The organism is Bradyrhizobium genosp. A, from assembly GCF_049949275.1.
In the GTDB taxonomy this organism is placed as follows: domain Bacteria; phylum Pseudomonadota; class Alphaproteobacteria; order Rhizobiales; family Xanthobacteraceae; genus Bradyrhizobium.
Genome location: NZ_CP188196.1, coordinates 2,810,216 through 3,732,961, shown reverse-complemented (window position 1 = coordinate 3,732,961; position 922,746 = coordinate 2,810,216). Strand labels below are relative to the sequence as shown.

Below are 922,746 nucleotides of genomic sequence, written 5' to 3'. Positions count from 1 at the left end.
CGAGCACGATCTTGGCCGCGCCTGCGGCGATGGCGCGCAGGCCCTGGTGGACCGCGGCGGAGCCGGTGGCGCAGGCATTCTCGACGCGGGTGGCCGGCTTGAAGCGCAATTTTGGGTCAGCCTGAAGCACCAGCGAGGCGGTAAAATCCTGCGCCGAGAAGCCGGCGTTGAAATGGCCGAGCACGATTTCGTCGACGTCGGAGGCCGAGATGCCGGCATCGGCCATCGCCTCGTTGGCGACGCGGGTGACGAGGCTTTCGACGGTTTCGGTGTCGAACTTGCCGAATGGCGTATGCGCCCATCCGACGATGCTGGCGGTCATGGTCTTTTCTCCCTGGCGGTCTCTTGCTGACCTAAGTCTTAGCCCAGCGATGGCAAGACTTCACGCGGCTTTCAGCGCCTGGAAGGTGCGCTGGCAGATGGCAGTTATGCCGGCCCAGTTCCCGGCCCTGATCTCCGCCGTCGGGCACAGCCAGGAACCGCCCACCGCGACCACATTGGGCTCGGCGAGCCAGGTCGCCGCGTTGGCCTCGCCGACCCCGCCGGTCGGGCAGAACCGCACGTTCGGGAACGGCCCGCCCAGCGCGCGCAGCCCCTTGATGCCGCCGGCCTGCTCGGCCGGGAAGAATTTTGCGACGTCGAAGCCATAGGACAGCGCCATCATCAGTTCGGATGCCGTGGCAATGCCCGGCGCAAACGGCAAGGAGCTATCGGTTGCAGCCTTCAGCAGATCCGGCGTCAGGCCCGGGCTGATGCCGAACGCCACGCCGAGCTTCTCGACACGGGTGAAGTCGGCCGGATTGAGAATCGTGCCGATGCCGACGATCGCCTCGGGGACTTCGGCCATCATCGCCCTCGCCGCCTCGATCGCAACAGGGGTGCGCAGGGTCACCTCCAGCGTGCGGACGCCACCGGCCACCAGCGCACGCGCCAGCGGCACCGCATCCTGGATACGCTCGATGGTGAGGACGGGAATGACGGTCGCGGCCTTGAACAGCGCGACGAGGTGGTTCTGTTGGGCAGTGGTGGTCATCTTGGCTTTCGTTTCACTTGGTCGCTTGACGCGAGGTCGCCGGCCGGTGCCGCTTCTTCGGCGGCATGGCATAACCCGGAATGATGGCGCCGGGATAGCAGATCACGAGGCCGGCGAGGCGATGCCCGGCCTGAGCCGCCTCAACGGAATCGGAACCGCCGAGCCGGGCCGCGATATAGGCCGCGGCAAAGCTGTCGCCGGCCGCCGTGGTGTCAACGACCGGCCTGGTCATTGGTTCGGCGCGGACCTCGCTCGTTCCGCCGGAAAAACGCAGCAGGCTGACGGGCTCGGCGAGCCGGAACACCAGCTCGGGCGTGGGGATGCGCGCCATCAGCTGCTCAGGGCTCTCGCCGGGATAGAGCGCGAGCAGATCCTCGGTCGAGGTCAGCACGATGTCGGCCGCCGCAAACGCCGCGGCAAATACCTCACGCGCGACATCGCGATCGGGCCAGCCGCGTGCGCGGAAATTGGTGTCGAACACGAAGCGGGTACCGAGCAGCCGGGCGCGCTTGATCGCCGCCAACAGGCGATCACGTCCGGCCGCGTCGTAGATCGAGAGCGTGATCGCGGAGAGATAGACGATGTCATAGCTCATCAGCGAGTTGAGCAGCTCGTCGGTCTCCGGCAGGCTCATCAGCTGGCGCGCCGCCGCACTGTCGCGCCAGTGGAAGAACTGCCGCTCACCGTTGGCATCCAGCTGGATCATGTAGAGGCCGGGCAGCTTGCCCGGCAGCCGCACCACGCGCCTTGTGCCGACGCCTTCGGCATTCCAGGCCGCGATCATCTCCTCGCTCATGCCGTCGTCGCCGAGCGCGGTGAGATAGTCGACCTTGACCTCGAGCCGCGCCAGATAAACCGCCGTGTTGAGGGTGTCGCCGCCGAAGCCGCGCGAGAACAGGCCACCGCCCTGCCCGGCAGACTGCCCTGAGGAATGTCCTCCCTGGGCCTGCCGGAGCTCGACCATGCATTCACCGATGCAAGCTACACTCGCCATCGTCATATCCACGCTGTTCATCTCTGACGATCACGCGACAAAATTGCCGCCGAGCTCGTCGTCGATATGAATGCGGATGATATCGTCGAAGGTCTTCTCTTCGGTGGTGAAGCCGAGCTCGCGCGCCCGCTTCGCCTCGAAATTGCGCGGCCAGCCGCCGACGATGCCGACGATGAACGGATCGAGCTCATGCTTGATGCGCGCTGCGACCTTGTCGCCGGCCACCCGCCTGAGCGCTGCAATCTGCTCGCCGACCGTGGCCGAGAAGCCCGGCATGGTCAGGTTGCGGCGCGGACCGACCTTGGCGAGGTCCATGGTGCCGGCATGGAGCAGGAAGCCGACGGCCGAGCGCGGCGTGGCGTGCCAGTGGCGGACGTCCTCGGACACCGGGAGGACCGCTTCCTTGCCGGCGAGCGGCTCGCGCAGGATGTTGGAGAAGAAGCCCGATGCCGCCTTGTTGGGCAGGCCGGGACGGATGCAGATGGTCGGCAGGCGAATGCCGATGCCGTCGAGGAAGCCGCGGCGCGAATAATCCGCCAGCAACAATTCGCCGATTGCCTTCTGGGTGCCGTAGCTGAGCAGCGGCGTGTGGAAGAACTCGTCGCCGATCGCGTCGGGAAACGGCGCACCGAACACCGCGATCGAGGATGTGAACACCACACGCGGCTTGTAGCCACCGCCAATGACCCGGATCGCATCGAGCAGCATCCGCGTGCCGTCGAGATTGATGCGGTAGCCCTTGTCGAAATCGAGCTCGGCTTCACCGGAGACGATCGCGGCGAGATGGAAGATCACGTCGGGGCGGCCGGCGATCAGTGTTTCGGCAGCACCCGGGACGGCGAAATCGCCCGAGACGGTCTCGACGGGGAAACCGGCCTTTTCCGGCTTCTTGGGCTCGACCACGTCGTGCATGGTCAATTTGGTGATGTCGCTCTTGCCGAGCCGGCCGTCGCGCAACAGCCGTTCACACAATTTGCGGCCGACCATGCCGGCAGCGCCCAGAACCAGGATGTGCAATAGCCTACTCCATCTTATTGGCCGGAACGCGCCGCTCTTGAAAGGTCTGGCGCGTTCTCAGGCAGGCCCCACGATCATTCCTTCACGGCGCCGGTCATCGCCGACACATAGTACTCTACGAAGAAGGAATAAAGGATAACTACGGGGACCGAGCCGGTCAGGGCCGCCGCCATCAGGGCGCCCCAATGGTAGACGTCGCCATTGACGAGCTCGGTGATGGCGCCGACCGGAATCGTCTTGTTCTCCGACGAGGAGATGAAGGTCAGCGCGTAGATGAACTCGTTCCAGGACAACGTAAAGGCGAAGATGCCCGCCGAGATCACCCCCGGCAGCGACAGCGGCAGCGTGATCTTGGTCAGGATTTGCAGCCGCGTCGCCCCGTCGATCAGCGCGCATTCCTCGAGCTCGTAAGGAATGGTTCGGAAATAGCCCATCAGGAGCCAGGTGCAGAACGGGATCAGGAAGGTCGGATAGGTCAGGATCAGCGCCAGGTTTCCGTCGAACAGGCCGAGCTGGAACACGATCGCCGCCAGCGGAATGAACAGGATCGAGGGCGGGACGAGATAGCCGAGGAAGATCGCGAGGCCCACATAGCGCGAGCCCTGGTAGCGCAGACGCTCGATCGCATAGGCCGCGCAGACGCTGGCGAACAGCGAGATGAAGGTCGAGGACACCGAGACGATGACGGTGTTCCACATCCACAGCGGATAATCCGTGTCGAAGAACAGCTTCTTGATGTGCTCGAGCGTCGGATGCGCAATCAGGAACGGATTGTACTTCTCATAGTCATACATCTCCGCGTCCGGCTTGAACGTCGTCACCGCCATCCAATAGAACGGGAACAGCAGGAAGACGATGATCAGGCCGAGTGGAAGATACACGCGGAGGAATTTCCGCGGAAAACTTTCCAGGTAGTCCATTCCGACGCTTTGGTCGTCCACGGTGGTCATGGTCAGTCCCTCCCGCCCTGTTGCCAGCGAGAGCGCTGAAGCCCGAAGAAGCTGAGCAGGATCGCCGCGACCAGGAACGGGATCATCGCGTTCGAGATCGCCGCACCCTCGCCGAGATTGCCGCCGGTGATCGCGCGCTGGAACGACAGCGTCGCCATTAGATGCGTCGCGTTGATCGGCCCGCCGCGCGTGATGGTGTAGATCAGCTGGAAGTCGGTGAACGTCATCAGCACCGAGAACGTCATCACCACCGCGATGATCGGCGACAGCATCGGCAGCGTGATGTGGCGGAAGCGCTGCAGATTGGTGGCGCCATCGAGATTGGCGGCCTCGTAAAGCGACGGCGAGATCGTCTGCAATCCCGCCAGCAGCGTGATGGCGACAAAGGGCACGCCGCGCCAGATGTTGGCGAGCACCACCGACCAGCGCGCATTCCAGGGATCGCCGAGGAAATCGATGTAGTGGGTCAGGAGGCCCGCCTTGATCAGCACCCAGGAGATGATCGAGAACTGGCTGTCATAGATCCACCAGAACGCGATCGCCGACAGCACGGTCGGCACCACGAAGGGCAAGAGCACGATGGCGCGCACCATCGACTTGAACGGCAGCCGCTCGTTGAGCAGCAAGGCCAGGTAAAGTCCGATCGCGAATTTCACGATGCTCGCGAACACCGTATAGAAAATGGTGTTGAACACCGACAGCCAGAACACGGAGTCCTTGGACAGCGAAACGAAGTTTGCGAAGCCGATGTAACGGCCGACGCCCCCGATCTTGGTGTCGGTCATGCCGAGCCAGAAGCCGAGCGCGAGCGGATAGGCCAGAAACAGGATCAGGATGGCGATGGCCGGCACCATGAACATGGCGCCGAGAAAATTTCGGCTTTCGAACGCCCTGGACCAGAGGCTGCTGCGCTTGACAGGCGCGGCGACGGGCTCGGCCATAACTGCCATGTCGGACTCTCCTCAACGAACGACAACGGCGGCGCCCAGCAAACCGGACGCCGCCGCTTGTGGCTGATCAGACCTGGTAGTAGCGCTTGGCGCGCTCGGCGGCGCGGGCAGCGGCTTCCTTCGGCGTCGCCTGTCCGGAGGCGGCCTCCGCGAACATGTCCACCACGACGAAGTCGCCCATGACGGCGGCCGAGGCGTAGCCGAGATCGCCGGCATAGCCGTTGTCGCGGCAGCGCTTCAGGCAATCGCGATACGGCGTGATCTTGGGATCGGAGGTCCAGACCGGGTTGTCGTTATAGGCCGGGAGCGGCGGCGAAACGTAGCCGTTGGAGGCGACCTCCCACGCGTCGTAGTTCTCCTTGTCCATCATGAACTTGATGTATTCCTTGACCGCCTTCGGATACTTCGAGTGCTTGTAGCCGTAGTAGACCAGGACGTTCTGCTGCTCGGTCGGCACGCCCACGGGCCCGATCGGCATCGGCGCGTGGTTCATGTCCTTGGCGATCTCCTGCTGCTTGGGATCAGGAGAGTTCTTGCCGACGGTCCAGATCGAGATGCCGTTCAGGGTCAGACTGAGTTCGCCGTTGAGGAACGCCTTGTTGTTGTTGGAGTCGTTCCACGACAGCACGCCCGGAATGAAGGTCGCGTAGAGCTGCTTGACGTATTCGAGCGCGGCGATCGTCTCCGGAGAATCGATCACCACCTCGTTCTTGTCGTTGACGACCTTGCCGCCGAACGCCCACAGCGCCCACTGGCACCAGCCGTTGGCATCGCCCGTGGCATGGCCGAGCGCGAAGCCGGCCGGCGTGTTGTTCTTCTTCAGGGCCTGGCACAGCTTGAGGAAGCCGTCGGTATCCTTGGGGAATTCGTCGAAGCCCGCGGCCTTCACGTGGCTGATGCGATAGTTCAGGCAGCCGCCGGTCGCGCCCTGCGGAATGGCGATCCAGCTATTGCCCTTCTTGCCGTAGCGCTCGGCCACCGGATACCAGCCGCCATACTGTTTGCCGAGATAATCGGCAACGTCGGTCACGTCGATCAGCTTCTCCGGGAATTTGAAGGGATCGTCGAGCGTGCCAACGATCAGGTCCGGACCGGCGCCGACATTGGCGGCGACCGCGGCTTTGGGGCGGATGTCCTCCCAGCTCTCGGCCTCGAGCTTCACCTTGACGCCGGTCTTCTCGGAGAACTTCTTGGTCTGCTCGGCGAACTTGTCGAACTCGGCCTGGATGAACTGCTTCCAGCGCAGCACGCGAATGGAGGCATTCGGCTCCGGCGTGTTGGTCCATTCCGCAGCACGGACCGGGACGATACCCGGGCCGGCAAGCAAAGCTGCGCCGCCCAGGCTGGCTTTGAGCACACTACGCCTGTTGAAATCGCTCATTGTTCTCTCCCTGATTTTTTATATTTGTTTTTGGTCGTCTTACGTCACGAAACGCCGCTACATGCGCTTGCCCGTCGCCTCGTCGAACAGGTGCACCAGGGTCGGATCGGGCTTCAGCTTGACTTTGTCGCCCGGGTTGAACTGGTGACGCTCGCGGAAGACGGCGACAACCTGCTCGCCGCCGAGCTTTGCAAACACCTGCGTTTCGGAGCCGGTCGGCTCGACCACGACGATCTCGGCGTCGGCGCCGTCGTCGGCGATCGTGAAATGCTCGGGACGGACGCCGTAAACGACGGGCTTGCCGTCGGAGCCGGCCGGCGCGGTCTTGAGCGGCAGCTTGACGCCGTTCGGCCCCTCGAAGGTCGCAACGCCGTTGACGCGGACATGCCCCTTCAGGAAGTTCATCGCGGGCGAGCCGATGAAGCCTGCGACGAACTGGTTTTCCGGCTTGTCATAGAGCTCGAGCGGCGTGCCCATCTGCTCGACGATACCGTCATGCATCACGACGATCTTGTCGGCCATGGTCATGGCCTCGATCTGGTCGTGGGTGACGTAGACGGTCGTGGTCTTGAGCCGCTGGTGCAGCTCCTTGATCTCCGTGCGCATGGCGACGCGCAGCTTGGCATCGAGGTTCGACAAGGGCTCGTCGAACAGGAACACCTGGGGATCGCGCACGATGGCGCGGCCCATGGCGACGCGCTGGCGCTGACCGCCGGAGAGCTGGCGCGGGTAGCGCTCGAGCAATGGCGTCAGTGCGAGAATTTCGGCGGCGCGCTTGACGCGCTTGTTGATCTCGTCGGAGCCGGCGTTGCGCAGCTTCAGCGAAAAGCCCATGTTTTCGCCGACCGTCATGTGCGGATAGAGCGCGTAGTTCTGGAACACCATCGCAATGTCCCGCTCCTTGGGCTGGACATTGTTGACGACGCGGTCGCCGATCGAGATCGTGCCGGAGGTGATGTTCTCGAGGCCTGCGAGCATGCGCAGAAGCGTCGACTTGCCGCAGCCGGAAGGGCCAACCAGGACGACGAACTGGCCGTCCTCGATCGGAATCGAGACGCCGTGCAGGACTTCAAAATTGCCGAACGATTTCCGCACGTCGCGGATTTGCACAGACGACATCTAGCTCCCTCCTCAGACTTAGACGACGCAACTGTGGCGCCGCCACCGTCTTGTTTTTTCTGAACTTCGCCGACCCGAAGCCCCTCTTAACAGGCGACATTGTCGGCAGTTTGTGCGGCTTTGGCAATTTGTCTTTGGTTAGTCGTTGCTGGTAGCGCTGTCAACGATCCTTTGTTTGCGGGAGTGGCTGTGTTAAGAGCAACAAATGGGTCGAAAGCGCACCAAGTCTGGCAAGATTCGGCTGGCAGAAGTCGCCGAGCTCGCCGGCGTCAGCCCGATTACCGCCTCGCGCTTCTTCCGCAATCCCGAGGCGCTATCGGTCGCCAAACGGACGCGGGTCGAAAGCGCGGCGCAGGAGCTCGGCTATGTGCCCAACCTTGCGGCACGCGCGCTGGCCTCGCAGCGCACCGAGGTGATCGGTGTCTTGATTCCGTCACTGACCAACAACGTGTTCTCCGACGTGCTGCGCGGCATCTATGACGCCTCCGAAAGCAGCCGTTACTCGATCCAGCTGTCCAACACACGCTACTCTATTCTTCAGGAAGAGAAGCTGTTGCGTCTGTTCCTGGCGCAGAAGCCGGCGGGACTGATCGTCACGGGCATCGACCAGACGACGGAATCGCGCGCCATGCTGGAGGCGGCCGACTGCCCGATCGTGCAGATCATGGAGATCGGGCCCAAGCCGGTCGACATGATGATCGGCTTTTCCCATTATGATGCAGCGCGTGCGGCGATTGCTCATTTGTTCGCGCAGGGCCATCGCCGGATCGGCTTCGTCGGTGCGCGCATGGACCCGCGGGTGCAGCGCCGGCTCGACGGCTACGTCGCGGCCATGAAGGAGGCCGGCCTCCACGACCAAAGACTGATCGTGACGACGGCGACGCCGACCTCGGTAACGCTCGGCGGTGCGCTGTTCGCCGATCTGCTCGCGCGAGAGTCCGGCATCGACTCGGTGTTCTGCGCCAATGACGATCTCGCGCTCGGCGTCCTCTTTGAATGCCGGCGTCGGGAGATCGCAATCCCCGAGCAGATCGCGATCGTCGGCTTCAACGACCTCGAATTCATGGCCTCCTCGGTGCCGACGCTGACGAGCGTGCGGACCAACCGTTACGAAATGGGCAGCGCTGCTGCCGCGATGCTGATCGAGACGATCGAAGGCAAGCGTCCTGAAGTGCCCGTGCTCGATCTCGGTTTTACCGTGATCGAGCGGCAGAGCTCGCAGATGCCGCGGCCAGCAGCCGGCCCGCGCGCGCCGGAATGGGCGCCAGCCGTACAAAATGATAGCGTTACCAACGACCCATGAGTAGTATCGCTCTTGTGAGGAAACGTTCGCCAGCAGGCGGGCCGTTGTTACATGCTCGCGCTGCCGGGCATCGCACCGACCGGCATCCCGGACGTCGGCCCGTGCGTTTGCATTGAAGGAGAATCCAATGACAAAAAAGCCAACCAATGGGCATGCGCCCGCCGGTAACGGCACCCGCCGCCACCTTCGCTCGCAGGAATGGTTCAACAACCCGCATAATCCCGGGATGACCGCGCTCTACATGGAGCGCTATCTGAACTACGGCCTCACCCGCGCCGAGCTTCAGTCCGGCAAGCCGATCATCGGCATTGCCCAGACCGGCAACGACCTCTCCCCCTGCAACCGCCATCACATCGAGCTGGCCCATCGTGTCCGCGAAGGCATCCGCGAGGCCGGCGGCATTGCGATGGAATTCCCGACCCACCCGATCCAGGAGACCGGCAAGCGCCCGACCGCGGCGCTCGACCGCAACCTCGCTTATCTCGGCCTCGTCGAGATCCTCTACGGCTATCCGCTCGACGGCGTGGTGCTGACCACCGGCTGCGACAAGACCACGCCGGCCTGCATGATGGCGGCGGCGACCGTCAACCTGCCCGCAATCGTGCTATCGGGCGGCCCGATGCTCAACGGCTGGCATGCCGGCGAGCGCACCGGCTCCGGCACCATCGTCTGGAAGTCGCGCGAGCGGCTCGCCGCCGGCGAGATCGACTATGAAGAGTTCATGGAGATCGTGGCGTCCTCGGCGCCCTCGGTCGGCCATTGCAACACCATGGGCACGGCGTCGACGATGAACGGCCTTGCCGAAGCGCTCGGCTTCTCGCTGCCGGGCTGCGCGGCCATCCCCGCCCCCTACCGCGAGCGCGGCCAGATCGCCTACGAGACCGGCAAGCGCGCCGTCGAGATGGTCTGGGAAGACCTCAAGCCGTCGGACATCCTGACCCGCAAGGCGTTCGAGAACTGCATCGTCATCAATTCGGCGATCGGCGGCTCGACCAACGCGCCGATCCACATCAACGCGCTGGCCCGCCATATCGGCGTGGAGCTGTCGATCGACGACTGGCAGAAATTCGGCCACGACGTGCCGCTGCTCGTCAACATGCAGCCGGCCGGCTTCTATCTCGGCGAGGAATTCCATCGCGCCGGCGGCGTGCCGGCCGTGGTACGCGAATTGATGAAGCACAAGCGCATCCATGAGGACGCGATCACCGTCAACGGCCGCGGCATCGGCGAGAACTGCAAGGACGCGCCGGCGCCGGACGATGACGTGATCCGGGCCTACGACAAGCCGCTGGTGAAGGACGCCGGCTTCCTGGTGCTGAAGGGTAATCTATTCGATTCCGCGATCATGAAGACCAGCGTGATCTCCAAGGAGTTTCGCGACCGTTATCTCAGCAACCCGAAGGACCTCAATGCGTTCGAGGGCCGCGCCATCGTGTTCGAGGGACCGGAGGATTATCACGCGCGGATCGACGATGCTTCGCTCGACATCGACGAGCACTGCGTGCTGTTCATTCGCGGCACCGGGCCGATCGGCTATCCCGGCGGCGCCGAGGTCGTGAACATGCAGCCGCCGGCAGCCCTGATCAAGCGCGGCATCCTCGCCCTGCCCTGTATCGGCGACGGCCGCCAGTCCGGCACCTCGGGCTCGCCCTCGATCCTCAATGCCTCGCCGGAAGCGGCCGCCAATGGCGGGCTCGCGATCCTCAGGAACGGCGACAAGGTGCGCATCGACCTCAACAAGGGCAGCGCCAACATTTTGATCTTGGACGACGAGGTGAAGAAGCGCCACGCCGAGTTGAAGGCCAATGGCGGCTTCAAGCATCCGCCGAACCAGACGCCGTGGCAGGAGATCTATCGCAACACCGTCGGCCAGCAGTCGACCGGCGCCTGCATGGAGCTCGCCACGCGCTACCAGAACGTCGCCGGCACCTTTGGTGTGGCGCGGGATAATCACTAGGACAGTTCGTCATTCCGGGATGCGCCGCAAGGCGCAGGCCCGGAATCCATACTCCCGATCGTGGTTATGGATTCCGGGCTCGCCGCTGCGCGGCGCCCCGGAATGACGGCAATAGATAAGGAAATAGGGAAAAACAACATGGCAGACCGCCTCAAGGGTAAGCGCGCCGTCATTACGGCTGCAGCCGCTGGCATCGGGCGCGCATGCGCCCTCGCATTTGCGCGTGAGGGCGCAACCGTCATCGCCACCGACATCAACGAGGCCGGCATCGCGGGCCTGACGAAGGAAGGCATCGCCGAGGTCGCAAAGCTCGACGTGCGCAACACCGCCGACGTCGACGCCTTTGCCAAACGGATCGGCAAGATCGACATCCTGCTCAACGCCGCCGGCTTCGTGCATCACGGCACCATCCTGGAGTGCTCGGAAGAGGATTTTGATTTCTCGTTCGACCTCAACGTCAAGTCGATGCATCGGACCATCAGGGCGTTCCTGCCCGACATGCTCGCGGGCGGTGGCGGCAGCATCATCAACATCTCGTCCTGCGCCGCGCTGCGGCCGCCGGCGAACCGCTACGTCTATAGCTCCTCGAAAGCGGCCGTGTCGCTGCTGACCCGCGCCGTCGCGCTCGACTTCATCACCAAGGGCATCCGCTGCAACTCGATCTGCCCTGGTACCGTCGAGACGCCCTCGATGCTCGACCGCGCCGCCGCGCAGGGGCCGCAGGGCAAGGAGATGTTCATCTCCCGCCAGAAGATGGGCCGGCTCGGCACCGCCGACGAGATCGCGTCGATGGCAGTCTATCTCGGCAGTGACGAGAGCGCCTTCACCACCGGTGTGGACCTCGTCGTCGACGGCGGCTACATGCTCTGATCACTCCTCATCCCGAGGAGGCGCGACAGCGCCGTCTCGAGGGATGGGCCACGGGCTCTATGGTTCGAGACGCGCGCCAATTGCGCGCTCCTCACCATGTGGGATAGATAAGGGGATTTTTCGATGAACAAGATTGATCTCAACGGCCGCGCGGCGATCGTCACTGGCGGCGCGCAGGGTTTTGGCCGTGCCATCACCGAGCGCTTCATCGCCTCCGGCGCCAAGGTCGCGATCTGGGATTTTGACTCGGCGCTGGCCGAGAAGACCGCGAAGGAAATCGGCGACAACGTCCGCGTCTTCAAGGTCGACGTCACCGACACCGCCGGCGTCGAGCAGGCGCGCGATGCCACGCTCGCCGCGTTCGGCAGGATCGACATCCTCATCAACAATGCCGGCATTGCTGGCGTCAACAAGCCGGTCTGGGAGACCGATCTCGAGGAATGGCGCAAGGTGCTGCGGATCAACCTCGACGGCCCCTTCATCGTCTGCAAGGCCATCGTGCCGACGATGCTCAAGCAGAAATACGGACGGATCGTGAACATCGCCTCGATCGCCGGCAAGGAAGGCAATCCGAACGCGTCGCACTACTCGGCTTCCAAGGCTGGCCTGATCGCACTGACGAAGTCGCTCGGCAAGGAGCTCGCCGCCCATGACATTCTCGTGAATGCGGTGACGCCGGCGGCGGCGAAGACCGCGATCTTCGACCAGATGACGCAGCAGCATATCGATTTCATGCTGTCGAAAATCCCCAAAGCGCGTTTCGTGCTGGTGGAAGAGCTTGCCGCGATGGCCGCGTGGCTTGCATCGGAAGATTGTGCCTTCTCCACCGGCGCGGTCTTTGATATTTCCGGGGGACGGGCGACTTACTGAAGCATTGGCCGCCCCAGGAGGTGGCCATGACCCTCGGACGTCGGGATTTTGTGAAGCTCGCAGCGGGCGTAGGCGCGCTACCTTTTTCGCACGGTGCGCTGGCGCAGCTCGCGCCCAACCCGGCGAGCATCCGCCCGCCCTCGCCGGCCGAGCGCACGGCGATGGGCCGGTTGGCGCAGACCTTCATGGACAAGTTCGAGGTGCCGGCGCTCTCCTTTGCGATCGGCTACGCCGGTGCGATCGTCCATCAGGCCGCCTTTGGCGTTGCCGATCGCGAGCAGAATGAAGCAGCGACGCCGCAGCATCTGTTTCGCATCGCCAGCGTCAGCAAGATGATCACCTCGGTCACGCTGTTTCGGTTGATCGAGGAGAACCGCGTCAAGCTCACCGACCGCGTGTTCGGCCCCGGCGCGCTGCTCGGCACCGATTACGGCGCGCCGCCCTACTCGCCCGGCATTGACCAGATCACGCTCGAGCATCTCCTGACCCATACCGGCGGCGGCTGGACCAACGACAACCGCGATCCCATGTTCACGCATCCGCACATGGATCATGCGCAGCTCATCACGTGGACGCTGGCGAACCGGCCGCTGGACCGTCCGCCGGGCCAGCACTACGCCTACTCCAATTTCGGCTATTGCGTGCTGGGCCGGGTCATCGAGAAGCTCACCGGCCAGCGCTATGCCGAGCACGTCCGTGCCGAGGTGCTCGGCCGTTGCGGCATCACCAACATGACGATCGCCGGCAACACAAGCGATCAGCGCCAGGCCGGCGAAGTCGCCTATTACTGCAAGGTCGAAAGTCCCTACGGCATGAATGTCCGGCGGATGGATTCCCATGGTGGCTGGATCGCGACGCCGACGGACCTCGTGCAATTCCTGATGCATGTCGACGGCTATACGCGACCAGCGAACATCCTGCGGCCACGCAGCATCGAGATCATGACGACAGCGCCCAGCTACAGCCCGGACTACGCCAAGGGTTTTTGCATCAACAAGTCAGGCAATTGGTGGCACAATGGCAGCCTGCCCGGCACCAGCACCATCGCGGTCAGAACCCATGGCGGCTTCTGCTGGGCCGCCTTCAGCAATGTGAGCCGGCCGAATACCAAAATGGATGACGACCTCGACGAGCTCAACTGGAACATGGCGCGCCAGGTCAGCGAATGGCGGGTGGCCTGAGCCATGATCCGGGAAGGTGGATGCCTCTGCGGCGCAGTACGGTTCAAGGCGGAAGGCGAGCCGCTGAACGTGCGCATCTGTCATTGCCGCTTGTGCCAGAAGGCGATGGGCTCGCCCTACTTCGCCCGCGCCCAGTTCGACCAGAAAGCGCTGACCGTCGAGGGTGACACCAGCCGCTATGCATCGTCCGAGAATATCGATCGCGTGTTCTGCAAGAATTGCGGCACGCGACTGTTCTCCTGGCGCCGCAATGGTACGCTGGCGGGCGTGGCGCTCACAACCTTCGACGACCGCAATGCCTTCACGCCGACCGAACACATCTGGGTCTCGGAAAAGCTCGCCTGGCTGAAGCTCGACGACGGCCTGCTGCAATATGAGACGACGATCCCGGCGTGACGACGATCATTTGCAGCGTGGCATTTCGGAACCGGCCGCCCTATGTTGAGCTGAAGCGTTGCTGCACCGCCGGTTTGGCCGGGTCGTCTGCAAGGCGGACAGGCAAACCGGGACAGATGCAACGTGAACATTTCCTACTATGACCTCTCCGTCTGGGTGCTGCCACTGGTGCTCGCCATCACCTTCCATGAGGCCGCGCACGGCTTCGTCGCGCACCGTCTCGGCGACAACACCGCCTGGCAGCTCGGCCGCGTCAGCTTCAACCCGCTCCGCCATATCGACCCGTTCGGCACCCTGATCCTGCCGGCGATGCTGCTGTTTGCGCATTCGCCGTTCCTGTTCGGGTATGCCAAGCCGGTCCCGGTGAACTATCGCAATCTCAAAAATCCGAAGCTGGACATGGTTTGGGTGGCGCTGGCCGGTCCCGCCACCAACATCCTGCTGGCGCTCGTCGCAGGCCTTGCCCTCCATGCCCTGCCCTGGGCTCCGGCCGGTTCGGCGCAATGGATCTTCGACAACCTCAAGAATGCGCTGCTGATCAACGCCGTGCTAGCGGTCTTCAACATGATGCCGATCCCACCGCTCGACGGCGGACGGGTCGCGGTCGGGCTGTTGCCCCGTCCGCTCGCCCTGCCGCTATCACGACTCGAGCCGTTCGGCATGCTGATCCTGATCGCGCTCTTGATCCTGCTGCCGCTGGCGGGTTCCCAGTTCGGTCTAAATCTTGATGTTATTTCAGCAATACTGCGAACGTTGACCGGTTATGTGATTCAAGCTGTTCTCTTGCTGACCGGCAATGCGTAGTTGAAGCCGTACAGTTTAAGACGCTGCACTTGAATATCCTGCACTTGAAGACAAAGCCGAAGGGCTAGAGGCCAACTTGGTCAAAGCTGCCGATATGCTGATTGCGCGACGCGCCGACACCCGTGCCCGCGCCGATTTCGCCACGTGGAAGATGATGGCCAAGCTGAATGGGTTGTCGGCGCTGCCTGCGGACGCACAGGGCTTCCTCGATGGCTACAAGAAGCTGCTGGAACGGATGAGCGAAGGCGAGGCGGCAGAGGCCACCATCGCCGAAGTCTACAAATCCTATTACCTGGAGATGGGCGGCACCGGGAACCCGCCCGATGTACGCAGCCGGCCGGCTGAGCCGGCGGCGGACAATGTTACCGCCTTCCGGCGCCCCGCGCCCAAGCCGAAGAAGGCCGCCAAGTTCGGGGCAACGATGTTTGGCGGAACCGAGAAGCGCCCCCTCCCGGTGGCGCTGATCTTCGCCTGCCTGGTCGTGGTCTACGTCGGGATCAAGTTCTACTGGCGCTGAAGCCACGCCGCCTATTTCGACGGCTTCTTGAAATTCACCGGCAGGCTGAAGGCGAACTGATCGTCCGTGAGGTCGGCCGGCGGGACCGGCACGGGATCCGAGCGGCGCACCATCGATATGGCCGCATCGTCGAAAGCGGGATCGCCCGAGGACTCGGCCACGTCGACGGAGACGACATTGCCGCGGCGGTTCAGGACCAGGCTGAGCTTGACCGTCGTCGTCTTGCTCTTGTCCTTGGGATAGCGCTTGTGAATCTCGAAATAGGCACTGATGCGCTTGCCCCATTCGGCCGTCAGCTTGCGAAGGTCCTTGCCGATGCCCTGGTGGGGGGCGGCCGCCTTCTCGTCCTCGCGCGCGTCTTCGTTCAGCGCCTGCCTCGCCGATTCCTGGGCGTTCGGCATTTCCTCGATCGCCTGGGTTTCGACCTTCGCCACCTTCGTGGTGTCCTCGACCGGCTTCTTGGAGTCGTTCTCGGTGACGAGGCGGTCCGGGTCTTCAGCTTCCTGAGGTATTTCCTTCGGCAGATCGGTCTCTTTCACCTCGGCCTGCTGCTGCATCTGCTGCGGCTGGAACTGCGAGGCTTCGCTGTCCGGGCCAGGCAGCAAATCCGTCTCGGAGAGTTTTGGCGAGGTCATTTCGACGGCGTATTCCGCGCCGTTGGCGCCGAGGCCATCGTCACCGTCATCGGGGCGAAGGTTCGCCAGCGCCAGCGCGGCCCCGCCAAGGTGCAGGCCAATCGCCGCAACAGCGGCCAGGATCCACAACGGCCGCGAGGTTTTTGCCTCGAACACGGGGTCGGTCATCGCGCTGCCATCAGGGTTGAACCGCTCCTTGCGCCGGCCCAGCCGCCGCAGGAGGTGCCTCGAGCGCCACCAGCTTGATCCGAGAATAACCGCCGGACCGCAGGATTTCCATGACGCCCATCAACTCGCCGTAAGGCACGGTCTTGTCGGCGCGCAGGAACACGTATTTGTCCTTGCTCATGTCAGAGATTCCGTCGAGCGAGCTGACCAGGTCGGTTCGCTTGACCGCGTTTTCTCCGATGGCGAGCGTCAGATCGGGCTTGATGCTGACATAGGTCGGCTTGTCCGGCTTCTTCTGCGGCATCGCGCTCGACGTCGGCAGGTCGATCGGCAGATCGACCGTCGACAGCGGTGCCGCGACCATGAAGATGATCAGCAGCACCAGGATGACGTCGATGAACGGCGTGACGTTGATGTCATGCGTCTCCGAGAAATCGTCGTCGTCATCATTGTCTGTGAGCGAGACAGCCATGGCTTACTCCGCCGCGCGCGAATGCGCGCCGCCGTGGCTGCGGTCGAGATCGCGCGATAACAGCCGGGCCGCAGCACCCGAGGCGCGGCTGACGAGCTCGAGATAGCTCTTCGTCACACGCGAGAAGTGATTGTAGATGATGACGGCGGGGATCGCCGCGACGAGACCGATGGCGGTGGCGAGCAGCGCCTCCGCGATGCCCGGGGCGACGACCGCGAGGTTAGTGGTCTGCGATTTCGAGATGCCGATGAAGCTGTTCATGATGCCCCAAACGGTGCCGAACAGGCCGACGAACGGCGACGTCGAACCGATGGTCGCAAGCACACCCATGCCGATGCGGATGCGCCGCGCTTCCGCGCGCACGATCTCGGCGAAGCTCGAGGCCGCGCGCTCCTTGATGCCGCTGTCGCTGGAGAGGCCCGCCGACATCCGCGCCTCGCGCAGCGCCGCCGTCAGGAACGACGGCAGGATGCCCTCCCTGCTGCCGAGCGCCATCTGCGCTTCCGCAAGCGAGCGCACCTCCGCGACCTTCTTCAACGCCGAACGCAGCTTGGCGGACGCGACCGACAGCTCGATCGATTTCGCGATGAAGACGGTCCAGGTCACGAGCGAGGCGAAGGCAAGCCCGATCATCACCGCCTTGACGATGATGTCCGCCGACATGAACATCACCCAGGGCGACAATTCCTTCATGGCCGGCGCGATGCCGGCCTTCGCAGCGCCACTCGCTTCGGGTGCCGGAGCCACGACAGCATCGGGCGACGATGCGGCAGGCGTCCCGGCCGCGGGCGCTGCAATCGCGCTTGGCTGAGCCGCAGCGGCGGGAGCCGGCTGAGCCGCCACGGGTGCCGCGGGCCGCGCCGGCGCGGCCTGCTGGGTTTGTATCTGGGCAGAAACAGGAGCTGCGAGCCAGGTGGCCGTGAGCAGCACGGCGGCAGCGAGGCTTGCTTGGAAAGATGTGATCTTCATACTTCGGCCCAGGTGCGAATAAGGTTGTGATAGATGCCCGTCAATTTGACCGTTTCGGGATCGTCACGCCCGAGCCGTGCCACCAGCGCCTGAATGGCGGTGTCGAGGTCAAAGATCATGCTGCGGGCGTGATCGTCGCGTATCATGCTCTGAAGCCAGAAGAAAGACGCAACCCGCGCCCCCCTCGTCACCGGCGTGACCAGATGCAGGCTGGTCGAGGGATAGAGCACGCAGTCCCCGGCAGGCAACTTGACTTCGTGCGAGCCGTAGGTGTCCTCGATCACAAGTTCGCCACCGTCGTAGTCCTCGGGCTCGCTGAGGAACAGCGTCACCGAAAGATCGGTGCGGATGCGAAGGCCGGTCAGCCGGTCGCCGCGGATCGCGTTGTCGACATGCAGGCCGAAATGATGGCCGCTGTCCGCCGCATAGCGGTTGAACAGCGGCGGAAAGATCTGGAGCGGGATCGCGGCTGCCAGAAATCGCGGGTTCGACGTCAGCGCCGAGATGATGCGATTGCCGAGCTTGCGCGCGACCTCGCCATCCGGCGGCAACTGCTCGTTGCGCTTGACCATTGCTGATTGCGCGCCCGCGGTAGAACGGCCGTCTTCCCATTCGCTGGCGTCCATGATGCGGCGGAACTCCGCCACATCGTCCTTGCTCAGGACGCCTTCTATGCATGTCAGCATGGCACCTCGTTATCTCTCCATCAGTAGCGCGCGGAGATCACCAGATAGGCCGCGCGACCTGGTGCTTCCAGCACGAAGGGCGCGGCGCTCTGGTACAGCGCGTCATAGTAGCGTTTGTCGAAGATGTTGTTGACGAACAGCTTCACTTGCCAGTTCTTGTTGATCTTGGCCTCGGCGAAGGCATCGAAACGCCAATAGCCGGGGATCGATGTGCCCTGGTTCGCCGCGAGGAACGTACCGCCATAGATCTTCGAACGGTAGACCGCCTGGCCGCCAAGCTCCCACGTGTCGTTCAGTTGGTACTTGCTGAGCATGCTGAATGACTGATGCGCCACGTTCGTGAGCGGCAGGCCAACGTTCGTGCTGTAGAGAATCGGATTCGCAGGCGGGATCAGCGACTTCGTGACCTCCGATTGCATCAACACTAGACCGCCGAAGACACTCCACTTGTCGGTGATCTTGCCGCCAACTCCAAGGTCAATACCGCGAATGCGATATGCCGCGCCTGCGGTGATGCAGGAGACATTCCCTGTCGTTGCTGTGTAGGGACATGCTGCAGTCGCAGTGGCAGCCGTCACGTTACGCGACTCGCGAGCATTTTCCTTTTCTGTCTGGAAGAGCGCGGCTGTCACCAGCAGATGCCGGTCGAACAGCTCCCACTTGGTACCAAGTTCAATCGCCTTGTTCTTTTCCGGACCGAATATCTGAGGAGGGGCGCCGTTCAAGACCGGCGCAAGGCCTCCGTACTGAATGCTCGTGCCGTCAAATTCGGCACCGACCGGGTTCGACGAGGTCGCGTAGGCCACGTAGACGCTTCCATTCGGCAACGGCTTCAGGGTGACGCCGAGATTGAAATTCGGCATCCCGTAGTCTTGTTGTTGCTGGCCGAAAGCGTTCAGGTTTCCTCCGTTGACCGAACCCCAGCCGTTCACCTTGATATTGTAGTCGTCGTAGCGGACGCCACCGTTCAGGATCAGCAGGTCGTTATAGTTGGCCGTATCCATCGCGTAGACACTTTTGGTGTCGATCCGAATGTCTGTCGGCTTGCCTGTAAGGCCGGCGGGGATTCCGAACGGAAGGTTCGTGTATTGTGGGTAGAACACGCTCACGCCAGACAACGAGTTGCCGATGAAGCCTCCCGGCAGCGCTTCCGAGGCAAGGCCCGTATAGCTGTCGATCGACGACGTCTCGTGATCATACTCAAAGCCAGCAAGCGCCGTGTGTTTAAATCCAACACCATCGTTAAACTTGTAAGTCGCCTCCGTCTGGTTGGCGATCACATCCGTGGCTTGATAGCGGCTCTGCGGATTTGCAGTAAGCGTGTAGGCCGTAAACGGAGCACCCGGGGCAAGCGTCGGCGACTCTGGAAGCGTACCGATGTAGTTCTGCGTAGAGTGAGAATCCCGGAACCTGTTGGTGATCAGCAGGTCAGGCGTAATCTGCGCTTCCGCGTTGAGCGAGCCGATATCCTGACCAGTCCGGTAAAAATCGCGGTTGACGAAGCCGTACCAGTTGTTGCGGCTAGAGCCGAAGTCCGGGAAGGGCCCACCTGCAGTCGTCGCGGTGCTCGGCCGGTAGTACGGCACGCCGAAATCCGGGAGGCCGGTCAGCTCGGTATGGACGTAACCTGCTGTGATTTTGACCGCATCCACCGGCTTCCAGGTGGTGGCGACGAACGCACCGTCGCGATTGTCTCTCACATAGCTGCGTCCGGCAACATCGGCATCCTGAAACAGGCCGCCGGCGCGGACGGCGAACGTCGGATCGATCACCTGGTTGACATCGAGCGTCACACGCTTGGTCCTGTCAGTGCCAAACGTGGTGTCCATGTTGTAGAAGCTCTTTTCCGCCGTCGCCTGCTTGGTGACAATGTTGATCGCACCACCGGCCGTACCGCGCCCGGCAAAAGTCGAGCCCGGACCACGCAGGATCTCGACCTGCTCGGTGAAGAAGTTCTCGCGGACGCTGACGCCGGAATCGCGCACGCCATCGATGAAGACGTCGTTGCGGGCATCGAAGCCGCGGATGAAGAAACGGTCACCGAAAGCGTTGCCGCCCTCGCCCGTACCGAGCGTCACGCCGGCCGTGCTCAGGATCGCCTGTTTCAGCGTCGTGGCGTTCTTGTCCTCGAGCACTTCCTTGCTGAGAACGGTGATCGACTTCGGCGTGTCGACCAGCTTCTCCGGAAATTTGCCGCCGGCCTGAACGTGATCAACCTTGTAGGGTGCAGCCGGGTCCGCATAGGGATTGCGATCGGGCGCCGGCCCGGGCACATCGATGACTGGAGCGGTTGCGGCCTGCTGACGCTGCTGTGCGGCACGACGCAGCGCGTTCCGGGCGCGGACCTGGTCGGGTGTCGGCTTCGCGGCGGTGGTGCGCGGTCGCTCCTTCGGCGCGTCGACGTTCACGGGCGGCAGAGTTGATTGCTGTGCCTGCGCTCCGCTCGAGACGGACGCCACCGCAATCAAGCTTGCAACAGTGGAAACGGTCTTGCCGGCCGCAATATCGAAATTGCTGCCAAATGCTTGCCGTGCCGCGGTCGACCGCAACGACCGCGGAGCCCTCGCCATACCCATCCAACGCCCCATTCCGTTTCTGCAATGCGCCGCATTGCGACAATGCGACACGCTGGTGGTATCGAGCGGGGTAAAGTGGGTCAACGCAATCACGGCAGCAGTCGTCTTGAATCGATCCAGATCAAAACGATTCTAAACCGGAGTTTGAAATGGTTCTAAACTCGAGCTTGTAAGCATTCTAAACGGGAGCCAACGTTTGTCGTTGCGATGCTGGCTGCGCGACCGCGACGAACGGCACGGCGCTACGATAGAGCGTGTCGTAGTAGACCAACATGCGCGACGAACGATGGGGCAGTGCAAAAAATCAGGTCAATGCGAGAAGGCCCGCGCGACCACTTGAATCGCTCCAGTTCAAACCGATTCTAATATTACGAATTTGAAATTGCCGAAATGCCGCGCGACGCGTTGAAGCAGTCCGACACGGCAGCGCTTGTCTTCGCGCATCATTTTGCGCAGCCGTCAGTCGCTGCTCGGCGGCTTCATCAGCGAGAACAATTCGTCGACGGTGCGCTGCGCGGTCGCGCGCACGCGATCGGTGTTGTCCATGCCGGCGATGTTGACGCCGTTGACGACGGCTTTGATCTCGTCGCGAAAGTCGGTGAGGAAGCGCAGGGGATCGCGCTGTTCATTGGCGACGCGCGCAATCAACCCCGTGATCAGAATCTGACACGCGATCAGCTTGCCGTTCAGCTCGTCCATCATATGCTCCATTTGTGGCGGGCCGATATGAACGACGCTGATTTTCCTGACAACCGATACGGCACGCGGCCGGTTTAGAACCGTCCTAACTGCGATCAACCCGACACATCGAAGCTGCGTCCAACCGCATGCGACGCCACCGCATGGTTGACCGCTTACGCGGTCCGCGCGCACTGCCTAGCTTTTGCACTTTGTCGGCTTGCATCGGGAAAATGCAGCACTGCACACCGCCGCGTCACCTGATTGCCTACGGGGTGCAAAGCTTTCCAATTGTTTAGGATTCTCAACGGATAGTGCTGTTTACACTGGAACTTGGCGTGTATTATACAAGCCTTGCTGGAACCCTTTCATAGCCCCGCAATTCGTTGTTTGGGCATACAAGCCGATACGCTCAAATATGAAAAAGTCACGGCCGATCCTGTGGATTCTCGTCATCGCAGCTGTGGCCGGAGGCGGCTATTACGGCTGGCAGCGATACTTGGCGACTGAGGCCGCGAAGGCCCAGGCCTCGCAGAAGAGTGCGCCGCGGGTCGCCGCCGTGCCCGTGAGCATCGCGCCGGTCCAGAAGGCCGACTTTCCGGTCTACCTGACCGGCCTCGGCACGGTGCAGGGCTTCAACACCGTACAAGTCCGGACCCGGGTGGACGGCCAGATCGACAAGATCGCCTTCACCGAAGGCCAAATGGTCAAGCAAGGCGATCTCCTGGTCGAGATCGATCCGCGACCGTTCCAGGCCGTCCTCGATCAGGCCAAGGCCAAGAGGGCACAGGACGAGGCCAATCTCGCCAACGCCAATCTCGATCTGCAGCGCTACACCAAGCTCGGCGAATTCGCGACGCGGCAGCAGACCGATACGCAACGCTCCACCGTTGCCCAGCTCACCGCCCAGATCGCCGCCGACGAAGCCGCGATCTCCAACGCCCAGACCCAGCTCGACTACACCCAGGTCAAGTCGCCGATCACCGGCGTCGCCGGCCTGCGTCAGGTCGACATCGGCAACATCGTCAACGCCTCGTCCCAGACCGGCGTCGTCACCATCGCGCAGGTCGAGCCGATCACGGTGATCTTCACCGCGCCGGAAGACCAGCTGCCTTATATCAGCGAGGGCCAGAAGTCCGGCGAGCTCAAGGTGATCGCGTTCACCACCGACGGCAAGAAGACGCTGGCCGAGGGTAAGCTTGCCGTCATCAACAACCAGGTTGATACGACCAGCGGGACTATTCGGCTCAAGGCGGTGTTCGACAACAGGGAACACACACTGTGGCCGGGACAATCGGTGTCGACACGCCTGTTGGTGCGGACCCTGAAGGACGCGACCATCGTCCCCGATGACGCGGTGCTGCATTCGACCAACGGCCTCTACGCCTATACCGTCGGCCAGGACAACAAGGCCGAGGTTCGCAAGCTCAAGGTCAGCTACTCCATCGACGGACGTTCGGTCGTCGATGAAGGTTTGAGCGCCGGTCAGCAGGTGATCACCGGCGGTCAGTATAAGGTGCAGCCCGGCAGTCTCGTTTCGACCGCCGTGGCGAGTTCGGATCCGGTTCAGAAAAACAAGGTTGAGCAGGAATGACCGAAGGCGGGATTTCGGCACCTTTCATCCGTTATCCCATCGGCACATCGCTGCTGATGGCCGGCATTCTTTTTGTCGGTCTCGTCGCCTATCCCCTGCTGCCGGTCGCCCCGCTGCCGCAGGTGGACTTTCCGACCATCCAGATCACGGCCAATTTGCCGGGCGGCAGCCCGGAGACGATGGCCTCGTCGGTCGCGCAGCCGCTGGAGCGCCAGTTCGCCCAGATTCCCGGCATCGCGCAGATGACCTCGACGAGCTATCTGGGCACCGCCTCGATCACCATCCAATTCGACCTCAACCGCAGCATCGACGGTGCCGCCAACGACGTGCAGGGCGCGATCAACGCCGCCAGCGGCCAGTTGCCGAAGAACCTGCCCTCGCCGCCGACCTACCGCAAGGTCAACCCGGCGGACTCACCGATCCTGCTGTTGTCGGCGACGTCGGACACGCTGCCGCTGACCACTGTCAGCGATTCGATTGACGCCCAGCTCGCCCAGCAGATCAGCCAGATCTCCGGCGTTGCGCAGGTCTTCATCGGCGGCCAGCAGAAACCCTCCGTCCGCGTCCAGGTCGATCCGGGCAAGCTCGTCGCCAAGGGCCTGTCGCTGGAGGACGTTCGCAGTGCCATCGCGATCACCACCGTCGACAGCCCCAAGGGCAATATCGACGGCGACAAGCGCGCTTACACGATCTACGCCAACGACCAATTGTTGCAGTCCAAGGACTGGAACGACGTCATCATCGCCTACCGCAACGGCGGCCCCTTGCGGATCAAGGATATCGGCCAGGCCGTCACCGGTCCTGAGGACGCCAAGCAGGCGGCCTGGGCCAACGGCAAGCGCGGCGTATTCCTGGTCGTGTTCAAGCAGCCGGGTGCCAACGTCATCGAAACTGTCGACCGGATCAAGGCGACCCTGCCCCGCCTCGTTGCGGCGATCCCGCCCGCGATCAAGATCGAGCTCATCAGCGACCGCACCACCACCATCCGCGCCGCAGTCGCGGACGTGCAGTTCACGCTGCTGCTGACCATTTGCCTCGTGGTCATGGTCATCTTCATCTTCCTGCGCAGCTTCTGGGCGACCGTGATTCCCGCCATCACGGTTCCGCTGGCGCTACTCGGCGCCTGCGCCCTGATGTGGGTGTTCGGCTATTCGCTCGACAATCTGTCCCTGATGGCGCTCACGATTGCGGTCGGCTTCGTCGTCGACGACGCCATCGTGATGCTCGAGAACATCACGCGCTACATCGAGGAAGGCGACAAGCCGCTCGCCGCTGCCTTCAGAGGCTCCAAGGAAATCGGTTTCACCATCGTGTCGATCAGTGTCTCGCTGGTCGCGGTGCTGATCCCGCTGCTGCTGATGGGCGGCATCATCGGACGCCTGTTCCGCGAATTCGCCGTCGTGCTGGCGATGACGATCTTCGTCTCGATGTTCGTGTCGCTGACGCTGACGCCGATGATGGCCTCGCGCTTCCTGCGCTCCCACAGCGAAGTCACCCACGGCAAGTTCTACCAGTGGAGCGAGCGCGCCTTCGACGCGATGCTGCGCGGCTACGAATACGGGCTGGACCACGCGCTGGCCTGGCGCCGCACCACACTCGTGATCTTCTTCGCCACGCTGGCTGTGTCGGTCTATCTCTTCGTCCTGATCCCGAAGGGCTTCTTCCCGCAGCAGGACGTCGGTCTGATCACCGCCACCTCAGAGGCCTCCCAGGACATTTCCTTCAAAGATATGGTCAGACGCCAGGAGCAGCTCGGCAAGATCATCATGGCCGACCCCGACGTTGCCAGCGTGGCCATGGCGATCGGCGGCAGCGGCCGTGCCGGCAACAACGGCAACCTGTTCATCACGCTGAAGCCTCGCGACCAGCGTGAGGCCTCGGCCCAGCAGATCATCGCGCGGCTGCGCCCGAAGTTCGACAAGGTGGAAGGCGCCCGGCTCTACATGCAGGCGGCGCAGGACGTCCGGCTCGGCGGCCGTCCGACGCGCACGCAGTTTGAGTTCACCTTGCAGGACGCCGACCTCGGCGAGCTGAACGAATGGGCGCCCAAGATTCTCGCCAAGATGCAGACGCTGCCGGAGCTGCGCGACGTCGCGACCGACCAGCAGACGCAGGGCACTACGGTTCAGCTCACGATCAACCGCGATACTGCCTCGCGCTACGGCATTCAGCCGCAGTTGATCGACGACACGCTCTACGATGCATTCGGCCAGCGACAAGTCACCCAGTACTTCACGCAGCTCAACAGCTACCACGTGATCCTGGAAATCCTGCCGGAGATGCAGGCCAGTCTCGACAGCCTGAACAAGCTCTATCTGAAATCGCCCTTGACCGGCGACCAGGTGCCGCTGTCGACCTTTGCGACCTGGACCACCGATCCGGTCCGTCCGCTCTCGATCAGCCACCAGGGCCAGTTCCCGGCGATCACGATCAGCTTCAACCTCGCCCAGGACGTCGCGCTCGGCCAGGCCACGCAAGCCGTGCAGAAGGCAATGGCCGATCTCGGCGCCCCGCCGACACTCAATTCGAGCTTCCAGGGCACTGCGCAGGCATTCCAGCAATCGCTCGGCACCGTGCCGCTGCTGATCCTTGCTGCGCTGGTCGTGGTCTATCTGATCCTCGGCATCCTCTATGAGAGCTACATCCATCCGATCACGATTCTGTCGACCCTGCCCTCGGCCGGCGTCGGCGCGCTGCTCATTCTGATGGCCGCCGGCTTCGACTTCAGCCTCATTGCCTTGATCGGAATCATCCTGCTGATCGGCATCGTGAAGAAGAACGGCATCATGATGGTCGACTTCGCCATCGCCGCCGAACGCGACGGCAAGACGCCGGAGGAATCGATCCGCCAGGCCGCGCTGCTCCGCTTCCGCCCGATCATGATGACCACGATGGCCGCGCTGCTCGGCGGCGTGCCGCTGATGCTCGGCCACGGCACCGGCGCCGAGATCCGCCAGCCGCTCGGCTACGCCATGGTCGGCGGCCTGATCGTCAGCCAGGCGCTGACGCTGTTCACCACGCCGGTCGTCTATCTCTATCTCGACAAGTTCTCGAACCTGTTCAAGAGCCATCCGGCCGAGGACGAAGGGCACGAGACGACCGGGCACGGCACCGTCAAGGAAGCCGCCGAGTAAGCTTGCACCGCGGCTCCCGCAACGCTACAGCGTGGCCCTCGGTTCACGCCAACGCGGTCTCGCCATGCTCATGCAATCCAGACTTGTTGCTCTCGCCGCCGCTGCCCTATTGTCCACGGGCGCCGCGCATGCCCAGCAGGGTGCCAAGAAGAACGGAGCTCCCCCTGCCGCGCAGCCCGCTCCCGCACCGACCCAGCCGCAGGCCGAGGGCGCTCCGGCGCAGCCGGGCTGGATCGCGCGCTGCACCAGCGCGAGCCGCGACGCTCCGCTCGAATGCGCGATCGAGCAGAACGCGGTCCTGACCAAGACCGGCCAGACCATCGTGCTAGTTAACATCCGCATCGCCCCCGATACCCGCATGCCGGTCGCCCTGCTTCAGCTGCCGCTCGGCCTCAACCTCCCGGTCGGCGCGAAACTCCAGGTCGACGAGGGCAAGACGGTCGATCTCCAGATCCAGACCTGCGAGAACCGCGGCTGCTACGCCTCTACGCCGATCGCGCCGGACCTGCTGGCGAGCCTGAAGTCGGGCAAGCAGTTGAAGGTCTCCTTCCAGAACATGGCCAAGGAGACGATTGCGATCCCAATGCCGCTGAACGATTTCGCGGCGGCCTTCGACAAGATCAAGTAAGAGCCCGCCTCTACCGTCGCGCCATCCGCGCGTTGCCGACAACAGCGCCGTCAGGCGTCTGGTCATCGCGTATGGCCGCACGCAAGTGTCCAGAGGGCAGCCGGTCAGTCCACGCCCAGATAGGCCTTCTGCACCTGCGGATCCTCGGCCAATGCCGCCGCGGTGCCGGACAGCACGCTCCTGCCGACCTGGAGCACGGTGGCGAAGTCCGAGACCTCCAGCGCGAGCTCGATCGATTGCTCGGCGAGCAGGATGGTCAGGCCTTCGCGATGCAGGCGACCAAATGTTTCGTACATGGACTCGACCACCGCCGGCGCGAGGCCGAGCGATGGCTCGTCCAGCATCAGGAGCTTCGGGTCGCTCATCAACGCGCGACCGACCGCGAGCATCTGCCGCTCACCGCCGGACATGGTGCCGGCGCGCTGGTTGCGGCGTTCCTTCAGTCGCGGAAAAATCTCGTAGACGCGCTCGAGCAGCGTGGCCTGGCGCGACTTGTCGTGCAGCGGCGTCGCACCGAGCATGAGGTTGTTCTCGACACTCTGCTGCACGAACAGGCGCCAGCCTTCCGGCGAGAGCGCCAGCCCCTTGCGCACGATCGCAAAGGCCTTTTGGCCGGCGATATCCTCGCCGCGAAAGCTGATCGTTCCTGAATGTACGGGGATGAGGCCGGCGATCGCGTTCAGCGTCGTGGTCTTGCCGCCGCCATTGGAGCCGAGCAGCGCGACGACGCTGCCCTCCGGCACCTCCAGCGAGACGTCGGAGACGCCGATGAGGTCGCCATAGCGCACCTCGAGATGTTCGATCCTGAGCAACGGTCCGCTCATAGATCCGGCCCGCCCATCAGCTCGACCGGCGTGTGGCCGGCGGCCGCCTTCGCCGCGCGTTTGCCGAGATAGGCTTCGATTACCGCCGGATTCAAGGTGACCTCGCGGGGTGACCCGCGGGCGATCTCCTTGCCCTGGTGAAACACCATCACGCGGCTCGCCAGCGACATGATCACTTCCATGATGTGCTCGACGATGACGAGCGTGATGCCGGAGCGATGGATGTCGCGGACGAGATCGATCGCGAGCTTCACCTCGTGCGCGTTGAGGCCCGCCATGGCCTCATCGAGCAGCAACACTTTTGGCTCGGTCGCGAGCGCGCGGGCAATCTCCAGCCGCTTGCGGCCGGGCGTGCCGAGCGAGCGCGCCGGCGCATCCGCAAGCCTGATCATGCCCACGCGCTCCAGCACGGCGCGCGCCTTGGTCTCGGCTTCCTTGCGATGTGCGGTGCGCAGGAACGCACCGATCATGACGTTCTCCAGCACCGTCATGCCCTCGAATGTCTGCGGCACCTGGAAGGTACGGGCAAGCCCGAGCCCGGCGCGCAGCTCCGGCGCGAAATCGGTGATGTCGCGTCCCTCGAACAGGACGCGGCCCGAAGTGGTCTTGAGATCGCCGGTCATGCAATTGAAGAAGGTCGACTTGCCCGCACCATTCGGGCCGATCAGGCCGAGAATGTCGCCCTGCTCCAGCGTCACGGAGGCGTCATCCACCGCCTTGAAGCTGCCGAACGCCTTGGTGATCCCGCGCGCCTCAAGGAGCATGGCCAGCTCCTGCATCGGTCGTTGGCTTCCTGCGTCGCGTGAACAGGCTGAGCAGGCCGCCGGGCTGGAAGCGCGCGATCAGCACGATGATCGCGCCATAAAGCACGAAGGTGAGTCCGGCACCCTTGCCGCCGAGCCAGCTGTTGGAGATCTCTTCCAATGGCACGAGGATCGCCGCGCCCACCAGTGGCCCGAACAGCAACCCCGCCCCACCGAGCGCGGCCATGATCAGGATCTTCACCGAGATCAGGATGCCAAGCCCGGACTCGGGATCGACGAAGCCGAACATCATCGCATAGAGCGCACCGGCGACGCTGGTGAATGCCGCGCTCAGCATGTAGGCGTAAAGCTTGGTCCGGCTCGCGGGCGCGCCTAGCGAGCGCGCGGCGCGCTCGGAATCCTTGATCGCGCGCAGGTAAAATCCCATCCGGCTGTTGGTCATCCACCAGGTGATGAACAGCGTGATCGAGAGGATGACAAGGAAGAGATAGAAGTACGGCAGCGACGACAGGAACGAGAGATCGAAGATGTTGCGAGGCACGGTCGGACCCGAGAGGCCGACGGCCGCGCCCAGCCAGTTGGTGTTGGTCACGATCAGCCGCATCGTCTCGGCGACCGCGATCGTCGCCATGCTGAAATAATGGCCTGATAGCCGCAGCGTCGGCACGCCGATGATCGCGGCGAGCCCGACCGCCAGCACGATGCCGCCGGGGATACCAAACAACGGCGATAGACCGAATTTTGCGTAAGAGCCCATCGCTGCGTAGGCGCCGCAGCCGAAGAACACGACATGGCCGACCGAGACCTGGCCGGCATAGCCGCCGACGATGTTCCAGGCGGACGCCGCGATGGCGTAGAGCAATACCAGCGCGCCGAGGCGCTGCTGGAACGGCGAGGACAACAGCAGCGGATAGGCAATCGCAACGGCCGCGACGACCGAGAGCCAGATCAGGCGCCGCATCACATCTTCCCCATCAGGCCCTGTGGCCGGAACCAGAGGAAGAACAGGAACAGGACATAGACGACGATGTCCTTGTAGACCGCGCCGATCAGATAGCCGGACAGCGACTCGATCACGCCGATCAATAGGCCCGCGACCAGCGCACCGGGCACGCTGCCGAAGCCTCCGAGCGACACCGTGACGAAGGCAACGATGCTGAGCGTCTCGCCGACCGTTGGCACGATGTAGAAGAAATTCGCGATCAGCGCGCCGGCCAGTCCCGTCGCGCCGGCCGCGATCGCCCAGGCGATCGCCTGCATGGTGTCGGGCTGGATGCCCATGAGCTGCGCCGCGGTCTGATCCTCCGCCACCGCCAGCATTTTCGAGCCGAGCGAGGTACGCGTCAGCAACAGATGCAGGCCAAGCGTCACCAGCAGCGCGACCACGCCGGCCAGCAGCCGCGAGGCCTCGATGCGCAGGCCCGCAAACGCATAAGTGCCGCCGACAATATCCTGCGGCATCGACAGGAAATTGGCGCCGAACCACCAGAACACGGAATAGCGCAGCAGCAGTGCGAGGCCGAAGGTGCCGAGGATCTGCGCCAGCATCGGCCCCTTCATGATGTCGCGGATCAGGGCGAAGTAGACGACGACGCCGACGGTTGCGAGCACCAGCGTCGCCAGCGGCGCGCCGAGGATCGGCCCGCCTCCCATCAAGGCGTAGACGACATAAGCAACATACATGCCGAGCATGACGAAATCGCCGTGCGCGAAATTGACGATGTTCATCATGCCCCACACCAGCGTGAGGCCCGAGGAAAACAGGGCGTAGACGGCGCCAAGCAGAAGCCCGCCGACAATCACCTGCACCAGAACGAAGGACATGAGCTGCGTTGCTCTGATCAAATCATGGGACGGGCGGGGCGCGCGGCCTCGCCTTCAAAAAATCTCACCAGCCCCTGTAGGGCAGAACCGGCGGCTTCTCGGCACTGGCCTTCGGCCATACCGAGACGTAGTTCTCGCCATCCTGGAGCTGGATGATGAGGCCGGAGGCCAGAACGTTTTGGCCCTTGTCATCGAACTTCACGCCCTTGTAGCCCATCATCAACTGTTCCGGCTTCAGGTCCGTCGCCTTCAGAGCGGCCTGGATCTTGGCGGGATCGGTCGAGCCGGCGCGGTCGATCGCGTCGGCGAGCACGAAGAAGCCCTGCATCTGGCGACCGACAGTGTCGTCCATCTCCTCGCCGCTCTTCTTCTTGTACAAGTCGGCGATGATGGCCGACGGCGAGCCGGACGGGCCCACCGCCCATGACGAGCGGTTGAACACGCCTTGCGAGATCTTGCCCACCGCCTTGATGAAGGACGGGTCGGAATAGCCGGCATCGTCGGCGAGCAGGATCGACGGCTTGTAGTCGAGCGACTGCATGGTCTTGGCGAACAGGATCGCATCCGACGTGTAGCTGATCATGATGATCACGTCGGGTTTCTTGTCCTTGAGCTGGAGCACCTGGCCCTGCACATCGGTCGCGTTGACGGGATAGGCGACGTCGAGCGCTACCGGCTGCCCCTTCTCCTTGAAAGCGGCGCTGATCGTGTTGGCGACCGAGGTGCCGTATTCGGTGTTGTCGTGGACCAGTGCGATCGCGTCGGTCTTGGCGCCGCTCGCCTTCATGTCGGCGATGAAATCGACATAGGCTTTCGCAAAATCTGTTGCGATCGGCGTGGTGCGGAAGAACCATTTGAAGCCGCGCTCGGTCAGATTGGCGGCGACCGATTCCGAGTTCAAATAGGGAATGCCGTATTTCTCGGCGATCGCACTCGAGGTCAGCGTGATCCCGGACTGATAGGCGCCGAACACGGCCGCGACCTTGTCTTCCGTGATCAGGCGCAGCGCCTGGTTCTGCCCCGTCGCCGGGTTGCCCTGGTTGTCGGCGAAGACCGCCTCGATCTTGGCGCCGCCGAGCCCGGCAAGGCCTGCGTTCTTGGCCAGCGGCAAATTGCCGAGCTCGGGATGCGCATTGTTGATAATGTCCATGGCCACTTCGAGCGCCGCCTTGGCGTGCGCGCCGATCGAGGCAGTGCCGCCCGACATCGGCAGGATCACGCCGATCTTGACCACCTTGTCCTCGGCGCGCGCGTCGGCCGCGAACGCAAGGGACAGCGCGGCCGCGCAAAGGAGCCCCGTGACGTGCTTCAAAGTCATGAAATCAGACCTCCCAAAGGGTTTCCCCAACCAAGATTTTTTGGAAGGCTCGGACGAAACGCCCGCTTCCGTTTGATTATGCCTGGCGATGAGAGGATGGCATGCCAGCGGAGCACCGGCAAGGTGAAATGGACTGCGACGATGCTGCACAAGGAAGCAGCGATTGCGCAGGCGCGCGAGGTTCTATCTGGCGTCGTTCTGGGTTAGCGACAGTGTAACCCACCGACTTATGTTTGCGCGGGGGCGAAAGTGGTGGGTTACGCTGTCGCTAACCCACCCTACGCAGCGCTACGAAGCGCTTTCAGCCGACCGCGTCGCTCGCCCGCAGCAGCGTCGTGAAGCCGCCATAGATCATGCGCTTGCCGTCGAACGGCATGCCGGAGCCCTTCAGCCGCGGATCGGCCATCACCTTGGCGTTGACGGCATCGCGGCTCGCTCGATCGCGGTAGACGATCCACGAGAACACCACGACCTCATCCTCCGTTGCCATCACCGCGCGCGGAAAGGATGTGAGCTCACCATAGGGGACGTCATCGCCGATGCATTCGACATAATCGAGCGCGCCGTGCTCCATCCACACCGCGCAAGCCGTTCGGGCCAGCGCCTTGTAGGCCTCGATCTTGTCCTTAGGTACGGCCAGCACGAAACCATCGACATAAGACATCACGGATCTCCTTGGGTTGTACGTCCCGAGGACGATCGGACGCTCGCCGATCCGACCGGCGATGGCAAAGTCGGGATGAGGCAAACCGTCGCGAGCCGCGGCACGGCACGGCAGGCCCCGGGATAACCGCGATTCTGAGCTTAGGAAAGCGCCCGAATTGGCTGGGGAACTAGGATTCGAACCTAGACAAACAGAGTCAGAGTCTGTTGTGCTACCGTTACACCATTCCCCAACGGAATAGTCGAACAAATTCAATATCTTACTGATCTGTCCGACAGTGGCCGGAAGCGCGGTCTGCGCAAATCACGGCTCAGGCGTGGCAGGTTCTACCTGCTCAGCCTGAGGCTGGCAAGCGCGGCTGTGCACGGATCACAGCGCAGCCGCCCTCACTCAAGCACACGCGCCGCCCCCTACTCCATCTTGATATTCGCGGCCTCGATCACCTTCTTCCACCGCGCTGCCGCCGCCGAAGCCGACGACGAGATCGGGCTTGGGTTTTGTGATCGCCGGGCTGAGCGTCACCGTGGATGCGATGCGCATGGACATGCCGACCTTTCGCGATCAGGCGCTGCCGAAGCTGATGCGGCTGACGAGCACGGTGCAGGAGATCGCGATCAAGTCGGGCCTGCTGAGCTGAGCGCGCCGTCGGCCGAAGCGCGATCTCCCAAGACAGCTATTCGGGGACGAGCGTCGCAAGTCCGGCTTCGATAATGGTGATTTCCTCGCTCACCTGTGCGATGGAGTGCTGCGGGTCCACACCGGTCACGGCCACCAGCTGCCGCAGCAGGTCCTGGCGATGCGCCAAAATATCTTCCAGCGCATCGCGATCGTTCAGCCTCACATAGCCCTCAACGATCAATTCAACGGAACGCGACATGGTACTCTCAATACAGACTGATTTCTGATCGCGCGAAGATATCGTGCTGGTGCGCGGTTGCGGGAATGAAATCGCGTCAACCTTGACAGGTAAGATTAATGGCCGTGCAACGCACTGCCTAAACAGTGATACGATCGAAGTCTGCGGCGACCCGGACGTTCGGAAAGATCTTTGCCGCCTCGGCCATGATCTCTCCGTCCTCATAGCGGCCAGACAGATGGGTCAGCACGAGCTGCTGAACGTTATTCGTAGCTGCGAACCGAGCCGCCTCTGCCGCGGTGAGATGGCCATAGTCCCGCGCCGTCGGCGCATCGCGATCCAGGAACGTCGCCTCGATCACCAGCAGGTCCGCATCCGCGACATGTTTCGATAGTCCCTCGGTGGTCTCGGTGTCACCGATCACGACCAGCTTCCTGCCGCCACTCGGCGGACCCAGGACATCCTCCGGATCGATCGTTCGGCCACCCTCAATCATGACCGGCCGACCTGCGGCCAGTTCGCCGCGCATGGGACCATCGGGCACACCAAGCGCAGAGAGGCGATCAGACAAGAGATGGCGGCGCGCAGGACTTTGGAATACGAAGCCAAAACTGTCGGTGTCACGATGACGGACCGGAAAACAGCCGAGGGTGAAGTCGCCGGCATCGACAACCTGCCCTTCAGAGAGCGGCGCGAACTCTATCGCGATCGGCGCCCGTCCCTCGCCCCACAAGCCTGCGAGCATGCGGGTGACGATATCGAGCGTGCCTGGGCCGCCATGGATGGTCATCACATCGGAGGTCTGCCGCAGCCCCAATGTCGAGAACAGACCGGGGATACCGAGCACATGGTCGAGATGCCCGTGCGTCAGCAGAATGCGATCGAGCCGCCGAAAGCCGGTGCCGCTTCGCAGCAACTGTCGCTGCGTGCCCTCGCCGCAATCGATCAGCATGCGCTGGCCCGCGGCCTCCAGCAGAAGCGCCGGATGGTTGCGCTCTATGGACGGAACGCTGGCCGAGGTCCCAAGAAATGTCAGGGCGAACATTGCCTACTCTTGTGCGAGATCGCAGGGCTGATCCCTTTGGAGCCTTACCCGCGCGCCGACTGCGCCTCAACCGCCTGCACCGCTACGGTCGCCACCTGTCGCAGCGCCTCACGGTCGGAGCCCGAAGACGCCATCACGCCCATGCCGACGGACACCGCCGAGACATAGCGCGCAAGCGCGGCGGGATCCGAGGTCGGCTTGAGATCGCCTTCAGCCTTCGCACGAACAAAACGCTCGCGGAGCTGGTCTTCATTCTCGGCCCGGCGGGCGGCGAGCTCGAACGGGACGTTCTCGGAGCCGGTGCCGCAGGCGATACCGCCTTGCACGAGCAGACAGCCCGGCGGGTTGGCGGGATCGGTCTGCTTCTCGGCGATGCCCATCAGCATCCGCTCGGCAACATCCCGGGCGGTGGGTGCGGCCACCACCTCGTCCATCCAGGCGCCGCGCAATTTGCTGTAGCGGTCGAGCGCGGCCTTGAGCAGGCCTTCCTTGTTGCCGAAGCAGGCATAGAGGCTCGGCGGGTTGATGCCCATGGCCTCCGTGAGCTGGGCAATCGTGGCGCCCTCATAGCCATGGCGCCAAAACACTTCCATCGCCTGATCCAACGCGACTTCGGCGTCGAATTCGCGGGGGCGTCCCATGCCCATGTGCCTGTCTCCTCAGGAATCGGCGTCGTCCCTCGACCTAACGCCTGGTCCTATCTATTTGTTCTGTCTTTCTTTTCTCTTCCGCCTTCCCAATCTTGCGGTAAGCGGCTACAATTTTCTTAGTGAATGGTACATAAGTATCTTGCGCTGCGATATCCAGCTCCACATCTGTAGTGAACACTACATTTCTGGAGCGCGCAAATGCCCCCCTCCCAAAATACCCTTCGTCCCGGCCGTGTCCGCCGCCTTCTCGGCGGCGTTGCGATCGTGGGTGCCCTCGCCGTGGCCGGTTCGATCGCAACCGGCCATTACTTTCGCGCCGCGCAAGCGACCGCAACGGCCGCCGCCGCTGAGCAGGCCGTTCCTGTCACGATCGCGCTGATCGAACCAAAGCAGACCGTGCTGTGGGACGACTTCTCCGGCCGGCTCGAAGCCATCAACCGCGTCGAGCTTCGCCCGCGCGTGGCCGGCGCGATCCTGTCGACCAATTTCACAGAGGGCGCGCTGGTGAAGGCCGGTGACGTCCTGTTCAAGATCGATCCGGCGCCCTATGAGGCCGAGGTCGACAAGGCCAACGCACAGCTCGAGGCCGCGAAGGCGCGCGTGGTCTTCACCCAGAGCGAGCTCGAGCGCGGCGCGCAGCTGGTCGGCAACGCCGTGGTCACACGGCGCGACTACGACCAGCGCGACAACGCCAATCGTGAAGCCATTGCCAACGTGAAGGCGGCGGAAGCGACGCTCCACACCGCAAAGCTCAATCTCGACTACACCGAGGTGCGCGCCCCCGTGGATGGCCGCGTCGGCAAGTTCGAGATCACCGTCGGCAATCTCGTCGCCGCCGGCACCGCCTCCCCGGTCTTGACCTCGCTGGTCTCGGTCAATCCGATCTACGCCTCGTTCGATGCGGATGAGGAGGTCGTGCTGCGTGCGTTGAACTCGATCGCGGATGCGTCCGGCAAGCGCGGCAATCTCGACCAGATCCCGGTCGAGATGGCGACCTCCGGCGGCCTCTCGGCCAAGGGCCACATCCAGCTCATCGACAACCAGGTCAACGGCCAGAGCGGCACGATCCGCGTCCGCGCGGTGTTCCCCAACGAGGACGGGCGTCTCATTCCCGGCCAGTTCGCCCGCGTGCGCATGGGCCAGCCGAAGCAGCAGACACTGGTGATGATCGACGAGCGCGCGATCGGCACCGATCAGGACAAGAAGTTCGTGATGGCGGTCGGCGATGACAGCCGTGCGGTCTACCGGCCGATCACGCTTGGCGGCTCGGTCGACGGACTGCGCATCGTGACAGCGGGTCTGAAAACCGGCGATCGCATCGTCGTCAACGGCCTGCAGCGCGTGCGTCCCGGCGCTCTCCTCAAGACCGAGGTGGCGGCGATGGGCGCGCGCGGACAGCAGGCCTCCAACCACAGCAACCAGGACGTGGTGCAACGCTAATGTTCTCCGTCATTCCGGGGCGCGCGTAGCGCGAACTACGGTGCGTAATTGCGCACCTGAGAATCTCGAACCTACGAAACTCCGATCACTTCACCTCTGGATTCCGGGTTCGCGGGCTTCGCCCACGCCCCGGAACGACGGCGGAGCTATCGGGGAACCGCACGATATTGCCCAGGGGCAAAGCCATGAATCTCTCAAAGTTCTTCATCGATCGTCCGATTTTTGCAGGCGTGCTGTCGGTCCTGATTTTCCTCGCAGGCCTGATCTCGCTGTTCGCAATGCCGATCTCGGAATACCCCGACGTCGTGCCGCCCTCGGTGCTGGTGCGCGCGACCTATCCCGGCGCCAATCCCAAGGTGATCGCGGAAACGGTGGCGACACCGATCGAGGAGCAGATCAACGGCGTCGAAGGCATGCTGTACATGTCGAGCCAGGCGACCACCGACGGCGCGATGACGCTGACGGTGACGTTCCGCCTCGGCACCGATCCTGACAAGGCGACACAGCTGGTGCAGAATCGCGTGCAGCAGGCCGAGCCGCGCCTGCCGGCCGTGGTGCGCCAGCTCGGCATCATCACCAAGAAGTCCTCGCCCGACCTCACGATGGTCGTGCATCTGCTGTCGCCGAACAACCGCTACGACATGACGTATTTGCGCAACTACGCAGTGCTCAACGTCAAAGACCGTCTGGCGCGGATCGACGGCGTCGGCGACGTCCAGCTCTACGGCGCCGGCGATTATTCGATGCGGGTCTGGGTCGATCCGCAGAAGGCGGCCGAGCACGGGCTGACCGCAAGCGACATCGTCAAGGCGATCCAGGCGCAGAACGTCGAGGCCGCCGCCGGCGTGGTCGGCTCCTCCCCGAACGTCAAGGGGATCGACCTGCAGCTCTCCGTCAATGCCGAGGGACGCCTGGCGAATGAAGAACAGTTCGGCGACATCGTGGTCAAGACCGGCACGCGCGGCGAAGTCGTGCGGCTGCGTGATGTCGCACGTATCGAATTGGGCGCTTCGGAATACGGCCTGCGCTCGCTGCTCGACAACAAGCAGGCGGTCGCAATCCCGATCTTCCAGGCGCCGGGCTCCAACGCGCTGGAGATTTCCGACCACGTCCGCGCCACCATGGCCGAAATCAAGAAGAACATGCCGGAGGGCGTGTCGTACCAGATCGTCTACGACCCCACCCAGTTCGTGCGCTCCTCGATCGAGGCTGTGATCCACACGCTGCTGGAAGCGATTGCGCTGGTGGTGCTGGTGGTGATCCTGTTCCTGCAGACCTGGCGCGCCTCGATCATTCCCCTGCTCGCCGTGCCGGTCTCGATCGTCGGCACTTTCGCGGTGATGCATCTGTTCGGCTTCTCCATCAACGCGCTCAGCCTGTTTGGCCTGGTGCTCGCGATCGGCATCGTTGTCGACGACGCCATCGTCGTGGTCGAGAACGTCGAGCGCAACATCGAGGGCGGGCTGTCGCCACGTGATGCCACCTATCAGGCCATGCGCGAGGTCTCCGGCCCGATCATCGCGATCGCGATGGTGCTGATCGCCGTGTTCGTGCCGCTGGCCTTCATCTCCGGCCTCACCGGGCAATTCTACAAGCAGTTCGCGCTGACGATCGCGATCTCGACAGTGATCTCGGCCGTCAACTCATTGACCTTGTCGCCGGCCCTGTCGGCCCTGCTGCTCAAGGGCCACAACGAGCCGAAGGACCGCCTGACGATCATCCTCGAAAAGGCGCTCGGCTGGTTCTTCCGCGGCTTCAACAAGGCTTTTACGCGCTCCTCGGAGAATTACAGCGGCACCGTCACCAAGGTGATCTCAGGCAAGGCCGCGGTGATGGGACTCTATGTGGTGCTGGTCGGCATCACTGCCTTCCTGTTCCAGCAGGTGCCGAGCGGCTTCGTGCCGGGCCAGGACAAGCAATATCTGGTTGGCTTCTCGCGGTTGCCCGATGGGGCCACCCTCGACCGCACCGAAGAGGTGATCCGCAAGATGAGCGACATCGCGCTGACCCAGCCCGGTGTCGAAAGCTCTGTGGCTTTCCCGGGCCTGTCGATCTCCGGATTCACCAACTCGTCCAATGCCGGCATCGTGTTTTCGACGTTGAAGCCTTTTGATGAGCGCAAGGGCCCGGCACTGAGCGGAAACGCCATCGCGGCCGATCTCAACAAGAAATACTCGGGGATCCAGGAAGCCTTCATCGCCATGTTCCCGCCGCCACCGGTCAACGGCCTCGGCACCATCGGCGGTTTCAAGCTCCAGATCGAGGACCGCGCCGGTCTCGGTTATGAGGCGCTGAACGAAGCCACCAAGGCGTTCATGGCGGCGATGCAGAAGGCGCCGGAGATCGCCGGCGTGTTCTCGAGCTTCCAGGTCAACGTGCCCCAGCTGTTCGCCGACATCGACCGCACCAAGGCGCTCCAGCTCGGCGTGCCCGTGACGGAGGTGTTCAACACGCTCCAGATCTATCTGGGATCCTACTACGTCAACGACTTCAACAAGTTTGGCCGCACCTACTCCGTCTATGTCCAGGCCGACGCGCCGTTCCGCGCCCGTGCCGACGATATCAGGCAGCTGAAGGTGCGCTCATCGTCCGGCGACATGGTGCCGCTCTCGGCGCTGATGACGATCCGCCAGAGCGCGGGTCCAGAGCGCGCGATCCGCTACAACGGCTTCCTGTCGTCCGACATCAACGCGGCCGCCGCGCCCGGCTTCTCGTCAGGCCAGGCGCAGGAGGCAGCGACCCGGATCGCGGCGGAGACGTTGCCGCCCGGCTTTGCCTTCGAGTGGACCGACCTGACCTATCAGGAGTTCATCGCCGGCAATTCCGGGCTCTGGGTGTTCCCGCTGGCGATCCTCCTGGTGTTCCTGGTGCTGGCGGCGCTCTACGAGAGCCTGACCCTTCCGCTCTCGATCATCATGATCGTGCCGATGGGGCTGCTGGCGGCGATGTTCGGCGTCTGGCTCTCGAAGGGCGACAACAACGTCTTCACCCAGATCGGCCTCATCGTGTTGGTCGGTCTCTCCGCCAAGAACGCGATCCTGATCGTCGAATTCGCGCGCGAGCTCGAATTCGCCGGTCGTACGCCGATCCGGGCCGCGATCGAGGCGAGCCGGCTGCGGTTACGTCCGATCCTGATGACGTCGATGGCGTTCATCATGGGCGTACTGCCTCTGGTGCTCTCGACCGGCGCCGGCTCGGAGATGCGGCGTGCCATGGGCGTTGCCGTGTTCTCCGGCATGATCGGCGTCACCGTGTTCGGCCTGTTCCTGACGCCGGTGTTCTATGTGCTGCTGCGGACCGTCACCGGCATGAAGCCGCTGGTGCATCACGGCAGCGACATCAGCACGGCACCCGTGCAAGGCCTCAAGCACTAAAGCAGGGAAATCCCCGAATAGGGCATGACGTCGAGACGTCTTCGCCAAAGACCAGGATAAATGCGAACAGCGGGCGGGCTGTGTGCCGTGCATCACGCGCCCGCTCGCTGCTTGCTCAATCAACCGCGCCTCAGGCGCGCGGCATCTTATTTCCGGTTCTCCTCGCAGAATTTCAGCGCGGCGAGCGCTTCGCCGGCGCGAGGAGTCTGCATCTCGATGCTGTCGTCATCATCGTCCTCGAAATCGAGCGTGAGGCGCTTGGCTTTCGATAGGCGGTCCATGATGGACTGATCATACTCGAAGATGCCGCGCACGGTGGTCTTGTCCATGACCTCCCACTTCGCCTTCGACATGATGTCGGCGTCGTCGGTGCCGACATCGGCTTTCAGGATCTCGCCGACCTTGTCCCACTCCCAGCCATCATAGATCATCACGATCACGATGGCCTTGTCGGAATAGGTGATGACGATGACGTAGTCGCGGTTCTCGTCGTTCTTATCCTTGTAGCCGCGGCTCGCGTTGCAATGGGTGTCCTGGGTACGCTTCTCGATGGTCCAGTCGCCGACTTTGGATTGTTGCGCGAGCGCCGGCCCGGCACTCAAGGCGCCCCCGAGCAGCGCAGCGACAAGAAGAAATCGTTTCATGTCAGCCTCCAGCGTTTCCCCGGACCAAACTGACCATCTCTCCCGGCAGGCCGCAAGGGCCTCAGCCGGCTCGACCCGGCCGATAGCCAATGGCGGCCCCCTAGGCGCGCCGCGGCACGATCGCGATCGGGGTGAAGGTGTAAACCTCCTCGCCGTTCTGGTTGAACATCGTCCATTTCACCAGCGCGATGCCTTGCGGCTTCGACTTCGACGGCGTCAGGCTCATGACCTCGCCGACCAGATGCAGGCGGTCGTTCGGCCGCACCGGAATGGTCCAGCGCAGCCCGTCGACGCCGGCGCCGATCAGCGGATGCGGGCCGAAGGGACGGGTCTGGATCGCGAGGTTCATCGCGATCGCCGCGGTGTGCCATCCCGACGCAGCCAGGCCGTTGAACAAGGTCGCCTTGGCGGCCTCGTGGTCGAGATGCATCGGCTGCGGGTCGAACTCGGCGGCAAACCGCTTGATGTCGGCCTCGGTGACCTCGACCTCCGGGGATTTGAAACGCATGCCGACGGTGAGATCGTCGAACCAGGCAACCTGTGCCATGATTTTGCCTCGAAATGTGATGCGACGCGCGCGATACGCACGACCAAAGGGATGGATCGGTGGCTCGGATGTAGCGTTTTGGCCGGTCATAGGCCAGCCCCGGGGTTCCCCGCGAAACCGCTTTCCCAAATCGACGAAACACGCCTGAAACAGATGGCCGGTTAACTGGTTGTCAAAATCATACAGGGACGTGCGTCATGCAATTCTTCCTCGACCTGATCTGCGAATATGCCTGCTGCCAGCATCTCGTCGCCCGGCCGCTTGGGGAGGACGAGCTATGATCGAGCTGATCTCGGCCCTCCTTGCCCTTTGCAGCGTCGGCGTTTTTGCGGCACATGCGCTCGACGCCTATCGCACAACGCACCTCTGACCGGCTCTCCCACCGGGCCTGTTCGCTAGAACGGCCGCCGGTAGAAGTGCTCGGAATGCGTTGCCGGTGGAAACCGGTTAGCGAGCGCCAGAGCTCCCTTCTCGTCTGTCTCGATCGCGATCTTCTGCGCCAGCATCACGTCGCCCGGCACGAGGAAGCCTGACGGGACGAAGCACCACCCCATCGTTGCATTTCCCGCGTCGTCGACCTCGTGGACGTTGGCGGCGGTGCCGTAGTGAATGCGATAGCGCTTGCCGCTGTCGCAACCGATGACGTCAAAATGCCGGTGCTGCTCGAATTGTGCGCGCTGCTCTTCAGACAGCCATTCGGACAACAGCCGCCGACCGCGCGCCTCGGGCGTGTTCTCGCCGAAGAAGCGCCGGTAGAGCTCGCGGAGCGCGTGCAGGCGCGCTCGCGCGGGCGCGCGGAGCCTGAAGACCGCGATCATGAGCCGTTCAGATCAACCGCCGACCAAGCGGGGATAGAACAGCGTCTCCCGCGCGGTCGGATCGAACGATTTGATACGCGTGACTTCGCCGGGCCCGGTCCGGTACGCGGCGGTAAAGCCCGCGCCGGTCAATTCCCGAAAGCGTTGTTCGGCCCGCGCCAACGCTTCGGCATTTTCTGGATCAAACTCGTGGCGTGTATCGCCGGTCTGGTCCATCACGATCTGGGTAGCCATGTTGAGTTCTCCTCATGCCCAGCCCCGAACTTGATCTAAGCAAACCTCATGCCGTCGGTTCCCGAAAGCAACAACTTTCTCTCGTGCGGTGGGTCACGCCTTGCTGAGCGCCTCAGCGCGCCGCCGCCGCCCCACCACCCCCGTCGATCTGCCGGCCCATCAGCGCGATGGCCTTCTGGTAGACGCCTGCCGCATTCCAGGCCTGGATGGCGGCGAAATTCGGCTCGCCCGGCTGGTAACCGGCTCCCGCACGCCAGCCATTGGCTTTGAGGAAGTTCGCCGTCGAGCTCAGCGCGTTGGCGGCGACGTCGAGATTGCCGGTGCCATAGGCCAGGATGTTCTTGGGCATGAACTGGGTCTGGCCGACCTCGCCATGCATGGAGCCGCGGGTTGCCCCCGACAGCGCGCCGCGGTCGACCAGCTTCAGCGCAGCATAGAGCTGCTCGGTGAAAAATTCGGGACGGCGGCAGTCATAAGCGAGCGTCGCGATCGACGAGAGCATGTTCTGGTTGCCGCGCTGGCTGCCGAAACCGGTCTCCATACCCCAGATCGCGATCAACGGCCCCGGCGGCACACCGTAGCGCTGCTCGATCGAGGCGAACATCGCGGCCTGCGACTGCTTCAGCGACCGGCCGCGCGCGACGATGGTGGTGGCGCCGCGCTTGGCCAGGAATTGGTCGAGCGAGAGCGAAAAGCTGTGCTGGCTGCGGTCGGCGCCGATGGTGGCGCTGGCGTAGTTGGTTTGCATCAGGGCCGAGATCGCGGTCTGACCGATGCCTTTGCCCTGCGCCTCCGCACTAAACTCGCGCTTCCAGGCCTCGAAGCCGCCGGGTCCGTTGCCGCATTGCGCGGCATGGGCGGCGGGGATCAGGGACAACAGTAGCGCGGCCGCGCCAATCATCGCCGTCGCAACGGTCCTGCCCTTGGTCATTCCGCGTTCCCTTCCCTCGATTTTGCGCGACCGGCTCGCGCGCGGGCATGATCCTACGTCAGCCGCGCGCGCTCAAGCCCCCCGACTGATGCAATCAATGCATGCACAGCGCTTGACATCAATCAAACGCTTAGCGTCCGTCATCGGTCCCAAGCAGGAAATCCACCATGATGCTCTGGTGCTGTTGGTACATGTCGGTGCCAGTCGCGGTAACGCAGCCGAGCTTGCGGGCCTCCGCGATGAAGGGCGAAGTTTCTGGCTTCGTGATCACGCAGCCGCAATAGGCCGACGGTGCCAGCCGCGTGACATCGACCGGCAGCGGATCGCCGTCCTGCATCCCGGCGGGCGTGGCATTGGCGACGAAGTCGAAGCCTGCGGGATCGACGCTGCCTGCCCGCACGGACGCTCTGCCGAGCCCGTTGAGCTGATGGACAAGCACATCCCGCCGTTCCGCCGAGCTGTCGTGAACCGCGAGCTCACTCACGCCGGCCTCGACCAGAGCAAGCGCAATCGCCGAGCCTGCCCCGCCTGCACCGACGAGAAGCGCCCGCATTCTCCTGGGATCAATCCCCTTCGTCCGTGCGGCGCCGAGGAAACCGAGGCCGTCCACCATGTCGCCGTGCCACGAACCATCGGCCCGCCGGCGCATCAGGTTGACGGTGCGCAGGAAGTGCGCGCGTTCCGTCGCGCTGGCACAGGCCTGATAGCAGGCGAATTTGTGCGGAATGGTCACCACGATGCCGTCGAGGTTCTTCAGCCGGCTCGCCACCGAGAGAAAATCCGGCAGATCGGCGGTCGCAACCTGAACCGGAACGAGAATGCCGTCATGGCCGCGCGCTGCGAACTCGGCCGAGACTCCCGCGGGCGACCGCACCTGGGCGATGGGATCGCCGACGATGACGTAGAGCCGCGTTGCACCTGATGGCGCCGGGATCATGCCGCTCATGCCGGGACCGGGGCCCCGTCGGTTTTCGCGTCCGCTCCATAGGTCAATTCCAATCCGTCCAGGCTGCCTTCCTTCCGCCATTTGGCGAGCAGCCGGAGGAACGCCACCGGCCCGCGCCAATATTGGCTGTTGCGCGCCGCGATCGGATCGAACACGCCTTCATTGTTGTAGTAACCGGGCGTGCATTCGGCGAGGTAGGTCTGGCGGCCGAGCGCGGCCTTGACGACCTCGTCGACCCAGGCATTCTCGGCCGCGAGCGTCGGCTCCAACGTCCTGGCACCGCGCTTGCGCGCCTGATCGATGACATAGGCGATGTGCTGCGATTGCTCGTCGATGATGTGCGGAAAGTTGGCGCTCTGGCCGGCCTGCACGGTCACGATCAGGAAGCAGTTCGGAAAGCCGCGGCTGTAGAAGCCGTGCATCGTCTTGACGCCATCGCGCCAGCGCTCCGACAGGCTGACTCCGTCACGGCCGTAGACCTCAAAACCCATGCGGCGCGCATAGTCGGTGCCGACCTCGAAACCGCTGGCGTAGATCAGACAGTCGAGCTCATAGGCCTTGCCGTCGACGACGACCGCATTCTCCGTGATGCGCTCGACGCCCCTGCCCCCGGTGTCGACGAGATGCACATTGGGACGATTGAACGTGTCGAGATATTCGTCATGAAAGCACGGCCGCTTGCAGAACGCCTTGTACCAGGGCTTGAGCGCCGCGGCCGTCGCGTCGTCCTTCACCACGGCGTCGACGCGGGCCCGGATCTCCTCCATCTTGCGATAGTCGGCCTGCTCGATCACCTTTAGCGCCTCCTCCATCGAGGTCACCGGCTGTGGCTGACGACGCGGCGCCAGCAAAATCTCGCCGAGCAGGCCGGTCCAGCCGTCCTGCACCAGATCCTGCTCGAACGGCTCGCCCGAAATCACAGCGGTGAAATTGTCCATCCGCTCGCGCTGCCAGCCGGGCTTCAGGCTTTCCGCCCAGGATTGATCGGTGGGCCGGTCGTCACGCACGCCGATCGCCGACGGCGTACGCTGGAACACGTAGAGCTCCTTCGCCGAGCGGCCGAGATGCGGCACGCACTGCACGGCGGTGGCGCCGGTGCCGATGATGCCGACGCGCTTGCCGGCAAGCCCGTCGAGGCCTCCCTCGGCGCTGCCGCCGGTGTAGGCATAGTCCCAGCGGCTGGTATGGAAACTGTGCTCCTTGAAGCTTTCGATGCCGGGAATGCCAGGCAGCTTCGGCCGGCTCAACGGACCTCCGGCCAGGATGACGAAACGCGCACGGATGCGATCACCGCGGTCGGTTTCGACCAGCCAGCGTCCCTCCCGCTCCTGCCACGCCATGCGCGAAATGACGGTCTGAAACAGCGCGCGCTCGTAAAGACCGAAGTGGCGGCCGATGCGGCGCGAGTGTTCGTAGATCTCCGGCGCACGCGCATATTTGCGCACCGGCATGTAACCGGTCTCCTCCAGCAGCGGCAGGTAGATGTAGCTCTCGGTGTCGCAGGCTGCACCGGGATAGCGATTCCAGTACCAGGTGCCGCCGAAATCGGCAGCCTTTTCCACGATGCGGAAATCAGTGACGCCGGCCGCGCGCAGACGCGCACCAAACAGCAAGCCGCCGAAGCCGCCGCCGACGACGACGACCTCGCTCTCTTCGCTGACGGGCGCGCGCGCAAATCCGGCATCGGCACAGGGATCGTCGAGATAGCGGGCAAAGTCTGCGGCCATCTCGACATACTGCGCCTTGCCTTCGGAGTGCAGACGCAGGTCGCGCTCGTCACGATAGCGCGCCCGCAAGGCTTGAATGTCGATGGTAGGCGCGCCGGCTGCGCCGGTCTTGTGTCTTTCCGCTGACATCGATCTCCTCCACGGCGGGCGCTGCTTCGGCCTGCAGTTCGCGCCAGTTAGCCCTGAAAAAGTGACGCATGCAATCGCCCTCTCATTGCACGATCATCTTCATCTTTTGGTAGATTCGGGAGCGATATATCCGTTGCATCGCTCACCCCTGATCGAGGACATCATGGCGTTTTCCGGATTGGGCCTGCATCTCGGCAATCTGTCGCGCCTGTCGAACGCGCAGACGCGTTCGATCAGCCCCGAGAATTTCACCGGCGAAAAGGGCAAGGGCGGCATGTCCGTCGACGGGCCCGCAGCGGCTCAGGCCCACGATCTCGGACAAGGCTGGAAGATCTCGCCCTATGTCGTGATCGAACCCGGCGCAACATTCACGCTCGCCGACATCGAAGGCCAGGGCGCCATCCAGCAGATCTGGATGACGCTGGCGCGCGGGCGTCTGCGCCACTCGATTTTGCGGATCTACTGGGATGGCCAGGAGCAGCCGAGCGTCGAATGCCCGGCCGGCGACTTCTTCGCCTGCGGATGGGAGGAATTTGCGCAGGTGTCGTCGCTCGCGGTCTGCGTCAATCCGGGCCGCGCCTTCAACTGCTACTGGGAAATGCCCTTCCGCAAGCGCGCGCGCTTCACGATGGAGAACAGGAGTGAAGAAGCGCTGACGGTCTACTACCAGATCAACTACGTGCTGACCGAGGTGCCCGAGGACTGCGCCTATTTCCATGCGCAATTCCGGCGCACCAATCCGCTGCCCTACAAGGAGGTCTACACCATCCTCGACGGCGTCAGCGGGCGCGGCCAATATGTCGGCACCTACATGGCCTGGGGCGTCAACAACAACGGCTGGTGGGGCGAAGGCGAGATCAAGTTCTTCATCGACGGCGACGGCGAATTCCCCACCATCTGCGGTACCGGCACCGAGGATTATTTCTGCGGCGCCTACAATTTCGATCCCTTTGTGGCGCATTCCGGCCGCGGCGCCGTGCAGCAATCGCGCTATCAGGAATTCACCACGCCCTATGCCGGCCTGCCGCAGGTGATCCGTCCCGACGGCGTCTACAAATCGCAGCAGCGCTTCGGCATGTATCGTTGGCACATCCCAGATCCCATTCGCTTCCAGAGCGACCTTCGCGTCACGATCCAGGCGCTGGGCTGGCGAACGGGCCTCAAGGAGGCAAAATATCTCCCGTTGCAGGACGACATCGCCTCCGTGGCGTTCTGGTACCAGACGCTGCCGACCGCCCCGTTCCCCAAACTGGCCGACCCGGAATATCTCGAGATCGACTAGCCAGACGCCTGATCGCGCGGTTCGAGCTGAAGAAATATTCGAGCGTGTAGGCGAAGTGCCAAACACGTGCCGCACCTTCTTCCTTCTCCCCTTGTGGGAGAAGGTGGCGCGAATCGCCGGATGAGGGGTATCTATCCGCGGAGACAGACCCCTCACCCAAGTGAGTTTGCATCGACCAGGGGAGATGCCCTCTCCCACAAGGGGAGAGGGCGCAATAATGCACGGCACAAGCCGCGCAGCTAATTCAGAACCTCCACTGTCGCCGAGCGGCCGGCGACGAGAGACATTCCGTCGGGCACCGGATCGAGCGCGATGCGCACGGGCACGCGCTGGGCGAGCCGCACCCAGCTGAAAGTCGGGTTGACGTTCGCGAGCAGGCTTGCGCCCTCGGCGCGGTCGCGGTCCTCGATGCCGGCGGCGATGCTCTCGACATGGCCTGTGAGCGTGACCTTCTCGCCCATCAGGCGGACCTGCACCTTGTCGCCGGTGCGGATGCGCGCGAGCTTCGTCTCTTCGAAATAGCCCTCCACATGCAGTGTGTCGCTGTCGACCAGCGCCATCACGCCCTTGCCGGCGGTGACGTAAGCGCCGGGCCGCAGATCCATGTTGGTGATCACGCCGTTCACGGAGGCCCGGACCTCGCTGCGATCGAGATTGAGCTGGGCGACGGCACGGTCGGCGACGGCTTGATCAAACGCCGCCTTGGCCTGGAGCTGGGTCGCGAGCACCTGCTCCTGCTTCTGTTGCGAGACCGCGTCGGTCGTCAGCGCGCTGTAGCGCTTCAGATCGGCATTGGCCTGGTCGAGCGTAGCCTGATGTCCGGCGACTGACGCGTTAGCCTGTCGCAGCGCCAGCGCGAACCGTTCGCGGTCGATCTTGAACAGCACATCGCCGCGATGGACCTTCTGATTGTCCTTGACCAGCACGTCTGTGACGAAACCGGAGACGTCGGGCGCGACCTGCACCACGTCGGCACGTACACGGCCGTCACGCGTCCAGGGCGACTCCAAGTAGTAGACCCACAACTCGCGGCCGACGGCGAGCGCCGCGACGACGACGATGACGGTCACTGCAAGGCGGCCGAGCCAGGCAAGATTCCCCTTCATGAGAGATACTCCGAGAGATAGACGACGCCGCCGAGAAGGCAGACGAAAATGGCGAAATCGAACAGTGCGCGGTGCCAGACCAGCCGGTAGAGATCAAAGCGCTGCATCAGCCGGCGAAGAAGCGCGCTCAGCACATAGGCGACGATGATCCAGAGCAAGAGCGCCGGCACCAGCACGCCATAGATGTCGATCACATATCTCATGCCGCCACACTCTCGCCTGCGCGCGGCCGATAGGCCGGCGCGTCCGGGAACAAGCCGCGGCGGATGCCGACAAGGCCGATCAGGGCGTCCTCGCGCGCGTTGTCATTGGGATCCTTCACCGCCTGGGCCAGCGCCCGGTCGACGCTGGTCAACAGTTCGCGCGGCATTCCTCCGCCCGCATAGTTGCGGCAGGCGATGGCGAGCTGGTCGAGCATGTCGTCGATGACGGAAATGGTCGATGCCGCGAGCCCATAGCGCGCGCGGCGCAGGTCGATGATATTGATCCCGATTCGGAGCTGCACGAGGCTGTCGGCGTCGCGCCGGTCGCTCTCCGAGAGGAAGGCGATGCGCTGCACGAGAAGACCGAGCCTATGCAGCATGACGCCTGCGAATTCCGCACGGTCGCGCTTGCCGCGCCGTTCGGCGGCAACCGCGATCGTCTTCCAGCTCGACAGCACCAAACGGTTGGCGATCCACTCCGCGCCCACCCCGCGCGCGATCCGAGTCACGAGCTCGGCGACGACGACGCCGATGAAAAAAGCGACGGCGGAATTGGCGTAGGAGGCAAACTCCGCGCTGTAGGTCGATTGCAGTGCCAGCAGCGTCGCGGTGTTGGCCGCGAGCGCCATGCCGGTGCCCGCCGTCGCCGGCCGCGCGATCAGGAAGCCATAGAGCAGGAACGTCGGCGCCAGCGCGACAACCAGAACCTCGATATGGGAGATCGCAGGCACCACCGCGAACAGATAGATCGCGACGACCACGATGGCGACCAACGACCACAGGCCGAAGCTGCGGATGAAGCGCGCCGGCTCGTCCTGGGCGGCGAAGAACGAGCAGGCGATCGCAGTGATCATCGGCGCCGTCGCGCCGTCCGGCCAGCCGGTCCCGATCCAGAACGCGCAGCAGATCAGGATCGCCACGGCCGCGCCGGCCGCCGACCACAATGCAAGGCCGCGGTCGCGGTGACGCGCGGGGGCGGCACCGGCCTCGGAATGGAAGGCAAGATCAAGGCTCGAAACACTGCGATTTTCGGCAATCGCCTCGGACAGCGCGCGGCAATCGAACGAGAGGTCCACGAGATCACGCAGCCGCAACAATAGGCTGGTGGTGATGATCCGCTCCCATGACGCGCCGTCATCGAGCACCGCCTGGCGCTCCGCGATCATGGCGCGAATCCGCTCGGCCGGTTGCCGTGCGCTGACGTCACTGACGATCCATTGCGCCAGATCCTCCAGCAATCGCTTCAGCTCCGGCTGCTGGCGCAGGGCCTCCTCCCCTAACGCAGCCAGCCGATCCTCCAGTGAGGCGATCACGGGCAGCAGCATCAGCATGCGCAGCCGGATCTCGCCGAGGCCGGCCACCGCATTGCGATCAGTCAACCGGTCATAGGCGAGATGGGCGGAGAGCGTGTCGATTTCGACGATATCGGTCGCGAGCTTGAGGCGCTTGCCGCGGCGGATTTCATTGGTGCCCTCACGCAGCAACACGACCTGACTGAGGCGGCGCGCATCCAGGAGCCAGCTGTCGACACGGCCGGCGACCGCCGGCGCGACGCTGCGGGGAAACACGATCGTCGAGACCAGGCTGGCGCAGATGATGCCGAGCGAGATCTCCTCGAGCCTTGCCACCGCAGTGTCGAAGATCGCACCGGGGTCGGACACCGAGGGAAAGCCGATCAGCGCGACGGTGTAGCCGGCGAGCATGAAGACGTAACTGCGCGGCGTGCCGTCGAGCAGCGACAGATAAAGGCACAGCCCGACCCAGAGCGCGATGGCGAGGCACAACAATTCGGGTGCATTGATCAGGTTCGGCACCAGCGCCACCGTCATGGTCGCGCCAACCAGCGTGCCCATCACGCGGAAGAAGGCCTTTGAGCTGGTCGCGCCGGCGAGCGGCTGCGAGGTGATGTAGACGGTCGCCATCGCCCAATACGGCCGCGGCAGGTCCATCGCGAGCGCAATAACCAGCGCCAGCATCGACGCGGCAAACGTCTTCAAAGCGAAAATGAGATCCGCATGGCGGACCAGGAACGGTTCTTCCGCGCGCATGACTATTTCGTCTCTGGAAACGCCTTTGCCTCAAGCAGGCTGGCCCGCCGCTCGATGCGCTGGAGCGTCTCGAAGGTTATCGCAAGTTCATCCGCACCGATATCCTTCAGCAGGCTCGCACGAACACGCCGCAAAATGCGGTTGGTCTCCTCGACCTTGACCTCGCCCGCCTTCGTCAAGTGGAGCGTTTTGGCACGCCGGTCGGTCGGGTCCTCGCGGCGCTCCACCAGGCCCTCGGCCTGGAGCAGGTCGATCAGCCGCACCAGCGAGGGCCCTTCGATGCCGAGCTCGTCGGCAAGCACGCCCTGGCGGACGTTCTCGCCCTGCCGCGACAGCACCAGCAACGGGATTGCGGTGGCATAGGACAGGCCATGATCGGACAGCGCCTGATCCGACTCGCGCCGCCAGATGCGGGCAAGGCGCGTGATCAGCCGGCCGATTTCGCCGTGGATATGAGCCTGCGAAGGTGCCATGCAAATTAGATAGGACACGAACTATTGGTCTGCAACTATATAATCCCGTGTGTTGGAGGCGATCACGCAAAAGCGACGAGGACACCACGATATGGGCCGGGGTTCCACGGCGGAGGCTCGACGGGCGAACGCGGGCGAGAGCGCACTGTCGCTCGTCCCGACCTTCGTCGTGGTGGCGGTGGATGCCACGGGGATGGGCATCATCCTGCCGCTGCTGCCGTTCTATTCGCAGCGGCTCGGCGCTACGCCGTTCCTGATCGGCGCGCTGATCTCGGTCTATGCCGTCTGCCAGCTCATCGCCGGTCCCGTGGTCGGCATTCTCTCCGACCGTTACGGACGGCGGAAAGTGCTGGTTGTCAGCCAGTTCGGGACACTCATCGGATTTGTCCTGCTCGCGCTGGCCGGCAATCTGACGCTGGTGTTTCTGGCACGCATCATCGATGGCCTGACATCAGGCAACATCTCGGTCGCGCATGCCTATGCCGCCGAGCACAGCGCGCCGGCGACGCGCAAGCAGGCGCTCGGCATGACCAGCGGCGCCATTGGAACCGGGCTGTTGCTGGGACCTGCGTTGTCGAGCTTCCTCGTTCATTACGGCCAGACCGCACCGGTGTGGGCCGCGGCCGCGCTCTCGCTTATCAGCATTCTCGCAACGATCGCCCTGCTTCCGCCCGACCATCCGGCGTCCGAGCCGCTCTACCAGCATCGTGTACCCGAGCCGACGCTGGTGCGCAGCCTGTTCGGCATGCGCTACGCCTGGCGCCTGCTCGGCCTGCTGATTGTGTTCTTCTTCGTCAACTCGATGTTCCTGTCGCAGATCGGCCTGTTCCTCTCGGCACAGTTCTCCTGGGACGGCCATCCCTTCGGCGCGCGCGAGCTCGGCTGGATGTTCGCCTATGCCGGCTTCATCAACATAGTGGTTCAGGGAGTTCTGATCACCCGGGCGAACCTCATCGCCTCCGACCGCAGCATCGTCATGGCGGCCTTCGCCTGCATGGGCCTCGGATTTGCCGGCCTCGCCGCCGGCTGCAACATCAGCCTGCTCGCACTCTATCTGACGCTAATCATCGTCGGCACCATGTTTGCCCGCAGCACACTGACGGCGGAATTGTCGCGCTCCACCGCGATCAACCGCCAGGGCATGATCATGGGGCTCAATCAGTCGCTGATGTCGGGTGCCAATATCAGCGCCCCGCTTTTGAGCGGTGCGCTGATCGGTCATCGCCTGTTCGCCACCTGGGCCCTCGTCATGGCCGCGATTGCGGTCATCGGCGCAGCGCTGGCCGGCCAGTTGCTGGACACGCCACGCGCCCGCTAGCGCCCTCACCTCACTTCACCAGATACACGTCCGGATCGGCGCTCGAGCTCGGGGTCTTGAAGGCGTTGCGCAACGCCGTCGACATCGGGACGTTGTAGTTGATGCCGTTCGGCGGCGTCGGGGATTCCAGCCATTTCCTGTAGAGCACCTCGATCTCCGGGCTCGCATAGAGCTCGGCCGTGGCGCGATCGGCCAGCGCCTTGAACGGCGCATCCTCTCGCCGCAGCATGATCCCGAAGGGCTCGGCCTTCGAAAACGTCTCTTCGCTGATCATGAACAGAGCCGGCTCCTTAGAGCGCGCAATCGCGACCGCGAGCTGAACGTCGTCAAGCGCGTAGGCCTGCGCGCGGTCGGTCTCGAGTAGCAGGAACGCCTCGGCCTGATCCACGGCCGGCGTGATTTTGATGCCGAGATTGCGCTCGGTATTGACCTTGGCGAGCTGATTCAGGTTGACCGAGCCTGCCACCGCGGTCACGGCCTTGCCCTTGAGATCGTCGATGGTGTTGATCTTGGCGGCCTTCTTGGCGGCAAATCGCGTCGCGCTGAGGAAATGCGTGTTGGTGAAAGCGACCTGCTTCTGGCGGTCGGCGTTGTTGGTGGTCGCCGAGCAGTGCAGGTCGAGCGTGCCGTTGACCATTAGCGGGATGCGGTTCGACGAGGTCACGGCGACATAGTCGACGGCAATGTCGCGCATGCCGAGCTGCTTCTTCACGGCGTCGACGATCTTGAGGCAGATGTCCATGGCAAAGCCGACCGGCTTCTGGTTGCCATCGAGATAGCTGAAGGGCACGGAGGCTTCCTGATAGCCCAGCGTGATCTTCTTGGTCTCCTTGACCTTCTGAAGCGTGCCCGACAGATCTTCGGCGGAAGCTGCGCCGGCGAGACAAGTGACGACCAAGAGAACGGCGGGTAGACGCATCGGGGGCTCCTGAAAGCGGGTTGCGCCTCCATGCCGGGCGCAATCGAACGGTTGATAGCCCAGCCGCGCGGCAGCCACCAGAGCAGCCTGCGCTTATCAGTTATCGCAGCTTTCGATATGCGCGGGGAGGTCCGGGAGGACGCATATATTTTCGTCATGTCTCCCGCTACATTGCTGCCCACTGCTATAAGTTCTCCAGCAAGATTCCCCGCCATGACCGCCCAGACCGCCTTCGACCTGATCTTCCGCAACGCCCTGTTGCGATCATCCCCTACGCCCGTCGATATCGGCGTGACGAGCGGACGTATTGCCGCAATCGAACCCGGGCTGGCCTGCGAGGCCGTCGAGGTCGATCTCGGCGGGCGGCTGGCCCTGCCCGGCTTCGTCGACACCCACATCCATCTCGACAAGGCCTGCCTGCTCGAGCGTTGTGGGCACATCCACGGCACGCTGGGCGATGCCATCCGCGCCGTCTCGGCCATGAAACGGGATTTTGGCGTCGACGATGTCTATGCGCGCGGCGCAAAAGTGATTGAGCGCGCCATCGTCCACGGCACGACGCGGATGCGCACTCATGTCGAGATCGACCCGCGCATCGGCTTGCGCAGCTTCGAGGCGGTCAAGGCGCTCAAGCGCGATTACGCCTGGGCGATAGACCTGTCGCTTTGCGTCTTCCCGCAGGAGGGCCTGACCAACGATCCCGGAGCCGAGGAGCTGCTGGTCGAGGCCTTGCGCGACGGCGCCGAGGCGATCGGCGGCTGCCCCTATACGGACACCGACCCAAACGCGCATCTCGCGCGCATCTTCGACCTCGCCCAGCAATTCGACCTCGACGTCGATCTCCATCTCGACTTCGATCTCGATCCCTCCTGGTCGCATCTCGACGAGGTCTGCCGGCAGACCGCACAGCGCAACTATGGTGGTCGCGTCGCGATCGGGCATGCCACAAAACTCTCGGCCTTGCCGCCGGAACGGCTGAAGGCGGCCATCGCGCAATTGGCGAAGGCCGGCGTCGCCGTCACCGTGCTGCCCGCGACCGATCTCTATCTGATGGGACGCGAGGCCACCCACAACGCGCCGCGCGGACTGACGCTCGCGCACAAGCTCGCCGGTGATGGCATCGTCTGCTCGATCGCGACCAACAACGTGCTCAATCCCTTCACCCCATTCGGCGATGCCTCGCTGCTGCGGATGGCGAATTTTTACGCCAATGTCGCCCACGCTGCCGTCGGCGATTTCGACACCTGCCTCGATCTCGTCACCGAACTGCCGGCGCGGCTGATGAACCTCAGGGATTACGGGATCGCGGTTGGAAAACCTGCCGATCTCGTCGTGCTCGACACGCAGGACAGCCGCTTCGCCATTGCCGAGCTGCCGGATGTCCTGATGGGCTTCAAGAACGGGCGGCAAACCTTTGAGCGGAAGCGAGCGACGCTGCTCAAGCCGAGAAACTGAACCGCTCGCGCAACTCCAAATCGACCAACGGAGCAACCGGATGGCCTTCGACAAGATCTTCCTCAACGCGCGCTTCGACGACGGGGCGCGACATCACATCGGGGTAAAGGACGGCCGCATCGCCGCGATCATGCCGGCTGACGCGCCCACCCGCGATGACGAGACGGTCGACGTCGGCAACGCCCTCGTCGTTCCCGGCTTCGTCGAAGGCCACATCCATCTCGACACCAGCTTCTATGGCGACGCCTGGCGTCCGCACAGGCCGTGCACTGATGGATTCAACGTGCACGAACGCGTGGCCTTTCAGGCCCAGAACATGGCCGCGTCAGCGCCGATGGACGTGCGGGCGCGCAGCCAGCTCGATCTCTGCATCGGCCACGGCAGCACGCAAATGCGCAGCCACGTCATGGTCGATGGCTCGGTCGGCCTGAAGTCGCTGGAGACCATTTTGCGCGTGCGCGAGGAATATCGCGGCCTGATCGATATCCAGCTCGTTGCCTTTCCCCAGAGCGGCATTTTGGCGAGCCAGGGCACGTCGCAACTGCTCGACGAAGCCATCGGGCTCGGCGCGAACCTCGTCGGCGGGCTCGATCCCGCGAGCTTTGACCGCGACGTCGAGAAGCATCTCGATGTCGTGTTTGACGTCGCCAACAAGCACGGCATCGACGTCGACATTCACCTGCACGACATGGGCACGCTGGGCGCGTTCGAGATCGAGCAGATCGCAGCGCGCACGCGTGCGCTCGGCATGGAGGGCCATGTCGCCATCAGCCACGCTTACGGACTCGGCGACATCTCCACAGATCAGCTCATGACAGTCGCCGACACCCTCGCCCGTTCCGGCGTCGCGATCATGACGAACGCACCGGGCGCGCGGCCCTTCCCGCCGATCCTGGCATTGCGCAATGCCGGCGTGACTGTGTTCAGCGGCAACGACAACATCCGCGATTCCTGGTGGCCCTATGGCGACGGCGACATGCTGCGCCGGGCGACGACGCTCGGTTATCGTTCGGGCTTCAACACCGATGAGGAATTACGGGTCGCATTCGACGTCGTCACCGAGGCCGGCGCCAAGGCACTGCGGCTCGAAGGCTACGGCCTGCGTGTCGGCGGCAAGGCGGATTTCGTGACGCTGAATGCAGCCCATGTCCCCGAGGCCGTCGTCGCGGTACCGCAGGGGCGCTCCGTGTACAAGGAGGGAAAACTTGTTGCGGTAAACGGCAAGGTTGTCGGCAAGCGCGCCTAACCGTCCAATCGTACCGCTGATCCCGCCTCAAAATCCGAGTCCGGTAGAATCCCGGTCCGTAGCAAAACGCGTTGCGAGGAGGGTCAGGTAATCTTACTAAGACCTTGCACTGATCATCTGCGTTCACGGAGAGTTTTAGATATGTTCAGCGCATTCAGCAGCATTGATTACCAGTCCATGCAGGCGAAGACCCCTGCGGAAACCGCCGTCAAGCGGCTGACCGGCATCGGTGAAGTTCTCTCAGGCCTCGATATCTCGGCGATCCGCACGCAGGACGACATGGCTCGCGCGCTGTGGACGCTTGATACCGCAGACAAGTGCGTTCGCATGATCCTGACCGAGTTCAGGACCGAGCGCACCAAGGACATCGTCCGCGAGGCCAAGAGCCTGATCGATTTGATCGAGGCCGCCCGCGACGAAGTCTCCGGCTATCGCGACGACGGCAGAATTTTGAGCTGAGCGCGCGCGTTCGGAGTCAGCGCTTGATCTTCGCGAGGATGCGATCCGCCTCGGTGCGCCAATCGGCGCTGCGGGCGAACTCTTTCGTTCCCTTGGGTCCGAACAGGCCTTCATCGGCGAGATCGGCCACCCAGGCCTGACGCTCGGCCGTGCCCTGCGCCGACCACGCCGTCAGCCCCGCCTCGCGCACGGTTTCGGCGACCTCGCGCACCTCCTCGGCACGGCGGCGGCCGTGCTCGATCACGCGCTGGAAGAAATAGGCGCCCTGCTTCTCCCAATTGATGGCGGGAAAGGTTTCCGTGAGCGACGCCAGCACTGCATCCTCGACACCATAGGCGCGCGCAGTGGTGAAGCTTTCGATGACCATGGCTTCGAGGCCTTTGATCATGATGCTGCGGCACATCTTCACGGCCGAGGACACACCGAGCTTGTCGCTCGCGACCTTCGCCGCGAAGCCGATCGCGTTCAAAAGCGGCTCGAGCTCCTTCGCGCCGGGACCACCCAGCAGCAGCGGCACCTTGATGCGATAAGGCGGCACCGAGGTCATCACTGCGCCCTCGACATAGCGCCCCGCGGCCCCGTCAATCAGCGCCGCCGCGCGCTGCTTGGCGCCTGGCGATGCCGAGTTGAAGTCGAGAAACCAGGTGCCCTGGTTGATCGCCGCCGCGCAGGCCTTTGCGACCGGGACGGCCTGGCTCGCAGTGACGGCCGAGATGATGAAATCGGATTTCGCGGTCAGTTCAGCGTGAGACGCCGCGAGCTTCACGCCGAACTTCGCCGCATGCTCCGTCAGCGGCACGCCCTGCTCGCTGCCGAGCTTGATGTCATAGGCGGCAACCTTGATGTCCTGCTGGCGCAGATCCTCAGCAAGAATCCTGCCGACCTCGCCGTAGCCAACCAGCCCGATCTGCCATCGCCTCGGATCCGACATCAGTTCAACCCTCGTGTCGTCGCATCAAAAAGCTCCTCGACTGCATAGCGGCGCGGAATCAACGCCTGCTGGAATGCGTAGTCGACGATCAGCTCCAACGGCTTTCGGTTTGCCTCGATCCCGAACGGGACGAAATCGGGTGTCGCCGCAGGTCCGACCTGTTCTTTGTTCCGCTTGAGCAGATCATAGACGCCCACGACCATTTCGGGGCGCGATTTCGCGAGGCTCTCGGTGACGACCACGAGATGATTGACCGGTACGACGCCGTGGCGCGCGTACCATTTGGCGGCCTCCGCAGCCGGATCGGGGAATAGCGGCTTCAGCCTGGGATCGTTCGACGTCTCGCCGAGGACCGCGTCGACCTCGCCGTCGATGAGCATCTGCAAGACCTTCTTGTCCCTCGGCGCGCGCTCGGTGGTGTCGACATATTCGGCGACATGCGGATCCTCGAACGTCACCCAGCGGATCTTGTCGAGATTGACGCCGTAATCGTTGGCGAGGATGCCCCTGATCCAGGCGCCGGTCGTCGTCGTGAACGAGCGGATGCCGACGCGCTTGCCTTCGAGATCGGACGGCCCGAGCGTTCCCTTTTCAGGATTGTACAGCGCATAGGAATGCTGGAAGCGGCCCATCATGGTCGCCGGCAACAGCACCAGCGGCTTGCGGTGCGCCTTCGCCATCAGATAGGTGACGATCGCCATCTCGCAGATGTCAAACGCCTGCTCGCGCACCATCGGCTTGAACGCCGCGTTGGTCGGCGTGTACTCGATGAAGTCGAGATCGAACAGGTCGGAGCCGAGCTCGCCGCTCTTGACCGCCTGGACATGGGGATGACTGCCAAGCACGGCCTTCAGCTTGAGCCGATCCATCGGTGCGCTCCGCTTCTTGTCGCCTTAGACGTCCTCGGGATTGTCGACGTAGACAAGCCCCGCCTTCGCCAGCGCCTCGCGCATGCTGTACATGTCGAGACCGAGCTCGCCTGAGGCAAGGCGTTGGCGCTTGCCGCCTTCGTCGGCGTTGCGCTTCTTCGCCTTCTCGGCAACTTCGGCGGCATACCGCTTCGGCACCACCACGACGCCGTCGTCATCGGCGACGATAATATCGCCGGGGTCGACGTTGACGCCGGCGCAGACCACGGGGACGTTGACCGAGCCGAGCGTGGCCTTGACCGTGCCCTTGGCCGAAACCGCGCGCGACCACACTGGAAAATTCATCCCGTGCAGCGCTTTGATGTCGCGGCAGCCGGCATCGATGATCAGCCCCTGCACGCCACGTGCCTGCAGCGAGGTCGCGAGCAGCTCGCCGAACATGCCGTCCGTATTGTCGGTAGTGCAGCCGACGACGAGGATATCGCCCTTCTTGCACTGCTCGACCGCAACATGGATCATCCAGTTATCGCCGGGCTGCGCCAGTACAGTGACGGCGGGACCCGCGATCGACGCGCCCGCCCAGACGGGCCGCAAGTAAGGCTTCATCAGGCCGATGCGACCATAAGCCTCATGCACGGTCGAGACGCCGTATTCCGCCATGCCGGCGGGATCGGCTCGCTTGATGTTGCGAACGACGACCGGCTTCATGCCAGCACCTCCGCAACGGTTGGGAACAGGCGCTGATAGGCCTCGCCGTAGGTCATGGAAATCCCGGTGTTGCGGCTGCCCTGGATGCCGCGGTTGAGCGCGACGCGCTCGTAATAACCCCAGAGATGCTTTTGCGCGGCGAGAATCTGGAACGCTTCGTACTTCTCCTTCCAGACCTCGTCGATCCTAAGGAGCACGTCCGGCTTGTAGTTGCACTGCTCGGGCTGGTGCGGTTCGAACAGGAACACCGGCGGCGCCGAATATTGGTACTTCGCCCCCGGCTTGTGGCCCATGGCTTGCGCCACCACGCGGGTCTCCTGCGCGAAATGCGCTGCGTTCGGGTGGTCGAAATTGTAGGGGTCTTCCAGCGCGTGCGTCAGCACGAAGCTCGGATTGAGTTCACGGTAGATATCGACCATGCGGTCGAAATGCGTTTCCGTCAGCTTGAGCGGATAATCGCCGCAATCGAAGAACTCGATCTCGGCGCCCAGCAGCTTTGCCGCCCGCTCCGCCTCATCCTTGCGGCCGGCCTTGACCGATTCCAGCGTCGCGCCCTTTTCCTTCCAGGCGAACTGGCTCTCGCCGCGCTCACCAAAGGACATGCAGACGATCTTCATGCGATAGCCCTTCTTCGCATGCAGCGCGATGGCGCCGCCGGCGCGCCAGACGAAATCGCCCGGATGGGCGGTGATCACGAGACCTGTTTTCATGGGACTACTCCCCTCTTTCGTTCGTCGACATCATAGGCCGCCTGCGTCATGCCGGCAGCCAGTTCATCCAGCGGCGGCGGTCTCCGGTTCCTCGCCGTCGAGCACGCGCTTCAAGCGCTCGTGATCGAGCGCGCCTTCCCATTTGGCAATCGCGATGGTCGCCACCGCGTTCCCGATCAGATTGGTCGGCGTCAGTCCCTGCGACATCAGGCGATGGATGCCGAGCACGAGCGCAACGCTCGTCACCGGAATGGAGCCGGTGGCCGACAGCGTCGCCGCCAGCACGACAAAGGCGGCGCCCGCGATGCCCGCAGCGCCCTTGGAGGTCACGAGCAGGATCAGCAGCAGCTCTACCTGCTCGGCGAGCCCGAACGGCGTGTTGGTCGCCTGTGCCAGGAACACCGAGGCGGCGGCGAGATAAAGACACGTGCCATCGAGATTGAAGGAATAGCCGGTGGGGATCACGAGCCCAACCACGCTCTTCTCGCAACCGGCCTTCTCCAGCTTGATCAGCATCCGCGGCAGCACTGTCTCCGACGAGGTCGTGGCGATGCAGATCAGCAGCTCTTCCCAGATGTAGCGGATCAGCTTCAGCAGCGAGAAGCCACAGAGCCGCGCGATGGGGCCGAGCGCGACGATAATGAAGATGACGCAGGTCAGATAGAACCCGCCCAGCAGCTTGCCGAGCGAGGCCAACGAGCCGACGCCGAACTTGCCGACCGTGAATGCAATGGCGCCGAATGCGCCGATCGGCGCGGCCCACATCACAAAGCCGACGACGGCGAACACCATCTTGGCGGCGATGTCGATCAAATTGACCAACGGCGCGGCGCGCTCGCCAAGCTGCACCAGCGCAAAGCCGCACAGCACCGAAATAAACAGGACTTGGAGGATATTGCCTTCGGCGAAGGCGCCGATGAACGTCGCGGGCACGATGTTCATCAGGAACGGCACAAAGCCGATCACGGCGGTCTGCTTGAGATACGGCTCGACCGCGCTGGCATTGATGCTGGCGGGATCGATGTTCATGCCGGCGCCGGGCTTGAGCACGTTCACCGCGACGAGACCGATGATCAGCGCGATCGTGGTCATGACCTCGAAATAGATGATGCTCTTGACCGCAACGCGCCCGACCCGCGCCATGTCGGCCATATGCGCGATGCCGTGCACGACAGTGCAGAAGATGATCGGCGCAATCAGCATCCGGATCGCCTTGATGAAGGCGTCGCCAAGCGGTTGCATCTTGGCGCCCGCCTCGGGATTGACGATCCCGAGCGCGATGCCGGCCGCCATGGCGATGAGCACCTGGATCCAGAGCTCCTTCCACCAGGCGCGCCCGCGCGGCTTGTCGATCGTCATCGCGGTCATTCGTCGAATCCAAACAGGCGCGCGGGATTGTCGACCAGGATTTTTTGCTGGAACTCCGGCTCCGGCGCGAACAGCGGGATCAAATCGACGAGGTCGCCGTCATTCGGCATCGCCTTGACGTTGGGATGCGGCCAGTCGGTGCCCCAGATGACTCGATCCGGCGCGGTCTCGACGATCTTGCGCGCGAACGGCACGGCGTCGGTGAACGGCGGGCCGGCCGACGACACCCGCTCCGAGCCGCAGATCTTGACCCAGCATTTTTCGTCGCGCTGCATCAGCTCGATCAGGATCTTGAACGGAAGCTGGTTGAGCCCCTCGGAGGCCTTCACCCGTCCCATATGGTCGATGGTGTAGCTCAGCGGCAGCCGCGCCAGCATGTCGGCATATTCCGGCAAATCGATCGCATCGAAATGCAAATCGATATGCCAACCGAGCGGCGCGACCATCGCGATGACGCGGTTGAATACACTCTTGTCGGGCACACCGCCGAGATGGCGGACGAAATTGAAACGGCAGCCGCGGAAGCCGCCCTCGTGCAGCACCCGAAGCCCACGCTCCGTGATGGTGTCGTCGATATTGGCGACAGCGCGGTAGGCGCCGTTGCTCTGCGCGATCGCATCGAGCGCAACCGTGTTGTCGATGCCGTGCACGCTGGCATTGACGATGACCGCACGCTCCACGCCGAGCTTGGCGTGCAGGACCTTGAAATCCTCAAGCGGGGCATCCGGCGGCGTGTAGGATCGGTCAGGCGCGTAAGGGTATTTCGCGCCGGGCCCGAAGATGTGGCAATGCGCATCGCAAGACAGCTTTGGCAGCTTGAATTTTGGCGCGCGCGTATTTGGATCAGGCGGCGGAATGGTCGGCGTGTACATGATATTCATCAGCTGAACTTGAACAGGCGCGCGGGATTGTCGACCAGCAGCTTCTGCTGGATCGCCTTGTCGGGCGCGTAGAACGGGATCAAATCGACCAGATCGCCGTCGTTCGGCATGATCTTGACGTTGGGATGCGGCCAGTCGGTGCCCCAGATGACGCGGTCGGGCGCGTTGTCGATCAGCGCCTTCGCAAACGGCACCGCGTCGTGGAATGGCTTTCCGGCGGCAGAGGCCCGCTCGAGGCCGGTGATCTTGACCCAGCACTTCTCGTCTTTCTTCTGAAGGTCGAGCAAGGCCGTGAAGCCGGGATCGTCGAGGCCTTTCGCGGCCTGGACCGTCCCCATGTGATCGATCACGTAAGGCGTCGGCAGCGCGGTGAGGATGGGCGCGAATTCGGCGATCGTGCCGGGCTCGAAATAGACGTCGATATGCCAGCCGAGCTCGGCAACGCGGTGCACGATGCGCTGGAACTTGGTCATGTCGCCGACGCCGCCGAGGCGCTTGAGGAAAGCGAAGCGGCAGCCGCAGATGCCGCCCTTGTCGAGCGCGGCGAGCTCCTTTTCGGTCATCTCGTCGCTGACATTGGCGATGCCCTTGTAAGCGCCCTCGCTCTGGGCGATGGCATCGGTGACGACGCGATTGTCGGTGCCATGCACGGTCGCATTGACGATCACGCAACGCTCGACGCCGATCTTCTCATGCACGCTACGGAACGTCTCCAGCGGAGCGTCCGCCGTGTTGTAGGGACGCGTCTCCGAGAAGGGATAGCGCGACGCCGGCCCGAAAATGTGAGTGTGGCTGTCGCAGGATTTCGGCGGCGGTTTGAACGACGGTGTCTTGGGATTTGGATCCGGCGGCGCGATCGTCGGCATGGCCTTCGGCTCAGCCCCTTGCGCACGCGCTTCGCTCGCGAGCGCGGAACCTGCCAGTCCGGTCAAGAGATGCAAGCACTCTCGCCTGTTCATTTCCTCAACACCTCGTCACATGTCCGCTTGCGAGCGGAAGCGCGAGGCCGCGCCTCCCCCCGGGCGATTTCTTTCAAGTCTTGCTGCTTGCAACAGTTCGTCGCCGTGCCGGCGCGGCCTGATCCAAAGCCGGCGCCTGGAACGCAGCGACTGTGGCCTGCACCAATTGCTCGATGGCGTTGGCGGGATCGCCGCCGTCGGCCTCGCCGCGCGACAGGCGCGAGACGCGGTCCGGTGTCACCAGCGAGTAATAGAGTGCGCCGAGCAGGAAGTGGCTGCGCCAGACGATGTCGGTACGCGGAATGTGCGGCAGGCTGTCGTGGATCGCGTCGATGAAAGCGTGGCTGGTGTCGTCAAACGTCTGCGCGATGATCTTTCGCGCGACCTCATTGCCCTCGGCCGACATCACGGCGCGCAGCCGCGTGAAACGTGCCCCACCACCGGCGAGATCGCTACCCGAGGTGAAGGCCGGCAGCACATAGGCCCGCACGATTGCCTCCAGCCGGTCCTGGAGATCGCGCACACGCTTGGCGGCCGCGAGCAGCTCCGAGCGGCGAAGATTCATCGGCCCGCAATGGCGCCGGTAAATCTCCAGCAGCAGGCCGTCCTTGGTCTTGAAATGATAGGTGACGCTACCGGGATTGGCCCCGGCGGCCTGCGCGATGTCGCGCACCGAGACGGCGTTGAAGCCGTTGGTGGCAAACAGCTCCTCGGCCGCGGCGAGGATCGCCTCGCGCATGTTCGGCTTGCGGGCCGTTTCCTTGTTGGTGGGCTTGCGTACCATGTGATTTGTACTATCGTACAAAAGATCAGGTCCCGTCAACAAAAACGATGGGCGGCGTCCGGAACGGCCCTGATGACAGCGGGTTGGGACGCGAACGCCCCTAGGGAGTGCTGGATAATGCCGGGTTTGAACACGAAGATCGGCGCTTTGATGCTGGGCGCCGGTCTGCTGCTCGCGAGCAGCGCTGCGCAGGCCGCTGACAATTATCCGAGCAAGCCGGTCCACATCCTCGTGCCCTATGCGGCCGGCGGCGCGGTCGACGTGCTGGCGCGCACGCTCGGTCAGGCACTGGCGAAGACCTGGGGCCAGCAACCCGTGATCGACAACCGCCCCGGCGCCGGCGGCATCGTCGCCTCGCAGGCGCTGACGCAGGCAACACCCGACGGTTACACGCTGATCCTGGTCGCGAGCGGGCATCCGCTCAACCAGTTCATCTATCCAAGCGTGCCCTACGACACTTTCAAGGACTTTACTGCGATCAGCGAGGTGGCGTCGTCACCTCTTGCGATCGTGGTGGCCAAGGACAGCCCCTACAAGACGCTCGGCGATCTCCTCACTGCTGCGAAGAAGGAGCCGGACAAGCTCTCCTACGGCATGTCCGGCAACGGCACCTCGGCGCATCTCGCCGGCGAGCTCTTGAAATACATGTCCGGCACCAAGATCGTCGCGATCCCCTACAAGGGCGGCGCGCCGGCGCTGACAGCCGTGATCGCGGGCGAGATTCCGCTCAGCATCAATCCGCTCGCAGAGGCCATCGGCCAGCTCGAAGGCGGCCCGGTGCGTGCGCTCGCGGTGACCTCGGCCGAGCGCTCCAAGACGCTGCCTGATGTCCCGACAGTCGCCGAGTCCGGCGTCCCCGGCTACGACGTCTCGGTCTGGTGGGGCGTGCTTGGACCTGCAAAGATGCCGCCGGAGATCGTCGCAAAACTCGAGGCCGATCTGAAGGCGGCGCTGCAGGATCCGAACGTGCTGTCGACGCTCGGCAAGATCGGTGCAGCCCCGGTCGGCTCCTCCGCCAAGGACTTTGACGCCTACATGCACGCCGAAGCGACCAAATGGGAGCCGGTGCTGAAGGCTGCCGACATCCGCGCGCAGTGAGGTCTTTCACGTGAGGACCACATTTGAGCGTGTTGCGCATAAGCACATGGCCATCGCAGTCCCCAGGGGACGCGAAGCCGCGCGTCCCCTGCTCAACAGCTTCGTCACGGAGCAGCAGTCGTCCGGCGCGCTGGACACGATCAAGCAGCAGGCGGTCTTGCGCGGCGCAACCAAGGCTCGATAAAGGAGGCGCCGAACCGGTCAATTGCGAGCGCTTGCCCGCATCTTCTCCGGTGCTGCGGAGCGTAGCAGGAACTCGGTGTCGTCGCCCCCGCCTTGCGGGATCAGGATCGCGCGTTCGCGCGGTAGCGCTTCCGGCATCTCGTCGCGGATGAAGGCGATCAGCTTCTCGCGCATCTCGCAGCGCAGGTCCCAGGATTGCGGCGCGTTCCGCGCGCTGACCAGCGCGCGCAGCTCGATGGTACGCGAATCCGCGTCGATCACCTGGAGATTGACGACCGCGCCGTCCCAGAGCTTGGACTCCTTCACCGCTCCTTCCAGCCAGCGCCGGATGCGCGGCACGTCGGCGCGATAGTCGACATGAAGCGCAATGACGCCGATCAGGGACGCCGTGTCGCGGGTCCAGTTCTGGAACGGCTTTTCGATGAAGTAGGACAGCGGCACCACCATGCGCCGCCAGTCCCACAGCCGGATCACGACATAGGTCGCGGCGATGTCCTCGACCCAACCCCATTCATTCTCGATGATGACGGCATCCTCGATGCGGATCGGCTGGGCAATCGCGATCTGCAAACCCGCGATCAGATTACTCAGCAGCGGCCGTGCGGCAAGACCGACGATGATACCGGCAGCACCGGCAGAGGCGAAAAGGCTGACGCCGTATTGCCTGACCGAATCGAACGTCATCAGCGCGGTCGAGACCGTGATGATGACGATGATGATGTCGGTCACGCGCTTGAACACGCGCACCTGGGTGACGTGCTTGCGCGCAACGAAATTCTCGGTGACGTCGCGAAAATTCTGCAAATAGCGCGCCGCGCTCATGTCGACGATCCGGATCGAGATCCAGCCGATCAGTGCGATGAAGGCGACAACGAACAGGCTCCTCAACGGCGTGCGAAAAACGTCGTCGAGCGGCGCGAGCGGCAGGACCAGCGCGACGGCGGCAAGACACAGCGCGAGCTGGGCCGGTCCGGAGGTGCGCTCGATGAACACGCTCATCAGCGGGAGCCGGGTTCCGAACGTACGATTGAGCAGCCAAACCGCGAGCCGATAGAACGACAGCGCAAGCAGAATTGCCCCGGCGACGAGGGCGAGACCGATAAACCATGACGGTATCCATCCGAACATCTTGTCGATGTCGGCCATGAGGGCCTGCCTGTTCATTCACGTCCCCCGGAATTGCATCCGCGTCTCAACGCGTTCCCGGCGGGTTCGCTCCCGCGCGCAGTGCAATGCAGCATCCCTCTGGTGCAACTGTCGCCGAACTGCGCTATTTCTGGGCCATCATGACTCGACGAACCGGCAGCGCCGATCTTCCTCTTCACACCGGACGGGTTCCGCCGTGGCTGGCGAGCCGCATGGCCTCGCTGGGCGCGATCGTCACGCAGGCTGTCGTGCATCATTACGGTCGCGATGCGTTCATGCAGCGTCTGTCGCATCCCTTCTGGTTCCAGTCATTCGGCGCCGTAATGGGGATGGACTGGCACTCCTCCGGTATCACGACCTCCGTGATCGGCGCGCTGAAGCGCGGGCTCGGCCCGCTTCAGGACGAGCTCGGCATCTATGTCTGCGGCGGCCGCGGCCAGCATTCTCGCAAGACGCCGGACGAGCTGTTGCAACTCGGCGATCGCGTCGGCTTCGATGGCGCAAAACTCACGCGCGCCAGCCGGCTGGTGGCCAAGGTTGACAGCGCCGCCGTTCAGGACGGCTTCGATCTCTATCTCCACGGCTTCTTCGTTACAGCCGACGGCAAGTGGACGGTCGTGCAGCAGGGCATGAACGGCGACAAGCGCCAGGCCCGGCGTTATCACTGGCACTCGGAAGCGCTGAAGAGTTTCGTCGAGGCTCCGCACATCGCGATCGACGGCCCGCAGCAGGGCGAGATCGTCAATCTCACCGACCATCGCGCCGACGTCTCGCGCAATGCGCAGCTCGAGCTCCTGAGCGATCTCGGCCCCGATCGCATCCTCAGCGAGTTCGAGCGGCTCACCGGGACTCCGCCCGAGCCCGCGCAAGCGATGCTGCCGCATCTGATCATGCCCGCGCATCACGATGTCCGGCCGAAGGACGTGTTCGCGCGCCGCCTGCATGGCACGCTGCTAGCTGCCGCCGAGCGCGGCCCGATCGACTTCCCCGACCTGTTGCTGACGCCGGGCGTCGGCGCGCGCACCGTGCGCTCGCTGGCGATGGTCGCCGAAGTCGTGCACGGCGCGCCCTACCGCTTCAACGATCCCGCGCGCTTCTCGCTCGCCCATGGCGGCAAGGACCGGCATCCCTACCCCGTTCCGATCAAGGTTTATGACGAGACCATCCGCGTGCTGAAGGGAGCGATCCAGAGCGCAAAGCTCGGACGCGAGGAGAAGATGCAGGCGATCAAGCGCCTCGACGACCAGGCCCGGCGGCTGGAACGAACGGCTCAAGGGCCGTCGGTCGAGTCGTTCATTGCAGGTGAACGTGCCGCATCTCCGGAGCTGGACGGCCGCTCGGTGTTCGGCTGGGAGCGCGATCTCGTCGCATCGCGGAAATCGACGGGCTGATCCGCATCGGCCACAACGGGCAGCTTTGCGATCGCGCGGATGCCCGGCCGTTTGCGCCAATGGATCTGCGATGGATCGACAGCGAGACCAAGCCGCGGCCAGCGCGTGAACAAGGCCTCCAGCGCGCAAGCCGCCTCGATCCGCGCCAGTTGATGGCCGAGGCAGAAATGAATTCCCGTGCCGAAAGAGATGTGGCGGTTGGGTTTGCGTTCGAGATCGAGCCGCTCCGGCTGGTCGTGCACCGCCGGGTCCATGTTCGCCGCCGCGAGCATGACCATGACGCGATCACCTTTGCTCAAGCGGACGCCTTCCAGCTCAACGTCCCGCCGCACATAGCGCGGTTTGGAAAATTGCACCGGCGAGACGAAACGCAAAAACTCTTCGACGGCGAGCCCGGCGCGGGTCCAGTCCTCTTCCAGCCAGTCACGCAATCCTGGATTCCTGAGCAGCTCGAAAACCGAGCCGCTGATCAGATGCGTGGTGGTCTCCGAGCCCGCCGCGAGCAGCAGGAACACCATCGAGACCATTTCGTCCGGCGTGATCTGACCGCCTTCCCGCTCGACCTGGACCAGCTCGGCGATCAGGCCCTCGCCGCCTTGCGCGCGTGCCATCTGCAATTGCTGTTCGAGATAGCCGCGCATCTTGCGGAACGCGAGCAGCAGACGAAAGAAGCTAACGACATTCGTCAGCGAGGACATCGCATTGGCCCAGGCGATGAAGCGCGGGCGATCCGTCATGGGCAGGCCGAGCAGCTCCGAGATCACCGAGAGCGGCAGGATGCGCGCGTAGCTCTGGACCAGATCGGCCGGGCTGCCCTTCGCGAATAGCTCATCGGCCAGACCGTCCGCGATGGCGCGAATGCGTGGCTCCATCGCAACGATGGCGCGGCGGCGAAAGGCCTCGTCGACGATGCTGCGCAGCCTGGTGTGATCCGGCTCGTCCATCGTCAGCATGTTGTTGGCGATGGTCCTGACCAGCCCTGGCATCCACCAGCGCAGGCCGGCAACGTCGCCGTCTTCCTTGCGCAGCGTGAAGATCGTGCTGTCCTTCAGCACCTGCACGGTGGCGTCGTGCGTGGTGGTGATCCAGACGTCGCCGACAAGCGGAAAGCGCGTCGCGACGACAGGGCCGGACGCCCGCAGGGCGGCGATGGCCTTGGGCGGATCGCGAAAGAAGGCCTCGCTGGTGAAATCGAGGCGCGGTGCCATGGGATCACCGAACTGGTTGGTGGCGCCTCAACGAGATGGTGTGCGAGGCCGCACGCGCAAGGCCCGGAACCGGCCCTTCTTGGGCAACGGGACTAGCCGCGCCCCGGCGAGCGTGGGCCGGCCTTGCGCTGCTGCTGAGTATAGGCGTCCCAGTGGCTCCAGCTGCCATTGCTGAGGCTTTGCAAATCAGTGCCGAGCGGACGGCGCGTGCGCTTGTCGTGGTCGGCGATGACGCGCTCGGACTGCGCGATCTTGCGCTTGAGGTCCGCGACCGTCTTCTGGCTCTCGCCGTTCCGCTTCGACGACGCGATTTCGCCCATCGTGAAGCGCGCGGTTTCGAGCGCCTTCAACTCGGCGCGGTTCTTCTTCAACTGAACCCGGTGCCAGGCGATGTTGCTGTCGCTATCCGCAACCATGTGGGAACTCCGCTGATTCGCCCCCACAGTGTATCAAGCGCCGAATCGACGCCGCAACGCCCGCCCGAGGGCGAAAATGCGGTCTTATTGCGCGAAAACCCGGGATCAGCGCTCGGCAAAGGCCTTTTCGACCACGAACTGGGCGGGCTCACCGTGGTTGCCTTCGACAAAACCGCGCTCGCCCAGCAGCACGCGGGTATCAGCGACCAGCGCGGGGCTGCCGCAGATCATGATGCGGTCATGGGCCGCTTCCAGCGTCGGCAGGCCGATATCGGCGAACAGTTTTCCGGAGGTGATGAGGTCGGTGATGCGGCCGCGGTTGCGGGAGGGATCGCGGGTCACGGTCGGGTAGTAGATCAGCTGGTTCTGGATGTACTCGCCGAGCATCTCGTCCTTCGGCAGGTGCTCGGTGATCATCTCGCCATAGGCGAGTTCCTTGACGTGGCGGCAACCATGCAGCAGCACGACCTTCTCGAACCGCTCATAGGTCTCGGGGTCCTTGATCACGCTCAGGAACGGCGCGAGGCCGGTGCCGGTGCCGATGAGGTAGAGGTTGCGGCCTTCTTCCAGGTTATCAATCACCAGCGTGCCGGTGGCCTTGCGGCTGACGATGATCTCGTCGCCTTGCTTCAGATGCTGGAGCCGCGAGGTCAGCGGACCGTCCGGCACCTTGATCGAGAAGAATTCGAGGGTGTCCTCGTAATTGGCGCTGGCGACGCTGTAGGCCCGCAGCAGCGGCTTCTCGCCGACCTTGAGTCCGATCATGGTGAACTCGCCGTTGCGGAAACGGAAGGTCGGGCTGCGCGTGGTCTTGAAGGAGAACAGCGTGTCGGTCCAGTGGTGGACGCTCAAGACGCTTTCCTGATTGAAATTGCTCATCTCACCTTCCCTGTCGCTTCCAATGCGGTTCCGAGGCGGGCAGCTATGCGTCGTTTGTACACGATCATTCGTATACTAATGAATAATCCGGCTTGATCCCGCGGTCAAGGCTGCCCAAGATCGCAAGCGTTGCAGTTAGGAATGAGGAGCCCCTTCCATGGCGCATGACGCACCCCAGGCCACCGGACCCTCGAAACTCGTGATCCGAAATATCGGCCTGATCCTGTCCGGCGCGATGGAAAAGCCGATCCTGGACGGCGACACCATCGTCGCCGAGAACGGCAAGATCACCGCGATCGGCCGTTTCAAGGACCTCAACACGGACGACGCGACCACGATCGTCGAGGCCAACGGCACCACGGTGGCGCCGGGCCTGATCGACAGCCACGTCCATCCTGTCGCGGGCGACTGGACGCCGCGGCAGAACCAGATCAACTGGATCGACAGCTCCCTGCATGGCGGCATCACCACCATGATCTCGGCCGGCGAAGTGCATATGCCCGGCCGCCCCCGCGACGTCGTCGGCCTGAAAGCCATGGCCATCTTCGCCCAGCGCGCATTCTGGAATTTGCGCCCCGGCGGCGTGAAGGTTCACGCTGGCGCGCCCGTGATCGAATGCGAGATGGTCGAGGAAGACTTCAAGGAATTGGCCGCGGCCGGCGTCAAGCTGCTCGGCGAAGTCGGCCTCGGCGGAGTCAAGGACGGCCCGACGGCTCGCAAGATGGTCGGCTGGGCCCGCAAATACGGCATCCAGAGCACGATCCACACCGGCGGCCCCTCGATCCCCGGCTCTGGCCTGATCGACAAGGACGTGGTGCTGGAGGCCGACACCGACGTGGTCGGCCATATCAATGGAGGTCATACCGCGCTCCCCGACGACCAGATCCGCTGTATCTGCGAGGGCTGCAAGCGCGGCCTCGAGCTCGTGCACAACGGCAATGAGCGCTCGGCGCTCTACACGCTGCGCATCGCGCGCGAGATGGGCGATCTCCATCGCGTCATCCTCGGCACCGACGGGCCAGCCGGCTCCGGCGTGCAGCCGCTCGGCATTTTGCGCATGGTCTCGATGCTGTCCTCGCTCGGGGAGCTGCCGGCCGAGATCGCCTTCTGCCTCGCCACCGGCAACACCGCGCGGATGCGGCAGCTCGATTGCGGCCTGATCGAGGTCGGCCGTTCCGCCGATTTCGTGATCATGGACAAGGCGCAGCACTCGCCCGGCAAGACCATTCTGGAGAGCGTCCAGCTCGGCGACCTCCCCGGCATCGGCATGACCATCATCGACGGCATCGTGCGCACCCAGCGCAGCCGCAATACGCCGCCGGCCGGCAGGGTGCCGGAAGTGGTGGCGAGGTAAGCCACGGAAAGACTGCCGTAGGGTGGGCAAAGCGAAAGCGTGCCCACCAACATATTTGCCAAACGATGAAAGATGGTGGGCACGGCGCTTTGCGCCTTTGCCCACCCTACGAGACTACAAGACCGATTTCATCTTAGCTTGTTCAACAGCGCCATCAGCGTCTCGCGCTCTTTCGCATCGAGCGGGGCCAGCGTTTCGCGGGTGATCGCAATCGCATTCGGTGCGAGCTTTTCCGCAAGCTGCTGACCGGCGCGCGTCAGGCTTACCAGCAGGCGCCGTCCGTCCTCGGGATCCTGGCTCGTTTCGGTCAGGCCACGCGCCGTGAGGCGGTCGATCACGCCCTTGATGGTCGCGACGTCCATCGCGGTCAGCCGTCCAAGCTGGTTCTGCGAGCACGGCCCGGTCTCGGCGAGCTTTGACAATGCCGCCCACTGTGTCGGCGTCAGATTGGTACCGATGTCGCGGGAGAAGATCGAGCTGTGGCGCTGCCAGACCTGACGCAGGATGAAGCCGACCTGCTCGTCGAGCACATAAGGCGGCTTGCCCTGCTTCACGCTCTTCTTCGCCGCGACGCTTCTCGCCATTCGTCCCCGCCCCTCACAACGACAGATGCGCGTCGCGGATATCCGGACGCGCGTCGAGCTCGGCCATGGTGCCGCCAAAGCAGATGCGGCCGCGCTCGATGATATAGGCGCGATCGGAAATCAGCCGCGCAAAGTGCAAATTCTGCTCGGAGACGACGATGCTGACGCCCTCCTTCTTCATGGTCAGGATGGCATCGACCATCTGCTCCACGATTTTTGGCGACAGGCCTTCCGAGGGCTCGTCGAGCAGCACCAGCGACGGATTGCCCATCAGCGTGCGCGCGATCGTCAGCATCTGCTGCTCGCCGCCGCTCATGCGGCCGCCCGGACGGCCTTTCATCTCGCCGAGATTCGGAAACAGTGTGAACAGCTTTTCGCGGGTCCAGTATGGTGCGTTCGGACGCTTCGGCTGACGGCCGACTTCGAGATTCTCTTCCACCGTCAAATCCGTGAAGATGCGCCGCTCCTCCGGCACATAGCCGAGCCCCTCGCGCACGATCTCATGTGTCGGGCGTGCCGAGACGTCCTTGCCCTCGAACGTGATCCGGCCGGTTCGCTGCGCCACGAGGCCGACGATCGAGCGGAACGTGGTCGACTTGCCGGCGCCGTTGCGCCCGAGCAGCGCGACCACCTCTCCCTCGCCGACCTCGAAACCGATGTCGAACAGGATATGCGCGGGGCCGTAATGGCTGTTGAGGTCTTGCACCGTGAGCTTCATGCCGAGGCGCCCTCGCGATGCCCGGCCTCGTAAAGCAAGCCTTCGCCGAGATAGATCGCCTGCACCTGCGGATTGCCGCGCACCTCGGCGGGCGAGCCCTCGGCGATCAGCATTCCGCGGTTGAGCACGATGATGCGATCAGCATGCTCGAACACGACGTCCATATCGTGCTCGGTGAAGAGCACGCCGATCGATTTTTCCCGCGCGATTTGGGCCGTGAGCCGCATCAGTTCGACGCGCTCGCGCGGCGCCATGCCGGCGGTCGGCTCGTCCATCAAGAGCAGTTTCGGCTCGTTGGCGAGCGCGACGGCAAGCTCGAGCCGCTTGAGGTCGCCATAGGCGAGTTCGCCGCAGGGACGATCGGCGTAACCGCCCATGCCGACCAGCTCGAGCAGTCGCCCGGCCTCGCCGCGGTCGACATTCGGCGCCGAGCCCCACAGATTGAACAGCTGCCTGCCGTGCGAGATCAGCGCGACCTGCACATTCTCGCGCACCGTCATGGTCGCGAAGGTCGCGGTGATCTGGAAGGTCCGTCCCACTCCCATGCGCCAGATGTCGCGCGGCTTCTTGCCCGTTGTCTCCTCGCCGAGCAGACGAACATGGCCGGTATCAGGCTTGTTCTGGCCGTTGAGCATATCGAAGCACGTGCTTTTGCCCGCACCGTTCGGGCCGATCAGCGCCAGGATTTCGCCGGCACGCAGCGAGAACGACACGCCGCGCACGGCGTGAATGCCGCCGTAGGATTTGGTCAGGCCTTCGACCGCGAGAAGTGGGGGTGCGACACTCATTCGGCGGACTCGATCGGCTTGGCAAGCAGGGAAGATCCCGGCGGCGAAGATTTCCTGCGGCGCTGCGCCAGCATCTCCAGCATGCCGACAATGCCCTTCGGGAAGACGACGACGATCAGCACGATGAAGCCGCCGAGCACGAGTTTTGACAGATCGGTCTGGCTCACCAGCCAGATGTTCAGCGCCTTGTAGACGATCGCACCGATCACCCCGCCCGACACGGTCTCGACGCCGCCGAGCAGCACCATGACCAGCGCATCGACCGAGAGCGAGATGCCAAGATTGTCCGGGAAGACGCTGCCCTTGAGGTAGGCGAACAGCGCGCCGCCGATGCCGGCGGTGGTGCCCGCGATCACGAACGCCGTCCACTGGATGCGCTTGGCGTTGATGCCGACCGCCTCGCTGCGCAGGAGCGAGTCGCGCGTCGCCCTCAGCGCGTAACCGAACGGCGAGAACACCATGATCCGCAGCGCAATGGTCACGAGCGCCGCAACACCGAGCGCCAGCCAGTAGAAGTGCGACGGGCTCGCCGCCCAGCTCGCGGGCCAGACGCCGAGGATGCCGTTGTCGCCACCGGTCACGCTGACCCACTGAAACGCGATCGACCAGACGATCTGCGCGAAGGCGAGTGTCAGCATCGCAAAGTAGACGCCGGAGAGCTGCACGGCGAAGAAGCCGAACACGGCGGCCCCCATGCAGCCGAGCAGCGGCCCGAGCAAGAGGCAGACGATCATCGGCAGCCCCGCCATCTTGGCGAGGAAGGCGACGCCATAGGCGCCGAGCCCGAAATAGGCGGCGTGGCCGAACGACGCCAGCCCGCCGACCGACATCAGGAAATGCAGGCTGACGGCGAAGATCACGAAGATCGCGATCTCGGAGCCGACGGTCAGCGCGTAATTGCCGGCGAACAGCGGCAGCATCGCCGCGATCACGAATGCCGCGAATGCCGCCAGCCGCTCGTTCGACGTCAGCGGCCGCCAGGGATTGACGGTGAGACCCGGCGTCTTGCGCGCGGGCGCCTCGGCCTTGCCGAACAGGCCCCAGGGCCGCACGATCAGCACCGCTGCCATCACCAGGAAAACGAGAATGATGGAGATTTTCGGAAAGATCAGGATGCCGAACGCGTTCAACTCGGAGACCAGCACTGCCGCGACGAAGGCGCCGACGATGCTGCCGAGGCCGCCGATCACGACGACGACAAAGACCTCGACGATGATGCGCAGATCCATCGCGTGATGGACGGCATCGCGCGGGATCTGCAGCGCGCCGCCAAGGGCCGCTAGGAAGACGCCGACTGCGAACACTGATGTGAACAGCCACTTCTGATTGACGCCGAGCGCTGCGACCATGTCGCGGTCCTGCGTCGCCGCGCGCACCAGCACGCCCCAGCGGGTGCGCTGGAACAGCAGCCAGAGGATGCCGAGCACGACGGGCCCAAGCACGATCAGGAACAGGTCGTAGCTCGGGATATTCTGGCCGAAGAAATCGACCGCACCCTTGAAGCCCGGCGCGCGGCGACCGACGAGATCGTCGGGGCCCCAGATCAGCACCACGAGATCCTCGACCATCAGGGTGAGACCGAAGGTGCCGAGCAGCTGGAACAGTTCGGGCGCGTGGTAGATGCGGCGGAGCAGCACCATCTCGACAAGGACGCCGATCAGCGCCACGGCGAGCGCCGCCACGACCACGCCGCCCCAGAAGCCGAACGCGCCGGCGAAGCGCTCGGTCAGAGTGAAGGCGATATAGGCGCCGATCATGTAGAAGGCGCCGTGCGCGAAATTCACGATCCGCGTCACGCCAAAGATGATCGACAGGCCCGAGGCCACCAGGAACAGCGACGCTGCGCTGGCGAGACCGGACAGAAACTGTACGACGTAAAAGGCCATCGGCGGTCCGGGTTAAATGTTGCATGCCGTGGCTTGGCACGCTTGGTCTTGGTTCACCTCTCCCCGCTTGCGGGGAGAGGTCGAATTGCGCAGCAATTCGGGTGAGGGGGAGTCTCCGCGAGTCGTCTGTCACCTCCCTCGCGGAGGCTCCCCCTCACCCCAACCCTCTCCCCGCAGGCGGGGAGAGGGAGAAGAAACATCAATCCTTCGGCCGCAGCTTCTCGACTTCGGCATCGCTCGGCAGATAGTCCGGGCCCTTCTTGTAGGTGGCGTCCACCATCACGCCCTTGCCGTCCTTCTTCGCGGTCTTGCCGACGAAGGCGCCGAGCGTCGACTGGTGGTCGATCTTGCGGAAGGTGATCTCGCCGAACGGCGACGGCATCGAGATGCCTTCAGCCGCCGCGATGAGCTTGTCGGTGTCGGTCGAGCCGGCCTTGGCCAGGATGGCGGCAGCCGCCTTGATGGTCTGGTAGCCGACGATCGAGCCGAGGCGCGGATAGTCGTTGTACTTGGCCTGGTAGGCCTTCAGGAACGCGTCATGCTCCGGCGTCTTGATCGAGTACCAGGGATAGCCGGTCACGATCCAACCTTCGGGCGTCTCGTCCTTGAGTGGGTCGAGATATTCCGGCTCGCCGGTCAGGAACGACACGACCTCGCGTCCCTTGAACAGGCCGCGGGTGTTGCCTTCACGCACGAGCTTGACGAGGTCGGGGCCGAAAGTGACGTTGAGGATGGCTTCCGGATTGGCCTGCGCCACGGCTTGCACCACCGGACCGGCGTCGATCTTGCCCTGCGGCGGCCACTGCTCATCGACCCACTGGATGTCAGGGCGCTTCTCCGACATCAGCTTCTTGAATACCGCCACCGCCGACTGGCCGTATTCGTAGTTCGGCGCGATCGTCGCCCAGCGCTTGGCCGGCAGCTTGCTGGCGGCTTCCACCAGCATCGCGGCCTGCATGTAGTTGGAGGGACGCAGGCGGAAGGTGTACTTGTTGCCCTTCGCCCAGGTCACGGCGTCCGTCAGCGGCTCGGCCGCGAGGAAAAACACCTTCTTCTGGTTGGCGAAGTCGCTGACCGCGAGGCCGATGTTGGACAGGAACGTACCCGTCAGCATCGCGACGCCTTCGCTCGACACGAGCTCATTAGCCGCCGTTTGCGCATCCGCCGGCTTGCCGCCGTCGTCCTTGGAGATGACGACGAGCTTCTTGCCGTTGATGCCGCCGGCCGCGTTGATCTCTTCGACGGCGAGCTGCCAGCCCTTGCGATAGGGTTCGGTGAAGGACGGCAGCAGCGAGTAGCTGTTGATCTCGCCGATCTTGATGTCCTGCGCCAGGGCCGAATGACCCATGCCGGCAGCCAGAAGCGCGAAGGCCGCGCCGACAAAATAGCTTCTTGCTCGCATCCCAACCTCCAGTTTTAAACTCTATCTCTCGACCACGATCATGCCGGAGAAGCTGTGCCCGCCCCTCCGAACCGTCCTTATTTCAAACCGTCTTCGCCCTTGATCTCCGCGACCGTCAGCCCGCCGACGCGCGGCAGCGGACGGCCGCTATCGGTGACGGCGACCGCGACCATGATCTCATTGGCGCGCGGTGCGTCGTTGATCTGCACTTCCATGCCGTCGAAGTGACTGCGCACGAAGGCCGCATCCTTGTGGCCGAGCGGAATGTCGAGCGTCGTGCCGGGGCCGCTGCGCTTCTTCGACGACGGAATCAGCGCCGCGCCCTTGCTCAGAACTTTACGCACCGGCGCACCCATCTTGGGGTGGAGAATCGCGGCAGCGTGCTCCAGCTCACCGTTCTCGCCGACGGCCGCGGCCTTGCCGTAACTCTGTGCCTTCGCGCCATCGATGCCGAGCGCCGCCACCGCGCGCTTGGACAAGAGTTCACCAAGCTCCTCGCCGATCGCGATCAGCGGCGACAGGTCCTCGACATATTGTCCGGCAAAGGGATTTTCGATCACGGCGATCGCCGCGGCACGCCGGGTCGGCGGCGAGACCTGGCGGCCCATCTCCATCTGCGTCTCTTCGACCACGGTGACGATCTTGCGAATGATCGCGCTCATGCTTCGCTTCCCTGTTCAGGCACAGACCGCATTCTCCAACACAAGCGGGCGCGATCGTTGCTCTTCTATATCCTTGGTTCCGATGACAAGCATATCACCACAAAGCCGCAGCACGGCACCCTCGATCAGTCCGCGATCGAATAATTGCCGTGCACATTCTGCGCTAGATTCAAGCGCAGCCCCAACGTCATTCCGCGACAATTCACCAACCGCACGGGTGACAAGACGCGCACCGAGATCGCTGTCCGGCTGAAGCTCGTTTGCGGGTTGCCTTGTGATGGCGGGATGCCCGGGCAGATCGACGGCATTGGCGATGACAGTCGCCGCCGCGTCGGCCCGCGATGCGGTCGCCGCCAGCACCGTCACCGCATCGGCAATGCCGCGTGAAAAGCTGCGGCCGTGCCGTCCGCTGGTCGCGATGCCGCGCACCGGATCATCCGCATGGACCCTCATGGCGCGCAGCACGCCGTCGCGGTCCGGCCGATCCAGCAGACCGACGGAAAAATGCTCGCCCCGTCCGAGGTGCAGCGCGATGTCGCCGCCATTGTTGACGTAAATCCGGTCAAGCGACGCAGCGTCCAGCATCGCGCCGAGAATCTCTTCAGCCACGCTGCCGGCGACAGCAGCCATCGGAGTGATGAAACAGTCAGCAGCATAAGGCGCGACAGCTGCGTGCATCCGACGCGCCACCACGCCCTTCAGCGAAGTCAGCTTCTCGGCGGCAGCTCTCAGCTGCGGCAGTTCCGCGCAGAGCTCATCGAGCAGACCGGTGAAGCGGCGCGCCGCAGCCTCATAAGCCGCGCGCACCTCGTGCTCGCGCCCCCTCGCCTCGATGATCAGATCAATCGGTCCATCCTGCAAATGCAGCCGCCGGCCATCAGACAGCAAAGCGATCTGCGGGAGCCGTGTCATGCCCGCGGTCCCGGGATCGGGTTTTGCCAGGGCACCTGACGAACATCCTCGCCGCCCCTGACCTCGGACAGCGGTTTTACATAATCCATGTGTCCGCCGAGCGCGGCATAATCGGTCAATTTCATCGTGAATTCGATCGGCGCGACCAGCGCCGGCGTCGGCACATAGCCGAACGCGCCTGACGGCATCTGCGTCACGTCCACCATGTAGGTGATGCCGCCGCCCGGCCAGACATAGACTGCCGCACCGCCGCTGGTGACGCGCGTCAGCGCGTCCTTCACCGAGCGCGTCAGCCGCACCGGATTGTCGGTGACGCCGGCGCGCAACGAGCCGCCGGCGCCGGCCATGAACAGCACCGTGCACAGCGCCGGCTCGCAATTTTCCTGGATGCGCTCGACCGAGAATTTCAGGTCGGCCGGCATCTCGGTCTCGACCGGCTTTAGCGCTTCGTCCAGCACGTAGTAGGACGAGTGCTCGCCGGTGGTGGAGACCATCAGCATCGAGAGACCGGGCTTGGCCTCCTTGGCGTCGAACGGACCGAGGATGGCCAGCGGATCGGAGATATTTGTGCCGCCCCACCCCGTGCCGGGATCGGCGACCTGGAAATAGCGGCCGGGCGTCGAACGCCGGCCCTTCATCTTGATGCCGGTGTCGGCGGTGTCGAGCAGCTTGCCGGCCTGATGCTCGCTGAGCACGCCGGTGATGTGGTCGTCGACCACGACGACCTCGTCGACCCTGCCGTGCCATTGCTTGGCGAACATGCCGATCGTCGCCGAGCCGCAACCGACGCGCATGCGCTCTTCTTTCACGCCGTTGACGATCGGCGGCTGCCCGGCCTGCACCACCACGCTCGCACCGCCGTCGATGGTGAGCTCCACCGCTTTGCAATTGGCGAGATCCATCAGCGTGTCGCAGGTGACGCGGCCCTCCTTCTTGGAGCCGCCGGTGAGATGATGAACGCCGCCAAGCGACAGCATCTGCGAGCCATATTCGCTGGTCGTGACGTGACCAACCGCCTCGCCCTGCGCGCGCACGGTCGCGGTTTCCGGGCCGAGATAGCGGTCGGTGTCGATCTTCACCTTGATGCCGCAATAGGAGAAGATGCCCTCGGTGACCACGGTCACCATGTCGACGCCGTCGACCTCGGAGGAGACGATGAACGGCGCCGGCTTGTAGTCCGGATAGGTCGTGCCCGCGCCGATCGCGGTGACGAAGGTCGAGGGCTCGTGGACGATCTTGCCGTCCCAGTCTTCGGTGCGGCTGAACGGAACCAGCTTGCCGCCCTGCGACACCGTGCGCTCTAGAATGATGTGCGGATCGACCCTGACAAGCTTGCCGTCGTGGTTGGCATAGCGGTCGCAGGCACCCGCCGCGCCCGGCTTGATGTAGCACATCACCGGACAGGCATCGCAGCGGATCTTGTCGGTGGCAGCGCTCGTTGTTTCCATCACCATGTCAAAGCCGGCAGACACTGCGGTTATCATTCGTATACGAACGATGTTGCGCGCGGTCCTGATAGCTGTCAAGCGGCGCCGCGCGCGAAAACATGCGCCTGCCGAATAAAACCTCATTTGCCTCCCCGCCTTGTCCACAAAGCGGGCAGTTGCGCTGCACTGCGGCATGGCCGCTTGCACGTTTGTGTACAAACGGTATCGTCGCGACGTACATTTTTTGCGATCGCAGGGTTTGGGAACGAGGATGACGCAGGCACCGATCCGCCTCACCGTGAACGGCAGGATCCACGACGTCACGGCAGAGCGCCAGACGCCGCTGCTCTATGTGCTGCGCAATGATCTCGGACTCAACGGCCCGAAATACGGTTGCGGCTTAGGTGAATGCGGCACCTGTACTGTCCTGATCGACGGCACGGCCGCACGCTCTTGCGTCATTCCGGTGAGCGGCTGCGCCGGGCGCGACATCGTGACACTCGAAGGCCTCGGCACGCGCGACAAGCCAGATGTGGTGCAGCAGGCCTTCATCGATGAGCAGGCTGCGCAATGCGGCTACTGCCTCAACGGCATGATCATGACCACCAAGGCGCTGCTTGCGATCAACCCGCAACCAACCGAGCAGGAAGCGCTCGCCGCGTTACGCTACAATCTCTGCCGCTGCGGCACGCATGTGGAAATCCTGCGCGCCGTGATGCGCGCATCGGGCCAGCTCGCCGAGGCCCGTGATTGATGGCCTCCCCTCTTTCGAACGGAGTTGAGCGAGGCTCGCTCGTCGTCGTCCGTACCGTGGACGAGGTTACGTCCGAAACCTTCGTCCGCATCACCGCGGATGGGTCGGTTACGGCCTATAACGGCCATGTCGATCTCGGCACCGGCATCCGCACCGCACTCGGCCAGATCGTCGCCGAAGAGCTGGACGTCTCCTTTGCCCGCGTCGTCGTGGTGCTCGGCGACACCGCCGTCGTGCCGAACCAGGGCGCGACGATTGCCAGCGAAACCATCCAGATCACTGCCGTGCCACTGCGCAAGGCCGCAGCCCAGGCGCGCCACTTTTTGATCACGCGCGCGGCGGAGCGGCTGGAATTGCCGACCACTGAGTTGAAGATCGAAGACGGCCTCGTCCGCGGCCACAATCGCAGCGTCAGCTATGGCGAGTTGATCGGCGGCGAGACCATTCGCCTCGAGCTTGCCGATGACGTCGCCGTCAAGGCCGTCGGCGACTACACCATCGTCGGCCAGTCGATGCCGCGCGTCGATCTCCCAGCCAAGGCCACGGGTCAGCTGACCTTCGTGCACGACATTCGCGTGCCAGGCATGCTGCACGGCCGCGTGGTGCGCCCGCCCTATTCCGGCGTCGATGCCGGCCCCTTCGTCGGCACCAGCCTGATCGCGATCGATGAATCATCTGTCCGCGACATTCCCGGCCTCGTGGCCATCGTGCGTATCGGCGATTTCGTCGGCGTGGTCGCCGAGCGCGAAGAGAATGCGATTCGCGCGGCAGAGCGGCTCGCGGTGAGCTGGAAGCCGACGCCTAAGCTCACCGATCTCGCCGATGTCGAGACCGCGCTGCGCGCCAATCCATCGACACCGCGCACGCTGATCGACAAGGGCGACGTCGATGCGGCGATTTCCGCCGCGGCCAAGCCGATGCAACGCACCTACGTCTGGCCGTACCAGATGCACGCCTCGATCGGCCCGTCCTGCGCGGTCGCCGACTTCCAGGACGGCAATATCCGCGTCTGGTCCGGCACGCAAAATCCGCACCTGCTGCGCAGCGATCTCGCGCTGCTGATCGAGCGTCCCGAAAGCGAGGTCGAAGTCATCCGGCTCGAGGCCGCCGGCTGCTACGGCCGCAATTGCGCGGACGACGTCACTGCGGATGCACTGCTGCTGTCGCGCGCGGTCGGCCGGCCCGTTCGGGTGCAGCTGACGCGCGAGCAGGAGCACGCCTGGGAACCGAAGGGCGCCGCGCAGCTCATCGACGTCAATGGCGGCCTCGATGCCGACGGCGGCATCGCCGGTTACGATCTCGCCACGCGCTATCCCTCGAACGCGGCACCGACGCTCGCGCTGTTGCTGACCGGTCGCATCTCACCCCAGCCTGCCGTGCTCCAGATGGGCGACCGCACCGCGATCCCGCCCTATGATTACGACAACATGCGCGTCGTCGCGCATGACATGGCGCCGATCGTGCGCGCGTCCTGGTTTCGCGGCGTCTCGGCGCTGCCGAACACCTTTGCGCATGAATCCTATATCGACGAGGCCGCGACCGAGGCTGGAATCGATCCCATTGAATATCGCCTGCGCTACCTGAAAGACCAACGCGCCGTCGATCTCGTCAATGCGGTCGCCGAGCGCGCGGGCTGGACGCCACGGCCGGTCCGAGAGGAGAAGGATGGCGAGATCGTGCACGGGCGCGGTTTTGCCTACGCGCTCTACGTCCACAGCAAATTTCCGGGCTACGGCGCCGCCTGGTCCGCGTGGGTCGCCGACGTCGCGGTGAACAAGTCCACCGGCGACGTCAGCGTCACCCGCGTCGTCGCCGGACAGGATTCCGGCCTGATGATCAATCCGGAGGGCGTGCGCCACCAGATCCACGGCAACGTCATCCAGTCCACCAGCCGCACGCTGATGGAAGAGGTCTCGTTCGAGCGCGGCGCGGTGGCGGCGCGGGAATGGGGCGCCTATCCGATCATCCCCTTCCCCGACGTGCCCAAGATCGACGTGCTGATGCTGCCGCGGCCGGACCAGCCACCGCTCGGCGTCGGCGAGTCCGCGTCGGTGCCGAGTGCAGCGGCGATTGCGAATGCGATCTTCGATGCCACCGGCGTGCGCTTTCGCGAGCCTCCGTTCACGCCAGAACGTATCCTCAGGGGATTGCACGGCGACGCGGCGCCCGCGCCGCAAGCCCTGCCCGCGCCCGCTGCGCCGCCACCGTCTCGCATCTGGGAAAATCCGTTCGCCAAGCGCGCCGGCATCGTCGCGACGATTGCAGCCGTCTGCACCGCCGCGCTCGGGATCGGCGCGGCGCTGCTGCCGGGTCACGCCATCGCGCCGATCGCGCGGCCCGACGCATCAGTCTATTCCGCGGCGACGATCGCGCGCGGCCAGCAGCTTGCGGCCCTCGGCAATTGCGCGGAATGCCACACCAGCCTCACGGGCGTGCTCAATGCCGGCGGCCGTGCACTGGAGACGCCGTTCGGCACGATCTATTCGACCAACATCACGCCGGATGTCGAGACCGGCATCGGCGCCTGGTCCTATCCTGCCTTCGAGCGCGCGATGCGCGACGGGCTGCATCGCGACGGGCGGCAGCTCTACCCCGCCTTCCCATACACGCACTTTTCGAAGACTGATGATGCCGACATGCAGGCGCTCTACGCCTATCTGATGGCGCAACCCTCGGTGCGCGCGACGGCGCCTGCGAACACGCTCGCCTTCCCCTTCAATCTGCGCCCGCTACTCGCGGGTTGGAACGCGCTGTTCCACCAGACCAAGGAGTTCAAGCCCGATCCAGCGAAGTCCGAGCAATGGAATCGCGGCGCCTATCTCGTCGAGAGCCTTGGCCATTGCAGCGCCTGCCATTCGCCGCGCAACGCGCTCGGCGCCGAGCAGCGCCAGGCCTATCTCGCCGGCGGCTTTGCCGAAGGCTGGGAGGCGCCGCCGCTGACCTCGCTGTCGCACGCGCCGATTCCGTGGAGCGAGGACGAGCTGTTCGCCTATTTGCGCACCGGCCATTCGCGCTATCACGGCGTGGCGGCCGGGCCGATGGCGCCGATCGTCAGGGACCTCAATGCCCTGCCCGATCCCGACATCCGCGCGATGGCGGTCTATCTCGGCTCGTTCAACGACACCGCGGCCGACGCGCCCGCACTGGCAGCGAGGCTGGAGAGCGCGACGCAGGTCACCGTCGCGTCCTCGACCGGCGCGCGGCTCTACCAGGGCGCCTGCGCCGTCTGTCACGAGGTCGGCGGCCTGCCGCTGTTCGGCAGCCGTCCCTCGCTCGCGCTCAACAGCAATCTGCACAGCGCGACGTCGGACAATCTCGTGCAGGTGATCCTGCACGGCATCACTGAGCCCGCATCGAGCGATCTCGGCTACATGCCCGCGTTCAAGGGCAGCATGAGCGACACGCAGGTCGAGGAACTTGTCAGCTTCCTGCGCGGGCAGTTTGCACCGGACAAGCCGGCCTGGGCCGGCGTGAGGGAGACGATCGCGCGTGTGCGCGCCTTACCCCATTAAGCGTGCTTCTTCGCCTCCACCGGCGGCGTGCCGTGGGTGTGGAAGGACTCGATCGTCTTCAGGCCCCAGGCCTGACCCTTCTTGCGCTCTTCTTCCGTCCACACGATCGGCTTCCAGTCCGGCGCGAGGATGAGGCGGGCGCCGGCATTGGCGACTTCGACGCGGTTGCCGCCGGGCTCGTAGACATAGAGGAAGAAGGTCTGCTGGATCGCGTGCTTGTGCGGGCCGGTCTCGATGTGGATGCCGTTTTCCAGGAAGATGTCGGCGGCGCGCAAAATCTCTTCGCGGCTGTCAAGCGCGTAGGTGACGTGGTGGAAGCGGCCGGGCGTGCCGGAATGGTCGAGCGAATAGGCGAAGTCGTAGCTCTTGTTCGACATGGTCAGCCACATCGCGGCTTCCCGGCCGTCATTGAGCACGATCTGCTCGGTCAGGCGGCAGCCAAGATAGTTTTCGAAGAATTCGCGGTTGGCCTTGATGTCGACGGCGAGACAGTTGAGATGATCGAGTCGGCGGACATTGACGCCGCGCGCGGGAAAGCGCTGCGCCTGGTTCTTGAGTGCGGGTTTGAGCTCCGGCGGCGCCTGATACCATTCGGTCTCGTAATAGAGCTCGACGATGTGGCCATCGGGATCGCGGCAGCGGAACGTCGGCCCCTGCCCCATGTCGCCGTCGATCCAGCCGATGTCGAAGCCCGAGCCTTTCAGCGCGGCGACGCGGCGCTCAAGCGCCTGCTGGCTGCGCGCGCGCAGCGCCATGTGCTCCATGCCTGATGTCTTCGACGCCGTCAGCTTGAGCGAATAGCGCTCGTAATCGTCCCAGCCGCGCAGGTAAACCGACTCGCCCTTCTGCCCGCTCACCGTCATGCCCATGACGTCGACGAAGAATTTCAGGCTCTCGTCAGGCTTCGGCGTCAACAGTTCCATGTGGCCGAGATGGGCGAGATCGAGGATCGGTTCGGGCTGCATGAGTATCCTCCAAAGGCGTGGCGATCCGTCCCACGGAATCGCGCGCGGGGCGCAATGTTTATGGGTGCGCCGGGCGACACTTGGCCGCGGGCTCATTTGTACTAATGTACAAATGATTAGGTCCCGTCAACAAATCAACGCGTGCCCGTCCGTGATCAGCGCCGCTCCCCGCTGTGAAAGGCCATCCCTCAAACGGCCGACGGACTGCCCGAATGGTAAAATCTTCCTTAATTGGATTTGGGCTCAAAAGCCCAACAACGCATGCTTTTCCAACCGATTCCGCCCACAAATATGCATTGGGAACAAACCTATTGGCCGAATTATCGCGGATTTATCAAAGCGCCCGGGCCTGCCGCTTAACAGTTTGTGCAGCCCCGGCTCGCATAGTCCGGGTCAAACTCCTCGGACTTCTCAGGTTCATCCATCGTGACATCCTTTGGACGCGTGATTTCGGTACGCGGATCGCTCGCCCGGGTCGGGCTTCTGGCGGAAAGCCTGCCGATCTCGGAAGTTCGGGCCACCGTCGGCCGCTTCGTCAGCATCCGCTGCGCCAGCTCGGTCATCGTCGCGATGATCACCGAGGTGTCCTGCGAGAACCTTTCGCGGACCGACGATCTGATCGCAATCGCGTCGGTCGATCTGCTCGGCGAAATTCTCAACGCCGCCGACAAGGCCAAGTTTCAGCGCGGCGTCACCAATTACCCGACCATCGGAGATTCCGTCGACCTGATCACCAGCCAGGAGCTGCGAACCATCTACGCGCCGACCGGTTCGGACCAGATCAATGTCGGCTTCCTCCAGCAGGACCGTTCGGTCGTCGCCTATGTCGATATCGAGGAAATGCTCTCCAAGCACTTTGCAGTGTTGGGGTCGACCGGTGTCGGTAAATCGACCGGTGTCTCGCTGCTGCTCAACGAGATCCTGAAGGCGCGCCCGAACCTGCGCATCTTCCTGCTCGACGTGCACAACGAATATGGCCGCTGCTTCGGCGACCGAGCGCTTGTGCTCAACCCGCGGAACCTGAAGCTGCCGTTCTGGCTGTTCAATTTCGAGGAAATCGTCGACGTGCTGTTCGGCGGTCGCGCCGGCGTGCCCGAGGAGCTCGACGTCCTCGCCGAGGTCATCCCGATCGCCAAGGGCATCTACACGCAATACCAGAACACCGATCGCCTCGGCCTGAAGCGCATCGATCCCAAGCAGATCGGCTTCACCGTCGACACGCCGGTGCCGTACCGCCTGGTCGATCTGATCTCGCTGATCGACGAGCGCATGGGCAAGCTCGAAAACCGCTCCTCGCGCATCATCTATCACAAGCTGATCTCGCGCATCGAGGCGGTCCGCAACGATCCGCGCTACGCCTTCATGTTCGACAACGCCAATGTCGGCGGCGATACCATGGCCGAGGTGATCAGCTATCTGTTCCGCCTGCCGGCCAACGGCAAGCCGATGACGGTGATGCAGCTTGCCGGCTTCCCGGCCGAAGTCATCGATTCCGTCGTCTCGGTGCTGTGCCGCATGGCCTTCGATTTCGGCCTGTGGAGCGACGGCGTCTCGCCGATGCTGTTCGTCTGCGAGGAAGCGCACCGTTACGCCTCCGCCGACCGCAACATCGGCTTCGGGCCGACCCGCAAAGCGGTGTCGCGCATCGCCAAGGAAGGCCGCAAATACGGCGTCTATCTCGGCCTGATCACGCAGCGCCCCGCCGAGCTCGACGCCACCATCATCTCCCAGTGCAACACGCTGTTCACGATGCGCCTTGCCAACGACCGCGACCAGGCGCTGCTGCGCGCCGCGGTGTCGGATGCGGCCGCGAACCTGCTGTCCTTCGTGCCCTCGCTCGGCACCCGTGAAGTGCTGGCGTTCGGCGAAGGCGTCGCGCTGCCGACGCGACTGCGCTTCAAGGAGGTGCCGCCGCATCAATTGCCGCGCGGCGAAGCCACCATCTCGAGCGTTCCTTCGGTCACCTCCGGTCACGACATGCATTTCGTCGGCGCCGTGCTCGAGCGCTGGCGCGGCGCGACCTCGCAGCGTGACGTCCCGAACGATCCGGTGTTCCAGGCGCCGCCGACCAAGACGCTGGCGCCGGCCGAGACACCGATGCTGCAGCCCTCGATGGGGCTCGATCCGGACCGCTTCTCGCTGCTGAAGAAGCCGCTGCGGTAAACCGCTCTCGTGTCCCGGACGCGCTGCAACGCTCTTGCGTTGCTGCGCAGAGCCGGGACCCACGCCGCACACACCGCTTTCTCGGAAACATGGGCCCGGGCTCTGCAGCGCAGCGCCGAAGAAGCGCTGCACTGCGTCCGGGGCACGAGACGTTGCGACGCCTCTGGAGCGTCTCGCCCGCATCGACTATGGTTGCCGGCCCCAAGCCGAAATCCATGCCCATGACAAAGCCCGCGCAACGCTTCCCCGTACCCGCAATCGACAGCCTGCCCGACGACATCCGCACGCGTCTCCTCGCCGTGCAAGAAAAGAGCGGCTTCGTGCCGAACGTGTTTTTGACGCTGGCCTACCGGCCCGACGAGTTCCGGGCCTTCTTCGCCTATCACGACGCGCTGATGGAGAAGGACGGCGGCCTCACCAAGGCCGAGCGCGAGATGATCGTGGTCGCGACGTCGGCGGCCAACCAGTGCCAATATTGCGTGATCGCCCATGGCGCGATCCTGCGCATCCGCGCCAAGAACCCTGTGATCGCCGACCAGGTCGCGATCAACTACCGCAAGGCCGACATCACGCCGCGGCAAAAGGCGATGCTCGATTTCGCGATGAAGATCTCGGCGGACGCGCAGCGGATCGCCGAGGAGGATTTCGCTGGCCTGGCCCGCACGGCTTCAGCGACGACGACATCTGGGACATCGCCGCGATCTCGGCCTTCTTCGCGCTTTCGAACCGGCTGGCGAATTTCACCGGCATGCGGCCAAATGACGAATTTTATCTGATGGGACGACTGCCCAAAAAATGACGGAGCTCGACTGGCCCGAAATCCTGCTGCGCCTCGGCGTTGCGACGCTCGCCGGCAGCGCAATCGGCCTCAACCGCGACCTGCAGGGCAAGCCGATCGGACTGAAGACGCTTGGCATCGTCGGCCTCTCCACCGCGACCGTGGTGCTGCTCGCGCTGCAGCTCGCCGAGCCCAACAAGGTCGCCGATGCAACGAGCCGGGTCATCCAGGGCATCCTCACCGGCATCGGCTTTCTCGGAGCCGGCGTCATCGTCCACGAAAGCGAGCGGTTTCGCGTCCGCGGATTGACCAGTGCCGCGTGCACCTTCCTGGCCGCCTGCCTTGGCATCGTCTGTGGCACCGGGCAATGGAAGATCGTCGCAGTCGCGCTGGCGCTCGCCTTCGTGCTGCTCACGGTCGGGCGACGCATCGAGCGCCACGCGCACCGCGCGCTCGGCGGCAAGGAGGAGCCGCACGAGGACCACCGGCAAACGTAGCGGTCTTTGCCCGATAATTGCTGCGAAAGCCGGCGACAGCCGTAGACGACCGCCTTACGCCTCTTCGACCTCGAGCGCGATCGAAACCTTCAGGAACGGCGTGCCCTCTTCGCGAACATCGACCACGACTCGATGGGCGCTACCCGCGATAAACACCTCGCGGGCAATGGAAGCGCCCGTCAGCACCGCCTCTTTGCGCGCACCATCTTCGTCGGCAAAATCGTGCCCGTCCTCGTCAGGGATCAGGTGACCATTCTCACGAATATCAAAATGAAATCGCGGCATGGAACCTCAAAGCGTTGGCGATTGATGCAGATAACGGCCGTCGAAATCCGCAAGTTCCTGAAATTTCCGCTCGTCCAGCACGGTGACGCGGCCGCGATTGAGCTCGACGATTCCTTCCTCGCGCAATTGCTTGATGACGCGGTTGGCGTGAACCGCGGTGATCCCCAGTGCTTCGCCGATCTGTTCCTGGGTCAGCGGCATCTCGAAATTGCCGCCGTCGACGTGGCCGATGATCCTGAGCCGTTCGCGCAGCTCGATCATGACGTGGGCCAGCCGCGCGGGCGCCGGACGCTGGCCGACATTGACGATCCATTCGGGAAACATCGCGGCGTCGATCAGCGTATCCCGCCAGAACTTCTCGGCGACAACAGGGCTGCGCCGATGCAGCTTCTGCAGCGTCTCGTGGCTGATGAAGCCGAGCGTCGACGGCGTCAGAGTCGACAGATCGTGGTCCATCACGTGCAGGAACAGGCTCATGAGGTCGGGTATCTCGCCGGGAATGTGAATCGAGAGAATCTGCCGCTTGCCGCTCGCAATCGTCTTGGAGCGCACGCAGAAGCCGTCCGCGATCAGGCAGCAGTCGGTTGCACGCTCGCCGTCGCGCACCACCGCCGTTTCCGCGGGGTACTGCCGCACCGAGATCGGAAGGGCCTCGATTTCCTTGATGTCCTCCTCCCCGATCGCCGAAGAGATGCGCAGGCGCTTGATGAGCGCTACGCGAATTGCATCGCCTGGCACTGAAGCTCGCTCCAATCTCGAGATTGGACGTACCCGCATTGCGAGCAGCGGAACTCGCGCGGTCGCCATCATGAAAAACCCGCGATCGGCCGGCAGTTCCAACAAAAGTTAAGGACGTGGCTTCCCTGCCCATGGTTGGTTTGGCGCTCGAAAGGGCAAACCATGACCAAGAAACGCAACCGGACGCACCCGGCCCTGTCCCTCCAGGAACGCCTGAACAAATTCACGCAGCAAGCCCGCGACGCAGCCAGGAAGCTGCCGGCCGCCGAGCGTCACACGCAGCTGCAGAAGGTGCGCAACGGCGAGGCCGCCGCGGAGATGGAGCGTTGGCTCTCCTCGCCGGGTCCGCAACATCCGAAATGATGGTGCCCGCTAGTGCTTCACCATCAACGGAAGCGCCGGCGCAAAGCGCTCGGCAAAGGTGAGTGTCCTGGCCTGGTGAACTGCGGCAAACGACGCCGAAATTCCGACTGAGGCGACTGCGAGCAAGGCTATTACGAAAACGAGACGGCGCATTGCTGCCTCCTGTGTGAGCTCGACTACCTCTCATTGTTGGGTCGGCTTTGTTTCAGGACCACTTCGTGGGCGCGGAAAATGATTTCGTTCAAGCGGCTGTGATGAGATCCGGCTCGCAAAGCTGCAGGCCGTACACAACTCATAATAGTCGCCATTGTCTTGCAGCAGGCGCGAGCGGTATCGGAAATTTCACACCCGCGATCACGATCATGAGTCGCAAGACCGCCGTGACAAGCAGCATTTGCTCAATTGCGGAGTCTTCGAGGAACAGTCAGATGAAAATCGTCATCCAAAGGCTCAATGGTCTGTGGCACCTCATCGTCGGGTCGTGTCGGATCCGCACGCCCTTCCTGGAAACCCAGGACCGCGCGCTGGTCGTCACCTATGCCCGGCGTGTCTACCCCGGCGCCAAAATCTTCCAGCGCGACTGACGGGAGCGCCAGCGCCTCAATCGTCGTCCGCCGGCCCACACCAGCCGGGCAGATAGATCGCATCCTTGCTCTTGGCCGCGGCCAGCGCCTTCTCCAGCGCCTTGTCGAAATTGGCATCGACCGCCTTGCGCGTCAGCTTGCGGCGCAGGAAGTCGGCCCAGAGAAACTCGGAGAACGGCGTGGTGTCCTTGGCGAAGCCGCCCAAGCGGCGGAGCTCGCCGGCGAGACTGCGGTAGGGATCGTCCTTGAGGTCGACGACCGATTTCGGCAGATCGCCGAATGGACGACGCTCGCCCTTGGCATCGTAAGGATAGACCCACCGCTTGTTGTCCATCACGCCCCAGAACGCTTCGCGGTCGACCATGCGGAGATCGCCGACGACGGTGACCAGCACCTCCTTGATGCCCTCATCGTGCAGCGCGCGGCCGAGATGGTGATGGTCGATCACGTAGTAGCGCTCGTCAGGCCCGTACACGACGGGAATCATGTGGGTCCCGAGCAGCTCTGACTGCTTCTTCTTGTCGCGCTCGCGCCAGCGCTTGCGCTTCTCCTTGACCTCGCGCATGCCGACCGTCATCTGCGTCGGCCGAAGCGACAGGATCGACACCGGGTGAACTCTCGGCTCGCGCGCGTTGGTGGTCATTGTCGAGGGCCTCTCATCTGGTGGCAGCTTGCGGTCCAGGTTCCCGATTATGCCATGGGCGTTGCGGCGGCAATATGCGTTCAGGGCAAGCGGCACCATCGTCCCGGCGGTTGTGCAGCGCAACCTGCGCGTCCCTAACCCCGGGATGACAACCCGCTCCGAGGAGCGCTCGCGGCGCAAGAACGCGCCCGAAAAATGATCAGGAAAGATAATGCGAATGCGCAATGCACGTGCGCATTGAGAAGATTTTCTGTAACCCCTGTGTCGCCTATGCTATCTAAAAATCGCTGCTTCGGAGTGATCCCCGTCCCATGAAATCCCAGCGGCCCATAACCTCGGACGACGAGCACCGGGTGCTCCAGTTCAGGCCGCGCACGACACCGTCCCCTGTGGTCCACCGGGGCAGCGGTATCGTACAGCCGCTGCACGCAGCAGCCCCCGAACCGCTCGACCTGTCACGTTATGAACAGCCCCGCAATGAGTCGGACGACTTCCGCCAACGCATGCTCGCCAACATTGCCGCGCTCGCCTTCACCATCGCGCTGACTGCGATCGGGATCTGGCTCGCCGTCAGCATCGCCGATTTGCGCCGGACCCAGGATTGCGTGCTGATGGGACGGCGGGACTGCGTCAAGGTCACGACGCCGCACATCTAGGCAGCAAGCCTTGTAGACAAGCCCTGGCGCCGGAAGCTCCCTACTGGCAGGTCAGCTCGGCCGAACCCGCTTCGGACCGGCATCCCCAGCCCTGTCCCCATCCCCGTCCGGCTCCATTGAACTCAGGGCGGCGCTCCGATATACGGGCTTTCGACCCGTCCAGAGGGGGGTTAGAGGGCGTCATTCGGGGCGCGACGCCCACCCACCGCGCCACTCTGGGATATCTGACAAATACCCGCAATATATCAAAGGCTTAGTGATGTCCTCCACATTCGATCAGGTCGCTACGATCATCGCTGAAACCTGCGACATCCCGCGCGACACGATCACGCCGGATAGCCACGCCATCGACGACCTCGGTATCGACAGCCTTGATTTCCTGGACATCGCGTTCGCGATCGACAAGCAGTTCGGCATCAAGCTACCGCTGGAAAAGTGGACCCAGGAAGTCAACGACGGCAAGGCGACCACCGAGCAGTATTTCGTGCTGAAGAACCTGTGCGCGCGCATCGACGAGCTGGTTGCCGCCAAGGGCGCGAGCGCCTGATCGGGCGATCATGCAACTCGAATACTTCCATATGATCGATCGCATCGTCGACCTCAACGTCGACGAGAAAACGATCGTCGTCGAGGCCCAGGTCCCCAAGGAGAGCACCATCTTCGAGGGGCACTTCCCGGGCTATCCCCTGATGCCCGGCGTGCTGCTGATCGAATCGATGGCGCAGGCCTCGGGCTTTCTCCTGCTTGGCGTCTTGAAGTTCGAGCGCATGCCGATTCTCGCCGCCGTGAAGGAAGCCAAGGTCCGCGGCTCGGTGTTTCCGGGCGATCTCATGACCCTCGAGGCAAGCGTGGCCCATGAGGGCTCCGGCTATGCCATGACCGAGGCGAAGATCCGGGTCGGCGGCAAGCTGCGCGCGAATTCGGCGCTCACCTTCACACTGATCCCCTTCCCCAATTCGGATATGCGCGGCTACATGGACGCGGTCGCCCAACGCGTTGGCTTTCCGCAACAGGCCGTCTCGCCATGACTGACACCGCTTCGAAGCCGGGCCAGACGGAAGTCTGGATCACCGGTATTGGTCTTGCCACCTCGCTCGGCGAAGGTCTCGACGCCAACTGGACCGCGCTTCAGGAGAAGCGCATCAATGTCGACGAGAAGGGCTTTGCGCCCTTCATCGTGCACCCGCTGCTGCCTGTTACCTTCGACAGCCAGATCCCCAAGAAGGGCGACCAGCGCCAGATGGAAGCCTGGCAGCGCATCGGCGTCTACGCCGCGGGCCTCGCGCTCGACTCGGCCGGCATCAAGGGCAACAAGGACATCCTGTCGAAGATCGACATGGTGGTCGCCGCCGGCGGCGGCGAGCGCGACCTCAACGTCGACACCGGTGTGCTGACCGCCGAGGCCAAGGGCGCCAATGCGCCCGGCTTCCTCAACGAGCGGCTGATGAGCGATCTCCGGCCGACGCTGTTCCTGGCGCAGCTCTCCAATCTGCTCGCCGGCAACATCGCCATCGTTAACGGTCTCGGCGGCACCTCGCGCACCTTCATGGGCGAAGAGGTTGCGGGCGCCGATGCCGCCCGCATCGCGCTGTCGCGCATCGCCTCGGGCGAAAGCGACATCGCGCTGGTCGGCGGCTCGCACAATGGCGAGCGCAAGGACCTCATGGTCCTCTACGAATTCGGCGACTTCAATCTGAGGGACAAGTTCGCCCCCGTGTGGCAGCGCAAGGACCACGCCGGCTTCGCGCTCGGCTCGGCTGGGGCTTTCCTGGTGCTGGAATCGAAAGCGCACGCGGAAGCGCGCGGCGCAAAACCGTTCGCAAAGCTGTCGAGCGTCGTGACTGATCTGGCCCGCCGCAAGCAGGACGGTGACATGGAAGCGACGCTGGAGAAGCTTTGGGACAAGCTGCCGAAGCGCGATGGCACGGGCGCGATCATCTCGGGCGCAACCGGCGCGGAGCCGGCGACGTCGGAGGAACGCAGCTTCCTGAAAAAGCACGCCGATTTCCCGGTGCGCGCGACCGGTACCATGTTCGGCCACACCATGGAAACGCAATTCCCGCTCGGGATTGCACTTGCGGCGCTCTCCATCTCGCGCGGCGCGCTGTTCCCGCCGAACGATTCGACCGGGACCGAGATTGAAATGCAGGGGGCGCCCACCCAGATTGTCGTGGTGGGAGCCGGACACTGGCGCGGCGAAGGCATGGCGCTGGTCGAGGCTGTTGACTAGCGCGCGTCGCGCTTCAGTAGGTTTTTGTCGAGCATGATCTTTTCGGAAAACTGCTTCACCCTTTCCGGATCATGCTCTAGCGGGGGATCGACATGACTGCACCACGCGACAAACTCGGGCGTCCCGTTGTCGTCGTTACCGGCATGGGCATCACGACCTCGCTCGGCGCCGGCAAGGCCGACAATTGGTCAAAACTTGTCGCCGGCGAATCCGGCATTCGCACCATCACGCGCTTTCCGATCGACGGCCTGAAGACCACGATGGCCGGCACGGTGGATTTCGTCAGCGTCGATCCGTTCTCCTCCACCGGCCTCTCCGAGCGCATGGCCGAGCTCGTCACCCAGGAAGCGCTGGAGCAGGCCGGCATCGGCGCCAAGGGCGATTTCCCGGGTCCCCTCTTCCTCGCGGTTGCGCCGGTCGAGGTCGAATGGCCGCAGCGTCGCGAGCTTGGCCGCGCCGTCGGCGCGCCCGACTTCAACTATGACGATCTCTTGCGCATCTCCGGCGGCGGCAAGTACAGCGCCTATCATCACCGCTTCATGTTCGGCTCGGTGGCCGCCCACCTCGCCGAGACCTTTGGCACCAAGGGCTCGCCGATCTCGCTGTCGACGGCCTGCGCGTCCGGAGCCACCTCGATCCAGCTTGGCGTCGAGGCGATCCGCCGCGGCGAGACCGATGCGGCGCTGTGCGTCGCGACTGACGGAACCGTGAATCCGGAAGCGCTGGTGCGCTTCTCGCTGCTCTCGGCGCTGTCGACCCAGAACGATCCGCCGCAGGCGGCCTCCCGCCCCTTCTCCAAGAACCGCGACGGCTTTGTCATGGCCGAAGGCGCCGGCGCGCTGGTGCTGGAGAGCTATGAAGCGGCCACCGCGCGTGGCGCAAAAATCCTCGGCGTGATCGCCGGCTGCGGCGAGCTCACCGATTCCTTCCATCGCACCCGCTCGTCGCCCGACGGCAAGCCGATCATCGGCTGCATGAACAAGACGCTGGCCGACGCCGGCATGACGCCGGACCAGATCGACCACATCAACGCGCACGGCACTGCGACGCCCGAGAACGACAAGATGGAGTACAACACGACATCGGCCGTGTTCGGCGATCTCCTGCAGAAGATCCCGGTCACCTCGAACAAGTCGATGGTCGGCCACACCATCTCGGCCGCGGGCGCGGTCGAGGCGATCTTCTCGCTGCTCACGCTCGAGCATCAGCGCATTCCGCCGACCATCAACTACGACAATCCGGATCCCACGATCCTGTTCGACGTGGTCGGCAACAAGGCGCGCGATGCCCGCGTCACCGCTGTCATGTCGAACTCGTTCGGCTTCGGCGGCCAGAACGCCTCGCTGATCCTGACCCGCGAACCGGCCTGACCGGACGCATGGCGCGGCTTCCTGCGAGCACGAAGGCCCGCGCGCGAGTGGCCGCCAGGGAGATTGCAAAGTCGATCGGCGGCGGCCTGATCGGCGCTGCCACCGTCGGCATGCTGCGCACCACGCGCTATTTCGATCCGGTCAAGACCTCGGACTTTTTCGCGCGCGTCACCAGGCTGATCGGCCCGCGCCTGCGCGAGCACCGCATCGGCCGGGCCAACCTCACCGCGGCATTTCCGGAAAAATCGCCTGAGGAGATCGAGCAGATCCTGATGGGCGTCTGGGACAATCTCGGCCGCGTCGGCGCCGAATTCGCCCATATGGATCACGTTTGGAACTACGACCGCGAGCACCCGGAGCGAAGCCGGATCGAATTGCCCCCGCGCAGCGTCGAGCTGTTCGACCAAATCCGCGACGACGGCAAGCCGGCACTGATCTTCGCCGCACATCTGTCGAACTGGGAGTTGCCCGCGCTCGCGGCCGTCGCGCATGGGCTCGATGCCGCAATCCTCTATCGCCGGCCGAACATCGCATCCGCCGACCGCATCATCCAGGAGATGCGCCAGGTCAACATGGGCACGCTGATCCCGGCGGGCCGCGACGCGCCCTTACGGCTCGCGCAGGCGCTGAAGGACGGCAAGCACGTCGCCATGCTGATCGATCAGTATCTGACCGGCGGCGTCGAGGTCACCTTCTTCGGCCGCAAGACCCGCGCCAACCCGATGCTGGCGCGCCTGCTGCGCCAGGTCGAATGCCCGATCCACGGCGTCCGCATCATCCGTCTGCCCGGTTACCGCTTCCGCGGCGAGCTGACGGAAGAAATTCCGCCGGTGCGCGACGCTGACGGCAAGATCGACATCCAGGGCACCACGCAGGCGATCACGAGTGTGGTGGAAGGCTGGGTGCGCGAGCATCCTGAGCAGTGGCTCTGGCTGCACCGCCGGTGGCGGTAGCGGCAACTTGAACCGCAGCCGCCCACAGTCCATTCTTTTAACACTCAATATCTGTATCAGCTAGCGAATCGAGCCTTTTGCGTTCCGGCAAATTACGTGAGATCGCCCCCTAACAGCCGGTCTGGAGCAGCATGACCAATCCCTGCCGCGTCCTCATGATCTATCCGAAGTTCGTTCCGAACTCGTTCTGGAACTATACGCAAGCCTGCGAACTCGTCGGCGCAAGATATCCGGCGGCGCCGCTCGGCCTGATCACCGTCGCTGCGATGTTGCCGAAGCACTGGGACATTCGTCTCGTCAATCGCAATACCGAGTCGTTGACGGACGCGGACCTCGACTGGGCCGATCTCGTCATGATCGGCGGCATGCTCAACCAGCAGCCTGATGCGATCCACCTGATCGATCTCGCCCATCGGCACGGCAAGCCGGTATGTGTCGGTGGGCCTGACGTCTCCTCCAGCCCGCATCTTTACGCGGACGCGGACTTCCAAGTGATCGGCGAGGCCGAGCAGATCATCGAGCACTTCATCGCCGCATGGGACAAGGGCGAACGCAACGGCGTGTTTGTCGCCGAGAAATTCAAGGCCGACGTCACGCTCAGCCCCATGCCGCGTTACGACCTGCTCAACTTCGATCACTACCTCTTCATTGGCGTGCAATATTCGCGCGGGTGCCCGTTCACCTGCGAGTTCTGCGACATCATCGAGCTGTATGGCCGCGTGCCGCGCACCAAGACCAACGATCAGATTCTCGCTGAGCTGCAGGTGCTCTACGATCACGGCTACCGCGGGCACATCGATTTCGTCGACGACAATTTCATCGGCAACAAGAAGAATCTCCGCACCCTGCTGCCCCGCCTCAAAGCCTGGCTGGAAGAGCGCGACTACCCGTTCGAGTTCTCGACCGAAGCCTCGATCAACATCGCTGACGACAGCGAGCTGTTGCAGGCCATGAAGGACTCGAACTTCTTCGCGATTTTCGTCGGCATCGAGAGTCCGGATCCGGAAACGCTCGTGCAGATGAAGAAAAAGCAGAATACCAGACGCAATATCGCGGAGTGCGTCCACAAGATCTACAGCTACGGCATGTTCGTCACGGCCGGTTTCATCGTCGGGTTCGATACCGAGAAAGCCTCGATGGGCCAGGCCATGATCGACTTCATCGAGGAGGCGAGCATTCCGGTCTGCATGGTCGGACTACTCTATGCGCTGCCTGGCACGCAGCTGACGCGGCGGCTGGCGGCGGAAGGCCGCCTGCACCAGGGCCATGACCTGATGCTTGCCGAGCAGGCGGGCGATCAATGCACGCTCGGCTGCAATTTCGACACCAAGCGCCCGCTTCGTGACGTGCTCGCCGATTACAAGGCCGTGCTCGGACACGTCTACAGTCCGACTGCCTATGCAGGACGGCTGTCGCGTCTCGCCGCCATGCTCGACCGCTCCGACCGGCGCCGCGAGCTGCCGGATGGTGACGTGCGCAAGAGACTCGGCGGCATCGAAAGCGTGCACAAGATCATGCAGGCCCTGCCGGAGGTCCGCGAGCCGTTCTGGAAGACCTTCGTCGAGATCGCCAAGACCAATCCAGGCGCGCTACGTTACATCGTGATGCTGATGGCGCTGTACATGCACCTCGGTCCGTTCGCCAAGCGCGTGATCGGTGAGATCGACCGGCGCATGGCCGAGCTGGACGACATGCCTGCGGCGGCGACCGCGAAGGTGGTGCAGGCACTACCGTCGCCGGCAGTGTAGCCATCCCGCGAGCGGCGCACCGCACAGCGTGCTTGAGCAGTTGCTCTCGCCATACAAGACACAACGAGCGTCGACGTGAGGAAGATCAAAAAGCAGAGAGTCCGTAATCTTGCGACTGGGGCAGCCACCTCCATCGAATTGCTCACCGCAGTTTCCGCCCAAGAAGTTCGCGCATCCAATCACCGCCCCGTCTTCACCTTGGTCCAGAGCCGGTTGATGACCCGCTGGGTCGCCGGGTCGCGGGCGGTGATGACGAACAGCTTTGAAAGCGTGGCGTCGTCCGGATAGATGTTCTTGTCGTTCAGGATTTTCGGGTCGACGAGCTTCTGGCTGGCGAGGTTGCCATTGGCGTAGGACAAAAAGTCCGAGTTCTTGGCGGCGACCTCCGGGCGGTAGAGATAGTTGATCAGCTCGTAGGCCTCTTTGACGTTCTTGGCATCGGCAGGAATCGCGAGATTGTCGAAGAACATCTGCGCGCCCTCCTTCGGGATCGCATAGCCGATCTCGATGCCGCTGCCATTGTCTTTCTTGGCTTCGGCAGCACGGGCGCGGGCCTGCATGATGTCGCCGGACCAGCCGACCACGAAGCAGATCTCGCCGGTGGCGAGCGCGCTCAGATATTCGGACGAGTGAAATTTTCGCACCGAGGGGCGGACCTTGGCGACGATGTCGGCGGCCTTCTCGAGGTCGGCCTGCTTGGTCGAGTTCGGATCTAGCCCGAGATAGCTCAACGCCGCCGGAAAGATGTCGTCGGCGGAGTCGAGCATGTGCACGCCGCAGTCCTTGAATTTGGCCAGGTTCTCCGGCTTGAAGACGATGTCCCAGCTGTCGATCCTGGCGTCCGGCCCCAAAATCTGCCTCACCTTGGCGACGTTGTAGCCGATGCCTGTCGTGCCCCACATGTAGTTCGCGGCAAACTCGTTGCCGGGATCGTAGGTCGCGAGATTCTTGGTCACCATCGGCCAGGCGTTGGCCAAATTCGGCAGCTTCGACTTGTCGAGCTTCTGGAAGATGTTCGCCTTGATCTGGCGCTGCAGGAAATAGGCGGTGGGCACCACGACGTCATAGCCGGACTTGCCGGCCATCAGGCGGGTCTCCAGCGTCTCGTTGGCATCGAACGTGTCGTAGACCACCTTGATGCCGGTCTCCTTGGTGAAGGCCTCAAGGACGTCGGGCGCCATGTAGTTCGACCAGTTGTAGAAGTTGACGACGCGCTCCTCGGCGCCCGCCCCTTGCGAGAGCAACGTCAGCGCTGCGGCAATCGCGAGACCAATGCCAAAGCGCGAGCGGCTGACGTTCGTCATCTCGGTCTACCTCTTGCGTCCGCGCACCGCGTCCGACAGCCGCTCCAGCGCGGTGTCGAGCGTCTGGTCCTTCTTGGCAAAGCAGAAGCGGACCACCGAGGTCACCGGGTCCTGCTCATAGAATGCCGAGACCGGGATCGCGGCGACCTTGTAGTCTTTCACGATCCGCCAGCAGAATTCGGCATCGCTCTCGTTGAGCCCGAGCGGCGACAGGTCGACGGTGAGGAAGTAGGTGCCCTGCGACTTCAGCACCGGGAAGCCGAGGCTCTCCAGCCCCTTGGTCAGGCGGTCCCTGCTCCGGGTCAGATCCTGGCGCATCGACAGGAAGTACTCGTCGGGCTTGCCAAGGCCGTAGGCGACGGCGGCCTGGAGGTTCGGCGCGGTCGTGAAGGTCAGGAACTGGTGCACCTTGGCGGCGACGCGCAAGAGCGGCGGCGCCGCACAGACGAAGCCGATCTTCCAGCCGGTCAGCGAGAAGATCTTGCCGGCCGAGCCGACCTTGATGGTGCGGTCGCGCATGCCGGGGATGGTGATCAGCGGGATGTGCTTGTGCTCGTCGAAGGTGACGTGCTCCCAGACCTCGTCGCAGATCGCGATGACGTCGAACTCCTGGCAATAGCGCGCGAGCAATTCGAGGTCCTCGCGCGGATAGACCACCGCGGAGGGATTCAGGGGATTGTTGAACAACACCGCCTTGGTCTTTGAATTGAAGACGCTTTTCAGCATCTCCTCATTCAGCCGCCAGCCCGGTGGCTCGAGCCGGACCAGGCGTGGAATGCCGCCGGCCTGGCGGATGATCGGCAGATAGGAATCATAGACCGGCTGGAAGCAGACCACCTCGTCGCCGGGTTGCACCACCGCGAGGATCGCCGAGGTCAGCGCCTCGGTGCCGCCGGAGGTCACCATCACCTCGCTCATCGGATCGAGCTTGAGGCCGTGCCAATGGCCGTAATGGGTCGCGATCGCCTGGCGCAGCTCCGGGATGCCCATCATCGACGGATACTGGTTGTAGCCGTTGAGCGAGGCGTCGGCGGCTGCGCGGCGGATGTCCTCAGGGCCGGGATCGTCGGGGAAGCCCTGGCCGAGATTGATGGCGTTGTTGTCGCGCGCGGCCTGCGACATCGCCTCGAAAATGGTGACGGGAAGGTCGGCGAAGACCTTGTTCAGCGAAGAGCTCTTGGTCATCGCGACGTTAGCCACCAACCTTGCTGGGGAGACCCGCCGCCTTCCAGCCGAGCATGCCGCCGGCCAGATGCTTGTCGTAAGGCAGGCCCGCGGCCTGGGCGGCGAGCGAGGCGGTCACTGAGCGCTTGCCCGAGCGGCAGGCGAACACGACCTCCTTGCCTTGCGGATCCGGGATCGCCTTGGGATCGAAGGTCGAGAGCGGCACGACGACGCCGTAAGGATAGGCCTCGGCCTCGACCTCGTTCGGCTCACGGACGTCGACGAGCAGATAGCGGCCCTCCGCGACACCCTTGGAAACCTCCTCGGGGGTCAGATCCTGTACTTGATTTGCCACATCATCCTCCAACGTCGCGGGGCGCCCGCCGGGGCGATCCCGGCCGGCGGGCAACCTCGCCTCTCGGCATGCGAAAATCAAGCGCTACAAAGGCTTGAGCTGCCTTGCGCAAGTTAAAGCTAAATCGCAGCGACTTGAAGTGCGCCTTGAATCCCGGTCCTGGATCGTCCGCTTAGATCGTCACCTGCGTGCCGACCTCGACGACGCGGCCGCTCGGGATCTGGAAATAGTCGGTGGCGTCGTTGGCGGAGCGGCTGAGCGAGATGAACAGCCGATCCTGCCAGCGCGGCATCCCGGAATGGGCGGCGGGCTTGAGCGCCCTTCGCGACAGGAAGAACGAGGTCGACATGATGTCGAACTGCCAGCCGAGCTTGCGGGCGATCGCCAGCGCCTTCGGCACGTTCGGCGATTCCATGAAGCCGAACTTCAGCGTCACCTTGGAGAAGGTCGGGCTGATCTGCTCCAGCTTCACCCGCTCGGCCGGATCAATGCGCGGGGTCTGCGCGGTCTCGATGGTGAGAATGACATTCTTCTCGTGAAGCACTTTGTAGTGTTTCAGACTATGCATCAGCGCGGTCGGCGCGCTCAGGGGATCGCTGGTCAGGAACACGGCGGTGCCGGGCACCCGCTGCGGCGGCCGCTTCTCCAGCATCGCCACGAGGTCGGCGAGCGGGAATTCGAGCTTGCGCGACTTCTCGAACAGCAGCCGGCTGCCGCGCCGCCACGTGTACATCAGGAGGATCATGAGGGCGCCAAGCGCGAGCGGCACCCAGCCGCCCTCGAACACCTTGAGCAGGTTTGCGGCCAGAAAGGTCAGGTCGAGGAACAGGAACGGTGCGATCAAGGCGGCAGCCCAGAGCGGCGACCACTTCCAGGCCTTCCAGATCACAACGAAGCCCATCATCCCCGTGACCACCATGGTGCCGGTGACGGAGATGCCGTAGGCCGACGCAAGCGCGCTCGAGGAGCGGAACAACAGCACCAGCAACATCACGGCAATCAGCAGCATCGAGTTGATGCGGGGAATGAAGATCTGGCCGGAATGGGCTTCCGAAGTATGGCGAATTTCAAAACGCGGCAAGAGCCCGAGCTGGATCGCCTGGCGCGTTAGCGAATAGGCGCCGGTGATGACGGCCTGGCTGGCGATGACGGTGGCGAGCGTAGCCAGAACGACCATTCCGCCCCGAACCCATCCCTGGGAAAACAGCTGGAAGAACGGACTTTCGATCGCCTTGGGATCGGCGAGGACGAGCGCCCCCTGCCCGAGATAGTTCAGCGCCAGCGAGGGCAGCACGATGAATAGCCAGGCGACCTGGATCGGTCGCTTGCCGAAATGTCCGAGGTCGGCATAGAGCGCCTCCGCGCCGGTGACCGCCAGGAAAACGGCGCCCAGCGTGACGAAGCCGATGATGCCATGGTGGAGCATGAAGGAGACGGCATGGAACGGGTTCAGGGCGAGCAGCACTTGCGGCTGCTGTATGATCGGACCGATCGCGGCCACCGCGATCACCGCGAACCAGACACACATCACGGGTCCGAAGAACGCCGCGACGCGCGCCGTGCCGCGCGATTGCACGGCGAACAGGCACACCAGGATCGCCACCGTCATCGGAACAACGTAAGGCTCGAAAGTCGCGGTGACGTCCTTCATGCCTTCCACGGCCGACAGCACCGACAGCGCCGGCGTGATCACAGCGTCGCCGTAGAACAATGCACCGGAAATGATACCGAGCATGACGATGGTCGCCCCGCCCGTGCCGACGGCGCGCTGGGCCAGCGCCATCAGGGCCAGCGTGCCGCCCTCGCCATTGTTGTCGGCGCGGAGCAGGATCACGACGTATTTGAGCGTCACCACGATGATGAGCGCCCACAGGATCAAAGAGAGCACCCCGATCACGGCGGCCGAGGTCGGGGCACCCTCCGCGCCCGATGCCGCCACCACCGCCTCGCGGAACGCGTAGAGCGGGCTGGTGCCGATATCGCCGTAGACCACACCGATGCTGCCGAGCGTCAGCGCTCCGAAACGGGCCGTCGTGTGGGCATCGCCATGCCCATTGGCCGCCGCCGTCTCCGGGGCGGGAATTGCTACGTCACTTGTCATGGGAGAGCCTGGTGGCCTCTAAAATGCTTCACTGCACAACGGCGGAAGAGCGCGCGGCTTATAGTCCTGCGCTGATGGCATAGCCTAGCCCGATTCTGGGCCCTCAGCATGCAAATTTGCATAGGTCCGCCAGCTGCGATCAAATAGTGACTTGGGTGCCGACTTCAACCACCCGGCCGGTCGGAATCTGGAAATAGTCGGTGGCGTCGTTGGCCGAGCGGCTTAGCGCGATGAACAGGTGGTCCTGCCAGAGCGGCATGCCCGACTGCGCCGACGCTTTCAGCGAGCGCCGTGACACGAAGAACGACGTCGACATGATGTCGAACTGCCAGCCCTGCTTGCGCGCGATCGCCAGCGCCTTCGGGACGTTCGGCTGCTCCATGAAGCCGAAGCGCAGGCGGACCTTGAAGAACTTGTCGCTCACCTTCTCCATCTTGAACCGCTCCGCCAGATCCACCCTGGGCGTAGGCGCGGTCTCGATGGTCAGGACCACATTGTGCTCGTGCAGCACCTTGTTGTGCTTGAGGTTGTGCAAGAGCGCGGTCGGCACGAAGGCGGGATCGCTGGTCAGGAACACCGCCGTGCCCTTGACGATGTGTGGCGGACGCTTCTCCAGGCTGCGGATCAGATCGTCCAGCGGCACCTCGATCCGGCGCGTCTTCTGGATCAGGATCCCCGAGCCGCGTCGCCAGGTCCAGATCGTCCCGGCCATCGCGGTACCGAACAGCAGCGGCACCCAGGCGCCTTCGAGCAGCTTCAGCAGGTTGGCGCTAAAGAAGGTCATGTCGACCATCACGAAGGGCAGGATCACGACCGCCGCGGTCGCGGCGCGCCAGTTCCACAATTTCCAGATCACCACGAAGCCCATGATGCCGTCGGCGACCATGGTGGTGGAGACCGCGATGCCATAGGCCGATGCCAAGCCGCTTGAGGTGCGGAACAACAGCACCAGAAGCATCACGCCGATCAGCAGCAGCCGGTTGACGCGCGGCAGATAGATCTGGCCGGCATGGGTTTCGGAGGTGTAGCGCACCTCGAAGCGCGGAAGCAGGCCGAGCTGTACCGCCTGATAGACCAGTGAATAGGCGCCGGTGATCACCGCCTGGCTCGCGATCACGGTCGCCGCGGTCGCAAGTCCGACCAGCGGCAGCACCAGATGCTCGGGCACCATGCGGTAGAAGGAATGTTCGATCGCGCCAGGGTCGGACAGCACCAGCGCGCCCTGCCCGAAATAGTTGATGAGCAGTGAGGGCAGCACGAAGAACATCCAGGCCAACTGGATCGGCTTGCGCCCGAAATGGCCGAGATCGGCATAGAGCGCCTCGCCGCCGGTCACCGCCAGAAACACGGCGCCCAGCGTCACCAGGCCGATCGTGCCGTGCGATAGCAGGAATTGTAGTGCGTAGTAGGGGTTGATCGCAGCGAGCACCGACGGATCGTCCGCGATGTGAACGACGCCCATCACCGCCAGACAAGTGAACCAAACCACCATGACCGGCCCGAACGCTGAGGCGACCAGCGCCGTCCCCTTGCTCTGCACCGCGAACAGCAGCGCCAGGATCAGTACCGTGAGCGGCACGACGTAGTGCTCGAAGGCCGGCGTCGCGAGCTTCAAGCCCTCCACCGCCGACAGCACCGAGATCGCCGGCGTGATCATGGAATCGCCGATGAACATCGAGGCGCCGACTACGCCGAGCGCGAGCAGGAACCAGCTTCTGCGCCCGAGCGCCCGCTGGCCGAGCGCCATCAGCGAGAGCGTGCCGCCCTCCCCGTTATTGTCGGCCCGCAGCAGCAGCAGGACGTATTTGGCGGTGACGACGATCAGCAGCGCCCACAGGATCAGCGACAGCACGCCGAGCACCATGATCCGCGTCACCGGCGCGCCATGGGCCGCGCCCCTGACCGCCTCGTGGAACGCGTAGAGCGGTGAGGTGCCGATATCGCCGAAGACGACACCGATGCTCCCGAGCGTGAGGGACCAAAAGCCCGAGGTGACCGGCCCTTCCTGGGTCTCGGTCGATGTGATGCTCGCCGTCATGAGGGTGGAAAACGCTTCGTCCCTGGAATTGATCCGGCGCCTTTTGACGCTTCCGGCGCGCCTGTCAATCGGCCTACCACCATAGCAGGCGCCGCGCGAGATGCTGTGACGGCGCCGCCACGTTCGTCGCCTTCGCGACGAATAGCCTCAGGTAAAATGGTAGCGTAAGAAGCCAATTGTTTGGGCATGATCTTTCTCGGAAAACCGCGGCGCACTTTTCCGGATCATGCCCTAGGGCTTCAAATTCGGCGGCAGCGGCGGATCTTCGCGCATCAAGGTGATGGTCACGCGGCGGTTCGCGGCCAGCGACGGATCGTCCGGGAACAGCGGCTGCGTGTCCGCCTTGCCGGAGACGGCGAAGATGTGCGACGGCGGCAGGCCCTCGCGCTCGAGGATCTGGCGCACGGCATTGGCACGGTCGGCCGACAGGTCGAAGGCGCCGTAATCGCTGCGGGTCGGCACGAAGCCGGCCGCGGTGTGGCCGGCGATGGAGACGCGCAAGGGAGTCGCCTTGAGCGGGACCGCGAGCTTCTCAATCAGGCGGCGGGTACGGTCGTAGGGCACCTTGGAGCCGTCCGCGAACATCGAGCGGCCGTCCTGGTCGACGATCTCGAGATTGAGGCCCTGCTTGGTTTCCTCGAACATGATGTGCTTGGACATCTCGGTCAGTTCAGGCATGTCTTGCAACGCCTGGCGCAGCGAGGCAGCGGCGAGCGCAAAATTGCGGTCGACCTTGATCTTGGCCCCGGACGTCTTGTCGCGATCCTCCTGATCCGGCGTCGGCGTATTGGAGGACTCCTCAGGCTGGATGTGGTCGACGTTCTTCAGCCGCGAGCGGGTCGGCAGGCCGTCGGACTCGATGATGCCGGCGTAGCGCGCTTCGCTCTGGACGCCGAAGGCCTCGCGCATGGAGCCTGCAACGATCTTCAGCTTGTTGGCGTCCTGGGTGGAGAATGCGACCAGCATCACGAAAAACGCCAGCAGCAACGCCATCAGATCCGCAAACGTCACGAACCAGCCATGGCCGCCATGTGCATCTTCGCGTTTTTTCTTTGCCATCGGTCAGATCCCGACGTCCGGCGTTACGCCGGAACCGGCTCGCCTTCGGCGTGGCGGTGCTTCTCGGGCAGATAGGCCAGCAGCATTTCGCGCACCAAAGTCGGGCTCTTGGAGTCGCGAATCATCAGAATGCCGTCGATGATCAGCGTGCGATTGGTTTCCTCGTCGATCAGCTTGCCATGCAGCTTGTCGGCGATCGGCAGGCAGAGCAGGTTCGCGACCAACGCACCATAGAGAGTCGCCAGCAGGGCCGTCGCCATGAACGGGCCGAGCTTCGAGGGATCCGACATGTTCGAAAACATCTGCACCATGCCGATCAGCGTTCCGATCATGCCGAATGCAGGCGCGCAGTCGCCGACGGCGCGGTAGATCTTGCTGCCTTCGTTGAGATGCAACAGGAAATTGTCGCGGTCGCGTTCCAAATTGTCCCTGATAAAATCGAGGTCGTAGCCGTCGGCGACGTAGCGGATGCCCTTGGCGAGGAAGGGCTCGTCGGTCTCGACCTTTTCCAGGCCGACCGGGCCCTGCTTGCGGGCGATCTCAGCGATGCGGGCGAGCTCGTCGACCAGGTCGTGCGCCGACAGCCGGCTCATCGTGAAGGCGAACTTGAGGCCGAGCGGCAGGCCGTGCGCTAGCACCGAGAGCGGAAAGCGGATCATGGTCGCGGCGGCCGATCCGCCGAAGATGATGATCGCCGCATGATCGCTGATGAACATGTGCAGATCGCCGCCCAGAAACACCATCGTCGCGATGACGATCAGGCCCGCCACGAGGCCGGCGCCCGTCATAATATCCATGGGAGTCTCCAAAGCGAACGCAACAACGGCCGTCCTGGCCGCTGGCGCGGTCCAACCCCGAACCGCATCGGAACCCTAGAGCGGCGCCCTTAAAGCCGCGTAAAGGTTAAGTTCAGCCGATGCGACGGCGCGGCGCGGTGCGCCGAAAGGACGGCCGCTTTGCCGTTCTGCGGCATCAATCTCAATGCTTTGCTAACCATAGACGAGGCGGGTCAGGACGACAGTCCCGTCAGCTCCAGGCTGAGCGCGCGCAAGCGACTGCGCGCATCGGCATCATAGGCCTGCGGATTGGCGCGCGCCTCGTTCATGCCGTTGAAGAACAGGCCGCTCTTGTCCACGACATCGTCGCCCTGCACGAGATGCAGGATCGCAGCACCACCCTGCTCCACCGTCGACATCGGCGTGATGCCGCCGGCGCGCACCATCGTCGTGTTCATGTAGGTCGCCGGATGCAACGAATTCACGGTGATGCCGGCGTCCTTCAGCTCGGCAGCGAGGTCGATCGTGAACATGATCTGCGACAGCTTGCTCTGCGCGTAGGCGCGCGAGCCGCTGTAGCCCTTCGTGATCATGACGTCGTCAAAATCGATCGGATGCTGGCCGAGCGAGGCGACATTGACGATGCGCGAAGGCGCGGCGGCCGTCAGCAGCGGCAGCAGCAGATGGGCGAGCAGAAAGCCCGAGAGATAGTTCACGGCAAAGCGCAATTCATGACCGTCGCGGCTCTCCTGGCGCTGCGGCCCGTCGCTCTGCGAGCCGATGCCGGCATTGCTGACGAAAACATCGAGGCGTTGATGATCCCGCGTCACGGCCGCGGCGAGCTCGCGCGTGCCGGCCATCGACGACAAATCAGCCTGATAGAAGGTCGGCGCCGTGTGGCCGGCCTTCACGATCTCGTCGATCAGCGCTTTTGCCCGCGCCGCGTCGCGACCGTGGATCAGAACCTTCGCGCCTTCGCCGGCAAGGCGGGTTGCAACATAGCGTCCGACACCATCGGTCGAACCCGTGATCAGCACCGTCTTGCCGGCCATGTCCATGACGTTACTCCAGGCTCTGGAATCGACATTTCTGTACCCCGGCCGATCCTGCGACCGCAAGTGGCCGATCAAAGCCAGTCCGGCAATGCCGAGAACTGTCTTGCCCTTTACTTGCGAGCATCTTCATTCAAATAGGCTCCTACGAAGTCGCTTGGGCGTGCCATGCAAACTGAACCCGAACCACCGCTTGTCTCTCCCGGCCAACGGATTGTGCCTGCTGTCACCTCGAGCGACGGTTCGACTCGCATCGTCCTGCTGGTCACTTGCACAGTCATCCTCGTCCTCCTGGGTTACGTTTTCAGCGATCGCACCAAGCGCGCGTTTTACGCGCTCGAAGAGATGTCCGGGCTCGCGCCATCGCAACAACAGTTCGCCGCCACGTACCGACAATTGGGAATTTCCGCCCTGCCACCGCGCCTATTCGCCGAGGATCGTGTGGCCAATGCTCTGGCGCGGCTGGCCCACGAAACGTGCGACCATCAGGCAATCGCTTCGCTGGCTAACGTCCTGGCTGCGAACGGAGAGCGGCGGCTGGCGGCTTCAGCACTGATGGGTTTCAGCCTGTCCTGCCCCGGGAGCGAGAACGAGCAGGCGACGGCCGGTTCGCTCTTCCTCAAGGTCGGCGACACCGAGAAGGCGCTCGCCGTCGCGAATGCGCTGACCTCGGCGAGGCCGGAGATCGCTAATTTCCACTACTTCCGCGGCAAAGTGCTGGTCGCTGTCGGCCGCGGGGCCGACGCGGTCAGCGAATACAAATCGACGATCGATCTCAGCCCATCCCCACGCCAGGTCGGGGAGTGGGTGTTCTTCGAACTCGCCAATCTCTATGCCGCCCTGGACCGACCATGCGATGCAGCGCAGACCATCATGACCTGGATCGCCATCGATCCGACGACGCGCAACACGGCGCGCGCGCAAAAGCTGGTGGAAACCTATGCCGCCAGAAGATGCGGCGCTCCTTCCAAGTCTGATTCACGCTCACTGTAGGGATCGAAGCGCAACACATCATCCTCAGAGTTTGCGGACGGCAAGGTTTGGAATGTACTGGCAGGGGTCCGATGGATCCATGTGGCCCCTATCATACTCAATTATATCACCCGGATTCGCGGTAAATCCGGAAGGAAGCTTCACGGTGGCCCTGCTGGCGCCGTCCATGTTTTCAACGAAAACACCGGGGCTTCTGACGTAATTCGGATTCATATGCCGATCCAGCGAGGCCTGGGTCGATCGCGTTGCAGCCAATGACTGAGCCTCGGTTGGAATCCCGAGCACCTTCGCTTGTATCCGTGTCGCAACCACCTGCGTCGACCGCTTCGCCATGATGCCGCATTGGACCTTCTGTTCGGCAAGGGCGGTCCACTCATTTTCACCCGGCTCGCGCGCCGTGATCTGCGGCAGGGCCGGGCCGACAGGTGCCGCGATGACGACCTTTGATGGGGCCGGAACGGTACCCGCGGCAAGTCCACTGCCGGTGACCGGCCACGGCAGCCCGATGACATCTGAATTGGGGTCGCTGCCATCGCGCCCTGGCGGCTTTGGCTGGTCAAGACCATTGGCATTCAATACAGCGAGCGGCGCCTTGGCCCGCTTTTCGGCATCGGCTACGGCAGGAGAATAAGCGGGCGAACGATTCTGCTCGTTTGAAGTTGCCTTTTGAGATCGCGCCTCAGCAGGCTTCTCGATCACGATCTCCACGGGAATTTCAGTAGACGGGAGCGAGTCGATCCGCGCGAAAATCTCAAGCATCAGAAGAAGCGCAATGATGGCATGGCCCGCGATTGAAAATCCAATGCCGATGCCGGAATGGCGAAAGCGGTGCAAGAAGCTTTGCGCCCAACGCTGTAACCGGCCCACCGTTACCCCCGCGCCGATCGGAACTGCCCACGACGAGGCATTGTTGTACCCCGGGCACGCTGGAACATTCAACTAAGGGATGTATGACTAGGATCTGAACGAAACGGAGCCACATGTTCACGAGAAGACTCGACAAACGTCGCGATCCGAAAGTCTCGAGCAGAGCGAACCACCATTGGATGCCCGCGGCACAAAAACATCCTGAAACCTGGGCGTGCCTGCTATCACGTCCGGTCCTGGCAGCGAGAATGCGTTCGATACGGCAGCCGGGTCACCAACGCTGACGACTTTGGTGACCCCCGTGCGCGCTTCGCCTAGTGGATCTCCGCCGAACGCTTCAGCGCGGTCTTGAGCTTCTCCAGCGAGAAGTCCGGGCTGCGTGCGATCTCGAGGATCGGCGTCTCGCGGCGGCCGCAGAGCTCGGCGGCCTCGGGGAGCTTCGCGGCGATGTCGAGCGGGATCACGATGGCGCCATGCCGGTCGGCGTGGATCAGATCGTCGGACTTCACGGTCATGCCGGCGACGCGCACCTCGCCACCAAAGCTCTCGGCATGCACCCAGGCATGCGACGGGCCGATCGAGCCGGCCAGCGCCTGGAAGCCCGGGGCCCATTGCGGGATGTCGCGGATCGAGCCGTCGGTGATGACGCCGAGGCAACCGAGCGCCTTGTGCACGTTGCTCTGCACCTCGCCCCAGAATGCGCCGTAGCCGACGTCTGGACCGTCGATGTCCTGGATCACCGAGATGCGTGGACCATGGCCGGTGCCGACATATTCGTAATATTCGATGCGGCGCTTCGACTGCTCTTCGGCGGGCAGCGACGATTTCAACACCGAGCGGATCGCGACGGTGCGGGCGTAGCCGACGATCGGCGGCAGATCCGGGAACGGGCAGACCAGCTGCTTGGTGGTGTAGCCGATCAGGCGGCGCTCGGGCGCCACGATTTCCATGGCGTTGCAGATCGTCGGCGTGTCATAGCGGCCCAGCGCTTCGAGGACGGAAGCGGGCAGCGGCCCGGTCGCGGTATTGTTCACGGCGTTATCTCCCAGATTGGCGGCTGATTGACGCGATGCCGCCGGCACAGGGCGATATAGCCGAGATCGGGGCTCAACCCAACTCAGACGCTCTCATGGCAGATATCCGCGTGTGCTCGCTCAGTGCAGCCGTCCGGCCCGGTCGTCGTCGTGCGGCGGCTCAGACAAGTTTGCCATCGTCGGTGCAGACGGCGGCGACGGCAGCTCGCCTCCCGCAGGCACTGTCGCTTCCGTCGCGCGAGCCTGATCGCGGTAGGATTTGTAGCCGAGCGGCAGGCCGAGCAGATAGAGCACCGTGCCGACCGAGAGCAAGTGCCAGGGATAGGCAATCAGGATCGCGATGAAGACGACCACCGCGACGAACGCCGGCAGCACGAGCTCGGGCGGCACGCGCATACGCTTGGTCTTGCCGGAGAACACCGGCAGCCGCGAGACCATCAGGAAGGCGATCAGCAGCGTGTAGGCCGCCGTCACTGCGGCGGGCGCGCGGCCGAGCTCGAGGAAGGCGACATAGATCGGCAGCAGCACGGTGATGGCGCCGGCCGGCGCCGGCACACCAGTGAAGAAATTGGCGGCGAAAGCCGGCTTGTTCGGATCGTCCATGGTGGCGTTGAAGCGGGCGAGCCGCAAGCCGCCGGAGATCGCAAACACCATGGCGGCGATCCAGCCGGCATTGCCGAGCTCGTGCAGCTGCCAGAAGTACAGCATCAGGCCGGGGGCGACGCCGAAATTGACGAAGTCGGCGAGACTGTCCAGCTCCGCACCGAACTTCGACTGGCCCTTGATCAGGCGCGCGACGCGGCCATCGATGCCGTCGAGCGCGGCCGCGAACACGATGGCGTAGACGGCGAGCGACATCCGCCCCTCGATCGACAGCCGGATCGAGGTTAGGCCGGCGCAGATCGCCAGCAGTGTAATGACGTTGGGCACCAGCATCCGCACCGGGATCGGACGGAACCGCCGGCGGCGAATATCGGGATCTCTGAAGTCGTAGGGCGTCATTGGCGCGTCCTCACCTGCAGGCGAGATATAGCAAGCCGTGTTCCCCTCCGCCATTGCGGCGGAAGGCCCCCGATAGCGGCTTCTTGGTTAATTGGCGCGATAGGCGCGGCTGGGATCGTCTCCCGTGAGATCGGCCAGGATGGTCTCACCGGCGATCGCGGTCTGCCCTTCCGAGACCAGCGCCTTGGTGCCGACTGGCAGGTAGACGTCGAGACGCGAGCCGAACCGGATCAGGCCGAACCGCTCGCCGACGCCGACCGCCTGCCCTTCCTTGACAAAGCAGACGATGCGTTTCGCGATAAGGCCTGCGATCTGGACCACGCCGATCCGGCCCTGCGGCGTCGAGATGACAAGCGAATTGCGCTCGTTGTCCTCGCTCGCCTTGTCGAGCTCGGCATTGATGAACAGGCCGGGCCGATAGGCAATGCGATCTACCCTGCCCGCGATCGGGCTCCGGTTCACATGGCAGTTGAATACGCTCATGAACACGGAAATGCGCGGCAGCGGCCGGTCGCCGAGCCCGAGCTCGGCCGGCGGCAGCGCCATGGTGATCATCGAGACACGGCCGTCGGCGGGCGACACCACGAGCCCGTCACGCACCGGCGTCACGCGCACGGGATCGCGGAAGAACAGCGCGCACCACACGGTGAGGATGGTGCCGATCCATCCCAGCGGCGACCACAGCCAGAACAGGACGAAGCTGGCCGCCGCGAAGCCGCCAATGAATGGATAGCCCTCCTTGTGGATCGGCGGGATCTGACGCTGGATCGAATCGAGAATGGACATCGCTATCTGCCGCTCAGGGGTTGATGGCGCGGGTCATCTCGCGCACCGGAGTTGTTTAGGCCAGAGTTGGGACCGGAGACAAGCTCACTCCGCGGCCGCTTGCGCCGTGAGGGCGTCCTCGACCGGGGGCGGCTCCCGGTTGGGCGCCTCGCTATTGTCGGCGATCCGGGCCAGTTTCTCACGTGCGGCCTCGGCCTCGCGCTGCCTGTTCCACATGCTGGCGTAGAGACCGCCCTGTGCGAGCAGGCTGGCATGGGTACCGCGCTCTGCGATGCGGCCCTGGTCCAGCACGATGATCTCGTCGGCGCCGACGATGGTCGAGAGCCGGTGCGCGATCACGAGCGAGGTGCGGTTCTTCGCGACGCGGTCGAGCGCGCCCTGGATCTCGTGCTCGGTGTGGGTGTCGAGCGCCGAGGTCGCCTCGTCCAAAACGAGAATCGGCGGCGCCTTCAACACGGTGCGCGCGATCGCGACGCGCTGCTTCTCGCCACCCGAGAGTTTCAGGCCGCGCTCGCCGACCTGGGTCTCGTAGCCCTTGGGCGACATGCGGATGAAATGGTCGATCTGCGCCAGCCGCGCCGCCTCCTCGACCTCGTCGTCGCCAGCGTCCCAGCGGCCGTAACGGATGTTGTAGCGAATGGTGTCGTTGAACAGGACTGTGTCCTGCGGCACCATGCCGATCGACGCACGCAGTGAGGCCTGTGTGACCTCGCGGATGTCCTGGCCGTCGATCAGGATCTTGCCGCCGGAGACGTCATAGAGCCGGAACAGCAGCCGCGAGATCGTCGACTTGCCGGCCCCGGACGGGCCGACGATCGCGACCGTCTTGCCGGCCGGCACCTCGAAGTTGATGCCTTTCAGGATCGGCCGCGTCGGCTCATAGGCAAAGCGCACATCCTCGAAGCGCACGGTACCGGCGGAGATCACCAGCGGTTTCGCGTCCGGCGCGTCCTTGATCTCGGCCTCTCGTCCCAGCACGCCAAACATTTTCTCGATATCGATGATCGCCTGTTTGATCTCCCGATAGACCATGCCCATGAAGTTCAAGGGCTGATAGAGCTGGATCATCATGGCATTCACCAGCACGAAATCGCCGACCGTGTTGGTGCCGTTACGCACGCCGATCGCGCACATCAGCATCGTCGCGGTCAGCCCGAAGGTGAAGATCACGGCCTGGCCGGTATTGAGCACGGCGAGCGACGTATAGGCGTGGACGCTCGATTCCTCGTAGCGCGCGACCGAGCGGTCGTAACGCTGCGCCTCGCGCGTCTCGGCGTTGAAATATTTGACCGTCTCGTAGTTGAGCAGCGAGTCGATCGCCTTGGTGTTGGCCTCGGTGTCGGAATCGTTCATCTTGCGGCGAATGCCGATCCGCCATTCGGTCGCGATGTAGGTGTAGTACATGTAGACGGCGACCGTGATCAGCGTCGCGATCACGTAGCGCCAGTCGAACTGCCAGAGCAGCACCGCCATCAGCAGCGTGACCTCGACGATGGTCGGGATCAGCTGCAGGATCACCATGCGCACGATGACCTCGATGCCCTCGCGGCCGCGCTCGAGCACGCGCGTCAGGCCGCCGGTCTTGCGCTCCAGGTGAAAGCGCAGCGACAGCTCGTGCATGTGAACGAAGGTGATGGTCGCGAGCTTGCGCACCGCATGCATGGCGACGCGGGCGAAGATGCCGTCGCGCCATTGCGTCAGCACCGCCATCACGATGCGCATCACGCCGTAACTCGCGGTCAGGAGCAAGGGCGAAGCGACCACCCAGAGGTGCCAATTGTCGGCCTGCACCGGCGCGGTGTTGGCGCCGGTCAGCGCGTCGGTTGCCCATTTGAAGCTGAACGGCACCGTCAGCGTGATCAGCTTGGCGGCGAGCAGCAGCACCATCGACCAGACCACCCGCATCTTCAGGTCGATGCGGTCGCCCGGCCAGATATAGGGCCACAGATGTGCCAGCGTGCCCATCAGGGTGGCCCGCTCTAGCGGTCCGCCGGCAGGCTCTGGCACATCGGGAACGTCTGGCGAATGAGGTGGGCTCATCAAATAACCTGAACGGCCCGCCGGATGCGGGCGCGGTGCGATTTGCGATTTTCGCTCGTCATATAGAAGCTTCCGGGGGCAAGCGCACCCCGCCAGATGGCGAATCTTCGATTGTTTGTCGTCATTTACCGGTAGATTTCCGGGTGGTCCGAATCACCGATTGGGCTTGACGCCCCTTCGCTGCAATGCATCATGGTACCAATGAGCACGATCAAAACCGTCTGTGTCTATTGCGGCTCCGGTCCCGGAACCAATCCCCACTTCACCGAAGGCGCCAAGGCATTCGGCAAGGCGCTCGCCGAGAACAACATCCGCCTGGTCTATGGCGGCGGCTCACTTGGCCTGATGGGCTCGGTCGCGACCTCCGTGCTCGATCACGGCGGCATCGTCACCGGCATCATTCCTGAATTCCTCCGGAAGCGCGAGAATGCGCTGACCCGCGTGCAGGAGATGATCGTCACCCCCGACATGCACGAGCGCAAGCGGCTGATGTTCGAGCACTCCGACGCCTTCGTGGCGCTGCCGGGCGGCGTCGGCACGCTGGAGGAGCTGGTCGAGCAATTGACCTGGAAGCAGCTCGGCCGTCACGCCAAGCCCGTGCTGCTCGCCAACATCGACAATTTCTGGGAGCCGCTGTTCTCGCTGCTGTCACATATGCGCCAGACGGAGTTCATCCGCGCCGGCCTTTCGGTCGATATCCTCAAGGCCGATCGCGTCGAGGACATCTTGCCGAAGCTGAAATCGGCCGTGGCCCAGATCGCCGAGGCGGAAAAGCAGCTCGCCCCGGACGTGGCGCGCAAGCTGTAATCACTCCCTGTAATCACTCCTGCGGAAACGTCACCGCCTCGATCCGGTTGCCATCGGGATCGACGACGAAGGCTGCATAATAACGCACGCGGTCGTGCGGACGGATGCCCGGTGCGCCATCGGATGCGCCGCCGGTCGCAAGCGCGGCGGCGTGGAATGCATCGACCTCGGCCGTTGTCTTCGCCCGCAGGCAGATGTGCACGCCGCTTTCCGGTGGCACAGGCGGCATGGCCTCGCGCAGATTGATCCAGAATTCGGGATAGGTCTTGCCGAAGCCGACCGTGCGCGGTCGCGTGACGAGGCGGGTGAGGCCGAGGGCGGCGAGCGTGGCTTCATAGAACTTTACGGAGCGTTCCAGCTCGCTGACGCCGACGGAGATGTGGTCGATCATGCCCTGCCCTCTCCTCCTCGTCATTGCGAGGAGCGAAGCAACGAAGCAATCCAGACTGTTGCCGCGGAAAGACTCTGGATTGCTTCGCTTCGCTCGCAATGACGGCGTTTGTGGCGCCGCCGGTGCCTCCGCGTCTACCTTACGCCGGCGCGCCCGACTTCACGAGCTTGTAGATCACCGAATCCATCAGGGCCTGGAACGAAGCGTCGATGATGTTCGGGGACACGCCGACCGTGGTCCAGCGATCGCCATTCTCATCCTCGCTCTCGATCAGCACGCGCGTGACCGCACCGGTGCCGCCGTTGAGGATACGCACGCGATAATCGATCAGCGTCAGGCCCTCGATGTACTTCTGATACTTGCCGAGGTCCTTGCGCAGGGCGACGTCGAGCGCGTTGACGGGGCCGTTGCCCTCGGCAGCCGAGATCAGATGCTCGCCGGCGACGTCGACCTTCACCACGGCCAAAGCAACGGTGACGCGCTCACCAAGGGCGTTGTAGCGCTGCTCGACATTGACGTCGAACTGCTCGACCTCGAAATAATGCGGCACCTTGCCGAGCGTGCGGCGCGCCAGCAGATCGAACGATGCGTTGGCGGATTCATAGGCATAGCCAGCCGCTTCGCGCTCCTTCAACACCTCGACCAGCCGGGTCAGCTTCGGATCGCTCTTCTCATAGGCGATGCCGGCGCGGTCGAGCTCGGCCATGACGTTGGAGCGGCCGGCCTGGTCGGACACCAGCACCCTGCGGTGATTGCCGACGGTCTCCGGCAGCACATGCTCATAAGTCTGCGGATCCTTCATCACGGCGGAGGCGTGAATGCCGGTCTTGGTGACGAAGGCGCTCTCGCCGACATAGGCGGCATGGCGGTTCGGCACGCGGTTGAGCATGTCGTCGAGCGTGCGCGAGACTTTGACGAGGGTCGCGAGCTTCTCCGGCGTGACACCGATGTCGAAGGCGTCGGAAAACTCCTTTTTCAATTTCAGCGTCGGGATCAGCGAGCAGAGGTTGGCGTTGCCGCAGCGCTCGCCGAGTCCGTTCAGCGTGCCCTGGATCTGCCGCGCGCCGGCGCGGACCGCGGCCAGCGAATTCGCCACCGCCTGCTCGGTATCGTTGTGGGCGTGGATGCCGACGTGATCGCCGGGGATGTGCTTTGTCACCTCGGTGACGATGGCCTCGACCTCGTTCGGCATGGTGCCGCCATTGGTGTCGCACAGGACCACCCAGCGCGCGCCGGCCTCATAGGCGGCCTTGGCGCAGGCGAGCGCGAAGCTCGCATCTTCCTTGTAGCCGTCGAAGAAATGCTCGCAGTCGAGCATGACCTCGCGGCCGGCGGCCTTTGCGGCTGCAACGCTGTCGCGGATCGAGGCGAGGTTCTCCTCCTTCGTCGTCTCCAGCGCGACGCGCACTTGATACGCCGAGGATTTTGCCACGAAGCAGATCGCGTCCGCCTTCGCTTCCAGCAGCCCGGCGACGCCGGGATCGTTGGAGACCGAGCGCCCAGCCCGCCGCGTCATGCCGAAGGCGGTGAAGCGCGCATGGTTGAGCTTCGGCTTGCTGCCGAAAAATTCGGTGTCGAGCGGATTAGCGCCGGGATAGCCGCCTTCGACATAGTCGATGCCGAGCTCGTCGAGCATCGCGGCGATGACCTGTTTGTCGGTCAGCGTGAAGTCGACGCCGTTGGTCTGCGCGCCGTCGCGCAGCGTGGTGTCGAACAGATAAAGGCGCTCTTTGCTCATGGCTGCGCTCCGAGCGTCTTCTTCATGGTGGTGTTGGCGAGCCACTCATCATTGATGGTGACGCTGTTGCGCTGCTGGGCGGTGTAACCACGCTTGGCGAAGAAACTTTGCGCGGTGTCGCTGGCATCGACCGTGAGCGCCGCAGCGCCACGGCCGCCCGCGAGCTTCTCCAGCGCATCGACCAGCATGGTCGCGATGCCCTGCCGGCCCACGGCCGGATGCACATAGAGCATGCGGATGTGATCGGTGCCGCGCAGCGAAGCGAAGCCGACCGGCGAGCCATCCAGCGTCGCGATCAGCGTCAGGTCGGCCGCGAGATGCTTGCCGAACTCCTCGGTTTCGGCCGCCGCCATCCAGGCTTCCTGCTGCGCCTCGCTGTAGTCGTCACCGGTCAGCTCCTGGATGCTGGCGGCGAAGATCGCGGCCAGCATCGGAACGTCATCCGACAAAAACGGCCGCAGGCCGGGTTTGGGATGCGCTTGTGCCATCACGCCAGCTCCCAGGTCGTCACCGGCTTGCCGTCGGAATCCTTGCCATCCTTGATGACAACGCCCTTGGCCGCGAGCTCGTCGCGGATGCGATCGGATTCCCTAAAGTCCTTTCGCGCACGCGCAGCCGCCCGCTCCGCGATCAGGCGGTCGATCTCGCCGGCGTCGACACCGCTTGCCTGCTGCTTGCGGCCTTCCCATTGCGCTGCGCTCTCGGACAGGAAGCCGAGCAGACGCAGCGACGCCGAAAGGCCGGCCGCATCGGCCGCATTGCGCAGACCATGCAGCGCCGCGATCGCCTGCGGCGTGTTGAGGTCGTCGAGCAGAGCGTCGACCACGGACGCCGCCGGTCTGGACGGCGTGACGTCAGCCGCAAAGCGATACCAGTCGTTGAGCGTCTTGGCGCTCTCCTCCAGCGACTTCATGGTCCAGTCGATCGGCGAGGTGTAGTGCGTCTTCAGCATGTTGAGGCGCAGCACCTCACCCGGCCAGTCCTTAAGCAACTCGTGGATGGTGATGAAGTTGCCGAGGCTCTTCGACATCTTCTCGCTCTCGACCTGCAGGAAGCCGTTATGCATCCAGTAGTTCGCCATGCGCTGCTGGTGGAACGCGCAGCAGGTCTGGGCGACCTCGTTCTCGTGATGCGGAAACACGAGATCGATGCCGCCGCCATGGATGTCGAACTGCTCGCCGAGATGCTTCCAGGCCATGGCCGAGCACTCGATGTGCCAGCCCGGACGGCCCTCAGCCTTGAGGCCGGCCGGCGACGGCCAGGACGGCTCGCCGGGTTTGGATGGCTTCCACAGCACGAAGTCGGTCGCATCCCGCTTGTAGGGCGCGACGTCGACGCGCGCGCCGGCGATCATTTCGTCGAGCGACCGCTTCGACAGGGCGCCATAGCGCGGCAGCGTCGAATTGGCCGCGTTCATCGCCTGCGGCGAGAACAGCACGTGGTCCTCGGCGGCATAGGCGAAGCCACCCTTGATCAGCCTTTCGATGATCTCGCGCATCTCGCCGATATGCTCGGTCGCGCGCGGCTCGACGCTTGGCCGAAGCGCGCCAAGCGCATCGACGTCGGCATGAAACTGTTGTCCGGTCTGCTCGGTGACCTTGCGGATCGCCTCGTTCAACGGCAGACCCGGAAAATCCCGCGCGGCGCGGTCGTTGATCTTGTCGTCGACGTCGGTGATGTTGCGGACATATTTGACGTGTGCCTCGCCGTATAAGTGGCGCAGCAGCCGAAACAGCACGTCGAACACGATCACCGGCCGCGCATTGCCGATATGGGCGAAGTCATAGACGGTCGGTCCGCAGACATACATGCGGACATTCTTCGCATCGAGCGGCACGAAGGTGCGCTTTTCCCGGCTCAACGTATCGTAGAGGCGCAAATCCATATGGATACCCGTCGGCTGTTGGCCGGGCGTCCAGTGCTCTCAATGTGGTTGAGAAAAGACGGCTCCAGCCAGCGAATCGCTAGCTCGTAATCTCGCGGCAAATAATGCAGATGGCGAGGAGACCGTTCATGCGGCACATATGGGCCACGAAGGCGGCTTTCGTCAAGAGAGCCGCGAAAATGCCGTTTTATCTCCGCAATGCGCGGCCGCCCCGCCTTGATGGTTCGTCATCCTTAACCTTTTGAGTTTAATTTGGAACCCGCGGTCCCCTAAAGCCCCGGTGCACCCATGCGATCCCTGTTCGCGCTCGTCTCCTGTGCCTCCATCATCGCGGCATCCAGCGCTTTCGCCGAGACCCGCGTCTTCATCATCGGCAACCAGGCCGACGGCTACGGGGTCGACCAGTGCCTGGCCAAGGGCGAGAAATGCGGCGCGCAGGTCGCCCGCACCTACTGCCAGTCACGGGACTTTGCGCAGGCCTCCGCCTACCGCCGGGTCGATCCCGACGAAATTACCGGCTCTGTCCCCAAATCCGGCGCAAACTGCTCCCATGGCCATTGCGACGAGTATGTCGCAATCACCTGCCAGCGCTGAATTCGCTCGGAACTGGCGGATCTTAGGACCCATTTACGGCCCCTGAAACGACGTGACGCTGCCGCAGGAAGCGGCTATTGGAGGGCGCGCTTCGGCCCCCAAATCGCATTAGAAAGTCACTTGGGGCCGTGACCTCGCTAGAATGGCGGATATGCCTGAATTTTTGTCTCTGTCCCGTCCCCGCTCCCTCCTTGCCTGCACCTTGCTTCTGAGTGCGATCGTGCTCGCCACTGACGCCTTTGCACAGGCCGGCCCGCCTGGAGCGCCGCCGCCTCCGCCCGCTCAGGGCGGCCTCGGGCCGAACCCGATGTGCGTGCGACTGGAAGGACAGCTCGCCGCGCTCGACCGTGGCGGAAGCAGCGATCCCGCGCGCGACGACCAGATCCGCCGCTACCAGGAGTCCCAGAGCCGCCAGCAGGCCGAACTCGACCGCGTCACCATGCAGGCCAAGCGCATGGGCTGCGATTCCTCCGGCTTTTTCTCGCTGTTCAACGGCCAGTCGGCGCAATGTGGTCCGGTCAACACTCAGATCCAGCAGATGCGCGCCAATCTCGACCAGATCACCGGCAATCTCGAACGCCTGCGTGGCGGCGGTCCCGGCGGCGGCAGCCCCGAGCGCGACAGCCAGCGCCGCTCGGTGCTGATGGCGCTCGCGCAGAACAATTGCGGCCCGCAATACGCCAACGCCGCGCAGTCGCAGGGCGGCAACTTCCTCAGCAATCTGTTCGGCGGCGGCAACAATCCCAACAATCCGCCGGGTGCGCCGCCCTCCGATCTCGGCGGCCCGCAATCCGGCACCTACCGCACAGTGTGCGTGCGCACCTGTGACGGCGCCTATTTCCCGATCTCGTTTGCGACCGTGCCGGCGCGCTTTCCCGATGACGAGAAGACCTGCAAGGCGCTGTGCCCGGCGGCCGAAGCGGTGCTCTATGCCCACCGCAACCCCGGCGAGGACATGAACTCGGCGGTCTCGATCAGCGGACAGCCCTACACGGCGTTGCCGACCGCCTTCAAATTCCGCAGCGAGTTCAACCCGTCCTGCTCCTGCAAGGCGGCGGGCCAGAGCTGGGCCGACGCGCTGAAATCGGCCGACGACAAGGCCGCCGTGGAGCAGCAGGGTGACATCATCGTCACCGAGGAGAGCGCCAGGAAGATGCAGCAGCAGCGGCTCACCAAGGGCACGCCTGCGAATGCCAAGAAGGGCGCAACTCCCGTGCCGACAACGGCCACCGCTCCGGCCGCAGCACCGCCTGCGGATACGAGCACGGCAAGCTCGTCGGAGAACAAGCCAATCCGCTCGGTCGGTCCGACCTTCCTGCCGCAGCAGCAGAAGTAGCTACCCTGCGCAATGAGATTGAGTGCTGCCGGCTCCGGAGTCCCTTCTCCCCCTTGTGGGAGAAGGTGGCGCGAAGCGCCGGATGAGGGGTTCTATCCGCGCTCACATGTGCACATGAGTATGCGGAGATAAACCCCTCACCCGCGTGAGTCCGCTTCGACTGCGGTGCTGCCCTCTCCCACAAGGGGCGAGGGCACAATAACGCCCGTCCCGCTCGCGGGTACGGGAGAGGTAAACCGCAAGGCCAACCCTCGCTCATCCCTCAAACGCGTCGATCGACGCCTTGCTGCCGCGCGACATCAGCGTCTCGTCGGGTGCGGGCAATGTCTCGCCCCGGTCGCGAAAGCGGTTGGTGATGGGATAGCGGCGGTCGCGGCCGAAATTCTTCCGCGTCACCTTCACGCCGGGCGCGGCCTGGCGGCGCTTGTATTCGGCGACGTTGAGAAGATGGTCGATGCGGGTCACCGTGTCGCGGTCGAAGCCCGCGGCGATGATCTGGCCGAGCGGCTCCTCGCGTTCGACCAGACGCTCGAGAATGGCATCGAGCACCTCGTAAGGCGGCAGCGAGTCCTGATCGGTCTGGTTCTCGCGCAGCTCCGCCGTTGGCGGACGCGTGATGATGTCGGGCGGGATCACCTCGCCTGCGGGTCCGAGCGCGCCGTCGGGCTTCCATGAATTGCGCAAGTCTGCCAGCCGAAACACCTGCGTCTTGTAGATGTCCTTGATCGGATTGAAGCCGCCGTTCATGTCGCCATAGAGCGTGGCATAGCCGACCGACATCTCCGACTTATTGCCGGTCGTCACCACCATCAGCCCGATCTTGTTGGAGATCGCCATCAGCAGCGTGCCGCGGGTTCGGGCCTGAAGATTTTCTTCGGTGATATCGGGCGGCAGGTTCTTGAAGATGCCCGAGAGGATGGTCTCGAACCCGCCTACCGCTTCCGCGATCGGCAGCACCTCGTAGCGGATGCCGAGATGGCCGGCGAGCTCGCCCGCATCGGCAATCGAATGTGCCGCCGTGTAGCGATAAGGCAGCATCACGCCGTGCACCTGGTCGGCGCCGAGCGCGTCGACCGCGATCGCCGCACAGAGTGCTGAATCGATGCCGCCGGAGATGCCGAGCAGCACCCCGGGAAAGCCATTCTTGGTGACGTAGTCGCGCAAGCCCAGGACGCAGGCCGCATAGTCGGCCTTGTCGCCCTCCGGCTGCTCCACGATCGGACCCGTGCAACGCCAATCGCCGCCGTTCCTGATGAAGCGCAAGGTCGTGACGTTCTCCTCGAATGCCGGCAGTTGCGCGGCAAGCGAGAGATCGCCGTTGAGCGCGAAAGACGCGCCGTCGAACACGAGTTCGTCCTGGCCGCAGACCTGATTGAGATAGACCAGCGGCAGGCCGCTCTCGGTGACCCGCGCGACCGCCACCGACAGACGCACGTCGTTCTTGTCGCGGCCATAGGGCGAGCCGTTCGGCACCAGAATGATCTCGGCGCCGGTCTCGGCCAGCGTCTCGACCACGTTCTCGTAGTCCTCGGACTCTTCCAGCCAGATGTCCTCGCAGATCGGCACGCCGACCCGCACGCCGCGCACGGTGACGGGGCCTGCCGCCGGTCCGCGTGCAAACAGCCGCTTCTCGTCGAACACGCCGTAATTCGGCAGATTGCATTTGAAGCGCAACGCCGCGATGCGCCCGCCGTCGAGCAGCGCGCAGGCATTGTAGAGCTTGCCGTCCTCGACCCAGGGCGTGCCGACCAGCAGCGCCGGGCCACCATCGGCGGTCTCGCGCGCGAGCGCTTCGATTGCGGAACGGCAGGCGGCCTGGAAGGCCGGCTTCTGCACCAGATCTTCCGGCGGATAACCGGCGATGAACAATTCCGGAAACAGCACGAGATCGGCGCCATCGGCGATGGCTCGCGCGCGTGCCGAGCGAACCTTCGCGGCATTGCCCTCGATGTCGCCCATGGTCGGATTGAGCTGGGCCACCGTGACCGCGAATGCGTTGAGACGTTCGGTCATCGAGCGCTCTCCATCACCTCTCCCGAAGGGAGAGGTCGGATTGCATCGGAGATGCAATCCGGGTGAGGGGTTACGGTATCGCGTGGGACCTGAGCCCCCTCACCCGATTTGCGCTCCACGATGCTACGCATCGCGAGACGCAAATCGACCTCTCCCCGTTGGGGAGAGGTGAAGGAGCCTCGGGCACCGACGCTCAATCGATAATCTCCGCGAGCTAGAGGAACCCCAGACGCTCGATGATCGCGATGATCCAGAACGCCCCGGCCATCAGCAGCGCTACGCCGACCGCAGCCGAGCCCATGTCCTTGACCCGCCCGATCTGCTTGTCGTGATCCATGGTCAGGCGGTCGGCAAGCTTCTCGATCGCGGTGTTGAGCAGCTCGACCACCAGCACGAAGGCGACGGAACACACCAGCTCGACCGCGCGCGTCGCGGATGCGGCGACGAACCACGCTACCGGCACCGACAGGATCAGCGCAAAGATCTCCTCGCGGATGGCCTGCTCCGAGCGGAACGCAAAAGCCATTCCGTTGCGGGAATTGATCGTGGCCTTCCAGATTCGCAGCAAGGTCCTAGAGCCCCGCTGCGAACGGCATCGGCTTGGCCTTTCCAACGCGTTCCTGCTTGAGGAGCTCCGCGACCAGGAAGGCCATGTCGATGGATTGCTCGGCATTGAGTCGGGGATCGCAGACCGTGTGGTACCGGTCGTTGAGATCCTCGTCCGTGATGGCGCGGGCACCGCCGATACATTCGGTGACGTCCTGGCCGGTCATCTCCAGATGCACGCCGCCGGCATGGGTGCCTTCCCCGGCGTGGATCGTGAAGAACGACTTCACCTCCGACAGCACGCGATCGAACGGCCGCGTCTTGTAGCCTGACGTCGAGGTGATGGTGTTGCCGTGCATGGGATCGCACGACCAGACCACCACCCTGCCCTCGCGCTTTACCGCGCGAATCAGGCCCGGCAGATGGTCGGCGACCTTGTCGGCGCCGAAGCGGTTGATCAGCGTCAGCCGGCCCGGCTCGTTGTCGGGGTTGAGCACGTCGATCAGCTTCAACAGCTCGTCGGGCTTGAGCGAAGGGCCGCACTTCAGGCCGATCGGGTTCTTGATGCCGCGGAAATATTCGACGTGGCCGTGATCGAGCTGGCGGGTGCGGTCGCCGATCCAGATCATGTGGCCCGAGGTCGCGTACCAGTCTCCGGTGGTGGAATCGACGCGGGTCATGGCCTGCTCGTAGCCAAGCAGCAGCGCCTCGTGGCTGGTGTAGAAATCGGTGGCGCGCAGCTCCGGATGGCTCTCGAGATCGAGGCCGCAGGCACGCATGAAGTTGAGCGCGTCGGAGATGCGGTCGGCCAGTTCCTTGTAGCGGCGGGACTGCGGGCTATCCTTCAGGAAGCCGAGCATCCATTGATGCACGCTGCCGAGATTGGCAAAGCCGCCGGTCGCAAAGGCGCGGAGCAGGTTCAGCGTCGCGGCCGATTGGCGATAGGCCATCAGCTGGCGCTGCGGATCTGGCACGCGCGCTTCCTTGGTGAAGGCGATGTCGTTGACGATGTCGCCGCGGTAGCTCGGCAGCTCGACGCCGTTGACCTTCTCGGTCGGCGATGAGCGCGGTTTTGCAAACTGGCCGGCGATGCGGCCGACCTTCACCACCGGCACCGCGCCTGCATAGGTCAGCACCACCGCCATCTGCAGCAGCACGCGAAAGAAGTCGCGGATGTTGTTGGCGCCATGCTCGGCAAAGCTCTCGGCGCAGTCGCCGCCCTGGAGCAGGAAGGCGTCGCCGGCTGCAACGCGGGCCAGCGCCTTCTTCAGATTGCGCGCCTCGCCGGCAAACACCAGCGGCGGAAAGGTTGCAAGCTGCGCCTCGACGTCGGCCAAAGCCTTGGCGTCGGGATAATCGGGCACCTGTAGCACCGGCTTGCTGCGCCAGGACTCGGGCGTCCACCGCTCGGACATCGCAATCTCTCCGTGAAGCAAAAAGTGCAACCTGATCTGTGGGTTGCGAGGGCCGCCTTATACACAGGCTGGCACGACACCGCCAGTTGTAAATCCATTTCGCAATGCAAACCCTTGCGGGCAAAGCCGAATTCGCATTTGCTAGGGGTGGCAGAGGAAACCGGCAAGACGACTTCCACCCATGGACGCGGCACTGGACGACGTTTTCATCGACGAGATCAGCTTCCCAGCGACCGACGGGTATGCGCTGACCGGCACCCTGTTCCTGCCGCGCGGCGCCAAGCGCCATGCCGTCCTGATCAATTCGGCGACCGCCGTCCCGCGAAAAATCTATCGCGGCTTTGCCTCCTATCTCGCCCATCGCGGCTGCGCAGTGCTCACGTACGACTATCGCGGCATCGGCGACTCCCGGCAGCCGGCGATGGTCGGCTACAACCAGCCCAAATCGCTGGTCGGCTTCAAGGCCTCGATGTCGGACTGGGCCGCGCAAGACATCACCGCCGCAGTGCGCTGGATGCGCGAGCGCTATCATGGCCTGTCTTTCGCCTATGTCGGCCATTCATTCGGCGGCCAGGCCCTCGGGCTGATCGAGAACAACACGGAAATATCGCGCGCCATCTTCGTAGCCTCGCAGGCCGCGACCTGGCGGCTGATGACCTCGCCGGAGAAATACCGCGTCTTCGCCTTCATGAATTTCGTCGGCGTGCCGCTGGTCCACGCGCTCGGCTACGCGCCGGGCTGGGCCGGCATCGGCGAGGATCTGCCCAAGGGCGTCTTCCTGCAATGGGCCGATTGGGTCTCGAGCCCGCGCTATCTGTTTGATTCAAAACTGCCGGCGTTGGAGAATTTTGCGAAGTTCGAGGGCGAGCTGCGCGCGCTGTGCTTCTCCGACGATCCCTGGGCAACGCGGCCGGCGGTCGAGCTGCTGACATCAGGCTTCACGGCGATCAAGCCGGAGGTGCTGACGGTGAAGCCGTCCGACGTCGGCGCCAAGGCGATCGGCCATTTCGGCTTCTTCCGCCCCGACCACCGCGACACGCTGTGGCGCGGCGTCGCGGAATGGATCCAGGGGGAGTGATAGTCACGCAGCGGCCGCGGGCAATTTGACGACAACGCGCAACCCGGTTCGCCCGCATGCGGCGATATTTGCCGCTTCAATCGATCCTTCGAGCCGATCGACGATCCGCTTGACGATCGAGAGGCCGAGACCAACGCCGTCACCTTCCGGTCGCTGTCCGCGGAAGAACGGCTCAAAGATCCGGCCAATCTCATCGGAGGATATGCCGGGCCCGGTGTCCTCGATCTGAAGGATACAAGCCGCGCCGTCCTGGTAAATCGCCACATCGATCCTGCCACCCTCCGGCGTGAACCGGAGCGCGTTGTCGATGAGATTACGGATCATGGCTGCGAGCATGACCGGCTCGCCGTGGACCGGAACTGACTCGGCTCGTTCGAAGCCGAGATCGACGCCGCGGCTGATCGCCTGTTGCAAGAGATCGGCGATAACACTTTTTGCTGCGCGATCGAGCTCCACGACCTCCCATTGCGCGCGATCGGAGCGCGCAACGTCGTGACGTGCCAGCGCCAACAATTGTTCCAGAAGATGCTTGCTGCGGCGCATGCCCTGCCGAAGCACGGCAAGGCGTTCGCGCGCCGCAGGCGGCAGCTCGACCTGATCGAGATTTTCGGCCTGCAGGCTCAGTGCCGTCAGCGGAGTCCGCAGCTCGTGCGCGGCATCGGCGACGAACCTGCGCTGCTGCTCCATCATGTCGTGCACGCGCAGCAACAAGCCGTTCATCGAGGACACGAATGGATTGAGTTCGCTCGGGAGGTCGCGAAGCGGAAGCGCCGTCATGTCGTCAGCCGGCCTGGCATCGAGTTCGTCCGCCAGACGCACCATCGGCCGCAGCGATCGAGCAATGACAACAGCGATCACCAGCATCAGGCAAGGGATCAGCGCCCCGATTGGAAGTACGGTGCGGAACGCCATGTCGCTCGCGATCTCATCCCGAACCCCCGTGCTCTGCGCAACCGCAAAGCGGCTGCCATCGGACCGCGTCCGCAACACGACGCGGACCGGCCGTCCCTTCCGCGTCGCATCGCGCATCCCATCCTGAAGCCGCCACAGTTGGCGCTCCTCGGGCGTGCCCTGCGGAGTCTTCCCGAGTTCGATCAGCCAGACCTCGGTATCCTCACCCACCCCATGGAGGTCCTGAGCGCCGGTAAAACCACCGCTCTGAACCAGGCCCGCGATCTGGATCAGCACCGAGTCCTGGGTTTCGATCGCTTCGTTGAAGGCCCAGCGGTGCGCCAAAACACCTCCCACGAGGCCGGTCAGCAGGACGACAGCCGTTAAGCTGATGAACAGCCGGCCACGCAACGACCTGATCATGATGCCCGATCCACCATCCACCCCATGCCGCGCACGTTGCGGATCGCTTGCGCACCGAGCTTCCTGCGGATGGTGTGGATCAGGAATTCGACTGCGTTGCTCTCGACTTCCTCGTTCCAGCCATACAGCTGCCGCTCCAGTTCGCTTCGCGACAGGATGGTCCCGGGTCGCGCCAGTAAGGCTTGGAGAAGAGCGAACTCGCGTGCGGTCAGGATGGCCGTTTGGCCGCATCGCGAAGCCTCACGGGTCGCCGGATCGAGACTGAGCTCGCCGTTGCCAAGCAGGGCAGAGGTGCCACTGCCTTCACGGCGAAGCACCGCGCGCATCCGAGCCAGCAATTCGCGGATCTCGAATGGCTTCACCAGATAGTCGTCCGCACCGAGATCGAGACCGTCGACCCTGTCATCGACGCCGTCCCGCGCGGTGACGATAATGACGGGGCATTTGCAGCCGTTCACGCGCAGCCGCCGCAGGACGCTACGTCCGTCCGTGTTCGGCAGGCCGAGATCAAGCAGCAGGACCTCGTAGGACTCGCTCGCAACAGCAACCAATGCAGTCTCGCCGTCCCTCACCCAATCGACGGCGTAAGCGGCGTCCTTGAGCGCCTGCTCCACGGCGGCGCCAACCATCTTGTCGTCCTCGATCAGCAGAACCCGCAAAACCCCAATCCTCAAAAACCGCAGGCCGTCCGGCCGCCAAAATCATGCCCATTCCGACTTAGCGCAGAGTTAGCGGACCCCAGCGGGCCCAAATTGCGGCGAAGGCGGCCCTCCTTCGAAATTTCTGATCCCTAAGGCGGGCCTAAGTTGCCCGCGCGACGGTCCGGCATCGCTGCTATGGGAGATTTGGGCATGTCGCAATATTCAGGCCTTGGTACAAATCTTGGCGCAAGATGGATGCTGAACAAGGTTCCGGAGGTCACCGCGATCTTCTGGGCCATCAAGATCCTCTCGACCACGGTCGGCGAAACCGGCGCAGACTATCTCGCGGTGCATGTCGGACTTGGCGCCAGCCTGACCGCGATCTGCATGTCCGGCTTGCTGATCGCCGCGCTGCTGCTGCAACTGAGCCGCCGCGCCTATGTGCCGTGGATCTACTGGCTCACCGTCGTCCTGGTCAGCATCGTCGGCACGCAACTCACCGACCTCCTGACCGACAAGCTCGAGATCAGCCTCTACATCAGCACCGCCGCTTTCGCCTGCGCGCTGGCTGCGACCTTTGCGGTCTGGTTCGGCGTCGAGCGCACGCTGTCGATCCGCAGCATCGTCACGACGCGGCGCGAGCTGTTCTACTGGACCGCGATCCTGTTCACCTTCGCACTCGGCACTGCCGCCGGCGATCTTGCGACCGAAGCACTCGGGCTCGGCTTCCAGCTCGGCGTCGTCGCATTTGGCGCGCTGATCGCGGCGGTGGCCGTCTCCTACACCATTGGCGCCAATCCCGTTCTCACCTTCTGGCTCGCCTATATTCTCACCCGCCCGCTCGGCGCCTCGCTCGGCGATCTGCTGTCGCAGTCGCGCGAGTATGGCGGCATGGGCCTCGGCACGATCCAGACCAGCATCGCCTTCCTCACCGTGATCGTCGGCCTTGTTGCCTGGGTGACGTTCGAAGGCGACGGCGCGCGCCGCGCCGGTCCCGCGCAGTAACCCAATCACAGCTTCAACGCATCCTGCATGGACGCAGGAGCCACACCAGGAGAGACCACACGATGAAACTCATCCCCGCCATCGCCGTTTGCCTCGTGACAACTTTCGCCGGCGAACCAAACATGCACGCAAGCCAGCACATCACCTTCGTGCCGCTCGCGGAGGCCGCGACCGCCAAGCTTGGCGATCTCACGCCGTTCCGCAGCATCGTCGTCGACGTCGCAGCGCTGATTGACAAGGGCGATCTGCCCGGTGCCAAGACAAGGATCAAGGACCTCGAGACCAAATGGGATGAGGCCGAAGCCGGATTGAAGCCGCGCGCGGCGGCCGACTGGCACACCGTCGACAAGGCGATCGATCGCGCGCTGGAGGCATTGCGGGCGGGCACTCCGGACGCCGCAAAGTGCAAGCAGGCGATCACCGATCTGCTCGCGATCATGGATAGCGTCGCCAAGGCCTGACGCCGACGAGGACATCATGCAAGACAATACGAAGAGCAGCTTCATCAGCGAGAGCAAGGTCCCCGAAGTCACGCTCGGCTTCTGGATCATCAAGATCGCGGCCACGACGTTGGGCGAAACCGGCGGCGACACCGTCACGATGACGTTGAACTGGGGTTACCTGGCGGGCACATGCCTGTTCCTGGCAGCGATGGTCGTCCTGGTCGCCGCCCAAATCCGCGCGCGCAAATTCAATCCGGCGCTGTATTGGGCAACCATCGTGGCCTCGACCACCTTCGGCACCACGATGGCCGACTTCGCCGACCGCTCGCTCGGCATCGGCTATACCGGCGGCTCGACGCTTCTTCTCACCTGCCTCGTGCTGGTGCTCGGCCTCTGGCATCGCGCCGAGGGAACCATCTCGGTCAACAGCGTCAGCACGCCGCGGGTCGAGGCCTTCTATTGGGGCGCGATCACCTTCTCGCAGACGCTCGGCACCGCGCTCGGCGATTGGATCGCGGATACCGGCGACATGGGCTATCGCGGCGGCGCGCTGATCTTCGCAGCCGGGCTTGCCGTCATCGCCGCGCTCTATTTCTGGACCCGCGTCTCACGTGTCACGCTGTTCTGGGCCGCGTTCATCCTGACCCGGCCGCTGGGCGCAACCGTCGGCGACTTCCTCGACAAGCCGCTCGACCATGGCGGCCTCGCACTGAGCCGGCCGCTGGCCTCGTTCGTGATCGCCATCTTCATGGTGGTCTGCGTGTTGCTGATCCCGCAACGCGCGGGGCAGCATCCCGGACAGCGTGAGATCGCCGAGCAAACCTGAGCAGCAGGCGGCAGGTCCGCGCCTAGCGAATGATCGTCGTCAGCGACGAGTAGCGCTTGTTCGGCTTGGCGTCAGTCGCAGAGAACTGCGCGAAGGCTTCGCTGACGCGGGTCGCCGGCGGCGTGTCGCTGGCGAAGCGGAATTCCTTCGGCTTCGGCGCGTAGAAGCTGGCGCTGTAATAGGAATCGTCGAAGCGCGCCTCGCCGGCTCCGAACAATGCGTCGCAGACGAACAGGAGCGCGTAGACCCCCGCAATCGCCGCGACCATCTCCTTGAGAACTGACATGCTGATGCCCCACCCTTTTGCCGTGAGGATGCATGTCGGTTCCAAAATCGAGGTTTAAGGCCGCACGTTTCTTGTCCCCAAGGTTTGCGGCGGTTGAGCGAATTGCGGACGATTTTATCGATTCTGACATCCGGGCCGCTCCGGTCAGAAGATCGGCTCGTCCTTCAGTGCGGCAATCACCTGCTCGCCCTGCGCCGTCAGGCGATAGGTCACGAGCGGACGGCTCGATGGCGGCTTGCGATCGATCTCGACGATGTAGCCGCGCACCATCAGGGCTTCGAAGCTGCCATAGTAGCCATACATGCTGATCTGGTTCTGTCTGAGCAGCTTGAACTCGCGCAGCAGTCCGATCTCGTTGCCCGAGAGGAGCGAACGGCGAACGCGCTGCACGAAGCTCGCGCGCTGCTCGAACCAGGCTTGATCGGGGAGCTCACGCGAAGACGGCGCACTGTCGCGATCGCAGGGGCGCGCCTCGACATCGGCTCGCACCGCCGGCACCGACGGCATGCTGCTGCCGACCGCTTCCCTGGCGTCATCGAGCAACGCGATCGGCCAGCGCCGCTTGTTGTCGACGATGACGGGCGGCGGCACGACATTGTCGCGCACCAGTTGCTCGAAGCGGCCGGCGGTCACGCCGACATAAGCGGCCGCGCGGCGGCGGTCGACGAGACGGGCATCGCGCCTCTGCTCCAGCTCGCAAGCGATCATCTCGTTCACCCCAATATCCCCTGCCGCATCGTTGCGGGCACGTCGCCGCGCGGGCCCGAAGGGCCCGTCGGCACATGACACTAGGATGAAACCAGCGCTCTCAAAAGGCAGAGAAATTCGTACATGTTGCTGCCGTTTCGGCAACGGTTATAGTGCCGCCGGGGGTCCCATGCGCTTTCACTCACCTTCCATCCAGTACTTCCATGCCGTCCGCCGCACCGGCTCGATCCGCGCCGCAGCGCGCCTCCTGAACGTCGCCTCGTCCGCGGTCAGCCGTCAAATTCTCAAACTAGAACAAGAAGTTGGATCGCCCTTGTTCGAGCGGAATGCGCGTGGCCTGACGCTGACAACGGTCGGCGAGATGCTCGCCCGCCACGTCATGAACGTGCTCCAGGACCTCGACCGCTTCCGCTCCGACGTGGCGTCCCTGTCCGGCGCCTGGCATGGCACTGTCAGCATCGCCTGTATCGAGTCCCTCACCGAGTCGGTGTTGCCGGATCTGATCGCCTCGCATCGCAGTCGGGCCCGGCGCGTCAGCTTCACCGCAGAAGTGATGGGATCGTCCGATGTGCTCGAAGCCCTGCGCCGGGGTGAGGCCGACATCGGCATCGCCATCGCGCTCAGGCATCCGCCCGACCTGCGGCAGGTCGCGCTGAAACGATTTCGCCTCGGCGCGCTCGTTGCGCGCGAGCATCCGCTGGCGCGCCGCAAGACGGTCACGCTGGAGCAATGCCTCGCCTTCCCCGTCATCCATGCGCTGCCGGAGCTATCGATCTACCATTTGCTGCAGCCGTTGATCGCGCAGCTTTCCGAGACGCCGGAGCCTGCGATTCAAGCCAACTCGATCGACCTGATGCGCGAGCTTGCCGCGCGCGGCGTGGGCGTCGCCTTCCAGACCCAGCTCGGCATCGGCCGGCTGTCACGCGAGGCACAGCTCGTGTTCCTGCCGCTCGACAATGCCGGCAGTCCGGTGTGGTCGGATCTCGGCATCTATGTCCGCGCCGAACGCACCCTGCCCGCCTTCACCGAGTCGTTCCTGCAGGAACTCGTCCGCGAACTGGGCGAGCGCGAGCGACGGGAGAATGCGGCATATCCGCAGGGTGCGTGATGAAGCGCTGCAGTAGTTTCCCGGAATAGGGCGCCGGTCGGCCATCCGATCGCGCGCGTCTACCCTACCCGCTCCACGAGATGCGCGCGCGATGGTGACGGATCGAACCTGTCCCCAAAATACTGCGTTTCGTGCGCCACCAACCCGTCGCGAAATTGCATGATGCTGACGACGTAGGACGGCACCCCGTCATAGGTCAGGACGAATTCGCTCACCCAGAGATCGCCACCGCCAACGATGCGCCGGACCGCAAAACGCTTCTTGTTCGGCTGCACCAAGCGGCTCTCCTGAATGTTCCGGCGTCCCTGAATGCGCTCGCCGGACTGCGGATAGTCGAGCACGGCGTCCTCGCGATAGATGTCATGCTCGGCCTCGAAATCGTTCGCATCCGAAGTAGCCCAATGGCGCCGCAGCGCCGCCAGTTTGGCTTGGTCATCCATCTCGATCTCCGCTATTGAAGCCGGCACCAGGGACATGAAGATATACAACGCGCCCTTCTACGTACCGATCACGAGCGTGAGATTCGCTCCGTGTCGAGACTATCGATGACCCAGATGAAGACCACTCCCGGCCGCCGCGCTGGCCGCATGGGCGCGCGCCAGATCTACGAGGCGCTGCGGGATCAGATCCTATCGCTGGTCTACGGCACTGACGGCCTGTTGCCGTCATCCCGCGCACTGGCTGGCGAAATGGGCGTAGCGCGCTCGACCGTCACGATCGCCTATGAGCAGCTCGCCGCCGAAGGTTTTATCGAGACGCGCCGGGGCGCGCGGCCGCGCGTTGCCCGCGCCGTAGTCGAACGCGGGCGCACGCGCGTCGCATCGCGACCGTCAGCGCGCAAGGCACGGCTGTCGGCATTCGGCGAGCGGCTGCGCCAGGACCCGCCGCACTGGACCGCGCCGCCGCGCGGGCTCGTCGCGAATTTTCGCTATGGCGAGCTTTCGCCGTCGGACTTCCCGGTGCTCGCATGGAAGAAGGCCGTGACGGCCGCAATGGCGCGCAAGCCTGAGCGGCTCGCCTATGACGATCCCTGCGGTGCGCTGCGGCTGCGGACCGCGCTTCAGGGTTATCTGTGGCGATCGCGCAGCGTGCGCTGCGAGGTCGACCAGATCATTGTCGTCAACGGATCGCAGCAGGGCCTCGACATCTGCGCGCGCCTGCTGCTCGATGCGAACGATCGCTTCGTGATGGAGGATCCCGGCTACCAGATGGCGCGGCGCACATTTGCGGCGACGGGCGCCGTCGCTGTGCCTGTCACGGTCGATGCGGAAGGCCTTCAGACCGAGCGGCTCGACGGCATCGCGGCCCGCCTCGCCTATGTGACGCCATCGCATCAATATCCGCTCGGCGGCGTCATGCCGATTCGACGCCGGCACCAATTGCTCGCCTGGGCCAGACAGAACGACGCTTACGTGATCGAGGACGATTACGACAGCGAGTATCGCTACGACACCAAGCCGATCCCGCCGCTGCATGCGCTGGAGGGCAGCGACAACGTGATCTATCTCGGCACCGTCTCCAAGACGCTCTCGCCAACCTTACGGATCGGCTATCTCGTGGTGCCCTCGGGGCTGCGATCCCTGTTCGTTGCCGCCAAGCAGATCATGGACCGGCACACGCCGCTGATCGAGCAGGAGGCGCTTGCGGCGATGCTGGAGAGCGGCGCCTATGACAGCCATGTCAGGCGCGTGCGACGGCGTAACGCCGAGCGCCAGCAGGCGCTGCTCGACGCCCTTCGCCGCCGCTTCGGCGATCGTATCAGGATCGAGGGCGCGGCCGCGGGCCTGCATGTGGTGGCCTGGTTCGACGATTTGCCGCGGAAGCATGAGGGCGCGCTGATCAAGGCGGCCCGCGCCAAGGGCGTCGGCATCTATCCCGTCTCCGCCCTGTTCATCGGCCCGCGCGGTGCGCGGAAGACGGTCGGCCTCGTCATGGGTTATTCGGCGCTGGAAATCGCGCAGATCGAGCGCGGCTGCAAGCTTCTCGCGCAGGCGGTCGCCGAACTGGACTGATGAAGTAGCCAAAAACTGGCAGTTTCTTACAGTCCAGATTGCGGCTATCTCCGCAGCAAGAACGGAGACACCCCATGTACATTCCCCCCGCCTTCAAGGACGACGACATCGAGAGCATCCGCACCACCATCCGCGCCGCCCGCCTCGCGAGCCTGGTCACGGCCACGGCCGACGGTCCGGTCGCAACCCCATTGCCGCTGTTGCTCGACGAGAGCGAAGGCGAGCATGGTGTGCTGTACGGGCATATGGCGAAGGCCAACCCGCAATGGAAGCTGCCGCCGATCGGCGATGCGCTCGCCATCTTCAGCGGACCCGACGCCTATGTGACGCCGTCCTGGTACGCGACCAAGCAGGAGACCGGAAAGGTCGTGCCGACCTGGAATTACGTCGCCGTGCACGCCTACGGCCCCGTGGAGTTCTTCCAGGAGCCGGAGCGCCTGCTCGAGGCCGTGACACGGCTGACCAACAGGCACGAAGGCGCGCGTGCAAAGCCGTGGGCGGTCAGTGACGCGCCCGCAGACTTCATCGCCGCGCAGTTGCGCGGGATCGTCGGCGTGCGCATCCCCGTGGTGCGGTTCGAGGGTAAGCGCAAGATGAGCCAGAACCGGCCCGAGGCCGATCGCATCGGCGTCGCAGCAGGGCTCGCGGCGAGCGAGAACGCCGGGGATCGCGAGGTCGCGCCCATGATTCCGATTGCAGTCTAGTCTTCGACCTGTTTGCGCAGCCGGTGGGCGTATTCCGCGCCCCATCCGAGGCCGAGCGTCACGGAGATGAGCGAGCCGAGCAGGACGCCGAATTTCGCAGCGTCCAGCAGCCTGTCGTCGGTAAATGCGAGCATGGCGATGAAGATCGACATGGTGAAGCCGATGCCGGCCAGCAGCCCGATGAGGCAGACGCCGCCCCATGACACGTCCGGCGCGAGCCGGCATCCACCCGCGCGCACCGCAAGCCAGGTCGCACCGATCACGCCGATCGGCTTTCCCGCACAGAGCGCAAGCCCGATGCCGAGCGTCACGAATTGGACGCCGCCGGTGAATTCGGTGGTCCTGAGGTCGACACCGGCATTGGCCAGCGCGAACAGCGGCATGATGGCGTAAGCGACCCAGGGATGCAGTGCCGTCTCCACGCGGATGACGGGCGGCAAGATCTCGGGCTTCGCCGAGCGGACCGGCGTGATCAAGCCGAGCACGACACCCGCAAGTGTCGGATGCACGCCGGCCATGAGGAAACCCGCCCAGACAACGAAGGCCGGCAGGACATAGGCGAACGCAGAGCCTAAGCCGAGCCGTTGAAATCCCAGTGCCATGAGAACACCGAGCGATGCGACGATGAAACCGTTGAGATCGATCCCGCTGCTGTAGAACAGCGCGATGATGAGAACTGCGATGATGTCATCGATAATGGCCAGGGCGAGCAGGAAGACCCTGATATTGGCTGGGATTGACCGCCCGAGCAGTGCGAGGACGCCGACTGCAAAAGCGATGTCCGTTGCAGTTGGTATCGCCCAGCCCTGGCTGCGTCCCGTAACGTTGTTGAAGGTCAGATAGATCAACGCGGGGACGACGACACCGCCGACGGCCGCCAGCACCGGCAGAATGGCCTGGTCAAACCTGCTGAGCGCACCCTCGTGGATTTCGCGGCGGATCTCCATTCCGACGACCAGGAAGAAGACCGTCATCAACGCGTCGTTGATCCAGAAGTGCAGGGGTCTGACGAAGGCGTGCTCGCCAAGGCGAAACACAATCGGCAGGTTCCAGACGTCGTGATACGAATGGGCATAGGGCGAGTTGGCCCAGAGCAATGCGCCAGCCGCGGCCGCCAGCAGCACGACGCCGCTAACGGCCTCGACATGCAGGAAATGCTGGAGCGTCGTGAGCGCCCGCTCGACGAAAAGCGGGGAGTTGGGGAGGCCCCTGCCGGGCAGCTGATCATTCATGGGCGCACGCATCCTGCGTGGCGGCCCGACCATCGCTTGACCTGTCGCTGCCCAATGCAGCGAGCACCCGGGCGCTGTTCTACAGAGCGCTGGGATTAAGGCAACCCCCGCCCGGCGCGCATCTGCATCGATCGGCACCCGGAACCCTGACGCCGTACGGATCGTTAGTGACCCTCACGACACATTGCCGACGGGAACTCCATGTGCCGCTGGATCGCATACCGGGGCGAGACGACCTCGTTCGAACCTTATGTCACCGAGCCCGAGCATTCGCTGATCGCGCAGAGCATTCGCTCGCTGCAGTCGACGGCGGGATCGAATGGCGACGGCTTTGGTCTCGGCTGGTACGGCGAGCATCCGGAGCCCGGCCTCTATCGCGAGACGCGCCCGGCCTGGTCGGACGAGAACTTGCGTTACCTCTGCCGCCATCTGCGCTCGCATTTGTTCTTTGCCCATGTGCGCGCCGCCACGGGCACGGCGGTGACGCGGCAGAACTGCCATCCGTTTGCCTGCGGCCAGTGGATGTTCATGCACAACGGTTTTGTGGGCAGCTGGAACCGGCTGCGGCGCAAGGTCGAGGCGCTAATTCCCGACGCCTATTACCCCTCGCGCCTGGGCACGACCGACTCGGAAGCCGTGTTTCTCGCGATGATGGGCGCGGGTCTCGACGCCGATCCGCTCGGGGCAACACGGGCCGTGCTGCAATCGCTCGTCGGCCTCGTCAATGAAGGCCAGCTTCGCGAGCGGCTGCGCTTCACCAGCGCGATCGCGAACGGCAGGGATCTCTACGCGTTCCGCGTCGCCGTCAACGACGCCGCCAACACGCTCTATTTCCGCGAGGCCGGCGGCCAGGTCGTCGTCGTGTCCGAGCCGTTCGACAAGGAAACCGACTGGACGGAGGTGCCGCCGAACCACGCCCTGATCGCGCGCGCGTCGGACCGCGTCAAAATTGTTCCGTTCGACCTCGCGAATTCCACTGTCTCCGACGCGGAACCCGCCCCGGTCAGAAGGATTATCGCCCGCAGGTAATACCACTGCCGGGTGGCGCATGGCATTTGCTTCGGACGTTTTGAAACGGCTGCGGCTGGATGCTTCCGGCGAGCAGCATCTCGTGATTCGTTCGGCCGGCGGACGCGGCAAGGCGACCGAATATTCCTTCGGCATCGAGGAGGAATATTTCCTCGCCGATCGCCGCACCCTCGAAGTCGCGATCCAGACGCCCAACGAGCTGTTCGAATCGGCGAACTGGTCGACCGGCGGCCAGGCCATGCGTGAAATGCTGCAATCCCAGCTCGAGGTCGCGACCAATATTCACATCGATGTCAATGACGCGCGGGAGGAGCTGAGGTTCCTGCGTCGCGAGGTCGCCAACGTCGCCGCGCAGTATGGCTTTGTGATCATGGCCTGCGGCACGCACCCGACCGCCATCTGGCGCATGTCGCAGCCGAGCCCGAAGCCGCGCTACGAGGAGATGATCGAGGACCTTCGCAGCATTGGCCACCGCAACATGATGTGCGGCATGCACGTGCATGTTCAACTGCCCGATCCGGAGAAGCGGATGGCGGTGATGCGGGCGATGCTGCCGCATCTGCCGCTGTTCATCGCGCTGTCGGCATCCTCGCCGTTCTGGAATTCGCACAAGACGGGACTGAAGGGCTACCGGCTCGCGGCCTATTCCGAGCTGCCGCGCACCGGCCTGCCCGAGTTGTTCGAGAGCAAGCGCGATTACGACGATTACGTCGGCGCGTTGCAGCGCTCCGGCGTGATCCCCGACGAAAGCCACATCTGGTGGGCGATGCGCCCCTCCATGAAACACCCGACGCTGGAGCTTCGCGCGCCCGACACCTGCACCTTCGTCGACGACGCCGTTGCCATTGCCTCGCTGTACCGTTGCCTGACGCGGCACCTCTATCTGAGGCCGCATCTGTCGAAGGAGGTCACCGCGGTCGAACGTGCGATTGCGGTCGAAAACAAATGGCGCGCCCAGCGCTACGGCACCGACTGCATCTTTGCATCACAAGACGGGCCGGTGACGATCTCGGAGCTGCTGTCGCGAATCATCGACGATATCACTGAGGATGCCGTCGCGCTGGAATGCCGCGCCGAGGTCGAGCACTGCCGCACCATCGTGGCGCGCGGAAGCTCGGCCGAATTCCAGCTGCGCGCCTATCGCGAGAATGGAGACGACATCACAGCCGCGTCGCGATGGATCGCGGCATCGACGATATCAGAGACGCGCACCGACACCGGACAGCGCACTCCAGCGCAGTCATAGCGCTCGCGCAAGCTTCGCCAACGAAAACGTCTCTTCCAAACTTGCTACGCCGTAGGGGAATGAATGACTGACATCACCTGGTGCGCCGGTTGCGGCCACAGCCTGGTCCCGATCCTGTCCGAGAAGGGCCTGACAACGCTAAGCTGCTTCTGGTGCGAAGGCGTCGACGCGCGGACCACGGAGATGGCGAAGTGGGCGGACAGCCCGGCGGGAAAGCCGGATCTGGCCGCGCCTCGTTCCTTTGATTGAGCCACTCTCAGCGTCAAACCTTCGCCACCAGGCGTGGACGAAATACGGACTCTACAGTCGGGACCGGCGCAGCAGCCAGCTTTCGTGCCGACCGGCGCCGCGGGATGAAGAAGCTGTTGACCAGGATCGGCTCGTTGTCGCCGAGCGCGGTTCGCTCCTTCACCAGCCCGCTCATGACCGAGCGCATCTTGATGACTTCCTGCGCCACGAAGCTGCAATCCTCGTCGCGGTTGATCTGCTCATGCATGATCGCCTCAGCCTCGCGCATGCTGACGCGGAGCGCCCTGATCGTTCTGCGGATGTCGTTGATGCGGTTGTCCATGGCTTGCCTCCATCTCGGTCGCAGCATAAGAACAAACCATGAACATATTGTCAATCGGCTGATTGGCTCAATTGCCCGCGCGCTAACGAGCTTGCCGACAAATTAGACAAGTCACGCCGCTGTCCTGGGATCGCGGGATGCTGGCGCAGCGTCGGACGATCGAACCAGGCGGGCGCTCTAACCTCCCGTGCAACCACCGGATTTTTTCCTGGCCGGGCTCGCCGCGTCATGGCGCCGGGCCGGTTTGCTGATCCGCAAACCAACTGGCCCAAAATTCGCAATGACGTTGCAAGCGAAGCAACGGCGCAGAGCGGAGAACGTCATGAACGTGCATGCTGCGGGCGATCTCAAGACGACCGGCCTCACCCATCCGAACGGCGCGCCGCTCCGCCTCAACACCCGGGATTTTGTGGCGATCGATCGCGACCGGAATGCGAAGTTCGAAGCGACGTATCGTCCGCAGGCCCTCTACAACCGCGCCAACGAAGGCTTCCACGCCAACAACGAAACCTTCCTGCTCCACGAAGTCGCGACCAATCTGCCGATATACCTTCCCGACACCGGCCCGACCGATTTCCATCTGCATCTGCCACCGGGCGGCTTTCAGCTCGTGCTGGTCACCTCGGGCGCCTTCACCTTCGACTATGACGGGCGCTTCTACAATGTCGGCCCAGGCGCGGTGATGCTGCAAAGCGCGATCGTGCATCGCCAGCTGTTCTACACCTGGTCGGGCCTTTCGACCGAAGAGAATTTGAAGACACCGCAGACGGTGGTGCCGGATCCGATCTCGATGGGCTATTCGGGCAAATTCCTCGAAGCCTTCATCACCGATCCCACGACCTTTCCGAACCCGACGATCGTCGGCCCCGACCAGATCGACGAAGCCGAAACGCCGCGCGTGGCCTGGAGCCACCCGCTGCACGATCGCCCGGCCAATGCCGGCTTCTGGCTTCAGGATCCCCTGGCGCTGGATGCGCTGTTCAAGCCGCTTACCGACAGCACGATCAAATCGGCGCTGCCGGTTTACGTGCGCGATATCGGGATCGAGGCGCCGAGCGGCCAGCTCGTCACCGGCCACATCATCGCCACCGATCCGCGCGGTCAGTCGCTCTTGCCGAAGAGCACGTCCATCGCCGCAGATGCCAGCTGTTTCGCCAAAGGCGAGGTCGTGATCTATCGTGTCATTCGCGGCACGGCCGATTTCAGGAAGAAGGCGGGCGAGACCTTTGAACTCTCCGCTGGCGATGTCGTGACGGCGGGCAAGGACTCGATCATCCTCGTCGCGATCGGCGAGAACACGCAGGTGCTCCGGCTCGGTCTTCTCAAGGGCATGAATGATCTTCGCAGCTGGACGCCGACGCAGCGCGACGAGATCGATGGATTGGCCAGTCAAATCATCACGCAGAAGGACATCCGTCCCCTGCGCACCGAAGGCAAGCCGGTCGGCTATCTTTACGCGTAAGCGCGAGCCCGCCGCCAACGCAGCTTGGCCTCTTCCACTGCAGGTCTAGCACTACAGGTCTTGGACTACAGGTCTTGCTCGTCCGCGAATGATGCTGGTAGTTCATAGGCGATCGAGATGCGCCTGGAGCACCAGCTTCGCCCGTGAGCCGCAACGTCACCAGAACCTGCGGAAGCTGCACGGCCTGCTGCGATGGCTGGCTGCAGATCGAGGTGCGCGGGCACAAGGTCCGCAAGGGGCAACCGTGCCCGTTCAGCATCGCCCACCGCTGTTCGATCTATCCGGAACGCCCGCAGCATCCCTGCCGCGAATTCGTCTGCGGCTGGCTGGTCCCATCGAGCCCGCTGCCGGAGTGGATGCGGCCGGATCAATCCAGCATGATCATGCTCGCCGCCAATTTCCTCTGGCGCGGATTGCCGGTCGACGTCGTGGTGCCTGTCGGTGAGCAGCCAAAGAAAAAGGCGCTGGATTGGCTGACGCGATTTTGCGCCGAGAACAGACGGCTGCTCGTCTACCAGATCGGCGATGAGTGGTTCGCGTTCGGACCACCCGTGTTCCAGGCCGACATAGCCAGCCGTCTCGCGCGGGGCGAAACACCGTGGGGCGGTTGACCCAAGCCACGGAAGCCATTCGCTTTTTGACACGGAACCAATTCGGCGCACCGCATTGCGGCAGATCGCCGCGCGACACGTTTTATCAGGAATAGTTGCTGATCAGACACATCCGGCCTGAAAGTGCGCTGCATCGTATTATGCAGATTGTATACGGTATCTGGCATACATTACCTTCCTTTTTATCCCGGACCCATTGAGAGTCCGCGGCGATAGCGGGGAAACACGATGAGGAAGGCCTTTCTGCTCGGCACAGGCTTCGCGGCCCTTTGTGCAACTACAGTTAGTAATCCACTGCTAGCTACAACATTAGATGATGTCGTTGCTCGCCTCGATGCGCTCGAGCGCAGCAACGCCAAGCTCGCGAAGGAGAACGCGCAGCTTCGCGAGCGCGTCAATCACGTGGGCGAATCGAAAGCTGCCGTAACCGCGGTCGCGCCGGCCTCGCCCAAGGGCAATCCCGTTCTGCACGCGGCTGTCGCCCCTTCGCCGGCACCTGCGCCCGAGCACACCGTCGTCAGCATCGGCGGCGCTCCGCTCTACAGCAAGGCACTCGGAGCTAATCCGTTCATCGACAACACGACCGTGACGCTCTACGGCCACGTCGATCTCTCGGGCGACATCTTCAATGCCGGCGTCTACGACCAGGGGACAAAATTCGGCGTCTCCAGCAATCTCACCTATTTCGGCGTTCGCGCGCGGCACAACCTCGATCCGTATGGCTATCCCGGCTGGGCGGCCATCGCGCAGTTCGAATCCCTCGTCGAGGTCGCGGCCGTGCCGACCGAGCGCGCGGCGTTCGGCACCCGCGACAGCTTCCTCGGCATGGAGAGCCCCTGGGGCACGATCAAGGCCGGCAAGGCGGACACGCCCTACAAGAAGGCGACGGCGAAGTTCGATCCGTTCTCGGCCACGCTCGGCGACTACAACTCGATCATGGGCAACACCGGCGGCGATCTCCGTGCCGAGTTCGATTGGCGCGCGGCGCACGCGATCTGGTATGAATCGCCGGTATGGAACGGCTTCCAGGCCACCTTCATGATTTCGCCGGGACAAAACACGGCAAAGGACAACAGCGACTACGCGCTCGGCGATTTCAACTGCCCTGCCACCTCGTCGCGCGGCAGCGGCTCGGGCTTCCCGCTCACATCGGCACCGGAAGGCTGCATCGACGGCTCATACGGCAATCTCTACAGCGCGTCGCTGACCTATAACCAGAGTGGGTTCACAGGCGTCGCCGCTTACGAGCTCCACCAAGGGACCAACCGAACCGGTGACGAGGCGGTGACTCCCCTGAGCAATGGCGGCGTGTTGGTGGTGCCACCCGGCTCAGTCGGCATCGCGAACGAATGGGCCGCGAAAGTCGGTGCCGGCTACAAGTTCAACGACGTGATCGGCAGCCTCCAGCTCTACGGCATCTACGAGATCATGCGCCGCGAGAATACGGTTGCCGCCTTCAACGAGCGTTCCCGTGACGGCTACTTCCTTAGCGCGACCCAGACGGTCGATAAGTGGGATGTCAGCGCGTCCTGGGCTCACGCCAACGCCTCGCCGGGCTCGCCGGGCACGGGCGTCCTTAACGCCTATCCCGTCGCCGGGGTGCCGGTTTCGGCTCCGGCCGGTGCCGCCGACTTTGCGCTGAACAGTGTGGACTCCAGTGCCGACCAGTACGCCATCGGCGTCAAGTATCACTTCAGCCCGTTCGTGAGCTGGTACATGGTGGGCAGCTATCTGCGCAACGGACCGGGCGGACACTACTGCCTTGGCGCCAGTGGCCATGGCTACGCCGTCTGCGGCCGCGACGCCAACAACAACGTCGTCGCGGGCAACAAGGCCGAAGCCGTCACGACCGGCATGACGTTCGACTTCTGACAAGGAGAGAACACAGCGGAGGAGCCGGTCGCGGCTCCCCGTCATTTGTCGGCCTACTCCGCCGCCTGGCGCAGGTGGCGGGCGGTCGGCGTGCGCATCGTCACCAGCTCTTCGGCCGCGGTCGGATGCAGCGCGATGGTCGCGTCGAAATCGGCCTTGGTCGCCTTCATCTTCACGGCAATCGCGACGGCTTGCGTGACCTCGGCGGCGCAATCGCCGACGATGTGACAGCCAAGCACGCGGTCGGTCGAGCCGTCGACGACGAGCTTCATCAGCACGCGGGTGTCACGGCCCGACATCGTCGCCTTGATCGGGCGGAATGTCGTCTTGTAGATGTCGACGTGGCTGAACTGTGCGCGCGCTTCTGCTTCCGTCAGGCCGACGGTGCCGACCTCCGGCTGCGAGAACACCGCGGTCGGTATGGTGGAATGATCGACCTGCACCGTACGCTTGCCGAACACGGTATCGGCGAAAGCGTGGCCCTCGCGGATCGCGACCGGCGTCAGGTTGAAGCGATGGGTGACGTCGCCGATCGCGTAGATGCTGTCGATCGAGCTCTTCGAGAAATGATCGACCGCGATGCCACCGTTGTTTGGATTGATGGCGACGCCGGCCTTCTCCAGGCCGAGATTGGCCACCGCTGGATGACGGCCAATCGCGAACATCACCTGGTCGGAGGCGAGGCTCGATCCGTTCGACAGATGCGTGGTGAATTCCTCGCCATGGCGATCGACCTTGTTCACCGTGCAGCCGGTGAGAATGGTGATGCCCTGCTTCTCCATCTCGCTGCGGACGTGCGCGCGAACGTCTTCATCGAAGCCGCGCAAAATATTATCGCCGCGATAGATCACGGTGACGTCGGAGCCGAAGCCGGCGAAGATGCCGGCGAACTCCAGCGCGATGTAGCCGCCGCCCTGGATCACGATCCGCTTCGGCAGCTTCTTCAGATGGAAAGCCTCGTTGGACGAGATCACATGCTCGATGCCGGGAATCGAGGCGCCATGATTGGGCGCGCCACCGGTGGCGATGAGAATGTATTTCGCACTGATCTTCTTGTCGTCCGCGAGCAGACGGACGGTGTGCTTGTCCTCGATCACCGCGCGGCTCTTGACGATCTGCGCGCCCGACCTCTCGACATTGGTCGTGTAGGCCGCCTCCAGCCGCGCGATCTCCTTGTCCTTGTTGGCGATCAACGTCGGCCAATCGAAGGTCGCGGGCGGAACGGTCCAGCCGAAGCCGGCGGCGTCCTCGAGCTCGTGACGGACATGCGAGCCGATCACGAACAGCTTCTTCGGCACGCAGCCGCGGATCACGCAGGTACCGCCCATGCGGTACTCTTCCGCGATCATCACGCGGGCGCCGTGGCCGGCCGCGATGCGGGCGGCTCGCACGCCGCCCGAACCGCCACCGATGACAAAGAGGTCGACGTCGAAATCAGCCATTGTCCACTCCGACCTCTTTCAGCGCATGATCCGGAAAACTGTGGAGCGGTTTTCCGAAAAGATCATGCTCAAAAAACAAGCTAAAGCGCGATGCCGCGCTTTAGGGGTTTCCTGATCAGATAGGTACTGTCACATTTCCTTGCCACGCTTCTTCATCTCGGCACGGAACGTGCTCGCGACGACCTCGGAGAAGTTCTGCGCCCACGCGTTCATGACCTGCATGCTGAGGGTGATGGCCTTGGGCTCGTTGGTGATCAGCTTCTGGCCGAGCGGCGACTTGTAGAACGTGACGAGATCCTTCAGCTCCTGCTCGGTGAACTCCCCCGCATAGACCCCCACCATGCCATCGCCGATCTCCTGCTCGCGGCCGGCAAGCTGCTTGGCGACGATCGGGGCGAGCTCGTTGAGATCCTTCTGGTAGTTGAGGTTCTGCCCGATCAGCGTGCCCTTGACCTTCTCCACCATGCCGGGCACGGCGTTGGCGTACATCGCGCTGGCATTCTTCAGCGTCAAAATCTCCCTCGCCGCCGCAATCGACGCCGCAGAGGGTGCCTGCAGGGCTGGCTGCTGCTGCGCGGTCGCAGGCGCTGCCCCCAGTGCCAGCGCGAGGGCGAAGCATGCAGCGGGCACGATCTTCAAAACGTTCTTCATTCCTGGTCTCCTTTCGGCTTTCGCCGTTCAATCACGCGGATTCCCTCGCCACCCGCCAAAACAGCCGAGCTGGCCAAGCCGATAAACAACCCATGCTCGACCACGCCGGGAATCGCTCTCAACGCCTTGGCGAGGCGGGGCGGATCCACAATACGTCCGAGCTGGGCATCGACGATCCAGTGGCCGCCATCGGTGACGAAAACGTGGCCATCTTTGGCCTTGCGGACCGCCATTTGCCCGGAAACGCCGCATTCCGCAAATGCCTTCTCGATCGCGCGGCGCGTCGCGCCAAGCCCGAACGGGATGACCTCGACCGGGAGCGGAAAGCGGCCGAGCGTCGGAACCCATTTGGTGTCGTCGGCAATCACGATCATGCGATCCGAGGCGGCCGCCACGATCTTCTCGCGCAGCAGCGCTCCGCCACCGCCCTTGATCAAATTGAGCTCGGGATCGATCTCGTCGGCGCCGTCAACGGTCATGTCGAGATGGTCGATCTCATCGAGCGTGGTCAGCGGCACGCCACAGCGCTCCGCATCGGCGCGCGTCACCTCGGAGGTCGGCACGCCGATGACCTTGAGGCCGGCAGCGACGCGTTCGCCCAGCAGCTCGACGAAATGCTTGGCGGTCGAGCCGGTGCCGAGGCCGAGCTGCATGCCGTCACGCACCTCGTCCAGCGCGCGCGCCGCGGCCTGCCGCTTCAACTGGTCCATGTTCACGTTTGGGCCCGCCTCTCAAAGTCATGAGTGCCGCCGGTATCGTCGGTTGCGGCGGGCCTATGTAGCCTCGTTTCTCCCCCGAGAACAGGGCCTGGGAACAGGCCTATAAGCCGATCTTATGGTCCCGCCCCTTGCACTGGCCCGGCGGGGCCGGTAGCGCTTGGACCATGTGCTCCCCCTACACCCTCGTCTTCGATCTCGACGGCACGCTTGTGGATACGGCGCCCGACCTGATTACCGCGCTGAATTACGTGCTCGACCGCGAAGGCCTGCCACCCGTGCCGATGGCCTCGGCCCGCAACATGATCGGCGCCGGTGCCCGCAAGCTGATCGAGCGGGGCCTGGAGGCCGAGGGCCGCACGGTCACGCCCGCCGACATGGACCGGATGACGGCAGATTTCATCGCCTATTACGCCGACCATATCGCGGTCGAATCGCGGCCCTTCGAAGGGCTCCTGGATGCGCTCGACCTGTTTGCGGCCCAGGGCCATCGTCTCGCGGTCTGCACCAACAAGCTGGAATGGCTGTCGAAGCTGCTCCTGGACCAGCTCGGCCTGAGCCGTCGGTTCGCGGCGATCTGTGGAGCGGACACTTTTGGAGTCCAGAAACCCGATCCGACCATTTTCCGCGAGACCGTGGCGCGGGCCGGCGGCGAGGTCAAAGCCAGCATCATGGTCGGCGACGCCGGAACCGATGTCGGCGTGGCCCGACGCGCCGGGGTGCCTGTGATCGGGGTCAGTTTCGGCTACACGGACGTGCCGATCGCCGATCTGAAGCCGGACCGGCTGATCCATCACATGCGCGACCTGCCGGCCGCCGCCCACAGCCTGATGACGGCTCAGGCCCCAGGCAAGGCCCTGACATAGCTGGGTTATTCCAGGGAACCCTGCGTTAACCATCTATTAACTATGCGCAGCCCGCCGGTTGCCTGCGGAAAACGACGCTTCTAAGGTCCGCGCGGGTTATGTGGCGGTTCGTCGCAGTAGAAGTGGATGGTCATGCGTCGTGTCATCGCGGTTGCGTTAGCGGGAGCGAGCCTTGGTGGCTGCTCGTCGTTGTCTTGGGACATGTTCAAATCGGCGCCGCCGACCGTCCAGGTCCGGCTCGAATCCAATCCTCCGGGGGCAGACGCCAAGACCTCGCTCGGTCCGGGCTGCAAGACTCCCTGCTCTGTCTCGGTTCCCGCGCCAGAGGCTCCGTTCGCGGTCGACTACGTCCTCAATAAGTACCAGCCGACCAGCGTGCCGGTGAACCTGATCAAGAATCCCGGCGATTTCACCACGCCCGCCTCGGTGTCCACCGATCCGAATCCGGTGTTCGCGGAGCTTCAGCCGGCGGTGCCGCCCAAGCCGGCGAAGAAGCAGCTGCGCCGGCCGAAGAGGCCGAAACCGGCCGCAGCCGCGCCGGCCGATGCTGCAGCGCCCGCAGCCGGTTCGGCGTTCCCCGATCCGAACGCAGGCAAGCGCTGACCCAGGCGCCAATTACGTATACCGCCCGATTGTCCTAGCCGCGTCCGATGCTTAGATTGTGCCGACAGCACCGCTGAAGCAAAGGTGCGCGCGTCGCCGTAAGTGACAAGGCATTTGGTATGAACGGATCTATTGCGAACCCGAGCGCCGCGCTGTCGAGCGCGATGACCGATCCGTTCGGGCGGACCATCTCCTACCTGCGCGTCTCCGTCACCGATCGTTGCGATCTGCGCTGCTTCTATTGCATGTCGGAAGACATGACGTTCCTGCCCAAGGCCGATCTGCTGACGCTCGAGGAACTCGACCGGCTCTGCTCGGCCTTCATCGCCAAGGGCGTGAAGAAGCTGCGGCTCACCGGCGGCGAGCCGCTGGTCCGGCGCAACGTGATGTCGCTGGTGCGCTCGCTGTCGCGCCATCTCGCGACCGGCGCGCTGGGCGAGCTGACCCTGACCACAAACGGCACGCAACTCGCAAAACATGCCCAGGAGCTCGCCGATTGCGGTGTCCGCCGCATCAACGTCTCGCTCGACACGCTCGATCCCAGGAAGTTTCGCGAGATCACGCGCTGGGGCGAGATCGACAAGGTGCTGGAAGGCATCGAGGCAGCGCGCGCCGCTGGGCTCGCGGTGAAGATCAACGCGGTGGCGCTGAAGAACCTCAACGAGGACGAGCTCCCCGATCTGATACGCTGGGCCCATGGCAAGGGCATGGGGCTGACCTTGATCGAGGTGATGCCGATGGGCGAGATCGGCTCGGGCCGCATCGACCAATATCTCCCGCTGTCGCTGGTGCGCGCGCGGCTCGCCCAGCAATTCACCCTGACGGATCTGGCCGAGAGCACCGGCGGGCCGGCGCGCTATGTCAGCGTCGCCGAGACCGGCGGCAAGCTCGGCTTCATCACGCCGATGACCCACAATTTCTGCGAATCCTGCAACCGGGTACGCATTACCTGCACGGGCACGCTGCACACCTGCCTCGGCCACGAGGATGCCTCCGATTTGCGCAACCCTCTGCGTGCATCCAGTGACGACACGCTGCTTGCCGCCAGCATCGACCGCGCCATCGGGCTGAAGCCCAAGGGCCACGATTTCATCATCGACCGCCGCCACGATCGCCCCAGCGTCAGCAGGCATATGAGCGTGACCGGCGGCTGAGGCTCCGCCGCCCGCGGCCTTATTCCCCTTAACTATCAACAAACTTCCGATTGACTGGCGGCACCGCCGCTGGTTTTGTGCGGCTGCCTTAAGCCTTCGCGGCGGAACAAGCCGAGGCGCCCAGTCGGCGCAGACTGAAAGACGGCCAGGCAAGAATCTGGGGAGGACCTATCGTTGCAAGCGCTCCTAAAGTTGAGCCGTGGGATCGACGCGTTCACACGTTGGACGGGCAAGCGTTTGGCTTGGCTGATCCTCGTCGCCGTGATCATCTCGGCCGTCAACGCGATCGTCCGCAAGACCTTTGACGTCTCGTCGAATTCGTGGCTCGAGCTGCAATGGGTGCTTTTCAGCATCGTCTTCCTGCTCTGCTCGCCGTGGACCCTGCTCGACAACGAGCACATCCGGATTGACATCTTCAACAGCATGATGCCGAAAAAGGCGCGCAACATCATCGATGTCATTGGCCATGCGTTTTTCCTGCTGCCGCTGACGATCGTGATGATGATTACTGGCGTACCGTTCTTTCAACGCTCGTTCGACATCAACGAACAATCCGGCAATGCCGGCGGCCTGCCGCAATGGCCGGCGAAATCGCTGATCATGATCGCCTTCGCCTTCCTGTTCGTTCAGGGCATCTCCGAATTGATCAAGCGCATCGCGGTGATGCGCGGGCTGATTCCCGATGCTCACGAGTCGCAGGTGAAGGCGATCGAAGCCGAGGTCGAGCACCTCGTCCAGGCGATCGAAAAGAAGTGACGGGCGGCGTTCTTCAGGGGGATCTATGACCGCGTTTCTCATCGCCAATATGGCGCCGATCATGTTTGCGTCGCTGGTCGTCATGTTGCTGCTCGGCTATCCCGCGGCGTTTTCGCTCGGCGCCGTCGGCCTTATCTTCGCAGTGATCGGAATCCAGCTCGGCGAATTCCGGCCGGACTTCCTGCAAGCGCTGCCGGAGCGCGTCTACGGCGTGATGAACAACGACACGCTGCTCGCGATTCCGTTCTTCACCTTCATGGGCCTGGTGCTCGAGCGATCCGGCATGGCCGAGGATCTGCTTGACACCATCGGCCAGTTGTTCGGCACCATCCGCGGCGGCCTTGCCTACGCGGTGGTGTTCGTCGGTGCGCTGCTTGCGGCGACGACCGGCGTGGTCGCCGCCTCGGTGATCTCGATGGGCCTGATCTCGCTGCCGATCATGCTGCGCTACGGCTACGACCGGCGCATGGCCACCGGCATCATCGCCGCGTCCGGTACGCTTGCGCAGATCATTCCGCCTTCGCTCGTTCTGATCGTGATGGCCGACCAGCTCGGCAAGTCGGTCGGCGACATGTACGAAGGCGCGTTCATTCCGGGCCTGGTGCTCGCCGGGCTCTATGCGGGCTACGCGTTCCTCGTCACCCTGATCTTTCCGAAGGCCGCTCCGGGCCTGCCCAAGGAAGCGATCGGGTTCCGCGAGGAGAGTGGCGACCGGGGCCTGCGGTCGCTGGGCGTGTTGTTCCTGGCGAGCTGCGTGTTCGGCTGGCTCATGATGCGGGGTTCGGAGACGCATGGGGCCGATTTCGTCGTGCTCAGCATGTTCTTCGGTATCCTGTTCGCCTTCTTCGTCGCCGTGGTGAACTGGCTCACCGCCCGATTCCTCGGCTTCCGCTTCCTCTCGAAGATGGCGCAGCAGACCACCTTTGTGATGGTGCCACCGCTGTTTCTGATCTTCCTCGTGCTTGGAACGATCTTCATCGGCATCGCGACGCCGACCGAAGGCGGCGCTATGGGCGCGGCCGGTGCTCTCATTCTCGGCGGCATGAAGCGGCGGCTGTCGTGGGACTTGATTCGCCAAGCCGTGGAATCCACGGCGAAGCTGTCCGCGTTCGTCGTCTTCATCCTGGTCGGCGCGCGCGTGTTCTCGCTGACCTTCTACGGCGTCAATGGCCATGTCTGGGTCGAGCATCTGCTGACCTCGCTGCCCGGCGGTCAGGTCGGCTTCCTGATCTTCGTCAACGCCTTCGTGTTCGTGCTGGCGTTCTTCCTCGACTTCTTCGAGCTCGCCTTCATCGTGATCCCGCTGCTCGGACCCGCGGCAGAGCATCTCGGCATCGACCTGATCTGGTTCGGCGTCATCCTCGGCGTCAATATGCAGACCTCGTTCATGCATCCGCCGTTCGGCTTCGCGCTCTTCTATCTGCGCTCGGTCGCACCTAAAGAGTCCTATCTCGACCGCGTCACCAAGAAGCGCATGGAGCCGGTCACGACGGGGCAGATCTACTGGGGCGCGGTCCCGTTCGTGGTCATTCAGATCATCATGGTCCTGCTGGTCATCACATTCCCGTCGATGGTGATGCACTACAAGGGAACGCAGTCGAACATCGACCCCAACACCATCAAGATCGAGGTGCCGCAGATCGAGCTGCCGCCGCTCGATTTCGGCCCGCCGCAGAAGTAGCGGCCATGGCTCTCTCGCCGTCATGCTCCGCCCGGGCGGAGCGTGACGCGCGTGACACGCACCTCCTCCAACCCATGGACCGCCGCTTATGCCACGATCGCACACCGCTCCATCGCTCGCTCGTCCGTTGATCGCCTCGCTTTGGCTGGTTTGTGCCGCGACCGTGGCGCGTGCCGAGCCGGTGGCTGACATTCAAGCGCTGGCACAAAAGGAGCAGCAGCCGCTGCTCGACACGCTGCGCGATCTCGTCAGCATCGAATCCGGCAGCAAGGACGTCGAGGGCCTGAACGTGATCGCAGGCCGTGTGGCCGACCAGCTCAAGCAGATCGGCGGCACGGTGGAGATCCTGCAACCCACCGACATCTATCGCCTCGACGACACGCCCGAGACGATCGGGCCGGCCGTGCACGCTGTCTTCAAGGGCACCGGCAGCAAGAAGATCATGCTGATCGCCCACATGGACACGGTGTACCTGAAGGGCATGCTGAAGGACCAGCCGTTCCGCATCGACGGCGACAAGGCCTACGGCCTCGGTATTGCCGACGACAAGCAGGGCGTCGCCCTCATTCTCCACACCGTGGCGATGCTGCAGCAGCTGAATTTCAAGGATTACGGCACGCTCACGGTGCTCACCAATGGCGATGAGGAGATCTCCTCGCCCGGCTGGCGCAGCACCATCACCAAGTTCGCCGCCGATCAGGACGTGGTGTTCTCGTTCGAGGGCGGCGGTACCGACGGCACGCTGCGCCTTGCCACCAGCGGCATCGGCTCGGCCTATCTGACGGTGACCGGCAAGTCCTCGCATGCGGGCGCGCGGCCCGAGGGTGGCATCAACGCACTCTACGAGCTGTCACACCAAGTGCTGCAGATGAAGGACCTCTCCAAGCCCGAGCAGGGCCTGAAGCTGAATTGGACCGTCTCCAAGGCCGGCACCAACCGCAACGTGATCCCCGCCGAAGCCACGGCCCAGGCCGATGCGCGCGCGCTCAAGGTCGCGGATTTCGACGAGCTCGAGAAGGCGCTGCAGGACAAGATCAAGAACCGCCTGCTGCCCGAGTCCAAGGTCGCGCTGAAATTCGAGGTGCGCCGTCCGCCGCTGGAGGCCAACGACGCCTCGCGCCGCGTCGCGGCCTACGGCAAGTCGATTTATCAGGAGCTCGGAATGCCCCTCAAGGTCGACGAGAAGGCGACCGGCGGCGGCACCGACGCCGCATTTGCCGCGCTCAAGACCAAGGGCGCCGTGGTCGAAGGCATGGGCCTGTCAGGCTTCGGCGCGCATTCCAACGATGCCGAATATGTGAAGCTCGACACCATCGTGCCGCGTCTTTACCTGACCACGCGCATGATCATGGATCTGTCCACCGGCAAGCTGAAATAGCGGCCCCTTTCTTCCTTCTCCCCTTGTGGGAGAAGGTGGCATAGGCGGCCTTCGGCCGCCGTTCTTGAGAACGCCGATGCTTCGCATCGGCTATGGCGCCGCCGGATGACGGGCATCTCCCCGCGACCACAGTATCGTAGGGTGGGCAAAGCGAAGCGTGCCCACCGCTTCTGTGTGGGCACGGCGCAAGTGCGCCTTTGCCCACCCTACGATTCCGAGCTCGCGGATAGAGCACCCCTCACCCGTCTCGCCGCTTTGCGAGGCCGGTTGCTCGACGAACGGTCGTGCCACCGCACACCGCAGCTCAGCTCTGCGAGTGACGCGCCATGAAGATATCGTAGCCGACTTCTCCGACCTGGAACCAGGCGTAGCTGTCGTTGGAGAATTTGGTCAGGGACGCGTACACCTTCTTGAAGTTGGGATTGGTCGCCGAGACCTCGTCGTGCAGCTCTTTCGCGGCCTTGTAGCAGGCATCCATGATCGGCGGCGAGAAGGCGTGCAGCTTGGTGCCGTTGGCGAGCAGCTTCTTCAGCGCCAGCGGATTGGCCTGGTCGTAGCGGGCCATCATGTAGTTGTTGGCGTAGTGGCCGGCCTGCGTGAGCACGCTCTGATAATATTTCGGCAGCTCGTTCCATTTGTCGAGGTTGACGAAGGCGAGCAGCATCGGGCCGCCCTCCCACCAGCCGGGATAGTAGTAGTGCGGCGCGACCTTGTAGAAGCCGAGCTTCTCGTCGTCATAGGGACCGACCCATTCGGCGGCGTCGATGGTGCCCTTCTCCAGCGCTGGATAAATATCGCCGCCAGCAAGCTGCTGCGGCACCGAGCCGAGCTTCTGGAGCACGCGACCGGCAAAGCCGCCGATGCGGAATTTCATGCCCTTGAGATCATCCGGCGTGTTGATCTCCTTCCTGAACCAGCCGCCCATCTGGCAGCCGGTATTGCCCGCAAGGAGCGAGACGACGTTGTAGCTCTTGTAAAACTCGTTGAGGATCTCGCGCCCGCCGCCGAGCATGTACCAGGCCTGGTTGATGCGCATGTTCGGGCCGAAGGGCACCGACGAGCCGAAGGTGAAGGTCGGGTCCTTGCCGAAATAATAGTAGGACGCGGTGTGCCCGATCTCGCAGGTGCCGTTCTGCACGGCATCGAGCACCTGAAGGCCCGGCACGATCTCGCCCGCGGCGAAGATCTGGATCTGGAATTTGTTGTCGGTCGCCTCGGCGACCATCTTGCTCATCATATCGGCGCCGCCATAGAGCGTGTCGAGCGATTTCGGCCAGCTCGTCGGCATGCGCCATTTGATTTCCGGCATCGACTGCGCGATCGCGGGAGCCGCGAGCGTCGCGGCGCCGGCCGCGCCAATTCCCGTGACCTTGATGAAGTCTCTTCTCTTCATGGTTTCCTGCCCTGATGGATGGTGATTATGGGCCTTCTTGCCGAGGCTTGGGAGCAGCATGGCGCAAGGACCTGCCGAATGCCATCGTGATCGCACTGCGGCATAGAAAAAGGCCGGCGTGCTGGGGCCGGGCTCCCCGGACTCGCCACTTTTTCGAAAGATCAGCCGCGGGCAGATCGCGAAGCTGACGAGGCCGGGAATGCGAGGTCGCGATCCGCTCGGCAGACGATAGAGGCGGCGTGTGTTGAATTTGGTAGATACAACGGGTTTAAGCCGAACAAGGCTCTATGTCTGATAAGGGCCCAGAAGCTGACTTGGCCGAGCTCGCCGTCGACGTCGGCTTCGGGGCCAATACCGGACTCAGTCAATGCAAAGGGAAGCCTATTCGATCACCTCGCGGGCGCGGCCAAGGAGTGACGCGGGCAACTCGAGGTAGGAGCCGAATGCATTGCCGGCTAACGGCAATCGCGATCGGTCCCTGAAGTCGATCAAGCTTTGGCAGCCTACCTCACCATCGCATCGAAAATCAGCGGCGCCAACTCCGTCTCGATCCGCCCGCGGTGCGATGGTGACTGCATCATGCAGAGCACGAACAGATCGTCATTCGGGTCAACAAAGAAAAAGGTGCCGGCCACGCCATCCCATCCATATATGCCTGGCGGCCACGGTCTCTTCGGCTGCGGCGATGTGAGCACGGCAACGCCCAGTCCGAATCCGGCGTGGACTGCCAGAAAATAGACATTGGCGGGTGCGATTCCGCTCCCGGGACCGATTTGGTCCGACGTCATCAGGGCCACCGTCTCCGGCTTCAGATAGCGTCGTCCGTCAAGCGTGCCGCCATTCAGGAGCATCTGCACAAAGCGCGCGTAGTCGCCGGTCGTCCCTACCATTCCGGCACCGCCGGATTCCCAGCGCCTATGCACCATCGGGTCCCTGATTCCGGCAATGGGCGGGTCTATCAGATCATCCGGCAGGAACTGGGCAACCAGCGGGCGCTTCGCCTCGTCCGCGACAAAAAACGCGGTATGGCTCATGCCAAGGGGATCCAGCAGCCGCTCCTTCTCGAACTGAAACAGCGATTGTCCCGAAACCACCTCGATCACCCTCCCGAGTACATCGACGGAATGGCTATAGGTCCACGTCGTGCCCGGCTGCTCGGCGAGCGGCAGGTTCGCCAGGCGCGCAGCGAACTCGGCGTTGTCAAAATCGCCGCCGTAAAGGTCGGCCTGCCGATAGAGTTTTTGCACGGGGCCGTCGCCGTAAAACCCGTAGGTGATACCGGAAGTTTGTCGCATCAGATCGAGTACGGTGATCGGGCGCTTGAGCGGTTCCAGCGTAAACACTGGCTTTCCGGTCGCGTCGGGCATTTCGACGCCGACCTTTACGTCGGCAAAGGCCGGAATGTATTTGGAGAGGGGGTCATCGAGCGACAGCTTGCCGTCGTCGACCAGCATCAGCGCGGCAACCGATGTGATCGGCTTCGACATCGAATAGAACCGAAAGATGGTGTCATCCGTCATCGGTACCTTGGTTGCGACGTCGCGCAGCCCGAATCTTTCATAATAGACTGGCTTTCCATGCTGCTGGATCAACAGGATCGCGCCGGGAATTTTACCGATCGCGATCTCATGTCGTAGATAATCACCGATCCGCTGAAGGCCCGGTTGCGAAAAGCTTCGTGCGGCCGGCGTATCTGCAAACGTGGCGTTCAAACTTGCAGCAACGAGCGCGGCGACGAGCGCGAACGCCACCCACCTTGCCGCCTTGATTCGTTGGCCGGCTCGCGTCAGACTTTCAAAATAGGCCGAGGTACTGCGTGACGAGGATTTGCTAAACATGTGAGCCTCGCTACAATGGCCCCTGTGTCGAGCCGCCGTTATTGCGGTTGCGAACGAGCCTGCTGCTGCTTTTCGCGCTCAGCAACTGAGATCGCTCTGGAAAGATTATCCCGCGGTGCGTTCCGAGCTCGCGGTATCGAGCTTGACACAGATCAACAAAGACCAGCCGCTATCCGCGCTCCTGGCGCTTAGCTCCTCTTGCGTCTCTAGTTAGTTTAGAATGATTTCGTCCGGCGTGGAAGCCATCGCGTGGCGGCTACGCAGACAAACCGGTCGAGCCTTCCTGGCGCCGCTCTTCGGATGAATGCCAAAACTCGTTGGTACTGGCAGTCGTCCTGCCTGCGATGTCCGAGTTGGGTCAAAAGAGGACAACTGCTATCGCAGCAACGATGTCGGCCTTTCGCCAATCGCGGATCTCATGCGATCGATAGCGTTGCACTTGATCGCTCGCTGTTATCGCTGATTTGCCAGAGTTGCCTAAATCGCAATCTGACGCCCGATTTCGACAACCTGATCGCTTGGCAGACTGAAGAAGTCGCTGACATGCACCGCGTTGCGTTCCATCACAGCGAAGATCCGCTCTTGCCAGGCGGGGAGGCCCATACCGTCCTCACGGCCAACTACCGTCTCATGGCCGACATAGTAAGTAACGTCTTCGAGGTCGATCGTGCATCCCAGTGCTTTGCCAATTGCGAGCAATTCAGGAATATGCGGGCGCTCCATGAAGCCATAACGCGCCTCCGCGCGCCAGAAGTTCGGCGCGACTTCCTGCAAGGTGATGCGGTCGCGCGAAGAGACCCACGGCACCGCTTGGATCTCTACCCGCAAAACAAAGAGGTGTTCATGTAACGCGCGGTTGTGCTTGGCGTGCCAGACCATGACAGGCGGCGTATCCCGCTCGGTCCGAGTCAGGAATACGGCTGTGCCGGGGACTCGCGGAATGTTTCTTTTGATGATCCCGGCCATGAACTCCGGGATCGGGATTAGCGCCTCATGTATTCGGGCCGAGACGGCGGCCGCGCCGTGATGCCAGATCCACATCAGACCGTAGACAATGATAGCCAGGATCACGGGCACATATCCTCCCTCGCCGATCTTGGTAAGATTGGCGAGAAAGAAGGCGCTATCGACGACGAGGAAACAACCAGCGACCGAGCCAGCAGCCAACATGCTCCAGCCCCAGATCTCGCGCATCGCAATGAAAAGCAGCACCGAGGTCATGAGCATGGTTAGCGAAACGGCGATGCCGTAGGCCGCGGCCAGATTGTCGGATTTGCCGAAGCCAACAGTCAATCCGATGGTCACGATCATCAGCAGCCAGTTGACCACGCCAACATAGATCTGGCCGTAGCCCTCCGAAGAGGTCTGCTTGATGCGCAGCCGGGGCAACCAGCCAAGCTGGATCGCCTGCCTTGTCATCGAAAAGGCGCCAGTAATGATCGATTGGCTGGCAATGATGGTAGCTACCGTCGCCAGCACGACGAGCGGGATCAACAAGGCATCGGGACAAAGCCTGAAAAAGATATTGCCGTCAGTCGGAGTCCCCTGAAGCACCAGGGCTGCCTGACCGGCATAGTTCAGGATGAGGCTTGGAAAGACGACTGCGAACCAGGCGAGCTTGATCGGGCCCCTGCCGAAATGACCCATATCCGCGTAGAGTGCCTCGGCGCCGGTCACACAGAGAAACACCGCACCCAGCACCAGAAAACCGGTGATCCCATGTGAGAATAGGTAGGACAGACCGTAGACCGGATTGAGTGCGGCGAGCACGGAAGGATGCTGCAGGATGCCCCAAATCCCCATAAGGGCGATCGCGGCAAACCAGACAAGCATGACCGGGCCAAAGAGGTGACCGATCGCGGCCGTTCCTTGCGATTGGATGGCAAAGAGCGCAAGCAGGATTGCAACAGCGGCGGGAACGACATAGGGCTGCACGGCCGGCGTCGCCATGTTTAGACCCTCCAGCGCTGAAAGCACCGAGATCGCTGGCGTAATCGCGCCGTCACCGTAAATCAGCGCCGCCCCAAACAGGCCGAACGCAACGATCGTCGGCCGCCGATGCTTCTTGACGCCCAACAAGGCCATCAAGGCCAGGATGCCGCCCTCGCCGTCATTGTCGACGCGCATGGCGAAAGAGACATATTTTACGGTGGTGATGATGAACAGGGTCCATAACACAAGAGAAAGTGCGCCCAAAACAACGCTTGCGTCCGCCGACTTGTCAGTCGCACCCAAGATGGTCTTGAAGGTATAGAGCGGGCTGGTCCCAATATCGCCGAATACGATACCAAGCGCTGAGAGGCCCAGACTGGGCAGCCGACCCTGCGGGCGTTGTCGTTCGACCTCGACGATCCGGGGTGGCAAGGTATCGCTCAAGCTGTCGTTCCAGGTCGAGACTGAATAATAGGGAATAATAGGCGTTGCCCACGTCGGCATCAATGCATGAACCTAATGCCACATCTGCATCGACCAGCCAATTCCACTCCGGAGACTGCCGGGCGGCCTGTCTAGGGGGAGGCTAGCCGGTCACATGTTGGTCGAGCCAGTTGCGGACAAATTTTTGCGCCGGCCAAATCGCGACCCCGTTTAGTTCGCCCGACATACGCTCATATTGCAGAAGGTCCCGGATCAACAGCATATCGGCGTAGAACCGCAAGGGCGGATTGGGCACATCCCTCCGCTCGAAAGCAATCTCGCTAATAAGATCACGAAGGAGCGAGATGCATTCTGCTTCTTTGGCTTTTCTTGGAATCGGCCGATCTGCAACAGCGCCGTTGCGAGGCAGAATCTACTTCCTCTTTCTGCGGGCTGCCACACACGGCGATTCAAACTAGGCAACGAACGGTTAATTCAGAACGCGGCTCACATACCCCTGCTTCCGATGGGCGTCTTGTGAATACACGTAGAACCGGTACTCACCGATCAGATTGACCATGTCCTGAATCGTCGCATGGATACTCATGGCCGATTACCCCCTCAAAAACGGCTCTGAGCTCAGCCAGTTGGTCGCTTGTTGCCCCCTGCTCCGCATCGGCCCGACTTGTCGGCAAGTCCAGGTAAGCAATAGGCTCATCGAACTGGCTCGCCGTGAAGTCATACCTGCGGTCTTCGATCCGATTGTAGAAATGATCGCCGGCCGGCAGCGGCGTCTTCAGCAACTCGCCGCCGAAAAGCTCATGAACGAGCAGCGACGTGACGTTGCATTGCCCCGCCGCAGGATTGTCCGCCGTCCATTGGCTGGCCCGTCGACAACGACCATGCCTTGCGCAAAGCGCTTTGAACGTCGTCGGGATCGAAGCCCATCGTTCCTCCAGGAACCGCCGTCGCGATGGATAATTCGGATTAAGCGATGATCGCTTTCTGCCACTGTTTTGCCCGACGTGTCAAACGGCTGCGAGGCCACGGCCCAACTCCATCCGCGCGTCATTGCGAGCGCAGCGAAGCAATCCAGAATCTTTCCGCGGAGGGACTCTGGATTGCTTCGCTGCGCTCGCAATGACGATGTGGGAGCAGAGGTGAATCACTTGCCGATGCCATTCCGGATGCTCGCCGTCAGGCCAATCGTCACGTTGGCGCCGACTGCGTGCCGATTGCCTCTTCCCTCCGATTTACCCCAACGCGTCAAGCCGTTGGCCGTCTCCACCGGTCAACGTGCCGTCACCCCGCCTCTACTGTGCATGGGGTTGTTTTGCAGATTTTTGGTTGGCGCCCGATACGCCGCCAAAGAAAGGCCCGGCCTCGCGAACGAGGCCGGGCCATTTGGTCTTGCGACTTGCTCGAGATCAGCCGCGGGTGCGCGAGCGGATCATGAAGCTGTCGTAAGTGTATTCGGCGACCTGCCACCACAGATATTGGTCGGAGCGGTAGGCCTGCATGGCGTCGATCGACTTCTTGAAGTCGGCGTTCTTGGCCGAGATCTCGCCCCACAGCTCGTTGGTCGCCTTGAGGCAGGCCTCGAGCACTTCGTTGGTGAAGGGACGGAGCTGGGTGCCGCCGGCGACCAGACGCTTCAGCGCGCCCGGGTTCTGCATGTCGTAGCGCGCGGCCATCCAGCTGTTGGCGTTGGCCATCGCGTTGGTGAGGATCGCCTGGTAGTTCTTCGGCAGCGAATTCCACTTGTCGAGGTTGGCGAAGGCATGGACCATCGGACCGCCTTCCCAGAAGCCCGGGTAGTAATAGTACTTCGCGACCTTGGCGAAGCCGAGCTTCTCGTCATCGTAGGGGCCGACCCACTCGGCCGCGTCGATGGTGCCCTTCTCCAGCGCCGGATAGATGTCGCCGCCGGCGAGCTGCTGCGGCACCACGCCGACCTTCTGAAGCACCTGCCCGGCGATGCCGCCGATGCGCATCTTCAGGCCCGAGAGATCCGCAACGGTCTTGATCTCCTTGCGGAACCAGCCGCCCATCTGGGTGCCGGTGTTGCCGCAGGGGAAACCGATCACGTTCGATTTCTTGAAGAACTCATTGCCGAGCTGCTCGCCGCCGCCCTGGTACCACCAGGAGTTCTGCTGGCGCGCGTTGAGGCCGAACGGCACCGAGGCGTAGATCGCCCAGGTCGGGTCCTTGCCGACATAGTAGTAGGAGACGGTGTGGCACATCTCGACCGTGCCGTTCGAGGTCGCGTCGAGCGCCTGCAGGCCGGGGACGATTTCGCCGGCGGCGAACATCTGGATCTGGAACTTGTTGTCGGTCATCTCGGCGACGTACTTCGCCACCTGCTCGCCGCCGCCATAGATGGTATCGAGCGACTTCGGGAAGCTCGACGTCATGCGCCACTTGATCTCGGGCGAGGACTGCGCGATCGCTGGCGAGGCCACCGCGGCGGTTGCCGCCGCACCTGCTGCCGACACTTTCAGGAAATCACGACGCTTCATCTTCAGGTCTCTCCTTGCTGGGGCGTTTCCCCGAACTTGCTCTTGACGGCCGCTCGTTCCGGCGACGCGATTTGACGCCGCGTCGAACCGGTGGGGCTTGACTGCCGTGGGCGTTTAACACGGAAGCTACTCGCGCGGAACGCGACAATGGCATGAGGGGGCTCTACGAAAGTCGCATGTCCCCGGAGACGCGCGCTCAGGCCGCGGCAATAACGCCCTTGAGCTGGTCCCGAACCTGTCCCGCAATGGCGCGATAGATCGCCGCATGGGGGCCGTCCGGCTCGCTGTCCACGACGGGATTGCCGGCGTCCGAGGTGGCGCGAATCGCCATGTGCAGCGGGATCTCGCCCAGGAACGGTACTCCGAGCTTCTCGGCCTCGCGGCGCGCCCCGCCATGGCCGAAGATGTCGGATTTCGTGCCGCAATGCGGGCACTGGAAGTAGCTCATGTTCTCGACGATGCCGAGCACGGGCACGTTGACCTTCTTGAACATCGCAAGCCCGCGCCGTGCGTCGATCAGGGACAGGTCCTGCGGGGTCGAGACGATCACGGCGCCCTTCAGCGGCACGTTCTGCGCCAGCGTGAGCTGGGCATCGCCGGTGCCCGGCGGCATGTCGACGACGAGCACGTCGAGCGTGCCCCACGCGACGTCGCGCAGCATCTGCGTCACCGCCGACATCACCATCGGGCCGCGCCAGATCATCGCGGTCTCTTCCTCGACCAGGAAGCCGATCGACATGATGGCGATGCCGAAGCGCCGGAGCGGAATCATTTTTCGCTCGCCGTCCAACTCCGGCTTCTCGTGCAGGCCGGTCAGCCGCGGCACCGAGGGACCGTAGATGTCGGCATCGAGCAGCCCGACCTTGAGGCCGAGGTCGCGCAGGCCCAATGCCAGATTGAGCGCGGTGGTCGATTTGCCGACGCCGCCCTTGCCCGAGGCCACCGCGATCACGGCGGAGACGCCCGGAATTTCGGACTGCCGCGCCATCGGCGATTGACCGCCCTGCGGCGGCTTGTGGGCATGGACCGGCTGCACGCCGGGTGTGCCACGGCTCGGGGTCGGCGGCGGCGGTGCGGCGCCGGCCTTGCGCTCGGCCGTCAAGGCGACCATCGCGGTGGTGACGCCGGGAATGCCGCGTACGGCGGCCTCGGCTTCGGCACGAACGGATTCCCAGGCCCGCGCCTCGGCGGCATCGACATTGATCGAGAAGAACACCTTGCCGTCGGACGCGCTGATCGGGCTCAGCACATTGGCATTGATGAGCGCGACCCCGCGGGGCGATTTGATCCTGGCGAGGCTGTCGAGAACCTGTTGCTGCGTCACGCTCAAAGCGCATCTCCTAGATTTCAGGATGCCCCCATTAGAGCGGAAACGGCCAAAAGGCTACTGCTTGCCGATATCGTCAGCCATCTCGACAGGCGCTGCCCCCTGCTCCTGGGCCGCCTCGTAATTGAGCTCGATCATGACCCCGTTGGGGTCGTGGACGAAGATCTGCCAGAGGTCGCCGCCGGGCACCTGGCGGGAGTCGAATTTCATGCCCTTTGAGGCCAGTCGCTGCTTCATGCCATCGAAGCCGCGGCTGACGAAGGCGACGTGGTGGACCACGCCGGAATCCGGCTTTTGTGGCTCCGAGGTCGGAGAAATATCGACGAGGTGCACCACCGGCTTGCCCTCGCTGTACATCCAGGCCCCCGGGAAGGCGAAATTCGGCCGGGCGCCTTTTTCCAGGCCCAGCACGTCCTCGTAGAAGCGGACCGTCTCGGCCAGATTCCGGGTCCGGATGTTGAAATGATCGAGCACGCCAACGCTCACGCCCAAACCCACACCCATGCTTCGCTCCCTTGTTTTGAAGTCCTTGAGGCCAGCCATCCTAGCACAGGAGGCCGCCAAACGAAGCCGTTGCCCTCCGGCCGCAAGGGTTTATGGTGCGCCCGGTCCGCCCTCAGGCGGAACCTCAGTATCCCGGCTGGCGCCCCTCGCCCGGCTGCAACCGTAAAACTCAAGCTACGGACACACACATGGCTAAAGTCGCTTTCCTCGGTCTCGGCGTGATGGGCTTCCCCATGGCCGGACACCTCGTAAAAAAAGGAGGCCATGAGGTCACCGTCTACAACCGCACCGCCGCCAAGGCGAAGGAGTGGGCGGACAAGTTCGGCGGCAAGACTGCAGCGACCCCGAAGGCCGCGGCCGAAGGCCAGGATTTCGTGATGTGCTGCGTCGGCAACGACAACGACCTGCGCGCAGTCACGATCGGCGCCGACGGCGCCTTTGCCGGCATGAAGAAGGGCGCAACCTTCGTCGATCACACCACTGCTTCCGCCGAAGTCGCGCGCGAGCTCGACGCGGCCGCGACCAAGGCCGGCTTCAAGTTCATCGACGCTCCCGTCTCCGGCGGCCAGGCCGGCGCCGAGAACGGCGTGCTGACGGTGATGTGCGGTGGCGCCGAGGGCGCCTATGCCGGCGCCGAGCCGATCATCACGGGCGCCTACGCGCGGATGTGCAAATTGCTCGGGCCCGCCGGCTCAGGCCAGCTGACCAAGATGGTCAACCAGATCTGCATCGCCGGCCTCGTGCAAGGCCTCTCCGAGGGCATCCACTTCGCCAAGAAGAGTGGCCTCGACGTCGCCGCCGTGATCGAAACCATCTCCAAGGGCGCCGCGCAGTCCTGGCAGATGGAGAACCGCTACAAGACCATGAACGAGGACAAGTACGATTTCGGCTTCGCGGTCGAATGGATGCGCAAGGACCTCTCGATCTCGCTGGCTGAAGCTCGCCGCAACGGCGCCAACCTGCCGGTCACGGCGCTGGTCGACCAGTTCTACGCCGAAGTCGAGAAGATGGGCGGCAAGCGCTGGGATACGTCGAGCCTGCTCGCGCGTCTCAATCGCTAACTTCTGACCAAGTGAACTCCTGACCAAGTGATCCTGTCTTGCTGATCGCGCTCGCCGCAATTTTCGTTCTCGCCTATGCGGCGATCGCGCTCGAACATCCGATCGGGGTCAACAAGAGCGCGTCCGCGCTGTTGGCCGCGGGCCTGCTCTGGACGGTCTACGCGATTTTGACGGGCGACCACGCGGTGGTCGGCCGTCAGCTCGACGAGTCCGTCGCCTCCACCGCGCAGATCGTGTTCTTCCTGATCGGCGCGATGACCATCGTCGAAGTGGTCGACGCCCACGACGGCTTCGAGGTCATCACCTCCCGCATCAGCACGACCAGCCAGGTCAGGCTGATGTGGCTGATCGGCTTCGTGGCGTTCTTTCTGAGCGCGGTCCTGGACAATCTGACCACCACCATCGTGATGGTCTCGCTGGTGCAGCGGCTGATCGCCCGGCGCGAAGACCGACTGGTGTTCGCCTCCCTGATCGTCATCGCCGCAAACGCCGGCGGCGCGTGGACTGTGATCGGCGATGTCACCACCACCATGCTGTGGATCGGCGGGCAGATCTCGCCCTTGAAGATCATGGGCGCGGTGTTCCTGCCCTCGCTGGTCAATCTGCTGGTGCCGCTCGCCTTCCTCGGCTTTTCGTTGAAGGGCAAGACCATCGCGGCGCCGACGAAGGACGACGGATTGCTGGCCGTCGATCGGTTCGAGCGAAACCTGATGTTCTATCTCGGGCTCGGCGTGCTGATCGCGGTACCCGCGTTCAAGACGGCCACGCATCTGCCGCCGTTCATGGGCGTCCTGTTCGGGCTCGGCATCGTGTGGCTGGTTGGCGAGATCGTTCATCGCGACAAGGACGAGCATGTGCGGCGTCCGTTGTCGCTCGCGCATGCACTGACGCGGATCGACATGGGCTCGATCGTGTTCTTCGTCGGCATTTTGCTCGCGGTCGCCAGCCTCGAACATGCCGGCCTGTTGTCCATGCTGGCCAAATGGCTGGACGCCACAATCGGCCGCCAGGACATCATCGTCGTCGTGCTCGGCCTGCTCAGCGCCGTCATCGACAACGTGCCGCTGGTGGCCGCGACCATGGGCATGTACGACCTCGGCCATTATCCGCCCGACAGCTTCCTCTGGGAGTTCATCGCCTATTGCGCCGGGACCGGCGGCTCGATCCTGATCATCGGCTCCGCCGCCGGCGTTGCCGCGATGGGACTCGAGCGGATCGAGTTCCTCTGGTACGCCCGTCGCATCGCCGTGCCCGCGCTTGCGGGCTATCTGGCCGGCGCCGTGGTCTATGTCGCGCAGCATGCGTGGCTGCATTGAGCGGCGGCTGCCGGATTCAAATTAACGCACCGTTAACGTAATTCTTTAGCTCCTTAAGTCACCTCTTAAGGATTTCTTGCCAGAGATAGACAATGCAGAAGGCTCGCGTCCGACGTGGGCAGGAATCGTTGTTGCTTGATGAGTAACCCCGCTGAAAAGCCCGAGGTAGTGCAGCTTCCGGCCGAGCCGGTCAGCCCTCCATCGGCGAGCAGCCGAAGGGCTGCGTCGCAACGGGTGCGCGAGGCGCGCGATAAGTTAACGTCGACCAGCGGTACCCGGCCGGCCTTCGACGCCGAGCTGCTGCGCCAATATGCCCAGACGCGCCTGTCCGCCTCCTATGTCGTGATGCTGCTGGTGGTCGCCACCGGCGTGCTGTTCGGGCTGTGGATGCAGCCGATCCCGGCCGCGGCCTGGACCGCCGGCACGATCTGCCTTCACGCGGCGATGATCCGCAGCTGCCGCCGGTTCCTGGCCGAGCCTGCCTCACCTGCGGCGACACGCACTTGGCGGACACGCTTTGTCGTGCTCGATCTGCTCTACGGCCTCTGCTGGATGGCGATCCTGATTCATCCCGTGCTCGACATGGTCACGGAAACGCTGATGATGTTCCTGATGCTGCTGGTGATCGCAGTGTCGAGCATGCTTGCGGCCAATCTGCCGATCGCAGCGCTTGCCGCCACCGCGCCGGTTGCGGTCGCAATGGCGTTGAGCTTTGCGATGAGCGGTTCGCTCGACAATTACATCCTGGCCGCGCTCGCACTCGCGGCCGAAGGCTATTTCGTGCTGCTGGCGCATCGCCTGCACTCCTCGACCTTCGCCACGCTCGAGGCGCGCGCCGAGAAGGACGCGCTGATCGGCGAGCTCGAACAGGCCAAGGCAATCTCGGACGAGGCGCGCCACCGTGCCGAATCCGCCAACGTCGCCAAATCGCGCTTCCTCGCACAAATGAGCCATGAGCTGCGGACGCCGCTCAACGCCATCCTCGGCTTCTCCGAGGTGATGAAGAGCGAGATCTTTGGCGCGCATGCGGTGCCGGTCTACAAGGAGTATTCGGCGGATATCCATAATTCCGGCGTGCACCTGCTCAACCTCATCAACGAGATCCTCGATCTGTCGCGGATCGAGGCCGGCCGCTACGAATTGAACGAGGAAGCGGTGTCGCTGGTCGGCATCGTCGCCGACTGCCATCACCTGATGAAGCTGCGTGCCTCCAGCCGGGGCATCACCATCCACGAGGTGTTCGAGCAGGCCATGCCGCGGCTCTGGGCCGACGAGCGCGCGATCCGCCAGGTCGTGCTCAACCTGCTCTCCAATTCGATCAAGTTCACCCCGCAAGGCGGCGAGATCTGGCTCAAGGCCGGCTGGACCGCCTCGGGCGGGCAGTATCTGTCGGTGAAGGACTCCGGCTCCGGCATCCCCGAGGACGAGATCCCCGTCGTGCTCGCCTCGTTCGGCCAGGGCTCCAACTCGATCAAATCGGCCGAACAGGGCGCGGGCCTCGGCCTGCCGATCGCCAAGAACCTGATCGATCTGCATGGCGGCACGTTCACGCTGAAGTCCAAGCTGCGCATCGGCACCGAAGTGATCGTCACCTTCCCGCCGGAGCGCGTGATGAGCGCGCTCGCGCCGCTGTCGGAGGAAGCCCCGCCGCTCCAGCCGGAGAGTTCCATGGTGCCTGACGAGAAGCGCCGGCCGCGCCACAGGCCGATCATGAGCGCGGGCACGGGCTCGTAAACACATGCTTGCAGACATGCCCGCCAGTCCTTCACTATGTTCTGATGAGCAAAGAAACGCCGTGCGTCGCCGTTTGCATGATCGATCCCAAGACCAAGCTTTGCTTCGGCTGCGGCCGGACCTTGCCGGAGATCGCGCGCTGGCACGCCATGGAGAGCGCGGAACGGCTCGCGGTGATGGCGTTGTTGCCGGCACGCATGGCGGACGCCGGCCTGCAGCAGATCGCGGGATCGCCGAAACGCGCCTGACCGGCCTGCGTGCCATCGGAGGCGCGCAATGATCCGCTTCCTGCTCGTTCTCATCATGCTCGCCGCCACGGCCGGCGCCGTGGTCGCCTATGGCGATCCCGACCAGATCGCGCGCGCGAGCCACAAGGTCTCGCACATTTTTCACGCGCAAACGGCAACGCCCGCCCCCGCCGTGCAGATCCAGCGCGGCCAGGGCGGCGAATTCGCGCTGCGTGCGAAGATCAATGGCGTCGCTGCGCCGATGGTGATCGATACCGGCGCGACCTCCGTGGTGCTGACCTGGGAAACCGCGCGGGCGATCGGTCTGCCGCTCGAGATGCTCGAATATGACGTCGACCTCGAAACCGCCGGCGGCCACACCAAGGCGGCGCGGCTCACCATCGACCGGCTCGCCGTCGGCCATCTCGTCGAGAAATCGGTGCCGGCCCTCGTCGTCCAGCGCGGACAGATGAAGACCAACCTGCTCGGCATGAGCTTCCTCGACCGCCTGGAGAGCTGGGGTGTGCGGTCCGACACGCTGATGCTCACCGGTTATCCGGAGCTGCAGAGCAGTCACCGCCGCTCGCGCACAGCCCTCGATTGACGGCGAGCCGCGGCGGCGCTCTCTCCGTCCACGCACTGTCACTTCAACCACATCGAATTCGCAAACGAACGCGGCTGCGGCATTTCTGCTATTTACAAACCGCCTGGTCGGTTTATAAAGGAGATATTCCCGGATCAGGGTTGGACGAGCGCCGCTCTGCGTGAGGGAGACGGCCAAGTGGGAGATTGAGAGTGATGACAGCCAGAGCCGCCTTACGTCGCGCGATGCGCACCCTGCCCTTTGCCGCGGCGTTCGCCGCAAGTAGCGCGAGCGCAGCCGATCTGTCGCCGCGTTATGCGGCGCCGGCCTACACAGCACCGCAGCCTGTCTATTCCTGGACCGGTCTCTATGCCGGCCTCAACGCCGGCTACGCCGAAAGCGGCGACAACGCCTTCAACAATCTCGTCGGGGTGAGCGGCGGCAAGGTCAAAGGCGCGTTCGGCGGCGTGCAGATCGGCTACAACTACCAGCTCTCGCCGATGTTCGTGGTCGGCATCGAAAACGATTTCGAAGGCGGAGACATCAAGAACCATGACGCGATCAACAGCGCCGCGGTCAGCCTGCCCTGGTACATGACCGGCCGCGCCCGCGCCGGCATCGCGACGATGGATTCACGGCTGCTGTTCTTCGGGACCGCAGGTCTCGCCACCGGCGAATTGAAGGACGGCCCGATCAACAAGATGAAGATGGGCTGGACCGCGGGTGGCGGGGTGGAATGGGCGTTCCTGCCGAAATGGTCGGCCAAGGCCGAGTATCTCTATACCGAATTCAAGCACGACGACCTGCCGGACTGGAACGCTGCAAAATTCCACAGCTTCCGCGTTGGCGTGAACTACCATTTCGACCTGTTCCGCTGAGCGTGATCGAGAGAGAGTCGGGACTTCGCGATCCGGCTCTTTCTCGTGACTAGGCAGCCTCCGCCGGCGCACGTGCACCAACACGCGCGATCGCATCACGCAAGACGTCGACGCCGGCGCCCGGCTTCACACCGTGCTCGGCGAGATGGCGACGAAAGGCGCGCGCGCCGGGCACGGCGTGGAACGCACCGACGAAGTGGCGCGTGATGGCATGGAGCCGCCTGCCGCGCGCGAGCTGCGCCTCGATATAGGGCATCATCGCCTCGAACGCGTCCTGCATGGTCGCACGCGGTGCCGCCTCGCCGAACAGGTCGGGATCGACCGAGAGCAGCCGCCACGGCTCCTGATAGGCAGCGCGGCCAAGCATGACCCCGTCGACATGCGCAAGATGCGCTTTCGCCTCCTCGACACGCGGAACGCCGCCATTGATGATGACAGGCACATCCGGCATCGCGCGCTTGAGCCGATAGACGCGGTCATAGTCGAGCGGCGGGATGTCGCGGTTCTCCTTCGGCGACAGACCGTTCAGCCAGGCCTTCCGGGCGTGCACGATCAGCGCGTCGCAGCCTGCAGCGACCACCGCGTGCGCCAACGTATCGAGCGCGACTTCGGGATCCTGGTCGTCGATGCCAATGCGGCATTTCACCGTGACGGGAATTGAGACTGCGCGCTTCATCGCGGCGACACATCTCGCGACGAGCTCCGGCTCCGCCATCAGACAGGCGCCGAAGCGTCCGTCCTTCACGCGATCGGACGGGCAGCCGACATTGAGATTGATCTCGTCATAACCAAAACCCTCGCCAATCTGCGCAGCTTCAGCGAGGTCGCGCGGATCCGAGCCGCCAAGCTGCAGCGCCACCGGATGCTCGGTCGCGTCGAAGCCGAGCAGCCGCTCCCGGTCGCCATGAATGATGGCGCCGGTGGTCAGCATCTCCGTATAGAGCAACGCCCGCCGGGTCAGGTGACGGTGGAACACCCGGCAGTGCCGGTCGGTCCAATCCATCATGGGTGCAACGCTGAAGCGTCGACCTAAGTTATTGTTTTCACTTGAATTATTGGAAATAATCGCCTCTTCTTATGTTTGGACCGACAAAGGATCGAAGCGCTTTAGCTAAGAGATTTTCCTATCTTTTCAAAGCGTTGAAATCACCGATTTGCCGGCATGGTCCCTGACGTCACCTGGTTCGGTACAGCATTGCAGTACTGGTAACGGTCAAGCTGTACCGAGCTCCTCGGTCGACAATTCCGGCGTGGGGAGACGCCCGGTCATGTTAGGCATTCCCTGGCTTTCCAACGCACCTCCGAGCACTATCGATCGGAAGGCTTCACCACCAGCAATAGCGGACGATCGCCTCAGACCGGGGACAACGCCGACGGAGATGGCCCAGAAGCCGTGACAGACCATACAATTTGCATAGTTAGCTACGCGCGACCATGACTTGGATCCAGAGCGCTCCTTCTGGAGTCGCGATCATACGCGTCACTGTAACCGGACATACAGTCAACTAGCAGCTTGCGCTCGATGCCTTGCTCCGCGTCGGCCTGGTGAGTTTGCGAGTGAGCAATCGAACGGGAACGCAGCCGGCCCCTTATGTTCGCCGACAGTGGAAGAGCGAATCTTGTACGTTGTTTTTTCGATCTTGGGTTAGACCGGTGTTTGGCGTTCGGGACCTTGGGCCAAACACCCTCTGAAGGTTCTACAGCTGCGCTCGCTTGAGGCGTAGACGTCTCGCAAGGCGCAGTCTCCGCAAAGTAGCTGGTTGCGCAACGCTCGCTTATAGGGAGCGGCTCGCTTTGTATGCATCGAGAAATTCTTTCGAAGAAACCCGATCCGCCAGCGCACGCAGCATGCCGGCTGACTTTGAACCTAGAACAGTCTCGACCCGACCGTTCGCCGCCGCCCAGAGCAGCCGCCCCTCACTAAGGCGCTTTCGACCCGTTTTGGTCAGCACGGCATGCTTGGTCCGTTTGTCGTGCTCGTCGCCGCGTAGCTGCACGAGATCATCCCGCACGAGCGGGCGGAGTGCATAGGTAAGGGCAGAAATGGAAATAGCCATTTCTTCTGCCAGGGCTTGAAGCGCTGAGCCCTTCTGACCGCCCAATTTGTCGATCTGCTGCAGCAATGCGACCTGGGTTGCCTTGAGTTCCGTCGGCGACAGAGCCTCGTCGTAAAGATTGCCCAATTGGCGCGCAGCCCGCCGCAGTGCCGCGTGCGTACACGCGAGATCCTCCAATGCGTCGACCGCGGCTTGGCCCTGATCGGGACCCGAATCATCTTTTCTTGCCATGTTCATTTAAATAGTTGAGCACTGTAGCATTGAAAAGAGCCCCTTGAGTGTTTATCGTTTGAGCACTCAATTGTCTGCGCCCGGTGATCGCGCAAATACTTGAGTACTCAATTAATTGGAGATTCACAATGTCGGACTCAAATTCGCATAAGATTGCCGTTGTTACCGGCGCGTCGTCGGGCATCGGTTCCGTCTACGCCGATCGGCTCGCCAAACGTGGATACGACCTAATGCTCGTGGCGCGTCGTGCCGATCGCCTTCAGGCGCTGGCTGAGAAAATTACTGTCGCTCATGGTCGCAAGGTTGATGTGCTCGCAGCCGACCTTCAGAAGGAGGAAGACCTCGTCCGCGTCGAGGCGGTGCTCTCCTCGAATCCACACATTCGGGTGCTGGTGAACAATGCGGGCATGGCTCGCCTTGGATCCGTGGCAACGGCGCCGGTCAATGACTCCCTCACGCAGATCGCGCTCAACATCACAGCTTTGACCCGGCTTACTCACGCAGTTCTTCCGGGCCTCATCGCAAGAAATCAGGGCGTGATCGTCAACATCGCGTCCGCCCTCGGCATCCAATCGCTACCGATTAGCTCGGTCTATAGCGGTACGAAGGCATACGTATTGAGCTTCAGCCGTGGTCTGCAGGCCGAACTGGCGCAAACGAAGGTGAAGGTTCAGATTGTTCTGCCCGCCGCCACCGCGACCGATATCTGGGACAGCGCCGGACTACCGCTCTCCTCGCTAGATATGAACAAAGTCATGAGTGCGGAGAACCTCGTGGACTCCGCACTTGCCGGCTACGCCAAGGGCGAGATCATCACCTGGCCATCCGTCGGGGACGAGAAGCTTTGGGAAAAATTTGACGCTGCTCGGGCTGAATTATTCGATGCCTCGCAGACCGGAAGGCCCGCCGCTCGTTACGCGGTGGCGTAAGCACGAAGAAGTCAAACGAGTCGAACTAGATTGCAGTCTGCACCTGCGGACCGCAGTCATTCACACACCAAAAGGTATTGGGACCACGAAAACCGAGCTGGAACTGGACATATGAGACTTGATGGAAAGATCGCCGTCATCACAGGCGGAAATTCTGGTATTGGACTGGCGACAGCCAAAACCTTTATTGCCGAGGGCGCCCGAGTGTACATCACGGGGCGTCGCCAGAGCGAACTAGATGCTGCTGTGGCAACACTCGGTCGCAATGCCGTCGCCGTAAACGGCGATGTCTCGAAACCGGCGGATCTTGATCGGCTCTATAGCTTGGTGCGCGAGGAAGTGGGGCATGTCGACATCGTATTTGCTAACGCCGGAATTGCCCGAGTGGCGGCACTTCCCAAGGTGACGGATGATCATGTCGACGCGCTCCTCGACATCAATTTCAAGGGCGTGATCTGGACTGTGCAGAAAGCACTTCCGTTGATGGGCCGCGGCGGCTCCATCATCCTGAACGCTTCGATCGTCGCGAGCAAAGGTTGGGGAGACTGGAGCATCTACAGCGCAACAAAGGCGGCAGTTCGATCGTTCGCACGCACGTGGTCATCCGACCTCAAGGGGCGGGACATTCGCATCAACGCCGTTAGCCCCGGGATCATCGCAACGCCTGGCCATGACAACACCGGCATTCCAAGTTCGGACGTGGAACAGTTCTTCGCTCATGCGGCGACAATCACGCCGCTCGGCCGCGTTGGAAGGGATGACGAGGTTGCAAAGCTCGTTACGTTTCTTGCGTCGGACGAAAGCAGCTTCGTAACTGGAAGCGAATTTTTCGTCGACGGTGGAATAGCACAGATCTGACCGACGCCAAAAGGCTGAAACGACGAGCGTCTCACATCTATCAGAGCTAGAAAAAGGATCTATCATGAGTTCAGCGCGCAAAGTGACCGCTCGAATCATGTCGGCGATCACACTGGATGCAAGCATATGCAGATAATTCCACCGAACGCCTCAAACCAGGAGAATGGGCATGCCCCTCGTTCGCATCGATCTTCGTAAGGGTAAGGACGCCGTATACCGGCAAGAGGTCGGCCGTGTCGTCTATGACGCAATGGTCGGCGTCGGCGTCCCGGAGAACGACCGCTTCCAGATCGTCGCCGAGCACGACGCCGACGATTTCCTCTTCGACCCGAACTATCTCGGCATCGCGCGCACCCAGGACCTCGTCATCATCCAGATTACCTGGAACGAGGGCCGAACGGTCGAGCAGAAGAAGGTGCTCTACAAGGCGATTGCAGACGGACTGGCGAAAGCGCCCGGCATCCGACCGGAAGACGTCTTCATCAATCTCATCGAGGTGAAGAGAGAGAACTGGTCCTTCGGCAACGGCATCGCGCAATACGCGGTCTGAGGCGAAGCACCATCATGGATGCTGTCCAGCCCGTCGAGGCGGAAGTCCTTTCGCGGCGTCACGCCTTCCTGGTGCTCGTCTGCACCTCCGCGCCGTCGTTCATGCTCCAGCTCGATGCGAACATCGTCTCGGTTTCTCTGCCGGCAATCGCCCGCTCGCTGAACGCCGGCTTCGCGGGCATCGAGTGGGTGATCACGGCCTATATGCTGAGCTTCGCCTCTCTGCTCATGCCGGCTGGCGCGCTGGCCGATCGCTTTGGGCGCAAGAAGCTTCTCGTGATCGGCTTGTCGGTCTTTACCTTCGCGTCTTTCCTGTGCGGCTCCGCCCCGAACCTGCCGACGCTGATCGCCGCCCGCGCCCTACAGGGTGCAGGCGCCGCCATGCAGCTCAGCGCGGCGCTCGCCACGCTGTCGCATGCTTTCCAGGGCGAGGCGCGAACCCGAGCCTTTTCATTCTGGGGAGCGGTCGTCGGCATCGGGATCGCTTGCGGGCCGGTAGTCGGCGGGCTCATCACGCAGGCGTTCGGGTGGGAATGGGCCTTCTACGTCAACCTTCCGATCGGCGTCGCGCTGATCGCTCTTATCGCCAAGGTGATCGAATCCTCCCGAGACCCTCATGCCGTGCGCCTCGATCTGCCGGGCGTTGCCTGCTTCGGCAGCTCGCTGTTCCTGACCACGCTTGCGCTTATCGAAGGAAACCATCGCGGCTGGACGGATCGCTGGATACTCGGCGAACTGGCGGCCGCCGCCATTCTCTTCGTCTTCTTCATTGTGGTAGAGCGAGGACAGGCGCGGCCGATGCTCGACCTGTCCTATTTTCGTAAGCCGACCTATCTCGGCGCGAACCTGGCACAGCTCTCTTTTTCGGCTGGCATGCTCACCATGCTGACCTTCGTGCCGATCTTCCTACAGAGCGGTCTGGGTCATGCCTCGGCGGTCGCGGGGCTAATGATGCTGCCTATGGTCGTGCCGCTTTTCATCGTCCCGCGCATCGTGTCGCAGCACTTGGCGCATCGCTTATCCGGGCGTGCGCTCCTGACGCTTGGCCTTTTCCTCGTGTGTCTCGGCCTGTTCTGCTTCGCCGCCGTGGTGCGCGAACTCGCCTACGCCCCGATGATCGGAGGGATGCTCGTCACGGGCATCGGCGCCGGCCTGCTCAACGGCGAGACCACGAAGGTCGGCATGACAGTGATCCCAAAGGAACGCTCCGGTATGGCGTCAGGCGTTTCGGGCACGGTGCGCTTCACCGGGCTTGTCATCGGCATCGCCGCCCTGGGCGTGGTGCTGTATGGCCGTGTGGCAGTAGTCATCGCCCATGCGCTGCCGCAAGCGAACACCACCGACCGGCAGGCGCTTGTGCAGGCGATCACCGCAGGCCATTTCCCGGCGGCGACATTGTCCGGCAGTGATCCGGCCGCTGCGAAGGCGCTTGCCCTCGCCAGCTTCGCCAGCGGCTACCAATGGCTGTTCCTCGCTGGGGCTGTCTTCATGGTGATCTCCACCATTCTCACCTGGCTTCTGGTCAGCGCCGATGAAACGCCGCCCGTCTCAGCACCAGCTCAAAGAGCGGTTCGGTGACAAACTTGAGCTCGACAAACTTGGAGCGTCACTAGTTCTAAAAAATAGGAATGAGGGAAGCGGGCTTCGCGAAAGCTCGTCGGAATCGACGCCAGCGAGCTGGTCACATCAGGATCGTTGAAGACCTGGGTCGCGGCTGGCGCATCGCTGAAGGCGTATTGCAGCGACTGGAAGTAAGGCCGATAGAGCGCGTTGGCGATTTCCGTCGAGCTGATGCTGGCGAAATCGGTCGCCCCTTGCCCTGGCGCGCCGATCAGCACGCCGCCATAGGAGAAGATCGTATTGTTCCCGGCCAGTGCTGTTCCGTCTCCGCCGCTGCCGAAACCTTGCTGCCCGATCTGGGAGAACTGACTCAAGGTCACACCGAGCCAGGAGTTCGTGATAGGGCCGGTCGGTTGACCCACTAATGGTTGGACGATCTGCTGCAGCTGAGCTTGGTCGATCGTCGCGCCATTAGTTGGCGCTGGAGCCTTTCCTTGGCTTTGTAACGTCTGGTATAGTGAAAAATCGTTTGAGTTGCCGAAACTAGCGGTTGTGCCGTCAGAGTAAGTTACTTTCACACCGACGGAAGTACCAGCGTCGCCATCTCCTGTCGGAAACGTCACCGTATTCTCGGTCCGCTTCACACCGTTGATGGTCGGAGTCGGCAGGGTCTTATCAATAGTTGCCCGAAGGAATCCGTCGATCGAGTCGTTCCACCAGTGCTCTTCAGTACCATCAGCCAATGTGACGTCGATCCCCCCAGTAGGATCACTTGGGGTCACGAGGTGCTGTCGGACCGAGACGGGCTGAGGTGTCCCGTCTTGGAAGAAACTCAACCCCGTGCTTCCGTTCCCATTGGGACGTCCATCTAATCCAAAGATGCCGAGGAATCCCCCAGAGCCCCCGGCGCGGGAGTTCGGGCATAAACCAACACTTGGCCGTCCTTCCCGACGAACAGTGAAACATCTCTCCCGCTCGGAATACCTCCGCCTACCGGCAGCGGTTGCAGCAAATCAATGTCAAGGTGCTGAGGATAACTACTGAAGGCCTGCTGAAAATTGGCAATGAAGGCCGCTGCATCCGGTGAATTAATATCGCCCCATTTTGCTATCGCATAACGCTGCGCATCGCTCTGCGCGACTTTCGAGGTGAAAATGAGATTACCTGGGATGTCCAGCAAGTTTGTAATAGTTCGCCCGCCTATTGACGCTGCATTTACAGCATCTGGCGCAAAGACCGACTTGACATACGCCTGACCTGCCGAATCATCGACGTCCGGGAAGTGGGCCTTATAATCATCATATCCCTGCCGAATGGCGCGTTCATTCGCCGCCGGCAACGATTTGCTAGTTCCACCGAGATTTACAATAGACGCCATTTGAAGGGCGACGTCCAAGCTAATGCCTGCCGCTGCGGCGCTTAAACCGTAGCCATAGTTGCCCGCGTCAGTAAATCTTGGGTCGAAACCACCCGACACGCCTGCTTGACGTTGCGGGTCTCCACTGCCGCCGGGCGGAAAGTGACGAACGAACCATGCACTTACAGCCGACGCTCCTATTGTCGCTTGGTAATGGGCAGCATCGATCTGTTGCTGCAAACTGTAATTCTGCTGCGGAACGAGAAGCGGCCGACCATTCACGATGATCGGAGTCCCATCTGGGTAGGTCGCTAGTACCGCGTTCCCGAAAAATGTAATAGTATCCGCCATTTTTGCCCCCTGCATTCGGCTGTGTTGATCTCGCTAGGTCTCGATAGGCGCCGCTCACGAACCTGAGGCATGCGGAACGAGCGGAGTTTCCCAGTGCACGATGACATACCTCACGCTTACCCAGGCCCAGACGAAGGCAGCCAAGAGAAACACGGCCTCAAGGCGCCGTTTTGTTTGTCTCGCAGGACATCTCAAATCACCTTCACGCAGAGGCGTTCGAAGCAGCGAGTAACTACTTAAAGCCAGCGCGGCAACAAATACGCCGCTGACAATTGCAAACACAAACGATTCTAACGGAAAGATTCTCACGAGTAACGAAAGCGCAAACAGCTTGGCAAGAAAGAGAGCGCCCAGGCTGACCTCTCCGGCCCCTTCTGTCAGATAGTGGATGACCCATGCGAGCATCTCCATCCCCGCAGTCAGCGTGGCAATCGGCAACGAAACGAAATAAAATGGAGGACGAAGCAATCGCTCCGTCCACGGCGAAGGCGCCGATACACGTTTTAGGCCGACAAGTACGAGTGATAAGAGGAGCAGCGCTATCAACGGTGTCCAGTACGCCAACTGCCGCGTCAATTCTCGTAAAAGCAACTCCCGCTCTAATTCTCCTGAAAACATGGCAGCGATCCTTCTTCTACTTCGTCTATCGATGCGCGACCATCTTATGCACGCAATGATAAAAGCGCACGGCGCCTTCGTATCTCCTGAAGCTGAGAAAGCCGATCTTCGGCTTGGCGTCTGGCATTTGCATCGCAGACTCCGGTCGCGACACCATTACAAGCAAGCTGCCGAAAGTGAGAACCAACATCACGCGATGCAGCCAAGACAATTCGAAGATCCATGTAGCGTGTGCTCATGAAATGAACGATGACGTATCTGAGGCTAAGCCACGTCCACACCAACGCACATGCGAGAAGAAGGCCTTTGAGCCGCTGTCTCCGCTTGTTCTCGACAAAGCCTTCGCGATCGCTCGAAAGCTCCCGCTTTAAGGCAGAGAAACTGACAAATCCGGAGACGCAAACCGTACAGCCTGACACCAAAGCGATCACTGTTTCCTGAGGCCAGATCAGAGGCAACCTGAACAGCAACAGCACCAAGGCTAGAGGCCAGAGAGATGGCTCCACGAGGGCGAAATAGGCGTAGAGGGAGACAATGACGAACAGAAGACCTTCGAGCCCCGCGATCAGCGTAACGACCAGAATGGAGATCAAGTAGAATGGGCAGCTTCTCAAATTGCTGCGTCCACATCGATCGCCGCATCCACGCCGGCGGCGATGGCGCCAACTTGAGCGCGGCCGTCCCGAGTAACATCAGGACAAGAATGGCCAGCGGAGCCCAATATGCCAGTTCAAGAACTTCTCGTGGCCAAGGCTTCATCGGCCGACATCTCTACTTTGTCGAAGACCATCTACCGTTCTCGCATTTCCGATCTCAACAGTATCCAGACTCATTTGAACAGTCCGATTCCTGCGATTCTTGCTTTCGAGGCTACTGATGAACGAACTGACGGACTGCTCACGCTCAATCTAACCCGGCGGGTTGATGGCGAGATCAAGCGTCGCTCGCCATTGGTTCGCCTTTTCAAAGATTGAGGAAGTCGCCTTGTTTGGGATAGATATCCGAAATTCCGAAGGACTGCAGCCGAGGCATTGGCGAAATCGGCTTCTGAAGTGTCCCAAACTCGAAAAGCCGACATGTTCTGCGATCTCTTCCAAGGAGACCTCTGTTTCGGTCAACAGTCGCGCGGCCGTCAGCACTCTGCGATTTGCGACAAAGGCATGCGGCGATACTCCCAAGGTTTCCTTGAACCGACGGCTGAAATGGGAGAGGCTTATCCCCAATTCGGACGACAAGCGCGCTACGGACAGATCGCCGCGAATGTTTTTGTCGATGAATTTTACGAGATACTCCGATTGTTTTCCATCGAGCCGCCTGACCGTCCGACAGGATCCTGAAGCAGATATTTCGATCACCGGCTTATCTCTCCCTCAAACTCTCCTGCTTGTACCGCAACAATGGCGACAGCAGGTATTCGATGATGCGGCGCTGTCCGGTCTTGATCTCCGCCGTCACCGCCATGCCCGGCGCGAGGTCGACCATACGGTCTTCGACCTGCATTCTGGTTTCGTCGAGGGCGACGCGCGCTGAATAAAGTAATTCCTGTCCCGGCGGTTCGCTCGAGCGCGCGGTCTGGCCTGACTGGCGCTGCGCGTCCGCCTGCGCAGTCGCTTTGTCGCGCGCGATGGCGTCCCTTGAGACGCTGACGACCTTGCCGTGCAAGAGGCCGTACTTAGTGAAGTTGAACGTATCCACCTTGATTTCGACCGGATCGCCGTCATGGACGAAGCCGATGTCGTTGTTGAGCACCATGGCCTCAACCTCGATGTTCGCGTCGGCCGGGACCACGACCATCAACGCCTGAGCCGGTGTCGCCACGCCTCCCACGGTATGGATGGCGAGCTGCTGCACGGTGCCGTCCATCGGGGCGTGCAGGATCTGGTCCTGCATCTTCTTCTCGGCCTTGATCAGATCCTGCGCCGTTTGCGCAGCCTTCTGCTCGGCTTCGGCGAGATCGGTGACGATGCCCCGCGCATATTCTGCGCGGGTCTGCTCGCGGCTCGCCTCCAGGGCCTTGCGCGCGGCCTGGATTTCGACGGCATGCCGGCGCTGCGTGATCAGTTCATGGTTCTGATCGCTGAGGCGAAACTGCGCATCGAGATGGGCGATCCGGTTGCCGTACTCGATCTGCATCGCCTTTTTGCGGATGTCGGCTGTGTCGGCCAGATACGGCAGCCCGGCTTCGAGCTTGTCGATTGCGGCGCTGATGCTGTCGGCCTCGGCGTCCTTCTGCGCAATCTGCTGATCGAGGGCGGCGATCTTGGCAACCTGCTGTTCGGCTTGCGCCGCCATCGTCGCCTCGGTGCGCGCCACTTCGTAGGCTGGCGCGCCGGGCGGCGGCGTGAAGTCGACCGGCGCGTAGCCGTTGTTGAGGCCCGCGCGCAAGGCAGACAGCCTGGCGGCATCAAGCCTCGCGCGCATTAGATCGTACTGGGCACGGTCACGGTCGGCACGGCTGGTGGTCTGATCCATTTCGATCAGGACCTGCCCTTCGGTGACCCTGTCGCCATCGTTGACATGAATCGCGGACACGATGCCGGATTCCAATGGCTGAATGACCTTGACCCGGCCGGTCGGCACCACCTTGCCCTGCGCGGTCGCGATGATGTCGATGTGGCCGATGCAGGCCCAACCGACCGCGATCACGAGAAAGCCGGCAAGCGAAGCCGCGACTGCCCGCGGCAATGGCGACGCCGGCGTCTCCACGATCTCCAGCGCGGCTGGCAGGAATTCGAGGTCGTCGCGGCCGCGGCGCAGCGGAACGACCTTGGCGGAATTCGGTTCAGCCGGCTTCATGGAGCCCTGCCTGCAACCGGTGAAGGTTGGCATAACGACCGTTGCGACGCACGAGCTCGTCGTGGCTGCCGTCCTCGACGAGACGCCCTCGCTCCAAGGTCAAGATGCGATCGGCGCGCCTGACCGTCGAAAGCCGGTGGGCGATAATCAGCACGGTGCGTCCCTGCGAGATCTTGCGCATGTTGTCCTGGATGATGCGCTCGCTTTCATAGTCGAGAGCTGAAGTCGCCTCGTCGAAGATGAGGATGCGGGGATTGGTGACGAGTGCGCGCGCAATCGCGATGCGCTGGCGTTGACCGCCGGAGAGGCTCGCGCCGCGCTCGCCGACCATGGTGTCATAGCCTTGCGGCAGTTCCAGGATGAATTCATGCGCGCCGCCAAGCTCGGCGGCGGCGATGACGCGCTCCATGGTCATCGCGGGATCGGTAAGCGCGATGTTGTCGCGGATGGAGCGGTTGAACAGCATGTTCTCCTGCAAAACAACGCCAATCTGGCGCCGCAGCCAGGCGACATCGACGACCGACAGATCGACGCCGTCGACAAGAATGCGTCCGCTTTCCGGCACGTAGAGCCGCTGCACCAGCTTGGTCAGGGTCGACTTGCCGGAGCCGGACGGGCCGACGATGCCGATCACCTGGCCGGGTGGAACCTGCAGATTGACCGCATGCAGGGTCTCTGGCCCGTCGAGCCGATAGCGGAAGGTGACGTGATCGAACGTGATGGCGCCACGGATCGCAGGCAGCGCGGCGCGGCCGGGCTGGTTCGCCGGCTCCGGAACGGCGTTGAGGATGTCACCCAATCGCGCGATCGACAGACGCGCCTGATGGAAATCCTGCCAGAGCTGCGCGAGCCTGAGCACCGGCTGTGCCACACGCCCGGACAACATGTTGAAGGCGACCAGCTCGCCAACGGTCAGGTTGCCGTCGATGACCAGCCGAGCACCGAAATAGAGCGTCAACGCGGTCACGATCTTGCTGACAAGCTGCACGCCGTGGCTCGCCCAATTGCCGAGCGTCAGCACGCGAAAACTCGCCCCGACATAGCCGGCAAGCTGCTCCTCCCAGCGCCGCTGCATCTGCGGCTCAACCGCCATGGCTTTGAGCGTCTCGACGCCGGTGACACTTTCGACGAGGAAGGCCTGGTTCTCCGCGCCGCGGTTGAACTTCTCATCCAATCGCGCGCGAAACAGCGGTGTCACGCCAACGGAGATCGCCACATAGGCGGGAAATGACCCGATTACGATCCAGGTCAGCACCGGCGAGTAGTAGAACATCACCGCGAGAAACACGATGGTGAAGAACAGATCGATCACCAGCGTCAGCGCCGAGCCGGTCAGGAAGTTGCGGATGTTCTCCAGTTCACGCACTCTGGCAACGGAGTCCCCCACCCGCCGAGCACCGAAATACATGATCGGCAGCGCCATGAGGTGGCGATAGAGTCGCGCCCCGAGCTCGACGTCGATTCTGTTGGTGGTGTGTGCAAAGATGTGAGTGCGTAGCGCGCTCAGTAGCGTCTCAAAAATCGAGACCGCAACCAGACCAAAAACCAGGACATCGAGCGTGGTAAGCCCGCGATGCACGAGCACCTTGTCAATGACCACCTGGAAGAACAATGGCGTGATCAGGGCATAGATCTGAAGACAGAAGGAGGCGACAAACACCTCTGTCAGCAGGCCACGATATTTGTGCATCGCCTGCAAGAACCAGCCGACGTCGAACTTGCGGACCAACTCTCCCAGCGACGCCCGGCGCGTCATGAGCACAAGGCGACCGCTCCACGTGGCCTCAAACTCTTCTCTCGTCGTCAGGATTGGCCGCCCGCTGACGGGATCATGCACGAGCACCTTGCCGTCGGCGAGCCTGGCCAGAATGGAAAACGAGCCATCCTTGTTCTCTGCGATGGCCGGCAGAGCGGCTTTTTCGAGTTGCGGCCAATTCTTTGCGACGACGCGCGCCTTGAGCCCAAGCTCCTTTGCGCAACGCAAAATCTCCGTCGCGCCGCAAGCGGCGCCACCCATCGATGGCGAAGCTGATCGGCATCGGCAGGGATGCCCAAGAACCGTAATAGCAGAACAAGGCACGCCAGCCCCGAATCTACATCTTCAACCGAGGCAGACGACATTCCCAACGCAACCAGCAATAAACGTTAAAATTGTAGAAACACTCTGAAACAATTTACGTGAAGGTTCCATGACAGCGCGTGAAAGTTTTAATGACGAGGTGCTGCACGAAAAACGAGTGACGCGCGTCGTATGACACGTCAGCGAAGCGGCACTCGCGCGTCCACAATTGGTGATCGAGATTTAGGCGGAAAGAACGCGCCTTACACATCTTCGCGGCAAACGCGCGCTCTTCCGGCCCCACCACTTCCGTGTATATTGCGGCCGTCTTCACGGTAACGCATACGCTATATGATGGGAGCCGTCAGGCGCCTATGGCGTTGCCCGGCTGCGCTGTATCTTGCGCGACACAGAATCTGCACACAAGAAGATGCAGACACGACACCAGTTCGTTAGCGCATCTTCGATTTTGGTCGGATCGCAGCGTGCGACGAAGCCGCCTCGAGCTAGTCCATTCCTTCATCTCACCCGCAATATGTCATTCGCCAACTGGAAGTCGTCGGGCTTGCCCTTGGCGATGGTCCTCACCCCTTGATCGCGCAACTCCTGCCGCTTGTTCTTGATCCGGCCGTCCTTCTCGTCCTGGCCGAAATCGTAGATCAGGAGAAAAACGTGAGGGTGGATCGATAGCTTCAGTTTCCCCTCTGCAACCTGCCTGACGAGGTCATCGACCCGCCTGGCCGGGCTTTGGCCGCTGATCTCCACCAGATTCCTGCAGACGCTGACGTAGGCATCAATCAGGCTTTGCCGGTTCTCCTTGGCCTGAATGAACTGCTCGTACTTCCTGATTTGAGCTATCATGGCCGTGGAACGTGGGAGAGACGGAAGGTTCTTCTCTCCCTTGGGAGGCTTTTCCAGGCTCCACAATTCGGGATTGTCCGCGCATTTTGCCTCGCAGAATACCAGCTCCGCTCCGCCCGGTTTTCCCGAGGTTGTCGCTTACGTCCCGTTGTTTGAAGCTCTGGCCGTGAAGCGCAACACCAACGTCGTTGATCTGCCGTCGCAAGCCGCGGCCCAATCTGCGCGCCACATTCCCTCGCAGGCCAACCGGCATGAATCAGCACGGGCGACGGCTCGAAGCGCGTGAGGTACAACTCGACATCGCCGCGCTCGACTAATGACCGGACTTGCCACAGCGGCCCCACGGCAATGCCGAGACCCTGCACCGCGGCCGCGTTCGCGGTGGCCGCTCCGCTGGTTCGAACTCGACCCGCAACCTTGATGGTCTTCATCCGTCCCTTCGCTGGAAACGGCCAATCCAAGGTCCTTGTTGACGTTCGCACGAACCTCGTCCGCGTTGAAATGAACCGCGTTGAGGCGTGGCGCCAACGCCTTCGCCAGCGTCGTCTTTCCCGTTCCTGGCAGCCCCATGATCAAGATCTTACGGTACACAACAATGTCCTTGCGATTGCAGGACTGGCCCGTGATTAACGCTGAGCTCGTTATCGACGCCCTCCGAGCGGGGGCGTGTAAACGGTCGTCGGGCGGTACGGTATGACCGAGTTGCCGAAGTTCTTGCCGTATTGCTGCTGCACGCCCGGAATGTTCACCACACCGGTCTTGGTGTCAGGCGAGTTCGCATCGAGCGGCGGAATGTTTCCGATCGGATTGGCTTCGTCGACCTTGCGCTTGAGTTGCCGGTTGAGGCGCTCCAGCGTGCGGCCATCGTTGCCTTTCGCGGCCGCGCCGCCCTGGTCTTTCAGATCGCTGCCTCTCGCGGCCGCGCTGCCCTGGTCCTTGGGAGCGTTGCCCCTCGGCGGAGCCGGCTCAACCGTGATCGGAGGCAGCGTGGTTTGGGCATCGGCGTGATCTGGCATCACTGCCGACAGCATCCCGCCCGTCGCAATGACGATCGCCGTTCGCACAAGAATCCCCACTCTTGCTCTCCGAACTGCATCGGACATCATCAGCGCGCGGCCCTCACCTGCATTACGAGCGCGCTCAGCCTGGTGTTGAGCGCGGCCAGGTTAACGTGTCCGATCGATGGAGAGCCCAGGCACCGGCGCCGGCACACGCTTCCTCCGGGCTCGCCGAAGCTGGCAACAGGAACGTCTCCGGTCACCCGAAAGCCGCGGGCCGCGAGCTTGGCGCGCACCGCGAGGCAATAATTGACAGATAGATAGGAAAACCGCGTCTCGCCGTGGCCGGCCCGATACTTCATCACGGCCGTGCAGAGATCACCGCGCGCCAGCCGCCAAGCCTGTGCCAGATAGGTGACGCCGTAATGGATGTTGGTGGTGGGTACGGCGAGATCGGCATTCGTTCCGCTGAACCCCAGCATGCGCGCGGTTGAGGGCAGGATCTGCATCAGGCCGATCTCGCCGACGCCGCCGATCGCAGCAGGATTATAGCCGCTCTCCACCGCCATCACGGCTTCGGCAATCTCGGGCGCAAGCCCGGTCCGCGCAGCTTCGTTCGCAATCAGACTGCGATAGTCCGCACGTGCGTCGCCCCCCGGCGAAGCTCGTGCATCTCGTTTCTGCCCCGGCGTTTCGACGCTCGCCGTGTCGGTGACGGCCGAGACTGACACCGGCGGCGATTGCGCCGCTGCCGGCTCCGGCAAGGCAACGCCCCACGCAGCACCAATGGCAGCGAATGCGAGGCTCGACGGCAACCAGGTGCGACGTCGCCGCTGCAGCTTCTGCCTCGCCATCCTACTTGTCCCCCGCCGGCTGTTCCTTCGGCCGCGGCGAGAGCCGCAGGCGCAAGGGCTGGAGCATATCCGCCGGCGGCACGCCAACATCGCCGCGACCGAGCAGCGCGCGCAGAGTGGCCGCGATCGCGCTGTCGTCGAGACCGTCAAATTCGATGCGCTCAATCCTGCCGTCCGGTCGTATCCAGGTCCGCGCGATGACCCGCTGCGCAGATGCTTCCGGTCCGCCGTCTCGTTTCATCATGTAGTCCCGAAACTTGCGGGCTTCTTCGTCGTCGCCTGCAAGCCGATGCTCGAACTCGCCTAGCAGGAGTTTGGCAAATGCCTGCCACGCCGCGGGCGCCGCGGATGCGGGCCGATACTCCGTCTGCTGCGCCATTGCGCAGGAGGTCGAGAGGCCGAAAGCTGCACCAAACAGGCCCCCTGCGGCGCCAAGCGAGCGAAAGAAACGTTTAAACAGATCAGGGCCACTCATCTTTTCGGTTTGCCGTCATTCGTCTTCGAAGAATCGGTGTCCCCCTTTAGAGGACTGACGCTGTTGTCTGACGAGTCGCCACCGTAGCCTTCGATTTCAACGATGAGAATCGAAGGCCGATCGTTGTTGTTTTGCTGAGGCAATCCTGTCTGCTGACTGGCCGCGGTCGTATTGGACGCGGTCGTCAGCGCTCCCACGGGAGGTCCCTGAACGGTCGGGATGCCGACCGAGGCACCCTGAACCTGAATGTTACTGGCGTTGACAATCTGCAGCGCCGCCAGCGTCACGTTGCCAGACACGCGGATGCCGGCGTCACCCGCGTCGATGGTGCCGTGCGGCGCGAACAGGTCAACGTTGCCAGGTTGCACGCCCGGCACGCCGATCAATGTCGCGATGCCTGCTCCGGTTTGCGGTGTGACCGGCGCCTTGGTGACATTGCCGTAGGAATCGAGCGTGAACTGCGGCGGCGAGGTCACAAGCGATGTCTTTTTGCCCTTGCCGGCGTTGAGATCGCCGTTGGTCGAGAACATCAAAATGTCACCACCGAGTTCGGTGAACGTGCGCGATTGCGCCACGATCACGTCGCGGTCGGTATAGGTGTTGATGCTGCCACCGCGCAGGGTCAAGAGACCCGGCCTCGCCGTGTCGATCTGGCCGTTGAGATCCGGAGTCTGGTTCTCGATGCCGAGCGTCACGCTTCCGCCCGGGGCCAGAATGTTGATGCCACCGCCCGCTTCGGTGCGGATGCGGGCAAGCTGATAGAGCGACAGATCACCCCGATAGGCTGTGGTCGGCGTACCGATCGTGCTGCCGGGGAACAGGGTCTGGATTGCCTTGTAGGCACGGTCATAACCCTTGCCGCCGGCGCCCTGACCGTTCGCGGCCGCCTCGCCGCCGGCCTTGAGTTCGGCGAAATAGACCTGCTCGACGAACGGCAGCTGCTCGTTCGGCGACAGCGCGCGGAAGTCAGCCAGCGCCTGGGCGGCGGTCAGCGCCGGGTTCTGCTCGCGCTGGCGCATGTAATCGACGAGATCGCCGGTATGGTTCTGGAGCACGCCGGCGGCGTTGGCCGGGTCGAGATAGGTCGAAATGAAAGCCACGAGGTTCGGGCCGTCCTTGCCGACACCGACCGCCACGTTGATCGATGCGCCGGTGGCCGGCAGCAGCACGTTATCCAGATTGCCGATGCTGGATATCCCGATCCCCGGCGTGGAATTGGGCGTGGGCGTCTGGATCGTGATATTGCGGCCGGCGATCACATCGAGATTGCCAGGACCGGCGATGCGGACGTTGAACCCCCTGCAACTCGTCGCCGTCAGGCAGCTCGACATGTCACGGCCGGCCTGCAAGAGAGAGACGTCGGTCGCGAGATTGTTCTGCAATTCGAACGCCGGGTAAAGAATGTCGAGCCCGGCACGGACATCGGTGCGCTTGGATGTCGCGAGCGTAACGTTGGTTACGCTGCCAAGCGCGTAGACATGAACCGTCCGTGCGTCGTCCGGTTGTAGCAGGTTCGATGCAGATGCCGTCGCCGCCTGATCGGCGAAATTGACGATCGTTGCGGCATAGGAATAGTAAAACGGCGCCACGCTCTCCATCGGCACGATCCCGGTCATGCTGATGCCGGTGTTCTTGATGTCGACGCCCGCGAGCAGGTTGATCTGCGCCGTCGGTGCCGGCAGCGCGATAAGGAGGGGCGAAACGCCGTGCAGCGGGGTCGAGATCGAACCGGTGGCCGCCACGACGTCCGTGATGGCGGGAACGTAATCGCCCCCGAGGCTCACGTCGCCGCTCAGCGCCAGCACGTTGAAGGCGGTGTTCGCCGTGAAGCTGGAGAAATAGCCGTAAGGAAGCGCCAGGTTGAACTGTGTGGTGCAATCGAGTCCGCAATTCTCCAGGCCGATCGGCGGAAATCTGCCGGTCTGAACGACCGAACGGGTCGGATCGCCAACCAACAGGTTGAGCGACCTGTCGGCGACGGCAGACACTTGCGCGTCGCCGACCATCAAGTTCACGACCGCGGTCGTGCCGATCATCGTCGCCCGCACCGTGCCGGCAAAGCGGCCGGCATCGATGTTGCTGTTATCCAATGCGCCACCGACCGTCAGCAGCAGATTTCCGCCGCCGGTCTCGCCGCCCGTGGTGGCGACGACATCCTGCAGGCTGGTCGCACTGGCGGGCGCGCGCAATGTCGCCGGCGCGCTGATGTCGACGTTGGACAGATTACCGCCGACGCTGACGCTGACATTGCCGCCGCCCAAGGCCCCCATGCCGCGATAGGCCGCAACGTGGGGCGCCTGGTCTACATAATTGAAGAGATCCGGAGCCGGATAGTAGGTTCCAAAATTGATGAACGAGGTGCCGTTGGCGACGCCTGGACCGGACGTCTGGGTCCAAAGCCAGAACGCATCCGACGCGCTGCCGGCATAAGCCGTCCCCGTGCCGTTGGCATCGGGTATCGTGACCTGGGCGCTCGTCAGATTGCCTTGGACCAGAACCTTCAGATTGCCGCCCTTTTCCGGATAGCTCGGATAGAGCCCGCTCGAGTTCGGCGCGAGGTAGAGCGTATCCCAGTTCGTGATCTGGTATGTGTTGGGGTCCACATAGTAGCCGAGATAGTTGTAAGGGACTCCCATATAGTCGGCGACCAGCGAGTTGTAGGGCACTCTTGTGGGAGAGGTGAATCCCGCCACGTCCGAGGACGGCGTGCCCGCGGTATAAATGCCAAACGGCGTCGCGAGCGTGACGTCGCGCGCCGCGACGACGTCGAGATCGCCCGTGCCGGTGCGCAATACGCTCGGGATCAGAATGCCGCCCACGTCGAGGTGCGGGTCGTTGAACTGGATCGAGCCGGTATTGGCGGGCAGAAGATTGCTGGCGATGACGCCATCCGGATCGGCGGCAGCGAGGTTCGCGCCGGCGACCACCCGCAGCGTCGCCGAGCGCGTGCCTCGCGGCAGCAGCGGGGCGAGCACGAAGATATTTCCGTCTGGAGTCGTCACCGGCGCGTCGAAGCCGTCGCTCAGGCTGCCGTTGAACAGGATATTGCCGGCCGCGCGCAGCGTGAGCACCATCGGCCCACCCTGCCCGACCATCGGTTCGCCGCCGTAGTAGCGGTAGACATGCAGATCGATGCCGGTGTTGATGCTCGACGGACTTTGCAGCAACGTCATATCGCCCGAGCTCTGTAGTTCAATCCCCGGCATCAGATGGAAGCTGGCGTTGCTCGCGATCGCGCCGATGGCAGCCTTGATGCCTGACGCATTGTTCATGTAGGCCTGCGCATCGGCGTCGGCCACGGGGATTGCCTGATCGACATATGGATTGGCGGTGATGTCGTATACCCTCACCGCCTCGGCATCGATCTCGCGGGCGCCGAGCACCGTGACGCCGGCGTCGCTGATCGCGACACCCGCTACACCGCCGATATTCGTGCGGGGCGCGCGCAGCCAAACCTTGCCGCCATTCTGGGCGACATTGAAGCTGCCCCCGGTGACATCGATTGACGAACCGGCAGCGAGCGTCAGCGTGCCCGCGCTGTTGCTGGCGATGCCGAGGAACACATTGCCGGCATCGCCGGCGGCCGCGTTGGCGCTCGCCTTCAGCATCCCCCGGACCATAAGATTATGGCCGGCGTTGAGGCGGATGGAGCCGCCATCCGGCCCGCTCGCGTCGATGGTGCCGCTGACGGTGATGCTGCCGGTCGAGGTCGCGAGCTCGACATTATGGGCCGTGATGTTGCCGACACCGATATCGCCGGCGGCGAGCGTCAGCGCCTGCTTCTCGCTGAATCCCCGCACCGCGGTCAGCAGCGCCCCGGCATCGCCCGAGGCGAGGTTCATGGAGACCTGCGCCCCCTTGTAGCCCGCGACCGCGGCGACATTGAAGGCGCCGTCGAGTTGCGTGGTGCCGCTGGTCGCGATGATGTTGAGCGAGCCGGCGTCGCCTCCCTTGCTGGAATCGATAAGGTCGACCACGGGGGTCCTGGTCCGATCAAGCCTGGAAAGATCACCGCCGCTGAGGTCGACCAATGCGCCGGCCGCGATCGCGACGTTGCCGGTCTGCGATTGCAGATTGACGGTGCCCCCGGGCGCGATGCGCACCACGTCAAAGAATGGCACGACTGCGCCCGAGACATCGGTGACAGATCCCGCCGCCAGCGTCACGCCCGATGCGCCGTTCAACGTGATGATGCCCGACGGCAACGAGATGTCCGTCGCCTGGGTGATCGTCGTCGCATTCACGGTCAGATGCGCCCCGATCGACTGCACCTGGGCGATCGCGGCCACCGCCGGCATCGGCAATCCCAGGAACGCAACCGCCCCGGTTGCGTTCAGGCTGGTGTCGGCTCCGGCATTTGCCGTCACCAGCGGTGTGCTGATCGTGACGGCGCCTGTCGCGCCGTAGATGCCGATGCCGTTGCCGATCAACCGGTTCGACGCGTTGAGCATCACGCTGGAAAAGCCGCCGAAGTTGAGACTGCCCGCGCCCAGGGTGAGCTCCGTTGCATTCAACGCAAGCAAGCCCTGGCCTGAACCTGCGGCGGCGACCGCCGTGGCGGCCCCGGTGAGCGTCAATTGCCCCGCGGTAATGCTGGCGGTGTCGCCTGCGGCGCCGAAACCCTGGATCACCGGAGCGGCAAGCGTCAATCTGGCGAGCGACGGCCGGCCGGTGGCCGGATTGATCGTGCCGAGCACGCCGGATCCGTAGACATTCACCGCCTGCCCGGCGCTTAGCGTCAGCGATGTGGCGGGAGCGATGCCGCGGGAGGGATCGCCATGGGTCAGCGCCCCCAGCAGCGCGGGCGTGAACGTAATGCCGCTGGTGCTTTGGCCGCCGATATTGATGATGGGCGCCGCGACGGTGATCGAAGCAGCCCCAAAGGCCGCAGTGCTATCGAGGCTGAAATTCGACGTGTTGGCCAAAGTGAGGCTGCTTCCGGCATCCACCCGCGCGCCCGCGCCGATAACCAGGCGGCTCGGGGCTGGCTGTGAGGAGGACGTCAAATTGACCCGCACCGGCGTTGGCGCGTTCGACGCCATCAGGAAGGCGCCGTCGGTCAGCACGATCGAGCCGAGCGATTGCCCGCTCTTCGGATCGGTCGGGAACGCGTCGGGAAGCGCGCCGGCTTGCGTGGTGTCGATCACCGCGCCGGGATCGAGCGTCAATGTGCCGGTGGCCCGCAGCATGATTTCGGGCGCCGCCAGCACCGCATGCGCGCCGATCTCGACGTTGCCGGCTTGCTGCGTGATCAAGATCTGGTTCGGGTACAGGTCCGGAATCCGGCGCACCCCGCCGATCAAAACGCTTTGCGCGCCGATATTGTTGATGAGGGCGTCGGAGATCCCGATGAAACCGGCGGTCGCGACATCGCCGCTGCCGATGACTTCCAGGTTGCTGCCGGTAATGTCGACCTGACCGCCCCGACCGCCGCGACCGTACGAAAAGTCGCTCTCGCCCTCGAAGGTAATCGCGGTCAGCGCGTTGAGCACGAGTCGGCCGGCATCGACCGGGAGGCGCGGTGCGGCGGTATTGGCTGCGGTCGCCTGCGACTGGAAGAACTTCGTCACCGTGGTTTCGGAATACTGCGATTGCTGCCGCACCACCGCCCCGGGCGTCACGATGAAGGTCGAGGCCAGCGCGTCGCGGATCGCCGTGTTCGCCACCGCGCGATAGCCGGAGACATAATACGCGCCGTTCGGCAGTGCCTGATTGGCAGCGACCTGAGAGGGCGCAAGGTTCGACGCGGCGATGGTGACTTCGAAGCCCCCCGGCAGCAGCGCGTAATGCCCCGGCAGCAGCGTGTAGTAGCCGGCAGCCAGCCCGGCTACTCCGCTCAGATAAACCTGGTCGCCCACCTTCAGATTGACGTTGGGCGCGACCACGCCGGGATCGCCGTTGCTGGAGGCGATCAGAGGCGAGCGCGGCGCGTAGGCGGAACCGAGGCTCGGCAGGATCGCGAAGGTGTTGACGCCGTTCAGCGTGTCGACCGATCCGCCGGCGCCGCTGACGAATTGATAGCCGTAGAGATCGCCGCCCCCGGACTCGTCGATCTTGGCCTTGGCCTTGCCGTTCGCCGCGCCCGCCACGTTCACCGACTGTCCGTAGAACGAAATCAGCTTCTCCGGCGGAACCACCAGGGCGTTCGGTGTGCCGGGGCTGTATTGATCATAACCGTAGATGTAGAGATTGTTGCCGAGCGGCGAACCAAAGGGAATCAGCGCCCCGTCGGCGGATACCGAGGTGATGCTGCCCGGGAGTAGATTGATGTGGGCCGCGGTGGCGGGATTTGTTGGATCTCCGAAGATGATCTGCCCCATCGGCGCACGCAGCACCCCGCCCTGATCGATCGTCGGTGCCATCAACTGGACGATGCCCGCCGCGGACAGCGGAACCGGCGGCGTGTCGGCGCCGTTGCGCGCGATCGCGATGACACTCGTGGCACCGGTTGCCGCGATCAGGAATCTGCTTTGGGACGGCGCTCCGTTTAGCGCCGTCGCAGGCGTACTGGTGGTCGGATAGATTTGTGCCGAGATGAAATTCAGGTTGCCCAGCGTCGCAAGGATGCTGGTGTTGAGTGTAGCTCGTGCGGCCGGCACCAGCCGGATATCGCCCCGGCTGTCGAAGGTGATGTTGGCGAAACCTGGCAGCGCCACATCGACGTAGGGGCTGGCGCTGTTCGGCTGATAGCTATACGCCGCGCCGCTGCGAAGAACGCCCTCGATGTCGATCAGGCCGGCATTGACCGTGAGGTTCGCGGTGCCGCGGAGGAGAGCGAGGCCCGGATAATACGATGTGGAATTGCGCTGGCCACCGCCGATGTCGACATAGGCCGACGTGAGTTGCACGTTGGCTCCTGGCGTGGCGCTGATGGTGCCCGCATTGATGGTGAGGCTGCGACCCGCGTAAAGATTGACATCGCCGTTGAAGATCACGGCGTCGAAGGCACCAAGCGATATACCGGAGAATCCCGCCCCGGCGATCTGGTCGGCGCTGACCTGCAACTGGCCTTGCAGCGCCGCGGGAACCGCGTCGCCGAGATGGAGGCCCGCTGACGTGGATTGCATGTGCTGGGTGAGGATCAGTTCGCCGACCGGCTGCTGGTAGGTGGTGATGACGTACGGCTCCGCCCAGATGGTCTGGTCGATGGTCAGGCTGCCGCCGGCAGACGCCGGGCCGCCGCCATGCGCCAACAACGTGCCATCGAGCAGCAATCCTTGCGTGGCGAGAATGTTGACCGAGCCCGCGTCGGTCGCGACCGGCGTCGTTGCAAGCTGTGGCGACATCCCGCCGCGTGAGGTGACTGCGATCGCTCCGGCCGCGCCGGATACGTCGATCACGGATCCCGCTTGCATGACGATCGTGCCCAGCGGATCGAATCCAGGCATTCCACCCGGGGCCGTCGAAAGCGACGGGTCGCCCCAGTAATGATTGGAAGGATCGCCCCACCACTCGTATCCGGCATAAGGGTAGGCCGCCGGATCGGTGCCATTCTGATTGATGTTGACGCTGCCGCCGTTCCAGAGGCGGTAGCCGGGCTGGCCCGTCGCGTCCGCGAAGGTCTGGATCAGCCCTGTTGCCAGCAAGCGGGCGTTTGGCCCGATCCACAGCGTCTGCGCGGGATCGTAGGGTGCGGCCGGAAAATAGAAGCCCCGGCTCACCGGTCCATAGAGATCGAGATTGATCGTGCCGCCCGGGGCGTTGATCACACCGTCGATGCTCAATTGATGACTGGCATGCAGGCTCACGACCGCACCCGGGTCAGCGTTGATCTGCGCGCCGGTGCCGATCGAGAGGTTGCCGGCCAGCGGATCGACGGCGCTCAGCATCAGATTGACCGGCGGCGCGTTCTGAAACGAAGGCGGCGTGCCGAGCGCGAGTACGCCCGAGATGTTCGCGCCGGTGGGCGCGCTCAACGCCGCCGCAGTCGGAACCAGGGTCTGCGCGTGCAGTTCGAGATCGGCGCCCGGCGCGACGGCCAGGCTCCTGTAGCTGACGAGCCGGTATTGGCCGAAATCGCCCGGCGCGAAAAAGCCGGGATCGAGCCACAGCGTCGTTCCGTCCGCAGGATCGCTGCCGCCAATCCGAATGTCGGGGGCCGCGATTGTCAGGCGGCCGCCGCCACCGAGACCGTGCGCGCGCAACGTGCCGCCCAGCACAACGCGGCCGGGGTAGATGATCGGATCGCCGCCGCTGTCGCCCTGCACCTCATAGTTGCTGACGATTGTGATGTCGCCACCTTTTCCCACCGGCAGACCATGGGCGTCGGTCTTGAGCTTGCCGTTGGCTTGCAGCCAGCCGCCGCCGGAGGCGTCGATCAGCGCGCCGTTCGCGGTCAGCACACTGCCCTTGGCATTGAGCGTGACCTTGCCACCATTATAGAGCAGCGGGGCGCCCGACGACGGATTGAGCGCGTCATTGGTCCACAGACCGGTGACATCGATCACGCTGCCGGGCCTGAGCACGATATCGCTCGGCGTGCTGCCGAGCGACGCGTCGAATGCCACCGAGCCGGCATGCGCAATCAGTTTGCCACCAATGGTGATGTTTCCGCCGGCGGCGAGGTTGATGGCTCCGCCGTCGGCCACCTCGAGGGTTGAGCCCTGGACCAGACTGACGTTTCCGCTCGTGATCGTGACGCTGCCGTATCGGGCGTCGTCGAGGGCCTTGGCGGACAGAAACAGTGTCTGCTGCCGGTCCGGCGGCAACAATGTCGCGGGATCGCGCGCGCCTTGAGCGTTCACGCTGCTGACGGCAAAGACATCGACCGGCGCCGTCACCGTGGCGCCGATGACGACATTCGCCGGGATCACCAAGCCGTTGCTGAAGCCGACAACCAGCCCACCGTTCTGCGCCATGTTGCCGGCCGTGCGCTGATAGAACCCGTTGACGGCGGTCGCATTCACATCCGCATCGATCTCCGCCGCATGCGCGGCGACGGTGAAGGTGCCGGCCGACTTGCCCTCGATGTAGGCGGCTTGATGGCGCGTGCTCCCGAACGGGCTCAAATAGGTCTCGCTGATGCCCCAATGCGAATGGTTTACAGTGTACCTTCCAGCGATGCCGACATAGGTCATATCGGCCAGAGCGCTGTTGATGTCGTAGATCCGCCCATCGGAGCCGATGAGGCGCGTGTTCGGCAGATCACCGGCTTGATGATCGAGCGAGCCGCCGGCGATGTTGATCGACGCGCCAGGCCGCAGGATCGCATCGCCGGTGGAGAAAATGCTGACCGAGCCGCCCGCGGTCAGGCGCTGGTCGAGGGTGCGAGGAGTCAGACCAAGCCAGCCGGAGACTTCAAGCAGTCCGCCGGCGGTATAAACGCGATCCGTGCCAACCCGATTGAGATCGTGAACGTTGACCCACACGTCGGTGCCGTAAAGGATGCCGCTGCGATTGAGCGGCGAATCGCGCAATTCGTTGGCCCGCACATTGACCAGCACGGCGTCGGCGGACGCCGCCGTCGCAACATCCTGTAGGCCGCTGACGTCGATCGTCACGCCATCAGCGACGTAGACGCGGCCGGCATCAGGCACGGAACTGAAAGAGAACCCACGGGCGGCCGGGTGACCCTGCACGTAGACTTGGGTGGGATCGCTGGACGCGTCCAACCCGACGAGACCGGACGGCGCCAGGATGCTGGCTCCCGCGAGCACATTGATGGTCTGGCCTTCGGCCCGGAACGCCGACCTCTGCTGCGGTTGCCCGTCGAGCGCCGTGCGGCCGTTCTCCTCCGGCAGGATCGCGGTGACGCTGCCGGGTGACAGTTCCACCGTGCCGAGCCGGGTCGGCAGCACGTAGTAGGTGAGGACGGTGTAATTGTCGGTATAGATGTTCAGCGAGTTTGATCCGTCATGGGCGATCAGGTTGATCGATCCGGCTTCGTCGACCGACGTAGTGGCGGTCAGCACACCCGCCTGCTTCACGTTGATCCCGACCAGCGAAATGTTGCCGGTCGGCGCGCTGATGTAACCCTGGCTGGTGTTGGTCACCGACCCGCCATTGAGCAGATTGATCTCGACGCCGCGGACATGTGGGTCGGTGCTTTGGGTGATATAGACGGCGCTGCCCGCGGCCAGCACCGTCTGGCCATCCGGCGTGACGATGGTTCCGCTATTGCTGACGTTGTTTCCGAACAGATAAACGCTGCCTCCCCCGGTCGTCACCGATTTCGGCGGCGCGGTTCGTATCACGGCGCCGGCTTCAACCGTGATGTCGCCCGCCGGCGCGCCTGCGCTGGAAAAGATCGGATCGGAAATCTTCTGGTGCGCGATGTCATAGGGTTGCGCGTTGACGATGCCAGTCAGGAATTGCTGGTCGGTGATGCCCAGGGTCGAGGCGACCAGCGAACCGACGTTGATCTGGCTGGCGCCGCCGAAGATGATGCCGTTCTGATTGATCACCAGCACCTGTCCGTCGGCCCTGATGTTGCCGAGGATCTGGCTCGGGCCAAGATTGCCGGTCACGCGGTTCAGCGCGACCCAGTCGGAGTTACCGTGCTGATCGAATGTCAGCGTGGTATGGGTTCCGACATTGAACGTGTTCCAGTTGAGGATCGCCTTCGCCGCGGTCTGGTTGACGTCGACATTGATCTGGCCGCCGGTTCCAGCAGCCTGTGTCGGCGCGTTGGCGCCGCTCCAGCCGGCGACCGGATTTGGCACCAGCCCGCCAGGCGTCAAGCCGTTCGGCACCACGACCTGCGGCAGCGTCGTGGAGCGTTGCGCCGCCTGCGCGGCCGCGCGCGCCGCGGCCTGCACGGATTGCAGCGACTGCAATGCCTTGGTGGCGCGTGCCATTGCCTGCTGGGCGTTCTGGGCCGCCTGTTGCGCCTGCTTGGCTGCGGCCAGCGCCGCGTCCGTGGCAACCGCCGGCGCCGACACCACCGCGCCGGTGCTGCTTCCCCCGACCGTGACTGCACGCGCGCTCGGCAAGGCGATCATCAATGCGAGCACACTCGTGCCGGCAAGCCATGCGCCACGCGACAGCCGCAGGTGCGACTGTTGCGCCGGTACGGTGTGCCTCGACACTTGCTTGTTGCGTGGGGCAATGCGGCGACGGCGAAAGGAGCGGCTAAGGGACATGCGATTTCCTGACGATGAACTGGCGCGCGCGGGCGCGTGATTCGAGTGACCGGCGAGCGTCCGTTCAGGGTGTCGGCATCGCGGGACGCTCAGCTTCCGGACTGCTGCTTCCGGTCGGCGCGGCGTCTGACTTGCTTGCCGGCGCCGGCACCAATTTTGGCAACTCTTCACGCAGATAGACGATCAATTGCTGCACCAGATGGTCCCAGATCTCGACCTGCGCGCGCAAATGGGCCGGCGTCACGCCGCCCGCCACCGAGACGTCGAGTGACAGCACCAGGAACGGGTGACTGAGTTGCAGACGCGCAAACCGGCGCGTGGCGTTCCACCGGTTGATGACCTCGAGCGGCAGCTCGCCCTGAACCTGCAGCACCGCGGTGAAGGCCATATCGACGAAGGTGTCGTCGCTGGCGAGCCGATTGCCGGGACGAAGATCGAACGCAAGACCCGCAGTGGCGGACCGCAGATAGGCGAGATTGGCAACGGGATCGTTCACCGTCTCGATGCGATAACCGGCCTGCTGCAGGATATCCCGCAGGCGCTCGAGCGAGAGACTGGCAATGAAATCGGACATGATGGGCTCCATTCAGGATTGGGTGATGTCGGAGGGCGAACGGGCGGTCGCGGCCATGGCTAGTGCACCCGCTGGCGGGCCAAGGTGACCGCATCACCCGTTCGTGGTGTCGCTTCGGTAGGCAACCAGGCATCGGACCGGGAACGAACGGATTCCAGTCCACTCCCGGCGTCCACCTGCAGCGGATACGTCGCGGCCGAGTCCGCCTCCGGGTGGAGGCGGCGCAGGGCTCCGACCAGCTTCGGCAGGGGATCGTCCCTGAGCCAGTCGCAGACGGCGCGCATCATCAGCAGATGACGGCTTGTCGTTCTCCGGAAGGGCAAATACGCCCGTTGATCGGAAGGAAGAAACCCACTGCGCCCTGTTGCATGTCCGGCCACGAACTTCGCTTCGATGCGAACCACGGGATCATCGGCTTTGCGGCCGGGCCGGTCGTCGACCGCAAGCTGGTCCAGTGTGCCGCAGACGTCGTCGACCAGCATGCGAAGATGGCGATGGGCTTCGCTGCCCTCGGCCAGAACATCGGCCAATTCGACGCCGTCGCCCAGCAGCAGATCCGCCTCGACCGCAAGACACAGCTGATCCGAACCGACCGGCAAGTGCACCAGCTTCTGGATCTGCCAGTACGTCACTCCGCTCCGGCACTCCGCCCCGTCATTGAGCCGCAGGCTCGACCTGAGCGTCAGACGCTCGACGCCATCCGCATTCCTCGCAATCAGGTCTCCGAACTGCAGCACCACACTGCAGCCCGGAGACAGCGAATGGTTACCCGCAGGCGAACTCGCCACACAGTGATAGCCACAGGCATCGAGCACGGCACGAAGCCGCTCGACGGTCAAAAGCGGCGCAGTCCGCACAGCCGCACGCATTGCCGGCACTGACATGACAGGCCTACTTTGTCGTGCGGGTCTGCTCGCCGAGCACTTTCGACAAAGCGATCTCGTTGAGGACCGGGGGATGTTGCTTGAGCAATTCGTTGAGATGGGCCTGCCGCAGCAGCCGCGCGCGTTCGGCGCGCAACTGCTGGACGAGTTGGTCGCGCACCTCCGGCAGCGTGCGGGTGTACGACGCCTTGGTGTCGACCAGCTTGAGAATGTGCCAGCCGTCGTCGAGCCGGATCGGCTCGGAGATGGCATTCTTCGCCAGTCCCATCACCTGGGTGCGGATTTCCGGGCGGATTTGGCCCTCCGTCAGCCAGCCGAGGTCGCCACCGTTCCCGGCCTCGCCCTCAGCGGCGACTGCGGCAAAGTCCGCTCCTGGCGCCTTCAGCCTGCGCTGGATGTCGTCAAGACTCTTTCTGGCTTTCTCGTCGGTTGCTTTGTCGGCATCCTTGGGCCCAGCAACGAAGATCTGCGCGAGCTGAAACTGACGCGGCATCAGAAAGGCGCCGCTGTTCGCATCGTAGACCTTTTGTAGGTCTTCCTCGGACGGGAAGCTTGCCGGCGGGTTCGAGACCGTCTGCAGATAGAGCTCGACCACTGCGCTCTCGCGCACGCGCTCGAGTTGCGCCGCGACGGCCGGCTGCTGGTCCCATTTCTTCGCCTGCACCTCCTGGAAAACGAGGCGATTGGCGAGCATTTGACGCACGGTCTGGCTAAGCAGCGACGGGTCACGCGCAAGCGCAACCTGTTCGCGCTGCCCCAGCGCCGCGACATAACCGCGAATATCATCGGCGGACACGTTGATATCCCCGATCCGCGCGATCACATTGTCATTCCCCGAGGACTTGCCGGCGTCCGCTGTGGCCACGGCTCCCTGCGTGGCCGCAGGTGAGGACGGCTGGACGGCCGGCGCTTGCGTCGCGGCCCTTGGCTTGACGGCGGTTTGCGGCGGCCGTGCCGCGGTCTGTGCGAGTGCACCGGCGGAAACGCAGGCGAGCATTGCCGCGACGCCTATCGCCGGGGCCTGCTTCACCCGAAGTATCTTGATCGCGCCACTCATGGGTTTACCTTCTGATCGAGGAATTTGTCGTTGGTGGTCTGCAACTCGTTCTGGATTTCGACACGCCGCAATCCAAGGGCCGGCTCATGGGCAACGATGGTGTCGCCGATGGTCACGTTCTTGTAGCGCTGCGCGAGCTCACGCCCCGCCTTCACCAACAGGGTGTTTTTCGCGGTGCAGCTCTTGGTGCTGGCCTTGTAGGCAGCCGCCTCGCCTTCGAACTTGGCGCGCTCGGCATCCTTGGTACGGGCGACGGTGGCCGCTTCCTCGTACGCCGTCTTCCATTTTTCGAGGGTCTCGTCGCGCTCGGTGAGCCGCTTGTTGAACTCCTCGACCGCTTCGCGATGCTGCTTTTCGACCTGCCGCACTTCTGCCTTGGCCGCATCAATTTGCGCCTTGGCCGCGGCCTTCTCGCGATCGCCCTCGGCGACCTTAGCTTGCAAGGACGCGCGCTGGTCCTCGAGCTGCCGTGCCTGCGCGGTGGCGCTGCGCAGCGCCTCCCGCAGCCGGTCAGTTTCCGTGTCGGCGCGAACAGCACTCGACCACAGCGCTGTCGACAACAGCGCCAACGAAGCCACACAGAGGATATGTCTCTTCATGATCAGAACTTCGCGTTGAGGTCGACTTGCAGGACGTCGACCGCGTAAGGCGAACCGGCGACATTGGTGGCGCTCATCCAGCGCAGGCTTGCCCAGACATTCTCGCTGAGACCGAGATTGCCTCCGAGGAAGTAGCCCTTGAGATTGGTGCCGCCGAGCCCGAAGTCGGAATCGACAAAGGCATCGATGGTCGCGTCCGACTCCAGATACTTGTAGCCGACGTGCACGTTCCAATCCCATAGCTGCTTGATTTCCCGGTCGCCGACCGTGACGCGACCCAGCCATCCCGTGTTGCCGCCGTTGTAGACGCCCGCGACGCCATTAACTGTCGGCCCCTTGTTGTTGACCGCGGTCAGGATCATCTGCTCGCGGTTGAACGCGGTGTTCACGACGTACTCGCCGTCGAGCACGATATGGGCCGGATGAAAGTGGCCGAGGTCGACCTGGCCGCTGACAACGACCGGCCGGAACTGGCTGGCGAGCCCAAAATACTGATACTGGTTGATGCTTCCGAAATTGTTGAATGCGTCCCCGACGATGCTGCGCAGCTCGGTGTAGGTGTTGCCTTTCTGCGCAAACAGCGGGCGATTGAGATCGGTGTCGCAGATGTCGGAAGCGCTTCGCACTGTGCAAGGACTAGAGAGCTGCCCCTGCACGTTGGTGAAGTCGTAATAGGCGACGCCAAAGCGGAAGGCGTATTCCGGGTTGGCCTTGTATCCGAAGCCTGCCTGCCCGCCGAACAGCCACTTGTCCTTGCTCGCGAACTTGGTCGGCAGTCCCGCGTTCGGATCGCCGGGACTTGCTCCGGTGGATCCGAGATTGATGCCGGCGTTGAAGTCGGTGTTGTAGATCGGGAAGGCACCGCCGACGACAAACGGGGTGAAACCTTCGAACACCTCGTGCCTGGCCTGCACCGCGAAGCCATCGAAGCCAAGTTCACGATACCAGACCAGATCGGTCGGCGACCAGAACGGATTGTCGAAGCGGCCGACCGACACCGCGAGGTCGTCCGACGGAGCGTATTTCAGGTAAGCGCGGTCGAGCCACAGGGCGTATTTCGAGAAGTCGCCACCGTTGGCACCGAACGTCTGGTTGGTCGAGACCGGCGAATTATTCTCGCCGGTGGCAATGCGTAGGCCCGTGGTGAACCCGTTGGTCAGGTCGGCGTCGAGGCCAAGACGCGCGCGGAACCGAAACTGGTTCCGATTCTGGGCGGTATCGAAGGTCGGCGCGTAATAGGGATTGGCGCCGCTCTGATCGAACGGAGAGCCGTTGTTGATGGCGCTGAAGTTTGTGGCACCAGCCGGATCGTTCCCGGCGGGAAAGAAGCTGCCCTGATAACGAGCGCGTAGGTCGCCGTAGAGGTGAATGCGTTGCGCCCATTCCGGATAGCTCCCCGGCGAGGCCCAGTTCTCTTTTTGCGCTTTTGCCATCACCTCCTGTTTAATTTCCTCACGTAACTGGCGTTTGACGATCTCAGGCACGTAGGTCACGTGCCGTGTGCCGGGTGGGTTCGCGGCCGCAGAGGCGGCCGTCGCCGCTTTGGCTGCCTCATCCGCCTTGGCCGTGGCGTCCTTCGCCGCCTGCCGCATCACAAACGTCTCGCTCTCGGCCTGCTTGATCAGCATCTCGGCCTCGTCCTCGTTCAATGTGCCGCGCTTGACCAGCAGATTGACCAGGTTGACCGCCATGTTCGGCGAGGTCGGCTTCTCCTTCGAAACCGTCGGGCGTTTGCCGTCCGTTTTCTTGCTGGAGGACACCTCGGCGCTCTGGCCAAAGGCCGGCGCAGCGCCGATGAGCGCGCACAGCGACACCGCGAGCGGCCATGCGCACAGATGCGCCGTTGCATTCGTCTTGAACATCAGTCCCCAGTCCTTCTCGTCACTCATTCGTTGAATTCATTTGCTTCAGCTTGGCCGGCGTGCCGTGACGCGCGTGACCACTGGCATCGGCATGTCCTTCGGCGGAGGCTCACGCAGCGTCAGGCCGCCGAGCACGCTGTCGCGGATCGTGGCGTCGAGTTCGGCATCCCCGGTGGATGACGCTAACTCGACCCGGTTGACGCGGCCCGAGCCGTCGGCCCACAGCCGGATTCTCACTTGCATCACCGCGTTGCGGGTTCTCGTGTTGGAACGTATCGCGGCTTCGATCTGCGCCTGTACAATCGAGGCGTACCAGCCCCACCGGCTGCCGCCCCCTCCGCCGCCGCCATAGGGATTGCCGCCCGGCTTGCCGCCGAGATTGAACAGGTCGCCAGGACCAACAGCCTTGGCGTCGAGCGACAACGGACCAGGTGGCTCGCTGTCCTTGACGGGCTCTTCCTTCGGCTTGTCGACGGGCTTGTCTTCCTTGAACTCCTGCTCCGCCATTTTCGGCTGCTCGATCATCTTCTGCTCGGGCATTTTTTGCGGTGGCGGCGGTGGAGGCGGCGGCGGCAGGACATTGACAATTGTGAGTTCACGCACCTGCCGCGGCGGCGGCATGTCGTCGTGGCTGGTGAGCAGGTAGCCGGCGCCCCCGAACAAACCGAAGATGAGAGCCAGCGCTACGCCGTAGCGCAGTAACGAACCGCGCCCCTGCTCGGCGCGCGCATCGGCCGCGACACCGCGCTTCGCGCGACTGCTATCCCGGACTTCGGCTTCACTACGGGCTGTCATGGCGTCACCTCAAGCGCCGCGTGCCCGACCAATCTCGCGATGACATATTGCAATACGAAGTCGATCAAAGCGTCGAAATCAAACGTTTCGACGATAATCCTGGTATCCGGTGAGGTTTCGATGATGGCGCGATATTCCCGCCGCCCCGGATGAAATTCCACATGCGCAGTGCGGTCAATCCACAATCGCGGTTCCGGGCTGCGCTCAAGAATCAGCAAGGGTGGGTCTCCCGCCAAATCGCGACCAGAAAACACCTTGCGCAGCACTTCCGCGAGCTTCAGCAGCACAGCCTCGCCGCAAATCGGGAAGGGGAGAATAACTCCACCTTCCGCGGACGCTCCTTTAGGAGAATGGAATGGGGCTGAGCGGTTCTCCGGCGTAGCACTGCCTGCGTCTGGATCGAGCTTAGTCGCTGTCACGAGAGCGGGAAGCTCGCTACCGCTGAGCTGATTGCGGGTACCGCCGACCCGGGTCGGCAAGGAGCTACGCAACCAGGCCCACAAGTTCGGGATCTTCGCGCCACTCAATCGCATGTCGACGTTGGGGCTCATTGCCGTATCACTTCACAAGCGGTTTCGTCGCAAGGCCAACCTGGGTCAGCCCGATGCGACCGAGAAGGTCGAGCACATCCATCACGTTCTGGTATTGGGCCGCCGAGTCGCCGCGCAGCACGACCGGGAACTCCGGCGTCAGCGCCTTTTGCTGCACCAGGCGTTGCTCGAGCTCGGGCAGCGTCACCGGAATCGTATCGAGGAAGAGCTTGCCGTCATTGGCAACTGTGATGGCCTTTGTGGTCTGTGTAGCCAGACTCGGCGCTGCCGATGCCTTAGGCAGGTTGACCTTCTGGCCCTGGACGGTTGCCGTGGTCATGATGATGAAGATCACCAGCAAGACGTAGGCAAGATCCAGCATCGGCGTGATATTGATGTCATCATAGGGCTTGGAGTCACTCTGGATCTGCATCGCCGTTACTCCGCAGCCTCACTGTGGTCGACCTGATTCAGCCGGTCGGCGGAATAAAACTCCGCCAGCTTCGTCACGAACTCGTCGACGAAGACCTGGATGTCACTGGTCAGATCCTTGATGCGGGAGATCAGGTAGTTGTAGGCGAACAGCGCCGGGATCGCGACGCCAAGGCCGGCAACGGTTGCGACTAGCGCGGCTGCGATGCCGGGCGCGATCGCATTGACGTTGACATCGCCGCTCGCCGCAATCGCCGCGAACGTGATCATGACGCCAACCACGGTGCCGAGCAGACCGAGGAACGGTCCGCCGGAAATCGCGATCGTCAGCACCACCATCAGGCGGTTGAGCCGCTGCATCTCCTTGACGACACCGGTGTCGAGTGCGGCGCGGATGGCCGCGATCGAAACGGCAGGCAGCACCGGCGCTCGCTTGCCGTTTTGAGTGAAGCGATGGCGGATCTCGCCCGCGCCGATATGATAGATGCGGTAAAGCGACGAGGCACGCATCATTGCGGCGTCATCGGCGCCGAGCCGCCCGCCAAGTGTTGCAGCCTCGTCCTCATCGCCGCGGTCGAGCACCGTGAGATCGGAAGCGACCTCGCGAAAGCTCTTCATGAAGCGGGCATTGGCCCGGGCCTGCTTGTTCAGGAAGGTGACCCGATCGAACGTCACGATCCAGCTTATGACCGCCATGATCATAAGGATGCCGATGACCACCCAGCCGTCGAGCGTGACGGATTTCAGGATCACCGCAAAGTAGCCCGAGAGCCAACTCCCGGTCTCTTCGTCGACGCTGAAGGCCACGAGCTTGGCCTGGTCCGGTCCCTGCCCGGTCGCGGCAAACCTGATGAAGCCGGCGGGGCGCGCGACTTTGGCGATCTGCAACTCATCGATATCGCCGGCGAAACCGGGCATCGCGGCAGCAGCAGCCGGTGCCGATGCGGAAACGTCGGGTGCCAGCGGAGCGCCACCGTCCGCAGTTGGAGCAGCGGGGGCGGGCTGCGCGTCTGCGGACGGCGCTGCCGCTGGAGAGATCGGAGGAACGCCGGAGGCAGGCGTGTCGCCCCCGATCAGGGCAATCGTGTTCAGCGGCGGCACTGTTGCGGCCACCGACGCGTAGAGAGCACCGTCAAGGAACAGTGAGATCTGGCCGTTGCTTGCCACGACGGCCAGATGATGCCAGCCGCCCGGCGTGATCGGCGCGGCTGTGCCGCTGCGCTGGACCGTTCCGGCGCTCGTGACTTCGACGAACGGCGCACCGTTACTGAGGCCGATGACGAGACCATTGGAGGCGACTGCATCGTGTCTGCTGTAGAGTGCAGCGGCGGGTTGCAACGCGGCCGGCTTGATCCACGCCGACCAGGTGAACGCTGCGCCATTGGCCAGCGCCAGCGACGGTGATGCGGGCAGTGTCAGCGGCGTGTTGCCATCAAGACGCAGGCCGGTGCCGATGATCGAACCGTCGGCCGGCTGCGCTACACTTTGCGCGTTGTTAGCCCATACCGATGAATCCAGCGATGGCGTGCCGCGCTCGATGAAGTGATAGACCAACTGCGTGTCGGGATCGTAGGTGCCCTTGGCGTCGTTGGTCGCGACCGCCTTCTTGTTGCCTGAGTACAGCCAGATCTCGGTCTTGGCACCGGGCTGCACATTGGGCACTGCCACCCAAACCAAAGCCTCGCCCAGCAGCGAATCGTATTTCTCGACATGGTGCTTCAGTGGAGTCTTGTCGTCGCCGGCGACGAAGCGCAGGTCGCTGCCGTCGTCCTTGGCCGAGCCGAAGCGGAAATTGCCGACATGTAGCCGGATCAGAACCGGCGTCGTCCCGATCGGATCGGTGATATTGGCGCCGGTGGCGCTGGCGTCGATCGTGACCTTCTTGCGGAGCGACCAATCGTCGTTCCACCAGGCCCTGGCGGGCGCCGGCAACAATGTCAGTGCCGCCGCGATCCCGAACAAGATTCCTGCGGTCGCCCGCCGAACCGGCGATTTGCGCACGCGCGTATCGTCCAAACCCGTCGTCATCAGAACTCACCCCAAATCCGAAAATTCACGCGCGGATCGCGCGCCTGCGTATACGTCTGGCTGATCATCGGCACTGAGAAGGCGATCATGCCGTTGACATAGTTGAACACCTTGAACCGCGAGCCGACGCCATAACTCCAGACATCGAATTGCGACTGCTGCTCCGGCAACGGCCGCAACACATGCGCCTGGCCCGCATCGGTAAACACGAAGAAGCGCCAGTCGTTGAAAGTCGTGAAGCGCGGCGCGCCCTGCCCGGTCTCGTCCTTCATCTGCTTCTGCAGCAGGTCGCCGACGTTGGGGCTGCGCAGCTCTAGATTGCCGACCACGCCCTCATCACCCAATACTTCGGATTCGAGATAGCCGCGCACCGTGTCGAGGCCGCCGATACTGATTTGTTCGCTCGACACCAGCGGTCCGTCGGCAACCTGGCCCTGAACCTTGCCCCAGAGCTGGAGGCCCAGCGGTAATTCCTGGGTATGCGACACATCGAGATTGAGATGCGTGAAGCTCGGCGAGGCCTGATAGCGCTTGGCGTCGAAATCGCCGGGGCTGCTGCTGATCGTGCCCAGATTGGACGTCACCGCCGCGTTGAGCTGCGTACTGAACTTGTCGTCCTGAAAGGTCGCGGTGTAGGTCGCAACCATCGGATAGTACGTCACCGGCGAGGAGAAACCGTCGGTCCCAATCTTCACGGTCTGATCGAAATGCTTGTAGTCAAGCCCGACCGACAGCGTATGAAAGAGGTTCGGCAGTGTCGGCAACGTGATCACCGCGCGGCTGCCGATGATCTCGCCCGGACCGATGATGTTCGTGCCGCCGACGCTGGCGACATTGCTGCTTGATTTCACGGCATAGGCGAGGACATTCAACCAGTCGACATTCGGCACACGCGCAAGGTACGAACCGGAGAACACCTCGGCGTCGGCCCTACGCTCCGGCGCCACCTGATAGCTGAAGCTGAGCGAGTGGCCGAGCTGCCAAAGATTGTCGTAATGGACCGTCGCATTGAGGCGCGTCGCGGACGTGCTGGGCGATTGCCGATTGTTGTATTCGAGACTGCCGTGGATCGGCGCCGTGTCCTCGACATTCAGATCGACGTCAACAGTGCCGGGCGCGACACCCGCGCGCAGCGCCGGGGTCACGCGCCGGTCGGACCATTGATTGAGTGCAACGATATCCTTGGTGACGTCGTTGAAGTTCGGGACCGTCCCCTCCTTCAGCGAAGCCGCCCTGTCCTTGATCTTGTCGAGATCGAAATAGCGCGCGTTCTTGACCCGCAACCTGCCGACCTTCAACTCCGTCACCTGCAGCTTGACGATCTTGCTTTGAACATTCTGCTGCGGAACGGAGACGCTGACGGTCTGATAACCCTTGTCGTGATAGGCTTTTTCGAGTGCCGCACGCGCTTTCTCGACGTCGTCCGAGGTCTTGTTCGGACCGAGAAATGGATAGATCGCCTCATCGAGGTCGATCTCCGGCAGCTTGTCCGCGCCCTGCACCGCAAAGTCGTCAATGTCAAAACGCTGTGTCGGTGCAGACTTTTGCGCGGGCACCGCAGTTGTGGCAGCCGGTGTCGTGGTGGACGGGGTTGCGGTTCCGGCCGCGGTGGATCCAGCGTTCGCCAGCGTTGCGGCGGCATACGCCGAACTGCGCATTGCGGTGTTTCCGGCGAGCGCCAGCGCAATCGCCACCGCTCCGGCAGCCGGACAGGACCTGCGCGCGCGCGTGTTAGATTTCAGTTCACGATGACCCACGATGCCTCTCGCCCGCTACAAACAAGCAAATCCGTTCGGCAACTCTTTCGGCTGCTCACGGAAGTCCCAATTTGATAGACGTAGGAGGCAGATCGATTCGAAAGGCGTCGCGATCTTTTTTCGACAACAGGACTGGATGGAACGGTAGCCAAGGCAACCCGGACCAAATCATCGACGAGCGCAGGACTTCACTTGAAACGGACGTGCTCGTCGCGAGCGACCGGTATAGAACGCAACATCGAGGTTGTTGCGCTATTCGGTATTTCAGCCCAGCAGCGTGAGCCCCGCCGGAAGCTGTGTCACCTTGGCACCGAACAGCTCCTGTGCCTGAACCAGGAAGTTGTCGAGCTGATCGAGGTGGAAGGTCGCGTTCACGACGCGACGGCGCAGATCGGTGCTGGTGATCACGATGCGACCGGGCCGATAGCGATTGATCTCATCGACGACGTCACTCAGAAGCTTGTCATGAAAGACGAGCAGCCCTGATTGCCAGGACGTCGCCTGGACCGGATCGGCTGTGGTGGCCGACCTTAAGCCGATCGATGAGTACGAAATCTGCTGGTTCGACCGGAGCTGCACCGATTGCTGCCCCTGCTCGACGGTGACGGCACCGGAGAGACAGGTGACGGATACCAGATCGTCCACGCAACGGGCGTTGAAGTCCGCCCGCGCCGCGATGACACGACCGGTGCCGATGGTCATCACCAGTGGCTTTGCCGATGGCGCCTTTGCGACCACAGCAGCTTCCCCGGAGATCAGTTCGATCCGAGGCTGCTCGTCGGTCGACCGAACGGCAATGCTGGTGAGCGTATTCAGGGTCAGAGATATGTCGGAGCCGAGCGCGACCTGCCTTTGCTCTCCCTTGACAGTCCGGTAATCAGCCGACATTTCATGCAAGGAGGGCCAAAGTCCGAGCGGCGGACGAACGATCACGTAGCCAGCGGCCGAGGCGGCGATCGCGCCACCAAGGAACGCGCGGCGGGCTATGCGGCGATTGGCCCAGGGGGCCACGCGCGTAGCTTCAGGCGCGGCAGGCCGTGCCGGCGATTGCTCCGCGACGATCTTGAAATCGCGCCACAATTTGACCGCGCAGCGAAATGCCTCTTCGTGCGCTGCGCTCTCGCTGCGCCAGCGCCGCAGCGCCTCAGCGTCGGCAGTGGTCGCTTCGCCGGATTTCAATCGGACGACCCAGTCGATCGCTTCCTGCGTCAACGGTTCAATCTCGGGCAATTGATCAGAAGATTCGGACACGATCCCCTTGCCCTCGTAGCCACTTGCACGAAGCAATGAAAACACCTCGCCGCGAGGGCGTTATTCAATCATTAGACGATTCGGAGGGGTCCGAATCGAAAGGCTGGCTCAAACTTCGAAGATGCCGAGCGCCGAACGTCAACGCTCGATTGACTTCGAGATCAACCGAACGCTGAGTAATGCCAAATCGCTTTGCCAATTCCTGACGCGGGACATTGTCGACAAGGACCGCCTTGAAAATCAGCCGCCGCCGTTCGGGAAGCTCGGCCATCGCACGCTCGAGCGCCCGCAGTTCGGACCGGGCTTCAACCACCCGCGATGCATCAGGCGCGTCGTCCGCCAAATCGAAAAGGCTATCGATCTCGGTGGTCGACAGCCGACGCGCCTCGGCACGGCGACGGTCCGTGGCTATATTGAGTGCAATCCGAAAAAGATAGTCCTGTGGACTTCGAACGGGACCAATCTCTGCGGCGCTTTCGAGCCGTAAATACGTGTCGTGCAGAACTTCATGAGCGGTTTCTGAAGATCCAAGCCGGCGCGCGAGGCGCTTGCCCAGGCTCTCGTAGTTGGCGACGAGCAACTGCCGAAGGGCCGCTCGATCTACCTCCGACACATTGCACTCCCAACGTCACTTGCTCCAAGAAGGCGCGACTCCGAGAGCGAAACCTGCATACGAGGGCCGCACAACAGATTTGTGACAAGACCGCATCAAAGCCGTCGGGGCAGCCGTGCAAAAGGAACTAGGCCTTTGGAGCGGCTGGGAAAACAGGCGGCGCCATCGACGCAAGGACTGGGGCGGCCGAGTGGCGCAATCGTTTGCTACTGTGCGGCAAACGAGACCGGCAGCAGGACGGTCAGCTGGCCCGGCAATTCGACCGGAATGCCCGGGAGAGGCTCCGCACGTCGGAGCGCGTCAACCGCTTCCTTGTCCAAAACGGTTTGGCCCGAGCTCGACCGGATCCAGGCATCCAGAACCTTTCCGTCACGCCCCATCACGAACGCAACTTGGACCGTCCCGCCGAGACGATCATGCCGTGCCGTGCGAGGATAGTGCTCGAAGCGCTCGATATGGCGCATCAAGGTCTGCTGGAAACGTGCCGCGATATCGTTTAGAGGGTTGTTCACCGACTTCGGCGTCGCGCTGACGCTTGGCAGCATCGTCGGCTCGGTCGGAGCCATTGCGATGGCTGCCGGCGATGGCGGCCCATCATCATCCGTCTCCTGCTTGGATTCCTCCGGAGGACGCTCGGACCGGGTGCCGGCATTTCGAGACGTTGACGGGTCCGCCGCCTGCACCGCGATCGGCGTGACGTCGGGCATTTGCAGAAGACGAACCTGAATGCTGCCGGGGGACCCCGGAAGTGGGGGGCCGGCGGGCAGTTGCCTGATCCAATAGACGCCGCCGGCGAGTAGGATCATGACGACGACCGACGGCAGAAGAAATCGCAGGAGGGGATTCGACGCCTCAGCGAACGTTTCGTCATCACCGAATGGGTAGTTCTTGATCGTCATCTGACGGTTACTTTGGTTGCCCCGAACTTGCCGGGCGAAAGCCGAACTATAGCGAGTGGACGGCAACAATGACCCGAATTGGCTGCGCTGCATTTGGCGGCGGAAGGCGGCTCACGACGAATCCCTGCAGCACCCCTGCGATTGCAGTATCTCGTTCCTGATCGCCGGTCGTCTGAGCCAGCTCCGCGTGCCGGATTATGCGCGACGGGTCAATCCAAAGCTTGAGCCGGATTCGATAATTTCCCGACCGGATCTTGGCATTCTTGCGTAGCACCGTTTCCACGTCGTTCTGGACCGCGTCGCCAAACTCCCGCAGTTGGGCTTCCCCGGCGCGTTCGGGCGCATCGTTAACGTGAATCGTTTCCAACGAGAGGTCGAAGTTCGCAACCGCGCGCGCGGGCGGAAGATCACCCTGGCGAGACAAATCTGAGAGGATGACCGCGTTCGGGCGCGTAAAGCGCACCACAAATCCTGCACCCCCCAACAGAGCTCGCAAGGCCGCATCAGGAGGGTACCGCCCCTCGATGCCGGGTGACGTGCGCGCGGCGACGATGCTGCTTTCGTAAAGGACCTCAATCCCGCTCGCCTGGCTGAAAGCCTGAATCGCCCCGCCAAGCGGTTGGCTTGGAATCTTGAAAGCAACTTCGCCTGAAGGCGGCGTCGGACTACCCTGCGTCCATGCCTGCGTATTCGTCAGGACAGTCGCTGCAAGCAAGACAGATACAAGGAAGGGACTGGCGGACAACGTGAAGAAACCTACTCATCGCAGGAAATAAAAGCACCATCTTTGTGACAGTTTGACGAACTTGCCACACAAACTTCAGCTGCCTTTCGTCAACTTTGGGACAATCGGGGCTCGGAGGCATCTCGCAGCTGCCAAGGGCCCGCCGCTTATTCGCGCCTCCGGCTGGGTTCAAATCCTGAACCCCTGACGAAGCCTGACTGCCGACGTCGTCCAGCACCGAGCGCAAGGCTTCATCCGAACGATCAATCTAAGGACTGACGGCAAGTGGCGCGAGCTTATGACATTGCTCGCGCCCCTAGCCCGAGTGGGGACAACACCTGTTCGCCGAACAGGGCGTGACATGGCCACCGCCTGAACCTCGGCGAAGCGCCCAGCAAGACCGCCGTACTGAGGCCCATCGCTGATTGGGATGGCTACACCTGCGAGAGCGAGGTGGGCGCGGCCTCGACCGACGCCGCATCCGCAGACCGCAAGTGGTTGCCCGACGCGAACGGACGTCCGAAGAGACGATGCAGCATGAGATAGCTTGCACCGGCCATGCCCATGCCGGTGAGCCAGGACAGATCCACCCCACCGGTCGCCAGCGCAAGCGGCCCCTGCATGGCCGCGATCGTGCCCATCTGGAACGCCCAGGCCACCACCAGCCCGATCGCGAAGGCGACAAGGCCCGCCCAGTTGACGCCGCCATCGCGATCCGGAGCCGCGTACAGCGTCTCGACATCGATCCGTCCGCGTCGGACCAGATAGAAATCCGTCAGCGTGACGCCCGCCCAGGGGCTGATCCAGACGATCAGGGCCACCATGAAGTTGTCGAAGGCATGCGCGAAGTCGCCAGATTGCATGAATCCATAGAGGATGGCGCAGGCGATCACGCCCGAGATCACCGAGATGATCCAGCGCGGCAACCGCAGATCGAGCGTGAGGCTCGACAACGCCGCCGAGTAGATCACGACAATGTTGGTCGCGATCGGGCCGTGCAGGAGCACGAGCAGCACCGGCAGCGCCATCACGCCGAACGCGGCGATGATCAGTTTCGACGGATCGGATCCCGCGCCGGCGGACGCGATCGCAGCACCCAGGAAGGCGAGCCAAACCGTCGGCAGTAACATGCCGAGGAAGGTCGCGCGAAAAACCTTGCCGGCGCCGAGCGAGGGCGTGGTGAAGCGCGTGTAGTCCGAAGCATAGGTGAGCCACGAAATGCCCCAGCCGATCCCGATCGCGGTCATCAATTGCGTGGCCGCCGCGAAGGCCGCCAGGCCGCCGACCGTCGGTGACTGCCATTTGATATCGACGCGCAGGAACGCGAGCGCGGTCATGACAACCATGATAAAGAGAATCACCGGCATGGTGTAGCGTTCGAAGACCTTGATGGCGTTGAAGCCCCAGGCCGCGATGCTGACCTGCAACACCATGACCAGCACCGCGATCATGTATTTGAATTCGGGACCGCCGCTGAACCCCATCCGCTCGAGCGCGGCCATGCAGAGGTCGAGCACGATCCAGGTGTTGATCGCGACCCATCCCATCGGGATCAGCACTTGCGCTAGCGCCGGCAGGTAGGCGCCGCGGCGGCCGAACGCCAGACGACCCAGCACCATTTGCGGCACGCCGGTGCGGTGCCCCATCAGGCAGAAGGTCGCGAACAGCGCCGCGCCGAACAGGTTGCCGATCACGACCACGGCAAGCACTTGCAGAAGGCTCAGGCCGAGCTGAATGCCGAGCGCGCCGAGCACCCAGTTGATCGGCGCAATGTTTGCACCGGTCCAGATCCAGAATTGGTCGAACGGTGACGAGGTCCGGTGCGCCGCGGGCACCGGCTCAATTCCATGCGCGTCGAAGCCGGTCTCATCGTACGCCGCATTTGGTGTGTGCTTAGCCAACATGTTTCTCCCCTGTCCGGCGCATCGATTTCGGCCGGGATGGGGCATCTCAGCAAGATCAGGCCTCGGGCGTTAATGAGAATTGCTCAAGCGGGGTTGACATGAGGTGGAGAGTGAAGCGCGCCGATCAGGTTCGCGGATAGTCGATCGAGAAAAGCCGGGGTCGTCGCGCCGGATCAGCCGTCATGGTGTCGCAGCGGTTCATTGTTGAGAATTCCTCAACTCACCTGACGAATTCATCAATCACACCCGACACCGCCCTCGGCCATTGTACGCTGACGCATGGATACTCCATCAGTCGAGGTTTTACCGATGACGACACTTCTACACATCGACGCCAGTGCGCGCGGCGACCGTTCGGTCAGCCGGAAGCTTTCAAAGGCCTTTGTCGATCAATGGCTGGCGCATGAACCCGGCACCACCATCATCTCCCGTGACATCGGCCGCGATCCGCCGCCCTTCATCACCGAAGCATGGGTGGCCGCGGCGTTCACCGCGGCCGACGAACGCACGGCGGATCAACATGACGAGCTTGGCCTCTCCGACCAGCTGATTGACGAGCTCGATCGCGCCAATGTCGTCGTCATCGGCGCGCCGATGCACAATTACGGCATGCCGTCGGCTCTGAAATCGTGGTTCGACAAGGTGATCCGCATCGGCAAGACGTTCTCATTCGACATTGCCCGCGGCGATTATCCGCTCAAGCCGATCTTGAGCGGCAAGACCCTGGTGGTGCTGAGTTCGCGGGGCGAGTTTGGCTTCGGGCCCGGCGGGGTGCGGGAGCACATGAACCATCTCGAGACCCACATCTTCACCTGCGCGCATTATCTTGGTGTGCAGGAGAGCCATCTGATCGCCGTCGACTATCAGGAGTTTGGCGACGAACGCCACCGGCAGTCCGTCGCCGACGCCTTTGCCGCGATCCCGGTCCTGGTCCGGCAGTGTCTCGGGATCGACGGTCCTGCTAGGGTGGCTGCCGAATGATCAATCGCGACCGGCACGGGGCAAGAGGATAGTCTCATGATCCGCAATCCCATCCCCTGGCCGAACGGGGCGCGCTGCGCCTGTGCTGTTACGTTCGACGTCGACGCCGACAGCCTGATCCATGTCGCCCGGCCGAACGATTCCTACGACCGGCTCTATCCGATCACGATGGGACGCTATGGCCCGACGGTCGGCGTGCCACGTATGCTCGAAACCTATCGCCGCCTCGGCCTCAAGCAGTCGTTCTTCATGCCGGCCTGGACCATGCAGCGCTATCCCGAAGCGGTGGAGGCTATTCTCAAGGACGGGCACGAGATCGGCCATCACGGCTATATTCATGAGGATCCGACCACGATATCCGGCGCCGAGCAACGCGAGGCGTTCGAACGGGCCCTCGAGGTTCATGTCGCGATGACCGGTCGCAAGCCGCGCGGCTATCGCGCGCCGGTCTACAACGCCAACCAGGCCACCATCGACCTGTTGATCGAGCACGGTTTTGCCTACGACTCGTCGCTGATGGCGGACGACATTCCGTATTTGATGCGCACGGCGCGCGGGTCGCTGTACGAGATGCCGCCGCACTGGGGATCGGACGATTGGCCTCCGTTCGCCCACTACGCGGAGATCGGCTACATGATGCCGGTCAAATCGCCGAGCGATGGCCTGGCTGCATCGTTCGAGGAGTTCGAGGCGCAGTATGAGGCCGGCGGATTCTGGATGGGGATCTGGCATCCGTTCCTGACCGGCCGACTTGCCCGCTGGCGCGTGGTCGAGCGCTGGCTCGAAAAGGTCGTCACTGAGCGCAAGGTGTGGTTCGCGCCGCTCGAAGCGATCGCCGTCCATATCGATGGCCTGGTCGCCTCCGGCAGCTATCAGATCCGGGTGGAGCCGCTGCCCTACTTCACGCAGCCCGTGTCATGAGCGGGACGGAGACTTCGCGAAATGTCGCCGCCTCGTCGCGCAGCCAGTCGACGAATGCGGCGACGGATTTGCGCCTGGAGGCACCGCTTGCCTCCATTAGGCGGAAGGCGAAGCCGGGAAGTGCCGGCCCGTCGATCCGGCGCAACGTTCCCTCGCGCAACTGATCGCCGACCAGCGCATCGCTGCACAACAGCGGCCCAAGGCCCCGTTCAACGGCATGCAGCGCCAGCGGCTCCTCGCTATACCAGGAGATGCGGAAATCCCGGCTTGCATCGTGGGATATGCCCGCAAGCCACGTCGACCATGCCGGCGAATCCAGCACGGCGTTCTTCCAGCGATAGGCCAGCAACGGCCGCGGATGGAAATCATCGATGGCAAGACGTGCGGTGGACGGACAGATCGCGCGCGCCGTGACCGCGATGTAACTGTCCTTGAACAGCACGGAGGCTTCTTGGCTGCGGTCAACCTGTCCGTAACGCACCGCGAGGTCGATCCCCTTGATGCCCGGCGTGACAATGTCCTCGGTCGCGTCGATGTGGACCACGATGGCCGGGAGCGCCGCATTGAAGCGCGCGAGCCGCGGCATTAGCCAGCGTTCGGCAAAGGCCCGCGTGGCCGACACCGTGATCGCGTCGCCGTCGGCCGGCGGGCAGATCGCGGCGAAGGCGCTCGCCATCCGATCGAACCCGTCGCGCAGCAGGGGAAACACCGCCTGCCCTTCCGCCGTCAGCACCACCGCGCGGCCGGAGCGCTCGAACAGTTTGCGCCCGAGCATCGCTTCGAGTTGCCGGACCTGATGGCTGATCGCCGTCACCGTGACGCAGAGTTCGTTGGCGGCGGCGGTGAAGCTCTCGTGGCGCGCGGCGGCTTCGAACGCACGGATGGCGTTGAGGGGCGGCAACTTGCGCATGGTCATCCTCCGCGAGGGCTCACAGGGATCAGGCGATCACGAAATGGACGTCGGTCGGCCTCATGTCGTTCACCGGCACCATGTCCTGCGGGCAGGCCGAGAACACGATGATGAGATCCATCTCGGCGCGCAGCGTGACGTATTGGCCCGCCTCGCTGACCGGCGCCTGGAAGCTCAGCTCGCCGCCACCGGTCACCGGTACATTCATGAACAGATTTAGCGGCGGCGGTGTCACCGCGGCCGACACGCCGACCGTGGCGAGCGCCAACGTCAGGTTCTGCGCGCAGTTGTCGTGATGGCCGACGGCGCCGAGCTGGCGATAGCGATGGATGTCGCAGGCGGCGATCAGCGTGTCATGGATTCCGGGCGTCGTGTCGGCGACGAGGGTGAGCATCGCGCGGCGCCGGTTCGTCGTCAGCGTATCGCCGACCCTCGGAATGAGCCGCAGCATCGCGGCGCGGCTGTGTTCCATCGACATGAATTCGCTTGTGTCGCGGGCATTGAACGCCCAGGTGTCGACCACCTGCTTGCCTTGGGTGTTGACGACGGTCACCGTCTCCCCGGCTTCGAGGCGTGCCGCAACGCCATGCCGGGCCGGAATCAGGCGGGCGCGGGTGAGATCGAGGGGGGTTGCGGCATTCACCGTGAGCTCTCCTTAAGCCGTTTCGGGCATTGGAGCATCGTCGCTCATGTAATTCTAATAATATTAATTGCGTCCATTATAGCTTATTCGTATAGTCGCCCATGCGCCTGAGACAGCTCGAATGCTTTCGCGCCCTGATGCTTCATGGCACCATGACCAGGGCGGCCGAATTGCTCGGCATGTCGCAGCCCGGGATCAGCACGATGATCGCGGGCCTCGAGCACGAAACCGGGCTGACGCTGTTCCTGCGCCGCGGTGGCCGGCTGCAACCGACGCCGGAAGCCAAATTGTTCTATGTGGAGGCTGCGCGTGCGCTCGAAGCCGTCGAGAATGCATCGCGCGTGGCCACCGAGATCCGATCCGGGCGGCGCGGACACCTTGCGATCGCGGCCTATCCGAGCATTTCCATCAGGCTGCTGCCGCACCTGCTGTCGCAGTTCGCCGGGAACCGGTCCGAGTTGCAGATCAAGATCATCACGCGGAATTCCGCGGCGGTCCGGGAATTGATGTCGACGCAGCAGTTCGATCTCGCGGTCGCCGAATTGCCGCTTGATTATCCGACCTCGCACATGGAGGTGTTCTCATACGAATGCCTGTGCATGCTGCCAAAGATGCATCCGCTGGCGAAGCTCAAGCACATCACACCGGACGACCTTGACGGTATCCCGTTCGTCACGTTGTTTCGCGGCGATCCGGTGTACCAGCAGCTCGCGACCGCCTTCTCCGAATATGGCGCGCGCTGGAATGTGGTGGCGGAGACGGAGTTCTTCTCGACCGCGTGCCAGCTGGTCGCAGAAGGCCGCGGCGTCGGCATTGTCGATCCGGTGGTGAGCCGCCCCTTTACCGAAGGCCTGATCACCCGCCCGTTCAAGCCAAAGATCCAGTACCAGATCGCGATCCTGTCCCCCACGCACGAAGCCCTCTCGCAAGTGGCGCAGGACTTCATCGGGCTGTTGCGGGGCGCACTGCGGGGATAGGACGGCGTCCGCGAACAATCCTTCGACCGCGCGCGTCGATTTGAGTCCTGCACAGCGAGAAACTCGGCATGAAAAAGTCCGCCGAAGGGCGGCCGGCATGTCTGCCGGTCGAGAGATTTGGTTGCGGGCACCGGATTTGAACGTACGTAAACTTAGCGAGCCCTAGGAGAAAAATCCGCGAGCATCCTTCGCGCCGATCATCTAGCGAGCGCAATCGTACGAGATCGTGCTCCAGCGTGGAAAAGCGTAGTGTGGTGCCCAGGGGCGGACTGGACACGATCTCAGCAAATCCAAGCAAAAACAATGACTTACCACCAAAGAAGATTAAGCATTTGTACCACTAAAATGTGCTCATGTCGACCGAGCTACCTGCCCATCATCACATCGACGCTTGGAGGCATTTGAATGGTGCAACAACCACCTCGCAAAGCGATTGGCGCGCGCAACTCAGTTCCCGAAGTTGACGATCCTCGGAGTGGAGCCTGCAATCAGGCAGCCCTGCTCGACGCCTGAGGGCCGCTGCACGCGGCGGTCTGGATAGGACCAATAGCTAAAATAGAGCGATCCAGGCGTCGACACCGCAAGGCGTTCGAGCTCCTGAAAGACGCCCGAGTTAATCGCGCCGAGCTGGGGGACAAGATTGATGTCAGTCCGCCCGCCCATCGTGTGGGGTATGGCATGCCCGCGGTGATAGCGCTTACCGCCGACGGTGTTCGTCAGCGGGTGACCCTTCATCCGCGACGCGATGATTGCACGCGGCGAGGCGTCTTTACCTTTGCTGAGCCCCCACGCAGCGATCAGTCGTTCGGTCACTATGTCGAACAGGTAAGAAAACCCCGCGTCTTTTGTTTCGACGGCGTCGTATTCAGGGGTGATGCGTCCGTAGTCGTTGAGCCACGCTTGGACCAAGCGAGGAGCCAACTGGGAAACCACAACCGCTTCGGTCAAAGGTGGCCGTAATCCCTGCAGGATCGCAGAAAGGTTCGAGTAGTTCGGCATTGGACCTCACGCGTCAGATCTGTGCCTATCCTAACCGGCATTCACAGCCGGAGCCCGGCTCAGGCCAAATCTGCGCTAGTTCTGAGTTGCGAACAAGCCTGTATCCGTGTCCGATGTCCCGTCTGCTCCTGACAACCGACGTGACGAAGGTTTGAGCTTTGTCCAGCTAGGGCCAATTTGAGACATTGTGGCCTGCTTCTCGCGCTGCGCGCATCTGATCTGTGGCCCCCAGCTTGAAGCTGAAACCTCAAGATCTCTGCACCGCCGTTTCAGGCTCAGCCTGAAGTTTCTCGCCACGGCTGAAGATCAGGTCCTAACCTAGAAGCTCATTCGGATTATCGTGACAGGCAAGCCAAAAGCGATCTGAGTGTTGTAGCCCCGTATTGCGTCCGCTATTGGCGTCTTTTGACCTGTGCCGGCGGCTACGCCGGAAAGCGTCGAAATTGTTACTTCAATCGATTTTCTGGTCCCGCCTTGAACTTGTCAAAAATCCGGTACCGTCGCATAATTGTCGAATACGTTCGACGTGATCCACCGTTTGTTGATCAAGGCGCAGCGTGGACGATCAGGTACAAAAATATAACTACAGTTACGCCATTTCCGCTGTCAGCAACGGCAGCTTCGGTGTCGGCTCGAATTTCGCCTTCGACGCCTATCAGCGCGAGCTTTACAACCAACTTAATACTGCCTTGCAAAAGCAGGCTAACTTGCTGCGCGCCCGTGGCGGCATTACAGAGAGTGAAATCTGGGCGCTCATCGACCAACGCAATCTCATCCTAGGTGAGGCACGCAACAAGCTGAGCCCTTTCGGCCGACTGTATTCTGAGATCCTGAAGCCGTCGACGAACCTGCCGAGTTACGAAAAGCTCCTGGCGCAAAAGGGCTCGATCGAGGCGATTGTCGAAAGCGTCGGCAAAACACGTGCAGTGGTGAACAGGCTCAGCATCGTCATGAAGATCGGCGGCCGCGCGGGTGTCGTGCTGCAGGTCGCCGTCTCGGCGGTGGTAGTTGCACAGGCGTCACCGGACCAACGCGGGCGGGTGGTCGCGGGTCAGCTCGGCGCGGTCGGCGGCAGCGCGTTGTTCGGATGGGGCGGTGCATGGGCCGGCTGCGCCACCGCCGCCGCGCTGGCGTCTCCATCGCTAGCCATTCCGATCGTTGGAGAAGCGACGGAAGGCGGTGCCTGTTTGGTGGGCGGCCTCATCGGCGGTTTCGCCCTCGGCGCCGCAGGCGGCGCGGCCGGCGAACAGGCTGGCGAAGCTGTCTACCAATATGTCACACGGATACGCTGGACTCAGATATGAACCTTGTCGATTCCATCAATCGTCTGTTTCTGAAGCGATTACGGCGGTCGAGGTCGCAGATTTCGGTCGCAGGAGACAGGCTCGCGGTTGACGACGTGGCAATTCCACTGCCGAGCCTTGCGGGAGCAGTCGCCTTCAACGCCGATGTCTATGCCGGCGTGGTCGCAGCACTAGCGTTGTCTTTCAGTGACGGGCGAACTTACACGGTGACCCAAGAGGATGCCTGCTGGAATGACCTCGTTGCCGCCCTTGACCGGTTGAAACTCACCGGCTCGCCGTCGAGTGACTGGCTAATCGCCCTCGCTGCCGGCGATCAGAATACCCACCCCATCATATTGCGCAGGAATCCAGGCACTATTCGCTGAAGGAGCGCGGCTCCGCCTAGCAGATGCGCTTCCATAAGATGCCTTCGCTCGGGTAGTCTTCGTCGACCCTCATCAAGCGTTGCCACAACCCGGGACGCGAGAACGCCGCCTTCGAGATGACATTCAAGCCTTCGCAAAGTCACCGAACATCTTCGACGCGATCGCTCCCGATATGCCAGGATTGAACCTTTCATCAGCTGGCGGTCACCAATCAAGTGGACCGCGTGCCCGCCCGCCGGTTTTGGCGGCTCAGGCCCTTGAATCCTCCACTTTTGGCCGCGTTGGCCCTCGCATTTTGCCGGGAGATTTCAATGACCATCCTGCTCAGAACCGACGGAGACAACTATGCCCACCAGATTTGGGCGCAGGAACAAGCGGCCTCCTGTGCGGTGGCGAGCATCTGGATGGCTCGCAACCAAGCGAGACAGCAGAGCGTGAATGAAACCGAATGGGACGTTGCCTGGTCGATCTACAAGGACATCGTTGCCCCGCTGTCGATGGCCTCGGCATCGGAACCCGCTCCGAGAAGCTTCAACCCAGGCAGCTATCAGAGCAACCAGCTTTCTATGGGTAACATGTTTTCTAACTTCGGCACCTTCATGCCGCAGGTGGCAGCCAAACTCAGACTGGACGGACTGAAGGTTAACGTCTCAGCGTCACCAACCGTCGACAAGACGAAATTGTCGGACATGACGCCTGCGATTGTCTTGCTCGGGTGGTACAACGGAGGAAAGCGCAACGGTGGCCATTTCATCGTGGCTTCTCGCGTCAATCGCGCAGGACAGGTCGTCTACCTCGATCCATGGGGCGGCAAACTCGTCGAAATGGGAACGGGGCCCGGCTATCAATCAACCGGCCGCTTTGAGCAGATCGCCTATATCTCAGCCTGAGCCGGCTTCAGCTTTGCTGCGCGGATCAGCGGGCGCACCCACGACGCTGGACCATTGCTTAAGCGAAGGCCAGCTGCTCCCGCGAAGAAGGCGGGGGAGCAGCTTCGCTCGCTCGCGTGGCTGGCTCAGCGTTTGCGCGACTTGGCCTTGGACTCGGCTTTCGTCATGGTCTTTTTCTTAGCTGTCTTCTTGAGTGAGACGCGGCTTTTTCTCGCAGAGGCTCTCTCACCACCGGTGGGCTTGGTCTCCAACCTGAGAGCGGCAAAATCGGCCTCGATCTGGTTGGTAAGACTCTGCAACCCGTAGAGCAGGTTGAACATCACCGGATCGGCTTCGGCCGATACGTGACGAGAGGCCTCCTTAAAGTTCTCACGTGCAATCATGTAACCGGCGCTCATCTGCCGCTCCCTCCGCTGTTGTGATCTCGATTCGGGCTCCGAATGCCTCTTAAGTCCAAGCGTAGGCGAAGTCACCGTTCTCGATCGTCACCTTGGCTTCCTTCAGTTCCTCGCCCACAAGTGAGCGCTTAAGGAATTCGCGCGACATGGCCGGAAGCAACGTGTTGTTGATGACGTTATCGATCATGCGGCCGCCGGAATCCGGGTCATTGCACATCGACACGATGTGGTCGACGACGGCTTGATCGTACTCGAACGCCGCCGAGTGATTGTCGCGAACGCGGCGGCCGATTCGGTCCAAAGCAAGCCGGATGATACCCGCGAGCATTTCCCCGGATAGCGGATAGTAGGGAATCGAAACCATTCGCCCGAGCAAGGCCGGCGGAAACACTTGAAGCAGATCCGCTCGGAGCTCCTTGGCCAACGCCTCAGCATCTTCGCGATATTTTGGATCGGCCGACAACTCCATGATTCGATCGGTACCCACGTTCGTGGTTAGGACGATCAACGTATTCTTGAAATCGATCCGACGGCCGTTGCCATCGTCCATGAAGCCCTTGTCGAAGACCTGGAAGAACAATTCGTGCACGTCAGGATGCGCCTTCTCGACCTCGTCGAGCAGAATCACACAGTATGGCTTGCGCCGGACGGCTTCCGTGAGTCGACCACCTTCCCCAAATCCGACATAGCCGGGAGGGGCCCCCTTTAGCGACGAGACAGTGTGAGCCTCCTGAAATTCGGACATGTTGATCGTAATCATGTTCTGCTCGCCGCCATAGAGCGCCTCGGCGAGCGCCAGCGCAGTCTCGGTTTTGCCGACGCCCGAAGGTCCACACAGCATGAAGACGCCAATCGGCTTGTTGGGATTGTCAAGCTTGGCCCGGTTCGTCTCGATGCGCTTGGCGATGATTGCCAGACCGTGGGACTGTCCGATGACGCGCCTGTTGAGAATCTCCGGCAGCTTGAGGACGTTTTCGATTTCATCCTTTACCATGCGTCCGACCGGAATGCCGGTCCAGTCCGACACCACGGACGCAACGATATGCTCGTCGACATGCGCGTAGACCATGCGCTTTTCAGGGCCTCGCCGTTCTAGCGTGTCGAATAGCTCGCGCAACTGCTTACGGATTTCCTCTTTATCGACCGGCTCCGATGGAGCCGCCGGTTCGCTCGTGCTGTTGCCAGCTGGCTTCTTACCCTCTGGCCCAGGCGGCTCGAGCTTCTGGCGAAGACCGCGAATGTCCTCCACCAGTTTCTTTTCCGTAGCCCATTCGGCGTCGAGCGCCGAATGCTGCAGCTTCTTTTCTGCAATTTCAGTGTCGATCATATCGATACGCTCCTGTCCCTTGACGCCAAGATCGCTATCGCTGACCAGCGCAGCCCTTTCGTTCTCCAACGAGATGATCGCGGATGTCTTGTCCTCGATACTCGCCGGTATGGCGCTCTGGCTAATCGACACACGGGCCGAAGCCGTATCGAGCAGGCTCACGGCTTTGTCGGGTAGCTGCCGAGACGGGATATATCGGTTCGACAGATTGACGGCCGCGACGATGGCGGCATCGGAGATGCGGACATTATGGTGCTTTTCCATCGGCGCAAGAATGCCGCGCAGCATGTCGCAGCACTTCTGTACGTCAGGCTCGCCGATCTGGATCGGCTGGAAGCGCCGAGTTAGCGCCGGATCCTTTTCAATGTACTGCCGATATTCGGACCATGTCGTGGCCGCAATGGTGCGCAGGGTTCCACGAGCCAAGGCCGGCTTGAGAAGGTTGGCGGCGTCACCAGTGCCGGCCGAACCGCCGGCGCCGATCAGCGTATGGGCCTCATCGATGAAGAGAATGATCGGGGTCGGTGATTGCTGCACCTCGTCAATTACCGAACGCAGGCGCTGCTCGAATTCCCCTTTCATGGACGCACCAGCCTGCATCAGGCCGATGTCGAGCGCGCAAAGCTTGACATTCCGCATCGACGGCGGCACTTGGCCACTTGCGATCCTCTGCGCGAAACCTTCGACCACGGCGGTCTTGCCCACGCCAGCTTCACCGGTAAGGATCGGATTGTTCTGCCGACGACGCATCAAAACATCGATGATCTGTCGCACCTCCTCGTCGCGCCCCAGGATCGTATCCATCTCGCCGGAGCGTGCCTTGGCGGTGAGATCTTGCGAGAAGCGATCGAGTGCCGTCGTGCCCTTCGCGGTGGCGGCAGCTTCAGCTCCGGGCGTGCCAGCGCCCAACAGCCCCGAGCCATCCACGGGTCGCAGCGTTTCTTCTTCCGAGTTTGCCCAGATCTTGCGGTATTCCCGGGTCAATTCATCGCGGGAGATCTTGCCGAATTCCGGCGAGACATTAGTGAAAGCACGCGCGAGCTCACGCGACTGAAGTGCGCCGACCAGCACATGGCCAGTTCTGATCTGGGCTTCTCCGAAGAACAGAGTGGCGTAGTGCCAGCCGCGATCGAGCAGATCGATCAACGTGTTCGAGACTGTCGGCATCTCCGTTTCGTTTTTGCGAAAGCTGTTCGCGACGCTGTTAACGTCCTTGAGGAGCTTGGCCCGATCTATCCGAAAGTGATCAGCGGTCAGTCCGAGATCGGTGTTCTCGGCCTGCAGAATGTGGACGAGCCAGTGTGCTAGCTCGACGTTCCTGTTGCCCGAGGCCTTTGCCTGTCGCATGGCCCTGAAAAAGGCCTCGTAACCAACCCGATTGAGCTTACCTGCTACGGCTTCTAGGCTAATATCAACCATTGCTGCCCCCTCGCCCGTTCTCCTGCTTGCTTTTCTGTTCGCGCTTTTGTCTCAATCGCTCAGATGGATGGAAACGGGCATCCCGCCGGTATTCATCACTCGATGACCAGTTCGGCGCCATCCAGCTCGTCCAACCAATCTGCCCGGATTTTCCCAGTCGCATTGGTGCAACTGCGCCGGCGTGGATCGCAAGCTCGGCGTCCCATTCGAGCTGCTCGCCGATGTAAAAGAACACGAGATCGACCAGCGGCTCGCAGAGATCGCCGCTTGGGAGAAAGCGCGCGTATTGATCGAGACTGTTTGCGAACACCCTGATGCGGATTTTGTCCTGGACGCTGAAGATTGCCTTGCCGAGGAGGACATCCCGCCCGAGGACGGCGTGCGTCGATCCGAGCATCGTCTGCCCGGAGCCCTCCAGTTGCAACCAAGTCCCGACGAACTCGTCGATTTCAACTTCGACCCCGAACAATCCGCGGATCGCCGCGGCGAGCCGTGATGCCGACTTCGCCTGCGCGCCAAGCAATCCCGCATAGCCCAGCTTGACCGCATCGGGAATGCTATCGAGGTCTCGATAGGGCGCTGACCCGACGCCGATCGCAGAACCCATATAGGCTATGAAGCGGTCGAGTTCGGGACGATCGTGTTGGACGATTGGACGCGAATCCGCCCAGGCACGGAAGAACAGCTGAAGAAAGCGGTGGTTGAAGATATCGAGGAACCGCGGGAAGGCATCGTCCTGCGCGATTACATAGTGATAAGCCTCTTCCGTCGTGGCGAGCGGCAGTGCGCCTTGCGGGCCGAGCAAGCCGAGGAACTTGAAGAACAGCTTGATCGGCTTGCCGGTGCTTTCTTCGGCCCGGGCAAGGTTGGATGCCGGAAAATCCATAAACGGGTCCTGCCCCAGATGGGCGAACTCCTCCTGTCTGACCGCGCTGTCGCCGATGCGCGGCTTGTCCGCATTGTTTCGCTCAAGATGCCTTAGCACTGTGAAGTAATCGAATCGCCAAGGCTCCTCTTGCATGTTGCGGAGGAAATTCATGGCTGTTTCGTCCATTTTCAAAGCGGCCTTCGGCTACCCATCCGGGGCGGCCAGCGCATCACTTCGCCACGCTCCACGGATTGGATGACAGTTTGTGTGAAATGATTGAAACCTGAGTATTCCGCGAAAAACCGATCGAGCACTGCCCCAAGCAGGAATATGCCCGCTCCCTCGAAAGCTTTCTCGTCGATCGTGACGGTGATCTCGATCCCGCGCGCCGCTCCCATACCGGCACGCTCGCGAATGCGGCGGATGATCGGTTTGCTGTCGACATTGCGAACGGCGCGTATTCGCCGCTCCGTGACCGTATCACTCATTTCCGCGAACATCGCCAGTGTTTCTCGCAACGCCTGAGCGTTGCGGCCGGCTCCCCGCTCGACCAGGCCGAGGTGATTGGTGCTGAGCAAGTTCACCAGACGCCAAGTAATGGTACCCGTATGCACCGTTTCGCTGCGGCTCCGCAGGTGCGCAACAATTGGTTCGCGCGGCGGCGTCGGGCCAGCCACGCAAACGAGCGCGAGATTGAAGTCGTCTACCAAGCGAAAGTCCGCCCCGCCGGCGCCAGTTGGGAGATGTTCGGTTAGATGCCGGTTCGAACACAAGGCGCGTGCGCTCAACTCGGCAACTGCCGAAATGTCGTCTGTCCCGCCAAGTTCACTGAGTGAGATAAACATGTCAGTGCCGACATAGTCTGACGATACTCCAACTCGCTTTTCTTCGACGGTCCGGCGTCGCGGCAGCCTCCGAGTGGTGAAGGACAGGCGCGCAGCCCGCCGCGGGGCGTCGAGCGACGCGGCATACAACGGCTGAACCGGGACCTTTTCTTGCGCACCCGGAAAATGGGCATACACGTCAAGCAGGCGATGGGGTTCAAAGTCGAGGTAGTGACTGCGATCGGGAACCACGTGGTATTCGTGCTGATTCGATTTAAGCGCGATACGGTCTATGGTCTTCTCGAACAAATTGATGGCCGGCGCAGCATACATTGCGAACATGTCGCCTCCCACCGCTGCCGCGAGACGGGTATTGACCTCATCAAAGGCGAAGAGGATGTCGACCGTCTTGGCCTTCAGCTTTGGCATCACTTGGCCAAGACCTGTGAGATTAAATCCGAGAAACTTGCGCGGGAACACGAAGAACTCGCGCAAGAGATCGAAGCCCTCGAAAATGCGTGAGTCATTCGGAAGCAATGAATCCGCGCGGTCGAAGCCAACCTGCTGCAGGGAATTAACTGGCGCGCGATGAACGACGGGATCGCCATACTCGTCGAGCAAGCGGAAGTAGACACCCCTGCAATGGCCAAAGAGCTGTTCGTAAAGCGCAATCGAATCGGCCTCGGATCCTGCGAGATAGAATGGCAGGTTGGTGGTCCTGCATCCCGCGAACTGCATCTCGGGCTTGGTCAACGCCTCGGCCTCAGATGGCTCGTTCTCCTTCTGCGTGGAGGCGCGATGCGTCAGGGTCAGACGCATGCCTGCCAGGACGTCTCCGCCGACGGAGACACCAAGCGCCTGTAATGGTCCAGGAGAGGGGAAATACTCTGCACTGACGAGTTCGAAGGGCCAAACCACGATGTCGCTGCACAAACGATAGCGGCAGGCGATCGGACGACCGAGTTGCCGAAAGCTGGCATCGAGATAGGATCCGCGCGGGATTGAGCGGCCCTCACGCAGCGCCTTCTCGCCGAATGCGGGCATGACTTTGGCCAACAAGGCTGATGGAGTCGGCGCTAAGTAGTGCGGGACCAATTGCTCGAGGAGGTTACTAGTGAATTCGGGAAATTCATGTTTCAGCTTGAGCTGAACACGTGCGGCAAGAAACGCCGCGCCTTCGAGCAGGCCGCCAATCATGGGATCGATGCGCTCGTCCATGAGACCACCGAGCCGCTCAGCTATGCCGGGATACTCCCCAGCGAACTCCTTCGCCTGCTCTTTCAGCAATTGAAGTTCCCGATTATACAGATCGAGAAATTCACGGTTCATCAGAGTTCACAAGCGCTTGATGAAGATCTTGCCGGTGTCGATCACGTCGGCAATGAATTCAACCGGAACGTTGACGGGATCGCAGGTCAGATCGGCGCGCACAATGAACCGTACCCTGAGTTCGGCCGCATCGACGCTCATGTCGCGCTCGACCTGGACGGTGGCCTTTGCAAGGCGCGGCTCATAAGTCATGATCGCGGCCTTGATCTCGTTTGGAATTTCGGACAGCCCCGACTCATCGATCGTTCGATGCGACACATCTGGAATTCCGAAATTGAGGATTGATTTCCGGACGAGAGGAAAGTCCTTCAAATCGATGGTCGATTCCATCGCGACAGTATTGAGTAAGGCATCGAGATCTCGCGACACCTCCTGCCTTAGCACGCTCTCGGTGACCACCTGGCGTGCGCGCAAGCGACGGCTCGCCAGGATGCGTTCCCCTGCTTCGTTGCGAATGTCCAACGCAATTTTGGCGTCCTTCGCCTGATTGGCAGCACGAAAGACATGCATAAGCGGCGGGCTAAGTCGAGTCTTGCTGCTTACCTCGGGCATAGTTCACCAACGCTCTACGACCAAAGTAAGCTTCAAGAGTTCAGCCCCGAATTCAGTTTCACGTCGCCTTTGACGTCTGGATATTGAAGCCGAAGTCTGTGCTGCCACCCGCGGCGCCGGCGTCCTGCTGCAGCTTGTAGGACTGCTTGAATTCAGCGAAAGCGAACGACACCATTTCATGGAGCGCCTGATCCGATCCGCTACCGCTCCATTGCACGCTGGTCACCACCAAGTCGGTGAAATCTACCTTAAAAAAGACTACGCGCGAGTCACCATCGAGCTTGAGACACTCCAGGTTCCCGCTGGCGATGTGCTTGCCGGTATTGCTGGCCTTAAAAAGATTAACTGAAGCCTTATCCATGTGCTTCGCAATATTGAAGCTGGACACGTCGGCCTGCGTTGCCTGACCGCCCTGAGCGATCGAGAACGAAGCCGGATTGCTTACCCCCCAAGAGAGGCTTTCCACTTCGATCCAGTCCTGATGGTCTTGGTCGAGAGACTCGCCATCAATACCATCGAGCTTAAGATACATATTGGTAGATGCCATCGTCATTACCCCTTTGTGTGCGTGAACTTTTCACGCAAAGATTAGTCTTACTCCTCCGAGAGAGGGTTCACGCTATTTCGCAACTGGCAACCGCGAAACGAGGCGAAGCCCAATGTCCATGCCTTCCAATTGGAAATGCGGACGCAACTCGAACGTTGCGGAGTAGTACCCCGGGTTCTCCTCGTTCGGCACAATCGTGATCTTCGCGCCAGCGAGCGGCCGCCTGCATTTGGTCGCTTCCGTTGAGTTCTTCGGATCACCGTCGACATATTCGCTGATCCAGTTGGTGAGCCACTTCTCCAGCTGCTCCGTTTCGTAGTAGGAGCCGACCTTGTCGCGGACCATCACCTTTAGATAGTGGGCAAAGCGGCAGCACGCGAACATGTAAGGCAGGCGCGAGGCTAAATTGCTCGACGCGGTCGCCTCCACGTTGTTCTGATAGGCTTTGGGTTTGAACAGAGACTGCGCGCCGATAAACGCGGCACGGTCGGTATTCTTGCGGTGAATGAGCGGGATAAGTCCGGATTTGGCCAACTCCGCCTCGCGGCGATCGCTGATCGCGATCTCGGTGGGACATTTGAGATCGACGCCGCCATCGTCAGTCGGGAACGTGTGAGCCGGCAGATTGTCAACCTCGCCGCCTGACTGCACGCCGCGGATGCGGGCACACCAGCCATATTCTTTGAAGGCGCGATTGACGTTGGCGGCCATCGCGTAGGCCGCGTTCATCCAGCCGTACTTTTCACCCTTATGCCCGTCGGTGTCTTCCTCGAACGCAAACTCCTCTACCGGCTCCGTCTTGGCACCATATGGCAGACGCGCTAAAACGCGCGGCATGCACAGGCCCATATATTTGGCGTCGTCGGAATCGCGCAGCGATTTCCAGGCCGCATATTCGGGGGTGTCGAACAGCTTGCTGAGATCACGCGGATTCATCAGCTCGTTCCAGGAGTCCATGCCCATGAGGGTGGAGTCCGCAGCGGCAAAGAACGGCGCGTGGGCCGCCGCCGCGATTTTGCTGAGATCACGCATCAGCTGCACGTCGGTGGGTAGGTGGCTAAAATAGTAGTCGCCCACAAGACAGCCATAAGGCTGGCCGCCGAGCTGTCCGAACTCCTCTTCGTAGATCTTCTTGAAGAGCGGGCTCTGGTCCCAGGCAGCGTTCGGATACTGCCGCAGATGGCGGTAGAGCTCGCTCTTACCCACATTCATCACGCGGATCTTGAGCATGGCATCCGTCTCGGACTGGAACACCATGTATTTCAGTCCGCGCCAGGCGCTCTCAATCTGCTGAAACTCCGGGGCATGCATGATCGCGTTCATCTGCGCCGAGAGCTTCTTGTCGAGCTGGGCGATCATTTCCTCGATCGTATCTAGAACATCCGATTTGATCAGGCTGGAGTCGCCGAGCGCTTGCTCGACCAGCGTCTTGACGGCATTCTCGACTTCAGTCGCGGCACGTTCGGTACGTGGCTTGAAGCTTTGCTTCAGCATATTCGAGAACTCGTCGCCCTCGGTCGTTTGCGCGAGTGCTTCTTGAGGTGCCTGAGCGGTCTCTGCAGCCATGACAGCTCTCTCCGATTTCGAGTTTAAAGGAACCAGAGCGGCTTTAAGTGCCGCTCTCGTCATTGTTGCTGGATTGGATTGACCGATTCTTCAGCGCGGCCATCATCTGCGGATCCGACAGCAGTTTTCGCAGAGTAGCTTCTGCATCAACCTTGCCGTCCATATAGCGCGCAAGGTTTGCAAGCTGCTGCCGCGCTTGGAGGAGCTTCGCGACCGCCGGCACTTGGCGCGCAACGGCGGCAGGCTCGAAGTCGGCCATCTTATTGAAGCGCAGGTTGACGCCCATCTTCTCACCGGACTCGTCGGAGAGCTTGTTCTCGACGCGGAAGCTGACACCGGGCTGGATCGCTGCCATGCGCGAATCCAGGTTGTCCATGTCAAAGTCGAGGAATTTCCGATTGGCGATTTCCTCTTTCTCCACGCCCGGAGTGTTGCCGGAAAGGTCGGCCATCACGCCCATGACGAACGGGATTTCGACCTTCTCCTCCGCATTCGCGGGATTTTCATAGGTGATGTGGACGCGTGGTGGACGATTTCGCTTAATAAACTTTTGACCGCTGTCTCGCGCCATATGTCTTTTCCTTTACGAAGGAACTACCTAATCAAATAATGCGATTAAAGGGGGCTTTTCACCGTTCGTCAACTCTCAGTCGAATCCCACTAAGGCGGCCTCAAAACTTTGATCAAGCGAACGTCTTACTTGTCGGTCCCGACATTCTTAAGCGCCGCTTTAGGCAAAACGTCGCGGAGCACGGCCATGAAATCTCGTTCCGCCAGCGCACGCGCACGATCACAGATCATGGGTACCGGGCTGGCCGGCTCAGAGTGGCGGAAGTAGCTTTGGACCTGTTCGATCAAAGCAATCGCCTGCGAGCGCGTCCGGACATCATAACGAGGAGTGGTTGCACCGGCCTCAGGCGCTACGGCAGCCAGCTCGGCGCCGGACAGCCCGCTCACCTGCGGCAGGCTGCCCAATTTGCCGACTGGAAGTTCGAAAACTTGGTCGCCACCGATCTGAAAGGCGGCCTTCTCCATATGCCCGGGAACGAGGATGCCGATCACCTCGATGAAAGATTTGCCAATGAGCTGATGTGCCTGGCGTACCAGTGGCAGGATCGGGCTCGAAGGCTCGCGCTGGCTGTAATACTCCGATACGGCCGCCAACGCCTCGCGTGCCGCTGCGAGCGACGTCGGCGCGCCCATTGCGACAGGCCTGCTGACGCCTCTCTCCTGCCGAGCTCCTCCCGCATCGTCCGCAGCGCCAGGCTCCGCCTCATTCTGGGCGGGGCTTTCGACCTCGAGTGCAGCGGGATCGACAAATCCCTGTATCTTCTCGATCAGGGCCGGGAGGGTCTCGAAGCCTGCGGAGGTTCCGTGCACCGCAAAGGCCTCGCGAATGCGATTAACGGCGACCTTCAGCATGCCGATGCACTTGCGCGTGGCCGCGAGTGCGGTCTGATCGGCATCGCCTCTGGCCTCGAGCAGAGCGGCGGGCGCCACTTTGGACTCACCGCCACGCGGCTTGACCTCGCCTTTCGCGATCATCGAGGTGCGATAGCTCACCGTGTTAATGCGGCGCGCCTCAAACAAAGGCGCATATTGCAGCGGGAATACTACAGTGGCTGCATCGAGATCGCCGATCGCGAACATTCTGGCGGACGCATCATCTCCCTGGCAACGTGGGTGAACTTGATCCCAATACGATTCGAGCAGCAACGCCGCGGCCGCAACACTTGTAACAAATCCAGCAAGGTCTTTGTCCAGAATCTGGAGTCGCGCCTGCAAAATAAGCAACCGAATATCCCGGGTGCGCTGCAGCAGGGGCTTGATCAGCTCACGCTGCCCCTTCAAGTCGACCGTTGTGCGGTCAAACGGCTTGCCGTCCTCCGCCGAAAAAAAAGAGGCTGGCAGGATGAGCTCTGCCTGAGCGAAGAAATTGAGATAACCGGGATCGCCTTCGGCATCGAGATCCGGACCGCAGGGGTCGGCTCCGGCAAGCGGCGCAGTGAGCGCTGCGACCACCGGATCGGAGGCAAGCACATCGAGAATCAATGCGGACGGCGGTAGCGGCGGCGGCTCAACGCCGACGGCGTTCTGATCGACGATGCTTTGGTCAGCATGAAGCACTGCAGTGGCCCATGGATGCGAAGCCCGGACTATAACTCATTTTTATGAATTCCACGCCAAAATTTATTCTGTCCCATATCGGCTGCCGAATAGATCCTTTCTGTCGCCGTCCATGGCTAATGCGCTTTACGTCCGAATTCGCCTTTGCTCTATTCTGGACTATGTCGCTCCAGCTGCCTGTTAAGTTCAATGTCGAACTCACGACATCAGGGTCGATCATCTGTCGTGTGAGCAGGAGACAGGCTCACTAGATGGGAGGGTATCGATCGCATGTGTGACGCCACTTCACGCAAATCCCGTCACGCGGTGCAGCGATGACGCTTCGGATCGGGACCAGAGACGACTTCGCTCGCGTCCGTGAGTGGCTCGATCGGCTCGATTTCAGCGAAGAATCGATCGTCGATCTTCTGCGCCTCCCCAATATGAGTCGGCTGCCCGATGCGAACTCCTCGAACATCACGGGTGGCACACCCGCTTTGCGAGCGGCAATGGCACTTTTCATTGACGGTAGCACCGTGCCCACGGCTCTGATCGAGTCGGTATGTGACGCGGCGACACTGGCTTCGTTGAGAGTCCTCGATCTCGTCCGCGATTCGCCCGAAGGCGGAGTGACCTGCCCGGTCTGGCTCTATCCGACCGACGGGTTTTGCGTGGCCTCGGATCGCCAGCTTCGGCCAGATGCGGAAGGCTCCGGCGAACTTGTCTTTCCTGCCCACGACTCAGGCACCCTGCACCTGCTGAAGCTGCTGCCAGACGCGCGCGCTGGTCACGCACTCGATCTGTGCGCGGGGACCGGTATCGGAGCGCTCCATCTGGTGCGCGCCGGAATGAGCGCCACATCACTCGATATCACCGCTCGATCCGCGCATTTCGCCGACTTCAATGCGCAGCTCAACGGCCTTCGGATCGAGAGCCTGCGCGGCGATCTCTTTGCTCCGGTCGAGGGGCGCGCATTCGACCTGATCTGCGCCCATCCGCCATGGGTGCCCTCCCTCGGCGACGGAGCCGTGTTTCGGGAAGGCGGCAACATCGGGGAGGAACTCGTGGCCCGTCTGGTAGCCGACCTGCCGCACCACTTGCAGCCGGGCGGCACTGCCATTCTGATGTGCATGGGCCGGGATGGCCGCGACGCGAGCTTCGAACAGCGTCTCCGCGGCTGGCTAGGCGAGGCCGGGGCCACCTTCGACATCATGGTCGGTGTGATGCGCACGATGTCGATCGACGAATTTACCGGCTCCCTGCAAAGGCTTCACTTCCGGGGCGACGGAGACAAGGCCGAACGCCTGGCTCAACGCTTCCGGGACCTTCAAACCGAGAAATTCATATACGGCGCGACCTTTATTCGGCGGACAGGAACACCCGTGAGGGAACCGCCGCTGCGGGTGCGAATGACGGGCGCGGCAACGAATGCCGATTTTGAGCGCATCTTGGCGTGGCGGACATTTCGACGGAGACCTGCCTTTGCAGACTGGTTGTTAGCCACAAGACCGCGGCTGCCGTCCGGCCTGACGATGACGATGCAGCACATCGTCCGCGACGGTCGCATGGTGCCCGATAACGCCCGGTTCGTCAGCAGCGGGGCGCTGTCAACCACGATTCAGCTCGACGTTTGGACAACGCAATTGCTGTCACAGTTCGACGGCCAGCTGACCTCCATCGACGCATTCAAGGCCGCCGAACGGAGCGGCGGGCTTCCGGCCGAATGCACGTGGCCGATTCTCGCTGATCTCATCGGCCAAATGGCCGAGCGCGGCATCGTCGTGGTTGATGGGCCTGACGGACAGCCGAACCCGGGATCATGACCGGCAGAACAAGGTGCTCGCGGGCACTATATGCTTGAGGCAAGTAAAGCCGCCCATCTCGCAACACTCGGGTGCGCCGATGTGGTATTAGAATGGTCAATTCCGAGAAAAGGGGGGCTGCATGAGTCTGAAACTTCCTGACAAAATCCCTGTGGCCGCGGAGACGTATGAGGCGCTTCTTAGGCTCGGTAGTCCATGGCCGCTTGATCCGAAATTGCAATCTCTGGTTATTGTCACCAATGATGTGAGTGATCCCTGCATGGTATGGGCTTCGCCAAAGCTCACGACCTATCGGGCGGTTTGGAGTAAAGCTGCCGGGGGCGGATTTGTGGAGCACGCCAGCGAATGGGGAGACAATGTCGATATTGACCACGTATTCCCGCGAAGCTGGGCTAATTTGTCTGGTAGCAATGTAAATTATGTACGGCTTTTTCCAGTGTGGGCAGAGATAAACCGCCAGGCTGGTGGTGGGCGAGAAAAGAATGCCCTCAGAGTCGGAGTGTCGGCGCCACGGACGCGAGGTATCATCTTTGCGCAAGAACTGCAGGTTTTGAAAATCCTCGGGCATGAGGTCGGCACAGTGTCCGATCCCGTCGAGATTTTCGGCAGCAAGCGCAGGAGTTAGATTCTGCGCTGGTGTTTCCGCCCGAAGGCGGTCTCTGTAATTCTTGTTGGAGCCGAAGATCGGGCTGCGTTGCAGCGCACATTCAGTTCATGCGTTACGTCGTGACAGCAACCGTTCCGTTCCTGGAAATTTATTGAGCGGGTGCTTGGGGAAGAAATCCTTTGGGGTCAGCGTTCGACCGAGCCGCTCTTCAAGGCAGCCGATACACAGGCAGCCACCCTTCGGCTCCATGTCTACGGCTTTCCAGACCTCTGGCGTCACCATGTAGACTTCCGTCATATGGTCTACGTACGGCTTTGGGACCGCCCAAGGGTAGGCCATAGCCTGTTCCATCTGTTCTCGGTCCAAGCAACCGGGCGCCGTGTTGAACCCACAGTCGACGCACGCCCAGCTTTCGGTCGCTAACCCTCGCAAATCCGGCTTCATGGTTCTGGAGCTTTACCACAGCGGGTGCGCCGGGGCTAGACTAAGAGCAGCGGACGCCGCATCAGTTCCTGTCCTGCCGATTGCCGTCGGCACCGTTTCAAAGGACGGCCCCTGATGACGGCCCTTCCCGGGGTTTGGCAACTGGCTTGAACCCTGCGGGGCCGGCGTTCGACTACTGTCAGTCAGCATTCATATTCGAGGGACCTCAGTTTTGGTGTTGCGCAAGACGGAGCTGCTGGCAAACTGGGTTGCATCTTGCACGACGGCCTTCGTCATTCGATTTGTAGGCATCAGGGGGCATTCAGCGTGGACGAAAAAACAGGGGCAAAGGTCATTGCAGTCGCCCAGAGCCTAGTTGGCAGCCATTATATCCACGGCGCCTACGGCTCGACGCCTGGACTCAATGACGGTTGTCCGTGCCGGCCCGGCGGTGTCGGACTCATTGCAGACGAGAAGCATCTCGATCCCAAGGTCAAGCTGGACAAGACGTCGAGCCTTGCCGTCAATGCGGCAACGACGACGATCCAACACCAGAGGGATAAGCCGCCAACATATTCGGTTTGCGCCGGTAATTACGATGCTCCGCTGGCCCCCAAATACCCCGGAAACAAGCTCCCATCCGACACCGATCCAGACCTCATCGCCTATCTAGATTCGCTCAAAGGAAAACCGCCTTCGACTTGGCCGAACAAGGCGCAGTACTTCACGCCACGCCGGACGTTCGGACCAGGGCAAAATGGCGGCGATGGCAACGGCCTGCTGGTTTGGGCCGAATCCTGCAAGGACAAGAAGCATTTCGATTGCGTTGGGTTCATCGGCTATTGCTATTGGAAGGCGAGCGGAAAGATCGTCCAGCTCGAAATCAGCGACTGGCGTGACCCCAACAAGGTCGGGCAAGTGTATCTGCTCAAGGATGGCTGGAAAGAGAATAGCAAGGAAAAAGAGGAGAAGTACAAAGCTACAATCGGGCGGAAGCCAGCCGACGTCATGGATGGCGACATCTTGATCAAGGATGATCACCACATCGCCTTCGTCGGCAAGAACAAGGTCATTTACGAAGCCCAGGACTCGCAATATGGCGTCTGCGCTACTCCCGGCTTCGATCTCGCTACCTCAGGGAATACGTGGACACACCTCGTACGCGTGGTGACCAAGGATACTCCCGAACTCGAGTGGCCGATGGGCTGGTGGCGCGTCTGGGACGGCGGCCTCTGGTACTACTATCTGGGTCCCGACAATGTTGCGACTTCGAGCAGAAAGGGTCCGGTCTACGACACGATCAAGCCACCCATGGAGCCGAGAAACAAGGGCACGTGGTTTTACACGGCGCCCAAGACACTCGTGATTACGTGGAAGAAGGTTCCGGGCGCAAAGGAAGAAGCGATCGAAACGTTCTGGAACGCGGAAAAAGATAGCAAGCAGATCAACGCAACGTCGACCCTGTACACGCCACTGGTCGCCAACTGGATGAAGTAAGCATCGGGCTCGCGTGCGTCTCTCCATTCAGCGCGTAACCCTCTCGTCTCACAGTGCTCTCCCTTGCGAAACTCCGGAGCAGTCGCACTCCTCTGGATGGGCTACGAAGGGAGCGCTCACTATGGCTTCGGCGACCGGGTAGCCGGCGGGCCAACTCGCAGCCTCCTGTTTATTTCGCTCCGACACTTCTCGTAGCCTGCCGCGATTACTGAACCAAATGCGCGCAATTCCACACTTATCCCCTAAGGCATATCAGGAAGGAGCCGGTCTCCAATGGGCAATTTAACGCAGGACGGCCGTGTCGGCCAACTCACTACCCCTCTTGGCAAGGACGTCCTTGTCTTGCGACAATTCATGGGAACCGAAGGATTGGGCGAGCTGTTCGAGTTCGAGGTGGACGCGCTCAGCGAGCAGGAAAATCTGGACTTCGATCAGGCGCTTGGGAAATCCTGCACGGTCAAGTTTAACGCCTACAAGGGCAAAGACCGCTTTTTCGACGGCATCCTGACCCGCGCGCAATGGATCGAAAAGGTCGAGGACTTCTTTCACTATAGGCTGACGCTGCGCCCGTGGTTTCATCTTCTCGACTACAAGGCCGACTGCCGGATCTTCCTGGAAAAGAACGTCAAGGACATCATCCAGGAGGTGTTCACCAAGGCCGGCTTTACGGATTTCGAGTTCAAGACGACGTCCGACTACGACACCATCCCCTATTGCGTTCAATATCGCGAAACCGACTACGCGTTCTGCTCGCGGCTGATGGAGCAGTATGGGATCTACTATTTCTTCAAGCATTCGGCAGGCAAACACACGCTGGTACTGGCGGACTCGCATTCTTCCCACGAGACAAATCCCGACGTGGCGACGCTACCCTACCTTCCCTTGATCGATTATGCCCTGCACGAGAGTCAGCTGCTGGGGACCTGGATCCTGGAGCGCCGCTTCCGAACCGGAAAGATCCAATTTAACGATTACGACTATCTGAAGCCCAACAAGAAACTGCTGGCACCCAATGAGGCGGCCGAGAACTACGCTCATTCCAAGCTCGAAATCTACGATTACCCCGGAAAATATGACGACGAGGACAAGGGTAAGAAGTTCTCGAAGTTTCGTCTGGAGGCAGAACAGTCGTACGATCATCGCCGTTACGTCGAAGGAGATGCCGCCTCACTCTTTGCCGGCACGCTGCTCACGGCCGAGCGGCATCCCATAGGCGGAGAAAATCGCGAATTCCTGGTCGTCCGCGCGTCGCACCGGTTCGGCGTGCAATCCTATCGCACGATTAACGCGGGCGGGGGCTCAGAGCCCCAAGCCTATTATGGCTCCTACGAGTTTCTTCCCAGCGACAAGCCCTTCCGGAATTTGCCGCACACACCGCGGCCCCGGATCTACGGCATCCAGACTGCGAAGGTCGTGGGCAAGAAGGGCGAGGAAAGCGAAGAGATCTCGACGGACGAGAACGCGCATATCTGGGTACAGTTCTATTGGGATCGCGAGCCGAAGAAATCCTGCCCGGTCCGGGTCGCTCACGTATGGTCCGGAAAGAAATGGGGCACGCAGTTCATCCCGCGCATCGGAATGGAAGTCGTTGTTGATTTCCTCGAGGGCGATCCCGACCGCCCCCTGGTCACAGGTTGCGTCTACAACGGCGACAACAAGGTCCCCTACGACTTGCCCGACAACAAAACCCAGTCCGGGACGAAGTCGGAATCCTCCAAGGGCGACCACGGCTACAACGAGTTTATGTTCGAGGACAAGAAGGGCGGCGAATTCATCCGCATGCATGCCCAGGCCGATCATCTGGTCACGATCAATGCGAACCAGACCGGCTCGGTCGGCGCACTTGATAATCCGGACGCACCCGCAATGGGCGGTGACCAAAGCTGGATCGTTGGCGGAAATCGAAACTGGAAGATTCAGAAGGGCGACGACAATGTTCTGCTCGAGATGGGGAGCCAGTCGATCAAGGTCGAGATTGGGCAACAAAACGTGGAAACGGCGTTGGGAATCACGCTGACCGTCGCTATGGGTGTCAGCAGCATTTCGATCACGCCTGCGAGCATCTCGATGACATCCCCGGTGATCAACCTCACAGGCGAAGCGGCGATCAATCTTATGGCGCCCGCCGTCACCATCGGAGCGGTACTCACTACGCCATCACTGGTCGCCGGTGCTGCGGTGATTGGCGGTATTCCGATCTAGCGGCCATAAGTCGGGCGGCTCGCTTTGCGGCCAGGGCGCTCCCAGTTGACAGAACGGGGCGGGGATTATGGGATGGTGACCGCTCTTCGGTCGCCGATTAGGGGGTCTTCGATGTCCTTTGTCCGCTTCGCGACGACCCAGGCCTTGTTTGAGGCCTTCCCGGACCTGTCGCGGACCATCAAAGTCGAACCGACCGAGCAGCCGCCGATCGACTTCGTGAGATCGCTGGTTACAGCCGGCAAACTTCCCGAGGCGGTGGCGTTTTGCGCGCATCTCCTGCCACGGCGGGAAGCCGTGTGGTGGGCATGCGTGAGCGCGCGCACTCTGACGGAGGAGATTGCGAGGACTCGTCCGCCGGGATTGCTCGTCGCAGAAGCCTGGGTATTCCAGCCCGACACAGAAAACCGCCAGCGCGCGCTCGACATTGGAGAGCGGAGCGATGAAAACGATCCGACGACCTGGCTTGCGCGGGCTGCCGCGTGGTCCGGTGGGACTCAGACCATCGGCGGCCAAGCCGCGCCGATGCCACCGTATATGACCGCGCGCGCCAGCCGCATCGCTATCCTGTTGAGCGCGAGCAGAATCAGAAGCCACGAGCGCACCCCTCGCTTGCGCACCTGCATCGCCGAAGCCATCAAGCTCGCCCAGCAGGGTATTGGGTGAGATGGAGTTCCAGCTGGCGCCGGTCTCGCCGGCGCCCCGCATGCCCGCCTTGCATGCCATAGGGAATGGACCTACCTTGCTCGCAGATCATAGAGGTATCGACTTTTTTCCATTGCCTGATTGCGCCCCACGAATACGGTCATGTCGCTGACGCTGAAAGTTGAGAACCAGACGAGCCTGCCAGACGGTGGGCCTCTCAGCGTGACCATCCAGGGCAAGGGCGGCATCGACATCGGCCGCGACGCGTATCTTGATTGGACCTTGCCGGATCCCAGCCGTACCGTTTCGGGACGGCACTGTGAGATCAGGTGGCGCGACAACAGCTATTGGCTGCATGACACCTCAAGCAACGGCACTTTCCTGATGGGTGCCGAAACGCGCCTACCCGTTCCGTATCGCATTCGCGACGGCGATCGCTTCGTCATTGGCCACTACCTCGTGAGCGCATCCATTCAGGGCGGGGCAGCCGACGCTGCTGCTGCGGTCGGGGAATTGAAGCCGAGCTATGACGACATCTGGCAGGCCGTCGGTGAGGTCGCACAGCCGATCAACCCGAAACATCTCAAGTCGCGGCGCGAGCTCGGACCGGCCAAGGCTGATTTCCTCGAATGGGCGATCGACGTTCCGGCACAGGCGCCCTCCATGCGCTCGTCGCACTTTGAGGCGAAGTCTGCCCCTGCGCTCGACGACATGGGTTGGGCGGAAGGTGGCGGGAGGGCGCCGCCGCCCGCCCCTGCCGCACCTGCCATGCCCGACCCGCGGCGGCCGATCTGGGCTGATGAGGCTCCCGCCCCTGAGGCATTCGAGCCGAGCCCTTCGGTGGTCCGGCCAGCACCTGCCCGTCCCGCCGCCCCGCCGACACCGGAAACGCCTTGGCCGGAAATGCCTGCACCGGTCCCGGCGCCTCGCGTCGGCGCAGCGCCTGAGCCGCCCGTGTGGCGCCCTCTGGCGCCCGCTGCCATAGCAGGCAGTACGCCACGTGAATCCGGATCGAACGATTTCGTCCGCATCTTTGCACGCGCAGCCGGCCTGCCGGAGAACGCACTCGCCGGCTGCGACGCCGGGTTGCTCGCAGAGGAAATTGGCGCGTTGCTGCGCGTGATCACGGAGCATTGCCAGCAGCTGCTGCAAGATCGCCAGCAGGCCAAACGGATGGCTCGCACGTCCGATCACACCACCGTCCAGGCGCTTGCCAATAACCCCCTGAAGTTCGCGCCGACCGCTGAAGACGCCTTGCGGCTCATGCTCGGAAAACCGAGCCGGAGCTATCTCGATGCCGGTGGCGCTTTCAAGCAAAGTTTCGAGAACCTGAAGTCGCATCAGGTTCAGACTTACCGGGCTATGCAACATGCGCTGAGGGATCTTCTCGCCGAGTTCGATCCAGCCGAGATCGAGAAGAGCACCGACGCCGGCGGCGGCCTGGTGGATTTGTTCGGATCGCGCAAGACGCAGCTCTGGGACGCCTATCTCTTGCAATGGAAGGTGCGCAGCCAGGGAAGGCGAGACGCTATGCTGAGCGCCTTCATGAACTACTTCGCCGAGCACTATGACGGCTAGGCCAAACGACCGGACTCCCATTCGTCACGTTCGACGCGCGCAATCTGCTCGAATGGCCAAGGGTAATGACGGGAGGGCCCTGACAATGCTACACACAGACGTTGCGGAGATTGCAGCTCCCCATGACAAGGGAATTCGTTAATGGCGCTTCGCCTGACGATCGAAAACCTTTCGACCTTGCCTGATGGTGGGCCGATTTCCTTTACGATGGAGGGCAACCGGCCGGTCGATATCGGACGGGATAAGCACGTCGATTGGACCCTACCGGACCCAACTCGCTACATCTCAGGCAAGCATTGCGAGATTCATTATCGCGACAACGGCTATTGGCTCCAGGACGTCTCAACCAATGGCACCTTTCTCAGCGGGTCCGATCACAGGGTTCGCAGCCCACATCAGCTCAGGGATGGCGACCGCCTGATTATCGGTCACTACATGATCGCTGTGGCGATCGAACGGGATTCCCTCGCGACAGAAAGTCCGTATGCAGGCTCCGCTGTCGTTCAAACGTCGGTTTCCGACGTTTGGGGAATTGAACGCGAGTTTCCCGAGCCCAACACCGGCCCACAGCTTGCTGACCGGCTTTCACAGCCAGCGGCCCCGCCAGCGCCGACCATGGATTGGACTGGCGGCGGATCGGTCGAGGACCTCGCGCCGGCACGTCCGACGCCACCCCGGTCGCCGGGCGATCGCGGCGCAGCCAACCCCCTGACGTGGGGCGATGATCAATCGCAGGCAGCGCCTTCCCCACAGCCGGCCAAGCCTGCGCGGCCTCCCGCGCCTAGAGAGGAGGATACGCAGCGAGAGAGTGTGAACCCATTCATTGCGCCCCGCGCCGCCACCGAACCGGCGGCAAAGGCGGCTGAAACGCCGACGACACCGCCCAACGCGCCTTCTCCGCCGAACCTTTCAACCATCACGGCGACCAATATAGAGGCGCGCGATGGTGGCCAGGCCTTTGCGCGCCGGATCGCCACAGGTGCATCCCTGCCCGACGATTTTTTCGACGGCCGAGATCCCGAGCAGCTGACCCAGCAGATCGGACAGCTCATCCGTCTTTCGGTGGAAAACGTGATGGCGCTGCTCCAGGCCCGCAATGAAGCCAAGCGCATGACGCGCAGCACGTCACAGACCACAGTTCAGGCCACGGAGAACAACGCCCTGAAGTTCGCACCGTCCGCCGAAGACGCCATGAAAATCATGTTTGGCCCGAAATCGCGAACCTATTTGGATGCGCGAACCGCCTTCGATCAAGGTTTCAGGGATTTGAAATCGCATCAGCAGCAGACCTACGCGGCCATGCAGCATGCAATTTCGGTCCTGTCGGCCGAACTCGACCCGGCGAATATCGAAAAGAACGCTCGTGAACATGCGAGTACACTGGATACGCTCAGGTCCCATAAGGGCCGTCTCTGGGACACGCACGTCGCCCGATGGAAGGCAGGATTCGGACGAGAGCCCGGCGCGGCGGTCGAACAGTTCATGCAGTACTTCGGCGAATATTATGATGGGAAGCAAGATGGGGATCCACGATGATCCAGCGGATGCCGATGCATCAGCGGCCGGGCGGCAAAACTTTTCAACAGGCCACGTAAATGTCTTGGTACAGCAAGGTCTTTTGGGCGGAGGGTTTGTTTCTGCGCCCTCATCATTTGCAGCAGAATGATCGCTATCTTGAGCATCTGATCGACAAACGCGTCCGCCGCATCACACCCTATCCCTGGGGCTTCGACGAGCTCGAGATCGATCAAGATCTGGCTCAACAAAGCAAATTCGCGGTTCGCCGCGCCAGCGGTGTCCTGCCGGATGGCACGCCGTTCGACATTCCAGCGGACAGCCCTCTCCCTGAAGCGATCGACGTGCCCGAGGGCACGGCGGGCCAGATCGCCTGGCTGATCATGCCGCTCCCCGCGCCAAATACCCGCGAAGTGGACGAGTCCACTGCCGACAGTGCAAGTCGCTACGTCCGCGCCTCGGAGACATTCATCGACTCGACCTCTTCACTGCGCGTCGAGGAAGAGGTCGAGATTGCGGTGCCTCGCCTTTCCTTCGAACTACGCAAGACATCCAAGCCCGGCTACATGGGACTAGGGATCGCACGCGTCCTCGAAGTCCGCGACAAGAACGTGCTCTTCGACGAGCGCTTCGTGCCGCCCATGCTCGTCTGCGCGGCCCACCCCGTCATCGATGGCTGGCTTAATCGGATCATCGGCTGGATCGATGCCAAGCTCGAGGAATTGGCGCGCTATGCGGTCGACCCGTCCTCGGGAGGTGGTCTACAGAGCGTCGACTATCTCGTGCTTCAGCTTCTCAACCGCGAGATTCCAGCACTGATCCACCTACAGCGCTCGGGCTATATCCATCCGGAGCGGCTCTACGAGCAGCTGTTGCGGCTTGCCGGCGAGCTCGCGACATTCGCAACCACCGAACGCCGCGCACGGGACTATCCGGCCTACGATCATGACGATCTCGAGAACGTCTTCGCGCCCCTGATCCGCGACATCCAGGAATTTCTGAGCGCAAGATTGGGACGGCGGGCCATCCGCCTCGAAATCATCGAGCGGGCCCAGAACGCGTTCCTATCGCCCATCCGCGACCGTTCGCTGTTCCGCAACGCGACTTTCGTTCTGGAAGTCGCCGCCCGGCGGCCGTTGGTCGAGATCCAGAACGACTTCCCCCACCTGTTCAAGGTCGGGCCCAACACCAGGATGAACGAGATCGTGCACGCGAACCTGCCCGGTTTGCCGCTGGTGCACCTGCCGACACCGCCGCCGCAAATCCGCGCAATCACCGACCACGTGTATTTTTATCTGGACAGGAAGTCACAGCTCTGGCCTGACTTCAGCAACGCGGCGTCTATCGGAATGCATTTCTCCGGAGATTGGCCGGAGCTAGAACTTTACCTCTGGGCAATTCTTGAAGATCGAAGATGAACGACAGGGACAAGCCTGTTAACCCATTCGGGCGCACTGAGCGGACGATCATCCGGCCAAATCCTGGCGGTCGATTACCGCAGGCCCCTCCGCCCGGCCCTCCCCCGCGGGAGCAGCAACCGTCACGCGCGCCTTATTCACCTGTACCCACTCCGGACATTGCAGCGCCCTATCAGCAGCCGCCGGGGTCCCAATATCAGCCTGTACCCCCTCCGGTTGCACCAGTTGCGCATCCCGGCGCCTCGTTCGCGCCCGCGCCCGCGCCCGCGACGCCGATGTCCGAGGAGTGGATTTCCTCGCAAAATCAGCCGGCCCCAAGGGCGGACCTGCCCACCGCGCCGGTCTTGCGCGTAGACGATCTGGTCGCGCCGGCCGCCAACCCGATCATGCGGGCAGCCGGACCTTTGTTGCAGCTTTTGGGCCGACTGCGCGTCGCGCTGCTCCGAGCGTCTTTTGCCAGCTTGATGGAGCAGGTCGCTGACGCCGTAAAGTTCTTCGAGAAGGACATTCGCTCCGCCGGTATTTCCGAACAAACGGCTAACACCGCAAAATACATCCTGTGCGCAACCGCCGACGACATTGTACAGCACATTCCCACAGATGACCGACATGTGTGGGCGCAATACAGCATGCTGAGCCGGTTTTTCGGCGAGCGCGTCGGCGGTGTCCGCTTCTTCGAAATTCTGGATCGTCTGAAAGCCGACCCACTCGTCAACTATCCCGTGCTGGAATTGCAGCATGCCTGCCTCGCCCTGGGCTTCCAGGGCATGCACCGGGCCTCGGCCGGCGGTCTGCCGGCGCTACAGCAGATCCAGCGCAACCTATATGAATTGCTGCGCCAGGTGCGTCCCCGGATGATGCGCGACCTGTCGCCGCATTGGCAGGGTCAGGCTCTCGCCGGGCGCAGATCGAGGATCACCATCCCGACCTGGCTCGTTGCCTCGGTCGTAGCAGCCTTGCTGTTCGCCGGCTTCATCACGCTGAGAACCTGGTTGACGTCACGCACCGAGACCGCCGCCCAGTTGGCGTTCTCGCTACATCCCACCGACAAGATTGAGCTCAAGCGCAAGATCATCGCGCCCCCGCCTCCCCCGCCACCGCCTCCGCCGCCGGTGCCCGACCGGATCACGCAGTTGCAGCGGATTCGCAATGCGCTTGCGGCCGAAAATACCGCTTGCAAGATGACGGCGGATCAGACCGCGAGCTTCATCGTCATCCGCGTCTGCAATCTAATCCTGTTTGATTCAGGTAAGGCCACGGTGCTTGACGCCTTCAAGCCGGTGGCGACGCGACTTGCCGCCACGCTCGAAAAGGAACCGGGCAAGATCCGCGTCGTGGGCCACACCGACAACACCCCCATGAGCAGTACGCGCTTCCCGTCGAATTATGCCCTGTCGCTTGAACGAGCCAAGGCCGTTGCGGCCGTGCTGAAGCAAGGCCTGAGCGATCCGAACCGTGTCGATGTCGAGGGCAAGGCTGCGGATGTGCCAATCGATACGAACAACACGCCCGAAGGGCGCGCGAACAACCGACGCGTCGAAGTCTTCATTGCACGAAGTGAATAGCCGTCAGGCGAGAAAGCAAAACTATGCTGGGGAAACGAATTCTTCGCATCGTTCTGACGGGGGTCGGACTGACCTCGCTCGCGGCTTTGGTCTATCTCGCCGGTCCGATGATTGCGATCGGCAAGTATCATCCGCTCGAAAGCTACATTGTCCGCGAGACTATCATCCTGCTGCTTGTGACCGGCGTCGCCGCCTTCGGCAGTTTCAGCTTTTACAAGCATCGCAAGAACTCACAGAAGATTGCTGAGGGAATCGCAGGCGAGGGCGAGCCGGTCGATGACGAACCGGTCCTGAAGGAGCGCATGAAGGATGCGCTAGCGACGCTCAAGACGGCAGGCGGAGGCAAGTCCGGTTATCTTTATGAGCTGCCATGGTACATCATCATCGGCCCGCCTGGTTCGGGCAAGACCACGGCGCTGGTGAACTCGGGCCTGAAGTTTCCGCTTTCGCAAGGCATGACGCCCTCTGCGGTAGCTGGCCTCGGCGGCACGCGCTATTGCGATTGGTGGTTTACGGAAGAGGCCGTGCTGATCGACACCGCCGGCCGTTACACCACCCAGGATTCCGATGCGAAGTCCGACAAGCAGAGCTGGTTCTCCTTCCTCGATCTCCTCAAGAAGAATAGACCGCGGCAGCCCATCAACGGCGTGCTGGTCGCCATCAGCATCGAGGACCTGATTACGCTGCCGCCGGCGGAGATCACCGCGCACGCCAATGCCATTCGCGCACGCCTGCTCGACCTGCATCAACGATTGAAGGTCGATTTCCCGGTCTATGCGCTCTTCACCAAGGCCGACTTGGTTGCGGGCTTCACCGAGTATTTCAGCTACCTTAACGAGGCGGGACGCAGGCAGGTGTGGGGCGCGACCTTCCAGACCGCCAACAAAAAGCAGAATATGGTCGGCGAGGTGCCGAAGCAGTTCGATGAATTGCTGGAATGGCTGAGCGAGGAGACGATCGATCGTCTCCAGGAAGAACCATCGCCCAACTATCGCGTGTCAGTGTTCGGCTTCGCCGCCCAAATGACCAGACTGAAGCCGATCCTGGCGAGCTTTCTCACGCAAATATTCGAACCCACCCGTTATCACGTGAACGCGACGCTGCGCGGCTTCTATTTCACCTCGGGAACCCAACAGGGCACGCCGATCGATCAATTGGTCGGATCGCTGGCGCGGGCGTTCGGTGCCGAGCAGGTTGCCGCCACAAGCTATTCCGGCGTCGGCAAGAGCTTCTTCCTGACCAACCTGATATCCAAGGTGATCATCGGCGAGGCCGACTGGGTGTCCACCGATCGGGCGGCCATCCGCCGCGCCCTGATCCTGAAAGCGACGGCGCTGACGCTGATCGGGCTGGTTACAGCCGGATTAGCGGTCGCCTGGCTCACGAGCTACAACCGCAATCGCGACCTCATTACCGCCAACGAGAGCGCCGATCAGGAATATGCAGCGGTCGCCGCCCCAGTGGTGAAGCAAACGATCATCGACGATCGCGAACTTCACAAGGTGCTTCCCCTGCTGCAGCAATTGCGCAATACGCCGGTGGGTTACGGCACCAGGTCCGCGCCGACGCCTACGGCAGCAGAATTCGGCTTGAGCCAGCGCGATCGACTCCAATCCTCGTCACAGACGGCGTATCACACCGCCCTCGAGCGGCTGTTCCGGCCGAGACTGCTGTACCGCCTCGAAGAGCAACTCAATGCGCGCATTAGCGATGGCGGTTTTGTGTACGAAGCGCTCAAGGTTTACATGATGCTGGGGGGTCTGCATCCGCCGGACAAGGCGCTGATCAAGTCTTGGATGCAACGTGACTGGGCCGACAATCTATATCCGGGACCGACCAATTCCGAGGGACGCAAGCTGCTGGAAGAACACCTGGACGCGATGTTCGATTTGGAAACCGAAGATCCGCCGCTAGTCGAACTGGATGGCCGCCTGGTTCTCGAAGCGCAGAAGACGCTGGCTCGACTTAGCGTCGCCCAACGCGCCTACGAACTCCTAAAATCGGAAGCACGATCGGCCACCGCCGACGATTGGGTTGTCGCGCGCAAAGGCGGCATCGACGTGGCCAACGTGTTCGAAGGCACCAAGGGACAACCGCTCGATCAGATCAACGTGCCGGCCTTCTTCACCTATCGAGGCTTCCACGAGCGTTTCATGGCCAAGCTGGGTGACCTTGCCGAGCGAATGAAGCAGGATCGCTGGGTGCTCGGCGAACCCGGGCAAGAGACTGCTTTAAATCAGCAATACGACAATCTCGCCAACAACCTGCTCGATCTATATGGCAACGGCTTCATCGCCGCATGGCGTGAAGCCCTGAGCAGTATCAAGATGAAGAAGTTGCTCGCCGACAAGCCGAAATACCAAGCCTTGCGGGCGGTGTCGGCACCGACATCGCCGCTGCGACTGCTCCTCGAGTCGATCAAGGAAGAGACGGCTCTGACGCGGGAGCGTCCGAAGCCGGCCAGTTCGGACAAGCAGGCTTCGACGGTGGACAAGAAGGCCGCAACGGTTGCACTGCTTTTTAATACCCAGGACGGCCCCCCGGGCGCAAAGATAGAGGAGCAGTTTAAACCATACCACGCCGTGCTCGAGGGTGACAGCACAAGGCGCCCGATCGATTCTGTTGTCGGTAATCTGAACGATATCGCTCAAAGCCTGACATTGATGATCGAGAATCCGATGCTCATCGGGCAGGCCACGGCCGCGCTGCAGACCCAGGTTGCAACGCTGCGCAACAATGCTTCGCGGATGCCTCCGCCATTCTCGGACATGCTACGCGGCGCCGCCGCCGAATTCGAGGGCGACATGGCCGCCGCCACCGCCGGGCAGTTGCTCGTGACGTTGCGCGACCAGGTGATCCCCACCTGTCAGCAAGTCCTGACGAATCGCTATCCCTTCGTTCGAGGCAGTAACCAGGAAGTTCCGCTGGCCGACTTCGCAAAGCTCTTCAGCCCGAATGGTGTATTGGACAAGTTCTTCACCCAGTCGCTTGCGCCCTACGCTGACACGTCAAAGCCTGAATGGGCCTGGCGCAAGGACAACGCGGTTGGCGCCACCCTATCGGCGGATACATTGAAGCAATTTCAACGCGCCGCCTATATTCGAGATGCCTTCTTCCAGACTGGCGGCAATCAGCCCGCCGTGGCGATGTCCATCTTGCCGCCTGTGATCAACGGCCCTGGGGCCAGCGCGAAGATGGAGGTGGGTGGCACCGCGATCGTCAGCCCCAATCCGCAGCCGGCCGCGGGAGGGATGATGACCCCAGCCCCGCCGCCTCAGCCCGTATCCAATGCACCGGTGAACGTGCAATGGCCGGCTCCGTCAATGAGAACAGCAATCTCAGTCGTCAGCGACACCACCGGCCAACCGTCCATCCTTGAGCGCACCGGACCGTGGTCGCTGTTCAGGTTGCTTGAGGCTGGATCGATGTCGGCGCGCGCCGAAACTGCGACCGCCAGCTTTATCGTTGCCGGCCGCGAATTGCGCTATCAAATCACCACGGGTTCGATCAAAAATCCCCTCAACCTGGCTGCGCTGCGCGAGTTTCGCTGTCCGAACGGGATATAAGCATGCGATGTGGTCTCTTCGGCAAGCTGTCAGCCAAACGCGACTTCATCGCATTGGCAACGCCGCGCTCTTTTCTGGAAAAGTGGGAGCCGTGGGTACAATCCTGCATGTCGGCGAGCCAGCATCAGCTCGGCCCGGGTTGGCAAGGCGCCTATCTGACAGCGCCGCTCTGGCGTTTTTGGCTCGGCGCCGAAGTGGCCGGCGCCACCGTGTTGGGTGCCTTCATGCCCTCCGTCGACGGAGTTGGACGCTACTATCCGTTGACACTGATGGCGGTGGCGGATCCGAACTTTTCAATTGCGCCGCCCGATTTGAATTCCCAGGGAGACTGGTTTGCTCAGGCTGAGGACTTTTTGCTCACAACGCTGGAGCGGAGCAAGACATTTGACGAGACTTCGGCGGCGTTAGACGCTTTGCCGCCGCCGGAGGCACAAGCGACGGTAAATGGCGCAAACGAAGTGATCCGGCTCGCTGATGCCACTGTCGGTATTCCGACCGCCGGCAAATCGGTTCAGGATGCCCTGACGACATTGCGGGCGAATAACCATAGCACCTCCGCCGCTGCAACGTTCTGGTGGACCGAAGGCGGCGGCGAGTATCCACCGCTGGCGCTGTCGGCCCGAGGTCTCCTCGATCCGTTCTGCTACACGATGATGCTGACCGGGAAGCTCCCCGCCCAAGCAGACAATTCCGTGCAAGCTTGAGAAACACAAATGGACCAATCATCGTATGCGTTCGATGCAGGTTCTGCGAGCCACCCGGGCAAAGTCAGGTCGCGCAACGAGGACGCCTTGCTGGTGCGCACGGATCTCGGCCTTTGGGCCGTGGCCGACGGCATGGGTGGCCACGATATGGGCGATCTCGCTAGCGGGCTGATCGTTCAGGCTCTCGATGGCATCTCAGACGCACGGAGCGCGTTGCAGCTGCTAGAAGAGGCCGAAAATCGCATTTTTCAGGCCAATCGCCAAATCATCGAGATCAGCCGGCAGCGCGGCGGCGGCATCATCGGCTCGACCGTCACGATCCTGTTGATCTCGGAGGATCATTTCGCCTGCATCTGGGCCGGTGACAGCCGTCTCTATCTGGTAAGCCACGAGGTCATCAAACAGATATCGCGGGACCACACGGAGGTAGAGGAGATGCTGGCCGCGGGCGCGGTCACGGCGGAAGAAGCCAGGCTGCTACCACAAAACGTCATCACCAAAGCCATAGGAGTTCACGAAAGCCCTGAGCTCGAGGTCGTGACCGGCGCATTTGAGGAATCGGATATTTTCATTCTCTGCAGTGACGGCCTCACCAAGCACGTCTCTGAACAGGAGATCCTCCGCCACGCATCGACCGGCGATGCACAATCCATCTCCACCAATCTCGTTGACCTCGCCGTGGAAAGGGGAGGCCTGGACAACATTACGGTGGTGGTCGTCCGCGCGTTGCGCGATAAGCCTGCCGGAGAAGCCGTCTCGAACGTCAAAACGGGCGATTCGCCGGAATCGGGGTTCTGGGAGTGACGAGGTGAGACCTCAAGATCCATATCGGCCGGCACACCACGGGGTTGCTCCTGGCACGCGCCTGAACGGCATCTACGAAATCGATCGCATGATCGGCGTGGGGGGAATGGGCGAAGTCTACAAGGGGCACGAAATCCAGACCGGGACCGCCGTAGCAATCAAGATGCTGGTGCCGGATATGGCCGAGAACGAGGCTGCGCTCGCGCTATTCCGGCGCGAGGCCTCGGCGCTGCATTACCTCATGCATGACGCCATCGTTCGCTACTTCGTGTTCACGGTCGAGCCAACCCTGCAGCGTCCCTACCTGGCGATGGAGTATGTTGACGGGCGGTCGCTGGCCGACCTCCTGGAAGAAGGGCCGCTGACGCTGGAAGCCCTGCTGCGCCTGACGAAGCGGGTTGCCTCTGGACTGAAGGCAGCGCATGAGCGGGGTATTATTCATCGCGACGTGTCACCCGACAACATCATCATTCCGCAGAATGACGTGGCGCGGGCCAAGATCATCGATTTTGGCATCGCGCGTTCCACGCAACTCGGGGACGCTACGATCATTGGCTCCGGATTTGCCGGCAAGCATAACTACGTGTCGCCGGAGCAGATCGGCCTGTTCGGCGGCGAGATCAATGCGCAATCGGATGTCTACAGCCTAGGTCTCGTGCTGTTCTATGCCTTGACCGGCCAGAAACTCGATATGGGCGGTACGCAATTCCAGCTCGTCGAAAAGCGCAGGAAGGTCCCCGACCTCGGCGCCATCGATGCCCGGATACGGCCGCTGTTTGAGCAGATGCTTCAGCCGGATCCGAAAGACCGGCCGACAATGGCTGATGTCGAGAATTGGACCGTCGGCTCGGCGCCGAGCATTATGTCCTCCAAGAGGGCCGCGCGCGAACTGGCACGAGATGGGCAATCGCGTTTCGGGCAAAGCTGGATGCGCTACGGCGCCATCGCGCTCGCGGTGCTGGTTGTGGTAGGAGGCGGGACGGCCGCTTATCGTTACTATCCGTTTGGGCTGCGGACCCAGCAGCAGTCCAGCAATTCAACGCAGCCATCAAAAAACGATCTGACGCCGATTCGCCCCCCCATTATCACGCCATCGCCGAGTGACGTGGCGAAGGAACCGACGTCCCGACCTCAAATCGACACGCCTGGCCGCAGCGAACTCGCCCGCCGCTACCTCCAGCAATACGATGGCGGAGACTGCTTCTTCATCATGCCCGTAGCAGTCGGCACGAGCGCGGCCGTGGTCGAAGGCTTCGGCGCATCGACGGCGCCCTTCGATGCGCTCGATCGATCCTTTAAGAAGTCGCAGGGCTTCGAGGCCTCGATTGGGATCCGGCTCGTGACCCCGCCGCAGTGCCCCGCAATTACCTTCTTGAATAAAGTCCGAGGAGATGCCGCCCGCGCGCCCCGCATCTCTCTGGGCTCTGTCAAAATCCGTCCCAGCGAGACGCTCACCGGAAACATTGAGAACTTCGCAAATCGTGTCGTCGAATTGCTCCTGATCTCCGAAGACGGGCAAGTCCAGAACATCTCCTATTACCTGAAGCCAGGCACCGACGCGCTCTCCTTCTCCATCGAGATGAAGCGAGCAGAGGACAGTCTGGGCTCGAGCGTGCCGCAGCTGATTATGGCCGTAACAACTCCGAGGGTTCTCGACTCGATCAGGCAGCCGCGACCGATGCCGGCGGATCAGTTCTTCCTCCAAGTCCTAAGCGAAGCCCAGCGAAGCGGCATGACCCTGAACGCCTCCGCGCGGTACATCACAATTCAGAAATAGCAACTGCAACACCAATGAGGCCGCGCCTGCACGACCAGGCCGGGTTATCGCTTTGGTTTCAGCTACTTAAGCGGGCATTTCCGTGTCGGCTGAAATGGCGCGGCGCCCTCTTGTCACCGTCGCCGCCTCGGCGGCGTTGAACCTGAAGCCCGTTAACACACACTCATCAACGACCGTTGCAAGGCAGTTGCGGCTGCCCTATAAACGCGTGATTGGTTTAGGATTTTGTCGCGGTTTTTCCGCGCTTTGGCAGGGCATGATGGCCAGGCTGCTACGATTGGCGGTCTTAGCGCTTCTGGGTATGCTCGCCCTGGCGGGTGGCGATGCCTATGCCGCCGCCGAGAAGCGCGTTGCGCTGGTGGTTGGTAATTCCGACTACAAGGATCCCGCTTTGATTCTCCCCAATCCGAAGAACGATGCCGGAGCGATCGCGGACGTCCTGAAAGCACTCGATTTCGAGGTTCAGGTGGTCACAAATGTGGGCAAGCGAGACATGGACGGTGTCCTTGAACGCTTTGCTCGCCTGGCGGTGACCGCAGACACAGCGATGTTCTTCTACGCCGGCCACGCAATCCAGTATCAGGGTAAGAACTACCTGATGCCGGTCGACGCAAAGTTGGAAGACGAGATCAGCGTCCGCTACAACCTCGTTTCTGTCGACGACGTGCGATCGACGCTCGATCGCGCGAGCGGCGTAAAGATCTTGGTTCTCGACGCGTGCCGTAACAACCCTATTGCCGACCGGTTGGAACGCATGGCCAACGGCAGTCAGTCGCGTGGCCTTCCGGCAACGCGCGGCCTCGCCCGTATCGACAAGACGCAGGGCATGGTGGTGGCTTACGCCACGGCGGCCGACGACGTCGCTCTCGACGGCAACACCTCGCACAGCCCCTTCAGCGCCGCGTTGATCAAGGAAATGCAGGAGCCAGGCTTGGAGATCGGGACGATGTTCCGAAGGGTTGCGCGCGACGTCAACGACGCGACGGGCGGACGCCAGCGCCCGGAGACGTCGATCAGCCTGCTCAGCGAATATTATCTCAACCAATCGGATCGAAAGATCTGGGAGGACATGCGCGATACCGCAGACATTCCCCAAATCCGTGAGTTCTTGCGGCGTTATCCCAATTCCGTCAGCGCGCTCGACGCGCAATACCGGCTTGAGGTGCTCGAACGCGCCAAGCGGGACCGGGAGGATGAGGACGCCCGAATTCGCCGAGAAGCGCTGAAGAAGGAATTGGAAGAACAGGAGAAAGCGGCACGCGCCGAGATCGCTCGTCTCCAAGACGAGCGCAAGCAGGCCGACGCCGTCGCGGTGCAGAAGGAGGCTCAGCGCAAGCAGGACGAGCAGGCGCAACTGGCCGCGATCGAAGATCAGAAGAAGCGCGAAAAGCAGGCCCAGGATGAGCGCATCGCGCAACAGCAGCGTGAGGAGCAGGAGCGGCTCGCCAAGCTTGAACAGGACCGCAAGAACGCCGAAAAGGCGCTGTCGGAAAAGAAGGAAGCCGAACAGCGCCGCTTGGCCGCCGAGAAGCTCGCGGCCCTCGAACAGGAGCGTGTGAAGGCTCAGCAGGAAGTCGCTGCCCGAGAGGAAGCTCGCCGCAAGGACGAGGAAGCCCGTAAGAAGACTGAAGCAACCTGCAAGGCCGAACAAGCCACCGTTGAGACAATCGGTCGCGATGAGACCAAGCTCAACCAATTCGTTACGGCCTCGACTTGCGCCGATGCCAAGGTGCGGGCGCAAAGCGTGATCGCAGCTCTTGTCGGTGAGCGCGAGCAGGCTCAACGAGTGTGTGATTCCGAGGGCAAGCAGCTCGCGGCGCTAGTCAAGGCTCCCGGCACAATCGAGACCCGCAGCAAACTTACTGATCTGCAGTCTTCCCTCGGTTGCTCGAGCCTGTCGCCGAAGATTGTCGATGCGATTGGTCGCGTGAACATTGATATCAAGCGTGGGCTGGTCCGCAGCTCTCAGGCCGAGCTCCGCCGGCTTGGCTGCTATCGCGGCACCGAGAATGGTGATTTGAACGACGCTACCAAGGACGCGCTCAAGAAGGTTTATGTCGCTCTTGGAAAGTCTGATGACGTGCAGGACATCGATGATGGCGTCCTCTCTGACCTGAAAAAGGCGGACGCGCCGATCTGCACGCAGCCGAAGCCCGAGCAAGAAGACAAACCCGTCGCCAGCCGTCCCGCGACGACCAACAAGATGAAGGCGGCGGTGCGCCCCAGCCGTGCGGTGCGTGACGATCGGCCGCCCCCCGCTCCTTCGGCCCGCGCGGAATCCCGCGCGTCATCGGGTGGTGGCGGCGGTAGTGGCGGAAGCGTTTCCGTTCACGGCGTCAGCTTCTGATCTCAGGCCAGTGACGGTTCGAGGGAATTAGCGGAAAGACCTCACTCGCGCCAGCGTCAGGAGCCGAGCGAGTTATCAAAATGGCAGTCGTCCCATCGCGCGACGTGGAGCGGCGCACAGGCCATTCGAGGCCGCCGCGAGAATCAGAACTTGCCGACGAACAGCAACTTGATATCGCGGTCCGGTGTAAAGTCGGTTGCTGACACATCGAGAGCTTGCTTGGCTGCCGTCGCCGCCAGCTTGCCAAGACAATAGCTGACGAGACGTCCTCCTCTGTCGATCGACAGATGAAATCTCTTGATCGGGCCCGCCCAATTGGCGCCGGTCTTAAGGATGTAGCTGATCCGCCGCTCCTGGACGGCAGCCCCATTGTTGGGCGCCGAGCCCGCCGTCTTGTCGAGATCCTGGAGAAATTCCTCGCTCACGCAATAGTCCTTGCGGTAACGCTCGAATTCCTTCGCCATCGCCTTGTCCTGACGCAGCCGCTTCCTGAGGATTGTATCGGTACTGGCACCCACGCTGGGTCTGTAGCTGTGTTCGACGACGACCGGCTTGCCCGGCGCGAAGGTCTGCTCCCGATAGACGGCGGTCTTGACGACCCAGCCAGCGGAGTAGAGCGGCCGCCCACGCTCATCGCTGCCCGCTGGCGTCAACAGCCCTTCCGACGCCATCTTGGTTCGCGTCGCCGCCGGCAGGTCCTGCGGCCTGAACTGTTGGGCGCCAAGTGGAAGGATGGGTATCTTGAGCTCGCGCAGCTCGGCACTAACATCCTTGTCTCCCAAAAAAGCTCGCTGGTCAGTGCTGAACTTGATCGGGCCGCCGTCGACTTTGGTTTCAAAATCGACGAAGTTCAGCGGATCGTTAGCCGGGAAAGAAATGCTCTCGCCCTCCGAAAGATCGATGTCGGGAAGCGGAAACGCCACGGTGAGCGTCACCGGAGCGGTGGACGTGTTGACGAACTCGTAGCGGACGCTAATCCGATCCAGCGAGATCCTCAGGTCCTCGCTCCTCATTTCCACATTTGGAGCGCGCGTGAACTGCAAGCCGCCGATCGAGAGCTCAGCCGCAGAGTCGTTAGCGATTGCGGGGGAATAACCGCTGAAAACCAGACCGGTAGCGAGTATGGTTGCACGAAGCCGATACATCATCGCTCCTGCTGCTTGAAATGAGGAGCAGCCGTGCCGGCAACTCCTGGCTAAAAATAGCGATCCAACGATTTGTCGGATTTCATTCGATCGACCCGACACCGAATTAAGCATAGGCTAATTGTCTCGACCGGCCAAATCCTTAATCCGCCTTGGCAAGGCGGTAACTTCACCTCGTGGGCTCCAATGCGTTCATTATATTGCACTGTTTCCCTTCTCTCACTTCTTCTTGCTCAGAGGGCCGTGGCCGCAGAGAGCTCGTTATGGTCGACCGACTGGCTATTTGGCACCGCGTCGCAGGCCGGCGAGACCGAGCAGCTCGCTGAGGCCAGGCAGAAGGCGCCCATGCCGGCCGCGCCTGCCAAACCGACTGAGGGAACGCCGCCGCAACAGGGTGCGGAAACGCCGGCGCCGCAGCCCGAAAAGACAGAGACGACCAATTTCGAAAACTGGATCCTGAACTGCCGGGAGTTCGTGGAAGGACCGAAGAAGCGGAATTGCGCGATGACGGTCTCCGTCCGCAAGTCGGACACCAACCGCGTGGTGCTGTCCTGGACGGTCCGCCCGAACGACAAGGGACAGTTCGTGTCCGTTGTGGAAACGCTGCCGGGTATCTCGATTCCCCCGGGCATTCAGCTCAAGCTCGAGAAGAGCTCAGCCACCAAGACCATTCCGATCGAGGTCTGCGAGCCGGCCTGGTGCGCGGGTTCGTTGGCGATGGATAAGGCCTTCATCCAGGAGGCGTCGGCCTCCGGAAAGGTGATGATCGTCATCACATCCTCCGCCGGCCAGCCCGTTCAGTTCGAATTCCCGATCAAGGGCTTTGAGAAGGCCTACGCGAAGATGTGAGGGATGCGCTGCAGTACGTTCGGACCTGCTAACGACCAGGGGCGCCGCTGATCCAGCGGCGCCCTCTTTCGTTCAGCAGTGTCTATCACAATCAAGGACCGAAGGTATAACGAACACCGCCAAGGATGCCGCCACCGTGGAGATTGTCGCCAAAGCGATAATCCGCGCGAACGAAACCGAGCAGACCATTCGTCTGCGACTGGAACGATAGACCGAGGCTGGTCTGGTAGAACGTGCCGACCCTGGTTGTCGTGATATTCGCCGCAGAAGAGCCTGTACCGGCTCCGGTGAACGTGCCTCCTGCGTCACCCGCGAATTCATGCTGCACCAAGGCGATGCCGAACGGCGACCAGTTGAAGCCACCATAGGAGAAGCCAGTTCCAACCCGCACGCCGGCTCGGCCCAGAAGACTCTTCAGCTCGTTGAACCCGAGGAAACCCAAACCATTCGCCACGGACAGGTTGTCAAAGGTCGATCGCGTGTAGCTCAGATTTGCGGTGGGCTCGATGAAGAAGTTCTTCGGGAGCGCAAACGTATAAGAGATAGAGCCGTTCACGTTGTCCGATTGGCCATGGAAATGGCTGTTGTTGAGCTGAGCAACCGGGTTCGTCACCCCCATGTCGTACCAGGAGTGACGGTAGGTGAAGTCGGTCGAGAAGGCCCCCCTCGTCACAAGATAGTAAAGGCCCATGAACGGTACATTGAAGTTCACTGTGTTCACGGTGGAGACCTGTTCGTCGGCCGTTGCCTCGACCTGGCCGCCGGTGATGCCGAAGTGGGCATTCACTCCGCTACCACCCAGATTGAGCCAGCCGCTGTCCGCACCAGCCTGAACGCCGGTAAACTGAACACGCTGCTTGGAGGAAACCTGATCGAAGATAACGCCGTTAACGCGTTCCGTACCGACCGACGAGACGGTGGTCACACCGCTCGAGACACGGGCCCAAGGTCCACCGACCACCTGGCAGGTCTTGTCGTTCCCGGTCATCGGCGTGAACGACGTGCAGGGCTTGTCGGTCTGTGGCGAAGCTACGAGGTTTCCACCCGGCTGATGGAAGGAGGCATCGATCGCGCTCAGGGTTGACAGAATGCTGGTCAGCGGAGCCGCCGCCGGAGCAGCCACAGCGCCGGTGTTATAACCCGCAGATCCCCCCGACGTAGCAACCTGCGCCTGGAAGAGCCCGCTCGTGATGGTGGAGCCACTGGCGGTGATGGATCCGCCGCCGGACGAGTTCACGACCGGGATGAAGCCGGTGAAACCACCGCCCGTCGCCGTACCGTTCAAGACGACGCTGCCCGATGTGCTCGCGACGCGAACTTGGTTCGCGGCGCCTGTGGTCAGGTTAACCGTACCGGCGTTGATCGTTCCATTTCCCGAGTAGGCGGAGGTCGTCGCATTGATATTGCTGGACCCGCTACCGCCGCTCAGGTTGATCGTGCCGTTGTTGACCAGAGCGCCGGTGAGAGTGCTGGTTCCAGTGGCGTTCAGAGTGCCAGCGTTGGAGAAGCCGCCCGCCGTGGCGTTCATTACGCTTCCGCCAGTCACGTTCACAACGCCTCCGGCGCTGTTGGTGAACCCGGTAGCGAGCGTATTCCACGCACCGTTGTTATTTATCGTACCGGTGTTGCTCGCCACGTCCGCATTGTAGACCGAATTATTGGTCACAAGGCCGGCGTTGTTGAGGGCATCATTGACGGTGCCGTTGTTGACGATAACGCCAGACGCTTGGTTCGTCAGCCCGCCAGGCTGTGCCGTCAGAGTTCCACCAGCATTAACCTGGATCGAACCGGCATTTGTTAGAAGCTGATCGATCTGATACGTGCCACCGTTGTTCACGGTCAGCACAGCCCCCAAGACGTTGGTGTATGGACCGGTAACGTGAAGAGTACCTTGATTAACTGACGTACTGCCCGTGTACGTAACGTTGCCCGACAGCGCTATGGTGCCGGCATTTACTTTTATAAGGCTACCTGTGCCACTGATCGTGCCCGACAACGTCATCGTGTTGCCGTTTGAATCAAACGTGTCGGTGCCAGTCAGCGTCACCGCATTCGCGATCGTCAAGCCCGCGGCCCCCGACTGCAGCGTCGTGCCGTTCGCCATCGCCAACGTGCCGGTGCCCAGCGCATTGTTTGCCTGCACCTGGATCGTTCCAGCGTTCAGGTTCGTCCCGCCAGAATAATTGTTCCCGTTGTTGGTCAGAACCATCGTGCCGGTGCCCTGCTTGGTCAGGCCACCCGTTCCAGAGATCACGCCCGCATACGCCGTCGAGGTGTCGTCACCACCGGTCGTGAGTGTCCCCGCACCAAGCGTCACGTTGCCGCCGGTCGTGCCGCCGCCAGCAAGGCTGCCGATGGTCTGGTTGAAGCCGGCAAGATCAAGCGCAACGCCGGCCGTGTTCGCCAGCACCACAGCGGAGCTGGCCGAGAACGTGTTCGCTGCCCCTGCCGTCAGGTGACCGCCGTTCACGGTGGTCGTTCCCGAATAGGTGTTGGCGCCCGACACCGTCATCGTGCCGGTGCCCTGCTTGGTCAGGCCACCCGTTCCAGAGATCACGCCTGCATACGCCGTCGAGGTGTTGTCACCACCGGTCGTGAGTGTCCCCGCACCAAGCGTCACGTTGCCGCCGGTCGTGCCGCCGCCAGCAAGGCTGCCGATGGTCTGGTTGAAGCCGGCAAGATCAAGCGCAACGCCGGCCGTGTTCGCCAGCACCACAGCGGAGCTGGCCGAGAACGTGTTCGCTGCCCCTGCCGTCAGGTGACCGCCGTTCACGGTGGTCGTTCCCGAATAGGTGTTGGCGCCCGACACCGTCATCGTGCCGGTGCCCTGCTTGGTCAGGCCACCCGTTCCAGAGATCACGCCTGCATACGCCGTCGAGGTGTTGTCACCACCGGTCGTGAGTGTCCCCGCACCAAGCGTCACGTTGCCGCCGGTCGTGCCGCCGCCAGCAAGGCTGCCGATGGTCTGGTTGAAGCCGGCAAGATCAAGCGCAACGCCGGCCGTGTTCGCCAGCACCACAGCGGAGCTGGCCGAGAACGTGTTCGCTGCCCCTGCCGTCAGGTGACCGCCGCTCACGGTGGTCGTTCCCGAATAGGTGTTGGCGCCCGACACCGTCATCGTGCCGGTGCCCTGCTTGGTCAGGCCACCCGTTCCAGAGATCACGCCTGCATACGCCGTCGAGGTGTCGTCACCACCGGTCGTGAGTGTCCCCGCACCAAGCGTCACGTTGCCGCCGGTCGTGCCGCCGCCAGCAAGGCTGCCGATGGTCTGGTTGAAGCCGGCAAGATCAAGCGCAACGCCGGCCGTGTTCGCCAGCACCACAGCGGAGCTGGCCGAGAACGTGTTCGCTGCCCCTGCCGTCAGGTGACCGCCGTTCACGGTGGTCGTTCCCGAATAGGTGTTGGCGCCCGACACCGTCATCGTGCCGGTGCCCTGCTTGGTCAGGCCACCCGTTCCAGAGATCACGCCTGCATACGCCGTCGAGGTGTTGTCACCACCGGTCGTGAGTGTCCCCGCACCAAGCGTCACGTTGCCGCCGGTCGTGCCGCCGCCAGCAAGGCTGCCGATGGTCTGGTTGAAGCCGGCAAGATCAAGCGCAACGCCGGCCGTGTTCGCCAGCACCACAGCGGAGCTGGCCGAGAACGTGTTCGCTGCCCCTGCCGTCAGGTGACCGCCGTTCACGGTGGTCGTTCCCGAATAGGTGTTGGCGCCCGACACCGTCAGGATTCCCGCCCCACTCTTGCTGACGGTGATGCCCGTGCCAGCGATGTTGTGGGCAAACGTCGCATTCGTCGCTTGGGCGAAGTCGAGAGAACCGCCCGTAACTACGCCGATATTCCCCAACACGCCGCCCGAGAGCCCGCTGTTGAGTGTGAGAGCATTGGTCCCTGAGAGCGTGAGAGCGTTCGCACCCGAGCCGCCAGAGACGGTGCCTGCCGCACCCATCGCGATCGTGAGATTCTGCCCCACGATTCCAACACCGCCGGCTCCGGCTACGCCACCGGCCGCACCACCCGCACCACCCGCGCCGCCAGTCACTGCAGCATTGACCGTGAAGGTCGCGCCTGCCGCGTTTGTGAAGACGATACCCGCGCCGCCATCGCCGCCGTTACCGCCAACGGCTACGATGCCTCCGGCCCCGCCAGCCGCGCCGGTCGAGGTAAAGCTGAGTGTCCCGAGGTTGCCCGAGCCTGTTACAATCGCGCCGACACCGCCACCGCCACCGCCACCGCCGTTGCCCGTGCCATCCCCGTTTCCACCAGCCCCACCGGCCGTGCCAGTCGAGTTAGCGCCAGGGAGGGCCGCGCCGCTGAAACCAGCAGCCCCGCCACCGCCACCACCACCACCAGCATTACTTCCGCCCGTCGCATTGCCGCCGGCGCCGCCAGCCACTCCGGCGGTACCGCCACCCGCGCCACCACCCGCGCCACCAGCGCCTCCGGTTGTGCCTTGGCCGCCGCCGCCGCCGCCTTGTCCCAAGGCGGCACCAGCTACACCTGCTCCCCCCGGGGCACTAAAATTCTCGGCACCGCCTGATCCAGGATTTCCGCCGCCGGCCCCTCCACCTGCACCCGCTGGCGCAACACCGACAGCGAGCACAACAGCAACCGTTAGGGGGAGCGTCAAGCAGGCCGTCGACCCCAGCAGCCTGCCCTTAAGGCCGTTGATGCCCAAGGATTTCTGTTTCACCTTCGACGGCTTCAGACCAACCGCGCGGAATCTCTGAATGCGAGAGACCAACATAAGCCCACCCTAATAAATGATCGCGTAAAGCACGACGCACGGCCTCGGACCCCTCCCAGCCATGCTTAAGCAACAGAATTAGTTATTCACGATTCAGTAACCGCCTCCAGCCTGCATCCTACGCAGCAAGGTATTTAAATACCAATCTGGCAAGTTTGCGAACAACCGTTGCACAATTGCAACGTGTAGAAATGGCTGTCTCCAGGCACAAAAAAGCCGCCCGCTAAATAGCGGACGGCATGCGACCGATCAGGAAGACGAACTAAAAACTAGAATGACAGACCGGAAACGTACACCGGACGACCACACCAAAAGCAGTTAGGCCGAGCGTCCGAAGCCGCGGATACCAGTATCGGTTTGGGCGTAGGGGCCGGGGTAACTGCGGGTCGAGCAATTCTGGCGGGCCTGACAGCGTGAGCCGGCCGCCAGCCGGTCGGCGCCGGCGCCACGCGGGGCGCTGCGAAAACCGAGTCGAACCACAACCAGCCGGTCTCGGCGCGCGCGGTTCCCGGAACGCTCAGAAACGTCGCGGCGGCGACGATCAACGCGGCGGGCTTCGCGATCTGTCCAAAGGCGGGCATTGGCAAACTCCTATTCCGTCCCCTGCCAGACCAGCGCTGGCGCGATTCCGAGCGAGAGCAAACTAGGCCGTGCTTACAAACATCGCAATCAACAGCAAAGAAGCGCTCGAGTTCCCGGGTATTTTCCTGCGCAGTGCGGCAACATCACCACAAACCTAGCGTCCATTGCGCCAAAAGAAAGGCCGCCTCGCGAGGAGGCGGCCCTGGCGGCCGAACATGCGGCCTTCATTCTCTGCTTCGATCAGAACGTCAGACCGGAGATGTACACGGTGCGGTTGCACCAGAAGCAGTCAGGCTTCTCTGCCTTCGGAGCGGCAACTGCGACATGCTTGGCACGCGGGGTAACCACCGCTGGAGCAGCGCGCATCGGCTTCGCTTCATCGGCCGGCGAGACGTCGGTCGGCGCCATCGCCACGACCATCCGCTTGCCGGACTGGGCCTGCACGGCAGTCATGCCGCTCATCGAAACAACCGTCAGTGCCAGCGCGGCCGGCATCGCAATCTTCTTGAAGAACGACATCACGCAACTCCTGTTTTTTTATCCTGCTGGGCTTCGTTGGCCCGTGCGGATATCACTCTCTCAAGTTGCGTTCGGAGTCACGCGAAAGGCCGGAAAGCGGTCAACGCTCGCCTAATGCAGGCGCGTCAGATTCGACTTAAATTTAGGGGTAGAATGCACGAAAGCCGTCACGCTCCATTCGCGAGAAAGCTCTGCGAGCGGCGCCGGTGCGCCAGATACTGCGGCGAGCATGCGTCGCGACGCCGCTGCAAGACGCAAACAGCCTGCTGCCATGCAAGTTGTAAAATCTTGATCGACCTATTCACTATAAACTTATCGATCACCGCGACACTTTGGCGACGTCTGCCTCGTCTGACGCGCTCGGGCGGCGTCAGGACTTTTTCAACCATGTTCGCGATCAGTCGTCGACGGGCGTGAAGAGCTCGCCCCAGTTGTCTTTCCAGACGTCATCCAGATCCATCACCACGATCGCAACCTTCATCTCGTTGGCAAGCTTGATCGCTGCGAGGAGCGAGTCGACCGCCGACATCTCGGGGCTAACGCGGTCCTCGCTTAATCGGCCTCCGCTCGCCGACGCGGGGAAGGTCACCGACCCCACCTCCCGGTCTCCGGATTTCTTCAGCGACAGGGTGATTGCGTCGGGCTGAACTTCACTCACACGTTCAAATCGATTTTTGGCCATGACCTGCTTCCAAATCTTCCGAGGCTGCCGGGGCATCTCCCACAATGCTGGAGCACGGGAAGGAACCTGGCCAGCGAGGCAACGCTACTGAAGACCTGACACGAACCTTTGTCTCGCTTCGAATGACTAAACTGCTGACTCTCGGGTACTCCGCATGTATGATTAGCTCTAATATTTCATCTATTTGACTGAGCACGCGATGCTGAATTTGCGGAATTTGTTGGGTTTCGCATGCGGGGCCGGGGCCCTGGTCATCGCGATGGGTGCGGCCTGCGCGGAAGACCTTGTCATCAAGCGATTCGGCGGCGGCAATTCGGCGGATGCGGTGGGCATCGCCGACGCCAGCGAAGACGTCGAACTGACCGGTCCGCAGGCGCTAACGACAGGTTCCGACGGCGACCTTTTCCTGCTTGATCAACTCAACCAACGCATCGTGCGTTTCAATCCCAAGCGCCCAGCCGAAGATCCGAGCATCCTGGAAATGCCGGCCAGCGTTCAGCCGAACGATCTCGTCGTCCAGAAAGATGAGATTCTGGTCTGGGACGGGCGTATCCACACGCTGAAAGCGTCGGCCGATCCCGTTTCCACGCGTGGCGTCGGTGGAAGCACCGTGAGACTCGAAGAAGTTAGCACCCGCGCCGTTGACGACATCTTTGCCACTTCGGCTTTTGCCCAGATGGGTTCGCAGCCGGCCGGTAATCCCGTCGACCTGCTTGATCAGGAGACCCGGGCCGTAACTATCAAGAAGGGACGACAGCCGAGCCGGCAATATGTCGCCTCCCGGGGGCGAGGCTCCGTTATTGCCGATGTAACGCCTGAGAAAAGCGACAGCAGTGTGCTGGTCGAAATTCGCAGCATGGACGGTAACGACGCCGTCGCTCAGATCCATTTGCGGGTCAAGGACAAGCTTGGAGCGGTCGAATTCCTCGAGATCGACAACAGCGATCGCATCTATATTCTCGCTGAAAACGTCCCCGACCAGGCCATGAATGCGGCAACCTTCGTGGCACGTTTCAGCCTCAACGGCGATCTCGACGGCATCTACGAATTGCCGCTGGAAGACACTCCGATTACCCGCCGCTTCGTGACTGTGTCCGGTGATGGCGACGTCTACTTCCTGCGCACACAGAAGACTGGTGTCGATGTCGTCGGTGTCGGCTTCAAGCCTCTTCGCAATGCCAAAGTGATCGAAGTGCGCTCGCGGGTGCAGAACGCCGGTAACGCCCCCTCTAGCAAGTTCACCGCGATCGCGGCCGTTCGGCCTTCCAATAGGCAGCAGGTCATCGAAACTGCATTCGCGTTCGAGGGTCTGCAATGGCAGGTTACGGCACAGAACTATGGTCCTGATCCGGACACGGCGTGCACCGGTTTCAGCCGCATCCGCCGTCCATGGTATATGCAGGGCAAGATCGGCCAGCAGGTGCGTGGCGTGCCGTATTGCTGGGGCTGCTATGGATCATTGGCAAATTTCCAAGCCCAGGTGCAGCGCGGTGTGAAGGCCGGCAATGTGTGCACCCGCAACGACCCTCGCAATGATGTGGTCGGCGTCGACTGTTCGGCCTTTGTGAGCGCAACCTGGGGCCTAGCTGTGCACTACACCACAGCGGCCATCCCCGCGATCACCACGCCAGTGAGCGATCCCTGGCAGCTTCGTCCCGGCGATGCCCTGAACAAGCCCGGCTCCCACGTCATGCTGTTCCTGCGCTTCACGCCAGACCGCAAGGCCGAAGTCATGGAGTCCTCCACGGGCGGCTGTAATGGGCGTGTATGCCGCAACGTCTATCCCTTGGCCGCCCTGCTGGCACGTGGCTATCAGCCGGTCCGCTATAAGGCTCTTGCGGACGACAACATGGTCGTCGCGCAAGGAAGCCTGCCGGGTGACCAGCCGGATAAGGGGCAGAAGGCAGAGAAGGATGTCGCGCCTGTCCATTCCGGTCGACACCGGCATAAGAGGTGATCGCCAACAGTCTGTTGCGATTGCCGGCTCTCTTCGCGAGCTTTTTCGAGCCGTTAACCGCGGAAAAGTACCGCCGAACCAAGGCTTTAAGATTCGGTAATAAGCCTCAGTCGTTTTGTTCGATTTCACTATTTGTTGTATAGAACCTTTTTGTCCCCTCAGACGACGATTCCATAGATTGACCATTTTGGGCGCAAGATGATCCGGCGTATTTCTTCGAAACAGTTTTTTCTGGCCACACTGCTAACGAGCCTGCTGGCCGCAACCCCAGCACTCGCGACCGACTGCAAATCATTCCTCGGTCCCTTCAACCAAGCCATTGATGAAGCTCGCGAACCCGACGCTCAGGGGCTGATCGACAAGATCGCCGCCAGTGCCGAATGCGGGCAGTATCAGACCGCAGCGCAGTATCGCTTGGCGGCCTTGCGGCTCTCGGCCGCCCAGATTCTGATGGCGCGAGGGCGTCCGGTCGCTGAGTACGAACGGCTGCTAACGGCTGCCGAAGCGCCAGAGGTGCTATGGCAGGCATCGGCGACGTTGGGCGAGGTCCGGTACGGCGCCCGCCGCTTCGCCGAAGCTGCGGAGGCCTATGACCGCGCGATTGCCATCGTCAACAACGAGACACTGACCGCGACCCGGCCTGAAAAATTTGAGATCGACGGTCTCATCAGCCGCTCCGGCCAAGCCCGTCTGCTCGCCGCGAACGTCAAGATGGCCGATGGTAGCTCGGCCTTCGTCCCGACAGCCAAGGATCAGCGTGACGGCACGCTCGGGGGGATGTACTCCCGTTCTGTGCGCGGCATCGTTCCTCAGGTCGTTCCGGTTCCGATCACCTTCGACTATGCCAAAGCAACTTTCACACCGATCGGGGAGCAGGCCGCGCGTGAGCTTGCTCAGGCGCTGAAAGAGCAGTCGCCGGTGCGTATCCAGCTCGTGGGTCATACCGACATCCGCGGTAGCGAAGAAACCAACTTGAAGCTGTCGGCGGCCCGAGCTGAGGCCGTTGCAGACTTCCTGAAGCAAGCGGGCGTCGCGGCCAACATCGAGACAAAAGGGGTGGGCGCGACCGAACCGCTCAACATCATGGACTCATCAGGGCTGAGCCAGGACGATATTTATGCTTTAAACCGGCGGGTGGAGTTCATTCGCCAATAGGGTGCCGATCATGTCAGCCATTCGCGTCGCACTCACAGCTATCTGCGTGTTCACCTTCTCGATTGCGTCAGCCTCGGCCAATCCGTCACTGCCGTTGTTTCTGAAGAATCCCGATGGGGCGGCGATCCGGGCGCTCGTAATTGGCATCGACGCTTATCAGCACGTGCGCCCGCTAAAGGGCTCAGTTGCCGATGCCCGCGACATCGAAGGCGCGCTCCGCTCGATGGGCACGACCGATGTTATCACCTTGATCGATGGCCAGGCCAACCGCACCAGCGTCCTGCAAAGCATCAGCGCACTCGTGCAGCGAACCAATCCGAATGACCAGATTATCCTGTCGATTGCGGGGCACGGCGCTCAGGAGCCCGAGACCATCAAGGGATCGGAGCCAGACGGCATGCAGGACGTGTTCCTGCTCTCCGGCTTCGAGCCGACCCCGGAAGGATCCAGGCAGCGCATTCTCGGCAGTGAATTCAATCACTTCATCCGCCAGTTCGAATTGCGGGGCGCCAAGGTGCTGTTCGTGGCCGATACCTGTCATGGCGGCGGCATGGCCCGCGAAGTTGACCCGCGCGCGGCAGAGATGAGCTTCCGGCAAGTCCCGACCTATACGCTCACCGTCGACAAGCTCGTGCCTGTGCAGAACGAGAACGATCCGGTCACAGATCTCGATTTGGATCGCACCACTTTTCTTGCGGCTGTTGACCGCAACACCAAGGCGCCTGAGGTCAAGATCCCCGCTATTGACGGGCTGCGCGGTGCACTCAGCTACGCCGTGGCGCGCGCGCTCGAAGGGAGCGCGGATGCCAACGGCGATGGGAGGATCACTTTAAGCGAGCTCTTCAGCAACGTTCGCCAAGTGGTTTATCAGCTGTCTGATCAGCGTCAGAACATCGTTACCAAGAGCTCGCCGGGTAGTTCCTCGAATAATGAAGTGGTCTTTCAGCTGACGCGCGGCTTGACAGTTCAGCCACCATCAAACCCGCCTAACGGTCCGCAGGTGGCGATTGTCGATTCGAACCCGAAGGCGTCTTCCAGAGCGGCACCGGTGATTTCGGCTGCGCCCGTAGCCCCGGAGCCCCAAAAATCAGATTTGGCGGCCAACAAGATCACGACGCCCATCAGGCTTGCCTCACTCGATGGCAACAACAAAATCTTCCCGAGCCTCTCGTCCCGCGAGACCACGGTCGAGATCGTGCCCCCACTGGAAAATCCGGATTTGATTTGGGACCCAAAGTCGCGGGACGTGATCTCCTGGGGTGACGTAATTGCCTACCAGATCGATCCAGCCGAGCTCGTCACAGTCATCGACCGCACCGCTGCGATCAGGGAGTTGAAGCGGATCGCCACCAAGTCTCCGCAGCCGGTGCGTATCGCTCCAGATGACGCCCAGCACCACAATGACGAACCGGTCCAGATCGAGATGACGGATGTCGCCGGACGCTCGGTCATCCTGTTCGACATCTCCGGTGACGGCACGATCCAGATGCTGTATCCGATCGGTTCCGACGCGGCGCCGACGCAGACGGGAAGCCTGCGCCTTCCCTTGCGGGTTCGCGGGCCCTTTGGCGCCGAACAGGTGGTCGTCATCAGCACGACGCAGCGGCTAGTCGATCTCGAGCAGGCTCTTCTGCAGCTCAACAGGCGGAAGTCACCGGGTCAGATGATCAAGGTCATGGCAAAGTACCTACCGGCGGATGCACGCGTGGGCTCGATCGGATTCTTTACTGCACCCTGAACTGCACCCTGAGGTCGGGCATGTTGCCACGCAGCATCTGCGAAGCGCTTCTCAAAGGTGCGCTCCTGTCTCTCCTGGGGACGCCGGCCAACGCAGCCGTAATGATTCTGGAAGGGGGCAATCCCTCCTCTTCAAATTCGCCGCCCGCGGTCCTGACTCCGCCGCCAGCAGTGTCCGCGCCTTCTCCAGGAAACGCATCCTCCCGGCCCACGCTGATGCCCTCGCCGGCGCCTAGCGAAACGCCACAGGCCCCCTCGATACCGCCTTCACCATCCGCAGCGGCATCTCCAGCTCCGACGGAAACCCCAGAGCCGATTGCGCCTGCCGTACCGACTGGCACAACAGCTCCAGCGATGCTCGACCTCGCCGGTGTAACCCCATCCAATCAGGCCGAACTGTCGGTCCAGATGCTGCCGGGCCAGACCGTCACGGTGGGCTCATACGTGTCGTTCAAGATCAGCAGCAAGAAACCGGGCTATCTGGTCCTGGTCGATGTGGATGTGAGAGGACATCTGACCCAAATTTATCCCAATACAGCCGCGCTTGCGCGCACCAAGCGAACCAACGGTAACCTGATCAAGCCGGGCAACCCGCTGACGGTCCCCCTTCCCACTGACCCCTATGCCGGCGTGCGTTATCTGGTATCCCCACCTAACGGTCAAGCAATGGTCGTCGGCATCCTGAGTGCAGCCCCCGTCCAGATCCTCGATCTGCCCGACGTTCCGGCCGAGATCCTCGGCAAGCCCGATATGATTGTGGCGTATCTGTATAAGCGCGTGCGGGAATTACGCGTTCCCGACGAGGACAATCAGCTGCGGGAAACCAAATGGTCTTTCGATGCGCATCCTTATACAATCCAGTGACGTCCAGCTGAGACTTTGAAAGGGGTCGAGCGAGCCATGGATTGGCCTGTGATTGGCGCCGTGACAGCCGTGGCCATTGTTGGTGGGGCGGTGGCTTACGAGGCGGTCACCCTGCTGAGATCCGACATGGCCTCCACGAAGGCACCGCATGTTTTGGCGAGCTACGGCACCTCGGTCGAGCGCACGGCGTATGACATTCCCGGTTTCGGCAACAGCGCTTCTGCAGAACGTGCGCCGAGCTTTCCGCTGATCCGCCTGATCGACCCGGACCGCGCGCCCGACCCGGCGAGCACAACTTCGGTCCTGTCCCCGCCGAGCAAGACGCCGGCCGACAATGCAGCGCGAAAACTGCCGGTACAGGAATCAGCCAAGCCGGCACCCCACCCCACAGGCGAAGCCAAGCTTGCCAAGTTGACACCAACGGACACCGCTAGTCCTGCGCCGTCTCTGGCCTTGACGCCAACGCGCGCCGAACAATGGCGCGTCATTCCGACGGCAAATGCAAACTTCCGAAATCTTGGTGGGCACATCGACGCGGCCGGCGTCGTCGATAGCATGGCAACCCCTTATCTGAGGGACGCACTTCGACAGCACAGCAGATTTGCGCAGTTGCCGCCTGATATCAAAACACAGATCCTGACGCAGAACATCGACCTGCCGAGGTTGGCACCCTATCGCGGACTGATCGGCATGGACGATCGAATCCTCGATCAAGAGCAGGGCATTAAGTTTGTCAGAATTCGCTAAATAATAGGTCATAGCCCTGGTTGCGACGAAGTCTGGCCAGCCGTGCCACAGCGGCGGTTGGGCGAGCGGAGGCAGGTCGATCCGCGGCGGCCCCGGTGGCTATTGAAGTTCGCGAACCAATCGGAAGCCGTTGGCGTAATAGCGCACATCGAGATCGTAACGGAAACGTGCGGCCGAGGTAGCCGCGTTAGCCTTGTTTGCAAACGAGCCCCCCCTCAGCACCTTCTGACCGCACTGGCCAGTCATCCAGGCGGATCCGTCCTTAGGAGCTCTCGCATAATTGTCGTTCCAGCAATCTTCGACCCACTCATAAGCATTCCCAGAGGTGTCGTAGAGACCGAAGCCGTTGGGCCGGAACGAGCCCACCGGCATCGCCTTGTGCACAGCTGTCGCATCGCAATCCTCGCAATTGGCGTTGCCACGTCCGACATCCTTGCCCCACCAAAACGTCGAGGTCGTGCCAGCGCGCGCTGCATATTCCCATTCAGCTTCCGTCGGCAAACGATATTTCCGTCCCGTCTTTTGCGAAATCCAGGCGGCGAACGCGCGTGCATCTTCCCAGCTAATCCCGATAACTGGCTGACTGCCGCGTCCCCAGCCGTGATCATCTCCGCGCGTCTTGCAAGCGCCGTCATTCACGCAGGCATCCCATTCCGTAAAGGTGATTTCGCGTCGACCGATTGCAAAAGACGCAGCGATGGAGACGCGATGCGGCGGCGAAGTATAGGGCGTTTCACGACTTCCCATATCGAACTCGCCAGCAGGAACAACGACAAGCTCGGTACAGTCCGCGCAATCGCGGAACACTTCACCAGGCAAGGGGACCGGCTGTTGCGTGATCGCCACTGGCGTTGTGCGCGGTTCGGACGGAGCTTTGGCGTCGAGAGGTGGCGCAACCAGATGGCCCGCGAATAACAGGTAGACGAAGATCATTCTTCCCATCGCCCCTTGGTTATCTCAACACAGCTTGCTGGGAATCGCCGTGCTCATAGCGGCGCCATACACGCTTGTGGTCGACAGCTCAAACGCAGAGGTTGTTGGCTACCTGCAAGTCTATTGCAACATATAGGCAATCACTATAGAATTTTCGTCGGGTCTTTCGCACCGCGTTGCTCAATTTTTAAATATCAGGCTCGGGCCAATATCGAAGCTCCAATTGCATATGCAGGCTCTCGCTAGACATTGATACTTGGGTGCCAGCCGGCAGCCTGACTCATGGAGGTTTTCGTGCTTGATCGTTTCCGGCTCGTCGCTTCGATGTCGTTCGTGATAGCAGCGGTTTCGGGCGTTGCCTACGCACAGCCCAAGCCGGTCGGGGGACCGACGGCCAGCGCACCCGGCGCCGCCGTTTATTTCGTCGATCTCAAGGATGGGCAGACGGTTCCCACCAAATTCACCGTGCATTTCGGCTTGAAGGGAATGGGCGTTGCGCCCGCTGGTTCGGACAAAGAGAATTCAGGGCATCACCATCTGCTGATTGACACCGATTTGCCCCCACTCGATCAGCCGATTCCGAACGACTTTAATCACCTTCATTTTGGCGCGGGTCAGACGGAGGCCGAAGTCACGTTGACGCCGGGTGACCACACACTTCAGTTGTTGCTCGGCGACAAGAACCACGTCCCGAATACGCCGCCTCTCCAGTCCGAGCGCATCCACGTCAAGGTCGTCGAAGGAGCAGCGGCACCGAGCGCGTCCAGTGCCTCGCCGGCACCGATGGCTCATGCCCATACTGGCCGTCATCCCTCGCCTCCCGGCGCGAAAGTCTATTTCGTCTATCCGACCAACGGCGCCTACGTAACGCCGACGCCCATCGTTCGCTTTGGCCTGGTCGGCATGGGTGTGGCGCCGGCCGGCTTCGAAAAGGTAAACACGGGGCACCATCATCTGCTGATCGACGCGCCCTTGCCGCCGCTCGATCAACCCATCCCGAACGACTTCAATCACCTTCATTTTGGCGCAGGTCAGACCGAGGCGAAGGTCACAATGCCGCTGGGGCGCCATACCCTGCAGCTCCTGCTTGCCGATGAAAACCACATCCCGCACGATCCGCCTATCTATTCGGCACCGATCCAGGTCACTGTCACGGAAAGCGGACGCCGTCCTGTGGTACGAAAAAGGCACCGTCGTTACTATCAGTAAGGGAAGCTGGGAGTAGGCTCACGCCGGTTCAAGGGGGAGCTTACGAGGTCGAGTTGATGTCATCGAAAGAACGATCTGCAATTTGCGGCCGGATCGACTGTCTAAAATCGATGAATCCCGCTGCTGCGCTTGGAACCTCGGCCCGTAAGCTCAGTTGGGGCCGTGTTCTGGTTCTTTGTATCGTCGGCCTTCTATTGGTGTTTGCCACCGAGGCAAGAGCCGAACGTCGGGTTGCCTTGATCATTGGCAATTCCCACTACCGGGATTCCAGCCTGACTCTCACAAACCCGGTTAACGACGCCCGCGATGTTGCAAAAGCATTCCGAGAACTAGGTTTTGACGTCATTGAAACCATCGACGCCGACCGCCAGGTGCTAGACCGCAGCATGGCGAATTTTGCACGCGCAGCGACGAATGCCGACACAGCGCTGTTTTACTATGCCGGCCATGCGATCCAATATCAGGGTCGCAATTATCTGATGCCAATCGATGCTGAGATTCAGGACGAGGTCAGCCTGCGCTTCCAGCTTGTTGCCGTCGACGATGTCCGCACCGCGCTCGATCGCACCAATGGAGTCAAGATCCTAATCCTGGATTCCTGCCGCAACAATCCGATCGCCGATATGCTACAGCGCCGGGCCGGCGAAAAACGGGGAATCCAATCGCGCGGCCTGGCGCGCATGGACAAGACTCAGGGCATGGTCGTGGCTTATTCGACCTCGCCAGACGATGTTGCCGCTGACGGTACCGGCCGCAACAGCCCTTTCACGGCCTCGCTGCTGAAATGGTTGAAGCAACCGGGCCTCGAAATCGAAAAGCTGTTTCGCCGGATCGCATCCGACGTGAACGCTTCGACCGATGGTCGCCAGCGGCCGGAAACCTATGTATCGCTCCTAAGCGATTTCTATCTGAACCAGCTCGATCGCGACGCCTATGAGCAGATTAAGGACACGTCCGATCCCGCGATGCTCAAGAGCTTCGTGCAGCGATATCCCGATTCGGTCTATGTCACGGCGGTTAAAACGCGCCTGCAAGCGCTTGAGATGGCCACTCAAGAACAGAAGTTGCGAGAGGCGCGTCTCGAGGATGCGGCTCGCCTGGCAGCGGAGAAGCAACGAGCCGATGCAGTGCAACGCCTGCTCGATGAGCAGCTGGCCAAGATGATCGCCGAGCGGCAGCGTGTGGATGGAGAACGACGGCAGCGCGAGGAGCAGGCGTTGAAGCAGGCTGCGCCCGAGCCGCAGCGCCCCGATGCGAGGCCCACGGCACAACCCGATACACAGGCCGCCAGAGCCGCTGCATCGGAGCCCGCTAAACAGATTGTGCCCCAGCTCAAAGCTGCAGCACCGGCGGTCGAGACCACAATTGCCTCGCGCGATCCTCCCACTCCGACGCCGCCGGTCCCTGCGAACTGCGATAAGGACCAGGAGCGCCTGGCGCGCCTGCGTAGCGATTTGTCCCGCGATGCCATTGACCAGTTTGAGCGCGAAATGACCTGCGAACGCCTGCGCCCGCAGCTGGCACGGCTGCGCGAAAGTCTGCCCGCGCCATCCGACAGCTTGCCCAATAGCCAGGCGCCGTCCAACCCGCCGGCCGCTGCAAACGCGTCACCGCCCTCCCCGCCTGTCGTAAACGAGGTCAAGCAGACCGCGAACGCGCAGCAGTCGATCAATCAAGACGACGCCTGCAAGCGTGATGCTAGCCGACTGGCCGAACTCCGCGCAAAACCTGTTGCCTCGGATATCGCCGAATTCGATCGCACGCTCGCCTGCTCCAAACTGCGGCCGCAGCTTTCTCGCCTGAAGGAGAGTGTGGCGTTCGCCGCACCCGACGGGTCGCGCGGCATTGAAAACTCCGCCCGCGCCCCCTCCCCGGCATCACAGGCTGATGCGCCGTTAAGCGTGCCAGCGCTGTCCTGTGATCAGGAGGCGAGCCAGCTGTCGCAGTTGCGCAATCACGGTACGCGTGAACTAGTGCAGCAATTCCAAGACCGGCTTTCCTGCGACAAACTTAGACCGCAAGTCTCGCGGCTTCTCGAAAGCCTCGGCGGCTGAGGCTTTCTGCGCCTGCGCGCGGGCCCCGGCTTACGCGATCTCATTACGCACGCAATGTACAGGGAACATCACCGATGAGGCTGGAACATCCTGCGTTCTCTGCGTGATGGTCTCCTCCGTTTGCTTCGTGCTCAACGGTGACGAATTCTGCCTGGTCACCGTGGCCTGGCCGGCATGCCGCACCTAGTCGATGTCCCGTCGCCACGGCGCTTGGGGATGACGCCGCCTCCGATGCGCCCCAATGATTACTCGCGTGAACCGACCCCATTGGCGGTTTGGTTTTTGTCTTTTTGGCGATCTTCATGCTGCTTTACGCGATTGTTGAGAAGATGCCGGTAAGGTAGGGTGGCCGGTGCAATCGTCAACGAGCATAGGCGAGAAGGAAAAGCGCCCGCCGCTCAGCGGTATAACGAAAGCCGCGCGTGGATAAGCAAGGTATTGTGTCAATTGAGGTGGCCGATGGAGCTACCTGTTCTGAGGATCGATTTCAAAACTCACCCTAATATCGCAGATAACATATTTGACGCTCAAATGGATGGCGCACCAAAGGTCCTGACATATGACGGGACCAACCCCATGGTGCGTAAGGCGGCGATGAGCTTCAACGACGGCGGCTATTCTGGAAAAGTGCCGATTCTTAAGCCTAGTCCGGCCTTTCTAGCGGGCGCCAAGACAGATCGCGACGAGTACCCTTTTGCTTGTACGCTGGAAGGCGGTTCCGCCAGCAGAATCGCGCATGTTCCGTCAGGCGAAAATCGCTCCGCGGGAGCGTTGATGCTGGCCTTCTTCAATAAACACGGGATGGCGAAAGGCTCTCATTTCCGGGTTCGTGTTATCAGTCACCAGCGCGGTGAGGTCATGCGGCCGTGCCGCCTGAAATGCCATGGATGCGTGGCCTTCTGCCGTTAGGAATTGAAGTCCGTGGCCTCCGAACCTGGGGGAAGGTTCGCTGGACGCTGACCATGGCGGCGGGTCGGGAGCTGAGCGGCGACTGGCTAAAATGCTTCCCGTCTGCTCGTTATGGAAAACACGGCCCGTGGCCCATAACGGCGCCGAGTGGCTCCTTCGCCCGCACGATGCGGGAACAGTACCGAGTAGCTGGCAGCGCCTTACGTTCCTACACCCTCAGGCCAGCCCGCCAGCAGAATATCGGGGCCGAACATGTGCGTGCTCACCCGTTCTAGATCCTTGGGCATTTGCGAAGCAACCGGGTTAGTTCTATAGACCACCTCCCAGTCTATATCCTTCCACTGTTTGTACTTCCGTTTTGCGAGTGCGCTATAGGCTGACGGCAGATAGAGGGGCTTTGTGGAGTTGCCGTGAGGCCCGGGCGAACCAATCACCACGACCAAATGGATGCGGATGAGAGTCTCCGGCTTGTTCGAGGCCAGGAACGCAAGAATGTGTCTCACATTATAGCCGCCGCCTGAAAATCCGTAGAATGCCGCTACTTGTTCATCGTTGAGAAACGCCTTTATCGCTGCCGTCGCTTGCGGACTGGACTGGCTTTGCGGTTGGCCCGGCTTATCGAGTACAACAGGCTCATAGCCTTTCCGGCGCGCATATTCGCTCGCAGCTCGGACGTGCAATGCTCCGAACGGCCAAGCAATGTTGGGGTTTCCGCTCTCATCCGGATAATTGCCTGCAGGAGCACTATTGCCCCTCAGGATCAACATCTTTGGATTCGGCAATGCATTGCCTCCAGCAAAAGAAGTCCTCCAACTAAGATATAAATTCGAAAAGCAAAGCGGCCGGACGCGCCTCCTGGCACTGTAGCGTGCCGTGAAGAAAGTGCCTGCTCGTGCCCACAATCAACAGTCGATCCAAACCGGAAAAAGGTTCAAAAATACAAATCGGTGAAGCTGCAGCTCTCGACTATCTTGTCGAGACGATGAATCAGAAGTCGCCATCTGTTTCGGACTGTGCAGAAAACAAACGCCGCCTGAACGCAGCTCATCAGTGGCAGTTTCTGATGCCCTTAGATGGTCATCGCGCTAGGACGCCTCTGCGCCACTACCCGGACCAACTTTCCGTCCTATGTCCCTAGACCACCTTCTCCAGAGGCGCTAACATTTCGCCCTCAGCGACACAAACGTTTAACCCGGCCTGAAGTGAACGCATAACTCATGAGCGTGGGTCATTTGAACGAAGGCTTGCAGGTTATTTAGCCCCACTCGTTCTCCGGCAATGAACCGGCGGCGGCTTCGGTTCTTGAGGCCGGCTTCAATCACCGCCAAACCTCTTGCATCGTTTTGTTCACGTCCTCTGGATTGATGCTCGATACGGCTTGCAGGGCGCGAGCACCTTGCGGCGATGGCTTAGCAAAGCTGTCAGAGGGCGTCGATGTCGCACTCTCACGTAGCCGGCGACGATCGGCTGTATGGCCGACACGTCAGTCCCTCCCCAATTCGCGGTTTGGCGTTTACGTAGCGGGCTCAACTAGTGGCTCTGCAAGTGATTTTGACGGGTTGCGTCCAGCGGCGGTCAGATTAGCTCCGGCAGGCTTTTGGGATCAACGAGGACCTCGATGCTTCGAGGGGTCCTTGGCTGCCTTCTGATGAGGCCAACTCGTTCCAGCGTCAGCACCATCTGGTGAACCGACGGCGGGCTGACGCGGAAATATTCCTGCATGTCGGTTTCGGCCGGGGGCCTGCGATGCAGCCGGGTATAGAGGTGGATAAAAGCCAGATACTGCCCCTGCTTGGGCGTGAAGGTTTTTGCCGTAGGACTCACGCGGCCATCCGATTCAGTTGTTCGTGCGTGCCTCGAATGAGGAGGCACGCCATGAATGTACGCTATCGGATCGAACTCAGCCAAATCGAGCGCACCGAACTCAGGGCGCTGCTCAACGGCGGCAAGCATGCGTCCCGCAAGCTCAAGCGCGCACAGATTTTGCTGGCCGCCGATGGCGGAGCCGGCGACGAGGAGATCGCCAGGAGCGTCGGCGTGGGCGGTTCGACCGTGTACCGGACCAAGCGACGCTTCGTGGAGGGCAATCTGGAGCGGGCGCTGAGCGAAGAACCGCGTCCCGGAGCGGAGCGCAAACTCACCGGCAAGGAAGAAGCCTTGCTGGTGGCGACTGCCTGTACCAGCCCGCCAAAGGGCCGTGCCCGCTGGACGCTCAAGCTGCTGGCAGGTGCGATGGTCAAGCTCACCGAGCACAGGAGCCTGTCGCACGAGACGGTTCGGCGGCGCTTGGCGGAAAATGACCTCAAACCCTGGCGCAAGGACATGTGGTGCATTCCGCAGGTCGATGGCGAATACGTCGCCCGCATGGAGGACGTGCTCGACCTCTACGCCGAGGCGCCCGATCCCAAGCGGCCGGTGGTGTGCTTCGACGAAAGTCCGGTGCAGCTCATCGGCGAGGCGCGTCAGCCGATCCCGGCCGAGCCCGGACGGCTCGCTCGTTACGATTACGAGTATCGTCGCAATGGCACCGTCAACCTCTTTGTCCTGCTCGACGTGCATCGTCCCTGGCGCAAGGTCAAAGTCACCGAGCGGCGGACCGCAGAAGACTATGCCCACTGCATGCGCGACCTCGTCGACATCCATTATCCCGACGCCGAGACCATCCGGGTCGTTCAGGATAATTTATCGACCCACTCCGCCGGCGCCCTGTATCAGACGTTCCCACCTGCCGAAGCCAGGCGGATCTTACGGCGGCTCGAGTTCCACTACACTCCCAAGCATGCAAGCTGGCTCAACATGGTTGAGATCGAGATCGGCGTCTTGCGGGGACAGTGCCTCGATCGCAGGATCGACGACCCCAAGCGACTGCGCCGCGAGATCACCGCCTGGGAACGGCAGAGAAATGCCGCACGCTCCCGCATCAAATGGATGTTCACTACGGACAAGGCCCGCGCCAAAATGGGCCGCGCCTATCCCGACACTTCCAAAGAGTCATAATCACGGTGCAGAGGTACTAGGTCAGGTTTACGTTAGTCCTGCGGCATTGGACGCCATCTTTCGTGGCGCGCCACAAAGGCAAGTGCGGTCTAGGGATGTCTGGCAGCTTAGTGGGGGCTATCCAAAGACATCAGGCTGAAGAAACGGGCTGGCGATATCACGCTGGAGGAAGAGGTTGGCGGTGATACTAATTGAAGACCGGGCGGTGCTTTACTTGATGGCGGAGGTCTTGCAAAATCTCCTTAAGCAAGTGTTCTGTTTTAATGCTCGCCATAGCGCCTCATCGCACCATTGACGATCAGTTATGTGTGAGCTGCTGCCGGTTTGATGGACACCGAGATTGGGCGTTTCATGAAGCCGGAGGTGGTCATGCAGAGGCGGAAGTTCAGTCGAGAGTTCAAGGTCGAGGCGGTCAAGCTTGTCAGGGAGCGAGGGGTGTCGGTGGCGCAAGCGGGACGGGACCTGGGTGTCCATGAGAACGTGCTGCGCAAATGGGTGAAGGAGTTGGGCTCCGACCCTGTGCAGGCCTTTCCCGGCCATGGGCAGATGAAGCCTGAGCAATTGGAGATCGAGCGTCTGCGTCGCGAGGTCACCAAGCTGAAGGCGGAGCGGGACATCCTAAAAAAGGCCGCTGCCTACTTCGCGAAGGAAGCGACATGAAGTTCGTCTTCATCGCGAAGCACCGGAATATCTGGCCGGTGGCATGGCTATGCGAAGCAATGGGCGTATCGCGGTCGGGCGTCCATGCTTGGCTGAACCGATCGCCCAGCGCCAGATCCCGAAGCGACGAGACGGTAGGCCAGCGGGTCAAGGCAAGCTTCCTTGCCAGCGACCGGACCTACGGGGCACGGCGCGTCTGGAGAGACCTTCTGGCAGACGGCGTCAACTGCGGTCTGCATCGGATCGAGCAGCTGATGAGCCTGCAGGCCTTACGGGCGCGGCCGAGACGCCGGCGCCTGCCGAAGGATGAAGGCGATCGCAGATAGCGAACGTGCCGGCGAACCTTCTGGATCGTCAGTTTGTGGCCGAGCGGCCGAACCAGAAGTGGATCGCCGACTTCACCTACATCTGGACCGCCGAGGGCTGGCTCTACGTGTCGGCGGTGATCGACCTGTTCTCGCGCCGGGTGGTTGGCTGGTCGATGAGCGCCAGTATGACTGCGCAATTGGTTGCGGACGCCCTGTTGATGGCAGTCTGGCGGCGCGGCAGACCGGATGCTCTGATGCATCATTCCGATCGCGGCAACCAATACGTCAGCGAACAGTTCCAGCGCTTGATGGCTGACAGCAGCATCGTTTGCAGCATGAGCCGATCCGGCAATGTGTGGGACAACGCGGCGATGGAGAGCTTCTTCTCGTCGTTGAAGACCGAGCGCACCGAGCGCAAGATCTATCGCACCAGGAACGAGGCAAGAGCAGATGTGTTCGACTACATCGAGCGGTTCTATAACGCCGTCCGGCGTCATTCGACGATCGGATACCTCAGCCCTGTTGAGTTCGAGCGCAAGGTGGGATCAGCTTAACCGGGTGTCCATCAAACCCGCAGCAGCTCAATCCCACGTTTTGTCTCAAGGGTGCTGAAGCGGGACACGGTTCGCCGGCCACCTCGAAGCGCAATGACGAGATTATCGGCATCTTGGTGACTTACCGCCACCGGTTGCAGGTTATGCGGCATGTGTGGACCGGCAAGCTTGCGTGGCGATGGAATCCGGATGTGGGTAGGCCGAGTCAGCAAAGAAGAACGCAATTATCTATAAGCGCACACGCGAGCCGTTTTATTCTCCCAACATGCGCCGTTGCGTTTCAGTTTTCCCAGGCTCGTATGGGCGTGATTGGAACCTGACGTCTCGTTCCAATAGCCACGAGCGCCGTCGCTATCTATGTTGACGTAGGCAAAATACTTCGACCGATGCCTTTCACCGACGCCTATCGAGAACGAGCCCTGATCGTCGTTGATCGCGATTTCACATTGTTCATCGAGATAGGTTTTCCTTGCCACCTGAAGGACGCATCTTCCGGTGGCGGCGTTAATTGCGGCAGGCGCAAAGGCGATAGCGAACGCGCATAAAAACAAAACGACGGGTCTCATGTTTTTAGCGGCCCTTATTTTGGCTAGCCAGATTTTGATTATAAGCCTGCAACGCAACGGAGGCGTGGAGTTTCCTGTCTTTCTCGTTGGGAATGCCGGGACCCTCAAAGTGGATCATAAAAGAATGAGTGGCAGTGTGCAGATCGGACTTCTTTTTCAGCACGGCGACAGCATGTCGGTGTGTAGTTTGCAGTTCGTGCTCCAGGAATCCTAAGCTCGCGGCCGCGCTTTGCCGAGGTAGTCCATTTGCGTCCGCCCAAGCAAAAAAGGCCTTACGGCGGGGACCCGTCCACTGAGCCCAGCCATACCCGCCCTTGCCCTCTGGTTGGCCAATTTCGTGGTAGGCAGTAAAATTTCGGCTTTCGGTTCCCAGATTGCCGACGATGGCGGCGGCCTGAACGGGCGTAAGGTCGAATGTCGATATCAGATCTTGCATGATCGCCGGCGCGAGTTGAATAAAATGAGGCATAGTCGACGGAGGTCGGTGGTCCCGACGGTGATGATGTCGGTGGGCAGCATGTTTGTGCGATTTGGCCAAAACCCCCTCCAATGGACAGTTCGAACATCGCGAAAATCAAACAACCGTTGGTAATTAAATACTCTCGCCCTGGCGAGCCTGCCAATGCTATCAACAGACCAAACCAGGGCAACCCACGATTGTCTCAATCCCTTGGTCTGACCAGTGATTTGGCGGTTCACTGGGATCGCGAAGGACATGATGCGGTCGGACGTAGTAAGATCCCTCCAGAACCTCGGCCGAGCTCATCTTGGTGGCGACTTTCTTGCTCAGCGCCTCGCTCGTCATGCGGGACATCTCCAATCAGACCAATCGCAAGACAATAATCACGCCGGTGGAACGCAGCACGCCGCGCGGACCGCCAAGGCGCTTGGCATCTCTCCATACGCCACCCTGGCTGCTCGCTCGCATCGACGAGTTGGTCGAATAGGACTGTTTTGTTCCAGTGCTCGAGTCTGCAAGTGGCCCATCTCGCCCGTTGACGCAGCGCCGATCCATGTCAGTTGATAGGGGCAAACCGGAAGGTTGCGGCTGGGTGCCAAAGTAACGCTTGTGACCCAGACTGTGTGAGAACCTTTTTCCTTCCCCCAAAAGCTGCACGCAACCGGGGACAATCGGCGTCGACACGACGGTCTGAGGATATTTTTGCTTATCGAGTCCGGAGTCAACCCGGGCGCAAGCTCGGGGCACGCTGAGCGACATGAACGGTCGCACGATGCGCATAACAGCACGAACTCTTCACGCTCGGATTGCGCGCTGTATAGCGGCGGCGATTGCGCGAGCCGTGATGCGGCGGTTCTGCCAATCCGCTGAGATCCCGTGAGCGGTAAGATAGCCATCAGCGGACTCCAGACAGGCCTGCTCCATTCGGGCAATTTTGTAGACTTCCGGCTCGGGGGCGGAAAAATCAATCGACTGCAAGCGAGCAGCACTTTGCTGTTCCCTGGTCGGCGGCGACCCAAACAGCCGATCGCCAACGCCGATATCCGAACTGGTCTACTGGCTGGGATTGTCCCTGTACTGCTCCAGCCAGCGGTCATACGAACCGGCGGCCAGTTGGTGGGCTTCACGCTCGGTCAGAGGTTTCGGACCTGCGCGCAGAGTGGCCCATCGAGCCTCCAGCTCGGCAAGCGCTTTCGCAAATCGCTGCTTGGCCTCCACAGGGTCGCGCGTGTTGAGGCTCAACTTCTCCTCACGCTTCCCGACAAGCTTACGCAGCTCCTCCGGAACGGCCTTCCGGAGCTGATAGATGCCAGTTTTTGGATGCTTCCACGGACGCGACATAGCGAGGGGCATTGTACCACCCTTTTGTACCAATGGGGCAGCGGTAAGTCTTTGGAATTGCTGAATTGCTTTAGATATCAGGCCCTTGGAAGAGCCTTGGTGCCCAGGGGCGGAATCGAACCACCGACATCAGCAGCCCCGCCCCACTGGGCGAAACGAAGACAGGTCCCTTCGCCGAGCGAAAAACGAGATCAGCTTCTCAGTCGCAGGTGGCTGTCCTGCTCTTGCTAATTCGATCGCGTCCAGCCCGATGTCCGCATCATCGCTCAGACCGATTGCTCAGATTTGCCGTCGATTGATTTTTCTTGATCTCCCAGTGCACACGTCGTGCACACGCCACCTTCTAACTATCTGAAAAACTTGAACTCTCGCTTCCAATCCATCATGGGCAAGCTTGATCTAGTCCAGCCACCAAGGTCTAACGAGATCTAGTCAACAATGGCGCGTCTTGCCGATGGGAGCGCACACGACCGAACTCCCCGCCCTGCCCCGTGACCGATGAGCCCAGCCTAGGGTCAAATCCTGGATAGGATTTGAACCTATGACCTTCAGAGCTGATGATTGCCGAAAGGGTTATTCAACACGCTGGCCCGCGCGCCAGCCCATCTCCCAGAAGTCTGCCTCGAGCCGGGTAGCTTCCTTGAAGATCGCAATCAGTTCTGCCTCGCGGGCCGGCGCGGCGTAGAGATCGGCGAGATGCTCCAGGTGCGCCCGCGCTTTCGCCGCGACCTCCTGGTATGGCACGCCGGCGTACTCGGCGATCCAAACGCGATAGGAGTTCGTCGCGGCGCCCGCAGCGGGTCGCGAGGCGAGCCGCGTTGCGATCTCCGCGTACCCGATCACGCAGGGGGCAAGCGCCACCTTGAGTGCCAGCAGATCGCCGCGCATTCCAGCGTCGAGCACATAGCGTGTATAGGCCAGCATTTCGACCGCTGGAGGGGTTTGTTCAAGGTCGCTCGGGGACAGACCCCAACCGGCACAGAGCTTCACATGCAGGTTCATCTCGATATCAAGGATGGCCGAGAGGCCGGCCGCTGCTTCACGCATGTCGGCAAGTTTGGGCGACTTGTAGACCGAGAGCGCGTAGGCGCGAGCAAACTCGATGAGGAACAGGTAATCCTGAGCGAGGTAGTGACGAAACGCCGCTTCGGGGAGCGAGCCGTCTGCCAATCCGCTCGTGAAGGGATGCTCGGTGTAGGCCCGCCATTCAGCGGATGCTTCTGTCTTTAGACGCTCGAAGAAACTCACGGCCTTTTTCACCTGCCTTGCTTTTCCATGAAAGTCTCGGCTCGCTACCGACAGCGCATTGCTAACCGCGTGGACGGTGAACTTGGCAGGCCGCCGCGATCATCCGGTACCATGGCGTAGGGAATTCGCTTGCCGTCGTTCGCCGGCACTGACTTGCGTTCTCACGTTATCACGAACAGAAGGCACATGTCCTAAGTCCAGGCTTCGATTGCACCACACCAGTTTCGTACCAGAAACACGAAGCGCAGCGAACGTGGTCGAACTCCACGAAAAGCGCAGTAAAATCAATGAAATTGATCGATATCCTCCCGCTCATAGCGGTCCGGTTGCAGGTTCGAGTCCCGCCCGTGCGGCAGAGGCGCTTAGTTGCTTTCATTGCTGGGCAGCAGCTTCATATTTATGGGGTCATGCCCCTCAGGAGTTTATTCCGTGCCGCAAGCTATCTTATCCGCGCAGAGTCGACATCTACGTTCTCCTGCCGAGTTAGCCTCCATCATCACAATCGTCTATGAGCGCATCGAACGGGACCGGCGCCGCAACTGCTGGATCTATGTGCGGCCCATAGAAGAAGCGCTGGCCGAGGCTGATGCCCTTGCGCAGCGAGCGGAGAAGGGTGAAGTCCTGCCGCTTCTTGGCGTGCCATTCGGCGTCAAGGACAATATTGACGTTGAGGGCATGCCAACGACAGCAGCCTGTCCGTCATTCGAATATGTGGCTGCGCAATCCGCTAGATGCGTCGAGAGATTGACGGCCGCGGGTGCGATCTGTCTTGGCAAAACCAACCTAGATCAATTCGCAACCGGACTGTCCGGCACCCGCTCCCCCTATGGCACCTGTTCCAGCGCTGCTAATGATCTGTATGTTTCCGGCGGTTCGAGTTCCGGTTCGGCTGCTGCCGTAGCATCCGGCCATATTTCCTTCGCTCTCGGCACAGATACCGGCGGCTCGGGCCGGATTCCCGCAGGCTTCAATGGGATCGTTGGGATCAAGCCAACCGTGGGCCTCGTCTCATCCCGGGGGCTTGTGCCGAACTGTCCGACGCTCGATTGTCCTTCGATTTTCTGCAATTCCATTGCCGAAGGTCGAATTCTGCTCGGGTTGATCGAAGGATTCGACGACACCGATCCTTCTAGCCGCCAACGGATTGCCTCGTCCTCCCCATCTCCTCGCAAATTCCGGTTCGGCGAGGTCTCTGTCGGTCATCTGAATTCATTCGGTATGCCGGAATGTAATGACCTCTACAGGCAGGCATGCGCGAGACTTTCGGGACTGGGAGGCCAAGCCAGACAAATTGACTTCACGCCTTTCGCCGAAGCCGGTGAAATGCTCTTCTCAGGGCCTTGGATTGCTGAACGTCATGCGGCGATCAGTAAGCTCTTCGACATCGATCATGGAGAACTGCTTGAAGTCACCCGCAACGTGCTGAGCGCAGCTGCCCGGTTTTCCGCAATAGATGCGTTCGCCGCGCAACATCGGCTGTTGAAGCTGCGACGCCAGATCCAATCGCTTTTCGAGGAGATCGATGTCTTGGTGGTACCCACCGCGCCACGTCCCTTCACGATCTCGGAGATGATGGAAGATCCTATCACGCTCAATAGTCGGCTCGGTTATTACTCCTATTTCGCCAATCTCGTGGACTTGTGCGCGGTGGCAGTTCCCAACGCAACGCTCGGCAACGGTATGCCGATGGGCATCACTTTGCTCGCCCCTGCGTGGCATGACCATGCTCTTCTTGACCTTGCCGAGCGATGGCTGCCCGATGGGAAGGCTGCACTGTTCGATCTAAAAGAATATCCGAGGGCTCCGTCTTAGACGACTTCGAGATCGAGAGCACGTAGATTGAGAATCACAATCAGGCCTCGGTGATAACGAATGACGCCCCTTGCCTGCATGCGGGAAAGCTGCACCGTAACCCATTGGCGAGTTGAGCCGATCAGATTAGCGAGATCACCATGCGTGAACGGGATTCCGATTACGATCTCACGGCCTTGCTGCGAGCCGTAGATATTCGAGAGGAAGACTAACAGACGATGCAACCGTTCGGTAACCGAGCGGGTCCCCAGCATTTGCGCCATGGCCGAGTAGCACCGTGCCTTGAAGGCAAGTGCATCGAGAAGAGCGACCGCGATACTGGCCGATTGAAGCGCTAGCGCGCGTAGGGCTGGGCCGGGCAAGAACGTCACCTGGCTCGTCTCCACCGCTACCGAAGACCACACGTGGGCACCAGTTCCGAACAGATCCGGGCCGCCGACGAAATTGCCGGCGAACCAGTAGGCCAGCGTCACCTCACGTCCGGAAGGAGCCGCGTAGTAGCTGCGAATGCGCCCCTCTTCGATCAGATAAATCCCGTTCTGGAGGTCGCCCTGCCGCCAGACATGCTTGCCTGCCTGCAGGACCTCCTCGCGGCCGACAGCGAGGATACGACGCCGATCAGCCTCACACAACGGATCCAACAAGCCGGGCAGCGACCCGACCAGAGCATCCGATCCCGCCAGCATGATGCCGGTCGTATTCCTGAGACTTGCCGCTGACATCTGATCGCTCCCTTGCCGCCGCAAGGAAAACCATTCAAGAGCCATGCCAGACCATGCCGTCGGGCGCCTACGTCTTGATTTCCAGTTGCTCGAAGGCCCTGCGGCCTTCCGAGCGGATCAGGTCAAGGCAATCCCGCTTGAGGGCGAGATAGGCAGCCTCCGCAACGATGACGCTGGAGCGCGGTCGCGGCAGGCTCACTTGAAGATCTTTGAGGATGCGGCCTGGTCCCGCGCTCATGATCAGCACACGATCAGAGAGAAGGATCGCTTCATCGATGTCATGTGTGACGAAGACGATTGTTGCGTTGATCCGCTCGCGGAGCTCGAGCAGATTGTCCTGCATGACCGCCCGGGTCTGCGCATCCAGCGCTCCGAACGGCTCGTCCATCAACAGTACGCGCGGCTGATTTGCGAGGGCACGGGCAATCGCAACCCGCTGCTGCATGCCTCCCGATAGCGTGTGCGGATATGCCGACGCAAATTTGGTCAGTCCGATCATCTGGATAAGGTCGTCAGCAATCCGCAGCGCCTCCGCTTTCGGCTTGCCGAGGGCACGCGGCCCGTGCGCGATGTTCCGGCGCACCGATTTCCACGGAAACAGATTTGGCTGCTGGAAGACCATCCCGATCTCGGGCCGTGGCGCGAGTATCGCTTCGCCGGCTATGAGCACTTGGCCTTCGAACGGCTGCTCGAGGCCGGCCATCGCATTCAGAAGCGTGGACTTGCCGCAGCCGGATGGACCGACGATCGAGACGAATTCCCCCTGAGCTACCGCCAGGGATACGCGGTCGACCGCGATGACCTGTCCGCTCGGCACATCGAAGACGATGCTCAAATCCTCGACCCGGATGATTGCCTGACGCGCCGGGGCGGAAGGCGAGTGCGGATCCACGAGCCTGAGCGGCTGGTCTGGACGAAGCAAGCTCGAGGTCATCGCCACCACACGGCACGTTCGGCAAGAGTCGCGAAGGAACGGTCGGCGACGAAGGAAAGCAGCCCGAGAGCCGCCAACCCGCCCATGACCTGACCCGTTTGCATGTTCTGTTGCGCAATTTCGATACGATAAACGATACCAGCGAACGCTCCCGCCAACTCGGCGGCGACCAGCGTGTAGAAGGAGATACTTACCGCGGTCCGAAGACCGACAGTGATATAGGGCAGCGCGCCAAGAAGGACGATCTCCCACAGCATCTGCGGCTGCGGCGTGCCGAGCATCTGGGCGGCACGGATAAGTCCGGGATCGACCTTCTGCACCCCTATGTGGGTCGCAAGCCATACCGTGAAGAACACGCCCCAAACGACCAGGAAAAGCTTGCCTGTCTCCGAGAGGCCAAACCAAAGGATGACGATCGGCACGAAGGCGACGGGAGGAATTGGACGAAGGATGTGAAACAAGGGTGAAAGCAGGCTAGAGACCAGCCGGAACCGGCCAGTCAGGACGCCGAGCACGATCCCGCCCGCGGCCCCGATCGCAAACCCTCCGGCCACGCGCGAGAGACTCGCCATTAGGTCGCCGAAAAATTGTCCGCTGCGGATCCATTCGAGAATGGCGACAGCGACGGTCGATGGCGGCGGAAACAGCACGGCGTTCACGATGCCGGAGCGTGCAACCAGTTCCCACACGCCTGTGAAAGCGGGCACGGAGAGGACGGCGACCAGTACGCTCAGCCGTGCGATCGCGCTCGCACTGTTGCCTCGCCCGACGCTCACGGGCGCGCCTCCAGTGTGACGCGAGCTGGATCGAGGGCCTTCAGCGGCGCCGTCACCAAGACTTTCGAGAAATCGGGCATGCTCGCTCCAGGGGGATGATTGCCGGTCTCGAGCCGCCAAGCGGCATGGGTTTTCAGAGTCGCGAGAAGCTTGTCGTCGAGGCGCACGTGGTAGACATAGTCTGGCCAGATCGAAGCCAATTCATCGCGTTTCATCCCGGTCGCTCCGGCGATGACGTCGATCGCTTCACCCGGATTCGCCTTGAGCCAGCCCTCGGCTTCGATGAGGGACGCCAGGAACTTGCTGACGATCGCCGGGTTGGCCGCGAGGTAAGACTGCGTAACGACAATATTGAAGGTCTCCGAGTAGAGACCTCTGGTCTCGAGCGGGATCGCGCCTTCGCCAAGAGCCTTCTTCGCATTCGCGACGTGCGGCTCCCAGGTATCGAACGCGTCGATGCTGCCGGCCGCCATGGCGGGAAGCATCTCCTGAGGTCGCAGGTTGACGAGCGTCACGTCCTTCGAAGTCAGGCCCGCCGCTTTCAACAGGACCGACGTATACACTTCGCTGCCGGTTCCGGCCGTAAAGGCGATTCGCTTTCCACGCAGATCGGCCTTCGTCCTGATACCGGCAGAAGCTGCGGTCATGGTCTTGAGATCCGAATATTCCATCCCCGCCACGAAGGCGATCGGTTGTTGCGCCATCGCGGCCGCCGTGACCGGCGCCTCGGCGGTTGTTGCGATATCCGCCCCTCCCCCAAGCACCGTATCGAGGCACTGCTTCCCGCTGGTGAAATTGGACACCGAGATCTCGAGCCCCTGCTTGACGAAAATGCCCTTCGCATTGGCGACAATCGCCAGTCCCGAGATCGGCCCAAGATTCTGGGCGAGCCGCGCCTTCAGCAATTCTTCGGCTGTCGCGCGCTCAGGCGTGGCAAACAGGAAGGACGCAGATAGCACGAACACGGCAGAGCGAAGACCAGTTGTTGATCGCATGCCAAACCCCTCTGATGCCGGCGAACGGAGTGATCGACCGTGACGAGAGGGTCGTCTGAAGACGGGAGACCGTGAAGCAATTAATCGACAAGGCCCAACGCTGTCCAATTTTTGCGCAAGCAGACCAGCTTCCGACTGCGACCGGGGCAATAAATTCATCAAGCTGCTCACACCTTGGGCGCATCGTAGTGGCGCTGATCTGTTCGGGCCCGGAAGCGCCTCCGGAGAAGCGGAGAAGGCGCTTGGTGCGACCGGCGTTCGCGGCGCGGGCGGCATCTGCGCGCCGCCGGCTGCGGCAACGGCACCCTGCTGGCTTTCGCCAAGCCCTGATGCCGATTCAATCAGAACCGATCGGGCTTTCGATGCCGTTGCGTGCGCGGCGAAACCAAGCCCACGTCTGCCCCGTCACTGCGATGTAGCCCGGGCCCCGGTAGACGATCTGATCGGCGACGATCCGGTTCAGTTTCGGCAGCGCATGGAACGGAATCGAAGGATAGGCGTGGTGCTCGACATGATAGGGCATGTTCCATGCAAACCAGCGCACGAACATGGTGGTATAGGTGGTGCGGGTATTCTGGAAGGCACTGCGCATGCGATCGCAACCAGTGTGTTCGGCAAGGAGATACGGACGCAGAAACAATTGACCGACGATCACGGGGACGACCCAGACCCACAACAGGATCATGGTGTGCTGCGCGACCGACGCCAGCAGCAGCGCGACGTAGCCTGCCAGATGGAGGCGCGCTTCCGTCACGACGATGTGGCCTTTGCTTTCCGGAATCCAGGACGACGTGGCGTTTCCAGTCAACGCATGGCGAAGCATCAGCCGCACCCGGAAGGCAACCTGCCGCAAGCCGCTGTAGACTACCACCAGTTGCGCGTCCGAGGTCGGGATCGGTACCGACAGCAGTTCCGGATCCCTCTTTGGATCCTGCGTATAGCGATGATGATCCCAGTGGAACAGGCAGTAATATTCGTAAGGCAAGCCGACCGCGAACGAGGAGAAATGACCGAAGGCGAGATTAAGCCCGCGGCTGCGAAACGCCGTCTTGTGGGCGGTCTCGTGGACCACCATGAATAGGAATGCGACAAAGTAGCCTTGGACGACGACCAGCGGCAACGCCCAGACGATTCCGTATCGCGACGAGACCAGCCAGATCAGCACGCCGACAACGACGATGACGCCGTAGTGGCTGGCCGCACGGACCAGACCTTGCCAATCGGACCGCGCTGACAACTCGCGCAGCATGGCCGGAGTCAACGGCTTCTCTCCGGTGGCAGTGATGGCATTGCTCATGATCGTAGACGCCTCTTTTCGGGATCACGCACTTGACCGTGCTCGTGCTGACGCTGGAATTCGTCAAGCACAGACCGATCCTAGGGAGCGACGCCGCAACGCATAAGCAATTAATTTCGTTGGCGTTGGCCGCCAGGCATCAGAGATTGCGGCCCTCGCTTCACCGCATCGGCCCGGCGACGGATCGTCGCCGGCCAATCGCAAGTGCCGTTATGGGCAGTCAGGTCTAAATCCTAGGTCCTCTCCACCCACCCTACGGCCTTGCCTTCCCCTTTCGCGCGGCGATCTGTTGGAGCGCCCAGCGCGCGTTCTTGCGGACGTCGGGATCGGGATCGTTGGCAATCACCGCGAGGTAGGCCTCACCCTCGGGGACGGCGATCTCGCCGAGCGCGGCAGCCGCCTCCTTTCGCAAATTCGCTTGCTCGTGGTGGACGCAGTTGCCGATCGCGCGCAAAGCGCCCTCGACCTTCATCTTGCCCAGGCTGCGGATCGCCTTCAGCCGCACCTGCCAAAATTCGTCGGCAAGTGAGCCTATGAGCTGATCGGCGGCGAGCGAACCGTTGGCATTGAGGCCGAGCGTCTCCGCAGCCATCTCGCGGACCATCCAATCGGTGTCCTTCAACGCGCGGGTGATGGTCTCCGCCGCAGGCTTCATCTGGGAGAACGCCAGCGCACTCACCGCGGCACGGCGCACATGGGCGTCGGGATCGTTGATCAGCGCGGTCAGCGCCGGGATGGATTCCTCCAGCTTCAGAAAGCCGATCACGCCGATCGCCTGCACGCGCACGGCGGCATCGGAATCCTGCAGCGCTTCCAGCACGGGCTTGAGCGTATCCTTGCGCCGCAACTCCTTGAGCGCCCGCAGCGCGCCCATGCGAACGAAGGCGTGGGCATGCTTGACCAATGGCAGGATGACATCGGCGCAGGCAGGATCCTTGAACTCGGCCATGCTGTCGGCAGCAGCAGCCGCAACGATCCGCTCAGGATCAACCAGCAGCTTCACCAACGCGCTTGCGGCTTCCGGCCCGTCGAATTCGCCGAGCGCCATCGCAACCTGCTGGCGCACGCCGGCATCGGGATCGTCGACCATGCTGGCGAGATGGACAATCGCTGCGGGATCGCCGGAATGACCGAGCGCGATGATGGCGACGCGGCGCTCCGCGGGATCGGCGGCCCGAAGCCGCTCGTCGGCGTCTTCGAGATCGTCGTAGGATTCGAACGGGCTCGACATGCTCACCTCAACAGATAGGGAATGTTGACGGTGACGGCACCGGTCGGGCAATCAGCCTCGCAGGGCATGCAGTACCAGCATTCGTCATAGGCCATGTAGGCCTTGCCGGTCATGTCGCTGATGCGCAGCACGTCGAGCGGGCATACGTCGACGCACACGGTGCAGCCCTTGTCGGCGATGCATTTGGCGTCGTCGACGACCACCGGAACCGATGTCTGATAGGACGCGAGAGGCATTTTATGTCTCCTGTTGCTATGGTGCGGTGGATCAGGCGGTGGCGCGGATGCGCTGCTTGTCGTAAAGGTCCTTCTCGTCGTCGGCGATCGGCACGACGTAAGGCTCGACCGCGCGCTTCTCGCTGGTCATCTTGCCGTTCTGCTTCGACAGCAGCGTGTGGCAGAACCAGTTCTCGTTGTCCTTCTCCGGGAAATCCGTGCGCCAGTGATAGAGACCCCAGCGGCTCTCCTCGCGATAGAGCGAGGCATGCACCGCCATGTCGGCGCAATCCATGATCGACTGCACTTCCAGCGCGCGGAGCAGCTCGTGCGCGTTGCGCGCCATCATGCGCTCCTGCATGTCCTCGCGTGTTTCGGCCAGGCGACGCATGCCGAGCTCGTATTTGCGCGTGACCTTTGGTGGCTGGAGATAGTCGTTGACCAAGCGGCGGGTCTTGTACTCGATCTGATTCGGCGGGATGCCGTCTTCGCGCTTGGTCGGCGCCAGCACGCGGTCGCGCTCCTTAGCGACATCGGCCGCATCGAACTCGGCGAAGTCGTGATTGTCGGCGAACTCCATCGCGTCGATACCCGCGACTGAGCCGTTGGTGAAGGCGCCGAGCATGTAGTTGTGCGGCACGCTCGCCATGTCGCCGGCGGCGTAGAGGCCCGGCACGATGGTGCGGGCATTGTCGTCGACGAACACGCCGGAGGCGCTGTGGCCGGAGCAGAAGCCGATCTCGGAGATGTGCATCTCGATCGACTCGTTGCGATAATCGACCCCGCGCCCCTGCTGGAACAGGCCGCGCGTTGGCCGCTCCACCTTGTGCAGCGTGGACTCGATCTCCGAGATGGTGTCGGGATGCAAATGCTTGAGCTGGAGGAACACCGGGCCCTTGCCGGAGAGAAGCTCGTTGTAAAACTCCAGCATCATCTGGCCGGACCAGTAGTCGCATTCGATGAAGCGGGAGCCTTCGTTGTTGGCCGTAAACGCGCCGAACGGACCGGCGACATAGGCGCAAGCCGGACCGTTATAGTCCTTGATCAGCGGATTGATCTGGTAGCATTCGAGGTTCGCGAGCGCCGCGCCGGCGTGATAGGCCATCGCATATCCGTCGCCGGAATTGGCGGCGTTCTCGTAGGTGCCGAACATGTAGCCTGAGGTCGGCAGACCGAGGCGGCCGGCGGCGCCCATGCAGAGGATCACGGCCTTGGCCTTGATCACCAGTATCTCCGCTGTGCGGGTGTTGACGGAGATCGCACCGGCGATGCGGCCGTCGGACGATTTGAGCAGCCGGGTCGCCATGTAGCGGTTGGAGATCAGGATGCGGGCGCGGCGGAGCTGGCGGTAGAGCGCCTTCTTCACCGTCTCGCCGTTCGGCATCGGCAGAACGTAGCTGCCGATGTGATGCACCTTCTTGACGGCGTAATCGCCGTTCTCGTTCTTCAAGAAGCGAATGCCGAAACTGTCGAGCTCCTCGACGATCTGGTAGCAGTTCTGCGCGTATTTATAGACCGCCTTCTGGTCGACGATGCCGTCGTTCGCAATGGTAATCTCCTTGGTGTACTGCTCCGGTGTCGCGTACCCCGGAATGACAGCATTGTTCAGCCCGTCCATGCCCATCGAGATCGCGCCGGAGCGCTTGACGTTGGCCTTTTCGAGCAGGACGACGTTGGCCTTCGGATTCTTCAGCTTCGCCTTCAGTGCCGCCATCGGGCCGGCGGTGCCGCCGCCGATCACCAGCACATCGCAGGAAACCTCCGAAAGTCCTTCGACGATCTGATCTAGTGCCATCGCTTGCTCCTGGTTCGCCGGCGCACCAGCGCCTCTGCATCAGCTTTGTTCAGGGGGCTTTCCGGCGATAGCAATTAGTTGTCGCCGGGAAGCGATTTGCGCCTCAGCGCTCGACGAAGGCCTTCTCGATGACGAAATGGCCGGGCTGGCTGTGATTGCCCTCGATGAAGCCGCGCGCGGAAAACATCACGGGCAGTTCCTCGAGCATCGCTGGGCTGCCGCAGAGCATGATGCGGTCGGTCTCGATATCGAGGCCGGATTGGCCGATGTCGTCGAACAACTGGTTTGAGGCGATCAGATCGGTGATGCGGCCACGGTTGCGGAACGGCTCGCGGGTGACGGTCGGGCAGTAGACGAGCTTGTCGCGGATCAAGGGTCCGAAGAATTCGTGATCGCGCAGGCCGTCGACGAGCTGCTCGCCATAAGCAAGCTCGGAGACCTGGCGGCAGCCATGGGCCAGCACAATGGTCTCGTAATTCTCGTAGACGTCGGGATCCTTGATCAGGCTCGCGAACGGCGCGAGGCCCGTGCCGGTCGAGAGCAGCAGTAGGCGCTTGCCCGGAATGAGGTTGCCGGTGATCAGCGTGCCCGTCGCCTTGCGGCCGACCAGAATGATGTCGCCTTCCCGAATCTTCTGCAGGCGCGAGGTCAGCGGGCCGTCCTGCACCTTGATCGAGAAGAATTCGAGCGCGTCCTCGTGATTGGCGCTGGCCATGCTATAGGCCCGCATCAACGGCTTGCCATTGACCTCCAAGCCGATCATCGCGAACTGGCCGTTCTGGAAGCGGAAGCCGGGATCGCGCGTCGCGGTGAAACTGAACAAGGACTCGGTCCAGTGTTTGACCGACAAAACCGTTTCCTTCTGAAATGCGCTCATGGTCTCTCCTTGGCCCTTGATGACGTACAAGGTTTCGGAGAGACGGTAATCCGGCAATGCGGAAGTGGAATTCCCGGTCGATTAGTTTCTCATTTCGCCGGCGATGATCGAAGAGCAGGCAGCGACGAAAGTGTGAGCGCGTCGTCGCTGGCAATTAGTTGCTATCCGCGCGTATCGGCGCCGACGTAGAGAGTATCCGGAGGTTCGTCATGACCATGACCCTGGTGGCCCCGATAGTGGTTGACTACGAAGCAAGCGCCGATCTCGCGACGCTCCTCGTCCGCACGACCGAAGGCGAGACGCTGAATGTTTCCGCCGAGCAGCTTCGCGTCTCCTGCAAATGCGCCCACTGCACGCGCGCCCGCTTCGATGGCCGCTTTCCCGAACGCTTTCCGGGCATTGCCATCACCGAGATCGGCGATCTCGGCTATGGGCTGAACATCTCGTTCTCGGACGGACATAATCGGGGAATTTACCCGAAGCCATATTTGCTGAGTTTGGCGGGACGGTAGGCGCCGCTTCCTGGGCCGCCCCCATCTGGCACGGACATTGCTCCTCTTTAGAACGATTTCAACGTTCCGGAGGCAGACGATGTTGCAGGCGGCGAGTGCAGTTCGCGGGGCGGTTCCCCCGGCAGTCCGGCCTGCGGGCAGTTCTTCGCTGCTGCTCACCGAGAACCAGCAATGGATCGGCGGGCCGCCCCCGCTGATGGACAAGCTCAGCCAGCGCGAGCGGGAGCTGGTGCTGAAGCAGGGCCGGCGAAAAGTGCTGAACCGCGGCCAGACGCTGTTCAGCCAGGGCGGCAAGCATGACGGCATCTGGCTGATCGAGAGCGGCCGCATCCGCGTGTTCTACACCTCGCCGCTCGGGCGCGAGATCACGCTCGCCTATTGGCATGTCGGTAATTTCGTAGGCGGGCCCGAAGTGTTCGAAGGCACTGTGCATCAATGGTCCGGCGTCGCATCCAGCAATTGCAGCGTGGTGCACCTGCCCGGAAAGGAATTGCGGTCCCTTGCCGCAGAGATCCCGAATCTCGCGATCGGCCTCATTGAAGGCCTCACCTTCAAGGGCAAATGCTATTCTGCGCTGGCCCAGATGCTGGGAACGCGCTCGATCACGCAGCGCCTTGCGCATCTTCTGCTGCATCTCGTCGAACTCTACGGCGTCGAGGATGCCGACGGGCGCGTGATTGCGGCTGCCTTCACCCATGCCGACATCGCCCACATGGTCGGCGCCACCAGGCAATGGGTCACGATCAGTTTGAAGCGCATGCAGGAGAAAGGAATCGTGTTGACCAAGCGGTCGCAGATCGTGGTCTGCCGCACCGACGTGCTGGAGGAGATGCGCGGCCACGCACCCGACTGATAGAATTTGCGAGCAAGGCCGGTGCACAGGCACGCGGCTTTATAGTGCAGGACTGCCCAAGAAGTATGCAATCAGCATTTCCCGGCAACTAATCGACTGCGGTTATCATTCCGGATTTGCCCTGTCGGTGCCCTCACCCAATCATGGCAACCACAGCACATCCAACCTAATGAGGATGAGAATGGTCCGCCATCTTCCCACGCTCTCGATCGCGATGTCGGTGACGTCGCTGGCGCTGATCCTCGCGCAGTCGGCTTCGGCGGAAACCGTCACCCTCGGCATCGGAACGCAGGACACCACAACCAATACGGTGACCGCGGGCGTCGTCATCCGCCAGCTCCATCTCCTCGAAAAATACCTGCCTAAGGACGGCAAATACGCCAACATCAAGTTCGAGCTGGAGTGGCAGAATTTTACGTCCGGTCCGCCCGTCACCAACGCGATGATGGCGAACAAGTTGCAGATCGGTATGATGGGCGACTATCCGCTGATCGTGAACGGCTTCACGTTCGACAGCAATCCAGAGAGCAAGAGCCGGCTGATCGGCATCGCCGCCTACAGCCTCTCCGGCTCCGGCAACGGCATCGTCGTTCACAAGGACTCGCCCTATTACGATCTGGCCGATCTCAAGGGCAAGCTCGTCAGCGTGCCCTTCGGCTCCGCCGCACACGGCATGGTGTTGAAGGCGATGCAGGACCGTGGCTACACGGCCGATTTCTTCCAGCTCGTGAGCCAGAGCCCCGAGGTCGGCTCGACCAATCTCCAGGAGAAGAAGATCGACGCGCATGCCGACTTCGTCCCCTTCGCCGAATTGCTTCCCTTCCGCGGCTTCGCGCGAAAAATCTTTGACGGTGTCGAGACCAATCTGCCAACCTTCCACGGCATCGTCGTCCGCACCGACTTCGCCGAGAAATATCCTGAAGTCGTCGTCGCCTACATGAAGGCGCTAATCGCCGCCAATCAGTGGCTCCGCGACGATCCCAAGCTTGCTTCCGAAAAGCTCCAGGAATGGACCGGCATCAACAAGGAAGTCGTCTACATCTTCCTCGGCCCCAGCGGCAACATGACCACCGATCCCACGGTCAAGCCGGCGTTGATCGATGCGGCCGCCAACGACGTCAAGGTGCTGCAGAATCTCGGCCGCATGAAGGAGTTCGATCCGAAGAAATGGGTCGACGACAGCTACATCCGCAAGGCCTATACCGAGATGAAGCTCGACTATGACGCGCAACTTGCGAGCACCAAGAACTACGAAATTACAGGCGAAGACGCCTTCTGCAAGAAGCCGATCACCGATCCGCGCAAGGCCGGCGAGGTCTGGGTCGACGACGCCGGCATCATGCCGTTCTCGTCCGCCGCCTGCACGCTCGGGGCCTATGCTGACTTCAAGGCCAAGGGCAAGAAGATCAACGTCGCCTACGTCTTCGACACCACCCGCGGTATCAAGCTGTTCGCCGACCAGGCCTTCTTCGCGGTCGGCAATGGCGACGTCGCGCCGTTCCTGCTTAAGAAGGACGCCGAGGCCTATGCCGCCAAGATCAGCGGCAAGGTGCTCGGCTTCGATGATGCGGTGAAAACAGCAGTCAGCGGAGACAAGACGTGAGCAGTCCCGCCATCCTCAGACATTCAGAGGACAGCAGCATGCCAACAGCCATCGCCGAGGCGGGCCCCTTGCCCGCCGTCACGCCCCCGGCCACACCGCCCTCTTTCGGCACGCTCGCACTGCGCTGGTACCGGCTGAACCAGGGCCGGCTGCGCGCGACCGCGATCGCCATCATTTCGCTGCTGGCCTTCCTCCTGGTCTGGCATCTGCTCACGACCTACCGCGTCGTATTCTTCGTGCGCTTCACGAACGTGCCCTCGCCCGTCGCGGTCTATGCAAGCTTCACCAAGGCCATCCACGATCCCAAATTCCTGTTGCACATCGCGCTCAGCTGCCGCCGCATCTTCATCGGCTTCTCGCTCGCCGCGATCGTCGGGGTGCCGCTCGGCCTGATCATGGGCCGCTTCAAGCTGGTGCATGAAATAATCTTCCCGGTCGCCGAAGTGCTGCGGCCGATCCCTGCGATCGCCTGGGTGCCGATGGCAATCATGCTGTGGCCGACCAACGAGCAGAGCATCGTCTTCATCACGTTCCTCGGCTCGTTCTTCCCAATCCTCGTCAACACGCTGCACGGAATGACGTTGGTCGATCCTGTGCTGGTGCGCGCGTCGCAATGTCTTGGCGCGCGCGAACGCTCGATTTTCCGCGAGGTGTATTTTCCAGCCTCGCTGCCGCACATCTTCACCGGCCTGACCATCGGCATGGGCGTCGCCTGGGTATCGCTGATCGCTGCTGAAATGATCTCAGGTCAGTACGGCATCGGCTACTTCACCTGGGAAGCCTATTCGCTGGTCCAGTATGCCGACATCGCGCTCGGCATGATTGCGATCGGCGTGCTTGGCCTCGGATCGAGTCTGTTGATCCGAGGCGCGGGTCATCTCGTGATGCCATGGAGGTCTAGATGAGCGAGCTCGCGACCAGCGATCCAAAGGGGCATATCGAGGTCAAAGATTTCTCGCTGAGCTACGAGACCATCGATGGCCCGGTGCAGGCCGTCACCAATACGCATATCCACGTCAAGCCCGGAGAGTTCGTCTCGATCGTCGGCCCCTCCGGCTGCGGCAAGTCCACCTTCCTGAATGCGGTGGCGGGCTTTCTCAAGCCCACCACCGGCACCATCACGGTCGATGGCGAGCGCGTCAACGGCCCGAGCGCCGCGCGCGGCATGGTGTTCCAGCAATATTCGCTATTTCCCTGGAAGACGGTGCGGGAGAACGTCGAGTTCGGCCTGAAGATGCGCGGCATGCCGCGCTCGCAGCGCGAACGCGCCGCGCGCACGCTGCTCGGCCTGGCGGGACTCGAAGCCTTCGAGAAGCACTATCCGGAAAAACTCTCCGGCGGCATGAAGCAGCGCGTCGGCATCGTCCGCGCGCTCGCGACGGGACCGAAGGTACTGCTGCTGGATGAACCCTTTGGCGCGCTCGACGCCCAGACCCGGGTCATCATGCAGCAGATCCTCACCAACATGTGGCAACGGCTGAAGATCTCGGTGCTGTTCGTCACTCACGACATCGACGAGGCAATCTTCCTCTCCGACCGCGTCTACTGCATGACCGCGCGCCCCGGCTCGATCAAGGCGGAGATACCAATTCCGCTGGAGCGCCCACGCCAGCAATCGATGATGATGTCGTCGGAATTCTTGGCGCTGCGCCGCGGCCTGATGTCCCTGATCCGCGAGGAAAGTCTGAAGGCGATGGGCGGCGAGATCAACGATCTCGGCATGCAGGGATTGAACATCGAGCTGCACGGCCATTCGCTGGTCGAGGTACTTTAGCCGAGAACACCATGGCCCGTGCTCACACTGGCTGGAATGAGATTTTTCTTGATCTCCCGGTGCACACGCCTGCACACGCCGCCTTCTAACCAACTGAAATTACTGAATTCTCGCTCCAATCCATCATGGGCGAGTTTTGAGCTAGCTTCAGCAATCGACGTCCGATTGGAGCCAGTCAGAGAAAGCTTCGTCTATCACAGCGGGCCGTGAGCCCATCGCACAATCAATCGTGGAACTGCCACGTCAAGCGGCTTGGTCTTTTGCGTACCATATGAAAATCATCCCGCGCGTCATCCAGTTGGCTTCGTCGATCGCAGCCTTCAGACCCCTTACCTAGACAATTCCCGCCGAAGTCCCGGCGATGGCGGGACGCTCCTTCGTCTTTTGAGCCCGATAGCCGGATGCTCGATAGGCCGCGATCGGCGCGATCGCTCCGCCGGCACGAAGGCGGGCAATGGCCAGCAGCGGCGAGACGTCGCTCGTGAAAGCACGTTTCAATTCGAGATGGGCGCCGAGCGCATCATTCGCTTCTTGCGCCGCCTCGAGGGCCACGCGATCGACGATCAGGGCCTGGGCATAGGCGCGCTGTAACTCGATCGCCGATTGCATCAAACTCTCGATCGGATCGGTCACGTTATGCGACTGGTCAATCATATAGGCGGGCGCAAAACCTTCCGCCTTGCGTCGCTCGGCGTCGATCAGCTCGTTGAAGACGAGAAACAGCCGGAACGGCTCGACCGAGCCGCTGTCGAGGTCATCATCACCATATTTCGAATCATTGAAATGGAAGCCCGCGAGTTTCCCGAAGCGAACGAGCCGGGCGACGATCTGCTCGATATTCACGTTCGGCGCATGATGGCCGAGGTCGACGAGGCAATGCGCCTTGGGCCCGAGTTCCTGCGCGACCGCAAAACTCGTGCCCCAATCCGAGATCACGGTCGAGTAGAACGCCGGCTCGTAGAGCTTGTGCTCGAGGAACACCCGCCAGTCGGCAGGCAGTGCCGCGACGATCTCACGCATCGCGTCGATATAGCGGTCGAGCGCCTTGGTCAGATTCGATTGGCCGGCAAAGTTCGATCCATCGGCGATCCAGACGGTCAACGCTTTCGAGCCGAGCTTGCGGCCGATCTCGGCGCATTCGATATTGTGCGCGACCGCCTGAGCGCGCACGCGCGCATCGGTATGCGACAGCGAACCGAACTTGTATGAAAGCTCCTGCCCCGGCTGATCCTGGAATGTGTTGGAGTTGACTGCGTCGAAGGTAAGGCCGTGACGCGCGGCCTGTTCACGCAAGGCGGCATAGTCGTCAACCTTGTCCCACGGGATGTGCGGCGAGATCGTCGGGGTTGCCCGCGCCAATCGCTGGATCACGGCGCAATCGTCGATCTTCTCGAAGACGTTGCGCGGCTCACCCGGCCCCGGGAAGCGCGCAAATCGCGTGCCTCCTGTGCCGACGCCCCAAGTCGGAATGGCGACGCCGAAGGCCAAAACCTTCTGCACCAGGGCTTCCGCGTCGATGCCGTGCCGCGCCAGCGCGCGCTTCAGGGCATCGTAGTCTTCAGTGGTCGCTTCTTCGAGCCGCGCGTTGTGGTTGGCGATGAAATCCGGGCTGATCGAGAACGGCGTGCTCATCGCGTGAAGGCCTGGGCGTTACCGGCGTCGATATTGAGGATGTTGCCGGTCGATTTGGCCGAGAGATCGGACGCGAAGAAGTAGACACCCTCGGCGATATCTTCGGGGAATACCGATAGTTTGAGCAGCGAGCGCTGGCGGTAGACTTCCTCGAGCTGGTCTTCCGCAACCTTGTTGGACGCCGCACGCTGCTGGCGCCACTCGCCTTCCCAGATCTTCGAACCACGCAGCACCGCGTCCGGATTGACGGTGTTGACGCGGATACCATGCGCCGCGCCTTCCAACGCCAGGCAGCGGGCCAGATGGATCTCCGACGCCTTGGCGGCGCAATAGGCCGAAGCACCGGCCGAAGCGGCGAGACCGTTCTTCGAGGCAACAAAGATGATGGCGCCGCCGACGTTTTGACGCTGCATCAGCCGGAATGCTTCGCGCGAGACGAGGAAATAACCTGTGGCGAGAATGTCCATATTCTTCTGCCAAAGCCCAAGACTCGTGTCTTCGACAGGCGAAGCCGAAGCGATACCGGCGTTCGAGACGACGATGTCGACGCCGCCAAAGGCCCGCGCTGCCTCTTCGAACGAAGCGACCACCGCCGCCTCGTCGGTCACATCGAGCTTCACGCCGATCGCCGCGTCGCGGCCATGGTGCTTCGTAATCGCCGCAACGCGCTCGCTCAGCGCCTTCTCGTCAATGTCCGCAATGACGAGGCAAGCGCCTTCGCCGAGCAGCCGCTGCGCGGTTGCCCCGCCAATGCCGCCGGCGCCGCCGGTCACATAGGCGATCCGCCCGGCGAGCGATTTCGGCCTGGGCATGCGCTGGAGCTTGGCCTCTTCCAGCAGCCAGTATTCGATATTGAAGGCCTCCTGCTCAGCCAGGCCGACATAGGCGCTGACGCCCGAGGCGCCACGCATGACGTTGATCGCGTTAATATAGAATTCGGCCGCAACGCGCGCCGTTGCCTTGTCCTTGGCAAACGTGAACATGCCGATTCCCGGAACGAGATACACGACCGCGTTAGGATCACGCATGCCCGGCGAGTCCGGATGTTTGCAGCGCTCATAATAGGCGGCGTAGTCGCGTCGGTAAGCGGCGAGAACGTCATCGAGGCCTGCGATCACCTCGTCGAGATTGTCGCGCACGGGATCGTAAGGCAACAGCAGCGGCCGGATCTTGGTGCGAAGAAAGTGATCCGGACAGGAGGTGCCGAGCGGCGCCAGCTTCGTCAGCGCACTGGAGTTGACGAACTCCAGCACTTCCGGGGCATCAGTGAAATGGCCGATCTTGCGTTCGTCCGCGGAGATCTTGCCGCGGATCAGCGGCATCAGCCTGGCCGCGATCGCGCGGCGTTTTTCCGGCGAGGCCGCTTCGACCTTGGCGCCGCCGAAAGCCGGCTTCCGCTCATGCGCGGCAAGCCAATCGGCGGCCTGCTGAATCACGCGCAAGGTCATCTCGTAGCAGGCTTTCGACGTCTCGGCCCAGGTGAACAGCCCGTGCCCACCAAGAACGACGCCGACATAGTCGGGATGGCGCGTGGCCATCTCGCCGAGCTTGAGGCCAAGATCGAAGCCCGGCCGCTGCCACGGCAGGAACCCGAGCTTGCCGCCGAAAACTTCGCGGGTCAGGCGCTCAGCGTCGACTGAGGCGGCAATGGCAATGACCGCGTCGGCATGGACATGATCCACATGCCGGTGCGGCACGAAGGCGTGCAAGGGGGTATCGATCGAAGTCGCCCGCGGATTGAGATCGAAGGTGCAGTGATTGAACAAGGCGACCATCTCGTCCTCTTGGGCGAGGCCGCGATAGAGGCCTTTCAGGCTCTCGAGCTTGTCGAGGTACAGCGTCGAAAAGCCGTCGCGCTTCATCGAGCCGATGTCGCCGCCTGAACCCTTGACCCAGAGCACGCGTACATTCTGGCGCGTCAGCGGATCCTTCATCTCGATCTTGGCCGAGGTATTGCCGCCCCCGAAATTAGTGATGCGCAGATCAGCCCCGAGCAGGTTGGAGCGGTACAGCAACTGACCTGCTTCATCGAACCCGGCGGCGAGCGCGTCGTCCCAGAGATTTGGCAGGGGCTTGGCCGCGACCTCGCTCATTAGGGATTCTCCCTGTGTTTGATCTCTGGTCAGCTTAGGCTACCGATTCAATCAAGGTCAATCACAGACACTCAATGCCGCGACGCAATATGATTGATGCAGCGCGATATTGATCGATTTTGACGGTTTGCAGTTGACCGCTGGTCGAGAGCGTGAGCTATTTACGGGCAAAAGGGAGGGCGACGTGCACGAGCGGGAACGCTGGCAGGTCATCAAGGGACTCTTGCGTGAGCGGTCGCTGGTGCGCATCGCCGACGCATGTCGCGCGACCGGCGTCTCCGAAGCCTCGATACGGCGCGATTTCGCCAGGCTCGCCGAGCAAGGCATCGCGATCAGGGTGCATGGCGGGTTAGAAGCCCTGCCCGACACCGTCAACGCACCGGGCGACGTCGTTTCGCTTGCCACGCGCTCCTTCGACGTCAGCCAGACGCTCAACATAGATGCCAAGCGCGCCATTGCAAAAGCGGCGGTCGCCCTCTGCACTGATGGCGAGACAATCATCATCAACGGCGGCACGACCACCTATCAGATGGGCGAATATCTGCGCGAACGCCGTCTGAAGGTATTGACCAATTCCTATCTGCTCGCCGACGCGCTGATCCACACGTCGAAATGCCGCGTCGCCTTGCCGGGTGGCGAGGTCTATCGCGAGCAAGGCATGATCGTCTCGCCCTTTGAAGAGGATGCGATCCAGCACTATTCGGCGACGCGGATGTTCATGAGTGCGATCTCGATCGGACCGCTCGGCGTGATCGAGGGCGACCCCCTGCTCGCCCGCGCCGAATCCAAACTGCTGAAGCGTGCCGACAAGCTGATCGTGCTAGCCGACTCCTCGAAATTCGTCTCGCGCGGCAGCCTTGTCGTCTGCCCGCTATCGCGCATCGATACGCTGATCACCGCTTCCGATGCGCCGAGCGACGCACTCGACATGCTGCGCGGGCACGGTGTCCGCGTCGTTGTTGTGGATGCAGGCGCTCAAGCCAATGCGGCGGCGTGACCATGACAACTGACCCGCACAGTGAAACTCCCGCGGCGCCGCTTCTATCGGTGCGCGCGATCGAGAAGTCCTTTCCAGGCGTACGGGCGCTGTCCGGCGCCTCGTTCGACACCGCCAGGGGCGAAGTCCACGCCTTGCTCGGCGAGAACGGCGCCGGCAAGTCGACGCTGATCAAGATCGTTTCCGGCGTGTTCTCGCCCGATCGCGGCGAGGTCTTCGTGGACGGCAGACAGGTTGACCTCGCGCAGCCTGACGATGCACGGCGTGCCGGCATCGCCACGATCTATCAAGAGCTGCTGTTGTTTCCGGAGCTCACTGTCGCCGAAAATATCTTCATGGGGCATGCGCCCCGCGCCGGCCTCGGCCGGATCGACTGGCGGACGATGCACAAGAAGACGAATGCGCTGCTCGCTTCGCTTGAGATTCATGACTTGCACGCCGACCGAATCGTCGGTTCCCTCAGCGTCGGCAACCGCCAGCGCGTCGAGATCCTGCGTGCGTTATCGCAGGATGCGCGCATTCTCATCATGGACGAGCCGACCGCGGCCCTGACCGAGTACGACGTGACGCGGCTCTTCGACATCGTGCGCAAGCTGAAAGCCCGCGGCGTCGCCGTAATCTATATCAGCCATCGGCTCGACGAGATTTTCGCAATTGCCGATCGCGTAACCGTGCTGCGCGATGGCACGCACGTCGCGACCAAACGCGTCACCGACACGGACGCAGCCGAACTCGTGCAATTGATGGTCGGCCGCAGGATCGAGAGTCTGTTCCCGAAAATCAAGGTTCCGATCGGCAAGCCGGTGCTGGAGGTAAAGAACCTCGAACGACGGCCGTTGACGCGGAGCATCTCGCTCACGGTGCGCGCCGGCGAGATCGTCGGCCTTGCCGGACTTGTCGGCTCGGGTCGCAGCGAGCTGGCGCAAACTATTTTCGGCGTCACGCCGGCCGATAATGGCGAAATCCGGATCGCCGGACAGCAGGTCGACATCCGCTCGCCGGCACAGGCACGGTCTTTGGGCGTCGCCTATGTTCCCGAGGATCGCGGCACGCAGGGCCTGGTGCGGCCGATGACGGTGCGCGAGAACTTCAGCCTCGCCGCGCTTGGCAAGGTCGCATTCGGCGGCTTCATCGATCGCGGCGCCGAGCGCAAGCTTGCCGGCGACGGCGTCAAGCGCTTTGCAGTCAAGACGAGCTCGCTCGAGCAGATCGCGGGCAAGCTTTCCGGCGGCAATCAGCAGAAGATCGTGCTCGGCAAATGGCTCGCCAACGGGCCGAAGCTATTGATTCTCGACGAACCGACGCGTGGCATCGACGTGGGCGCCAAGGCCGAAATCCATCGGCTGATGGGCGAACTTGCCGCCCAAGGGCTCGCCATCCTGATGATTTCGAGCGAGCTGCCAGAGGTGCTCGGCATGAGCGACCGCATCCTCGTGATGCGCGAAGGCCGTATCGTTGCCGAATTTTCGCGCGAAGAAGCGACCCAGGAGTCGATCGGCGCAGCGATGATGGGTAGTTGTGAAAACGCGGGGAAGGCGGCATGACGGCAGTGACCTTAGCCGAGGCCGATCCGCGGCGGTGGCTGAAGACGCTTGCCTCGCAGGAGGCCCTGCTCGCGATCGCGGTGATCGGCCTCGCCATTGCCGTCGGCCTTTACAATCCGCGCTTTCTGGCGGTGCGCAATCTTTCCGACGTGCTGCTCGGCAACGCCTATATCGCCGTCGCCGCGGTCGGCATGTCGATGGTGATCATCTCCGGCAACATCGATATTTCCGTTGGCGCGCTGATCGGCGTCCTGGCGACGATCAGCGGCACTCTGGCCGTGAACGGCGCACCGATCGTGGTCGCCTGGCTGGCTGCGCTCGTTGCCGGCATACTCCTGATGGCCTTGCAGGGCGCCATCATCGCTTATCTGCGCATTCCGGCGATCGTGGTTACGCTCGGCATGTTGTCGATCCTCAAAGGCGGCCTGATCAGTGTCACGGGAGGCAAGTGGATTACCGACCTGCCCGACAGTTTTCATCTGGCTGATCTCGAACTCTTTGGCGTGCTGCCGTTTCCGGTTTTTCTCATGATCCTGGTGACGATCCTGGCAGCGTTGTGGATGCGCTATTCGGCCTCGGGACGCGCCATCTACGCCGTCGGCGGCAACGCCGAAGCGGCGCGGCTCTGCGGCATTTCGCAACCGCGCACGATCGTAATGGTTTTCGCGCTGCACGGCTTGTTCGCCGGGGCGGCCGCCCTGCTCTATGCGACACAGCTCCGCGTCATCCAGTCGACCGTGCCGCCCAATCTCGAGCTGACGATCATCACCGCGTCGGTCGTTGGAGGAGTCAGTATTCTTGGGGGCGTCGGCACAGCGGTCGGCTCGACCCTTGCCGCCGTACTGATCGCCGAGATCGCCAGTGCGCTGGTCTTCATCGACGTCTCGCCCTACTGGATCCGCGCGGTCCAGGGCGTGCTCATCCTCGTGACCGTGATCGCCGACATTCTGCGGCGCCGGCGCATGGCCGGAGCATGAGCACCATGAGCGAAATCCCCCTTCCCCAGGCCGCCAAGCGCGTCGTGCCCTGGTGGCTGCTGCGTCACGAGACCATGCTGGCAGCGATCCTTCTCATTGCGTTGATCGTGCTCGGGGGCTTGAACAATCGGTTCCTGACGCTCGACAATCTGCTCAATCAAGGCAGGCTGACGACCGAGGTCGGGCTGATCGCGCTGCCGATGACCTTCATCATCATTACCGGCGGCATCGATCTCTCGGTCGGCTCGATCGTCGGACTCTGCGCGATCCTGCTAGGCTATTCCTGGAAGAATTTCGGCTTTCCCTTGCCGCTGGCGATTGGCTTCTCGTTGGTCGTCGGTGCCACGGCGGGCTTTCTCAACGGGATCGTCATCACCAGGGTGAAAGTGCCGCCGCTGATCATGACGATCGCGACGCTCGCCCTCTACCGCGGGCTCGCTGAGGGAATCAGCCAGGCGCGTTCGGTGCGCGGCTACCCGGAATGGTTCTACTTCATCGGACAGGAAAACCTCTTCGGCGTGCCGGCGCAGCTCTGGCTCTTGCTGATCGCGATCGTGGTCTCGGCAATCGTTCTGGACCGCACCATTTTCGGCCGGACGCTCTATGCGATCGGCAACAACGAGACCGCCGCGCGCTTTTCCGGTTTGCCGGTCGATCGCGTCAAGCTGATCATCTACACGCTATCGGGCTTCATGGCCGGCCTTTCCGCTTGTGTTCTCGTCTCGCGCGTGACCACGACCCGCTCGGACATGGGGATCGGCTATGAGCTCGACGTGATCGCGGCGGTGGTGCTCGGCGGCACCAGCATATTCGGAGGCGTCGGTACGATCTGGGGCACGGTCGTCGGCCTCGCGATGATCCAGCTCTTGAAGAACGGGTTGGCCCTGACCGGCGTCAAGGGTGACGCGACGATCGTGGTCATCGGCACGGTGCTCATCCTTTCAACTCTTGTGGCGAGTTCGCTTCAGCGGCGGCGTGAGGGCGTTTGATGGAATGTCTGGCCGCGAAAAGCGGCTTCAACATGGGAGGAGAATAAAATGAAACTCGGATTAGCTGCTGCATTCCTCGGCGCGACGCTGCTGGCCGGAACGGCCTCGGCGGCGGACAAGAGATGGGATGGCGCGGACGACCTGCCGGTCAATCCGCTTGCCTGTTCGGCTGGCGAGGCCAACGCCGCACCCGCGGCCAAGGCTTATGACGGCGGCCGGCCGACAAATGCGACCGACAAGGCCGGCAAACCGATCACGCTGGTCGACGTGCCGAAGCTGATCGGCATCGGTTATTTCAACGCGACCTCGAAAGGCATGCAGGACGCCGCCAAATCGCTCGGCAATGTCACGGTGAAGACCGACGGCCCAACCGAGGCCAAGATCGACGAGCAGATCAAGTTCGTCGACAATTACATCACCAGCGGCGTCGACGGCATTCTCTTCGCCGCCAACGATCCGGTGGCGATCGGACCGGTGCTGAAGAAGGCACTGTCGAAGGGTATCCACGTCGTCGGCTATGACGCCAACTCGACGCCGGATGCGCGCGAATGGTTCGTCAATCAGGCCGAGTTCAACGGCATCGCCAAGGCGATGATGGACTCGATGGCCAAGGAGGCCGGCGAGGACAAGAGCTTCGCAATCGTCACCTCGACCTTCACGACGCCAAACCAGGCGCGCTGGATCGCCGAAATGTGGGCGTATGCGCAGAAGTGTCATCCCAAGCTGAAATGGCTCGAGACAGTCGAGGCACAGGAGGACAACAACCTGTCCTTCAACCAGGCGACGACACTGATCAACAAGCACGGCGACAAGCTCGCCGGCCTGTTCGGCATGACCTCGGTCGCGACGCCCGCTTCGGCGGAAGCCGTGACCAAGGCCAAGCTCTGCGGCAAGGTGGCAGTAGTCGGCCTCGCCACGCCCAACGCGATGAAGCCGTATGTCAACACAGACTGCGTCAAATCTGTCGTGCTGTGGAATCCGGTCGATCTCGGCTATGCCGCGACCTACGTGATGCGTGCCCTCGTCGACGGCAGCCTGAAGCCCGGCGCGACGTCGGTAGACGCGGGCAAACTCGGCAAGCTGAACGTGGTCAACGGCAGCGAGATACTGCTTGGCTCGCCCTTCATCTTCACGAAACAGAACATCAAGGACTTCGATTTCTGATTTGAACTCGTCGCCCGGCTGCGGAACGCGGCCGGGCGACACATTCTTGGCCTTCGTTGTCATGGTCACGACAGGCCGGCCATGGCACTCGTGACGTTGCTTGTTGAGATGTAGCTTGACGATGAGCCAGACAGTCGCGGTGCTCGACATCGGCAAGACAAATGTAAAGCTTGCCTTATTCGACGATGGCCGGCTCCTCTGGGAAAAGTCGGCGCCCAACTGCGTCCTGCCGGGGCCGCCCTATCCGCACGAAGATGTTGAGAGCGCGTGGACCTTCGTCCTCGATGCGCTTCGTGAGGCCGCACGCACGCATCAGGTCAGTGCGATCGTTCCGACCGCGCATGGCGCAGCCGGTGCCTTGATCGGCGAGAGCGAGCTCGCCGCTCCGGTCATGGACTACGAATTTACGGGCGTAGAAGTGATCGAACCCGAGTATGCCGGGCTGCGGCCGCCCTTTTCGGAGAGCCTGTCGCCGAAAGTGCCAGCCGGCCTCAATCTCGGTCGGCAGCTCGCCTACCAGAAGTGGCGCTGGCCGGACCTCTTCGCCAAAGCGAGGCATTTCGTTGGCTATCCACAATATTGGGCCTGGCGCCTGTGCGGCGTTGCGGTCTCTGAAGTCACCACGCTCGGCGCCCATACTGATCTCTGGGCGCCGCGGCAGGGGCAGGTCTCAAGCCTCGCCAAAGCTCTCGGCATCGACCACTTGCTGCCGCCGCTGCGCCGCGCCTTCGATCCACTCGGTCCGATTCAGCCAGAAATCGCCGCCCTAACCGGGCTCGCGCCCGATACGCCAGTCTTTTGCGGTATCCACGATTCCAACGCTTCACTTCTGCCCTACCTCGTCTCGCGCCAGGCGCCGTTCACCGTATTGTCGACCGGCACCTGGGTGATCCTGATGTGTGTTGGCCTTTCGCTCGAGCAGCTCGATCCTCACGACGACACGCTCGCCAACGTCGACGCGCTGGGCCGCCCCATCGCCTGCGGACGCTTCATGGGCGGACGCGAATACGCCGTCATCGCGGGCGGTGGTGGCAACCCGGCTCTCGACGCGATTGAGCGCGTCATCGTCTCCGGCGCGATGGCCTTGCCCTGCTTCTCGGGCCAAGGCGGACCTTATGCGACGACCGAAGGCGTGATCCGCGGCGAAGTCGCAGCGCGTGATCGGACCGCACTTGCGACGCTCTATTGTGCCCTGGTGAGCGATTTGATGCTGACGCGCATGGGAGCGACCCGCGGCGATCTCATCGTCGAAGGGACCTTCGCCGGCAACCTTTCCTTCTGTCAGACGCTCGGCGCGTTACGGACGACGCAGCGCGTCTTTGCGGCGGAAGACACCGCAGGCACGGCCCGCGGTGCCGCAATGCTCGCGCATTGGCCCCCCTCTTACCATATCGCTGGGCCGGCCCCCGTCGATCCGATTTCGATTACCGGCCTTGACTCTTATCGCAAGGCCTGGACGGCAGCAGTCGATATGATCGCTCGTTGAGGCTGACGCCGAATGGGCGGTCACCTCTCGCGGCGCACGCGTCCGCTCTCCTCTTACCTCACTCTCAAGCCCACCTCTAACCGATTGAAAAACCTGAACTCTCGGTCCAATCCATCATGGGCCAATTTGATCTAACTCCAACAAGCGATGTCTAACTAGATCCCATTTGCAATGGCCTGTATCGCCGACATAGGCAACAAATGCTCGAACCCTTCGGTTCGAATCGAGGACGTACAACCATCTCAAATTGCTTTTTGAGGCGGTAGCCTGAGCAGGCCATTGCGTCTCGAACGCAGGGAGCAACTTGTAAGTGATTGAGTTTTCTTGAGGTGGTGGATGTTTCCGACTGAGAAGGGCCCTCGCTTCCTTAATCTGTTGCGTGATTACCAACATAACCCGACGTCGCTCTCGATACGACTAGCCCACCAGAATCACTCTGACATCGTTGACATTGGTCAGCGTCGGACAGGTCTGCAGGAGATCGCCGGTCCCGCTGAAGAATGCGGTGGCATGCAGCTAGCGGTAGATCGCGGCGTCAACTTGCAGGGCATACGAGGTGGTTGCGTTCACTCGGCTGGTCCGGAACGCGGTGACCTGACGCTCCTGATCACGCCGGGAGACCCCGCATGAAGGCGCTGACGTGCCCGCGACAGTATTCGCGCCTTCGGGCTTGCCGCATCTCAGGGGCCGCTCGGTTACGTGATCCGAACCCAGGCGCCATTGCTTGCTGATGACCTCACTGCAGCATCGATGAACTTCACGCCGGCGAGGCCATCCTCGACGGTCGGGAAGATCACCGCCGGATCCTGGTTCCTGCCGGTCTCGGCTGCGCGAATGGCCCGCGCCGCCTCGGCATAGATTGTTGCGAAACCTTCAAGGTAACCCTCGGGGTGGCCGGAGGGGATGCGGGTGACGCGGCCCGCCTCGACCAAGGCGCCAGCCCCGCCGCGGGTCAGGAGCTGCTTGGGCCGGCCGTAGGGCGTGAGCCAGAGCTGATTTGGATTTTCCTGTGTCCATTCGAGACCGCCTTTGCTGCCGTAGACGCGCAGCGTGAGGCAATTCTCGTTTCCGACGGCGACCTGACTCGCCCACAGCATGCCCTTGGCGCCGCCCTTCCACTTGAGGAGGATCTGGACGTCGTCATCGAGGCGCCGCCCCTGGACGAAGGTCGACAGCTGGGCGAACAGTTCGTCGAGCTCAAGTCCGGTGACGAAGCAGGCGAGATTGTAGGCGTGGGTGCCGATGTCGCCGATGCACCCGCCGGCGCCGGACCGGGTTGGGTCCGTGCGCCACGCCGCCTGCTTGTGGCCGCTTGCCTCCAATTGCTCGGTCAGCCAATCCTGCAGATATTCGGCATGGACCAGCCGGATCTCGCCGAGGTCGCCATTTGCGACCATGGCGCGGGCCTGCCGGACCATAGGATAGCCCGTGTAGTTGTGCGTCACCACGAACACCTTGCCACTCTTCCCGACGAGCGCCACCAGCTCCTCAGCCTCGGCGACGGTCGTCGTCAGCGGCTTGTCGCAGATGACATGGATGCCGGCTTCAAGGAAGGCCTTCGCAACCGGGCCGTGCATGTGGTTGGGGGTCACGATCGAGACCGCCTCGATGCCGTCCGCTCGCGCGGCTTCCGCCTTCGCCATCTCCTCAAAGGAGCCATAGGCGCGGTCGTCGGCGATACCGAGCTCCTTCGCGGAGGCTCTGGCGCGGACCGGATCTGAGGCGAGCGCGCCGGCAACGAGCTCGAACTGGTCGTCGATACGGGCCGCGATGCGGTGTACGGAACCGATAAAGGCTCCTTGGCCGCCACCGACCATGCCGAGCCGGATACGACGATGACCGCCAGCTTCATTGCTTGCTTCAATAGCCATATTGCTCCCCTCGCTCAGGAGATGCCCAGCATCTTGCGGTTCGCCTGCTGGTCCGTGCCGGAACCTGCGAAATCGTCGAACGCTTTTTCGGTGACGCGGATGATATGGTTTTTGATGAACTCCGCGCCCTCGCGCGCACCTTGCTCAGGATGCTTCAGCGCGCATTCCCATTCGAGCACCGCCCAGCTCCCGTAATCGTATTGCGTGAGCTTGGCGAAGATGGCGCCGAAATCGACTTGGCCATCGCCCAGCGAGCGGAAGCGGCCGGCACGGTCGACCCAGCTTTGGAACCCGCCGTAGACACCTTGGCGGCCGGTCGGGTTGAACTCGGCGTCCTTGACATGGAAGGCTTTGATGCGCGCGTGGTAGATGTCGATGTAGTCGAGGTAGTCGAGCTGCTGCAGCACGAAGTGCGATGGGTCGTAGAGCAGGTTCGCGCGCTTATGGTTATTCACCCGATCGAGGAACATCTCGTAGGAGACACCGTCGTGCAAATCCTCGCCCGGGTGGATCTCGTAGGCGAGATCAACGCCGTGCTCGTCTGCATAGTCAAGGATCGGCCGCCAGCGCTTCGCGAGCTCGTCGAAGGCGGCCTCGACGAGGCCGGCCGGACGCTGCGGCCATGGATAGATATAGGGCCAGGCAAGTGCGCCTGAGAAGGTCGCGTGCACCGTGAGCCCGAGACGCTTGGAGGCTAAGATCGCGCGCTTGACCTGGTCGACGGCCCATTCGGTGCGCGCCTTCGGATTGCCGCGGACCTCGGGTGCGGCGAAGCCATCGAACACCATGTCATAGGCCGGATGAACGGCGACGAGTTGGCCCTGGAGATGGGTCGAGAGCTCAGTGATGGAAAGGCCGTGACGAGCTGCGATACCTTTCACCTCGTCGGCGTAGGTCTGCGACTCCGAGGCCTTCTTCAGATCGAACAGCCGCCCATCCCAGCTCGGAATCTGAACCCCTTTGTAGCCAAGCGAGCCGGCCCAACCGCAGATCGAGTCGAAGGAGTTGAACGGCGCCGCGTCGGCAGCGAACTGAGCGAGGAATATCGCTGGTCCCTTGATCATCTTCATCGAATGCTTCCTTCTACCCTGGACGCGCCAGCAGCACGCGTCCGCTGAGTTCGATACCCCACCAAAACTCGCCTCCCCTTGCTGGTTCCAGGAGACAGAGCGGGCATTTCATCCCAATGCCCAGACCGGGCAATCGCATCTGGGGACTGTCCCGCTTCAGAAGATCTCCCCGGCCCACAACGCCATCGCATCGACGTCGGACAGCGGTGCCGGTCGCTCGACGCGCGAGCGCACTGCGATCTCTCCGCCTTCGACGCCGGCCTTGAGGATCGCGTGCTTCACCTCCAGCGCGTGGCTCGCCAGCGCGCCGGAGGAGCGGTGTGGCGTGCCACGCAGCACCGCACTTGCGAGTTCGGCGACGCCCAGGCAACGATAGTTGGCTTGGTTCGGCATGTGATCGGCCCAATTCGGCGAGCGCCAGTTGGGCTTGCCGAACGGCCGGTCGTCGGCAGGGACCGAGATCCAATCGCCACCCTTCTCGGTGTATTGCACCGCGCCGCCGAAGAAGTTGGGGTCCGGCACGCGCAGCGAGCCCTCGGTGCCGTAAAGCTCGATGGGCGGATGTCCGTGTTTCCAGACGTCCCAGCTCATCGCAAAGATGATGTCGGCGCCTGACTCGAAATGCAGCAGCGACATGACCGTCGTCGGGGTTTCAACCGCGACGGTCTTGCCGTTCATCGGCCCCTTCGAGGTGACGAGCCGCGTGGCGAAGCCGGCGCTCGCACGCCCCTGCACGAGCGCAACGGGACCTAACAGGTTGATGAGGGCTGCAAGGTAATAGGGCCCCATGTCGAGGATCGGCCCGCCGCCCGGCTTGAAGAAGAAGGTTGGATCGGGGTGCCAGTGCTCCATGCCATGCGACATCAGAAAGCAGGTGCCGTACAGCACTTTGCCGATCCGACCCGTATCGACGAACTCGCGCGCCGTCCGTCCGCCGCCGCCAAGGAAAGTATCCGGCGCGCAGCCGAGCTTCAGACCGCGACGCGCCGCTTCCGCGACTAAGGTCGCGGCGTCGTTGGCCTCCACCGTGATCGGCTTTTCGCCGAACACGTGCTTGCCGGCGTTAAACGCCGCGTGGCTCACGCCGTAATGCGCGTTCGGCGTGGTGAGATTGACGATAATCTGGATATCGGGGCGCGCCAGCAGCGCTTCGATCGACAACGCCTCGATGCCGAACTGCGCCGCCTGGGCTTGCGCGGCCTCAGGCCGCAGGTCGGCACAGGCAACCAGCTCAAGATCGCGGAATTTCGGGATGTTGCGCATGTAGATCGTCGAGATGTTGCCGCATCCGACGATTCCGACTCCGAGCTTGCTCATGATCCCCTCCCCGTCATGTCCAGGCGGTCACGGTCTCGCGCGCCCGGCGCGCGAAGCGGGCGACGTCGCTCGGCTTGTCGTGTTCAGCGACGAACAGGGAGACCCCGGCCTCCGTCATCGCCGCGCGCAGCGCCGGCCAGTCCATGATGCCGTGGCCGGGATCGGCCCATCCGTCTTCGTCGGGGCATTGTCCCGATGGCGCGAGATCCTTGATGTGGCAGGCGACCAGGCGCTGCGCATGCTTCCTGATCTCGGCGACCGGATCGCCGCCACCGCGCATGATCCAGGCGAGATCGGCCTCCCAGACGAGGTTGGGGGCCTCCTCGAACAGGCATTCGAGATAGGTCTTGCCGCTCCCGCTCCGGCCATATTCCCAATGATGGTTGTGCCAGCCGAATTTGAGCCCCTCGCCGGTCACCGCCTTTCCGATGTCAGCAAGCCCGCGCCCAATGCTGCGCCATTCCTGTTCTCCGCCCTCGCGCTCGCCCAATGGTGGGGCCGGCGCAAAGATCGTCTCGATGCCGAGTCCCTTGCACATCCTCGCCGTGCCGACCGCGTCCCCGCGCAGCCGGTCGAGGCCGACATGGGCGCTCGGCGCAGTCATCCCGTGGACATCGAGGAGCCTCTTCAGCGTCTCGGGATCGTCGAACAGTGCGCCCCAAGGCTCCACCATCTTGTAGCCGAGGCTGGACAGCAGGGCGAACTGCGCCTCGAGCGGGGTGATGGAGCGGGCAGAATACAGCTGGATGGAAAATCGGTCGATCGGCTTGATCATGTCTCGCTCTCTGCTGGGTTGAAGATCTAGAGGCGCTGTCCGCTTGTCTCATCGAACAGCGACAGGGCATCGGCGGGGAAGCGGACGGTGAGCATGTCCCCCACCTGCACTTGCGCGTCGGCGTCATGACGGAAGGAGAAGGCGGTGTTGTCGGCAAGGCGGCACCAGATCAGCGTGTCGGCGCCCATCGGTTCGATCATCTCGACGCGCGTGGACACGGAGGATGGATCGTTGGACGAAGTCCACTCGATATGCTCGGGCCGGATGCCGAGAACGGCCGGTGCGTCGGTCGGCTGGCCGCGGAAGGCATAACCGGTTAGGCTGAACCGGTTCACGCCGGCGATGAATGCGACCTCACTACCGCGCGCGAGCCGGCCGTGAATGAAGTTCATCGCGGGCGAGCCGACAAAAGAAGCGACGAAGCGGTTGACAGGTTCGCGATAGATCTTCTTCGGCGCGTCGAGCTGCTGGATCACGCCACCCTGCATCACCGCGATCCGGTCCGCGAGCGTCAGCGCCTCGATCTGATCGTGCGTCACATAGATCATGGTGGCGCCGAGCCGTGCGTGCAGCCGCTTGATCTCGACCCTGAGCTCGGCGCGCAGCTGGGCGTCCAGATTGGAGAGCGGCTCGTCGAACAGATAGACGCCGGCATGCCGCACCAGCGCCCGTCCAATCGCGACCCGCTGGCGCTGGCCGCCGGACAGCTCGCCGGGACGCCGGTCGAGAAGACTGGTAAGCCGCAGCATCTGCGCGGCCTCGCCGACGCGGCGCTCGATCTCAGCCTGCGGCGTACGAGCAACCTTCAGCCCGAAGGACATGTTCCTGCGCACACTCATGCGCGGATAGAGCGCGTAGCTCTGGAAAACCATCGCGATGCCGCGATCCTTCGGCTCTGCCCAGGTAACATTGCGGCCCCCGATATGGATCTCGCCGCCCTTGACGTCGATCAGCCCGGCGATCGCATTGAGTAATGTCGACTTGCCGCAGCCGGAGGGCCCGAGCAGCACGAGGAACTCTGACGCATCGACATGGAGGTTGAGATTCTCCAGCACCTTCAAGCCGCCAAAGCCGATCTGAAGGCTCCTGATGTCGACGTTCGATTTCTGCATTCTGTGTCAGCCCTTCACTGCGCCGGCGGCGATGCCGCGCACGAACCAGCGGCCGGAGCCGAAATAGACGGCGAGCGGCAACAACGCGGTCAGCAGCGTCGCCGCCATGTCGACATTGTAGGCGCGCTCGCCTTGCGTTGAATTGACGATGTTATTGAGCTGCACCGTCATCGGCAGATTGTCGCGGCCGGCGAAGACGAGCCCCAGGATGAAATCGTTCCAGATGCCGGTGGTCTGCAAGATCACCGCGACCACGATCATGGGGGTGGCCATCGGCATCATGATCCACGCATAGATCTGGTAGAAGCCGGCACCGTCGACGCGGGCGGCTTTGAACAACTCGACTGGGAGCGACGCGAAATAATTGCGAAACAGCAGCGTCATCGTGGGAAGGCCGAAGATCGTGTGGATGATCACGATGGTGAGGAGCGACTGCCCGAGCCCGGTGTAGGAGAATACGCGAACCAAGGGATAGATGAACACCTGATAGGGGATGAACGCGACCACCATCATTGTGCCGAACAGGATGTTGGCGCCGTGCACACGCCACAGCGACAGCGCATAGCCGGTGAGCGAGCCGACCAGGATGGAGATGACCACCGACGGCACCAGGATGCGCAGCGAGTTGAGAAAACCGATCTTGATGCCCTCGCAGGTCAGACCGGTACAGGCCGAGGTCCATGCCTTGACCCACGCGTCGATGCTGGGCGCTGCCGGCAATGCCAACAGATTGCCCTGTCGGATCTCCGCCATCGGCTTCAGCGAGGTGACGACCATCACATAGAGCGGCAGCAGGAAGTAGAGCGCGGTAATGAAGATGAAAGCATAGAGGCCCCAGCGCGCCGGGGTCATGCGCTTCGGCGGGCGAGCGGCGGGCAAGGGCTGAGCCGCCGCGGTCATCGCATCTCTCCCTTGCGTGTGCGCCAGTAGAGATAGGGCGCGACCACCGCGATCACCGTGATCAGCATGGTGGTGGCCGCCGCCGTCGCAAGCCCGATATTGGCGCGTTCGAACAAATGATCCATGACGAATTTGGCGGGCACCTCCGAGGCGATGCCGGGCCCGCCATTGGTCATCGCTACCGGGAGGTCGTAGAGGCGCACCACGCCAGTCGATAGCAGCACCGCGGCCGTCGCAAAGCTTGCCCCCATCATCGGAATGATGATCGACACATAGACCCGCCATTTCGGCAGGCCGTCGACCCGCGCCGCCTTCCAGATTTCCTCGTCGACGCCGCGCAGGCCGGCGAGCATGATGGCCATCACCAGCCCCGAAGCCTGCCAGACGCCCGCGATGACCAGGCAGTAGATTGCGGTCTCCGGCCGCACGATCCAGTCGAAGGTCGCGCCTTCGAAGCCCCAGCTGCGCAGCACATGCTGGAGGCCCAGCGTCGGGTTGAGCAACCACTGCCAGACCAGGCCCGTGACGACGAAGGACATCGAATAAGGATAGAGATAGATCGAGCGGATCGTGTCCTCGGCGCGCACCCGCTGATCGATCGCAACCGCAAGCAGGAAGCCGACCAGAAGCGCGAGCGAAACGAACAGCACACCGTAGATAACGATGTTGTGAACCGAGGTGATCCAACGGTCGTTGCCGAGCAAGATCTCATATTGCCGGAGCCCGACGAAATTGTTGTTCGGGAGCATGCGCGAATTGGTCAGCGACATCCACACCGTCCAGCTGGTGGCGCCGATATAGACGACGAGCATCACCAGCAGCGCCGGCAAGAGCGCGGAGATCGCGGAAAGTCGGGAGTTCAACGAAAGACGCATCGCATCGCCGGATTGAAGAGAGGTCGACGGGCAGGCAAGGCGGCCGACAGGTCGTCAGCCGCCTATTCTGATGCATCACTCCTGGGACTTCAGCGCCGCAACGACCTTGGCGGAGAATTCATCGGCGCTCATATCGGTGTTCCAATATTGCGAGATGGCATCCTGCAGCGCGCCGATCAGCGCCGGCGGCGCCAGCATGTCGCCGGACGGCATTTGCTGGGCTTTGTCTGCGACATAGCGCATGCCCTTTTGAGCGCAAGCATCGAGCGCGGACGCATCGACATCGCTACGCACCGGGATCGAGCCCTTCTTCAGCGCGAACTGGATCTGGGTCTCGGGCGTCAGCATCAGTCTCGCCAACGTCATCTGCGCCTTGGTGGTGGATGGGTCCTTCGCCTTCGGGAATACGAACACGTCGCCGCCCATCACATAACCGCCGTTGCCATTGGACAGCACGGTGCAGCCATAGTCCTTGTCGGCGACCTTGCCCGCCGCGACGAATTCGCCCTTGGCCCAGTCTCCCATGATCTGCATTCCGGCCTTGCCCTGGATGACGAGGTTGGTCGCGTCATTCCAGTTGCGGCCGGGCGCGCCGGCATCGACATAGTCCTTGAGCTTCTTGTAAGTGACGGCGACCGCCTTGAACTCGGCGCTCCGTGCCAGCGACGCGTCGCGCTTGCCGAGGATGCCGGTCCACATCTGTGCGCCGCCGACGCCGATCATGACGGAGTTGAACAGGTTTTGCTCCCAGTTCTTCTGGCCCGAGAAGGCCAGCGGGATCACCTTGCCGTCGACCTTAAGCTTGTCGAGAATGGTGAGAGCGTCATTCCAGGTCTTCGGCTCGGCGGCGCCGACGGAGGCGAGCACGGCCTTGTTGTACCAGAGCCAATTCTGACCGTGGATGTTGATCGGCACCGCATACATCTTGCCGTTGCGGGTCGCCGCGGCAATGATCGCGGCGGGCATCACGCCTTTCCAGTTGCCTTCGGTTGCGACCGCATCGACATCGGCGAGCAGATCGCCTTCCACCAGTTCGTCGAACTGCTTGCCGGTATTGAGCTGCATCGCGGTCGGAGGATTGCCGGCGACGGTGCGGCTGATCGCGGCATTTCGCGCGTTGGCGGCACCGGCCACGGCGCTATCGACCCAAGTCCCGCCGGCCTTGGTGAACTGATCGGCAAACACCTTCACCGCCGCGGCCTCACCACCGGAGGTCCACCAGTGGATGACTTCGGCCTTCATCTCTTCTGCGGAGACCGGCACCGAGGCCCAGGCCGTGGCGACAATCGCCACCGATGCGAACAGCGTGCGCTTCATCATTCCCTCCCGGATCTGCCTTTGCAGGCTTGTGTTATTCGGCTTGCGGCCCTTGGGGCTCGTTGTTGCTTTACACGCCGAATGTAATCGATTACATTTTTATCGTAGCAGGATCCAGAGATTTTGCAAGTGCCGTTATGACGATGAGATTGCGAGTCTCGATATGGCCAAGCGAACCAGGGTGACACGCCAAGGAGCGGTCAGGATCGCTGACGTTGCGCGGCTGGCAGGAGTCTCGGTTGCGACCGTCAGCCGGACGCTGGCGCGCCCGGAGGTCGTGATTGAGGAAACCCGCACACGCGTGCTCGCAGCGGTGCGCGACACCGGCTACATGCCGAACATTTCCGCAAGGAACCTGCGCGTCCGGAAGACCATGGTTGTGCTGGTGGCGGTGCCGGACATCGCCAACCCGTTCTTCGCCGAGGTTCTCCAGGGCATCGACGATACCCTGTCGGCCGCCGGCTACGGACTCATCATCGCCAATCTGGCCGGCTCGCCGGAGAAGGAGGCGCGCTACGTCGATCTGGTGTGCGCCGGCCAGGCCGACGGCGTGCTGCTCTTGTGCGGCCATGTGATGCGCAGCCCCGACCGCGACTTGCGCGACGCGCGCGTGCCGCTGGTTGCCGCCTGCGAGTACATCCCGCGAGAAAGCTTCCCGCAGGTCACAATCAATAATGTCGACACGGCGCGCGAGGCGGTGCGACACTTGGTCGAGCTGGGCCACACAAGCATCGCCTATTTGTCGGGGCCGAACCCCAACATCCTGGAGCAGCAGCGTCTCGAAGGTTATCGGCAGGCCTTGCGCGAGGCGGGAATTGCGGTCGATGCGAGCTTGATCCTGCCCGGCGATTTCACCTTCCGCACCGGTGTCGAGGCCGGCCGGGCGCTGCTGGCGCTCGAGCCCGCGGCACGTCCCACAGCGCTGTTTGCGGCCAATGACGAAATGGCGATCGGTCTGATCAAGACCGTGCACGCCGCCGGCCTCCAGATCCCGGACGATCTCTCCGTCGTTGGCTTCGACGGCATTGCCTATGCCGACTATTGCGAGCCCACGTTGACGACCATCGTCCAGCCCCGCCGCGACCTCGGGGCCACCGCCGCGGCCGAACTGATCGCGCTGATGACGACCGGCAAGGCGGGGCTGAGGAAGGACATCAAGCTTCCCGCCAAGCTGATGCTGCGCGACAGCACGCGCCCGCCGCGGAAGAGTCCCGGCCATTCGTCCCGAGGCGCGAGGTCCGGCTAGAACGGCTACAATTCTCCTAGACCCAGCCAGATCATGCGGCAGATCACTGCCGACCGCACAGTGCTTATCGTCGCCCACCGGCCTTTCCACGTTCGCACCGCCGACCGGATCATCACCATCGAACGCGGTCGTCTGGCGGAAGACGGTCCACACGAGCACTTGATCGATCCAGGCCTCAAAGAGCGGCCGCCAGCGTCGGCCTGGTCTCGATATGCGGGATCGCCTCGACCAGCTTGCGCGTGTAGTCGGTCTTCGGATTATCGAACAGTGCCCGGCTCTCGCCCTGCTCGACGATGCCGCCATTGCGCAGCACGATGGTGCGGTCGCAGAGCATGCGCACGACGTTGAGATCGTGGCTGACGAACAGAAGCGCGATGTCGTTCTCGCGCCGCAGTCGGTCGAGCAATTGCAACACCACCGCCTGCACGGAAACATCGAGCGCGGCGGTCGGTTCGTCCAGCACCAGCAGCCGCGGTCGGCAGGCGATGGCCCGCGCGATCCCGACGCGCGCCTTTTGCCCGCCGGAGAGCTGGTGCGGAAAGCGTGGCAACAGATCCAGCGGCAGTCCGACCCGTTCCGCGGATTCTTCCACCCGCTGCCGCAATGCGCTGCCCGCACGCATACCATCGAGCCGCATCAGGGGATGAGCAATGCAGTCGAAAGCCGTGAAACGTGGGTTGAGGCTCTCGTTCGGGTCCTGGAAGACCATCTGGATGTCTTTGCGAAAGCGCGAGCGATGGAAGTCGCGCGCCGCGACGTGACCGATCGACTGCCCATCGAACACGATGTCGCCTTCGCTCGGGTCGATCAGACGGCAGATCATCCGCGAGGTCGTGCTCTTGCCCGATCCGGATTCGCCGACCAGCCCGACGCTCTCACCGCCGGCCATTGTCATCGAGAAATCCGCGACCGCCGCAGAGCCCTGGTCGAAGCGCTTCGCGAGTTTCCGCACTTCCAGCAGCGGCGGCGTACCGTGCGCGGGCTCCTGCCTGGGCTTGCCGGCAACCGTCGCGTGGCGCTCCCTCTCCTCCTCCGTCACGAGATCCTCGATCCGGGACGTCGCGGTGGGCGATGCCGCCACCAGCCGCCTGGTATAGGCATGCTGCGGCGTGCTGAAGAGAGTTTTGGGGCTGGCTTCTTCGACGATTCGTCCGCGCTCCATCACGGCGATACGGCGGCAATAGCGTGCCGCGAGCCCGAGATCGTGCGTGATCAGGATCGTCGCCATGCCGCGCGCGGCGGCAATGTCCGCCAGGAGATCCATCACCACCTTCTGCGTGGTGACGTCGAGGCCAGTGGTCGGCTCGTCGGCGATCAGGAGCGCGGGATTGCAGGAGATCGCGATGGCGATCATGACGCGCTGGCACATGCCGCCGGAGAGCTCGTGCGGATAGGCGTTCATCCGCGCTTCAGGGTCGCGGATCTGGACCGCGCGCAGCAACTCGAGCGTCTCGGCACGCGCGGCGTCCTTGGATATCCGCTTGTGGGTGAGGATCGCATCCGCGATCTGCAAGCCGATTGCCCGGATCGGATTGAGCGCCGCCCGCGGGTTCTGGAAGATCATCGACATGGCGGCGCCCTGGAGACGACGAAGGTCGTCGCCCCTGAGTTTCGTCACATCCTGCCCGCGAAACATGATCTTGCCGCCGGTGACCCGCCCGGCCGCGTCCAGCAACCGCGTCGTCGCAAAACCGGTGACCGACTTGCCCGAGCCGCTTTCGCCGACGAGACCGAGCATCTCGCCGGCTTCGACCGCGAGCGTGACGCCGCGCACGGCCTCGACCATGCCACGCCGGGTCGAGAACGAGACGTGGAGATCGTCGATCCTGAGCAGTTCCTCGCTCATGTGCGCATACGGGGATCGAGAATGTCCCGCATCCCGTCACCGAGGAGATTGAAGCACAGCACGGCCATCATCAGCGCAAGGCCTGGAAAGACCACCAGCCACCATCGCCCCGTCGAGATGAAGCGCGCGCCCTCCGCGACCATGATGCCCCATTCCGGCGTCGGCGACTTGACGCCAAGGCCGATAAAGGAAAGACCCGCCGCGTTCAGGATCGCCCAGCCGAGATTGAGCGAGATCTGCACTGCCATTGCCGGCAGGATGTTCGGAAGCAGGAAGTGCAGCACCACCGAGAAATGGCCCTCGCCGCAGGCGCGCGCGGCCTCCACCCAGCCGACATTGCGCCGGACGTTGACCTCGGCCCGCGCGAAGCGAACGTAGAACGGAAGATTGATGATCGCGGTCGCGATCACGATGTTCTCGATCCGGTTTCCGAGTGCGGCGACCATCGCCATCGCCAGCACGAACAGCGGAAAGGCCATCATCACGTCGACGAAGCGGCCGACGGCGCGGTCGAGCCTGCCGCCGGCGTAGCCGCAGAATGAACCGATGACAGCGCCGATCACGAAGGAGATGCCGACCGCGGAAATCGCGATCGCAAGATCGAGCCGCGCCGCGACGACGAGGCGGCTGAACACGTCGCGTCCAAGCTGATCCGTGCCAGCGATGTGTGCCGCGCTCGGCGGCAGCAGCGCCTCCGAAACATTCGAGACTACGGGATCATAAGGCACGATCCAGGGCGCGAAGACCGCGACCAGGACGAACAGCAGCACGCCGGCCGCAGCGACGCCGGTCAGCGGGTTGCCGCGCAGAATCCAGACCGAATGCCTGAGGGTGGCGCTGGTCATTCGATCGACACCCTGGGATCGGCGATGCCGTAGCAGATATCGACCGCGAGATTGACCAGCACAAACAGGCTGGCCATCAGCAGCACGAAACCCTGTACAGGCGCATAGTCGGAGGACAGCAGCGCATCGAGTGCGTAGGACGCGACGCCCGGCCAGGAGAACACCTTCTCGACCAGAACATTGGCGCCCAACATGGTCGAGAACACGATGCCGGCGATGGTGATGACGGGCAGGATCGCGTTCCGCAGCGCATAAGTGACGACCACCTTGCGCCAGGACAAGCCGACGGAGCGCGCGGTGCGCACGAAATCGCTACCGAGCGAGACCAGCATCGAGGCGCGCGTGATCCGCGCCAGCGGCGCGATCACGAACAGGGCCATGCTCACGGCCGGCAGGATCAGCTGCTTGCAAGCCGCCCACCAGCCGTCGACGTCCCCGGCGAGCAGAAAATCGATCGACAGGAATCCGGTGCGCTGCGGCGGCAGTGAGGTGAAGACGTCGACCCGCCCTGTGGGATCGGGCGCGAGCCCGAGCAGGTAGTAGAAGACGTAGATCAGCAGCAGGCCCGAGACGAAGGTCGGCACGCAGACACCGAGCGCGCAGAACAGCCGTACGGCGTGATCGACGGCCGACCCCGGCCTCAGCGCCGCGACCACGCCGAGCGGCACTGCCGCAATGAGCGCGATCAACAGTGCGGTGAAGGTGAGCTCGAGCGAGGCCGGCAGCCGCTCGCGCAAATCCTTCAGCACCGGCTGCCCCGTCATCATGGAGCGGCCGAGATTGCCGTGGCCGATGTCGGAGAGATAGAACACGAGCTGCTCCGGCACCGACTTGTTCAGCCCCATCTGCTTGCGGATCTGCTCGATCTCCTCCTTGCCCGCATTGGGCCCCGAGGCGAAGAACACCGCGGGATCGCCGGGCAGGACGCGCATCAGGAGAAAGGTGAAGACCAGCACACCGAACAGCGCCGGCAGCGACGACAAAAGCCGCCTGCCCGCCCGCACCATCGTTGCGCCAAGACCGGTCACCACCTTTCAGCGTCCCTTCCGTTTGTTCGTGTCACTTGCGACTGACATCGCGATAGTCGAGCTGCCGATGGAATTCGTAGGCGTAGCCTTCGATCGACGAGGCCATGACCGCGTCCTGGTTCGGCTGCCACAGCGGGATCTGCGGCATCTCGCTGAAATGGATCGCGTTGAGCTTGCGGCCGTCCTCCTCGTACTTGGCTTTGTCCGGCTCGAAGCGGGCCTCCTGCGCAATCGTGGCCAGCTCGGGATTGTTGATCGAGCTGTAATTCCAGCGCTGATTGCCGGTGTAGAAGTTGCGGTAGAAATAGTCGGTCGACGGAAGCCAGGCCACGATGCCCTCGGTGAAGAAGGGCAGCTTCTTCTCGTTGATCTGCGTCGACATCTGCGCGTCCGGCAGTTTCTGGATGTCGACCTTGATCCCGATCTTGCCGAGCGACTCCTTGACCAGCGCGGCCATCGGCTCCGCGGTCGAAGCCTGACCGACATTGAAGCTGAAGGTGGTCGAGAAGCCCTCTGGCAGCCCGGCGGCCTTGAGATATTCCCGTGCCTTGTCGAGGTCGATCTTCACCGGCGCCTGGAACGGATAGACGCCGCTCGCCGGCTTGCCATCCGGCCAGGTCGCGCCGAACAGCGGCGCGCCGCGGCCGAACAGAGCGGCCTTGAACATGTCGTCATAGGGCAGCGCGAAGGCGATGGCGCGGCGGACGTTGGCGTTGTCGAACGGTGGAATCTGGTTGTTCATCGAGACGAAGGTGATCGCATTGTATTGCGGCGTCGAGATCACCTTGAGCTTGCCCTTGGCTTCGAGCGACTGCACGTCGCTGGCCTGGAGATCGAGCACGAGATCGGCGTCGCCGCGTTCGACCAGGTTGGCGCGGGTCGCCGGCTCCGGCACGGACTGCACGATCACGCGCTTGAAGAACGCCGGCTTGTCGGGCGAGCCGCGGTTCCAGGCCTCGTTGCGCTTGAGGATGACCTGCTCACCCGGCTTGAAAGTCTCGACCACATAGGCGCCGCTGCCGGCGGTGTTCTCCTTGAGCCATGCGGTGGCCCAGGGATCATCCGCGGTCGCGTGCTCCTTCGCGACCTTCGCGTTGATGATCAGCGGGTAAACTGTCGCGAGATTGGGCAGCGCCAGCTTGTCGGGTTTTGGCAGCGTCACCTCGATGGTGAGGGGATCGATCACCTTGAACTGGTCGGCCGACGTCAGCGACCCCGTTAGGAGCTGCGCCTTGCCGAGGATCGGCGCGGTGACGCAGCGATCGAGCGACCATTTCACGTCCTCGGCCGTCACCGGCGAGCCGTCCTGGAATTTTGCGTCCTTGCGCAGGCGGAACGTGAGCTTCAGCCCGTCGGGGCTGACGTCGTAGGATTCGGCGAGCTCGCCGGTGATCTTGTCGAGATCGAACACCCATTTGCCGTTGAGCTGCTTGCGGCCGAACGCCACCAGCCGGTCATAGGTGCTCATGCTCAGCGCGAAGGACTCGCGGGTCGAGCCGGGAATGTTGGGATCGAGCGTGTTGACGGATGCCCCGGTGACATAGCGCAGCGTTTCCGCCCTGGTTTGCGCCTGCGCGGGCGCGTTGGCGATAAGCAGAAGCGCGACGGTGGAGAGCACGCAGGACGCCGGCCTGAAAGACACAAAACGCATTCGTTTTTCCTTGAATTTCGACAAGAACGGCAGCAAGGCAGGTTAAGAAACAAGCAAGTTGCGCGCCAATTCCAAAGAGGCGCTTCGCCACGGCGGAGCATAGATAATCACGTGGATTCCCCCAATTTTTGCACCGCTCGCGTCACCACGGCCTGCGGCAGATCATAGGCGCTGAGCGAAGCCCAGTGCTGCTCGACATCGGCGCGGAACAGGCCCCGCGTCAGGCCATTGACCAGCTTCGGCACAGCGGTGGTCATCGCGTTGATCGACGATCCCGACGGACCGAAGCTCATGGTGGACGCGATGGCGAAGAGGTGGATGTCGGAGATCCACGGCGTTTGGCCCGGTTCGCGTTCGGTGAAGGCGTAGTCGTCGGCGAGATAGGGGAAGCGGCCGAGCCGCGCGTTGCGCTCGGTCTCCGGCGGCTGGTAGCGGTCGGACCAGGTCGCGATATTGCCGGCAAATCGGCTGAGTTCGCCGCGGTCGGCAAAATTCATGTCGATGCCGGTGCCGCAGATGACGAAATCTGCTGTCACGGCGCCGCGTGGCGTCTGCAATTCAACACCGTGTTCGGTCTGCCGGGCTGTCTCGACTGGCGCGCCCTCAAGCAACGTGAAATTGGCATGGCGCGCGCAGCGGTCGTAAGTTGGCTGCGGAAATCCCTCGCGCATTTCCAGGATCGTGCGCATGAAGCGCCAGCGCCAGGCGTCATCGAGATCGCTGAGATGACGCAGGAAGCCGCGAAAGGTCAGCCAGCGATAGGGCTGGACCACCTGGACCTGGGCGCGGCGGCAAAGCAGGTGCACGTCCGTAGCGCCTGCCTCCAGGGCGGTTGCCGCATTGTCGAACGCGGATGCGCCGGCGCCGATCACGGCGACGCGCTTGCCGCAAAGACTGTCGAAATCGATGTCGTCCGCAACGGTTGCGACCGAACTTGATGGCAGATGGCGGAGCGGTTCCGGGGTCATCCAGTCGCCCATCCCCTCCTGCCCTGTCGCCAGCACGATCTTGCGCGCATAGAGCGTCTCGACGCCATCGGCCCGTTTCACGTGTGCGGCAAGCAGGCCATCAGAGGCTCGGGCGATCTCCAGAAGCTCACAGCCATTGCGCACCGGCAAACCGATCGTGCGCCGCAGCCAGAGCAAGTACTGCGCCCAATGCCCGCGCGGGATCAGATCGAGTGTCTGCCAGCTTTCCGTGCCGAAGCGGGCTTCGTGCCAGGACTGATACGTCAGGCTCGGGATATCGAGGTCCGGGCCGGTGTAATCCTTGGGGCTGCGCAGCGTCGGCATGCGGGCATAGGTGAGCCACGGGCCCTCCATCCCCTCCTCGGCCTTGTCGAGCAGCAGGATGTTGCTGACGCGGGAGCGCATCAGGCCGAAGCCGATGGCGATGCCGGATTGGCCGGCGCCGACGACGAGAACATCGAGCGCCGGCTTGCCGTCCGGTCCCGCCTTCGGTTCGAGCCAGACGGCGCCCGGATGCGCGATCCTGGCGAGATCGGCGCGAACGTTTGCCTCAAGCTCTGTCAGCATATCGCTCATGCCGCGAGCCAACCGCCGTCGACCACCATCACGGTGCCGGTCGTGAACGAGGACGCATCGCTGGCGAGATGCAGCGCGGTCTGCGCGATCTCCTCCGCCTGGCCGAACCGCTTCATGGCATGGCGGTTGCGCGAGGCTTCGCGCACCTCGTCCGGATTAGCGTGACGGGCAAAGCTGCGGCGCAGCATCGGCGTATCGATCGCACCCGGCGCAATCGCGTTGACGCGAATGCCGTCGGTAGCGAAATCCACCGCCATCGTCCGCGTCAGGCTGACGATCGCACCCTTGGCGGCAATGTAGGCGCTGTTGCCCTTGCCGCCGGCCAAGGCAAGCTGTGACGCCAGCGTGATGATCGAGCCGCTCTTCCGCTGCTGCATCTGGGGCACGGCGGCCCGCGCCCAGAGCCAGGTGCCGCCGACATTGGTGCGAAACACCGCGTCCCAGTCTTCTGGACTCGTGGTCAGCACTGTGCCGCCGCAGGAGAAACCTGCCGCCGTCATCAGGATATCGAGCCGGCCATGCCGCGCCACGACGTCGTCCACGACAGTCTCGACGAAACCGGCATCGCCGACGTCGCCGACATGGGTCGTTGCCTCGCCCACCAGGCTCAGCGTTTCCTGAAGCCCCGCGGCATCGCGATCGACGAGCGCAAGACGCGCACCCTCGTCCGCGAACAGCTTTGCGCTGGCGCGGCCGATGCCCGAGCCCGCTCCGGTAATGATGGCCGTGCGTCCCTGCAGCCGCATGTCAGATCGCCTCCTTGTGCTGCATCCACCAGGCGCTCATCGCAGCCGCGGACTCGGCGCAGCCGAACCGTGCCCCCCAGCCGAATTCGTCCGCCATGCGGCTCACCGCGAGCGGCGCGCGGGCCGGCCCATGCAACTTGATGACCGTCGTCTCGCCGGGCGCCGCGAGCCGGCACTTCAGGCCGGGATGCAACGCCGCAAAGGCCTCGCCCCATTGCAACGCCGGCCAGGCTGCACCGCACGAGATGTTGTAGAGCCGATAGCGCGGTCGTTCGGCTTCAATCAGCGCCGCCACCGCTTCGGCTGCGTCCGGTGCGTAGATCCAGTCTCTCAGCCCCACATCAGGCATGATCGCCGGCTCGCCGCGCGCGAACGCGGCCAGGATCTGATACTGAAGGCTCGGCGTGTCGCGCACTGAGCCGGGCCGCTCCCACGGACCGAACACGGCGCTTAAGCGCACGCTCAGGAAGTCGCCGCCAAAGAGCTCGGCATGGCGGGCGACCGACCGTTCCGAGGTGAACTTGCTGATGGCATAAAACGAAACGGGATCGCAGGGCGTGTCCTCGTCCAGAATCTCGACCCGCGCGCCTGTGGCGCCGTAGGCCGATGCCGACGACAGATTGACGACGCGGCGAACACCATGGCGGATCGCCGCGAGCAGGATCGGGATCTGCGCCATCACGTTGATCTCGAGAACGCGCGCGGTCGACGCCCGCTCGAGTTCGTCGCCGGCCGTGATGGCCGCGCCCAGCACGATCGCATCGCAGCCCGCGGCAAGGAGAGCGTCAATGCCTTCCGCATCGGTGATGTCGCCCTGCACGGCTTTGAGCCGTGCGCCGTAGTCAGCAAGAGATCGCCACGCGGACGGCGGCAACTCTGCGCGGTCATACAGCGTCACGTCATGCCCACGCGCCAGCAGCACCTCCGCGAGATTGAGGCCGACAAAGCCCGTGCCGCCGAAGATGACGATTTTCATCGCGCGCGATCCGCCGTCACAGCAGTTTTGCCCCGAAATTCCGTTCCGGATCCATGTCGGCCACGAGCCGGCCCGTCGGCTGTGCGGCCGCGCCGCCACTCCGCGCCAGGAATTGGCCGCTGCCGGCGCTGGCGAGACATTTGTCGCCGTCGATGATCACGCGGCCGCGCGAGAGCACCGACACCGGCCACCCTTTCAGCTTGCGACCCGCAAACGGCGTGTAACCAGCAAGATCGTGCATCATCTCATCTGCGATCGTGGTCTCGCGATTGGGATCCCAGATCGCGATATCGGCATCCGCGCCGACCGCGATCGAGCCCTTGCGCGGATGCAGATTGTAGATTTTTGCGGGTGCCGTCGCGGTCAGCTCGACGAACTTTTCAAGGCCGAGCCGTCCTTTCGACACCATCGCGTCGAACAGCAGCGGCAGCCGCAGCTCCAGTCCCGGCAGGCCGTTCGCGACCTGCTTGAAGTTCGGATTGGGGCCAGCGCGCAGCTTGCCGGTCTCGTCGTAACGATACGGCGCGTGGTCCGATGAGATGGTCTGGAGATCGCCGAGCGACAGCGCCTGCCACAAGGCCTCCTGGTCCGAATGCGTGCGCGGCGGCGGACTGCACATCCACTTGGCCCCTTCCGCGCCGGGCTTGTCGAGATCATCAGCCGTGAGGAACAAATATTGCGGACAGGTCTCGGCAAACACCTTGAGCCCCTGCCCGCGCGAATCGCGGATGACCTTGGCGCCTTCGGCGGTCGAGACATGGAAGATCATGATGGGCTGATCGATCAGCGCCGCCATGCCGATCAGCCGGGTGAAGGCTTCCGCCTCCGAGACGCGCGCGTGGCTGATGGCGTGGTATTTCGGCATCGTGTAGCCGCGCGCGAGCAGCCGCTTGACCATCCAGGCGATGATGCCGTGATTTTCGGCATGGGCGCACAACATCGCGCCGGACTGGCGTGCGGCGAAGAGAATGTCGAGCAGCGGCTCGTCATCGACCTTGAGCCGGTCGTAAGTCATGAAGATCTTGATCGAGGCGTGCCCCTGCTTCACCAGCGCCGGAATGTGCTCCTCGACCGTCTCCTTGGTCGCGTCTGCGATGATCATGTGAAAGGCGTAGTCGATCACGGCGCCCTTTTTCGCCAGCACGTGATAGTCCTCCACCACCTGCGGCAACTTCATGCCGACATGCTGGGCCGCGAACGGGATCACCGTGGTGGTGCCGCCGAAAGCGGCAGAGACGGTCGCGCTCTCAAAGGTGTCGGCGTTCATGATGCCGGCCGCGGACAATTGCTCGATATGCGCGTGACTGTCGACGCCGCCGGGCAGCACCAGCTTGCCGCGCGCGTCGATCTCGCGCTTGGCGGGCGGAAGCCCGCGGCCGATGGCTGCGATGGTCTCGCCGGAGATGGCGACATCGGCTTCGAACACATCGGTCGTGGTCGCGATGCGGCCGCCGCGGATGATCAGGTCGTAAGTGGGTTCAGTCATGAGGCACTCCATGATAGGCTTGCGGCACGTGATCGCAATTTCGTGGAAAGACCATCATGCCCCGGCCGCGCATTCTCGTCATCAATCCGAACTCCAACCCCGCGGTCACGCAAGGGCTGGAGGAAGCTCTGAAGCCGCTCGGTTTCGAGGGCGGGCCGGAGCTGGTCTGCCAGACGCTGGCCGAGGGTCCGTTCGGCATCGAAAGCCAGGCCGATGTCGATGACGTCGCGATGCCGCTTCGCCAGCTGGTCGAAGGTGACAACAACTCGGCCGCTTTCGTCATCGCCTGTTACAGCGATCCCGGGCTCCAGGTTTGCCGTGAGGGCACCGACCGGCCCGTATTCGGTATCGCCGAGTGCGGCGTGCTGACGGCGCTGGCCCGAGCCGAAACCTTCGGCGTGATCGCGATTGCGCAGCGCTCGATCCCGCGTCACATGCGCTATCTCCGGCAGATGGGATTGACCGACCGCCTCGCCGGCGAGCGGCCGCTCAACATGAGCGTTGCGGAGACCGCCTCGGGTGAAGGCACGCTCGCCAAGACGATCGAAATCGGCCGCGCGCTGCGCGACGAGGACGGCGCCCGCGCCATTGTGATGGGCTGCGCCGGCATGGCGCGCCACCGCCGCCCGCTGGAAGACGCGCTTCGTATTCCCGTGATCGACCCGACACAGGCGGCCGTCACCATGGCGCTGGGTACGGTGCAGTTCTCGGCTCACTAGGCGTCCTTCAGCTCTTTGGCGTCCTGCCGCGCGAGCCATTGCGCATGGCTCTCGCGCGCGAGTGAAAACGTATCACGCTGCGTGGTGTAGAGGTTGCCGAACATGCGGCCGATCGGCCGGTAGGCAGCGAGATCAACATACATGTTGGCCGCGTCCACGAGGCCCTCACGGGCATGAATCCTGAGTACCTCGCCGACCAGCAACTCGCGGTCGGGCGAGAAGGTCAACACGACATGACGCCGGCATTCGAGCGCAAAGGGCGCGGCGGCGAGGCGCGGCACCTTCACGTCGACTGAGGCAAGCGTGGCAAGACCGGTGGCCGCGACCTCGCTGTCGCCGGAGGGGAAATCGACCGCGCAATCGTTCATCGCTCCCGACAGCGCCTCGTCCACCATGTGAACGACGAACTCACCATCGCGATGGATGTTGCGGGTGGTGTCCTTCGGGCTGTGATCCGGCTTGTGCTGTAGCCCGAGCACGATCAGCGCCGGACTCTCCGAGAAGACGTTGAAGAAGCTGAAGGGTGCGGCGTTGACCGCGCCGTTCTCGTCCAGCGTCGTGACCAGCGCGATCGGCCGCGGCACGATCACGCCGCAGAGCAGCTTGTAGCGGTCGCGCGGGTCCAATTCACGCAGAGATATGCCTTTGTCCGCCATCTGCGTCACTTCTCCGGCGGCGGCACCGCACCGGTGCGGCTGGTGATCAGGCCGTAATGCTCGATGCGGCGATGCCGGGCGAAATCGAAGATCGTGGTCTTGCCAAAAGTGGTGGCGTCGAGGTCGCAATCATGAACCAGAACCTCGTCGTCGTCCGTCTTGGCTTCGGCAACGATCTCGCCATTGGGATCGACGATCAGGCTGCCGCCGAACAGCGGATGCCCGTCCTCGACGCCCGCCTTGGCCACCGCGACCACCCAGGTCGCGTTCTGGTAGGCGCCGGCCTGCACGGAGAGACGATTGTGGAACAGGCGCTTTTCGACGCCCTCCTCGCTCTTCTCGGCATTTACCGATGGGGTGTTATAGCCGATCAGCACCATCTCGACGCCCTGCAGACCCATGACGCGATAGGTCTCGGGCCAGCGCCGGTCGTTGCAGATCGCCATCCCGATGATGCCGCCGAGCTCACGCCAGACGTTGAAGCCGAGATCGCCCGGCTCGAAATAGCGCTTCTCCAGATGCTGATGCGAGCGCTTGGTGTCATACTCGACATGGCCCGGCAAATGGACCTTGCGATATTTGCCGACGATCTTGCCGGACTTGTCGGTCAGGATCGCGGTGTTGAAGTGATGGCCGTCGGGCGTCAGCTCGGCATAGCCGAAATTCATTGCCATCTGATGCTGCGCCGCCCGCTCGAACAGCGGCTTGGTCGCAGCACCCGGCATTTCGCGCTCGAACCAGCTGTCGAACTCGGCCCGGTCCTCCACGTACCAGCGCGGGAAGAACGTCGTCAGCGCCAGCTCCGGATAGACGATCAAATCGGCGCCCTTGGCCTTGGCTTCGTCCATCAGCGCGATCATGCGCTTGACCACGGCCTCGCGGCTGTCGGCTTTCTGGATCGGGCCCATCTGGGCGGCGGCGACGTTGACGATACGCATCAGCGAGTTCCTGATTTTTTGGCAGATTTCTTGGCGAGGCTGGGGGATCGCAGCTTCAAGACGGTGTCGGCGCGCGCAGCATAACGCGATCTTGCGCCGGTTTTCCAGCCAAGCACTTTTCATGCCGTCCGTCCCCATTCGGCGTCCTGCAAAACCCGCCAGTTGATCTTGTTGCTCGCGGTCCGCGGCAGCTCGTCGACAAAGACGATGGCGCGTGGCGCCTTGTAGCTGGCCATCGCGCCGCGCGCCCAGCTCACGACGTCGTCCGGCGACGTGGTGGCGCGCGCCGCCTCGTCGAGTACGATCAGCGCCTTGACGGTCTCGCCGCGATAATCATCGGGCGCCGAGACGATACAGCACTCCCGGATAGCACGGTGCCGGTACATCGCGGCCTCCACCTCGGCGGGCCAGACCTTGAAGCCGCTGACATTGATCATCCGCTTCAGGCGGTCGACCGCGAAGAAGTAGCCGTCGGCATCGCGATAGCCGAGATCGCCCGTGCGCAGGAACCGTTTGCCGGAAAGCTCGATGAACGATTCAGCGTTAGCCTCGGGCCTGTTCCTATAGCCTTGCAGCACCTGCGGCCCATGCACGACGATCTCGCCGACGACCGGCAATTCTCGCTCGCGGCCGTCCGGTGCCCGCGTTAGCGGGGTACGACGGCCGTCGCTTCGATCTCGAGGCGTGCGGAAGGCTCGACGAGACGCACGACTTGAACAAGCGCCATGCTGGGGTAGTGGGCGCCGATGACGTCACGATAGATCTTGCCGAGCGCCTTGAGGTTGGAGACGTATTCGTCCATGTCCACGACATACCAGGTCAGGCGCACGAGGTGATCCGGACGCGCGCCGCCTTCGGCCAGGATCGCGACGATGTTTTCAAGCGTCTGCCGGACCTGCGCAGCAAACCCATCGGCAAATCGGCCTGCAACGTCCCAACCGACGACACCGCCGGTCACAACCAGGCGTCCCTCTGCCATGATGCCGTTGGCATACCCTTTCGGCTGCGGCCAGCCGCTGGGCTGAAGCACCTGCAAACCACTGGTCGCGACAGTGGCTACGGATTCTGGCCTTCTGATCGTACTCATGCGGAATTCTCTATCCCCTCAGCGCGGCTTCAAGAGCTCGCGCGCGACAATCAGCTTCTGGACCTCGGTCGCACCCTCGTAGATGCGTAGCGCGCGAATCTCGCGGTAGAGGCTTTCGACAATTTCTCCCTTGCGCACGCCGCGGCCACCGAACATCTGCACTGCGCGGTCGATGACGCGCTGCGCGGTCTCGGTGGCCGTCAGCTTTGCCATCGCTGCCTCGCGGGTGGTCGGCAGCTTCTGGACGTCGCGGCGCCAGGCCGCACGATAGGTCAGGAGCGCGGCGGCATCGGTGTCGGTCGCCATGTCGCCGAGCGCGGCCTGGGTCAATTGGAGATCTCCGAGCGTCGCGCCGAACATGTGACGGCTGCGCGCGTGTGACAGCGCCTCATCGAGCGCACGCCGCGCGAAACCGAGGGCTGCGGCGGCGACCGAGGCGCGGAAAATGTCGAGCGTCTGCATGGCGAGCTTGAAGCCGCCCCCCGGCGCGCCAAGGCGGCGGGCCGCCGGGATTCGGCAGTTCGCAAAGCGCAGCGTTGCCAGCGGATGCGGGGCGATCACGTCTATGCGGTCCGCAATACCGAAGCCGGGATCATCCGGAAACACCACGAAAGCCGAGATGCCGCGAGCACCCGGCGCCTCCCCGGTGCGCGCGAACAACGTATAGACATCGGCAATGCCACCATTCGAGATCCACGTCTTCTCGCCGTCGACGATATAGTCGTTGCCATCGGCGCGCGCGGTACAGGACATCGCGGCGACGTCCGACCCGGCCTCCTTCTCCGACAGTGCAAACGCCGAGAGCCATTCGCCCGACCGGACTTTTGGCAGCACGGCCTTGCGCAACTCGGCGGAGCCGCCGAGCGCAATCGCGCCGGAGCCGAGCCCCTGCATCGCGAAAGCAAAATCGGCGAGCCCGTCGGCATAAGCGAGCGACTCGCGCGACAGGCAGATCGAACGCGAGTCGATCGTCGTAGCGTCACCATCGGGGGCCGCGACCGCGCAGTCGAGCAGCCCCGCCTCTCCCATTCCACGCACGAGCTTGCGACAGGCGCCGTCAACGTCGCTGTGGTCGATCCTGTCGATGGCTCCCGACTGGACAAATCGATCGAGTGCCCCGGCGACCGCCTGGTGACGCGGTTCGAAGAACGGCCAGTCCAGCCACTCTCGTCTGATGACCTTGGCAACTGAACTCATCTGTCACCTCCTCCGTTCACTGCGCGACTGCTGCTGCGACAGCACGCGCCAGATTGGTTTCGTACTGTCCCTTGGCGGACAGATATTGCTTCGGCCAATTGATCGAGCTGCCATACGAATTATTTTAAGCATAAAATATTTCGTGCTGAACGCTGATTGTCAAGGCACTTCTCGGCAGGCCGCACAGATGGTTCGCTTCTGCGGCTCCGGTTCGGCCCAAGACTACAAATCCGATACGCGACAGAGCCGATCCGGCAGCGCCGGGCCGAGCCTTGAATTTACTTTTGGCACGAACTATCTTGATTGCGATCGACGGAAGCCGCCGGCTTTCAACGGGCCAAGAGCCACCGGGAGATCTGATTTGGCAGTCGCAAGGGAGTCCCCGCCTGTTTCGACCAGGAATGGGACCGATCAGGAGGCCGAGTACAGGGCTCAAACACGGCTTTGGCTGCGGCTCCTGGCCTGCACGACCCTGATCGAGGGGGAGCTGCGGCGCCGGTTTCGCGAGGAATTCGATTTCACCATGCCTCGCTTCGACGTTCTTGCTCAGCTCGACCGCGAGCCGAGCGGATTGGTGCTGGGTGAATTGCCTAAGCGCCTGATGGTCTCCGCCGGGAACTTGACGCCGATCGTCGACCGCTTGGTCGAGGATGGCTACATCACCCGCACGCCTTCAAACCTGGATCGGCGCGTGCAGATCGTGTGCATGACGGTCGAAGGCCGGAAAGCCTTCCGGCGCATGGCCAAGAGCCACGGTTCGTGGCTCGCCGAGCTCTTGGCTGGATTCCCGGCCGACAGGCTCGATGGGTTGACCGGCGAGCTCGACGAACTCAAGGGCGCCGTCAGGGACGCAATGCTGAAGTCGTGAGTCAACGCCACCGCTAGCGCCGCACCCGGATGCCGGCCGCCTCGCGGTCCCATGTATCAGAGGTCACGCCCGCGTCGCGCAGTACGCCCTTCTTGATCTTGCCGTTTTCCGTCAGCGGCATCTCTCTCACGATGCGCACGTAGCGAGGAATGGCGAAATAAGCGATCTGCCCTTCGCAGTGTCTGATGACGTCGACGGGCTGCAGCGATTGACCCGGCTCGAGCAGGATCGCGGCTGCGACCTCGTCCTCCCCCAATTCGGACGGCAGCGGGTAAATGGCGCAAGTCGCGACAGCAGGATGGGATTGGATCGTCTGTTCAACCTCCCACGAGGACACGTTCTCGCCGCGCCTGCGGATCGAATCCTTCATGCGATCGATGAAGCGATAATGCCCATCGGAGTCGCGGACGACGCGATCACCGGAATGGAACCAGAGGTTTCGCCACGCCTCGACCGTCTTCTCAGGCATGCCGAAATAGCCGCTGGCGAACGCAAAAGGCTCCCGGGCGCGCAGGATGAGCTCGCCGGCCTGTCCGGCAGGCAACTCTGAATCGTTCTCATCGACAATCCGCGCTTCAACGCCATCAGCCAGAAAGCCCATCGTCCCGGGACGATCCGAGGGGATCGATCCGGCGAACACGAAATTGGTCTCCGTCGAGCCATACCCGTCGACCAGAGGCACGCCAAACCGTTCGAAGAACGGCCGGTGGATTTGCGGCGGCACGCCACCGCCGAGCGCGACGCGGATGCGATGTCCCCGATCGTCTTCGCTCTTGGGCTGCGCCAGAAGCATCGACGCCATCGCACCGAGCAGGTAGCCGACGGTCGCGTTATGTCGTCGTGCGGTCGCCCAAAAACCGGACGCCGAGAATTTGGGTTCGAGCACGTAGGTGCATCCGTTCAGGATCGCCTGATAGAACGCATTCAGCGCATTGGTATGGAACAGCGGCAGCGTCGTGAACAGCACGTCACCCTCTCGGATACCTAGCGCCCGCGCCGAATAGATGCCCCACCAGAACAATTGCGCCTGCGGACAGCAGACGCCCTTTGCCGGCCCCGTAGTGCCCGACGTATAGAGAATGGCGACGGTATCGCCGGGATGCACCGCGCCCGCAGGGACGCCGTCGCCAAGAGCAGGCAATGGCACCGGCGATATCCTCGTCTCGGCGATAGCACCGATCGTCCATGTCCGGAACGGAAGCTCGACGTCGGGGTCGACGGTCTCAATCGCAGCGAGAAACTGCGCCTCGATAACGAGCAACGCGGGCTGAGAGTTGCGGAAGATATGGGAGAGCTGGAAGCCGCGCAGTGCGGTATTGATCGGCACCACGATCGCACCGAGCCAGGCACAACCGAGATAGACCTGGAGGAACTCCGGCCGGTTCGAGCACATCAGCGCGACCCGGTCGCCGGGCTTGATTCCGGCGTCGACGAGCGTCTTGGCAGATGCCGCAGCGATCGCCGCGGTCTGCGAATAGGTCCAGCGGGTGTCTCCGGCGACTAGCAAGACACGATCGCCGTAGTGTTCCGCCTGCCGAGTCAGGATGGTAGAGAGGATGCGATCCGGCGGCGGAAACAACTCAACCGCGCGCGCCCAGGCCGGCTTCGCATCCCCCTGCCCGACGGTATTGCTGGCATTTGCCTGCACATGAATCTCCGTCAAATCCTGCTCAGGGCAGCAGCTTGTATTTGCCGTCCTCGATCTGAACCAGAACGCGCGAGCGTTCATCGACGCCGTGCCGATCCGCAGGCGTATAACTGTAGACGCCCTGCGTCCCGACCACGTCCTTGGTCGTGAACAGCGCCTGGCGCAGCGCGGTGCGGAACTCCGGCGAACCCGGCTTCGCGCCTGTCGCCATCGCGCGCTTGGCCGCATCGACGAACACCAGCCAGCCGTCGAAGGAATAGGACGAGAACGAGTCCGTCGGCGCCTCGCCGTTGGCCTTCTCGAAGGCCGCGCGGAAAGCCAGGGCTACCTTCTGGATTGGGTTGCTCGCCGGAAGCTGCTCGGCCGCAGTTACCGGTCCGGTCGGGCAGATGATGCCGTTGGCGGCTTTGCCGGCGAGGCGCAGGAAGTCGGCGCTGATGAGTCCGTGGTTGCCGTAGAGCGGCCCCTTATATCCGCGCTCGGACAAGGCGATCACCGGCAACGCGCCTGGCGTTCCGGTACCACCGAGCATGATGGCGTCGGGCCGAGCCGCCAGGGCGCGCAGCACCTGGGCCGTCACCGAGGAATCCGATCTGGCATATCGCTCATTGGCGATGACCTTGATATCGGCCGCCTTGGCGCTTTGCGAGAGCGAGTCGTACATGAGGTCGCCAAATGCATCCGAGAATCCAATGAACGCGACGGTCTTCAACCCGCGCGCCTTCATGTGATCGACGATGCCCTGGACGAGCAGCGGCGTCGGTTGCGGCGTCTGCACGACCCAGGGCCCGCCATCACCTGATGGCACCGGCGCGATCGGCGACACGGCGATCATCGGAATCTTCATCTCGATCGCGGCCGTTGCCATCGCCAGCGTCTGCGGCGCGCCCGATGTGCCGATGAGAATATCGACCTTCTCTTGTTCGACGAGCTTGCGCGCGTTACGCGTTGAGGCCGTCGGGTCCGAGCCGTCATCGAGCTGAATGACGCGCACCTTCTCGCCGCCGACCTCATCGACATAGGACTCACCCGCCGCGATTCCCTTTGCGTTTGGGATCCCGATCGACGAAACCGGCCCGCTGAGGCCGGTGACGAAGCCGACGAGGATGTCCGCCTGTGCGACCTGCGGAAGTACGACAAGTAAAGCGGCCGAGGCGAGCAGATTTTTCGTTGAGATCATGGCACCTGTCTTTCGTGGCTTGCGTTTCTTCTGTCCGGCGAGCGCCCCCGTTGGCTTCTTCAGCTCGACGAAACCAGCGCGATCACACGCAGCGGACTGCCGGAGCCGTTCTGGATCTTCAGCGGCGAGGCCACGATGACAGCGCCGGTAGCGGGAAGCTGATCGAGGTTGCAAAGACATTGGAGACCGTAGCGGCCGGCGCCATGCAGGAAGTGATGCGCCGGATAAGGCGGCTCGAAATGTCCGGCCTGCCCCGCGTCAGTGCCGATGGTCTCGGTGCCGAACCCGATGATGCCGCGCTCCTCGACCAGCCACTTCATGACGGCCACGTTCGGACCCGGCGTGTGCGCGCCGTCGTCCCGCAGATTGGAGTAGTCGCGCCAGCCCTTCTTCGACCAGTCGGTCCGCAGCAGAACCCAGTGACGCTCGGGGATCTGTCCGTGCTGCGCCTCCCAGGCCTCGACGATCGGCACCGTGAGCAGAAAATCCGGATCCTGCGCCGCCTGCGCGGAGCAGTCGATGACGCAGGCCGGTGCGATCATGTCCTTCGCCGGCATCGTGTCGACGGCATTGTTCGGCAGATTCTTGCCGGTGAACCAGTGAATCGGCGCATCAAAATGCGTGCCGGTGTGTTCGCCAAACGTGACATTATTCCAGTACCACGCCGGGCCGCGACCATCGTATCGCGAGATTTCCTGGATGCGGACCGGCGCTGCCTGCCCGAATTCCGGCGGCAGCACGATGACCGGGAAATCCGGACTGAGCGTGAAAGTCAGATCGACGACGCGCACCGCGCCGGAAGAGATCGCAGCGGCCAGTCCCAGGAGATTCTTGCTTTGCATTGTCACGTCCTCCGGCTTGGTTGAAATCTCTCTCACCTGTCGAGCTCGCGCTCGAGCGCTTTCGGATTGGCCGCGAGACGTTGCCGGATCTCTTCAGCGACGTCCCCGACATACATTTCTTCGAGCCCGTTCCTGAGCCCCGACACGATCGCCTGCGCCACTGCGCGCGGCGCGACCTTGGGCGGCGGCACCGTCTGGAACCACTCGCTGTCAACCGGCCCCGTGAACAGGTTCATGACCTTGACGCCACCGGGCCTGAGCTCCGCCCGAAGACAGTGCGACAGCGATAGACAAGCCGCTTGCGAGGCCGAATAGGCGCCGAAGGTCGGCCAGTTCGCCAGCGCGTAGACCGAAAGGATGTTGACCCAGGCCACACTGTTGTTGATGCCGTCGGCACCGCGCATCCGCATGGCGGGCCCGAAGGCCTGCGCGAGATTGATGAAGCCGAAATAAGCCTGGTCGACTTCGTCCCGCGCAATGCTCGTGCCCCGGCGATCCAGCAAGCCGCCCGCTCGAATATATTCAGTCGTGTTGACGAGGATGTCGACCTTGCCGCCGATATCGGCCGCGAGATCCGTCGCCGACTTTTCATCGGCTGCGTCAAGGGACACGACTTCGACCCCCTCCTGCCCGCGCAACAGCTTCTCGCCGGCAAACGGCCGCCACGGTTCGGCGACGCCGACGAACACCGTCTTGGCACCTGCCGCCTTCAGCGCGGCGACGGCCTCTTGGCCGACCACGCTCCGACCATTGCTCACGAGCACTCGCCGGAATTTCGGATCGGCCGTCATTTCCCGCCACTGCCTGTCATCTGCCATGTTGGGAGTCTCCCCCTCGGGTCGGGCAAAGGCCACCGCCTGGCCGCTCTTGTCGAGCTGAAACGACATGCGGACAGGCGCGCCCTCGATACAGTCGGCATGGAGATGCGTCACGATGGTCGGGCCGCAGTCCATCTTGACGAGACCGATACGCCAAGGCGCTCGCTCGCGGAAATACACATCGCTCGGCACACGCGCTGCCGTCTCGGCAAGTAAAATGCCGCGGCGCGGCGCATCGACAAAGGCGAGCCCCGCCGACAGGCAGGAGGGGCAGGCCTCGCGCGCCGGATAGGCGAAAGTGCCGCAAGCTTCACAGCGCTGGAGCATGAAGCGTCCTTCGGCAGCCGCGCGCGTCAGCCCGTGCGATTGCCTGCTGCGCGGTCTGGGTGGCGACGCCGGCAGCCGAGTCCGCAACAGCGGGTTCTTGCGCCGGGGCGGCTCAATCGGATCGATCATCGCGAAGGCCCTGCAAAGATCACGGCGCCGGAGGCTAGACCGCGATCATAGTTGATCATGCCAAAGCCCGACGCCAGAGCAAGATTTGCATCCTTCACCTGCGTGGGGCCGGCGGTTCCTAGGACCTGCCGCAATCCTTCGACGAGGCCAAGATAGGCGCCGGCGGCGCCGGCCTGCCCGGCCGAAAGCTGCCCGCCTGACGTGTTGTGCGGAAAGTCACCGTCGATCGTGAGGTCATGCTGGCGCACGAAGGCTGCACCCTCACCCTTGTTGCAGAAGCCGAGATCCTCGAACTGCATCATCGTGATGACGGGATAGTCGTCATAGGTCTGGACGACGTCGAGATCGTCAGGTTTCACGCCAGCCATGGCGTAGAGCTCGCTGATGTCCATTGCCCAGCCGCCGCGCACCTGCATCGGATCGTCGGCGAAGGCATTGTGGCGCTCGATCGTCGAGAGCAGTCGCGCTGCCGGCAAACCCAGCGACGCGGCGGTCTCGTCGCGCATCACGAGGAAGGCTTCGGCGCCGGCACAGGGCATCACGCAATCGAAGAGATGAATGGGATCGGAAATGGGGCGCGCCGCCAGATATTGCTCGATCGTCAGTGGCGTCTTCATCAGCGCGTGGGGATTGCGCAAAGCGTTGGCGCGCTGGGCAACCGCAATCCTGCCGACGTCCTCGCGCGTGACATCGAAAGTCCGCATGTAGTTGCGCGCGATGAGTGCGAAGCTCGAATTGGCGCCGCCCGCGCCATACGGATAGACCGCATCCTGGTTGAAGCGTGAGAAATTCTCGAGTGTCAGGCGGAAGGAATCGACGTGGTTGGTATCTGCGGCCATGCACGCCACGATGTCGGCGTCACCGGCCTGCACGGCACGCGCCGCCTTCCGCACGGCCGCAATGGCGCTGGCCCCGCCGAGCGGGATGGTGTCCAGCCATCGCACACAGAGCCCGAAATGCTGCGTAAGACCGATCCCGCTGTCGGTCCCCATAGTGAAGCTCGAGACGCAGAGACCGTCGATATCGGAGGCCTTGATGCCGGCCTGCGCAACGAGCGCGCTCAGCGCGCGGCCGATCCACCACTGCGCGCTTTCAATGGAATAGCGCAGATAGGGAATCGTGACGGGCGCGGCCATCACGATGCCGTCGTATGGTGTGCGCAGGGAAGTCTTCACCGATCGCCTGCCTTGCCTGCTTGCCTCAGATCACTGTCAGTTTGACGTCAAGATTGCCGCGCGTTGCGTTCGAATAGGGGCAACGCTCGTGCGCGCCTGCGACGACCGCTTCGGCTACCGATTTCTCGACGCCGGGCAGACTGACCTTCAATTCGACGGCAAGCGCATAACCGACGGGAACTGGTCCCATCGCTACCTTGGCGGTCACGGAAGGCTCCGCCGACAGCACGATCTTCTGCGTGCGCGCCACGAGTTTGACCGCGCCGAGGAAGCACGCGGCATAGCCGGCAGCAAAGAGCTGCTCCGGGTTGGTACCCTCGCCACCAGGGCCGCCGAGCGACTTCGGCAACGACAGCGACACCGACAGCAGGCCGTCGGCGCTCGCGGCCTTGCCGTCCCGGCCTCCGGTGGCGGTGACCTCTGTCTCGTAGAGAATTTTCTCGGGCGTCATCATGTCTTGCTCTCCAGAACTGGTCGCCGGCGCTAGCGCTTGTTGCGGGCCAGCAGTGCGCGGAAATCCTCGCGAGCCACTGCGCTCGCACGCTTGAAGCTCGGCCCGCGGCTCGGCTCGGTGCCATTGAGCCGCCTCAGCTGCACCCACATCTCCGCGCTCTTCAGCGCCACCGCCGCGCAATTGACGACGGGCGCGTGTCCGATCTTCAGGCCGTGCTCGCGTCCGATCAGAAGGCCCGGCAACACGCCGGCGGGGATTACGACATCGGCGCCGCGCTCCACGAGCGGAAGGGCGCAGGCAACGAAATCCTCGATCATGCGGGCGTGCGCAGCTTGATCGCCGCCAAACGCACTGGCGTAATCTTCGGGCTTGCAACCGAGACCGGTGACATGCGCGACGCGATCACCGAGGCCGTAGCGCTCGGCCTGCTCATAATGCCAGACCTCGAAGACCGGATCGAGCGTCACCAGGCCAAGACGCCGGCCGAGCTGCGATGCCGCAAGCAGCGTCGCCTCGCCGGTCCCGATCACGGGAATGTCGAGCGCCGAGCGGAGCTCGTAGAGACCGGGGTCCTGGAAATGCCCCATCACGAAGGCGTCGAATCCGCCCACCTCGGCCGCGATGCCGTTGTCGATCGCCTGAACCGCGCAGCGCAGTTCGGCGAGCCGACCGAACTCCCGGTCCGGCGGCGACATCCCCTCGACATGAACCGTCGTGCCGGGCGCTGCGATGTTGTTGAGATACTCCGACAGCAGCGCCATGTAGGGCGCGTTCACGCTCGCATCAACGAAGCTCTGCCAGAAGATGCGCATCGTCCTTCTCCGGTCATGGGGAGGATCGGTCGTCGGCTGCCGATGGATATATTTCAACCATAAACTAATTGGCGCGTCAAATACGCGCCGCACCCGCGGAACGCGCTTCCCCCGCATGGTGGCGCGAGCGCCTTATCGTAGCGCAACGAGGAACGGAAAACGGGCACGCCCGGCGAAATTGTATGCAAGGACATTTTTTCTGACAGCCCCGTGACACGTGTTGACGGCTCCACTGAAAATACTTTAGGCTTTAAGTAATAAGCCGCCGACGAGCCACCGGTGGCCAAGACAATGATGTTGCAGGGCACCGATTTTGAGAAACTCGATCGCGTGGACAGTCGTCGGGCTTGGAGAGCCGGCAGCAGCATCGCCGGTCGCGCATCGCGACCGCGGCAACCACCCTTCATCGCTTCGCGCGACATCCGCCCGTTTCCACCGATGGGCCCGCGACTTGAGCGGCATGCCTCGCCATGGCTGCTGACGCCCGGCCGAGCGAACTCTCTTTGGTCGCGCCCGACATTCGGCGCCGCAGCAATGCTTTCCATCGGTTCGACAATTCGGTTTTCCTGATCCGCTTCCACGCCTTCAGACCCAGCATCAACGGAGGAGAGAGCAAATGCGCAGGACTCTGAGTTTACTCGCACTTGTCGCCAGCGCCTTCGCAGCCCCGGCTGCGCAGGCCGAGATCACCATCGGCTTCGTCACGTCGCTGAGCGGCAACGGCTCGTCGATCGGCATCCCCTACGGGCGGGGCATCAACGCCGCTTATGAATACAAGAAGACAATCAACGGCGAGACCGTCCGCCTGATCCAGCTCGACGACGGCTCCGACCCGTCGGCTGCAACCCGCAATGCGCGCAAGCTGGTGGAAGAAGAGAAGGTCGACCTCCTCATCGGCACGGCCACCGCGCCCTCGACCATCGCCATGGCGGCGGTGGCGAGCGAACTGAAGGTGCCGATGATCGCGGTCTCGCCGATCGGCAAGCTGCCGGAATCGCCGGAGCAGTGGGTCGTCTCGGTGCCGCAGCCGGCATCCCTCCTCGTCAAGATCGTTGCCGACCGCATGAAGCGCGATGGCAAGAAGAACATCGGTTACATCGGCTTCTCGGACGCATGGGGCGACCTCGTCTATAACGGCGCCAAGGCCGCCGAAGCCGCCGACGACATCAAGATCCAGACCAACGAACGTTATGCCCGTACCGACACGTCGGTGACCGCGCAGATCCTGAAAGTGCTTGCCGCACGGCCGGACGCCGTCCTGGACGGCGGCTCGGGGACGCAAGGTGCGCTGCCCCTCATCACCCTCTCCGAGCGCGGCTTCAAGGGCAACACTTACGGCACGGTGGCGCTGGTCAATCCGGACTTCGTCAATGTCGGCGGCAAGGCCGCTGAGGGCATTCAGGTCTCCGCCGGCCCCGTGATCGTCGCCGAGCAGCTTCCCGACGAGCACTTTGCCAAGAAGATCTCGCTGGACTTCCGCGCCGTCTACCAGAAGACCCACAACATTCCGACCACTGACGGCTTCTCCGCCTATTCCTTCGACGCCTGGCTGATCTTCGCCAACGCCGCCGAGCGCGCGCTCAAGACCGCAAAGCCCGGCACGGCCGAGTTCCGCGCGGCGCTGCGGGATGCCATCCTCAGCACCAAGGAGTTGCCAGGCGTCCATGCCGTCTACAACTTCAAACCGGGCTCCGTGACCGGCGTCGATGAGCGCTCGCTCGTCGTGGTTCGCCTCACCGGCGGCGCCTGGAAATACGCACCGTAGCCAAGAGGACAGGGCTGGCCATCAAAACGGGGGAACGGCGTCTCAATGACGAGCGACATCGCGGCCATTCTTGCGATCGACGGGATTGCCACCGGCGCAGTCTATGCGCTGGTGGCGATCGGGACCGTCCTCATCTTCACGGTGACGCGGGTCATCTTCATTCCCTTTGGCGACATCGCGGCGTTCACCGCGCTGACGCTTGCCGCGCTCGATGCAAAGCGCTTTCCGGGCACCGGCACGCTGATCATGGTGCTGGCCTGCCTGGCAACGCTGATCGAGCTCATTTCGCTCGTGCGCACCGGCGAGTTTCGGCTCGCGCCCCGTGCCCTTCTCTTCTATCTCGTACTTCCGTTCGCCATCGTCGGTGCCGCCTGGCTTGTGATGCGCCTGGATCCGCCGCTTGCCGTCAGGCTCGTGCTGGCGCTGCTGCTGATCATGCCGATCTCGCCCCTGCTTGACCGGATCGTCTTCCGCCCGATCGCCGACGGCTCGGTGCTCCTGCTGCTGACGGTCTCCGTGGCGCTGCACTTTGCACTGGTGGGCCTCGGCCTCCTGTTCTTCGGCCCCGAAGGGGTCCGGACCGAGCCGCTGACGTCGTTCTCGACGGAGTTCGCCGGCGTCCTGATCTCCGGCCAGACCATGCTGATCGTGATTGCGGCGCTCGTCTTCAGCGGGCTTCTCTACCTCTTCTTCGACTTCTCGCTGGTCGGCAAATCCCTGCGCGCCACGGCGGTGAACCGGACCGGCTCGCGGCTGATGGGCATCCGCCCGGCTCGCGCCGGCACGATCGCCTATCTCCTGGGATCGCTGATGGCGGGCGTCTCGGGGATCCTGATCGCGCCTGTCAACACCGTGTTCTACGATTCCGGCTTCCTGATCGGCCTCAAGGCGTTCGTCGGCGCCATCGTCGGCGGCATGACCAGCTATCCCGGCGCGGCGATCGGCGCCGTCGGCGTCGGCATTCTCGAAAGCTTCGCATCCTTCGAGAGCAGTGCGCTGAAGGACGTCATCGTGTTCTCGCTGCTGATCCCGATCCTGATCTGGCGATCCCTCGCCTCGCTGCATTCCGAGGAGGAAATCGAGGAATGACGCGCTTTCACGTTCAGCTTGCGGCGGTCGCAGCCGTGGTCTGCCTCGCAGCAGCCCCCTTCGTCCTGAGCCCGTTCAGCATCACGCTGATGAACTACATCGGCATCTATTCGCTGGTCGCCATCGGCCTTGCACTGCTTACCGGCGTCGGCGGCATCGTTTCGTTCGGACAGGCGGCCTTCGTCGGCATCGCGGCCTATGCCACCGCCTGGGTCTCGGCGCTGAACGGATATTCGCCGTGGCTCGGCCTCCTGTTCGGCGTCGCCCTGACCTGCGGCGTCGCGACCATCATCGGCGTCGTCACCCTGCGGCTTCAGGGTCATTTCCTCTCGCTCAGCACTGTTGCCTGGGGGCTGGCCATCGGCTTCCTGTTCGGCAATGTCGACGGGCTCGGGCGTTTCAACGGCATTTCGTCGATCCCACCGATCCGCTTCGGATCGTTCGCACTGGTCTCCAGCGTGCAGATCTATTTCCTGATCTGGAGTATCGTCGCGGCCGTTCTGCTCCTCGGCTACAACCTCCTCGACTCGCGGCTTGGCCGCGCCATGCGCGCGCTGCGCGGCGGCAATACGCTGGTCGAGAGCCTCGGCATCAACGCCTTCCAGATCAAGCTCGCGACCTTCGTGATCGCGGCCTTCCTGGCCTCGCTCTCTGGCTGGCTCTACGCCCATATGAGCCGGTTCATCAGCCCGGGTCCGTTCGATGCCGGCATGGGCATCGAATATCTGATGATGTCGATGGTCGGCGGCGCCGGCAGCCTGCTCGGCGGCGTCGTGGGAGCTGCCATCGTGACGCTGCTGAAGAACAGTGTGCAGGACTATCTGCCGCTCATTGCCAAGGGCGCATCCGGCCAGCTCGAGATCGTCGCCTTCTCCGCGCTGTTCATCCTGTTTCTGCAATGGGCGCGGCAAGGCATCGTGCCGTTCGTCGCGCAGTACCTGCCGAAAATGCGGCGCGAGCGACCGCAGCCGGCCCCGCCCCTGCCCCGCCGTTCGCAGCCGAAGCCGGGCGAGCTCCTTCTGAAGGTGGATGGCGCCGAGCGCCGGTTCGGCGGCCTCGTCGCCGTCAACAATGTCAGCTTCGAGGTACGATCCGGCGAAATCCTCGCGGTGATCGGCCCGAATGGCGCCGGCAAGAGCACGATGTTCAACTGCCTGACCGGCGCACTCCGCGTCAACAAGGGCGAAATCGTTTTTGCTGGACGGCCGATCACGAATGACGTGCAGTCCCGCATCGCCAAGTCGGGGATCGCGCGAACCTTCCAGCATGTGAAGCTGCGGCCGCGCATGAGCCTCCTCGAAAACGTGATGCTCGGCACCTATGCTCGAACCGGCTCCGGCCTGCTGGCCGGTGCCTTCCGTCTCAACCAGCGCGAGGAAGCAAGCGTCCGGCACGAGGCGCTGATGCAGCTCGAGCGCGTCGGGCTCGGCGACAAGCCATTCGAGCTCGCGGGCAATCTACCTCTCGGCAATCAACGCATCCTCGAGATCGCGCGCGCGCTCGCTGCGGACCCTGCACTCCTGGTGCTCGACGAGCCGGCGGCAGGTCTGCGCCGCCAAGAGAAGCTGAGGCTCGCCGAGCTCCTGCGGTCATTGCGGGCGGATCACCTGACTATCCTGATCGTCGAGCACGACATGGAGTTTGTGATGTCGCTGGTCGACCGTATCGTGGTGCTGGATTTCGGGTCCAAGCTCTGTGAAGGCGTGCCGAGCGAGATCCGCAGTGACGAGCGGGTTCAAGAAGCCTATCTCGGAGGCGTCGCGTGAGCGAGATGTTTTCCATGACGGATGTGACGGTCCGCTACGGCAATGTCGAAGCGGTCCGCAATGTCTCGCTGTCTGTCGAGGAAGGACAGATCGTCACCGTGATCGGCCCCAACGGCGCCGGCAAGACCACGCTGCTGATGGCTGCCATCGGGCTGCTTGCATCGCGCGGCCGCATGGTCTTCCAGGGCAACGATATCGGCAAAATGGCCGTCGAGGACCGCGTCGAGCGCCGGCTGTGCCTGGTCCCGGAAAAGCGTGAGTTGTTCTCCGACATGTCGGTCGCCGACAATCTTCTCCTTGGCTCATACAGCTTGCGCGACCGTTCGGGCGTCCAGAAGACACTGGATGAAGTCTATGATCGTTTCCCGCGCCTGAAGGAGCGGCAGCGCCAGGCCGCCGGTACGCTCTCTGGCGGCGAGCGCCAGATGCTCGCGCTGGGGCGCGCGCTGATGGCCAAGCCGAAGCTTCTCATGCTGGACGAGCCTAGCCTCGGCCTCGCACCGCTGATCGTGCGCGAGATTTTTCGCACCATCGCATCCCTGCGCGACCTCGGCGTGTCCATTCTGCTGGTCGAGCAGAACGCCCGCGCGGCGCTGGAGACGGCCGACTACGGTTACGTGCTCGAGACTGGCGAGGTCGTGCAGTCCGGGCTCGCCAAGGACCTCATCCACGATCCCCGGCTGATCACGGCCTATCTCGGCGGGCACTAGAGCCGGCCGGGATCAGGCCCGCGAGCCGCCCGAATAAGAACATCGAAAACAACCCCATGCACAGTAGCCGGTGACAGCGATATCAACGGCTTAACGACGCTAAATTGCTGATTTTACGAAATCGCTTGATCCGTCGGGCAAAACAGGGGCATGATGCCATCATCGCTCGTCGCGCTAAATCGTTCGGTTGCATGCGTTGGTTGCTTGCGACAAGGACGAAGCCGAGGATACATTGGGCGCATTGTCGCGGAGCATGGATCCAAGTGCCCGCACGGGCAACTCGACGCACCGACTTTCTGATCGTGCTTGCCGATGCGGCCGACCTGGCCACCGCCCAGTGACGAGAGTTTGCGCTCCTGCGTGCAGGCGGATGCGGGTTGCCGACACCACCGGTCTCGAAATGGACGAGCGGAGCAACGGCTGGCGGGTGCAACGCTCATGAGAGTATCTGCCGTCGCACAGTTCAGCCGGAGACCGATAGCGTAGTCAGTCCATAGGGTGCTTGAGATGAGTGTCCCGTCTCCGGTCAACGAGAGTCTCCTGAGCCAGCGCCTCGGTGCGCTCGGATCGGCAAGAAGCTGGGCGCCGAACGTCCTCCCGGATCTCGAACGCTTCATCCGTACTGCCGACGACTATGACCTCTTTCGCGTCAACCCCATCCAGTACGGCCGTCTCGTCGGCCTGTCCGAGGCGGACGCGATAGAGCTGTTCGTGCACACCGCCAAGGTAGGCCTGTTCGAGATGGACTGGCTGCTCGTCTGCGCCTACTGCCCGCAGGTCGCCGGCAGCTTTCGCGAGCTCGACCAGGTCCATCCGCGCTTTGAGTGCGCGTTCTGCAACGCGATCAACGACGCGGCGCTGGACGACTCCATTCAGGTCACTTTTACGGTCTCGAGCGGCGTGCGCGACATCATATTTCGCCATCCCGAAATGCTATCCGTCGAGGATTTTTACCTGCGCTACAACTTTTCCAAAGGTTTCATCGCTCCGCACGGGATGACGCACCAGCAGCTCGTGGCTGCGCTCTCCCGTGGCTTCGCCGATATCATGGCCCACGACCACCGCAGCTTCGACTTCGAGGTCACAGCTGGCCGTTTCGAGGTGCTGGACCTCAGCCACAAGCTCCTTCTGGTCTTGTTCGCGGACGGAGAGCCGGCAGAACGGCAAGAGACGCTGATCCAGCTCGAGTCGGGCCGCTTCCTCGTGCCGGACCGGGCCACGGCACCGAGAGAGATGGTTCTCGGCGAAGGACGCTTTTCGTTCCGGCAGGCGGCCGATCTCAGTCCAGGCAAGCACACCATCCGGATCGAGAACCGCACCGACGATCGAGGTCGCTTCTGGTTCGTCCAATATCCCTTCGGTTTCCAGCCCCATCTGGTCGAATATGAACCGTTTCTTTCCGGCAAGCGTTTGCTGCTCACCTCGAGCTTCCGCGAACTCTACAAGGCGCAGCTGGTAGATGAGGGCGAGAGCATCAAAGTTTCGGACATGACTTTCCTGTTCACCGATCTGAAGCAATCGACTCCGCTGTATGAAAGCGTTGGCGATGTGAACGCGTATTTTTTGGTTCGCCAACACTTCGAGATTCTGAACAGGATCATCCGCGAACGATCCGGCACCATTATCAAGACGATCGGCGACGCGGTCATGGCCGGCTTCGAGCGTCCCCAGGACGCCGTTTGCGCCTCCATCGAGATGATCGAAGAACTATCACGATTCAACCGGACCGTTTCGCGGCCGCTGGGCCTCAAAGTCGGTGTCCATAAGGGTCGTGCGATTGCGGTGACGCTCAACGACCGGATCGACTATTTCGGACAGGACGTGAATATCGCCGCACGCGTGCAGGGGCTCGCCGATGTCAACGAAGTTTGCATCAGTGCAACGGTGATGGAGGCACCGGGCGTCGGTGACATCGTCAATTCACGCTCGGTGTCGCGCAACTACGAGAACCTGAAGGGCATCGGTCAAAAGATGGAAGTCCATCGCATGACGATCACCCCGACGCAGATATGAACGGTACCGGCGCGCGGCGAAGGCTCTGAGCCGACGCCCTAGGCGCCGTTGGGCCGCACCACCCGCGTCAGCATCGGAAAATGCTTGTTGCCGCCAGCGAACGGTGGGAACTGGACGAAACCCGGCTCAACCCGCGCCTAGTTAAGTGTCACCGTAGTCCGATTGAGATCACTAGGGAATTTCTCTTTGTCGGAATGGCGATTGCTCCCTAAGCCTAACCGTTGCTAAGCCTAAGCGTTGCAACACCATCGTCCGGAAATTGCTGAAGGATTTCCCGTAGCGGCGTGCGGCGCCTTCGAGGTCACCGGCTTCGAAACAGTCCGAAGCGAGCCGCGTCATCTCGCTTAACCCTCGGTCCGCAGGCCAAGTGGCCTAAAGCCCACAATCAGAAGTTTTGCCATAATCTCATCGCTTGTCCCGCGCTATGACAGGTGGCAGAATTGAGCAAGCGGTCGGTCCACATGATAGGTAGTCCGATGAAACGCGTTCAGCGGTTTTTGCGCACGACGTATGTCCGTCGTCGAGCCTTTTGGCCGCGGGCCGCGAGCGTGCTTGCCGCCATCGCCGTCCTCGGGTCGATCGATCCTGCGAGCGCCGACGAGGACGGGATCAGCTTCTGGCTTCCAGGAACGTTTGGAAGCCTGGCCGCGGTACCGACCGCGCCCGGATTATCCGCTATATCGAACTACTATCACACGTCGGTAACTGCAGGCGCCAACGTCTCGGCGGCGCGAGAGATAACGATTGGCCAATTCACCCCGAGCGTCACGGCGAACCTTGCGGCCAACCTGAAGGCGACCGGGGATCTGTTCTTGCTCACTCCAACCTACACGTTTGCATCGCCGGTTCTGGGAGGACAGGCGGCCTTGAGCATGACCGGCGTTTTCGGGCGCACAAGCACCTCGGTGAACGGGACGCTGACGGGGATGGTCGGCCCGTTCCCCTTCATGCGCCCCATCAGCAGAAGCGACGAGCTGACGAGCGTTGGCGATCTTTACCCGATGGCGACGCTGAAATGGAATCAGGGCGTCAACAATTTCATGGTCTATGCGCGAGGAGACATTCCGGCCGGCGCCTATGATGCGAACCGCTTGTCCAATGTCGGCATCGGCCATGGTGCCATCGACGCCGGCGCGGGCTATACATACTTCGATCCGACGAAAGGCCATGAGCTCTCGGCGGTCGCCGGTTTCACCTACAACTTCAAAAATCCCACCACCGACTACCAGAGCGGCGCCGACTTTCATCTCGACTGGGGCGCGTCTCAGTTCCTGTCCAAACAGGTTCACGTAGGGCTCGTCGGATATCTATTCGACCAGATCGGATGCGATAGCGGCGGAGGCGACAGGCTCGGCTGCTTCCGGTCGCGCGTAGCCGCCGCAGGACCTCAAATTGGATACATCTTTCCGGTTGGCGAGATGCAGGGATACCTGAACCTGAAGGGATACTATGAATTCGCCGCCGACAACCGGCCGCAAGGCTGGAACGTTTGGCTGACCTTCGTGATCTCGCCGCCCACGCCCGGCGCACCGCCGCCGCGAGCTCCGCTGGTGTACAAGTAGAGTTTGTGGCTGGAGCGCGTTTATTGAGCGTTGCTATTTTCGTTGATTGAGCCCTTTCCGATCCCTGGTTGGAGGCGATCCCAGGACCACGCATTGAAGAGCGCGGAGACCCGCGCGTCGATTGAGCTGTTGCGGAGACTGCACTTTGACCATGGCGATTCATCCTGACCCCGGGACGAGCGGCGCATCCGATTTGGCCGTTCGCGAAGTGCCGTTACAACCTAATATGGTCTGGATCCCCGGTGGTACCTTTCGCATGGGATCAGACAAACATTATCCGGAGGAGGCGCCCGTCCATCGGGTCACCATCAGCGGGTTCTGGATCGACCGCACGCCAGTGACCAATCGGGAATTCCGCAAATTCGTCAACGCGACTGGCCACGTTACCTTTGCCGAGATCCCGCCTGATCCGAAGGATTACCCCGGTGCACTGCCGCGCATGCTCAAGGCTGGCTCGCTCGTCTTCACGCCACCCAAGCACGCGGCCGATTTGCGCGACTGGTCGCAGTGGTGGAATTTCAAGTTTGGCGCCAATTGGCGCAGGCCCTATGGCCCGCGCTCCTCGATCAGTGGGCTCGACGATCATCCAGTCGTGCACATCGCGTATCGTGATGCGGAGGCTTACGCGAAGTCGGTGGGGAAGGAATTGCCGAGTGAAGCCGAGTGGGAATTCGCTGCGCGCGGAGGCTTCGATGGAGCCGAGTTCGCCTGGGGCGACCAACTCGCGCCCGGCGACAGGCACATGGCGAATACATGGCAGGGTGACTTTCCGCATGAGAACCGCAAGGAAGACGGCTATGAGCGCACGTCGCCGGTGATGGCATTCCCGCCGAACGGCTACGGCCTCTACGACATGATCGGCAACGTATGGGAATGGACCACCGACTGGTGGTCGACCAAACACGAAACCGAGGCCGCAAAGCCGTGCTGCATCCCGGAAAATCCGCGCGGCGGGCCTGAGGCCGCGAGCTACGACCCCTGCCAGCCGGAAATCAAGATTCCCCGGAAGGTGCTTAAGGGCGGCTCACACCTGTGCGCACCGAACTACTGCCGCCGCTACCGCCCGGCCGCGCGTCATGCGGAACCGGTCGACACGTCCACGAGCCATGTTGGATTTCGTTGTGTCATTCGCGAAAGGAGCAAGTCATGAACAATGACGATAGTCGAGGCGAAACCGAACGAGATGATCGCATCCCAACCCGGCGCAGCATTCTGCTCGGCGGTAGCGCGCTCGCGGCAGCATCAGCGATCGGATCGGACAATCTGATTCGCACTGCACAGGCGCAACAGCAGCCGACCCCTCCGGCAGGCGGTAGACCCAACATTCTTGTGATTTGGGGCGACGACATCGGGCAGACGGATATCAGCGCCTACTCTCACGGGTTGATGGGCTTTCACACTCCGAACATCGACCGCATCGCCCGCGAGGGGATGATGTTCACTGACTACTACGGCGAACAGAGCTGCACCGCCGGCCGCGCGGCGTTCATCACCGGGCAGAGCGTGTTCCGCACCGGCAACTCCAAGGTAGGCCTGCCGGGCGCCCCGCAGGGCTTACAGAAGGAAGATCCGACGCTTGCCGAACTGCTCAAGCCGCTCGGCTACGCCACCGGCCAATTCGGCAAGAACCATCTCGGTGACCGCAACGAGTTCCTGCCCACGGTGCACGGCTTCGACGAGTTCTACGGCAACCTGTACCACCTCAACGCCGAGGAAGAGCCCGAGCTGCCGGACTATCCCAACCCGAAGGATTTTCCGAACTTCCGCGGGCGTTTCGGGCCGCGCGGCGTCATGCACACATTTGCGAGCGATGTGGATGACCCGACCGTCGATCCGCGCTTCGGCCGTGTTGGCAAGCAGAAGATCGAGGACACCGGGCCATTGACCAAGGCGAGGATGGTGACGATCGACGACGACATCGCCGCGCGCGCCGCGGACTTCATCGATGCGCAGGCCAAAGCAAACAAGCCTTTCTTTTGCTGGGTGAACTTCACCCACATGCATTTCCGCACACATCCGAAGGCGGCGAGTATTGGACAGGCCGGCCGCTGGCAGAGTCCCTATCACGATGTGATGATTGATCACGACAAGAACGTCGGCACCGTGCTGCAGAAGATCGACCAGCTTGGTCTGGCGGATAACACCATCGTGCTCTACAGCACCGACAACGGACCGCACATGAACAGCTGGCCGGACGCGGCAATGACGCCGTTCCGCAACGAGAAGAACTCCAACTGGGAAGGGGCCTATCGCGTGCCAGCGATGGTTCGATGGCCCGGCAAGATCAAGCCTGGCGGCGTCTCGAACGACATCATGTCGCATCTCGATTGGCTTCCGACTTTGCTCGCCGCGGCGGGGATGCCGGACGTCAAGGAGAAGCTGCTTGGCGGCTACAAGGCCGGCGAAATGACTTACAAGGTGCATCTGGATGGCTACAACTTTTTGCCATACCTCACCGGACAAGACGCGAAGGCGCCACGCATCGAATATTTCTATTTTACCGATGAAGGCGACCTCGCCGGCTTGCGCTACGACAATTTCAAGATGGCATTCGCGATCCAGACGGCGCCGGGAACGCTGGAAGTGTGGCAGCGGGAGTTCGAGCACCCGCGCGTGCCGTATATTTTCAACCTGCGCACCGATCCGTATGAGCGGGCGCCGATCACGTCGAACACCTATTACGATTGGTTGCTCGATCATGCCTTCCTGCTCGTCCCGGGGCAGGCGGTGGTGGGCGAGTTTCTTGCTACATTCAAGGACTACCCGCCGCGCCAAAAAGCGGCGAGCTTCACCATCTCGCAGGTGTTGGAGAAGATGAGCCGGACCAGCGGTGAATGAGATCAATTTGCCGCGCCGCTTTGCGTTCCTAGCCATCCGGTTGGAGCGACGCACACCGCCGACAATCACGCAAATTAGGAGGTAATGACGAAATCACACTGATCCCTAGTCCTGAAGCGAGAGGACGAATTGAGATGCTCACGTTCAGGATCGCCATAACGACGGCCGTGATAGCCTTCATTACAGCCGTGACTGCATCTCTGGTCGCTACCGAGCTCGGGACTTCTCATGCGGTCGCGAGAGCGGCGGCGTCTGCCGCCATGGACGCTGCCAGTGCGAACACCCTGGGCCGCCTCGAGGCTGAGGTCTCGGGGCTGAGTTCCGTCGTTGACGTGCTATCGTCGAGTCCCTCTCTCGCCGACTCCGATGACAGGAGCGAGGAAGATAGTGCGATTGTCCTCTTCAAAGCCGCTCTGCACAAGCTGCCGCAGGCGGACAGCTTCTATGTCGGTTACGAAAACGGTTGCTGGCTTCAAGTCCGGCGCCTCGATGTCCTGGACCCAGCGGAGCGCGAAAAGTTAGGGGCACCCGCCGAGGCTATCTACGATGTCAATCTGGTCCGGCCAACCTCCGACAGAGCCTTGCCGATGCGGCGGATCTTCGAAGACGAAGAAGGCAACAAGACCGGGCAGCTCGATCTGCCGGACTACGGTTATGACGCACGAAAGCGTGTCTGGTATCGCGATACGATGCAGGCGGGCCGGAATCTTGTTTCGTCACCATATGCTTCTTTCAGCATCGGCGCACCGATGATCACCTTGAGCGCACCCCTGCATGGGCATGTCCGCGGTGTCATTGCCGCCGACCTCAAGCTTGATAAGTTCAGCGAGTTCGTCCACGCGCAGCGCCCAGGAGAGAACGGAACAGCCGTCATCTTCGACTCGTTCGGCGTAATCATCGCGCACCCGGACTTCGCCCGGCTCGTGGAGGAGGCAAGGACCGATCCCTCGCATCCGCAGCTCCCCGAAGTTCGGGAAATCAGGACCGGGCTGGTCGGCGCGGTCATGCAGAGGTGGGATGGCCGCGAGCGTTTTGAAGGTAGCATGCGGGGCGAGGATGGACGAGATTATCTCTTTCGCGTGCAGAAATTTTCCCGGGGAGACGAATACAGCGGCTACTCCTTGTTGTTTGCGGCGGAAGACGATTTTGTGCAGAACGTGCGGAAGCTACAGATCAGGGGGATAGTTATTGCCCTGATCGTCGGCGGCTGCTTCGTACCCGCAGCCTGGGTTTTCGGCAGCCGGATGTCGGGCTCGCTCAAACAAATAACCGCTCAGGCAAGCAGACTCCAGACGTTGGAGGCGCCCCTTGATGCGCCGGTCACATCGAATATCGCGGAGATCAACGAACTCGGCAGGACGATGGCGGTCGCTCGGCGCAGCATCGCGTCATTCGCTCGCTTTGTTCCGAAGGATATCGTCAAAGGAATCGTTGATGGCTCGATTTCGACCGAGCTCGGCGGAATGAGGCGGGAGGTCACTATCCTCTTTACCGACGTCACGAATTTTACCGGCATTGCCGAAGCGGCCGACCCTGACAGCTTGATGCGTCAGACGTCGCGCCATTTCGCCGCGCTGACGGAGGCGTTTCTTGCTGAGGGCGGGACCGTGGACAAGTTCATCGGGGACTCCGTGATGGTATTTTGGAATGCCCCTCATTTGCAGCCCGATCATGTCGAGCGGGCTTGTCGGGCCGCCCTTTCGGCCAAGGCGGCGAGCGACACGCTCAATGCTCAATTTGGAGCCGAGGGGCTGCCCCCGTACGTCGTTCGCATTGGTATCCATTTCGGGGATGCCGTTGTGGGAAATGTAGGTTCGGCAGAGCGCATGAATTATACGGTACTGGGCAACAGCGTGAATCTTGCTGCTCGCCTCGAGGGGCTGAACAAGGCTTACGGAACGACGATGCTTGTCAGCGAGGCCGTGCGTAACCGGGTCGAGCATTGCTTTAGATTCAAGCCCATCGCCTCGGTAACCGCCAAGGGGATGACGACGGAAACGCGCGTCTATGAGTTGATCGAAGCACTTGCGTAAGAACGCCCTTTGGCTGCGGCTTGCCAACAGTCGGCGTGGGGACGAGCCTCCCGCTATTGGACCTGGCACGCGCCGGTACTAGGAGGATCGGGCTGCCAGCATGGCGCACCGGTCTCGCTCATCAGGCGCTTCAGCGTCTCTGCTTCACGGTCGAGCACCGGGCGCGGCTTCTGACCGCGCAGAACGATCAGCTGGAACGTTTCCAGGAACACCCTGTCAAACTCGGCATCGCGCTTGCCGAAGCCAATCGGCGGCAGCGCGGGCAATGCGTCCTTCGCCGATTGCGTTTCTGCAATCGCACCGGCGCCCATCTTCAGGCCAGGATCAAGATCCGGCGGCAACTTCGTATTCACGACCGGCAAAAAGCCGACGGTACGGGCCAAGGTGATCTGCGTCTTGGGCTGGGTCAGATAGTCGATCAGCGCCATCGCTTCAGCCGTGTCGGGCGCGCCTTTCACCACCGCCAGGCCGACCAGAAGCGGCATGTACCCGCGCCCTTTGGGTCCGGCAGGAGGTGGGAAGGCGACAAATTCGTTCGGCCTCTGGCGCAGCGCGTCGAGCACGCGGGCAATGTGGTCGAAGCCGATCCAGACCTCGCCAGAAAGCAAGGGCTGCTCCATGAAATTGTAGCTGGTCGAGTTCAGATTGACGCTCCTCCATAGCGACGCGAACTGCGTCCACATCGCTTCGGCCGCTTCCGAGCGGAACGGAACCACGACCCCGCCGGTATAGGATGGGTAAAGGAAACCCTCAAAGAAGCGATGCATCAGCCCCTGCGGGCCTGCTGGAAAGCCGAGCAGGCGTTTGCCCGTCTTCTGCTGGAGCGTACTGGCCCACGTCGCGAGTTGGTCGTAGCTGAGCGCATTGATGTCCGCCCCACGAGGCAAATATGGCAGCGCCTGTTTGTTGGCGACCATGATGTAGTCGGCTTGCATCCATGGAATATAGAACTGGTGCGCGGTGCCGAATTTGCCGATTTTCAGCAGCGGGTCCGGGATGCCGCGGCCGGTCAGCCTCGCGGTGAGGTCATCGAGCGGGACCAATGCGTCAAGCCGCACGAGCGGCTGCAGCTCGCCGTGCAGCGCCGCCACGACATCTATGGTATGCAGACCGGTTTGTTGCTCAGCCTCTATGCGCATCGCAAATCGCTGCGGCAAATCGGTGATGTAGTCGACCTCCCGCGAAAAATCTTTGAGGATGAAGTTGCGCATCTTCTGCGCCTCCTCGATCGGCCGCAGTTGGGTCGACAGGAAGATCAGGCGCTCAGCCGGGCCGGCATCAGCAATCGTGGCCAGCAATCCGGCGCAAAGCGAGAAGCCAAACCATGCCGATACTCGCCGCATATTGCCTCTCTCCCCCAGCCCATCATGAGGGATAATTCGCGTCTTCGCGCTCGCTCGTTATCGGTTCGGTCGCATACCGGCATCCAAAGGATCAGATTGAGGTACCGAAGGTCTTGTTGATGCCTTCGAGGTGGGCCGCGACATTCATCATCGGACTCCTGCGTGAGGGTCGCGGCTGACGAGACATGCCGCAGCGTGGCGTTCTGCTGCGCGTACTCGGTACGATGTCCGGCCATGATCGCATGGCTAGCCCCTATTGGAGACGATCATCATAAGTAAGAATGACTTTAAGTAGAGTCTGAAAACGCTCGCGAATTTGCATCAGCCTGCAGCCGTGCCTCGTCAAAATTGTCGGAATGGCGTTAGAATGGGAGTTTAAAATTCGTCGCTAAACCATTGAAATCGCTGTTGGAGCGGGCGAAGGGAATCGAACCCTCGTATTCAGCTTGGAAGTCAGAAAATCTTGAAACACTTTCAAAGGCCATTCTGACATTTTGCAGCTTTTTGATCCCTTGAGATCATTACAGAATTTCTCATTGTCAGAATGATCGGAGGCTGCCTTTGGCATTTGTGAGCGGTTCGTTTCGCTATTCTAGATAGGGCGCGAGCACGTTTTCGATCCATGTCATGAATGCGCGGACCCGGCGCGACAGATTGCTCCGATGTGCTACGACGAGGGACACGGCGAGCGCCCGGCGACGAAAATCGGGTATGATCTCCACAAGCGCTCCACTTTCTAGGTATCGGCCGATCCCCAAGAGTGGCGCCTGAATCAGGCCAAGGCCGGCGAGGGCAGCGGCTTCGTAGGTCTGCGCGCTGTTGACGTGTAGCGCACCTGGCAACTGAAGCGTCGCGTAGCTGTCGCCGTCCGGATATTCCCATCCATAAGGTCTTGCGCCCAGCATCGTCGAGAAATGAATTGTCCTATGTTCCTGACGCTGGAGATCTTCCAGCGATCGAGGGACGCCATATCGCGCCAGATAGGCGGGACTGGCGGCGTTGACCATGCGCAACAGGCCCAGTGGGCGGGCAATCAGCGTCTCGTCCCCTATGGGTCCAAGCCGCAATACACAGTCGAACCCCTCTTGAACCAGATCGACTTGCCGATCCGTACTCGACACCTCCAGCTCCAACTCGGGGTGAGTCGCCATGAACTCCGGCAAGGCCGGCACGATCGTTGTGCGCGCCACCTCGGTCGGAAGATCGACCCGTAAGCGCCCGCGAAGCGCCACGCGATCGCCTGCGAACATCGAGTGCAGCTCATCGACTTCACCAAGCAGGTCGCGAGCACGCGCATGAAATGCGCGTCCGTCCTCTGTCAATTGCACGCTGCGCGTCGTCCGGTGCAGGAGCCTGACACCGACATCTTCTTCCAGCTTCCGGACCGCGGTTGAGGCCCTCCCCTTCTGGATGCCCAGGCTATCGGCCGCGTCGGTGAAGCTCCCCATGTCCGCGACCGTAATGAATATGAGAATGGGTTCGAGATTCTGCATTTTCGTGCCTCGGTATTGTTCACCGTAAAGAGAACAGTCTGTTCAATTTGCCGGTATTTATCACAACCAAGAGACACAATAGGCTTCGAAATATTGGGGTTTCCCATCGGAGAACAACAAGTGTCCGAAACTATGAATCTACATCAGGTGCCTGAAACCATGACCTTGCATCGCGCCCTGTGGGCCGGCCGGATAATGAGCGCGTTTGTCGTTAGCGCTCTGGTGGCAGACGGCACTATTCAGCTTCTCGCGCCGGCGCAGATCGCGAGCATGTTGCAGGAAACCGGGTTCGCGATGGAGGCGACCCGCGTCGTAGGTCCGATCATCCTCGCCTGCGCCATCCTTTACGCCATCCCGGCCACCGCCGTCCTCGGCGCGATCCTGGTGACTGGCTTTCTGGGAGGCGCCATCTGCGCCCATGTCCGCATCGGCGAGTTGGGGTCGCCGCCGGAACTCATTTCCCTGCTTCTGGGCGCGATGACATGGGGCGGCCTCTATGCGCGCGATCCCCGAGTCCGGGCCATTCTGCCGCTCATCCGTTGAACCAACAGGGGCAGTGCTCTGCCCCTCAAGATCAGGAGAAAACGCATGTTTTTAGTAATGGGAATCACGGGAAAAGTGGGCGGCGCAGCTGCGCAACATCTGTTGGCGCGCGGCAGGGAAGTACGCGCGCTAGTGCGCAATCGCGAGAAGGCGTCAGGCTGGGCGAACCAGGGCGTGGAGCTGGTAGACGGCGATTGGAATGACTCGGCAGCCATCGAGCAGGCGCTCAAAGGCGTCGAAGGCGCGTTCGTCATGTTGCCGGCTGTCTGGGCGCCCTCGCCCGATTACAAAGAAGCAAAGGGCGTGATTGCAAACTATGTCGAGGCGCTCACCAAGGCGGCGCCGCCGCGAGTGGTTGCCCTTTCGTCGATGGGTGCGAACAGAACCAGCGGGCTCGGGATGATCACGGCCATGTCGCTTCTGGAGCAAGGTTTTCGTGACCTGACATCCCCAATCGCATTTGTGCGCGCAGGCGGATTCTTCGAAAACTTCCTCTACGGCTTGCAGGTCGCCCAGAGCGGAACGCTACCGGTCTACTACAATCCGACAAACCGGAAATCGACCATGGTCGCGACGAACGACATCGGCGCGGAGGTTGCAACCCTTTTGACCGGGCCAGCCTGGTCAGGACAGCGCGTCGTCGAGCTTGGTTCGATGGTCAGCGCGGATGAAGTCGCAGAGCAATTGGGTGAGGTCCTGAATCTCGACGTGAAAGCCTTTGCAGTCCCGCGTGCGGGATGGGCGGAAGCGTTCGAACAATTCGGCATCCCGAAGGGCCACACCGGACCTGCCGAAGAAATGTTTGAGGCCGTGAATGCAGGATGGATGGACCTTGGAGCCGAGGGTACGGAGCACGTAGCGGGTGCGACGTCCGCACGCGATGTATTCGCGGCTGCGCATTCCTCTTCCTGATCGGTTACGCAACCATGCGCGCATTGGCGTACGCCGTGATCGCGCTAGGATGGCGCCAGCGCTCCCTAGACTTTGATCTCCCGCCGGATGGTGGCTGCTTATGGCCCTTTTCGGATGTGGCGTGATCTGCAATTCGAGTCTGAAATGAGCGCCAAAGCGGACATCGGCAATCAGTCTGAGTTCACGAGCTCACGCCCCATCTCTTCGCGCCCTGGCCATCTAGCGCTTGGACCCGACCACTCTCGTCAGCATCGGAAAATGCTTGTTGCCGCCCGAGAATGGCGGGAACTGGACGAAGTCCGCGCGCATGCGCTTGATCACGTCGGAGCTGAGCGCGCGCGAGAGTGCTTCCGCGCTGTCGAACACCAGCTTGTTGCGTTGCATGTGCTCGACGCGCTGCGACGGCAACCGGTCGACCCAATCGATGCGGGTGTAGATCTCGATCTGGCGGACGTCCGGGAAGGTCCGCATGATCGATGGGTGGTGCTCCAGATAATGCAGGTTCCAGGCATTCATGTCCTCGGCCGGACCGGGATAGTGCACGAGGTAGCTGCACGGAGTGGTCGTGCCCGCCGGATGCGCGGCGACATCGACGGGAAACGCGCGTGTCAGCATCACCTGATGCGTAACGTCCAATCCGGTGAGGCCAGATAATCCGGCACCTATCGACAGGCTGGCAAGGATGCCGCCGCGGTCCATCGCCGCCTCGCACGCGAACAGGTCGGGAAACCGCAGTTGGAGCGCAAACACAGGGCCGAATCCATCGGTCTTGTAGGGATGATCGACCGACTGTTGCAACGGCGTGAACAGTAATCCTTCGGTCATCTCCGGGATCAATCCGAGCAGCTCCGCTACGGCGGCAACCTCGTCAGGATGAATCCGCCGTTCGCCTGCCGGATCGGAGAATGTCACGAAGAGCGAGATCATGCCGGCGTTGCCTCAGCGCCCTCGTCCATGTTCAGGTTCGCCACAAGTGCGGCGCGAATATCATCGGGCCATGGAATCGCATGATGATCCACCAGCGACGTGGCGGCAAGGATCTGGCGGGCCCGCCAACGCATGCCGTTCGCGCCCGACACGATATGCTCCAAATGGAGAGATGATCCGCCAACACGGCCGATGCGCAACCCGAACGTCAGGAGATCGCCGAACATCGACGGTCGGGAGAAGTCGCAGGTCAGGTGCACCGTGGGCGTCCCGATCTTCCGGACCGTGATCAATTCCGGCCATGGAAAGCCGATCGTCGCCCAGAAGTCTTCGACGACGCCATTGAGGATGTTCAGGTAAGACGGGAAGTACGCGATCCCTGAGGGATCGCAATCGCCGAACCTCAGCTCGCGATTGAATGAGAATGCCGTCATCAGATCGCGACAACGGGGTGCCGGATGACACCGACGCCGTCGACCCCGGCCTCCACCACGTCGCCCGGCCACAGCCATTCCTGGGGATTCATGCCGGCGCCCACGCCCTCCGGCGTTCCCGTTGCGATGATGTCGCCTGGTTCCAGCGTCATCCCGGATGAAATGTCGGCAATCAGAACCGGAATGTCAAAAATCATGTATTTCGTGTTGGAGTCCTGCTTCATGACCCCGTTCTTCGTCAGCCAGAGCCGCAGATCATGCGGGTCGGGAATTTCGTCCGCGGTCACGATGCACGGGCCGAACGGCGCATAAGTGTCCATGCCCTTGGAGAATATCCATTGGCCGGCGCGGCGATTGTCGCGCGCGGAAATGTCGATCATCACCGAATAGCCGAAGACGTGATCCATCGCTTTCGCGGGCGCGATACGCGTCGCGGTCTTGCCGATGATGACGGCGAGTTCGACCTCCCAGTCGAGCTGCTGCGTCATTTTCGCATTGTGCTGGATCGCCGCACCCGGGCCGATCACGGAGGTCGGCGGCTTGGAGAAGACCACGGGCTGTTTCGGCAGATCCTTGTCCGTATCCAGGCTCTTGGCGGTTTCCGCGACATGCGCGCGGTAGTTCAACCCGATGCCGAAGATATTCTTGCGGGGCCGCGGGATCGGCGCTTGCAGCTTCACATCCTCGACTGGAACGGCGGAGCCGGCCGGCAAGTGCCCATTGGTGCTGTCCAGGCACTCCTTCAGCGCCGGAAGCAATGTCACGCTGTCGTCGATGAAAGACAGCATGTCGCTCGGCCAGGCGAGCCCCCTGGAAGCTCCGAGCCGCGCGACATCGACGACCAGTCCGTCGACGAGAACCCCAAGGCGGGCACCGCTGGAGCCCAAGGTGTAGGTAACAAGGCGCATGAAAGCTTATCCAGCTGTTCTAATTGAATTCGGCAAGGACGCGTCAGGCCGCGACCGATTGATGGCCGGCATTGTCACCATAGGCCTCTTCCCGATAGAGCCCGAGACCTTCGATCACGGGCAGATCATTGAAGCAGAATAGGCAGGCGTCCTCGCTCTCCGAGAGATTGCCATGCTCGTGCCAGGCCCAGGAGGGAACGCAAAAGATGTCCCTCTCCTCCCATTCGAACCGCTTGCCGGCGATCACCGAATAGCCGCGCCCCTTGGCGACCTGGTAGATGAAGCTGCCGGTGTGCCGGTGCGACTTCGTCTTTTCGCCGGGCCGCAGCAACTGCATGCTAGCGCCGATCGTCTGCATCACGTGCCCGCCGGTGATCGGGTTGACGTAGTTCATGAGAATGCCGTCATAGGGCGAGCCGTCAGTCGCGGCGGCATATTTCCGCAAGGAATCATAGGTCGGCTCCCACTCATATTTGAACATGGGGGAATAGCCCTTTGACCATCGCGAGTCTGCCGGCCGAAGACCGGGGTTGCCCCAGGTCCTGGTCATGTCGTCCACCGGATAGCCGGACTCCTCCTGCTGGATCTTCGGATGCACGACAAAGAAATTGGCTTCCAGCGCGTTAACGAGGGGGATATCGAGACCATCCTGCCAGATACAAACCGAGCCGTTGCCCTCGACGCCGTGCTCGTGCCAGGTGCCGTTCGGCGTGAGCACGAAATCCCGCGCACCCAGCGTCATCTTGTGACCGTCGACGATGGTGTAGGCGCCCGCCCCTTCCATGATGAAGCGCAAGGCCGAAGCAGAGTGCGCGTGCGCCGATGCGACTTCGCCGGGATGCATCACCTGCAATCCCGAATAGAGCCAGCCGACGGCGGCCGATACGTCGCGACGCCCCGGATTGTTAAGGTAGATCACTCGCCGTCCCGCCTTCTCCGGCGAGACCAGCTCCACCGAGCGCAGCACGTGCTCGCGCAAATCCTTGTAGCGCCAGAGCACGGGAACGGAGGCGGATTGCGGCGCCCATGGCTCGATCTTGTTGGCGACCGTCCACAGTGCACCCGCTTCGTATTTTTCGAGATCCTTGTAATAGGCCTTGAGCTCGGGCGTATCCTCGACATTGGCCCGGCCGATCACGTTTTCGCCCATCCTGTCCTCCAAGTCCTGTCTCTCGACGTCCTGTCTCATGGCGCCGTCACGTCGACGCGTCGCAAACCCTCATTCCGATCTGCCCGGGATCGAGGAGAAGCCTGCCTGCTCCGCTGCGTCTCCTGCCACGCCTTCGCCCTCCGTGAGGCCGAGCGGTGCCAGCGGTCGCCGATTGACCCGCAGATCGAAAATATCGAACCGGTTGTAGTGCCCGACGATGTCATGCATCTGCTTCGGCTGGATGCAGCGATCGAGGTCGATGTCGGCATAGACGATGCCTTCATCGTCGATCAGCGGCGCGCCGACCACGCGGCCATCCGGCCCGATGATGCCCGAGAAGGCGCTCGATTTGCGCTGCAGGCGCGCACGCGCATCGGGGACGACGGTTTCCATCGCGGCAATGATCTCCTCCGACACCGTCGAGCAGGAGACGATCGTGAAGATCTTCCCTTCGAAGGAATGGGCAATCGCGCGCAACTTGATCGCCTCCGCCATGTCGTAGTCCGGCGGCGCCACGGGAAGCGAGATGTAGCTTGCGACATGCACGAGCTCACCCTGGCCCAACAGCGCAAAGCGCGCGAGCGTGTTGGTGTTCTCGCCGCAGGCAAGGCCGCCGAGACGCCCGACCTCGGTATCATAGACGCGCAGGCTCGATCCGTCACCGCCGGTCCAGGTCAGCTTCTCTGCCCAGGTCGGCACCAGCTTGCGGTGCTTGCCGAGCAATGCACCGTCCGGCCCGATGAAAACCAGGGTATTGTAGATCGCGCCCAGCGAGACCGGACTGCGCTCGTTCACGCCGAGCACGACGTAGCAGCTGGTGTCGCGCGCGGCCTTCCTGACGACGTCGATCTCGGGACCCGGCACCAGAACGGATGCCTTGGCGAGCTTCTCGAACCATGCGCTGCCAGTGACGGGATCGGTGATCCAGTTCCAGTAGGGATAACCGGGAACGAACACTTCGGGGAACGCGACGAGTTTCGCGCCATTGGCCGCCGCCTCACGCACCAGTGAGGCTGCCTTGTCCACGGTCGCGCCCGCGTTGAGATATACAGGTGAAGCCTGGACGGCGGCAGCTCTAAAGCGCGGCAGCTTCAGCATTGGCCCTACCCTGTCGCCGGCTCGTCATCGCGCTTTCGGAGCAGAGATCCGCAAGCACGATAGCATGGCGCGGCGTTGACTTACTTCACATATAAACGTATGCTAACGCATATTTCTGGAGGGTGCAATGGCTGAACGGTCCTTTGCTCGCGAGGTCGAAGATCTCCGGCTCGGCGACGGCGACACCTTCCGCGGCGAAGGCATCCTCGCCATCACCAAGGCACTCCTGCAGTCGGGCGTCGCCTATGTCGGCGGCTATCAGGGGTCGCCGATCTCGCACCTGATGGACGTGCTGGCCGACGCCAAGGACGTGCTCGACGATCTCGGCGTCGTCTTTCAGAGCTCCGCCAATGAAGCGGCAGCAGCGGCGATGCTGTCGGCTTCCGTCATGTATCCCCTGCGCGGCGCGGTCGCATGGAAATCGACCGTCGGCACCAACGTTGCCTCCGACGCGCTCGCCAACCTCGCCTCGGGCGGCGTCACCGGCGGCACCATGATCATCGTCGGCGAGGACTATGGCGAGGGCTCCTCCATCATGCAGGAGCGCACCCACGCCTTCGCGATGAAGTCGCAAATATGGTTGCTGGATCCGCGCCCCGATCATGAGTGCATCGTCAATCTGATCGAGAAGGGCTTTGAGCTCTCCGAGGTCTCGAACACCCCGGTGATGCTGGAGGTGCGCGTCCGCGCCTGTCACATGCATGGCAGCTTCGCCTGCAAGGACAATGTCAAGCCCGCCCATACCATCAAGGACGCGCTCAACAATCCCAAACGCGACGTCAACCGCATCGTGCTGCCGCCGGCGGCCTATGAGCATGAGCAGGAGAAGATCAAGACGCGGATGCCCGCGGCGATCGGCTTCGTCCGGGACAACAGGCTGAACGAATGGATGGGGCCGAAGCAGGGCAAGGTCGGCATCATCATGCAAGGCGGCATGTACAACAATGTCATCCGCGCGTTGCAATATCTCGGTCTTTCGGATGCCTACGGCGATACGCAGGTCCCGCTCTACGTCATGAACGTCACCTACCCCGTGATCGACACCGAGGTCGCGGAATTCTGTCTCGACAAGGACGCCGTCCTCGTCGTCGAGGAAGGCCAGCCCGAGTATCTGGAGCAGGCGATCAATACAGTCTTGCGCCGCAAGGACCTCAACGCACGTGTCCACGGCAAGGACGTGCTGCCGATGGGCGGCGACTACACGGCGCAGGTCCTGCTCGGCGGCGTCAGAGAATTTTTGGAGAAGACCGAGCCGAGACTGCTCGGCAACCGGCCGCCGGCGCCGGACGCCGCTCCCGTGCTCAATCACCCCGCCGTCAAGAAGCTCAAGCAGGTCGTGCCGGCGCGGCCGCCCGGACTCTGCACCGGCTGCCCGGAGCGGCCGATCTTCGCCGCCATGAAGCTCGTCGAGGAAGAACTCGGCCAGCACCATGTCTCCGCGGACATCGGCTGCCATCTGTTCTCGATTCTGCCGCCGTTCAACATCGGCGCCACGACCATGGGCTTCGGCCTTGGCCCGGCCTCGACCTCGGCCTTCAACGTGAAAGCCGACAAGCGCTCGATCGCCGTGATGGGCGACGGCGGCTTCTGGCACAACGGATTGACCAGCGGCATCGGCAACGCCGTCTTCAACAAGCATGACGGCGTCTTCGTCATCGTCGACAATTACTACACCTCGGCGACCGGCGGTCAGGACATCCTGTCGTCGCGCGCGATCAATAAGCGGCGCGACACCAATAATTCGATCGTCAAGGCCGTGAAGGGCATCGGCGGCCAATGGGTCCGTCAGCTCGACCGCACCTATGACGTCGGCAAGATGCGCGACACGCTGAAGGAAGCGCTGACGACCAAGGACGAAGGCCCCAAGGTCATCGTCGCCTCTTCCGAATGCATGCTGAACAAGCAGCGCCGCGTGAAGCCGCAGATGAACAAGGCGATCAAGGACGGCATCCGCACCGTCAAGGAGCGCTTTGGCGTCGACGAGGACGTGTGCACGGGCGACCACGCCTGCATCCGGCTCTCGGGCTGCCCGTCGCTGTCGGTGAAGCAGCTCGACGATCCCTTGCGCGATGATCCCGTCGCGGCGATCGACAATTCCTGTGTCGGATGCGGAAATTGCGGCGAGGTCGCCGAAGCCGCTGTGCTCTGCCCCTCGTTCTATCGCGCCGACGTCATTCACAATCCGACCGGCTGGGACGTCTTCAAATCCAGGGTTGCCATGACCGTGATCGGCTGGCTGCAGCGGCGGCGTGACCGCCGGCGGCCGGCGCTCGAGGCGATCGCATGAGAGACGAAACGGTCCGACTGGCCCTCCCTGCCGCAGGCGACGCGACCGAGCGGCCGATCTCGATCGCAATCGTTGCGATGGGCGGCCAGGGCGGCGGCGTCCTGACCGACTGGATCGTCCAGCTTGCCGAGAACCATGGCTGGGTCGCACAGTCGACCTCGGTGCCCGGCGTCGCCCAGCGCACCGGCGCCACGATCTACTACATCGAGGCGATGCCGCCGCTTGATGGCCGCAAGCCGATTCTGTCGCTGATGCCGACGCCCGGCGATGTCGATGTCGTCATGGCGGCCGAGTTCATGGAGGCCGGCCGGTCGATCCTGCGCGGCCTCGTGACGCCGGATCGCACCACGCTGATCGCATCCAACCATCGGTCGTTTGCGATCGGCGAGAAGATTACGCCGGGCAACGGCATTGCCGACGGAGGCGCCGTCACCAGCGCCATCGGAATTGCGGCGAAGACCGAGATCATCTTCGACCTGAACGCGCTGGCGATCGCGCATGGCAGCGTCATCTCGGCCGCGATGTTCGGCGCGCTCGCCGCGGCGAGTGTGCTGCCTTTCAACCGCGACAGTTATCTCGATGTCATCCGCGCAGGCGGCAAAGGCGCGAAGGCGAGCGTCGAGACCTTTGAGGCCGCCTTCGACCGGGTCAAGAGCGGACCGGCCGAAGTTGCGGCACCGGCGCAAGCTAAACCGGCTGACAAGATCCCCTCTTCCACAACGTCCGATCCGCATCTCGGCCCGCTCGTCGCAAGATTGAACGAGGAGCTGCCCGAGCCCGCGCTCACCATGGCGCGCGCCGGTTTGAGGAAGGTCGTAGACTTCCAGGACGTCGCCTACGGGGGCGAATATCTCGACATTCTCAAGACGCTGCACGCGGCCGACCGAAGCGCCGGCGGCGGCTCACGGGCCTATGCTTTCACGCAGACCGCGGCAAAATACCTCGCCAACGCCATGACCTATGACGACGTGATCCGCGTCGCCGACCTCAAGACCCGCGCCGGTCGTCGCGCGCGCATCGAGAACGAGCTGGATATGTCGGAAGGACAGGTGCTTCACACAACCGAATTCATGCATCCCCGCATGGAGGAGGTCATGGGCATGCTGCCCGTGGGCTTCGGTCGCTGGCTGGGCGCGAGGCCGCGCCTCCTCGGCTGGCTCGATCGCCGCGTCAACAAAGGACGCCGGGTGCGGACTTACTCGCTGCCCTGGTTCCTGGCGCTCTATGTCGTCGGCGGGATGCGCGGCTTGCGCCGCCGCTCGCTGCGCCACGCCGTCGAGACGGCTCACCGGGACGAATGGCTCAAGGCCGCGACAGCCGCGGTCGGCGCCAATTACCAGCTCGGTGTCGAAATCCTGCAATGCCGCCGCTTGGTGAAAGGCTATTCCGATACCCACAGCCGGGGTCTGTCGAAGTTCGACAAGACGCTGGCGGCGATCAAGCTGGTCGAGCGACGCGATGATGCCGCCGACTGGGCACGCCGCCTGCGGGAGGCCGCCCTGAAGGACAGCGCCGGCAAGGAGCTCGATGGCGTGATCCAGACCATCAAGACTTTTGCATGATTCCGTCGCAGCGGGACGCAGGACTGGATTGCCGTTCGCCCCGCAGGGCGTCAGGATCGAGCATCTTGACTACGATTCCCGATCCGCTAATCGGAGCAAAAGACCCGCGATAATCCCCTCAATCGACGAGACACCTTGTACTCGATGGTCATGCGATGCCGGCAGCACTCAAAGAGAACATCGTTCCCGTCCTCGGCCAGGTCGAAACCCGGCTCTGGCTCCAATTGCTGTCGCTGCATGGCGAGATCTTCGCGTCGTTGAATTCGATGCTGAATTCGGAATTTGGGCTCTCGCTCGCGAAGTTCGACGTGCTGGCCCAGCTCGATCGCTATCCCGATGGCATGGCCCTCGGGCAGCTGTCGCAGAACCTGAAGGTATCAGGCGGCAACGTCTCCGGACTGGTGCAGCGTCTTCTCGCTGACGACCTCATCAGCAAGGAGATGTCGAGCGAGGATCGACGGTCGTTCATCGTCCGCCTGACGCCCAAGGGCGAAGCGTTGTTCAGAAAGGCAGCCGACGTGCACAAGAAGCATCTCAGCAAGCGCCTGGAGAACATCCCGGTGCGGGAGCTGGACACCACGTTGTCCGTTTTGAAGTCCCTCGCCTCGAAAATTCGCACCGAGAGCAAGAAGCAAAGTCGCAAGAAATAATGGCCAGAGAATCCAAAAGCAGGTGGAAGTCGGGTCCGCCGAGGACCAGGGACCAGCTGCAATCCTACATACCGTATCTGTTCAACCGGCTCGCCAATCGCTGGAATCTCGATCAGAATCGCGACCTGAGCGAGCACGGCATCAACAATGTCGTGTTCCGAACGCTGTCGGTCCTGTTCATCCACAAGACCCTCACCGTCAACGAGGTCGCCGTTCTTGCGGTGACCGAACAGTCGACCGCGAGCCGTATGGTCGAGACCATGGTGTCATCGGGCCTCGTCAAGCGCGAGATCGCGGAAGAGGACCAGCGTCGCCGGGTCGTGGGACTGACGCCGGACGGCGAGGCTCTGCTGCGAAAGGTCTGGCCAATCATGGAAAAGAACCATGACCGGCTGACCGCAGGCATCGACGCCGACGACATCGAGGTGTGCGCGCGCGTGCTCGCCAAGATGGTCGACAACATCCGCCAGAACCAGATCTGACGTTGATGTTTGAGCATGATCCTTTTCGGAAAACCGCTGCACACTTTGCGCTAACGCGGCCCTCCGGGTCCGGATCATGCTTAGGGCCCGAGGCCGACGAGGCTAGTGCCGCCGCAGACGTAGAGCACCTGACCCGTCACAAAGTCGGAGCGCTCGTCCAGGAAGAATTCGATCGCGTGCGCCACGTCTTCACGCGAGCCGAGCCGCCCGACCGGCACGTTGCGCGCCATCCGCACCTGCTGCTCGGAGCCCTTTGGGATGATGCCCCAGAAATTGTCGGTCAGGATCGGCCCCGGTGCGACCACGTTCACCGTGATGCCGCTCCCGGCAAGCTCCAGCGCCCAGGTCCGCGCCATGCCGTGCACGCCCGCCTTGGTGGCTGAATAGGCCGAGCGCGTCGCAGCGCCCATCGCGGCACGCGAACTCACGAACACGACCCGCCCGAAGCGGCGCGCGCGCATCCCTTCCAGTGCGGCCTGGGTCAAGAGCATCGGCGCGCCCAGGTGCAACTGCGCCAGCATCAGAATGTCTTCCGGCCTCGCATCGGGCAGCAGGTTCGGCAGGATCACGCCCGCATTGTGCACGAGGCAATCGACGGCGTGATCCAGACAAATCTCCTGCGCGATCGCGCGCGTCTCCTCGATGCTGGTCAGATCGGCGCGATAGGCCGCGAGCAGATCATGCGTCCAGGTGGGCTTCTCCAGACCGACCGAGACCACGCGCTGCCCCTTCTCGACGAGCTTTTCCGCCAGGGCCTCGCCGATCCCCGAATTACCGCCGGTAATGAGTGTTGTACGGATCTCGCCCATGGTCGGTTCCTCGTCCCGTGTCAAACCTGACGCCGCTTGAGGTCGCGGAGATCAAAGAACGCGCCATCGCGCATCAACTTCGCGGCAAACTCCTTCAGCCCGCCACGCTGGATCTTCTCCGTTGCCGTCAGCGGCAGGCTGTCGACGAAGCAGATCCAGCCCGGCGCCTTGTAATAGGCCATCTGCTCCAGGCTCCAGCGGACGATGTCTTCGGCGAGCGCACGGTCGGCACCGGCCTGCTCGGCGATGATGACCGCGGCAACCTCGTCGCCACGCACCTGGTCGGGCGTCGCCGCAACCGCGGCCTGCCGGATCGCGGGATGGCGGTTGAGGACGGACTCGACCTCGACCGCGGCAATATTTTCGCCGGAGCGGCGGATCACGTTCTTCTTGCGGTCGACGAAATGGAGATCGCCGTCCGCATCGCGCGACACGATATCGCCGGTATGCAGCCAGCCGCTCTTCCACGCCTCGGCGGTGGCTTCCGGGTTCTTCAGGTATTCGCGGAAGAAGCCGTAGCGCGGGTCAGCACCGGCGCGCCGCACCAGCAGCTCGCCCGGCGTCCCGACCGGTGCGTCATGTCCGCCGTCATCGACGATACGAATGTCGACCTCCGGAGCCGGCCGGCCGAAACAGCTGGTGCCGACCTTACGCGGTTCGACATTGGCGGCGATGACGCCGCCACTGCCCGTCTCGGTCATCGCCCAGGCTTCCAGCAGCGGAAAGCCAAAGCGCTCCTCGAACGGCGCGTGCAGGAGCTTGTCGACGCCGGCGCCGAACCCGAAGCGCACGGAATGCGCGCGGTCCTGCTCAGATCGCGGCGCGCTCATCAGCATCGAGGGCATGACACCGAGATAATGCAGGCAGGTCGCGCGGCTGTCGCGCACGGAAGCCCACCAGGTGCGTGGATGGAAGCGATCGAGCATCGTCAGGCTGCCGCCGACCGACAGCATCGCCATCAACGACACTGCCATCGCGTTCATGTGAAACAGCGGCAGCGGCGTGATCATGCGCTCGCCGTCGAGTTCGAGATCGATCAGCCCGCCGACGTCGCGATACCAGTTTCCGGAATGCAGGAAATACGTGTTGGTGAGCACGCAGCCCTTGGGCTGACCTGTCGTCCCCGACGTATAGAGCAGCGCGCATTCGGTTGAGCCGTCGCCTTCCCTCGCCGGCCGCGCGCCGCCGAATGGCGCAGGTACGTCGCCCTCGCTGGTCACGATTGGGATCGGTCGACCGACTTGACGCGCCGCCGTCTCCATTTCGCCGCGCCGCTCGGCGAGAACGAACGCCATGTTCATCTCGGAATGCGCAATGATGTATTCGAGCTCGCTGATCCGCAGGTCCGGATTGATCGGCACCACGGAGACGCCGAGCGCGTTGAGCGCGAACCACAGCTCGACGAAGACCGGCCTGTTCTGAAGCAGCAGGCCGACCCTGTGGCCTTCGCCATAGCCTCGGCTCGCAAATGCCGACCGCCAACGCTCGACCCGGTCGAGCATGGCGCGATAGGAGATCTCGCCGGCGTCGATGCCATAGATCTCGGCGGTCTCCGGCAGCACGTTGAGGAAGCCGGCCTCCCCTCGTCGGAGGGCGGTCTCGCGAAAGCGTTCGTAGACGGTGGTCGCAGCGGTCAAGGTCGTCTCACATGAAGAGCTGGATGTTGCCAAATGGTGCGTCGAAATTGACGAGATCGATGCGCTTGAGCCTGATCCTCAGGGCGTCACCGACCTGAACGAGATCGTGCGACGCCCACCCCGAATAGCGCTCCAGCATGTCGCCGCGTGTCTCGGTGTAGATGTAGGACGTCCGCGCCTTGAACACGCCGGCAGCAGCGTCGCACGCGACGATCCGCGGCGCCTGCAGCAGATGATGGCAGCGGCTCTTCGGCTTCTGGCTGAAGGTGCGCTCGCCAGCCAGCCGCTCGACCCGCACCTTCAAGAGCAGCAAATCCTCGTACATCAATGACGGCTGGAGCACCGGATCCTGCTGCTGCCATTCGAGCGGCATCCAGTAGCGCCCCTCGGGATGAAACAGATCGAGCCAGGCCTGCCATTGCATCATGTCGAGCAGCTCGGCCTCCCGATAGACGAAGTCCGTGATGGTCTTCTCGTTGATCATTCCGCGGCCTCGACGCGCTTGTCCATGTCCATGGTCATGAATTTCGCCCAGGCATGAAACTGGTTCCGCATCTGGCGCTCAGAGGTGCCGTTGATGACGACAGTGACATCCTGCTCTTCATGGCTCTTGTAGAGCCGGCGCAGATTGACCCAATGATTACCATTGGACTTCAACCCTTCCTGCGCCCGCTCGTACATCTCGAGGTCGTCGTGGCCGACGATCGAGGTCGGCGCGTTGATGAAGCGGTTGTACATCAACGCGCGTTCGTAGAGCTTGTCGGGGGCGCCGACCAGGCGATACACCCAGCTCTCGACCAGCGTCTTGTCGACCGCAATCGGGATGAAGTTGCGCAGTATCTGGACGGCGCCCTTGACCATGATGTTCGGGAAATACACGGTGTTGTGCCTGATATCACCGAGGATCTCGTGCGCCCGCTTCTCGCCATGGGCCGCGACCATCTGGTCGAGATAGTCCGGGATGTCCGAATAGTTCGAATGGATGGAGTTGGCGACGCCGGTGTGGCCGTGGCCGTTCGGCCAGATCCTGATGCCGCTCTGCTCGTAGAACTCGTACGGGCTCATGAAGGGACCGTAGAGCTGCACCGCCATCGGCGTCTCCGTGGAATCGCCTTGCTCGCGTTTCCAGACCTTGACCGCGGTGCCGGCCGAACTCTCATGCGCCACCATCGGATGGCAGGTGTCGGTCTGGTTCTCGACCAGCATCTTCCAGTTGCAGGTGTGCATGTAGCGGATGGGCACCGCCTCGACGGCGAGCTTCCCTTCCGGCGATCGGTCCACCATGTTGTCGATCGTTGAAAGGCTCTCGCCGAAGTAGTCCTCGAAGGAGGCACCGTGGTCGCTCAGACGCGCAAAGATGAAATCGCGATGGATGACGACGTTCTTGACCTTCGACAGTCCCTCGTTCGCCTGCGTGTCGGTGAAGCCGGTGCCTTCGTAACCCTTCTTCAGGGGGATCGCGAGCAGCGAGCCGTCGGTCTTGAAAGACCAGGCGTGATAGGGGCAGCGGAAGAACTTTCCGGTGTTGCCGCAAGGTTCGGAAGCGATCTTCACGCCTTTATGCGGACAGCGGTTGTAGAAGACGTGGATGGAGCCGTCGGTATGGCGGCTCGCCAGCACCGGTTGCCGGCCGATATTGGCGGTGATGAAATCGCCGGGCTTCGACAACTGGCTCGCATGCCCGACATAGATCCAGCTGTTCGGAAACAGATGCTCCATCTCGAGCGCGAAGATCTCGGGGTCGACATAGACGTCGCGATGCACCTCGGCTTCGCGCACCAGCGCCGCGATCGCGTGGGCATTCCGTCCGTATTTCGTCATGGCGTCCCTCGCCTCCCTCATAAATCCAGCACCAGACGCTCCGACTTCGCGCGTGACACGCAGATCTGCATGACCTTGTTGGACGCCTTCTCGTCGTCGCTGAGGATGACGTCGCGGTGGTCGGGCACGCCGGCGATCACGCCGCACTGGCAGATGCCGCAATCGCCGCGCCGGCAGTCATAGAGCACGTCGAAACCCGCCGTCTCCAGCGCCTGGATGATGGTCTGACCGGCTGCGACGCTGACAACCTGTCCGGTCGATCGGATCTCGACCTCAAACGGCAAGTCGGGTGAGGACGGCTGCTCCGCCTTGAAGAGCTCGTAGTGGATGCGCTCCGCCGGGACGCCCTCGGCGAGCGCGGCCGCCTTCACCGCTTCGATCATCCCTGCCGGACCGCAGACGTAGATGTGGGAGTTTGCGGCCGCATCGCCGAGCGCCGCTGCAATGTCCAGGCGGGATCCGTCGCTGTCGTAGTGAATGGACAGACCCGTGGTGCAGATCTCCTGCAACTGCGGCAGGAACGCCAGCAGTCCTTGCGTGCGGCCGGCGTAATACAGGCGAAACGGACTTGCGCGGGCCGTGAGCTCCGCCGCCATCGACAGAATCGGCGTGACACCGATGCCGCCGGCAAACAGCAGCGCGGGCGCTGCTCCCGCATGCAGATGAAAATTGCTGACCGGCGCACTCGCGTACACGACATCGCCGACTTTCAGCGCATGCATGAACTGCGAGCCGCCGGTCGAAGTTTCCTCGCGCAGCACCCCGAGCGCCAGTACACCCTCTGGGAGGCCCGGCAGAGCCATCAGCGAGTACGGCCGGTCTCCTCCATTCGGCAGCGCCACGCGGATATGTGCGCCTGCCTGCCATCGCGGCACGACACTGTCCTCCACGTCAAACACAAGGCTCCGTATGAACGGCGTCTCCGCGGCACACGACCTCACCTTGAGCTTGAGCGGATGCGCGTCCATTCAGGCATCTCACATATTATATGAATTTGCATATTTTTAGACATGTAATAATTGGCTGTCAATCGCCGATACAGGCTAAGGCTCGGCTTGCCGTCCGAGGCACGTCTCATCGGTGCAGGGAGGTTGGTGCTGACCCGGCTCTGAGAGGTTGCCCAGGCCTAGCGGATGTCGGATCACTCCAAAGGGCGAGCGCCCAAATATGCAATCAATCGATTTTTCTTGATCTTCCGGTGCACATGCCGCGCACACGCGGCCTCTAACTCACTGAAACACTTGCGTTCTCGCTCCAATCCATCATGGGGAAGTTTCGATCAATCGAGCCCAATCAGGAGCGCGCCTCTAGCAGGGCTTGCCTCGGCGGAGCCGAATCGATGCGTCTCCGGCTGTAACGAAAAACCAAGCCGAGAGCTGGGATCAAACACCCCAACGCAGAGCTGCGGTGTGCACAGGGGCGTCCCATAATTTTGTCGCCTGGCTGTCGAGCACGGAGACGGTGATCGAGGCACCGGCCATGTCGAGGGACGTCACATAAGATCCTGTCAGGAATCGCGTGGCCGTGATCCCAGCGCCGTCCAGAATCCGCTTGGCGCTGTTGGCCATCAGATAGAGCTCGATCAGCGGTGTTGCACCGAACCCATTAACCAGAAGCAGGACTTCGCTGCCCTTGCTCGGTGCGAGATCCCCCAAGATCGCATTGAGCATCTCGGCAGCAATCGCATCGGCAGATGCCAGCGGCACCCTGCGGCGACCCGGCTCACCATGAATGCCGACACCCATCTCCATTTCGTCGTCAGCCAGGGTGAAGTTCGGTCGGCCCGCCGCCGGAACGGTGCACGGCAGGAGCGCCACGCCCATCGAGCGGGTGCGCCGATTGACATCATCGCCGAGCGCCTTGAGAGCGGCCAACGGCATTCCGGTTTCGGCCGCGGCGCCGACCATCCTTTCCACGATCAGCGTGCCTGCGACGCCGCGACGGCCGGTCGTATAGGTCGATTTCTCTACTGCGACATCATCGTTGGTCACCACGCTCGCGACTTCGCGGCCGGCCATCTCGGCGGCCATGGTGAAGTTCATCACATCGCCCTCGTAGTTCTTGACGATGAAGAGCACGCCTGCTCCGGTGTCGACAGCTTCCGCCGCCTCGATCATCTGATCCGGCGTCGGCGACGTGAAGACCTGGCCCGGACATGCGGCATCGAGCATGCCGACGCCGACAAAGCCCGCATGGAGCGGTTCATGTCCCGAGCCGCCGCCTGAGATGAGCGCGACCTTGCCCGGCTTCAGGGTGCGGCGGCGTACGAACTTGCGCTCGGCACCGAGAAGCAGGATATCGGCATGCGCGGCCGCCAACCCGTCGAGACTCTCTTCGAGCACCGTATCGGTGCTGTTGATCAGCTTTTTCATAGCGTCCTCCCGGTTGTCTGTTTTTGCAGTCCGAATTCGTCAGCCGATGCTTTCGGCGTAGCGCGCAAGCTGAGCCGCAAAGTCGACGATGAGCTGCTCGAGGGCGCGATTCTTCCTGTCGTCACCGAGATCGGGTACCGTCACTGTCACAGTGCGCGTGTGCGCCTCGCGGTGGGCACCGCGTAGCCGTCCCGGATGCGCGCGGCCATAGGCTGCGAGGAAAGCCGCACGTTCGGCGCCGGAGAGATGGCAGACCTCGAAGATGATCGCGACATGCTTCGCCGGGATCGGCACCAGATAGGCCGGATTGGTGATCTGGCTGACGAAGGAGCGGTTCTTGCCGAGCGCCGCCGCGAGCTTCAGCCGCGTCCCGGATGGCCGGTTGTCGAGAGCCCGCCGCAGGATGAGCTTGTAATCCGCGACATTGCTGTCGCCCGGCCGGCTCGTGTCTTCGGCCGCATCGTCGGTCATGCGGTCACCCCGGCGATGGCCGCCTTGAGCCGCGCCACCGCAATCGGCGAGACCGAGAGGCTCGTCAGGCCTGTCGCCAGCAGCGCATTCGTCAGGCGCGTATCGGCTGCGGCGTCGCCGCAGAGCGAGACCTCGAGGCCGCGCTTGCGCCCGGCTTCGACTGTCCGCGCGATCAGCGCCAGCACCGCCGGATGGCCGGCATCGTTGAGGTCGGCGACAGCGCCGATGTCGCGCGCCGCAGCCATTGTGTACTGGGTCAGGTCGTTCGACCCGATGGAATAGAACGCCGCGCCAAAGTCCTCGGCGCATAGCGCTGCCGCCGGGACCTCGACCATGATGCCAAGAGGCGGCCGGGCGCAGGTGATGCCCTCCGCCCTGAGCGCCTCGAACTCGGCGTCCAGTATGGCGTTGGCCCGGTCGAGCTCCGCGGGGACCGTGATCATCGGAAGCATCACTTTCAGCGTCCCATAGATGGCCGCACGGCACAGCGCCCGCAACTGCACACGAAACACCTCCGGCCGCGCAAGCGAGAGACGGATCCCACGAACGCCCAGGAATGGATTGCGCTCGCCATCGATCGTCAAGCCGGCGATCGGCTTGTCGCCACCGGCATCGAGGGTGCGGATCGTCACCGGGCGTTCTGCGGCCCAGTCGAGAATGCGCCGATAGACCGCATATTGCGCATCCTCGTCGGGCATGCCCCTCGATCCCTCGAACAGAAACTCCGTCCGCACGAGGCCTATGCCGTCGCAAATAGCGGGATCGAGGCCCGTGAGGTCTTCCGGCGCGGCGACGTTGAGGAGGACGGCGATGCGTCGGCCGTCGGCCGTCAGCGCCGGTTTGAGGCGGCCGGCGTCGGCAGCGATCTGTGCGGCGTTCGCGGCGGCCATGCGGCGCTCGAAGAGGCGGCGCGTTTCGGGCTTGGGATCAAAGATCACGGTGCCGGCGTCGCCGTCGACCAGCGCCAATGACGGCGGCTGTCCGTTCCATGGCAACGGACCTAATCCGACCACCATGGGGGCCCCGCGCGCCCGCGCGAGCATTGCGACATGCGACGACGGCGATCCCGCGGCCAGAGCGATTGCGCCGCCGCGGGTCCAGTCGACGGCCAGAAATGTCGACGGCGAAATGTCATCACCCATAACGACGGAATCGCCGGAGATCTTTGCGATCGTATCAGCACCATTCAGCAGTGCGAGCACGCGGTCGCGGATATCGACCAGATCCGTAGCACGCGCCCGGAAATACTCCTCCTCCGCCGCGCGATAGCCGGCGATCTCCCCGTCGAGCGCTGCGCGCCAGGCCTCATCGGCGGCCGCACCGGCCGCAACCGCTTCGTAAGCCCCTTCGGCAAGCGCATCGTCGCCCAGCATCGCAACCTGGAACTCCAGGATCTCCGCAGCCTCGCCGTGAACCGTCGCGATCAGTTCGGCGAGCTCCGCTGCGGCCCCCTCGATCGCCGCCTTCAGCGCTGCGGTCTCGTGATCGGGATCGCCCTTCGCCGCTCTGCTGGCCACTGCACTCGTCAGCACGGCGACCGGGCCGATGGCGAGGCCTGGTGAGGCGGGATGGCCGGTGAGATGGATCTCGCCCACGATCTCACGCCTCGCCGAAACCGTCATGCACCAGCGCCAGCATGGCCGCGAGCGCCGCCTCGCCATCAGGACCAGCGATGCGGAAATGCAGCGTCGCGCCCTGCGGCGCCTTCACACGCATCACCTTTACCGGGCTCTTGGCGTCCGTCCAGGGTCCGTCGGCGGCAAGCGCTATTTCGATCTTTGCGGCAAAGCCTTTCGCCAATTGCGTGAGCTTCACCGATGGCCGCGCATGCAGGCCGACCGGATTGACCAGGACCGCGGAGGCGGTCAGCGGCGCAAAAGTCCGAGCCGCCCGGTTGGCGTTGGCATCATGCATAGAATTCCTCCGCGCTGCGCTTGACGGCGGCAAGTGGCGAGCCGCCCGAAGACTCGGTCGCAGCGATCACAGCCCCCTCGACCACCGGAGCATTACAAACCAGCACGCGCGCGCGCCGATCCTCAGGGAGCATCTCCACCGCCATCTCCGAATTAGTCTCGGCACCGCCGAGATCGACAAGAATCGCGACTCCTGCCGGTGACCAGGCCGTCTCGATCGCCTCGAGGATTCCTGCAACGTTGGTACCGAGACCGCCGTCGACGTCGCCACCCGTCCAGGCCAGCGGCACTGCGTCTCCGACCATCTGGCGCACCATATCGGCCGCGCCTTCCGCGATCTTCGGCGAATGCGACACGATGACAATTCCGACATTGCCGGGACGTAAACTGCTCATGTATTGACCTCGAACTCCAGTGTCTCAATTGCTGCGCCGATCAGAAGAGACGCCGAGCGCGAGCCGGGGTCCATATGACCGATGGAACGTTCGCCAAGAAACGATGCGCGGCCGCGGATCGCTTGCATCGGCGTGGTGCGATCGGCCGCTTCCGCCGCCTCGGCTGCGATCGCCTTGGCATCGCCGCCTCCCGCCAGAACCGCGTGCACCGGCACCAGGACATCTAGCAGCGTCTTCTGCCCCGCTTCGGAACGGCCGCGCGCCTTGACGGCCTCGATCGCCTTCTCCGTCGCTATGACGAGATCGGCCCGGATCGGCTGCTCCGGAAGTGCCTTGCCCAATTCCATGAAGAAAGTTCCGACCAGCGGCCCCGAAGCACCGCCGACCTTCATGACCAAGGTCATTCCGATCGCCTTCAGCATTTCTGGGAGCGACTTGTCGGCAAGGCCCGGCAATGTCGCGAGCACAGCCTCGAAACCCCGCTTCATGTTGAGCCCATGATCCCCATCGCCAATCGCTTGGTCGAGGCTCGTCAGCTCGTCCGCGTGTTCAATCACTGATCCTGCCAGCGCTCGCACCAATTTTTCCCTGGCTACCCGATCGAGGCTCATGCCGCTACCCTTCCGCCCTTCGCATCGAAAAACAGCGGCCTGTTCAAACGGAGCGACACCACATCCCCGGCCCCAAAGCCAGCCTCGGGGTCCGCCAGGGTCACAACCGGCCGGCCGGCTAGGTCGAGATGGAGATGGCTCTGGTCGCCGAGATGCTCGACCCGCTTGACGGTCGCCGACACGTCTCCGCCGCCGCGCACAATCGTCAGGTGCTCGGTCCGCGCGCCGACCGTCTCAGCGCCAGCCGGCGCGCCGCCGAACAATGCCGCCGGCAGCAAATTGATCGTCGGCTGGCCCAGTCGCGCCGCGACATGCGCGTTGATCGGGTTCTCATAGATCTCGCGCGGCGATCCGATCTGCAACAGCCGCCCGGCCTCGATCACGCCGATGCGCGACGCCATGGTCATTGCCTCGGTCTGATCGTGCGTGACATAGAGGATCGTCGCGCCGAGCTCGACCTGGATTCGCTTGAGTTCGAGACGCAGTTCGCCGCGCAACTTGGCATCAAGCGAGGAGAGCGGTTCGTCCATCAGATAGATCGAGGGCGAACGAACCAGAGCTCGGCCGATCGCCACACGCTGCATCTGCCCGCCCGATAGCTGCGTCGCCTTGTTGCCCAACTTGGTCTCGATATGAAGAAGACGCGCAACCTCGTGCACCTTCGTCCTGATGCCGGCCTCGGGTACCCGGCGGGTTGGCGCGCGCAGCGCGAAGGCCATGTTCTCGAACACGGTCAGGTGCGGATACAACGAATATTGCTGGAAGACAAAGGCGACATCGCGGTCCGCCGGCACATCACCGGTCACGTCTCGCCCATCGATGCGGATCGAGCCGCTATCCGGCCGCTCCAATCCGGCGATCAGGCGTAACGCCGTGGTCTTGCCGGCACCCGTCGGTCCGAGCAACGCAACGAACTCGCCGTCGCCGATTGTCAGCGACAGATCGCTCACGGCTTGCGTCTTGCCGAATGCCTTGGAAACGGCGTTGATCTCGACCTCAGCCATGCGCGCCTCCATCATGCAGCGCGGTGCGTATAGCCCTGCCCGAAGCCTTGTCGAAGATCGACAGCGTATCGGGCCGGAAGTCGAGCCCGACAGTCTCTCCGGTCTGAAAGGATCTGCTGCTGGGCGAGCGGGCCTTGAGTGCGCCGTAGTGCGTCGACACGGTCACAATTTGCGTCGTGCCCAGATATTCCGTGCCATAGACCTCGCCGCGCACCATGCCGCGATCGGTAAACCGCACATGCTCCGGCCGCACCCCGAGCACGAGCTCGCTCTCCGCCATCGCCTCGCGCGCGGCAGGAATTGCGACATCACGCTCGCCGAGCCGGATCGCCTCTGCGCCGGTCTGCAGGCCGCCGCGAAACGGCAGGAAGTTCATGGGCGGCGAACCGATGAAATCTGCGACGAACAGCGATGCTGGCCGGTCATAGATGTCGCGCGGGCTCGCCACCTGCTCGACGACACCATTGTTCATCACCGCGATCCTGTCGGCCATCGCCATCGCCTCGAGCTGGTCATGCGTGACATAGACTGTCGTCGCGCCGAGCCGGTCATGCAGGGCACGCAACTCATGAATCATGGCCTCCCGCATCTCGGTATCGAGCGCGCCGAGCGGCTCGTCCATGAGGAAGCATTTTGGCTTGCGCACAATCGCCCGTCCCAGCGCAACCCGCTGCCGGTCGCCACCGGCAAGGCCTGAGACCGACCGGTCGAGGAGATGCGAGATCCGCAGGATGCGCGCGGCCTCAACGACTCGCCGGTCGCACTCCGCCGCACCGATACCTTCACATTTCAAGGGAAAGCCGATGTTGCGCCGGACATCCATGTGCGGATAGAGCGCGAAGAGTTGGAACACGAAGGCGATGTCGCGCGCCGATGCGCGGTTCATCGTCACGTCCTCGCCGTCAAGCCGGATGATGCCGGCTGTCGGCAGCTCCAGGCCCGCGATCATGCGGAGCGTCGTGGTCTTGCCGCAGCCGGATGGTCCGAGCAGGCAAAGGAACTGGCCGTCCTCCACCGTGAAGCTGGCAGACTTGACCGCATGAAACGTACTGAAAGACTTGTCGAGCGCCTCGACTTTGATCTGTGCCATCGCGCCCTACTCCCGAACCTTCGACACGGTGGTGAACATCACCGTGCCGAACAAGGTCGTCGCAAACGACCAGGAATATAGTGACAGGGAGAATGGCTGCATCAGCATGACGACACCGGCGGCGATGATCGTCGTCGCTACGGCCTCTAACGGACCGCGGCGCAGAATGCGGTCCGCGAGACCGCGACGCGCGATGGATGGGGTGGCATCGACACTCATTTGCGGATCGCTCCAAAGGTGATGCCGCGCAGCAGATGCTTGCGCAACAGCACCGTGAACACCACGATCGGCACCAGAAACAGCGTCGTACCTGCGGCCACCGCCGGCCAGTCCTGCCCGCCCTCGCCGATGATGATCGGAATGAAAGGCGGCGCCGTCTGCGCGTTACCCGAGGTGAGAAGCACTGCGAAAGCGTATTCGTTCCAGGCAAAGATCAGGCAGAAGATCGCGGTCGCCGCAATTCCCGTCGTGGCCTGCGGCAGCACCACCTTCACGAAGGCCTGAAAGCGGGTGTATCCGTCGACCATCGCCGCCTCCTCATACTCGCGCGGGATTTCGTCGATGAAACCCTTGAGCAGCCAGACCGCGAGCGAGACGTTGACCGAGGTGTAGAGCAGGATCATCCCGAGCCTTGTGTCCGACAATCCGATGGTGCGGTACATCAGATAGATCGGGATCGCGACCGCGATCGGCGGCATCATCCTGGTCGATAGGATGAAGAACAGCAAATCGTCCTTCAGGGGCACGCGGAACCGCGAGAAGCCATAGGCCGACAAGGTGCCGAGCGCGACAGCGAGCACGGTTGAACCGAACGCAATGATCAGCGAATTGATGAAGCGCGGCACATAATTCGATGGGCCGGCGACCACCATGTTGCGGCTACGCGCGATGCTGTCGCAAAGTCCCTGCGGCGGTCCCAGCGAGCGGATGAACTCCGGCGTCTGGCGCGAGCGGGTCGTGAAGAGGTTGCAGAAACCTTCGAGCGATGGCTTGAACATCACTTTTGGCGGATAGGAAATCGCATCGTCCGGCGACTTGAACGCGGTGAGCATGATCCAGACCAGCGGGATCATGGTGATGATGGCATAGAGCACGACGAGCGAACCGGCAAAGCGTCGTGTCGATATCGATGGCTCTACGACCGAGTGGGCTGTAGTGGCTGAGGTCATCGGCTTTTCACCCTGTTCAGCGCCTTCACATAAATGTTGGCGAGGCCGAAGACCGTCACGAACAGGATGATCGCGAAGGCCGAGGAATAACCGGTGCGCCAGCTCTCGAATGCCGCACGCTTGAGCGTGATCGAGGCGACCTCCGTGGTCGATCCCGGCCCGCCGCCGGTGAGCAGATTGACCATGTCGAACATCTTGAAATTCTCGATGCCGCGGAAGAGCACCGCCAGCATGATAAACGGCAGCGCCATCGGCAGCGTGATCGACCAGAGCTGCCGCCATTTCGATGCGCGATCGACCTCGGCAGCCTCATAGATGTAATCCGGGATCGAACGCAGGCCTGCCAGACAAATCAGCATCACATACGGCGTCCACATCCAGGCATCGACGATGACGATAGCCCAGGGGCTCAGCGTAACGTCGCCCAGCATCTGGAATGACGAGGCCGCGCGGCCGGTGAAGAAGGCGACCACGTAATTGAACAATCCGATCTGGGGCTGGTAGAGGAACGTCCAGAAATTGCCGACGACGGCCGGCGACAGCATCATCGGAAGCAGGATGATCGTGGTCCAAATCCCGTGACCGCGGAACTTCTTGTCGATGAGGTAGGCAAGGCCAAATCCGAGGACGGTCTCGATCACCACGGTCCAGATCACGAAATGCGCGGTGACCTGCATCGCCGCCCAGATGTCGGGATCGGTCAGGATCGACTGGTACCAGTCAGCCCCCAGCCAGATCGTCGGCACATTGGCGCGGTTGGCGCGGTAGTTCGTGAACGACAGATAGATCGTCCAGAGCAGCGGGAAGATATTGATCGCCAGCAGCAGCACGATCGTCGGCGTGATGAAGAGCCAGGCGAGCGTCCTGTCCGACAGGCCCCGGATACGACGCGCCACGCCTGGCCGGACCATGACGGCCCGATAGGTGATCCGCGAAGAGGCACTCAATTCATTCATTGCATCGACCGATCCTGGCACCCGGGGCGTCGACGATGCGACAGTTCCGGTCATCTCGACGGAAACCCGAAGCGCGCGCGTACGCGCTCCGGGCCGTTTGCTTCAGAACTTCTTGCCTTCTTCCTTGAAGATCGCCTTCCAGTCCTTCACCAGACCGTCGAGCGCATCCTGCGCGGTGCCCTTGTCGGCCACCACATAGTCATGCACGCGCTTCTGCTCCGCCTGCAACAGCTGGGCGTAGGACGGCTCGGCCCAGAAGTCGACGACCATTCCCATCGATTGCAGGAACTCCTTCGCAAAGGGCGCGCTGCCCGGGAAGCTCGGGTCGTTCAACACGGACTTGGCGCAGGAATAGCCGCCGAGCGCCCACCATTTCTTCTGGACGTCGCCGCCGGAGAACCACTTGATGTATTGCAGCGCTTCGGCCTGGTTCTTGGAGTAGGAGACAACCGAGATTCCCTGACCGCCCAGCTGCGTCGCTTGCGCGGCAGGACCGGCCGGATTGACGAAGAAGCCGATCTTGTCGCCGCCGACATTCGGGTCCTTGTAGAGACCCGGGAAAAACGCGAAGAAATTCATCTGCAGCGCAACCTGGCCGGACTTGAAGGCATCGAGCCCTTCCGACATGTAGGAATTGGAGGCGCCGGGCGGCGTGCAGCACTTGTAGAGCTCCTTGTAGGCCTCGAGCCCCTTCACGGCGCCGGGCGAGTTCACGAACCCGTCCATCGCATAGGGCTTCTTCGGATCGTCGTATTTGAAGCCGTAGTCGTAGAGGTAGTTCGAGACGCCCATGGTGATGCCTTCCGAGCCACGCTCGGTATAGATCGAGGCGCCATAAACCTTCTTGCCGTCGATCTCGCGGCCCTGGAAGAACTGCGAGATGTCGCGGAGTTCGTCGAGCGTCTTCGGCACGGCGAGATCACGGCCGTACTTGGCCTTGAAGTCCTTCTGCACGTCCGGCCGCGCAAACCAGTCCTTGCGATAGGTCCAGCCCACCGCATCGCCCATCGCCGGCAGCGCCCAATAGTTCGGCGTGTTCTTTGGCCACTCGGAATAGCCGACCACCGTTGCTGGCATGTAGTCATCCATGCTGATTCCTTCCTTCTTGAAGAAATCGTTGAGCTTGACGTACTGGCCGTTCTCCGCGGCGCCGCCGATCCATTGTGAATCACCGATGATGAGATCGCACAGCGAACCGTGGGAATTGAGTTCGTTCAGGAAGCGATCGGCATAATTGGTCCACGGCACGAATTCGAACTTCATGCCAATGCTCGACTTGGCGGTGAAGTCCTTCGACAATTCGACCAGCGCGTTGGCCGGATCCCAAGCGGCCCAGCACAGCGTGATGGTCTTGCCTTGCGCCTGTGCGGGCATAGTCCCCGCTCCGACGCCGAATGCGGCGGCAACAGCCCCGCATGCCACAACAAGCGTCTTCATTGTCCGTTTCATTACACGTTCCCTCCGAGTGGGCCGGCCTTCGACATGGCGCGGCTTTCCTGCCCGCCCGAATGCTTCGAGCAGAGCGACACAGTCCTTGACGAGCTGAGTAACTAAACTTGCGTTTCCTCGCGCCACCCGGATTTTATAGACCCGGTAGGCTCGATTTGTTTAGTGAAACACGATTTACTAAACATTGCAACAGGAGCGCGGGGCGCGTCTCCCGCGCTGCGCGATAGGGCTTACGGTAGATGGCTTCAAGAGTGGCGTCGGGTCCGCAGCCGGTCGCATCGCTAAGACGCGAGGAACGCATCGATTCGCTTGCACGCGTCATGATCCCCCGCGACGTCGGCGGCGATCCGCTCATAGAGGCCGGCCGCGCCCTTGTAGATCTGCGCTTCCGGAAACTCATCACCGATGAACTCGGAGATCGCGTGCATCTCCTCGACCCAGCGATAGGCTTTCGGGTACATGTCCGGCAGCGTCTTGGCGAAGCGGGCCAACAGTTGCGGCTGGCTCGCCGCCAGTTCTGCCTTCAGCGCAGCGCCTGCTCCCGCACGTTCGGCAGCAAGCACCATCGCGGTCGCGATCGCCACCAGCTCCTTGGTAATTCCCGCGTAGGACAGTTTCAATGCCAAGGCTGCACCGATTGGACCGTCGACGATGCGAATGTCCAGACCGTAGTCAGCCAATCCCTTGAGATCCGGCGCCGCATCGCCCGAGAAATAAAAGGCGGGTCCCGGATCGTCGCCTTTCGGCGGAAAGCCGATGCGTCTGCGTTCCTGACATTCACGACCGACGCTTTTCCGCCGGCCGAGCTGAACGATTATCTTGCCGAGGCCAACATCGCCGCTGCGGTGGTCGACCGCGACTATGCGCGGGCGGACCTCGAGGCGCGGGGCCTCCAGGCCGTTAATCGCGTCGCGCCTCACGCCTACACGAGCGAGGAGGACATTGACCGCTTCCTCGACGTCGTCTCCATCGTCTCGCGTCGGACATCCTGGCGCGATGCCAGTTGAGGTCAAAGCCGGCGGGACCGTGTATGGCGCGGCTACGGCTTGACGTTGGCGCGACGCTAGGCGCCTCTCGCGCGCGGCAAAAGGGCCGCGAGGTCAGGTAGGACCGGAGATCCAGGCGGCCCGCGGCTGCGTTCGATTTTGCCCTCGTGAAAGGGCAGCGGGCTAGGTCCCCTAGCCCGCTGCCGTCAAGCTCGGACTACTTCGCGATGCAAGTGTCGACGTTCTTGGATGTGCACACGTCGAGGCCCGTATAGGTCGGATCTTTAGGCGGAGCCTTGCCGTCCTTGACGTCCTTCAGCGCGAACATGGTCTTGTAGCCCATCTCGAACGGACGTTGTCCCACTTGGCCGAGTGAAAACCCCTCCTTCATCTGGTCGATCTGAACCGGCAACGTGTCGGCAACCACCAACGCGAGTTCTTTCTTGGCGATCTTGTCCTTGAAGGGCACGACCGCAGCACGGTTGGCGTCCGGCACGAATTGCGGGAATCCGCCCGTCGGTGTAAACGCGTCCAGGGTCGGATTCTTTGCCATGGTGTCCTGGAATTGCTGCACCGACAGAGGGAAATCGTCGTTGGTGTAGAGCGGGCAGCCGTCGATCTCCTTCCAGCCATTCTGTCCAGTCAACCGCTCCCCGGGCGATTGGGCGGACTCCTTGCCGGCCAGCGTGTCACGGATGCCCTTCATGCGCTCGTTGTGGTTGGCTGCAGCTGCGCCGCCGGACTGGATGCAGATCGAGCCGCCTTTCGGCTTGATGGTCTGCACGATCTTGGCGATGTTGACGCCAATTTCGTAGTTGTGGGTGCCAATATAGGCAAGGCGCAGATCCTTATTCTCGGGGAGAACGTCGGAGTCCCAGGTCAACACGGGAATGCCTGCGCCCTTGGCGGCCTGCAGCGCAACGGCCATCGCTGCCGCGTTGGCCGGTGCCACGGCAATGCCGTCCACCTTCTTTGCGACGAGGTCCTGCACGATCTGCACCTGCTCCTCACCGCCGCCGTGCTCTCCCGGACCGATGTACATGCATTGGAAGGCGCCCTTGGACTCGGCTTCCGCCTTCTTGCAGCCGTCGCGCGCCTGGTCGAAGAACGGATTGTTCATGTTCTTGGGAACGAGCGCAAAGGTGAACTTCTGCTGCGCGTAGGCCTGTCCTCCCATCAGCGCTGAAAACGCGACGGCGGCCATTAGTAGATGTTTATGCACGTGTCTCCTCCCTTGTTGTTGATTCCAAGTCTCCGACACTACCTCCATCGGATTCCTAACTACGCTTCCAGACAACCCACTCACGGATCGTAGCAACCAGCGACGTTCCGCTCGCCTGCATGCCGAGCAGCACGGCGATGACGATGAACATGCCAACGAAGGCACCTTGCCAGTTCGAATCTATGCCGGCCATCAGAAGCGCGTTGCGAATAACCTCGAGGAACGCCGAGCCGATCACGGCGCCGAAGGCGGTCCCATAGCCGCCCATGAGGTTGGCGCCGCCGATGACCGTGCCGGCGATGACGCGGAGCTCGTAGCCAGTCCCCATCGCGTTGATGGCCGAGCCGCTGTAGCCGAGGAGCAGCAGCGAGGCGATGGAGGCCGTGAACGACGAAAGGACGTAGGCCTGGAACTTGATCCAGTCGACCGGCACGCCGGTCAGGCGCGCGGCGTTCTCGTTGGAGCCGATCGCGTAGAGGTGGCGCGCCCAGGCCGTGAATATGAAGATGGCGCCAAGAATGAAGGCAAGGATCAGCATCACCCAAAAATGGGAGGACAACTCCGGAATCCAGCGTGGCGCCCAGCCAGCTGGCGCATGGAGCGGCCATTTTGCCTGGCCGATTGCCCTGACGATCGGCGCGTCCGGACCAAACTGGTACAGCATCTGGTTGCCGGACAGCACGACGGCCAGCGAGCGCGCGATCGACAGCATGCCGAGCGTCACGACGAAGGACGGCATGCCGACATAGGCAACGAAGAAGCCGTTGAAAGCTCCGCACGCCAGTCCCGCGAGGAGTCCGGCGGCGAAGGCGACGTACCAGGGATGATGCCAGGTCAGCAGCAAGCCGGTGACAATGGCAACGAGCCCCATCACCGAACCGACGGATAGATCGATGCCCCCCGTGATGATGACCACGGTCATGCCGAGGCTCATGATCGCTAGCGGAGCGAAGTTGCGCGTGATGTTTGTTACGTTGTCGGCTGTGCCGAAACTCGGCTCCAGCCAGGTCATGAAGATCACCAGAGCCAAGAGCGCGGCTGCGACCCAGAATGCCTGACTGGTCACCAGGCGCTGGAAGGCCGTCTGCTCGCGAATGCTGGCGACGTCACTGATTGCGGCGTGTGTTTCTTCTATCACTTTGGCGGAGCTAGGCTTCACGGATCGCTCCCGTAATCAGGCCGGTGATCTGCTCCGGCGAGGTCGTCGCGGTTTCCTTGTCGGCCACTTTTGAGCCACGCCGGAGCACAATGATACGATCGGAGACGGCAAACACGTCAGGCATGCGGTGGCTGATCAGCATCACCGATACTCCGCGAGACTTCAGTCGGCGGATGAGCTCGAGCACCTCGGCGACCTGTCGCACAGAAATGGCCGCAGTCGGCTCGTCCATCAGGACGAGCTTGGCATTGGACAGCCGGGCCCGGGCAATCGCAACAGCCTGGCGTTGCCCCCCGGACATCTTCTTCACGAGATCCCGGGGACGCGTTTCCGATTTGAGCTCGGCGAAGAGCTCCCCGGCGCGCTTGATCATCGCCTGCTTGTCCAGGACACGCAGCGGCCAAAACCCCTTCTTAACTTCCCTTCCGAGGAAAACGTTCTCCGCCGCGGTGAGGTTGTCGGCGAGCGCAAGCTCCTGATAGACAACTTCAATGCCCTCGGCTCGTGCTTCGATTGGCCTATGGAAATGGCATGCCTTGCCGTCGACGACGATCGCGCCCTCGGTCGGGGGAAAGTTTCCGGCAATTAGCTTCACCATGGTCGACTTGCCGGCGCCGTTGTCGCCCATCAGCCCGACCACTTCCCCCGCATCAATCGAAAAGCTGACATCGGACAGCGCGCGAATGGCACCAAAGCTCTTCGAGATGCTTCGCACATCAAGCAAAGCCACGCGTTCCCTCCATCGTGCGGTGGCGGCTCTATCCGGCCGCTTCATATCGCTCGCAATTAATATTGCACGAACTATGTTTGCGCAATACTTATTTCACTTGCCAGGCGGGGGCGCCCTTGCAGTGGATCGTTCATGGCGGCTTGGCCAGAACGCCCGGAAATCAGAAGTGCGAGAGACCATATCGTTGCTCGCCAGGCTAAAATGGGCGACACGAGAGCACCGATGCAATCAACGAAGCCAAAGGCCACGTGCGCTCGCCGTTCGTCACAAAGAAAAGCCTGCCTCGGATTGTCTCAGAGCGGCGTTTCCGGTTGCGGCGATGTATCGTAGGCGCCCCAGATGCTTTGATCGAAGTTGATCGTGGCTCCCGTCATCATTCCGGACTCGTCGCAGGACAGGAACGCAACGGCGCGCGCGACCTCGATGGGATCGAGCAATCGGCCGAAGGGCTGCTGCGCGGCGGCTTCTTCGAGCCAGGTCGCAGACCGGCCATGGTGGACTTGCTGCGTGTTGAACTCGCCTTCCGAGGCCATCCAGCCAATGTTGAGACCGTTGACACGGATGCGGTTGCGCAGCAGCGCATGGGCCGTATTTCGCGTCAGCGTATCGAGCGCCCCCTTCGAAGCGCAATAAGCAGCAATGAAGGACTGGCCACCCATCGCCGACATCGAAGAGACGTTGACGATCGTGCCCTGCACTCTGTCGCGGCGCATGAGCTTGATCGCGTCCTGCATCAGAAAGAAGGGGGCGCGCGTATTGACGGCGAAGATCTTGTCGAAAAGGTCGGGACTTGTGTCGATGATGGTGCCGCGGCTTGTGTCACCCGCGGCGTTCACCAAGGCGTCGACGCGCCCGAAGGCCCTGTCCGCCTCAGCCACGACTCTGGCGCAATCCTCGATCTTTGTCAGGTCAGCGCGCACAAATGCCACGGATGCGCCCGTGGCTGTGGCGATTGCATCGGCCTTTGCTCGCCCCTTCGTCTCGTCGCGACCGCACGTTACGATGCCCTTCGCGCCGCGCTCGGCAAAGAGTTTGGCGATGGCGGCGCCGAGCCCCTGCGTACCGCCTGTGACAATCGCGATCTTTCCATTCATCGAAGTCATACAACTTCTCCAACGATCGATTCTGGCTCTCGGTTATGAAGACCTGGCGTAGCACTGGCCCTGCTGCTACTCGATGCCCCGAAGGCGCATTCGACGTCACGCGATATTGCGGACCTCGACCTTCTTGCCGGTCTTGGCGGATTCGATCGCCGCCTCCGCAAGCACGAGCGCGCGGTAACCGTCATCGAACGTCGCTTGGATCGGCCGACCATCGCGAATGGTGGCAATGAACGCGGCGATCTCGGCTTCGTAGGCCTCCGCATAGCGCTCAATAAAGAAGTTGAGGTAGGGCTCGGCCGCATCAGTGGTGGTCGAGCCAAAAAATTTCAGCTCGTGCGCCTTCTTGTTGTCGGAGATGACCATCCCCTCGCTGCCAAACAGCTCGATCCGCTGATCGTAGCCAAAGGCAGAACGTCGAGAGTTATTGATATGGCACAGCTTTCCATCAGTAGTGCGCATAACAACCATGATAGAATCGAAGTCGCCAAAATCTGATGCAATGGTGGGATCAACAAGCGCGCTGCCGATCGCGAGGACCTCGGTCGGCTCGTCGTCCAACATGAATCGCGCCACGTCAAAATCGTGGATCGTCATGTCACGGAAGATACCGCCCGAGACTGCCGTGTAACCTCGCGGTGGCATCCCCGGATCCCGCGATGTGATGACGACCTGCTCGAGTTTCCCGATTTTGCCCGCGGCGCAGGCATTGCGAGCGGCGCGGTGCCCGGGGTCGAAGCGGCGATTGAAGCCAATCTGAATTGGGACGTTGTAGCCTTCGATCGCCTTGCGGCATGCCCGCACCCGATCGAGACTGAGATCGATCGGCTTCTCACACAAAATAGGCTTGCCAGCTTTTGCCGCGAGTTCGATCAAATCGGCATGTGTCGCAGTCGATGTCGCAATCAGAACTGCGTCGGCCTTACCAATCGCATCTTCCACGCTTGCGGATACCCCGCAGCCATGCACCCTAGCGACCGCTTCGGCGGCAGTTGTGTTCGGATCGAACACCGTCTCCAGGCGCGCTCCGTCCGCCTTCGCAACATTCCGGGCGTGCAACACGCCAATACGCCCGCACCCGAGCAATGCGAATTTGATCGCCACCATTTCCTCCCGCGACGCTTGTTTGATTTACTTGCAAGGGTTATTGCTAATATGCAAAAGTGTCAATAATTGTTCGCCGAGACTATCGATGATTCCGTGCCGCCGCCAGGGATGGTGACGCGACGTGGGTCTCCTTGGGTCTTTAACCCGGCCGGTCGACGACGAGGCCTTTTATTGCTGGAGACTTGGCTCACAGAGATGCCTCAAGTATCGCGAATTGGCTTAGGGAGGGCCGCTTCCCAAACCAAGGCGAATTATCGACATCCGCAGGCAATGAAACGAGAATGGTGAGAGCACTGTAGATGCAGGACGTGAAGGCACCGGAAGACTACGAGGAATTGATCCGTGTCATCCACGATCGCTACGATGACATGAGCAAGTCCTATCAAAAAATAGCGGTTTACCTGACCCAGAATCCGAATGATGTCGCGGTCCTGTCGGTAAACGCGATCGCCGATCGCTGCGGCATCCATGCTTCAAGCTTCGTGCGCTTTGCGCAGTCGCTTGGCTACGAAGGCTTCAAGGAACTCCAGGTACGGTTTCAACGGCGCTTGTCAACCGCCGCCCCGGGTTTTGAAGCGCGCATTAAAGCTCTGGAAATCGAGTTGGGCGCTCGCACGGATCGCAGCGAAGTTGGTTTTCTGCGCGACCTGGTCGTCCGTGACATTGCTTCTCTTCAGGACATGCTCACAGACATTTCGCCGAAAGCTCTCTCGGAAGCGGTGAGTCTCCTTGAGAGAGCCGACTCGGTTTTTCTGATCGGGCAACTGCGTTCAGCGCCCGTGGTTGAATTCCTTCGCTACATATTGACCATGCTGGGCAAACGTTGCGTATTGCTCGACGCGAGCGGCGGACTTGCTACGCACATCGCGCGTACGATCCGCAAGAAGGACGTGCTCGTTGCGGTGTCGTTCCGCTTCTACGCAAATGAGGTCGTCAACGTTGTGGAGGAAGCCGGGCGCAATGGTGTTCCCATCATTGCGATGTCGGATAGCACGCTATCGCCGCTGACCAAGAGCGCCCGCGTTCTGTTCGCTGTTCCAGAGCATGAATACACCTTTTCGCGTTCGCTCGCCGCTCCGATGTGCCTTGCACAGGCTTTGACAGTAGCGCTGGCAGCAAGGCTACAGAAAAACGACGTCAATCCGCGGATTCCAACGGTGACCAGCCAGTAGAACAAGCCACGTCAGATTGTCTTTCCTGCGATGGATCGGGCCGGCCGTACCACCTTCGTCATCCGGTGATGCGCGCAGGCGAGCAGCGCCTCAGAAAACCAGTCGTCGATCGGTTACGGGGGTCACTCGCACCATGTCGGGCGTCGGATGGCGGTCACGTGGAGGGGATGCGATCGTTTGTGGTTGTCCGGTCAGGGCGGCTGTCTCGATTGCGATCAGTGCGCGCAAGTCCGCCAATCCCTCTTCGCCATCGGCCTCGGGCGGCGTTCCAGCCTTGATACAATCTGAAAAGTATTCCACCTGCGCGCCAAAATGGTCGGTTTGCGGAAATTGAGTTTCGTGGACCTCGCCGTCGCGGCGCAGACGGAGTTTTGTTGCAGTCTCGAACCTGAAGCCGGGGTCGAGTTCGAGATCGCCCGCTGTCCCAACTACCCGATAATTGTCGACGGCGGCCGCCCCGAAGCTGGCGACGAATTGCGCCAAACCGCCGGAAGGGAAACGCAGCAAGGCTGCGACGGATGCTTCCACCTCGCGAAAGCGCGGGTCATCGTTCGGTCGGTGCACCATCGCCATGGCCTCAACGGGCTCTTCTGCAAAGACGTGGCGAGCCGCATTGACGCAATAGACCCCGACGTCTTGGAGCGGTCCGCCCCAACTCGCAGCTTTTAATCTGTGGTTACCTGGCGGCGCTTGAAAACTGAAGACCGATTGAAAGAAGAGCGGCCGGCCGATCGCGTGGTTGCGGATATGTTCGAGCACCGCGACGGTTCCGGGTTCGTTGTGGAGCCTGTACGCGGTCATCAGAAACACGCCGGCCTCGCGCGCAGCGGCAATCATGGCGAGGGCATCTCGTTCGCTTGTGGCTAGCGGCTTCTCGACCAAAACGTGCTTACCGGCTCGAGCCGCTCGAACGGCGAAGTCGGCATGCAAGTAGTTCGGCAGAGCAATATACACCGCGTCGATGTCAGAGCTTCTCAAAAGGGCATCGTATCCGTCATAGCCGTCGATCCGACCAACGCCATGGAAATCCGCCAGCCGCGCGGCCTTGTCATGATCACCGGTCACGATCGCGGTAACCTTCGAGTTTGTGGACTGCCCGACTCCCGGCAAGAAGGCTTGTTGCGAAATCCAGCCCGCGCCGACGACTGCATATTTGATCATCATGTCCTCTCCAGCACTCGCATTGGATCGCGTGAGACGCTGTCGAATTCCCTCCAGCCTCGTTCGCTCTGTCAGCCATACAGCGAGGGACGCGGCCCATATCTCAGCGGAGCCACACCATTTCCGGCGAGAGCCTCAGCGACTTGCTCTGCGATGGCCGAGGCGACATAGCCGTCCCATGCACTTGCTCCGACCGACACTCCGGTCTTCACAGCGCTGACCCAATCGGCCATCTGCTTGCGATACGCCTCTTCGAACCTCGGCACCCAATTGTCCGGATACGAATGACCGCCAGCTCTGTCTCTGTTCACCAGCGTCAGCGATGCCGGCGCCAGCGATACCGTGCCCTGCCGGCCGACCAGTTCGACATGGACGTGGTAGCCATAGCCGGCGTTCACGAAAACCTCGGTCGAAACAATCTCGTCCTTGTCGGTCTTTATTGTGATCATGAGGGGCTCGCCGCCGGGCCCCGCCTCCACGTGCGCAGAAACCATCTCCGATCCCAGAAGCCAACGGCTGATGTCGATCTCGTGGACGAACGAATTCGTGATAGCCATCGAACCGTTGAACCACTCCGGCGCGCGAACGTTTCGATGCACGTTGTGCAACAACACGGGACCGCCCAATTCACCGGTGTCTTTGACGCGCTTGATCTCCTGATAGCCGGGATCAAACCGGCGCATGTATCCGACCTGGATGAGCCTGCGACCCAAAGCCACTTCCGCCTGCACCACGTCCAGGGCAGCCGCCGCTGAGGACGCCAAGGGCTTTTCGCAGAGAACAGGCTTCCCCGCCGCGATGCAGGCGCGCGTTAGCGCCGCATGTGTGGCGTCGGGCGATGCAATCACGATTGCGTCGATCTGATCCGACGCGATCAACGATTGGGGATCCGAAAAGACGGTTGCTCCAGAGGCAACTGTCTGCGCTCGATCCGCGTTGGCATCAAAAATCCCAGCAAGATGAGCGCCGGGGGTCTCATGTCGGAGTATCCGAGCATGTTCGGCGCCCATTACACCTGTGCCAATGACTCCGATCCCGATGCTCATATCACCTTCCCCTCGACCTGGCGCCAAGATGAACCCGCCGGGACAGGGCGAGACCTGAGCGCTTCTTCGCGTACACCGACATCCGATCCGTGCGGTTCATTGTACGACTTCGTATCCAGCAGACGCCATCAAGCGCATCAATTCCGCGTGGCCTTTCTTGGCCATTTCCAGCGGCGAACTGACCTTCGGATCCTGCTCCGCCTCGACGACGAACCATCCCTCGTAGCCGTAGGACGCGAGGCGGGCGATGATCGCCGCGAAGTCGAGCGAGCCGTCGCCCGGCACGGTGAAGGCCCCTTTCACCACTGCATCGAGGAAGCTCTCCCGTTTCCGGTCGAGCTTGTCGATGACGCTGCCGCGAACGTCCTTGGTATGCACATGGCTGATGCGGGAATGATGGTTGTCGATAACACGCAAAACGTTGCCGCCGGCAAAAGCCAGGTGACCAGCATCGAACAACAACGGCAACGCCTCACCAGAATTCGCCATGAGCAGGTCGAGCTCAGCTTCGGTCTCGATCGCTGCAGCCATGTGGTGATGGTAGGCGATCGGCATTCCCTGCCCGGCACACCATTCCGCGAAAGCCGTCATCTTGCGTCCATACGCCTTGATCTCCTCCTCCGAGAGCCTGGGCTTGGTATCGAGCGGCGCAGAGCGAATACCCTGGATCGAGCGCGCAGTTTCGCCGTAGACGATGCAGGGCGCCTTTGCCGCAACGAAGAAATCCATCTGAGCGCGGATGCGGTCCTTTTCCCGTTCGATGTCCCCATCGAGCAGAAGACCAGAGAACCAGCCGCCGCACACGGAAATGCCAAACCGGGCGAGTATCGGGCCGAGCTCCGTCATGTTCATGGGAAATCGCCGTCCGGTCTCCATTCCCGTAAAGCCGGCGACGCTCGCCTGGCGTAAACACTCCTCCAGGCTCACGTCGTCGGACAGCTCGGCAAGATCGTCGTTCCACCAGGCAATGGGAGCAATTCCAAGTTTTGCTTTCATGGCTCATCACACTCCGATGCGCTGCTTCGCGCGAATTTCTTCTTGTTGCTTGCGCGCGCTTCGAACCGTCTCGCGCGAAGATACCTGGGGAACGCCGACGTCCCAGTCGGCATCGCCAGGAACCCACGAATGCGCATCCGAGACGATCGAAAGTACCGTGGTGCGGTCGTTGCCTTTGGCCCATTCGAGCGCGGCAACAAGGTCGGCGAGGCTCTCGCAACGTCGTGCAGCCGCCCCCATGGACTCGGCGTGCTTGGCAAAATCAACGTGAACAGGATTATCGCGATTCTGAACGCGACAATCGGTCAGCAAATTGTTGAAGCCTGGCGCGCCTTTGAATTGTTGCAACCGGTTGATCACCGCATAGCCACCGTTGTCACAGACCACAACGATCATCTTGTGACCGCTCAGAACCGTCGAGTAGATGTCGGAGTTCATCATCAAATAGGTGCCGTCGCCGACCATCACGATCGGCGTACCGCCGAGTCCGCCAGGCCCGGAATTGGCCATCGCATGGCCCCAACCGGCCGCAACCTCGTAGCCCATGCAAGAGAAGCCGAACTCAAGGTCAAAGGTGTTCGGCGCCTTGACGCGCCAGCCTTTTGCCACTTCGCCGGGCAGCCCGCCGGCGGCTGAAATCAAGGTATCTCTCTCGTCGGCGAATGCGTTCACTGCCTGGACTATCTGCGCGTAGGTCGGCACCGGAGCGTTGCTGGGGGCCTGCAGTGACTCGAGCAGCGCATCCCATTCCCTAAACAGCGTCTGAGCACGCACCATGTGGGCGGGGTCGACGCGCCAAGAGCCGACCGCCGCATCCAGTTCCTCAATCGTCTCCCGCGCGTCGCCCACCACCGCCAGCGCACGATGCTTCACCGCATCGAACCTCGCCGCGTTGATCGAGATGAAACGCGCGTCCGGGCTAAAGGCGGTCCATGATCCTGTCGTGAAATCCTGAAGGCGCGTACCCACCGCAAGGATGACATCGGCTTCGGCTGCGAGCGCATTCGCTGAGGTTGAGCCGATAATTCCGATCGGCCCCGCATGGGCCGGATGATAGTGGGTCACCGCGCCTTTGCCGGCAACCGTCTCCACAATGGGAATTCCACGCTTGACCGCAAACTCCGCGACGACATTTCCCGCCAGCGAGTAGCGCACGCCGCCACCAGAGATGAGAAGCGGCTTCTTCGCGGTCTTGAGCAGCGCTGACGCTTCCGCGAGTTTCTGACGGTCGGGACGCGGACGCGGGATGGTCCAGGTTCGAGACTCGAAGAAGACCTCGGGGTAGTCGAAGGCGACCTCCTGGGTGTCCTGTGGCAGCGCGAGGAAGGCCGGGCCGCAGTCGGCCGGATCGAGCATCGCGGCCACTGCCTGCGGGAGAGAGAAGATGACCTGCGCCGGATGAGTGATCCGATCCCAGTAACGCGTGACCGCCTTGAAAGCGTCGTTCACAGTGACGGTCGGGTCGCCAAAATGCTCGACCTGCTGGAGAACTGGATCCGGCAGCCGGTTGGTGAACGTATCGCCGGCGATGAGAAGAAGGGGCAGTCGATTAGCGTGAGCTGTTCCCGCCGCCGTCACCATGTTCAGAGCGCCGGGCCCAATGGACGACGTCGCGACCATGATTTGCCGCCGAAGCTTGGCCTTGGCGAAACCGATAGCCGCCAACGCCATCGACTGCTCGTTCTGTCCACGCCAGGTCGGCAGACGATCCTGCACCGCCTCCAGGGCCTCGGACAAGCAGGTCACGTTCCCATGACCAAAAATGCCGAAGACGCCGGCGAACAGGGGCACGCGAACACCGTCGATTTCGGTGAACTGTTGAGTCAGCCATCGCACCAGGGCCTGGGCCATGGTGAGTCGAATCGTGGCTCCGGTCATGTGGTCTCCTCCCTCCACGGTTTCTTGGGAACATAGTCTCTTGCATCGAATATTGACAATGACATTTTTTAGCAACAATTATTGCCGACAGTGTCCTCCATTCAGAACGTGCTCGATTGCTTCGCGGGTCGGCTCAGCTCCGACCTCATCGTGAACAAGGATTTCCGGCATGGCTAAACCGAAGCTTTGCATCGGCCTCATCGGTAGCGGATTCATGGGGAAGACTCACGCTTTCGGTTACTCCATCGCCGCGCGCGTCTTCGATCTCCCCTTCGAGCTGGAGCTGCATACGATCGCGGATATTAGCGACGAGGCGGCCGCAAAAGCAGCCTCGGCGCTGGGCTTCGCGCGCGCGACCTCGGACTGGCAGTCGCTCGTGGCGGACCCAGCTATCGACGTCGTGAACATCACCACGCCCAACGCACTCCACAAGGAAATGGCATTGGCTGCGATTGCCCGGGGAAAACATGTGTATTGCGAAAAGCCGCTGGCGCCGCTGGCGATCGACGCCCGCGAAATGGCTGACGCCGCTGAAGCGGCCGGAGTCAAGACGCAAGTTGGTTTCAACTACCTGTGCAACCCTATGCTGGGCCTCGCACGCGAAATGATCGCCGCCGGAGAACTCGGCGAGATACGCGGCTACCGCGGAGTCCACGCCGAAGACTATATGGCAGACAGCGCTGGGCCGTTCACCTTCCGGCATGATCCGACTGGCGGCGGCGCACTGGCCGACATTGGCAGCCACGCATTGGCAACGGCCGAATTCCTATTGGGTTCAGCCGCTGGACCGATCACCCGCGTCATGGGCGATTGCGTCACGATGATTGAGGAGCGTCCGGATGGTAAAGGCGGCCGGAGGCGCGTCGAAGTCGACGATGTCAGCCGAGCCTTCCTTCGTTTCGCGAACGGCGCCTCCGGCTCGATCGAAGGGAATTGGATTGCGACGGGGCGGAAGATGCAACACGACTTCGAGGTCTATGGAACAAGGGGCGCCCTCGCCTTTAGCCAGGAACGATTCAACGAGTTGCATTTCTTCTCGACCGATGACCGCCGTGACCGTCAGGGATTCCGCCGGATCGAAGCAGGCCCGGACCATCGACCATACGGCCTGTTCTGCGTTGCGCCTGGCCACCAGCTTGGCTTCAACGACCTGAAGGCGATCGAAGCCGCGGGTTACCTTGACGCTATTGCTGGACGTCGGCCGGAGCCATTTAACTTCCGCGCTGGCCTGCGCGTCCAAACGCTCGTCGAGACGATTCACGCCTCAAGTCGCGCTGGAACGTGGAAGGACGTTCCTTGAGAAGGTCTTCTCTCGAAAATCACCACGCCGGGCGGCCCCCACTTCTGCGGACGTCACCTACTCCAAAGAACGATCGCGCATGGAGGCTGGCCTCCTTCACCAGCCCTCACAGATTGCGGCTGAGAACACGCTGAGTGGGAAACAGCCGAATCCCCCACCGCCGGGCGACTTCGCCCCAGATGCCCTTCGGCATGAACAGCATGATCAGGATGGCGATGGTGCCGAGCACGACCAGATAGAAGCTGCCGTACTGCGCCAGGTAAGTAATCAAGCCCCACAACATCAGCACACCGATCACCGGTCCCTCGATCGTGCGGACGCCGCCGATCACAACGATGAAGATGACGTAAGCAGTCCAGTCGGTGACGCTAAACGCCGCATCCGGCGAAATGCGCGCCTTCTGAAGGTAGACGACCGCGCCGACCATGCCGGTCGCGAACGCAACCACTATCCAAAGCAGGTATCGAATGCGGCCGGTGCGCACGCCGACGCTCCGCGTGGCGGCGGCGTTGTCCCGGCTGGCCGCGAGCGCGAGCCCCATCCGCGAGCGAGCGAACGCGGTGATGCCGAGGCTCACCATCACCGCAAGCAACAGCGCGATCCAGTAGACCAGCACGTCTCGTGCGGCAGCGGGACGCATGCCAAACAGCGCCTGAACCGGTTTCAGGCCGATCATCTGCGACAGATCCGATGGCGAGATCGACATGCCGGTGCCGCCGCCGAGTGTCTTGAATTGTGCGCAGACGAGCCGCAGCGCTTCCGCCGCCACCCAACTGCCGACGGCAAAATAAGGCCCCTCCAACCGAAACAGCAACGGCCCTAGCATGGCGGCGACCACGGCCGCAAACAGACCGGCGAGCGGGATCGCGAACATCGGATCGACCCGGAGCATGATGATGCCGGCAAACAGCGCATAGGCGCCGAGCCCGACGAACGCCTGCTGCCCGACCGAGACCAGACCGCCCCATCCCGCCAGCACGTTCCACAATTGGGCCAGGGTCAGCATCGTGAACACGAAAATCAGATCCTGAATCAGGTTGCGCGACGCGATCGCCGGCAGCAACGCCAACGCCACCACGATGGCAGCAGCGGCAATCGCTGCTGCGCGCGACAGCGACGTGCCGACGTGTACCCGCCACACCGGCGCGGCTCCGGCGCTCTCGATCTCGATCTTCTCGCCCGCGGCCACCACACTCATGCTCGCCTCGATGGGAACAGACCACGCGGACGAACCATCAACACCACCAGGAAAGCGAGATGGCCGGCGAGAATCTGCCACTCGGGATTGATCCGCGCGCCAATGGTTTGCGCCAGACCGAGCACGATGCCGCCTGCCAGCGTGCCCCACAGGCTGCCCAAGCCGCCGATGATCACCGCCTCGAACGCATAGAGCAGCCGCGCCGGTCCGATCGATGGATCGAAATTGGCGCGGATGCCGAAAGTGATCGCGGCGATCACCGAGACCGCAAGCGAGATCCCCACCGCGACGGCGTAGATGCTGCGCTCGTTGACGCCCATCAGTTGCGCGATCTGCGGATTGTCGGCGGTCGCGCGAAACGCCCGGCCGAGCGACGTACGGTAGAAAAGCAGTTCCAGCAGTGCGACGGCAATAATGGCGGTGAGGAAGGCCGTGAGCGGCGCGAGACCGACGCTCAATCCGCCCGCCAACGTCACCGACGATGACTCGAACGCACCGGCCTGGAGCCTGTGGCTGTCGGCGCCATACGCCAGCAGCAAGCCATTCTGAATGACGATGGAGAGCCCAAATGTCACCAGCAATGGCGGCAAAATGTCGTCCCCAAGCACCCGCTCGAGCACCAGCCGCTGCAAGGCAAAGCCGGCCACAAACATCACCACCACGATCAGCAACGTGGCGACGATCAAGGGAACGCCGAGCACGGTGGTGACGCTGAATACCAAATAGGCTGCAAGCAGGATCAAGTCGCCATGCGCCAGATTGACCAGCCGCATGATGCCGAAAATCAGCGAGAGCCCCAAGGCGAACAGCGCATAAACGCCGCCAAGAAGCACGCCCTCGATCGCCGTGTCCAGTCCGATCATCGCGGCCTCATGTTCCGAAATACGCCGCGTGAATGGCGTCCTGGCTAGCATCCGCCGGCCGGCCCGCGAGCGTGACCCGGCCTTCTTGAAGGCAATAGAAACGATCGGTGCTGCGCAGCGCGCGGGCGATGTCCTGCTCGACAACGATGATGCCGGTGCCGTTGTCGCGAATCCGCGGCAGCATCCGGTAGATGTCCTCCACGATGATGGGGGCGAGGCCAAGACTGATCTCGTCGCATAGCAGAACCGATGGATTGGACATCAGCGCACGGCCGATCGCCACCATCTGCTGCTGTCCGCCCGACAGCACGGTAACGCTGCTGCGCCGCCGTTCATGCAGCACCGGAAACATCCGATACACCGATGCCAGATCCCACGGCGAGGTGCGCTCACCGCCGAACGCGCCGATCAGGAGATTTTCCTCGACGGTGAGCGAGGCAAACAACTGCCGGCCTTCCGGCACCAGCGCGAGCCCCAGCCGCACGATGCTTGCCGCTGGACTGTCGCCGATCGCCCGACCTGCAAGACGGACGGCATCGCTCCGGTTGCGCACCAACCCCGCCAGCGATTTCAACAGCGTCGATTTTCCGGCGCCGTTCGCGCCGATGACTGCCACCGCCTCGCCCTCCCGGAGCTCGAAATCGATGTCGAACAGCGCCTGGAAGTCGCCGTAGAACGCATCGAGCGCGGTGACGCTGAGCAGCACAGTCATGCCGGCACCCCCATGTAGATGGCCTGCACCTCGCTGGAGCGCATCACCTCCGATGGCACGCCCTGCGCCACCACGCGGCCGAAATCCAGCACAACCAGCCGCTGCACCACCGCCAGCAAGGCATGGACCACGTGCTCGATCCAGATGATGGCGATGCCTTGCGCGTGAATGGTCCGAATGGTCGCGATCAGCTGGTGACACTCGCCTTCGGTCAAGCCGCCGGCGATTTCATCGAGCAGCAACGCGCGCGGACAGGTGGCGAGTGCACGCGCCAGTTCCAGACGCTTGCGATCGAGCAGCGGCAGGCTTCCCGCCAACCGGTTGGCCTTCGCCTCAAGCCCGGTCAGCGCCAGCGTCCGGCCGCAGACCTGAACGGCCTCGGCCTCTGCCAGGCCGCCGCCGAACAGCGCGGCGACCGACAGATTTTCGAACACCGACAGATGATCGAATGGCCGCGGGATCTGAAAGGACCGACCGATGCCGGCACGGCAACGGTCTTCCGGCGCAAGATCCGTGATGTCCCTGCCTTCGAGAATGACGCGGCCGGAGTCCGGCCGCAGCATCCCGGTGACGAGGTTGAACAGCGTCGACTTGCCGGCACCGTTGGGTCCGATGACGCCGATCGCTTCGCCGGGCGACAGGCGGAGGTCGATGCGCTCGGCCACCACGATGGCGCCGAACGACTTGGAGACGGCTTTGAGTTCAAGCATCGTTGCGACCCGTTACCGATCGGAAAATGCGAGATGTCCTGGCGTTAACTCAGCGCCTGCATGTCGCCACCGAGCGGAATCTGCGGCGCCTGTTTATTCTCGGTGATCACCATGTCGTATTTGTCGTCGTTCAAGCGCCACTGGCCACCGACCAGCGGCGTCTTGGCGATATTCTTCGCGGCGAACGGCGGCACCTTGTCGGAGCCGAAAGTCACCTGTCCGACGATGGTTTCGAGCCTGGTGGCGCCGATCGCCTTCGCAAGCATGGCACCATCGGTTGAATCACCGGCGCGCTTGATGGCATCGACCGCGACCTCGAACAGCGAATGGACGAAGCCGATCGGCTGGGTCCATTGCTTGCCGGACACTTGCTCGTAACCCTTGGCGATATCCCTGGCGCTGACGCCGGTCAGACTCGATTTGTAGGGATGGTTCGGGGTCCACCACACCTCGGTCGAGATATTGTTGCCGCTCTTGCCCAGCGCCAGAACAGTGGTCGGGAACAACAGTGCCTTGGCAACCGACACCACCTTGGGCTTGAAGCCCTTCTGACGTGACTGATTCCAGAATGTCGTGAAGTCCGGCGGGATGATCACGCCGGTGACGGTCTCGGCGTCGGCGCCGCGGAATGCGGAGATTTGCGAGGAGAAGTCGTCGGTCAGATTCTGGAAGCGGCCCGGATCAGTCAGCTTGAAGCCTTGCTTCGCCAGCACTGGCGGAAAACCGATGGCCTTGTCGCCCCAGGCGTTGCCGTCGGCGTCGTTGGGAAACAGCGCACCAACCGATTTGTTGGTCGCGACCTGCTGCCACATGCCCGTGAAGACGCCGATGACATCCTCGAGGCCCCAAAAATAATGGAAGGTGTAGTCGAACGGCTTCCAGCTTTTGGGATCGCCAGGATTGGCCTGCCGGCCGATGAAATTGGTCTGCCACGGCGCCACGGTGGAAATGCAGGGAACCTGCTCAAGCTCGCATTGCGTCGCCACCGGATTGTTGGTTTCGGGCGTCGCCCCGACCAGGATCAGCGAGACGTTGTCGCGGGTGATCAGCTCCTTTGCTACTTCGGCAGCGCGGTTCGGATTCGACTGGCTGTCCTTGGTCACGACCTCGATCTGGTAGTTCTGCGAGCCGACCTTGATGCCATCCTTGGCGAATTTGCGGAATTCGCCAAGCACGAAATCGTCGGCTTCGGCAAAGGCGGCGAGCGGGCCGCTTCTCGGCGAGACATAGCCGATCTTGATCGGTTTTGCGGCACGAACCGCGGGGGCGAACAGCGTCATCGCGCCGGTCGCGGCGATGCCGCCGGCGAGGCCTTGCAGAACGCGGCGACGATCGATTCCCGCCGCCGGATATCCAAATGTCTTGCTGGTCATATGATTTTCCCTCCTCCCTGTCGGCCGGTGCATAGCCGGCCGCAATTCATTTGCTTGAAAGCCTCGTCAGGCCGCGGCGACGGAAGCCTCGGAGCGCCCCGTTTCGGCGGCGCGGCCGAGCAATTGTCCGAATACGCCGACCAGCACATCCGAAGCGCCCGCCTCAGCTTGCCTGGCCCGCCAGGCGACGTACATGTCCGGTCGCACCACGACGCAGCCGTCCTCATCGACCTCGCTCTGCCGATACCAGTCAGCATAGATATCCTGCGCATCGCAGCCGGCGGGACCGATGCTCACGACATCGACGGGCAAGCCATAGGCCGCTTCGACCGCGGCTGCGGCCGCTCGCCAGCATTCGCCGCCGATGCCGGTCAGCAGGGTGAAACGACCCTTGCCGGCGAGATCGAGCGTCGACTTGCGAACGCCGTGATGCTCGACCCAGACATGGGGAAGATGCGCACCCGGCCAGGTGGTGGCGTGGTAATAGAGCTCGTGGTCGCGGGTGAACGGCGGCTCCGCCGTGCCGTCGGAGACCACGGCGCTGGATGCGTAGCGTTGGTTCATCTCGACGCCGTGGCAGTTGAACTCGTAGCTCTTGTGCGCGATCGCGGCATAAAGCTTCTTGCGCCGCGCCTTGCCCTCCTCGGTCGGAGCCTTGCGCGCCTCGATGTTCTTCCTCGCCTGATCCGGATCGGTGGACGAGAGCAAACCGACCGCCTCGAAGATCGGCGGAAAGTCGCCGATGCTCTTGTTGGCGCGCGTCACGATCTGCTTGCCGACCGGCTGACGTTCCGCCGAGTAACTGTCGAGCAGCGCCGGCGCAGCCTTGTTCTCCAGAACCAGTTTCAGCTTCCAGCACAGATTGTAGGCGTCCTGGATCGAGGTGTTGGAGCCGAGCCCGTTGGTCGGCGGGTGCCGATGCACCGCGTCGCCCATGCAAAACACCCGGCCCGAGGAATAGTGACCCGCATACATTTCATTGACGGTCCAGGTTGAGGTCGACCGGACCTTGACCTCAAGCTTCTCGTCGCCGACCAGATTGCGCACGATCGAAATCGCCTCGTCGTTGGTCAGTTGCCGTTCGCCCTGCTCGATGTCGTAGCCCCAGATGAACAGCCATTCGTTCCAAGGCCGCACCATGCGCACGAGGCCGGCCCCGATGCCGCCGATCTGTGCGCCGGGCTGCAGGACCCAGTACAGAACGCTTGGTCGATGCGCGACGTATTTGGTGAGGTCGGCCTGCACGATGATGTTCATGCTGCCGGCGCGGCCCATCTGTCCCTGCATCGGCAGGCCGATGACCTCGGCGACGCGGCTGCGACCGCCGTCGGCGCCGATCAGGTATTTGGCGCGGATCTCGTAGTTCTCCCCGGACTGCCGATCCTTCACGGTGGCGCTGACGCCATCGGCGTCCTGGACCAGATCGACGAATTCGGTATTGAAGCGAATCGAAGTGCCGCGCTGGCCCGCGGCCTCGAGCAAAATCGGCTCCAGAAAATTCTGCGGCAAGTCGCAGATGCTGACCGGGCTCGCCAGCTCATAGTCGGCCCGCCGCGCCGGATGATTGCCCCACGAATACAGCCGGCCGAGCTCTTCGCCGGCGAGGCTTTCGCAAAACACGTTGTTGGCCATCAGATGCTGCGGGGTCGCCTGGGCAGCGGCCTTTTCTTCGAGGCCAAGATCGCGCAGCACTTCCATGGCCCGCTGGTTTGTGATGTGGGCGCGTGGTGTGTCTGCGAGCCAACCATATTTGGTCACGAGGATATGCTTGACGCCGCACATGCCGAGCAGCGCCGCGGCGGTCCCACCGGCGGGCCCACTTCCAACCACGAGAACATCCGTCTCAACTGTGGTCCTGTCCGTCTTGGCCATTTCCTTCTCCCGATTTCGTTTATGGCGTGCGAGATCGCGTTATTCGGCTGCGGCCATCATCGGCTCCGGCACGACGCCCGCTCCCGGCTTCATCTGAAATTCATAAGCCATGAGGTGCCACGGCTCGGATGCCGGCGTGCCATCGGGCATCAGCGGCTCGTCGTGGCGTTCAATCCTGGCCACGAGTTCGTCCTTGACGCCGAACACCGCGTCGGAATCGAGGTATTGGTCACCCTCGATGAACACATGGGTGACCAATGGCTCAAAGCCTTGTGCCTTCACCAGGAAGTGGACGTGGGCGGGCCGCATCGGATGACGCTTGGTCGCTGCTATCAATTCGCCGACCGGGCCATCCGTCGGGATCGGATAGCTGCAGGGCAGAATGGTGCGGAACGCAAACCGCCCCTCCGCATCTGTAACGAACCGCGCCCGCAGCGAAGGCCCTTGCGTCCCATAAGAGGGTTTTTGCGAATCGTAAAAGCCGTCATCGTCGGCGTGCCAGACGTCGATCTCCGCGCCGGCGAGCGGCTGGCCGGCCAAATCAGTCACGCGGCTGCGTACGAACATCGGCTCGCCGGCGATGCCTTGCGAAATATCGGAGCCATGCGGCGTCGGCTTGTGTTCGCCCACATAGAACGGACCGAGCACGGTCGTCTGGGTGGCACCTTCGCGCTCGCGATGATTCACAGCGTCGACCAGCATCGACACGCCGAGCACGTCGGAGAGCAAGATGAATTCCTGCCGCAGCGGCGTGCAGGCCTGTCCGGTTCGGGTCAGGAAATCTATCGCCCGCTCCCACTCTTCAAACGTGAGATTGGTGCGGCGCACGAGATCGTGGAGCGACGTCACGACCTGTTCGAGAATGAATTTGAGCCTGGGATCCGGCGTTGCGTCAAAGCTGCGGATCACTTCCGCGGTGAGTTCCCGATCGTCGAATTTGCCTGCATGCTTGGCGTCAATAGCGGCGATGCTCATGGCGTCCTCCCGCGCCGGAGGTCCCGGCGATCTGGATTGCTTGTCGTTTTGGGAGGGAGGCTATGCGCGACGGACGGTGTGGGCCTGCACGAAACCGGAGGAATCCTGCACAAAACTGCAAAAATGATGCCCTCTCCTGCCAAGAGGACAAACGACCCGCTTAGCGCACGGACGCGCGATTAGTGGGTGCCCCGGTAGCGGCCCGGGGTCATACCGGTGAAGCGGCGGAACATGCGTGTCAGGTGTTCCTGGTGCGAGAAGCCGCATTGCAGGGCGACATCGGCGATGCTCGAGCCTTCCTCGCAAAGCAGCGCCTTGGCGCGCTCGATCCGAAGATTGAGCACGTATTGATAAGGCGAGATGCCGACGGTCGCCTTGAAGATACGCACGAAATATTCGGTGCTGCGGCCGCAGACGGCGGCCATCATGTCCAGCCGGATGTCGTTCTCAAGGTTGGCCTCGACGAAGTCGCGGATTCGCTGCATCTGCCGATGGTTCAGCCGCTGCGTCTGCTTGCCCGGCTCGGCCGCCGGTGTGTGATAATTGATGGCGATGAAGCGGTTAGCCATCGCCTTGACGATCGGATCGACGAACAGCGATGCGGCCGGCAGGTCACCGATGATGGTCTCGCCGACCGCCGCGGCGAGATGCTCGAGGACGGCGTCCCTCTCGCCCAGCCTTGGCGCCAGTCCGCCGACGACATTGTGGGCGCCCCTCTCCTGATCCGCGAACAGATCGGAGCGAAGATAGATGTGGGTGGTATCGAGCGCGGCACGCAGCGCAACGTCACATTCATGGCCGGCCGGGAGAAAGAACACGCCGCCCTTGGGGATGTGCCGATTAATGGATTTTCCGCCCACGGTATACGTGATATCGACCGGCCCGCCGCGATGCAGAACCATCAGACTGTCCGAGAGCACGTGCAGTTTGCCCTCATAGGCACGTTCGCGCTGGATCGAGGCAAATGCCGAAGACCAGCCGAGGCCCTCGCTCGAGGCGCGGATGTCGGCCTGGAACCGGTGCAGGATACGGTGAGTATCCTCTATCCCAAATACCGGTTTCAATTGCATCGGGCGGCCAAGACAGGTTCGAGACATCTGGCGCGGAAGTGAAGCCCAAACACGTTGGAGTTTCAACAGATGCCGAGAGCCAATGACCGCGCTGTTCCGGGTCCGATTGCTCTGCTGCAGCGCAACACGATGGGCGGATGACGTTGCACGCGCAATCCCGTGTGTCAGCCCGCTGACGCCTGAGACCAATTCTCTTCCGCGAAAATCACAGCTCTTCGAGGCGACGCCACGCATGCAGCACGCGACGGCCACGCGAGCTGAACGCGAAGAAGCAACCACCGCCAGCGGGTTGGTCATGGGCGCGATCAATCTCCAATCCGGAATAATGGCAGTACAGGAGAGTACCAACGCCCCCGTGGCCGACAAAGAGCACGTCGCCCGGCGTGTTGCGCGCCAACACGTGCTCGACCTCGCCGACAATGCGCAGCTGCGCGTCAACCGCTCGTTCCCAGCCACGAATGCTGATGTGGGGTTGCCCGAAGAACTGATTGGCCACCGCCTTGAACTCGTCGGGGACGAGGAAGCCTGTGGCCGAACGGTCGTTCTCGTGCATCGCCTCGCGCACCTCCATGTCGACGCCCAGCTTTGCGGCAACGATCTCAGCGGTCTCGATCGCCTTTCGCTCTGCGCTGGATATGACCTGCGTGGTACCTGACAGCTGTCCCGTGGTTATCACGGCTTCCGTCCGTGCTCTCCCGACCTCACTGAGGCCCCAGCACGGAACGGGAATCGACGGATCGATATTCACCTGAGGATGGGTCAGATAGCGTACGACATTCGTCATGACTGAACGATCACGCTCCCAGGCCTGCTTGCAATCGGCATCGTGTCGCCTCCGTCAATCCGTCTGTGTCGCAACACGCAGGCCGGAGGCGTCGAAGACGTGCACGTCGGGAGTCGCCGCAACGAGCATCACCGTCTCGCCCGGCGACGGCGTCCGGCGGCCGCGCATCTCTGCAACGAACATCCGGCCGTCGACGCGGCGCACATAGGCGAAGGAGGCCTCGCCAAGCCGTTCGACCAGCTCGACGATGCCTTCGGCGGCGAAGGGACCGTCGACGTCCCGGCCAAGATGCTCCGGACGGACACCGACCGTCAGCGCGTCGCCGACCTTCAATGAGGCCGCCGGCAAATCGAAGCCGCGAAAGCCAGGTCCAGCCACACGTGCGCATCCGTGCTCTACACTACCAACCTTGGCTTCGAAGAAATTCATCGCCGGCGAGCCGATGAAGCCGGCAACGAACAAATTTGCGGGTTCATAATAGAGGTCGAGTGGTTTTCCGACCTGCTCGATGCAGCCCTTGTTCATCACGACGATGCGGTCGGCAAGCGTCATCGCCTCGACCTGATCGTGCGTGACATAGACGATCGTTGATTTCAGCAACCTGTGCAAATTCGCGATCTCAACGCGTGTCGAGACACGCAAGGCTGCGTCGAGATTGGAGAGCGGCTCGTCGAACAGGAACACAGCGGGCTCGCGCACGATCGCACGACCGATCGCAACACGCTGACGCTGACCGCCGGAGAGATCGCGCGGATAGCGCTCGAGCAACTCCTCAAGCCGTAGCATGCGAGCCGCTTCCACGACGCGCCGCTCGCGCTCGGTCGGCGGCACGCCAGTGAACTTCAATCCGAACGTCATGTTCTTGCGCACATTCATGTGCGGATAGAGGGCGTAGGACTGGAACACCATTGCGATGCCGCGTTCGGCAGGCGCGAGCGTGTCGACAAGCTTGCCGGCGATATGGATGTGCCCACCCGATGCAGCATCGAGCCCGGCAATCATCCGGAGCAACGTCGACTTGCCGCAGCCTGAAGGGCCAACGAGAACGACAAATTCGCCGTCCCCGACACTCAGGTTGACGTCGTTGAGCACTGTCGTCGCGCCATAACGCTTGTTGAGCTGCTCGATGCGCAGATTGGCCATTCTGACAACCTATTTGACTGCGCCGGAGGTGAGGCCTGCGATGAGTTGGCGCGAGAGGATAACGTAGATCATGACGACCGGCAGGATCGCCATCGACAGTGCGGCGAGCACGGAATTCCAGTCGGTGATGTACTGGCCGAGAAATTGCTGCACGCCGAGCGTCACCGTATGGGTCGAATCGCTCGAAGTCAGGATCAATGGAAACCAGAGGTCGTTCCAGATCGGCACGATGGTGAAGACAGCAACCGTTGCGATGGCCGGTCGCAGTAACGGGACGACCACTTCGAAGAAGATGCGGGTTTCCGGCACGCCGTCGCAGCGCGCGGCATCGCGCAAGTCCTTGGGAACCTGCTGGATAAATTCGCTCAAAATGAAGATCGACATCGGCAGGCCCTGCGCGACATAGACCAGGACCAAGGCCGTCAGCGTGTCGTTAAGGCCAACGGACCGCATCATGCTCAGGATTGCGACGGAGCCAAGCCGAATCGGCACCATGATCCCGATCGACAGGAACAGCGCCAGCGCCGTCGAGCCGCGGAAGCGGTACTCGGTAAGCGCCCAAGCCGCCATCGCCCCGAACAGCAGGACGAGCGCCATGCTGATGAGGGTCACGATCAGCGAATTCGAATAGTACATGAGGATATGTGAGGAACGAAATACCTTCTCATAGCCGACCAGGCTGAAGGTTGATGCGTCCGGCGGCGCGAGCGGGCTACCGAAGATGGCGCTGCGCACCTTGAACGAATTCATCACGACGAGCAGGATTGGACCTACCGCCAGAAGGCTGTAGGCAATCAGCACGAGATGGACACCGATGCTCCTTGCGCGCTGGTCCGTCGTCATGCCTCCCCCTCAGAAAGCGTAACGGCGGATGCGCCGCTGCACGAGGAAGAGATAGAGGCAGAGGCCGAGAAGGATGATGAAAAACATCACGGTCGCAACCGCGGCGCCCATCGTCGGATTGCCGAGCTGGAGCTGATTGCCGAAGAAAGTGCGGTAGAAAAACGTACCGAGGATGTCTGTGGCGAAATTCGGCCCCGCAAGCGCGCCCTTGACCGAGTAGATCAGATCGAAAGCGTTGAAGTTGGCGACGAAGGTCAAGACCGAGATCAGGCTGATCGTCGGCAGGACGAGCGGAAGCTTGATGTGGAAGAAGATGCGGAACTGTCCGAGCCCATCGACGCGTGCCGCGTCGATCAACTCTTCGGGGATGTTGAGCAGCGCGGCGTAGATCAACATCATCGGGATGCCGACGAATTGCCAGACAGAAATGAGGGCTAGGGTGACGAGCGCGCTCGATTCGAGCCCCAGCCAGGGAGCAAATAGTGAGCCCAATCCGACGGCCTTCAAAGCGCCAGCGGCTACGCCCCACAGGGGCGAAAGGATCAGATTCCAGGAGAAGCCGACAATGACAACCGACAGCATCGTCGGGAGAAACATCACGGTTCGATAAAAGCCCTTAAGCTTCACACCAGGCAGACTGAGCAATCCTGCGAGCGCAATCCCGATCGGATTCTGCATGCACATGTGCACGGCGAAGAATATCAGATTGTTTCCGAAGGCGTTCCAGAACGGCTTCGACCAAAGCGCATCGCCGAGCAGCGTTTCGAAATTGGCGAGGCCGACGAAAGACCGGGCTCCGGACGGATCGCTCGTGTAGGTGGAGAGCGCCATCGTCGCGACGAGCGGATAGATCGAAAACAGGGTGTAGATCGTCACCGCAGGCCCGAGAAAGAACAGCAGAAGGCCCGCGAGTTTTGCGCGAGGCATCTGGACGGTGATGTTCGAGACCGGTTCAGCCATGACGAGGAGAGAGCAACCTATCGTGCGTTATCGTCGCTGTCCGCTTGCGCGCTCGTGCCATCTCTTGGCGGAGCGTGCAGCAACTATCGACCAAGAGCAGTCCCTCTCCCCGCGAAAGCGGAGAGAGGGACCTACATCACTTGGCGGGCTTGTACCACTTGTCGAGGCCATCCTGGACCTGCTTGCCGGCAGCCTCGGGCGTCAGCTTGCCGTTGACCACCTGCGCGGACACGTTCCAGAGCTCGTTTTCGAGATTCGGCGTACCGCGCGACAGGATCTGATACGAATTGCGGATCGTCGACTTGCAGGTCTGCCGCCATCCGACCATCGTCGCAGCGACATCGTCTTCGACCTTCACCGGAGTCTTGGCGAGGGGGAAGAAGCCGGGAAGCGCGTTGGCGTAGATCGTTGCGAATTCCGGTGTCGTCAGCCACTCCAGGAACTTCTTCGCGTCTTCCTTGTTCTTCGACGCCGCGTTGACACCCATCGCGATGTCGGTGTGATCTGAGATATAGCAATCCGTCGTGCCGGCAGGCTGTGGCGGCGGAAACGCACCCATGGCGAATTTCGCCTGGCCCCGGAACGTCGAGATGTCCCACGAGCCAGCCGCATAGATCGCGCCCTTGCCGAGCGAGAACAGGTTCTGACTGTCGGCATAGGTCTGCGCCTGGAAGCCCGATCCGAGATACGGTGCCCAGCTTGCGATCTCCTTGAAGGCCGCGACGTATTGCGGGTCGGTGAGCTTCTCCTTGCCGGCAATCAAATTGGCTCGACCCGTCTCGCCTTTCCAATAGTCGGGACCGACGTTCTGGAAGCCCATGGTCGCGGCCTCCCACTGGTCAGCTGTGCCCATCACCAGCGGGACATAGGTCCCGTCCTTCTTGAATTTCTCAAGCACGGCGTGGAATTCGTCGAGCGTCTTCGGCTCGGATACGCCGACCTTGGCGAAGGCCTCCTTGTTGTAGATGAACCCAGCGATAACGGAGGCGATCGGAACACAGAAGGTGGTCTTGCCATCGTCGGTTTGCCATGCAGCCTTGGCGACATCGGAGAAATTGTCCATGCCCTTGATGCCGTCGACGCTATCGAGCTGATGTTTCTGATAGAGCGCGAGCGAGGCGTCGAACGGACGGCAGGTAATAAGGTCGCCGGCGGTACCGCCATCGAGCCGCGCGTTGAGGGCGGCGTTGTATTCCTTGGGCGCCGAGGGCGCGAATTCGATCTTGATGTCGGGATAGTGCTTGTTGAAGGCGGGAATGATCTTGGAGTTCCAGATGTCGGCGTCGTCATTGCGCCAGCTCTCGATCTTCAATGAGCCTGCCTGGGCCGACGCTAGCCCCGCCAGCAACGCCAACGCGGCAACCTCAGCTCCCAATGCAGCCTTGAATGTCCGTATCATGCTACGCTCCCTTGTTCGGGCCTTCGCCCTTGATTCCGTTGGCCCTTGCGCGGCGCAACGCGTCGTCTATGCGGCCTTCCGCAGCAGCAAGCCAGTTGACGGCTTCGCTCATGCTGGCGATGCCGCAGGCCATCAGCACCGCTGGCTTGACATCGCCGCCGGCCTCACGCAAGGCCGCTGCCGCTTTGGCATCGCTGACGCTCGCGATCGTTGCGACGATCCCGCGCGCCCGCTCGCGCAACTTCGCGTTATCGGCCTTCAGATTGACCATCAGCCCCTGGTGGATGTGACCGAGTTCGAGTCCCATCAATGATGAGAGCATGCCAAGCGCGGCCTTTTGCGCGGCTCCGGCCGCGAGCCGCGTCGAGCCGCGCAGCGCCTCCTCCCCGCTTTCGAGCAGGATCGACGCGTCGGCGCCAATGAGCAACGGCGAGGCCGGATGGTGCGCGATGCCGACCACGAAGGCGCCGCGGCGACGCGCCTCTGCGGCCGCGGCGACGGTGAACGGCGTCGAGCCGCTCGCCGATACAGCGATCACGGCGTCGCGGGAGAGATCGCCAAGCTCGGTCATGGACCGCTCACCGGCTACAGCATCGTCCTCCGCCGCGCTGTCGATGCGAAACGGCTCGGCGGACCCGCCGGGCAAGACAATCGCGATGCGGCTCTGGTCGAGGCCGAACGTACCGGGAAGCTCGGCAGCATCCTCGGCCGCCGCAAGGCCGGAAGACCCCGCACCGGCATAGACCAGACGTCCGCCGGCTCGCCAAATGGCGGCGAGCCGGAGTGCCGCCGTGCGGATGTCCCTGGAGGCAGTCGCGACCGAAGCCATCGCTCGGCGGTAGGAAGCGAGCATCGCGTCCGCAAACATCGCCTCATCGGTCGTCACGACGTCAGTGGTGTCGCCGCACCTCTCTCCGCCCGTCTCCGAGTTTGGCAGTACCGACATCGTGAATACCAATGGTAGATACCTCTTGTATTCGTTTTAGCCTCATGACATACCACTTGTCTAGAGGCGTTAAGATTTTTTTAGGAGGACCCTTGGCGACAGCCCGGTTCTTTCTTGGAGTAGACGGCGGCGCCACCCGTTGCCGCGCGAGGCTGCGGGACTCGTCTGGGCGCGAGCTCGGGCGCGGCCTCGGGCCGGCTTCGAACATCTATCTCGACTTCGACGAGGCGATGCGGGTCGTGCGCGAAACCATCGAATCCGCGATCAGTGCCGGTGCGTCACGGCAGGAGATCGCAGTTGGCCTGAGCCTTGCCGGGCTTTCGGACGACAATGAAGCGGAGCGTGTCTCCGCCGCCCTGCCCGGCTTCGCGCGCATCGTCGCCGTCAACGATGCGGTCGCCGCCTGCGTGGGAGCCAACGGCGTCGGCGACGGTGGCCTGATCATCGCGGGCACGGGCTCGGCGGGCATCGCTCGCGTGGGAGCACGAACGACAATCATCGGCGGACGCGGCTTCTGGCTGGGCGACGACGGATCCGCCGCACGCCTCGGCGAATCGGCATTGCGCGCGACGCTGCGTGCGATCGACGGCCTCGAGCCGATGAGCGGACTTGCCCGGGCGCTCGGGCGACATTTCGATGATGATCCGTTGCGGATGAGCCGCTGGGCAGCGGAGGCCAGACCCAGAGACTACGGCTCCTTCGCGCCCCAAATCCTGGCTGTCGCCAGGTCCGGAGATATGCGCGCGCGCGAAATTGTCGGGGAAGCAGCCAGCGCTATAGCGGCGCTCGCGAACGCGCTGAACGCGCTCGGCGCCGAGCGCATTGCGCTCGCAGGCGGCTTCGGCGAGCCCTTGCGACCCTTCTTGCCGCCTGATGTGGCCGAGCGCCTCGCCCAGCCGCGGCGCGACGCAGTCGACGGCGCGATCCTTCTCGCCGGCGGAACGCTCGCGGAGGACGCGGCATGTCCATGACGGTCGAAACGGCGCCGGGCCAAAAGCTCTATCGTGCCGTGGTCGACGCGCTTCGGCGCGAGATCGAGACCGGACGCTTCGCGGAGACGCAACTGCTTCCGGCCGAGCGCGTGTTGTGCGAGCTGCTCGACATATCGCGCACCACGCTGCGAAAGGCGATCGCTGATCTGATCGCCGAAGGCGTGCTGTTTCACCGCCACGGCGCGGGCACCTTCATCCATCGCGCAACGCCGCGCGTCGAACAGCCCTCGTCGCGTCTGACGAGTTTTACGGAAGACATGCGGCTGCGCGGATTGGAGGCGAGCTCGCGCGAGCTCGAACGCGGCGTATTCCTGCCGACGCCGGAAGAGGCGATGATGCTTGGCGTACGACCGAACGAACGCGTGTTCCGGCTCGGACGCCTGCGGCTCGCCGATGGTTCGCCCATGGCAATCGAACGCGCCGCCGTGCCGATACGCTTTCTTCCTGAACAGGATTCGGTCGGCGGCTCGCTCTACGAGGCACTCTCCGCAAGGGGCTTCAAGCCGGCCCGGGGCCTACAGCGCTTGCGTGCGATCCTCGTCGATCATGCGGATGCTGAACTGCTCGGCGTCGCGCCAGACAGCCCGGCGCTCTACATCCAGCGCATCGCCTACCTCGCCGACGGAGCCTGCGTGGAGTTCACGAAATCCTGGTACCGTGCCGACGCCTATGATTTCGTCTCCGAGCTCACGCTGTCGCCCCCGGCCCGAAAGACACAACGATGACGACACACATGCTTCAGGAGATCGGCGCGGCAGGCGAAGCGGCTGCGCGCCAGCTCGGTCAGAATGCTGAACGGCTCGCGGAACTCGGAGCGCGTCTGCGTGCCCTCGATCCGCCGCTCGTCGCAACCATCGGCCGTGGCTCGTCGGATTGCTGCGCGCTCTATCTGAAATATCTCGTCGAGATTCTTTCCGGGGTGCCTTGTGCCTCCATCGGTCCCTCGATTGCGACGCTTTATCGGACGCCGATGCGGCTCGAGGGTAGCGTTTCCGTCGCGATCTCGCAATCGGGACGCAGCCCGGACATCGTGGAAATGCAGCGTGCCGCACGAGGCGGCGGCGCGCTGGCCCTCGCATTGGTCAATGACGAGGCCTCGCCACTCGCGCAAGAGGCTGAAATCCTGCTGCCGCTCTGCGCCGGCACGGAACGTTCCGTCGCCGCGACCAAATCGATGGTGGCCGGTCTCGTCGCGGGAGCGAGCCTCGTCGCGGCCTGGCGCGAGGACCGGCAGCTCGCAGACGCCCTCGCCGGCCTGCCGGACGTCCTGCGCGCCCAAGCAACGCCGCCACCCGCGGCGATACTGGAGAGACTTGCTAACGCCCGCAGCGCTTTCGTGCTAGGCCGCGGCGTGACGCTTGCGATCGCCGCGGAAGCGGCACTCAAGCTCAAGGAAACGTGCGCGATTCACGCCGAGGCCTACTCCGCGGCCGAAGTGCTGCACGGCCCGGCCGAACTTGTCACTTCGGGCTTCCCCGTCATCGCCTTCCTGCCGTCCGACCCGGCGCGCGAAGGCATGCTGCCGACGCTCACGGCGCTGGCCGAGGCCGGCGCAACGGTGATCGCAATCGAAACAGGCGGTGCCGATGAGTCGGATCGTCTCGCGACAGCAAGAGTCGAGGCGCCCCTGTTGGAGCCTATCGTCATGATCCACCGCTTCTACCGGCTTGCCGAAGCGCTTGCGCTCCGGCTCGGGCGCGATCCCGACCGCCCGCGCAATCTGCGCAAGGTAACGGAGACCGTCTGATGATCGTTCTGTCCGGCGCGCGGATTTTCGATGGCGAGCACTTTCTCGATGACCACGCGGTTGTCGTCGAAGGCGCGCGCATTGCCGCAATCGTTCCCTACTCAGACAGACCCGACGGCGCAGTCCGGGATCTCGGCGGCGGTCTGCTTGCGCCCGGCTATATCGACGTTCAGGTCAATGGCGGCGGCGGCGTCCTGTTCAACGAGGACCCGACGCCCGAAGGCATCGCGCGCATCGCGGCCGCGCATCGCAATCATGGAACCATCGGGCTGCTGCCGACGCTGGTGACCGACGCGCCGCAGGTGACGGCTGCCGCGATCGCTGCGACGCGCGAGGCGCGGCGTCTGACCCCTGCGGCACTCGGCATCCACCTCGAAGGGCCCTTCCTGGATCCGCACCGCAAGGGTGCGCATGAACTCAGCTACATCCGCGAGCTGGAGCGCGATGACGTCACGACAATCGCCAAGGCGAATTGCGGCGCGGTCATGCTGACGCTCGCGCCCAATCGGGTCGGGACCGAGAGCATCGCCGAGCTCGCGCGGCACGGCGTGCTCGTCTCACTGGGCCACTCCGGCGCGAGCTACGATGAGGCGCGCCGGGCCGTGGAAGCAGGCGCGCGCGCGTTCACCCATTTGTTCAACGCGATGAGCGCACCGACGGGGCGCGAGCCGGGCATGGTCGGTGCTGCGCTCGATCTCGACGAGGCGTTCGTCGGCCTCATCGCCGACGGCCATCACGTCCACGAGGCGAATTTGCGCATCGCACTTGCTGCCAAGCGGCGCGATCGTTTCATGCTGATTACCGACGCGATGCCGCCGGCGGCCGGCGGCCCCGATCATTTCGATCTGCAAGGCCGCCGCGTGACGTGCACTGACGGTTGCCTGCGGCTCGACGACGGCACGCTCGCCGGCTCGGTTCTAACCATGGATGAGGCGGTGCGCTATGCCGTCAACGTCGTCAGGCTTCCGCTCGCCGATGCCCTCGCAATGGCATCACGCGTTCCGGCGACGTTTCTCCGGCACGACACTGAACTCGGCCGTATCGCACCAGGCTATCTCGCGAGCCTCGTGCATCTCGACGACGAGCTGCGGGTGCTGGAAACCTGGATCGAGGGCCGGCCCTTCCCCGGCGTTTCCAAGCACGATGCGGTGGCGGACAACACCTGACAAGGACGCGATCGAGCCATGTCCTCGCTCTCCATTTCGCCCCCACAAAATGTGCGCGTTCTCGTGGTTGGCCTCGGCACCATGGGAACCAGCCATGCTCGCGCCTACAGATCGATCGAGGGTTTCGAGCTCGTCGGTCTTTGCACCTCTCGCGCGGCCGATCGCGACGATCTCGAGGCCGAGTTTCCCGCGCTTCCTCGCTTCGAAAACTTCGACGATGCGCTCACGAGTTTGCGTCCCGATGCCGTCGCGATCTGCACCTACACCGAGCATCACGCCGCCATGGCGTTGCAGGCTTTCGCTGCTGGCGCGCATGTCTTCTGCGAAAAGCCGCTGGCCGATACGCTGGATGCCGCGCGACAAGTCGTTAGCGGTGCACACGCGGCCGGAAAGGCGCTGCTGATCGGCTATATCCTGCGCGTACATCCCGCATGGTCGCGGTTCGTCGAAATCGGCCGAACGCTCGGAAAGCCGCTCGTTATGCGCATGAATCTCAACCAACAGTCTGCGGGCTCCTTCTGGGAGGTGCACAAGAGACTCATGCGGTCGACTTCACCGATCGTCGATTGCGGCGTCCATTACGTCGACATCATGTGCCAGGTGACGCGAGCGCGTCCCGTCATGGTCCACGCGGTCGGGGCGCGACTGACGGGCGAGATCGCGCCGGCCATGTACAATTACGGCCATCTTCACATCATGTTCGACGACGGCTCCGTCGGCTGGTACGAGGTCGGCTGGGGTCCGATGATGAGCGAGACCGCTCCTTTCGTGAAGGACATGATCGGCCCAAACGGCAGCGTGTCGATCGTCGCGAAAGAGAGTACCGATACGGGCGCGCGTTCGGCGGAACATGACACGCATACACGGACCAACGCGCTTCGCATCCATCACGCGGCGCGCGACACCGAAAACCGCTTTGCGAAGCCGGACGAGTTGATCTCGACCGCAGATGAACCCGACCATCAGGAGCTCTGCGAGCGCGAGCAGCGGCTGTTTCTGAGTGCGGTCCGTGGCGAGATCGACCTGTCCGAGCATCACGAGGACGCGATCAACTCACTCCGCATCGTCTTTGCCGCCGACGAGAGCGTTCGAACTGGTGAAGTCGTACGCCTGTAGATCAACACTGAATGCGCTGTAGCATCTGCGCTCACGAGGAAATCCTCCACCGCGAGCTGAAATTCTCCCCGACCGCTTGGACCTGACTTGCCGTCAAAAAAGGAACCAGGAGGCTGATTCGCGCCTTGAAGATTCCAGGAGGATCAAGATGGCACGTACAGCATGGAAACGGCCCGGCTCGCCGATCGGCAAGAAGGGGCCTCGCAAAGCAAACCCCTCGTACAAGCGTCGTTCGCGTCAGCCGTGGTCGACGGCGGACGTCAGAAAGCTGCGGCAGCTTGCAAAGGGCAATACGCCCACTGGCGTCATGAGCTCAAGCTTCAGCGCCCGATCGCGGCGATCCGCAGCAAGGCGCATCAAGAGGGGATCTCGCTGAAGCCGATCAACCGCTCGACTTATAATCGGCGCGCGGCCAAGACGCGCGCGGTGAAGCGGCGCTGACCGTCAGAGCCCGGCTTCCCACGCGAGTCCGGGCTCCGGCGCAACGCCGTTTCGGGTCACTCACCACCTCGCCCGGCGCGGGCGAGATCGAGGACAAAGCCGTTCTGGATGCGGCGATCGTCGCCAACGCGCAGGCGGTCGAGCACTACGAAATGTGCCGGTACGGGACGCTGATTGCCTGGGCGGAAGAGCTCGGCCACGACGAGATCGTGCGTCTCCTCACCACCAATCTGAACGAGGAGAAGGCCGCGAACACTAAACTCAATACGGTGGCGCTTCGTAAGGGCGTCAATGCGAAGGCATCGAGCGCGGCCTAGCGATCGTTCCGGTCAGCATCGATCGACGCGCTTCGCTCGACGACGAAGATGCCGCGCACTGCGACGCCAGTCTTGCTCATGGTCGTCACTCTCCCTCCGGCGCGATGACGCCCTTGGAGAATAGGAAGCAGCCATAGAAGCGCCGCTCACCCGTGGCGATCACGCAGTAGGCCGCCTTCGCCTTTTCATAGAAGGCATGGCGCTCGACCCCGACCAGCGGCCAGGAGCGTCCCTCGGCGCGGTCGATCGCGGCCTGCACCTCGCGCTGCACCGGCGGCACCTCCTGGGGCTGGCCAACAATCTCCATGCGGATCGCGGCATCGTCGACGAACGTATCGAGAGGCAGCACCGAGAGGATGGCTTCGATCGCCTTTGCCGTGCTGACGTTGTCGATGCGAAGCAACTCGCCGAACACTGTCTGGCGCGCGATGGAGTCAGCAGGGAAATTGGTATCGCACACCACAAGGCGGTCTCCGTGCCCCATTGCGCGCAAGGCGTAGAGCACGTCGGCATTGAGCAGTGGGTTGATGCCCTTGAGCATGTTGCGCCCCTCCCTTGTCTTCAAAAATCGTCCAAACTCTGATGGTTCGGATGCCAACCAGTATCACCTACGCGCCCCGACCTCTGCGCGCGCCTTTGCGGGCGAAACGCCGGTCATATCACCGATGCGCCGGACGAACTCGTCGCCACGCGCGGACAGATTCTCGGCAAGGTCGTAGAGGATTCGGGGCGATTATGCGTCGTGGCTCGCGCGATCTCAATGGCGAAGACGTGCGCGACGTTGCACTGCGGAACGATTGCAACGCACCATTCAAAATGAGACTGCTCGTTAAGCCGCACACGGCTCCGACGCGTGCGCCGCATCCGAGTTCGGTTAGCCTCTACCTCAAGAACCGTTGATCTTGCAAAAACGTCGCACCGCGCGGCGGATGCGCGAGGATGCGGTGAAAAACAGCGACAAGAACGCCCCAGGGAGGAGAGCAATGTTGAAAGGCAGTCTAGGACTGATCGCGTTGAGCAGCCTGCTATTGTCGGGCACAGCCTTCGCGCAGGAGAAGATCAAGGTCGGCGTCACCGCGACGCTCGAAGGCACCTATACCGTGCTCGGCGAGGACGGCATCCGCGGCTTCCAGACGGCACTCAACGTGCTCGGCAAGAAGGTCGGTGACAAGGAGCTCGAATTCGTCATCGCCTCGACCGACGCGACGCCGGACTCTGCGGTCCGTGCGGTGCGAAAGCTGATCGAGCAGGACAAGGTGCAGATCCTGCTGTCGCCGCTGTCAGGTGACGAGGGCATTGCGGTCAAGAACTTTGCAAAAACCCATCCGGAGCTGACCTTCATCAACGCGGCCTCCGGCGCCCAGGAAACGACCTACGTCGATCCGGCCCCGAACTTCTTCCGCTACAATATGGACGGTGCGCAGTGGCAGGTCGGCCTCGGCAAATACGCCTATGATGAGAAGAAGTATCGCCAGATCGCGACCGTCGGCGAGGACTATTCCTTCATCTACACCCAGGTGTTCGGCCTCGTGCTCGAATTCTGCGGCGCCGGCGGACAGGTCACCAACCGGCAATGGGTGCCGCTCGGCACCAAGGATTTTGCCTCGGTCATCGCCGCCCTGCCCGACGATGTCGATGCGATCTATCTCGGTCTCGGCGGTGCGGACGCGGTCAACTTCCTCAACCAGTATCAGCAGGCGGGTGGCAAGGCGCATCTGATGGGCGGGTCGATCATGATCGACCAGACCATCCTGTCGTCCAAGGGCAACGCCAAGAACGCGCTGGTCGGCACGCTGGCCGCGAGCGGCCAGGCCGACACCTGGGAGGATCCGGGTTGGCAGAAGTTCGTGAAGGACTATCAGGACGCCTTCCCGCCGAACAAGCGCTTCCCGAGCCCGTCGCTGCTCGCGACCAACTATTACGGCTCGACCATGGCGCTGATCCTGGCGCTGCGTCGGGTCAATGGCGATCTCTCCAACAACCAGGCGAAGTACAAGGAAGCCCTCGCCAAGATCGAGCTCGACGCGCCCAACGGCAAGATCAAGCTCGACGCCAACCGCCAGGCGATCGGGACCAACTTCGTCACCGAAGTCGTCGACGACGGCAAGGGCGCGCTGTTCTCGAAGGTCGTGAAGGTGATCCCGAACGTCAACCAGACACTGGGCTACGATCCCGCCGTGTTCGCCAAGATCGGTTTGCCAAGCCGTACAATACCGGAATGTAAGAAGTACTGACGTAGTCGCGTTCGCGACGCCATGACTGACCGGGGAGAGATTTGCAAAGAGCGCGACACGTGCGCCCTTGCATTCTCTCCCCGGTTGTTGAACGCTATCAAAAAAAGACAAGAGCTTCTGGGAGGGAAGGCATGAGCCGGGCGCTCGCCGTCTTCCACGGCCGCTTTGGCCGGGCGACGGTCTATCAACTGAATCGCCCCTTCAACATCCACGCGCATCGCGAAGGTCATTTGATCTTCCATGTCGGGGGACGTTCCGCATGCATCGATGTCAACGACGGACGTTACGAGCTCACCGAAGGTTCCGTGGTCGCAGTCAATCCATGGGAGCCGCATAACTTCCTCCCGGCCGATCTCGACGGCGGCGCCGTCTTCTTTGTGCTCTATGTCAACGCGGAGTGGTTCGCGCCCGACGCGCCCGGTGCCGACCGCCTGCGCTTTGGCCGGACCCAATTCGCGCGGTCGGTCGCGCTGGACAAGCATATCAGGCACGCGGCCGCCCTTGTGTGCGGCGCACCCTCGCTGAATACCCTCGATGGCGAGCTGAGACGTCTGATCGACATCTGCTACGACGAAAGCTGGCAGCAGGCCGAGCTCACGCGGGATCCACGCGCGAACGGCTCCGTTACCGATTTTCGCGTGCGCAAATGCATCAAGATGATGTCGGAGAGCCCCGGCGCAGAGATCGAGCTCGACACCATCGCGCGCGAATCCGGCCTGTCGCGGCCGCACTTCTACCGGCTGTTCCGCACCCAGACCGGCGTCACCCCTCACCTCTATCTCAACACGCTGATGATGGAGCAGGCGCTGGAGGCGCTGGTGGAGAGCGAGGCTCCGATCGCCGATATCGGCTTCGATCTCGGCTTCTCCTCGCAGAGCGGTTTCACCCGTTTCTTCGCCGCCAATGTCGGGATGGCGCCGACCGATTATCGCCGTGCGGCCAAGGTTTTGCGCGGCTGACGAGCGCGCGAAAAGATACTCACGATCAAATGCGCTCCCGTGCATCCCATTAGGATGTGCGGAACGCGATCCCGACAAGAGGATCGCGATCGATAGGGAGCGTACGTTCATGGCAGGGCCTGCGGCCGGTAACGGTCTGCGTGCGACCTCGCCCCGCAGATGGGACGAGGTGAACCCATGACCCGCTTTGTCGAGCGCCATCCCGCCTGGGCGTTGATCGTCATCGTCGCGGTTGCAGTGGCGCTGTGGCTGATCTTCGCGGTGTGGCCACCAGGGCTTGAAGAGGCGATCGGCCGCAAGCGTGTGTTCCTCAACGCACTGTTCAACGGCATCACGCTCGGCGGTCTCTATTTCCTCGTCGCCAGCGGCTTCACGCTGATCTTCGGCCTGATGCGCAATGTCAATCTCGCGCACGGCTCGCTCTATCTGTTCGGCGGCTATGTCGGCTACGCCATCAGCGCTTCGACCGGGTCATGGATCCTCTCCTTCATCGCCGCCTTCATCCTGACGGCGCTGGTCGGCGTCCTGCTTCAGGTGCTCGTGTTCCGCCGCATGGAGGGCCAGGATCTGCGCCAGACCATGGTGACGATCGGGCTTTCGATCGTGTTCGCCGATCTCATGCTGTGGGCCTGCGGCGGTGACTTCTACCAGATCCAGACCCCGAACTGGCTGATCGGTCCGATCGAGCTGCCGCTGATCACCGCGGTGAAATCCTCGGGCGAACCGGTCTACCTGCGCTATCCGTTGGTCCGGCTTGTGATCTTCCTGGCCTCCGTGATCATCGGCATCGCGATGTGGCTCGCGCTCAACCGCACCCGGATCGGCATGATCATCCGTGCCGGCGTCGACGATCGCGACATTCTCGCTGCGACCGGCGTGCGTATCCAGATCGTCTTCGTGCTGGTCTTCGCGCTCGGCGCCGGCCTCGCCGGTATCGCGGGCGTCGTGGGCGGCACCTTCCAGTCACTCTCGCCCGGCGAGGACATCCGTTTCCTGCTCGCATCCCTCGTGGTCGTGATCGTCGGCGGCATGGGCTCGATACCAGGTGCCGCGCTCGGCGCGCTGATCATCGGCCTCGCCGAGCAACTCGGCTCGGTCTATATCCCGACCTACGCCATCGTCGTGACGTTCCTGATCATGGTATTGGTACTGGCGCTTCGGCCGCAGGGCCTGCTGGCGAGGCGCTGACATGTCCGTCACCCACGATGCCCGCATTCAGGTTCACAAGCCCGCCGCCACGGTACAGCGGCCGGCCGTGCGCGGCTGGCCCGACGTCAACAATCCCGCGACCTGGGTCGTGGCGGCCATCCTCCTGATCATGCCGCTGATCGCCAACGGCTTCTTCCTGATCGAGATTTTTGCGACCACGCTGATCCTCGGCACCATCGCGCTCAGCTTGATGTTCCTGGCCGGTTATGGCGGCATGGTCAGCCTGATGCAGCTCACCATCGCGGGCTTTGCAGCCTACATGGTCGCCGTGTTCGGCATCAGCGGCAACGCCAACATCAGCCTGGGCTGGCCGTGGTGGCTGGCGGTGCCGATGGCGTTGATGCTCGCGACCATCTTCGGCACGCTCGGCGGCGCGCTCGCGGTGCGGACCGAGGGCATCTACACCATCATGATCACGCTCGCGATCGGCGCGGCCTTCTATTACTTCACCAACCAGAACTGGGCGATCTTCAACGGCCACACCGGCATCAACAATGTCGGAACGCCGCATTTCTGGGGCGTCGACTGGCGCTGGGATATTCCCTTCTATTACATTGTGCTCGCGGTCGCCGCGATCTGCTACTTCGCCGTCGACTACATCTCGCGCGCGCCGTTCGGCCTGGCGCTGCAGGGCGTGCGCGACAATCCGCGCCGCATGGCCGCGCTCGGCTTCAATGTCAATGCGCACCGCGTCGCGGCCTATGCGGTGGCGTCCTTCATCGCAGGCCTCGCCGGCGTGCTCCAGGTCTGGAACTACCGCCAGATCTCGCCGGGCTCGGTCAGCGTCGGCGCCTGCATCGACATTCTCATCATCGCCGTCGTCGGCGGCATTACTCGCCCGGTCGGTCCCTATATCGGCGCACTCGTCTTCGTCCTCCTGCGCACGTTTGCGCTCGACTTCCTGGTCAAGATCGGGCTCGACGGCAACCGTTTCCGGCTGCTGATTGGCCTCGGCTTCCTTGCCATCGTTTTCTGGTCGTCAGATGGCGTGATCGGCCTGTGGCAGCGCTGGCGCCAGAACCAACGTCACCCGTCAGATCGCCCGGGCGGAGGGCGCGGCCATGGATAGCGTCGCCCAGCGCCTCTCCGCCGTCGGTGCCGGTGCAGCCCTCGAGTTGCGCGGCGTCACCCGGCTGTTCGGTGCGCTGGCAGCTCTCATCGACGTCACTATCACCGTGCGTCCCGGCGAGCGGCGCGCCGTGCTCGGCTCGAACGGCGCCGGCAAGACCACGCTGTTCAACTGCATCACCGGAGACTTCCCGCCGACATCGGGCACGATCCGCTTCTTCGGTGAGGACGTTACGCACTTCCCGCCCTATGAGCGCATCCGCCGTGGGCTGAGGCGGACCTATCAGATCTCCGCGCTATTCCCCGGCCTCACCGTCCAGGACAATGTCTACCTCGCCTGCTGTGGCGTCTCGCGCGGACGCTTCTCGTTCCTGCGTCCCGGCCAGAACGATGCGCTGATGCATGCCGCCGACGCTCTCGTGCAAGCCGTGCACCTCACCGCTGTGAAGGATAAGCGCGTCGCCGAGCTCGCACACGGTCAGCAGCGCCAGCTCGAGATCGCGCTGGCGCTCGCTGGCGCCCCGCGCTTCGTGCTGTTCGACGAGCCGGCCGCCGGCCTCTCGCCGACCGAGCGAGCCGAGCTGGTCGAGATCCTGACATCGTTGCCCGCGCATATCGGCTACATCATCATTGAGCATGACATGGACGTGGCGCTGCGCGTCGTCGAGAGCGTCACGATGATGCACAACGGACGAATCTTCAAGGAGGGCGTGCCGGAGGAGATCCAGTCCGACCCCGAAGTGCAGGAGCTTTATCTCGGAGCAGGCCATGAGTGACACCCGCCGCTCCGCCGCAGCGCTCGAGGTCCGCGGCCTTGACGTCTATTACGGCCATTCGCATGCCCTGCAAGGCGTCGACCTCTCGCTCGATACCGGCGTGTTCTCCGTGGTCGGCCGCAACGGCATGGGCAAGACGACGCTGTGCAAGGCGATCATGGGCCTGGTACCGGTTAGCGGCGGCTCGATCCGAGTCCGCGGCGAGGACATCACACGGCGGCCGCCCGCGCATATTGCGCGGCTCGGCATCGGCTATGTGCCGCAGGGCCGGCGGCTCTGGCGCTCGCTCAGCGTCGACGAGCATCTGCGGCTCGCCGGCGGTATGCGGTCCGGTGCCTGGACGGTCGATCGCATCTACGACACCTTTCCGCGGCTGGCCGAACGCAAGGACCATGGCGGCGGCCAGCTCTCCGGAGGCGAGCAGCAGATGCTCGCCATCTCGCGTGCGCTGCTGACCAATCCGCAGCTGCTGATCATGGACGAGCCGACCGAGGGGCTTGCGCCCGTCATCGTCGCCCAGGTCGAGGAAATGCTGCTGCAGCTCGGCGAAGACGGCGACATGTCCGTGCTCCTAATCGAGCAGAACATCGGCGTCGCCACCGCGATCTCGCGCAATGTCGCAATCATGGTCAATGGCCGCATCAACCGCATCATCGACTCTGGTCGGCTGTCCGCCGACCGCGAGCTGCAGCAGCGCCTGCTCGGCGTCGGACTGCACGCCGAGCTTACGCCAGATATCGATGTGCCCGCGGCCGGTGGTGACGTCAGGCCGACCCCACAGGCCGCACGCACCAGCGGGCCGGTCCGCATCTACGTCTCCAACCCCGTCCCGCCGACGCGCTGGTCGCAACCGGTTCCGATCGGACGCATCGAGGCGGCGGCGCGGACGCTGTCGACCCAGGTCGCACGCCTCGACGAAACCGCACGACGCAGGCGCGAGCCTGTCACCGCGCAGGCCTCCGGGCCGCCCGTGGTCCTGGTCGTCGGCACGCTCGACACCAAGGGGACGGAGCTCCGCTTCATTCGCGACATCATCGCCGAGAGCGGGCTGCGCACGCGGCTGGTCGACGTCTCCACAAGCGGCAAGCATGCGACCTGCGATGTCTCGGCGCAGGAAATCGCGCTGAACCACGGTCGCGGCGGCCCGGCCGTGTTCGGCCCGGACCGCGGTGCTGCAGTCACCGCGATGGCCGACGCGTTCGCCAATTGGATCAAGCGGCAGGGCAATATTGCCGGCGTGATTTCCGCCGGTGGCTCGGGTGCGGCCTCACTGGTCGCGCCGGGAATGCGTACCCTCCCCGTCGGGGTGCCAAAGCTGATCATCTCCTCGATCGCCTCTGGCGACGTCTCGCCTTATGTGGGTCCCGCCGACATCACCATGATGTACTCGGTCACCGACGTGCAGGGTCTCAACTCGATCTCGCGCGCGGTGCTGTCGAACGGCGCTAACGCGATCGCCGGCATGGTCAAGGGGCGGCTTGATCAGCGCGATTCGAAAGAGCGGGCGGCGAGTGCCGGGCTGCCGTCGGTCGGCATCACCATGTTCGGCGTCACCACACCGGCGGTGCAGAAGATAGCGGCCGATCTGCGCGATGATTTCGAATGTCTCGTTTTCCACGCCACCGGCGTCGGCGGCCGCTCGATGGAGAAGCTGGTGGACTCCGGCCAGCTCGCCGGCGTGATCGATCTCACCACCACCGAGATCTGCGATTTCCTGATGGGCGGCGTATTTCCGGCGACGGAGGATCGCTTCGGCGCGATCATCCGCGCCCGCCTGCCCTATATCGGCTCGGTCGGCGCGCTCGACATGGTCAATTTCGGCGCGCCCGACACCATCCCCGAGCGCTATCGCGGCCGCAAATTCCACGTTCATAATCCGCAGGTGACGCTGATGCGGACGACAGTGGAGGAGAACGAGCGCATGGGCCGCTGGATCGGTGAGCGGCTCAACCAGATGGACGGGCCGGTGCGCTTTTTCCTGCCCGAGGGCGGCGTCTCCGCGCTCGATGCCCGCGGCCAGCCGTTCTGGGATCCCGAGGCCGACGCCGCCTTGTTCGGCACCCTGGAGCGCACGGTGCGTTCGACAGGCAACCGCCAGCTGATCCGCGTCAAGCAAAACATCAACGATCCCGAGTTCGCCTCGACCATTACAGCTGCGTTCCGAACGCTGTTCGGCCGCGCCGGGGCGCGCCGGAGACTAGCGAGGTGACCGATGGCCCGGTTTGAACGCGCTACACTCCTGAAGCGATTTCGCGAGATGGCGAAACGCGGCGAGCCGATCGTCGGCGGCGGCGCCGGCACCGGCCTGTCGGCCAAATGCGAGGAAGCCGGCGGCGTCGATCTCATTGTGATCTATAATTCCGGCCGCTACCGCATGGCCGGCCGCGGCTCCCTTGCCGGGCTGATGCCCTATGGCGACGCCAACGCCATCGTGCTGGAGATGGCCGGAGAGGTGTTGCCCGTGGTCAGCAAGACGCCGGTGCTCGCCGGCGTCAACGGCACCGATCCATTCCGCGACATGGATCTGTTCCTCGACCAGCTCAAAGCGCTCGGCTTTGCCGGCGTGCAGAATTTTCCGACCGTCGGCCTGATCGACGGTGTCTTCCGCGCCAATCTCGAAGAGACCGGCATGTCCTACGCGCTGGAAATCGACATGATCGCCAAGGCGCGCGAGAAGGATTTGCTGACGACGCCCTACGTCTTCAGCGAGAAGGAAGCCGCCGCGATGGCGATCGCCGGCGCTGACATCATCGTCTGCCATCTCGGGCTCACCACCGGCGGCACGATCGGCGCCCAGACCGCACCAAAACTGAAGGACTGCCCGGCGCGCATCGACACCTGGGCCTCGGCCGCGCTCAGCGTCAATCCGGACATCCTCGTGCTCGCCCATGGCGGCCCGATCGCGGATCCCGCGGACGCCGATTTCATCATGAAGAACACCCGCTACTGCCACGGCTTCTACGGGGCGTCCTCGATGGAGCGTCTGCCGGTGGAGCGGGCATTGACGGACCAGGTACGCAAATTCAAGGCGATCGGCGCACGATAACGCCTGCAAGATTGAGGGAGGGAAACATGTCAGGGATCCTGGTCGGCGAGGTCATCCTCTGGCTGATCGTCGCCATCATCGTGATCGTGGTTGGCGTCTATATCGTCAACTGGCTCTATCACCGCTCCTCCAAGGAGGTGTCGTTCGTCCGGACCGGCTTCCTCGGTGAACGCGTGGTGATCAACGGCGGCGCCTTCGTGCTGCCCTTCATCCACGACTATACGCCCGTCAACATGAATGTGCTGCCGATGGGCATCGTGCGCTCTCGGCAGGATGCCGTCATCACCCGCGACCGCATGCGCGTCGACATCGAGGCCGACTTCTATGTCCGGGTTCAGGCCACCCGCGAAGCCGTGTCGATTGCGGCGGCGACTCTCGGCCGTCGCACCATGGAGCCGGAGCAGCTCCACGCGCTCCTGGCCGGCAAGTTCATTTCCGCGATCCGCTCGGTCGCATCCGAAATGACCCTCGAGGAGATGCACGAACGGCGCGGCGACTATGTCGTACGCGTGAAGACCAATGCGGCCGAAGCTCTCGCCCAGAACGGCCTTGAGCTCGAATCCGTCGCGATCACCGATCTCGACCAAACTGATCTCGAATTCTTCAACCCGTCGAACCGGTTCGATGCCGAAGGCCTGACGCGACTGATGGAGGACATCGAGGCCAAACGCAAGGCGCGCAACGACATCGAGCAGGACTCGATGATCAAGATCCGGACCCGCAATCTGGAGGCCGAGCGGCAGGCGCTCGACATCGAGCGCGAGAGCGAGACGGCGCGGCTGGAGCAGGAACGCGACATCGAGATGCGCCGCGCGCTCCAGCGCACCGAAGTCGCCCGCGAACGCGCGCTGCGCGAAACCGAGGCCGAGCAGGCCCAGATCTCCGCGCGCGAAGCCATCGAGCGCTCCCGGATCGCCAACGAGCAGGCGATTGCCGAGGCCCGTATCGCCTCCGAGCGCGAGACTCGCCAGAAGGAGATCGAGCGCACCCGCACCATCGAGGAGAAGGAGCTGCTGGCCCGCGAGGAGATCGAGAAAACGCGCATCGCCAACCAGCGCTCGATCGACACAACGCGGATTGCATCCGAACGCGAGGTCCGTCAACGCGAAATCGAGCGCATGCGCACCGTCGAGGAGGCCGAGATCGCCGCGCGCGAAGCGATCGAGAAGGCCCGTATCCAGCAGGACCGCGTCGTCACCGACGCCCGCATCGCCAATGAAGAGGAGACGCGGCGCCGCGAGATCGAGCGCACCCGCGCCGTCGACGAGGCCGAGATCGCGGCCCGCGAAGCCACCGAGAAGGCGCGCATCGCCCAGACCTTGATCGTCAACGTCGAACGCATCTCCTCGGACGAGCGCACCCGCGCACTGGAGATCCAGCAGGTCCGCACCATCCAGGAGGCCGAGATCGAGGCGCAGCGCGCCGTCGAGGCCGCCCGCATCGCCCGCGAGCGGACGCTCGCCGCCGATCGCATCGCCGCCGAGCAGAATACGCGGCAGCTCGAAATCGAGCGCGACCAGACCCTCGAAGTTGCCGGCATTGCCGCGCGGGAGACTACAGAAGCCTCGCGCATTGCCCAGGAAGAACGTGTCCGCTCATTGGAGATCGCCCGCAACCGCGCCGTCGAGGAAGCCGACATCGCCTCGCGCGAAGCGATCGAGGCCGCCCGCATCGCCCAGGAGAAGGCGGTCGCAGCCGAGCGCATCCAGGCCGAGCGCGACACACGCTCGCTCGAAATCGAGCGCACCGGCATCCTGGAGGCGGCCGAGCTGAAGCGGCGCGACGCCATCGAGCGCCAGCGCATCACGGTCGATCTCGCGCTCGAAGCCGAACGGATCAACTCGTCCAAGAAGCGCGAGGTGCTCAATATCGAGCAGAAGAAAGCGATCGAGATCGCCGACGAGGACCGCGTCATCGCTCTCTCCGCCAAGAAGTCCGAGCGGATCGACGCCGACCGCCAGGTACGGCAGGCCGAGATCGTCGCCCGCAAGGAGGTCGAGACTACCGACGTCTCGCGCGAGCAGGCGCTGGAAGCCGCCCGCCTCGAACGCCGCCGCGCGATCGAGCAGCTCGAAGTCGCCCGCGTCCAGTCGCTGCAGGAGGCCGAGATTGCCTCCCGCGAGGAGGTCGAGCGCGCGCGCATCGCCTCCGACCGCGGCCTGGACGAGGCCCGCGTCGGCCGCGAGCGCGAGCTGCGCAAGCTCGAGGTCAACCGCGAGAAGGAGGTCGAGACCGTCCTGATGGAGAAGGCGATCGCCATTCACCAGAAGTCGCTGGAAGAGTCGGCCGCCAAGGCGATGGCGGAGGAAGCGCGGATGCGGGCGACTGAAGCGACCGAGCGCGTCATTACCGCGCGCGAGAGCGAGATCGCCAAACGCCGCAGGACGGTCGAAGTCATGATCGCCGAGAAGCAGGCCGAGGAGACGCGGATTGCTGCGGAAGCCGAGCGTGTGCGCGCCGCCGTCGAGGCCGAGGCGCAGCGGATGCTCAACGAAGCCGAGAACGTGCTCACCGACCAGGCGCGCTACTCGCTGTTCCGCAGAAAGCTGCTTGACCGTATCGAGGGCATCGTGCGCGAGAGCGTCAAGCCGATGGAGAAGATCGAGGGGATCCGCATCCTCCAGGTCGACGGCCTCAACGGCAACGGCCATGGCGGCAATGGCGGCCGCAGCGCCACCGACGAGGTGATCGATTCGGCGCTGCGCTACCGCGTGCAGGCGCCGCTGATCGACTCCCTCCTTGCCGACATCGGCGTCGAGGGCGGCAGCCTCGCAAAGATGCCGGGCCTGATCCGCGAGGCCCGCGACATGCAAGGTATCAAGGACTCCGCGCGCAAGGGTAGCGGTGGCGGCGACAAGCCGGCGGCGCCCCCGCCCGCGGCTGAGGGCGGCGGCGAACTGCCGGCCGAGCGCGGTCCGCGGAAGAAGAGCTGAGGTCGAAAGCCATGCCCCGCGTCTACGTCTCCACCGTCGTCAATGCGCGCAACGACCGCGTCTGGGCGCGCGTGCGCGACTTCAACGGTATGCCGAACTGGCACCCGGCGATCGCCGAAAGCCGCATCGAGGGCGGCGAGCCCTCCGACAGGATTGGCTGTGTCAGGGACTTTCGCCTGCGCAACGGCGACCGCATCCGCGAGAAGCTTCTGGGCCTGTCCGACTACGACATGTTCTGCACCTACTCGATCCTGGAATCCCCGATGGGCGTCGAGAACTACGTCGCGACCTTGCGGCTGACGCCGGTCACCGACGGCGACCAGACCTTTATGGAATGGACCGCCGAGTTCGACTGCGCGCCGGAGCGCGAGACCGAGCTCGTCGGCAATATCGGCGGCGGCGTATTCCAGGGCGGGTTCGATGCCCTCAAGCGCGTGTTCGGAGGCTGAAAGCCGTGCCGCATATCGTCAAAAGCACGATTTTGGATGCGCCGACCGATGCCGCGTGGGCCATGCTGCGCGATTTCAACGGGCACGACCGCTGGCATCCAGCGGTCGCGACCTCCTCGATCGAGCGCGCGCACACCTCCGACAAGATCGGCTGCATCAGGTGTTTCAAGCTGAAGGACGGCGCCGAGCTGCGCGAGCAGTTGCTGGCGCTGTCCGACCTCGAGCAGAGCTTCAGCTATTGCCTGCTCGATACCCCGATCCCGATGTTCAACTATGTCGCCCATGTCCGCCTGCTGCCGGTCACTGACGGCGACCGCACCTTCTGGCACTGGGAGTCGCGCTTCACGACCAGGCCCGAAGACCGCGACCGCATCACCCACATGGTCGCCGAAGACATTTACCAGGCCGGATTCGAAGCAATCCGCCGGCATCTGAAGGAGGCCACCTAGATGGCCGTGACAGTGAAAACTTTTGGCAGTGCCAGCGAGGCGGCCGGCGCGCTGTCCTCGGACCGCACCGCGCGTTATCTCGGCGGCGGCACGCTGGTGATGCGGGCGCTGAACGAGGGCGATGTGTCGATCACGACCGTCGTCCGCGCCCAGGACCAGGCGTTGACCCGGATCGATGCCTCCGGCCCGCGCATCACGCTGGGCGCCGGCGTCACCTTTGCGCGCGTCCTTGCCGAGCGCGACCTTGCCTTCCTGCATGCCCCGGCCCGCTCGATCGGTGGCCCCGCCGTGCGCAACATGGGGACTGTCGGCGGCAATCTCTTCGCCCCGAACCCGTATGGCGATTTCACCGTCGCGCTGCTGGCGCTTGACGCCACCGTGGCCGTGCAGGGCGGCTTCGGTTCGCGCGACATCCCGATCGAAGAGTTTTTGCAGGCGCGCGAGCGACAGGCCGGGACATTGGTGTTGTCCATCTCCTGTACCCGGCCGGCAAACAGTGAAGCATTCCGCTATCGCAAGATCGCACGCATCAAACCGAAGGGCGGTTCAGTCATCACGCTGGCCGCGCATTTGCCGATCAGCGGCGGCCGGATCGCAGGCGCGCGGATCGCGCTGGGCTCGATGGCCCCGACCCAGATCCGTGCCCGCGCGGCCGAGCGGGCGCTGGAGGGCCGCTCGCTCGATGCCGCGACCATTGCGGCGGCCGCATCCGCCGCGACCGGGGGAACATCGCCCTCAGACAACGCGCTCGGCAGCGCCTGGTATCGCCGCGAGATCGTCGGCGTCCATCTGCGCCGTCTGCTGTCGGGACAGGAATAGAGCCCATGTCCAAAATCCCCCTGCAATTTCGTCACAATGGCCGCGACGTCGCGATCTTCGTCGACGGCGGCACCAATCTGCTGGTCGCACTGCGCGAGCTGATCGGCGACATGACGCCGAAATTCGGCTGCGGCCAGGGCGGCTGCGGCACCTGCAGCGTGCTGATCGACGGCGAGCTTCACCTCTCCTGCCTGACGCTGGCGGAAACCGTGGCCGGCCGTTCGATCGAGACACTCGACGGCATCAAGCAGGGCCCGAACCTGCATCCGCTCCAGCGCGCCTTTGCCGACCATTTTGCCGCCCAGTGCGGCTACTGTACCCCGGGCATGCTGATGTCCGCAAAGGCCCTGCTCGATCGCAACCCCGCCCCAAGCCGCGACGAGGTCATCGAAGCCATCTCCGGCAACATCTGCCGCTGCACCGGCTACGAGCCGATCATCAATGCCATCCTCGCCGCCGCCGGCGGCCGGGTCAGCGCGTAAGGGAACGCGACCATGCTGGAACTGCGCAAGGACATTTTCGCCGACGAGCGTGATGATAATCTGAAGGAAATCGGCAAGGGCACCCAGCGTCAGGACATGCTTGGTCATGTCACGGGCACGTCGAGCTATTTCAACGACCACAAACTCCAAGGCATGCTGCACTTGAAGGTCGTGCGTTCGACGCAGTCCCATGCACGGATTCGCCGCATCGACACCACAGAGGCCGAGCGCTCGGCCGGCGTGCGCCGGATCATCAGCGGCGCCGACGTGCCGGTCAATCTCAACACGCTTCTGAGCCTGATCAATTTCGGCAAGGACGACGAACCGTCGCTCGCGGTCGACAAGGTCCGCTACAAGGGCGAGCCGATCGTCGCCATCGTCGCCGACAGCGAGCGCGAGGCCTTCGAGGCGATCGCAAAGGTCAAGGTCGACTACGAACCGCTGGCGGCGGTGTTCGATGTCGAGGACGCGCTGAAGCCCGGCGCGCCCGTCGTCAACGAGACCTATCCCAAGAACACGTTCACCTATCACGAGACCTACGATCACCAGAAGCTGCGCTTCGGCGATGCCGACGCGGCGCTGGCGACCGCCGATCACGTGCTGGAGCAGCGCTACCAGATGTCTCCGATCGAGCACGCCCCGACCGAGACCAATGGCGCCATCGCCGCGCCCGACACCAACGGCCGCTATGTGGTCTACACCTCGACCCAGGCGCTGTTCTTCTCGGTCGACACCTGCGCCAAGATCCTGGACGTGCCCTCCAACACCTTCCACTTCATCGGCGGCACGGTCGGCGGCGGCTTTGGCGGCAAGGTGGATACGCTGACGGAGCCGCTCGCCATTCTCGGCGCGATGCTGACCGGGCGGCCCGTTCGCTACGTGTTCGGGCGCGAGGAGGAGATGCAATACGGCCCGCCGCGCGGCGCCGAGCGCATCTACATCAAGGACGGGGTGATGCGCGACGGCCGCGTCGTCGCGCGCAAGATCCGCGCCTATTTCGACAGCGGCGCGTATACGCGGCTGTCCAGTTACGCCGCCGTGAAATGCGCCGCGCATCTGCCGGGTCCCTACACCATCCCCAATGTCTATGGCGACGTCTATTGCGTCTTCACCAACCGGACGCCGGCGACCGCCATGCGCGGTTTCGGCGTGACCGCGATGGACTTTGCGATCGAGTGTCAGATGGACAAGCTCGCGCACCTCGTGAACATGGACCCGATGGAGTTCCGGATCCTGAACGCCTATCGCGACGGCGACATGAAGGCGCACCGGCGCCAGGCCAAGAACACCGCACTGATCGAATGCGTTCAGGTCGCGGCCGAAAAAGCCAAGTGGCCGCTCCGCGAGGAGTTCAAGCGCGCATCCTCGCGCAAGGACGGCGGCGGTAGCCGCGCCTTCATCCCGCCGACCCCAACGGATTCTTCGCGCGCACGGCCCATCGCTCCGGCGCAGCAGCGCACCAGCTACGACCGGCTGCCGCCGACCGTCACCCGCGAACCGCCGCGCGAGCCACCACCGCCGGCTCCTCCGCCGCCCTCGCCGCGGCCGACCGCACCCTCGCATGGCGCGACACGTTTCTCCTCCGTCTTCGGCACCAGGAGGCGCTAGATGACCCGGCATCGCGGGCGCGGCATCGCGTCGATCAATTATCCCATCGGCATGAATCTCGGCGGCGACCCCAGCCAGGCGCTGGTGCATTCCAACCCGAGCGGCAAGTTCACGGTGGCGCTGTCGTCGATCGATCTTGGCCAGGGCATGAAGTCGGTGACGCGGCAGATCTGCGCGGAGACGCTAGGCGTGCCGGTCGAAGACGTCTATGTCGACACCGCGGATTCCGACACCGGCCCGCATTGCATGGGTTCGTTCGCCTCGCGCGGCACCCACCGTGTCGGCAACGCGGTGATGGCGGCGGCCCGCGAGGCGCGCGGCGTCATGATGGAAGCAGCTGCCGAGGAACTCGAGGTCAACGCCGCCGATCTCGAAACGGACGGACGCGGCAATATCCACGTCAAGGGCGCGCCGCACCGCTCGATCTCGACCAAGGACGTCGCGATCGCCGCCCAGTTCAAGCAGGGCAAGACCATCTCCGGCCGCGGCATCTTCCTGGTGCCGCTCTCCGAGGTCAATCCGGAGACCGGCGAGATGTCGCCCGCGACCTGCTATGCCCATGCCTGCCTCGTCGCCGAGGTTGATGTCGACGACGAGACCGGCGAGGTCGCAATGGTGCGGATGGACTCGGCCTATGAACTCGGCCGTGCGCTCAACCCACGCCTGGTCGAGCAGCAACTTGTCGGCGGTGCCTGGATGGGCGTCAGCCACGCGCTGTATGAGACGACGGAGCCTCACTATCCCGAGGCCGTTCACGGCCCGCGCGACTTCGTCGAATATCTGATGCCCGGTCCCGGCGACATCTGCCCGCACGATATCGCCGTGCTGGAGCGCCCTGCCCCTGACGGCCCCTTCGGCGCCAAGGGTCCCGGCGAGATGTGCGCGAACCCGGTGCTGCCCGCTGTTGCGAATGCAATCTTCAACGCGGTCGGCGTGCGCATCGACGATCTGCCGATTACGCCTGAAAAGGTGCTGCGTGCGATCAAGGCCCAGGGCGGCGCGCGGCCGCAGGCGCGGCGCTAGAGGTTTGGGTTCATGGCGGTCCGCAGCAACATCGTCGGCATCGACAGCCCGGAGGCGCTGGAGAAGGCGCTGCGCGCGGCCTATTACCTCTCAGACGAGGGCCTCGCGACCGCTGCCTATCTCGGGCTCGCGCTCGGCAAGCCGCTGCTGCTCGAGGGCACGCCGGGCGTCGGCAAGACCGAAGCCGCAAAGGCCATCGCCGCCGTGCTCGGCCGCCGGTTGATCCGCCTGCAATGCTACGAGGGTATCGACGCCTCCGCGGCGCTCTACGAGTGGAACTACCCGCGCCAGATGCTCGCGATCCGCCAGGCCGGCGACGAGAGCATTGACATCTACGGCGAGACGTTTTTGATCGAGCGTCCGATGCTGGCGGCGCTGCGTGCCCCAGACTCGACCGTGCTCCTGATCGACGAAATCGATCGCGCCGATCAGGAGTTCGAGGCGTTTCTGCTCGAATTTTTGTCCGACTTCCAGATCTCCATCCCCGAGCGCGGCACCGTGCGCGCAGCCGAGCGCCCCGTGGTCGTGCTGACGTCGAACCGGACGCGCGACCTGCACGAAGCCTTGCGCCGCCGCTGCGTCTATCACTGGATCGACTATCCCACAGAAGAGCGTGAGGCGCGTATCGTCATGCTGCGAGCCTCCAGCGTTGCCGAAGCGACCGCGCGGGCCGTCGTCGCGGCCGTCGGCAAGCTCCGGCGCGAGCCGCTCAGCAAGGCGCCGGGCATCGCCGAAGCTGTCGACTGGGCCGAGGCCGCGACGCTCCTGAACAAGGGCGGCGCGCGCTGGCCCGATGCCTTCAAGCGCTCGATCGGCGTGGCACTCAAGGATGAGGAGGATCTGCACTTCATCTCACCCCGGCTCGACGCCATGCTCGCGGAGGCGACCGCATGAGCACCGAGCCGCAGCTGCCGCGCGCCGCGCGCATCTTCGTCTCCTTCGTTGCGCTCTTGCGCGCCAACAGCTTTGCTGTCGCCCTGGAGCAGACCACCGCGTTTCTCACCGCGATCGAACTGCTCGGCCCGCGCGACCTCGGGGATATCAGGCAGGCGGCATTGGCCACCCTCGCGCCGCCGCCCGAACGTCGTGCGACTTTCAACCGGTTATTCGACCTCCACTTCCGCGGCAGCGAGGCGATCGAACACGCGGACGACGGCGAGGATGACGAGACCGTCCGGCTCCAGGAGGAAGGCCGCGGCGACGAGGAGCCACTTCTCTCCGACGACGCTAATGAATCCGGCCTGACTGCGACGCGCACAGAGGCGCTGGTTGAGCGCCGCTTCGCCCAGCTTTCCACGACAGATGCACTTCGGCGCCTGTCACGCGAGGCCCCCCGGCGCCTGCCGCAACGGCGCGGCCACCGCCGCATGCGCGCCCGCCGCGGTCCCTTCGCCGATCTTCGTCGCACCTTGCGCGACTCTGTTCGAAGCGACGGCGAGATCCTGCGGCTCGGGCACATGAAGCGGCGCCAGCGCCCGCGAAAGTTCCTGCTGCTGATCGACGTCTCCGGCTCGATGAAGAGCCGCACTGAAGACAACCTGAAGCTGGCCCATGCCCTGGTGCAGGCCGCGCCCAATGTCGAGGTCTTCACCTTCGGCACCCGGTTGACCCGGGTCACCCGCGCGCTGCGGCTGAAGCGGCGCGAGCAGGCCCTGAGTGCGGCCGCGCATCTCGTCAGCGATTGGGACGGCGGCACCCGCATCGGCGATGCGCTGCAGGCCTTCCTGGCAGTGCCGCGGTTCGGCGGGTACGCGCGAGGAGCGGCCGTGGTCGTGGTCTCGGACGGACTGGAGCGCGGCGAGCCCGACGCACTGCGCGATGCCGTCGCAAAGCTGTCGCGGCGCGCCTGGCGCGTCAGCTGGCTGACGCCGCTCGCGGCGGGCCCGGGCTTCCGCCCGCAGACCGAAGCGCTCATCGCCATCGAGCGCTTCGTCGACGATCTCGTCGACGGCGGATCCAGCGCATCGATCGTCGCGCATGTACTGGCACTGGGACGAAGGAGAGTTGCGTGACCGAGATTGTCGACGGGCATCATCATATCTGGCGACAGGCCGACCTGCCCTGGCTGGTCGGCCCGATGCAGCCCCGCATCTTCGGACCCTACGAGGCCATCCGCCGCGACTATCCGCTTCCCGAATATCTCGACGACCTCAAGGGCAGCGGCGTCACCCGCTCTGTCTACGTCCAGACCAACTGGGCCAACGATCGCTTCGAGGACGAAGCCGCCTGGGTGCAGCAGACCGCCGACGAGCATGGCTGGCCGCACGCCATCGTCGCCTACGCCAATTTCGCGGTGGACGACGTGCGCCCGCAGCTCGACCGCCTGAAGCGCTATCCACTGGTGCGCGGCGTGCGCATGCAGCTGCACTGGCACGAAAACCCGCTCTATCGCTTCGCGGCAAAACCCGATCTCTGCGTCGATCCCATGGTCGGCCGCAACATCGCGCGTCTCGCCGACTACGGCTGGAGCTTCGACCTGCAGGTGTTCACACCGCAGATGCCGGATGCTGCGCAACTTGCAGAGTCCTGCCCCGAAGTGACTTTCATCCTTCAGCATGCCGGCATGCTGGAAGATCTCTCGCCGGCGGGGCGCGCGGCCTGGCGCGCCGGGATGGCCCGGCTCGCGATGTGTCCGAACGTGGCCTCCAAGCTGTCCGGGCTCGGCACCTTCATCCACCGCAACGATCCCGCGCATATCGCGGCCGTGCTCACTGACGCCGTCGCAATCTTCGGCGCCGAGCGCTGCCTGTTCGGCTCGAACTTCCCGATCGAGAAATTGTGGACCAGCTATCGCGAGCTCGTTGACGCCTTTCGCGCGGCGGCCGCACCGCTGAGTGCCGCGCAACAGGACGCGATCTTCAGGACGACGGCAACGCGCGTCTATCGGCTTTGACAGATAACAACAGACCAGGGAGGGAAACGAATGGCGCTGGAGATCAAGATCCTGGACTACGGCGATATCGAGCTGGAATCGAGCTTTCTGGTGCTTGGCCGCGATTGCGGCCGCACCCGCCGCGTCCTCACGCTGGGCTTTTTGATCCTCGGCGGCAAATATCCGGTCGTGATCGACACCGGCTATCGCTCCAACCAGATCATGGAGACGCTGGGCATGCGGGGCCTGCAGTACCACGAGCACATGATCGAGAACCAGCTCGCCCGCCACGGCGTGCGCATGGGCGACGTGCGCTTCGTCTGCCATACCCATCTGCACATCGATCACGCCGGCAAGGACGATCTGTTCCCGATGAACACGACTGTCGTCCTTAACCGCAAGGAGCTGGAATATTCCGTCTCCGGCCTGATGCATCCGCAGTACCCGGCGCCCGACATCAAGCACCTGATTGATCGGCTGCACACCAAGAGCGCGCTGCGCTTCCTCGACCTCGAGATCACCGGCCCGATCGAGCTGATGCCCGGCGTCTATTGCGACGCCGCCGGCGCTCATACCGAGGGCTCGATGAACATCATCGTCGAGACCGCCGACGGCATCGCCACCATCTGCGGCGACGTGATCTACGATTTCAACGACCAAATCGTCACGCCCTTCAACGAGATCCACGACTGGGAGCCGCGCACCACCGGCAACCACGGCACCAGCAAGCGGGCGGAGAAGGCCGCGATCAAGAAGCTGCTCAGCAACTCGCGCTATCTGCTGCCGGTACACGATCGTCCCGCCAAGATCGAAGGCGGCAATGTCGTGGGCCGGCTCCACGACCAGGTCCCGGGCCCGATCGTGCAGTCCCTGCCCGCGCGCAACTGGTTCCCGGCCTGAGATGATCCTGAGGACCGACCGATGACCCACGTCACCTTGCGCTCCGAATTCGAGACCCTGATCGACCCTTACGCGCCGGTCGCGCAGGTCGGCACAGGCTTTGACTTCACGGAAGGGCCGATCTGGCATCCGGTCGATCAGTATCTGTTGTTCTCGGACATGCCGGGCGACGTGCGCCGGCGCTGGGATGCCCGGCGCGGCGTTGCCGAGGTCAAGCGCCCGTCGAACAAATGCAACGGCATGACCTACGACGCCGAGCTCAACCTGATCGTCTGCGAGCACGCGACCTCGTCGCTGATTCGCGAGCGGCCGGACGGACGGCGCGAGGTGCTGGCCTCGCACTTCGGCGGACAGGAGCTCAACAGCCCGAACGATGTCTGTGTGCATTCCTCCGGCGCGATCTATTTCTCCGACCCCTGGTATGGCCGCATGCCGGTCTATGGCGTCGAACGGCCACGGCAGCTCGGCTTTCAGGGCGTCTATCGCGTCGTGCCCGGCAGCGAGCCCAAGCTGGTGGTCGATAGAACACTGTTCGATCAGCCGAACGGACTGTGCTTCTCGCCCGACGAAAAATTGCTCTATGTCAACGACACCGTGCAAGCGCTGGTCCGCGTCTTCGACGTCAATGCCGACGGCACGCTGTCGAACGCGCGCGTGTTCGCAAGCGGTATCCGCTCCGAGCTGGAGCCGGGCCTGCCCGACGGCATGAAGTGCGACCAGCACGGCAATGTCTGGGTCACAGCGCCCGGTGGCGTCTGGGTCTATTCGCCGCGCGGCGAACTGCTCGGAAAAGTTCGCGTGCCCGAGCTCGTCGCCAACCTCGCCTGGGGCGGACCGGATTTCCGCACGCTGTATTTGACCTCGACGCATTCGGTCTATGCCATCCCGACCCGGGCCGGACCGCGTCACGAACCCTATATGAGCGGCAGGCGCAGCAGCGGCGGAGCCGCAAGCTCGGGCCCGACGGCCGCGGCCCCCGTCCTTGCCGACGGCGAGATGCGGCTCGATCCAAACCGCTGCGCCATGATCATCCAGGATCTTCAAAATGACGTCATCATGGATGGCGGCGCCTTCGCCGACTCCGGTGCGCCCGGCCACGCCAAGCAGCAGCATGTCGTCGAGAACGTCCGGCGCCTGGCAGAGACAGCGCGGGCGCGCGGCGTTACCATCATCCATGTCTGGTTCGTCGTCGAGCCCGGCGCGCCCGGCGTGACACTGAACGCACCGTTGTTCGAAGGTCTCGTCGACAGCAAGGCGATGGTGCGCGGCAGCTGGGGCGCTGCCCCGGTTTCGGGCCTCGAGCCGCGCCCCGGCGACTTCGTCGTCGAGAAGATGCGGATGAGCGCCTGGGAGGGCACGCGGCTGGAGACGATCCTGAAAGCCACCGGCCGCGACATGATCATCAACACCGGCGCCTGGACAAACATGTCGGTCGAGCACACTGCGCGCACCGGCGCCGACAAGGGCTATTTCATGATCGTGCCGGAGGACTGCTGCTCGACCATGAATGCCGATTGGCACTCCGCCTCGATCAATTTTGCCATGCAGAACGTTGCCGTCGTCACGCGATCGGATGCCGTCATCAAGGCGCTGGGATGAGCGGTGGCAAAACTTTTGCACCTCTCCTGTTCCCCGCGTGCCGATTCCGAGTCGAGCGCGGGTGCGCGCGTCTTTCTTGACGGCTTTCGCGAGGTCCGCCCCGATTGGGATATCGACCTCGTCGATCTCTGGCGCGAACGCATGCCGGAATTTGCCGGCCCCATCGTCGAGGCCAAATATGCGCGCATGAAGGCGCAGGCCTTCAACGACGCGCAACGGGACAGCTTTGCGGAGGCCGAGCGGATGGCGCTGCGCTTCTCGCTGGCCGATCGCGTGCTGATCTCGACGCCGATGTGGAATTTCGGCATCCCCTACAAGCTGAAGCAATGGTTCGACATCATCATCCAGCCCGGGCTCACCTTCCGCTTCGACCCGGCGCAGGGATATCTTCCGCTGCTGAAGGACCGTCCGACCATCGTGATCCTCGCCTCCGGGAGCGACTTTGCCACCGGCATGAACCGCGGCCGCATCGACATGGCGACGCCCTATTTGCGCGAAGCGCTCCGCTTCATCGGCGTCAGCGACGTGCGCTTCGTGCCGATCGGACCGACGACCGGCCCGGCCGAACCGATTCGCACCGCCCGCGACACCGCCCACCGCCGCCTTGCCGAGATGGCGAAGCGGTTTTGAGCTGCGAGGGCGCAGCACAGCGCGCCTATAACGACTGAAGCCCGATCGACTTGATCACAGGAGCAAGGCTTGCCGAGGTGGCATCGACAATTCGCTGAAACTTGTCCGGGCTGGAATCGCTGTCGGGCTCCATCCCCTGTGCGCGATAGTTCGCCTGCAGTGCAGGATCGGCCATCGCCGCCCGTGTCGCCTGCGCGATCCGGTCGACGATCGAATCTTCGGTCAGCTTCGGTGCGAACAGCCCGAACCATCCCTCATAGCTGAGATCCGGCATGCCCGATTCAATGGCGGTCGGGATATCAGGCGCGCCGCTCAATCGCTTGTCAGGTGTGACCGCGAGCAGCCTTATTTTGCCGGCCTGCCCCAGTTGCTGCAATTGAACCGACATGACAGCGATGATGAGCGATATCTGGCCGCCGACGAGATCGTTGGTCGCCTGTGCGATGCCCCGATAGGGAACGTGGACGATATCCAACCCGCCGGCCTGCTGCTTGAACAACTCGCCGACCAAATGATTTCCGGTACCGATGCCGGGCGTCCCGTAAGACATCTTGCCGGGATTGACCTTGGCGTAAGCGATCAGCTCCTTCAGACTTGTGGCCGGCACCGACGGATGGGTGGCAAAAACCAGCGCACTACTGATCAGGCGATAGATCGCCCGGAAGTCGCCGACGGAATAACTGGGATTTGCCGTCGTCAGCGGGATGATGACCTGCGTGCTGCCATTTCCCAAGAGCAGTGAATAGCCATCAGGCGCATCGCGCGCGACGGCGGTCGTCCCGATCGCGCCGCCTGCACCGCCGATGTTCTCGACGAAAGTGGGACCAAGCTGCGATGACATCTTCTCGACCCAGGGACGCCCGATTTCATCGCCTGCGCCACCGGCCCCATAGGGAATCACCAGCCGAATGGGACGCGATGGATAGGCTGCGGTTCTTCCGCAGCGTGGAAATCCGGCGACGGTCGCTGCAAATGCAGCTGCACTGGCGAATCGTCGCCGCGAGAGGGAGAGCATGTCCTGTTCCGAAAGTCGTGAGCTTTGATCAGAGGCGGGACCGGCTCCCAGAACTCCATTCGCAGCAGGATGCAGCCATCGTCAATGGCATGTGCGATCGGCGAGACGACCACGGCTTGTGAGCAAAGCGGAAATCTCCACCCGATTTTCGGCATGCTCCCCTGCGCGGGACCGACAGCTGCGTCAACGAGGCAGCTTCTTAAATCGATCTAAGCCATTAATATGACGCCAATATTTCTCTTGCACGAGACCAACAGAGCGACCCGGAGCGCGTTGGCAGCCTTTCCCTCTGCTTTCGTCCAGTTTACTCACTGCTTCGATCTGCTAGACCAAATTCAAACATTTTTGACTCCCTGCCGTGAGGGCAATAACGGGTGCCCGACGATAGCAACCAAGGCGCGGTCATCTCTTTTGGACCATTTCGCCTGTTTCCGAAGTCCCGCCTTCTGGAGAAGGACGGCGCGCATCTTCATGTCGGCGGCCGAGCGCTCGACATCCTGATCTTCCTGGCCGAGCGGCCCGGCGAAGTCGTCGACAAGCGCGAGCTGGTCAAACGCGTCTGGGCAGACGTGAATGTGGACGATGGCAGCCTCCGCTTCCACATCGCAGCACTGCGCAAGGCACTCGGCGACAGCGGCAAGTCGGCCCGCTATGTCGTCAACGTCCCCGGACGCGGCTATTGCTTCGTCGCATCACTCGCCCAGGTTGCGCCAGCACCTCCCGCTTCCCCGATTGATATGCCGCTTCCCCGCTCGCTGCCCGCGCCGCTTGCTCGGGTGATCGGGCGAGACGACGTCATCGAGAAGATTTCGACCGGGCTCGCGCAACATCGTTTCGTCACCGTGGTCGGCCCCGGCGGTATCGGCAAGACAGCAGTGGCCGTGACCGTGGGCCATCGCCTGCTGACCCATTTCGACGGCAACGTTTTCTTCGTCGACTTCGGGCCGGTGAGGAAGCCCGAACTCGCCGCGATTACAATCGCATCGACGCTCGGGCTGTCCATCAATGCGGAAGATCCGGTCCCGGCCCTGCTGACCCATCTCCAGGCGAAACCGACGCTGCTGATCTTCGACAGTTGCGAGCACGTCCTGGAGACCCTCGCGCCGCTGGTCGAGCGTCTGGTTCGCGAGGCACCGCGACTGCATGTGCTGGCGACCAGCCGCGAATCCTTTCGCAGCGAAGGCGAGCGGATCTTTCGACTGTTTCCATTGGACTGCCCACCCCGGCGCGATGACCTCGCCGTCGCCGACATCCTCGCCTATCCCGCAGCCCAGCTTTTCGTCGAACGTATCGCGCAGAGCTCCGGGCCATTTCAGCTCAGCGCCGAAGAAGCACCGCTGGTGGCAGACATCTGCCGCCGCCTTGACGGCATCGCGCTCGCGATCGAGCTCGCGGCGGGGCGCGTCAATGCCTATGGCATCGCCGGCACGGCATCGCTCCTCGACAGCCGGTTTTCGCTGCAATGGCGCGGGCGACGCACGGCCATCCCGCGGCACCAGACGCTCGGCGCCGCGCTGGACTGGAGCTACGACCTGCTTCCCGCGTCCGAGAGCGCGATCTTGCGGAGATTGTCGGTGTTCGTCGGGCCGTTCACGCCGGAGGCGGCTGCCGCCGTCGCGTCGGGCGATGGGCTCAGTGCAGCCGCTACCATGGAGGCGATCGACAATCTCGTCACGAAATCGCTGATCGCACCATCAGGCGCACGAACATTGCGTTATCGCCTGCTGGATACCACGCGCACCTACGCGGTGGGCAAGCTGAACGAGGCCGGGGAAGCGAAGCGGATCGCGCAGCGGCACGCCGAATATTTTCGCGACCTGTTCGCGCGCGCCGAGGCCGAGACCTCCGCTCCGCTGTCGGACTGGCTCGGCGTCTATGGCGCGGAGCTGGACAATCTGCGCGCCGCACTGGATTGGGCCTTTTCGGCCGATGGCGATGCACAGCTCGGCATCGCGCTGACGGCGGTGGCAGTCACGCTCTGGGTCCGTCTTTCGCTGTTTGCCGAGTGTCGCGAGCGCGCCAGAACGGCGTTGGCCACGCTCGGAGACCATGGCGACGAGCGGGTGCGCATGCAGCTCCTGGCGGCGCTCGGCTGGTCGCTGATGTATGGCGAAGGACGCGCGCGCGAGGCCCGCCCGATCCTCGAGGCCACGCTCGAATTGGCCGACAGGCTCGACGACAAGGATTTCCGGCTGCGGGCGCTCTGGGGCTTGTGCATCGACCAGTTCAACAACGGCGCGTTCGGCAAGGCGCGCGCGCTCGCCGATCGTTTTGCGGAAGCTGCGGCGAGTTCACCTGACAAGACCGATCTCATGCTGGGCGACCGGCTCACGGCCGTCGCCCTGCATTATCTCGGCGACCAACGCGAGGCCAGGGTCCGTATCGACCGGGTCAATGCGTCCCTGCATGTGCTGGCCGAGAAGCCAAGGATCTTTCCGCTCGATGTCAGACTATCGACGCAGTATTTCCGTGCCCGCATCCTGTGGCTGCAGGGTCATGCGGATCAGGCCCTGGCGCTCGCCGAGCAGAACATCCACGAAGGCCGAGCCATGGGCCACGCGCTGACCTTCTGCAGCGTGCTGGGACAGGCCGCCTGCCCGATCGCTTTTCTGGCCGGCGACTACGATGCCGCCCAACGTTATGGGACCGAGCTGCTCGAGCATACCGATCGCCACGCCATCCGGCTCTGGGGTCTGTGGGCGCGCGCCTTCAACGCCCTGGTCATCGCCAAACGCACCAACGTCGAGACGGGCTTGCCGCTGCTGCGCGACGAGCTCAATCGCGCCGGCGACGCGCGCTTCCTGCCGCGATTTCTTCCCCTGCTCGGCGAACTCGCGGCCTGTTTCGGACAGGCCAACCAGATCCATCACGGCTTCGACACGATCGAGAACGCCTTGGCGCGTTGCAACGACAGGCAGGAGCTCTGGTATCTGCCGGAGCTGCTCCGCATCAAGGGTGAGATGATGCTGAGAGAGTCACCCGGATTGGAAGCCGCTGACGCCTGCTTTCACGAGGCCATGGACCTGGCCGCCCGGCAGGGCGCGGAGTTCTGGCAATTGCGATGCGCCATCAGCATCGCTCAGTTCAGGATTGCGCGGGACCAGCGCACAGACGCACTTGCCATTATCGAGAAGGCCTGTGGCGCGCTGACCGAAGGATCCGACATCGCGGACATGCGGATCGCGCGAGGCCTGATCGCGCAACTGCGGACGTGATCCGAGCGCCGATGCCTGTCGCGGCCTTCAGTCCAGTCCTTCGATGATCCGAACGTCTCGCTCGCACGCATTGCCGAGCGCCCTGAGCGCCTCCGCATAGGTGATCCAGTATCCCTTGGCCATCGCTAGCTCCCCGCAGCAATCGCGCGCCGCGGCAGCTTCCAATCCGGCCGGATGAAATGGCACGTGTAGCCATCGGGATAGCGTTCGAGATAATCCTGATGCTCGGGCTCGGCCTCCCAGAATTCGCCGGCGGGGGCGACTTCCGTCACCACCTTGCCTGGCCACAGACCCGATGCTTCGACATCGGCGATGGTGTCTTCAGCGACGTGCTTCTGCTCGTCTGACGTGTAGAAAATCGCAGAGCGGTAGCTCGTTCCCAAATCATTGCCCTGGCGGTTGAGCGTGGTGGGATCGTGGATCTGGAAGAAGAACTCCAGCATGGTCCGGAAGCTGGTCTTCGCGGGATCGAACATGATTTCGATCGCTTCGGCATGGCCTTCGTGATTGCGATAGGTGGCGTTCTTCACCCGACCGCCGGTGTAGCCGACGCGCGTGGAGACCACGCCGGGCTGCTTGCGGATGAGGTCCTGCATGCCCCAGAAGCAGCCTCCAGCCAAAACTGCGCGCTCTGTCGTCATTTGATGCTCCATCTGGTCAATTCGGATGATCTCACCTTACTGCGTCGCCGCATGCAAGCGAGGGTCATCATGATCATCGTGATACCTCAGGCAAAATCGCCCGAAACCTGCCTTCATCTGGCTGATGTTGGCAGGGCATGGGCGGCTATCCTGGGTTCGGCTAGGTCAATTTGGCGTCGAGCGTGATCTCGGCGTTGAGCACTTTCGACACCGGACAGTTCTTCTCGGCCTCGCCGGCGATACGGGCAAAGCCGGCGTCGTCGAGGTTCGGCACCTTGGCGCGCAAGGTCAGCGCCGATTTGCTGATCTTGAATCCCTTGCCTTCGGGATCGAGCGTGACGGCAGCTTCCGTTGAAAGCTCGGTCGCCGTGAAGCCGGCGAGCTGAAGACCGAAGGCCAGCGCCATCGTAAAGCAGCCGGCGTGTGCTGCCGCGATCAATTCCTCGGGATTGGTGCCCTTCTCGTTCTCGAAGCGCGTCTTGAACGAATAGGGCGTCTCGGCGAGCACGCCGGATTCGCTCGATAGATGGCCGGTGCCATCGCGACCGGTGCCCTGCCATACTGCTTTTGCCTTGCGGATCATCTCTTTCTCCTTGTTTGTGTGCGGATCGTTCAGCTGCGCTCCGCACCGGTGGAAGGCTATCCCGGCGCCGTCGCCGTGTCGCCTTCCAACCGGTCGAGCGCCGCAGCGGTTCCATCAGATGCCGATCTGTCCGACGTGGAAGCCCAGCCGGTTCTCGACGTCACCCGCGCGGTGGGAACCGCGCGCCAGGCGTCCAACCGCGTTTCAGATCGACTGACGCAACGGCCGGAACGCGGTGCGCATTTCCGAGCAAAACAGCGCGGGCTGCTCCCAGGCCGCGAAGTGACCACCCTTGTCGAGGCGGTTGTAGTGAATCAGCTTGGGATAGGCTTTTTCGGCCCAGCTGCGCGGCGCGGCGTAGATCTCATCCGGGAAGACGCTGACGGCGACCGGGATGTTCACATGCTTGGGCGCGAAGAACACCAGCTTGTTCTCCCAGTACAGTCGCGCCGATGACACCGCCGTGTTGGTGAGCCAGTAGAGCGCGATGTTGTCGATGACATCGTCCCGCGACAGCCCTTCGGTTTTGCCGTCGAACACGCGTGCAATCATCGCGGCGCTGCGTGCGTCGTGATCGAGCATCCAGGACGCCAGGCCTGCCGGCGAATCCACCAGCCCGTAGAGGGTCTGCGGCCGGTTCGACATTTCGATCGCGTAGCCGAGACCATGCTTGTAGAAATCGTCGAGCTGATCGTAGGCATAAGTCTCGTCCGCCGAGAGGCCGGACGGCTTCGATCCGCCGGGCTGAAGCGCCTTGGCGATGTCATCGGGAACGGTCGCGGGCATGTTGGTGTGAATGCCGAGCAGCTCGGGCGGCGCCAGCAGCGCCATCTGCTCGGTGACGGCATTGCCCCAATCGCCGCCTTGGGCGACGTAGCGGTTGTAGCCGAGCCGCTTCATCAGCACGAGCCAGGCGCGTGCCACACGCTGCGGATCCCAGCCGAGCTCGGTCGGCTTGCCGGAGAAGCCGTGACCGGGGAGCGAGGGGATCACGAGGTCGAACGCGTCCACCGCCTCGGCGCCATGCGCCGTCGGATCGGTCAACGGACCGACGATCTTCATCTGCTCTATGATCGAGCCCGGCCAGCCATGGGTGACGATCATCGGCAGGGCATTCTCGTGCCTGGAACGCACGTGAATGAAGTGAATGTCGACACCGTCGATCTCGGTGACGAATTGCGGCAACGCGTTCAGCCGCGCTTCCATCTTGCGCCAGTCATACTCGGTCTGCCAGTAGCGCACGAGCTGCTGAACCGTCGTGAGCTGCACGCCCTGCGATTGATCCGCGACGATCTCGCGATCCGGCCAGCGCGTCGCTGCGAGGCGGCGGCGCAAATCGAGCAGATCTTCCTCGGGCACATTGACGTGGAACGGGCGGATCGCGCCACTCACGGCAGCTTTCGCCGAATGCAGCGGCAACAGGCTTGCTATGCTTGCGGCAACGGCGCCCATCGCGGCCTGGGTCAGCAATTGGCGGCGGTCGGGGTTCAGGATGTCGGCTCGAGCTTGCGTCGTCATTTGGGGTCTCCCTCGGTTCGATTGGTGACGTTGACCGAATTCGACATCGACAGATCGGTTCGTCCTGTGAGGAGATTGGCTCAGGCGCCCGCAATTTGCTCGTTATGGATTGTTAGGCTGCGTTAGCAGTTGCGAGTCGTCACAACGCAGAATGAGAGGATGACGAGAGAGATCGGCTCGTTAGCGATTGCGAGCCCGGCCGCCGCATCAGGCGACCGCGAGCGGCATTGCTATGGTCACGCGTGTACCGCCCTGCCCGGCCTCGCCCTGCATCCGGGCATCGATGCTGCGCGCCAAGCCTTCCAGGATCCGGCTGCCGGCGCCCTGAAGCGGCCTGGTGGCGCCAACACCATTATCCGTCACTGTGCAGAGCCAACTGCCCTCGTGGTTCGCCACCTCGATGCGGATTAGCGCGCTCGTATTGTTCGGAAAGGCATGCTTTGCCGCATTGGTGACCAGCTCCGCCAGCATCAATGCAAGCCGGTGGCACTGCCATGCCGGCAACGTGCCGCTTTCGATCGATGCCTCACAGCGAATGCCGGCCGGTTCGAGCACCGCCTCGGACAGCGCGCCGCAAAGGCCTCCAAAGAAGGCCTCGACAGAAATCATCGCCAGATCGTCATTGTGAGACAAAAGCTGATAGAGCCTGCCGAAGGCGACGATGCGCCGCTCCAGCCGGTCGACTGCACCCGACATGTCCCGACCTCCGGCACGCGTGAAGTCGCGGCGGACTGACGCACCCAAGAGCGTCAGGGTGTTCTTCATGCGATGGTGCGACTCGCGCAGCACGAGTTCCCAGTCACGCGAGATCTCGTCGAGATTGGCGACAAAGTGAGGGCGAACGCCTCTGTCGTTCGTCCGCGAGCTGATAGCGGCCATCATAGCCTCCCCGTTGGAAAATAGGCCTAACTCGAAGGCTATACTGATGCAGAGCCGCGGCTCACGCTCGTTAGACGTTGCAAGATTGTGTTATGATCGCGTGCGCACGACGCTGGCAGAACATGACGGCCGCTTGAGCATTCGAGCGCACAGCCGAGTCTTCTCGATCACGGCATAAGCCGTTCGCGTTTAAGCGAAATTTGCAGCATATCGTCCGCGCAATCCTGCGTGGGCTGCGCGATTTCGCCGCTTTCGACCGGTTTACTGAGGGTCTCGTTCTGATAGACCAAGATAGACAGCAGCACTTTCCTTTCGCTGGAATGGAATCACGGGGCGTGCCGAACACGAACGACCAGGACTCAGCCATTTCCTTCGGGGCCTTCCGGCTGTTTCCGAAGTCGCGGCTGCTTGAGAGGGACGGCGCCCCGCTTCATCTCGGCGGTCGTGCGCTCGACATCCTCATCTTTCTCGCCGAGCGTGCGGGCGAGGTGGTCGACAAGCGGGAATTGGTCAAGCGGGTCTGGGCCGACGTGAATGTCGACGAGGGCAGCCTGCGCTTTCACATCACGTCCCTGCGCAAGGCCTTGGGCGATGCGGGCGAAGGCTCCCGTTATGTCGTCAACGTGCCCGGCCGCGGCTATTGTTTCACGGCCCCCCTGCTCCGCGCCACGCCTGCGGAGAACCGGCCAGCCGCGACTGTGTCCTCGCTCCGGTCCCTCCCCGCCCCGCTCGCGAAGATGATTGGCCGAGACGACGCCGTCGAGAAGATCGCGACTGAACTTTCCCTGCATCGGTTCGTCACCATCGTCGGCCCCGGCGGCATCGGCAAGACCTCGGTCGCACTCGCCGTGGCGCATGGTCAGCATGCGGACTTCGAGGGCCAGGTCTGCTTCGTCGATTTTGGCGCGCTGACGGAGCCGCGGCTCGTTCCCGGCACGATCGCCGCGGCGCTTGGCCTGACCGTCAATTCTGACGACCCGATACCCGGGCTGCTGACGTCATTGCGCAACCGCCGGACGCTGCTGGTCCTCGACAGCTGCGAGCACATCATCGACGAGGTCGCTCCGCTGGCGGAGCGCATCGTGCGGGAAGCGCCGGAGCTGCATGTTCTCGCCACCAGCCGCGAATCCTTTCGCACCGAAGGCGAACGCGTGTACCGGCTGTTTCCGCTGGATTGTCCGCCACAACGCGACGGGCTCAGCATGGCCGACATCCTTGCCTATCCGGCGAGCCAGCTTTTCGTCGAGCGGATTGCCGAAAGCCTGAGCGAATTCGAGCTCAGTGAAGAGGATGCGCCTCTCGTCGCCGATATCTGCCGGCGTCTGGACGGCATTGCGCTTGCGATCGAGCTTGCCGCCGGACGGGTCAACGCCTACGGGATCGCCGGCACGGCGTCGCTGCTCGACAGCCGTTTCTCGCTGCTGTGGCGAGGACGCCGCACTGCGATTCCCCGGCACCAGACGCTGAGCGCGGCGCTGAGCTGGAGCTACGACCTGCTGCCCCAGGCCGAGAGCGCGACACTGCGCGGCCTGTCGGTATTCGTCGGACCATTCACGCTGGAAGCTGCGCTCGCGGTCGCCGCATGTCAGGGCATCGACGAGGCGGAAGCGGTCGAAGCGATCTCGAATCTGCTGTCGAAATCCCTGATCGCGACATCGCCTGCAGAACGGCGACTGAGATACCGCCTGCTCGACACGACCCGCGCGTTCGCGGGCGACAAGCTCGTCGAGAGCGGGGAAGCGGCGCGCGTGGCGCGCGCCCACGCCGAATATTTCCGCGACTTCCTGCACGACATCGCCGTCAAGTCCAACGGCATGCAGAACGCGGGCGGCTTCCTGCCCTATGCCGACCATCTGCCAAATGTGCGGGCCGCGCTGACTTGGAGCTTTTCAGAGACCGGGGACCGCAGGGTCGGTGTGGACCTGGCGGCGGCGGCTGCACAGTTCTTCCTCGAGCTGACATTGCTGACGGAATGCCATAGCTGGACCCAGCAGGCGCTCGCCTCTGCCGAAATGGTCGACAGCCGCAAGGAAATGACGTTGCAGGCGGCTCTCGGCGTCTCCGTGATGTTCACGCAAGGCAACACGGAAGAGGTCCGGTCGGCGTTCACGCGAAGCCTGCAACTGGCTGAGCAGCTCGACGACTTGCACTGGCAGCTCTGGCTGTTGCGCGGGCTGCACATCTACCTGACGCGCGTCGGAGATTTTCACGGCGCGCTCGGCACCAGCGTGCAGGGTGAAGGCGTCGCCAGGAAGCTGAACGACCCGACCAGCACGCTGAACGTCGAGTGGATGCTCGGTGTGGCGCATCATCTGATCGGGAATCAGGACAAGGCCGTCCAGTTCTGCGAGAGCGCGATGGTGCACAATGCGAGCTCGCAGCGGCTGAATATCGGCCATCTCGGCTATGACGACCGCATTGTCGCCTTGGTCGCGTTGGCACGCGGGCTCTGGCTTAGCGGCCGGCCCGATCGTGCCATCGAGGCGGCCAGATACACGGTGCAGCAGGCCGAGCAGCTCGAGCAGCCCCTGACGCTCGGCATTTCCCTGATCTGGACCATCTACGTGTTTCTGTGGGTCGGCGACTGGGCCAGCGCCGAGAGCCTGATCGATCGGCTGATCGACCATGCCGCACGGCACTTCCTCGGCCCCTATCACGCGGTCGGCATCGGCCAGAAGGGCGAGCTTCTGCTCCGCCGCGGGGACATCGCCGGCGGCATCGAGCATCTTCGCCGCAGCCAGGCGACCTTGTACGCCACCCGGCACCGGATCATGACGACGGTGTTTGCAACGGCGCTCGCGGAGGGGCTGGCGGCCCAGAACGAGGCCGAGGAGGCTTTGCGCACGATCGACGAAGCCATTGCCCAGATCGGCGATCACGGCGAATCCTTCGATATGCCGGAAATGCTGCGGGTCAAGGCGGACATCCTGGTCCAATCCGCCAGGCCGACGGAAGCCGAAGCCCATCTCCAGCAATCGCTTGCCTTGTCGCGCCGGCAATGCGCGCGCGGCTGGGAGCTGCGGGGGGCGATGAGCCTGGCTCGCGTCTGGCAGCAGGCTGGGCGACAGGGCGATGCGCAGGCCCTGCTCGCGCCGCTGGTCGGGCAATATCAGGAAGGTCTGTCGAGCCGCGACCTGGTCGCCGCCCGGGGACTGCTGAGCGCGCTGAATTAAGAGCATCTTCAACGGGATACCGCCCGATTTGGCTCTTGCAATTCCTAACAACTTCTAACACGCCAAGCCGCGTCCGCCCCGCCATGGTGCTGAGAATCATGGTGGATGCAGTGAGACATGGCACTTCTTGACGATGCGATCGACGCCTGCGGGGGCTTGGCCCGCTGGAACGGCTTGAGCCGGTTCACGCTGCATCTGTCCGTTGGTGGGGCCCTGTTCTCCGACGCCGGACATGCCCGCGAATTCAAGGACGTCACCGCGGAGGGATCGACACGGACACAATCGGTTCGCTTCACCGGCATCACCGGCGGCGAGCGGTCCGGCGCGTTTGCGCCGGACGCGATTACGATCGAAAGCCTGGATGGCCATGTGCTGCGGACCTGGCGCAATCCGAGCCTTGCTTTCCCGACCAATGGCACACATGCGCTGGCGGACGAACTGCATCTGGTCTTCTTCTGCGGCGTCCAGATCTGGACCTATCTCACGACCCCATTCCTCCTCGCTCGTCCCGACGTCGTGGTCGAGGAGCTGCCGCCGTGGCAGGAGAACACTGAGACCTGGCGGCGTCTTCGCACGCAATTCCCGCCGGGCCTGATCAGCCTCGCGTCCGAGCAGGTGTTCTACTTCGACGAGAGCGCTTTGCAGAGACGGACCGATCACGATCTCCTGGGCGCACATGTCGCGCACTATTCCTGGGCCCACGAGAATTTTGGCGGCATCGTGGTTCCAACTCTTCGGCGTACGCTGACGTTGCAGCCCGACGGAACCGTTGTCGCCAAGCCCGTGCTGATCGATGTCGAGATCTTCGATGCCGTCTTCGAATAGCTACATGAAATATTGGCTGAAATTCCATCTCCTGCGGCTGGCCGCCGCACCCTCTGCGCGCCCACATAATCTAACAGATCCTAATCACCCCTAACGAGCTTCCAGGCCTGCTCACGCCTATCCTCTCAACATAGCAAGGTCGCGAGTTCGCAAGTAACCACAAGCACGACCGCGAAGCTGAGAGAGGATGAGCAATGTTGACCGAATCGCAGACGGCCTACCCTTGGATTGATCGTCCGGCCGGCCCGCGGGATCAGGAAATCCCTCATGCGACCCAGGCGATCACCCGGGAAGACGAATGGCGCCAGGTCGCATCAAGCTCGGAAGTCGAGGACATCACGATCTCGCGATGGGAAGATTCGCGGGACACCAAATGGCACGAGGCGACGACGCCTGATGGCCGATACTTTGTCGGCATCGCGCTGAAAACGACGCGAGCGAAACTGACCAGGGAACGCCAGATCATCTTCGACGGCACCATGCCATCAGGCACGTTGTATGTAAGCGCACCATCGCGACAGCTGAGCGCGCAATTCCAGGGGCCCTGCGACTTCCTGCATTTCCATATATCCGCCGACCATTTCCCGGCACGATGGTCGCCGGATGCGACCGATGAGCTCGACGATCTCGTTCTGCTGCGCGATCCGCTCGCCGCGGGGCTGACCAAGGCACTTGCCGAACAAGGCGATACCGCGGGCCACGAATTTGCGCGCAGTATCGGCGAAATCCTTGCGATGCGCCTGGCGCGGCCCGAATTGCCGCGCGCCAAGGTCAACGCCCTGCCGAAATGGCGTCTGCGCCGCGTCGAACAGCATATCGCCGCCCATTTCGAGCGCAGCGTCAGCCTGTCCGAGCTCGCCGGCGTTGCCGGGCTGTCCCGAATGCATTTCGCCGCGCAATTCCGCGCAGCGACCGGCTATCGCCCGCGCGAATATTTGCTCAATCATCGCATCGAGCAGGCGAAGTCGATGCTGACCGCGAGTGAGAGACCGCTGGCCGAGATTGCCCTTGCCGTCGGCTTCAGCACCCAGGCGCATTTCTCCACCGTGTTCAAGCGTATCAGCGGCCAGACACCGGCACGATGGCGTGCGGCCTCCAGGAACCAGCGGCCTGACATTGAAACGCTGCCGCGACGGCGTCGATTCTGGGATGGCGACCGTTGCGCGGGTACCGCCGCATGAGAATGGTTTTGGCGTAAGTGCCCTGCCGCTTGCGTCGGCTCGCGCCCTCCTCCTCCCGGGCCTACGAGCCTCCTGGGGCCGCCCTGCACCCCCACAGGACGGCCCCCTTTTCTCTTGCCACGGCGTTCAGCCGTCACGAATGCGGGCCGGTGCCGAATTTCTGCAAAGTGAAATATTTGCGGACCGGTTGAGATACCGACGAAACAGACGGCCTCGCTATCCCGCTGGCAGCGCATCGAGGTGGCAGGCCACCCATTGCTCGCCCTCAGTCGAACGAAGCTGCGGCTCTTCGATCCTGCAGCGATCGAACACGTACGGGCAGCGGGTATGGAAGCGGCACCCGCTCGGAGGATTGATCGGGCTCGGCACGTCTCCCTTGAGGATGATCGGATTGCGCTGAGCTCCGGGCTCCGGCAGCGGGACCGCCGACAACAGCGCCTTGGTATAGGGATGCCTTGGCGCGGCAAAGATCTCCCGGCGCGGCGCCACCTCGACGATCTTGCCGAGATACATCACCGCGACCCGGTGCGTCATGTGCTCGACGATCGCGAGGTCATGGCTGATAAAGAGCAGCGCGAGGCCAAATTCGCGCTGCAGATCCTGCAACAGGTTGACGATCTGCGCCTTGACCGAGACGTCAAGCGCCGACACCGCCTCGTCGCAGACGATCAGCTCCGGCTCGGCCGCGAGCGCCCGTGCAATGCCGATGCGCTGACGCTGGCCGCCGGAAAATTCGTGCGGCCTGCGGTTCAGCGCTTCCCGCGGCAGGCGCACCGTATCCATCAGCGCCGTCACGCGCGTCTCGAGATCGATCGCTGACTTGGCGAGGCCGAAATTCCGGATCGGCTCCGCGAGAATATCGCGCACGCGCATACGCGGATTGAGGCTCGAGAACGGATCCTGGAACACCACCTGCATACGTTGCCGCAGCTGACGCATCGTGCTCGGATGTGCGTCGTCGATACGCTGGCCGTCGAGGATGACCTGGCCGGACGTCACATCGAACAACCGCAGAATCGCGCGCCCGACTGTCGACTTGCCGCAGCCGGACTCGCCGACCAGCGACAGCGTCTCGCCCTTCGCGATCTCGAACGACACGCCGTCGACCGCGTAGACCCATTCGGATTTGCGCCCGAACAGGCCGGTCTTGACCGGAAAATGTTTCTTGAGGTCGTTGACCTGGAGCAGCGGAGGGCTCATGCCGCAACCGCTCCCTTGGCGGCGTAGTGGCAGGCAGCGATGTGGCGCGGCCCCTTCTCCTCGAGCCCCGGTGCATATTGTCGACAGAGATCGGTCGCGAGCGCACAGCGGCCGGCGAAGACGCAGCCGGTGATGGGCCTGCGCAGGTCAGGCACCTGTCCGGGGATCTCGGCAAGCCGCCTCGCGGTGCCAGTCAACGAAGAGCCGAGTCGCGGCACGGCGCCGAGCAGGCCTTGCGTGTAGGGATGACGCGGCGAGCGGAACAGTTCAGTCACCGGCGCCTCCTCGACCTTGCGGCCGGCGTACATCACCATGACGCGTTCGGCGATTTCGGCGACGACGCCGAGATCGTGGGTGATCAGGATGATCGCCGCCCCCACCCGATGTTTCAGGTCCAGCATCAGCTTCAGGATCTGCGCCTGGATGGTCACGTCGAGCGCAGTGGTCGGCTCGTCCGCGATCAGGAGCTTTGGATTGCAGGCCAGCGCGATCGCGATCATCACGCGCTGGCGCATGCCGCCGGACAGCTGGTGCGGATATTCGCGCACGCGCCGCTTCGGCTCGGGAATGCCGACCAGTGTCAGCATCTCGATCGCGTGCGCCTCGGCGGCCTGCTTGTCCAGGCCCTGATGGATCATCAGCGTCTCGCGGATCTGACGGCCGACGGTCAGGACCGGATTGAGGCTGGTCATCGGCTCCTGAAAGATCATCGAGATGTCGTTGCCGCGGATGGCGCGCATCTCGCGATCCGGCAATTGCAGGAGGTCTCTGCCCGCGAAGCGAATGGCGCCCGCGATCCTGCCCGGTGGCTCCGGGATCAGCCGCATCAGCGACATCGAGGTCACCGATTTGCCGCAGCCTGACTCGCCAACGATGGCGAGCGTCTCGCCTTCGTTGACATGGAAGGACACACCGTCCACCGCGCGGTTGATGCCGCTGGGGGTGCGGAAGTGGGTCTGCAGATTTTCGACTTCGAGCAACGCCATTGCGATCAGCCTCTCGACATCACAGGCTCTTGGCCATGCGCGGATCGAGCGCATCGCGAAGGCCGTCGCCGAGCAGGTTGACGGCGAGCACGGTGACGGAGAGGAACGCCGCCGGGAAGAACACAATGTAAGGCTTGACCTGCCACAACGCGCGGCCCTCGGCCATGATATTGCCCCAGGACGGAATGGTCGGCGGCGTGCCGGCGCCGATAAAGGACAGGATCGCCTCCGTGATCATGGCGCTGGCGCAAATGTAAGTCGCCTGCACCAGCATCGGCGCGAGCGTGTTGGGCAGGATATGGCGCAGGATGATCATCGGTGTGCGCGTGCCGCAGGCGACTGCGGCGTCCACATAGGGCTGCTCGCGCAGCGACAATACGACGCTGCGGACCAGGCGCGAAACGCGCGGGATCTCGGCGATGGTAATCGCCAGAATGACGTTGCCGACGCTGCCGCGCGTCAAGGCCATCAGCGCGATCGCCAACAGGATCGGCGGGATCGACATCAGGCCGTCCATGAAGCGCATCAGAATGCCGTCGGCCCAGCGGACGAAGCCCGAGACCATGCCGATGGCGAGACCTGCCACGGATGCGAATATGGCGACTGATAGTCCGACGGTCAGCGAAACCCGCGCGCCGAATAGCACGCGTGAATAGATATCACGGCCAAGCACGTCGGTGCCGAACCAGTAGGCTGCGGACGGCGCCCGGGTGCGCTTGGCGGGCGCGAGCGCAGTCGGGTCGACCGTCCAGAGATACGGCGCAAAGACCGCGATCAGGACGAGCATCAGCAGCAACGCGCCGCCGATCGCGACCGTCGGATGGCCGCGCAGGAAGCCGAGGAAGCCGCGCCGGATCCTGACCGGCCGCAGGATCTCCGGCAGCTGCGGCGCGAGGACGAAGCCGCCGGGAAGCGACTGCGGGGTGACGGTCGTATCGGTCAATAGCGGATCCTCGGGTCAACGAGCGTATATGTGACGTCGATCATCAGATTGACGAGGACGTAGACGAAGCTGAACAGCAGCACGATGCCCTGGATGACCGGATAATCGCGGCGCAGGATCGCATCGATCGTGAGGCGGCCGAGACCGGGGATCGCGAACACGCTTTCGGTGACGACCGCGCCGCCGATCAGGAGCGCGATGCCGATCCCGATCACGGTCACGATCGGCACCGCCGCGTTCTTCAATGCGTGAATGAACAGGATGCCGCCTTGCCCCATCCCCTTGGCGCGCGCGGTGCGGATATAGTCCTGTTGCAAGACTTCGAGCATGGTGGCGCGGGTGATGCGCGCGACCAGCGCGATGTAGACGCAGCCGAGCGCGATCGCCGGCAGGATCAGGTTTTGCAGCCACGGCCAGAAGCCCTCCGTGAGCGGCGTGTAGCCCTGCACGGGAAGCCATTCGAGCTCCAGCGCGAAGATGTAGGCAAGGACATAGCCGACGACGAAGACGGGTAGCGAGAAGCCGAACACGGCGAACGCCATGATGGCGCGATCGATGAAGCTTCCCGCCTTCCATGCCGCGACCACCCCCAGCGGCACCGCGACGACGATCGTGAGCAGAAGCGTGACGGTCATCAGCGACAGCGTCGGTCCGAGACGCTGCCCGATCATCGTCGACACCGGCAGGTTGGTAAAGATCGAAGTACCGAGGTCGCCATGCAGGATGCGCCAGACCCAGCTGCCGAACTGGATCAGGAAGGGACGGTCGAGGCCGAGGCCCTGGCGGATGCGCTCCACATCCTCCGGGCTCGCCTGGTCGCCTGCGATCACCACGGCGGGATCGCCCGGCGCGATATAGAGCAGGCTGAACACGAATAGTGCAACAATCGCCATCACCGGCAAGGTGGCGACGATGCGCCGGAGGATATAGGAGAGCATCTGGCCTCAGCGCAGCATCATGCGGTCTTCGATACGCCCCAGAAGAACGGCAACGGTCCCTTGGCGATACCGGAGACGTTCTTGCGCCACGCGGTGTAGCTCAGGAAGAAGCCGGTCGGCGCGTAGACGACGTCATCCAGCGCCGCCTTGTTGAGGCGACCGATCGCAGCCTTCTCCTCATCGAGGTTCTTGGCCTCGAACCAGGACGAGACCTCCTTCTCGGTACTGGGGCTGGCGGGCCAGCCGAACCAGGCCTTGTCGCCATTGGCGCGAATGGCGGTGTAGGGCGCAGGATTGATACAGTCCGCGCCGGCGTGCCAGGTGTGGAACATGTTCCAGCCGCCTTGTCCGGGCGGCGTCTTGGCCGCGCGGCGGGAGCCGACCGTGCCCCAATCGGTGGCGACAAAGTCGACATTCATGCCGAGCCTCTTGAGGAGATCCGCGGTGACGTCGCCTTGCGCCTTGGTAATCGGCTGGTCCTGCGCGACCAGGCATGTCACCGGCTGGCCGGAATAGCCGCTCTCGGCGAGCAGCTTCTTGGCCGCGTCGAGATCGCGCTTGCCCTTCAGGATCTCGCCGCCCATCTCGCTGTAGAGCGGCGTATCGGGCGTGAAGTAGCCGGGCAGCGGCTTCCACAGCGAATTATCGTCGCCGATGATCGCGCGCATATAGTCTTCCTGGCTCATCGCCATCAGCACCGCACGCCGGGCCCGCACGTCGTTGAAGGGCGGATAGAGGAAGTTCATGCGGAACGAGCCGATATTGCCGAGGGGATCGCCAATGTCGACGCTGATGTTCTTGTTCTTCTTCAGGACCGGAACGAGATCGGCGATCGGGCTCTCCCACCAATCGACCTCGCCGTTCTGCAGCGCGGCGGCCGCAGTCGCTGCATCCGGCATCACGATCCATTCGACGCGGTCGATCAGGATCTGCTTGCCGCCCGCGAGCCACGACGCCTTCTCCTGCCGCGGCACGTAGTCGGCGAATTTCTCGAACACCGCCTTCGCGCCGGGCACCCATTCGCCCTTGGCGAACTTCATCGGTCCGGAGCCGACATAGTCGCCGATCTGCTTGAACGGATCGGTTTGCGCGATGCGCTCGGGCATGATGAACGCACAGGGCGAATTGTTCTTCGCAAGCGCGTAGAGCATCTTCGGGAAGGGTTGCTTCAGCACCCATTTGAAGGTGCGATCGTCGACCGCGGTGAGCTCCTGCTGCAGCGCCTTGATCATCAGGCCCATCGGATCGCGTGCCGCCCAGCGCGATAGGCTCGCGACGACGTCCTTGCTCAGCACCGGCTCGCCGTCATGGAATTTGAGGCCCGGCCGCAATTTGAACGTCCAGGTCGTGCCGTCGTCGGTCACTTCCTCGGACTCGACCATCTGACGCTGCGGCTGAAGCGAGGAATCGATGCCGTAAAGCGTGTCCCAGACCAGCGCCGCGGCATTGCGCACGACATACTGCGTGCCCCAAATGGGGTCGAAATTGGCAAGATTAGCCTGCGGCACGAAACGCAGGGTCCGGGCTGCGGCGCCTTGCGCGATCGCCGGCGCCGAAAGGCCACCGGACAATGCCAGACCGCCCGCGCCAGCCAGTCCCTTCAATACGGTCCTGCGATCCATGAAGTCCTCCCAGTAATGCCGTGATGCCGGCCGTTCATTGGCCAATGGCAGGTGAAACCGAACCCATTAGCGTGCAAATGGTATGCCAGTAAATGAACCTTCGCCAGCGGGATCTCATCGCCTTTTTGCTGGCCAAGACCTCAAGAGCCTCGCGGCTGTCGGCTTTCTGGATCGGGCCCATCTGGGCGGCGGCAACATTGACGATGCGCATCAGCGAGTTCCAGATTTTTTGGCAGATTTCTTGGCGAGGCTGGGGGATCGCAGCTTCAGGGGCGTGTCGGCGCGCGCAGCATAACGGCCCCGCGCCGTTTTTCCAGCCAAGCAGCTTTCATGCCGTCCGCCCCGTTCGGCGGACAAGTCGCTCTTTCCGAGCTACAAGCATACGGAACCTCTCTCCTCGCTTCGGTTTATAACTGCACCCCTCTCAATCCCCCAATCCCCTCCGGAGCATCACGAATGACATCAGCCGACCGGCCGGCGACGCGGCTCGCCACGCGCCTCTCGTTCCTGGTCGCCGGCTTCGGCATCGCGTGCTGGGCGCCGCTGGTGCCGTTCGCGAAGGAGCGGCTCGCGGTCGATGACGCGGTCCTTGGCTTGCTGCTGCTCAGCCTCGGCATCGGCTCGGTCGTCGCGATGCTCGCGACCGGCATTTTGAGCGCACGCCACGGCACCAGGCCGATCATCATCGCAGGCGGGATCGGTCTCGCCCTGGCCTTGCCCCTGCTGGTCATCGCAGGCACGCCCGTGACACTGGCGATTGCCTTGCTCGCATTCGGCGCTGCGCTCGGCTCCATCGATGTCGCCATGAACATTCATGCCGTCGAGGTCGAACGCGCGGCAGGACAACCGCTGATGTCGGGCTTTCACGCGCTCTTCAGCATTGGCGGCTTCGCCGGATCGGCGGTGATGACGGCGCTGTTGTCGTTTCATCTTGGACCACTCGCATGTGCATTGATCTGCTCCGTGCTGATGCTAATCGCGATGGCGCTCGCCTGGCCGCGCCTGCTGCGCTCGGCGCAGGCGCCGGAGGGACCGCTGTTCGTGCTGCCGCATGGCATCGTGCTGCTGCTGGCGCTGCTGGCGGCCATCACCTTCCTGATCGAAGGCGCGATGCTCGACTGGGGCGCGCTGCTCGTCATCGGCACGGGCCTCGTCAGCGAGGCCCAGGGCGGGATCGGTTACATCGTGTTCTCGATCGCGATGACCGCCGGGCGGCTCGGCGGCGATGCCGTCGTGGCGCGTGTCGGCGATCGCGCAACGCTGGTCGGTGGAAGCCTGCTTGCCGTCGCAGGTCTTGCCGTGCTGTTGCTCGCGCCGAGCAAGGCCATGGCCATCGCCGGTTTCCTGTTCATCGGCCTCGGCGCATCGAACCTCGTGCCGGTGCTGTTCCGCCGCGCCGCCAGGCAGACCGTGATGCCCACCGGGCTCGCGGTGGCGTCAATCACCACCGCCGGCTATGCCGGCATTCTGGTTGGCCCCGCCGGCATCGGTTTTGTCGCCCACGCCGTCGGCCTGCCGATGGCATTCTGGATGCTCGCGGCGCTGATGTGCCTCGTCACGCTGTCCGCGCGCGCCGTCACCGCAAAATAGAAAGGTACGTCATGCAGCAAATTTCGACTGCAGACGGCGCCAGCCGATCACGATGCCCGTGATGGAGAACACCAGGCCCAGCGCGCAAAGCCCGACGATCAGCACATCGCGCAGACGCGGATGCGCCATAAGGACCGGGAAATTGAGCGTGTGCAGCGCGCTGTAGGTCCAGCGATAGGCCCGACGCGAGGCGTCCAGCCGTTGCAGCACGCTGCCGTCGGCGCCGTCGATGTCGAACCAGAGATCACCGCAGCGGGAGCGGTAGACGGGCGCACGGGGAACGACGGATTGAGCCGGATAGTCGTCGTTATCCGCAAGAACGACCGGCGCACCGCATCCGGAGGCGAGACGCGCGATCAAGCTCGCGATCTCCTGCTCATCCAGGAATGCCGTCTGCCGATTGCTGGTTGGCTCGCCGGCCTTGGTGAGGGTTTGACTGCCAAGGCCGATCCAGTCGCGCCGATAGAGACCGCCATTAAAGGCGAACCATTCGACTTCACGCACCGGGAACGGTATGGGCGGCTGACCGAGGGATGGAGACGCGCGCAAGTCCGACACGGCGTTCACCACGGCGGCCTCGGCAGAGGTCAATTGCCCACGCGAGAACAGCCGGCCGTGATCCATGGAGAGCCAGCCACTGAAAATCCAGGTCAGCACGAAAACGGTCGACACGAGCCCGATGATGTGATGCAGGGCGTGCCAGCCACGATAGGGCGACGAGATCCGGCGTCCGCGAATCCTGATCCTGATGACGCCGAGCACCGCTCCCAGCACCGCCGCGATCAAGGCCACCAGCGACAAGGTCGAGACCATTTTGTCCCACAGCGACCAGTTGCTCTTGAGAACCGTCGGATAGATCCAGTGCAGGACGCTGCCGACCCAATTCCATCCACGCTCGCTGCGGGTCGTATCCAGCACGACCTCGCCAGTGCGCGATGAGACGTAAACCTCGGTCCCAGCCACATCGCCGAGCGCGACGCGAAACAGCGGCCGGTGGCGATCGAAACCGTTGGGAACGCTCCATTGATCGTAATCGGCGCGTGCAATGAGCGCGGCTCGCGCGGCATCGAGCCCGCGGCTGCGGGCGTGAGCCCGGGCGATGGCGAGTGCGACACCGGGAGATTCCACCGACGCATCGGCCCCATCCGATGCACGGACCGCGCGCAGACGCGACGCTCCCGACACGACATAGACCGGCCCGTCGCTGCGCTGGATCAGGCCAACGCGCGTCGCGTCCGCGATCCCGCTCGCTGCGACCGCGTCGGCAATCCCAATGATCCGCTGTGACCGCTCCACCGGCGCGAGCCCGGCAAAGCGTTCCGCTTCCGTTAGCGACGGAAACGGAACGAAGTGCATCACGATTCCGCTCGCGAACCACATCGCGAACAGGAGGCAGAACGCGACCCCGAGCCAGCGGTGCGAGAGGACGATCGCGCTCATCATGGGGTCAGCGCCCTACCATTTGAACGCCGCGGAGATTTCATACGTCCGCGGCGCGCCCAGCAGGATCTGGTCGGGGTAGAACGGATCGCCCCAGATCGCATAGCGCTTGTCGGTGAAGTTGCGCACCCGGAAGGTCAGGCGCGCCTGGTCGACGGCATTGAAGACCGTCTTGGGGATGTCGATGAACGCGTAGACATCGCCGACAGTATAGGCATTCAGCGTCACGGTATTGGCGTCGCTGTTGTAGCGGTCGCCGACATGGCGGCCGGTGATGCCGACCTCCACCGGCCAGGGCGTGAAGAAGCGCCAGGACGCGCCGGCATTGGCGACGATGCGCGGCACGTTCGGCGGCGTGTGGCCCGAGAATGAGCCGCCGGCGAAATCATAGTTGGCATAGCGCGCATCGACATAGGCGATGTTGCCCCAGAGACGCAAAGGCTCGATCGGGCGGATCGAGCCGGCAAGCTCGATACCCTTGGACTCCTGCCGTCCCGCGACGTTGAGCTGCATGCCGCCGGCCGCCGCGTAGACGTTCTTGCGCAGGATGTCGTAGGCCGAGAACGACCATTCCGCCCTGTTATCCCAAAACACGTGCTTGACGCCGGTCTCGTAGGTGCGCGCGGTCGTAAGATCCAGCGGCTGGGTCGGTGCGAGCAGGAAGATATTGTTGGCCGAGATGTCCGCGCCGGTGGCGTATTGGCTGAAGAAAGTCAGCCCCGGAACGGCTTCCCAGGTATAGCCGATGCGGCCGGTCACAGGTGCCCAGTCCTTCGTGAACGGGAAGCTCGCCTTCTCCAGGCCGTTGACGTCGGTCGAGTTGCGGTCGAGCCCGATATGTTCGACGCGCAGGCCGCCGATCAGCGAGAAGGTGCGCGTTAGCTTCAGGCGGTCCTCGAACGACAGCGCCTCGTTGTCGATACGCGCGGTCTGCTGCTTGGTCGTCAGCAGGCCGTAGAAGCCGCGGTTAGGATCGACGAGATCAACGGAATCCCCAGGAAAGTTGGCGGCGCCCGGCCGGACGAAATCGAGATAGCTCGACGACAGCGTCGTGACCAGGCGATTGTCGAAGCCTGCGATGTTCGCATCCCAGGTCAGGTCCGTGATGTTGCCGACAAGGCGCTGGCTGTGTGCGACATAGAAGCGGCTGCGGTCCACCGCGTTCGTCGCAGTGTTGAACGCCTCGACCTCGTTGTTGAACCACGAGCGTTCCGCGCCATAGGCATAGGCCTGGCTCTTCAAGGTCAGGTCGGGCGCCAGCTTCAGCTCGAAGCCGCCGCGGAGCCAGATCTCCTGCGCGACGTTGCGATTGTCGAGGACGTTGTAGTTGGTGTTGAAGGTGCGATCGTCGATCGTGATCGGTCCGAGATTGGTTCCGTTGAAGTTCGAGACGTAAGTGCCCGAGACGATGCGTGCCGTCGCGTGCGAGCCGCTGAAGGCCACCGGCACCAGCGGCGCACCCCAATAGGCCTTGGAGCGGTCTTCCCTAAATTCGATCGCGCCCCAGACCTTGAGACTGTCGGAGATGCGATAATTGAGCTGGCCGGAGACGTCGAACGTCCTGGTGTTGGTGTCGTCGGCAAAGCCGTTGAGCGAGGAACGGCTGACGTCGAAGCGGTAATCGAGGCCCTCGACATTCGTGCTGCCACCTGAGCCGTAATGCGCGCGGAACGAATTGAGCGAGTCCCAGGAAAAGTCCGCTTCGTTCCGGATCGGCCCGGTGTGCGGCTGCTTGCTGACGAAATTGATCGCGCCGCCAGCCGCGCCTTCGCCCGAGATCAGGGAGGCCGGCCCTTTCAGGATTTCCACGGCTTCGAGATTGGCCGTGTCCATGATCCGCGAGGTCATGTTCTGCGGGCCGATCTTGATGCCGTTGTAGAGCGTGTTGATCTGGCTGTTGGTGAAGCCGCGCATCGAGAAAGCCGAGGGCTCGGCCGGATTGTCGCCCGCAGTGACGCCGACCGCACCTTGCGCGACGTCGGAGACGGTGCGGTAGCCCTGCTCGCGCATGGTCTCGGCGGAGATCACCTCGACGGTCGCGGGTATCTCGCGCACGGTCAGGCCAAGGCGCGAGGCGCTCTCGGCGACGGCGTTGCTGTTGAGCGGCGTCGGGGCCGCGGCATTCGGCACGACCGGGTTTGCCGCGGCCGGTGCCGCGGCGGGCCTGCGCGCTGCCGCCCGGTGCGCGCTCGCAGCATCCCGGCCGGCCGGTTTGGCGGGCTTGCGTGATTGCGGGGCCGACACCTCCACGGGCGGCAGGGGTTCGCGGGCCTGCTGCGCCAAGGCGGCTGGCATGTCGCTGGCGACAAAAAATGTGAGACCGGACGCCAGCAGAAAGCGGCGCGGTCGCGCAATACGGACGGAAGACACGGTCTTGGACCTCGGTGTGACGTCAGTGGCACGTCACCGCGAACCAAGGTCCCATCTTCCGGCTTGTAAGCCTTCCGATGGAGCCGAATGTCTGTACTCCCCGACCGACATCTTCGCGTGTGACCACGGCTGACGGCAGGTCTCCTGGCTCGCGGGTCGTGACCGCTTCGTCGCCTTCCCGGGACCGAGGACCCAGTGGCTTCTGACGAAGGATTCACCGCTTACAGTTGCGGGGGCAGCTACGGCATTGGGGACAATGTCCCCGCACCGCATTCCCTTTTCATCCCCTCTCGGGGAAACCGTCATCGCCATCTAGGATTACGGCGAAGACAGAGTCAATGTGCCTGTTGCGGCGATATTGCCACAGCGGCCAACTTGCTTGGGAGATCTGCATGGAAGGCGATACCTTCCTCTGGCTGATACGGCATGCCCCCGTCGACGGCGTCGCCGGGACCATCCATGCGAATGATGCGCCGGCGGACCTCGGCGATCGCGCGCAGCTCGAGGCGCTGCGCCAGCGTCTGCCGCGGGATGCGGCGGGCTATGCCAGCCCCTCACGACGCACCGTCGAGACGGCGCGCGCGCTGGGGCTTGAGCCCGAGTTGCTGACCGAATTCGGCGAGCAGGATTTTGGCGACTGGACCGGCCGGCGGCATGACGAGCTTGCAGCGAGCGGTGGCGAGGCCTATGCGCAGTTCTGGAGCGATCCGGCGCGCCGACGGCCGCCAGGCGGCGAGAGCTTTGAAGATCAGGTCGCGCGCGTCCGGCTGGGTCTCGCGCGGATCGGCGCAGGTCACGCGACGCTCGTCGTGCATTCCGGCACCATCCGCGCCGCGCTCTGCATCGCACTGGATCTGACCCCGCAGGCGGCCTTGCGCTTCGTGATCGATCCGCTGTCGCTGACCCGGATCGACCGGCTCGCGACCGGCTGGCGCGTCGTCTCGGTCAATCAGCGCATGGCCTGATCAAACAGGCCGATCCGGCACATTGGCCTGCGCGAACGTCGCCATGTCGTTGTGAAGCGCACATGCCGATCGCACCAGCGGCAGCGCGATCGCGGCGCCCGATCCCTCGCCGAGCCTGAGATCGAGGCTGATCAGCGGCTGCACATCCAGCGCGCGCAACACCAGCCGATGCCCCTGCTCCGCCGATTGATGCGATGGCAACAGGAACGGCTGGCACGACGGGTTCAGCCGCACCGCCGCGAGCGCGGCAACCGAGACGATGAAACCGTCGATCAGCACCGGAATGCGCGCCTGCGCTGCCGCGATGATCGCGCCGGAAATGGCCGCGATCTCGAGCCCGCCGACGGCGCACATGATCTCTTCGGGCGAGGCGCCCGCCACGCTATGACGCGCGATCGCCGCTTCGATCACGCGCACCTTGTGCGCGCGGCCGGCCGCATCGATGCCGGTGCCGTTGCCGGCAATCTCCTCGGCGCTGATGCCGAGCAGGCTCGCGGCGATCGCCGCCGAGGCCGTGGTGTTGCCGATGCCCATCTCGCCGAAGATCAGGAGATCGGGCTGATTGACCTTCGCCCGCGCCACTGCGCGCTGGCCTGCTTCGAAGGCGAATGCCAGCTCGGCGGGCGTGAGCGCGGCTTCGACGCTGAAATCGCGGGTGCCAAGGCGCGGCTTGTCCGTGATGATGCCCGGCATCGCCGCCTCCGCCAGCGTTCCGGCGTCGACCACTTCGAGGCTTGAACCGAGTTCGCGCGCCAGCACCGAGATTGCGGCACCTCCCGCGGCAAAATTCGCCATCATCGCGATGGTGACGGCTTGCGGGTAGGCCGAGACGCCCTGCGCGACGATGCCGTGATCGCCGGCGAAGATGATGATCGGCACGCGTGCGGCGCGAGGGCGTTCGGTTGCCTGCAGGCCGGCAAGCTCGATCGCGAGCTGCTCCAGCCGGCCGAGCGCGCCGGTCGGCTTTGTCAGTTGTGCCTGCCGCGCGATCGCCGCCTCACGGTGAGCCGCGGAGATCTCGGGGCACTGTTGATAGACCCATTCGGGGAGCATGCTGCCTCGCTTACGGCCTGCGCTTGAGAATGTAACTGTCCATGATCCAGCCGTGCCGCTCGCGCGCGGCCTGCCGCGATGCGACGATGCGCGCTCCCGCCTCGCCCAGCGCGCCGGACATGATGATCTGATCTGGCATACCGAGATAGGCGCCCCACCAGATGTGAAGTCCCGCCGGGTCGAGCGACTGGAACGCCGTGCCGCCGTCGAGCATCACAACGACTGTATCGACGCCCACCGGCCAGCCGCCTTCGCGCAAGCGGCGTCCCGTCGTGACCAGAAACGGCTCGCCGATGTCGTTGAGCGGCAGCGCATGCGCCGCGCACAGCGCCTGGATCGAGGTGATGCCGGGCACGACCTCGATTTTTGGCAGCGGATTGAGCCGCCGCGCAATGCGCAGCGAGGAATCGTACAGCGAAGGATCACCCCAGATCAGCAGCGCGACCTTGCCGTCGCCGCTGAGATGATCAGCGATCGTCTGCGACCAGGTCGCGGCGACCGCATCGTGCCAATCGTCCACGCCCTTGCGATAATCGGCTTCACCGGCGTCGCGCACGGGAAGATCGAACTCGGCAATGCGCGTGGTGCCGCTGGTGAGTACATCAGCGCAGATGGTCCGCCTGAGATCAGCGAGGTCGGATTTTGCCGTCCCCTTGCGCGGGATCAGGACGAGATCGGCGGCGTTGATTGCGCCGATCGCCGCGCGCGTGAGCTGCCCGGGATCGCCGCAGCCGATGCCGATCAGGGACAGCGTCATCATGACGGATAGTCCCCCGCCAGTGCGCCGAACATGATCACGGCCGCCGTGGAAGCCGCGCCGCCGCGCGCGAGCTGCTCGGCAAGCTCGGCAATGGTGGTGCGCACCAACCGCTCGTCGGAGCGGCCGAGGGACTCGGCGAACAGCGCCGGAGTGCCCGGTGAGAGGCCATGCTCGATCAATTTCGCGACCAACGCCGGAAAGGTGCGCCGGCCCATATAGACCACGGTCGTCGCATCAGGATCGGCCAGCGCCGCCCAGTTCAAATTCTGCGGCAGCTCGCCGGTGACATCGGCCCCGGTCACGAACTGCACCCGGCGCGAGGTATGGCGGCGCGTCAGGGGAATGCCGGCTTGCGCTGCGGCAACGCAAGCCGAAGTGACGCCGGGAATGATCTCGTAGCCAATGCCGGCCACACGCAGCGTCTCGAGCTCCTCCTCGAGCCGGCCGAAGATTCCGGCATCGCCCGACTTCAGCCGCACCACCCGCACCCCCGTCGCGGCGTAGTCGACCAACAGGCGGTTGACGTGATGCTGTTTTGTTGACGGCCGCCCTGCCCGCTTCCCGACCGCGACGAGATTGGCGCCGGGCCGCGCCAGATCGAGGATCGCGCCGGAGGCAAGGTCGTCATAGAGCACGACATCGGCCTCGCGCAGCCGCGCGGCGCCCTTGAGCGTGAGAAGCTCGGGATCGCCGGGGCCGGCGGAGATGAAGGAGACAAAGCCGCTCACCGGTCCTCCGCGATCAGATGGAAGAACGTGCCGGTGGCGTGGCCGCGCCGCGAGCCGGTTTCGGCGATGACCGCACCGGTTGCGTCGTGCACGACCGCCAGCGGCGTATCCGGCTGGGCGACGATCGTCGAATAGTGGAATTCGTGGCCACGCAGCCGCGCGCCGGCGTGATGGCCCGGCATCGGCGCTGCGAGCGCGGCGAGACGATAGCCCAGATGCATGCGGCGCTTGGCAAAGCTCGTCTCCAGTCCGAGCAGGCCGGTCATCTCATGACTGATACCGTCGGCGTCGGTCAGAGCTGTCCCCAGCACCATATACCCCCCGCATTCGCCATGCACGGGCCGGGTCTCGGCGAAGGCGCGCAGGCCGCTGCGGAAGCGCGCATTGGCGGCGATCTTGCCGGCGTGAAGCTCGGGATAACCGCCGGGCAGCCAGCACACGTCGGCGCTGGCATCAGGCGCTTCATCGGCGAGCGGCGAAAACGTCGAGATCTCCGCGCCCGCCGCGCGCCAGGCTTCCAGCATGTGCGGATAGACGAAGGAGAACGCGGCATCGCGGGCAAGCGCGATGCGCTGACCCGGCGGCGTCACGTTCAGCCCGTTCGCCGCTGGTTGCACTGACCACGGGGCTGCGGATCGCAGCACCGCATCGAGATCGACATGCTCGGCGACGAAGCGCGCGGCCTCGTCGATCAGTTTTCCGATCTCGGCCTGCTCCTCGGCCTGCACCAGGCCAAGATGCCGCTTCGGCAGGCTGATCTCGGCATGGCGCGGCAGCGCGCCGAACATTGCGATGCCGGCATCGCTCAGCGCACGACGCACGAGGTCCTCGTGACGGGGGCTGGCGACGCGGTTGAGCACCACACCGGCAAGGCGCACGCCGGCGCGATAATCACGAAGACCAGCGGCAATCGCCGCTGCGGTCTGCGCTTGCCCGGAGGGGTCGATCACCAGCACCACCGGCCAACCGAGCATCTCTGCGATGTCGGCGGTGGCGCCAGTGCCGGAAACACCGCACGCGGCGACGCCGTCGAACAGGCCCATCGAGCCCTCGGCGAGAACGATATCGGCATCCGTGCCCCGGCTGACGAGATGCGCGATCGTCGCGCGGTCCATCGCCCAGCTGTCGACGTTGACGGAGGCGCGGCCCGTGGCGGCGGCATGGAAGGCGGGATCGATGTAGTCGGGCCCGCTCTTGAAGCACTGCACGCGCAATCCGCGATTGCGCCAGGCTCGCGCGAGCGCTAGCGTCAGCGTGGTCTTGCCGACACCGGAGGCCGGCGCGGAGATGACGAGGCCCGCCGGCATCACGACGCCTCCGGAAAGCGCGGCTCGGCACCAACAGGCCGGTAGCGGCGGTCATAATCGGCGGCGTAAAGCCGGCTCTCGTCGAAATCCGCCGCGCCAAGCGTGCTGCCGACCAGGATTAGCGCGGTGCGTTCCATCTCCGTAGCGACGGCTGCATCGAGCGTCGCAAGCGTGGCGCGGACGATGCGCTGGTCCGGCCAGCTCGCCCGCCAGACGATCGCGACCGGGCAGTCCGCACCGTAATGTGGCGTCAGCTCGGCGACGACCTTGTCGAGCAGATGGATCGACAGATGGATGGCGAGCACCGCGCCGGTTGCGGCAAAGGCCGCGAGCTTCTCGCCCTCGGGCATCGCGCTGGCGCGGCCCGGTGTGCGCGTCAACACCACCGTCTGGGCCAGGCCGGGCAATGTCAGCTCGACCTCGAGCGCGGCCGCCGCGGCGGAGAAAGACGGCACGCCCGGCGTCACCGAGAAGGGAATGCCCAGCGCTCGCAAGCGGCGGAGCTGCTCGCCCATCGCCGACCAGATCGAGAGGTCGCCGGAATGCAGCCGCGCAACGTCCTTGCCCTCCGCATGCGCGGCAGAAATCTCCGCCATGATTTCGTCGAGCGACAGCGGCGCGGTGTTGACGACGCGCGCGCCAGGTGGGCAATGCGCCAGCACGCCCTCTGGCACCAGCGAGCCGGCATAGAGGCAGATCGGAGAAGCCGCGATCAAATCGCGCCCGCGCAAGGTGAGGAGATCGGCGGCGCCCGGCCCGGCGCCGATGAAGTGCACCGTCATGGGCCGTCTCCTTCGGCGATCGCGGCGGTCGCGGTGCGATCCTGCGAGATCGCGCGCGTCGCGATGAGTTGCGCGCGAGGACCAGCTGCAAAGAGCGCAGCGGCTTCGGCAACCGATCCCGTACCGAACTTTTCCGCGACGAACTTTGATTGCGTAGGCGTAGCGATACCAGCCAGATCTTCGGGCGACACGGCCTTGATCGGAACGCCACACTCGCTGGCGAGCAGTTTCAACGCCTCCGTGTCAGCCTTGTCGCTGACGGTTGCCACGGCCGCGAGGCCATCGGGACCGCCGGCCGCCGCAAGGGCCTCGCGCAGGGAGGCTAGCGTGACATCCTTTTTGAATCCGAGCCCGGCGACCTTCATCGGACTGCACTCCACTGCACCACCGGCCGCGCCGCCTCCCATGAGCGGTAGCGGCCGAGCGGAGCGGCATGCGCAATGTCGACCCGCATCAGCTCGCCGCCATGGCGCTGGTGCAGCTCGCCGAGCAGCGCTTCCGTCTCCAGCGTCACGGCATGCGCGAGCAGCCGCGCACCCGGCGCAAGCCGCGACCAGACGGCGTCGAACATCGCGCGATCAAGACCGCCGCCGACGAAGACGGCGTCGGGCACGTCCAATGTTGCGAGCACTTCCGGCGCCTGTCCCGTGACCACAGTGATCCGATGCGCCAATCCGAACGCCGCTGCATTGCTGCGGATGTTCACGGCGCGATCCTCGCGCGCCTCGATGGCTGTCGAGGTCCCGCCGCACAGCGCCCACTCAACCGAGATCGAGCCTGAGCCGGCGCCGATGTCCCATAGCCGCTCGCCAGGACGTGGCGCCAACGCCGAGAGTGCGAGCGCGCGTATCGGTCGCTTCGTGATCTGGCCGTCATGGACAAAGAGATCGTCCGGTAATCCCGAGCTGCGGGGAATACCTTGGCCTCCCCTCGCCTGCACCGCCACTGCAACCAGATTTCCGGCAATATCCTCAGCAAAGAGATCTGCGCGATGCTGGTCGATGCTTTCGCGCGGTCCGCCAAGGGCGGCGAGAGTCCACAGCAGCGAGGCGCCCCATCCGCGTTCCGTCAGCCATTTGGCGAGTTTGCCCATCGCCGCTGCGTCGCGCACCAGGCAAATGATGCGTGCATCTTGCGCCAAATGCGGCACAAGGCGCTCGAACGGTGTGGCGTGGAGACCGAGACAGGCTGTTGCTTCGAGGCGCCAACCCAAGCGCGCGGCGGCGAGCGAGAAGGTCGATGGCGCCGGGTGCGCGATCCACTCGTCCCCATAAAGCTTCTCGGCGAGGCTTGCACCAGCTCCATGCCAGAACGGATCGCCCGAGGCCAGCACCGCCGTCGGTCGGCCGCGGCAGCTCAGCACGATGTCAGCGTCGAACGGCACCGGCCACACGCGGCCGCGGCTTCCGACATCTGCGAGCGAAAGATGACGCTCGCCGCCGAACACGGTTTCCGCGTTAGCTAGTGCCTTTCGACTTGCTTCCGACAGCCCGGCAAGGCCATCTTCGCCGATACCGATGATGGTTAGCCAGGGATCAGCCATGATACGCGCCCTTATTCTGGGCGGAATTGCCGATGCGAGCCTGCTCGCTGCGGAGATCGCACGCGCCGGCATCGATGCGGTCTATTCCTACGGCGGCCGCACCCGCACGCCTGCGGATCAGCCACTGCCAACCCGCATCGGCGGCTTTGGCGGCGCGAGCGGGCTCGCCGATTACGCCAGGCGCGAAGGCATCACGCATGTGATCGACGCGACCCATCCCTTCGCGGCCGAGATGAGCCGCAATGCCGTGGAAGCGTGCGCGGAAACCGGCACGCCGTTGATCGCGCTCGAACGCGCGCCCTGGACCAGAGCGCAGGGCGACAACTGGATTGATGTCGGTGATGTCAACGCCGCGGTAGCCGCCCTTCCCGAGGCGCCCGCACGCGTGTTCCTCGCCATCGGCCGCCAGCACATCGCGCCATTCGCGGTGCGGCCGCAGCACACCTACACGCTGCGCTTCGTCGATTTGCCCGAAGCACCGCCGCCCTTCGCTGCCGAATTGATCGTATCGCGCGGACCGTTCACCCTTGATGGCGAGCTGGAGATGATGCGCACGCGAGGCATCGCGTGGATCGTGGCGCGCAATTCCGGCGGCGACGGTGCGCGCGCCAAGATCGATGCCGCCCGCATGCTCGGCCTGCCCGTGATCATGATCTCGCGACCACGACTGCCCGAACGGCTGCGGGTGGAGAGCGTCACTGAAGTGATGCAGTGGCTCGGTCATCGGACCTGCCTCGGCGCATAGACCCAGCTGCCGACGCGGCGCGTCTGCGAATTGCCGACGATCACCAGCGTACGCATGTCGGCCATCTCAGGCGTCGCGTCGTTCAGCGTCACGGTCACGATGCTCTCGTCAGGTGCGCTGATCGCGCGCGCGAAGATTACGAGGCGTTTACCGCAGCCGGCTTCTTTCAACACCGCGAGCGCGCGGCCAAATCCTTCCGGCCGGCTCGCCGAACGTGGATTGTACAGCGCAATCGAAAAATCTGCTTCCGCGGCAAGCCGCAAGCGCTTCTCGATGACCGCCCAGGGCTTGAGATTGTCGGAGAGATTGATCGCGCAGAAGTCGTGGCCGAGCGGCGCCCCCGCGCGCGCGGCCGCGGCCAGCATCGCAGTGATACCAGGAAGCACCCGGATCGGCAGATCCTGATAATGCGGCACCTGCTCGAGCGCCTCGAACACGGCCGAGGCCATCGCGAAGACACCGGGATCGCCGGAGGACACGACGACGACCTGTCCGCCTTCGGCCGCCAGACGCAACGCTTCGGCTGCCCGCTGCAGCTCTTCGCGGTTGTCGGACGGATGCAGGGTGAGACCAGCACGCGGCGGCACGCGCGCGACATAGGGCGCATAGCCCAAAATATCCGTCGCGGCGGCAAGCGCGGCGGAAACCTCCGGCGTCACCAGCGCGTCGCTACCCGGCCCGAGGCCCGCGATGGTCAGCGTGCCCGTCATTCGGCGGCGTCCGGATACCGGCCCTTGCCGTGCACGAGCACAATCGCAAAGTATGGACAGTCAGCGGCGTCGATTTCGGCGAGCCGCCCGACGCGCTCGCCCGGCATGGTGCCGCGCTCGACCAGCCAGGCATCGTCGAGCCGGCCGGCTGCGGCGAGCGCACGGCGCACCTTTGCGAGATTGCGCCCGGTCTTCATGATGACCAGCGCATCGGAATCGCGCATGCGGCGTTCGAGCTCGGCTTCAGCCAGCGTGCCCATCAGCACCGTCGTCACGTCGTCGCCGAGCGCGATCGGCTGACCAACGCCGTTCCAGCAGCCGACCATGCCGGGAATGCCGGCGATTACCTCGATCTCGACGCGGCCCTGCAAACGCGTGTGCAGATGCATGAAGGAGCCGTAAAAGTAAGGATCGCCCTCGCACAGCACGACGACATCGACCGCGCGCGCCAGCCGCGACAGGCGCTCCGCCCATTCGTCGTAGAAGCCGGCCAGCAGCTGGACATAGTCCGGACTGTCGAAGGCGATCTCGGTCGTAACCGGATATTCCATGGGATATTCGCTGACATCGGCAGCGAGCATGCCTTCGACGATGCGACGCGCCTGGCCGGGCCGCCCCTTCTTGCGAAAAAAAGCGACGTGCTTCGCGCTGCGCACCGTCCGATCCGCGCGTACGCTCATCAAATCAGGATCGCCGGGACCGAGACCGCAGCAGATGATGCGTCCCATCGCTATTCGCTCCGGCTCGCCAGCGCGTTCACGGCGGCGACCGTGATCGCGGAGCCGCCGAGGCGGCCCTCGACCGTCAGCGCGGCGACCTTCGGATCGGCCATCAGCGCGGCCTTGGATTCGGCCGCACCGACGAAGCCGACGGGGCAGCCGATGATCGCCGCGGGCCGCGGGCAGTCACGGTCCTCCAGCATGTTGAGAAGATGGAACAGCGCCGTCGGCGCATTGCCGATCGCGACGATTGCACCGTCGAGATGCGGGCGCCACAGTTCCAGCGCGGCAGCCGAGCGGGTGTTGCGCATGGATTGCGCCAGCGCAGGAACAGTCTCGTCGCCGAGGGTGCAGATGACGGCATTGGCCGCAGGCAATCTCGCGCGCGTAATCCCCTCCGAAACCATACGCGCATCGCACAGGATCGGCGCGCCCTTCTGCAACGCCGTGCGCGCGGCGGTCGCCATGCCAGGCGTGAAGCGGACATGCGCCTCGAGCCCAACCATGCCGGCGGCATGGATCATCCGCACCACGACCTGCTCTTCGTCAGGCGTGAAGCGCGCCAGATCGGCCTCGGCCCTGATGGTCGCGAAGGATTGCCGGTAGATCGCCGCGCCGTCGGTCTCGTAGATGTGCGGCATCAGTGCCCTCCCATCAGGATGGAGGGATCGCGAACGATGTCGTCGCGGTCGAGCCCGCGCAGGATGGGCTCATCGCGGGTCGACCCGCCGCGCACGAGATCGAATCCTGCGCCCGTCGCAACCAGCGTGATCGCAGCCGCGCCGGAATGGGCACAGCCCTTGGCGCAGCCCGAGACGTGAAGTCGCGAAGCTGCGCCGATGTTCGGCGCAAGCGCCGCGGCAAGCGCGCGGGTGTCGGCGTGGGCCTCGCGGCAGCGCGGCGCGCCACTGCAGGCGATGACGCGCAGCGCGGGATCGTAGGCCTCGGTGATCAGGCCGGAAGCGGACGGCATCGTCCGCTTGCCCTCGCTCAAGACCATGCGCCACGGCGTCATCCGCAGCGCATGACCGCAACCGGACAATTGATTGAGCGTCGCATGCGGCATCTGCCCGAAGGCGACGCCGACCATGGCCCCTTGCGGATAAACGCCGGGACGCACTGCTGCCATGATGGGCGCTGGCTCCGCCTCGCCGTGCAGTGCCCCAGGTAATTCCGCGCCGGCCGCAAGATGCGTTGCCATGCGCCCTCGCCCATCCCTGACGCCGCCGGCGGCAACGAACCAGCTTGCGACGGCGAGCGCATTGCTCACGGCTTCGCCGCGCGCGACGAGGCGACCAAGCCTGGCGCCATCCGCCCGTACCAAAAGACCGCCGGCAGCGTCACGCTCGATCCGCACGTCAGCGGAATTGCCGGCGAGCACGCGCGACTTTCCGTCATCGATGGCGAAGCCGAATTTCGTCGGCAACTCGAGCATACTATCCGCAAGCGCCTCTTCGAGCTCGGCCGCAAGCGCCTGGGTCTCGTCGCCGTCGCGCCAGAACGGTGTGACCAGGATGTTGCGCCGGGATTCCGTGTCGGCATCAGGATCGAGCAGCGTCAGTTGCGCAAGACCGTCAAGCAGCAGCCGGTGGCTGCTCTCGCTGACGCCCCTGATCTGGAGATTGGCGCGGCTGGTCACGTCGATCAGCCCATTGCCGTGGCGCTCGGCGAGATGCGCGAGTCCGGCGGTCTGCGCCGCATCGAGCCGGCCGCCGAACGGGCGCACGCGAACCACGAGCCCGTCGCCCGATTGCATCGGCCGCAGCGCGCCAGGACACCAGCCCTTGACCATGGCCGCGCTCATGACGCCTCCCGCAACGAAGCCGCGATCGAATTGCGGCGCGTTCGCCAGAGCGAGGCCTCGTGCAGGCGCGTGAAGCAGGCCTCCATCGCAGCCAGCGCCGCCGGATTTGCGCGCGCCATGAAGGCACGGACGTCGGCGTCGCCGAGCGTCGCATCGTAGTAGAGATCGAACAGATGCGGCGGCACGGCATCGGCCAGATGGGCGAAGGCGGCCATATGCTCCAGCGTCGCGGTGATTTCGGCGGCACCGCGGAAACCGTGGCGCATCATGCCGGCAATCCAGGCCGGATTGGCGGCGCGTGCGCGGACGACTCGTGAGATTTCTTCCGTCAGCGTGCGCGCGTGCGGTTGCTCGGGACGCGTCGTGTCGAGGTGATAGAGCGATGGCCCCGCTGCGCCGAGATGGGCTGCAGCTGCTGCGATTCCGGCTTCATGCGCGGCATAGTCGGCGGCTAGCAGGAGATCGGTTTCCGGCAGATCTTGGACGTGAACGAAAGCATCGGCGGATGCAAGCCGCTGTTCGATACCGGCGCGATCGTGCCTGATCTCTCCATCGGCGGAGAATGCCCAGGACGATGCCGACAGCCAGGCTTCGCCGGCCGCATCGCGCGTCTCGGGTGTGAAGGCATCCGGGATCGCCGAGAGGCCGACGCCGTATTGTCCGGGGCGCGGCGCGAACACGCGGGAGGCGCGATAACGATAGGGATTTTCATCGCCCTCGTCTTCGCGCGATGCGAGCGCTTCAGTGGCGGCCTCGAACAATTGCGCAAGGCCTGCGAAGACATCGCGGAACAGGCCCGACACGCGCAGCGTGACATCGATGCGGGGACGACCGAGCTCCACCGGCGCGATGATGTCGTAGCCGGTGACGCGGCCGGAGGCGTGGTCCCAGCGCGGCGCAAGGCCGGCCAGATGCAGCGCCATCGCAAATTCCTCGCCTGCGGTGCGCATGGTCGCGGAGCCCCAGAGATCGACCACGAGGCCCTTTGGCCAGTCGCCGTGATCCTGCAAATGGCGGCGGAGCAGCTCTTCGGCGAGTTTTATCCCTTGCGCATGCGCCGACGGCGTCGGCGCCGCACGGGGATCGACGGCGAAGAGATTGCGACCCGTGGGCAGCACGTCCTGACGCCCGCGATACGGCGAGCCCGACGGTCCCGGCGCAACGCGCTGTCCCGCGAGCGCGGCACGCAGCGCATCCCGTTCCGCATCGCCGCAGGCACCGCGGCCAAACACGTGCAGGCCATCGCCGAACTGGCTTTCCTTGAGGTCGCAGACGAAACGATCAATCCGCGGAATCGCTTCGGCTGGTGCTGCCGAAGCATCGAGACCGAGATCGTTTTCAAGACCTGCGGCACGGGCCTCCTCGCGGATCGCAGAAATCAGGCGCTGGCGTCTGGCGGGATCGAGACCGTCGGCGGTCGAATATTCGTCGAGCAGACGTTCGAGCCGGCGCAGGCTTTCCGGCACGGCCGATGTGGCAAGCGACGGCGGCAGATGGCCGATGGTGACGGCACCCAAGCGCCGCTTGGCCTGCGCGGCCTCGCCGGGATCGTTGACGATGAAGGGATAGATGACGGGGAGATCGCCGATCAGCGCCTCCGGCCAGCAGTGCGAGGACAGCGCCACGGATTTCCCCGGCAACCATTCCAGCGTGCCGTGCGCGCCCATATGCACGACGGCATCACAGCCCTGCTCGCGGAGCCAGAGATAAAACGCGACATAGGCATGGCGCGGTGTGCGGGTGAGATCGTGATAGTCGGAATCGCGCGTGGTCGCATCGCCGCGCTCGGGCTGAACTGCGATGATCGAGTGGCCGCATGGGATCGCAGCGAAGTGGAACACGCCGCCGCAGCAACTCGGATCGTTCTCCGGTGTGCCCCAGGCTCGCGCGAGATCATCCTGCAAGGGTTGCGGCAGGCGCGAGAGCGCGGCGCGGTAATCGGCAGCGCTCCAGGTCAAATGTTGCTTGAGCAGCGTCTCTCCGAGCGCTTCGACGGGCGCAACATCGAAGCCGGCATCGGCGAGATCGGACACCAGCACTTCGACCGAGGCGAGCGCGTCGAGACCGACTGCGTGCGCGATCTGGTGCGGACGTCCGGGATAATTCGAGAGCACAATGGCCAGCCGCTTCTCGGCAGGCGGCTTCTCCGCGAGGCGCCGCCAGGCCGCAACGCGGGCGGCGACGGCCGCCACACGCTCGTCATCCGGCCTGTGGCCCAGATGCGAAAACTGCAGATCGGGATCGCGCATCGCGGCCGATTTGAAACTCACCACGCCCGCGAACAGGCGGCCGTCAACCTCAGGCAGCACCACATGCATCGCGAGGTCGCCCGGCGACAGGCCGCGCAGCGACTCCTCCCAATCCTCACGGCGCGCCGATGAAAGCGCGACCTGGAATACCGGACACGATGCAGCATCGAACGGCGTCGTGCCGTCCTCACCCATCGCCGAGAACGCCGTCGCATTGACAATCGCGGCAGGAGGATTCTTGGCGAGATGCGCGCGCAGCCAATCCGCAACGCCCGCGGCCTTCAACGAAGCCACGAACACGCCGTGAGCGTCAAAGCCCTGCTCGCGCAGCGCCGCGATCAACGCATCGACCGGGCCGGTGTCCGCGGCGGTGAGATAGGAGCGATAGAACGCCACCAGCGCGCGCGGCCTCCCCACGCTCGCCACCGGCGCGGCGATCACACCGCGTGCGGGATCGTAAAAGCCCATCTCGGGCACGGTCATCTCGCCAACGACGGGGCCGGCGTAAAGGCCAGATGCCAGTGCGAGCTGCGCGATCGCGGCTTGCGCCGCGACCGGACCACCGGTGTCGCAGAGCACCTTGAGCCGGCGCAGCGTCGAGACCGGCAAGGTCGAATACGCATCAAGCCGCTCGTCGTCGCGGCCGTCGGCCGGCAGCACAGCCAGCACGATGTTGCGATCCTTCGCGAGCTGCTGGAGCGCCGCCAGCCCGTACGACCAGTAGGACTCACCGCCGATCAGCCGCACCAGAATGCCGCGCGCCTGCGACAGCGTGCGCTCGATATAGGTGTCGACCGAGAGCGGATGACGGAGCTCCGCGAGGTTCGCCAGCCGCAACGACGGCAGGCTGTCGCGGCCGCGGCGCCAGCCGGCCGCAAACGCAGCAAGATCGGAATCCGAGAACGAGAGCACCACGAGATCGGCCGGGTCCTGGCCGATGTCCCTTGGCGTCGCGGTCTCCTCCAGACCGCGGCTCTCGCGGAAGACGACGTGCATCAGACTCCCAATCCCGCCTTGATCGCGGCCTCGTCGATATCGCCGTGCTCGCCGATCACGACGAGCTTTGATTGCCTGTTGCCCGCGCCCCAGGGCTTGTCGAACTGGTGGCGCACGCGCTCGCCGACCGCTTGCAGCAACAGGCGCATCGGCTTACCCGCGACCGCAATATAGCCCTTGGTGCGCAGCACGTTCTGCTCGCGCGCTAGCCTCTGAACCGATGCGACCAGCGCGTCGACGTCGGTCACTTCAGGAAGATCGATCACGACGGAAGCGAAATCGTCATGCTCATGCTCCTCCTCGCCGTCATGATGCGAGGGGCGCGCGGCAAGATCATTCTCCGCGGCAGCGCCGAGGCCGAGGATGACACGTGCATCGATCGCGCCGTCGGTGATGGGCAGCATCGGCACGCGGCGCGGCATCTCGGCCGTGATCGCAGCCTTGGCAGCCTCGATGCCAGCGGTGCCGGCGAGATCGGCCTTGGTCAACAGCACGATGTCGGCGCAGGCGATCTGGTCCTCGAACACTTCGGACAGCGGCGTCTCGTGATCGAGATTTTCGTCCGCCGCGCGCTGCGCTTCGACCGCAATCGGGTCCGGCGCGAAACGGCCTGCGGCGACGGCCTCGGCATCGGCCAGCGCGATCACGCCATCGACCGTGATGCGCGAGCGGATCTCAGGCCAGTCGAACGCCTTCAGCAGCGGTTTTGGCAGCGCCAGGCCCGAGGTCTCGATCAGGATGTGATCGGGCCGCACCGGCCGCGCCAGCAACTTCTCCATGGTCGGAATGAAATCGTCGGCGACGGTGCAGCAGATGCAGCCATTGGCGAGCTCGACAATGTTCTCTTCCGGGCAGTTCGCATCCGCGCAGGATTTCAGGATCTCGCCGTCAACGCCTTCGCTGCCGAACTCGTTGACGAGCACGGCGAGCTTCTTACCGTTGGGATTGGCGAGAAGATGCTGGATCAGCGTCGTCTTGCCGGAGCCGAGAAAACCGGTCACCACCGTAACCGGGACTTTTGCAAGCGTATTCATTCTGCGGCCTCTGGCACGACGGCAATGGGAGGAATGCGGGCAAGCGACTGCTTGCGGAAGATCTCCGGCCGGCTGCGCCAGGGCACGAGACCGTCGGGCGCGGCGGCATAGGCAGCAGCGCCCGCGACCACGTCCTGCGCATGGGCATCCGACAGCCGGCCATAGACATACGACCAGCGGCCGGGCGCGCTGAGCGCGACCGAGCAGCCCTGGTTGCATGCAGACAGGCATTCGACGGGAACCACATTGACGCCGTCGGGCACGCCGGCCTCGAGGATCGCGCCATGCAGGCGCTTGCCGGGCGTAACCTCGCCCTCGCCGAGCGTCTGGCCGGCGCGGCAGGTGATGCAGACGTGCAGTGTGACGGTCATCGCCTCTTCCAGAAGTATAGCGGGAGGCGAAGAGGCCCACGAACCGTTCTTGCGAAGGCCCGTTTCCCCGTCGCGGAACACCCCGTCCGCCGGTCCAAAAATCGTCCGCGCTGGCAGGTCTCCCGGCTTGCGGAGCAGGGTTTCCCCTTCGATCCCCGCCTTCCCGATCCCCAGGGGATCAGTGGCTTTGGGCATCTCTCCGGTCACGGTCGCGGGGGCGGCTGCATTTTGGACCCAAATCTTGCCGATTCGGACCCTATCGCATTCCCTCTTCGCCTGTCATAGGACAGGAACCAACGCCGGGCCACCATTTGCCCCCGGCCGCCTCTTGTCAAGCCGAAGGACCGGGTACGATGACGCCTGAACCGGATACAAAAACGGCCGAGGAAACCGACGCCAGGCACGCCGCGAAAATGGCGAAGATCAAGGTCGCCCGCGACAAGATCATGGCGACCAAGAGCGGTGAAAGGGGCCTCATCATCGTCCACACCGGCGCCGGCAAGGGCAAGTCGTCCTCGGCCTTCGGCATGATCGTGCGCTGCGTCGCCCATGGCTTTCCCTGCGCGGTCGTGCAGTTCATCAAGGGCGCCTGGGATACCGGCGAGCGGCGCCTGCTCACCGGCCATTTTGGCGAGCTCTGCCAGTTCCACGCCATGGGCGAAGGCTTTACCTGGGAGACGCAGGATCGCGCCCGCGACATCGCCGCTGCACGCGCCGGCTGGGACAAGGCGAAGGAGCTGATTCTCGATGCCAATCTGCGCATGGTCGTGCTCGACGAGATCAACATCGCGCTGCGCTACGACTATCTCGACATTGCCGAGGTCGTCGACTTCCTGAAGACCTCGAAGCCGCCGATGACACATGTTGTGCTCACCGGGCGCAACGCCAAGGACGAGCTGATCGAGATCGCCGATCTCGTCACCGAGATGACGCTGGTGAAACATCCGTTCCGCTCCGGCATCAAGGCGCAGGCCGGCGTCGAGTTCTAAAGACACCAAGTTCTGAAAACAACATGGCGCGCGCATTGATGATCCAGGGGGCCGGCTCGGACGTGGGCAAATCGCTCATCGTCGCCGGCCTCGCGCGCGCGTTCACGCGGCGCGGCCTGCGCGTGCTCCCGTTCAAGCCGCAGAACATGTCGAACAATGCGGCCGTCACCGTCGACGGCGGCGAGATCGGCCGCGCGCAGGCGCTGCAGGCGCTCGCGGCCGGTGCCGAGCCGCACACCGACATGAACCCGGTGCTGCTGAAGCCCGAGACCGATGTCGGCGCGCAGGTGATCGTGCAGGGCAAGCGCGTCGCGACTGCGCGTGCGCGCGAATATGCGGCGATGAAGCCTTCCTTGATGGGCGCGGTGCTGGAAAGCTTTGAGCGGCTGAAGGCGCGCGCCGATCTGGTACTGGTCGAAGGCGCCGGCAGTCCCGCCGAGGTGAATCTGCGCAAGGCCGACATCGCCAATATGGGCTTTGCCCGCAAGGCCGACGTGCCTGTGGTGCTGGTCGGCGACATCGATCGCGGCGGCGTCATTGCGCAGCTCGTCGGCATCAAGACGGTGATCGATCCTGACGATGCCGCGATGATCCAGGGGTTTGTCATCAACAAGTTTCGCGGCGATCCCACGCTGTTCGACGACGGCTACAAGTTGATCGAAGCGAAGACCGCGTGGAGCGGCTTTGGCGTGCTGCCCTGGTTCGCGCGCGCCGGCGAGCTGCCGGCCGAGGATGCGCTCGGTCTGAGCGACGCGCGCAAGCCGGGCCAGTGCAAGATCGCTTGCCTCGCGCTGTCCCGGATCGCCAATTTCGACGATCTCGATCCTCTAAAACTCGAGCCCGGCGTCGATCTCGTGATGGTGCGTCCGGGCGAAGCAATCCCCGGCGATGTCAGGCTCGTCATCATCCCCGGCTCAAAGTCCACCCGCGGCGATCTCGCCTTCCTGCGCGCGCAGGGCTGGGACATCGACCTGCTCGCGCACCACCGCAGGGGTGGCCATGTGCTCGGCCTCTGCGGCGGCTACCAGATGCTCGGACGCAGCGTCGCCGATCCTGACGGCATTGAGGGGCCCGCGGGCGACACGCCGGGCCTTGGCCTTCTGGATGTGGAAACGGTGATGAGCCCGCAAAAGACGCTGACACGTGTTGCGGCCGTGCATGCAGCGACGGATCAACCGATCCAGGCCTACGAAATCCACATCGGCCGCACCGATGGACCGGATCGCGCGCGACCGTTCTCCAAACTGAATGGCGAGCCGGAAGGCGCGATCTCCAGCGATGGGCGCGTGCAGGGCAGCTATCTGCACGGCCTGTTCACGTCGGATGATTTCCGCAAGGCGTATCTCGCGAAACTCGATATTCCCGCGGGCGAAGAGCCGTATCGCGCGAGGGTCGAGAGCGCGCTCGATGCGCTGGCCGATCACATCGAAAAGCATCTCGACGTCGAAGGCCTGCTCGCGCTAGCGCGCTAGCACCTCGGCAAGGCGCGACCATTCGGCTTCAACGCCCGGAAGCCCAAGGCGCAGCCATGTCGGGTTTTGCGCGAAGACGCGAGACCAGATCTGGCCACGCGCAAGCTTATCCAACGCGGCGCGTGCATCCGGCGTCTCGTAGAGACGAAGCAGTGGTGCGCCGCCGACGAGCCGCCAGCCCTGCCCTTGCGCCATCTCGTCAAGGCGAACGCAGTCCCGGGCAAGCCGCGCTGACGTCGCCTTGGCCCAGGCATGATCGCGCAAGGCGCGGCAGCCGATCGCGATCGCCGCGCCCGACACCGGCCATGGACCCGATGCCGCCGCGAGCTTGCCGATGTCATCCACATGGCCGATCGCGAAGCCGAGCCGCAGCCCGGCAAGGCCATAAAACTTTCCGAACGAGCGCAGGATCAGCAGCCCCGGCCGCCCCGCTTCCGGAGCGAGCGAGAGCTCGGGAACGGCATCAACAAAACTCTCGTCGATGACGAGGTGACCGACGCGCGGCAGGAACGTGAGCAAATCCTTCGGCGAGTAACGGCGGCCGTCGGGATTGTTGGGATTGACGACGATGGCGAGGTTCGCCCCCGCCAGCGCATCGAGCGCCCCGACCTCCTCGACCTCCCATCCTGCGGCCGACAGAACGGGACCATATTCGTTGTAGGTCGGCGCGAGGATGCGCGCCCGGCCGCGCGGCGCAAGCTGCGGCAACAATTGAATGGCGGCTTGCGCACCGCCCATCGCGACAATCGGCGCGCTTGTCGCGTAGGCGTGCCGGGCCGCCTGATGCAGGGCCTCGATCTCGGATCGCGACGGCAACGCCTGCCAATGATGCGCGGCGATCTCGCCCACCGGATAAGGCAGCCGGTTGATGCCCGTCGACAGATCGATCCAGTTCTCGGCGCGTCCGCCAAAACGCTGCTGGGCCAGATCGAGATTTCCACCGTGCTCGCGCATGCCCCGTTCTTTCACGCGAAAGCCAGGATCGCAAGGACGCCCGCGAGCAGCAGCATGGCGCGGCGGTAAACGGTCAATCCCTCGACGATGTCGGCGCTAAGCGGATCGCGCGCGCCTTCGTTGAGCCAGGGCTCGTCGGTCGCGCTGCCGTGATAGATGCGGGGGCCGCTGAGCCGCACGCCGAGCGCGCCGGCCATCGCCGCTTCCGGCCAGCCGGCATTGGGCGAGCGATGGCGGCGCGCATCGCGCGTCATGCACGACAGCGTCTCGGACCGTTTTGGCGCCAGCACCACGAAGAGAAAGCCGGTCAGACGGGCCGGAATGAAGTTCGCGACATCGTCGATGCGCGCCGCGGCCCAGCCAAAGGCTTCGTGACGTTCGCTGCGGTGGCCGATCATGGAGTCGAGCGTGTTGATCGCCTTGTAGCCGAGGATGCCCGGCAGGCCGAACAGTGCACCCCAGAACACGGGCGCGACGATGCCGTCGGACGCGTTCTCCGCGAGGCTCTCGATCGCCGCGCGCGCGATGCCGGCTTCATCGAGCGCGGCGGGATCGCGGCCGACGATGCGCGAGACCGCTTCGCGCGCGGCAGCGATGTCGCCGGCCAGCAGAGGATTGGCGACGGCGGCGACATGATCATGCAGCGAACGCAGCGCCACCAGCGGCCAGGCAAGGACGCCGATCAGCACGATCTGGATCCAGCCCCAAGGAAGTAGGAACTGAAGCAAGAACTGAAGCAGCCATCCGAGCGCAACCGCGAGCGCGATCACCAGAAGCGCGCCGGCGACGCCGGCAGCGCGGCGGAGCACCGGCGGGTCGGACGCTCGATTCCAGCCGGTGTCGATGGCACCGATCAGCCGGCCCAGCCAGGTCACGGGATGGCCGATCCGCGCAAACAGTTCTGACGGCCAGCCCAGCAGGGCATCCACCGCCATCGCTACCACCATCGCGCCCGCAAAACCCACACCAGCCTCCTGTCCTGCCCCTGTTGCGCAAAGCGAGGGGCCAGCGCAAGCCCCCCGGGTGCCCGATTTCGGCTTTGTCTTTGGCCGCGATTGGTGATTAGTCAGGCTCACAGGAGACCTTCATGGCCGTCATCTTGATCACGGGCGGAGCGCGATCGGGCAAGAGCGCCCACGCGGAAAAGCGCGCGCGCAGCTTTCCGGGTCGGCCCATCTACATCGCGACGGCCGAGGCGCTCGATGCCGAAATGGAGACGCGCATCGCGAAACATCGAGCCAAGCGCGCGGCAGTCGACTGGATCGAGCGGGAGGTACCGCTGGATCTCTTGCAGACGCTGATCGAAACCGATGGCAGCGGCCCAAGGCTCGTGGACTGCCTGACCTTGTGGCTCTCCAACATGATGCATGCGGGGCGTGACTGGGAACACGAGGTCACGAAACTCGCCGTCTTCCTCGGCGGCCAGAAAGGCCCCGTCGTTTTCGTCACCAACGAGGTCGGTCTCGGCATCGTGCCCGACAATGCGCTGGCGCGCAGCTATCGCGACGCCGCCGGGATCATGAACCAGATCATCGCGGCCGTTGCTAACGAGGTCGATTTCGTGGTCGCCGGCCTGCCGATGAAACTGAAATGACGCCGCGCGCCGACATTCTGAAAGACGTCGTCGCCGATCTCAGGATCGCGGGGTCCTTCGTCACGATCGTGCCGGTGGCATCGTCAAAGCCGGCCGGCGATGGCGACATCGCGCGCGCAACCTGGGCGCTGCCGGTCGCGGGATTGCTGGTGGGCCTTGCCGGCGCTGTGGTCTACGCGCTCGCGAGCAGATTCGGACTGGCACCAGGCATGGCCGCCCTGCTCGCGCTCGCCGCAACGACCCTCGTCACCGGCGCGCTGCACGAAGACGGGCTTGCCGACACCGCCGACGGGCTCGGCGGCGGACGGACGCGCGAGCGCAAGCTTGAGATCATGCGCGACAGCCGGATCGGCAGCTATGGCGTCTGCGCGCTGATCCTGTCGTTCGGCCTGCGCTGGAGTGCGTTGGCCGCAATCGCCAATCCATGGGCCGTGATGCTGGCTTTGTGCTCAGCCCACGCTGCGGCCCGCGCAGGCGTGCCGGCCTTCATGTCGCTGGTGGCCCCGGCGCGTGCCGACGGGCTCTCCGCGCGCGCCGGATCGCCGCCGGGCCGCAGCGTGGCCGTCGCCTTCGCTGTTGGAACGCTCGCCCTCGCCCTTGCGCTCGGACCGGCCAAGGCACTGGTCGGCCTGGTCCTGCTCTCGCTCGCCGGGCTGATGCTGGCGCGGCTTGCCATCCGTCAGATCGGCGGACAGACCGGCGACATCCTCGGCGCTTTCGAGCAGGCCGGCGAGATCCTGATCCTGCTGGTGGCCGCAGCCTTCCTTCACGCTGGAGGATGATCGATGGTCGAGTTCGACGACACCTTCCGCCGGCAATTGCGCGAGCTGTTCGTGTGGCGCCGCGACGTGCGCCGCTTTCGCTGCGATGCGCTGCCCGACGGCGCCGTGGAGCGGCTGATCGAGACGGCCTGTCTGTCGCCGTCGGTCGGCCTGAGCCAGCCGTGGCGCTTCGTCACCGTCGATGATGCGGCGCGGCGCCGCGCCGTAATCGACGATTTTAGGGCATGCAACGCCGACGCATTGAACTGCTACTCCGGCGAACGCGCCGGCCGCTATGCTGCGCTAAAACTCTCGGGCCTCGAACAGGCACCTCGCCACCTCGCCGTGTTCGCCGACAAGGCCAGCGACATCGGCCACGGCCTCGGCCGCGCGACCATGCCGGAGACGACGGAATATTCCGTGGTCGCGGCGATCACCGCCATGTGGCTCACCGCGCGCGCCGAGGGGATTGGTCTCGGCTGGGTCTCGATCCTCAGCCCGGAGCGCATTCACGCCATTCTCGACGTGCCCGCCTCCTGGAAGTTCATCGCCTATCTCTGCATCGGCTATCCCGAGGCGGAGTGCGACCAGCCCGAGCTCGAACGGGTGAAATGGGAACACCGGCGGGGTGCCGACGAATTCACGCTGCGGCGCTAGTCGGGGCTGCCAACGAGCGTTCACATCCGCCTCTTGCGCCTCTCGCCCGCAATCGGTGAACTGACCGAGCTCGACGCACAGTTGAGATCGAACTATGGGCCCTTAACGAACCGCACTGCTCCTGTTGTGATGTCGGCTATCGTCGGTAGAGCGGACGCGGGGCCGCGGTCGCTTCGACTGCCGCTTGTGACCCAGAGTCGACTTCGCTGTTGAGCCGATTTGCTCTGGGTGCTACCATTCGATGACATCATTCCCGTTAGGGCTGATGGGGCGGGTGGGTTATCAGGCTTACGGACTGCCGCCTGCTTGGAAATTGGAATACTTGAGCCATAAGCCCCGCCTCCGGACGCATTTCAAAGTCGGCCGGGGAATGTTCATTGGACGTCATTTCCCTCCGTTCTTCCCATTGACTCGGAGGCGGGCTTTTTTGTCCAACGCTTTAGAAAAAGCTATTTGCCATGTCTGCTTTCAGAAGCCGGGCCCCGTGCGCGGCAGGCAATGACCATTCAAGCGCAAGACGAGTTTGCCGATACCTTTTGGCTTCGATACTCTGGTCCGCCACCGTCATTCCCTTCGCGAGCACCGCGTCAGCCCAATGCGCAGCCCGCGATGTCTTGCAAAACCGGCCGAACCTCAAGACGCGCTCGGCCCCAGCGTCCCAACAGCCTATCGGGTCCGCCCGCGACGTTGCGACATGGAAGACGATTACAGTAGGTACCTTCGCCGACTCGCTTACGTTGCGCAACGAGCTCGACAGGAATGGCTGCAATGTCGGTGGTCAGGCCGCTGAAATCCTTGCTCGGCCTACGTTCACCGTTAGCTCTCACAAGATGAATGTGGAGCTTATCGATCTATCGCCAGCGCAGCTTGGGTTCAGGTCCGATACCGTGACCTTGGCTAACGTTTACGCACGCGCCCAGCAGCTCGGCTTTGAACTTGCCGCGGCCGAAGTCGGCCCGCAATTGCGTATCCAATATTTCGACCAGCCTATCGGCGAATTTCTCATCATCGGAATGGATCCGATCACGACATGGAGCGGCGAGCCGATTATTCTGAATGTGGCAAATGGCGGGGCCGGATTGATCCTAATCGGCCAGGATGGTCGAGGCGAAGCGGATATACCCATAACATCTCGTTTCATTTTCGCCCGATCCCATCAACCAGCGGCCAGCACCGAACTTGTCGGCTCGGTCGCAGCATTTCCGCCGCCGTAAATCGACTGACGCGTTAGCGTCGAATGACGGCTTGTGGCCGATCGCTTCCGTTGACGCGGCGTAGCCAAGCGTCGGTTCGGAGCGGACCGGAAGTTTGCATCCGAGCACTAAGCCAACGCGATTGACCCATACCGGAAGTCCCACAGCTTCGTTAAAACTCTAACAATCTGCCGCCAGGTCGATTGATGGACGCAGTTTATACAACTGGCGCACTGAAGCGGTGGCGAGGAATGTCGATGAGGCTGCGATCCCTTCACAGCGTTGTGGTTTTCGTGTTGGCGCTGGGTCTTGCTGGATGCGGCAGGTCCGAGAGCTACCGATACAAGCTGACGCTGGCTGTCAACATGCCGGACGGCGTTAAGCGTAGTTCAAGCGTGACCGGGTGGGATTTTTGGGAAGTCTCAATCCCTGCTCGCGGAACTCCGCACAGGATTCGCGGCCAAGCTCTGTATTTGGACCTCGGCCCCGGTGCGAGGCCGCTAATCGCTCTTCTAACCAGTCACCTTCACGAGAAAAAGCATATTGGTGTTGTTTGGGATTGGGATGGCGCTAGCTTATTCTCAGGATTCCACGGTCTGGAAACAAGCTTCGGAAATGGCGATGCTCTGTTAGATTGGGCAGCGCGCCTCTCCCACATGCGGGGTCCAGCAACGATTACTCCTGCCGACCTGCCCGATCTCGTGACATTCGCTGACATCAACGATCCGAATAGCGTGATCGAAGTCGATCCGAATGATCTTCAGGCGACGCTGGGTCCGAACATCACGTGGAACGAGCTTACAATTGATATGACGGATGAGCCGGTCACAAAGGGTATTGAGCTTAAGCTGCCTTGGATACCCTACTATTGGTGCGGGATGCTTGATGGCGCCCGCTACAAGGACAAGAGGACCCTCGCAAACACCTTAAGCACGGCCGACTTTGATCAGTCTGAGGAATCTAGCGAAAGAATAAAGGAAAAGTTGCGTGGTAATATTGAATCGGAGTGTCAGAAGAGCCGAACGGAATGGCTGAGCAAACGATAGCCAAGTACCGCTCTCGTAGGTCAGTTCGAGGTGCGAAGTACGATTTCATCGAATGGCGATGGACTTCCGCTATTGGCCCATACCAACGAAAATCGGCGCGCGGCCAAATGGCGGCTGACAGGAGAAGACCGGAAAATGGCTGACCAGCGCTGAACCGACGCGATTGACCCATCTCGGACATCAGCCGTACTGCTCTGCGTCATTGAAGTCGTCCAGCGTACCCGGTATCCTCGACGAGAGGTTGTAGGGGCTAGCGCGACGTCTGCCTGCAGAGGAGGACAAGATGAACTCGATGTCCCGAAGGATTTTTGTCGCCGCGCTTCCGCTCATGGTTGTTGGGCTTCCGTCCGCTACTCGCGCGCAAAGCAATCCGCCAACCCGCGCGACGTTGTTCCAGGATGTGCGCATCTTCGATGGCAAAAGTGCTTCACTCTCCGCACCGTCCAATGTGCTGATCAAAGGCAATATTATCGAGCGCATCTCGACGGAGCCGATCGCCGCAGAGCCAGGCCTGACCGAAATCGCAGGGAACGGCCGAACGCTGATGCCCGGCCTGATCGACGCACACTGGCATGCGATGCTGATCCGGCCCAATCCCGCTCAGTCAATTACTGGTGATGTGGGCTACAACAACATAGCTGCGGGCGTCGAGGCCACTGATACGCTATTGCGCGGCTTTACCACAGTGCGCGACGTTGGGGGACCTGTATTCGGATTGAAGCAAGCCATTGACGAAGGGCTGATTGCGGGACCGCGCATCTATCCCTCAGGAGCTTTTATAACGATCACGAGCGGGCACGGTGATTTCCGACAATTGTCTGAACTGCCGCGAACGATCGGCGGTATGCTCAGCCGCATGGAGCAAATTGGCGGTAGTATGGTCGCTGACAGCCCTGACGAGGTTCGCGTACGTGTCCGCGAGCAACTCATGCAGGGAGCTTCTCAGATAAAGCTGACCGCCGGCGGCGGTGTGTCCTCGCCCTTCAGTCCGATTGATGTATCAACGTTTACGGAGCCTGAACTACGTGCAGCCGTCGAAGCAGCAGAGAATTGGGGTACATACGTCACAGTGCATGCGTTCACATCAGCGGCGATCCAACGGGCCGTCGCCGCCGGAGTGAAATGTATCGAGCATGGATTCCTGATGGACGAGGCCACCGCCAAGCTGATTGCCGAGAAAGGCGTGTGGTTGAGTACGCAGCCTCTCCCAGAGGGGTTGAGACAAGGCTTTCCGGTAGGCTCAGTCCAACGGACAAAGGCTGACGAAGTCTGGCCTGGCATCGCCCGGACCTACGAACTGGCGAAGAAGTACAATATAAAAACGGCATGGGGCACAGACGTTCTCTTCTCTCAAGCGCTAGCGCAACAACAGGGGGCAATTCTCGCCTCGCTTGTCCGCTGGTACAGTCCAGCCGAAGCGCTCAGCATGGCGACCGGAACCAACGCCGAATTGTTGGCATTGTCCGGCAAACGTAGTCCGTATCCTGGCAAGCTCGGCGTCGTGGAACAGGGCGCGCTTGCCGATCTGCTGCTGGTCGACGGCAATCCACTGGAGAATATCAACCTGATCGCCGACCCGGCCAAGAACTTCAAGGTAATCATGAAGGATGGACGGGTATACAAGAATACCCTGTGACCGTGCCACTGCGGTCGGGTTCATGTCTCTTGTTGGCCCAAAGGCGAAATCGCCGAGCACGCCGCTTCCCGGCCGCTGTTTGGGGCCAGGCAGACATCGGCAGCCTGATGAGCCGCGCCCAATCTTCAGCGCTTGCGCCTAGTCCTCACGCCCAAACCGTTCGACCAGGAAATCGATGAACAGCCGCACCTTTACCGACAGGTGCCGCGTCGGCGGATAGACCGCATAGAGTGCAAGCGGCGGCGCAGAATAATTGTCCAGCACCGTCCGCAGTTGACCTTTCTTCAGGGCATCCGCGGCAATGAACTCGGGAAGCAGCGCGAGCCCCCTGCCCTTGATCGCGACATCGCGCAGCACTTCGGCATTGTTGACGCAGAGCGACCAGGCCGGCTGAATCCAGTGGTCACCGTCGCTGCCGGTGAGCTTCCACTGATTGCCCGTGAGCAGGAAGCCGTAGGTCAGGGACGCATGTTCGCGCAGATCCTGCGGATGCTTTGGTGTGCCATGACGCGCCAGATAGTCCGGCGATGCACAGACCATGCGCGGCACAGGCACAATCTTGCGCGCAATCAGGCTGGAGGACTCCAGCTCCGCAATCCGCAAGGTCACGTCAAAACCGTCCTGCACGGGATCGAGCAGATCGTCGCTGAGCACGATCTGGAGCTGAAGCTCCGGATAGCGCGCCATGAAATCGGCGAGCACAGGACCTAGCCGCATGGTGCCGAACGACATCGGCGCGTTGAGTCGCAACAGGCCGCGCGGCGCCGACTGGGCTTGCGCCACCGCCTGGTCGGCGGCCTCGATCTCCGAGAGGATGACGACGGCACGCTCGAAATAGCGCTGGCCGTTCTCGGTCGGGCTCGCGTGGCGGGTGGTCCGGTTCAAAAGCTGGACGCCGAGGCTCTCCTCGAGGTCGGCGATGTATTTGCTGATCGCCGAGCGCGACAGCCGCAATTGCCGGCCGGCCTCGGCAAAGCTGCCGCTTTCGATCACTTTGACGAAGGCCCGGAGGCTGGCGACCTTATCCAAGGGCCCACTCCCGGGATTGTTTCCAAATCGTAGACATAGACGTCATATTTGCATGGATTGTCTCCAATTCAAAGCGGAACGATATTTCGGTCCAGAGCAAGACCGCTCCCCGAACTCAGGAGGACGACAATGTCTGGACTGCACCACGTCACCGCGATTGCCGGCGACCCCATCCGCAATTTCGGCTTCTACACCAGGGATCTCGGCCTGCGCTTCGTCAAGAAGACGGTCAATTTCGACGATCCCGGCACCTATCATTTCTACTATGGCGACGAGACCGGCCGCCCCGGCACCATCCTGACCTTCTTCCCGTGGGCTGGCGTGCCGGCCGGGCGTCGCGGCGTCGGCGAGACCCATCAGACCGCCTTTCGCGTACCGCAGCGCTCGCTCGGATACTGGACGCAGCGCTTCATCGAGAAGGGCATCGCCTATGAGGCGCTTGAGAAGCGCTTTGGCGAATCCGTGCTGCCGTTCACCGATCCTGATGGCATGGCACTCGCGCTCGTCGGCATTCCCGGCGCCGAGAACGAACCCGGCTGGAGCAATGGCGACGTGCCGGCCGAGCACGCGATCCGCGGCTTCCACGGCGTGACCTTGCTGCTCGACAGCGCGGCGAAGACCGCGGCCGTCCTCACCGACGTGTTCGGCTTCAAGGAAGCGGGGCGCGAAGGCTCGGTGATCCGCTTCAAGGCGCCGGGCGATGCCCAGGGCAGCGTCGTCGACATCTACGAAGCCAAGGGCTTTCTGCGCGGCCATCAGGGCGGCGGCTCGGTGCACCACATCGCCTTCCGCGCGGCAGACGATGCCGAGCAGGGCAAGATGGCGCAAAAGCTCGTCAGCAATCACGGCCTGCACCCGACCGAGCAGAAGGACCGCAACTATTTCCGCTCGATCTACTTCCGCGAGCCCGGTGGCGTGCTGTTCGAGATCGCCACCGACATCCCCGGCTTCGCCGTCGACGAGCCGGTTGCGACGCTCGGACGCGACCTGAAGCTGCCGGGCTTCCTCGAAGCGCACCGCAAGCAGATCGAGGGTGTGCTGCCCAATTTGGAAGAAAGCGTGTCATGACCGAGAGCACATTCATCCATCGTTTCGAGCCCGCGACCAGCGCGGGCTCTCCGCCTCTCCTGTTGCTGCACGGTACCGGTGGCGACGAGAACGATCTGCTCGGGCTCGGCAGAATGATCTCGCCCGGCTCCGCCCTGCTCTCGCCGCGCGGCCGCGTGCTCGAGCACGGCATGCCGCGCTTCTTCCGCCGCCTTGCGGAAGGCGTGTTTGACGAGGAAGACGTACGCCGCCGCGCGCTCGAGCTCGGCGAGTTCGTTGCCGACGCACGGAAGCAATACGGCATCGCCGCACCGATTGCGGTCGGCTTCTCCAACGGCGCCAACATCGCAGCCGCGCTGTTGCTGCTGAAGCCGGACGTGCTGGCCGGTGCCGCGCTGCTGCGCGCCATGGTGCCGCTGTCCGATCCGCCCAAGGCCAAGCTCGATAGCAAGCCGGTCCTGCTTCTCTCCGGGCACGCCGACCCGATCGTTCCGGCAGGCAATTCGGCAAAGCTCGCAGCGCTGTTGTCGGAAGCAGGAGCGCGTGTCGACTACAAGGTCCTGCCGGCCGGCCATCAATTGTCGCAGGCCGACGTGACCCTGGCGCGCGACTGGATCGGTAACGCCGCCGCGAAAGCGGCCTAAGTAAACAAGTGGCGCATCGTTCACGAACGATGCGCCACAGCTATCACTCGAACCATCCCCTTCGCTGCCCTCGCGCCGGATCGCACGGATACGGCCTTCCTGCGCCGGGCTAACGCATGAGGGTTCCAATCGTTCAACGTCGGGGATCGACAGAAGCGGCGCTCTCAAATGAAAGCAGGCGCGGCCTTCTTCGATGATGCCATCATGCCAGTGTTTTGCCCGACGGGTCAAATGGCATCGCCGACTCGCGCAAGCCATCGAGCGGATCGCGCAAGCCATTGAAAGATCTAGCCCCGGCTACTGTGCATGGGGTTGTTTTGCGAGTTTTGTTTGGGTCAGCTCTTCCTTCTCCCCTTGTGGGAGAAGGTGGCGCGCATCGCGCGCCGGATGAGGGGTCTCTATCCGCGGATGAAGCTGCTCAGGAATTTGAGAGCATCACACGCGGAAGCATACCCCTCACCCCAGTGTGTCCGTGTCTACGAGCGGAGCTGCCCTCTCCCGCAAGGGGAGAGGGCACAGCAACGGCCGCCGCGTTGGTGCTCGTCCTATTCCCAGGACCAGGCCGAGAAATCGTTCTCGAACTGCGGGACTTCCTTCCAGACGCCCTTCAGCTTCTTGTTGATGACCGTGGGCCATTGCGGCTGGAACAGGAAGCCGGCCACCGCATCGGTCGCCAGCATGCGCTGGGCATCGCCGAGCAGCTTCGCGCGGCCGGCCTCGTCCGGCGTCGACACGATCTGCTTGTAGAGCGCGTTGAATGCCTCGCTGTTGTAGCCGAGATAGAAGTCGGGCTCGGTCAGCTTGACGAGATCGAACGGCTCGACGTGGGAGACGATGGTGAGGTCGTAATTGTGCGGCCCGTTGGGGGCGAAGGCCTGCGACAACCACTGCGCCCACTCGACGTTCTCGATCTTGGCGTTGATGCCGACCTTGGCGAGCTGGGCTGCAAGGATCTCGCCGCCCTGCCGGGCGTAGGGCGGCGGCGGCAGCTTCAGGCTGAGCTCGAGCGGCGTGGTAACACCTGCTTCAGCCAGCAGCTTCTTCGCCTTCTCGGGGTCGTAGGGATTGACGGCGGTGGTGTCGACATAGCCGAGCGAACCCGGCGTGTAGAAGCTGCCGATCGGCGTGCCGAAACCTTCGACCGAACCGTCGATCATCGACTTGCGGTCGATGGCGGCGAGGATCGCGCGGCGCACCCGCACGTCGTCGAGCGGCTTCTTCTTCTCGTTGATGGCGACGATGGTCTTGGCCTTGGAGCCGCCGACCAGCACGGTGAAGCGCGGATCGCTCTTGAACTGCGCGACGCCGCGGGTCGTGACGCGCGGGAACGCGTCGACGTCGCCGGACAGCAGCGCCGCAATCTGCGCGGCGGGATCGCCGATGAAGCGGATCGTCACCTTGGACAGCTTGATCGCGGAGGCGTTGCGATAGTCGGCCCATTTGCTGAGCGTGAGCGAGGAGCCCTTGACCCAGGCCCCTAACTGGTACGGCCCGGTGCCGACCGGCTGCGTCACGTTGGTCGCAGCACTCTTCGGCTCGACGATCGAGCCGCTCGCCTGCCCGAGCAGGAACGGCAGGTTCGGCTCGGGATATTTCAGCGTGAGCACGATCGTGTCGGCGTCCGGCGCGTCAACCTTCTCGAAGGCCTGGAACAGGCTCTTGTCCTTGTTGGTGCTGTTCGCGGCCGCGTTGCGCTCGAACGAGAATTTTACGGCGGCGGAATCGAACGCCTCGCCATTCTGGAATTTGACGCCCTTGCCCAGCTTGAACGTGTAGGTCTTCAGGTCGGGCGACGCGGTCCAGCTCTCGGCGAGCAGCGGCGAGACCGAGCCGTCCTCGTTGATCTTGGTCAGGGTCTCGTAGATGTTGTAGAGCGTGACCTCGGCGATCGCGGCAGCCGCGGCGTTGGTGGGATCGAGTCCCGGCGGCTCCAGCGTCATGCCCATGACGACGCTGTCCTTCTTGCTCTGCGCCAGCACCGGCAGCGGCGCCGCGGCCAATGCTGCGGCAAAAGCGACGATCGTTAGCTTCTTCAACATGCCCTAACTCCCCGGCCTTCTTCTGTCGTCTTGAGGCTACGCCAATCCTGTAGCCGACATTAACCTTCCATGGCCGCCTGCGGCAATGCCATGACCGCCTCCGCCTTGTGGCAGGCGGCGAGATGTCCCTCGCCCACCCTGCGTAGCAAGGGCGGAACCTCGCGGCAATGCTGGTCGGCGAGCGGACAACGCGCCACATAGGGGCACCCCGCAGCGGCCGCCGATTGCGAGGCGATCGCCTGGGCCCCGCGCCGGCGCCGGCCCCCGCCGGCGCGTGCGCGCGGCACGGCGTCCAGCAGCGCCCGCGTATAGGGATGGGCGCAGCGCTCGAACAAATCCTCCGGCCGCCCCTGCTCGACGATCCGGCCGAGATACATCACTGCGACCTCGTCGCAAAGATAATCGACCACGGCGAGGTCGTGGCTGATCAGGATGTAGCTGAGGCCGAACTGCTCCTGGAGATCCTGCATCAGGTTCAGCACTTGCGCCTGCACGGAGACGTCGAGCGCGGAGACCGGCTCGTCCGCGACGATCAGTTTTGGTTGCGTGATCAGCGCGCGCGCGATGGCGATGCGCTGGCGCTGTCCGCCGGAGAACTCATGCGGATATTTGTCCATGTCCGCCTCGCGCAGGCCGACCTGCTTCAGCACCGCCGCGACGCGGGCGCGGAACGTGGTGCGGTCGGCATCATCGAGCACGGTGAGCGGCTCGGCGACGATGCGCGCAATGGTCTGGCGCGGGTCGAGCGATCCATACGGATCCTGGAACACCATCTGGAAATCGCGCCGCGCGCGGCGCAATTCATCGGGGGAGATGCGGTTGAGATCGCGGCCGAGCAGCGCGACCTGCCCCGCGGTCGGCCGCTCCAGCGCCATCACCGCCCGTGCAAAGGTCGACTTGCCCGAGCCGGATTCGCCGACAATGCCGAGGCTCTTGCCTGCGGAGACCTGCACGCTGACGCCGTTGAGCGCGCGCACATGGCCGGGCGGACGGAACAGGCTTTCCCGCGGCAGCGTGTAGCGCTGCTCGAGATTTTTGACGTCGAGAAGCGGCGCTGCGGTCATGCCGACAGCGCTCCGACATTCGCGGCCATGGACACATCGGTGCGCACGCAACGCACGACATGGCCAGGACCGACTTCGACCATCGGCGGCAGCGCCGCGCGGCACTTGTCCTGGACCAGCGGACAGCGATCGCCGAAGGCGCAGCCCACCGGCAAATCCGCTAGCTCCGGTACCGTGCCCGAGATCGTGGTCAGCCGCGTCCCCTTGCGCGCGCCGAGCCGCGGACGGGCGCGGAACAGGCCCTGCGTGTAGGGATGGCCCATGCGACGGAACACCTCGTCGGTCGGCCCGCTCTCGACGACGGTGCCGCCATACATCACCATCATGCGCTGCACGTTCTCGGCGATGACGCCGAGATCGTGCGAGATCAGGACCATCGACATGCCGCGCTCCTCGACGAGGTCGGCGATGAGATCGAGGATCTGGCCCTGAATGGTGACGTCGAGCGCGGTGGTGGGCTCGTCCGCGATCAAGAGATCAGGCTCGCAGGCGAGCGCCATGGCGATGGTGACGCGCTGGCGCTGGCCGCCGGAGAACTGATGCGGATAGGCATCGATGCGCTTGGCCGGATCGGGCAACCCGACGCGGTCGAGCAAGGCGATCGCCTCTCTGCGCGCCTGCGTGGCTGAATATTTCTTGTGACGCCGCAGCGGCTCAGCAACCTGATGGCCGATCGTGTGCATCGGGTTGAGCGCCGTCATCGGCTCCTGGAAGATCATGCTGATGCGGTTGCCGCGTAAGCCGCAATAATCCGCATCCGGGAGCCGCACGAGCTCGTTGCCCTCAAGCTTGATGCTGCCGCTGACGGCCGCGCTGTCCGGCAGCAATCCCATCAGCGACAGCGCCGTAACCGACTTGCCGCAGCCGGATTCGCCGACGAGCCCAAGCGTCTCGCCACGCTTCAACGCAAAACTGACGCCGCGCACGGCCTGCGCCGGACCGCGGCTGGTGTTGAGGCGGACGCCGAGACCAGCGACCTCTATCAGCGGCATGGTTGCGGGATCAGCCATCGTCACCGCTCCCGCGCCAGTCTGGGATCGAGCAGATCGCGCAAGCCGTCGCCGAGCAGATTGAGGCCGAGCACCGCGATCGCGATCGCAGCACCCGGATAGACCGCGAGCATCGGCGACTGGAACAGCATGGTCTGCGCATCGTTCAGCATGCGGCCCCAGGACGGCTGCGGCGGCTGCGTGCCGAGCCCGAGATACGACAGCGCGGCCTCGGCGAGGATCGCCAGCGCAAACTGGATGGTCGCCTGCACGATCAGGATCGACAGGATGTTCGGCAGCACGTGCTCGATGGTGATGCGGAAAGCGCCCTTCCCCGAGGCGCGCGCGGCCAGCACGAATTCGCGCGCCCAGATCGCATTGGCCGAGCCGCGCGTCAGCCGGATAAGCGTCGGGATCTGGAAGATGCCGATCGCAATGATCGAGGTCAGCATGCCCGGCCCCGCGACTGCGGCGAGCATGATCGCCGAGAGCACGGCCGGAAAGGCGAAAGTGAAGTCGGAGAAGCGCATGATGATCTCTTCGGTCCAGCCGCGCTTGGCCGAGGCGATCAGGCCGAGGCAGACGCCGAAGGTGAGACCGATGCTGACCGCGATGATGCCGACCAGGATGGTCGAGCGCGCGCCGGCAAGCAGCAGCGAGACAATGTCGCGGCCAAACGTATCGGTGCCGAGCCAATGCGCCGCCGAGGGCGGCCGGAGTTTCGAGGCGATGTCGATCTCGTAAGGCGACCACGGTGTCCACACCAGCGAGAGCAGCGCCGAGACGACCACCAGCAGGCTGAGCGCGCCACCCAGCACAAAGCTGCGGTGGCGCAACGCGCGGCCCCAGAAGGTCCTGGCCGGCAAGAGGCGCGTTGCGACCGGGGCGTCAACCGGCGTGGAAAGCTGCGCGCTCACAGGTCGTGCACCTTGATGCGGGGATCGATGAAGGCATAGAGCACGTCGACCACGAAATTGACGATGACAACCATGGTCGCGAGCAGCATCACGCAATTGCGCACCACGATCAGGTCGCGGTTGGCGATCGACTGGAAGATCAGCCGGCCGAGGCCCGGCAGATAGAACACGTTCTCGATCACGATGGTGCCGGCGAGCAGATTGGCGAATTGCAGGCCCATTACCGTCATCACCGGGATCATGGCATTGCGCAGCACATGGCTCCACAGCACCTCGCGCTTGCCGAGCCCCTTTGCGCGCGCGGTGCGGACGAAGTCTTCGCGCAGCACTTCGAGCACGGCGGAGCGCGTGACGCGGGCGAGAATCGCGGCCTGCACCACCGCGAGCGAGATCGACGGCAGCAGCAGCGATTTGACGCCGGGCCAAATGCCGTCCTCCCAGCCGGCAAAGCCGCCGGCGGAGAGCCATTGCAGCCGCACCGCGAACAGCAGCACCAGCAGGATGGCGAACCAGAAGTTCGGCAGCGCGATGCCGATCTGGGTCAGCGACATCACGCCGACATCGCCGAGCTTGTTGTGGTTGGCGGCGGTGTAGATGCCGGCCGAGAGCGCCAGCACCACCGTGATCAGCATCGACATGATCGCAAGCGGAATGGTCAGCACCATTCGCTCCGCGATCAGAGCGCCGACCGGGGTGCCGTAGACATAGGAGTTGCCGAGATCGCCGACCAGGAGCCCCTTGACCCATTGCAGGTAGCGCACCGCCAGCGGCTGGTCGAGCCCGAGCTTGACGGTGAGCGCGCGCACCGCGTCGGCCGAGGCGTCCGCGCCCATCAACATCTGCGCGGCGTTGCCCGGCAGCGCATCCAGCACCAGGAAAATGATCACGGATGCGCCGACCAGCGTCGCCAGCAATGTCAGGACACGTCGGAGGACAAATACGCTCATGCGCGGTCGGGTTCAGGGCTCATCAGCGGCACGATCAACATGTCCCGACGCGCAACGCAAGCCCTTTGCCGCATGTGCCCCATCTCAGCCGGGCCGGCGGACGAGAAGGTCGTGCGCGGCTTCGAACAGCGCGCTGACACGCAACAATTCCGCATCGGCCCGGAAGCGGCCCACGAGCTGGAGCCCGATCGGCAGGCCGTCGCGGCCAAAACCGCAGAGCAGACTGATCGCGGGGTGGCCGGTCATGTTGAACGGCATGGTCCAGGGGAACCAGTGCGGCCGGACGCTGTCAAACTGCTCGCCGTCGATCTCGATGGTGCCGAACAAATCCTGGTCGATCGGCAGCGCTGTACGGGTGATGGTCGGCATCGCCAGAAGGTGCCCACGCGCAAGCAGGGATTGCACGCGACGGAACAACGCCGTGCGCGCGAACATCGCCTCCTGGTAGTCAACGCCGCTGACATTGGTTGCCAGCGCGATCTGCTTGACGAAGGCCTCGCTGAGGACGTCGCCATGCTCGGCCACCAGCTTCGAAAAGCGCGAACGCCAGACGGTATGGTTGATGGCGCGCCAGATCGGCTCGACGTCGTAGCCCTCGCCGGAGAATTCTTCGAGCTCGGCACCTAGGCTCGCGAGCCGGTCGAGGCTCGCCTTGAAGGCCGAGGCGACATCCGCCGACACCGGACGTCCGGGCGGCGAGGCGCAGAACAGGATTTTCTGCCCGCGCAGATCGCCGCGCGCGGCGGCGGTGCCGATGAAATCGGGCACGGGCACGCCGATCGACCAGGGATCGCAAGCATCCTCGCCGGCCATCGCCTGCATCATCAATGCGGTGTCGGCCACCGTGCGCGTGGTCGGCGTGACATAGGTCTGGTTGCCGAACGCATCCAGCGCCTGGCTGTGCGCGATCAAGCCGTTGCTCTGCTTCAAGCCCACCACGCCGTTGCAGGCGGCAGGAATCCGCGTCGAGCCGCCGCCATCGGTCGCGATCGCCAGCGGCGCGATGCCGCTCGCCATCGCCACGGCCGCGCCGCCGCTGGAGCCGCCAGACGAGCGCTCCGCGCTCCAGGCGTTACGTGTGCGACCGAACAGCGGTGAATCGGTCAGGCACTTGCTGCCGAATTCCGGCGTCGTGGTCTTGCCGATCAGAATCGCACCTTCCGCGCGCAGCTTTGCCACCGCGACGGCATCCTCGGTGGGGACGTTGTCCTTGTAGGGAATGGCGCCAAAAGTCGTCTTCACGGCGCGTGTGTTGACGATGTCCTTGACGGTGACGGGAAGCCCATGCAGCAGGCCGAGCGGCTCGCCCGCCATCACCCTGCGCTCGGCCTCGCGTGCCGCTGCCATCGCCTCGTCGCCGCAGAGCGTGATGAAGCAATTCAATTCGGGCTGGAGCGCCTCGGCGCGCGCGAGCACGGCGCTGACGATTTCGACCGGCGACACCTTCTTGCTGGTGATGCGTTTACGCAGTTCGGTGGCGGAGAGGAAACAGAGGTCGGTGCTCATCAGGACAGGCTCACGTCAGGACGCGCGGACCTTGCCAGCGCGGAGTTGACCTGTCCATTTCGGCCGACGCATGGCCACAGTCCGCCGGGACATCGCGAGGCCCCTGACGCGCGACCTACCAGTTCCAGCTGATCTCGTGGCTCCAGGGCGGATCCGCACCCGGACGGGTGCAGGTCAGGCCGGCGCAGTTGGCGGCAAAGAAGAGCGCGCGGCGGAGCTCGTCTGCGCCGATGTCCTTCAATTGTTGCCGGGCGAGGCGCCCCTGCTTGTGCAGGGCGAACAGCAATGCGGCCTGAAAGCTATCGCCGGCGCCGATGGTGTCGGCGACCGCGACCTTCGGCGCCTCGACCTCGATCTGCCCTGCCTTCGCATGCCAGGCGATGGCGCCATTGTTGCCGCGGGTGATGACGACGAGACTCGTGCCCTGCCCCAGCAGCGCACTCGCGCGTTGCTGATAAGGCTCCTCGCCAAAGAGGTAGGCGAAGTCGACGTCCGACATCTTGACGAGATCAGCGCTCGCAGCGAACTCGACCATGCGCGCAAGATAGGCCGGCTTGTCCCGGACCAGATTGGGCCGGCAGTTCGGATCGAAGGAGATCGTTGATGAGGCCCGCGCATCTGCGATCAGGGCCTCGGTCTCGGCAGCGCCCTGGTCGTTGACCAGCGTGGTCGAGCCGACATGGACGGCTTCGACGGTGTCGACGGCAATGCTCCCGTGCCGGTAGGTCCAATTCCGCGTCGCCGTCTCGGCGTCATAGAAGGCGTAATGAGACTCGCCGGCGACGATGCGGACGAAAGCGAGCGTGGTCTGGAGATCGCTGCGGGTCGCGAGACCAAGCTCGACGTTCGAGGCGGCGGCGTGATCCGCGATCATGCGCCCGAACAAGTCGGTCGAGATGCCGCCGACAAAACCGGTCGGTGCGCCAAGCCGCGCGATGCCGATCGCGACGTTGAGGCAGGAGCCGCCGACCGCCGGCATCACCGCTTCCCGGCCGTCGGCGTTTTTCGTCGGCACGAAATCGATCAGCGCATCGCCGCAAGAAATCAGCATGACCTTTAACCTTTGGCGATGTCGCGCATCGCCGCGCGGCTGCCGCGATCGACCTCTCGCAGCAGCTTGTAGACCTCGCGCTTCTTCGCGTGAAACGCGGCCATGTCGGGCGCCGTCGGCTCGCTCTTGCGTCCGAGCGCCGACATTCTTGCCATGGTCTCGCCGATCGAGGCGTAGGCGCCACCGGCAACCGCACCCAGCATCGCCGCCCCCAGCAGCACCGGCTCCTTGGTTTGCGGCAGCGCGACAGTAAGCCCAGTGGTATCGGCCATGATCTGCCGCACCAGCGGACTGCGGCTGGCGCCGCCGCCCATGATCATGATGCCAGCATGGACGCCGTGCGTGGCAAAGGCCTCGATCACCTCGGCGAGCCCGTAGGCCAACCCGCACAGGCCGGCGATGAACAGCCGCTCCATCGAGCCGACGTCAATGTCGAGATCGAGGCCCGCGATCACCGCGCGGGTGTCGGGGTCGGCGTAAGGTGAGCGGTTGCCGATGAACTCAGGGAGCACATGGACGTCGCGGGCGAGCAGCGCGGCGCGGCTGGCATCACCGGCGCGCGCGATGATGCGGCGCTCGAGGAACTCGATGAGGTCGACGCCATCGCCGCGCGCCGCCGCGCTCGCCTCGGCGTGTCCCGGATGCGATTTGAGGAGATGGTCGATCGCAGCTCCAGCAGCAGATTGACCACCCTCGTTGAGCCAGAAATCCGGCACCATGCCGGAATAATAGGGCCCCCAGACGCCGGGCACGAAGCACGGCTCTTTCGTCGTCGCCATGATGCAGGCCGACGTTCCCATGATGTAGGCCAGGCGATCGCTGACATCCATCGTTCCACCCGATCCGTCGCGCCCGCCGATCGCGCCGATGCCGCCGGCATGGGCGTCAATCAAGGAGGCGCCGACCGGTGTGCCAACGGACAGGCCGAGATCGGCGGCGGCCGCGCGGGTGAGACCTGCGCCGAGCCGCGTGCCGGGGGCGACGATCTCGGTGCCGATGCGGGCGTATTTCTCGCTGACGAAGTCAGACAGGCCGATGCGCTTGAAGAATGGGGCACTCCAGCCGCCGCCGTCATGTGCGAGGTAGTTCCATTTGCAAGTGACGGTGCAGGTCGAGCGCTGCAGCGAACCGGTCGCGCGCCAGGTCAGATAGTCCGCCAGATCGAAGAAATGCCCGGCAGCGTCAAAACTCGCGCGCAGATGCCGCTTCAGCCACAACAGTTTTGGCATCTCCATCTCGGGCGAGATCGAGCCGCCGACATAGCGCAGCACGGAATCCCCGGTCTCGTTGATCAGCCGCGCCTCGGCAATGGCGCGATGGTCCATCCAGACGATGACATTGCGCCGCCTGTCGCCGGAGGCGCTCACCGTGACCGGCTCGCCCTTGATGTCGAGCACCACCAGGGAACAGGTCGCGTCGAAACCGATGCCGCCGACGCTGTCGGGCACGATCGCCGCTTCCGCCATCGCCGCCCGCACCGATTTGACGCAGGCTTCCCAGATGTCCTGGGACGACTGCTCGACGATGTCGCCGGCCTCGTGCCAGATCCGGATTGGATGCTTGGCGGTCGCAAGCAACGTGCCCGCCTCGTCAAACACCCCTGCTCGCGTGCTCGTGGTCCCCACGTCGACGCCGATATACGCTCGCGGCATTGTCGCTCCTGGAAGCTCTCGTCAGTTTTGACGCAAGCCTACCAGCAAGTGTAGCCGCCATCCACCAGCACGATGCTGCCGGTCATCAGGCTCGCGGCCTCGGACGCCAGGAACAGGACGACCGAGGCGATCTCCTCGACCTGTCCCATCCGCGCCATCGGGGTTCCACCGATCCAGGCGTCATACATTTTCGGGGTGCTTTTCACGAAGGCGTTGAGCGGCGTGTCGATATAGGTCGGCGCCACCGCGTTGACGCGGATGCCGCGCGCGCCCCATTCGGCGGCAAGCGACTTGGTCAGATGGTGCACGCCGGCCTTCGAGGCGTTGTAGAAGCACTGTTCCTGCGGCTTGTTGACGATGAAGCCGGACATCGAGCCGACATTGACGATGGCGCCGCTCTTGGCGTTGAGCATGTGCTTGCCGAATTCGCGGCAGCACCAGAAGGTGCCGTTGAGATTGACGTCGATGACGTTGAGCCAGTGCTCGTCGGTCACGGTCTCGGCCGGCGTTTCGCTGCGCGCAATGCCGGCATTGTTGACGAGGATGTCGACCTTGCCATGACGGGCGACGAGATCATTGGCGACCTCCGCCACGCGCTTGGTGTCGGTGACGTCCATGATCGCGGTTTCGATGTCGAAACCCTTTGTCTTCAGGCTGGCCTTGGCGTCATCGGCGACCTTGCTGTCGCGGTCACCGATGATGACCTTGGCGCCGGCCTCGGCCAGCGCCTCCGCGCAAGCAAGCCCAATGCCCTGCCCGCCACCGGTGATGAACGCGGTCTTGCCGCTCAGCTTGAATTTTTCCAGGTACATGGTCGTATTCCCGTTTCTTGTTAGTTCCGAAGCGCGTTGCCGCCTGCGTCGAATCGGTGAATGCGCGCGGGGTCAGGCACCAGCGACACGCGGTCGCCGGCATGCAGGCTCAGTTCACCGATGTAGCGCGCCGTCAGCATCCCGAGCGGCCCGGCGTCGACATAGAGAAAGGTGTCGCTGCCGAGATGCTCGGCCACCGCGATCGTGCCCGGCCAGCCGCCAGCTCCGTCGCTCTCGATCTTGATGTGCTCCGGCCGCACGCCGATCGTCGTCGCGCCCTTTTGCGCGGCATTCTCGCCGGTGACGAAATTCATCTTGGGCGAGCCGATGAAGCCGGCGACGAAGAGATTGGCAGGACGCTCGTAGAGCTCCAACGGCGAACCATACTGCTCGATCTTGCCGCCGTTGAGCACGACGATCTTGTCGGCCATGGTCATGGCCTCGACCTGGTCGTGGGTGACGTAGATCGCCGTGGTCCCGAGCTGCTTCTGCAGCCGCGTGACCTCGATGCGCATCTGCACGCGCAGCGCAGCGTCGAGGTTGGACAGCGGCTCATCGAACAGAAACGCCTTGGGCTCGCGCACGATGGCCCGCCCGATCGCGACGCGCTGGCGCTGGCCGCCGGAGAGCTCGCGCGGCTTGCGGTCAAGATAGGGCGTGAGGTTGAGCGTCGCGGCGGCGGCTTCTACCTTGCGGTTGGTTTCGTCTTTGGAGAGGCCCGCCATCTTCAGGCCGAAGCCGATATTGCCGCGCACGCTCATATGCGGATAGAGCGCGTAGGACTGGAACACCATCGACAGCCCGCGCTTGGCGGGCGGCGTGTCGACCACGTTCTTGCCGTCGATCAGGATGCTGCCGCCTGTGACGTCCTCGAGGCCCGCAATCAAGCGCAGCAGCGTGGTCTTGCCGCAACCGGAAGGACCGACGAACACCACGAAGGAGCCGTCGGCGATCTCGAGATCGGCGCCCTTGATGATGTGCACGGGGCCGAAGGATTTCTGCACGCCCTGAAGTGTGATCTGACCCATGATCCGGCAGCCCCTTTACTTCACCGCGCCGAAGGTGAGCCCGCGCACGAGCTGCTTCTGGCTGAACCAACCGAGGACGAGAATGGGCGCGATCGCCAGCGTCGACGCCGCCGACAGCTTTGCCCAGAACAGTCCTTCGGGACTGGAGTAGGATGCAATGAACGTGGTGAGCGGCGCGGCGTTCGAGGTCGACAGATTGAGCGTCCAGAACGCCTCGTTCCAGGCCAGGATCAGATTGAGCAGCATGGTCGACGCGAGGCCCGGGATTGCCATCGGCGTCAGGACATAGACGAGCTCGCGGCCGATCGTGGCGCCGTCCATGCGCGCGGCCTCCAGGATGTCGCGCGGGATCTCCTTGAAATAGGTGAAGAGCATCCAGATCACGATCGGCAAGTTTCCGAGGCAGAGGATGAAGACAAGACCGATGCGGGAATCGAGCAACCCAAAGGACTTGTAGATCAGGTAGATCGGCACCAGCACGCCGACCGGCGGCATCATCTTGGTCGAGAGCATCCAGAGCAGGATGTCCTTGGTGCGCTTGGTCGGCGAGAACGCCATCGACCAGGCTGCGGGGATCGCGATCAGCAGCGCGATCAGCGTCGAGCCGCCGGCGATGATGATCGAGTTCATCGCATGGAGCAGATAGTCGCTGCGCTCCTGCACGGTCGCATAATTTTCCGTGGTCCAGTGGAAGAACAGGAAGGACGGCGGAATGGCGAAGGCCTCGAGCTCGGTCTTGAAGCTCGCCAGCACCATCCACAGGATCGGAAAGAAGATCAAGAAGCCGAAGAACCACGCCCCGATCGTCGAAATCACCACCCGCCGCGTCGTTGACTTGCGCGCCATGATTTTAGGCTTCCAGGTTGCGGCCGACGATGCGGACGAGGAAGAAGGCGACGACATTGGCGATGACGACGGCCACGAGGCCGCCCGCCGAGGCGCTGCCGACGTCGAACTGGATCAGCGCCTGCGAATAGATCAAAAAGGCGATGTTGGTGGTCTGCAGGCCCGGCCCACCGCCGGTGGTGACGAAGATCTCGGCGAATACCGTCAGGAGGAAGATGGTCTCGATCAGGATTACCACTGTGATCGGGCGCGCCAGATGCGGCAGCGTGATGTAGATGAAGGTCGAGACGGCACTCGCGCCATCCATCTCGGCCGCCTCCTTCTGCTCCTCGTCGAGCGATTGCAGGGCGGTGAGCAGGATCAGCGTCGCGAACGGCAACCATTGCCAGGCGACGATCAGGATCACCGAGAACAGCGGCACGTCGTTGAACCAGTCGATCGGCGTCAGCCCGATCAGTTTTGCGAGCCAGGCGAACAGGCCGGACACCGGGTGCATCAGCAGGTTCTTCCAGACTAGCGCGCTCACCGTCGGCATCACGAAGAACGGCGCGATCACCATCAGCCGGACGAGGTTGCGGCCGATCACGGGCTGGTCCATCAGCAGCGCCAGGGGAATGCCGAGCAGGATCGTCAGCGCCAGCACCGAGCCGACCAGCACCAGCGTGTTCTGGAGTGAGGCGAGGAAAGCGGGATCGGTGAGGAAGTAGCGGAAGTTTTCCAGCCCGACGAACGATTCCGAGCCGGGATCGAGCAGGCTGTAATGCAGCGTCGAGAAATAGAGCGTCAGCGCGAGCGGAACGATCATCCAGATGAACAGCAGCCCGACGGCTGGGGTCAGAAGCGACCGCGCAAGGAGTTGCGTCTGCCGGGTTGCCATCCTCAGGCTCTCCGCTGGAGGAAGAAGGCGGCCATCCATCGAGCAAGGAGTGGATGGCCGCAAGTTTGAGCTCAGGGAGAGCTCGGGTTCATTTGATGTAGCCGGCGCGCTTCATCTCGCGCTCGGTGGCGGATTGCGCGGCGGCGAGTGCCGCATCGACCGTCATCGATCCCGCAAGCGCTGCAGAGAATTGCTGGCCCACCTGGGTGCCGATGCCCTGGAATTCCGGGATCGCGGCATATTGCACGCCGACATAAGGCACGGGCTTCACGGTCGGCTTGTTCGGGTCAGCCGCGTCGATCGAGGCCAGCGTCATCTTGGCGAAGGGCGCGGCCTTCAGATACTCAGGATTCGTGTAGAGCGAGGTGCGCGTGCCCGGCGGCACGTTAGACCAGCCCTCCCTCGAGGCTACGAGCTTGATGTAGTCCTTGCTGGTCGCCCAGCCAATGAACTTCTCGGCCGCCTCGGTCTTCTTCGAGCCGGCGGGGATCGCGAGGTTCCAGGCCCACAGCCAATTGGCGTTCTTGCCAAGCCCGGTGTTGGGCGCGAGCGCGAAGCCGACCCTGTCGGCAACCGTGGACTGACTCGGGTTCGTCACGAAGGATGCGGCCACCGTCGCATCGATCCACATGCCGCATTTGCCGGCGTTGAACAGCGCCAGGTTCTCGTTGAAGCCATTCGAACTCGCGCCGGGAGGTCCGGCATCCTTCATCAGATTGACGTAGGTCGTGAGCGTCGTCTTCCATTCCGGCGTGTTGAACTGCGGCTCCCACTTCTCGTCGAACCAGCGCGCGCCATAAGAATTGGCCATCGCCGAAAGGAAGGCCATGTTCTCGCCCCAGCCGGCCTTGCCGCGCAGGCAGATGCCATAGACGCCACCGTTCTTGTCGGTCAGCTTCTTGGCGGCATCGATCACGAACTCCCAGGTCGGCTTCTCCGGCATCTTCAGGCCGGCCTTCTCGAACAGGTCGGTGCGGTACATGATCATCGAGCTCTCGCCGTAGAACGGCGCGGCGTAGAGCTTGCCGTCGACGGAGACCGCATCCTTGATCTTCGGCAGCAGGTCGGCGACGTCGTAATCGGCGCCGAGATTGGCGAGCGGCACCAGCCAGCCCTTCTTGGCCCAGATCGGCACCTCGTAGGTGCCGATGGTCAGCACGTCGAACTGACCGCCCTTGGTGGCGATGTCGGTGGTGACGCGCTGGCGCAGCACGTTCTCCTCCAGCGTCACCCATTTCACTGAAATATCCGGGTTCGCCTTGGTGAATTCGCTTGTGAGCCCCTGCATGCGGATCATGTCGCCGTTGTTGACCGTGGCGATCGTCAGGGTCGTTTCGGCCATCGCGGGGACGGCAAGCAGTACGGATGCGCCGCAGACGGCGCCCAAAAATTGTTTCACGGTGACCTCCCTAGCCCGCGCTTTTGAGCATATGCCCACGCGTTGGGTGTATGTTCGGACGAGGTGCGACGGTTGTCAAGCAGGCGGGCACGGATCCCCGCAACTTATGAGTGGTGCGGTGCGGGAGAAATGGGAGTCAGATTGAACGAATGCCGCTGGCCCTTCACCTCTCCCGCTTGCGGGAGAGGTCGTATCGCATCGCAGATGCGATACGGGTGAGGGTTCTATCCTCTCGGGGTGCCCCACTGCGGAGACACCCTCTCCCCAACCCTCTCCCGCAGGCGGGAGAGGGAGCCGAGTCCCATTGCCGAACGAGCCGCCTCAGCGCTCCAGGATCGCCCGCGCGGTGGTCTCGTCAGTGATCAGGCCGTTGATCAGACCCCCGTTCAGCGCGGCCGCGATCGCCGGCACCTTGGCCGCACCGACAGCGGCGCCGATGGTCGTGGTCTTCGCCGGGACCTCTGGCGGAATGCTGGTGAGGCGCTTGTTGGTGCCGGCCTTGAGCAGGCGGCCCTTGGAATCATAGGCCCAGCCGGTGATTTCCCCGATCGCGCCCTGTCGCATCATCTCGAACAATTCGTCGCGCGTGACGAAGCCATCGACATGGACCTGCGCCTTCTGGTCCATCTGGCCGATTCCGACGAGACGCAGATCCGCTTTGGCCGCGACCGCCTTGACCTTCGCGATCGGCTCAATGCGGACCATCTTGTTGCGCTCGTCCTCCGACGACATCAGGAACGGCAGCGGCATCGGGTAATGCCGCGCGCCGGTGCGGTCGGCGAGCCGGCCGACGGTGTCGTAGAAGCTCGCCGAACCGTCGGCGGAGATGTTGCCGACCAGCGAGACGATCTGGTGGTTGGGCCGGTCGATCGGCGTGACGCGCTCGACGGCGGCGCGCACCGCCCGCCCCGTGCCGAGCGCGACGATAACAGGCGTCTCCGGACGCAGAGTCGCGTCGAGCAGATTGGCGCAGCGCTCGGCGATGCCGGCGGTCGCCTGCGGCGCAGCAGGGTCGGCCGGCACCACCTCGCAATGGCTGAGGTCAAACCGCTGCTTCAGGCGCGCCGCCAGCTCCATGCAGGCGGCGATCGGATGTTCGAGCCGGAACGTGATCAGCCGCTCGGCGAGGCACAGCGACACCAGCCGCTGCGCCGAGGCGCGCGACACCTGGAGCATCTTTGCGATCTCGTCCTGGGTGTGGCCGGCAATGAAATAGAGCCAGCCGGCACGCGCGGCGTCGTCGAGCCTGGATTTCTCGTTCTCGACGGCCATGCGGCCTCACGCCTCCCAGAATTCGCTCATGCGCGCGAAGACCCGATCGGCGCCGGCGGCGGACAATATAGCGCGGCCATCGCGCCCACGATAATGGTCACCGCCGACAAATCCCCAGACCATCATGCCTGCCGCCTTGGCAGCCTGCACGCCGCTGACACTGTCCTCGATCACCAGCGTGCGCGCGGGATCGGCCTGCATTTTCCCGGCAGCGTGGAGAAAGAGATCCGGCGCCGGTTTGCCGTGCCTGACCATCTGTGCGGTGTAGAGCCGGTCGCCGAAATGCGGCGCGAGGCCGGTGACATCAAGCGACAACGAGACGCGGTCGAGGTCGCTCGACGATGCCACACAGCGCGGCATCTCCAATTCGGACAGCACCGCGCCGACGCCGGGGATCGGCTGGAGCGCCCCCGCAAAGGTCTCGAGCACACGCGCCTTCAGACGCGGAAGGAAATCGTCAGGCAGGGCCCGCCCGAGATCGCGATAATGCTGCTCGATCGCCTTCGTGCTGCGTCCGAGGAAAAGCGCGAGCGCCTGATCCACACCGAGCTGAAGGCCGAACTCCGCCAGAACCTCGGAGAGGCAGCGGCAGCTCAACAGCTCGCTGTCGACGAGCACGCCGTCGCAATCGAAGATGATCAGATCGGGCATCCCGGGATCCATCCGGACATTCGATCATACACTCATCGCCTGGGCAATAGCTCACCTATGGAAGGAAGGTGAGCCGCCGCAACACCGTCATTACGAGGAGCTCTTGCGACGAAGCAATCCAAACCGTCTCCACAGCAGCAGTCTGGATTGCTTCGCTGCGCTCGCAACGATAGGGGAAAGACCATGCCGCTACCGGCGCTAGTGCCGAGGGATGGGCAGGCGGACGCGTGCCCATCCTCTCTGTCACGATCATGGAAAAGGTGGTGGGCACGGCGCGTTGCGCCTTTGCCCACCCTACGGCACTTCCTACCGCCGCTGATTATACACGTCGATGCACACCGCACCCAGCAGCACCAGGCCTTTGATGACCTGCTGGTAGTCGATGCCGATGCCGAGGATGGACATGCCGTTGTTCATCACGCCCATGATCATGGCGCCGACCACGGCGCCGCCGACGCGCCCGACGCCGCCATAGGCCGAGGCGCCGCCGATGAAGCAGGCGGCGATGACGTCGAGCTCGAAGCCGAGGCCCGCCTTGGGTGTCGCGGTGTTGAGGCGCGCGGCAAAAACCAGGCCGGCGAGCGCGGCCAGCGCGCCCATGTTGACGAAGGTGAAGAAGGTCAGCCGCTCGGTCTTGATGCCCGACAGGCCGGCCGCCTTGGCGTTGCCGCCGACGGCGTAGATCTGCCGGCCGATCACGGTGCGGCGGGTAACGAAACCATAGAGCGCGATCAGGACGCTCATGATGACCAGCACGTTGGGCAGGCCGCGATAGTTCGCGATCAGGTAGGTGAAGTACAGCACCGCACAGGCGAGCACGACGCTCTTGCCGAGGAAGAAGGCGTAGGGTTCGACCTCGATACCATGCGACACTTCACGCGCGCGGCCCTTGGCGCTGGCATAGACCAGCCCCAGCGCCAGCACCGCGCCGATCAGCATCGAGGTCGGATGCAGCGTGCCGGCCTCGGGCAGCAGCTCCGGAATGAAGCCCGACGATAATTTCTGGAAGGTCGACGGAAACGGCCCGAGCGACTGGCCCTGCAACACCGCGAGCGCGAGGCCCTTGAACACCAGCATGCCGGCCAGGGTCACGATGAAGGACGGGATCTTGAAATAGGCGACCCAATAGCCCTGCGCGGCGCCGATGGCCGCGCCGACAGCGAGGCAGATGATAAAGGCGAGCGTGTAGTCGACCTTGTAGGTCACCATGAGGAGAGCGGCGACCGCACCGACGAAACCCGCGACCGAACCGACCGACAGGTCGATATGGCCGGTGACGATCACCAGCAGCATACCCAGCGCCATGATGACGATGTAGCTGTTCTGCAGCACCAGATTGGTCAGGTTGAGCGGCTGCAGCAGCGTGCCGCCGGTCATGACCTGGAAGAACAGCATGATCGCGATCAGCGACATCAGCATGCCGTAATTGCGCAGATTGTTCTTGATGAAGCTGCCGTGCCGGCGCTCCTCGGGCAGCGAAACCGTCTTGTCGGTCATGGCTGCGATCCTCCCATCTCCGCGGCCTCGACCGCTCCGTTTCCATTGCTTCGTTCGTTGCGCATGATGGCACGCATGATCTTTTCCTGTGTCGCCTCAGCGCCCGGGAACTCGCCGACAAAGGCGCCGTCGTTCATGACGCAGATGCGGTCGCAGATGCCGAGCAGCTCGGGCATCTCTGAGGAGATCACCACCACGCCGCGGCCGGCTTCTGCAAGCTCGTTAATGATACAGTAGATCTCGTATTTGGCACCGACGTCGATGCCCCTTGTCGGCTCGTCCAGGATCAGGACCTTGGGGTCGGTCATCAGCCATTTCGACAACACGACCTTCTGCTGGTTCCCGCCGGAGAGCTGGCCAGTCTCCTGGTAGACGTCGGAACAGCGGATCCGCATGCGGCTGCGGTAGTCGCTGGCGACCTTCAGCTCGGCGATGTCATCGATCACCCGCCCCGGCGCGACCTGGTTGAGGCTTGCCAGCGTAATGTTCTTGCGGACGTCGTCGGCCAGGATCAGCCCGAGTTGCTTGCGGTCCTCGGTGACATAGGCGAGGCCGGCATCGATCGCAGCCGCGACGTTCGGCAGCGCGATCTCGTGGCCTTCAAGTGCGATGCGGCCGCTGATATTGGCGCCCCAGGAGCGGCCGAACAGGCTCATGGCGAACTCGGTGCGGCCGGCGCCCATCAGCCCGGCGATGCCGACGACCTCGCCGCGCTTGACGCCGAAATTGACGTTCTTGATCACCTGCCGATCGGGATGGATGGGGTGATAGACCGACCAGTTCGAAACCTGGAGCACGGGCTCGCCGATCTTCGCGCTACGTTCGGGGAAGCGATGGGCGAGATCGCGGTTGACCATGCTGCGGATGATGCGGTCTTCCTGGATCGGCTCGGCGCGGCAGTCGATGCCGTCGACAGTGCGGCCATCGCGCAGCACGGTGATGTGGTCGGCGACGCGGGCGACCTCGTTGAGCTTGTGCGAGATCAGGATCGAGCCGATGCCCTGCTCGCGGAATTTCATCAGGCGTTCCAGCAAGGCGGCGCTGTCGGCCTCGTTCAGGCTCGCCGTCGGCTCGTCCAGGATCAGCATCCGGACGCGCTTGGACAGCGCCTTCGCGATCTCGACGAGCTGCTGCTTGCCGACGCCGAGATCGGTAATCAGCGTATCCGGCGATTCCTTCAGCCCGACCTGCGCAAGCAGCTCGCGCGTCCGCCGGTACACCTCGTTGCGATCGATCACACCGAGCTTCGACGGCGGATGCGACAGGAAGATGTTTTCCGCGATCGACATCAGCGGGATCAGCGCCAGTTCCTGGTGGATGATGATGATGCCGAGCGCCTCGGAATCATTGATGTCGCGGAAGCGGCGCTCCTCGCCCTCGAAGACGATGGTGCCTTCGTAGCTGCCCGCCGGGTAGACGCCGCTCAGCACCTTCATCAAGGTCGATTTGCCGGCGCCGTTCTCGCCGACCAGAGCGTGGATCTGGCCAGCCTCGACCGAGAAATTGACATCGCGCAGCGCCTGAACACCGGCAAAACTCTTGCTGACGTTGCGCATCTCCAGCATGGCAGTCATGATTTCACGTCCCTCGATCACTGCTAGTTCCCTCTCCCCGCGAGCGGGGAGAGGGAATAGACCTCTTACTGGAATTGCGACTTCTTGTAGTAGCCGCTGTCAACCAGAACCTTCTCCCAATTGTCCTTGTACACCACGACCGGCTTCAGGAGATAGGACGGCACGGTCTTGGCGCCGTTCTCGTAGGTTTTGGTGTCGTTGACCGTCACCTGCTTGCCGGCCAGCGCGGCGTCGACCATGTCGGCGGTCACCTTGGCGAGATCGCGGGTGTCCTTGAAGATGGTCGAGTACTGATCGCCGCGCAGCATGGCCTTGATCGAAGGCACTTCGGCGTCCTGGCCCGAGATGATCGGCATCGGCTGATCGGCGCTGCCGTAGCCGACGCCCTTCAGCGAGGAGATGATGCCGATCGAGAGGCCGTCATAGGGCGACAGCACCGCGTTGACCTTCTTGTTGCCGTAATAGGCACTGAGCAGATTGTCCATGCGGGCCTGCGCGGTGGCGCCGTCCCAGCGCAAGGTCGCGACCTTGTCCATGCCCATCTGACCGGAGGCAACCACGAGCTTGCCGCTATCGATATAGGGCTTCAGCACGCTCATCGCGCCGTTGTAGAAGAAGTAGGCGTTGTTGTCGTCGGGCGAGCCGCCGAACAGCTCGATGTTGAACGGGCCCTTGCCTTCCTTGAGGCCAAGCCCCTTCTCGATCGATTGCGCCTGGAGCACGCCGACCTGGAAATTGTCGAAGGTCGCGTAATAGTCGACATTCGGCGTGCCGCGGATCAGGCGGTCATAGGCGATCACGGTGATGCCTTTGGCTTTCGCCTGCTTGAGCACGTCGGACAGCGTGGTGCCGTCGATCGCGGCGATCACCAACGCCTTCGCGCCCTTGGTCACCATGTTCTCGACCTGCGAGAGCTGGTTCGGGATGTCGTCCTCGGCATATTGGAGGTCGGTGTTGTAACCGCGCTCCTTCAGCACTTTGACCATGTTGTTGCCGTCGTCGATCCAGCGCGCCGAAGATTTCGTCGGCATCGCGATGCCCACGGTCGCCTTCTCCTGCGCGGAGGCGGTGACGCCTGCGGCCATCGTTGCGGCGCCGGCCAGCGCCAATGCGAGAAATGTCGTCTTCAATCTCAACATACTTCACTCCCTTTTGGGTGTCAGACTGTTTCTTAGTGTCGTCGATAACAGAGGTAAGGTCGGCTTCGGATCTCCTATGCGAGCTTGACATCGGGCTCCGCGCGACCGCGCGCGGAGGCTTGTAGCAAAAAGGTGCAGCCGGCCTGCGGATCGGCGGCGCGCGCCTCGGCATCCATATCCTGCCAGGCCGAGGTGACGAGCAGGCGCGACAGATCGGCGCCGACGAAAGCGGGACAGCTCGCCTGCCTCGCCGGCACCCGCAGCGAGCGCAGGCGCTCGCCTTGCGGCGAGTAGACATCGACGCGGCTCGCGCCCCAGCAGGCGTTCCAGATTTGCCCGTCGGCGTCGCACACCGAGCCGTCGAGGCCGCCGATGCCGGTGTGGCGCAGCAGCACCTCCGGCTCGCCGCGCGGCAGGCCGGTGGCCGGATTGAGTGGCACCGCATAGAGCACGGCGCGCGCGGTGTCGGTGAAATAGGCGATTGTGCCGTCCGGCGAGAAGCAGATCGAGTTGGGAATGCTGATGCCTGGAAACAGCGTCGAGATCTTGCCGCGGTGGAGCGCGTAGATCGCCCCTAGGCCCCGCTCGGCCTTGCGCCCCATGGTGCCGATCCAGAACGTGCCTGATTGGTGCACGCGGCAATCATTGGAGCGCGTCGCGGGATTATCCGCCTCAAGCGGACAGAACAGCGTTATCGCGCCGTCGGCCACGCTACGGATGTAACAACCATCTTCCGCGACGACCAGCTGGTGTTCGGCATCGATCCGCCCAAGCGCGCTCGCCATCCGGCCAAGCGAATGGTTGCGGATCGTGCCGCTGCCAAGATGCGCCTCGAACAGGCGCCCCTCGCGAATATCAAACCACCACGCTGTGTCGGTGGCGACATCATAGGTCGGGCCCTCGCCGAGGTGACAGCGTTCGGCGGAGAGAACGGAAGTCGGCACCTCTTCCATCATGGCGTCCTCACGGCAAAGCGATAGACGGTGTGATGCCGATAGACGCCACCGGGATCGAGGCGCGGGCTCGGGAAATCGGGCCGGTTCGGTGAATTGGGCCACATCTGGGGCTCCAGGCACAACGCGTCCGACTGCCGGATCAGCTTGCCGCCCTTGCCCGAGATCGTGCCGTCGAGATAGTTGCCGGAATAGACCTGGAGGCCGGGCTGATCGGTCAACAACTCCATGATGCGACCCGAGCGCGGCGCCTCAAGCCGGGCCGCGAGCGCGAGCTTGCCATCGCGTGCGAGACAGTAGGTGTGGTCGTAGCCTTTGCCGTTGCACAATTGCTGATCGCTCTCGCGAATGCGCGCGCCTACGGCGCGAGCCTCACGGAAATCGAACGGCGTGCCGGCGACGGCGCGCGGCGGCTCCGGCAGCGGAATCGCAGTGGGATCGATGGCCAGGAAATGCTCGGCCTTAACCGTCAGCCTGTGGTCGAGGGCGGGTGTGCCTGAGCTCGCGCCTTCCAGATTGAAGAAGCTGTGGTTGGTCAGGTTGACGATAGTCGGCCGATCGGTCCGTGCCTCCATGATCAGCGATAGCTCGGCCGGCCCGGTGACGCGATAGGTCAGGCGCACATCGAGCTTGCCGGGATAATTCTCCTCGCCATGCGGGCTGGTGTAGGTCAGCGTGACCGCGGGGCTCGCGCCATCGTCGAGTTCGGCAATGTCCCAGAGCTTGCGGTCGAAGCCGTCGAGGCCGCCATGCAGCGCATTGGGGCCGTTGTTGATCGGAAGCTGGAAGGTCTCGCCATCGAGCGAGAACTGCCCGTTGGCGATGCGGTTGGCGTAGCGGCCGACGGTCGCGCCAAAAAACTTCCGTTCGGCGAGATAGCCGGCAAAAGCATCATGGCCGAGCACGACGTCGTCGTAACTGTCCCTCGAGTCCGGCGCGATCAGCGCCTGGATCACCGCGCCATGAGTGATGATGCGAGCCTCAAACCCGCCGTCCCCGCGCAGCACGATGCGCTCGACCTTGCGTCCGTCAGGCAGCGTTCCAAAAACGTCTTTTGTTATTTTTGAGCCAGCCATCTCTAGTCCACGAACGGTTCGACGATGTTGCGCTTGCCGAGCAGGAAAGCGTCGGCAACGAGACGAAGCGGTGCCAGATCGACGTCGCTCGCGCCGGTCGCCGCAAGCTTGACGAAATGCCGGTACAGCTCGCGATATTCCTCATCGGGCGCGTCGGCAACAACCTTGCCATCGACCGCCATGATCCTGCCGCCGCGGGACAAAGTCATCCGGCCCTCGTCGGTTTCGAACAGGATATCCCAGCTCTGCGGCCCGGTCTTGCGGAAGTCGAATTCGGCCGTGATCGGCAAGCCGCCGATATCGGTCAGCGTCAAATTGGCGGCAATCGGCGACTGGCAATTGGCCGGAAAGGCGAGTTCAGCCGCGGTGACAAACACTGGATACGGCAGGATGCGGGTCAGGATCGACAACGCATTGATGCCGGGATCGAACACGCCGAGCCCGCCCGGCTCCCAGATCCAGGCCTGGCCGGGATGCCAGACGCGGACGTCCTCCTTCCAATTGATGTGCACCGATCTGATCCGGCGCGCAGCCAGCCATTGGCGGGCCGGCTCGACTGCGGGTGCATGGCGCGAATGCCAGGTCGCAAACAGGGTGCGCCTTGCGTCCGTCGCCATCGCGATCAACGGATCGAGCTCGGCAACGCCGATGCCGGGCGGCTTCTCCAGCATGACATGCTTGCCGGCGGCGAGCGCCGCGGCGGCCTGGGCACGACGCACCTGCGGCGGCGTGCAGAGCGACACCGCGTCGATCTGCGGTCCCTTCTCCAGCAGTTCCTCGACCGTCGCGAAATGCGGCAGGCCCGGCAGCGACGCGTTGCGGCTGGCAATTGCGGCGAGCATCGCGCCTGGCACTGCGGCAATCGCGCCGACATGCTGGTCGCGCGCAATCTTGCCGAAGCCGACGATGGCGATGCGAAGGGCTGTCACGGAGTTTCTCCAGATTCTGCGGGTGCCGCCGGCACTGTTTCGGTCGTCACTCCCTTATGCCGGCGCATGCCGTTGTGAATGACGAAAGCCATGGCCTCGGCCGCTGCTTCGGCATCATTGGCTGCGATCGAATCGACGATCTTCTGGTGCCAGAGCAAAGTAGTCTCGCGGTCTTCCGACCCGGCCGGTGCACTGATCATGAAAGCCGCACGCAAGGCAGCCTCGATCACGTGGCCGATGGATCGCATGAACGGATTGCCGGACGCTCGCGCCACCGCAAGGTGCACGGCGAGGTCGGCGTCGGCAAAGCCGACGGACTCGGACGTCTCTTGCCGCATGCGGTCCATGCTGCGCTGAAGCTCGGCGATGTCCTCCTCCGAACGGCGCTCGGCCGCAAGCGCCGCCGCGCGCGGCTCGACCGTAAGACGTATCTCGGCGAGATCGTTGAGAAAACGCCTGTCGATGCCGGCATCGAGATGCCAGGCCAGCACGTCGGCGTCGAACATGTTCCAGGCGGCGCGCTCGCGCACGACGGTGCCGACCCGCGCCTTGGTGGTCAAAAGCCCCTTGGCGACCAGCGTCTTCACGCTCTCGCGCAGCACCGGCCGCGACACGCCGAACATCGCAGTCAGCTCGGCGTCGCCCGGAAGCCGCCCCCCTTCGGCATAGCGGCGGGCGATGATGTCGACGCCGATCGAGCGGGCGACCTCCGCGTGGTTGGAATGGGCCCGCCGGGTCGGGATGACGACGATGCGCGAGGTCATGAGGCGGCTCCGGCGCGTTTCGCCACCGGCCGTCGCGCCAGTGCGACCAGCCCCTGCTGCAGGGCGATGAAGGCGAACAGCAAGACGCCGGTCGCGATCTTGGTCCACCAGCTCGACAGCGTCCCGTCGAAATCGATGTAGGTCTGGATCATGCCCTGGATCAGCACGCCAAGGAAGGTGCCGATCACCGAGCCTTGCCCGCCCGTGAGCAGCGTGCCACCGATGACCACGGCCGCGATGCTATCGAATTCGACGCCGACGGCAGAGAGAGAATAGCCGGCGCTGGTGTAGAAAGAGAACACGATGCCGGCGATGCCCGCGAGCAGGCTCGACAGCATGTAGATCTTCACCGTCATCTTGCCGACCGCGACGCCCATCAGGCTCGCGGTGGCCCGGCTGCCGCCGAGCGCATAGACGTTCGCACCGAAGCGGGTAAGGTGTTCTCCATAACGACGTCACTCCCACCGCGGGCCCTTATCATGGCACCTTTAGGCCGCACTTTGAGGCGGCGGGAGGTACTATTTCACGGAAACTTACGTCCGTATAGTCATATTATTTGACTATTTGACTGAACGTTCGCCGGTGCTGACTAAAAAGAGAGGCGAAGAAAACTAGATCAGCTTCCGCTGCGCCAGGTTCTTCATCAGTGCGCCGATGCCAAACGTCCACGGCTCGCACTCGTCGCTGGTGCGCATACGGTTGACGAGCTTGCCGAGCTGAGGCGCGGCGATCGTGACGATGTCGTCGCGCTTGTGGGTGAAACCCTGCCCCGGCGCATCGCGATCCTTGACCGGCGCGAACATCGTGCCGAGGAACAGAACGAAACCGTCAGGATATTGATGCACCTTGCCGATGGTCTGCGCGACGAGATCGGTGGGGTCACGGCTGATCATGCTGATTGAGGAATGGCCGTCGAGAGCGAAGCCATCCGCGCCCTTCACGTTCAGGCTGATATTGAGCTTGCGCGCATCGTCGAGCGTGAAGGTGTCGTCGAACAGGCGCAGCAGCGGCCCAATCGCGCACGAGGCGTTGTTGTCCTTGGCCTTCGACAAGAGCAGCGCAGAGCGGCCTTCGAAGTCACGCAGATTCACGTCGTTGCCGAGCGCGCCGCCGACGATCTTGCCGCGGCTGGAGACGAACAGCACCAGCTCCGGCTCGGGGTTGTTCCAGGTCGACTTCGGATGCAGCCCGGCATCCATGCCGGTGCCGACCGAGGACAGCGTCGGCGCCTTGGTAAAGACCTCGGCGTCCGGGCCAATGCCGACTTCGAGATATTGGCTCCAGGCGTTCTGGTCGATCAGCACCTGCTTCAGATGCATCGCCTGATCCGAGCCCGGCTTGAGTTTTGACAGATCGTCGCCGATCAGCCGTGTCACTTCCTTCCGGATCGCTTCGGCCGAGGCCGGATTGCCCTTGGCCCGCTCCTCGATCACGCGTTCCAGCATCGAGATGGCGAAGGTGACGCCGGCGGCCTTCAAGGTCTGGAGATCCACCGGCGCGAGCAGCCATGGCTTGTTCGGATCGCGCCCATCGGGCGCCGTGTTGGCGACAATGGCTTCGACATCGCCGATACGCTCGCCCTTGGTCGCGGCAAGCGCCTTGGCCGGATTGTCCTCTTCGCAGAGGGTGCTGACGGTCGGGAATTTCGCGGTGACATCAAAGACGCCGTCGGCGCGCACGGCAACGACGGCCGGACCGTTCGCCTGCGGCAGCCAGACGCGACCGACCAGCGTCCCCTTCGTTCCATCGTCGGGGAGAAGGTCTTTCACGGTGAGTGTCGTCATGGCGGCGTCCTCGCTCTTTCTCGGATCGGCGGCGCTTGCTCAACGGCCAACCATATTGATGAAAACCAATAGCGGTCTGGCAGGGGAAGTCCAGAGCGGCGGCACGCCGCAATTCGTGCTCGCCATCGCGGCGCGTTTTTACTTGAACCAGTGCACCAGCGCGATGCTGATCCCGAGCAGCAGCATCAGCGACAGCGTCACCGCAGCCGTCACCCGTCCCCCGACATTGGCGAGTACCTTCACGTCGACGCCGAGGCCCAGTGCGGCCATCGAGACCACTGTGAGAAAGCTCGTGATCTTCGTCACGGGCCCCACCACCGTAGCCGGCACGATCTCGAGCGACCGCAAAGTCGCGAGCACGAGGAAGCCGAGGATGAACCACGGAACCAGGCGGAAGAATCCGACATTGGTTTTCTTGGCGCCGGTCTGCCAGCGCGAGGCGACCAGCGAGAGGCCGACGACGACGGGTCCCAGCATCAGCACGCGCATCAACTTGACCAGCGTGCCGATCTGCGTGGAGATCAGGCCCGCCGGCACAGTTGCTGCGAGCACCTGCGGCACGGCATAGACGGTCAGGCCTGCGAGGATGCCGTATTGCGTGGCGGTGAGCTGCAACAACGGGATCAGCAGCGGCAGGCCCAGCACCATCATCACGCCGAGGATGGCGGTGAAGGAGATCGAGGATGCGATCTCATCGCTGGTGGCGCCGATGATCGGCGCCACCGCCGCGATGGCAGAATTGCCGCAGATGGAATTGCCGCAGGCAATCAGGATCGACAGCCGCGTCGACAGTCCGAGCAGGCGGCCGAGGCCGAAGGAAACGCAGAGCGCAATCACGACGACGGCGGCGATCGAAGCCAGCAGCGCAATGCCCGAGGCTGCGATGGCCGCGAAGCTGATGGAAGCGCCCAACAGCATGACGGCGACTTCGAGCAGCTGCTTGGCGCTGAAGGCAATGCCGGCCTGCCAGCGGGCTGCGGGCTTCCAGAAGCTGCGGAGCGCCATGCCGAGCAGGATCGCCATCACCAGCGCTTCGACATAGGGGTGCTCGAAAGCGCCCAGCTCGGCCTGTTCGAGCAGGGCCGAGACACCAGCGACGGCGATGCAGAGGAGAATGCCGGGAATCAGCGCGACGATGCGGCTTACGGCAGTGGTCGGCTTGGCGTCGGCTGAGCTGGATGCTTGATTCTGCGACACAAATCTCTCCCAGAGGAGAAGGATTTATACGCAGGGCGCTCGAGTTGGGGAATAAGTTTTCGACATATCAGGGCCGAGAGAAGTTACATCCTCAGCCCGGGCTGACCGGCTCAAAACAGCAGGTTCTTGGCGATCGAAGCCACGTGACTGAAGCTGTCGTAGACGCCGGGCTCGAAGAAGGCCGCACGCGCGAGCACGATTGCCGCGACCAGCGACCAGAACAGGCCCGTGCCGGCCCGCAGCAGGAGCTTTGAGGCGCGCGACGTCGGCTGGGCGTCCGTCGCGGACACCAGCTGCTCGCCGAAGGGCTCAAATCCAGTGCGTTCCATGGCCGTGCCAATCCATCAATCTGTGAAGGGAATGTCGTCGTTTCGGCCCCAAACGGCAATGGAAGCGATTGGCGTTTTTGTCTCCTGAGGAAGAAACTCCTTCCGTCCGGCGGATGCCGGACGATAGTTTTCTTCTTTTGGCCGGTTTTTTGGGCCGAGGTCAGACCATGGCGACCGATCGCGTCGATGCCCTTCAGCTCATCGATCCCGCGCGCCCGCTCTCCGCCGGCGTGAATTCGAGCCCGAGGCTTTCAGCCACCGCCTTGTTGGTAATGCGCCCGCGATGCACGTTGAGCCCGTTGCGCAGATGCGGATTCTCCAGCACCGCGGCAAAACCCTTGTTCGCGAGCATCAGGCCGAACGGCAGCGTCGCATTGTTCAGCGCCTGGCTCGACGTCACCGGCACCGCGCCTGGCATATTGGCCACGCAATAATGCACGACGCCGTCGACCTCGTAGGTCGGCTCCGCATGCGTCGTCGCATGCGAAGTCTCGAAGCAGCCGCCCTGGTCGATCGCGACGTCAACCAGCACCGCACCCGGCCGCATCGACGACAGCATCGCACGCGTGACCAGCTTTGGCGCACTGGCGCCGGGCACCAGCACCGCGCCGATCACGACGTCGGCGGCAAACGCCTCGTCTTCGACGGACTCGATCGTGGAGAAGCGGGTGCGTACGCGTCCGGTAAAGAGATCATCGAGCTCGCGCAGGCGCGGAATCGAGCGGTCGATCACGGTGACTTCGGCGCCAAGCCCTGCGGCCATGCGCGCGGCCTGCGTTCCCACCACGCCGCCACCGAGCACGACGACGCGCGCTGGCTGCACGCCCGGCACGCCGCCGAGCAGCAGCCCGCGACCGCCAGCCGATCGCTTGAGCGCGGCGCCGGCGGCCTCGATGGCGAGGCGGCCTGCGACTTCGCTCATCGGCGCAAGCAGGGGGAGGTGACCGGCCGCGTCGGTGACCGTTTCATAGGCGACCGCAGTGCAGCCGGAGGCGAGCAGGCCCTTGGCCTGTTCGGGATCCGGCGCAAGATGGAGGTAAGTAAACAGGATCTGGCTTTCGCGGAGCTGGGCCCATTCGCTCTTCTGCGGCTCCTTCACTTTGACGATCATATCGGATTTGGCGAAGATGTCGCGTGCGCTCGCAGCGATGGAGGCCCCTGCCCGCTGATAGACCTCGTCGGACGCGCCGATGCCGCTGCCAGCGCCGGTTTCGACTGTGACCTGATGCCCGGCCGCGACATACTCGCGGACAGCACCCGGGGTGAGCCCGACGCGATATTCCTGGACCTTGATCTCCTTGGGCACACCGACACGCATCCTGGGCTCCTTTTGATTCACCTCATGATCGTAGCGACGCAGGCAGTTTGGTTTCGTGCAAATATCCGCTAGCTTTGGCTTTCCCGCGCCGGTTTCGGTCGCGGAAATGTCCTTTGACGCTGGAAACGAAACCTTGGCCCTCGACCGGAAAGATCTCGCCATTCTCGCGGAACTCACGACCAATGCGCGCGCCAGCCACACCGAGCTCGCCAACAAGGTCGGCCTCTCCAGCACCGCGCTGGCGCGGCGGCAAAAGACGCTGGAGGACGACGGCTACATCCAGGCCTATCAGGCAGCGCTCGATCTGGCGCAGTTCGGCCTCACGACCACGGTGCTGGTGCGTATTGCGCTGGAGAGCCAGAGCGACGATGCGCTGAAGGCGTTCGAGGCGGAGGTAGTGAAGTGCCCCTCCGTCGTGCGCTGCTTCCTGATGTCGGGGACCGACGACTACATCCTGATCGTGCTCGCTCGCGACATCCAGGATTTCGAACGCATCCACCGCACGGAGCTGTCGCGCCTACCACGTGTGGCGCGGGTGCAATCGAGCTTCGCGCTGCGCGAGGTCGTCAACCGCGCGGTGCCGATCGTGGTGTTCGGCGAGACGAAGCGCTGATCGACGCCGGCCGTGCAACGGATCGCGCTGTCAAGCGCCTCACTTCACAGCTGCCTTCATTCGATCATCAAAGAAAATTGAGGTGCCGCTTCAGCCGAACGGTTGAAGCGCGATGGGGTGTTCATCAGACCCAAATGAAGGGGGCCCGACGTAGCCGATTTCGCGGTCCCTTTCATACAACCATCTGATTCTCGGGGTCTTCGATGTTCAAATCCAGCCGCCGTTTCTTCATCCAATCCGTTGCATTCGGTGCCGGCGTCCTTGGCGCCACCAAATCCGCGTTCGCAGCGCCCGACGGACATGCCGCCGGCTACGACGTTGCGCCCGCATCCGAGTTCCTGAAGACGATCCCCCGCAAATCGGGGGATCCCATGGTGTTCACAACCTCGCTCGACAAGGGACCGATCAAAGCCACATCCGGCGGCTGGGCGCGCGAGGTCACGGCCCGCACCCTTCCGCTGGCGACCGGAATTGCCGGCGCGCATCTCTTCGTCAACGCAGGCGGTGCCCGGGAAATGCACTGGCACAATTCGGCCGAGTGGGCCTACGTCGTCGACGGCCATTGCCAGGTGACGGTGGTCGATCCCGAGGGCCAGCTCGAAGTGGTCAATCTCGCTCCCGGTGATCTCTGGTTCTTCCCGAAAGGCCACAGCCACGCCATCCAGACGCTGGGGCCCGCCCCTTGTCATGCCATCCTCGCCTTCGATGACGGCCTCTACTCCGAGCACGGCACGTTCGGCATCAGCGACTGGATGAGCCGCTATGACGCGCCGACCCTGTCGCAGGCGCTCGGCGTTTCCACCGAGACGTTCAGCCCGGACCCGAAGGCCGAGACCTACATCATGCAAGGCGAGGTGCTGGCGCTCGACGGTCCGCAGGCAAAAGTCGCCCGTGCGCTGGACCGCGACCGCACCCACCGTTTCGCACTGATGTCGCAAAAGCCGCGCGTGAGCACGGCGGGCGGACAGCTTTACGTCGCCTCCGCCAAGGAGTTTCCGGTCTCGAGCACCATGACCGGGATCGTCCTCAAGCTCAAATCCGGCGCGATGCACGAGCCGCATTGGCACACCGACGCCAATGAGTGGCACTATGTGCTGAAGGGACGTACGCGCGTGACGCTGTTCGCGTTCGACAAGCGGGTTGCGGTCGCGGAACTCTCGGCCGGAGAATGCGCCTACATCCCCGCCAATTGCGGACACTCCATTCAGAACATCGGCCAGGAGGATGCCGAAGTGATCGGCGCGCTCGACAGCGGCACCTACCACGAAAGCAGCCTCGGCAACTGGCTGGCGAAGGCGCCGCGGCACCTGCTCGCCAATAATTTCGGTGTCTCAGACGCAGCGGTGGCGAATTTCGGGCGGAAGCGCATGATCGTCGCCGCGGCGGGCTGATCGCTCGTCGCGCGTGTGCAATCGGGCTTCGCACTGCGCGAGATCGTCAACCGCGCAGTGCCGACCGTGGTGTTCGCAAGGCGAAACGGCAATTGGCAACTGCCTCTGCTTCCAGGCTCGTCCCTTTCCGTCGAATGGAATGTTGCTACGACGATCGAGGTACCTCGTACGGATACGGCAATTCGAATTCTCTTTCGGGCCCTTGGTGGCCGATGTATCGTGCTCCAGAGCCGCTACCGGGATGTGCCGAAATCCCGGCAATCATTGGCGGCCAGTATGCCTACGGCGGGCATCGCAACTTTCATCATTCCAGAGACTGCGGCTGTGACGAGTGGCTCGGCACGGCCCGAACATTTGCTGCCATCATCTCGGAAGGAGGACATCTCATGCATTTCTGCCTCACGGGACAATATACGCCACACGCTCTCAACGCCATTTTGGAGAACCCTACGACCAATCGCCAGGAGGCGGCGAGAAAACTCATCGAGGCGGCCGGTGGAAAGCTGATCTCGATGTACAGTGTTGCGGCCGACGGCCCGGGCGTTCTGGTGATCTTTGACGTGCCTGATCCGGGTTCGGCTCCGGCCATCTCCGGTCTGACCGTCACCGCCGGCACCCTGCAGAACGTAAAACTCACTCGGCTGTTCACACAGGACGAGATCAAGCAGGTGCGGCAGAACGCGGCCAAGCTGCGCGCCTCCTACAGCCCGCCAGGCAGCTGAGATCTGAACCGTTCCAGATGCGTGCCGCCGCTCCATCGCCGGGAGCGGCGGCAGGCGCCCGTGGCGGCTGCAGCCGGTTCCCCCTCGCAACGCTGTCTGCCATCGGCCCCCCTGTCATAGAACTGTCATCGAATGTGCAGAGACCTGTCCGTCTCGCAATTCGGGACACGCCATGGACTATTTCAAGCGCTTCAACTTCCTGTTCGCCGCACCTGTATTCGACACCGACGACCTCGAAGGCGTCCGCTTCAACCAGATCATCGAGGAGATCCAGCGCTCCGGCTTCGAGGTGGTCCGGGCCCGCAAGCTGGAGGACGCCGAAATCGCGGTGCAGACCGACGCCGCGATCGGCTGCATGGTGGTGGACTGGGGCAAGAAGGGACTTGAGGGCAAGACCTCGGCGCTGATCAATCTGATGCGGCGCCGCGGCCTCGACTTTCCGATCATCCTCCTGATCCGGCGCAAGCGCTTCGAGGACCTTCCGGTCGAGGTGCTCGACTTCATCGACGGCTACGTCTTCCTCTCCGAGGAAACGCCGACCTTTATCGCCAAGAATTTGATCAGCCGGCTCAAGCAATATGCCGAGACGCTGAAGACGCCGTTCTTCGGCGCGCTGGTCGACTATGCCGAGGAAGGCAACCAGCTCTGGACCTGCCCGGGTCACAATGGCGGCGTGTTCTACAATCGCAGCCCGATCGGCCGGGTCTTCGTCGAGCATCTCGGCGAATCCGTGTTCCGCGACGATCTCGATAATTCCGTGCTCGATCTCGGCGACCTCCTCACCCACGAGGGCCCGGCACTGAGGGCACAGAAAGAAGCGGCGCAAATCTTCGGCGCGGAAAAAACCTATTTCGTGCTCAACGGCACCTCGACCTCGAACAAGGTCGCGCTCGGCGCGCTCGTCACCGACGGCGACCTCGTGCTGTTCGACCGCAACAATCACAAGGCCGCCCATCACGGCGCGCTGATGATCAGCGGCGGCATCCCGGTCTATGTCCCGACCATCCGCAACGCCTGGGGCCTGATCGGCCCGATGCGCTGGGACATGCTCGACGAGAAAGCCCTGCGCGAGACGATCCGCAATCATCCGCTGGTCACGGACAAGGACGCCTGGCGCAAGGAGCGGCCGTTCCGCGTCGCCGTGGTCGAGCAGTGCACGTATGACGGCACCATCCACAACGCCGAAATGATCCTGAAGCGCATCGGCCATCTCTGCGAATACATCCTGTTCGACGAAGCCTGGGCCGGATTCATGAAATTCCACCCGCTCTATGCCGGCCGTTTCGCGATGGGGCTCGCCAACCTTCCGCCGGAGGCGCCGGGCATCATCGCGACGCAGTCGACCCACAAGCAGCTCGCGAGCTTTTCACAGGCGTCGCAAATTCACATCAAGGACCGCCACATCCGCGGCCAGAAGCGCCGCGTCGAGCATCGCCGCTTCAACGAAAGCTTCATGCAGCACGCATCGACCTCGCCATTTTATCCGCTGTTCGCCTCGCTCGATGTCGGCGCACAGATGATGAAGGGGCGATCGGGCGAAGTGCTGTGGGACGATACGATCCGGCTGGGCATCGAGCTGCGCAAGAAAATCCGGGCGATGCGCCGGGAGTTCGAGGAGAAGGAGCAGAACGCGGATCGGCGCTGGTTCTTCGAGCCCTTCGTCCCCGATCGCGTCGCCATCCCCGACGTCAGCCGCCCCGGCGGTGCGCACAACGTCGCCTGGGAGACGCTGTCGACTGACGAGCTCGCGACCAATCCCGCGCTGTGGCAGCTCGGGCCCGACAGCACCTGGCATGGCTTCCCCGGCATGGCCGAGGGCTTTGCCATGACCGATCCGAACAAGCTGACGCTGCTTACCCCCGGCTTCGACCGCGCCACCGGCGCCTATGCCGAGCACGGCATCCCCGCCCCGGTCGTCGCACAGTATCTGCGCGAAAACCGCATCGTGCCGGAGAAGAACGACCTCAACTCCCTGCTCTTCCTGCTTACGCCGGGCGTCGAGGCGAGCAAGGCCGGCACGCTGATCTCCGGCCTCGTCGCCTTCAAGAAGCTGCACGACGACAATGCGCTGCTCGCCGACGCGATCCCGGAATTCTATCAGCGGCGGCAGGCGCGCTATGCCGGCGTGCGGCTGCGCGACCTCTGCGGCGAGATGCACCGCTTCTTCCGTGCCGCCGATGTCAGCGCACTCCAGGCGCGGCAGTTCATGCCCGAGCACATGCCTGAGATCGCCATGTCGCCGCGCGATGCCGCGCGCTATCTGTTCAAGAACGACGTCGACTATCTGCCGATCGAGGCAATCGCCGGCCGCATCGCCACCACCCCCTTCGTGGTCTACCCGCCCGGCATCGCCACCATCGTTCCCGGCGAGCGACTGACGGAACGAGCCAAGCCCATGGTTGATTATCTCAAGATGTTCGAAACCTGCTTCAATACGTTTCCGGGCTTCGATGTGGAAATCCAGGGCGTCTACAAGGAGGTCGATGCGCGGGGTCACATCGGGCTCTATACCTACGTTGTTGCCGAGTAGGCGCCGATGAACGAAACAGCGATTGCACGCACCGATGACGAGACGGTCCTGGTCCGGCCGTCACGCGAGAGCGATATCGAGGCGATGCTGGCGATCTATCGCCATCACGTCCGCAATGGCGTGCCGCGCGACGTCGAGGGAACCGGCGCGCCGGAGCCGGACGACCTACGCGACCGGCGCAAGAATTTGAAGCAGACCCGGCTGCCGCATCTGGTCGCGACCTATCGCGGCGAGGTCGTCGGCTACGCCTATGCTGTGCTGTTCCGCAAGCGACCGGCCTATCGCTACACGGCCAAGCACTCGATTTACGTCCACCACGAGCATCTCGGTCGCGGCGTCGGACGGCTGCTGCTCCAGAACCTGATCGATGCGTGTGCTGCGGCCGGCTTCCGTCAGATGATCGGCTATATCGATGCCGATAACGCGCCGTCGCTGGCGCTGCACGAGAAGTTCGAGTTCACACGCGTCGGCCTGCTCTGCGGCGTTGCCTATCGGCACGGCCGCTGGTCTGATACCGCCATGGTGCAGCGTTCGCTCGGCGCCGGCGTCACCGCGCCGCCACCGGCCGCTAGGCCTTAGGTCGGAAAGTCAGCAGCTCTGACCTGGATGCGGTCGGCGTGCAGCGACCAGTGATGCAGCGCCTGGTCCTTGCAGAATCTCGCCTTCGCCCGCTCCCTGGCCTCGTCCTCGTCGGCGGCGTCGATCTCGAGCGCGCCCTGGCAGACCTCGATCTCCCGGCCGTACTGACCAAGCACGTCCTTCATGAACTTGACGACGTAAGTGGACATGGGACCTCCCTGTGCGTCCGCGGCACTCTAATCCCATTTTGCCCGGATGCGGGAGGGAGAATTTGACGGAGATCAAGGCCGGCGACGGTTCCGCACCGTCAATCCAGGCGTCGGTTTGATCCGTCAGCCATCAGGTCTTGATATCGAGCAGCGCGTCCGTCGTTTCGGAATAGGCCTGAATGACCTTGGCATTGGCAATGAAGTTGTACTTTGCGGTCGCCAGTTGAACGAACTCGCTGGCGAGATCGACGTTCGGCGCTGCGACCAGGCCATCCTGGTTTGCAAAGGGAGCGCCCGGATCGGATTGTGCGGCATAGCTCGGCGAAACCGTCGACACGGTCGCCCTCGTACCGCCTGGCGTCGAGCCGGTCGATTGATCGACCTGATCGACTCGCAACGGCACATAAGCCGCGGGATAAGTCGAACTCGTGCTCGAACTGCCGGCACCGGCCGATGTGCTCGATCCGCCTGACGCGGGTAGCGGGCCGGTCGTGCGGACATTGGCGATGTTGCTCGCGGCCACGTTCGCGCGCAAGCTCGCCGCAGAAAGTCCGGAAGTCGCAATCAAAAGTATGCTCATAAAACCTGATCTACAGGACAAGTCATACGCGTTCATTCACGCCATCGATAAGATGCGCCGCTTTGCATTTTCACCGCGGTAACCAATGATGGGCGCGCAACAGCCTTTCGCGCTCCCTACTCGGGCGTGACGCCAAAGGCCTGCTTGAAGCGCTCGGCATAAACAGGCCAGACCTCGGGATTGATGATGCGCGGCGGCCGCTTGCCGTCGAGGGTCTCCAGCACCTGCTCGGCGGCGATGCGGCCCATGTTCTGGCGCGCCTCGATCGTGACGCCCGCGGTGTGCGGGCTCGCCAGCACGTTGTCGAACTGCAGCAGCGGATGCTCCGGCGGCGGCGGCTCCTTGGACCAGACGTCGAGGCCGGCACCCGCAATGCGCTTGTCGCGCAATGCCTGGAGCAACGCGTCCTCGTCGTGGATGAAGCCGCGTGCCGTGGTGATGAAATAGGCGTGCGGCTGCATCAAGCCGAATTCGCGCACACTGATCATGTTGCGGCTGCCCTTGTTGAGCGGGCAGGAGATCGAGACGAAGTCGGCGCGGCGCAGCAGCTCGTCCAGCTCAACCTTCTCGCCGCCCCACTCGGCCATTACTTCGGCCGTGAGGTAAGGATCGTAAGCCAGCACTTTCATGCCGAGCAGACCTTTGCACAGCGCAGCGATGCGGCGGCCGACATTGCCGAGGCCAATGATGCCGACGGTCTTGTGCTCGACCTCGTTGCCGACGAGTTCGTTGCGGTTGACATTGGGCACACGGCGCAAGCGGCGATCGGACTGGATGATACGCTTGGACAAGGTCAACATCATCGCCAACGCGTGCTCGGCCACCGAATGCGCATTGCCGCCCGACTGGTTGACCACCAGCACGCCCGCATCCGTGCAGGCCTCGACGTCGACGGGGTCAAAGCCTGCGCCGTTGCTGGAGACCAGCAGCAGGTTCGGCGTGCGCTTCAGGAAGGAAGCGTCGACATGGAAATGCGGCGCCAGCTCGTCGCGGGCGGCGCCGATCTGGTAGACATGGGCCGCGCTCAGGATCGGGGCGTAAAAGTCCTCGGGACTCTCGTTCTCGATGCGGTCGAGCCGGAGGTCGGGACGCGCCTTCATGATGTCGATGTAGATCGGGTTGGCCAGGTATTTGACGTAGAAGACGCGCTTGCTGTTGACCGACATCAGGACCCTTCCGGTTCTCTCGTGGAGATCCGCAAGGCCAGCGCGATGCGCCCCCGTCCATGCGTCCCTCCCGCTTTCTCATTATCCCGCTTATGACATGGCGGTGCCGGTCACGGCAGGCCGTCTGGCGCAGATCACGGTGCCGGCCCGGACATGTTGACAATCCTGCCCGCTCCGTCAAGTTTCGGCAGACCGCCGCGACGACCGGGACAATGGTCAAGACCAAAAAACCTGCGCGGCTGAAGGGAGAACGCGATGGCGATTGCGGAACAGCAGACTTCGTCCCAGGCGGGACCGGGGTCCGGCGACAGAAGCTGGCATAGCATCGTCCTGCAAACCCTGAAGCGGAACGAGATCAGCCTCATCCCCTACGTGCCCGATCGGGTGCTGACGCCGCTGATCAAGAATTTGCACGCCGATCCCTTCTTCACGACCTTTGCGACTGCCCGCGAGGAAGAGGCCGTCGGCATCGTCTCGGGCGCCTGGATGGGCGGGCGGCGCGGCGCGGTCCTGATGCAGACCTCGGGTTTTGCGACGCTCGCCAACACGCTCGCCTCGCTCGCGGTGCCCTACCAGATTCCGCTGATCATGTTCGTGTCCGAGCGCGGCACGCTCGGCGAGTTCAATTACGGCCAGTCCCTGGTCTGCCGCACCATGCGCCCGGTGCTGGACTCGCTCGCGCTGGAGCACCACACCATCACCCGGCTCGACGATCTCGAGTTCATCGCCGACCGCTCGATCAAGCAGGCTGTCACCACGCAAGCGCCGGTGGCGCTGATCCTCAACCCGCTGCTCACCGGCGGCAAGACTTTCGACAAGTGAGCCCGGACATGAACGCGCGCAACACCAAGGTGATGAACCGTTTCGATGTGACGAAGCGCCTGATCGCGAAGTTGAAGCACGAAGAAGCGGTGGTCGGCGGCATCGGCAACACCAATTTCGACCTCTGGGCCGCTGGCCACCGCCCGCAGAATTTTTACATGCTCGGCAGCATGGGCCTCGCCTTCCCGATCGCGCTTGGCGTGGCGCTGGCGCAGCCCGACCGCCGCGTCTTCGCGCTGGAGGGAGACGGCTCGTTGCTGATGCAGCTCGGCGCGCTCTCGACCATCGCGACGTTGAAGCCGAAGAACCTGATCATGATCGTGATGGACAACGGCATCTACCAGATCACCGGCGCGCAGCCGACGCCGGCCGCGGGTGTTGCCGATCTCGTCGCCATCGCCGTGGGGTCGGGGCTCGCCAAGAGTGCCTGGGCGGCGGACGAGGAGGATTTCGAGCGGCTGATCGACGAGGCCATGTCGGCCGACGAGCCCAGCCTGGTCGCCCTTCGCATCGACGACAAGCCCGGCGTCGGTACCACCCGCAGGGATCCCGTGCAGATCCGCGAGCGCTTCATGCACGGCCTCGGCGTCCGCGAACCGCTCTGATGGCCAGTCCTTGACGACAAGGCCCCGCGGAGCGTCGCTCCGCGGGGGACCCCGATATTCCAGTCGCTTATGCGCCGATCAGTCGATGATCTTGACCACCCGACGCGAGCGCGGCTCGACGATCACGCGGCGATCGTTCACGACCGCATAGCGATACTCGGTGTAGTTCGGCACGGGGCGCAGCACCACGGTCGGGGGCAGCGGCTCGCCGACGACAACGCGCTCATGCACCACCACGGAATTATCGCGCGGGATGCCGCCGAGGATCGCATTCGGAATTTCCAGGCCCGCGCCAACGGCCGCACCGACAGTGCCGCCGACCATCGCCCCGACCGGACCGCCGATGTCGCCGCCCGCGCGCGCGCCGTTCCTGGCGCCCTCTTCGGTCGTCGACTGGGCAAAGGCTGCACTCGACGCCAGCAGCGCCGCGGCGGCCAACGAAATCGCAAGACGGGTCTTCATGTCCACACTCTCCAGTGTTTGTTGATGCGCCTTCAACCGCGGGGTCGGAGCATTGTTCCAGCACCGCCGCGACGAAAGTTGCATCACGTCCGGAGAGTGTTACCGCGTAACAGTTCAGGTCGCGGCGATTTCGTGCCCCGCCATCAGTTCCAGCGCCCGCACCATCGCCGAATGATCCCAGCCCTTGCCGCCATGCGCGGTGCAGGACGAGAACAACTGCTGCGCCACTGCCGTGCTCGGCAACGAGAGCCCGAGTGCGCGAGCGCCTTCGAGCGCGAGATTGAGATCCTTCTGGTGCAGCTCGATGCGGAAGCCGGGATCGAAATTGCGCGTCACCATGCGCTCGCCATGCACTTCGAGAATCCGCGACGAGGCAAAGCCGCCCATTAGCGCTTTACGCACCAGCGCGGGATCGGCACCGGCCTTGGATGCGAACAGCAGCGCCTCGCTCACCGCCTCGATCGTCAGAGCGACGATGATCTGGTTCGCGACCTTCGTCGTCTGCCCGTCGCCGTTGGCCCCGACATGCGTGACGTTCTTGCCCATCTTGTCGAAGATCGGCTTCATGGTGTTGAAGGCCCGCTCCGGACCGCCGACCATGATGGTGAGGCTCGCAGCCTTGGCGCCGACCTCGCCGCCCGACACTGGCGCATCGAGATAATCCGCGCCCAGCGCCTCGATCTTCTTCGCGAACTCCTTGGTCGCCAGCGGCGAGATCGAGCTCATGTCAACCACGATCTTGCCTTTGGAGATGCCGCCGGCAACGCCGTCCTTGCCGAACAATACGGCCTCCACATGCGGCGTATCCGGCACCATGATGATGACCGCATCCGCCTCCTCCGCGACTTCCTTCGCCGACTTGCAGGCGGCGCCGCCCGCCGCAATCAGCTCCGGCGCGACCGGCGCGACGTCATGCAGGAGAACGCGGTGGCCCGCGGCCAGAAGATGACCGGCCATCGGCCGTCCCATGGTGCCAAGTCCGATGAAGCCGATGTCGATCATGTCTTGATTTCTCTCAGTTGCGTTGGCGAAAATTCAACCACGTGCTCAGTGCACCTCTCCCGCTTGCGGGAGAGGTCGGCACGCAGTGCCGGGTGAGGGTTCTACCTGCCCAGGAATTTTCACCGCATCTCCCGAACCCCATCGCGGAGACACCCTCACCCCAGCCCTCTCCCGCAAGCGGGAGAGGGAGCGCACTGCCGCCGTGACGTCCTCACGTCTCGAAAGTCTGCGCGGCGTGCCAGGACAGGCCTTCGAGCGTTGTGGTGCGCGGCTTGTATTCGCAGCCGATCCAGCCGCGATAGCCGATCGCATCGAGATGGCGGAACAGGAAGGGATAGTTGATCTCGCCGGTGCCGGGCTCGTTGCGGCCGGGATTGTCGGCGAGCTGGATATGGGCGATATGCGGCAGGTATTCCTGCATGGTGCGGGCGAGATCGCCCTCCATGATCTGCATGTGATAGATGTCGTACTGGATGAACAGATTGTTCGACCGCACCTCGGAGATCAGCTGCACCGCCTGCTCGGTGCCGTTGAGGAAGAAGCCGGGAATGTCGAGCGTGTTGATAGGCTCGACCAGCAGCTTGATGTTCTCGCGCGCCAGCGTCGAAGCCGCAAAGCGCAAATTCCCGACCAGCGTCTCCTGCAGCTCGCGCGGATCGGCATCCACAGGCGCGATACCGACGAGGCAGTTGAGCTGCTCGCAATCGAGCGCCTTGGCGTAGTCGATGGCGCGGAACACGCCGTCGCGGAATTCGGCGGTGCGATCGGGTATGATCGCGATGCCGCGCTCGCCGCCGGCCCAGTTGCCGGCCGGTAGATTGTGCAGCACCTGGGTCAACCCGTGGGCCTCTAGCTGCTCGCGCAAAAGCGCCTTGTCGAAATCGTAGGGGAAGAGATATTCCACCCCGGCAAAGCCCGCCGCCTTCGCCGCAGCGAAGCGGTCGATGAACGGCATCTCGTTGAAGAGCATGGTGAGGTTGGCGGCAAACTTCGGCATGATGCTGTCCCCTATTCTGCCGGCTGCAGCACGCCGGCCCGCGCGATCCCGACCTCGTCGAGCGGCAGGTCCAGCACCTCCTCGAACTCGACGATGTTGTCGATCTCGGTGCCCATCGCAATGTTGGTGACGCGTTCGAGGATGAACTCGACCACCACGGGCACGCGGTGCTTCTTCATCAATTCGTGTGCCGTCGCGAACGCGGCCTGGGTGTCCTTGGGATCGGTAACGCGGATCGCCTTGCAGCCGAGGCCCTCGGCGACGGCGACATGATCGACGCCGTAACCGCCGAGCTCGGGCGCGTTGATGTTCTCGAACGAGAGCTGGACGTGATAGTCCATGTCGAAGCCGCGCTGGGCCTGGCGGATCAGGCCGAGATAGGAATTGTTCACGACGACGTGGATGTAGGGCAGATTGAACTGCGCCCCGACCGCGAGTTCCTCGATCAGGAACTGGAAGTCGTAATCGCCGGAGAGCGCAACGATGTCGCGATCCGGGCATGCCGCACGCACGCCGAGCGCGGCCGGCAGCGTCCAGCCGAGCGGCCCGGCCTGCCCCGCGTTGATCCAGTTGCGCGGCTTGTAGACGCCCAGAAATTGCGCGCCTGCGATCTGCGACAGGCCGATCACCGTGACATAGGTGGTGTCGCGGCCGAACGCCTTGTTCATTTCCTCGTAGACGCGCTGCGGCTTGATCGGGACGTTGTCGAAATGGCTCTTGCGCAGCATGGTCTTCTTGCGGTCACGGCAGGCCGCGGGCCACGCCTGGCGCTCGCGGAGCCTGCCGGAACGTCGCCACTCCCTGGCGACGGTGACGAAGAGCTCGAGCGCAGCTTTCGCGTCCGAGACGATGCCGAGATCGGGATTGAACACGCGACCGATCTGGGTCGGCTCGATGTCGACATGCACGAAGGTGCGGCCCTTGGTGTAGGTCTCGACAGAGCCGGTGTGACGGTTGGCCCAGCGATTGCCGATGCCGAGCACGAAGTCGGATTCCAGCATCGTGGCATTGCCGTAACGGTGGCTGGTCTGAAGGCCGACCATACCGGCCATCAGCACGTGATCGTCGGGCATCGCGCCCCAACCCATCAGCGTCGGGACCACCGGCACGTTGGTGATTTCGGCGAACGCCACCAAGAGATCCGAGGCATCGGCGTTGATGATGCCACCGCCCGCGACGATCAGCGGCCGCTCGGCGGCGTTGAGCATCTCCAGCGCCTTCTCGACCTGCTTGCGCGTGGCGGCCGGCTTGTAGACCGGCAGCGGCTCATAAGTCTCGTCGTCGAACTCGATCTCGGCGAGTTGCACGTCGAGCGGCATGTCGATTAGCACCGGCCCCGGCCGGCCCGAGCGCATCACATGAAACGCCTGGCTGAACACGCGCGGCACCAGCGCCGGCTCACGCACGGTCACCGCCCATTTGGTCACGGGCTTTGCGATCGACTCGATATCGACCGCTTGAAAGTCCTCCTTGTAGAGCCGCGCGCGCGGCGCCTGGCCGGTGATGCAGAGGATCGGAATGGAATCGGCGATCGCCGAATAGAGCCCGGTGATCATGTCGGTGCCGGCCGGCCCGGACGTGCCGATGCAGACGCCGATATTGCCGGCCTTGGCCCGCGTATAGCCCTCGGCCATGTGCGAAGCGCCCTCGACGTGGCGCGCGAGGATGTGGCGGATCGAGCCGCGCTTCCTCAGCGCCGAATAAAGCGGATTGATCGCGGCTCCGGGAACGCCGAAGGCCGTCGAGATGCCTTCCTTCTCCAGGATACGCACGGCTGCATCGATGGCACGCATCTTCGCCATATCGGACCTCGCTCGGTTACGTCAGTTCGAGCGTGATCATCAGGCGCGCACGCCTGGCACTCAACGAGATCGATTTTATTTTCCACGATGCGGCAGCCGCGGAAAAACTGCGGCTGCCTCAATCAGTTAGAGTAGGAGGCGCGTGAAAGTGATTACTCGAACAATGGCGCCAGCTGCATCTGCGGCACCAGCACGAGGCCCTTGTCGGTGATGCGAATTTCCGGAATGACCGATAGTGGAATCAGATTGAAGCCCATGTAGGGGATGGTGCAGCCGGCCTCGGTCCATTCCTTCTTCAAGACCTTGACCTCTTCAGCCACCTCGGTAACGCGCTTGTCCGACAAGAGCCCCGCGATCGGCAGCGGGACGAACGCCCTCACCTTGCCGTCTGCGACGACGCAGACGCCGCCCTGCTGCGCCTTGATAGCGGTAATCGCCACCTGCATGTCAGGCTCGTTGGTTCCGGCGACGATGATGTTGTGGCTGTCGTGGCCGACGCTGGAGGCCACCGCGCCGCGCTTCAGGCCGAAATCCTTCAACAGGCCATAGGCGACGTTGCCGGCCGATTTGCCATGACGCTCGACCACGGTGACGAAGCACAGGCCATAGCGGGCGAACAGCGGCGGCCAGTCCTCGGCCGGCTCGATCGCGACCTTGTCGTGGATCAGCGTGATGCCGGGCAGCGCAGTCTTGATCGCGTTGACGGTGCAGGCTTTCGTCGGGAGCTCCGGCGTCAGGTTGAGCTTCTCCGGCAGTTTTACGGTGACATAGGCCGCGTCAGGATATTGATAGCGCTGCGACAGCGCCTGATCGAGCCGCGGCGTGATCTTGCGGTTCTCGACGACCAGCTCGCCGCCATACCAGGTCGATTGCGGCTTGAGATTGTCGTCCATCAGCACGAGATCGGCGCGGCGGCCGCCGCCGAGCCCGCCGATGTCGCCCTCCATGCCGAACCGCGTGGCGCCATGCAGCGAGCCCATCGACCAAGCCTGCTCCGGCGACATTCCCGCCTTCACGGCTTCGCGCACCACCCAATCGAGGCCGAACATCAGGAGGTCATCGGCATCGCGGTCGTCGGTGCACACCGCAGTCCGCTTGTGCGAGGCGCCGAGCTCGGTGATCGTCCGGATCGCCTGCGGCAGCGAATGCCAGGGCGTCGTCGGCGGCCCGCCGCGAAGAAAAACCCAGACGCCGGCGTCGAGCAAATCGTCAGCGATGTCGCGATCGATCGCCTCATGGGTGTCGGTCACGCCGCTCGCCGCATAGGCCGCGACGAATTCGCGGCCGTAGACATGCCCGGACACCGGGCGCCCACGTTTCAGGGCCGCAGCGAGAATGGCATGGCTGCGCTCGTCGCCCATCGTCACAGGCACAAAGTCCATCTTCTCGCCGAGCCCGACAGCTTCGGGCCAGCGGTCGAACAGGCCGGCGATCTTGTCCGCCGTGAGGTCGCCGCCCGCCGTCTCCAATTCCGCCGACGTGGCCGGCACGGTCGACGGTACCGTCAAAAAGATCGAGAGCGGCGCTTCGCGGGCGTCCTCAAGCATCGCCTCGACGCCGGCGACATCCATGACATTGCCGATCTCGTGGCTGTCGCAGAAGATCGTGGTGGTGCCGTTTAGCAGCGCAGCCTCCGCATAGGCGCAGGCCGTCACCATCGAGGATTCGATATGGATGTGCGGATCGACCAGCCCCGGCGCGACAATGCCGCCGGCGGCGTCATATAGCGGCACATCGCTCCACGCCTTCTTCGCCGTGCCGGCGGGCTTCACCGCTGCAATGCGGCCGCCGGTGATCCAGACCTCCCGTCCCGGATGGATCCGCTCCGAATAGGTCGAGAGCACCCGCGCGCCCGTGATGACGAGGTCAGGCGCGGCGCGCGCAGAGGCGACATCGGCGAGGCGGCGTGTCATCGTGTGCAGCGGCGCGACGGCAAAACGGGTGAGTTTGGTCATCAGGACCCTCGCGTAGCATTACGTTCCAACGATGGTTACGCCCTGCGCCGAGCCGGGCAAGCTCAAATATAAAGGCACGCCCTGCTTACGCCTTAGGCGTCGAACCGCCTGCGGCCCCCGACCGAGCAGGTCTGCGCCGGTTCCGCGTTCTCGGCGTTGGTGCGGCAGTGGGCTTGACCCGAATCCGCATCGATCGCCCGTTTTGCTCGTCGATCTCGAACGAATTCGTCTTTCGCACGAGGTCACTCAGCTTGCGGAAGCCAAAGGTCCTCGGATCGAAATCGGAAGCCAGATTGGCAAGCTGCCGGCCGACTTCTCCGAGCGTGACCCAGCCGTCCTCGCTCTCCATCTGGGTGATGACCTTCTTGATGATGGGGGTCGCGGCATCAAGCGGCTGAAGCGATGTCGATCGTAACGCGGCGTCCTGGGTGTTCGCCGGGGCGGCAAGCAGGTTCTCCGTGTAAACGAACCTTCGGCAGGCCTGCCGGAAGCTTTCCGGTGTCTTGTGTTCGCCGAACCCAAAGACATCGACGCCCTGTTCCCGGATGCGGGCGGCGAGCCTGGTGAAGTCGCTGTCGGACGACACCAGGCAGAAGCCATCGAACCGGCCGCTGTGAAGCAGGTCCATCGCGTCGATGACCAGCGTTATGTCGGACGCATTCTTCCCCGTCGTATAGGCGAACTGCTGCTGCGGGATGATGGCGTGTTTCGACAGGATATCGGCCCAGCCCCTGGATCGCGCATTGGAGAAATCCCCATAGATGCGGCGAACGCTGGCTTCCCCGATCTTGGCAATCTCCTCGAACAGACCATCAGCGATCTTCGCGGAAGCATTGTCGGCATCGATCAGAACGGCGAGACGGGGCGAACGGAGCTCAGACGGCATGACATTCCCCAAAAGGACGCGACAACGGTGAATGGATATACCGATGTCGAGGCTCTTGCCGCCAGACCTGATTTCGTTTTAGGGCGCGATGGAGCGCAAACCTGGCTCAGCCCGGGTTCACCGCGGGCGTTACGCCCCCAAGCGCCGCCGTCAACTCCGCCGCGACCTCGCGCACCACGCGGCCGATCTCCGGCAACCGGGCATCGGTGACGCGGCTGGTCAGGCCCGAGACGGAGATCGCGGCCAGCGGTTCGGCGAGCGCGTTGTAGACCACGGCAGCGACGCAGCGCAGGCCCGCCTCGGCCTCTTCGTCGTCCACCGCAAAACCCTGCTTTCGGATGGTCGCGAGTTCCTTGAAGAGGTCGCTCGGCCGCACGATCGACTTCTCCGTCAAACGAGGCATGCCGTGGTGCCGGATGACGGCGCCGACATCCTCGTCGGAATAGGTCGCAAGCACGGCCTTGCCGACGCCCGACGTCACCATGGGAACGCGACCGCCGACCTTGGTCAGCGAGCGCATAATCTCGCGGCTCTCCATGCGGGTCAGCACGATGATGAACTCGTCGTCGACGACCGCAAGATTGGCGGTCTCTCGGGTGAGATCGCGAAGCTTGCGCAAATAGGGAATCGCCTGCGCCGTAAAATTGCGCCGCCGCGCAAAGCTCGCGCCCACGGTAAAGCTGCGCACGCCGACGTGCCATTTGGATTCGGCGCGGTCGAACTGCACGAAGCGGCGGCTTTCCAGCGTCGCCAGCAGGCGATGCACGGTCGAGGCCGACAGGCCGGTGCGGACGGCGAGATCGCTCAAGCGGTAGCCTTCGTCGTCCTCGGCGAGCGTCTCGAGGATCGACAGCGCGCGGTCGACCGACTGCACGCCGCCGTCACGATCTGCCTCCGATGCCGATCGTGGTTCGAGCGATTTGCGCCTGATCACGTTCTTGCCCATCGCGACCTGACCGTTCTCCCTCGCCCTATTAATTTTTTCCCCTCTCCCCGCTTGCGGGGAGAGGGTTAGGGTGAGGGGGAGTCTCCGCAAGGACGGTGACAGTTAGACTCGTGGAGAGTCCCCCTCACCCGAATTGCTTCGCAATTCGACCTCTCCCCGCAAGCGGGGAGAGGTGAACAGACAACCGCTCCGGATCATGCCGAAGCAGCATTGTCGTCTCAGAGCAGGCCCGCGCCGCGCGCCCACTTGTACTTGGCGCCGAGAACCTCGACCGGCAGCTCGGTCGAGTAGGCGTAGGCCGGGATGCCGTTCTGGTAGAGATATTCGGCGGCTTCCTCGACTTCGACGTCGCCGGCGAGCGAGGCGACGATCGGCTTCACAAAACCCTTGGCCTCCATCTCCTTCTTCACCTCGACCATATTGCGGGCAAACACCATCGGCGGCGTGACGATGGTGTGCCAGTAGCCGAGGATCAGCGAGTGGATGCGCTCATCCGTCAAACCGAGCTTCACCGTGTTGACGTAGGTGATCGGCGGCTCGCCGCCGGTGATATCCACAGGATTTCCGGCAGCTCCAAACGGCGGGATGAACTTGCGGAAGGCCGCATCGAGATCCGGCGGCATCGACATCAGCGACAGGCCGTTGTCGACGCAGGAGTCCGACAGCAGCACGCCCGAGCCGCCCGCACCGGTGATGATGAGCACGTTCTCCCCCTTCGGCGTCGGCAGCACCGGCACGCCGCGGGCGAATTCGAGCAGCTGCCGCAAGCTGCGGGCGCGGATCACGCCGGACTGCGCCAGCACGTCCTCGTAGATCTTGTCGTTACCGGCGAGCGCGCCGGTATGCGACGACGCCGCTTTCGCGCCGGCCGAGGTGCGGCCGGCCTTGAGCACGATCACCGGCTTCTTCTTGGAGACGCGCTTGGCGGCTTCCGCGAAGGCGCGGCCGTCCTTGAGGTCCTCGCAGTGCTGCGCGATCAGGTTCGTGTTGGGATCCTGCTCGAAGAAGGCGAGCAGATCGTCCTCGTCGATGTCGGACTTGTTGCCGAGGCCGACGATCGCCGACACACCCATTTTCGCCGAGCGCGAAAAACCGATGATGGCCATGCCGATGCCGCCCGACTGCGACGACAGCGCCGCGTGGCCCTTGACGTCGTAAGCGGTGCAGAAGGTCGCGCAGAGATTGGCCGGCGTATAGTAGAAGCCGTAGATGTTCGGCCCCATCAGGCGAATGTCGTACTTCCTGCCGACCTCGACGATCTCGGCCTGCAGCTCCGGCGCGCCGGCTTCAGCGAAGCCCGACGGGATCAGCACCGCACCGGGGATCTTCTTCTCACCGCATTCGGTGAGCGCCGCGGCGACGAACTTCGCGGGGATCGCGAACACGGCCGTATCGATCACGCCCGGCACGTCCTTGACGCTCTTGTAGGCCTTGTAGCCGAGGATCTCGGCCGCCTTGGGGTGGATCGGATAGATCTCGCCTTTGTAACCGCCGTTAATGAGGTTCTTCATCACGGAGTTGCCGATCTTGCCGTCCTCGGCGGAGGCGCCAACCACGGCGACCGCCTTCGGCTGCATGATGCGGCTCATCGCGGCGACGATCTCTTCGGTCGGGCGCGGCTTCGGTTTGGGCTTGTAGGCGAAGTCGACGACGATGCGCACGTCGGCCGCAATCGCGTCCTTTGCGGTGGCGAACACAGGGTTGAGGTCGAGCTCGACGATTTCGGGGAAATCGGTGACGAGCTGCGAGACCTTGACGATGATTTCGGCGAGCGCCGTGCGGTTCACCGGCTCGCCGCCGCGCACGCCCTTCAAAATCTCATGCGCCTGGATGCCGTCGAGCATCGACAGCGCGTCCTCCTTGGTCGCGGGCGCGAGGCGGAAGGTGATGTCCTTCAGCACCTCGACCAGCACGCCGCCGAGGCCGAAGGCGACCAGCTTGCCGAACGAGCCGTCGGTGATCGAGCCAACGATGACCTCGGTGCCGCCGGCCAGCATCTGCTGGACCTGGATGCCCTCGATCTTGGCATCGGCCTTGTACTTCTTGGCGTTGCCGAGAATGGTCTCGTAGGCCTTCTCGGCATCCTCAGCCGTTTTGACGCCGACGATGACGCCGCCGGCCTCGGTCTTGTGGAGAATGTCCGGCGAGACGATCTTCATCACCACCGGGAAGCCCATCGCGGACGCCATCTTGCCGGCCTCGCCGGCCGACTTCGCCACGCCCTCTTTCGGCACCGGAATGCCGTAGGCGTCGCAGACCAACTTGCCTTCCGGGGCGGTCAGGCTGGTGCGGTTGTCGGCCTTGACCTGGTCAAGGACCTTGCGGACGACGTCTTTGGAATTGGACATATGCTTCTCCCTTGACCTTCAGTTCTTGCTTTGCAAAGCGCGCGTGATGCGGCTGCCCGTGACACTTGCCATCGCCGCGCTTTGTTCCATCTAGCGGAACGGAGCGGCGAAATGCCTTGATTACTCCGCCAGCTTGGATCAAAAATGGCTAGAGATGGCATTTGGTATGCCAGAAGCCAACTTGTCAAGTCAGAGACCGACTTAGAACGCCGCAAAAAATAGCCAGCTTGACATTCTGGCATGTGGTATGCCAAAAACTTTCCGGTATTATTCCTGTAAAAGACGACTCCCACTGGAGGAGAATCGTCGTGTCACTGCGGAAACCAACCAAGGCGTTGCCGAACATGGCCGAGGCAGACATCGCAATCGTTCGTATTGCCCCGGAGAGCAGCTTCAAGAACAAGGCGTATGACGCCTTGAAGGAAGCCATCCTCAAGATGGACATCTACTCGACGCCCGAGCCGGTGATGCTCGACGAGCGCGCGTTATCCGAACGCCTGGGTGTCAGCCGCACGCCGATCCGCGAAGCGATCGCGATGCTCGAGCAGGACGGCTTCGTGAAGACCGTGCCGCGACGCGGCATCATGGTGGTGCGCCGAACCAAGAGCGAAATCGTCGACATGATCCGCGCCTGGGCGGCGCTGGAGAGCATGGCGGCCCGCCTCATCACCACCACCGCGCGCAAGAAGGACATCACGGCGCTGCGCGACTACTTCAAGGATTTCGGCAAGGACCGCCTGCCCGAGGATCACGTCGAGGAATATTCGCGCGCCAACATCGCCTTCCACCAGGCGCTGATCTCGCTGTCGGAATCGCCGGTGCTGGTCGATCTCACCAACGATCTTCTGTTGCACGTGCGCGGCTATCGCCAGCTGACGATCGGACGCAAGGACCGCACCGCGACGTCACTGCCCGAGCATCTCGGCATGATCGAAGCGCTCGAGGCACGCGACACCGAGCTCGCCGAGAAGCGCGCCCGCGACCACACCCTTGGCCTTGCCGCTTACGTCGAAGCGCACGGCCAGGAACTCTTTTAACCAGCAACGTTCACCAGAAGGGCGAAAAATTCGCCCCAGTATTGAGACCAGGGAGACAAGGCCCATGCTGAACACCGCGACCAAGTCCGAAGCACCGGGCACCGAGCAGGAACTGACGGATGGCTTCCATCTCGTCATCGACGCGCTCAAGCTGAACGGCATCAACACCATTTATAATGTGCCGGGCATCCCGATCACGGATTTGGGCCGCATGGCCCAGGCCGAAGGTATTCGCGTGATCTCCTTCCGCCACGAGCAGAACGCAGGTTATGCGGCAGGCATCGCCGGCTACCTGACCAAGAAGCCCGGCGTCTGCCTCACGGTGTCGGCGCCCGGCTTCCTCAACGGTCTCACCGCGCTCGCGCACGCCACCACCAACTGCTACCCGATGATCCTGGTCTCGGGTTCCTCCGAGCGCGAGATCGTCGACCTCCAGCAGGGCGACTACGAGGAAATGGACCAGCTCGCGATCGCCAAGCCGCTGTGCAAGGCGGCCTATCGCGTGCTGCACGCCCAGGACATCGGCATCGGTTTTGCCCGCGCGATCCGCGCCGCGGTCTCGGGCCGTCCGGGCGGCGTCTATCTCGACCTGCCGGCAAAGCTGTTCGGCCAGGTGATGAACGCCGAGGCCGGCCAGAAATCGCTGGTCAAGGTGATCGACGCAGCTCCGGCGCAGATCCCCTCGCCCGCCTCGGTCAAGCGCGCGCTCGATGTACTGAAGGCCGCGAAGCGTCCGCTGATCATCCTCGGCAAGGGCGCGGCCTACGCGCAGGCCGACGAGGAGATCAAGAGCTTCGTCGAGAAGAGCGGCGTGCCATTCCTGCCGATGAGCATGGCCAAGGGCCTGCTCCCCGACACCCATCCGCAATGCGCCGGTGCGGCCCGTTCGACGGTGCTGAAGGACTCCGACGTCGTCATGCTGATCGGCGCGCGGCTGAACTGGCTGCTCTCGCACGGCAAGGGCAAGAGCTGGGGCGAGTCCCCGAAGAAGTTCATCCAGGTCGACATCGAGCCGAAGGAAATGGACTCCAACGTCGAGATCGTCGCGCCCGTCGTCGGCGACATCGGCTCGGTCGTCTCCGCCTTCAACCAGGCGATGGGAACGGGCTGGACTGCTCCGCCGGCGGAATGGACCAAGGCCATCGTGTCCAAGCGCGATGAGAACGTCGCCAAGATGGCGCCGAAGCTCATGAACAACAAGTCGCCGATGGATTATCACGGCGCGCTTGGCGTGCTGAAGAACGTCGTCAAGGATCATCCCGAGGCGATCCTCGTCAACGAAGGCGCCAACACGCTCGACCTCGCCCGCGGCGTCATCGACATGTACAAGCCGCGCAAGCGTCTCGACGTCGGCACCTGGGGCGTGATGGGCATCGGCATGGGCCAGGCGATCGCGGCTGCGCTCGAGACCGGCCACCCCGTGCTGGCGGTGGAAGGCGACTCGGCGTTCGGCTTCTCCGGCATGGAGGTCGAGACCATCTGCCGCTACAACCTTCCGATCTGTGTCGTCATCTTCAACAATGACGGCATCTATCGTGGCACCGACGTCAACAGCGTCAACGCCGATCCGGCGACGACGGTGTTCGTCAAGGGTGCGCGCTACGACAAGATGATGGAAGCCTTCGGCGGCGTCGGCGTGAACGCCACCTCGCCCGACGAGCTCAAGCGCGCCGTCAACGAGGCGATGGCTTCACGCAAGCCGACGCTCATCAACGCGGTGATCGATCCGGCCGCGGGCTCCGAGAGCGGCCGCATCGGCAACCTCAATCCGCAGAGCGTTCTGCAGAAGAAAAAGTAAGTCCTCCCCTTCAACCCTTTATTCCCTGTGGTTCGCAGGGGCAGACACAGAGTACGGAGCAACACAATGACTAAAGCGCTCGAGGGCGTTCGCATTCTCGACTTCACCCACGTCCAGTCCGGACCGACCTGCACGCAGCTGCTCGCATGGTTCGGCGCCGACGTGATCAAGGTCGAACGCCCGGGCGTGGGTGACATCACCCGCGGCCAGCTGCAGGACATCCCGAACGTGGACAGCCTGTATTTCACCATGCTGAACCACAACAAGCGCTCGATTACGCTCGACACCAAGAACCCCAAGGGCAAGGAAGTCCTCACCGAGCTGATCAAGAAGTGCGACGTGCTGGTCGAAAACTTCGGCCCCGGCGTGCTCGACCGCATGGGCTTCCCCTGGGAGAAGATCCAGGCGATCAACCCGAAGATGATCGTCGCCTCGATCAAGGGCTTTGGCCCCGGACCGTATGAAGACTGCAAGGTCTATGAGAACGTCGCGCAGTGCACCGGCGGCGCCGCCTCCACCACCGGCTTCCGTGATGGCCTTCCGCTCGTCACCGGCGCGCAGATCGGCGACAGCGGCACCGGCCTGCATCTGGCGCTCGGCATCGTCACCGCACTCTATCACCGCACCCATTCGGGCAAGGGCCAGCGCGTCACCGCCGCGATGCAGGACGGCGTCCTGAATCTCGCGCGCGTAAAACTGCGCGACCAGCAGCGCCTCGCCCACGGCCCGCTGAGGGAATACAGCCAGTTCGGCGAAGGCATTCCGTTCGGCGACGCCGTGCCGCGTGCGGGCAACGATTCCGGCGGTGGCCAGCCCGGCCGCATCCTGAAGTGCAAGGGTTTTGAGACCGATCCCAACGCCTACATCTACTTCATCACCCAGGCCCCGGTCTGGGAGAAGATCTGCGACGTGATCGGCGAGCCCACCTGGAAGACCGATCCGAACTACGCCAAGCCGCAGGCCCGCCTGCCGCGCCTGAACGAGATCTTCGCGCGCATCGAGCAGTGGACGATGACCAAGACCAAGTTCGAGGCGATGGAAATCCTCAACAAGGACGACATCCCCTGCGGCCCGATCCTGTCGATGAAGGAGATCGCAGAAGACCAGTCGCTGCGCGCGACCGGCACCGTAGTCGAGGTCGACCACCCCACCCGCGGCAAGTACATCTCGGTCGGCAACCCGATCAAGCTGTCGGACTCCCCGAGCGACGTGGAGCGCTCCCCGCTGCTCGGCGAGCACACCGACGAGATCCTCCGCTCGGTGCTCGGCTTCAGCGATCACCAGGTCGCCGAGATCCACAGGTCCGGCGCGCTCGACCCGCCGCAGAAGCAGGCCGCGGAGTAAGCGACTTCGCAATGCATGAGACGAAAGGGCCGCCCATCGAGGCGGCCTTTTTTGCGTTAGAAAGGCCGTGCGACCGCAGGCCCAAACCCAAAACTGAAAAACAACCCCATGCACAGTAGCCAACCCCTTGGCCAACAAGCAATTTCGTATTTTACGAAAAAATTCTTGACACGTCGGGCAAAACCGGGGCAAAGTGTGATCATCCGAGATGGCCTTGCCCCCTCGCCCGCACGCGGTGATGCCGAATTAACGAGACCCGGCAGGAACAGACGGGATGGCGCCCCGTTGTTCCCGCACCGGTGGGTCTGCGCAATCGCGGACGGCCGCCGACGACAGCGTCGATCACCACCGACCGTCAGCGGGAAACGCCTGATCCCGCGCCTTTTGAAGTCGCACCCGTCCAGCCACATCGAGGTCAAAAATGATGAGAGATCCCCCCGCGTCCAGGGCCCTGCGCGACGCCAACAGGGCATTCAAGCCGGTCGAAACCAAGAAGGAGATGAGCGACTACGCGAAGACGCAACAATCCCTTCAAGAAAACCGTGAGCGCCTGAAGGCAGAGCGACTGGCCCGAGAGGCCAGAGAGCGAACTCACCGCGAGTGAGGCAATGCTGGTGAGATATTATTACTTCGACATCAGGGACGGACGAGCATTCTCTGTGGACGAAGAGGCCTGACTCTCGCGAACCAGAGGGCCGCTAGAGCATCGACAGCACGACGATCCCGTCTTCAAGCTCCCCTGATGCCAGACGCGCCCGCGCGATGCGCTCGAACTCCGTCCGGTACTTCTGGAGATAGCTGAAAGCCTGTTTCTGGGTCTGAAAATTGGTCGCAAGCCGGCACATCTGTCGGCCGGCGCCGAGCGCGAGAAAAAAGGTGATTGTGCCGCCGCCGTCCGGCTTAACTCTCGGCACGATCCGCACTCTCAGGCATGTGACCGGCCCCTCTCCAGATTTTCGTCGGCAGCGTCGAGCTCGCCTATTGCGGCAGTTTCCTCGCACGCTTCTTCGGCGCGGGCGCCGGCAGCGCCGCGCGATGCGTGGCGTCAGCCGCTTCCTTGGCCTGGCGCAGCTCGCGGAGCCTCACCATGTTCTTGCGAATGTCGATGGACTGCTTTTCGGCATCTGCCATTGCCCGCGCTCCTTCTTCAGCGGCGAGGCGCTGACGGCTCAAACGCGCGATGCCTTCGGGTGTTGGTTCTGCCGATTTCTTGGCGCTCATCCTTCACCCTGTTCTGCAACGGACAAAACCCGCTCAATCCAGGGATCGAGCGGGTCGCATGGCCGTTTCAGTACATCCGTGAAACGGCACCGAAGGACTTAAGCCAGCGAGAGATTCTCAGCGCTGACCTTGCCCCGCATCTTGTCGGTCTTGGCCTCGAAATTGACCTTCTGGCCCTCGGCGAGACCTGCAAGACCTGCCCGCTCGACCGCGCTGATGTGAACGAACACATCGTTGCCGCCGTCGTCGGGCTGAATGAATCCGAAGCCCTTCTGACCATTAAACCACTTCACTGTACCTGTTGCCATTTCTCTTCTCCAAAGCGCACAAACGCGCATTCCGCGTGACGCTCACGCAGCACCGATTCAATTCGTCGATGTCGATGGAAAAGGAGCCCGCGGGCGCATTCAACAAGGCACAGCGGCTGAACGAACAGCTTTAAGGTATACCTCACCACCGACATTAGCAAGGCTTCAGCCGGATTTAATGGCGCCCGGGGCATCCTCGGAACCTTTGCGGGTTTGAGGACTCAACCTTGAGGTCGTCCCAGCGCAAGGGCGGACGAGCCTTCCCGAACCCTGTTTGACATCCGTTGTCGGGTCGCGTCACATCGATAAACGCACTCGCGCGACCCTATCCGATCCAAATCATCCCTGCGCACGCGGCTGTCGCGCAGTCCTGGTCGACCAAGGCAGCCTCAACAAAGGGAGCCGCCGGTGCAGGTTTTTGTCCGCGATAACAATATCGATCAGGCCTTGCGCATCTTGAAGCGAAGGATGCAGCGCGAAGGCGTCTTCAAGGAGATGCGGCGCGCACGCTTCTACGAGAAACCGTCGGAGCAGGCGGCGCGACGGAAATCCGACGCGGTGCGGCGCATGAGGAAGCTGGCGCGGAAGCAGGCCATTCGTGAGGGACTGATCGTGGTCAAGCCGAAGAAACGCCCTGGAGAGGATGCGAAGCGCCCCGCGCAAGGTTCTGGTGCAACGACGCCGGCGTTATCAGGGGTTCCCGGTAAATAACGTATCCTTCTGGACATACATCGCGCAGATTCATGATAGGGTTCGGCATCACCGCCCGGCTCGTGGCATCCATCGGTGATGAGAACGCCGATTGCGCTCCCGCCCATTCCAGGAAGGGAACAGCCCCATGGAACGGCGTCACATTAGCAAGCCAACCCAAACTCTCAGGCAACGGCTGACTGACGACATCGGACGCCTGCGCGACGAGGCCCGCTCGCTTCCTCCCGGTCAGCGCCGCGAGAATTTGATGCGCAGGGCACAGCAGGATGAGACGGCCATCCAGATCGACGCATGGCTCAGCTCCCCAGGTCTGAGGGCGCCGACATGACGCTGCAGTATCGCGCCTATCTCGTCGGAGCGAACGGCGTCTTCCAATCCGCCGAGGCCTTCGAGGCGACCTCCGATGCCGCCGCACTCGTCCGTGCGGAGCGGTTCGCGCTGCGCGGCAATGTCGAGGTGTGGCAGCTTGACCGGAAGATTGCGCTGCTGAAGGCGCCACTTGTCGAAGGCGCCGGCAAGGTCTCCATCGACCGCGCCTCGCGCCGCATCGATCTCAGCTGAGCGCTCACTGTTCTCCGCCCGCAAGCTGCTCATGAAAGTACTTCACGACCGCCGCGTTGAATTCGCGGTGAAAGCCTGCCCTGTCGAATCCTGCCGGCGTATCGGTGCAGATGCGCGGGATGGCTGCCGCGAGCGCGGCCGAGCAAGGTGCGAGGAAGGCGAAATGACCGGCCGGCACGACATGAATCTCGGGTTTGCCGAGTAGCCCCTCCGCGACCCGCGCGGTGCCCGAGCCGTCGCCGACGCCGGGGCCCCCGAACTGCGACCGCCAGAACTGGAACGGCACCTTGACGACGGCGAGGTTCTCCCGCGTCAGAACGCCCGGTGCGGGATCGACGATCACAACGGCGCGGATACGGGCATCCTGTATCGGCGCAGGCGGCGTATCGCCATTGTGCAGCTCTGCGCACGCGCCGGTCGTCTCCTTGCAGAAGCTGGCGATCCGCGCGAAGTCCGGCTTGACGCCCATCAGCACGAAGCCGGTAGCACCTCCGAGCGAGAAACCGAAGAAGCCGACTTTGGCAGGATCGATCACCGCCCTGTCCTTCCAGTTCTTCAGCATGAAATCGAGCAGGCTCACCACGTCCGCCGGGCGCGATCCCCAGACGGAGAGCGTGTCACGCCGCGAAGAGTCGCCATAGCTATCGCCGGGGTGATTGATCGCCGCGACGATGAAGCCCGCGTCAGCCAGCGCCTCCGCCGTGTCGTGATGCTGGCCGAAAAATCCGCCTCGGCCGTGCGAGAAGATGATGAGCGGTAGTTCTGCGCTCGTGACAGGACAATCCTTCACGCCCTTCAGGTCGTAGTCGGCGGCGACCGCAAGACTGCCCAGCGCCACCTGCGTCGGCTCCGCCGCGCACGGGTACCAGATCGCGCCTGACAGCGCCGGATCGGATTGGAGAAGCTGAATGCCTGCCGCCTTGGCAAATGAGCCAAGACAAAGAAGCGCGATGGCGAAAGCCCAAACTGTCCTGCGCAACGGACGCCAAGTTCGACGATCCGAACCTGCCCGGCGAGATCGAGGTGACGGTGACGCTGAAGAAAGTCCTTGTCGGCACCGAGCTCGATATCACGCAGGCCGGCATACCGGACGCGATCCCGCCGGAGGCCTGCTATCTCGGCTGGCAGGAATCGCTGCGCAATTTGGCGCGGCTCGTGGAGCCGGAGATCACGCAGTAAGCCGCAGAGTGGAATGGCTTGGGTGGGCAACTTCCTTGCGGCCCACCCTTCGAGACGCCCGCTTTGGCGGGCTCCTCAGGATGAGGTCTTGCTCCGCGTCGAGATCTCAATCCTCATGGTGAGGAGCGCCGCCTTGCCGTCGTCGGGTATTGTGGCCAGGCGATCCCCGCCAATATGGGTTCTCCAGGCACATGGCCGCGAGTCCCGAAGCCGTCATCCGGCACTGATCCATCGAAGTATAGCTGCAGTCGACGATGATGAGGCCCCGCTGGTGCCACGATTGAAGGCAGACCGGGTAACGCGGATCGTAGCGTTGAGCCGTGGCCGGGACGACTCCGAGGATCGTCGCGCCCGCCAGGATCATCCAACAAGGTGTGCGCATCTCGTAAACTCTATCCGGATTTCAGACCGGCCAGCACGACAGCATGGATTTGCCCGCCACGCTACTCGATCGTTGCGTCCACCGTGATGATCGATCTCCCGGAGCCGTATGGCGCGGAAGCATTGCGGCCACTATACGCCTGCCTCCGACTGGAGCCCGCCGTCAGCGGTCCAACGGTTCGGCTCGGAACTGTGTCCGATCAGCGCGAGGCCGTAGGCGATCGACTCGAACTGGTCGCCCGACATCAGCCGCTCGTTGCCGAACCGGTCTGCGAACAGTTTTCGCACCGCCGGCACGAACGAGGTGCCGCCGGTCAAGAACACCTTCTCCACCTCGCGCGCGGTGATGCCGGCTTCGCCCAGCACCTTGTCGACCGTGGCGCCCAGCCGGGCGATGTCGTCGGCAATCCAGGCGTCGAAGTTTTTCCGTGTGATGGTCGAGCCGATCTCGACACCGCCGCCCCTAAAGCGGAAGTCCACCTCGTCCTTGGCCGACAGCGCGACCTTGGCGTCCGACACCGCGCGGTACAGCGAGAAGCCGAGATCGAGATCGACGATGGTGATGAAATCCTCGAGCAGCGCCGGCTGCAGCGCGGTGCGGGCAAGCTCCCGCAGCTCGCGCAGATCGCCGTTGCTCTTCATCAGCGCGAGCTGATGCCAGCGCGCGAGGTTGGTATAGTGGCTGTTCGGGATCGGCAGCACCTTGTCGAACGAGCGGAAGCTCGATCCTTTGCCGAGCCGCGGCGAGACGACGTGATCGACGATGCGATAATCGAACGTGTCGCCCGCAATCCCGATGCCGGCATGGCCGAGCGGCTCGGCGCGCAAGACGCCGCCCGCGCGCGAGAAGCGCATCACCGAGAAATCGCTGGTGCCGCCGCCGAAATCCGCAACCAGCACGGTGGCATCGCGCTCCAGCCGTCGGGCGAAGGAGAACGCCGCGCCCACGGGCTCATAGACATAGCGCGCGTGGCCGGCGCCAAGGCGCTCGAACGCGGCGCGATAGCGCTGCATGGCCAGATCGTCGTCGGGATTGCCGCCGGCAAAGCGCACGGGCCGGCCGACCGTGATGTTGGCCGCCTCGAAGCCGAACTTGTCGCCGCCATGGCGCGCCAGCGTCCGCAGGAACGCCGCCAGAATATCCTCGAACTTGAAGCGCTGCCGGAACACCTGCGTGGTGTTGAAGTTCGAGCTCGCCGCAAAGGTCTTGAACGACTGCAGGAAGCGGTAGACGTGGCGTCCCTCGAGAAACTGCTCGATCGCCCACGGACCGCCTTCGGCCTGGGCACCGGCGCCCGGCCGGTCCTCCCAGAAGCACAGGGCCGAGACGTAGGTGCTGTGGCGTTGTCCGCCGTGATCGAAGCGAATGGCCTCGACCCGGCGATCGTCCACCGCAAGCGCGACGACGGTGTTGCTGGTCCCAAAATCGATGCCGATCGAGACGGCGGGCGAGGCGCTCGACATGAACCACTCTGCGAGATGCTTGGAAGGGGGCGAACCTCTAGCCGTTTTGCACTGCGGTGCCAAGAGCAGGGCTCAAAGGCCGATCCGAAATGGCCCGGGGCCTGTTTGCCACGCCTTTGAGCGCGAAACGGCGGGTTTTTGACCCCAAACGGCCGGTTTCAAGGAAACATTATGCTGCAATGCGGTAACTGGAATGCTGCTATGCAGCGGCATGCATAGACGTTGGCATCTGGTATACATAAATTGCTCCTCGAAACGAGACAGCGATGCTGACTGTCTCAAGAAAAGGGAATTCCGATGTCCAAGACCGCTTCTGTCGCGCTCGCGCCCTCCGCCTCGCTGTTCGCCCGCTTCATGGCTGCCGTCGACCGCTTCCTGATGGCGAGCGCCGAGATATCCAACCGCAACGGCGATCTGCCCCGCTTCGGCCTGTAAGGGCGTGGGCGAAAGCCGGCGCGTCGAATTGTCGCGGCGGTTGTAAAACCACCGGACTCCTACTTTTGAAGAATGGCCCTGCTCCGCGGGGCCATTTCTATTTGGGAATCGGCACATTGGCGCAGCCTCGCAAACGAGGTTGCGTCATAAGCGCACAATGGGCCGGCGTGCACTTGTAGCTTGGCATAATGAATACAAGAATGCTGCCAACGCGCGCTCAAAAAAAAGAAGCGCTCATTGGAGGATTCATGACGGAGATGGTGCAGACAACAACGGCTCCCACCGCTGCGCGCGTCAGCGACACATATCGCTGGACGCAACTGGCGATCGGCGTAGCGGCCATGGTGATGATCGCCAATTATCAATACGGCTGGACGTTCTTCGTCCCGGATATCCAGAAGAAATTCGGTTGGGATCGCGCCTCGATCCAGTGGGCCTTTACTCTGTTTGTTTTATTCGAGACCTGGCTCGTGCCGGTCGAAGGATGGTTTGTCGATAAATATGGTCCGCGCATCGTTGTGCTCGTCGGCGGCGTGCTCTGCGCGATCGGCTGGGCGATCAACGCGCAGGCCACCACGCTCAACGGCTATTATCTCGGCATGATCGTCGCGGGCATCGGCGCGGGCGGCGTCTACGGCACCTGCGTCGGCAATGCGCTGAAATGGTTTCCCGACAAGCGCGGTCTTGCCGCGGGCATCACGGCCGCCGGCTTCGGTGCAGGCTCCGCGCTCACCGTTGCGCCGATCCAGGCCATGATCAAGGATAGCGGCTTCCAGACCACCTTCCTCTATTTCGGCCTCGGGCAAGGCATTATCATCTGCATTCTCGCCTTTTTCCTGCTGGCGCCGAAGCCGGGCCAGGTGCCGAGCGTGGTGGCGAACACTGCACTCGCGCAGACGCGGCGCAACTACCAGCCGACCGAAGTTTTGCGTCAACCGATCTTCTGGTTGATGTACTTCATGTTCGTGATCGTCGGCGCCGGCGGCCTGATGGTGACGGCGAATTTGAAGCCGATCGCGGTCGACTGGAAGGTCGACGCCGTGCCGGTCACGCTGATCGGCATGACCATGACCGCGGTGACGTTCGCAGCGACCATCGACCGCGTGCTCAACGGCCTGACGCGTCCGTTCTTCGGCTGGATCTCCGACATGATCGGCCGCGAGAACACCATGTTCATCGCCTTCGGCATGGAAGGTTTTGGCATCTGGATGCTCCATCTCTGGGGCCAGGATCCGATCCGGTTCGTGATCCTGTCGGGCTTGGTGTTCTTTGCCTGGGGCGAGATCTACTCGCTGTTCCCCTCGACCTGCACCGACACGTTCGGCGCGAAGTTCGCGACCACCAATGCCGGCCTGCTCTACACCGCCAAGGGCACCGCCGCATTGCTGGTGCCGCTCGCGAACTATGTGCAGCAGACCTCCGGCCATTGGGACAACGTGTTCATCCTCGCGGCCGGCGCCAACATCCTGGCCTCGTTGCTGGCACTCCTGGTGCTCAAGCCCTGGCGCAAGGTCGTGGTCGCGCAATCGAGCGTCTGACCCGCCTCGTTCACAACCATCTCACGGATGCGCCCGGCCTCACGGCCGGGCGTTTTCGTTTTGACCGAATATACTTTGATGCCGGAAACCCGAAGGAACCCTGCACTTTTCTTGAGCGGGGCGGCAAGATAGGACTTGCTTTCTGGAATATGGTATACCAAGCTCCCGGCCGCGCTTGCGACGATAAGCCACAATATTTGCGACACTCCGTCATATGGGCGGCAGTGCTGCGACCAGACAGGCGCTTGGGAGGTTGTTGATGATGTCCAGCACGGACGGCGCCGTCACCGCTGCGCCCCTACGAACCGGTTTCCGTTGGCTCCAGCTCGCCATGGGCATCGTCTGCATGGCGATGATCGCAAACCTGCAATATGGCTGGACCTTGTTCGTCGATCCGATCGATCACGAACACCATTGGGGTCGCGCCGCGATCCAGCTCGCCTTCACCATCTTCGTCGTCACCGAGACCTGGCTGGTGCCGATCGAGGCGTGGTTCGTCGACAAATACGGCCCGCGCATCGTCGTCATGTTCGGCGGCGTGATGATCGCACTGTCCTGGGTGCTCAACTCCTATGCCGATAGCCTTCCCCTGCTCTATACGGCAGCCGTCATCGGCGGCATGGGCGCGGGCGCGGTGTACGGCACCTGCGTCGGCAACGCGCTGAAATGGTTTCCCGATCGCCGCGGCCTCGCCGCCGGCGCAACGGCCGCCGGCTTCGGCGCGGGCGCAGCGCTCACCGTGGTGCCGATCGCGACCATGATCGTAGCGAGCGGCTATCAGCACGCATTTCTCACCTTCGGCATCGGCCAGGGCGTGATCGTGTTCGTGCTCGCCTTCTTCATCCAGCCGCCGCGGATCTCGATCCCCCCGAGGAAGAAGCAGCTCAATTTGCCGCAGACCAGGATCGACTTCACGCCGCCGCAGGTGCTGCGCGCCCCTATTTTCTGGGTGATGTACCTCGTCTTCGTCATGGTCGCTTCCGGCGGCCTGATGACCGCAGCGCAGATCGCGCCGATCGCGCACGACTTCAAGATCGCCGACACGCCGGTGACCTTGGTCGGCTTCCAGATGGCAGCGCTGACCTTCGCAATCTCGCTCGACCGCATCTTCGACGGCTTCGGCCGTCCCCTCTTCGGCTTTGTCTCCGACACGATCGGCCGCGAGAACACCATGTTCATCGCCTTCGGCACCGCCGCGCTGATGCTGCTGACGTTGTCGGCGTATGGACACATCCCGATCGTGTTCGTGCTTGCGACCGCGGTCTATTTCGGCGTGTTCGGCGAGATCTACTCGCTGTTCCCCGCCACCTGCGGCGACACCTTCGGCTCGAAGTTCGCGACCACCAACAACGGCATGCTCTACACCGCGAAGGGCACCGCCTCCCTGCTTGTCCCGCTCGCAAGCGTGATCTCGACCGCCTATGGCTGGAAGGCCGTGTTCGTGGTGGCGGTGGCCTTGAACGCAACGGCGGCGCTGATGGCGCTGTTCGTGATCAAGCCGCTGCGCCGCTCCTTCATCCTGGGCAAGGAAGCCGAGGTCGCCAACACCGCGACCGCGAGTGCCAAGACCAGTGCAAAGACCGAGACGGCCTGAGCCGCCACACGCCTTCACCACGGTCAGAAGGGGCGCAGCGATGCGCCCCTTTTTCTTCGGACAAACGTCAGCGCTCCTGCCGCAAGAATTTTCGGATCAACCAAATCGAACGCTTGACGTTTGGCATTACGTATACCACACTCGATCCATCATTCACCTAGGGAGGTTGCAATGCTGGTCGGAGACATTCTGCGCAAGAAGACGCCGCGCGTTGTCACGGTGCGGATGAACGAAACAGTGGGTATCGCCGCCAAGCTGATGCGAGCCAACAACATCAGCGCGCTGGTGGTGAAGGACGTGGTCCGCTCCGAAGGCAACACCGCGGTCGGCATGTTCACCGAGCGCGACGTGGTGCGCGCGGTCGCCGAGCACGGCGCCAACGCCGTCAACGTCAAGGTCTCGCAGCTCGTGTCGGTGCAGCAGCTCGTCTCCTGCACCTCCTCAGATACGATCGAGCACGTCAGGCATCTGATGAACCGCAATCACATCCGGCATCTGCCCGTGATCGACGATTACAGCCTCGTCTCCGTCATCAGCATGCGCGATATCGCGGCTGCGATTGACGAAGCACTCAACGGCGCGCCGCAAGCAGCCGCCTAAAGCGTCGCTCTTCCCCTGCGACTACCGGCCCCGGCTCGGAGACATCCGAGCCGGACCGGATCTTTCGTCCCAAAATTCCGGTACCCCTGCGAGGATTTCATGAAGATCTGCATCTACGGCGCCGGCGCGATCGGCGGATATCTCGGCGTGCAGCTGGCGCGCGCAGGCGCCGATGTCAGCCTGGTCGCGCGCGGCGCGCATCTGGCCGCGATGCGCGAGCACGGCCTGACGCTGCTCGCCGGCGAGGAGAGGCACACCGTCCATCCCCGCTGCACCGACAACGCGGCCGAGCTCGGCGTGCAGGACTACGTCATCGTCACGCTGAAGGCGCATTCGATCACCGGCGTGATCGCGAAGATGCAACCTTTGCTCGGGCCGCACACCCGCCTCGTCACCGCGGTCAACGGCATCCCCTATTGGTACTTCCACAAGCACGGCGGCGATTACGAGAACTCGACCTTGGAGAGCATCGATCCCGGCGGGCGGCAATGGCGCGAGCTGGGCGCCGAACGCGCGATCGGCTGCATCGTCTATCCCGCCACCGAGATCGAGGCGCCCGGCGTGATCCGCCACGTCTACGGCAACAATTTTCCGCTCGGCGAGCCCTCCGGCGAGATCACGTCGGACGTGCAGCGCCTCGCCGATCTCTTCGTCGCGGCCGGCCTGAAGGCACCCGTGCTCGATCGCATCCGCGACGAGATCTGGCTCAAGCTCTGGGGCAATGTCTGCTTCAACCCGATCAGCGCGCTGACCCATGCAACGCTCGACGTGATCTGCACCGATCCGTCCACGCGGGCGCTGTCGCGCGCGATCATGATTGAGACGCAAGCGATCGCCGAAACCTTCGGCGTCAAATTCCGCGTCGACGTCGAGCGCCGCATCGAGGGCGCCCGCAAGGTCGGCGCACACAAGACCTCGATGCTGCAGGATCTCGAGCGCGGCCGTCCGATGGAGATCGACCCGCTCGTCACCGTGGTGCAGGAGATGGGCCGCCTGACCAAGATCCCTACCCCGGCGCTGGACTCGGTGCTGGCGATGGTGACCCAGCGCGCCCGCGTCGCCGGCCTCTATGACGGCGTCTCCTCGCCATCAGATCCTCGCGCACTGGCGGTGGCGTGATGGCGGGCGAGATGAAACAGTGGCTCCGCTTCCGCCACGCCGGCACCACCGGCTTCGGCACGCTGACCGCATCAGGCATCAGCGTCCACGAGGGCGAGATGTTCGGCCGCCATGCAGCCACCGGCGAGACGCTGGCGCTGTCGGAGGTCGAGCTGCTCGCGCCCTGCGCGCCCAGCAAGATCGTCGCGCTCTGGAACAATTTTCACGCGCTCGCGGCGAAACTGAATCAGCCCGAGCCGCCGGAGCCGCTCTATCTTCTGAAGGCCACCACCACCATCACGACGCCGGGCGCCGTGATCCGCCGCCCCTCCTATTACGACGGCAAGACGACCTATGAGGGCGAACTCGGCATCGTCATCGGCAAGACCTGCGCCCGCGTGTCGCCGGCCGAAGCGGACAGCTTCATCTTCGGCTATACCTGCGTCAACGACATCACCGCCAACGACATCCTGACCAGCGATCCCACCTTCCCGCAATGGGCCCGCGCCAAGGGCATCGACGATTACGGCCCGTTCGGCCCCGTCATCGCGACCGGCCTCGATCCGGCAAAGCTCGCCGTCCGCACCATCCTCAACGGCGCGGAGCGGCAGAACTATCCGATCGCGGACATGATCTTCAGCGCGCAAGTGCTCGTCAGCAAGATCTCGCACGACATGACCCTGCTCCCCGGCGACCTCATCGCAGTCGGCACATCGGTCGGCGTCGGCGTCATGAAGGACCCGGTGAATATTGTGACGGTGGCGATCGACGGCATCGGCGAGTTGACCAACGAGTTTCGGCTGTAGCTCTCTCCATCATTCCGGGTTCGGCTCTTTCGCGCCGCCCCGGAATGACAGCTGAGGCCCCAATTTCGGAAAAACCAACCCCACACCGCCTCCACCACCCGGCTGACGCAACCAGCCGTGGATTGCGCCCCCCACAAACGTCCGGCAACCCGCCCGCCTCTTGATCTCGGTTCCGCTCTCCAATAGCAATCATGGCGAAAATGTGTGCCGGCGTGAGGACGTCACGATGTGGCTGTTTTTCCTGGTTGCCTGGTCTGTCCTGCTCGCCGCCATCGCGTTTCTCGCCCCGCAGGCGTTCGGTTACGACATCGCCCATTTGCCCGCCCTGTTTGCGGGTCAGCCGATGCCGCAGCGCATCGCTATCGGCGCGATTTTGGTGGTCGGCCTGGCGCTGATCGGCGCCTCGGCCTGGCGGCTCTCGCGCCAGGACCGGCGCCTCAACAAGCTCCGCGACCGCCTCAAGAAAACCCGGGAAGACGTCGTCGTCGCCCACGCCCTGCAAAATCACCTCGACACCACCGTCCAGCACCTGATCGAGAGCGATCCCAGGGAGGCCGTCTCCGCACTGCACGACAAGCTGGGCGAGACCGAGCAGCGCGCGCTACTCCAGCAGGGCCGCAACCAGTCCACCGACATGCACGACCAGCTCGCCGAGATCCGCCGCCGCCAGCAGGGGCTGCGCGAGATGGTCGGCAAGGTCGCCGATCAGCGCCGCGCGGTCGAGCCTGTTTTCACCGAGATCCGCGACCGCCAGAACCAGCTCGAACGCTCGCTGCTCGACCTCGAAACAGACGACCGCAAGAACAATCTCGCCGACCGGCTGAAGGACATCGCCCGCGACGTGTCGACGCTGCTGGGCCGGGTCAACGCGGTGCAGGATACGTACTCGGCGCTCAACCAGTACAAGGAAGATCTGGCGAAATCCCACGCCGAGCTGGTGCCGCTGCGCTCATCGGATGCCGGCATCAACGCCCTGATCAGCGAGCTCAGCCTCAGCCATGACCGTCTCGCCAAGAGCGTCGACGAGCTCGAGACCGGCGGCGAGGCCCCGCTCAGCGCGCGCGTCGAGACGTTGTCGAAGAACAAGATCGAGATCGAGCAACGCCTGGCCCGTATCGACGACAGCGCCAACATCCTCAAAGCCATCCGGCTCGATTTCGAGGAGCTCGGCCAGCGCCAGGCCCAGCTCGAACGCTCGCTCGCCGACGTCGAGACCGATCCCGACGGCAAGTCGCTCGTCGACCGCCAGAACGCGCTAAACGATTTCGTCCTTCAGTCGCGCCAGCGCCTCGGCGCCTTGCAGGAGACGCTGGCCACGCTGAACGCCTTCAAGGCGGAGCTGTCGAAATCACAATCCGACCTCGTTCCGCTGAAGGCGCCGGTATTCGGCATCGAGGCCATGATCACCGAGGTCAGCTCCACCCGCGATCTCCTGGCCAAAACCATTGGCGAGATCGAGGCCAACAGCGATGTCACCCTCACCTCGCGTGTCGATGCGCTGACGAAGAGCAAGCGCGAGGTCGAAGACCGCCTCGCCCGCATCTTCGAGAATTTCAACGCGCTCGATGGCTTGCGCAAGGACATCGGCGGCATCTTCTCAACCATCCGGAACAGCCTGAACCGGATCGGGTGAGGTGCTGCGTAGGATGGGTAGAGCGCAGCGAAACCCATCCTACGGACTGAGGAACGCGCACCGCCCGGAAACATTTCGACACACCATCACATCTCCGCGCGCCCGATCAATGCCGCCAACATGTCGCCGAGGTGCCGCACTGTGGTCGCATTCGGCCGCCCTTCTGTGAGACGTGTCTGGGGGCACGGCTCAGCCGTGTTTGGACCAAACCTGCTAGGGGTGTGACTGTGAAGAAGATTGTAATTACTCTGGGTGCGACGCTTGCTCTGGTGACGGCTGCGAACGCTGCGGATCTGCCGCGCCGCCAGCCCGTTCCGGTCTATCCGGCGGAGCAGGCCCCGATCGGCAAGATGCCGATTGGTAAGAGCCCGATTGGCAAGGCCCCGATCGGCAAGGCGCCCGGCCCGGTTGCGGCGCGCTACTGAGGCGTTAGCGGACGACGCACGGAATTTGCGTAAGCGCCGACAGTCGAGGGGCACATCGTGAAAAATAGACCTGATCGATCGGGATCCTGCATCCTTGCAGGGCTCGCGCTTGCGACCATGATCGCATGCATGATGTCCTCGGCCTCGGCCCACGAAGCGAGCAAGCGCATGGCCGATGCAAATGCGCTTGCTACGACCGGCTCCTCACCGCGACAGTCGCCGCAATCAACGCAGCGCCCCGTCGTGCGTGCGGAGAAAGGTCCGTACTACGTCGACTTCCGCGCGCGGACGGCGGCGAGCTGGGGCCACGCCTTCGTCTGGTACGGCAAGACCAGCGAGCGCGCCGTCGACGTCGCGGGCCTCACGCCCAAGGGCGACACCTGGAGTTACGTGCTCGGTCACCTCACCTGGGTGCCATCCGAGACCGGCGCGAGCTACGGCGATCTCGATCCGGACTATCTGACCGCGAGCTATCGCGTCTATCTGAACGAGGCCGACGCCAAGCGCGTCTTCGCCTACATCAAGAAGCTGCAGGCAAGCTCGCCGGTCTGGAATGCCGAGACCACCAACTGTACCGGCTTCATCGGCGACATCGCCGAGTACATGGGACTGAAGGTCCCCTATCGCTGGCAGCGCCCGGAAAACTTCGTCAACAGCCTGAAAGACTTGAACGGCGGCCGCCAGATGGTGCGGCTGTCGGCGGAGTAGCCTTTCGCTCCAAACCACGCCGTCATTGCGAGCGCAGCGAAGCAATCCAGAATCCCGCCACGGCGACAGTCTGGATTGCTTCGCTGCGCTCGCAATGACGATGTTGAAGCAGCCGGGCTCAAACGTTGTTTCAGCAGCCCGGCGGTCGCTCTCGTAGGGCCCCGCGCCCAATTATCCGCCCCACGGAATCGCCCGCACCGCCCGCATGACGCCCCGCCCTCACCGCGCGCCCCGCTGATAGACTTTTGCCGACCCCGGCGGCATCCTCCCGCCATCAAACGATAACAGAGCCTGCCACGCAGGCGGGGGAAACAGAGATGTTGCAGACACGGTTCACCAGGCTCGTCGGCGTCGAGCACCCGATCGTCCAGGGCGGCATGCAATGGGTCGGCCGCGCCGAGCTGGTCGCGGCCGTTGCCAACGCCGGCGCGCTTGGCTTCATCACGGCGCTGACCCAGCCGACGCCGGAGGACCTGACCAGGGAGATCGCGCGCTGCCGCGACCTCACCGACAGGCCGTTTGGCGTCAACCTCACCATCCTGCCAGCGATCAAGCCGCCGCCCTATGCCGAATACCGCGCCGCCATCATCGAAGCCGGCATCACCGTGGTCGAGACCGCCGGCAACAAGCCGCAGGAACATGTCGACGAGTTCAGGAAGCACGGCATCAAGGTCGTGCACAAATGCACCAGCGTCCGCCACGCCCTCTCGGCCGAGCGCATGGGCGTCGACGCCATCTCGATCGACGGGTTCGAATGTGCCGGCCACCCCGGCGAGGACGACACCCCCGGCCTGATCCTGATCCCGGCCGCCGCCAACAAGGTCAAGATTCCGATGATCGCCTCCGGCGGCTTTGCCGACGCCCGCGGCCTCGTGGCCGCCCTGGCGCTGGGCGCCGAGGGCATCAACATGGGCACCCGCTTCATGGCGACCAAGGAGAGCCCGATCCATCAGCTCATCAAGGAGAAGATCGTCGCCAATGACGAGCGCGAGACCGAGCTGATCTTCCGCACCATGCACAACACCTCGCGCGTCGCCAGGAACGAGATCTCGACCAAGGTCGTCGCCATGGAAAAGGAAGGCGCCAAGTTCGAGGACATCCGCGAGCTCGTCGCCGGCGCCCGCGGCAAGATGGTCTATGCCACAGGCAATTCGGATGAAGGCATCTGGTCGGCCGGCCAGGTGCAGGGCCTGATCCAGGATATCCCGAGCTGCGGCGAGCTGATCTCCCGCATCGTGCGCGAAGCCGAGGCGATCATTCGCAGCCGGCTCGAAGGCATGATCGCTCAACCAAGCGTGCAAGCGGCGGAATAATCACTGCAAGAAGCGAAAGCAATTCATGAAGGCTTATGTCTACGGCCCTGACGGCGCTAAGATTTCCGACGTCGCTCAACCAAAGCCTGAGGGCACGCAGGTGCTGGTTCGTGTCCGCGCCTGCGGACTCAATCGTGCCGACACCGGCATGCGCAGGGGTCACGCCCATGGCGCGGCTGGCGGCGCCGGCACCGTGCTCGGCATGGAATGGGCCGGCGAAGTCGCCGAGCTCGGACCGGATGCGACGGGCGTCAAGGTCGGCGATCGCATCATGGGCTCGGGCGGCGCGGCGTTCGCGGAGTACACACTTACCGACCACGGCCGGCTGTTCCGCGCGCCCTCGAACATGAATTTCGAGGAGGCCGCCACCCTCCCCGTCGCACTCGCGACCATGCACAACGCCGTCGTCACCGTCGGCGGCGTGCAGCCCGGGCAAGCCGTGCTGATCCAGGGCGCCAGCTCCGGCGTCGGCCTGATGGCGATGCAGATCGCCAGGCTTAAGGGCGCCAAGATGGTGATCGGCTCCTCGACCGATGCCTATCGCCGCGGCCGGCTGAAGGACTACGGCGCCAACCTCGCGGTCGACTCCTCCGATCCCAAATGGGTCGACGAGGTGCTGAAGGCGACGAACGGCGAAGGCGTCGACCTCATCGTCGACCAGGTCTCCGGCCAGGTCGCCAACCAGAACCTTGCCGCGACGAAAGTCCTGGGCCGCATCGTCAATGTCGGCCGGCTCGGCGGCACCCATGCCGACTTCAACTTCGACCTGCATGCCGCCCGCCGCATTTCCTATATCGGCGTCACCTTCCGCACCCGGACCATCGAGGAGGTCCGCGCGATCTTCGACGAGGTCAGGAAGGACATCTGGGGCGCGGTCGAGGCGCGCAGGCTGCAATTGCCGATCGACAAGGTCTACGCCTTCGACGACATCGACAAGGCGTTCGAGCACATGGAGGCGAACAAGCATCTCGGGAAGATCGTGGTGACGGTACCGTAGCCGTCGTTCCAGTCTCGGTCTCGTAGGGTGGGCAAAGCGCAAGCGTGCCCACCATGCGTCGGCAATCGCGGAAGAATGGTGGGCACGGCGCTACCGCGCCTTTGCCCACCCTACGAGCTGGAGCAAGAGGCAGATCGCTCCTGCAACTCACTAGCGACTACTTCTGTGGATCGTCGCTTGATGTTCACCGCCGCCCTGCTAAATCCCCGGCCATGAGCGGACAACACGACAAGACATCGGTCGCGGCAATCTCGATCCTGGCCAGCGGCGGCATGGCGGCGGCCAAATTCGTGGTCGGCATCGCGATCGGGTCGCTGGCGCTGATCTCCGAAGCGCTGCACTCCTCGATCGACCTGGTCGCAACCATCATCACCTGGGCGGTGGTGCGGATCTCCGACAAGCCTGCCGACCACGAGCACCATTATGGCCACGGCAAGCTCGAGAGCATCTCCGCGCTCGGCGTCACGGCGCTGCTCTATGTGCTCGCCGGCGGCATCCTGGTCCAGTCCTATAGCCACCTTCGCGAGGGGGCCCCGCCGCCGACGATCTCGGCTGTGCCGTTCGTGGTGCTGGTGGTCGACATCGTCGTCAACCTCTGGCGGGCCCGCGCACTGCACCGCGCCGCCCGGGAAACCAGGAGCGCGGCGCTCGCCGCCGACGCGCTGCACTTTGCATCAGACGTGATGGGCTCGTGTGCCGTGATCGTGGGCCTGATTCTCGCAGCCTTCGGCTTCTGGTGGGGTGACGCGGCCGCAGCCGCGGTCGTGGCGGTCATGATCGCGGCGCTCGGCCTGCGGATGGCAAGCTCCACGGTGCAGACGCTGGTCGACCGCGCGCCTGAGGGCGCACTGGAGAAGGCCACCGCCGCGATCCGAGGCGTCCCCGGCGTGATCGACGTCGAGCGCCTGCGCGTGCGCATGGTCGGGGCGACCACCTTCATCGACAGCATCGTCAACGTGCCCAGGACCTATCCGATCGACCGCGTCGAGGAGATCAAGCGCAACGCGCAAGCCGCCGTCTCCAAGAGCTTCGGCGATGCCGATCTCACCTTCACCGCAGTGCCGGTCGTCCGCGACAACGAGACCGTGCGCGACCGCATCATGGTGATCGCGCATAATTCGGGCCTCGCCGTCCACCATGTCACGGTGCACGATCTCGGCGCCAAGCTGATCGTCGGCATCGACCTCGAAGTCGATGCCGAGATGCCGCTCGAGGCCGCCCATGACGTCGCCAACACGCTGGAGCGCAGCATCCAGGAGGAGTTCGGCGCGGACGTCGAGGTCGACGTCCATATCGAGCCGCTGGAACCGGAACTGCCGTTCGGCGTCGATGCCGCGCCGGAACGGGTGCATACCATCGCCGCCGCGCTCACCGAATACGCCGCCGGCGGCGAGATCCACGACATCCATAATGTGCGCGTCCGCGACAGCGAGGGCGGCGAGATCGTCAACTTTCATTGCCGCGCCATGCCGTCGATGAGCGTGATCAAGGTGCACGAGCAAGTCGATGCGATCGAGCGCCGGCTGCGCCGCGCGTTCCCGAGCGTGAAGCGCGTCATCAGTCACGCCGAACCGCCGCGCGCGTGACGCGGAATGTGCGAGGAGTCACACGTTCCCGTTTCGGACTCATGACGCACGTGAGTTTGCGGAGTCAAAGCGCGCAAACTCTGCATGGGATAAGAATTATTTCGCGTTAACGTTTCGTTGACTCTCGACAGCCTGCGCAAACTGGATTCAAATCGCTGTGATTCGAAAGCGACGTGGGGCTGCTTTCGAACAGTGTTGCAAGCTGGTTTTCAGGGGGCCGAAGGCATGGCGCGCGCAGACGCCGCGAACGCGTGCGTCCAATCCGATTCGATCAAAGGATTGGCGCAATCGATCGCGAAACCTGCCTATCATCGGCTCCTGATCGCGGAGCCGGCGCTGCGTCGCGCCGTGCCGACGCTTATCATTGCCTTCCTCATCACGATCTGCCTCGGCGCGTTCGTCCAGGTCGTCGACCAGACGCGTCAGAAGCGCCTGGTGATCCAGAACGACATCTCATTCCTCGCCGAGCTGCTCGCCGAGCGCATCGACCGCGTCACCTCGGTTCGGCAGGAGCGGCTGAAGAACATCGAGAACCTGTCGACGCTGCTGCCCGACATGATCCCGTCCCGGGCCAGAGTCTCGGGCCGCCACGTCGTCGTCACCTCGGCCGGAATCGACCGCCGCATCCTCTCCCGCATTCCGATCGACAGCGATCCCTCAGGCAACGACCGCCTGCTCGATGCGATCACCACCGCGCAGCTGCTCGCCGCGCCGCCGCGCGACAATGACGTCTCCAGCATGACGCTGCCGAACGGCAACGCCGCGATGGCGACCTCGCGGCCGATCAAGTCGCTGCCAGGCCTCGTCACCGTGATCCAGGAGCGCAACGAGCCGATCTGGGGTTCGGACGCGGCCCTTTCGGTGACGCTGTCGGCCACCACCGGCTTCGTCGTCCTGATCCTCGGCTTCGCCTTCCACTGGCAGTCGACCCGCGCCCGCGAAGGCGACCTCATCAACGACGCCGTGCGCGGCCGGATCGACACTGCGCTCAACCGGGGCCGCTGCGGTCTGTGGGACTGGGACCTGTCCCGCGGCCGGATCTTCTGGTCGCAATCGATGTTTTCGATGCTCGGCCTGGACGGCCGCAACGAGCTCCTCACCTTCGGCGAGGTCAATGCGCTGGTGAAGTCGGACGACATCGACCTGTTCGCGATCGCCGACCAGCTCATCTCCGAGAAGATCGACCACATCGACCAGACCTTCCGCATGCAGCACGTCGACGGCCACTGGATCTGGCTCCGCGTCCGCTGCGAGCGGACCCGCGGTGCCAACGATTCCGGCATGCACCTGATCGGGATCGCGGTCGATATCACCGAGCAGAAGAGCCTCGCCGAGCGCACCGTGGAAGCCGACCTTCGCCTGCGCGACGCGATCGAGACCATTCCGGAAGCCTTCGTGCTGTGGGACGCGAGCGACCGCCTGGTGCTCTGCAATTCGCACTTCCAGCGCCTGCACAAGCTGCCCGACACCGCCGTGATCCCCGGCACCTCCTACGAGACCGTGCTGGAAGTCGGCCGCATGCCGGAGATCCGCACCCGCCACAACGAGACGGCCAGCCAGGGCCCGGGCGCCCGCACCTTCGAGGCCCAGCTCGACGACGGCAGCTGGCTGCACATCAGCGAACGCCGCACCAAGGACGGCGGTTACGTCTCGGTCGGCACCGACATCACCCGCATCAAGGAGCACGAGCAGAAGCTCGTCGACAACGATCTGCGCCTGCGCGCCACCGTCATCGACCTCAAACGCTCGCAGGCGGCGCTGGAACGCCAGACCATCGAGCTCGCCGACCTCGCCGAGAAATATCAGCGCGAGAAGACCCGGGCCGAGGAAGCCAACCAGACCAAGTCGAAATTCCTCGCCAATATGAGCCACGAGCTGCGCACGCCGCTCAACGCGATCATCGGCTTCTCCGAGATCATGGGCTCGGGCATGTTCGGTGAGCTCGGCAGCGAGAAGTACCGGGAATACTGCCACGACATCCTGACCAGCGGCCATTATCTGCTCGAGGTCATCAACGACATCCTCGACATGTCCAAGATCGAGGCCGGCCGGATGAAGCTCGACATGGAAGAGCTCGACCTGTCGCGGACGCTGGCGGAATCCCTGCGCGTCGTCTCCGGCCGGGCCCAGGACAAGCACCTGACGCTGGACGCCGACATCGAGAAATCCATCTCCGTCGTCGCCGACCGCCGCGCGACCAAGCAGATCGTCGTCAACCTGCTGTCCAACGCGGTGAAGTTCACGCCCGACGGCGGACGCATCGTGGTGCGCAGCCGGCAGTTCGACGACAGGATCGTGCTGATGATCGCCGACACCGGCATCGGCATCGCGCCGCACTCGCTGGCGCGGCTCGGACGCCCGTTCGAGCAGGTCGAGAGCCAGCTCACCAAGACCTATCACGGCTCCGGCCTCGGGCTCGCGATCGCCCGCTCGCTGGCGCAGCTCCACGGCGGCTCGATGCGGCTGCGCTCCAGGCTCGAAGTCGGCACCGTCGTCCGCGTGACGCTGCCGCGCGACGCCATCAAGGCGGCGTCCGGAATACCGGTCGCTGCGTAAAGCTTCAAGCACGATGGTGGCAGGTCCTATCGGCGTACGGGATCACCTCTCCCCGACGGGGAGAGGTCGGATTGCGTAGCAATCCGGGTGAGGGGCCGCGGCACCCAGTGAGACCAGCCCCCTCACCCGGACCGCATCTTCGATGCGACGTAGCCGAAGCTTCGCTTCGGCGTTCTTAAGAACGGCCGCCATGGGCGGCCTGTGCCTCTCCCTACGGGAGAGGTGTCAGAGCTCTCGGGCTCGCATCGATTCAACCGAAACACAGTCGGCTTTACGCCTGCAGTGTCGGCGCCACCTCGCGCGCGACATTGACCAGCGCCGCGATCAGCGGCGTCATCGGATCGCGCTGCGGGATCACGAGGCCGATGCTGTAATTGACCTCGGGATCGGTGATCGGGATCGAGCGGACCTTGTCGGAGAGGCCGAGCGTTTCGGCGAGCTTGGCCGGCATCACGCTCGCCCAGCGCCCCGTCTTGACGTGCGTGTACAGCACCAGCAGCGAGTTCGACGTCAGTGTCGGCGTCGCCTCCGCACCGACCGAGCGCAGCGCGCGGTCGATGATACGGCGGTTCTGCATGTCGGGCGTCAGCAGGCACAACGGCACCTGGCCGACCTCGGTCCAGGTCACGGACTCCCGGTCGCCGAATATCGCATCCGGCGCGGTCAGGAGGCGGTAGCTCTCATTGTACAGCGGAATGGTGCGCACCTTCCCAATCGGCTCGTTCTCGATATAGGTCAGCCCGGCGTCGACCTCGAGATTTTCGAGCAGCCCAAGCACCTCGGACGAGGTCGTCGACTGGATGCGGAAGCGGACCTCGGGATGCTTGGCGCGGAACGGCGTGGTCAATGAGGCCACCATGCCGAGCACGGTCGGGATCGCCGCAATACGAATCTCGCCGGAAAGCTTGTGCTTCAGCCCGTTGATCTCCTCCCGCATGGCGCGGGCATCGCCGACGATGCGGCGCGCCCAATCTAACGCCCGCTCGCCTTCGGGCGTGAAGCCCTGGAAGCGCGAGCCCCGCTGCACCAGCATCACGCCAAGGATCTCCTCGAGCTGCTTCAGCCCGGTCGACATGGTCGGCTGGGTGACGCCGCAGGCCTCTGCCGCCCGTCCAAAATGCCGCTCCTTGGCCAGCGCCAGCAGCAGTTCAAGCTTGTCGATCAACCGTCCGTCCCCTGGGTCGCTGCACTGGCATACAAGCTATCACGCCATGCCTGCACCAACACGCAAAAACCGGCAACCGATACAAGTTTCATTAGCACTTCGTATCGACCGATTGCGCTTCCAAATCGATCTGAATTCGCAATCGCAGCATGAGACAGCTTTATTGATCTTCGAACGATTCCAAATAGTTTGCACGGAAGGGACGCTCAATTTGAGAACGAAGAATGACAGCGGTTTACGAGCCTTCTTACGAGCCTTCTTACGAGCCCTGGGACGAGACGCGCGGCGCCGAGATCATCGCCGAACATGCCAAGCAGGAAGGCGTGACGCTCGTGATTCTGCACGCGCTCCAGGAGGCGTTCGGCTATGTGCCGGAGGCCGCGATTCCCATGGTGGCGCAGGCACTGAACCTCTCGCGCGCCGAGGTCCATGGCGTCTTCACCTTCTACCATGATTTCCGCCACAAGCCGGCCGGCCGCCATGTGCTGAAGCTGTGCCGCGCGGAGGCCTGCCAGGCCGCGGGCGGCGATGCGCTGGCTGCGCGCGCTGAAGCCAAGCTTGGCGTTTCGCTCGGCAACACCACTGCGGATGATCGCGTCACGCTGGAGCCGATCTACTGCCTCGGGCTGTGCTCAACCGCACCGTCGGCGATGCTCGACGGCCGCCTCGTCGGCCGGCTCGACGAAAAGCGCCTCGATGCACTGGTTGCGGAGGCGCAGCGATGAAGATGAAAATTTTTATCCCTCGCGATGCGACCGCTGTCGCCGTCGGCGCCGATGAGGTTGTCGCAGCATTCGAGCAGATCGCAGCGAAGCGCGGCCTGCCGATCGAGATCGTCAGGACCGGCTCGCGCGGATTGCATTGGCTTGAGCCGATGGTCGAGGTGGTGACCCCAAAGGGGCGAGTCGCTTACGGTCCGGTGAGCTCCGAGGATGTCGCCTCCGTGTTCGAGTCGATGGCGAGTGATGGACCACACGCTCTGCGGCTCAGCGTCGCAGACGAAATTCCCTGGCTCAAGCGCCAGACCCGCCTCACCTTCGCCCGCTGCGGCGTGATCGATCCGCGCTCGCTCGAGGACTATCGCGCCCACGGCGGCTACAAGGGCCTGGAACGCGCGCTCTCGCTCGGCTCGGATGCGATCCTCGCCGAAGTCACCGCCTCCGGCCTGCGCGGCCGCGGTGGCGCCGGCTTCCCGACCGGCATCAAGTGGAAGACGGTCGCGCAAGCCAAGGCCGACCGCAAGTTCATCGTCTGCAACGCCGACGAAGGCGACAGCGGCACCTTCGCCGACCGCATGATCATGGAAGGCGATCCCTTCCTCGTCATCGAAGGCATGACGACCGCCGGCATCACCGTCGGCGCCACCAAGGGCTACATCTACATCCGCAGCGAATATCCGCATGCGGTCGAGGCGATGAATGCCGCCATCGTGGCGGCGAGGCGCGGCGGCTATCTCGGCGACAAGATCGGCGGCTCGACCTTCAGCTTCGATGTGGACGTGCGCGTCGGCGCCGGCGCGTACGTTTGCGGCGAAGAGACCTCGCTGCTGGAGAGCCTCGAAGGCCGCCGCGGCCTGGTGCGTGCAAAACCGCCGCTGCCGGCGCATCACGGCCTGTTCGGCAAGCCGACCGTCATCAACAACGTGCTGTCGTTCGCGGCCATCCCCTTCATCCTCGCCGAGGGCGCCAAGGCCTATGCCGATTTCGGCATGGGACGCTCGCGCGGCACCATGCCGATCCAGCTTGCCGGCAACATCCGCCAGGGCGGATTGTTCGAAACGGCGTTCGGCGTGACGCTGGGCGAGCTCGTCGACGACATCGGCGGCGGTACGTCCACCGGCCGCCCGGTTCGCGCTGTGCAGGTCGGCGGCCCGCTCGGCGCTTACTTCCCCCGCGCCCTGTTCGACACCCCGTTCGACTACGAGGCATTTGCCGCCCGCGACGGCCTGATCGGCCATGGCGGCATCGTCGTGTTCGACGACAGCGTCGACATGCGCAAGCAGGCACGTTTCGCCATGGAATTCTGTGCCATCGAATCCTGCGGCAAGTGCACGCCCTGCCGCATCGGCTCGACCCGCGGCGTCGAGACCATCGAGAAAATCGTGCGCGGCGAGCGAGTAGCCGAAAACCTCGCGCTCGTCGAAGACCTCTGCAACACCATGAAATTCGGCTCGCTCTGCGCGCTCGGCGGCTTCACGCCTTACCCTGTGCTCAGCGCATTGAAGCATTTCCGGGAGGATTTCGTCCCGGCCCCGACCGCGCTTCAGGCCGCGGAATAGGAGAACGACAATGTCTCTGATCGAAGAAATCGATTTCGGCACGCCACGCTCCAAATCGGAAACGATGGTCACGCTGACCATCGATGGCAACCAGGTCACGGTGCCCGAAGGCACCTCGATCATGCGCGCCGCGATGGATGCGGGCCATCAGATCCCGAAGCTTTGCGCGACCGACATGGTCGATGCATTCGGCTCCTGCCGGCTCTGCGTCGTCGAGATCGAGGGCCGCGCCGGCACGCCGGCCTCCTGCACCACGCCGGTCATGAACGGCCTGGTCGTGCACACCCAGAGCGAGCGGCTGAAGAAGCTGCGCAAAGGCGTGATGGAGCTCTATATCTCCGACCATCCGCTCGACTGCCTCACCTGCGGCGCCAATGGCGATTGCGAATTGCAGGACATGGCCGGCGCGGTCGGCCTGCGCGAGGTGCGCTACGGTTATGAGGGCGAGAACCACGTCTTCGCCAAGACACCTGGCAAGTCCAACGGCGAGGTCAACGCCGCCTGGATGCCGAAGGACGAGTCCAACCCCTACTTCACCTACGATCCCTCCAAGTGCATCGTCTGCTCGCGCTGCGTCCGCGCCTGCGAAGAGGTTCAGGGTACGTTCGCGCTGACCATCTCCGGCCGTGGCTTCGACAGCCGCGTCTCGCCCGGCATGAGCGAGAGTTTTCTCGGCTCCGAATGCGTCTCCTGCGGCGCCTGCGTGCAGGCCTGCCCGACCGCGACGCTCACGGAAAAGTCCGTGATCGAGATCGGCCAGCCCGAGCACTCCGTCGTCACCACCTGCGCCTATTGCGGCGTCGGCTGCACCTTCAAGGCCGAGATGCGCGGCGAGGAAGTCGTCCGGATGGTGCCGTACAAGGACGGCAAGGCCAATCGCGGCCATTCCTGCGTCAAGGGCCGCTTCGCCTGGGGCTATACCAATCACAAGGAACGTATCCTCAATCCGATGATCCGCGAGCGGATCGAGGATCCCTGGCGCGAAGTCTCCTGGGATGAAGCGTTCTCGTTCGCCGCGGCCAAGATGCGCGGCATCCAGAAGAAATACGGCCGTGACGCCATCGGCGGCATCACCTCGTCCCGTTGCACCAACGAAGAGACCTATCTGGTGCAGAAGCTGATCCGCGCCGGCTTCGGCAACAACAATGTCGACACCTGCGCGCGCGTCTGCCACTCCCCGACGGGCTATGGTCTGTCGGTCACCTTCGGCACCTCCGCCGGCACGCAGGATTTCGACTCGGTCGAGAATACCGACGTCGCCATGATCATCGGCGCCAACCCGGCCTCGGCTCACCCCGTCTTCGCCTCCCGCCTGAAAAAGCGGCTGCGCCAGGGCGCCAAGCTGATCGTGATCGATCCGCGCCGCACCGAGATGGTGGAATCGCCCCACGTGAAGTCGCTGCATCTGCCGCTGATGCCCGGCACCAACGTCGCCGTCGTGACGGCGCTGGCGCATGTCGTCGTCACCGAAGGTCTCGTCAACGAAGCCTTCGTGCGCGAACGCTGCGACTGGACCGAGTTCGAGGAATGGGCCGCCTTCGTGGCCCAGCCCAAGCACAGCCCGGAAGCGACCGCCATCCTCACCGGCGTCGATCCGCAGACGTTGCGTGAAGCGGCCCGCATTTACGCCACCGGCGGCAATGGCGCGATCTATTACGGGCTCGGCGTCACCGAGCACAGCCAGGGTTCGACCACGGTGATCGCGATCGCCAACCTGGCGATGGCAACCGGCAATATCGGCCGTCCCGGCGTCGGGGTGAACCCGCTGCGCGGCCAGAACAACGTGCAGGGCTCCTGCGACATGGGCTCGTTCCCGCACGAGCTTCCCGGCTACCGCCATATCTCGGGCGACGCCGTGCGCGACCAGTTCGAAGCGCTCTGGAACGTCAAGCTCAACCCGGAGCCAGGCCTGCGCATTCCCAACATGTTTGATGCCGCCATCGAAGGTACCTTCATGGGGCTCTATGTGCAGGGCGAAGACATCCTGCAATCCGATCCCAACACCAAGCATGTGGTGGCGGCGCTGTCGGCGATGGAATGCGTCATCGTCCACGACCTCTTCCTCAACGAGACCGCGAACTACGCCCACGTTTTCCTCCCCGGCTCGAGCTTCCTCGAGAAGGACGGCACCTTCACCAATGCCGAACGCCGCATCCAGCGCGTTCGCAAGGTGATGTCGCCGAAGAACGGCATGGCCGACTGGGAAGTCACCATCGCGCTCGCCAAGGCGATGGGATTCGAGATGAACTACGGCCATCCCTCCGAGATCATGGATGAGATCGCCGCGCTGACACCGACCTTTGCCGGCGTCTCCTACGCCAAGCTGGACGAGCTTGGCTCGGTGCAGTGGCCCTGCAATGAGAAGGCGCCGGAGGGCACGCCGGTGATGCATATCGGCGGCTTCGTCCGTGGCAAGGGCAAGTTCGTCGTGACCGAGTATGTCGCGACCGACGAACGCACCGGTCCCCGCTTCCCGCTGCTGCTCACCACGGGCCGCATCCTCAGCCAGTACAATGTCGGCGCGCAGACAAGGCGCACCGAGAACGTGGTCTGGCATGCCGAAGACCGGCTGGAGATCCACCCGCACGACGCCGAGCAGCGCGGTGTGCGCGACGGCGACTGGGTGCGGTTGCAGAGCCGCGCCGGCGAGACCACGCTGCGCGCGGAGCTCACCGACCGCGTCGCGCCCGGCGTCGTCTACACCACCTTCCACCACCCGGACACGCAGGCCAACGTGATCACGACCGAATATTCGGACTGGGCGACCAACTGCCCCGAATACAAGGTCACGGCAGTGCAGATCTCGCCGTCGAACGGCCCGTCCGACTGGCAGAAGAGCTACGACGAGCAGGCGCGGCACTCCCGCCGCATTGCGCCGGCCGAGGCCGCGGAGTAACCGCATGCACGCGCCGGTCCAGGCCATCGACCGCGAAATCTGGCGCGACGGTGTCACCTCCGAAGGGACGCGGCTGATCCCGGAGGAGACGCCGCTGGCGCTGACCTATAATGGCGGCACCTATGCCGTCATGATGGGGACGCCGCAGAACCTCGAGGATTTTGCCGTCGGCTTCAGCCTCGACGAGGGTATCATCAAATCGGTCGACGACATCAAGTCGCTCGATGTGGTCCGCCTCGACGACGGCATCGAGCTGCGCATGTGGCTCGAGCCGGAAGACGCCGCGCGCATCAGCGAGCGCCGCCGCCACATCGCGGGTCCGACCGGCTGCGGCATCTGCGGCATCGATTCGATCGCGGAAGCCGTGCGGCCCGCAGCTGTGGTGCCGCAAGGGCAGACCTTCACGCCGCAGCAGATCATGACGGCGATGCAGGCGATCGCCCCCCTGCAATCGATCAACATGCAGACCCGCGCGGTGCATGCCGCGGCCTTCTGGTCGCCATCGAATGGCATCGTGGCCCTGCGCGAAGACGTGGGCCGGCACAACGCCCTCGACAAGCTCGCTGGTTCGTTGGCGCGCAACCGCACGGACGCAAGTGCCGGCTTGGTGCTGCTGACGAGCCGCGTCTCGGTCGAGATGGTACAGAAGACGGCCGCCATCGGCGCGCCTGTGATGGTCGCGGTCTCCGCACCGACCGCGCTTGCGGTACGCACCGCCGCAGCTGCCGGTATCACGCTGATTGCAATTGCCCGCAACGACGGGTTTGAAGTGTTCACGCACCAGGGCCGCGTCACGGTCCATCGTGCTCCGGAGATTATCGATGTCGTCGCCTGATCGTCTCGTCTACATGGCCAACCAGATCGGCACGTTCTTCCGCAGCCAGGGCCACGACAAGGCCGTGCCCGGGATCGCCGACCACATCAGGAAATTCTGGGATCCCCGGATGAAGCGCGCGATCTTCGCGCATCTCGATGCTGGCGGCGCAGGCCTCGAGCCGAACGTGCGCGAAGCCCTGACCTCGCTCAAGCCGACGACTTCCCTTCCAGAAGCGCACTGAACACGCGCCGCACCTCGCCCTGCGTCTCCTTCACGCGCGCCTCCAGCGACGAGAAATCCGGCGCATCGGCGGCGCGCGCCATCACACGCTGAAGGTCGGTGCCCGCCGTTTCCGGCTTGAAGCGGTCGCTGACGCAGAGCCGCAGGATCTGCGTCAGATCGTGATAGAGCCGCGCCGCGGCGCGCAGGATCTCCGCCTCCGAATGCGGAAGCACGCCGAGTCTGGCGGCATTCTCCAGCACCTGCACCGTGCTGACGTCGAGAATATCCGGCTTGTCATGGCCATGCACGAGCTGGAGATATTGCGCGATGAAGTCGATATCGACCATGCCGCCGGAGGCATATTTCAGGTCCCAATAGTCGGTCTCACCCTTCTCCTGCGCGATCGCACGGCGCATGTCGGCGACGTCGTTGGCGGTGATCGAGGGGTCGCGACGGCGGGTCAGGACCTCGCGGATGATGCTCTCGATCCGCGCGGTGAATTCGGGCGACGCCGACACCACGCGCGCGCGCGTCAACGCCATGTGCTCCCAGGTCCAGGCCTCGTTGGCCTGATAGTCCGCGAAGGAGACAAGGCTCGATGCCACCGGACCGGCGCGTCCCGAAGGACGCAGCCGCATGTCGATCTCGTAGAGCACGCCGTAATTGGTGCGGGTCGTGAAGGCGCTGATCAGGCGCTGGGTGAAGCGGGCAAAGTAATGCGCGCCCTGGAGTGATTTCTGGCCGTCGGAGTCCGGATTGTCGCTGTCGAAGTCATAGAGCAGGATCAGATCGAGATCCGAGGACGCCGTCATCTCGCGGCTGCCGAGCCGGCCCATCGCGATGATGGCAGTCTCCTGCCCCTTGATCCGCCCGTGCTGGTCGGCGAAGCGATCGGCGACGAGGCCGTGCACGGTGTCGACAATGCCTTCGGCCACATCGGCAAAGGCCGTGCTCGCGTGCTGCGCCGAGACGGTGCCGGAGAGAATGCGGGTGCCGATCAGGAACAGGCTCTCCTGCCCGAACAGGCGCAGGCGGTCCAAAAACTCCTCGTAGGAGCCCGCGTCATGCACCGTGGTCGCAAGCCGCGCCGACAATTCCTGCTTGTCCGGCATCGCGCCGAAGAAGCGCGGATCGATCAGGCCGTCCATCAGTTGCGGCTGCCGTGCCAGCATCTCGCCTAGCCTGGGCGCCGCGCCAAGCACGAGCGCAACGAGCGCAACGAGATCGCGGTTCTGGCCGAGCAGCGTGATCAGCCGTCCGCCGCGCTGGAGCGCTCGGAGGAAATGGTCGAACGCCACCACCGCGCGGTCCGGCTCCTCGGCATGTGCGAGGCCGTCGATCAGGGCCGGCACGAACTCGACGAAGGCGCTTCGCGTCTGCCCGTTGCGGAAGACGCGGTAGTCGCCGGTGACCCAGTCGCGGATGGTCTGTGCAAGGGCGGCCGGCTTCTTGAATCCGAGCATCGTCAGATGCTGAAGCAGGCGCGAATCGTCGGGACCGGCGCGATAGTCGATCGCAGGCAGGCTTGCCGTGCCGGTCGGGTCATCGCCCTCGAACAGTTTTTCGTAATGTCCCTGGACGACCTCGAGCTGGCGGAGCAGGTCGCGCGCGAAGGTCTCGCGGCTGTCATAGCCGAAGAACCAGGCGAAGCGTTCGACCGCCTCCTTGTCCTCCGGCAGCGCATGGGTCTGCTCGTCGGCGATCATCTGGAGACGGTGCTCGACCCGGCGCAGGAATTCATACGCGGTGGTCAGCTCGTCGCGCGCCGCGAAAGTGATCCAGTTGCTGGAAGCAAGGATGTTCAGCGCGGCGAGCGTCGGCCGCACCCGCAATTCCGGATGGCGGCCGCCGGCGATCAGTTGCTGGGTCTGGGCGAAGAATTCGATCTCGCGGATGCCGCCACGGCCAACCTTGACGTTGTGGCCCTCGACCGAGATCTCGCTCTGGCCCCGATAGGTCTGCATTTGCCGCTTCATGTCATGCACGTCGGCAAGTGCTGCGAAGTCGAGATGCTTCCGCCAGACGAAGGGCGCGATTTCGACAAGCAGCGCCTCGCCTGCCCTGGCGTCGCCGGCGCAGGCACGCGCCTTGATCATCGCGGCGCGCTCCCATGTGCGCCCTTCCCGCTCGTAATAGTTCAGCGCGGCATCTCGCGAAATCGCGACCTGCGTCGAGGACGGGTCAGGACGCAGCCGCAGATCGACGCGGAAGACGTAGCCGTCATGGGTGCGCTGCTGGAGAATGCGCGCCATGCCTTGCGTCACCCGGACGAAGAATGGCTGCGGCTCGATGTCGGGCGCAAGCGTCGTGGCATCGGGATCGAAGAACACGATGAGATCGATGTCGCTGGAATAGTTCAGCTCGCCCGCGCCCATCTTGCCCATCGCAAGCACGATCAGGCCGCAGCCGACTTCCGGCGCCTCGGGATCGGGCGGCACGAGCTTGCCGCGTGCGGCCTCCTGTCGCAGCCGGTACTGCAGCGCCGCCCGCACCGAGGACACCGCGAGATCGGTTAGCGCCGCCGTCACCCGCATCACCGGCCAGACCCCGCCGATGTCGCACAGCGCGATCAGGAGCGCCGCCTCCGCTTTCATCCGGCGAAGCAGCCGCATCACCTCGGCTTCGTCGGGGGCGGCGAGCACCGCGCCCCTCGCCTCCGCGATCAGCGCAGCGAGATGCGCATCCGGTTCGCATTCGAGCAAGCGGATCAGGCGCAGCGGATCGGCGCGCACCAGATCGAACAAATAAGGCGAGAATTCCGCAATCCCGGCGAGAATAATCCGGGCAAAAGGATGGACCAGCAAGGCGTCCAGACGAGCCGACTGTGCCGGCTCGAGCTCGGCCAGCCAGCTTTCAAAACGTCGTTCATCGGTTGTGGAAGCGGCAATATGGGGGGCCTCCGCGAAGCGTGCGGCGAGGCTCTCACCATGCTTGTCCGCGTTTCCCGGCGCGGAGTGGTTCATGCCACCTTCTGTGGCACATCCGGTATTGGAGGAGCAACCCTGTCGCCAGCCCCCGCGCGCGCCGGCAGCAGCAGCATGGCGACGAGACCGGGCTGGGCATCGCCCAGCCGCAATTCGCCGCCATGCAATGTGGCGACGGCGGACGCGAGGCTGAGACCGAGACCCGAGCCCGGCATGGTGCGGCTCGCCTCCAGCCTGACGAATCGCTCGACGGCGTGCTTGCGATCGGCTTCGGGGATTCCGGGGCCGCGGTCGGTGACGCTGAGCAGCACCTGGTCGCCCTCCCGCCTGGCCTCGATCGTGATCTGACGGGCGTCCATGCTGACCACGGTTCCGGCCGACTGCGCGGCCGGCTTGCCGTATTTGATCGCGTTCTCGACGAGATTGGCGAGCGCCTGGCTGATCAATTCGCGATTGCCGTGAATGGGCGCGGCTTGCGTCTTGACCTTCAAGGTCATGCCGTCGTCTTCCGCCAACGGCTCGTAGAGCTCATGAATGCCGTTGGCGACATCGGCCGCGTCGAAATCATCCATGTTGCCGCGCGCCTGGCCGGACTCCGCGCGCGCAATCATTAGCAGCGCGTTGAAGGTGCGGATCAGCCCGTCGGATTCCTCGATGGTCCGCTCAAGCGCCGCGCGATAGTCGGCCTCGCAGCCCGATTTCGCCAGCGCCTCCTCGGCGCGGTTGCGCAAACGCGTCAGCGGCGTCTTGAGATCGTGGGCGATATTGTCGGAGACTTCTTTGAGCCCTACCATCAGCGCCTCGATCCGCTCCAACATGGCGTTGAGGTTTTCGGCGAGGCGGTCGAGCTCGTCGCCGCTGCGTCCCACCGGCAGGCGCCCGCTGAGATCGCCGGTCATGATGCGCTGGGCCGTGCCGGTCATGGCATCGATGCGCGTCAGCACCCTGCGCGCGACGAAGACGCCGCCGCCGAGGCCGAGCACCACCACGATCAGGATCGACCATTGCGCGGCCTTGGCGACGATGCCGAACAAGCGCCGCCGCTCGGCGAGGTCGCGGCCGATCAGGAGGCGGAAACCGTTCTCAAGTTCGGTGACGCGCACCAGCGCGCGATGGTCGCGGTCATCCGCGTCCTCGATGCGCCGGTAGGCGGTCTCCGACCAGCCGCGCGTCGCCATCACGCCCGGCGCCAGCGAACCGACATTGCCGGCGACCGCCTGCCCGGTCGGCGTGGTCACGAGGTAGAGATTGGCGCCCGGCCGCAGCGCCCGATACTCGATCGAGCGCACGAGGCCGAACAGGCCGCGGCGGCCGTAGATCTCGTTGATCTCCGAGGTCTCGGCATTCACCGTCTGCGTGATCTCTTCGGTGATCAAACGCCGCGTGTTCCAGGCGAAATAACCGAGCAGAGAGGCCGCGAAAATCGCAAACAGGAACAGGTAGACCAGCGTCAGCCGGAATGCCGTGGTGCGGACGAGTTTACCGAATGCCGTCACGGATCATGTACCCAATTTCGATACCGCGTCTGGTGTCACCGAACATCGTCACCCTTTATATTCCGCTATCTTTACAGTACGTTGGCTTTATAGACTATCGTCTGTCTTCGCCCAAAATCGCCGAACGCCAGCCGGTCTTGGTAAAAAAGTGGTAAGGCGAGGCATCCATCCCTTTGAAAGTATCCGTGACGGTCACACATCCGCACTGGTTCCTTGTGGAACGACTGATCACGACGAGCAAAGCATCCGTGACGGTAAGTGGTAAGCGAAAGGGGAACGTTAAAGTGGCACTCAATTCGAACCAAGTTAAATCCCTGCAAGCTGGCGCTCATGCGGATACTGGGGGACTCTACCTGGTCGTGCGCGGGAGCGGTGATCGGGTGTGGGCCTTCCGTTTCACCGACCCCGAGGGCAGACGGGCGCAGATGGAGTTCGCCAGAGCTGGCGACCGCGACAGCGCAGGGGGTGACGTTCTGACCCTAAGCAGTGCGCGCGAGAAGGCCCGCGAATATAAGGTTGCATTGAAGCGCGAGGGCATCGATCCGCGCGTCAAAAAACGGGTCACTGCTCAGAACAGCAAGACGTTCAAGGAATTTGCGGAGGAGCAGTACCCTGATTGGTGCCGGGGCTTGTCCAAAGAGGAGTTAACCCAATGGCAGCGCTCCATCCGCGATGTGCCGAACTTGCACGAGAAGAAGCTCCATGAGATCACCACCGAGCACGTGTTGGAGGCACTCAAGGCGATCTGGACCGTGAAGCCGGTCACAGCGTCGCGGACGCGCCAGCGAATCGAGCGGCTGATGGACGCAGCCAAGGCGTTGAGGCTGCGCACGGGTGAGAATCCCGCCGCATGGCGCGGCAACCTCAAACACCTGCTGCCGTCGCCCCGCAAGCTGAATCGCAAAAAGGGACATCGGTCCGCCCCATACACGAAGATGCCGCAAATGATGACAGGGCTGCGCTCTGATCCCGGCAATGCCGCGCGCTGCACAGAAGTCGGCATCCTCACTGTGTCGCGCAGCCAAGAAATCCGGCTTATGGAATGGACAGAGCTCGACCTCGAAGCGAAGACGTGGATGGTTCCAGCTGAGAAGATGAAGATAAAGGGGGACCTCGAGCCCAAACCGCATCTCGTGCCACTGTCAGATATCGCCATTGAGATCATCCAATCGATGCGGCGCACAGATAAGTATGTATTCCCCTCCGACCACGCTGAGGAACATCAGCCATTCCGGGCGAACGCTCTTGTTGGAGCTATCGAGCGCACTGCCGTCAGATCCACCATGCATGGCTGCCGCACGAGTTTCCGAAATTGGGGCGCAGACAATAAAGAGCACAATTTCCGCCGCGAAGTGCTTGAATTCTGCCTGTCTCATCGTGTCGGTGATGAGGCTGAACTGTCGTATTGGGACAGCGAGATGATCCAGCGGCGCCGCGAGGTGCTCCAGGCGTGGGCTGACTTCATCAAGCCGCGCCAGAGTGCGTCGGGGAAGCAGCCGGCCAAAAATAAACGGCAGAAGCTCAGACTCGTCGCCTAACGAGGCGCATCAAGGTTTGCACATCAAGATCATTCGCTCGACCAATTCTCGGGAACGAGGTTGGCCGCCTCTTGCCATTGCTGTTTCGACTCAGAACAGTGAGACCGGGAGCCCCGCTGCCAGCCTTGCTCACAAACAAGCGAATTGTGTGAGCGCTCCACCCAGCTTGGCCTCAAGGTGAAGCTACGACGTCAAAGCAGGCTCGCTCGATGAGACGGGACTGCAAGTCGCCCAATCCCAGCGAACATGAGCTAGCGTGGATGAGCCCAATCCCATCATGGGCGATTTGAGCGAGCGGCTGCTCACTGCTCAAGCTGGCAAAAGATGTGCAGTTCGGCCGATCGTCGGAAAAGCTGGATGCTGATCAGATACAGCTTGCTCTGGAGGACATCGAAGAGGCCCGTCGCGGCTCTCGAAGCGGCCGAGGAACGCGCCAATCCCAGAACCTGCGAGAAGAGAACTGCCGAGCGCAGAGCCAACCATGGCAAGCTGCCGGAGCATTTGCCACGCATCGTCGAAATCCTGATGCCGGCCGAGACTTGTTGTCCGTCTTGTAAGGGCGACCTCTTCGAGATTGGTCGGGATAAGAGTCAGAGGCTCGACGTCGTTCCGGCGCAGTATCGCGTCATCGTCACCCGCCGGCCCAAGCTGGCCTGCCGTGCCTGTCACGGCGTCGTCCTCCAGCACGCTGCTCCCGAGCGACTGATCAGTGGAGGATTGCCTACCGAGCGGCTCGTCGCGCATGTGATCGACGCCAAGTATCATTGGCATTTGCCGCTTTACCGCCAGGCGCAGATGCTGGCGACGCACAGCATCGCCATTGACCGTTCCACGCTCGCCTTCTGGGTCGGCTATGCCGCCCGGGAATTGAAGCCCTTGTGGCATCGTCTGCGCGAGCTTCTGCTCGCCTCTCCGAAGCTCTGTGTCGATGAGACCCGGGCGCCGGTGTTGGATCCGGGGCGCGGCAGGACGAAAACCGGCTACTTCTGGGCGCTCTCGCGCGATGACAGGCCTTGGGCCGGACCTGACCCACCTGGCGTGGTTTACGCCTATGCACTGGGCCGTGGGGCCGTTCATGGCTTGAGGCTGCTCGAGGGCTATCGCGGTATCATCCATTGCGATGGCTATCAGGCCTACAAGACCATGACCCGAGAGACGCGTGCGGACGCCCTGTCCGGGACGCTCGCCTTTTGCTGGTCGCATCTGCGGCGCCGGTTTGTGAAGATCGAGCGCGAGGCTTCGCCGGCGCCAGCTCCGGTTGCCCGCGAGGCTCTCGAGCGCATCGCCCAGCTTTACGCGGTCGAGAAAGCACTCCGCGGCCGGTCGGATGCCGAGCGCCGTGCCGGTCGACAAGCGCATGCCCGGCCTCTGGCTGCAGCCTTGAAGCAGTGGTTTGAGGCAACGCTTGATCACCTTGCGCAGAAGAGCGATACGGCGAAGGCTTTGCGTTATGCGCTGCGTCATTGGGACGGCCTGACGCTGTACCTTGATGACGGGCGCATCGAGATGGACACGAATGCGGTCGAGCGTGCGATGCGGCCGATCAAGCTCAACGCCAAGAACTCCCTTTTTGCCGGTTGCGATGAGGACGCCGAGAGTTGGGCAGTCCTGGCTTCGTTAATCGAGACCTGTAAGCTCAATAGCGTCAGTGCCGAGCACTGGCTCGCCGACGTTCTCGCGAAGCTTATCAATGATTGGCCTGCGGCGCGACTGGACGAACTGCTCCCCTGGGCGTCGACCTATACGATGCATGCACACGATCCGAAGCTGGCAGCATGAGCCTCAACACGACCGCGGTCCGGATCGAGGTGACCCTCAAGGACGTGAAACCGGAGGTGATGCGTCGTCTTGTCGTACCTGTCACCCTGCGCCTGGATCGACTGCATCTGACGCTTCAGGAGGCGTTCGGCTGGACGAACAGCCACCTCTTTGAGTTCTTCGCTGGTGAGATCCGTTGGCGGATTCCCGATCCCCACAACGATTACGGCCACCAGCCCATGGATGCCAGCAAAGCGCGGCTCTGTGATATCGTTCAAGAGACCGGCGCGAAGACGATTCATTATCTCTACGACTTCGGCGACAGCTGGGACCATGTGATCAAACTCGAAAAATGGTTCGACAACACCACGACGGAGGGACTTCCCCTCTTGCTCGAGGCCGCCGGTCGTTGTCCTCCGGAAGACGTCGGCGGTGCCCCAGGCTATGCCGAGTACCTTGATGCCATCGGTGACCCCACCCATCCGAAGCACGAACATATGCGCCTGTGGGGCCCCGACCGGTTCGGTCCCAACGTCATCGACCGGAAGGCGCTCGAGGCCGCCGTCAACGCGTTGTCCGACACGTGGAAGCCGCGGCGACGCGCCACGCGGGCCAAATAGGCGTCAACCACCAATCGAAAGGGCCGCAGAGCTACGCTTACGCTCTATTCATGGCTTTGCGAGTTCGCTCATCCAAATTTTTGTTCTAACAAGACGGCGTTCGATCTCGATAAGGAGACCGGACGGATGGTGCTGCGAAAGGTCGATACGATTACCGACGACCATCATCAAATGCTGGTCACACTGAGCATGAGCGGCGACCTTCTCACATGGCTCATCGCGCAATTCGATGGGCGTGTCGCGCAACATTTTGCGGATCAGCCGCCCGGCCAGCCCAGTTTCCCGACCTGATAAAATCCCGCAAGCTTACAACGACCTCGGCAGCAACGTCCCGGGGGTCCTCGGCGGCGGGCTGAAAGCCTCGGTGAGTTCGAGGCTAGGGGTGTCACGTCAACTTTCTTAGTTTGATTGATCTTTCCAGAACGAGCCGCGTACAATCCACGGTGCAATCAACGGTCTCTTTTGAGTCTCCCAAACCGTACCTTTGGTGTACCTGCAAGTGCCTTCCACCCACTCCAGGCTGCACCCGCGTCCGGCCACGTGATCTTCAATCGCTAGGTCGTGGGTTCGCCCGTTCGCCCGGCAGCGCGCTCAACCAAAAAGTTGGTTGAGCAAATGGTTGTTGCCACCCGGCACCACGTAGCTCCGGATGGAGATACTGGCCGAAGGACGTCCGGCTGTGTTCGTCGCGAGAGCCGCGCTTCGTCGGTCAGGGGCGCTGGGCCGCGGCGCCGAGGTCCGGCCCGTCTTCGAGAGTGACGACCCCCAGCTTGCGAGCCCACGCATAATTCTCCACAAAGGTAGTCACATCGGCTTTGGCCGCGCCGGGGCTGGTGCAGCAGGCTCGGTCTCCCCCAAAAAGCTCCCGAAACCAAGCCGCCTGTCCGCCGTCTTCCAGGAGTTGACCGGAATCCCTTAGAACCGGGGCCCGAGAAAATAGGTCGGCATCCGCCCCTTGCCTTTGATTTCGACGTGGCCGCGAGGTTCGCAACGAAAGCACTCCGCTACCCTTTTGTAAGTGACCTCCGAGATCTGGATTCGGTCGGGTTGACTCGAAGATTCCAACCGACTCGCGGTATTCACCGTGTCGCCCCAGACGTCGTAGATAAATCGGTGCTGGCCAATAATGCCGGCTACCACGTCGCCGGAATGGATGCCAATGCGCGATGACAGCTCTATTTCGAACCGCTTGCCAGTCTCGCGAACGATCTCGATCATGCCGAGAGCCATGTCCGCAACGGCGATTGCATGATCGGGGCGCTCATCAGGAAGACCTCCAGCCAGCAAATAAGCATCGCCGATGGTTTTGATTTTCTCGAGCTTGAGAGATTTCGCGAGCGCATCAAAATCGGAAAACAAGTGGTTGAGAATTTCGATAATCCGCGCCGGAGACGAGCCGCTGGCAAGGCCGGTAAAGCCGACCAGGTCCGCAAACAGGATCGTCGCATCTGGGAACCGATCGGCGATTGCCACCTCGCCCAGACGCATGCGCTCGACAACTCCCGCCGGCAGAATGTTCAACAACAGCGCGTCGGACTTGTTCTTCTCGATCCGCAATTGATCAGTGAAGGCCTGTTCTCGATCGCGTAGTCGCTTTCGTTCGAGGGTCGCCTCTATGCGCGCGGTCAGCAGCACCGGATTGAAAGGTTTCGGAATGTAGTCTTCAGCGCCCGCTTCGATGCAGCGGACGGTACTGTCGATCTCATCAAGAGCCGATATCATGATGACCGGGATATTCCGCAGGGCCGGATCCTCTTTCAAGCGCAGCAAGACTTCGAAGCCATTCATGTCCGGCATCATCAAGTCCAGCAACACCAAATCGAACGGAGTCTGCGCGATTAGCTCCAGCGCACTGGCACCCCCGTCGACCATGCAGACACCGTGACCATCGCGGCTGAGCCTGCGGGAAAGCAATTCGCGGTTAGCCAGAATATCGTCGACGACCAAGATACTGCTCGGTTGCGAACGATGGCGGCTTCGGGCCGGGCCGATCGATGCGATGACCTGGCCAACGAGATCCTGCTGCGAAGTGACGAAGAGAGGCAGACTGTCGCGCGTCCCGATTGCCCTTGAGTCAGTCATCGCGACAAGCCTATCGACCTGTTTCAGCAACTGCTGGGCAGCGGCGACCATTTTCTCGGCATCGTTGAGCAGCTGTTCGCGGCCGTTATCGCGCGCATCTTCGATGATCAGTTCGCTGTAGCCCTTGACCGCATTCAGGGGCGTTCTCAGGTCGTGGCGAAGCTTGGCCTTGAATTGAGCAAGGTCAAGCTCGGCCGATGCGGATCCTCTAAGGGTTAAGGCGACCAGCCGATGAAGCTCTTGCTGGAGCGAGAGCCCCGCGGTGCGAATGCGCGTAAGATCTTCGAGCAACGCGTCGTCATGGTCGCGGCGCGCGTCATCTATCAGGAGTTCTGCGACTTCGACAATGACCTGGGTCGAAATGCTGAACTCCTGCCGGATGAACGCCTCCAGCGCGCGACCGAAAAGCGGATCCGATTGGCCTGTGCCCGAAAGTGCATTCATAAGATCAACTAGGCGGCAATAGAGCTTCTATCTTTTCCAGCAAGCGCGACATTTCGATTGGCTTGGTGTCGTAATCGTTGCAACCCGCGCCGAGCGCTTTCTCCTTGTCCCCCGACATCGCATGTGCGGTCAACGCGATGATCGGAATATGGCCAGTTGTGGCGGATGCCTTAACCTGCCGGGTCGCCTCCCAGCCGTCGACGACCGGCAGGCTCATGTCCATGAGGATTAGATCCGGCTGTTCGGTCTCAGCCATATTGACTGCCTCGCCACCGTCAACTGCCATAACCACCTCAAATCCCTTGCGGACGAGGCGACGGGACAGCATGTCCCGGTTCATCTCATTATCTTCAACTAGCAATATTTTGGCCATTTATTTGCTGCCATCAGGTCATGTCGCCGCCGGTCGAGCTCGCCTCCCCACTGCGTTATTGATCACAGTGGCTATGTCCGTGTCGATCGATGCTCGCTTTTCGATAATCGTCTTCGCGCGTCGAACCAGAAGGTTACGCTCCTCTGCCGACAATTGCTTTGCGGTAATCACGACGACAGGAATGTGGCGCCACTCAGAGCGCTCATCAAACGCGTCCAGAAATTCGAATCCGTCCATCTCCGGCATCATGAGATCAAGAAGAATCAGCACAGGAGGGGGATTTTTGGCAAGCCAGTCGAGTGCAAGCCGGCCATTCGTGACCTCAACGAGAGGAATCGCAAGTTTCGCAATGGTATGGCGAATGGTCTGACGAGCCGCTTCGTCGTCCTCGATCATTAGGATTGGCCCTTCGTGTGGAACCAACTCGCGCAGACGCGCAGTCAGCTCCTGGCGATCGACCGGCTTTGTCATCACGTCGGCCGCGCCGAGCGAAAGGCCAATCCCACGATCCGGCGCAACCGTCACCATGATCACCGGGATGTGACGCAGATCCGGGTCGGCTTTGAAGCTGCTTAGCACCGCCCAGCCATCTGTGGTCGGCATCAAAACATCCAACGTAACCGCATCTGGACCCAGTTTGCGGGCGAGATGCAGCGCTTCTTCGCCATTGCGCGCCGTAATCACGCGATATCCTGCACGCTTCAAATAGTTTGTAAGCAAATCGCGCGCCGCCGGATCGTCATCAACGACGAGCACCGTGAAGGTGCCGCGATCGCCCTCGACCACTCCTGAACCAAGTTCTGGATCGGGCTGAACTGCCGTCGGGGGCGCATCTTCAGCGATCTCGGGAAGTACGATCGTGAACGTGGACCCCTTGTTGTGCTCGCTGTCGGCAGTGACGTCGCCGCCGAGCAAGCGGCAAAAATGTCGCGTGATAGCTAGCCCCAGGCCAGTTCCACCGAACTTCTTGGTGGTCGAGGCATCAGCCTGGCTGAACGCCTTAAATAAGCGGCCAAGCTGCTCGGGCGCCATTCCGATGCCGGTATCCGAGATGGCGATCTGCAGCGATCGATTTTCGGCGAGGCGTTTAACGGTCAGCGTCAACTTGCCCTTGTCGGTGAACTTGTTGGCATTACTCAGCACGTTGAGCAGGCTTTGCTTAAGCTTGGTTCGGTCGGTCCGTATGAAGCCGACATCTTCCGCAATGAGAACTTCGAACGAGTTTGCGTTCTTCACGATGAGCGGCGAGATGATCGCTCGGACTTCCTCGATAAGCGCCGAGACGTCGACCGACTCGAGGAAAAGCTCCATCTTGCCGGCTTCGATCTTTGACAGATCTAGGATATCGTTGATCAAGCCAAGCAGATGGCGCCCCGCCCCCTCAATCTTCTTCAGATCGGGCACGAGCTGCCCCTGGTCGTTGTCGACGGCGTCTTCCTGCAGGATCTCACTGTAGCCGATGATTGCGTTAAGTGGCGTGCGCAATTCGTGGCTCATATTGGCGAGGAACTGGCTTTTGGCCTGGTTCGCTACCTCTGACAGTTCGCGAGCCTGCTCGAGTTCCAGATTGCGCTGGCGCAATTCCGTTATGTCAGAATAGACCGCGACCGTACCACCACCCTGGATGCGGCGTTCGCTGATGCGGATGTATCGCTTTCCGTAACTATATTCGACGAAACCGTTAGGCTGCCGGTGCTGCGCCATCCGCTCAGCGACCCAGGTCTGAGGACTCTTGTCTCCGAGATTGACAATCGAGCGAGTAATGGTTGCGTCCAGGATCTCTCTGAAACTGGTTCCAACCGCGAGGATATCCGAGAGACCCGGATAAATGGAGCGGAATTGCTCGTTGAACAGCACGATGCGGTCCTCTGCATCGTACAGAACGAAGCCCTCCGATATGGTTGCAATCGCGGCGGCCATGGTCTTGCGCTGCGTATCGGCTTCCGCCGCGAAACGCTTGCGCTCCGCAAGACTGTCCCGAAAGAGCGTGAGCGTCTTCGCCATCGCGCCGATCTCATCGGGGCCCGCGGGCGGGATCGCAACTGAAACGTCGCCGGCATTGAGGCCATCGATGGCGCCGATCAAGTGGCGCAGCGGGACCGCGATTGAACGAAGGATCAACAGTGTCAACAGGACGCCGATTGCCAGAATTAAGACATCGGCGATCATCGTTCCGCGGGTTGCCGATGCAACTTCGTTGATAATCTGTTCGCGCTGCGCGCTGAGCTCGCCGCGCAATTCGCCAATTAGCGAATTCAACAGCTCGTCCACCCTGATGCTGTGATTGCGAGCTTCCGCCAACAGCGAATTGCCGATAATGCGCTGGTCGCTGGTGTACTTGTCGACCGCCTGGTTCGCGGCACTCTCGAATTTCTCCCGCTCGGCGCGAACGGCCGCAACCAACTCGGGCTTGAGCCGAGAAAGCTGATCCAGAGAATCGTCCATGCGAGCGCGCGCGCTCGCGGCGTTGCGTTCCGATACGGTAAGGAGGCTGACCGCCAAATCCGTCATCCAGTACCGCATCTCACCGAAGGCGATGCGGCTCCCGTTCGCGGAGTCGATGATCGTGCTCAGCTCACCTTCGGTGGTCACAGCGGCTGAATTGTGCGCGAGCGTTCGGAGGAGGTAGAAATTGGTGGCAATCAAAAGGCACAGCAACACGCCCGAGAGCGTGACTAGGCGGGTGCGAATGGTCAGCCGAGATAGCAGGTCGAGACCGCCGTTCCCACCAGTTGCTTCGCGCCCACCTGTCTGCGCGAGATTCCCAACGGCATGGTTCGAGGGAACGGTCATGTTACGCTTTTGGCCTATCTGAAAAGTGTAATGCTAATGACGGCGCCCAGATCGCCTTCCTTGCCGCCCTCCTTCGGATAACCAGTGATATCGGTTTCGCCTTTCGGCGACCCGTGGCAGCTAAGACAGGAGTTCGCATAATATTCGGGCATCATCATGCGAAACGCGGCTCGCCCATTGACGTTCGCCGTCGTGGAGTAAGCCTGCCCGCGCGGCCAATCCGCCTGCAGCAGTTTGTTGCGGATCACGTCCGCTTCCCACTGGTCGGGTCTCGCCTTGCGGTTACGCACGAGTTGCTCGGGCGCGGTTACCTTAACATGCGCGATGTCCCCGGCGCGACTAGCAAAGGCTTCGTTGACAAGTCGGGCAAAGACGGCCGGAATAAATGCCTTGAAGCCGACTCCCTTCGCGTTGATTGTAGCCTGGTTTGCGTCCGTCGCTTCGACAATAGCATCCATCTGCGCATGCAGCAGCTTTCCGAGGCGCGTCGTTGGGTCAACAGCCTCAGGATCCACACCTGAACTCTTTTTGTACAACTCGATGCTCTGCCGCAGCACGACCCGACCGCTCAGGCCTTTGTCCCCGAGGTTCGGATCATTAATGAGGCTTTGATTGTTGGAAATGACCTGCCTCGCGGCGCGCAGAAGACCCGCTAGGCTATTTGCGATGGCGGCATCATCGCCTATCTCGGAAGTGGCGCCGAGCGGAGACGCGGGGAACGACCCAATGCCCATCAACAGAAAAACAAACGCTAAGCCAATACGGCCGGTCGCTGACCTTTTTAATCGGTACACGAAACAGCTCCCACCCAAAACGACAATGCACGATCGGACAGCAAAAACGCTGCGATTGCAAGCTCCTGTCGCTATTGCGCGCCAAATGGAAACCGCGTTCCACCCATCTCCTTATGGCACGGGACCGCAGGCTGAACTGTTAACCGGCTCACATATCCCCGCAGATTACCACCGCCTCGGACCAAGATCCGGAGCGCCTCTTGGCGCCGGCGGTCCTTTATCCCATTGTCCCAAAAGCTGTGCGAGGCCGGCAAAGACCCCGCTTGATCGAGCAGCGAAAGTGAGCATTTCCGACAAGTCGGCCGAGGGTTATATGGCGAGATCGGACGCAGCCCCAGTAAGTTAGGTGTCTATGGAGCAGGAGGTGCGTCATGGAGAGAAGGCAGTTTACGCGGGAGTTCAAGCTTGAGGCCGTTCGGCTGATCAAGCAGCGAGGCGTGTCGTATGCGCAGGCGTAGAAAGACCTGGGCATTCATCCGACACAGTTGCGCAGCTGGGTGAAGCAGCTTGCGGACGATCCGCAACATGCATTCCCCGGCCACGGTCAGATGAAGCCGGAGCAGTTGGAGATCGCGCAGCTGAAGCGCGAGGTCACCAAGCTGAAGGCCGAACGGGACATCCTAAAAAAGCCGCGGGCCTCCTCGGCGCTCGCGATTTTCCGCCATTCGTGTGTGCCATCGTTCCTTGCGCGCGCCCTTGATCGGACGGAAGGTTAGCCGAAACAGGTTTGGCGATCGACGGTTTGCGCTGCCAACCCGGCCCTTGCGGTGACCTGAATGAACCCGAGCGCCTCAGCTTTCCGAACAGGACCGCATCACTCCGGCCCCTCAAACTCTCGGCCCGATCATCGAAGCTTTTCGGCATGAGTCAGAGGGAACCAATATAGATGCGAAGTTTTCCGAGTTGCTCAGCACCTCGGGGCATGCATCGCGCACGAAAGATGCTCACCCCGCCTTTGTCACAATTGTCAGAGCACTGTCCTCTGACGAGGCGAGGCTCCTCCACGCGGTCGCCGAGAAGCAGCTAGGCGCGACGAATAGCCTTTTCGCTCCGCCTGTTATCGAGTCGGTTGGCCTTCCTGCGGGGCTCGCATATCCTGACAATCCAGGGCGTACTTTGGTCACTTGGTTCAACTCGGCCTGATCGGCGAGCAGCCTCAACCGGGACGCCCTCACGACCCTATCGTCGTTGACGGCCGACAAACCGGACTTCGGAGCCACATCGAATTTTCCTGACGATTTGGGGGTAGCAGTTCATGCGAGCCGCCTCGTACGGCGACGAATGAAACCGGGTGGGAGCTCGGAACGCGCGCGAGCTTACTGCGCATGGGGATTGACCCGCCAGGCGGCAACCTGGTGACGCTGCCGGATCCCCGCGAGCACATCGCGAAGCTGCCGAAGAAGGAGCACGTAGCGCCGGAGTGGCAGGCAGCCATTGGAAGCGCTGATCCTGGGGGTGGGGATCAATGACCCGTCTTCGTAAGACGGGAAAGGCCGCAGAGTGGTTCCAGTCCCTAGCGGCCATCCCGGGCAACTTGAAATTGGCTGGTACTGAAATCTCGCCAGTGTTCTCACAGTAGAACACCACGTTCCGAAAATGGAGTCCGTAAGAGGATTGCTGCTAGAGAGCGAACATGGCACGGTTTGGCTTCCAGCCCCCAATGCTCCCGGCTGCCGATCCAATTGCGGAGTTGAGCGCGGGAGAGCTTGGGCCTCCAAAACCGACCTGAGCAGATATTCAGCGCCACATCGTGAGAGGATTGAGCGCCTTGCGCCCAGCCGCCTTTAGTGCGTCTTTCGAAAATTGCCCCTGCGCCGCTGCCTCAAGGAGCTTCGATGCAACGTGCGTTCTGGCGCCCGTTTCATTGACGGGGATGTTTTTGCAAACTTCCTCAAATACCGCTCTCAGAAGCGCAGTTGTTTCCGCACTGAACATGCACCAACCTTAAAGCACAACGAGGACAGGGAACGCCACGCGAGCGGAGTATGGTCGTTCGCGGGCTGTTCGTGCATTCCGGTCTGGGCAGCTAAATCCCAGCGCCGACGATTTGGCACATGTCCGTCAAAGTATTATGACGACGAGGATTGATCCGCCAAAGCGTATAGGCTGGGCCACGTCATTTCTGCAGTTGGATACCTAAGTTTTCCGCCACACGCTTGACCGATGAAACGTATCTTTCTAATTCGCGGGCAATTTCGACCTGTCGCGCGCCTTCCCGGGCCAATTTGAGCAAGAGTTGCACCTCTGCCTCAGTCCACTTCTTGGGCTTCTCGTACCTTATCATTCTCGCGGCTCCGCAGTATTCGGCGCGTTGGCTCAAAAAAGTTGGCTTTAAAACGGAAGAAGCCCACCAGATTTTACCAGCGGGCCTCCGACCAAAAGTCGCAGTGAGTTCACCATCGCGACCGGCACATATGAACAGAACTTGATTTACGTTTGATTAGCGGGGCCATCGTATGTTCGTTGGGACGAGGGCCGCTGGGGACATACGCGGCCTTGCTTGGGGTTGAAGGCCCGCCAACAGCCAGCCCCGGCGGGCCTTTCCTCACTCACTCCAACCTGCATTAAGGACCTTTTGAGTTTCATTTTCGGAACTCGCGAAAATGATTCGCGCGACAAATCAAGCTCGGTTAAAAAAGTCCTTACCGGGGCTGGCTGCATATTTCACTTAGATCTTTTTCACCCGGTTCTTTTTGACAATGCGGGCCGCAGCGATTTCGTGTCGCTGCGGCCTTCGTATTTGTCGATCCGCGGAGCAAAGAAATTGCCGCCGACCTCGTGAGCCGGCGGCGGGAGTTAGCAGAGATATAACCGGTGGGCACCGGTCGCTTGATGTTCATGTAGCATAAGTCCGCCAGCGTGACCGGTTGGCCCACCCGTAAATTTCCCAGGGTCGTCAGTCCCGTCTATACGCCCCAGGCCGTGAGCAACTGCAGCAACGATGTTGCTTGCCGTCGGGATCGCGCGCGGTAATCTCACCTCATTGCGGACTATCGATTTCAGCACCTTGGGGGTTGCCGGTGACGAACGACACAGCCGTGTTCGACGCAATGCGTCTTGATCCGACGACCGGGGAAAAAGAATGGATCGGGCGAATGGGCACGCGCTCGGCGATCGCCAGAGACGGGCTTGAGATCGATCAGGCGTCGCTCGGCTACTGCCCCCACGAATGGCTCGACCCGACCGGCTATGTCGATCTGGAGTTGGCGCGACAATTCCCACTGATGCTTGCGGTTTAAGGAAGAGATGAACGCCCCGCCTTCGGAAGCGACGGTTCGGCGGCTGCTCGGCCGTTTGGCGAAACACCGTCGGCCATCCCAAGGGCTGCCATCGGTACCTCAGGCGACCGACACCGATCCAAACAGGGAATTCGCGCGGAGCGAACAGACTGCAGGTTGGTTCTTCGCTTTCTTGTCGATCTTCATCCTACTCTACGCGATCGTCGAGAAGATGCACGTAAGATAGGCGTCGCCGAGCGGCAAAGCGCACTCGCCGCTCGGCAGAAAACTAGGAAACATGGCCCTATTTCACCGTATTCGGAGCACCCGCAAGACGGTTCAGGAATGGCGGAGTTGGTGTTCCCATTCCCCGGGCTTGAAAAGCACGACGTTGAATGAACCCACGCGATCCCAGCGCAGCTCGAGCACATGCGCGCCGTCCCATGTGACGCGAAGCCGCGACCATTCGAATTCGTAGGCATCCGCGCGCCACGGCGCGAGCAACTCGATGAACAGGCGGCCGCGGCTATATGTCATTTCGCGCTTGTCCTCGCCTTCCAGCTTGAAGTTGCCTTCGATCTTGCCGTCGCGCGCGAGCCGGTACGCGGCGCGGCCGAGGGTTTTTGCCCTCTCCACTCTTGCGGCGCGATCTCCGCGCGGCATCGGCATCGCTCCCTCACATGGTGAGAGCGGAGGCCGGAGCCGCCGCCCCGTGTCGTCTCAGGTCGCAGTCATCGCGAGGAGATCGCGGACGATCGCCGCCACCATCAGATCGTGGGAGCAATCATCCTCCCCCGTGTCGTCGACGACCTCGGCGACGGCCAACGCACGCACGCGGAGACCGGCCGGCGTCTTTGCCTGGATCGCCGCGATCTCTTTTCCGAGAGATCGCTTCATGTCCACGACATGGTCCATTGCTTCGTACGCCGCATTTACGCCTGCTACTTCGTCGGCGTCCCAGCTTGCGTCGAGCCAGCCCTTCCACGCCTGCTCGATCTCATCGATCCGGGCCTTCTGCGCCGGGATCAGCTCCAGATCCAGCGGTGGCGGGGCATACCGCAAAAGCCGGATCTCTTCGGAGGTGTAGAACGCGCTGAGGTTGGGGTCGACTGAGAAGCCCGCTTTGTGGTCCGCCTCATGGAACGGCAGGTTTAGCCCAAACACGTGATCTTCAAGGCGATGCCTTAGAGCGCCGGGACGTGCGACCGTGCGAGCCTCCTCGCAACACCGCTCGTAAGTTTCGAGGGCAGCATCCCCCAAGGCGCATAGGTGCTGGAAGCGCTCGCCGAGCGCGAGGAGACGAGCGTCCGGATGCCGAGCCGGAGGCGGCAACTGATGCGGCCGGTACCAATCCGGCCGCCATGCCAGCGACCGCGGCGGGACAGCGTCAACGCGAAACCGGATGCGGGTGCGGGGGGCCGCAGCCAGCGTCGCGACGACGGCGCGGCGGCTTGGCTTGGTGGCCTCGGCGTGGTCGCGCATGGGCGGCCTCGCCCGAGGCTCTGGCGTGCCTTCTGACGTGGCAACGGATTTGCTATGTGCTGGGATAGCCTTGGTCACGGGTTACCTCCTTTGACCGGGGTAGGCCCGGCGCGGGAGCTTTCATCTTCCCGTAGGGCTGTTACCGTGATATCAGGGAATCATGAAAAAGAGGACCGTGATCGCACAGAAACGGCGCGGACCACCTGCTACCGGCAAGGGCACGCCGATCGTGGTGAGGATGCAACCGGACGTGCTGGCGACATTGGATGGCTGGATCGCCCGGCAGGCGCCACCATTCCCCACCCGCCCGGAGGCCGTTCGCCGGCTGGTCGAGCTCGGGCTGAAGGCAAAGCCGACGGGTTGATTGGCTGGAAAATCCGTCCCCTCGGGGCGATTGCGCGCGCGAGCGGCCGACATGGTCCGCTCTTGCGGTCACCAGTTTCGCCGACCTACAGTAAGGCGTTTTCATTTAAGGGAGCGTGCGGTGGCGACCGGAATTGTGAAGTGGTTCAACCCGACTAAGGGTTACGGGTTCATTCAGCCCGACAACGGCGGCAAGGACGTATTCGTCCATATCTCAGCAGTCGAGAAAGCGGGTCTCAGCACTCTCAACGAGGGCGCGAAGGTCAGCTACGAGGAACGCGAAAATCGCGGCAAGTCGTCCGCGGAGAACCTGAGAGTTGGTTGATCTGGCCTCGCTTCCCGGGCTGGAGACACGGTCATTCGAAAATCAATATACGAGCCGCTGGAGCGGTGGCTGAAGCAAGAGGCCGAGGCGCGAAGCGTCAGACTGACGTTCTCCGAGGTCGAGACCATCCTTGGACGAAAACTCCCTTCATCGGCTTATAGGTTCTCCGCTTGGTGGGGCAACGAGAGCTCATTACGAGCGGGGCACACGCAAACAAGGGCCTGGGGGAGCGCTGGCTTCCGCGTGAGGGTCTCCCTCAAGCAGCGCATCGTCGATTTCGAGAGGGTCCTGCGCGCGCAGGCCGACCACGATCCGAAACCGCAGATTAAGGGGGGAGACATGAACCGACTTCAAAAGTTCGTCGAGCAAGGCGCCTACGGCGAGCGACCTGGCCGCATCGCCTACGCATTCAATGCAGCTGTCCTGCCTGAGCCGACCAGAGGTCTCGACTGGAGACCGGTGCCCGACTTCAGTCCCGGCGACGCTATCTTGCAAGATCCAGGTCTAAAGGACGTGTTCGCGGCGGCGATCAAAGAAGGCTGCGCTATCGCAACACGAGGCCTCAAGTGATCGCCGGACATCTGCGCCTCTAAACGCAGATGAGCGCGCCCGAACGAGCGCCAAGCGCTTACGTCCACCAAGCCAAATCGGTTTATTCAGTCGCGAGATCTGGCAAACTTGATCCCGCTGATGCGTATCCAAGCATCATCTGGCAATGATGGGCCGCGATAGGGCAAGTCATTTTCGCATGCCGCCATCTCGTCGACTTTGTCATAGAGCTTTGCGGGCAAGATAATCTCGACTTGCTCAAGGTCATTTTCGTTGCCGCCGGCCTCTAAGACGGCGCGTGCCAAGGCCACCGCGGCCCTTGCAAAATCGGAAATCATTTTTGTTCAATCTCACCAGTCAGAATGCGCGAAGGAGATCATGCTACCCGCCGGCGCGCAAGCTCCCCCCCTCGGGATGGGTATCTTAAAGTCACCCGTTCGATCGCCGCGCCAGTTCCTCAAGCATCGCGGCCTTTTTGGCCTCGATGAAGGTCTGATATCGAAGCGTAGGCTCGACGCTCCCTGCCTCCTTGAACGCGGCATTCCAATCTCGCATCTCGCCGCTCGCAGCCATGCACTCGAAGGCATCCTCCACCGCAGCGACCGCAGCGCGGGCGCGCTGCACGGCTGTGATGTGTTTCGTGATGCCGATGCCGAGACCGGCGGCCATCTCGTCGAGCTTGCGCGCGAGCACTTCAGGCGAGGCGGATTGCTTCCACTCGTAAAGGTGATAGCTGAGCCGGAAGTGATCGCCGCGGAGACAACAATAGCTGATGCGGCTTGGATGCTCGTCAACCGTTGCGACGTCGGCCGCGCCGATGTGGCCCTCCTCGTCGATCCAAATCGCGGCGACGCCGGAGGCGCGAAGGTAATAGTCGGCGAGATCGTCCTGCTTGCGTCCGTTGCCCATGGCCCGGTCTGATCGGTCTCCGATTTGCGACGATGCGTCAAGCATGCAGACCCACATGACGCGATCACCTTAACCGGGACTTGATGCTAGATTTAGTCCTCATAAGAGTTGCAATCGCTACCCTTGTTGCTCTCCTCGCGCTTCGTTTCGTGGACAAGCAATTGAACAGCGGCCGCTACTTCCGCGCAGCGACGATGATGCTGTCCAACATCAGCAGGTCATTCAGCTAGGCTCTTCGCAACACCGGCGTTCGCGCGCGACTAGCCCTCGCAACGGCCTTGTTCACTGAGGATCGCGTCGACGTAGCTTTGCGATGGTGGAAGAGGCAAATTCTTCCCGCTCGCGCGCTAAGCGGCGTTGATGAGCTCGGAAGTTCGCTACGCGCTTGCCGATTTTTTCGCGCTCGGACCCACCCCAGTCAATCGGTCGGAGCACGGAGGTTTGGACGACGACAGTCGGCGGCGCGTGCTGCGGGCTCACAATCTTGCCAGCGACACCGTGTGCATACGCGTCGGTCTGGGCCCGCAGCGCTTCAAGTTCTACCCTCCAGTCGCTCATGACGTTTCCCCACAGTTGCACAACATATACCGCGAAGGCCCAGGGGACGCGAGTCCGCGGCGCGCAGCGGTTCCGGAATTAACCGGCGGCCACGACATCAAGCTTAATTCGCGAGTTCGATTGCTGGCGCGCCGAGGCCGGCTAAGTTGAGCGCACCGGACATTGCCCCGTCCGGGATCCCCGTGGCGAATTCGGCGCGCCACCATACTTGGCGCGTCGACTTTTGCTTCCGACAAGCGCGGCCCCTATTGCATGCGAAAATTAGCCTCCGTTGCTCTCACGTACATTTGCCTGTTGGCGCTGGTCATCACCGGCATGGCGCGCGCCGGAATGGAGGCGAAAGAGCGCAAGTCCCACAGTTTCGCGCGATCGCAAGATGAGCTCTGAGCCCCTCTCAGCCGTACATGCCCGGCTCCGGCAGTTGATGGCGGATGTAATCTCGCTCCGCAAGCAAGTCGCCAAGGCTGAACGAGAGGCCGCATCCGCAGCCTCAGACGGATCAGCGACCGAACGGCAATCGAAAACCGCGCGGCTGACCGGACCTCCAGCATTACCTAGCCAAGAGCGCTGCAAATGACCGAGTTTGACGTCCTCTCCGACCACTTCATTGTTAAGATGTATGGTTCGATCCGGAAGGAAGTCATGGCCGACGCTTCGGCCGGCACCCGCCTTGTGGGCTTGCCCGCGCGGCGGCGCGCTGAACAGCTGCGCCAAGAGATCGATCGCCGCGGTCTCTTCTGCACTGAAATTGAATGGCCCAAGCATCTCGAAGCTGGAGGTGACATGTGCGAACTGACCGCTGGACCCCTAAAGATGACCTCAAGCTGATCGTTCTCAAGGCGCCCGGGGTTCCGACTGATAGGCTTGCCCGCCTGCTCGGTCGCGGATCGACGAACGCGATCCGCGAATCGCCTGCAACGTCTGAGGCAAAAGCTACGTGACGAGCAATCGTTGGCGTAGGTTTACTTTATCCAGAGCGCGTCGGCGCTATCGAATTTCAGATATCCAGCTGGGACGAGCGACCGCCGAAGGCTCGGATTTGCTCGCCAGCTCCGAGCATCCGCGGCAGATGACCAGCTTGGCCGCGAGCCGCTTGTCGCGATCGGCGTCTATCCTTCTCTGGGCGGCAAACCACTCTGAAGATTTGGGCGGCAGGCTGGCGAGCAGCGCATCCTCTCCCGCGGTCGGATCGATTGTGGGGGCCGTTGTTGCGAGGCGCTGGCGATGAAGCGGCGCCGGCAAATTGGGATCTCGGCCAAGCCCGTCCCACGCAATCGGACCGCCCCGCTGCGGAAGCGGCCCAACAGCACATGCCGACAGGATGAGCCCCATAACCAGCAGGCAGACCGTGCGCTTGATCATTCCTGTCCTCGCGCGGCGACCGCCGTCAGTTTCCCGCCGGGAACATCTCAGCCCTTTATGGTTAGCAAAACGTTAATGGCGTTGCCCATCACTGCCGCTGGTACGGCGGCATAGCGCCCCCGCCCGCCAGCTTCCTCAGGTATCTAGGACGTCTCGCTTGCCTGCGACATCGGCCGGCCGCGGTTGAGCGCAACGTCCTTGAAGATGCTGCCGTGGGGCGCGGCCGAGAACTTCGTGCCGTGGGGAAAGCCGTCGAGGCCAATCTTCACATCCAGGCTGTTTTTCAGCCCGCCGGTATCGAAGCCCTTCATGCCGCGCTTCAGCAACTCGGCGTCGCTGGGCACGTTGCGCCCGCGGCGCACCATGTCGCGAAGACATGCCCTCTTCTCCTCCATGGGCCCGGTGTAGGACTCCAATGCAGTGAGACACCGTTCCGCAAAGGCCGCACCATCAGCACGGTCGCTGCCGACATCGAACATCTCGGCCCGCTCGCCGTCTTGGGTCACCCCATCGCGCTTTAGGTATGAAAGATGAGCAGTCAGCGGCGCCGAGCGGAATGAACGTCCCTTATGACGGACGACCCGCGCCTTCATCACAACGCGCCGTGTCGGGCTGAACAACCTGCTGTGGCCAAACGCGAGCCTGCCACGTCCAAACGTCGAGCGCCCATACGCAGCGGAACTCCGGCCCGCCGCAGCCTGACCTGAGGTATGCCCGGCTTTCTTCGTGGTGCGTAGCACCTGGTTGATGAAGCTCTTCGGCTTTTGCGCACGGGTGCTGCGGATACGCCCAGGCCGAATACGCAGATCGCTGTCGCCCCCGGTCATCACTGGGCCTCAAACAGCGCTAAAGCAGCTACAGTGTCGAAAATGCCCTTGATTGCATTGTTCAAAACCCAAGGCGCGGCACGCGCCCCAACCGATCGGCACGCCAGGACCCAAGCCATGTCAATGGCTTGCGGTTCGACAGGCGAGCGTCTTTTATCTCGCCTTCCTAATCGGGCGTGCAAAGTCAACTCTCTCCTACGCTTTTTTGCGATTTCTCCAAACAAGCAGCGCTCCTTTCTCGCTGCTTCGATTGCGAGCAGCGTTCGCCATCAGCACGGTCACGACTTGCACTCTCCAGGCGGGGTCCATGCGTTCCTTCGCGTTCAGCACCGGGCTGTCGCATGCTCTTCATCAGGTTCGTAAACAGGGCTGTCCAAGCAGTCCGGCGCTCTCATCCCCGAAGGGCGGTGGCAGGCAAGAGATAGCGGACATTCCCCGTTTCGCGGCCCCGCCAGGGGACGCTCACCGCGCGCGCGGATCTCTAATCTTTGCTCCTCTTCAACATGCTGGATGCAGCACCAGCGCCAATCCCTCGTAATGCCCGCAGCAATTACTGCGCCGACTTCAATCGCAGTCGCTGCGTCACCTTGGCGCCGAATCCGACATGGAAGTCGGTCTCGTTGACCCACATCCGATGCAGGATACCGGCGAGCTTGCGCGCGACCGCGACGATCGCGCACAACATGCTCGACCGTTTGGCTATCCGCAGGCCCCATGCACGCAATGCGGACCATTTCCTGACCCGCAGCAGCAGGCTTGCGGCAGCCTCGCACAACGCCTCCCGAACGGCGACGTCGCCGTGCTTGCTGATGCGACCTTCATAATCGATGGATGTTCCCGACTGGTGTCGCCTCGGCGTCAGACCAAAATGCGCTCCAACCGTTCGAGATCGCGCGAACCGCCGAGGGTCATCGACACCGACCTTGAACGAAAGCGCAGCAACGGGACCGACGCCGGGTACGGTCATCAAACGACGACAAACCGCATCATGCTGGACCACCTGCAGGAGCACTTTATGCAATCTTTCGTAGCCCTCGAAGACTGCTCGCCGCACGTCCAGCATGGCTTCAATCATCATGGAAAAAACCGGATCGCTGTGCTCGAGTAACTCGCGGACCCGTGCTTCGTAGCCCCCGCGGCCGACGGCTCCCATCAGCAAGCCGTAGGCCCTGAGCGTGCCACGAACGTGGTTCTCGATATCGATCAATTTGCGCTTGAGGAGCTTCCTGTTGGCCAGCAGCGAGCGCATCTTCTGCATGTCGATATTCTTGACATGGACCGCGCGGTACCAGCCCAATCGCATCATCTGCGCGATGCCACGTGCATCATTGCGGTCGGTTTTGTTACGCATCGTGGAGAGCGAAACGCGCATATGGCGGGCCTCAACAACGATGATCGGTACCCCAAGCGGCTGCAGTTCGCGGTACAACCAGATGCCCAGCGACGACGCCTCAACGCCTACGCGATCGAGGCGATCCGCGGAGCCCTCAAGAGCGCAGCGGATCGCCTCCGGCTCCGTGCTAACCTTGACCTCGCGAACCGTGGCACCCGCGCTGTCCACGATGCAAACATTGGTTTCCTCAAGACCGACGTCCAATCCAACGTAAAGTGTCATCGGAGCTCTCCTTTGTGGCAACGACCACCTAATTCGTTGCACCAGGCTCTGGATTCGGCCAGCAGGGGGCTATCCCCGTGCGCCGCTTTCTCGAAGCCCGATTTGAAGAGCCGTCCTGCTGTCGTGCGTAACCGTCCGGTTCCTGCACACCTTCCTCCTCGTGTGATGTCGTTCCATTTCGGGTTCTCTGCTGCTGTGGAGATTCTCCGGTGGGACCGAAACACTTCCAGAACAAGGCGCGACGCGAGTGGTGGTCGCTGCACGTCGAAGCATGGCGCCGAAGCGGTCTCGGGATCCGCAAATATTGTCGTCAGCAGCGTCTCACCGAGAACACGTTTCGGCGTTGTCGATCTCCGCCGTTCGACGCTCGCTGGTTGGGTCGGCGGTGCATGCTGGTGGCTCGACGCGTTGCACGAACGGCTGTCCAAGAATGTGTTCGCGTCCGACCATCACTGACGAGGAAAAGCTCGCCATTGTGACTGAGTCTGAGCTCCCCGGCGCCACCGCCGCCGAGGTTTGTCGGCGCAACGGCATTCACCAGCATGTTGTTCCGCTGGCGGGTACAACACGGCTTCAGCCACATGATCGATCGGGAGATAGCACGATGATGATCGCGCCGGCCGGCGTGAAGGTACATCTGGCTGTGGGGTATACCGACATGCGGAAGGGCCTGGATGGCCTCGCCGCGCTCGTTCAGGAGCACCTCAAGAAGGATCCATTCTCCGGCCACTTGTTTGCCTTCCGAGGCAAGAAGGCGAGCACGTTGAAGATCCTGTTCTGGGACGGCAATGGGCTTTGCCTGTTCAGCAAGAGGCTCGATCAAGGCGGCTTCATCTGGCCGAGAATGAGCGATCCCGGCGGCACGGTGATGCTGTCCCCGGCGCAGCTTGCCATGCTGATCGAAGGCATCGACTGGCGCACACCCGAGCGTCGATGGCGCCCGTCCATCGCGGGCTGAATTGCAAAAACCAACATCAAATATAGGGAATCCGCTTCGTCGAATCAGCATGCCCGAGTAGAATCGGTCATGCAGCTCGACCTCGAAAATCTGCCGTCGGATACTGCGCTTCTGCATCGCCTGGTGCGCGACATTGCCTCGGTCATTGTGCATCGGAACGGCCAGATCCAACGTCTTCAGGCGATCATCAAACAGCTTCAGCGCGCACAATTTGGGCGTCGTTCCGAGCGTCTCGACGCCGATCAACTCGCCCTTGGGCTTGAAGACCTGGACATCGATCTGTCGGCTGTCGAGACGGATCAGACCTCGGTGGAGACGTCTGCGCCAACACAGAAGCCGCAGCCGAAGCGCAAGCCGCTGCCGGACCATCTGCCGCGCGAACAGATCGTACTCAACGTCGATAGCGCAAACTGTGCGTGCTGCGGCGGCGCACTGCATGCAATTGGTGAGAGCGTCAGCGAGATGCTGGACTGGGTGCCAGCGCAATTGCGCGTGGTGCGCGTCTGCCGCCCGAAATATGCCTGCCGCAGCTGCGGAACGATCATCCAGGCTCCGGCGCTTGAGCGACCGATCGCCGGCGGTTTGGCCACGCCAGCCCTGCTCGCGCAGGTGCTGGTCAGCAAATACTGCGACCACACACCTCTCTATCGGCAGGCGCAGATTTTTGCCCGTCATGGCGTCGAACTGGAACGCTCGACACTCGCCGGATGGGTTGGCGGCGCGTGCTGGTGGTTTGGGGCCCTGCACGACCGGCTGTGCAAGCACATCTTTGCGTCGGACCACCTGTTTGCCGACGATACTCCAATCCCTGTGCTCGATCCGGGTCGAGGCCGCACGAAGACCGGAAGGCTGCGGGTGTATGCCCGCGATCAACGCAGCTGGGCCGGACCCGAGCCGCCGGCTGCGGTTTATGTATTCGCGCCCGACCGGAAAGCCGAGCGCCCGGCGGCGCATCTGACGCACTTCAAGGGCGTTCTGCACGTCGACGGTTACGCGGGATTCGAGCGGCTGACCACCGCCGGAACCATCACTCTGGCTGAATGTTGGGCGCACACCAGGCGCAAGTTCTACGAGGTTGCGCAAGCCGAGGACACGCCCATCGCGCACGAGGCCCTGCGTCGCATCGCTAGCCTCTATGCCGTCGAAGCGCAGGTGCGTGGTCAATCGCCGGCGCATCGGCTGGCCACGCGGCGCGCACTCGCCAGGCCAATCGTTGAGAGCCTTCGCCTTTGGCTCGAGGTGCAGCTCCCGCAGCTGCCCGGCCGCAAAAAGCCCCGCAGCGTAGTTCTAGCCGCTCCTGCCGGCTCAACCCGGGTAACGATACCACTCAAGCTTAATTTTGGAGTTCAGTTGCGCCGTCCGGTCACACCGCGCGAAGGTCATCCTCGCTCAACTTGGAACGGTGTCCAATGAAACTTCCCTTTCGCACGAAACCAAACAGGCTATCAGATCGGGAAATTCGAGATGCAATGGCCGAGCTTCAGGCTCTACGATCTGCAGTGGCAGCGGCCGAAAAGAAGAGCGGCTTTTTGCCACACAACGACAATTTCGCGCAGAGCAGCGCGAACGCCAATTCCCTCAACTCGCGCGGCCGGGGCCGCACCTTCTCATAAGAGCGAGGCTTGCGTGGGGCCCGTTTCCGCCAGCTGATGATAAACCAACCGACCACCATCCTGTTTGAATTGTGCACCGCGTCGCTTCGGCTCCAGAACTTCTCCCATTCCAATGGAACTCGAACCGGGCCGATATCTGCGTTTCAGAACGTTTTCTTTGTGCGAACCGGCAACCACTTCGCGCGAAATCGCTCTCGCGAATGGCAACTCAGAGAGCGGATCGCGCCCGCTCTCCACCGTTTCCATCGGTAGTGCGGACAGATAGCATCTGGCGGAAATAAACGGCTCAATCTTAGAGTTCCGGAATGGAACCAGATAGCGAATCGTGTAAAAGTGGCGGCCTTACGGCCATAGGTGGAAATGATGTCCACGACACTGCAGATCGCAGCTGCGCTCTGGGTCATGATAGCTTGCGCTGCAATCAAGTGCTGCCAAGTGCTGCTCTAGGCGAGCGCCTTGCCGAGCAGCCATTCAGCGATGACCACCGTGCCCCGTACGATCGCATAAAGCCATCCCAGAGTCGCTACGCCAACTAGACCCAGATAGCAGGCGGTTATGACCCGCCTGTTTGGTGGCACCATCTTTACCTCATGCTCTTGGATGGTCAGCTCATCCTCCCGGCGACATAAGGGCCCAATCCATATCTGGGCCGTCGTCTGTTAGTTGGTCCACCGCGGCTTCTGGTTCAAAGAAACGCCTGAAGACCCCAATCGTCCTTTCACTTGGAAGCAGATAAGAGTGATCGGATCGGACCCAGCCTCAAAGCCTCATGACCAGCATTGCACTATATCAGCCCTGCGCCTGCGACCGCCCGACGCTCTTGTAGATGATGCCGGCCGCTGCCATGTCTTCAGGGCTGAAGATGTTGCGGAGGTCGACGACGACGGGCTGCGCCATGACGCTCTTCAGCCGGTCGAGATCGAGACCACGGAACTGCACCCATTCGGTGACCACGACCAGCGCATCGGCGCCTTCAGCACAGGAGTACGCATCCTCAGAGTAAGTGATGCTCGGAAGCTCGCTCTTGGCCTGCTCCATGCCGACCGGATCGAACGCCTTCACCTTTGCGCCCATGTCCAGGAGGCCGGTGACCAGCGGGATCGAGGGCGCGTCGCGCATGTCGTCAGTGTCAGGCTTGAAGGTGAGGCCGAGCACGGCGATGGTCTTGCCACGCAGCGAGCCGCCGAGCGCCTGGCTCACTTTCCGTGCCATCGCGCGCTTGCGGTTCTCGTTGACCGCGAGCACAGATTCGACGATGCGCAAGGAGACGTCGTAGTCCTGCGCGATCTTGATCAGCGCCTTGGTGTCCTTCGGGAAGCAGGAGCCGCCGAAGCCCGGACCGGCATGCAGGAATTTTGTGCCGATGCGGTTGTCCAGGCCGATGCCGCGTGCGACCTCCTGCACGTTGGCGCCGACCTTTTCGGAGAGATCCGCGATCTCGTTGATGAAGGTGATCTTGGTCGCGAGGAACGCGTTGGCAGCGTATTTGATCATCTCGGCGGTGCGGCGCGCGGTGAACATCAGCGGCGCCTGGTTCAGCGATAGCGGGCGGTAGATATCGCCCATCACCTTGCGGCCGCGTTCGTCGGACGTGCCGACGACGACGCGATCGGGGAACTTGAAGTCGCGGATCGCCGCACCCTCGCGCAGGAACTCGGGGTTCGAGGCCACCACCACGTCCGCCTTGGGATTGGCCTCGCGGATGATGCGCTCGACCTCGTCACCGGTGCCGACCGGCACGGTCGATTTCGTCACCACGACGGTGAAGCCGGACAGCGAATGCGCGATCTCCTTCGCGGCGGCGTAGACGTAGGAGAGATCGGCATGGCCATCGCCGCGACGCGACGGTGTGCCGACCGCGATGAACACGGCATCAGCATCGGCGACCGGCTTGGACAGGTCGGTGGTGAAGTCGAGCCGCTTGGCCTTGACATTGGTTGCAACCAGCTCGTCCAGGCCCGGCTCGTAGATCGGAATCTCGCCGCGATGGAGTGCCGCGATCTTCTTCTCGTCCTTGTCGACGCAGGTGACGTCGTGACCGAAATCCGCAAAGCAGGCTCCGGACACCAGTCCGACATAGCCCGTTCCGATCATCGCGATGCGCATGAAAATCCCTGTTTGCCCTGGTTAGAAACTGCGCTGCAGACGCCCGCTTTTGGAAACAGTAACCCGATGCGACCTACGGCTTCAATTCTATCATCGGATTAACTTCAATTCTCTAGATTAATCCCTCGGGAGAACCCTACCAGGACACGACTGAGTGCTGCTCAGCTATCGTCAGAGCTTCCGACTCAAGATCTGCGTGAGCCGGGTAAAACTGCATCCAGCAACGCCGCCCATGAATTTCTCCATCGCGTCGATCAGATGTCCATGACGATCAGGCGTAAGGTGTTGCAACACTTCTAGCAAGATGGCTGCAGCCAAGACGAGAGACATTGTACGAGTAAAGTGGTGAGGGTAAGCGGCTACAAACAAGGCACCAAGCAAGGCGTACGCCGCGAAACGCTCAATTCGAACATGTCCTGTCTCGGGACGAAGGCCGATGGGAGACAATGTCGCAAACACAATCAGTCCAAATACCAGCCAAGCAGCCACTGCAATGAATCTTCCTAGCATTGCCCTTAAATACCGCCGTTCGCAAAAGGAAGCAATTCGATCAAGCCGTTTCAGCGACGGTAGGGACAGGCCGACGGGGTTCGCACCGCGCGCATCTTCAACGGCCGCGACTGTCGGCGCAGAAAATAGAAGTCTCCCTCCGACAATCCTACGTCCACTCATTCTCCGGCAGCGTACCAGATGGCCGCTTAAGCTCCTCAAGCCCCGCCTCGATGCAGGCAATCTCCTCCAAGATGGTTCGAACCACGTTTGCAGGACTGATTCCCGAGACCACCTGAAGCTCGTATAGCACCTTGCGCCGGTGAGCGAGGAGATCCGCCAGAGCGCGGCGGTTTTTCACCTTCACATGACCAGCGACGATCATCTCCATTGCACTGGACACTTTACGTTTACTCGGAGCCGCTTCTGGCTCCCGCCGACGCCCGACCTCTTGTTCAGGAAGCTCCGGTGCATCTTCTCCCGAGTTCTGCGTTACCTGGAGCGATTCACGACTGTCGGCGTCCCTCTGGTCTGACACGCCTGGTGAGCGGCCTTCAATGGACGTGCTGAATGTGATCTCGCGCCGAGGCGGCGGCCGTTCCTCCATATGCGACACAGTTCGGTGTTGGCCATGGCAATGCTTAAACCGCCTGCCCGAGCCGCACGGACAAAGGGCGTTCCGCTTCGTCAGTCCATCCTCTGCTTCGATCTCATGGCTTTTGCTGACCAGAGGTTGGGCGACGCCAATTGCGACCCTAGACGTCGTGTGGGACTCATTTGTCAACTCCTCGTCAAGAGCTTGCCGAATGGCGGCCAATTGGGCAAAAATGTCCTCAACCACTATCGGCCTCCTGGTATTGAAATCAATAATAAGCAGTTAAACCAACAGTTAAAACGCCCGTATTCAACTGCAAAGACCGGCGGATCGCAAGGACCCCGACGAGCGGTTTGAGGCCTATCGCGAATCGCCTTCAGGTTGTTTCGGACCGTTGGCAATCTGCGCGGATTGCCGGATCGACAGTTTTGGCCACGCGACGATGAAGCAGACGAACTGCCAAAGCTCAACTCGATGAAGGCCGCTTTGGCGAACTCGCATGACTAAAGCCGAGGTTCCTCGGGGAAATCAAAACTCACGATCAGGAATAAAAACACCCCGACAATGAAGAGGACCATGCACAGCGCTGCAATCCCGTACGGCCACACGGAGCGACTCCACCTTGTTCAACTGATATAAAGCCGGAGGAGCGGAGTATAATCGATCGCCGGCTTGTTAGAGGTTGGTCCGGAGGAGACGATGGGCAATGTCCGGTGAACGAAACGTAACGGGCCCCGCTAAGCCGCGCAACCGGGATACGAAATTAGGCTTGACAGGCGAGGTTAAGTGACATTCCTTATGCGCCTCAACTGGTCCGCGGATCGGAATCCAACGTTCATCTTCATTAAATTTTGCGCAAGCTATTTCTGCCATCAAAACGTTCCGGTATGATTGTCACCTAAGTATTTTGTTAAGTATTTTGTACGATTGTATTTTGTGGGGTTTCAATGAGCTTTGATAACTCACGCCTGCGCCTTCTCTCTGAGCAGAACCGGGAATTGAAAGAACTCTTGCGAGAAATTCAAAGGCTCCGCCGTATCGTTGCGCTGGCAGAAGCTAAGATCCCAAAGCAGCAGCGCCGACGAAGTGCAAGTACAGAGAAGCCTGGCTCATCATCGATGGGGCAGCTCTTAGCATCATCACTCTAGCTCAATTGCCCGGGACAGCTCCGATAAGGCAGCTTCGCGATGAATCGGCGCTGTGATGTCAGGTCAGGCCGCGACTATTCATTCCGGGTTTCGACGACTGATACGCCGTTCGGCTTCCGCTTGGTCTCCGGCATCGTGCGCTTCCGTAATTGGCCTCGCGAACCGTTGTTGCGTCCCTTTTCTACGCGGAGCATACCAACGGCACGTAACTGCCAGGCAGACCAACTCGGCTGGCAAGTGCCGTCGGCCGACTAGATCGTCGTGAAGAGAGATCCGCACAAGTCTCGATTTTGCGACCTAATGAGCACATCCGAGCACTTCTGCTGTTCCAAGGCAGAATCGCCCCTTGGACTAACGCTGCGCAGCGTCGAGCCTGCTGTCTGCTTACGGAATCCTTCCCGCACGCGATCGACGGAGTGCCCGAAGCCGGATCGCGAGTATCCTCGCCTTACGGCATGAGAGCCCGCCCCCGGCAGATGCGCCGATAAAGTTTCATTTCGAGCTTCGATTCAACTTGTCGAAGATGCTGGTGAAGTTAACGAGGTCTTGGGGATCAACAGTCGCCGTAACTTCATTCGTCATTTTCAGCGGCTCGACATCTGTAGGCAGATCACCTGAGCAGAAAGACTTGTCGCCATGAGGTACGACCGAGCTCTGGAGCGAGAACGGAGCTGCTATTGAATCTGCAACCGCGATTGGCTGCTCGGTTCGCAAAGAAGCGACATTTTCGAATTTTTGCCCTTCCAAGACTGGGGTTTCGCCTAGGACGTTTGCGCTCACCACCGCGTTGTGCCTCGCAGATTCGACTATCAACTTCAAAATCGACGGAAGAAGCGCTTTCGAATTAAAGATGCCGTAGAGCTTGCGGAAATGATCTACGTAAATCGCTCCGTAACGTGATAGAAGACGTTCGACGTTAGCCAGGTCTTCATCTCGATCAAGCAAGTCATTCCAGGCCAGTTCGTCCCCCTGAGTACCGCTGTCCGCAGCAGCGATGGCGCGTGTCGGACTTGGCGAAGCTGGAATCTGCTCGACTGAAGCGGGCGCAACCGCAGTCGATCGGGATGTACTGCCCGATATCGGGGCGCGCCTGGTTGGAATTTGGACGCAGATCAAACCAAGCGCCATGGCTAAAAAGCCGATGGCCGCCCAAACAATCGAAACGCACAGCGCGGCCCCGACCGCGATCAAGAGAAAACCAACTAACCGCATTTTAATACGATGATTGCGCTAAAAATATAGCAATTATAATACGTTTGGCAGATCAAGCCAATACGCGGAAAAATCTGATCCAGAGCCCCCAGGCTACAAGGCCTGTATGGTCCGAGATAATTTTGATGATTGCGCCAATATTATCGACGCTGAGCCGAATTAGAAAGCCTTATTTTCGTTCAAAATCGCTCAGCGCCGGCTGGCCCAGATGCCGCCAAGCCTGATCAATCAAAGCGCGCGCATCCTCGTCCAAAGGATCCATCATCGTCTCCGCCCACGCGACCTAGTGAAAAGGCTCTTGCAGCTTGCTGCAACGCTATTAGAATTGGAATATTGAACAACCGAGCAAAATGAAGCATTGTTACTACTGAATGACCACAAATCGACGGACGCTAAGTCGTTTTAGTAAATTAGGCACCCAATAAGTGCTGGTAAAGTCAAAGATCGCAGTATTTCTCGCGTCTGCTGCCGCGGGTGGTACTATCGCCGCCGTCCGCAATCTCGGTGCCGCCGGACTTGATGTCCGAACTTTATCAAGTCGGGTATTTTCTGCGGCTGCTTGGTCCCGGTACGCATCAAGATCATATTCGATTGCTTCCGAATTGAACGAACAGCGCTTTCTACAGCAACTGCTCAGCATAGGAAAAGCCGACCCCGGCCATGTTCTACTGGCGACTTCAGATCATACGGCTTGGCTGTACGCCGAAAACCAGACCCAGCTCGCGCCCTATTTCCGGCTCTATCAGCCATCGGCGCAGACGATGCGCAGGATCCTCGACAAGAAACTTCTCGCCGAGGCTGCCACAGCTGCCGGGATGTCTGTCTTGCCAAGCTGGTATCCCCAAAACATAGACGAGTTGATCGCGCTGGCGCCGACGCTTCCTTATCCCATACTCATCAAGCCGCGTACTCAAGTCCATCGAAGCCGTGATGATAAGGGGAAAGTTGCCTACTCAGAAGACGAGTTGAAGCAGTACTATCGTGCCTTCATCGAGGACGATAAGCGCCGAGCGAACCGACTCCTTGCGGAAGCGAATGTTATTCTACAGCGCTTTGTCGGGGAGGCGCGTCAGAGCGTTCATTCTATTAGTGGCTTTATCGATCGCACCGCCGAGCTCTTCGTGACGCGACATGCGGTCAAAGCGCTGCAACGTTCCCAACCGGTCGGGGTCGGAATCTGCTTCGAGTCTCGTCCGGCAAACACCTCGCTATCCGACGAGGTGCACCGGCTGTGCCAAGAGCTGAATTATTTTGGTATTTTCGAAGTCGAGGTGCTTTGGTTCGAAGGGCGCTGGAATGTTATCGATTTCAATCCCCGTTTGTTCAGTCAGGTTGGGCTCGATATCCACCGTGGATCGCCGGTGCCGCTATTTGCCTATCTTGATGCGATCGAGGATGCAGCCGCGCTCAATAAAATGGTTCAAGAGGCGAATGCGATCAAGAGCGAGCCGGAGGTCGCCTTTTACGATCGATTCACCCTCAAAGCCTTGCTACTGACGCGACTCCTCACACTGCGCATGTCGCCAGGGGATCGAATATATTGGAAAGCGTGGCAGGATCGCAACCGCCGCGCAGTAGACTTTGCTGCTGACAGCCGAGACCGGTGGCCTGGAGCTATTCATATCATTTCCGAGATATGTCGGGGCTTACGAGCGATGCCCCGTTTTCTGCGTTCCACAAAGCGAGTTCGAAAACTGCCTGCCTCGGCCGCCGCAAAGACGCAAAATTGAGCACAAACAACATAGTCATCGTAGGCGCGGGACCGTACGGGCTTTCGCTCGCCGCTCATTTGGGAGCGCGGAAGATCGATCACCGCATTTTTGGCGAACCAATGCAGTTCTGGTCGCGAATTGCTGATGCCGCCGGCGAGCGTTTCTTAAAGTCGTTTTGTTTTGCAACCAATCTGTCGTCGCCGGAACCAGGTTTCACTCTCGTCGACTACAACGTGCCACGCGGTTTGGAGACGTTTGACCCTTGCTCCATGGCAAACTTTGCGAACTATGGAAACTGGTTCCAGCGACACAATGTGCCATGGGTCGAGCGAGCGGAAGTCGTAAGTGTCGAGAGGCAGGCAGATCGCTTTGCGGTCACTCTATCCAGTGGGGAGCGCACGATCGCGGCTCACGTTGTGGTCGCAACCGGCCTTTCTCACTATGCGAGCATGCCATCAGTATTGGCTTCGCTGCCTCCGCATCTTACTTGTCATACGGCTGAAATCGATCGATTTGAGGGGTTTTCCGGTCAGCATGTCGCCGTGATCGGAGCAGGCCAGTCCGCGCTGGAAGCGGCGGCGTTGCTACACGAAGCGGGCGCCTCGCCGGAACTACTGGTGCGTGAAGACGAAATCCGGTGGCATACCAGAGTATTTCCAAATCGCAGTTCGTGGGATCGAATACGCAAACCCATCTCGGGGCTTGGGCTAGGGCCAAAGGCATGGGCTCTGGTCAATTTTCCGGGCGCGCTGCACCGACTTCCGGATGAAGGCCGGCTGTGGCTGACCAGAAACTATCTTCCTCCCGAGGGAGCTTGGTGGCTCCGGGACCGCGTCGAGGGCCGCGTGCCCATTCACTTGGCAACGACGGTGATCAAGGCACGAGAGGTTGGCAGTCAGGTGGCACTTCAGTTGACGGATCGAGCAGGTGCGCGCAATCGCGAACTGAAATTCGATCACGTCGTTGCCGGGAGCGGTTACGATATTGATGCGCAACGTCTGCAATTCCTGGATACGCACCTCAGGAGCAAGATTCAGCGTGTACATCGTCGTCCGCGGCTCGACCGCTTTTTCTGCTCCTCAATCCCGGGGCTCTATTTCATTGGGCCTGCGTCCTCGATGAGCTTCGGCCCCCTGTTCCGCTTCGTAGTTGGCGCAGACTTCACCGCGCGCACCCTAACCTCACGTTTAGCCTCAGGACTGTCAGTGCCAGTCCAGGCGCAGGCGTCGGCGATCTCATGACAAGCACGGTGTTCCTAGCTGGCTCCGGGGGAGGCTTTCCAGACGTTTCCCAACTGAGAACTGATCCCGAAGACCAAACGAGCTTCGAAACGATCGACTATCCCGGTTGGAAGCGATACGTGAGCCCACAGTTCAAGCCTGAACTTCTGATATCGGATTTGTCCGCTGAAATAGAATCCCGCGTCCCATCGGGCCCCATTCGGATCGTCGGCATCTCCATGGGTGGACATTTTGGTTATCTCATAGCTCTCGATCTCCAGGCACGAGGGCGACAGATCGAAGGCCTGTGTGCGATCGACTCTTTTATGGTCGCTACGGCTGCTCCAACTCCAGGCTGGAGAAATCGTGCGCTAACAGAATTTGTCGAGACCATCGGACGTCGGAGATTTGGCGATTTGCATATATTGTGCCGCTCAAAACTCTGGCGAGCAGTGCTTCGCGCGACAGGAAATATGTTACCCGCTCTACTCAGAAGGGCGTCTGGATTGGGCTGGGCAGTGCGCGTTCTTGAAATTGATCCGATTTTGAAGCGAGAGCTGGATATTCGCATGATGGCCCGCGAGTGCATTCCTTGGCTCGCCAAAATAGACGAAGCCCCCTCCCCCCTCTCGATTCGGGCGGCGTTGCTTCGAACACGTGGTAACGCGGCCAGCGATGCAATGTGGCGATCCCGTTGTCCAGCTCTTGTCATCTACGAGATCCAAGGGTCTCACGAGACGTTGTTCGAAGCAGAAAATGTGGGCTGCTTACGCGAGGCATTTGCCAAGGCATCGCGTCATTGGAGCTATAGCACCTCAAACGCGTAATTTGAGTTCCCGGTCTCCGCTCGCAAACGTCCGATCAAACGAAGTTGCGCGCCGGGCAACTTCGCTGGATCGTAGGGGAAATTATCAGCGACAAAATACTTGGGCCCCCCACCGCTTGTCGCGATATTTCGTACGACTTTGTCCATCAGATCCTCCGACGAAAACGGGTAATTTGCAAAAACGATTAATGGCGGTTCCGGCATTTTGAAATCCGTGGCGCTCGCGCATATGGATTGGCCGATCTTACGGGCTGGGGGATAAAGCGATATATTCTTGGCGGCAATTTCGTGGAGCTCCTTCACCAGTTCGACGCCGTACACAGTCCTGAATCCCAAGGTCGACGCGTACAGCAAGGTGGCGCCTTTGCCCGAACCTATGTCGACAAAGGCGAATTCTTTGTATCGTTCGCTATCGAGCTCTAGCATCGACAGCGAACGGTCGAATCCTTCCTGGCTTGTTGGAGCATACCTGACACCATGCACCCAGACAGGATCCTGAATGGAAAATGTACTGAGCGGAATTACACCGGCTGTGTCAGTCCCGTGCCTCTCGTCAAATTGCGCCTGTAGTGCATTTCGTTCCAACAAGCGTTGGCGCTCACCATAGACAACTAACGGCCATCGCACTGCGTAGACAAGCGTAGGTAGGAGCCCTCTCGTCGCGATGGATTTTTCAATCATTCTGATCATCAGGACGATCATCAAACCTACCTTCAAAGAAACGCCAGGCGCTCGGCGTGTTGCCAATCCAAATCTAACGCGCCAAAATTGGCTGTTGCAAGCCAGTCATGCCCGCTCTGATCAGCGAAGATACACAGAACCGGAAAGCGTCGTTCCAGTGGAACGAAGACAAGCCCGACTTCGCATTCTCAGTATCGTTCAAAAATCCAGATATTCCTTCGGTGATCGCGGAATCGCTCGGCGATATCTTAGGTTTGGGTTCTCACAAGCAGTTCGCATGCATCGACAATTTCAGTTGAAACCAGCATTTCACTTGGAGAGCAACGACTAGGTCCGCGCGCGTTACGATTTCGGAATGTCTTGCTGATGTTGCCTGATTTCGATGATGCGCCGGCGTGTATGAAACTCGTCTAATTCAGCGGCGGAAAATACTCAGCGATTGGGCTCGCGACTCGATTTTTGGCCCTGCGGCCCGAACCAAAGGCGCACGCACGCGAATGCAAACATTCCAGCGAACACGCCAAGAGTTCCTCGGTCAAAGCCGTAGGGTTCGTCCAATACTCCTCCGATAACACCTCCAACAATTCCACTGGCAGACAATCCACACACCCAAATTCCGAAAGTCCGCATTTCGCTTGCCTTGCAGATCGCCATTGCTAATCAAATCCACCCGCCTCGTTTTAGCCCACATGACCCATGCACATCGAGGAAGGCCGGTTAGACACGTTACGCGCAGCTCTGCGCGGGACATTACGGGAGTTCCCGTGGACATCAAGGCCCCGAGACCTGACTTTGATGCCCGTATGTATAGCCCAGACCATTGCAGTTAAAAGAGACAGGGTAAGTCGCGCCGAATCAAGGCTTGGCGGGACGATCGCATCGGCCTGAAACTAATTCACGTTAGCAACGCGCGACTGGTGAGGTTGAGTAAGGCGTCTTCGTACTGTTCAAGATAGACTTGGGCGACTGCTGCCGCACTGAAGCGCGACTGAAAGCGAGCTGTGGCGTTCACGGCCGCCTGAGCATAGAAAGCGCGATCAGAAAGAAACAGCTCGATTGCGCGAACCAAAGCCGCCTCGTTGCGCGGCTCTACAAGGATTCCGGTCTCGCCATCCACAATGATGTCGGGGATCCCGGCCAGTCTGGTTGCGATCGCAGGCAGCCCAAGTGCCATACCTTCCATCAAGCACAAGGGAAACATTTCACCCTCCATGTAGCTCGGAAGAGCAATAACATGCCCCCGCCGCATGATGGCCGGAACGTCGCCGTGGTCTACTCGCCCTACACACTCGACGACCTCGCGTAGATCGAGCCGCTCGATCAAAGCTTCGACCTCAGGCCGGTTCGGACCATCTCCGATCAGGACGGCGCGCAAGCCGGGGTATCGGGGCATGAGTGTGGCAACCGGCGACAAGAGTTCCAGGTGCCCCTTACCAGCAAACATCCGTGCCGACATGACGATTGTTAACATCCCGGCCGCCGGAATGGACGCGTGCCCGGAAAATAGCTCCTGATCTACGCAGAAGGGAATCACCATTGCGCGCGATTTGGGAATGCCGTTCGCCACCAGTTCGGCGAGAGCGGCGGCATAGGGCATCACTACGCGGTTGGAGAGCCGTTTCTCAAGCCAGAAAGTCAAGTCGGAGACGAGACTACGATACGGCGCGAACCAGGTAATTGTTGCGTGATGGGTTACGATCAGCGCCTTGCCCAGAGACATAGCGCGCGCAAGAAATCCATCGATGCATGATATGCCGACAGCATGGATATGAATCACGTCAACCTCGCGCAACAACCGACGTAGCCGCCGTACGCGCCCAACGCGAAGCCAGAGCTTTGCCAACCGCCCACGGACATCTTTCGTCCGTTGCGTCGCTTGGGGCATAGAACCGAAGCCAGGTGGATCGGCGAGATCGTGGATCGCAATGCCGCCGCGTTGCGCAGTGGCTCGAACCTCCTCTCGGCTAAACAAGTCGAGTGCAATCGATGGCTCGTGGCCAGCTCGCTTCTGCGCGGCGCAGAGCTGGAGGATGAAAGTCTCCACCCCGGTCATCCCGAAGTTCGTTCCCATATAGTGCAGAATGCGCAAGGAAGTCGGACGTGTCGCTTGGCCGTCCGTCCTTATCGGCTCCAAATTCAAATGGAACTCTGGGAGTCTCGACAAAATGGGCCGCCACTCATTGGACGAGCATAAATCCAGGCCGCAGTCTCTTTCAGGTAAACTGCAACCTTAACCGATTCTTTGTCGCACCCCCGTGGCAACATGCCGCGGAAGGACCGGCCGGCGCCAAGTGCCCGGCTGGGACGTCCGTCACATCACCGATCGGAGGTTAAGCCTGCCCTCGGACCTCATCCATTCCCGATGCACACACACTTCACCGCGGCCAACATCGACATAGAGTCCGCGGTCAAGCTGCTCAGCTCAAGCAATCGGCAACACGTAATGGGCCACCTGCGCGCCAGTGGCGGGGCAAAGCAGCCGAGTTGCATCTCGATCCTATTGAAATCAAGAGGATTCTGGACCACGCGCCTCAGCATCGACAACTCTGAATGAGTTCCGCCGGACTAGAAGGGTCATCAACTAAGTGTGACCCGACTCCGGTGAGAGTGTGACACGCAGCCGCGGCCCGTTAACGATCAATCCGCGAAGTTCAAGTCGATTCAGTAGTGGCACGTCTTAAAAAACTTACTTACACGATAGTACTACCCACTAGACGATTGACATCGGACCTGCAACGAATTGTAATATTTGTTGTCTCTTTGAATAAGATATTCTCTTTCCGACGAAGTTTATAGTGCAGCAGTTATTATTTCATGAGCCTTGGTGGTTGGCCGCGGCATCGAATGGTGATTACCAAGAAACAACCAGCAAGAATGGCACCGAAATCGTCGGCCGCCTGCCTTACGTCGTGAGGCGACGTGGCCCTTTCAACGTTGTTCGAATGCCGTCGTTTACGCATATATTAGGCCCCATCGTGGACGCGGGAACCGGCAAGTTGGAAACTCGACTGCGCCGGCGCTCAGCTATTGTACGTTCGCTCATCGACCAATTGCCACCCAACTCCTTTTTTCACCAGCATCTAGACACGTCTGTCGACGACGGACTAGCGAGTGTCGATGGTCTAGCTTTTCAAGAACGCCGTTTTGCAGTCTCGACTCAGTACACGTTTGAAGTGGATTGCCGTAAGGATTTAAGCGTTGTCTGGGCGGAAATGTCTCAAAAGACGCGTCAGCCGATCCGGCGCGCCGAAGAGCGATATTCGGTCAAGACCGTCGAGATCCCGGACAACTTTGTCAATTTTTATCAAGCGAACACAAAAGCTGCCGGCCAAAACAATCGAATAGATTTCAGGAACTTCACAGCCCTTTATACTGAATGCCGCTCTCGCGGATGCGCAACGCTTCTCGGCGCCTTTGATCACGATGGCACGCCGGTCGCAATGGCCTACCTCGTATGGGGTCACGGAACCATGTACTATCTCCTGTCAACCCGTTCGACCTCCGCGGACTACGGCGCGATCAGCCTTCTGCTTTGGACCGCAATAAAGGAAGCACACGGCCTCGGTACTGTGCTGGACCTCGACGGCGTCTATTCGGTTGGAACGGCACGGTTCCTCAGCAGCTTTGGTGGGCAGATCAAGACACGCCTTGTTGTTCGGCGTAGCCGAGGAATCTACAGTGCTATACAAAATCTCAAGAGAGTATGTTCTCGAGACGAGAGCTATTACTTCACTTGAAGACTTCCGCCTCAATTGAGGCCGCAATCAGCTGGCGATTTTATAATAATGGCAACCAGTCACCTTTTTTCTTCCGCTGAAGCGAACAAATTTTCCCACGTCGTTCAATTCCGCAGCGGAGGAATAGGCCACTCTCTCATCTGCTTTCCCGGATCCGGCGGCAACGTTCAGATCTTCCGTGAGATGGCCGCAGCATTGCCGGAAGACCATTCAGTCTATGGGATCGATTTGGGCTGGCTATGCAATCAGGCGAGCGGTTTCACGATAGAGGAGCTTGCGACATTCTATTGGGAAGTCCTCGGTTCTCTTGTGAAGAGCGGCTCCTACGTTCTTTGCGGCTATTCTTTCGGGGGCCTCCTGGCGTACGAGCTGGCCACCCGATTGGTGAAGGAAGGTCAAGACGTGCGTGCGGTCCTGTTGCTGGACGCGCCAAATCCCGCGCAGCTTGCCAATCTCTCTCTGTCCGAGACGACACAGTATCGCAGACGCTACCTGCTCGACCGGCTCAAGCGATATTGCGATCATTTGCTTAGCGGAGACTTCAAGGCCTTCGCTGAACGCGGCCTCGCGTTCGTTGTCTCTCGCATGTCCAAACCTTTCCTGCCGTTGATCAAGATGGTGGTACGGATGACAGGAACAGCGCTGCCGACCATTGTGAGGTCCAACGATCCGGGATTCTTGAGGGCTTGGAATGCATACAAGCCTAGGCCATATCCGAAAAGCGTGGTCTGCTTTCGGGTAGAAGCGAGGGGCGCAGAGCACCAGGACGATCCTTCAATGGGCTGGTCGATCTGTGCATTGGGGGGCGTGAAGATTCACGTCGTTCCTGGAGGACATGTCGACATGATGGCGATGCCGTCTGTAAAAGCCATCGTCGATGTCGTGGCAACATATCTGGGCGACTGTTGCGCCGAGCAACGGCGACCTACCGCTGCGAATTCCTGACGCCCCTACGAAGCCTCTCCAGAACCGCCTGCGCATACATCCACAGCCTTCCCTCAACGCGGTGCTGTCGCACGTACTCATTGACTTCGAGACCGTCCAGTCTGCAACGAAGTCGAAAGAGGCGACTAGAAGAACAGGAGTATCGTGCGCGCGAAAAGTGCTAACGCATAAAATTCTATTGGTCCGTAATGCCTTCGATAACTGGCCTGCATCTGCCGACGCCCAAACAGCTCGCTCTTTCGTTGCTCTGTTGTCGGGTTCGGGGAATGCATGAGCGAGGGTCCCCCGACACGATAACGAACTGCCGTACGTTCTAGGAAGCGAACGCCGAATGCGCGCATCGCACGAACGTGGAAATCCGCATCCTCCATTAAGCGTATAGATGGATCGAACCCCCCTATCATCTCAACGCATTCGCGCCTGATGATCGACGAACTGCAGACGAGGAGCGCATTGTCAAACAGCATGCGTCCAACGAAAGCCAAACGAGGACCAAATCGCCGACTCAGGGCCGCCTTACGGGCAGCTTCAGCAAAATACTGCTGCTCATGATCGAGCTGTTCCGAGGGCCGCTGCGCGAAAGGCTCTATACGCCCAAAGACGAGGCCGATCGAGGGATCGGTCGCAAATGCGGCTTTCGCTGCGGCGTAGTGCCCATCGACGACGATGTCGTCGTCGTCGAGGAAGTGGATGAATTCACCTCGTGCCAACGGCCACCCGAGGTTGCGGACCACACTCGGGACGCCCCCGGTGGGGCTCGGGTTCTTCACGTAGATTACGCGGGGATCTTGGAAGCTTCGAGCAATGACTTCTGCCGATCCTTCTGGGCTGTCATCTATTACGAGTATCTCGACGGAGACCTCGCGCTGCCCGAGAGCACTGGCGATAGATTCGACCAGTTCGCCAGGCCTACGAAAGGTCGGAATAATCACCGAAAAATCAGGGCGCATCTTCAAATTATGCAATAGGTTAAATCAACGCACTTTATACTGCATATTGCCGCGGATCTCAGCGCATGGCCAATGAAAAACAAGGAGAATGAAATCGCCCGAGATGTGACCGTTCGCGCGCGGGGACGACCCCGGTTACGCGGCCGTATGATTTGGGGTGCCTTGTGCAAGCTCTCGCCCGCGCGGGCGCGTGAACTCCAGGGTCATGTGGGCCAAATCGACGAATTCCAGCAATAACGCGGCTGGCCGCATGAGCAACAGGTGACCGTGGATAAGGCTTCTACCTACGGCGCCTTCTGCAGAGCGGCGCAATCAGGAGCGTTCCGGAAAGGAAACTGCCCCTGAATGGGCAAGCTCTGCAATCGGCTCGACAATCGCGACCACCCGTTCAGTCCATCCAGAACGAGCGTCAAAATCGACCGAGCGACTTGTCCAACGAGGAACGCCCCACCTATGCGAACAGAAAATCCTGGGCTGTGAGCGCAACCTGGCAGTGCACCAGAACGTCACTTCCCGAGGCGAACGTAATGACACTTTGATGGCTCACGGCATCGAATGTAGAGATATTGAGCTGACTGAGGTCATGAATACCCAGCGCGGAAACGTCAATATGGTCGATGCCCCAATTTGATCCCGACTGCCCGCGGACGCCTTGGCCGAAATCCTCGATCGTGTCGTGACCACTGTTGAATTTGAAGACAAAGGTGTCGTTTCCACCTCTGGCGTTTCCAATCATCGTCTGGGCATCACCCCAAATGTCGTCGTTTCCAGAGCCGCTGATCAGCGTGTCATTTCCTCCGCGCGCGTCATCTGACATGGTTTTAGCATCCCCGACGAGAACGCTCCGATAGATCCCGGCAGGTGCGGGCGGCCCATCGCTGCCAACAAGTCTGTCGTCGCCACCATGGGCATTTCCAGACATCGATAGCGCGTCGCCGTAAACCTCATTGGTGCCGAGAACGCCGCCGACGAAGATGTCGTTCCCTCCGGCTGCGTTGCCGCTCATATCTTTGCCGGCATCGCCATAAAACGTGGACACAGATTGCGGGCCGCCGAAGAAACTGTCATCGCCCCCAGTCGCATGGTCGACCATGTTGCCGGCCGTGTCACCATAGAACGTATCCCGCGCCAAAAAACCTGTCTCTCTGAACGTGTCATTGCCGCCGTGGGCGTGCGCGGACATGTCGCCGCCGGCGTTACCGTAGAAGATATTAAGTGCATTCATCGCACTCGTCGTGAATGCGTCGTTGCCACCCACCGACTGGTCGCTCATGCTCCCGCCAGCGTCACCCCAGAAAAAACTGGTCGCGCGACTGCCGCTCGCTGTCAGCGTGTCGTCGCCACCTGCAGCATGGCCGGACATATCGAGGCCCGCGTCACCATATACGATGTTTTGGAGCGCATTGCTCGAGTCTGTGACGGCGTCGTTGCCCCCCTGAGCGTGGCCGCTCATATGTTTCCCAGCATCACCATAGAACGTTAGGTTTAGCGCAGCCGCCGAGCCTTGGAACGTATCATTTCCACCTGACGCAAACCCCGACATATCGCCGGCAGCGTCTCCGTACATCTCATCGGAGCTACCAAAGCTAGAGGCCGACGTTACCACGAAGTGATCGTCGCCTCCGTGGGAATGCGCAAGCATGTCGTTGCCGGCATCACCATAAAAGGTGTCGCTATCCGATGTTGCCGTCGTGAGAAACGTGTCGCTACCGCCGGTAGAGTGTCCCTGAAGATTTATTCCAGCATCGCCGTAAAAGATGTTTATGGAATTCGGAGCGGCCGTGAATTTATCGTTCCCTCCCCTGGCGAAATTGAAGAAACTATCCGCCGCGTCGCCGAAGAAGATGTTTGTCGAATCCGAATTTACCGAAATATTAACATCCGCACCCATTTGGTGGTGACGGAGACTACCGCTTGTAACTGTGGTGCTGGTGAAAAAACCTGCCCCTCGTCGTTTTGCATTACTGGAACGCTCGGCCCAAGGTTGGCCAAAGCGATCGAATTTTAATCGATTGAGATAATCTAGTAAAATATTTGATACGCGATTAGGAAGACGATTTGCGTATTAAGCTCACCGCGAGCCGATATTTAATCTGGGAACCCGCAACTCCAGGTGCTGATGCGCGCAGCATCCCGGATCCGCGATATGGAACCACCGAGACAGTGTCGGCGAGAGAGTCGCGGGCGTTGGAACAACGTCATAGGCAGTCAATCCGTCAGAGCTCGTCCGAATTAGACGACGGCATGCGCTTCAGGCGGGCCAGCCACAGTTCGCGCGAACCGCTGCGCATGCCGGACGAGGCATCCGGCCATCGCTTACCCGCCTGACACATCGCTGAGCGGTCGCTGCATTAACCTGACCGATCAAGCTTACTGCCAGCAGCCGTTTGTACGCTGGGCGTGGTGGCGTAAAATTAGCCGCCACCTCTGACATATCCATCGGAACGCGATCGCAGGGAGTACAGCGTGAAACGCCTACAGGCGCCTTCTGATGACCGGCATTTATTGGATAAGGCGCGGGCGTCCCGGCCGGCGATCAAGACGGCTTGGGCGGTGCTAAGCGCGGCTGCAACGTTTGGCTGGGTCATCGCGATAATCTGGATTGCAGCATGGATAGCGCAGCACCTATTCACTTAGACAGCACCGTAGCCCTGACAATGCCGAACAATATCGAGCCGTCGAAGTCGCCCTGGTATCAAGTCAAGGAAGCCTGCGGCGGATGGAAGATTTTCTCCGACGTCTGGCGAGGCGCCGCGACAGCCGCAACTGAAGATAAGCCAACAATTTTCGTAATTGCTTTAATTCAAAATACTGGCGGGCGAGATATCGAGGTGAGGCCATACGAATCTTGACGCAAATGTTTCGCTGCTGAAATAATGCGGCCGGCCGCCAACGAGCCGAGCCCAGAAACAAAGAAATAATTCTAGACGAGAATAGTACGATCTCGCGCAAAATAATATAAAATTTCTAACTAAAAATTGAGCCATCCTGTCAACACGCGCTCCCGGCAATCCTGAAGAGATAGGCGGCAAGCGGCATCGCGTCCGCAACTACAGCAGGCTGCTGGCTGGCCCTAACCGACGCTTGGAAAATGGCGCCGGCTCTGCGGGGAACTCAATTGCCGCCGCCCGCTGGCGCAAGAGGCAATCAGGCGCATCGGTGTGGTCGCGTTTGCCCGACCGCGGTCTTTGCCTCATCAGCGAGCGCTTAGCAGCAAGATTTCAGGCCCGGCTAGAATGCAAAGGCTTGTGGCCCGGCGCGCCGACTGGCTCGACGTGTGTCAACGACGACAGACCGTTACGCTTCGCCAACGCCGCCCCTGCCAAACGGGCTGGCGGGAACAGCCGCCTTGGTAGCCATAGTATCCATATGGAGCGTAGAGAGGCTTAGGACGATCTTCGATCTGCACCGTGGGAGGCTCCATCCAAAAGAACGGCCCCAATTCGGTTGCTCCCACGGGCTGGGGTGACCCAAATTCAAAAAGCGTGGCTGCTGCAACAAAGGCAATCGCCCCTAGGCACAGTCTGCCAACCGCCCCGACTACCAAGCCTACATGTAGCGATCTGATAATATTGTCTCTTTTAGGCAGGGGCGACATCAAAATCCGGCTCACCAGGAAGCTCCCCGCAATGTGTCGCGCGTGCAGCGCGCTTAAAAAATTTGAATAGCGCTCCGATTTAGGCGATGCAAGCCTCGAAATCCCAAACCGCGGCAAGCCCTGCCCCTAAGAACATATCCGCAGTTCCCTTTGAAGGAACATCGAAAGACCTCCATCGGCTATTCGGCAAATTTCTCCTTTTTTGCGGGGAACCATTCAGGAGTTATTAACTTTGAAAGCTTGGTATCTCGCTCTGGGCGCCGCAAATAAGCTTCGAATCGCAGAGACACTGTCAGAGATAGGAGTTTGGGGCGATATGCTTTGGGTTTGGCTATTCATCGTAAGCACGGTTTTGATGGCCGTGATCATCGCGGGTCGCGCGCATAGCCGATATCTCGACCGCGCCGAGGCAAGGGCCCAATTGGTGATCTTGCCGTTATCGACCGGTGAGTTCCCGGATGGAGGGTCTCAGGCGATCAAAAATGCCGCAACAGCTGTGGTCCCCGTTGCTGTTTTCGTGGGTGAGCGGATCCTGATTTGCAGTGCGCAAGCAGACCAGGCCAACGAAATCTTCAAGCCGCGTAATCGGATAGGTCATATTCCCAGCGCAGCTGAAGCGCCCGACTTATCGAGTGCAGGTAACACTATAAGGAAGTTGAAGGTGCCCGACGACTTTCGCTTCAAAACTTCTTGGAAAGCCTCGTAGCAGCCTACGGGGCTGTTGATCTCACGGCCTCGCCGCGTAAGCACGAGAAGGCTCCCGATCGGGGACGACTTGGCGGTTTCCAAAACCCAAGAATCCGACGCCGGGCAACTTAAAGCTAAATGGGCGGAGATCGACCCCCGCGACCAGAGTGAGCAGGTTAACCTCGACTCCTTCGACGCGGCCAATCTTGATTCCTAGAACGCCATTCACATTTAGTTCGACCCCGGTGTGACTATCTGTCCACCCGAGAAAGACGCCCTTCCTAAAATCCTTTCCGACAGCGGTGGGCGGCAGGGCGGCTCCTAGTTCTGGGACTGCTCGAAAAATCGTGGCCACAAAAGTATTACTGTTTGGTCCCGGCCAAGTTCGGTAATGGCCCGCCGTCGCTGGATAGGCCTCGATCGCCTTTTCGATTTTTGGAATCATCCTTTCGGCGGCGGCGCCCTCGACGCTCACAATTATTTCAGGCACTTTTCCGAACCATCTTCCATCCGGGGCAAATCTGTTCAGCGACGGCTGATTGTCCAGCCACTCACCATTGATAGCACCAGTAGAGTCTCGGCTGGCGAAACCGAGAACCTCACAGCGCATCCAGGCAGAAGGTCCCTGGTGCTTGTACACGATCCAGCTATGAGTAAGGAACCTTCCGGGCGAGCCAGACAGAGGAACCGACATGACAAGAACGTGGGCGGCAGGTTCCGCGTCAGCCGCCGGAATCAGGCTTGCGCTCGCCATATCCGCTACTTCCACGCCTGCGATAGCGGGCGTCAGGAGGCGGTCCCATAGCGCCAAGCTCGCCTGCAGGGACACCGGCAGCACATAGAAAACAACAATCAAGACAGAAATGATTTTCAAAAGACGCACAAAAACTGCTCGCATTTAACCTCGCCATAGATTTCACTATACCGTTAAATGCAAAATGCTGACCAAGTCCAGATAGCTCGCAGTGGTTAGTCACGATTAACCGCGTGAAACGGACTGCTGGCCCACTAGTAGCGCGGGAACTCTGGCCGTCGTTTCCAGGGATGGGCGGCCCCGTTGGGGTGGTCCAATCCCGAAAGGATCTTGCCGTTAGGTAAAAAAGACGAAAATTTTAGAGAGGCTACATATTTACGAACGCTGCCTTAATATCTGGTAACGTATGCGAGTGTTTTTGACAAATTCAACGATGTAGTGAGTTTTTTGACGTGTCGATCGTCACTTTTGACCAGTAAGCTTCCTTATCGGGAACTAATTTCATGAGCAGACTACTTCGTTCAGACAATTGCAAAAGCAGCGGCGGAATTGCGCTAGAAGATCTTTCCGCGAAATATGAAGAACTGCTTAAGTTGCGGCAACGGGTCAAGATTGCTGAATGCGGGCGCGCGATTGGCCCGGCCCGATTGACCAGTCTAACCCACGATCAACTTCACTCGCCGAGAATGAATTAACCTGCCACCACAACGAATCGGCCTCCAGCGGAGGCGTCTTGTCCGTTAACGGAACAAACCAGCGGCCAAAATCCGATTCATTTTCGGGGACCGTGTTACAAGGGGCTTGGCGCAAGCAGCGCAAAACTCGCACCCCGACTCAAGCATGCGAACTATGGCTCCTGCGACGTCTCTCGCTCGTCTTGCGCTTGCCGGCCCTGGACGCATCAATAACAAATTCATCGATTGTGCATCCGGTCTTCAGGGCTGCCACCAACCAGCGCGGCTGCTTCCCCCTTCCCGACCAGGTCTCGCTGACATTCTTTGGATTGCGGTATTTCGGAAGCACCTTTGGATATTTTCGGCGTGTCCGCGGAACCGTATCGATTGCGTGCAAGCCCGACGAGGCCGCCTTGCGCATATCGTCTTCACGGCGGAGTTGAGCCAAACGCTTTTCGAGTTCCTGTTTTTCGGTCGTCAGCCTGATCGACAGAATGCGGCTGATCTCTTCGTGAAGGTGCCACATTTCATCGACTGACATACTTTCCAAATTCAACTTTTGTGCGATTGAATTTGCCATAAACGCTCCAGTTGCAATGATTCGCGCCTTTGAGGAGCGATGACTAGGTGTGTTTAGGTGCCCTCTCGGGTTTCCTCAAGGGATTTATCTCATCCGCTGGAAATGACCGCCACAACCACAGCGAGCAAAACCCCTTATCTGTCAACGATTAGAGCCAGACTGTGCGCAAACCATGGCGATAGCCGCGATTAATGCTACCGAACTTCGTGAATATCGGCCTGGACGCGGTGAAGCGTCGCATATCGTCCGCCCGTACGCAGGAGTTCGTCGTGGGTGCCGTCTTCCACCAAAAGCCCACGCTCGATAGTGAATATTCGATCACTGCGCCGGACGGTCGATAGACGATGCGCGATAATAAACACCGTTCGACCCTGGGCGATACTCCGCATATTGTCTTGAATGACGCGCTCGCTCTCGTAGTCCAGAGCGCTCGTAGCTTCGTCAAAGATCAGAATCCGAGGATTCGTTACGAGCGCCCGAGCTATCGCAATGCGCTGCCGTTGGCCACCCGACAGGCTGGCTCCGCGCTCGCCGACGACCGTGTCATAGCCTTCTGGCAGTTCCAGTATGAAATCATGAGCCCCCGCAAGCCTTGCCGCTTCTACGATTTGTTCGATAGGCATACCCGGATCAGATAACGCAATATTTGCGCGAATGGATTGGTTGAAGAGGACGTTTTCTTGCAGGACCGCACCGACCTGGCGCCGCAACCAGGACGTGTCAATCATTGACAAATCAACTCCGTCAATGAGCACGCGGCCGCTCTCGGGGATAAACAAGCGCTGAATGAGTTTCGCAACTGTACTCTTGCCGGAGCCGGAAGGACCAACAATACCGATAACCTGCCCGGCAGACACCTTAAAGCTGACGCCGCGCAAAACTTCTGGTCCATCTATGCGATACCGAAAAACGACGTCATCGAAAACCACATCTCCCCGTATCGAGGGCAGCGCTGTACGAGCTGGGTTGAACTTGGGCTCTGGAGTCGTATTAAGGATATCTCCCAGACGATCTACGGACAGTCTGGCTTGATGGAAATCCTGCCAGATCTGAACAAGGCGCAATACCGGCTGACTCACTCGTCCCGCAAACATATTGAAAGCTACTAGTTCGCCGACGGTCAGGTCCCCGGAGATGACAAGGCGGGCGCCGAAATACAAAATTCCCGCCATGACCACTTTGTTTACGAACTGAACGCTGTTGCTAGCGGTGTTGCCCAAGCGCAGAACCCTGAAACTTGCCGCTACATAGGCGGCAAGTTGCTCTTCCCAACGCCTTTGCATCTGGGGCTCGACGGCCATGGCCTTGAGCGTATCCACTCCGTTTACACATTCGACCAGGAAAGCCTGATTTTCAGCTCCGCGTTTAAACTTCTCATCAAGCAGCCGCCGAAATCGCGGCGTGGTCCCAACAGAAATTGCGACGTAAACCGGTAGTCCGGCGAACACGATGCCAGTCAACAAAGGCGAGTAGACCAGCATGACGCCGAGAAAAACCAGGGTGAAAAGCAGGTCGATGACCAAGGTCAGCGCAGAGCTCGTGAGAAACGTTCGGATGCTTTCGAGTTCGCGCACCCTTGCTACAGAATCACCAACTCGCCGGGCTTGAAAATAAGCGGTAGGCAGCGCAAGCAGATGCTGGAACAGCCTCGCTCCGAGTTCGACGTCGATTCGATTGGTCGCGTGGGAGAAGAGATAGGTCCGCAACGCGCTAAGAATGGTTTCGAATAGCCCTATTCCAATCAGGCCTATTGCGAGCACGTCGAGCGTACTGAGACTGCGGTGTGCGAGGACTTTGTCGATGACCGCCTGAAAGAACATGGGCGACGCAAGCCCAAGTACCTGCAGGAAGAGAGACGCGACGAGCACTTCGCCCAGTTGGTAACGATATTTGTGGATCGCACCCAAGAACCAGGTCAAATCGAAGCGGCGTGTCAACGCCGTCAGATCGGCCCGCCTCGTCATCAAAACGATGCGCCCGTCCCAAATCGCCTCGAAGTCGGCCTTCGTCAGCAATTCGGGACGCGGCGTTTTGGCAGACTGGGCAACGATCTTGTCGTCGCCGATCTTCCCGAGCAGAAGAAAGCTGCCATCCTTGAGCGCCGCAATGGCCGGTAAGGGGGTACGCAGCAGTCGCACCCAATTCACCTTTAACTCACGAGCCTTGAGGCCAAATTCCTTGGCGCAGCGGACCATATCGGCGGTATCGATCGCTCCCGTGCCACAATGGTGCCGAATCTGTTCGGGGCTGGCGCTGACACCGTGAAACCGCAACAGCATCGCTAGCGTCACGAAGCCTGGATCACTCGGCACAGGAATTTCTGAACCATCCGTCATTAAATTGTCCCGATTCTAGCCATTTTAGCTGCTGAAGCGCCGCAACTGGCAGCCCCAGTATAGCGCCGCGGTAGCGTTTGATTTATTAACCGAATGGGGCAAGGGCTTGGCGCTTTATATTCGACCATTTTATCCCCGACCAAAGGGAAGATTTACTGTCTGCAGCCAAGCTGGGCGGTATTAACGCGCCTCGAAGTTGAGCGCCCTCTTGAGCATGGATTCGATGGAGCCGGCAAGAAAAGTAATCCCCTTTTTGGCGCCGAGCAGGACGCGGGGTTCCGAAGAACTGGAATTCCTGCCTGCCGCGCTTGAGATCGTCGAAACACCCCCCTCGCCCCTTGGCCGGGCCGTTGGGGTGACGATCATAACGATGCTATTACTCGGCTTGGGCTGGTCAGTTTTGGGCCATGTGGATGTCGTGGCGACAGCGACCGGAAAGGTCATACCTACGGGTCGGAGTAAGGTGATCCAACCCTTCGAGACTGGTGTCGTACGCGCTATTAAGGTTGTTGACGGTCAGTTTGTCGCGGCTGGCGCCCTTTTGATCGAGCTTGATCCCACCATCAATGAAGGTGAGATCAACCACTTAAAGAGTGATTTGCAATCCGCACAGCTAGACATTGCCCGTTTGCGAGCTGCACTCGCGGACACGGATGATCCGCTGACCGCATTTCGCCCCCCGGAGGGGGCGAGCAAGACGCTTGTTGCAATGCAGCGTCAATTCCTGCTTGCGCAGGTATCTGAGCACCGAGCGAAGATCGCTTCCCTAGACGGACAGCGAGAGCAGAAGGAGGCCGAACTTGGGACGATTTCGGCGTCCGTTGGCAAACTCGAGGCCGTCATTCCGACGATCGAGGAGCGCGTCAACATTCGGAAATCCCTCAGCGAGTACGGTTCCAGACTTCAGTACTTCGAGGTGCTACAGCAGTTGACCGATAGCCAGCAGGAAAGGCTGGTTCAGAAAAGTCGTGCCAAGGAGACTGAGGCCGCTATTGCTGCTCTGATCGAAACACGCAGTCAGACCCGGGCCGAGCATCGCAGAACCTTACTAGCCGACTTGACAGAGGCTGAGCGCAAGGCCGGCGGCCTGGAGGCCGACCTGTCCAAGGCGGAGCAACGCGCCAAACTTCAACTGCTGACCGCCCCCGTATCGGGCACCGTTCAGCAATCGGCGGTCCACACGATCGGCGGCGTGGTGACGCCCGCCCAGACTCTGATGGTTATTGTGCCGAGCGACAGCCAGATCGAGATCGAAGCGACGATCAATAATCGCGATATCGGCTTCATCCATACTGGCGATCCTGTGGAGATCAAGGTCGATACATTCGACTTCACGAGGTATGGTCTCCTGAGAGGCAAGGTGCGGACGATTTCCTCCGACTCGGTTGCGCGCGACTCGAACGACAGGCCCAACGAACGGCCCCCGGCGGGCGCTGCCGCCGGAACCAGCGAGCCCCGTGGCCAAGAGCTCAACTACGTAGCGCGAATCTCGGTCGAAAATCCTCAGCTCAAGGTCGAGGACAAGCTTGTGAATTTGTCTCCCGGCATGGCCGTAACTGCCGAGATCAAAACTGGGTCGCGCCGGATTATTGGCTACCTGCTGTCACCCCTGATGAAGTACCGGCAGGAGAGCCTGCGCGAGCGGTAGTCGGCCTCGAAATCGAAGCAGGGTTGGAGGAGTGTGGCTTCAGCGGGGCTAGTCTACCAGTCGTTTGGGACGGCTGAGCTGATCCACCAAGAGCGAGCGAAGGGGCAGTTTGTCGCCTAGTCTGTGGCACCGATGACGTGAACACAGAAGACATTGCCCGGTTGGGCACCAAGCTATGCGCAAGCTTAAGCGGTCGCACAGGCGGTAATGGGATAGCTCCTTCCGGCGTCAACATGACCCACCGTCGCCCCTTATGCGCTAGCCCCGTGGGGATCGGTAAGGCCGGAGCCGGATGCGGCAAGGCTCCCGTCCATGACGGTTCGAGCTCCGTTTGCATGATCCGATCCGACGGTATCGGCTCCTGGCTGGCCCAGCCAGGCAACTTGGCTGGATCGGGAACTGCGTCCGCACTAGCGATCGCAGTTGCCGCGCGAGACGGATCCAAATTCGCCCAAAAGGGCAGTTTGATCGGGACAGCAAGGCCAGACACCTGTGGAATCGCTGGCACGACACCCTCGTCGTCTGGCCCGCTGGTCAGCCCCGCCTTCGCAGCAACGGAAGATGGCCGAGCCGATGGCAGATCGGCCTTAATCGGGTGATCGTCAATTGACGGCCTCATCTGTGCCGTATCGAAATCAAGGGAGCTATCACGCTGTCCAGCGCGGGGGAGCGCTTCGGGGCGGCCCGGCATGGGCACCGGTATCGTCACCGGGAAATCATTCGCAGCAGAAGGAGCTGCCGCGGACCGAAAAGCAAATTCCGGTGGATCTCCTATGATTTCGCGCAGTCCCGCTTCTGGCTCAGGCAAGAATGCGGCGTCGGCAAGGAACGGTACACGCCGTCCGCTATAATCGAGCTCGTCTGGTAGCGGCGAGGGGATGTCGTATTCCACCCTCCTGAATTTGGCAGGCGCCGCAATCGATGCGCCGAGCTTCTCAAGACGGCGACGAGCATCCATTCCATGGGCACCGTTCGGATATCGCTCCAGATAGGTCCAGTAGGCCTCCCGTACATCTGCTCGGCAGGTCCGGTGCCAGGTAATCGCCTCGCGCCGCACCGCGAGCATTGCCAGAACCCGCTTGCCCAGCGGGTCACGCCGATGGTCCGCAAGGAAATCGGCATACGCGTCAAAATTGTCTCGTATCAGGGCTGCCAAGTAGGCTTCTTGCGGGCCAAGACTGGCCATTGCCTGAGAACGTACCCATGCTTCACGCTCCAGCGAATGAGCGTGTTGCAATTGGTCAACAGAGCGCTCAACGAGCACAGGCTGTTGGTCGAAATTTGAACTGTACCAAGCCACCTGCGCACCTCTTGTCAATTCATGGACGCGCAGGCGGACACGAAGAAAAGTTTCGGCTACAGTAAAGCCCGCCTCGTTGATCATCTCGGCAACCGCTCTTGCGTAGGGGCCATAGCCTTGCGTTGCGTCCGCCGAGAACATCCCGGGCGCCGCGTTGAATGCAACCAGGGTATTAGCCTCAGGCTCGAGCCAGGCAAGCCCAGCGGCAAGCGGCACAGCGTCAAGAACAGACGGAGTCTGTCGGGCGGCGTCGATAATTACGATCGAAGCTTTCGATTGAAGCGCGGCCAGCCTGTGCATGAAGTCGGAAAGCCGCAAACCATAACGGGGCAGATCTGACGCTACCGCAATTCTCGCGTCGACTGGCAGGAGATAATTCTCGCATTCGAGCTGCAAGCCATACCCAGCAAAGTACACTAGAGCGACCGAACCCGGGCCTGCCTTCCTAAGCATTTCCAAAAACTCACTAAAGACTTGGCTCAGTGCGTCTTGTTTCAAATCGCGGACATGAACGACCTCAAACCCTGCGGCCTGCAGCGTTCGCGCGATCAGCTCGGCGTCATTTGCCGGCGTGGCAAGCCGGTGGGCCTCGTAAGATGCGTTCCCAACGACAAGCGCAAAGCGCCTCTCAGACACAGTCGCACCCGCCGGTCGCTGCGCCCCAGCGACAAGAAAAAAAACCAGCAGAAACAATACTTTTAAATATGGACGCATATTCGCTGTTAAATGCCTGACAGGCCGAAGCATTGCTTTAAACGAAATTAACCGCAAGCGGCCTGTCGAGTTTGTCGACTAGCTCAATGGGCTAACCCGAACGGCTGCCCTCAATGGCATGAGGTGCAGCGCATCAGGACAGCGAGCTTTGATAGTGCTGGGCAATTGCTGACGTCGCCACCTGGAAGGCCGGATTGACAGCACCAATCTCGGAAATCCCGGTGTTGCCCGACGTCCCGGCATCGAAGGGCGAGGACGGAAACGCCGATGCGTTAAGTTGCGACCACAAGGCGAGCTTTGAGTCGATCGAATCGAGCCAGCCCGAGGTTGTATCCGAGCTAGACGCCAGAGCTTCGCTGCCCCGATCAGCGGGAAGCGGAGGATCTACGAGCAGTGTGCCACCATTCCCATCGCTTGATACGATGAAGTTGCCCAGCGAATAGTTGCCGCTAAGAGCGAATTTCGCGATGTTAGTTCCGTCACTCACGCTAAGCTTTCCAGGTGAATTGTTCCCGGTATAGCTGACGGTCGCGCCGGCACCGGCGGTAACGTCGCGCAGATCGATGAAATTGGTGGTTGTAAGCTGACCGCCCAAGCTGCCGCTAAATTTTGTCGATTGGTCGAGCACAAGCTTACCAGTTGCACCCGCAAAGCTTACGGTGCCGGAATATGCCCCCACAAGCTCCACAGTTGCCCCGCTGCCGACAGTCAACGAGTTTGCGCCAATGATTGTCCCGCTGCCCGACAGAACGATTACTCCGTCGCCATTGAGATCCTGGTGGAAGGTGGCCTCCAACCCCTGCAGCGTCGCATTACTGCCCGCTACGCTATCGACCAGAGTTGAAAGATAGCGGCCGTTGCTATCGGTACTCCAGACCGTATAGGCCCCGCTCGTGGACTTCCAGGCGACGTCATAGCCTGTGGCGGTCTGCTCGGCACCGATCACCGACCAACCGTTGAAGCTGGTGGGCTGAGCATTCGCGCCTTGAATAGTCAGTATGGGCCCTGTGCCGGTGCTGACGTTCAGCAGATAGTAGTTGTTTCCGCTCACCACCACTTCGGTCGAGCCGAAAGCCTCAATCACGGTGCCTGCACCGATCATGCCGTCGCCATTGAGATCCTGGTGGAAGGTGGGTTCCAACGCCTGCAGCGTCGCGTCACTGCCCGCTACGCTATCGACCAGAGTTGAAAGATAGCGGCCGTTGCTATCGGTACTCCAGACCGTATAGACCCCGCTCGTGGACTTCCAGGCGACGTCATAGCCTGTGGCGGTCTGTTCGGCACCGATCACCGACCAACCACTGAAGCTGGTCGGCTGAGCATTCGCGCCCTGAATAGTCAGTATGGGCCCTGTGCCGGTGCTGACGTTCAGCAGATAGTAGTTGTTTCCGCTCACCACCACTTCGGTCGAGCCGAAAGCCTCAATCACGGTGCCTCCGGCTGGAGCAGCGACGACGAGGTTCGGAAGACTTGTCAATGCGCCCGATAGATTGGCCGAGTTTCCCGCCGTGTCCTGGATCGTAGCCCCGTTCGAAACGATTTGGGTTATTGCGAGTGCTGGGACAGTGCTGTCGCTCGATCCGACAATATAGCTGAAGGTCAGTGCATTGCTGCCCGAGCCCCCCGTATAGGTCGCGACGCCTCCGTCGTTCAGCGTCAGCGTTGGCCTGCCGCCTGCGACCGTCACCGCCTCGCTCAGGTTTAGCGTCAGCGTCACGACGCTGCCTATTCCGATCGTACCGCTGCCCGAGGTGATCCCCGTGCCCGAGGCTGCCACCGACGACACCGTCGGCGCCGTGGTGTCGATCGCCGGGCTGCCTTGGGCGATACCGGCGAGCGACAGGTTGGCGCCGTTGCTGGCACCGTCCACCACCGTGGCGCCGTTCAGGTTGAAGGTCGACACCATCAGGTCGGGAGTGTTCTGACCAGCCACTACTGTATAGTTGAAGGTCAGCGCATTTGTCCCGGAACCGCTGACATAAGTGGCGGTGCCGCCATCGTTGAGCGCCAGCGTCGGGCTTCCGCCGGTCGTGTTGAGCGTCACCGCTTCGCTCATGGTGATCGTGTAGGTGACGAGTTTGCCAGCGTTCAGAGAGCCGCTCGAAGGCGTTTCAGAAATCGTGCTGACCGTCGGCGCCGTGGTGTCGATCTGCAGCGTGCCGGACGGGTTCTTCACCGCGCCGGCCAGGTTGGCGGCATTGCCGGCAGCGTCCTTGACGGTGGCAGAGTTGAGGTTGACCGCCGTCACCGTCAGGTCGGGCGTGTTCTGGCCGGCTGCAACCGTGTAGCTGAACGTCAGTGCACTGCTGCCGGAGCCGCCGCTATAGGTCGCGACGCCGCCGTCGTTCAGCGTCAGCGTCGGCGTCCCGCCGGCCACCGTCACCGCCTCGCTCAGGTTCACCGTCAGCGTCACCACCTTGCCGGCATTGAGATCGCCGCTGCCGGAGGTGATGCCGGTGCCAGAGGCCGCCACCGACGACACCGTCGGCGCCGTGGTGTCGATCTGCAGCGTGCCGGACGGGTTCTTCACCGCGCCGGCCAGGTTGGCGGCATTGCCGGCAGCGTCCTTGACGGTGGCAGAGTTGAGGTTGACCGCCGTCACCGTCAGGTCGGGCGTGTTCTGGCCGGCTGCAACCGTGTAGCTGAACGTCAGTGCACTGCTGCCGGAGCCGCCGCTATAGGTCGCGACGCCGCCGTCGTTCAGCGTCAGCGTCGGCGTCCCGCCGGCCACCGTCACCGCCTCGCTCAGGTTCACCGTCAGCGTCACCACCTTGCCGGCATTGAGATCGCCGCTGCCGGAGGTGATGCCGGTGCCAGAGGCCGCCACCGACGACACCGTCGGCGCCGTCGGCGCCGTGGTGTCGATCTGCAGCGTGCCGGACGGGTTCGTCACCGCGCCGGCCAGGTTGGCGGCATTGCCGGCAGCGTCCTTGACGGTGGCCGAATTGAGGTTGACCGCCGTCACCGCCAGGTCGGGCGTGTTCTGGCCGGCTGCAACCGTGTAGCTGAACGTCAGTGCACTGCTGCCGGAGCCGCCGCTATAGGTCGCGACGCCGCCGTCGTTCAGCGTCAGCGTTGGCCTGCCGCCTGCGACCGTCACCGCCTCGCTCAGGTTTAGCGTCAGCGTCACGACGCTGCCTATTCCGATCGTACCGCTGCCCGAGGTGATCCCCGTGCCCGAGGCTGCCACCGACGACACCGTCGGCGCCGTGGTGTCGATCGCCGGGCTGCCTTGGGCGATACCGGCGAGCGACAGGTTGGCGCCGTTGCTGGCACCGTCCACCACCGTGGCGCCGTTCAGGTTGAAGGTCGACACCATCAGGTCGGGAGTGTTCTGACCAGCCACTACTGTATAGTTGAAGGTCAGCGCATTTGTCCCGGAACCGCTGACATAAGTGGCGGTGCCGCCATCGTTGAGCGCCAGCGTCGGGCTTCCGCCGGTCGTGTTGAGCGTCACCGCTTCGCTCATGGTGATCGTGTAGGTGACGAGTTTGCCAGCGTTCAGAGAGCCGCTCGAAGGCGTTTCAGAAATCGTGCTGACCGTCGGCGCCGTGGTGTCGATCTGCAGCGTGCCGGACGGGTTCTTCACCGCGCCGGCCAGGTTGGCGGCATTGCCGGCAGCGTCCTTGACGGTGGCAGAGTTGAGGTTGACCGCCGTCACCGTCAGGTCGGGCGTGTTCTGGCCGGCTGCAACCGTGTAGCTGAACGTCAGTGCACTGCTGCCGGAGCCGCCGCTATAGGTCGCGACGCCGCCGTCGTTCAGCGTCAGCGTCGGCGTCCCGCCGGCCACCGTCACCGCCTCGCTCAGGTTCACCGTCAGCGTCACCACCTTGCCGGCATTGAGATCGCCGCTGCCGGAGGTGATGCCGGTGCCAGAGGCCGCCACCGACGACACCGTCGGCGCCGTGGTGTCGATCTGGGGTCCTGCCTGGGTGATGGCCGTAAGCGACAAATTGGCAGCATTGCCGCTGCTGTCCGAGACCTTCGCCCCGTTAAGATTGACGGCGGTCGCCGACAGCAACGCGGTATTCTGCCCTGCCGCAACCGTGTAGCTGAAGGTCAGCGCACCGGTGCCCGAGCCACCCGTATAGGTCGCAACGCCCCCGTCGTTCAGCGTCAGCGTCGGCGTACCACCCGCAACCGTCACCGAGGAACTCAGATTGAGTGTCAGGGTGACGGCATTTCCAGCATTCAGATTGCCCGTCGAGGGCGTCTCCGCGATCGAACTGATGTGGGCAGACGTCGACGTAGACGCTGTCAGAACCGCGTAACCTGACCCCATAAACCCGACGTAGACCTGACCGAAAATAGTGGGATCGCCGGCGATGGTCTTGATGTTGTCCAGACTACTGTTGGGATAGGTTCCCATTTGCGTCCAGGATTGCGCATTGTCTACCGATTGCCAGATGCCGTAGACGTTGTTGACATAGCCTACAATATAAACTGCGGGATACCCGCCAGGCGTGGCCGATGCACCGAATCCGAAGCAAGTAACGTCCAATACGTTCGCGACGGGCTTCCACGTGGTTCCGCCATCCGTGGACCGCATGAACGGATAGTTCGGCATATAGCCGCTTTGATTTCCGCCCGTGAAAAAGAGGTTACTGGCCTCTCCGGGAACCGACATCAACTCATTGTTGAAAGTCGTAAATGGCGAAATGTACCCGTTCCACTGCGAACCAAATCCGTCATTTCCACTGTAGGCCTGCGTCCACGACGCACCGCCGTCGGTGCTGCGATAGACGCCGTGGCCGGCATAGTAGAGATAGAACGTGTTGGCCAGCACGCGATCGGCGGTGATGGAGCGTTCGTCGAGATAAGAAGATCCTTCGAAGGTCGACCAGTCTGTAACCCCCGGAAGGGTTACCGCCTTCCAGGTCGCTCCGCCGTCAAGCGTATAATAGGGCTGCACACCATTGGCCGGCGCCAGAACAATGTTCTGTGGCGTACTCGCCGCGATCGTTCCGCCGTTCGCTTGCGCAGGAAATGTAGGAAGGCTGGCGAAACTGTTCCAAGTCTGGCCACCGTCAGTCGAGTAGACGGCTTTGCCGTAGTTCAACAGACCCGTCACGAAATTTGTATTCGACGATGCGTAGTCGACTGACCAGCCCGCATCAATGTTCACACTGGCGACGGGACCGTAAGTCGACGGGTAGCTGTTGATATCGCTGACATAGAAGAACGGCCGATCCCACGACGCCAAAACCGGATGCCCGCCCGTGGGAACGATGATCTGATTGGCGACGAGCTGCTCGATCCCGAGGCTTTGATCGTTCCAAGTGACAGAAGTATTCCAATTCAAACCGGTTGTTGGAACAGTCGCATTCCAAACGCCGGTACCTGCCGACGCGATAATCTGGTTCGGAACGAGTGGGTTAAATACTACCCCGCCAACGCAAAGGAAATTGCCGCTTGTGGCCGTATTTCCTGCCTGCAGCCACGGAATATCCGTCGAGCTGACTCCATTACTGGACCAGTCGACGCCGCTCCAGCTTGTCCCGCCATCATAGCTGACGCTCAGATAACCGGCCGGAGAGACCGCAACGATCTCGTTGGCATTATTCGGATTAACCGCAACAGCCTGAATCCCGGCGCCACCCATGCCGGTCGACGATTGAGTCCAAGCACCGCCGGAATACCGCCAGAGGTTTTGGCCGTCTGTAGCGAAATAGGCGCCAGTTGGCGAGACAGCGGCATTAACGACAGTCGTCGGCCCACCTGTCAGCAGCTTCCAGGATGCCCCGCCATTCGTACTCAAATAAACGCCGTTGCCATTGCTCTCGGCGAAGATGGTTTGCGTGACACCGCCAACAACCCCGCCAACAGCGGGATCAAACAGAATGCCAGTGAGGCCACTCTCGGCTGACGCCGATGGGACTTGACTGACCTGCTGCCAGGTCACGCCGCCATCTTTCGTGACCCAAAGGCCGTTCGATGGCGTACCAACGTAGACTATGTTTGGGTTGCTCGGATCAATGGCCATCTTCTGCCCGTACTGGGCATAGGCGTCATTAGGGTTCGCACTGACCTGAGCGAACGATGTCTGTGTCCAAGTCGTACCCCGGTCCGTGCTCTTGAACACGTAACCGTCGTACATCATGTAAAATATTTGGGTGTTGCTGTTCGCAATCTGGATCTCGTAAACACCCTGACCTAGCGTCTGGTTATTCTGGTTTGCCGAGACAAAAGCGGTTGGCAAGCTGTTGGCGGTTACCAGCTGCTCCCACTGGCTTCCATTCCAAAGATAGGCCCCGTAAGTGTCGGTCCTCCCGACCACCGTGCCATCAGAGGCAATGTCGAGGTTGCGGACCCAACCGCCCGCCCCAACTTTTAGCGTTTCCCAAGTCCCGGAGGCCACTGGATCGACGACAATCGTCCCACCATTCACATCACTCGACATGGTCCATGTCGATGAAAGGTAGTCGCCCTGCAGCGAGATGCTTGCGGCATTGATTCCGTCGGTAATCGTCAGCTTACCGCCGTCATGATCGCCCAAGAACGTCACCTTCGTCTGGGCGCCGAAGCTGATATCGGCAAAGTCGATAGCGTCCTCTCCCATCAGGCCCGTGATGGTCCCGGTGAAGGCAAGAGAATGATCAATCTTGAGAGTACCGGTCGAACCCAGGAATGTGACAGACTGCGTACCAGCGCCGTTAATTTCGACGCTACCGCCCTCAACGATACTAACCGCAGGTTCAACGACCCCGGTTGGCGCAACTGCTGAAGCCGCTGCGCGCTCGGTCGAAGCTTTCTCGCCGTCAACACGCGACGGAGATACCTCAACCTGGCGCTCGAAAGCCAGTAGAGCCGGGTCGACTTCAAATGCAGCCGACAGCCCCCGGGTCACCGAGTACGAGTCAGCAGCATCGCTATCCAGGAGAAAATCCGCCCGGCGCTTAGTGAAATTGGTGAATGGTATCCTTACCACGATGTCCCCTCGATGGATCAGGCCAAATTGCAAGCGGTATCGCTCGCAGGTCGAGGGAACCCTAGGGTTCGGGTCTGAAAGTCAGGTTGATTGACGAAGTAAAAATTTCTATAAACTGGCGCGGCTTCCGACGCGTATTTAATACGCACCGGCGTTGCGGCTTTGGAATTGACGCCTTGGAGCGCTACGGAAGGGCCTGGATCAACCGAGTTATATGGTGCAGACGACAGTTTAATCATGCTTCCCCCAAGCGGCTCAAAGTTAGAAAAACCGGTGGCACGTAAGACAGTCGCGCAGAACAACCATCCCGTCTCGATTAAATCGAAACAGAAGATGTCCGTTCCAACCGACTTGCTTAGCTATGCCCCACCTGTACCCGCCGGCCCACCACCGGCGGCGTGAATCATGGTTAACGGCCGGATAAGGCTTTTATTTGACGGACGCCACCCGAAAGAGACAACCACAACCGATTGATTTACAATCACTTTTCTCTAATGGGCTTCTTCTTATTCTTAGGCAAGAACGCTCGTCCGTAATATTACGTAATTTATGAACAGAGCGCGCTCCATCTGACTTCCTCATCCCAAGCTGAGCTTCGATGTCGCTAGCTCAAGTTGATGGCCGTGACACCCCAAGTTCATTTTTTGTGCAAGGAGGCGCAAACCGAGCGAAATCGAAGCAGCCGCTGCTGTCACATTAACCCCGTAGGTTATGACAGACGACCCAATGAGTGGTATCCGTTTAGAATTGATTTTTGAGGGATTTATTTTTGTGAGTGCTCACTACCGAGCAGATATCGATGGATTGCGTGCTCTTGCGGTAGTCCCGGTTGTGCTCTTCCATATCGGCGCACCGGTCTTCGCCGGCGGTTTCGTAGGCGTAGACATCTTTTTCGTTATTTCAGGCTATTTGATCACATCGATCATTCTTCCCGAAATTGACGCCGGAAATTTTTCGATAGCCAAATTCTACGAGCGTCGAGCAAGACGCATTTTCCCGGCGCTATTCTCAATTCTCTTGTTCTGCGCCGCCGCCGGGTTCGTAGTGATGGCACCATCGGATTACAACACCCTGGGGCAAAGCATCATCGCTGCAGCCTTGTTCGTATCCAACATTTTCTTCTGGCGGCAGACCAATTATTTTACAGGGCCAGCGAACGAAAGTCCGCTGCTGCACACTTGGTCACTTGCAATCGAGGAGCAATTCTACCTTTTTTACCCACTGCTGCTGAAGGTAATTCCCCGCAGCGCTCGCGTCCAATTCGCAACGCTCGCGTTCATCTGCGCGGTTTCTTTTTTCCTCGGCGCCGTCCTCGTCTTCTTCAAGCCAAGCGCCACCTTTTATTTGGGGCCGACCCGAGCATGGGAGCTTCTGGTCGGAGGCCTCATTGTTCTTACACCGACTGCTCGACGAGGATTTGCGTGCTCATGTGCAGCAGCAATTGGCGCTGCCCTGATCGCGTTTTCGATATTCGCATATTCTTCATCGATGAGATTTCCTGGAACGGCCGCCCTCGCGCCTACGCTTGGCGCCGCCCTCATCATTTGGAGCGGCGTTTCCACGCAAACGGCAGTTCATCGTGTTCTTGCACTGCCATTGATGACAGCCATCGGCAAGGCATCATATTCGCTATATCTCTGGCATTTCCCACTCATCGCGTTTGCCAGCTATGTCGAGCTCGCCGGCCTGTCGTGGAGCACCAAGGCGGCTCTCTGCGTCGCATTACTCGCGATATCATTTCTCTCGCTGAATTATATCGAGCGTCCATTTCGACAAAAACAGAAACCCGCAGGCGTTCGACGCCCCGTAACCGTAGCCACTTCAGGAATGGTCCTGGCCTGCACCGTCGGAATAGCGATTAGTTCTTACAAGGGCTTTCCTTCCCGTCTCGATCTCACTTCAACCACCTATTTGGACGCGGAGCTCGACAAAGACCGTCATCACATGGAGTGTCTGAGCTGGGAGCGTAAAATCGTGCATGCGACAGAAGCATGCAAGCTTGGATTTCGCGAAGCAAGTCCACATGTATTGCTTTGGGGCGATTCCCACGCAGTGGTCACGGGCAGCGCAATGGAGCAGGCTGCAAACAGAAATCGCGCGAGTTTCCTTCTTGCCGCATCAGTGGATTGCCCGATCGGAATCGGCTTTGGCATCGACAGAAACGTAGGGAGTGACTTGGCCGCAAACCCCGGGTATCAGCATTGCGAAGATTACAACAAGGAAATGCTCCAGGTCGTCGAATCTCGTCCTGACCTTGATACCGTGGTGCTATCCTCCCGATGGACCAATTGGAAGTTGGGCGAGCCGGGTTCCGCCGCAGAGGCCCCCGTTGATATTAGGCTTCGTGACGAAGGGGGGACGGCAAGCACGCCCGAAGAAAACAAGCGTATCTTCGTGCGCGGGTTCGAGGCTCTCCTTCGGCAATTGGTGAACGCTCAGAAGACTATCTGGGTAATAGGCCCTCTGCCTGAACCCTCTTTTCGTATACCGAAGGCGCTCTTCATAGAGCATCTGGGCCTTGATCGAACCGATTTGCAAATTCCTCTCGCTGCTTTTCAGCACAAGAATAAGTTCATCCTTTCGACCCTTATGGATCTGCAGCAGAAATTTCCCATTCAGATCCTATTGCCACATCTTGCACTGTGTGATGGTGAACGTTGCGCCGTGTCTGTCAATGGCAGGCCACTGTACCTGGATGACAATCACCTGTCCTTGCAAGGAGCACAGCAGACTTCGCTCTTGTATGACAGGATATTTCAGAATCAGAGACAAGCGCATCGCGATTGACGACTCCCTCATTTGGGTTGGGCCGCACACATATCGCCCGCCAAGCGAGACAGCATTGATGTTGAGACATATGCTCACGAAGCGAACTTTTTTGGCCCTGGCTTCTGTTCTCGCAGGCAAACAGTTTGTCCGCGCGTCGCACACCGAAGCGGTTGTGCCGCACGCCGCGGGCCGCTGGTCGCCGTTGGCCATCGGTGCCGGCGGATACCTGACTGGACACAGCATATCCAATGATGGTTCGACGATCGTATGCAGGACGGATACATACGGCTGCTACCTTTGGAACCGCACAAGCATGAGATGGGACCAACTGCGCACCAGCACGCGGATGCCCGCGCAAGATGTCGCCCCTGGAAACGGTTTATCGGAAGCCGGCGGTTATGAGGTACAAGTAGCCCCTTCGGATCCGAATCGTATCTACATGGTGACAGGCTTTTTTGTCGGATCCACGCTTCAGAGCCACGTTTATATCAGCCGGGATCGAGGAGAGACGTTTCGACGAACGCGAGGCTGGGCGCCTGTGAGCTTGGCGACAAATGGACCGCCTGGAAAGATTACGAATTGTCATATGGCGGTCGACCCCTTCAATCCAGACGTCGTCTATCTCGGCACTCTTGGGGATGGCTTGTTTGCTACCTTCGATGCCGGCGAGAACTGGAAATTGGTGACATCCGTTCCTCGAAGTCGCAACCAGGGTTATAGTTTCTCTATCGCCTTCGACCCGACGTCCGGCACGACGAATGGCAGAACCAACTCAGTCTATGTTTGCAGTGACGGAAATGGTTTTTTCAGTTCCCCGGACGGAGGTGTGGAATTCGCCGCAATGTCCGGCGGTCCCAAGCAAGTCTCGGACGCCGCAGTATCTCCCGCCGATGGAACGTTGTATGCTTGTGCAAGAGATAGCGGGCCCGCGAACGTTTGGCGCTTTGCAGCAGGCAAGTGGGCTCTCCTCGCGAATTGCAGCGATGGTGCGCATGCGGCCTGGTCGGTTGCTCCCGACCCACACGATGGCAATCGCATCGCCGTGTGCGACGGTGGCGGCAGGCTGAACATTTCATCCGACCACGGGAAGACATGGCCATCCGGCTATTGCCCGGGAACATTTGCCACGGGAACAAAGCGCCGAACCGCAAGCGACATTCCGTGGCTCGCATGGACTAACGAACAATCGATGAGTGCTGGGATGATTAGGTTCGATCCATCTCAGCAAAATTTGCTGACTTTCTCCGAAGGAATCGGTTTTTTTACGTCATCACCTCCAGACGACACCTCTCGCGCCTGGTCATGGAATTCGCAAAGCAGGGGAATCGAACAACTAGTAACCAACTGGATATGTTCACCACCGGGCCAGAAGCCGATCGTCGCCAGTTGGGATCGCCCCATTTTCCGGGTCGAAGGTCGGGATGTCTATCCGCTCACGCACGGCCCCAGCAACCAGCATTCAATTCAAACTGCCTGGTCCGCCGATTGGGCATCAGAGAGTCCGGCAACCATCGTGGCCGTTATGAATTGGTTTCCACCTGCAAACGATCAGTCTGGAAAATCGCTTGATGGCGGAAAAACCTGGGAGGCGTTTCCAAAGAACTCTCCCCCCTCGAGTGCAATTAGCGGCTGCCTTGGTGGTTGTATCGCGGCAGCCGACGCCCTGACCTACATGTGGATCCCACGCGGGAACGGACGCACTCCGAACCTGGCTCGCCCCCACATAACGCTGGACGGCGGAGCGAATTGGGTGCCGACCGAGCCGCAAGACCTGCCCGTGGGGGCCGGCAGCGGGTGGGGCACAAACTTCTTACTTAACAGACACATTCTCTGCGCAGACCGCGCGCTTCCGAAAACCTTTTACGCCTACAATTCGGTGAGTGGGTTTTATAGGTATGTTGCCGACACGACGGCCACGATTGGCTCTTGGTCAAAGCAGAGTTCAAAGCTGATTCCAAATGATGAAGGATTAGCCAGGATTCGGTCCGTGCCCGGACATGCTGGTCACGTGTTTGCCTGTAGCGGGGCCGCAACGCCCAACAATCAACCCTATTGCGTTTTCTTGCGGACAACAGACGGCTGCAAGAATTTTCGCGCAGTTACTGACGTCCAATGCGTCTATGCCTTTGGTTTTGGCAAGCCCGCCCCTGAGGGCGACTACCCGACTGTATGGTTTGCAGGATTGTATCGAAAGAAATGGGGAATCTATCGTTCCGTCAGCCGCCTCGCAGCTTGGAACGCGAATACCATAGAGTGGACCAAGATTGGGGAGTACCCACTTGGAAGCTACGATCTCATTACCTGTATTGAGGGAGATGCCAACGAATACGGTGTCGTGTACGTCGGCTTTTCCGGCAGTGGAAGCGGGTATTATGTGTCTTCTTGAGGCAACGCTCTTCCAGGCCAGCTGGGCGTGTTCAAGGAGCGGATTTATCGCTCGTGCTGGCCAAATACCCATCCGGCGTCATGCAAGGCTCGTGTAATGGACGTTAGATGATCAATAAGGGTTAGCGGAGGCCCCTCACCGTAACCTTAAGATTATTCGAATCGGATTTTCGTTTCGATTATACTAAGATGGCGACGGGGCGTCGCTGGAACTGTCCACTGCTATCGGCGGCCCGTCGACATCGCACTTACGTCTTGCAAAACCGGACGCCAGGCGTGAGGTCGTTACTTTTTCGCTATGGAACTTTTTGTATTTGGAGATTGATAAATGCCGCGCCTCTATGACAGCCGCAAGCGTGTTCTCGTGACAGGAGGCGCCGGTTTTCTCGGTTCCCATCTGATCGATCGTTTGCTCGAAAAGGGGCACGAGGTTCTCTGTGCAGACAATCTCTTCACGGGAACCAAGAGGAATTTGGAGCATTTGCACGGCCATCCCCGGTTTGAATTCTTGCGCCACGATGTCACCTTCCCGCTGTATGTTGAGGTCGACGAAATCTATAATCTTGCGTGCCCGGCTTCTCCGATCCACTATCAGCATGATCCGGTCCAGACGACCAAGACTTCAGTACACGGCGCGATCAATATGCTCGGCCTTGCCAAGCGGGTCGGATGTCGCATTCTTCAGGCCTCCACGAGCGAAGTGTACGGCGACCCATCGATGCATCCTCAGACAGAGGCCTATTGGGGCAACGTCAATCCAATTGGACCTCGATCCTGCTATGACGAAGGCAAGCGGTGTGCGGAGACGCTGTTTTTCGATTATCATCGACAACATGGCCTGAACATCAAAGTCGCGCGGATTTTCAATACCTACGGACCCCGAATGCATCCTGCTGATGGACGCGTGGTTTCCAATTTCATCATTCAGGCGCTGAAGGGCGATGGCATCACGATTTACGGAGATGGAAGCCAAACCCGATCCTTCTGCTACGTCGACGATCTGGTCGACGGTCTCATTCGGTTGATGGAAAGTCCGAACGACGTCACCGGCCCCGTCAACCTTGGGAATCCGGTCGAATTCACGATGAAAGAGCTGGCAGAGCTCATTATAGCTGAAACGGGCTCCTCATCTCCTCTCGTTACCCGACCCTTGCCCCAGGACGACCCCAAGCAACGCAAGCCTGACATCGCTTTGGCAGAAGCCAAGCTCGGTTGGTCTCCAAAGATTTCGCTGGAAGACGGGCTGAAGCCGACCACAGCTTACTTCAGAGCCAACCTGCCAGGGTAACGACCTGCAATCCCATTATGTGGCACCCCGACTGCCGAAGTCGCCGAAGAGCCTGAGCGCGTTGGCGACCAGGGTGTCGCCACTCCGTCCGCGCTCGGCCGAACACTCGATACTAACGTGGGCCTTCGTCGACCAATTCTGCCCATTCTGCTCTTAAGTTTCGACGCCACATGAATGGCAAATTGAAATGACGATTTCGACGAAGTCACTATTCAGCGGCACAGTCTGGACAACAGGCGCCTACGTCTTGGGCACCGGCCTCCGCACAGGCACCAACATTGTCCTCGCACATCTCCTCGCTCCCGATATTTTCGGCACAATGTTGATCGTCTATACCCTCCGCATGGGCATAGAGCTCATTTCCGACATAGGTGTCGGTCAGAACGTAATCTACAACGAAAACGCGGAAGATCCTGACTTCTACAACACGGCCTGGACCCTCCAACTCCTTCGGAGCGTCGTCCTCTGGCTGGGCTTCATGGTTGCCGCTACGCCGATTGCTTATTTCTACAACTCGCCCATCCTCGCGAGCGTCATTCCCATTACTGCATTCAGCATTGTTCTCGCCGGCCTGACTTCAATTGGCAAGTCGCTGCTGCAAAAGCGTATGAAGCTTGCGGCACTCAATATCTTTGACGTCGCAACTGCATTTGTGAACTCTGTTGCGACGATCGTCTTTGCCTACCTCGAACCGACGATTTGGGCGTTGGTATTCGGCGGTGTTTTCACATCGGTAATATCGACGATCGGAAGCTACTTCCTTCTTCCAAACATAAAACAGCGCTTCTACATATCTGGGCATTACGCGAAGCAAATCCTAAGCTTTGGTAAGTGGATATTCGTTTCCTCTATCGTCTTCTTCTTTTCGATGTACGTCGATCGGCTCTATCTCGGCAGGGTCGTGCCTCTCGAACTTCTGGGAGTATATGGCATTGCGCGCTCGATCTCCGATCTGACAGGAAATCTGACAATGCGATTGGGTAACGTCGTGCTGTTCCCATTCGTTGCATCCCATGCGCAAGCGCCGAGAGAGCAGCTTTACCGACAACTTTCTCCGCTTCGCGCGAAATTCCTTCTCCTCGCAGCGGTCGGCTTCGCGCTTTTCGTAGTGACCGCCGATTTTGCCATCCGTATTCTTTACGATCAACGCTATCAGGCTGCGGCTTGGATCCTACCAGTTTTGATCTTGGGTTCATGGTTCTCATTTCTCGCGTATATCAATGAGTCCATTATTCTGGGCTTGGGTAAACCGTCTTATGGAGCGGCCTCCAACGGAACCAAGCTTGCATTTCTTGCGGTCGGACTTCCGGTCATGGTGAGCTACTTCGGCCTTCCGGGTGGCGTGCTAGTCGTCGCTCTGGCCGACCTAGCCCGGTACATCCCAATCCTGATTGGTCAGAAGAGGGAGAATTTTGCGTTCGGCCGGCAGGATCTTCTGCTTACCCTGGCGGTGCTGGTTCTGATATTTTTGGCAGAATGGCTACGGTGGGCAATGGGCCTTGGGACCTCGTTCGACACCTTGCCCATCCGTTAAGGCCCGAAGCTGTCTTATCGGTTTCGCTGATTAAAAGCTCCAGCTTCTCGTTTGAGGAACGCGGGGCCTGCAACCGACTTCTAGACGAGCTGGTACTCATCGCGCCCCCGCGATTTTGCCCCCGGCCCGCCGCCAATAGCCCAACTGCATTGCCAATCCAGCCACCATGCCAAATTCCAAGGCAAACATGTATTGAACTATCGACTTGATCATGACCCACTCGAACAACCCATGGACCTCCACTACGAGAAGCGCAACGGCGAGACCAAGTAGCAAAACCCCTCTCGAATCTTTTCGATTTCTGAACCCGCACAAGAAGGCAACAAAGACAGGTCTAAGTAGCATTAAGATGAACGTGATCGCTCCAAGGTACCCGGTCTCTACCGCGACCACCCAGTAGGCGTTGTGCACGAATACAACCCAGCTGGTATAATCTACCCTGGCCGCAGCGTTGTATCCTCCCATGTTGGCCATCTGGATGTATGTGTTAGGGCCGACCCCGAGCGGATGGTCATCAAGCATCATTCCCGCCGCTCGTTCCATCGATCCTCTCGCTTCGTCCGACCCTTCGATTTCGGCGCCCCCTCTTCCTTCGATCGAGGAGAGTGCGATAGGCACCACAACGACGAGCACAGCGACCGCCGCACCGAGCACACGCATCTTCCGTGGCGAAAATGAAGTAAAAATTGAAAGAACATAAACCAGGCAGTAGCCGGTCGTGGCCAAGCCAAGAGTCGCCCGCGAAGCCGTCAATACCTGAACGACGACGCCGGAAACGACCACGAGCGCTGGAATGACGCCCCACCAGCCCTCCAAAAATGCAGCGAAGTACGGAAGCACGACGAAGTGGGACACCAAACCCAGGATATTCTGATGATCAAAGGTTCCACTCGCCTGGAGCACGCCGGAAAGTCGCTGCAAGATCGATATAGGCGCTTGGCAGCACAGGCCGATCGCCATGCCCTGCAGAATTGCCTTGACGACACGAGCATCAGCAGCACTCGCCGTAGCGACAACCATATAGACGAAGTACATCCGAAGAAGCTGCCACGGGTAATAGAGACTGAATTCGACAGAAAACGACTGAGGAATCGCAATGATGACGGCAATGAAATACAGGGACATCTCGATACGAAAAGGGATTCGATTCCCCTCGCGTGGCTGGCTGAAGTAGAGCGCCATGGCCAACGCATCTAGGGCCGAGAACTCCAACCCCTGTGTATGATACTGAGTAATGGCGTCCACCAGCCGAGCTGCCATGACCAGATGAGCGACAGTTATCAAGAAAGGCATCAATCCCAGAACGGTCCACGCTCTCATTCGGTAAGCTGGATTGCGCCGTAGCCATGCCGACAAGGGCTGTATGGCTGCAAAGATAAGTAGGAGAGCAATCCACTTCACAAGATCAGTTCCTAGTTATTCATATTTCCAGATTGAGACTTCACGCCGCACCATCATAGGCGCCTCAAGACACAATTTTCAACGACCGCAGAGCATATTACGGTCCCACGCAAATAGAGCCGAGCGCTCATCATCACGATCGGTCAGCTCAGAACAGCGACTTCGCGCTGCATTTTTCGAAATGACCTCGACGTCATCTCTCCCCAATCAAACGATAATCCACGGGGCATTTGTTGCTCCGTCAACTGCGGTTTTGTCGATTTGTCAAACGAGCTCGTACCGGCCCGTCAAACCATCTATCTGCGGCCGAGGCTACTACGGCAATGACAATGAGAAACAGAGCGCCGATATATTTGGATTCCAGATCAAGGCCAAGTCTGGACTGAACGAGTAGAGCGATTCCGAGCAACGGATAATGAATGGCATAGACCGCGTACGAAATGCCGCCAACTAACGCGCAAAAACGTCGAAGCAATCCCCGAGGCTCAAAAATGCTTCCCAACATGACCAACAGGGGAAAGCCCAGGAACAATACCAACTTGCAGAACAAGTCCGAGCGCCCCAAAAATAGGAGCGGAAGAACCGCGAAGATCAGGATACTCCAACCAGGTGGCGCCGAAAACTCACTCCGGCAAAGGATGCGATAGATCAAGACCCCCGCGGGAAAGGAATAGAACACGCGGAGAAAGCCGAACGGCGAGGTCGCCCAATTGAACCCGCCGCTCCCCCATCCAAGTCCTGGATCAAACCATCCGTTCGATAGTAGCATTAAGCACGCGGATGCGATCATCAATATGAGGATATTTCGCGCCGACCACCATCTGTAGGAGAGCGCGTACACAGCGTTGACTATGATCTCGCACAGCAACGACCATGCGGGCACATTGAGTGGGTACAAGTCGGCAGGCGACTGCTTCCCTAGGAATTCTGGGGTTGGCAGCATCGTGGCAGAGAAAAAAAGAGAAGAGATCGTGGTGGAGAGATTTGGGCCGAATTTTTGATGAAGCACAGACCACGCGAGTATTGTGCTCGCGCTAATGATCGTCCCCAGAATGTAAAGCGGATAAAGCCTGATCAGACGAGTGATCATGAATCTGCTTGCCGTCAGCCCGCTAGCCAGACGCTGCTCGTAGGAATACGCGACCACAAACCCACTGAGTACGAAAAAAAGGTCAACCGCCAGATAGCTGCTTGGCGGCACCAGTTCGCCATACCAATTGTGGCCCCCATGCCAGACGACAACCAGGAAAGCTGCCAGCCCACGCAGGCCGTTCATTGTCTCGAAAGTTCTCTTCGTCGGGATGGTTTTCATCTATTTCCTATGATCTGCAAGACGCAGCGCTAAAGATGGCAAGAGCGCATCACTTTGCTTCTTCAATGACCTTTTCAAGGGCCATAGCCAGCCTGTCATCGACTTCATCCGTGAAGTGGCTGTCAGGCAGGTAACCGCGCGGATCATCTGGAGGCGCAATTCTATGTGAGCTTACGTATGGAATCTTCTCCTGTTCCAGAACCGGCTTGAGCGCTTGAAACAGGTAGTCGGAGTATCCCAAATTGTTGACGACGAAAATCACAGGGATGACTCCGCTACTGCGGGCCTCCTTCGCAAAGTCACGAACGATTGCTCGTGCAACTTGTATTTGCTCGCTTGCCGCCCTAAAGCCCGAACCATCAAGCACCGACTTTCGGACTTCTCTCATGTAACGTTGCGCGTAAGCACGCCTGATCAAACGAAACAACGATGAGTGGTCCAGAATGCTCGCACGCATGATGAAGGCATTATACATGGTATCTTCTCGAGCGAACTCTTGACGCGCTTCGGACCACTTCTTTGGATTGAGAAACGCGTCGACATAGCTCGTAAAGGACGTATACGGCGGATGATGAACCTTAAGTTCACCTCCCTCGAGATAGAAACGGTCCATCGTGTACGGCATGGGGAGATCAAACGACCATGTCGCGGCGGACAGAGTGGTAATCATCGGCAATGAGAAGGACATGACGGAGAGCACGACGGCCTCGCTTTTGCCGCCGCCGCGGTCGCGAAGATACGCGCCATATGACCAGTTTGTTGGTGCGCCCGGTGCACCGACAATGCGCGGTGTGAACTTCTTCGACACGCGAGCTAGAGCATGTCCCAACCTTACCGCATGTGACATTCCATAGATCGTGACGATACGATCCTGCGGCTTGTCGGGGAATTCGGTAATATCCAGTGAACCGTACCAACCCGGCAAGGTGATCGGCGCGGTCTCGGATGGAGACGGCCTCGTCATGCGCGCGAGCTGTCCTTCGGTCGATCGGCCATACTCGAAGTACAAGCGCAGCTGAGACGGGCTAGTGATCTTCGGATCCCTGGGATAGGCCAGCAATATATTGATTGCGACGTCGATCACCACGAGGCCAATAACGACCCACCCTACGACGTAGGCCGCAGCAGCAGACGACCTGAAGCTCCAGCCTTCAAAATTGGAAGTAGATGAATTGAGCTGGTTCATTGCTCATTCCCATAAACGTGATTGCGATCATCGCGGCGATGAGAAACCCCCGTACCGGGACTGGAAGTCGCCTATAAAAGCAGGGGTCCGCCTTCCAGTACTGGGCAAGCTCGACGGCCAACAGCAGCGCAACGCCACATAGGGCAGAAAGCCGCGGCGCTCTGGCGCCATAGTCGAGGTTTCCGAAATCCGTGAACAGCAGAGTAGTGAAGTCAACAATTTGGGCGAACGAGTGCGCACGGAACAGGAGCCACCCATAGCACACCACGATCGAGAAGAAGCCCCAGGACAAGAAGCGACGAATCGCTGTGCTAACAATAGCTGCGTCGGCGGCCGGGGTGGCGCTATGTCTCCCGAGGTACTCGCGCCACACCCGGTAAACGCACAAGGCGGCGCCCTGATAAAGTCCCCAAAGCACGAAATTCCAGGCCGCGCCGTGCCACAGGCCGCCGAGCAGCATTGTGACCAACAGGTTGCGGCAAACAAACACAAGCCCGCCCTTGTTACCTCCAAGAGGAACGTACAGATAGTCTCGTAGCCAGGTCGACAGGCTTATGTGCCAGCGTCGCCAGAACTCCTGCGGGTTGGTCGCAAAATAGGGCTGATCGAAATTAACGATCAGGTTGATCCCCAGCATCTTGGAGACGCCGCGCGCAATGTCGGTGTAACCAGAGAAATCGCAATAAATCTGGATCGCAAACAGCCCTGTAGCAGCGACGACGTCAATCCAGCTGACACGTCCGCTACTCCCGAATATCTGATCGACAACAGGAGATATACCGTCGGCGATGGCAATCTTCTTAAAAAATCCGAACACGATGAGGTAGAGGCCGCGCGCGGTCTGGTCCAGCGTGATCTGCCTAGGCTGGGCAAGCTGAGGAATGAGGTGCCGGCCGCGCTCGATGGGCCCAGCCTGAAGAGGTGGGAAATAGGCGACGAATAGCGCAAAATCCGAAAAGCGTCCGGTGGGCTTGAGTTGCCTGCGGTAGATATCGATCGTGTAGCTAAGGGACTGGAAGGTGTAGAATGAGATGCCGACTGGCAGTACAATGTGCAGGTGAAACGCCGCGCTGTTAATGCCGGCGCCTGCAAGAGCGGCGGACAGGCTATCGATAAAGAAATTGTAGTATTTGAATACGGCCAGCAATCCAAGCTGAGTAACAAGACTGACCATCAGGCACAGAAGCCGCTGGCGAGGTTCGATCTGCACTCTGCCTATAATAGCGAAAACCGCAAATAGCAGCGCCACAAAAGCGATGCTACCCACAAGAAGCCAGCCGGTTGTCGAACTCAGGAGGTCCGTAAGTCGGGAAAGATCAACTGTAGAAGTTGGTAGCGCCTTCCAATTCACTCCGAGAAAAATGAGCGCGGAGCCAACGAAGACGGTTGCAGGTACGAGTCGCTGGCGCACCTCTAGCCGACCATGCTCGATCATCAACCCAACCCAGAAATCGACCGTCGTTGAGAGGACCACGAGAAACAGGAATCGGACGTCCCACCATCCATAGAAAACGTAACCCGCGATGATGAGCATGTAGTTCTGCAGGCGGAACGGCAGCCCCACATAGAGACCGTATACCACCAGAAAAAAAACAGCGAATTCCAGGGAGTTGAAAAGCATGCTCAATCGCTCAAGAAATTAAGCGCATTACCAAATTGACGAATTCTGCGGAGGAGATATCCAGGTGTTTCTTCGTGATCAAACCTAATAGAAGCCTCTTGGATCTCGAAAACTATAAGTGCCTCGGCTGGCTCTTGTACTCAATCAATTGCCCCGCCTGCCCCCTTAGTTGGCCCCAGTAGTATCTCGCGATACCGCGGGCCTGAGCGAACTTACCCAGCACGGCTAGAAGCGCGTACGCCCAAGTCCCGGGCAGACCAAGTCCGCGACGTACCGCGATCGAACAAACCTGCAAGGGATAGACCAACAATAGCCAGAGAAAGTACGGTCGAAAGGCGCATGCGAGGAAAATGCCAATCGGCAGGCCGATTCCCCAGAAAAGAGCGCTGGGAACTGCCTTGGACCAAATTCGAAACTGCGAATCCTTGTGGAGCCGGGCTACCTCGGCAAAGCCATACCCACTTCTCACGGAGCGAACCCACCACTGGCGAAACCGGCTCATGGCGACGTCATGAAGCGTCATCTCAGCATCGAGGCGCCATATCTTCCAGCCTCGCTCACGCAACCGAATACAGAGTTCAGGCTCCTCACCGGCCATGACGCGGGAAAGAAATCCCCCGACCTCCTCAAAAGCCGCGACCCGGATCAGCGAATCCCCACCACAGGCACTCGCCTCTCCGATTGGAGTATCCCACTCGATGTCGCACAATTGGTTGTAGATCGACGCTTTCGGAAAGCGCTCACGGCGACGACCGCACACCACCGCGACCTCAATGCGCGTTTCCAGAAAATGGATCGCGCGAGCAAACCAATCGGCATTCAAGGTGCAATCGCCATCTATAAACTGAACAAAGCGAATTTCCGATGCAATTTTTCGAACTGTTCGGAAGCCTTCATTTCGGGCGCGCGCGGCCGTGAAAGCTTGAGACGGATCAAGCGTCACCACCGTAGCGCCGGCCCGTTCAGCCGCCTCGACGCTGCCATCGGTTGATCCAGAGTCGACATACACAAGGACGCTGGCACCCGCGCTCCGGACCGATGCAAGACAGTCGATAAGTCGCTGGCCCTCATTCCGCCCGATAACGACCACACCAAGATCAGGAAATCTCATAAGCAGAACAATCGATTGGAGGTAAACGACAATCAAATAGCACGAGCACCAGGGTTAAAAAACCCCGCATTCTCCGATTTGCTCGACGGAGTTAATTGCGCACCTATCCGGTCTCCAACGCCGAGTGCGATGGCCGGACCGATCATTCGCCCCGGCCGGCAGTGATTGTTCAGCCTGCAGCGATGCTGGGACATCCTTGTTGGATCGAACCTTTGTCATTCAGCGATCGACGTTCAGACATAATATCTTATGCCGAAAAGAGAGCTCTATAAGTCCCGTAACGTTCTAGCGTCTTGAGCATCGCATTCCAAAGTGGATGCGTGCAATTTGAACGGCAGCCAGAACGTCAGCAGCGTCCGCGCTAAATCACTCGTCTCATGAGATCCCTGCCCATCGGTTCAATGAAGCGGCAAATCAGCCAGCTCAATCCGATCACGGCAACAGCACTGGCCGATAGGGCCAGCCATTTGTCAACGCCAAGCCTGATGATTTCCCGCTCGATCTCTCGCCCTACTACGTTGTGAACCAAATAAAGCGGGTACGTCATGAGGCCTAGTTGACGCAGAACCATCATATTTCGCTTGGCCGGAACCCTTGCGAAAACCGCAATTGCCGCAAGGGCCGCCCCCCAGACAATCAATGGTTGCAATAGCCACAGCCGGTTTTGAAACGGGACAAACTCAGCTCCCCGAAGCAGGATCTCAACCGCGCCGGCAACCAACGCCAAGCTGAAACCCAGCTTGTCCCACACCGTCAACGAACGAACCGTTGATAGCCAAATCCAGATCCCCAACGCAAAGAAGCTACCATGCCGGGCGAATATGAGGTTGGCGTGGTCGACAAGTTTGGTCGCGCCATCGGCATCGAAAATGCCACATTGCTTCCCGGCGAGCACAAGAATGCCAATCATGTTGATAGCCGTCATCGCGAATGCAAGACTGGCCAGATCAACTTTCATCGACAAGCGTTGATAAACGAGCAAAAGAAAAACAACGGCATAGAAGCAGATCTCTACGCTCAAGGTCCAATATACGTCGTCGATCCACGGTCCTTTAGGAAGGAGAATGATCGAGCGCAGATAGCTTGGTAAATTTGTATGGTTCACCCCAACCACAAGCAATGTCAGCGTCGCGCAGCACCAAGCAGCCGGGTATAATCTCATACAACGCCCCTTGAGAAATCCAAGTGGCGTCGCGTTGCTCGCGGAGTTCGCGATCACCAGGCCAGAGATTACAAAGAAGATCTCCACACCAATCCATCCGCACCATGTGACGGGCCAGACCGGGTGATAGTCGGCCGCGCCTCGATTCAGGTAACCCAGATGGAATCCTACGACCAGGACAGCGGATACAAACCGAATCAAGTCGATTTCGTAGTAGTAGGGACGCGCCATAAATCCGACTTACCTCTTTACCCGGGACGCCGAACTTTCAGCCGGCCGGGTTTTGTTCATGAAAGCGCAAGCCGCAGGCAGATCAGCCTATTTTTAGTTCAAGTTCAGGCCATAAGGTCCACATGAGCGGCCGGGTCCCCTCGTAAATTTGTTTGCAAACGCCACGCCCTTTAATCATTTTCTCAGAATTGCATTTATTGTCTTGGAAAGTAGCGGAAAATACTGCAATTGGATAGGCTACATATAGAGTGATACCGCGCATCGGAAGGGACGAATAGGGTTGCTTGCCGGGATATTGACGTTGGCTTTGTTTCCCTTTTGATCCGTATTTTTGTCTCCCTCCGCGGCACCATGCAAATTCGAGCCTAACGTCTTTATTCATGAGAATTCTTTTCGTTTTGCCTGGCCTCCATCGACATGACCGCGGCGCTGAGATCGCATTCATCTCGATCGCGTCAGAGCTCGCGCATGCAGGCGACTCCGTGACGCTAATGGGCTCGGGCAACGAGCGAGAGGGCACACCTTACCGTTTCTTGAGAGCCGCAAGTGTCGGGCGCGAGAGGTTCGAGCGCTTTCCATCGATCCCGTGTCTTCGCGACGAGACCGGGTATGAGGAACTGAGTTTTGTGCCGGGCCTGATCCGCCAGTATCGTCCCAGGGACTACGACATTACTTTGGGTTGCAGCTATCCATTTACGAACTGGGCCCTTCGACGTCCCGCTTGGGGCGGGCGACCTCCTCATGTATTTGTCACCGAGAATGGGGATTGGCCTGCCGTCTCAGACGAGTCGGAGTTTCAATTCTTCGGTTGCGATGGCTTGGTTTGCACAAATCCTGAGTTCTACAAGCGCAACAAAGACAGATGGCGATCTCGCCTCATTCCGAATGGAGTCGACTGCGACCGATTCTTCCCCGGCGAAAGTCATCGGGCAGAATTCGGTATCCCCTCAGACCGTCTCGTCGTGCTCATGGTCAGTGCCTTGATATCCTCAAAACGCGTGAGCGTTGGCGTAGAGGCCGTCAACCGTATTCCAGACGCGCATCTTGTCGTTGCGGGCGATGGCCCCTTGCGGCAGAGCGTGGAGGCGGAGGCGGCAAAGCTATTGCCCGGACGATTTACGAGGCTGTCGGTTCCTCCAAGCAAGATGCCCCTACTCTATCGCTCTGCTGATGTATTTCTTCATCTTTCCAAGAACGAGTCTTCATCTCTCGCATTTGTCGAGGCCATGGCATGCGGTCTTCCCGTCGTTGCCCATGATGCGCCACAGATGCGCTGGATCGCTGGCGATGATGAATTTCTGCACGATACAGAAAAGCCCGAAGACGTCGCCGAGCAAATAAGTAGGGCCCGGATAGAAGACCTCAATCGGAGGGAAAGACGATTGGCGAAGGCTGAAAACTTCTCGTGGCGGAAGCTTTCAATCCAGTACAAAGACTTTTTCGAGGAAGTAATCGCCTCACGACAATCCGCAAATAGCTAGTTCCCAAGTTTTTTCGTCAGCTACAGGTCAGCAAATGTCGCAAATCTTAGTAACGGGTGGGGCGGGGTATATCGGCAGCCATACCTGTCGCCGTCTTGCATCGGCCGGCATGACGCCCGTCACTTTTGACAACCTCTCGCGGGGGCACGCCGACTTCGTCCGTTGGGGACCGCTCGTTATGGGCGACATCCTTGACCCGGAGTCCCTCGACAAGGCTATCAAGGACTATCGACCGGCGGCCGTAATTCATTTTGCCGCATTTGCGTACGTTGGGGAGTCCGTCTCGGATCCTCTTAGTTACTATAGAAACAACGCGACCGGCTTGATAAATGTGCTCGACGCGATGCGCAGAAACGACGTGAGAGCCATCGTTTTCTCGAGTTCATGCACGACGTATGGGCTGCCTGAGCAGTTGCCCATTTCCGAGAGCGCCCCTCAACGACCAATCAGCCCTTATGGTCGGTCGAAATATTTCTGCGAACAGATTATCAAGGATGCGGCAACTGCACACGCCATTCGCTTCGGAATATTCCGCTACTTCAACGCCGCTGGCGCGGACTATAGTGGAGATCTGCCTGAGAGACATAATCCCGAGACCCACCTTATCCCCCTGGCTGTCGATGCAGCACTCGGTTACGGCCCGCCTCTCCAAGTTCTCGGCACCGACTATCCGACCGCCGACGGGACATGCGAGCGTGACTTCATTCACGTCTCCGACTTGGCTACCGCTCATGTGAGCGCGGTTCAATACCTTGCCGCCACAGAAGGCTCGTTTGAGCTCAATCTTGGCACCGGGCAGACTTATTCTGTTCTAGATGTCATTTCGGCGATCGAGCGCATAACAGGCAAGTCCGTTCCCACAATCAGCGCGCCCCGACGACCCGGGGATCCTCCCGCACTGCTATCCGATCCAAGCGAAGCGCGTGTCCGACTTGGATTTGTGCCGAAGCATTCCGATCTCGACACGATCATCAGGACCACGGTGCAATCGCGCTCCAACTCGAAGCGTCATACCGAAAGCTGACTCGTTCGAAAGGCCGGCGGGCCTTTCGATTCAGCCGCGGGAACGGCACAATAACTTTCTCGGAAGAGTTGTTGGTTTTGACATAGCGGAAACGGCAGCCGAAGATGGCGACTTCTTTTTGGTTTGACACCTACCGGTCAAAAAACTGGCTCAGACGCTTCCTGCGCCCCTCTTGGTTAGTGCTGAAACAATTCCCGCACCAAGCCAAACTCTTCGTAGCCAGGACTGCTGTGCGCTTGTTCCCTTCGTCTACATTCATAGACAGGGATCGCCTCTACCCACCTCAGGTGGTCTGTCAATCGACAGCAGCATGGGTAGCTGCGCAAGATCAAGAGATTGGAGCGAAAATCAATCACGTCGATCCTAGCTGTACAGTTCCGATCGCGCTTCCAAAGACCGTGCATCACCAAATCCGTCGTCAGTTTCTTATGGATCAAGCCTATGACTACGCGGAGACATTTGTAGCGCGTATCCCAAGAGGTCGCGCCACAAATAGAGGCTTCATCATAACTCCCGACGGGCAGTTCTTACAGGACGTATCGACGTACTTTCACGATCCCCGAACCACTACAGCCGCGGCCCTGGCCTATCAGTGGAGATTACGACCTTTGGCAGAGATTGACGGCAAGGTTGCCGTCCTCGCTACGGACGGTGCGAATCTCTACTATCATTGGCTGTTTCAGCTTTTGCCCCGCTTCGAGTTGATAAGGCTGGCGGGAATCGAGCTTGACAGCATCGACTACTTTTACGTGAACAGCTGCGGTAGCCGCTTTCAACGCGATACACTGGCTTCTCTCGGAGTACCCCCATCCAGAATAATTGACGGCTCGAAAGTGTCCTATCTTAGAGCTCGCGAATTGATCGTCCCATCCGTCCCTCTAGGAGGAGGGTGTTTTCGGCCATGGATGGTCGACTTTCTCCGCAATTCATTTCTTCCAAAGGACTGGCGCGATAGTCACCCCACGGGGCGGCGGCTTTACATAAGTCGCGGCCTGGCCGGCTATCGTCGAGTTCTCAACGAAGACAAGGTTGTTGAGCTTCTGCAGAAACGACGATTTGAAATCCTTGCCCTCGAGACGATGTCCATCTCCGAGCAGGCAGCAGTCATAGCGTCGTGCGAAGCGGTCGTTGCTCCCCATGGAGGAGGCATGAGTAACATCATCTTCTGTTCGCCCGGCACGAAGATCGTCGAGATATATTCCCCTGAACTCGTGGCGACATATTATTGGAAGCTCAGCAATGCGCTAAACTTGGAGTACTACTATGTGCTGGGCCAGGGAGCCCCTGCGACGCTTGATGCCGACTATCCTCAGAGCTGGGACTCCCACACCGACATCGTTGTAGACTTGGGCAATCTTGAGCGGTCCCTGATGCTTGCAGGTATCGAATAATCGTCTGCGCGGCGATCATTATGTTCAGTCAAACCTAAGAGAAGCAGCAGAATGCCACGAGACCCCCATTTCGAGGCCGATCTTGCACGCTACCCTAGCCGGCCGTTCCTTCGGGAACAGTCTATCTGGGCCATTTTCGTTTATAGATACGGCCGGCGGTTGCTCAGCCGCCAACCTGGACCGCTACGCAACTTGCAGCTGAAATTTTATTGGCTGATTTTTCGCCTCGTTGAAACCATCACCGGCGTCAGCTTGCCGCTCGAGGCTGATATAGGTCCAGGCTTACGAATCTATCACTTTGGAAACATTTTCATTCATTCTGGATCCGTAATTGGTCGAAACTGTACGTTGAGGCAGGGTGTAACTATCGGCAATCGATCGGAGGGAGGGCCAACGCCAGTGATTGAGGATGACGTTGACTTTGGCGCTTATGCGCAGGTGTTCGGCAATGTCCGCGTCGGTTCCGGCGCCAAGATTGGCGCGATGAGTGTAGTCTTGATCGATGTGCCGGCGGCCGCAACAGCTGTCGGAATTCCAGCACGAATTATCGAGCCGAAGATATGATGAAACGGCAGCATGATGGAGTCGATACGGCGGCCGGTCAGATCAGCCATCGGCTCCCGAGAGACGTCGACGATGTCAAGACCGAACAGAGAAAACCAATCTCGACAGAAAACGATCGTTCCAACCCTAAGCCGATGACCGTACAAGAGAAGCCAAGGCTGGCGTATTTGACAGGACAGTACCCGCGGGCGACGGATACTTTCATACAGCGTGAAGTCGCAACGCTGCGAGATCTTGGGTACCATGTTCAGACGTTCTCGGTACGAAAGCCTCCGGAGCGAGACAGCGGCGGGCTGGAGACAGCTGCCGAGAGAAATGCGACCCTTTATCTGTTGCCGCCGCGCAATCTCCTGAGGGCGCATCTTCTCCTATTCGTCGCCTCACCCAAAAGATACATGCTGGCGCTGGCCCTTGCAGTCAAAACTTGGCCTCCAGGGCTTGCAGCCAAAGCTCGGCAGTTGGCATATTTTGTAGAAGCTGGAATGCTGGCCAAGCTGATGAGAGACCATTCCCTGGTCCATCTGCACAATCATCTTGCCGACTCGAGCTGCTCTGTCGCCGCCCTGGCAGCACAAATCGGAGGGTTCACATTCAGTTTCACGATGCACGGCCCTGCCGAATTTTACGAACCCAACCTTTGGTGGATCGACGAAAAGGTTCGCCGGGCCTTGTTCGTGAACTGCATCAGCCATTTCTGTCGAAGTCAGGCCATGGTCTTTTCGCCTCTCGATTGCTGGGAGAAACTGAAGATCGTCCACTGCGGTGTGGATCCGACGCTCTTCGAAATGAAAAGTCATTTTGGTCGCGGAGAACAGTTGCTGTTTGTCGGGCGTTTGGCTGCCGTCAAAGGTTTGACGATCCTGCTCGAAGCACTCGTCCGGATCGACGGGGTGACGCTGAAAATCGCGGGCGATGGACCCGAACGACGCATGCTTGAGCAGAAGGCCCGAGCCTTGGGACTTTGGGAACGTGTGCAATTCCTTGGTTATCAATCCCAGCAGCAAGTCCGAGAATTGTTAAAGGAGACGGACTTGTTCGTTTTGAGCAGTTTCGCAGAGGGAGTTCCGGTCGTGCTAATGGAGGCGATGGCGGCTGGTGTCCCTGTCATCGCGACCCGAATCGCCGGAATTCCAGAGCTCGTCCAGGACGGAACCAATGGATCGCTGGTTTCGCCAGGTGATGTGAACGCAACCGTCGACGCCATACGGCGGCTGCTGGACGATCCAGATCTGCGCAATTCCTTCGCTTCTGCCGGACGCGAGACGATCGAGCGCGACTTCAATATTCGAAAAGAAGCAGGCTGGCTCGCCACCATTTTTGCAAGTGTATTCGCGGGCCACAAAATATCGCTTCGGCCCTGAACCGCCGACGGAGGAAGCAAGGGGGTAGCCGACGTCAAATCAAGTGGGACCGACCGCTCGGCCGGTAAGAGACATTCAAGCAATCGTCGAAGCTTTTACGAGGCTTCCAGTTCAATTTGCTCGTAACCCTCCGGTTGCTGAACCGAATCGGCTTGAACTGGGATTCAAATCGACGCGGCGTTAGAAGCGATGGCAACTTACCCTTTGGACCAAACAACAGACGGCTGGTGAGAGCGGCCGATTGGGCAATTCCCAGCCCGAGCCAATAGGGTACCGGCAGCAGCGCCCCTCGCTGACCAGTCCGCCGAGCATACTCCTTTGCGTAACGCCATACGCGAACGGCGTCGCTGTCGACAAGATTGAACGTCTCTCCAGAGGCAGCAGGATTATCGACCGCGATCGCCAGACAGTCTGCGCAATTGTCGACGTGACACAGCGGCAGCCGGGTCAACGGGCCAAAGAGAAGATAGACGCGCCCGAATTGCCGTCCCATGCCGGCAATGTTCGCGTGATCTTGTCCCCAAATGAAGCCGGGACGTACGATCGTAAGATCCCAAGAATGCGCCTTGGCGACCCGGGTTACCATACGCTCCTGCCACACCTTGGAAATGGTGTATCCGCCCATTGAATAAGGCTTGTTTTCTAGCGGCGTGGCCTCGTCCATACACGGTCCCGCCTTCGACCAATCGTAGACAACCAGACTGCTGACATGCACCAAACGCTTGACGCCGGACTTGGCCATCGCATCCAGAAATCGTTCAGTGGCAACAACCGTCGAGGAAAATTGCGTATCCTCATTTCCACTGACGGCCGCTGCGAGGTGTATTACCGCATCAACACCGTCAAAGGCCGAGACCAGATTGTTACTTACGCGCAAGTCGGCACGGAATACTTCAACGGTATCGGGCCAAGATGGTAACGGCGAAGAGGGGCGCACGATCGCTCTGATGGTGTGCCCACGCTCCAGCAAGCTACTGACGACTGCACGACCAAGAAAACCACCTGCACCAGAGACGAGTACCTTCATGCGCTTCCTCCACCCGCAAACTGGCAAACCAGCCTAGCAACGTCGTCGATTTCCTCCAACGAAATAGGCTGCTGCCCATTCGAGGCAATCGAAGCATAGGTCCTCGAGATCATCTCCTTCAGTCCGTCGTAACTGCCGGTGCCGCCCAGTTTGCGTGTGAATCCGCCCAAGGTGCCGAACAACACCTGACGAGCTTCTGAGATACCATCCAGCAAAGTTCCGATTGCCGGTTCACCGGAGGGAGCGCGTTTGACTATCAGCCGTGGCGGCTCATACAGATTTGCTTCTACGCGCATCCGCGTCCCACAAACCCTAACCAGGAAGCCATCCGGCTGTGCGTTCCCGCTGAAGCTAACGTAGGCTGTCGCGCGCTCACCCTTGACCATGCCCCGGAATTCGTCGGCCGGGAGCGGCGAGTCCTTTCGATGCTTGACCCAGTTGGTATGCACATCGGTCACCCTGCCCGTGAACATGTAGACCAGGTACGCGATGTGAGGCAGAAAGTCACCGATAACCCCTCCGGGCAACGCCAGACCGAAGTGGGGAGCGTTCTGATCGACATAGGCACTTCCCGCCCCGGTGATGCTGAGCGACAGACAGATCTGCACTTCGAGAACGTCGCCTAATTCTCCAGTTCCGATCAGCTTCTGGATCGCAAGAACCGACGAGTGATATCGATTCTGCTGGTTCTCCATCAGCATGCAATTCTTTTCGCCTGCAAGCCGTTTCAGCGCGAGGAAGTCCTCATACTTCACTGTCATGGGTTTTTCGCAAAATACGTTTCGTCCCGCGTTAAGACAGTCCGTTGCAATCTGAAGATGAGAGGTCGGTGGCGTTGTGATATGAACCAGGTCCGGGCGAATGTCCGAAAGAAGATCACGATGCGACGTATAGTGTTTTGCGATCCCAAAACGTTCGGCAGCGGCTTCCGCTCGCGCTTGCGAAATATCACACACAGCAGCGACTTCGACGTCTTGCAGATCAGCCAACACCGCAAGATGCTCACGCGCAATAGCGCCACAGCCAATCAAAACGCCCACTAATTTACTCATGAATCCCTAGCCGGCCTCTCTCGTCAATCTCTTCAATAAAACCATGTACTCATTGGCCACCTCGCCCGAAAAAACGGCGCAGCATAGCGATACTCTCTGGCGTTCACGAGTCTACAAATATTCAATATTGTGCCGCTGTCTATACCATGAAGCTGCCGGAATAAAGCGCTCATCGGACGCACAGATTTCGTTCGGTTATGCTTAAATTCCCGCCACTGGCGTCCTCACGCTATCCGCCAGCAGCCGCACCCGGAACAGCCGCACCATCGGCCTTTCGATGGAATAGTGAACAGCGACTCCACCGGCGACTGCTAGCGTGAACGAAAGTGCGAGGAAGGCGAATTCGACGAAGCCCGACCCAAGACGTGCCGGTACGTGCCGCCAGCCGACCTCGAAAAGGCGGAGGAAGAACAAATGGCTCAGATAAATGGAGTACGAAGCATCCCCTATGCTCCGCAACAAATTGATTGGCGCGCGGCGCAAGGTGGGCTCAATCGCAAGCACCCCCGCGACAATCAGAACAGCCGCGATGCCCAAAAAACTCTCGATGTGCCAAGTATCGTAGGGAACACCCAGAAGCTCGAGTAGAATGCCGGCGAAGATCAATATCAGGCCCAGCATGGCCCCTTCAACGCGGTACTTCTGATAGATCATTGCCAACAACACACCACCTAAGAACAGCAACAGGGCGGGATTGGTATAAGTCGAAAGGATAGCCGTCGACGGAGCAAGCCACATTCCCAGCAAAACCAAGCTCCAAAGGAGGCCGCCAATAAAAAGCGCACGGCATGGGCGAGGCTTAATGAGGAGAGCGACCCCAAACAGGAGATAGAAAAACATCTCGTAGTTGAGAGACCACCCGGGAATCAAAATTGGCGCGATCAAGGTTCTTTGAACTTGATGGAAATGCGGAATGAATAGAAAGGACAAGATAACGTTCTGCGTCGTAAGTTCCGTAGTATTCAGGTGGTTTGAAGGCGCCAGCGCGACGGCCACGAGAAGCGACAAGAACAGCCAGTAAAGTGGAACAATTCGGGCAATCCGCAAACGCCAAAATACGACGGGGGAAACATCGGACGACGACGTCGTAAACCACATTACAAAACCACTTAAAACGAAGAATATCTTTACACCAAAAGGGCCAAGATCGGTATTTGAATAGCATAGATGATGAAGCACCACGATACTGGCTGCGATGCCTCTAAGATACTGCAGTCCGATGAGTTCACCCTTTGAAGTCAAGGAAGCTCCGTGGAAACTATGAGAAAAACAAACTGTAGCGAGAATTACCCGACGGAGAACCCCCGAAAGACATTCTATGAGGGCCCTCGCCTCGTGGTAATATTAATACAATATCGGCTTGAGCCGGCGTGCTATTTAAATGGTTACCGTGCTATATATATGCCACGCGCTGCTGTCGTATGGTCGCGGATTCTTTGGTTTTGACGGATTGCCTCGCTGCAGACCTGGATCCATCATTCTGAGTTCCTGATAGAGGCGGACGGCGCGGTAAGCCGCACTGTGGAGTGAGAAGGTGGCCTCCGGCCTATTGGCAATAGTCTCAAGCTTTCTCGCGATACCCGTCGTGGTTTTTGCCATTGAAATTTTGGCAGGAGTCTTTGCTGGCCGGCGGCAACTCTCGATCGCACCGCATGACGACAATTATCCCTCGATTGCGGTCCTGGTTCCGGCCCATAATGAGAGCGCGGGGATTCGTTCCACCATAGCCGACATCGGAAAGCAAATGCGATCATGCGATCGATTGCTTGTGGTCGCCGACAACTGCACGGATGACACGGGAGCCGTGGCAAAATTTGCAGGGGCCGAGGTCGTCGAACGCAATGATCCCGTGAATCGCGGCAAGGGATTTGCCCTTGATTGGGGTATTCAGCATCTGCGCCAAGACCCTCGCGAGATCGTAATTATCGTCGATGCGGATTGCAGGCTCGGAGATCGCGCACTCGAGAGGCTCGCGCACGATTGCTCAACAATGAAGCGCCCCGTACAGGCATCGTACCTGATGACGGCTCCGGTCGGAGCGCAAGTCAATCATCAAGTCGCCGAATTCGCGTGGCGAGTGAAGAACTGGCTTCGTCCACTGGGGCTGCATGCACTCAACTTACCCAGTCAGCTGACGGGTACCGGCATGGCGTTTCCATCGGAGATGATAAGCTCGGCACATTTGGCAAACGCAGAGATAGTGGAAGACATGAAGCTGGGGCTGGATCTCGCCCTGGCTGGACATTCGCCGCGTTTCTGCCCGTCCGCCCTTGTAACGAGCGAGTTTGCGAGATCCGTTAGAGGATCCGGTACTCAACGCAAGCGGTGGGAGCAAGGTCATCTTGCATTGATTTTCAAATTTGCGCCTCGACTATTTGCGGCTGCCGCTGTCCGGTCAGATCTGAGACTGCTCGCCATCACGCTAGACTTGACCGTACCACCGCTGTCGCTGCTGGGGCTACTTGTCCTCGGTACCTTCGGGCTATCCCTGCCGCTCGCCATCTTAGATCATTCATTCGCGGCTTGCGCTGTTGCCTCAACCAATCTCATCCTTCTTGCGATCGCCGTCATCCTTGCTTGGTTGAAATGCGGACGCGACGTAGTACCTCCGAGCGCACTCATGCTGATCCCCTCCTATATATTCCGGAAGCTCAAGCTCTACGGTCAGCTTGCATTGGGTCGGACCGATTCAAATTGGAAGCGAACGGAACGCGCGGAATAGCGACGGCGGAACGCTCTGGCCAATTCTGCTCGTAAGGACATCGTGTCCCGCTCGACTATCTTACTTTCCACGCAAGCGTTCGAAGCGCACTAGGGCATCCTCGAAGCAGCTATCAAGCAGAGGCTCATCAGCGCCTCTGACGTGCCGGTCAAAGTACGCAAGAAGGTATTTGCTGATGGCTCGGGACACAACATGCGAATCGACGTGAACACGGCGCAGGGGTGAAAAAAAAGGCGCGTCACAAAAGTCTCTATGTCTGATCCCCTCAATGATCATCCAGTACCCTCCAGACTTGGCTAGAGCGTGCTTCATCTGCGCGAACTGGCGCCGCACAAACGCGATTTCGCGCCGCTTCTCAGGCCGCAGACCCAAGGTATCCGATTGCGGCCCAAACGGTGCCGTCTCGTACAAGCTCTCAAACATGAAAAGGAAGGGGACCGGAATTTCCTTCGCCGTGACGTCTCCTGCGATCATTCCTCCCATATCCGCGCCGGCCTTGAACCTGTTATCAATCAAACAGGCTTGCGCTGCGGTCCCGCCTCCCAAAGAGAATCCAAAAATCCCGACGCGATCTAGGGCAAGTCTTCCGGTCAACAATCCCTCGGGGTCACAAAGATTCAAGCGCTCGAGCGTGTCCAGGACAAAACGAGCGTCTTCCGCCCGAAGTCTCACCTGTTCGTCGGCTGCCCCGATGAAACGGGCGACGGCTGCGTCTGAGGAGTAGTCCTCATCCCCTTCAAAATTTCTCCGTACTATCCGTCCGTCCGGAAAAGCCACGACGCTCGAGCAGTATGGATGATCTATCGCCACCACTACGTAGCCATGGCTCGCCATTTCCTCAATCTGTATCGTGCACTCCGTCCGAATCCCGCTCCAAGACGGCGTATACAGCAGCACCGGAAATCTATCTGGCGACGGGTGGGGCTGCGCGCCGGGTATGGAATGCGTGTCGACTAAACGAAGATGTGAGGCTTTCAACGTCGCAATCCGTCGATCGCGATACGGGGACGTTCTACCTTTGACTGGCACGGCCGGATACCAGATTTGGATCACCAATTCGCGCAACGCCCTCGGATCGTTCGAAAATAGCTCCCGCCTTCTCTCATCGATAATCTGACGGGTCTCCGTTCCAATCGCATGAGATCCAGCTGGCATCGGAAGCCTGAACACGGGCATCGCGACGCAACAGACGATCGCCGCAAGGGTCCCGAGAACAACAGCAACAACAACCGCAATCGATGGCGCTTGATACCCCAAGAGCGAGTGCGCGCACTCGTATGCAATTAGGACAAGAATCAGAACGTAGGTCGGGACCATCTGCCAGCGCCAGCCCTCAAATGCCGCGTGGCATCCAACGATCAGGGTAGTGAGTCCAACGAAGCTCGCGGCTCCAGCCGCCGTGTCGGAAAGCAGGATAGGCAGCAAGCAAAGCAGAAGACCGGCAACGCTCGCGATCTCCACCACTCTCATCACCGATCTCTTCGGCAATCGTGTTTTAAGAATCCATTCACCTGAAACTTCGCGTGTCGCGGGATATGGAGGTCAGTTTCCAGGTGCGAGATAAGGGGTCAACAACTCGACGAGACGCTCAACGTACGGTTTCCTCATGATCGAAAGATGACTACCCTGCACTTGATGTACCGTTACTCCACCCCGAGCAAGGTCAGTCCACCCCAGTGTTAAATCATTGCCGTATTCCGCCGATCGGCCATCCGCTCGAAACAGAAGCAACTCGCCGTCGTAGGGCTTTGGGACGAAGTTCTGTCCAACTGCCGAGAACATCACAATATTGCTTCGCGCAAATCGCGGCATGGACAAATTGAATAGGCCGCAAAACTTTCGGCCGATCTTCCACGTAGCAGCACTCGACTTACTTGTCACAAAGAGGCGAGCGTCCGCCCATATGTCTTGAAGCCGTCCTTGGACTAGATTGTGCCCATACTTTTTAAGACGGTCCTTCACATACGCTTGACGAAATTGCCTAGATTTCCCGGCGGGCAAATTGCGATAATAGTCCCAATTTCCGGTATCAAAGAGGGCAACTAGACCTACCTGCTCGCCGTTTTCGACCAACTGCCGCGATATCTCGAACGCCAAAAGGCCACCAAATGATAAGCCGCAAATTTGGTAAGGTCCGTTGGGCTGCACGTCTTGAATTTCCCGAAGATACTGTGTGGCCAGCTTCTCAACCGATTCTGGAACTGGATCGCCCCGCTCCGACGCACGCAGACCGTAAACAGGGACATCAACCGGCAATGCATCGATCATATCCCGGTAGTCGAGAAGATGCCCGCCCCCTGCATGTATACAGAAAAGCGGCCTCCTATGACCGCTATCTCTGATCGCGACGACATGAGGGCGGAGGTTTTCTTCCGATGACCGACGAAGCTCTTTGGCCAACAGTTCGATCGTTGGAGCAACGATGAGGAGCGAAAGGTCAATCGCGATGTCAAATTCCGCTTTCAATCTCGCGACCAAGAGCGCTGCCAGCAATGAGTGGCCGCCGAGGTCGAAGAAATTGTCGTGTGCCCCTATCCTGGGTACCTTGAGTATCTCAGCCCAGAGTTTTGCAAGCCTGATTTCATCGTCGGTCCTCGGTTCAACATATTGGACAGGAGCCTTCGGCTCCGAGGACACCCCCAATCCGAATCCCTTCCGGGTGGGGGGACTCTCAATATCCGCTACCCTCCGATTAGCAGTCGAAGCCATTGCAAACAGGACTACCTCGTAGTAGGCGAGCAACGCTCGGATCGCCTCTTTGTCGAAAATGTCAGAATCGTACTCGAAATTGACGCGCGATTCGTTAGGGCGCTCGATTATTGCGAGTTGCAGCTCGAATGGCGTTCCAACACTAAACGTCGGAACGGGAGCGACTGTGAGCCCAGGCAAGGACCGCGCCTGCAAGAAAGCAGTCTGATACATGAAATAGAATTGGGAGAACGCCGAGCGCCCATTCATCGACGGAACCCGGAGATGCTCGATCAGGGATTCGAACGGAAGATCAGCGTGATCGAGTGCCTCCATGCATATTTGGGAGACTTGACGGAGGACATCGCGTAGCGTCGGGTTTCCCGACAGATCGAATCGGAAGGGAAGCGGGCCGGAGAACGGGCCGATAAGCGGCTCAGTCTCGACCCGACGATTCGCCACGGGGGAGCCAATTACCATCGCCGGCTGCTTAGAGAGCCGGTGGATCAGAATGGCGAAGCAGGCCAACGTGACGGTAAACATTGTCACGCCTTCCGACCGACTTAATCTTCTCGCGCCCTCGGCTAACTCCTTTGGCAGAACAAGCGACTCGATGGCTCCGTTAGAGGCCATTCTGACGGCCGCAGGCCGGTCGGTCGGAAAGTCGACGACCCTGACGGTGCCCTGGAAGTGCTTCTGCCAATAGTCGAGCTGAGCACTCGCCGCTGGCGATTCCAGCCAATCTCTTTGCCAGACCGCGAAGTCAGCGAACTGAATCGGCAATGGATCTTGCACCGGCGTGCATCCCTTTGCAAACGCCTCGTAGACGCTCCACAGCTCGTCCTGAATAATGCGTTGCGACCAACCATCTGCAATGATGTGGTGAGTAGTAATCAGCAGAACAAAATCTTCTGGCTCGAGGCAAAACAGCGTGGCTCGAAGCAGCGGCCCCCCTTCGAAATCAAACGGCTGCCTCGCCTCTGCGAGGAGCAACTCCTTGAGCTCCTCCTCACGACCCGCTTCGGGACGATCCCTCAGCGAAACGAGTGACAACGAAAATGGGCGCGCAGGTGCGATAATCTGGACAAGCCGTCCATCTCGTTCGGCAAAATTCGTCCGCAATATCTCATGCCGATCGACCAGACTTTGAAAGCTTTTTTCCAGGATATCCGATGAGATTGCGCCAGTCACGCGAACCGTTGCGCGCATGTGAAACTTCGGAGATGTCGGGTCGAGCTTACCGAGAAGCCAGAAGCGCTCCTGAACGACGCTTGCGGGCATCATGCACAATCCGCTCTCGGCAGCCGCGTCGTCCGCAATCCCCATGGGCGGCTCTACCACCGCAGGCGAAACGCCTGATAGTTTGAATTCGGACACCCTTTGCTGGGGGGCGAGAACGATCTGCCGCAGAAGTTCTTGAAAATCCTCCAGCATCTTTGAGACAAAAGATCGGCTATAGAGATCTCTGTTGAATTCGATAGACAGGCGCCATCCGCCCTCTCGCTCGACCATGAAGAAATTCAGGCAATACAACGCACCCTGGGCAATCGATGGAACCGGCGTCACGCGAACCTTCGATGGTCCCAGGAAAGGGTTGGCTCCCTCCCCAAACGCTCGATAGCAATTGAAGTTGACGTGAACGAACGGCTCAGGGCATTCGATGCCTTCAGCCCTTACGGATTTTAGCACCTCCTCGAAGGCAATATCCTGATTGGCGAAAATTTCGAAAGCGGTGTCGCGAACGCGCTCCGCCAATTCTTCAAAGCGGGGATTTCCGGAAAGATCGGTTCGGAAGACCACGTGATTTATGAATAGACCAACCAAGGACTCAAGCTCGGTCCGGTTGCGACCGGCGAGTTCCGAACCAACCGAGATATCGCTCTCGCCGGTGTACCGACAAAGCAATGCCTTGCAGGCGGCAAGCGCGGTCGTGAACATGGTGCCGCCGAGCCGATTTCCAAGGGCGTTGAGCGCATCGGTCAGCGCGCGCGGCAGCTCCAGAGCAACAATGTCGCTCGTGCGCGTACGCTCGCCAGGCGGCGCCAGATCAGCCGGAACCTCCAGCCGGCGGTAACCGACCAGCTTGGACCTCCAGTATGCCAGTTGATCCTTGAGCTCTCTCCGCGAACGCTGTTCTTGTTGCCAGACAACATAGTCTGGGTATTGCAGTACCAGTTCCGGCAACGGAGAGCGAAATCCGACGGCCAAGGCAGCATAGAGAGCACGAAACTCCGTCATGATGACCCGGATCGACCAACCGTCCGCGACCAAGAGGTGCAGCGTAAGCAACAGATAGTGCTGCTGCACTTCGGTCCGGATAATCCTGACGCGAACGAGCGGCCCTGTGCCTACATCGAAGCCCCGTGTAGCCCCGTCGCGACAAAGCCGCTCCAGCGCGGCTTCTCGTTCGTCGCCGGGAACGGCGCTGAGATCGTCTCGTTCTACTCTAAGCCCGATCGAAGGCGCAATAATCTGGACTAAATCAGTGCCGAGTCGCGAGAACGTTGCCCGAAGAATCTCGTGGCGTGCCACGATTTCGTTGAAAGCCTTCTCGACGAGATCAGCCTCCAACGGACCGTCAAGCCGCCATCTGAACGCACAATTGTAGGAAGGGTCGCAGGGTTCCTGCTGGTCGGCGCGCCATATCCGCTCCTGCGCCGCTGAGAGTGGAAACATCAGATTATACTGATTGTCCCCAATCTCGCGCCGGTCGCCAACCTCCCGATTCACGTTCGGAAGTTTGATGATTGTCGCCATCTAGTTTGCCTGCCGGACCACCTGTGGAGTCATCCGAAATTTATGTCGCGGAACGGCCTTGATCGACTGCCTGTTCGATTGCCCTTGATCCTGCGCTTGATTTGCCAACTGGTCAAAAATCGCCGCGATGGAACGAAGCTGCAGTATCTGACGCGGCGTCACAGCGATACCTGCCTTGTTGGCACGCGCCGTGATTTGGAAGACATGGAGCGAATCAGCGCCGAGCTCGAAGAGATTGTCGTTGATACCTACGCGCTCCAGCTTCAGAACCTCCGCCCAGATTTTGGCCATCTCCTCTTCGTCTGGGCTTCGCGGAGCTGCGTAAGCCATACGCGCCTGCTGTTCCGACCAATCCGGCGCGGGAAGCGCTCCGCGGTCCACCTTGCCGTTCGGCGTCAAGGGAAATGCTTCCAGCGTCACATATGCTGCAGGCACCATGTATGCCGGCAAGCTCTTTAGTAGGTGTTCGCGCAAACCTGTGGCACTAAGGGCGGAGCCCTTGGCTACCAGAACATAACCGATCAGGCGCTTCTCGCCTGCTGCATCCTCGATGACGGATACGACTGCTTGGGTGACACCGGGATAGCTTCCCAGGATGCTCTCGATCTCGCCGAGTTCGATCCGGAAACCGCGCAGCTTGATCTGGTTGTCCAGTCGCCCGAGAAACTCGAGCGTGCCATCCTGATGGCGGCGAACGAGATCCCCGGTTCGATACATCTTTTCGCCGGCTTCAAAGGGATTCGCCACAAAACGCTCTGCAGTCAGATCAGGCCGCCTGTGATACCCCCGCGCCAGCCCCTGTCCTGAGATGTACAGTTCGCCTGGCACACCGATTGGAACCAGATGGAGTTGCTGATCCAGCACAAAGAACTTCGTGTTGGAGATGGGGTAGCCGATCGGCACCGGTCCAGTACCGGATTTGACTTCCAAGACCGCGGACCAGATCGTTGTCTCCGTGGGCCCGTACATGTTCCATACCGCCCCGGCACGCTTCGCAAGCTCATCAGCAAGCTCGCGCGGGAACGCTTCACCGCCACACAGTACCTTTAGCGCCGGCTCACCGTTCCAGCCGGCTTCCAGCAATTGCTGCCAGGTCACCGGCGTCGCCTGCACGACGGTTGCGTTTGTCTCCTTTAGGTATTCGAGCAACTTGAGTCCGAACTGGGCCGTTTCGCGGCTAACGATGACTACCCGGGCTCCAACACAAAGCGGCAGGTATAGCTCAAGCCCTGAAATATCGAACGACAGCGTGGTGACGGCCGCCAACACGTCGGTTTCGACCAAGCCAGGTTGGATCAACATCGACTGCAACAGATTGACGACCGCGCGATGCGGGATCTCGACGCCCTTTGGCCGACCAGTCGATCCCGAGGTGTAGATCACGTAGGCCAGATCTTCTCCGCCGGCAAAGCTAGTTGGCCTCGCAGCTTCTGCACGGGCAATCGCCCCCCAATCGCCGTCGAGATGAACCACCTGCGCGCTACCGAACTGCCATATCTTGGCCAGCGCCGTCTGCGAGAGCACGACGGAGGCTCCCGCATCCTCCAGAACATAGCTGAGGCGCTCCGGGGGGAATGTTGGATCGATCGGCACATAGGCACCGCCGGCCTTCAAGGTCCCCAACAATCCGATCAGCATCTCCATACTGCGCTCGACGAACACGCCGACCAAGACGCCGGGCTTCACCCCGAGCTTACGCAGGTAGTTGGCCAGCTGGTTCGCACGGCTGTCGAGTTCGGCATAGGTCAACTGCGTCGATCCAAAAACCGCCGCAACCGAGTTCGGCGTTTTCCTTGCCTGCGCCTCGAACAGTGCATGAACGGTCAGGCCACCCTGCCGCCCGACACCAGTGTCATTCCAAACCTCCAGCATCTGCCGTCTGTCGGCGTTTGACAGCAAAGGCAACATCGCGACCGGGCGCGCGGCATCAGTGACCATCCCCTCCAGAAGGACCTTGTAGTGATCGAGCCAGCGCGCGATCGTTGCCTCATCGAACAGACCGGTGTTGTAGTCGCAATCGAGGGTCAGACCGTCCTTCGATTCGACGATGTTGAGAAAGATGTCGAAGTTGACGAAGCTCTTTGGGTTTGGATCGATCTCTGCCCGCAGTCCATCGAAGTCAGCCGAACCACCCAGTCGCTCCAGGTTGAACTGGATTTCGGTCAGCGGTAGCCTGCTTGGATCACGCTGGAGGGCGAGCTTACGCACCAGCCTTCCATATGTGTAATTCTGGTTATCGTACCCTGCGAGAACCGTCTGCTTCATCTGGGCGAGAAACTCAGCAGCGGTCGGATTTTCGGTCAAGCGACCACGCAGGGGGATGAAATTGACGCAATGCCCCACCAGAACGGCATCCTCCACCAGCGACTGACCGGCCGTCGGCACGCCGACAACGATGTCGGATTGGCCACTCAGACGAGCGAGCAGAGCCTGAAGGCCGGCCAGCAACGTGACGAACAGTGTGCACCTGTGGCTTGCGCCGAATTTCTTGAGCCGGCCGCAGGACTCGGAGCCGATCCTGGTCCGATACGTCGCTCCGTCGAACTCCCGCACGGCCGGCCGAGGGCGATCGGTTGGAAGGTCGAGCAGCGATACCGGCTGGCGGAACTGCTCGATCCAATATTGCTCGACCTTGCGTCCGTCGGAGCTGTCAACAAACTTGGCCTGCGAATTCGCATAATCCGCAAATGCCATCGCCGCTCGAGGATTCCAAGTTGCGCCCCCGCTGAATGCGTTGTACGCCTGCGCCAATTCGTCGACCAGGATATTGATTGACCAACCGTCGCAAACGATGTGATGCGCCGTGAAGATAAGAACGAGATGATCTGTCGACATCTTGACGAGTTGGGCCCGGACCAACGGGCCATTGCTTAACGAGAACGGTGTACTTGCATCGTCACTGACGATTTGAGCCAGCCGCAACTCCCTTTCCGCTGAATTCACCTCCGTCAGGTCGACCGTCGGCATACCGAGCTCTAAATTCGCAACGAAGATCTGCCGATGATGATCGTTGTCAAAGGTGGCGCTCAGCGCCTGATGGCGTGACACAACACGATCAAGCGCCTGACCGAGGGCGGGCAAGTCGGGACTTCCGCGCAGGTGCAGGGAGATCGATTCGTTGAAACAGCAAGATGCTTCAGCACCGAGTTGGTCGGACAGCCAAACTTCAAGCTGCGGCTCCGTGAGCGGAGCGTCGCTGGCTTGCGGCACCACAGCCGGAACCAACGGCGCCACGGCGCCCGTTTGCGACCGTTCGAAGAAGCCTGATTGCCGCATTTCGACTGCGCTTTCTCTGAACGCTTGAACGATCTTCTCCAGGTCGGAGTCACTGTGCGAGGTCGTGAGAAAGCAAGGGAAACCTTCGCGAATGTGGATGCCCCTGTCTCGCAGATAGAAGTAGAACAGGCTCGCAAAACGCTCCGTTGCAGCAAAGCCGAGATAGAAGAGGCTTCCGAAGCTTTCGACGCGGGTCGGAACACCTTCCTGAGTGGCGATTTCGTTGAGGGTCCGAACGAGGCCCGCCGTCCGCTCGTTGAGTCGCGTCTGCAAGACCGGCCCCTGCTCTCTCAAATTCTGAAGCACGGCCTTCATCGCGGCCATCACCAGCGGGTGACGAACGAACGTTCCCGCAAAAAAGGTCACGCCGACCTCGGGAAACGACTCGTCTCCAAACTGCCATGCGCCTCCATCAAGCGCGTCCATGAAGCGCGCCTTGCCGGCCAGGACACCGGCGGGCATTCCGCCGGCGAGCACTTTTCCGTACGTCGCTAGGTCCGCTCGAATACCAAACAGTGCCTGGCACCCACCCTGATGAACTCGAAAGCCGGTAACAACCTCGTCGAAAATGAGTGCCGCACCGCAATCTTCGGTGATCTGGCGGAGCTCCTTCAGAAACTCGACCGGTTGAAGCGAAGGGTGCCGGCTTTGGACCGGTTCCACCATAACGGCCGCAAGATCGTTCGCATTTTGGCGGATCCATTCAAGCGACTGCGATGTGCCATAGTCCAGCACGACCACATTCGACACGCTCTGCCGCGGAATGCCGGGCGCGATCGGCACAGATTGCGGCTCGCCGGCCCGGTTGGTGAAGCCCTTTGCAAGAACTTCATCGAACATGCCGTGGTAATCACCCGAGAACATAACGATCTTGTTACGCCCGGTCACGGTCCGGGAAGCACGCATGGCAGCGAGCACTGCCTCGGAGCCCGTATTGCAGAACGCCATACGCTCGTTGCCGGTCATCTCGCAGAATATCTCAGCGACTTCACCCGCGAGCGGCGTTTGGGGGCCGATCTCGAAGCCCTTCTGGAGCTGCGCTTCGATCGCCTTCGTGACAAATTCCGGCCGATGACCCAGCATGATCTGCCCAAAGCCATTGACCAGATCGATGTACTCATTGCCGTCGATATCCCAGATCCGGGATCCCTCGGAGCGGTCGGTTACGATCGAGTAGACCATCTCCTTCCACTGCTGACGGAAGCCCGAGACGACACGAGGATCGGCCAGCGCCCTGCGATGCGCCTGGGTGAAGGTCTTTGACTTGGCCGTACGCTGGTTGACGCGCTCAATCAGGGCCTTGAGGTGCTCGCGCTGGCGGTCGGTCAGACCGTATGAGTTGCCTGTCTGTGGCGGCTTGTAGGGACCGAACGACTTACCTGCGGCCGGCTGCGCTTCGGCAGTCCCCCTCGAGACATCCTTGGCGGGCGCCGGTTGCGCTTGCGCGGCTTGCCGTACGCTTGCCACCACCGGCGCGCTTGGTATGGCAGCAACCTTCTGCGGCCGAACGGCATTGAGCGTTTCCAGCTGCTTGGCGATCAGCAAATTCATCGCCTGAAGCTGATCACGCATGATCCGTTCCATCGAGCTATCGGACGCGCTCCCCGCTTCGCTGAATGCGGTGGGCAACGACGGCGCGATCATCATGGCGACCGGAGTTTCCGTCTGGATGGTCGATGTCAGGGACCCTTGCTCCGAGGCGCTCGCAGCAACAGGCTCCGCGAAAGCGTTGGGCGGAAGGCTGCTTGCGACATACTCGGTGAGGTCTCGCAGACAGCCCGCATCGTTGAGGAGCTGCCTGAATGTGATCTTGACGCCGAACCTCTCTTGCAACGCCTGCGCGGCCTGGGTCAGAAACAGGGAATCGAAGCCGAATTCCAGGAATGAGGAAGAACTGTCCGCCACCGACAAATCGGTACCCGACAGATCGACGAACATCTCAACAAGAGCTGCCTTGATCTTGGTCTTGCGACCCTCGGCCAAAGGGGGCGGAACTGGTGCAACGGCGATATTCACGGGTTGGTTTCCCTGATTGAATTGGTCCTCGATCCCGAGGATTTCTGGTACCGCGGCCTGGGAGAGCGCGGTGATCACCTCCTCAGGCTTGGGCTTCGTTTCCAGCCAAAAGCGCTTACGTTCAAATGGATAGGTCGGCAGCGAAACACGCTGACGGCGCTCCGCTTTATACAATGATGGCCAGTCGGGCTGCGCGCCCGCGAACCAAAGGGCTCCAAGGGCGGACATCAGCGCCTTTGAATCGCCTTCGCCGGAGAACCCGTCTGACAGCGAGGAGACGATGATCTGATCGGAAGAAAATCCGGCATGCTGCCGCGAAAGCGTTGCCAGCACATTGCCGGGACCGACTTCCAAGAGCACGGCGACCGGATTCTTGCGTAGCTCCTGGATGACCGCCGAGAAACGAACCGGTTCCCGCGCGTGCTTTGCCCAATAGTCGGGATTGCGGGCCTCGTCGGCAAGAATCCAGGTTCCGGTCACGCCGGACACGTAGGGAATGCCTGGCGAATTCAGCTTCACCTTCGAAAAGCCGCTGGCAAGCGGCTCAATCAGCGGATCCATCATCGACGAGTGGAAGGCGTGCGAGGTGACGAGACGGCGGCAGGCAATTCCAGCCTCGTTCAGCTCCTTCTCGAATTCCGCAAGCGGCTCCAACGCCCCGGCAACGACGCACAATGACGGCGAATTAATCGCCGCCAGTGACAAGGGTTCTCGCAATCGCGCATGAATTTCTGCCTCAGAGAGGCGAACCGATAGCATGCCACCGGCAGGAATCTTCTGCATCATACGGCCGCGCAGGGCGACGAGACCGAGGGCGTCCTCCAACGAGATCACGCCCGCAAGGCAGGCAGCAACAAACTCACCAACGCTGTGCCCCGCCAAGGCCTTAGGCCGGATACCCCAACTCATCCAGAGCTGCGCCAGCGCATACTCGATGGTGAATATGGCCGGTTGCGCGTTAACAGTTTCCGTAACGTCACGCTTCGCTTCGTCACCGGCATCCGCCGCTGGATAGAGCAAAGTCCGGATGTCGACCCCGAGGTGTGGCTGCAGGATTGCGGCGCAGCGATCCACCGCATCGCGAAACACCCTTTCGGTTTCGTAGATCTCGCGAGCCATGTTCGGATGCTGTGATCCCTGCCCCGGGAACAGGAAATAGATATCCGGGCCGGTACTCGGCTTCGCGCGTGCTTGCGGCGACTTATTCTGCGAGAGCAGGTCGACGGCTTCGGTTACGGACCCTGCGACGATTGTCCGGCGATAATCAAAACTCTTGCGGCCAGCCTGAAGTGTCCACGCAACATCGGCCAGATTAAGGTTCGGGTGAGACTGTAGATGCGCGATAAGATTCTTGCTCGCCTGCTCGAGTGCCGCAGGCGAGCGCGCCGACAGGAGAAGAAGATGATTGGGCCGCGGAGACTCCGATGGACGAGTGCTGGGCGCTTGCTCAATGATTACATGCGCGTTCGTTCCGCCCACCCCAAACGAGCTGACGCCGGCCCGGCGCGGTCCTTCGGCTCGCCATTCCGATTTTTTCACATTGACCCGGAACGGGCTGCCTGCGAAATCGAACTTCGGATTCGGTTTCTTGAAATGAAGCGTTGGCGGGAACACGCCGTCACGGACGATGTTCGTCGCGTTGATCAGGCCGGTTACGCCGGCTGCAACGTCCAGATGTCCCACGTTCGTCTTGGCCGTTCCGATCGTGCAGAACTGCTTGCGATCCGTGTGCGCCCGGAACGCCTGAGTTAGTCCCGCCAGTTCGATAGGGTCGCCGAGCGGCGTCGCGGTGCCATGAGCCTCGATATAGCCGATGGTGTCGGGTGCAATGCCGGCGGCCTCATGAGCCATCGCTATGACACTGGCTTGCCCCTCGATGCTCGGCGCGGTGTACCCTATCTTTGAGGAGCCGTCATTATTGACTCCGAAGCCACGAATAACCGCGTGAATCTGATCGCCGTCGCGTAGTGCGTCGTCGAGACGCTTGAGCAACACGACACCCAGGCCACTACCGAAAACGGTCCCTTGGGCGTCGGCGTCGAAAGCTCGGCAATGACCATCAGGCGACGCCATGCCGCCCTCTTGATAGAAATAGCCGCGCTTCTGCGGAAACGTGATGGAGACGCCGCCGGCGAGCGCCATATCGGTCTGATAGGTCAGGAGTGATTGACACGCCTGTGTGACGGCAAGCAAAGATGTCGAACACGCCGACAGCATGGTGAAGCTCGGGCCACGCAGATTCAGCTTGTAAGAAACCCGCGTCGACAGGAAATCGAGACTATTTCCCATCATCTCGACGTAGTTCGAGACTTGATAACCCGAGGTAAACTTCTCGATGAACCCGGGTATCGTGCAAAGCCGGGTCAGGAAATACGACCAGACGCTAGAACCGGCATATACGGCTATCTGGCCCGGATATGTATCCGGCACATAGCCAGCATCTTCCAGAGCCTGCCAGCAACACTCGAGAAATAGCCGCTGCTGCGGATCCATCATCTCCGCTTCGCGTGGATAAATGCCGAAGAACTCGGCATCGAACATTTCCACGCCGTCGATGATCGACCGCGCCTTCACATAGCTCGGATCGCAAGCGACTTCAGCACGATCCGCAACCTCGAGATCACCAACTCCAAACCTGGAGATCGAACTCGATGCCGTTCAGCTGGTTGCGCCAGAACTCGGCGACGCTACCAGCGCCGGGGAAGCGGCCGGCCATCCCGATGATCGCAACTCCCTCAAGGGCCTCGGCCCCAACTTCACTATCACTCATAACAAACTGCCGGTTCGACGATCACGTTGCCGGGCGAAAGCTGTCCGTTGGCGCCTAGCGCGCTCCTGCGCGTCAACGACGGACCGTCCCGATGATATTTTCCCGCCCAGATACTCGGCGAGAGACTTGATGGTGGTAAACTCGAACAAAGCAGTAATCGAGATGGTGGTCTGCAATGCTCTTTCGAGGCTGACATGAACACTCGCGAGCAGAAGCGAATTGCCACCCAGATCGAAGAAATTGTTGAGCACGCCGAACCGATCGATACCCAAGCTCTGACGCCAGATATCAAAGATAGCCTTCTCGAGATCGGTGTTGGCGGCTTCGGTAGCAGCAACTCCCTGACCCGAAATGCCGAGTGAGGCCAGGAGGGATCGATCGACCTTTCCATTGGGCGTCAACGGCAGCGCTTCAAGTTGAACGAAGAAAGCTGGAATCATGAATTCTGGTAGCTTGGCTGCCAGAAACTTACGCAAGTCGCCGCTGCTCAATTCGCTATCGCGAGAAACGTAATACGCAGCAAGGCGCCTAGACCCATGTTCCGCAGGCAGCGCTACGACACAGTTCCGGGAAACTTGGTCATGCTCATCGAGGGCAGCTTCTATCTCTCCGGGTTCGATGCGGTGCCCATGGATCTTCAATTGCTGGTCGGCCCGCCCAAGAAATTCCACGATCCCGTCGACCTGCCAACGCGCCAGATCACCGGTGCGATACATGCGAGCATCGTCATCTCTGTCGGCAAATGGATTAGGAACGAACTTCTGGCTGGTGGCTTCGGCGGCATTGAGATATCCGCGCGCAACACCGTCGCCAGCCGCGAACACTTCTCCGACGACTCCGGGGGGGACCGGGCGCATCTCCTCATCGAGAATATACACTTGAGTGTTGGAGATCGGGCGGCCGATCGGCACCGACTGTGGAACCGGATCTCCGGCCTGCATCGCATGGCAACAGGTAAACGTCGTATTCTCGGTCGGCCCGTACCCGTTGATCACCCGGCAATTTGGAAGCTTCTCAAGGGCCCACCGGACATGCCGAGCCGAAAGCACGTCGCCACCGGCGAGGAACTGCCGAAGCGAATGGAGACCTTCAAGATTTTCCTCGATTACGAGATTGAACAACCCCGCCGTGAGCCACAAGGTGGTTACCTTATTCTCCCGGATCACGCGTATTAGATCTTTCAGCGAAGTCGGCGCAGGCGGCATAACCACCAAACGACCACCATTGAGAAGCGCCCCCCAAATCTCGAACGTCGACGCATCAAACGAGATTGGCGCGAACTGCAGGAAGGTTTCATCCGATCCGAAATTGCAGAAATTGGTATTTCGAACCAGACGCACGATGGCCCGATTTTCGACCATCACGCCCTTCGGACGCCCTGTGGAGCCCGACGTGTACATGACGTAGGCTAGACTTTTGGGGCCACCCGACGCTTCCAAATTGTCGGTATCAACATCCGATGACTCGGAGCTGTCCAAAACCAAGCAGGCTCCGCCGTATCCGGACAGGACCGTCGAAGCGAGCGATGGCTGGGTGACCATGATCGTCGTCCGAGTGTCCTGCAACAGGAACTCGAAACGTTCTTTCGGATAATCAGGATCGAACGGAACATAAGCGCCGCCGGCCTTCAACACCGCGACGAGCGCAATGATCATTTCGAAGGAGCGCTCAATGCAGCACCCTACCAACGTTTCCGGACCGACGCCCGCCGCTCGGAGCCGATGAGCCAATTGGTTGGCGCGCAAGTTCAGTTCGGCGTATGTGAGCTGCTTGCTTCCAAACTCCAGCGCTATCGCGTTCGGAGAGGACGCAACCACCTCCTCAAAAAGCTGGGCAATCGTTCGATCCCGAGGATAATCGGTGCGAGACCCATTCCACGCGCCGGTCTGCTCCACAAGAGCGGAACCAGAATTCCCATGTCGATCTAGAACCTGCGATCCAACCGAATCCAAAGACACAAGTCAGGCCCTTTTCAAACTAATCGGGCGGCGTTGTTGAACACTGGGTAGCAACTACCCGCAATTCTGAGAAATATGACGCAATATTATAAGCAATTTATCCTACTGTCAGCTCATTTTCGCTAGGCCAATCAGACACTCGCGACACCTGGTTAACTAGCCTCCGGTAATCCGGCTCGATTCGGTCCCCCGGGAATTAATCAACTCGGTTGTTTTAGTGATCTGATCTGGCCACTGGTTCAATTCCTGGTCTGGACCATAGGTTCAATTCTTAGCGAGTTCCGATCGTGGGGCATCCGGAGCGCATCAGGCAGCGCACTGTCTAGGTACCGCGAGCAATCTCGGGAAGGCGGAAATAAAAGCCCCTGTAGCCCCCCTCGCAATCGGGAAAAAGCGGCACCCTGGTCCTTCGTTCATGAACCGGCCAGCTTGCGACGAGTTCGTATCCCAGAGAACTCATTCCCGAGCAAAACCTGTCGACACTATGGAGCTTGCACGGATTTACCCAAAGACCGCCGTCATGGACGGTAACGATGTCCTCCAGGTTCGAAAACGGGCTTCGGTTAACGATGACATGCCTCGGCAACCGATCGAGAGACACCAGCAGTTCTGCCAGAGTAGGTTCAAAAAAATGAATGGCGCCCGCGACGATGAAGAGGTCGGCGCCCGAGGCCGCGGAGAACTGATCAGAGAATGTAAGCCGCTGCTCGCTCCTGCTCTTTGCGAAGTCTTGCAGCGCCTGGCGTTTGAACGGCAGATCGTGAACGATCCAGACGAGCTCGGTCGAGAAATGAAGGTGCCGGTCAAGCTGAAAGAACAGATTGCCGATGCTTCCGCCGAGATCGAAGACCGACCGCAATTCGGACGCGATCGGCATCAGGAAGAAGAGCACGGGATAGTCGCTTTCCCGCGTTAGTTCCGCGAACTCGGCGTGAAGACCTAACTGCGTTGGATGGTCATGCGATCCCGGAACGTAGCGCGCCGCGCATGCGCTTGCGGCCGCGATGCTCGGAAAGCTGCCATGAAAGGCGAGTAGCCACTCCAAAACCGGCCTCAGCGTCCGGCTGCCGCGCGCGCGAGTGATGGCCTTGCTGCCCCAGTTCGACCTTCCAATCAAGGTGAGAAGGCGGGCGAATCCGCGGATTTGCGCAATTCGCATCGAACCTATCGCGGCTCGCCAGCTACCGTATTTAATCGAGCTTTCATACATGGCACCGGCCCCAAAGAAGTTTCCGGCTGGAGCCCTCCGAGCCACCAAGAAAAACGAAGGAGCTAGCCTTTTTATACCCCGGTGAAATAAATTTCATTGTCAAAGTGCGTCATAAGCGCACCCTCTCAACGCTCGAGCCGAGACGCCATAGCCCGGTGCGTTCACCATTCAAGACGTCTGACGCCTGAAAGACCTTGCGACAAGCACCCGTGGCGGGCATTATAATATTTAGTATTACTTAAAGTTAATTGACATTTATTGAATTTTACCCGTGCAATTGAGATCAAAGGACGTCGCGCAATGCCGCAGATTTCAGCTCCGCTCATCGAACTTGACTGGGAGAACTTTCAGCCCCGGAAGGTCGCGGCTGTTCGGCACCAACTCTCCGATCACCCTTTGCTTCAGCCGGATCAATTGATCGAACTGAGCAGGCGCCTCGAGGAACGAGGGCGAGTGCGGACCCATGCCAGCAGCGCGACCGCAGACACGCCGTTCAATCTGGCTCCCACGATACATCCAAACAGCTCCTCGGCTGCTGATACGCTGAAGCGGATCCGGGACGCAAAGGCTTGGCTGTCGCTGCTCAACGTGCAAACCGATGCAACTTATCGCCAGCTTGTCGATCAAGTACTGGACAGCGTCCAACCGTTGGTCGAGACCAAAGATCCAAACATGAGCTATCGCGGAGGCTGGATCTTCGTCACGTCCCCCAACACCGTGACACCATTTCATATCGACAAGGAGCACAACTTCATTCTTCAGATCCAAGGGCGCAAAACCATCTATGTTTGGGAGCCAGACGACGAAATCGTTGTCAGCGAAATGGCCAGAGATCGCTTCCATGCACACCACGACCGAGATCTGATCATTTGGAAAGAAGAGTTCCGCAAACGTGCGCACCGTTTTGAGGTTGGCCCCGGAGATGGCGCGTATATGCCTTCAACATCGCCGCATCTGGTGGAGGTCGGAGACGAACCGTCTATCACCATGAGTTTTACCTATTACACCGATAGCACGCGGCGCCAAAGCATGCTGCACTATGCAAGGGGTCATCTTGCTGCCCGCGGAATCGCCCTGCCTCACGTGGGTAACTCGGAGCTGCTGGACCAGCTCGTTTACATGAGCGCGACGCCCGTGCGAGCCACTCTTCGTGCAGCACGCCGGCTGGCTGGCCAACCGGTCGTTACCGAAAGAGCCAAATACGCACACCACAAATTCTCGTAGTTCCCAGAGGACGTCGAACTGAACGTCGAGAGCGCCTTTCGATACAGGATTTTACAATGGCTTTGACAGGCAATTCGGAAACCGGAAGGCTCGAACTTCCTTCCAATGCTGTAGAACAATCGTTTAATCGTGAGCCGTTTGGATTCAATCACAATCTCAATCAGCTCGGTATGTTTGAACTTAGCTCACTCGCCAGCCTCGCGGAAAAGGAATACGGCGCCGGTCGGGAGCAAGACTTTTTCCTGGCATCGAGCGCGACAGCGCCCGATCAGAGGTTCCGTGCCGTGAAATCGGTTAATCTGGGATTGTCCGAGGCGTTCCGCGGCTTGAAAGATCGCTCGATTCGAATCTTGCTCAAGCGGCCCGAGAACCACGACCCTCGCTTCCGCATGCTGCGCAACAGTCTTGTTGAGCAGATTCTTGATCGCTCTCCGGAGCTGAGAAACGACCGCATCTTGCGGTTGGAGTCGGCAATTTTCATAACGTCCGCCGCAACCTTGACCCCGTTCCATTTCGACCCTTCCGCCGTGTTTTTCTGCCAGATCATGGGCGAGAAGACTTATCATCTCTACTCGCCCACAACTTTGACCGAGCCTGAATTGGAACAGTTCTACTTCCGCGGCATGGTCGACATCGCGCAAGTCGAGCTCGCCAAGCGTGATCCAAAGCAAGAGCAGGTGTTTCGGCTCTCGGCAGGCGCTGGACTACACCAGCCGCAAAATGCGCCTCATTGGGTGGAAACGCAGGGCGACATCTCAATCTCGTACTCGTTTTTCTTCGAAACCATGACGGCACAAAAAACCAATCGGATTCGTGGCTTCAACCATTATTTGCGAATGGCCGGCGCGCAGCCGCAGCCACCGGGGCTGCAACCTGGCATCGATACATTGAAAGCGGAGGCGATGAATGTGTGGATCCCTTGCCGCAAAACGCTGTCGTACGTAAGGTCGGCGACAGTCGGGAGATCGTGATTTCCCTTCCGCGAGCACAACGGCTTGTGCGCGATTCAAGCTACTCATCGCCGAGAAAAGGTCGCGCGGCGCTGTCGGCCAATTAGCGCCGGATATGGCCGCAGAGATATGACATAGCCCCCCTGGAGGCGCCCAAGTTGCTTCATTCGAGACAGTTATCGAGCGAAGAAAATGCCGAGTTCAGTTGGCGCGCTTTGGCCCTAACATTGGTACTGGCTGTCATCGCCGTTGAAGCGGGAGCGACAATGATCTGCCGGTCGCTCGCAGCCTATCCGCAGGCCAATCGTTTCTTGTGGGATCCCAAACTCGAACAAGTACGCGCGAACTGGAATAGTGGTTCCTCAATGCTAGATCCCGACATTGGGGGGCTTCTCACGCCAGAGGATATCGCAGGCAACGCCGAGCCTTGCGGCTCCGCGTACGGAGATTCTTTCACGTCTGGTTTTGAAAGCGAAGATGGCGAGGGCTGGGTTGAACGCCTCTCGCACATCCTAGGATGTCGCGTAGCGAATTATTCCGTCGGAGGCTACGGCATAGATCAGGCATATCGACGTCTCGAAAAGACTCTCGACGGCTCGCGGTTCGTGCTTCTCGGACTGGATCCCAACGGAATCATGGACGTGGTTAGCCAGTATGATGGATGGCTGGGAGGGGACCAGGTCCCGTTCGCGCTCAAAGGTCGTTTCGTCATCACTCCTTCGGGGACCTTGAACTGGATTGGTTTGCCGCGCCTTGACGCAGATAGGTTTGTTGCCTTGAACCAGGCGCCATCTGACGCGCTGCCCGCGTCCTATTTCCTTCCGGGCACTAGTGATGGGGCAGTTATATCGCGCTTCCCTTACACTCTGACGCTTGCAAGGGTTGCACTTATGCCGAGCGTACGCGCCTTCTTTTCCGGGCATACAGAGTGGAATGCCTTGTATCAAGCAGATCATCCGTCGGGCGCTCTGCAATTGATGGTCGCCATTTCGGAAGCATTCGCAACGCTTGCGGGAGCGCGTGGTCAACGCCCGCTCATCGTCATTCTCCCAGTCGCCGGCAGCTTTCGAGAGAACACAAACTTCGGCCATTTCGAATACGCAGATCTCGTCGATGAGTTGCGGGCAAGGCACATCAAGGTCCTGGATGTCGGCCCTGTAATGGCGACTGCAAACAGCGGCCGCTCGGCTTGCGGGTACTTTACTCGCCAGGATTCAGGCTTTGCAGCGTGGCTACGTTCGCCCATGCCATGCGGTGGTCATTATAGTAGCCGCGCCCATGCGATAGTAGCGCAACTTGTCAAAGCCGAATTGAAGCGACAGGGGATGCTCGAACATTAAAAGCAAAAAGTCGGTCTAGTTTGTTGTATCTCACGGACAACGGAACTCTGGGCGCTATTACTCGTCGCCTATTTTAGGCTTCTGTCGAAGCGACGACATTCATCATACTGCATCCAATCCCGCCATGTGCGCTTTACTACAGGACCCCAGAACGGTATTCCTCCTGAAGCTATTCTTTCCTTTACGCCGTTTGTTGTTGAGCTCTTTACGCGTCAAAAACACCCACAATAGCTTTTCCTGTACTCAAAATGTTTGCTGGAGTGAATGAACATTCTCTGCTCCATCGACGAAAATCAAACAGCTACTGGAGGGAGCTTAGCTCCTCCGTTGCTCTCCGCGTGTGCTTCGAACATGCGCTCAGACTGCATCAACAGTGACGACACCGCGTCTGAGCACCCGCTGGCACAGGAATTTGTGCACCTTCGCCCAATCCGCGTGTCCGGTAGTCGCCCCCCCCTTATTTGCTTCTTTCCGGGAGCTCCAGGAGCGCGCGACCTCGCCGAAGCACTGCCAGAGGAGCAACCAGTCTACGAAATCTGGTGGCCAAATGTGGATAGCGAGAGCCGTTATCCGAGCGTGGAGGAGCTTGCCGATCAATTCGTGGCCGAGATTCGCAAATTGCAGCCTCACGGGCCCTACCAATTTTGCGGCTATTCGACTTTCGGCCTCGTTGCCTACGAAATGGGCCAGCGGCTGCTAGCTCAAGGCGAGGACGTCGGCTTCCTCGCCTTGTTTGATATCTGGCATCCGCAATTTCTTCAATCACTAACCCCAAGGGAGATGGCTCGCTATAGGGTCCTGCGGATCATCGATCGCCTTGGGAAGTATCGCCGAATCCTTATGAAGGGTGGAGCCAACGAAGTAGCATCAAACTTGGCTCGGTTCGCGGTGAACAAAGCGAAGTCGCTTGGCTGGCGTCTTTCCCAATCCAGGCTGCACAGCGCCGGCCGGCCTGTGCCGAAACCCATGCAGATCATTGCATCAATCGAGGCCAACAAAGCCTACGTTCCGCCGCCCTACCCTAAGCGCTTCATACTGATTCGAACGGAAGATCTGCTCGATCGAAAGCTCCGAGACCATGCCGTGGGGTGGAAAAGTTGCGCACCTCACGGCATCGATTTGCATTTCGTTGATGGCGACCACGGCACGATCAAAGACAAGCCCTTCGTTCACGGCTTAGCTCAAAAAATCGTTTCATATCTCGCGGTATCGTAGATCCGGCTCCGGCGTGTGCTTCCTGAACCCTTCGAGCCGGCAGCCGAATTAAAAAATAACACTGGAAATTGGTCTGTGACTATAATATAGAATTCTAGTGTCGAAATTTAATACTACATTAAATATTTAATTCAAAAACCACTAGCTGCAATGACCAGTTTGGACGTAGCGCACCCGGCAAGTGGATTTGACCGTCAGAGATTGTCGGTCGCCGAAGTCGGCTTCGCCGAGGGAACTGCATTGGTGGGTGCCTCCTCAGCACCTCCGACTGAGGCATCATTATTGTCGTCCAATCTCTCGCGTGAGGTTTATTGTATTCTCGGCCTCCCAATTGACGCGCTCGATCTAACGGCGGTCGTAAGAAGGCTTGAAAGCGCGGCTGCGCGGCGTGCGACGTGTCTGGTCTCCACGCCAAATCTGAATTTTCTCGTCAACAGTCTTTCCGATCCGGAATTCCGACAATCGGTGCTTGATAGCGATCTTTGCCCACCAGATGGTATGCCCATCATTTGGATTGCACGGCTTATCGGCCTGCCAATCCGCGAAAGAGCGTCGGGAGCCGACCTTCTTGAGCGTCTCCGGGCCCAGGCGACAGGCGTGCACAGCCTCTCTCTGTTCCTGTTTGGAGGAGCGACAGGTGTAGCCACAGCTGCCGCGCATGCATTTAACGCTGGCTCGAGCGAAACGAAATGTATCGGGTCGATGGACCCGGGCTTTGGCGACGTCGACGAACTCAGCGCTGACAATATTCTCAACGTCGTAAATTCAAGCGGCGCCGATTTCTTGGTTGTGTCTCTTGGCGCCAAAAAGGGTCAATTGTGGCTCCAACGGAACCACCATCGCTTGAACATACCGATCCGCGCCCATCTAGGTGCGGCGCTTGGTTTCCAGGCCGGCGTGATCAAGCGGGCTCCGCCGGTCGTGCGTGCATGCGGATTTGAGTGGTTATGGCGCATTAAGGAAGAGCACTATCTCTGGAAACGCTATCAGCACGATGGCCTCGTCCTACTGCGGTTGCTCTTCACCCGTGTTCTGCCTCTGGCCGCGGCAAATCGTTGGCATCGGGTGAGCCAAAAGCTGCGGCCGCAGGAACTTTCGATTGCGAAAGTTCAGGAGGATGACGGATCGATAACGTTCGCGCTATCGGGAGCTGCCTTGCAAATGCATGTTGTGCGCGCTGCGAGGCATTTCGAAGATGCTTTGGCTAGCAACCGAGACGTTATTATCGACCTTTCCCGAACGCAGACCATCGATGCGCGCTTCTTCGGCATGTTGATGATGCTGCACAAGGAACTGACCAGCAGAAACGCCAAGCTGAAGTTTACAGACGCCCCCTGGACAATCAGGAAAGCGTTCCAGCTCAATGAGCTCGGATATTTACTGTCACCTGACGCCGGATCTCAGGTCTAACCCGGCGGCCAACGGACGGCCTTCCTCGGCCGGCTCCATGCCGAACGAAACCACCCCGAATTGCTCTTTGTTTTTCATGACCAGATCTACTATTTCGGTCGTGATCAACTTTGCTTGCGCGGCATAGCCATACACCAACGCAGTATCGCAAATGACATTTATCGTGCGCGGGATTCCCCGACTGACTTGGCCAATAAACGCACAAGCGCCTTTCTCGAACAACTCCTCGCTCGCACCTACGGCCCGCAAACGGAAATTGATATAGTCGGTTACCTCGTCGACCGCCATGGGCTTGAGGTGAAAGTCGGACGAGATCCGTTGCGCGAACTGAAGCAGTTGAGGACCACGCAACGCGTCCCGCAATTGGGGCTGACCAACAAGAATGATCTGCAGAAACTGCCGCTTATCCGTATTGAAATTGGACAGCATTCGAAGCTCTTCAAGCGCCTCCATCCCTAGGTTCTGCGCTTCATCGACGATCAAAATGACCCGCCGATCTTCGGAGGATTGGTCTAGAAGAAACTTTTGAAATTGCTTGAACAGCGCGGGATAGGTCCCTTCGAACGGCAGATTGAGCGACATCATCACCCAAGGCAGAAGTCCGTCTTGAGGGCGCGGTGTATTTGAGATGACGCAGGCGGTAACGTGGTCATCGAGTCGGCGCAGCAGGTATCGGATCAGCGTCGTCTTTCCACAACCAACCTCACCAGTGATCACCGTGAAGCCCGCGCTGTTCATTACTCCGAACTCGAGCATGGCGAACGCAAACCGGTGATTCTGCCCCCAAAAGATCAAATCCGGATCAGGCAGAATGGAGAATGGCTTCTCCCGAAAACCATAAAACGACTCATACATCCGCAGAGCCTTCAAGGAACGCGGCACGATTGCCCGCAAACAAGAACGAATAGACCAAGCCCACTCGAAATGGAAACCTTCTCGGCCGAGTTGATTAATCAATATGGCCGAGAAGATCGATAAGCTTCTTCCGACGAGAAAAACCCGCTGCGCTCGGTTCCATTTACCAAAGACATATGTAGCAATATGTCGCGTTAATCATTGATGATTTTTCGCTTGTTCTAGAATTGGGGAGGACTTATACCTTAGATAAAGCGTGCGGGGGGAGCAAATTGGCACCTTGAAAATAGGCGCCCATTTGATTGGGGGGTGAGCAGATTTTAATCCGAGGTTCAGGCTGTGCTCCAGACCGTTGGCTCGCATCAACCTTTCGTTTCCGGTGAACCTGACTTTTCTCCCGATCAAGGGACAGGTTTAAGTCTTGGTCGATTGTTTGATATTTTTAAGCGGAAGTTTTTTTTCTTTCTCTTCCCGTTTGCATTGGTGGCCATAGGGGGCCTGCTTTTTGCGGCGCTTCAGAAGCCGAACTATGTTTCTGAGGGCAAGATTTTGCTGGAGGTGCAACTGGCTCCGGACATTGTCAGGCCTGTCTCCAGCATGACGGCACCGGAACGTGTTCAGCTCCTTCAACAGAGAGTTGCGACGCGCGACAAGCTTCTGGCAATCGCCGAGAAGTTCGCGCTATTCCCCAAGAGTACCGACGTCCTCGAATCGATGCGCAACAGCATTCAGTTCAAGCCCGTTGTCGCGGATGCTCAGATGCGTATGAGTACCCTCGCGGTCGCATTTACAGTCAGCTTCGAATACCCAGACCCGGAAGTCGCGATGGAAGTCGCAAGAGAGCTGGTCAGCGCGATCGTGAGTGAGGATGATCGCTCGAGAAGCGATAGGGCGGCGGAAGCGGTCAATATCCTGGCTGAAGAGGCGAAAGACCTCGAGAACAAGCTAGAGGACGCACAGGCGCGAGTCGGCGAGGCGGCGCGCCGACCAGCAGACACGTCGCCGACAATCTCCGATCAGCAGAAATCTCAGATCGCCACGCTCAGTGCTCTTCGTGCCGAATTGGCCCAGAAAATGTCGGTCTATTCTGAAGCACACCCGGCAGTGATATCTCTGAAAAAGAGAATTGCACTTATGGAGAAGACCGTCCAAGAGCCGCCGCCGGTTGCTGCGCAATCTAGACCATCTCAAGTTGATGACTTGGAGTCGCTGAAGCGGCAGCGAGAGGCTATCGAGAAACGTCTTTCGGAGGCAAATGCAAAGCTCACAACGGCCCGTCTCATTCAAAAGATCAGTCGGGATCAGCAGGCAGAGCGGCTTCAGGTGATCGAGACGCCGACGTTGCCGCAGAAGCCGATTAAATCGAATAGATTGAAGCTCGTTGCTGGGTCTCTTGCTGCGGCCTTGATACTGGGCATCGGCTCGGGATTCGCAGCAGAGCTCCTAAATGGAACCATCCGTGGGCCGGAAGCCCTGACTGGATTGATTCCGCCATCGCTTACCGTATCCATACCCTACATCGAGACAACGGGCGACGTTATCCGAGCGCGCGCGAGATTCGTATTTGGCGCGATCTGCGTGCTGATCGTCCTGACGGTTCTGGCCGGACTTGCCGCTGCGATAGCTCTCCATCTGCCGATCGAGCCGTCGAAGGCATTGTTCGATTGGCATTCACTAGTCCGACTCTAGCTCTACGAGATCGCGGCACCAGGAGAGATAGAATGGAAGACATTCGCCAGGCAGTGGAGCGCGCGAAGGCAGAGCTAGGATCGCACGGCGCTCCCATGCGTGGACCCATAAGCAATCGGGTTCGCAATGATGCGCCAATCGAGCGAAAGGCGCCCCTTCGGCAAGCTACGCTCCAATCTTCTTTTCTTCAATCACGCAGGATAGTCGCTCATGATGGAACGGATCCGCGTTCGTTGACATTTGACATTTTGCGAACCGAAGTCTTGGGAACAATGGACTTCAAAGGTTGGAGGACGTTGGCGATAACTTCTCCCACACCGGGATGCGGCAAAACCTTCCTGTCCATCAATTTGTCTCTCAGCATGGCGCGCGAGCGGGAACGACAAGTATCGCTGGTGGATTTCGATCTTCGTAGGCCACAGATCGCCCGCACTCTAAATCTGAAGGGCGAAGTGGGAGTGGTGGATGTGCTCGAGGGGCAAAGAGCCCTAGATGAGGCGACCATCAATGTCCGCGTCGGCAATAGCGATTTGGAAGTGATTCCAACTACGTCGGGCTGCTCCAACGCATCGGATCTGGTATCCTCAAGCGCAACGAAAAAATTTCTGGATGGCCTTTCGCGCCGCGCGCAAGGGGAGATCGTCGTGATTGATTTGCCGCCTCTTCTGACGGGGCACGACGTGATCTCCGTCCTGCCTCACATTGACTGCGTCATTCTTGTTGCAGCCGTCGGGACCTCCAAGGTCGCGGAAATCGAGCAGTGCAAGAAGTATCTGCAGGGCACGGACATGGTCCGTTTTGTTCTGAACAAAGCGCCCCCGGGCGCCGCTCATGGATATTATTACTAAACACCGCTCGTGCTCGCAGCGAACTGTAGTCGACACGCGAGCAACAACAACGTCCTGGGTCGTTCGAGCTAGATCAATCTAAGCGAGGGCGACGAGACACACTGGCGGCTCAGAACTTGTAGAGCGCCCCCATCGCGACGTAGTTGCTCTTAACGCTCACGAGAGGCGCATTGGATTGAAGATTTGTGTAACGATATTCCCAAGTTAGAGACGTATCGCGCCGAATATCATACCGAAGCGTTCCGTTGAGTATCCAGGAATTGTCCAACCTGCTCCCATCAACATATTCAATCCGGCTGTAGGACATCAAACAATCCGCGAACCAAAGCGGAGTGATCTCGTAGTTGGATTGCACTGACGCAGATGCAATCCGTGTTGAAGCCGTGGTCGGGATCTGAACAGCGACTACGCCGGGCAGAGTAAGAGAGAGATCGGTCGCGAGCGAGCTGGAGGCGATATTGTTCGTTATATCCACCGTACCTGTAAGTTTCCACTGACGCATTGGCTCATAGACGATGCGTCCACCATACACGTCTCCGCCTGCCGTAGCGTGCCCGCCTCCCGTGCCGGAACTGTCGGAGCCTTGGTGGCCATAGTACGCCAAGAAGCGAAAGCGACCTATCTGGTCTGTTCCAAGGCCAGCAACCACGCGGTGCGAGGTCGTTGAAATGGACGTGGCGTCAAAGGTCACGGTGCCGACAACCCCGTCAGAGTATGTGTACAACAACGGGCCAAGCCAGAAGGCCGCATGTTCGGTAAACGTCCGACTGGAGTTGTTCTGTAGGTTCTGCGCCTCATACTCGGTCCGGGCTGCCGATCCGGATAACGTCAGGATGCCCCTGTTGAACAGCTTCTCGACCGAAAATGTCCCGGTGTAATGATTGTTGGGATTTACAAGTAGAGGGAGAACGCTGCCGGCAGCCGGCGTCGATTGTCCAACGACCTGCCCCGTCGGGGAAACAATTGTGCCATTCGGCAGGACTGTATTGCCGTTTGGCAGCACCGTTGAAGTCGGAGCGGCCTGCGCAACTTGGATCGAGTTCTGTAGGCTCGAAGCCCAGGTACGACGAACGTAATTGGCATCGAACACAAAACTGAGATCCCGCATGGCTTCGTACCTTTGTGCAAAGCCAGCACGACCATCCAGCGTGTTCACCTCGTTGGCGTCGGGATATATTTGGCGATCAATGTTCCCATATAATGTCGTCGTATGAATTCCATTGGTCCATACCGCGATGAGGCCCGGCGTAAGGCCGAACCCAGGCGAAGCCAAGCCGTTTCGAGGCGCAAAAAAAAGATTATCCGAATACAACGAATAGGTACGTAACGTGGGGTAGAGCAGCCAGTCATTGACTGCTACGGCGGTAGGATCTCTAGCTGGCAGCCGCTTGACCAGCGGCACATCGAGCGGCGGCTCCTGTGCCAGGCACGTCGAAACGAACGCGAAGCAAAAAAATGCAGTCCACGCAAAAAAGGCAGCGCCCCGTCGGAATTGTGTGAAACCTGAGCAGTGGCGCATTTAATACCGGAAGCCATCCCTCGAGCTTCTGCGAGAGCGAGAAACGTGATCTAAGATTCTAGAAATATCTTTCCGGAACCCGAATTGTATCCCCCGGCGCGATTACGACCGGCTCCGACAAAGGATATTCTTTCCATATGTCGTCACCGAGGTGCCGAATGAGAACCACAGACTTGCTCGCGCGATAGGTAAAACCGCCTGCCATTGCGACGGCGGCATGCACAGTCAGACCGCTTCGGAACGGGTACTCGCCAGGGGTCGACGCCTCGCCCAATACGTAGAACGGCCTAAACTGGACCACCGCTACGGTCACCTTCGGATCTTGCAGGAAACCGCCGCGGCGATAGCTCGCCGCAATCTCACGCCCCAACTCGACCTGCGACCGCCCCGCAGCACGTATCGTACCGACCAAGGGCATCGAAACGCTGCCACCGGGATTAACATCATATTCGCCGGTAAGCGCTTCTTCGCCATAAACAGTGATTTTGATCCGATCGCCGGGGCGCAAGCTGGATGCAAGCCCAGCGCCCAACGACGGCCTCACAGGCTGCGTCTCTACTTCAACCGGGCCGTAATCGGTGTAGCATCCTGCCAACTGAAGGGCTGCAATAAATACGACCGCCAATTTCGAATATTTGGACAGCATCAGCCCTGCTCGCAATCTTCGCAAAGACGCCCTAATTCTGGGCTCTGTCCGCAATCCTATCCGGTTCGCGCACCCAAATCTGTATCCGTTTAGTCACATACGGAAACTTCAATCCCACGAGAGCACATTATCACGGCAACTCGGTCGACCTGATATACAATTAATTATCAACGGGTTAGATCGAATTCTAGAACTCAAAGTGATCGAGGGTTCCAAAACGCAAATGCCAGTCCTGTCCGGCCGCGATCAGCGCGCCCTGATGGTCTTGCCCCACATCCAACGCAAAGAGCTTCCATCGGCTGGCCTCCGTGGGATCAGGCTTGGTTGTCAGCAGGCCCGGCGCCTCTCCCGGGAGAAAGGCAACTTCAAAATCGTCGAGAGCTAGTAAAAGACCCTGCCCCTTGGCCTTAACGTAAGCTTCCTTTGAGGTCCAACAAGCGAAAAACGCCTTGTAGAGAGCATACCCAGTCAGGGACGCCAACTTCTCCGACTCAACTGCCGAGAAGAACCGCTTCGCCAGGTTCGTCACATCGATGTCCGTGCGAATCCGTTCAACATCGATGCCGACCGATCGACCTCTCGCGATTGCGATGAGAACCCAATCCCCCGAATGCGAAACACTGAACTTCAAGTCGGAGCGGTAGCAGGCCAGTAGGCAAGGCTTGCCGAACTCGTCATGCTCAAACTGCAATTCCTCACAGGGCACTCCAATCGCTGGCCCCAGCAGCAACCGTAGGTATCCGCGGCCTAAGATGCTGCGCTTGGCGTCCGCGATGCTGAGAAATCGATCTGCACGCTCTTGCTCGCTGGGAGAAAGCAATCGATATAGCCTGGTGAGGTGGGCCTGCGAGACATCCAAGCCGGAGCGCCATACGCACACTTCATCTCTGGACAACATGCCTGCGCTACGAGACTTGGCCTCCCCGGTATCGTTTGTTTTCACCTTATCAATTCCGGAATTCTAGGGCACAACTTCGCTGAGAGATCCGTCTGCGCAGCATGCAACAACAGGGAGTTCCAGTATGAAAGCCAAGCAGCGCAGCGCAGGGGCGAGTCACGCCAAAGCCAATCATTTCGCCCCGCCTTGCCTTGCGAGGCCAACCCTGGGCGGGCTGCTTCTCCTAGGCATCCTATGCTTCGCTTCCACGAGCGACTCGCACGCTCAAACAACACGAACCAATCGGTCAGCTGCTTCGACAACGCCATCCTTGCCGTCCTCTTCCTCGACCAGCCCTAACTCCCCCTGCGACGCCACAAATCCTACCAGCCCCTGCTTCTCCGCCAAAGCGCCGGGCAATCCCTGTTACTCCGCCGTCGGCGACCCCTGTTCGAAAACCACCACGCCGACCTCCAACGCTCCCCGCTCGCAGCCGTCAACCGCTCCGTCGACGCAGCATGCTCGCGCGATAACTGCCGACCAGGCGCGTGCTGCCATCGAGGCCGAGGGCTACTCTAAAGTCGAACAACTCCGGAAGGATGCGGAGGGAACTTGGCGGGGCAAGGCGGAAATAAATGGCGACAGCATGAGCGTCACCCTCCATTTCGACGGGACCATAACGAAAAACTAGGCTCTGACAGGAAAAAACTTTCCGGAACCGCTGTTTGCGGCGCAAAAAACAGATTGCGCCCCCTATTAAATATGATTAATATTGGTCAATTTTAAAATAACCATAAAATAAACAAATTAAATAAATGCGTATTCGTTTACGCCAGGATAATTGGGTGTTGCATTGACGAGCACGTCACACGTTCGCGACGGAAACGATAGATTTGGAGCATCGCCCCCGCTGAATTTCAGCATTTCAAGTGAGGCAATTCCATATATTTTGCTGACGATCGATTTCTCCTCGGTCTTGCTCTCGAGCTTGATGGGCGGGCTCGCATACCAGTATGCCGCAGGCAATACAGTTCCTAGCTACCTTCCGTATTACGCGGCCGGTGCGCTCGCTGGCGTGATTTACGTCCTGCGGATGAGCGGCAGAGGATTCTACAAGTTTCCCGACGGTGGCGAACGGCGCGTGGAGATTGGAGAAATCCTGTCCTGCTGGTTCACGACCGTGCTGTTGCTTGCATTTGCGGCACTGGTCTTCAAGGCGAGCGCGGAATATTCCCGCGGTTCATTTCTCGCATTTTCTTCGTTCGGACTGCTCGTGCTGGTGGCGCTCAGGAAGGTCGCCAAACTGACGCTCGCAAGCGCAGTGTCTCGCCGCGCGATTGGTCGACGTCGCACCGTTGTGCTTGGCGTATTTGACGAGATGCAGGGGCGAGAGGATCTGCTATCTCACTTCGGTTCGGCAGAGATCAAGCGCTTCGTATTCGGCGCACTGGGCTCCTTGTCAAGCGACTCAGAGGACATCAACACGATCCGTTCAGTCGCTGATTTCATCAGAAGCAGCGGATGCAGCGAAATTTTCCTTGCTCTGCCTTGGACAGACACGAAGCGCATCGAATTCGTACGCAGTCAGGTTAAAGCGCTACCCGTTGCCGTGCGCCTGCTACCGGACAAGAACGCTCAAGCTCTTTCTGGACCGACGTCGTCCGAGAAAATTCATGCATTCACGGTCAACATTCAGAATGCCCCGTTGAGCGATCGTGAGCGTCTGTTCAAGCGTATCCTCGACCTGCTGTTTGCGACACTTGCACTCATGTTCTTCGCACCAATTATGGCCATCACCGCGGTAGCGATCAAGCTTGACAGCTCCGGTCCCGTAATCTTCCGGCAGCACCGGAAGGGATACAATGGGAAGCACTTCGTCATATTCAAATTTAGGACCATGACTGTTCAGGAAAATGGCTCTGTCGTTACCCAGGCCACACGCGAAGACCCACGGATTACGGACATTGGACGAACGCTCCGCTCGCTGAGCATCGACGAACTGCCGCAGCTGTTCAACGTGCTAAGGGGCGAAATGTCCCTGGTAGGGCCGCGTCCTCACGCCTTGGCGCACGACAATCACTTTGAAAAGCTCTTGAGTGATTATGGCCTCAGGCATCAGGTTAAACCGGGAATCACGGGCTGGGCGCAATGCAACGGCGCAAGGGGGGAGACTCCCCAAATCGAACAAATGTCCGTACGCGTCAGGCTAGACCTTTGGTACATCGACAATTGGAGCCTTAAGCTCGACCTTCTGATATTGATCAAGACCTTTGTTGAAGTGCTGAGAAAGCGAAACGCCTACTGAATTAACGACCGATGGATATCAACCGAGCGGCGAACTCTCCGCTATTTATCCAGGACTCATCGAGCTGAGTTGCCAGTCGAGGCCCTTGAATGCGCGTTTACCGCTATATTTCTACTCGACAGGAACGTGAAATTGCTAGCCGCTAATTTACGATCGAACTGATATCATGTTTTAGCTTCGTGCCCCCACGAGGCGCATGTTCGCGCGTCTCGCGTCCCCCGGCCATAGAGACGGCTCAATGGCCAACAACCGAGCAGCGACACGACCTTGGTCCCGAGATGAAGAGGCGGCCCTGCTCTCGCTCATCCAGAGGGGCGCGGACGCCGGCGAGATAGCCGTGAGGCTCGGCCGCACGCGACAAGCGATCTATGGTCGCGTACAACGCTTCCACAAACAATTAGGGCGATCCAGTCGTAGAGACGGAGGCACCTTTGCTCAATGGCTCCACAGATAAGGGTCCGGTCGGAACGACATTGGGTTAGTTGGAGTTTCGTGCCGGAAAACACTCTGCCCACCCGAGGGTGAATTTGTTAAGCACCATCTCGCTCTGCACTAACCTGTAGTAGTCGTCGAATCCAATTCTCACGCCATCCATCAGCGCCCGCGGGTTACCGGGAACTTTCAATCGATGACACAATATGTCGGCGTTGGGCCCATCAAACTCCGCGATGATGGCCACAAGCGCCCTCATTCCGTATTCGCTTCCGATATCCATACCAGCAGTTTGAAAAGCGGCATCGGCAAACCCATAGATGTAGCCGAGAGCCTTAACGTTTGCTTCGCCGGTTTTGAGAACCAGCCTCACGTCACCTGCTAGAGCGCGCTGCATGTGCAGAAATTTTACAACCGACAGCATTATCTCGCGATAGCTTTCTTTCAATCTAGCGTCCGCGCCCGATTCGCTTGCCAACCTGAGGGCACGACGCTCCTTCACCCACTTCCTAAAGCTCATGGCTCACTACCTCGAACACTGATCGCGCAGAGCGCGGCTCGAAGGTTCGGAGCTCGCGGTGCGGAGCGCGATAGGAGGGCGCGTCGACAAGTCTCATTATGCCCCATTACTGACCTCATAGCGCGTGCAAGCCAGAAAAATGGATCAAGCGGTACATGACCGCACTCGTCAGCCGTTCATTATGGCTACGCTTGCTGACTTACCTCAAATACACCGGCCTTAGCCTCCTCTTGGAGTATGTCGCAATTCATAAGATCCACACGCCACCATAGATCGGAGATGAGCACACTGAGCTGTAGATATCCGGCAGTACCGGAATGGGACACTTCTTGCATCGTTTGCCTCAACCTGAAACAGGTCCTTCGGAGGTGACCTTTGGATGTCTACTGAGCAAGCATGGGGCCAGGAGATGGCCGCTGCATGGGGTCGTCGCATAAGGCCAATTTCGTTTGGACGACGCCAGCCGGGCCATTACTTTGTGGAGGCTCAACATGATTGACAGCAAGCAATCTATAATGGGGCACACATCTTCGCGGTATTGATGCATTGCTCTTGGCTCTTTTGCAGCGTTGGCAGTAAGAAAGCCCGCGTTGATCTGCCAAAACTGCTTGCGGGAACCTTCGTCGGCGAATGTGTCGCGCGGCCGCACTTTTTCTCAGAAGCGATCTTACCCGCGAACAGTATCACAGAGCGGAAGACGTCCTTACCGCTGTCACCTACACCTGCCTTTTGGCACTCGTCGCCGGTATTGCACGCGCCAGCATGGAAGCAAAAGAGCGCAAATCTCACAGCCTCTCGCGACGGCGCGAATCATTTTCGCAAGTTCCGAAGGAGGAACTTCCAGCTTCGTTAATTCGCGAAGGGACTGAGTGAGGGACGGCCCGCCGGGGCTGGCTGCTGTGGCGGGCCCTAAACCTCGGAGCCAAGGCCGCGTATGTCCCCCACGGCCCCGTCCCGCGAAGTAATCTTAATTCAGTTAATTAATAAAATCTGAATTTAGTCCTCACCCAAATATATATCCTCGGGGAGATTAAAAGCGATATATATAGCGAAGGCGATTGCCGCGACGAATAATGGCGCTAGCGCCATTTGAATATAAAATAACATGATTTTTATTACTTAACTAAAGAGATTTAATGGACGAGTCATACAGGTGTCACGTGGTTCCCGCAAGCGATTTGAGGAATTAAGCCTGGATACCAGCCTGTTTTAACCTCTGGCGGTCTGAGTTAATATGCCGCCGGTATCGGAGGTTGCCTGATGGAAATATTCAGAGCTGAGAAAATTGCTGAGATGGAAGACAATTCGAACCGGAAATGCCGCGCTTGCGGCGCAACGATGAAGTTAATCGGAGCGGTGCACTTTCCAGACCGGAAATCACTCGTTCGGGCATTCGAATGCGATTGCGGCGAGCGGATTTGGAACGAGTAAGACCTCCTCAATGAGCGGCCTTTTTCAAGCTGCCGAGCTCGAACCTTCGGAGAATTAGGGCTCAGTCGATCGACGCCAAGCCGAATGCGAACAGTGCGCCGCCTGTAACGACAAGTGTGCTCCAGCCACCCAGGTCAGCCATGCACCAATGAGGGCCAGCACCAAGCCCAGCACCGCTGTCGAGACCGAGATCTTATTTTGCATCGTCACTGACTTATATTTGAAATTGGGTCCTGAACGATTTCCCTCCATCCAGATTTCGACGGCAGCTTCAGGCGTCGGGCCGACTGCCGGCAACGTTGTTGCCGACTGTTCAAGGCCATATAGTCCGGGTTCTTGAGTTCGTCCGCGGCCGCAGGACAAGTCCAGCAGTTCGATAGCAGAACCGGGGCAGCGCCTTTTTAGCAAACAGTTCGAGTGTGTCTCCAATTTCGGGAGGTGTCCGCCGGCTACGGGTTTGCGCTCCCCCGTCACCAAGGGGATGCGATCGCCGAATTTTTTCGCGGCCAACCGTGGCGAACAATAGCTGACAATCCGGAGGTCGGACCGGCTTGGTTGACTATCGCCAACCGACCGAATTTTCGCGCTTTCGTTGGTGACTAATCCCTTGGGGTTAGTCCAGTTCGCCGTCGTACGACTCTCTTGAGCCATTGACCGGGCCGCGAGACTCCTGAAATTTCTGAAATCCGAGCAGCCCCGCTTGGCCAGTTGCTTGTGGTAACATGAAACGCACCGATTTCGAATTGATGTCTATCGACGAGCTCTGGGCTCTTCACCTTGAAATAGACGTGGCTCTGACTCGCAAGATATCTGCGAAAAAACTTCAACTTGACCGGCGACTGCGACAACTGGAACTAGGTGCATCTGACGAAAAAATTGGGCGAGAAACGCGTCCCTATCCGCGAGTTCTCTCTAAGTACCAAAACCCCGACAAACCGTCGGAGACTTGGGCGGGCCGCGGTAAGCAGCCGCGGTGGGTAACTGCTCAACTCAAATCCGGGAAAAAGCTCGAAGACTTCCAGATCCGACCTTCGTCTCATCGGAGGGCCAATCCGGCGGCGCCAGGCTAGCCTGTGTTTGCGATCGTAGATCGATCTGCCCGGATATGGTCCGGGCCGATGAGACATTTCATTGGCTAGTCCACTCGGCGGATGCTTCTATCTTTAGACGCCCGAAGAAACTCACGATCTTTTCGCCTGGCTGCTTTCCCATGAACGTCTTAGCTCCCAGGCTCCAGAAGTTCGTCGCGGATATTGCTCTGAGTACCGACGAAAAAACTGGGAAGCGGGAACCTCGCCTTTCGCTCGCCTTAGTATCCCAATGCACCACGCGCTTTTGACAACTGTTTTACTTCGGCATCGCCGATGGCATCATTTGGGGGTGATCAAGTTCTCCGATGCAAGCTACGCCAAAAAGACGCATGAGATTGTCGCCTGTGCCGGAGTCGTAGTCGAGGACCAGGGCGACGAACTAGCCACGTGTGGTTCGCGAAGGATGAGGCAGATGTGTGATGAACGAGTTCGGGCAGAAGGGAAAGGTCGCGCTCTCGGAACGACTCTCGGTCTCACCTGAGGAGGCAAGCGCCCTCACCGGGATCGGGCTTACCTCCATTCGCGAGGCCATCACCAGCGGTCTTCTCAAGGCCAAGAAGCACGGCCGGCGTACGATCATCCTGCCCGACGATCTAAAAGTATGGCTTAGAACACTGCCGGACGCCCGCAAGGCGATTGAGGGAAGCCCCGCTTAGGCGGGGCTTTACTTTTCGGCGGTGCTGCTAAGCCGATGGACGATCGGGGAAAGCGGTAAATAGTTGGCAATCAAGAAACCGCATGGCTAAAAAAACGCTATAGTTATCGTGCGTTATCTGATCCCGTCACGGATCATGTACCCGGCGCCGCGGATCGTGTGCAGCAGCGGCCGCTCGAATCCCTTGTCGATCTTGGAGCGCAGCCGCGAAATGTGCACGTCGATCACGTTGGTCTGCGGATCGAAATGATAGTCCCAGACGTTCTCCAGCAGCATGGTGCGCGTCACCACCTGGCCGGCATGCTTCATCAAATATTCGAGCAGGCGGAATTCACGCGGCTGCAGCGTCAGCTCGTCCTTGCCGCGGGCGACGCGGTGGGAGAGCCGGTCGAGCTCGAGATCGCCAACACGGTAGAGCGTGTCCTCGGCCGGGCCGCCGCGGCGGCGCGACAGCACCTCGACGCGGGCGAGCAGCTCGGCGAAGGAATAGGGCTTTGGCAGATAGTCGTCGCCGCCGGCGCGCAGGCCCTTGATGCGATCGTCGACCTGCCCGAGCGCGGAGAGAATCAGCACCGGCGTCGAGTCGCCCTTGTCGCGCAGCGAGCCGATCAGCGACAGCCCGTCGCGCTTGGGCAGCATGCGGTCGACCACCAGCACGTCGTAATCGCCGTTCTCGGCCATGGCGAGGCCTTCCTCGCCGTCACCGGCGTGGTCGGCAATATGTCCGACCTCGCGAAACGCCTTCACGAGATAGTCGGCGGATTCGCGGTCGTCTTCGATGATGAGGAGGCGCATCGTGCGTTCGGCGGCGGTCAAGGAGGTCAACCTTCTCTAAACATGGCGCGAGCGGCAATCGCATGCAAGCCAAGCCAACGAGACTCCGGTAGGCAAAAAAGGCGGGCGGTGAAGCTGGGGGGACCTCACCGCCCTAGGCCTTCCGACGGAGGGGGGCGTAATTCCACCGGAAGGTAGGCTAGGGGAGCAGGCGTTGCGCTGCTCCCCGGAAGAATGCCGGCGGCGGGGGCGACTGATGCCGGCGACACCCTTCATCTCGTAAGCCTCCTGAGGCTTCGCCCTTGTTAGCCCTTGGCGATGGGCACTGCGACGAAGCGCGACTGGCCGCCGCTCTTCACGCGCATCAGGACGCTGTTCTTGTTGTCGGTCCGCGCCGCGGTGATGGCGTCGCGGACATCGCCGGCGGTGCTCACGCTCTTGCCGCCGACTTCGAGAATCACGTCGCCTTCCTTGAAGCCGCGCTCGGCGGCTGCGCTCTTCGGATCGACTTGGGTGACCACGACGCCGTCCTTGCCGGCACCGGCCACGGAGTTGGCGGGAGCAACCGTCATGCCGAGCTTCGGCACGTCCGTGCCCTTACTCACGCCCTTGTCACTGTCGCTATCGATGTCGGCCTTGGCCTCGACCGTGTTCGGCAGCTGACCGAGGGTGAGGTTCACGACCTTGTCCTGGCCCTTGTGCAGCACGTTGAGCTTCACGGACGCGCCGGGCGCCATGGCGCCGATGGTGCGGGCGAGCTCGCGGGCGTCCTTCACGGATTCGCCGTTGACCGAGGTGATGACGTCGCCGGACTCGATGCCGGCCTTGGCCGCCGGACCATCCTTCTGCGGCTCCGCCACCAGCGCGCCTTCGGCCTTCTTCATGCCGAGGCTGTCGGCGATGTCGGACGTCACGGGCTGGATCTGCACGCCGATCCAACCGCGGCTAACCGAGCCCTTGTCCTTGAGCTGGGCGACCACGCTCTTCACGGTGTTGGCGGGGATCGAGAACGCGATGCCGACGCTGCCGCCGGAGGGCGAATAGATCGCGGTGTTGACGCCCATCACCTCGCCATCGGTGTTGAAGGCCGGACCGCCGGAATTGCCCTTGTTCACGGGCGCGTCGATCTGGATGAAATCGTCATACGGGCCGTTGCCGATGTCGCGGCCGCTGGCCGAGACGATGCCCGCGGTCACGGTGCCGCCGAGGCCGAACGGGTTGCCGACCGCCAGCACCCAGTCGCCGATCCGCGGCTTGCCATCGGCAAGCTTGGCGAAGGAGAAGTTCGAGCCGCCCTCGACCTTGATCAGAGCAAGGTCGGTGCGCTGGTCGGTGCCGATCACCTTGGCGGTGTAGGTCTTGCCGTCGTCGGTGGTGACCTCGACCTTGTCGGCACCGTCGACCACGTGGTTGTTGGTCACGGCAAAGCCGTCAGCCGAGATGAAGAAGCCGGAGCCCTGGCCTTGGACGACGCGGCCACGACCGCCACCCTTCAGGCCCGGGATGCCATCCGGACCGCCGAAGCGGCGGAAGAAGCGCTCCATCGGCGAGCCCGGCTGGAACGGCGAGGCGGAATCATCGCCGTCGTCGTTGCTCGCGGTCTTCTCCTTGATGTTGACCTTCACCGAGATCACCGAGGGCTTCACGCGCTCGACGATGTCAGCGAAGCCGATCGGACGTTCGACCTTCTTGACCTCGTTGTTGACCTGCGCGTGCGCCGGGCTGGAGAACAGGTCGACGGGCGACGTCGACGGGCTGAAGCCGTGGACGGCGATGCCGAGGCCGGCGACGACCGAGGCCATCAGCGCGATTCTGCGCGCGGAAAACACCGAACGGCGGGGCTGCCGGTAGGACGGAAGGTTCGTGAGATCGGGACGGTCGGTCATGCAGAGGTCTCCAGGGCCTTGAAATCCATTTGGTGCCAGATGGCAGCACCTTACGGACCTGAACATGGGGACTTCCGCCTTACCGCGCGCTGGCTGCGGGGTTAAACTTTTGTAATGAAGGACGATCCGCGATGCGGCAGTTTATCGCAGGCCGAAAGTCGCGGTGCTACAGGAACTTAATAGGGTTCCGGCGACGCGCGCCGGAGCGCGAATCTAATGCGTTGGCGCGTCTTCGGACATCAACGCGGCGAGCCGCGCCTGTTCGTCGGGGGTCAGCGGCGGCGGTACATCTGCACCGATCTGCGCGCGGCGTCGGTTTTGCCGCCACAGCGCAAAGCCACCGCCGGCCAGCAGCAGCGGCGCGAGCAGCCACAACAGCACGGTCTGCCGTTCGAAGCGCGGCTTGAGCAGCACGAACTCGCCGTAACGCGCGACCAGGAAGTCGAGCACCTGCGAGTTGCTGTCGCCGGCCGCGATCCGCTCCCGCACGAGGAGCCGCAGATCGCGCGCGAGCGGCGCATCGGAGTCATCGATCGACTGGTTCTGGCAGACCATGCAGCGCAGCTCGCGCGACAATTCACGCGCGCGCGCTTCCTTCGCGGGATCCGACATGATCTCGTCGGGTTGCACGGCATGCACCGCGGGCATAGCCAGCAGCATGAGCGCGACGATCGCGGACATCATCCGGCGCATCGCGTCACTCCGCAGGTTGCAGGCGCTGCTTGGCCCGCGCCGGCGTGGGCGCACCGACCCGCAGGCGCCGGTCGGATAGCGACAGCATGCCGCCGAACGCCATCAGCACGGGCCCCCACCAGATCATGAGCACCAACGGCTTGTGATAGATGCGCACGGCGATCGCGCCCTCGGCGGTAACATCGCCGAGCGAGATGTAGAGCTGGCTTGCGCCGCGAGTCAAAAGCGCAGCTTCCGTGGTGGTGGAGCCGCGTGTGGTGAAGCTGCGCTTCGACGGCGTCATGACGCTGAGCGCTGCGCCGTCCCGGCTGACATTGAACTGGGCAATCATCTCGCGGTAGTTCGGCCCCTGGCGCTCAAGCAGACCGTCGAGCTTCAGGTCATATCCAGCGACCTGCGCAACGTCGTTTGGCTTCATGGTCGCGATATATTCGCTGTTCCAGGTGGTCTCGCAGACGATCCCGATCAGCGCGACGCCGAGACCGGCATGTGCAAACGCGGTGCCCCAGGCCGAGCGCGGCAGGCCCCGGGCGCGGTGCAGCGTGGTCGTAAACGGCAGGCGAAACAGGCCGGTTCGTTCGGCCATATCGGTCACGGCACCGGCGATGACGAAGACGCCAAGCCCGATGGCCAATGGCGCCAGTGCGCTGCCGCCACGCGTCCAGGCCCAGACAATGGCGATCACCGCAAGACCCGCCACGCCGGCCGCCAGCAGCCGCTGAGTGACGCCGAGCAGATCGCCGCGTTTCCACGCCAGCATGGGCCCGAATGGCACGGCGAGCAACAGCAGCGCGAACAGCGGCACGAAGGTCAGATTGTAGAACGGTGCGCCCACCGACATCTTGAAGTCGGCGAGCACTTCCATCGCCAGCGGATAAAGCGTTCCGAACAGGACGACTGCGCAGGCCACCGTCAGCAGCAAATTGTTCAGCACCAGCGCGCCTTCGCGCGAGATCGGCGCGAACAAGCCACCCTGCTTCAACGAGGTCGCGCGTCCCGCGAACAGCGACAGGCTGCCGCCGATGAACAGGCAGAGGATCAAGAGGATGAAGACGCCGCGGGTTGGATCATTGGCGAAGGCGTGGACGGAGGTGATGACACCCGAGCGCACCAGGAAGGTGCCGAGCAGCGACAGTGAGAAAGTCAGGATCGAAAGAAGGATGGTCCAGACCTTCAGCGCGTTGCGCTTCTCCATCACCAGCGCCGAGTGCAGCAGCGCCGTGCCGGCGAGCCACGGCATCAGCGAGGCGTTCTCGACCGGGTCCCAGAACCACCAGCCGCCCCAGCCGAGCTCGTAATAGGCCCAGTAGGAGCCCATCGCGATGCCGAGCGTCAGGAAGATCCAGGCGACCAGCGTCCACGGCCGCACCCAGCGCGCCCAAGCCGCATCGATCCGGCCCTCCAGCAGCGCCGCGATCGCGAACGAGAACGAGATCGAGAAGCCGACATAGCCGAGATAGAGCATCGGCGGATGCACGGCGAGACCGATGTCCTGGAGCACCGGATTGAGGTCGCGCCCCTCGATCGGCGGATTGACGATGCGCAGGAACGGATTCGAGGTGATCAGGATGAAGAGATAGAAGGCGCTCGCGATCCAGGCCTGCACGCTAAGCACATGCGCCCGCAGCGACAGCGGCAGATTGTTGCCGAAGGCGGCAACGAGCCCGCCGAAGAGCGCCAGGATCGACACCCACAACAGCATCGAGCCTTCATGGTTTCCCCACACGCCGGTGATCTTGTAGATCAACGGCTTCATGGAATGGGAATTCTCGTAGACATTGGCGACGGAGAAATCCGAGTTCACATGCAACGTCACGAGCGCGATGAACGACGCGCCGACGAACAGGAGCTGCGCCAGCGCGGTGGAGCGCGCCACGTTCATCAGCGCGGGATCGCGCAAGCGTGCGCCGATCAGCGGCACCAAAGACTGGATCAGCGCCAGCGCGAGTGCCAGCACCAGCGCATAATGTCCGGCTTCCGCGATCACCGCACCGCTCCCTGCGAATTGCCTTGCGCCGTCGTAGCCGAAGGCTTTGCATCGCCAGAAGGCTTGGGGTTACCAGAAGGCTTGGGGTCACCAGAAGCTTTGGCGCCGTAATCATCCTTCCAGTGCCCCTGCTTCTTCAGGGCGTCGGCAACGTCCTTGGGCATATAGGTCTCGTCGTGCTTGGCGAGCACGGTGTCGGCCTTGAACACGCCGTTGGCGTCGAGCGCGCCTTCGGCGACGACGCCCTGTCCTTCGCGGAACAGATCGGGCAAAATGCCCTTATACGCGACGGGCAGCTTGGCGCCGCCGTCGGCCACTTCAAACATCACCGCGAGATTGTCGCCGCGCTGGAGCGAGCCCGGCTGCACCAGACCGCCGAGGCGAAAACGCTTGCCCGGCTGGACGTGCTTCTCGGCCACCATGGTCGGGGTCGAGAAGAACACGATGGAGTCGCGCAAGGCATTGAGCACCAGCGCGGCTGCGAGCGCGAGCACGGCGAGCGAGCCGCCGATGATGGTCATACGTCGCTGCCTGCGCGTCATGGCGTATCCGTTCTCCGCTCGTCTCGTGCCGCGACTGTCATCCGTCCAGCCCGAGGGTCTTGAGGCCTTCGTTGAGCTGGCGCAGCCGTTCGGAATTCTTGGCGACCGCCTGGCGGGCGTCGGTCGAGGCGCCCAGCGCCTTGTCGCGATCGCCCATCACCAGATAGGCGCGCACCAGACGCAGCCAACCCTCGACATCGTCGCCGTTCTGCTTGAGACGCGTGGCGAGACGTTCGACCATGCTGCGGATCATTGCGTTGCGATCGCCGTCGTTCATCTCCTTGGACGCTGCGATCGTCTCGTCGGACAGCGCCGGCATCGTCACGCCGCCACCGCCGACCCGCGCGAGCGAGGTCTGCACCAGGGGCCGCCACGGCGCATCCGCGGGTGCTTTCGCCAGCAGCACGCGCCAGATATTGGCCGCGTCATCCTTGCGGCCGTCCTGCTCAGCGGCGAGCCCGAGGAAGTAGTTCGCCTTGGGATCGTCGGTGTTGAGCGCATGCGCGCGCTCGAACTCGGTCTTGGCTTCGGCCGTCACCACACCGCTGGCCGCGGCCGTCATCGCTTCGCCGAGATCGGAGCGGCGCTCCGCGCTGTCGCCGTTATAGGTAATCGAATTGCGATAGGCGCGCACGGCCTCGTCGAAGCGGCCCAGCCGCTCCAGCACCGGCGCAAGCACGTTCCAGCCGCGGCCATCGGTCGGGTTTTTCTCCAGATGTTGCTGGACTTGCACGACGAGGTTCTCGAGCGACTGCGCCATGCCGGACCCGGCCCCACGCTCCCGCTGCGCCAGCGGGAAGTCGCGGAGCGCGGGCGAGCCGAGCGGAACATAGATCGCGGCCGCCACCAGAGGCAGGCCGACCAGCGCCAGCACGGCAGCCGCACGGCGCCATTTGAGGCTGGACGTCGGCACGAGCGCAGACTCGCTGCCGGCGGCGGCGAGCAGCCTGCGGCTGATCTCGACGCGCGCCGCTTCGGCTTCAGGTAGCGCGATCAGTCCTGCCGCGAGATCACGCTCGATCTCGGCCAGCTGATCCTTGTAGACCGCGACCTCGCTGCCTTGATTGTCAGGACGCACGCCACGGCCGAGCGGCCAGAGCACGGCGAAGATCGCCGCGACCGTCATCAGCGCGAACACGAACCATAGCGTCATCTGGCAAGCTTCCAGCGGCGCGCGAGCCGCGCCCACAGGTGGCTTTACACCACGGCCGGACGATGCGGCAATTGACAATTGTCAATTTGGCGCGAGCGTACATAGTCCCGAAATGGTGAAAATCCAACGGCTTAGCTGATCTCAAAGTCCGCACTTTGAGCGGCGTCCTCGCCGTGCCCGTTGAAGGCCTTCAGGAAGTATGTTCCCGGCTCGATCGCCTCAGGCAATCTGATCCGCAACGCCCCCACGGGAACGGGCGATGCAACCCTCGTGACGGTCTCAGGCAGTTGCCGACCGCTTGCCTTCTCGACCAGCACCATCTTCGCGCCGACCATCAGCCTTTGATATTTGGCAACAATGACGCGGTTTTCGATTTCGATGGAGCTGATAACGGGTTTCATGCGCCCACAGATAGAAATTCCAGAAGCTTGCACGGGGACCGTAGGGCCCACAACCGGCAGCGTCAACCACAAATTGTGATCACGAAAAGATGCGCTTGGATCAGCTTGCGCGGGTCGATTTGCGCTCGCCCGTCACCGCATTCTCTGCGGCGCGGCTCATCAGCGAGGCGTAATCGTCGCCAAACAGCACCTGGCAGAAGCGGATCGCGGCCTGCACCTGCTGCTGCCGGTAGGTGCGGACCTTGTGATCGGCGGCGCGCAGCGACTGCACCAGTTGCTCGGTCGACCGTTCCACATATTGCTGCAGGTCGGAATAGGTGCGCAGCGTCACCTCGTTGATCGCAAGTTCGCTGGCGTAGTTGCGGCAGGTTGCGACGAAATCGATCAGCGCCACGGTTTCCTCGACTTCGGTGCTGTCGATCCGTGCGCCCGGCGGAATGTCCTTCTCGGGGCGCTGGCGCAGGATGCGGCGGACGCGGCCGGGAACGCTGTCGATCTCGGACTGCAGCGCGTTGGAGATGTCGGCCCGGATCGAGGTCAGCTGCTTGCCCCAGGCGGAATCGTTGCGCAGGTCGAGCTCGGTGCGCAGGCCACGAACGCCGTCATGCAGCGCCTTCAGGTTGTCGGCGACGGTCTCGAAATGGCCGCGCTTGATGTCCATGCGCAAATTGGCGGCAACACGGGACAGATCGTGCAGGGCCATCGTGACGGCGACGCCATAAGGCGTTGCCGCGACGCGGATCTCGTCGTCGGACGCGGCGATCTTGATGGCGAGGCGAATGATCTGCCACGGTGCGGTCATGCGCTGGACCACCATCGACAGTGCAAATGGCAGCATTTGCGGGGTCTGGAGCACGGGAATGTTGAGCGCAGCGGTCACCGAGGCGATCTGGGGATCGCCGAATGTGCGCAGGAAGCGCGGCAGCTTCTCATTGAGCGTGCCGATGGCCTCGCGAACCCCTAGCACCGCGCCGATCGAATAGAGGTCCTCGATCACGTTGGGCGGACCGACGCGGGCGAGCGCGCGCGACTTGTCGCCACCGCCCGGCCCCGTCAGCTCGAAGATGGCGTCCGCGGCCACAGCCTGAAGCTTGAGCGCGAGCGCCTCGACCTGCCCCGCACTGTCTGATGCCGGCATGCGTGCCAGCGCCGCCTCGAATTCTGCCAGCTTGTCCGGGGCGCCGTCGCGGCCGAGCCACTGCCAGATCGGATGCAGCGAGGAGCGGCGGATCTGGCCGACCCGGGTTGGGGCGCCGGCCTCCACCAGGAACGGTTCCAGCGCCTGGAACAGCAGCCGCGACAGATCGTCGGTGCGCGGCGGCGGAGCTTCGTCGGCCTCGGTCTTGCGCACGATCTTGCGCAGCTGCTCGAGCACGAGGGTCGCCACGGCGGTGTCCTGGCCGCGCTCGAGCGCACGCTCGAACTCCCGCATCAGCAGCGCCTGCGCCTGCGGCGGGAGCTGCGCGAGATATTCCCTCAGCCGCTCGATCGATGTCTGGCTCATGCGCCCGGGTAATACAGGGTAAAATGGCGGACGTAGGGTGCGTCCCTGCACGATCATAGGTGGGTGCGCCTTAAGAAGCCGTTGAGGAAGTCGCTCCGAATACTTCCGGTTTCGCCCGGAAGCCCAAATAATCGTTTGAGATCAGAGGATTATATTCCGGGCAGCACCAGCTCGGCCCGCAGCCCCCCGATTGGCGCGCTGCCGAGCGACAGGCTGCCGCCATAGAGCGCGGCGAGGTCGGTCACGATCGACAGCCCGAGCCCGGAGCCCGGCTTGGATTCGTCGAGCCTTTGGCCGCGCCGGGAGACCTGGGCGCGCTCGGCCTCCGAGAGGCCGCGCCCGTCGTCATCGACGATGAGCCGCAGCCTCGGGCCTGCGCCGGCCTGCTGCGCCGCCTCCACCAACACCTCGATGAAGACGCGCGAGGCTGCCCATTTGCAGGCATTGTCGACGAGATTGCCGACCATTTCCTCCAGATCCTGCCGCTCGCCGCGGAATCTCGCCGACGGATCGGCCTTGGCCTCGACGGCAATGCCGCGGCCGCGGTGGATCTTCTCCATGGTCCGCCGCAACGCTTCGATGGCGGGCGCAACCTCCGTCACGGTGCCGACGACCGAGACCCTGGCCGCCATGCGGGCGCGCTCCAGATGATGGGCGAGTTGGTTGCGCATCACGTCCGCCTGCTCCATCACCTTGGCCGCGAACGGATCGGCGGCGTGCGAACCGGCCTCGTTGACGATCACCGACAGCGGCGTCTTGATCGCATGGGCGAGATTGCCGACATGGGTGCGCGCCCGCTCCACGATCTCGCGATTGGCGTCGATCAGCGCGTTGGTCTCGCGCGCCAGCGGCGCGATCTCGACCGGGAATTCGCCCTCGAGCCGTTCCGCCCGCCCGGAGCGGATGTCGGCGATGGATTCCGAGATGCGCTTGAGCGGCGCGAGGCCGAAGCGGACCTGGAACACGGTCGTCAGCAGCAGCACGATGCCGAGCGCGGTGAAGGTGCCGCCGAGATAGTAGTCGAAGCTGCGCGTCTCGTCGAAGATCTCGGTGTCGTCGCCGGCGACGCTGACCAGATATTTGCCGTCGGCGCCGAGATCGACGGGACGCTCGACCATGCGCAAATTCTGCCCTTCCGGCCCGTCGACATAAGCGAGGCGAATGCCGGCGGCGGTGAGCTCGGTGCCTTTGTCTTCCAGCTTCGGCAGCTTCTTGTCCCAGAGCGAGCGCGAGGACCGAATCTCCGGCTTCTCGGTGTCGGTGCGCGTGATCTGCCAGTACCAGCCGGACAGCGGCAGCTCGAACAGGGGCTCGCCGAGCGACTGGAACTGACGGTCCGGCGGCTCGTCGGGGGTGGCAACCTCGGCGATGAGGGTGCGGAGATAGAGGTTGAGCCGGCGGTCGAAGGCGCGCTCGGTCGCGTTCTTGTAGACCGACGACAGCACCACGCCGGTGATGGCCAGGATCACCACGAGCCAGGCGGTCGCCGACAGGAACAGGCGGTTGGCAAGCGAGCTGGCGGGCATCGGAATGATCCCGGAGGCGCGAGGCGGCATGGCGTCGGCGGTCATGACCGGACCAAGGCCCGTGTCGACGCGCCCGTCAAGCCCCGCTCCCTTAAGCGCCCGGTGTCGGCGGCGGGGTCAGGAGGTAGCCGAGACCACGGACGGTCTGGATGATGTCGACGTCGAGCTTCTTGCGGATGCGGCCGACGAAGACCTCAATCGTGTTGGAGTCGCGGTCAAAATCCTGGTCGTAGAGGTGCTCGACCAGCTCGGTGCGCGACACGACACGCCCCGAATGGTGCATCAGGTAGGCCAGAAGCCGATATTCGTGCGAGGTCATCTTGACCGGATTGCCGGAGACGCTGACCCGGCCGGTGCGGGTGTCGAGCGTGACCGGGCCGCAGCTGAGCTCGCTCTGGGCATGGCCGGTGGAGCGGCGCAGCAGCGCACGGATCCGCGCCAGCACCTCCTCCAGATGGAACGGCTTTGCGACGTAGTCGTCGGCGCCGGCATCAAAACCCTGGACCTTGTCGCTCCAGCGGTCGCGCGCGGTGAGGATCAAGACCGGCATGGTGCGGCCGTTGCGGCGCCAGGCCTCCAGCACCGAGATGCCGTCCTTCTTCGGCAGGCCGATATCGAGCACCACGGCGTCATACGGCTCGTTGTCGCCGAGATAATGCCCCTCCTCTCCGTCGAAGGCGCGGTCGACGACATAGCCAGCGTCGGTCAGCGCCTTGGTGAGCTGACGATTGAGATCGGGGTCGTCCTCAACAACGAGCAAGCGCACGCTTCTCTCCGGAAATTGGCTGCACGATCGATCGCCAGAGATGAGCAATTCCGGCGTGAACTGAGTATGAACGCGGGGAACCGGTCGCGTTACTTTTTGGTCATATACGCTGTGTTCGCACCTGACGCGACTGCGCCCGCCACGCCACCGGACGAGGCCTGTGGCATGGCGGGCGCAATGTGCCGCGTTAGCGGGTGAGTCGGAAGCCCGGCCTTCCCGTAGATTTAGCCGTCAGGTCCGGAAGAACACGAACCAGATGACGGCGAGAATCAGGATCGCAAGCCCGGTCGAGATGGCAAGCAGGGCCGCCACCGACGGCCCAGGTTCGCCCTGACGCGCCTCGGTTGCGGTCTCGACGATGCGGCGGTCCTCGCGCGTGGTTGCCATGGTGACCTCAATCTCTGGATGTCGCCTCCGATGACCGCGACGTCATCACGGCCGTGTGTCCCGAGGCAACGCCCGATCCGATTTGATGTTCCGGCGTTTTTGCCGAGGGAGCGGGCCGGACCGCACGGTCAGCGACTGGTTAACGCAGTTGCAAGAATCCGCACTGAGCCGTGTATGATTCGCTGTTCCCCGATGGTATCCTCATAAGTCTGTCCCCGTTGCGTTTGGAGTAGCCCATGGCCCCCCGCGCCAATTGGAAGGGTTTTCTGCGTCTCTCGCTCGTGACCTGCCCGGTCGCGCTGTATCCGGCCACGTCGGATACCGAGAAGGTCTCGTTCAACCAGATCAACCGCAAGACCGGCCACCGGATCAAGTATCTGAAGGTCGATGCCGAGACCGGTGACGAGGTGACCTCCGAGGACATCGTCAAGGGCTACAAGGTCGACACCGACACCTACATCGAGGTCACCAAGGACGAGCTCGACGACATCGCGCTGGACTCGACCCATACGATCGATATCGACGAGTTCGTGCCGAAGACCGACATCGATAACCGCTATCTGATCCGCCCCTATTATCTCGTGCCGGACGGCAAGGTCGGTCACGACGCCTATGCGGTGATCCGCGAGACCATCCGCAGCATGGACAAGGTCGCGATCGGCCGCGTGGTGCTGACCAATCGCGAGCACATCATCGCGCTCGAGCCGCTCGAGAGCGGGCTGATGGGCACGCTGCTGCGCTACCCCTACGAGGTGCGCAGCGAGAGCGAATATTTCGATGACATCCAGGACGTCAAGCTGACGAAGGACATGCTCGACCTCGCCAAGCATATCGTCGAGAAGAAGTCCGGCGCGTTCGAGCCCGAGCTGTTCGAAGACCACTACGAGACCGCGCTGATCGATCTCATCAACAAGAAGCGTTCCGGCGCACCGATCGCCGCCAAGGCGACGCCGAAGAGCGGCGGCAACGTCATCAACCTGATGGACGCGCTGAAGAAGAGCCTCGCCAGCGAGAAGGACACCGCGCCCGCGGCGAAGGTTGCCAAGGAGACCTTCAAGGAAACCGCCAAGGAGACCGCAAAAGCCAAGAAGCCCAAGAAGCGCGTCGAGGGCCAGCGCGAGATGCTGCTGCCGATCTCGGGCAAGGGCGGCAAGGACGCAGCGGCCAAGGAAGCTGCACCGAAGAAGGCCGACAAGCCAGTGCGCGCGACCACACGGACGAAGAAGGCCGGCTGACGACCTCGCATCCCCGATCGCGCCGTGACGTCTCCCCTCACCGACCGGGCAGCCTGACATGCCCTGGTCGACGCCGTTCGACGATCCGATCGGCTTGCGCGGCGGCGCCAAGCTGCGCACGCTGCAAGAGGCCGCCGACTTCATCATGGAGTTGCCCGAAGCCGAGCAGCAGGAGCCGCGCTGGCAGAGCGCGATCGAGATGCTGATCAACGCGGCGGAGACAGGTGGTGGCTGGCTGATGTTCGCACGCATTGGAATGCTGCGGGCGTTGAACGCGGACGGCCGGCAGGGATGAGCCGCGATCGGCATGCTTGCCAATCGGTTGACGAACAGCCTCAACAATCCCTTAAGCGGCCGAGGCAATTTCGCCACCACGTTGTCATCGTGTCGCACCGGGTATTCCTACGGGAACCAAAATTAACCTCCGATTCCCCTTACGCGCATCATGATCCGGCCCTCGATCGAGCCAGGGTTCGCACCTTCGTGCCGCAGCAGGACGCCAGAAAGAACTACATCGGGATCGTGAGTGACACGACCGAGGAAGAGCGCATCGCCGACGGTGCAGCGCGCGTGCAGCCGGAAGTGGTGGGCTATCTGGTCGGCCGTCTCGCGGCCGCGCTGGGACGCGCTCGCAAGGACACGTCGGAACACACCGCCACCAGTTGAGGGGGGACCGCTTCCGTCCATTTAAATTGGATAATGAAACCTTCGTTTAACGGCTGTTACGTTAAGACACGGCAGGCAAGGTCGGCCGAGCCTTGCATGTTTGACGCGCAAATGCCCGTCGATCAATTTACCACTTTGACAACGCCGCGCGCCTACATTGGACCGGATGATGAGGAGTTGGCGATGATTTTGCTCAGGTCTTTTCTTGCCGATGAGAATGGCGCCACCGCGATCGAGTATGGCCTGATCGCCGCCGGCGTCGCGCTTGCTATCGTCACCGTCGTGACCAACACGGGCAGCGTCCTCCTCAGCAACAAGTTCAACTCGATCAGCGCGGCCACGAAGTAACTTCCTTAGTTCGTGATTGCGGGCGGAGTGCGAGGTGGACGGCGTGAATGCCGTCAACACCCCAGTCCGCGCCATCTGCGTGGAACGACGACTCTCTCCACCGTCATTGCGAGGAGCCCTTGCGACGAAGCAATCAAGAATCTTTCCGCGGAAAGATTCTGGATTGCTTCGCTCCGCTCGCAATGACGGAGTGTTGGGAGACGGCGCAACTCCAACAACTTGCATTTCCAGTTGAGGACATACCTTCGCGTTCTCGCGGCTGTTTCGCCCGAGTTGCTTTCCTTTTCTCGCCCTTTCCAAAACAAGGGCGCAGGGAAGGCCGGGTGTCGGCTGACACCCGTAATCCCGTGTGCGGGTTCAACGCGCACGGGTGGATCACAGGTGACGCCGGAACATCCCGGCCTTCCCTGCGCGGATGGTTTTCACGGTGTCCTTCGTGCTCTCCCCGGGGAGCGATGCTGCGCCTAACCGCAAGATCGCCTCGCGGCGCGCACCGTGCAGGCATGCGCGACAAGGCGGTCAGCGTGACACCGGCAAATGCCGTCGATCAACGCATCGATATCTGCCAGGCGCACCAGCTAACACGAGGGGGACAAAAAAGCCCCGGACGATGCTGGGGCTTTGGTTCGCTGAAGACTGGAAATCAGTAGCGCGCTGCGACCGGCGGATAGCCGTAGCCGCCGAAGCGATAGTTCACCCGCAAGGTGATCATGTCCACGTCCTGACCGACCCGGTCGTTGAGTACGGCTGCAAGGCGCGGATCGACCACCGAGAAGGAATTGTTGGCGTGTCCCATGAACAGATGGTCGTATTCAGCACCGACCGACCAGTTCGGGGTGAAGCCATACTCAAAGCCGACACCCACGGTGCCGCCCCAGCGTGTGCTGCTTGCTGAGACGAGGCCGATCCCGGTGCCGTTGTCGAATATAGTAAAGCGATTTCCGGTTACAGCCGCGCCGCCCTTGACATAGAGCAGTGCCGAATTCCACGCCCAACCGATCTGGCCGGTGAAGAGGCCGATAGCGTCGGTTTTCGCCGTCGTCGAGAGCGTCGGATTGAGCAGGCTCACGCGTGTGTTCTTGAGATCGGCCCAATCACCTTGTGCTTCCAATCCGAACACAAACTGATTGGTTTGCCAGCGGTACCCGATTTGCCCGCCAGCAATGCCTCCTGAACCATCACCGCAACCGCTCGCAACTGTTCCGACCGCAGTGACAAAATCCACGCACTTGTGGCTTTGGCCCCAGCCACCGTTGGCGCCGATGTAGAAGCCGGTCCAATCGTAGATCGGAGCCACTACCGGCGGCGGCGCTTTGGTGTAGGGACGTGCCGCAAGATCAGCAGCGGCCGCGGGCGCGGCCGAGCCCAAGACTATTAGACCAACCGTAGCCAACAGAAACGTCTTCATCAGAATTCTCCGATCCCCAAAGATGCGTTTACTTCCGCCGCGCAGACTAGCAGCCAAATCCGACAACCCGCGTAACCGCCCTGCAACAGCCGCTTTTTCAATTGCGGCGTGCAAAAGGCGCTGTGCACGCTACATAGCATTGAGGATCAGGCAGAATGATCGGATCGAAGAAGCAGGCGGACCACAGCATCAGCAAGCAGGCCATGTGCGGCTCAGGAAACTTAGGCCGCACTTCCGCTCCGCGCTGTCCGCAGCGGGTGAAGACGAAGCACAGTTCAATGTCGGACATTCGCAGCTCATCCGACCAGCGATCCGCCATCATCTCGATGCGGTTGCCGCATCTGTAGTCGGCGCAATAGATCAGAACGCCGTCGCAGGCCGCATTTCGCCGAAGGTGATCTTTTGCGGGCGCATCAAGCCTATAGAACGCCGCGCCGCGCGCCGTGCGCAAGTCGCCAGGGATTGCGGTGGATAGCTTGGCGGGCACAACGGGACCGACGATGTCCGTTTGTCCCCGAACAGCAGCACGAAAGCAGACATGCCGAGAGGTCCGAGACGGGCCAACAACAGACTCTGGCATTCAACGATTGTCACCCTGTACCCGGCAGCAGTCCGTCAGCGATGGCGAAAACAGCCGCCAAACCAGCAGCGATAGCCGCCCAGGCACTCCATCGGCTTTGCTTGTAAATCATGAGGAGAAGTGCCTTGGGATCGTCAAAGCCGCTCTCCAATCTGTGTCTGTTCACATTTCGCTTTTTCAATCTGGTGCTTGCAGACGCAAACCACAGCACCGCTGCTACGGCGGCACCCCCCTCTGACAAAAATTCGCATCGATGCTTCATCCCGTCCCTCGCAAAGGCGGCAAGCAATGGTGACGGTAACCACCGAAAGCGGAAGGGACGCTTGATCGAGATCAATCGAAAGGACTTCATCCGCAGAGCCGCGCTTGCCATGCGCGAGAGCGGCAGCGGCAACTTCTTCGTCCTCGCCCGTTTCGCGCTTGAGGCTACGATCCGCGATGCCGGTGCCGCCCAAAGCAAGCGGCCTTAAGCTATCCTGAACTCAAAGGAAAACGGCTTAATTGCGCCGCTCCTCGCGTCGTTCGTGGCGACCTGTGCGCCGCTCCCCGCGTCGTTCATGGCGACCGGTGCGCCGTTCCCCACGCCGCTCCATACCGGCAGTCTGGGCCTCAGCATCCGACACCTGCAGCATCGTGGCTGACGCTCCGAGGCCCAACGCGGCCGCCATTCCCAAGAAGGAAAATGCTCCGCGACGCGAGATCATTTCTGATGTGATTTTTTCACTCATGCCAATCTCCCGGATTTTGTGAAGCCCGCCCTCGTCATAGAGTACTGTTACGCGTTGTAGCGAAATAAACGGGGCCGGAGCTACATGCTTGATCTACGTCAAGACTTTCACGCTGGGGAGGCCGACCGTCGACGCTGCCGGGGTCGCATCCGACGAGAATCCATCGCCATTTGTGACAAAAAATCAGGAGACGCACATGCAGCAAATTCGATCCTATGCCATGTCGTTCACGTTAGCGGGCCTCGCGGTCAGCGCATTGTTGGGAATCGCAGGTGCCACGATGAGCAGCGAACCGGCCGGTGCGGTCGTGTACTGCTCGTATGTTGGCTACCCGCACGGTTGCGTTGCTAGGGCAGGCGTCGTGCTCAGGCCTCGGCCGGTGGCACGTGCTGCGGTCCGTCATAACGCCGGAGGCAACTTAAACGGTGGTGTCAATCGCGTTGGAGTGCGGCGGTAAAAGCTTGTTTCGCTGTCGTTGGCGATAGCACTGCTGCCCAGACCTACTGAACGCAGTTGGATGGTTTTGTCCCGAAGGACGCCGGGAGGATCACCCGGCCATTCATGGCGCGCGTCGCGCATTCGGCCCAAGGCAATGTGGGGGGCCCCGGAGCGACAAATGCCTCTTGCGGCATATTTCCGCAACGTCGGCGCGGCACTACTGGCGCTGCTGTGGATTGCGAGCTTCTATCTGCCAACGCCTCCGCTCGTTCAGAGAGCTGCAGAATATCCACCTGTCATACGCATCCACTCGGATCGAAAATGGCCGGAGCCCCTGATCTTCGACACGACAAAGGTCGCCACTGTGGCCGCAGCACCTTCGCCATGGGACAAGGACCCTCCCGCCCCGCCCACGGCCCGAGAGATACCAACCAATCGCGATACGTCGGCAGCGCGCGACGCGCTCGCGCTGATGTCATCTCAGGACTCCCGCCACATGGCATCGGTTGAACAGAAGAAGCGAACTGCGAACTATGGCGCGCGAGGAACGAGAAAGTATCCGCGGCCGCAGAACGTCTTCGCAGCACGCCAGGGACACTACGCATGGCTCGGCTTCAGATACTGGTGATCCGGATCGCACATGTGATACGTTCGCGAAACGTCTGTTTCGGGTCAAACTCCGAAGAACTCGCTTTGAGCACAGCCAAACTCGCGCGCCGACGCCGTCGCGGCCACCGCATCCCGGCCTGCATATCGTGACGATCGCGAAACGCCCCTTGTGGCGGGCCATGATGTTTTGCCTTCTACGCCAAATCAGAATTTCTGTAAATACGAATATCTTGACGACCGGCAATTGACCCAGCGCTGGCGTGTTTTGCCCGGCGTGCAACGCCAGGGATCGTGGCCGAATGAGGTTAGCACCCCATTTCCGTCAATTTTGACGGCCACGTGAGTACTGATATTCTTCACTGCGGGGCTCGAGGAGCCATGCTGTCAATCATTGAACACAGAACTATTTGAAGGACGCGGATGAGACGCACAACGCTCATGGCTCTCAGCCTCTTCTTTGTTTGCGCCTGGTCGCAGGACAGCGCGCGAGGACAGACGTCGGCCACGCCGCCGGTTTCGCTTGCCCCGCCCAATGCGTCTCCGCCGCATGCGAGCACCAAAAGCGCCAAGCCCAAGGGGGAGCCGGCCTTGGTGACGAACAATAGAACCCCGCCAGCGGCGGCCGGCAGAGAGCCATCGCCGCCTGTGATCGGGGGGCCTGCGGCGACGCCAAATCCTGCCGCCGATTACGACGGCTTCAGCGCTGGCACTGATGACGACAATGACACACCGAGTCAGGTGACGCCGTCCGTGAGGTTGCGCGCCGCGAAGGGCTCCAGTCGGGATACAAATGGCCCCGACGCGCAGTCGTCGATTGATCAGGAAGACGAGGCGTTGAAGCGAAAATTGACCATCTGCAAAAACTGCAAATAGGAAGGCTGGCAGCTCGCTGCATGGCTGACCTACCGCGACTGTCGCCTCCCTGCGCTTTACCCTCCCTGCATTTCCTGATCCTCTCTCCCTAATCGGCCGGAGCAACCGGCCTGCCTCAGGGAGAGAGACGCCATGAAGCTCGGCACCGCCATTGCGGAAATCATGCGGCGCGAGGGGATCGAGATCCTCTGCGGCTATCCCGTCAATCATCTGATCGAGCACGCGGCCAAGGCCGAGATCCGACCCGTGATGGTGCGGCAGGAACGCGTCGGGGTGCACATGGCGGATGCGATCTCGCGCGTCACGTCGGGGCGCACGATCGGCGCGTTCTGCATGCAGCACGGGCCCGGCGCGGAGAACGCGATGGGCGGCGTCGCGCAGTGTTTTTGTGAATCCGTTCCCGTGCTGGTGCTGCCGATGGGCTATCAGCGCAGGCTTGCGCATATCGAGCCGAACTTCAATTCCAGCGAGGCGATGAAGCCGTTTGCAAAATCGTCCGAGCCGATCATCCTGGCGTCCGAGGTCGCCAACATTTTTCGACGCGCCTTCACCAAGCTGAAGAACGGCCGTGGCGGGCCGGTCATCGTGGAAATTCCCGCCGACATGTGGAACGAGGAGGTGCCGGAACCGCTGAACTACACGCCGGTGCTGCGCACCCGCTACGGCGCCGACCCCGTGCATGTGAAGGAAGCGGCCGCCCTGCTCGTCAACGCCAGGCGGCCGGTGATCTATGCCGGCCAGGGCGTGCATTACGCGCAGGCGTGGCCGCAATTGAAGCGGCTGGCGGAACGGCTCGCCATTCCCGTCACGACCAGCCTCGGCGGCAAATCGTCGTTTCCGGAGACGCATCCGCTCTCGCTCGGCTCCGGCGGGCTCGCCGTGCCGCGTGCGGTGCCAAAGTTTCTCGCCGAGGCCGACGTCATCTTCGGCATCGGCTGCTCCTTCACCGAGACCAGTTTTGGCATCGCAATGCCGAAGGGCAAGACCATCATCCATTCCACGCTCGATCCGAACCATCTCAACAAGGATGTGGAAGCGAAGATTGGCCTCGTCGGCGATGCAGGGCTCGTGCTCGATGCATTGCTGGAGGAGATTGGCAAGACCGTCACGGCCGATCGCGATGCGTCCGCGGTCGCGGCCGAGATCGCGGCCTCGCACAAGGAGTGGCTGGCAAAATGGATGCCGAAACTCACCAGCAATGATGCGCCACTCAATCCCTATCGCGTGCTGTGGGATCTCCAGCACACCGTCGACATCGACAACACCATCATCACCCATGATGCCGGCAGCCCGCGCGACCAGCTCTCGCCGTTCTGGAAGGCAGTCACACCCCTCTCCTATCTCGGCTGGGGCAAGACGACGCAGCTCGGCTACGGCCTTGGCCTCGCGATGGGCGCAAGACTCGCAAAGCCCGACAAGCTCTGCATCAACGTCTGGGGCGATGCGGCGATCGGTTTCACCGGCATGGATTTCGAGACCGCGGTGCGCGAGCGCATCCCGATCATGTCGATCCTGCTCAACAATTTCTCGATGGCGATCGAATTGAAGGTGATGCCGATCTCGACCGAGAAATATCGCTCGACCGACATTTCCGGCGACTATGCCGCGATGGCGCGCGCCTTCGGCGGTTACGGCGAACGGGTGACCAAACCGGAGGACATCATCCCCGCGATCAAGCGCGGCATCCAGAAGACGCAGGAAGGCATCCCTGTGCTGCTGGAATTCATCACCAGTAAGGAGACCGAGGTGTCGCGGCCGGGGACGTGAGGCGGGCCGAAGTTGCACCTCTCCCCAGCGGGGAGAGGTCGGGTTGCACCTGGCGATGCGAAGCATCGTCCAGGGCAATCCGGGTGAGGGGCCGCAGCGTACGGTGAGATCAGAACCCCTCACCCGGACCGCATCTTCGATGCGATCCGACCTCTCCCTTCGGGAGAGGTGACACCCGCGGGCGCTGGCTCCGGCCGCAGGAGATGTGATAATCCGGCCCGGTGCCGCGCATGTCGCGGCATTCAGCCGGAATGCGAATGACCACCCCTTCCAACGATGTCGCCAGGATCGACGAGCTCAAGCGGCAATTGCAGGCGGCCGCTGCCGAGAACGCGCGGCTGCGCGATCGGCAAAACGCCAGCGCCGAGATCTTGCGCACCATCGCCGCCTCTCCCTCCGATGCCCGACCGGTCTTTGCGGCGATCGCGTCCAGCTCAAAACGCCTGCTCGGCGGCTTCTCCGCCACCGTGCTCCAATTCATCGGCGATGAGCTGCACCTCGTGGCGTTTACGCCGACCAGCCCGGAAGGCGACGCAGGACTGAAGGCGTCGTTCCCGCGGCGGATCGAGGATTTCCCGACCTTTGCGCTGGTTCGCGGCGGCGAGACGATCCAGTTTCCCGACAGCGAAGCCAGTGACGTGCCGGAGCTGAACCGCGATCTCGCGCGGCTGCGCGGCTTCCGCAGTGTGCTGTTCATGCCCTTGATGAACCGTGGCGTGGCGGTCGGCATGATCAGCGTCACGCGCACGGAGACCGGCGCGTTCGCGCCCGATCTCGTGGAGCTGCTCCAGACCTTTGCCGACCAGGCGGTGATCGCGATCGAGAACGCGCGGCTGTTCAACGAGACGCGCGAGACGCTGGAGCGCCAGACCGCCACGGCCGACATTTTGAGAGTGATGGCGGCTTCGCCTTCCGACGTGCAGCCGGTGTTCGACGCCATCGCCGCCAATGCCAACCGGCTGATCGGCGGCTTCTCCACCGCGGTGCTGCGCTATATCGACGGCGCGGCGCATCTTGCGGCCTTCACGCCGGGCGATCCGGCTGGCGACCGCGTGCTGCAGGAATCGTTCCCGGTGGCGTTCGCGCAGTTCCCGGCCTACCAGCTCACGGCCAATGGTGAATCGGCGCAGCTGCCCGATACCGAGCTCGAGCCCGCGGCGCGTGACATCGCGCGCGCCCGCGGCTTTCGCAGCATGCTGTTCACGCCTTTGATGAGCGAGGGTGAAGCCAAAGGCGTCATCATCGCGACGCGGCGCACGACCGGCGCATTCGCCGCGCATCATGTGCGGCTGTTGCAAACCTTCGCCGACCAAGCCCTGATCGCGGTCAAGAATGTCAGCCTGTTCAACGCCACCAAGGAGGCGCTGGAACGGCAGACCGCGACCGCCGATATCCTCAAGGTGATTGCGGCCTCGCCCGCGGACGTCACGCCGGTGTTCCAGGCGATCTCCGACAGCGCCAAGGCGCTGGTCGGTGGACATTCCTCGACCGTCACCCGCGTCATTGACGGCATGCTGCATCTGGTGGCCTTCACTACCAACAACGAGGCCGGCAATGCGGAGCTGCTCAGCACGTTCCCGGCGCCGCTGTCATCGTCGAGCATTCACAGCCGGGTCGCGGCCAGCGGCGAATACGCGTTCCGCAGCGACATGCAGAACGAGCCCGACCTCACCGAGGCGATGCGGGAGCTGGCGCGAACGCGCGGCTATCGCAGCATCCTTGTCATCCCGATGCTGCGCGATGGCGTTGCGATCGGCACGATCGGCGTGACGCGGCCCGAGGCCGGCCCCTTCCCCGACAAGGCGATCAGCCTGCTCAGGACCTTTGCCGACCAGGCCGTGATCGCGATCGAGAACACGCGGCTGTTCAACGAGGTCCAGGCGCGAACGCACGAGCTTGCAGAGTCACTCGAGCAGCAGACTGCGACATCGGAGGTACTCAGCGTCATCAGCCGGTCGGCCGGCGATCTCGCGCCGGTGTTCGAGGCGATGCTCAGTAAGGCAATGCAGCTTTGCGGCGCCAGTTTCGGCGTGCTCAATACCTACGACGGCACGCAGTTCCGCACAGCCGCCACTTACGGCCTGCCCCCCGCCTACGATGAATTCCGGCGCAAGGCGCCCCTCAACTATGGTCCGGCCACCGCGCCCGCGCGTCTTTTGAAGGGCGAACCGTTCGTCGAAATTGTCGACCTGCTGGAGTCAGACGCCTATCGCAGCGGCGAGCCGAACCGTCGGGCGCTGGTCGATCTCGGCGGCGCCCGCTGTCTGCTCGCGGTGCCGTTGCTCCAGGACGAGCGCGTGGTCGGCAACGTCATGATCTTCAGGCTGGAGAACCGACCCTTCTCGGAGAAGCAGATCACCTTACTGAACCAGTTCGCGGCGCAAGCCGTGATCGCGATCGAGAACGCGCGTCTGCTCAGCGAATTGCGTCAGCGCACCGAGAATTTGACCGAGTCGCTGCAACAACAGACGGCGACTGCCGACGTGCTCAAGGTTATCAGCCGCTCGGCGTTCGACTTGCAGGCCGTGCTCGATACGCTAGTCGAATCGGCGGCGCGACTATGCGAAGCCGATATGGCGGCGATTACCCGCAGATCCGGCAGCACCTATTTCCGGGCGGGCTCCTACGGCTTTCCAGCCAAATTCGTCGAATATGTAAGGGATCTTCCAGTCCGGCCAGATAGGCGCACCATCACCGGCAGGACTTTGCTCGGCGACAAGGTGGTCCATGTCACCGATGTGCTCGAAGACCCCGATTACTTCTTTGAAGGCCAGGAATTGAGCGGCAATCCGCGTAGCTTCCTGGGTGTGCCCCTGCTGCGCGAAGGCAGCACTGTTGGCGCTATTGTCCTCGCACGTCGCGCGATCCGGCCGTTTAGCGAAAAGCAGATCGAACTCGTTACCAGTTTCGCCGACCAAGCCGTCATCGCGATCGAGAATGTACGCCTCTTCGACGAAGTGCAGGACCGCACGCGGGACCTGGCGAAATCGCTCGACGATTTGCGCGCCGCGCAGGACCGGCTGATCCAGACCGAGAAGCTGGCCTCGCTCGGCCAGCTTACCGCCGGCATTGCACATGAGATCAAGAACCCGCTCAACTTCGTCAACAATTTCGCAGCGCTCTCCACTGAGCTGATGGACGAGCTGAACGAGGTGCTGGCGCCCGTCACACTCGGCGACGATATCCGCAACGACGTCGACGAGCTGACCGGAATGCTGAAAGACAATCTGCGGAAGGTCGTGCAGCACGGCAAGCGCGCCGATTCCATCGTCAAGAACATGCTGCTGCATTCGCGCGAAGGCGGCGGCGAGTACGGCTTGAGCGACATCAACGCGCTGGTCGAGGAGAGCCTCAACCTCGCCTATCACGGCGCGCGTGCCGAGAAGCCGCAGTTCGACGTGACGCTGAAGCGCGAGCTCGATCCGGCGGCAGGCTCCGCAAATTTGTTTCCGCAGGAGATCTCGCGGGTGCTGCTGAACCTGATCTCGAACGGGTTTTATGCGGTGGCCAAGCGGCAGGCGGAGAGCGGCGCCGGCACTTTCGAGCCGGTCGTGACCGCCACGACGCGTGATCGCGGCGACAATATCGAGATCCGCATCCGCGACAACGGCACCGGCATCCCCGACGATGTGAAGGCAAAAATGTTCAATCCGTTCTTCACCACCAAGCCCGCCGGCGAAGGCACCGGCCTCGGGCTGTCGATGAGCCACGACATCGTGGTGAAGCAGCATGGCGGCACGATCGACGTCGCGACGGAGCTCGGAGAATTCACCGAGTTCACCATTCGGTTGCCGCGCAAGAGTGGCTTTGCGGACAACAAGGGATAGCGTCACTCGGGGGATAGCTTGACGAAGCTCGCACGGTTCATTCGGCGGCAATTGCTTTCGCTGTCCGGCGTCGGCCTCATGCTGGGCGCGTTGTTCTTCGCGGCCGCGCTGACGCCGACGCTGATCCCGCGGAGCTATCTCACGCAAGGGACGCTGGCCGGCGGCTGCTTTGCGATCGGCTATTTCGCGGGCGTGCTGTGGCGCCGGCTGTGGCACTATCTCGAATTGACCGAACCGTCGACGCGCGCGCGATCGATCGCGAATGCGCTGGTCGCGGCCGGTTGCCTGCTGGTCGTCATCGTCTCGCTCTGGCGCGCCGCCGAATGGCAGAACGCGATCCGCACTGTGATGAAGATGGCACCGGTGGAGACCGCGCATCCGTTCAAGGTCTGCGCCATCGCCCTGGTCACGTTCGTCGTGCTGCTGGTGCTGGGGCGGTTGTTCATGCTGATCGCCCGCTTCCTCGCCGCGCGCACGCGGCGCGTCATTCCGCGCAAGGTCGCCAACGTGGTCGGCGTGCTTGTCGCGGGCCTGCTGTTCTGGTCGATCGCCAGCAATGTCCTGATCCGCACCGCCTTCAACGCGCTCGACTCTTCCTTCCGCGAGCTCGATGTCCTGCTCGAGCCTGAACGCCCGCAGCCGACTGCCGCCGACAGGACAGGCGGCCCCGTGTCGCTGGTGAAATGGAACGAGCTCGGGCGCATGGGGCGCCGGTTCATTGCCTCAGGCCCGACCGCAGCCGAGATCAGCGCCCTCACGGGAGGGCCCGCGCAGGACCCGGTGCGCGTCTATGTGGGCCTTGGCAGCGGCGCCACGGCGCAGGCGCGCGCCAGGCTTGCGCTCGAGGAGCTCAGGCGCCAGCACGGTTTCGACCGCAAAATCCTGATCGTCGTCACCCCGACCGGCACCGGCTGGATCGATCCGGCCGCGATGGATACGGTCGAATATCTCCATCACGGTGACGTCGCCAGCGTCGCGATGCAATATTCCTATCTCAACAGCCCGCTGTCGCTGCTGTTTCAGCCCGAATACGGCGCGGAAGCCGCGCGCGCATTATTTGTAGAGATCTACGGCTACTGGACGACGCTGCCGAAGGACCGACGGCCAAAGCTGTATCTGCACGGGCTCAGCCTCGGCGCTCTGAACTCGGAAAAATCCGCAGAGCTGTTCGAGATGATCGGCGATCCCGTTGCGGGCGCGCTGTGGAGCGGGCCGCCGTTCGAGAGCCAGAACTGGCGTTCGATCACCGCCAACCGCAATCGGGGCTCGCCGGCATGGCTGCCGGAATTCCGCGACAGCCGCTTCGTGCGCTTCATGAACCAGAACGGGCCGACGGTGCCGGCAGATGCGCCGTGGGGCCCGATGCGCGTCGTCTACCTGCAATATGCCAGCGACGCGATCACCTTCTTCGACTACCGCGACGCCTATCAGGCTCCAGCCTGGATGAACGCGCCGCGCGGGCCCGACGTGGCGCCGGAGTTGCGATGGTATCCGATCGTGACGATGCTGCAGCTCGCGCTCGACATGGCGGTCGCGAACGGCACTCCGATGGGCTTTGGCCATGTCTATGCGCCCGAGCATTATGTCGATGCCTGGGTCGCGGTTACCGATGTCAGGGACTGGTCCGCAGATGCGCTGGCGCAGCTCAAGCAGCAGCTTGCGGCGAAGGCGCGGAAGACGAGCGCGGGCAATGCCGACGACGATCCCGATCGCGGCGGCTGACCCCTACTCTGCCATCTCGACGGGTTGCGTCGTGGTGGGACCGGCCAGCGGCCGCTCCTCCATCATGATCAGGCAGAGCGCGGCGGTGGTCATCAGCGCAGTCGCGGCAGCGAAGACGTAGCGGAAGGCGTGCCGCATGTCTTCAGTAGGAATCGCAGGGATGCTGCCTGCGGCGTGATGCTCGCCGGCCAGCGGAATGTCGGCGCCGAGTGAGATCAGCAGGATGGCCGCAAACGCGGCCACCGTGAACGAGGACATCAGCGAGCGGAAGAAGTTCATCGCGCCGGTGATGGTACCGACCTGCGGACGCGCCACCGAATTCTGCAGCGAGACCACGCAGACCGGGAAGGTCGTGCCGAGGCCGAGTGCGAACGCGGCCATCAGCGTCAGCAAAGCCCATAGCGGCAAGGTCGTCAGCGTGAGGCCAAGCGCGCACAGCGCGGCCCAGGACGTGCCGACAATCGCGACGCGCTTGTAATGCTTGGCGCGCGCCATGGTGCGGCCGGCGACGGCCGCACCCACGGTCGAGACGGCCGCGAGCGGAATCAGCGCGAGCCCCGCCTCGCTGGCGCTGAGGTGATAGACCGACTCGTAATAGAGCGGCAGCTGCACGGTGAGGCCCGTGATGGCCCCGAGCCCGCAGCCGCCCGCGGTCAGCGCGAACGGCGCGACCGATCCCGTCAGCAGCTTCAACGGCAGGAACGGCTCGTCCGAGCGGCGCGCGTGCCACACGAAAGTCACCGCGAGCGCGACGGCGCCGCCCACCATCGACAGCACGGTCGGCGAGAGCCAGGGATAACGCGTGCCGCCCCAGGTCAGCACCAGCATGAAGACGACGGCGGAGGCCATCAGCAGCACGCCGCCGAGCCAATCGACCTTGCGCTTGCGGTGGAACACCGGGATCTTCTTCATCTTCGGCAGCAGCAGCGCGAGTGCGGCGGCTGCGAGCGGCAGATTGATCCAGAAGATCATCGACCAGTGCAGATGCTCGGCGAACACGCCGCCGATGACAGGGCCGAGGATGCCGCCGACCATCCAGACGCTGGAGAAATAAGCCTGGTACTGACCGCGCTCGCGCGGGGAGACGACGTCGGAGATCACGGTCTGCACGACAGGCATGATACCGCCGCCGCCGAGCCCCTGGAGGCCGCGCGCCAAAATCAGCATCGGCATGCTCGGCGCGATCGCGCATAGCACCGAGCCGGCAATGAACAGGCTCAACGACACGATCAGCATGGCCTTGCGGCCGTAGATATCGCTCAGCGTCCCGAACACCGGCGCGACCGCGGTCGAGGCGAGCAGGTAGGCGGTGATGACCCAGGAGAGATTCGAGACGTCCTGGAACTGGCGCCCGATGGTCGGCAGCGCAGTGGCAACGATGGTCTGGTCGAGGGCGGCCAAAAACATCGTCAGCATCAGGCTGATGACGATGGTGCGGACCTCGTCCGACGTCAGCGGCGCTGGTGGCGCGAGAGTCGGTGCGTCGCTGACGTTCATGACCTCGCCCGGAAGGCGGGTCAGTTCCTCGGCGATGTCGTCGGGCAATGTCTGGATGTCGGCAGGCTGGCCGCTCTGCCGTGCGAACTGGTTCATTTCGGGCGTGTCAGACGTCGTGTTGCGGCGCAAAGCCGCGAAGGATTCGTTCTACAAAGCCAATGTAGACAGCAAACTTCTTCTGAGGCAGGCACTGCGGCGCATGGGTGCATCCCGCACCGTGGTCATCCCGAACACGTGATCTGAAACGGCGGGTGGACCCGTCCGTCATCAGTCCTTGGGCCGTCGCTTCAGACGTGCCCGTTTCGGCAGCTGCCCCGGCCACTGCACGAGGTAGTTCTCGAGCTTGTCGTCCGGGACCTCATCCTCGGTGCCCGAAACCCGGCCGCGGACGGAGACGCCGGCCTCATGCACCGTATTGGGATCGCCTGATATCAGCGGGTGCCACCAATAGAGATCACGCCCTTCCGCGACCAGCTTGTAGCCGCAGCTCGGCGGCAGCCAAGGCAGGGTGCGGACCTTTTCGGGAGTCATGACGACGCAGTCCGGGACGAAGTCGAAGCGATTCGCGTAGTCCTTACAGCCGCTGGTGCAGGAATCGAGCATCTTGCAGCTGACATCGGTGAAATAGATCTCGCCGGTATCCTCGTCTTCGAGCTTGCTCAGGCAGCAGCGGCCGCAGCCGTCGCACAGGCTCTCCCATTCGGCCGTCGACATGTCCTCCATCTTCTTGGTTTTCCAGAAGAATCCATCCTGATCTGACGGTCGTTTGCGAGCTGCGGTCATGCGACTGATACGATTCCAAAGAGCTGCGGCCAGCGCCATCTAGGGCGTGCCGCCCGAAAGCTGCAAGCAACGTCCCCGCAAGGCCCGTAATGAACCGGGGTTCAATTAGGCCTGTTGCTCAAAATTGCGAGCCTGACCATTGGTTTATAGGCCCCGCTCGGCTAGAAGAACAGCAAGTCCCCACGGACGCGAAACGGGCGCCTTGGGTTTGCCGCAACAATCCCGCAAGACGTCTCGATGCCGCCCCGGCCGGGTGCTTGAACGCTTTCGAAGCGAGCCTCAAGGGTTCTAGGTGGTCCAGAACACACCATCCAACTGGAAGAGTCGTATCAGGAACTTCTTCCTGGATCTCGATGCGCGCATCGACTCCTCGCTGTTCTCCTCGGCCAAGGGCATCCGCGAGCTCTATGAGCGCTATTCGACCTTCATGGACCGCTTCTATGTCGGGCGGTGGAAGCGCTGGGTGTTCATCGAGCCACTGTCGGAGGCCGCAACCATCGGCCTCGGCGGCATGGTGCTGATGCTGATCCTCGCCATCCCCGCCTTCCGCGAGACCGCGGACGAGGACTGGCTGAAGAAGTCCGATCTCGCCGTGACGTTCCTCGACCGCTACGGCAACCCGATCGGCAACCGCGGCATCAAGCACAACGACTCGATCCCGCTGGAAGATTTTCCTGATGTCCTGATCAAGGCGACGCTCGCCACCGAAGACCGCCGCTTCTACGAGCATTTCGGCATCGACATCGCCGGCACCGCGCGCGCGCTCGTGACCAACGCCCAGGCCGGCGGCGTCCGCCAGGGCGGCTCCTCGATCACGCAGCAGCTCGCCAAGAATTTGTTCCTGAGCAACGAGCGCACCATCGAGCGCAAGATCAACGAGGCGTTCCTCGCGGTCTGGCTGGAATGGCGCCTGACCAAGAACGAGATCCTCAAGCTCTACCTCGACCGCGCCTATATGGGCGGCGGCACGTTCGGCGTCGACGGTGCTGCGCATTTCTACTTCAACAAGTCGGCGCGCGACGTGACCTTGGCGGAAGCCGCGATGCTCGCCGGCCTGTTCAAGGCGCCGACGAAATACGCGCCCCACATCAACCTGCCCGCCGCGCGCGCCCGCGCCAACGTCGTGCTCGACAACCTCGTCGATGCCGGCTTCATGACCGAGGGGCAGGTGTTCGGCGCCCGCCGCAACCCCGCCTTCGCGGTCGACCGCCGCGACGAGGCGTCGCCGAACTACTATCTCGACTACGCCTTCGACGAGATGCGCAAGCTGGTCGACACCTTCCCGAAGTCGTATACCGAGCGCGTCTTCGTGGTGCGGCTCGCGATCGATGCCAATGTGCAGAAGGCCGCGGAAGACGCGATCGAGAACCAGCTGCGCCAGTTCGGCCGCGACTATCACGCGACGCAAGCTGCGACCGTCGTCTCCGATCTCGACGGCGGCATCCGCGCCATGGTCGGCGGCCGCGATTACGGCGCGAGCCAGTTCAACCGCGCCACCGACGCCTATCGCCAGCCCGGCTCGTCGTTCAAGCCTTACGTCTACACCACGGCGCTCTTGAACGGCTTCACGCCGAACTCGATCGTGGTCGACGGCCCGGTCTGCATCGGCAATTGGTGTCCCCAAAACTATGGCCATTCCTATTCCGGCGCAGTGACGCTGACGCAGGCGATCACGCGCTCGATCAACGTCGTTCCCGTAAAACTGTCGATCGCGATCGGGCAGAAGGAACAGCCGAAGGCGCCGAACCCGGCCAAGATCGGCCGCGCCAAGATCGTCGAGGTCGCGCGCCGCTTCGGCCTCAAGGCGCCGCTGCCCGATACGCCGTCGCTGCCGATCGGCTCCGACGAAGTCACCGTGCTCGAGCACGCGGTTGCCTACGCGACCTTCCCGAACCGCGGCAAGGCCGTGACGCCGCATGCGGTGCTGGAGGTGCGCACCGGCGCAGGCGATCTCGTCTGGCGCTGGGACCGCGACGGCCCGAAGCCGCGGCAGGCGATTCCTGCGAACATCGCCGCCGACATGGCGGGCATGATGAGCCACGTCGTCAGCGAAGGCACCGCGCGCCGCGCGGCGCTCGACGGCATTCCGACCGCGGGCAAGACCGGCACGACCAATGCGTATCGCGACGCCTGGTTCGTCGGCTACACCGGCAATTTCACCTGCGCGGTCTGGTACGGCAATGACGACTATTCGCCGACCAACCGCATGACCGGCGGCTCGCTGCCGGCGCAGACCTGGCACGACATCATGGTCGCCGCGCATCAGGGCGTCGAGGTCCGCGAAATTCCCGGCATCGGCATGGGCCAGAAGCTGCCGGCAGAACGCGTCGCCAACGCACAGGCCAATGCGGCGCCAAAAGTGCTGGAGACCAAGCCCGGTCCGCCGCCGGTGCTGACCAAGCGCGGCGCCGACATCCTGGTGCGCGTCGAGAAGCTGCTCGACGACGCCGCCAAGACCGCGACCAAATCGACGGCCAACGACAGCCAGCCGACCAAGCCGGCGTCGTCGACGAGCGCGCTCGCCTTCCCGCAGAACTATGCGGCGGAAGAAAATGCCAACGCATCCACCCCGCGCAAGAACTGATCTGATCCCGTGCGGCTGATCCTGATCACATTGACGGCCCTCCTGCTCGCGACCGTGGTCGGCCTGGGTGCGACCTGGATGACGACGACGCGCGGCACCGAGATCGGCGCGCTGACCATCGGCCCCTGGACCGCCCGCCCGCGCACCGGCACCGCCGACGTCGATCCCTATTCGCGCGCCACCATCGTGCGCAACGGCGAGCTGCCGATCGGCACCGGCGACGGCGTCGCCTTCACCGCGACTGCCGACGGCAAGAAGAAGGCGCTCGACGGCCGCTGCGACGTCGTCGTCTCCGGCGTGACGCCGCCGGCGCGGTTCTGGACGCTGACGCTGTATGATCGCAAGGGCCATCTCGTCGCCAACTCGCTGCAGCGCTACGGCTTCACCAGCCAGGAGATCGTGCGCCAGTCCGACGGCTCGTTCGAGATCCACATCGCCGCGCGCTCGCGCGCCGGCAACTGGCTGCCGACCGGCGGCATCGAGCGCTATGCGCTGATGTTCCGCCTCTACGACACGCCGGTCGGCGTGGCGACCCGCACCCAGCGCGACGCGCCGATGCCGACGATTTCGACGGTGGGCTGCTCATGATCCGGCTCCTTTTCACCATCGTCGCCGGCGTGGTGCTGGGCCTCGTGGTCCATCTCGTCAGCGTGCTGGCGCTGCCGCGGATCGCGACCCAGGACGCCTATTCGCGATTGACGCCGATGACCAAGCTCAACGGCGTCACGCAGCTTCCGCTCGCCGATCCGCAGACCTCACCGATGCCGTTCATGGATCCGGCCTTCGCGCTGGCGATCTGCCGCTATGATCTCTCGGGCGGGCCGATCAAGCTCACCGTGCCGGTGAGCCAGGCCTACACGTCGGTGTCGTTCTACACCCGCAACGAGATCGCCTATTACGCCATCAACGACCGCTCGGCCGGCAAGAAGGTGATCGAGCTCGACCTGATGACGGAAGCGCAGCACGACGCCCTGCCCGAGGACGAAGAGATCACCGCGGCCGACCGCCTGATTATCGATTCCCCTAGCACCACCGGCCTGATCGTGATGAAGGCGCTGGCCGCCGAGCCCGGCCTGATGCCGCAGGCGCAGGCCTCGCTTGCCGCTGCGACCTGCGCGCCGCAGACCGAAGCGCCCGCCAAGGCCGAGGCGCCGCGCGGCCGGCGTTGACGCCCAGACGTTTCAACGGCCCCCTCAGAGCCAAAGCGTGAAAACAACCCTATGCACAGTAGCGGGGGTATTGAAATCATTGGGCTAACGTTCCTCTGTCGCATGCACCCATTCGTAGGGCGTGATGCTCCCGCGTTTCAGTGAGCTTGATCATGGCGAAGCGACAGCACCACGCGCCTGGAAAATTTGACACGTCGGGCAAAACACCGGCATGATGGCATCATCGAGAGTTCGTCACACCCGCGCGGAGCAATCCGGCGCGGGTTTTTTCATGTCTGAGGAGGAATGCCATGACTAGGGAACCACTGCCGCCCGCCGCGATCATCAAGCCCGCTCTGCCGGCGACTTCAGGATTGGATTTGGAGCGCTGGCCCAGGTGGAGGCGTGACGCGCTTGCAATTCAGCCCGAGACCAAAGCGCCGGAACATCCGCGCATTGAGAGCGGGCCAGTGCGCGTCGACCCCGCGAGTGTACGAAAGCTAACCCGCATGCCGTCGCGTTCGTGAGACCTCACATCGGCACGACATCAGTCGTCAACGAGCCGCTTTCCTACGTCGCCTCGTCCGCACGAAGCAGCACAAGCGCGAGGAACGCGGAGATCGAGGCCAGCGCGCTGATCCAGAGCGCATTGCTGCCGAAATGTTCCACCATCAGCCCCAGTGCAAGCGGCGCGAGCGCACCGGTTGCCCTGGCGGGCAGCGAGATCATGCCAACACGCCTCCCGAAGCCCACCGGTCCAAAGATCGCCAATGGTAGCGTGCCACGAGCAATGGTGATGATACCGTTGCCCGCGCCATACAGCACCGTAAATGCCGACGCGAGGACAGGTCCGCCAGCGACCAGCGCAACGACACCGATCGGATTCATGAGCATCGCCAGTCTGGCTGAAAGCAGCGGATGAAACCGGCCGAGCCATCCTGCTTCGAGAAGGCGCGCGCCGACTTGTGCAGGTCCAACCAGTGCTCCAGCAAGCAATGCCTGCGCGGGCGTCGCACCGAATGCAACCAGCATGGTCGGCAGGATTGCCGAGATTCCCGAGCTAACGAAGCTTGCCGCCGCAAACATGTAGGCCAGCAACACCATTGCGAAGGTCTCGCTCTGGCGTCCGGGTTGTTGGCTCCCGCCAACACGCGGTCGAGGGTCCTGATCCAATGGAACGGCGCGCGGCAGCGAAAGATTGAGCGGCAAGGCCAAACCGATATGGATCGCCGCCCAGACCTGGCAGGCGACACGCCAGCCGTACTCCGAAGCGAGCCAGGTCGTGAGGGGCCAACCAAGGGTGCTGGCGAAACCGGCGATCAGGGTGATGCCGGTGATAGTTCTGCGCGCATCGGTGCCATAGATGCGCGTAAGCGTCGCGAAGGCGGCCTCATAGAGGCCCATGCCCATGCCGATCCCGAGCAACATCCAGGCTGCGATCAGCACCACCAAGCCATGGGCGACAGACAGAAGGAGCAAGCCTGCCACAAAGACAAGGTTTGAGCTCGCGAGCAGACTGCGTCCACCGAACGTATCGATGGCATGCCCGACCCGTGGGCCAAGTAGCCCAGAGATGACAAGAGCTCCCGACAGCGCGCCGAATACGTAAGTCGGCGCAAGACCGAGATCGCGCGCAATCGGCGCGGCCAGGATGGCAGGAAGATAGTAACTCGATGCCCATGCAACGGTCTGCGAGGTGCCAAGTGCAACGACAACAGCGAGCGGCCTCGCGGAAACTTGCGTCATGAGCAACCGCACCCTGCAGCGCCAGCCTTCTTGGCCGATTCATCGGCCGCACAGCAGGCCGATGGCACCTCCTTCGCCGGGCCGCCGCAACATCCTGATGCAGCTTCGGCCGACTCGACACCGCCGCGGGTGCAGACGCCGGTCTCCGGCAGCACGAGCTCGACCCTCTCCGCTGCCGCCCTGTCGCCGGCGAGTTCGGCGGCAATCGATCGAACCTGTTCATAACCCGTCATCATGAGGAAGGTCGGCGCGCGGCCATACGATTTCATGCCGGCAAGGTAGAAGCCCGGTTCGTCATGCGAGAGCTCGCGCGCGCCGTGCGGGCGAACGGTCCCGCAGCTATGTTCGTTGGGATCGATGAGCGGCGCCAGTGCGACAGGCGCCTCGATGGCCGGATCGAGCCGCAAACGCAGCTCGGACAGAAACGAAAAGTCGGGACGGAAGCCCGTCGACACGATCAGTTCGTCCACGACCACACTTCGCGCGCCGCAGCAGGCCCCGGCGGCAATCTTGAGGCGGCCTTCGGATTCCGAAAGATGCGTGACACCGAATTCGGTCTCGACCTTGATCCGCCCGGAGGAAACAAGGGCGGCAAAGGCATTGCCGAGTTCGCCGCGCGCAGCAAGCTTGTCATTCCCGCCACCACCGAAGGCCTTCGCAGGATCGGCCCCGCTCAAGAGCCAAACAGGTTGCGTATTCGGCACCTCGTCTGCGAGACGCACGAGATCGATGAGCGTGCCCACCGCGGAGTGGCCGGCACCGAGGACCGCAACGGTCTTCCCTGCGTATCTGGAACGACCGGCACCGCGGACATCCGGCATGCCGTAGGCGACGTGCTCGGCGAAGTCATGCTCGCCGATCGCTGGCAAGCCGTTACGGCCGGCAGGATTGGGGGAGAACCACGTGCCTGACGTATCGATCACGACATCAGCGCGCAGGACCTCGGGCCCCTTGCCGCTCTGGTAGCGGATTTCAAAGGGTGCCTGCTCACGCCCTCTCGTCTTCGCCTTGTCGAAGCCGACACGGCTGATGGCCGAGACGCGGCTGGACGTCCGGATCGCATCGTGCAGCGGCGTTCTCGTCGCGAGTGGCGTGAGATATCGATCGAGCAGTTCGCCACCGGTCGGATAAGATTGAGGGTCTGGCGAATTCCATCCCGTCGGCCCCAGCAGGCGCGCGGCAGCCTTGTCGACATTGTATTCCCAGGGCGAGAAGAGCTGGACTTGCTGCCACTGGCGAACCGCATGCCCCGCTTCCGGCCCGGCCTCCAGCACGATCGGCGACATCCCTCGTTCGAGCACATGCGCAGCAGCAGCCAAGCCGACCGGCCCCGCCCCGATGATGGCAATCGTCTTTCTACCGGCCATCCCATCTTCCTATCATTCTAGAATCATCGAATAAGCACGGCCAAAAAAATCAGGCCGCCGTACGAGCATCCTTGCATTCGTTTTGGTCCGCACAACACTCCGACACCAGGAAATCCACCAAGCCCTGCATCGCGTCGTAGTTTGCATGGCAGACCAAGGTCGTGGATTCGCGGACCTGACTGATGAGCCCGACCGCGATCAGAGACTTGATGTGATGGGATAGCGTCGATGCCGGGATCTTCAGCTTTTCCTGTAAGCGACCAACCGGCATGCCCGGCTGTCCAGCCCGAACCAGGGCCCGATAAATCTGAAGCCGGGTTCGGTTGCCCAAGGCTTCCAAGCGTGCTGCTGCGTCGTCGATCTTCATCGGCCTTACCATGTGCCTGTTCGGCTCCGCCGTCAACCATACTTCTGGAATATTCGAAATACTCCAGCGCGACGCCACCGGGAGATTTCGGGATTGACGCTCAATCAATAATTCCATAAGTCTGGATGTATGGAAAATGAAGAAGCTGTCCTCGCGCTCGCCGCCCTCTCCCAATCGACTCGTCTGGAGGCCTTCCGGACGCTGGTCAGGCACGAGCCCGACGGCCTTGCGGCTGGCGACCTCGCGCGCCTGTTGGAGGTACCGCCAAACACGCTTTCAGCTCACCTGTCTATCTTGACGCGCGCGTGTCTCGTGACCTCCGAGCGGCACAGCCGTTCGATCGTCTACCGCGCCAACCTCGCCGAATTCCGGGACGTTGCGGTTTTCCTGCTTCGGGATTGCTGTGGCGGGCGACCGGAAGTTTGCGAGCCGGTCGTCGAAAGCCTCAAATCCTGCTGTTCGCCAAAACGAAAGGAGCGAAGCCGTGCCTGATCGGATGTACAATGTCCTGTTTCTCTGCACCGGCAATTCGGCGCGCTCGATCCTCGCCGAATCGATCCTTCGCAAGGACGGCGCAGGGCGATTTCGTGCATTCTCCGCAGGCAGCACGCCAAAGGGCGCCGTCCACCCGTTGGCCTTGCGTGTTCTCCAGCACATGAATTACCCGACCGATGGAATGCGCTCCAAGAGCTGGACGGAGTTCGCAAAGCCTGATGCACCTGTGATGGATTTCATCTTCACCGTCTGCGACAACGCAGCCGGTGAAGCCTGTCCAATCTGGCCTGGTCAACCGACCACGGCTCATTGGGGTATTGACGACCCCGCCGAAGCACAAGGTACGGAGCTTGAGAGGGAAGCCGCGTTCACCACGGCGTTTCGCTACCTCAAGAACCGGATCGGGACCTTCGCCAGCCTTCCGCTGGACAGCATCGACGTTTTCAAGGGTCCGCCGCTGGACAATATGGACAAGCACATCCTTGCCGCCAAGCTGCGGGAAATCGGCAGCCTTCCGGGCACGACCGATCTGCAGCCGAAGATAAGCTGATGGACGCGTTCAATCTCCCGCGCCGCGTCGTGGCGGAAGCTCTCGGCACGGCCGTTCTTGTCGCGACCGTTGTCGGCTCCGGCATCATGGCCGAGACGCTGACCAAGGACGTCGCTCTGGCGCTCCTCTGCAACACCTTGCCGACCGGGGCCATCCTGGTCGTCCTGATCACCATACTCGGTCCGATCTCCGGCGCGCATTTCAATCCGGCGGTTACACTGGTCTTCACCGGCAAGCGCGAGCTGCCGTTGAATGAAGCCATGCTCTACATCATCGCGCAGATCGCGGGTGGCGCCATCGGAACGATGGCCGCGCACCTGATGTTCGCTCACCCCCTGATCGACGTATCGATGAAAGTCCGGACCGGCGGCTCGCAGTGGTTCGCGGAAGCGGTGGCCGCCTTCGGACTGGTCGCCACCATCCTCGCCGGTGTCCGCTTCCAGCGCACCGCCGTTCCCTGGCTGGTCGGCCTCTACATCACAGCGGCGTATTGGTTCACCGCATCGACGTCGTTTGCAAATCCGGCGGTCGCAATTGCGCGCTCGCTGACGAATACTTTTTCCGGCATTCGGCCGATCGACCTTCCGGGGTTCATTCTCGCGGAGCTCTGCGGAGCCATCGCCGGCATGCTGCTGATGAACTGGCTGCTCGGGCGTGCCGATGTGCGCGGCCCCGTCGCCATTGCGGAGACCCGATCATGAGCGTCACGATCTATCACAATCCGGATTGCGGGACTTCGCGCAACACGCTCGCGATCGGGGCTCGCCTGAACTAACGCTCCTCGGTCGGATGCACCCATTTGTAAGGCGTGGCGGTCCGCGGGCAAAGTCTTAGCCATCCTTCGATCCTCACCTCGCTCGAGGTGCCAGAAGCTGCTGAAGCTCGACCACAACCGCGGACAATCTCTCCACCTCCTCCGATCCCGGATTTGGCCCCGCCTGGAGCATTCCATCCGACCGCACCATCACCTCGGAATGTGGTGACACAGCAGCCCGCTCGAGCAGCGCACGCAGCTTCGGATCCAGACCATCGCCACGCGCAGCCGCGATCGCATTGAAATGACTGAGCGACATCATTGCTAGACTCCCTTGCGGATCGATGCGGGTAGCCTGGATCGACCGCCGCCGATTGCCACTCCGGATCCTGCTCTCGAACCGGACTCGACCGGAATTTGAAGCGAAGAAGCGGAGTGCCGGCGAAGCGCCGACGCGCTACGCGCCACAACAGGAGAGGCGCGACATGACAATCGACATCGAGATTCAGCGACTGGTCAACTTCGAGACGGCAACCGATGGCACCGCGGTCAAGCTCATCGTGGCCGACATCGCGAACCGCGAGATCGGCATCATCCTGAAGATCGAGACGCTGACGGCCTTGCTGATGACGCTGCCCGCGATGGCATCGAGCGCCGTCAAGCGCGCCCATAACGACCCGAACATGCGGATCACGTATCCGCTCCGGGAATTCGAGATCGAGTTCGGCCCCGACAATCTCCGTATCCTGACGATCGGCACTCCCGATGGCTTCAGGGTCTCGTTCAGCCTCACCGAGGATCTCTCGCTGGAGCTCGGCCAGGCTCATCTCGATGGCGCCGGACAGCGCGCCAAGACCCACTAGGCCGCCAGATGAGTTTCTCGCCCCTCAATTTTTACATGTTCGCCGCTGCGCGCGGACACTTCCTGCGACCTGATGTCCAGGCGCTGCTCAAGCAAGCGCCGGTCAGCCTCTTCGCCGATCTCCTTGCTCCGCACGATCCAGATGTCTGCCGAGAAGCCAAGGCGCTGCGGACGCGGCTGGACTCGCTGCTGTTTGCGGAGCCCTCGCCACGAGCTGATGACGCACTCCCGCTCGCCTCCAACGTCGTTCGGCTCCGTCGATAGGCCGCGCCGGTCTCGCCGAACAAGCCCCAGGGACTTCCTCACATGTGCAACGACAACACGTCCGGCCTCCGTGACGGCAACGACTATTTCCACTACGTCTCCGCCCAATGCTCGCTGGGCTTCGTCCTGACCGCCGTCTCGCCGAACGGGATCTGCGCCATTCTGTTCGGCAACACCCGCGACGAGCTCGACAGAGCGATCCGATCCGAGTTTCCGGACCGAGACCCGACCTACGGCGGCTACGGGCTCGAAGGAATCGGAGCCCAGACGGTGAACGCGATCGAGATACCTCGTGCGCAGATCAGCATGCCGCTCCATCTGATTGGAACGGTGGCCGAGGTCCGCGTCTGGCAGGTGCTCCAGAGCGTTCCTGCCGGCGATATCATCACCTACGACCAGATCGCGCAGCGACTGGGGACGCCGCATACGCCAGAAACAGTCAGTCTCGCGTGTCTCGCAAACAGGATCGCTGTCGCTGTTCCCTGCCATCGTGCCGTGATCAGTCGCGGCGATATCGGCGGGTATCGATGGGGCGTGGAGCGAAAGCGCGCGCTGCTCGATCGCGAGCTGCGCCTCCCTGTCGAATTGTGAAGGCGCGCCGGTCTACGAAGGAGGCCGCCGCTGTTCGATCGATGGGAAGTCGATCACCCGAACGGTCTCGTCTGGCGCAGACTGTCGTACGGCTTCGTGTCCCGGTGACAGCGCGAACTGCCGTTCCATGGTGCGCCGGCCAGTCGGATCATGGTCCTCGACGCTCTCGATATCCGTCACCTCGATGGCGATGATTGGGTTGGCCGCGCTCGCCGCACCCGCGGCGTCGACCACAGGCTGCAGGACGAGGCGTGGCGTGTCGGGGTTCGCCAGGGCGATATTTTGCAGCTTCTTCAGCGGCCAGCGCAGATGAACCCAATGCTTGACGATGATCGACCAGTCGTGACCGTCTTTCAGCGCGCCGTTGAGAAGGCCGTTCGACAGCGGATCGTGCGGAAAGACGCCGAGACTGTTCGCGATATCGATGGCATGGGGCCCCTTCGGCAGCATTACGAAGAGACCAATTCTGCCGCCATCCATGCTGACGAGTTTCATGCCTCGGTCTCCTTCCGCAGCAGCTCGCGCTTGCGCGCGATGCCCCAGCGATAGCCGGCGAGCTCGCCATCCGCGCGGATGACACGGTGGCAGGGAACGGCGAGCGCGATCGGATTGGCGGCGCAAGCCTTCGCCACCACGCGGGCGGCGACGCGCGGATAAACATTGTTGATCAGGCGGGCCAGATGCATGTAGCTCATCGTCTTGCCGACGGGGATCGCGCGGATCTGCTCCCAGATGCGGTGCTGAAGCGGGGTGCCGCGCATATCCAGCGTCAGATCGAGGCCTTCGGAAGGCTTTTCAGCGTAGCGGGCCACCTTCGCCAGTTCGTCGCGGACCACGACCTCGTTCGCGACCAGGGTTGCCCCGGGGAAGCGAGCCGCGAGATCCGCTTCGAGCTCGACCGGGTCGTCGCCGGGCAAGATCGCGCAGACGCCCTTCGCGCTGCGGGCGAGCAACACTCTGCCCAAAGCAGTGTCGGAAATCGCGAAGAAGAGAATTTCGGTCGCCGTGTTGTCGGGCCCGACCGTGGGCAGAAGCCGCAAGGCGGCTTCGGATGTCATGAGGTTCATGATGTCGCTCCTTGTTTGTCCTCATGACCGAAGCTAAGCGCACACGCTGCTATCCAAACTCCGTTGTTTGCTTTCAAATCGAGAAGAATTCCGACGACCTTCCAGGCGAAGCAAATGCCGTCGGAGGCGATGGCGGCTCAGGTCGCTCGCGAGGCTTCCCGATCCAACAGGGTGCGCTTGCGTTCCACGCCCCAGGCATATCCGGAGGTCGATCCGTCGTTACGGATCACGCGGTGGCACGGAATGGCGACCGCGATCTTGTTCGCCGCACAAGCGCCGGCGACGGCGCGCACCGCGTTCGGAGCCCCGATCCGCTGCGCGAGCTCGGCATAGCAGACCGTCGTGCCGGGAGGGATGTCCTGAAGCGCCTGCCAGACCCGCTGCTGGAACGCAGTGCCGCGAATGTCGAGCGGCAGATCGAGACCGATCTCCGGCGCTTCCACGAAGCCAACCACGCGCGCGACCATCGCCTCATAGTCCCGGTCAGCACCGATCAGACGCGCCTTGGGGAAACGATCCTGAAGATCGTGGACCAGCTTCTCCGCGTCTTCTCCAAGAAGAATCGCAACCACGCCCTTCCTGCTCGATGCGACCAGAATGGGGCCGAGAGAGCTTTGACCGACCGCGAACCTGATCTCCTCGTTCGCCCCTCCGGCGCGATATTGCGATGGCGTCATGCCGAGCATCCCCGTCGATTTTTCGTAGAAGCGCCCGCTCGAATTGAAGCCGGCGTCGTACATCGCCTCGGTGACGGAATGGCAGGAAACCAGACCTTCGCGAACTTTCCTGGCACGGAATTCGGCGGCATAGTTCTTCGGCGTCAGCCCGGTGGCGGCCTTGAAGATTCGATGAAAATAGCCGGGGCTCAAGCCGGCTGCCCCCGCAAGCTCCTCCAACGACGGCTCCTCCTCGCTCGTCTCGATGATGCGGCAAGCCTTGGCGACCAGCGTGTTATTCTCCGTCTCGACCGAGGGCCCGTCCGGATTGCAACGCCGGCAGGGCCGAAATCCTGTCGCCCTGGCACTCGCCAGGCTGTCGTGAAGCTGCACGTTCTTCGGGTTTGCCGCGCGCGAGGGACAGGACGGCCGGCAATACACCCCCGTCGTCGACACCGAATACCAGAACAGGCCATCGGCAGCCTTGTCGCGTGCCAGGACGCGGGCCCATCGCGGATCATCCGCGACTGGCAGGGGCATCTGCTTCCGGAACCGAAGGGGCGCTGTGGTCATAGGCTCAACTCTCCACGAACCCGCAGACGTCGCCACCCGATTTCCGACAGCGCGCTGTGGTCCCCAAAGCAGGCGAGGCCCGCACAATGTGCGAGCCTCGTTCAACGACATCGGTTGGGTCGATGGTACGTTCCGATCAGGCCGCCGCCTTGAGCAACCCGAGCTGGGTCAGCGCGGTGACGCCGTCATCGAGACCGATCTCCTCGACAATCTTGCCGTCGATGACCTTGAGCACCGTGGTGCCCGTGAAGCGCATCTTGCGGCCGGTCGCAGCCGGCAAGCCGCCGATCAGGAAATCGCTGAACGCCGGGCCGGTGTGGGTGCCGCCGCCCTCCCATTGACCGACGACATAGTCGCCCTCGGCGATCAGGTCCGCGGTGCCCCAGAAGTTGAGATCGGGAAACGCGGCGCGGAAGTCGGTCATGAACGCCTTGATATCTTCGCGGCCGCGACGTGGTTCATGCAGCGAATATTTGAGCAGCATGTCGGGAGCGGCGATCTCGTCGATGACGCCAAGATTGACGGTCTTGCCCCAGAATTCGGTGAACCAACGGCCAACGACGGCCTTGTTCTCATCTTGCTTGCTCATCGAAAAACACCTTTCATTTGCGGGAATCATGGATCGACTGGCGATCGCTGCAATGTCTAGGCGTCGTCCCCGCGCATCAAACTCCGGTTCTTGCCCTGAAATTGGAGAATGCCCGAAAGCCCGTCGCAGGTTGATGATCGGGACTCGCCTGAACTAACGCTCCTCGGTCGGATGCACCCATTTGTAGGACGTGATGCTCCGCGTTGCGGTGAGCTTGATCATGGCGAAGCGACAGCACCACGCGCCTGGAAAGTTTGACACGTCGGGCAAAACACCGGCATGATGGCATCATCGAGAGTTCATCACACCCGCGCGGAGCAATCCGGCGCGGGTTTTTTCATGTCTGAGGAGGAATGCCATGACCAGGGAATCACTGCCGACCAAATGGGCGCACACGAAGAGGGACGGCTCCGGCGCAAGCCCAGCGCCGGAGCCGTTATCGGAGCATCTTAGCGGGGGTACAGGACCGGGCGACGAATCAGCGTTCTTCCGAAGGGTCAGTGCTCCTTCCGTGTTTCTCCCGAGTGCGAACATAGTTCCGCCTTCCCGGCTGCGTTAAAAGCGCGAGTACAAAGCAGCTGGCAGGAAACACGATTGACGTGCAGCTGCGTGCTAATCCGTGGGGAGCCTGCGTTCCGTTGAGTGTCGCTCGCCGTCGCGCAGATGCGCGGATCTCACGCGAATGCCATTGCATTTTGATACGGAGCATCAAATGAATTTCATGCTGGACGACAGGCTCGAGGAAGGACAGATCGCAAGCTTGGAGGAGCAGCTGTCGAACCTGGCACACGCGGGACTCAGTCCTTCGGCCCCGCCGGCCAGCATGAAGAGGTCTTCCACCACTCTCGCAACGATTCAGGCGAATTGGCACCATGTGGCTTTCGTCAGTTTCCTGTTGGCAGCATCCATTAGTGTCGCTGCCTGGTGGTGGTCATCCTCTGTTGATACGGCAACGATGACTTCCTCAGACCCAGCACTTCTAACACGCGCCGCGCCGGACGCGGTCGCGCCGACTGCCGTTGCCCTGCGTTCTGAGTTGTCGCAGCAGCTCCAACCGATGGCGCGCGATCTTGCTGCCTTGAGCCAAACGGTCGAACAGCTCAAGGCGCGGCAACAACAATTGGTCCGCGACAATGAAAATCTGGCGAGTCAACTCAAGGCAAGTCGAGAGGAATCGGCACGCAACAACAGTACCATCGACCAGATCAAGGCCAATCAGATCCAAATGGCGCGCGAAAGCCTGACGCTCGCCGAGCGGCTCAACGCAAGTCAGGAACAACTCGCCCGCGTCATCGCCAACGCTTCAGAGCCAAAGGCGATGCCCGAAGCGCCACAAGAGGTGAGCGCCGAAGATCCAAAGGTGATGCCCGACGTACCGCTGCCTCGTCCGCGGCAGTCGGCTAATGTCGCCCAGACGCAAAGGTCAGCGCGACCGGAGCGGCCGCAAGCCAGAAAGCCTCAACCGGTAACGGCATGGCCATGGTCAGTGCGCTAAAGCGGAGCGCTCCCACAATTTTACGGTGGCTAGCGGGCAATTCGAGTCTCTAGTTCAGGCGATGTGTGCAACGTTTTGGGCGCCCGGCTTCCCCAATCGGCAATTCTATTCTCTGACCGCGTTTCATCTCCGCTCTTGGGCCCCGGCCGAACATCGCGCCAGCCATCACGAAGTCAGCTGTCTAGTGTGACCCGGGCATTCCCTGTCGCTTGCCTTGACCGCTGCCTCTGACCCATTGCAGATGTCGGTCGTGCATACGAAGATGGCCGTCAGACAGGTTCAGAAGAGGCCTGTCGTTGAACTAACGTTTTCGGAGGCTTTGGAACAGGACTCCGGCTTAGGTCTGCAGGGCCGAGAATCGCAATCAGCAACTAGGCGCAGGAAGATCACGATTGATGCCCGAAGATATGACCATACCCGAAGAGCTTATAAGTCTTCGCAGTAGCATTGATAACATCGATGCAGCGTTGGTTTACATGTTGGCCGAACGCTTCAAATGCACGCGCCTAGTTGGTAAGCTCAAGGCCTCATCGGGATTGCCGGCAGCAGATCCAACCAGAGAGGTTGAACAAATTGCCCGACTGCGATGTCTTGCGGAAGCCGCCAATCTAGATCCAGTTTTTGCTGAAAAGTTTCTCAAGTTCATCATTGAGGAGGTGATACAGCATCACAACGCGGTTCGATCGTGACCTCGCAGACTTTCGTACGGTATTGCCATATCGACCATAACGGGCGGCAGATGCGATCGCGACGCAGCCCCACACGGACGAAAGTCATGGGCAATCGCACCTATCGGGGACGCGGACCGCGCTCTGGATAAGACGGCCGTTGCGCATAAGGGTTCACCAGGCACATGGCGGGAAGACTCGCAGCGGCCGCCTTACACTCTTCCCACGAACTGTATTGGCACGAAATAGAGCTGGAACCACCCCACTCCCACTTCTGAAGGCAAACCGGAAAATTGCCGCCGAACCGAGCTACGGCTGGAGCGGGTGCAGACATTGCGATCCAGATGATCAGGAGAAAGGGAAGCGCGCGCATCAAGTGACTCCGAGGATTTGCGGAATCCTGCTTCCAGGGGCACTGCGGACACAGAGTTTCCGGCTTTCCGGGCACGGCAACAATACTAGGCCGCGCGCGCGAAGCAAAGGAAATGCGGACACTTGCCCCGCTGTCGATCCAGGCCTGGACCAGCGCAGCTACGAGGTGGCGGCGTCGTTCAAATGGTGACGCGACGCGGCCGCCAAGCAAGACCAGCCTGGCGGTCGCTTCAACTTCCGATGCCGCCGACCAGTCGCGGACGGTTTGCGCGCGGGTTCTCGGTCGCCACGGCGCGCAGCCATGCGCGAAAACTGATGATCTCAGGACAATCCGCCGTGCCCTCGGGCGCAATCAGCCAATCGTCCGGACCGGATCCCTCATTGACCCGATCGCAGCGATAGCCCGGATGGCGGCCGAGACCGCGGGCGATCAGCAGGTCGACCTTGCCCTCGACCAGCTCGTGCAGGCCGGCGGGCTGCAGCACGCGCAAGCCGATCTCGGCATGCGTCCCGCGAAACGCCGCCAGATCGAGGCGGCGCAAATCGAAGCTGCCATGGACGCCCAATTGCAGCAGCACCGCGCCTGCCGGCTTCAATTCCGAGGTCGCCTCCGCTATGCGGCGAAAGCCGTCGGACACCCCGGGCAGATAGGCTTGGCCCGCCGCGGTCAAGATGAGCTGCTTGTGCAGCCGCCCGAACAGCTGCACGCCGAGGCGCGCCTCCAGCGCTTTCACCTGCTGCCCTACGGCAGCCGGCGTCACGTGCAGCTCGTGCGCGGCCAGCTTGAAGCTGAGATGGCGCGCGGCGGCCTCAAAAGCGCGGAGCGCATTGAGTGGCGGAAGGGTGTAGGTCATCGCGGCGCAGTTTGACACCGATGGACCGCGGCCTTGCAATAGATTTGCTTGCGCTGAACCGCAGCAACAATGCTTTGCGCAGCAGTGATGTCGCCGGATACGGTCGACCCGCAACGTCCGGATTTTTCATGGTGCCCCAATGGCTGAGACCATCCATCCCTTCTACGAGCAGAACGCACCATCGTCGAGCTGCGCGCCCGCATCAAGAAGACGATCGCCTTTGCGGAAAGCGTTCCCGAGGGGCAATATGCCGGCGCGAGCGAGCAGAAGGTCAGGCTCTCCTGGGCCCCCGGAAAATTCCTCGCTGGCCGAGATTATCTGCTGCAGATGACCATCCCGAATACCTACTTCCACATCGCTATGGCCTACGCCATCCTGCGCCACAACGGCGTCGATATCGGCAAGCAGGACTTTCTGAAGCCGATCAACTTCGTCGAAGGCTGAACCTCACGAATGCCCGCCACACCGGCAGTTCTCGTAATCGACGGGATCATGACTGTTGACAATCGTCACGCGCTCGCCGTGGCTGAGCTTCAGCTCGCGCAGCCGGGCCTGATTGGCGACACGGGCCTCGCGGTCCATGTCGACGCGGCGCTGGAAATAGCGGAGCACCAGCGGCGCGCGCGGCGAGGCGTCGAGCTGGGCGTGATGGAAATAGCTGTCGCCGGCGTGCAGCAGCCACTTGTCGCCGGAACGGATCGCGATGCCGCAATGGCCGAGCGTGTGGCCGGCGAGCGGGATCATCAGGATGTCCCCTTCCCGGTCGCCGAGCGCACGGACGCCCTTGAAACCGAACCAGTCCTCGCCGGCCTCGCCGTAGAATGTCCAGCTCGGCCCATGGCTCCATTGCCCCCCGACATAACGCCCCTCGGGCGGCGCGGGCTTTCGCAGCACCGCCATGTCGTATTCGGTGCGATGGACGTGGATCGCGGCATGGGGAAAGTCGGGAACGCCGCCGGCGTGATCACGATCAAGATGTGTCAGCAGCACGTGGCGCACGTCGGCCGGTGAATAGCCGAGCGCCTTCACCTGCTGCACAGCCGTCTCCGCCGGATCGAGCTTTGGTGCGGTCTGCCGCAGCCACCGTTTCCCGAGCCGGTCGGGGGTGGCGATATCGCCAAGGCCGATGCCGGTGTCGACCAGAGCGAGGCCGTCATTGGTCTCGATCAGCAGGCAATGGCAGACCATGCGGGCGCGCTGGAACAAGCCGCCGGTGCCGTTCACCAGCCGCCGGCCCATGGGGCACATCGTGCCGGTGTTGAGATGATGGATCTTCATGAATGAGGCCCGCCTGTTGTGAACACGGCGTTCTTGTCATTCTCCGATCCATAGGTAAAATATCGAATATTGATAGTATCTCTAGGTCTGGACTATGGATATCCGCGAGCTCCGCTACTTCGCCGCCGTCTACCGCGAACGCAACCTCACGGCAGCCGCGCGCACCTGCTTCGTGTCGCAGCCGTCGATCTCGACCGCGATCACCAATCTGGAGGCCGAGCTCGGCACCACACTCTTTATCCGGCACAAAAAGGGCGTCGCGCCCACCGCCTCGGCCGAGCAGTTTCATGCGCTTGCCCGCCGCATCATCGACGAGGCCGATGCCGCCCGCAGCTTGTTCCGCAAGCCCAGCACCAGGACCAATCTGACGCTCGGCCTGATGCGCACGCTCGACGTGCCCCGGACGATCGCGCTGCTGAAGCCGCTGACGGCGCGCAGCGACATCGCGCTGCGGCTCGTAGGCCACGACGAGCGCGCGGATGCCAGGATCATCTCGAAGAGCATGCTGAGGGATGACGAGCATTTCGTCCTGCTCTGGAGCGAGCGTTACGTCGCGGCCCTGCCGCCATCGCATCCGCTGACGCTAAAGGACAAGCTTCGCGCCGCCGATCTCGCCGACGCCCCCATGATCGACCGCTGCAATTGCGAGCAGAGCGAATTCTTCGGCCGCGCCGCGCAACGGCGCCAGCCCGCGGCGATCGCGCAATCGGAGGATTGGGCCATGGCGCTGGTCGCAGCCGGCATCGGCATCGCCATCGTGCCGGAAGGCGTGGCCAAGGGCCATCCCGACGTCGCCATCCGGGAGATCGAGGTGAAGATCAGGCGCGAGGTCGGGCTCGCCTATCGCGCATCAATGCCGCTGGCGGACGCGCTGAAGGATTTTGTTGGAAAACTCCAGGGACCGCGTGCAAAGTCCCAACGCGCGCAAAATCCCCTCCTCAAGGGCAATAAGTCCGGCCGCCGGCGCTAGCGCGCCGTCACTATCCGAGCAAGCCCTTCAGGCCGGCATAGATGGAGCCCACGGCCGTCGCGGCTACGCCGACCAGCGGGCCGACGGTCTGCATCAAGTCCTGAATCAAACGGGCGCGGCGGCGGAGCTGTTCCTCGCCAACATGCTGCCCGAGCAGGCGCGCCACCCTGAAGGCGAAAGCATTGGGCTTCCCGCCCTGGCTCAGAACGCGCGGCAAGACCTGGAAGATCACGACTCCCAAGATGTTTCCGGACACGAAGGCGAGCAGGATGCTCGCACCGTATTCGAGCACTTCGCGCCATTCGACCCACACCGTCGGCAGGATCGGAACATCATCGTGGAGTCCGGTCACCGTCAGCATTGCCTGGATGCTGACGCTGGCGAGCAGCAACGCCAGCACGAACGCCCCCAGTGCTGAGACCCGATGCAGAGGATAGGCTGCGAACCCGAACAGCAGAGGGACAACGATCGATGCGATCCGGAGCGGAATTGGAGAGAGGTTGAAGGTGATGGTGACCAGAATATGCGTGATCGTCAGCAGAACGGATGGAATGACGATATAGAGAACGGCATGCGTCGCGAAATAACGCAGCGGATTCTTGCACCGCTCGAGCCGGACGTTGACACGGTCGAGATCGCGCCTGAGCCGGTCCAGGTCGGCAACGATGTCATTGATCTCGAGAAGCGTTGGCCGCACGACGCGCAAATCGCGCGAGCAGTGCTTGCACGCGATGGCCTCGTCCTTGATCGTCTCGGCACAGAACGGGCACTCCATCGTCAGCGCGACTTCCTGCGCCGCATGATGGCTTCGACCTCGTCTCTGGCCCGCGTCAGCTCATCGCGCAGCTGGTCCCGCTTGCGCAGGAGATCGTCACGCTCCGCAATCAGCGTCGCAGGCACGGCGATGTCTCGCGCACAGGATGCGCAAACCAGCGCGCCATCCGCACTCTCGGCCTGGCAGTAGGGACACATCACTTCGGTGCGACCTTGAGGGTAAAAATGGCCGTACCCGGCCGCCCATCACTGTCCTTGATGTCGACCCGCACGGTGTAATCGCCCGGCGGCAATTCCGCATCCTGCATGTTGATCCCGTCGGCGTGCACGAACGGCTTGACCCGGGACGTCAGATCGACGTTCGGCGTGCGGAGGAAGGTCATCTTGACCGAGTCCGGATCGATCTTGGCGCCCCCGAACGACTCGAACTTCAACTGGAGCCGCATCGGCGAGGACACGGAATCACCGGGCGAGACGAACTCCACCTTCGGACCGCGCAGGATACCGCGCCTGTCGGCCGCAACCGCGCCCTTCGGCGGCGGCAGCTTGGCCTCCTCTTCGGTGATCAATTGTGTTGCCCGCGACGCTCCCGAAAACAGGAGGCCTGCCACAACGAGCCCTAGCAAAATATTTCGTTTCATCTCAGGTCCAACTCTTCCCTGCTTCAACGCACACCGCCATCGCCGATAATCGTATACGGCGCCCAGAACAGCGGATGAGCATAGGCAAACTCGGTCTTGCCCTCGCTGTTCAGGTAACCGGGACCGTCGACCAGGGCCATCATCGCCTGCCGCAGCGCTTCGCTCCGCGACAGCTTCGGATCGTCCGCCTGCCGCTTGAACAGGTCCGTCACCAGCTGCCGGGCCGATTGCGAATGCACCGACCAGTTCGTCACGAGCAAGGCACGCGTTCCAGCGTAGAAGAACGCGCGGCCGAGGCCGGAGGCCGCCTCGGCGCCGGCGCCCGCACCAGCGCCGGTGTTGCAGGCGGACAGGATGACCCAGTCGGCGTCGAGCTTGAGGCCAAGAATTTCCTCCATGGTCAGGAGGCCGTCCCCGCCTTCGCCCGTCACCGTTGGCGATGACAGTGCGAGCGCCGGCTGTGTCAAACCGTTGAGCTCGCCCGGAACAAGGCCGTGAGTGGCAAACGCGAGAATCTTGAAGCCCGACAGGTTCATCGTCTTGACCGCGCTCTCGGTCGCGCTCTTGCCGAGGAACAGCACTTTCGAGGGATCAGCCTGCAGCGCCAGCGCGATCGATTTGAGTTCGTCGGCCGTGTCAGGAAGGCGGGGCAAGAGGCCGAGCTCGGCGCTGTCGACGCCGTCGAGCTTCGGGCTGTTGCGACGCTTCAGCGGCATGCCGCGCGTGACGTTGCCACCGACATCGGCGACCTGCACCTTGTCGCCGGCGCCCTCCGCTTCTGCCTGCTGATCCTTGTTGAAATAGGGATCGCCAAACGCCACGAGATCCCCGCGGCCGGGCTTGCCAGGCGGCAACTGCCGCAGCGTGCGCAAGGCCGCGGCCGACGGCACCGTCGAGACGGCATGGGTTCGCGCAAGCCATGGCACGTTCCGATAGCCGACGAAGAGCGGATCCTCGTCCGCGGTCACCTCGGCCGGCGCCGTCGGCAGCAGCGACAGCGGTAGCAGGCCGAGCGCGCCGTTCGTAACCACGATCAAATTCTTGGCCGGCTTCCATCCACTCTCGACCGGCTTCAGCAACAGCTCGTAGAGCTCGTAACCAAGCTTGAGATCGAACGGCGGAATGTCCGAGATCATCGCAGCCTGCGGCTCGAGCGCTTCCCGCAGTTTGCGGATCCTGGTCTCGATATCACCGATACTGGCCTTGACGGCCGCGAACGCCACGGGACCCGATTTCGGCACGGCCCAGACGAAGCTGCCGTTCTGGCCGAAGTAGAATGACAGCATGGCCTCGTTGTCGGCCAACGTCGCACGGATTTCGGCGACGGCCGGCGGCTTCGGCGAGACCAGATCGGCATAGGACGGAAACTTCTGCTTGATCTCCTGGCGCGCCTTGTCGCGTTCACCGCGCAAGGCGACGATCGAGGCCTGGATCTGCTGCGCGCCCTTCTCGTCACGCTCCGCCGAGGGAATGGCGAGAACGTTGGTGAGCGTGCCGAGCTGGGCGTTGACCTGCTTGGTGAGGTCCTGTTCCTTGCGCACGAGCTCGGCCAGCGCGGGATCCTTCGCCGCCGCACGCGCGCTGGAGGCGGCCAGCGCCTGCTGCACGGAGCGGCCGCGGATCGCATCGGCCAGACCGAACGTCTCCTCGCCGACGCCGCTGCCGGTGCCTTCGGTCCGCGCGAGCAGCAAGAGGTAGCTCTCGACGATGGTCTGGAGCCGCTGGCTGCGCGCGGCCACGACGGTCGTGTTCTCGTCGTCGGCGTTCTCGTTTGCGTTCGCCATCATGATCGGAATGGCGGCCTTGAACTCCCGGATCGCGTCGGCATCGCGCCGCGCGCGCATCAGTCCGATCGCCAGGGTGCCGCGCGCCGACGCCGCATCGAAATGGTTCTCGCCGACCCGCCCGATCTGCTTCTTGACCAGTTGCTCGGCAGCGGCGATGCCGGCGTCGAGCTGGCCGGAATTATAGAGCGCGAGGATGCGCGCCGGATTGAGCTCGATGACCTGGCGGCGCTGCGGATCCCAATTGGCGACCGCCTGGTCGATCCGCGCAAACATGTCGTTGGCCTCGGCATTCTTGCGCTGCAGATTCAGGATGCCGGCGAGCTTCGAGAGCAGCTGCACGGTCGACTGCGAGTCATCAGGCACGCCGACCGTCTTGTTGATCTCCAGCGCGACGCGGCCGAGCTGCTCGGCTTCGTGGTAACGGCCCTGGTCGACCAGAATGCCGGCCAACCCCATCACATAGCGCGGCGTCACCGGGTTGTACTTGCCGGTGTCCTTCAGGCGCGACAACAGGGCTCGGCGCGCATCGACCTCGGCTTCGGCGAGCCTGCCCTGCCGCGCCTTCATGCGGGCCTGACTCAGAACCATATAGTCGATTGACTGCAAGATAACGGTTTCAGCGGGAGGATTATCCGAGTCCATCACGGCCTTCATGCCGGCGCGCTTGCGCTGCTCGGCCAGGCGATAGGAGGCTTCGGCCTCGCTGAACTGCCCGCGCGCCTCGAAGATCATGGCGCGGGTGCCGTCGATTTCCGCCTCCCAAGTCTGCCCCATCTTCGCGTAGGAGGCGCGCCATCCGGGGAGGCCGCTCGTGCGAGCCTCCTGGATGCCGGCCAAGCTGCGCCGCAGATAGGCTTCGGCTTGCGGGATGTCGCCCATCTGAATGAGAATGCCAGCGATCGAGCGGTTGGCGTTGAAAAGATACCCCTTCGCGCCCGGAACGGTGGCGACCTCGCGCAACTGCCTCTGCATGATATCGTGTGCGCGCTTCGGATCGCCGACGGCCGAATATTGGAGGGCGACAAGCTGTGTCAGCCGACCCATCATACTTGCGCTGATGGCGCCGCGTCCCACCTCGACGGCCTTGTTGGCGTCAATAATGGATTCGGCAAGCCGTCCGAGCTGGGAGCGCGCATTGGCGCGATCGAAATAGAACTGGGCGAGATCCTCGCGAGATTCCTTGCCCGTGGGCGACGAATCCGCATCCGCCTTCAGTTCCGCAATCATCTTCTCGTCCGGCTTATCGCCGTCGAGAATCGCCGTGATGTCGGAGATGTTGCGCGGCGGCGCGATGAAATCCTTCGGCAACGCCGTACCGGGTTCCAGTTTGGGCGCAGCTTCCTTCGGAAGCTCGACGGCGACGTTGGCGCGTCCGTTCGCGGCATTGAGGGCGGCGAGCACGCAAGCGTGGACCTGCGGTTTAGCCTTGGCGCGGCACCCCTCGATATCGGCACCAGCCTTGCGGCCTCCCTGGGCCTGCATGCAGGCCTGCACGATCGGCTTGCCGACCGTCATCCGGCAGTTCTCCAGCGCCGCCTCCTTGGTCAGGGCGGCGGCGGAGCCGGTCGATCCGAGCAGGATGGCAAGGGCCAGCAACTTTCGCAGAGGCGTGGAATTTCGACGGGCGTCAAACGGCATCCCGGAATTGGTGCGCATCCCAAAAGACCTTCGTGCAAAATGACTTGGTACAACGGCGCAATCCTATCGATATGGCTTGGGAGAACAAGCGCCAATCGGGGCGGTCCGACCATATGCTGAACAGCCTGGGCCGCGGCCAATCCAAGTTCCTGGAGTCCCGTCCCGGTGGCACCTGGACGTGATCCTCGCCATGGTTGCAGGATTGACCGCGGTCGCCGACCGGGCCGGATTCGCTGCTCTTGCTGATGGAAGGCGCGAACGCCGAGACGGCCGCAACCGGGTGCGTCGGCAGGCGCGGCGATCCGCCGTCAGTCCTTCGAGACGACCGCGCGGCCGTAAGCCGGCCGCGACTGAACCGGCGGATTGGTGGTCTGGGCGGCGAGCTCGCCGATCAGGCGATCGGCATCCGCAGCCATGGCGTCAGGCGCCTGGATCACCAGTCGCTCCAGCGCCCAGCGGTAGGACGAGACACGCTGCTCGAGCGATAGCTGCACCCACTGGATGATCAGCGAGTTCTCCTGCATGCGTTCGACGGCGTCGGCCTTTTCCTGCGGCGAAAGCGCCGAGACGCGCGCCATGCTGGCCTCGCGCTTCTTGTCGAGATCGATGACGCGGATGGCGCTGGCGAAGAACGGCTCGAAGCGGGTGATGTCGTTGCGCACGTCCTCGATCAGCTGCGCATAGCGCGAGGAATGCGAGCGATGCGGCTCGTCGATCAGCGTGCGGCCATACATGGTGCGATCGAACACGATCTTCTGCCGCCACGGCGACGGCAACGCCTTGTAGTCGCCGAACACACTCTTCCAGGCCGGCCGCGACAGCGGCGGCTCGATCATGGGATAGGCGAGATCGCGAAGCTGGCGCTCTTCGTCAGTGAGCTGGAATTGCGACGGTTTCAGGCCGAGGCTGCCGGTGACTTCAGCGCCGAGCCAGCCATGCATGTCGTCGCTGCGCATGTCGGCACGGGTGCGGCCGAAATCACCGCCGCTGCAGGCAGCGAGCGACGCGCCGACAGCTGCGAGCAGGATGGCCGATAAGATTGTGCGGATCTGACGGATGAAGTCCGGCATTGCAGAGGCCGGAGCTTAGCGGCGACGACGACGGCGCCCCGGCGCTGTGCCCGCTTCCGGCCCACGATCGCCGCTGGTTTCGTCCGCCTCGCGCTCGATCCGGATGACGGGAAGAATCAGAATCGTCCCCATGTCCGCGCGCGGTGTGACGTCCCCCGACGAGCCCACCCGGCGACCGGCCGGAAATTCAATGATGGTCCCCATGTCAGCTCTCTCAATTGCCGCGCGACAAAATGCGCCCCTGCAACATGAGGGGCATTAGGATCAGTTTATGGTTAACGGGGTGTAAACATGGTCTTTGGACCGTAACCGCACGGGCCGGCCAAGGCGTCCCGCGTCGGCACGGGAACGGCTGAAACGAGCGGGTTTGCTTCACACCTCGTTTTCCTTAACGAGGCTTTAAACGACCGCCTGATAGGCTGAGGCAACAGTTTCTTCCGAGTTGCGTACGCCTCCATGACCAAGTCGCTGTTTCCCGGATTCGACGGGCTGATGACACTCTCCCGCCGCGAGGGCGTCGATGTTCGTCCGACGCTGCTGCGGGTGCTGACCGATCTGTATGTCCAGGCGCCCACCCACAGCGAGGACGAGCAGCGGCAATTCATCGAGCTCGCCACGCGGCTGATCGACCAGGTCGACGACGCGACGCGCGCTGCCGTCAAGGCGCGGCTCGCGATCTATCCGCGGACGCCCGTCCCGGTGCTGCAGAAGCTCGGGCTGGTCGCCGCGCAAGAAGGCCGCAGGGTGCCGCTGGCGCGCGAAATCCCGCGGGCTGCACCCGCCGCCTCACCTGTCCACACGCCGACCGACGCCGAGCAGCGCATGGCCGCCAACATGGCGATGCAGCCGAAGGAGGCCGCCGAAATCCACGACATGTTCTTCGGCGCCGATGCGAGCCAGCGCGCGCTGATCCTGCACAATCTGGCGCAGACGCCGCTGAAGGCCGCGCCGCGGATTCCGACCGTCCGCGCCAAGCGCGCGATCCAGATCCTGGAGATGGCGGCGATCGCCGGCGACGTCGAGAACTTCACCCTCGAGCTCGGCGACAGCCTGATCCTGCCCTCGCGCGTCGCAGCCCAGATCGTCGACGATGCCGGCGGCGAGGCCCTCGCGATCGCCGCGCGCGCGCTCGACATGCCGAGCCCGAACTTCCAGCGCATCCTGCTGTTCTTCAAGCCGGAGATCGGCAACTCGGTGGATGCGGTCTACCGGCTGTCGCGACTCTACGACCGCCTCAGCGACCGCTCCGCGCTGGTGATGCTCGCCGCCTGGCGCGGCTCGACGCTCGCCGTCACGCGCGCGAAGTATCAACCGTCGCTGCATGACAGCGAACGCCAGCGCGCGCGCGCGGGCGCGGGCCAGACGCGGCCGAGCGTGCAGCCGGGCTCGAGCCCGGCGGTGCGTACGGGCTCGGGCGGGTCGTCGGACCGCTAAGTCTTCGCCAGTTCGAGAAAGTGCCGCCCCGCGCGGTCTTCGGTCTCAACGATCCAGGCATCCGGGTCGAAGCGGATTTCCTTGGTCAGGCGCTCTTCCACCGCAGGCTCCGGCATCGGCTGCGGCGCAAGCGGCACGAAGAAACGATCGATCGGCCGGCCGTCGTCATAAGAGGTCTGCGGCGCCGGTACGTAGAGCATCGCATTGCCGTCGAGCAGCGACACCTTGACGAACACAGCGCCCGCCTCCTCGGCACCGCGACGGCGCACGGCACCGAACACGCCCTCGGTCTGGCACCGGCGCAGATAGGCTGAGACCCAGATATTTGATTTCAAACGCATGAGTGCACGATAGGCCAGTGCTGCAATCAGCACCAGCCTCAGGCGTCAAGCTTGCAGGCTTGGTGAGACGATGATGCTTATTCGACGGGGTGGCCGATTGCGGCGGCGAGTTCGCGCAGCAGGCGGTCCGACACCTGGCCGGTGACGGGCATCTTGTGCTGGCGTTCGAACGTCTGGATCGCCGACTGGGTCTCGCCGCTCATCGTGCCCGTGATCTTCAAATTCCCGTAGCCATATTCGGACAGCGCGCGCTGCACGCCGGCGAGGCGGCGCGCCGCCGGGCTTTGCTGCATCGGGATCGGCGCCGGCGGACGTGCGACGGCCACCGCGGACGGTGCCGGCGTGGGTGTGATGGCCTTGATGACCAGATTGGTCATGGGATCGCCGGAGCGCGGCGTCGATGCCGTCGTCTCGGCGGGCTTCTCGGGCGCCTTCTCGGCCGGTTTCGGCTCGACGCGAAACTCGGTCGCCTTTGGTTCGAGCGGCGACGTATCGGCCCCGACAGGACGCGGGCGCGGCATGGGATTGGACAGCGACACGGACGACGGCGCGGGAAGATTGATCACGGTGCCGAACATCGGCGCCGGATGCCGGCCGGTCTGCAGGAACAGCGCGTTCGCAACGATGGCGCTGACGGCCGCGGTGGCGACCAGGCCGGCGAGCGTGTCCTTGGGGCTGTGCAAGAGCACGCGCATCACGAGATTGCGCTCGGTCTCGACATCCACGACCGCGGCCTTGGCGCCACGGCGGCGCGGAGCGGCTTCGTCCTTTGCAGACTTTCTAGGCACTTTTCTTCACCAGAGCAGGTTGGTCCTGAGGTCGATCTTGAGTCCGGTCTAGAAGTTCTTGGCGCAGTACCGGCGTCAGCGTCGCGATCTTGCTTTCCGCCGGCTTCGCTTGCGGCGGCGTGTAGACCAGCGGCAGCTTGACGGTGACGGCGGTGCCCTCGCCGAGCTTGCTTTGTACCGTCAATTCGCCGAGATGCAACGCCACTAGGCTCTTCACGATGGAAAGGCCAAGGCCGGTGCCTTCGTGACGGCGCTCATAGGTCTTGCCGCATTGGAAGAACGGCGCACCGATACGCTTGAGATCGTCAGGCGCAATCCCAACGCCGGTGTCGCTGATGCGCAGCGTGAGCTGCGAGGCAGATGCAGCGGCTGTCACGTTGACCTGGCCGCCACGCTCGGTGAACTTGACGGCGTTGGCGACGAGATTGAGGACGATCTGCTTGAAGGCGCGCGGATCGCCGGTCATCACAGGCAAATCCTGCGGCGCATCGGTGATGAGATCGATGCCGTTCTCGCGCGCCTTGAGCGCGAGCAGATTGCAGCAATGCATTAGCGAGGCGCGCGGCGCGAACGGCTCCGACGCAATCTCGAAATTGCCCGATTCCATCTTCGACATGTCGAGGATGCCGTTGACGACCGACAGCAGATGCTGGCCGGACGCGTGGATCAGCTCGGCATATTCCTTGCGCTGACTGGCTGCCAGCATCAGGGTCTGCTCCTGCGCGATCATCTCGGAGAAGCCGATGATGGCGTTGAGCGGCGTGCGCAGCTCATGGCTCATGGTGGCGAGGAAGCGCGTCTTGGCGGCATCGGCGGCTTCCGCCTCGCTGCGGGCCTGATCGAGCGCCTGCTCCGAGAGCTTGCGATCGGTGACGTCGCGCATGACGGCGACGACTTCGAGTTCGGAGGTTGCCTCGCGGCGCTGATCCCCATCGAGCGGCCGGCAGCGCATCTCGACCCAGATGAAGTCGATCTGGCCGCGTTCGGAACCGGCGGGCTCCCGCCGCAGCCGGAATTCGACGCTGCGCACGTTGCCGCGCGCGGCGTCCGACAGTGCGGTGAGATAGGCCGGACGGTCGGCGACATGGACGCGATCGAACAGGCCATGACCTAGCAATTGCGCAACCGGCATGCCGAGCAGGGCTTCAGCGGCCTGCGAGATGAACTGCACCGCGCCGTTGCGCTGATGCCGCGAGATCACGTCGCTCATGTTGCGCGCCAGGAGGCGATAGCGCTCCTCCTCGCGCGACAGCAACGCGACACTGGTGCGCGCGAGCGACTCGGCGCCGAAGGCGAGGCCCGCGGCATAGAGCGTTGCGGAGGCAACGCCAAACGCCATCATCACGCCGCGCTCGGGTGCGCCGAGGTCACCGGCCGACAACCAGCCGAGCTGGCTGACCAGGATCAACAGGCCCGCGCAGGACAGTGCCAGCAGCGAGGCAAAGGCGGCGACGCGGCGCGAGGCCGACAGTGCGGCTTCCAAGGGAATCACGACCAGCCAGATTGCGGCGAATGATTCGATGCCGCCGGTCGTGGCGGCGATCGCCACGATCAGGCCGGCGAGCGCGAGCGACGACAGCACATGGGCGCCTTCGTAGCGGCCAGTGCGCGACAGGAACCAGGACAGCAGGATCGGCGCGATCAACCAGGCGAAGGCCGCGACCTCGATCGCGCTCGGCACGCCACGCAGGACGAGATAGACCGGAAATGCGGCAAAGGCGGCCAGGCTCCCGAGAAGCCGCGGCGCCATGAAAGCCCGATGGCGCGCACGCGTCAGCGCATCGTAACGCGCGGAGGGATGCAGCAACGCATCGAGACAATCGCGGATGATACTCAAAACTGTCACGGGTCTCGCGCTTCGGCTCAATCGTCGTTGAAGACGTGCCGGAACGCCTCCTTGTCGTTGAGCCAACGTGTCAGAGTGACCTTAAACGAGTGCTAAGGCGGTCCGGCCTGCGGCCCGACACCGCGTCATCGCGAAGATTTTTAGGCGATTTGGCGATGTCATCATCGGGGATGGTGAACACAGGGTTTCGCCGCGCTGTTCATGGTTTCGAATTGGTGGATGCGCGGGGCCGGAGCACCACGGGCGCCGGAATCAATCGAAAATTTACGAGATCACGATCTGCGAAGATTTTTGCGTAAATTTTCCGCGTATTAAGCGTAAGGCAATCACTTGCGATTTATCGAGAGTTGCTGGGTCCGGCGTCGCGCGGGGATCGCCCGCGGGCCAGATCTAACACACAGGTCGCAAGATGCGCTTTCTGCTTCGCATCACATTCTGGCTCGGGCTGGTGCTGGTGCTCCTGCCGCGGGACAAGACGCCCCAATCGGAGAAGCTGCCGCAAATCGGCGCTGCCGACGCGGTGCAGGCTGCGACCGCGGCCGTCTCCGACATGACCCAATTCTGCAAACGCCAGCCCGCGGCCTGCGAGGTCGGCGGACAGGCTGCGACCATCATCGGTCAGCGGGCACAGGACGGCGCGAAGAAGATCTACCAGATCATCAACGACAAGAAAGAGCAGCTCGAGAAGAACGAGAAGAACGAGAACAAGAAGGCGCCCGACCACACCGGCTCGATCACGGTCGCCGGCGAAGGCGATGCCGCCGCGACCGAAGCGCCGCGCGACACGCTGACCCAGGACGATCTCGCGCTGGAATGGCACGGACCGGAGACGGTGAATTAGGCCCCAAATCCTATCGATTTCGGCAGCCCCCGTCACTATATTGGCTTGAACGGAAACCGACGGGCCATCAATGACTGCGATCGACGACATCAGGGACAATTTCGAGCTGCTCGAAGACTGGGACGACCGCTACCGGTACGTCATCGAGCTCGGCCGCACCCTGGAACCGATGCCCGAGGAAGAGCATTCGGCCGAGAACAAAGTGCAGGGCTGCGTCAGCCAGGTCTGGCTCCAGAAGCTGGTCGATCGCGGCAATGGCGCACCGATCCTGAAATATCGCGGCGACAGCGACGCGCATATCGTGCGCGGGCTGGTCGCGATCGTGCTCGCGCTCTATTCCGGCCGCACGCCGCAGGAGATCATCGAGACCGATGCGATTTCCGTGTTCAACGAGTTCGGCTTCCGCGACCATCTGACGCCGCAGCGCTCCAACGGCCTGCGCTCGATGGTCGAACGGATCAAGACCGACGCGAAGGAGGCGCTCGCGGAAGCGTGAGAGAAAGACCCTCATGGTGAGGAGCGCGGAACGCGCGTCTCGAACCATGAAGGCCCGGATGTCGCCCCGCGGCCATCCTTCGAGACGCCCGCTCTGCGGGCTCCTCAGGATGAGGGCGGAGTGTGCTGTAAGGTAAAGCGGCTTTTACTTCCGTTTCCGCTGCTGCTGTCCCAAGCCCATCTTCTTCGCCAGTTGCGAACGTGCCACCGCGTAGTTCGGTGCGACCATGGGATAGTCGGCCGGCAGGCCCCATTTCTCGCGATATTGCTCGGGCGTCATGCTGTACTGGGTGCGCAGATGGCGCTTCAGCGACTTGAAGCGCTTGCCGTCCTCCAGGCACACCAGATAGTCCGGCGCGATCGACTTCTTCAGCGAGACCGCAGGCTTTGCCGGTTCGAGCGGCGCCTCGACGCGGCCTGACGACACCCGTGTCAAGGCGCCATGCACCTGGCTGATCAGGTTCGGAATCTCCGCGGCCGGCGTCGGGTTGTTGCTGAGATAGGCCGACACGATGCTCGCGGTCAGCTCGATGAAATTTTTAGCCCCGGCATCCGACATGGGCCCGACCTCTCTCCAATCCGATTTTCGTCGCGGCTTCATTGGCGGCGGTGAAGTATTCTCTGTCAACAATACGTTTGACCGAAATACGACGACTGGAAAATATGAACCGATTACTGATCTCGCGACAACTATCGCGAGACTTTACTTGAAGCCAGCGAAGCTTCAGCCGCGCTGGTCGAGATGAGCGCGCAGCTCGTCGATCGAGGCGAAGCGCATCATGCCCTCCGGCATTTGCGCCTCGATCGAGCCGTCTGAATAAAGTGAATAGGCCATCCCGTCGACGATGCCGGATTTCAACACCGTCACCGGCGACTGGTCTGCCGGCGGCGGCTCGGGTGCCGGCGGAGGTGCGGCAGGCTGGGGAGCCGCAGGCTCGAAGGTCGACGCCGACCGTGGCGGCGGGCGACGCGCCGCGGGCGGCTCCGGCGGACGCGCGCGGTCCGGCTTCGGCCAGGCATCGTCGAAGCTCGCGGGCGGAGCTTCAGGCTCCGCGGGCTCAGCATGTGCCTGCTGCGGCGGCCACTCCACAGCCTTTGCCTCGGCGCGCTCGCGCTCCTTGCGCGAGCTCGAGGCGAACAACAGATTGCGCCGGCGCGGCGCCTCCGGAGCTGCGGGCGGAGGCGGTTCCGGCTCGGCCGTTGCCTCGGCCCGCGGGCGCTCGCGCGCGGGCGCTTCGGCCTGCCATGGCGGCGCGGCAGGCGATCGCTGCGGATCGCCCCGCATCGCCGGAGCCGCCTCCAGCGCAGCCGCGCCAGGCGCGGCGAGGCCCGGCGGCAGCACCGGCCTGACCCGAACCTCCGACGCCGCGGCCGTCCCGGCCAGACGGCGGGCGATGGCTTGCAGCTCGAGCAGCACGACGTAGAGGCCGACCAGTAACATTCCGGAGCAGACGCCAATCGTTCCGCTGATTATGACGGTGCTGCCGAGGCTGAAATCCCTGATCGAATAGCCAAAAGCGACCGCAAGGAGGCCCGCCACCACGGCGAAAATCCCTGCGATCAACAACGCCAAGCTCATCGAACCCATCCCCGTCCGCGCATCCGTGCGCGGTACCCGTTACGCCACGATACCGTCATACTGCGTTCCTCGCCAACGACCAATTGCCGGCGCTGTTCCTAAAGGGAAGGATATCAGGGACTTATTCACATTCCCTTCAGCATCGGTCCGCTAGCTCTCATGTACTCCCAAGTTCTGCGGAAATTGCTGCGTCGCATCAGGAATTTAGCCATAATGCCCAATTACTTGGTAATGGAACTGCGCTATAGGGATTCCGGGGAACAGGCCCGCGCGCGCCAGCAGGGCCAAGAGGGGATTCCGGGTCACCAATAGCCATGACATCCATCACGACTTCCGCGATCGAGGCGCCTCTCGGGCGCTCGGTTGAACGGTCTTGCGACGACCTCGCCATGCTGGTGCTGGCTGCCGTCGCAATCGTCGCAGGCCTGACCTTCCGCGATTATGGGCTCGGCTGGGACGACTACACTCACGCCGAATATGCCGACCTGCTGCTGCGCATGTACGGCTCCGGCTTTCGGGACACCTCCGCCCTCTCCTTCGCCAACCTCTATATGTATGGCGGCGGCTTCGACATGGTCGCCGCCCTGCTGCACAAGATTCTCCCGCTCGAGCTGTTCGAGACGCGACGCCTGGTCGGCGCGATCGTCGGCGTGATCGGGCTTGCGGTGACGTGGCGGCTCGGCCGCCGTGTCGGCGGACCGCTTGCAGGCCTTGCCGCGCTCCTGCTGCTCGCACTCTGCCCGATCTTCTACGGCCACATGTTCATGAACCCGAAGGATGCGCCCTTCGCGGTGGCGATGATCATCCTGATGCTCGGCCTGGTGCGACTTGCCGAGGAGTATCCAAAACCCTCGCCGCGCACCATCCTGATCGTCGGCCTTGGCGCCGGCCTCTCGATCGGCTGCCGCATCCTGGGCGGGCTCGCGCTGGTCTATGCGATGATCGGCTTCATGCCGCTGTTCCTGGAAGAGCTGCGCACCGAGGGCGCGCGCGAGGCGGTCCGCCGTTTCGCCCATGTCGTCTACGTGCTGCTGCCCGGCCTCGCCTTCGGCTATCTCGTGATGGGCCTGATCTGGCCGTGGTCGATCATGGAGCCCGGCAATCCCTTCGAGGCCCTGACCTATTTCTCGCACTTCTTCGAGAAGCCCTGGAAGGAAATGTTCGACGGCGCGATCGTGGCCGTGCCCGACATGCCCTGGTCCTATCTGCCGACGCTGTTCGCGCTGCAGCTGCCTGAAGTGATGCTGGTGCTGATGGCAGGCGCCGCGTTCAGCACCTTCGCGATGCTGCCGCGTCGCGAGGTTCCGGCGCGCCGCAAGACCATCCTGCTGATGCTGACGCTGGCGGCCACCCTGCCGCTTGCGATCGCGATGGTGAAGCGTCCTGCGCTCTACAACGGCATCCGCCACTTCGTGTTCGTGATCCCGCCGATGGCGGTGCTCGGGGGCGTCGCCTTCGCCTGGACCATGGAGCGCTTGCGCGCCAACCACCGCGCCTGGCAGCCGGCCGTGCTCGCCGTGTTCTGCTTCGGCCTGGCGCTGCCGCTCGCCGAGATGATCCGGCTGCATCCCTATCAATACACCCACTTCAACCACATCGCCGGCACCGTGCGCGCCGCGGACGACCGCTTCATGCTAGACTATTGGGGCCTCGCGCTGAAGCAGGCCTCCGACGAACTGCGCGAGCAGCTCGTCGAGCGCCAGGAAGTGCCGCCGCGCAATCGCAAATGGAAGGTCGCGGTGTGCGGCCCGCAGCGCCCGGCCCAGGTCGCGCTCGGCCCCGACTTCACCATCGGCTGGGATTCCAATGCGGCTGACTTCGCGATGACGCTCGGCGAATTCTACTGCAAGGGCCTCACCGCCCCCGTGATGGTCGAGATCAAGCGCGACGACGTGGTGTTCGCGCGCGTCTACGACATCCGTGGCCGCAGCATTTCCAGCCTGCTGTCGATCCCAGCGCCGTAAAATTGTTCTCCTGAGCCGTTGGCTTCCGCCTTCGCTCTTCGAGCTACGGCGGACAAGCATGCGGACGACGCTGAACTGCCGCGCTTGACGCGCCTTGCTGTCCGCCGTTTGCAAGACTAGGCTCCCTCTCCGCAACAATGAGGTTCGGAGAGATTTGCCATGTCACCAGCGGAAGCGCGCCTGAAGGAAGTGCCGTCGAACATGACGGAGGCGGAGTGGCAGCAACGGGTCAATCTCGCCGCCTGCTATCGTCTCGTCTCGCTGTACGGCTGGGACGATCTGGTCGACACCCACATCTCCGCGCGCGTGCCCGGCCCCGACCATCACTTCCTGATTAATCCCTACGGGCTGATGTTCGACGAGATCACGGCGTCGAGCCTGGTCAAGGTCGATTTGCACGGCAACCAGCTCAGCGAGAGCGAATACAGCATCAACCCGGCCGGCTTCACCATCCATTCGGCGATCCACGAGGTGCGCGAGGACGCGATCTGCGTGCTGCATCTCCACACGCTGGACGGCACCGCGGTGTCGAGCAGCGCCGAAGGCCTGCTGCCGTTGAACCAGACCGCGCAGCTCGTCACACACGACCTCGCCTATCACGATTATGAAGGCATCGCGCTCGATCACGACGAGCGGCCGCGGCTGCAGAAGGATCTCGGCGACCACAACCACATGCTCCTGCGCAACCATGGCACGCTGACCGTCGGCCGCTCGGTCGCCTCCGCCTTCGAGCGCATGTACCACCTCGAGCGCGCCTGCTCGATGCAGGTGCGCACCCGCGCGCTGGGCACGCCGGTCTATCCGGTCGAGGAGATCGCGATCGAGAAGAACACCGAGCTGCTCGCCAACCGCGACCGCGCCGAGCTGCGCGCGACGAACCTGGTATGGCCGCCGCTGCTGCGCAAGCTCGATCGCGAGCTCCCGGGCTACCGGTCTTGAAATTCACGGAGTTTCGTGTAAGGTAGTCGCCAACACCCTCTGCACGTTTTGGAATGAAACGCCGCCCAATTCCGGGCGGCGTTTTACTTTGCTTTAAGCGTCCTCCCTGCGATCGGGCTGCACGAGCGAAGCTACATTGACACGGTTTTGCTACCGATGCGATAGTACGAATCGTACCGACCAGTAACGAGTTGGGCTTCAATTCCGCCGGGTCGCTGCGACCGCCATGTGTGGCGTCGATATAGTTCCATCAAAATATAGCCGACCAGCATCGACTGAGCCGGGCAGTCTATTTGCGGCAGGAGGACGGATGGTGGACCAACAATCCAGGCTGCAATCATCTCCCATCCCGCTCACCGAGGCTGAGATCGATCGGCGCAAGAGGATCGTCGACCTGTCCGGCGAGGATATTTCACGCATCATCACGCTACGGGACGTGGTGGCGCGGCAGACCGATCGATATGCGGACGCGTTCTTCCATTATCTTGACAATCTGGGCGAGGCTCCGGCCCTGTTCGGCAAGCGCGAGGTCCTGGAAGAGGCCAAGCGCCGCAAACGCGAGCATCTCTCGGCAATGACCGCCGCGCAATATGATCGCGATTATGTCGAGCAGCGGATTGCGCTGGCCCTGCTTTACAGCCGGCATGGCGTATCGACACCCGCGTTTCTCGGCGCGTTCCACCAATTGCTGCGAGCGCTCGGAAACGACATCATGAAAAGCCTTGCGAAGGATCCGAACGACGCCTTCCAGCGCTTCATGTCCCTGAAGAAGGTGGCATTCTTCGACATCGGCATCATGACGGATGTGCTGATCAGTGAACGCGAGCGCACAATCAACCTTCAGCAGGACGCGATCCGCGAGCTGTCCACACCCGTTCTCCAGATCCGCGAAGGGCTGCTCATTCTCCCGATCATCGGCATGATCGACTCCCAGCGCGCAAAACAACTGACGGATGGACTTTTGCAAAGCATTCGCGCGAACCGGGCCAGAATGGTGGTGATGGACATCACCGGCGTCGCTGCGGTCGATTCCAAGGTCGCCAATCACCTGATTCAGACGATCGCCGCGGCTCGGCTGATGGGCAGCACCGTCATCGTCACCGGCCTGTCCGCCGATGTCGCACAGGCGCTGGTCGCGCTCGGCGTCGACCTCGGCAAGATCAGCACGACCGGAGATCTTCAGAGCGGACTCGAGGAAGCAGAACGGATGCTCGGCTATCGAGTCCTTCGCGCGAACGAGGTCATGGGGCCACGCCTTTCGGCATAGAGGACGCGCCATGGCGATCCCCATCCTGAAGCAAGGCGACATCCTGATCGCGAGCCTTCAGGCTGCGCCAACCGACCGGGATCTGATCCAGCTGAAGGACGAGCTGGCCGAGAGGATCGGTCATTTCCGTTCGCGCATCGTCGCCATCGACGTCAGTGCGCTTGACGTGATGGATTCCTTCGCGACACGCACATTGAGGGGCATCGCTCACGCGACCAAGCTGCGCGGCGCCAATACGGTGATTGTAGGCATCCAGCCCGACGTCGCCTTTGCGATGGTCCAGCTCGGTCTCACCCTTGACGGGATCGAAACCGCCCTCGATCTCGATGAAGGCCTGGCGCGGATGCGCCCCCAGCAGGACGGGGGGACGTCCGATGGCCGCTGACGCCACGCACGTTGCCATCACACGCGACGGCGACATCGTGGAGGCGCGGCAGAAGGGGCGCGAGCTCGCGCAGCAGATCGGATTTTCGGGCAGCGACCTGACGCTGATTGCGACGGCGATCTCGGAAATTGCACGAAACATCGTGGTGTATGCCGGCCGTGGAGACATCGATCTCAGCATCACCGAGAAGAATGGCAAGCGTGGCATCCTCGTCGTTGCCCGGGACGAGGGACCGGGCATCCCCGATATCGAACGCGCCATGCGCGACGGCTACTCCACCGGAAACAGCCTCGGCCTCGGTTTGCCAGGCTCCAGGCGGCTGATGGACGATTTCGAGATCGACTCGGCGGTCGGACGCGGAACGACCGTGATCATGCGGAAATGGAAGGCATGACCGGGGCACAGTATCCCAACGCGCGCGCGGGGCCCGTCGAATGGGGCTTGGCTTCCCGCGCGTTGCACGGCCAACCGGAATCGGGCGACCTGCATTTTGTCGAGGCATTTTCGGGAGGCGTGCTGATAGCTGCAATCGACGGCCTCGGGCACGGTCCGGAGGCGGCAGTCGCATCGCGCATGGCCACGGCGACCCTGCATGACCATCTCGGCGAACCCGTCACGATCTTGATAGAGCGATGCCACGCGGCGCTACAAAAGAGTCGCGGCGTCGTGCTCAGCGTGGCGATGATCGAGGCGCGGGGTCGCGAGCTGACATGGCTGGGCGTGGGAAATGTCGACGGCATATTATATCGCGCCAACCCGGTCGCGGCGCGCCAGTCGCTGCCCCACCGGGGCGGAGTTGTCGGATATCAAATTCCGCCGCTTCGTCAGGCAATGCTTCCACTCGCTCACGGCGATACGCTTGTCTTCGCGACAGACGGCATCGACGGCGCCTTCAGCATGGAGTCCCCGATCGGTTGGTATCCGCAGGAGGCTGCGGACCACATCCTGCGAAGCTACGGCAAGCACACGGATGACGCTCTCGTCCTTGTCGCCCGCGTGATCGGGGATGTTCCATGATGCCGACGCGAGAGGAGATCCGCCGGGAATATGCCGGAAGTCTCGGCGGCTATCTCGTCGAGGCCGGCGAAGCCGCCCGATTGCACGCCCACGAACTCGGACGCAAGGCGCTTGCGGGCGGGGTCAGTGTGCTCGACATCGTCGCGCTTCATCATGAGGAACTTGCGATATTGGCGCGCTCCGGATCGCTGCGGCTCGACCGGGCCGCGGAATTCCTGGCGGAGAGCCTATCGCCGTTTGAAATGTCCATGCGCGGCTATCGCGAGGCCAATCTGCTGCTTTCCGTCGCGAACGCGGACCTGCTTCAGGCCAAGGCCGCAACCGACGCCGCCAATCGCGAGCTCGAAGCGTTCAGCTATTCGGTGGCGCACGATCTGCGCGCGCCGTTGCGCAGCATCGACGGCTTCAGCCAGGCCGTTCTGGAGGATTGCGCCGATGCGCTCGATGACGCAGCGAAACGTCATCTGCACTACGTGCGCGAAGCGGGGCAGGAGATGGCTGCCCTGATCGACGGCTTGCTCAGCCTGTCGCGCGTGACGCGAAGCGAACTGCGCCGCGAGGCGATCGACCTTGCGGAGCTCGCGCGCAGCGTCCTTGCACAACTCCAGAGGACGGCCCCCGGCCGCGTCGTGGAGACGGTGATCGCCGACGACATGACCGCGCACGGCGATGCCCGGCTGCTTCAGAGTGTGCTGGAGAACCTGCTCGGAAACGCCTGGAAGTTCACGCGCAACCGCGCCGCCGCGAGGATCGAGGTAGGTTGCCGGAAGCACAACGGCGAATGCATCCATTTTGTGCGCGACAACGGCGCCGGCTTCGATATGGCCTATGCCGACAAGCTGTTCGGCGCGTTCCAGCGGCTGCATTCGGCAGCCGAATTCGAAGGGACCGGCATCGGCCTGGCGACCGTGCAGCGGATCGTGAAGCGCCATGGCGGACGAATCTGGGCCGAGAGCGAAGTCGGACGCGGCGCAACTTTCTTCTTTACATTTTGGAGCACCTGAGATGGCGGCTGAGGCAGCGATGTTCCAGGACAAGCGCATCCTGCTGGTCGAGGACAACCCCAGAGACGAGGCCCTGACCCGGCGTGCCCTCCAGAAGCACAACTTCCAGGCCGCCGTCGTGGTGGCGCGTGACGGAGCCGAAGCGCTCGACTATCTGCTGGGATCGGACGGCACGCCCGCAGGGGCTTTGCCGCAACTGGTGCTGCTCGACCTCAAGCTTCCGAAGATCGACGGACTGGAAGTCTTGCGCCGCATACGCGCCAACGAAAACACGCGGCTGCTGCCGGTCGTGATCCTGACCTCTTCCGCGGAAGAGCGGGACATCCTGGAGGGATATCGGCTCGGCACCAACAGCTACGTGCGCAAGCCTGTCGATTTTGTCGCGTTCACTGAAGCCGTGCGGCAGCTCGGGCTGTACTGGCTACTCCTCAACACCATGCCGCCGATGCGCGGGACATCCTGAGCGCTGGAGCTGACGGTGACAAAGCTGCTCAAGGCGTTGATCGTCGAAGACAATGAGCGCGACGCCATATTGCTGATGCGCGAACTCAATCGCGGCGGATATGAGCTCAATTCGGAGCGGGTCGAGACGGCGGAGGCTCTGAATGCCGCGCTGGATCGGGAGGCCTGGGACATTGTGCTTTCCGACTACTCGATGCCGCGGTTCAGCGCGCCGGCTGCATTGGCGCTGGTGCGCAAGCGCGGCTTTGACCTTCCCTTCATCATCGTTTCCGGAACGGTTGGCGAAGAGACCGCAGTCGAGGCCATGCGCGCCGGCGCCAATGATTTCATGCCCAAGGGCGCCTTGGCGCGCCTCTTGCCCGCCATCGACCGCGAATTGCGCGAGGCCGCCGCGCACGCCGAGCGCAAGAAGATGCGCGAGCAACTGCTGATCTCCGAACGCATGGCGTCGGTCGGCATGCTCTCGGCGAGCGTTGCGCACGAAATCAACAATCCGCTGGCGGTGGTCCTGGCCAATCTCGAAATTGTCCTGCAACACCTGGAAGCGCCTGCCAGCGACGGGTCCGCGCCGGCTGCCCCGCCCCTCGATGCGTTGATCGGACCGTTGCGCGACGCGCACGAAGCTGCCGAGCGGGTCAGCAATATCGCCCGCGATCTCAAGATATTCTCGCGTTCGTCCAATGAGGAGCTGCGCGGACCGGTCGACATCGAGCGCGTGCTGGAATCGGCCCTGAGAATGGCCTCCAACGAGATCCGGCATCGGGCCAGTGTTGTCAGACACTACAACGAGGTCCCTCCGGTCCAGGGCAACGAGGCGCGGCTCGGTCAGGTCTTCCTCAACCTGGTCGTCAATGCTGCCCAAGCCATCCCCGAGGGCAGGGCCAGCGAGAACAGGATTACGCTGTCGATACGAGGCGGCGAGAACAAGCGGGTGCTGGTCGAGGTCAGCGATACCGGCACCGGCATGCCGCCGGAGGTCGCCTCCCGAGTCTTCGATCCGTTCTTCACCACCAAAGCCGAGAGCGTCGGCACCGGCCTCGGCCTGGCCATCTGCCACCGCATCGTCTCGAGTGTCGGTGGCGACATTTCCGTCGAGAGCCGTCCCGGACACGGCACGGTGTTCAGCGTGTCCCTACCTCACGCCGAGACGTCGCTGCTCACGGCCGAGGTCCCTGCGGCGGCGCAGAGCGCCAAACGCAGGGGCAGGGTTCTCGTCGTTGACGATGAACCGATGCTGTGTGCAACGATCGAACGCATATTGTCGGGCGAACACGACGTCACGACCTTCCAATCGGGGAAGCAGGCCCTTCAGCTCGTCGAAAGAGGCGATCACTTCGACTTGATCCTCTCGGATGTGATGATGCCACAGATGACGGGGATCGAATTTCACGAAGCCTTGTTACAGATCGCCCCCGAACTCGCCGACAAGGTCATATTCATGACCGGCGGCGCCTTCTCCTCCGAAGCATCCGCCTTTCTGGACAGATTCCCACATCGCAGGATCGACAAGCCTTTCAAGTTCACTGCGCTCAGAAGCCTCGTGCAGGACCTCATCCGCTGAGCCTGTTGTGATCAGCCCGTCACCTCGGCCAGCGCCGCGAGGATCCGCGCCCAGGAGCGGATGCCCTTCTGGAAGCTGCGCAGATCGTACTTCTCGTTCGGCGAGTGAATGTTGTCGTCGTCCAGGCCGAAGCCGACGAGCAGCGAATCCAGCCCAAGTGCGCGCTTGAAATCGGCGACGATCGGGATCGAGGCGCCGGAGCCCATCAGCACGGTCTCCTTGCCCCATTCCTCGGTCAGCGCTTGCCTCGCCGCCGCAAGCGGCTTCATGTTCCAGTCGAGCGCCACAGCCGGTGCGGCGGAATGGTCGCCGAACTCGACCTTGCAGTCGCCGGGAATCCGAGCGGTCACGTAGTCACGGAAGGCCTTGCGGATCTTCTGGGGGTCCTGCCCCTGGACTAACCGGAACGAGACTTTTGCCGAGGCATGCGACGGGATCACCGTCTTGGAGCCCTCGCCGATATAGCCGCCCCAGATGCCGTTGACGTCGCAGGTCGGACGCGTGGAGGCCTGCTCGACCATCAGCCGCCCCTTCTCGCCGGCCGGGATCGACAGACCGACCGGCTTGAGAAACGATTCCGGCGTGAAGTTGAGCTGCTTCCACTGCTCCAGGATCTCCGGCGGCGTGTCCTTCACGCCGTCATAGAAGCCCGGAATGGTGATGTGGTTGTCGTCGTCGAACAGCCCGCCCAGGATTTTCGTCAGCACCCGGATCGGATTCATCGCCGTGCCGCCGAACACGCCGGAATGCAAATCGCGGCTGGCGGCGGTGATCTTCACCTCTTCATAGAGCAGGCCGCGCAGCGCCGTGGTGATCGCTGGCGTTTCCGGGTCCCACATGCCGGTGTCGCAGACCAAGACGTAATCGGCCTTGAACTCGTCCTTGTTGGCCTCGACGAACGGCACGAAGTTCTTGGAGCCGACCTCCTCCTCGCCTTCGATCAGGAAGGTGATGTCGATCGGCAGCGAGCCCGTGACTTTCTTCCAGGCGCGGCAGGCTTCGACGAAGGTCATCACCTGACCCTTATCGTCCTCGGCGCCGCGCGCGACGATGATCTTGCGGCCGTCGGCATGATCGGCGACGGCGGGCTCGAACGGCGGACGGTGCCAGAGCTCCAGCGGATCGACCGGCTGCACGTCGTAATGGCCGTAGAAGATCACATGCGGCCGTCCGCCCGCCCTCACCTTGCCGACGACGGCGGGATGGCCGGCGGTCGGCCTCACCTCGGTCGCAACGCCGAGGCTCGCGATGTCCTTGGCCAGATGCTCGGCCGCCGCCTTGCAATCCCCGGCATAGGCCGGATCTGCGGAAATCGACTTGATCCGCAACAGCGCGAACAGGCGCTCGAGGCTGTTATCGAAGTCCTTGTCGATGTGGTCGAGCACGGATTGAAGCTGCGCATTGGCCATGGCCGGATGTCCCACTTTTCGAGTCTCAAGATGGTTGTGGTTTTAGCCCTGCCGCGGCGTCGGAGCTAGCCGCAACCGGCGGATGGCGGATGTGCCAGGCGAGCGCAACGGCGAGGACCGCCGTGGCGAGGAGATTGTTGCCCCAGGCCTGGATGGTCTTGGAGAACAGCGGCAGCGACAGCAGCATGAGGATGCCGGCAGCGCCAAGCGCGAGCCAGGTTCCCAGCCGCACATTCGGCCGCAGGTCGAAGGCGGCCCGATGCATCAGCACCGTCATCGGCAGGAACAGCCACATGAAATAGTATTGTCGCGCCAGCGGCGAGGCCACCGTCATCAGGCAGAACAGGATGCCGAGCTCCTCGGCGTCCGAGCGCGCCGTTCGCCGCCGCTGTGACGGCATGACCGCGACGAAGCCGAGCCCGAGCAGCGCCGATACCGCGAGCACGATCCAGTTCGCCGTCTTGTAGCCAACGTCGATGACATTCATCGTCTGCGCCGGCTTGCTGGGATCCTCCAGATTGTAGTTGATCGGCCGGACCAGCCGGTGCGTCACCGCGATGATGGACTGGTTGACCCATGACCAGTTCTGCTCGTCGCGCTGGCCAAAACCCTTTTCCGAGCTCGAGCCGACCATGCCCTGGTACCAGGTGTTGAGCTCGGCGGCGTTGCGCTCGAAGCCACGGATCGGCGCCGGCACGATGTAGAGCAGGACGCCGATGAAGGCGATCATGCTGACGACTGCCGCCCACTGCCTCCGCCAAACCAGATAAGGCAGCACCGCGATCGGAAACACCTTGATGGCAGTGGCGAGAGCGAACATGAGGCCTGCGAGCCAGGATCGCCGATGCTGGAGGCCCCAGAAGCCGTAGAGCATCATCGCCAGCAGAACGAGGTTCGGCTGACCGAGATCGAACATGTCGAATACGAAGGAGACCGTGACGAACGCCGGCAGCGCTTCGAGCCACGGGTTGGGCTCCCGGTCCGAGCCGGTCATGGCATTGGAGAGAATGCTCGTGTACCACCACGCCACCCCATTCAGGATCGACAGCACGAGGTAGAGCGGGATCTTGCCGAACCAGCTCGGGATCGCCAGCAGGATCGCCGGCAGCGGCGGATAGATGAACTCGAACGGGTGATCCATTTCGCTGGGATAGAGAGGGCCGCCATGCAGCACCTGCTGCCCGGCCCAGTACCACAGCGCGTAATCCTTGGTCTTGCCGTGGCCGAAAATCTCCGGACCGAGGACATCGGCCGTGAGGATAAGGCAGCAGAGCAGGAAGAGCAGATCGAGCGGCGCGCGCAGCGACAAGGTCCTGAGCGCGCCTGGTTTGTCTGATGAGTTCGATGAGGTCACATTATGTCCAGCGGGAAACAGATAGCACGTAGCAGACGGACCGGCGCTTGGAGAGTCCCTTCACCTGAATTTGTGCTTGGCACAATGCCCAGTTAGCCGCACAACAGGAGCGGACCGGCAGCCCACAAGCGGGGCTTACTGCCTACCTTCGCAGCAATCCGCCGAGCGCGCCGCGGACGAGCGCGCGGCCGACCGAGCCGCCGAGCTGGCCGCCGACCGATTTGCCGAGATCGGCCATGACGCCGCCGACCACCTTGTCGGTGACCGTGCGGGTGACGTCGCGCGCGATGCGTTGTCCCGTCGTCAGCCGGTTACGTCCGGTGTTGGTGCCGAAGATGGTGCCGACGATCGAGCCGATCTGGCCGAGGATGCTGCCACCGCCTCCGCCCGCCTGGCCATCGGCCGGCGCCGCGGTGCCGGCGATGCGCTTCTGGAGGATCTCATAGGCCGATTCGGAATCGATCGCGGTGTCGTATTTGCCCTTCACCGGGCTCGCATCCATGATCGCCTTGCGCTCCTCCGGGCTGATCGGCCCGATGCGGGCCGACGGCGGGCGGATCAGCACCCGCTCGACCATCGCCGGCGTGCCATTGCCTTCTAGGAACGACACCAGGGCCTCGCCCTTGCCGAGCTCCATGATCACCTTGGCGGTGTCGAGCTTCGGGTTGGGCCGGAAGGTCTGGGCCGCGGCGGCGACCGCCTTCTGGTCGCGCGGCGTGAAGGCGCGCAATGCATGCTGCACCCGGTTGCCCATTTGCCCGAGCACGCGATCGGGCACGTCGATGGGGTTTTGCGTAACGAAAAAGACGCCGACCCCTTTGGAGCGGATCAGGCGGACCACCTGCTCGATCTTGTCCATCAGCGCCTTCGGGGCGTCGTTAAACAACAGATGCGCCTCGTCGAAGAAGAACACCAGCTTGGGCTTGGGAAGGTCGCCGGCCTCGGGTAATTCCTGGAACAGCTCTGACAGCATCCACAGCAGGAACGTTGCGTAAAGCCGCGGGCTCTGCATCAGCTTGTCGGCGACGAGGATGTTGACCATGCCGCGTCCGTCGCGGTCGGTCTTCATGAAATCCTTCAACGTCAGCGCTGGCTCGCCGAAGAATTTCGTGGCGCCCTGGTTCTCCAGCACCAGCAGCTGGCGCTGGATGGTGCCGACGGTGGCTTTGGTGACGTTGCCGAAGCCCTGCGCCGCCTTCCGGATCGACGCGAGCGGATCCTCGTCCGCATCCGGCCCCTTCTTGCCGTCGGGCGCGATGGCATCCAGCAATGCCCGCAGATCCTTCATGTCGATCAAGGCGAGGCCGTTGTCGTCGGCGACGCGGAAGGCGACGTTGAGCACGCCCTCCTGCACGTCGTTGAGATCGAGCATGCGCGCCAGCAGCAGCGGCCCCATCTCGGTGATGGTGGCCCGCACCGGATGGCCCTGCTCGCCGAACACATCCCAGAACACCGTCGAGAACTGGTCGGGCTGGAACGCCAGCCCCATCTCGGTGGCGCGCTTGACGATGAAGTCCTTTGCCTCCCCGACCTCGGAGATACCGGAGAGGTCGCCCTTGATATCGGCGGCGAACACCGGAACACCGGCCCGCGCAAATCCTTCCGCCATCACCTGCAGCGTGACCGTCTTGCCCGTTCCGGTCGCTCCGGTGACGAGGCCATGGCGATTGGCGAGCGCCAGCGTCAGCCAGGCCTGCTCGTCTCCCTTGCCGACGAAGATCTTGTCGTCGGTATCGCCGAGCTTGTTGTCCTGCGCCGTCATCACTCTCTCTGTCGTTGGTTTCGCGTATTGAAACTCGAGCCCACCAGTTCCGTAGTTTAACGCATGTCGTGAGCCGATTGAAACCGTTCAAGGCGGCGTTGACATGCGACATTGCCGGAGACTAAGCGCGCGGCATGCGCCAAAAGTCGGAGTAGTACATTCGCACCGCGGCAATTTTTCACGGATTTCTTCTCCGCTCTTGCATCGCTGCAACACTTTCCGCGTCTTCGAGAATGAATCGGAACGTTGCGTGCGTTCATCGCTTGTATTTCACATCGCACCGGCTCAAGATCGTTTTTCGAAAATATTCTCCGGCATGTGAACCGGCTGAGGGGCAGGCCCATATGGACGAGCTGATCGGACGGCTGGCGACGAACGCCAGCATAGATAGTGCTGTGGCTGAAAAGACCGTCGGCATCATCCTGAATTTCCTCCGCAGCGAAGGTCCTTCCGACAGCGTGCAGGCCCTGATCGACCAGATTCCTGGCGCAGAAGGGGCGATCGAAGCGTCCAGGAGCGGCGGCGGACTGTCGCGGCTGATGGGCGGCGGCCTGATGGCCGTCGGCACCCGCCTGATGGGCCTGGGGCTCGGCATGTCCGATATCCAGACCGTGGCCCGTGAACTTTTTCGCTTCGGTCGAGACAAAATCGGAGCGGATCAGATGGGCAAGATCATCGCGGGCACGCCGGGCCTCAGCCAGTTCGCCTGAGCGACGCATTTTATATTTCATATTGAGTATCATGACATATCCGATCTCCGAGATTGAGGGCCTGCCGGCCTTTGCTGCCAACAAGTTGAAGGCGCAGGGTATCCGTACCACCGACGCGCTGCTGGAAGCCGCGAGCACCGCCAAGGGCCGCAAGGCGCTCTCGGCCAGGACCGGCATCAGCGAGCAGCTGCTGCTGGAGTGGGCCAACGTCTCCGACTACATGCGCATTCCCGGCATGGGACGGGCCAAGGTCGGCCTGGTCCGCGCCGCCGGCGTCACCACCGTGCGCGAGCTCGCCTACCGGAATCCGGCAAGATTGGCGCAGAGCATGCGCGAAGCCAACGGTCGGAAGAAGCTCGTCCGCATCCTGCCGTCGGAGAAGTCGGTCGGCGACATCATCGCCAAGGCCAAGAAGCTGTCGCCGAAGATTACGTATTAGGGCTGCTCTCCCCGTAGCCTGTTGCGGTCTTGCGAGCCCAACGCCGGGTCTCGTGTCCCGGACGCGCTGCAATGCTCTTAGCGTTGCTGCGCAGAGCCGGGACCCATTCCATCCAAACAGTTCGGCCCCGGCTCAGCAGCGCACCGCTGAAGAAGCGCTGCGCTGCGTCCGGGGCACGAGTACCGGTAGCCTGGACGCACCGGAATAACTGCCCCCATCCCATCTTGACACCCCCTCCCCGACCGCGCAAAGCCACGCGCATGAATGCCTCGCCCTCCCCATCCGTCCCGCCGGCCGGCTCGGCCGGGCTAGATGCGCTGCGGACGCTCGTGGGCCGGCCTCTGCCGGCGGTGATGGGCGTGCTCAACGTGACGCCGGATTCCTTTTCCGATGGCGGCGACTTCATCGCGCCGGACCAGGCCCTGGCGCGGGCGCGGGCGATGATCGAGGCCGGCGTCGACATCATCGATATCGGCGCCGAATCCACCCGGCCCTACAAGGGCGCCCAGCCGGTGACAGTGGCGGACGAGCTTGCCCGGCTGAGGCCGGTGCTGTCGGGCATCGTCGCGCTCGGGCTCCCCGTATCGATCGACAGCATGAAGGCGGAGGTTGTGGCCTTCGCGCTCGACCAGGGCGTGGCCATAGCCAACGACGTCTGGGGATTGCAGCGCGACGCCGATATGGCGCCGCTGGTCGCCGCAAGAGGCGTCCCCGTCATCGTCATGCACAACCGCGACAGCGTCGATTCCGCCATCGACATCGTCGCTGACATGAAGGCGTTCTTCCTGCGCTCGCTCGACATCGCCGCCAAGGCCGGCATCGCACGCGAGAAGATCGTGCTGGATCCCGGCATCGGCTTCGGCAAGACCGCCGAGCAGAGCATGATCGCGCTGGCGCGGCTGCGCGAGCTCGACATGTTCGGCCTGCCGGTGCTGGTCGGCGCCTCGCGCAAGCGTTTCATCGCCTCGGTTTCGCCGTCGGAGCCGAAAGAGCGGCTCGCCGGATCGATCGCCGCACATCTGATCGCCGCGCAGAAGGGCGCGAAGATCATCCGGACCCATGACGTCGCCGAGACCTTGCAGGCCCTGCGGGTCGCCAACGCAATCGAGAGTAAGCAATGACCGATACGATCTTCGTGACCGGCCTGTCGATCCATGCGCGCCATGGCGTGATGGACCACGAAACCGAAGTCGGCCAGCGCTTTGTGATCGACCTCGAGCTCTACACCGATTTGTCGGAGCCTTCGCGCAGCGACCGCCTCGCCGATACCGTTTCCTATGCCGACGTGGTGGCGACCACGACGGCGGCGTTCAAGAACACCAATTACAAGCTGCTGGAGCGCGCGGCGGGTGCAGTCGCGGATGCGATCCTGTCGCACTTCCCGCGCATCCGTGCCGTGAAGATCACCGTGCACAAGCCGCATGCGCCGATCGCCGCGATCTTCGACGATGTCGGCATCATGCTGACCCGCTCGCGGCACCCCTGACATGGCGAGCGTGCTGATCGCACTCGGCGGCAATGTCGGCGATGTCCGCGCGACATTCAAAAAGGCGATCGCCCACATCTGCGGCATGGCGCAAGCCGCGGTGATCGCGCGTTCGTCGGACTACACCACGCCGCCCTGGGGCGACGAGGACCAGGATCCCTTCATCAATGCCTGCGTCGAGATCGAGACCGACCTCGATCCGCACGCGCTCTTGTTCGTCATGCAGAAAGTCGAGCAGAAATTCGGCCGCACGCGCGACAAGGATCGGCGCTGGGGTCCCCGCACGCTCGATCTCGACATGATCGCCTATGACAACATGTCGATTCAGAAGCCCGACCTGACCCTGCCGCATCCGCTTCTTTTCGAGCGCGCCTTCGTGCTGGTGCCGCTGGCCGAAATCGCGCCCGACCGCGTGATCTCAGGCATCCGCGTGCGTGACGGGCTTGCCAGCGTCTCGACGCAAGGCATTGAGCGGCTTTCGGATACCGGTTAACCAAAAACAACCGTTTGCAGGGACGGCCGACCGTGGCAATTTCGTCTGCGAATAACGAGACGTTTGGGAGCCCTGGGCCGTATGACCTCCGTGACTGACGATCTGCCGCTGGCGGCCGATTTTCCCAAGGCGACAGACGCGGACTGGCGCAAGCTGGTCGATGGAGTGCTGAAGGGCGCGCCGTTCGAGGAGCTGGTCGGCAAGACCTATGACGGTCTGAAGATCGAGCCGCTCTGTCCGCGCGCCAAGGGCGCTGCGCCTGTGGTGGGACGGCCGGCGGCCGCGCCATGGCAGATCATGCAGCGGATCGATCATCCCGATGCGGTTGCTGCGAACGCGCAGGCCTTGCAGGACCTGGAGAATGGGGCGACGGGCCTCGCGCTGGTGTTCGCCGGCGGCAACGGCAGCCATGGCTTCGGCCTGGAACCGACGGCCGGTGCGGTCGCGAAAGTGTTGAAGGATATTCACCTCGATGCCGGCATCGAAATCGAGCTTCAGGTCGGCCCGCAATCGCGGATGGCCGCGATCCACATCGCGGAATATGTGAAGAGTAACGGCATCGATCCCGCAGCCTGCAACATCCGCTTCGGGCTCGATCCGCTGGCCGCCTGTGCCGTGTGGGGAAACAGCCCCTACAGCTGGGAGGAGATCGTTCCCGCCGTCACCGGTGGCATCAAGGGTCTCGCCGGGCTCGGTTTCAAGGGGCCGTTCGCGTCCGCCGATGGACGCGTGATCCATGATGCCGGCGGCTCGGAGGTGCAGGAGCTTGCCTTCGTGCTCGCCTGCGGCGTTGCCTATCTGCGCGCGATCGAAAGCGCCGGCGTTCCGCTGGAGCAGGCGCAGGGCATGGTCTATGCACGGCTCGCCGCGGATGCCGATCAGTTCCTGACCATGGCAAAATTCCGCGCGCTGCGGCTGTTGTGGGCACGCGTCGAGACGGCGTGCGGTCTGACGCCGAAGCCGCTGTTCATCGCCGCCGATACGGCCTGGCGCATGCTGACGCAGCGCGACCCTTACGTGAACATGCTGCGCGCGACCATCGCGACCTTCGCGGCCGGGCTCGCCGGCGCCAATGCGATCACCGTGCTGCCGCATACGCTGGCGCTTGGGCTGCCCGATCCGTTCGCGCGGCGCGTGGCGCGCAACACGCAGCTCCTGCTGCTGGAAGAAAGCAACCTCGCCAAGGTCAGCGATCCCGCGGCCGGCTCCGGCGGCATCGAGACACTGACGGCGCAGCTCTGCGAGGCAGCATGGGCGCTGTTCCAGGAGAGCGAAAAGGCCGGCGGTGCCTTCGCGGCGCTTCAGCAGGGCCTGTTCCAGAGCAAGGTCGCTGCGGCGCGAAAGGCGCGCGACGCCAACATCGCAAAGCGCCGCGACGTGCTGACCGGCGCGAGCGAGTTTCCGAACCTGCATGAGAGGGAAACGGCGGTGCTCAACGCGACCCCGATCGCGGTCGCGCCTTATGGCGAGGCAAAATACAAGTTCGACGCGCTGGCGCCGATGCGCCTCGCCGCGCCGTTCGAAGCGCTGCGCGACAAATCCGACGCGGCGTTGAAGGCGCGCGGCACGCGGCCCAGCGTGTTCCTGGCCAATCTTGGCACGCCCGCGGATTTCACAGCGCGCGCGACATTCGCAAAAAGCTTGTTCGAGGCCGGCGGCATCCAGGCCATCGACACCGAGGGTTTTGCAGATCCCACCCAGCTCGCTGCCGCCTTCAAGGCCTCCGGCGCGGCGCTCGCCTGCCTTTGTTCCAGCGACAAGGTCTATGCGGAACACGCCGAGGCAGCCGCGAAGGCCCTGCAAACCGCGGGTAGCCGACATATCTATCTGGCAGGCCGTCCGGCTGAGGCCGAGGCTACCTTACGCGCTGCCGGGGTCACAGGCTTTGTGTTCGCCGGCGCCGATGCGCTCGCCACGTTGCAAGACGCTTATTTGCGGATGGATCAGGCATGACCGAGGCCAGCAAACCCGTTCTCACCGGCGGCTGCCAATGCGGCGCGGTGCGCTTTGCGATTTCGGCGACGCCGAACCGGATTTCGATTTGCCACTGCCGGATGTGCCAGAAGGCGAGCGGCGCGCCGTTCGCCTCCTTCGCCGACATCAACCGCACCGATTTCGCCTGGACCAAGGGCGAGCCGTCGTTCTTCCGCTCCTCCTCGATCGCCGATCGCGGCTATTGCGCCGCCTGCGGCACGCCGCTGAGCTTCGGCCGCATCGACGGCGACCGGATCGAGATCATGACCGGCGCCTTCGACCGGCCCGACCGCCTGGTGCCGACGCGGCAATATGGGACGGAGTCGCGCCTCGGCTGGGTGGTCGGCATCTCCAACCTGCCGAGCCAGACCACGCAGCAGAATTACGGACCGGAGAAGATGGCGACCATCGTCAGCCATCAACATCCGGATCATGATTGAGCGCCTATGATATGGTTGAAGCCATGAGCCGCATTCCGAACTTTGCAGACATTGCCTTCGAGCGGACTGCAACCACCGCACCGTCAGGCAGCGCCGAGCCCTGGCTGACGCCCGAGGGCATTCTGGTGAAGCCCGCTTATGGCGAGGCTGATCTGGCCGGGCTCGATTTCCTCGATACCTATCCCGGCATCGCGCCATTCCTGCGCGGCCCCTATCCGACGATGTATGTCAACCAGCCCTGGACCATCAGGCAATATGCCGGCTTCTCCACGGCGGAAGATTCCAACGCGTTCTACCGCCGCAACCTGGCTGCCGGACAGAAGGGCCTCTCGGTCGCCTTCGACCTCGCCACCCATCGCGGCTATGACAGCGATCATCCGCGCGTCGGCGGCGACGTCGGCATGGCCGGTGTGGCCATCGATTCCATCTACGACATGCGCACGCTGTTTGCGGGCATTCCGCTCGACCAGATGAGCGTGTCGATGACCATGAACGGCGCAGTGCTGCCGATCCTCGCGCTCTACGTCGCGGCCGCCGAGGAACAGGGCGTGCCACCGGAGAAACTCTCGGGCACCATTCAGAATGACATTCTGAAAGAGTTCATGGTGCGCAACACCTATATCTATCCGCCTGCGCCGTCGATGCGGATCATCTCGGACATTTTTGCATACACCTCGCAGAAGATGCCGAAATACAACTCTATTTCCATTTCCGGCTATCACATGCAGGAAGCCGGCGCGACGCAAGATCTCGAGCTTGCTTATACGCTCGCCGACGGCGTCGAATATCTGCGCGCCGGTCTTGCCGCCGGGCTTGACGTCGACCGCTTCGCGCCGCGCCTGTCGTTCTTCTGGGCGATCGGCATGAACTTCTTCATGGAAGTCGCCAAGCTGCGCGCCGCGCGCCTGCTCTGGGCGAAGCTGCTCAAGCCCTTCAACCCTAGGGATCCGCGCTCGCTCTCGCTGCGCACGCATAGCCAGACCTCCGGCTGGTCTCTGACCGCGCAAGACGTGTTCAACAATGTGATGCGCACGACCGTGGAGGCGATGGCGGCCACGCAAGGCCATACCCAGTCGCTGCACACCAACGCGCTCGACGAGGCCTTGGCGCTGCCGACCGATTTCTCCGCGCGCATCGCCCGCAACACCCAGCTGTTCCTGCAGCAGGAGAGCGGCACCACCCGCATCATCGATCCCTGGGGCGGCTCGTACTATGTCGAACGGCTCACGCGCGACCTCGCCGCGAAAGCCTGGAGCCATATCCAGGAGGTCGAGGAGCTCGGCGGCATGGCCAAGGCCATCGAGGCCGGCGTGCCGAAACTGCGCATCGAGGAAGCCTCGGCCAAGACGCAAGCCCGGATCGATGCCGGCAAGCAGGCGGTGATCGGCGTCAACAAATACAAGCCGACCGACGAGACGCCGATCGACATCCTCAAGGTCGACAACACCAATGTCCGGCGCTTGCAGATCGACAAGCTGGCGCGGCTGAAATCCGAGCGCAGCCAAAAGGACGTCGAGGCCGCGCTCGCAGCGTTGACGCGCTCGGCCGGCGAAGGCAACGGCAATCTGCTCGCGCTCGCGATCGATGCGGCGCGCGCGAAGGCGACCGTCGGCGAAATTTCGGACGCGATGGAGAAGGTGTTCGGCCGGCACCGCGCCGAGATCAGGTCCATCACCGGCGTCTACAAGCGGGAGGCGTCCAGCATGGGCAACCAGGTCGAGAAGGTTCAGGCGCTGATCGACGCGTTCGAGGAGGCCGAAGGCCGCCGCCCGCGCATCCTGGTCGCCAAGATCGGCCAGGACGGTCACGACCGCGGTCAGAAGGTGATCGCCTCTGCCTTCGCCGATATCGGCTTCGACGTCGACATCGGGCCGCTGTTTGCCACTGCCGACGAAGCGGCACGACAGGCCGTCGAGAACGACGTCCATATCCTCGGCGTCTCCTCGCTCGCCGCTGCCCATCTCACCGCCGTCCCTGAACTGAAGGCAGCGCTGAAGAAGCAGGGCCGCGAGGACATCATGATCATCGTCGGCGGCGTGGTGCCGCCGCAGGATTACGACGCGCTCTATGCCGCTGGCGCCGAAGCGATCTTCCCGCCCGGCACGGTGATTGCGGACGCCGCGGAAGAGCTGATCCGCAAGCTGAATGCCCGGCTCGGCCATAGCGAGGCGGCGGAGTAATTCCGCCGCTCTTGGGCTCCCGGTATCAAAACCGGCGGCCGCTTGCGATATCTATGCAAAGCCGCATAGCATATTGCATTGACGAGCCCGATTCCCGAGGGCGCCACCGGGATCATTGATGCCAGGAATCACGCGCCGCATTTTTGCGGCCTCTTTTGTGGCTGCCGCCACATCCGCCCTCCTCTCACCTGCGCGCGCGCAAGCCTATCCGGCGCGGCCGGTGACCTTGATCGTGCCGTGGGGTGCGGGCGGCGGGACGGATGCGACCGCGCGCATCGTCGCGACGCTGCTGGAGAAGGAGCTCGGCCAGCCGTTCAACGTCGTCAACCGCACCGGCGGCTCCGGCGCCGTCGGCCATGCCGAAATCGCAGCCGCAGCGCCGGACGGCTACACGATCGGCATGCTGACCGTGGAAATCGCGATGCTACATTGGCAAGCCCTGACGCATCTGACGCCTGGGAATTTCACGCCGTTGGCGCTGGTGAACGAAGACCCGCCGGGCGTCCAGGTGTCCATCTCCTCGCCATACAAGACGGCGAAGGAGCTCATGGATGCCATCAAGCTGGCGGCGCCGGGACGATTCAAGGCCTCGGGCACCGGCCAAGGCGGCATCTGGCATCTCGCCCTCGTCGGCTGGATGCAGGCGATGGGATTGCCGGCCAACCAGGTTGTGTGGTCGGCGTCGAATGGCGCCGCACCGGCCATGCAGGATCTCGTCGCGGGCAGCCTCGACCTCACCACCTGCTCGGTGCCGGAGGCGCGCGCCACCATCGAGGCCGGCCAGGCCCGGAGCCTGGCGATCATGGCGCATGCGCGCAATCCGATCTTCCCCGACGTCCCGACACTGAAGGAGACGCTCGGCGTCGATTATTCCACCAGCTCATGGCGCGGCATCGGCGGGCCCAGAGGCTTGCCTCCGGAGATCGCCACCACGCTGACCGCGGCCTTGAAGAAGGTGTACGACTCCCCCGCATTCAAGGACTTCATGACCGGACGCGGTTTCGGCACCGTCTGGCGCGATGCCGGCCAGTTCGAGACCTTCATGGACCAGGCCGATCGCCAGATGGGTCAGGCCATGAGGGCGGCTGGTTTCGCCAAGGCGTGACGGGCCCTCGCCTGCCTGCTCTCGCCGTTGTAAAGCAGGGGATGGTTGAGAAGAAGACTTCGCTGGATATCACCTCCCTCGCCCGTGATTTGCGCGCAGGCCATCGCGCGGCACTCGCGCGGGCCATCACGCTGGTGGAGAGCCGGCGCAGCGATCATCAGGCACAGGCGCGTGAGCTCGTGCAGATGCTGCTGTCCGCTACCGGCAAGGCGGTTCGCGTCGGCATCACCGGCTCGCCTGGCGTCGGCAAATCCACCACCATCGATGCGCTCGGGACCTATCTGATTAAGCAGGGCAACACGGTCGCGGTGCTCGCGGTCGATCCGTCCTCGGCACGCAGCGGCGGCTCGATCCTCGGCGACAAGACGCGGATGGCACAGCTCGCGGCGTCCGACGATGCCTTCATCCGCCCCTCGCCGTCGTCAGGCAAGCTCGGCGGCGTCGCCGCCAAGACGCGCGAGGCGATGCTGCTGTGCGAGGCGGCCGGCTTCGACGTCGTGCTGGTCGAGACCGTCGGCATCGGCCAGTCCGAGACCGCGGTCAGCGACATGACCGATTTTTTCCTCGCGCTGATGCTGCCGGGCGGCGGTGACGAGCTGCAAGGCATCAAGAAGGGCCTCGTCGAGCTTGCCGACATGATCGCGATCAACAAGGCCGACGGCGACAATGTCAAGCGCGCCAACATCACCGCGGCCGACTATCGTGGCGCGCTGCATATTCTGGCGCCGAGGTCCGAACATTGGCACCCGCCTGTCATCACCTATTCGGCGATGGCCGGCACCGGCATCGCCGAGCTCTGGCAGAAGGTCCTCGAACACCGCACGGCGATGAACGCGTCCGGCGAGTTCGCCGCACGGCGGCGCGACCAGCAGGTGAAATGGATGTGGTCGATGCTGGAGCAGCGCATGCTGGCGCGGCTGCGCAGCGAGGCGTCCGTACGCAGCAAGGTCAGGAAGATCGAGGCGGAGGTCGCCGACGGCCACCTCACGCCGGCCCTCGCCGCCGAACAAATCCTGGAGTTGCTGCAATGAGCGAAAAGCTCCGCATTCTCCTCACCGGCTTCGGCCCGTTTCCCGGCGCGCCGCATAATCCGACTCAGCCGCTGGTGGCGCGGCTCGCGCAACTGCGCCGTCCGGCGCTCGATGGTGTCGCGTTATCGAGCCACATCTTTCCGGTGACCTATGCTGCGGTCGACCGGCAATTGCCGGAGGTGCTGGCGAAGTTGAAGCCGGATGCGCTTTTGATGTTCGGCCTCGCCGCCCGCACGCCGTACCTCCGCATCGAGAGCCGCGCGCGCAACGCCGTCACCATGCTGTGGCCCGACGCCGCCAACACCCGCTCGGGCAAGCGCGGCATCGCCGGTCATGCGGATGCCATGACGTTCGGCCCGCATACGGCGAGGCTGCTGCGCGCCGCGCGGCTCACCGGCATCGATGCGCGGCCCTCGCGCGATGCCGGCGCCTATCTCTGCAACTATCTGAGCTGGCGCGCGATCGAGAATGTCAGGGCAGGCGGGCCACGGCTCGCGGCGTTCATCCACATTCCGCTGCTTGCGCGCAGCGGCGCGGTGCGGCGCAAGGGCGCCCCGCGCATCACACTGGAGGAGCTGGTGGATGCGGGAGAAGCGATGCTGCTGGAGATGGTGGGTTTGGCAAGGAAGGGGCGGAACACGCAGGCTTCGTAGGGTGGGGCAAAGGCGCCCTTGCGCCGTGCCCACCATCGCGCTCCGATCTGCGGTTACGATGGTGGGCACGCTACGCTTTGCCCACCCTACGGCACCGTGCTCTGCGGTAAACATTTAACCCTACCGCGAACAATCCTCACCGTGCTCCCCGCCCTGCGCTACCTAATCGCTGCGGACATCTCCCGCGTCCGCCGAAGGGCGCGCCATGGACTTCAATCGCCGTCATCTCATCGGAGCTTCGACGGCCGGCATCGCCGGCGCGCTCGCGATGCCTGCCGACGCCGCGCGCGCGGCGCCGCTGACGTCGCTACTCGGCCGCGATGCAACCCAATATGGCGTGCGGCCCGGTAGCGGCGAGGATCAGACGCGCGCGCTCCAGCGCGCGATCGACGAGGCCTCGCGCGCGCAGATGCCGCTGGCGCTTCCACCCGGAATCTACCGAACCGGACTGCTGCGGCTGCCGAATGGCGCGCAACTGATCGGCGTGCGCGGGGCGACAAAGCTTGTCTTCACCGGCGGGGCCTCGGCGATCCAGAGCGACGGATCGGACTCGATTGGGCTGACCGGCCTCAGCTTCGACGGCGGCGGCATTCCGCTGCCGACGCGGCGCGGGCTGGTCCATGTCCTCGGCGGCCGCGACGTCCGTATCGCCGATTGCGAGATCACCGGCTCCGGCGGCAACGGCATCTGGCTCGAGCAGGTGTCAGGCGACATTTCCGGTAATATCTTCACCAACGTCGCCGTCACGGCGGTGGTCTCGTTCGACGCCAGGGGTCTCAGCGTGTCCCGCAACACCATTGTTGGCACCAACGACAACGGCATCGAGATCCTGCGCACGGTCATCGGTGACGATGGCACGCTGGTCGCGGACAACCGCATCGAAGACATCAAGGCCGGCCCCGGCGGCTCCGGCCAGTACGGCAACGCCATCAACGCCTTCCGCGCCGGCAACGTGATCGTGCGCGGCAATCGCATCAAAAACTGCGACTACTCCGCCGTGCGCGGCAACTCGGCCTCGAACATCCACATATCAGGCAACAGCGTCAGCGACGTGCGCGAGGTCGCGCTCTATTCCGAGTTTTCGTTCGAGGCCGCGGTGATCGCCAACAACACCGTGGATGGCGCCGCCGTCGGCGTCTCGGTCTGCAATTTCAACGAAGGCGGCCGCATCGCGGTGGTCCAGGGCAACGTCATCCGCAATTTGATCCCGAAGCGGCCGATCGGCACCGCGCCGGATGACGATGCCGGCGTCGGCATCTATGTCGAGGCCGACACCTCGGTGACCGGCAATGTGATCGAGAACGCGCCGTCCTACGGCATCGTCGCCGGCTGGGGCAAGTATCTGCGCGACGTCGTGATCTCGGGCAATGTGATCCGCAAGGCGTTGGCCGGCGTCGGCGTCTCCGTGGTGCCGGGCGCGGGCACCGCGCTCGTCAACAACAACATGATCTCGGAAACCCCGCGCGGCGCCGTGGTGGGCCTCGACCATGCGCGTGCCGTGACGGCGGACCTGTCAGCGGACGGCGCCCAACGCTTTGCGCAGGTGGTGGTCGGCGGCAATGCGGTGCGGCAATAGGCGCAACGCCCCGCCCTCGCCTTAGAACGTATTCCGCAGCAGCGGGTACTTCGCCTCGATGCCATCGAGGCTGAAGGTGAATTCGACCACGCGCTCGGGGGCCGCGACGATTTCGGCGGCGGGTGGCGAGAAGGTCTGCAGAAACGAGGCGATCGACGCCACTGGCGCAGTCGGAGCGGGCCGCGCCATCCGATCGACCGGTGCAGTTGGGGCGACCGGTGCAATCGGTGCCTCGACGATTTCAGCGAGCACGTCCAGCTTGGGCTCGAGCCTGACCGGAACGGCAGTCTCGGGCGCGATGTGCACGGCCTTGGGTTGCAAGGTCTTGGGCTGCAGGGTCTGGGGCTGCAAGGTCTGGGGCTGCAAGGTCTGGGGCTGCATGCCCTGGGCCTGCTCGCGCGGAAACACGCGCGGCATGGTCGCGGGTGACCAGCCGAATCCGGAGGTTACGCTCGCGGCAGCCGCGGCGACGTCCCCGCCATTGGCAAGGGCACGCCAGGTCTGGACCGCGCGCTTGGCTTCCTGGATGTTTTCGAGGAATGCGAGTTCGGAGTGATAGCGGCGCCAGCGTCCGGTCTCGAACATTTCGGAGAGATGTTCCAGCCGCTGCTCGGCGAGAGCGCACCAGCGTGCTGCAAGCTCGCGGCTTCCAGCCGCGCTTTGGCGATGAGTCATAAATCAGCCCGTCAGGAGAAAATACGGACGCGACGCAACGCACACGAATCAATTTAGAAGCGACATGAATATTTTGTGGAAAAGTTTTGACTTGTCCAGCAACGACACGGCTGTCGTCACGAAAGACCGTAGTCGTGCGGAGTTCTTTGAGCTCTTCGAGTCAAGCTTCGCACAAGCATAGGGGGCTTGCCGCATGCAGTTGCCGAGTCCTGACAACGATCGCAGCCGCGGACTCAACCGCAAGCTGATCTCGTGCGACGCTTCAAGAAATCGGACGCCCCAAAAGAAAAGACCCGTCCGGGGGGACAACCGGACGGGTCGAGCCATATGGGCGCTTGGGGTGGATGGGCGCTCGCGCCTGATATGACTTATGGGGAGGGATGACCGCTCCCACATATTTTGGTCGTGGCAGCGGGCTGAACGTTCAATGCGGCGTTCGATTTTCTGGCCGCTCCGCAGCGTGCAATCTTGTCGCAGCCGCTATCGCGTCGCCGGCCTATCCACCTGAGAAACCGTGGATTTATCGTCCGCACCTGACAGCGAGGGTTGCTCTATCGTGCGGCTGCCAGGCTCACCGCGACGTTCGCGAACGTCTTCACGTTTAGTTGTACCGGACGCTGCCGCGACCGGCGTCGTGCTGTCGGCCGGAACGGCCATGACCGCGGCAAACGCATCGGGCTCACCGTCGCCGAAGAGATCATCACGCCCGGGTGAACCGAGATCACGCGCGGTCTTCGCCAGCGTCATGCGCAGCGCTTCCGGCTTCAGGGAATAGTTGCGCTCGAGCAGCAAGGCCGCGACGCCGGAGACATAGGCCGCCGAGAACGAGGTGCCCGACGTCATCTGGTATTTGCCATCCGGCGCCGGCAGGAAGATGTCGACGCCGGGCGCCGCCAGCGCGATGTAATTGCCGCGGTTGGATGCGGTGAACAGCTTGTCCTGCTGGTCGGTTGCACTGACCGCGATCACGTTGGGATTGGCGGCGGGATAAAGCGGCGGCGATTTGGCGCCGGCATTGCCGGCAGCCGCGATCAGCACCAGGCCGCGCGCGGCAGTTGCCGCGATCGCACGCTCGATCACCGCGTCCTTCGGACCGGCAAAGCTCATATTGACGATCCGGGCGCCGTGCTCGGCTGCGTAATTGAGTGAGCGCAGGATGATGTAGGATGAGCTCTCGGCGCTGCCGGTGGTACCGCCGAAGGCCCTGATAGCGATGATGCGCGCTTCCGGCGCGCTGCCCATCAGCTTCGCATGCGCCACGATGGCCCCCGCAATGCCGGTGCCGTGGATATGCGGGCCCTCGCTGCTGCCGAGCGCGTCGAAATTGTCGGCGATGGAGTTGGTGAGTTCGGGGTGCTTGGCGTCGATGCCGGAATCGATCACGGCAACCGTGACATTGGCGCCGTGCGCCAGCGTGTGCGCCTGCGGCAGGCGCAGCTTCGACAGCGCGTATTGCGCCGGATCGCCCTCGGCCGGCACCGCCGGCTTCTGGTCCTGGAGCACATAGCGGAAGTTCGGCTGGAGCGAACGCACGCTGCCGTCAGCGGCAAATTCGCGCCGCACCGTCTCATACGGCCGACCGTCAGCGACGCGGAACAGGCCGACCGTGGCCCCGATCAGCGGAAAGTTTTCCGAAGAGACGCGCGTCAAACCGTGGCGCCGCGCCAGTTCATCGGCCTCGGTCAGCGACAGCGCACTGTCGATCTCGGCCACGAACTCGTTGGCGAAGCTCCGCAGATTGACCGCGACCGGCGTGTTGTTGCCCCGCCCCTTGCCGGCGCTCTTCTTGGCCGATTTGCCGGAGCCGTCGCCGCCTCCGTTCGGCTGCCCCAGGCACTCACCGTCGGCGTCGCGATAGGCAGCCGTGCAGGCCGGATAGAGGTTCGGCGAGTAGCGCGCATAGGGCAGCACCGGCATCGAGCCGATCCGCGCCGTGGAGATATGCGGGATGGCGGGGGTGACCCGAGGACCGCGGTCGACGCTCATCACCCTGGCCGCGACACTCGGAGAGATCGTTGGCGTCCGCGAGGGAACGCTGATGGTCGGCGTGCGCATAATCGCCTGGGCGTGCGCCACCTCGATGCCAAGGCAGGCGGCGAGCAGGAGCGCGGCTCCGACCGACGAAGCATAGGCCCCGGTTCGCAACTGGCTCTCGGACTTGCGCGTCATGGGTGCAGCGGGGCGCTCAAGGCGCCGCCACGGCGAGGTTGACGAACTTCTCATGCTGCATCCTGCCGAGCAGCGAGGCAAGCTCGTCCTGGCTCATCGCCTTGTCGAACTGCAGGCGGAACATGCCGCCCCTGGCATCGCCGATGATCGAGGCCTGGTAGCTGTCGAGCAGCGCGGTGATGTCCGCGACGCGCGCCTCGGGAGTGAAGCGCACCAGCGCCCGCGAAGGAGCAGCCGCCCCGAGCTCGCGCGTGATCGGCGCGCCGGTCGAGAGCGATGCGGTCTGGAAGGTCGAGGTCTGGGTCTTCATCAGCACAGCGCCGATGATGCCCGCCTGGAGCAACAACGCGACGGCGCCAAGGCTCGCCGACCAGGCGAGCGTGCGCGGCGACAGGCTCGCGAAGAAGGTCGCAACACGCGCCGACAACGGCAGCGAACCGGTGGCTCGCGCAGGCTCGGCGTCGATTGCCGCGAACAGCTTCTGCATCGCGCCCGCCGACGGAGCGCCGAGGCTTTCGTTGAGATGGATGGTCTCTTCGTATTCGCCGCGGATCGCCGCATATTGTTTCGCAAGCTCCGGATCGCTGGCGAGCGCTTCCTCGACGCGGCGGGCGTCGCGCGCGTTCAGCGTGCCGGCGGCGTGCCACGGCAGCAGCAGTTCGATCTCACCGGGCTCTCGCTCCAGCATCTTCTTGCTCAATGCCATCATGGCCAGCCTCGCTCAATGCCGGCTGCCTTCAGCAGTTCGGCCAATTTCTTGCGCGCATAGAAAAGGCGCGTCTTCACAGTGTTCTCGGGAATGCCAACGATTTCGGCGACCTCTTCCACGGACTTCTCGTGGTAGTAGACGAGGTCGACGATTTCCCGATGGTCCGGCGAGAGGCCCGTCAAACACTCCCGCAACGCTTCACTGGTATTCTTTTTCTGAACCGCCGTTTCTGGATTGTCGGACGAATCCTCGATCGCATTGGCGGCCTCGTCGTCCAATTCAAAATCCTTTCGGCGCCGAAGCGCAGACAGGGCCTTGAATCGGGTGATTGCCAGCAGCCAGGTGGAAACGGCGGATCGGCCCTCGAACTTGCCGGCTTGACGCCAGACGTCGAGAAACACCTCGCTGATGAGGTCTTCCGCCGTCTGCTCGTCCCGCACGAGCCTAAGCCCGAACCTGTAAACCCTGACATGGTGCCGCCCGTACAGCACCTGCATGGCGAGCCGGTCGCCTTGGGCGATCCTGGCGATAAGGACCTCGTCCGTAGCCGCCTGTGTCACGCTCAAAGGCCGTCTCGCAAAGTTTGTCGGGTCGATGCGGGGGACGGTTCGACGGGAGGGGTGAAATTCTTCAGCCTACCGCACTCATACGGGGAGCTGTGTGATCTACCCCACATACGAGCAATTTCCTTGTCCCGCCCGTGGCGGTTGGCTGCTTCGCTCCAGAACGGTAACATAATACGGAAATACTCTCTTGCGGACTTGCGGTGGCCGGCACAGACGGCCCGCTCCATAACACGGCCCTGTGCACCTTATGTCGCACGGGGCCGGCTTTGGTCCGCGATATCGCCTGCGATGCCTAACCGGCCGCAAAATTTCCGCGCCTGCACGAGGTCCCGCATCCGCACCGAGTCCCCGGATTCGGTGCAAAAGGATACCAAACCTAAAGGCTTGCCACGTAGATTTTTTCGGCTGACATCCACCATTGGCGGGACCATGAGCACGGCCGCGACGTCCTTTCCGGAGAGGAATGCCGCAGAGGTCGCGGATCTCGTCCTCATGCCCGAGGCGGCCGCGCCCGAGGTGCTGGCGCGGCGGACCCGGCAGCGCCGGCAGATGTATATCGGCCAGGTCGCGAGCTACTCCCTCGGCGCCTCGGTCCTGCTGCTCTACGCATATGACGGCGCCGTTCACATGAACGTACCGTCGCTGTTCTGGGTCGGCGGCCTCCTGATCATCGGCATCTTCGTCGTGATGTCGGAGGCCGGCGTCGGCGACAGGCACAACGACCACTATCTCACGGTCTTCCAGATCTCGGCGCATATGGCGCTGCAATTCGTGTTCCTGGTGTCGGTGCCGGCGATCGCGATCGCCTTCATCAGCGCGCTGTTCCTGATCTTCGCATTCGGCACGCTGCGCATGACCTCGGCCCAGGCGATGCTGACCTGGGCGATCGCGACCATCGCGCTCGCGGCCGTGTTCCTCGGCTCCGACCTGCCGATCGGCATGCCGGTCGCGACGCGGCTGCAGCGGACGGCCTCGATGCTGTGCTTCGTACTGGTGATCGGCCAGTGCGCCTTCCTCGGCCTGTTCGGCGCCACGCTGCGCAAGATCCTGTACCGACGCAGCATCGAGTTGAAGGCCGCCTATCGGCGCATCGAGGAGCTCGCCGAGCTCGACGAGCTGACCGGCTCCTACAACCGCCGCTGCATCATGCGGCTTCTCGACGCAGAGATGGAAAAATCGCGGCAGGCGGCCGCGCCCTGCGCCATCGCGCTGATCGACCTCGACTGGTTCAAGCGCGTCAACGACGGCCACGGCCACCCCGTCGGCGACGAGGTGTTGCGAACCTTCGCCATCACCATCTTCGCCAACATCCGGCCCGACGATCGTTTCGGCCGCTATGGCGGCGAGGAATTTCTGCTGCTGCTGCCCGGCACCGCAAGCGAGGCCGCATCGCGCATGCTCGATCGGCTGCGCAGCATCGTCGCCGAGCTCGACTGGAGCGCATTCTCGCCCGGTATGAGCGTGACGATTTCCGCCGGCGTCGTGACGCTGCGCGACAATGATACTGCAGACACGTTTCTCGCGCGCGCCGACAGCGCGCTCTATTCCGCCAAGGCGCAAGGGCGCAACCGCATTGTTACGAGCTGACCGATCCATTTGCTGCCGGCGCGTGAGAATACGCCGCCGGACCGAACGCTCCAGGACAGGGCCATGAGAACCAAATCCGTCAAGTCATCCGAGAACCTGCTCGACGAATTGCAGTCGGCTCTCGCGCACGGCACCGTCGCGCGCCGGGTCGAGACGCTGCGCCGCGTCACCGACCTCTTCATCAACAACGCGGTGGATTATTCCGACGACCATGTCCGCGTCTTCGACGACGTATTCCAGTGCCTGATCGAGCAGATCGAGACCTCGGCAAAGGCGCTGCTCGCCGCCCGCCTCGCACCGATCGCGGCCGCGCCGCCAAAAATCATCCGTACGCTGGCGCTCGACGACGTCATCGAGGTCGCCGGCCCCGTACTGACGAAGTCGGAGCGGCTGGACGAGACGACCCTGATCGAGATCGCACGCAGCAAGAGCCAGGCCCATCTCAAGGCGATCTCGCTGCGGCGGGTGCTCTCGGAAGCGCTGACCGATGTGCTGGTGACGCGCGGCAACGAAGACGTGGTGCAGTCGACCGTCAACAACCACGGCGCACAGCTCTCCGAGGGCAGCCTCACCGATCTCGTCGCCCGCGCCGAACGCGACGACGATCTTGCCGCCTGCATCGGCCTGCGGCCCGACCTGCCGCGCCATCACTATCTGAAGCTGATCGCCCGGGCCTCCCTGAGCGTGCGCAGGAAGCTGGAGGCCGCTCATCCCGAGCTCGCCGACGAGGTGTCGAGCGTGGTTCAGGAAGCGGCGCAGCGGGTCCGCGCCGCCACCATGACCCGCCAGACCGAAATGGCACGCGCGCTGGTGAAGTCACTCCACGACGACGGCCGTCTCAACGAATTCCAGGTCACGACCTTCGCCGAGCAGGGCAAGTTCGACGAGACCAATGCGGGGCTCGCGGCACTGGCCGGCGTCGCAGTCGAGACCGCCGAGAACATGATGATCGAGAGCCGTACCGAGGGCGTGATGATCCTCGCCAAGGTCGCCGGCATGCAATGGTCGAGCGTGCGCGCGATCATCGCCATGCGCGAAAAGCTCTCCGGCGGCTCGCAGACCGACATGCTGACGCTGCGGGATACCTACGAGGCCCTGCGCAGCTCCACCGCGCAACAGGTGCTGCGCTTCCACCGCATGCAGAGCACGACGTCCGCCGCCTAGTAACGCAGGACTCTCGAGCCCACGGCCGCGCCGATCGCAGTCACGATCGCGGTCGCGATCGTGTACCAGGTCGCGACGAACAGCGGCGAATCGTCGGTGCAATGTGACGCATAGAGCGTGGCGGCGAGCCCGGCCGACAACAGGCCGGCGAGCGCACCGGCAAGCGCCGGCCGTGACGGCGCGCCGTGGCGCAGGCCGAACAATGCACCCGCGAGCAGCGGCAGCGACATCGCAGGGATCGCCGACATGCACCACCGCGAGTTCTTGCCGACGAGCCGCATCGTCATCGGCATGGCCGGCGCCATCATTGCTTCGCTGCCGATCGCAACCGCCAGCAGACCGACGGGCAGCAGCAGCAGCCAGCCCCAGCCGCGCATCAAGGCTTCGGGCCGCGACAGATGCAGGCTGATGATGATCGCAGGGATGGCGAGCGACAGCGTGACCGCGAACTTCGTGTCGAAGAACGGGTTGTGCATCGCCGTCATCACGTCGGGCCGCACGCCCAGGAAGGTGGCGAAGATCAGGATCGAGAACGGTGCCGCCACCAGCAGGCCCATGGTCATCAAGGCGCCGACGCGCGGGGCGCGGTGGGCGTTGTCGGCCGCGAGCGTGCGAATGAGTTGATCGGTATCCATGACTAGTGGTCCCGTAGTTTGGCCGTCAGGGCCGAAAGCCCCCGATGCAGCGCGACCCGCACGGCACCTTCGCTCATCGAGAATTTCGTCGCCGTATCCTTGATCGAGGCGCTGTCGACCGCGATCGACTGCAACACGTCGCGCTGGCGCTGCGGCAGGGCGCTGAGGTGACTGGCAACCTCGCCCGCCGAAGCCGTCTCCTGCGGCGTCTCGCCGGGCAGCGTTTCGGCAAAATCGTCGATGTTGACGAAGACGCGCCGGCCGCGCCGCCGCAGCGCGTCGATCAGCTTGTTGCGCGCGATCGCAAACAGCCACGGGGCGAAAGGCGCTTCGCTGTCCCAGGTGTGCCGCTTCAGATGCACCGCCAACAAAATCTCCTGCACGATATCCTCGGCCTGATCGGGAGGCTGCCCGGCCCTCGCCAGGCCACGCCTCGCGGCAGCGCGCAGCACCGGCGCGACCGCCTTCAACAGGCGATGATACGCCGCATCATCACCTGCCATGGCCGACCGCATCAGGCCGGTCCACTCGTCCTCACGTCCGCGCACGCGCGCTCCTACACGGCAATTCGGCCGCTCTTTCAATTTGTTACGTTGGCATTCCAGAGATCACGAAGTCGTGATCAAAAGACAACCGCAGGCGCCCAAAGAATCCGATCCGGCCGTAAATGCCCCGGGAGGCTCATAACACCGATCGGTCCGCGCTGCACCCGGCAGCCCGATGCGCCCGTCCAGTTTGCCCCGGTTTTGCCCGGTCTGGCCCGAAGATTCCCATTTTTTGCCCCGCTGTCGTCATGCGCCGGGGTCTCTGTTCGTCCTGGGACAGGAGAATTTGGGACGGGTGAATTGGGGAGATCGTCAACATGATGAAAGCCAGCGGGCGCGCGGCATTGGTCGTTCTGGCCGGACTATTGCTTCTGTTTGGAGCCTCTGCGCAGGCCGCACCTAGCTCCGCAGCAAGCACAGGGCCGGACGGTGCGAGCAAACAGGCCGATGCGGGCAAGCAGCGGCGCCACGCGTCTCACCGCCACACCGGCAGCAAGACGGCGCAGAAATCCGACGACAAAGCCAACAAGACGGATGCCACGCCGCAGGCCGACGAGGCCAAGGACGAGGCCAAAGCCAGCACAGACGTCCCGGCCTCGAGCCAGATGCCGCCGGACGTCGCCAATGCCAACGCGCAGCTTGCCGCTGCCGACACGCCGCCTGCGGCCGCGGCCTCGGCGATGACGGGCCGCGCCAACGACAATGTGCAGGCCGCGGCCGACAATGGCGCTGCCCCGAATTCCGAGAACCAGGTGGTCGCACCCGACCAGCTCAACGACCTCGACCGCGCCCTGCAACAGGACAATCCGCCCGCGCAGAAAGCGGTGGTTGCCGCAACCGACGCACAGCCGCGTCCGGCGCCGGTGATGGCGAGCAGCCAGCCGAATTCGGCCTGGGACCAGAGCTCCCTGATCGGCAAGATCTTCATTGGCGTCGGCACGCTGCTGACACTGGCCTCCGCCGCGCGCATGTTCATGGCCTAATGGCTCATTTCGGGGCGCGCGCTGTGTGCGCGTCCCGGCGGCTCTTGGCCCCCTTGAAGGCATCCGCGCCAGCGGGCACATTGCCCGCTCAAATCGAAAGCGTGGGTGGAGCATGAGCACGTTCGAACACATCATCGTCGAAAGCCAAGGCGCGGTCGGCATCATCAAGCTGAACCGGCCGAAGATGCTCAACGCGCTCTCCTTCGGCGTGTTTCGCGAGATTGCGGCGGCCGTCGACGATCTCGAGGCCGATGACGCCATCGGCTGTATCGTCGTGACCGGCAGCGAGAAGGCCTTTGCCGCCGGCGCCGACATCAAGGAGATGCAGCCGAAGGGCTTCATCGACATGTTCTCCGAGGATTTTGCCGCGATCGGCGGCGACCGCATCGCGCGGTGCCGCAAGCCGACCATTGCTGCCGTCGCCGGCTATGCGCTCGGGGGCGGCTGCGAGCTCGCCATGATGTGCGACTTCATCATCGCCGCCGACACCGCCAAATTCGGCCAGCCCGAGATCACGCTCGGCACCATTCCCGGCATCGGCGGCACCCAGCGCCTGACCCGCGCAATCGGCAAGTCCAAGGCAATGGATCTCTGCCTCACCGGCCGCATGATGGATGCAGCTGAGGCTGAGCGCAGCGGCCTCGTCAGCCGCATCGTGCCGGCCGACAAGCTGATGGACGAGACCATGGCGGCCGCCGAGAAGATCGCCGCGATGTCGCGGCCCGCGGTGGCCATGGCCAAGGAAGCGGTCAACCGCGCCTTCGAGACCACGCTCGCCGAGGGCATGAGCGTCGAGCGCAATTTGTTCCACTCGACCTTCGCGCTCGAAGACCGCTCCGAAGGCATGGCCGCGTTCATCGAGAAGCGCAAGCCGGTGAACAAGAACCGGTAAGACAAGACCCTTAAGACAAGACCCGGACACCGATGAAGCGCCTCCGCATCCATCTGATGGGAGCTTCGGGCTCCGGCGTGACGACGCCGGTCAATTTCGACGTGCCGGCGCATGCCTGCGACTGCCACACCCATATCCACGGCGATGTCGAGAAATTTCCGTTCTTCGCGGGGCGCGTCTATACGCCGGGACCGGCAAGCCCCGAAGAGATGGCGGCACTGCACAAGGCGCTGCATATCGAGCGCGTGGTGATCGTCACGCCGAGCGTCTACGGCACCGACAATTCCTCCAGCCTGTTCGGGATGAAGGCGCGCGGCGCCACTGCGCGCGGAGTGGCCGTGATCGACGACAGGACCACGGAGACCCAACTCGACGCGATGCATGCGGACGGCTTTCGCGGCATCCGCATCAATCTTGCGACCGACGGCATCAATGATGCCGATGTCGGCCGCGCGCGCTTCACCGCCGCCATCGAGCGCATGCAGGCGCGCGGCTGGCACGTGCAGCTGTACACCACGCTGGCGATGATCTCGGCCATTAGGGATCTCGTGCTGGCCTCATCGGTGCCCGCGGTGTTCGACCATTTTGGTGGGCTCGAGGCCCCGCTCGGACTGGAGCAGTCCGGATTTGCGGACCTCGTCGCACTCGTCAAAACGGGCAAGGCCTATGTGAAGATTTCGGGCGCCTACCGCTCGTCGAACCTCGCGCCCGGTTATCAGGACATGGTGCCCTATGCGCGCGCACTGATCGCCGCAAACCCGGATCGTATCGTCTGGGGCACCGACTGGCCACATCCGGATTCGGCGCAAGTCGACGGCCGCAAGGTCACCGACATCGCACCGTTCCACCAGATCGACGATGGCCGCCTGCTCAATCAGCTTCCGCTGTGGGCGCCGGATGCGGATGTACGCAAGAAAATCCTGGTCGACAATCCGGCGCGACTCTACGGCTTCTGAGTCGCGACAAAACCCGATTAGGTTCAAACAAAATGCGACGCAGTTCCATGTTAAGTGATGGAACTGTTGTCGCGAGAGCACAACGACGCTGACTCACACGTTCGTGTTTGCACTCTCGTTTGTTTTTCAGCCGTCCGGTTGAGGCGGCTTCTCCATTTCGCAGGTACGCACACGTACAGATTTCATTTGTTCGTGCGGGTTCATGCCATTATCGCATTATCTTGCCGCGCTCGTCTCCGGCATTGGAATTGGTTTCGCCGTCGCGGCTCCTATTGGGCCAATGGGCATGCTGTGCATTCAGCGCACATTGACGTCGGGCATGGCCACGGGCCTCGCCACCGGCTTCGGCGCGGCGACTGTGCATCTCACCTACAGCGCCTTCGCAGTTTTGGGATTAGGCGCGCTTGCGCAGCCCTGGGTTGAGGCGAATGCCGTCGTCTTCGGCATCGTCTCGGCGTTAACGCTGCTGTGGTTCGCGCTCCGCACGCATCGCTGCTCCATCGTGCTCCAGGAGGCCGGTGAGATCGACAGAGTGCGTTTCGCACGCGCCTATCTCAGCGCCATCGCGCTCGGGCTGACCAATCCATTGACGGTCATCCTGTTTCTCGCAGCGCTGCACGCGTTCTCCACGCAGGCCGCAGCCGCACCGCTGATCGCGGGCGTCTTCGTCGGCTCTGCGGTCTGGTGGATGATCCTCAGCACGATCGTCGCAACCGCGCGCTCGCGGCTGACGCCGCGGATGCTGTCGCTGAGCAGCCGGTTCGCGAGCCTGATGCTGCTTGGGCTCGGGACCACGATGCTGCTGCGGATCGCGCAGCGCGCGTTTGGTTAGCTAAACGTCAGCGCGCCCGGCGCGAGAAGAAGGAGATCAGCACCGGCAGCGTCACCAGGATCACGATCGGCGCAGCATCATGCCGGTGACGACAACGACTGCGAGCGGCTCTGCACCTGCGAGCCGATGCCCGCCGACAGTGCGGCCGGCAGCAGGCCGACGCCGCGGACCACGGCTGATTGCTCCAATACGTCAGCTTCATGTCAGCTTCGCGCCGGCCATTGCGGCGGATGGCTGCCGAGCGGCATGGCCGGACGGCTCCATTGCGCCGGCGTTCGCGACAGCACCGCCGAATGGCGCACCGCCGTCAACGTGCCGAAGCCAGATGACACTGTCTCCATGAACGCAGCATGTACAGCCTCGCCCGTAAGGTCCGGGGTGTTGAGACCGCTGTCGAGCCGGCCGAGATTCCACAGCCAGCGTCCGGTCTGCGCCAGCGACACGCGCACGTGCCAGCTGCCGCCTTCGCGAGCCTGACGTGCCTTGGCCATCATCGCACCGAACGCCATCAGATAACCGGTGGCGTGGTCGAGCATCTGCGCCGGCAATTCCTTGGGACCGTCGATGCCGGCGGCCTTGCCTTCCGCATGGTTGAAGCCGGTCGTGGTTTGCACCAGCGAATCGAAGCCGCGCCGCTCGGCCCATGGGCCGGCATGGCCATAGGCCGACAGCGTGACGTAGACGATGCCGGGATTGATCTCGGCGGCCTGCTCCGGCGAGAAGCCGAGGGCTGCGAGAGCGCGCGGGCGATAGCCTTGCGAGAAGATGTCGGCGGTTTGCAGCAGTTCGCGCATCTCGGCCCGGCCCGCCTCGCTCTTCAGCTCGATGAAGGTGGTGAGCTTGCCGCGGCCGGTGTCGATCGTGAGCCACGGAATGGCGGGCAAATCAGGCCCCGAAACCAGCAGCACATCCGCGCCGTGCGCAGCGAGCGTGCGGCCGGCAACGGGACCTGCGATGACGCGGGAGAGATCGAGCACGCGAAGACCCGAGAGCGGGCGATCGCCTTTGGACCACGGCTTGGGCGGGGCATCGCCGATCTTGTCGACCGAGATCAGCGGCAATTGTGCGAGTGCGCGCGCTTGCGGCAGCACCGACCATTCGTCGTACGAGCGCATCATAGCGACGACACCGCCGGTGGCGTCGGCCGCGGCTTCAAAATCCTCGCCCTTCCATTGCATCAGCGCGGCCTGCACCTTCTCGCGCTCGGGCATGCAGCCAAGCACCTTGCAGACGGCGTCGCGGTGATGCTGGAAGTTGGTGTGGCAGCGGACGAAGCGGTTGTCGCCGGTCTTGTAGACGCCGGCGATGGCGTCCCAGGCTGGCGGCGGCGGCTTGTCGTCGCGGCGCAGATAACGCTCGGAACGGCATTCGACGACGGCGTGGCGCATGTCGACGCTGACGTCCTGCGCCTCGCCGCTCCGCAGCCGCCAGATCTCGGCAGCCGCCAGGCCCGCGGCAGCGATCGTCGTCTGCCCGGCGACGGCGACACGAAACGAGGACGGGATCTGCGGCTCGTCGCCTGTCAGGTGCACGCCCGCGAGCGCGGCCACATCACCGCCGGCGGAGATCCAGATATCCCTGAGAATGTCGATGGGGCTTTGCATGGCCTCTTCTCTCCCTTAGTTTTTCTGCGACTCTCCATTACCACATAAGGGAATGCAATGGCCGCCATCGATCCCCTCACCGCAGGCGCCGTGTTCGTCGCAACGGCGGCCACCGACGCAGTCTATGTGATGTTCACCTCCGCCGTGGTCGCGCGCAAGCGCGTGCCGGCCGCGAGCTGGAGCGCGATCTGGTATCTGCTCTCTTCCTATGCCGTGATCAGCTACACCGAGAACGCGTTCTACGTCGCGTTCGCGGCGACCGGCTCCTGGGTCGGCGCCTATGCGTCGCTGACCTTCCTGCATCGTCCGCCCGGTGGCCCGCCGGTGGGGGCGTCGCCGGAGTGAGGATTGAATTCGTAGGGCGGGCAAAGCGAAGCGTGCCCACCGCCTTCGCGCCAGTTGAGAGATGGTGGGCACGGCTGGATTGCTTCGTCGCTTCGCTCCTCGCAATGACGATGTGGAGGCTTCTGCCTATCTTCTGAAACAGTTACACTCCCTGCTATCAACAAGAAGGAACCAAACAATGGATCTCGGTCTCAAAGGCAAAAACGCTGTCGTGCTCGGCGGCACACGCGGCATCGGGCGGGCGATTGCAGCGACGCTGGCCGGTGAAGGCGCCAATGTCGCGGTCTGCGCGCGCAACGCGGAGCAGGTTGCAGCCACCGTTACTGAACTGAAGGCCAGCGGCATCCGCGCCACTGGCGGCACGGTCGACGTCACCGACGGCGCGGCGCTGAAGGCGTGGGTCGAGGGCGCGGCAAAGGAGTTCGGCGGCATCGACCTGCTGTTTTCCAATGCCGGCGCCATGGCGCAAGGCCACGATCCCGCATCATGGGAGCAGAATTTCCGGCTCGACGTGCTCGGCGCCGTGCATGCGTTCGACGCGGCGCGGCCGTTCCTTGAGACAAGCGGCGAGACGAGCGGCGATGCCGCCTTCGTCATCATCTCCTCGATCGCGGCGGCGCATGCCGATCTCGCCAGCTCCTACGGCCCGATCAAGGCCGCGCTGATCCACATGGCCAAGGGACTGGCGCGGCAATACGCCAAGAAGAAGATCCGCGTCAACGTGGTCTCGCCCGGCACTGTCTACTTCAAGGGCGGCGTCTGGAACATGATCGAGCAGAACATGCCTGAGCGTTACAACGACGCGATGAAGCGCAATCCGACGGGGCGCATGGCCACTCCGCAGGAGATCGCGAACGCCGCGGTGTTTCTGGCGAGCCCGGCGTCGTCGTTCACGACGGGCTCCAATCTGATCGTGGACGGGGCGATCTCGAACCGGGTGAATTTTTAGGGAACCGCGCGGCATCGTCATCGAAGAGCTTGTAGGGTGGGCAAAGCGAAGCGTGCCCACCACTCTCGCGACGAGATCCTAGAAGGTGGGCACGGCGCTCGCGCGCCTTTGCCCACCCTACGGCAGCTTTGCGGAGGCAAAGAGCCTCAATGAAAATCCCGGGACGGGGGCAGGATGCGGACGTTGCGGGGGTGGCGGATTTTTTGGGCCGGCAGGTCCGCATGGTCGCGGCGGTCGTCGTTGAACGGCTCGATCACGGTGGCGCCTGCCGGCACCGGAGGCTTGCGGCTCAGGGCATCGTTGGCAAGGCCGACCAGATCGTGCGAGCGGTCGATCATGCGTTGCGCGATCAGATGCGTCACCTTCTCGGGGCTGCTCTGGATATAGCCCTGTACCTCGATGAGGCGCGCACCCATCACCTCTTTCCGGTACTGCTCCATGATCTTGGGCCACACCACGACATTGGCGATGCCGGTTTCGTCCTCCAGCGTCATGAACACGACGCCACTGGCGCTGCCCGGCCGCTGCCGCACCAGCACCACGCCGGCGCAGCGGACGCGGCGCCGCTCGTTCTCATGACTGATTTCCTTGCAGGCCACGATCCGCTCGCGCGAAAACATCTCGCGCAAGAATTCCATCGGATGGCCTTTGAGTGACAGCCGGATGGTCTGGTAGTCGGCGACGACCTGTTCGGGACGCGGCATCACCGGCAACGGCTTGGCCTGCTCGTCCGGCTGCTCGCGCGCGGTGGCCGCCTCGAACAGCGGCAGCGCCACATCGTCGGGCAGCCGTCGCACCTGCCACAGTGCCTCGCGGCGGTCGAGCCCGAGCGAGCGGAATGCATCAGCATCTGCCAGCAGGATCAGCGCGCGCTTGGGCAGGCCGGTGTCGCGGGCAAAATCTTCGAGCGAGGTGAAGGAGCCGCGATTGCGGACGTCGATGATGCGGTCGGCCCAGTCAATCGTCTTGTCATTCCGGGGCGACGCGTCAGCGTCGAGCCCGGAATCCATTCCTCCAGGCGTATGCGGCCCAATGGATTCCGGGTTCGCGCTACGCGCGCCCCGGAATGACAGCTGAGATCGTTTCAGGAATTCCTCATCCGGATCGAGCCAGTGAAAGCCGTCGATCTGACGGAAGCCGAGGCGAACGGCACAATATCTGTCGTCGGTATTCTCCAGCGTGTTCTGCGCAAAGCTGTAGGACACGTCGATCTCGCGCACCTCGACGCCGTTCTTGCGGGCGTCGCCGACGATCTGCGCCGGCGCGTAAAAGCCCATCGGCTGCGAATTCAAGAGGCCGCAGCAGAAGGCGTCGGGATGATGATATTTCAGCCATGAGGAGATATAGACGAGTTGCGCGAAGCTCGCGGCATGACTCTCCGGGAAGCCGTAGGAACCAAAGCCCTTGATCTGGTCAAAACAGCTTCTGGCGAAGTTTGCATCATAGCCGCGCGCGACCATGTTGCCGATCAGCTTCTCCTCGTATTGACCGATGGTGCCGACATTGCGAAAAGTCGCCATCGAACGGCGCAGGCCGTTGGCTTCCTCGGGGGTGAATTTCGCCGCCTCGATCGCGATGCGCATCGCCTGTTCCTGGAACAGAGGCACGCCCTTCGTCTTGTGCAGCACCTTGTAGAGCTCGTCCGCGGGACCATGCTCGGGCGATGGCGAGGGGTAGCTCACCTTTTCCTGGCCGTTCCGTCGTCGCAGATACGGATGCACCATGTCGCCCTGGATCGGACCCGGGCGCACGATCGCGACCTCGATGACGAGATCGTAGAATTCCCGCGGCTTCAGCCGCGGCAGCATGTTCATCTGCGCGCGGCTCTCGACCTGGAACACGCCGAGCGACTCGCCATCACACAGCATGTCGTAGACTTTGGGATCGTCCTGCGGGACGGTCGCCAGAACCCAGCGCTCGCCCTTGTGCTGGTCGATCAAATCAAAACATTTCCTGATGCAGGTCAGCATGCCCAGCGCAAGCACATCGACCTTCATCATGTTGAGCGCATCGACGTCGTCCTTGTCCCATTCGATGAAGGTGCGGTCGTCCATCGCGGCGTTGCCGATCGGCACATAGGTGTCGAGCCGGTCCTGCGTCAGCACATAGCCGCCGACATGTTGCGAAAGGTGGCGCGGGAATTCGATCAGCTCGGTCGCCAGTTCGACCGCGAGGTTGATCATGGGATTTTGGGGATCGAGCCCGGCTTGCCTGACCTGCATGTCGTTGAGGCCCTTGCCCCAGCTGCCCCAGATGGTGTCGGCGAGCGCGGCGGTGACGTCCTCGGTCAGCCCCAACGCCTTGCCGACATCGCGGATGGCGCTGCGCGGGCGATAATGGATGATCGTGGCGATGATCGCGGCGCGGTGGCGGCCGTAGCGGCGGTAGACATATTGCATTACCTCCTCGCGCCGCGAGTGCTCGAAATCGACGTCGATGTCGGGCGGCTCCAGCCGCTCCTTGGAGATGAAGCGCTCGAACAGGAGATCGACCTTGGTCGGATCGACCGAGGTGATGCCGAGCACGTAGCACACAGCCGAGTTCGCGGCCGAGCCGCGGCCCTGGCACAGGATGTTCTGGCTGCGCGCGTAGTGGACGATGTCATGCACGGTGAGGAAATAGTGCGCGTATTTCAGCTCCGCGATCAGCGCGAGCTCTTTTTTGAGCGTCGCGCGCAGCTTTGCGTCAATTTTTTCGATACCACCAAAGTATTTGTCGACGCCCGCCCAGGTCAGATCTTCAAGATGCCCTTGCGCGGTCTTGCCCGGCGGCACCGGCTCATCCGGATACTGGTATTTGAGCTGGTCGAGCGAGAAGTCGATCTTGTCGGCAAACCGCATGGTCTCCGCGATTGCCCCGGGGAAATCGCGGAACAGCCGCGCCATCTCGCGGGGCGTCTTCAGAAAGCGCTCGGCATTGGCTTCCAGCTTGCGTCCGACCGCCTCGATCGTGGTCTTTTCCCGGATGCAGGTCAGCACGTCTTGCAGGGGACGACGGCCGGGATCGTGATAGAGCACCTCGTTGGTCGCAAGCAGCGGCACTCCTGCTTCGGCTGCGAGATCGTCGAGCCGCGCGAGGCGGCGGCGGTCGTCGCCGCGATAGATCAGGCTCGCCGCCAGCCATACGCCATCGGCGGGGCTCGCTTTGAGTTTTGAAATGACATCCAGCGCTTTCGCATCATCAAACCGATGCGGCAGCGTCAGAACCAGGAGCTGGCCTTCAGAAAATTCCAGCAGATCGGCGAAGGTGAGATGGCATTCCCCCTTCTCGATCCGCGTGATGTCGTCGCCGCGCTTGCCTCTGGTGAGGAGTTGGCAGAGCCGGCCATAGGCGGCACGGTCGCGCGGATAGACAAAAATGTCGGGCGTGCCGTCGATGAAGACGATGCGCGCGCCGATCAGCAGCTTAGGCTTGTGCAGCACCTTGTCATTGTCGATCTCCTTGTAGGCCCGCACCACGCCGGCCAGCGTGTTGTGATCGGCGATGCCGATCACGGGGATGCCGAGCTTGCTGGCCTGATGCACATAGGCGCGCGGATCCGAGCCGCCGCGCAAAAAAGAGAAGTTCGTGGTGATGCCGATCTCGGCATAGACTGAAGTCTTCATGCGAAGAGACCGTGCACATACCAGTTGGGCGGAGCGGGCTTGCCGTCGGCGTCGAACACCTCTCCCTCGTAAAGACCGTCGCGAAAGATCCAGAAGCGCAGGCCTTCGGCATCCTCGATGCGGAAATAATCCCGCGTCAGCTGCTTGCCGTCCTGCCGCCACCATTCCATCGCGATGCGCTCGGGTCCTTCCACCCGCACCACCGCATGTTTTGCGCGCCGCCAGGTGAATTGATGTGGCGGGCCATCAGGCACGGTCGCGAACGGCACTGTGACCGGCTCCGGCTTGTCGAACAGCCGCAGGGGACGCAGCGGCGGCTCGCTCTCCGCACGCGCCGGCCATTCGGCCTGCATGGCAGCGGCAAGATGATGCTGCGCGGGCGCGGCCAGCACCGCCTGCTCGGGGATATGAGTATCCTCAGGCAGATGCACGACGACGCGCTTTCCGCCGATACGCGCGGCGATGCGGTCGATCAGCGCGGCGAGCTCGTCATTGTCGTGGGCATGGGCATCGAGATCGCGCTGCTCCTGCACCACGATCTCGGTGCGGCTCGCCGACAGCCGCACCATGTCGAAGCCGAAGCCGGGATCGAGGGGGTCGGCAAGCGCGGCGAGGCGCTCGCGGAACAGCCGGTCGATCACCGCACTTCGCGTCACCGGACGTCCGGTTTCGACCATGATCGCGCGCACCACGCCGTCGGTGCGGAAGAACGCGGCCTCCAGGCGTCGCGCGCCCTTGCCCTGCTTTTCCATGGAGGCGATCAGCGTGTCGGCCAGCCGCGACAGCGTCATCGCGATCATGGTGTCGGTTGCGATCGGCTCGGCAAAGCGTTTTTCCACAATGTAGTCGGGCAGCGGCTTTCGCGGATTGATCGGCGCATCGCCCTGCCCCAGCGCATGCGCGAGCAGCGTCGAGAACCGCGCGCCGAACCGCGCCGTGATTTCGCTCGGCGCGCGCGAAGCGACATCGCCGATGGTCTTCAGCCCGGCCCGGCGCAGGCCGGTGGTAATGGCTTCGTCCGCACCGAGCGCGGACACCGGAAACCGGTCGATCGCCGCCGCCTCCCCGCCATCGGCGACGATGCTGCCCGTGGCTTGCCGCGTCAGCGTGCGCGCGCAGACGGAGGTGCCGGCAATGGCCGCACTGACGGCAAAGCCCTGGCGCGCCAGCGACCGGACCAGCGCCTGCAACAATGCAGCCTCGCCGCCGAACAGATGCGCGCAGCCGGTGATGTCGAGGAACAGCCCGTGCGGCGGATCGAGCGCCACCAGCGGCGTGAAGCGGTCGCACCAATCGGCGATGTCGCTGAGCGTCTTCGCGTCGGCCACGACATCGGCGTCGAACACTTTCAAGTCCGGGCACATCGCCCGCGCATTCGCCAGCGGCTGGCCGATGTACAGTCCGAGCCGCTCGGCGGCTTCGTCCAGCGCATGGATCACCAGCGCATTGGTGTCCTTGATGACGATAATGCTCGGCTCATCCTGCGCGGCGCTGCTCGGCAAAAACCGCTGGATCCGGTCGATGGGCAGGCGCGGCAGCCACAGGCTGAGGATACGCCGACGATTCAGAGAACTGGCACTCATCACATTTCCATTCCATGATCCACCGGCCGCACGGGCCATGACGATTGCGCAACAGCTCGACATCGAAGCGCGGCGCGCCCCAGGCACTCCACATCAGCCCCGGCGGCGAATGCGCGGCGCGCAGCATCCATCGCGTCTCCGCAGTCGAAGGCAATGGCTGCGCCGCCATCCGCAGCAAGAGGCCAGTGACGCCGGACGACTGCGCGGCCAGCGTCAGCTTGCGGCTCGCCACCAGATCGAACTGCCTCGTCTCACCCCAAAGCTCGAGCACGACGGCGCCGAGCGCATCGCAGGCGAGTGCATCGGCCGAGGTGCGTAGCGCGCTCTCGACGTCAGCCGCACGCACCATCACCACGCGGCGCGGATCGAGGCCGAGTTCGGCGAGCCCGCTCATCGACAACGCGCCGGTTTCAAGTTCCGAGAAATCCTGCCGCACCCACAGCAGCGGGCGGCGAACCGTGACGCGGCCCGCAAGCCCGGTGACAAAACCGGTCGCGGCAGCACCCTGACGCCCCTCGCAAAACACCTCGTGGATCGCCGCGCGCGCGAGCCCCCCTTTCAAGACGTGGTCGACCTCACCGTGGCCGAGCGCGACGCGGTCGTGATGATGCACGACCTCCGCCGTCTCGATCCGTTCGATCTGGCTGCGCAAGGTCGCAAGCGCGCTCATACATGCGCCGCTCATGCTCGCCGCTCCTTCAGAGGTGATTGCCGATGGCTCTCAAAAATAAGAACCAGCGGCTGGCTCATTTGTTCATGATATGTTCTAATATAAAGCTAACGCCGGCCGAGGAGTCAATCGAATTGCGGCTCAGTCGGATTCGTCAGCTGAATCAAAGGGATTCCGGGATGGACGTGCAACGCAAGCTGGAGATCCTGGCGGACGCCGCCAAGTACGACGCCTCCTGTGCTTCCAGCGGCACCGAAAAGCGGGATTCCAGCGACGGCAAGGGCATGGGCTCGACCGCGCCCGGCATGGGCATCTGCCATTCCTACGCGCCGGACGGACGCTGCATCTCGCTGCTCAAGGTGCTGCTCACCAACGCCTGCAATTACGACTGCCTCTATTGCGTCAACCGCGCCTCCTCGAACGTGCCGCGCGCCCGCTTCACCATCGACGAAGTGGTCAAGCTGACGCTGGACTTTTACCGGCGCAATTACATCGAGGGGCTGTTCCTTTCCTCCGGCATCATTCGCAGCCCCGATTACACGATGGAGCAGGTCGTCAGCGTCGCGCGCAAGCTGCGCGAGGAGCATCACTTTCGTGGCTACATCCATCTCAAGACCATTCCGGAGGCCGACGACGCGCTGATCGCGGAAGCCGGCAAATATGCCGACCGTCTCTCCATCAACATCGAAATGCCTGAGGAGACGAGCCTGCAGCAATTCGCGCCGGAAAAGAACGTGCGCGCGATCCGCCGCACCATGGGCCGGCTGCGGCTGAAGCTGGACGAGGCCGAGGACAACCGCAGCACCAAGACGAAGGCGAAGCCGCAGCGTTTCGCACCGGCAGGACAAAGCACGCAGATGATCGTCGGCGCAGATGGCGCGAACGATCACACCATCCTCCACACCAGCGCCAATCTCTACGGCTCCTACCGGCTGCGGCGCGTCTATTACTCCGCCTTCAGCCCGATCCCCGATGCCAGCCGCGCGCTGCCCTTGGTACAGCCGCCACTGCTGCGCGAGCACCGGCTCTACCAGGCCGACTGGCTGATGCGGTTTTACGGTTTCGACGTCGGCGAGATCGTCGACGACAGCGCGATGCTGCCGCTCGACATCGATCCGAAACTCGCCTGGGCGCTGCGCCACCGCGACCGTTTTCCGCTCGACGTCAACCGCGCCAGCCGCGAGGAGCTGCTGCGCGTGCCGGGCTTCGGCACCAAGGCGGTCGAGCGCATCATCGCCACGCGGCGCACCACCACGATCCGTCTCTCCGATCTCGCGCGGCTGCACGTGCCCCGCAACAAGGCGCTGCCGTTCATCGTGCTCAGCGATCACCGGCCCGCGCCGCATCGTCTCGACGAGGCGCGGCTGATCGAACGGTTCAAGCCGAAGGCAACGCAACTGGGATTTGGCTTCTGATGCAGTACATCACCCTCGACACCGAAACCGATTTCGACGGCTGGCGCAAAGCCGCGCGGACCCTCGTGCTTCATCATGTGCAGCCCACCGATGTCACCTGGGCCGTGCAAGGCGGCGAAGCCGAGTTGTTCGCGCCGCCCGCGCCGTCTCCGATCCTCGAAGTGAACGACGGCACCTTCAACGTTTCGGCAAAATTCGTCGACCTCGCCCAGGCCGCCATCCTGCATCGCGATCCCCAGCGCTTTGCGATCCTCTATCGTCTGCTGTTTCGGCTGAAGGACAATCACGATCTCATCGATGTCGCGACCGATCCTGACGTCGCCCTGGTCACGGCGATGGCGAGAGCAGTCCATCGCGACGAGCACAAGATGCACGCCTTCGTGCGCTTCCGCGAGATCGGCCGCGAGCGCGCCGCGCATTACGTCGCCTGGTTCGAGCCGGAGCATCACATCGTCGAGCTCGCAGCGCCGTTCTTCGCACGGCGCTTTGCCGACATGCCGTGGTCGATCCTGACGCCAGATCTCTGCGCGCATTGGGATGGCCACGCGCTTTCGTTCACGCCGGGCGTGAGCAAGAGCGAGGCGCCGGGCGAAGACCGGCTGGAAGAAACCTGGCGGCGCTACTACGCCAGCATCTTCAATCCGGCGCGATTGAAGGTGAAGGCGATGCAGACGGAGATGCCGAAGAAATACTGGAGGAACCTGCCCGAGGCCTCGATCATTAAGCCCTTGATCGAGGATGCCGAACGCATGACCGGCGCCATGATCGCCAATGCCGCGACCGATCCGCACAAGCCTCAGAAGCGGCCGGAGGCTCCGATGACACGCAAGACTGCCACCAACGATCTCGACGCGCTTCGCGAGGAGGCCGCCCACTGCCGCGCTTGCCCGCTCTACAAGGACGCGACGCAGACCGTGTTCGGCGAAGGCCCGAAGGACGCTACCGTCATGCTGGTCGGCGAGCAGCCCGGCGACAAGGAAGACCTCGCGGGCCACCCCTTCGTCGGCCCGGCCGGCCAGATGCTCGACCGCGCGCTCGCGGAAGCCGGCGTCGACCGCAAGAAGGTCTACGTGACCAATGCGGTGAAGCACTTCAAATTCCTGCCGCGGGGAAAGGTTCGCCTGCACCAGAAGCCTTCAACGCCGGAGATCAGAGCGTGCCGGCAATGGTATGAGCGGGAAGTTTCGGCAATCCAGCCCGATCTCATCGTGGCGATGGGCGCGACCGCCGCGCAGAGCGTGTTCGGCAAGATCACGCCAATCGGCAAGACCCGCGGCCGGCTCATTGACCTTCCCGACGGACGCAAGGCTCTGGTGACCGTGCATCCGTCCTACCTCCTGCGGCTGCCCGATCCGGAGGCGAAGGTGCTCGAATATCAGCGTTTTGTCGAAGACCTGAAGATCGCCGCTGCGTTGCAGAAGAAAGCCGCGCGCGCCGCCTGACGCTCCCCGTAATGTCTGCAACAGGCGGTGGAGAAGTTCCGCCTTATCAATCGTTTTTCAACCATTTCAACGGGCCGTCACATGCCGCGCGCAAAATTGGAGGCATTGGGACAGGAGAATTCCGATGAGTGACGTTGCTTTACCCGGCTCCATTGAGCCTGCCTTGCGCAAGGGGCCCGACCTTGAACGCGGATTCCACCCGTTGACCGGCATCATTTACATGGGGGTCATCGCCGCCGCACTGCTCTTCGTTGCCTACAGCATCTGGGTCGACATCGATGCGACTGGCACGCAGGTCAAGAGCATCGCCCCCTTCCTCATGCTCTTCGTCGCGCTTTTGATCGCGCTCGGCTTCGAGTTCGTGAACGGTTTCCACGATACCGCCAATGCGGTCGCGACCGTGATCTACACCCGCTCGCTGCCCGCCCACATCGCCGTGGTGTGGTCCGGCATGTTCAACCTGTTCGGCGTGCTGCTGTCCTCGGGCGCGGTCGCGTTCGGCATCGTCTCGCTGCTGCCGGTCGAGCTGATCCTTCAGGTCGGCTCCAGCGCCGGCTTCGCCATGGTGTTCGCGCTGCTGATCGCCGCCATCATCTGGAACGTCGGCACCTGGTATTTCGGCCTGCCGGCCTCGAGCTCGCACACCCTGATCGGCTCGATCATGGGCGTCGGCATCATGAACGCAGTCCTGCACGGCCGCAGCGGCACTTCGGGCGTTGACTGGTCGCAGGCGACCAATATTTTCAAGGCGCTGTTACTCTCGCCGCTGTTCGGCTTTACGCTCGCTGCGATCCTGCTGCTGATCCTGCGTTCCATCCTGCTGCGCGCCACGCCCGCTTTGTTCGGCGAGCCGGAGGGCGACCAGCCGCCGCCGTGGTGGATCCGCGGCATCCTGATCCTCACCTGCACGCTGGTGAGCTTCTTCCACGGCTCCAATGACGGTCAGAAGGGCATGGGCCTGATCATGCTGATCCTGATCGGCACCGTGCCTACGGCCTACGCGCTCAACCGCGCGCTGCCGGACAGCCAGATCGTCGCGTTCAGCACGAACTCGGAAGCCGCGAGCAAGATTATAGAAGGCAAGGCCGCCGGCTACAGCGTGATCGGCAATCCGCGCCCCGCCGTGACCAACTATGTCGCGCAGCGCGAAGTCAATGGCGGCACGTTCCCGTCGCTTGCCGTCCTCGTGCGCGATATCGCCAAGCAGGTTACCACCTACGGCTCGCTCGCCAAGGTGCCGGCCGACCTCGTCGGCAACACCCGCAACGACATGTACCTCGTCTCGGAAGCGCTCCGCTTCCTGATGAAGGACAAGGAAGCCGAGCTCAGCGCTGCCGACGTCTCCGTGCTCAACGCCTATAAGGGCTCGCTCGACAGCGCCACGAAGTTCATCCCCAGCTGGGTGAAGATCGCGGTGGCGATCGCGCTTGGCCTTGGCACCATGGTCGGCTGGAAGCGCATCGTCGTCACGGTCGGCGAGAAGATCGGCAAGACGCACCTGACTTACGCGCAAGGCGCCTGCGCCGAGATCACTGCGGCCGCCACCATCGCCGCCGCCGACATCTACGGCCTGCCGGTCTCGACCACGCACGTGCTGTCGTCGGGCATCGCCGGCACCATGGCCGCCAACGGCTCAGGCCTGCAATGGTCGACGATCCGCAACATCGCTCTCGCCTGGGTGCTGACCCTGCCGGCCGCGATGATCATCTCGGGCGCGTTGTACTACTTCTTCTCGCACGTGTTCTGAGCCGCTACACAATACAAAACAAAAGGGCCCGTGCGATGCACGGGCCCTTTTTGCTCCGACTGAATTGAGACTTACGAGGCCGCGAGCTGTTCCTCGACCAGCTTGACCCAGTAGGACGTGCCGAACACGATCGCCTCGTCGTTGAAATTGTAGGCGGGGTGATGCAGGCCGGCGCTATCGCCGTTGCCGCAGAAGATGAATGCGCCGGGGCGCGCTTCCAGCATGTAGGCAAAATCCTCGCCGCCCATCAGCGGCGACATATCGAGCACATTGGCATCGCCCGCGACCTGCTTGGCAATGCGCGACGCCACCTCGGTCTCAGCGGCGTGGTTGTTCACCACGGGATAGTTGCGCTTGTAGTGCAAATCGATCTTCGCGCCGGTGATCTGGGCGACGCCTGCCACGACTTCACGCACACGCTTCTCGACCAGCTTGCGCACGTCCGGCGTCAGCGTGCGGACGGTGCCCCGCAGAATCGCGGTTTGCGGGATGACGTTGCGGGCGTTGCCGGCGTGGAATTCGCAGATCGAGATCACGGCCGATTCCAGCGGATCGACGCTGCGCGCGACGATCGACTGCAACGCGGTGATCAGCTGTGCACCGACCAGAACGGAATCGACGCATTTGTGCGGACGCGCGGCGTGGCCGCCGAGGCCCTCGATCATGATGTCGACCTCGTCGGTCGCCGCCATGATCGGGCCGGGCCGGATCGCGAACGAGCCGATCGGAATGCCGGGGCCGTTGTGCATGCCGTAGACCTGCTCGATGCCGAAGCGCTCCATCATGCCGTCCTTGACCATGGCCGCGCCACCGGCGCCGCCCTCCTCGGCGGGCTGGAAGATCACGACGGCATCGCCGGCGAAGTTGCGGGTCTCGGCGAGATAGCGCGCGGCGCCGAGCAGCATCGCGGTGTGACCGTCATGGCCGCAGGCGTGCATCTTGCCCGGAGTTTTGGAGGTGTAAGGCAGGTTGGTCTGCTCGTCGACAGGCAGCGCGTCCATGTCGGCCCGCATGCCGATCACCTTGAGCCCCTCGCCGGCCGGCTTGTTGCCCTTGATCACGCCGACCACACCGGTCTGGCCGATGCCGGTCACGACCTCGTCGCAACCGAACTCGCGCAGGCGATCCGCGACGAATGCTGCGGTGCGGTGGACATCATACAGCAGCTCGGGGTGCTGGTGGATGTCCCGCCGCCAGGCCTGGATATCGGGTTGAAGGTCGGCGACGCGGTTCACGATGGGCATGGAGGGTCTCGAGCTTTGTTGAAAATGCAGGCCTGTCTACCATGCAAGCACCAGTCCACCCAACTGCCTGGGATCGGGTCTAGCCCTGCCCATGCGGCATGGCCGGACTTGTCCCGGTCGTCTCCGTCTGCCTATTAGGATGGAACGTTAGGTGACCATCCGGGTGGAAGCAGAATGCCAAGGCGGCTCGAAGGTGAGTTTGACTACATTGTCGTCGGCGCCGGCACGGCCGGCTGCATCGTTGCCAACCGTCTGTCGGCCGAGCCCAAAAACCGCGTCCTCATTCTCGAGGCCGGCGGCGACGACAACTGGATCTGGTTCCACATTCCGGTCGGCTATCTCTTCGCGATCGGCAATCCGCGCTCGGACTGGATGTTCAAGACCGAGGCCGAGCCGGGGCTGAACGGCCGCGCACTCGCCTATCCCCGCGGGAAGGTGATCGGCGGCTGTTCGGCGATCAACGCCATGATCTCGATGCGCGGCCAGGCCGCCGATTACGACCACTGGCGCCAGCTCGGCATGACCGGCTGGGGCTATGATGACGTGCTGCCGCTGTTCAGGCGGCTGGAGGATCATTTCCTGGGCGCGAGCGAGCATCACGGCTCCGGCGGCGGCTGGCGCATCGAGGCGCCGCGGCTGTCCTGGGACGTTCTCGATGCCGTTGGCGATGCCGCCGAGGAAATGGGCATCAAGCGCATTCCGGATTTCAACACCGGCGACAACGAAGGTACGAGCTACTTTCACGTCAACCAGAAGCGCGGCCGGCGCTGGTCATCGGCGCGCGGGTTTCTCAAGCCGGCGCTGAACCGGCCGAACCTGCGGCTCGAGAAGAACGTTCTGGTCGATCGCCTGATTATCGAGCAGGGCCGCGCCGTCGGTGTGCGCTTCATCCAGAACGGCGAGATCATCGAGGCGCGTGCCAAGCGCGAGGTGGTCCTCTCGGCAGGCTCGATCGGCTCGGTGCAGGTGCTGCATCGCTCCGGTATCGGGCCTGCAGACTGGTTGTCGCCGCTCGGCATCGACATCGTGATGGACAAGCCCGGCGTGGGGCGTAACCTGCAGGACCATCTCCAGCAGCGCGCGATCTACAAGGTCGAGGGCGTGCGGACGTTGAACGAAACCTACTACAATCTGTTCCGCCGCGGCCTGATGGGCCTCGACTATGCCTTCCGCCGCCGTGGTCCGCTGACCATGGCGCCGTCGCAGCTCGGCATCTTCACGCGTTCCGATGCGACACGCGCACGCGCCAACATCCAGTTCCACGTGCAGCCGTTGTCGCTCGACAAGTTCGGCGATCCCCTGCACCGCTTCCCTGCGATCACGGTGAGCGCCTGCAATCTCCAGCCGACCTCGCGCGGCACTGTGCGGCTGCGCTCGGCGACGCCGGACGAGAAGCCGATCATCGCGCCGAACTATCTGTCGACCGACGACGACCGCAAGGTCGGCGCCGACGCCATCCGCACCACGCGCCGCCTGATGCAGCAGAAGGCGCTGGCAAAATATCGTCCGAGCGAATATCTGCCCGGTCCCACCGTCGGCGACGACGATGCCTCGCTCGCAAAAGCCGCCGGCGATATCGGTACCACCATCTTCCATCCCGTCGGCACGGCGAAGATGGGCGCGGCGAATGATCCCATGGCGGTGGTCGACGAGCGCCTGCGCTTCTATGGCCTCAGCGGTCTTCGCATCGTCGACGCCTCGATCATGCCGACGATCACCTCGGGCAATACCAACACGCCAACCGCGATGATCGCCGAGAAGGGCGCTGCGATGATCTTGGAGGATGCGAAGTAGCCGAGAGCAAACCAAATGGTTCTTCAATCGACCATCACCTGTCCGCACTGCGGTGTTGCGAGAACGGAGTTGATGCCGACCGATGCCTGTCAGTTCTTCTATGAATGCACCGGCTGCGGCACAAAGCTGAAGCCCGAGGCGGGCGACTGCTGCGTGTTCTGCTCTTACGGCTCGGTGCCGTGTCCGCCGATTCAGGCCCAACGTGCCGGCGAACCCGGCGCCGGGTCGTGTTGTGACTGACGGGTCTCGTGCTCCGGTCGCAGCGCAGCACGAGGGCACGCGCTGCTGAGCCGAGCCCCAGAAGCTTCTCACGAAATCGTCAACGAGTCCGGGAATAAGTCCCTTCATCCCCCGATCACCTCCCCGAAGCCCAATTCCGGGCCAAAGGAGGCGTGCGATGAGCGGACACGATCACGGGGACGACGGCGTCAGCCGCCGCAAGGTGCTGGAATGCATGACATGGGCCGGCACCGGGGTGCTCTGGACCATCACGGGCGGCGTGCCGCGCTCGCTCGGCATCATCGATTCAGCTGAGGCCGCGACCGCCGCCGCGCCCGGCATGACCTTCCTCCAGATCAGCGACAGCCATGTCGGCTTCGACAAGCCGGCCAACCCCAATGCGCTGGGCACGCTGGAGGAAGCCGTCAACAAGATCAATGCGATGCCGGTCAAGCCATCGTTCATGATCCACACCGGCGACATCACCCATCTGTCCAAGGCCGCCGAGTTCGACAACGCCGATCGCATCATCTCGCAGTCCAAGCTGGACGTGCACTACGTGCCCGGCGAGCATGACTTCCTCGACGAAGAGGTGAAGTTCTATCGCGAGCGCTACGGCCGCGGCACCAAGGGCGCGGGCTGGTACTCCTTCGACGCCGGCGGCGTGCACTTCGTCGGCCTCGTCAACGTCGTCGACCTCAAGGGCGGCGGCCTCGGCAATCTCGGCACGGAGCAGCTCGCCTGGCTCGAGGACGACCTCCGCGGCAAGTCGAAATCCACCCCGATCGTGCTGTTCGCCCACATCCCGCTCTGGACCGTCTATCCGGAATGGGGCTGGGGCACCGAGGACGGCGGCCGCGCGCTCGAATACGTCAAGGGTTTCGGCTCGGTCACCGTGCTGAACGGCCACATCCACCAGGTGATGCAGAAGGTCGAGGGCAACGTCACCTTCCACACCGCGCGCTCAACCGCCTTCCCGCAGCCGGCGCCGGGCACCGCCCCCTCGCCCGGACCGATGAAGGTCGAGGACGCCAAGCTCCGTTCCATGCTCGGGGTCGCCAGCATCAACTTCAAGCAGAACGAGCAGCGGCTCGCAATCATCGACACGCCGCTGCAGGGCTGAACGGAAGGCTGGCTATGAAGACGCTCAATCGCCGCGACTTTGGTATCGCCGTGGCTGCGGCCGCGGCTGTGCTGCTGCCTGCGAAATTCGCCCGCGCCGACGACATGGAGATCCACATCGACAATTTCACCTTCCAGCCGGCCGAGCTCAGCATCAAGGTCGGCACCACCGTGACCTGGACCAACCGGGACGACATCCCCCACACCGTGGTGTCGGCCGGCAAATTCAGGTCCAAGACCCTGGACACCGACGACAAGTTCACGTTCACCTTCACCAATGCGGGCGACTACAAGTATTTTTGTTCGTTGCACCCGCACATGACCGGGATGATCAAGGTTGAGTAACGTCGCCAACCAAGGCATCTCTGTCTTGCCCGGCCGGTGGTCCCACGCCGGCCGGGCACGTGTGCCTTCAGTCAGGCCCAACAGCGACACGAAGCACGCAACGACGTACGAACCGCAGCAAGAGGCAAAGCGAGAGGCGATGCCCGTCAGCGACGATTTCCAGAAGGCGCAGCGCTTCCGCGAGGCGGCGCTACCCTATCTCGACGACGTCTACACGCTCGCACGCTATCTGCTGCGCGATGCCTCCGACGCGGAGGACGCGGTGCAAGAATGCTATTTGCGCGCGCTGAAGCATTTTGACAGCTATCGCGGCCCGGCGATGAAGCCGTGGCTGTTCGCGATCCTGCGCAATGTCTGCAACGCCGAATATGCCAGACGCGCGCACTCGCACGCCGCGATCGAGGACACGCCCGGCGCCGCCGACCAGACGCCGATGTGGCAGGAGAACGAGGCGAGCCCGGAGACCGAGGTGCTGCGCAGCCGCGACGCCGGCGCCATTCGCAACATGATCGACGCACTCGCCGAGCCGTTCAAGGAAACCTTCGTGCTGCGGGAGATCAACAACCTGTCCTATCGTGAAATTGCAGAAGCCGTCGGTGCCCCCGTCGGCACCGTGATGTCCCGCCTCGCCCGCGCCCGCGCCATGCTGCGCGCGGCCTGGACGGCGGAAGAGGAGCATTCGAAATGACCTGCGACGAAGCAAAAATCCTGCTTCACGCGCTGCTCGACAACGAGCTCGATGCCGGCCATGCGCGCGAGGTCGAAGGCCATATCGCCACCTGCCCGGCCTGCACGGCCGAGTTCGCGGCGCAGCGCGAGATGAAGCGCGTGCTGGCCGACACCAAGCTGCGCTACACCGCGCCCGCGATCTTGCGTGCCCGTATCCAGGCGTCGATGCCGCAGGCACGGCCGCAGCCGAGCCGGCGCTCGGTGCTGCGCGGTTTCGCGATGGGTTCGGCAGTCTCGGCCCTTGCCGCCTCCGGCGTCGTCGCGGTCGTGCTGCGCCAGGACGACCAGCAGCGCATCCTCTCGGAGGTCGTCTCTGCGCATCTGCGCTCGCTCCAGGCCGGCCACCTCATCGACGTCGTCTCGACCGACCAGCACACGGTCAAGCCCTGGTTCAACGGCAAGCTCGACGTCGCCCCGCCCGTGATCGACCTCACTGCGCAAGGCTTTACGCTGGTCGGCGGCCGGCTCGACTATATCGATGCGCGCGCCATCGGCGCCGTCGTGTACCGGCGCCGGCAGCACATCATCAACCTGTTCGTGTCGCAGACCGCTAGCACCGAGCATCGGCCGCCGAAGACCCAGACCATGCAGGGCTTCAACTGCCGCCGCTGGGGCGAGCGCGGCCTGAACTTCTGGGCCGTCAGCGATATCGGCGGCGACGAGCTCACCGAATTCGTCGACAAGTTGGAGGCGGCGATGAGGGCGAATGTGGAGGGATAGCAGTCTCCACCGTCATTGCGAGCGAAGCGAAGCAATCCAGACTGTATCCGTGGAGGGATACTGGATTGCTTCGCTTCGCTCGCAATGACGATTGCTGAGATAGATCGGCGAACTTACGCCGACCTTCTCACCGCGTTGTCGACCAGCGTCTTGCCGAGCGACCAGATCGCACCGGGGACCTTGTGGCTGCCGGCGATGACGTCGTCGAACGCGCGTTCGATCCAGTTGCAGTCTTCTTCGGTGATGGTGAGCGGCGGGAGCAGCTTGATGGTGTGGCTGCCGTGACCGGCGACCTGCGTCAGGATCTTGTGGTCCTTGAACAGTGGCACGGTGATGAGCTGGCAGAACAGGCCCTTGTTGGCGGCCTCCAGCACGTTCCAGGACGCCCGCAGCCGCAGCGACTTCGGCGGCCCGAACTCGATGCCGATCATCAGGCCCTTGCCGCGCACTTCCTTCATCAGTTCGTAGCCGGGCACCATGCGCGTGAGCGCGAGGCGAAGCTCGGCGCCGCGCTTGGCGGCGGACTCGATCAGCTTCTCCGATTCCATCACGTCGAGCGTGGCGATGCCCGCGGCCATCGCGAGGTCGTTCTTTGAGAACGTGGAGCCGTGCACCACGGCGCGGTCCATCTGATTAAAAATCTTGTCGAAGATGCTCTTGCGCGTCAGCACGGCGCCGACCGGCACGTGGCCGCCCGACAGCGACTTCGACAGCAGCACCATGTCGGGCTCGACGTTCCAGTGCTCGACCGCGAGGAAGCGGCCGGTGCGGCCCATGCCGGTCTGGATCTCGTCGGCGACGAACAGCGTGCCGTACTTCTTGCAGAGCGCGGCCGCCCCCGGCAGGAACTCGTCGGAGGGCAGATTGACGCCCTTGCCCTGGATCGGCTCGACGACGAAGGCTGCGACCTCGCGCGAGGCCAGCGCCTTCTCGAGCGCGGCGAGATCGTTGAACGGAACCGGGGTGCAACCCGGCAGCAGCGGCTCGAAGCCGGTGCGGAAGTTCGAATCACCGGTCAGCGAAAGCGCGCCATAGGTCAAGCCGTGATAGCCATGGGCGCAATAGACGATGCCGGGGCGGCCGGTGGCGCCGCGCGCGAACTTGATCGCCGCCTCGACGCATTCGGCGCCGGAATTGGCGAAGAACACCTTGTCGAGATAGGGAACATATTTCAGGAGGCGCTCGGCGAGCACGCCGGCCAGCACCGAGACGTCGAACTGGACGAGATTGGGCAGATCGGCGTCGAGCACGCTTTTCAGCGCATCGCGCATCACCGGATGATTGCGTCCGATTGCGAACACGCCAAAGCCGGACAGGAGGTCGAGATAGCGTGCCCCCTCGCGATCGTAGAGGTACTGCCCCTGCCCCTTCTGGAAGCCGACGTCGTAGCCGATGGTCTTGAGAACCCGAACGAACTGCTCGTTCAGGTACCGATTATGCAGGGCGCTGCGCTGGGCCTGACGGTCCGCGAACAACTGAGACATGTCTGGATTTGGACTGTTCATCCGCTACATACTTCGGTTGAGGGCCGCTTCGTCAACTGAAAACGGTCAGCTAACGGAAAAGGGTCTGTGCGGCCTTTTGCCCTTTTTCGGACCATCTTCGCAAGCACAGCTTTAAACCATGTTGCACTGCCAAGGAACACTCATGCGTTTGGCCCTTTACACCGGAATATTACTGGCGGGCGGTTACGCCGGCCTGACACCGGCGCTCGCCGCCGATCCCACCGGCGACTGGAGGGTCGCCGATGGCGTTGCCAATATCCGCGTCGCCCAATGCAATGGCAGCATGTGGGGCGCGGTTTCCTGGGAAAAACAGCCCGGCGGCCGCGACCAGAACAACCCGGATGTCTCAAAAAAGAACAGGCCGACACTGGGCATGGCGACCCTGATCGACATGAAGAAGACGGCCGGCGCCGAGCAGTGGGAAGGTCAGGTCTACAACGCGAAAGATGGTCAGATGTATAGTGCGACCATCACGCCTGTCGGCACCGACCAGCTCGAGATCAAGGGCTGCGTGCTGGGCTTCCTGTGCGGCGGAGAGACCTGGACCCGCGTCGGTCCGCCGATTCCCTTGAGCACCGCCAACGCCATGGCCAAGGGTGCGCCAAAAACCACCGGCGCGGCGCCTAAGGCTGCGCCAGCACCGAGTGCCGCGGCACCTGCGCCGACGACGGCCGCTCCGAAGAGCGCCGCCGCGGCCAAGCCCGGTCAGAAAGGTGCCGCCGATCCGGTCGGCGACATCTGCCTACTCCCTGAGATTGCGGGGTTTGCCCATTAGGGCCGGCTGAAACAGCAGCACTGCGGCAAGCGTCGTCACCAGCGAGAGTGCGAGCAGCTTGCCCATGCTGGAGGTGCCCGGATGGCTCGACAGCCACAGGCTGCCGAACGCGGTCGCCGTCGTCAGTGCGCTGAAAAAGATCGCGCGCGTCAGGCTGGTTTGAAGCAGGTTTGTTCTGCCGGACCGCCACGCCACGACATAATAGATCTTGAACGCGACACCGACCCCGAGCAACAGCGGGAAGGCGACGATATTGGCGAAGTTGAGCGGCAGGCCGATCAACACGCAGATCTCGAGCGTCACCGCGCCCGCAACCAGCAGCGGCACCAACGTCATCAACACGTCGACGATGCGGCGCAACGTGATCCACAGCAACAGGCCGATCACCAGCAGCGCGTAGAAGCCGGCATGGATGAATGCGTTCACCACGGTGTCGCCGGATTTCAGGATCGAGACCGGTCCGCCGATCGCAGTCGGCTCGGCCTTGAGCACGGCTGCCGCAAACTTGCGCAGCGTGTCGTTGTCGTTGGGATCGCCCTTCGGCTGAGCTTCGACGCGAATGATTCCGTCCTTGCTCTTCCAGGCGTTGACGAGATCGGCCGGCAGTGACTTCAGCGTGACCGGCTCAGCCTGCATCGCATTCCGGAGCTGGTCGAACACGATCTTCATCGGCGTGACGAACACGTCCTGCGCCTTGTTGCGGGTCGCCTCATCCGAATTGGCGAGCTTCTCGAGCGCATCCGCGAGCCGGCGCGAGGCGACCGCACCTGGGCCTTTGGCGTCACCGGCGGTCCGGCGCAGATTGTCGACCGAGGATTTGAGCGACTCGACGTTCTCCTGGTCCGACGGCGCCGCGTCGATCTGGTCGGGGTTGAGCGCGGGGTTCAGGATCTTGGCACCCTGCGCGATCAGCTTCAGCTTCGCCTGCTGGTCCTCCGGCACAAAGCTGTCGAGCGACATCACGCGCAACACTTCGGGTACTTTCTCCAGCTTCGCTTCGACCTGCTTGGCCTGCTCCTCCGAATTGGTCATCACATTGATGGCATTGGCGCCGGTGTTGGGATCCTTGCGCAGGTCGAGAAAAGTCGCGATCGACTCGGCCTTCGGATTGCGCAGGTTCATCGGGTTGAAGTCGAACTTCATGAAGTAGAGCAGCGGCAGGCCGGCGACCGCGAGCAGCAGCGTGCCGCCGACGACCAGCACGCGATACTTCTCGAGGAAATGATCGAGCGGCGCCAGGAAGGCGTAGCCGACCGGCTCCTTCTCGCCGGGCGGATTCAGAAGCTTCAACAGCGCCGGCAGCACGGTGATGCTCGAGACGAACGCCACCAGCATGCCGACGCCGGCAATCTGGCCGAGCTCCGAGATCCCCTTGTAGGCGGTCGGCAAGAAACAAAGAAAGCCGGCAGCAGTCGCCATCGCCGCGAGCGACAACGGCACTGCCGAGCGCTTCGCCGCCAGCACCAGAGCGCCAGTGAGATCGTCGTGCTTGTAGCGCTCCGAGCGGTAGCGAACGCTGTACTGGATGCCGAAATCGACGCCAAGGCCGACGAACAGCACTGCAAATGCGATCGACAGCAAGTTGAACGAGCCGACCGTCATCAGTCCGGCGGCAGTCGTGATCGCAAGCCCGACGAAGAGGTTGACGAACACGGCAAAGATGATCTTCGAGGAGTGCAACGCTAGCCACAAGATCAGGAGCACGACGACGACGGTGCCGATGCCGTTGACCACGGCCCCCTCCTGGACGGTGGCATATTCCTCATTCGCGATCGGCACCGGGCCGGTCAGGCGCACCCGCGCCTGGTATTTGGTTGCAAAATCCAGGTCCACCGCGGCCTTGCGGATCGCGTTGGTCGCCCCCTTTCCGGGCTCCAGCGCGTTGTAATCAAGCACCGGCTTGAACTCGATGAAGGCTCGCTTGTCCGAATCCTCCAGCGGCTTGTCGCTGACCAGCTCGCGCCAGGAGAAGCTCGCATTGCCCTTGTTGAGCACGGTCTCGACCGTCCCTGCGATCTGGTTGAACGGCCGCTCCGTACTGTCGAGCTTGACTTGGCCGCGCTTGACGCCGGCAAGTCCAGTCTCCAGCGCGCCGGTCAGGCCGCGGATCGACGGATCGCCAGCCATGATCTCGATCAAGGGCGCTGCAGATTCGAACTGGCCGGTGATCTTGCCGACTTCCTCGGTCGGCAGGAACAACAGACCGTTCTTCTCGAAGAACTCACCGGTGCCGAGCTGCTGCATCGACTGGAAGTCGGTCTTGTTGTCCTTCAGCTTGGCAAACAGCGCATCCGCGGCTGCGGTCGCCATCTCCGGTGTCCTGGCCTCGATGACCGCGAGAATCGTCGCATCACGGTCGAAGGCCTTGTCGAATTGCTGGTCGCGCTGGCGCCAGTCCAGATTCTGGGCAATCAGCGAATTGATATCGGTGTTGATGATGAAGTGCCGGGACGTGTAGTAGCCCGCCCCCACTGCCAGCAGGAGCCCGAGAACGACGACGAGGGAGGCAAACCGGGTACAGGCCCTGACGATGGCAACGACTACGCTTTGCAGCACTTCTTTTCTTTCTAGTGTTAACAGCCTGCCGGAAACGCCCGCTGTTTATCGGAGTTCCCGAGCGAAACCTATTGCTGTTTTGAGTGGCTCTCGCGGGAACCAGGTTCGAGGTAAACCGCGGGAGACCATGGCAAAATCATGCGGACCGGCCGGTATAGCCGTCGAGTTGAGGCGGTAAAGTGACGAAGGGGTGAGCACAAATGTCGCCATTTTGCTCGCACGAAATGAGGTATTATAATACCTTAGATCGATCTGACCGGAACCCCAAGGCTTGTTCCACCTTTCCTTGTCGCCGATTTTTTGACACAAAGTGCTGTACCTGCATGCGCCCGGGGCCCAGATGGGGTGGGCGGTTACCGCGGTCGCGACACCAATGGTGCGGTTATTGCAGCATTGGTCCGTATCGGGGTGCCGCCTGGGACAATTGAGCGGATTGGTGCAACTTGCGTGATGGGCGTCCTATGGAAGTTTATCTAGCGCAGCCGCGCGGCTTTTGCGCGGGCGTGGTGCGCGCAATCGAGATTGTGGAGCGGGCGCTGGAGAAGTATGGCCCACCCGTCTACGTGCGCCATGAGATCGTGCACAACAAATACGTCGTCGAGAGCCTGAAGAACAAGGGCGCGATCTTCGTCGAGGAACTGTCCGAAGTTCCACCGAAGGCTGTGACCGTTTTCAGTGCCCATGGCGTCGCCCGCAGCGTTGAGGAAGAGGCCGCCGCGCGCGACCTTCCGGTGCTGAATGCCACCTGCCCCCTGGTCACGAAAGTTCACAATCAGGGGAAGCGCTATATCACCAAGGGCCGCACCCTGATCCTGATCGGCCATACCGGCCACCCCGAGGTCGAGGGCACGATGGGCCAGGTTCCCGGGCCGGTTCTGCTGGTCCAGAGCGTTGAAGAGGCCGAGGCCCTGCCGCTGCCGGCGGATACGCCAGTGGCCTACATCACCCAGACCACGCTGTCGGTCGACGACACCAGGGACATTATCGGGGCTCTTCAAGCCAAATTTACAGATATTCAAGGCCCAGATATCCGGGATATCTGCTATGCGACACAGAACCGCCAATCTGCGGTAAGGGACTTGAGCAAGCTGGTCGACGTGATCTTGGTGGTGGGCGCTGCCAATAGCTCGAACTCGAACCGGCTCCGCGAAATTGGCACCGAGGCCGGGGTCGCGAGTTATCTGATCGCCGACGGCCGCGACCTCAATCCGGAGTGGTTGAAAGATGCCAGGACCGTCGGCCTCACGGCCGGCGCCTCGGCGCCCGAGGTGCTGGTGGATGACGTGATCGAAGCGCTGCGGCGGATCGGACCGGTGACGGTTTCGGTGCTTCCGGGCCGCGAGGAAAACATCGAATTCAGGCTTCCGGCCCAACTGGCTGCAAGCTGACCTACCTGAATTTCAAGCCCAGAAAGAAACGTGTAATGGCAATCCCCTTCTTCAAGGAAATGCGTATCGGCGGCTATTTGCTCAAGCAGAAACTGCTTGGCCGCAAGCGCTATCCGCTCGTGCTGATGCTGGAGCCGCTGTTCCGCTGCAACCTCGCCTGCGTCGGCTGCGGCAAGATCGACTATCCGGATGCGATCCTCAACCGCCGTATGACGGCGCAGGAGTGCTGGGATGCGGCCGACGAGTGCGGCGCGCCGATGGTGGCGATTCCCGGCGGCGAGCCGCTGATCCACAAGGAAATCGGCGAGATCGTGCGCGGCCTCGTCGCGCGCAAGAAGTTCGTCTCGCTCTGCACCAACGCGCTGCTGCTCGAAAAGAAGCTCGACCTGTTCGAGCCCTCGCCCTACCTGTTCTTCTCCGTGCATCTCGACGGACTGAAGGACCATCACGACAAGGCCGTGTCGCAGAAGGGCGTGTTCGACCGCGCCGTGTCCGCGATCAAGGCGGCGAAGGCCCGCGGCTTCACCGTCAACGTCAACGCCACCATCTTCGACGGCCATCCGGCCGAGGAGATCGCAAAATTCCTCGACTTCACCGTCGAGCTCGGTGTCGGCGTGTCGATGTCGCCCGGCTACGCCTATGAGCGCGCGCCGGACCAGGAGCACTTCCTCAACCGCACCAAGACTAAAAAACTGTTCCGCGACGTCTTCGCGATGGGCAAGGGCAAGAAGTGGAACTTCATGCATTCCGGCCTGTTCCTGGACTTCCTCGCCGGCAACCAGGAATACGAGTGCACGCCCTGGGGCATGCCCGCGCGCAACATTTTTGGCTGGCAGAAGCCCTGCTATCTGCTCGGTGAAGGCTACGCCAAAACCTTCAAGGAGCTGATGGACACCACCGATTGGGAGACCTACGGCACCGGCAAGTACGAGAAGTGCGCCGACTGTATGGCCCATTGCGGCTACGAGCCGACGGCTGCGACCGCAGCCCTCAACAACCCGCTGAAGGCGATGTGGGTGTCGCTGCGCGGCATCAGGACCTCGGGCCCGATGGCGCCGGAGATCGACATGTCGAAGCAGCGCCCGGCGCAGTACATCTTCTCGGCGGAAGTGCAGAAGCGCCTGTCGGAGATTCGCAAGGACGAGGCCGCCGCGGCGGAGGAGAAGGCCGCGCGGAAGGCTTCGACGGCCGCGTAAGCGGCGCGAGTCGCACGAACGAAAAAGGCCCGGTCGCCAACCGCGACCGGGCCTTTTGTTTTGTTCAGCTCGAGCGCTGCTGGAAAAGCGGAGCTATGTGCGGACTGCGCTCCCCCTTGCTGGGTCGCGCCGCTCGCCCTCCCGCAAAAAACTGCGAAACAACCCCATGCACAGTAGAAACGCCGCTGTGCGCCAACACCTTGTCCATCCAGTCAAGCCATTGCCACGTCGAAACAATCAGCGGCAAACGAGCAATGGATTGGCGAGCAAGCGAGTCTTGAACTTCTCGGCAAGAACCTTTCCGGCGGAACCCGGCGAACGAGGGAGCAGTTAGTTTTGGCACAATAACCAACATATGAAGGCTGAAACGATGCGTAAATCATCGAGCTTGCGCGGCTTGCGTTCCACAGCGGCGCTTTGCGGGTCCATCATTGTTGCCACGACCCTCGCGGGATCGTCGATTGCGCAGCAGGAGGAGCGTGCTGCATTTGTTATCGTTGAACGGACCGCCACTACAGGCTCCGAGACGATTCAACAAGAGTACGCCCAGCTGGCACGTGAGATTCTTCCCAAATATGGCGCGCGCTATCTCGCTCGCAGCCAGAACAACACGTTGCTCGAAGGTGACGGGGCAACCCCCTGCTGCATGGCCATTCTCCAATTTCCAAGTCTCGACGCCATTCGGCGCTGGTATGACTCGCCGGAAAATCAGGAGGCGGCCAAGGTAAGGCAAAGCGGCGCCAAATTTCGTCTGATAGCGGTCGAAGGGCTTCCGGTCAGGTAGTGGTCACAGCCGCACTTGAGGCGTAACGCAAGATCACAGGCCGTCGCAGATTAGCCGATTGGAATGCCTGGTCGGCCGCGGCATCATAGCGCCACGGCGAAGCAATAGTGCCCATCTTTATCGGCCGCGGCGCGCTGCTTCGGAAATGCGCTATCGCCGCCAAATTCGGCCGGTTCTTCGATCGACCCCATCAGGTCGTCGAATTGAGCATGCTGGCACCGTATTCCCCGTCATGCCCACGTGGAGGATCCCCGGTCCGGAACAGGCGGCGGCGACCAGACGCGGTGTGGCTCATCGCTCCGCTCCTGGGCTATAAGAGGCATCTGGGAATGGGGAGCGTATGGCAGAGGTACAAAGGCGATTGGCGGCAATTTTGGCGGCCGATGTGGTCGGCTTCTCCGCAATGATGGAACGCGCCGAGGAGGCGACCTACGCTGAGATCAACCGGCTCCGGCGGGAGGTGGTCGATCCCAATCTTGCGCGTCATCAAGGCAGGCTCATCAAGTCGACCGGCGACGGCGTTCTCGCCGAATTTGCGAGTCCGCTTGCGGCCGCGAAATGCGCGATCGATATCCAGCGGACACTCTCCGCCTCTCCCGACGGCATCCGGATGCGGATCGGGCTCAACCTCGGCGACGTCATCGTGCAAGAGGACGGCGACGTCTACGGCGAAGGCATCAACGTTGCCGCGCGTCTCGAAGGGCTCGCCGATCCCGGCGGGATCCTGGTCTCCGCCAAGGTGCACAACGAGATCGAAGGCAAGCTCGAGGCGGAATTCGAGGATCGAGGCGAACGGCAGCTCAAGAACATCGCTAAACCGATCAGGACTTATGCCGTGACCCCGAGCGGCTCTGGCCCCCCGAATCCGACGTCGAGCAAAGACATGCAAGGCTCGGCCCAGCCGGCGCTACCCGACAAGCCGTCGATCGCGGTGCTACCGTTCCAGAACATGAGCGGCGATCCCGAGCAGGAATATTTCGCCGATGGCATGGTCGAGGACATCATCACCGCGCTGTCGCGCTTCAATTCGCTGTTCGTGATCGCCCGCAATTCGAGCTTCACCTACAAGGGAAAGGCTGTCGACATCAAACGGGTCGGCCGCGAGCTCGGGGTACGCTACGTGCTGGAAGGCAGCGTCAGGAAGGCCGGCGGGCGGGTGCGCATCACCGGTCAGCTGATCGATGCATCGAATGGCGCACATCTGTGGGCGGACAGGATCGACGGCGAGCTGACGGACGTCTTCGAGCTTCAGGATAGGATAACCGGCAGCGTGGTCACCTCGATCGCGCCGAAGATCGAACAGGCCGAGATCGAGCGGGCCAGGCAAAATCCCACGAACGTACCGGACAGCTACGATTCGTATCTGCAGGGATTGGCGCTGGCTAGTCGGGGGCAAGGCGCCGACGCCAGGCGCATTTTCAAGCGGGCGATCGAGCAGGATCCTGGATACGCGGCTGCCTACGCGATGGCAGCTTACACCTACCTTGTGGACCAAGCGCAGCACGGTGCGATAGCGGACGCGGCGATGCGCGCGGATGCCGTCGCGCTTGCCAATGCCGCCCTGAAACTCGCCAACCACGACGCTTTCGTGCTGGCCCGCTCCGGCCACGCCCTCACCTATCTCGGACTCGAGTACGACCGCGGGGCGTCGCTGGTGGAGCAGGCGATCGCCCTGAATCCGAACTTGTCCGCTGCATGGATCGCGCGGTGCTGGGTTTCGGTCATGCGGGCTGACCCGGAGCGCGGGATCGAGAGCTTCGAGCGGATGATGCGGCTAAGTCCTCTAGACCCTCTTAAGCCTGCCTTCGTGACCGGCGTCGCGCACTGCCGTTGGTTCCAAGGCCGTTTCGAGGAGGGGCGTGAGCTCGCCAAGGAGGCCCTTCAGATTCGGCAGGATCTTCAACCCTTCGCATCCTACATCGTGAACAGCGTAGCTCTTGGAGATCTGCCGGAGGCCAGAGAGACCGCCCGGCGCCTGCTGGAGTTCGATCCCTCCTTCCGCATGTCAGGCGCCGCTGCGATTTTCCTGATCCGGTCTCCGGAATATCGCGAAAAATTCCTCGGCGCGCTGCGAGCCGCCGGTCTGCCGGAATAACGAAGGGGTCCCGTATAGCGATCAGTGCATCGCAATTTTCGCGGATTCGCAGCCCCGTGCGCTTGATCGCGCGAGAAAATGAGGGGGGTCCACGCGGTATGCCGAAAGCCGGCGGCATCATTTGGAAGAGGGTGCAGGATGGGCGTGAGCTTCGAGCTAATGGTGCTGGCAGCAGCAAGTCTTTGGGGCTTCGTTCAGCTCGTCGCTGCGGCGCAGGCCGCAAACGCGCAGTATGGCCTCAAATGGGCTGCGAGCCCGCGCGACGTCGAAATGCCGCAGCTCAAGCCCATCTCCGGGCGCATCAATCGTAACTTCCGCAACTACATGGAGACGTTTCCGTTCTTTGCCGCGGCGGTTCTCACCGCCCAGGCGGCAGGCGTTCACAATGAGCTGACCCATTGGGGATCGATTGCCTATATCGGCGGCCGCATCGCTTACACCGCGCTTTATATATCCGGGATACCGCTCATCCGCTCCCTGTTCTGGAACATCGCCACCTTTGGAATGCTCGCGGTTCTGGCGGCACCTTTCTTTCCGCACTGAAGCGACTCCCTGAACGCCAGCCTGTGGGATTACGGTGACAGGGATTACGGCGACAGCGCCGGAATGATCATGCGTCGCGCACTCCCTGATAGCCAGCCGTTTTCGCCGCTTTGACGAGCGTGCGATCGAAAGTGACGAAACCCTCGCAATGTCCCGTTCGCGTCAGATGCAGCGCATCCGCGAAATCCATTCCCTTCTCGGCGAGGTCGAGCGCCTCGGCGACCATCGCGCCGTCCTCGACTGTCACGGTTGGAAGCCCAGCGAAAACGCGAAGCGCACGCGCGACGTCGGCAGCCTCGTACGCGTAGGCGCTTCGCAGCACCCATTCGACTTCGAGGACGACCGTGATGGCGACGAAGACCGGCTCGCCGTCGATCAAGGCGCGGGCACGTACCGACTGTTTCGCATGGTCCCCGGTCAGGTAGCGGACGATCAGGTTGGTATCAATCGCGAGCATGCCGGCGCCTGGCTTCCGCAAGCACGCCTGCGTCCATCTCTTCCAGCGTCTTCGGCTTGCCGCTGTAGGCCAAGACGCCGAACACGTCCTCCGGCCGCGTCTCGGCAAAGGCCGGCGCCGGCTTCAACAGCACGCCCTCAGGGGTGTCCTCAACGGTGAGCCGCGTTCCCGCCCGCCATTCCCGCCGCTGACGAATGGCGCTGGGCAGGATGACCTGCCCCTTGGTGGAAACGGTGGTGGTGAGCTTTTCTGCGCCGGCCATCGACCCGCTCCTCCTGAGGTAAGACAAAGGTAAGATAGGCGCAAACGGACTCACATTCAATGAATTCGCCTCCTCCCATCAAAGAAAAAGGCCCGATCGCCAATCGCGACCGGGCCTTTTCTCTTGTCAGATTGAAGAAGCCGCTCAGGCCGCTTTCGACACCAGCGCTTCGCTGCCTGCCAGCTCCGTCCCGATCAGGAAGTCGCGGCAGCCGCGAAGTGAGCGCAGCGCGCGGTTGAAGTCGAGGCCGGTCGAGACCAGCGCATGCAGCGCTGCGGGATTGCGCACGATGCCGCGCAGGACGGCGGCGAGGTCGATCTGGCCGTTCGGCTTGATCGCGGCACGCGCCAGCGCCGGCAGCGCGCGGTGGGCGGGATCGCTGATGACGCGGACCGCGGCAAACGGCAGCCCGGCCTCGGCGGCATAGGCGGCCGCGATGTGGCTTTCCATGTCGACGGCGGAGGCGCCGGTCTCCAAATGCAGCGCCGCCTTGCAAGAGCTGCCCGTGACCACTTCCTCGGCGCCGGCAAGGGAGCCACGCACGACCCGGCGGCGGCCGGAGGTCAGCTTGTCGATGAGGTCGTCGCTGAGCGACAGGCCGGCGCCCCAGCGGGCATCGCCCGCGAGCACCTCGGTCGCCACCACGACGTCGCCGGAGCGCAGCGTCGGGTCGAGCCCGCCGGCTACGCCAAACGAGATCACGCCGCGAATCGTATTGGGATCCACCACCGTCAGAAGCGCCCGCAACTGGGTCGGGCTGCTGGACGAGCAGATGACCGCCATTCCGGGCCCGGCAGCAATGCGGGCCTCCTGAACCAAACCGGTCACGATCAATATCGGCCGCGGATCAATGGCATTGCCCGCGGTCACATAGCCCCCCGTCCCCAAAGTCACATTCCGACCCCTACCACCCTGCTGTTGGTGCTCCGCAAGTTCCGGTACCGCGCCAGCGCCCACAGCGGGAAGAACTTTGGGTAACCATGGTACCGCAGATAGAACACGCGAGGGAAGCCTGTGGCGGTGTAGCGGCTCTCGTCCCACAGTCCTTTTTCGTTCTGTGTTGCAATCAGGTACTCCACCCCGCGGGCGACGGCCGGGTGATCAACCTCGCCAGCAGCCATCAGGGCAAGCAAGGCCCATGCCGTTTGCGAAGCGGTCGAGGGAGCGGGTTCCCAGCCCTTGTAGTCCAGCCGGTAGCTGACCGCGTCCTCGCCCCAACCGCCGTCCTTGTTCTGGATCGAGGCCAGCCAGCTGGCCGCCTTGCGCATCATCGGGTCGTTGCGGTCGACCCCGGCCATGTTGAGGGCACACAGCACCGACCAGGTTCCATAGATGAAGTTCATGCCCCAGCGGCCGTACCAGGAACCCTCGGGGTGCTGGGTCTTGCGCAGATAGGCCACGCCGCCGGCGACGTGCTTGCTGGTCTTCTCGGTCTCGCCGAGTTGGGCCAGCATCGAGATGCAGCGCGCGGTGACGTCCTCGGTCGGCGGATCGAGCAGCGCGCCGTGGTCCGAGAACGGGATGTTATTCAGGTAATATTCGAGGTTGTCGACGTCGAAGGCCGCCCAGCCGCCGTCGTCGCTCTGCATGCCCTCGATCCACTCCCGGCCGCGGTCGATCGCCGCGTCATAGCCGGTCGCACCGTGTTCCCGGCGCATGCGATCCATCGACATCACCACCACGGCGGTGTCGTCGAGATCGGGGTAATGGGCATTGTTGTACTGAAACGCCCAGCCGCCCGGACGCACGTCGGGCCGCTTCACCGCCCAGTCGCCCTTCACCTCGAGCTCCTGCTTCGGGATCAGCCAGTCGAGACCCTGCTTGGCCGCAGGCACGGCCTTGTCACCGCCGGCCTCCAGCAGCGCATGCGCGGTCAGCGTCGTGTCCCACACCGGCGAGACGCAGGGCTGGCAGTAGGCCTCGTCGCCCTTGATCACGAGCAGCTTGTCGAGGCCACGGCGCGTGATCGCGCGCGGCGGATAGTTCTCGTCCTTGCCGAGTGCCTCGTACATCATGACGATGTTGGCCATGGGCGGGTAGATCGCGCCCATGCCGTCCTCGCCATTGAGGCGTTCCTCGATGAAAGCGAGCGCTGCATCGATCGCGCGCTGGCGCAGGCGCTTCGGAAACATCGGCTCGACCACGCGCAAGACGGCATCGAGCGCGCGGAACAGCACGAACCAGGCCATGCTCTGATGCGGCGCCTTCGCCGTCATGCCGATCGAGCGCGGGTCCTGCAGGAACAATTCGTCGATGCCGACGCCCTTTGGATTCTTCGCCAGCGGCTTCAGCGCCGCGATGACCATCAACGGCACCATCGTGGTGCGCGCCCAGTAGGAGATCTTGTTGAGGTGGAATGGCGACCAGAACGGCAGCAGCACGATCTCGATCGGCAGCACCGGCACCGCGCGCCAGGCCAGGATGCCGAACGTCGCGAGCAGGAAGCGGGTGAAGACGTTGCTGTTGATCGCACCACCGCGCGCGTGGATTGCCTCGCGCGCGCACACCATGTGCGGCGCGTCCACGGAATCGCCGATCATCTTCAACGCGAAATAGGCCTTCACGCTGGCGCTCATGTCGAACTCGCCGTCGTGCACCAGCGGCCAGCCACCATGGCCGCCCTGGACGCGGCGCAGATAATTGCCGATCTTGGCCTCGAGCGCGGTGTCGACCGGCTCTGCGAGATAATGGCGCAGCAGGATGTATTCGGCCGGAATCGTACAGTCGGCCTCGAGCTCGAAGACCCAATGGCCGTCGGATTGCTGGAGGCCCAGCACGCCTTGCGTGGCCGACGCAATGCTCGATTCCAGACTGCTCGATTCCAAAGCTTCGCGGTTGGTCGCGTTCACGGAATCCATGTCGCTCGATTGCTCCGATAGTCGATTGAAAGTGGCGGGGACATTGCCCGTCAGGGCCGCTTTGCGGCCAAAACCAGATCGGCGGCGCGATCACCGGACCGGACCGATCCCTCGATCGTTGCAGGCAATCCCGTAGCAGTCCAGTCGCCGGCAAGGAACAGGTTTTTCAACGCAGTGACCGGCCCGGGACGCAGGGCATTCTGCGCCGGCGTGGCCGCAAATGTGGCACGGCGCTCACGCACAATCTGCCACGGGGGTAATTGAGGCGGCAGCTCGCCGGACACACCGCCCGCTTGACAGACGTCATTCCAGATCGCCTGCGCGAGCTCCTCGCGCGGCATCTCGACCAGGCGGTCGCCATTGCTGATGGTGACGGAGAGCCGGTTCGGGAACGCAAACAGCCATTCCACGACGCCGCCGATCACGCCCAGGATCGGCGCCGAACCCGGCGGCGGCGTGATGCGGAAATGCGCATTCACAATGGCGCGGAATTCGGTCGGCGCCTTCAGGCCCGGCAGCAGGCTCGTCGCCGCGCGCGGCGGCACCGCCATCACGATCACGTCGCCCGCAGCGAGCTGGACCAAATCCTCGCCGCCGAAATTCAGTGCACTGACCTTGCCGTCACTGGTGACGAAGGAGCGCAGCTCATGGCCGAGCTGGACGGAGTGTCCGCGCTCAGCCAAGAATTTTACGGCAGGCTCGATCAGCACGGCGCTGAGGCCGTCGCGCGCGATCAGCGGACGGCAGGCCTGCCCGCCCGCCAGCAACGTCTCGCGCACGATCGCGCCGGCAAGCCCGGCCGAACCCTCGGGCGGATCGACATTGAGCGCCGCGAGCAGCAACGGCTGCACCAGGCGTTGATAGAGAATGCCTTCACAGGGAATGGATTTGCCGACCGGCGTCTGTTCCGACGCCCAGATCAGTGGCGCCAGCTTGAAATAATCAGTGAGCCCGGTGTCGGGCACGCGGCGGCTCTCGTCGAGCACCCAGGTCGGCCACCGGCCGGCGCCGAGATCGATCTGCCAGCGCTGCCCGGTCTTGATGTCGACGAAGGGAAACTGCGCGGTTTCAGGCCCGACCAGGCCCGCCTCGGTGCCGATCGAGCGCGCATAGGCGCGCGCGTGGCTGTTGCCCGACAGCAGCAGATGATTGCCGTTGTCGATGGTGAGATTGGTGGCGCCGTCGAAATAAGAGCGGCAGCGACCGCCGGCCTGCTGCGTCGCCTCGTGCACGGCGACCTTGAAGCCGGCATTGGCGAGCCGCACAGCGGCGGAGAGGCCGGAAATTCCAGCGCCGATGATGTGAGCTGTGTTTTGCATCAGATGAAAGCGTAGCGGAACAGGATCGCGAAGCGTGTGACCTTCGACACACGCACCGGCTCGCGCGGCGCGTTGAAGCCGCGCGCGATCAGGAGGTCCAGAATGGCGTGATAATACTTCGACATGATCCGCGGCGCGCGCACCGCGCGGCGCTTGTTGCGGTTCATGATCTCGTCCGACTTCTCGAAATGCATTTTCGCGCGTTGCGTCAGCGGGAGGCAGACCTTTGGCAGCGCACGCTCGGCGATCACACGGTTCGGATCGTTGGAGGTGATGCCGGCATGCAGCAGCGCTTCGCGCGGCAGATAGAGCCGTCCGAGGCCGGCGTCCTCGTCGATGTCACGCAGGATGTTGGTGAGCTGCAGCGCGCGGCCGAGATGATAGGCGAGCTGGATACCGTCTTCCTCAGGCAGGCCGAACACACGCACCGACAACCGTCCCACGGCGCTGGCGACGCGGTCGCAATAGAGATCGAGCGTCGCCATGTCGGGTGCGCGGATGTCCTGTGGCACGTCCATCTCCATGCCGTCGACGATCGCGAGGAAATCCTCCCGCTTCAGGCCGAAGGTCTTCACGGAGCCGACATAGTCGGCAAGCCGCGGCGGCGGATTGCCCTGGTAGAGCGCATCGATGTCGGTACGCCATTCCTGGAGCGCGGCGAGCCGCTCGTCGCGCGGGCCGTCGGAATCGGCGATGTCGTCGACCTGGCGGCAGAAGCTGTAGATCTGGAACATCGCCTCGCGCTGGTCGCGCGGCAGGATGCGCATCGCAGCGTAGAAGGAGCTGTTCGATGCGGACGAGCCATAATTGGCGCTGGGCGCTGTCGCCTCAAGCGTCATGGGCAGTCCCCGGATCCGAGATGGCCTTACGGCCGATGGCACGGCGGCCGGCTTCGCCGATCATGCCGGCGAGGCTGAAGGTGAGCAGTTCAAACTTGTTCAGATGCACGCGCTCGCGCAGGGGATCGCGCAGCTTCAAAAGGCGCACGATGCGGTCGGCATAGGCCTGGATCACCGCGACGTCGACGCCGAGGCGGAAATCCCTGATCTCCGCGCTCAGCGACCTGCCCTCGTCGAGCAGCGCTTCGTTGCGCACGGCGAGTCCCTGGAGGCAGGCCAGCATCGCCGGCGGCGACTGCGCAAGTCCAAGCTGCTCGACCGAGGCGCCGCTTGCGGCCAGTGCATCGCGCGGCAGATAGACGCGATTGAGCTCGCGGAAATCCTTGCCGCAATCCTGGAGGTGGTTGTTGATCTGAAGGCCCGCGCAGAGCGCATCCGACGCGGCCCAGGTCGTGGTGCTCTCGCCATGAACGTCGAGCATGAAGCGGCCGACCGGCATCGCCGAATAGCGGCAATAATGGATGACCTCGTCCCAGTTCTCGTAGCGCAATTTTGTCACGTCCATGCGAAACGCGATGAGCACGTCCAGCGCGTGGCGTGGTGCCATGCCCCGCTCGGCCAGCGCGCGCCGCAGGGCGACGGCCTCGGCCTCGGTGTCGCCCTTGCCGAGCAGTTCCGCCTCGAGCAGATCGAGATAGCGAAGCTTTTCGTCCGCCGGCAGGGTGGCGTGGTCGGCGATGTCGTCGGCCGTGCGGACGAAATTGTAATACGCCAGGATCAGCGCGCGATGACGCGGATGAATGATCCAGGACGCGACGGGAAAATTCTCGTCGCGGTCACCCTTGCCGGATCGCAATTCGCTCGCAGAGGTCATCGAGGGCTGATCAACAATCGTTTGGACAGGAAGGGCTTTTGCGCTCGCGCGGGCCTAATGCCGGCGCCGCCGCGGCCCCATATAGGGGAATACGGCCGCAAAACCAATCCTGTCTCTCGATGGCAGCCCTGCGGATCCGGCCTGAAAAAGGCGGCCCCACGGCCGCCTTTGTGGGCCAGTGGCCGAGCTTACTGGTTGTGGTTCTTCAGGACCTGGTCGCAGGCCTGCGAGATCTTGGCCCGGTTCTCCTTGAGGCAGGCCAGGACGGTGAAATCGCCCTGGTCGATGACCGGACGGCAGAACTTCTGCACATCGCGCGTGCAGGCCTTCTGCTCGGCGTCCGTGCCACGCCCCTGCTGGGCGAACGCAGCCGTGGACAGAGTTGCCGACAGCACGGTGAGAGCGACGAGAAGCTTACGCATGGTATTCCTTCATTCTGACGGCAGAATCGCACCAATCCCGGGCAGCACAGGGCAGACGACGGGAACGGATTGCTCTGATGGCAAGTTGCCGCGGGACAAGAGCGGCACCGGAGAAGGCACAAGCGCTGGTAAATGCGGCCAAAATGGCGCCGCGCCTACCAAATCAGGTCTTCCCTCGGTCTTCATTGGCAGATGTAAGAGCTTGATACTACGTCATAATTCTGGCACGCGGTGTTTTAATGCATACCTGTTGCAGAGCTGCATCTGTCCGACCGGCCATCTCGGCCAGAAATACATGGAAACAGAGGGAATCCGGGGCCAGACCGTGGCGAAACAGCTTCGCGAGCCCGAAATTGCGGACGGTTAGGCTTTGAACCCGGCGCAGGCTCTTGAACCTGCCACGGGCTCGCAACACTAAACTGTCGATGTGGCGAGACGTCCTTTCATGAACGGGCGTCGTTCCAAAACGGGATATTGATGATGAAATTCTTTGGGCGATCCGAACTGGCGATCAAGGCGGCCGGCATTGGCGCGGCGCTGCTCTGCTCAGTTGCGGCAAGCCACGCTCAGTCGTCCGGGCCGTTCGCCGGCTTCGACGGGGCGTGGACCGGCACCGGCACCGTGTCGCTGTCCGACGGCTCGACCGAGCGCATCCGCTGCAAGGCGGACTACAAGGTCGCCGGCACCGGTCTCAGCCTCAAGCAGGCCCTGCACTGCGCGTCAGACAGCTACAAGTTCGACCTCACCAGCGACGTGACCAGCCAGGGCGAGCGGATCTCCGGCAATTGGAGCGAGTCCAACCGCAACATCTTCGGCAACCTTCAGGGCACCGCCGGCGGCGGCCAGATCGACGTGTTCGTCGAGGCCAACGGCTTCGCAGCCAATCTGTCGCTGCGCACCAACGGCTCCAAGCAGACGGTGCAGATCTCATCCAAGGGCGAGATCCGCGGCGTCAACATCACGATGACGAAGGGCTGACGCGCGCGCTCCAATTTTGAAGTCAAACAAAAACCCCGGCCCTCGCGAGCCGGGGTTTTCTTGTTTCACAGATACGACCCCATATTGCGATCGCTTCAAATCGCGGGCTTGTCGGGGCCCTGAAGCTTGGCGTGCAGGTTGATCAGCCACATCGCCGTCGGCCGCAGGATGAAGAGGTCGGCGACCAGCGCCGCCACCATCGAGAAGGCGCTGAGCCAGCCGAACAGCCGCAGCGACGGCAAGTCGGAGAACACGGTGACGACCAGGCCGCAGGCCAGCACCACCGTGGTCAGGATCAGCGCCGGGCCGACCAGCACGGTCGCGCGTTCCACCGCGAGCGCCGAGCCGACGCCAGGCCTGCTCTCCAGCCGCAGACGATTGAGGAAGTGGATGGTTGCACTCAAGCCCAGGCCGAACGAGACGGTGAGCGCCACGACACTGGCGAACTGCAGCCCTTCACCCATCGCCCACAGCACCGTTCCCGACATCACCACCGGGAAAATGCCCGGCAGGACGCAGGCGAACATCACCACCCAAGAGCGGAACGCCAAGCCGATGAAGATCGCGACCAGCGCGAATTCGACGGTGAGGCCGCGGTTCAGTTTCTCGATCATCCCGGCCGAGTTGCGCGCGGCGATGGCGGCGAGGCCGGTGACGGCAACCTCGTAACCGGGGTGCTTCTTGCGGACGGCGTCGAGCTCGGTGTCGAGCTTGTCGACGATCGGCAAGAGCTGGCTGGAGTCCTTGTCCGGCACGCGGCCGGCCACCACCACCGCATCCTGCTCGGCATCGATGAACCGTCGCACCAGATGCTCGGGGATGACGTTGACATATTCCTTGAGAGTCGCGACGTCGTCGCTGCCGGCCTTTTCGGTCAGCCAGCGGCGCAGCGTCTCCAGCGACCAGACATTGCCGACGCCGGCCGCCTTCTCCACGGTCGCATGCACGTCCGCGATGGTTTGCAGCGTCTCCGGCGAGTAGAGCGTTTCACCCTTGGGGAACTGGATCAGCACGTTGACCGGATTGGCGCCGGTCAGCTTGGCGTCGAGCCGGTTGCTGGCGGCCACCGCCTGGCGCTTGTCCGGCACCTGATCGGCAAGCCGGTAGCGCGGCTCCAGATGGCCGTAGATGACGCCTAGGCTGCCGACGAACAGCACCGCAATCAAGCTGAACAGGCCGGGCCGGCCGACCATGCGCACCGCGATCCAGTAGCAGAAATTGCGCAGCGCCTGCACGCCGGCGTCCGCGCTCTGGAATTTGACGGCAAAGATCTTTTCATTGCGCACGAACAGCACGCCGAACACCGGCACCAGCGACAGCACCGTGATCAGCGCGATGATGGTCGCGGCGAGGCCCGCCTCGCCGAATTTGCGGATCAGGTCGGAGTCGGAGAACTGGAGCGCGATGAAGGAAATGCCGGCGGTACCGTGGGTCAGCACGCAGGCCGGGCCCACCACCAGCACCGCGTTCTTGAACGCGGTGAACTTGTCCTGGCCCGCGATCAGCCGGTCGCGTGCGGCGAAGGTGAGCTGCATCGAGTCCGAGAACGAGATCACCATGATGAGCGGCGTCATCACGTTCAGGAACATGTTGAGATTGAAATTGGCCCAGCCGAGCGCGCCGAGTGCGATCAGGATCGCGATCATCGGTGGGAACGCCGCCACCACCATGAACGAAATCTTGCGGAAGAAGATGATGGCGATGACGCAGCCGGCGAGAATGCCGAGGATGTTGTAGGTGAGGCCGTCGCGCTCGACCGCGTTGCGGATCTCGAGTTGCATCACCGGCACGCCGGAGAGCTGCACGCTGAGCCCGGTGTCGCCGAGATCCTCCTTCATCAGCGCGCGGATGTCGCCGACGGTCTTGGTGAGCTTGCTGGAGGCGACCACCTCCGGATCGAGCGAGAGCACGATCAGCGCGAGCGTGCCGTCCTCGGACAAGAGCTTGCCGCGGATGATCTCGTTGTTCTTGACGGTCTCGATGAACTGGTCATAGGCCGCGCCTTCGGGCAGCTCGCCCGGGAACAGCGCCGCCGGCAGCTTGCCCGGCGCCGGCGCCTGGCGCGCCGAGAACAGCGAGACCAGGCCGCGCGTGCCATCGACCAGCTGCATGTCGGTGATGAAGTCGCGCAGCTTCTCGAGGTTGTTCCGCGCCAGCAGGGTCTTGCCCTCGACCACGACGAGGACGTCGAATTCCTCGGCCGGGAACTTCTTCGTCACCTCTTCGTACTGCTTGAATTCGCGGGTGTTGGAGCGGAACAGCTGCGATAGCGAATCGTCGATCTTGATCCGATAGATGCCGAACACAGCACCGACGATCAACGCGAGCAGGATGATGCAGGAGACGATCGGCGCCCGGACCGCAATCAGCCCGAGACGCTCCAGCCCGAAGGCGATGGAGGTTGCAGGCCCCTGCTCGACCTTGTCGACATGAACCTCATTCTCGCGGTGCTTTTCGAGCATGCCTTGTCCAGTTCCTAAATCGGCTCGGTCTGTGAGCTTATTGCGCCCCGCGAACGGCTTGAAAACGCCATACCAAGGGGAGGCTTGCCCTTTGAAAATGCGCGGAAAATCGCCGGCAGCGGTTTAGCAGGACAATCACCCTTCTCGCAAGCACGCCAAGGGTCTCCAAATCGATCAAGATGCGGCGATTTTGCCGGAATGCCCGTCATTCGGGCAAAGCCGTGCCAATTCGACGCGGCGCGCGGTCGGCGCTCTCGTCCTTGAGCGCCACGCCCGTGACCTCCCGCGCCAGTCCCTCGCGGACCAGCCATGCTATCTTGAGGGCTGCCTCGTGATAGCTCAACCCAGCCTTGTGGATGTTCGACACGCAGTTGCGCTCGGCATCGGTCAGTCCGGGCTTCGGCGCGAAGGTCAGATAGGCCCCGAGGCTGTCGGGCGCGGACAGGCCCGGCCGCTCGCCGATCAGCATCAAAACCAAGCGGGCGCCGAGAATGGCCCCGATCTCGTCGCCGAGTGCAACCCGCGCGCCTGAGGCGACGACGACATGGCCGATCGCGACAGCGTCGCCTTCGCCCAACAGGGGCAGCAGGCTTTGCAGCAGAGGGACCGCATGGGCATGGACCGCCGCCGCCGACAATCCGTCGCCGATGACGATCGCAAGCTGGCACGGCGCGGTGGCACCACCCGACAGCGCCGCGGCGGAGCCGGCGTCGAGCTGCCGTCCGAGATCCGGCCGGCGCAGATAATCCCTGCGATCAGCGGCCCGGCTCGTGACCTCCGTGGCATCAAGGCCGAGCGCCCTCACCCCGGCAACCAGACCCGGCGCGTCGAAGGCGGCGTGCACGGCATCGCGGGCGCGGGCGTGCGCCAGCGTGAAATCGAGCAACGGCTTCGTCGGCAGGCTCGCGCCGCTGCGCCCGAGCGCGACGCGTGCAGGCGTAAACGATCTGAGGTCGACGATCGGGCGCGCCGGAACGGGCTTGTCGCTCATTCGGCGGGAACGGACGCTTCGCGCAGCCGGATCGAATAGTTCGACGCGTTCTGCTTGCCGCTCGATGCCGCGCGCGCAAAGGTGATGAGATGATGCGCGATCATGGTGCAGCCGATCAGCCCCTCGATGTCGCCGCGCCTGATGCGCCCTAGCGCAAACTTCCAGAATACGCGCCTGTAGTCGCCGAGCACGCCGACCTTCCAGAAGATGTTGCGCATCATGACGAGGCCGCGCCGGATGTTCGGCCAGGTCTTCATCTCGTCCGGAACCGGCATTTTGAGGCGGTGGGGATAAACGTGGTCGCATTGATACTGGAAGCGCGCATAGACCTTCTCGGGCTCGTAAGCCACGGCCATCGCGTGCTTCCAGGATGCGACGACCTCGTCATAAGGCAGCAGGAAGTTGACGTTGGAATCGCGCCCCTCATCGTCGATCAGGCGCCCTTCCCGCTCCAGCCGGTCCCAGAGCGGCGTCTTCGGCAGCGCCTGAAGCAGGTTGATGGTGAGCAGCGGAATCCGGGACTCCTCGATGAAGGCGAGCAGCGCCTCCGACGTATTCGGCTTGTCGGTGTCGAGCCCCATGATGATGCCTGATACCACCTCCATCCCGTAGGAGTTGATGGTGCGCACGCCCTCGAGGATCGGGACCATCATGTTGTGGTCCTTGTGCATCGCCTTCAACGCCTCGGGGTCCGGCGTCTCGATGCCGCAGAAGATGGTGATGAAATAGGCTTCGCGCATCTTCTCGAGGATTTCCGGGCGCTTGGCGATATTGAGCGTCGCCTCGCAGGCGAGTCGCATCACATAGCCGGTCCTCTTCTGCCATTCGATCAGATGCGGCAGCAGATCCATTGCCGCCTTGCGGTTGCCGATGAAATTGTCGTCGACGAAATAGACCGTGTCGGTCATGCCGCATTCGCGCAGGCGGTCGAGCTCGGCGATGATCTGTTCCGGCGACTTGATGCGCGGGTTACGGCCGTAGAGGCCGGGGATGTCGCAGAACTCGCACTGATAGGGACAGCCGCTGGAATACTGGATGCTGCCGAGGAAATACCGCTTCACGTCGGCGAGCTCATAGGCCGGGATCGGAAACTCCGTCATCGGCACGCGGTCTTTGGTGGTCAGCACCACCTGCTGTTCGGGGCGAGACGTATCCCGCGACAGGATTTCGAGCAGCTGATTGGTGGCGTCGCCGAGCTCGCCGACATGGAGATAATCGAACGACGGGTAGTAGTCCGGGCAAGCGCTGACCGACGGACCGCCGAGCGCCACCGGCAGGTCGAATTCATGGGCACGGCGGCAGATGTCGTTCATCTGCTGGCGCTGGATGTGCATGCCGCTGACGAAGACGGCCTCCGCCCATTCGAACTCTTCCTTCGTCGTGCGGCGAAGATTCTCGTCGACGAATTTGACCTGCCATTCCCCGGGCAGATAGGCCGCGAGCAACAGCAGGCCCTGCGGCGGCATGAAGGCGCGGACACCGTCGGTCAGCGGATAGGAATGCTCGAACGTCCCGAACGACGAGGTGTAACGCGGAAACACGCACAGAATCCGCCGCGACGTTCCGTTGCTTTCAGCGCGCATCGAACTTCCCCCAACCACGTTCTACGAACGGTACTGACGAGATCTCCAGAAACATAGCGTAACGCTGCGACCGGAATTCCTCAATATTGTGGCAGCGAACTAATTCGTGAGATGCGCCAATGGTTTCCCCGGTTCACGCTGGCGGGTGAGGCTTTTCGCGAGATTTTCGCATCACGCGATCAGCCGGGAGGCGAAATCGGGCAACAGGCCTGCGTCACCGCCAAGCCGGAAGTCGGCGCCCGCAATGCCGGTCTGGACCAGCCAGTCGTCGAACTCCGGCGCGCGGGCCGCGCCGAAGACGTCGCGGACATAGAGCGCGTCGTGGAAGGAGGTGGACTGGTAGTTCAGCATGACGTCGTCGGCGCCCGGCACGCCCATGATGAAGGTAACGCCGGCAGCGGCGAGCAACGTCAGGAGATTGTCCATGTCGTCCTGGTCCGCCTCGGCATGGTTGGTGTAGCAGATGTCGATGCCGAGCGGCAGGCCGAGCAGCTTGCCACAGAAATGATCCTCCAGCCCCGCCCGGATGATCTCCTTGCCGTCGTAGAGATATTCCGGACCGATGAAGCCGACCACGCTGTTGACCAGCAACGGCGCATAGGCACGGGCGACGGCATAGGCGCGCGCCTCGCAGGTCTGCTGGTCGACGCCGTGATGGGCGCCCGCCGACAGCGCCGAGCCCTGCCCGGTCTCGAAATACATCACGTTGTCGCCGACCGTGCCGCGCTTCTGCGACAGCCCGGCCTCGTGCGCCTCCTTCAGCAGCGCGAGGTCGATGCCGAAGCTGCGGTTGGCGGCTTCGGTACCAGCGACCGACTGGAAGACGAGGTCGACCGGCACGCCCTGCCCGATCAGCGCCAGCGTCGTGGTGACATGGGTCAGCACGCAGCCTTGCGTCGGGATATTCAGCCGCGCGATGATCTCGTCCAATAGCCGCAGCAATTGCGCGATGACGGCCGGATCGTCGCTCGCCGGATTGATGCCGATGCAGGCATCGCCGGCCCCTAGCAGCAGGCCGTCGAGGATCGAGGCGGTGATGCCCCTGGCATCGTCGAAGGGATGGTTAGGCTGCAGCCGCGTGCTCATCCGGCCCTTCAGGCCAATGGTGTTACGGAAGGCGGTGACGACCTCGCATTTCCGCGCCGCCAGGATCAGGTCCTGATTGCGCATCAGCTTCGAGGCCGCCGCCGCCATCTCCGGCGTGATGCCGGGCGCGAGCTTGCCTAAGGTCTCCACCGTCGCTGCGTCCGACAGCAACCAGTCGCGGAAGGCTCCGACCGTCAGCGAGGCCACAGGGGCAAACGCCTTGGCGTCATGGCTGTCGATGACGAGGCGGGTGACCTCGTCGGCCTCATAGGGAATGACGGCCTCGTTAAGGAATTGACCGAGGGGGACGTCCGCCAGCGCCATCCGCGCGGCGATCATCTGCTCGGCGCTGGCTGCGGCAATGCCGGCCAGCCGGTCGCCGGAGCGCGGCGGCGTCGCCTTGGCGAGGAGGTCGCGCAGGTCGGGGAAGGTGTAGGTGGTGGCGTCGATGGTGTGGCGGTAGACCAAAGGCCCCTCCAGGGTGCGTCGGTCAATGACCGACTTCAAGGCGATCCTGAAACTATACCTCGGGATCAAGACGCTGAAATATCTTACCTTTCCTTCGACCGAGGGCGAAGGGGCCAACGGCAGCGTTAACGCTGCGTCCATCTTCATTCTGCATAGTTTTCCATCAATTTTAGAAGACCGCGCAGTCCGGCCACTCCTCGCCATTCGGGCCCCGAACACCATGACATCAGACCGATCTGGGAATGCCGCCGGCCTGGCGGGACGTTTCTCGCTGGCCACCAAGCTCTATGCGATCTTCGCACTGTTCGCGCTTCTGACTGCGGCGATCTCGATGCTGTCCGACTACAACAGCCGTCGCGGCGCCGAGCTGACCAGCGCGATCGAGACGGCGAATGCGGCCGCGCTCAATGTCGAGCGCGTCAACTCGCTGGTCTATGCGGTCGTGATGGAATCGCGCGGCATCTACATGTCGACCGAACCGGCCGTCGTGAAGAAATACGGCGAGGGCCTGCTCAAGTTCAACGGGCAGATCCTGAACATGGTGAAGGGCTGGGAGAGCATCGTCAAGGCCGACGACGCCGAGCAGTTCGCCACCTTCAAGAAGCGCATCGAGCAGTTCGTCGACTTCCGCAAGCAGCTGGTGCGCCGCGGCGTCGAGATCAACGCAGCCGCGGGCCGCGAATGGGGCGACAACGACGCCAACCGCGCCGTTCGCTCCGCGCTGAACAAGGACCTCGAGGCGCTCTCCAAGGTCTATGCCGAGCGCGCCAGGCAGATCGCGCAGGAGACCGAGACCAACCGCACGCTCTCCTTCGTGCTGACGTGTCTCGGCGGCGTGGCGCTGGCGCTGGTCGTGATCGGCATCATCATCATCGCCCGCTCGATCGCGCGGCCACTCGCCGCGATCACCGCGGCCATCAAGCAGGTCGCCGACGGCGCCGAGAATGTCGTGGTGCCGCACTCTGGCCGCGCCGACGAGATCGGCGCACTCGCCCGCGCCATCGAAGTCTTCCAGGACGCGATGGGGCGCAACCGCAACCTCGCCTCGCAGGTCTCGCAGGATTCCGCGGCACGCGAGCAGCGCGCACACCACATCGAGCAATCCGTCGAAGCGTTCCGCGAGGCGATCGGCGCGATCATGCGCGGCCTCAGCGACAACGCCTCGATCATGCGCGAGACCGCGCAGACCATCACCCGCGTCACCGCAGATGCGAACAGCCGCGCCGGCACGGCGGCGAACGCCACCGAGCAGGCCTCGCACAACGTCACCGCGGTGGCAGGCGCGGCCGAGGAGCTGTCGGCATCCGTCGAAGAGATCGGCCGCCAGGTGCGGCAGTCCGCAAGCGCGGTCGAGCAGACCGGCCAGCGCACCGAGAAATCGATCGCCGAGATCGAGAGCCTCGCCGCGGCCACGCAGCGCATCGACGGCGTGCTGACCCTAATTCAGACGATCGCCGAGCAGACCAACCTGCTCGCGCTCAACGCCACCATCGAGGCTGCGCGTGCCGGTGACGCCGGCCGCGGCTTCGCCGTCGTCGCCCACGAGGTCAAGGCGCTGGCGGGCCAGACCGCGAAGGCGACCGCCGACATCAGCGAGAACGTCGCGATGATCCAGTCCTCCACCCGCAACGCGGTCGATGCCGTCCGTGAGATCGGCGGCGCGGTGCGCGAGATCAACGAGGTCACCTCCGCGATTGCCGGAGCCGTCGGCCAGCAGGACCAGGCCACGCGCGAGATCTCCTCCAACGCGCAATCGGCCGCCCAGGGCAACGCGACGTTGGTCGCCAACATCACCTCGCTCCGCGACGCCATCGGCGAGACCGACACGGCGGCAGCCTCGGTGCTGACGGCCGCAAGCAGCCTGACCGCGACGGCGGAGACGCTGTCGCGCGAGGTGGAAAAATTCTTCCAGAACCTGCGCGCGGACGCGGCGGAGAGCCGCGTCGCGAAGGCGGGATGATCGCGCCGGCCGCCGTTCGCGCCGCCGGCAGTGTGCCTGCTTCCAGCAAAATCTCGAAAACAACCCCATGCACAGTAGACGGGGTGAACCAAGTCAATGGCTTGACCGCCGACCTCGGTCACTTGCGGATTTTACGAAATCTATTTGACGCGTCGGGCAAAACACTGGCATGATGTCATCATGACGGCGGTGCTTCTTCCCGAGTCTCGCCTCACGTCTCCGGCAGGCAGTTTCCCTGGTGAAAGCGCGGCTTTGATGAACAAGACCAATCGCGTACTGTTTCTCTGCACGGGCAACTACTATCGAAGCCGCTATGCCGAGGAGATTTTCAACCATCAAGCCGGGGTCGAAGGATTGGGTTGGCACGCCTTCTCGCGCGCTGTCGCCGAAAAGCTCTTTCCTGAAAACATTGGGCCGATGTCGCCCTACACGCTGAATGCCTTGCAAGCGAAAGGCATCACGCCGGGAGGCGGTACGCGCAATCCGGTGCTCTGCACTGTCGACGACTTTGCGGAGGCGGCGCTTGTGGTCGCGCTGAAGGACGCCGAGCATCGCCCGATGATCGAGCGCCGCTTTGCCGATGTCGCCCATCGCGTCGAATATTGGAACGTGGACGATATCGAGTTCCTCGATCCGCCAACGGCGCTGGGCAAGATCGACGAGCTGGTTGGGCGACTGATCGGGAGCCTGCGAATTCGCGAGCGATAGTGCGAATAGCCTCGCTTGTGCGTGCTTCGAAAACGAAAAGCCCCGGCACATAGGCCGAGGCTTGCGATACAGCCCGCGTACATCCGGCGAACCAATCGTCGACGCACACACTAGCCGCGAATTTTGAACGGATGATGACGCCGTTGGCGCCGGCAAAATGTCGCGTTGGCCGGAATCAGATCACTGATCGCGAAGATAGGCCTCCACCTGTCCGAGCAGACGATCGATCGAATCACTGGCGGTATCGAGCACCAGATGGTCGCGATCCCAGGCCTCACAATGCCGGCCGACGATGTCCTGCCAGGTCGGCAGTTTGAGGCCGGCGATGTCGGACGTGCGCGCTTCTGCGCGCTGACGGTGCAGAGCCACGTCGCTGCAGATCACTTCGATCTCGGCGAGGCGCGCCGATGATTGCATGGCCGTCCGCCGCCAGCCATCACGGCTTGCCAGCACCGGATTGACACAATCCGCGACGACCACGCGGCCGAGCCGCAGGTTCTCGGCCGCCAGCGCATTGGCGATGACGTACCCCATCGGGCCGACATCGTGGCCCGCCGCACGCAAGCTCTGCTCGATCGCGTCGACGCGAATATAGGTCGCAGCAATCCGTCGCGTCAGCTCGCGCGAGAGCGTGGTTTTTCCGGTAGCCGGAAGGCCGCCGAAGACGATGAGGATGGGTTGCCGGCCTGTCATGCCTCATCATCCATCAGCATGCTGCGGCCTGCAATGGGCCGTCGCAGACAGCGGTCTCAGAGCATCATGGAGACGATGGCTATCAGGCCGACGGCGGTCAGCCTCCAAATCAGCAGATGCAAAGTCAGGTCGAAGGCGATTGCGGCGGAGCGACTTCCGCGGCGTGCGCTCGCAAGAAGCCCTTGGCGAGCGCGTGGTAGATGCCTTCAGGGCAGATCAGGCGCGACGCCGCCTGGGCGATCAACGCGGAGGCCATCAACGGCACCACCATGGCGTGATTGTTGGTCATCTCGGTCACGATGACGAAAGCCGTAATGGGAGCCTGCACGACGCCGGCAAAATAGGAGACCATTCCGAGCAACATGAACGCGCCGAGCGGGGCGCCCGGAAAAAGATGAGCGATGTTCGTGCCGATGCCGGCGCCCACGGCGAGCGAAGGCGCGAAGATCCCGCCGGGAATGCCGCTGATCGCGGAAAACGCGGTCGCAGCGAGCTTCAACACCCCGAAATCCCAGGGAAGCGGCATGTCGTTCTCCAGCGCCGACTTCACTTGCGCATAGCCGGTGCCATAGATCATGTCTCCAGAGGCCAGGCCGCAAAGGGCAACACCAAGGCCGCATGCCGCGGCAAATGGCAGAGGGTATTGCTTGGTCAGTGGCCCCAGCCGGCCAGGCAATCCGCGCGCGACCTCGATGAGAAGCCTGCTGAACGCGCCACCGGCCAATCCGCCGGCGATGCCGCACAGCGGCACAGCGAGCCAGTCCGTGCCGTTTCGCAGCATCGTCGAGCTGCTACCGAAGTAATCGTAGTTTCCAACCAGGGCCAACGAGGTCAGGCCTGCCGCGATCACGGCGCCGATCACCAGGCTGCTGGTCCTGGTCTCATAGGCCCTGCTCATCTCCTCGATGCCGAACACGATGCCCGCGAGCGGCGTATTGAACGCAGCCGCGACCCCGGCTGCAGCGCCGGCCAGGATCAGGCCCGGCTGGCGGCGTGGCGACATGCGGCCGAGGGCGAACATGACGGAAGCCCCGACCTGTACGGTCGGTCCCTCCCGGCCCGCCGATGCACCGCAAAGCAGCCCGAGGAGCGTGAGCAACACCTTGCCGACGGCAATGCGGATCGAGACCAGCTTCTTGCGTGCTGCGTGCTCGCTGAGCTGGCGCGCGGCAATCGCCTGCGGGATGCCGCTTCCTTGCGAGTTTGGAAAGAAGCGGCTGGTCAGATAGACGGACAGCGCAAACCCAAGCGGGGTCACCAGGACTGCAGCGTAGCGCGATTCCGACAGCAGGTAGGCGAACGCGACTTGTGCCCAGTCCGCCAACTTGGCCAGAGCGACGGCCGAGGCCCCGACCGCGATGCCGCCGATTAAGAAGGTGAGTCGTCTTCGCCAGCGGACTGAAACGACCCTGATGGAGCGGCGGAGGCGATGGGTGAAGATCAGAGGCATGGAACAACTGCGTGAGCGAAGCGAACGACACTACGCGAGCGGTCTCCCTGGGACCATCACTAAAATTGTGCCAGGCCGCCGCAGACCTACGGTCTTGGCGCGATGCGAACGGGATTGCGCCGCGCCGTCGCACCGTCAGCCGACCGGCCCAATCGTCCGCTCATTGAGATCGATGATGCGGCCGGGCTTGAGCGGCCCCACGTCATTGATCTTGATGATGACCTTCTTGCCGACGGCCTCGACCAGCGCATATTTCGGTCTCGCCCCGAATTGGACCCCGCCAAATTTCCTACGCAAGCTCGTCTTGATGGCAGCTGTCCAGACCGAGGGATCATAACGCTCGCCGGAGGCTGTTCTCGGGCCGCCCTCCTCCTTGCCGGGCTTGAACGGATTGTACGTGGATGCTGCGCCAACGATCCCATCTCCACAGGCGGCATCGACGACGGCGCTTGAATGAACCCCACTTGCTTCACAACGGCCAACGGCAACAGAAACGCCAAGCGCAACCAGGGCGCCGCAAATCGCGGCGCTCGAGCGGAACACCATCATATCTCCTTTGATTTTTCGTGCGGTTCCCGATGCCGCGGAATATGGCCAAGCGAACGCGGACGCGTTTCGGCACTTGCGCCAATCTCTTGCGGATTCGAGCCAAACCTTGGCGGCGGAACCGTTGCGAGAACCTGAGCGGCCCCGCATCGTTAGTTGTCGCCGTCTAAGACAGAGATTGCGTCAGCAACATGACCCTGGGGCACGAGGCTCAATACCCGGAGTCTTACGCGCTCAACGGTGAGGCCCATTGCACAATGTCCGCAGCGGAGCGGACGCCTCGCCCTTCGAGACGACCGCTCCGCGGTCTCCTCAGGGTGAGGCTAAGCGGCATTCGCGCCTGTTGAACCTGTCGCCGCGCACTCCGCCCTCATCCTGAGGAGCCCGCGAAAGCGGGCGTCTCGAAGGATGCGCTGTCGTAGACCACTTTCTCAACCACGAGAGCCGGCGCCGCCCGTCACATCCCGCGCAAGAGCTCGTTCGCCACGACCCAGTCGTTGCTGTCGAACTGGAGCATCAGCAAACGGAGTTCCGCAAAATGGTCTTGCGTCGAGTTGCTGGTTAGTGGCGCCGCCGCAGACTGAAGCCCAGGCTGACCCAGCCGGCACCTGCCATAATCAAATCGATGCCGAGAAACAGGCCGAGGATGTAGACGCTGTTCACAGGCCAGCGCGCGAGGATCAAGAGGCCGAGCAGCAGCGTGATGATTGCAGACAATGCCACCCAGACCCACGGGCTTTCGCGCTTCATGCTGAAGGCGAGAAACAGCCGCACCGCGCCGGAGGCGAGCAGCGAGGCACCGAGGAACAGGGTCAGCAGCGCTGCTGCAAACAACGGGTTCTCGAAGGTCAGGAAGCCCGCGATGATGTAGAGCACGCCGAGCAGCGCCCAGATCAGGAACTTGCCCCAGCTCTTCATCTGGAAGGCGCCGATGATTTCGACAGCACCCGCGACGATCATCATGGCGCCGACCACGATCACGCTTGCCACCGTGGCCATCACCATGCTGCCGAGCGCGATGAAGCCAGTGACGAGATAGACGACGCCAAGGGCGACGATCCAGCCCCATTTGGCGTGCAACGCAGCGATGCCGGAGCCCAGGCTGGAAGGATGAGAGGTTTCCGAAGCGCTTGTCATGACGGCTACTCCTGCATGTGAAGCCCCAGAGCACATCTCACGATAGCACCGATAGCACCGGAACGACAGCCAGCAGAGCAGCCCCGGCGACCGCGAACCTTGACGCAGATCAAGCGCGCGACCGCTCCATCTCGAGCTCGGCCTTGAGATTGTCGAGGTCGCGATAAATTGAGGCGACCGCGAGCACACGGCCGCCCTTCCGGTATTTCAACAGGCAATCCTTATCTTTGATGCTGCCGTCGATGGCGATGTCGTCAAAACTCTCGGCGTGGCCGACATAGTTGATCGGCACGTCGTAATGCTGACTCCAGAAGAACGGCACGGCGTCGAAACGCTCGCGCTTGCCGAGCATGTTGCGCGCCGCGGTCTGGCCCTGTCGCTCCGCGACCACCCAATGCTCGACGCGGATGGTATGCCGCGAATGCGGATCGGGCCAGCGCGCGATGTCGCCGGCGGCGAAGATTCCGGCGATGCTGGTTTCGAGATATTCGCTCACGCTGACGCCGCGATCGGCCGCAAGCCCTGCGTGCTCCGCGAGCGCAAGCCGCGGCTTGACGCCGATGCCGACCACGACGAGATCAGCCTCGATGACGCCTCCGCTCTTCAGCGTCGCGCGGGTGCCGTCAAGCTTCTCCACGGTGTCCTTGAGATGGAAATTGACGCCGTTCTCCTCGTGCAACGCGCGAACGAAGTCGCCCATGTCGGGGCCGAGCGCGCGCTGCATCGGCCGCTCCTCCGGCGCGACCACATGCACCTCGAGTTTGCGCGCGCGAAGCGACGCCGCGACCTCGAGGCCGATAAAACTCGCGCCGATCACCAGCGCGCGCCTGGCGCTGCCGGCGGCCTTGATGATGGCACGGCTGTCAGCGACCGAGCGCAAGGTGTGGACATGCGGCTGGTCGGCGCCGGGGATCTGGAGCTTTATGGGCTCCGCACCGGTGGCGAGCAGCAGCCGGTCAAACGGGAGCTTGTCGCCATTGCCGAGCGTCACGCTGCGCGTCTTCGGATCGATCGCGGAGACGTTGGTGTTGAGCCGGAGATCGATGCCGGCGTCGTGGTAATAGTCCTCGCCGCGCAGCGGCAGCCAGTCCTCCGGCGCATTGCCGGCGAGATAATCCTTGGAGAGGTTGGGCCGGTCGACCGGCATCGCGCCGTCGCTGCTGAGCATGGTGATGGCGCCGGCAAAGCCCTCGCGGCGAAGCGTCTCGGCCGCCGCAAAGCCGGCCGCACCGCCGCCGACAATGACGAATTTCTCCGGCGTCGGCGCGCTGCGATGGGCCGCGGACGGTTTCGGTGCCTCGCGCTTGCGCTGAACGATGACGTTGTCGCGATCGCGCGTGACGTCCCACACCGCCAGCGCATTCAACGCCGGTGGACGCGTCGCCTGGCCCGACCGCAAGGAGAAGCAGGCATGATGCCAGGGACAGCGGATGGTGTCGCCGACCACCAGCCCTTCGGCGAGCGGGCCATGATAGTGGCTGCAGGACGGCTCGATCGCAAAGATCTTGCTGCCGGCCTGCACCAGCAGGACGTCCTCCTCGCCGACATGACCGAGCAATTTGCCGTCCTTGAAATCGGCGAGCGACACGCCCTTGGTCAGGTCGGGGCCGCTTGGCTTCTTGTCCTCGGTCATGGTCATCTCCCTGGCAGCTTAACGCGCAACGCAGGATTGGACGACGGCGACAGCGAAAAGTTCCTGCGATCGCGAAAATCAGGATTTTGCGGCCGCTTTCCGCACGTCGAGCACGGCCTGCGCCCATTCGGCCGGCCGTTCCTGCGGCAAATTATGACCGGCGCCCGCGAAGACACGCCGCTCGAAAAAGCCCTCGAATTTGCGCGCGTGATGCGTGGTGCCGGGATTGACGCCGTCGCTGTCGCCGTCGATCGCAATCGTGGGAACGCGGACCGGCGGTTGCTGGGCCAGCTTCGCCTCGATCGCCGCATAGGCAGGATCGCCCTCGACCAGCGCATAGCGGTGGCGATAGGAATGGATCACGACGTCGACGAAGTCAGGGTTGTCGAACGACACCGCGCTCTTCTCGAAGGTCGCGTCGTCGAATTGCCATGTCGGCGACCACATCGACCAGAGCTGACGGGCAAAGCCGCGGCGGTTGCGCTCCAGCGCGCGGCGGCCGCGCTCGTTGTGGAAGAGATATTGATACCACAGCGCTGCCTCCTCCGGCGGCGAGGCCGGCTCCATGGAGCGGGCGATATTCTGGATGTTGTAGGAATTGCCGGAGACCAGCCCGACCACGCGCTCGGGATGCAGCACCGAGACGACGCAGGCCGCGCGCCCGCCCCAGTCATAGCCGCCGACGACGGCGCGTTGGATGCCAAGGGCATCCATGAAGGCGAGCAGATCGGCGCCCAGAGCCGCCTGCTCGCCGGAGCGCAGCGTCCCGGGGAAACGGAAGCGCGTCGGCCCGTAGCCGCGTAGCCACGGCACCAGCACCCGCGCGCCGGCTTGGGCAATCAGCGGTGCAGCGTCGGCATAGGCGTTCACGTCATAGGGGAAGCCGTGGCCCATGATGCAGGGCCAGCCGTCCAGCGCGCCATCATCGAGATAGGCGATGTCGAGGATGTCGGTCGAGACGAATTTTTGTTGCATGGCTGCGGCAATTCTCTGCGAACCAACTTTGTTCCGTGGCTCGCTATCGTAGCCCGCCGCTATTTCTGCGGCCCCGACAGCGAGATCTCGCGTTCGGCGCGGAAGACGTTGCTGTAGAGATTGGCGATCCACTGCCGGCCGATCTCGGTCTTGTTAAGATAGCCGATCTCGGTCTGGATGTGCGGTGCGACGCTATTCCAATAGAATTGCGGATAGCGGTTCACGATGTCGGCGGGTGAATCATAGCCGAGTTGGCGGTTCATGCCGACCTCCTCGAACTCGTAATAGAGCGCATTGGCCTTGCGCAGATAGTTGGGATCGCCGAGCTGCCCGATGAAATCGGCGGCGCGCAGGATCGAGGCCTCGTCGTCGTATTCCTGTCCCTCGCGGGCCGGGAAGCGTGTCCCCTCGATGGCGCGGGCGACGCGCTCAGAGTCGACGCCGCGGATCGGCGGCAGCCGCCGCCTCACGAAAAGCTTCGAGCGGTCAACGTGATACATCATCAGACTGGCGTCCGAGGCGCCGCGCGGCAGCGACACCTTGGTGCCGGCCTCGTCGATGATGAAACCGTCTTCGTCATCCTCCGAAAACAGCCCGCGGACATAGCCGATATCGTGCGCAAGGCAGGCGATCAGAACATGAATATAGTCATCGGCATCGATGTGCGCATGAAGATTGCGGCCGAGCATGATGGCCTGGGCCGCCAGCGTCACCAGCATCGTATGCTCGATATTGTGATAGAGCGCGTCGCTGTTGCCGATGCATTCCATCGCTGTGCGCGTCGAGGCCTCCACCACCCTGGCATAGGTCTCGTCGTATCTGCGACGCATGAACGAGCCCAGCAACTTCTCCAGGGATTCAGCCGCCAGTCGCGGTAACGTCATCATGGATGCAGCCCCGTCTGTCGGTGGTGTCCCACGCTAGCTCCTGACGCCTCATACTTGCCCTCGACGCAGGCTCAGCATAGCCCAATCTGGGGCGACTGGCCAAATCCCGGAACAAAAATACGTAAATATGATACTCTCCCGCTACGCAGCATCGCGGCTGCGGTCAAAGTCCGCCGCATCTCACGGCCAGGCATGGGGAGCTTTGCCGGTCCGGCCAATGGCCGACCGTCAAACGCCGTTTTGATGGAAAGGACGTTGTTGGAAAGGACGTTGTTGGAAAGGACTTGGGAGAGCCGGGCGTCCACCGCAGTCGGATCAGGGCGCGGACGGCGGCGTCAATTCCCTTGCGCGACGCGCGCGAGCATCCGGTTGAACGCGACCTTGATCCTGCGGATGTACGGGTCCTTGTAAGGAAATTCCGGATTCTGGTCGTGCACCAGCATGGAGGCATTGACCTCGAACACGACGAGATGGCCGTCCCGGTCAAGACCGCAATCGATGCCGAAATAGTCGAGACCGATGCGATCGCGAATGCCTCGCAACGCCTGATCATGCGCCGCGCCAAAGACCTGCTCGGGCGCGCGCAGGAAGCGATCCTCCTCGTCCTGCATCCAGGCGTGACGCGCCATGTCGGTGGCATCGCGATGCAGCTTCCAGTTACCTCCGATCGCCAGATGATAAGGCAGGATCTCCTCGCCGATGAACAAGAACCTGTATTTCCGGAAGAAGCCGTCGGCGGAGCGATAGTCGATATAGTCGATCACGTAGCGGTCATGGTCCGGACGGGCGGCGAGAAACGCGGTCAGCGCCGCGGCGTCGTCGAGCTTTTCGAAGGCGTCGCCGCCATGCATCCCGGCCTGGCGCGCCAGCAAGGGAAAGACGAGGTCTGGGACGTCGGGAAGCCCCTCGCCGGCCGCGATGCGGATCGTGCGCGGCACGCGGCAGCCCTCGACGTCGGCGAGAGCCAAAGCCGTGGCGTCGCGCGTGGTGTTCTGGATCTTTGCGGGATCGTTGACGACCGCCTTGCCGAGGCTTCGTGCGATAGCGGTGGCGAGCGGAAGCACCTCCGCGCCCTGATCGGCGTCGGAGACGAGGTTGACGACGACGTCGGCCTCGCGCGCCAACAGCGCAATATCGGGCTGGCTGCCGGGCAGCAGCGACAGGATGCAGGTCTCGTAAGCGCAGTCCTTGAAAAGGAATTCGACCGGAGTGTTGCCGACGAAGGGCGCAAACAGCGCCAGCGCCCGAAACGCCGGCGGCGATGAGGTCGCGGGCCTGCGCAGGACTGGATGTGCTTGCGTAGCGTGGGCATAAGCGGCCTGCGCCGCGTCCGGCTCGCCGCGCGCCTGACGGATCGCCCCGACCCAGTAGAAATTCTCGGCCTGTCCGGGCGCGAGCGCCACGGCGCGCTCGAACTGCGCCACCGCCTCTTCGGTCTCGCCGAGTTCGAAGCAGACCTTGCCGAGCTGGCTGTGGAGCTCGGCATCCTCCGGCGTCTCCTCCAGCAATTCGAGCAGCAGGGTCCGCGCGATTGCGAACTGCCTGGTTGCGACCAGCGCCTGGACCAGATTGGTGCGCGACGGCCGGTGGCCCGGATTGCGACGGAGCGCCTCCAGGTAAAGCGAAATCGCGTCCTGCGTCTGGCCGCTGCGCTGATGAACGATGCCGAGATTGCACCAGCAGGCAACGAGATGCGGCGCGATGCGCAAGGCCGCCTTGTAGTTCGCGGCCGCGGCGCCGATGTCATCGCAAAGCATGAAGGCATTGGCGAGAGCTGCGTGCAGATCGGCGACGCCGTCGACCGCCACGCCGATCGACACCGTCGCCGCGAGCGCGAGCCCGGCCTGAAACACTGAGATCGCGCGCTTGATCTCGCCGCGCCGGTAGTGCTCGCGACCCGCGCGCAGCAGGTCAGATGCGCTCGGCGCGCCGAATGCCGGCGCCGGGAGGGCCATCGAGAGTGACGTCATGTGGCCTCCGGAGACGTCGCCGTGAAAGGTGACACCGTGCAGATGAAGTGAGCCGATATGTCGCGGGACATGGTTAAGAGCGCATTAACGAACCGCCGCTCGCCACATCCGGGAAACACGCCGAAACGAATTTTACGCACCCGGACGCATTTGTCACACAGCGGGAGCGGTAAAACTACGGTCACTCCACCAGCAGCACGTCCACGGCAACGCCGAGCTTCTGCTTCGGTGAGCCGACGATGATACCGTCCACGGGGGACACATCGGAGAAGTCGCGGCCGACCGCCAAGACGATATGATCGTTGGCGACCAGCAGATCATTGGTCGGATCGAAGTCGATCCAGCCGAGCTCCGCTCCGCACCACAGCGACACCCAGGCATGCGTCGCGTCCGCGCCCTGCAAGCGCGGCTGCCCCGCGGGCGGAATGGTGCGCAGATAACCGCTGACATAGGCCGCCGGCAGGCCAAGCCCGCGCAGCCCTGCGATCATCACATGGGCAAAATCCTGGCAGACGCCGTGGCGCTCGTCGAAGACCTCGTTGAGCGGCGTCGAAATCACGGTGGCCTTGGGGTCGTAGCGAAACTCGGTGCGGATGCGATGCATGAGATCAACCGCACCGGCGATGATGCCCGCGCCTGACGCAAAGCTCTCGGCAGCATAGGCACTGACGGGACGCAGCACCGGCACCAGCGGGCTCGCAAAGACATAACCGACCGGCGAAGACGGCCCGAGGCTTGTCGCTTCAAATGCGATGTCGCGGATGCTCTCCCAGGGTGGGCTAACGGCATCGCGCCCCGGTGGCTTCCGCTCGACGGAGACGCGCGAGCGCGCATCGATGCGCAAATTGCGATGCGCGGCCTCGATCACGATGCTCTCGGTCAGCGTGCCGAAGAAGTCGCGGCGGACGTGGCGCTCGGACGGGCGCGGGCGGATCTCGACCTTGTGCGAGATCAGCTCCTGACCTTTGCCGTCCTTCGGCTCGAGCCGCAGCGTGCAGCGGGCGAAGCTGACCGGGCTCTCGTACTCGTAGGTGGTGACGTGCCGGATGTCGTAGATCACGCCAGCCCCGTCAGCTTTTCCGGCCGGCTCGCATTCGGGCCGTGCGGGAAGTAATGCAGCCCGATCGCCTCGGCGAGGCTGAGCAGATCCTGCTCCAGCGAGAACAGCGTCTTGACCTCGAGCTTCTCGGCTTCCGCGGTCGCCAGCATGGACTGCACCGCGACTGCAAGCCGCTGCGGCTGTTCGATCAGGCCATGCTCCTTCAGGCTCGGCAGCGCCGCGATATGCTCGTTCAATGTCGCCACCTGGAAGGCGACCGAGCGGGGATTATAGCTGTCGAGCACCGCAAGGTCGCGCACCGGCGCCAGGATCGGCGCCAGCAGATAGCGCGAGCGATAAGTGATCTGGGAATCCACCAGCGTCAGCAGGATATCGAGATCCTCGTCGCCGGCCTCGTCATAAGCGAATTGCCGGGCAAAGCGCGCGGTGTTGACGGCGCGCTCGGTGCGGCGGCCGATATCGAGGAAGCGCCAGCCGGCGGCGCGGTTCATGTTCTCCTGCGCCAGACCTGCGAAGCTCGCAAGCTCCTGCAAGGTCAGCTCGGCGGCGCTCAGCACGCTGTCGTCGTCCTCGACCTCGTAGGACAGGCGGTCGGCCATCTCGGTGATGACCTGCCAGGCATCGGGCGACAGCCGCTCGCGCAACGAGGTCGCCGTGCGCAGCGCCGAGCGCACCAGCGACAGCGCCGAGCCGAAACGCGCCTCGCTCTGCAAGGCTTCGGCGACGATGCGCCCCGGCGCTGCGCGCGAGGTCTGCGAGATCGCGCCCCAGGTTACCAGCAGGCGCTGGATCCGTTCGGCCGATTGCAACGAGGCCGCGGTGCCCTTGTTGGGCCCACTCGGCGAGCCCAGCGCGCGCACCAGCCGCAGCGTCGCCTCGGCGCGTTCGAGATAACGGCCGAGCCAGAACAGATTGTCGGCGGCGCGGCTCGGCAGCACGCCGGCGATGCGGCGGATCCGCACCTTGTCCGTCGCTGGCAGCAGCGACGCGGTCGAGACCTTCTTCTCCGAGACCACCCAGACGTCGGCGGCACGCGCGCCGTCGCCCATCGACACCGCGCGCGCATCCGGCTGCTCGGCGATCCGGCAGAAGCCGCCGGGCATGATGGCCCAGCCGTCCGGCGTTGCGGCAGCAAACACGCGCAGCACGAAGGGACGCGGCGTGAGCTGGCCCTGCTCCCACACCGGCATGGTGGAGAGACGCACCACCTCCTGGCCGACATAATCCATGCCGCGAGCGCTGATGGCATCGACCAGGCGCTTGCGCCCGGCGGCGTCGAGCTCGCTCGCCAGCACCGGGCCATTGCTGTCGAAGCCGGGAACGCCGCGCCGATAGGCGCCTTCGATCGCGACCTCGTCGAGCCGCGCCAGCACCTCGTCCCGCGCGATGCGCTGGCCGCACCACCAGGTTGCGATATGCGGCATCTTCAGCTCTTCGCCGAGCAAGCGGCGACTGAGCGCCGGCAGGAAGCCGAGCAGCGCCCTCGCCTCCAGCACGCCGGAGCCCGGCATGTTGGCGACGACGACGCCGTCCTTGCGCAGCACGTCGATCAGGCCGGGCACGCCGAGATGCGAGGAGGCGTCGAGCTCGAGCGGATCGAGCGAGTTGGAATCGACACGACGCAGCAGCACGTCGAGCCGCTTCAGCCCCGCGACGGTCCGGATGTGGATGCGATTGTCGCTGACGGCGAGATCGTCGCCTTCGACCAGCAGGAAGCCGAGATAGCGCGCCAACGTCGCGTGCTCGAAATAGGTTTCGCTGAAACTGCCGGGCGTGAGCACGCCGATGCGCGGCTCGTCGCGATCGGCACGCGCGCGAAGCGAGTCGCGGAACGCTTCGAAGAACGGCGCGACGCGCGGCACGTTCATCGACTTGTAGAGATCGGAGAAGGCGCGCGAGAGCACCAGCCGGTTCTCCAGCGCATAGCCCGCGCCTGACGGCGCCTGCGTGCGATCGCCGAGCACCCACCAGCGGCCATCGGGCCCACGGCCGACATCGGCGGCATAGAGCGAGAGATAGCGCCCGCCCGGGGGCGGCACGCCACAGACGGGACGGAGATATTCGGGGCTGCCGGCGATCGCACCCGCGGGTAGCGCGCCTTCCGCGACCAGCCGCCCCTCGCCATAGACGTCGCGCAGCACGAGCTCCAAAAGCTCGGCGCGTTGGGTGATGCCGGCGGAGAGCTGCTTCCAGTCGGCCTCGTCGATCAGCAACGGCAGATGGCTGAGCGACCAGGGCCGGTCGGCGCTGTCGCCGGGGGCGCGGTAGGTGACGCCGGCCTCGCGGAGGTGACGGTCGGCCATGCCGAAGCGCCGCTCGACCTCGTCGGTCGCAAGTGCTCCGAAAGCATCGAAGAAGCGGCTCCAGACCGCGCGCGGGGCGCCGTCGGGCCTCAGGAATTCGTCAGGGATGCCGGGCAGGCGGCGATAGTCGCGGACCCATTGCGCGAGGCGGCGCTGGCCTTCGCGCTGGCCTTGCGCCTTACCCGCCCTGTCCTGTTCGGCTGCGCCCTCGCCCATGCGCCTCTCCCTGCCCCACCATCATACTCATTGCAGGAGCGGTGTCCGCAAGTCGAGGGTCAGCGGAAATTCATTTGTGCGTTCCTCGGGCGGCGGCTGCATCGGCCCCGGCGTATGGCCGTGGTCCTGGAACCGCGCCAGCCGCCGCGCCTCGGCCTCGTAGGTGTTGACAGGCTTGGTGTCGTAGCTGCGGCCGCCGGGATGGGCGACGTGGTAGACGCAACCGCCAAGCGAGCGGCCGTTCCAGGTGTCGATCAGGTCGAAGGTCAGGGGCGCGTGGACCGGAATGGTCGGGTGCAGGCCGGAGGCCGGCTGCCAGGCCTTGAAGCGGACGCCGGCGACGGCCTCCCCGGAGCGTCCAGTCGACGTCATCGGCAGGCGGCGGCCGTTGCAGGTGACGATGTAGCGTCCCTCCACAAAACCTTCAGCCTTGACCTGCAGCCGTTCGACCGACGAGTCGACATAGCGCACGGTGCCGCCGGCCGAGCCTTCCTCGCCAAGTACGTGCCAGGGCTCCAGCGCCTGGCGCAGCTCCAGCGTCACCCCGCCATGATGGACGCGGCCGAAGGCGGGGAAGCGGAATTCGAGCTGGGCCAGATACCATTCCGACTCGAACGGATAGCCGGAACTTTTGAGCTCGGACAGCACGTCCTGAAAATCTTCCCAGATGAAATGCGGCAGCATGAAGCGGTCATGCAGCGCGGTGCCCCAGCGCACGAACTTGCCTTGTTGCGGCTCGCGCCAGAATTTTGCGATCAGCGCGCGGATCAGGAGCTGCTGTGCCAGCGACATGCGCGGATCGGGCGGCATTTCGAGCGCGCGGAATTCGACGAGGCCGAGCCGGCCAGTGGGACCATCCGGCGAATAGAGCTTGTCGATGCAGATCTCGGCGCGATGGGTGTTGCCGGTGATGTCGACGAGCAGATGCCGGAACAGCCGGTCCACCAGCCACAGCGGCGTCTGGTAGCCCGGCGGCGGCACGTGCGAGAGCGCGATCTCGAGCTCGTAGATGCTGTCGTGGCGGGCCTCGTCGATGCGCGGTGCCTGGCTGGTCGGGCCGATGAAGAGACCGGAGAAGAAGTAGGACAGCGACGGATGCCGCTGCCAGTACAGAACCAGGCTCTTGAGCAGGTCGGGCCGGCGCAGGAACGGCGAATCCTGTGGGCTCGAGCCGCCGATCACGACATGATTGCCGCCGCCGGTGCCGGTGTGGCGGCCATCCACCAGGAAACGGTTGGCGCCGAGGCGTATCTTGCCGGCATCCTCATAGAGCCCGACGGTGATGTCGACCGCCTCGCGCCAATTCTTTGCCGGCTGAACGTTGACCTCGATCACGCCAGGGTCAGGCGTCACCTTGATGACCTCGATGCGCGGATCGAACGGCGGCGGATAACCCTCGACATGGACCAGGAGCTTCATCTCCTCGGCCGTGGCCTCAATCGCCGCGATCATTTCGAGATAATCCTCGATGCGCTCGACCGGCGGCATGAACGCGCAGATCACGCCGTCGCGGACCTCGATCGACAGCGCGGTACGGACGGGGACGGACGTGTTGAGCCGCTCGGGCGCGACCCGCGGCGGCGGCGATTCCGGGCGCGCCGGGAGGCTGAACACCGGCAGCTTGCCGCGCGGCTCCATCGGATCCTGCTCGATGATGTAGGGATATTGATCCGGCGGGACGTGGCCGAGCGAGCCGAGCGGCAGGCGCAGGCCCAGCGGCGAATCCCCCGGCATCAGGAACAGATGACTGCGCCGCAGTTGCCAGCGCTCGCTGCGCCAGCGCGGCGGCGCGTTCCAGCGCTGCACTGGCAGCACGAAGCCGCGTGGCGCGCGGAGGCCCTGATTGAACACCCGCGCCATCCGCGCCCGCGCCTCGGGATCGGACAATTTGGAGTCGGACGGATCGACGTTGACCGGAAGCTCGGCCTCCTTCTGCAGCCAGTAGACGGTGTCCTCGTAGGCCGGAATGATGTAGCCGGGATCGAGCCCGAGCCGCGCCGCCGTGCCTTCCATGAAATCCTCGGCGTCCTCGGTCTGGGCGCGCCTGGGATTCTCGATTTTTGCAATGAGGTCCGCGTTCTTCCAGATCGGCACGCCGTCCTTGCGCCAGTAGAGCCCAAACGCCCAGCGCGGCAGGCTCTCGCCCGGATACCATTTGCCCTGGCCGTAATGCAGCAGCCCGCCCGGCGCGAAGCGATGACGCAGGCGGCGGATCAGATCGTCGCCAAGCGCGCGCTTGGTCGGACCAACGGCTTCCGTATTCCACTCCGCCGCTTCGAGATCATCCACGGAAACGAAGGTCGGCTCACCGCCCATGGTGAGCCGCACGTCCTGGGCAGCGAGATCGCGGTCGACCTGCTCGCCGAGATCGTTGAGCCGCGTCCAGGATTCATCGGAGAACGGCTTTGTAATCCGTGGCGCCTCGCGGATACGGCGGATGCTCATGTCGAAGGCGAACTCGACCTCGGCAAAGGCGGCACCACCGGAGATCGGCGCGGCCGAACGATAATGCGGCGTGGCGGCAACGGGGATGTGCCCCTCGCCCGCGAGCATGCCGGAGGTCGCATCAAAACCGATCCAGCCCGCGCCCGGCAGATAGACCTCGGCCCAGGCGTGCAGATCGGTGAAGTCGTTCTCCACTTCCGGCGGGCCCTCGATCGGATCGATGTCGGGACGGATCTGGATCAGGTAGCCGGAGACGAAGCGCGCAGCGAGGCCGAGATGGCGGAAGGTCTGGATGAGAAGCCAGGCGGAGTCGCGGCAGGATCCGGCGCAGGAGGTGAGCGTCTCCTCCGGCGTCTGCACGCCCGGCTCCATGCGGATGACGTAGTTGATCTTCTGTTGCAGCTCCCTGTTCAGGTCGACCAGGAAGTTGACCGTGTTCGGGGCTTCGCGCGGGATCGAGGCGAGGTATTTTGCGAAGTGAGGATCAGGCTTGATGGTCTCGAGATAAGGCGCCAGCTCTGTCTTCAGGTCTTTTGTGTATTCGAATGGAAAGCTGTCAGCATAGGGCTCGACGAAGAAATCGAACGGGTTGACCACGGTCATCTGCGTCGTGAAGTCGACTTCGAATTTCAGCTCGGTGGTCTTCTCCGGAAAGACGTAGCGGGCGAGCCAGTTGCCCTGCGGGTCCTGCTGCCAGTTCACGAAGTGATTGGCCGGGGTGACCTTGAGCGAATAGCTCAGGATCGGCGTACGCGTATGCGGCGCCGGCCGCAGCCGGATGGTCTGCGGTCCCAGATCGATCGGGCGGTCGTATTTGTAGTGCGTGACGTGGTGCAATGCGACGTAGATCGACACGGGGTACGGTACTCCAGCAGCTTTTTTGAGCAGAACACCGCTGGTGACCTCGATCAAGCACTAACAACGGGCAGTGCGTGCCTACGGCACGGGCTGCACGCACACCTACATCGTCGCGCCCAGCACCCAGGGCGCGAATTCGGCGCCGCCGAAATCGAAGCTTTCGCTCTTGGTGGGTTGGCCGGACGCGGTCTTGAGGATGAGGTCGAAGATGCGCTGGCCGCACTCCTGGACGCTCTCCTCGCCTTCGAGGATGGTGCCGCAATTGACGTCCATGTCCTCTTCCATGCGCTTGTACATGGGCGTGTTGGTGGCGAGCTTGATCGAGGGCGCGGGCTTGCAGCCGAACACGCTGCCGCGGCCGGTGGTGAAGCAGACGAGGTTGGCGCCGCCGGCGACCTGGCCGGTGGCGGCGACCGGATCGTAGCCGGGCGTGTCCATGAACACGAAGCCGCGCTTGGTCACCGGCTCCGCATAGCGCAGCACATCGACCAGATTGGTGGTGCCGGCCTTGGCCATCGCGCCGAGCGACTTTTCCAGGATGGTGGTGAGACCGCCGGCCTTGTTGCCGGGGCTCGGATTGGCGTTCATCTCGGCGCCTTCGCGCGCGGTGTATTCGTCCCACCAGCGCATCAGGTCGACCAGCTTCTCGCCGACCTCGCGGCTGACCGCGCGGCGCGTCAGCAGATGCTCGGCGCCGTAGGTCTCCGGCGTCTCCGACAGGATCACGGTGCCGCCGTGACGGACGATGAGATCGCTGGCAGCGCCGAGCGCCGGGTTGGCCGACACGCCGGAATAGCCGTCCGAGCCGCCGCATTGCAGCGCCACGGTGAGCTCGCTCGCGGCGACAGTCTCACGCTTGACCTTGTTGGAGTCAGTGAGCGCCTCGCGCACGAAGGCAATGCCGGCTTCCACCGTCTTGCGGGTGCCGCCGACGTCCTGAATGTCCATCGCGCGCAGGCGGCCGGCGAGCTTCTGCTCCTCCATCAGGCCGCCGATCTGGTTCACCTCGCAACCGAGGCCCAGCACGATGACGTGCGAAAAATTGACGTGCCGCGCATAGCCGCCGAGCGTGCGGCGAAGCAGCGCGAGCGGCTCGTTCTGCGTCATGCCGCAGCCGGTCTTGTGGGTCAGCGCGACCACGCCGTCGACATTGGGGAATTCGGCCAGCGGGTTGTCGCCGGTGAAGGGATTCTTCTTGAAGACGTCGGCGACGAGACCCGCGACATGCGCGCTGCAATTCACCGAGGTGAGGATGCCGATATAGTTGCGCGTGGCGACGCGGCCGTCCGGGCGGCGGATGCCCTCGAAGGTCGCCGGCAGGTCGAAATTCGGCGTCGGCTTGACGTCGGCGCAATAGGCATAGTCCTTGGCGAAATCGCCCATGCCGATGTTCTGCACGTGCACGTGCTGGCCCGGCGCGATTGGCGCGGTCGCAAAGCCGATGATCTGGCCATAGCGGATGACCGGCTCGCCCACCGCGATCGGCTTGACCGCGACCTTGTGGCCGGAGGGAATGCGCTCGACCGTGGTCACGCCGTCGGCGACCAATGTTCCCGGCGGCAGGCTGGCGCGCGCGATCAGCACGCCATCAGCGGGATGCAGGCGGATGACGGGGCTGATGGTCATGGGAGGTCTCCTATATCAAAACTATCGTGCCCCGGACGCAGCGCAGCGTGAAACGGTGCGCTGCTGAGCCGGGGCCCATGTATCCTGCGTCGGCAACCGGGTCCCGGCTCTGCGGCGCATCACTTCGTGCTGCGCCGCGTCCGGGACACAGAGAGATCAGGCCTTTCCGCCCGAATCCTTGCGGGTCGCGTTGACCTGCATCTTGGCGTAGGTCGTCATCATGCCGACCTCGTTCGAGAGCGTCACCAGCTTGAAGCCCATGTTGATGGCGCGTGCCGCGCCTTCGGCGCCGCTGCAATGGATGCCCGGATGGAGACCGCGCTTGTCGCACTCCTTGATGATCTTGTCGTAGATCGCGAGGATCTCCGGTTCGGTGCGATCGAGCTTCGGCTCGAGGCCGTAGGAGAAGCCGAGGTCCGACGGGCCGATGTAGACACCGTTGAGGCCTTCGACGTCGAGAATCGCCTCCATGTTCTCGACCGCGGTTTTGGTCTCCATCATCGGCAGCAGCACGATGTCATCATTCGCGGTCTTCTGGTACGAGCCCGCGGTGCCGTACATGCCGGCGCGGATCGGGCCGTTGGAGCGCACGCCCTTCGGCGGGTACTTCGCATAGGAGACGAGGTTCCTGGCTTCCTGCGGCGTGTTGACCATCGGGCAGATCACGCCATAGGCGCCGCCGTCGAGCACCTTGCCGATGATGCCGGGCTCGTTCCAGGGCACGCGGACCATCGGGGTCACCGGATGCTTGTCCATGGCCTGGAAGCACTGCACCATCGACAGATAGTCCTGCACGCCGTGCTGCATGTCGACGGTGACGCTGTCGAAGCCGCATTGCGCGATCATCTCAGCCGAGAAGCCGGAGGGAATCGCCAGCCACGCGTTGACCACGGCCTTGCCCGACTTCCAGATTTCCTTGACCTTGTTCGCCACGTTGCCTTCCTTCTTTGTTGTTGGGACCTTCGTCACCACGCCGAGCGCCGCGACCGGCGATCCTGCTTACGGTTGCCGATTTTCGACGGATCGGCTTGAGCGGCACTTTGAGCGAAAAACCGCGTCAATGTCCATGGCCGACGCCGGGCGCGCGCGCATATCTGCATTCACTCCTCCGCACTTGCCTCCTCGCTCGCGCCGAGTCCCGCAAGACTCTGCTCGAGCTCGCCGAGCATCTCCTGCAACTCGGCAAGCTTGCGTGCGCCAAAGCGCCGCGTGATCTCGGCATAAATCGCTTCCGAAGACGGCGCAACGGAGGCCATCAGCTTCACGCCCTTTTCCGAGATCGAGACCATGCTGCGGCGCTGGTCCGCCTTCGCCGTCTTGCGCTCGATCAGATTGCGCGCCTCGAGATCGCGCAGGATCCGCGACAGGCTTGGCCCGAGGAGAAACGCGGTGCGCGCGAGTTCCGTGACCTCGGCCGCCTCGATCGCGGCGAGCGCGCGGAGAATGCGCCATTGCTGCTCGGTCAGGCCGTGCTCGCGCAGCGATGGGCGAAATTGCCGCATCACCGCCTCGCGCGCGCGCAGCAGCGACATCGGCAGCGATCGCGAGAAATCGCGCATCGGCACCTGGCGCGCGGCCGGCGCGTTTCCGTTGGTGGGGTCAGCCGGTCTCTTCGCCATATCGCCCTTTCAAAGCTGCCCTTTCAAAGTCGCCCTTTCAGACTGCAAAACGTTTGCAGTGCAGCAAGCCCGATTTGGGTTTGACGCATACACTTAACATGTTAAGTATCTCCGGGCACCATGATTTCCAGAGATCACCGATGGCGCTTTCCAACGACGATATCCGAGCTTGCGCGAACCGTCTGCACCAGGCGGGGAAGACCCGCGTGCAGATCCGGCAGCTCTCGCAGGATTTTCCTGACATCACCATCGCCGATGCCTACGCGATTCAGAAGGCGTGGGTCGACATCAAGATTGCCGAAGGGCGCGTCGTCAAAGGCCACAAGATCGGCCTGACCTCGAAGGCGATGCAGAGCGCGCTTGACATCAACGAGCCGGATTCCGGCGTGCTGCTCGACGACATGTTCTTCGCCGATGGCGGCCTCGTCCCGACCGAGCGCTTCATCGCGACGCGGGTCGAGGCTGAGCTTGCCTTCGTCATGAGCAAGCGCCTGTCCGGCCCCGACTGCACGATGTTCGACGTGCTCAACGCCACCGATTTCGTCGTGCCTGCGCTGGAGATCCTTGACACGCGCATCGAGCGCGTCGATCCCAAGACCAAGGCGACACGCAAGATCTACGACACCATCGCGGACAACGCCGCAAATGCCGGCATCGTGCTCGGCGGCAGGCCGATCCGCCCGCTCGACGCGGACCTGCGCTGGATCGGCGCGCTCTGTTTCAAGAACGGCCAGCTCGAGGAAACCGGTCTCGCCGCCGGCGTGCTCAATCATCCCGCGACTGCGGTGGCCTGGCTTGCGAACAAGATCGCGCCGCTTGGGCTGGCGATGGAGCCTGGCCAAATCGTACTCGCCGGCTCCTTCATCCGCCCGATCGAGACCCGCAAGGGCGACACAATTCAAGCCGACTATGGCGCCTACGGCTCGGTCAGCTGCTACTTCGCTTGAAGCAATAAGACTACACAGGGAGTGGAACCGCCATGCCGCATTTCACGATCGAATATTCGGCCAATCTCGATGGCCGTCTCGACATCGGCGCCGTCTGCGAGATCGTGCGCAAGGCGGCGATTGAAACTGGCATCTTCCCGCTCGGCGGCATCCGCGTGCGCGCCGTCAGGTGCGAGCATTATGCGATTGCGGATGCGCTGCACGATTACGGTTTCCTCGACATGGTGCTGCGCATCGGCGAGGGCCGCGACCTTCCGACGCGCAAAAAGGCCGGCGAGCATGTCTTTCAGGCGCTCTCAAAACATCTCGATCCCGTCTTCGCCGCCAGCAAGCTCGCCCTGTCGTTCGACATGCAGATCAACGACAAAGACACCAGCTGGAAGCGCAATAACATCCACGACGCCCTGAAAGCGGAGGCCGCCCATGGATAAGCCCACCCCGAAAGCCGATGTATTCCAGGCCAACCGCGACCGCGTCGCGCCGCTGCTGAAGAAGCTCACCGCCGACGGCATCGGTCACATGATCGACGGCAAGATCGTGCCGTCGATCTCCGGCGCGACGTTTGAGACGAAGTCGCCGGTCGATGGCGCGACGCTCGCAAGCGTTGCGCGCGGCAATGCCGAGGACATTGATGCAGCAGCGACCGCCGCCGCGCTTGCCTTCAAATCCTGGCGCGATATGGGGCCGGCGATGCGGAAGAAGCTGCTGCATCGGGTCGCCGACGCGATCGAGGACAATGCCGACGACATCGCCGTGCTCGAATGCATCGACACCGGCCAGGCCTATCGCTTCATGGCCAAGGCCGCGATCCGCGCCGCCGAAAATTTCCGCTTCTTCGCCGACAAATGCGCCGAAGCGCGCGACGGCCTCAACACGCCGAGCGACGAGCACTGGAACATCTCGACCCGCGTGCCGATCGGTCCCGTCGGCGTGATCACGCCGTGGAACACGCCGTTCATGCTCTCGACCTGGAAGATCGCCCCCGCGCTGGCGGCCGGCTGCACCGTCGTGCACAAGCCGGCCGAGTGGTCGCCGGTGACGGCCTCCGTCCTGGCGAAGCTCGTCAAGGAAGCCGGCGTGCCCGACGGCGTGTTCAACACCGTACACGGTTTTGGCGAAGAGGCCGGCAAGGCGCTGACCGAGCATCCCGCCATCAAGGCGATCGGCTTCGTCGGCGAGAGCGCGACCGGATCGGCGATCATGGTGCAGGGCGCGCCGACCTTGAAGCGCGTGCATTTCGAGCTTGGCGGCAAGAACCCGGTGATCGTGTTCGACGACGCCGATCTCGACCGCGCGCTCGACGCGGTCGTGTTCATGATCTACTCGCTCAACGGCGAGCGCTGCACGTCCTCCAGCCGCCTGCTGATCCAGCAAAACATCGCGGAGAAATTCATCGAGAGACTGACCGCACGCGTGAAGGCGCTGAAGGTCGGCCATCCCCTCGATCCCTTAACCGAAATCGGGCCGCTGATCCATGAGCGGCACCTGGCAAAAGTCTGCTCCTATTTCGACGTCGCGCGCCAGGACGGTGCCACGATCGCCGTCGGCGGCAAGGCCTATGACGGCCCGGGCGGCGGACATTATGTCGAGCCGACGTTGGTCACTGGCGCGAGCGGCAAGATGCGCGTCGCGCAGGAAGAGGTGTTCGGTCCCTTCCTCACCGTGCTGCCCTTCAAGGACGAGGCGGACGCGATCGAGATCGCCAACGACATCCGCTATGGCCTCACCGGCTATGTCTGGACCAACGATGTCGGCCGGAGCTTGCGCGTCGCCGACGCGCTCGAGGCCGGCATGATCTGGCTGAACTCGGAAAACGTCCGCCATCTGCCGACGCCATTCGGCGGCATGAAGGCGAGCGGCATCGGCCGCGACGGCGGCGATTACTCGTTCGACTTCTACATGGAAACCAAGCATGTCTCGCTGGCGCGGGGCACGCACAAGATTCAGAGACTGGGAATCTGACGCTCGTCGTTCCGAGGGGAAACGCATGCCCGTACCGCAACACATTTTCGAGCCGCCGTTCAACATCATCCGCTCCAGCCACGTCGCGCTCGACGTGACCGACCTTACGCTGAGCCGCGCGTTCTACGAGACCGTTGTCGGCCTGCATGTCGAGGACGCCGACGACAATGTCGTGTACCTGCGCGCCGCCGAAGAGCATCAGCATCACTCGCTGGTGCTGCGCAAAGCGGCCGTTCCGGCCTGCGCCCGGCTCGGCTTCAAGGTCGGCAACGATGGCGACCTCGACAAGGCCGCCAAGTATCTCTCCGAGAACGGCCTCGGCTACGCCTTCGTCGACCAGCCGTTCCAGGGACGCACGCTGCAGTTCACCGACCCCTTCGGCTTCCAGATCGAGCTCTATGCGTCGATGGACCGGCGGCCACACCTGCTCCGCCGCTTCGACCTCTACAAGGGCTGCCACCCGCAGCGGCTCGACCATTTCAACGTCTTCGCCGCCGAAGTGCAGGACACCGTCGAGTTCTATGCGCGGCTGGGCTTTCGCCTCACCGAATATGCCGAGGAGGATGGACCGAACGGCCGCATCGCAGCCGCCTGGATGCACCGCAAGGGCAACGTCCACGATTTTGCCATCACCAACGGCAAGGGTCCGCGGCTGCATCACTTCGCCTATTGGACCCCGACCGCGATGAACATCATCCATCTCTGCGACGTCATGGCTTCCGCAGGTTTTGTGAAGAACATCGAGCGCGGGCCGGGACGCCACGGCATCTCGAACGCGTTCTTCCTGTATGTGCGCGACCCTGATGGACACCGCCTCGAGCTCTATACCTGCGACTATTTTACGGGGGATCACGACCACGAGCCGCTGCGCTGGTCGCTACGCGATCCGCGCCGCCAGACGCTTTGGGGCGCACCGGCGCCGCGCTCCTGGTTCGAGCAAGGCTCGCCGTTCGCGGGGCAAGCGGTGCGTGAGCCGAAGTTCGTGGCCGACGTGCTGGTGGCGGATTAAGCCATGAAACTCCCTCGCCTCGCCACCTACTCCGTCAAGGGTGAAACCCGCTACGGTGCCGTCCTGGAGGGCGGCATCGTCGATCTCTCCCCGCGCTATGCGAAGGACTATCCGACGCTGCGGGACGTGATCGCGGCAGGTCAACTCGCGAGACTTGCCGAAGAGGCCGCCGGCCGCACACCGGATCACGCGCTCGCCGATATCACCTGGCTGCCGCCGGTGCCCGCGCCGGAAAAGATCATCTGCATCGGCGTCAACTATCCCGACCGCAACGCCGAGTACAAGGACGGCCAGGACGCGCCGAAATATCCGAGCATGTTCATGCGCTCGCCCCGCTCCTTCGTCGGCCACGACACGCCGCTGGTGCGACCGCGCGCCTCCGCGCAGCTCGACTATGAGGGCGAGATCGTGCTGGTGATCGGCAAGCCCGGCCGGCACATTGCGGAGAGCGCCGCACTCGACCACATCGCCGCACTCTCACTCTGCAACGAAGGCTCGGTGCGCGACTGGCTGCGCCACGCCAAGTTCAACGTCACCCAGGGCAAGAATTTCGATTCCAGCGGCAGCCTCGGCCCATGGCTCGTGCCCTACATGAGGGAAGCGCAGATCGCCGACATCAGGCTGACCACGCATGTCAACGGCGAGCTGCGGCAGGACGACCGTACCAGCCGGCTAATGTTCCCGTTCCGCTACCTCATCAGCTATATCTCGACCTTCGCGACGCTGGTGCCCGGTGACATCATCGTGACGGGCACGCCGACCGGCGCCGGTGCGCGGTTCGATCCACCGCGTTATCTGAAGCCCGGCGACGTCATCGAGGTCGCGGCCGAAGGCATCGGAGCTTTACGCAACGGTGTCGTCGACGAAGCCTGAACAACAACACGAATGGAATGATGCAATGACCACCCTCACCGGCGGCGAAGCGATCGTAAGCGGGCTGGTCGCCCACGGCGTCGACACCGTATTCGGCCTGCCCGGCGCGCAGGTCTATGGCCTGTTCGACGCCTTCCACCAGGCCCAGCTCAAGGTGATCGGCGCGCGGCACGAACAGGCCTGCGGCTACATGGCGTTCGGCTATGCGCGCTCGAGCGGCAAGCCCGGCGTGTTCAGCGTGGTGCCCGGCCCCGGCGTGCTCAATGCCAGCGCGGCGCTGCTCACCGCCTTCGGCTGCAACGAGCCGGTGCTGTGCGTCACCGGTCAGGTGCCGACGCAATTCTTAGGCAAGGGCCGCGGCCATCTGCACGAGATGCCGGACCAGCTCGCGACCTTGCGCACCTATGTGAAATGGGCCGACCGCATCGAACATCCCGGCAATGCGCCGACGACCGTGGCGCGCGCGTTCCAGGAGATGACGTCGGGCCGCCGCGGTCCGGCTTCAGTTGAAATGCCGTGGGATATTTTTACGCAGCGCGCGGACACTGCCGCTGCACAGGTGCTGGAGCCGCTGCCCGCCCCGCAGCCTGACCCTGACATGATCAGGCAGGCTGCCGCGCTGATCAAGAGCAGCAAGGCGCCGATGATCTTCGTCGGCAGCGGTGCGATCGAGGCGCGCGAGGAAATCCTCGAGCTCGCCGAGATGATCGATGCGCCCGTCGTTGCCTTCCGCAGCGGGCGCGGCATCGTCTCCAATGCGCATGAGCTCGGCCTCACCATGGCCGCCGCCTACAAGCTGTGGCCAAAGACCGATCTCATGATCGGCATCGGCTCGCGGCTGGAGCTGCCGTCTATGTCGCGCTGGCCCTATCGGCCAGATGGCCTGAAGAGCATCCGCATCGACATCGATCCCGTCGAGATGCGGCGGTTCATCTCCGACACCGCCATCGTCGCCGATGCCAAGACCGCAACCGCCGATCTTGCCGCAGCCGTCAGCAAGACCGGCTACAGCAAGACCGCCGGACGCCGCGCCGCGATCCGCGAAGCGACCGCAACCGCGCTACAGGAGATCCAGCGCATCCAGCCGCAGATGGCGTACCTCAACATCCTGCGCGAGGTACTGCCGGCGAACGCGATCGTGACCGACGAGCTGTCGCAGTTCGGCTTCGCCTCCTGGTACGGCTTTCCGATCTACGAGCCGCGCACCTTCATCACGTCGGGCTATCAAGGCACGCTCGGCTCGGGCTTCCCGACCGCGCTCGGCGCCAAGGTCGCCAATCCCGACAAGCCGGTGGTGGCGATCACCGGCGACGGCGGCTTCATGTTCGGCGTGCAGGAGCTTGCCACCGCCGTGCAGTTCAACATCGGCGTGGTGACGCTGGTGTTCAACAACAACGCCTATGGCAATGTCCGCCGCGACCAGCGTGAGCGCTTTGACGGCCGCGTGGTGGCATCCGATCTGGTCAATCCGGATTTCGTCAAGCTCGCGGAATCCTTTGGCGTGGCGGCGGCGCGCGTCACCGCGCCGGACCAGTTCAAGGCTGCGATGGAGAAGGCGCTTAGCCACAGCGGGCCATATCTGATCTCGGTCGAGGTGACGCGCGACTCCGAAGTCAGCCCGTGGGCGTTCATTCACCCGCCGAAGCCGTAGTGATCCTCATGGTGAGGAGGCGCGAAGCGCCGTCTCGAACCATGATAGGCCCGACTCTCGCATCTCGGCCTTCATCCTTCGAGACGCTTGCTACGCAAGCTCCTCAGGATGAGGGGATGGATCACCTGGTCCTGCGAAAGGTCAAATTGATCCGCTTGCGCCCGAGCAGCGCGTGCTCGCCGTCGGCAAGCGGCGCCACGCCGTGATAGGCGAGCCTGCTATCTCCACCCCAGACCACGACGTCGCCATGGACCAGCCGGTAACGCCGCGGCTTGTCGCCGCGCGCCAGGCCGCCGAACAGGAAGGTTGCGGGCAGGCCGAGCGAAACCGAGACGATCGGCGCCGAGAAATCCAGCTCGTCCTTGTCCTGATGCAGTGACAGCCGCGTGCCGGGCTCGTAGCGATTGACGAGGCAGGCATCGGGCGCGAACTCTGAGAAGCCACCCTGCTCCGCCGCGCGGCGGGCGAAATCACGCAACACCGGCGGCATCGCCGGCCATGGCGCGCCGGTGCGCGGATCGATGGGATCATAGCGATAGCCGGTGTGATCGGTGATCCAGCCGCGCTCGCCGCAATTGGTCATCGCCACCGACATCAGGTGGCCGCCGGGCGTGGTCATGCGGCGGAACGGCGACTGCGCCACGATCGCGCGCACCGCTTCGATCAGCTCGCTCTCGATCGGCTTGACGAAGCCGCGCAGCAGCACGGCGCCGTCGGCGATCTCCTCGCGCGACGGCTGCGCCTCGGCAACGTTGTCGAACAGATCAGCCGTCAATCGCCGCACTCATTTGGCATCATGAAAGATCACACCCAGTGTGTGGCGTTGGCCGGAGCGAATCCGGCTGACGCCATGGCGCAAATTAACGCGGTAGGTGCCGCGTGTCCCCTGCACCGGGCGGTGATGCACCGCGAAAGCGACCGCATCGCCCTGCGCCAGCGGCACGACCTCGGCGCGGGACTGCATGCGCGGGCGCTGCTCGGCCAGCACGAACTCGCCGCCGCTGAAATCGCGGCCCGGCTCGGACAGGAGGATTGCGACCTGAAGCGGGAACACGTGCTCGCCATAGAGATCCTGATGCAGGCAATTGTAGTCGCCGGCTTCATACTGCAGCAACAGCGGCGTCGGCCGCGCCTGCCCCGCCTCGTGGCAGCGCTTGAGGAACGCCGCATGCGCTGAGGGATAGCGGATATCGATCCCCATCGCCTCGTTCCAGCGATTGGCGACGACCTGGAGATGCGCGTACAGCGCCGGCCGCAGCTGCGCGATCAGGTCGGGCAGCGGATAGGAGAAATATTTGTACTCGCCGCGGCCAAAGCCGTGGCGGCCCATGACGATGCGGCTGCGGAAGTGCGCGTCGTCGGGATAGAGCGCGGCGATGGAGTGGCATTGGTCGGGCCTGAGCAGCCCCTTCAGGACGGCGCTGCCCTGGGAGTCGAGTTCGGCGGTGATTTGGGACCAGTCGAGGGTGTCGACGTGGGCGGCGATGTCGGCGGAGGGGTGGGCTGATTTTCGTGCGGTCATTGTCATAGCAATCACCTTTGCAGCCCGACGTTCACGCCGCCACCCGATTTCCGACTCTCTCCGCCCGTCATTGCGAGCGTAGCGAAGCAATCCAGAATCCCTCCCCGGAACCAGTCTGGATTGCTTCGCTGCGCTCGCAATGACGGAAGAAGCGCCTCAGCCCCTCACTGGCATCGTCATCACGTCATACCCATGCTTGATCGTCCGCTTCAGCACGGGATCTTCCAGCTCGAAATCGAAGCGATCCGCCGGACGGATGCCGCCCTTGGCTGCAAAGGTGCCGCCGAACATGGCGCAGCCGTCGGGGAACTTTCCACTCGGAAAGCCGCGCGCGATGAGGTCGGCGACCGGCAGCATCGCGTCCAGCGTGCCCTCCTGGTAGAGCACGCGTTCGCCCTTGATCGTGGCGTAGGAGCGCAGGATCATCTTGTCCCAATGGCCGATGACGTCCTCGAGCTCCCACAGCGTGGATGCGATCGGCTTGTCGCACATCTGCTTCGAGACCGTGACGTTGTAGGCCTCGACCTTGCGGTCGGTGTGGTCGGAGCCGCAGCCGACGAAGATGCGGCCCTGCCAGCCGATCAGCACGAACTCGACCTCCCCGCTGGAATCGCCGCCGCAGCATTCGATGCCGTCTTCCTGGGTCAGCCGCCGCGCCGAGACGCGATAGTAGATCGGCGTCGAGGCCGGCCGGGCGATGCCCACGGCTTCGAGCTCGGCGATGTGCTTGTCGCGCGCGATCGCGTCGCGGCCGGTCCAGCCGGCGATGACCATCTGGTCAATCGCGAGCGTCAGCGGCGTGGTGGTGTCCTGGGCGTCGACGGTGAAAGTCAGGTCAAACACGAATTACGGCCTCCATGCCGGCAGCAAGTTCGAAGATACGACGATCGGATCCACCGCTGCCCGCCAGCATCAGGCCGACGGGGACGTCGCCCGCGCGATGCGCGGGCAGCGAGATGGCGCAGCCGTCGATCATGTTGATCAGGGTGCAATTGCGCAGCGCGCGCAGGTTCTGGATGGTGAACGCCTTGTCGTCGGCGAGATCGGAAATCTTCGGCGGCGTGTTGGCGGTGGTCGGCAGCACCAGCGCGTCATAGGGCACGATGCGCGCGTTGACGCGGGCGATCAGCGAGCGGCGCTCGTTGAGCAAGTCGATGTAGTCGGCCGCGCTTTGCGCCTCGCCGCGCATGATGCGCACATAGACGCGGGGATCGTAAATGTCGCCCTTGGACGTGATGAGATAGCGATGCCAAGCATAGCTTTCGGACGCGGCAAAGCCGCCCTTGGCGTTCATCGGGCCGATGTCATGGAATTCCGCCATCTCGATGCGCTCGATGATGGCGCCGTGATCGGCGAGCGATTTCAGCGCGCGCTCGAAGGTCTCGGAGACTTCTGCGTCGAGGTCGTCCAGCGCGATCGTGGTGGGCACCGCCAGCCGCATGCCCTTCATCGGGCGCGGCTTCGGCGCTGTGATCGGTTCGTTCGCGAGCACCGCGTCGAGTATGGCACAGCAGCTGACCGATCGCGCCAGCGGCCCGATGCTGTCGAGCGAGAAGGACAGCGGCACCGAACCGTCGAGCGGCACGCGACGCTGCGTCGGCTTGTAGCCGACGATGCCGTTGAAGGCGGCCGGAATCCGGCAGGAGCCGCCGGTGTCGGTGCCGAGCGCGCCGTGCGCCATGCCGTCGAGCACGGACACCGCCGCACCCGAGGACGAGCCGCCGGGCACGTGGCCCACGGCCCGGTTCCAGGCCCCCTTTGGCGTGCCGTAATGCGGATTGATGCCGATGCCGGAATAGGCGAATTCGGTCATGTTGGTCCGCCCGATCACGACGAAGCCGGCGCGGCGCAGCCGCGCAACCGCCGCCGCATCGTGCTCCGCTGGATCGGAATCGTCGAGCGCACGAGAGCCGGCGCGCGTCGTCTGTCCCCTGATATCGAAGAGATCCTTGATCGAGACCGGAATACCGGCATAACGCGACGGCGCGGCCCTCACCTTGCGCAGGGCATCCATCGCGTCCGCGGCTACGAGCGCGGCGTCCTTGTCGACATGGATGAAGGTGCGCTGGCCCTCGCCGGCGGGATCGGCGATTTTGGCGATGCACGCCTCGACCAGCTTGCGGGAGGTGGTGCGGCCGCTTTCGAGGTCGTCGGCGAGCTGCGCCAGTGTCGGAAAATCGGGCATGTCTGTCTCACGGAATATTGCGCGCGCAATCTATAGCGCCGGCTCAGTTCGACACAAGCATTGTGCGCATGATGGCATGCATGCTGCCTGCTGGACCGTTGACGCGCCATGGTCGATTGTCGCATCAAGATCGAAACAGGCGGGCGCGAAGCCTGTGCCTTGGGAGAACCAGCCAAATGGCCGAACCGCAGCGCGCGCGACCGAAACCGACGCCGGAAACCCAGCATTTCTGGGACGGCACGAAATTAGGCGAATTGCGCCTGCAGCGTTGCGACGCCTGCGCGCATGTCTATTTCCCGCCGCGCCCGTTCTGCCCGTCCTGTGCCTCGCGCAAGGTCAGCGTCTTCAAGGCGAGCGGCAAGGGTTTTCTGTACAGCTACGTGATCAACCACCGCCCCGCCGCGCCCGGCTTCACGCCGCCTTACGCGATCGCGGTGGTCGAGCTGGCCGAGGGGCCGCGGATGATGAGCAATATCATCGACTGCCCGCAGACGCCGGAAGCGCTGGAGCTCGACATGAAGCTCGAGGTCGCCTTCGAGGCACTCGACGACAAGATCACCCTCCCCGTGTTTCGTCCGGCGAAGGGGTAAACCATGCGCAAGAACCAGGTTGCCGTCGTCGGCGCGGCCGAGACCACCGAGCTCGGTGTCATCCCCAACATGTCACAGCTCCAGCTCCACGCGGATGCGGCGCTCAACGCCATCGCTGATGCCGGGCTGAAACTCTCGGACATCGACGGCTTTGCCACCGCGGTCGAGACACCGCAGCAGGTCTGTCACTATCTCGGCATCAAACCGACCTGGGTGGATGGCACGTCCGTCGGCGGCTGCTCCTTCATGCTGCATGTTCGTCACGCGGCGGCGGCAATCGAGGCCGGCCTGTGCAAGACCGTGCTGATCACGCATGCCGAGAGCGGCAAGTCGATGATCGGCAAGGCGCCGCGCTCGACGCCGGCGGACAGCCTCAACGGCCAGTTCGAGGCGCCCTATGGCGTCTATGGCCCGCCCAGCATGTTCCCGATCCCCGTGCTGCGCTTCATGAAGACCTACGGCATCACCCATGAGCAGCTCGCTTCGGTGGCGGTCGTCCAGCGCCAATGGGCGGCAAAAAATCCGCGCGCGATGATGAAGGATCCGATCACGGTTGCGGACGTGCTCAACTCGCGCATGATCGCCTATCCGTTCCGTCTCCTGCAGTGCTGTCTCGTCACCGATGGCGGCGGCGCACTGATCCTGACCTCGGCCGACCGCGCTAAGGATTTTCCGCGCAAGCCCGTCTACATCATGGGCACCGGCGAGAGCGTGGAAACGCCGATGGTCAGCCAGATGGAAACGTTCAACTCCTCGCGCGCGTTCAAGACCGCAGGGCCCCTTGCCTTCAAGGAGGCCGGCATCGTGCACGGGGATGTCGATCATCTCATGATCTACGACGCGTTTGCGCATTTGCCGCTGTTCGGCCTCGGTGACCTCGGCTTCATGCCGCACGAAGAAACCGGCAAGTTCATCGCGGACGGCAACACGCGGCCCGGCGGCAAGCTGCCGCTCAACACCAATGGCGGCGGCCTGAGCTACATGCATTCCGGCATGTACGGCATGTACGCGCTCCAGGAGAGCGTGCGCCAGATGCGCGGCATCGCGCCGGCACAGGTGCCGAACGCCAAGATTTCAGTGTGCCACGGCGTCGGCGGCATGTTCGCCGCGAGTGGCACGATTGTGTTTACGAACGAGAGGTAGCGCGCGCTGCTCGCCTCTCCCTCTCCCCGTTCTTACGGGGAGAGGGTTGGGGTGAGGGGCTACCTCCACACAGCTGGACTCGCGGAGAGTCCCCCTCACCCGGATCGCATCTACGATGCGATCCGACCTCTCCCCGCAAGCGGGGCGAGGTAAGAAATCGCGGATCAATCGGGAGAACCCACATGAGCAAATCGCTGCAGGACAAGGTCATCATCGTCACCGGCGCAGGCCGTGGCATCGGACGCGAGATCGCGCTGCTCTGTGCGGCGGAAGGCGCCAAGGTCGTCGTCAACGATCCCGGTGGGGCCGCCGACGGCGCCGGCTCGAGCGCTACGCCTGCCGAAGAGGTGGTCGAGGAGATCAAGAAGCGCGGCGGCATCGCAGTCCCCAACTTCGAGTCGGTGGCGGAAGCCGTTCCGGCCAGCAAGATCGTGAAGACCGCGACCGATCATTTCGGCCGGCTCGACGGCGTCGTCAATAATGCCGGCATCTTGCGCGACATGATCTTCCACAAGATGAGCGTGGAAGCGTTCGAGGCCGTCATCAAGGTACATTTGATGGGCTCGTTCTACGTCAGCCACGCGGCGGCGCGCATCTTCCGCGAGCAGGAGTCTGGCTCGTTCGTGCACTTCACCTCGACCTCGGGCCTGATCGGCAACTTTGGCCAGGCCAACTACGCCGCCGCCAAGCTCGGCATCATCGGACTGTCGAAATCGATCGCGCTCGACATGGGCCGCTTCAACGTCCGCTCGAACTGCGTCTCGCCGTTCGCCTGGACCCGTATGATCGGCACTATCCCGACCGAGACCGAAGCCGAGAAGGCGCGCGTCGAGAAGATCAAGCAGATGGGCCCGGAGAAGATCGCGCCGATCTGCGCCTATCTGCTCTCCGACGCCGCCAAGGATGTCTCCGGCCAGATCTTTGGCGCGCGCATGAACGAGCTGTTCCTGTTCAGCCAGAACCGCCCGCTCCGCTCGGTTCATCGCAGCGAAGGCTGGACGCCGCAGTCGATCGCGGAACATGGCATGCCGGCGCTGAAGGGTTCGTTCTACAAGCTCGACCGCTCCGCCGACATCTTCCCGTGGGATCCGGTGTAAGCGGCGCGCTCTGCAACATCATTCCAGGATGGTGCGAAGCACCAGACCTGGAATCTCGAGGTTCCAGGTTCGCCCTTCGGGCGCCCCGGAACGACGGTTGGGATTACCCCGTATTCCTCAACCCCGCCGAGATGCCGTTGATCGTCAGCTGAATCCCGCGCAGCACTTGCTCGTCCGGGTTCTGCGCGCGATGCGCCCTCAAGAGCTCGACCTGCACGTGGTTGAGCGGATCGAGATAGGGGAAGCGGTGGCGCACGGAGCGTTCAAGCAGCGGGTTGCCCTGGAGAAGGCGGTCCTGATCCATGATGTCGAGCAACGTCTCGATGCAGGAATGCCATTCGCGGCGGATACGGCCAAAGATCTTTTCGCGCAGGGCTTCGTCCGGCACCAGTTCGGCATAGCGCGAGGCGATCGCGATCGAGCTTTTCGCCAGCACCATGTCCATGTTCGACAACAGCATGCGGAAGAACGGCCATTCCTTGTAGAGCTCTTTCAGGAACGGCATGCCCTTGTCGGGATGCTCCGCGATCCATTGCTCGACCGCGCTGCCAAAGCCGTACCAGCCCGGCAGCATCAGGCGGCACTGCGCCCAGGAGAACACCCAGGGGATGGCTCGAAGATCCTCGATCGCGCGCGTCTTCTTGCGCGAGGCCGGACGGCTGCCGATGTTGAGCGTCGCGATCTCGTTGATCACGGTCGAGGCCCAGAAGTAATCGACAAAGCCGTCGGTCTCGTAGACCAGGCCGCGATAAGCCCTAAAGGCGAGATTTGAAAGCTCATCCATCGCAGTGAGATATTCGCGACGGGGCGCGCTCTGGCTCGGCTGCAACAGGCTGGCATCCAGCGTCGCAGCCGCCAGGATTTCGAGATTGTTGCGGCCGACCTCGGCGTTGGAATATTTCGACGAGATGATCTCGCCCTGCTCGGTGATGCGGATCTGCCCGTTCACCGCACCGCCCGGCTGCGCCACAATAGCGTCATAGCTCGGTCCGCCGCCGCGGCCGACCGAGCCGCCGCGGCCGTGGAACAGGCGCAGGCGGACGCCGTGGCGCTCGAACACGTCGACGAGACCGATCTCGGCCTTGTAGAGCTCCCAGCCCGAGGTGACGAAGCCGCCATCCTTGTTCGAGTCGGAATAGCCGAGCATGACCTCCTGCACGCTGCCGCGGCTGTCGACGAGGCGGCGGTAATCGTGCAGCGACAGCATGCGATCCATGATGCTACTTGACGCCTGCAAATCCTCGATGGTCTCGAACAGCGGCACGATGTTGATGGCGCTGCGTCCGGAGGGATGGACGAGGCCCACCTCTTTCAGCAGCACCGCGACCTCGAGCATGTCGGACATGCCCTGGCACATCGAGATGATGCATTGGGGAATCGCATCCGAGCCGAACTTCGCATGCGCTTCTGCCACGGCATGAAAGACGTTGAGCTCGCCCATGGTCTCGTCGCTGTATTTGACGAACGGCGACACCAGCGCGCGCGTTGAGCGCAATTCGTTGGTCAGCAGCGAGATGCGCGCGTCCTCGCCGAGCGCCAGATAAGACATGCCGGGATTGGCGGCATCCATCAGCTCCGCGATAGTGCGTTCGTGCACCGCCGAGTTCTGGCGGATGTCGAGCCGCGCCAGATGGAAACCGAAGCAATCGACCGCGCGCCGCAACAGCCGCAGCCGGCCGCGAGCGATGACGCGGGCGTTGTTGGAGATCAGCGAGCGGTGCAGCACGTCGAGGTCGGCCTGCAACTCCTTCACGCTCTCGTAAGGCGCGCCCTTGCCGACCGGCCGGCGGGTGATCTCGACCGCCAGCTTCTCGGCCGTGGCTGTCAGGCGGGCATAGATGCCGGAAACCGCGAGGCGATAGGGCTCGCCGCTCCGGTGCGGCGAGGTGTCAGGCGAGCGCTCCGCCAGCGTGCGCAGCTCTCCCGAGACGTCGGCGAGATGGGCTGCGATCGACAGCTCCGAGCCGAGCACGTGCAGCTCTTCCAGATAGAACTGCATCACCCGGCTCGACTGCAGCCGCAGCGTGCCGCGCATCACGTCGGCGGTCACGAAGGGATTGCCGTCGCGGTCGCCACCGATCCAGCTTCCCATGCGCAGGAACGAGGCGAGCTCGCCGGCGGCCTGCTCGCCGCCCTCCTCCAGCCGGTCCTCCAGCGCGTTGACCAGCCGCGGCACTTCACGAAGGAAGGTGTAATCGTAGAACGACAGGCCGTTGGCGACCTCGTCGAGCACAGTGAGCTTGGTTCGGCGCAACAGATTGGTCTGCCACAGCGTCAGCACCTCGCGGCGCAGCTGCTCGTCGCTGGCGGCGGCCTCATCTGCGGTCAAAGAGACCCGCTCGCGACGGTCGAGCAGGCCAGCGACCTCCATCTCGCGGTCCATGGTGCTCTTGCGACGCACTTCGGTGGGGTGAGCGGTCAGGACCGGACTGACCAGCGCGCTCCTGAAGAAATTGCGCAGCACGTCGGTGCCGATTCCTGCGCCCTTGGCCTTGGCCAGTGTCTCCGCCAGCACGCCGGAGCCGCCGCCCTTGCCGGCGCGCATCTGGCGGATGTTGTTCTGGTCCTCGGCGATGTTGGCGAGGTGGGAAAAGTAGCTGAAGGCGCGGACGATCCGCACCGTCTCGGACGTCGACATGCTGTCGAGGATCTGCTCGAGCTCGCGGCGGGCAACCCGGTCCTCGTCGCGGTGGAACCGGATCGAGGTCTGCCGGATGCGCTCGACCAGGTCGAACACGTCTGCGCCCTCCTGGTCGCGCACGGTGTCGCCCAGGATGCGTCCGAGCAGGCGGATATCGTCGCGCAGCCGCGCGTCGGCCTCCAGCGCCTGGGCATCCTCAGGCCGGTTCGGGCGAAGATCGGCGGCGTCGGATGGTACGGTCTGGAGGGACATGGCTAGCTCCCTGGTTCGAGCTCGCTTGGATGCCCGGCCTGGCAAGTGTGCAAGTTTTTTGCCGCAGCGCAAGATGAAGTTGGGGCGGCGCACACAGGCCCCGCGCCGGGCTCGAAGCGTCCCGGCAAGGCTAGGCCGGCACGATCACCTTGCCGATCGGCCAGAGCGCAATGCCGGCGAGCTTCAGATGGGCCCATGCGAAGGGAATGCCGATGATGGTGATGGCGAAGATCACGGCCGTCAGGACGTGGCCGAGCGCCAGCCACCAGCCGGCCAGCACGAACCAGATGATGTTGCCGATCACCCCGAGCGGGCCGGTGCCGATATCGCCAGCACCAGTGACCTCGTCGCGGCTGACCGCCCGCGAGCCGAACGGCAGCAGGGTATAGACAGCGATGTTGAACGCCGCCCGCGCCCAGGGCAGGCCGATGATGGTGATGGCCATGATGATGGACGCCACCAGCCAGCCGAATGCCATCCAGGCACCGCCGACGAGAATCCAGATTATGTTGAGCAGAATGGAAACTGGGGCCATGGGAATATCCGGGGTCAATGAGCCCTCTTATAGCACGACCTCCGCGGTCATAGTCCATGACGCCGGCTGCGTTCGGCGCGCAACGATGTGCCGACAAATCCAACATCCTCGAGCCCGCGCGAAATCTCCTTCGCGCAAAGCCACAGCGTCGCTGCGGCGGCGCCGATCGCGGCCAGCCCCGAGACGAGAACAGGATTGGGACAGAATGTGACGAGAAAATTATCGAGCGGAACCGATCCAGTTGGCCAGCGCGGACTGCAAGACGATGCCAGAGCCAAACCGCAAAGCAGGATGGTGACGGCGTTCGCTCCGGCCAAGGCCGTCACGACGACCGCAAGACCCTTCTTCATCGAGAGGACGAGATCGACCAGCTTCACGACCGCACAACATACAACCACGACGAGGATGGCCAGGCCCCATCCGGAAATCCCGGCAGCGATAGCCTGGGCCTGACCGCTCCAGGCCCACGCTGCGGCAACGCAGCCCAACAGGGTGAGATTGACCTTCACGGCTTCGGGAAATTTGCACCGAAGCGCGTAAGGATTCGCCTTCTCGACGAGATCCAGCACTGCGCAGGCGATCAGCCCGGCCGCAAAGCCACCGAGATGGACGCCCCAGTCGATCCGCGAATTGCCAAGCGCAAACGCGACGTTCAATCCGATGTTGATGGCGAAGAAGTCGAACCTGACGTCGAGCTTGCCGAGGATCCACAGGCAGAGCAGTGCGCCCAGGATGCCCGACGTGGCACCGGACGCGCCGACCGTCAAATAGGGCGTAGAATGGATGCCATTGCCGATGACGGCGCCGAACACCATCGCGCAGAGATAGATGACGAGGAAATAGGCCGGTCCGACCCGCCTCTCCAAATGTCCGCCCCACAGCACGAGGCACAACATGTTCATGGTGAGGTGGACGAAATTGACGTGTAGGAAGCCATAGGCGAGCAGGCGCCAGTATTCGTGCCGCACGATTGCGCCCGAATACATGCCGCCGTAGCGATAGAGCAGCTCCGCCGACGCCGCCGGACCGCCCGCCTGGATGAAGCAGAATCCCGACGCGAGGACGGTCACCGTCATCAGCGCGTAGACGGCAGCATGGGGGACTTCGAAGAAACTGGCACGGTATGAGGGCATCGGGGATCGCAAGCGGCTGGAAACGGGGACCGCAACCTAACCGAGCCGATCGATGATTGCTACTCCGGCGCGTGCCGGCCGGCTCTTCTGTCGCCCGAATGGCGCGCAGCGAAATCCGGGGTTACAAGGCACGTCAGATCTTCCGTCCCGCCTGCTCCCAATAGGGATCGCGCAGGCGGCGCTTGAAGATTTTTCCGGAATCTTCGCGCGGCAGGCCTGAGCGGATCTCGATATGCTTCGGCACCTTGTAATCGGCGAGCGAGCCCTTCAGCCGCGCGCGGATATCGGCTGCACTGAGCGTGACGCCCGGCTGCGGCTCGACCACCGCCATCAGCGCCTCGCCGAACTCGGCGTCGGGGATGCCGAACACCGCGCAATCATGCACGCCGGGCACGACGTGCAGCACCGATTCGATTTCGGCTGGATAGATGTTGACGCCGCCCGAGATCACCATGTCGCGCTTGCGGTCGCAGATGAAGACGTAGCCGTCCTCGTCGATGTAGCCGACGTCGCCCGAGGTGATAAAACCCTCGCGGTCAATATCGGCGCGCTTCTCGGGCTTGTTGTGGTAGGTGAAATCGGCCATCCCAGCCATGCGCGAATAGATCTCGCCGATCTCGCCCACGCCCAGCACGCGGCCGTCATCGCCGATGAAGCGCAATTCGGCGCCGGGCGAAATTTTGCCGACGGTGCCGGGCTTCTTGAGCGCGTCCTCGGAGGTCGCGAAGGTCACGGCGCTGGATTCGGTCGAACCGTAGAATTCATAGATCACCGGCCCCCACCACTCGATCATGGCGCGCTTGACATCGGCCGGACAGGGCGCGGCGGCGTGGATGATGTGGCGGAGCGAGGAGACGTCGTACTTCTTGCGGACCGCCTCGGGCAGCTTCATCAGGCGGATGAACATGGTCGGCACCATGAAGATGGTGTCGATTTTGTAGCGCTCGATCAGCTCGAGAAATTCTTCAGCTTCGAAGCGCGGCATCAGCACCAGCGCGCCGCCAAGCTTGCCCGCGCGGATGCCGAACGAGTTCGGCGCGGAATGATAGAGCGGGCCCGGCAGGATCACGCGGGTGCCGGGCTTCAACCCGTAGATCATTGCGCGCATGCGCTCGCCGGCAGCTTGCTGATCCGGCGTCGGCGCATTGCGCCGCACGCCTTTGGGATGACCTGTCGTGCCTGACGTGTAGATCATGTTCATCGGCTGCGGCACGACCGGGCCGTCATAGGGCTGATGCTGCACGAGCCAGGACTCGAAATCGATCGCGAAGGCCGGTGTGGTCAAGTGATCCGGATCGATCTTGTAGTTGTTCAGTATCTCCGGCGGCGTCGGCACACTGAGCACCGTGACGTCTTTCGGAATCGCATCGCGCAAGGCGTGCAGCATGTCGGCATGTCCGATCAGCACGGACGCGCCGGTATCACCAAGGATGTAGTTGATCTCCTCCGGCTTGAAATGCCAGTTGATCGGCACGCCATAGGCGCCGAGCCGCATCGCGGCATAAGCGGCTTCAAGGAAGGCGATGTCGTTGCGCATCAGCATGCAGACGCAATCGCCTTGCTTGACGCCGATCTTGGCGAGGCCGGACGCGATGCGGTCGGCACGATTGGCGACCTCGGCATGGGTGCGGCGGCGGTCGCCCGAGACGATGCCGAGGAACTTTGACGTTTCGCTCATTCTTGTTTTCCGATCTTTCGTCGGGTTGAAAACTGTAGCCATAACAACGATCGTCATTCCGGGATGCGCCGAAGGCGCAGGCCCGGAATCCATACTCCCGATCGTGGTTATGGATTCCGGGCTCGATGCTTCGCATCGCCCCGGAATGACAGAAAGCTAGTCCGCATACTTCGGCGCCCGCTTCTCCAGATTGGAGCGCACGGCCTCGGTCTGGTTCGCGCTGCCGATCAGCTTCTGCTGCTCGACGGACTCCGCAAGCAGCGCGGGGCCGGGATCGACCGAGAGATTGTTGAGCAAACGCTTGGCCGCGCGGATCGCATCGGGGCTCTTGCCCGCGATCTCGCGCGCGACTTCGAGCGCCGCGGCGCGCGGATCGTCGCAGATGCGGGTAGCGAGGCCATACGTCATTGCCTCCTGCGCGGAGAAGATCCGGCCCGTGTAGGTGAGATCGCGCAAGATATCATCGCGCACGAGCGAGGCCAGGATCGGCGTGCCCGCCATATCGGGCACCAGGCCCCATTTGATCTCCATCACCGACATCCGCGCATCGGGTGCGAGAAAGCGCATATCGGCGCCGAGCGAGAGCTGAAAACCGCCGCCGAAGGCGACGCCATGCACGGCCGCAATCACGGGAACCGGAAGCTGGCGCCAGCCCCACACCGCCTGTTGCGGAAAGTTCGCCTGACCATGCGTCCGCTTGGTGAGATCGCGATTTTCGCCACCCGGAATTCCGTTGCCGCCCTTCTCCTTCATGGCGGCAAAACGCCCCATGTCGAGACCGGCGCAGAAGGCGCGGCCTTCGCCGGACAACACCACGACGCGCACGCCTTTTTCCCTCGAAAGCCGCTCGGTTGCCGCGACAAGGGCCTCGAACATGGCCTGATCGAGCGCATTCATCTTGTCTGCGCGCACCAGGCGCACGTCGGCGACGCCTTCCGAGATCGAAATCGAGACGCGCTCTTCCATGGATGAATTCTCCCCTGTTCTTGTTCGGTGCCACTTTACAGAAAGCTGACGGCCGGATTTAGTCAATCGACCAATTAACTGACAATCCGTACGGGAGAAACAGCCATGTTCAAGGAAAATCTTCTGGCTGGACGGCGCATTCTCGTGACCGGCGGCGGCACCGGGCTCGGCAAGTCGATGGCAGCGCGCTTTCTCCAGCTCGGCGCCGAGGTGCACATCTGCGGCCGGCGCAAGATCGTCTGCGATGAGACCGCCACCGAGCTGATGGATCAATATGGCGGCCGCGTCACCAGCCACGGCGTCGACATCCGCAACGCGCTCGCGGTCGAGGAGATGATCGAGAACATCTTTCGCGATGCGCCGCTGACCGATCTCATCAACAACGCCGCCGGCAATTTCATCTCGCGGTCAGAAGAACTCTCACCACGCGGCTTCGATGCGGTCGCCAACATCGTCATGCACGGCACGTTCTACGTGACGCATGCGGTCGGCAAGCGCTGGATTGCCTTGAAGCAGCCCGGCAACGTCGTGTCGATCACCGTAACCTGGGTGCGCAATGGCTCGCCTTACGTGGTGCCGTCGGCGATGAGCAAGTCGGCGATCCACGCCATGACGATGTCGCTCGCGACCGAATGGGGCCGCTACGGCATCCGCCTCAACACCATCGCGCCGGGCGAGATCCCGACCGAGGGCATGAGCAAGCGCATCAAGCCGGGTGACGAAGCCGGCGCACGCACCAAGGCGATGAACCCGATGGGCCGCGTCGGCACCATGGAGGAGCTGCAGAACCTCGCGGTGTTCCTGATCTCAGGCGGCTGCGACTGGATCACCGGCGAAACCATCGCCATGGACGGCGCGCAGGCGCTCGCGATGGGCGGCAATTTCTATCAGCTCCGCGACTGGAGCGACGACGACTGGAAGACCGCGCGCGAGAGCATCATGGCACAGAACGAGAAGGACCGGGCGAAGCGGGGCTAGATCTCTCCGTAGTAAGAGGCTTGAAGGCGCCTTTCCGCGATCTGGGAGAGATCACCCGCAACGCCTAATGCTTCCCCGGCCCCATATAGCCGAACAAGAACCCCGCGACCTTGCGCATCTGGATCTCCTCGCTGCCTTCCGTGATGCGGTAGCGGCGGTGGTGGCGGTAGATGTGCTCGAACGGCTTGTGGCGTGAATAGCCCATGCCGCCGTGGACCTGCATGGCGCGGTCGGCGGATTCGCAGCAGAGGCGGTTTGCCCAGTAGTTGCACATGGAGACGCGATCGGACAGCGTGCGCTCGATCTGCTCCTCGTCGAGCTGGTCCATCTCCCAGGCGGTCTTGCGGATCAACAGGCGCAGCATCTCGGCTTGCGTCGCGAGCTCGACCAGCGGGAACTGGATCGCCTGGTTCTCGGCGAGTGCCCTGCCGAACGGTTTTCGCTCGCACGCATATTTCACACTCTCGTTGATGCAATAGACGGCGGCACCAAGCGAGCTCGCCGCCTGGCGGATGCGGTTCTGATGGACAAAACATTGCGCCAGCGACAGGCCGCGGCCGACCTCGCCGAATTGCGCATCCTCAGGCACGAACACGTCGGTGAAGCTCACGCGCGGATGGTCGGTCGGCATGTTGAAGGTCCACATATACTCCTCGATCCTGACGCCGTGACTTTTGGCCGGCACCAGGAAGCAGGTGATGCCGCGGGCATCGCCGTCATTGCCGCTCGTGCGCGCAAACAGCGCACAATGCGTGGCGACGTGCATGCCGGTCGTCCACATCTTCTCGCCGTTGATGATCCAGCCCTTGACGTTGTCGCGGGTCGCCGGCACCGCGCGCGTCTCCATGTGGGTCGCGTCCGAGCCGTGATGCGGCTCGGTGAGGCCAAAGGTGATGCGGTACTTGCCCTTGATCGAGCCGTCGATCATCGCCTTCTGGTCGTCGCGGCCGTAGCGGTCGAGCATGGTGACGACGGGAAAATTGCCGACGATGGAGTGCTCGTTCTGAAGGTCGTTGTGCAGGCCGAGACCCTTTGCGGCAAAATGTTCGCGGATCACGGCCATCCAGAGATTGGAGCCGTCCTTGCCGCCATATTGCTTCGACACCGGAAAGCGCAGATGGCCGGCGGCGTCCGCGATATCCTTTGCCTTGCGCAGCAGCGCTTCCCATTCGTGTCGCGGCAGGCCGCCATTCTCGAAATCGGTGCGCGCCCATTCGCGGCGGTGATCGAAGAAGCGGATGTTGTCGTCGACCTGTTCCAGCGGCTTGATCTCGCGTTCGATGAAACGGTCGAGTTCTCCGAGATAGGCGACGAGATCGGCAGGCAATGAGAAATCCACGGTTCTCTCCCGGATTGATTTTATCGTTTTGCGTTAAGGCGCTAGGCGCGCACTTGCTTCGCAGGATTAAGGTGAGAAGAGCGCGTGCAAGTCAAGCAGAGCGACGTGTGAGCAGCGCAAGGCGCGCCCGCGCAATTCGATGGTGCTCCGGCACTGAGGCGCGGTAGTATCGCGCCAATATTCCTTCACGAGAAAATGCGGGAGCGCGCGATGGAGCTGAAATTCTCAAAGGTGGAACGCAAGGGGCCGATCACGATCATCACGCTGTCGCGGCCCGAGGTCTACAACGCGCTGCACATCGACGCGCATTTCGAGCTCAACAAGGTGTTTGACGATTTCGCAGCTGATCCCGAGCAGTGGGTCGCGGTCGTTACCGGCGCCGGCGACAAGGCCTTCTGCGCCGGCAACGATCTGAAGTGGCAGGCGGCGGGCGGCAAGCGCGGCTGGGACAAGGGCGGCTTTGCCGGCCTCACTGCGCGGTTCGACTGCGACAAGCCGATCATCGCGGCGGTCAACGGCGTCGCCATGGGCGGTGGCTTCGAGATCGCGCTCGCCTGCGACCTGATCATTGCCTCCGAGAACGCAACCTTCGCGCTGCCCGAACCGCGCGTCGGCCTCGCCGCTCTCGCCGGCGGCCTGCACCGCCTGCCGCGACAGATCGGCCTGAAGCGCGCCATGGGCATGATCCTTACTGCGCGCCATGTCAGCGCCAAGGAGGGACAGGAGCTCGGCTTCGTCAACGAGGTGGTGCCGCAGGGCGAAGCGCTTGCGGGCGCGCTGCGCTGGGCCGAGATGATCACCAAGAATTCGCCGATGTCGATCCGGGCGTCGAAGCAGACCATCAGAAAGGGCCTTGCCGTATCGCTGGAGCAGGCGATCGAGGAGCAGCGCGAATATCCGGCGGTGAAGGCGATGGTGGCCTCACAGGATTACATCGAGGGCCCGAAGGCGTTTTCGGAGAAGCGGCCGCCGAAATGGGTGGGGAAGTAGCGCGGTCTTTCCGTCGTCATTGCGAGCGTAGCGAAGCAATCCAGACCGCCTCTGCGGAAGCAGTCTGGATTGCTTCGTCGCAAGCGCTCCTCGCAATGACGGAGGAGAATGTGGCGCCAGTTATCCGCCCCGCGACAGCTCCCGCCTATACGATGCGTAATTCGGCTGATCGACCGCGAGCTTGTCCATCGTGGTCGCCCACAGATGCTCGGCGAGGCCAGGCGTTGCCAAATCAACCTCGCCCTTGGCGATGCGATCGGCGAGCGCTCGGTTGAGGTCCGTCACCGAGCCGTCCATGCCGAGCAGCGCGCGCAGCCGCTCGACCTCGCTCGCGTCACTCCCCTTCTCCTGCGTCAGCTGCCGCGTGACGAGATCGAGGATGTTGACCGCGACGCGCAGCTTGAACGCCTGATGGCCCGAAACGAGCGGCGTGATGTCGTTGCGGAGGAAATCGGCGACCACGTTGGTCAGCTCGATCGGTGTCGGTTCGTCCTGCATGCCTAACCTCCCCGCGGCGCGAGCAGCCGCAGCAGATCAATCTCAGTCTCCGACGCACGGCGGCCGATCATGGCGCGCTCCATGGAATGATCCGGCCTCTCGCGGAACCGCTGCATCATGCCGCCGCACATGATGCCCCAGCGCAACGTGCCCATCACTTCCCAGAATTTTACACGCGACGGATCAACCTTGCGGCCCGCCGCCTCATAGCCGGCGAACAGTTCTTCGCGCGAACCAAAACCGCCGACCGGCTTGTCAATCTCACCAAACCGCCAGGAGTTGACGCAGACCCAGCCGAGATCCTCCATGGGATCGCCGAGATGAGCGAGCTCCCAGTCGAGCACCGCGCGGACACCGTCGGCGCCGATGATGAAATTGCCGTTGCGGAAGTCGCCATGCACAAGCGTCGTCTCGGCCGAGGGACCGGGATCGTGATCGCGCAGCCAGCACAGCGCCAGCTCGAACACCGGCTTTGGCCAGTTGAGGCTGCGATAGTCGCGCTCGAACTCAGAGATCTCCTCGGTCGCACTGCGGCTGCGCAGTTCTGGCAATTTGTTCTGCGGCAGCCCGTGCAGTCCCGCAAGCACGCCGCCGATCTGCCGCGCAAGCAATGGCCGCGCCGCCGCGAATTCATCATCGCGAAGAATCTTGCGGGCGATGGTTTCGCCCTCGACCCGCTGCATGATGAAGCCGGTGCCGAGACCCTCGTCCGGCGCCAGCACATGCATCACGCGCGGCGACGGCACGCCCGCTTCATAAGCGAGCTGCATGAGCTGCGCTTCGGCGGCGAGACCAGCAGCGCGCGTTGGCGCAGCCCCATAACCTTTCGGCGAGCGGCGCAGGATCGCGCCGATCGGCCCATCCGGATGCACGATGTCGAAGCGCCAGGTCTCCTGACTGGCGCCACCCGAAAGCTTTGCCGCGCCGGTGACGCCGGTCGCACCGGGACACCAGCGCTGGACGCTACGAGAAAGCTCCGCCTCGATCATTTGCCTTTGAACTGCGCAGGCCGCTTCTCCAGGAACGCGCCGACGCCCTCGCGAAAATCCTGCGTATCGCCGGCGCGCAGCTGGCACTGGAATTCGAGATTGAGCTGGTCCTCGAAGGAATTTTCCGGGCTGTCCCAATAGAGCTTGCGGATCAGCGACAGCGCGATCGTCGGCCCGCTCGCCAAGTCGCGCGCTAGCTTCATCGCCTCCTCCATCAGCACGCCGTCGTCATAGACGCGGTTGACGAGGCCCCATTCCAGCGCCTTCTCGGCTGGCAAGCGCTCGCCCATTAGCGACAATTCGATCGAGCGCGCCTTGCCGATCAGGCGCGGCAAGAGCCAGGTCGAACCGCAATCCGGCACGAGACCGATGCGGCGAAACGCCTGAAGGAAATAGGAGGAACGCGCGCATAAAATCATGTCGCCGAGCAGCGCGAAGCTCATGCCGGCGCCGGCGGCCGGGCCGTTGACCGCGGTCACGATGGGGCAATGCAGGTTGCGGATGCGGCGCAGGAAGGGATGAAAGCCGGTCTCGAGCGTCCGGCCGGCCTTGGTCTTCTTCGATTGGTCGTTGCGGCCCTGGAGATTCGCTCCCGTGCAGAATGCCCGCCCGGCGCCGGTCAGCACGACGCAGCGCACCTCGCCCCGTTTCTCCTCGATCGCGTCGAGCGCATCGGAAAGCCCGCCCAGCATGTCCATGGAGACCGCGTTCATCACCTCCTGATGGTCGAGCCTGAGGATCGCGACCGAACCATCGAATTCGAGCGTGACGTGTTTGAACTGCATGGTTTCCTCGTCAGTTGCGGCCTGCGATGTTTCGCAGACCGGAATTCGTTTTGCCGGGACACATATTTGATTTTTGGCGCGGTCTTGTCCATGGTGATCAGAGCATAGCAAGCAATCTTGCGCGCAGCGGCTGATGCGCGTGGTACCAAGAAGTCTTGCCAAGAGGTCTTGCCAAGAGGTCTTGCCAAGAAGTCTTGCCAAAAACAGGAAACGCGCCATGAACCTTTTCGATCTCACCGGCCGCGTCGCCGTGATCACCGGCGGCAATGGCGGCATCGGGCTCGGCATCGCGCAGGCGCTGGCCGGCCAGGGCTGCAATGTCTCGATCTGGGGCCGCAATGCTGACAAGAACAAGGCTGCTGCCGCGAGCATGGCGGGCCTCTCCGGCAAGGTCGATACCCGCGTCTGCGACGTCGCCGATCCGGCTTCCGTCAATGCCGCGATGAAGGCGACGCTCGACACGTTCGGCCGGGTCGATGGCTGCTTTGCCAATGCCGGCATCGGCGGCGGCGGTCGCAGGTCCTTCATCGAGCGCACCGAGGAGGAATGGCGCACAATGTTTGCGACCAATCTCGACGGTGTGTTCCACGCGTTCCAGGTCGCCGCAAAGCACATGACCGACCGGGCCAATGCCGGCGATCCCTTCGGCCGGCTGGTCGCGACATCGAGCCTCGCCTCGATCTTCGGCACTGCGCGCAACGAGCATTATGCGGCGACCAAGGCTGCCATCAACGCGCTGGTGCGCGCGCTCGGTGTTGAGCTCGCCCGCCACGGCGTCACCGCGAACGCGATCCTGCCCGGCTGGATCAAGAGCGACATGACCGCAGGCATCATGGCCAACGAAAAGTTCGTCGCCAACGTGATGCCGCGGATTCCGATGCGGCGGTTCGGCGAGGCCAGCGATTTCGGCGGCATTGCGGTGTATCTGATGAGCAAGGCGTCGTCGTATCACACCGCGGATACGTTCGTGATCGACGGCGGCTATACAGCGTTCTGAGATCTCGTAGGGTGGGCAAAGGCGCGTTGCGCCGTGCCCACCGTGAGCACTTTCGACTGCCGTGGTGGGCACGCTGCGCTTTGCCCACCCTGCGGTCTCTGGTTTTGTAAGTGCAGAGGGGATAGGCAAAATGTTTTCACACATCATGATCGGCACCAACGACCTCGACAAGGCGAAGGCCTTCTACGACAATTTGCTGAACACGCTGGAAGTGCGACCGGCCAAGATCGACGGTCACCGCATCTTCTACTTCACCAAGACCGGCGTGTTCTCGGTGTCGAAGCCGATCAACGGCGAGCCGGCGACGCACGCCAATGGCGGCACCATCGGCTTTGCCTGCAACTCGCCCGAGCAGGTGGATGCGTGGCACGCGGCAGGTCTCGCCGCTGGCGGAACGCCGATCGAGAATCCACCCGGCATCCGCGAGGGCGCGGGGAACAAGCTCTATCTGGCTTATTTGCGTGACCTCGACGGCAACAAGATCTGCGCGATGCATCGGATGCCGAACTGATTGCTCAGGATGCTGTCATTCCCCGCGAAAGCGGAGAATCCAGTACGTCGCAGCTTCTCCGTGAGTCACAGACGTCACGGAGTACCGGATCGCCCGGTCAAGCCGGGCGATGACAACGGCGAATGCCACAGGGGCGCAGCGAACCACCAACACCATTCAAACAACATTTCAAACGCCCTCGCGAAATTCCATCGCATGGCATGGCTTGCGTGAGAAAATGCGCGCTCGCACTTTGCGCTTGCTGCGACTATTCTCCGGCCCAACGCGATCAGTGCCCCCGGGAGGAACAATGACAAAGCACGCCTACATTCCCCGCACCACCAACTACACGCTCAATCCCGGCGATGAGCTCAACGACCTCCGCATGTCGGACCAGGTCCGGCCGCTCTACGATCACGTCAGGAAGTTCATCCGCGACACCGTCGAGCCGATGTCGATCGAGTTCGCCAAGGCCGGCGAAGGCAAACAGGATCGCTGGAGTTTTACGCCGAAGCAGCTCGAGGTGCTCGAGGTCGCCAAGAACAAGGCCAAGAAGGAGGGCCTCTGGAACTTCTTCCTGCCCGATGACGAGACCGGCCAGGGCCTGAAGAATCTCGACTACGCCTATATCGCCTCGGAGCTCGGTAAGAGCCCGCTCGCGTCCGAGACCATGAACTGCTCGGCGCCCGACACCGGCAACATGGAGGTGCTGGAGCGCGTCGGCACCAAGGAGCAGAAAGAGAAGTGGCTGAAGCCGCTGATGAACGGCGAGATCCGCTCGGCCTATGTCATGACCGAGCCGAACGTCGCCTCCTCCGACGCCCAGAACATTTCGACCACCGCAAAACTCGTCGGCGACGAATGGGTCATCAACGGCGAGAAGTACTACATCTCCGGCGTCGGCGACCCCCGCTGCAAAATCCTCATCGTGATGGTGAAGACCAATCCCGATGCGGCGCCGAGCAAGCAGCAATCGCAGATCCTGGTGCCGCGCGACACGCCCGGCGTCGAGGTGCTCGGCCCGATGTACGTGTTCGGCCAGGACCACGCCCCGCGCGGTCACATGCACATGCGCTTCAACAATGTGCGCGTTCCGAAAGAAAACATGTTGCTCGGCGAAGGCCGCGGCTTCGAGATCTCGCAGCTGCGTCTCGGGCCCGGCCGCATCCATCATTGCATGCGCACCATCGGCAAGGCCGAAAAGGCGCTCGATCTGATGGTGCAGCGTGGCCTCACCCGCGAAGCCTTCGGCAAGAAGATCGCCCATCTTGGCGGCAACATGCAGATCATTGCGCAGGCGCGCTGCGAAATCGAGGCGATGCGGCTGATGGTGCTCAAGGCCGCCAAGGCGATGGACGTGCTCGGCAACAAGGAAGCCCGCGTCTGGGTCTCCATGGTCAAGGCCATGGTGCCGGAGCGCGCCTGCAAGATCATCGACCAGTCGATCCAGATGCACGGCGCCACCGGCATCTCGCACTGGACGCCGCTCGCCGAGATGTACCAGGACGTCCGTCACCTGCGTTTTGCCGATGGTCCGGACGAGGTGCACTGGATGGTGGTGGGACGCCACGAGCTGAGCATGGCGTAGGCCCCTTTTCTCCTTCTCCCCGCTTGCGGGGAGAAGGTCGGGATGAGGGGGAGCCTCCGCGAGGACGGTGAGAACTGGACTCGCGGAGACTCCCCCTCACCCGGCTCGCCTGCGGCGATCCGGCCTCTCCCCGCAAGCGGGGCGAGGCGAAGAAAGGACCCTACGACGCGGCCGGCTCGCCGACCTTGTCCTGAGTCCTGGTCTCGAAATCGCTGGCGTCGTGGCGCTCGTGGAGCTGGCTGGCGGGATCGCCGGAGACGCGGTTGACCATGCGGCCGCGCTTGACGGCCGGGCGCTTGGCGATCTCATCGGTCCAGCGCTGCACGTTCTTGTAGTCCCGCACCGACAAAAATTCGCCGGCGCCATAGACCAACCCCTTGGCGAGCGCGCCGTACCAGGGCCACACGGCCATGTCGGCAATCGTGTACTCCTTGCCCGCGAGATACTCATTGTCGGCAAGGCGCCGGTCGAGCACGTCGAGCTGGCGCTTGACCTCCATCGCGAAGCGATCGATGGCGTATTCGATCTTGAACGGCGCGTAGGCGTAGAAATGGCCAAAACCGCCGCCGAGATAGGGCGCGCTGCCCATCTGCCAGAACAGCCAGGACATCGCCTCGGTACGGGCCTTGATGTCCTTCGGCAGAAAGGCGCCGAACTTTTCGGCGAGATAGAACAGGATCGAGCCAGATTCGAAGACCCTGACCGGCTCGGGGCCGGAGCGGTCCACCAGCGCCGGGATTTTCGAGTTCGGATTGATGTCGACAAAGCCGCTGCCGAACTGATCGCCATTGCCTATCTTGATCAGCCAGGCGTCGTATTCGGCCCCCTTGTGGCCGAGCGCCAGTAGCTCCTCCAGCATCACCGTGACCTTCACCCCGTTCGGCGTCGCCAGCGAGTAGAGCTGGAAGGGATGCTTGCCGACCGGCAGCTCCTTGTCGTGGGTGGGGCCCGCAATCGGCCGGTTGATGCTGGCGAACTGCCCGCCGTTCTCCTTGTTCCAGGTCCAGACTTTTGGCGGCACGTAAGGGGTATCGGTCATGCGAAGGGCTCCGGCGGAAAGATGCGCCTGCATTAATTAGCCCGCGAATGGCCGATGGCAAGCCCTGCCGGCTCTGCGCTGCGCGCGGGCCTCAGGCCGGCGTCATGCAGTCTCGCCTGTCACCAGCCTGCGCGGCTGATGATCTGGCCGCACTTGGCGACGTCGGTTGACGCTCTCTTCTTAGGTTATGGAATGGTTCGTCCACGACGCGACGCCTGCGCGCAAGATGCTCGCCCCAATCCGGCGTGGCATCACCGGCAACGAAGGGCTAGCGTCGAACGGCCCTCACAAGGCAAAACAAGAGCAATGCGAAGGCCACCGGGAGAGGACCATGAAATCGCCGATCTGCGACATGCTGGGCATCGAGTTCCCGCTGCTCGCCTTCAGTCATTGCCGCGATGTCGTTGCCGCTGTCAGCCGTGCCGGCGGTTTCGGCGTGCTCGGCGCCACCGTGCACACGCCTGATACGCTCGAGCGCGAGCTGAAATGGATCGACGATCATGTCGACGGCAAGCCCTATGGCATCGACGTGCTGATCCCCGAAAACATCTCCACTGCAGGCGAGAAGGACGTCACCTGGAAGAGCCTTGAGGCGCGCGTGCCGCAAGAGCACCGCAAATTCACCAGCGATCTGCTGAAGAAATACGACATCGAGCTGACGACAACTGATGTGGCTGACAACCAGCCGCAGCCGTTCGACGCCGAGACCGCGCTGCAGCTGCTCAAGGTCTCGTTCAATCATCCGATCCGGCTGATCGCGAATGCGCTCGGCGTGCCGCCGAAAGCGATGATCGAGATGGGCAAGACGCACGGCGTGCCGGTCGCGGCGCTCGTCGGGGCCAAGGAGCATGCGCTGCGCCAGGTTGCGGCCGGTGTCGACATCCTCGTGGTGCAGGGCACCGAGGCCGGCGGCCATTGCGGCGAGGTCTCGACCATGGTGCTGGTGCCGGAGGTGATCAAGGCGATCAAGCCGATCCGCGACGTGCCGGTGCTGGCGGCCGGCGGCATCATGACGGGTCGTCAGATGGCGGCCTGCATGGCGATGGGCGCGGCCGGCGCCTGGACCGGTTCGGTCTGGCTTGCCACCGTCGAGTCCGAGACCTCTGAGATCTTTCGCGAGAAGATGATCGCCGCATCGTCCCGTGATGCAATCCGCTCGAAGGGCCGCACCGGAAAGCCGGCGCGACAGCTCCGTTCGGTCTGGACCGATGCCTGGGATCGCGCGCCGGAAAGCCCGGGCGCGCTGCCGATGCCGCTTCAGAGCATCATCAGCCGCGATGCCTTCAACTCGATCGACCGCGCCGCGGCCGCCGGCAATGCCAAAGCGCGCGACCTCGTCAGCTATTTCGTCGGCCAGGGCGTCGGCCTGATCGACAGCGTGAAATCTGCAGGCGCCGTGGTGCAGGAGTTCAAGGAAGAATTTGCCGAAGCCGTCGAGCACATGAATGCGCTGGTGGCGGAGTAGTTGCGCTGGACCCTCATGGTGAGGAGGCGCGCAAGCGCCGTCTCGAACCATGAGAGCCCGCGGCCCATCCTTCGAGACGCCTGCTGCGCAGGCTCCTCAGGATGAGGTCGGAAATATCTGAGAGAGTGAAGAAGCAAGAACGATGACGACCGTTTCCCCTGACCGCACCCCCGTCATCGTCGGCATCGGCGAGATCGTCGACCGCCCCAAGGAGATCGCCGACGGCCTCGAGCCGCTCGATCTGCTCGAACAGGCACTGCGACGCGCAGAGGCTGACGCCGGCGCGAAGCTGCTCGGCGAGGTGCAGTCGCTCGACGTCGTCAACTTCCTGAGCTGGCGCTATCGCGATCCGGAGAAGCTGCTGGCGCAACGGCTCGGCGTCTCGCCGGCGCATTGCTACTACGGCCCGGTCGGCGGCGAGAGCCCGATCCGCTTCATTCACGAGGCCGCAAAGCGCATCGCGCGCGGCGAATGTACCGTCGCCGCGGTCTGCGGCGCGGAGGCGCAATCGACGGCAACCAAGGCCGAGCGCGCGGCCGTCAAGCTGCCATGGACGCCATTCGCCCACGATGCCCCGGAGCCGAAGCGCGGCGCGACGTTCCAGAAACCGCTGGCGATCAAGCTCGGCGTGTTCCGCCCTGTCACGGTCTATCCATTCTATGAAGCGGCTTCGTCCGCGCATTGGGGCCAGACACCGCGCGAGGCGATGGCGGAATCAGGCACCCTGTGGTCGCGCTATTCGGCAGCTGCCGCACAAAATCCCAATGCCTGGCTGAAGCGGCGCTATGCGCCGGACGAGATCACGACGCCGACCGCGGACAACCGGCTCATTGCGTGGCCCTACAACAAGCTCATGGTCGCCAACCCTAGCGTCAACATGGGCGGCGCGCTGTTGCTCACCAGCCTTGCCAAGGCACGCGCGGCAGGGATTCCCGAGGACAGACTGGTCTATCCGCTCGGCGGCGCCTCGGCAGAGGAGCCGCCCGACTATCTCGTGCGCGACCAGTTTTACGAGAGCCATCCACAGAACGCGGTGCTGAAGGCCGTGATGGACATCGCCGGCGGCGACGGCAAGAATTTCGACGCGATCGAGCTCTATAGCTGCTTTCCCTGCGTGCCGAAGATGGCGCGGCGGACGCTGGGCCTGGGCGCCGACGTGCAGCCGACAGTGAACGGTGGCCTCACCTTCTTCGGCGCGCCGCTCAACACCTACATGACGCATGCAGCCTGCGCGATGGTGCGGCGCCTGCGCGGTGGCGACAAGCTCGGCCTGCTCTACGGCCAGGGCGGCTTCGTCACCAAGCATCACGCGCTGGTCGTTTCGAAGACACCGCGGCGGGATGCGCTGGCGCAGGAGACCAGCGTGCAAGCCGAGGCCGACCACAACAGGCGTGCGGTGCCGGAGTTCGTCACAGAGGCGAGCGGAAAAGGCAAGGTCGAGAGCTTTACGGTGCTCTACGGCCGCGGCGGCGATGCCGAGCACGGTGTGGTGATGTTGCGCACGGCGGATGACCGGCGCACGCTGGCGCGGATCCCGGCGAGCGATGATGCGACGCTAGAACGCTTGCTCGACTTCAATCGTACGCCGGTGGGTTCACTCGGCGAGATCGCGATGGCCGCCGATGGCGTGCCGGAGTGGCGGGTGGCCTAGCTCTCGTGTCCCGGACGCGGTGCGGCGCGAAGTGCCGCTCCGCAGAGCCGGGACCCAGAAAGCTACACGGTACAGCCAGGAGAGATGGGCCCCGGCTCAGCAGCGCATCACTTCGTGCTGCGCTGCGTCCGGGGCAAGAGAGCGTGCCGTCTCAGCTCTTCGGCGCCTGCTTTTCCGACGCAGTCGCCGGCTTGCCGCCGGCACCGACGACGCGAACCGCATCGCCGTCGGACAGGCCGTCCGGCGGTGCGGTGATGACGCGATCGTCAGGCGCGATGCCCGAGGCGAGCTCGATCTCGCGGCCGAGATCGCGCGCGATGGTCACGGTCTTGAACTGCACCTTGTCGTCCGCGCCCACGGTCGCGACACGCAGGCCGCTGCCGTTGAAGATCAACGCGCTGGCCGGGATGCTCAGCGGCGCGGTGTCGCGCTGCAAATTCAGCTTCACGCTGGCATAGCCGCCCGGCATCAATTCGCCGCTCGAATTGTCCAGACCGAGCTGCATGCGTGTGGTGCCCGAGGCGACGTCGACGGCCTGCGAGGACGCCTCCACCGTGGCCTGGAACGTCCGGTTCGGGTATTCCGGCATCACCATGGTGGCCTTGGCGCCGATCTTGATCGCCGGCACGTAGTTCTGGGGAACGTTGACGTAGACGCGCAGCTTGGTGATGTCGGAGACCACGAACATCGCCGGGCCGGCGCCGCCACCGGCGTTGATCAGTGCGCCGACGTCGGTGTCGCGCGCCGTGACCACGCCGTCGAACGGCACCGTGATCTTCTTGTAACCGGCCAGCGCCTCGAGCCGCTCGACATTGGCCTGTCCGGAATGGACCGCGGCGTTCTTGTTGGAGAGATCGGCGGTGCGCTCGTCGATCTCCTGCGCCGAAACGAAGTTGGAGGCGACCAGCGTCTTGCGCCGGTTCAGGGTTGCTTCCGACAGCCTGGCGCTGGCCTGCTGGCTGGCGAGGTCGGCGCGAGCCTGCAAAAGCTGCTGGTCGAGGTCGGGCGCCTCGATCTCGGCGATCACCTGACCCGCCTTGACGCGGGCGCCGATGTCAGCGCTCCAGCTTTTGAGATAGCCGGAAACGCGCGCGAAGATCGGGGCGCGATAATAGGCCTCGAGCCGGCCCGGCAGATCGATGGTGGAATTGAGCGATTTGGCGTTGGGCAGGGTCACCGCAACGCTCGGAACGGCCTGGTCGTCGGTCCATTCCTTCAGCTTGGAGCCCTGGTCCTCGCGGGCCCGGATGCCGGTGCCGACCACGAGGCCTGCCGCAATCAGCGCCACCACGCCGAAAATGCCCAGTTTCCGGTGCGACACCGGGGAGCGGGGTTCAGTGGGCGACATGCGGAGTCTCCAATGGGGCGGCGGCTCTGACGCCTTGTTTCTTGTGTACCATGCTGAACACCACGGGAACAAACATCAGCGTGGCGAAAGTTGCAAAGATCAGGCCGCCGATTACGGCGCGGCCAAGTGGCGCATTCTGCTCGCCACCCTCGCCCAGCCCGAGCGCCATCGGCGCCATGCCGATGATCATGGCGAGCGCGGTCATCAGCACCGGCCGGAACCGGACGAAGCCGGCTTCCAGCGCGGCTGCGATGGGGTCGCCCAGTTCCTCATAGCGCTCACGGGCGAAGGAAATGACCAGCACGCTGTTGGCAGTGGCCACGCCCATGCACATGATGGCGCCTGTCAGCGCAGGCACGGACAACGTGGTCTGGGTCGTGAACAGCATCCAGACGATGCCGGCGAGGGCTGCCGGCAGTGCCGTGATGATCACGAACGGATCGGACCAGGACTGGAAGTTCACGACGATCAGCAGGTAGATCAGCACGACGGCCCCGAGCAGGCCGAACAGCAGGCCCGAGAAGGCGCTGTTCATGGTCTGCACTTGGCCGAGCAGCACCACGGAAGATCCCTTCGGCACGTCCTTGGCGGTGTCGGCGATCAGCTGGCGAATATCATTGGACACCGCACCGAGGTCGCGGCCCGACGTCGTGGCGTAGATCTGCACCAGCGTCTGGATGTCGTATTGCGACACCACCGCGCTCGACGTCGAGCGCTTGATGTCGGCGATACCGCCGAGGATCGGCGACTGCGCATTGCCGGCCGCCGTGATCGGCAGTGTCTGCAGCGCGCTGAGCGAATCGATCTGATATTGCGGCGTCTGCATCACGATAGAGTAGGACACCCCGTTATCGGGATTGAGGTAGTAGGTCGGCGCCACCTGCGAGGAGCCGGCCAGATTGACCACGAGGCTGTTGGTGACGTCGCGCTCGGTCAGGCCGACATATTGCGCACGAGTGCGGTCGACATCGATATTGAAGGTCGGGTTGCTTGGCGATTGCTGAATGCGCGCGTCAGCCACGCCGGGAATGCGACGAACCTTGGCGAGCAGCTTGTTCGCGTAAGCAAAGTTTGCCTCAGCGTTGGCGCCCCGGACCTGGAGATCGATCGGCGCCGGCGCGCCAAAATTCAGGATCTGGCTGACGATGTCGGCCGGCAGGAAGGCGAAGCTGACGCCGGGGAACAGCCGCGGTAACTGCTCACGCAGCACCCGCACATGCTCCTCGGTTGGCTTGTGGATTTCCTTGAGCTTGACCTGAATGTCGCCATCCTGCGGACCGATCACACCGGTGTTGTTGTAGGTCATGTTGATGCCGGAGATCGGCATGCCGATGTTGTCGGTCAGCGTTTCGATCTCGCCCGGAATCAGCTTGCGGATCGCTTTCTGCACGTCAGCGAGCTGGTTGGCGGTCTCCTCGACGCGGGTGCCGACCTGGGTGCGAACATGCATCAGGATGTTACCGGAATCGACGGCGGGGAAGAAGTTGCGGCCCAGGAACGGCACCAGCGCGAAGGACGCCCCGACCACGCAAAGGAAGCCGATCACGAACACCGCGCGGTGCGCGAGCGCGAGCGCGAGCCCGAGGAAGTTATGGTAGCCGCCGCGAATGCGCTCGAACCGCCTCTCGAAACCGCGCTGGAACCAGACGAAGGGATTGCGCGACTTCGGTGGCTCGCCCTCATGATGGACGTGCGCATGCAGCAGATAGTTCGCCATGGTCGGCACCAGCGTGCGCGACAGGATGAACGACCAGATCATCGCGAACATCACCGCTTCGGCCATCGGCACGAACAGGAAGCGCGCGACGCCGGAGAGGAAGAACATCGGCACGAACACGATGCAGATACAGAGCAGCGAGACGAAAGCCGGCGTCACGATCTGGTTGGCGCCATCGAGGATCGATTGCTCGACCGGCTTGCCCTGCTCGAGATGGTAGTTGATGTTCTCGATCGTCACCGTGGCGTCGTCGACGAGGATGCCGACCGCGAGCGCGAGACCACCGAGTGTCATGATGTTCAGCGTCTCGCCGATCGCCGAGAGCATGATGATGGCGCCGAGAACGGAGAGCGGGATCGAGACCGCTATAATGACGGTCGAGCGCCAGCTGCCGAGGAACAGCAGGATCATCACGCTGGTGAGCAGCGCGGCGATCACGCCTTCGAAGGCGACGCCTTGAATCGCGCCGCGGACGAAGACCGACTGGTCGCCGATGAATCCGACCTTCAGCGCGTCCGGCATCTGGTCTTTGACGTCGATCACCTTCTGCTTGATGCCCGCGATGATATCGAGGGTCGAGGTCGCGCCTGCCTTCAGCACCATCATCAGCACCGAGCGGTTGCCGTCGACATGGACGATGTTGGTTTGCGGCGGATTGCCGTCTCTGACGGTTGCGACATCTCGCACATAGACCATCGCGCCGTTGACGGTCCTGATCGGCAGGTTGCCCAGCTCGTCGATCTTGAGCGGCGAGTTGTTGAGCTGGATGTTGTATTCGAACTGGCCGATCTTCTGGGTGCCGACCGGCGTGATCAGGTTTTGGGCCGCGAGCGCGTTGGCGACGTCCTGGCCGGACAGGCCGCGGGCCTGGAGCGCGGTCGGGTCGAGGTCGATCTGGATCTGGCGCTGCTTGCCGCCGAACGGGTACGGGATCGCCGCACCGGGCACGGTGACCAGCGGCGTGCGCAGCTGGTTGATGCCGATGTCGGCGAGGTTCTGCTCGGTCAGGCCATCGCCCGACAGCGCCACCTGGATGATCGGCACGGTCGAAGCGGAGTAGTTCAGGATCAAGGGCGGAGTCGCGCCCGGCGGCATCTGCTTCAGCAGCGTCTGCGAGATCGCCGTGACCTGCGCATTGGCGGTGCGGATGTCGACATTGGGTTGGAAGAAAATCTTGATGATGCCAAAGCCGTTATAGGAATTGGCAGTGATGTGCTCGATGTCGTTGACGGTGGTCGTCAGCGCTCGCTGGAACGGCGTGGTGATGCGGCCGGACATCTGGTCGGGCGGCAGGCCGGTATACTGCCAGACCACGCCGATCACGGGGATCCGGATGTCGGGAAAAATGTCAGTCGGCGTCCGCAGCGCCGCCAGCGGTCCAATGATCAGAAGCAGGAGCGCGAGCACGACAAACGTGTAGGGTCGGCTCAGGGCAATACGAACCAGAGCAATCATTCGTCAGGCAATTCCAAATCAGGGGACAGGGAAACCGCCCCCGCGGGTTCCTCGACTGATTTACTCGAACACCGCTGAAATGGCCAACGGCAGCGCATCACGCGTAGTCACTTCCCTGCTATCGCGCAGCGAAATCGCATTCCAGATATGCAGCCGCTGGCCGGAAGATTACAGAGACGGCCTTCGACCACGTAAAAAAGCGGCGCTCGGAGGCGCCGCTTTCAGAACTGCCATCGCGTCCAAGATTAGGCTGCGCGGACGTTGGTCAGGAACTTGCTGACCTCAGTCTTTAGTCGGGCGCTGTCGTTGGAGAGCATCTGCGCCGCCGAGAGCACCTGCGAGGAGGCGGTGCCGGTCTCGGTCGCGCCGCGTTGCACGTCGGTGATGTTGGAGGACACCTGCTGAGTGCCCTGGGCCGCCTGTTGCACGTTGCGGGCGATTTCCTGGGTCGCAGCACCCTGCTCTTCCACCGCGGCCGCAATCGCCGAGGAGATTTCCGAGAGACGCTCGATGGTCGAGGAGATCTCCTTGATCGCGCCGACCGAGTCGTTGGTCGCCGCCTGGATGCCGGAGATCTGCTGGCCGATCTCGCCGGTCGCCTTTGCGGTCTGCTCGGCAAGCGCTTTCACTTCGGAAGCGACCACCGCGAAGCCGCGCCCGGCCTCACCGGCGCGCGCCGCTTCGATGGTCGCGTTGAGCGCCAGCAGGTTGGTCTGGCCGGCAATGGTGTTGATGAGCTCGACGACGTCGCCGATGCGCGAAGCGGCTTTCGAGAGCTCGCTGACGCGCTCGGTGGTAGCGCGGGCCTGGCCGACGGCATCGCCCGCCATCCGCGCCGATTCCTGCACCTGGCGGCTGATCTCGCCGACCGAGGAGGCCATCTCTTCTGTCGCCGAGGCCACCGACTGGACGTTGGTGGACGCTTCTTCCGAAGCCGAGGCAACCGTGGTCGCCATCCGCTGCGAGCGGTCGGCGGTCGAGGTCAGCGTCGAGGCCGAGGCTTCAAGCTGGGTCGAGGCCGACGACACGGTCTGGACGATCTCGCCGATCATGGTTTCGAAGTCGCGGGTGATGTTGTCGACGCGGCGGCCGCGCTCGATCTTGGCTTCGGCGTCGGCCGCGGCGGCTTGGTCGGCGGCCTTCTTGGCGATCAGGGCCTCCTTGAAGACCTGCAGCACGTCGGCCATCGAACCGATCTCGGTCTTCTCGCCACGATGCGGGATCTCAGCGGAGAGATCGCCGCGACCCAGCGCCTGCATCGGCTGGGTGATCGAATTGATGCCGCTGGAGACATCATGGACGAGATAGAAGCCGACGCCGATGCCGGTCACGACGGCAGCACCCAGAATGACCGCAACCAACATGAAGGCATTGAAGTAGCTGTCGGCGGCATCCTGGGCGGCCTGAGTGCCGCCCTTGGTGTTGAGGTCGATATCCTTTTGCAGCACCTCGTCAGACTTGAGGCCGATCTTGTTGACTGTCTTTGTGTTCAGCTCATGGGACGCGTGCGGGACCTTCCCGGCCTCCATACGTGACAGTTCCATGACCTCTTCGGCGCCTTTCTGGTAGTCGCCCCACAGCTTGGACCACTCAGCGTACAGCGTGCGCTCTTCCGGCAGGCTAATCATGGCCTCATATTGCTTGCGAGCTTTCCCCAACGCCTCCGTCACGGTCGCCGCGGTTGTTTCCGCCGCGATCTTGTCGTCCAGTTTCTCGGACAGCATGTGCTCGCGAACCACATTGCGATAAGTGATGACGGCGGCGCGAATTTCACCGAGCACCCGCACGCTGGGCATCCAGCTCGTGGTGATCTCGGTGGTGTTGGCGTTCATCGACCGCATCTTCATGACGGCGAGCAGGCCCATGCCGGCCATCCCAACCAGCAGGAACGCCACGACACTGATGATCTTGGCGCGGATGGAGATGGTGGCGAGCATGAACAGTCTCTTGTGTTGGCGCGGCGCTTGGCCTGGAAACGAGTCAACCGAAAGCTTGCGGCGCCGGTATCCAACAACAAAGCAACTGAGCAGTTGTTAACTACGACTCCGTACGAGTACGGAAGCCGAAAGAAATGAACAGAGGGCTAAGGTTGCTCTCCGCTCAGCGCATGAGCCTCATCGCGTCCGCGAAAAACTCCGGTCCACCGAAATTGCCCGACTTCAAAGCGAGTAACATGTCGCCCGCGGCGGCGCCGACGGCACGAAGCACCGGCACGCCGGCGGCGATCTCCGCGCCGACCAGGAAGCCGGGAATCCCGAGGCGGTCGACGACGGCGCCGGAGGTCTCGCCGCCCGCGACGATCAGTCGCCGCACGCCTGATTTCACTAGGCTTTCGGCAATGTCGGCCATCGTCTGCTCGATCGCGTGCCCTGCGGCGTCGCGGCCGTGACGCGCCTGGAGTGCGGCAACGTCAGCCGGTGTCGCACTCGATGCAATCAGCACGGGACCTTGGGCCAATCGCTCCTTCGCCCAGTCGAGCGCACGCTGCGTTTCATTCGCACCCGTAAGAATACGGTCGGGGTCGAGACGAAGCACCGGCATGACGCGTTCGGCGTTGGCGATCTGCTGCAAGGTGGCCTGCGAGCAGCTTCCCGCGAGGCACGCCACCTGCCCGCCGACGGCGGCGCCCTGGTCGCTGCTGGCGGCGGCCGACTTGACCTTGCCGGTCGACACCAGCGCGCGGGCGAGCCCAAGGCCGATACCGGAGGCACCGACCGACAGGCGGTGCTCGGCGGCGACAAGGCCGATGGTCTCGAGGTCGCGGTCGAACACGGCGTCGATGATCGCGGCGCCGATGCCCTTGCCCGATAGTTCGGCGAGCCGGGCCCGCACGGCCTCCGTCCCCCGTGAGAGGGTCGCGAGATCGACGAGACCGATCTGCGACTTGCTCTGGCGCGCCAGCACGCGCACCAGGTTGGAATCATGCATCGGGTTGAGCGGATGGTCCTTGAGGGGGCTCTCGTTCAGCGGCACGGCACCGACGAACAGATTGCCCTGATAGACGGTGCGACCGGTTTCGGGAAAAGCCGGGGTCACCAGCACGACGGCCTCGCCGCAATCGGCTCGCAGCGCATCCATCACCGGCCCGATATTGCCTGCGTCCGTGGAATCGAAGGTCGAGCAGATCTTGAACAGCACGTGACTCGCGCCGCGATCACGCAGCCATGTCTCGGCCGCGCGCGAGCGCGACACCGCAAGCCCAGCCTCGATCGAGCGGCTCTTGAGCGACACCACGACGGCGTCGACCTCCGGCAGCTTCAGATCGTCGGCAGGCACGCCGATGGTCTGCACCGTGCGCAGGCCGGCGCGCGTCAGTGTATTGGCGAGATCGGAGGCGCCGGTATAGTCGTCGGCGATGCAGCCAAGGGAAATCTTCGCCGCAGGCGTCACGGCTTCACTCCCGCATAGGGCTTGAACCAGGCGAGCCCATCGGTGGTCTTGCCGCGCGGGTTGTATTCGCAGCCGACGAAGCCGGCATAGCCGAGGCGGTCGAGCTCGTCGAACAGGAACGGATAATTCAGCTCCTCGCCGTCGGGCTCGTTGCGCGAGGGAATGCTGGCGATCTGGATGTGGCCGATGATCGGCATCATCTCGCGCAGCCGCATGGTGACGTCGCCATGGATGATCCCGCAATGATAGATGTCGAACTGGAGCCTCAGGTTGGGAAGCCTCAACTCCTGGATCAAATCGCGCGCGAAGCCGAAATCGTTGAGGAAATAGCCGGGCACATTGCGGGAATTGATCGGCTCGAGCACGATGTCGATGCCATGCGGCGCGAAGAACTCCGCCGCCCACGCCACCGATTTGTAGAAGGCCTCGATTGCGACCCGTTCGCCGCGGTTGGCGATGCCCGCCATCAAATGCAGCCGCTTGACGCCGGTCGCCTTGGCGTAAGGGAGCGCCGTCTCCAGGCTCGCCTTGAGGTCGGCAAAGCGCGCCGGCAATGCGGCAAAACCCTTCTCGCCGGCATTCCAGTCGCCCGGCGGCAGGTTGAACAGCGCCTGTGTCAGGCCGTTGCGCTTGAGCCGCTCGCCGACCGCTTCGACCGGGTGCTCATAGGGAAAGAGAAACTCGACAGCGGTGAAGCCGGCTGCCGCGGCGGCGTCGAACCGGTCGAGGAACGGCACCTCGGTGAACATCATCGAGAGGTTGGCGGCGAAACGGGGCATTGGAATCCTCTTCTACTTGTCGCCGGGAAGTTTGACGCCGGTGACCTGCGCATACATTCGCGCCACCGACGCATCATCGTCACGTCCCATGCCGGCGGCCGATGTCATCAGGAACATCTGGAGGGCTGCGGCGGAAACCGGCACCGGAAATCTGGCGCTGCGCGCCATGTCCTGGATGATGCCGAGATCCTTGACGAAGATCTCCACCGCGCTGCGCGGCGTGTAGTCGCCGTCGAGCACGTGCGGCATGCGGTTCTCGAACATCCAGGAATTGCCGGCAGACGCCGTGATCACCTCATAGACCTTGCGGATGTCGAGGCCCTGCTTGGCGGCGAAGGCCATCGCCTCGCTTGCGGCAGCGATATGCACGCCGGCCAGCAGCTGGTTGATCATCTTGAATGCCGCGCCCTGGCCAGCGGCATCGCCGAGCTCATAGAGCTTTGCTGACATGGCATCGAGCGCAGGACGCGCCTTTGCAAAGGCGGCCGGGCTGCCCGACGCGAGGATCGTCAACTCGCCTTGCGCGGCACGCTGCGCACCGCCGGAGATCGGCGCATCCAGGTAATTTCGGCCGGTCGCTTCCAGCTGTTTTGCCAGGCGCCGCGCCACGTCGGGATCCATGGTCGCAGAGGAGATGAAGACGCTGTCTTTCGGCAGGGTCTCGGCGACGCCGTCCTTGCCGAACAGGATTGCTTCGGTCTGCGCGGCGTTGACGACGACGCTGACGACGATGTCGGCGCCCTTGGCCGCCTCGGCCGGCGTTGCGGCGCCGGCGCCGCCGTCTTTCACAAAACGCGCGACCGTATCAGCCGAAACGTCGCAGCCGGTGACCGTAAAGCCGGCGCGTTTCAGCGAGGTCGCCATGCCATATCCCATCGAGCCGAGCCCGATGACGGCGATGCGCTGATTTTGTGACGTGGACGCGGACATGCAGCTAACCCTTGCGAACGTTTCCCGGACGACCACCTTTGCGGCGGCTCGTGACCTCGAATAACACGGCTTGGCCGCGCTGCCAAAGCGTGAGACAAGCGAGCATGACGGCCATGAGAACTGAAACGAGCAACGAGACAAGGCTACGTGAGGATATCTGCCGCTTCGGACGGTCTCTGTTCGAGCGCGGGCTGACGCCGGGCTCCTCCGGCAATATCAGCGTCAGGCTCGATGGCGGCGGCTGGCTGGTGACGCCGACAAATGCGTCGCTCGGCTTCCTCGATCCTGCAAAACTGTCGCGGCTGGACGATCAGGGCCGGCTCATGTCCGGCGATGCGCCGACCAAGGAAGTTCCGCTGCACACCGCGCTCTACGATACGCGCGGAAGCGCACGGGCGATCGTGCATCTGCACTCCACCCATTCGGTCGCGCTCTCGATGCTGCCCGAGATCGACCCACGCGCCGCGTTGCCGCCGATGACGGCCTATTATTTGATGAAATGCGGCGCCACCGCGCTCGTGCCCTATTACCGCCCCGGCGATCCCGCGGTCGCCGATGCGATCAAAGGCCTGGCCGGGAAGTATTCATCCGTGCTGCTCGCCAATCACGGCCCGGTCGTCGCCGGCGACACGCTGGAAGCCGCCGTATTCGCGACCGAAGAGCTGGAAGAGACGGCGAAGCTGTACCTGCTGCTGCGCGGGATGAACCCGCGCTATTTGTCGCCGGAGCAGGTGGCGGATCTGGTGAAAGTATTCGGCGTGACGCTGCCGGAGCATGGGCATGGGCATTGAGCCCCGGCTCCATCCTCGTCATTGCGAGCGCAGCGAAGCAATCCAGACTGCCTCTGCGTTGACAATCTGGATTGCTTCGTCGCTTCGCTCCTCGCAATGACAGTAGCGCCTAAAGCCCCAGATACGCCTTGCGCACGTCCGGATTGCCCCTGATCTCCGCCGACGGGCCTTGCATCAGCACGCGACCGGTTTGCAGGATGTAGGCGCGGTCGGCGATCTCCAGGCACTCGGCCATGCGCTGCTCGACGATCAAGACGGTCATGCCGGCGTCGCGGATGCGCAATACCGCCTGGAAGATTTCATCGACCAGCTTTGGCATGATGCCCTGCGAGGGTTCGTCGAGCATCAGAAGCCGCGGGCGCGTCATCAGGGCACGGCCGATCGCGAGCATCTGTTGTTCGCCGCCGGAGAGCGTTTCGGCGCGCTGCTCGAGGCGTTCGGACAGGCGCGGGAACAGCTTGAAGACGAGGTCGAGCGGTCCCTCGCGATCCGCCTCGCCGCGATAGAGGTAGCTGCCGAGGCGGAGATTGTCGCGCACCGACAAGCGCGGGAACAGGCGGCGGTTCTCCGGCACATAGGCAATGCCGGTCGCGGTGATGTGGTGCTGCGCCATGCCGTCGAGGCGTTTGCCGTCGAACGTCACCGTGCCCGAGCGCGGACGCTCGGCGCCGGCGATGGATTTGAGCAGCGTCGACTTGCCCGCACCGTTGGCGCCGGCAACGCAGACGATCTCCCCCTTCTGGACTTCGATCGAGATCGCGGAGATCGCGACCAGGCCCTGATAGGCGGTCGTGACTTCATGCACTGACAGCATGACGATCTCCCAGATAAGCGCTGATCACCTTGGGATCGCGGACCACGTCGGCGGGCTTGCCCTCGACCAAAACCTTGCCAAGATCGAGCACGATGGCGCGGTCGACCAGCGGCATCACGATCTCCATGACATGCTCGACCATCAGAACGGTGATGCCGGCATCGCGTACTTTTCGCACCAGCGCCACACCGGTTTGCGCCTCCGTCGGCGTGAGGCCGGTGAGGACTTCGTCGAGCAGCAGCAGTTTCGGTTCGGTCGCAAGCGCACGCGCGACCTCGAGGCGCCGCTTCTCGGCCGGCACGAGGTCGCTTGCGAGCACGTCGGCGCGGGCGGCAAGGCCGGTGAATTCCAGAATCTCATAGGCCTTGCGGCGCGCTACGCGCATCACCGTGTTGCGCACCAGCGCACCGACGATGACGTTGTCGATGACCGTCATGGTCTCGAAGCTCTTGACGACCTGGAAGGTGCGTCCGACGCCGCGCTGGCAGCGCTCGGCTGCCGGCAGCTTTGTCACGTCCTCGCCGTCGAACCAGATCGAGCCTTGCGTCGGCGGCAGAACGCCGGCGATGAGATTGAACAGCGTCGACTTGCCGGCGCCGTTAGGACCGATCAGACCGACGATCTCGCCGCGGCCGACCGAGATCGAGACGTCAGAGTTGGCGACGAGGCCGCCGAACCGCTGCCAGACGCCGCGGGTTTCAAGGAGCGCGGTCATCGCGTGGCTCCTTTTGCCTTTGAACGGGAGAACAGGCTCACCAAGCCTTGCGGCAGAGCCAGCGAGATCGCCACGATCAGCGCGCCATAAACAATCAGGTCAACGCCGCGTCCGGAGCCGCCGATAAAAGAGCGTGTCAGCTCCGTCATCGGGATCAGGATGGCCGCGCCTAGCACCGGACCCCAGAGGGTGCCGATGCCGCCGAGCACGGCCGGGAGCGCCATCAAGAGCGAGAACTGGAAGCCCATGACGCTCTCGGGATCGATATAAGCGAGGAACTGCGCATAGAAGGCGCCGCCGACGGCAACGAGGAAGGCGGAGACGGCGGCAGCGCCCATCTTGGAGTTGAACACGACAACGCCGAGGCTTTCAGCCGCTTCCGGATTGTCCTTCACCGCGCGCCACCAAAAACCCCATTTGGAGTCTTCAAGCCACCACGTGACGAACCAGGCGAGGCTGCACAGCGCCAGCGCGAAATAGAAGTACGGCAGCTTGCTGCGCAGGAACTGGAATTTCAGCCAGCTGTCGCCGCGCACCGGAATGGTGATGCCCATCGCGGCCCCCGCCCATTCCCAGTTCTGGAACAGCAACAGCCCGATCTCGGCGATGACGATGGTCGCGATCACGAAGTAATGGCCGCGCAGGCGGAAGAAGGGATAGCCGAGCCCCATTGCGATCACAGCCGCGATCACGCCGCCGGCAAGCATGCCGAACCAGGGCAGCACGCCGAACTTGGTGAACAACAGCTCGGTGGTGTAGGCGCCGATGCCGAAATAGAGCGCGTGTCCAAGCGAGATCTGTCCGCAATAGCCGGACAGGATGTTCCAGCTTTGCGACAGAGCCGCATACATCAGGGTCAGGATCAGGATGTTCTGGACGTAGACATCCCTGACGAACAGCGGTGCGAGCGCTGCGAGCCCGGCCAGGACCGCGGCGATGATGAGGTCGCGGCGGCGCCGCGCGGCAAAATTCTTGTCCATCACATCGACCCGAACAAGCCGCGCGGCCGGATGAAAACAACGAGCAGATAGACGGCATAGATGCCGACCGATTTCAGCGAGGGCGGCAGCACCAATGCGGTGGTCGCTTCAACCAGGCCGACGATGATGCCGCCGGCAAAGGCGCCGAACACGCTGCCGAAGCCGCCGAGCGCGACGGTCACGTAGGCGATCAGCGCAAAGGACGCGCCGACGTCGGGATAGATGTAGAAGAACACCGCCATGATCGCGCCGGCGAGACCCACCAGCGCGGCACCGAGGCCCCAGCCGAGCGCAAACACGCGGTTCTTGTCGATGCCGACCAGCGCGACCGCGCCCGGATCTTCACGCGTCGCTTCCAACGCACGGCCGAAATCGGTGCGGTGGATGAAGAAGTAGAGACCGGCAAACGCCGCGATCGCGACCAGCGCGCCGATTAGCTGCGGTTCCGGCAGGAAGATGCCGGCGACGGAGATGGTCTTACCGCCGGCCCAGGAGTGCGGGATGCTTCGATAGTCCGGGGTGAAGAAGAACTGCGCGAGCCCGCGCATCACGATGGCGAGGCCGAAGGTGGAGAAGATCTGCACCATGCCGGCGTTAGCTTTGGCCCGCATCGCGAAGCGCACGACCAACAGGTAGACCACGGCTCCGAGCACGAACAGCGCGGCGGCGACCAGCGGCGCTGACAGCAAGGGGTCGATGGCGAAGTACGTGAACAGGAAGAAGCTCACATACATCGCGATCATCAGGAACTCGCCATGGGCGAAGTTCACGACGTCCATCAGGCCGAAGATCAGCGCGAGGCCGACCGCGATCAGTCCGTAGAGCAGGCCCATCAGGAGGCCGCTGGCGAGACTCTGGATAATGGCTTGGGCTGTCAAAGTTCGTCCCCCGTTCGAAACGTCACGACAGGCTTCGTCATTGCGAGCGAAGCGAAGCAATCCAGAAATGTCTCCAAGGAAGCAGTCTGGATTGCTTCGTCGCTTCGCTCCTCGCAATGACGGTGTGGAAGCAGCTTGGTCGTCCTGCTCCTCACAGCGCCTCGTCTCCCAACCGCGCGCCGCTTACTTCATCGGCCAGGTCGCTTCCGCGATCGCGGCCTGCGGCGGGAAGATGGTGACGAACTTGCCGCTGATATATTGCAGCAGCACCGGGTCGGCATCGTTGTTCTGGCCCATCTCGTCGAACTTGACGCGCTTCCAGGGCATGATGGTCTGCTCGCCCGGGATGTCGGTGGCGGCGAGCGCATCGCGGATCTTCTCGCCATCGGCCGACTTGGCGCGGTTGATCGCGTCGGCGAGGATGATCAGGCCCATGAATTGGCGCGAGGTGAGGTCGTTGAAGTCCTTGCCCGAGCGCGCCTTGAACATCTCGTTGATCTTGCCGACCATCGGACGCTTCTGCGCGAGGTCGAGCGAGAAGGTGCCGCGCGAGATGACGCCTTCGAGCTTGTCGCCGACGGCGTCATAGAGCGCCTTCTCAGAGAAGCCGGCGTCCTGCGCCACGATCGCATTCGGCTTGTAGCCGAGCTCGGCCATGGTCTTGACCAGCAAAATGCCGTCGGTGGTGTAGCTGGAGGGCATCAGCACGTCGGCATTCGCGGTCTTGAGCTGCTGCACCTCGGCCGAGAGCGACGGCGAGTTGGCGCGGTACTTGATGTCGGTGACGATCTTGTAGCCGCGCTCGCCGGCGATCTTGGCCTGGGCGTTGCTGGAATCGGTGCCGAAGATGGTATCTTCGTGGAACAGCGACAGCGTCTCGATCTTGGTGCCCTTCTTTTTCAGGGCATCGAAGAAGTCGAACATCGCGGCCGAATACATTTCGTCATGCGGCGCCGCACGGAAGTAATATTTGAGGCCGCGGCGATGCAGGCTCGGCGAGGAGTTATCCGCCGAGACGAACGGGATCTGGTAGCGTTCGCAGATCTGGCTGACGGTGACGGCCACCGCGCTCTGATAGGTGCCGATGATGGCGGAGACCTTCTCCTGCGTGATGAGGCGCTCGGCCTCGGCGCGGCCCTTCTGCGGATCGGCCTGATGGTCGGCGAACACGAGACGCACCTTGGCGCCGCCGAGACCCGGCAGGCCCTCGCCCTTCGCCAGCGGCAGATCGAAATCGGTGTCTTTGTTGATGACCTCGAGCGCGGTCTCATAAGCCTTCTGCGCGTCGACGCCCTGCTGCGCACTGCCGCCGGAGAACGGATAGATGACGCCGATCACGACTTCAGAGGCCTGGGCGCGTGCAGCGAGCGGTACCAGCGCAGCAGTGGCGGTAGCACCGAGCAGAACGTCGCGGCGAGAGATCGTCATGGCAGAGTCCCCTGTTACTAAAATTTCGACTGATCGAATGAAGCGATTGATGGATACGGTAAAGCCTGAAGAAGCAGCAAATGCTGCCCACTAAATCACGGCCATGGTCCTGTTCTTCAGATCCGTCACCAACATCAGGCCGGGTGAATGCGTAATCGCGAACGGGACCTTGGCTGCATTGATGACTGATTGCGGTGTCACGCCGCAGGCCCAGAACACCGGGATCTCGTCATCGGCAACAAATACGGGATCGCCATAGTCGGGCTTGGCGATGTCCTTGATGCCGATCAGATGCGGATGGCCGAGATGCACGGGCGCGCCGTGCACGGCGGGATAGCGCGAGGTGATCTGCACCGCGCGGATCGCATCGGCCGGCTTGAACGGACGCATCGAGACCACCATCGGACCCGCGAACGGGCCGGCCTCGCCGCAGGCGATATTGGTGCGGTACATCGGCACCCGCACCTTCTCCTCGATGTGGCGGATCGGCATGCCCTCGTCGAGCAGCGCCTCTTCGAACGAGAACGAGCAGCCGAGCACGAAAGTCACGAGATCATCGCGCCAGTAGCTGGTGACGTCGGTCGGCTCATCCACGACCTCGCCGTCGCGCCAGACGCGGTAGCGCGGCACATCGGTCCGGATGTCGAGATCGGCGCCAAGCGCCGGGATGTGCGGGCTGCCGACGTCAGACATGCCGATGATCGGGCACGGTTTGGGATTGAGCTGGCAGAAGCGATGGAAGGCGCTGGCGTATTCCGCCGGCAGGATCGCCAGATTGCCCTGGACGAAGCCGGGCGCGACCCCCGCGGTGGAACCGACCTCGCCGCCACGATAGGCGTGCCGAGCCTGGCGGCTCCGGAGGGTGTCGGGTGTTTCAGTTTGCTGCACTGCCACCAAAACAGTCATGTGATCGACCTGCCTATGAACTCGACAAGCGTAGCCAACATCAAGCATACTATAAAGTCTAATCGTCCTTTCTAATCGATATCGATAAATCTATTTTATCGATCAGGAAAATCCTTCCAATGCTGGACTTCAGGTCGATCGAAACCTTCCTCTGGGTTGTGAAGCTCGGCAGCTTCCGTGGTGCCGCAGCGCGGCTCAATACGACCCAGCCGGCGATCTCCCAGCGCATCGCCCAGCTCGAGCGCGAGATGGGCGTCAAGCTCCTGAACCGTGATCATCGCATCGCCTCGCCTACCCCGAGCGGCCGGCAGATGATGGTCTATGCGGAAAAGCTGATCGGCCTGCGCGCCCAGATGATAGCCGAGATCGGCGACCGGTCGGCGATGCGCGGCGTGATGCGGCTCGGTGTCGCCGAGACCATCGTGCACACCTGGCTGCCGCGGCTCGTGAAGAGCATGAACGAGGTCTATCCGAACCTGTCGCTGGAGATCGAGGTCGACATCACGCCGAACCTCACCGCGCGCCTGCTTGCGCAGGAGATCGAGCTTGCCTTCGTGGTCGGGCCGCTGTCGGCCTCGGGTGTCCACAATCGCCTTCTCGCCGATTATCCGATCGGCTTTCTCGCAAGCCCGTCACTCGGACTCGGCCACGGCCCGGTGACGCCCGCCGATCTCGCGCGGTTTCCGATCATCACTTTTCCGCGCAAGACCAGGCCCTACGAGGTCGTGCGCGAGGTGTTCGACCGGCCCGACTTGCCGCCGATCCGTCTCCACGCCTCTGCCTCGCTCGCCACCGTGATCCACATGGCGGTGGAAGGCCTTGGCATCGCCGTGATCCCCGACGCCATCGTCGAGAACGAGCTCGCCGACGGTCGGCTGCAATTGCTCGACACCGATCTGGAGATCGCGCCGCTGACGTTTACGGCAAGCTGGCTCGCCTCGCCCGACGTCGTCGCGGTGGAGCGCGTAGCCGAGCTTGCATGTCAGATTGCGCAGAGCAGCCTCGCGGTTGACGCGCCAGCGCGGGCGCGTCATTGAAAAAGGCGCCGGACCAATGAGAGACTGACGCATGAGCCGAGCCGCGACTAATTTGCAAATCGATTCCGCCCGCCTCTGGGGCTCCATCCACGAGACCGCGCAGTTCGGCGCGACGGCCAAAGGCGGCGTGCGGCGGCTGACGCTCAGCAGCGAAGACAAGCAGGTTCGCGACTGGTTCCGAAAGGCCTGCGAGGACGCTGGACTGGAAGTCCACGTTGATGCGCTCGGATCTCAGTTCGGCCTGCGCAAGGGCCGCGACATGTCGAACCTGCCCGTCGGCATCGGCTCGCATCTCGACACCCAGCCGACCGGCGGCAAATACGACGGCATTCTCGGCACGCTCGGCGCGCTCGAAGTGATCCGCACGCTGAACGACGCCGGAATCGAGACCGAAGCGCCGATCTGCATCGTCAACTGGACCAACGAGGAAGGCTCGCGTTTCGCGCCGGCGATGATGGCGTCCGCAGCTTACGTCGGCGATTTCACTACGGACGACATCCTCTCGCGTAGGGATATCGAGGGCACGACCGTCGGCCAGGCGCTCGACAGCATCGGCTATCGCGGCGACAAGCCGGTCGGTTTCCAGAAGCTCGGCTGCTTCGTCGAGTTGCACATCGAGCAGGGCCCGATCCTGGAGGCCGAAGGCAAGACCATCGGCGTGGTCGATTCCGGCCAAGGTGTGCTCTGGTATGACGGCAAGATCTCCGGCTTCGAAAGCCATGCGGGATCGACGCCAATGCCGTTGCGGCGCGATGCGCTGGCGACGCTCTCCGAAATCGTACTGGCTATGGAGGCTATTGCCAGGAAGCATGGACCGAACGCAGTTAGCACCATCGGCGAGGCCGTGATCGCAAATCCTTCACGCAACGTCATTCCCGGCGAGATCGCCTTCACCATGGATTGTCGCAGCGCAGATGGCGCGATCATGGATGCCCTCGATCGCGACCTGCGTGCGGCCATCGCCGAGATCGCCGCCCGCCGCAAGGTCGAGGTCAAGATTGATCTGGTCTGGCGCAAGCCGCCGACGCATTTCGATCCCAAGCTGATTGCAGCCGTCGAGAACGCAGCCAAGACACTCGGCTATTCCTCCCGCCGCATCACCTCCGGCGCCGGCCACGACGCCTGCAACCTCAATACGGTCATGCCGGCGGCGATGGTGTTCGTGCCCTGCAAGGACGGCATCAGCCACAACGAGCTGGAAGACGCCACGCAGGGCGACTGCGCCGCGGGCACCAACGTGCTGATGCACACCGTCCTGGCGATCGCCGGCGTCGCATCCTGATCGGAGACAGACATGCGCGGAGTTTTCGTCGACGCCAATGAAGCGCTTGCCGTGATCATGGAGCGGCTGGAGAAGCTTGGTGATCCCCAGGTGCGGATCCACCGGGACCCTGATATCAAGCCCGAGCAATATCCTGAGATCCTCGACGGCGCCGAGATCGCGATCGTGGACCACACCGCGTTGCCGACCGAGGTCGCGAAGAAGTGCGCGGGCCTCAAGCACGTCGTGTTCCTCGGCACCGGCGCGCGCAGCTACATGAATCCGGAGGAGCTCGCCGAGCTCGGCATCACCGTGCATCTGATCAAGGGCTATGGCGATACGGCCGTGGCGGAATCCGCGATCGCGCTGATGTGGTCCTCCGCCCGCGTCGTCGCGATGATGGACCGCGAGATGCGCGCCGGCAACTGGCTGCGCGAGGACGGCATGCAGCTCACCGGCAAGACGCTCGGCCTGATCGGCTTCGGCGGTATCGCGGCCGAAGTCGCGCGCATTGCGTCCGGTAGCGGCATGAAGGTGATCGCCTGGAACCGCTCACCGAAGACGCATCCAGGCGTCGAGTTCGCCGATCTCGACACATTGCTGGCGCGGAGCGACGTGGTGTCGCTGCATCTGCTGCTCAACGACGAGACGCACGGCATGATCACCCGCGAGACCATCGCGAAGATGAAGCCGGGCGTCGTCTTCATCAACACCGCGCGCGGCGCGATCGTCGACGAGCAGGCGATGATCGACGCGTTGAAGTCGGGCCACATTCGTCACGCCGGCCTCGATGTCTTCAACATCGAGCCGCTGCCTGCGGATCATCCGCTGACCAAGATACCGAACGTAACGCTGTCGGCGCATTCGGCGTTCCGCACGCCAGAAGCGAGCGAGAACCTGATTGAAGCGGCATGGGTCCATTGCCGCCGGATCGTGAAAGGATAAGAGCAATAACAATGGCCGACTATCGCACCATCAAGGCAGAACCGCTCACCAACGTCATCCGCGCCATCGTCAGGGCGGGCGGCTCCACGGACCGCGAAGCCGAGCTCGTATCCACCAATCTCGTCGAGGCCAATCTCAGGGGACATGACTCACACGGCGTCGGCATGATACCGCGCTATGTCCAGAGCGTCACCACGGGCGGCCTCGCGGTGAACCAGCATGTCAAGATCGTGCTCGACACCGGTCCGCTGCTTACCCTCGACGGCCTCACCGGCTACGGCCAGGTGATGGGCCATGAAGCGATGGAGCTGGCGGCAGAGCGCGCCAAGCGCAACGGCGTCTGCCTCGTCGGCCTCTCCAACGCGCACCACATCGGCCGCATTGGCCATTGGGCCGAGCAGTGCATCGACCACGGGCTGGTGTCGATCCACTTCGTCAACGTGATCTCGCGGCCGATCGTGGCGCCCTGGGGCGGCAGCGATGCCCGCCACGGCACCAACCCGTTCTGCGTCGGCATCCCGCGCAAAGGGAAAGAGCCGATCGTGCTCGACTTTGCCACCAGCAGGATCGCGCAGGGCAAGACCCGCGTCGCCCACAACAAGGGCGTCGAACTCGAGCCCGGCACCATCATCGACAATGAAGGCAAGCCCACCGTCGATCCGCGCTACACAGTGATCCCGCCGCACGGCGCCATCCTGCCGTTCGGCGAGCACAAGGGTTCGGGGCTGGCGCTGGTGTGCGAAATCCTCGGCGGCGCGCTCTCCGGCGGGCAGGTGGTCAAGGGCCCGTCCGACGGCAAGCACAACGTCCTCAACGGCATGCTCTCGATCATCATCGATCCGGGCAAGCTCGGCACCGGCGAAAACCTTGCGCGCGAAGTCGAGAGCTTCATCGCCTGGCACACCGGTTCGCCGCCTGCTCCCGGCATCGACAAGGTCAGAATCGCCGGCGACCCCGAGCGCGAGACCAAGAAGAAGCGGCTCGCCGAAGGCATTCCGGTCGATCCGACCACCTGGCAGGAGATTCTGGAGGCCGGGAAGAAGTTCGGCCTGGATCAGGCGGCGATTGAGAAGATTGTGGGGTGAACGGAGCTACACACGCTCGTCTTCCCTTCTCCCCTAGTGGGAGAAGGTGGCGCGAAGCGCCGGATGAGGGGTTTTCTCCGCGCGCAATTCCGTAAGTGATGGGCCTGCACCTGCCGAGACAGACCCCTCACCCGTCTCGCCGCGAGCCACCCTCTCCCACAAGGGGAGAGGGCGAAACCCGCGCCTTAATCCACCATCGCCGCCACCGCCTTGCCGCAGGCCGTGGTATCGGCATTGCCGCCGAGATCCTTGGTGCGCAGCGTGCGTTCGGCCAGCGTGCGTTCGATCGCGTCGACGATCGACTTGCCGGCAACCTTCTCGCCGAGATGCTCGAGCATCATCGCGCCCGACCAGATCGCGCCGATCGGGTTCGCAATGCCCTGCCCCGCGATATCGGGCGCCGAGCCGTGCACCGGCTCGAACACCGAGGGGAAATCGCCGTCGGGATTGATGTTGCCTGATGGCGCGATGCCGATGGTGCCGGTACAGGCGGGTCCGAGATCGGAGAGGATGTCACCGAACAGATTGGAGCCGACCACGACGTCGAACCAGTCCGGATGCAGCACAAAGTTCGCGGTGAGAATGTCGATGTGGTACTTGTCCCACTTCACGCCCGGAAACTTCTTGGCCATCGCCTCCACGCGCTCGTCCCAATAGGGCATGGTGATGGAGATGCCGTTGGACTTGGTCGCCGAGGTCAGATGCTTCTTCGGCCGCGACTGGGCGAGCTCGAAGGCGAACTTGAGAATGCGGTCGACGCCGGTGCGGGTCATCACCGTCTGCTGGGTGACGAACTCGCGGTCGGTGTCGGGGAACATGCGGCCGCCGACCGAGGAATATTCGCCTTCGGTATTCTCGCGCACCACCCAGAAATCGATATCGCCGGGCTTGCGGCCGGCCAGCGGCGACGGCACGCCGGGCATCAGCCGCACCGGGCGCAAATTCACATACTGGTCGAACTCGCGGCGGAATTTGATCAGCGAGCCCCACAGCGAGACGTGATCCGGAATCTTGGCCGGCCAGCCGACCGCGCCGAAATAGATCGCGTCGTGCGTGCCGATCTTCTCTTTCCAGTCATCCGGCATCATCTGCCCGTGCTTCTCGTAATAATCCCAGGACGAGAAGTCGAAATGATCGAAGTGCAGGGACACGCCGTGCTTCTTCGCGGCAGCCTCCAGAACGCGCAGGCCCTCGGGCATCACTTCCTTGCCGATGCCGTCGCCGGGAATGACTGCGATCCGGTATTGTTTTTTGCTCATCGAGAACGTCCTTTTTTGGTCCGGCAGCCGCCGCCTTTTTGACCGCACTGCAATGGACCAAACTCAGCGGCAGTGCAACGCTGCACTGCAATGTTGACCATGGCGCGGCCAAGCGCCTACTGATTTCATTCTTGTTCCTCTCCTGCGAGTACCTCTCATGGATCTGCATCTGCGCGGCAAGCGCGTCCTGATCACCGGCGCGTCCAAGGGCATTGGCGCAGCCGCCGCCGAGGCGTTTGCCGAGGAAGGCGCTCATCTCCTGCTCGCCGCCCGCAGCGGCGATCAGCTCAATGCGCTGGCCGATCGTCTGCGCTCGGCGCACCAGATCGATGCCGCGACGAGCATCGTGGATTTGCGCAAGGCCGAGGACATCGCGCGGCTCGCCAGGGAAGCCGCCGACATCGGCGTGCTCGTCAACAATGCCGGCGACATTCCGGGCGGCTCCATCGACAAGATCGATGAAGCCACCTGGCGGCACGCCTGGGAATTGAAGGTGTTCGGCTATATCAACCTGACGCGGCAGATCTACGCGCAGATGAAGGCCAGGGGCGGCGGCGTCATCGTCAACGACATCGGCGCCGCCGGCGAAAAATTCGACGCCAATTACATCTGCGGCAGCGCCGGCAACGCCGCGCTGATGGCTTTCACCCGCGCGCTGGGCGGCAAGAGCCTCGCCGACAACATCCGCGTGGTCGGCATCAATCCCGGCCCTGTCGGCACCGACCGTCACGTCACGCTGCTGAAGACGCGGGCCAAGCATCAATTCGGCGACGAGAACCGCTACAAGGAATTCCAGAAAGGCCTGCCACTCGGCCGCCCCGCGCATGCGCGCGAGATCGGCGACCTCATGGCATTCCTCGCGTCGGATCGCGCCGGCTATACGTCGGGTGTAATCTACACGGTCGATGGGGGCATCAGCGCCGGTTGGGGTTAGATTTTTCCGTCATTGCGAGCGTAGCGAAGCAATCCAGAAAATACCTCTGCGGTGACAGACTGGATTGACTCGCTGCGCTCGCAATGACGACAAGATAAGCATAGGAGCACAATAGTTGTCTCAAGACCTGATCCGCGAAACCGCCTGCACTGTCGTCGACAAGCTGCGCTCCGGCGACGTTTCCCCACTTGAGCTGCTGGATGTGGTGGAGAAGCGCATCAGTGCGGTCGACGGCAAG

At 62.6% G+C, this 922,746-nt stretch carries 810 protein-coding genes, 2 tRNA genes, 15 pseudogenes and 2 riboswitches (2 of these 829 only partly in view); of the genes and pseudogenes, 353 read left to right on the top strand and 474 right to left on the bottom strand.

Annotated features, from left to right (window positions below; translation table 11 throughout):
• The 8 genes from ACP2YP_RS17160 to ACP2YP_RS17125 all read right to left on the bottom strand — a co-directional run.
• Positions 1–322 carry the start of an acetyl-CoA acetyltransferase gene (locus ACP2YP_RS17160; protein ID WP_027532315.1) on the bottom strand. The gene continues 848 nt to the left of window position 1, outside the view, so only the first 322 of its 1,170 coding nucleotides appear in the window; the start codon lies at positions 320–322; the stop codon falls past the left edge of the window.
• A 60-nt stretch (positions 323–382) separates the two neighbouring features.
• On the bottom strand, positions 383–1,033 hold the full coding sequence (gene eda / locus ACP2YP_RS17155) for a bifunctional 4-hydroxy-2-oxoglutarate aldolase/2-dehydro-3-deoxy-phosphogluconate aldolase (RefSeq protein ID WP_426425502.1): 651 nt from the start codon (positions 1,031–1,033) through the stop codon (positions 383–385).
• 13 nt (positions 1,034–1,046) lie between these two features.
• A complete protein-coding gene (locus ACP2YP_RS17150) occupies positions 1,047–2,027 on the bottom strand; it encodes a sugar kinase (protein WP_426425501.1) in 981 nt (326 codons plus the stop codon).
• Between the two features lie 30 nt (positions 2,028–2,057).
• A complete protein-coding gene (denD, locus tag ACP2YP_RS17145; protein ID WP_426425499.1) occupies positions 2,058–3,044 on the bottom strand; it encodes a D-erythronate dehydrogenase in 987 nt (328 codons plus the stop codon).
• Positions 3,045–3,118: 74 nt separating this feature from the next.
• Positions 3,119–3,994 (bottom strand): carbohydrate ABC transporter permease, encoded by an 876-nt coding sequence (locus tag ACP2YP_RS17140; protein ID WP_426425498.1) that lies wholly within the window; start codon positions 3,992–3,994, stop codon positions 3,119–3,121.
• Between the two features lie 2 nt (positions 3,995–3,996).
• Positions 3,997–4,944: a carbohydrate ABC transporter permease gene (locus ACP2YP_RS17135; RefSeq protein WP_426425496.1), complete on the bottom strand. Its 948-nt coding sequence runs from the start codon at positions 4,942–4,944 to the stop codon at positions 3,997–3,999.
• A gap of 67 nt (positions 4,945–5,011) precedes the next feature.
• On the bottom strand, positions 5,012–6,325 hold the full coding sequence (locus tag ACP2YP_RS17130) for an ABC transporter substrate-binding protein (RefSeq protein WP_426425495.1): 1,314 nt from the start codon (positions 6,323–6,325) through the stop codon (positions 5,012–5,014).
• A 57-nt stretch (positions 6,326–6,382) separates the two neighbouring features.
• The gene (locus tag ACP2YP_RS17125; RefSeq protein ID WP_426425494.1) at positions 6,383–7,444 is read right to left on the bottom strand and encodes an ABC transporter ATP-binding protein; all 1,062 of its coding nucleotides are present in this window, start codon (positions 7,442–7,444) and stop codon (positions 6,383–6,385) included.
• A 205-nt stretch (positions 7,445–7,649) separates the two neighbouring features.
• On the opposite strand from ACP2YP_RS17125, the gene ACP2YP_RS17120 reads away from it, so the two are divergent.
• From ACP2YP_RS17120 to ACP2YP_RS17085, 8 genes are all read left to right on the top strand, one after another.
• Positions 7,650–8,747, top strand: coding sequence for a LacI family DNA-binding transcriptional regulator (locus ACP2YP_RS17120; RefSeq protein WP_426425493.1), 1,098 nt, complete (start codon positions 7,650–7,652; stop codon positions 8,745–8,747).
• Positions 8,748–8,874: 127 nt separating this feature from the next.
• Entirely contained in the window at positions 8,875–10,704 is a 1,830-nt protein-coding gene (locus ACP2YP_RS17115; RefSeq protein ID WP_426425492.1) for an IlvD/Edd family dehydratase, read from the top strand.
• A 138-nt stretch (positions 10,705–10,842) separates the two neighbouring features.
• Positions 10,843–11,574: an SDR family oxidoreductase gene (locus ACP2YP_RS17110; RefSeq protein WP_426425491.1), complete on the top strand. Its 732-nt coding sequence runs from the start codon at positions 10,843–10,845 to the stop codon at positions 11,572–11,574.
• Between the two features lie 123 nt (positions 11,575–11,697).
• Positions 11,698–12,444 (top strand): SDR family NAD(P)-dependent oxidoreductase, encoded by a 747-nt coding sequence (locus ACP2YP_RS17105; RefSeq protein ID WP_426425490.1) that lies wholly within the window; start codon positions 11,698–11,700, stop codon positions 12,442–12,444.
• 26 nt (positions 12,445–12,470) lie between these two features.
• The gene (locus ACP2YP_RS17100) at positions 12,471–13,625 is read left to right on the top strand and encodes a serine hydrolase domain-containing protein (protein WP_426425489.1); all 1,155 of its coding nucleotides are present in this window, start codon (positions 12,471–12,473) and stop codon (positions 13,623–13,625) included.
• A 3-nt stretch (positions 13,626–13,628) separates the two neighbouring features.
• Positions 13,629–14,021 carry a GFA family protein gene (locus ACP2YP_RS17095; protein ID WP_426425488.1) on the top strand — a complete coding sequence of 131 codons (393 nt, stop codon included), beginning with the start codon at positions 13,629–13,631 and terminating at the stop codon, positions 14,019–14,021.
• Positions 14,022–14,144: 123 nt separating this feature from the next.
• Positions 14,145–14,825: a site-2 protease family protein gene (locus ACP2YP_RS17090; protein WP_426425487.1), complete on the top strand. Its 681-nt coding sequence runs from the start codon at positions 14,145–14,147 to the stop codon at positions 14,823–14,825.
• Positions 14,826–14,919: 94 nt separating this feature from the next.
• Positions 14,920–15,342 (top strand): hypothetical protein, encoded by a 423-nt coding sequence (locus ACP2YP_RS17085; RefSeq protein ID WP_426426183.1) that lies wholly within the window; start codon positions 14,920–14,922, stop codon positions 15,340–15,342.
• Positions 15,343–15,353: 11 nt separating this feature from the next.
• Here ACP2YP_RS17085 and ACP2YP_RS17080 read toward each other — a convergent pair whose 3' ends face one another.
• The 6 genes from ACP2YP_RS17080 to ACP2YP_RS17055 form a co-directional block, all read right to left on the bottom strand.
• Positions 15,354–16,145 carry an energy transducer TonB gene (locus ACP2YP_RS17080; RefSeq protein ID WP_426425486.1) on the bottom strand — a complete coding sequence of 264 codons (792 nt, stop codon included), beginning with the start codon at positions 16,143–16,145 and terminating at the stop codon, positions 15,354–15,356.
• Between the two features lie 10 nt (positions 16,146–16,155).
• On the bottom strand, positions 16,156–16,617 hold the full coding sequence (gene exbD / locus ACP2YP_RS17075; RefSeq protein ID WP_426425484.1) for a TonB system transport protein ExbD: 462 nt from the start codon (positions 16,615–16,617) through the stop codon (positions 16,156–16,158).
• A gap of 3 nt (positions 16,618–16,620) precedes the next feature.
• Complete coding sequence (gene exbB, locus ACP2YP_RS17070; RefSeq protein ID WP_426425482.1) at positions 16,621–17,586, bottom strand: tonB-system energizer ExbB; 966 nt, start codon at positions 17,584–17,586, stop codon at positions 16,621–16,623.
• Complete coding sequence (locus tag ACP2YP_RS17065) at positions 17,583–18,272, bottom strand: Fe2+-dependent dioxygenase (RefSeq protein ID WP_426425480.1); 690 nt, start codon at positions 18,270–18,272, stop codon at positions 17,583–17,585. Before ACP2YP_RS17065 ends, exbB begins: the two co-directional genes overlap by 4 nt.
• Before the next feature lie 20 nt (positions 18,273–18,292).
• Positions 18,293–20,848 (bottom strand): TonB-dependent receptor, encoded by a 2,556-nt coding sequence (locus tag ACP2YP_RS17060; RefSeq protein ID WP_426426182.1) that lies wholly within the window; start codon positions 20,846–20,848, stop codon positions 18,293–18,295.
• 459 nt (positions 20,849–21,307) lie between these two features.
• Positions 21,308–21,547: a hypothetical protein gene (locus tag ACP2YP_RS17055; RefSeq protein ID WP_188101395.1), complete on the bottom strand. Its 240-nt coding sequence runs from the start codon at positions 21,545–21,547 to the stop codon at positions 21,308–21,310.
• A 397-nt stretch (positions 21,548–21,944) separates the two neighbouring features.
• On the opposite strand from ACP2YP_RS17055, the gene ACP2YP_RS17050 reads away from it, so the two are divergent.
• From ACP2YP_RS17050 to ACP2YP_RS17040, 3 genes are all read left to right on the top strand, one after another.
• Positions 21,945–23,120 carry an efflux RND transporter periplasmic adaptor subunit gene (locus ACP2YP_RS17050; RefSeq protein ID WP_426425478.1) on the top strand — a complete coding sequence of 392 codons (1,176 nt, stop codon included), beginning with the start codon at positions 21,945–21,947 and terminating at the stop codon, positions 23,118–23,120.
• Positions 23,117–26,254 (top strand): multidrug efflux RND transporter permease subunit, encoded by a 3,138-nt coding sequence (locus ACP2YP_RS17045; RefSeq protein WP_426425477.1) that lies wholly within the window; start codon positions 23,117–23,119, stop codon positions 26,252–26,254. Before ACP2YP_RS17050 ends, ACP2YP_RS17045 begins: the two co-directional genes overlap by 4 nt.
• 64 nt (positions 26,255–26,318) lie before the next feature.
• Positions 26,319–26,882 carry an invasion associated locus B family protein gene (locus ACP2YP_RS17040; RefSeq protein ID WP_426425476.1) on the top strand — a complete coding sequence of 188 codons (564 nt, stop codon included), beginning with the start codon at positions 26,319–26,321 and terminating at the stop codon, positions 26,880–26,882.
• 104 nt (positions 26,883–26,986) lie between these two features.
• On the opposite strand, the gene ACP2YP_RS17035 is transcribed toward ACP2YP_RS17040, so the two are convergent.
• From ACP2YP_RS17035 to ACP2YP_RS17005, 7 genes are all read right to left on the bottom strand, one after another.
• On the bottom strand, positions 26,987–27,706 hold the full coding sequence (locus ACP2YP_RS17035) for an ABC transporter ATP-binding protein (protein ID WP_426425475.1): 720 nt from the start codon (positions 27,704–27,706) through the stop codon (positions 26,987–26,989).
• Entirely contained in the window at positions 27,703–28,470 is a 768-nt protein-coding gene (locus tag ACP2YP_RS17030) for an ABC transporter ATP-binding protein (protein WP_426425473.1), read from the bottom strand. The genes ACP2YP_RS17035 and ACP2YP_RS17030 overlap by 4 nt, the downstream gene beginning before the upstream one ends.
• Positions 28,460–29,431, bottom strand: a complete 972-nt coding sequence (locus tag ACP2YP_RS17025; RefSeq protein WP_426425472.1) for a branched-chain amino acid ABC transporter permease — start codon at positions 29,429–29,431, stop codon at positions 28,460–28,462. Before ACP2YP_RS17025 ends, ACP2YP_RS17030 begins: the two co-directional genes overlap by 11 nt.
• Positions 29,431–30,294 carry a branched-chain amino acid ABC transporter permease gene (locus ACP2YP_RS17020; RefSeq protein ID WP_426425471.1) on the bottom strand — a complete coding sequence of 288 codons (864 nt, stop codon included), beginning with the start codon at positions 30,292–30,294 and terminating at the stop codon, positions 29,431–29,433. Before ACP2YP_RS17020 ends, ACP2YP_RS17025 begins: the two co-directional genes overlap by 1 nt.
• Positions 30,295–30,358: 64 nt before the next feature.
• On the bottom strand, positions 30,359–31,612 hold the full coding sequence (locus ACP2YP_RS17015; protein WP_426425470.1) for an ABC transporter substrate-binding protein: 1,254 nt from the start codon (positions 31,610–31,612) through the stop codon (positions 30,359–30,361).
• Between the two features lie 301 nt (positions 31,613–31,913).
• The gene (locus ACP2YP_RS17010) at positions 31,914–32,276 is read right to left on the bottom strand and encodes a DUF1428 domain-containing protein (protein ID WP_426425469.1); all 363 of its coding nucleotides are present in this window, start codon (positions 32,274–32,276) and stop codon (positions 31,914–31,916) included.
• A gap of 158 nt (positions 32,277–32,434) precedes the next feature.
• Positions 32,435–32,508 (bottom strand) — tRNA-Gln (locus ACP2YP_RS17005).
• 258 nt (positions 32,509–32,766) lie between these two features.
• On the opposite strand from ACP2YP_RS17005, the gene ACP2YP_RS17000 reads away from it, so the two are divergent.
• Entirely contained in the window at positions 32,767–32,913 is a 147-nt protein-coding gene (locus ACP2YP_RS17000) for a hypothetical protein (protein ID WP_426425468.1), read from the top strand.
• Between the two features lie 36 nt (positions 32,914–32,949).
• On the opposite strand, the gene ACP2YP_RS16995 is transcribed toward ACP2YP_RS17000, so the two are convergent.
• From ACP2YP_RS16995 to ACP2YP_RS16985, 3 genes are all read right to left on the bottom strand, one after another.
• On the bottom strand, positions 32,950–33,153 hold the full coding sequence (locus ACP2YP_RS16995; protein WP_148771434.1) for a hypothetical protein: 204 nt from the start codon (positions 33,151–33,153) through the stop codon (positions 32,950–32,952).
• Positions 33,154–33,271: 118 nt separating this feature from the next.
• Positions 33,272–34,177, bottom strand: coding sequence for a ribonuclease Z (gene rnz / locus ACP2YP_RS16990; RefSeq protein ID WP_426425466.1), 906 nt, complete (start codon positions 34,175–34,177; stop codon positions 33,272–33,274).
• A gap of 44 nt (positions 34,178–34,221) precedes the next feature.
• Positions 34,222–34,824 (bottom strand): TetR/AcrR family transcriptional regulator, encoded by a 603-nt coding sequence (locus ACP2YP_RS16985; protein ID WP_426425465.1) that lies wholly within the window; start codon positions 34,822–34,824, stop codon positions 34,222–34,224.
• 201 nt (positions 34,825–35,025) lie between these two features.
• On the opposite strand from ACP2YP_RS16985, the gene ACP2YP_RS16980 reads away from it, so the two are divergent.
• Both ACP2YP_RS16980 and ACP2YP_RS16975 read left to right on the top strand, forming a co-directional pair.
• Positions 35,026–36,267 (top strand): efflux RND transporter periplasmic adaptor subunit, encoded by a 1,242-nt coding sequence (locus tag ACP2YP_RS16980; RefSeq protein WP_426425463.1) that lies wholly within the window; start codon positions 35,026–35,028, stop codon positions 36,265–36,267.
• 185 nt (positions 36,268–36,452) lie between these two features.
• Complete coding sequence (locus ACP2YP_RS16975; RefSeq protein WP_426425461.1) at positions 36,453–39,641, top strand: efflux RND transporter permease subunit; 3,189 nt, start codon at positions 36,453–36,455, stop codon at positions 39,639–39,641.
• A gap of 146 nt (positions 39,642–39,787) precedes the next feature.
• Here the strand turns inward: ACP2YP_RS16975 and ACP2YP_RS16970 are convergent, their stop codons facing one another.
• From ACP2YP_RS16970 to ACP2YP_RS16940, 7 genes are all read right to left on the bottom strand, one after another.
• The gene (locus tag ACP2YP_RS16970; RefSeq protein ID WP_426425459.1) at positions 39,788–40,285 is read right to left on the bottom strand and encodes a hypothetical protein; all 498 of its coding nucleotides are present in this window, start codon (positions 40,283–40,285) and stop codon (positions 39,788–39,790) included.
• A gap of 100 nt (positions 40,286–40,385) precedes the next feature.
• Positions 40,386–40,832, bottom strand: a complete 447-nt coding sequence (locus tag ACP2YP_RS16965) for a MaoC family dehydratase (protein WP_148749390.1) — start codon at positions 40,830–40,832, stop codon at positions 40,386–40,388.
• A 395-nt stretch (positions 40,833–41,227) separates the two neighbouring features.
• Complete coding sequence (locus ACP2YP_RS16960) at positions 41,228–41,650, bottom strand: hypothetical protein (protein WP_426425458.1); 423 nt, start codon at positions 41,648–41,650, stop codon at positions 41,228–41,230.
• 12 nt (positions 41,651–41,662) lie between these two features.
• Positions 41,663–41,884, bottom strand: a complete 222-nt coding sequence (locus tag ACP2YP_RS16955; RefSeq protein ID WP_027532266.1) for a hypothetical protein — start codon at positions 41,882–41,884, stop codon at positions 41,663–41,665.
• Between the two features lie 112 nt (positions 41,885–41,996).
• Positions 41,997–42,815 carry a lytic murein transglycosylase gene (locus ACP2YP_RS16950; RefSeq protein ID WP_426425457.1) on the bottom strand — a complete coding sequence of 273 codons (819 nt, stop codon included), beginning with the start codon at positions 42,813–42,815 and terminating at the stop codon, positions 41,997–41,999.
• Positions 42,816–42,945: 130 nt separating this feature from the next.
• Positions 42,946–43,752, bottom strand: coding sequence for a shikimate dehydrogenase family protein (locus ACP2YP_RS16945; protein ID WP_426426181.1), 807 nt, complete (start codon positions 43,750–43,752; stop codon positions 42,946–42,948).
• Positions 43,753–43,757: 5 nt separating this feature from the next.
• Entirely contained in the window at positions 43,758–45,617 is a 1,860-nt protein-coding gene (locus tag ACP2YP_RS16940; RefSeq protein WP_426425456.1) for a flavin-containing monooxygenase, read from the bottom strand.
• A gap of 133 nt (positions 45,618–45,750) precedes the next feature.
• Here ACP2YP_RS16940 and ACP2YP_RS16935 point away from each other — a divergent pair, with 133 nt between their 5' ends.
• On the top strand, positions 45,751–46,899 hold the full coding sequence (locus ACP2YP_RS16935) for a glycoside hydrolase family 172 protein (protein ID WP_426425455.1): 1,149 nt from the start codon (positions 45,751–45,753) through the stop codon (positions 46,897–46,899).
• A 239-nt stretch (positions 46,900–47,138) separates the two neighbouring features.
• Here the strand turns inward: ACP2YP_RS16935 and ACP2YP_RS16930 are convergent, their stop codons facing one another.
• Genes ACP2YP_RS16930 through ACP2YP_RS16915 form a run of 4 tightly spaced genes read right to left on the bottom strand, consistent with a single transcriptional unit; the run spans position 47,139 to position 50,729 of the window.
• The gene (locus ACP2YP_RS16930; protein ID WP_426425454.1) at positions 47,139–48,005 is read right to left on the bottom strand and encodes an efflux RND transporter periplasmic adaptor subunit; all 867 of its coding nucleotides are present in this window, start codon (positions 48,003–48,005) and stop codon (positions 47,139–47,141) included.
• Positions 48,002–48,208, bottom strand: a complete 207-nt coding sequence (locus ACP2YP_RS16925; protein ID WP_148749382.1) for a DUF1656 domain-containing protein — start codon at positions 48,206–48,208, stop codon at positions 48,002–48,004. Before ACP2YP_RS16925 ends, ACP2YP_RS16930 begins: the two co-directional genes overlap by 4 nt.
• Positions 48,205–50,256: an FUSC family protein gene (locus tag ACP2YP_RS16920; RefSeq protein WP_426425453.1), complete on the bottom strand. Its 2,052-nt coding sequence runs from the start codon at positions 50,254–50,256 to the stop codon at positions 48,205–48,207. The genes ACP2YP_RS16925 and ACP2YP_RS16920 overlap by 4 nt, the downstream gene beginning before the upstream one ends.
• 2 nt (positions 50,257–50,258) lie before the next feature.
• On the bottom strand, positions 50,259–50,729 hold the full coding sequence (locus ACP2YP_RS16915) for a MarR family winged helix-turn-helix transcriptional regulator (protein ID WP_426426180.1): 471 nt from the start codon (positions 50,727–50,729) through the stop codon (positions 50,259–50,261).
• Positions 50,730–50,820: 91 nt separating this feature from the next.
• Here ACP2YP_RS16915 and ACP2YP_RS16910 point away from each other — a divergent pair, with 91 nt between their 5' ends.
• Positions 50,821–52,047 carry an MFS transporter gene (locus ACP2YP_RS16910; protein WP_426425452.1) on the top strand — a complete coding sequence of 409 codons (1,227 nt, stop codon included), beginning with the start codon at positions 50,821–50,823 and terminating at the stop codon, positions 52,045–52,047.
• Between the two features lie 10 nt (positions 52,048–52,057).
• On the opposite strand, the gene ACP2YP_RS16905 is transcribed toward ACP2YP_RS16910, so the two are convergent.
• Positions 52,058–52,966, bottom strand: a complete 909-nt coding sequence (locus ACP2YP_RS16905; RefSeq protein ID WP_426425450.1) for an amino acid ABC transporter substrate-binding protein — start codon at positions 52,964–52,966, stop codon at positions 52,058–52,060.
• 213 nt (positions 52,967–53,179) lie between these two features.
• Between ACP2YP_RS16905 and ACP2YP_RS16900 the strand changes: the two genes are divergently transcribed.
• The 3 genes from ACP2YP_RS16900 to ACP2YP_RS16890 all read left to right on the top strand — a co-directional run bounded on the left by ACP2YP_RS16900 (position 53,180) and on the right by ACP2YP_RS16890 (position 56,126).
• Complete coding sequence (locus ACP2YP_RS16900) at positions 53,180–54,421, top strand: amidohydrolase family protein (protein WP_426425449.1); 1,242 nt, start codon at positions 53,180–53,182, stop codon at positions 54,419–54,421.
• 40 nt (positions 54,422–54,461) lie between these two features.
• Positions 54,462–55,667 (top strand): amidohydrolase family protein, encoded by a 1,206-nt coding sequence (locus ACP2YP_RS16895; RefSeq protein ID WP_426425448.1) that lies wholly within the window; start codon positions 54,462–54,464, stop codon positions 55,665–55,667.
• A 141-nt stretch (positions 55,668–55,808) separates the two neighbouring features.
• A complete protein-coding gene (locus ACP2YP_RS16890) occupies positions 55,809–56,126 on the top strand; it encodes a hypothetical protein (protein ID WP_426425446.1) in 318 nt (105 codons plus the stop codon).
• A gap of 16 nt (positions 56,127–56,142) precedes the next feature.
• Here ACP2YP_RS16890 and ACP2YP_RS16885 read toward each other — a convergent pair whose 3' ends face one another.
• The 8 genes from ACP2YP_RS16885 to ACP2YP_RS16850 form a co-directional block, all read right to left on the bottom strand.
• Positions 56,143–57,060, bottom strand: a complete 918-nt coding sequence (locus ACP2YP_RS16885) for a DUF1932 domain-containing protein (protein WP_426426179.1) — start codon at positions 57,058–57,060, stop codon at positions 56,143–56,145.
• A complete protein-coding gene (locus ACP2YP_RS16880) occupies positions 57,057–57,926 on the bottom strand; it encodes a hypothetical protein (RefSeq protein WP_426425445.1) in 870 nt (289 codons plus the stop codon). Before ACP2YP_RS16880 ends, ACP2YP_RS16885 begins: the two co-directional genes overlap by 4 nt.
• Before the next feature lie 24 nt (positions 57,927–57,950).
• The gene (locus ACP2YP_RS16875) at positions 57,951–58,634 is read right to left on the bottom strand and encodes a 4-carboxy-4-hydroxy-2-oxoadipate aldolase/oxaloacetate decarboxylase (RefSeq protein ID WP_426425443.1); all 684 of its coding nucleotides are present in this window, start codon (positions 58,632–58,634) and stop codon (positions 57,951–57,953) included.
• A complete protein-coding gene (locus ACP2YP_RS16870) occupies positions 58,631–59,344 on the bottom strand; it encodes a PIG-L deacetylase family protein (protein ID WP_426425442.1) in 714 nt (237 codons plus the stop codon). Before ACP2YP_RS16870 ends, ACP2YP_RS16875 begins: the two co-directional genes overlap by 4 nt.
• A 63-nt stretch (positions 59,345–59,407) precedes the next feature.
• The gene (gene dctA, locus ACP2YP_RS16865) at positions 59,408–60,712 is read right to left on the bottom strand and encodes a C4-dicarboxylate transporter DctA (protein WP_426425441.1); all 1,305 of its coding nucleotides are present in this window, start codon (positions 60,710–60,712) and stop codon (positions 59,408–59,410) included.
• Positions 60,709–61,593, bottom strand: coding sequence for an amidohydrolase family protein (locus ACP2YP_RS16860; protein WP_426425440.1), 885 nt, complete (start codon positions 61,591–61,593; stop codon positions 60,709–60,711). The genes dctA and ACP2YP_RS16860 overlap by 4 nt, the downstream gene beginning before the upstream one ends.
• Positions 61,593–62,552, bottom strand: a complete 960-nt coding sequence (locus ACP2YP_RS16855; RefSeq protein ID WP_426425439.1) for an amidohydrolase family protein — start codon at positions 62,550–62,552, stop codon at positions 61,593–61,595. Before ACP2YP_RS16855 ends, ACP2YP_RS16860 begins: the two co-directional genes overlap by 1 nt.
• Positions 62,553–62,625: 73 nt before the next feature.
• A complete protein-coding gene (locus tag ACP2YP_RS16850) occupies positions 62,626–63,336 on the bottom strand; it encodes a TetR/AcrR family transcriptional regulator (protein WP_426425437.1) in 711 nt (236 codons plus the stop codon).
• 117 nt (positions 63,337–63,453) lie between these two features.
• Here ACP2YP_RS16850 and ACP2YP_RS16845 point away from each other — a divergent pair, with 117 nt between their 5' ends.
• Together ACP2YP_RS16845 and ACP2YP_RS16840 are read left to right on the top strand one after the other, a co-directional pair.
• Complete coding sequence (locus tag ACP2YP_RS16845) at positions 63,454–64,434, top strand: tripartite tricarboxylate transporter substrate binding protein (RefSeq protein ID WP_426425435.1); 981 nt, start codon at positions 63,454–63,456, stop codon at positions 64,432–64,434.
• 46 nt (positions 64,435–64,480) lie between these two features.
• Positions 64,481–64,618: a hypothetical protein gene (locus ACP2YP_RS16840; RefSeq protein ID WP_426425433.1), complete on the top strand. Its 138-nt coding sequence runs from the start codon at positions 64,481–64,483 to the stop codon at positions 64,616–64,618.
• A 17-nt stretch (positions 64,619–64,635) separates the two neighbouring features.
• On the opposite strand, the gene ACP2YP_RS16835 is transcribed toward ACP2YP_RS16840, so the two are convergent.
• The gene (locus ACP2YP_RS16835) at positions 64,636–65,781 is read right to left on the bottom strand and encodes a mechanosensitive ion channel family protein (protein ID WP_426425432.1); all 1,146 of its coding nucleotides are present in this window, start codon (positions 65,779–65,781) and stop codon (positions 64,636–64,638) included.
• Between the two features lie 122 nt (positions 65,782–65,903).
• Between ACP2YP_RS16835 and ACP2YP_RS16830 the strand changes: the two genes are divergently transcribed.
• On the top strand, positions 65,904–67,154 hold the full coding sequence (locus ACP2YP_RS16830) for a DUF763 domain-containing protein (RefSeq protein ID WP_426426178.1): 1,251 nt from the start codon (positions 65,904–65,906) through the stop codon (positions 67,152–67,154).
• On the opposite strand, the pseudogene ACP2YP_RS16825 reads toward ACP2YP_RS16830, so the two are convergent.
• From ACP2YP_RS16825 to ACP2YP_RS16815, 3 genes and pseudogenes are all read right to left on the bottom strand, one after another.
• A pseudogene (locus ACP2YP_RS16825) lies at positions 67,151–68,362 on the bottom strand (cytochrome P450 family protein); the annotation flags it as partial. The gene ACP2YP_RS16830 and the pseudogene ACP2YP_RS16825 sit on opposite strands and share 4 nt — an antisense overlap.
• 92 nt (positions 68,363–68,454) lie before the next feature.
• The gene (locus ACP2YP_RS16820) at positions 68,455–68,778 is read right to left on the bottom strand and encodes a hypothetical protein (RefSeq protein WP_426425431.1); all 324 of its coding nucleotides are present in this window, start codon (positions 68,776–68,778) and stop codon (positions 68,455–68,457) included.
• A gap of 105 nt (positions 68,779–68,883) precedes the next feature.
• Positions 68,884–69,657 carry a ferredoxin--NADP reductase gene (locus tag ACP2YP_RS16815; RefSeq protein ID WP_426425430.1) on the bottom strand — a complete coding sequence of 258 codons (774 nt, stop codon included), beginning with the start codon at positions 69,655–69,657 and terminating at the stop codon, positions 68,884–68,886.
• A gap of 157 nt (positions 69,658–69,814) precedes the next feature.
• On the opposite strand from ACP2YP_RS16815, the gene ACP2YP_RS16810 reads away from it, so the two are divergent.
• Positions 69,815–71,011, top strand: coding sequence for an amidohydrolase family protein (locus ACP2YP_RS16810; protein WP_426425429.1), 1,197 nt, complete (start codon positions 69,815–69,817; stop codon positions 71,009–71,011).
• A 128-nt stretch (positions 71,012–71,139) separates the two neighbouring features.
• Here ACP2YP_RS16810 and ACP2YP_RS16805 read toward each other — a convergent pair whose 3' ends face one another.
• From ACP2YP_RS16805 to ACP2YP_RS16770, 8 genes are all read right to left on the bottom strand, one after another.
• The gene (locus ACP2YP_RS16805) at positions 71,140–71,595 is read right to left on the bottom strand and encodes a MarR family winged helix-turn-helix transcriptional regulator (RefSeq protein WP_426425428.1); all 456 of its coding nucleotides are present in this window, start codon (positions 71,593–71,595) and stop codon (positions 71,140–71,142) included.
• Positions 71,596–71,608: 13 nt separating this feature from the next.
• The gene (locus tag ACP2YP_RS16800) at positions 71,609–72,313 is read right to left on the bottom strand and encodes an ABC transporter ATP-binding protein (protein WP_148771386.1); all 705 of its coding nucleotides are present in this window, start codon (positions 72,311–72,313) and stop codon (positions 71,609–71,611) included.
• Complete coding sequence (locus ACP2YP_RS16795) at positions 72,310–73,101, bottom strand: ABC transporter ATP-binding protein (protein ID WP_426425427.1); 792 nt, start codon at positions 73,099–73,101, stop codon at positions 72,310–72,312. The genes ACP2YP_RS16800 and ACP2YP_RS16795 overlap by 4 nt, the downstream gene beginning before the upstream one ends.
• Positions 73,098–74,987 carry an ABC transporter permease gene (locus tag ACP2YP_RS16790; RefSeq protein WP_426425426.1) on the bottom strand — a complete coding sequence of 630 codons (1,890 nt, stop codon included), beginning with the start codon at positions 74,985–74,987 and terminating at the stop codon, positions 73,098–73,100. Before ACP2YP_RS16790 ends, ACP2YP_RS16795 begins: the two co-directional genes overlap by 4 nt.
• A gap of 199 nt (positions 74,988–75,186) precedes the next feature.
• Positions 75,187–76,389 (bottom strand): ABC transporter substrate-binding protein, encoded by a 1,203-nt coding sequence (locus ACP2YP_RS16785; protein WP_426425425.1) that lies wholly within the window; start codon positions 76,387–76,389, stop codon positions 75,187–75,189.
• 77 nt (positions 76,390–76,466) lie between these two features.
• Complete coding sequence (locus ACP2YP_RS16780) at positions 76,467–77,051, bottom strand: amino acid synthesis family protein (RefSeq protein WP_426425424.1); 585 nt, start codon at positions 77,049–77,051, stop codon at positions 76,467–76,469.
• 15 nt (positions 77,052–77,066) lie between these two features.
• Positions 77,067–77,963, bottom strand: a complete 897-nt coding sequence (locus ACP2YP_RS16775) for a UPF0280 family protein (RefSeq protein ID WP_426425423.1) — start codon at positions 77,961–77,963, stop codon at positions 77,067–77,069.
• Positions 77,960–79,417 carry a 6-hydroxynicotinate reductase gene (locus ACP2YP_RS16770; RefSeq protein WP_426426177.1) on the bottom strand — a complete coding sequence of 486 codons (1,458 nt, stop codon included), beginning with the start codon at positions 79,415–79,417 and terminating at the stop codon, positions 77,960–77,962. Before ACP2YP_RS16770 ends, ACP2YP_RS16775 begins: the two co-directional genes overlap by 4 nt.
• Before the next feature lie 244 nt (positions 79,418–79,661).
• Between ACP2YP_RS16770 and ACP2YP_RS16765 the strand changes: the two genes are divergently transcribed.
• The gene (locus ACP2YP_RS16765) at positions 79,662–80,144 is read left to right on the top strand and encodes a (2Fe-2S)-binding protein (protein WP_426425422.1); all 483 of its coding nucleotides are present in this window, start codon (positions 79,662–79,664) and stop codon (positions 80,142–80,144) included.
• Positions 80,144–83,656 carry a molybdopterin cofactor-binding domain-containing protein gene (locus ACP2YP_RS16760; RefSeq protein ID WP_426425421.1) on the top strand — a complete coding sequence of 1,171 codons (3,513 nt, stop codon included), beginning with the start codon at positions 80,144–80,146 and terminating at the stop codon, positions 83,654–83,656. The genes ACP2YP_RS16765 and ACP2YP_RS16760 overlap by 1 nt, the downstream gene beginning before the upstream one ends.
• Here the strand turns inward: ACP2YP_RS16760 and ACP2YP_RS16755 are convergent.
• Positions 83,653–84,621 carry a catechol 2,3-dioxygenase gene (locus tag ACP2YP_RS16755; protein WP_008137408.1) on the bottom strand — a complete coding sequence of 323 codons (969 nt, stop codon included), beginning with the start codon at positions 84,619–84,621 and terminating at the stop codon, positions 83,653–83,655. The two genes, ACP2YP_RS16760 and ACP2YP_RS16755, sit on opposite strands and share 4 nt — an antisense overlap.
• 426 nt (positions 84,622–85,047) lie before the next feature.
• On the opposite strand from ACP2YP_RS16755, the gene ACP2YP_RS16750 reads away from it, so the two are divergent.
• The 3 genes and pseudogenes from ACP2YP_RS16750 (at position 85,048) to ACP2YP_RS16740 (ending at position 88,059) form a co-directional block, all read left to right on the top strand.
• The gene (locus ACP2YP_RS16750) at positions 85,048–86,784 is read left to right on the top strand and encodes an ATP-binding protein (RefSeq protein ID WP_426425420.1); all 1,737 of its coding nucleotides are present in this window, start codon (positions 85,048–85,050) and stop codon (positions 86,782–86,784) included.
• 221 nt (positions 86,785–87,005) lie between these two features.
• Positions 87,006–87,583, top strand: a pseudogene (locus ACP2YP_RS16745) (peroxidase-related enzyme).
• Positions 87,580–88,059, top strand: a complete 480-nt coding sequence (locus ACP2YP_RS16740) for an MgtC/SapB family protein (RefSeq protein ID WP_426425419.1) — start codon at positions 87,580–87,582, stop codon at positions 88,057–88,059. The pseudogene ACP2YP_RS16745 and the gene ACP2YP_RS16740 overlap by 4 nt, the downstream one beginning before the upstream one ends.
• A gap of 54 nt (positions 88,060–88,113) precedes the next feature.
• On the opposite strand, the gene ACP2YP_RS16735 is transcribed toward ACP2YP_RS16740, so the two are convergent.
• Complete coding sequence (locus tag ACP2YP_RS16735) at positions 88,114–88,344, bottom strand: DUF6894 family protein (protein WP_426425418.1); 231 nt, start codon at positions 88,342–88,344, stop codon at positions 88,114–88,116.
• A 6-nt stretch (positions 88,345–88,350) separates the two neighbouring features.
• Positions 88,351–89,082 carry a Crp/Fnr family transcriptional regulator gene (locus tag ACP2YP_RS16730; RefSeq protein WP_426425417.1) on the bottom strand — a complete coding sequence of 244 codons (732 nt, stop codon included), beginning with the start codon at positions 89,080–89,082 and terminating at the stop codon, positions 88,351–88,353.
• 162 nt (positions 89,083–89,244) lie between these two features.
• Here ACP2YP_RS16730 and ACP2YP_RS16725 point away from each other — a divergent pair, with 162 nt between their 5' ends.
• Positions 89,245–89,445, top strand: a complete 201-nt coding sequence (locus ACP2YP_RS16725) for a hypothetical protein (protein WP_426425416.1) — start codon at positions 89,245–89,247, stop codon at positions 89,443–89,445.
• A gap of 9 nt (positions 89,446–89,454) precedes the next feature.
• On the opposite strand, the gene ACP2YP_RS16720 is transcribed toward ACP2YP_RS16725, so the two are convergent.
• The gene (locus ACP2YP_RS16720; RefSeq protein WP_426425415.1) at positions 89,455–89,598 is read right to left on the bottom strand and encodes a hypothetical protein; all 144 of its coding nucleotides are present in this window, start codon (positions 89,596–89,598) and stop codon (positions 89,455–89,457) included.
• A gap of 275 nt (positions 89,599–89,873) precedes the next feature.
• Here ACP2YP_RS16720 and ACP2YP_RS16715 point away from each other — a divergent pair, with 275 nt between their 5' ends.
• Positions 89,874–90,029, top strand: coding sequence for a hypothetical protein (locus tag ACP2YP_RS16715; protein WP_212324679.1), 156 nt, complete (start codon positions 89,874–89,876; stop codon positions 90,027–90,029).
• 16 nt (positions 90,030–90,045) lie between these two features.
• Here the strand turns inward: ACP2YP_RS16715 and ACP2YP_RS16710 are convergent, their stop codons facing one another.
• The gene (locus tag ACP2YP_RS16710) at positions 90,046–90,672 is read right to left on the bottom strand and encodes a ParB-like protein (protein ID WP_426425414.1); all 627 of its coding nucleotides are present in this window, start codon (positions 90,670–90,672) and stop codon (positions 90,046–90,048) included.
• Positions 90,673–90,983: 311 nt separating this feature from the next.
• On the opposite strand from ACP2YP_RS16710, the gene ACP2YP_RS16705 reads away from it, so the two are divergent.
• The 7 genes from ACP2YP_RS16705 (at position 90,984) to ACP2YP_RS16675 (ending at position 97,629) form a co-directional block, all read left to right on the top strand.
• Positions 90,984–91,328 (top strand): hypothetical protein, encoded by a 345-nt coding sequence (locus ACP2YP_RS16705; protein WP_426425413.1) that lies wholly within the window; start codon positions 90,984–90,986, stop codon positions 91,326–91,328.
• 259 nt (positions 91,329–91,587) lie between these two features.
• Positions 91,588–91,875, top strand: a complete 288-nt coding sequence (locus tag ACP2YP_RS16700) for an acyl carrier protein (RefSeq protein WP_007592476.1) — start codon at positions 91,588–91,590, stop codon at positions 91,873–91,875.
• 10 nt (positions 91,876–91,885) lie between these two features.
• Positions 91,886–92,356, top strand: coding sequence for a 3-hydroxyacyl-ACP dehydratase FabZ family protein (locus ACP2YP_RS16695; protein WP_426425412.1), 471 nt, complete (start codon positions 91,886–91,888; stop codon positions 92,354–92,356).
• Positions 92,353–93,558 carry a beta-ketoacyl-ACP synthase gene (locus ACP2YP_RS16690; RefSeq protein WP_426425410.1) on the top strand — a complete coding sequence of 402 codons (1,206 nt, stop codon included), beginning with the start codon at positions 92,353–92,355 and terminating at the stop codon, positions 93,556–93,558. Before ACP2YP_RS16695 ends, ACP2YP_RS16690 begins: the two co-directional genes overlap by 4 nt.
• A gap of 92 nt (positions 93,559–93,650) precedes the next feature.
• Entirely contained in the window at positions 93,651–94,928 is a 1,278-nt protein-coding gene (locus ACP2YP_RS16685; protein ID WP_426425409.1) for a beta-ketoacyl-ACP synthase, read from the top strand.
• 8 nt (positions 94,929–94,936) lie between these two features.
• Positions 94,937–95,881, top strand: a complete 945-nt coding sequence (locus ACP2YP_RS16680) for a lipid A biosynthesis lauroyl acyltransferase (protein WP_426425408.1) — start codon at positions 94,937–94,939, stop codon at positions 95,879–95,881.
• A 131-nt stretch (positions 95,882–96,012) separates the two neighbouring features.
• Positions 96,013–97,629, top strand: a complete 1,617-nt coding sequence (locus tag ACP2YP_RS16675) for a B12-binding domain-containing radical SAM protein (RefSeq protein ID WP_426425407.1) — start codon at positions 96,013–96,015, stop codon at positions 97,627–97,629.
• Between the two features lie 179 nt (positions 97,630–97,808).
• Here the strand turns inward: ACP2YP_RS16675 and ACP2YP_RS16670 are convergent, their stop codons facing one another.
• The 8 genes from ACP2YP_RS16670 to ACP2YP_RS16635 all read right to left on the bottom strand — a co-directional run bounded on the left by ACP2YP_RS16670 (position 97,809) and on the right by ACP2YP_RS16635 (position 107,484).
• Complete coding sequence (locus ACP2YP_RS16670; protein WP_426425405.1) at positions 97,809–98,933, bottom strand: polyamine ABC transporter substrate-binding protein; 1,125 nt, start codon at positions 98,931–98,933, stop codon at positions 97,809–97,811.
• Between the two features lie 6 nt (positions 98,934–98,939).
• Complete coding sequence (locus ACP2YP_RS16665; protein ID WP_426425404.1) at positions 98,940–100,118, bottom strand: aminotransferase; 1,179 nt, start codon at positions 100,116–100,118, stop codon at positions 98,940–98,942.
• Positions 100,119–100,125: 7 nt separating this feature from the next.
• Entirely contained in the window at positions 100,126–100,452 is a 327-nt protein-coding gene (locus ACP2YP_RS16660; protein ID WP_027532212.1) for a rhodanese-like domain-containing protein, read from the bottom strand.
• A gap of 172 nt (positions 100,453–100,624) precedes the next feature.
• Positions 100,625–102,553: a potassium transporter Kup gene (locus ACP2YP_RS16655; RefSeq protein WP_426425402.1), complete on the bottom strand. Its 1,929-nt coding sequence runs from the start codon at positions 102,551–102,553 to the stop codon at positions 100,625–100,627.
• Between the two features lie 139 nt (positions 102,554–102,692).
• Complete coding sequence (locus ACP2YP_RS16650; protein ID WP_426425400.1) at positions 102,693–104,591, bottom strand: potassium transporter Kup; 1,899 nt, start codon at positions 104,589–104,591, stop codon at positions 102,693–102,695.
• Positions 104,592–104,822: 231 nt separating this feature from the next.
• Positions 104,823–105,650 (bottom strand): flagellar motor protein MotB, encoded by an 828-nt coding sequence (locus ACP2YP_RS16645; protein ID WP_426425398.1) that lies wholly within the window; start codon positions 105,648–105,650, stop codon positions 104,823–104,825.
• A 23-nt stretch (positions 105,651–105,673) separates the two neighbouring features.
• The gene (locus ACP2YP_RS16640) at positions 105,674–106,447 is read right to left on the bottom strand and encodes a motility protein A (RefSeq protein WP_426425396.1); all 774 of its coding nucleotides are present in this window, start codon (positions 106,445–106,447) and stop codon (positions 105,674–105,676) included.
• Positions 106,448–106,659: 212 nt separating this feature from the next.
• A complete protein-coding gene (locus tag ACP2YP_RS16635; protein WP_426425394.1) occupies positions 106,660–107,484 on the bottom strand; it encodes an SDR family NAD(P)-dependent oxidoreductase in 825 nt (274 codons plus the stop codon).
• A gap of 162 nt (positions 107,485–107,646) precedes the next feature.
• Here ACP2YP_RS16635 and ACP2YP_RS16630 point away from each other — a divergent pair, with 162 nt between their 5' ends.
• Positions 107,647–108,471 (top strand): tetratricopeptide repeat protein, encoded by an 825-nt coding sequence (locus tag ACP2YP_RS16630; protein WP_426425393.1) that lies wholly within the window; start codon positions 107,647–107,649, stop codon positions 108,469–108,471.
• Between the two features lie 24 nt (positions 108,472–108,495).
• Here ACP2YP_RS16630 and ACP2YP_RS16625 read toward each other — a convergent pair whose 3' ends face one another.
• From ACP2YP_RS16625 to ACP2YP_RS16605, 5 genes are all read right to left on the bottom strand, one after another.
• Positions 108,496–109,305 (bottom strand): hypothetical protein, encoded by an 810-nt coding sequence (locus ACP2YP_RS16625; RefSeq protein ID WP_426425391.1) that lies wholly within the window; start codon positions 109,303–109,305, stop codon positions 108,496–108,498.
• 347 nt (positions 109,306–109,652) lie between these two features.
• Positions 109,653–110,372 carry an RraA family protein gene (locus tag ACP2YP_RS16620; protein ID WP_426425389.1) on the bottom strand — a complete coding sequence of 240 codons (720 nt, stop codon included), beginning with the start codon at positions 110,370–110,372 and terminating at the stop codon, positions 109,653–109,655.
• Positions 110,373–110,492: 120 nt separating this feature from the next.
• Positions 110,493–111,374, bottom strand: a complete 882-nt coding sequence (locus ACP2YP_RS16615; protein ID WP_426425388.1) for a CDP-alcohol phosphatidyltransferase family protein — start codon at positions 111,372–111,374, stop codon at positions 110,493–110,495.
• Between the two features lie 87 nt (positions 111,375–111,461).
• Positions 111,462–112,160: a phosphatidylserine decarboxylase gene (locus tag ACP2YP_RS16610; RefSeq protein WP_426425386.1), complete on the bottom strand. Its 699-nt coding sequence runs from the start codon at positions 112,158–112,160 to the stop codon at positions 111,462–111,464.
• An 84-nt stretch (positions 112,161–112,244) separates the two neighbouring features.
• Positions 112,245–114,200: an ABCB family ABC transporter ATP-binding protein/permease gene (locus ACP2YP_RS16605; protein ID WP_426425384.1), complete on the bottom strand. Its 1,956-nt coding sequence runs from the start codon at positions 114,198–114,200 to the stop codon at positions 112,245–112,247.
• Positions 114,201–114,401: 201 nt separating this feature from the next.
• On the opposite strand from ACP2YP_RS16605, the gene ACP2YP_RS16600 reads away from it, so the two are divergent.
• Positions 114,402–115,007, top strand: coding sequence for a TIGR00730 family Rossman fold protein (locus ACP2YP_RS16600; protein ID WP_426425382.1), 606 nt, complete (start codon positions 114,402–114,404; stop codon positions 115,005–115,007).
• A 13-nt stretch (positions 115,008–115,020) separates the two neighbouring features.
• Here ACP2YP_RS16600 and ACP2YP_RS16595 read toward each other — a convergent pair whose 3' ends face one another.
• The 4 genes from ACP2YP_RS16595 to cysS form a co-directional block, all read right to left on the bottom strand.
• Positions 115,021–115,398, bottom strand: coding sequence for a VOC family protein (locus tag ACP2YP_RS16595; RefSeq protein ID WP_426425381.1), 378 nt, complete (start codon positions 115,396–115,398; stop codon positions 115,021–115,023).
• 139 nt (positions 115,399–115,537) lie between these two features.
• Complete coding sequence (cimA, locus tag ACP2YP_RS16590) at positions 115,538–117,136, bottom strand: citramalate synthase (RefSeq protein ID WP_426425380.1); 1,599 nt, start codon at positions 117,134–117,136, stop codon at positions 115,538–115,540.
• Positions 117,133–117,624: a GNAT family N-acetyltransferase gene (locus tag ACP2YP_RS16585; protein ID WP_426425378.1), complete on the bottom strand. Its 492-nt coding sequence runs from the start codon at positions 117,622–117,624 to the stop codon at positions 117,133–117,135. The genes cimA and ACP2YP_RS16585 overlap by 4 nt, the downstream gene beginning before the upstream one ends.
• Entirely contained in the window at positions 117,624–119,021 is a 1,398-nt protein-coding gene (gene cysS, locus ACP2YP_RS16580) for a cysteine--tRNA ligase (RefSeq protein WP_426425377.1), read from the bottom strand. The genes ACP2YP_RS16585 and cysS overlap by 1 nt, the downstream gene beginning before the upstream one ends.
• Before the next feature lie 288 nt (positions 119,022–119,309).
• On the opposite strand from cysS, the gene ACP2YP_RS16575 reads away from it, so the two are divergent.
• Positions 119,310–119,615 (top strand): hypothetical protein, encoded by a 306-nt coding sequence (locus tag ACP2YP_RS16575; protein WP_426425376.1) that lies wholly within the window; start codon positions 119,310–119,312, stop codon positions 119,613–119,615.
• A 142-nt stretch (positions 119,616–119,757) separates the two neighbouring features.
• On the top strand, positions 119,758–120,951 hold the full coding sequence (locus tag ACP2YP_RS16570) for a DUF2865 domain-containing protein (protein ID WP_426425375.1): 1,194 nt from the start codon (positions 119,758–119,760) through the stop codon (positions 120,949–120,951).
• A gap of 255 nt (positions 120,952–121,206) precedes the next feature.
• Here ACP2YP_RS16570 and ACP2YP_RS16565 read toward each other — a convergent pair whose 3' ends face one another.
• From ACP2YP_RS16565 to ACP2YP_RS16555, 3 genes are all read right to left on the bottom strand, one after another.
• Positions 121,207–122,964 (bottom strand): NAD+ synthase, encoded by a 1,758-nt coding sequence (locus tag ACP2YP_RS16565; RefSeq protein WP_426425374.1) that lies wholly within the window; start codon positions 122,962–122,964, stop codon positions 121,207–121,209.
• 214 nt (positions 122,965–123,178) lie between these two features.
• Positions 123,179–123,532 (bottom strand): diacylglycerol kinase, encoded by a 354-nt coding sequence (locus ACP2YP_RS16560; protein WP_027532194.1) that lies wholly within the window; start codon positions 123,530–123,532, stop codon positions 123,179–123,181.
• Between the two features lie 4 nt (positions 123,533–123,536).
• Complete coding sequence (locus tag ACP2YP_RS16555) at positions 123,537–124,925, bottom strand: class II 3-deoxy-7-phosphoheptulonate synthase (RefSeq protein ID WP_426425372.1); 1,389 nt, start codon at positions 124,923–124,925, stop codon at positions 123,537–123,539.
• A gap of 181 nt (positions 124,926–125,106) precedes the next feature.
• On the opposite strand from ACP2YP_RS16555, the gene ACP2YP_RS16550 reads away from it, so the two are divergent.
• A complete protein-coding gene (locus ACP2YP_RS16550; RefSeq protein WP_426425371.1) occupies positions 125,107–126,003 on the top strand; it encodes an alpha/beta fold hydrolase in 897 nt (298 codons plus the stop codon).
• A 3-nt stretch (positions 126,004–126,006) separates the two neighbouring features.
• Here ACP2YP_RS16550 and ACP2YP_RS16545 read toward each other — a convergent pair whose 3' ends face one another.
• Together ACP2YP_RS16545 and ACP2YP_RS16540 are read right to left on the bottom strand one after the other, a co-directional pair.
• Positions 126,007–127,317, bottom strand: a complete 1,311-nt coding sequence (locus ACP2YP_RS16545; protein ID WP_426425370.1) for an ATP-binding protein — start codon at positions 127,315–127,317, stop codon at positions 126,007–126,009.
• Positions 127,314–127,976, bottom strand: a complete 663-nt coding sequence (locus ACP2YP_RS16540; RefSeq protein ID WP_426425369.1) for a response regulator — start codon at positions 127,974–127,976, stop codon at positions 127,314–127,316. Before ACP2YP_RS16540 ends, ACP2YP_RS16545 begins: the two co-directional genes overlap by 4 nt.
• Positions 127,977–128,213: 237 nt before the next feature.
• Here ACP2YP_RS16540 and ACP2YP_RS16535 point away from each other — a divergent pair, with 237 nt between their 5' ends.
• The 3 genes from ACP2YP_RS16535 (at position 128,214) to ACP2YP_RS16525 (ending at position 130,232) form a co-directional block, all read left to right on the top strand.
• Positions 128,214–128,963: a hypothetical protein gene (locus ACP2YP_RS16535; RefSeq protein ID WP_426425368.1), complete on the top strand. Its 750-nt coding sequence runs from the start codon at positions 128,214–128,216 to the stop codon at positions 128,961–128,963.
• A gap of 122 nt (positions 128,964–129,085) precedes the next feature.
• Positions 129,086–129,424 carry a hypothetical protein gene (locus ACP2YP_RS16530; RefSeq protein WP_426426176.1) on the top strand — a complete coding sequence of 113 codons (339 nt, stop codon included), beginning with the start codon at positions 129,086–129,088 and terminating at the stop codon, positions 129,422–129,424.
• Between the two features lie 16 nt (positions 129,425–129,440).
• Complete coding sequence (locus ACP2YP_RS16525; RefSeq protein WP_426425367.1) at positions 129,441–130,232, top strand: hypothetical protein; 792 nt, start codon at positions 129,441–129,443, stop codon at positions 130,230–130,232.
• A 22-nt stretch (positions 130,233–130,254) separates the two neighbouring features.
• On the opposite strand, the gene ACP2YP_RS16520 is transcribed toward ACP2YP_RS16525, so the two are convergent.
• Together ACP2YP_RS16520 and ACP2YP_RS16515 are read right to left on the bottom strand one after the other, a co-directional pair.
• Positions 130,255–130,518 (bottom strand): hypothetical protein, encoded by a 264-nt coding sequence (locus ACP2YP_RS16520; RefSeq protein WP_426425366.1) that lies wholly within the window; start codon positions 130,516–130,518, stop codon positions 130,255–130,257.
• Between the two features lie 144 nt (positions 130,519–130,662).
• Positions 130,663–131,226, bottom strand: a complete 564-nt coding sequence (locus ACP2YP_RS16515; RefSeq protein ID WP_426426175.1) for a hypothetical protein — start codon at positions 131,224–131,226, stop codon at positions 130,663–130,665.
• A gap of 169 nt (positions 131,227–131,395) precedes the next feature.
• Between ACP2YP_RS16515 and ACP2YP_RS16510 the strand changes: the two genes are divergently transcribed.
• Entirely contained in the window at positions 131,396–132,334 is a 939-nt protein-coding gene (locus tag ACP2YP_RS16510; RefSeq protein WP_426425364.1) for a LysR family transcriptional regulator, read from the top strand.
• A 59-nt stretch (positions 132,335–132,393) separates the two neighbouring features.
• Here the strand turns inward: ACP2YP_RS16510 and ACP2YP_RS16505 are convergent, their stop codons facing one another.
• Positions 132,394–132,774: a nuclear transport factor 2 family protein gene (locus ACP2YP_RS16505; RefSeq protein WP_426425363.1), complete on the bottom strand. Its 381-nt coding sequence runs from the start codon at positions 132,772–132,774 to the stop codon at positions 132,394–132,396.
• A gap of 105 nt (positions 132,775–132,879) precedes the next feature.
• On the opposite strand from ACP2YP_RS16505, the gene ACP2YP_RS16500 reads away from it, so the two are divergent.
• Positions 132,880–134,346, top strand: a complete 1,467-nt coding sequence (locus ACP2YP_RS16500; RefSeq protein WP_426425362.1) for a PLP-dependent aminotransferase family protein — start codon at positions 132,880–132,882, stop codon at positions 134,344–134,346.
• 74 nt (positions 134,347–134,420) lie between these two features.
• A complete protein-coding gene (locus ACP2YP_RS16495) occupies positions 134,421–135,050 on the top strand; it encodes an FMN-binding negative transcriptional regulator (RefSeq protein WP_426425361.1) in 630 nt (209 codons plus the stop codon).
• Here ACP2YP_RS16495 and nhaA read toward each other — a convergent pair.
• A complete protein-coding gene (gene nhaA / locus ACP2YP_RS16490) occupies positions 135,047–136,282 on the bottom strand; it encodes a Na+/H+ antiporter NhaA (RefSeq protein ID WP_426425360.1) in 1,236 nt (411 codons plus the stop codon). The two genes, ACP2YP_RS16495 and nhaA, sit on opposite strands and share 4 nt — an antisense overlap.
• Positions 136,283–136,483: 201 nt before the next feature.
• Between nhaA and ACP2YP_RS16485 the strand changes: the two genes are divergently transcribed.
• From ACP2YP_RS16485 to ACP2YP_RS16475, 3 genes are all read left to right on the top strand, one after another.
• Positions 136,484–137,311, top strand: coding sequence for a class II glutamine amidotransferase (locus tag ACP2YP_RS16485; RefSeq protein WP_426425359.1), 828 nt, complete (start codon positions 136,484–136,486; stop codon positions 137,309–137,311).
• 19 nt (positions 137,312–137,330) lie between these two features.
• On the top strand, positions 137,331–138,557 hold the full coding sequence (locus ACP2YP_RS16480) for a carboxylate-amine ligase (RefSeq protein ID WP_426425358.1): 1,227 nt from the start codon (positions 137,331–137,333) through the stop codon (positions 138,555–138,557).
• 63 nt (positions 138,558–138,620) lie between these two features.
• Positions 138,621–138,806, top strand: coding sequence for a hypothetical protein (locus ACP2YP_RS16475; protein ID WP_426425357.1), 186 nt, complete (start codon positions 138,621–138,623; stop codon positions 138,804–138,806).
• Between the two features lie 13 nt (positions 138,807–138,819).
• On the opposite strand, the gene ACP2YP_RS16470 is transcribed toward ACP2YP_RS16475, so the two are convergent.
• Positions 138,820–139,128, bottom strand: coding sequence for a hypothetical protein (locus tag ACP2YP_RS16470; protein ID WP_426425356.1), 309 nt, complete (start codon positions 139,126–139,128; stop codon positions 138,820–138,822).
• A gap of 322 nt (positions 139,129–139,450) precedes the next feature.
• On the opposite strand from ACP2YP_RS16470, the gene ACP2YP_RS16465 reads away from it, so the two are divergent.
• The 3 genes from ACP2YP_RS16465 to ACP2YP_RS16455 all read left to right on the top strand — a co-directional run bounded on the left by ACP2YP_RS16465 (position 139,451) and on the right by ACP2YP_RS16455 (position 143,073).
• Positions 139,451–140,590, top strand: coding sequence for a hypothetical protein (locus ACP2YP_RS16465; RefSeq protein WP_426425355.1), 1,140 nt, complete (start codon positions 139,451–139,453; stop codon positions 140,588–140,590).
• 143 nt (positions 140,591–140,733) lie between these two features.
• Entirely contained in the window at positions 140,734–141,201 is a 468-nt protein-coding gene (locus ACP2YP_RS16460) for a hypothetical protein (RefSeq protein ID WP_426425354.1), read from the top strand.
• Positions 141,202–141,429: 228 nt separating this feature from the next.
• Complete coding sequence (locus ACP2YP_RS16455; RefSeq protein WP_426425353.1) at positions 141,430–143,073, top strand: porin; 1,644 nt, start codon at positions 141,430–141,432, stop codon at positions 143,071–143,073.
• 53 nt (positions 143,074–143,126) lie between these two features.
• Here the strand turns inward: ACP2YP_RS16455 and gor are convergent, their stop codons facing one another.
• The 3 genes from gor to rpiA form a co-directional block, all read right to left on the bottom strand.
• Positions 143,127–144,515, bottom strand: coding sequence for a glutathione-disulfide reductase (gene gor, locus ACP2YP_RS16450; protein WP_426425352.1), 1,389 nt, complete (start codon positions 144,513–144,515; stop codon positions 143,127–143,129).
• Positions 144,516–144,644: 129 nt separating this feature from the next.
• Positions 144,645–145,166 (bottom strand): DUF2059 domain-containing protein, encoded by a 522-nt coding sequence (locus ACP2YP_RS16445; protein ID WP_426425351.1) that lies wholly within the window; start codon positions 145,164–145,166, stop codon positions 144,645–144,647.
• Entirely contained in the window at positions 145,163–145,882 is a 720-nt protein-coding gene (gene rpiA, locus ACP2YP_RS16440) for a ribose-5-phosphate isomerase RpiA (RefSeq protein WP_426425350.1), read from the bottom strand. Before rpiA ends, ACP2YP_RS16445 begins: the two co-directional genes overlap by 4 nt.
• A gap of 167 nt (positions 145,883–146,049) precedes the next feature.
• Here rpiA and ACP2YP_RS16435 point away from each other — a divergent pair, with 167 nt between their 5' ends.
• From ACP2YP_RS16435 to ACP2YP_RS16410, 6 genes are all read left to right on the top strand, one after another.
• Positions 146,050–146,748: an HAD-IA family hydrolase gene (locus ACP2YP_RS16435; protein WP_426426174.1), complete on the top strand. Its 699-nt coding sequence runs from the start codon at positions 146,050–146,052 to the stop codon at positions 146,746–146,748.
• Between the two features lie 132 nt (positions 146,749–146,880).
• The gene (locus ACP2YP_RS16430; RefSeq protein ID WP_426426173.1) at positions 146,881–147,351 is read left to right on the top strand and encodes a hypothetical protein; all 471 of its coding nucleotides are present in this window, start codon (positions 146,881–146,883) and stop codon (positions 147,349–147,351) included.
• Between the two features lie 119 nt (positions 147,352–147,470).
• Complete coding sequence (gene moaA / locus ACP2YP_RS16425) at positions 147,471–148,505, top strand: GTP 3',8-cyclase MoaA (protein ID WP_426425349.1); 1,035 nt, start codon at positions 147,471–147,473, stop codon at positions 148,503–148,505.
• A gap of 174 nt (positions 148,506–148,679) precedes the next feature.
• Positions 148,680–149,261, top strand: a complete 582-nt coding sequence (locus ACP2YP_RS16420; protein ID WP_426425348.1) for a TRAP transporter small permease subunit — start codon at positions 148,680–148,682, stop codon at positions 149,259–149,261.
• Positions 149,262–149,286: 25 nt separating this feature from the next.
• Positions 149,287–150,942 carry a TRAP transporter large permease gene (locus ACP2YP_RS16415; protein WP_426425346.1) on the top strand — a complete coding sequence of 552 codons (1,656 nt, stop codon included), beginning with the start codon at positions 149,287–149,289 and terminating at the stop codon, positions 150,940–150,942.
• An 88-nt stretch (positions 150,943–151,030) separates the two neighbouring features.
• On the top strand, positions 151,031–152,320 hold the full coding sequence (locus tag ACP2YP_RS16410; protein ID WP_426425345.1) for a M20/M25/M40 family metallo-hydrolase: 1,290 nt from the start codon (positions 151,031–151,033) through the stop codon (positions 152,318–152,320).
• A 304-nt stretch (positions 152,321–152,624) separates the two neighbouring features.
• On the opposite strand, the gene ACP2YP_RS16405 is transcribed toward ACP2YP_RS16410, so the two are convergent.
• The 7 genes from ACP2YP_RS16405 to ACP2YP_RS16375 form a co-directional block, all read right to left on the bottom strand.
• Positions 152,625–153,713 (bottom strand): TRAP transporter substrate-binding protein, encoded by a 1,089-nt coding sequence (locus tag ACP2YP_RS16405; protein WP_426426172.1) that lies wholly within the window; start codon positions 153,711–153,713, stop codon positions 152,625–152,627.
• A gap of 503 nt (positions 153,714–154,216) precedes the next feature.
• Positions 154,217–155,551, bottom strand: a complete 1,335-nt coding sequence (locus tag ACP2YP_RS16400) for a serine hydrolase domain-containing protein (RefSeq protein WP_426425344.1) — start codon at positions 155,549–155,551, stop codon at positions 154,217–154,219.
• A gap of 477 nt (positions 155,552–156,028) precedes the next feature.
• The gene (locus ACP2YP_RS16395; RefSeq protein WP_426425343.1) at positions 156,029–157,927 is read right to left on the bottom strand and encodes a potassium transporter Kup; all 1,899 of its coding nucleotides are present in this window, start codon (positions 157,925–157,927) and stop codon (positions 156,029–156,031) included.
• Positions 157,928–158,466: 539 nt separating this feature from the next.
• Positions 158,467–158,739 carry a YunG family protein gene (locus ACP2YP_RS16390; protein WP_426426171.1) on the bottom strand — a complete coding sequence of 91 codons (273 nt, stop codon included), beginning with the start codon at positions 158,737–158,739 and terminating at the stop codon, positions 158,467–158,469.
• A gap of 594 nt (positions 158,740–159,333) precedes the next feature.
• A complete protein-coding gene (locus ACP2YP_RS16385) occupies positions 159,334–160,425 on the bottom strand; it encodes a TRAP transporter substrate-binding protein (protein ID WP_426425342.1) in 1,092 nt (363 codons plus the stop codon).
• 196 nt (positions 160,426–160,621) lie between these two features.
• Entirely contained in the window at positions 160,622–161,755 is a 1,134-nt protein-coding gene (locus tag ACP2YP_RS16380) for an Mrp/NBP35 family ATP-binding protein (protein WP_426425341.1), read from the bottom strand.
• 54 nt (positions 161,756–161,809) lie between these two features.
• The gene (locus ACP2YP_RS16375) at positions 161,810–162,256 is read right to left on the bottom strand and encodes a VOC family protein (protein WP_426425340.1); all 447 of its coding nucleotides are present in this window, start codon (positions 162,254–162,256) and stop codon (positions 161,810–161,812) included.
• Positions 162,257–162,444: 188 nt separating this feature from the next.
• Between ACP2YP_RS16375 and ACP2YP_RS16370 the strand changes: the two genes are divergently transcribed.
• From ACP2YP_RS16370 to ACP2YP_RS16345, 6 genes are all read left to right on the top strand, one after another.
• Positions 162,445–163,317: an NAD(P)-dependent oxidoreductase gene (locus ACP2YP_RS16370; RefSeq protein ID WP_426425338.1), complete on the top strand. Its 873-nt coding sequence runs from the start codon at positions 162,445–162,447 to the stop codon at positions 163,315–163,317.
• 38 nt (positions 163,318–163,355) lie between these two features.
• Positions 163,356–164,633 (top strand): sodium:proton antiporter NhaD, encoded by a 1,278-nt coding sequence (gene nhaD, locus ACP2YP_RS16365; RefSeq protein ID WP_426425337.1) that lies wholly within the window; start codon positions 163,356–163,358, stop codon positions 164,631–164,633.
• Between the two features lie 138 nt (positions 164,634–164,771).
• On the top strand, positions 164,772–166,367 hold the full coding sequence (locus ACP2YP_RS16360) for a sensor histidine kinase (protein WP_426425336.1): 1,596 nt from the start codon (positions 164,772–164,774) through the stop codon (positions 166,365–166,367).
• A 44-nt stretch (positions 166,368–166,411) separates the two neighbouring features.
• Positions 166,412–166,615, top strand: a complete 204-nt coding sequence (locus tag ACP2YP_RS16355; protein WP_426425335.1) for a DUF1289 domain-containing protein — start codon at positions 166,412–166,414, stop codon at positions 166,613–166,615.
• Between the two features lie 28 nt (positions 166,616–166,643).
• Positions 166,644–167,198, top strand: a complete 555-nt coding sequence (locus ACP2YP_RS16350) for a TIGR02281 family clan AA aspartic protease (protein WP_426425334.1) — start codon at positions 166,644–166,646, stop codon at positions 167,196–167,198.
• Between the two features lie 194 nt (positions 167,199–167,392).
• Entirely contained in the window at positions 167,393–168,055 is a 663-nt protein-coding gene (locus tag ACP2YP_RS16345) for an outer membrane protein (RefSeq protein WP_426425332.1), read from the top strand.
• 49 nt (positions 168,056–168,104) lie between these two features.
• Here the strand turns inward: ACP2YP_RS16345 and dusA are convergent, their stop codons facing one another.
• A complete protein-coding gene (gene dusA, locus ACP2YP_RS16340) occupies positions 168,105–169,061 on the bottom strand; it encodes a tRNA dihydrouridine(20/20a) synthase DusA (RefSeq protein WP_426425330.1) in 957 nt (318 codons plus the stop codon).
• 769 nt (positions 169,062–169,830) lie between these two features.
• Positions 169,831–170,349 (bottom strand): MarR family winged helix-turn-helix transcriptional regulator, encoded by a 519-nt coding sequence (locus ACP2YP_RS16335; RefSeq protein ID WP_426425329.1) that lies wholly within the window; start codon positions 170,347–170,349, stop codon positions 169,831–169,833.
• Between the two features lie 122 nt (positions 170,350–170,471).
• Here ACP2YP_RS16335 and ACP2YP_RS16330 point away from each other — a divergent pair, with 122 nt between their 5' ends.
• The 4 genes from ACP2YP_RS16330 (at position 170,472) to ACP2YP_RS16315 (ending at position 174,257) form a co-directional block, all read left to right on the top strand.
• Positions 170,472–171,272, top strand: a complete 801-nt coding sequence (locus tag ACP2YP_RS16330; RefSeq protein ID WP_426425328.1) for an SDR family NAD(P)-dependent oxidoreductase — start codon at positions 170,472–170,474, stop codon at positions 171,270–171,272.
• Positions 171,273–171,383: 111 nt separating this feature from the next.
• Complete coding sequence (locus tag ACP2YP_RS16325) at positions 171,384–172,130, top strand: SDR family oxidoreductase (RefSeq protein ID WP_426425327.1); 747 nt, start codon at positions 171,384–171,386, stop codon at positions 172,128–172,130.
• Between the two features lie 169 nt (positions 172,131–172,299).
• Entirely contained in the window at positions 172,300–172,680 is a 381-nt protein-coding gene (locus ACP2YP_RS16320; RefSeq protein ID WP_426425326.1) for a tautomerase family protein, read from the top strand.
• Between the two features lie 14 nt (positions 172,681–172,694).
• The gene (locus ACP2YP_RS16315; RefSeq protein WP_426425324.1) at positions 172,695–174,257 is read left to right on the top strand and encodes an MFS transporter; all 1,563 of its coding nucleotides are present in this window, start codon (positions 172,695–172,697) and stop codon (positions 174,255–174,257) included.
• Here ACP2YP_RS16315 and ACP2YP_RS16310 read toward each other — a convergent pair.
• From ACP2YP_RS16310 to ACP2YP_RS16295, 4 genes are all read right to left on the bottom strand, one after another.
• Positions 174,239–174,982 carry a hypothetical protein gene (locus ACP2YP_RS16310; RefSeq protein ID WP_426425323.1) on the bottom strand — a complete coding sequence of 248 codons (744 nt, stop codon included), beginning with the start codon at positions 174,980–174,982 and terminating at the stop codon, positions 174,239–174,241. The two genes, ACP2YP_RS16315 and ACP2YP_RS16310, sit on opposite strands and share 19 nt — an antisense overlap.
• Positions 174,983–175,107: 125 nt before the next feature.
• A complete protein-coding gene (locus ACP2YP_RS16305) occupies positions 175,108–175,947 on the bottom strand; it encodes a hypothetical protein (protein WP_426425322.1) in 840 nt (279 codons plus the stop codon).
• Between the two features lie 54 nt (positions 175,948–176,001).
• Positions 176,002–176,565 carry a hypothetical protein gene (locus tag ACP2YP_RS16300; RefSeq protein WP_426425321.1) on the bottom strand — a complete coding sequence of 188 codons (564 nt, stop codon included), beginning with the start codon at positions 176,563–176,565 and terminating at the stop codon, positions 176,002–176,004.
• A gap of 44 nt (positions 176,566–176,609) precedes the next feature.
• Positions 176,610–177,158: a hypothetical protein gene (locus ACP2YP_RS16295; protein ID WP_426425320.1), complete on the bottom strand. Its 549-nt coding sequence runs from the start codon at positions 177,156–177,158 to the stop codon at positions 176,610–176,612.
• A gap of 129 nt (positions 177,159–177,287) precedes the next feature.
• Between ACP2YP_RS16295 and ACP2YP_RS16290 the strand changes: the two genes are divergently transcribed.
• Positions 177,288–177,539, top strand: a complete 252-nt coding sequence (locus ACP2YP_RS16290) for a hypothetical protein (protein WP_426426490.1) — start codon at positions 177,288–177,290, stop codon at positions 177,537–177,539.
• Here ACP2YP_RS16290 and ACP2YP_RS16285 read toward each other — a convergent pair.
• The 24 genes and pseudogenes from ACP2YP_RS16285 to ACP2YP_RS16170 all read right to left on the bottom strand — a co-directional run bounded on the left by ACP2YP_RS16285 (position 177,474) and on the right by ACP2YP_RS16170 (position 211,598).
• On the bottom strand, positions 177,474–177,920 hold the full coding sequence (locus tag ACP2YP_RS16285) for a helix-turn-helix domain-containing protein (RefSeq protein ID WP_426425318.1): 447 nt from the start codon (positions 177,918–177,920) through the stop codon (positions 177,474–177,476). The genes ACP2YP_RS16290 and ACP2YP_RS16285 overlap by 66 nt on opposite strands.
• 4 nt (positions 177,921–177,924) lie before the next feature.
• Complete coding sequence (locus tag ACP2YP_RS16280) at positions 177,925–179,361, bottom strand: HlyD family type I secretion periplasmic adaptor subunit (RefSeq protein WP_426425317.1); 1,437 nt, start codon at positions 179,359–179,361, stop codon at positions 177,925–177,927.
• A pseudogene (locus ACP2YP_RS16275) lies at positions 179,348–181,482 on the bottom strand (type I secretion system permease/ATPase). The gene ACP2YP_RS16280 and the pseudogene ACP2YP_RS16275 overlap by 14 nt, the downstream one beginning before the upstream one ends.
• A 457-nt stretch (positions 181,483–181,939) precedes the next feature.
• Positions 181,940–182,347 carry a hypothetical protein gene (locus ACP2YP_RS16270; protein WP_426425316.1) on the bottom strand — a complete coding sequence of 136 codons (408 nt, stop codon included), beginning with the start codon at positions 182,345–182,347 and terminating at the stop codon, positions 181,940–181,942.
• Between the two features lie 72 nt (positions 182,348–182,419).
• Complete coding sequence (locus tag ACP2YP_RS16265; protein ID WP_426426170.1) at positions 182,420–182,851, bottom strand: AAA family ATPase; 432 nt, start codon at positions 182,849–182,851, stop codon at positions 182,420–182,422.
• 71 nt (positions 182,852–182,922) lie between these two features.
• Positions 182,923–183,357 carry a hypothetical protein gene (locus ACP2YP_RS16260; protein ID WP_426425315.1) on the bottom strand — a complete coding sequence of 145 codons (435 nt, stop codon included), beginning with the start codon at positions 183,355–183,357 and terminating at the stop codon, positions 182,923–182,925.
• Between the two features lie 29 nt (positions 183,358–183,386).
• Entirely contained in the window at positions 183,387–184,133 is a 747-nt protein-coding gene (locus ACP2YP_RS16255) for a lytic transglycosylase domain-containing protein (protein ID WP_426425314.1), read from the bottom strand.
• A 1-nt stretch (position 184,134) separates the two neighbouring features.
• The gene (locus ACP2YP_RS16250; protein WP_426425313.1) at positions 184,135–184,512 is read right to left on the bottom strand and encodes a hypothetical protein; all 378 of its coding nucleotides are present in this window, start codon (positions 184,510–184,512) and stop codon (positions 184,135–184,137) included.
• A 92-nt stretch (positions 184,513–184,604) separates the two neighbouring features.
• Complete coding sequence (locus ACP2YP_RS16245) at positions 184,605–195,689, bottom strand: filamentous haemagglutinin family protein (protein ID WP_426425311.1); 11,085 nt, start codon at positions 195,687–195,689, stop codon at positions 184,605–184,607.
• A 64-nt stretch (positions 195,690–195,753) separates the two neighbouring features.
• Entirely contained in the window at positions 195,754–196,263 is a 510-nt protein-coding gene (locus tag ACP2YP_RS16240) for a YbjN domain-containing protein (protein ID WP_426425310.1), read from the bottom strand.
• A gap of 59 nt (positions 196,264–196,322) precedes the next feature.
• Entirely contained in the window at positions 196,323–197,147 is an 825-nt protein-coding gene (locus tag ACP2YP_RS16235; protein ID WP_426425308.1) for a hypothetical protein, read from the bottom strand.
• 7 nt (positions 197,148–197,154) lie between these two features.
• Positions 197,155–198,204: a peptidylprolyl isomerase gene (locus ACP2YP_RS16230; protein ID WP_426425306.1), complete on the bottom strand. Its 1,050-nt coding sequence runs from the start codon at positions 198,202–198,204 to the stop codon at positions 197,155–197,157.
• Positions 198,201–198,803 carry a hypothetical protein gene (locus tag ACP2YP_RS16225; protein WP_426425305.1) on the bottom strand — a complete coding sequence of 201 codons (603 nt, stop codon included), beginning with the start codon at positions 198,801–198,803 and terminating at the stop codon, positions 198,201–198,203. Before ACP2YP_RS16225 ends, ACP2YP_RS16230 begins: the two co-directional genes overlap by 4 nt.
• Before the next feature lie 2 nt (positions 198,804–198,805).
• Positions 198,806–200,665, bottom strand: a complete 1,860-nt coding sequence (locus tag ACP2YP_RS16220; RefSeq protein ID WP_426426168.1) for a putative porin — start codon at positions 200,663–200,665, stop codon at positions 198,806–198,808.
• A 45-nt stretch (positions 200,666–200,710) separates the two neighbouring features.
• On the bottom strand, positions 200,711–201,460 hold the full coding sequence (locus ACP2YP_RS16215; RefSeq protein WP_426425303.1) for a TonB C-terminal domain-containing protein: 750 nt from the start codon (positions 201,458–201,460) through the stop codon (positions 200,711–200,713).
• The gene (locus ACP2YP_RS16210; RefSeq protein WP_426425301.1) at positions 201,457–202,011 is read right to left on the bottom strand and encodes a hypothetical protein; all 555 of its coding nucleotides are present in this window, start codon (positions 202,009–202,011) and stop codon (positions 201,457–201,459) included. The genes ACP2YP_RS16215 and ACP2YP_RS16210 overlap by 4 nt, the downstream gene beginning before the upstream one ends.
• Before the next feature lie 7 nt (positions 202,012–202,018).
• A complete protein-coding gene (locus tag ACP2YP_RS16205; RefSeq protein ID WP_426425299.1) occupies positions 202,019–202,423 on the bottom strand; it encodes an ExbD/TolR family protein in 405 nt (134 codons plus the stop codon).
• A gap of 5 nt (positions 202,424–202,428) precedes the next feature.
• Positions 202,429–204,450, bottom strand: coding sequence for a DUF2341 domain-containing protein (locus ACP2YP_RS16200; protein ID WP_426425298.1), 2,022 nt, complete (start codon positions 204,448–204,450; stop codon positions 202,429–202,431).
• Positions 204,450–206,108 carry a ShlB/FhaC/HecB family hemolysin secretion/activation protein gene (locus ACP2YP_RS16195; protein WP_426425297.1) on the bottom strand — a complete coding sequence of 553 codons (1,659 nt, stop codon included), beginning with the start codon at positions 206,106–206,108 and terminating at the stop codon, positions 204,450–204,452. Before ACP2YP_RS16195 ends, ACP2YP_RS16200 begins: the two co-directional genes overlap by 1 nt.
• A 363-nt stretch (positions 206,109–206,471) precedes the next feature.
• Entirely contained in the window at positions 206,472–207,458 is a 987-nt protein-coding gene (locus ACP2YP_RS16190) for a FecR family protein (RefSeq protein WP_426425295.1), read from the bottom strand.
• Positions 207,459–207,522: 64 nt separating this feature from the next.
• The gene (locus ACP2YP_RS16185; RefSeq protein ID WP_426425293.1) at positions 207,523–208,071 is read right to left on the bottom strand and encodes an RNA polymerase sigma factor; all 549 of its coding nucleotides are present in this window, start codon (positions 208,069–208,071) and stop codon (positions 207,523–207,525) included.
• A gap of 206 nt (positions 208,072–208,277) precedes the next feature.
• Positions 208,278–208,970 carry an energy transducer TonB gene (locus ACP2YP_RS16180; protein WP_426425291.1) on the bottom strand — a complete coding sequence of 231 codons (693 nt, stop codon included), beginning with the start codon at positions 208,968–208,970 and terminating at the stop codon, positions 208,278–208,280.
• Between the two features lie 46 nt (positions 208,971–209,016).
• A complete protein-coding gene (locus ACP2YP_RS16175; protein ID WP_426425289.1) occupies positions 209,017–209,685 on the bottom strand; it encodes an STN domain-containing protein in 669 nt (222 codons plus the stop codon).
• A gap of 443 nt (positions 209,686–210,128) precedes the next feature.
• A complete protein-coding gene (locus ACP2YP_RS16170) occupies positions 210,129–211,598 on the bottom strand; it encodes a purine-cytosine permease family protein (protein ID WP_426425288.1) in 1,470 nt (489 codons plus the stop codon).
• Positions 211,599–211,907: 309 nt separating this feature from the next.
• On the opposite strand from ACP2YP_RS16170, the gene ACP2YP_RS16165 reads away from it, so the two are divergent.
• Positions 211,908–212,579 carry an FMN-dependent NADH-azoreductase gene (locus ACP2YP_RS16165; protein ID WP_426425286.1) on the top strand — a complete coding sequence of 224 codons (672 nt, stop codon included), beginning with the start codon at positions 211,908–211,910 and terminating at the stop codon, positions 212,577–212,579.
• Positions 212,580–212,615: 36 nt separating this feature from the next.
• Positions 212,616–213,500 (top strand): polysaccharide deacetylase family protein, encoded by an 885-nt coding sequence (locus tag ACP2YP_RS16160; RefSeq protein WP_426425285.1) that lies wholly within the window; start codon positions 212,616–212,618, stop codon positions 213,498–213,500.
• On the opposite strand, the gene ACP2YP_RS16155 is transcribed toward ACP2YP_RS16160, so the two are convergent.
• Both ACP2YP_RS16155 and ACP2YP_RS16150 read right to left on the bottom strand, forming a co-directional pair.
• Positions 213,481–214,410 carry a LysR family transcriptional regulator gene (locus ACP2YP_RS16155; protein WP_426425284.1) on the bottom strand — a complete coding sequence of 310 codons (930 nt, stop codon included), beginning with the start codon at positions 214,408–214,410 and terminating at the stop codon, positions 213,481–213,483. The genes ACP2YP_RS16160 and ACP2YP_RS16155 overlap by 20 nt on opposite strands.
• A gap of 28 nt (positions 214,411–214,438) precedes the next feature.
• A complete protein-coding gene (locus ACP2YP_RS16150; RefSeq protein ID WP_426425283.1) occupies positions 214,439–215,053 on the bottom strand; it encodes a DUF1989 domain-containing protein in 615 nt (204 codons plus the stop codon).
• Between the two features lie 101 nt (positions 215,054–215,154).
• Here ACP2YP_RS16150 and ACP2YP_RS16145 point away from each other — a divergent pair, with 101 nt between their 5' ends.
• Complete coding sequence (locus ACP2YP_RS16145; protein ID WP_426425281.1) at positions 215,155–216,030, top strand: LysR substrate-binding domain-containing protein; 876 nt, start codon at positions 215,155–215,157, stop codon at positions 216,028–216,030.
• 447 nt (positions 216,031–216,477) lie between these two features.
• Here the strand turns inward: ACP2YP_RS16145 and ACP2YP_RS16140 are convergent, their stop codons facing one another.
• Complete coding sequence (locus ACP2YP_RS16140) at positions 216,478–217,029, bottom strand: hypothetical protein (RefSeq protein WP_426425280.1); 552 nt, start codon at positions 217,027–217,029, stop codon at positions 216,478–216,480.
• A gap of 557 nt (positions 217,030–217,586) precedes the next feature.
• On the opposite strand from ACP2YP_RS16140, the gene ACP2YP_RS16135 reads away from it, so the two are divergent.
• The 3 genes from ACP2YP_RS16135 (at position 217,587) to ACP2YP_RS16125 (ending at position 219,588) form a co-directional block, all read left to right on the top strand.
• Positions 217,587–218,333: a hypothetical protein gene (locus ACP2YP_RS16135; RefSeq protein ID WP_426425279.1), complete on the top strand. Its 747-nt coding sequence runs from the start codon at positions 217,587–217,589 to the stop codon at positions 218,331–218,333.
• Complete coding sequence (locus ACP2YP_RS16130) at positions 218,330–218,698, top strand: hypothetical protein (protein ID WP_426425278.1); 369 nt, start codon at positions 218,330–218,332, stop codon at positions 218,696–218,698. The genes ACP2YP_RS16135 and ACP2YP_RS16130 overlap by 4 nt, the downstream gene beginning before the upstream one ends.
• A gap of 311 nt (positions 218,699–219,009) precedes the next feature.
• Positions 219,010–219,588: a hypothetical protein gene (locus tag ACP2YP_RS16125; RefSeq protein WP_426425277.1), complete on the top strand. Its 579-nt coding sequence runs from the start codon at positions 219,010–219,012 to the stop codon at positions 219,586–219,588.
• Positions 219,589–219,713: 125 nt separating this feature from the next.
• On the opposite strand, the gene ACP2YP_RS16120 is transcribed toward ACP2YP_RS16125, so the two are convergent.
• From ACP2YP_RS16120 to ACP2YP_RS16080, 9 genes are all read right to left on the bottom strand, one after another.
• Positions 219,714–219,986, bottom strand: coding sequence for a hypothetical protein (locus ACP2YP_RS16120; RefSeq protein ID WP_426425276.1), 273 nt, complete (start codon positions 219,984–219,986; stop codon positions 219,714–219,716).
• A gap of 49 nt (positions 219,987–220,035) precedes the next feature.
• A complete protein-coding gene (tssH, locus tag ACP2YP_RS16115; protein WP_426425275.1) occupies positions 220,036–222,732 on the bottom strand; it encodes a type VI secretion system ATPase TssH in 2,697 nt (898 codons plus the stop codon).
• Positions 222,725–223,771: a type VI secretion system baseplate subunit TssG gene (tssG, locus tag ACP2YP_RS16110; RefSeq protein ID WP_426425273.1), complete on the bottom strand. Its 1,047-nt coding sequence runs from the start codon at positions 223,769–223,771 to the stop codon at positions 222,725–222,727. Before tssG ends, tssH begins: the two co-directional genes overlap by 8 nt.
• 17 nt (positions 223,772–223,788) lie before the next feature.
• Positions 223,789–225,753, bottom strand: coding sequence for a type VI secretion system baseplate subunit TssF (gene tssF, locus ACP2YP_RS16105; RefSeq protein WP_426425272.1), 1,965 nt, complete (start codon positions 225,751–225,753; stop codon positions 223,789–223,791).
• Positions 225,754–225,759: 6 nt separating this feature from the next.
• Positions 225,760–226,305 carry a type VI secretion system baseplate subunit TssE gene (gene tssE / locus ACP2YP_RS16100; RefSeq protein WP_426425271.1) on the bottom strand — a complete coding sequence of 182 codons (546 nt, stop codon included), beginning with the start codon at positions 226,303–226,305 and terminating at the stop codon, positions 225,760–225,762.
• 58 nt (positions 226,306–226,363) lie between these two features.
• Complete coding sequence (locus tag ACP2YP_RS16095; protein ID WP_426425270.1) at positions 226,364–226,852, bottom strand: Hcp family type VI secretion system effector; 489 nt, start codon at positions 226,850–226,852, stop codon at positions 226,364–226,366.
• Positions 226,853–226,924: 72 nt separating this feature from the next.
• Entirely contained in the window at positions 226,925–228,418 is a 1,494-nt protein-coding gene (gene tssC / locus ACP2YP_RS16090; protein ID WP_426426167.1) for a type VI secretion system contractile sheath large subunit, read from the bottom strand.
• 43 nt (positions 228,419–228,461) lie between these two features.
• Entirely contained in the window at positions 228,462–228,989 is a 528-nt protein-coding gene (gene tssB / locus ACP2YP_RS16085; protein WP_426425269.1) for a type VI secretion system contractile sheath small subunit, read from the bottom strand.
• A 125-nt stretch (positions 228,990–229,114) separates the two neighbouring features.
• Positions 229,115–230,545, bottom strand: coding sequence for an ImpA family type VI secretion system protein (locus tag ACP2YP_RS16080; RefSeq protein ID WP_426425268.1), 1,431 nt, complete (start codon positions 230,543–230,545; stop codon positions 229,115–229,117).
• Positions 230,546–230,859: 314 nt separating this feature from the next.
• Between ACP2YP_RS16080 and ACP2YP_RS16075 the strand changes: the two genes are divergently transcribed.
• The 14 genes from ACP2YP_RS16075 (at position 230,860) to ACP2YP_RS16010 (ending at position 252,992) form a co-directional block, all read left to right on the top strand.
• The gene (locus ACP2YP_RS16075; protein WP_426425267.1) at positions 230,860–232,347 is read left to right on the top strand and encodes a methyltransferase; all 1,488 of its coding nucleotides are present in this window, start codon (positions 230,860–230,862) and stop codon (positions 232,345–232,347) included.
• A 121-nt stretch (positions 232,348–232,468) separates the two neighbouring features.
• A complete protein-coding gene (locus tag ACP2YP_RS16070; RefSeq protein ID WP_426425266.1) occupies positions 232,469–232,972 on the top strand; it encodes a hypothetical protein in 504 nt (167 codons plus the stop codon).
• 732 nt (positions 232,973–233,704) lie between these two features.
• Complete coding sequence (locus tag ACP2YP_RS16065) at positions 233,705–234,874, top strand: hypothetical protein (protein ID WP_426425265.1); 1,170 nt, start codon at positions 233,705–233,707, stop codon at positions 234,872–234,874.
• Between the two features lie 273 nt (positions 234,875–235,147).
• Complete coding sequence (locus ACP2YP_RS16060; protein ID WP_426425264.1) at positions 235,148–237,076, top strand: type VI secretion system Vgr family protein; 1,929 nt, start codon at positions 235,148–235,150, stop codon at positions 237,074–237,076.
• 111 nt (positions 237,077–237,187) lie between these two features.
• Positions 237,188–237,739 (top strand): DUF6931 family protein, encoded by a 552-nt coding sequence (locus tag ACP2YP_RS16055; RefSeq protein WP_426425263.1) that lies wholly within the window; start codon positions 237,188–237,190, stop codon positions 237,737–237,739.
• Positions 237,740–237,880: 141 nt separating this feature from the next.
• Complete coding sequence (tagH, locus tag ACP2YP_RS16050; protein ID WP_426425262.1) at positions 237,881–239,296, top strand: type VI secretion system-associated FHA domain protein TagH; 1,416 nt, start codon at positions 237,881–237,883, stop codon at positions 239,294–239,296.
• 141 nt (positions 239,297–239,437) lie between these two features.
• Entirely contained in the window at positions 239,438–240,832 is a 1,395-nt protein-coding gene (gene tagH, locus ACP2YP_RS16045) for a type VI secretion system-associated FHA domain protein TagH (protein ID WP_426425260.1), read from the top strand.
• 59 nt (positions 240,833–240,891) lie between these two features.
• A complete protein-coding gene (gene tssK / locus ACP2YP_RS16040) occupies positions 240,892–242,229 on the top strand; it encodes a type VI secretion system baseplate subunit TssK (protein ID WP_426425259.1) in 1,338 nt (445 codons plus the stop codon).
• Positions 242,230–242,504: 275 nt separating this feature from the next.
• Positions 242,505–243,794 (top strand): type VI secretion system protein TssL, long form, encoded by a 1,290-nt coding sequence (gene tssL, locus ACP2YP_RS16035; RefSeq protein ID WP_426425258.1) that lies wholly within the window; start codon positions 242,505–242,507, stop codon positions 243,792–243,794.
• A gap of 23 nt (positions 243,795–243,817) precedes the next feature.
• Complete coding sequence (tssM, locus tag ACP2YP_RS16030) at positions 243,818–247,360, top strand: type VI secretion system membrane subunit TssM (RefSeq protein ID WP_426425257.1); 3,543 nt, start codon at positions 243,818–243,820, stop codon at positions 247,358–247,360.
• A gap of 2 nt (positions 247,361–247,362) precedes the next feature.
• Positions 247,363–248,064, top strand: a complete 702-nt coding sequence (gene tagF, locus ACP2YP_RS16025; RefSeq protein ID WP_426425256.1) for a type VI secretion system-associated protein TagF — start codon at positions 247,363–247,365, stop codon at positions 248,062–248,064.
• A 9-nt stretch (positions 248,065–248,073) separates the two neighbouring features.
• Positions 248,074–248,868: a PP2C family protein-serine/threonine phosphatase gene (locus ACP2YP_RS16020; protein WP_426425254.1), complete on the top strand. Its 795-nt coding sequence runs from the start codon at positions 248,074–248,076 to the stop codon at positions 248,866–248,868.
• Between the two features lie 4 nt (positions 248,869–248,872).
• Positions 248,873–250,645: a serine/threonine-protein kinase gene (locus tag ACP2YP_RS16015; RefSeq protein ID WP_426425253.1), complete on the top strand. Its 1,773-nt coding sequence runs from the start codon at positions 248,873–248,875 to the stop codon at positions 250,643–250,645.
• Between the two features lie 82 nt (positions 250,646–250,727).
• Complete coding sequence (locus tag ACP2YP_RS16010; RefSeq protein WP_426425252.1) at positions 250,728–252,992, top strand: caspase family protein; 2,265 nt, start codon at positions 250,728–250,730, stop codon at positions 252,990–252,992.
• Positions 252,993–253,135: 143 nt separating this feature from the next.
• Here the strand turns inward: ACP2YP_RS16010 and ACP2YP_RS16005 are convergent, their stop codons facing one another.
• A complete protein-coding gene (locus ACP2YP_RS16005; protein WP_426425251.1) occupies positions 253,136–254,137 on the bottom strand; it encodes a DUF4424 domain-containing protein in 1,002 nt (333 codons plus the stop codon).
• Positions 254,138–254,380: 243 nt separating this feature from the next.
• On the opposite strand from ACP2YP_RS16005, the gene ACP2YP_RS16000 reads away from it, so the two are divergent.
• A complete protein-coding gene (locus ACP2YP_RS16000; protein ID WP_426425250.1) occupies positions 254,381–254,986 on the top strand; it encodes an invasion associated locus B family protein in 606 nt (201 codons plus the stop codon).
• 91 nt (positions 254,987–255,077) lie between these two features.
• Here the strand turns inward: ACP2YP_RS16000 and ACP2YP_RS15995 are convergent, their stop codons facing one another.
• From ACP2YP_RS15995 to ACP2YP_RS15985, 3 genes are all read right to left on the bottom strand, one after another.
• On the bottom strand, positions 255,078–259,379 hold the full coding sequence (locus ACP2YP_RS15995) for a beta strand repeat-containing protein (RefSeq protein ID WP_426425248.1): 4,302 nt from the start codon (positions 259,377–259,379) through the stop codon (positions 255,078–255,080).
• 1,173 nt (positions 259,380–260,552) lie between these two features.
• Positions 260,553–260,831 carry a hypothetical protein gene (locus tag ACP2YP_RS15990; protein ID WP_426425247.1) on the bottom strand — a complete coding sequence of 93 codons (279 nt, stop codon included), beginning with the start codon at positions 260,829–260,831 and terminating at the stop codon, positions 260,553–260,555.
• Between the two features lie 397 nt (positions 260,832–261,228).
• Entirely contained in the window at positions 261,229–261,513 is a 285-nt protein-coding gene (locus ACP2YP_RS15985; RefSeq protein WP_426425246.1) for a hypothetical protein, read from the bottom strand.
• A gap of 199 nt (positions 261,514–261,712) precedes the next feature.
• On the opposite strand from ACP2YP_RS15985, the gene ACP2YP_RS15980 reads away from it, so the two are divergent.
• The 5 genes from ACP2YP_RS15980 (at position 261,713) to ACP2YP_RS15960 (ending at position 267,973) form a co-directional block, all read left to right on the top strand.
• Complete coding sequence (locus ACP2YP_RS15980) at positions 261,713–263,470, top strand: hypothetical protein (RefSeq protein ID WP_426425245.1); 1,758 nt, start codon at positions 261,713–261,715, stop codon at positions 263,468–263,470.
• A 198-nt stretch (positions 263,471–263,668) separates the two neighbouring features.
• Positions 263,669–264,625, top strand: coding sequence for an OmpA family protein (locus tag ACP2YP_RS15975; RefSeq protein ID WP_426425244.1), 957 nt, complete (start codon positions 263,669–263,671; stop codon positions 264,623–264,625).
• A gap of 10 nt (positions 264,626–264,635) precedes the next feature.
• Positions 264,636–266,363, top strand: coding sequence for a caspase family protein (locus tag ACP2YP_RS15970; protein ID WP_426425243.1), 1,728 nt, complete (start codon positions 264,636–264,638; stop codon positions 266,361–266,363).
• 353 nt (positions 266,364–266,716) lie between these two features.
• A complete protein-coding gene (locus ACP2YP_RS15965) occupies positions 266,717–267,226 on the top strand; it encodes a DUF4384 domain-containing protein (RefSeq protein WP_426425242.1) in 510 nt (169 codons plus the stop codon).
• A 36-nt stretch (positions 267,227–267,262) separates the two neighbouring features.
• Positions 267,263–267,973, top strand: coding sequence for a hypothetical protein (locus tag ACP2YP_RS15960; RefSeq protein WP_426425241.1), 711 nt, complete (start codon positions 267,263–267,265; stop codon positions 267,971–267,973).
• A 99-nt stretch (positions 267,974–268,072) separates the two neighbouring features.
• On the opposite strand, the gene ACP2YP_RS15955 is transcribed toward ACP2YP_RS15960, so the two are convergent.
• Entirely contained in the window at positions 268,073–268,906 is an 834-nt protein-coding gene (locus ACP2YP_RS15955; protein ID WP_426425239.1) for a formylglycine-generating enzyme family protein, read from the bottom strand.
• A gap of 294 nt (positions 268,907–269,200) precedes the next feature.
• Here ACP2YP_RS15955 and ACP2YP_RS15950 point away from each other — a divergent pair, with 294 nt between their 5' ends.
• From ACP2YP_RS15950 to ACP2YP_RS15940, 3 genes are all read left to right on the top strand, one after another.
• Positions 269,201–270,115 carry a DUF4399 domain-containing protein gene (locus ACP2YP_RS15950; RefSeq protein ID WP_426425238.1) on the top strand — a complete coding sequence of 305 codons (915 nt, stop codon included), beginning with the start codon at positions 269,201–269,203 and terminating at the stop codon, positions 270,113–270,115.
• A gap of 56 nt (positions 270,116–270,171) precedes the next feature.
• Positions 270,172–272,169, top strand: coding sequence for a caspase family protein (locus ACP2YP_RS15945; protein ID WP_426425237.1), 1,998 nt, complete (start codon positions 270,172–270,174; stop codon positions 272,167–272,169).
• A 459-nt stretch (positions 272,170–272,628) separates the two neighbouring features.
• Positions 272,629–273,078 carry a NucA/NucB deoxyribonuclease domain-containing protein gene (locus ACP2YP_RS15940; RefSeq protein ID WP_426425236.1) on the top strand — a complete coding sequence of 150 codons (450 nt, stop codon included), beginning with the start codon at positions 272,629–272,631 and terminating at the stop codon, positions 273,076–273,078.
• A 200-nt stretch (positions 273,079–273,278) separates the two neighbouring features.
• On the opposite strand, the gene ACP2YP_RS15935 is transcribed toward ACP2YP_RS15940, so the two are convergent.
• Positions 273,279–273,860, bottom strand: a complete 582-nt coding sequence (locus ACP2YP_RS15935) for a hypothetical protein (RefSeq protein WP_426425235.1) — start codon at positions 273,858–273,860, stop codon at positions 273,279–273,281.
• A 793-nt stretch (positions 273,861–274,653) separates the two neighbouring features.
• The gene (locus ACP2YP_RS15930) at positions 274,654–275,031 is read right to left on the bottom strand and encodes a LexA family protein (protein ID WP_426425233.1); all 378 of its coding nucleotides are present in this window, start codon (positions 275,029–275,031) and stop codon (positions 274,654–274,656) included.
• Here ACP2YP_RS15930 and ACP2YP_RS15925 point away from each other — a divergent pair.
• Together ACP2YP_RS15925 and ACP2YP_RS15920 are read left to right on the top strand one after the other, a co-directional pair.
• Positions 274,954–276,075: an IS630 family transposase gene (locus ACP2YP_RS15925; RefSeq protein ID WP_426425232.1), complete on the top strand. Its 1,122-nt coding sequence runs from the start codon at positions 274,954–274,956 to the stop codon at positions 276,073–276,075. The two genes, ACP2YP_RS15930 and ACP2YP_RS15925, sit on opposite strands and share 78 nt — an antisense overlap.
• 369 nt (positions 276,076–276,444) lie before the next feature.
• Positions 276,445–277,597, top strand: a pseudogene (locus ACP2YP_RS15920) (IS3 family transposase).
• 224 nt (positions 277,598–277,821) lie between these two features.
• Here the strand turns inward: ACP2YP_RS15920 and ACP2YP_RS15915 are convergent.
• The 5 genes from ACP2YP_RS15915 to tenA all read right to left on the bottom strand — a co-directional run bounded on the left by ACP2YP_RS15915 (position 277,822) and on the right by tenA (position 281,212).
• Complete coding sequence (locus ACP2YP_RS15915) at positions 277,822–278,163, bottom strand: hypothetical protein (RefSeq protein ID WP_426425230.1); 342 nt, start codon at positions 278,161–278,163, stop codon at positions 277,822–277,824.
• A 4-nt stretch (positions 278,164–278,167) separates the two neighbouring features.
• Complete coding sequence (locus ACP2YP_RS15910) at positions 278,168–278,632, bottom strand: phage tail tip lysozyme (protein WP_426425229.1); 465 nt, start codon at positions 278,630–278,632, stop codon at positions 278,168–278,170.
• Between the two features lie 1,044 nt (positions 278,633–279,676).
• The gene (locus tag ACP2YP_RS15905; RefSeq protein WP_426425228.1) at positions 279,677–279,976 is read right to left on the bottom strand and encodes a DUF6538 domain-containing protein; all 300 of its coding nucleotides are present in this window, start codon (positions 279,974–279,976) and stop codon (positions 279,677–279,679) included.
• Between the two features lie 85 nt (positions 279,977–280,061).
• Positions 280,062–280,117, bottom strand: a tRNA-OTHER gene (locus ACP2YP_RS15900).
• Positions 280,118–280,537: 420 nt separating this feature from the next.
• Positions 280,538–281,212 (bottom strand): thiaminase II, encoded by a 675-nt coding sequence (gene tenA, locus ACP2YP_RS15895; protein ID WP_426426166.1) that lies wholly within the window; start codon positions 281,210–281,212, stop codon positions 280,538–280,540.
• A gap of 429 nt (positions 281,213–281,641) precedes the next feature.
• On the opposite strand from tenA, the gene atzF reads away from it, so the two are divergent.
• Positions 281,642–283,024, top strand: coding sequence for an allophanate hydrolase (gene atzF, locus ACP2YP_RS15890; RefSeq protein ID WP_426425227.1), 1,383 nt, complete (start codon positions 281,642–281,644; stop codon positions 283,022–283,024).
• On the opposite strand, the gene ACP2YP_RS15885 is transcribed toward atzF, so the two are convergent.
• The 9 genes from ACP2YP_RS15885 to ACP2YP_RS15845 all read right to left on the bottom strand — a co-directional run bounded on the left by ACP2YP_RS15885 (position 283,021) and on the right by ACP2YP_RS15845 (position 291,866).
• The gene (locus ACP2YP_RS15885; RefSeq protein ID WP_426425226.1) at positions 283,021–283,746 is read right to left on the bottom strand and encodes a Crp/Fnr family transcriptional regulator; all 726 of its coding nucleotides are present in this window, start codon (positions 283,744–283,746) and stop codon (positions 283,021–283,023) included. The genes atzF and ACP2YP_RS15885 overlap by 4 nt on opposite strands.
• 67 nt (positions 283,747–283,813) lie before the next feature.
• A complete protein-coding gene (locus ACP2YP_RS15880; protein ID WP_426425224.1) occupies positions 283,814–284,689 on the bottom strand; it encodes an ABC transporter ATP-binding protein in 876 nt (291 codons plus the stop codon).
• The gene (locus ACP2YP_RS15875) at positions 284,677–285,456 is read right to left on the bottom strand and encodes an ABC transporter permease (RefSeq protein ID WP_426425223.1); all 780 of its coding nucleotides are present in this window, start codon (positions 285,454–285,456) and stop codon (positions 284,677–284,679) included. Before ACP2YP_RS15875 ends, ACP2YP_RS15880 begins: the two co-directional genes overlap by 13 nt.
• Complete coding sequence (locus ACP2YP_RS15870) at positions 285,453–286,361, bottom strand: NrtA/SsuA/CpmA family ABC transporter substrate-binding protein (protein WP_426425222.1); 909 nt, start codon at positions 286,359–286,361, stop codon at positions 285,453–285,455. The genes ACP2YP_RS15875 and ACP2YP_RS15870 overlap by 4 nt, the downstream gene beginning before the upstream one ends.
• Positions 286,362–286,788: 427 nt before the next feature.
• Positions 286,789–287,748 carry a fatty acid desaturase gene (locus tag ACP2YP_RS15865; RefSeq protein ID WP_426425221.1) on the bottom strand — a complete coding sequence of 320 codons (960 nt, stop codon included), beginning with the start codon at positions 287,746–287,748 and terminating at the stop codon, positions 286,789–286,791.
• Positions 287,749–288,001: 253 nt separating this feature from the next.
• Complete coding sequence (locus ACP2YP_RS15860) at positions 288,002–288,979, bottom strand: HEAT repeat domain-containing protein (RefSeq protein WP_426425220.1); 978 nt, start codon at positions 288,977–288,979, stop codon at positions 288,002–288,004.
• A 2-nt stretch (positions 288,980–288,981) separates the two neighbouring features.
• Entirely contained in the window at positions 288,982–289,215 is a 234-nt protein-coding gene (locus ACP2YP_RS15855; protein ID WP_008141081.1) for a 4Fe-4S dicluster domain-containing protein, read from the bottom strand.
• A 31-nt stretch (positions 289,216–289,246) separates the two neighbouring features.
• Complete coding sequence (locus tag ACP2YP_RS15850; protein ID WP_426425219.1) at positions 289,247–290,989, bottom strand: fumarate reductase/succinate dehydrogenase flavoprotein subunit; 1,743 nt, start codon at positions 290,987–290,989, stop codon at positions 289,247–289,249.
• Positions 290,990–291,092: 103 nt separating this feature from the next.
• On the bottom strand, positions 291,093–291,866 hold the full coding sequence (locus ACP2YP_RS15845; RefSeq protein WP_426425218.1) for a ferredoxin--NADP reductase: 774 nt from the start codon (positions 291,864–291,866) through the stop codon (positions 291,093–291,095).
• A gap of 215 nt (positions 291,867–292,081) precedes the next feature.
• Here ACP2YP_RS15845 and ACP2YP_RS15840 point away from each other — a divergent pair, with 215 nt between their 5' ends.
• The 5 genes from ACP2YP_RS15840 (at position 292,082) to ACP2YP_RS15820 (ending at position 296,608) form a co-directional block, all read left to right on the top strand.
• Positions 292,082–292,378 carry a gamma-butyrobetaine hydroxylase-like domain-containing protein gene (locus ACP2YP_RS15840; protein ID WP_426426165.1) on the top strand — a complete coding sequence of 99 codons (297 nt, stop codon included), beginning with the start codon at positions 292,082–292,084 and terminating at the stop codon, positions 292,376–292,378.
• Between the two features lie 79 nt (positions 292,379–292,457).
• Positions 292,458–293,231 carry a Crp/Fnr family transcriptional regulator gene (locus tag ACP2YP_RS15835; protein WP_426425217.1) on the top strand — a complete coding sequence of 258 codons (774 nt, stop codon included), beginning with the start codon at positions 292,458–292,460 and terminating at the stop codon, positions 293,229–293,231.
• Positions 293,232–293,412: 181 nt separating this feature from the next.
• Positions 293,413–294,834, top strand: a complete 1,422-nt coding sequence (locus ACP2YP_RS15830; protein ID WP_426425216.1) for an ABC transporter substrate-binding protein — start codon at positions 293,413–293,415, stop codon at positions 294,832–294,834.
• Positions 294,831–295,739 carry an ABC transporter permease gene (locus ACP2YP_RS15825; RefSeq protein ID WP_426425215.1) on the top strand — a complete coding sequence of 303 codons (909 nt, stop codon included), beginning with the start codon at positions 294,831–294,833 and terminating at the stop codon, positions 295,737–295,739. Before ACP2YP_RS15830 ends, ACP2YP_RS15825 begins: the two co-directional genes overlap by 4 nt.
• A complete protein-coding gene (locus tag ACP2YP_RS15820; RefSeq protein ID WP_426425213.1) occupies positions 295,736–296,608 on the top strand; it encodes an ABC transporter ATP-binding protein in 873 nt (290 codons plus the stop codon). Before ACP2YP_RS15825 ends, ACP2YP_RS15820 begins: the two co-directional genes overlap by 4 nt.
• 333 nt (positions 296,609–296,941) lie before the next feature.
• On the opposite strand, the gene rhaI is transcribed toward ACP2YP_RS15820, so the two are convergent.
• Together rhaI and ACP2YP_RS15810 are read right to left on the bottom strand one after the other, a co-directional pair.
• A complete protein-coding gene (gene rhaI / locus ACP2YP_RS15815; protein ID WP_426425212.1) occupies positions 296,942–298,240 on the bottom strand; it encodes an L-rhamnose catabolism isomerase in 1,299 nt (432 codons plus the stop codon).
• Positions 298,237–300,333, bottom strand: a complete 2,097-nt coding sequence (locus tag ACP2YP_RS15810; RefSeq protein WP_426425211.1) for a bifunctional rhamnulose-1-phosphate aldolase/short-chain dehydrogenase — start codon at positions 300,331–300,333, stop codon at positions 298,237–298,239. The genes rhaI and ACP2YP_RS15810 overlap by 4 nt, the downstream gene beginning before the upstream one ends.
• A gap of 184 nt (positions 300,334–300,517) precedes the next feature.
• Here ACP2YP_RS15810 and ACP2YP_RS15805 point away from each other — a divergent pair, with 184 nt between their 5' ends.
• The 6 genes from ACP2YP_RS15805 (at position 300,518) to ACP2YP_RS15780 (ending at position 307,490) form a co-directional block, all read left to right on the top strand.
• Positions 300,518–301,330, top strand: a complete 813-nt coding sequence (locus ACP2YP_RS15805; RefSeq protein ID WP_426425209.1) for a DeoR/GlpR family DNA-binding transcription regulator — start codon at positions 300,518–300,520, stop codon at positions 301,328–301,330.
• A gap of 2 nt (positions 301,331–301,332) precedes the next feature.
• Positions 301,333–302,874 carry a sugar ABC transporter ATP-binding protein gene (locus ACP2YP_RS15800; RefSeq protein WP_426425207.1) on the top strand — a complete coding sequence of 514 codons (1,542 nt, stop codon included), beginning with the start codon at positions 301,333–301,335 and terminating at the stop codon, positions 302,872–302,874.
• Entirely contained in the window at positions 302,871–303,851 is a 981-nt protein-coding gene (locus tag ACP2YP_RS15795; protein WP_426425205.1) for an ABC transporter permease, read from the top strand. The genes ACP2YP_RS15800 and ACP2YP_RS15795 overlap by 4 nt, the downstream gene beginning before the upstream one ends.
• On the top strand, positions 303,848–304,840 hold the full coding sequence (locus ACP2YP_RS15790) for an ABC transporter permease (RefSeq protein WP_426425204.1): 993 nt from the start codon (positions 303,848–303,850) through the stop codon (positions 304,838–304,840). The genes ACP2YP_RS15795 and ACP2YP_RS15790 overlap by 4 nt, the downstream gene beginning before the upstream one ends.
• Positions 304,841–304,888: 48 nt before the next feature.
• Positions 304,889–306,004: a substrate-binding domain-containing protein gene (locus tag ACP2YP_RS15785; protein WP_426425203.1), complete on the top strand. Its 1,116-nt coding sequence runs from the start codon at positions 304,889–304,891 to the stop codon at positions 306,002–306,004.
• A 121-nt stretch (positions 306,005–306,125) separates the two neighbouring features.
• Positions 306,126–307,490, top strand: a complete 1,365-nt coding sequence (locus ACP2YP_RS15780) for an FGGY-family carbohydrate kinase (RefSeq protein ID WP_426425202.1) — start codon at positions 306,126–306,128, stop codon at positions 307,488–307,490.
• Positions 307,491–308,185: 695 nt separating this feature from the next.
• Here ACP2YP_RS15780 and ACP2YP_RS15775 read toward each other — a convergent pair.
• From ACP2YP_RS15775 to ACP2YP_RS15740, 8 genes are all read right to left on the bottom strand, one after another.
• On the bottom strand, positions 308,186–309,361 hold the full coding sequence (locus tag ACP2YP_RS15775; protein WP_426425201.1) for a Gfo/Idh/MocA family protein: 1,176 nt from the start codon (positions 309,359–309,361) through the stop codon (positions 308,186–308,188).
• Between the two features lie 14 nt (positions 309,362–309,375).
• Positions 309,376–310,431, bottom strand: a complete 1,056-nt coding sequence (locus tag ACP2YP_RS15770) for a sugar phosphate isomerase/epimerase family protein (protein WP_426425200.1) — start codon at positions 310,429–310,431, stop codon at positions 309,376–309,378.
• A gap of 156 nt (positions 310,432–310,587) precedes the next feature.
• A complete protein-coding gene (locus tag ACP2YP_RS15765; protein WP_426425198.1) occupies positions 310,588–311,748 on the bottom strand; it encodes a Gfo/Idh/MocA family protein in 1,161 nt (386 codons plus the stop codon).
• Between the two features lie 13 nt (positions 311,749–311,761).
• Positions 311,762–312,523, bottom strand: a complete 762-nt coding sequence (locus ACP2YP_RS15760) for a sugar phosphate isomerase/epimerase family protein (RefSeq protein ID WP_426425196.1) — start codon at positions 312,521–312,523, stop codon at positions 311,762–311,764.
• Positions 312,524–312,549: 26 nt separating this feature from the next.
• Positions 312,550–313,635 (bottom strand): ABC transporter ATP-binding protein, encoded by a 1,086-nt coding sequence (locus ACP2YP_RS15755; protein ID WP_426425194.1) that lies wholly within the window; start codon positions 313,633–313,635, stop codon positions 312,550–312,552.
• A 6-nt stretch (positions 313,636–313,641) separates the two neighbouring features.
• Positions 313,642–314,535, bottom strand: a complete 894-nt coding sequence (locus ACP2YP_RS15750) for a carbohydrate ABC transporter permease (protein WP_426425193.1) — start codon at positions 314,533–314,535, stop codon at positions 313,642–313,644.
• Positions 314,532–315,410 carry a carbohydrate ABC transporter permease gene (locus tag ACP2YP_RS15745; RefSeq protein WP_426425192.1) on the bottom strand — a complete coding sequence of 293 codons (879 nt, stop codon included), beginning with the start codon at positions 315,408–315,410 and terminating at the stop codon, positions 314,532–314,534. Before ACP2YP_RS15745 ends, ACP2YP_RS15750 begins: the two co-directional genes overlap by 4 nt.
• Before the next feature lie 75 nt (positions 315,411–315,485).
• On the bottom strand, positions 315,486–316,727 hold the full coding sequence (locus ACP2YP_RS15740) for an ABC transporter substrate-binding protein (RefSeq protein WP_426425191.1): 1,242 nt from the start codon (positions 316,725–316,727) through the stop codon (positions 315,486–315,488).
• A gap of 163 nt (positions 316,728–316,890) precedes the next feature.
• Between ACP2YP_RS15740 and ACP2YP_RS15735 the strand changes: the two genes are divergently transcribed.
• Positions 316,891–317,973: a LacI family DNA-binding transcriptional regulator gene (locus ACP2YP_RS15735; RefSeq protein ID WP_426425190.1), complete on the top strand. Its 1,083-nt coding sequence runs from the start codon at positions 316,891–316,893 to the stop codon at positions 317,971–317,973.
• A gap of 175 nt (positions 317,974–318,148) precedes the next feature.
• Here ACP2YP_RS15735 and nikE read toward each other — a convergent pair whose 3' ends face one another.
• The 8 genes from nikE to hydA form a co-directional block, all read right to left on the bottom strand.
• Entirely contained in the window at positions 318,149–319,819 is a 1,671-nt protein-coding gene (gene nikE, locus ACP2YP_RS15730; protein WP_426425189.1) for a nickel ABC transporter ATP-binding protein NikE, read from the bottom strand.
• Positions 319,816–320,664, bottom strand: a complete 849-nt coding sequence (locus ACP2YP_RS15725; protein ID WP_426425188.1) for an ABC transporter permease — start codon at positions 320,662–320,664, stop codon at positions 319,816–319,818. The genes nikE and ACP2YP_RS15725 overlap by 4 nt, the downstream gene beginning before the upstream one ends.
• Complete coding sequence (locus ACP2YP_RS15720) at positions 320,661–321,695, bottom strand: ABC transporter permease (protein WP_426425186.1); 1,035 nt, start codon at positions 321,693–321,695, stop codon at positions 320,661–320,663. Before ACP2YP_RS15720 ends, ACP2YP_RS15725 begins: the two co-directional genes overlap by 4 nt.
• A 28-nt stretch (positions 321,696–321,723) precedes the next feature.
• The gene (locus ACP2YP_RS15715) at positions 321,724–323,343 is read right to left on the bottom strand and encodes an ABC transporter substrate-binding protein (RefSeq protein ID WP_426425184.1); all 1,620 of its coding nucleotides are present in this window, start codon (positions 323,341–323,343) and stop codon (positions 321,724–321,726) included.
• A 107-nt stretch (positions 323,344–323,450) separates the two neighbouring features.
• Positions 323,451–324,887 carry an NAD(P)-binding domain-containing protein gene (locus ACP2YP_RS15710; RefSeq protein WP_426425183.1) on the bottom strand — a complete coding sequence of 479 codons (1,437 nt, stop codon included), beginning with the start codon at positions 324,885–324,887 and terminating at the stop codon, positions 323,451–323,453.
• Positions 324,884–325,633 carry an SDR family oxidoreductase gene (locus ACP2YP_RS15705; protein WP_426425182.1) on the bottom strand — a complete coding sequence of 250 codons (750 nt, stop codon included), beginning with the start codon at positions 325,631–325,633 and terminating at the stop codon, positions 324,884–324,886. Before ACP2YP_RS15705 ends, ACP2YP_RS15710 begins: the two co-directional genes overlap by 4 nt.
• Before the next feature lies 1 nt (position 325,634).
• Positions 325,635–326,609, bottom strand: coding sequence for an NAD-dependent epimerase/dehydratase family protein (locus tag ACP2YP_RS15700; RefSeq protein WP_426425180.1), 975 nt, complete (start codon positions 326,607–326,609; stop codon positions 325,635–325,637).
• Between the two features lie 16 nt (positions 326,610–326,625).
• Positions 326,626–328,095, bottom strand: coding sequence for a dihydropyrimidinase (gene hydA / locus ACP2YP_RS15695; RefSeq protein WP_426425178.1), 1,470 nt, complete (start codon positions 328,093–328,095; stop codon positions 326,626–326,628).
• Positions 328,096–328,151: 56 nt separating this feature from the next.
• On the opposite strand from hydA, the gene ACP2YP_RS15690 reads away from it, so the two are divergent.
• Positions 328,152–328,814, top strand: a complete 663-nt coding sequence (locus tag ACP2YP_RS15690) for an aspartate/glutamate racemase family protein (RefSeq protein ID WP_426425176.1) — start codon at positions 328,152–328,154, stop codon at positions 328,812–328,814.
• Here the strand turns inward: ACP2YP_RS15690 and ACP2YP_RS15685 are convergent.
• From ACP2YP_RS15685 to ACP2YP_RS15665, 5 genes are all read right to left on the bottom strand, one after another.
• Positions 328,811–329,470, bottom strand: a complete 660-nt coding sequence (locus ACP2YP_RS15685) for a flavin reductase family protein (RefSeq protein ID WP_426425175.1) — start codon at positions 329,468–329,470, stop codon at positions 328,811–328,813. The genes ACP2YP_RS15690 and ACP2YP_RS15685 overlap by 4 nt on opposite strands.
• A 5-nt stretch (positions 329,471–329,475) precedes the next feature.
• Positions 329,476–330,408, bottom strand: a complete 933-nt coding sequence (locus tag ACP2YP_RS15680) for an N-carbamoyl-D-amino-acid hydrolase (protein ID WP_426425174.1) — start codon at positions 330,406–330,408, stop codon at positions 329,476–329,478.
• Between the two features lie 119 nt (positions 330,409–330,527).
• Positions 330,528–331,025, bottom strand: a complete 498-nt coding sequence (locus ACP2YP_RS15675) for an AMP-binding enzyme (RefSeq protein ID WP_426425173.1) — start codon at positions 331,023–331,025, stop codon at positions 330,528–330,530.
• Positions 331,026–331,054: 29 nt separating this feature from the next.
• The gene (locus ACP2YP_RS15670) at positions 331,055–331,495 is read right to left on the bottom strand and encodes a RidA family protein (protein WP_426425172.1); all 441 of its coding nucleotides are present in this window, start codon (positions 331,493–331,495) and stop codon (positions 331,055–331,057) included.
• An 18-nt stretch (positions 331,496–331,513) separates the two neighbouring features.
• Positions 331,514–332,692, bottom strand: coding sequence for an acyl-CoA dehydrogenase family protein (locus tag ACP2YP_RS15665; protein ID WP_426425170.1), 1,179 nt, complete (start codon positions 332,690–332,692; stop codon positions 331,514–331,516).
• Here ACP2YP_RS15665 and ACP2YP_RS15660 point away from each other — a divergent pair.
• On the top strand, positions 332,676–333,560 hold the full coding sequence (locus ACP2YP_RS15660; RefSeq protein WP_426425169.1) for a MarR family winged helix-turn-helix transcriptional regulator: 885 nt from the start codon (positions 332,676–332,678) through the stop codon (positions 333,558–333,560). The genes ACP2YP_RS15665 and ACP2YP_RS15660 overlap by 17 nt on opposite strands.
• 13 nt (positions 333,561–333,573) lie before the next feature.
• Here the strand turns inward: ACP2YP_RS15660 and ACP2YP_RS15655 are convergent, their stop codons facing one another.
• Genes ACP2YP_RS15655 through ACP2YP_RS15620 form a run of 8 tightly spaced genes read right to left on the bottom strand, consistent with a single transcriptional unit; the run spans position 333,574 to position 341,526 of the window.
• The gene (locus ACP2YP_RS15655; RefSeq protein ID WP_426425168.1) at positions 333,574–335,223 is read right to left on the bottom strand and encodes an ATP-dependent acyl-CoA ligase; all 1,650 of its coding nucleotides are present in this window, start codon (positions 335,221–335,223) and stop codon (positions 333,574–333,576) included.
• Between the two features lie 7 nt (positions 335,224–335,230).
• On the bottom strand, positions 335,231–336,388 hold the full coding sequence (locus ACP2YP_RS15650) for an ABC transporter substrate-binding protein (protein ID WP_426425167.1): 1,158 nt from the start codon (positions 336,386–336,388) through the stop codon (positions 335,231–335,233).
• 59 nt (positions 336,389–336,447) lie between these two features.
• Positions 336,448–337,230: a cyclase family protein gene (locus ACP2YP_RS15645; RefSeq protein ID WP_426425166.1), complete on the bottom strand. Its 783-nt coding sequence runs from the start codon at positions 337,228–337,230 to the stop codon at positions 336,448–336,450.
• Positions 337,231–337,262: 32 nt separating this feature from the next.
• A complete protein-coding gene (locus ACP2YP_RS15640; protein ID WP_426425165.1) occupies positions 337,263–338,504 on the bottom strand; it encodes an SDR family NAD(P)-dependent oxidoreductase in 1,242 nt (413 codons plus the stop codon).
• Positions 338,501–339,679, bottom strand: coding sequence for a thiolase family protein (locus tag ACP2YP_RS15635; protein ID WP_426425163.1), 1,179 nt, complete (start codon positions 339,677–339,679; stop codon positions 338,501–338,503). The genes ACP2YP_RS15640 and ACP2YP_RS15635 overlap by 4 nt, the downstream gene beginning before the upstream one ends.
• Positions 339,680–339,704: 25 nt before the next feature.
• Positions 339,705–340,133 carry an organic hydroperoxide resistance protein gene (locus ACP2YP_RS15630; RefSeq protein WP_426425162.1) on the bottom strand — a complete coding sequence of 143 codons (429 nt, stop codon included), beginning with the start codon at positions 340,131–340,133 and terminating at the stop codon, positions 339,705–339,707.
• Between the two features lie 29 nt (positions 340,134–340,162).
• Positions 340,163–340,945, bottom strand: coding sequence for an aspartate/glutamate racemase family protein (locus tag ACP2YP_RS15625; protein ID WP_426425160.1), 783 nt, complete (start codon positions 340,943–340,945; stop codon positions 340,163–340,165).
• A 53-nt stretch (positions 340,946–340,998) separates the two neighbouring features.
• Positions 340,999–341,526, bottom strand: coding sequence for a hypothetical protein (locus tag ACP2YP_RS15620; RefSeq protein ID WP_426425159.1), 528 nt, complete (start codon positions 341,524–341,526; stop codon positions 340,999–341,001).
• A 35-nt stretch (positions 341,527–341,561) separates the two neighbouring features.
• Here ACP2YP_RS15620 and ACP2YP_RS15615 point away from each other — a divergent pair, with 35 nt between their 5' ends.
• The 9 genes from ACP2YP_RS15615 to ACP2YP_RS15575 all read left to right on the top strand — a co-directional run bounded on the left by ACP2YP_RS15615 (position 341,562) and on the right by ACP2YP_RS15575 (position 354,721).
• Positions 341,562–342,710 carry an ABC transporter substrate-binding protein gene (locus tag ACP2YP_RS15615; RefSeq protein ID WP_426425158.1) on the top strand — a complete coding sequence of 383 codons (1,149 nt, stop codon included), beginning with the start codon at positions 341,562–341,564 and terminating at the stop codon, positions 342,708–342,710.
• A gap of 45 nt (positions 342,711–342,755) precedes the next feature.
• Complete coding sequence (locus ACP2YP_RS15610; RefSeq protein WP_426425156.1) at positions 342,756–343,799, top strand: branched-chain amino acid ABC transporter permease; 1,044 nt, start codon at positions 342,756–342,758, stop codon at positions 343,797–343,799.
• Positions 343,796–345,565, top strand: a complete 1,770-nt coding sequence (locus tag ACP2YP_RS15605) for an ABC transporter permease subunit (protein WP_426425154.1) — start codon at positions 343,796–343,798, stop codon at positions 345,563–345,565. The genes ACP2YP_RS15610 and ACP2YP_RS15605 overlap by 4 nt, the downstream gene beginning before the upstream one ends.
• The gene (locus tag ACP2YP_RS15600; RefSeq protein ID WP_426425153.1) at positions 345,562–346,275 is read left to right on the top strand and encodes an ABC transporter ATP-binding protein; all 714 of its coding nucleotides are present in this window, start codon (positions 345,562–345,564) and stop codon (positions 346,273–346,275) included. Before ACP2YP_RS15605 ends, ACP2YP_RS15600 begins: the two co-directional genes overlap by 4 nt.
• Before the next feature lie 507 nt (positions 346,276–346,782).
• Positions 346,783–348,288 carry a DUF5939 domain-containing protein gene (locus tag ACP2YP_RS15595; RefSeq protein ID WP_426426163.1) on the top strand — a complete coding sequence of 502 codons (1,506 nt, stop codon included), beginning with the start codon at positions 346,783–346,785 and terminating at the stop codon, positions 348,286–348,288.
• 476 nt (positions 348,289–348,764) lie between these two features.
• Entirely contained in the window at positions 348,765–349,850 is a 1,086-nt protein-coding gene (locus ACP2YP_RS15590; RefSeq protein ID WP_426425152.1) for a SphA family protein, read from the top strand.
• A 226-nt stretch (positions 349,851–350,076) separates the two neighbouring features.
• Complete coding sequence (locus ACP2YP_RS15585; RefSeq protein WP_426425151.1) at positions 350,077–351,000, top strand: formylglycine-generating enzyme family protein; 924 nt, start codon at positions 350,077–350,079, stop codon at positions 350,998–351,000.
• The gene (locus ACP2YP_RS15580) at positions 350,997–352,688 is read left to right on the top strand and encodes an arylsulfatase (protein ID WP_426426161.1); all 1,692 of its coding nucleotides are present in this window, start codon (positions 350,997–350,999) and stop codon (positions 352,686–352,688) included. Before ACP2YP_RS15585 ends, ACP2YP_RS15580 begins: the two co-directional genes overlap by 4 nt.
• Before the next feature lie 260 nt (positions 352,689–352,948).
• Positions 352,949–354,721 (top strand): adenylate/guanylate cyclase domain-containing protein, encoded by a 1,773-nt coding sequence (locus tag ACP2YP_RS15575; protein ID WP_426425150.1) that lies wholly within the window; start codon positions 352,949–352,951, stop codon positions 354,719–354,721.
• A gap of 53 nt (positions 354,722–354,774) precedes the next feature.
• Here the strand turns inward: ACP2YP_RS15575 and ACP2YP_RS15570 are convergent, their stop codons facing one another.
• A complete protein-coding gene (locus ACP2YP_RS15570; protein ID WP_426425149.1) occupies positions 354,775–356,064 on the bottom strand; it encodes an ABC transporter substrate-binding protein in 1,290 nt (429 codons plus the stop codon).
• A 587-nt stretch (positions 356,065–356,651) separates the two neighbouring features.
• The gene (locus ACP2YP_RS15565) at positions 356,652–357,557 is read right to left on the bottom strand and encodes a LysR family transcriptional regulator (protein ID WP_426425148.1); all 906 of its coding nucleotides are present in this window, start codon (positions 357,555–357,557) and stop codon (positions 356,652–356,654) included.
• Between the two features lie 120 nt (positions 357,558–357,677).
• On the opposite strand from ACP2YP_RS15565, the gene ACP2YP_RS15560 reads away from it, so the two are divergent.
• Together ACP2YP_RS15560 and ACP2YP_RS15555 are read left to right on the top strand one after the other, a co-directional pair.
• The gene (locus ACP2YP_RS15560; RefSeq protein ID WP_426425146.1) at positions 357,678–358,100 is read left to right on the top strand and encodes a DoxX family protein; all 423 of its coding nucleotides are present in this window, start codon (positions 357,678–357,680) and stop codon (positions 358,098–358,100) included.
• Between the two features lie 45 nt (positions 358,101–358,145).
• Complete coding sequence (locus tag ACP2YP_RS15555) at positions 358,146–359,012, top strand: NmrA family NAD(P)-binding protein (protein ID WP_426425144.1); 867 nt, start codon at positions 358,146–358,148, stop codon at positions 359,010–359,012.
• A 219-nt stretch (positions 359,013–359,231) separates the two neighbouring features.
• Here the strand turns inward: ACP2YP_RS15555 and ACP2YP_RS15550 are convergent, their stop codons facing one another.
• The 5 genes from ACP2YP_RS15550 to ACP2YP_RS15530 form a co-directional block, all read right to left on the bottom strand.
• Positions 359,232–359,939 carry a hypothetical protein gene (locus ACP2YP_RS15550; RefSeq protein ID WP_426425143.1) on the bottom strand — a complete coding sequence of 236 codons (708 nt, stop codon included), beginning with the start codon at positions 359,937–359,939 and terminating at the stop codon, positions 359,232–359,234.
• A complete protein-coding gene (locus ACP2YP_RS15545; protein ID WP_426425142.1) occupies positions 359,936–360,373 on the bottom strand; it encodes an acyl-CoA thioesterase in 438 nt (145 codons plus the stop codon). The genes ACP2YP_RS15550 and ACP2YP_RS15545 overlap by 4 nt, the downstream gene beginning before the upstream one ends.
• On the bottom strand, positions 360,373–361,281 hold the full coding sequence (locus ACP2YP_RS15540) for a fumarylacetoacetate hydrolase family protein (RefSeq protein ID WP_426425141.1): 909 nt from the start codon (positions 361,279–361,281) through the stop codon (positions 360,373–360,375). The genes ACP2YP_RS15545 and ACP2YP_RS15540 overlap by 1 nt, the downstream gene beginning before the upstream one ends.
• A gap of 43 nt (positions 361,282–361,324) precedes the next feature.
• The gene (locus tag ACP2YP_RS15535; protein WP_426425140.1) at positions 361,325–362,431 is read right to left on the bottom strand and encodes a cupin domain-containing protein; all 1,107 of its coding nucleotides are present in this window, start codon (positions 362,429–362,431) and stop codon (positions 361,325–361,327) included.
• Between the two features lie 69 nt (positions 362,432–362,500).
• Complete coding sequence (locus tag ACP2YP_RS15530) at positions 362,501–363,529, bottom strand: carbon-nitrogen hydrolase family protein (protein WP_426425139.1); 1,029 nt, start codon at positions 363,527–363,529, stop codon at positions 362,501–362,503.
• A gap of 127 nt (positions 363,530–363,656) precedes the next feature.
• Here ACP2YP_RS15530 and ACP2YP_RS15525 point away from each other — a divergent pair, with 127 nt between their 5' ends.
• The 4 genes from ACP2YP_RS15525 (at position 363,657) to ACP2YP_RS15510 (ending at position 368,510) form a co-directional block, all read left to right on the top strand.
• Positions 363,657–365,816, top strand: coding sequence for a thiamine pyrophosphate-dependent enzyme (locus ACP2YP_RS15525; RefSeq protein ID WP_426425137.1), 2,160 nt, complete (start codon positions 363,657–363,659; stop codon positions 365,814–365,816).
• Positions 365,813–367,378: an indolepyruvate oxidoreductase subunit beta family protein gene (locus ACP2YP_RS15520; RefSeq protein ID WP_426425136.1), complete on the top strand. Its 1,566-nt coding sequence runs from the start codon at positions 365,813–365,815 to the stop codon at positions 367,376–367,378. The genes ACP2YP_RS15525 and ACP2YP_RS15520 overlap by 4 nt, the downstream gene beginning before the upstream one ends.
• A gap of 155 nt (positions 367,379–367,533) precedes the next feature.
• Complete coding sequence (locus tag ACP2YP_RS15515; RefSeq protein WP_426425135.1) at positions 367,534–368,028, top strand: MarR family winged helix-turn-helix transcriptional regulator; 495 nt, start codon at positions 367,534–367,536, stop codon at positions 368,026–368,028.
• The gene (locus ACP2YP_RS15510) at positions 368,028–368,510 is read left to right on the top strand and encodes a MarR family winged helix-turn-helix transcriptional regulator (RefSeq protein ID WP_426425134.1); all 483 of its coding nucleotides are present in this window, start codon (positions 368,028–368,030) and stop codon (positions 368,508–368,510) included. The genes ACP2YP_RS15515 and ACP2YP_RS15510 overlap by 1 nt, the downstream gene beginning before the upstream one ends.
• A gap of 80 nt (positions 368,511–368,590) precedes the next feature.
• Here the strand turns inward: ACP2YP_RS15510 and ACP2YP_RS15505 are convergent, their stop codons facing one another.
• From ACP2YP_RS15505 to iolG, 23 genes are all read right to left on the bottom strand, one after another.
• Positions 368,591–369,319, bottom strand: coding sequence for an SDR family NAD(P)-dependent oxidoreductase (locus ACP2YP_RS15505; RefSeq protein WP_426425133.1), 729 nt, complete (start codon positions 369,317–369,319; stop codon positions 368,591–368,593).
• A gap of 20 nt (positions 369,320–369,339) precedes the next feature.
• Positions 369,340–370,956 carry an ATP-dependent acyl-CoA ligase gene (locus tag ACP2YP_RS15500; RefSeq protein ID WP_426425132.1) on the bottom strand — a complete coding sequence of 539 codons (1,617 nt, stop codon included), beginning with the start codon at positions 370,954–370,956 and terminating at the stop codon, positions 369,340–369,342.
• Positions 370,957–370,963: 7 nt separating this feature from the next.
• The gene (locus tag ACP2YP_RS15495; protein ID WP_426425131.1) at positions 370,964–371,440 is read right to left on the bottom strand and encodes an aromatic-ring-hydroxylating dioxygenase subunit beta; all 477 of its coding nucleotides are present in this window, start codon (positions 371,438–371,440) and stop codon (positions 370,964–370,966) included.
• The gene (locus ACP2YP_RS15490) at positions 371,437–372,777 is read right to left on the bottom strand and encodes a Rieske 2Fe-2S domain-containing protein (protein ID WP_426425129.1); all 1,341 of its coding nucleotides are present in this window, start codon (positions 372,775–372,777) and stop codon (positions 371,437–371,439) included. The genes ACP2YP_RS15495 and ACP2YP_RS15490 overlap by 4 nt, the downstream gene beginning before the upstream one ends.
• Before the next feature lie 17 nt (positions 372,778–372,794).
• Positions 372,795–373,745, bottom strand: a complete 951-nt coding sequence (locus ACP2YP_RS15485) for a PDR/VanB family oxidoreductase (protein WP_426425128.1) — start codon at positions 373,743–373,745, stop codon at positions 372,795–372,797.
• A gap of 414 nt (positions 373,746–374,159) precedes the next feature.
• A complete protein-coding gene (dhaK, locus tag ACP2YP_RS15480; protein ID WP_426425127.1) occupies positions 374,160–375,149 on the bottom strand; it encodes a dihydroxyacetone kinase subunit DhaK in 990 nt (329 codons plus the stop codon).
• 39 nt (positions 375,150–375,188) lie between these two features.
• Complete coding sequence (locus ACP2YP_RS15475; protein WP_426425126.1) at positions 375,189–375,620, bottom strand: hypothetical protein; 432 nt, start codon at positions 375,618–375,620, stop codon at positions 375,189–375,191.
• Positions 375,617–377,242: a phosphoenolpyruvate--protein phosphotransferase gene (ptsP, locus tag ACP2YP_RS15470; protein WP_426425124.1), complete on the bottom strand. Its 1,626-nt coding sequence runs from the start codon at positions 377,240–377,242 to the stop codon at positions 375,617–375,619. The genes ACP2YP_RS15475 and ptsP overlap by 4 nt, the downstream gene beginning before the upstream one ends.
• Positions 377,220–377,534: an HPr family phosphocarrier protein gene (locus ACP2YP_RS15465; RefSeq protein ID WP_426425123.1), complete on the bottom strand. Its 315-nt coding sequence runs from the start codon at positions 377,532–377,534 to the stop codon at positions 377,220–377,222. The genes ptsP and ACP2YP_RS15465 overlap by 23 nt, the downstream gene beginning before the upstream one ends.
• Positions 377,527–377,928 (bottom strand): dihydroxyacetone kinase phosphoryl donor subunit DhaM, encoded by a 402-nt coding sequence (gene dhaM, locus ACP2YP_RS15460; protein WP_129267357.1) that lies wholly within the window; start codon positions 377,926–377,928, stop codon positions 377,527–377,529. Before dhaM ends, ACP2YP_RS15465 begins: the two co-directional genes overlap by 8 nt.
• A complete protein-coding gene (gene dhaL, locus ACP2YP_RS15455; protein WP_426425121.1) occupies positions 377,925–378,539 on the bottom strand; it encodes a dihydroxyacetone kinase subunit DhaL in 615 nt (204 codons plus the stop codon). Before dhaL ends, dhaM begins: the two co-directional genes overlap by 4 nt.
• Positions 378,536–379,543 carry an ABC transporter ATP-binding protein gene (locus tag ACP2YP_RS15450; protein WP_426425119.1) on the bottom strand — a complete coding sequence of 336 codons (1,008 nt, stop codon included), beginning with the start codon at positions 379,541–379,543 and terminating at the stop codon, positions 378,536–378,538. Before ACP2YP_RS15450 ends, dhaL begins: the two co-directional genes overlap by 4 nt.
• Positions 379,536–380,633 carry an ABC transporter ATP-binding protein gene (locus tag ACP2YP_RS15445; protein WP_426425117.1) on the bottom strand — a complete coding sequence of 366 codons (1,098 nt, stop codon included), beginning with the start codon at positions 380,631–380,633 and terminating at the stop codon, positions 379,536–379,538. The genes ACP2YP_RS15450 and ACP2YP_RS15445 overlap by 8 nt, the downstream gene beginning before the upstream one ends.
• A 6-nt stretch (positions 380,634–380,639) precedes the next feature.
• On the bottom strand, positions 380,640–380,852 hold the full coding sequence (locus ACP2YP_RS15440; protein ID WP_426425116.1) for a hypothetical protein: 213 nt from the start codon (positions 380,850–380,852) through the stop codon (positions 380,640–380,642).
• A complete protein-coding gene (locus ACP2YP_RS15435; RefSeq protein ID WP_426425114.1) occupies positions 380,849–381,802 on the bottom strand; it encodes a carbohydrate ABC transporter permease in 954 nt (317 codons plus the stop codon). The genes ACP2YP_RS15440 and ACP2YP_RS15435 overlap by 4 nt, the downstream gene beginning before the upstream one ends.
• Positions 381,799–382,758, bottom strand: a complete 960-nt coding sequence (locus ACP2YP_RS15430) for a carbohydrate ABC transporter permease (protein WP_426425113.1) — start codon at positions 382,756–382,758, stop codon at positions 381,799–381,801. Before ACP2YP_RS15430 ends, ACP2YP_RS15435 begins: the two co-directional genes overlap by 4 nt.
• A gap of 102 nt (positions 382,759–382,860) precedes the next feature.
• Positions 382,861–384,195: an ABC transporter substrate-binding protein gene (locus ACP2YP_RS15425; RefSeq protein WP_426425112.1), complete on the bottom strand. Its 1,335-nt coding sequence runs from the start codon at positions 384,193–384,195 to the stop codon at positions 382,861–382,863.
• Between the two features lie 293 nt (positions 384,196–384,488).
• A complete protein-coding gene (locus tag ACP2YP_RS15420; RefSeq protein ID WP_426425111.1) occupies positions 384,489–385,127 on the bottom strand; it encodes a DUF1932 domain-containing protein in 639 nt (212 codons plus the stop codon).
• Positions 385,128–385,410: 283 nt separating this feature from the next.
• Positions 385,411–386,415, bottom strand: coding sequence for a substrate-binding domain-containing protein (locus tag ACP2YP_RS15415; protein ID WP_426425110.1), 1,005 nt, complete (start codon positions 386,413–386,415; stop codon positions 385,411–385,413).
• 55 nt (positions 386,416–386,470) lie between these two features.
• Entirely contained in the window at positions 386,471–387,574 is a 1,104-nt protein-coding gene (locus ACP2YP_RS15410) for an ABC transporter permease (RefSeq protein WP_426425109.1), read from the bottom strand.
• Positions 387,564–388,349 (bottom strand): ATP-binding cassette domain-containing protein, encoded by a 786-nt coding sequence (locus tag ACP2YP_RS15405; protein WP_426425108.1) that lies wholly within the window; start codon positions 388,347–388,349, stop codon positions 387,564–387,566. Before ACP2YP_RS15405 ends, ACP2YP_RS15410 begins: the two co-directional genes overlap by 11 nt.
• A gap of 248 nt (positions 388,350–388,597) precedes the next feature.
• Complete coding sequence (locus ACP2YP_RS15400) at positions 388,598–389,407, bottom strand: SDR family oxidoreductase (protein ID WP_426425107.1); 810 nt, start codon at positions 389,405–389,407, stop codon at positions 388,598–388,600.
• A 96-nt stretch (positions 389,408–389,503) separates the two neighbouring features.
• Positions 389,504–390,511 (bottom strand): inositol 2-dehydrogenase, encoded by a 1,008-nt coding sequence (gene iolG, locus ACP2YP_RS15395; protein ID WP_426425106.1) that lies wholly within the window; start codon positions 390,509–390,511, stop codon positions 389,504–389,506.
• A gap of 299 nt (positions 390,512–390,810) precedes the next feature.
• On the opposite strand from iolG, the gene ACP2YP_RS15390 reads away from it, so the two are divergent.
• Positions 390,811–391,683, top strand: a complete 873-nt coding sequence (locus ACP2YP_RS15390; RefSeq protein WP_426425105.1) for a MurR/RpiR family transcriptional regulator — start codon at positions 390,811–390,813, stop codon at positions 391,681–391,683.
• Between the two features lie 90 nt (positions 391,684–391,773).
• Here the strand turns inward: ACP2YP_RS15390 and ACP2YP_RS15385 are convergent, their stop codons facing one another.
• The 4 genes from ACP2YP_RS15385 to iolD all read right to left on the bottom strand — a co-directional run bounded on the left by ACP2YP_RS15385 (position 391,774) and on the right by iolD (position 396,764).
• Entirely contained in the window at positions 391,774–392,847 is a 1,074-nt protein-coding gene (locus ACP2YP_RS15385; protein ID WP_426425104.1) for a Gfo/Idh/MocA family protein, read from the bottom strand.
• Between the two features lie 68 nt (positions 392,848–392,915).
• Positions 392,916–393,890 carry a Gfo/Idh/MocA family oxidoreductase gene (locus ACP2YP_RS15380; protein WP_426425103.1) on the bottom strand — a complete coding sequence of 325 codons (975 nt, stop codon included), beginning with the start codon at positions 393,888–393,890 and terminating at the stop codon, positions 392,916–392,918.
• Between the two features lie 96 nt (positions 393,891–393,986).
• Complete coding sequence (iolE, locus tag ACP2YP_RS15375) at positions 393,987–394,886, bottom strand: myo-inosose-2 dehydratase (protein ID WP_426425102.1); 900 nt, start codon at positions 394,884–394,886, stop codon at positions 393,987–393,989.
• A 6-nt stretch (positions 394,887–394,892) separates the two neighbouring features.
• A complete protein-coding gene (gene iolD, locus ACP2YP_RS15370) occupies positions 394,893–396,764 on the bottom strand; it encodes a 3D-(3,5/4)-trihydroxycyclohexane-1,2-dione acylhydrolase (decyclizing) (protein ID WP_426425100.1) in 1,872 nt (623 codons plus the stop codon).
• Between the two features lie 169 nt (positions 396,765–396,933).
• On the opposite strand from iolD, the gene ACP2YP_RS15365 reads away from it, so the two are divergent.
• A complete protein-coding gene (locus tag ACP2YP_RS15365) occupies positions 396,934–398,064 on the top strand; it encodes a Gfo/Idh/MocA family protein (RefSeq protein WP_426425098.1) in 1,131 nt (376 codons plus the stop codon).
• Positions 398,065–398,170: 106 nt separating this feature from the next.
• Here ACP2YP_RS15365 and ACP2YP_RS15360 read toward each other — a convergent pair whose 3' ends face one another.
• The 14 genes from ACP2YP_RS15360 to ACP2YP_RS15295 form a co-directional block, all read right to left on the bottom strand.
• Complete coding sequence (locus tag ACP2YP_RS15360; RefSeq protein ID WP_426425096.1) at positions 398,171–399,262, bottom strand: branched-chain amino acid ABC transporter permease; 1,092 nt, start codon at positions 399,260–399,262, stop codon at positions 398,171–398,173.
• A complete protein-coding gene (locus tag ACP2YP_RS15355) occupies positions 399,259–400,125 on the bottom strand; it encodes a branched-chain amino acid ABC transporter permease (RefSeq protein ID WP_426425095.1) in 867 nt (288 codons plus the stop codon). The genes ACP2YP_RS15360 and ACP2YP_RS15355 overlap by 4 nt, the downstream gene beginning before the upstream one ends.
• Before the next feature lie 7 nt (positions 400,126–400,132).
• Complete coding sequence (locus ACP2YP_RS15350) at positions 400,133–400,837, bottom strand: ABC transporter ATP-binding protein (protein ID WP_426425094.1); 705 nt, start codon at positions 400,835–400,837, stop codon at positions 400,133–400,135.
• Complete coding sequence (locus ACP2YP_RS15345; protein ID WP_426425093.1) at positions 400,834–401,547, bottom strand: ABC transporter ATP-binding protein; 714 nt, start codon at positions 401,545–401,547, stop codon at positions 400,834–400,836. Before ACP2YP_RS15345 ends, ACP2YP_RS15350 begins: the two co-directional genes overlap by 4 nt.
• A gap of 44 nt (positions 401,548–401,591) precedes the next feature.
• Positions 401,592–402,827 (bottom strand): ABC transporter substrate-binding protein, encoded by a 1,236-nt coding sequence (locus ACP2YP_RS15340; RefSeq protein WP_426426160.1) that lies wholly within the window; start codon positions 402,825–402,827, stop codon positions 401,592–401,594.
• A 159-nt stretch (positions 402,828–402,986) separates the two neighbouring features.
• A complete protein-coding gene (locus ACP2YP_RS15335) occupies positions 402,987–404,792 on the bottom strand; it encodes an FAD-dependent oxidoreductase (protein ID WP_426425092.1) in 1,806 nt (601 codons plus the stop codon).
• Between the two features lie 39 nt (positions 404,793–404,831).
• A complete protein-coding gene (locus ACP2YP_RS15330) occupies positions 404,832–405,767 on the bottom strand; it encodes an intradiol ring-cleavage dioxygenase (RefSeq protein WP_426425091.1) in 936 nt (311 codons plus the stop codon).
• Positions 405,768–405,946: 179 nt separating this feature from the next.
• The gene (locus tag ACP2YP_RS15325) at positions 405,947–407,134 is read right to left on the bottom strand and encodes a helix-turn-helix domain-containing protein (protein WP_426425090.1); all 1,188 of its coding nucleotides are present in this window, start codon (positions 407,132–407,134) and stop codon (positions 405,947–405,949) included.
• The gene (locus ACP2YP_RS15320; protein ID WP_426425089.1) at positions 407,043–407,621 is read right to left on the bottom strand and encodes a histidine phosphatase family protein; all 579 of its coding nucleotides are present in this window, start codon (positions 407,619–407,621) and stop codon (positions 407,043–407,045) included. Before ACP2YP_RS15320 ends, ACP2YP_RS15325 begins: the two co-directional genes overlap by 92 nt.
• A gap of 54 nt (positions 407,622–407,675) precedes the next feature.
• Positions 407,676–408,764, bottom strand: a complete 1,089-nt coding sequence (locus ACP2YP_RS15315) for an ABC transporter ATP-binding protein (protein ID WP_426425088.1) — start codon at positions 408,762–408,764, stop codon at positions 407,676–407,678.
• 9 nt (positions 408,765–408,773) lie between these two features.
• Entirely contained in the window at positions 408,774–409,607 is an 834-nt protein-coding gene (locus tag ACP2YP_RS15310) for a carbohydrate ABC transporter permease (RefSeq protein WP_426425087.1), read from the bottom strand.
• 9 nt (positions 409,608–409,616) lie between these two features.
• Positions 409,617–410,567 (bottom strand): carbohydrate ABC transporter permease, encoded by a 951-nt coding sequence (locus tag ACP2YP_RS15305; RefSeq protein WP_426425086.1) that lies wholly within the window; start codon positions 410,565–410,567, stop codon positions 409,617–409,619.
• Between the two features lie 136 nt (positions 410,568–410,703).
• On the bottom strand, positions 410,704–411,966 hold the full coding sequence (locus tag ACP2YP_RS15300) for an extracellular solute-binding protein (RefSeq protein ID WP_426425085.1): 1,263 nt from the start codon (positions 411,964–411,966) through the stop codon (positions 410,704–410,706).
• 1 nt (position 411,967) lies between these two features.
• Positions 411,968–412,912, bottom strand: coding sequence for an N-acetylmuramic acid 6-phosphate etherase (locus ACP2YP_RS15295; protein WP_426425083.1), 945 nt, complete (start codon positions 412,910–412,912; stop codon positions 411,968–411,970).
• 92 nt (positions 412,913–413,004) lie between these two features.
• Here ACP2YP_RS15295 and ACP2YP_RS15290 point away from each other — a divergent pair, with 92 nt between their 5' ends.
• The 7 genes and pseudogenes from ACP2YP_RS15290 to ACP2YP_RS15260 all read left to right on the top strand — a co-directional run.
• Positions 413,005–413,883, top strand: coding sequence for a BadF/BadG/BcrA/BcrD ATPase family protein (locus ACP2YP_RS15290; protein ID WP_426425082.1), 879 nt, complete (start codon positions 413,005–413,007; stop codon positions 413,881–413,883).
• Complete coding sequence (locus ACP2YP_RS15285) at positions 413,874–414,629, top strand: GntR family transcriptional regulator (protein ID WP_426425081.1); 756 nt, start codon at positions 413,874–413,876, stop codon at positions 414,627–414,629. The genes ACP2YP_RS15290 and ACP2YP_RS15285 overlap by 10 nt, the downstream gene beginning before the upstream one ends.
• A complete protein-coding gene (locus tag ACP2YP_RS15280) occupies positions 414,626–415,651 on the top strand; it encodes an SIS domain-containing protein (protein WP_426425080.1) in 1,026 nt (341 codons plus the stop codon). The genes ACP2YP_RS15285 and ACP2YP_RS15280 overlap by 4 nt, the downstream gene beginning before the upstream one ends.
• Entirely contained in the window at positions 415,651–416,817 is a 1,167-nt protein-coding gene (nagA, locus tag ACP2YP_RS15275; protein WP_426425079.1) for an N-acetylglucosamine-6-phosphate deacetylase, read from the top strand. Before ACP2YP_RS15280 ends, nagA begins: the two co-directional genes overlap by 1 nt.
• An 18-nt stretch (positions 416,818–416,835) precedes the next feature.
• Positions 416,836–417,933, top strand: a complete 1,098-nt coding sequence (locus tag ACP2YP_RS15270) for a Gfo/Idh/MocA family protein (protein WP_426425078.1) — start codon at positions 416,836–416,838, stop codon at positions 417,931–417,933.
• 162 nt (positions 417,934–418,095) lie between these two features.
• Entirely contained in the window at positions 418,096–418,374 is a 279-nt protein-coding gene (locus ACP2YP_RS15265) for a hypothetical protein (RefSeq protein ID WP_426425077.1), read from the top strand.
• Between the two features lie 77 nt (positions 418,375–418,451).
• A pseudogene (locus tag ACP2YP_RS15260) lies at positions 418,452–418,691 on the top strand (ferritin-like domain-containing protein); the annotation flags it as partial.
• An 85-nt stretch (positions 418,692–418,776) separates the two neighbouring features.
• On the opposite strand, the gene ACP2YP_RS15255 reads toward ACP2YP_RS15260, so the two are convergent.
• Positions 418,777–419,232 (bottom strand): RbsD/FucU family protein, encoded by a 456-nt coding sequence (locus ACP2YP_RS15255; protein ID WP_426425076.1) that lies wholly within the window; start codon positions 419,230–419,232, stop codon positions 418,777–418,779.
• A gap of 442 nt (positions 419,233–419,674) precedes the next feature.
• Between ACP2YP_RS15255 and ACP2YP_RS15250 the strand changes: the two genes are divergently transcribed.
• The 20 genes from ACP2YP_RS15250 to ACP2YP_RS15155 all read left to right on the top strand — a co-directional run bounded on the left by ACP2YP_RS15250 (position 419,675) and on the right by ACP2YP_RS15155 (position 441,747).
• A complete protein-coding gene (locus ACP2YP_RS15250; protein WP_426425075.1) occupies positions 419,675–420,925 on the top strand; it encodes an ABC transporter substrate-binding protein in 1,251 nt (416 codons plus the stop codon).
• Positions 420,926–421,056: 131 nt separating this feature from the next.
• Positions 421,057–421,884, top strand: coding sequence for an AraC family transcriptional regulator (locus tag ACP2YP_RS15245; RefSeq protein ID WP_426425073.1), 828 nt, complete (start codon positions 421,057–421,059; stop codon positions 421,882–421,884).
• A 177-nt stretch (positions 421,885–422,061) separates the two neighbouring features.
• A complete protein-coding gene (locus ACP2YP_RS15240; protein ID WP_426425071.1) occupies positions 422,062–423,072 on the top strand; it encodes a branched-chain amino acid ABC transporter permease in 1,011 nt (336 codons plus the stop codon).
• 1 nt (position 423,073) lies between these two features.
• On the top strand, positions 423,074–424,162 hold the full coding sequence (locus tag ACP2YP_RS15235) for a branched-chain amino acid ABC transporter permease (RefSeq protein WP_426425070.1): 1,089 nt from the start codon (positions 423,074–423,076) through the stop codon (positions 424,160–424,162).
• The gene (locus ACP2YP_RS15230) at positions 424,155–424,937 is read left to right on the top strand and encodes an ABC transporter ATP-binding protein (protein WP_426425068.1); all 783 of its coding nucleotides are present in this window, start codon (positions 424,155–424,157) and stop codon (positions 424,935–424,937) included. Before ACP2YP_RS15235 ends, ACP2YP_RS15230 begins: the two co-directional genes overlap by 8 nt.
• The gene (locus tag ACP2YP_RS15225; RefSeq protein ID WP_426425067.1) at positions 424,930–427,146 is read left to right on the top strand and encodes an ABC transporter permease; all 2,217 of its coding nucleotides are present in this window, start codon (positions 424,930–424,932) and stop codon (positions 427,144–427,146) included. Before ACP2YP_RS15230 ends, ACP2YP_RS15225 begins: the two co-directional genes overlap by 8 nt.
• 3 nt (positions 427,147–427,149) lie before the next feature.
• A complete protein-coding gene (locus tag ACP2YP_RS15220; protein WP_426425066.1) occupies positions 427,150–427,983 on the top strand; it encodes a phosphoenolpyruvate hydrolase family protein in 834 nt (277 codons plus the stop codon).
• Between the two features lie 26 nt (positions 427,984–428,009).
• On the top strand, positions 428,010–430,916 hold the full coding sequence (locus ACP2YP_RS15215) for a flotillin domain-containing protein (protein ID WP_426425065.1): 2,907 nt from the start codon (positions 428,010–428,012) through the stop codon (positions 430,914–430,916).
• 11 nt (positions 430,917–430,927) lie between these two features.
• Complete coding sequence (locus tag ACP2YP_RS15210; RefSeq protein ID WP_426425064.1) at positions 430,928–431,365, top strand: SRPBCC family protein; 438 nt, start codon at positions 430,928–430,930, stop codon at positions 431,363–431,365.
• 5 nt (positions 431,366–431,370) lie between these two features.
• The gene (locus tag ACP2YP_RS15205; RefSeq protein WP_426425063.1) at positions 431,371–431,814 is read left to right on the top strand and encodes an SRPBCC family protein; all 444 of its coding nucleotides are present in this window, start codon (positions 431,371–431,373) and stop codon (positions 431,812–431,814) included.
• Entirely contained in the window at positions 431,815–432,633 is an 819-nt protein-coding gene (locus ACP2YP_RS15200) for an FAD binding domain-containing protein (RefSeq protein ID WP_426425062.1), read from the top strand.
• Between the two features lie 5 nt (positions 432,634–432,638).
• Positions 432,639–433,115, top strand: a complete 477-nt coding sequence (locus ACP2YP_RS15195; RefSeq protein WP_426425061.1) for a (2Fe-2S)-binding protein — start codon at positions 432,639–432,641, stop codon at positions 433,113–433,115.
• 12 nt (positions 433,116–433,127) lie between these two features.
• The gene (locus tag ACP2YP_RS15190) at positions 433,128–434,723 is read left to right on the top strand and encodes a xanthine dehydrogenase family protein molybdopterin-binding subunit (RefSeq protein WP_426425060.1); all 1,596 of its coding nucleotides are present in this window, start codon (positions 433,128–433,130) and stop codon (positions 434,721–434,723) included.
• Complete coding sequence (locus ACP2YP_RS15185) at positions 434,724–435,746, top strand: xanthine dehydrogenase family protein molybdopterin-binding subunit (RefSeq protein WP_426425058.1); 1,023 nt, start codon at positions 434,724–434,726, stop codon at positions 435,744–435,746. It abuts the gene before it with no gap.
• A 12-nt stretch (positions 435,747–435,758) separates the two neighbouring features.
• Positions 435,759–436,640 carry an AAA family ATPase gene (locus ACP2YP_RS15180; RefSeq protein ID WP_426425057.1) on the top strand — a complete coding sequence of 294 codons (882 nt, stop codon included), beginning with the start codon at positions 435,759–435,761 and terminating at the stop codon, positions 436,638–436,640.
• Complete coding sequence (locus ACP2YP_RS15175; protein ID WP_426425056.1) at positions 436,637–437,758, top strand: vWA domain-containing protein; 1,122 nt, start codon at positions 436,637–436,639, stop codon at positions 437,756–437,758. The genes ACP2YP_RS15180 and ACP2YP_RS15175 overlap by 4 nt, the downstream gene beginning before the upstream one ends.
• Complete coding sequence (locus tag ACP2YP_RS15170) at positions 437,755–438,639, top strand: amidohydrolase family protein (RefSeq protein WP_426425055.1); 885 nt, start codon at positions 437,755–437,757, stop codon at positions 438,637–438,639. Before ACP2YP_RS15175 ends, ACP2YP_RS15170 begins: the two co-directional genes overlap by 4 nt.
• Before the next feature lie 30 nt (positions 438,640–438,669).
• Positions 438,670–439,518, top strand: coding sequence for an N-acyl homoserine lactonase family protein (locus ACP2YP_RS15165; RefSeq protein ID WP_426425054.1), 849 nt, complete (start codon positions 438,670–438,672; stop codon positions 439,516–439,518).
• Positions 439,519–439,539: 21 nt separating this feature from the next.
• The gene (locus tag ACP2YP_RS15160; RefSeq protein WP_426425053.1) at positions 439,540–441,117 is read left to right on the top strand and encodes an isochorismatase family protein; all 1,578 of its coding nucleotides are present in this window, start codon (positions 439,540–439,542) and stop codon (positions 441,115–441,117) included.
• Between the two features lie 3 nt (positions 441,118–441,120).
• Entirely contained in the window at positions 441,121–441,747 is a 627-nt protein-coding gene (locus tag ACP2YP_RS15155) for an FMN-dependent NADH-azoreductase (RefSeq protein WP_426425052.1), read from the top strand.
• Positions 441,748–441,772: 25 nt separating this feature from the next.
• Here ACP2YP_RS15155 and ACP2YP_RS15150 read toward each other — a convergent pair whose 3' ends face one another.
• Complete coding sequence (locus tag ACP2YP_RS15150; protein ID WP_426425051.1) at positions 441,773–442,762, bottom strand: Bug family tripartite tricarboxylate transporter substrate binding protein; 990 nt, start codon at positions 442,760–442,762, stop codon at positions 441,773–441,775.
• Positions 442,763–443,136: 374 nt separating this feature from the next.
• Here ACP2YP_RS15150 and ACP2YP_RS15145 point away from each other — a divergent pair, with 374 nt between their 5' ends.
• Positions 443,137–445,977 (top strand): ATP-binding protein, encoded by a 2,841-nt coding sequence (locus ACP2YP_RS15145; RefSeq protein ID WP_426425050.1) that lies wholly within the window; start codon positions 443,137–443,139, stop codon positions 445,975–445,977.
• 125 nt (positions 445,978–446,102) lie between these two features.
• On the opposite strand, the gene msrA is transcribed toward ACP2YP_RS15145, so the two are convergent.
• From msrA to ACP2YP_RS15120, 5 genes are all read right to left on the bottom strand, one after another.
• Positions 446,103–446,618, bottom strand: a complete 516-nt coding sequence (gene msrA / locus ACP2YP_RS15140) for a peptide-methionine (S)-S-oxide reductase MsrA (RefSeq protein ID WP_426425049.1) — start codon at positions 446,616–446,618, stop codon at positions 446,103–446,105.
• A gap of 160 nt (positions 446,619–446,778) precedes the next feature.
• The gene (locus ACP2YP_RS15135) at positions 446,779–447,201 is read right to left on the bottom strand and encodes an OsmC family protein (protein WP_426425048.1); all 423 of its coding nucleotides are present in this window, start codon (positions 447,199–447,201) and stop codon (positions 446,779–446,781) included.
• Positions 447,202–447,405: 204 nt separating this feature from the next.
• Positions 447,406–448,719 (bottom strand): epoxide hydrolase family protein, encoded by a 1,314-nt coding sequence (locus ACP2YP_RS15130; RefSeq protein WP_426425046.1) that lies wholly within the window; start codon positions 448,717–448,719, stop codon positions 447,406–447,408.
• Between the two features lie 207 nt (positions 448,720–448,926).
• Positions 448,927–449,598 carry a sensor histidine kinase gene (locus tag ACP2YP_RS15125; RefSeq protein ID WP_426425045.1) on the bottom strand — a complete coding sequence of 224 codons (672 nt, stop codon included), beginning with the start codon at positions 449,596–449,598 and terminating at the stop codon, positions 448,927–448,929.
• A 167-nt stretch (positions 449,599–449,765) separates the two neighbouring features.
• Positions 449,766–449,903, bottom strand: coding sequence for a hypothetical protein (locus tag ACP2YP_RS15120; RefSeq protein WP_426425043.1), 138 nt, complete (start codon positions 449,901–449,903; stop codon positions 449,766–449,768).
• Positions 449,904–449,933: 30 nt separating this feature from the next.
• Between ACP2YP_RS15120 and ACP2YP_RS15115 the strand changes: the two genes are divergently transcribed.
• From ACP2YP_RS15115 to ACP2YP_RS15105, 3 genes are all read left to right on the top strand, one after another.
• Positions 449,934–452,771 (top strand): ATP-binding protein, encoded by a 2,838-nt coding sequence (locus ACP2YP_RS15115; RefSeq protein ID WP_426425041.1) that lies wholly within the window; start codon positions 449,934–449,936, stop codon positions 452,769–452,771.
• Between the two features lie 117 nt (positions 452,772–452,888).
• Positions 452,889–453,596, top strand: a complete 708-nt coding sequence (locus ACP2YP_RS15110) for a hypothetical protein (protein ID WP_426425040.1) — start codon at positions 452,889–452,891, stop codon at positions 453,594–453,596.
• 194 nt (positions 453,597–453,790) lie between these two features.
• Positions 453,791–454,777, top strand: coding sequence for a helix-turn-helix domain-containing protein (locus tag ACP2YP_RS15105; protein ID WP_426425039.1), 987 nt, complete (start codon positions 453,791–453,793; stop codon positions 454,775–454,777).
• A gap of 216 nt (positions 454,778–454,993) precedes the next feature.
• Here the strand turns inward: ACP2YP_RS15105 and ACP2YP_RS15100 are convergent, their stop codons facing one another.
• The 6 genes from ACP2YP_RS15100 to ACP2YP_RS15075 are packed head-to-tail and all read right to left on the bottom strand — an operon-like array spanning position 454,994 to position 460,677.
• The gene (locus tag ACP2YP_RS15100; RefSeq protein ID WP_426425038.1) at positions 454,994–455,977 is read right to left on the bottom strand and encodes an ABC transporter ATP-binding protein; all 984 of its coding nucleotides are present in this window, start codon (positions 455,975–455,977) and stop codon (positions 454,994–454,996) included.
• Positions 455,974–456,963: an ABC transporter ATP-binding protein gene (locus ACP2YP_RS15095; RefSeq protein WP_426425037.1), complete on the bottom strand. Its 990-nt coding sequence runs from the start codon at positions 456,961–456,963 to the stop codon at positions 455,974–455,976. The genes ACP2YP_RS15100 and ACP2YP_RS15095 overlap by 4 nt, the downstream gene beginning before the upstream one ends.
• A gap of 19 nt (positions 456,964–456,982) precedes the next feature.
• Positions 456,983–457,906 carry an ABC transporter permease gene (locus ACP2YP_RS15090; protein WP_426425036.1) on the bottom strand — a complete coding sequence of 308 codons (924 nt, stop codon included), beginning with the start codon at positions 457,904–457,906 and terminating at the stop codon, positions 456,983–456,985.
• Complete coding sequence (locus ACP2YP_RS15085) at positions 457,903–458,844, bottom strand: ABC transporter permease (protein ID WP_426425034.1); 942 nt, start codon at positions 458,842–458,844, stop codon at positions 457,903–457,905. Before ACP2YP_RS15085 ends, ACP2YP_RS15090 begins: the two co-directional genes overlap by 4 nt.
• 17 nt (positions 458,845–458,861) lie before the next feature.
• The gene (locus tag ACP2YP_RS15080; protein WP_426425033.1) at positions 458,862–460,466 is read right to left on the bottom strand and encodes an ABC transporter substrate-binding protein; all 1,605 of its coding nucleotides are present in this window, start codon (positions 460,464–460,466) and stop codon (positions 458,862–458,864) included.
• A gap of 34 nt (positions 460,467–460,500) precedes the next feature.
• The gene (locus tag ACP2YP_RS15075) at positions 460,501–460,677 is read right to left on the bottom strand and encodes a hypothetical protein (RefSeq protein WP_426426489.1); all 177 of its coding nucleotides are present in this window, start codon (positions 460,675–460,677) and stop codon (positions 460,501–460,503) included.
• Between the two features lie 245 nt (positions 460,678–460,922).
• On the opposite strand from ACP2YP_RS15075, the gene ACP2YP_RS15070 reads away from it, so the two are divergent.
• Positions 460,923–462,056, top strand: a complete 1,134-nt coding sequence (locus tag ACP2YP_RS15070) for an MFS transporter (protein WP_426425032.1) — start codon at positions 460,923–460,925, stop codon at positions 462,054–462,056.
• A 9-nt stretch (positions 462,057–462,065) separates the two neighbouring features.
• Here ACP2YP_RS15070 and ACP2YP_RS15065 read toward each other — a convergent pair whose 3' ends face one another.
• Positions 462,066–463,499, bottom strand: a complete 1,434-nt coding sequence (locus tag ACP2YP_RS15065; protein WP_426425031.1) for a PepSY domain-containing protein — start codon at positions 463,497–463,499, stop codon at positions 462,066–462,068.
• A gap of 12 nt (positions 463,500–463,511) precedes the next feature.
• Complete coding sequence (locus tag ACP2YP_RS15060) at positions 463,512–465,866, bottom strand: TonB-dependent receptor (RefSeq protein WP_426425030.1); 2,355 nt, start codon at positions 465,864–465,866, stop codon at positions 463,512–463,514.
• Between the two features lie 117 nt (positions 465,867–465,983).
• A riboswitch (cobalamin riboswitch) is annotated at positions 465,984–466,185 on the bottom strand.
• A 73-nt stretch (positions 466,186–466,258) separates the two neighbouring features.
• On the opposite strand from ACP2YP_RS15060, the gene ACP2YP_RS15055 reads away from it, so the two are divergent.
• The gene (locus tag ACP2YP_RS15055; RefSeq protein ID WP_426425029.1) at positions 466,259–466,831 is read left to right on the top strand and encodes a histidine phosphatase family protein; all 573 of its coding nucleotides are present in this window, start codon (positions 466,259–466,261) and stop codon (positions 466,829–466,831) included.
• Here the strand turns inward: ACP2YP_RS15055 and cobT are convergent, their stop codons facing one another.
• The 7 genes from cobT to cbiE are packed head-to-tail and all read right to left on the bottom strand — an operon-like array spanning position 466,832 to position 473,004.
• Positions 466,832–467,884 carry a nicotinate-nucleotide--dimethylbenzimidazole phosphoribosyltransferase gene (gene cobT / locus ACP2YP_RS15050; RefSeq protein ID WP_426425028.1) on the bottom strand — a complete coding sequence of 351 codons (1,053 nt, stop codon included), beginning with the start codon at positions 467,882–467,884 and terminating at the stop codon, positions 466,832–466,834.
• 10 nt (positions 467,885–467,894) lie between these two features.
• Positions 467,895–468,644, bottom strand: a complete 750-nt coding sequence (gene cobF / locus ACP2YP_RS15045) for a precorrin-6A synthase (deacetylating) (RefSeq protein ID WP_426425027.1) — start codon at positions 468,642–468,644, stop codon at positions 467,895–467,897.
• Positions 468,641–469,372, bottom strand: a complete 732-nt coding sequence (cobA, locus tag ACP2YP_RS15040) for a uroporphyrinogen-III C-methyltransferase (protein ID WP_426425026.1) — start codon at positions 469,370–469,372, stop codon at positions 468,641–468,643. Before cobA ends, cobF begins: the two co-directional genes overlap by 4 nt.
• Positions 469,369–470,679: a cobyrinate a,c-diamide synthase gene (locus ACP2YP_RS15035; protein WP_426425025.1), complete on the bottom strand. Its 1,311-nt coding sequence runs from the start codon at positions 470,677–470,679 to the stop codon at positions 469,369–469,371. The genes cobA and ACP2YP_RS15035 overlap by 4 nt, the downstream gene beginning before the upstream one ends.
• The gene (gene cobM / locus ACP2YP_RS15030) at positions 470,679–471,461 is read right to left on the bottom strand and encodes a precorrin-4 C(11)-methyltransferase (protein WP_426425023.1); all 783 of its coding nucleotides are present in this window, start codon (positions 471,459–471,461) and stop codon (positions 470,679–470,681) included. Before cobM ends, ACP2YP_RS15035 begins: the two co-directional genes overlap by 1 nt.
• Positions 471,458–471,826 (bottom strand): cobalamin biosynthesis protein, encoded by a 369-nt coding sequence (locus tag ACP2YP_RS15025; RefSeq protein ID WP_426425021.1) that lies wholly within the window; start codon positions 471,824–471,826, stop codon positions 471,458–471,460. The genes cobM and ACP2YP_RS15025 overlap by 4 nt, the downstream gene beginning before the upstream one ends.
• Positions 471,823–473,004, bottom strand: a complete 1,182-nt coding sequence (cbiE, locus tag ACP2YP_RS15020; RefSeq protein WP_426425019.1) for a precorrin-6y C5,15-methyltransferase (decarboxylating) subunit CbiE — start codon at positions 473,002–473,004, stop codon at positions 471,823–471,825. The genes ACP2YP_RS15025 and cbiE overlap by 4 nt, the downstream gene beginning before the upstream one ends.
• Between cbiE and ACP2YP_RS15015 the strand changes: the two genes are divergently transcribed.
• Complete coding sequence (locus ACP2YP_RS15015) at positions 473,003–473,749, top strand: cobalt-precorrin-6A reductase (RefSeq protein WP_426425018.1); 747 nt, start codon at positions 473,003–473,005, stop codon at positions 473,747–473,749. The two genes, cbiE and ACP2YP_RS15015, sit on opposite strands and share 2 nt — an antisense overlap.
• On the opposite strand, the gene cobJ is transcribed toward ACP2YP_RS15015, so the two are convergent.
• Genes cobJ through ACP2YP_RS14980 form a run of 7 tightly spaced genes read right to left on the bottom strand, consistent with a single transcriptional unit; the run spans position 473,725 to position 481,632 of the window.
• Positions 473,725–474,459 carry a precorrin-3B C(17)-methyltransferase gene (gene cobJ, locus ACP2YP_RS15010; RefSeq protein WP_426425017.1) on the bottom strand — a complete coding sequence of 245 codons (735 nt, stop codon included), beginning with the start codon at positions 474,457–474,459 and terminating at the stop codon, positions 473,725–473,727. The genes ACP2YP_RS15015 and cobJ overlap by 25 nt on opposite strands.
• Positions 474,456–475,187: a precorrin-2 C(20)-methyltransferase gene (locus ACP2YP_RS15005; RefSeq protein WP_426425016.1), complete on the bottom strand. Its 732-nt coding sequence runs from the start codon at positions 475,185–475,187 to the stop codon at positions 474,456–474,458. Before ACP2YP_RS15005 ends, cobJ begins: the two co-directional genes overlap by 4 nt.
• A gap of 2 nt (positions 475,188–475,189) precedes the next feature.
• Positions 475,190–475,819, bottom strand: coding sequence for a precorrin-8X methylmutase (locus tag ACP2YP_RS15000; RefSeq protein ID WP_426425015.1), 630 nt, complete (start codon positions 475,817–475,819; stop codon positions 475,190–475,192).
• Complete coding sequence (gene cobG, locus ACP2YP_RS14995; RefSeq protein WP_426425014.1) at positions 475,819–476,982, bottom strand: precorrin-3B synthase; 1,164 nt, start codon at positions 476,980–476,982, stop codon at positions 475,819–475,821. Before cobG ends, ACP2YP_RS15000 begins: the two co-directional genes overlap by 1 nt.
• A complete protein-coding gene (gene cobN, locus ACP2YP_RS14990; RefSeq protein WP_426425013.1) occupies positions 476,979–480,227 on the bottom strand; it encodes a cobaltochelatase subunit CobN in 3,249 nt (1,082 codons plus the stop codon). The genes cobG and cobN overlap by 4 nt, the downstream gene beginning before the upstream one ends.
• Positions 480,227–481,261, bottom strand: coding sequence for a cobalamin biosynthesis protein CobW (gene cobW, locus ACP2YP_RS14985; RefSeq protein WP_426425012.1), 1,035 nt, complete (start codon positions 481,259–481,261; stop codon positions 480,227–480,229). Before cobW ends, cobN begins: the two co-directional genes overlap by 1 nt.
• Complete coding sequence (locus ACP2YP_RS14980) at positions 481,258–481,632, bottom strand: DUF1636 family protein (protein WP_426425011.1); 375 nt, start codon at positions 481,630–481,632, stop codon at positions 481,258–481,260. Before ACP2YP_RS14980 ends, cobW begins: the two co-directional genes overlap by 4 nt.
• A 95-nt stretch (positions 481,633–481,727) precedes the next feature.
• Positions 481,728–481,945, bottom strand: a riboswitch (cobalamin riboswitch).
• Between the two features lie 40 nt (positions 481,946–481,985).
• Here ACP2YP_RS14980 and cobO point away from each other — a divergent pair.
• Together cobO and ACP2YP_RS14970 are read left to right on the top strand one after the other, a co-directional pair.
• Positions 481,986–482,621 (top strand): cob(I)yrinic acid a,c-diamide adenosyltransferase, encoded by a 636-nt coding sequence (gene cobO / locus ACP2YP_RS14975; protein WP_426425009.1) that lies wholly within the window; start codon positions 481,986–481,988, stop codon positions 482,619–482,621.
• A 23-nt stretch (positions 482,622–482,644) separates the two neighbouring features.
• Positions 482,645–484,093: a cobyric acid synthase gene (locus ACP2YP_RS14970; protein WP_426425007.1), complete on the top strand. Its 1,449-nt coding sequence runs from the start codon at positions 482,645–482,647 to the stop codon at positions 484,091–484,093.
• Here the strand turns inward: ACP2YP_RS14970 and cobD are convergent.
• On the bottom strand, positions 484,082–485,047 hold the full coding sequence (gene cobD / locus ACP2YP_RS14965) for a threonine-phosphate decarboxylase CobD (RefSeq protein WP_426425006.1): 966 nt from the start codon (positions 485,045–485,047) through the stop codon (positions 484,082–484,084). The genes ACP2YP_RS14970 and cobD overlap by 12 nt on opposite strands.
• 11 nt (positions 485,048–485,058) lie before the next feature.
• Positions 485,059–486,012: an adenosylcobinamide-phosphate synthase CbiB gene (gene cbiB, locus ACP2YP_RS14960; protein WP_426425005.1), complete on the bottom strand. Its 954-nt coding sequence runs from the start codon at positions 486,010–486,012 to the stop codon at positions 485,059–485,061.
• Positions 486,013–486,134: 122 nt separating this feature from the next.
• On the opposite strand from cbiB, the gene cobU reads away from it, so the two are divergent.
• The 6 genes from cobU to ACP2YP_RS14930 all read left to right on the top strand — a co-directional run bounded on the left by cobU (position 486,135) and on the right by ACP2YP_RS14930 (position 491,934).
• Entirely contained in the window at positions 486,135–486,641 is a 507-nt protein-coding gene (gene cobU / locus ACP2YP_RS14955) for a bifunctional adenosylcobinamide kinase/adenosylcobinamide-phosphate guanylyltransferase (RefSeq protein ID WP_426425003.1), read from the top strand.
• Positions 486,638–487,423: an adenosylcobinamide-GDP ribazoletransferase gene (cobS, locus tag ACP2YP_RS14950; RefSeq protein WP_426425002.1), complete on the top strand. Its 786-nt coding sequence runs from the start codon at positions 486,638–486,640 to the stop codon at positions 487,421–487,423. The genes cobU and cobS overlap by 4 nt, the downstream gene beginning before the upstream one ends.
• Positions 487,424–487,426: 3 nt before the next feature.
• The gene (gene bluB, locus ACP2YP_RS14945) at positions 487,427–488,059 is read left to right on the top strand and encodes a 5,6-dimethylbenzimidazole synthase (RefSeq protein WP_426425001.1); all 633 of its coding nucleotides are present in this window, start codon (positions 487,427–487,429) and stop codon (positions 488,057–488,059) included.
• Between the two features lie 737 nt (positions 488,060–488,796).
• Positions 488,797–489,273, top strand: a complete 477-nt coding sequence (locus ACP2YP_RS14940; RefSeq protein WP_426422778.1) for a hypothetical protein — start codon at positions 488,797–488,799, stop codon at positions 489,271–489,273.
• Between the two features lie 236 nt (positions 489,274–489,509).
• Positions 489,510–490,298: a hypothetical protein gene (locus tag ACP2YP_RS14935; protein WP_426425000.1), complete on the top strand. Its 789-nt coding sequence runs from the start codon at positions 489,510–489,512 to the stop codon at positions 490,296–490,298.
• Between the two features lie 283 nt (positions 490,299–490,581).
• A complete protein-coding gene (locus ACP2YP_RS14930; RefSeq protein WP_426424999.1) occupies positions 490,582–491,934 on the top strand; it encodes an amidohydrolase family protein in 1,353 nt (450 codons plus the stop codon).
• Between the two features lie 138 nt (positions 491,935–492,072).
• Here ACP2YP_RS14930 and ACP2YP_RS14925 read toward each other — a convergent pair whose 3' ends face one another.
• A complete protein-coding gene (locus ACP2YP_RS14925) occupies positions 492,073–492,963 on the bottom strand; it encodes a LysR substrate-binding domain-containing protein (protein WP_426424998.1) in 891 nt (296 codons plus the stop codon).
• Positions 492,964–493,092: 129 nt separating this feature from the next.
• Between ACP2YP_RS14925 and ACP2YP_RS14920 the strand changes: the two genes are divergently transcribed.
• Together ACP2YP_RS14920 and ACP2YP_RS14915 are read left to right on the top strand one after the other, a co-directional pair.
• On the top strand, positions 493,093–494,031 hold the full coding sequence (locus ACP2YP_RS14920) for a ring-cleaving dioxygenase (RefSeq protein ID WP_426424997.1): 939 nt from the start codon (positions 493,093–493,095) through the stop codon (positions 494,029–494,031).
• Positions 494,028–494,654, top strand: coding sequence for an alpha/beta hydrolase (locus ACP2YP_RS14915; RefSeq protein ID WP_426424996.1), 627 nt, complete (start codon positions 494,028–494,030; stop codon positions 494,652–494,654). Before ACP2YP_RS14920 ends, ACP2YP_RS14915 begins: the two co-directional genes overlap by 4 nt.
• A 545-nt stretch (positions 494,655–495,199) precedes the next feature.
• Here ACP2YP_RS14915 and ACP2YP_RS14910 read toward each other — a convergent pair.
• The 27 genes and pseudogenes from ACP2YP_RS14910 to ald all read right to left on the bottom strand — a co-directional run bounded on the left by ACP2YP_RS14910 (position 495,200) and on the right by ald (position 524,264).
• The gene (locus ACP2YP_RS14910) at positions 495,200–496,693 is read right to left on the bottom strand and encodes an ABC transporter substrate-binding protein (RefSeq protein WP_426424995.1); all 1,494 of its coding nucleotides are present in this window, start codon (positions 496,691–496,693) and stop codon (positions 495,200–495,202) included.
• 59 nt (positions 496,694–496,752) lie between these two features.
• Positions 496,753–497,757 carry an ABC transporter ATP-binding protein gene (locus tag ACP2YP_RS14905; protein ID WP_426424994.1) on the bottom strand — a complete coding sequence of 335 codons (1,005 nt, stop codon included), beginning with the start codon at positions 497,755–497,757 and terminating at the stop codon, positions 496,753–496,755.
• The gene (locus ACP2YP_RS14900) at positions 497,754–498,767 is read right to left on the bottom strand and encodes an ABC transporter ATP-binding protein (protein ID WP_426424993.1); all 1,014 of its coding nucleotides are present in this window, start codon (positions 498,765–498,767) and stop codon (positions 497,754–497,756) included. The genes ACP2YP_RS14905 and ACP2YP_RS14900 overlap by 4 nt, the downstream gene beginning before the upstream one ends.
• A gap of 2 nt (positions 498,768–498,769) precedes the next feature.
• Positions 498,770–499,663 (bottom strand): ABC transporter permease, encoded by an 894-nt coding sequence (locus ACP2YP_RS14895; RefSeq protein ID WP_426424992.1) that lies wholly within the window; start codon positions 499,661–499,663, stop codon positions 498,770–498,772.
• Positions 499,660–500,610: an ABC transporter permease gene (locus ACP2YP_RS14890; protein WP_426424991.1), complete on the bottom strand. Its 951-nt coding sequence runs from the start codon at positions 500,608–500,610 to the stop codon at positions 499,660–499,662. Before ACP2YP_RS14890 ends, ACP2YP_RS14895 begins: the two co-directional genes overlap by 4 nt.
• An 84-nt stretch (positions 500,611–500,694) precedes the next feature.
• Positions 500,695–502,116, bottom strand: a complete 1,422-nt coding sequence (locus ACP2YP_RS14885) for an amidase (protein WP_426424989.1) — start codon at positions 502,114–502,116, stop codon at positions 500,695–500,697.
• Positions 502,117–502,231: 115 nt separating this feature from the next.
• A complete protein-coding gene (locus ACP2YP_RS14880) occupies positions 502,232–503,167 on the bottom strand; it encodes a carbohydrate kinase family protein (protein ID WP_426424988.1) in 936 nt (311 codons plus the stop codon).
• Between the two features lie 5 nt (positions 503,168–503,172).
• Positions 503,173–504,819 carry an FGGY-family carbohydrate kinase gene (locus tag ACP2YP_RS14875; protein ID WP_426424987.1) on the bottom strand — a complete coding sequence of 549 codons (1,647 nt, stop codon included), beginning with the start codon at positions 504,817–504,819 and terminating at the stop codon, positions 503,173–503,175.
• Positions 504,820–504,857: 38 nt separating this feature from the next.
• The gene (locus ACP2YP_RS14870; RefSeq protein ID WP_426424985.1) at positions 504,858–505,631 is read right to left on the bottom strand and encodes an SDR family NAD(P)-dependent oxidoreductase; all 774 of its coding nucleotides are present in this window, start codon (positions 505,629–505,631) and stop codon (positions 504,858–504,860) included.
• A 20-nt stretch (positions 505,632–505,651) separates the two neighbouring features.
• On the bottom strand, positions 505,652–506,659 hold the full coding sequence (locus tag ACP2YP_RS14865; RefSeq protein WP_426424983.1) for an ABC transporter ATP-binding protein: 1,008 nt from the start codon (positions 506,657–506,659) through the stop codon (positions 505,652–505,654).
• Between the two features lie 15 nt (positions 506,660–506,674).
• Positions 506,675–507,505 (bottom strand): carbohydrate ABC transporter permease, encoded by an 831-nt coding sequence (locus tag ACP2YP_RS14860; RefSeq protein WP_426424982.1) that lies wholly within the window; start codon positions 507,503–507,505, stop codon positions 506,675–506,677.
• Between the two features lie 4 nt (positions 507,506–507,509).
• Positions 507,510–508,382 carry a carbohydrate ABC transporter permease gene (locus ACP2YP_RS14855; protein WP_426424981.1) on the bottom strand — a complete coding sequence of 291 codons (873 nt, stop codon included), beginning with the start codon at positions 508,380–508,382 and terminating at the stop codon, positions 507,510–507,512.
• A gap of 88 nt (positions 508,383–508,470) precedes the next feature.
• Positions 508,471–509,781, bottom strand: a complete 1,311-nt coding sequence (locus tag ACP2YP_RS14850) for an ABC transporter substrate-binding protein (RefSeq protein WP_426424980.1) — start codon at positions 509,779–509,781, stop codon at positions 508,471–508,473.
• 321 nt (positions 509,782–510,102) lie between these two features.
• The gene (locus ACP2YP_RS14845) at positions 510,103–511,053 is read right to left on the bottom strand and encodes a sugar-binding transcriptional regulator (protein WP_426424979.1); all 951 of its coding nucleotides are present in this window, start codon (positions 511,051–511,053) and stop codon (positions 510,103–510,105) included.
• A 6-nt stretch (positions 511,054–511,059) separates the two neighbouring features.
• Positions 511,060–511,716: an HAD family hydrolase gene (locus ACP2YP_RS14840; protein ID WP_426424978.1), complete on the bottom strand. Its 657-nt coding sequence runs from the start codon at positions 511,714–511,716 to the stop codon at positions 511,060–511,062.
• A gap of 294 nt (positions 511,717–512,010) precedes the next feature.
• On the bottom strand, positions 512,011–513,201 hold the full coding sequence (mmsB, locus tag ACP2YP_RS14835) for a multiple monosaccharide ABC transporter permease (RefSeq protein ID WP_426424976.1): 1,191 nt from the start codon (positions 513,199–513,201) through the stop codon (positions 512,011–512,013).
• Positions 513,198–514,775, bottom strand: a complete 1,578-nt coding sequence (gene mmsA, locus ACP2YP_RS14830; RefSeq protein ID WP_426424974.1) for a multiple monosaccharide ABC transporter ATP-binding protein — start codon at positions 514,773–514,775, stop codon at positions 513,198–513,200. Before mmsA ends, mmsB begins: the two co-directional genes overlap by 4 nt.
• Positions 514,776–514,840: 65 nt before the next feature.
• Positions 514,841–515,914, bottom strand: a complete 1,074-nt coding sequence (chvE, locus tag ACP2YP_RS14825; protein WP_426424973.1) for a multiple monosaccharide ABC transporter substrate-binding protein — start codon at positions 515,912–515,914, stop codon at positions 514,841–514,843.
• 74 nt (positions 515,915–515,988) lie between these two features.
• Positions 515,989–516,867 carry an SMP-30/gluconolactonase/LRE family protein gene (locus ACP2YP_RS14820; protein WP_426426159.1) on the bottom strand — a complete coding sequence of 293 codons (879 nt, stop codon included), beginning with the start codon at positions 516,865–516,867 and terminating at the stop codon, positions 515,989–515,991.
• Positions 516,867–517,943, bottom strand: a complete 1,077-nt coding sequence (locus ACP2YP_RS14815) for an aldose epimerase family protein (RefSeq protein ID WP_426424971.1) — start codon at positions 517,941–517,943, stop codon at positions 516,867–516,869. The genes ACP2YP_RS14820 and ACP2YP_RS14815 overlap by 1 nt, the downstream gene beginning before the upstream one ends.
• Before the next feature lie 2 nt (positions 517,944–517,945).
• Entirely contained in the window at positions 517,946–518,872 is a 927-nt protein-coding gene (locus ACP2YP_RS14810; RefSeq protein WP_426424970.1) for a Gfo/Idh/MocA family protein, read from the bottom strand.
• Positions 518,869–519,636, bottom strand: a complete 768-nt coding sequence (locus tag ACP2YP_RS14805; protein WP_426424969.1) for a FadR/GntR family transcriptional regulator — start codon at positions 519,634–519,636, stop codon at positions 518,869–518,871. The genes ACP2YP_RS14810 and ACP2YP_RS14805 overlap by 4 nt, the downstream gene beginning before the upstream one ends.
• Positions 519,633–520,076: pseudogene (locus ACP2YP_RS14800) on the bottom strand (ABC transporter permease subunit); the annotation flags it as partial. The gene ACP2YP_RS14805 and the pseudogene ACP2YP_RS14800, both read right to left, overlap by 4 nt.
• A gap of 171 nt (positions 520,077–520,247) precedes the next feature.
• Positions 520,248–521,420, bottom strand: a complete 1,173-nt coding sequence (locus ACP2YP_RS14795) for a fumarylacetoacetate hydrolase family protein (RefSeq protein WP_426424968.1) — start codon at positions 521,418–521,420, stop codon at positions 520,248–520,250.
• A gap of 138 nt (positions 521,421–521,558) precedes the next feature.
• Positions 521,559–522,617, bottom strand: a complete 1,059-nt coding sequence (locus tag ACP2YP_RS14790) for a YeiH family protein (protein WP_426424966.1) — start codon at positions 522,615–522,617, stop codon at positions 521,559–521,561.
• A gap of 110 nt (positions 522,618–522,727) precedes the next feature.
• Positions 522,728–522,946: a hypothetical protein gene (locus ACP2YP_RS14785; protein ID WP_426424965.1), complete on the bottom strand. Its 219-nt coding sequence runs from the start codon at positions 522,944–522,946 to the stop codon at positions 522,728–522,730.
• Positions 522,947–523,139: 193 nt separating this feature from the next.
• On the bottom strand, positions 523,140–524,264 hold the full coding sequence (gene ald, locus ACP2YP_RS14780) for an alanine dehydrogenase (RefSeq protein WP_426424964.1): 1,125 nt from the start codon (positions 524,262–524,264) through the stop codon (positions 523,140–523,142).
• A 133-nt stretch (positions 524,265–524,397) separates the two neighbouring features.
• On the opposite strand from ald, the gene ACP2YP_RS14775 reads away from it, so the two are divergent.
• The 6 genes and pseudogenes from ACP2YP_RS14775 to ACP2YP_RS14750 all read left to right on the top strand — a co-directional run bounded on the left by ACP2YP_RS14775 (position 524,398) and on the right by ACP2YP_RS14750 (position 530,099).
• Positions 524,398–524,877, top strand: a complete 480-nt coding sequence (locus tag ACP2YP_RS14775) for an Lrp/AsnC family transcriptional regulator (RefSeq protein WP_426424963.1) — start codon at positions 524,398–524,400, stop codon at positions 524,875–524,877.
• A gap of 203 nt (positions 524,878–525,080) precedes the next feature.
• Positions 525,081–526,268 (top strand): cupin domain-containing protein, encoded by a 1,188-nt coding sequence (locus ACP2YP_RS14770; protein WP_426424962.1) that lies wholly within the window; start codon positions 525,081–525,083, stop codon positions 526,266–526,268.
• 6 nt (positions 526,269–526,274) lie between these two features.
• Positions 526,275–526,352, top strand: a pseudogene (locus ACP2YP_RS14765) (Lrp/AsnC family transcriptional regulator); the annotation flags it as partial.
• Between the two features lie 302 nt (positions 526,353–526,654).
• Positions 526,655–526,990, top strand: a complete 336-nt coding sequence (locus ACP2YP_RS14760) for a GYD domain-containing protein (protein WP_426424961.1) — start codon at positions 526,655–526,657, stop codon at positions 526,988–526,990.
• Between the two features lie 172 nt (positions 526,991–527,162).
• Positions 527,163–529,520, top strand: a complete 2,358-nt coding sequence (locus ACP2YP_RS14755) for an Orn/Lys/Arg decarboxylase N-terminal domain-containing protein (protein ID WP_426424960.1) — start codon at positions 527,163–527,165, stop codon at positions 529,518–529,520.
• Positions 529,521–529,526: 6 nt separating this feature from the next.
• Positions 529,527–530,099, top strand: a complete 573-nt coding sequence (locus ACP2YP_RS14750) for an N-acetyltransferase family protein (protein WP_426424959.1) — start codon at positions 529,527–529,529, stop codon at positions 530,097–530,099.
• Here the strand turns inward: ACP2YP_RS14750 and ACP2YP_RS14745 are convergent.
• From ACP2YP_RS14745 to ACP2YP_RS14735, 3 genes are all read right to left on the bottom strand, one after another.
• Complete coding sequence (locus ACP2YP_RS14745) at positions 530,096–530,308, bottom strand: hypothetical protein (RefSeq protein WP_426424958.1); 213 nt, start codon at positions 530,306–530,308, stop codon at positions 530,096–530,098. The two genes, ACP2YP_RS14750 and ACP2YP_RS14745, sit on opposite strands and share 4 nt — an antisense overlap.
• Before the next feature lie 130 nt (positions 530,309–530,438).
• Positions 530,439–530,888, bottom strand: a complete 450-nt coding sequence (locus ACP2YP_RS14740) for a flagellar basal body rod protein FlgC (protein ID WP_426426157.1) — start codon at positions 530,886–530,888, stop codon at positions 530,439–530,441.
• A 116-nt stretch (positions 530,889–531,004) separates the two neighbouring features.
• Positions 531,005–532,054 carry a hydroxyacid dehydrogenase gene (locus tag ACP2YP_RS14735; RefSeq protein ID WP_426424957.1) on the bottom strand — a complete coding sequence of 350 codons (1,050 nt, stop codon included), beginning with the start codon at positions 532,052–532,054 and terminating at the stop codon, positions 531,005–531,007.
• A gap of 255 nt (positions 532,055–532,309) precedes the next feature.
• Here ACP2YP_RS14735 and ACP2YP_RS14730 point away from each other — a divergent pair, with 255 nt between their 5' ends.
• The gene (locus ACP2YP_RS14730; protein WP_426424956.1) at positions 532,310–532,876 is read left to right on the top strand and encodes a thiamine pyrophosphate-binding protein; all 567 of its coding nucleotides are present in this window, start codon (positions 532,310–532,312) and stop codon (positions 532,874–532,876) included.
• 8 nt (positions 532,877–532,884) lie between these two features.
• The gene (locus ACP2YP_RS14725; protein ID WP_426424955.1) at positions 532,885–533,481 is read left to right on the top strand and encodes a thiamine pyrophosphate-dependent enzyme; all 597 of its coding nucleotides are present in this window, start codon (positions 532,885–532,887) and stop codon (positions 533,479–533,481) included.
• 78 nt (positions 533,482–533,559) lie between these two features.
• Here ACP2YP_RS14725 and ACP2YP_RS14720 read toward each other — a convergent pair whose 3' ends face one another.
• From ACP2YP_RS14720 to ACP2YP_RS14685, 8 genes are all read right to left on the bottom strand, one after another.
• Complete coding sequence (locus ACP2YP_RS14720; protein WP_426424954.1) at positions 533,560–533,943, bottom strand: DUF1236 domain-containing protein; 384 nt, start codon at positions 533,941–533,943, stop codon at positions 533,560–533,562.
• 114 nt (positions 533,944–534,057) lie between these two features.
• Complete coding sequence (locus ACP2YP_RS14715) at positions 534,058–534,945, bottom strand: 2-hydroxy-3-oxopropionate reductase (protein ID WP_426424952.1); 888 nt, start codon at positions 534,943–534,945, stop codon at positions 534,058–534,060.
• Positions 534,946–535,156: 211 nt separating this feature from the next.
• Entirely contained in the window at positions 535,157–535,942 is a 786-nt protein-coding gene (gene hyi / locus ACP2YP_RS14710) for a hydroxypyruvate isomerase (protein ID WP_426424950.1), read from the bottom strand.
• 11 nt (positions 535,943–535,953) lie between these two features.
• On the bottom strand, positions 535,954–537,744 hold the full coding sequence (gene gcl, locus ACP2YP_RS14705) for a glyoxylate carboligase (RefSeq protein WP_426424949.1): 1,791 nt from the start codon (positions 537,742–537,744) through the stop codon (positions 535,954–535,956).
• Between the two features lie 152 nt (positions 537,745–537,896).
• A complete protein-coding gene (locus tag ACP2YP_RS14700; RefSeq protein ID WP_426424948.1) occupies positions 537,897–539,699 on the bottom strand; it encodes an adenine deaminase in 1,803 nt (600 codons plus the stop codon).
• An 85-nt stretch (positions 539,700–539,784) separates the two neighbouring features.
• A complete protein-coding gene (locus ACP2YP_RS14695) occupies positions 539,785–540,585 on the bottom strand; it encodes an NYN domain-containing protein (protein ID WP_426424946.1) in 801 nt (266 codons plus the stop codon).
• Positions 540,586–540,691: 106 nt separating this feature from the next.
• Positions 540,692–541,531: an IclR family transcriptional regulator gene (locus ACP2YP_RS14690; protein ID WP_426424945.1), complete on the bottom strand. Its 840-nt coding sequence runs from the start codon at positions 541,529–541,531 to the stop codon at positions 540,692–540,694.
• Positions 541,532–541,749: 218 nt separating this feature from the next.
• On the bottom strand, positions 541,750–543,879 hold the full coding sequence (locus ACP2YP_RS14685; RefSeq protein ID WP_426424944.1) for an acetate--CoA ligase family protein: 2,130 nt from the start codon (positions 543,877–543,879) through the stop codon (positions 541,750–541,752).
• Between the two features lie 344 nt (positions 543,880–544,223).
• Here ACP2YP_RS14685 and ACP2YP_RS14680 point away from each other — a divergent pair, with 344 nt between their 5' ends.
• The 3 genes from ACP2YP_RS14680 to frc all read left to right on the top strand — a co-directional run bounded on the left by ACP2YP_RS14680 (position 544,224) and on the right by frc (position 548,058).
• Positions 544,224–544,916: a GntR family transcriptional regulator gene (locus ACP2YP_RS14680; protein ID WP_162137408.1), complete on the top strand. Its 693-nt coding sequence runs from the start codon at positions 544,224–544,226 to the stop codon at positions 544,914–544,916.
• A gap of 64 nt (positions 544,917–544,980) precedes the next feature.
• A complete protein-coding gene (gene oxc / locus ACP2YP_RS14675) occupies positions 544,981–546,714 on the top strand; it encodes an oxalyl-CoA decarboxylase (RefSeq protein WP_426424943.1) in 1,734 nt (577 codons plus the stop codon).
• A 66-nt stretch (positions 546,715–546,780) separates the two neighbouring features.
• The gene (gene frc / locus ACP2YP_RS14670; protein ID WP_426424941.1) at positions 546,781–548,058 is read left to right on the top strand and encodes a formyl-CoA transferase; all 1,278 of its coding nucleotides are present in this window, start codon (positions 546,781–546,783) and stop codon (positions 548,056–548,058) included.
• A gap of 698 nt (positions 548,059–548,756) precedes the next feature.
• On the opposite strand, the gene ACP2YP_RS14665 is transcribed toward frc, so the two are convergent.
• The 3 genes from ACP2YP_RS14665 to ACP2YP_RS14655 all read right to left on the bottom strand — a co-directional run bounded on the left by ACP2YP_RS14665 (position 548,757) and on the right by ACP2YP_RS14655 (position 549,587).
• A complete protein-coding gene (locus ACP2YP_RS14665; RefSeq protein WP_426424940.1) occupies positions 548,757–548,981 on the bottom strand; it encodes a hypothetical protein in 225 nt (74 codons plus the stop codon).
• Positions 548,982–549,036: 55 nt separating this feature from the next.
• Positions 549,037–549,279 (bottom strand): transcriptional regulator, encoded by a 243-nt coding sequence (locus tag ACP2YP_RS14660; protein WP_426424939.1) that lies wholly within the window; start codon positions 549,277–549,279, stop codon positions 549,037–549,039.
• 98 nt (positions 549,280–549,377) lie between these two features.
• On the bottom strand, positions 549,378–549,587 hold the full coding sequence (locus tag ACP2YP_RS14655; RefSeq protein ID WP_200468778.1) for a cold-shock protein: 210 nt from the start codon (positions 549,585–549,587) through the stop codon (positions 549,378–549,380).
• 408 nt (positions 549,588–549,995) lie between these two features.
• On the opposite strand from ACP2YP_RS14655, the gene rpsU reads away from it, so the two are divergent.
• A complete protein-coding gene (gene rpsU, locus ACP2YP_RS14650) occupies positions 549,996–550,298 on the top strand; it encodes a 30S ribosomal protein S21 (RefSeq protein ID WP_426424938.1) in 303 nt (100 codons plus the stop codon).
• A 291-nt stretch (positions 550,299–550,589) separates the two neighbouring features.
• Positions 550,590–550,859, top strand: a complete 270-nt coding sequence (locus ACP2YP_RS14645) for a hypothetical protein (protein ID WP_426424936.1) — start codon at positions 550,590–550,592, stop codon at positions 550,857–550,859.
• A 4-nt stretch (positions 550,860–550,863) separates the two neighbouring features.
• On the opposite strand, the gene ACP2YP_RS14640 is transcribed toward ACP2YP_RS14645, so the two are convergent.
• Positions 550,864–551,697 carry an alpha/beta hydrolase family protein gene (locus tag ACP2YP_RS14640; protein ID WP_426424934.1) on the bottom strand — a complete coding sequence of 278 codons (834 nt, stop codon included), beginning with the start codon at positions 551,695–551,697 and terminating at the stop codon, positions 550,864–550,866.
• Positions 551,698–551,846: 149 nt separating this feature from the next.
• Here ACP2YP_RS14640 and ACP2YP_RS14635 point away from each other — a divergent pair.
• Positions 551,847–552,038, top strand: a pseudogene (locus tag ACP2YP_RS14635) (SRPBCC domain-containing protein); the annotation flags it as partial.
• Between the two features lie 106 nt (positions 552,039–552,144).
• Here the strand turns inward: ACP2YP_RS14635 and ACP2YP_RS14630 are convergent.
• Positions 552,145–552,402 carry a DUF3551 domain-containing protein gene (locus tag ACP2YP_RS14630; protein ID WP_426424933.1) on the bottom strand — a complete coding sequence of 86 codons (258 nt, stop codon included), beginning with the start codon at positions 552,400–552,402 and terminating at the stop codon, positions 552,145–552,147.
• Between the two features lie 149 nt (positions 552,403–552,551).
• The gene (locus ACP2YP_RS14625) at positions 552,552–553,883 is read right to left on the bottom strand and encodes an Hsp70 family protein (protein WP_426424931.1); all 1,332 of its coding nucleotides are present in this window, start codon (positions 553,881–553,883) and stop codon (positions 552,552–552,554) included.
• Positions 553,884–554,180: 297 nt separating this feature from the next.
• On the opposite strand from ACP2YP_RS14625, the gene ACP2YP_RS14620 reads away from it, so the two are divergent.
• From ACP2YP_RS14620 to ACP2YP_RS14560, 13 genes are all read left to right on the top strand, one after another.
• Entirely contained in the window at positions 554,181–554,318 is a 138-nt protein-coding gene (locus ACP2YP_RS14620) for a hypothetical protein (protein ID WP_334537300.1), read from the top strand.
• A 248-nt stretch (positions 554,319–554,566) separates the two neighbouring features.
• Entirely contained in the window at positions 554,567–555,856 is a 1,290-nt protein-coding gene (gene oxlT / locus ACP2YP_RS14615; protein ID WP_426424929.1) for an oxalate/formate MFS antiporter, read from the top strand.
• A gap of 259 nt (positions 555,857–556,115) precedes the next feature.
• Positions 556,116–557,450 carry an oxalate/formate MFS antiporter gene (gene oxlT / locus ACP2YP_RS14610; RefSeq protein ID WP_426424927.1) on the top strand — a complete coding sequence of 445 codons (1,335 nt, stop codon included), beginning with the start codon at positions 556,116–556,118 and terminating at the stop codon, positions 557,448–557,450.
• A 171-nt stretch (positions 557,451–557,621) separates the two neighbouring features.
• Entirely contained in the window at positions 557,622–558,050 is a 429-nt protein-coding gene (locus ACP2YP_RS14605; protein WP_426424925.1) for a CBS domain-containing protein, read from the top strand.
• Positions 558,051–558,149: 99 nt separating this feature from the next.
• Positions 558,150–559,169 (top strand): 2-dehydropantoate 2-reductase, encoded by a 1,020-nt coding sequence (locus ACP2YP_RS14600; protein ID WP_426424924.1) that lies wholly within the window; start codon positions 558,150–558,152, stop codon positions 559,167–559,169.
• A gap of 11 nt (positions 559,170–559,180) precedes the next feature.
• Positions 559,181–559,954: a fumarylacetoacetate hydrolase family protein gene (locus ACP2YP_RS14595; protein ID WP_426424922.1), complete on the top strand. Its 774-nt coding sequence runs from the start codon at positions 559,181–559,183 to the stop codon at positions 559,952–559,954.
• A 226-nt stretch (positions 559,955–560,180) separates the two neighbouring features.
• The gene (locus ACP2YP_RS14590) at positions 560,181–561,587 is read left to right on the top strand and encodes a hypothetical protein (RefSeq protein ID WP_426424921.1); all 1,407 of its coding nucleotides are present in this window, start codon (positions 560,181–560,183) and stop codon (positions 561,585–561,587) included.
• Positions 561,588–561,814: 227 nt separating this feature from the next.
• On the top strand, positions 561,815–562,012 hold the full coding sequence (locus ACP2YP_RS14585) for a hypothetical protein (RefSeq protein WP_426424919.1): 198 nt from the start codon (positions 561,815–561,817) through the stop codon (positions 562,010–562,012).
• Positions 562,013–562,069: 57 nt separating this feature from the next.
• The gene (locus ACP2YP_RS14580) at positions 562,070–562,720 is read left to right on the top strand and encodes a hypothetical protein (RefSeq protein WP_426424918.1); all 651 of its coding nucleotides are present in this window, start codon (positions 562,070–562,072) and stop codon (positions 562,718–562,720) included.
• Positions 562,721–563,037: 317 nt separating this feature from the next.
• Entirely contained in the window at positions 563,038–564,033 is a 996-nt protein-coding gene (locus ACP2YP_RS14575) for an NAD(P)H-dependent flavin oxidoreductase (RefSeq protein ID WP_426424916.1), read from the top strand.
• 25 nt (positions 564,034–564,058) lie between these two features.
• The gene (locus ACP2YP_RS14570) at positions 564,059–565,030 is read left to right on the top strand and encodes a quinone oxidoreductase family protein (RefSeq protein WP_426424915.1); all 972 of its coding nucleotides are present in this window, start codon (positions 564,059–564,061) and stop codon (positions 565,028–565,030) included.
• A gap of 212 nt (positions 565,031–565,242) precedes the next feature.
• Positions 565,243–566,616: a cation-efflux pump gene (locus tag ACP2YP_RS14565; protein ID WP_426424914.1), complete on the top strand. Its 1,374-nt coding sequence runs from the start codon at positions 565,243–565,245 to the stop codon at positions 566,614–566,616.
• Between the two features lie 225 nt (positions 566,617–566,841).
• Positions 566,842–569,172, top strand: coding sequence for a PAS domain-containing sensor histidine kinase (locus ACP2YP_RS14560; RefSeq protein WP_426424912.1), 2,331 nt, complete (start codon positions 566,842–566,844; stop codon positions 569,170–569,172).
• A gap of 271 nt (positions 569,173–569,443) precedes the next feature.
• Here the strand turns inward: ACP2YP_RS14560 and ACP2YP_RS14555 are convergent, their stop codons facing one another.
• Positions 569,444–570,337, bottom strand: coding sequence for a LysR family transcriptional regulator (locus ACP2YP_RS14555; RefSeq protein ID WP_426424911.1), 894 nt, complete (start codon positions 570,335–570,337; stop codon positions 569,444–569,446).
• A gap of 224 nt (positions 570,338–570,561) precedes the next feature.
• Here ACP2YP_RS14555 and ACP2YP_RS14550 point away from each other — a divergent pair, with 224 nt between their 5' ends.
• From ACP2YP_RS14550 to ACP2YP_RS14530, 5 genes are read left to right on the top strand one after another with little or no spacing between them, the layout of a single operon-like run.
• On the top strand, positions 570,562–571,062 hold the full coding sequence (locus ACP2YP_RS14550; RefSeq protein ID WP_426424910.1) for a formate dehydrogenase subunit gamma: 501 nt from the start codon (positions 570,562–570,564) through the stop codon (positions 571,060–571,062).
• Positions 571,059–572,615: a formate dehydrogenase beta subunit gene (locus ACP2YP_RS14545; RefSeq protein WP_426424909.1), complete on the top strand. Its 1,557-nt coding sequence runs from the start codon at positions 571,059–571,061 to the stop codon at positions 572,613–572,615. The genes ACP2YP_RS14550 and ACP2YP_RS14545 overlap by 4 nt, the downstream gene beginning before the upstream one ends.
• Before the next feature lie 10 nt (positions 572,616–572,625).
• Positions 572,626–575,511, top strand: a complete 2,886-nt coding sequence (gene fdhF, locus ACP2YP_RS14540) for a formate dehydrogenase subunit alpha (RefSeq protein WP_426424908.1) — start codon at positions 572,626–572,628, stop codon at positions 575,509–575,511.
• 4 nt (positions 575,512–575,515) lie between these two features.
• Positions 575,516–576,346, top strand: a complete 831-nt coding sequence (gene fdhD / locus ACP2YP_RS14535) for a formate dehydrogenase accessory sulfurtransferase FdhD (RefSeq protein ID WP_426424907.1) — start codon at positions 575,516–575,518, stop codon at positions 576,344–576,346.
• Positions 576,333–576,569 carry a formate dehydrogenase subunit delta gene (locus ACP2YP_RS14530; protein ID WP_426424906.1) on the top strand — a complete coding sequence of 79 codons (237 nt, stop codon included), beginning with the start codon at positions 576,333–576,335 and terminating at the stop codon, positions 576,567–576,569. Before fdhD ends, ACP2YP_RS14530 begins: the two co-directional genes overlap by 14 nt.
• On the opposite strand, the gene ACP2YP_RS14525 is transcribed toward ACP2YP_RS14530, so the two are convergent.
• Positions 576,535–579,513 carry a bifunctional [glutamine synthetase] adenylyltransferase/[glutamine synthetase]-adenylyl-L-tyrosine phosphorylase gene (locus tag ACP2YP_RS14525; protein ID WP_426424905.1) on the bottom strand — a complete coding sequence of 993 codons (2,979 nt, stop codon included), beginning with the start codon at positions 579,511–579,513 and terminating at the stop codon, positions 576,535–576,537. The two genes, ACP2YP_RS14530 and ACP2YP_RS14525, sit on opposite strands and share 35 nt — an antisense overlap.
• The gene (locus ACP2YP_RS14520; RefSeq protein ID WP_426424903.1) at positions 579,510–580,970 is read right to left on the bottom strand and encodes an ATP-binding protein; all 1,461 of its coding nucleotides are present in this window, start codon (positions 580,968–580,970) and stop codon (positions 579,510–579,512) included. Before ACP2YP_RS14520 ends, ACP2YP_RS14525 begins: the two co-directional genes overlap by 4 nt.
• A gap of 284 nt (positions 580,971–581,254) precedes the next feature.
• Between ACP2YP_RS14520 and ACP2YP_RS14515 the strand changes: the two genes are divergently transcribed.
• From ACP2YP_RS14515 to ACP2YP_RS14500, 4 genes and pseudogenes are all read left to right on the top strand, one after another.
• A complete protein-coding gene (locus ACP2YP_RS14515) occupies positions 581,255–582,508 on the top strand; it encodes a tyrosine-type recombinase/integrase (protein ID WP_426424902.1) in 1,254 nt (417 codons plus the stop codon).
• A 305-nt stretch (positions 582,509–582,813) separates the two neighbouring features.
• Positions 582,814–584,287 (top strand): annotated as a pseudogene (tnpC, locus tag ACP2YP_RS14510) (IS66 family transposase); the annotation flags it as partial.
• Positions 584,284–584,886, top strand: a complete 603-nt coding sequence (locus ACP2YP_RS14505) for a plasmid pRiA4b ORF-3 family protein (RefSeq protein ID WP_426424901.1) — start codon at positions 584,284–584,286, stop codon at positions 584,884–584,886. The pseudogene tnpC (ACP2YP_RS14510) and the gene ACP2YP_RS14505, both read left to right, overlap by 4 nt.
• 126 nt (positions 584,887–585,012) lie before the next feature.
• Positions 585,013–585,177: a hypothetical protein gene (locus tag ACP2YP_RS14500; protein ID WP_426424900.1), complete on the top strand. Its 165-nt coding sequence runs from the start codon at positions 585,013–585,015 to the stop codon at positions 585,175–585,177.
• A 624-nt stretch (positions 585,178–585,801) separates the two neighbouring features.
• Here ACP2YP_RS14500 and ACP2YP_RS14495 read toward each other — a convergent pair.
• Genes ACP2YP_RS14495 through ACP2YP_RS14480 form a run of 4 tightly spaced genes read right to left on the bottom strand, consistent with a single transcriptional unit; the run spans position 585,802 to position 591,312 of the window.
• Positions 585,802–587,412 carry an adenylate/guanylate cyclase domain-containing protein gene (locus ACP2YP_RS14495; RefSeq protein ID WP_426424899.1) on the bottom strand — a complete coding sequence of 537 codons (1,611 nt, stop codon included), beginning with the start codon at positions 587,410–587,412 and terminating at the stop codon, positions 585,802–585,804.
• 4 nt (positions 587,413–587,416) lie between these two features.
• Positions 587,417–587,785, bottom strand: a complete 369-nt coding sequence (locus tag ACP2YP_RS14490; RefSeq protein ID WP_426424898.1) for a response regulator — start codon at positions 587,783–587,785, stop codon at positions 587,417–587,419.
• Between the two features lie 18 nt (positions 587,786–587,803).
• Positions 587,804–590,578, bottom strand: a complete 2,775-nt coding sequence (locus ACP2YP_RS14485; protein ID WP_426424896.1) for a response regulator — start codon at positions 590,576–590,578, stop codon at positions 587,804–587,806.
• Positions 590,579–590,592: 14 nt separating this feature from the next.
• Positions 590,593–591,312, bottom strand: coding sequence for a Tll0287-like domain-containing protein (locus ACP2YP_RS14480; protein ID WP_426426155.1), 720 nt, complete (start codon positions 591,310–591,312; stop codon positions 590,593–590,595).
• Between the two features lie 431 nt (positions 591,313–591,743).
• Between ACP2YP_RS14480 and ACP2YP_RS14475 the strand changes: the two are divergent.
• Both ACP2YP_RS14475 and ACP2YP_RS14470 read left to right on the top strand, forming a co-directional pair.
• Positions 591,744–592,007 (top strand): annotated as a pseudogene (locus tag ACP2YP_RS14475) (transposase); the annotation flags it as partial.
• A gap of 178 nt (positions 592,008–592,185) precedes the next feature.
• Positions 592,186–592,515, top strand: a complete 330-nt coding sequence (locus tag ACP2YP_RS14470) for an Abi-alpha family protein (RefSeq protein WP_426426153.1) — start codon at positions 592,186–592,188, stop codon at positions 592,513–592,515.
• Positions 592,516–593,109: 594 nt separating this feature from the next.
• On the opposite strand, the gene ACP2YP_RS14465 is transcribed toward ACP2YP_RS14470, so the two are convergent.
• Positions 593,110–593,307 carry a hypothetical protein gene (locus tag ACP2YP_RS14465; RefSeq protein WP_426424894.1) on the bottom strand — a complete coding sequence of 66 codons (198 nt, stop codon included), beginning with the start codon at positions 593,305–593,307 and terminating at the stop codon, positions 593,110–593,112.
• Positions 593,308–594,392: 1,085 nt separating this feature from the next.
• Between ACP2YP_RS14465 and ACP2YP_RS14460 the strand changes: the two genes are divergently transcribed.
• Positions 594,393–594,611 (top strand): hypothetical protein, encoded by a 219-nt coding sequence (locus ACP2YP_RS14460; RefSeq protein WP_426424893.1) that lies wholly within the window; start codon positions 594,393–594,395, stop codon positions 594,609–594,611.
• A gap of 318 nt (positions 594,612–594,929) precedes the next feature.
• Here the strand turns inward: ACP2YP_RS14460 and ACP2YP_RS14455 are convergent, their stop codons facing one another.
• Both ACP2YP_RS14455 and ACP2YP_RS14450 read right to left on the bottom strand, forming a co-directional pair.
• A complete protein-coding gene (locus tag ACP2YP_RS14455) occupies positions 594,930–595,259 on the bottom strand; it encodes a hypothetical protein (protein WP_426424892.1) in 330 nt (109 codons plus the stop codon).
• Positions 595,260–595,310: 51 nt separating this feature from the next.
• The gene (locus ACP2YP_RS14450; protein ID WP_426424891.1) at positions 595,311–596,072 is read right to left on the bottom strand and encodes a hypothetical protein; all 762 of its coding nucleotides are present in this window, start codon (positions 596,070–596,072) and stop codon (positions 595,311–595,313) included.
• Between the two features lie 160 nt (positions 596,073–596,232).
• Here ACP2YP_RS14450 and ACP2YP_RS14445 point away from each other — a divergent pair, with 160 nt between their 5' ends.
• The 4 genes and pseudogenes from ACP2YP_RS14445 (at position 596,233) to ACP2YP_RS14430 (ending at position 597,330) form a co-directional block, all read left to right on the top strand.
• Complete coding sequence (locus ACP2YP_RS14445; RefSeq protein WP_426424890.1) at positions 596,233–596,436, top strand: hypothetical protein; 204 nt, start codon at positions 596,233–596,235, stop codon at positions 596,434–596,436.
• A gap of 120 nt (positions 596,437–596,556) precedes the next feature.
• The gene (locus ACP2YP_RS14440; RefSeq protein WP_426424889.1) at positions 596,557–596,760 is read left to right on the top strand and encodes a cold-shock protein; all 204 of its coding nucleotides are present in this window, start codon (positions 596,557–596,559) and stop codon (positions 596,758–596,760) included.
• Between the two features lie 33 nt (positions 596,761–596,793).
• Positions 596,794–596,976 (top strand): annotated as a pseudogene (locus tag ACP2YP_RS14435) (DUF7662 domain-containing protein); the annotation flags it as partial.
• Between the two features lie 27 nt (positions 596,977–597,003).
• Positions 597,004–597,330 carry a hypothetical protein gene (locus ACP2YP_RS14430; RefSeq protein WP_426424887.1) on the top strand — a complete coding sequence of 109 codons (327 nt, stop codon included), beginning with the start codon at positions 597,004–597,006 and terminating at the stop codon, positions 597,328–597,330.
• Between the two features lie 86 nt (positions 597,331–597,416).
• Here ACP2YP_RS14430 and ACP2YP_RS14425 read toward each other — a convergent pair whose 3' ends face one another.
• The 3 genes from ACP2YP_RS14425 to ACP2YP_RS14415 all read right to left on the bottom strand — a co-directional run bounded on the left by ACP2YP_RS14425 (position 597,417) and on the right by ACP2YP_RS14415 (position 598,776).
• Entirely contained in the window at positions 597,417–597,647 is a 231-nt protein-coding gene (locus tag ACP2YP_RS14425) for a hypothetical protein (protein ID WP_426424885.1), read from the bottom strand.
• Positions 597,648–597,738: 91 nt separating this feature from the next.
• Positions 597,739–598,218 carry a hypothetical protein gene (locus ACP2YP_RS14420; RefSeq protein ID WP_426424884.1) on the bottom strand — a complete coding sequence of 160 codons (480 nt, stop codon included), beginning with the start codon at positions 598,216–598,218 and terminating at the stop codon, positions 597,739–597,741.
• Positions 598,219–598,500: 282 nt separating this feature from the next.
• The gene (locus ACP2YP_RS14415) at positions 598,501–598,776 is read right to left on the bottom strand and encodes a hypothetical protein (RefSeq protein ID WP_426424883.1); all 276 of its coding nucleotides are present in this window, start codon (positions 598,774–598,776) and stop codon (positions 598,501–598,503) included.
• A 573-nt stretch (positions 598,777–599,349) separates the two neighbouring features.
• Between ACP2YP_RS14415 and ACP2YP_RS14410 the strand changes: the two genes are divergently transcribed.
• On the top strand, positions 599,350–599,604 hold the full coding sequence (locus ACP2YP_RS14410) for a hypothetical protein (RefSeq protein ID WP_426424882.1): 255 nt from the start codon (positions 599,350–599,352) through the stop codon (positions 599,602–599,604).
• A 159-nt stretch (positions 599,605–599,763) separates the two neighbouring features.
• Here ACP2YP_RS14410 and ACP2YP_RS14405 read toward each other — a convergent pair whose 3' ends face one another.
• The 3 genes and pseudogenes from ACP2YP_RS14405 to ACP2YP_RS14395 all read right to left on the bottom strand — a co-directional run bounded on the left by ACP2YP_RS14405 (position 599,764) and on the right by ACP2YP_RS14395 (position 602,580).
• Positions 599,764–600,138 (bottom strand): hypothetical protein, encoded by a 375-nt coding sequence (locus tag ACP2YP_RS14405; protein ID WP_426424881.1) that lies wholly within the window; start codon positions 600,136–600,138, stop codon positions 599,764–599,766.
• A gap of 425 nt (positions 600,139–600,563) precedes the next feature.
• Positions 600,564–600,965: pseudogene (locus ACP2YP_RS14400) on the bottom strand (type VI secretion protein); the annotation flags it as partial.
• 550 nt (positions 600,966–601,515) lie between these two features.
• Complete coding sequence (locus tag ACP2YP_RS14395) at positions 601,516–602,580, bottom strand: IS110 family transposase (RefSeq protein ID WP_426420827.1); 1,065 nt, start codon at positions 602,578–602,580, stop codon at positions 601,516–601,518.
• Positions 602,581–602,789: 209 nt separating this feature from the next.
• Between ACP2YP_RS14395 and ACP2YP_RS14390 the strand changes: the two are divergent.
• The 4 genes and pseudogenes from ACP2YP_RS14390 to ACP2YP_RS14375 form a co-directional block, all read left to right on the top strand.
• Positions 602,790–602,873: pseudogene (locus tag ACP2YP_RS14390) on the top strand (hypothetical protein); the annotation flags it as partial.
• Between the two features lie 314 nt (positions 602,874–603,187).
• The gene (gene tnpB / locus ACP2YP_RS14385; protein WP_426424880.1) at positions 603,188–603,538 is read left to right on the top strand and encodes an IS66 family insertion sequence element accessory protein TnpB; all 351 of its coding nucleotides are present in this window, start codon (positions 603,188–603,190) and stop codon (positions 603,536–603,538) included.
• A gap of 69 nt (positions 603,539–603,607) precedes the next feature.
• On the top strand, positions 603,608–604,951 hold the full coding sequence (gene tnpC / locus ACP2YP_RS14380; RefSeq protein ID WP_426424879.1) for an IS66 family transposase: 1,344 nt from the start codon (positions 603,608–603,610) through the stop codon (positions 604,949–604,951).
• 56 nt (positions 604,952–605,007) lie between these two features.
• The gene (locus tag ACP2YP_RS14375) at positions 605,008–605,151 is read left to right on the top strand and encodes a hypothetical protein (protein WP_426424877.1); all 144 of its coding nucleotides are present in this window, start codon (positions 605,008–605,010) and stop codon (positions 605,149–605,151) included.
• 789 nt (positions 605,152–605,940) lie between these two features.
• Here the strand turns inward: ACP2YP_RS14375 and ACP2YP_RS14370 are convergent.
• The 4 genes from ACP2YP_RS14370 to ACP2YP_RS14355 form a co-directional block, all read right to left on the bottom strand.
• The gene (locus ACP2YP_RS14370) at positions 605,941–607,257 is read right to left on the bottom strand and encodes a UDP-glucose dehydrogenase family protein (protein WP_426424876.1); all 1,317 of its coding nucleotides are present in this window, start codon (positions 607,255–607,257) and stop codon (positions 605,941–605,943) included.
• A 171-nt stretch (positions 607,258–607,428) separates the two neighbouring features.
• Complete coding sequence (locus ACP2YP_RS14365; protein WP_426424874.1) at positions 607,429–607,746, bottom strand: hypothetical protein; 318 nt, start codon at positions 607,744–607,746, stop codon at positions 607,429–607,431.
• A gap of 169 nt (positions 607,747–607,915) precedes the next feature.
• Entirely contained in the window at positions 607,916–608,587 is a 672-nt protein-coding gene (locus ACP2YP_RS14360; RefSeq protein WP_426424873.1) for an SEC-C domain-containing protein, read from the bottom strand.
• Between the two features lie 1,394 nt (positions 608,588–609,981).
• The gene (locus tag ACP2YP_RS14355) at positions 609,982–610,680 is read right to left on the bottom strand and encodes a hypothetical protein (protein ID WP_426424871.1); all 699 of its coding nucleotides are present in this window, start codon (positions 610,678–610,680) and stop codon (positions 609,982–609,984) included.
• 623 nt (positions 610,681–611,303) lie between these two features.
• Between ACP2YP_RS14355 and ACP2YP_RS14350 the strand changes: the two genes are divergently transcribed.
• The 3 genes from ACP2YP_RS14350 to ACP2YP_RS14340 are packed head-to-tail and all read left to right on the top strand — an operon-like array spanning position 611,304 to position 614,460.
• Positions 611,304–612,431 carry an ATP-grasp domain-containing protein gene (locus ACP2YP_RS14350; RefSeq protein WP_426424869.1) on the top strand — a complete coding sequence of 376 codons (1,128 nt, stop codon included), beginning with the start codon at positions 611,304–611,306 and terminating at the stop codon, positions 612,429–612,431.
• Positions 612,428–613,654, top strand: a complete 1,227-nt coding sequence (locus tag ACP2YP_RS14345; protein WP_426424868.1) for an NAD(P)-binding domain-containing protein — start codon at positions 612,428–612,430, stop codon at positions 613,652–613,654. The genes ACP2YP_RS14350 and ACP2YP_RS14345 overlap by 4 nt, the downstream gene beginning before the upstream one ends.
• On the top strand, positions 613,651–614,460 hold the full coding sequence (locus ACP2YP_RS14340) for a thioesterase domain-containing protein (RefSeq protein WP_426424867.1): 810 nt from the start codon (positions 613,651–613,653) through the stop codon (positions 614,458–614,460). The genes ACP2YP_RS14345 and ACP2YP_RS14340 overlap by 4 nt, the downstream gene beginning before the upstream one ends.
• On the opposite strand, the gene ACP2YP_RS14335 is transcribed toward ACP2YP_RS14340, so the two are convergent.
• Positions 614,439–615,161 (bottom strand): hypothetical protein, encoded by a 723-nt coding sequence (locus tag ACP2YP_RS14335; RefSeq protein ID WP_426424866.1) that lies wholly within the window; start codon positions 615,159–615,161, stop codon positions 614,439–614,441. The genes ACP2YP_RS14340 and ACP2YP_RS14335 overlap by 22 nt on opposite strands.
• Before the next feature lie 86 nt (positions 615,162–615,247).
• On the opposite strand from ACP2YP_RS14335, the gene ACP2YP_RS14330 reads away from it, so the two are divergent.
• Positions 615,248–615,439 carry a hypothetical protein gene (locus ACP2YP_RS14330; protein WP_426424865.1) on the top strand — a complete coding sequence of 64 codons (192 nt, stop codon included), beginning with the start codon at positions 615,248–615,250 and terminating at the stop codon, positions 615,437–615,439.
• Between the two features lie 596 nt (positions 615,440–616,035).
• On the opposite strand, the gene ACP2YP_RS14325 is transcribed toward ACP2YP_RS14330, so the two are convergent.
• Positions 616,036–617,193: a glycosyltransferase family 4 protein gene (locus tag ACP2YP_RS14325; protein WP_426424863.1), complete on the bottom strand. Its 1,158-nt coding sequence runs from the start codon at positions 617,191–617,193 to the stop codon at positions 616,036–616,038.
• A gap of 742 nt (positions 617,194–617,935) precedes the next feature.
• Between ACP2YP_RS14325 and ACP2YP_RS14320 the strand changes: the two genes are divergently transcribed.
• Both ACP2YP_RS14320 and ACP2YP_RS14315 read left to right on the top strand, forming a co-directional pair.
• Positions 617,936–618,877 (top strand): GNAT family N-acetyltransferase, encoded by a 942-nt coding sequence (locus ACP2YP_RS14320; protein WP_426424862.1) that lies wholly within the window; start codon positions 617,936–617,938, stop codon positions 618,875–618,877.
• Positions 618,878–618,925: 48 nt separating this feature from the next.
• Positions 618,926–619,822, top strand: coding sequence for an alpha/beta fold hydrolase (locus tag ACP2YP_RS14315; protein ID WP_426424860.1), 897 nt, complete (start codon positions 618,926–618,928; stop codon positions 619,820–619,822).
• A gap of 125 nt (positions 619,823–619,947) precedes the next feature.
• Here the strand turns inward: ACP2YP_RS14315 and ACP2YP_RS14310 are convergent, their stop codons facing one another.
• Together ACP2YP_RS14310 and ACP2YP_RS14305 are read right to left on the bottom strand one after the other, a co-directional pair.
• Entirely contained in the window at positions 619,948–620,787 is an 840-nt protein-coding gene (locus ACP2YP_RS14310) for a glycosyltransferase family 2 protein (protein WP_426424858.1), read from the bottom strand.
• 436 nt (positions 620,788–621,223) lie between these two features.
• Positions 621,224–622,663 carry a calcium-binding protein gene (locus tag ACP2YP_RS14305; RefSeq protein ID WP_426424857.1) on the bottom strand — a complete coding sequence of 480 codons (1,440 nt, stop codon included), beginning with the start codon at positions 622,661–622,663 and terminating at the stop codon, positions 621,224–621,226.
• Between the two features lie 718 nt (positions 622,664–623,381).
• On the opposite strand from ACP2YP_RS14305, the gene ACP2YP_RS14300 reads away from it, so the two are divergent.
• Together ACP2YP_RS14300 and ACP2YP_RS14295 are read left to right on the top strand one after the other, a co-directional pair.
• Entirely contained in the window at positions 623,382–623,624 is a 243-nt protein-coding gene (locus ACP2YP_RS14300; RefSeq protein WP_426424855.1) for a hypothetical protein, read from the top strand.
• 1,101 nt (positions 623,625–624,725) lie between these two features.
• Entirely contained in the window at positions 624,726–625,076 is a 351-nt protein-coding gene (locus ACP2YP_RS14295) for a hypothetical protein (RefSeq protein WP_426424854.1), read from the top strand.
• A 21-nt stretch (positions 625,077–625,097) separates the two neighbouring features.
• On the opposite strand, the gene ACP2YP_RS14290 is transcribed toward ACP2YP_RS14295, so the two are convergent.
• From ACP2YP_RS14290 to ACP2YP_RS14280, 3 genes are all read right to left on the bottom strand, one after another.
• On the bottom strand, positions 625,098–625,955 hold the full coding sequence (locus ACP2YP_RS14290) for a DUF3750 domain-containing protein (RefSeq protein WP_426424852.1): 858 nt from the start codon (positions 625,953–625,955) through the stop codon (positions 625,098–625,100).
• A 690-nt stretch (positions 625,956–626,645) separates the two neighbouring features.
• Complete coding sequence (locus ACP2YP_RS14285; protein WP_426424851.1) at positions 626,646–627,065, bottom strand: H-NS family nucleoid-associated regulatory protein; 420 nt, start codon at positions 627,063–627,065, stop codon at positions 626,646–626,648.
• A gap of 194 nt (positions 627,066–627,259) precedes the next feature.
• Positions 627,260–629,401, bottom strand: a complete 2,142-nt coding sequence (locus ACP2YP_RS14280) for a type I secretion system permease/ATPase (protein WP_426424849.1) — start codon at positions 629,399–629,401, stop codon at positions 627,260–627,262.
• 214 nt (positions 629,402–629,615) lie between these two features.
• Here ACP2YP_RS14280 and ACP2YP_RS14275 point away from each other — a divergent pair, with 214 nt between their 5' ends.
• Positions 629,616–631,049, top strand: coding sequence for an HlyD family type I secretion periplasmic adaptor subunit (locus ACP2YP_RS14275; protein ID WP_426426151.1), 1,434 nt, complete (start codon positions 629,616–629,618; stop codon positions 631,047–631,049).
• Here the strand turns inward: ACP2YP_RS14275 and ACP2YP_RS14270 are convergent.
• Positions 630,988–633,096, bottom strand: coding sequence for a caspase family protein (locus ACP2YP_RS14270; protein WP_426424847.1), 2,109 nt, complete (start codon positions 633,094–633,096; stop codon positions 630,988–630,990). The two genes, ACP2YP_RS14275 and ACP2YP_RS14270, sit on opposite strands and share 62 nt — an antisense overlap.
• Positions 633,097–633,196: 100 nt before the next feature.
• The gene (locus ACP2YP_RS14265) at positions 633,197–640,024 is read right to left on the bottom strand and encodes a VPS10 domain-containing protein (protein ID WP_426424846.1); all 6,828 of its coding nucleotides are present in this window, start codon (positions 640,022–640,024) and stop codon (positions 633,197–633,199) included.
• Positions 640,025–640,717: 693 nt separating this feature from the next.
• Here ACP2YP_RS14265 and ACP2YP_RS14260 point away from each other — a divergent pair.
• The 4 genes from ACP2YP_RS14260 to ACP2YP_RS14245 all read left to right on the top strand — a co-directional run bounded on the left by ACP2YP_RS14260 (position 640,718) and on the right by ACP2YP_RS14245 (position 647,967).
• Positions 640,718–642,778 (top strand): acyltransferase family protein, encoded by a 2,061-nt coding sequence (locus ACP2YP_RS14260; RefSeq protein ID WP_426424845.1) that lies wholly within the window; start codon positions 640,718–640,720, stop codon positions 642,776–642,778.
• Positions 642,779–642,836: 58 nt separating this feature from the next.
• Positions 642,837–645,146 (top strand): hypothetical protein, encoded by a 2,310-nt coding sequence (locus ACP2YP_RS14255; RefSeq protein ID WP_426424844.1) that lies wholly within the window; start codon positions 642,837–642,839, stop codon positions 645,144–645,146.
• 327 nt (positions 645,147–645,473) lie between these two features.
• A complete protein-coding gene (locus ACP2YP_RS14250; protein ID WP_426424843.1) occupies positions 645,474–646,433 on the top strand; it encodes a UDP-glucuronic acid decarboxylase family protein in 960 nt (319 codons plus the stop codon).
• A 187-nt stretch (positions 646,434–646,620) separates the two neighbouring features.
• Positions 646,621–647,967 (top strand): oligosaccharide flippase family protein, encoded by a 1,347-nt coding sequence (locus ACP2YP_RS14245; RefSeq protein WP_426424842.1) that lies wholly within the window; start codon positions 646,621–646,623, stop codon positions 647,965–647,967.
• Between the two features lie 96 nt (positions 647,968–648,063).
• Here ACP2YP_RS14245 and ACP2YP_RS14240 read toward each other — a convergent pair whose 3' ends face one another.
• The 7 genes from ACP2YP_RS14240 to ACP2YP_RS14210 form a co-directional block, all read right to left on the bottom strand.
• Entirely contained in the window at positions 648,064–649,368 is a 1,305-nt protein-coding gene (locus ACP2YP_RS14240; RefSeq protein WP_426424841.1) for an O-antigen ligase family protein, read from the bottom strand.
• A 241-nt stretch (positions 649,369–649,609) separates the two neighbouring features.
• Positions 649,610–650,680 (bottom strand): acyltransferase family protein, encoded by a 1,071-nt coding sequence (locus ACP2YP_RS14235; protein WP_426424840.1) that lies wholly within the window; start codon positions 650,678–650,680, stop codon positions 649,610–649,612.
• A gap of 49 nt (positions 650,681–650,729) precedes the next feature.
• Positions 650,730–651,866 carry a hypothetical protein gene (locus ACP2YP_RS14230; protein ID WP_426424839.1) on the bottom strand — a complete coding sequence of 379 codons (1,137 nt, stop codon included), beginning with the start codon at positions 651,864–651,866 and terminating at the stop codon, positions 650,730–650,732.
• Positions 651,832–653,487 carry an MBOAT family O-acyltransferase gene (locus ACP2YP_RS14225; protein WP_426424838.1) on the bottom strand — a complete coding sequence of 552 codons (1,656 nt, stop codon included), beginning with the start codon at positions 653,485–653,487 and terminating at the stop codon, positions 651,832–651,834. The genes ACP2YP_RS14230 and ACP2YP_RS14225 overlap by 35 nt, the downstream gene beginning before the upstream one ends.
• Before the next feature lie 112 nt (positions 653,488–653,599).
• Positions 653,600–654,598 (bottom strand): glycosyltransferase, encoded by a 999-nt coding sequence (locus ACP2YP_RS14220; RefSeq protein ID WP_426426150.1) that lies wholly within the window; start codon positions 654,596–654,598, stop codon positions 653,600–653,602.
• Between the two features lie 361 nt (positions 654,599–654,959).
• On the bottom strand, positions 654,960–655,991 hold the full coding sequence (locus ACP2YP_RS14215; RefSeq protein ID WP_426424837.1) for an acyltransferase family protein: 1,032 nt from the start codon (positions 655,989–655,991) through the stop codon (positions 654,960–654,962).
• A gap of 82 nt (positions 655,992–656,073) precedes the next feature.
• The gene (locus ACP2YP_RS14210) at positions 656,074–656,373 is read right to left on the bottom strand and encodes a hypothetical protein (protein ID WP_426424836.1); all 300 of its coding nucleotides are present in this window, start codon (positions 656,371–656,373) and stop codon (positions 656,074–656,076) included.
• Between ACP2YP_RS14210 and ACP2YP_RS14205 the strand changes: the two genes are divergently transcribed.
• From ACP2YP_RS14205 to ACP2YP_RS14185, 5 genes are all read left to right on the top strand, one after another.
• Positions 656,372–657,472: a glycosyltransferase family 4 protein gene (locus tag ACP2YP_RS14205; RefSeq protein WP_426424835.1), complete on the top strand. Its 1,101-nt coding sequence runs from the start codon at positions 656,372–656,374 to the stop codon at positions 657,470–657,472. The two genes, ACP2YP_RS14210 and ACP2YP_RS14205, sit on opposite strands and share 2 nt — an antisense overlap.
• A 34-nt stretch (positions 657,473–657,506) precedes the next feature.
• Complete coding sequence (gene galE, locus ACP2YP_RS14200) at positions 657,507–658,496, top strand: UDP-glucose 4-epimerase GalE (RefSeq protein WP_426424834.1); 990 nt, start codon at positions 657,507–657,509, stop codon at positions 658,494–658,496.
• 608 nt (positions 658,497–659,104) lie between these two features.
• Positions 659,105–659,887 (top strand): glycosyltransferase family 61 protein, encoded by a 783-nt coding sequence (locus tag ACP2YP_RS14195; protein WP_426424833.1) that lies wholly within the window; start codon positions 659,105–659,107, stop codon positions 659,885–659,887.
• Positions 659,888–660,079: 192 nt separating this feature from the next.
• Positions 660,080–660,451 carry a serine acetyltransferase gene (locus ACP2YP_RS14190; protein WP_426424831.1) on the top strand — a complete coding sequence of 124 codons (372 nt, stop codon included), beginning with the start codon at positions 660,080–660,082 and terminating at the stop codon, positions 660,449–660,451.
• Entirely contained in the window at positions 660,448–661,812 is a 1,365-nt protein-coding gene (locus tag ACP2YP_RS14185; RefSeq protein WP_426424830.1) for a glycosyltransferase family 4 protein, read from the top strand. Before ACP2YP_RS14190 ends, ACP2YP_RS14185 begins: the two co-directional genes overlap by 4 nt.
• A 34-nt stretch (positions 661,813–661,846) precedes the next feature.
• Here the strand turns inward: ACP2YP_RS14185 and ACP2YP_RS14180 are convergent, their stop codons facing one another.
• The 3 genes from ACP2YP_RS14180 to ACP2YP_RS14170 all read right to left on the bottom strand — a co-directional run bounded on the left by ACP2YP_RS14180 (position 661,847) and on the right by ACP2YP_RS14170 (position 665,133).
• The gene (locus tag ACP2YP_RS14180) at positions 661,847–662,839 is read right to left on the bottom strand and encodes an NAD-dependent epimerase/dehydratase family protein (RefSeq protein ID WP_426424829.1); all 993 of its coding nucleotides are present in this window, start codon (positions 662,837–662,839) and stop codon (positions 661,847–661,849) included.
• On the bottom strand, positions 662,836–663,891 hold the full coding sequence (locus ACP2YP_RS14175) for a Gfo/Idh/MocA family protein (protein ID WP_426424827.1): 1,056 nt from the start codon (positions 663,889–663,891) through the stop codon (positions 662,836–662,838). Before ACP2YP_RS14175 ends, ACP2YP_RS14180 begins: the two co-directional genes overlap by 4 nt.
• 201 nt (positions 663,892–664,092) lie before the next feature.
• The gene (locus ACP2YP_RS14170; RefSeq protein ID WP_426424825.1) at positions 664,093–665,133 is read right to left on the bottom strand and encodes an acyltransferase family protein; all 1,041 of its coding nucleotides are present in this window, start codon (positions 665,131–665,133) and stop codon (positions 664,093–664,095) included.
• Positions 665,134–665,476: 343 nt separating this feature from the next.
• Between ACP2YP_RS14170 and ACP2YP_RS14165 the strand changes: the two genes are divergently transcribed.
• Positions 665,477–666,613, top strand: coding sequence for a glycosyltransferase family 2 protein (locus tag ACP2YP_RS14165; RefSeq protein WP_426424824.1), 1,137 nt, complete (start codon positions 665,477–665,479; stop codon positions 666,611–666,613).
• Positions 666,614–666,673: 60 nt separating this feature from the next.
• Here the strand turns inward: ACP2YP_RS14165 and ACP2YP_RS14160 are convergent, their stop codons facing one another.
• The 6 genes from ACP2YP_RS14160 to ACP2YP_RS14135 all read right to left on the bottom strand — a co-directional run bounded on the left by ACP2YP_RS14160 (position 666,674) and on the right by ACP2YP_RS14135 (position 683,288).
• A complete protein-coding gene (locus ACP2YP_RS14160; protein ID WP_426424823.1) occupies positions 666,674–668,083 on the bottom strand; it encodes an alpha/beta hydrolase family protein in 1,410 nt (469 codons plus the stop codon).
• Positions 668,084–668,155: 72 nt separating this feature from the next.
• Positions 668,156–672,058 carry a condensation domain-containing protein gene (locus tag ACP2YP_RS14155; RefSeq protein ID WP_426424822.1) on the bottom strand — a complete coding sequence of 1,301 codons (3,903 nt, stop codon included), beginning with the start codon at positions 672,056–672,058 and terminating at the stop codon, positions 668,156–668,158.
• A complete protein-coding gene (locus tag ACP2YP_RS14150) occupies positions 672,059–679,924 on the bottom strand; it encodes an amino acid adenylation domain-containing protein (RefSeq protein ID WP_426424820.1) in 7,866 nt (2,621 codons plus the stop codon). It abuts the gene before it with no gap.
• 46 nt (positions 679,925–679,970) lie between these two features.
• On the bottom strand, positions 679,971–680,120 hold the full coding sequence (locus tag ACP2YP_RS14145; RefSeq protein ID WP_426424818.1) for a beta-ketoacyl synthase N-terminal-like domain-containing protein: 150 nt from the start codon (positions 680,118–680,120) through the stop codon (positions 679,971–679,973).
• Complete coding sequence (locus ACP2YP_RS14140; RefSeq protein ID WP_426424816.1) at positions 680,117–682,015, bottom strand: non-ribosomal peptide synthetase; 1,899 nt, start codon at positions 682,013–682,015, stop codon at positions 680,117–680,119. The genes ACP2YP_RS14145 and ACP2YP_RS14140 overlap by 4 nt, the downstream gene beginning before the upstream one ends.
• 385 nt (positions 682,016–682,400) lie before the next feature.
• A complete protein-coding gene (locus ACP2YP_RS14135; RefSeq protein ID WP_426424814.1) occupies positions 682,401–683,288 on the bottom strand; it encodes a methyltransferase, TIGR04325 family in 888 nt (295 codons plus the stop codon).
• Between the two features lie 300 nt (positions 683,289–683,588).
• Here ACP2YP_RS14135 and ACP2YP_RS14130 point away from each other — a divergent pair, with 300 nt between their 5' ends.
• From ACP2YP_RS14130 to ACP2YP_RS14110, 5 genes are all read left to right on the top strand, one after another.
• Positions 683,589–684,512: a cupin-like domain-containing protein gene (locus ACP2YP_RS14130; protein ID WP_426424813.1), complete on the top strand. Its 924-nt coding sequence runs from the start codon at positions 683,589–683,591 to the stop codon at positions 684,510–684,512.
• Positions 684,513–684,568: 56 nt separating this feature from the next.
• Positions 684,569–685,483 carry a cupin-like domain-containing protein gene (locus tag ACP2YP_RS14125; protein ID WP_426424812.1) on the top strand — a complete coding sequence of 305 codons (915 nt, stop codon included), beginning with the start codon at positions 684,569–684,571 and terminating at the stop codon, positions 685,481–685,483.
• Between the two features lie 137 nt (positions 685,484–685,620).
• Positions 685,621–686,802, top strand: coding sequence for an SGNH/GDSL hydrolase family protein (locus ACP2YP_RS14120; protein WP_426424811.1), 1,182 nt, complete (start codon positions 685,621–685,623; stop codon positions 686,800–686,802).
• Positions 686,803–687,066: 264 nt separating this feature from the next.
• Positions 687,067–688,017 carry a thioesterase domain-containing protein gene (locus ACP2YP_RS14115; RefSeq protein ID WP_426424810.1) on the top strand — a complete coding sequence of 317 codons (951 nt, stop codon included), beginning with the start codon at positions 687,067–687,069 and terminating at the stop codon, positions 688,015–688,017.
• A 201-nt stretch (positions 688,018–688,218) separates the two neighbouring features.
• Positions 688,219–689,427: a WecB/TagA/CpsF family glycosyltransferase gene (locus tag ACP2YP_RS14110; RefSeq protein ID WP_426424809.1), complete on the top strand. Its 1,209-nt coding sequence runs from the start codon at positions 688,219–688,221 to the stop codon at positions 689,425–689,427.
• Here the strand turns inward: ACP2YP_RS14110 and ACP2YP_RS14105 are convergent.
• Positions 689,401–690,282 (bottom strand): ExeA family protein, encoded by an 882-nt coding sequence (locus ACP2YP_RS14105; RefSeq protein ID WP_426424807.1) that lies wholly within the window; start codon positions 690,280–690,282, stop codon positions 689,401–689,403. The genes ACP2YP_RS14110 and ACP2YP_RS14105 overlap by 27 nt on opposite strands.
• Positions 690,283–690,621: 339 nt before the next feature.
• Here ACP2YP_RS14105 and ACP2YP_RS14100 point away from each other — a divergent pair, with 339 nt between their 5' ends.
• Together ACP2YP_RS14100 and ACP2YP_RS14095 are read left to right on the top strand one after the other, a co-directional pair.
• Positions 690,622–691,971: a GumC family protein gene (locus ACP2YP_RS14100; protein WP_426424806.1), complete on the top strand. Its 1,350-nt coding sequence runs from the start codon at positions 690,622–690,624 to the stop codon at positions 691,969–691,971.
• Between the two features lie 32 nt (positions 691,972–692,003).
• The gene (locus tag ACP2YP_RS14095) at positions 692,004–692,819 is read left to right on the top strand and encodes a CpsD/CapB family tyrosine-protein kinase (RefSeq protein WP_426424805.1); all 816 of its coding nucleotides are present in this window, start codon (positions 692,004–692,006) and stop codon (positions 692,817–692,819) included.
• A 109-nt stretch (positions 692,820–692,928) separates the two neighbouring features.
• On the opposite strand, the gene ACP2YP_RS14090 is transcribed toward ACP2YP_RS14095, so the two are convergent.
• From ACP2YP_RS14090 to ACP2YP_RS14080, 3 genes are all read right to left on the bottom strand, one after another.
• On the bottom strand, positions 692,929–694,221 hold the full coding sequence (locus ACP2YP_RS14090) for an outer membrane beta-barrel protein (protein ID WP_426424804.1): 1,293 nt from the start codon (positions 694,219–694,221) through the stop codon (positions 692,929–692,931).
• Between the two features lie 175 nt (positions 694,222–694,396).
• Positions 694,397–694,984 (bottom strand): polysaccharide biosynthesis/export family protein, encoded by a 588-nt coding sequence (locus ACP2YP_RS14085; RefSeq protein ID WP_426424803.1) that lies wholly within the window; start codon positions 694,982–694,984, stop codon positions 694,397–694,399.
• A 187-nt stretch (positions 694,985–695,171) separates the two neighbouring features.
• Positions 695,172–695,927 carry a 4'-phosphopantetheinyl transferase family protein gene (locus tag ACP2YP_RS14080; protein ID WP_426424802.1) on the bottom strand — a complete coding sequence of 252 codons (756 nt, stop codon included), beginning with the start codon at positions 695,925–695,927 and terminating at the stop codon, positions 695,172–695,174.
• 883 nt (positions 695,928–696,810) lie between these two features.
• On the opposite strand from ACP2YP_RS14080, the gene ACP2YP_RS14075 reads away from it, so the two are divergent.
• Positions 696,811–698,166: an undecaprenyl-phosphate glucose phosphotransferase gene (locus ACP2YP_RS14075; protein WP_426424801.1), complete on the top strand. Its 1,356-nt coding sequence runs from the start codon at positions 696,811–696,813 to the stop codon at positions 698,164–698,166.
• Between the two features lie 478 nt (positions 698,167–698,644).
• Here the strand turns inward: ACP2YP_RS14075 and ACP2YP_RS14070 are convergent, their stop codons facing one another.
• Positions 698,645–699,118: a hypothetical protein gene (locus ACP2YP_RS14070; protein WP_426424800.1), complete on the bottom strand. Its 474-nt coding sequence runs from the start codon at positions 699,116–699,118 to the stop codon at positions 698,645–698,647.
• Between the two features lie 2,153 nt (positions 699,119–701,271).
• On the opposite strand from ACP2YP_RS14070, the gene ACP2YP_RS14065 reads away from it, so the two are divergent.
• Positions 701,272–701,619, top strand: a complete 348-nt coding sequence (locus ACP2YP_RS14065) for an H-NS family nucleoid-associated regulatory protein (protein WP_426424799.1) — start codon at positions 701,272–701,274, stop codon at positions 701,617–701,619.
• 440 nt (positions 701,620–702,059) lie between these two features.
• Entirely contained in the window at positions 702,060–702,296 is a 237-nt protein-coding gene (locus ACP2YP_RS14060) for a helix-turn-helix domain-containing protein (RefSeq protein ID WP_426424798.1), read from the top strand.
• A 113-nt stretch (positions 702,297–702,409) separates the two neighbouring features.
• On the opposite strand, the gene ACP2YP_RS14055 is transcribed toward ACP2YP_RS14060, so the two are convergent.
• The 11 genes from ACP2YP_RS14055 to ACP2YP_RS14005 form a co-directional block, all read right to left on the bottom strand.
• Complete coding sequence (locus tag ACP2YP_RS14055) at positions 702,410–703,090, bottom strand: response regulator transcription factor (protein ID WP_426424797.1); 681 nt, start codon at positions 703,088–703,090, stop codon at positions 702,410–702,412.
• A gap of 284 nt (positions 703,091–703,374) precedes the next feature.
• Complete coding sequence (locus ACP2YP_RS14050; protein WP_426424795.1) at positions 703,375–704,955, bottom strand: Do family serine endopeptidase; 1,581 nt, start codon at positions 704,953–704,955, stop codon at positions 703,375–703,377.
• Between the two features lie 213 nt (positions 704,956–705,168).
• The gene (locus tag ACP2YP_RS14045; protein ID WP_426424794.1) at positions 705,169–705,648 is read right to left on the bottom strand and encodes a cytochrome c-type biogenesis protein; all 480 of its coding nucleotides are present in this window, start codon (positions 705,646–705,648) and stop codon (positions 705,169–705,171) included.
• A 4-nt stretch (positions 705,649–705,652) separates the two neighbouring features.
• Positions 705,653–707,635: a heme lyase CcmF/NrfE family subunit gene (locus ACP2YP_RS14040; RefSeq protein WP_426424793.1), complete on the bottom strand. Its 1,983-nt coding sequence runs from the start codon at positions 707,633–707,635 to the stop codon at positions 705,653–705,655.
• Complete coding sequence (ccmE, locus tag ACP2YP_RS14035; RefSeq protein ID WP_426424792.1) at positions 707,632–708,177, bottom strand: cytochrome c maturation protein CcmE; 546 nt, start codon at positions 708,175–708,177, stop codon at positions 707,632–707,634. The genes ACP2YP_RS14040 and ccmE overlap by 4 nt, the downstream gene beginning before the upstream one ends.
• Before the next feature lie 37 nt (positions 708,178–708,214).
• Positions 708,215–709,330, bottom strand: coding sequence for a c-type cytochrome biogenesis protein CcmI (gene ccmI / locus ACP2YP_RS14030; RefSeq protein ID WP_426424790.1), 1,116 nt, complete (start codon positions 709,328–709,330; stop codon positions 708,215–708,217).
• 131 nt (positions 709,331–709,461) lie between these two features.
• Positions 709,462–709,731: a hypothetical protein gene (locus ACP2YP_RS14025; protein WP_426424789.1), complete on the bottom strand. Its 270-nt coding sequence runs from the start codon at positions 709,729–709,731 to the stop codon at positions 709,462–709,464.
• A gap of 100 nt (positions 709,732–709,831) precedes the next feature.
• Positions 709,832–711,235 (bottom strand): hypothetical protein, encoded by a 1,404-nt coding sequence (locus tag ACP2YP_RS14020; RefSeq protein ID WP_426424788.1) that lies wholly within the window; start codon positions 711,233–711,235, stop codon positions 709,832–709,834.
• A 149-nt stretch (positions 711,236–711,384) separates the two neighbouring features.
• Entirely contained in the window at positions 711,385–712,761 is a 1,377-nt protein-coding gene (locus ACP2YP_RS14015; protein WP_426424787.1) for an ATP-binding protein, read from the bottom strand.
• A gap of 91 nt (positions 712,762–712,852) precedes the next feature.
• A complete protein-coding gene (locus tag ACP2YP_RS14010) occupies positions 712,853–713,527 on the bottom strand; it encodes a response regulator transcription factor (RefSeq protein ID WP_426424786.1) in 675 nt (224 codons plus the stop codon).
• 231 nt (positions 713,528–713,758) lie between these two features.
• A complete protein-coding gene (locus ACP2YP_RS14005) occupies positions 713,759–713,914 on the bottom strand; it encodes a hypothetical protein (protein WP_426424785.1) in 156 nt (51 codons plus the stop codon).
• Positions 713,915–714,150: 236 nt separating this feature from the next.
• On the opposite strand from ACP2YP_RS14005, the gene ACP2YP_RS14000 reads away from it, so the two are divergent.
• The 4 genes from ACP2YP_RS14000 (at position 714,151) to ACP2YP_RS13985 (ending at position 716,163) form a co-directional block, all read left to right on the top strand.
• On the top strand, positions 714,151–715,149 hold the full coding sequence (locus ACP2YP_RS14000) for a Ku protein (protein WP_426424784.1): 999 nt from the start codon (positions 714,151–714,153) through the stop codon (positions 715,147–715,149).
• A gap of 58 nt (positions 715,150–715,207) precedes the next feature.
• Positions 715,208–715,444: a hypothetical protein gene (locus ACP2YP_RS13995; protein ID WP_426424783.1), complete on the top strand. Its 237-nt coding sequence runs from the start codon at positions 715,208–715,210 to the stop codon at positions 715,442–715,444.
• A gap of 188 nt (positions 715,445–715,632) precedes the next feature.
• On the top strand, positions 715,633–715,815 hold the full coding sequence (locus ACP2YP_RS13990) for a hypothetical protein (RefSeq protein ID WP_426424782.1): 183 nt from the start codon (positions 715,633–715,635) through the stop codon (positions 715,813–715,815).
• A gap of 183 nt (positions 715,816–715,998) precedes the next feature.
• Positions 715,999–716,163, top strand: a complete 165-nt coding sequence (locus ACP2YP_RS13985; protein ID WP_426426148.1) for a Flp family type IVb pilin — start codon at positions 715,999–716,001, stop codon at positions 716,161–716,163.
• A 643-nt stretch (positions 716,164–716,806) separates the two neighbouring features.
• On the opposite strand, the gene ACP2YP_RS13980 is transcribed toward ACP2YP_RS13985, so the two are convergent.
• Together ACP2YP_RS13980 and ACP2YP_RS13975 are read right to left on the bottom strand one after the other, a co-directional pair.
• Entirely contained in the window at positions 716,807–717,571 is a 765-nt protein-coding gene (locus ACP2YP_RS13980; protein ID WP_426424781.1) for an outer membrane protein, read from the bottom strand.
• A gap of 97 nt (positions 717,572–717,668) precedes the next feature.
• The gene (locus tag ACP2YP_RS13975; protein ID WP_426424780.1) at positions 717,669–718,022 is read right to left on the bottom strand and encodes a hypothetical protein; all 354 of its coding nucleotides are present in this window, start codon (positions 718,020–718,022) and stop codon (positions 717,669–717,671) included.
• A gap of 254 nt (positions 718,023–718,276) precedes the next feature.
• Between ACP2YP_RS13975 and ACP2YP_RS13970 the strand changes: the two genes are divergently transcribed.
• Positions 718,277–718,621 (top strand): hypothetical protein, encoded by a 345-nt coding sequence (locus ACP2YP_RS13970; RefSeq protein ID WP_426424779.1) that lies wholly within the window; start codon positions 718,277–718,279, stop codon positions 718,619–718,621.
• A gap of 27 nt (positions 718,622–718,648) precedes the next feature.
• Here ACP2YP_RS13970 and ACP2YP_RS13965 read toward each other — a convergent pair whose 3' ends face one another.
• Positions 718,649–718,879, bottom strand: coding sequence for a hypothetical protein (locus tag ACP2YP_RS13965; RefSeq protein WP_426424778.1), 231 nt, complete (start codon positions 718,877–718,879; stop codon positions 718,649–718,651).
• 196 nt (positions 718,880–719,075) lie between these two features.
• On the opposite strand from ACP2YP_RS13965, the gene ACP2YP_RS13960 reads away from it, so the two are divergent.
• From ACP2YP_RS13960 to ACP2YP_RS13935, 6 genes are all read left to right on the top strand, one after another.
• On the top strand, positions 719,076–719,336 hold the full coding sequence (locus tag ACP2YP_RS13960; RefSeq protein WP_426426147.1) for a hypothetical protein: 261 nt from the start codon (positions 719,076–719,078) through the stop codon (positions 719,334–719,336).
• A gap of 159 nt (positions 719,337–719,495) precedes the next feature.
• Complete coding sequence (locus ACP2YP_RS13955) at positions 719,496–719,945, top strand: hypothetical protein (RefSeq protein WP_426424777.1); 450 nt, start codon at positions 719,496–719,498, stop codon at positions 719,943–719,945.
• A gap of 419 nt (positions 719,946–720,364) precedes the next feature.
• Positions 720,365–720,799 carry a hypothetical protein gene (locus tag ACP2YP_RS13950; protein ID WP_426424776.1) on the top strand — a complete coding sequence of 145 codons (435 nt, stop codon included), beginning with the start codon at positions 720,365–720,367 and terminating at the stop codon, positions 720,797–720,799.
• Between the two features lie 132 nt (positions 720,800–720,931).
• Entirely contained in the window at positions 720,932–722,566 is a 1,635-nt protein-coding gene (locus ACP2YP_RS13945; protein ID WP_426424775.1) for a thiamine pyrophosphate-requiring protein, read from the top strand.
• 257 nt (positions 722,567–722,823) lie between these two features.
• The gene (locus ACP2YP_RS13940; protein WP_426424774.1) at positions 722,824–726,393 is read left to right on the top strand and encodes a GAF domain-containing protein; all 3,570 of its coding nucleotides are present in this window, start codon (positions 722,824–722,826) and stop codon (positions 726,391–726,393) included.
• 78 nt (positions 726,394–726,471) lie between these two features.
• Positions 726,472–728,115, top strand: coding sequence for an alpha/beta hydrolase (locus ACP2YP_RS13935; protein WP_426426146.1), 1,644 nt, complete (start codon positions 726,472–726,474; stop codon positions 728,113–728,115).
• A gap of 3 nt (positions 728,116–728,118) precedes the next feature.
• On the opposite strand, the gene ACP2YP_RS13930 is transcribed toward ACP2YP_RS13935, so the two are convergent.
• Both ACP2YP_RS13930 and ACP2YP_RS13925 read right to left on the bottom strand, forming a co-directional pair.
• Positions 728,119–729,708, bottom strand: coding sequence for an MDR family MFS transporter (locus tag ACP2YP_RS13930; RefSeq protein ID WP_426424773.1), 1,590 nt, complete (start codon positions 729,706–729,708; stop codon positions 728,119–728,121).
• Positions 729,709–729,879: 171 nt separating this feature from the next.
• Complete coding sequence (locus ACP2YP_RS13925) at positions 729,880–730,395, bottom strand: YcgN family cysteine cluster protein (RefSeq protein WP_426424772.1); 516 nt, start codon at positions 730,393–730,395, stop codon at positions 729,880–729,882.
• A gap of 292 nt (positions 730,396–730,687) precedes the next feature.
• Here ACP2YP_RS13925 and ACP2YP_RS13920 point away from each other — a divergent pair, with 292 nt between their 5' ends.
• From ACP2YP_RS13920 to ACP2YP_RS13910, 3 genes are read left to right on the top strand one after another with little or no spacing between them, the layout of a single operon-like run.
• Positions 730,688–732,979, top strand: a complete 2,292-nt coding sequence (locus ACP2YP_RS13920; RefSeq protein WP_426424771.1) for a transglycosylase domain-containing protein — start codon at positions 730,688–730,690, stop codon at positions 732,977–732,979.
• A gap of 9 nt (positions 732,980–732,988) precedes the next feature.
• Positions 732,989–733,567 (top strand): DUF1214 domain-containing protein, encoded by a 579-nt coding sequence (locus tag ACP2YP_RS13915; protein WP_426424769.1) that lies wholly within the window; start codon positions 732,989–732,991, stop codon positions 733,565–733,567.
• A complete protein-coding gene (locus ACP2YP_RS13910) occupies positions 733,564–734,148 on the top strand; it encodes a DUF1254 domain-containing protein (protein WP_426424768.1) in 585 nt (194 codons plus the stop codon). The genes ACP2YP_RS13915 and ACP2YP_RS13910 overlap by 4 nt, the downstream gene beginning before the upstream one ends.
• A 549-nt stretch (positions 734,149–734,697) precedes the next feature.
• Here ACP2YP_RS13910 and ACP2YP_RS13905 read toward each other — a convergent pair.
• Genes ACP2YP_RS13905 through ACP2YP_RS13895 form a run of 3 tightly spaced genes read right to left on the bottom strand, consistent with a single transcriptional unit; the run spans position 734,698 to position 737,607 of the window.
• Entirely contained in the window at positions 734,698–735,873 is a 1,176-nt protein-coding gene (locus ACP2YP_RS13905) for an MFS transporter (RefSeq protein ID WP_426424767.1), read from the bottom strand.
• Positions 735,870–737,240: an NAD(P)-binding domain-containing protein gene (locus ACP2YP_RS13900; protein WP_426424766.1), complete on the bottom strand. Its 1,371-nt coding sequence runs from the start codon at positions 737,238–737,240 to the stop codon at positions 735,870–735,872. Before ACP2YP_RS13900 ends, ACP2YP_RS13905 begins: the two co-directional genes overlap by 4 nt.
• A gap of 49 nt (positions 737,241–737,289) precedes the next feature.
• Entirely contained in the window at positions 737,290–737,607 is a 318-nt protein-coding gene (locus ACP2YP_RS13895) for an ArsR/SmtB family transcription factor (protein ID WP_426424764.1), read from the bottom strand.
• Positions 737,608–737,736: 129 nt separating this feature from the next.
• Between ACP2YP_RS13895 and ACP2YP_RS13890 the strand changes: the two genes are divergently transcribed.
• Genes ACP2YP_RS13890 through ACP2YP_RS13880 form a run of 3 tightly spaced genes read left to right on the top strand, consistent with a single transcriptional unit; the run spans position 737,737 to position 739,353 of the window.
• Positions 737,737–738,099: an ArsR/SmtB family transcription factor gene (locus ACP2YP_RS13890; RefSeq protein ID WP_426424762.1), complete on the top strand. Its 363-nt coding sequence runs from the start codon at positions 737,737–737,739 to the stop codon at positions 738,097–738,099.
• The gene (locus ACP2YP_RS13885) at positions 738,092–738,652 is read left to right on the top strand and encodes an arsenate reductase ArsC (protein ID WP_426424761.1); all 561 of its coding nucleotides are present in this window, start codon (positions 738,092–738,094) and stop codon (positions 738,650–738,652) included. The genes ACP2YP_RS13890 and ACP2YP_RS13885 overlap by 8 nt, the downstream gene beginning before the upstream one ends.
• Positions 738,652–739,353, top strand: coding sequence for an aquaporin (locus ACP2YP_RS13880; protein WP_426424760.1), 702 nt, complete (start codon positions 738,652–738,654; stop codon positions 739,351–739,353). The genes ACP2YP_RS13885 and ACP2YP_RS13880 overlap by 1 nt, the downstream gene beginning before the upstream one ends.
• Before the next feature lie 147 nt (positions 739,354–739,500).
• Here ACP2YP_RS13880 and ACP2YP_RS13875 read toward each other — a convergent pair whose 3' ends face one another.
• Complete coding sequence (locus tag ACP2YP_RS13875) at positions 739,501–739,728, bottom strand: hypothetical protein (RefSeq protein WP_426424759.1); 228 nt, start codon at positions 739,726–739,728, stop codon at positions 739,501–739,503.
• A 163-nt stretch (positions 739,729–739,891) separates the two neighbouring features.
• Here ACP2YP_RS13875 and ACP2YP_RS13870 point away from each other — a divergent pair, with 163 nt between their 5' ends.
• The 3 genes from ACP2YP_RS13870 to ACP2YP_RS13860 are packed head-to-tail and all read left to right on the top strand — an operon-like array spanning position 739,892 to position 741,123.
• Entirely contained in the window at positions 739,892–740,269 is a 378-nt protein-coding gene (locus tag ACP2YP_RS13870; protein WP_426424758.1) for a hypothetical protein, read from the top strand.
• Between the two features lie 8 nt (positions 740,270–740,277).
• Positions 740,278–740,532 carry a hypothetical protein gene (locus ACP2YP_RS13865; RefSeq protein WP_426424756.1) on the top strand — a complete coding sequence of 85 codons (255 nt, stop codon included), beginning with the start codon at positions 740,278–740,280 and terminating at the stop codon, positions 740,530–740,532.
• 42 nt (positions 740,533–740,574) lie between these two features.
• Entirely contained in the window at positions 740,575–741,123 is a 549-nt protein-coding gene (locus ACP2YP_RS13860) for a methylated-DNA--[protein]-cysteine S-methyltransferase (RefSeq protein WP_426424754.1), read from the top strand.
• Between the two features lie 12 nt (positions 741,124–741,135).
• On the opposite strand, the gene ACP2YP_RS13855 is transcribed toward ACP2YP_RS13860, so the two are convergent.
• The 4 genes from ACP2YP_RS13855 to ACP2YP_RS13840 all read right to left on the bottom strand — a co-directional run bounded on the left by ACP2YP_RS13855 (position 741,136) and on the right by ACP2YP_RS13840 (position 744,008).
• A complete protein-coding gene (locus ACP2YP_RS13855; protein ID WP_426424753.1) occupies positions 741,136–741,618 on the bottom strand; it encodes a hypothetical protein in 483 nt (160 codons plus the stop codon).
• The gene (locus ACP2YP_RS13850; protein ID WP_426424751.1) at positions 741,615–742,190 is read right to left on the bottom strand and encodes a methylated-DNA--[protein]-cysteine S-methyltransferase; all 576 of its coding nucleotides are present in this window, start codon (positions 742,188–742,190) and stop codon (positions 741,615–741,617) included. The genes ACP2YP_RS13855 and ACP2YP_RS13850 overlap by 4 nt, the downstream gene beginning before the upstream one ends.
• A 137-nt stretch (positions 742,191–742,327) precedes the next feature.
• Entirely contained in the window at positions 742,328–743,419 is a 1,092-nt protein-coding gene (gene ada, locus ACP2YP_RS13845; RefSeq protein ID WP_426424750.1) for a bifunctional DNA-binding transcriptional regulator/O6-methylguanine-DNA methyltransferase Ada, read from the bottom strand.
• A 136-nt stretch (positions 743,420–743,555) separates the two neighbouring features.
• Positions 743,556–744,008 carry an ester cyclase gene (locus ACP2YP_RS13840; protein WP_426424748.1) on the bottom strand — a complete coding sequence of 151 codons (453 nt, stop codon included), beginning with the start codon at positions 744,006–744,008 and terminating at the stop codon, positions 743,556–743,558.
• Between the two features lie 682 nt (positions 744,009–744,690).
• Here ACP2YP_RS13840 and ACP2YP_RS13835 point away from each other — a divergent pair.
• Positions 744,691–745,503, top strand: coding sequence for a hypothetical protein (locus ACP2YP_RS13835; protein ID WP_426424747.1), 813 nt, complete (start codon positions 744,691–744,693; stop codon positions 745,501–745,503).
• Positions 745,504–745,898: 395 nt separating this feature from the next.
• Entirely contained in the window at positions 745,899–746,192 is a 294-nt protein-coding gene (locus ACP2YP_RS13830) for a chorismate mutase (RefSeq protein ID WP_426424746.1), read from the top strand.
• A gap of 100 nt (positions 746,193–746,292) precedes the next feature.
• On the opposite strand, the gene ACP2YP_RS13825 is transcribed toward ACP2YP_RS13830, so the two are convergent.
• Both ACP2YP_RS13825 and ACP2YP_RS13820 read right to left on the bottom strand, forming a co-directional pair.
• Positions 746,293–746,505: a DUF3551 domain-containing protein gene (locus ACP2YP_RS13825; protein ID WP_426426144.1), complete on the bottom strand. Its 213-nt coding sequence runs from the start codon at positions 746,503–746,505 to the stop codon at positions 746,293–746,295.
• Between the two features lie 268 nt (positions 746,506–746,773).
• Positions 746,774–747,397, bottom strand: a complete 624-nt coding sequence (locus ACP2YP_RS13820) for a LysR family transcriptional regulator (RefSeq protein WP_426424744.1) — start codon at positions 747,395–747,397, stop codon at positions 746,774–746,776.
• 180 nt (positions 747,398–747,577) lie between these two features.
• On the opposite strand from ACP2YP_RS13820, the gene ACP2YP_RS13815 reads away from it, so the two are divergent.
• Complete coding sequence (locus ACP2YP_RS13815) at positions 747,578–747,841, top strand: DUF1993 family protein (protein ID WP_426426143.1); 264 nt, start codon at positions 747,578–747,580, stop codon at positions 747,839–747,841.
• 3 nt (positions 747,842–747,844) lie between these two features.
• Here the strand turns inward: ACP2YP_RS13815 and ACP2YP_RS13810 are convergent, their stop codons facing one another.
• Positions 747,845–748,675, bottom strand: a complete 831-nt coding sequence (locus tag ACP2YP_RS13810) for an MBL fold metallo-hydrolase (RefSeq protein ID WP_426424742.1) — start codon at positions 748,673–748,675, stop codon at positions 747,845–747,847.
• A gap of 94 nt (positions 748,676–748,769) precedes the next feature.
• On the opposite strand from ACP2YP_RS13810, the gene ACP2YP_RS13805 reads away from it, so the two are divergent.
• Positions 748,770–749,645, top strand: a complete 876-nt coding sequence (locus ACP2YP_RS13805; protein WP_426424741.1) for a LysR family transcriptional regulator — start codon at positions 748,770–748,772, stop codon at positions 749,643–749,645.
• A 10-nt stretch (positions 749,646–749,655) separates the two neighbouring features.
• Here the strand turns inward: ACP2YP_RS13805 and ACP2YP_RS13800 are convergent, their stop codons facing one another.
• The 6 genes from ACP2YP_RS13800 to ACP2YP_RS13775 all read right to left on the bottom strand — a co-directional run bounded on the left by ACP2YP_RS13800 (position 749,656) and on the right by ACP2YP_RS13775 (position 755,759).
• Complete coding sequence (locus ACP2YP_RS13800) at positions 749,656–750,420, bottom strand: hypothetical protein (protein ID WP_426424740.1); 765 nt, start codon at positions 750,418–750,420, stop codon at positions 749,656–749,658.
• 2 nt (positions 750,421–750,422) lie between these two features.
• A complete protein-coding gene (locus ACP2YP_RS13795) occupies positions 750,423–750,545 on the bottom strand; it encodes a hypothetical protein (protein ID WP_256375363.1) in 123 nt (40 codons plus the stop codon).
• Positions 750,546–750,616: 71 nt separating this feature from the next.
• On the bottom strand, positions 750,617–750,988 hold the full coding sequence (locus ACP2YP_RS13790; protein ID WP_426424739.1) for a hypothetical protein: 372 nt from the start codon (positions 750,986–750,988) through the stop codon (positions 750,617–750,619).
• A 95-nt stretch (positions 750,989–751,083) separates the two neighbouring features.
• On the bottom strand, positions 751,084–754,485 hold the full coding sequence (locus ACP2YP_RS13785; protein WP_426426142.1) for a CHAT domain-containing tetratricopeptide repeat protein: 3,402 nt from the start codon (positions 754,483–754,485) through the stop codon (positions 751,084–751,086).
• A 308-nt stretch (positions 754,486–754,793) separates the two neighbouring features.
• Positions 754,794–755,555, bottom strand: coding sequence for a hypothetical protein (locus ACP2YP_RS13780; RefSeq protein ID WP_426424738.1), 762 nt, complete (start codon positions 755,553–755,555; stop codon positions 754,794–754,796).
• A gap of 15 nt (positions 755,556–755,570) precedes the next feature.
• Positions 755,571–755,759, bottom strand: a complete 189-nt coding sequence (locus ACP2YP_RS13775; RefSeq protein WP_027531082.1) for a hypothetical protein — start codon at positions 755,757–755,759, stop codon at positions 755,571–755,573.
• Positions 755,760–756,011: 252 nt separating this feature from the next.
• Between ACP2YP_RS13775 and ACP2YP_RS13770 the strand changes: the two genes are divergently transcribed.
• Complete coding sequence (locus ACP2YP_RS13770; RefSeq protein WP_426424737.1) at positions 756,012–756,989, top strand: DUF2336 domain-containing protein; 978 nt, start codon at positions 756,012–756,014, stop codon at positions 756,987–756,989.
• Here the strand turns inward: ACP2YP_RS13770 and ACP2YP_RS13765 are convergent.
• The 3 genes from ACP2YP_RS13765 to ACP2YP_RS13755 form a co-directional block, all read right to left on the bottom strand.
• Positions 756,986–757,330 carry a DUF1491 family protein gene (locus ACP2YP_RS13765; RefSeq protein ID WP_426426141.1) on the bottom strand — a complete coding sequence of 115 codons (345 nt, stop codon included), beginning with the start codon at positions 757,328–757,330 and terminating at the stop codon, positions 756,986–756,988. The two genes, ACP2YP_RS13770 and ACP2YP_RS13765, sit on opposite strands and share 4 nt — an antisense overlap.
• Positions 757,331–757,407: 77 nt before the next feature.
• The gene (locus ACP2YP_RS13760; RefSeq protein ID WP_426424736.1) at positions 757,408–758,118 is read right to left on the bottom strand and encodes a peptidoglycan-binding protein; all 711 of its coding nucleotides are present in this window, start codon (positions 758,116–758,118) and stop codon (positions 757,408–757,410) included.
• On the bottom strand, positions 758,111–759,964 hold the full coding sequence (locus ACP2YP_RS13755; protein ID WP_426424735.1) for an ATP-binding protein: 1,854 nt from the start codon (positions 759,962–759,964) through the stop codon (positions 758,111–758,113). The genes ACP2YP_RS13760 and ACP2YP_RS13755 overlap by 8 nt, the downstream gene beginning before the upstream one ends.
• A 409-nt stretch (positions 759,965–760,373) precedes the next feature.
• On the opposite strand from ACP2YP_RS13755, the gene ACP2YP_RS13750 reads away from it, so the two are divergent.
• Positions 760,374–760,805, top strand: a complete 432-nt coding sequence (locus ACP2YP_RS13750; protein ID WP_426424734.1) for a DUF5330 domain-containing protein — start codon at positions 760,374–760,376, stop codon at positions 760,803–760,805.
• Between the two features lie 70 nt (positions 760,806–760,875).
• Positions 760,876–761,301, top strand: coding sequence for a SufE family protein (locus tag ACP2YP_RS13745; protein WP_426424733.1), 426 nt, complete (start codon positions 760,876–760,878; stop codon positions 761,299–761,301).
• A gap of 144 nt (positions 761,302–761,445) precedes the next feature.
• Here the strand turns inward: ACP2YP_RS13745 and ACP2YP_RS13740 are convergent, their stop codons facing one another.
• Together ACP2YP_RS13740 and ACP2YP_RS13735 are read right to left on the bottom strand one after the other, a co-directional pair.
• On the bottom strand, positions 761,446–761,859 hold the full coding sequence (locus ACP2YP_RS13740) for a MucR family transcriptional regulator (RefSeq protein WP_200468896.1): 414 nt from the start codon (positions 761,857–761,859) through the stop codon (positions 761,446–761,448).
• 165 nt (positions 761,860–762,024) lie between these two features.
• The gene (locus ACP2YP_RS13735) at positions 762,025–762,879 is read right to left on the bottom strand and encodes a DUF308 domain-containing protein (RefSeq protein WP_426424732.1); all 855 of its coding nucleotides are present in this window, start codon (positions 762,877–762,879) and stop codon (positions 762,025–762,027) included.
• A 314-nt stretch (positions 762,880–763,193) separates the two neighbouring features.
• On the opposite strand from ACP2YP_RS13735, the gene ACP2YP_RS13730 reads away from it, so the two are divergent.
• The 10 genes and pseudogenes from ACP2YP_RS13730 (at position 763,194) to ACP2YP_RS13685 (ending at position 771,478) form a co-directional block, all read left to right on the top strand.
• Entirely contained in the window at positions 763,194–764,843 is a 1,650-nt protein-coding gene (locus ACP2YP_RS13730) for a glycosyltransferase family 39 protein (RefSeq protein ID WP_426424731.1), read from the top strand.
• A gap of 159 nt (positions 764,844–765,002) precedes the next feature.
• A complete protein-coding gene (locus ACP2YP_RS13725; RefSeq protein WP_028153549.1) occupies positions 765,003–765,782 on the top strand; it encodes a class II aldolase/adducin family protein in 780 nt (259 codons plus the stop codon).
• 226 nt (positions 765,783–766,008) lie between these two features.
• Positions 766,009–767,049, top strand: coding sequence for a protoglobin domain-containing protein (locus ACP2YP_RS13720; protein ID WP_426424730.1), 1,041 nt, complete (start codon positions 766,009–766,011; stop codon positions 767,047–767,049).
• 10 nt (positions 767,050–767,059) lie between these two features.
• On the top strand, positions 767,060–767,434 hold the full coding sequence (locus ACP2YP_RS13715) for an STAS domain-containing protein (RefSeq protein WP_426424729.1): 375 nt from the start codon (positions 767,060–767,062) through the stop codon (positions 767,432–767,434).
• Positions 767,424–767,828 carry an anti-sigma regulatory factor gene (locus tag ACP2YP_RS13710; protein ID WP_426424728.1) on the top strand — a complete coding sequence of 135 codons (405 nt, stop codon included), beginning with the start codon at positions 767,424–767,426 and terminating at the stop codon, positions 767,826–767,828. Before ACP2YP_RS13715 ends, ACP2YP_RS13710 begins: the two co-directional genes overlap by 11 nt.
• The gene (locus ACP2YP_RS13705; protein ID WP_426424727.1) at positions 767,816–768,451 is read left to right on the top strand and encodes a SpoIIE family protein phosphatase; all 636 of its coding nucleotides are present in this window, start codon (positions 767,816–767,818) and stop codon (positions 768,449–768,451) included. Before ACP2YP_RS13710 ends, ACP2YP_RS13705 begins: the two co-directional genes overlap by 13 nt.
• Complete coding sequence (locus tag ACP2YP_RS13700) at positions 768,448–769,455, top strand: sensor histidine kinase (RefSeq protein WP_426424726.1); 1,008 nt, start codon at positions 768,448–768,450, stop codon at positions 769,453–769,455. The genes ACP2YP_RS13705 and ACP2YP_RS13700 overlap by 4 nt, the downstream gene beginning before the upstream one ends.
• 1 nt (position 769,456) lies before the next feature.
• On the top strand, positions 769,457–769,918 hold the full coding sequence (locus ACP2YP_RS13695) for a response regulator (protein ID WP_426424725.1): 462 nt from the start codon (positions 769,457–769,459) through the stop codon (positions 769,916–769,918).
• A 75-nt stretch (positions 769,919–769,993) separates the two neighbouring features.
• A pseudogene (locus tag ACP2YP_RS13690) lies at positions 769,994–770,200 on the top strand (hypothetical protein); the annotation flags it as partial.
• Between the two features lie 21 nt (positions 770,201–770,221).
• On the top strand, positions 770,222–771,478 hold the full coding sequence (locus ACP2YP_RS13685) for a hybrid sensor histidine kinase/response regulator (RefSeq protein ID WP_426426140.1): 1,257 nt from the start codon (positions 770,222–770,224) through the stop codon (positions 771,476–771,478).
• Positions 771,479–771,489: 11 nt separating this feature from the next.
• On the opposite strand, the gene ACP2YP_RS13680 is transcribed toward ACP2YP_RS13685, so the two are convergent.
• The 3 genes from ACP2YP_RS13680 to ACP2YP_RS13670 form a co-directional block, all read right to left on the bottom strand.
• The gene (locus tag ACP2YP_RS13680) at positions 771,490–772,887 is read right to left on the bottom strand and encodes a M20/M25/M40 family metallo-hydrolase (protein ID WP_426424724.1); all 1,398 of its coding nucleotides are present in this window, start codon (positions 772,885–772,887) and stop codon (positions 771,490–771,492) included.
• 25 nt (positions 772,888–772,912) lie between these two features.
• On the bottom strand, positions 772,913–774,241 hold the full coding sequence (locus ACP2YP_RS13675; protein WP_426424723.1) for a glycosyltransferase family 87 protein: 1,329 nt from the start codon (positions 774,239–774,241) through the stop codon (positions 772,913–772,915).
• A gap of 142 nt (positions 774,242–774,383) precedes the next feature.
• Positions 774,384–776,003 (bottom strand): helicase HerA-like domain-containing protein, encoded by a 1,620-nt coding sequence (locus ACP2YP_RS13670; protein WP_426424722.1) that lies wholly within the window; start codon positions 776,001–776,003, stop codon positions 774,384–774,386.
• A 344-nt stretch (positions 776,004–776,347) separates the two neighbouring features.
• Between ACP2YP_RS13670 and ACP2YP_RS13665 the strand changes: the two genes are divergently transcribed.
• From ACP2YP_RS13665 to ACP2YP_RS13610, 12 genes are all read left to right on the top strand, one after another.
• Complete coding sequence (locus tag ACP2YP_RS13665) at positions 776,348–776,713, top strand: DUF2267 domain-containing protein (protein WP_426424721.1); 366 nt, start codon at positions 776,348–776,350, stop codon at positions 776,711–776,713.
• A 31-nt stretch (positions 776,714–776,744) separates the two neighbouring features.
• Positions 776,745–777,152 carry a DUF4332 domain-containing protein gene (locus ACP2YP_RS13660; protein ID WP_426424720.1) on the top strand — a complete coding sequence of 136 codons (408 nt, stop codon included), beginning with the start codon at positions 776,745–776,747 and terminating at the stop codon, positions 777,150–777,152.
• A 260-nt stretch (positions 777,153–777,412) separates the two neighbouring features.
• Entirely contained in the window at positions 777,413–778,273 is an 861-nt protein-coding gene (gene folP / locus ACP2YP_RS13655) for a dihydropteroate synthase (protein ID WP_426424718.1), read from the top strand.
• Complete coding sequence (folB, locus tag ACP2YP_RS13650; RefSeq protein ID WP_027533885.1) at positions 778,270–778,638, top strand: dihydroneopterin aldolase; 369 nt, start codon at positions 778,270–778,272, stop codon at positions 778,636–778,638. The genes folP and folB overlap by 4 nt, the downstream gene beginning before the upstream one ends.
• 1 nt (position 778,639) lies before the next feature.
• Entirely contained in the window at positions 778,640–779,131 is a 492-nt protein-coding gene (folK, locus tag ACP2YP_RS13645) for a 2-amino-4-hydroxy-6-hydroxymethyldihydropteridine diphosphokinase (protein WP_426424717.1), read from the top strand.
• 81 nt (positions 779,132–779,212) lie between these two features.
• Positions 779,213–781,084, top strand: coding sequence for a methylmalonyl-CoA mutase subunit beta (locus tag ACP2YP_RS13640; protein WP_426424716.1), 1,872 nt, complete (start codon positions 779,213–779,215; stop codon positions 781,082–781,084).
• Positions 781,081–781,545, top strand: coding sequence for a GFA family protein (locus tag ACP2YP_RS13635; protein ID WP_426424715.1), 465 nt, complete (start codon positions 781,081–781,083; stop codon positions 781,543–781,545). The genes ACP2YP_RS13640 and ACP2YP_RS13635 overlap by 4 nt, the downstream gene beginning before the upstream one ends.
• 23 nt (positions 781,546–781,568) lie before the next feature.
• Positions 781,569–783,725: a methylmalonyl-CoA mutase gene (scpA, locus tag ACP2YP_RS13630; RefSeq protein ID WP_426426139.1), complete on the top strand. Its 2,157-nt coding sequence runs from the start codon at positions 781,569–781,571 to the stop codon at positions 783,723–783,725.
• A 118-nt stretch (positions 783,726–783,843) separates the two neighbouring features.
• Positions 783,844–784,830 carry a Bug family tripartite tricarboxylate transporter substrate binding protein gene (locus ACP2YP_RS13625; protein ID WP_426424713.1) on the top strand — a complete coding sequence of 329 codons (987 nt, stop codon included), beginning with the start codon at positions 783,844–783,846 and terminating at the stop codon, positions 784,828–784,830.
• A gap of 41 nt (positions 784,831–784,871) precedes the next feature.
• Positions 784,872–785,861 carry a methylmalonyl Co-A mutase-associated GTPase MeaB gene (meaB, locus tag ACP2YP_RS13620; RefSeq protein WP_426424711.1) on the top strand — a complete coding sequence of 330 codons (990 nt, stop codon included), beginning with the start codon at positions 784,872–784,874 and terminating at the stop codon, positions 785,859–785,861.
• Positions 785,858–786,514, top strand: a complete 657-nt coding sequence (locus ACP2YP_RS13615; protein ID WP_426424710.1) for a pyroglutamyl-peptidase I — start codon at positions 785,858–785,860, stop codon at positions 786,512–786,514. Before meaB ends, ACP2YP_RS13615 begins: the two co-directional genes overlap by 4 nt.
• A 205-nt stretch (positions 786,515–786,719) precedes the next feature.
• Entirely contained in the window at positions 786,720–788,090 is a 1,371-nt protein-coding gene (locus ACP2YP_RS13610) for a TIGR03808 family TAT-translocated repetitive protein (RefSeq protein WP_426424709.1), read from the top strand.
• 21 nt (positions 788,091–788,111) lie between these two features.
• Here the strand turns inward: ACP2YP_RS13610 and ACP2YP_RS13605 are convergent, their stop codons facing one another.
• The 4 genes from ACP2YP_RS13605 to ACP2YP_RS13590 all read right to left on the bottom strand — a co-directional run bounded on the left by ACP2YP_RS13605 (position 788,112) and on the right by ACP2YP_RS13590 (position 792,209).
• Positions 788,112–788,765, bottom strand: coding sequence for a TIGR03809 family protein (locus tag ACP2YP_RS13605; RefSeq protein ID WP_426424708.1), 654 nt, complete (start codon positions 788,763–788,765; stop codon positions 788,112–788,114).
• Positions 788,766–789,245: 480 nt separating this feature from the next.
• The gene (locus ACP2YP_RS13600) at positions 789,246–790,934 is read right to left on the bottom strand and encodes a S8 family serine peptidase (protein WP_426426138.1); all 1,689 of its coding nucleotides are present in this window, start codon (positions 790,932–790,934) and stop codon (positions 789,246–789,248) included.
• A gap of 16 nt (positions 790,935–790,950) precedes the next feature.
• Positions 790,951–791,643, bottom strand: a complete 693-nt coding sequence (locus ACP2YP_RS13595) for a hypothetical protein (RefSeq protein ID WP_426424707.1) — start codon at positions 791,641–791,643, stop codon at positions 790,951–790,953.
• Entirely contained in the window at positions 791,640–792,209 is a 570-nt protein-coding gene (locus tag ACP2YP_RS13590; protein ID WP_027533902.1) for a sigma-70 family RNA polymerase sigma factor, read from the bottom strand. Before ACP2YP_RS13590 ends, ACP2YP_RS13595 begins: the two co-directional genes overlap by 4 nt.
• A gap of 429 nt (positions 792,210–792,638) precedes the next feature.
• Between ACP2YP_RS13590 and ACP2YP_RS13585 the strand changes: the two genes are divergently transcribed.
• Both ACP2YP_RS13585 and ACP2YP_RS13580 read left to right on the top strand, forming a co-directional pair.
• Positions 792,639–793,796, top strand: a complete 1,158-nt coding sequence (locus tag ACP2YP_RS13585; protein WP_426424706.1) for a GGDEF domain-containing protein — start codon at positions 792,639–792,641, stop codon at positions 793,794–793,796.
• A 63-nt stretch (positions 793,797–793,859) separates the two neighbouring features.
• On the top strand, positions 793,860–794,960 hold the full coding sequence (locus tag ACP2YP_RS13580; protein ID WP_426424705.1) for a DUF2336 domain-containing protein: 1,101 nt from the start codon (positions 793,860–793,862) through the stop codon (positions 794,958–794,960).
• Here the strand turns inward: ACP2YP_RS13580 and ACP2YP_RS13575 are convergent.
• Together ACP2YP_RS13575 and ACP2YP_RS13570 are read right to left on the bottom strand one after the other, a co-directional pair.
• Positions 794,957–795,595: an NrsF family protein gene (locus ACP2YP_RS13575; RefSeq protein ID WP_426424704.1), complete on the bottom strand. Its 639-nt coding sequence runs from the start codon at positions 795,593–795,595 to the stop codon at positions 794,957–794,959. The genes ACP2YP_RS13580 and ACP2YP_RS13575 overlap by 4 nt on opposite strands.
• Positions 795,596–795,597: 2 nt before the next feature.
• Positions 795,598–796,143 (bottom strand): sigma-70 family RNA polymerase sigma factor, encoded by a 546-nt coding sequence (locus ACP2YP_RS13570; protein WP_426424703.1) that lies wholly within the window; start codon positions 796,141–796,143, stop codon positions 795,598–795,600.
• Between the two features lie 314 nt (positions 796,144–796,457).
• On the opposite strand from ACP2YP_RS13570, the gene ACP2YP_RS13565 reads away from it, so the two are divergent.
• The 4 genes from ACP2YP_RS13565 (at position 796,458) to ACP2YP_RS13550 (ending at position 799,803) form a co-directional block, all read left to right on the top strand.
• Positions 796,458–797,123 carry a hypothetical protein gene (locus ACP2YP_RS13565; RefSeq protein WP_426424702.1) on the top strand — a complete coding sequence of 222 codons (666 nt, stop codon included), beginning with the start codon at positions 796,458–796,460 and terminating at the stop codon, positions 797,121–797,123.
• A 112-nt stretch (positions 797,124–797,235) separates the two neighbouring features.
• Positions 797,236–798,015: an enoyl-CoA hydratase gene (locus ACP2YP_RS13560; protein ID WP_426424701.1), complete on the top strand. Its 780-nt coding sequence runs from the start codon at positions 797,236–797,238 to the stop codon at positions 798,013–798,015.
• Between the two features lie 101 nt (positions 798,016–798,116).
• Positions 798,117–798,971: an amidohydrolase family protein gene (locus ACP2YP_RS13555; RefSeq protein ID WP_426426137.1), complete on the top strand. Its 855-nt coding sequence runs from the start codon at positions 798,117–798,119 to the stop codon at positions 798,969–798,971.
• Positions 798,972–799,173: 202 nt separating this feature from the next.
• Positions 799,174–799,803, top strand: coding sequence for a LysE family translocator (locus ACP2YP_RS13550; protein WP_426424700.1), 630 nt, complete (start codon positions 799,174–799,176; stop codon positions 799,801–799,803).
• A gap of 7 nt (positions 799,804–799,810) precedes the next feature.
• Here ACP2YP_RS13550 and ACP2YP_RS13545 read toward each other — a convergent pair.
• Positions 799,811–799,982, bottom strand: a pseudogene (locus ACP2YP_RS13545) (efflux RND transporter permease subunit); the annotation flags it as partial.
• A gap of 24 nt (positions 799,983–800,006) precedes the next feature.
• Complete coding sequence (locus ACP2YP_RS13540) at positions 800,007–801,407, bottom strand: CoA transferase (RefSeq protein ID WP_426424699.1); 1,401 nt, start codon at positions 801,405–801,407, stop codon at positions 800,007–800,009.
• Between the two features lie 57 nt (positions 801,408–801,464).
• Between ACP2YP_RS13540 and ACP2YP_RS13535 the strand changes: the two genes are divergently transcribed.
• Entirely contained in the window at positions 801,465–801,752 is a 288-nt protein-coding gene (locus ACP2YP_RS13535) for a hypothetical protein (protein WP_426424698.1), read from the top strand.
• Positions 801,753–801,930: 178 nt separating this feature from the next.
• Entirely contained in the window at positions 801,931–802,701 is a 771-nt protein-coding gene (locus ACP2YP_RS13530; protein ID WP_426424696.1) for an SDR family NAD(P)-dependent oxidoreductase, read from the top strand.
• A 146-nt stretch (positions 802,702–802,847) separates the two neighbouring features.
• On the opposite strand, the gene ACP2YP_RS13525 is transcribed toward ACP2YP_RS13530, so the two are convergent.
• The 3 genes from ACP2YP_RS13525 to ACP2YP_RS13515 are packed head-to-tail and all read right to left on the bottom strand — an operon-like array spanning position 802,848 to position 808,574.
• Complete coding sequence (locus ACP2YP_RS13525) at positions 802,848–806,306, bottom strand: error-prone DNA polymerase (protein WP_426424695.1); 3,459 nt, start codon at positions 806,304–806,306, stop codon at positions 802,848–802,850.
• Entirely contained in the window at positions 806,303–807,889 is a 1,587-nt protein-coding gene (locus ACP2YP_RS13520) for a Y-family DNA polymerase (protein WP_426424694.1), read from the bottom strand. The genes ACP2YP_RS13525 and ACP2YP_RS13520 overlap by 4 nt, the downstream gene beginning before the upstream one ends.
• Positions 807,783–808,574, bottom strand: a complete 792-nt coding sequence (locus ACP2YP_RS13515; protein ID WP_426424693.1) for an ImuA family protein — start codon at positions 808,572–808,574, stop codon at positions 807,783–807,785. The genes ACP2YP_RS13520 and ACP2YP_RS13515 overlap by 107 nt, the downstream gene beginning before the upstream one ends.
• A 164-nt stretch (positions 808,575–808,738) precedes the next feature.
• Here ACP2YP_RS13515 and ACP2YP_RS13510 point away from each other — a divergent pair, with 164 nt between their 5' ends.
• The 3 genes from ACP2YP_RS13510 (at position 808,739) to ACP2YP_RS13500 (ending at position 813,163) form a co-directional block, all read left to right on the top strand.
• On the top strand, positions 808,739–809,974 hold the full coding sequence (locus ACP2YP_RS13510) for a putative DNA modification/repair radical SAM protein (RefSeq protein ID WP_426424692.1): 1,236 nt from the start codon (positions 808,739–808,741) through the stop codon (positions 809,972–809,974).
• Entirely contained in the window at positions 809,974–811,416 is a 1,443-nt protein-coding gene (locus ACP2YP_RS13505) for a UdgX family uracil-DNA binding protein (protein ID WP_426424691.1), read from the top strand. The genes ACP2YP_RS13510 and ACP2YP_RS13505 overlap by 1 nt, the downstream gene beginning before the upstream one ends.
• Before the next feature lie 124 nt (positions 811,417–811,540).
• Positions 811,541–813,163 (top strand): inorganic phosphate transporter, encoded by a 1,623-nt coding sequence (locus tag ACP2YP_RS13500; RefSeq protein ID WP_426424690.1) that lies wholly within the window; start codon positions 811,541–811,543, stop codon positions 813,161–813,163.
• A 71-nt stretch (positions 813,164–813,234) separates the two neighbouring features.
• Here the strand turns inward: ACP2YP_RS13500 and ACP2YP_RS13495 are convergent, their stop codons facing one another.
• Positions 813,235–814,407, bottom strand: coding sequence for a M20 aminoacylase family protein (locus ACP2YP_RS13495; protein ID WP_426424688.1), 1,173 nt, complete (start codon positions 814,405–814,407; stop codon positions 813,235–813,237).
• 174 nt (positions 814,408–814,581) lie between these two features.
• On the opposite strand from ACP2YP_RS13495, the gene ACP2YP_RS13490 reads away from it, so the two are divergent.
• From ACP2YP_RS13490 to ACP2YP_RS13465, 6 genes are all read left to right on the top strand, one after another.
• Positions 814,582–816,201, top strand: coding sequence for a GMC family oxidoreductase (locus ACP2YP_RS13490; RefSeq protein ID WP_426424686.1), 1,620 nt, complete (start codon positions 814,582–814,584; stop codon positions 816,199–816,201).
• Between the two features lie 15 nt (positions 816,202–816,216).
• Complete coding sequence (locus tag ACP2YP_RS13485; protein WP_426424684.1) at positions 816,217–816,441, top strand: GDCCVxC domain-containing (seleno)protein; 225 nt, start codon at positions 816,217–816,219, stop codon at positions 816,439–816,441.
• Between the two features lie 157 nt (positions 816,442–816,598).
• Positions 816,599–817,543: a metallophosphoesterase family protein gene (locus ACP2YP_RS13480; protein ID WP_426424682.1), complete on the top strand. Its 945-nt coding sequence runs from the start codon at positions 816,599–816,601 to the stop codon at positions 817,541–817,543.
• Between the two features lie 14 nt (positions 817,544–817,557).
• Positions 817,558–817,887 carry a cupredoxin domain-containing protein gene (locus tag ACP2YP_RS13475; RefSeq protein WP_426424681.1) on the top strand — a complete coding sequence of 110 codons (330 nt, stop codon included), beginning with the start codon at positions 817,558–817,560 and terminating at the stop codon, positions 817,885–817,887.
• Positions 817,888–818,026: 139 nt separating this feature from the next.
• Positions 818,027–818,575, top strand: coding sequence for a sigma-70 family RNA polymerase sigma factor (locus tag ACP2YP_RS13470; protein ID WP_426424680.1), 549 nt, complete (start codon positions 818,027–818,029; stop codon positions 818,573–818,575).
• Positions 818,572–819,336 (top strand): anti-sigma factor family protein, encoded by a 765-nt coding sequence (locus ACP2YP_RS13465; RefSeq protein ID WP_426424678.1) that lies wholly within the window; start codon positions 818,572–818,574, stop codon positions 819,334–819,336. The genes ACP2YP_RS13470 and ACP2YP_RS13465 overlap by 4 nt, the downstream gene beginning before the upstream one ends.
• A gap of 113 nt (positions 819,337–819,449) precedes the next feature.
• Here ACP2YP_RS13465 and hpnO read toward each other — a convergent pair whose 3' ends face one another.
• Complete coding sequence (gene hpnO, locus ACP2YP_RS13460; RefSeq protein ID WP_426424677.1) at positions 819,450–820,841, bottom strand: aminobacteriohopanetriol synthase HpnO; 1,392 nt, start codon at positions 820,839–820,841, stop codon at positions 819,450–819,452.
• 142 nt (positions 820,842–820,983) lie between these two features.
• Between hpnO and ACP2YP_RS13455 the strand changes: the two genes are divergently transcribed.
• A complete protein-coding gene (locus ACP2YP_RS13455; RefSeq protein WP_426424676.1) occupies positions 820,984–821,616 on the top strand; it encodes a DUF2147 domain-containing protein in 633 nt (210 codons plus the stop codon).
• On the opposite strand, the gene ACP2YP_RS13450 is transcribed toward ACP2YP_RS13455, so the two are convergent.
• The gene (locus ACP2YP_RS13450) at positions 821,584–824,172 is read right to left on the bottom strand and encodes an MMPL family transporter (protein ID WP_426424674.1); all 2,589 of its coding nucleotides are present in this window, start codon (positions 824,170–824,172) and stop codon (positions 821,584–821,586) included. The two genes, ACP2YP_RS13455 and ACP2YP_RS13450, sit on opposite strands and share 33 nt — an antisense overlap.
• Positions 824,173–824,633: 461 nt before the next feature.
• Here ACP2YP_RS13450 and ispH point away from each other — a divergent pair, with 461 nt between their 5' ends.
• The 5 genes from ispH to ACP2YP_RS13425 all read left to right on the top strand — a co-directional run bounded on the left by ispH (position 824,634) and on the right by ACP2YP_RS13425 (position 830,178).
• A complete protein-coding gene (ispH, locus tag ACP2YP_RS13445; RefSeq protein WP_426426136.1) occupies positions 824,634–825,560 on the top strand; it encodes a 4-hydroxy-3-methylbut-2-enyl diphosphate reductase in 927 nt (308 codons plus the stop codon).
• 35 nt (positions 825,561–825,595) lie between these two features.
• The gene (gene hpnH / locus ACP2YP_RS13440; protein ID WP_426424672.1) at positions 825,596–826,756 is read left to right on the top strand and encodes an adenosyl-hopene transferase HpnH; all 1,161 of its coding nucleotides are present in this window, start codon (positions 825,596–825,598) and stop codon (positions 826,754–826,756) included.
• A 355-nt stretch (positions 826,757–827,111) separates the two neighbouring features.
• Positions 827,112–827,540 (top strand): DUF1330 domain-containing protein, encoded by a 429-nt coding sequence (locus ACP2YP_RS13435; RefSeq protein ID WP_426424670.1) that lies wholly within the window; start codon positions 827,112–827,114, stop codon positions 827,538–827,540.
• 340 nt (positions 827,541–827,880) lie between these two features.
• Positions 827,881–829,635 (top strand): adenylate/guanylate cyclase domain-containing protein, encoded by a 1,755-nt coding sequence (locus tag ACP2YP_RS13430; RefSeq protein ID WP_426424669.1) that lies wholly within the window; start codon positions 827,881–827,883, stop codon positions 829,633–829,635.
• Positions 829,636–829,773: 138 nt separating this feature from the next.
• On the top strand, positions 829,774–830,178 hold the full coding sequence (locus ACP2YP_RS13425; protein WP_426424668.1) for an MAPEG family protein: 405 nt from the start codon (positions 829,774–829,776) through the stop codon (positions 830,176–830,178).
• A gap of 67 nt (positions 830,179–830,245) precedes the next feature.
• Here ACP2YP_RS13425 and ACP2YP_RS13420 read toward each other — a convergent pair whose 3' ends face one another.
• From ACP2YP_RS13420 to ACP2YP_RS13385, 8 genes are all read right to left on the bottom strand, one after another.
• Entirely contained in the window at positions 830,246–830,635 is a 390-nt protein-coding gene (locus tag ACP2YP_RS13420) for a type II toxin-antitoxin system VapC family toxin (RefSeq protein WP_426424666.1), read from the bottom strand.
• The gene (locus ACP2YP_RS13415) at positions 830,622–830,897 is read right to left on the bottom strand and encodes an AbrB/MazE/SpoVT family DNA-binding domain-containing protein (RefSeq protein ID WP_426424664.1); all 276 of its coding nucleotides are present in this window, start codon (positions 830,895–830,897) and stop codon (positions 830,622–830,624) included. Before ACP2YP_RS13415 ends, ACP2YP_RS13420 begins: the two co-directional genes overlap by 14 nt.
• 144 nt (positions 830,898–831,041) lie before the next feature.
• The gene (locus ACP2YP_RS13410) at positions 831,042–831,791 is read right to left on the bottom strand and encodes a phosphorylase (RefSeq protein ID WP_426424662.1); all 750 of its coding nucleotides are present in this window, start codon (positions 831,789–831,791) and stop codon (positions 831,042–831,044) included.
• Positions 831,788–833,755, bottom strand: a complete 1,968-nt coding sequence (gene shc / locus ACP2YP_RS13405) for a squalene--hopene cyclase (RefSeq protein ID WP_426424660.1) — start codon at positions 833,753–833,755, stop codon at positions 831,788–831,790. Before shc ends, ACP2YP_RS13410 begins: the two co-directional genes overlap by 4 nt.
• A gap of 50 nt (positions 833,756–833,805) precedes the next feature.
• Positions 833,806–835,074, bottom strand: a complete 1,269-nt coding sequence (hpnE, locus tag ACP2YP_RS13400; protein ID WP_426424659.1) for a hydroxysqualene dehydroxylase HpnE — start codon at positions 835,072–835,074, stop codon at positions 833,806–833,808.
• A complete protein-coding gene (gene hpnD / locus ACP2YP_RS13395; protein ID WP_426424657.1) occupies positions 835,074–835,913 on the bottom strand; it encodes a presqualene diphosphate synthase HpnD in 840 nt (279 codons plus the stop codon). The genes hpnE and hpnD overlap by 1 nt, the downstream gene beginning before the upstream one ends.
• Positions 835,903–836,787, bottom strand: a complete 885-nt coding sequence (hpnC, locus tag ACP2YP_RS13390; protein ID WP_426424655.1) for a squalene synthase HpnC — start codon at positions 836,785–836,787, stop codon at positions 835,903–835,905. The genes hpnD and hpnC overlap by 11 nt, the downstream gene beginning before the upstream one ends.
• A 188-nt stretch (positions 836,788–836,975) precedes the next feature.
• The gene (locus tag ACP2YP_RS13385) at positions 836,976–837,209 is read right to left on the bottom strand and encodes a hypothetical protein (protein WP_027533949.1); all 234 of its coding nucleotides are present in this window, start codon (positions 837,207–837,209) and stop codon (positions 836,976–836,978) included.
• Between the two features lie 480 nt (positions 837,210–837,689).
• Here ACP2YP_RS13385 and ACP2YP_RS13380 point away from each other — a divergent pair, with 480 nt between their 5' ends.
• On the top strand, positions 837,690–838,187 hold the full coding sequence (locus ACP2YP_RS13380; protein ID WP_426426135.1) for a hypothetical protein: 498 nt from the start codon (positions 837,690–837,692) through the stop codon (positions 838,185–838,187).
• Positions 838,188–838,282: 95 nt separating this feature from the next.
• Here the strand turns inward: ACP2YP_RS13380 and ACP2YP_RS13375 are convergent, their stop codons facing one another.
• The 4 genes from ACP2YP_RS13375 to ACP2YP_RS13360 form a co-directional block, all read right to left on the bottom strand.
• Positions 838,283–840,649, bottom strand: a complete 2,367-nt coding sequence (locus tag ACP2YP_RS13375; protein ID WP_426424654.1) for an efflux RND transporter permease subunit — start codon at positions 840,647–840,649, stop codon at positions 838,283–838,285.
• 205 nt (positions 840,650–840,854) lie between these two features.
• The gene (eutC, locus tag ACP2YP_RS13370; protein WP_426424653.1) at positions 840,855–841,640 is read right to left on the bottom strand and encodes an ethanolamine ammonia-lyase subunit EutC; all 786 of its coding nucleotides are present in this window, start codon (positions 841,638–841,640) and stop codon (positions 840,855–840,857) included.
• A complete protein-coding gene (locus ACP2YP_RS13365; RefSeq protein ID WP_426424651.1) occupies positions 841,637–843,223 on the bottom strand; it encodes a B12-binding domain-containing radical SAM protein in 1,587 nt (528 codons plus the stop codon). Before ACP2YP_RS13365 ends, eutC begins: the two co-directional genes overlap by 4 nt.
• A gap of 171 nt (positions 843,224–843,394) precedes the next feature.
• Positions 843,395–844,777: an ethanolamine ammonia-lyase subunit EutB gene (locus tag ACP2YP_RS13360; RefSeq protein WP_426424650.1), complete on the bottom strand. Its 1,383-nt coding sequence runs from the start codon at positions 844,775–844,777 to the stop codon at positions 843,395–843,397.
• Positions 844,778–844,997: 220 nt separating this feature from the next.
• Here ACP2YP_RS13360 and ACP2YP_RS13355 point away from each other — a divergent pair, with 220 nt between their 5' ends.
• Positions 844,998–846,737, top strand: coding sequence for a methyl-accepting chemotaxis protein (locus ACP2YP_RS13355; RefSeq protein WP_426426134.1), 1,740 nt, complete (start codon positions 844,998–845,000; stop codon positions 846,735–846,737).
• A gap of 180 nt (positions 846,738–846,917) precedes the next feature.
• Positions 846,918–847,445, top strand: a complete 528-nt coding sequence (locus ACP2YP_RS13350) for a low molecular weight phosphatase family protein (protein ID WP_426424649.1) — start codon at positions 846,918–846,920, stop codon at positions 847,443–847,445.
• 180 nt (positions 847,446–847,625) lie between these two features.
• Here the strand turns inward: ACP2YP_RS13350 and ACP2YP_RS13345 are convergent, their stop codons facing one another.
• The 14 genes from ACP2YP_RS13345 to hpaR form a co-directional block, all read right to left on the bottom strand.
• Positions 847,626–848,138: an AAA family ATPase gene (locus ACP2YP_RS13345; RefSeq protein WP_426424648.1), complete on the bottom strand. Its 513-nt coding sequence runs from the start codon at positions 848,136–848,138 to the stop codon at positions 847,626–847,628.
• A gap of 124 nt (positions 848,139–848,262) precedes the next feature.
• The gene (locus tag ACP2YP_RS13340; RefSeq protein ID WP_426424647.1) at positions 848,263–849,588 is read right to left on the bottom strand and encodes a chloride channel protein; all 1,326 of its coding nucleotides are present in this window, start codon (positions 849,586–849,588) and stop codon (positions 848,263–848,265) included.
• A gap of 135 nt (positions 849,589–849,723) precedes the next feature.
• Complete coding sequence (locus ACP2YP_RS13335; RefSeq protein ID WP_426424645.1) at positions 849,724–850,137, bottom strand: RlpA-like double-psi beta-barrel domain-containing protein; 414 nt, start codon at positions 850,135–850,137, stop codon at positions 849,724–849,726.
• Between the two features lie 558 nt (positions 850,138–850,695).
• Positions 850,696–851,271 (bottom strand): HdeD family acid-resistance protein, encoded by a 576-nt coding sequence (locus tag ACP2YP_RS13330; protein ID WP_426424644.1) that lies wholly within the window; start codon positions 851,269–851,271, stop codon positions 850,696–850,698.
• A 109-nt stretch (positions 851,272–851,380) separates the two neighbouring features.
• Positions 851,381–852,904, bottom strand: coding sequence for an FAD-dependent oxidoreductase (locus ACP2YP_RS13325; protein WP_426424643.1), 1,524 nt, complete (start codon positions 852,902–852,904; stop codon positions 851,381–851,383).
• A 78-nt stretch (positions 852,905–852,982) separates the two neighbouring features.
• On the bottom strand, positions 852,983–853,879 hold the full coding sequence (locus ACP2YP_RS13320; RefSeq protein WP_426424642.1) for an alpha/beta fold hydrolase: 897 nt from the start codon (positions 853,877–853,879) through the stop codon (positions 852,983–852,985).
• Between the two features lie 59 nt (positions 853,880–853,938).
• Positions 853,939–854,766 carry an HD domain-containing protein gene (locus tag ACP2YP_RS13315; RefSeq protein WP_426424640.1) on the bottom strand — a complete coding sequence of 276 codons (828 nt, stop codon included), beginning with the start codon at positions 854,764–854,766 and terminating at the stop codon, positions 853,939–853,941.
• 335 nt (positions 854,767–855,101) lie between these two features.
• Complete coding sequence (locus tag ACP2YP_RS13310) at positions 855,102–856,736, bottom strand: tetratricopeptide repeat protein (protein WP_426424639.1); 1,635 nt, start codon at positions 856,734–856,736, stop codon at positions 855,102–855,104.
• Positions 856,737–856,917: 181 nt separating this feature from the next.
• Positions 856,918–857,796, bottom strand: a complete 879-nt coding sequence (locus tag ACP2YP_RS13305) for a transglutaminase family protein (RefSeq protein WP_426424638.1) — start codon at positions 857,794–857,796, stop codon at positions 856,918–856,920.
• A complete protein-coding gene (locus ACP2YP_RS13300) occupies positions 857,793–860,315 on the bottom strand; it encodes a circularly permuted type 2 ATP-grasp protein (RefSeq protein WP_426424637.1) in 2,523 nt (840 codons plus the stop codon). The genes ACP2YP_RS13305 and ACP2YP_RS13300 overlap by 4 nt, the downstream gene beginning before the upstream one ends.
• A gap of 27 nt (positions 860,316–860,342) precedes the next feature.
• Positions 860,343–863,615 carry a DUF2126 domain-containing protein gene (locus tag ACP2YP_RS13295; RefSeq protein ID WP_426424636.1) on the bottom strand — a complete coding sequence of 1,091 codons (3,273 nt, stop codon included), beginning with the start codon at positions 863,613–863,615 and terminating at the stop codon, positions 860,343–860,345.
• Positions 863,616–863,720: 105 nt separating this feature from the next.
• Positions 863,721–865,244, bottom strand: a complete 1,524-nt coding sequence (locus tag ACP2YP_RS13290) for a UxaA family hydrolase (protein WP_426424635.1) — start codon at positions 865,242–865,244, stop codon at positions 863,721–863,723.
• Positions 865,245–865,400: 156 nt separating this feature from the next.
• On the bottom strand, positions 865,401–866,177 hold the full coding sequence (locus ACP2YP_RS13285; protein WP_426424634.1) for an HpcH/HpaI aldolase family protein: 777 nt from the start codon (positions 866,175–866,177) through the stop codon (positions 865,401–865,403).
• A 167-nt stretch (positions 866,178–866,344) separates the two neighbouring features.
• Positions 866,345–866,863: a homoprotocatechuate degradation operon regulator HpaR gene (gene hpaR / locus ACP2YP_RS13280; protein WP_426424632.1), complete on the bottom strand. Its 519-nt coding sequence runs from the start codon at positions 866,861–866,863 to the stop codon at positions 866,345–866,347.
• 140 nt (positions 866,864–867,003) lie between these two features.
• Here hpaR and hpaH point away from each other — a divergent pair, with 140 nt between their 5' ends.
• The 6 genes from hpaH to ACP2YP_RS13250 are packed head-to-tail and all read left to right on the top strand — an operon-like array spanning position 867,004 to position 873,305.
• Positions 867,004–867,810: a 2-oxo-hept-4-ene-1,7-dioate hydratase gene (gene hpaH / locus ACP2YP_RS13275; RefSeq protein WP_426424631.1), complete on the top strand. Its 807-nt coding sequence runs from the start codon at positions 867,004–867,006 to the stop codon at positions 867,808–867,810.
• Between the two features lie 32 nt (positions 867,811–867,842).
• The gene (locus ACP2YP_RS13270) at positions 867,843–868,241 is read left to right on the top strand and encodes a 5-carboxymethyl-2-hydroxymuconate Delta-isomerase (protein WP_426424630.1); all 399 of its coding nucleotides are present in this window, start codon (positions 867,843–867,845) and stop codon (positions 868,239–868,241) included.
• The gene (hpaE, locus tag ACP2YP_RS13265; protein ID WP_426424629.1) at positions 868,234–869,772 is read left to right on the top strand and encodes a 5-carboxymethyl-2-hydroxymuconate semialdehyde dehydrogenase; all 1,539 of its coding nucleotides are present in this window, start codon (positions 868,234–868,236) and stop codon (positions 869,770–869,772) included. The genes ACP2YP_RS13270 and hpaE overlap by 8 nt, the downstream gene beginning before the upstream one ends.
• A gap of 25 nt (positions 869,773–869,797) precedes the next feature.
• A complete protein-coding gene (gene hpaD, locus ACP2YP_RS13260) occupies positions 869,798–870,781 on the top strand; it encodes a 3,4-dihydroxyphenylacetate 2,3-dioxygenase (RefSeq protein WP_426424628.1) in 984 nt (327 codons plus the stop codon).
• A gap of 3 nt (positions 870,782–870,784) precedes the next feature.
• Complete coding sequence (locus ACP2YP_RS13255; RefSeq protein ID WP_426424627.1) at positions 870,785–871,654, top strand: fumarylacetoacetate hydrolase family protein; 870 nt, start codon at positions 870,785–870,787, stop codon at positions 871,652–871,654.
• Between the two features lie 25 nt (positions 871,655–871,679).
• Positions 871,680–873,305 (top strand): thiamine pyrophosphate-dependent enzyme, encoded by a 1,626-nt coding sequence (locus ACP2YP_RS13250; RefSeq protein WP_426424626.1) that lies wholly within the window; start codon positions 871,680–871,682, stop codon positions 873,303–873,305.
• Positions 873,306–873,426: 121 nt separating this feature from the next.
• On the opposite strand, the gene alkB is transcribed toward ACP2YP_RS13250, so the two are convergent.
• From alkB to ACP2YP_RS13230, 4 genes are all read right to left on the bottom strand, one after another.
• Entirely contained in the window at positions 873,427–874,080 is a 654-nt protein-coding gene (gene alkB / locus ACP2YP_RS13245; RefSeq protein WP_426424625.1) for a DNA oxidative demethylase AlkB, read from the bottom strand.
• 9 nt (positions 874,081–874,089) lie between these two features.
• Positions 874,090–874,833, bottom strand: a complete 744-nt coding sequence (locus ACP2YP_RS13240) for a 2OG-Fe(II) oxygenase (RefSeq protein ID WP_426424623.1) — start codon at positions 874,831–874,833, stop codon at positions 874,090–874,092.
• 150 nt (positions 874,834–874,983) lie between these two features.
• Positions 874,984–875,670: a DUF2848 domain-containing protein gene (locus ACP2YP_RS13235; protein ID WP_426424622.1), complete on the bottom strand. Its 687-nt coding sequence runs from the start codon at positions 875,668–875,670 to the stop codon at positions 874,984–874,986.
• Positions 875,663–877,012 carry an amidase gene (locus tag ACP2YP_RS13230; protein ID WP_426424621.1) on the bottom strand — a complete coding sequence of 450 codons (1,350 nt, stop codon included), beginning with the start codon at positions 877,010–877,012 and terminating at the stop codon, positions 875,663–875,665. Before ACP2YP_RS13230 ends, ACP2YP_RS13235 begins: the two co-directional genes overlap by 8 nt.
• 176 nt (positions 877,013–877,188) lie before the next feature.
• Here ACP2YP_RS13230 and ACP2YP_RS13225 point away from each other — a divergent pair, with 176 nt between their 5' ends.
• The 3 genes from ACP2YP_RS13225 to ACP2YP_RS13215 all read left to right on the top strand — a co-directional run bounded on the left by ACP2YP_RS13225 (position 877,189) and on the right by ACP2YP_RS13215 (position 879,842).
• Positions 877,189–877,602 carry a Zn-ribbon domain-containing OB-fold protein gene (locus ACP2YP_RS13225; RefSeq protein WP_426424620.1) on the top strand — a complete coding sequence of 138 codons (414 nt, stop codon included), beginning with the start codon at positions 877,189–877,191 and terminating at the stop codon, positions 877,600–877,602.
• Positions 877,603–877,605: 3 nt separating this feature from the next.
• Positions 877,606–878,745 (top strand): thiolase C-terminal domain-containing protein, encoded by a 1,140-nt coding sequence (locus ACP2YP_RS13220; RefSeq protein WP_426424618.1) that lies wholly within the window; start codon positions 877,606–877,608, stop codon positions 878,743–878,745.
• Between the two features lie 182 nt (positions 878,746–878,927).
• Entirely contained in the window at positions 878,928–879,842 is a 915-nt protein-coding gene (locus tag ACP2YP_RS13215; protein WP_063691128.1) for an SDR family oxidoreductase, read from the top strand.
• A gap of 103 nt (positions 879,843–879,945) precedes the next feature.
• Here ACP2YP_RS13215 and ppc read toward each other — a convergent pair whose 3' ends face one another.
• From ppc to ACP2YP_RS13190, 5 genes are all read right to left on the bottom strand, one after another.
• A complete protein-coding gene (ppc, locus tag ACP2YP_RS13210) occupies positions 879,946–882,735 on the bottom strand; it encodes a phosphoenolpyruvate carboxylase (RefSeq protein WP_426424616.1) in 2,790 nt (929 codons plus the stop codon).
• 130 nt (positions 882,736–882,865) lie between these two features.
• Entirely contained in the window at positions 882,866–883,270 is a 405-nt protein-coding gene (locus ACP2YP_RS13205) for a YccF domain-containing protein (RefSeq protein WP_426424614.1), read from the bottom strand.
• Positions 883,271–883,317: 47 nt separating this feature from the next.
• Positions 883,318–884,403 (bottom strand): rhomboid family intramembrane serine protease, encoded by a 1,086-nt coding sequence (locus ACP2YP_RS13200; protein WP_426424613.1) that lies wholly within the window; start codon positions 884,401–884,403, stop codon positions 883,318–883,320.
• 133 nt (positions 884,404–884,536) lie between these two features.
• Entirely contained in the window at positions 884,537–886,081 is a 1,545-nt protein-coding gene (locus ACP2YP_RS13195) for an acyl-CoA synthetase (protein WP_426424612.1), read from the bottom strand.
• A gap of 156 nt (positions 886,082–886,237) precedes the next feature.
• Complete coding sequence (locus ACP2YP_RS13190) at positions 886,238–887,047, bottom strand: crotonase/enoyl-CoA hydratase family protein (protein ID WP_426424611.1); 810 nt, start codon at positions 887,045–887,047, stop codon at positions 886,238–886,240.
• 105 nt (positions 887,048–887,152) lie between these two features.
• On the opposite strand from ACP2YP_RS13190, the gene ACP2YP_RS13185 reads away from it, so the two are divergent.
• A complete protein-coding gene (locus tag ACP2YP_RS13185; protein ID WP_426424610.1) occupies positions 887,153–888,025 on the top strand; it encodes an SDR family oxidoreductase in 873 nt (290 codons plus the stop codon).
• A gap of 64 nt (positions 888,026–888,089) precedes the next feature.
• On the opposite strand, the gene ACP2YP_RS13180 is transcribed toward ACP2YP_RS13185, so the two are convergent.
• Positions 888,090–889,364, bottom strand: coding sequence for an acyl-CoA dehydrogenase family protein (locus tag ACP2YP_RS13180; protein ID WP_426424609.1), 1,275 nt, complete (start codon positions 889,362–889,364; stop codon positions 888,090–888,092).
• Between the two features lie 210 nt (positions 889,365–889,574).
• Between ACP2YP_RS13180 and ACP2YP_RS13175 the strand changes: the two genes are divergently transcribed.
• Complete coding sequence (locus tag ACP2YP_RS13175) at positions 889,575–890,354, top strand: enoyl-CoA hydratase-related protein (protein WP_426424608.1); 780 nt, start codon at positions 889,575–889,577, stop codon at positions 890,352–890,354.
• Between the two features lie 120 nt (positions 890,355–890,474).
• Here the strand turns inward: ACP2YP_RS13175 and ACP2YP_RS13170 are convergent, their stop codons facing one another.
• The 3 genes from ACP2YP_RS13170 to ACP2YP_RS13160 are packed head-to-tail and all read right to left on the bottom strand — an operon-like array spanning position 890,475 to position 892,626.
• Complete coding sequence (locus tag ACP2YP_RS13170; protein ID WP_426424607.1) at positions 890,475–890,852, bottom strand: DUF6285 domain-containing protein; 378 nt, start codon at positions 890,850–890,852, stop codon at positions 890,475–890,477.
• A 2-nt stretch (positions 890,853–890,854) separates the two neighbouring features.
• Positions 890,855–891,841: a phosphotransferase family protein gene (locus ACP2YP_RS13165; protein ID WP_426424606.1), complete on the bottom strand. Its 987-nt coding sequence runs from the start codon at positions 891,839–891,841 to the stop codon at positions 890,855–890,857.
• Entirely contained in the window at positions 891,838–892,626 is a 789-nt protein-coding gene (locus ACP2YP_RS13160; RefSeq protein WP_426424605.1) for an enoyl-CoA hydratase/isomerase, read from the bottom strand. Before ACP2YP_RS13160 ends, ACP2YP_RS13165 begins: the two co-directional genes overlap by 4 nt.
• A gap of 217 nt (positions 892,627–892,843) precedes the next feature.
• On the opposite strand from ACP2YP_RS13160, the gene ACP2YP_RS13155 reads away from it, so the two are divergent.
• The 3 genes from ACP2YP_RS13155 (at position 892,844) to ACP2YP_RS13145 (ending at position 895,701) form a co-directional block, all read left to right on the top strand.
• Positions 892,844–893,623, top strand: a complete 780-nt coding sequence (locus ACP2YP_RS13155) for an SDR family NAD(P)-dependent oxidoreductase (protein ID WP_426424604.1) — start codon at positions 892,844–892,846, stop codon at positions 893,621–893,623.
• 130 nt (positions 893,624–893,753) lie between these two features.
• Positions 893,754–894,134, top strand: coding sequence for a VOC family protein (locus ACP2YP_RS13150; protein ID WP_426424602.1), 381 nt, complete (start codon positions 893,754–893,756; stop codon positions 894,132–894,134).
• Positions 894,135–894,423: 289 nt separating this feature from the next.
• A complete protein-coding gene (locus tag ACP2YP_RS13145) occupies positions 894,424–895,701 on the top strand; it encodes an acyl-CoA dehydrogenase family protein (RefSeq protein ID WP_426424601.1) in 1,278 nt (425 codons plus the stop codon).
• Positions 895,702–895,861: 160 nt separating this feature from the next.
• Here the strand turns inward: ACP2YP_RS13145 and yghU are convergent, their stop codons facing one another.
• The gene (gene yghU / locus ACP2YP_RS13140) at positions 895,862–896,740 is read right to left on the bottom strand and encodes a glutathione-dependent disulfide-bond oxidoreductase (RefSeq protein ID WP_426424600.1); all 879 of its coding nucleotides are present in this window, start codon (positions 896,738–896,740) and stop codon (positions 895,862–895,864) included.
• A 331-nt stretch (positions 896,741–897,071) separates the two neighbouring features.
• On the opposite strand from yghU, the gene ACP2YP_RS13135 reads away from it, so the two are divergent.
• Together ACP2YP_RS13135 and ACP2YP_RS13130 are read left to right on the top strand one after the other, a co-directional pair.
• Positions 897,072–898,205, top strand: coding sequence for a nitronate monooxygenase (locus tag ACP2YP_RS13135; RefSeq protein WP_426424599.1), 1,134 nt, complete (start codon positions 897,072–897,074; stop codon positions 898,203–898,205).
• A gap of 142 nt (positions 898,206–898,347) precedes the next feature.
• The gene (locus ACP2YP_RS13130) at positions 898,348–899,856 is read left to right on the top strand and encodes an acetyl-CoA acetyltransferase (protein ID WP_426424598.1); all 1,509 of its coding nucleotides are present in this window, start codon (positions 898,348–898,350) and stop codon (positions 899,854–899,856) included.
• Positions 899,857–900,007: 151 nt separating this feature from the next.
• Here the strand turns inward: ACP2YP_RS13130 and ACP2YP_RS13125 are convergent, their stop codons facing one another.
• The 6 genes from ACP2YP_RS13125 to ltnD form a co-directional block, all read right to left on the bottom strand.
• Positions 900,008–901,204 (bottom strand): efflux RND transporter periplasmic adaptor subunit, encoded by a 1,197-nt coding sequence (locus ACP2YP_RS13125; RefSeq protein WP_426424597.1) that lies wholly within the window; start codon positions 901,202–901,204, stop codon positions 900,008–900,010.
• Positions 901,191–904,376, bottom strand: coding sequence for an efflux RND transporter permease subunit (locus tag ACP2YP_RS13120; RefSeq protein ID WP_426424595.1), 3,186 nt, complete (start codon positions 904,374–904,376; stop codon positions 901,191–901,193). Before ACP2YP_RS13120 ends, ACP2YP_RS13125 begins: the two co-directional genes overlap by 14 nt.
• A gap of 245 nt (positions 904,377–904,621) precedes the next feature.
• Positions 904,622–906,313, bottom strand: a complete 1,692-nt coding sequence (locus ACP2YP_RS13115) for a methyl-accepting chemotaxis protein (protein ID WP_426424594.1) — start codon at positions 906,311–906,313, stop codon at positions 904,622–904,624.
• Positions 906,314–906,476: 163 nt separating this feature from the next.
• The gene (gene otnK / locus ACP2YP_RS13110) at positions 906,477–907,766 is read right to left on the bottom strand and encodes a 3-oxo-tetronate kinase (RefSeq protein WP_426424593.1); all 1,290 of its coding nucleotides are present in this window, start codon (positions 907,764–907,766) and stop codon (positions 906,477–906,479) included.
• Entirely contained in the window at positions 907,763–908,545 is a 783-nt protein-coding gene (gene otnI, locus ACP2YP_RS13105) for a 2-oxo-tetronate isomerase (RefSeq protein WP_426424592.1), read from the bottom strand. Before otnI ends, otnK begins: the two co-directional genes overlap by 4 nt.
• Before the next feature lie 12 nt (positions 908,546–908,557).
• Positions 908,558–909,475: an L-threonate dehydrogenase gene (gene ltnD, locus ACP2YP_RS13100; protein WP_426424591.1), complete on the bottom strand. Its 918-nt coding sequence runs from the start codon at positions 909,473–909,475 to the stop codon at positions 908,558–908,560.
• A gap of 104 nt (positions 909,476–909,579) precedes the next feature.
• Between ltnD and ACP2YP_RS13095 the strand changes: the two genes are divergently transcribed.
• Positions 909,580–910,266, top strand: a complete 687-nt coding sequence (locus ACP2YP_RS13095) for an aldolase (protein ID WP_426424589.1) — start codon at positions 909,580–909,582, stop codon at positions 910,264–910,266.
• Between the two features lie 109 nt (positions 910,267–910,375).
• Here the strand turns inward: ACP2YP_RS13095 and ACP2YP_RS13090 are convergent, their stop codons facing one another.
• The 6 genes from ACP2YP_RS13090 to ACP2YP_RS13065 all read right to left on the bottom strand — a co-directional run bounded on the left by ACP2YP_RS13090 (position 910,376) and on the right by ACP2YP_RS13065 (position 915,987).
• Complete coding sequence (locus ACP2YP_RS13090) at positions 910,376–911,080, bottom strand: ABC transporter ATP-binding protein (protein ID WP_426424588.1); 705 nt, start codon at positions 911,078–911,080, stop codon at positions 910,376–910,378.
• Positions 911,064–911,795 (bottom strand): ABC transporter ATP-binding protein, encoded by a 732-nt coding sequence (locus ACP2YP_RS13085; protein ID WP_426424586.1) that lies wholly within the window; start codon positions 911,793–911,795, stop codon positions 911,064–911,066. Before ACP2YP_RS13085 ends, ACP2YP_RS13090 begins: the two co-directional genes overlap by 17 nt.
• The gene (locus tag ACP2YP_RS13080; protein ID WP_426424585.1) at positions 911,792–912,775 is read right to left on the bottom strand and encodes a branched-chain amino acid ABC transporter permease; all 984 of its coding nucleotides are present in this window, start codon (positions 912,773–912,775) and stop codon (positions 911,792–911,794) included. The genes ACP2YP_RS13085 and ACP2YP_RS13080 overlap by 4 nt, the downstream gene beginning before the upstream one ends.
• Positions 912,775–913,608 carry a branched-chain amino acid ABC transporter permease gene (locus ACP2YP_RS13075; RefSeq protein ID WP_426426133.1) on the bottom strand — a complete coding sequence of 278 codons (834 nt, stop codon included), beginning with the start codon at positions 913,606–913,608 and terminating at the stop codon, positions 912,775–912,777. The genes ACP2YP_RS13080 and ACP2YP_RS13075 overlap by 1 nt, the downstream gene beginning before the upstream one ends.
• A 228-nt stretch (positions 913,609–913,836) precedes the next feature.
• A complete protein-coding gene (locus ACP2YP_RS13070) occupies positions 913,837–915,081 on the bottom strand; it encodes an ABC transporter substrate-binding protein (RefSeq protein WP_426424584.1) in 1,245 nt (414 codons plus the stop codon).
• A 90-nt stretch (positions 915,082–915,171) separates the two neighbouring features.
• The gene (locus ACP2YP_RS13065) at positions 915,172–915,987 is read right to left on the bottom strand and encodes a putative hydro-lyase (RefSeq protein ID WP_426424583.1); all 816 of its coding nucleotides are present in this window, start codon (positions 915,985–915,987) and stop codon (positions 915,172–915,174) included.
• Between the two features lie 119 nt (positions 915,988–916,106).
• Between ACP2YP_RS13065 and ACP2YP_RS13060 the strand changes: the two genes are divergently transcribed.
• Genes ACP2YP_RS13060 through ACP2YP_RS13045 form a run of 4 tightly spaced genes read left to right on the top strand, consistent with a single transcriptional unit; the run spans position 916,107 to position 920,315 of the window.
• Positions 916,107–917,024, top strand: a complete 918-nt coding sequence (locus ACP2YP_RS13060) for a LysR family transcriptional regulator (RefSeq protein WP_426424582.1) — start codon at positions 916,107–916,109, stop codon at positions 917,022–917,024.
• A gap of 31 nt (positions 917,025–917,055) precedes the next feature.
• Positions 917,056–918,306 carry a Zn-dependent hydrolase gene (locus ACP2YP_RS13055; protein ID WP_426424580.1) on the top strand — a complete coding sequence of 417 codons (1,251 nt, stop codon included), beginning with the start codon at positions 917,056–917,058 and terminating at the stop codon, positions 918,304–918,306.
• A 12-nt stretch (positions 918,307–918,318) separates the two neighbouring features.
• Positions 918,319–919,230, top strand: a complete 912-nt coding sequence (locus tag ACP2YP_RS13050; protein WP_426424578.1) for an NAD(P)-dependent oxidoreductase — start codon at positions 918,319–918,321, stop codon at positions 919,228–919,230.
• An 11-nt stretch (positions 919,231–919,241) separates the two neighbouring features.
• Positions 919,242–920,315, top strand: coding sequence for a malate/lactate/ureidoglycolate dehydrogenase (locus ACP2YP_RS13045; RefSeq protein ID WP_426424576.1), 1,074 nt, complete (start codon positions 919,242–919,244; stop codon positions 920,313–920,315).
• 185 nt (positions 920,316–920,500) lie between these two features.
• Here ACP2YP_RS13045 and ACP2YP_RS13040 read toward each other — a convergent pair whose 3' ends face one another.
• Entirely contained in the window at positions 920,501–921,574 is a 1,074-nt protein-coding gene (locus tag ACP2YP_RS13040) for a tartrate dehydrogenase (protein WP_426424575.1), read from the bottom strand.
• Between the two features lie 157 nt (positions 921,575–921,731).
• Between ACP2YP_RS13040 and ACP2YP_RS13035 the strand changes: the two genes are divergently transcribed.
• Complete coding sequence (locus ACP2YP_RS13035; RefSeq protein WP_426424574.1) at positions 921,732–922,508, top strand: SDR family oxidoreductase; 777 nt, start codon at positions 921,732–921,734, stop codon at positions 922,506–922,508.
• Positions 922,509–922,623: 115 nt separating this feature from the next.
• Positions 922,624–922,746, top strand: partial view of an amidase gene (locus ACP2YP_RS13030; RefSeq protein WP_426424572.1) — the start only. 1,296 nt of this gene lie beyond the right edge of the window; the window shows 123 of its 1,419 coding nt (coding positions 1–123); the start codon lies at positions 922,624–922,626; its stop codon lies off the right edge, out of view.

Bases quoted from the DNA above. Each gene is read 5' to 3' on its own strand.
- hpnO (WP_426424677.1), bottom strand. From the start codon at position 820,841: ATGAACAGTCCAAATCCAGACATGTCTCAGTTGTTCGCGGACCGTCAG.
- ACP2YP_RS14295 (WP_426424854.1), top strand. From the start codon at position 624,726: ATGGCCGTGATCATCGCGGGTCGCGCGCATAGCCGATATCTCGACCGC.
- ACP2YP_RS16350 (WP_426425334.1), top strand. From the start codon at position 166,644: ATGATCCGCTTCCTGCTCGTTCTCATCATGCTCGCCGCCACGGCCGGC.
- ACP2YP_RS15540 (WP_426425141.1), bottom strand. From the start codon at position 361,281: ATGCGCCTTGTTACCTACACCTTGGGCTCCAGCGGTGCCCGCCTTGGG.
- ACP2YP_RS16155 (WP_426425284.1), bottom strand. From the start codon at position 214,410: ATGCGCAAGTTGCCGCCCCTCAACGCCATCCGTGCGTTCGAAGCCGCC.
- ACP2YP_RS16510 (WP_426425364.1), top strand. From the start codon at position 131,396: ATGCGCTTTCACTCACCTTCCATCCAGTACTTCCATGCCGTCCGCCGC.
- ACP2YP_RS14000 (WP_426424784.1), top strand. From the start codon at position 714,151: ATGGCCCCCCGCGCCAATTGGAAGGGTTTTCTGCGTCTCTCGCTCGTG.
- ACP2YP_RS13330 (WP_426424644.1), bottom strand. From the start codon at position 851,271: ATGACAAGCGCTTCGGAAACCTCTCATCCTTCCAGCCTGGGCTCCGGC.
- ACP2YP_RS14450 (WP_426424891.1), bottom strand. From the start codon at position 596,072: ATGCGCGACCACGCCGAGGCCACCAAGCCAAGCCGCCGCGCCGTCGTC.
- ACP2YP_RS17015 (WP_426425470.1), bottom strand. From the start codon at position 31,612: ATGACTTTGAAGCACGTCACGGGGCTCCTTTGCGCGGCCGCGCTGTCC.
- ACP2YP_RS16515 (WP_426426175.1), bottom strand. From the start codon at position 131,226: ATGATCGCTTGCGAGCTGGAGCAGAGGCGCGATGCCCGTCTCGTCGAC.
- ACP2YP_RS13720 (WP_426424730.1), top strand. From the start codon at position 766,009: ATGTGTGGCGTCGATATAGTTCCATCAAAATATAGCCGACCAGCATCG.
- ACP2YP_RS13665 (WP_426424721.1), top strand. From the start codon at position 776,348: ATGGACGAGCTGATCGGACGGCTGGCGACGAACGCCAGCATAGATAGT.
- tssH (WP_426425275.1), bottom strand. From the start codon at position 222,732: ATGGTTGATATTAGCCTAGAAGCCGTAGCAGGTAAGCTCAATCGGGTT.
- ACP2YP_RS13580 (WP_426424705.1), top strand. From the start codon at position 793,860: ATGAGAACCAAATCCGTCAAGTCATCCGAGAACCTGCTCGACGAATTG.
- ACP2YP_RS13660 (WP_426424720.1), top strand. From the start codon at position 776,745: ATGACATATCCGATCTCCGAGATTGAGGGCCTGCCGGCCTTTGCTGCC.
- ACP2YP_RS15225 (WP_426425067.1), top strand. From the start codon at position 424,930: ATGAGTGACACCCGCCGCTCCGCCGCAGCGCTCGAGGTCCGCGGCCTT.
- ACP2YP_RS13250 (WP_426424626.1), top strand. From the start codon at position 871,680: ATGACCACCCTCACCGGCGGCGAAGCGATCGTAAGCGGGCTGGTCGCC.
- ACP2YP_RS13205 (WP_426424614.1), bottom strand. From the start codon at position 883,270: ATGGCCCCAGTTTCCATTCTGCTCAACATAATCTGGATTCTCGTCGGC.
- ada (WP_426424750.1), bottom strand. From the start codon at position 743,419: ATGACCACAGCGCCCCTTCGGTTCCGGAAGCAGATGCCCCTGCCAGTC.
- ACP2YP_RS14690 (WP_426424945.1), bottom strand. From the start codon at position 541,531: ATGGGCAAGAACGTGATCAGGCGCAAATCGCTCGAACCACGATCGGCA.
- ACP2YP_RS14305 (WP_426424857.1), bottom strand. From the start codon at position 622,663: ATGGGTGCGGATGTTAATATTTCGGTAAATTCGGATTCGACAAACATC.
- dusA (WP_426425330.1), bottom strand. From the start codon at position 169,061: ATGATGGATTGGACCGACCGGCACTGCCGGGTGTTCCACCGTCACCTG.
- ACP2YP_RS14325 (WP_426424863.1), bottom strand. From the start codon at position 617,193: ATGACCGGGGTGGAGACTTTCATCCTCCAGCTCTGCGCCGCGCAGAAG.
- ACP2YP_RS13490 (WP_426424686.1), top strand. From the start codon at position 814,582: ATGCCAAGGCGGCTCGAAGGTGAGTTTGACTACATTGTCGTCGGCGCC.
- ACP2YP_RS16725 (WP_426425416.1), top strand. From the start codon at position 89,245: ATGACCAAGAAACGCAACCGGACGCACCCGGCCCTGTCCCTCCAGGAA.
- ACP2YP_RS15820 (WP_426425213.1), top strand. From the start codon at position 295,736: ATGAGCGAGCTCGCGACCAGCGATCCAAAGGGGCATATCGAGGTCAAA.
- ACP2YP_RS16895 (WP_426425448.1), top strand. From the start codon at position 54,462: ATGGCCTTCGACAAGATCTTCCTCAACGCGCGCTTCGACGACGGGGCG.
- ACP2YP_RS13420 (WP_426424666.1), bottom strand. From the start codon at position 830,635: ATGCTCGCGATTGATACCAACCTGATCGTCCGCTACCTGACCGGGGAC.
- ACP2YP_RS16595 (WP_426425381.1), bottom strand. From the start codon at position 115,398: ATGATCGACCACATCTCCGTCGGCGTCAGCGAGCTGGAACGCTCCGTA.
- ACP2YP_RS15925 (WP_426425232.1), top strand. From the start codon at position 274,954: ATGAATGTACGCTATCGGATCGAACTCAGCCAAATCGAGCGCACCGAA.
- ACP2YP_RS13940 (WP_426424774.1), top strand. From the start codon at position 722,824: ATGACCACCCCTTCCAACGATGTCGCCAGGATCGACGAGCTCAAGCGG.
- ACP2YP_RS15495 (WP_426425131.1), bottom strand. From the start codon at position 371,440: ATGATCAACGAGAAGACCATCACGGACTTCGTCTATCGGGAGGCCGAG.
- ACP2YP_RS13985 (WP_426426148.1), top strand. From the start codon at position 715,999: ATGATTTTGCTCAGGTCTTTTCTTGCCGATGAGAATGGCGCCACCGCG.
- ACP2YP_RS13155 (WP_426424604.1), top strand. From the start codon at position 892,844: ATGAACCTTTTCGATCTCACCGGCCGCGTCGCCGTGATCACCGGCGGC.
- tssC (WP_426426167.1), bottom strand. From the start codon at position 228,418: ATGGCTGCAGAGACCGCTCAGGCACCTCAAGAAGCACTCGCGCAAACG.
- ACP2YP_RS15195 (WP_426425061.1), top strand. From the start codon at position 432,639: ATGTCCAAAATCCCCCTGCAATTTCGTCACAATGGCCGCGACGTCGCG.
- ACP2YP_RS14860 (WP_426424982.1), bottom strand. From the start codon at position 507,505: ATGGCGCGCAAGTCAACGACGCGGCGGGTGGTGATTTCGACGATCGGG.
- ACP2YP_RS15345 (WP_426425093.1), bottom strand. From the start codon at position 401,547: ATGCTTGAACTCAAAGCCGTCTCCAAGTCGTTCGGCGCCATCGTGGTG.
- ACP2YP_RS16840 (WP_426425433.1), top strand. From the start codon at position 64,481: ATGGCCATCGCAGTCCCCAGGGGACGCGAAGCCGCGCGTCCCCTGCTC.
- ACP2YP_RS16355 (WP_426425335.1), top strand. From the start codon at position 166,412: ATGAGCAAAGAAACGCCGTGCGTCGCCGTTTGCATGATCGATCCCAAG.
- ACP2YP_RS15325 (WP_426425090.1), bottom strand. From the start codon at position 407,134: ATGACCAACCCGCTGGCGGTGGTTGCTTCTTCGCGTTCAGCTCGCGTG.
- ACP2YP_RS15970 (WP_426425243.1), top strand. From the start codon at position 264,636: ATGTCAGCCATTCGCGTCGCACTCACAGCTATCTGCGTGTTCACCTTC.
- ACP2YP_RS14700 (WP_426424948.1), bottom strand. From the start codon at position 539,699: ATGACCAAACTCACCCGTTTTGCCGTCGCGCCGCTGCACACGATGACA.
- ACP2YP_RS16915 (WP_426426180.1), bottom strand. From the start codon at position 50,729: ATGGCACCTTCGCAGGCTCATATCCACGGCGAAATCGGCCGGCTGATC.
- ACP2YP_RS16250 (WP_426425313.1), bottom strand. From the start codon at position 184,512: ATGGCGCAGCAGACGGAGTATCGGCCCGCATCCGCGGCGCCCGCGGCG.
- ACP2YP_RS13540 (WP_426424699.1), bottom strand. From the start codon at position 801,407: ATGCAAAGCCCCATCGACATTCTCAGGGATATCTGGATCTCCGCCGGC.
- mmsA (WP_426424974.1), bottom strand. From the start codon at position 514,775: ATGACTGCCATGCTGGAGATGCGCAACGTCAGCAAGAGTTTTGCCGGT.
- ACP2YP_RS15690 (WP_426425176.1), top strand. From the start codon at position 328,152: ATGCCCCGGCCGCGCATTCTCGTCATCAATCCGAACTCCAACCCCGCG.
- ACP2YP_RS13190 (WP_426424611.1), bottom strand. From the start codon at position 887,047: ATGGAAGAGCGCGTCTCGATTTCGATCTCGGAAGGCGTCGCCGACGTG.
- ACP2YP_RS16585 (WP_426425378.1), bottom strand. From the start codon at position 117,624: ATGGCACAAGCGCATCCCAAACCCGGCCTGCGGCCGTTTTTGTCGGAT.
- ACP2YP_RS14595 (WP_426424922.1), top strand. From the start codon at position 559,181: ATGAAACAGTGGCTCCGCTTCCGCCACGCCGGCACCACCGGCTTCGGC.
- ACP2YP_RS16805 (WP_426425428.1), bottom strand. From the start codon at position 71,595: ATGGCGAGAAGCGTCGCGGCGAAGAAGAGCGTGAAGCAGGGCAAGCCG.
- ispH (WP_426426136.1), top strand. From the start codon at position 824,634: ATGGAAGTTTATCTAGCGCAGCCGCGCGGCTTTTGCGCGGGCGTGGTG.
- oxlT (WP_426424929.1), top strand. From the start codon at position 554,567: ATGACGGAGATGGTGCAGACAACAACGGCTCCCACCGCTGCGCGCGTC.
- cobF (WP_426425027.1), bottom strand. From the start codon at position 468,644: ATGATGACGCTGTCCCTGATCGGCATCGGCTGCGGCGATCCCGGGCAG.
- ACP2YP_RS16800 (WP_148771386.1), bottom strand. From the start codon at position 72,313: ATGAAGCTCACGGTGCAAGACCTCAACAGCCATTACGGCCCCGCGCAT.
- ACP2YP_RS13640 (WP_426424716.1), top strand. From the start codon at position 779,213: ATGACCTCCGTGACTGACGATCTGCCGCTGGCGGCCGATTTTCCCAAG.
- ACP2YP_RS15445 (WP_426425117.1), bottom strand. From the start codon at position 380,633: ATGGCACAGATCAAAGTCGAGGCGCTCGACAAGTCTTTCAGTACGTTT.
- ACP2YP_RS14900 (WP_426424993.1), bottom strand. From the start codon at position 498,767: ATGGCTGATCCCGCAACCATGCCGCTGATAGAGGTCGCTGGTCTCGGC.
- ACP2YP_RS16670 (WP_426425405.1), bottom strand. From the start codon at position 98,933: ATGACGAACGTCAGCCGCTCGCGCTTTGGCATTGGTCTCGCGATTGCC.
- ACP2YP_RS13335 (WP_426424645.1), bottom strand. From the start codon at position 850,137: ATGATGGTGTTCCGCTCGAGCGCCGCGATTTGCGGCGCCCTGGTTGCG.
- dctA (WP_426425441.1), bottom strand. From the start codon at position 60,712: ATGACCGCGATGACGATCGACAAGCCGCGCGGGCGCGCCTGGTGGAAG.
- ACP2YP_RS14230 (WP_426424839.1), bottom strand. From the start codon at position 651,866: ATGAACCAGCTCAATTCATCTACTTCCAATTTTGAAGGCTGGAGCTTC.
- ACP2YP_RS13150 (WP_426424602.1), top strand. From the start codon at position 893,754: ATGTTTTCACACATCATGATCGGCACCAACGACCTCGACAAGGCGAAG.
- ACP2YP_RS13595 (WP_426424707.1), bottom strand. From the start codon at position 791,643: ATGATGGCATTGAGCAAGAAGATGCTGGAGCGAGAGCCCGGTGAGATC.
- ACP2YP_RS15295 (WP_426425083.1), bottom strand. From the start codon at position 412,912: ATGTCGGTACTGCCAAACTCGGAGACGGGCGGAGAGAGGTGCGGCGAC.
- ACP2YP_RS15850 (WP_426425219.1), bottom strand. From the start codon at position 290,989: ATGGCACTAGATCAGATCGTCGAAGGACTTTCGGAGGTTTCCTGCGAT.
- hpaR (WP_426424632.1), bottom strand. From the start codon at position 866,863: ATGGCGAAGAGACCGGCTGACCCCACCAACGGAAACGCGCCGGCCGCG.
- nhaA (WP_426425360.1), bottom strand. From the start codon at position 136,282: ATGAATGATCAGCTGCCCGGCAGGGGCCTCCCCAACTCCCCGCTTTTC.
- ACP2YP_RS16780 (WP_426425424.1), bottom strand. From the start codon at position 77,051: ATGAGCGCGATCATTCGCAAGATCGTCACCGTGGTCGAAGAGACGCAG.
- ACP2YP_RS13880 (WP_426424760.1), top strand. From the start codon at position 738,652: ATGGACGCGTTCAATCTCCCGCGCCGCGTCGTGGCGGAAGCTCTCGGC.
- ccmE (WP_426424792.1), bottom strand. From the start codon at position 708,177: ATGACGCGCAGGCAGCGACGTATGACCATCATCGGCGGCTCGCTCGCC.
- ACP2YP_RS16900 (WP_426425449.1), top strand. From the start codon at position 53,180: ATGACCGCCCAGACCGCCTTCGACCTGATCTTCCGCAACGCCCTGTTG.
- ACP2YP_RS14885 (WP_426424989.1), bottom strand. From the start codon at position 502,116: ATGAGCACCGACCTCTGTTTCCTCTCCGCCACCGAACTGCGTAAACGC.
- ACP2YP_RS16925 (WP_148749382.1), bottom strand. From the start codon at position 48,208: ATGAGATATGTGATCGACATCTATGGCGTGCTGGTGCCGGCGCTCTTG.
- ACP2YP_RS16860 (WP_426425440.1), bottom strand. From the start codon at position 61,593: ATGAATATCATGTACACGCCGACCATTCCGCCGCCTGATCCAAATACG.
- ACP2YP_RS16145 (WP_426425281.1), top strand. From the start codon at position 215,155: ATGCGCCTGAGACAGCTCGAATGCTTTCGCGCCCTGATGCTTCATGGC.
- ACP2YP_RS16480 (WP_426425358.1), top strand. From the start codon at position 137,331: ATGGCATTTGCTTCGGACGTTTTGAAACGGCTGCGGCTGGATGCTTCC.
- ACP2YP_RS13600 (WP_426426138.1), bottom strand. From the start codon at position 790,934: ATGACGCGCAAGTCCGAGAGCCAGTTGCGAACCGGGGCCTATGCTTCG.
- msrA (WP_426425049.1), bottom strand. From the start codon at position 446,618: ATGACGACAGAGCGCGCAGTTTTGGCTGGAGGCTGCTTCTGGGGCATG.
- ACP2YP_RS14235 (WP_426424840.1), bottom strand. From the start codon at position 650,680: ATGAAAACCATCCCGACGAAGAGAACTTTCGAGACAATGAACGGCCTG.
- ACP2YP_RS16245 (WP_426425311.1), bottom strand. From the start codon at position 195,689: ATGTCCCTTAGCCGCTCCTTTCGCCGTCGCCGCATTGCCCCACGCAAC.
- ACP2YP_RS16685 (WP_426425409.1), top strand. From the start codon at position 93,651: ATGACTGCACCACGCGACAAACTCGGGCGTCCCGTTGTCGTCGTTACC.
- ACP2YP_RS13865 (WP_426424756.1), top strand. From the start codon at position 740,278: ATGAGTTTCTCGCCCCTCAATTTTTACATGTTCGCCGCTGCGCGCGGA.
- iolE (WP_426425102.1), bottom strand. From the start codon at position 394,886: ATGAAAGCAAAACTTGGAATTGCTCCCATTGCCTGGTGGAACGACGAT.
- ACP2YP_RS16945 (WP_426426181.1), bottom strand. From the start codon at position 43,752: ATGATCCCGGCGCCATCAGGTGCAACGCGGCTCTACGTCATCGTCGGC.
- ACP2YP_RS15365 (WP_426425098.1), top strand. From the start codon at position 396,934: ATGGCTAAACCGAAGCTTTGCATCGGCCTCATCGGTAGCGGATTCATG.
- ACP2YP_RS15790 (WP_426425204.1), top strand. From the start codon at position 303,848: ATGAGCACCATGAGCGAAATCCCCCTTCCCCAGGCCGCCAAGCGCGTC.
- ACP2YP_RS15035 (WP_426425025.1), bottom strand. From the start codon at position 470,679: ATGCCGGCGGGCCTCGTCATCTCCGCGCCGGCCTCCGGTGTCGGCAAG.
- tssB (WP_426425269.1), bottom strand. From the start codon at position 228,989: ATGGCGCGAGACAGCGGTCAAAAGTTTATTAAGCGAAATCGTCCACCA.
- ACP2YP_RS14225 (WP_426424838.1), bottom strand. From the start codon at position 653,487: ATGCTTTTCAACTCCCTGGAATTCGCTGTTTTTTTTCTGGTGGTATAC.
- ACP2YP_RS13725 (WP_028153549.1), top strand. From the start codon at position 765,003: ATGTCACCAGCGGAAGCGCGCCTGAAGGAAGTGCCGTCGAACATGACG.
- ACP2YP_RS13730 (WP_426424731.1), top strand. From the start codon at position 763,194: ATGACATCCATCACGACTTCCGCGATCGAGGCGCCTCTCGGGCGCTCG.
- ACP2YP_RS13575 (WP_426424704.1), bottom strand. From the start codon at position 795,595: ATGGATACCGATCAACTCATTCGCACGCTCGCGGCCGACAACGCCCAC.
- ACP2YP_RS13840 (WP_426424748.1), bottom strand. From the start codon at position 744,008: ATGAGCAAGCAAGATGAGAACAAGGCCGTCGTTGGCCGTTGGTTCACC.
- ACP2YP_RS13715 (WP_426424729.1), top strand. From the start codon at position 767,060: ATGGCGATCCCCATCCTGAAGCAAGGCGACATCCTGATCGCGAGCCTT.
- ACP2YP_RS15055 (WP_426425029.1), top strand. From the start codon at position 466,259: ATGGAAGGCGATACCTTCCTCTGGCTGATACGGCATGCCCCCGTCGAC.
- ACP2YP_RS14750 (WP_426424959.1), top strand. From the start codon at position 529,527: ATGAACGAAACAGCGATTGCACGCACCGATGACGAGACGGTCCTGGTC.
- ACP2YP_RS15700 (WP_426425180.1), bottom strand. From the start codon at position 326,609: ATGAAAATCGTCATCTTCGGCGGCACGGGCTTTGTCGGCCTCAATCTC.
- ACP2YP_RS15080 (WP_426425033.1), bottom strand. From the start codon at position 460,466: ATGGATCGCAGGACCGTATTGAAGGGACTGGCTGGCGCGGGCGGTCTG.
- ACP2YP_RS16405 (WP_426426172.1), bottom strand. From the start codon at position 153,713: ATGAAGAGAAGAGACTTCATCAAGGTCACGGGAATTGGCGCGGCCGGC.
- ACP2YP_RS13830 (WP_426424746.1), top strand. From the start codon at position 745,899: ATGCCCGAAGATATGACCATACCCGAAGAGCTTATAAGTCTTCGCAGT.
- ACP2YP_RS16995 (WP_148771434.1), bottom strand. From the start codon at position 33,153: ATGTCGCGTTCCGTTGAATTGATCGTTGAGGGCTATGTGAGGCTGAAC.
- ACP2YP_RS13780 (WP_426424738.1), bottom strand. From the start codon at position 755,555: ATGCCGGACTTCATCCGTCAGATCCGCACAATCTTATCGGCCATCCTG.
- ACP2YP_RS15665 (WP_426425170.1), bottom strand. From the start codon at position 332,692: ATGAGTTCAGTTGCCAAGGTCATCAGACGAGAGTGGCTGGACTGGCCG.
- ACP2YP_RS16880 (WP_426425445.1), bottom strand. From the start codon at position 57,926: ATGGATCGGCTCAAGCTGAAGGCCGTGCTTGGCAGTCATCCCCATGTC.
- ACP2YP_RS16675 (WP_426425407.1), top strand. From the start codon at position 96,013: ATGACCAATCCCTGCCGCGTCCTCATGATCTATCCGAAGTTCGTTCCG.
- ACP2YP_RS13510 (WP_426424692.1), top strand. From the start codon at position 808,739: ATGGACGTGCAACGCAAGCTGGAGATCCTGGCGGACGCCGCCAAGTAC.
- ACP2YP_RS17100 (WP_426425489.1), top strand. From the start codon at position 12,471: ATGACCCTCGGACGTCGGGATTTTGTGAAGCTCGCAGCGGGCGTAGGC.
- iolG (WP_426425106.1), bottom strand. From the start codon at position 390,511: ATGGTGGCGATCAAATTCGCATTGCTCGGGTGCGGGCGTATTGGCGTG.
- ACP2YP_RS14980 (WP_426425011.1), bottom strand. From the start codon at position 481,632: ATGACCGTCACACTGCACGTCTGCATCACCTGCCGCGCCGGCCAGACG.
- ACP2YP_RS15215 (WP_426425065.1), top strand. From the start codon at position 428,010: ATGTCAGGGATCCTGGTCGGCGAGGTCATCCTCTGGCTGATCGTCGCC.
- ACP2YP_RS16815 (WP_426425430.1), bottom strand. From the start codon at position 69,657: ATGAGCAATTTCAATCAGGAAAGCGTCTTGAGCGTCCACCACTGGACC.
- ACP2YP_RS13435 (WP_426424670.1), top strand. From the start codon at position 827,112: ATGAAGGCTGAAACGATGCGTAAATCATCGAGCTTGCGCGGCTTGCGT.
- ACP2YP_RS16710 (WP_426425414.1), bottom strand. From the start codon at position 90,672: ATGACCACCAACGCGCGCGAGCCGAGAGTTCACCCGGTGTCGATCCTG.
- ACP2YP_RS15680 (WP_426425174.1), bottom strand. From the start codon at position 330,408: ATGCGTATCGTCAACGTCGCCGCCGCCCAGATGGGCCCGATCCAGAAA.
- ACP2YP_RS15095 (WP_426425037.1), bottom strand. From the start codon at position 456,963: ATGGCGTTGCTCGAAGTCGAAAATCTGCAGACCCACTTCCGCACCCCC.
- ACP2YP_RS14290 (WP_426424852.1), bottom strand. From the start codon at position 625,955: ATGCGAGCAGTTTTTGTGCGTCTTTTGAAAATCATTTCTGTCTTGATT.
- ACP2YP_RS13700 (WP_426424726.1), top strand. From the start codon at position 768,448: ATGATGCCGACGCGAGAGGAGATCCGCCGGGAATATGCCGGAAGTCTC.
- ACP2YP_RS13325 (WP_426424643.1), bottom strand. From the start codon at position 852,904: ATGACCGAGGACAAGAAGCCAAGCGGCCCCGACCTGACCAAGGGCGTG.
- ACP2YP_RS16520 (WP_426425366.1), bottom strand. From the start codon at position 130,518: ATGTCAGTTCTCAAGGAGATGGTCGCGGCGATTGCGGGGGTCTACGCG.
- ACP2YP_RS13350 (WP_426424649.1), top strand. From the start codon at position 846,918: ATGACGGCGGTGCTTCTTCCCGAGTCTCGCCTCACGTCTCCGGCAGGC.
- ACP2YP_RS17085 (WP_426426183.1), top strand. From the start codon at position 14,920: ATGCTGATTGCGCGACGCGCCGACACCCGTGCCCGCGCCGATTTCGCC.
- ACP2YP_RS15235 (WP_426425070.1), top strand. From the start codon at position 423,074: ATGTCCGTCACCCACGATGCCCGCATTCAGGTTCACAAGCCCGCCGCC.
- ACP2YP_RS15425 (WP_426425112.1), bottom strand. From the start codon at position 384,195: ATGAAGACGCTTGTTGTGGCATGCGGGGCTGTTGCCGCCGCATTCGGC.
- ACP2YP_RS16055 (WP_426425263.1), top strand. From the start codon at position 237,188: ATGTCCTTTGTCCGCTTCGCGACGACCCAGGCCTTGTTTGAGGCCTTC.
- cobO (WP_426425009.1), top strand. From the start codon at position 481,986: ATGACGCCTGAACCGGATACAAAAACGGCCGAGGAAACCGACGCCAGG.
- ACP2YP_RS14740 (WP_426426157.1), bottom strand. From the start codon at position 530,888: ATGAGCATACTTTTGATTGCGACTTCCGGACTTTCTGCGGCGAGCTTG.
- ACP2YP_RS14565 (WP_426424914.1), top strand. From the start codon at position 565,243: ATGAGCGGACAACACGACAAGACATCGGTCGCGGCAATCTCGATCCTG.
- chvE (WP_426424973.1), bottom strand. From the start codon at position 515,914: ATGTTGAGATTGAAGACGACATTTCTCGCATTGGCGCTGGCCGGCGCC.
- ACP2YP_RS15745 (WP_426425192.1), bottom strand. From the start codon at position 315,410: ATGCGTCTTTCGTTGAACTCCCGACTTTCCGCGATCTCCGCGCTCTTG.
- ACP2YP_RS14115 (WP_426424810.1), top strand. From the start codon at position 687,067: ATGAACATTCTCTGCTCCATCGACGAAAATCAAACAGCTACTGGAGGG.
- ACP2YP_RS16485 (WP_426425359.1), top strand. From the start codon at position 136,484: ATGTGCCGCTGGATCGCATACCGGGGCGAGACGACCTCGTTCGAACCT.
- ACP2YP_RS16755 (WP_008137408.1), bottom strand. From the start codon at position 84,621: ATGCAGCCCGAACCGATCCTCGATCTCGCCCATCTCGGCCACATGGAA.
- ACP2YP_RS14445 (WP_426424890.1), top strand. From the start codon at position 596,233: ATGAAAAAGAGGACCGTGATCGCACAGAAACGGCGCGGACCACCTGCT.
- ACP2YP_RS16930 (WP_426425454.1), bottom strand. From the start codon at position 48,005: ATGAAGGGGAATCTTGCCTGGCTCGGCCGCCTTGCAGTGACCGTCATC.
- ACP2YP_RS14015 (WP_426424787.1), bottom strand. From the start codon at position 712,761: ATGCCCGCCAGCTCGCTTGCCAACCGCCTGTTCCTGTCGGCGACCGCC.
- ACP2YP_RS15975 (WP_426425244.1), top strand. From the start codon at position 263,669: ATGATCCGGCGTATTTCTTCGAAACAGTTTTTTCTGGCCACACTGCTA.
- ACP2YP_RS16375 (WP_426425340.1), bottom strand. From the start codon at position 162,256: ATGGGTGTGGGTTTGGGCGTGAGCGTTGGCGTGCTCGATCATTTCAAC.
- ACP2YP_RS15315 (WP_426425088.1), bottom strand. From the start codon at position 408,764: ATGGCCAATCTGCGCATCGAGCAGCTCAACAAGCGTTATGGCGCGACG.
- ACP2YP_RS14085 (WP_426424803.1), bottom strand. From the start codon at position 694,984: ATGCTGTCCAAATATTCGAAATTGGCGGTCGTATTTATTGCAGCCCTT.
- ACP2YP_RS16640 (WP_426425396.1), bottom strand. From the start codon at position 106,447: ATGGATATTATGACGGGCGCCGGCCTCGTGGCGGGCCTGATCGTCATC.
- ACP2YP_RS16705 (WP_426425413.1), top strand. From the start codon at position 90,984: ATGAAATCCCAGCGGCCCATAACCTCGGACGACGAGCACCGGGTGCTC.
- tssG (WP_426425273.1), bottom strand. From the start codon at position 223,771: ATGAATTTCCTCCGCAACATGCAAGAGGAGCCTTGGCGATTCGATTAC.
- ACP2YP_RS14260 (WP_426424845.1), top strand. From the start codon at position 640,718: ATGAGTGGTATCCGTTTAGAATTGATTTTTGAGGGATTTATTTTTGTG.
- ACP2YP_RS15845 (WP_426425218.1), bottom strand. From the start codon at position 291,866: ATGAGCGCATTTCAGAAGGAAACGGTTTTGTCGGTCAAACACTGGACC.
- ACP2YP_RS16920 (WP_426425453.1), bottom strand. From the start codon at position 50,256: ATGCGCGCGGAAGAACCGTTCCTGGTCCGCCATGCGGATCTCATTTTC.
- ACP2YP_RS13625 (WP_426424713.1), top strand. From the start codon at position 783,844: ATGCCAGGAATCACGCGCCGCATTTTTGCGGCCTCTTTTGTGGCTGCC.
- ACP2YP_RS16555 (WP_426425372.1), bottom strand. From the start codon at position 124,925: ATGTCCGAGCGGTGGACGCCCGAGTCCTGGCGCAGCAAGCCGGTGCTA.
- ACP2YP_RS15640 (WP_426425165.1), bottom strand. From the start codon at position 338,504: ATGATCGATCCGATTGAGCCGCCCCGGCGCAAGAACCCGCTGTTGCGG.
- hpaD (WP_426424628.1), top strand. From the start codon at position 869,798: ATGCCCGTACCGCAACACATTTTCGAGCCGCCGTTCAACATCATCCGC.
- ACP2YP_RS13165 (WP_426424606.1), bottom strand. From the start codon at position 891,841: ATGATCGAGGCGGAGCTTTCTCGTAGCGTCCAGCGCTGGTGTCCCGGT.
- ACP2YP_RS14625 (WP_426424931.1), bottom strand. From the start codon at position 553,883: ATGTCGAGCGCCTCGCCCGCCGTCTCGATCGGCATCGATTTTGGGACC.
- ACP2YP_RS17120 (WP_426425493.1), top strand. From the start codon at position 7,650: ATGGGTCGAAAGCGCACCAAGTCTGGCAAGATTCGGCTGGCAGAAGTC.
- ACP2YP_RS16890 (WP_426425446.1), top strand. From the start codon at position 55,809: ATGTTCAGCGCATTCAGCAGCATTGATTACCAGTCCATGCAGGCGAAG.
- ACP2YP_RS15645 (WP_426425166.1), bottom strand. From the start codon at position 337,230: ATGCAAAGCAAGAATCTCCTGGGACTGGCCGCTGCGATCTCTTCCGGC.
- ACP2YP_RS13900 (WP_426424766.1), bottom strand. From the start codon at position 737,240: ATGGCCGGTAGAAAGACGATTGCCATCATCGGGGCGGGGCCGGTCGGC.
- ACP2YP_RS17030 (WP_426425473.1), bottom strand. From the start codon at position 28,470: ATGCTCCTTGAGGCGCGCGGGATCACCAAGGCGTTCGGCAGCTTCAAG.
- ACP2YP_RS15670 (WP_426425172.1), bottom strand. From the start codon at position 331,495: ATGAGTACGATCAGAAGGCCAGAATCCGTAGCCACTGTCGCGACCAGT.
- ACP2YP_RS14645 (WP_426424936.1), top strand. From the start codon at position 550,590: ATGGCTCAGCTCCCCAGGTCTGAGGGCGCCGACATGACGCTGCAGTAT.
- ACP2YP_RS14415 (WP_426424883.1), bottom strand. From the start codon at position 598,776: ATGAGCGACTGGAGGGTAGAACTTGAAGCGCTGCGGGCCCAGACCGAC.
- ACP2YP_RS13425 (WP_426424668.1), top strand. From the start codon at position 829,774: ATGGGCGTGAGCTTCGAGCTAATGGTGCTGGCAGCAGCAAGTCTTTGG.
- ACP2YP_RS14495 (WP_426424899.1), bottom strand. From the start codon at position 587,412: ATGAATGCACTTTCGGGCACAGGCCAATCGGATCCGCTTTTCGGTCGC.
- ACP2YP_RS14370 (WP_426424876.1), bottom strand. From the start codon at position 607,257: ATGCGCATCGCGATGATCGGAACGGGCTATGTCGGACTGGTGTCCGGA.
- ACP2YP_RS16700 (WP_007592476.1), top strand. From the start codon at position 91,588: ATGTCCTCCACATTCGATCAGGTCGCTACGATCATCGCTGAAACCTGC.
- ACP2YP_RS14255 (WP_426424844.1), top strand. From the start codon at position 642,837: ATGTTGAGACATATGCTCACGAAGCGAACTTTTTTGGCCCTGGCTTCT.
- ACP2YP_RS15400 (WP_426425107.1), bottom strand. From the start codon at position 389,407: ATGACTTCGATGAATGGAAAGATCGCGATTGTCACAGGCGGTACGCAG.
- ACP2YP_RS14545 (WP_426424909.1), top strand. From the start codon at position 571,059: ATGAAGATGAAAATTTTTATCCCTCGCGATGCGACCGCTGTCGCCGTC.
- ACP2YP_RS14875 (WP_426424987.1), bottom strand. From the start codon at position 504,819: ATGCCGCGAGCGTATATCGGCGTCGACGTGGGGACCACGAGCACGCGA.
- ACP2YP_RS16220 (WP_426426168.1), bottom strand. From the start codon at position 200,665: ATGTTCAAGACGAATGCAACGGCGCATCTGTGCGCATGGCCGCTCGCG.
- folK (WP_426424717.1), top strand. From the start codon at position 778,640: ATGGCGAGCGTGCTGATCGCACTCGGCGGCAATGTCGGCGATGTCCGC.
- ACP2YP_RS14285 (WP_426424851.1), bottom strand. From the start codon at position 627,065: ATGGCAAATTCAATCGCACAAAAGTTGAATTTGGAAAGTATGTCAGTC.
- ACP2YP_RS13785 (WP_426426142.1), bottom strand. From the start codon at position 754,485: ATGCCGTTTGACGCCCGTCGAAATTCCACGCCTCTGCGAAAGTTGCTG.
- ACP2YP_RS14330 (WP_426424865.1), top strand. From the start codon at position 615,248: ATGCCCGCTCTGATCAGCGAAGATACACAGAACCGGAAAGCGTCGTTC.
- ACP2YP_RS16210 (WP_426425301.1), bottom strand. From the start codon at position 202,011: ATGAGCCCCAACGTCGACATGCGATTGAGTGGCGCGAAGATCCCGAAC.
- ACP2YP_RS14490 (WP_426424898.1), bottom strand. From the start codon at position 587,785: ATGGCCAAAATATTGCTAGTTGAAGATAATGAGATGAACCGGGACATG.
- ACP2YP_RS15320 (WP_426425089.1), bottom strand. From the start codon at position 407,621: ATGACGAATGTCGTACGCTATCTGACCCATCCTCAGGTGAATATCGAT.
- ACP2YP_RS15210 (WP_426425064.1), top strand. From the start codon at position 430,928: ATGCCCCGCGTCTACGTCTCCACCGTCGTCAATGCGCGCAACGACCGC.
- ACP2YP_RS13800 (WP_426424740.1), bottom strand. From the start codon at position 750,420: ATGGAGTGCCCGTTCTGTGCCGAGACGATCAAGGACGAGGCCATCGCG.
- ACP2YP_RS15110 (WP_426425040.1), top strand. From the start codon at position 452,889: ATGGCACTTCTTGACGATGCGATCGACGCCTGCGGGGGCTTGGCCCGC.
- ACP2YP_RS13505 (WP_426424691.1), top strand. From the start codon at position 809,974: ATGCAGTACATCACCCTCGACACCGAAACCGATTTCGACGGCTGGCGC.
- ACP2YP_RS16475 (WP_426425357.1), top strand. From the start codon at position 138,621: ATGACTGACATCACCTGGTGCGCCGGTTGCGGCCACAGCCTGGTCCCG.
- ACP2YP_RS15245 (WP_426425073.1), top strand. From the start codon at position 421,057: ATGAGCCGGGCGCTCGCCGTCTTCCACGGCCGCTTTGGCCGGGCGACG.
- ACP2YP_RS14805 (WP_426424969.1), bottom strand. From the start codon at position 519,636: ATGACCTCGCGCATCGTCGTCATCCCGACCCGGCGGGCCCATTCCAAC.
- ACP2YP_RS16470 (WP_426425356.1), bottom strand. From the start codon at position 139,128: ATGGACAACCGCATCAACGACATCCGCAGAACGATCAGGGCGCTCCGC.
- ACP2YP_RS13125 (WP_426424597.1), bottom strand. From the start codon at position 901,204: ATGTCGCCCACTGAACCCCGCTCCCCGGTGTCGCACCGGAAACTGGGC.
- ACP2YP_RS16830 (WP_426426178.1), top strand. From the start codon at position 65,904: ATGACTCGACGAACCGGCAGCGCCGATCTTCCTCTTCACACCGGACGG.
- ACP2YP_RS15475 (WP_426425126.1), bottom strand. From the start codon at position 375,620: ATGACCGACGATGCGGCCGAAGACACGAGCCGGCCGGGCGACAGCAAT.
- ACP2YP_RS14930 (WP_426424999.1), top strand. From the start codon at position 490,582: ATGAACTCGATGTCCCGAAGGATTTTTGTCGCCGCGCTTCCGCTCATG.
- ACP2YP_RS14915 (WP_426424996.1), top strand. From the start codon at position 494,028: ATGACCGAGAGCACATTCATCCATCGTTTCGAGCCCGCGACCAGCGCG.
- dhaL (WP_426425121.1), bottom strand. From the start codon at position 378,539: ATGAGCCTCGATCGGGTAGCCAGGGAAAAATTGGTGCGAGCGCTGGCA.
- hpaH (WP_426424631.1), top strand. From the start codon at position 867,004: ATGGCGCTTTCCAACGACGATATCCGAGCTTGCGCGAACCGTCTGCAC.
- fdhF (WP_426424908.1), top strand. From the start codon at position 572,626: ATGTCTCTGATCGAAGAAATCGATTTCGGCACGCCACGCTCCAAATCG.
- ACP2YP_RS15885 (WP_426425226.1), bottom strand. From the start codon at position 283,746: ATGTCAGCGGCAAGTCTCAGGAATACGACCGGCATCATGCTGGCGGGA.
- ACP2YP_RS15430 (WP_426425113.1), bottom strand. From the start codon at position 382,758: ATGAATGAATTGAGTGCCTCTTCGCGGATCACCTATCGGGCCGTCATG.
- ACP2YP_RS16005 (WP_426425251.1), bottom strand. From the start codon at position 254,137: ATGTATCGGCTTCGTGCAACCATACTCGCTACCGGTCTGGTTTTCAGC.
- ACP2YP_RS16230 (WP_426425306.1), bottom strand. From the start codon at position 198,204: ATGAGTGGCGCGATCAAGATACTTCGGGTGAAGCAGGCCCCGGCGATA.
- ACP2YP_RS14890 (WP_426424991.1), bottom strand. From the start codon at position 500,610: ATGAGCGTATTTGTCCTCCGACGTGTCCTGACATTGCTGGCGACGCTG.
- cobW (WP_426425012.1), bottom strand. From the start codon at position 481,261: ATGAATACGCTTGCAAAAGTCCCGGTTACGGTGGTGACCGGTTTTCTC.
- ACP2YP_RS15025 (WP_426425021.1), bottom strand. From the start codon at position 471,826: ATGAAGGTCGCCGGGCTCGGATTCAAAAAGGATGTCACGCTAGCCTCC.
- ACP2YP_RS15625 (WP_426425160.1), bottom strand. From the start codon at position 340,945: ATGCGCATCTTCTGGCAGAGCTTCGTTGATGCGAGCGTGAACGCGCCC.
- ACP2YP_RS16940 (WP_426425456.1), bottom strand. From the start codon at position 45,617: ATGTCAGCGGAAAGACACAAGACCGGCGCAGCCGGCGCGCCTACCATC.
- ACP2YP_RS15595 (WP_426426163.1), top strand. From the start codon at position 346,783: ATGAGTGTCCCGTCTCCGGTCAACGAGAGTCTCCTGAGCCAGCGCCTC.
- ACP2YP_RS15810 (WP_426425211.1), bottom strand. From the start codon at position 300,333: ATGAGCGAGGTCGCGGCCAAGCCCCTGCCAAATCTCTGGGACGACGCG.
- ACP2YP_RS13345 (WP_426424648.1), bottom strand. From the start codon at position 848,138: ATGACAGGCCGGCAACCCATCCTCATCGTCTTCGGCGGCCTTCCGGCT.
- ACP2YP_RS15310 (WP_426425087.1), bottom strand. From the start codon at position 409,607: ATGACGACGGACCAGCGCGCAAGGAGCATCGGTGTCCATCTCGTGCTG.
- ACP2YP_RS16565 (WP_426425374.1), bottom strand. From the start codon at position 122,964: ATGACCGAACGTCTCAACGCATTCGCGGTCACGGTGGCCCAGCTCAAT.
- ACP2YP_RS15615 (WP_426425158.1), top strand. From the start codon at position 341,562: ATGCGCAGGACTCTGAGTTTACTCGCACTTGTCGCCAGCGCCTTCGCA.
- ACP2YP_RS17130 (WP_426425495.1), bottom strand. From the start codon at position 6,325: ATGAGCGATTTCAACAGGCGTAGTGTGCTCAAAGCCAGCCTGGGCGGC.
- ACP2YP_RS15220 (WP_426425066.1), top strand. From the start codon at position 427,150: ATGGCCCGGTTTGAACGCGCTACACTCCTGAAGCGATTTCGCGAGATG.
- ACP2YP_RS13610 (WP_426424709.1), top strand. From the start codon at position 786,720: ATGGACTTCAATCGCCGTCATCTCATCGGAGCTTCGACGGCCGGCATC.
- ACP2YP_RS14050 (WP_426424795.1), bottom strand. From the start codon at position 704,955: ATGACCGACCGTCCCGATCTCACGAACCTTCCGTCCTACCGGCAGCCC.
- tssE (WP_426425271.1), bottom strand. From the start codon at position 226,305: ATGCCCGAGGTAAGCAGCAAGACTCGACTTAGCCCGCCGCTTATGCAT.
- ACP2YP_RS14910 (WP_426424995.1), bottom strand. From the start codon at position 496,693: ATGTTGAAGAAGCTAACGATCGTCGCTTTTGCCGCAGCATTGGCCGCG.
- ACP2YP_RS14935 (WP_426425000.1), top strand. From the start codon at position 489,510: ATGAGGCTGCGATCCCTTCACAGCGTTGTGGTTTTCGTGTTGGCGCTG.
- ACP2YP_RS13530 (WP_426424696.1), top strand. From the start codon at position 801,931: ATGGATCTCGGTCTCAAAGGCAAAAACGCTGTCGTGCTCGGCGGCACA.
- ACP2YP_RS15305 (WP_426425086.1), bottom strand. From the start codon at position 410,567: ATGGCTGAACCGGTCTCGAACATCACCGTCCAGATGCCTCGCGCAAAA.
- ACP2YP_RS14605 (WP_426424925.1), top strand. From the start codon at position 557,622: ATGCTGGTCGGAGACATTCTGCGCAAGAAGACGCCGCGCGTTGTCACG.
- ACP2YP_RS16410 (WP_426425345.1), top strand. From the start codon at position 151,031: ATGCCACGATCGCACACCGCTCCATCGCTCGCTCGTCCGTTGATCGCC.
- tnpC (WP_426424879.1), top strand. From the start codon at position 603,608: ATGCAGCTCGACCTCGAAAATCTGCCGTCGGATACTGCGCTTCTGCAT.
- meaB (WP_426424711.1), top strand. From the start codon at position 784,872: ATGGTTGAGAAGAAGACTTCGCTGGATATCACCTCCCTCGCCCGTGAT.
- scpA (WP_426426139.1), top strand. From the start codon at position 781,569: ATGAGCCGCATTCCGAACTTTGCAGACATTGCCTTCGAGCGGACTGCA.
- cimA (WP_426425380.1), bottom strand. From the start codon at position 117,136: ATGAGCAAAGAGCGCCTTTATCTGTTCGACACCACGCTGCGCGACGGC.
- ACP2YP_RS16205 (WP_426425299.1), bottom strand. From the start codon at position 202,423: ATGCAGATCCAGAGTGACTCCAAGCCCTATGATGACATCAATATCACG.
- ACP2YP_RS15715 (WP_426425184.1), bottom strand. From the start codon at position 323,343: ATGCGTTTTGTGTCTTTCAGGCCGGCGTCCTGCGTGCTCTCCACCGTC.
- ACP2YP_RS16740 (WP_426425419.1), top strand. From the start codon at position 87,580: ATGACGGAGCTCGACTGGCCCGAAATCCTGCTGCGCCTCGGCGTTGCG.
- ACP2YP_RS15255 (WP_426425076.1), bottom strand. From the start codon at position 419,232: ATGCTCAAGGGCATCAACCCACTGCTCAATGCCGACGTGCTCTACGCC.
- ACP2YP_RS15550 (WP_426425143.1), bottom strand. From the start codon at position 359,939: ATGATCTCGCTCTTCGTGACATTCTCCGATCCGGCAGGCGAACGGCGG.
- ACP2YP_RS14770 (WP_426424962.1), top strand. From the start codon at position 525,081: ATGTTCAAATCCAGCCGCCGTTTCTTCATCCAATCCGTTGCATTCGGT.
- ACP2YP_RS15125 (WP_426425045.1), bottom strand. From the start codon at position 449,598: ATGGCCGCTATCAGCTCGCGGACGAACGACAGAGGCGTTCGCCCTCAC.
- cobJ (WP_426425017.1), bottom strand. From the start codon at position 474,459: ATGACGGGCACGCTGACCATCGCGGGCCTCGGGCCGGGTAGCGACGCG.
- ACP2YP_RS14480 (WP_426426155.1), bottom strand. From the start codon at position 591,312: ATGGGCATTGGGTCGTTCCCCGCGTCTCCGCTCGGCGCCACTTCCGAG.
- ACP2YP_RS14600 (WP_426424924.1), top strand. From the start codon at position 558,150: ATGAAGATCTGCATCTACGGCGCCGGCGCGATCGGCGGATATCTCGGC.
- ACP2YP_RS13060 (WP_426424582.1), top strand. From the start codon at position 916,107: ATGCTGGACTTCAGGTCGATCGAAACCTTCCTCTGGGTTGTGAAGCTC.
- ACP2YP_RS14905 (WP_426424994.1), bottom strand. From the start codon at position 497,757: ATGACCGCAGCGCCGCTTCTCGACGTCAAAAATCTCGAGCAGCGCTAC.
- ACP2YP_RS15350 (WP_426425094.1), bottom strand. From the start codon at position 400,837: ATGACTGTGCTGCTCAGCGTCACCGCGCTCGATGCGTTCTACGGCGAC.
- ACP2YP_RS13875 (WP_426424759.1), bottom strand. From the start codon at position 739,728: ATGATGTCGCTCAGTCATTTCAATGCGATCGCGGCTGCGCGTGGCGAT.
- ACP2YP_RS16300 (WP_426425321.1), bottom strand. From the start codon at position 176,565: ATGTTTTCAGGAGAATTAGAGCGGGAGTTGCTTTTACGAGAATTGACG.
- ACP2YP_RS15285 (WP_426425081.1), top strand. From the start codon at position 413,874: ATGTCCATGACGGTCGAAACGGCGCCGGGCCAAAAGCTCTATCGTGCC.
- ACP2YP_RS15750 (WP_426425193.1), bottom strand. From the start codon at position 314,535: ATGACCGCGGCGGCTCAGCCCTTGCCCGCCGCTCGCCCGCCGAAGCGC.
- ACP2YP_RS16430 (WP_426426173.1), top strand. From the start codon at position 146,881: ATGCGTCGTGTCATCGCGGTTGCGTTAGCGGGAGCGAGCCTTGGTGGC.
- ACP2YP_RS17105 (WP_426425490.1), top strand. From the start codon at position 11,698: ATGAACAAGATTGATCTCAACGGCCGCGCGGCGATCGTCACTGGCGGC.
- ACP2YP_RS13115 (WP_426424594.1), bottom strand. From the start codon at position 906,313: ATGCTCGCCACCATCTCCATCCGCGCCAAGATCATCAGTGTCGTGGCG.
- ACP2YP_RS16465 (WP_426425355.1), top strand. From the start codon at position 139,451: ATGAACGTGCATGCTGCGGGCGATCTCAAGACGACCGGCCTCACCCAT.
- ACP2YP_RS17025 (WP_426425472.1), bottom strand. From the start codon at position 29,431: ATGCGGCGCCTGATCTGGCTCTCGGTCGTCGCGGCCGTTGCGATTGCC.
- ACP2YP_RS15590 (WP_426425152.1), top strand. From the start codon at position 348,765: ATGAAACGCGTTCAGCGGTTTTTGCGCACGACGTATGTCCGTCGTCGA.
- ACP2YP_RS13055 (WP_426424580.1), top strand. From the start codon at position 917,056: ATGAGCCGAGCCGCGACTAATTTGCAAATCGATTCCGCCCGCCTCTGG.
- ACP2YP_RS13605 (WP_426424708.1), bottom strand. From the start codon at position 788,765: ATGACTCATCGCCAAAGCGCGGCTGGAAGCCGCGAGCTTGCAGCACGC.
- ACP2YP_RS14920 (WP_426424997.1), top strand. From the start codon at position 493,093: ATGTCTGGACTGCACCACGTCACCGCGATTGCCGGCGACCCCATCCGC.
- frc (WP_426424941.1), top strand. From the start codon at position 546,781: ATGACTAAAGCGCTCGAGGGCGTTCGCATTCTCGACTTCACCCACGTC.
- bluB (WP_426425001.1), top strand. From the start codon at position 487,427: ATGGTCGAGTTCGACGACACCTTCCGCCGGCAATTGCGCGAGCTGTTC.
- ACP2YP_RS14575 (WP_426424916.1), top strand. From the start codon at position 563,038: ATGTTGCAGACACGGTTCACCAGGCTCGTCGGCGTCGAGCACCCGATC.
- ACP2YP_RS15130 (WP_426425046.1), bottom strand. From the start codon at position 448,719: ATGACGACGCAAGCTCGAGCCGACATCCTGAACCCCGACCGCCGCCAA.
- oxc (WP_426424943.1), top strand. From the start codon at position 544,981: ATGCTGAACACCGCGACCAAGTCCGAAGCACCGGGCACCGAGCAGGAA.
- ACP2YP_RS15240 (WP_426425071.1), top strand. From the start codon at position 422,062: ATGACCCGCTTTGTCGAGCGCCATCCCGCCTGGGCGTTGATCGTCATC.
- ACP2YP_RS15905 (WP_426425228.1), bottom strand. From the start codon at position 279,976: ATGCCCCTCGCTATGTCGCGTCCGTGGAAGCATCCAAAAACTGGCATC.
- tagH (WP_426425262.1), top strand. From the start codon at position 237,881: ATGTCGCTGACGCTGAAAGTTGAGAACCAGACGAGCCTGCCAGACGGT.
- ACP2YP_RS16215 (WP_426425303.1), bottom strand. From the start codon at position 201,460: ATGACAGCCCGTAGTGAAGCCGAAGTCCGGGATAGCAGTCGCGCGAAG.
- ACP2YP_RS14420 (WP_426424884.1), bottom strand. From the start codon at position 598,218: ATGGGCAACGGACGCAAGCAGGACGATCTCGCCGACTATTACCTTCGC.
- ACP2YP_RS14715 (WP_426424952.1), bottom strand. From the start codon at position 534,945: ATGATCGACATCGGCTTCATCGGACTTGGCACCATGGGACGGCCGATG.
- ccmI (WP_426424790.1), bottom strand. From the start codon at position 709,330: ATGACGCTATGGTTCGTGTTCGCGCTGATGACGGTCGCGGCGATCTTC.
- ACP2YP_RS16455 (WP_426425353.1), top strand. From the start codon at position 141,430: ATGAGGAAGGCCTTTCTGCTCGGCACAGGCTTCGCGGCCCTTTGTGCA.
- ACP2YP_RS14725 (WP_426424955.1), top strand. From the start codon at position 532,885: ATGAACGCGCGCAACACCAAGGTGATGAACCGTTTCGATGTGACGAAG.
- ACP2YP_RS13805 (WP_426424741.1), top strand. From the start codon at position 748,770: ATGGATATCCGCGAGCTCCGCTACTTCGCCGCCGTCTACCGCGAACGC.
- ACP2YP_RS13430 (WP_426424669.1), top strand. From the start codon at position 827,881: ATGGCAGAGGTACAAAGGCGATTGGCGGCAATTTTGGCGGCCGATGTG.
- ACP2YP_RS15960 (WP_426425241.1), top strand. From the start codon at position 267,263: ATGGATTGGCCTGTGATTGGCGCCGTGACAGCCGTGGCCATTGTTGGT.
- ACP2YP_RS17150 (WP_426425501.1), bottom strand. From the start codon at position 2,027: ATGGCGAGTGTAGCTTGCATCGGTGAATGCATGGTCGAGCTCCGGCAG.
- ACP2YP_RS13065 (WP_426424583.1), bottom strand. From the start codon at position 915,987: ATGACTGTTTTGGTGGCAGTGCAGCAAACTGAAACACCCGACACCCTC.
- ACP2YP_RS16785 (WP_426425425.1), bottom strand. From the start codon at position 76,389: ATGCGAGCAAGAAGCTATTTTGTCGGCGCGGCCTTCGCGCTTCTGGCT.
- ACP2YP_RS16850 (WP_426425437.1), bottom strand. From the start codon at position 63,336: ATGGTACGCAAGCCCACCAACAAGGAAACGGCCCGCAAGCCGAACATG.
- ACP2YP_RS15860 (WP_426425220.1), bottom strand. From the start codon at position 288,979: ATGTCGAGCCCGTTCGAATCCTACGACGATCTCGAAGACGCCGACGAG.
- ACP2YP_RS14270 (WP_426424847.1), bottom strand. From the start codon at position 633,096: ATGCTTCGGCCTGTCAGGCATTTAACAGCGAATATGCGTCCATATTTA.
- ACP2YP_RS17080 (WP_426425486.1), bottom strand. From the start codon at position 16,145: ATGACCGACCCCGTGTTCGAGGCAAAAACCTCGCGGCCGTTGTGGATC.
- ACP2YP_RS16665 (WP_426425404.1), bottom strand. From the start codon at position 100,118: ATGACCAAGAGCTCTTCGCTGAACAAGGTCTTCGCCGACCTTCCCGTC.
- ACP2YP_RS14525 (WP_426424905.1), bottom strand. From the start codon at position 579,513: ATGAACCACTCCGCGCCGGGAAACGCGGACAAGCATGGTGAGAGCCTC.
- ACP2YP_RS14155 (WP_426424822.1), bottom strand. From the start codon at position 672,058: ATGGCGACAATCATCAAACTTCCGAACGTGAATCGGGAGGTTGGCGAC.
- hpnE (WP_426424659.1), bottom strand. From the start codon at position 835,074: ATGCAAAACACAGCTCACATCATCGGCGCTGGAATTTCCGGCCTCTCC.
- ACP2YP_RS15135 (WP_426425048.1), bottom strand. From the start codon at position 447,201: ATGATCCGCAAGGCAAAAGCAGTATGGCAGGGCACCGGTCGCGATGGC.
- ACP2YP_RS15230 (WP_426425068.1), top strand. From the start codon at position 424,155: ATGGATAGCGTCGCCCAGCGCCTCTCCGCCGTCGGTGCCGGTGCAGCC.
- ACP2YP_RS13565 (WP_426424702.1), top strand. From the start codon at position 796,458: ATGATGAAAGCCAGCGGGCGCGCGGCATTGGTCGTTCTGGCCGGACTA.
- ACP2YP_RS16760 (WP_426425421.1), top strand. From the start codon at position 80,144: ATGGCCTCCCCTCTTTCGAACGGAGTTGAGCGAGGCTCGCTCGTCGTC.
- cobG (WP_426425014.1), bottom strand. From the start codon at position 476,982: ATGAGCGCGGCCATGGTCAAGGGCTGGTGTCCTGGCGCGCTGCGGCCG.
- ACP2YP_RS13240 (WP_426424623.1), bottom strand. From the start codon at position 874,833: ATGACAATGACCGCACGAAAATCAGCCCACCCCTCCGCCGACATCGCC.
- ACP2YP_RS15380 (WP_426425103.1), bottom strand. From the start codon at position 393,890: ATGAGCATCGGGATCGGAGTCATTGGCACAGGTGTAATGGGCGCCGAA.
- oxlT (WP_426424927.1), top strand. From the start codon at position 556,116: ATGATGTCCAGCACGGACGGCGCCGTCACCGCTGCGCCCCTACGAACC.
- ACP2YP_RS13860 (WP_426424754.1), top strand. From the start codon at position 740,575: ATGTGCAACGACAACACGTCCGGCCTCCGTGACGGCAACGACTATTTC.
- ACP2YP_RS13955 (WP_426424777.1), top strand. From the start codon at position 719,496: ATGCCTCTTGCGGCATATTTCCGCAACGTCGGCGCGGCACTACTGGCG.
- ACP2YP_RS14620 (WP_334537300.1), top strand. From the start codon at position 554,181: ATGTCCAAGACCGCTTCTGTCGCGCTCGCGCCCTCCGCCTCGCTGTTC.
- ACP2YP_RS16280 (WP_426425317.1), bottom strand. From the start codon at position 179,361: ATGAAGCCGGCTGAACCGAATTCCGCCAAGGTCGTTCCGCTGCGCCGC.
- ACP2YP_RS16200 (WP_426425298.1), bottom strand. From the start codon at position 204,450: ATGACGACGGGTTTGGACGATACGCGCGTGCGCAAATCGCCGGTTCGG.
- ACP2YP_RS15000 (WP_426425015.1), bottom strand. From the start codon at position 475,819: ATGCCGCACATCTACGAGACCGACGGCGCGGCGATCTACCGGCAATCC.
- ACP2YP_RS14105 (WP_426424807.1), bottom strand. From the start codon at position 690,282: ATGTATGAGTCGTTTTATGGTTTTCGGGAGAAGCCATTCTCCATTCTG.
- folP (WP_426424718.1), top strand. From the start codon at position 777,413: ATGAATGCCTCGCCCTCCCCATCCGTCCCGCCGGCCGGCTCGGCCGGG.
- ACP2YP_RS17140 (WP_426425498.1), bottom strand. From the start codon at position 3,994: ATGACCACCGTGGACGACCAAAGCGTCGGAATGGACTACCTGGAAAGT.
- ACP2YP_RS14785 (WP_426424965.1), bottom strand. From the start codon at position 522,946: ATGGAACGCACTGGATTTGAGCCCTTCGGCGAGCAGCTGGTGTCCGCG.
- ACP2YP_RS14870 (WP_426424985.1), bottom strand. From the start codon at position 505,631: ATGTACCTGGAAAAATTCAAGCTGAGCGGCAAGACCGCGTTCATCACC.
- ACP2YP_RS13470 (WP_426424680.1), top strand. From the start codon at position 818,027: ATGCCCGTCAGCGACGATTTCCAGAAGGCGCAGCGCTTCCGCGAGGCG.
- hpnD (WP_426424657.1), bottom strand. From the start codon at position 835,913: ATGACGCTTGAGGCGACAGCGCCCAGCGCCAATTATGGCTCGTCCGCA.
- ACP2YP_RS15535 (WP_426425140.1), bottom strand. From the start codon at position 362,431: ATGGGCGAAAACGTGATCGGCCGGGCCAATGTCGAGGATACGCCCGAG.
- ACP2YP_RS13965 (WP_426424778.1), bottom strand. From the start codon at position 718,879: ATGAGTGAAAAAATCACATCAGAAATGATCTCGCGTCGCGGAGCATTT.
- ACP2YP_RS16550 (WP_426425371.1), top strand. From the start codon at position 125,107: ATGGACGCGGCACTGGACGACGTTTTCATCGACGAGATCAGCTTCCCA.
- ACP2YP_RS14630 (WP_426424933.1), bottom strand. From the start codon at position 552,402: ATGATCCTGGCGGGCGCGACGATCCTCGGAGTCGTCCCGGCCACGGCT.
- otnI (WP_426424592.1), bottom strand. From the start codon at position 908,545: ATGCCCCGTTTCGCCGCCAACCTCTCGATGATGTTCACCGAGGTGCCG.
- ACP2YP_RS14455 (WP_426424892.1), bottom strand. From the start codon at position 595,259: ATGCCGATGCCGCGCGGAGATCGCGCCGCAAGAGTGGAGAGGGCAAAA.
- ACP2YP_RS14395 (WP_426420827.1), bottom strand. From the start codon at position 602,580: ATGACACTTTACGTTGGATTGGACGTCGGTCTTGAGGAAACCAATGTT.
- ACP2YP_RS15465 (WP_426425123.1), bottom strand. From the start codon at position 377,534: ATGCATGATGCCAACGCCAACCGGGCGGCTCGGACTTTTGCGCCGCTG.
- cobN (WP_426425013.1), bottom strand. From the start codon at position 480,227: ATGCACGTCGTCTTCCGCGAGAGCCGCGGTCTGGAGGAGACCGCGACG.
- ACP2YP_RS16070 (WP_426425266.1), top strand. From the start codon at position 232,469: ATGAGTCTGAAACTTCCTGACAAAATCCCTGTGGCCGCGGAGACGTAT.
- cobT (WP_426425028.1), bottom strand. From the start codon at position 467,884: ATGCTCCCCGAATGGGTCTATCAACAGTGCCCCGAGATCTCCGCGGCT.
- ACP2YP_RS13980 (WP_426424781.1), bottom strand. From the start codon at position 717,571: ATGAAGACGTTTCTGTTGGCTACGGTTGGTCTAATAGTCTTGGGCTCG.
- ACP2YP_RS15330 (WP_426425091.1), bottom strand. From the start codon at position 405,767: ATGAGCATCGCCGCTATTGACGCCAAGCATGCAGGCAAATTCGACGAT.
- ACP2YP_RS16505 (WP_426425363.1), bottom strand. From the start codon at position 132,774: ATGGATGACCAAGCCAAACTGGCGGCGCTGCGGCGCCATTGGGCTACT.
- ACP2YP_RS13300 (WP_426424637.1), bottom strand. From the start codon at position 860,315: ATGGGCGAGGGCGCAGCCGAACAGGACAGGGCGGGTAAGGCGCAAGGC.
- ACP2YP_RS14045 (WP_426424794.1), bottom strand. From the start codon at position 705,648: ATGCGCCGGATGATGTCCGCGATCGTCGCGCTCATGCTGCTGGCTATG.
- ACP2YP_RS16645 (WP_426425398.1), bottom strand. From the start codon at position 105,650: ATGGCAAAGAAAAAACGCGAAGATGCACATGGCGGCCATGGCTGGTTC.
- ACP2YP_RS16905 (WP_426425450.1), bottom strand. From the start codon at position 52,966: ATGCGTCTACCCGCCGTTCTCTTGGTCGTCACTTGTCTCGCCGGCGCA.
- ACP2YP_RS13170 (WP_426424607.1), bottom strand. From the start codon at position 890,852: ATGCAGGACGAACCGACACCGATCGAGCTGACCAACGTGGTCGCCGAT.
- ACP2YP_RS16610 (WP_426425386.1), bottom strand. From the start codon at position 112,160: ATGTCCATTCTCGATTCGATCCAGCGTCAGATCCCGCCGATCCACAAG.
- cobM (WP_426425023.1), bottom strand. From the start codon at position 471,461: ATGACGGTGCACTTCATCGGCGCCGGGCCGGGCGCCGCCGATCTCCTC.
- ACP2YP_RS15485 (WP_426425128.1), bottom strand. From the start codon at position 373,745: ATGGACGCGCATCCGCTCAAGCTCAAGGTGAGGTCGTGTGCCGCGGAG.
- ACP2YP_RS15650 (WP_426425167.1), bottom strand. From the start codon at position 336,388: ATGATCTCAACGAAAAATCTGCTCGCCTCGGCCGCTTTACTTGTCGTA.
- dhaM (WP_129267357.1), bottom strand. From the start codon at position 377,928: ATGAGCAGTTTACGTCCCGGCAATGTCGGAATTGTCATCGTGTCGCAT.
- ACP2YP_RS15405 (WP_426425108.1), bottom strand. From the start codon at position 388,349: ATGAAGCGGCCGGATAGAGCCGCCACCGCACGATGGAGGGAACGCGTG.
- ACP2YP_RS14500 (WP_426424900.1), top strand. From the start codon at position 585,013: ATGGTGCTGCGAAAGGTCGATACGATTACCGACGACCATCATCAAATG.
- ACP2YP_RS16845 (WP_426425435.1), top strand. From the start codon at position 63,454: ATGCCGGGTTTGAACACGAAGATCGGCGCTTTGATGCTGGGCGCCGGT.
- ACP2YP_RS15075 (WP_426426489.1), bottom strand. From the start codon at position 460,677: ATGCGCATCGTCAATGTTGCCGCCGCCCAGATGGGCCCGATCCAGAAA.
- gor (WP_426425352.1), bottom strand. From the start codon at position 144,515: ATGGCTGATTTCGACGTCGACCTCTTTGTCATCGGTGGCGGTTCGGGC.
- ACP2YP_RS17125 (WP_426425494.1), bottom strand. From the start codon at position 7,444: ATGTCGTCTGTGCAAATCCGCGACGTGCGGAAATCGTTCGGCAATTTT.
- ACP2YP_RS14070 (WP_426424800.1), bottom strand. From the start codon at position 699,118: ATGAGCTTTAGGAAGTGGGTGAAGGAGCGTCGTGCCCTCAGGTTGGCA.
- ptsP (WP_426425124.1), bottom strand. From the start codon at position 377,242: ATGACGGTTTCGGCGAGGCGTGAGATCGTGGGCGAGATCCATCTCACC.
- ACP2YP_RS13740 (WP_200468896.1), bottom strand. From the start codon at position 761,859: ATGTCGGATGCCGGGGCTAAAAATTTCATCGAGCTGACCGCGAGCATC.
- ACP2YP_RS16170 (WP_426425288.1), bottom strand. From the start codon at position 211,598: ATGTTGGCTAAGCACACACCAAATGCGGCGTACGATGAGACCGGCTTC.
- ACP2YP_RS13850 (WP_426424751.1), bottom strand. From the start codon at position 742,190: ATGAACCTCATGACATCCGAAGCCGCCTTGCGGCTTCTGCCCACGGTC.
- ACP2YP_RS13945 (WP_426424775.1), top strand. From the start codon at position 720,932: ATGAAGCTCGGCACCGCCATTGCGGAAATCATGCGGCGCGAGGGGATC.
- rnz (WP_426425466.1), bottom strand. From the start codon at position 34,177: ATGTTCGCCCTGACATTTCTTGGGACCTCGGCCAGCGTTCCGTCCATA.
- tagH (WP_426425260.1), top strand. From the start codon at position 239,438: ATGGCGCTTCGCCTGACGATCGAAAACCTTTCGACCTTGCCTGATGGT.
- ACP2YP_RS15105 (WP_426425039.1), top strand. From the start codon at position 453,791: ATGTTGACCGAATCGCAGACGGCCTACCCTTGGATTGATCGTCCGGCC.
- ACP2YP_RS13475 (WP_426424681.1), top strand. From the start codon at position 817,558: ATGAAGACGCTCAATCGCCGCGACTTTGGTATCGCCGTGGCTGCGGCC.
- ACP2YP_RS13185 (WP_426424610.1), top strand. From the start codon at position 887,153: ATGTTCAAGGAAAATCTTCTGGCTGGACGGCGCATTCTCGTGACCGGC.
- ACP2YP_RS15930 (WP_426425233.1), bottom strand. From the start codon at position 275,031: ATGCTTGCCGCCGTTGAGCAGCGCCCTGAGTTCGGTGCGCTCGATTTG.
- ACP2YP_RS15555 (WP_426425144.1), top strand. From the start codon at position 358,146: ATGTTTTTAGTAATGGGAATCACGGGAAAAGTGGGCGGCGCAGCTGCG.
- ACP2YP_RS16570 (WP_426425375.1), top strand. From the start codon at position 119,758: ATGGCGGATATGCCTGAATTTTTGTCTCTGTCCCGTCCCCGCTCCCTC.
- ACP2YP_RS15150 (WP_426425051.1), bottom strand. From the start codon at position 442,762: ATGCTCTCCCTCTCGCGGCGACGATTCGCCAGTGCAGCTGCATTTGCA.
- ACP2YP_RS13550 (WP_426424700.1), top strand. From the start codon at position 799,174: ATGCCATTATCGCATTATCTTGCCGCGCTCGTCTCCGGCATTGGAATT.
- ACP2YP_RS15510 (WP_426425134.1), top strand. From the start codon at position 368,028: ATGGCCAGAGAATCCAAAAGCAGGTGGAAGTCGGGTCCGCCGAGGACC.
- ACP2YP_RS14660 (WP_426424939.1), bottom strand. From the start codon at position 549,279: ATGAGCGCCAAGAAATCGGCAGAACCAACACCCGAAGGCATCGCGCGT.
- eda (WP_426425502.1), bottom strand. From the start codon at position 1,033: ATGACCACCACTGCCCAACAGAACCACCTCGTCGCGCTGTTCAAGGCC.
- ACP2YP_RS13615 (WP_426424710.1), top strand. From the start codon at position 785,858: ATGAGCGAAAAGCTCCGCATTCTCCTCACCGGCTTCGGCCCGTTTCCC.
- cysS (WP_426425377.1), bottom strand. From the start codon at position 119,021: ATGGATTTGCGCCTCTACGATACGTTGAGCCGGGAAAAGCGCACCTTC.
- ACP2YP_RS17055 (WP_188101395.1), bottom strand. From the start codon at position 21,547: ATGGACGAGCTGAACGGCAAGCTGATCGCGTGTCAGATTCTGATCACG.
- ACP2YP_RS16435 (WP_426426174.1), top strand. From the start codon at position 146,050: ATGTGCTCCCCCTACACCCTCGTCTTCGATCTCGACGGCACGCTTGTG.
- ACP2YP_RS15585 (WP_426425151.1), top strand. From the start codon at position 350,077: ATGGTCTGGATCCCCGGTGGTACCTTTCGCATGGGATCAGACAAACAT.
- ACP2YP_RS13315 (WP_426424640.1), bottom strand. From the start codon at position 854,766: ATGATGACGTTACCGCGACTGGCGGCTGAATCCCTGGAGAAGTTGCTG.
- ACP2YP_RS17035 (WP_426425475.1), bottom strand. From the start codon at position 27,706: ATGAGCGGACCGTTGCTCAGGATCGAACATCTCGAGGTGCGCTATGGC.
- ACP2YP_RS16980 (WP_426425463.1), top strand. From the start codon at position 35,026: ATGCCCCCCTCCCAAAATACCCTTCGTCCCGGCCGTGTCCGCCGCCTT.
- exbB (WP_426425482.1), bottom strand. From the start codon at position 17,586: ATGAAGATCACATCTTTCCAAGCAAGCCTCGCTGCCGCCGTGCTGCTC.
- ACP2YP_RS13745 (WP_426424733.1), top strand. From the start codon at position 760,876: ATGACTGCGATCGACGACATCAGGGACAATTTCGAGCTGCTCGAAGAC.
- ACP2YP_RS13225 (WP_426424620.1), top strand. From the start codon at position 877,189: ATGGCCGAACCGCAGCGCGCGCGACCGAAACCGACGCCGGAAACCCAG.
- ACP2YP_RS13820 (WP_426424744.1), bottom strand. From the start codon at position 747,397: ATGACCTACACCCTTCCGCCACTCAATGCGCTCCGCGCTTTTGAGGCC.
- ACP2YP_RS15575 (WP_426425150.1), top strand. From the start codon at position 352,949: ATGGACGCTGCCAGTGCGAACACCCTGGGCCGCCTCGAGGCTGAGGTC.
- ACP2YP_RS16020 (WP_426425254.1), top strand. From the start codon at position 248,074: ATGGACCAATCATCGTATGCGTTCGATGCAGGTTCTGCGAGCCACCCG.
- ACP2YP_RS14205 (WP_426424835.1), top strand. From the start codon at position 656,372: ATGAGAATTCTTTTCGTTTTGCCTGGCCTCCATCGACATGACCGCGGC.
- ACP2YP_RS17110 (WP_426425491.1), top strand. From the start codon at position 10,843: ATGGCAGACCGCCTCAAGGGTAAGCGCGCCGTCATTACGGCTGCAGCC.
- ACP2YP_RS15360 (WP_426425096.1), bottom strand. From the start codon at position 399,262: ATGAGTGTGGTGGCCGCGGGCGAGAAGATCGAGATCGAGAGCGCCGGA.
- ACP2YP_RS13220 (WP_426424618.1), top strand. From the start codon at position 877,606: ATGCGCAAGAACCAGGTTGCCGTCGTCGGCGCGGCCGAGACCACCGAG.
- ACP2YP_RS16180 (WP_426425291.1), bottom strand. From the start codon at position 208,970: ATGACGATCAAGAACTACCCATTCGGTGATGACGAAACGTTCGCTGAG.
- cobD (WP_426425006.1), bottom strand. From the start codon at position 485,047: ATGCGCGAGCACGGTGGAAATCTCGATCTGGCCCAGCAGCGTTTTGGC.
- ACP2YP_RS14590 (WP_426424921.1), top strand. From the start codon at position 560,181: ATGTGGCTGTTTTTCCTGGTTGCCTGGTCTGTCCTGCTCGCCGCCATC.
- ACP2YP_RS13670 (WP_426424722.1), bottom strand. From the start codon at position 776,003: ATGACGGCGCAGGACAACAAGCTCGGCGATACCGACGACAAGATCTTC.
- ACP2YP_RS14280 (WP_426424849.1), bottom strand. From the start codon at position 629,401: ATGACGGATGGTTCAGAAATTCCTGTGCCGAGTGATCCAGGCTTCGTG.
- ACP2YP_RS13520 (WP_426424694.1), bottom strand. From the start codon at position 807,889: ATGAGTGCCAGTTCTCTGAATCGTCGGCGTATCCTCAGCCTGTGGCTG.
- ACP2YP_RS15160 (WP_426425053.1), top strand. From the start codon at position 439,540: ATGACCCACGTCACCTTGCGCTCCGAATTCGAGACCCTGATCGACCCT.
- ppc (WP_426424616.1), bottom strand. From the start codon at position 882,735: ATGTCCCTCCAGACCGTACCATCCGACGCCGCCGATCTTCGCCCGAAC.
- hpaE (WP_426424629.1), top strand. From the start codon at position 868,234: ATGGATAAGCCCACCCCGAAAGCCGATGTATTCCAGGCCAACCGCGAC.
- tagF (WP_426425256.1), top strand. From the start codon at position 247,363: ATGCGATGTGGTCTCTTCGGCAAGCTGTCAGCCAAACGCGACTTCATC.
- ACP2YP_RS14865 (WP_426424983.1), bottom strand. From the start codon at position 506,659: ATGGGTCAGATCACACTTCAGGGCGTGCAGAAATCCTTCGGCCCCGTG.
- ACP2YP_RS16240 (WP_426425310.1), bottom strand. From the start codon at position 196,263: ATGTCCGATTTCATTGCCAGTCTCTCGCTCGAGCGCCTGCGGGATATC.
- ACP2YP_RS16320 (WP_426425326.1), top strand. From the start codon at position 172,300: ATGCCCCTCGTTCGCATCGATCTTCGTAAGGGTAAGGACGCCGTATAC.
- ACP2YP_RS13635 (WP_426424715.1), top strand. From the start codon at position 781,081: ATGACCGAGGCCAGCAAACCCGTTCTCACCGGCGGCTGCCAATGCGGC.
- ACP2YP_RS16965 (WP_148749390.1), bottom strand. From the start codon at position 40,832: ATGGCACAGGTTGCCTGGTTCGACGATCTCACCGTCGGCATGCGTTTC.
- ACP2YP_RS16715 (WP_212324679.1), top strand. From the start codon at position 89,874: ATGAAAATCGTCATCCAAAGGCTCAATGGTCTGTGGCACCTCATCGTC.
- ACP2YP_RS13770 (WP_426424737.1), top strand. From the start codon at position 756,012: ATGACCAAGTCGCTGTTTCCCGGATTCGACGGGCTGATGACACTCTCC.
- ACP2YP_RS16695 (WP_426425412.1), top strand. From the start codon at position 91,886: ATGCAACTCGAATACTTCCATATGATCGATCGCATCGTCGACCTCAAC.
- ACP2YP_RS14845 (WP_426424979.1), bottom strand. From the start codon at position 511,053: ATGGCCGTCGAGAACGAGAAATCCAGGCTCGACGACGCCGCGCGTGCC.
- ACP2YP_RS15990 (WP_426425247.1), bottom strand. From the start codon at position 260,831: ATGTCGTTCTTCAAGAAGATTGCGATGCCGGCCGCGCTGGCACTGACG.
- ACP2YP_RS14730 (WP_426424956.1), top strand. From the start codon at position 532,310: ATGGCGATTGCGGAACAGCAGACTTCGTCCCAGGCGGGACCGGGGTCC.
- ACP2YP_RS14130 (WP_426424813.1), top strand. From the start codon at position 683,589: ATGCCGCAGATTTCAGCTCCGCTCATCGAACTTGACTGGGAGAACTTT.
- ACP2YP_RS13040 (WP_426424575.1), bottom strand. From the start codon at position 921,574: ATGAGCAAAAAACAATACCGGATCGCAGTCATTCCCGGCGACGGCATC.
- ACP2YP_RS16400 (WP_426425344.1), bottom strand. From the start codon at position 155,551: ATGTTTAGCAAATCCTCGTCACGCAGTACCTCGGCCTATTTTGAAAGT.
- ACP2YP_RS14135 (WP_426424814.1), bottom strand. From the start codon at position 683,288: ATGTATGAAAGCTCGATTAAATACGGTAGCTGGCGAGCCGCGATAGGT.
- ACP2YP_RS16735 (WP_426425418.1), bottom strand. From the start codon at position 88,344: ATGCCGCGATTTCATTTTGATATTCGTGAGAATGGTCACCTGATCCCT.
- ACP2YP_RS15705 (WP_426425182.1), bottom strand. From the start codon at position 325,633: ATGCGGCTGCAGGGACGCACGGCCATCATTACCGGAGCGGGCTCGGGC.
- ACP2YP_RS13895 (WP_426424764.1), bottom strand. From the start codon at position 737,607: ATGAAGATCGACGACGCAGCAGCACGCTTGGAAGCCTTGGGCAACCGA.
- ACP2YP_RS17065 (WP_426425480.1), bottom strand. From the start codon at position 18,272: ATGCTGACATGCATAGAAGGCGTCCTGAGCAAGGACGATGTGGCGGAG.
- ACP2YP_RS14145 (WP_426424818.1), bottom strand. From the start codon at position 680,120: ATGAGTGATAGTGAAGTTGGGGCCGAGGCCCTTGAGGGAGTTGCGATC.
- ACP2YP_RS15770 (WP_426425200.1), bottom strand. From the start codon at position 310,431: ATGAAGATGATCAAGGGACCAGCGATATTCCTCGCTCAGTTCGCTGCC.
- ACP2YP_RS13500 (WP_426424690.1), top strand. From the start codon at position 811,541: ATGAGTGACGTTGCTTTACCCGGCTCCATTGAGCCTGCCTTGCGCAAG.
- ACP2YP_RS16765 (WP_426425422.1), top strand. From the start codon at position 79,662: ATGACGCAGGCACCGATCCGCCTCACCGTGAACGGCAGGATCCACGAC.
- ACP2YP_RS15265 (WP_426425077.1), top strand. From the start codon at position 418,096: ATGGAAACGGCCCGGCTCGCCGATCGGCAAGAAGGGGCCTCGCAAAGC.
- ACP2YP_RS13095 (WP_426424589.1), top strand. From the start codon at position 909,580: ATGACGGCCATGAGAACTGAAACGAGCAACGAGACAAGGCTACGTGAG.
- galE (WP_426424834.1), top strand. From the start codon at position 657,507: ATGTCGCAAATCTTAGTAACGGGTGGGGCGGGGTATATCGGCAGCCAT.
- ald (WP_426424964.1), bottom strand. From the start codon at position 524,264: ATGCGTGTCGGTGTGCCCAAGGAGATCAAGGTCCAGGAATATCGCGTC.
- ACP2YP_RS16165 (WP_426425286.1), top strand. From the start codon at position 211,908: ATGACGACACTTCTACACATCGACGCCAGTGCGCGCGGCGACCGTTCG.
- ACP2YP_RS16095 (WP_426425270.1), bottom strand. From the start codon at position 226,852: ATGGCATCTACCAATATGTATCTTAAGCTCGATGGTATTGATGGCGAG.
- ACP2YP_RS14530 (WP_426424906.1), top strand. From the start codon at position 576,333: ATGTCGTCGCCTGATCGTCTCGTCTACATGGCCAACCAGATCGGCACG.
- ACP2YP_RS14505 (WP_426424901.1), top strand. From the start codon at position 584,284: ATGAGCCTCAACACGACCGCGGTCCGGATCGAGGTGACCCTCAAGGAC.
- ACP2YP_RS15945 (WP_426425237.1), top strand. From the start codon at position 270,172: ATGTCATCGAAAGAACGATCTGCAATTTGCGGCCGGATCGACTGTCTA.
- ACP2YP_RS13495 (WP_426424688.1), bottom strand. From the start codon at position 814,407: ATGCCCATCGTGAACCGCGTCGCCGACCTTCAACCCGATATCCAGGCC.
- ACP2YP_RS13950 (WP_426424776.1), top strand. From the start codon at position 720,365: ATGGCTCTCAGCCTCTTCTTTGTTTGCGCCTGGTCGCAGGACAGCGCG.
- ACP2YP_RS17115 (WP_426425492.1), top strand. From the start codon at position 8,875: ATGACAAAAAAGCCAACCAATGGGCATGCGCCCGCCGGTAACGGCACC.
- ACP2YP_RS15340 (WP_426426160.1), bottom strand. From the start codon at position 402,827: ATGACGCTGTTCGCCCCCGCGGTTCGTGCCGCAAAACCGATCAAGATC.
- ACP2YP_RS15955 (WP_426425239.1), bottom strand. From the start codon at position 268,906: ATGATCTTCGTCTACCTGTTATTCGCGGGCCATCTGGTTGCGCCACCT.
- ACP2YP_RS16875 (WP_426425443.1), bottom strand. From the start codon at position 58,634: ATGAAGCCGGTCGTCGTTCGCAACATCAAGCGAGCCGATCCCGCCGGC.
- ACP2YP_RS13070 (WP_426424584.1), bottom strand. From the start codon at position 915,081: ATGACGATCTCTCGCCGCGACGTTCTGCTCGGTGCTACCGCCACTGCT.
- ACP2YP_RS14005 (WP_426424785.1), bottom strand. From the start codon at position 713,914: ATGGCAACCACGCGCGAGGACCGCCGCATCGTCGAGACCGCAACCGAG.
- ACP2YP_RS15780 (WP_426425202.1), top strand. From the start codon at position 306,126: ATGAGCCAGACAGTCGCGGTGCTCGACATCGGCAAGACAAATGTAAAG.
- ACP2YP_RS13870 (WP_426424758.1), top strand. From the start codon at position 739,892: ATGACAATCGACATCGAGATTCAGCGACTGGTCAACTTCGAGACGGCA.
- ACP2YP_RS16770 (WP_426426177.1), bottom strand. From the start codon at position 79,417: ATGGTGATGGAAACAACGAGCGCTGCCACCGACAAGATCCGCTGCGAT.
- eutC (WP_426424653.1), bottom strand. From the start codon at position 841,640: ATGAGCGACAAGCCCGTTCCGGCGCGCCCGATCGTCGACCTCAGATCG.
- ACP2YP_RS13045 (WP_426424576.1), top strand. From the start codon at position 919,242: ATGGCCGACTATCGCACCATCAAGGCAGAACCGCTCACCAACGTCATC.
- ACP2YP_RS13120 (WP_426424595.1), bottom strand. From the start codon at position 904,376: ATGATTGCTCTGGTTCGTATTGCCCTGAGCCGACCCTACACGTTTGTC.
- ACP2YP_RS16530 (WP_426426176.1), top strand. From the start codon at position 129,086: ATGCACGCAAGCCAGCACATCACCTTCGTGCCGCTCGCGGAGGCCGCG.
- ACP2YP_RS13910 (WP_426424768.1), top strand. From the start codon at position 733,564: ATGATCCGGCTCCTTTTCACCATCGTCGCCGGCGTGGTGCTGGGCCTC.
- ACP2YP_RS15015 (WP_426425018.1), top strand. From the start codon at position 473,003: ATGATACGCGCCCTTATTCTGGGCGGAATTGCCGATGCGAGCCTGCTC.
- ACP2YP_RS15785 (WP_426425203.1), top strand. From the start codon at position 304,889: ATGAAACTCGGATTAGCTGCTGCATTCCTCGGCGCGACGCTGCTGGCC.
- ACP2YP_RS14425 (WP_426424885.1), bottom strand. From the start codon at position 597,647: ATGATTTCCGATTTTGCAAGGGCCGCGGTGGCCTTGGCACGCGCCGTC.
- ACP2YP_RS15280 (WP_426425080.1), top strand. From the start codon at position 414,626: ATGACGACACACATGCTTCAGGAGATCGGCGCGGCAGGCGAAGCGGCT.
- iolD (WP_426425100.1), bottom strand. From the start codon at position 396,764: ATGACCGGAGCCACGATTCGACTCACCATGGCCCAGGCCCTGGTGCGA.
- ACP2YP_RS14855 (WP_426424981.1), bottom strand. From the start codon at position 508,382: ATGGCAACCCGGCAGACGCAACTCCTTGCGCGGTCGCTTCTGACCCCA.
- ACP2YP_RS16680 (WP_426425408.1), top strand. From the start codon at position 94,937: ATGGCGCGGCTTCCTGCGAGCACGAAGGCCCGCGCGCGAGTGGCCGCC.
- ACP2YP_RS16325 (WP_426425327.1), top strand. From the start codon at position 171,384: ATGAGACTTGATGGAAAGATCGCCGTCATCACAGGCGGAAATTCTGGT.
- ACP2YP_RS13515 (WP_426424693.1), bottom strand. From the start codon at position 808,574: ATGAGCGGCGCATGTATGAGCGCGCTTGCGACCTTGCGCAGCCAGATC.
- hydA (WP_426425178.1), bottom strand. From the start codon at position 328,095: ATGACTGAACCCACTTACGACCTGATCATCCGCGGCGGCCGCATCGCG.
- ACP2YP_RS17040 (WP_426425476.1), top strand. From the start codon at position 26,319: ATGCTCATGCAATCCAGACTTGTTGCTCTCGCCGCCGCTGCCCTATTG.
- rhaI (WP_426425212.1), bottom strand. From the start codon at position 298,240: ATGAGCACGCCGTTCTCGATCAGCCCGGATTTCATCGCCAACCACAAC.
- ACP2YP_RS13685 (WP_426426140.1), top strand. From the start codon at position 770,222: ATGCGCGCCGGCGCCAATGATTTCATGCCCAAGGGCGCCTTGGCGCGC.
- ACP2YP_RS14375 (WP_426424877.1), top strand. From the start codon at position 605,008: ATGGCCGAGCTTCAGGCTCTACGATCTGCAGTGGCAGCGGCCGAAAAG.
- ACP2YP_RS13935 (WP_426426146.1), top strand. From the start codon at position 726,472: ATGCTGGGCGCGTTGTTCTTCGCGGCCGCGCTGACGCCGACGCTGATC.
- ACP2YP_RS16775 (WP_426425423.1), bottom strand. From the start codon at position 77,963: ATGACACGGCTCCCGCAGATCGCTTTGCTGTCTGATGGCCGGCGGCTG.
- ACP2YP_RS13085 (WP_426424586.1), bottom strand. From the start codon at position 911,795: ATGACCGCGCTCCTTGAAACCCGCGGCGTCTGGCAGCGGTTCGGCGGC.
- ACP2YP_RS13035 (WP_426424574.1), top strand. From the start codon at position 921,732: ATGGATCTGCATCTGCGCGGCAAGCGCGTCCTGATCACCGGCGCGTCC.
- ACP2YP_RS14175 (WP_426424827.1), bottom strand. From the start codon at position 663,891: ATGAGTAAATTAGTGGGCGTTTTGATTGGCTGTGGCGCTATTGCGCGT.
- ACP2YP_RS15390 (WP_426425105.1), top strand. From the start codon at position 390,811: ATGCAGGACGTGAAGGCACCGGAAGACTACGAGGAATTGATCCGTGTC.
- ACP2YP_RS16140 (WP_426425280.1), bottom strand. From the start codon at position 217,029: ATGCCGAACTACTCGAACCTTTCTGCGATCCTGCAGGGATTACGGCCA.
- ACP2YP_RS14300 (WP_426424855.1), top strand. From the start codon at position 623,382: ATGGATAGCGCAGCACCTATTCACTTAGACAGCACCGTAGCCCTGACA.
- ACP2YP_RS16060 (WP_426425264.1), top strand. From the start codon at position 235,148: ATGGGCAATTTAACGCAGGACGGCCGTGTCGGCCAACTCACTACCCCT.
- ACP2YP_RS15085 (WP_426425034.1), bottom strand. From the start codon at position 458,844: ATGCTCTCCTATATCCTCCGGCGCATCGTCGCCACCTTGCCGGTGATG.
- ACP2YP_RS13230 (WP_426424621.1), bottom strand. From the start codon at position 877,012: ATGCCCGATTTTCCGACACTGGCGCAGCTCGCCGACGACCTCGAAAGC.
- ACP2YP_RS13215 (WP_063691128.1), top strand. From the start codon at position 878,928: ATGAGCAAATCGCTGCAGGACAAGGTCATCATCGTCACCGGCGCAGGC.
- ACP2YP_RS17135 (WP_426425496.1), bottom strand. From the start codon at position 4,944: ATGGCAGTTATGGCCGAGCCCGTCGCCGCGCCTGTCAAGCGCAGCAGC.
- ACP2YP_RS15335 (WP_426425092.1), bottom strand. From the start codon at position 404,792: ATGGCCAAGACGGACAGGACCACAGTTGAGACGGATGTTCTCGTGGTT.
- ACP2YP_RS13380 (WP_426426135.1), top strand. From the start codon at position 837,690: ATGAAATTCTTTGGGCGATCCGAACTGGCGATCAAGGCGGCCGGCATT.
- ACP2YP_RS15505 (WP_426425133.1), bottom strand. From the start codon at position 369,319: ATGGGCGAGATCCGTACAACACTCATTACCGGCGGTAATTCGGGGATC.
- ACP2YP_RS14680 (WP_162137408.1), top strand. From the start codon at position 544,224: ATGGCCGAGGCAGACATCGCAATCGTTCGTATTGCCCCGGAGAGCAGC.
- ACP2YP_RS13320 (WP_426424642.1), bottom strand. From the start codon at position 853,879: ATGCAACAAAAATTCGTCTCGACCGACATCCTCGACATCGCCTATCTC.
- ACP2YP_RS13355 (WP_426426134.1), top strand. From the start codon at position 844,998: ATGACATCAGACCGATCTGGGAATGCCGCCGGCCTGGCGGGACGTTTC.
- ACP2YP_RS16160 (WP_426425285.1), top strand. From the start codon at position 212,616: ATGATCCGCAATCCCATCCCCTGGCCGAACGGGGCGCGCTGCGCCTGT.
- ACP2YP_RS15525 (WP_426425137.1), top strand. From the start codon at position 363,657: ATGGCTGAACGGTCCTTTGCTCGCGAGGTCGAAGATCTCCGGCTCGGC.
- ACP2YP_RS16495 (WP_426425361.1), top strand. From the start codon at position 134,421: ATGTACATTCCCCCCGCCTTCAAGGACGACGACATCGAGAGCATCCGC.
- ACP2YP_RS14245 (WP_426424842.1), top strand. From the start codon at position 646,621: ATGACGATTTCGACGAAGTCACTATTCAGCGGCACAGTCTGGACAACA.
- ACP2YP_RS15685 (WP_426425175.1), bottom strand. From the start codon at position 329,470: ATGGCGGACAAAGGCATATCTCTGCGTGAATTGGACCCGCGCGACCGC.
- ACP2YP_RS15580 (WP_426426161.1), top strand. From the start codon at position 350,997: ATGAACAATGACGATAGTCGAGGCGAAACCGAACGAGATGATCGCATC.
- ACP2YP_RS13995 (WP_426424783.1), top strand. From the start codon at position 715,208: ATGCCCTGGTCGACGCCGTTCGACGATCCGATCGGCTTGCGCGGCGGC.
- ACP2YP_RS13455 (WP_426424676.1), top strand. From the start codon at position 820,984: ATGCGTTTGGCCCTTTACACCGGAATATTACTGGCGGGCGGTTACGCC.
- ACP2YP_RS15630 (WP_426425162.1), bottom strand. From the start codon at position 340,133: ATGATGACGCCCGAGAAAATTCTCTACGAGACAGAGGTCACCGCCACC.
- ACP2YP_RS14550 (WP_426424910.1), top strand. From the start codon at position 570,562: ATGACAGCGGTTTACGAGCCTTCTTACGAGCCTTCTTACGAGCCCTGG.
- ACP2YP_RS14220 (WP_426426150.1), bottom strand. From the start codon at position 654,598: ATGAGATTTCCTGATCTTGGTGTGGTCGTTATCGGGCGGAATGAGGGC.
- ACP2YP_RS15725 (WP_426425188.1), bottom strand. From the start codon at position 320,664: ATGACCAGCGCCACCCTCAGGCATTCGGTCTGGATTCTGCGCGGCAAC.
- ACP2YP_RS15835 (WP_426425217.1), top strand. From the start codon at position 292,458: ATGTTGCAGGCGGCGAGTGCAGTTCGCGGGGCGGTTCCCCCGGCAGTC.
- ACP2YP_RS16290 (WP_426426490.1), top strand. From the start codon at position 177,288: ATGCCAGTTCAAGAACTTCTCGTGGCCAAGGCTTCATCGGCCGACATC.
- ACP2YP_RS13930 (WP_426424773.1), bottom strand. From the start codon at position 729,708: ATGAACCAGTTCGCACGGCAGAGCGGCCAGCCTGCCGACATCCAGACA.
- ACP2YP_RS15830 (WP_426425216.1), top strand. From the start codon at position 293,413: ATGGTCCGCCATCTTCCCACGCTCTCGATCGCGATGTCGGTGACGTCG.
- ACP2YP_RS15165 (WP_426425054.1), top strand. From the start codon at position 438,670: ATGGCGCTGGAGATCAAGATCCTGGACTACGGCGATATCGAGCTGGAA.
- ACP2YP_RS16870 (WP_426425442.1), bottom strand. From the start codon at position 59,344: ATGAAAACAGGTCTCGTGATCACCGCCCATCCGGGCGATTTCGTCTGG.
- ACP2YP_RS13200 (WP_426424613.1), bottom strand. From the start codon at position 884,403: ATGCCCTCATACCGTGCCAGTTTCTTCGAAGTCCCCCATGCTGCCGTC.
- ACP2YP_RS16690 (WP_426425410.1), top strand. From the start codon at position 92,353: ATGACTGACACCGCTTCGAAGCCGGGCCAGACGGAAGTCTGGATCACC.
- ACP2YP_RS14250 (WP_426424843.1), top strand. From the start codon at position 645,474: ATGCCGCGCCTCTATGACAGCCGCAAGCGTGTTCTCGTGACAGGAGGC.
- ACP2YP_RS13775 (WP_027531082.1), bottom strand. From the start codon at position 755,759: ATGGGGACCATCATTGAATTTCCGGCCGGTCGCCGGGTGGGCTCGTCG.
- ACP2YP_RS13270 (WP_426424630.1), top strand. From the start codon at position 867,843: ATGCCGCATTTCACGATCGAATATTCGGCCAATCTCGATGGCCGTCTC.
- ACP2YP_RS17050 (WP_426425478.1), top strand. From the start codon at position 21,945: ATGAAAAAGTCACGGCCGATCCTGTGGATTCTCGTCATCGCAGCTGTG.
- ltnD (WP_426424591.1), bottom strand. From the start codon at position 909,475: ATGTCCGCGTCCACGTCACAAAATCAGCGCATCGCCGTCATCGGGCTC.
- ACP2YP_RS16575 (WP_426425376.1), top strand. From the start codon at position 119,310: ATGCGATCCCTGTTCGCGCTCGTCTCCTGTGCCTCCATCATCGCGGCA.
- ACP2YP_RS15250 (WP_426425075.1), top strand. From the start codon at position 419,675: ATGTTGAAAGGCAGTCTAGGACTGATCGCGTTGAGCAGCCTGCTATTG.
- ACP2YP_RS13925 (WP_426424772.1), bottom strand. From the start codon at position 730,395: ATGACCGCAGCTCGCAAACGACCGTCAGATCAGGATGGATTCTTCTGG.
- ACP2YP_RS16985 (WP_426425465.1), bottom strand. From the start codon at position 34,824: ATGGGCATGGGACGCCCCCGCGAATTCGACGCCGAAGTCGCGTTGGAT.
- ACP2YP_RS14025 (WP_426424789.1), bottom strand. From the start codon at position 709,731: ATGAAACCCGTTATCAGCTCCATCGAAATCGAAAACCGCGTCATTGTT.
- ACP2YP_RS16330 (WP_426425328.1), top strand. From the start codon at position 170,472: ATGTCGGACTCAAATTCGCATAAGATTGCCGTTGTTACCGGCGCGTCG.
- ACP2YP_RS15190 (WP_426425060.1), top strand. From the start codon at position 433,128: ATGCTGGAACTGCGCAAGGACATTTTCGCCGACGAGCGTGATGATAAT.
- shc (WP_426424660.1), bottom strand. From the start codon at position 833,755: ATGGATTCCGTGAACGCGACCAACCGCGAAGCTTTGGAATCGAGCAGT.
- ACP2YP_RS16235 (WP_426425308.1), bottom strand. From the start codon at position 197,147: ATGTCAGTGCCGGCAATGCGTGCGGCTGTGCGGACTGCGCCGCTTTTG.
- ACP2YP_RS16795 (WP_426425427.1), bottom strand. From the start codon at position 73,101: ATGAGTGTCGCACCCCCACTTCTCGCGGTCGAAGGCCTGACCAAATCC.
- ACP2YP_RS13750 (WP_426424734.1), top strand. From the start codon at position 760,374: ATGCGCTTTCTGCTTCGCATCACATTCTGGCTCGGGCTGGTGCTGGTG.
- ACP2YP_RS16415 (WP_426425346.1), top strand. From the start codon at position 149,287: ATGACCGCGTTTCTCATCGCCAATATGGCGCCGATCATGTTTGCGTCG.
- dhaK (WP_426425127.1), bottom strand. From the start codon at position 375,149: ATGAAAAAGCTGATCAACAGCACCGATACGGTGCTCGAAGAGAGTCTC.
- ACP2YP_RS14720 (WP_426424954.1), bottom strand. From the start codon at position 533,943: ATGAAGACCCGTCTTGCGATTTCGTTGGCCGCCGCGGCGCTGCTGGCG.
- ACP2YP_RS14410 (WP_426424882.1), top strand. From the start codon at position 599,350: ATGACCGAGTTTGACGTCCTCTCCGACCACTTCATTGTTAAGATGTAT.
- ACP2YP_RS13160 (WP_426424605.1), bottom strand. From the start codon at position 892,626: ATGCAGTTCAAACACGTCACGCTCGAATTCGATGGTTCGGTCGCGATC.
- ACP2YP_RS14695 (WP_426424946.1), bottom strand. From the start codon at position 540,585: ATGCCGTCTGAGCTCCGTTCGCCCCGTCTCGCCGTTCTGATCGATGCC.
- ACP2YP_RS16535 (WP_426425368.1), top strand. From the start codon at position 128,214: ATGCTGAACAAGGTTCCGGAGGTCACCGCGATCTTCTGGGCCATCAAG.
- ACP2YP_RS13535 (WP_426424698.1), top strand. From the start codon at position 801,465: ATGGCCGCCATCGATCCCCTCACCGCAGGCGCCGTGTTCGTCGCAACG.
- ACP2YP_RS15755 (WP_426425194.1), bottom strand. From the start codon at position 313,635: ATGCAGAAATCGAACGTCGACATCAGGAGCCTTCAGATCGGCTTTGGC.
- ACP2YP_RS16810 (WP_426425429.1), top strand. From the start codon at position 69,815: ATGGCGCATGACGCACCCCAGGCCACCGGACCCTCGAAACTCGTGATC.
- ACP2YP_RS15520 (WP_426425136.1), top strand. From the start codon at position 365,813: ATGAGAGACGAAACGGTCCGACTGGCCCTCCCTGCCGCAGGCGACGCG.
- tssK (WP_426425259.1), top strand. From the start codon at position 240,892: ATGTCTTGGTACAGCAAGGTCTTTTGGGCGGAGGGTTTGTTTCTGCGC.
- ACP2YP_RS16315 (WP_426425324.1), top strand. From the start codon at position 172,695: ATGGATGCTGTCCAGCCCGTCGAGGCGGAAGTCCTTTCGCGGCGTCAC.
- ACP2YP_RS15610 (WP_426425156.1), top strand. From the start codon at position 342,756: ATGACGAGCGACATCGCGGCCATTCTTGCGATCGACGGGATTGCCACC.
- ACP2YP_RS13175 (WP_426424608.1), top strand. From the start codon at position 889,575: ATGGAGCTGAAATTCTCAAAGGTGGAACGCAAGGGGCCGATCACGATC.
- yghU (WP_426424600.1), bottom strand. From the start codon at position 896,740: ATGACCGATACCCCTTACGTGCCGCCAAAAGTCTGGACCTGGAACAAG.
- ACP2YP_RS15840 (WP_426426165.1), top strand. From the start codon at position 292,082: ATGACCCTGGTGGCCCCGATAGTGGTTGACTACGAAGCAAGCGCCGAT.
- ACP2YP_RS13810 (WP_426424742.1), bottom strand. From the start codon at position 748,675: ATGAAGATCCATCATCTCAACACCGGCACGATGTGCCCCATGGGCCGG.
- ACP2YP_RS16615 (WP_426425388.1), bottom strand. From the start codon at position 111,374: ATGACGCCCTACGACTTCAGAGATCCCGATATTCGCCGCCGGCGGTTC.
- ACP2YP_RS14820 (WP_426426159.1), bottom strand. From the start codon at position 516,867: ATGGAAGAGGTGCCGACTTCCGTTCTCTCCGCCGAACGCTGTCACCTC.
- ACP2YP_RS13960 (WP_426426147.1), top strand. From the start codon at position 719,076: ATGCAGCAAATTCGATCCTATGCCATGTCGTTCACGTTAGCGGGCCTC.
- ACP2YP_RS15980 (WP_426425245.1), top strand. From the start codon at position 261,713: ATGCTGAATTTGCGGAATTTGTTGGGTTTCGCATGCGGGGCCGGGGCC.
- ACP2YP_RS14275 (WP_426426151.1), top strand. From the start codon at position 629,616: ATGGATTCGATGGAGCCGGCAAGAAAAGTAATCCCCTTTTTGGCGCCG.
- ACP2YP_RS14160 (WP_426424823.1), bottom strand. From the start codon at position 668,083: ATGAGAGTGGTGGAGATCGCGAGCGTTGCCGGTCTTCTGCTTTGCTTG.
- ACP2YP_RS15760 (WP_426425196.1), bottom strand. From the start codon at position 312,523: ATGATCAAGCCGATCGACCGATTTTCCATCCAGCTGTATTCTGCCCGC.
- ACP2YP_RS16630 (WP_426425393.1), top strand. From the start codon at position 107,647: ATGCAAACTGAACCCGAACCACCGCTTGTCTCTCCCGGCCAACGGATT.
- ACP2YP_RS15940 (WP_426425236.1), top strand. From the start codon at position 272,629: ATGGAGCTACCTGTTCTGAGGATCGATTTCAAAACTCACCCTAATATC.
- ACP2YP_RS14735 (WP_426424957.1), bottom strand. From the start codon at position 532,054: ATGTCGGTCAACAGCAAGCGCGTCTTCTACGTCAAATACCTGGCCAAC.
- ACP2YP_RS16445 (WP_426425351.1), bottom strand. From the start codon at position 145,166: ATGAAGAACGTTTTGAAGATCGTGCCCGCTGCATGCTTCGCCCTCGCG.
- ACP2YP_RS13255 (WP_426424627.1), top strand. From the start codon at position 870,785: ATGAAACTCCCTCGCCTCGCCACCTACTCCGTCAAGGGTGAAACCCGC.
- ACP2YP_RS13855 (WP_426424753.1), bottom strand. From the start codon at position 741,618: ATGAAACTCGTCAGCATGGATGGCGGCAGAATTGGTCTCTTCGTAATG.
- ACP2YP_RS14755 (WP_426424960.1), top strand. From the start codon at position 527,163: ATGGACTATTTCAAGCGCTTCAACTTCCTGTTCGCCGCACCTGTATTC.
- ACP2YP_RS13525 (WP_426424695.1), bottom strand. From the start codon at position 806,306: ATGAAGACTTCAGTCTATGCCGAGATCGGCATCACCACGAACTTCTCT.
- tnpB (WP_426424880.1), top strand. From the start codon at position 603,188: ATGATCGCGCCGGCCGGCGTGAAGGTACATCTGGCTGTGGGGTATACC.
- ACP2YP_RS16855 (WP_426425439.1), bottom strand. From the start codon at position 62,552: ATGAACAGGCGAGAGTGCTTGCATCTCTTGACCGGACTGGCAGGTTCC.
- nagA (WP_426425079.1), top strand. From the start codon at position 415,651: ATGATCGTTCTGTCCGGCGCGCGGATTTTCGATGGCGAGCACTTTCTC.
- hyi (WP_426424950.1), bottom strand. From the start codon at position 535,942: ATGCCGAAGTTTGCCGCCAACCTCACCATGCTCTTCAACGAGATGCCG.
- ACP2YP_RS13415 (WP_426424664.1), bottom strand. From the start codon at position 830,897: ATGGCCGGCGCAGAAAAGCTCACCACCACCGTTTCCACCAAGGGGCAG.
- ACP2YP_RS16345 (WP_426425332.1), top strand. From the start codon at position 167,393: ATGACAGCCAGAGCCGCCTTACGTCGCGCGATGCGCACCCTGCCCTTT.
- ACP2YP_RS17020 (WP_426425471.1), bottom strand. From the start codon at position 30,294: ATGTCCTTCGTTCTGGTGCAGGTGATTGTCGGCGGGCTTCTGCTTGGC.
- ACP2YP_RS14210 (WP_426424836.1), bottom strand. From the start codon at position 656,373: ATGAATAAAGACGTTAGGCTCGAATTTGCATGGTGCCGCGGAGGGAGA.
- ACP2YP_RS14485 (WP_426424896.1), bottom strand. From the start codon at position 590,578: ATGACCGTTCCCTCGAACCATGCCGTTGGGAATCTCGCGCAGACAGGT.
- ACP2YP_RS15735 (WP_426425190.1), top strand. From the start codon at position 316,891: ATGGCCAAGCGAACCAGGGTGACACGCCAAGGAGCGGTCAGGATCGCT.
- ACP2YP_RS16360 (WP_426425336.1), top strand. From the start codon at position 164,772: ATGAGTAACCCCGCTGAAAAGCCCGAGGTAGTGCAGCTTCCGGCCGAG.
- exbD (WP_426425484.1), bottom strand. From the start codon at position 16,617: ATGGCTGTCTCGCTCACAGACAATGATGACGACGACGATTTCTCGGAG.
- ACP2YP_RS15765 (WP_426425198.1), bottom strand. From the start codon at position 311,748: ATGAGCAAGCTCGGAGTCGGAATCGTCGGATGCGGCAACATCTCGACG.
- ACP2YP_RS15070 (WP_426425032.1), top strand. From the start codon at position 460,923: ATGACATCAGCCGACCGGCCGGCGACGCGGCTCGCCACGCGCCTCTCG.
- hpnH (WP_426424672.1), top strand. From the start codon at position 825,596: ATGGCAATCCCCTTCTTCAAGGAAATGCGTATCGGCGGCTATTTGCTC.
- ACP2YP_RS16970 (WP_426425459.1), bottom strand. From the start codon at position 40,285: ATGAAACGATTTCTTCTTGTCGCTGCGCTGCTCGGGGGCGCCTTGAGT.
- ACP2YP_RS13695 (WP_426424725.1), top strand. From the start codon at position 769,457: ATGGCGGCTGAGGCAGCGATGTTCCAGGACAAGCGCATCCTGCTGGTC.
- ACP2YP_RS17045 (WP_426425477.1), top strand. From the start codon at position 23,117: ATGACCGAAGGCGGGATTTCGGCACCTTTCATCCGTTATCCCATCGGC.
- ACP2YP_RS13130 (WP_426424598.1), top strand. From the start codon at position 898,348: ATGACGACCGTTTCCCCTGACCGCACCCCCGTCATCGTCGGCATCGGC.
- ACP2YP_RS13480 (WP_426424682.1), top strand. From the start codon at position 816,599: ATGAGCGGACACGATCACGGGGACGACGGCGTCAGCCGCCGCAAGGTG.
- ACP2YP_RS14655 (WP_200468778.1), bottom strand. From the start codon at position 549,587: ATGGCAACAGGTACAGTGAAGTGGTTTAATGGTCAGAAGGGCTTCGGA.
- ACP2YP_RS16120 (WP_426425276.1), bottom strand. From the start codon at position 219,986: ATGAGCGCCGGTTACATGATTGCACGTGAGAACTTTAAGGAGGCCTCT.
- ACP2YP_RS14815 (WP_426424971.1), bottom strand. From the start codon at position 517,943: ATGGCTGGCTCAAAAATAACAAAAGACGTTTTTGGAACGCTGCCTGAC.
- ACP2YP_RS15385 (WP_426425104.1), bottom strand. From the start codon at position 392,847: ATGATGATCAAATATGCAGTCGTCGGCGCGGGCTGGATTTCGCAACAA.
- ACP2YP_RS16955 (WP_027532266.1), bottom strand. From the start codon at position 41,884: ATGGCTACCCAGATCGTGATGGACCAGACCGGCGATACACGCCACGAG.
- ACP2YP_RS15565 (WP_426425148.1), bottom strand. From the start codon at position 357,557: ATGCAGAATCTCGAACCCATTCTCATATTCATTACGGTCGCGGACATG.
- ACP2YP_RS16255 (WP_426425314.1), bottom strand. From the start codon at position 184,133: ATGGCGAGGCAGAAGCTGCAGCGGCGACGTCGCACCTGGTTGCCGTCG.
- ACP2YP_RS17060 (WP_426426182.1), bottom strand. From the start codon at position 20,848: ATGGGTATGGCGAGGGCTCCGCGGTCGTTGCGGTCGACCGCGGCACGG.
- moaA (WP_426425349.1), top strand. From the start codon at position 147,471: ATGAACGGATCTATTGCGAACCCGAGCGCCGCGCTGTCGAGCGCGATG.
- ACP2YP_RS15200 (WP_426425062.1), top strand. From the start codon at position 431,815: ATGGCCGTGACAGTGAAAACTTTTGGCAGTGCCAGCGAGGCGGCCGGC.
- ACP2YP_RS14020 (WP_426424788.1), bottom strand. From the start codon at position 711,235: ATGAGCCAGACATCGATCGAGCGGCTGAGGGAATATCTCGCGCAGCTC.
- ACP2YP_RS15545 (WP_426425142.1), bottom strand. From the start codon at position 360,373: ATGACGGCATTCTCATTCAATCGCGAGCTGAGGTTCGGCGATTGCGAT.
- ACP2YP_RS15865 (WP_426425221.1), bottom strand. From the start codon at position 287,748: ATGAGCAATGCCATCACTGCCACCGGAGAGAAGCCGTTGACTCCGGCC.
- ACP2YP_RS15855 (WP_008141081.1), bottom strand. From the start codon at position 289,215: ATGCCTCTCGCGTCCTATCAGACATCGGTTCCGGTGGTCGTCGACGAC.
- nikE (WP_426425189.1), bottom strand. From the start codon at position 319,819: ATGAGCGAGGAACTGCTCAGGATCGACGATCTCCACGTCTCGTTCTCG.
- ACP2YP_RS16950 (WP_426425457.1), bottom strand. From the start codon at position 42,815: ATGACCAAGGGCAGGACCGTTGCGACGGCGATGATTGGCGCGGCCGCG.
- ACP2YP_RS13680 (WP_426424724.1), bottom strand. From the start codon at position 772,887: ATGGCCAATGCGCAGCTTCAATCCGTGCTCGACCACATCGACAAGGAC.
- ACP2YP_RS14215 (WP_426424837.1), bottom strand. From the start codon at position 655,991: ATGGCGCGTCCCTACTACTACGAAATCGACTTGATTCGGTTTGTATCC.
- ACP2YP_RS15910 (WP_426425229.1), bottom strand. From the start codon at position 278,632: ATGCCTCATTTTATTCAACTCGCGCCGGCGATCATGCAAGATCTGATA.
- ACP2YP_RS16635 (WP_426425394.1), bottom strand. From the start codon at position 107,484: ATGGACATGGCCGGCAAGACGGTGCTGATCACGGGTTCGACCGATGGT.
- hpnC (WP_426424655.1), bottom strand. From the start codon at position 836,787: ATGACCTCTGCGAGCGAATTGCGATCCGGCAAGGGTGACCGCGACGAG.
- ACP2YP_RS16820 (WP_426425431.1), bottom strand. From the start codon at position 68,778: ATGGTTGCGGATAGCGACAGCAACATCGCCTGGCACCGGGTTCAGTTG.
- ACP2YP_RS13485 (WP_426424684.1), top strand. From the start codon at position 816,217: ATGGTTCTTCAATCGACCATCACCTGTCCGCACTGCGGTGTTGCGAGA.
- ACP2YP_RS16790 (WP_426425426.1), bottom strand. From the start codon at position 74,987: ATGGCCTTTTACGTCGTACAGTTTCTGTCCGGTCTCGCCAGCGCAGCG.
- ACP2YP_RS15300 (WP_426425085.1), bottom strand. From the start codon at position 411,966: ATGATACGGACATTCAAGGCTGCATTGGGAGCTGAGGTTGCCGCGTTG.
- tssF (WP_426425272.1), bottom strand. From the start codon at position 225,753: ATGAACCGTGAATTTCTCGATCTGTATAATCGGGAACTTCAATTGCTG.
- mmsB (WP_426424976.1), bottom strand. From the start codon at position 513,201: ATGACCGACAAGACGGTTTCGCTGCCCGAGGAGCGCCGGCACGGCAGC.
- ACP2YP_RS13145 (WP_426424601.1), top strand. From the start codon at position 894,424: ATGACAAAGCACGCCTACATTCCCCGCACCACCAACTACACGCTCAAT.
- gcl (WP_426424949.1), bottom strand. From the start codon at position 537,744: ATGGCGAAGATGCGTGCCATCGATGCAGCCGTGCGTATCCTGGAGAAG.
- ACP2YP_RS13310 (WP_426424639.1), bottom strand. From the start codon at position 856,736: ATGACGTCACTCTCGATGGCCCTCCCGGCGCCGGCATTCGGCGCGCCG.
- ACP2YP_RS14760 (WP_426424961.1), top strand. From the start codon at position 526,655: ATGCATTTCTGCCTCACGGGACAATATACGCCACACGCTCTCAACGCC.
- tssM (WP_426425257.1), top strand. From the start codon at position 243,818: ATGCTGGGGAAACGAATTCTTCGCATCGTTCTGACGGGGGTCGGACTG.
- cobU (WP_426425003.1), top strand. From the start codon at position 486,135: ATGGCCGTCATCTTGATCACGGGCGGAGCGCGATCGGGCAAGAGCGCC.
- ACP2YP_RS14340 (WP_426424867.1), top strand. From the start codon at position 613,651: ATGACAAGCACGGTGTTCCTAGCTGGCTCCGGGGGAGGCTTTCCAGAC.
- ACP2YP_RS13365 (WP_426424651.1), bottom strand. From the start codon at position 843,223: ATGCGCGCTGAAAGCAACGGAACGTCGCGGCGGATTCTGTGCGTGTTT.
- ACP2YP_RS13080 (WP_426424585.1), bottom strand. From the start codon at position 912,775: ATGGACAAGAATTTTGCCGCGCGGCGCCGCCGCGACCTCATCATCGCC.
- ACP2YP_RS14745 (WP_426424958.1), bottom strand. From the start codon at position 530,308: ATGTCCACTTACGTCGTCAAGTTCATGAAGGACGTGCTTGGTCAGTAC.
- ACP2YP_RS13195 (WP_426424612.1), bottom strand. From the start codon at position 886,081: ATGAGCGAAACGTCAAAGTTCCTCGGCATCGTCTCGGGCGACCGCCGC.
- ACP2YP_RS13585 (WP_426424706.1), top strand. From the start codon at position 792,639: ATGAGCACGGCCGCGACGTCCTTTCCGGAGAGGAATGCCGCAGAGGTC.
- ACP2YP_RS14570 (WP_426424915.1), top strand. From the start codon at position 564,059: ATGAAGGCTTATGTCTACGGCCCTGACGGCGCTAAGATTTCCGACGTC.
- ACP2YP_RS15605 (WP_426425154.1), top strand. From the start codon at position 343,796: ATGACGCGCTTTCACGTTCAGCTTGCGGCGGTCGCAGCCGTGGTCTGC.
- ACP2YP_RS16600 (WP_426425382.1), top strand. From the start codon at position 114,402: ATGAGCACGATCAAAACCGTCTGTGTCTATTGCGGCTCCGGTCCCGGA.
- ACP2YP_RS15175 (WP_426425056.1), top strand. From the start codon at position 436,637: ATGAGCACCGAGCCGCAGCTGCCGCGCGCCGCGCGCATCTTCGTCTCC.
- ACP2YP_RS13905 (WP_426424767.1), bottom strand. From the start codon at position 735,873: ATGACGCAAGTTTCCGCGAGGCCGCTCGCTGTTGTCGTTGCACTTGGC.
- ACP2YP_RS15710 (WP_426425183.1), bottom strand. From the start codon at position 324,887: ATGAGCGATATGCTGACAGAGCTTGAGGCAAACGTTCGCGCCGATCTC.
- ACP2YP_RS13705 (WP_426424727.1), top strand. From the start codon at position 767,816: ATGGAAGGCATGACCGGGGCACAGTATCCCAACGCGCGCGCGGGGCCC.
- ACP2YP_RS14095 (WP_426424805.1), top strand. From the start codon at position 692,004: ATGGAAGACATTCGCCAGGCAGTGGAGCGCGCGAAGGCAGAGCTAGGA.
- ACP2YP_RS14560 (WP_426424912.1), top strand. From the start codon at position 566,842: ATGGCGCGCGCAGACGCCGCGAACGCGTGCGTCCAATCCGATTCGATC.
- ACP2YP_RS13075 (WP_426426133.1), bottom strand. From the start codon at position 913,608: ATGGGCCTGCTCTACGGACTGATCGCGGTCGGCCTCGCGCTGATCTTC.
- ACP2YP_RS17010 (WP_426425469.1), bottom strand. From the start codon at position 32,276: ATGTCTTATGTCGATGGTTTCGTGCTGGCCGTACCTAAGGACAAGATC.
- ACP2YP_RS16975 (WP_426425461.1), top strand. From the start codon at position 36,453: ATGAATCTCTCAAAGTTCTTCATCGATCGTCCGATTTTTGCAGGCGTG.
- ACP2YP_RS15450 (WP_426425119.1), bottom strand. From the start codon at position 379,543: ATGGCTGAGGTCGAGATCAACGCCGTTTCCAAGGCATTCGGCAAGACG.
- ACP2YP_RS15490 (WP_426425129.1), bottom strand. From the start codon at position 372,777: ATGACGAAATACGGACGGAATGCCCACGCGATCGCGGCGCTGGTGCGC.
- ACP2YP_RS16545 (WP_426425370.1), bottom strand. From the start codon at position 127,317: ATGATCAGGTCGTTGCGTGGCCGGCTGTTCATCAGCTTAACGGCTGTC.
- ACP2YP_RS15800 (WP_426425207.1), top strand. From the start codon at position 301,333: ATGACAACTGACCCGCACAGTGAAACTCCCGCGGCGCCGCTTCTATCG.
- ACP2YP_RS13375 (WP_426424654.1), bottom strand. From the start codon at position 840,649: ATGCTCGAAAAGCACCGCGAGAATGAGGTTCATGTCGACAAGGTCGAG.
- ACP2YP_RS13090 (WP_426424588.1), bottom strand. From the start codon at position 911,080: ATGCTGTCAGTGCATGAAGTCACGACCGCCTATCAGGGCCTGGTCGCG.
- folB (WP_027533885.1), top strand. From the start codon at position 778,270: ATGACCGATACGATCTTCGTGACCGGCCTGTCGATCCATGCGCGCCAT.
- ACP2YP_RS16335 (WP_426425329.1), bottom strand. From the start codon at position 170,349: ATGAACATGGCAAGAAAAGATGATTCGGGTCCCGATCAGGGCCAAGCC.
- ACP2YP_RS15100 (WP_426425038.1), bottom strand. From the start codon at position 455,977: ATGAGCCCTCCGCTGCTCCAGGTCAACGACCTCAAGAAACATTTTCCG.
- ACP2YP_RS13835 (WP_426424747.1), top strand. From the start codon at position 744,691: ATGCCATTGCATTTTGATACGGAGCATCAAATGAATTTCATGCTGGAC.
- ACP2YP_RS14405 (WP_426424881.1), bottom strand. From the start codon at position 600,138: ATGATCAAGCGCACGGTCTGCCTGCTGGTTATGGGGCTCATCCTGTCG.
- tssL (WP_426425258.1), top strand. From the start codon at position 242,505: ATGTCCGAGGAGTGGATTTCCTCGCAAAATCAGCCGGCCCCAAGGGCG.
- ACP2YP_RS14065 (WP_426424799.1), top strand. From the start codon at position 701,272: ATGAAACGCACCGATTTCGAATTGATGTCTATCGACGAGCTCTGGGCT.
- ACP2YP_RS15270 (WP_426425078.1), top strand. From the start codon at position 416,836: ATGTCCTCGCTCTCCATTTCGCCCCCACAAAATGTGCGCGTTCTCGTG.
- ACP2YP_RS13765 (WP_426426141.1), bottom strand. From the start codon at position 757,330: ATGCGTTTGAAATCAAATATCTGGGTCTCAGCCTATCTGCGCCGGTGC.
- ACP2YP_RS13560 (WP_426424701.1), top strand. From the start codon at position 797,236: ATGAGCACGTTCGAACACATCATCGTCGAAAGCCAAGGCGCGGTCGGC.
- ACP2YP_RS16650 (WP_426425400.1), bottom strand. From the start codon at position 104,591: ATGACGGCGAGCATCACATCGACCGAGACCCAGGAAGGGCCGGTCACC.
- ACP2YP_RS16265 (WP_426426170.1), bottom strand. From the start codon at position 182,851: ATGGGGCTGCCAGGAACGGGAAAGACGACGCTGGCGAAGGCGTTGGCG.
- ACP2YP_RS16960 (WP_426425458.1), bottom strand. From the start codon at position 41,650: ATGATCGCGGTCTTCAGGCTCCGCGCGCCCGCGCGAGCGCGCCTGCAC.
- ACP2YP_RS15005 (WP_426425016.1), bottom strand. From the start codon at position 475,187: ATGGGACGCATCATCTGCTGCGGTCTCGGTCCCGGCGATCCTGATTTG.
- ACP2YP_RS16225 (WP_426425305.1), bottom strand. From the start codon at position 198,803: ATGAAGAGACATATCCTCTGTGTGGCTTCGTTGGCGCTGTTGTCGACA.
- ACP2YP_RS15180 (WP_426425057.1), top strand. From the start codon at position 435,759: ATGGCGGTCCGCAGCAACATCGTCGGCATCGACAGCCCGGAGGCGCTG.
- ACP2YP_RS15570 (WP_426425149.1), bottom strand. From the start codon at position 356,064: ATGCGGCGAGTATCGGCATGGTTTGGCTTCTCGCTTTGCGCCGGATTG.
- ACP2YP_RS16655 (WP_426425402.1), bottom strand. From the start codon at position 102,553: ATGACAAGTGACGTAGCAATTCCCGCCCCGGAGACGGCGGCGGCCAAT.
- ACP2YP_RS15965 (WP_426425242.1), top strand. From the start codon at position 266,717: ATGCTCGACCTCGCCGGTGTAACCCCATCCAATCAGGCCGAACTGTCG.
- ACP2YP_RS15185 (WP_426425058.1), top strand. From the start codon at position 434,724: ATGACCCGGCATCGCGGGCGCGGCATCGCGTCGATCAATTATCCCATC.
- ACP2YP_RS14335 (WP_426424866.1), bottom strand. From the start codon at position 615,161: ATGATCGTCCTGATGATCAGAATGATTGAAAAATCCATCGCGACGAGA.
- ACP2YP_RS16835 (WP_426425432.1), bottom strand. From the start codon at position 65,781: ATGAACAGGCAGGCCCTCATGGCCGACATCGACAAGATGTTCGGATGG.
- ACP2YP_RS16525 (WP_426425367.1), top strand. From the start codon at position 129,441: ATGCAAGACAATACGAAGAGCAGCTTCATCAGCGAGAGCAAGGTCCCC.
- ACP2YP_RS16305 (WP_426425322.1), bottom strand. From the start codon at position 175,947: ATGGCGGATACTATTACATTTTTCGGGAACGCGGTACTAGCGACCTAC.
- ACP2YP_RS13340 (WP_426424647.1), bottom strand. From the start codon at position 849,588: ATGCCTCTGATCTTCACCCATCGCCTCCGCCGCTCCATCAGGGTCGTT.
- ACP2YP_RS15355 (WP_426425095.1), bottom strand. From the start codon at position 400,125: ATGATCGGACTGGACACGGCGATCGAGGGCGTGCTTCTTGGCGGCGTT.
- ACP2YP_RS13735 (WP_426424732.1), bottom strand. From the start codon at position 762,879: ATGAGCTTGGCGTTGTTGATCGCAGGGATTTTCGCCGTGGTGGCGGGC.
- ACP2YP_RS13135 (WP_426424599.1), top strand. From the start codon at position 897,072: ATGAAATCGCCGATCTGCGACATGCTGGGCATCGAGTTCCCGCTGCTC.
- ACP2YP_RS16605 (WP_426425384.1), bottom strand. From the start codon at position 114,200: ATGAGCCCACCTCATTCGCCAGACGTTCCCGATGTGCCAGAGCCTGCC.
- ACP2YP_RS14465 (WP_426424894.1), bottom strand. From the start codon at position 593,307: ATGTTCAGTGCGGAAACAACTGCGCTTCTGAGAGCGGTATTTGAGGAA.
- ACP2YP_RS13710 (WP_426424728.1), top strand. From the start codon at position 767,424: ATGGCCGCTGACGCCACGCACGTTGCCATCACACGCGACGGCGACATC.
- ACP2YP_RS13465 (WP_426424678.1), top strand. From the start codon at position 818,572: ATGACCTGCGACGAAGCAAAAATCCTGCTTCACGCGCTGCTCGACAAC.
- ACP2YP_RS15435 (WP_426425114.1), bottom strand. From the start codon at position 381,802: ATGACCTCAGCCACTACAGCCCACTCGGTCGTAGAGCCATCGATATCG.
- ACP2YP_RS16125 (WP_426425277.1), top strand. From the start codon at position 219,010: ATGACCATCCTGCTCAGAACCGACGGAGACAACTATGCCCACCAGATT.
- ACP2YP_RS15065 (WP_426425031.1), bottom strand. From the start codon at position 463,499: ATGATGAGCGCGATCGTCCTCTCGCACCGCTGGCTCGGGGTCGCGTTC.
- ACP2YP_RS15795 (WP_426425205.1), top strand. From the start codon at position 302,871: ATGACGGCAGTGACCTTAGCCGAGGCCGATCCGCGGCGGTGGCTGAAG.
- ACP2YP_RS16385 (WP_426425342.1), bottom strand. From the start codon at position 160,425: ATGAAGCGTCGTGATTTCCTGAAAGTGTCGGCAGCAGGTGCGGCGGCA.
- ACP2YP_RS13825 (WP_426426144.1), bottom strand. From the start codon at position 746,505: ATGTCTGCACCCGCTCCAGCCGTAGCTCGGTTCGGCGGCAATTTTCCG.
- ACP2YP_RS14970 (WP_426425007.1), top strand. From the start codon at position 482,645: ATGGCGCGCGCATTGATGATCCAGGGGGCCGGCTCGGACGTGGGCAAA.
- ACP2YP_RS15915 (WP_426425230.1), bottom strand. From the start codon at position 278,163: ATGAGACCCGTCGTTTTGTTTTTATGCGCGTTCGCTATCGCCTTTGCG.
- ACP2YP_RS14840 (WP_426424978.1), bottom strand. From the start codon at position 511,716: ATGGATCCCGGGATGCCCGATCTGATCATCTTCGATTGCGACGGCGTG.
- ACP2YP_RS14185 (WP_426424830.1), top strand. From the start codon at position 660,448: ATGATGAAACGGCAGCATGATGGAGTCGATACGGCGGCCGGTCAGATC.
- ACP2YP_RS17095 (WP_426425488.1), top strand. From the start codon at position 13,629: ATGATCCGGGAAGGTGGATGCCTCTGCGGCGCAGTACGGTTCAAGGCG.
- ACP2YP_RS15985 (WP_426425246.1), bottom strand. From the start codon at position 261,513: ATGGCCAAAAATCGATTTGAACGTGTGAGTGAAGTTCAGCCCGACGCA.
- ACP2YP_RS14125 (WP_426424812.1), top strand. From the start codon at position 684,569: ATGGCTTTGACAGGCAATTCGGAAACCGGAAGGCTCGAACTTCCTTCC.
- ACP2YP_RS16910 (WP_426425452.1), top strand. From the start codon at position 50,821: ATGGGCCGGGGTTCCACGGCGGAGGCTCGACGGGCGAACGCGGGCGAG.
- ACP2YP_RS16500 (WP_426425362.1), top strand. From the start codon at position 132,880: ATGACCCAGATGAAGACCACTCCCGGCCGCCGCGCTGGCCGCATGGGC.
- ACP2YP_RS13050 (WP_426424578.1), top strand. From the start codon at position 918,319: ATGCGCGGAGTTTTCGTCGACGCCAATGAAGCGCTTGCCGTGATCATG.
- ACP2YP_RS15530 (WP_426425139.1), bottom strand. From the start codon at position 363,529: ATGCTGAAGCTGCCGCGCTTTAGAGCTGCCGCCGTCCAGGCTTCACCT.
- ACP2YP_RS16720 (WP_426425415.1), bottom strand. From the start codon at position 89,598: ATGCGCCGTCTCGTTTTCGTAATAGCCTTGCTCGCAGTCGCCTCAGTC.
- fdhD (WP_426424907.1), top strand. From the start codon at position 575,516: ATGCACGCGCCGGTCCAGGCCATCGACCGCGAAATCTGGCGCGACGGT.
- ACP2YP_RS14180 (WP_426424829.1), bottom strand. From the start codon at position 662,839: ATGAAGGTACTCGTCTCTGGTGCAGGTGGTTTTCTTGGTCGTGCAGTC.
- ACP2YP_RS14060 (WP_426424798.1), top strand. From the start codon at position 702,060: ATGAACGAGTTCGGGCAGAAGGGAAAGGTCGCGCTCTCGGAACGACTC.
- ACP2YP_RS16075 (WP_426425267.1), top strand. From the start codon at position 230,860: ATGACGCTTCGGATCGGGACCAGAGACGACTTCGCTCGCGTCCGTGAG.
- ACP2YP_RS16370 (WP_426425338.1), top strand. From the start codon at position 162,445: ATGGCTAAAGTCGCTTTCCTCGGTCTCGGCGTGATGGGCTTCCCCATG.
- ACP2YP_RS16130 (WP_426425278.1), top strand. From the start codon at position 218,330: ATGAACCTTGTCGATTCCATCAATCGTCTGTTTCTGAAGCGATTACGG.
- ACP2YP_RS15775 (WP_426425201.1), bottom strand. From the start codon at position 309,361: ATGGCTATTGAAGCAAGCAATGAAGCTGGCGGTCATCGTCGTATCCGG.
- ACP2YP_RS13385 (WP_027533949.1), bottom strand. From the start codon at position 837,209: ATGCGTAAGCTTCTCGTCGCTCTCACCGTGCTGTCGGCAACTCTGTCC.
- ACP2YP_RS13290 (WP_426424635.1), bottom strand. From the start codon at position 865,244: ATGACCATCAGCCCCGTCATCCGCCTGCATCCCGCTGATGGCGTGCTG.
- ACP2YP_RS15515 (WP_426425135.1), top strand. From the start codon at position 367,534: ATGCCGGCAGCACTCAAAGAGAACATCGTTCCCGTCCTCGGCCAGGTC.
- ACP2YP_RS14315 (WP_426424860.1), top strand. From the start codon at position 618,926: ATGGCAACCAGTCACCTTTTTTCTTCCGCTGAAGCGAACAAATTTTCC.
- ACP2YP_RS13890 (WP_426424762.1), top strand. From the start codon at position 737,737: ATGGAAAATGAAGAAGCTGTCCTCGCGCTCGCCGCCCTCTCCCAATCG.
- ACP2YP_RS15740 (WP_426425191.1), bottom strand. From the start codon at position 316,727: ATGAAGCGCACGCTGTTCGCATCGGTGGCGATTGTCGCCACGGCCTGG.
- ACP2YP_RS14055 (WP_426424797.1), bottom strand. From the start codon at position 703,090: ATGCGCCTCCTCATCATCGAAGACGACCGCGAATCCGCCGACTATCTC.
- cbiE (WP_426425019.1), bottom strand. From the start codon at position 473,004: ATGGCTGATCCCTGGCTAACCATCATCGGTATCGGCGAAGATGGCCTT.
- ACP2YP_RS16195 (WP_426425297.1), bottom strand. From the start codon at position 206,108: ATGCGCAGTTCGGCGTATGCCGCCGCAACGCTGGCGAACGCTGGATCC.
- ACP2YP_RS14880 (WP_426424988.1), bottom strand. From the start codon at position 503,167: ATGCTGATTTCTTGCGGCGATGCGCTGATCGATTTCGTGCCGACGAAA.
- ACP2YP_RS15440 (WP_426425116.1), bottom strand. From the start codon at position 380,852: ATGAGTGTCGATGCCACCCCATCCATCGCGCGTCGCGGTCTCGCGGAC.
- cobS (WP_426425002.1), top strand. From the start codon at position 486,638: ATGACGCCGCGCGCCGACATTCTGAAAGACGTCGTCGCCGATCTCAGG.
- ACP2YP_RS14795 (WP_426424968.1), bottom strand. From the start codon at position 521,420: ATGACGACACTCACCGTGAAAGACCTTCTCCCCGACGATGGAACGAAG.
- ACP2YP_RS14685 (WP_426424944.1), bottom strand. From the start codon at position 543,879: ATGTCCAATTCCAAAGACGTCGTCCGCAAGGTCCTTGACCAGGTCAAG.